Source organism: Exilispira thermophila, from assembly GCF_055389015.1.
In genome coordinates this window covers 980,413-1,903,158 of sequence record NZ_AP042476.1, presented here as the reverse complement: position 1 = coordinate 1,903,158, position 922,746 = coordinate 980,413, and the positions used below count along the sequence as shown (strand labels likewise).

Below are 922,746 nucleotides of genomic sequence, written 5' to 3'. Positions count from 1 at the left end.
AATAATCAAAGATTGAATTATTGAACCAATATTTAATGAAAGGTATAATTTACCACCTCCGAACAGAATTTCTGAAACCATTCCTTTTATCTGTATTCCTGTTTTATGTAATATAGCAATAACAATTATTGATAATATAGTTCCTGCTATAGCTGCTAAAAAACTTAAAATTAAAGACTCTGTGATAAACATTTTTCTAATAAAAGACTTTTTACCACCGATTGCTCTTATTGTTCCAATTTCTCCAGTTCTTTCGAGGATATTAACAATTAAGGTGTTCATAATAATTATTGCTACTGTGATAAATATAAGAATTGAAACAACATTTATAAAAATCTGTAAAGTTTTGGACATTTGGGCAAGTCCACCAGAAGCCTCATCCCATTTTGCGAATTTAATCCCAAATTGATCTTTAAGAGGAGAAATGGTATTTAGAAATTGTTCTGTATTGACATTTTCCTTTAATACAACACTTATCATGGTATAACCTGAGCTGCTCTTAATTTTTAATGATTTTAAATCTTCATTGCTCAGGATATCTTCATCAGCTAAAGCAAATATATCTTCTTCATTCTCTGTGTCATATGATTTTTTTAAATTTTCAGGGAGTGTTGATTCATCAATACCTTCAAAATTGTATAAATTTCTGTAGGTATTGATATCCATAAAATTTATCATTGATGAAATATTGCTAAAATATTTAGGTTTAAATATACCAACTATTTTAGTTTTAACAGCATTTACAGATCCTCCTGATGTAAAACCAAGAACTGTTACTTCCTGCCCAACTTTTAGTTCAAGTTTAAAATCTTTTTTTGCACGGTTTATCATTTTTTCTGAAATTAAAATTCCGTTTTCATCAAAGAAACTCCCTTTTACTATTTCAAAATTTTTAAATACTTTTTTATAGTTTTCAGGATCTATTGCAGTAAATACAAATTGAATATCCTCTTTTCCCTGTTCAGAAATTATTCCCATATTTTGAGCTAAAGGAACAATAGCATCTACTTCAGGATATTTTTTAAGTGTATCATAAATTTCTTTAAAGTCTTCAATTGGTTTTAGTGGTGCTGAAAAGCTAAAAGGGGATGGTTTTTCTTTTGATTTATTAGAATAGATTATAAAATTACCTGTGAAATTTTTAATAATTGCATTTTTTGAAAGATATTTAATTGATATAACTGCTGACTGGCCTACTATTATTAACATTGTTCCAAATATAACTAAAATCCCTATTGCTATCATTTTATTTTTATGTTTTAATACTGACCTTAATGCGATTTTAAAAAATGCCATTTTTAACCCCATTTTTTGTTTTATTTTATTTTTAATTTTTATTAACTTTTTTTATAATCATTTTTTTTATAAGTTACTAATTTATAATTATGATATTATAACTATTGTAGTAATTTTTTTTAAATTTTTTTCTTTTTTTCCAATATATGATTTTAATTATTAAAATTATTATATGGATTTTTTTTATATTTTTTTACAATTAGTTTTATAATTATTTTCATAATTATTTTTACAATTATTTTTACAAGTATTTTTACAATTTATATATTACTTTATTTAAAAATTATTTTATAATGATTTTTAACTTTTAATTGATTCCTGATTGTTGATTATTTCATCAACAACAAGACCATCATGGATTTTTATTACTCTGCCAGCATGTTTCATAATATCTGGATCATGAGTTGAAAAAATGAAAGTTGTATTTTCTAATTTGTTAATCTTTTTCATAAGGTCAACTATTTTTTGTCCAGTTTCAGAATCAAGGTTAGCTGTTGGTTCATCAGCAAGAACTATTGAAGGGTTTGTAACTAAAGCTCTTGCAATTGCAACTCTTTGTCTTTGACCACCTGAAAGTTCAGCTGGTTTATTTTTTATCCTATCTTTTAAACCAACTTCTTCTATAAGTCTCATTACAATCTTTTCTCTTTCCTGTTTTGACATTTTCCCTTTCAAAAGAAGTGGAAATTCAATATTTTCATATACATTTAAAACCGGGATTAAGTTAAAGGATTGAAATATAAATCCAATTTTGTGAAGTCGAAGTTCTGTAAGTTTATTATCATTTAAAAGTTTGACTTCTTCATTATCAATAAAAACAGAACCTTCTGTTGGATGGTCAATGCATCCAATTAAGTTTAATATAGTTGTTTTTCCTGAACCAGAAGGACCTGCAATACATACAAATTCACCTTTTTCAATATTGATGTCAACACCTCTTAATGCATGGACTTCAGTTTTTCCAAGCATATAAATTTTTTTAACATTCTGTAATTTTACAACTGACATTATGCTCTCCTGTTTATTTATTTTATAAACTTTTAATAAAAACTAACTATTTATGGTGTATATGCTGTATTGCTATTATTAATACAGTAAGTTTTTATGTCAATATAATTTATAAATAATTTTATAATCATTAAAATTATAATTATCTTGTTAACATCAAATGTTTTTTAAGAAATTTAAATTAAAACAAAATAAATAAAATAATAAATAATTAAAATAATAAGTAAATACTCACTAACCCAAATATAATATGGATTATTCTTTATGTCAATGAAAAATCGAAATTTATTTTAGACATTTATTTTTGATATATTTCATTATATATATCATTTAAACTAATCTTATTTTCATTTATTGTTAAAATATTTGTATTGTTTTTGTCTAACTCTTTAAGTTTTAATAGCAATTGTTCTTCACCTTTAACTTCTGTTTCAGAGACTTTCCCATTGTTAATATATGTAATTTTAAAACTTTTTTCTAAATTATATTTTTTAAAGAGATTTTCTTTTGAATCACTTATAATAGTTGATCCTTCTTTTATAATTGTTATAAAATCTGAAACTATTTCTACTTCTGATAAATTATGAGATGAAATTATAAATGTAGTTCCTTTAACATCTCTATAATGTTCAATTAATTTAGAAATTTTTTTTAACATTACTGGATCAACACCAGAAAATGGTTCATCGAGAAAAACAAGAAAAGGGTCTCCTATTAAAGAAATTGCAATTATTGTTTTTTTATACATCCCTGTTGATAATGATTTTATTTTTTTATTCAGAAATTCTGATAATTCAAATTTTTCAGAGATTTCTAATATTTTCTTTTTTTGATTTTTTATTTTATGAATAGATGCAAAAAAATTAAGTGTTTCTTTAACTGTTAATTCATTATATAATTGCATTTTATCTGTAACAATACCAATTTTTTTTAGTTCATTTTTCTTGATTTCCTTAATGTTTTTATTTTTAATAATTATTTCCCCTTTGTCAAATGGGATAAATTTATTTGCAACCATAAATGCTGTTGTCTTTCCAGCTCCATTGTGTCCTAATAAAGCATGAATCTGTTTTTCTTTAACAAACATTGTAAATTTATTTAGTGCTACTGTCTTTTTATCATATATTTTAGATACATCATAAAATTTCAACATAAAAATTTCTCCTATTAAAATAAATAATAATGATTTAAAAAAAATTAAAAACTCTTTGTTAATTGTTTATTAAGCATAATAATTGAAATAAAATAAAAGATCAAAATAACTGGGATGCTGATTAAAATCAAATTAAGATTAATTGCATTTGTGAGTGCATTGTTTGATAATTTTAAAGATAGTAATAATGGATTTAAATAGAATAAAATTTTCAATTTTATATTTAAAGAATTTTCTATTAATGGAAAATAAAGTGCTGAAAAAAATAATATTGTTGAAACTCCTCCAGAAATTTCTTTTTCTATTGAAATTGATGAAATAGTAATACCCACAATTGAAGAATTTATAATTGCAAATAATGTCCATAAAAAGAAGTATAGGTCTATTTTGAATATATTAAATTTGTAAAGTGCAAGTGTGAATAATGAAATCAATATTAAATTAGAAAAAACACTATATACTATTTTGCTTAAAATTATCTCTCCACTTTTAAATCCGACTTTTTTAAGCATATAAATTGTTCTTTTTTCAATATCTTCTGATAAAGAGTTTTGTGGAATGTTTGTAGAAGCAAAGACAGTTATAAAAAAGATTGCTAGTAAAGCAAGGTTTTTTGAAAGATTTTGGGAAACTTTAGTTTTAAAATTACTTGTTCTATTTAAATAAGTTGTAATAATTGAATAAATTAATGGTGCTTTAGAATCAGATTTATTTAAATAAAAAGTTTTATTGTTATTTTCTAAAACAAGACATATATTTATCTCTTTGTTTTTAAATAAGGTTAAGATTTCTTCCTTTTTTTTGTATTTTAAGTTAATTTCTAAATTTGTTCCAAGATAATTTATTTTGATTGATTTTTTATTTGAAAACTCATTAGCTAAATTACTATCTATATAAATTGATAAGTTTTTGTATAAGTTTGAACTTATAAAACTCATTATAATAATAAAGATGATAGGAAACAAAAGATAATACAATGGCACTTGTGGTTTTTTAGTTAATATAATAATATCTTTTTTTACCAGTTTAAAAATATCCATATTAATTACTCCCACTTTTTGAAATGTTAAATAAAATTATAAAAAAAATATTTCTTATCTTAACTCTACATTTTTTATGTTTTAATAATAATTACATTTTTTATAAAACAGTTTTATATAATATTTAAAAATTTAACTGTAAAGTAAAAAGTTAAATAGAAATATAAAAAGAAAAATATAGACTAAGATGACATTATATTCTAATTTATTGTAAATATATTTAACTAAAAACCCTGGTATTACAAATAATAACAATAATATGATTAAGAATAAATTTATTGTAAAAGATGATAAAAAAATTATTATAAATAGTATCAAAAAATTTACTATAAAAGAATATGTATATGATAGTATTTTATTAGATGTCTTAGTATAAAAATAATCAATTAAATAAAATTTAAAAAACCATTCAAAAATGTAAATTTCAATCAAAATTATTATAAATTTTAAAATATTAATAATTAAATATAAATTAATTCCAATATTAAATTTATATCCTTTACCAATTATAAATTGAAAAAATATCCAGCTTAAAATTACATAAAATATAATAAAAATAATAAAAAATAAATTATTCTTTTTAGATTTTTTTGATTCTTTTAAAGACAAATCAAATAATAAAAATTCTTTTTTACTAATATAAAACAAATATATTGTTAGTAAAAATAATAATATAATATGTAAAAAATAATCTATAGAACCAAATACTGTATTTTTAACATGATAGTAATTAAATTTAATAAATAATTTAAAAGTTAAGAACAAACTATTTGAAAAAATAAATAGCAAAATCAATGAATTAATTAATGCAAGAATAAAGATTCTATTAATCTTTTTATTTTTTTTATTAGAGTTTATATTTTTGTTTTTAATTGTTAATTCAAACAATTCATTAAAAATTGAAAAAAGAATATAATTTAATATAAATATTATTGCATGATACTTATTTTTAAAAATAGAGTTAATTTTTAAAAGATCAAATGTAAAAAGTAAAATAAAAGCAAATGATATACTGTTGATAATCTTTATTAATTTAATATGTTTTTCAAAATATTTCTTAAATATTAACGATAGAATGATTAAAAGATAATAAATAAAATAAAGATAATAATATATTTTCATATTCAGTCCTTTTAATAATTATTGTTAATTAATTTTTAGCTTTTAATATTTAAATGATATTGCATCTAATTATAACTCCCATAAAAATTTTCTTAGCGACTTTTACCCATCCAATTCCAAGTTTAAAATTAAGAACTATTTCTGTAGTTTTATATGCAACAACTTTACTCATCTCTTCATTACTTATTTCATTGTATATTTTATCATTTTCTATAATTGCCCTAAGTTCTTTAATACTATTATCTTTATTATTATTTTATAAAATTATTAAAATAAAATGGTTATTGGATTTTTAACAAAAATAAATAAAACAATATTTAACAAATTATGTACTAATAAAGGTCCTTTTAAACTAATCATTCTTTGTTTAAAATAAAAAAGAATTAAACTTGAAAAGTAATAATCTAAAATATCAATAATTATAATAATAAAACCATCTTTTATATCTAATTTTATAAAATGCATAAGTGCAAAAAATAAAGATATAATTATGATTTTATTTCTATAAAAAAAATAGCTATCATAATAATTTTCAAGGTATTTTAAATCTTTATATAAATAGTATCTAAAATAGATCTCTTCCAATCCTTCAGCTAAAAACAAGTTAATTAAAAGGAAAAAAAACATTATAATTCCATTTTTTGGATAAAACAAAATATTTTTAAAATCCATATGTTTAAAAATAGAAGAATTTGAAAAATAATATAATTTAAAAAAAACAAAAATGTAAATTAAAATATTTAAAATTATTAATATTGTTGTAAGTTTTGATGAATTATAATATTTAGATGATCTTCTATTAATTTTTGAAAAAAATTTTTTTGTATATCCAAAAATATAAATTTGATTTTTATTATACAGCAAATATATTGAATATATAAATAACATTTCTTCAAAAATTACATCCATTAAAACTTCTTTATCTGAATAAAAAATAAGTGAATCAAAAATACATATATATACATAAAGAACTATAAAAACAAATAAATTAAAAATTAATTTTAGAATTATATTTTTTATTTTAATTTTTAAAAATATTTTATTTAAAATACTGAAAATAATTGGATATAATAAGCAAAAATAGGTAATTGGATATAGATCAACAAAAAAATTTAATATTTTATTATTAAAATTAATTTTTACACCGTTATTAGGTAAAATTTTTATATAGAACAGATAAAAAATTGATATTAAAATAGTGAAAATAATATTTATTGTTATATTATTAATAGATAATAGAAAATGTAATAATATAAAAACAAATACATAATATAAAAAGAAATATTTACCAATTTTATAAAAATTATCATAAGGGTTTAAGTAAGTAAAAATAAATATAATAATTATAAATATAATTAAAGTATAAAATTCTTTTAATCTTTTCATTTATTATCCTCGTATAATACATTAAATACATATAATTAGCTTATTTTATTAAGTTTTATATTATATTAATTAATATTTTTTATTATTCTTATTAATTTTTATTATAAAAATATCAAGAGACTATTCCTAAATTTAAGGAATAGTCTCTTTTTTCATTTATAACAATATATTTTTAAATAAAATTAAACAATTAATATGGATCTTCCATCATCTTTTCCTTTGCAAGTCTTGATGCTTCTCTTAGAAGTTGAATTTGCTCCCATGCTTCCTCTAATGCTCCTCCTAATTCCTTTAATCTTTTCTTAACTTCATCAATAATTTTTTTTGATACATGCTTACCCTCAAGATAAAATAAATATTTCATAAATAAAGTATTGTATCGCCTTTTAAGATATAGATAATAATGGGTAACTTTGTTTATATATAAATCATTACCAGAATATTTATCATTATGTGAATCTGGTGATATTCCATCAGTAATCCTTTCTCCTACAATCTTACTCATCTCTTCATCAGTAATTTCACAATCTCCAATTATTTTATCGAGTTTTTTGAAACTATCATCTTCATTGTTGTTAATTTCAACTTCTTCATTTTTAATATTACTTTCAAACATTTTTTGTCCTATCTTAACTTTGTCTATATTCCCTGCTAATAGGTTTATTGTAGTTAAAGGAATTAACAATATTAATGCTATTATTATATAAGTTATCCTTTTCATAAATTTTCCCCAATTTATTTATTTAGAAATTGAATTTTTTACAAATAATATTATCTTTATATCACCCTGCAGGTAAGTGTTTGAACTTCTTTTTTAAAGTTTTTACAAAAAAACTTCTAATAGGTTTGGAATAGTGAAGTACAAACATTGACAGAATTTAATAAATTCTATCTTTTGCATACCTGCAGGGTTTTTAGCATAATTTATTATCCCTTACAAAATCAAATTTTAATGTCAACATAGTTTTATCCTTAATTTTTTTTCATTCAAAATAACATGATATAAATTATTTTTATTTGATTTTAAAATTGAGGAATTATTAATAATATAGTGAAAATTATGATTATTTATTTGTATTTTATAATTATTGGTTATAGATGTCTTTAAAAAAAACAGTAAATTTATTGATAAAAAAATAGAAGTAACTTTGTAAAATATTATTTTGAAAAACTTATTAATACTAATTATTATTTTTACTTTAAAATACATATTTAAATCCAATACTGTGCTCTTTTAGATTTAATTAATTATTTAATTTACTTAAAAATGATTTTGAAAATTTTTAATAGATGTTAAAAATATGTCAAGTTATTTTTTTATTTTTTATTTAATTTTTCTTTATTAATCTTTTCAATTTATTTTTATTTGTTTTATAATTAATATTTAATAATACATATTCAAATAACATTTTATTTCATGATATAAACAAAAGTGTGTAAAAGGCAGAATAAGTTTGCTTAAAGCAAATAAATAAAAAAATATTGCCTCCCGATGAAAAAAATATGTACAAAAAAACAAATCATCAGGAGGCAAAAACATGAAAAACTTAGGTAAAGAATTAGCTAAATTTTTAGAAAGTCAAGGGGTTTTAGAAGATTTTATTAAAAATCCTGACAAAACAAAAGAATTAATGTTATCTATATTAAAATATGGATATGAAAGCTTAATGGTAAATGAAATGGAAACTGTTTTAGGTTTTAAAAAATATGATAGAGAAACAGAAAAAGAAAATTATAGAAATGGTAAAAGATACAGAGATTTAGACACGAGTCATGGAAAAATTATCAACTTAGAAGTACCAAGAGCAAGGAATGGTTTTTATCCTGCAATATTGGAAAGATATAAGAGAAGACTTGAAAATATAGATGATACAATAATAAAATTGTATGCAAAAGGATTATCTACAGCTGATATATCAGAACATATAAAAGATATATATGGGATGAAATATAGTAAAGAAACGATATCGAATATAACGGAGAAAGTAAAAAAAGATATAGAAGGATTTAAAAACAGGAAATTAGAAGAAAGTTATTATGTAATATTTATAGATGCAATGCATGTAAATATAAGGAGAGATACGGTATCCAAAGAAGCAATCTATTTTTTATTAGGAGTAAATGTAAAAGGGAAAAGAGAGATATTAGGATTTTACATAAATCCAACAGAGAGTTCAAGCTTTTACAATGAAATATTTGAAGATATAAAAACAAGAGGAGTAAAAAAAGTATTGTTGTTTGTAACAGATGGATTAAGTGGAATAGAAGAAGTAATAAGCAACAATTTCCCAAAATCAAAAATACAAAGATGTATATATCATTTAAGCAGGAACATATCAACAAGAGTAAGGGTAAGAGATAGAGGAGAAATATTATTGGATTTTAAAAAAGTCTATAGTCAAACTAGGAAAGAAGAAGCACTAGTTTATTTTGAACAATTTAAAATAAAATGGGGAAGGAAGTATAAGAAGTTAGTTAAAGATTTAGAAGAAGTATTGGATTATATGTTAACATTTTATGAATTTCCAGAGAGTATAAGGAAACAGATCTATACAACAAACTGGATAGAGAGATTAAATGAAGAAGTAAGGAAAAGAATAAAAGGGAAGAATAGTTTTCCAACAGTTGAATCAGCAGAGAAACTATTATTTTTAATATTAAAAGATTATGAAAATAGATGGGAAGAAAGAATATTAAGGGGGTTTGGTCAGGCAAAATATGAGCTTGACTTAATGCTAAAAAAAATTTATGGTTAATGTCAATATTTTCATCGGGAGGCGAGGGGCTGTCTTAGATCTTAAGGCAGTCCTTTTTTTTAAAAAAAATAAAAATATAAAAATTTATAAATTAAAGGAAAAAATAAAAGAATTTTTAAAAGAATTATTTAATAAATATAAAAAATAAGGTAAAACTTTTCCTTTATTAAATTTAAACAATTTTCTAATATTATGTGCTATACTTATTAATCCCCATTCTATTTTTACATTATTTATTCCTCTTAACATAAATCTCCTGAATCCCATATTGTGTTTAATATCTCCAAATACGGTCTCAACTTCTATCTTCCTTCTAAATGATAACTCCTGTCCCATTAATGTTGATAAATTCGATTTAACTTCTGATTTTAATTTTAAAAATACTGGATTTACCCATATATTCTTGTAAGGTTTTCCTTTACTACACCTATCCTGATAAATACAGCCTTTACATCCATTTGTTGAATATACTTTGTATAATTCTAATTTCTTCCTTTTTGTAGATCTTGCAGTATAAACATATTTTAATTCTTTCCCATTTGCACATATAAAACAATCTTTTGACTCATCATATTTCCAATTCTGTCTGTTTAATTTATCCTTTTTAAAACTTCTTTTACTTTCTTTAAAATATCCTGAATATTTAACATAATTATTTATTCCTCTCCTTTTTAAATATAAATAATTATAAGTAGAACCATATCCTGCATCAGTTATTAAATTTGTTGGTTTTCTCCCTGTCTTTGATATTAAACTTTCTAAATGAGGGATTAAGGTGTTTGTATCTGATCTATCTTGATGGATACTATACCACAATATAAATTGATTTTGTGTGCCTATCTGTACATTATAGCCTGCTTTTAATTGACCATTTAACATTGCATCTTCTTTCATCCTCATAAATGTAGCTTCTTCATCTGTCTTAGAATAACTATTACGTCCTTTAAATTTCTTTTCCTGCTCTTCATATCTTTCTAATCTTGGTATATAATCCTGTTTTAACTTCTTAATACTTTTTTTTAATTGTTTGCTCTTTTTATCCTTTTTATCTTCTCCTCCTTCTTTCAATACTTCTTCTAATTCTTTTGCTATCTTTTTTAGTTTCTCTGAATCTAATACTTCCTTTTTACCTTTAGATTCTTCAGACTCTTTTTCTTCATAATATCTATCTTCTTCTTCATTTAAATAATCTATCTCTTTTAATAATTTCTTTACATTTTCTTTAAGCTTCTTTTTGTAATTTTTTATGCTCTTTGACCATACAAAACTATATTTATTCGCATTAGCTTCTATTTTTGTCCCATCTAAAAAATAATTGTTTAAATCTACATAACCTGTTTCATATAAATAGGATAATAATATACTGAATATTTCTTCCAAATGTCTTCCTAACTTCTCTTTCCTGAATTTGTTTATTGTCCTGAAATCTGGATAATTCTTCCCACTTAACCACATGAAATATATATTCTCTCTTAATGCTTTGGCTATCTTCCTTGATGAATATATTTTCTGGGTATAAGCATAAACTATTACCTTTAAAAGCATCTTCGGATGATAACTACTTCTACCTCCTCCTTTATAGCTTCTGTAAAGAAAATTTAAATCCATATTTTCTATTAAATCATTTACTATTCTTACTATATCATTTTCTGGTATATATTCTTCTAATCTTTCTGGAAATAATAGTGGTTCATCCTGTATATATCTTTTAAATACTACCTTATTATGTACTTTTGTTCTTCTCTTTTTCATAATTCAATTATAGCAAATAAATTATAAAAAAAAAGAGGTTGTCCCCAAGTTTTGAGACAACCCCTCTTTTTTAATATAACCTTTTTATATGTACTGGTTTAACTTTTTTTATTACTTAATAAATTTCTTATAATACTTTTTATATTACTGGAGTTTTAATTTTCAATAACTGCTTAATTATTGATGATCGTGACCTTCCATATGTGCATGACCATGTTCAAGTTCTTCTTTTGTTGCATCCCTTATATCCACAATTTCAACATCAAAATGTAAATTCATACCAGCTAAAGGATGATTACCATCAACATAAACTTCATCATCTTTTATATTAGTAATTGTAAATATTGCTAATTTCTCCCCAATTTGAGCTTGAAATTGCATCCCTACACCTAATGCTTCTGGATTCTCGAATTGTTCTTTTTTAAGTACCATCTTTAAAGCTTCATCGACAATTCCATATCCCTTTTCAGGTGAAACATCGACACTAAGTTTGTTACCAATTTCCTTTCCTTCTAGCTTCTCTTCAAGTCCTACTATTATGTTTTGATTTCCATGTAAATAAGCTAATGGTTCTCTACCTTCAGATGTATCAATTACATTTCCATTATCATCTTTTAAAGTATAATGGATTGTTACAACTTTGTTTTTTTCAACTTTCATAAAACTGCCCTTTCTAAATTAATATGTTGTAAATATAACAAAATTTCACAAAAATAAAAACACTTATTTGACAAAAAATAAAAAAATATTATGTTAGTAAGTAGTCACTAAGAGTTTGTCTTTTATAATTCTATGGTTTTATAAATTATTTTTAACCTATAACTTTAACCTATAACAAAAAATAAAAACATTAAAACATAAAATAAATTTAACTTACAGGGAATTTATATGAAAAAAATGAGTTTTGAAGAAAGAAAAAAGCAGATACTTAAAATTGCATTTGACCTGTTTGCAAAAAATGGATTTAAAAAAACAACAACAAAAACAATTGCTGAAAAAGCAGGTATAAGTGAAGCTTTATTATATAAACATTTTTCTTCTAAAAAAGAACTTTATGAATCAATTAGAAATTATACAAAGAAACAGATTAATGAAATAATTAACAAATTACCTGCTAAAAATGCTGAAATAAATAAAATAGAGGATTTAAAAAATTATTTATATAATTTTATTTTAAATTTTCTAAAATTAACAGAAAAAAAATCAAAACTAATAAGATTAATTATGTATGCAAAACTTGAAGACCCAGAATTTTCATCATTAATGATCCAGCCTGAAGAAGAACCAGGGTCGCCTCTTAAATCAATTTTTCAAAAAGCAATAGATAAAGGATTAATAAAATCTGTTGATTCTAAATTATTATCAAAATATTTTTTTGGTATAATTAGCAGCATTACTGAAATGAAAAGAATAACCAAACCAGAAAAAAATAAAAATTCTATTACTGAATTAAACAAAAATATAGATATTATTCTTGATTTGTTTTTCAATGGAATAGTTAAAGATAGTTAAAAAATATGTTCAATTTGTAATAATTAATCTCTAATATTAAATAAATTATCTTAATAATCTTAAATAAATATAATTCTATTCTTTTTCATTATCATCTTTTTTTGCTAAATAATAAAAATTTATTCTTAACCTCAATATTATAACTATATAAGAATTTACTTAATTATAAAACTTATGGTTATGTCAATAAAAATGTGTAAATTAGTTATAATTCTAGAATTATAACTAATTTCGGGGTTGTCTCAAAACTTGGGGACAACCTCTTTTTTTTTACAAATTATTTGCTATAATTGAATTATGAAAAAGAGAAGAACAAAAGTACATAATAAGGTAGTATTTAAAAGATATATACAGGATGAACCACTATTATTTCCAGAAAGATTAGAAGAATATATACCAGAAAATGATATAGTAAGAATAGTAAATGATTTAATAGAAAATATGGATTTAAATTTTCTTTACAGAAGCTATAAAGGAGGAGGTAGAAGTAGTTATCATCCGAAGATGCTTTTAAAGGTAATAGTTTATGCTTATACCCAGAAAATATATTCATCAAGGAAGATAGCCAAAGCATTAAGAGAGAATATATATTTCATGTGGTTAAGTGGGAAGAATTATCCAGATTTCAGGACAATAAACAAATTCAGGAAAGAGAAGTTAGGAAGACATTTGGAAGAAATATTCAGTATATTATTATCCTATTTATATGAAACAGGTTATGTAGATTTAAACAATTATTTTTTAGATGGGACAAAAATAGAAGCTAATGCGAATAAATATAGTTTTGTATGGTCAAAGAGCATAAAAAATTACAAAAAGAAGCTTAAAGAAAATGTAAAGAAATTATTAAAAGAGATAGATTATTTAAATGAAGAAGAAGATAGATATTATGAAGAAAAAGAGTCTGAAGAATCTAAAGGTAAAAAGGAAGTATTAGATTCAGAGAAACTAAAAAAGATAGCAAAAGAATTAGAAGAAGTATTGAAAGAAGGAGGAGAAGATAAAAAGGATAAAAAGAGCAAACAATTAAAAAAAAGTATTAAGAAGTTAAAACAGGATTATATACCAAGATTAGAAAGATATGAAGAGCAGGAAAAGAAATTTAAAGGACGTAATAGTTATTCTAAGACAGATGAAGAAGCTACATTTATGAGGATGAAAGAAGATGCAATGTTAAATGGTCAATTAAAAGCAGGCTATAATGTACAGATAGGCACACAAAATCAATTTATATTGTGGTATAGTATCCATCAAGATAGATCAGATACAAACACCTTAATCCCTCATTTAGAAAGTTTAATATCAAAGACAGGGAGAAAACCAACAAATTTAATAACTGATGCAGGATATGGTTCTACTTATAATTATTTATATTTAAAAAGGAGAGGAATAAATAATTATGTTAAATATTCAGGATATTTTAAAGAAAGTAAAAGAAGTTTTAAAAAGGATAAATTAAACAGACAGAATTGGAAATATGATGAGTCAAAAGATTGTTTTATATGTGCAAATGGGAAAGAATTAAAATATGTTTATACTGCAAGATCTACAAAAAGGAAGAAATTAGAATTATACAAAGTATATTCAACAAATGGATGTAAAGGCTGTATTTATCAGGATAGGTGTAGTAAAGGAAAACCTTACAAGAATATATGGGTAAATCCAGTATTTTTAAAATTAAAATCAGAAGTTAAATCGAATTTATCAACATTAATGGGACAGGAGTTATCATTTAGAAGGAAGATAGAAGTTGAGACCGTATTTGGAGATATTAAACACAATATGGGATTCAGGAGATTTATGTTAAGAGGAATAAATAATGTAAAAATAGAATGGGGATTAATAAGTATAGCACATAATATTAGAAAGTTGTTTAAACTAAATAAAGGAAAAATTTTACCTTATTTTTTATATTTATTAAATAATTCATTTGAAAATTCTTTTATTTTTTCCTTTAATTTATAAATTTTTATATTTTTATTTTTTTTAAAAAAAAGGACTGCCTTAAGATCTAAGACAGCCCCTTTTTTTTATTTAAAAATATGATTTATAACAAAATTTAATTTGCTACTATAAAAAAAGAGGTTATCGCTTAAATTTCAGGATAACCCCTTTTTATTTTTATTGTTTTACTTAAATACTTTAATTTTACTATTTTTGAAGTGTTTTTAAAATATTCTCATATTCTTCTTTTGATATTTCCCCTTTTGCTAATCTCATTTTTGCAATGGCTATAGGATTATTTAAATTAAAATTGTTATTTAAAGAAAAATCTTTTTTCTTTGTTAATGCTTTTATAAGATAGATTACTCCTATTACCAGAGCAATAAAAATTAAAATCTGTATTGCTAATCCTATATACCCATGCCATGCAAAAATCCCTGTAAAAGGCATATGATAACCATATCCACCAAATCTTCCCATAATTTTACTCCTTTTTTTTATTTTTCTTTTTTATCTATAAATAGATTAGTATTAAGTTATGAAATTTTTGTGAATAAATTTAGAATAAATAAAGTATTTTTTTTTATTTAAATTTTATTATTTTTAATTATACTTAAATTGACTAATTATACACATAATTTTATTAGTTTTTATATAATTAATATTTTTTAAAATTATTTGGTTTTAAAATAAAAAAGTTTTAAAAAAATATGAAAAAACTATATTATAAAATTAGAGATTTTGGTAAAGAAGAGATTGATAATTATTTCTTACTTATTGGATTAGTTATTATTCTTGGTATAATTTCTGGATTTATAGGGGTTTTGTTTAAATATCTGGTAGAATTATCAAAACAGTTTTTTTTTGAAGGTAGTAAAGTTACTTTTAATAAGTTTTATCCATATTATATCCCTTTAATACCTGCAATAGGTGGTATTTTAGCAGGAATTATTATTTTTAAATATTCTCCAGAATCAAGAGCTTCAGGAATTCCTCATGTTATAGCATCTTCAGAGGTTGGAAAAGGAGAAATAAAACCAAGAGTAATCTGGGCAAAAATTGTTGCTACTTCCCTTTCACTTGGTACTGGTAATTCAGCAGGAAAAGAAGGTCCTGTAACACAGGTTGGAGCTGCAATCGGGTCATTTTTAGCAAAAATATTTAATTTAAATGTGTACACTAAAAAATTGTTATTAGCCTGTGGTGCAGCAGGTGCAATATCTGCAACTTTTAATGCACCATTAGGAGGTGTATTATTTGCATTTGAACTAATTTTGAGAGAATTTAAAACTAAATCCTTTATTCCTATAGTGATTACATCTGTTTTATCAACATTTATTTCAAGATATTTAATGATAAAAATGCATTATGAAACAGGTTTTATATTTAATATTCCTGCTTATTCAATAAAATCTCCATATGAATTGTTTTTTTATTTAATACTTGGAATTGTTGCTGGTTTGTTTGCATTACTTTTTATTAATCTATTATTTGATGTAAATAATTTATTTAAAAAATTAAAAGTACAAAATTATATTAAACCAGCTATTGGAGGTCTATTGGTAGGATTTCTTGGCTTAATAATGTTAATAAAATTTAATAAGATTTATATATTTGGCGTTGGTTATGATATTATTGAAGATATCCTTTTAGGGGAAGCAAATTTTATTTTATTGCTTGTTATACTTTTATTTAAATTTCTTGCAACAATTTTTACTGTAGGTTCTGAGAATGCAGGCGGAGTATTTGCACCTTCTTTATATATTGGAGCAATGATTGGAGCTATTATAGGTATTATAGCAAAATATTTTTTTCCAGAAATTACTTCAAATTATACTTCATACGCAATTGTTGGAATGGCTGCTTTTTATGCTGGAGTTAGTAGGGCAACTTTAACTGCAATTTTAATTATATTTGAAATGACTGGAACATATAATATAATTGTTCCTTTAATGTTTGCCTGTGTTATGAGTGATTTTGTGTCTGCTTTATTTTCAAAATATTCAGTATATACGATTATGTTAAAAGAACATGGAGTTTTTGTTAATCAAGATATGGATGTTAATTTTTTAAAACGATTAAGAGTTAAAGATGCAATGACAAAAAATTTTATTAGCATTAACTGGGATGATTCAGGAGAATCTATATTGTTAATTATAAAAAAGAATGGAATAGAATCTTTACCAGTAATGAAAAATAATATTTGTATAGGAATTATTACTTTAACAGGCCTTATTAACAAAGGATTAAATAGCATTACAATATTAAAAGCTATTGATTTGATTGATAAGAAACCTCATTATATAGATTATAACAATTCTCTTGAAAATGCAGTGATAAAGTTTAGAAAAAAAGAAATTGAAGTTTTAATTGCAATAGATAGTTTAAATGATTCTAAAATTAAAGGGTTATTAACAAAAGGTGATATAATTTATGCTTATAGAAAAAAAAGATATTCAGAATTTATTACAGAAAAGAAAGCAAGAAGAAAGTATAATAATATATTAAAAATGAATACATTTTCTAAATTAAAAAAGAAATAAAAAAATAAAAATGTAAAAATAATCTCAAATTAAAATACAAATCATGAGAAAAAACTAAGTAAAGAAAAAATATAATTTTTTTTATCCTTTTTTATTTCATATACTCTTTTTCAAAATATATAATAAACTATTTTCTCTCTATCGTTTTTATCTTATCAGTTAATATTCATGTATATCTAAATGATAATCTAAAAGTTTTCTTACCTGATTCAAAAGAGATTCAAATTAATTAAATTTTTTTCTTTTAAAATTGACAAATGAACAATGGTTCATTATATTTAAAATGAACTATAGTTCATAATTGATTTGAAAATAGTAAGAACATAGGGGAGATTAAATGCTAAGGAGAAATAGAAAGGAGGTGAGATAGCGATGTTTATAGATTTGAGAAATTCTTATTATTCTTTCAGATTAATAATAAATTCAACAGATGCTCAGATTATACCAGAATGGTATTATATACATATCCCTGGAGGATGATTGAACAAGTATATTAAGTTTAACACTGAGATATAATTAACTATATAAAAATAGAAAGGAGTTAATAATTATGAGTAAAATTATAAAGTTTTTACAAAAAAATCTTATACTGGTAGTTTTTGTTTTAATGATTTTTTCAGTAATTTTAGGTAAATATTATCATGACTTTTTTATAAGTTTAAAAAAATTTTTACCTTATGCATTATTTTTAATGCTTTATAAACCAATGACATATCTTAAAATTAATGAAGCTTTTACAAAGAAAACAGATATTAAGAAAAAATATCTTTTCCTTCTAACAATTTTTTACATTATAATTTTCCCTTTGACATCATTTTTGTTAATGAAATTTATATTCTTGGTTTTACCAAAAATTAATACTAATTTAGTTGCTGGTTTAGTAATACTTACCTTATCTCCAGTAGCTACTTCTGCCCCTGCTTTTGTTGGAATGTCTAAAGGAAAAATGCAGTTGACTCTTGTAGGAGTAATTTATACATTCTTCTTATCACTATTTGTTATACCACTTGGTTCAAAGCTAATTCTTGCACATGTTGTTACTGTACCAATAATGACACTATTAAAATCATTAGTAATTTATATAATAATTCCTTTGATAATAGGTCAGCTTACTAAATATATTGTTTTGAAATACAAAGATGAGCAAGCATTAGAAAAGTTGAAGGAGCCTCTTGAGGCACTTGTTCTTACAGGACTTTTTATAATGATAATTATTATTTTTGGAATTAATGGAATGATGATTATTAAAGAACCACAGATTATTTTGTATGGAGCATTAATAATGAATATTTACTTAATACTAAGGTTTGGTTTAGTTTATATTACAGGGAATTTTTTTGAATTTCCTCTGGATCAAAAGATTTCATTAGTCTACTCATCTACTTACAATATGACTATTTCAACTGCTATAGGGATTGCTACATTTGGATCTATGGCTGCAGTTGGTACAGTTATTGGTGGACCTTTTGCAGAGATGATACAAATGATTCTTATTGTAAAGATTTTTGATTACATAAGAAAAAGGCAAAGGACTAACTATGATTATGAAAATTCCTAAAATTGTATTGATTATTTGTGACAGGTCTTATTGCATTCAAAATAGTTAAAAAATTTTCTCCAGAATCATTAAAATTATTGAACCATATTTGAAAAAAAAATAATGTTCAGAGGCAATCTTTTAGTTTTAGAATTTCATTTGTTGTTACACTAAGACCTAATCACTAACTAGAGAATATAACAAGGGTTAACATTAATGGACTCTTGTTATATTCAATGTTAAATTTAAGAACAAAAAAAGCTTAAAAAAAGGTTTACAAATTCCAGTTATTGATTAAATATTTATAAAAATACAATAAAAATAATATGAAAATAGTAAGTATATTGTCTAACAATGGAAAAATTTATATTATAGGTAATGTTTTTTACAATTGAAAATAGTTTTAGAAGGATAGCTATTATGATTCTTATTACAATTGGAGTTATATTAATTGCTATATCATCTTTTATTTCCTGGTTTAAAGCATTAAATGATAAAGATGTTGATAAGCTTGCAATGGTAATGGGATTTTATATTTTTAAGTATCCAAAATTATTAATACTAGCAATTATTGGTCTTATTTTGATATTAATTGGATCTAATCTTTAAATATTTTAAATATGATAAAAAAAAATAAATATAAAAATACTACTTACAACCTGGTATAGCAGGATTCCGTATATTCTACAACCCAAATTATAACCACTTATTCTGGAAAAATTTTATTGTATAAATAGTGATAATGATGTATAATATTACAATGATTTGAAACTGGTTTTAGTGTCAAATTCAGCAATACATTATCTATTGGTGAAAAATCTATAAATCATAAAAAATAGGAGATACTATTATGATATTAAAAACATCTGACGGAATTGAATTATTCTATGAAACCTATGGTGAAAAGGATAATACTCCCATAGTTTTGGTTCATGGACTTGGAGCAGAACATAATATGTGGTTACCACAGATTTCAAAATATCCATCCCAGGGTTTATTTGTAATTACTCCTGATATGCGTGGACATGGAAACTCATCTAAAGTTAAATCTTTCAAAATTAGCGATTGTGCTAAAGACATTAATGAACTTCTTGAACATTTAGAAATTACCAGGGCAAATCTTGTGGGTGTTAGTATGGGAGGACTCATTGTTCAACAATTTGCCTGCGACTTTCCAGAAAAAGTGAGTAAATTGGTTATTGTTGATAGTTTTAGTGTAGCTAATAATTTTATGGAAAAATTTGCAGGATGGTTGCAGTGGTTTACAATAAAAGTAGCTCCTGGACTTCTCAGGAAATCTCTTGGGTTAATGTACAAAGGTCCAGACAAAGCTTTAGCCCTGCAATATTTTCAAGATGCTTATTCCAGGATGGATAAAGAGCAACTTCTCAATTCTAGAGCAGAGATAAATCGTTTTAATATTATTGATCGTCTTGGTGAAATTAAAGTTCCTACACTTATACTTGTTGGTGATGGATTTGGGGAGTTTGCTATAAATATGGCTAAAAGAACTGCTAATGCTATAAAAGGCTCTCAGTTAAAAGTTCTTAAAAGAGGTTGTGACCCTTCTAATTTGGTAGTTCCAGATGTTTTTGATAATGAAGTGCTTGGTTTTATTAAAAATACAAAGGATAGATGTTAATTATTGAAGATGATTAACCATAGGTTAAAAACATGTTTTTTCTTATAACAAATTGGTAATAGTACTACATTGATTTCTATACAAAGTATTGTATGCTTAATATAAAATCGGTAATACAAAATGTTATGATAAAATAGAAGGATTTTTTCCAATGTCAACAGAACAAGAAATCCGTGACCATTTGGGTATTCCCGATGATGCGAAAAGAGTATTAATTTTTGCTGAATCGAGCCATTGGGATCCCAACTGGTTATATACATCAAAAGAATATTTTGATCGTTTTGTGCGCCACAATCTTGACCAGGCTATTGAAGAACTGCAACAAGAGCCAAAGCGTATTTACTCTGTAGAATGCATGTTTTTTTTGCGTATGTACTGGGATAGTTATCCGGAGAAAAGGGATCTAATACGCCAATTGGCTAATGAAGGGAGATTGCGTCTTACCAGCAGCGGTATAACGACTGCTGATACTCTGTTGCCAGGTTCTGAAGCAATTTTGCGTGATTTCCTATTGGGACAGGAATGGTTGCGTACCAATGGAATAGAACAAGAACCAGAATTGGCATATTTTGCCGATAGTTTTGGGGCTACCCCATTTTTGCCTTCTTTGCTTAAAGCAGCAGGATTCAAATATACTGCTATCACTCGTATGGATGGTATGTATTTTCCCGGTTGTGATTTGGAACCACCCTGGAGATTTCCACGTAAGGGTTCAAGTGCTGAACAATTGCTAAAGCAGGAGCGTAGTCTGGATTTTGTCTGGTCTGACTTAAACGGTGCCTCAATGTTATGTCACTGGAATGCATTCACTTATGGGCAAGGAGATATGCTGGCATATTTTGGTATAAGTAGAGTATATCTTGCACGGCTTGCTTTAGCATTGCGTACTGATAGGCATATTGCTCATCGTATTCATCAATATGTTAATAAACTGGCACCACTTAGTCGCACCCCCTACCTATTTTGTCCCATTGGCTTTGATTTTGTGGAACCCATACCCGACCTGATTAATTTACTTAATCGTTACAATCGTAATCATTATCCGTCTACAGGTATTTGGGTTGTAAATGCAGGATTAGATGACTATATGGCTTTGATAGATCATTATAAAAATAAACTTCCAACTCTGGAACTTGACCCCAATCCTTACTGGATGGGATTTTATACTTCTCGACCCATGCTGAAAAAGCGTTGCCGTACTCTTGTAGATGACCTTCTCCTGGCTGAAAAACTTTCTTTTTTATCCCAAAATAAAAATGCTTACATCACAATTGCCAGTGAACTCAAAGATGCATGGTGGACAGCTGCAGTTGCTAATCACCACGATTTTATCACTGGTACATCGCCGGATAGAGTGGTGAAAGCAGAGCAGATTCCATGGTTAGAGCAGGCATCGGCTACAACAAAAGCAGCGATTAATCATCTTTCTACAAAAATTCCTGATGAGAATAAATCTCCAGGGAAATCAATTCATGATGAAATGTGGATAAAAGAAGATGGACATGTACATATTAAAAATGAACATTATGTTCTTGAATTGGCAGAAGAATTTGGTGCATCCATTGTGAATCTAACTTTTCGTGAAGAGCAGGACTCCTTACTCACAGCTCCTTCAAATAACCTGATAAGTTATCGGGATTCAGGTGGATTATGGCGTATGGGCCTTGAATTTGCAGGTGGTGTATGGAAAGAATCTGATTGTGCAAGTAACTATCAAGTTCCTATAAATATATACAATCATAATGATGGTGTGGAGATTGTTAGCCAGATTAAATTACATGAACAAACCTTTATTCGCCACATGTATGTTCGCTATGATTCACCAATAATTTATTTTCGTGTTGAGGGTATGGCTCCTAAAGGGTATTCTGTGACTGTACGTTTCAAAACAAATATTTTAAGTAATAGACTGATTATGGATACCCCTGGTGGAATTGTGAAACGTTCCTGCCATCATCTGTATAACCCAACTTTCTGGCCACTTCACAGGTTTTTATATATTCAGGATGAAACAACAGGAAGAGGATTGACTTTTTTACAGCCATTTCCAGGAGCAGTAGCTTACCATTCAGATGGTATGTTAGAACTTGTTGCCATGCGTAACGCCACCCGGGAGAAAGTTTTTGGTCTAATTGGTATCCCCGGTCAGCCAGCTAGCGGACATGAATGGGAGCCTTATACTTTTGAATATGCTCTGTGGTTTTTCAAAGATGGTGACTGGCAGAGCAATCGCCTGCCATGGTTTGCTGAGCACTTTATTTACCATTCACCCTGGACAGATGCTAGACAGGTAATGCTTCACAAATTGACTGATTCTATTGTTGCAACCGATTCTCCTGCTGTTAAAGTAGTTGCTATAAAGCCTGCTTCTCGAGGAAAGGGAATTATCGTCCGTTTACAGGCTATACCTGTTCCTAAAACTCCTATCTGTTTAACAATATCTTATATGGAGGTCACTAAAGCTTTTTTCTGCGATGCACGTGAGCGTGATATCAAGCCTTTAAAGTTAGAAAACAATAAGATCTATCTAACTATACCTGGCTCAATTGCTACCATTCGATTGAATTGAAAAAATTATATTTATAATATTAGTAAATGGATAAAAAGGTATTAAAATTTGTTTAAAAATAAAAAAATGAATAAAAATTTAAAATAATATTAATGGTATAAACTATATTACAAATAACACAGGAGAATTAATTATGAGTAAATCCTATTTTATTCCTTATCGGGAAGTGGATCATGGAGATTTTGACTCTGAGTGGCAGCCTCATAAAAAGGTTTCTGGTTGGTGGTACATTACTGGCTATCTTAACGATGTTAAATATCCAGAGCGATTATATTCTTATCAATATACATTGCTTCGCGCTCGAATTTATGGCTTTACTGTTACAGTCTTGCAATTAGCTATTACGGATTTTCAGACAGGGGAACATTTTTTCAAACAACGGTTCAGATTACTTAAACATAAACTCTTTGCAGAGTTCCCTCATCTCAATTTTTCCCCTCTGGCTTATCTTCGTAAAGAAAGTGAGGGGATAACTTTAAATGCTCAGGCTGATGAATTTATGCTAAATCTTAATTTAGATTATGGCAAAGGTGCTTTCTGGCATGGTGATAATGGTGTATTGGTTATGGGTGTTTCTGAAGATCCTATCCAGAGGACATTATACTATTCTTATCCCAATATGCCTACACAGGGAGCAATCACACTGCGGGGAAAGAATATAAAAGTTACTGGAAAGTCGTGGTTTGACAGGCAATGGGGGCCTTATCGGATTACAGATCCTGCTACTCATTGGGAATGGTTTTCTTTGCGTTTTTTTGATGATGAAGAAGTTATGCTTTTTGCTTTTCCCCAGCATCCTTATTACGATGGAACTTACATTGACAAGCAAGGAAATCGACATCGGGTACGAAATTACCAGTATAACTATAAAGAACTTGTGGAAGTAGATGGATTTATTTTCTCAAAGGGTTGGAATATCTTTTTAGCAGGTATTAAAGAAGAGCACTATCAGATTCATCCTCTTATGGATGGACAAATGAACCTGGCTTACTTTGAATTGTTGGCTGAGATACTCAATTCGGATAATGAGAGGGTCGGTTATTGTTTTGTCGAACTATTACCAGGTGTGAGAAATGCAAACAAGCGAATAAACCCTATAAATCTGTTGAAAAAGGTATAAAGCATTATGGTAATATGGTTCAGTGCAATTGCATCCTAAAAAGCAAACTGGCATGAAAAATTTGTGGTAGAAAAAGTGGTACAAATCCAACAAACAATAAATTAAAAATAATATATATTAAAAATATAAAGTAACAATTTTGGGGCTAATAGTACCAGTGTATTGTTTTCCAGGACGTCCACCAGAGGTATCCTGGTTATTATATTTAATTTTCATTTTCCCATATTTTAAAGTATAGGTAACAGATTTGTCATAATCCCCTTTAAATCTTACAGGATTTGGATCAACATAATCAAAATCAGCATAAAAAACTTTGTCATAAATAGCTATTTCTATTTTGTTTTTCCCCTTGTTTTTTGGGATGTTTAAAGGCACAAAAAAGTTATAAACTAATCTTCTATCTTTTCTCACATAAGCATAGAAATTTTTAACACTATAAATCATATGAGTCTTTTTGTTGTAAGTTATATAGATAAAATAACCATATTCCTTTAAGGTTAATGCACCCTTACTTATTTTTTCTTCTTCAGATTTTTCAAATTTCCAGTTTTTATTTTTGTCAAAAGCCATAATTGTTTGAGCGGAAAATAATTTGTCAAAAGTCCAGTTAACCCAAACTCCCTTTAAATTATTTTTATCAAACTCAAATGTAAGTATAATGTCTACAAAAGCGTGAGGATGAGCTATTAATGTATGTGTAAACAAAAGAATAATTATTAATATAAATATAAAAAGTAATTTATTATTTTTCATAATATCTCCAGTAATGTTTTCAAATTTATATGTTTAATAGATGATAATTTAATGTTTATTATAAATAAGTTTTTTACATTTATTCTTTTATTAATTTTTAATTTTTTTTAATGACTTATATTAGAAATAAATTATCTTATAAATTATATTTTTATAAATTAAAAATAAGGAATTACCATAATTAAACCAAAAATCAATATTATTAGAATTCCTGTAAATTCAATTCCATTAAATATAATTGATTTTAATTTTGAATTTTCTTCAGTAAGTTTTAAAATTTTAGTTTTTCCAATAATAGCAAATACAGAGAGAATTGAAATTGTAACAGCCATACCAAAAGACATTGCAATTACACTAAAAATTCCAAGATAAAGTTGATTAGCTGCAATAGCAAAAATCAATATAGTCATGGCACCTGGACATGGTACAATTCCAGAGAGTAAAATAAAAGGTAAACTTGATTTTGTTTTGTTTTTTAAAGGTTTTTCATTATCAGAATTTATTTTATTTATTCTAGAATTAAATGTTGAAATAATTTTAAAAATTAATAAGAGTATGCCTAATATTACAATACTAATATAACTAACTTTTTCCATTAAAGATTCAAAAACTATTTTGCTTTCTAGATATTTATTTTGTAAAAAGAAATATAAAGAAAGTATTAATATAATTGCAGAACCAGCATGTATTATTGATAAAAGAAATCCCATCATTATGCCATCAAAAGGTTTTGCTTCATTGGCAAGAAAATATGAAAATAGTACAGTTTTTCTATGACCTGGTCCCATTGCATGAATTACTCCGTATATGAATGCTAAGAATAAAATAAACAAAAATTTTAATAAATCTTTATTATTAAGATTTGAAATATTATCTGCAATTATATTTCTAATCTTTTTTTGTAAAGAAGAAATTTCTCTATAAAATTTTGAGTCTCTGAATAGGGGTTTAACCCTATTAATATTCTTGATGTTTGTGCTACTATCTGGAGATCCATAAAATGGATTATTATTTTCTTGAGATAATAATGGTATTGAAAATAATATAATTAATAAAAACATTAATATTAAATTATTAAACAATTTATTAACTTTAAGATTGGGAAATACATAACTGTAATATTTTTTAATAACGAAGTTCTTATTTAATATTTTTTTTAATATAATCATAATTTAAATAATTTAACTTTTAATAATTTTCCTTTTTGTATATTTATCATATTAAAGAAATTTTAAAATACATATTTTTATTAAAAACTCTGCTTTATTTTAATTTAATTAAAAACCATTGTGATTAAATTATTTTATTTTCAAATTTTTATTATTTAATTAATTTTATTATAGGTAATGGTACTTTTTATTATTAGCAGGGATAAAATAATAAAATTTAGTACTATTTTTTTTAATATATTGTAAATTTTTCTAAATTAAAAAAAGTATGATGGGGATTTAGATGTTTGGAGCATTGATAAAAGAGTATAAAAAATCTCTAAAACCAGCAAATACAGAAGAATTTTTTGATGTTTATTTATATAGACCAATAGCTTTTTTATTAGTAAAATTATTTATGAAAACTGATATTACTCCAAATACAATTACTGTATTTGGAATGATATGGGGAATTTTAGCAGGATATTTTTTATCAAAGGGCGTTTATCCTTTTATCATTTACGGTACTCTTTTTTACCAATTAGGTAATGTTTTTGATTGCGCTGATGGTCAATTGGCAAGATTAAAAAAATCATATTCTATTTTTGGGCGAATTCTTGATGGTTTTGTAGATTATTTTAATGTTACTGCTGTTTATATTGGAACATATATTGGGTTTTTAAAAAGTGGGATATATCTTCATCATGAACATTATGTCTTAATAATTATGGTTTTAGCCTCTATTAGTACGATTATAACTTCTGTTGTTTATGATAAAATAAAAAACAGATATATTGAAATAGTAAAAGATAAAAAAATAATTAATGATATTAATATAAGTGAATATTTGGAATCTGAAAGATCAGGAGTTAAGAAAATTTTGCTTTTACTTTATCAATATTATAATAATTTTCAAAATTTTGTTACCCAGAATTTAAATATAAAAAAGGTAAAAAAAAGATTTCCTTTTATTGAAAATAAAGATCTTTATAAAAAGATGTATGAAGATAAAAATTCTTTTCTTCTTAAAGTATGGGGTATTGTTGGACCTTCTGCACATGCATTTTATTTTTTTATATTTGCAATAAATCGTAATCTTTTGTATTATTTTTTATTTATTTCGACAATCTTAAATATTATTTTTTTAGTGTTAAGTATTATACAAATAACAATAAATCGATCTATAAACATTAGATTGGAAGAAAACAAAGATCTATGATTAACATTTTAAATTCAGTTATTTTCTATGTCAATCAATATTCCTATTTTGCTGTTTTTATTTTTTTATTTTCTTTAGCATTTGCACTTCCTATATCTGAGGAAGTAGCTTTGTTGATTGTAGGATATATAACCAAAAAAGGGATTGTCAAATTCCCTTATTCTTTGATAGTTGCTTTTTTAGGAATTTTAAGTGGTGATCTTTTAATGTTTTATGCAGCTAAATTTTTGGGTGTCTGGATTTTTAAATTAAAAATATTTTCTAAAATATTTAAAAAAGAGAAGATTGATGATGGAATAAACTATATTGCAAAAAATGGTCCTAAAATAATCTTTTTTTCAAGATTTGTTATGGGAGTAAGGGCAACAATGATTTTAGCTGCTGGTTTTTTAAAGATGAAAATAAAAGATTTTATTTTATATGACTTTCTTGCGTCATTGATTTCAATACCAATCCTTGTTTTTTCAGGGTTTTTTCTTGGTAAGCATCTGGATAAAGGGGTATCTATTACACACAAGATTGAAATTCTTTTGTTATTCCTGTTTTTTATTGTTTTGTTAATTCTAGTCATTAAAAAATTATGGAAGAAGAGGGTGTAAAATGCAAGCAATTCTTTTAGCAGCAGGTATGGGAAAAAGATTGGGTAAATATACTAAAAATCAAACAAAATGTATGGTCGAAGTTAATGGAAGAAAAATCATTGAATATACTATTGAATCTTTAATTAATGCTAATATAAAAAGATTAATCGTTGTAATTGGGTATAAGGGAGAAAAATTACAAAAATTTATTTTAAATCATATTAAAGAAAAGAATTATGATATTAATGTAATTTTTGTTGAAAATAAAATTTATGACAAAACAAATAACATCTATTCTTTATGGTTAACAAAGGATTATCTTTTAAAGGATGATACTATTCTTTTAGAAAGTGACATTATTTTTGATAATATGTTAATTAAAAGGTTAGTTGAAGATAAAAGGAAAAATTTATGTGTGGTTTCAAAATTTAATGAAAATATGGATGGAACAGTTGTTTTATTAAAAAATAATAATATTATTGAAAGTTTTATAAATAAACAATTATTTGATTGGAATCAAATTGATAAATATTATAAAACTGTTAATATTTATAAATTTTCAAAACAATTTTTAAAAAGATATTATCTTCCATTTCTTGAAAGTTATATAAAAGTTTTTGGTAATAATATCTATTATGAACAGGTTTTAGAAATATTAACAAACATAAAAAAATTTAATCTACAAGCTTTTATAATTGATAATGATAAATGGTTTGAAATTGATGATTATCAGGATCTTGATATTGCATCTATTTACTTTTCAAATGAAAAAGAAAAACTGGAAAAGCTTGAAAAAAGGTATGGGGGTTACTGGAGATTTAAAGAAATCACTGATTATTGCTATCTTGTTAATCCGTATTTTCCAACAACTAAAATGAGTATAGAGATTGAACATTGTTTTGCTTCCCTTTTAGCAAATTATCCATCAGGCATTGAGATTCAAAACTTATTAGCAGCTAGATTGTTTAATATAGATAAAAATCATATTGTAGTTGGAAATGGTGCATCTGAATTTATAAAGATAATTATGGAAAATATTAATGATATTTATAATGATATTTTTAAAAATGAATTAAATAGAAAAATAAAAATAGGAATAATTTTACCTACATTTAATGAATATGAACAGAGATTGGTAAAATTGAATAATATTGAAATAAAATATTTTAATTCATCTAAAACAGATTTTATTTACAAAAGCAAAGAAGTAATCAAATTTTTAAATGAAATAGATGTTCTCATATTAATTAATCCAGATAACCCTTCAGGAAATTTTATTGAAATTCAAGAATTAAATGAGATTTTAAAATTTAGTCAACAAAAAAACAAAATGTTAATAATTGATGAATCATTTATTGATTTTGCTGATAAGGATAAAAGATATAGCCTTATAAAAGATAATATTATTGAAAAGTATAAAAATATTATTATTGTTAAAAGTATAAGTAAAAGTTATGGTGTTCCAGGCATTAGATTAGGTGTTATAGCCTCTTCAAATAAAAAAATTATTAATTTTATGAAAAAGGAATTACCAATATGGAATATTAATTCTTTTGCAGAAAAGTTTTTGCAAATAATTCCCAAGTATTTAAAAGAATATGTGAATTCTTGCAATCTTATTACTTCTGAAAGAGATAAGTTTTTCAATGAGTTAAAAAAAATAGATTTTTTAAAAGTTTATAAATCTCAGGCAAATTATTTTATTTGTAAATTAAAAAATGATATTGATTCTGAATATTTAGTTAAAACATTTTTAAATAAATATAATATCCTGTTAAAAAATCTTAAAACTAAAAAAGGATTAGAAAATAAGAATTATATAAGAATTGCAATAAGAACCAGAAAAGAAAATAAACATTTAATAGATTGTTTTAAAGATTTTAAAAAGAATTTATAAAATAGAAATTTGTAAAATAGAAGTATAAGAATTTTGGAGAAAATTAATGAAAAATGATCTACCTGATATACAGAATGGATTATCAGAAAAATTGATTCCTATTAATAAGGTAGGGATCAAAGGGATTAAATATCCAATTAAAATTTTAGATAAGATGGAGAAATATCAGCATACTGTTGCCAATATTTCAATGTATGTTGATTTACCTGCTCATTATAAAGGTACACATATGAGCAGGTTTATTGAAATTCTTGCCAAATATCATAAAGAGATTTCAATTAAGCAGATAATTGAAATACTTAAAGAGATGAAAGATAGATTGAATGCAAAAACTTCACACATTGAAATAGAATTCCCATTTTTCAGAGAGAAAAAAGCTCCAGTTTCAGGCCAAGTTGCTTTATTGGATTATACATGTAAAATGGTTGCCAATTATTCTGATCATTTTGATTATTTTATCACTATTAAAGTACCGGTACACACTTTATGTCCATGTTCAAAAGAGATTTCAAGATTTTCAGCTCATAATCAACGTTCATTTGTAACAGTAATTTATAGAGCCAAAAAAGTGGTTTGGATAGAAGATATTATAGATATTGTTGAAAAAAATGCCTCAGCCCAGATTTATTCTTTATTAAAAAGAGAAGATGAAAAATATGTAACAGAGTATGCATATGAACATCCTAAATTTGTTGAAGATATAGTAAGAGATGTTGCTTCAGAATTAGAAAAAATGAATGATATATTTTATTATAAAGTTGAAGCAGAAAATATGGAATCTATACATAACCATAATGCTTATGCATGTATTGAAAAAGTTAAAAATGGATAAAAATAAATTAAAAAGGGAATAAAATGGCAAAGATTATTGAAGCTATAAATCTTAAAAAAAATTATGGCAATTTTACTGCTGTTGATGGTATAAGTTTTTATATTAATAAAGGAGAATTTTTTGGATTTCTAGGTCCAAATGGTGCTGGTAAAACAACAACAATTAATATGCTTATTGGTTTAGCAAAAATTACTGATGGTAAAATATATTACAATGGAGAAGATTTAACAAATAATATTAAAAAAGCACAGCATTGGATAGGTGTTGTTGCAGATGAGAGTAATCTTTATGATGAATTAAGTGGGTATGATAATCTTTGTTTTTGTGGTTCTCTTTATGGTATTGAGAAAAAAATAAGAGAAAAAAGAGCAATTGAATTGCTTGAATCATTTCAATTAACCGAAGCAGCAAATAAAAAATTTAAAACTTATTCAAAAGGGATGAAAAGAAAACTAACAATTGCAGCGGCAATTATACATAGACCTGAAATATTGTTTTTAGATGAACCAACCACGGGTATTGATATTGCAAGTGTAAGGCAAATTCGTAATATAATCAAGGATCTTCATAAAAATGGAACAACTATTTTTTTAACAACTCATTATATTGAGGAAGCTGAAAGACTATGTGAAAGAGTAGCTTTTATAAATAAAGGTAAAATAATTAAAATTGATAGTGTTGCAAATCTTATTGAAGAGATAAAAGAATCTAATGTAATTGAGATCTCATTTGAAGAGAATTCATTTGACAAAAATATATTATTACAAAAATTAAATCTACAATTCAAAAATGTTGAATGTATTTTAAAAAATGAAACAACTGTTAAAGTTGTAAGTAAAGATAAAATTGATATTGTTCCAATTGTTGATTTTATTTCAAAAAAAGGATTTTCAATATTAGAAGCAAAATTAATAAAACCAACATTGGAAGATGCTTTTGTAAAAATTACTGGAATTGAAATAGATAGAATGAAAAAGGAGAAAGAAAAAAAATGAAATCATATATTGCTTTCTGGAATATTCTTAATAAGGATTTGAAAAGTTATTACCTTAAACCACCTAACATTAGTTGGGGTATTATTTTTCCATTGGCATGGATTCTTATGATGTTTCTTAGAGCAAAGAGCACTTTTGATATTATTGAAGTTTTCCCTGGAATAGTTGCCATTTCAGTGCTTTTTGGAACAACATCAATGTTAGCTGTAACTATTACTTTTGAAAGAAAGTCTCGTTCATTTGAAAGACTTTTGCTTGCTCCAATAAATATCGAATTACTTGTTTTAGCAAAAACAACTGGTGCTATATTATTTGGTATTATTAATAGTATGATCCCTATTTTAATATCTGTGTTTTATTTTAAAGCTTCTGTTACAAACTGGTTATTTTTAATTATTTCAGTTATCTTATTGTCAGTAATCTCTACATTTATTGGATTATTTATTTCTGTATCAGCAAAAGAAGTTTTTGAAGCACAGACTTATTCAAATTTTTTTAGATTCCCAATGATCTTCCTTTGTGGATTATTTATTCCTGTTAAAAGTTTACCAATTTTTTTACAACCTTTATCTTATGTTTTACCTATAACTTATGGTGTTGATGTTTTAAAATATTCGATTAATGGAAGCAATGATTTATCTATATTACTTAATTTAATAATATTGATTATTTTTTGTTTGGTTCTTTTTTATTTTAGTATTTTTAATATTAAAAGAAAATGGATACTTTAAAAATTATTTTAATAATAAAGTTTTTTAGACTAAAATATTTTATATAGATATTTATATTGTAAAAAGAAGTCCCATTAAGCTGGGACTTCTTCTGTAATAGATACTACTTCATCATTTTCAATGTCAAATTGAGTACTTTTTTTTCTTTTGTTTTTGTTACCATATCTGTCAATTTTAGTAGCAAGTATATAATGGTAAGCTCTTTTCTCATTTTCAGAATTTGTAAAAGTGTAAAACTTTAACTTCCCATATACAATGATCTGTTCCCCTTTATCCAATTTTGATGCTGTGTTTTCTGCTAAATTGTTCCAGCATTTAACATTGATAAAAGTAGTATCTTTCTGCCACTGATCATCATTTTTAAAAAAAGTGTTTGATGCAATTGGTATGATACAATAAGTTTTTCCATTTCCTGTGTTTCTAATTTCAGGTTTTTTAACAACTCTTCCTTCAATAATAGAAAGATTTAAGTCTGACATATATTCCCCCTTATTTTTTCTATTCATTTATTATAGACAACAAATCATACAAAAAAGTTGCACAATTTTTAAAAATTTTGGGGGAAATTTTCAAATTTATAACTTATTCTTAAAGTTTGAGATATTTTCGTAATATTATGAAAAGGTACATTGTTTTTAAACAAAATATAGTTTAAATTCTTTTACAAACTCATCTTGTAAATATTTCTAATATCATCTTCAAATAAAACTTTAAAAGCTCCTATTGATTTTCTTCTTTTAACAATGTTTGAAACCCATTTTTCTAAATTGGTATCATCGATGTTTACTTCTTTTAATGTTAGAGGTAAATTTAATGATTTAAAAAATTCTTGAGTTTTTTCAATAGCTTTATTAGCAAGGGTTTTATCATCAAGGGAAGGGTCTAAATTCCATACGTTTATTGCAAATTCTCTATATTTCCATGCTGTTTCTTCTGAAAAGCAGTATTTTAACCAATTTGGGAAAAGTATTGCGAGCCCTACACCATGTGTTAAATCATGGTATGCTGAAATTTCATGTTCCATTGCATGAGTTGCCCAATCAGCAATTTTACCAGAAGATAAAATTCCTATTAAAGCTAATGAGGAACTATACATCAATTGTGCTCTTGCCTCATAATTTTCAGGATTTTTGTATGCAATTGGACCAAATTTAATAACAGTTTTCATTATTGATTCAGATATTCTATCTATAACATAAGTATCTTTGGTTGGGGAAAAATATTGTTCAAAAACATGAGCTAAAATATCAGCAGTTCCAGCAGCAGTTTGATATTTATTAACACTAAAAGTATATGTTGGGTCCATTATAGCAAATACAGGTTTTAAAACATCATTGTGAATAGCAAGTTTTTCATTTGTTTCTTCTTTTGTAATAACAGAATTACCATTTGTTTCTGAACCAGTTGCTGCTAAAGTAATGATAGCTCCAATTTTTATTGCATCTTTAACTTTTGATTCATCATGAAAAAGTTCCCAGACATCTCCATCATATTTTACACCAGCAGCAATTGCTTTTGCAGTATCAATTACAGAACCACCACCTGCGGCAATTATAAATTCTATTTTGTTTTTTTTACAAATCTCTATCCCTTCATAAACTTTATCTACTCCAGGATTGGGTTTTACTCCACTAACTTCAAAAATTTTTATATTAGCACCTTTTAAAATATTTATAATTTCATCATAAATCCCATTTTTTCTAATACTTTCTCCACCAGTTACTAATAGGATTTTACTATATTTTGAAATATGTTTTAACATTTTCTTTAAAGAACCTTTACCAAAATGAATATAAGTAGGCATAGTTAAAGAAAAATTTTTCATTTTTAGCCTCCTTCTATATTTATTTTTTAATAGTTTTTATTTATTTTTTTATAATTGTAATTTTTTTTAATGACCTGTGTTTTATTCTTTAATACTTCAATAACTTTTGTTTATAGCACGTATTCTTTTATTAATTTATGAAAGTACTTCGATTTTATATCAGAATTAGATGTTTATTGCTTTTTCCAATTACAACACCTTTATAAATTTCACCATTATTGAAATGTTCCCAACTTTTTTTTGAATAAATTACTGGTAAAGAATAGTATGATTTTCCAAATATTAAATTATTGTAAGATTTTTCAGAAATAAATGTTATTTTTTTCCCTATAAATGAGTTAGAATATTCATTATAATAAACTTCCTCAAGTGTTTTAAGTAATCTCAATCTATCTTTTTTTATCTTATCAGGAATATTATCTTTTAATAAAGAAGCTTCAGTTCCTTCCCTCACAGAATATGGGAAAAGATGCATATGTTGAAATTTTGATTCTTTAACAACTTTTAGAGTTTCTTCAAAATCAATCTGTGATTCCCCGGGAAATCCAACAATTATGTCAGATGAGATAAAAGGGTTTCCCTTTATAGTTTTTAATCTATCTACAGTTTCCATAAATTTATCTATTGAATAAGGTCTTTTCATCTTTTCTAAAATATTTTTAGAACCTGACTGTAGGGCTAGATGAAAATAAGGTTTTATTCTTTGATCTTTGATAATTTTGAAAAATTTGTCATCCAAAAAATTGATTTCTAAAGATGATAATTGTATAAAGAAATTTTTTTTAATTGATAAAAGTTTTTCTAAAAGATCAGAAAATTTGAAACCATTATAATTATAAGAAGCTAAGTTTATTCCAGTTAAAACTATTTCTTTAAATCCTTTATCTAACAATTTGATAAAATGTTCTAATACAATTTCGGGTGATAAAGATATAGATTTACCCCTGGCAATTCTAACTTTACAAAAGGTACAATTCATATCACAACCATCTTGAATCTTGATAAAAGCTCTTGAATGATATAATTTTTCATAAGAAGGTTCAGGGAATTGATTTGAATTTTTTGAATTAGTAATTTGAGAAACTAACTTGAAATTAAATTTATCAATTTCACTTCTTTTATTAATAACTTCTTCAACTATTTCAGGGATATTTCCTTTTTGATTAATAGGAATGATTGGGATTCTTTCAAAATAATCTGGATTAGTTTGTGAAAGACAACCAGTAACTAAAATAGGTTTGTTTTGTTTTTTTATTTTTTTTATGAAATGTAAAGATTTTGAATCAGATCTCGCAGTTACAGTGCATGTATTTATAATTACAAAATCAGCATCATTCTCATTATTTACAGGCAAAAAACCTTTGTTTTTTAATCCGTATGCAATTGACTCTGATTCTGAAATATTTAATCTACAGCCAAAACTCTTTATATAAAATTTCAATTATTTTCCTTTATTTTCAATATTAAAATTGATTTCGATTTTAATTTTATTAATTTATTTATTTGTCCATTAATTTATTTGTTACTCTATTTTTTGCTTTATTGTTTAGTTTATTTATAAATTTATTTATTAAGATTTTTGTTAATTTTATTAATTTAGTAATTTGTTTGTTTATTTGTTAATTGCTTTTTTTGTTTATTAATTAATTTGTTTATTAAGTAAGTGGGTAATTCATTATTGAGAATTTTTCTTGATTTCTGAAATTAAACCTTTTATTAATTGAGAATTGAATTGTTTATCTGCATTTTCTAATATTTCCAATGCTTTAGTTGAATTCCCAATTTTATAATATGAGTATCCTAAATAATAGTAATAATAAGAGGTATCATTTTTAAGATATATAGCTGTTTCAAAAGCTGTTATAGCTTGATAATATTTTCCTAAATAGAAAAGAGATTTTCCATAAAAATAATATGCCCATGGATCCTGAGAATTCATTTTTAAAGCTTTCTCAAAATAAACCAGAGATGATTTATATTGTTTTAACTGGAATAAAGCTCTTCCTTTTAATTTTAAAAATATTACATTATTAGGAGAAATACCTAAAGCTTCATTTGCATATTTTAAACATGTATTGTATTTTCCAAGTCTAAATAAGCTAATAGTTAATACCTCATAAATTTGTAGATTATCTGGATATTCTTTTAAAAGTTGATAAGAAAGCTTTTCTGCTTCTGAATATTTTTTTAAAGAATAAAGATTCATTAAATCAGTTAAAGTTGCACTTTCCTGTGCAACAATTGTAAGTGAATAAGAGGTCAAAAAAGTAACTAAAATAAAAATTAATATTTTTTTTATCAAATATTTATTTTTCATGATTGTTCCTTAAAGTTTTATTAAAATGCTTTATTTAAAATTATAATCATTATCAATTCTTTTTTATACTGTTTTATTTAATTTCTATTTTTTTATTTTTTTTTAATCTGTTTTTATTATAAACTATATTATTTCTATTTATAACTATATATTATCTTTTTAATTATAAAAGAAAAAATAAAAAAAATAATAAAAATTTTTAAAAATTGCTTGAAATTATATTTGTATATAGTAAAATATATATTGCAAGTTATATCTAAAAAAAAATTAACAAGCAACTAAAATATGTCAAACGAATTTTATATAAATATTTACAATAATTTTATAATAAAAGAAAGGCGATAATTGTTATAGAAATAGAATTTTAAAATGTTTCAAAAGTAAAAAATATATTATGAAGAAGTGATAATAAAAAGTATGTTTTAAGGATTTATAAATGATCATAAAATGCAAAGTATGTCAAACTACTTTTAATTTTAATGAAGAAAAGTTTATTGGTAAAAATATTAAATTTAAATGTCCAAGATGTGGTAATTTTATTGAATTAGATTTAAGAAATTATTCAAAAAAAACTACATTTCAACATGAACAATTTAAATCATCACAAAATGTTTCTCAAAATTTAAATAAAAAAGATGATTTGGACTTTGATATTGATTCTGTTATTAAAAAACTTAATGATTTACCGACACTTCCAATAGTAATTCAGCGAATTCTGGAGTTAGTTAACGACCCAAATACTTCTATTAATCAAATGACTAATATTATTACATCCGATCAAAGTTTAACTGCAAAAACATTAAAACTGGTTAATTCTGCTTTTTATGGTTTTGAGAAAAAAATTAAGACTGTAAAACAAGCTATAATAATTATTGGCTTTGATGCTGTAAAAAATCTTGCTTTATCTGCTTCAGTTTTTGATGTTTTTAAATCGGTTAAGCAGAGAAGCAATTTTCAACGAGAAGCTTTCTGGCAGCATTCATTTGGTGTAGCTGTAGCATCAAAAATTATTTCAGAAGATACATTGATTGGAGTTCCAGGAGAGCTTTTTGTTGCAGGGTTACTGCATGATATTGGGAAAATAGTTTTAGATGCTTATTTCCCTAAACAGATGGATTCTATATTATACAATATCTCAAAATCAAGTACAACATTTGTTGAATCAGAAAGAATTTTAGGGAAAATTGATCATACTCAAATTGGATTTAGGCTGGGAAAAAAATGGAAATTGCCTGATGAGTTGATTTATCCAATAAGATTTCATCATGACCCTATTAAAACTGAAAAATTTAGAAATCTTGTATCAGTTGTGCATCTGGCAAATATTGTGGCTAAACTTGCAAATATTGGTTATGATGGTTATAATACAATACCAAAAATATCAAAAACTGCATGGACTACCATAGCAAAACATAAACCAGATATAAGTAAAAGTGATATAAAAAAGTACATTATTATGGTGCAACAACAACTAGAAAACAATGAAATTGCTTCTCTTGCAGTAGAACAATAAATGTTTTAATTATGAATAAAAATACTACTGAAATATTTACATTTTTCAAGAAAGTAAAAGAAAAAAATGGTTTAGTAATTTTACCTCCTGTATATAACAAAAATCCCTTAATAAAAGATCTATTTTATAATCTTCAATTCAATTCCTTTTTTGATAAAAAATCATTTGAAGTTGATTTTCATAAAATTAAGACAGAAAATAATATTGATAATATATTAAATTTTTTAATAAAAAAGTATATCTATTATTTAAAAAAACTTATAAAATCTGATAAATTTACCTTTTATTTAAATGAACCTCCAGAATATTTACATGAACTATTTTTACAGGAAAATATAAATGAAAATATTATTTCTAATATTGAACAAATGCACTCTGAAGGGGTTATTAAATTAATTTCTGAGAATTTTGTATATAAAAAAGTAACTAATGTATATAATGATATAGAACAAATCTTTTTTTTTATAATACCTTTAAAAAAAGATGGTGACTGCATTGGCAATACAATATTTTTAGTTGATTTTAATTTTGATTTTTTTTCTGGATTTGAAACTATTTTAAAAAATTTAAACAATTTTTTTTATCCTTTAATTCTGGAATATATTTTAAAAAGACAAATTGAAAAAAGCAAAGAAAATACAGAACTATTGATTTTTACTGGAAAAAAACTTAATTATAATTCTAATTTTGAAAAAAATTTGAAAATAATACTAAAATTTTCAATTGAAAAAATTGAAGCTGATATTGGGGCAATTGTTTTTGTTAATAGCAGTGGTAAATTGTATTTTAAGATTATAAGTGAAGGTTTTTTTAATAGAATTATTAAAAGGAAGTGGAAAATATCTAAAGATATTTTTTCTGAAAGTATAATAAAAAAAAGGCCATTTTTAATAAAAAATCTATCTATAGATCCAAGGTTTAATAAAACATTTAACATATTTAAAGGTCCCATTGGTTCTTCAATAATTGTTCCATTTTATTCTAAAAGGTTTAAAGGGTGTTTTTCACTTTTTAGGGAAGAAAATAAACCATCTTTTAACAAATACGACTTTAATATTATAAACTCTATTGCTAATGTATTGACAACTAATGTTGATAATTTATTCCTGTATCGTGAAATTTCAAATTCATATCTTCAAACTACTTTATCCTTAGCATCAGCTATTGAAGCAAAAGATAAATATACAAAAGGGCATTCGTTGAGGGTTATGAGGTATTCTATGATGATAGGGAAGGAATTGGGACTTAGTGTTGATGATTTAAAAATAGTAAGATTATCTGCTATATTGCATGATGTAGGAAAAATAGGAATATCTGAATCGATTATAACCAAAAAAGGTCCCTTAAATGAAGAAGAATTTAAAATAATGATGAAACATCCAATCATAGGATATGAAATAATTAAAAATATTGACTATTTAAAAAAAGGTTTGTCCTTTGTTTTGTATCACCATGAAAAAATAGATGGTACAGGATATCCATTTGGATTAAAAGGAGATAAGATCCCTTTGTTTGCAAGGATTGGAGCAGTAGCTGATACTTTTGATGCTATGACTTCAGATAGACCTTATAGAAAAGGTTTAACATTCAATGATGCTATAAAAGAGTTAAGAAAATTTTCAGGTATCCAGTTTGATAAAAAAATTGTTGAATTTTTTATAAAAGCTTTGAAAAAAATTTATTAAATTCAATTAATCAAATTAAAATAGTTCATCGCCAGATTAAATAATTTAAAATAAATATTAATTAAATCAATGTAAAATGCCAATAAATAGAAATAGGTTAAATAATATATTAAATATATTTATGAAAAAATTAAAAAAAATAATTGACTTAACTTGTTTTTTTAGTTAACCTTATAGTGTTAGTAAATAAAATAATTTAACAATGTTATTTGTTAGTATTAACTATTTTAGTCAATTTTTATAAAATAAAATGTGAGGTGTATATGAAGGAAAATATTAAATTATTAAAAAATGTTTCACTTTTTTCAAAGTTAAATGAAAAACATTTAACTACTATTGCAAGATTGTTACAAGAAAGAGAATATAAAAAAGGTGAAGTTATTGTGAAACAAGGGGAAAGAGGTATAGGTTTATTTATTATAAAATCAGGTAAAGTTAAAATAGTAAAAACTTTACAGGGTGGTAAAGATATTGATATTGCTGAACATGGTCCAGGAGAATTTTTTGGAGAATTATCAGTATTAGATGATAAACCAAGAACCGCTTCAGTAATTGCAATTGAAGATACTATAACAATGGCTATGACTCATTGGGAATTTAATGCTGTCCTCAAAGAAAATCCTCAAATTGCTTTAGATATTCTTCCTGTTTTAGTTGAAAGATTTAGAGAAACAAACGAACAACTTTTAGAGTTAAGAATCAAATAATATTTAAATGAAAAATATTATTAAATTTTAAATTTTTTGTTGACAAAAAAATAAAAATTAGGTAATTTAGTTTTCGAGCAGGCGACGTACCCAAGTGGCTAAGGGGGCGGTCTGCAAAATCGCTATTCACCGGTTCGAATCCGGTCGTCGCCTTTTTTAAAAAGGCAAGACATAAGTGCCGAAGTGGCGGAAATGGTAGACGCAAGGGACTTAAAATCCCTCGTGGGTTTCCACGTGCCGGTTCAAGTCCGGCCTTCGGCACTCTTTTTTTTATTCTAATTTATCATCTCAATAAAGAATTCATTAAAAATTTTTTATCTGTTATTAATTTTATTTTTTTATAGTTTATTAAATCTATTAATAATAAAGATTGGTGCTTTGATAACAGAAATAACTACTTTTAAAAAATTATTAATATTATATTTATTTCATTGTATATTTATTTAATTGCATACTCAGTTAATGATATGTTTTGTTAATAATTTTTTTATACTGAAAATAATTTTTATTAAATTTTTATTAATAGAATATGTTTTTGTAATCATTAAGTTTTTAAAATTATAATTATTAAGTTTATAAAAAAACATAAAATGATAAAATATTTAAAAAAGGAAAAGTCTATATGGTTGATAAAAACACTGTAAATGAAAATGATTTGATATATTTATATCATTCTGACAATTCAAGGTTTCTTATAAATTACAAACCTAAAAAACTTGTACAATCTCATAAAGGGCATTTTATTTTACCAGACAATCTTAAGTATGGTGATGTATTAATTTCAAGTAAAGGTTTAAAATATTTTGTTTTACATCCTTCTCATGCTGATAGGATGATGAAAGTTGAAAGGAAAAACACTATTATTTATCCAAAAGAAGCAGGAAAAATTATTATTGAGTTAGGTATTATGCCTGATTTTGAAATAATCGAACTTGGAACAGGTTCAGGCGCTTTAACAATTTTATTTTCAAATTTATTATCAGATAAAGGATTTTTATACACTTATGATATAAATGATAAATTTATAGAAAATGCAAAAAAAAATGTAAAAAGATACGGTAAAATTGATCATGTTGAGTTTTACAATATCGATGTTTATAATAATGAGATTTTACAAAAAAATGTTGATACTATTTTTATAGATCTACCTGAACCATGGAATGTTATTGAAAAGGTATATAAAGCTTTAAAATATGGTGGAAAAATGGGATTTTTATCCCCAAATATTGAGCAAGTTCAAAAAACAGTTTTTTTGATGGAAAAAACTGGTTTTAGAAATATTCATACTTTTGAATTATGGGAAAGACAGATAAGGGTAAAAGAAAATATGACAAGACCGGTTGATAGAATGGTAGCCCATACAGGTTATCTCTGTTTTGCCAATAAAGCTAATAAAAAATAAAAATATTTTATATTGTCAATACTAAACATTTAAAAAATATTTAAATATTTAAAAAAATATTTCTAAAAAAAATATAAAGTTTTTTTTTAATGGCCGAAATTATTAATGATAGTTATTTCTGGGATTACCAGGTATAACCACCCTCCTTACCCTGCTAATTGCAGGGTACTTTTTTTAATAAGAATTAAAGTTATACTAATATTTAAAAAAGTGATAATAAGATAATAGTTAAAGTAGCCTTTTAACATAATCAGACCATGTATTATATAATTTTTTTCTATTTATTTCATCCATTTGTGGAATGTATTGTTTTTCAATTTTATAAATTTTTGAAATTTCTTCCAGAGATGAATAAACTCCAGATCCATAACCAGAAATTAAAGCAGCTCCAAGAGCGGTAGTTTCAACATTTGTTGGTCTTATAATGAGTTTACCTAGAACATCTGATAAAAATTTAAGCAAGAAATTGTTTTTAGATGCACCCCCATCAACTTTTAGTAAACTTAATATTTTTTTTGTGTCCTTTTCTATTGCATCAACAACATCTTTGGTAGAAAAAACTATTCCTTCAAGAGCAGCTCTAACAATATGTTCTTTTTTTGTATCTCGTGTAATTCCAAATATAGATGCTCTTACAAATGGATTCCAGTATGGAGCACCTAAACCTGTAAATGCAGGAATAAAATAAACTCCCCCATTATCTTTAACATTAAAAGAAAAAGTTTCAGATTGTTCTGAATTATCAATTAAATTAAGATTATCCCTTAACCATTGAATAGCAGCGCCAGCAATAAAAACAGATCCTTCGATTGCATAGGTAGTTTTATTATTCAAATTCCATGCAATTGTTGTTAAAAGTTTATTTTTAGAAAGAACAGGTTTATTACCTATATTAAAAAGGATGAATCCTCCAGTTCCATAGGTCATTTTGGCTTCTCCAACTTTGAAACATGTTTGACCAAATAGTGCTGCTTGCTGGTCCCCAAGTATACCGTTTATAGGAATTTCTACACCTAAAATAGATTTATCAAGATATCCAAATAAAGAATTAGATGGAATCACTTCAGGTAAAATTGATTCAGGTATTTTAAAATATTCTAAAAGTTCCTTATCCCATGAACCATTGTTTATATTAAAAAGCATAGTTCTTGAAGCATTTGAAAAATCTGTCTTATGAGATTTTCCCTTTGTTAAATTAAAAAGAAGCCATGAATCAATTGTTCCAAAAGCAAGATTACCTTTTTTCAAAGTTTCTTTTGCTTGCTCAATGTTTTCTAAAATCCATTTTATTTTTGTAGCTGAAAAATAAGGATCAACAATTAAACCTGTTTTTTCAAATATTACTTTATCAAATCCTGAAAGTTTTATTTTTTCACAGTAATTGGATGTTCTTCTACATTGCCATACTATTGCATTATATACTGGTTTCCCTGTTTTTTTATCCCAGAGCACAGTTGTTTCTCTTTGATTGGTAATACCAATTGATACAATTTGTGATGGTTCAATATTTGCTTTATCAATAACTCGTTTGATTGTATTTAGTTGAGTTTCCCAGATTTCTTCAGGATTATGTTCAACCCACCCTTTTTTAGGGTATATTTGATTAAACTCAATTTGAGAAGATGCAATAGGTTGTCCCATTTTATCAAATAAGATACTCCTTGAAGAAGTTGTTCCAGCATCAATAGCAAGGATGTACTCTTTAGACATAATATTTCTCCTTTTTTATATTCTTTTTAAATTTTTTAAACTTTTATATCTATTCATTTTGAAATTGAATCTTTTAATTTACATATTTAATTTATATTGCATGCTTAAATTATAAATATCTTATTTTTCCTTTTTTATAATATCAAATACTTCTCTTACTTCATTTACAATTTCATTCATCCTCCATTCTAAAGAAGTTAAAATCCATAATTCAAAATGGTTAACTCTTGTTAATTGGTGGATAAGATAAATCAATTTTAATGATAAAACTCCTATAGCAATATCAATCATGAATACAGAGTATTTATCTCCAACAAAAAATGTTAATATTAGTGGAATAATTACTCCAAGAATAAATGCTATATTTAACAATTTAGCTTCAAGTGTAGGTACTCCACCAATTTTACCTACAATATTTCTTATTCTTTCTCTCTCTTTTTTAAAACTTTCTATTTCAGATTTTAATTTGTGGATTTCTTCTTCTAAAATTTCTTTATCTTCAATATCAATTTTTAAAGATTCATTATTATTAGAAGCATTATTTTTATTATTTTTTATTTGATTGTTATTATTTTTCTTCATTTTTAAGTTCCTGAAATTTTTACTGAAAAGTAAAATTATAAAATAAGAATAAAGTTTACCTACAAATTTAATTCTATAAATTTATAAAAGTATAAAATATATTAATAGAATATCAAGATTGTTAATGTTTGTTAAATATTTTAATTTTTAAATAAATTAAATAGATTTATAATATTTTTTATTGATTTTTATAAATTTTAATTTATTAATTACTGAGTATAAAATCTAATATTTTTACATATAAAAAGGATTATATATGACCAAAAATACTAATCATGATATTATTCTTGAAATGCGGAATATTGTAAAACAATTTCCTAAAGTTCTGGCCAATGACAATGTTTCAATCAATTTAAGGAGAGGTGAAATTTTAGCATTATTAGGTGAAAATGGTGCTGGTAAATCTACATTAATGAATATCCTTTATGGTTTATATAAACCTACATCAGGAGAAATTTTACTTGAAGGAAAAAAGGTTGAGTTAAAATCTCCAAAAGATGCTATAAAGTTGGGTTTAGGAATGGTTCACCAACACTTTATGTTAGTTGAAAACTTTACGGCAACAGAAAACATTATTTTAGGAAATGAACCAGGAAAATATGATTTTTTAGACCAAAAAGCTGCAAAGAATGAAGTTTTAAAATTTCAAGAGAAATATCATCTCCATTTTGACCCTGATTTAAAAATTGAAAACATGTCAGTTGGATTACAGCAAAGAGTTGAGATTGTTAAAGCATTGTATAGAAAAGCTAAAATTTTAATTTTAGATGAACCAACTGCTGTATTAACTCCTCAGGAAGTTGAAGAATTATTTGATGTTATAAGGAATTTAAGGGATTCTGGTGTATCGATAATAATAATAACCCACAAGTTAGAAGAGGTAAAGGAGATTTCAGAACGGGTTTATGTTTTGCGTAAGGGAAAAGTGGTAGGGGAAAAATTTACAAAAGATGTTACTAAAGAAGAGCTTGCAAATATGATGGTTGGAAGAGAAGTTGTTTTAACTGTGCATAAGGAGCCTAAACAAATTAAAGATCAACCATTAGTTAAAATAGAAAATTTATTTGTTAAAAGTGATAAAAATGTTTATGCAATTAAAGATTTATCAATAGATATAAAACCAGGAGAAATTGTTGGAATAGCAGGAGTTGATGGAAATGGTCAAACTGAGTTAGCAGAAGCAATTATGGGGTTAAGAAAAATAGAAAAAGGAAGAGTTCTTATAAATGGTAAAGATATTAAACACAATTCTACAAAAGAAAGGATTGAGTCGGGTTTTTCTTTTGTTCCAGCTGATAGGCAAAGATTTGGGTTGATTTTACCAATGAAAATATCAGAAAATATTGTTATTGGGCAACATTATAAACCCCCTTTTGCAAATGGAATAAATTTAAATCTAAAAGAAATTGAAAAATATTCTGAAATGTTAATTAAACAGTATGATATAAGAACCCCTTCAAGTAAAGTTCCAGCTGGTAATTTATCAGGTGGTAATCAACAGAAAGTAATTTTAGCAAGGGAGTTTTCAAGAAATCCTAAATTTTTACTAATAGCCCAACCTACAAGAGGACTTGATGTTGGTGCTATTGAGTATATTCATAAACAAATATTAAAAATGAGAGACTTAAATGTTGCAATTTTATTGATATCTTTAGAACTTGAAGAGATTTTTACTTTGTCTGATAGAATTTTAGTATTATATGAAGGTGAAATTGTTAAAGAACTTATTCCTGAAAAAACAACAGATAAAGAAGTTGGATTTTATATGACTGGTGGAAAAAAGGAGCCTGTAAATGAATAAAGAAACAACAAATATTAAAAGAAACAAAACTATCGATATAATAATTCTTTCAATAACTATTTTATTAGCTTTAATAGGTACAATATTGTATATAGCTTCATATTTCTATGGAATTTTATTTTTAATACTTGCTGTAGTATTATATGTTTTATATCAACGAAAATATTTACCTAAAGAAGAGTTTACTGGTATATTTAAAAAATTTCTAAACAATTTGTATATTCCACTTATTGGTATTTTAACAGCAATTATTCTGGGTGCAATAATTCTTTTAATTACTGGTTATAATCCTATAACAGCATATAAAGCATTATTTTATGGTGGATTTGTTAGAAACTGGCATATTACAATTTTAAATGCAACCCCTTTGATATTTACAGGGTTATCTGTTGCATTTGCTTTTCATGGTGGACTTTTTAATATTGGTGCTGAAGGTCAATATTATATTGGTGCAATGGCTGCAACATATTTTGGAATAGTTTTAAAACTTCCTCCATTAATCTCATTAACTATTATTTTTCTTTTGTCTGGACTTTTTGCAGCATCATGGAACTATGTTCCAGCTCTATTAAAAGTAAAAACAGGTGCTCATGAAGTTATTACAACTATGATGTTGGCCCATGTTGCTAGATTTTCATCAGATATATTTATTAGAGCAATGGGTGGAGATCCTAGTATTTCCAAACATCCTTATGTTACAAATAATATTGCTAGCAATAATTTTTTACCAATGTTTAAATCTTTTTTACCAGATGCTAATTATAGATTACATACTGGTATACTTTTAGCTATAGTTACAGCATTGGTTGTTTATTATGTATTGTTTTATACTAAAATTGGGTTTGAGATTAGAGCAGTTGGTAAAAATAAAGATGCTGCTAGAACTCAGGGTATTTCTATTTCTTTAAATATATATAGAGCTTTATTAATTTCTGGTTTTTTAGCAGGAATTGCAGGATTTGTTCAGGTAACTGGATTACAACATAAAATGTTTCAGAATTTAAATGCAGGTTATGGGTGGAATGGTATTTCTGTTGCATTGTTAGCATCAAATGATCCTATTGCAGTAATATTTGCTGCAATATTATGGGGTGCTTTAGATTCTGGTGGTCAGTATATGGCCAGAACTGTCCAGACACCAAATTCTATTGTTGAAATTATTAAAGGAATTATTTTATTTCTTGTTGTAGCAAGATATATTTATGCATATATTGGAAATAGGATCAAAAGAAAACAGGAAAAGTCACTTGTAGATACAGAAGTTTAATTTAATTTTATATTATTTTAGAAATTATAAAAAGTAATATAACAGATATAGATATTAAAAAAGAGGGTTATTAAAAAAATACCCTCTTTTTTATATATTGTTTTATATAAAATGAATAACTATTTTTTTATAGAATAAATAAATAATTTTTCATAAAATGAATATTTATATTTAATCTAAAAAGTTAAATATAAAATTATTTTTTTTGATTGGTGTTTGATGGATAATATTTTAAATTTAGATAATTTTTATTTCCATTTTTATCTACAACAATAATTTGTTTTAATGTTGGAAGAATTTTAGATAAATATTCTAATAGAAGTTTTGTTTTATTTACATTTTTTGATTTAACATATTGAGAATAATAAGCTTCATATCTTTGTACATCTCCTTTAGCATGGTTTATCTTTTCATTTTTATATGCTAGAGCTTGTTGAATTAATTTTTGGGCTTGAGCCCTGGTTTCTGGAATTTTTTGGTTTTTATATAGTTGAGCATTGTTTATCATTCTCTTTTTTTCTATTTTAGCTTTAACAACGGAATCAAAATATGATTGAACCTCTTCTGGTGGTAAAACAGAATTTAATTCAATAAAATCAATATGAATACCACTTTTATAATAGTCAAGTTCATTTTGTATTTGTTGTTTAATTGTAACTATCATATTTTCTTTCCCGTAGGTTAAAATTTGATCAACTGATATTTTTGAAATAAATTTTACAACTGTTGAAGCACAAATCCCTCTCAAAAATTCTTTATTATCTTTTATCCTGTATATATAATTTACAGGATTTTGAATAGTATATTTTATAAGTAATGAAATTGTAACTATATTGTTATCACCAGTTATACAATAAGGGGTTAGATCTGTAGTACCATTGTAAAGTGCAGCTTGAGACCCTTCTTCATATTCCCTTGCAAAATCATCAAGTTTTAATGTTTTAACTTCCTTTACAGAAACTTTTGTAATTTTACAAAATGGTAATGTCCAGGATATCCCAGGTTTAACATTTGAATTTATAATTTTTCCAAATAGTTCAATTATACCTATTTCATTTTGTTTAATTGTAAAAAAACCTGATAAAATATAAAGAATAAATAAAGCAATTAAAATCCACTTTAGATTCTTTAAAAATTCTTTTAATGCAATAAGTAAAAATTTATTTAAACTATTTTTTAGTTTCATTTTGCTACCTTAACTAAAAACATAAAAATATTTTTATCAATTTTTAAAAAGTTAGTTTTTTTAAATATTTAAATAATGTTGAATCTGTTGAAATTATTAAAACAGTATTATTCCCTAATATTTTTTTATATACATCAAGTGTTTTTAAAAAATTAAAAAAATCAGGATCTTTTTTAAATACAGATGCATAAATTTGCAAAGCAATTTTATCTCCTTCCCCTTTTATGATCTGGGATTGTTCGTATGCTTGCGAAAGTATATCATTGGCTTCTTTGTCAGTTTCTGATTTGATTTTTTCCTCTTCCTCTTTACCTTCAGCTAGAAGTTTTTCTGCTTCTTTTTCTCTTTCAGATTTCATTCTATTGTAAATTGCATCTGCAACAATTTGAGGGTAAGATATTCTTTGAATTCCAATTTTAACTATATTTATTCCATAATTGTTATTTGAATTTTGATTAGAATTAAAAGTTATTTTATCTTCAATCTCTTTAATTTTAACCATATCTTTTTTAGTATTTATAATATTGTTCAATGTATAATTTGATAAAATTCCTCCAATTTGAGAATTAACAATATCATTTATTTTCCTTCTAGCATTCTCTTCTGTAACTATTGATTGAAAGAATAAAAGTGGATTATTAATTTTCCATGCAACAAAACAAGTTAGTATTATAGGATTTTTATCTCCTAACAATAATTGAATTGGTTGACTATTTAACACTTTAATTCTTTTATCAAATTTATTAATTTTTTGAAATGGTGAAGGTAATTTTAAGTATAAACCAGGATTAGTAATTATTTTAACAGGTTTTCCAAATTGAGTAACTATTACATCATATTTTTCATTAACAACAAAAAAACATTGAGTAATAAAATAAATCAAAACAAATAAGGCAATTGTTGTTATTAAAATAATTTTTTTCATTTATGTTATCCTGTAGATATTTATTAGAATTATTTTTCTAAAACAGTAAATTTTGGAAAATTCATATAAAGATCAAAATTTTTTATTTCACTGTCTATAATATATAACTCTTTATTAGAAAGGATTTCTTCCATTTTTTCATTATATAGAATGTTTTTAACAATATTTTTTGCTTTTGAATAAATTTCTAGTTTATCCTTAAAATTAACTAAATTTCCATTTGCCTCTGCAACGATTTTAGTTTTATAACTTTTTGCTTCATAGATTACTCTATAGTTTTCACTTTTTGCTAAAGGTATTTGTTGATTTTGATACTTATATCCATTATTGATCATCTGTTCTTTTTTTTGATAGCTAGCAATAACTTGCTCAAATGCCTGAGCAATTTCTGAAGGAGGATGCATATTATTTACTATAAAGTCTACAAGATGGATCCCAATATTTTTATTATCGATTTCATTCTGGATATCATTCTTGATAGATTCTATCCATTGAGATCTTTTAAAAAGAATTAAATCATAAAAAGAAATACTTGCGAAATAAGAAGTTATAAGGTTTTCAGTTAAGTTTTTTAAGTAGGTTTTAGCATCTTTAAATTTATATAGATAGTTATAAGGATCTTTAATATCGTATAGGAGTGTTATATATGGGAGAAAAAAATTATTGTCACCAGAAATATATTTTTTAGAAGCTCCAAAAGGGTTTGACCAGATAAGAGCCATTTCTGAGCCTCTATAATTTCCAATATTTATATATTGAATTTCTTTTACATTAATCTTGTTAATTTTGTCAAATGGTAGAGGTAGTTTGAAATGCAATCCACTTGTTACAGGATTTTCTTTATTAATAACATTTCCAAGTCTTTCGATAAAAGCAACTTCTCCAATATTTACTGTATATATACATGTTGAAAGATAAAAAATTAATAATAAAAAAATTGTTATTTTAAAAAGATACTTAGATAAAGTTAAAACAAAGTGTTTTGTTTTTTTATTTTCTAAATCTATATTAAATTTTAAAAGTATTTTTTTTAGTATATTTAAATTGAAAAATAAACCAATAATGGTAATTGTAGAATATTCAAATTCAAATTTTTTTTGTTTGTTTAATGTAGCTCTAATTGAGTTAAACAAAACTTCAATTGAAAATGATAAAATATTAATTGAGATAATAAATCCTGCAAGCTTATCAAGATTAATTCCAAAATAGTAGAGAATTAAGATAAAACCAGTTATTAAAGAACTTACCATATCAGCTTTTGAATGATATGCATCAGCAATTAAACTTTGAGATTTCGTTTTTTCACCAACTAAAAATTTAAATCTGTAAAGAAAATATAAGCAACCTGAAAAGAATAAAAATACCAAACCAGTTATAACTGGTTTATGTATATATTCACCTTTACTAACAAATATCTGTCTAAAAAGTAAAATGGAGATAACAAATAAAAAGAATCCAATTACAATTGAGATTTGTATTTCAGGATTTATATTTTTAATAAATTTTAAAAAGTTATAAAATTTATTTTTTTCATTATTTTCAATTGGAGTTTGTTGTTCTGGTTTTTTATTTTTAGGTTCCTGTAAAGCTTTTTTTATAGCAATTAAGACAAATATTGAAGTGATTAGATCAGTAAAACTATGCCATGCTTCACTTAAAACTGCGATACTACCAGAAACATAGTAAAAAATAAATTTTACAACTGTAAAAATAATTGAGAAAATAATTACAAAAATTGCTGCTTTTTCTTTTAATTGCATTTTTATTTTTTATAATTTTATTTGTGTTAATTTTTTATATTAATTTTTAATTTTTATATTTTATAGTTTATTTTTATATTTACTGTTATATTTATTTTCATATTAATTGCTATATTCACATTCATGGTTATCTTTATATTTTTAAAATTTATTTGTTTCTTATTTACTTATCGATATTTTAAATATATTTAATAATATAATTATATTTTTTTAATTATAAAAAGGGGCTGTTATAGCCCCTTTCATTTTATGTTCTTTCTCTTTTATTCATTTTTTCCATATAATAATTCATAATCTTTTGGAATTGCATTTTTTACCCAATCTTCAGGTATTACTTTCCAGTTATTTAATTTTTCTGGAGTAACTGTACCTTTTTTCTCTATCCATTTCATTAAGTAATACCTTAAATCTTTAACTGTTGATGATTTCATTCTCTTTACCAGATCCTCTTTAGGTATTCCAGCTCCCTTTATCAAATGTCCACCACCACCATTTCCTCTATATGAATTAATTGCAACTAAATATTTTTTATTGAGATCAAAAGCAGATCCATCAGCCATTGAAACAATATTGATTCTTTGTCCAACTGGTTTTGAAACATCAACTGTATAAATAATACCGGCAGCAGAATCATAATTGTAATATCTTTCAACAAGGTCATAAGAATTGTATCTTGGATTAAAAATTAATTCACCATTTTTGTCTCGTTTAAAATTGATTATATGATCATCAGGTCCTTTCATTTGATTAAACCAGTTTCCATATGAGTATTCAAGATAATCTTTTACTTCTTTTCCAGTTAATTCCATTGTATAGAGCATATTTTCATATTTATATAATTTAAACATATCTCTAACATAAACAGGCCCTTCTTTTATAGAAGTGTCAAAAGAAAGAGGTGCTGCAAATGAAATATCAGCATTTGTTAGTTCTAATTGAATTTTATGAATTAAATCTACAAAAGCAGAATCTCCAAACATTGCATCTCTTGTTGTTATGGTTTTAGTAAATTCTCCAATTTTTTGAGCAAGATACTTTTTAGTTTCATCAACAGCATAACCAAATTTTTTCATAAATTCTGGGTCTGGTTCATAATTAACAGTATCGATAATTTCACCACTTATATCTTTTACCCATTTTTTGTTTTCTTTATCCCATTTTAAATTTATGTTTGCAACAGCGGCAGTTCTAGCAGCATTTATTGCTCCTAATATTAAAACACCATTCTCTGTTTTATAATTCCATCCATGATGGTCATGTCCAACAAATACAATATCAAATCCTGGAACCAATTTTGCAACTAATTCAGAAGCATTTTCGTTGTATAGTGTTTCAGCTGTTTGACCATGATAAGTATAATCAACTCCAGCATGAAATGCACCAATTAAAATGTCTGGTTTTTCTTTTTCTTTTATAATTTTAACCCATTTTTTTGCACATTGTACCATATCTTCAAACTTCATTCCTGACCATAAATTTTCAGGTAGCCAATTTGGTATCCATGGTGTAACCATACCTAAAACAACAATTTTAACTCCTTTTTTTACAATAACTTTATAAGGAGGAAAGTAAGGTTTTCCATCAGAAACTTTTACAGCATCTGCTGCTAACCATGGAAAATTGAACTCTTTTGCAACTTTATCGTATACAGCATGTCCTGCTTCAAGGTCATGATTACCAACTACTGCAAGGTCATATTTCATATAGTTCATTACTTCAGAAACAATATGTTTGGAATTTGGTTTTTCAAAATTGTAATAGTAAACAATTGGTTGTCCTTGCAATAAGTCTCCATCATCAATTAATACAACTTCCTGTTCTTTATTAGCTCTTTGTTCGTTAACATAAGTAGATATTTGAGCTAAAGAAGTTTTTGCAGGTTGATCATTTTTAAAATCCCATGGAAAAATAGATCCATGTACATCAGAAGTTTCAATAATTTTTATTTTAAGCTGATCTGGATGACCTTGTTTTCCTCCAATTATGAAAATAAGAGAAAAACTAATAGCTAAAATAAAGAAAATAGTTAGAAAAAGCTTTTTTTTCATTTTACCCTCCAATTAAATTTAAGTTAATTAATTTATTAAGCTTCGTGTAAATTTAATTATAATTTGTATTTGATTATTGTCAATATAGATTAAAAATTTTTAAGAATTTTTATATTGTATTAAAATAAGTGTGCAATTATTGCTTCGTATGATTAAATATTGTGTAATATTATTACTTAGTGTGATATTATTAGATAATATTAAAATGAATTTAACAATATATGCTTTGTAAATCATTTTATTAGTTTATAATTAATAGAGTATTGCAATTTTAATTAAATTAAATAAAATCAAAAGAAAGGGGAAATTTTATGAAATTAAAATATTTTAAAAATGGAAAAATTTATTCTATGATAGCCCAATATGATTATTTTAAATATATGTTAGTATCAGATGGCAAAATTATTTTTACCTCAGATGAAGAAATTCCTGTATCCAGATACTTAAAAAAGAAAAATATAAATTTTGAAGAAATAGATTTAGAAGGCAATATTGTAATTCCCTCTTTTTGTGATAGTCATATCCATTTTATGCATTCTGCTTTAACTATAGATAATCTTGATTTATCAGGGGTAAATAAATATTCCAAGTTTATAAAAAAAATTGAGATAAAATATAAAAGTTTATTAAATAAATATGAAAAGGAATTACAAAAAAATACCAAAGATATTGAAAAAATATGGTTAACTGGTGGTGGATGGGATAAAAATAATTGGGATAAAGAAGGGTTTCCTGATAAAAACGATTTGAAAAAATTTAATAAAATTAATATAGTTTTATATTCAAAAGATTATCATGCAGTTTTATTAAATCAAAAAGCAATGGATACTCTTTATTTGAAAAACCCACCTGATTTTTTACTTAATAAATATGGAATAACCAGAGAAGAATTTGAAAAAAACAGTTTAAAAAATAGTAATGGTGAAAGATTAGGCGTATTTTTTGAAAATGCTTTAAAATTTATTTCAAGACTAGTTTCAGATTTAATCAATAATGATGAAAAAGAAATAGAAAAGAAAGTGAAAAAGTTGATTAAAAAATTTAATAAAAATGGTATAACAGCTGTTTCTGATTGTTCTTTATTATGGGAAGATTCTTCATTTAAAGTTTTTAATAAAATAGACCAGAACAAATTGACAATTAGAAATATGATTGCTATTCCTGAAGATTCTATTGATAAATTTATAGATTTAAATCTTAAAACAGGGATTGGTTCAAATAAAGTGAAAATAGGACCTGTTAAATTACTCTATGATGGATCATTGGGTAGTCAAACTGCTCTTTTAAATGAACCATATGAAAATACAGAAAAGTTTAATCTTGGTGTTAGAAATTATACTCCTGAATATATAAATAATTTAATTGATAAAGTGACAACAAACAATTTAGGTCTGGCTATTCATGCAATAGGTGATAGAGCAAATAAAGAAGTTATTTCAATTTTTGAAAGAGTAAGAGTTTTAAATAAAAATATATTTTTAAGACTTGAACATGCTCAGATGATGGACAATGAAACTATAAAAAAAGCAAAAGGACTGGGAGTTAATTTTGTTATGCAACCAGTTCATATAGATCAGGATATCTCTTCTGCAAAAAAATATCTGGGTAAAAGAAAAAACCTGTTGTATAGATTTAAATCTTTACAAAGAAAAGGAATTAGTGTAAGTTTTTCAACAGATTTCCCTGTTGCTCCTTTAAGCCCTTTTTTAGGGATTTTTGCTGCCATAACACATAAAGGGTTTAATTTGAATAAAGAGGTTTTAAATCAAAAAGAAAAAATTGGGTTATTTGAAGCTATTAGAAATTATACATATGTTTCTCATAAACATTCATTATTTCCAGAATCTGGTCTATTGGCAGAAGGTTATTATGCTGATTTTATTGTTTTAAATAAAGATGTTTTTAATTTAAAAGAAGAAGATGAGTTATTAAATATGAAAATTATATCAACTTATTTCGAAGGAAACAAAGTTTTTTAAAAAAATAAAAGTTTTAATTTAACAATTAAAAACAAAATAAATTAAATATTTTTAAGATATAAAAAGTGAATTTAATGAAAATAAAATTTAACAATAAAAAGTTCAATTGATATGATATATATATGAAAAATATATGAAAAAATCTTATGCTAAATTAATATAAAGTTAATATATAATAAAAAAATAATATTTAAAAAAATAGGTTAAAGTAAATATAATTTAGATTGAGGAGAAAATTACATGAGAGTTGTAATTTATGAAGATTATTATTATTTGAATTTTATCCCTTTTTATAGGTTTCATACATTATTTGACCTCTATTTTGGGTTTAGAAAAATTTATCAAAAAATTTTTGATCTATTTTATAATGAAAATGAATTTGAAGGTATTAGTTATATTGGAAGAGAATATCAATTGAAGTATTTTCTGGAAAAAAATAAAGTTGAAAATGATATTTTTGATATTTGTGATGATATACTTTTTGTAAATTCTAGAATTAAAGATATAAATAATATAAAAAATATTAAGGTTAATGAATGTTTATTGGATCAAAATGAGGAAGTTGTTTGTTTTAGAGTAGATAAAAAAAATAAACATAAAATAAAAATAGTTAATCTTTTTAATCATAAAGATGATGAAAATATAAAAAATATTTTACATGTAAAAAGTAAAGTTCGATCAATAATGTATCCTTTTGAGTTTATTTCAGGAATTGAAACTGAAATCAAAAATGATTTTAAAAGGTTTTACCCAAATTTAAAAAAAGAATTTACTAAAATTGGAAAAAATACTTATATTGGAAAAAATGTAAAAATTGCTAAAAATACTGAACTAAATGATTCTAATGGTCCAATAATTATAGGTGCAAATAGTACAATTAATCCATTTACTGCTATTTTTGGACCGGTCTTTATTGGGAAAAATTCCATTGTTGATAAAGGGTATATCCATGAAAATACTGTAATTGGAAATACCTGCAAAGTTTCTGGAGAGATTGAAGAAAGTATAATTTCAGATTTTTCAAATAAACATCACACTGGATTTTTAGGGCATTCTTATTTAGGAGAATGGGTAAATATTGGAGCTATGTCTACAACTTCTGATTTAAAAAATAATTATTCTAATATAAAATTTGAAATAAATGGAAAAATTGTTAATTCAGAAACTATTAAAATGGGATCTTTATTTGGAGATCATGTTAAAATTTCAATTGGTATTATGATAAATTGTGGAACCATTATACAGGAAGGCAGTGTGATTTTTGATAAAATTAAAGTTAAAAATATATCTCCTTTTATGTGGGGAGAATCAAAATATAAAAAGAGTAAATTTATAGAAAATGTTGATAAGGTTATAAACAGAAGAGGGGTAAAATTAACTAAAACTTTACTTGATTTAATAGAAAATGTTTATTAATAAAACAATTTATTTTTTGGAAAATAGTTTTTTTAAATCATCAATAATATTAGATTGTTTCTTCTTTTGTTTGGGAGAAAATATACTTATAGCTTTTTTATTTATTGTTATATGAGCAGGTGGTGGTGGAGCTTTATCACCATCTATTTGAAGATATACTTTTTTTTGAGAATTTAGATAAATTTCCTTCCCTTTATAATAAACTATTCCTGGTACTTGTTCAATTTTGTTAAGTAAAACACCAGCAAAAAGTCTAAATGTATCTTTTATTGAACCTTTTTTAAATAAAAAAATATTTAACAATCCATCGTCAATTGAAGTATTCCTATCTATAATAAATTTTCCACCATAAAATCTAGAATTAGAGATAATAACTAAAAATCCTTCATCTACAATATTTTTGTCAACTATTTTGATTGTTATTTTATGTGGTCGATATATAATTAATGACTTTATTGCTGAAAATATGTAAGCAAAAGGTCCCAGTATTTTTTTTGCATTAAGATTAACATTGTGTACAGCCAATGCATCTATTCCTGAAGAACACATTAACAAAAATGGTTTGTTATTAATTATTCCAATATCTATTTTTTTTATATTCCCTTCTATAATATTATTAGTTGCTTTTATAGGGTTGAAAGGGATTTTTAGATCAAGTGCAAGAACATTAACTGTCCCAAATGGTATTATTCCTATGGGGATAGGGTATTCTTTTATTCCTTCAACAACTTCTCTTACTGTCCCATCACCACCAAAAATAATAATAAAATCAACAAGTTTTGCATAATTCTTTGCAATTATTGTTGCATCACCTGGTCTTTTCGTGAAAATTGTCTCATATTTTATATTGTATTTTTTTAATTGAGTCTCTACAAGAGGTAGATATAGATTTAGAAAAATCTTTTTACCTGCTTTAGGATTTATTATAATAATGGTATTTTTTCCCTTATTTTTTGGGTTTTCAATATTAATATTAAAATTTTTAAATGGTAACTTTTTATTTTTTTTAAAAAGCATAAACTATAATTTTGCTCCTTATTGATTTGATGTATTATCTTCAGTTTGACTGTTTTGTTGCTCTTCTGTATTTGAGTTATCTTTACTATTATCCTTTGTAGAGGTATCATTATTAGTTTGGTTTGCACTATTTTGATCATTAGTATTTTTGATATTGGTATCACTAGAGTTTTCTTCAGTATTTTTTGATGAATTATTTTCTTCTTGATTTTCTGGGGATACTATATCGTTGTTAGTGTTTTCAAAGTTAAAAATATCAAGTAATTCGTTATCTTTTGAATTATCTTTAGAATTATTGAAAATATTGTAATCTTCACTATTGTTTTCATTATTTTGTAAAAAAACAAAATGGTTATAACCATTTGCTAATGTTTTAGGTTGAGTACCTTGCCAGAAATATTCGTAATATGTACTTTTCGATTTACTTGAAGCTAATAATCCAGATTCTGAATCAACTCTAAGTTTAATGATATTAGGTGGAATAGGAAAATTTTCAACTTTTCTTTTTAAAATTTCATAAACATATTTCATGAATTTTCCCCATATTGGTGCACTAACTCTACCCCCAGTAAATCCTTTTCCAAGAGAGGAGGTTCTATCAAATCCTACCCATACAACTGTAGCAAGATTAGGAGTGTATCCTTGAAACCAGGCACTATTCCAATTAGAAGTTGTACCAGTTTTAGAGGCAAATGGGAATTTTAAATTAAATGGTCTTAATCCCCAATATGCTGTTCCACCAGGTTTAGCTGTATCTTCAAGTACACTTGTTGTTAAAAATGCAGCTTGGGGTGCTACAACTTGTAATTCATCATCACTATAATTTAAAAGTTTATCATTTATTTGTTTTTCATAATTTTTTAAAATTTTTCCTTCCCTATCAGTCACATATCTAACAATAATTGGAAATACAGCTTTTCCATAATTAGCAAGTGTAGCAAATCCTCTTGCAACTTCTAAAGGAGTAACTTCTATTGTACCTAATGCAGTGGATAAATATGGTTTAATTCTGTTTCTATTAATTCCATAAAATTCAGATAGATAGGTTCTTCCTTTTTCAATACCTAAATATTCAAAAACTTTAACAGCTGGTATGTTTATAGATTTTCTCAAAGCTTCTCTTACTCTAATATATCCATGGTATTTTCCAGAGTAATTATGAGGTTCCCATGAAGTTCCATCATCAAAATTATAAATTATTGGTGCATCTAAAATTGTAGTTGAAGGGGTAATCAATTTTTCATTAAAAGCAGCAGTATATATAAAAGGTTTAATTCCAGACCCTGGCTGGAAATGTCCTTTTATAGCCCTATTAAATTGATTTTGTAAATTAAACCCGGATCCTCCTATTAAAGTTAATACATACCCTGTTTTAGGATCTATAGATACAATAGATCCCTCTATTATTTTAGTTTTTAATGATTGGATAAATTTATTTTTTTTATCTTCGATTTCATATGATAATATAGGAGTATTTAAAACTGTTGTTGATAAATGAAGAGTATCAACTATATTTTCAAGGTAAAATTTATTAAATTTCATTTGTTGTTTATATGAACCCAAATTGGAGTAGATATTATTAGTTTGAAATGCAATATCAATAAAGTCAGGAATATCATTTAATAAGTATTTATTCAGGTATTCAAGATTTTTTTTATAGTTTTCATTTAAAGATTTAAGTGATTCTTGTAAAATTTTTCTAGCAGCCTGTTGATAATCTATATCAACAGCTGTATAAACATTTAATCCCTTTTTATATATTTGTGCTGGAGTAAAATCTTTAAAAAGGATTCTTAAAACAGCATCTACATAATATGGTGCTTTATTTACTGACATCGCAAAGCTATAAGAAGAATATCCTGTGGAAAATTTCTTTTGTTTATATTTTGCCCAGAAATTATTATAAGCTACAGTTGCCTGCTCCTTTGTTATAAATCCAGCTTCTACCATTCTATCAAGAACCATTTTTTGCCTTTTTTGAGCAGTTTTAGGAAAGAGAATTGGGGAATGTCTATATGGTGATTGAGGAAGCATAGCTAAAATTGCACATTCACCAAGTGTTAATTCCCTGGCATCTTTATTAAAATATAGTTTTGATGCTGTTTGAATTCCATAAGCACCATGCCCAAAATAGATTTCATTAAGATATAATTCAAGAATCTCATTTTTTGAAAAATGTTTTTCAATTTGAACTGCGTACCATAACTCTTTTAATTTTCTGAATATTGTTTTTTCCCCTTCAGTAAAAAGTCTTTTTGCAAGTTGCTGAGTGATTGTAGATGCACCAGAAACATATCCCTGATGGTGTCTAAATAATGCTCTTTTAATATTAGAGATCATTGCACCAATAAGTCTTTTTAAATTGAATCCATGATGTTCATAAAAATTTTTATCCTCATAAGCTAAAAAAGCATTAATCAAATCTTGAGGTAGATCTTTTAATGGAATTATTTCTCTATGTTCAACATATATTTGTGCAATAAGTTTTCCATTTCTATCAAATATGTTTGTTGGTATTGATAATTCTTTGTTTTTTATTGCTTTTTCAATATCAATTCTTGTAAAAGATGCAAAAATTGCTCCAATTGAGATGCCAGCTAATATTAAAAGAATAATAAAAATCAGAAATGTAAATTGTGCTAAATTTAATTTATTAACCTTGTTTTTCATAATTTTCTTCATAATTTTCCCTAAATTTTATACCAATAAAAATAATAAAAAACTTCATATGACATATAAAAATTTAATGATAAAATTCAAAAAATAAATAGTAATTATTTATAATTAAAATAGCTTATTATTTATAATTAAAATAACTTATTATTACAACTAAATTTTAATCTGTGTAAAATTTAAAACTATAATTTAAAAGGTCAAGAAATAAAAATGGCCGGCACCAAAATGGGCCGACCTAAGGGAAAATTGGGAGGGGAAATCTATTTATAAAATCGGAAAAAATTTAAAAATATTAAGGAAATATTTTTAAAGGCTAAGTTTAGAGGATCTTTATAAAACTCAATAAAATGTCATCTTCTATTTTTTTTATGTAGGTTTCTTTTAAAAATTTATAAAAATTATGGAAGAATTCTGAATTTTTTTTATCCCTCATTACAAACTCTTTAAAAGATTTTTTTAAATTGTCAATTCCAAATATGCTATTATCTTTTGAAATAAATTCATATATACCATCAGTATAAAAAAATAAAATATCTTTGTTTTTAATTTCAATAGTTTTAGATTCAATTTCGATATCAGAAAATGCACCTAATATTGAACTTGTTTGAGTAAGTTCAATTAAATCATTATCTTTTCTATAAATGAAGGGTTGTGGATGGGCACAATTAATATATTGAAAAGTGAAATTTTTAATATCAAGCTTACAAACAATGCCTGTAGAAAATAAACCTTCTGTAAAAATATTGGATAAACTTTTATTTAATCTATAAATAAATTTTTCAATATCATCATGCTTGTTAAAATATCTTTCAAATTCATATTTTAAAAGAGAAGAAATCATTGAAGAAGTAACTCCATGTCCACTAATATCAGCAATAAAATAAAAAAGAAAATTATCTCTTTCCAGATAATCAATAAAATCTCCTCCAACATAGGAAAAAGGTTTATAAAAGTAATTTATTATATAATCATTATTAATTATTTTTTCAGGTAAAAGGGAAGTTTGAAAATTTTTTGCAAGTTTAAGCTCTTTTTTAAATTGAATTGTTTTATATTTATAAAAATTTTGTAATCTAAAACTTTTAATTGCATTTTTAATCTTTAAAGGGATAAAAACTTCAAGGTCTTCTTTCTTTAATGGTTTTACAAAGTAATCATAACACCCTTTATTTAAAGCATTAATAATGTCAGAAATTTCATCATTTGATGAATTGACAATAATTGGAATTGAAAATTTTCTTTTGTTATAGATTTCAAGAAAAGACCATCCATCCATTATTGGCATCACAAGGTCTAAAATAATACATTCAATTTTTTTATTTTCAGATAAAATTTTTAATGCTTCTTTACCATTATTTGCTTCAAGAAAATTAAAAGAAAATATTTTAGAAAGATTTGATTTTAATATCTCTCTTTGTAATTCAGAATCATCAACAATTAAAATAGTATAAATTGTATTATTTTTCATATTATGTATAATATATTTATCAATAAAATAAAATCAAGATTTTATTTTGATAAAATATTGAAAAAAGTTAAAAATTATATATTATATATACAGTTATGATAATAACAAAATAAGGGTAAATTATGGATACTAAAATATTAAAAAAAGTTAACAGAACTGATGGAAAACCAAAAATTGAGGGAGTAGAAAAGTATATAGAAGATTACTTTTTTGAAGATATATGGTTTGCTAAAGTTTACCGTTCAAAAATTCAAAGAGGAAAAATTAAGAAAATACATTTACCTCAATTTCCTGAAAATTATTATATAATAGATTATAAAATGATACCTGGTAAAAATATATGGCACCAAATATTGGATGATCAAAAGTTTTTAGCTGAAGATGTTGTAAATTACATTGGAGAGCCTATTTTAATTGTTACTGGTCCTGATCTTTTTGTAGTTGATGAAATCTTAAGTAAAATTGAAGTTGAATATGAACCAATAGAGCCAATTAATTCTATACATGAAGCTTTATCAGGAGAAAAACCACCAATTTATAAAAATGATAATATTTTTTCACATTATCACTACTATAAAGGGGATATCAATAGTCTGGATTCGGAAAAGAATCTTCTTATTTTAGAAGATAATTATTTTACTTCTCTTCAAGAGCATGTGTATCTGGAAACTCAAGGGTTTTTTGCTTATCCTGAAAACAAAGGGATAACTGTAATAGGGTCTATGCAATGTCCTTATTATGTGCATAAAGCATTGTATCCAATGCTTGATTTACCCCCTGAAAGGGTTAGAGTTATTCAATCAACAACAGGTGGTGCATTTGGTGGTAAAGAAGAATTCCCATCCTTAATAGCTGCCCATGCAGCCTTAGCAGCTTATGTTACCCAAAGACATGTAAGGGTTATTTATGATAGAGAAGAAGATATTAATGTTACTACTAAAAGACATCCTTCTGAGATTTATCATAAAACTTATATAGATAAAAATGGATATATCAAAGGGATGCTGGTTGATATAAAGTTAGATGGAGGTGCATATAGTGGATTAAGTCCTGTTGTATTAGCCAGATCAGCTATAGCTGGTTGTGGAATTTATAATAGTCCAATACATGATGTAGATGCTAAAGTGGTTGCAACTAACAATATTGTTACGGGAGCGTATAGAGGATTTGGTGCACCACAGGCTTTTTTTGCTGTTGAGATGCAAATAAACCATATATGTAAAAAATTTGGGTTTGATCCAATTGAATTTAGAAAGAAAAATGTTTTAAAACAGGGAGAAGTTAATGCAACAGGTGGGATAATGAAAGATCCAATTTATATTCCTGTGATGCTTGATAAAGTTGAAAAAATGTCCGATTTTTCAAAAAAATATAAAGAATATGAACAACATAATAAAATCATTTTTGATAAGGTAGCAAACTTTAAAATTGACGATTTTGAAAATATTAAAACAAAGGGTATAGGAATTTCTGCTATTTTTCATGGGGCAGGATTTACAGGTAGAGGTGAAGAAGACATTAAAGCAACAGCTGGTTTAAAAAGATTAAAAGATGGTAAAGTTAAAGCATTAGTTTCTACTGTTGAGATGGGTCAGGGAATGATAACAGCTTTTAAGAAAATAGTTTCAGCAGCTTTAGATATAGATCTTGATGATGTTGTTGTGGATAATCCAGACACAGCAATTGTTCCTGATTCTGGACCAACTGTAGCTTCAAGAACAACAATGATAGTTGGGGGACTTCTCAAAAAAGCAGCTGATCAAATGTTAAGAACTGGTGAAGATGAAGTTATTTTAACTTATAAAAGTCCTCCAGAAGTTAAATGGGATGACAAAAAATTTATTGGTGATGCTTATCCTGCATATTCATGGCAGGTTCTTGTTGCAGAAGTAGAAGGAAATCCTATTACTTATGAATATAAAGTTACAAACTTTTATACTGTTGTTGAAGTTGGAAAAACTATTGATGAAGCTTTATCCAGAGTTCAGGTGACTGGTGGATTGGTACAGGCAATGGGTTATGCTACAATGGAGAAGATGGAAATTAAAGATGGAAAGATATTGCAGAAAAATCTAACTGATTATATAATTCCTACTACAGTTGATGTACCAGATTTTAAAGTAGAGTTTATTGACAACCCTTACTGGGATGGACCATATGGTGCAAAGGGTTTGGGCGAGATGCCATTTGTAGTTGCACCACCTGCTATTTTATCAGCTTTAGAACAGGCTTTTGATGTTTATTTATATAAAATTCCAGCAACTCCTGAATACATATTTGAAATGAAAAATAATCAAAAAAGAGGATAATTATGGAAATAAAATTTAAATTAAATGGTAAAGAAGTAATTATTGATACAGACCCTTCAAGAAGGTTACTTGATGTGCTTAGAAATGATTTTAAGTTAACTGGTGTTAAAGAGGGATGTGGAGAAGGTGAATGTGGAGCATGTTCAGTTTATTTTAATAATAAACTTGTTAATTCATGCATTATTCCTGTAGGTTTGGTTGAAGGAGAAGAGATTGAAACTATAGAAGGAGTAAAAAAAAGAAAGGTATTTAAAGTTATAGAGGATTCTTTTCAAGAATCTTCAGCAACTCAATGTGGATTTTGTACTCCTGGTTTTGTTATGGCTTCAATTAAAGTACTGGAAGAAAATTCTGAAATTACAAAAGAGGTTATTAAAGAAGGTTTATCAGGTAATCTTTGCAGGTGTACAGGATATGAACCTATAATTAATGCAGTAGAAAAAGCATATATAAAACTTAAAAAAAATGAAAAAGAATAAAAATTTAATTTCGAAAAGCTAATAGATTAAAAGTAGATTAAATTAGTATTAAAATAAAATTTATAAGTATAAAGAATTTATTTATTTAAATAACTTAATTAAAATAAATTATCTTTATGTATTATTAAAATTAAATAATTGGGTATTAAGTAATTTAGATATTAATTTTAAATTTTTTGAATAGGATGATTTTATGGATAGAACTTATAAACCAACATCATTAAAAGAAGCTCTTGAACTGTTACACGAAAAAGATTTAACTATATTTGCAGGGGGAACAGATTTATCTGTAAAAACCAGACAAGGAAAAGGAAAACCTTTTAATGTTGAAAAACCATTTTTGTTTATTTCAAAAATTCCAGAAATTACTCAGGTTTTTGAAAAAGACAACTGGTTATATATAGGAGCAGCTACTGTTTATAGTGATTTGTTAAAATTTTATAATATTCCAGATATTTTAAAACAAGCAATAAAGGTAATTGCTGCTCCAGGGATTAGAAATCTTGCAACTATAGGCGGAAACATATGCAATTCTTCTCCTGCAGGGGATACTTTACCAGCTTTATACTGTCTTGATGCTATTTTAATTATTCAAAGTATAGATAGCCAGAAAGAAGTTCCGATTTCTGAATTTATTATGGGTCCTGGGAAAAATTTACTGGATAATAAGAAACTTTTGACATATATTAAGATTAGAAAAAAAGACTTTAAGTTTCAAAAATTTGTTAAAATTGGTTCAAGAAAAGCACAAACATTATCTAAAGTTTCAGTAGCTTTTTTAGGAAATAAAGAGGAAGCAGATTTAAGGATTTCTTTTGGTGCAGTTGGCCCAACAGTTATAAGAGATATTGAAAAAGAAAAAGAATTAAAAAATATTATTTTTGGTAATAATGAAAGTAATATAAATAGTAAGAAAAATCCTATTAACGATATAGATTTTTCTACTTTTTCTTCAATTTATAGTTCTATAATAACTCCAATTGATGATCAGAGGTCTACAGCCTCTTATAGAAAAGAAACTGCATTACGAGTTGGTTTTTCTTTATTAAAAGAGTTTTTAAGTAGTTAAGAGAAATTTAAAATAATTAATTAGATTAATAAAATATAAGTTTTGTGGGGAAAACTTAAATATAAAAAAAAGGAGAAAGTTGTGAAACCAGCAATTGATTTATCCATATTGGAAAAACAAAGAGAAAACAATATTAAAAGATGTAGAGAGAGGGATATAATAATCCCAACATTTAAACAGATGAAAAATCCCGAACTTGTCCCACAAAAGATAAAGGATGAATTAAAAAATATTGGATTGTGGGATATAAATTCAAGAAATTTATTTAGAATTACCTGGAAAAATGAACCTGTTGAATTTGGTGGTGGTTATGGCAAGGTTAATTTTATTGAATTTCCAAAAGAGTTAACAGGTGTTGATGCTAGAATTGTAGCATTGGTTGGAAAATGGTTTCCAACAGGAGCACATAAAGTTGGTGCAACTTTTGGATGTCTTGTTCCATATTTAATAACAGGCCACTTTGATTCAACAAAACAAAAAGCTGTTTGGCCTTCTACTGGAAATTATTGTAGAGGAGGAGCTTATGATGCTGCATTATTAGCTTGTGAAAGTATAGCAATTTTGCCTGAAGAGATGAGTAAAGAAAGATTTGATTGGCTTGCTAAAGTTGCAGGTGAAGTAATAGCAACACCTGGTTGTGAAAGTAATGTTAAAGAAATTTTTGATAAATGTAACGAACTTGCTGCTGAAAGAGGAGATGATATTGTAATTTTCAATCAATTTGATCAATTTGGAAATTATTTATGGCACTATGAATTAACAGGCTCTGCAATTGAAGAGGTATTTAACGAAATTAAAGCCCCTGATTCACGTCTAGTTGGATATTTCTCCTCAACAGGATCATCTGGTACAATTGCAGCAGGAGATTATTTAAAACAATTATATCCTGATATGAAAATTGCTGCTGGAGAAGCATTGCAATGCCCAACCTTATTAATAAATGGTTTTGGTGGACATAGAATTGAGGGTATTGGTGATAAGCATGTACCTTTTATTCATAATGTTAGAAATACTGATATGGTTATTGATATAGATGATAATGATACAATGGATTTAATAAGATTATTTAATGAAGAAGCAGGTAAAAACTATCTTGTTAAACAGGGTATAAAAGAAGACTTTGTAAACAAATTGGATTTATTGGGAATTTCTGGTGTAGGTAATTTAATTGGAGCAATAAAATTTGCAAAATACTATGAGCTTGATTCAAAAGATATTGTATTTACAATACTTACAGATTCTATGGAACTTTACCAATCACGACTTAAAGAGATGCATGAAAAATATGGTAAATTTACTGAAATGGATGCTTCAAAAATATTCTATAAATCTTTACAGTCTTTATCAATAGATTACATGCAGGAATTATCTCATTATGATAAAAAAAGAATACATAATTTAAAATATTATACCTGGATAGAACAACAGGGAAAAGATTTAGAAGAACTAAATGCACAATGGTATGATTATAAAAATTATTGGAAAAAAGTTCAATCATTAACACCAAAGATTGATAATTTAATTGAAGAATTTAATAAAGAAGTTGGATTAATATAATTAATTATTTTATGGGGATTGTATTTTACAGTCCCTTTTTTTATTAATCTTTTTTTTGTTTTGTTTTTATTTATTGTTATTAAGCTTAATTTAATTTTTATTTTTATTATTTTGTAGGTTTTTTGTATTTTTTATTATTTATATTTATTGATATTTATATTTTATATTATTTTTTTATGTTTTATTTTAAATTGAAAAGAGATATTTTTTTTAACAATTTATCTAATCACTTTTAAATAAATTTTTTAGTTATTATATAAGTTATTATGTAAGTTTTGGATATAGATGTGTTAAAACTAATATAGCCAAAAAAATATTAAAATAGTTAATATACAATATATACATAAATTATAATATATTGCCTAAAATTATAATCTATTATGTAAATTATAGTATATTACTTAAATATAATATGTAAAAGGAATGAATATGTTGAATTATTTAAAGATACTTGAAGATAAATTAAAAGAAGGGGAAAAAATTGTACTTGTTACTGTTGTGGAAGCAGATGGGAGCTCTCCAGGAAAACCAGGTTTTAAAATGTTAGTAAATGAAAAAGGAAGAATTTTTGGTACAGTAGGTGGTGGTGGAACTGAAGCTACTGCAATTAATAATGCTAAGAAATTAATAAAAGAATTTGATAAATATAATAAAAAAACAATGTTGGAAAGCTTTAACCTTGATAAAGAAGGATCTAATGAATTTGCATTATGTGGAGGTAAAATTACACTTTACTATGAGGTGTTTGCTCCAGAAAGAAAAGTTTACATTTTTGGTGCAGGGCATGTAGGTAGTAAAATTGCTCATCTTTTAAAAATTCTTGGTTTTTTTGTTGTTGTTATTGATGATAGAAAATCGGTGCTTGAAGAACTTAAAGAAGATTCTTATAATGAAAAATTGTTTATGAATTATACTAAAGACCTTGAAAACAAAATTAAAAATTTAAATATAGAGCAAGGTTCTTTTGTAATTATATTAACTCATGGACATCAATTTGATTATGATATATTATTAAATATTTATAGAAATTATACCAATTTAAGATATGTTGGTATGATTGGATCTAAAGAAAAAGTGAAAGAACTTGTAAGCAATCTTAAAAAAGAGATCAAAAATGTTAATCTTGAAAATCTTTATTCTCCAATAGGGATTAAAATTGGTGGGAATAGTGCAGCTGAAATTGCTCTATCAATTGCAGCAGAAATACAATCAATTATTTATGAAAAAGATGTTCCTCATTATAGGATAAATTATAATAATTTATGATGCTAAAATTTGTACAATTTAATTTTTTATGCAAAAATAATTTTATATTTATTAAAAATTTATTGCAAATTATATTAGAAAATTAGATAAATACTTTAATAATAAATAATTTAATAAAAAAAAATAATAAATAATTATTAAAAAATATCTTAGTTAGTAGATTATATGGTTATAATTATTTATACTTAATAGAAAAAATAAATGAAGGAAGGATTTATTATGAATTTAGGTAAAATAATTGATGCATCCTTAGGTAGAATAGAGTGTGATCTTGTTTTAAAAAATGCAAAAATTATTGATGTTTTTTCAAGCAGGATCATTGAAGGAGAGATAGCTATTTATGATGGAATTATTGTTGGTGTCAATGATTCTTTAAAAGGTAAAAAGTATATAGATCTTCAAGGGAAATATGTTGCACCTGGTTTTTTTGATTCTCATGTACATATTGAATCATCAATGCTTACACCCAGGGAATATGCAAATGTTGTAATTCCACATGGTACAACATCTGTAGTTACTGATCCTCACGAAATAGCTAATGTGCTGGGATATGATGGTATTAAATTTATGTTAAATGATTCTGAAAATATCCCTTTAAATGTGTATTTTATGATTTCTTCATGTGTTCCTGCTACAAACCTTGATACTTCTGGTGCAAGTTTATTTGCTTCTGATATGTATCAGTTTAAAAAATTTGATAGAGTAAAGGGACTTGCTGAAGTAATGAATTTTCCAGGGGTTATTAATAAGGACCCTCAGGTAATGGATAAATTGGCTTTATTTTCAGATATGGTTATTGATGGACATGCACCTATGGTGAGAGGCAAAGAGCTTTCAGCATATATATTAGCAGGTATATCTTCAGACCATGAGTGTACTACTTTAGAAGAAGCAGAAGAGAAATTAACTAAAGGGATGTACATTATGATAAGAGAAGGTAGTACAGCTAAAGACCTTAATGCATTGTATCCTATTATAAAGGATAAGAATAAAAACAGATTAATGGTATGTACTGATGATAAACATCCAAATGAATTAAAAGAGCAGGGGCATATAAACTATATTTTGAAAAGATTAGTTGAAAAGGGTGTGGACCCAATAACTGCAATTCAACTTGCAACTATAAATCCTGCAACATATTTCAGGATTAAACGAGCAGGAGCTATTGCACCAGGTTATTTTGGAGATTTAGTTGTATTAAATGACTTGAATAGATTTGGTGTTGATAAAGTTTTTATCAAAGGGGAACTGATTGCTGAAAATGGTGATATGGTAGAAAAGATTGAGAGAAGCAAAATTCAAATTCGAGATACAGTTAATATAAAATGGCTTGAAGAAAAAGATTTTAAAATAAAGGATATTGGTAAAAAAGTTAAAATTATTAAAGCTAACAAAGGCTCATTAATTACTGAACAATTGGTAGATTATGTTAAATCAGAAAATGGATTTTTAGAATCAGATATTGAAAAGGATTATTTAAAAATATTTGTTATAGAAAGACATTTCGGTTCTGGTAATATAGGAAAGGGCTTCATTCATGGTATAGGATTAAAAAAAGGCGCTATTGGTTCAACTATTAGCCATGATTCTCACAATTTGATTATAGTTGGAGTTGATGATAAATCCATATTTAAAGCTGCAAAACATTTAAATAAAGTAGGTGGAGGTATTGTTATAACTGAAGGAGATAAAGTAATTGTTGATCTTCCTTTACCAATTGGTGGATTAATGAGTGATAAAGATGTTGATTTTGTAAATAATAGATTAAAAAAAGTTGAAGAACTTTTTAAAAAATTAAATACAAAAGTAGTAAATCCTTTGATGACACTTTCATTTCTTGCTTTACCTGTAATCCCTTATTTAAAAATAACTGATAAAGGCCTTGTAGATGTTGAAAAATTTAATTATGTATCTTTATATGAAGATTAATTTTTAGTTTAAGCTGGATTTTTTTAGTTCAAATTTTATTTTATAAAAACAGTTAATATTTTTAAAGGTTATATTTTCTTTAAGAATAAGGTGTATAATAATAATACTAATGTACAATGTTGATACATTATGTTTTTTGTTATCCTAAATTCACAATACTTTTTATCAATAAAAATTCAGATTTTAATCCATTTGACTAGCATTATTAAATATTAATTCTGTCTGTGTATAATATATATACATTCTACTGATATAGAAATTCACTATCCTGTTATTTTATATGTAATTTAATAATTTAACTTTATTTTTTTTAAATTATCTATTCAGTATTAGATTTCTTTCTATATTAGAAAGCAATTATAGACCAAACATGCTGATGTTGCCTTGCATAGACATTAGATTTCTTTTATATTAGAAAGAAATAAATTTGAATTTATATTTATTTTTATAAATTTTAAATCTACACAATTTGGCATAAAAATTGCTTAATTAAAAAGTGAAAAATAAAATAAAAAAATAATAAAAAAATAAAGGAGGTGGCTTATGGCTAAAAAAGAATTATATTTATGGAACCCATTCAAAGAGTTGGAAAATTTAAGAAATGAAATAGATAGGTTTTTTGATACTGATTATGAAAGTGATTCAAAACTTATATTTCCAACAACTGATATTTCAGAAGATGACAAAAATGTATATATTAATATTGATCTTCCAGGTTTAACTAAAGATAATGTTGAACTTGAAATTAATGATGGTTACTTGAAAGTTAAAGGGAAAAAAGAAGAAAAGAAAGAAGAAAAAGATAAAAAAAGACATTATTATAGAAAAGAAAGATTCTATGGTGAATTTGAAAGAACTATTGCTTTACCCGAATATGTAAAAATGGAGAAAGCAGAAGCTTCTTTTAAAGATGGTGTTTTAGAAATAATAATTCCTAAAAAAGAGGAAAAACAGCCTAAAAAACTTGAAATTAAAATTAAATAAGCTGGCTAAAAAAGCCAGCTTATTTTTTTATTTTTTTTTCTTCAGTTTCCAGTTGTTTGTAATATGGACATTTTTCATATTGATTGTTTTTATGGAAATGACACTCACCATTTGATGGGAAATGTCCAGATTTATAAAATTTTTTTGCAGCCATTGCAATTGTAATAGCCATTTGTTTATTGTTTTTTTGCAATTTACAAAATGGATTATGTACTTTAGGTCGTCCTTGAACAAAATTTTCAGGAGCAGATGAATAATTGTCAAGTAAATACATACATGTTTTTTTCATAATAACCCTCTTTATTTAAAATGATTTTCTTAACTTAATATAGTTCAAATTATATTATTTTCAAATTATTACTATTATAGAGTTTAATTAATTAAAATAAAAAATTATTCTAAATAATTATTTATAGTGAATATTATAGTCAAGCAAAGTAAAAGTTTTGTTAAAATAGTCTGCTTTAACTCTAATATGAGGAAATTTTTTTAAAACCCAGATTTTAGAAGACCCAAAAAGAAGTTTTGCAGGTGCATTTAAAATGCCATTGATTTCACCAGAGAAAAGTAAACAATCATATGATTTATTATTTATTGTTAAAGTTTCTTCTTTTATGAATTTAAATATAAATGGGATTTTAAATGCTCCAGGGACAATAAAACCAGTTGCTTCAATTTTTTCCAGTTTTTCAAGTTTAGAAAATGTCAATAGTTCCATTAATCTTATTGAATCAGCTGAAAATTTGTCTAAATTATATGTTTTATTTTTGTTTTTATATTCTTCTTTGTAAATTAATAAATTATTTTTATAGTTATAAAACTCTTTGTAGTTTCTATTTTCTGGTTCTGAATAATAAGTTGTTTTTGTAAATCCATTTAACAAATTATAAGTAAAAGATGATTCATAGAATGAATCGCAAAATGTACCTTTAGCATTTTCAATTATATCTATAAAATTATTTTTTTCTTCAGGATTTATATAATAATTTATAGTTTCAATAGCACTTTTAGATGATCCCTGTATAATATATTTTGTTTCAATTTTTTTTATGAGCTTTATATTATTATAATCAATTACCTGTTTTACAAAGTTATCTTGCTTTGTTGTTGCTTTAATTATTGATACTATAAATAAAGTAAATAAAAGTAAGATAAATAATTTTTTTTTCATAATTCTAATGTAAAATTTAATTGTTTTGTTTTCAACTGTAGTTTAATAGAAAAATTGTTAAAATCAATATCAAGATATTTAAAAAATAATTTAATGTTTAGCTATTTTTTGAAAATAAGTCATGATCGAAATATTTAATGTCAAAATCGATAATGTTAAATATTTTTTTATAATATTCAGCTTTAATTCTTATATGAGGAAATTCTTTTAAAAGCCATATTTTGATATCTCCAAAAATAAGTTTTGCTGGTTTATTTAAAATACCATCTATTTCACCATAATATAACAAGCAATTGTATTTTTTGCCGTTGATAGTAATTGCTTCTTCTTTTATAAACTTAAATATAAATGGTACCTTTTTATTCCCTGGAACAATAAAACCTGAAGCTTTTATGACTTTTAAATTTTCAAGTTTTGCAAAAGTTAATAGTTCAAGCAATCTTATTGTATCTGCTGAAAATTGTTCCAACTCGGTTTTATTATTTTTCTTAATAGTTGAATAATAAACAAAGTTATCTTTATATATATAAGTTTCTTCATATTTAGTGTTTTCAATTTTAGAAATATATTTTGTTTTAGTGTATCCCTCAATGAGATTATATGAAAAATTGGTTAGATAATAAGAAGTGCATAAAGTACCATTTGCGTTTTCATGAATAGTTATAAATTTTTTTTCTGAAGAATTGTCTATTGTATAAGAAATATTTTCAATTGAGTTTTTATTTCCGCTGGTAATTAAGTATTGTGTTTTAATTGATTTTAATTTTTTTATATTTTCATAGTCAAAAAAATTGTTAATAAATGATTTTAAATTATTTGAAGCTTTTAAATAATTAGGTAATATTAATAATATTATTAATAAAAGTAGAAAAAAATATTTCATTTTATTATATGTTTTGAAAGGTTTATAAAAAATAGAAAAGTCCTTAGTTATGGTTGATTACAAAATAGTTTAACATATAATTATATTAATACAAATATATATATTAATTTAAAATAATTTGATATAGAAAAAAATTGACTTAGAAAACAAATTTTATTATTTTAATATTACTCGAAAATAGAATTTAAAAATACTGTTTAAAAATTGAATATAAAAATTTTATTTAAAAATATTTGCATAATTTTTTCATTTAAAATTATGAAAATAATAATATTAAAATAAGAGGTAGAATATGGATCTTAAATTAAATTTTGCAATGGCGTCAATGCCACAAAATAATAAATTAAAATCTATGGATGAGAACCATATTTATGAAACATTAATTATAGGTGGTGGTCCGGGTGGATTAACAGCTGCTGTTTATGCTTTAAGAAAAGGGATGGATACAGCTTTAATAACTTTTGATGTTGGAGGGCAGGTTCTTGATACATCAGATATTGAAAATTATATGGGTTTTATGATGATATCTGGGCAGGAATTGGTTAACAAATTTTTCGAACAGGTTAAGCAATTTCCACTGGCTTTTGAAGATAAAGTTTATGTTACAAAAATAGAGAAAGAAAAAGATATATTTAAAATTCATACTACTTCAAAGAAAATTTATAAAAGTAAAACAGTTATAATTGCTGCAGGGAAAAGATATAAAAAACTTGGTGTAGAAGGTGAAGATAGATTAACAGGACATGGTGTTGCATATTGTGCTACCTGTGATGCTCCTTTATTTAAAGATAAAGAAGTCATTGTTGTAGGTGGTGGAAATACTGCAGTAGAAGGAGCTATTGAAGTTGCTAAACATGCTAAGAAGGTTTATCTTGTATTGAGAAGAGATGTATTTAGAGCAGATAAAATTCTGGTTGATAAATTACTTCAATATAAAAATATTGAAATCATATATAAAACAAAATTAAAAAGAATAAATGGAAAAGAAAAAGTTGAGTCTGTAATATTGGATGTAAATGGCCAGGAAAAAGAGATGAGAATAGATGGAGTTTTTATAGAGGTAGGGCTTACTCCAAATTCAGAGTTTGTGAAAGATTTTGTTGCTTTAAATAAATGGGGAGAAATAATTGTAGATTGTTCTTGTAAAACTTCAGTAGAAGGTTGTTTTGCTGCAGGTGATATAACAATAGTTCCTGAAAAACAGATTATAATTTCTGCAGGCGAGGGTGCAAAAGCTGCTGTTTCTGCATTTAAATATGTTATGGAACATAATTTTAATAAAGAAGCAGTTTAATTTCATTATATATAAAGAAAAAAATAAAAATAAAAAATACAAGAATTTTTAGGAGATGTGATAAAAATCAATAGCAGGGGATAAAGAAACTGCTTTCAGGCAACGAAAATAAACCTGAAAGCAGATAGGCTTAGGTTCGACATTTAATTTGGTCAAAAAGACCGTTTAGGAGAATGAAGAGCCTACAGCCGAATCAACATAATAATCGGATTTTAACAATCCAGATTGAATAGGAGAATGGATTATTCTCTGTAATAAATATCGTAAAGAATCTGCTTTCAATTAAAAAAAAATAATTGGAGGAGGCAGATGAAACTATCAGTTGGAGTTGATTTACACAAGCATCAAATGACGGTATGTATAAAAAATTTAGAACAAAGGATTGCAGATATTAATTGGAAATTTTCTACAAAAAAAGAAGGATATATGGAATTTGTAAGATTGTTAAAGAAATTATCCCAACCAGAAGAAATTGAAATAGCAGTAGAATCTACAGGAAATACAAGATATTTCAAAAGAGAAATGGAAAATTATGGATTTAAAGTACATGTAGTAAATACCTTAAAGTTTAAAGTAATAAATGAATCAATAAACAAAACAGATAAACATGATGCAAGGACATTAGCAGAATTTTTATCAAAAGATATGATACCAGAAGTAAATTTATGTAAAGAAGATAGTAAAAATTTAAGAGATTTATTAAAGCATAGGTCAGTATTAAAAAAGACCAATGTAAGTTTAAAGAATCAAATACATGGAATAATGTTAGAAATGGGTATAGGAACAAAGAATGGACAGCTTAACACAAAAACAGGAAGGGTAAAAATTATAGAACAAATATCGGACCCAATAAAAAAAAGTATAGTATCAGGGATAATAAAAACAATAAATAGTATAGAAAGTTTAATATCAGAAATAGAGAAAGAGCTTTCAAAGATGACAGAAAAAGATGAAGCAGTAAGAATACTAAGGACAATACCAGGATGTGGATTGATAACTTCAATTACTTTAAGGGCTTACATAGATGACATAAATAAATTTAGTTCATATAAAAAGCTTTCTTCTTATTGTGGATTGGTACCATGGGTACAAAATTCAGCAGACAAAGAAAGATATGGGAATATAACTAAAAGAGGTTCACAAGAATTGAGAACAGCATTTGTACAGATGACAATGGGTATGATAAGGGTAAAAAGAGAAAGAGAAAATAGATATATGAAATCTTATAGAAATATGAAAAAAATAAAAGGAAGTGGAAAAGCAATAATAGCAACTTCAAGAAAGTTAAGTAAATTGGTATGGACATTATTAAAAAATGGTTGTGAATATGATCCAGTAAAATCAAATGATATATTGTTAAATAAAGATTATTCCGTTGCCTGAAAGCAATGATTTGAGGTTTTACCTCGTTTATATAAATTAGCAGATTTTTTGATATTTAATATTGATTTTTATAGGAGGAAAAATGAGTTTATTAGATGACAATGTAAAAAAACAATTACAGGACATTTTTAAAAATTTAGAAAAAAAGGTAAAAATTGTGCTTTTTGATTCAGCAGTAATGGAATGTCCTTATTGTAAGGATACAAGAGAATTGTATCAGGATATGGTTGCAATTTCTGATAAATTAGAATTAGAAATCTATAATTTAACTGAAAAGAAAGATCTTGTTGAAAAATACAAACTAGAGGAAAGAGTACCAGTTTCTGTTTTTTTAGATGAAGATGGTAATGATTATGGTATCAGGTTTTATGGGATACCTGCTGGTTATGAATTTAGTACAGTAATTGAAACAATAAATATGCTTTCAACTGGGAAACATCATTTAAAACCAGAAACAGTAAAATTTTTAGAATCTCTTGACAAAGATGTGGAATTAAAAATTTTTGTAACACCTTCATGTCCATATTGTCCTACAGCTGTATTTTTAGGGCATCAAATGGCATATGTTTCTGAACATGTAATTTCTAATATGATTGAAGTATCTGAGTTTCCACAACTTGGAAATAAATATAATGTTATGGGAGTTCCAAGAACAGTAATTAATGAAAAAGAGTTTCAGGAAGGAGCAGCTCCTGAGGAATATATTGTTGATAAAATAAAAATTTCTTTAGGAATAAAATAAAATTGATTTTATTTGATAAATTTATATTTTATTTAATAAATTAATATTTATAGAAATTATAAGCGTTTATAAAAATTAAATCTTTCAAAAGGAGTTACTCAATTTTTGGGTAACTCTTTTTTTATAATCAATATATTTTCTAATTACTTTTTGTTATGTATCTTCTTTCAAAGAAGCAGTATTCTGCTTTATAGTTTCTGTTTCTTTGTCTTTTTTTTCAAAATATTTAATTAAATCTGATCTTGTAATAATACCAATAACTTTTTCATTTTCAACTATTGGTAAATGACCAATATTATTTAAATAGAAGATTCTTTCAATTGTTCTTATTGTAATATCAGCTGATGCGCTTATGACTTTCTTTCTCATATAAGCTGATACTGGGGCATTCATCTGATTAGCTTTTCTTCCTTTCATAATATCTCTCAATGTTAAAAAACCTACAAGATTTTCTTTGTCATCTAAAACCGGTGCTCCTGTATGATTAACCTGTTCTAAAAACATTGATGCTTTTTTTAAAGTCCAGTTTATTGAAATGCAATCAGGATTTTTAACCATTATATCTTTTGCAGTAATAGCAGGTAGTATTTTTTGTTCCAGTATTTTTTCAAGTTTTTTTCTAACTCTTATTCCATTGGTTTTTTTTATATAAGCAGAGGCAGCAAGTGTATGTCCACCCCCACCAAATTCAAACATAATTTTTTGTAGATCAATAGTTTCTTTTTGACTTCTGGCAATCAATAAAGTATTATTTTCTTTTTTTAAATAAAAAATACCAAAAGTTGCGTCTGGATTTTCTATTTCATGAATTTTTTCAATAATATTTGCTAATCCCCCATTTTGTTTTTCAAGTTCATAATATGAGATAATTATAAAATGACCATGGTAAATTCTATATGACAAATTATTCATTATTTTGTGAAATAATGATTTTTGAGTAATATTTTGAAATGCAGTATTAAGTTTTGAAATTATATTTATTGAAGCATTATTTTGTAAAAGATACGATGCTACATAAAAATCTTCTTTAGTAGTAGAAGGATGAGAAAAATTACCTGTATCAGCATAAATACCAGCTAAAGCAATAGTAGCATCCTCTTTTGAAATTTTTATATTTCTTTTGATTAGTTCAAGACCAAGTTGTGTGGTATTTGAACCAGTTTGCATACTGTATAAATTTGTATATGGTATAGTAGTTTTTTCTTTAAGGTGATGATCCCAGATATCAATTTCCCCTTTAAAAGATAAAATTAAATTTTTAAATTCTTTAATTCTTTCTATGTTTCTAGTATCTACAATAACTATCTTATCAATATTTTCAATATTTATGTCTTTAAGTTTAATAAAGTTAAAAAAGTGGTCGTATAAATTAAATAATTTTTTTGCAGAAGGACTAATTAATCTACTTTTTATAACAACTGAGTCTGGATATATGTATTTGGCTAATGTTATTGAACCAAGACAATCAAGATCAGTATTAACATGTCCTATAATAATTATCATTACTATTTTATAATAATACATAAGATCATTTATTCAACAACTATATTTTTGATTTATTTATAATACTTTTAAAGTGATAATTTGACATAAAAATTTAAATTATTAATATAGGAAAAGAGAAAGTTTCAAAATTAAAAGTTGAAGTATAGTAAAAAAAATAATAAAAAAATTTATAAAATAAAAGATTTAAAGATAGTATTAACAATAATGTTTAAATTAAATTTATTGAAAGTAAGATTGAAAAATTAAGATAAATATTATAAAAAAATATAAAAATAATTACAAATATGAAAAGGAGAAAATCATGAAAGAAGTTGTATCAACAAAAAAAGCTCCCAAAGCTATTGGACCTTATTCTCAGGCTATAAAAACAGGGGATTTAATTTTTGTATCAGGACAACTTGGTATTGATCCAGAAACTTCTGAATTTGTATCTGATAAAGCAGATATGCAAGCAAAGCAAGCTTTAAATAATATTAAAAATATTTTAGAATCTTCCGGTTCTTCTATGGAAAAAATTGTTAAAGCAACAATATACTTAAAGGATTTAAATGATTATGCTGCAATAAACAAAGTTTATGAAAGTTTTTTCACTAAAGATTACCCAGCCAGAGTAGCTGTGGAAGTATCAAAATTACCTAAAAATGGTTTAGTGGAAATTTCTGTTATAGCAGAAGTTTAATTAATAATTAATTTAAATTTATTAATTCTAATTTAACTGTTTTTTTAAAAATAATATAAAAAAATGCGAGTGGAGGGACTTGAACCCACACGCGCAAAGCGCACTAGATCCTAAGTCTAGCGTGTCTGCCAATTCCACCACACTCGCAATTTTATCTATTTATTTTAAATTAAGATTAATATTATTTTAAAACATTTTCTATTTTTTCAATTATATTTTCATAATATTTAAGTTTATTCTTTTCTTCAATATATACAATTTCAATATCATAAGCTTGCATAATTTCTTCTTTTTCTTTGTTTTTATCTTTATATTTTCTTGGGCTATAATATATGATTTTATTTTTTTTAATATTTTTATTTTTTTCATTTAAAAATCTTGCTCTATCTGTTAAAAGCCACCATAAATCTATTTCTTCAAAGCCAAGACCCAATCCCAAAATATGTATTTCATCAACATACATTAAGTCAATCCATGATTGCTTTTTTATGTTATTTTTGTTATTTTTAATTCTTTTATGTAGAGGATTATTATCTATTTCCTTATTTTTATATTTTGTTCCATTAACTATATAGTTTCTAAAATGTTGTATTTGACCACCATAAAATTCAAAGCCTAATGTAATACTATTAGGCACATTACATTCTCCATGTATGTGCCAAAACTTCTTTTTTTCTATAGATCTTTTTTTTTCATTTTCTATGTTTTCTATAACAGTATGTCTAAAAATGTTGTATTTAGTTTCAGATCCATAATTTTTTATTTTATCAATATCCTTTGGTTTTAATACCTTTTCTAAAGCATAATCATAATTAGTTGTAATATAATTTTCAATTTCTAAATTAATTAGTTTTTTATGTATTTCATTAGGCTTTATTTTTTTAACAATTTCCGCAATATCAGATTTTAATTTACTTTCTTTTATACCATTATTTTTTATACATTTTAAGTACATTTCTTCATAAATTAAAGGAAATGGTTTTTCTTTTGAGATTCTAACATTGTTTTCACATATTTTATTAATTTCTTTTAATAAACTATCCCAGGTAATTGAATTATTATTATAATTGATATTATTAATATCATTTCCAATTAACAATGCTATGTTCAAGGTTTAGTTCCATTAAATATTTTTTTAATATAATATCAAAATGGGCCGTAAAGGATTCGAACCTTTGACCTACTGATTAAGAGTCAGTTGCTCTACCAACTGAGCTAACGGCCCTCATTTCTTTTTATTCACGCCCGGCAGGATTTGAACCTGCGACCTATGGATTCGAAGTCCAGCGCTCTATCCAGTTGAGCTACGGGCGCATATCAAATAAAAATATAATAATGGGTGGATGATGGGACTCGAACCCACAACAACCTGAGCCACAGTCAGGTGCTCTACCTTTGAACTACATCCACCACATTAATTTTAAAAGATTTTTTATTAAATTAAATGCATTTATACATTTTGATAAAAAAAAATCGCACCTGGCAGGACTCGAACCTGCGACACTCGGATTAGAAATCCGATGCTCTATCCGACTGAGCTACAGGTGCATTTCGGGAAGGGGAGGCTCGAACTCCCGACCCCTTGATCCCAAATCAAGTGCGCTTCCATCTGCGCTACTTCCCGTTGGCAATATCTAAATAATACTATTTTTCATTTTTGTCAAATATTTTTTTTAATGTTACATTATTTTTATTGTAAAATTTTATTAAATAATTTTTTATTTTAAAAATTTATATCCTATATGATTTTTTTAGTTTTTATAAAGTGATTCTATTTTAAATTTATTTTTAAAAAGATCATTTGATATTTTAATAAATAAAGGGGATAAATGATAATAGAAGGTTTTTTCACTTAAATATTTAAATGAAGATTCTTCAATTGATGGAAATACAATTTTATAAGCAGCTAATAAATGGTTTGATAATTTATACTTTTCTTTAAAAAATTTATTTATCTCTTTGTTCCCATATTTTATATCTCCAATAATTGGATTTCCTATTTCAAGTAATGATTTTCTGATTTGATGAGTAACTCCTGTTAATATTTGAGCTTCAAGCAGTGTATATTTGTTATTTTGCATTAATGGATTTATAATTGTAGTAGCTTTCTTCCCACTTTGAGAAATTATTACTCTATTATTATGTTCATCTTTTAAAAGATTTAATGTTACTGTTTTTCTTTTTTTTATATTTCCATGTGCAATTGTTAAATAATATTTTTTTATTAATTTAGATTTAAATAAGTATGATAAAAATTTATGTGATTCGAAAGTTTTGGCAAAAATAACTAACCCTTCAGTATTTCTATCAATTCTATGAACAGGTGAAGGCATGAAATTGTGTATTTTAGGATTATATTCCCCTATTTCTATTAAATATTGAATTACAAAATTTTGGAGTATCCAGAATTTTTCAGAATTATCTGAATGTACAATTACTCCTCTTGGTTTGTTTACAATTAGAATATTTTTATCTTCATATGCTATTGAAAGAAAAATATTTTTCCCATAATTTCTATCTAATTCTTTATTGTTTCCTTTTATCTTTTCTAAAGTTGAATCACTTAAATAAATTTGTATGGCGTCACCCTCTTTGAGGTTAATTTTAAAATCACATTTTTTATTGTTTACTTTAATTATTTTTTTTCTTATTAGTTTATATATAAAGTTTTTAGAAGTATTATTAAAATAGGAGATTAAAAATTTATCTAATCTTTTAGTTTTTATTTCTCTGGTTATTTTTATCTCAATCACAAGTGAAAAATAACATATAATTTTATTTTATAAACTTATTTATATATAATGAACTTTTTGATTTTATGTATTCTAGTTTTTCATCTTAAAGATGTTATATATGGTTATTTATTAATTGTATATTTTATAATGAAGTTGAAAAAAGAAAATAATTGATTATAATTTTTTTGGAGGATTAATGAAAAATAAAAAACTATTTAAATTATTTATTCTTTTACTATTTATATCAATTTTGTTTTTAACATTAAATTTTAGTTGTACAAAAAATATAAACAAAAATAATTGTAATAATGTAAAGATTATTACAGGACTTTTTAAAATTTATGATAATGAATATATTATTATTGTTAATCCTGAATCAAAATCAAGAATTTCTTATAATTTGTTAAATATTGATTTTTTTAAAAAAATGAAATTAAATAAATTTAAAGATAAAATGGTAAAAGCAAAAGTATGTGTAGTTAAAAAAAAATCTCCCTGGAATATTGATGCTAAATTAATAGAAATAAAATTATTAAAAAAATAAAAAATTATTAAAAAAATAAAAAAAAGGTTCAATTTCAAAATGAGTGGATATAAAAAGTTTAAAAAAAATAATTTCAGTATCATATAAAAAGGCACATAAATATTTAGTAGTTTTTATAGATAGCGAAAGGCCAAAAGTTATCAAACAAAGAAGCTTTAAAGATGCTATTAAGCTGGTTGAATATTGTATTATTAAGTGTATATAAATATTTAAAAAGTTTTGCAAAAAAGATAAAAAGATAGGATATTTTTATAAAGATAATGATTATCTTAAATTAAAAATATTACAAATTTTATGAGATTTAGTATGAATATCCATACATTATGAAAGAGAACCAAAAAATAAAAAAAATAATAACATATAAAATAATAAAAATTAGAAAATATATTAAAAAGAATTTATAAAAATTTTAAATATTAAGAAATATATAGATTGACTTAATTTAAAATATTTTTTAAATTTTAGTATAATCAGTAATATTATACTGGAGAAGAAGATGTACAGAAAATTAATGAAATCTAAAATACATAGAGCAACTGTTACAGAATCGGACCTAAATTATGAAGGTTCTATCAAAATAGATGAAGAACTTATGGAAAAGGCAAATTTAAAAGAGAATGAAGCTGTATGGATATATAATATTAATAATGGAGCAAGATTTGAAACTTATGTAATTAAGGGTGATAGAGGCTCCGGAATAATTGGATTAAATGGTGCTGCTGCAAGAAATGTACAGATTGGTGATAAAATTATAATTGTTTCATATAGTTTTTTTGAAGAAAAAGAATTGAAAAATTTCAAACCTATTATATTATTTGTTGACAAATTTAATAAATTAGTAAAAATTATATAAAAGACTTGATTAATTTATCCGATAAAAAGAAAAAATTAACTCTTGTTTAATATTTATATTTTTAGAAAGGAGCAAATAAATGAAGATATCTAAAATAATAATCGTTATTATTTTGCTCTTTGTTTTGCTTATACCAATTAAAAATCAGGTTATAGCTCAACAAGGGAAGAACGAGTTAATAGTGTCTCAGGTGTTAGAAAATTTTGAGACTAATGATAAAAATTGGCAGGCTGTTGGATCAAAATTTACAAAAAAAGGATTTCCTCAGGTTAAACCATTGATAAATGATTGGCCAACTGCATTATTTGGAAAAAAAGGAGATCCTAATAATAAATATTGCCTTGGTGTTAGAACATCATATTATAAAATGGGATACAATTTTCTTAAAATATTTCCTGAAAATGGGATAAAAGTTCCTGGAATTGCTAAAGCTTTTTATATCTGGGTATGGGGAGCTAATTTTTCCTATGATATGGAAATGCAAATAACAGATTATAAAGGAATAACACATACTTTACCAGTGGGTAGATTAAATTACCTGGGATGGAAAGTACATAGAATTGATGTACCTGATTATATTCCTCAAACTCAACAAACTGTACCAAGAATTAAAAGATTAAAATTTGAAAGATTTACTATCTGGTCATTACCAGGAGCGCCTCTTGAGAATTTTTATGTATATTTTGATCATTTTACAGTTCTAACTGATATTACAAATGAAACATTTGATGGTGATGATTTAGCTAATCATCCAGATGAATATTGGCAGAGTGAAAATAAAAATGGTCAATAAAATAAAAAGCTTAAAAAAAATAGGTAAAATAAATAATAATACAATGAGGGTAAATTTATGAAAAAAGGGTTAATAATAACAATTTTGTTAGTAATAATCTTTTTCTTGTCTGTTTTTCAGGTTGTTGCTCAACAAAAAAGTACTCAACAGCAAAATCCTGATTATCAGCAAGGCGAACTTATTACTGATATTACAGTTACTAAATTTGAAGATGCAGAATCATGGGTAGGACAGATGCCTCTTGATCAGGGAAATATTTATCTTATGAAAAGATTGGGTAAGCCAGCTGCTTTACCAGATAAAGATCCTGTTACTGGAATTGAAAATAAATATGTATTGGGTGTTAAGGTTGAATTTAACAAAAGAGGGGATGATAGGTTTATTGTAAAACCTCCTAGACCAATAAAAATGCCTGGTATTACAAAATCTATGTCTATCTGGGTTGTTGGTAGAAATTTTTCTCATACTTTGTACTACATGGTTTTAGATTATTATGCTAGACAAATCCATATTAAAGTAGCTCAATTAAATTTTTTAGGATGGCAAAAACTTACAACAATAGTTCCTCCGGATATTGTTCAGGATGAATATCATTATACTGATATGGAAGGATTAACATTTATCGGTTTATTAGTAGAAACAAATCCTTCTGAATCTTATGGGACTTATTATGTTTATTTTGATGAATTAACAGCTAAAGCTAATGTTTTTAATGAAGCTAATTCAGATGAAGATGATATGGTTGATAACTGGTAGTAAAAAATTTTCTAATTTGAAAAATACATTTTATTAATAAATAGTTTTTAAAATCAAAGTTAGTTTATATTGTATTTAGTTTATATTAAATATTGTATATATAATGAAAAAAAATGGAGGTGTTTTAGAATACATCTCCATTTTTTTTAGTTAATTTACCGATAATATAATATATAAACTAGTATTATATATAGTTTAAAATATGGATTGAAGATTATGAATTTAAAAAATGACAATAGTGTTTTTAATAATAATGCACTTTCACAATTTTACTTAAATATGGATTTATTTAATCTTCAATATAAAGTAGAAAATTTAGAAAATAAGCTTGTTTCTGAAAATATTGATTATTATAAAAAAGTGATTTTAAATAGTTTTAAAGATGACTTTTTGTTTAATAAAAAAAATTATAAATTATTATTTTATTGTATAATGTTGCTGTTCTATTTAAAAGAATTTGAGTTTTTTGAAAATATCATTAATGAGAATCCTGATGATAAAAATATAACTAAAATAATTAAACTTTATTACTTTTTTTTCTCAGAGCAATTTGATTTTTTTATTGAAGAATTTTCAAATAATAAAATTATTGATAAAGAATCAGATAAAAATGAAATTACTTTGAGTAAGTTTTATGAATTTTATCTTTTTATAAATTTATTATATAATTTAAAAATTGAAAATACTACATCAATAGATTTAAAGGATTTAATAAAATTACCTGATTATTTTGTTAATAATATTTCTTTTATAAAAAAATTAATTGATAAAATAAAGTATTTTGAGTGTTTTGGTACATTGTATTATTTGCAAACAAAAGTTAGATTTAATATATTTGATAAAGATTATTATAAATTAATAAAAATAGCTAATGGATTTTACAAAAAAGATGATTTAATTAGTATTAAGAGTAAATACAATCTATATAAATATGATTTTAATCTGTTATTAAATAGTAGTAAACTTATAAAAAAATCGTTTTTTAAAAAGATTAATACATTTTATAATATAAAATTTCCATATTTAAAATATATTTTTTTAAAAAAAAGTATTTTTGTTATTGAAAATGAGGAATTTAAAAAGACATTATTGCAATCAATTTCAAGTGATCCGGGTTATAAGTATTATTATCCTCTTTTAATGTATTATTATGCAAATACGAAAAATATAGATAAAATTTACAAATTAGAAGATTTATATAAAAAATATTTTAAATTTGATAAAGAATCTTTAAAGATGTTGGTAAAAACATTTTTTAAAATTTCAAATTATTCTAAAACAAAAGAATATTTAGAATTATTTGAAAAAAGAAGTAAAGATAATGAGTTTAAAAGGATACATGAAATGATTAAAAAGTTGACTAAAATCTAATTTTGTTTTTAATGGAAGAGGGAGAAATTTATGGCAAAAATTATTGATGACTTTGATGCAGTTATAGGAGAATTATCATTTTTTAAAGGTAATATAGAATTTTCAGGTCATATAAGGATAGATGGAAAATATGAAGGGCAAGAACTAGTAGTTGATCATTTAGTTATCGGTAGAACTGGAAAAGTTAGATCTAATATAATTGCTAATACAATTGTAGTTGAAGGTGTTATTATTGGTAATATTGAAGCAAAAACTAGAGTTATGTTAATGCCTACTTCAGCTATTTTAGGGGATATAAAAACTCCTGAACTAATTATTCAAAATGGTGTTGTATTGGAAGGGAAATGCATTATCAGTCCTGAGTTGGAAAAAAATCAAAGAGAAATTATTGAAAAAAGGTATCAATCTTAAATTATATATTTAATGAAAATTATATAAAAAATGGATGACTTATTATTAAATAACTCGACAGAAAATTTAATAGTTATTACTCTTGGCGACCCAGGAGGAATTTCAGCTGAGATATTAATTAAAAGTTTAAAAAATAATAAAAACATAAATCATAAAAAAGATAAAATTTTAATTTTTGGTTCTTTTGATATAATTAAATTTTATTCTAAACAATATAAAATTGATATTGATGTAAAATTAATTATTGAATATGAAAAACTTCACAATATAAACTATCTATTCAATTTATTCAAACAAAACAACATTTTGCTTTATGATCCTTTCTATGAAAAGAGCAAAATTACTGTTAATAAATTTAATTTAATGTCTTATAAAAAATATATTAAACAGGAAAATTTAGTTTATAAAGATAATAAAAAAATTAAAAAAGATTTAAATCATACTAATAAAATCAATTTTTTTGATGTTATAAAGATTGGTAAAGTTTGGTATATAAATGGATTTTTTTCTGAAAGATATCTTTATCTTTCTTTATTATTTATAAAAAATCTTTTAAAAAAAAGAGATATTGATGAGAATATTTCAAAAGGTAATAATAATTTAAATCTATCAAAATTAAATATTACCCTTTTAACTCTACCTGTTAATAAAAAAGCTATATCACTTGTTAAACCTGGTTTTATAGGACATACTGAATATATTGCTAAATTTTTTAAAGTAAAAAATTATACAATGACTATGTATAGTGATAAAATAACAGTTATGTTGGTTACTACACATATACCACTATTAAAGTTAAAAAAATATATTAACATTAGAAATTTTACAAAAACTTTAAAAAATGCAATTTTGTTTTATAAAATAATGAACTTTAAAAATGGGATAGGTGTTTTAAGTTTAAATCCTCATGCTTCAGATGGAGGGATTATAGGAAAAGAAGAAAGATGGATAAAAATGTTAATTGATAGATTTAATATTGGGAATGTTAATAAAAAGATTTATAATAATAATACTAATAAGAATTATGATGATGATTATACTAATCTTGTTAAAGATAATAATTTCAATAATAATAACGATGCTAATAATAGTGGTAATAATGATAACAACAATAAGAATAATAATAGAATTATAATAGAAGGTCCAATTCCTTCTGATACAGCTTTTGCACAATATAGTAATAAAAAATATTCAATTTATATTGCTTTTTATCATGATCAAGGATTAATCCCTTTTAAATTATTAGCTGAAGGAAAAGGAACTAATATTACTTTTGGTTTACCATTTTTAAGAATATCACCAGATCATGGTACAGGATTTGATATTGTAGGAAAAAATATAGCTAAAACCGATTCATTAGATAAGTGTTTTGAAGTTATTGAAAAATCTAATAAATATCTTTGAGATTTTTTATAAATATATTAAGTTCTTCATATAGTAATATACTTTAATTTGTTAATAATGATATTTTTTGATAATAATATTTTATTTATATCCAATATAATAATTTATAGGGAGGTTTTGTGTTTTCAATTGTAAAAATAAAAGATGAAATATCAACAACTTTATTGAAAACGATTAAAAATTTATATAATATTGATCTATCCTTTGATTTAATTTACTCATCTTTAGAAATTCCATCAAAAAAAGAGTATGGAAATCTTTCCTTTCCAGTATTTTTCCTAGCTAAGAAACTTAAGAAATCTCCTGTTAATATTGTCAAAGAGATACATGAAGAATTTACTAAAAATATCTTTTCTCAAAATGGAAAAGATGAAAACTCTTATTTAAAAGAAGTATCATATATCTCAGGATTTTTAAACTTTAAGTTTGACAATGAAAAAATATTAATCAATTTGCTGGAAGAATATATAAATAATGATAATAATTTTAAAATAAGCCAATTTTACAAAGGATTTAAGATGGTAATGGACTATTCTGCCCCAAATATTGCAAAACCTTTTGGTATTGGTCATCTAATTTCCACAACTATTGGGGAATCTATTAAAAGGATGTATAGAATCTTTGGTTCAGAAGTAATTGGTATTAATTATATTGGAGACTGGGGAACTCAATTTGGAAAGGTTATAACAGCTTTTCAATTATGGGGTGATAATGCAAAATTACAAAATGAAGGAGTTTATCATCTTTATAAATTATATGTAAAATTCCATGAAGAAGAAGAAAAAGATCCTTCTCTTTTAAAAAAAGCAAAGGAAAATTTCAAAAAGTTAGAAAGTTTTGATCCTGAAATATACAATCTCTGGGAAAAGTTTAAAAATATCTCATTAAAAGAATTTAACAAATATTATGAAAAACTTAATATTCAAATTGATTTAACTGAAGGGGAGTCTAAATACAATAATGAAAGTATTCAAAGAGTTAAAGAAATTATTAAAGTAAATGGGATTTTAGAAGAATCAGAAGGTGCAAAAGTTGTATTTCTTAATGATATTTATAATGAAGATATTCCTCCATGTATAATTGAAACACGAGATGGAACAACTATTTATGCTGTTAGAGATATTGCTGCATTATTAGACAGGTGGGAAAGATTTAAATTTGATCGAATTATTTATGTTACAGGTGTTACTCAATCTTTACATTTTAAACAGGTGTTTGGAGTTATTAAAAAATTAAATTTTCCATTCAAAGATAGATTATTTCATATCCCATTTGGTACAATGCGATTTCGTGGTGAGAAAATGTCTACCAGAAAAGGGAAAATTGTATTTTTAAAGGATGTTTATGAAAGAGTTTATAATGAAGCTTTAAGAATAACAAAAGAGAAAAATATTTCTGAAAATCCTGAAAAAACAGCAGATGCTTTAACAGCAGGAGCTTTAACATTTTCTATTCTAAAAAATTCAAGGATAAAAGATATTGATTTTGATTTCAATAATGTATTATCGTTTGAAGGGGATACTTCAGCTTACTTACAATATACTGTCACAAGAATTAACTCAATAATTGAAAAAGTAAAGGATATAAAAATAGATTTAAATAGACTTAAAAAACTATTTAAAATAGATTTTTTCCAGGTTTTTAAAGAAAAATATGAAAATTTATATTTAGAAATATTTAACTTTGAGCAGATTTTGCTTGAAGCTTCTAAAATATATGAGCCTTATATATTGTCAAGATATGCTTTAAAACTAGCTCAAATGTTTAACTTCTTTTATACTCAGGAGAAAGTTTTAGTGGATAATGAAGAAGAAAAACTTTTGAAAATTATTATAATTATGGCTATTAAAAATATTTTAGAAAAGACATTACATATTTTAAATATACCAATTCCTGAAAAGTTGTAATAGCTATTTAAAAAAACAATTTTTAATATTATAATTTAATGTTGTAATATTAATAGATTAAAAAGTTATTAAATATAATAATATAATATTATATTTAAAAATATTTTAAAAAGTATATTAGAAAATGGGGAGCTATATTATGAGAAAAGTAGAAATTGGACTTTTTTTACTTTTATTGGGGATTGTTCTTGCAATTCAAACTTATTTAAAAATAACATTTGAATTTTGGCCATTAATAATTATAATAATTGGAATTTTTATTTTATTTTTTAGAAAAGGGAAAGATAAAAAAAATTATTTTATTGCAATATATTTAATTCTTTTAGGAATATATTTTTACTTTAATATATGGACTAACTGGAAATACTCTTACAAATTATGGCCAACATATATTTTTATTGGAGCTATAGCTTTTTATGTAAATTATTTTTTAACAAAAGTTAAGGGTAATCTATATACAGCTAACTTATTATCTCTCATTTCAATTGCTTTTTATATAACAAACTATTCTAAAATACAGTTATGGCCTGTTATTTTAATAATTCTTGGCTTATGGTTATTGATTTCGCCCAAAAGTTCAAAAGATATTTTTAATTATTATTCAAATAAAGATCAAGATAAATAATAAAATTGAAATTATTTATATATTTAAAAAGCAATTATAATTCTATCATTATTAAAATTTTTCTCATTAGGTCAGTTATGTAATTTTTTTGTTTTATTAATTATAACATTAAACAAAATCAAATATTTTATCTTTAATGTCTTTGACAACTAACAATCGTTCAAAAAATTTTAATAATGATAGAAATATAACTTTTAATTATTTAAATAAATATCCTAATTTCATGTTTTTTAAATATCTATTCCTGCCACGAAGTCTTTATAATTCTTTTGGCTTTGGCATCTCACAATCACTCAAAAAATTTCAATTATGATATAAATATATTATTTTACTTATTTAATCAAATACAATAATTTCAATTTTATTATTAACTTCATAAACCACAGAAATATTATAGTCTCTTTACCTTTTGACAACTAACAATTGTTCAAGAAATTTTAATACTGATAGATAAATAACTCTAATTTATTTTGATTAAATCTTTAAAAATACAATAATTTCGGATTTTATTATTGACAAAAAATATTTAAAAAAATTATTGACAAAAAAAAAAAAATATATTTAAAATTATATTATGTTAAAAAATAAACTAATCATTTAAAATATTTAAAAAAATAGTAATAAAAATAATTATTTTTTAACAAATAAAAAAATTTAAAATTTAAATAACATTTTTAAATTAATAAAATTAGTAAATAAAAAATAACAAATAAAAATAAATTTTTAAATATTTTGCAAAAAGGAGAAGAAGATGAATCAAAATGAAAACTTTAAAAAATTACATGTAAGTAACTATACAATAATAACAAAAATAGAAAAAATTAATAAATATTTACTTTTACACGGGTTTAGTGGAGCTATTTCTCTAGTTTCAGAAAGACTTGGAAATATTTTAATTAATAATAAGATTGAACAATTGAATAAAGATGAGATAGATTATTTTAAATCAAAATATTTTATAACATATAAAACTTTATTTGAAGAAAAGGAAGAATTAAAAAAAGCATATAATAAGTTTGAAAAGATTTATAAAAAAGGTGCAGGTTTTCTTTTAATATTTAGCTATAATTGTAATTTTAGATGTCCTTATTGCTATGAAAAAAATTTATTAAAAAAAGGTAAAAGTTGGTTAAATAAAAAAATGGATAGGCAAAATATAGATAAAGCAATTGAAGTGATGAAGGAACTTGATAAAGATTCTAAAGCTATCTCTTTTTATGGTGGCGAACCACTTATGAAAGAAAACTATGATATTGTTGAATATGCGATTGAAAAACTTAAGGAAAATGGATTTACCTATTTTGATGCAATTACTAATGGTTATGACCTTGAAGTATATGAAAAATATCTTGGAAATACATTTAAGTTTTTTCAAATAACAGTTGATGGCCCAGAAAAGATTCATAATAAAAGAAGATTTTTAGAAGGTGGAAAACCTACATTTAATAAAATAATTGAAAATATTAACCTTGCATTGAATAAAGGTGTTAGAATATCAGTAAGAATAAATATGGATAAAACAAATGTTTCAGGAATAGAAGAATTAAAAGAAGAATTTTCTAAAAATGGATTTTTGAAAAATAAAAATTTTTCATTTTATATTTCCCCTGTTGATGGAAAAGATAAGAAAAATTATTTTACAAGTTATGAATTAAAAACAGAAATTGAAAAAAAATATTCAAATGAAAAATTTGATATAAATTCTGCTCATAAAAATATATTTTATACCTTATATGGTTCATTAAAAACAAAATCACCATATATGTTTAAAGTATTATCCTGTGCAGCAAATTCAAGTATGTATATATTTGACCCTTTTTATGATATCTATCCATGCTGGGATTTAGTTGGTAAGAAAGAATTTGTAATTGGGACATATAAAGATGGATTGAAGTTTAATGATAATAAAGGTTACTGGCATAACAGAGTTGTAAAAAATATGGAGGAATGTTTGGGGTGCAAATATGCTTTAATTTGTGGAGGTGGATGCAGTGCAAGAGCATATAGAAGAACAGGTACCATATTTTCAAAAGATTGTGGGGAAATTGATAAATATTTTCCAGAAATAGCTAATAATGTAGTAATTCAATTTTTAAATGAAAAGGAGAATGAAAAAAATAATAAAAATAGTAATGAGGATAAAAAAGTAGAGAAAAAAGAAGTAAACCAAAAATAACTTTTAACCCTTTTAAGTGGCCACTTTAAGGATAAAAAATTAAAACAAAAGTAGTGGAGGTTATTTATGAGCAAAGAAATTATGGATTTAACAGAAGTTATTGTTCAGGATTTAACTGTTCAAGAATTAGAAAAAAGGATGGAAATGAGTAAAATTACTCCAAAAGTTTTACCATGTGGTAGATGTGATGCTGAAGGTTGTGGAAGTTATTGTCCTCAACATCAAGAATATTGTCCAGGTAAAGGAGCTTGTCTATGCAAAGGATGTTTTATAAGATGGTAAGTTAAAAGTTATTTATAAAATTATATTATTTTTTACTAAACAAAATTTATATTTCTTTAAGCTAAAAGCCTTTTAAAAGAGGCTTTTAGCTTTTACTTATTTAATTTATTTTATATATCATATTTTATTTATATAATAATGTTTAGAAAAGTTTTTAAAGGGAAAAATGAAAATGGAAAGAATTAGAAATATTTTAAAAAAATATTTTAAAACAAATATTGTTCTTTTTCTTATTTTTTTAATTTTGTTAATCTTAATAAATATATTGTTTAATATAAAATTTTTCAAATATTATAAAAATTATTATAGTAAAAATATAAAAATAATAAAGCAAAGTGATTTGAAAAATGATTTAAAAAAAAGAAAAGTTCCAGAAAAAATCAGCAAATCTTTTTGTTTAAAAGATTTAAAAATTTTAAAAAATAATGTTATAAAAATAATTCCCTATCCTTTTGCAAATGTTGATAAAAAAACATTTTATAATGAATATAAAAATGCAAAAGAAAAGATTAAAAACTATAAACAAAATATGATCCCAATTTCATATTTTTTTAATATATGTTTTGATTTTTTAAATAGTTTAAAAATTAGCCATGCAAAAATGTTACTTATTTGGAAATATAATAAAATATCAGAAATAATTAAAAATAAATATAAAACAGCAATAATTAAAATTTTTTGTGATATGAATTCAAATAATATTTATTTAACAGGTTACTATGATTTAGATTCAGAAAAATTTAAAATAATAAAAAATAGATGGAGAATAGATGAAATAAATGGAATTTCTAAAGATGTATTATTTGATAAAATATATCATAATACAAATATATATAATAAGAAAAGTAATATAAAAACAACATTTGAATCAAGTGATGCAATTACTTATATTTATATATTTCATAAAATATTTAATAATCCTGAAAAATTTGTATTTGATATATATGATGAAAATGAAAATAAAAAAATAAAATTAATTTTAAAAACAAAAAATCTTTCTTATTATTTGAATAATTTAGATAAAATAGAAAAAAAATTTGAAAATAATTTTTTAATAAATACAGAAAAATATTTTGAGATTAAAATATTTGATGATAATCTAAATAAATTTTATGTTTCAGAAAAATTAAAAACTATATATATTAAATTTATAAGGTTTGGTGGTAATGGGTTTGAAGATTTAATATATAATTTATGGAATATTAAAAATATAAAGCAAAAATATAACATTGAAAATCTTATAATTGATATAAGAAATAATTGGGGAGGAAATAATTACAAAGGAATAATTTTAAATCAGTACTTATTTAAAAACAATTATTCTTTAAAATATCCTGAATTAGTAAAGATTAAGAAAAATATATTATTATATTATCCCCATGAAAATTTTTATACTTATTTTAAAAATAAACAAAATAGAATAATTAATTTTAATTTATTTGAATATTTTAAAATTAATAAATTTAAGATCATTTTTAAACCTATGATAAATTTAGATGATATAAAGTACAGTAAATTATTTAAAAAATATTATTTACTTCAAAATTTATGCTGTTTTTCTTCTGCTATGGATTATAGTTTATTATTTAAAAAATATAATCTTGGAAAAATAATAGGTGAAGAAACAGGTGATTTAAGAGCAATAAATGGGGATATAAGAATTTTTTATCTTCCTAATTCAAATCTTATTTATGGTCTACCAATAAAATTTTTCTTACCTTTAAATTATGATAATAAAAAGCATGGAGTATTACCAGACATTGAAGTTCATCAAACTATTGATGATTTACTAAAAGGTAAAGACACTATTTTAGAATATACATTAAATTTGATTGAAAAAGAAAGAGATTAAAAATATGGAACTAAAAGATAAGAAGCTAATATCAATTGAAAAAAAAATTATTACTATTTTAAATTTATATTTAAAAAAAGAGATATTTATCTCAAAACTTGATACAAGCCTTAAAGTTAATTTCTATTTTTTAAAATATAAAAATAATTATTTAATACTTTCTGAAAAAGAGAAAAAAAAATTTATAAACTTTTTTAATGAAAAGAAAATTTATGAAAACAATAATAATTTTTTAAATGATACTATTTCAAATAATTATAATCCTTTAAATATATCAAATGATGTTAAATCAACATTTGAAAGAATATACAATTTTATAGTTGGTTCTGAAGAAAAAAGCAAATCTTATATTTCTTTAAGAGTTCCTTTATTAAAGGGTAAATTATTACTTATTATCTCAAATATATTCAAAATATTTTTTAGTAAATTTTTTTATTTTTCAATACTTCCAGTATTGTTAATAAGTTTTTTTATTGTCATATTAAAATATAAAATGTTTATACAAAGTGCAACCTCATTAAAAGGATTTGATTATATTTATTTATCAGTAGCATTAATTTTTACAACTGTTTTGCATGAATTTGGACATGCTGCAGCATTAAAATACCATAATAAAACTCCTTCTATTATTGGATTTGGATTTTATTTTTTTATGCCAGTTTTTTATTCTGATGTAACAGAAGTATGGGAACTTTCAAGATTCAAAAGGTTGATAATTGATGCAGGTGGGTTCTATATTGAAATGATATTTGCAACAATTTCAATGTTTCTTTTTTTCTTTTATAAAAAATACGATTTTTTTATTATATATTCAGGTTCAATTTGTTTTTCAATCCTTTATTCTTTTAATCCATTTATTAAATGGGATGGTTACTGGATTTTAACAGATCTATTGGGATTGTTTAATTTACATGATTTTTCGAAAAAGTTTTTTAAGTATCTATTTGAAGATTCTAAAAAATTTATAGGAAAAGAAAATAACATCTTTGAAAAAACAAAAACATTTTTATCTTTAATAAAAAGTCCAGAAAGGTATTTCTTTATTTTCTTTTCCTTCTTTACATATGTTTACTTAGGGTATTTTTATTATATATTTTTTGTTATGATTAAAAATATATTACCTGTTTATTTGAAACAATTGTTTTTAACAGTTCAAAATATTTCTTTATCAAATATTAATTTAAATATTATTATTGATATTTTATTTAAATTTATTTTTATATCTGGAATGTTATTTTTTATTTTTAGAATATTAAAATCAATTTTTTCTATTTTATCAAAACAAATTTTAACTTTTTTGAAAAAAAAGACTTTGTAAAATTTTTTAAATAGCTTTTTGGTACCAAAAGCTAAATAGGTTCAAAAACTTCATGTCAAATGCAGTTAATAATAAAATTTGAAATTGCTGTATTTGATTTAATAAGTTTAATTTATATGTCTATACTTATTATAATTTTTCGAGTAGATGTCAGTTGCCAAAGGTTAAAGAGACTATAATATTTCTGTGGTTTGAGAAGTTAATAATAAAACTTGAAATTATTATTGGTGATTTAATAAATAAAAACAATATTTATATCATAATTGAAATTTTTGGAGCGATTGTCAGTTGTCAAAGACTAAAGAGAAAATAATATTAGATTTTTATAAATGTTGTTAAAGTACAAATTAAAAGGATTACATAACTGACCTAGAGAGAAAAATTTCAATTATGATATAATCTTTCTTATTTTTTAAATATCTCGATAATTTCAATTTTATTATTAACAATTATTCAGTGCTTTCTATTTCATTTTCAAGGGCTTCAAAGAGAGTTATTATGTCTTCATTAGCTGCTCTAAGCCTTCGTGATAACCTTTTTGCAATTTTTTTTATTACAATATATCCAATTTTATAATCACTTTCAACAACCTGTTCGAAATCCTCTTTTGTAATAGATAAAAATGTGCATTTTGATTTTGTTAATATTGAAGCAGATCTTTTTTCATTATCAAGCAGAGAGAACTCTCCAAAAAAAGCATTTTCTTTGTCTGAAAGGTCCACAACTGTATAAAGTTCATCAGAAAAGGTTTTCTTTAAAACTGTTACTTTTCCTGATAAAATTATGTATAATTTATTACCTAACTCCCCTTCTTTTATGACAAATTGATTTTCATTATATCCTTCTACATTTGTAATGTTTAATATTTTATTTAATTCATTGTCTGTTAAATCTTCAAAAAGAGGAATATGTTTTAATTTATCTTTAATTGTTTTTTGAGAATTAATGTTTTCCATTTTTTACCCCAATTTATAAAACTTTCTAGATTTTAGTCATGTTTTTTATAAATTTTTAATATTTATAATTTAAAGCTAAAATTTATTTAATGAACTGATATATTTTCATTTTTTAGTTCTTTTTCTGTATTTATTTTTGTTTTGCCCAGTATTATTGCTTTAGAATATTTTTTAATGATATAGTCCTCTTCTGGATTCAAAACTGGCTCATTTCCTCTTAATTTTTTAATATCTTTTAGATTTCCAACAAGTTTTGAAATATCAGGTGTTTTCTGAGCTTCTAATATTGCTTCTTTTTTTCTTAAATAAAAATTTCCTGTGTATTCTAACAATCCAATAAGTAGTTCTCCTTTAGTTTTAAAATATTCATATAACTCTCTATATGTTTTGCTAATGAATTTATCTGGAAAATTAATTGTTAAAAGTTGCGTACCTTTTTTAGGTGATAAAAGTTCTTCAATTATATGGGAGAAACCTGATCCTCTTGCAGAGTTAATAATAAGTTTTTTTGAAAATTCTTTTGATAATATAATTTCATCACAATGTGATCTTTCCAGATATTTCTGGAATTTTGGATCAAAAAGTTCAGCTGAAATATAAATTGATTTATTGATTGCTTCAACTGTTAATACAGTCATTACGGTTTTTGAATCAATTTCAGAAGGAGAATATCTCCCTGTATCATCTGCAAGTACAATAATTTTTTTAGCAGAATTAATTTTAGCTCTTCTTAATATATTATCATCAAAATATTCACCATGAATATAATTTATTTTAGACAATTCAGGGTCAGCTAAAACTGTTTGCATTAACTCTTGAGATTCATTGTTAACAAGTACTATATCATCAGGTTCTATGTCAGGATTATTTTTAAGAAGATCATGGAGAAATGAAATAAAATCAGACTTCCATCCACATATAATTAAATGATTTTGTATTTTTTTTAGTTTCATAAGGCCTCTACCTTTTTTTAATTGTACTTCTATTAAAATAGAAGCTAATTGACCTGTAGCTAATGCAACAAGTGCAACACCAGAAATAATTGTAAAGATTCCTATCCACCTTCCACCTATTGTTTTAGGAACAATATCTCCATAACCAACAGTTGTTAATGTTACAATTATATACCAGAAAGCATCGAAAAATGAGGAGAAACTTTTATTTTGCTCTTCTATTGCATAAATAAAAATAGTAGCTATAAAAACAATTAAAACCAAATAAAATAAAAGTTTAAATGTAATCGATTGAAAAAGTAAATTTAATTTTTTAGAAATTTTTTTAAGCTTCACGCTTTAATTTTCGGAATTTTTCTAACAAAAATTTAAATTTCTCTTTTTTTTATAAAATTATAAAATAAGAAAAACATAATTACCAGAAGTAAAAAAGTGATAATAAGAAAATATAATATTTCTTTATTAAAAAATATGACTCTTGAAACAGTATTATTGTAAATTTTTATCATTTTAAATGGAATAAGTATAGGATGAAGTATTTTTGTAAAAATAGCTATTCCATCAATTATTATATAAAATACTATCCCTGTTGAAGGTAACTTGAAAGAAAATCCTGTAAAGAAACTTAAAGTAATAAACAAAAATATTAATGGGAAAAGGTATAAAATGTTTAAAATAAGATTTATAACAATTGTTGATTTATAAACAGGATTTCCATTTAATAATACTGGTAATCTTGATGAAAAGATAATATTTGCATATTTGTATGATAAAAAAGAGATAAAAAAAATCCATATTATAAAAATTAAAGACCAATAAATTGTTTTTCCAATAAAATAAGTTTTTCTATCAATTCTTTGTGTTAAAATAAAATATATTCTTCCACTATTAATTTCTCCCCTTATTTCACTATCAATAAAAAGATTAAATATTAATAAAGATAGGAAAAATCCATAGTAAAATATATATCCCGAATAGGTTATATTCAAAGGAATATCTGTATTTCCTTGATTACCCCATCTAGCCAGATGTAAGGTGAAACCTAGAAGAGTGAATAATATTAAAAAGAAAAAAAGGTATATAAATAATCCATAACTTTTTTTTAGTTTAATAAATTCTGATGAAATAAAATTATACAACATTTTCTATTTCCTCTTGAAAAATATCTGAAAAATTTTTATGTAGTTTATTTATATATAAATACATCAAATTGTTATTTATTAAAAAGATATTAAATTTCAAAATAATGTTATTATCAATTTGATTAGAAATAATTGACATCTCATTTTCTTTAATTTCTATTTTGATGTTCTCTAAACCATTATTTTTGAAAAATTGAGTAATGATTGGTGATATATTTTGATCAATATTGGTTGATAATATATATTTTATACCAATAGTTTTTGAACTTAAAAATTTTTGAATTTTATCATTAAAAATAATTTTCCCATGATTGATTATAATGATATGATTTGATAACCTTTCTACCTGCTCAAGATAGTGTGAAGAAAGAAGAATAGTTGTGCCATAATCTTTATTTAATTTCAGGAATGAGTTTTCTATAGTATTAATTCCTTTTATATCCAGTCCATTTGTAGGTTCATCAAGTATAAGTAAATCTGGTTTTTCCAATTCTGCAATGCAAAGAGCAAGTCTCTGTTTCATTCCTCTTGAAAACGATTTAACTTTATTATATGCCCATTCGCCAATACCTAATTTTTCCAGAGTCTGTATTAAATGTTTTTTAGAGTATCTTTTGTTATTTAGTCTTGAAATAATTTTTAAATTTTCTAAAGCTGTAAGGTTTTCATAAAAATTTTGGGAGTCGAAAATAAATTTTACATTTTCCATACAACCAATATTTGAATACTTTTTTCTATTAAAATAAATTTCACCTTCATAAGAGGTAAGTAAACCAGCAAGAATTTTGAATGTTGTTGTTTTTCCTGCTCCGTTTGGTCCTAAAAAACCAGTTATTTCACCTTTTTTAATTTCAAAAGAGATATTGTCCAGAGCTTTAAAAGAACCATAAAATTTAGTTAGATTTTTAATACTTAAATAGGAGTTTTCTAAATTATTGTTGTTATTCTTATTCATAAATGTTTCCATTAATTATTTTTTTCTTTTTTTATTTTTATTTTATAATCATTTTACATTTATATATTTTAGTTTTCAATCTGTTTTGTTTTATTTCTAAATCTTCTAATAAATTTACTTAATTTTTATCTTATCTTAAATGGTCTTAATTCAAAATAAATTGTGTATGAATTAAAATTATTGATATTGGTAAAAACTTCTAATATTATTGGAATAGAAAGAATTTTTTTTATTCCAGCTTCGATATAAAGTCCAAAACCTAATGTTGAGTATAAATTTTCAAATGTATTGTTATAAAGATAAATAAGATCATTTGACAAAATTAATCCAAAATTAAAAAAGTTAAGATATAAAAATGTAAATATAAAATCTACATTATAATTTATAGAGTATTTTGAATTAATAATATAAGGTTTTATTAATCCCAATGTTTTAAATCCTCTAATTGATAAATATGGAATGATGAAAGTATTTGTTATTTGAAAAATATTGGAATGATTGGACAAATAGAAGTTGTTAAAAGAAAAAGCTGAATTTGTAAAAAATATGTTTTTATTATCTGGGTTATAATTTATTTCAAATTTATTAATAATATTTAAATTTTTTAAGTTAAAATAATTTGTGTTGTGAAAAGAGAATAATTTATAATTAATATTATAAAACAGGGAAAATGAAAATTTATTTAAATTCAAAAAAAGTCCAGGAACAAAATTTATAGAAATTGTATCGTTTAAAAAGCTTACGGGAATATTTGTAAAAAAAGATAACTTATTTGTTAGTTCAATGTTAAAAAGGGAATTGAGATATAAATTTGGAAATATGAAGGTTTTATTAAGATAAAGTAAACTTAAATAAATATCAAAAGGAAAAAAAAGATCCAGTTTTTCAATTCCAAAAGAGAGATCTAAAAAATTATATATTCCAAAATAATAACTTTGTACAATTTTTTTTGTTATATAAATATTTAATATAACATTTTTTTCCCCGGAATTGGATAATTTATAGGAGATTTGAGAAATTTCTGGCAATTTATAAAGTGCTTTTATATTATTTTCAAGAATTTTTTGATTGAATGGTTTATTATTTTTTATTGTTATATATTTTTTATAATAAACTGATATATGATTATTTACATATATTTTTATATTTTCTAAAATAGGATTTTCTTTAACCTTAATAGTTATAAATACTTTATTATTATTTTTTTTAAAGTTTACTTCTACACTATTAAAATAACCCCAATTTAAAAGTTTGTCTTTTATTTTTATAAGGGTAGGTACATCTACTTTTTTGTTTTCTCTTAATTGTAAAAAACTTAAAATTTCTGCTTTTGATATTGATCTATTATTAATAATTTCAATTTTTTCTATTGTAAGGTCCAGAGAATATATTGTAGGTGCAATTAAAAGAAAAAGTAAAAATAGGTAATTTATAAATTTTAATTTCTTAATATACATAATATAATTCTTATTTTTAATTTAGTTATAATTTATTTAACTAAATTTACTCTATTTGATTTGTTTTAAAAAGATTACTTTATCTTATCCTTATTAAGTCCTTATTAAGATTACTAAAAATTTAAATTTTTTAAATAAAATTAATTTATATTTTTTGCATATCATAATTATATTTATAATTGTTATATTTCAGGATTTTAACTTTAGTTTAATATTCTTTAATATTTTTAAAAATATTTCTTTAATTTTTTAGAAATTTAAAAATTTGTAATATAATTTCCCATCGTTCTTATTTATAACAATCATTAAATTTTTGTTATTTATATTCATTATTATGTTATAAGGGCCATTTAAATAGAAAATATTGTTAAGTTCATTTCCAAAAGAGATAATTTTATCTGGATTTTTATTAAATATAGTAGGTGAATTAATATTAGATAAATAAAAGGAAAAAGTTCCATCAAAATTGTAAATTATAATATCTTTAATTCCATCTTTATTCAAATCATATTTTAATGTGGATAAGATATCTGTGAATAGTAATGATAAATCAAGAATAGAATAAGATTTAAAATTAAGTTGAGTTGAATCAAGAGTGCTTTTTGTATCTAATGAAACATTTTTAGATAATTGAATAATAGGTTTTGATGCTAATTGAAAGTTATCTGTTTGTGTAAATATTGATATGTCCCCTTTGAATGACCTTTTAACAGTTAAAGTAAAAATAAAGGAACTTGAAAAGATTTTAGATCCAATGTTAATTAAGTCCAATTTTTTATCTTTGTTTATATCAATAAAAAAGAATTTACTCTCAATACCTGAAATATTGTTTAAAAAAATGTTGTGATCTGGTTTTTTACTAAATCCATCTCTAGTGCCACTAAAAATTAAAACACTTGTTCCCTGTTTATCACCACTTAAAGCAGTTGCCATATTAAATTTAAAAAGAATAATATCCTGATAATTGTCTCCATTAAAATCTTTTATTTGTATATGTTTATTAAAAGGGGAATAACCTGACCTAACTTCAAGGTAAGGATTTAAATCAATAATACCTGGTTTAGTTAAATTAAAAAAGGAAGAGCTATTATTTCCAAGATAATAAATCACTTTATCTCTAAAGATAAGAATAAGATCTTTGAAATGATCATTGTTTATATCTTCAACTTTAACAATAGGAATTATGATAAGAATAGTATCTACAGTGCTGAATCCCCCAACAGAAAGTTTGAAGTTATAAATTGCTTTAGGAGAATAGTTTAAATTATTTATTGGTCCTGTTTTTGTATAAATTTTAATTGAATTTGCTGATTTAACAATAAATTCAGAAAAACCATCATTATTAATATCAAATGCTTCTTGAATTAATGGAAAAGAATATTCATAAGGATAAGCATAAATAGATGAGTAATTAAATAATTTTCTTATTTCAAATTTCTTCTGAGAGATATAGTCATATTCATTTTTTGAAACTAATACAATGTTTTTAAATGATTTTGATTCAATATTTGCAAGGAAAAAATAAAAATATTTATTTTCAATTTTAAGATCATATATATTTTTTAAACCATTTTCATATTTATATATTCCTAAATGAATTGAATTATCAAAAATATCTTTATAAATAATAACTAACTCATCATTATAATCATTATCAAGATTTACTGAATAATAATTGATAATTTCACCTGTAATTTCAATTTTATCCTGGGAAAAAACCTGTAAAGAAAAAAATAATATTAGAAAGATAATCATCTTGAAAAAAAGAAATTTTTTATTCATTATATACTCCATCACTCCAATAAACTTTTACTTTTTAAAAAAATAATAACAGTTTATTAATAAAATTAATACAAATTAGCTTGTACAAATAATAGCTAAATTGTTATAAATAATAATTTAATTAGATTGTGTTTCTTAATTTAATAACATAAATTCTATTTAAAATCAATAAATTTTATATTTTGTTTAATTTTGATAAATATCTTTTAAATTATAAATTATATTGTTAACAAATAATGTGTTGATTTTTATTGAAATTAATTTTAATTAATATATTTTAATTTCTATGAAAACAGCACACATAAATCCAGGTAGACGTGGAATAGCAACTTATGCAATTAATATTTTCAATTATGCTAAAAAACTGGGTGTAGATAATCTAGTTGTTAGTGAAGCGAAATGGGATAAACAAAAGATCAATTTATATGAACCAGATTCCTATTTGTTTGGTGGAGTAATTCCATGGGTAAAAAGAGTTAATGATGTAATAAATAAGTTAAAAGAATATTCACCTGATTTACTTCATCACCATCATCCTTGTGGTAGATTAGATTTTTATGTTAAGAAAATAAAAAATATCTTAAATGTGCCATTGATCTGTACATTCCATCTCTCAGTTGGTTCTAGAGAACATTTCATTGATAAAGTTATGAATACCTATTTTAAAATAGTAAGACCTAATTTTGTTGATTCAAGTGCGTATGTTGCTGTAAGTGGAGCAGTTAAAAAAAGTTTAATTAAAGCAGGAGGAATTTCTTCTGAGAAAATTGTTCTTATATATGCAGGTGTTGACCCTTTTATTTTTAGACCAGGCAAATATATTGAACATGAAACATTAAATGTATTATTTGTTGGTGAAATAATGCATGAAAAGGGTCTTGATATTTTAATTAAAGCAGTGAATGAGGCTTCAAGATATAGAAAAATTAAGTTAAAAATCGTTGGTGATGGACCTTTAAGACCACTATTAAAAAAACAAACAAAAAATAATAATAATATTGAATGGATTGGTTATATTGGTGATCAAAATGAATTAGCAAAATATTATAGAGATGCTGATGTATCTGTTTTATCCAGTAGATGGCAGGAAGCATTCCCTTATGTAATATTGGAGTCATTATCTTCAGGTACACCTGTTATAGCTTCAAAAGTTGGAGGTACTCCAGAAGTTGTTGAAAATAATAAAACGGGTTATCTATTTGCAAAAGAAAGTGTAAATGAGCTAGCAGAAATATTGAAAAAAGTAGATATTCAAAATCTATGGAAAATGGGGGAAAACGGTAGAGAGCTGGTATTAAGAAGACATACCCTTGATCTTTTTGGAGAAAAATATCTTTCTTTGTACAATAATGTATTAAATTCCCCGGATAAAATTAAGCAAATAGATTAAATATAAATATAAAAAATATTTTTAAATTTTAAATTTATGAAAAAGAACTATACAAAAAAATTTGATTTAATATTAATTTTGAGATTAACTTTTATTATAATCTTTCTATCTGCAGGTCTATATAGAATTGTTTTTTTTAAATATGCTTTAAAAGAAGCAAGTCTATTAGGTTTAAGTAAAGGTTTTGCTTATTTTATAATTATTTTTGAAATATCTATTTCATTATTATTGATTTTAAACAGGTCTTTAAAAATCGTTGTTTTTGTTTTAATTGCTTTCTTAAGTGGTGCAATTATTTATGTTCTGGCAACAAAATTTAATTACATTATAAATAAGATTTATAATATTTTCACCTTCTCACCTGAACCTGATGATATCCTATTGCATTTATTATATATAGGTGGTTTAATTATTTTGCTTTTAAAAATAGACAATGAGAAGAAGAAAAAAAATTAAAAGTTATGTTTATCCTTATTATAATTTTTCTAGTAAATGTCAGTTGCCAAAGACAAAAAAGGGATATACATTTTTCCGTGGCAATTGCAGTTAATAATAAAATTTGAAATTATTGTATTTGATTAAATAATTAAAATTAATATGTCTATCATTATTAAAATTTTTCGAGCGATTGTTAGTTGTCAAAGACTTACAGCTTATAAATTATGTTTTTATTTTTATGTTAAATAGATTTAAATAAAATTTTACATAACTAACTTAGTGAGAAAAATTTTAATAATGATAGAATCTATTTCTTATTTTTTAAATATTTTAATAATTTCAATTTTATTATTAACAAATAGGATTTTTTCGATTCCTCTCTCAAGTTTATCTCTATCAAAACAATTTAATATAACTTGTCTTTCTTCTTCACTTATTCCAAATTTTAAATCTATTAATTTTATCAAATCCTTTTGCTTTTCAAGTATTTGTCCTTTTAGTGTTCCTTCTTTTATCAATGATTCTAATATTGATGGCATCTTGCTCTCCTTCTCTTCAAGTTTTTTTATCACCATTTCTCTATCTTCACTTTTCAATATTGCAAATATATATACATAAAATATTCCTTTTATTTCGCTATTTTCAATCTCTTCATCTATTATATCAAGTATACGGTATATTATTTTCTTATCTTCTTCTGCTTTATATTTTAATATATCTAGGGCTAATTTCAAGTATCTATTATAATTCATCACTTTATAACTTAATTTATTCTTACTGTCATTAAAAAATAAATATTTAAAATTTAATAAATAGTTTTTAAAATTATTTTTAATCTCTTTATCTATTTTAAAATTATTTATAAATTCTGTATCAATATCCCATTTACTTTTACCATGATAAAATACAACAGGTATTATTAAAGATAACTCTTTATTATTTTGAAAATCTTTTTCCCATTTAACTAACATATATCGTAATAGTTGAATAAAGATAGCATTATCTTTATAAGATTTATGTTCAAAAAGGAAGTATATGTTAATATTATGTTTGGAGTTAATTAGATTGGTTTCAAAAACAAGGTCAGCGAATCTATTTTTAAATTCTTTTGTGATGTAAGAAGAGTTAACAACTTTTAGGTTATTGATGTTAATATATTTTTTGATATTATCAGGTAATATAATATTAATAAAATCTTTAGCATTATTACTATTTTTAAAAACGATTTTGAAGAATGTATCATGCGGATGTTTAATAAAGTTATGATATAGTTCTTTCATAAAATATATCTCCATTTATTATTCTTTTTAATTATTCCTGTATATAATTTTTTTGTCTTTTATTATTTATAGACAAGAAAATATTCAAAAAAGTTTCAGAAATGAAAAAATTTTATTTCCGTGGCAGGTGCAGTTAATAATAAAATTTGAAATTATTGTATTTGATTAAATAAGTTAAATTAATGTGTCTATCATTATTAAAATTTTTCGAACGTTTGTTAGTTGTCAAAGACTTACAGCTTATAAATTATGTTTTTGTTTTTATGTTAAATAGATTGAAATAAAATTTTACATAACTAACTTAGTGAGAAAAATTTTAATAATGATAGAATTTATTTCTTATTTTTTAAATATCTCAATAATTTCAATTTTATTATTAATAAGAAGTAATTCTTGACAAAAATTAAATTTTAAATTGTATTACCAAAAAGGAAAAATTTAAGGAGTAGAGATAAATGTCTATAACTAAAGAAAAAAAACAGGAACTTATTAAAAAATATCAAAGAACTGAAAAAGATACTGGCTCTGCTGAAGTTCAGATTGCGATAATGACAGAAAGAATCAAAAACTTAACAGAACACTTAAAATTACATAAACACGATTTTCATTCAAGAAGAGGTTTATTAAAATTGGTTGGTAAGAGAAGAAAATTGTTGGATTACTTAAAAAAACAAGATATTCAAAAATATAGAAATCTTATTAGAGAATTAGGTATAAGAAAATAACACCCTTTTTGTATTTTAATGATTATTAATAATTAAATTTGACTTGTTTTATTTTTTGCTTTTTATTCTATTATAAATGTTTTATTTTATAAAAAGACTATTAATTTATACATTTTGTAAATAGCATAGATAATGTATTAATATTTTCTTATTCTATTAATGTTATGGAAGGAATTAAAAAATATTAAAAAGTTTATTTAATTGAAATTAAATAAATTAATTTGAATTAATTTATATTTTTATTTTAATTGTTTAAATTTTTATGGAAATTATTTTTATTTAATCTATAATTTCAACGATAAAATATTTTTGATTTTAGATTTAATTATAAAATAATATAAAATGTTTTTAATTTATGTTAATTTTTTGGTTTTGTAATTAGAAACTAAAATAGAGTAAATTATAGATTATTAATTAAGGAAATAATTATATTAAAAATATATTAAATAGATAAAAAATATGAAAGTATAAAATAGGTATAAAAAAATATAAATTTAAATTATAAAAATAAATAAATATAATTATAAACATAATTATAAATATGGTGAAAAAAATAAATAGTAAAAATATATATATAAAAAACAAATATTTAGATAGGAAATTAAAATGGAAAAGAAGTATGAAATTAAAATTGGACAGGAAACTTTTAAATTTATTATAGGAAAAGTTTCAAAACAAGCAAATGGATCTGTATTAGGATATTACGGTGGAACTGCAGTTATTTCAAATGCAGTTATGTCTAATAATGAACTGGATACAGATTTTTTCCCATTGACTGTTAACTATTTTGAAAAAGCTTACGCTGCAGGAAAAATTCCTGGTGGTTTTATTAAAAGGGAAGGGAGGCCTTCTGAAAGAGAAATATTGATTGCAAGATTGATTGATAGACCTATAAGACCTTTATTTCCTGATAATTTTAGAAGAGAATTACAAATTACTGCTTTAACTGTATCTTCAGATAGAATTAATCCTCCAGATATCCTTGCTATAAATTCATCATCTTTAGCTTTAGTAATTTCTGATATACCTTTTTTGAAACCAATTGCTGCTGTTAGAATGGGATATATCAATAATGAATATATTGTTAATCCAACTTTAAGTCAGCTTACAGAAAGCGAGCTTGATATTGTTGTAGCTGGTACTGAAGATGCAATCATTATGGTTGAAGGAGGGGCTAAAGAAGTTGAAGAAAAAGTTTTAGTTGAAGCATGTAAAGTTGCCCATAAAGAGATAAAAAAAGTTATAGATCTTTTTATAAATATTGGAAAAGAAATAGGTAAAGATAAATTAGAAGTTGAAAACAAAAAAGAATATGAAAAATTTTATAGTATTTTAAAAGAAAAGGTGTCAGAAGACCTGAAAAAAGCTTTATTTGTTAAAGAGAAATTAGCAAGGAATAAAGCTATTGAAAATGAAAAAAATAAATATTATGAAAATTTAAAATCAAATATTTCTGAAATTGATTTTAATGGGGAAGATTTAACTGAAGAGGAAAAACTTGATCTTTTTGAAAAAATATATTCAGAATATTTTGATAAACTAACTAAAGAGATAATGAGGGAATCTATACTTTCTGAAGGGAAAAGAGCAGATGGTAGAGGATTGGAAGATATTAGGGATATTTCAATTGAATTGGGTTTATTACCATATGCTCATGGTTCAGCATTATTTACCAGAGGAGAAACTCAATCATTAGCAATTACAACATTAGGAACAGTTCTTGATGAACAAACAATTGATGATATTGAAGGGGAAGAATCAAAAAGATTTATGCTTCATTATAATTTCCCTCCATTTTCTGTTGGTGAAGTAGGAAGATATGGATCTCCTGGTAGGAGAGAAATAGGGCATGGACATTTAGCAGAAAGGTCTTTAGAACATATAATTCCAGAGTTTGAAGAATTTCCTTATACAATAAGAGTTGTGTCTGAAATTTTAGAGTCAAATGGGTCATCATCCATGGCTTCAGTTTGTGGGGGTTCTCTTTCTTTATATGCTGCTGGGGTTCCAATTAAAAAACAGGTTGCAGGCATTGCAATGGGTCTTGTGAAAGAAAAAGATAAATATGCTATTTTAACAGACATAATGGGTATGGAAGACCATCTAGGAGATATGGATTTTAAAGTAGCAGGTACTAAGGATGGTATTACAGGTTTTCAAATGGATGTTAAAATAGAAGGGATTTCATTTGAAATATTTGAAGAAGCTTTAGAACAGGCAAAAAAAGGTAGATTGCATATATTATCATTAATGGAAGAAGCATGTAAAAATGTTGAAAACAAAATTTCTGAAAATGCTCCAAAAATAGTTATTGTAAATGTAGAACAGGATAAAATTGGGATGCTAATAGGTGCTGGTGGTAAAGTTATTAAATCAATCATAAATGAAACAGGTTCTAATATTAATATTGAACAGAATGGCCAGGTAATGGTATCTAACAAAGATGAAGCAATGTTAGAAAGAACATTAGAACTTATTAAGATGTATACTTCTACCACTGCAGAAGTAGATCAGGTATATTTAGGTACTGTAAAGAAAGTTTTACCATATGGGCTTTTGGTTGAATTTATCTCTGGTACAGTTGGTTTATGCCATATTTCAGAAATTTCATATAAACGTATTAATGATTTAAATTCTTTATATAGAGTTGGGGATAAAATTAAAGTTAGATTGGTAAGAATTGATTCTAATGGAAAATATATTTTGTCACACAAAGAGTTTTTTGAAGATGAAAATAAAGATTAAAAAAATTGATGAAAAAGTAATAATTCCTGAATATCAGACCAGTGGGTCTTCAGGATTAGATTTACATGCTTTTATAAAAAATAATATAGTATTAAAACCATTAGAGAGAAAATTAATTCCAACCGGGATATTTGTTGAGATTCCGCAGGGTTTTGAAGCTCAAATTAGACCAAGATCCGGGCTTGCTATTAAACACGGTATAACATGTTTAAATACACCAGGTACTATTGATTCTGATTATAGAGGTGAAATAAAGGTTATACTTATTAATCTATCAAATGAAAACTTTACTATTACTCCTGGTATGCGGATTGCTCAGATTGTATTTTCAAAAGTTGAAAAGATTGAATGGGAAATATCAAACAAAATTGAATCTACATCCAGAGATCATGGTGGATTTGGGCATACAGGTTTATAAAAAATAGAAAGTATAGTAAAAATATAATATTAAATTCATAATTCAGATTAGTAAAATGAAATATATAGAAGGAGATTTAGTTGGATAGAATTAGAATAGTTCCACTTGGTGGAATGGGTGAAATTGGTAAGAATATGACTGTTTTTGAAAGTCAAAATTCTTTAATTGCAATAGATGCGGGGATAATGTTTCCCACTTTTGAAATGTTTGGAATAGATTTTGTTATACCAGATATAAATTATATAAGAAGTAATAGTGATAAATTTAAAGGAATAATTGTAACTCATGGGCATGAAGATCATATTGGTGCAATCCCATTTATTCTAAATGAATTTCCGAATATTAAAATTTATGCAACAAAACTTACTCTTGCAATGATTAAAAATCGAATACAAAATCTTGATAAGATAAATAAAGAAACTTTTGTTGAAATTACTCCAAGAAAAAAATATAAGATTGGTGACTTTGAATTTATGCCATTTAGAGTTAATCATTCCATTGCTGATGCAGTTGGTATTGCACTTTTTACTTCAAATGGGATAATAATTCATACTGGAGATTTTAAAATAGATAATACACCTGTTGATGGAAAAATTTTTGATTATTATACCCTTTCACAACTTGGTGAGCAGGGAGTATTATTACTTATGTCTGATTCAACAAATGTTGCAAATAGAGGGTTTTCAAAATCAGAAAGAGAAATCTCTGAAAATATAAGAGATCTAATAAAGAAAGCTAAGGGTAAGGTTATTGTTGCAACATTTGCATCAAATATCCATAGAATCCAGCAAATTTCTGAAATTTCATTTTATGCAGGTAAAAAAGTTTTTGTATCAGGATATTCACTGGAAAAAAACATTGAAATAGCTTCAAAATTAGGATATTTAAATTTACCATTTAAAAAATTTCTAAAAGTTGAAGATGCTAAAAATTATCCAGATAAAGATATAGTAGCAATTGTCACTGGAACACAGGGTGAACCTCTTTCAATGTTGACAAAAATTGCAGAAAATAGATTTAAACATTTAAAAGTTAGAAAAAATGATGCCATCATTTTATCTTCTTCAACTATTCCTGGTAATGAACCTATGGTTGTTAGAATTATTAATAAACTTCATGAGTTAGGTGCTCAAGTTTATTCAAAAGATTTTGAAGATGTTCATGTTTCAGGTCATGCTTCATCAGAAGAATTGAAAATTATGTTAAATCTTACTAAACCTAAATATTTTATGCCTGTTCATGGGGAGTATAGACATTTATATTTGCATAAAGAGTTAGCTAAGAATGTTGGTCTTGATGAAAACAACATATTTTTACAAAAAGATGGTGATATTATTGAAATTGAAGGTGATAAAGTTTATCATAGAGGGAATATTGAACCAGAAGAGATTTTTGTTGATGGTAAGGGTATTGGTGATATATCTGATATTGTTTTAAAAGATAGACAAATATTAGCTGCAGATGGAATAGTTGTTACAGTTGTTACAATAGATCAAAAAGAGGGAAGATTGTACAATGAACCTGAAATTCTAAGCAGGGGTTTTATTTATGTTAATAATTCTGAAGAAATTATTGAAAAATCAAAAGAAATAGTAGTTGATTCCTTTAATGCATGGCTTATTGAAAATGGTAAAGATTTAAATCAATTAAAAAGAAAAATAAAATCAAATCTTAAAAGATACTTTAAAAAAGAGATTGCAAGAGATCCTATGATTTTATCTCTTATAATAAAAGTATAATTTTCATACTTTTAATTCTATTGGGTAAATTAAATTTTTAAAAATCTTTAAAATTTTACAATTAATAATTTGACTTATTTTTTTATATTTTTATTCTTTAATTGAAAAAAGTATTATTAAAGTATTTTTAATTAATTTTTGTAGAAATTTAAATTTGAAATAAAAATATTAAGAGGAGAAAAAGATGAGTAATGATGCTTATTCAATTCCTATCACATTTACTTTAGATGATGAACTTCCTGATTATCCTGAATTTATTAAAGGGATAAGAAGAGCTCCATCAAGAGGATTTTTTTTGAATGAATATCAAGCAAAAATAGCTTTGAAAAATGCATTAAGATATATTCCAGAAAAATATCATGAGAAACTTGCACCTGAATTTATGGAAGAACTTGTAACAAGAGGTAGAATATATGGATATAGATTTAGACCTTATGGGAATATTAAGGCTAAACCATATAATGAATATAAAGGGAAAACATTAGAAGGAAAAGCTTTACAGGTTATGATTGATAACAATCTTGATTTCGATGTTGCTTTATATCCATATGAGCTTGTTACATATGGAGAATCTGGACAGGTTATGCAAAATTGGATGCAATATAGATTAATAAAAAAATATCTTGAAAATATGACAGATGAACAAACCCTTGTTGTTCAATCAGGGCATCCATTGGGTCTTTTTCCTACATTTAAAGAAGCTCCACGTGTGATTTCAACCAATGGTTTGATGGTAGGAATGTTTGACAATCCTGAGGATTTTGCATTAGCTGCTGCAATGGGTGTTGCAAATTATGGACAGATGACTGCAGGCGGCTGGATGTATATCGGTCCTCAAGGGATTGTACATGGTACATATATAACATTACTTAATGCTGGAAGATTGTATTTAGGAATTCCTGAAGATAAAGACCTTTCTGGAGTTTTATATATATCTTCAGGTTTAGGAGGAATGAGTGGAGCACAGGCTAAAGCGGTAGAAATTGCAGGTGGAATTGGTATAATAGCAGAAGTTGATAAGTCAAGGATTGATACAAGATATGAACAGGGATGGGTGTCAAGAGTTTCTTCAAATTTAGAAGAAGTATTTAAATGGGTAGATGAAGCAAGAAAAAGTAAAAAATCTGTATCAATTGCATATCATGGTAATGTAGTGGATTTATGGAGATATGTTGTTGAGAATAATATAAAAGTGGAATTAGCATCTGATCAAACTTCATGTCATGCAGTTTATGAAGGGGGATATACACCATATCAAATAACTTTTGAAGAGGGAAGAAGATTACTTAAAGAAGATAGAGATAAATTTAAAAAGCTAGTAGATGAATCATTAAAAGAACAATTTAGATTGATTAAAATTATGAGTGAAAGAGGTACAGCATTCTGGGATTATGGTAATTCATTTATGAAAGCAGTTTTTGATGCAGGTGTTAAAGATATCTCAAAAAATAAAATTGATACTTCAGAAGGTTTTATTTTCCCATCATATGTTGAAAATATAATGGGACCAATTTGTTTTGATTATGGTTATGGACCATTTAGATGGGTTTGTTTATCAGGCAAAGAAGAAGATTTAGATGCAACTGATAAAACTGCAATGAAACATATAGATCCAAAAAGAAAAGCTCAAGATAGAGATAATTACCATTGGATCAAAGATGCAAAAAAGAATAAACTTGTAGTAGGTACAAAAGCTAGAATTTTATATGCAGATGCAGAAGAGAGGGTAACTATTGCTTTAGAATTTAATAAATTAGTTAGAGAAGGTAAAATTGGTCCTGTAATGCTTGGAAGGGATCATCATGATGTTTCTGGAACAGATTCACCTTTTAGAGAAACTGCAAATATAAAGGATGGAAGTAATGTGATGGCAGAAATGTCAATACATACATTTGCAGGTAATGCTGTAAGAGGAATGACTTTAGCAGTTTTATCAAATGGGGGTGGAGTTGGTGTTGGAAAATGCTTTAATGGTGGTTTTGGTCTTGTACTTGATGGAAGTGAAAGAGTTGATAATATTATTAAACATGCTTTAGAATGGGATGTAATGAGTGGTATTGCAAGAAGGTCCTGGGCAAGGAATCCAAATGCTATTGAAACTGCTCAAGATTGGAATGAAAAAAATAAAGGAAGAGGGCATTTAACAATGCCTTATGTTGCAAAAGATGAAATAATTGATAATGTAGTAAAAACTTATATGAAAAAAAATAGATAATATTAATATTTCCCACAAATACCTCCTAGAACCTCTCTGAAAATGTTTCAGGGAGGTTTTTTTGTTTTAAAAAGATTCAAAAGTATTAAAATTTTTTCATTTTAAACTTGACTTTTGTTATAAAACAAATTATTTATTATAAAAAGGAAACTAAAAAAACTATTATAGTTTCTTAAGTGTATGTTTTTAACAGGAAATATATTATGAAATCTATTGTAGATGAAAAAGAATTATTATTAAAAAAAAGAATACTTGAAGTTGCAAAAAAGTTATTTTTAAGATTTGGATTTTCAAGGGTTACTACTAAAGAGATTGCAGAAAATTTAGGGATAAGTAAAAAAACTTTATATAAATTTTATCCTAAAAAAGAGATACTAATTGAAGAGATTTTTATTTCTTTTAGAGAAGAAATACTTAATAAAATTGATGAGATATTAAATGATAAAAAAATAAATTTAATTGATAAAATTAAATTGATTATGAAAACAGCAGGAATAATGCTTTCAAAATTGGATAGGGAAGTTATAGAAGATCTAAAAAAATCATATCCAAAAATTGTAAAAAAACTTGAAAAATTTGAGGTTGATCAATTACTTCTTAAGATTGAGCAATTAATTTCTGAAGGGGTTGAAAAAGGATATTTTAAAAAATCTTTAAATACAAAAGTTTTAGTTAAATTTTATTTTGAATCAATAAAAAACTTTATATCTATTGAAAATTTAGAGTATATAAATATTCCTATCCAGGATTTTTTCGATTCAATTTTAATAATTCTATTTGAAGGTGCTTTATCAAGAGAATATCAAAAAGAATATTATGAGAAGAAATCATAGTAAGGGTTAAAAATGACCAAAAAAATGATAAAAATAAGTTTACCAATTTTTACAATTATTATAGCTGCTATTATTATTTTACTTTTAGTTCTTTTAAAAAATTCACAAAAAGTAGAGTCTAAAAAAGAAATATTGATTCCTGTAAAAATTATTAAACCAATTAAAGGGAATTTACAAAAGATATATAGAATTTCTGGTTATATTGAATCAGAAAATATGGTGACGGTTTTACCAAAGATCTCTGGTACTCTTCTTTCATTGAATTTTGATGTTGGGGATTTTGTTAAGAAAGGGGATATAATAGGAGAAATTGATTCTGAACCTTATCTTTTAACTATGAAACAAGCAGAATCTGCTTATCTTTCTGCTAAATCCACCTATGAAAGAATTGATAAATTATATAAATCTAAAGCAACAAGTAAGCAAAATTATGAACAGGCGAAATCTCAATATGAAGCATATAAATCCCAATATGAACTTGCAAAATTAAATTATGAATATACAAAAATAAAAGCTCCAATTGATGGGGTTGTAATTGAAAAACATTCTTCAGTTGGTTCATTGGTTGCACCTCAAATTCCAATAATGACAATTGCGAACCTTAATAAATTAGTTGTAAAAGCAAAAATTCCAGAAAAGTATTATTATCTGTTTCTTAAAAAAGAAAAATCTTTTAAAATATGGATTGATATCCCTGCTCTTAACAAAAAAAATATAAAAGTTTTATTAAAAACAATATCCCCTTACATTTCTCCAGATACTAAAAATTTTTCTGTTAAATGTATTATTCCTGAGAAAATTGAAGGGTTAAGTCCAGGGATGTTCATATATATAAGTTTTGTGCTTGATGAAAAAGATAATATTTACTATTTGCCATTTGAAACACTGGTGTCTGAAAAATATTTATGGTATGTAGATGAAAATAAACTGGCTAAACGGATAACTTTTATTCCATTGTTTTACAATGATAAATATTTTGAAATTGATGAAAAATATAAAAATTTAAATTTTATTATTGATGGGCAACATTTTTTAAAAGAGAATCAGAAAGTAAAAATATTAAATGAAAAATAAATAATTAAACAATAAAATAAATAATAAAACAAAATAAATAATAAAACAATAATTTGTAAAATAATAATTTGTAAAATAATAATTAATTTCTAAAAGAGTAATTAATAATTGGGAATAGTATGAAAATATCCGATTTTGCAATAAATCACCATGTAATAATAACCATTTTTCTTATTGCAGCATTAATTTTTGGATTAATAACTTTTTCATCTATGAAACAGGAGATGTTTTCAGATGTTGGTATGCCTTCTGTAATGATAATAACTGCTTATCCTGGTGTTGGCCCATATGATGTTGAAAAGGATGTTACAAATTTAATTGAAGAATCAGTTTCAGAACTACCTGGAATTAAAAATATTACCTCCTCTTCTGTTAATTCTCTTTCTGTTGTTGAGATACAGTTTGATTGGGGAACTAATATTGATCAAAAATTACCTGAATTGAGAGAAAGGATAAACAAGATACTTGAAGATTTACCTGATGGAATAGAGGGAATACCAACTATTTTGAAAATGAGTTCAAATTCATTACCTATGATGACTGTTGTAATTAAAAGCCCTTTAGATAGAGAATCATTAACAGAATTTGTTAAAAAACAGGTTATTCCCCAGTTAATTCGTATAACAGGTGTTGCTAAGATTGATATTAGAGGGGGAATGGAAAAAGTACTCAATATCAAATTACATGTTGATCTATTAGAATCTAAAAATGTTTCTGTTTTAGATTTATTTCAAGTTTTACAATATAACAATATATCATTACCAGCAGGTTCTATTATTTTTAAAGGTAATGAAATAAACTTAAGAACAATGGGTGATTTTAATTCTATTGATGAGATAAAAAATCTTGTAATAGGATATAAAGATGGTTCCTTTATAAGAATAAAAGATGTAGCAGATGTTAAGCTTTCTTACAAAAAAGTTGATAACTATACTGAAGCATTTGGTAAATCAATAGTTGTTTTAGATATTATGAAACAGCAGGATAAAGATACAATTAAAATTGCTAATGAAATAAAAAATAGATTTAGAAAAATAGAAAAGGATTACAATAACATAGTTACTTTTAATCCAATAGCAGACCAGTCTGCAGATATAAAACTTGCTATTAAATCTGTATCCAATTCTGCATTACAGGGATTTGTATTAGCTGTATTGATCCTTTTTATATTTTTAAGAAATATTAGAGCTACTTTAATTATTTCTGTTTCAATTCCTCTATCAATTCTTTTTACATTTATTGCAATGAAAATAGCAGGGATGTCAATTAATTTAATGACAGTTGGAGGGTTAACTGTTGGTATTGGGATGATAGTTGATGCATCAATTGTAGTTTTAGAGAATGTTTATAAAATTTTTGATAAAACAAAGAATAGCAAAATTGCATCTTCGGTTGGTACTTCAGAAGTAGGAGGAGCAATTATTGCTTCTACCTCTACATCTTTAGCAGTATTTATCCCTATAGCTTTTGTTAAGGGTTTTGCAGGTATTGTTTTAAAAGATATTGCTTATACAGTAATTTTTGCTTTATCTTCTTCTTTACTTGTTGCTATTGTAGTTGTTCCCTATCTTACTTCACTTTTTTTAAGAGAAAACAAACATATTCATAAAATTAATTTCTTTAAAAAGTTTTCAAATAGTGTTGGTAAATTAATTGATTCATTAACAAATGCTTATAGAAAAAGTTTAAGTTTTGCTTTAGAGAATAGGATCTTTATTTTTGTTTTAGCAATTTCAGTTCTTGTAATAAGTTTTTTTATATTTAATATAATGGGTTTTGAATTTTTATCAGAAACAGATATGAATGAGATTCAAATGACAGTTCATACTCCAGCAGGTTATACATTAGAACAGACAAAAGAAAAAATAAATCAAATAGAAGATATAATTAAAAAAGAAGTTCCAGAAGTTGAAAATCTTGTTTTTTATATTGGGCTTGCTGATAGTTTTGGTATTATGAAAAGTTCAAATGTTGCAAGTGGTAGAATTAGATTAATAAAAAATAAAAACAGGAAAAGATCTGTTTTTGAGATTATGGACCTTTTAAGAAACAAAATTAGAAATCAGGTTCCTGATGTAGATATTTCAATTATAAATGGTGGTCTTGGAGCACTGGCTGCAATTGCAACAGGTGGTGAAGGATTTATGATTGAAGTTTATGGTAATGATTTTAATAAGGTCTATGATTCTGCAAAAATGATAGAAAAAATGCTTGACGAGGAGTCATTAGTTGAAAAGACAGAGCTTGATGTTAAATTTGATAGACAAGAAATGGTTGCTGACCTTTTATTAGATTATATGGGAAATTTAGGGGTTTCTTCTTATGAAGCTGCTCTAACTTCGAGAATTCTTTTTCATGGGATGAAAGTTGGCAAATATAGAACTTCAAGCAATAATTACAATATTTTTGTTGATTCCGATGTTGCAGATCAACCTGTAACAGAGGATGTATTAAACAGGATCTCTTTAAAATCTCAATCAGGAAAATTTATCTCCTTTGCAAATATTGCTGATTTTAAATTAAAAGAATCTGCATCAGTTCTTCACCATAAAAATAAACAAAAATCTATTATTATTACAGCTTATTTAAAGAAAAATGATTTTAGAGCCATACAAAAGAGCTTTATCCCTAAATTAAATCAACTTTCTTTACCGATTGGTGTAAACTGGGAAATAGCAGGTCAGGCAAAAGAGATGGCTGATTCATTCAAATCCCTATTTTATGCTTTATTAATAGCTATTTTTTTAGTTTATATGGTAATGGTAATACAGTTTGAAAGATTTACACAACCCTTAATTGTAATGCTTTCTATCCCTTTTACAATTATTGGTGTTGCACTTGGGTTAATTCTTTTTGGTTCAACTTTATCAATAGTTTCATTTTTAGGAATTATAATGCTTGCAGGGCTTGTAGTAAACAATGCAATTGTAATGATAGATTATATGAACCTTTTAAGAGATAAATATAAAAAACCACTTGTTGAAGCTATTATAGAGGGTGGTAGTTCAAGACTAAGGCCAATTTTAATGACAACATTAACAACTATTTTAGGTGTAATTCCAATGGCTCTAAGTCTTGGTGAGGGTTCTGAAATATTTGCACCTTTAGGGCAATCTGTTGCTGGTGGTCTTATAACTTCTACATTAATAACATTATATGTTGTTCCATCTCTTTATTATACTCTTGAAAAAGGGAGATTGAAAAAGAGGTATAATAAAGAAAATAAAAAAATATTTATTGATAAAAAGGGATTTGATGATAAAAATGAGGATTTTAAAAATGAGGTGGAAATATTAAATATTAAAGACCTGGAAAAATACAATGAAAATTAATTATTTTTAAATCTATCAGGTAAATAAACAAAAAAAATTAAATATAAAATAAATAAAAAAAACTTAAATAAAAAAAAATAAATAAAAATAAAAATTAAATAAAAATAAGGGTCAAGATATGAAAAAAAGAAATAGTTTTTTTTACAAAATAAATGGAAAAAAAAGATTATTAAAAGTGTTATTTGCTACAATTATAATTTTTGTTATCTTATTTTTTTCAGGTTGTTCAGTTGTTTTTAGAGCTTCTTTAAATGGGACATTTGTTGATAAAGATGATGAGAATGGGATAAATGATGCTACAGTTTTAATTTACACAAATGAGGATGATTTTAATACTGATTGGAGTACTTTACAAAATGATTCAACATCTATTAATTCCCTTTCTAATTATTATGATATAACTACCACTCAGACTGAGGGTAATGAAGATGGTCATTTTTCTTTTTCTGGAATTGTATGGAAAAATCTATTTCCAGAATTTGGAAAAGATGCTGATAGAATTGAAGTTTATTTTATTTTCTGGCATGAGGATTATGAACCACAAACATATAAAACTTACATAACTTCTGATACTACAAATAGTTTACCACCAGTAAAAGGGACAAAAGCAAAAGATTATGCAACAATTAAAGGGACAGTTGTAGATGCAAATACAAATGAAGGTGTTGCAAATGTAAATGTAAGGATTTATGTCCCAACAGATTGGAGTTATGATACAAGTGGTAATGTTGATACATCTACATTGAAATTTAGTAATGAGGCTGATTATAATTTAGTTACCGATGATAATGGACAGTTTTCACAGAAAATAGCATTTAAAAAGAATCCAGATAGTAATGGAATAAATAAGGTCGTTATAAGATTAACATTTGAAAGGAATAACTATAAAATAGATCCTTCTTCTGATGATAGTGGAGATGATAATTTAAAAAATGATGCTGATATGGATGGTGATGGTAATAATGATGTGTATTATCAAACAGGAGAAATTTCCCCTGATACAACAGTTGTTTTAAATAATGTACCTATTAAAAGAACCCACTTTACTGAAACTGTTGATGGCGTTGTTGAAACAGGGGGAACAGGAGTAAATGGTTTGACAGTTAAAATTTGGGTTAATATTGATACTTCTAATCCACCAGATTATGACAATGTAGATCCTGATTATGTAACAAAAACTGAAACAAGGGCAATAGGGGATGGAAGTAAAACAGAAGATGGTTATTTTTCTTTTGATAATATATCATGGGATGATGAAGATTATACTGGAAATCAAAGTCATATAGATTGTCATATAAGATACGATGATCCTTTAAATTCAAATCAAATTGATGATATAGACATTACAGTGTATTCAGATTCAAATAATTTTTTTGATTTAACAGATCAATAAACAACACTTTAAAGTTTAATAATCCTTTTATAAAATAAAATAATAATAGAAAAATTATTAAATAATAAAAAAATAAAGACATTAACCAGGATTTTTTATGAAAAAAAAAGAATTTGAAAATAAATTATTTATCATTAAAAATATTAATAAAATAAAAATGCAAATTAATTCAAAAAGGTTAAATTTTGTCTTTTTATTATTTGCTTTGTTATTAGTCCTTTTATTTTTTAATGAGCCTTTATTTAGTTTGAAGCTATATGCTCAGGATAACAATAAAAATAGTAATGGTAATAATACTAATAATACTAATAATACTAATAATACTAATAATACTAATAATACCTCTACAAATAAAACAAACATAAATAATGATTTTGTTTTTGATTCATTAGATCAATTAATAGATTTTTCTTTAAAAAATAACAAAGATATTAAAAATTTGATTTTAGACCTTAAAAAAGCTGAAATTGACCTTAAACTTGCAAAAGCAAAAAAGTTTCCAAAGATTGACCTTAATGTAACTTTGACTTATATTGGAAATCCAATTGGACCTATTTCGATTTCACAGGGTAGTTTAGGTACATATCCAACTGCAAATGGAGATATTTTAATTCCACCAAATGATGTACTTGTTTATAAAGGTATGGAAAACACAATGTATCAATTTTCTTTAAGAATAGACCAACCCATTTTTACCTGGGGAAAAATCGACAATGGTATCAAAATATATGAAAAAGCAGTTGAACTTGCAAAATTAAAAATCAAAGATAAAGAAAATGAGATAAGAACAAGAATAAGTATTTATTACTATTCAATATTTTTTATGAATAAAATTATTGAAAATATAACAAATCAAAAAGAATATACTGCAAGGATTTTAAAAATTGTAAATGATAGTTATGAAAATGGTTTTATAACTGAAGGTGAGTTTTTAAAAACTAAAATTTCTACAAAAGAGATAGAACTTGGTGCTATGGAACTTGAAAATCAACTTAAAACATTGATGAATTCGATGAAAATACAACTTGGGTTAAATCTTGACTGCAATTTAAAACTAAATTTTAAAGATATTTATTTTGATAAAAATAACTTTAAATTTCAAAAAATTAATTTTGAGAATTTAGATATATTAAAGCAAAAAGCGTTAAAAAATAATATTCAATTTAAACAACTTGAATTTTTAAAATTTATAAATGATTTGCAGGTGAAGATAAATGAAGCATCTTCATATTTTAAACCTGATATTGGATTAAGGTTTGAATTATCATATTCTGGACCAAGGTTTCCATTTGTTGAAACAGGGTGGTATGGAAATGATGATTATAATTTTACATTTTCACTGGCATTTGTATCGCTGATATTTGATAAGGGGCAAAAAAAAGGGGAAATTGAGCAGAGTAAAAAAGAATTGGAAAAAGTACTTATTAATTTTGAACTTGCAAAGCAAATGTTAATGGACAAAATTGAAAAGACTTATAACTATCTTGGCCTGAATTTGGATAAGATAGAATATTATAGTATAAAGATTTCAAATGATAAAATTAATGTTAAAGAGAAAAAAATAATATTTGAAGGTGGTTCAGGCAGTGAAGTTGATTATTTGAAAGCAAAACTTGATCTGGAATCTGAATGGATTAATTTATATAAGGAACTAATTAATTATTATACCAATGTATTTACATTAAAAGCAATTATAAATGATTTTTAGAAGTAGATTAAATTTAGTAAAATCCATAGTAATTTTATACAAAAAAGTGTTTTACATTCACTAAACTTTGAAAAGACAATAAATATTTTGTTTATGGAGGGAAAGAGGGAAAAGATGAAAGATTAAAAATTTTAAAAAAAATTAATATATTTAAAAAAATCAAAAAATTTAAAAATAATTTAAAAATAATAAAAATAGAAAAAAATAAATATGTTGAAAAAAATAAATAAAATGTTAATTGATTAAACATACAATCAATAAAAATATTCAGGAGAAAGTAATGAGATTGAAAAATAAAGTTATATTAATAACTGGTGCAAGTTCAGGTATAGGAAAAGCTACAGCTTTTTTATTTGCTAAAGAGGGTGCTATTGTTTATGCAGGAGGAACAAATCCAAATAAACTTGAAAATCTTGAAAAACAAAAAGGGGATTTAAATATTATTCCAGTAAAATTAAATGTTACTGATAGAGAAAATATAAAAGAAGTTGTTACAAAGATTATTGAAAAACATTCAAAAATTGATGTTTTGATTAATAATGCAGGGATTACAGCTGATAACCTTTTAATTAGAATGAAAGAGGAGCAGTGGGATAAAGTAATAGATATAAATTTAAAAGGTGTTTTTAATGTAACTCAAGCAGTGGTTCCTTATATGCTTAAACAAAAAAATGGTGTTGTTTTATCAACTACTTCTGTTATTGGACTTTATGGTAATGCTGGTCAGACAAATTATGCAGCAGCAAAAGCTGGAATTATTGCTATGACCTATTCATGGGCAAAAGAATATGGTAAGAAGGGGATTAGATTTAATGCAGTAGCTCCAGGATTTATTGAAACAGATATGACTGAAAAACTTCCTGAAGCAGCTAAAAATTCAATGCTTTCAATGATCCCTTTACAAAGAGCTGGAACATCTGATGATGTTGCAAAAGTATTCTTATTTTTAGCATCAGATGATTCTTCTTATATTACAGGTGAAGTTATAACAGTAAGTGGTGGATTAAAATTTTAGTTTTCTATTAAATTGAAATTTGATATAAATAAATTTATTTAAGTTTTAAATTGTTTTCATTTTTTAATTAATCTTTATTGATTTTTTATTTTAATGTTTTAATTTACTTATAGTATATTTTATAAAAATACATCTTTATATATTAATGTGTTAGTATACTTTTATTTTGAAATTTTAAATTAAGTGTTTTATTATAATTTTTATTTTTGTAATAATTTTTGTTTTAAAATAGTTTCTATTTTTATTATATTTTTTATTATATTAAAATAAATGTTTTTATGAATATTTTAAAAATATGCAAGGAATTTTGTTAAAAAATTTATTATAAAATAATGGGGAATTATATGAAAAGAAAATTTGTTTTTTTTATTTTTTTAGTAGTGTTTTTAATTGGAAGTATAAATATAGTATTTTCTCAAAGTGAAGACAAAACTAAAGTTAAAATGATTGGTACTATTGGAGTCTACCTTTTTGACCCTTATGCAGTTGTTGACCAAACAGCTGAAAAATATGCAATGTCAAATTTACAGGATTATTTATATGTTAACAAGATCAAAAGCTATTATTTTGGGAAAGCAACTTTTTTAAGTGCAAGTTCTTTAGGGAAAGCAAAAGGTGTTAAATATATATTACAGGTAAGAGCATTTTTAAATAGTAAATCTAAAGAAACAAATGGATATGGTGCATCATTTGATTCTGAGCTTAAACTTTTTAAAATTAATGATGAAAAAGAACTTTTTTCAGTTAGAGATACAGGAGAATCGTCAGGATCTCTTTCTGAAATGATTGCTAATGCATATGCTTTATCTGAAGCATCAATTAATGCTGCAAAAAAAATTCTTGGTGATCTTATTAAAATTTTACAGAGTAAAGAATAATATAAAAAAAATAAATGAATTCTATTTTTAAAATATTTATGTTTAATTAAATTATTTACTGTAAAGTTCTAACAATAAAATTTTTAAACAATATTAATAATATTGCTAATATTATTAAGGGTTATTATAAATCCTGGATATAAACATTTTCAAGACCTAAATCAATAGCATAATTTACAATTTCTTCATATTCATCAGATGTTAATTTTGTTGAAAGATTTTTATATTTAAAAGCATTGAAAGCTGGAAAGTATTGAGACATTAAAGATATATATATTTTTTTTGAAATTTTAGAGATTTCTTTTAAAACAAGTTTGGAGTTATCAATCTCTCCAGGTAGTATAAGGTGTCTTATAATTATCCCTTTTTTTAAAATACCATTTTCAGTTGTAAAAGTTTCACCAATTTTATCAAAAAGGACTTTGAAACTTTTAATAGAATAAAAAAAATAATTATTAATTCTGGAATATAAAATAGATTTACTATTATGAAAATATTTTATATCAAAAAGAAAAATATCAATGAAGTTTGTTAAAATATCTATAATTTCAGGTTTCTCATAACCTGATGTATTATAAGCAATTGGAATGCTTAATCCCATTTTTGATGCTAATAATATGGCTTTTAATATAGAAGGTGAAAAATGGGTAGGAGTAACAAGATTAATATTATGAGCTTTTTTATTTTGTAATTTAATCATAATTTCAGCAAGATTAGCAATGTTAAAATAATTTCCGTAATTATATTGGGAAATAGGATAATTTTGACAAAAAATACAGGATAGAGGGCAACCTGAAAAAAATATTGTCCCTGAACCATTTTTTCCTGAAATAGGTGGTTCTTCTCCAAAATGTAGATTGAAAGATGCTATTTTTACTTTATAAGATTCTTTACATGCGCCTTTGTTTGAAATAAATCTATTGATAGAACAATTTAGAGGACACAAAGAGCAATTTATATAATTTTTAAATAATTTATTTGCAATTTCATTTAGTTTAAGATAGTTATTTATTAAATAGGCAGGTTTAAAAGTCATATGAAAAATAAAGCATATTATATAAAAAATTCAAATTTTGTATAAATTATTTTAATTTAAAAACTATAATACTTTTATTAATTTAAAATCTAAAATATTTTTAAAAATAAATAAAATAAAAATATGATTCATGATATAAACAAAAGTGTGTAAAAGGCAGAATAAGTTTGCTTAAAGCAAGTAAATAAAAAATATTGCCTCCCGATGAAAAAATATGTATAAAAAAAACAAATCATCAGGAGGCAAAAACATGAAAAACTTAGGTAAAGAATTAGTGAAATTTTTAGAAAGTCAAGGGGTTTTAGAAGAATTTATTAAAAATCCTGATAAAACAAAAGAATTAATGTTATCTATATTAAAATATGGATATGAAAGTTTAATGACAAATGAAATAGATACTGTTTTAGGTTTTAAAAAATATGATAGAGAAACAGAAAAAGAAAATTACAGAAATGGTAAAAGATACAGAGATTTAGACACGAGTCATGGAAAAATTATCAACTTAGAAGTACCAAGAGCAAGGAATGGTTTTTATCCTGCAATATTGGAAAGATATAAGAGAAGACTTGAAAATATAGATGATACAATAATAAAATTGTATGCAAAAGGATTATCTACAGAAGATATATCAGAACATATAAAAGATATATATGGGATGAAATATAGTAAAGAAACGATATCGAATATAACGGAGAAAGTAAAAAAAGATATAGAAGGATTTAAAAACAGGAAATTAGAAGAAAGTTATTATGTAATATTTATAGATGCAATGCATGTAAACATAAGGAGAGATACGGTATCCAAAGAAGCAATCTATTTTTTATTAGGAGTAAATGTAAAAGGGAAAAGAGAGATATTAGGATTTTACATAAATCCAACAGAGAGTTCAAGCTTTTACAATGAAATATTTGAAGATATAAAAACAAGAGGAGTAAAAAAAGTATTGTTGTTTGTAACAGATGGATTAAGTGGAATAGAAGAAGTAATAAGCAACAATTTTCCTAAATCAAAGATACAAAGATGTATATATCATTTAAGCAGGAACATATCAACAAGAGTAAGGGTAAGAGATAGAGGAGAAATATTATTGGATTTTAAAAAAGTCTATAGTCAAACTAGGAAAGAAGAAGCACTAGTTTATTTTGAACAATTTAAAATAAAATGGGGAAGGAAGTATAAGAAGTTAGTTAAAGATTTAGAAGAAGTATTGGATTATATGTTAACATTTTATGAATTTCCAGAGAGTATAAGGAAACAGATCTATACAACAAACTGGATAGAGAGATTAAATGAAGAAGTAAGGAAAAGAATAAAAGGGAAGAATAGTTTTCCAACAGTTGAATCAGCAGAGAAACTATTATTTTTAATATTAAAAGATTATGAAAATAGATGGGAAGAAAGAATATTAAGGGGGTTTGGTCAGGCAAAATATGAGCTTGACTTAATGCTAAAAAAAATTTATGGTTAATGTCAATATTTTCATCGGGAGGCGAAATTAGTTATAATTCTAGAATTATAACTAATTTACACACTATTATTGACATAACCATATGAAAAAAACATTAAAATAAATTTAAAAAACTAAAATATATCTATAAAAAGAAAAGAAAATCATAAAATTTTTGAATTTTTGCAAAAAAATAGTTGACAAAGATTAAAAAAAATATTAAATAGTTTTTGCAAGCGAAAGGGATGGCCCATTCGTCTAGTGGTTAGGACACAGGGTTTTCAACCCTGCAGCGGGGGTTCGATTCCCCCATGGGCTAATTATTTTGTTTATAAGCCCCCCATTGATATACATTTTAAGGGATGGTCAATACCATCCCCTTTTTTTTTACAACCAAATTATAATAATTAATAAAAAAAATAGGCTATCCTTTAATTTATAGGACAGCCTTAATCTTTTATTAATAAAATAATTTTTTAATTTAAATTAAAATTATTAAAAAAAATATTCATTATTACTATTTTTGAATTTTTTCTAAGGTTATCTTAAATATCTTTTGAGTTTTGCTCTATCAAAACCTAAAACAATTTTACCATTAATATCTGTTACAGGTACTCCTGTTTGCCCTGATTTTCTAACCATTTCTGCAGCCCATGATTTGTTTTTTGTAACATCAAGTTCTCTAAATGGGATCCTTCTTTTTCGCAAAAAGTCTTTAACCATTCTACAGTAAGGACAATTTGGAGTGGTATAAACTAAAATCATTTTTCCTCCTTAGATTTTTTATAAAATAGAAATTACTATCTTTTTTGTATATGTTATTAATACCTATTTTAAAAAATAATAAAAATAGAGAAAATTGACAATAACAATTATTGATAATAGAAAAAGTTACTATAAATAATAATTGACTTAATAAACATTTTAATTAAACTATTTTATGTATAAATTTTTTGCAAATATAAAAGGTAGTTCTGAAATTATTTTATTATTTTTTATATAAAAAAATAATCATATTAAAAAAAAGGAGATAAAGTGGAACAAATAATAAAGAAGTTTGATGAATTTTTTGAGATATATAAAGAGTTTAAAATTGAATATTCTAAATGTGTTGGATTAACTCCAGCTGAATGCAATTTTATAAGTCTTGTTCCTGAAAAAGGAATATCTATGAAAGAACTTTCAAAAAAGTTGCACTTATCACCCTCAAGAACAACTAGAATTGCTGATGCTCTTGAAGCTAAGGAATTGATTAAAAGAGAATCAAATACTGAAGATAGAAGATCATTTTATGTTTTTTTAACTAAACAAGGGGAAAAAATTTGCATGGAAGAAAATAAAATGTGTGCAAATTTTGATATTACTTTTAGAAAATATTTCAATGAAGAGGATGAAAAAAAATTCTTAGAATATATTAGTCAATTCATAAAAGTTATAAAAATTAATTATTAAAACTTTAATATTTTAAATTTTACTTAATTTCAACTATGGAACATTTTTCACCAAAGTTATTTTCAAGAATTTTAGGATTATTTGGATCAAGAATCTCTTTCTCATAATCAATTATAAATCTATATCCATAAATTCCAGGTCTTAGTGTTAAACTTATGGTCCAGGTGTTTCCTTCTTTCTCTAAAGGTAATTGATACGGATCCCATTTGTTAAAATCACCATAAATATAAATGGACCTTGCTGAAATATCATTTAACCAGAAAACAACTTTATATCCATCTTCGATTATTGGAGATTTTTGAAAAAATATCATTTTAGTGGGAATATGTAAAAGTGAAAGAGGATGGTCATAAACATCTCTTGTAATATCTTTATTATTTGGATCTAAAATCCAGAAATTATCAACATTATACTTATAACTATAATCCCCTTTGTTAATTCCTTCAGTGTAAAAATAATACCATACATCAAAATATGATCTTTTCATTTTTAGCATTCTTTCCCAATTTACAAAAGAACCTGATAAATATACATTAAATCCTTTTCCTTTATAAGTAAAAAGAATGCCATTTTTATAAATAATTGGTAATGAAGATTCTTTTAAATGAAGGAGTTTTTTTTCATCTAAAATTTTATTTCTTGAATCTATAGTAAAATTAAAAAAAGTTAAACTTATTATGATTATAACTAAAAATATTAATGATAGTTTTTTGAAATTCATTTTTCTAAAACCTTTTTATAATAATTCCAATCTATAATATAAATCGGTTATTAAAAGAAAACTTAAGTTATTCCTGGCTTAAAAAGTCTCCAATTTTAATCTCTTCTTCTTTATAAACAATAACACCTTTGCCAAAACCATTTGAAAATTCTATAATTCTTATAGAGCCAATATATTTGTATATATTGTTTGATAATGAATATATTTTCAAAATATCATCAATTTTTAAGTCAATATTTTCACTTGTAGAAAAAAGTATATAATTTCCAAAAGTCTGTAAAACTCTTCCTACAGTTTTTATAGTCTCTTCTGTAACCTCTTTTTTAGTTTCTAATGGTTTTGCATTTTTTAATTGAGAATCAATTTTTGTTAATAGATCAATAATTTTTGTTGTATATGAAGATTCAGGATATGTTTTTAATATATCAAACAGTTTTTCTTTACTATTTTGAAGCTGACCAAGTTTAAAAATTTCATATGCTTCATTATATTGTTTTTCAACTATTTTATCAATATTTAAAATTTTTATTTTATTAATAAGTTCATCTTCTATTGATATAACTTTTTGAAAATTAAAAAGGTCATTTTTATCTGAAAGAAATTGTTGTATTTGAATTAAGGCTTCTTCATAATTATTGTTTTGTAATAGTGGATCTATAGAATTTATGACCTGGGAACTACTTTTTTCAATTTCAAGAAAATCAATTTTACTAAAATTTGTTAAAGCAGAATTTTCTTTTCCTGTTAAAACAGAATATTTTGTAAATGCTTCTATATAATTTTGATAAGCTTTATTAAAGTCTCTTCTTTTTAGTAAATCATTAGCTTTTTGAAATAATAAATTTTTGGAAACTGTGTCTTTACTCGAATTTATATAAAAGTCAATTGTTTGCATTAATTGGTTGGAAATTAATTTGTTATTTAATAGTTCCTCTTTTGTTAAAACAACAATTTCTTTGCTATTTTCTAAAAAATCAATTAGTTTTTCTAATTTTAATTTAGCATCATTATACTTTTTGTTTTTTAAATGTTCATAAATTTTTTCATAATATTCATTAATGAATTTAACAACTCTAATCTTTTCATCAGCTAAAGTTTGCATTTTTTGAATTTCTTTAGCAAGTTCAGCTTGTTTTTGTTGTTGCTTGGCAATTTGTGCTTCAAGGCTTTCCTTTTCTTTTTGTATTTTTGAAATTTCCTGAGATTTTTCTGTTAATTCTTTTTGAAATGATAAAGCTTGAGATTTTAATTCTACTTCTTTTTCATTTAATTTCTTTAAATATTCATCTTTAACTTTTTGAATCTCAGCTGATACTTTTTGTTTTTCAAGATTATATTCTTGATTTATCTGGTTAATCCTTTGATTATATTCTTCTTCAGATATTCCTTGCTGAGCTAATAAAGCTTTTTCCCGTTCAAGTTTTTTTTGATATTCTTCATATAATTTTTTTTCTTTTTCTTTTAAAATTTTATCCTGGTTTTTTAAAAATTCCTCTTTTTCAGCTTTAATTTGATTTAATTGGCTTTGAACATTTTTTAATTGATTTTCTAATGCTTGTTTTTCCTGTTCTTGTTTTCTCTGTAATTCTTTTATAATAATGGATTCTAAAGTTCCAGATGATGTTACCTCAGTTATAATTTTATTTCTCTCTTTTAAACTATTTGAGTAAATAAGTGCAAAGGCAGCTGATGTAGTCAATATTAATCCTGCATATAATAAAATAATTTTACTAAAAAAAGATTTAACTTTTTTTAAAGATTCTTTAGCTCTTTTATCATAATCTTTGATTTTTATATTATCTATAATTTTTTCAATTTCATCATAAATCTCATTTTTTCTTTCTTCATCCACTGTATCAGTTGTTTGTTGTTCTTTATTAGAAATTGAAGTTTGACTCTCTTTAACTTTACTTTTTACCTGTTTTAATTGAGATTTTTCAAATTTTGAAATTATTTTTTTTGAAGAAATTATTTTATTAAGATAATCCAGATCAAATTTCTTTATTTCGTAATTATTTGCAACGATATTGGGCAAAGATATTATAAAAAATAATTTATTTTTATGAAATAATAATCCAGAAATATAAGGATGAATTTTTGAAAAAAACTTTATATGTTGATCATTTACATTAATTATTTTTAGTGATTTAGAAATTACAAAGTGTTTATCAACTAATGATGAAGATATAGAAAAATATTTGTTTTTATTATAACTACTATCAAATAAAGAATGCAGATCAAAAATTTTATCTTTATTAAGTTTTAAATTTTTTTCAATAGAAATAACTTTTGATTTAAGGATTGCAAAATCAATATTGTTAATTGAAAAAGCTATAAAAGATTTTGATTTCAAAATATCACCCTTTGACTTTTATAATATTTTTTTTATATTTTTTTTTATGAATAAGAAAATTGTTTTATTTTTTTTTATTTTACTTTTTATTTTCAATTTTTCATGTAAAAACATTAATTTATTTGTTAAACCATCGACTACTGATAATATACAAATATCATACAAATATTTAGATTATAATGAAATAAAAAATTTATATAATATTAATACTACTTTTTATATTTTATCGTTAGAATTTATAAAAAACAAAACATATTCTAAATTTTATAATTATTTAACATTTTATGATATCAAACCTTTTAATAAAATTAAATCTAAAACAAAGTATTATTTAAATTATTTACATCTTGAAATAAAATTATTAAATTTAACAAATCAAAATGAAAGTAATATTGATAATAATTCTATAAATAATTTAGATGATGAAACCAAAATAAATGATAAGGGTAATGATACTTATAATAATGATTATGAAAAAAATCTTATTAACCGTAATTCAATTTACATTATAAAAAATGATTTTTTTTATAAACCTTTAAATGGAAGTCAGATTGAAATGTTATTAGTTGGACAAAAAAATTTTATTAATAAAAAATTTATAAATAATTTAATAGAACAAAATAGTAAAGCAACAATAAAATTTAACAATAGCATTGTTATTGACCTTTTGTTTTTATCCAATAGTAATTTTGATATTAGTGGTGCAAAGTTAATAATTGAAATTAATGGGAAAATTTTAGATTTTGATTTATGAAGATTTCATAACAATCCGTTTTGTTAATAATAAAATTGAAATTATTGAGATATTTAAAAAATAGGTAATTATATATCATAATTGAAATTTTTCTCCTTAATGTAGTTATGTAATTTAATAATTTAATGATTTTTAAACATTAACTATAAATCATTATTTAATCTTTTAAGTCTTTGACAACTACAATCCAGTCGAAAAATTTCAATTATGATATATATAGTTTTTATTTATTAAATCAACAATAATAATTTCTAATTTTATTATTAACTGCACAAACCTCGTAAAAACATATTTATCTTTTAAGTCTTTGACAACTACAATCCAGTCGAAAAATTTCATGCTATAAATAAAAGTGTGTAAAAGAGAGAATAAGTTTGCTTAAAGCAAATAAATAAAAAATATTGCCTCCCGATGAAAAAAATATGTACAAAAAAACAAACCATCAGGAGGCAAAAAAATGAACAATTTAGGTAAAGAATTAGCTAAATTTTTAGAAAGTCAAGGGGTTTTAGAAGAATTTATTAAAAATCCTGATAAAACAAAAGAATTAATGTTATCTATATTAAAATATGGATATGAAAGTTTAATGACAAATGAAATAGATACTGTATTAGGATTTAAAAAATATGATAGAGAAACAGAAAAAGAAAATTACAGAAATGGTAAAAGGTACAGAGATTTAGACACAAGTCATGGAAAAATTATTAACTTAGAAGTACCAAGAGCAAGGAATGGTTTTTATCCTGCAATATTGGAAAGATATAAGAGAAGACTTGAAAATATAGATGATACAATAATAAAATTGTATGCAAAAGGATTATCTACAGCTGATATATCAGAACATATAAAAGATATATATGGGATGAAATATAGTAAAGAAACGATATCGAATATAACGGAGAAAGTAAAAAAAGATATAGAAGGATTTAAAAACAGGAAATTAGAAGAAAGTTATTATGTAATATTTATAGATGCAATGCATGTAAACATAAGGAGAGATACGGTATCCAAAGAAGCAATCTATTTTTTATTAGGAGTAAATGTAAAAGGGAAAAGAGAGATATTAGGATTTTACATAAATCCAACAGAGAGTTCAAGCTTTTACAATGAAATATTTGAAGATATAAAAACAAGAGGAGTAAAAAAAGTATTGTTGTTTGTAACAGATGGATTAAGTGGAATAGAAGAAGTAATAAGCAACAATTTCCCAAAATCAAAAATACAAAGATGTATATATCATTTAAGCAGGAACATATCAACAAGAGTAAGGGTAAGAGATAGAGGAGAAATATTATTGGATTTTAAAAAAGTCTATAGTCAAACTAGGAAAGAAGAAGCACTAGTTTATTTTGAACAATTTAAAATAAAATGGGGAAGGAAGTATAAGAAGTTAGTTAATGATTTAGAAGAAGTATTGGATTATATGTTAACATTTTATGAATTTCCAGAAAGCATAAGAAAACAGATCTATACAACAAACTGGATAGAAAGGTTGAATGAAGAAGTAAGGAAAAGAATAAAAGGGAAGAATAGTTTTCCAACAGTTGAATCAGCAGAGAAACTATTATTTTTAATATTAAAAGATTATGAAAATAGATGGGAAGAAAGAATATTAAGGGGGTTTGGTCAGGCAAAATATGAGCTTGACTTAATGCTAAAAAAAATTTATGGTTAATGTCAATATTTTCATCGGGAGGCGAAATTAGTTATAATTCTAGAATTATAACTAATTTACACATTTTTATTGACATAACCAAAAATTTTTTTTCAATTAGGATATATATGTTTTTAATTATTTAATAAAAATATAACAATTTCAATTTTATTATTAACTTCACTAACCACGGAAATAAAATTTTTTCATTTCTGAAACTTTTTTGAATATTTTCTTGTCTATAAATAATAAAAGACAAAAAAATAATATACAGGAATAATAAAAAAGAATAATAAATGGAGATATATTTTATGAAAGAACTATATCATAACTTTATTAAACATCCGCATGATACTTTCTTTAAAATTGTTTTTAAAAATAGTAATAATGCTAAAGATTTTATTAATATCATATTACCTGATAATATCAAAAAATATATTAACATCAATAACCTAAAAGTTGTTAACTCTTCTTACATTACAAAAGAATTTAAAAATAGATTCGCTGACCTTGTTTTTGAAACCAATCTAATTAACTCCAAACATAATATTAACATATACTTCCTTTTTGAACATAAATCTTATAAAGATAATGCTATCTTTATTCAACTATTACGATATATGTTGGTTAAATGGGAACATGATTTTCAAAATAACAAAGATTTATCTTTAATATTACCTGTTGTATTTTATCATGGTAAAAGTAAATGGGATATTGATACAGAATTTATAAATAATTTTAAAATAGATAAAGAGATTAAAAATAATTTTAAAAACTATTTACTAAATTTTAAATATTTATTTTTTAATGATAGTAAGAATAAATTAAGTTATAAAGTGATGAATTATAATAGATACTTGAAATTAGCCCTAGATGTATTAAAATATAAAGCAGAAGAAGATATGAAATTAATATCCAGGATACTTGAAGAATTAGCTAAAGAGATAGAGAATAGAGATATAAAAAATGTATTTTATGTATATATATTGTCAATATTGAAAAGTGAAGATAGAGAAATGGTGATAAAAAAACTTGAAGAGAAGGAGAGCAAGATGCCATCAATTTTAGAATCATTGATAAAAGAAGGTGAAATAAAAGGGAAAACAGAAGGATTAAAAGAAGGAACACTAAAAGGACAAATACTTGATAAACAACAGGTTTTAATTAAACAGATAGAATTAAAATTTGGAATAACCAATGATGAAAAGCAAGTTATATTAAATTGTTTTGATAGAGATAAGCTTGAAAGGGGAATTGAAAAAATTCTTTTTGTTAATAATAAAATTGAAATTATTGAGATATTTAAAAAATAAGAAATAGATTCTATCATTATTAAAATTTTTCTCATTAGATCAGTTATGTAATTCTTTTAATTTAACCTTTTTAAACATTAATAAAAAATAAAAAATATTATCTTTTTAGCCTTTGGCAACTGACATCCACTCGAAAAATTTTAATAATGATAGACACATTAATTTTAATTATTTAATAAAATACAATAATTTCAATTTTATTTTTAACTTCACCAACCACATAAAAATATATTTATCTTTTAAGTCTTTGACAACTACAATCCAGTCGAAAAATTTCAATTATGATATATATATAGTTTTAATTTTATTTAATCATATAAAATAATTTCTAATTTTATTATTAACTGCACCCACCACGGGAAATGATATATTCTCTTTTTAGTTTTTAACAACTGAAATCCATTCAAAAAATTTCAATTAGTATATATATCAAACTTAAATTATTTTAATTAAATATAATAATTTCAAATTTTATTATTAACTTCACCAACCACTGGAAATGATATATTCTGTTAAGCCTTTGGCAACTGAAATTCGCTCAAAAAATTTTAATAATGATAGACATATAACTCTAATTTATTTTAATTAAATATTTAAAAATACAATATTATCAAATTTATTATTAACTACATCTACAACAAAATCATTATATTTCTTTAATTTTTGTAAATGACAATCATTCAAAAATTTGCTGTAACTGAATAAGCAAAAGATCAATATCTTTCCTTTACCTTTAAATGTAATTTATACAAAATATATTTTTTTATTGAGAAAATTAAAAAAAATATTAAAATAAATATAGTTTAGTTTGTTTGTATTTATTTAAATTTAATTTTCTTTAATATTTTTTGAATTGTCTTGATAGTTATATGAATTAAAAAATTATAAGTATTAAAAAAATTTATTTTAATATTATTATATTCATAAAAAATTTATAAAATTTAAATTGTAATTAAATACCTTAATGGTTAGAGGTAAAACTATGTTTAAAAATAAAAATATCAAATTAATAATTGCAGTTATGTTAATTACAATTGTCCTGTTACCTTTAAAATTATCAGGAGTTATATCATACACAGTTTTTGCTGATGAAAATGATGAGGTTGTTACACCCTGGAATTATTATAAATTTAATGGCAATAACTTTGCTACAGAAATGATGCAATTAATGGAGAATGACAGGGACACTATCACTCCTGGTAGTGGCTGTCGTTGGGATTCTGGGAATATTAGGGATTTGGAACATTATCTTAAAATCTTATGTAATGCACCTGAAATGCAACTAGATTATAAGCCAAAAAGGGATAAAAAAGGATTCATTAATGATGAAGGATATATGCTTACAAGAGAATGGTTAACTGACCTTCTTTATGTTTATGTACACGCTTGGAGAGATGTAGAAAAACATGACAAAAAAACACCCTACGGACAGTTGTTTAAAGATCCAGATACTGTAATTGATGAGTATTTGAACAATAAAACATTCTTTCCGAAATTTCTTATTAACACAAAATTAAAAGACGACCTTATTTGGGTATACGCATCTATGGCAGAAGCACAATTTTATAAATTTTTGAATGTGCTTAAAAAGAATAATAGAAACTTTGAAGCAGAATAAGTTAAAAAAGAAAACATGGTTATTATAGATAAATTATATTTATACCCCGCAAATTATTTCTACTCTGATATTAAAGATGAGGATGAAAGAAGAAAAAAATGGCTACTTACTGTGGGAGGTAAAGATAAAGTTAGAGATTTTTATATGGAAATGGTAACAATATGCTACGCTAATTACAGCAAAAGTAATGATTACAAATTTGAAAAAGATGTTAAATTAATATTTGATACTTGGACTTCTATTTGGAATGGAAAATATGAAGGAAGAGAAAAAAATACCTATAAAAGACTTTATAAAAGATTATACGAAAAAAATAATTAAAATAATTTTTTATTCAATTCAATTAATTAATTAAGAACATTACCACCTTCTTCTCCATTACCTTCACTTCCCTTAGTTTCTTTCTTGCAAACTATATTAAAACTTAAATCTTTCTCAAAAAGAGGAGTGGTTACATCAGGAATGCCATCATAGTTTTATTTTTGGATATTCCAGTCTAAGGTAATTTTAAGAATTTTTCAATTCCTCTATTTTATCTCTCAAAATAATTGCCTGTTCAAAATTCCAGTTTTTAGCTTCATATTCCATCTGTTTTTTTAATATGTTAATAATTTTCTTTTTTTCTTTTGGGTTAAGAGGATTTAATTTTTTAATAAGGTCTTCATAAACAAGGTCTTCTTTTAATTGTTCCTCTTTTTTATGGCTAACTATAATATTTTCTATCTTTTTGTTAATAGATTTGGGAGTAATGTTGTGTTTTACATTGTATTCATTTTGAATTTTTCTTCTCCTTTTAGTTTCGTTTATTGCTGCTTCCATTGAGTTAGATATTCTATCAGCATACATGATTATTTTTCCATGTACATTTCTAGCTGCTCTACCCATCATTTGTATTAATGAAGTTTCAGATCTTAAAAATCCAACTTTATCAGCATCAATTATTGCGACAAGTGTTACCTCTGGGAGGTCAAGCCCTTCTCTAAGTAAATTTATTCCTACTAAAACCTTAAATTTTCCTTCTCTAAATTCTTTTAGAATTTCTACCCTTTCTATAGTATCAATTTCTGAATGCAAATATTTAGCAGGTATTTTTAATTTTTCAAAGTATTTAGAAAGGTCTTCTGAATTTTTTTTAGTTAAGGTTAAAACAAGGATCCTTTCATCATTTTTTAATCTTTCATTGATTTCTTTAACCAGATCTGGAATTTGATTTTCAGTAGGTCTAATTTCTATTTCAGGATCAAGTAAACCAGTAGGTCGAATTATTTGTTCAACTATTTTATATGAGTGTTTTTTTTCATAAGGACCAGGTGTAGCAGACACAAAAATTACATTTTTTAAATATTTTTCAAATTCATTGAATTTTAATGGTCTATGATCAAAAGCTGATGGCAATCTAAAACCATATTCAATCAATGATTTTTTTCTTGAATAATCACCATAATACATTCCACCTATCTGAGGGATAGTTACATGAGATTCATCTATAACAATTAAAAAATTTTCTGGAAAATAATCCAATAGAGTTGCAGGAGGTTGTCCAGGTAATCTTCCACTAAAATGTCTTGAATAGTTTTCAATCCCTTTAACAAATCCCATCTCTCTAATCATTTCTAAATCGTAATTAGTTCTTGATAATAACCTTTCTGCTTCTAAAACTTTACCCTCTTTTAATAGTTGTTGGTATCTGACACCAAGTTCTTCTTCTATTTTTTTTAAAGCATTGTCTCTAACTACAGGATTAATTACAAAATGTTTAGCTGGATATATATAGAATCTTTCAATATCATTAATTTTTTCTCCACTTACAGGATCAAATGTGTACATTTTTTCTAATATATCTTCAAAAAACATACATCTCAAAGCATTTTGTGAATATGCAGGATAAATATCAAGGATATCACCTTTTACCCTGAATTTACCCCTTATAAATTCATAATCTGACCTTTCATAAAAAATAGAAATAAGTGAATACAAAAGTTCTTCAAGGTTGTAGCTTTTATTAGTTTCTAATAAGATCCTTTGATTTTTATATTCTTCTGGATTTCCTATACCATAAATACAAGAAACTGTTGATACAACGATTACATCATTTCTGGAAAGTAGTGATTCAGTTGCTTTTAATCTAAGTCTTTCTATCTCATCATTTATTGAGCTATCTTTTTCTATATATAAATCCTTTTTAGGGAGATAAGCTTCTGGTTGATAATAATCAAAATAGGAAACAAAATATTCAACAGCATTTTCAGGAAAAAAATTTTTAAATTCCCTATAAAGCTGAGCTGCTAAAGTTTTGTTGTGGGAAATAACTAAAGCTGGAATATTCAATTTTTCAATAATATTTGCTATTGTATAAGTTTTTCCAGAGCCTGTTACTCCTAGTAATGTTAGAACTGTATTCCCTTTTGAAAATTGTTCCATAATTTCCTTAATTGCTTTTGGCTGATCTCCAGAAGGTGAAAACTTTGAAATAAGTTTAAACTTCATTATTTACCTCTTTTTTTTTTATTTTTTATAAAAATAACCGAAAAAAAAGATATGAAAAAGAAAAAGTTGATTTTCAGTGGTAGTTTAATCTTAATATTTATTTTAATTTTGTTTACAATTTTTTCATGTACAAATATAAAAAGTAAATATTATGATTCAAATGCTTCTTTTATTCAAAAGGTTTCTTATCATGTTTCAAATGGGATTACTAAAACTTATTTATTTATAAAAAACACTTTATTGAATATTGTCAAATTTTTTAAAAACATTTTTTTTAATGTTAAAACCTTTTTTATAGAAAAATTTAATACAAAGCGGAAATACAATATTAAACGCGATCAGGCAAAAACACCTGAAGAAAAAAAAGTTGAAGAGAATAAGAGTATTAATTTAAATTTTAATTATCAAAATATTAATATTGGCAAAAAAATAAACAAGGACAAATTAAATAATGATTTTATTTTAGGTTTAAAGTATTTTTATTATATTTTAAACCTTTCTTATTATGAAGCTTTACATAATTTTATTGATTCTAATGAAGTTAAAGATTATGTTACAGTTGTTTCAAATTTAAAAGCGGAACCTTTAAAACTTTTTCAGGATAAAAATAGAGGTATTTTTTACTCATTTATTTTTAAAAATAATAATATTTATATCTTTATGAAAAATGAAAATAATTTAAAATTTTATAAATTAAAACCTAATTATTTGCAGGAAATTGAAAATTATGGGTATCATATATATTCTAATTTAAATTTTAAAAGAAATATTTTTTATTATTATTTTTCTTATTCTTTTGATAAATTTAGTGATAATACTTATATTGTAAAAGGATATAAAAGGTTTACAACACTTGAAATTATTCTTTTTTCTCTATTGTTGATTTTTATTATTATTGTACTTATATTTTTTGATAGATATTATTCATATTTTTTAGAATATAAATCAATTGCTAAATCAAATAAAAAACTTGAAAAAACTGAAAAAATAATAGATAATAATATAAATAAAAAAAATAAAGAAACTAAAAAACTAAAAAAAGAAAAAAAAGATGAAGTTAAGGAAAAAGAAGATAATGAAGATAATATAGAAGAATTAGAAGATGAAATTCTTAATTTATAAATTAAAGGCAAGGAGCAAATGGAGGAGAAATTATATGGATAAAAGTTTAAAAAATATATTACTATCAATTTTTATTTCCCTATTCTTATTTGTAATATTTCTAGTTTTAGTTCTTTTTAATGTTATTCCAATTGATGTAAATTTACTTACAAAATCTACACGAGATAGATATTTTAAACAGGTTGATATTGTAAATAAAACATTTTTATCTTTAGTTGATATAGAAAAGTCAAGGATTTCATTAATAGCTGAAAATGATGATGTCATTAATGCTATAAAAGAGAATAAAATTAATGAAAATACTTATAAAATTTTATATGATTATACTAAAAAATATCCTTATTGTTATGCAATTTCATTAATCAATAAAAATAGAAAAATATTTTTTACTTATCCGCCATATAAGAAATTAAATAATCAAACAATTAATTTGAATTTTTATAATGATCTTCTTAATAATGATTTTGTTGTTGATCCTTTTTCAGATTCAAATATTGTGATTCCATATAAAGTTACAGAATTTGGTAAAGTTCAGGGTGTTTTGTTATTTCATTATGTTCCTCAATATTTTTTGAAAGAAATTACAAAAAATGCATCTACTTCAATTGAATCAATGACCCTTATAAAAAATTTAAATTTAATTGTTTATAATCTAAACAAAAGTGTATTGAAATATAAAAAAGATTTGAATAATCTTTTTTATACAGTAGCTTCTTCCAAAAATGATGGGATAATAGGACCAGTTAAATTAGATAAATATGATTATTATGTTTTTTATAAAAAAACAGGTAATAATTTTAAATCTGCAGTAGTTTTTGATAAAAGCCAATTAAATATTTCTAAACTTAATTTTTTTATTGTATCATTTTATGTTATAACAATTATTGCTCTTTTGTTCTATATTCTACTTTCACTATTTACAAAAGAGAAAGAGGAAATTACTGAAAAATTTGTACCAGAAAAAGCTATTGATAGAAAAGAGGAGGAAGAATTTTTAAGTTCAATATCTGATGAAGAGAAAAAGAGACAATATTTTGATGAGGAAGTTCTACCAGAAAAAGAAGAGGAAGTTGATCTTGAATTAAAAACACTTGTTGAAGAAGTAGCTGAACCTGAGAAAACTTCAATTGAAGAAGAAAAACATGCAGAAGAAAAAGAAGAATTAGAAATACCTTCTGGAGAGGAAAATTTAGAAGTATCATTTGAAGATACATATGGAGTAGAAATTCCAGAAGAAGTTAATAAAGATGTAGAATTAAGCGAAACAGAAGAATTTGAAAAAGCTTTTAATGAGGAAAAAACTGAAGAGTTAGGTGAAGAGTTCCCTTCAGAAGGGATGGAACAACAACCTATTTTAGAAGAAACAGAAGAAGAGATGGAATTACCAGAAATAGGTGAAGAGATTCCTTCACTGGAAGAGGAAGAGGAAAAAATAGAAGAGCCAGGTGAAATAGAAGAAGAAAGTTTTGAATTACCAGAACTTGAAGAGGAAGAAGTAGAAACAGAACAACCAGCAACAGAAGAAGGAGTTTCAGAAGAAGGTGAAGGATTAGAAATAGAAGAAAAACAACCAGAAATTAAAGAAGAAGGAAAAGAAGAAGTATTGGAAGAGGAAAAAGGTGAAGAGCTACCTCAAGAAGAGATGGAACAACAACCCATTTTAGAAGAAACAGAAGAAGAGATGGAATTACCAGAAATAGGTGAAGAGATTCCTTCACTGGAAGAGGAAGAGGAAAAAATAGAAGAGCCAGGTGAAATAGAAGAAGAAAGTTTTGAATTACCAGAACTTGAAGAGGAAGAAGTAGAAACAGAACAACCAGCAACAGAAGAAGGAGTTTCAGAAGAAGGTGAAGGATTAGAAATAGAAGAAAAACAACCAGAAATTAAAGAAGAAGGAAAAGAAGAAGTATTGGAAGAGGAAAAAGGTGAAGAGCTACCTCAAGAAGAGATGGAACAACAACCCATTTTAGAAGAATCAGAAGAAGAGATGGAATTACCAGAAATAGGTGAAGAGATTCCTTCACTGGAAGAGGAAGAGGAAAAAATTGAAGAGCCAGGTGAAACAGAAGAAGAAAGTTTTGAATTACCAGAACTTGAAGAGGAAGAAGTAGAAACAGAACAACCAGCAACAGAAGAAGGAGTTTTAGAAGAAGGTGAAGGATTAGAAATAGAAGAAGAACAACCAGAAATTAAAGAAGAAGGAAAAGAAGAAGTATTGGAAGAGGAAAAAGGTGAAGAGTTACCTCAAGAAGAGATGGAACAACAACCCATTTTAGAAGAATCAGAAGAAGAGATGGAATTACCAGAAATAGGAGAAGAGATTCTTTCACTTGAAGAGGAAGAGGAAAAAATAGAAGAGCCAGGTGAAACAGAAGAAGAAAGTTTTGAATTACCAGAACTTGAAGAGGAAGAAGAAGAAATAGAGCAACCATCAACAGAAGAAGGATTTTTAGAAGAAGGTGAAGGATTAGAAATAGAAGAGGAACAACCAGAAATTAAAGAAGAAGGAAAAGAAGAAGTATTGGAAGAGGAAAAAGGTGAAGAATTACCTTCAGAAGAGATGGAACAACAACCCATTTTAGAAGAAACAGAAGAAGAGATGCCTTCATTAGAAGAAGAAGAGGAAAAAGTAGAAGAGCAGAATGAAACTGAAATACCAGAAGAAGAAGTATTTGAAGAAGAACCAGAAAAAATAGGTAAGGAAGAAGCTATTGTTTCAGAAGAAATTGGTGAAGAAAATCATGAGAAAGTAATGGAAGCTCCAGATCTTGGTGATTTAGGTGATAATGAGGAAAAAATGGGTGAAGAACAGGAAACTGACCTTTCTGAAATTGCTTTATCAACTGAAGAATTAGATAATATAATAGAAGGAGCTGAAACAATTCAAGAATCTCCATTTGATCAAATATCGAAGGAATTTTCGTCTAATTATAATATAGATGCAATTGCTATATTTACAAATTCTGATGATAAATACATTTGCCAAGGGGCTTCAGATCCTATATTAAAAGAGCTCGAACTCGATTATGACAATATTTTAGTCAAAAAATTAAAAGAAGTTAAGAAAGATGTATATATTCCAAAGGAAATTTATAAGTTTAAACCTCTAGTTGAATTAAATGAAGAATTTTTTAAAGATATTGATGGAATATATTTAAAAGGTAAATACAAGAAAGATGAATTAATAGAAATAATTACACTCTTTATAAAAATAAATAATGAAAAATCAAAAGAAGAACTTTTACATGTAGCTAAGAAAATTTCTGCTTTGATTTAAAAAGAAAAATTGTTATATTTATCTATGAATACTTAATAAATCTGAAGCTAAATATGATGTATATAAAAGGATTAGTATGTATTATAAGGAAAAAAAATTTAATGGTGTTTATTTATTAATTATTATTAATTTTGCTGTTTATTTTATTGTTAATATTGTTTTAAGGACAAGTATTATCCAGATATTTTATACTTTGGGTATGGTCCCTGTCCTTTTTATTAAAAAAGCATTTTTATGGCAAACTTTTACTTATTTTTTTCTTCATGGTAGCTTTTCCCATATTTTCTGGAATATGTTTGCTCTATTTATGTTTGGGATACCTCTTGAAATGTTATGGGGTAGAAAAAAATTTATTATTTTTTACCTTTTAAGTGGTGTATTAACAGGAGCAGTAGCAGCTGTTATTTATCTATTATTGGGTCAGGGTGCTATTGTTATGATAGGTGCATCTGGAGCTATTTATGCTTTATTAATTGGTTTTGCTCTAACTTTTCCAGATGAATTAATACTTTTATTTTTTGTAATACCAATAAAAGCAAAATATACACCTGTGGTTTTTGCTATTATTGATTTACTTCTAGGCTTTAATGTATCTTCCAATGTTGCTCATTTTGCTCATTTAACAGGATTATTAATTGGTTATATAGTTTTTCTTTTTATGTTCAGGAAAAATGTTAAATTGGGTATTGGATTAAAGAAAAAAAATAGTTTTGTTAACAACTTTAAAAATAGAAGTAAGAATATTACAGAAGATGATAAATTTTTTTTACAACAAAGTTTATATAAATTAATTAATAATATTTATTTTTCTGATTTTGAAATAAAAAAATTACAAAATTTAGTCATACAGCTTGGTGATACAATTGTAGCTTGCAATCCTGAAGAGTTTGATCCTGAAAATATTAAGTGTTTAAAATGTAGTTACCTACCTTATTGTATTTTAAGAGAGATAAAAAGGAAACATCTGTACTAAATTTTTTCTAATTTTTAACCCAGATATTTATCCCAATAGTTTTTTCTTGATATGCTTTAAATGTATAAAGATCATTAGTAATTAATATTTTCTTGAATTTAAAAATTAAATTAATTTGAGATTTTAGAAAAATTATTTATAATGATAATAAAAGCAATAATTATAAATTATTGCAATTTGTTTTATTAAAGATAGAGATTGTCCTGTTATCAAACAATTATAAAAATAATGTAATAAGAGTGTTATATGAATTTAAGAACAAGAATTGCTGTATCATTGATTGTAGTTGCTGTAATTACAATTTTTGTTTTTGCATTTATTATTTATGAATTTAATGATTTAACTGATTATGTTAATATTCAAAAGGGTATATCAATAACAACTTTATTATTCGATGGAAATATTACACACTATACAACTTTCTGGAAAGATCATGATATGTCTCATATTGAAACAATACAAAACAATGTCAACAAAATGAATAAAATTATTGATGATGCTATAAAACTAAATAAAAAAAATATAACAAATGATTTGATCCTATTAAAAAAAGGATATGAAAATTTAACTTCTAAAGCTATAGAATATGTTAACCTTGTAAATGAGTTTGGTTTAACTGAAAAAGATGGTAAAAGAGGAGCATTTAGAGATTCTATTCATAAAGTTGAAGCTGAAATTGATAAAGCTAATAATTATAAACTTGGTTTTGATATGTTGATGTTAAGAAGAAGAGAAAAAGACTTTATTATAAGAGGGGATAAACAATATATTGACAAATGGAATTCTGATTTTAAAACTATAATCACTGATGTAAAGAAATCAAATATTAATAATTCTTTAAAAAATAGTATTTTAAAACAACTAGAGCTATATAAAGAAAATTTTATTCAATTTACTGAATTATCTTTAAAAATAAGGAGTATTGAAAAAGGGTTCATTGACCTAGTTAATGTACAAAATAAAATTATAAATAAAGCAATTGAAATTATTAATAATCAAAAAAACCGGATACAAAAATATGTTTATATATCAATTATATCAGGGTTATTAATAATATTAGTGTTTTTCTTTTTAATTGTATATTTACCTATTAAAGGGTTAATTAAACCGATTTATGATATAGTTAAACATATGAAATTGATTGAGAAAGGTAATTTTAAAACTTACCTTTCTATTCATAGAAATGATGAACTTGGTATTTTAACTACTACAATTGAAAAAGTTACTCAAAATTTAAGATCCCTTATTAAGGAAATTAGAGATTCTGTTTTGAATTTAAATTCTATTTCAGAAATTATTGTTACAAAAGTTGGTGATGTTAATAATGCTATTTCAGTGATAAATAAAAATATTGAAAAAGAGAAAACCTTACTTTCAGATCAATCTTCATCAGTTGAAGAAACATCAGCAGCTATAGAACAAATGACAAGAAATATAGATAGTTTAAATGATTCAATAGAGGAACAAGCATCAAGTATAAATGAGTCGTCAGCTGCAATAGAAGAAATGGTTTCCAACATTCAGCAGGTTACAAGAACTGTAGAAAATGCTGCAAATTCAGTAGAAAAATTGACTGAAGCTTCAAATCAAGGTAATAAAAATATTGATATTCTTACAAAATTGGTAACTGAAATAGAATCTCATTCTGAAACATTACTTGAAACAAATAAAATGATAGCAAATATTTCAGAAAAAACAAATTTGTTAGCTATGAATGCAGCAATTGAAGCTGCTCATGCAGGAAATGCAGACAGGAAATAAGCAAATAATAGAAGCAATTCAAACTTTAAATAATATTACAAAAGTTACAAAAAATGCAACAGAAGAGATAATTCGTGGAATTGAAAAAATAGATACAGTAATTTCAGAAATAGATAAAGTTGCAAATGAAAATAAAAGGGTTTCTTTAAAATTAGATGAGCAAATAGAAGTGTTTGTTTTAGATGAAAATGATGAAGAGGAAAAAAACAATAAATTGAGAGATAAAAGTATAAATTCAAATAACAATGTTATTGAAGATACTAATAATGAAGAAATAGATATTTTACCGAAAGAGTAATTATAATAAAAAAATAGTAATAATAAGAATTTAAGTATAATTAAAAATTAAAAAGATAATTCCTGGCTTTTTATGTTTTATTTTTGTACAAAATGCTTTATTATATATTTTGGTGTAATTAATTATAAGAGGTTGTATGGAAAAAATTATTAATAAAATTAAAAAAAATCTTGAATATTTACCTTCATTACCTGTTTCTACAAGTAAGGTTATTGAATTGTCCAATAAGATGAATATAACTGCTGCAGAGTTAAACAAAGTTATTTCATTGGATCCAGTATTAACAGGAAAGGTAATTAAACTTGTTAATTCAGCATATTTTTCTTTACCTAATAAAATTACTTCTTTAGTTCAAGCTATAGTTATGCTGGGGATAAATACAGTAAAAAATTTAGCCCTTTCCTCTTCTGTTCTTAAAAATTTTAATTCTGATAAATATTTCAAAGCTTTAAATATAGATAGTTACTGGAAACATTCTATTGCAGTTGGAGTAACAGCTAAAACAATTGCTATTCACAAAAGAGTAGATAAAAAATTGGTAGAATCTTATTTTATTGGGGGACTTTTACATGATATTGGAAAAATTTTACTTAATATGACCTTTCCTGAAGAATATTTAAAAGTTATTCATCAATCTGATGTAAAGAAGATTCCATTATATTTAGTTGAACAGGAAATGTTAGGAATTAATCATAATGAAGTTGGTTTATTGATAGCTGAAAAATGGAATTTCGGTGAAGAGATACAAAATATAATTAAAAATCATCATAATGTAGAATTTATCAAACAATCTAAAGATCTTTTTTTTATTAGCATTGTATTGTCTAATATGTTTGTAAAATATTTAGAAATTGGATTTTCTGGTAATAAATATTATGACCTTGATTTTATGTATGATCTATCTGATAAACATAAAATTGATTTAGATTTATTAGAAGAAAATCAGAATGAAATAAGGACAAAAATTAAAGATGCTCAAATTTTTCTTAAGATTGTGGAGGATTAATGAAAGTAACAATGTTCGGAACCAGAGGCTCCCTGCCAACACCTGGAATAAATACAAAAAAATATGGGGGTAATACAACCTCTATTCTATTAGAATTTGATAATAATACTTTTTTAATAATTGATGCTGGTACAGGGATTAAAAATCTTGGAGATTATCTTTTAAAAAATTACAAACCACCTTTTGATATAAATATTTTGATCAGTCATACTCATTGGGATCATATAATGGGGTTACCATTTTTTGTCCCTATTTACATTCCTGGAACTAAAGTGACATTCTGGGGACCATTTTCAATTAAAGGGAAAAGTTTAAAGGATATTATTACAGGACAAATGACTTATGAATATTTTCCTGTTAATTCATCAGAAGTAGCTGCTACTTTCTATGATAATGAATTAAAAGAGGGAAAATATCAAATTATGGATTGTGAAATAGATACAATATTGTTAAATCATCCCATATTAACTCTTGGGTATAAAATAAAATATAAAGATAAAACTGTTGTTACATGTTATGACCATGAAGTATATCAAAATCTTTTCAATAAAGATGATGAAGGTATAGATAGGGATGCTTTTAATGAAGCGGAAGAAATGACACAAAATTTAAATGAAAGAGTGAACAATTTTGTAGCAGGAGCTGATCTGGTTATTTATGATTCTCAATATACAAAAAAAGAATATTATTCAAAATATAAAGGATGGGGTCATTCATATTATGAGTGGGTTTTAAAAGTTGGTCTTAATTATGACATTAAAAAGCTTATTTTCCATCATCATGATCCTTCAAGAACAGATAAACAATTAGACTATATAAAAAGCTGGCTTTTAAACATTATTGATAAAAAAAACTCTAAACTTAAGATAGATATTGCAACTGAAAAAAAAGAAGTTATAATTTAAAATTCTTTTTCAACAACACAAGCTGTACCGTAAGCTAAAATTTCAGCAGCTCCAGCCATTATTTGAGAGGTATTAAATCTTATTCCTAAAACAGCATTTGCACCTAATTCTTCAGCATTTTTTGTCATTCTTTCAAGAGCTTGTTCCCTTGAATCAGTTAAAAGATTAGAATATCCTTTAATTTCACCGCCAACTATTGTTTTTAATCCAGCTGCAATATCCTGCCCAAGATGTCTTGTTCTAACTGTATTACCAGAAACTACACCCAGAATTTTCTTTACTTTGTATCCTGCTAAATTTTCTAAAGTGCTTAAAACCATTTTTCCCTCCTATAAAAATCAATATTAAATATCAAAAAATCTGCTAATTTATATAAACGAGGTAAAACCTCAAATCATTGCTTTCAGGCAACGGAATAATCTTTATTTAACAATATATCATTTGATTTTACTGGATCATATTCACAACCATTTTTTAATAATGTCCATACCAATTTACTTAACTTTCTTGAAGTTGCTATTATTGCTTTTCCACTTCCTTTTATTTTTTTCATATTTCTATAAGATTTCATATATCTATTTTCTCTTTCTCTTTTTACCCTTATCATACCCATTGTCATCTGTACAAATGCTGTTCTCAATTCTTGTGAACCTCTTTTAGTTATATTCCCATATCTTTCTTTGTCTGCTGAATTTTGTACCCATGGTACCAATCCACAATAAGAAGAAAGCTTTTTATATGAACTAAATTTATTTATGTCATCTATGTAAGCCCTTAAAGTAATTGAAGTTATCAATCCACATCCTGGTATTGTCCTTAGTATTCTTACTGCTTCATCTTTTTCTGTCATCTTTGAAAGCTCTTTCTCTATTTCTGATATTAAACTTTCTATACTATTTATTGTTTTTATTATCCCTGATACTATACTTTTTTTTATTGGGTCCGATATTTGTTCTATAATTTTTACCCTTCCTGTTTTTGTGTTAAGCTGTCCATTCTTTGTTTCTATACCCATTTCTAACATTATTCCATGTATTTGATTCTTTAAACTTACATTGGTCTTTTTTAATACTGACCTATGCTTTAATAAATCTCTTAAATTTTTACTATCTTCTTTACATAAATTTACTTCTGGTATCATATCTTTTGATAAAAATTCTGCTAATGTCCTTGCATCATGTTTATCTGTTTTGTTTATTGATTCATTTATTACTTTAAACTTTAAGGTATTTACTACATGTACTTTAAATCCATAATTTTCCATTTCTCTTTTGAAATATCTTGTATTTCCTGTAGATTCTACTGCTATTTCAATTTCTTCTGGTTGGGATAATTTCTTTAACAATCTTACAAATTCCATATATCCTTCTTTTTTTGTAGAAAATTTCCAATTAATATCTGCAATCCTTTGTTCTAAATTTTTTATACATACCGTCATTTGATGCTTGTGTAAATCAACTCCAACTGATAGTTTCATCTGCCTCCTCCAATTATTTTTTTTTAATTGAAAGCAGATTCTTTACGATATTTATTACAGAGAATAATCCATTCTCCTATTCAATCTGGATTGTTAAAATCCGATTATTATGTTGATTCGGCTGTAGGCTCTTCATTCTCCTAAACGGTCTTTTTGACCAAATTAAATGTCGAACCTAAGCCTATCTGCTTTCAGGTTTATTTTCGTTGCCTGAAAGCAGTTTCTTTATCCCCTGCTATTGATTTTTATCACATCTCCTAAATATTTTAGGGGGTTAATGGGGGAAATTATTTTTTTAGATATTAATCATTACAAAATTTGAAATTAATAAATGATTAGTTTTTCACTTTAAAAACTAAAAAGTAAGATTTTGCAAATAAATTAGAGTTTTTTGGATTTCCCACCACTTTACCCCGAAGCATCTAAATATTCTGGCAGGTTTTCCGGCTTGTGGCTATCTACTCCTTCACCTTCCCGGAATATTTGCAATTTTGATAAAATTCAAAATCACATATTATATTCCAGTGGTTTTTGAAGTTTCGTTACCACTCACGGCTGCGGGGACAGCTCAGGATTTTAACCTGATTCCCTTTTAAATTCATATAGACATTTTTATAACCAGATATAGTTTGAACATTAAACCCGTAATAAAAAAGGGGTTTTCTAAAAAATATAAATGGTAATATATATCTATATGAATCACCAGAATACCATGTATTAACATTATAGAATTTAAAATTTATAATTCAATTATATTTTTAAGATTTTATAAAAAAATTTAAATTAAAACCTTGACATATTTACAAAGTACTTTATTACTTAAAGTGCATTAATTAGTTGATTTTTTTGTATACCCAAAATTAACAATAATTACATTTCTTAAAAATTGCTAACTTCTTTTAAAATTTTTAAAGGATAATATCATGAATAATAATCTTGCAATAAAAGTAGACAATCTCAAAAAATCTTATAATAAATTTATTGCATTAAAAGGTATTTCATTTGAAGTCCCTATAGGTTCAATTTTCACAATTGTAGGACCTAATGGTGCTGGAAAAACAACTACAGTTGAAATCCTAGAGGGAATTAGAAAATTTGATGAAGGGCAAATATCTATCTTAGGAAATAAAATTGGTTCTAAATTTGTAAAGGAAAATATAGGTGTTCAATTACAGGATGGTCAATTAATGGAAAATCTTAAACCTATAGAAATTCTCAATCTTTATAGATCATTTTATAATAAAGGGTTTGATTCAAAAACTGCATTAAAATTAGTTGACCTTGAACACAAAAAAAATACTTTAATAAAAAATTTATCCGGTGGAGAAAGCAAGAGATTACAAATAGCATTAGCTGTTATTAATGATCCATCAATTATTTTTCTTGATGAACCAACAACTGGACTTGATCCGAATTCAAGAAGAAAATTATGGGATATTATTCTAAAATTTAAACAAAATGGAAAAACAATTATCTTAACAACACATTATATGGATGAAGCTGAAGAACTTTCAGATATTGTACTTATAATAAATAAAGGTAATGTGATCGCAAAAGATACACCAACCAATCTAATTTTAAATTCAAATATAGAAAACAAAATTTCAATTTCATTTACAAAAAGCTCTTTAAATAAATCAAATTTTCAAATTTTAGATTCATTTTTTACTAACTTTAAAAGTGAAATAAAAAAAATTATTAACATAGAAAATAAATATATAATTTATACAAACTATATTGAATCATTTTTAGAACAGTTTTTTTTAACTATAAGAAATACTTCTTTAAAAATTGAAAATATTTTTATAAAACACCCATCTTTAGAAGATGTTTTTCTTTTAAAAACAGGGCAGATTTATAAAAACAATTCAGCTAATAATAATTAATCTTTTAATTAAAACAACAAACAGAAGTTGTAATAAAATAAATAAAATAAATAAAATAAATAAACTATAATATTGTTGATAAATTAAAATAAACGGAGTTCTTTATGAAAGATTTAAAAATTGTAAATAATTTAATAAATGTGTTTTCATTAATGCAGAAAAGATCAAAAGGAACATTATTCTGGATCTATTTTTTTCCTGTGTTTATCTTTTTGTTTTTAGGATACATATTTGGAAATACAGATAATAGTAAAGTTAATACAATAAAAATTGGATTTGATAAAAAATATGAATCAAATCTTCCTTACAAGCTTCAACAATTAAGATATTCTCTTGACAAAAGCAAGATCTTTAAAGTGGTTTTTATAGACTATCAAGATAAAGAAAAAATGATTATTAATAATAGAATTTATGCATTTATTACTTTAGATAAAATAGACAATACAGATACAGACAAAAATAACATTTTAAAAATTTTCCTTTCTGAAAAAAATCAACAAATAAATTCAATATTAACATCATTTATAGATAAAACCAACCTGTACATTTTAAAAAATTTCCAGCAAATTAAAATTCCTTTAGAATATAAAACAAATATAATTAAAAGAAATGGCCTTACATATAAATACATATACTTTCTTTTTGCTGGAATGATTGCAATTTCTCTTATGCAAAATTCTTTTTTTTCAATCCCATCAATTATCGTTTCATATAGAAAAATGGGTTTTTTAAAAAGATTTCTATTTACACCTTTAAAAAAATCACACTTTACTATTAGTCTTGTCCTACAGAGATTCATAACGGGTATTATACAAACATTTTTATTATTTATAACAGCTTTTTTAATTTTTAAAGTAAGAGTAAATATAAACATTTTTGCATTTGTTGTATCTTTTATTATTGGAGCTTTTACATTTTCAATCATAGGATTTTTCCTCGCTGGAATTATCCAATCCGAAGAGACTTCTAGTGCTATAGGTCAAATATTAAATATGGTTTTAATGTTTACATCTGGAGTTTATTTCCCTTTAGAAATGTTACCTAAATTTTTCTTATATGTTGCATATACAAATCCAGTTTATCATTTCACAAAACTTCTTTATTCCAGTATGCTTTTAGGGCAAAATCTTATTTTTGTTTATACTAATCTTTTTGTTCTATTAGGTATGTTTTTTCTATTTTTTATTTTAACATTACTAACATTTAGATATGAAGAAGTATCTTAGTTGTGTTTGCTTGATATAATAAATAATATCAAATTGATATAATATTTATACTTTACTATTAAAAAGTTTGTTATAAATTATTAGAAACCAATAGATTCTAAAATAATAATTAATTGTTAGAAACTAAATAATTACTTTTCTAATCAGGAGTTTTCTATGAAAAGAATACTTACAGGTGATAGGCCTACAGGACCTTTACATATTGGACATTATTTTGGTTCATTAATTGAAAGAGTTAATCTTCAGGATAAATTTGAAACCTATATTCTCATTGCTGATGTACAGGCTTTAACTGACAATTTTAATAATCCTGCTAAAGTTAGAGATAATATTTTAGAAGTTGTTAAAGATTATCTTGCTTCAGGAATAGATCCAGAAAAAGCAACAATAGTTATTCAATCTAAAATGCCTGCAATTGCAGAATTAACTGTTTTTTATTCAAACCTTGTTACAATGGCTAGACTTGGTAGAAATCCTACTGTAAAAGAAGAAATTAAACAAAAAAAAGGGTTATTTGGTGAAAGTGGGGAATCATTAACTTATGGCTTTTTTGGTTACCCTGTTTCTCAAGCTGCTGATATTTTATCTTTTAATGCAAATCTTGTTCCAGTAGGAGAAGATCAATTACCAATGATTGAACTTACAAGAGAAATTGCTAGAAAATTTAATTCAATTTATGGTGAAGTTTTTGTTTTACCTGAAGCGAAAATTGGGAAAATTGGTAGAATTAAAGGTCTTGATGGAAATGCAAAAATGGGGAAATCCCAGAATAATGCAATTTTTTTAAAAGATGATGAAAAAACTTTACAAAATAAAGTAATGAAAGCTTTTACAGACCCTCAGAAACTTAGAAAAAACGACCCTGGACATCCTGAAGGTTGCATGGTTTATTATTACCATAAAATCTTTTCATTTGCCGAAAGATTGAATAAATTAAAAATAAACAATGAAAACATTGATATTAGTTATAATCCTGATTCTGAATCCAACTTACCTGATGATATCCTAAACTTAAAAAATGAATGCTTAACTGGTAAAAGGGGATGCGTTCAATGTAAAAAAGAACTTTTTAAAAAAATGAATGGCTTTTTACTACCTATTAGAGAAAAAAGAATTGCTTTTGAAAAAGATAAAGATTATTTAAAAGATGTTTTAAATCAAGGGATTAAAAAGGGTCTTGAAGTTACAGGTGAAGTTTTAGAAAAAGCTAAAACTGCAATGAAAATTGACTATAAACAGATATTAGAGTAGAAGCTAATAAAAACTATATTATTTATATTATTATCTATTTAAATTAACAATAAAAATTACTTTCTATCATTATTAAAATTTTTCGAATGGATGTCAGTTGCCAAAGGCAAAAGAATAAAACCTTCTCCGTGGTTGATGCAGTTAATGATAAAATTTGAAATTATTATTTTTGTTTAAATTAATTAAGTTAATAAATATATCCTAATTAAAATTTCTCGACTGGATTGTAGTTGCCAAAGGCTAAAAAGAAAATATATTTTCCCCGTGGCAGGAATAGATATTTAAAAATAAGAATTATTATGTTTAATTAAATTAATAAAAATATTATCTATCCTGATTAAAATTTTTTGAGCGGATTTCAGTTGTCAAAGACTAATAGATAACAAATATTGTTTTTTTATTTATGTTAAATAGATTATAATAATAAATTACATAACTGAACTAGTGAAAAAAATTTTAATCAGGATAGAATCTATTCTATTTTTTAAATATCAAAATAATTTCAATTTTATTATTAACAAAAAGGGGTTTATTTTATTTGAAAATTAATTTTTTCAATATTGTATTTTATTTTATTATGATACTTTTTATCAATAAAATAAACAATAAAACCTGATACTACCAATAAAATCATTGATAAAATAAATGAATAAAGACTTTTTAAGCTCTCAGAATATTTATTGAAAAATATATAATAACCTGTAAATATACCCAAAATTAACATAATTAATGGAATTCCATACACCAATGCTGTTGCTTTAAGAATACTCATATTTTCCATTTTTACTTTAACAACATCTTGTTTATTAAATCCCTCAAAAAAGGGAATCTTTAAAATTTTTCCCTGAATTGAACAAAAATGTTTATTAACACAACTTTCACAACTACTACTATCAGGATCTAAAATCATAACTTCTATAAATTTATTTTTTTTAATATTAACAATTTGCCCCATCTCTTCTATCATAATAACCTCTTTATTATTCATTTATTTAATTTTTTTTTAAAAGATAACAATATTTAGCTCAAATTACAAATAAGTTTTTATATTGGTTAATAGATTTTTTTATGTTTTTTATTTATTTACATATACTTTTTATTTATAGATAATTTATTTTTTTAATTATTAATTTATAACTATCTCAAATTAATTATTAATACAACAAATTATTTATTTATAACATTTTTATCAACATTAATTGCTTTAGTTGGACATTTATTTGTATATTCTTCTTTCATCTGATAATTATCAAAATTAATTACTGCTAAATTATCTATAACTTTTATTGCTTCTGGTTTACCATCAGCAGTTGCATTTCTAACACAAATTCCACATCCAATACAGGCATTTTTACAAACAGATCTAGCAACAATTGCTGGATCTTTAGATTTACAATATACAAAAACTTTTTGTGAAATTGGATGTAATTCAATAATATCTCTTGGACATGCTTCAACACAAGCACCACACCCTGTACATTTTTCAGCATCAACTTCAGGTATACCTTTCTCAGTAACATGAATTGCATCGAAAGGGCATGCTTCTTCACAATCTCCAAGTCCAACACAACCATATTTACATCGCTTTGCAACATCCTGTGAATAAATTGCAGCTGCACAACTTTTTATCCCCTTATATACTCCAGGAAACTTTGATGCTTCATTATCACCTCTACACATAACAACAGCAATTTGTCTTTCTTTTTCTTCAGCAACAACTCCCATAATTTCAGCAACTTTTTTTGCTACTTCAGGACCACCCACAACACATTTATTAACTTCTTCACCATTTTTTACAATTGCTTCAGCATATGCTGAACAGGAAGCATATCCACAACCACTACAATTAGCACCAGGTAAAGCTTCTTCAATTTCACTAATTTTAGGATCTATTTCTACATGAAATTTTTTATTGGCATAAATTAAAAATAAAGCAAATAAAAGTCCTATAATTCCCATTACAATTGTTGAAAGAAGAATACTCATTTTGTTCTCCTATTTTAAATTATTTAAAAATTTAATATTAATCATTATTTTTAATTAGTTATTATTTTTATTTTATTATTTTTTAAAACTAATTCTTTATTAATTATTTTTAAATACTATTTATTTCATTAAAATCTTTATTCTTTTTCTTTTCAAAATTAATTTTATATAATATATTTTTTAATTTTATATATTTTATTATTTTTAATATTTTATATTAATAAACTTTACTTTATCAATATATATAAATAATAATTATTGTTTTTTTAATATAAATATAATTATAGTATCCCTATTATTTTTTTATATATACATTTTAATTATAATATAACTATCATTTTTTTATAAACTTATTAATTATAAACTGATTAACCCTGAAAAACCCATAAATGCAAGTGCAAGTAAACCCGCAGTAATTAAAGTAATTGCAGCACCCTGAAATGGTTTTGGAACATCAGCTAGATCAAGCTGTTCTCTGATACCAGCCATAATAACTATAGCTAAAGTAAAACCAACACCTGCTCCAATACCAAAACTAATTGCTTCAATAAAATTGTAATTTTTTAAAGCAATTAAAAGGGCTAATCCTAAAATAGCACAGTTTGTTGTAATTAAAGGTAAGAATATACCTAAAGACCTGTATAAAGCAGGAGAAGTTTTTTTAATAAACATTTCAACAAACTGAACTAAAGATGCAATTACAAGAATAAAAGAAACATACTGTAAATATGGCATATTTAATTTTAAAAGTATTAAATTATTTATAACCCATGATACAATAGCTGTTAAAGTCATTACAAATGTAACAGCTAAACCCATTGAAAGTGCTGAATCAATTTTTTTTGATACACCAATAAATGGACATATTCCTAAAAAGTATGATAAAACAAAGTTATTTACTAAAACTGCAGAAATAAAAAGTAATAAGAAAGTCATTGTTTGACTCCTTTTTAATTTTTTAAAATTCGATTACTAAAAAATTTATACCATTTTTTATTTATTGTTTTTATTTTATATTAATTTTTATTATTTTTTTATTTATTATTTTTTTATTTATTATTTTTATTTAATATTTTTAATTTATTCTTTATTTATTTATTATCTTCCTAAATTTTTTTTATATCATTTATAAATTTTTATTTCATAATTCTTTTTACTTTATTTTTATTTACTATATTTATTTATTTTTCTTAATTTATAAATAAACTATATTTTATTTTTTTTAAAATTTATACCTTTTTATCTTTTATAAAATTGTATAACCCCATTAATAAACCTAAAGTTATAAAAGCTCCCGCAGGTAAAATCATAACTAACATTGGTTTATAGAATGATGTTAATAAATGATAACCAAAAATAGTTCCATTACCCAATAATTCTCTAATAGAACCCAAAATTACTAAAGAAGTTGTAAATCCCAATCCCATACCTAATGAATCCAATGTAGAAGCTATTACAGAATTTTTTGATGCAAAAGCTTCAATTCTACCCATAATTATACAGTTAACTACTATCAAAGGTACATATGGACCTAAAGATTTAGATAATGGAGGAAAAAAAGCTTTCAAAAAAAGGTCCGCAAATGTTACAAAGGTTGCTATTACCACAGCATATACAGGAATTCTAACTTCTGATGGAACCATTTTTCTTATCAACGAAACTAATATTGCTGAAAAAACAATAACAAATGTAGTAGCCATACCCATTGCGAAACCATTTATAGCTGAAACTGTAACAGCTAAAGTTGGACACATACCTAAAACCTGAACAAAAGTTGGATTTTCTTTCCAGAATCCTTTTAAAAAGTCATTTGCTAAATTTCTTTTAGCCATATTTTTCTCCACTATTTATATTTTGAATCTTTGCTTTTATAATTTACTAATATATTTTTTGGCATTAATAATTATTTAAAATTAAATAATGTTATAAAAACATTTAAATAATTTATAAGTACATATAATTATTTTAATTTTACTTTTTATCATTTTACACTATTTAGCAATACTATTATGTTCAATTAACTTTTAATCTATTATTATTTACATACTTATTTATAACATTTACAATAGTAAATATTATTTAATACCCAGAATTTCTTTTGCCTCTTTCATCCTTATATTAATTGCATTAACAACAGATCTTGATGAAATTGTTGCACCTGAAATTGCTTTAATTTGATTTTTAGACTTATCTGGCTCTGCATTTTTTACATATGAAATTGGATTATTAGCGTTAAGTCCTTCAAATTGTTTTTTAAACCAATCTTCTTCTATTCTTGCACCAAGTCCAGGAGTCTCAACTTCTTCTAAAACATTTATTTTAATAATCTTTTTAAAGTCTGGAGTTACTGAAACAAGTAACTTAATAGTTCCCTGATAACCTCCACCTGTAACTAAAATTGCATATGCAATAACTTTATCATTTTTATTGTAACCTTTATATATATCCATTTTATCAGTATTAACTTTTTCAATTTTTTTAACATCTGGCATTACATAACTTAACGAATCATCAAGTGCTTTTTTTTGATTTTGTTTAATCATTGGAGAAAAAAAATCAAAAACAAAAGCCAGAATAAAACCTGATAGCAATGAAATAACAGTTAAAACAATTATCATTTTTTTCATTTTATAATCCTCCAGAAATAAAATCCTATTATTTGATTTTGACCATATTTAAATAAAGTAACTTATATTAGGTACCGAAAACTTTATTTTTTACATATCTATTAATTAGAGGAGTAAACGCATTCATAATTAATATAGAATACATTACACCTTCAGGAAATCCTCCAAACAACCTGATAATTACAACTAAGATTCCTGCTCCTATACCAAATATAATATTACCCCAATCAGTGTAAGGAGAAGTTACCATATCAGTTGCCATATAAAATGCACCCAACATTAACCCACCTGCAAAAAGATGATAAACAGGAGATGGATATATAGAAGGATTAACAAAATAAAATATTCCACCAAATACAAATACTGTTGTCAAGTATGACACAACAAGTTTCCAGTTAACATATTTTAAAAATATTAAAACTAATCCACCTAAGATAATTAAAATTGCTGAAGTTTCGCCAATACATCCACCAGTTTGTCCAAAAAGAAGATTAATTGTTCTTTCAAATACTTTGTCAAACTTAGCAGAAGCTAAAGGGGTTGCACTACTTATTGCATCAGGTAATCCTGTAAAAACTCTTTTTGCTGGTTCCCATGTAGTCATTTGTACAGGATATGCAGCAGCTAAAAATGCTCTTCCTATTAATGCAGGATTGAAAATATTATGACCAAGTCCTCCAAAAAGAGATTTTCCTAAAAATATTGCAATAAATGCACCTAATGCAACATAACCCCAGGAAATAGTTGGGGGTAAAGTCATAACAAGCAATAAACCTGTTATAATTGCTGATCCATCTAGAATACTATTCCATGATCTTTTTCTTAAAATATTTATAATCGCTTCAGTTAACATAGCTGTTACAACTGAAACAACATATAACATGATTACTTTTGAACCAAAGTAAAAAATAGACATTATTATCGCTGGTAATAAAGTTAAAATAACGGTATACATTATTTTAGTAATGGAAATATCTTCTCTAATATGAGGAGAAGAAGTTAATACAAACCCTTCTTGTTTACTTGCCATTATTTTATCTCCTTTTGATAATCTATTAAAATTTAGTTTTTAATCCATAATTGTTTTAACTTTATAAACCTTTAACTTTAATATAATTTTTTGCATATCTAATCCATGCAACAATATTAATTTTAGCAGGACATTCATAAGCACAGGAACCACATTCCATACAATCATATAAGTTATAATTTTTAATATCATCCCATTTTTTATATTTTGCTAAAGCTGCGAGTCTATTTGGTAACAAATTCATTGGACATACTGATACACATCTACCACATTTAATACAAGCATGTTCATCTTCAACTTTTACAACATCAGAAGTTAAAAATAAAAGGCCTGATGTTCCCTTCATTACAGAATAATCTAAAGAAGGTAAAGCAATACCCATCATAGGTCCACCCATAATAACTTTTTCAACATTTTCTTTTATTCCACCACAATATGAAACAATATAATCTATAGGAGTTCCAATGGGTGCTAAAATATTTTTTGGTTCATTTATACCATCACCTGTTACTGTTAAAACCCTTTCAATTAAAGGTTTATCAAAATAAATGGCTTCATAAACCGCATTTAATGTACCTACATTAGAAACTAAGGCTCCTACTTCAAAAGGTAGTTTCCCGGATGGAACTTCCCTTCCTGAAACTGCTTTTATAAGCATTTTTTCACCACCCTGAGGATACTTGGTTTTTAATGCTACAACCTCTATAGGTAAATGGCTATATTTCAAAGCAACTTCTGAAACTTTTTCTATTGCATCTTTTTTATTTATCTCAATACCAAAATAAATCTTTTTAAAATTAAAAATGTGATGGACAATTTCTATCCCTTTAATAATACTTTCAGTTTTTTCAATCATTAATCTATGATCACATGTTAAATAAGGTTCACATTCAGCCCCATTAATAACAAATATATCAACATTTTTATCTTTAGGAGGATTATATTTTACTGATGTTGGAAAAGTAGCTCCACCCATTCCAACAATACCAGCTTGTTGAATTTTATTTAAAATTGAATCTTTATCCAGAGAATCTAAATCAATATTTTTTTCTTCCCATACAAAAGAATCTGTTTTCTCCTTATCAACAATTATTTCAACATAATTTGCAACTTTCCCACCAGGTAAAGGTTTTGGTGTAATAGATTTTATTTTTCCAGCAACTGGTGAATGGATGTTAGCTGAAATAAAACCCGCACTTTCACCAATTAATTCTCCAACATTAACCTCATCTCCTCTTTTTTTTATTAATTTTGCAGGAGCTCCAAGATGTTGGGTAAGTGATACAATAACTTTTTCTGGTAAAGGGATTTTTTCAATATTTTTCTTTGAAGTATAGTGTTTATTATATTTAGGATGCACACCTTTTTTAAAAGTTTTAAGTTGCATTATAATCTCCTATACAATTTTAAACATTTTTTTTTGAATTTATAATTTTCAAAAAAAAAATCAAGAAATAGTTAAATTTTTCTTATTTTATTAGGAAATAAAAAAGGGGGAAGCCTTTATACTTCCCCCTTTTATAGGTTTTGACATTTCAAATATTTATTAACATATGATTTAGTTAATAAACTAACATAAATCAATCTGCAATATAACATTTCTATTTTTTATTTTTTAATGCAGCCTGTGCAGCAGCTAATCTTGCTATAGGAACTCTATATGGAGAGCAGGATACATAATTCATATTTACTTTATGGCAGAATTCTACTGATTTTGGTTCTCCACCATGCTCACCACAAATCCCTACTTTTAAGTTTGGTCTTGTACTTCTACCTTTTTCAATACCAATTTTAACCAATTCACCAATACCTTCCTGATCCAATACCTGGAAAGGGTCATCTTCATAAATTTTTAATTCAACATAATCTTTTAAAAATTTACCTGCATCATCTCTTGAAAAACCACATCCCATTTGAGTTAAATCGTTAGTTCCAAATGAGAAAAATTCTGCTTTTCTTGCAATTTGATCAGCTGTAATTGCTGCTCTTGGTACTTCAATCATAGTACCTACTTTATAATCAAGATCAACATTGTACTCTTTTATTATTCTATCTGCAATTTTTCTTGTTTTTTCTTCAAGTATATCAAATTCTTTATAATGTCCTACTAATGGGATCATTATTTCTGGTTCAACTTTTTTATTGTTTTTAACAAGTTCACAAGCAGCTTCAATAATTGCTTCTACCTGCATTTCATAGATATCAGGGAAAGTAATTCCCAATCTACAACCTCTATGACCAAGCATAGGATTAAATTCATGTAATTCAACAATTTTGTTTTTTATTTCATCAACACTCATGCTAAATTTTTTAGAAATTTTTTCAATTTCTTCAATATCATTTTCATGAGGTAAAAATTCATGTAAAGGTGGATCTAAAAGTCTTATAGTAACAGGTAACCCTTCCATTGCTTCAAAAATACCAATAAAATCCTGTTTTTGCATTTTTTTAAGTTCAGCTAAAGGTTTTTTTCTTTCTTCTTCATCATTAGATAAAATCATTGCTCTTACATAATCAATTCTATCACCTTCAAAGAACATATGTTCTGTTCTACAAAGCCCTATACCTTCTGCACCATAAGATCTTGCAACTTTAGCATCTCTTGGAGTATCAGCATTTGTTCTAACACCTAAAGTTCTAAACTCATCAACCCATTTCATAAATATATCTAGTTCACCTTTTAACTCTGGTTTAACAAGTTTTAATTGACCTTTGTAAATATTTCCATTTGAACCATTTAAAGTTATCCAATCACCTTCTTTAAAATAATCTTCACCAAGTTTAAAACCTCTTTCATCTGAATCAAAAACAATATCTCCACATCCTGCAACACAGCATTTACCCATACCTCTTGCAACTACTGCAGCATGAGAAGTCATACCACCACGTGCTGTCAAAATACCTTCTGCTGCATTCATTCCACCAATATCTTCTGGAGAAGTTTCAAGTCTAACAAGAATAACCTTTTTACCATCTGCAGCCCATTTTTCTGCTTCATCTGCAGTAAAAACAACTTGACCAACAGCAGCTCCAGGAGATGCTGGTAAACCTTTACCAGAAGCTTTACCTTTATTTTCTTCCTCAGGGTCAATCATTGGATGTAAAAGCTGATCTAATTGTGAAGGATCTACTCTTAACACTGCTTCCTCTTTTGAAATCAAACCTTCATCAACCATATCAACTGCTATTTTTATTGCTGCTTTAGCTGTTCTTTTACCAGTTCTTGTTTGTAAGAGATACAATTTTCCTTTTTCTATTGTAAATTCCATATCCTGCATATCTCTATAATGTTTCTCAAGTTTATCTTTTATTTCAACCAGCTGTTTATAAACATCAGGCATAATTTCTTCTAAAGAAGGATATTTTTCTCTTCTTACTTTTTCATCAATACCATTAGATTTTGCCCATTCAATTGAACCCTCTTTTGTAATTTCCTGTGGTGTTCTAATTCCAGCAACAACATCTTCACCCTGTGCATTTACTAAAAATTCACCATAAAATTTCTTATCACCAGTAGAAGGATTTCTTGAAAAACATACACCTGTTGCTGAATCATTACCCATATTACCAAAAACCATTGATTGAACATTAACTGCTGTACCTAAAAGTCCTGTAATACCATTAATTTGTCTATATTTTATAGCTCTTTCATTCATCCATGAACCAACAACAGCACCAATAGCTATCCAGAGTTGTTCAACAGGATCTGATGGGAAATCTCTACCCAACTCTTCTCTATATAATGCTTTATATTTTTTAACAACATCTTTTAAGTCATCTGTGTCTAAATCTGTATCGTTTTTTACACCTTTTTCTTTTTTCTTTGCATCTAAAACTGCTTCAAATTTTTTATGTTCAATACCTAATGCAACATCTCCAAACATCTGTAAAAATCTTCTAAATGAATCCCATGCAAACCTGGAATTCCCAGTTAATTTTTCTATTCCTGCAACAACTTCTTCATTTATTCCAAGATTTAATATAGTATCCATCATCCCTGGCATTGATATTGCTGCACCAGATCTAACAGATACTAAAAGTGGATTTGTAGGATCTCCAAACTTTTTCCCTGTTGTTTTTTCAAGCTTTTTCAAGTTTTCTTCAACCTGTTCTTTTAACTCAGGTGGATATTGTTTACCATTTTTATAATAGTAGTCACAAATATCAGCTATAATAGTAAATCCAGGTGGAACAGGAACTCCAATATTTGACATTTCTGCAAGCCCTGCACCTTTTCCACCAAGATGTTCTTTCATGCTTTTATTACCTTCAGCACCATCAGGTCCAAAAAAATAAACATATTTTTGCATTTAAACCTCCTTTTATTTAACAAAATATATTTTAATATTTATATTACTATTCATTCTTTTTTATAAAATACATATTATAAATTACATAAATATAATCTAATATAAAATCGCTAAAAATATGTAAACATTCAATATAAAATTTTTAATATCAAATTAAATCAATTTTGAATTTTAATAATTTATATAAAAATAAAACATATTTTATTAAAATGTAATAATTTATTAAAAATAAATCAAACAAAAACTAAATTTTAGTAAAATAATTTTCCTTCACTTAATTAAACTAAATTAAAAAAAATAACAACAATAAATGTAATTAAAAAAAAATCAAAAATAAATTTATTTTTTTTTAAAATATTTTATAGTAAAGTTAGTAAAAAATATATGTATTTCATCTTTTAGTAAATTTTTAACAATTATTAATAAAAGTCAATACTTTTTTGTTGCTATATTAAAGTATTTAAAGGCCATATATTATTTTGTTAGGATACTATAATGGATAATACAAACAATATTCAAGTTTATACTAATTTGCTTAAATTAAATACTAATGTCCCATTTGTAATAAAGAGACTCTCCCTTCCAGTTAGTGTAAAAAATCGTTTATCTTCTATCAATCTAATTGAAGGAAGAATTTATACTATAAATAAATTTACACTAAATGGAATAATATTATTTGATATAAAATATAAAACTAAAATTTTTCTTGGAAAAAATATAGCATCAAAAATTGAAGTTGATAAATTAATAAATAAATCCATTAATTGATATTAAAAATAATTTTTCAAGGAGAAACATTATGAGTAAAGAATTATCATTAGTATTAATTAAACCAGACGGAGTAGAATTATCTTTAACTGGTGAGATAATCTCTCATCTTGAAAGAGAAGATCTGTTTTTAGTAGGTGCAAAGGCTGTTAATGTAACAAAAAAATTAGCTCAAAATCATTATTATGAACATAAAGATAAATTTTTTTATGAAGGTGCCGTTGAATATTTAATGGGGCTTTATCATAATTTTCAATGGGTTTATGCTTTTGTTTATTATGGTGAAAATGCATGTTCAAAAATTAGAAATATTGTTGGGAATACAAATCCTATGGTAAGAGAAGAAGGAAAAAAAATTATAACTTTAAGACAAAAATATGGGAAAAATGTTGTAGTTAGAGATTCCAGGGGGAGTGAAAAAATTGTTGATGGTCATGTACTTATAAGATTTGAAAATGTGGTCCATGCTTCAGAAAGTTCTCATTCTGAATATGAAGTAAAACTCTGGTTTTCACCTGATGAAATTTTAGAAAACTATAGATTATATGACTATAAAGAAATTGAATTAAAAGACAATAAAGGTAATATATTTAAAAAACTGGTATGGACAAAAACTGCATTAGATTTACAAAAGGAATTATTTTAATTTTATATTAAATATATATTAACTTATGAAAAAAATATATTAATAGACAAAAAAGATGAAATTTAATAATATTAAAAATTTTAATAGAAAAATAAACCTTTTACCAGGTCCCGTATGGATTCCAGCTGAAACAAAAAAAATACTTAAATTACAAATTATTTCACAAAGAAGTAAAGATTTTGAAAGGATTTATTTTCTGGTACAGGATAATATAAAAAAGATAATTGATAACATTGATGGGGAAATTATTTTATTAACAGGTTCTGGTACTTTAGCAATGGAAGCTGCCATTGCTAATTTAATTAATGGAAATAGTTATCCTTTAGTAATTATAAATGGTAAATTCGGAATGAGATTTTCTGAAATACTATCATCATTTAATATTAAGTATGATATTATTGACTTCAAGTTCTTAAAAAATTATAATTATAATTTAATTGAAAACAAATTAAAAACTAACAAATATACCCACCTTTTTTTTCAAGCAACTGAAACTTCCACAGGGAATAAAATTGATTTTAATATCTTAAAACACTTTAAAGAAAAATACAATGTGGATCTTATTTGTGATGCTATTTCCCATATATTATCTGAACCATTTTCACAGAATTTGTATAATATTGATTGTGTTATTCTTGGTAGTCAAAAAGGGTTTAGCATACCTCCTGGACTATCAATAGTTTCTTTGTCTAAAAATTATGTTGAAAAAAGAATTAAATCTAAAAACAAACACTACAATCTATACTATTATGACTTTTCTAAATACTTATATTCACCTCCACCATTCACACCTGCAATTAACCTTATATATGCCCTTTATTATAATACAGATTTAATTCTGAAAATTGGAATTAAAAAGGTTATTGAAAAAAACATTTATACTTCAAAATTAATAAAATCAACATTAAAAAACATAAATATTGAAATATTTCCTGATAATCCATCAAATTCTGTTACTGTATTTTTGCTACAAAATGCTAATTCTTTTGTTGAATTACTTGATAAAAAATACAATATTCTTGTTGGAAAAGGTCAGGATGCTTTGAATAATAAAGTTATAAGAATTGGTCATATGGGATTAACACCTTTAATTTTTTATAAAAAATTAAAAAAGATTTTAATTAAAGAATTATATAAATTAAAAGTGTGATAAATATATTTTAGGCAATGAATAATTTTAAATTACTAATTAAATTTTAAAATTAAAGATTAAAGAATTTTAACAATAAGAATTTAAACAATAAATAGAAAAATATTTACAAATTATACTAAATTGTTTTGATAATTAAAACCATTAACTTAAAAGAAACTATAAATTAAGAAATAAAAAACATAAATCAAAATATTTATAATATCGATTAAAAATAAGTACACAATGTAAAATAAAAAGTTTGAAATTTTTTGTAAATACATTATTTTAAAAATAACTCTTTATAATATTTTTTAAAATTATTTCAATTTAATAGTGAAACAATTTAAGTTTTTATAATTTATAAAATAATTAAAAGTAAAACTTTACAGAATGATTGATTTTTGATATAAAAAAATAGAAGAAATTATTTAAATTTTTATTCATTATAATAATTTTTATTTATTTTAACAAAAACTATTATTTATTTAAATATAATAAGGAATGTAAATGTTAGATGCTCAACTAATAAATGTTTTTACACTTTCTGTAGTAAATGTATTTAAGGAATTTTCAGATATTGTACCAAAGAAAAAAAATGTTTATTTAATAAAAGAAGAGAAAAAGATTATTGGACAGGGACTTGTAATTAAAATTACTGGTAAAATATCAGGGGACATAATAATTGATGTTAATGAAAACTTATATAAAAAAATTATTACACAATACAAAGAAAAGTATCCAGATATTGCAGAAAATATCTCTGAAGAAGATATAAAAGAAATTGATCAATCAATTTTTACAGAAATTGGTAATGCTATTGTTTCTAAAATATCAGCTTATCTTTATAAATTAAATAAGAAATCTGATATAAGCACACCTGTAGTCATTCCTAAAGGGGAATCAATTCAATATGAAAATATTGCTATAATCGAAATGTCAACTCCTTATGGTGGGTTTCAACTTTGTCTTGGTTTGGGTAAGTCTGAATTAGGAAGAAATGTATCACTACTTTTATATGGACTTAATACTGAAATTACAGAATTTTTAACTACAAAATTCATTCCCTTAGGAATAGAAATTATTTCATCAACAACAAAAGAAGGACTTGTAAAATATCTTAAAGAAAAAAAGATAGATCTTTTTATAATTGATTTTTATGCAATAAAAGTAAATCCAGAAATATTTTTAAATTCAATAATTTCTGGACTTGACTATGTTGTTCAAATTATTTTTGGTGTCAATAAATTAGAATTTCAAAAATTAAAAACAATGAAATTAGCAACCAAAACTTATCAAGTAATCGGAATTTACCCAAAAACATATTCTCAAGAACAACTTTTTGAACATATTATAACTTATCTTAAAAAAATCGGTATTAGTGCAAATGAAAAAAGAAAACATATCAGGGTTAACATTCCTGAAAAAACTAGATACTTTATAGCTTTTAAAATTGGGGATCAATTGAAAAAAGCTAGATTGATCGATTTATCAGTTGGTGGAGCTAAGTGTTTGTTAGATAATGAGGAAGATGCAAAATTTATAAAAGTAGGGCTTAAATTAAATTCTGTAGATATGTTTTTGAAATATCAGAGATTAATAATTGACTGCACAATTGTAAATAAAAGTGGAGCTTCTTTTGGTATAAGTTTTAATAATATTATAGAGCAGGATCTACAAACAATATCAAAAGTTATCTTTAAAATTCTTTCTCAGCAAGATTTTTAATCTACTACTCAAATTTTTTTTTACCAATCTTTTTTATATTTACTATTATAAAACCAATAATTAATAAAATAAACAAAATTGGTAAAATATAAGCTCCGATTTTTAATAAAATATTTTTATTAATAACTTTAAAAAATGATTTATTTTTATTTAAAAGTAAAGCAGGAATCTGAACTATCAGAAATGTTAGCAAAAAAATTATAAATTCTAAAATCAATGTTATACCAAAATTTAAAACTTTTTCAGGATATTTATAATCCAATTTTGATCCTTTTTGGTTTACAATATAGATTCCAATAAATGAAGAAAATAAATTTACTATAAAAATAAATGGCAACAATAACAGAAGATCTAAATTAGCTTTTAAAAATATTATAAAAAATAAAATTATAATTATAGCTATTAGAAAGTTATATATTATTGGAATTATTAATTTAAAAACTATCATATTTTCTATTTTAATTGGTAAAGTAAATGTTATACTTTTTGCTTTCAAATCTTCAAATAATAACATGATAGAAAACATTATTGTATAAAAAGCTGAAATTGAAATTGAAATAAACAACGCTCCATATATACTTTTTAAAGCAATTGCATATACAATACCAAAGAGTAGAGGATACAGCAACATAAAGATTGCTTTTTCATTTCTAATAATCAATAATAGATCCTTCTTTAAAAAACTAATTACTTTCAAATTGTTTTTGTAACCTTTTACTTTAAAAGAAATATGTTTTGAGTTAGTTGTTTTGTAAAAACTTGAGAAATTAATTTTATTTAATATGAAATATAGAAAAGTACCAATTATAACTGTAAAACCTAATATATAAAAGAAATAATTAATAGAATTGATTGCAAGTAAAACATATTTCACAGGATTTGAGTTATAATACAAAAAATCTAATTTCTGTATTATAGAGGATATTTTGTTAACATTTTGTGGAGTTTGAAAATAATTTACAACCTGTTCCCTGAATTGTATTACAAATACAAATAGCATAAGTATAATCATCATAAAAATATAAGCTATATATCTTGCTAACTTTTTTGATAATAACTTTGAAAAAATAATTGCAAAAAATATGCTTATAAAAATTAAATCAATAGAATAAATCAAACTTAAAATTATATAATAAATTATTGATAAAATTGAATTCGAATATGTTAATGAAAAACCAATTATTATTGATATTAAAGTACCAATAAATAAAAGGTTATCCTTTAAAGTTATAATTAATTGATATATATAAATATAAACTTTTTTAACTGGTAATGTAGAAAGAAATTCTATTTCTTGATTTTTAAAAAAAGCAAAAACAAAAAATGGAATCAAATTGAATAATCCCATAATAGATAGAAATAAAATAGAATAATATCCAATTAATATAAATAAATTTTTATTTATCTGTGCAATATTTGTAAAAAAAATACTAAATGAATATGTAAAAAATACAAATAAAGAAATTAATATTAAATAAGATACTTTTACCCATATTCCTTTTGTATGACCTTTTTTTCTTCCCCATGAATTAGACCCTTTTAATCCATATTTAAGCAAAAGAAATAATTTTTTCATTTCAAAAACCCTTTTCTATTAAATTAAGCTATCTTTAAAAGATTCTAAATGTTCACTTTCACCTGTAATTTTAAGAAAAAATTCTTCAAGATTTGTTTGTGCTTTTGTTAATATCTCATCCTTTTCTCCTGATAATAAGATCTTTCCTTTATCAATAATTGCAATATGTGTACACAATTTTTGAGCTATATCCAGAATATGAGTTGTTAAAAAAACAGTTTTCCCTCTTTCTACCATTTTTTGAAGATATATTTGTAAAATCTTTATTGATTTTGCATCCAATCCAACGGTGGGTTCATCTAGAAACATTAATTGAGGTTCTCTCATTAAAACGGATAACAAAAGAAGTTTTTGCTTCATTCCATGTGACATTTCTGAAACATATTTTTCAAGAAAATTTATATCAAAAGTTTTTATTAAAGATTCAAGTTTTGAAGTTGTAGATTTTTCATATTTATTATATATTTTCATTATAAATTCTAAAAATTCTCTCCCTTTTAAATTCTCATAAATTACAGGCTCTTCTGGTATTACACCTATTTCACTTTTAATTTTTAATTCATTTTTTTCAAAGTTAAGACCAAATATATTAATATCACCAGATGTAGGTTTCAAAACCCCTGTTAACATTTTTATTGTAGTTGTTTTTCCAGCTCCATTTGGGCCTAAAAATCCAAATATGGTACCTTTGTTAACATCAAAACTTATATTATCTACAGCAATAAAGTCTCTAAATTTTTTGGTTAGATTATTAACATTTATAACTTTTTCCATGATAACTCCATTTATTACTTATTAATTTTAATTTTTAAAATTATTTATTTCAAAAACCTTTCTATCTATATAAAAATATATATACAGGGTTAAAAATACAAAAACTAATATAATAACCATAAAATATTTGTCAATATTTAAACAACTAACTATTAAATGCTTTGTGATACTTTTAAAAATAATATTAACAGAGTGGCTTATATCCAGTAATATATCAGATAATACAAAAAATTGTTTAGATAAAATTGGGATAAATAATCCTAATAATGCAGAATATACTGAAAGTGTTACAATGATAATAACTAAAGGATTAATTAAAAAACTTAAAAAATTAAAACTTTTAAAAAAATGTAAAACAATTACTGATTGAAAAAATGTAATAGAAAATGAAACAAGAAAAAGATCTAAAATAATATTCTCAAACTTTAAAAATTTAGAATAAATTTTTTTGAAAGAATTAAATATTATAAAAATAGAATATATTGCTGATATTGAAAGGATAAAAGAGATACTGGAAATTTGATTTCCTATCAATAAAAAACCAAAAAATATTAAAGAGAATAGAAATTTAGAAGGTTCAAGTTTTCTTTCAGAAAATAAAATAAATATTATTAATAAGAACATAATTATAGCTCTTATAACTGAATATGGGAATTCTGTAAAAAAACCAAATGCAATTATAAAAAATGCAATTATAAAGTAGATTAATTTTTTATTATAAATAAATCTTTTTAAAATAAAAAATAAAAAATTAACTATAATTCCAATATGCAACCCTGATAAAGCCAGTAAATGGGAAGTTTGATTTGTTTGATATAAATTATACAAATATGAATTAATATATCTTCTATCACCTGTTAACAATGAATATAAAAAAGAGGCATTCCATTTATTTAAATTGTTATTAAGTATATTAAACAAAGAATTTCTAATTTTATAAAATAAATTATTATTTCTTTTCAACAAAAAAACAATATGTGATTTAAAATTTAAATAATCAAAGTTTATATAATAATTTGAAATAATATCATCATAATCATTTATAATAAAGATATCACCTTTTTTTAATAAATTATCCCCATTAATATAGATTTTTTTTTCAATTTTTTTATTAAAAAATTTTAAAAACTTTATATAGCTATATTTGTTCTTAATATTTTTTCTATTTAAAAAAATAGATTGGTTTTCTGGTTTTATTTTTATATTTTTAAAATTACCAATTTTAAAATCATTTGAATTATAATTGTTTAAATTAGAGTCTAAATAACTTTTGTAATCAAAACTACATATCCCAATTATATTAGCAGTATAGTAATTTTTCTGAAAATACCCTTTTAAATTTGAATTAATTTTTATTATAAAATAAATATTTTTTAAATTATCAGTATTTAAATCATAAATATTGTTTAATTTCCCAATATTTTTTATATTATTTTGAATTTTAAAATAACTAAAAAATTTTTCAAAATTATTATTTCCAGATTTTAATACAAAAGCAAGTGGATAATTTGAAGTCTCATATAATATAGATATACAAAAAATAAAAAATAAAAAAATAAGAATAAAAAATATTAAAAGATTTTTAGGTATTAAACTTTTATTTAGATAAAATTTATTATTTAATTTTAAGCTTTTTATAACATTTTTTAAAAAAGTAAATTTAGTTAATTTTATTTCAATAAAATAATAGAAAATAATATATAGAATTGCTAAAATTAAAATTATTGGTTTTATTTTTTCATAAAAATAGAAATATCTATACCAAAATGAATTAAAAAAATAGACTAATAAATATAAAATCCCTGCAAATACAATAAAAAAGAAACTATCTTGTTTTATAAATTTTATTAAACTCTTCATAAGCCTCTTCAACAGCCCTTATAGAAGCATTAATAAAATCACTTTCTTTCATATTATATTTTTTATAAGCATACAAGATTCCTCTTGATGAATTCACAATTGCACCAACTCTATCATGTAAAAAAGCAAATTTTAAATTACCAATATCTCCACCCTGAGATTGAAATCCAGGAACAAGGAAAAAAGTATTTTGATATTTTTCTCTCAATTCTTTTAAAGTTTCTGGATATGTTGCACCAATAACAAGACCTGCATTAGTAAATCCATATTCCCCCACATATTTTTTACTAATATTATAAACAATATCAGCAACATATTCATAAACTCTTTTTCCATTGCACTTTAAATCTTGAATTTGAAAAGCAGATTTATTTGAGGTTTTAGCAAGAACAAATATACCTTTATCAAATTTAACTGCATTTTCTAGAAATGGATTAATCCCATCCTCTCCTAAATATCCATTCACAGTTAATAGATCAGACTCAAAATTATCAATATGAATGTCTTTAAAACTATACTTTGATAAAAAAGTATTAGCATAAGCTTTTGAAGTTGAACCAATATCATTTCTTTTACCATCTAAAATTGTAATAATATTATTTTCTCTCAAATATTCTAAAGTTTTTTTCAAAACAGATAACCCTTCAATTCCCAACACCTCATAAAATGCTATTTGAGGTTTAAAAGCTGGTACATAACTTTTGAGGTTATCTATAATAACCTTATTAAAATCAAATACACTTTGAGCAATTGCATTTTGATTTTTCCCATATTTTTTAAAATTCTCTTCAAATATAAATTCAGGTATAAGATCCAGATGAGGATCTAACCCAACACATAAAGGTAAACCTTTATCTTTAATCTTTTTTATCAATACATCAAAAATGTTTTCCAAATTTTTCTCCCCGTTTTATTTAACTATAATATTTTTTAGACTTTAAAATTAATAAATTTTTATCATTATAATTTTTTTTTTCAATATAAATCCCCTTTCTCTTTCATTGAATAATAACTTTCATCTGTTACTATAATATGGTCTAATAATATGAACCCTATCTCTTTACAAATTTTTTTTAATTTTTTTGTAAAAAAAAGATCCTGTTCTGAAGGAGATAAATCTCCAGAAGGATGATTATGCACAATTATTAATCCTTTAGAATCATATTTTAATGCATCAATCAATATATCTTTTATCAAAATAATTGCAAAATCGGAAGATCCCATTGAAATTAAACTCTTTCCTAGAAGTTTTTGCTTAACATTAAAATAAAAACACCAAACTTTTTCTTTTTTCCCCTGAAACAAAGAATAATATTTTTTATATAACTGATAAGGTGTATAAATATATTCTTCACCATCTTTAACCCTGTAAATTCTTTTTCCTAACTCCATCAAAGCTAGAAATTTTAAATACATATTATTTTTATTATTCTTTAATGAATAATTTAAATCTCTATTTGAACTACTGTTATCAACATTAGAATCATTAATAATTTTCCTGATATTTCTTTCAATATATTTTACAATATCTTTTTTATCAGAAAAATTTGTTTTTTCTAAAAATTCAATAAATTCTTCAAAAGGTGTAATATCATCAAAAATAATTTTAAAAAGTTTTCCAAGACTAACCTTTTCAATTAATTCAACCATGCTTCTCCCCTTTCTATTATATTTTTCTTCTTTTTTATATATAGACAATATTTTGTTCAAAAAAGATGCTTGACAAATTAATTTTCTGTATTATATATTGTAATACAGAAGTTAGATTTATTTTTTTAATTTACAAATAAATTATTAGTTAAAATTGTTTTAGATTTTAAATTATTATTTAATTTTAAATTTTTATTTATTTTGTATATTTTATTGATTTAGTTTATTAAAATAAAAAATAATAGAGACTTAATGTTAAAAATTGAGTTAAACCATCATTTATCTATTCCTATTTATTCTCAAATTGTTGATCAAATAAAAAAAAATATTGCAAAAGATATAATAAAAAAAGGTGAAAAATTACCATCCGTAAGAGAATTAGCTTTATTTTTAAAGGTAAACCCAAATACTGTTGCTAAAGCTTATAAAATATTAATAGATGAAAATATTTGTGAATCACAACCTAAGAAAGGGATTTTTGTATCAAAATCAGGGAAAAGAGAATCTGATTTAGTATTTATACAAAAGAAAATAGAATCTATTCTAATTGAAGCTAAAGCTAAAAATATTAGTTTAGAATCCCTAATAAATATTTTTAATGATACTATAAAAAAATATTACTAAAACGTTTAAACATTAAATAATAAAAAATGTAAAAAAAGAATTTTTAATTTTAAATTTTATAAAAATAAATTAAAATAAAATAATTTTAAATAAAATTAACTTATTAACTTTTTAAATCATATTGAAATTTTAATTAACAAAATTTAAGGGTAAAATATATGAATAAAGAAAATGTTGTTAGTTTACAAAACATTACCAAATTTTACAAAAAAACAAAAGCCTTAAATAATCTTAATTTATCAATACCAAAAGGTGAAATAACTTCTCTGATTGGTCCAAATGGAGCTGGGAAAACTACAACTTTAAAAATAATTGCTGGATTTATAAAAAATTATTCCGGATCAATAAAAAAAAATTTTAATTCATTTTCATATGTTCCAGAAGAAAAGATTTTGTATAGTAATTATAATGTTGAAAATCTATTAAAATTTAACCAGTATTTCAACTCTAAATTTAATAAAGATATTCAAAATAAATTAATTGATATATTTAAAATCAATATAAAAAAATCTTTTCGTGACCTTTCTATGGGACAAAAAACCGGGTTATATCTTACTATTGAATTTTCCAGAGATACCTGTTTTTATATTCTTGATGAACCAACTTCTGCTTTAGATCCACTAATGAAGGAAAGTTTTTTTACTTTTTTAAAAGAATACAACATAAAATATGGAAAAACTATTTTAATTGCTTCTCATATTCTGGAAGAAATAGAAAATTTAACTGATAATGTTGCAATTATAAAAAATGGAAAAATCATAGTATCCGACAATCTTGATACATTAAAAGAAAAATATAACAAACCATTAAAGGAGATTTTTCTCAATATTTTTAATCAGGAGAAAGATAATGTTATATATTAAAGAAATATATGATCGTAGGGGAAAAATAATCTTTTCTATCTTATTGATTCTTGTATTAATTTTGGTTTTAGCTTTTACTAAAGATTATACAATTTCAATATTAAAAAAATTAAATACTCAAGAGTTGAACAAACTTCCATTTAGTTCAACATATATCAATCCTGTTATTCAAAAACTTGAAGCTGATTTTGATTTTTATTTTTATTCTCAATGGCTTGGAAAAAATTTTATACAATTTATGTTTCTTTTTGCAATAATGTTTTCTTTTTCAATCTTTTCTAAAGAAAAAGAAAATAAAACTTTTTATTACTTACTTTCAATATTTCCAAGAAAGAAAATCTACCATACCAAAGTATTGGTATCCTATCTTTCTTTTGCACTGATTACTATAATCGGAGTGATTTCTGTTTATATTCCTTATCTTATTTTCAAAAAACCTGCACCAATAAATTATATTTTATATATACCAACAGTACTTCTATTTTTTAGTTATCTTTTTTTTGTTGAAACAATTATTTCAATTCTATCACAAAATTCATTAACACCAGTTATTTTTGGATTAATTATAACTATCTTAATTATATTCTTTGAAGCAACTGGAATTTCTAATATTAAACTTTTAACCTATATCTTAAATCCTTTAATTCTTTATAGTGGTTATTTCCCATGGGTATTTGTTATTTTATCTTTAATAATTAATAGTATCTTATATTTTATAGGATATTATATATTTAAAAAAATAGATTTTTAAGTACTATTCTTAAGTTATAAAAAATATTAGATAATAAATAATAAAAATAAAAAATAGAGTAAGATAAAAAGAACAAAAATTAAAAAAAAGGTTAAAACAAAAATAAAAAAGTATAGAAATATAAAAAGAACAAAAATGTAAATATAATGAAGATTAAAAAAAGAATGAAAAGACAAGATTGTAAAATATTATATTAAAAATAATAAATTTAAAAAAATAATAAAAATAAAAATTAAAATAAAAATGAAAAAAATATATTAAAAGCAAAAATTAAAAAAAATTTATAAAAATAAAATTAGGAGATGTGATAAAAATCAATAGCAGGGGATAAAGAAACTGCTTTCAGGCAACGAAAATAAACCTGAAAGCAGATAGGCTTAGGTTCGACATTTAATTTGGTCAAAAAGACCGTTTAGGAGAATGAAGAGCCTACAGCCGAATCAACATAATAATCGGATTTTAACAATCCAGATTGAATAGGAGAATGGATTATTCTCTGTAATAAATATCGTAAAGAATCTGCTTTCAATTAAAAAAAAATAATTGGAGGAGGCAGATGAAACTATCAGTTGGAGTTGATTTACACAAGCATCAAATGACGGTATGTATAAAAAATTTAGAACAAAGGATTGCAGATATTAATTGGAAATTTTCTACAAAAAAAGAAGGATATATGGAATTTGTAAGATTGTTAAAGAAATTATCCCAACCAGAAGAAATTGAAATAGCAGTAGAATCTACAGGAAATACAAGATATTTCAAAAGAGAAATGGAAAATTATGGATTTAAAGTACATGTAGTAAATACCTTAAAGTTTAAAGTAATAAATGAATCAATAAACAAAACAGATAAACATGATGCAAGGACATTAGCAGAATTTTTATCAAAAGATATGATACCAGAAGTAAATTTATGTAAAGAAGATAGTAAAAATTTAAGAGATTTATTAAAGCATAGGTCAGTATTAAAAAAGACCAATGTAAGTTTAAAGAATCAAATACATGGAATAATGTTAGAAATGGGTATAGGAACAAAGAATGGACAGCTTAACACAAAAACAGGAAGGGTAAAAATTATAGAACAAATATCGGACCCAATAAAAAAAAGTATAGTATCAGGGATAATAAAAACAATAAATAGTATAGAAAGTTTAATATCAGAAATAGAGAAAGAGCTTTCAAAGATGACAGAAAAAGATGAAGCAGTAAGAATACTAAGGACAATACCAGGATGTGGATTGATAACTTCAATTACTTTAAGGGCTTACATAGATGACATAAATAAATTTAGTTCATATAAAAAGCTTTCTTCTTATTGTGGATTGGTACCATGGGTACAAAATTCAGCAGACAAAGAAAGATATGGGAATATAACTAAAAGAGGTTCACAAGAATTGAGAACAGCATTTGTACAGATGACAATGGGTATGATAAGGGTAAAAAGAGAAAGAGAAAATAGATATATGAAATCTTATAGAAATATGAAAAAAATAAAAGGAAGTGGAAAAGCAATAATAGCAACTTCAAGAAAGTTAAGTAAATTGGTATGGACATTATTAAAAAATGGTTGTGAATATGATCCAGTAAAATCAAATGATATATTGTTAAATAAAGATTATTCCGTTGCCTGAAAGCAATGATTTGAGGTTTTACCTCGTTTATATAAATTAGCAGATTTTTTGATATTTAATATTGATTTTTATAGGAGGTTTAGTATGAGAAGTCCACATTTTATAAGAAAAAGGGATGGTAAAATTGTTAGTTTTAACAGAGTAAAAATTGAAGAGGCAATTTTTAAAGCAGCAGTAGCTATTGGAGGTAATGATTTTAATCAAGCCAGGAAATTAACAGATAAGGTTGTTGAAACTTTATATGAAAGGTTTGGGGAAGATGGGGTACCTATAGTTGAGGAAGTTCAGGATATAGTAGAAAAAATATTAATTGAAAATGGGCATGCAAAAACAGCAAAAGCATATATTTTGTATAGAGATAAAAAAAGGTTTTTAAGAGAAACAAAAAATAGTTTTGTTGATGTTTTACAGGTAGTTGATGGCTATTTGAATGAAAATGATTGGAGAGTTAATGAAAATTCAAATTCTTCATACTCATTATCTGGTTTATTAATGCATACAGCAGGGAATATATTAGCAAACTATACTTTAAATAAAATTTATCCTCAATCAATTGCTGAGGCTCATAGAAATGGGGATTTTCATATACATGACCTTTCTATGGGGATTGCAGGTTATTGTGCAGGATGGTCTTTGCAACTTTTATTAACAGAAGGTTTTGGTAAAATTGCAGGACATGTAGAATCAAAACCAGCAAAACATTTTTCAACAGCATTAGGGCAAATTGTAAATTTTTTAGGGACTTTGCAAAATGAGTGGGCAGGAGCACAAGCATTTTCTTCTTTTGATACCTATCTTGCTCCATTTGTAAGATTTGATAATCTTGATTATAAAGCAGTTAAACAGGAACTAGAAAAATTTATATTTAATTTAAATGTTGCTTCAAGATGGGGAGGTCAAACCCCTTTTACAAATTTAACATTTGATCTCGTTGTGCCTGAAGATCTAAAAGAAAAATATATTATTCATGGAGGTGAAGTTAAAAACTATAAATACAAAGAGTTCCAAAAAGAGATGGATATGATAAATAAAGCTTTTATAGAAGTAATGATGGCTGGTGATGCAAAAGGTAGAATTTTTACTTTTCCTATTCCAACATACAATATAACAAAAGATTTTAACTGGGATAGTGAAATTTCAAATCTTCTTTTTAAAATGACAGCAAAATATGGTTATCCTTATTTTCAAAATTTTATAAATTCAGATTTAAATCCTGAAGATGTAAGGTCAATGTGTTGTAGATTACAACTTGATTTAAGGGAGTTAAGGAATAAAACAGGAGGAATTTTTGGAGCAGGAGAATCAACAGGGTCTGTTGGTGTAGTAACGTTGAATTTACCCAGATTAGGATATCTTGCAAAAGTTAAAAAAGATTATTTTAATAGGTTAGATAGGTTATTGTTGCTTGCATCTGAATCTTTAGAGATAAAAAGAAAAATAGTTCAAAAAAATATTGATAATAATTTACTTCCATATACAAAAAAATATCTTGGTACTTTAAAGAATCATTTTTCTACTATTGGAATAATAGGAATGAATGAATCATGTATTAATTTTTTAGGAAAAGATTTATCAAAACCTGAATCAATTGAATTTGCAAAAGAGATTATGCATCATATTCTTGAAAAATTAAAACAATTTCAGGAAAAGACAGGAAATATTTATAATTTAGAAGCTTCACCCGCTGAAGGAGCATCTTATAGGCTTGCAAAAATAGATAAAAAGTTTTTTCCAGAAATTTACACATCAGGGGAAGATGAAGTTTTTTATACAAATTCGTCACAACTTCCAGTTGATTTCAGTCATGATCTTGTTAAAAATCTTGAGCATCAAAATATTTTTCAACCAATGTATACAGGTGGAACAGTTTTCCATATCTATCTTGGTGAAGCAGTATCAGATTATAAAAGTGTTAAGACATTAATAAAAAAAGTGTGTGAAAATTATAAAATCCCATATTTTTCCTATACACCTACTTTTTCGATTTGTCCAAATCATGGATATATAAATGGAATAAAAGAAACCTGTGATATCTGTGGTGCAGAAACAGAGATTTATTCAAGAGTTGTAGGGTATTTTAGACCAGTAAAAAAATGGAATAAAGGTAAAAAAGAAGAATTTAGAATAAGAAAATTTTATGATTATAAAAACATAGATAATAAAAGAATAAATGAAAACAGAAAAATAACTAATTAAAATTTCTTATAAAAAATTAACAATAGTAAAAACTAAAAATATGTAAAATAAAAACATGAAAAATAAAAATATGAAAATTAAATATGTTAAAAGATAAAAATATTAAAAATAAAAATATAAAATCACCTAAAATAAAATTATAACAAACTTATTTAAATAATAAAAAATAAAGTTAAAATAAATTACAATAAACCAAATTATACAATAATAGTTAAAACACAAAACTAAAAGAGTTAAAAAAAATAATTTAAGGAAAATTTTATGATAAAAAATGAAGTAAAATCTAATAATAAATTAATAGAAAAATATAAAGTAGTAGCAAATATTTTACCTATCTCTTTAAATGATTATCCCTCACATGTTTCTACATTAATATATTTTCAGGGGTGTAATTTAAAATGTGGTTATTGCTTTAATTATAGTTTAATTCCATTAAAATATGATGGTTTTTCTGTAAAATATGTACTGGATAGTATAAAAACTAATAGTCTTATTGATTCAGTTTCAATAACAGGAGGCGAACCATTATTACATTTTGATGTTTTAAAAATATTTTTAGAAGAAGTAAAAAAGATAGGATTAAAAACTAAACTTGATACAAATGGAACTTTTCCAGAAAAAATTAAAATATTGCTTGAAAAAGAACTTATAGATGCAGTTGCAATTGATATTAAAGGGGATCTAACTATTTATAAGAGTTTTGGAGGGAATATTGATTTATTTAATAATCTAATTAAAACTATTGATATATTAAATAATTTTAGTGTAAAAAATAGGGAATTTGAAGTTTTTTTTAGAAGTACTTTAATAAAAAATTTTCATAGTTTTGATATAATCAAAACAATCAATTCTTTAATTCCTGATAAACAAAATTGGTATATTCAAAGTTATTTAAATGATAATGTTAATAGAGTTGATTTCAATAAATATAGCTCATTTAATAAAAATGAAATAAAAAATATAATAAATAAAATTGTTAATTTAAATTCTGGTATAAAAAGGATAAATAAAGTTTATTATGATTTTGATTGTATTATGGAGTAATATTTATTTATAATAATTTATAAATGGTATATTAAAAGGTCTTTTCATAAAATAAATAAAAGATTAGTAGCTTTTTAAAATAAAATTTAAAAGGAGGCTGAATGAAAGAATTATCAATAAATATTATAAATCAAACAAAAGAATATTGCGCAAACAATTATAAATCATTAGAAGTTGTAATTGAGAAAGGTAAAGGGTGTTGGGTTCAAGATGTTGATGGTAAAAGATATCTTGATATGTTAAGTTCATATTCTGCATTAAATTTTGGACATGTACATCCTGAAATAATAAATGTTCTTATAAGTCAAAGTAAAGCTCTAACTTTAACTTCAAGAGCATTTTATAATAATGTATTATATAAGTTTCTTAAAAAAATATGTGAATTAACCGGTAAAGAAAAAGTTTTACCTATGAATACGGGAGCAGAAGCTATTGAAACAGCGTTAAAAATAATAAGAAAATGGGCTTATATTAAAAAAGGTATAAACAAAGATGAGGCTGAAATAATTGTTGCTGAAAATAATTTTCATGGAAGAACTATATCAGTAATAAGTTTTTCATCAGTTATTAAATATAAAGAAAATTTTGGTCCTTTAACTCCAGGTTTTAAAATTATTCCTTATAACGATCCTGATGCTTTAGAAAAAACAATAACTAAAAATACAGCCGCATTTTTAATAGAACCAATTCAGGGTGAAGGCGGAATAATTGTTCCGGATGATGGATATTTGAAAAAAGTTGCTTCAATATGTAATAAAAACAATGTATTGTTAGCTCTGGATGAAATTCAAACAGGTCTTGGAAGAACGGGGAAAAATTTCGCGTTTCAGTATGAAAATGTAAATCCAGATATTATTATTATAGGAAAAGCTCTTGGAGGTGGAGTGTATCCAGTTTCAGCTGTTGCATGTAATGATAATATAATGGAAGTAATAAAACCAGGAGATCATGGATCCACTTTTGGAGGTAATCCACTGGCTGCAGCAATAGGAACTAAATCTATTGAAATATTGATTAGAGATAATTTAGCAAAAAAATCTTTTGAAATGGGAAAATATTTTAAAAAAGAGTTAAAAAAAATTAATAGTACCAAAATAAAAGAAGTAAGAGGAAAAGGTTTATTGATAGGTGTTGAATTAAAACCTTACGAAAAAAATGCAATGTATTATTGTCATAAATTAAAAGACAAAGGAATATTGTGTAAAGATACAAGAGAAAAAATAATAAGATTTGCTCCTCCATTAATTATAAATAAAAATGAAATTGATTTCGCTCTGGAAGTAATTAATGATGTATTAAAATAAAATAAAATAAATTTAATTTTAATTTTAATTTTAATTTTAATTGTAATTGTATTAATCTTTTTTAATGATAATTTATCATTGCTAATAAAACTGTTGCACTTAAATAATATAATAAAATATACTTTATCTATTTAATTAATGTGTTAAATTTAAATAGAAAAATAAATATATTTGAAGGTTTATATGATCCCTGTAATAAAAAATGAAAGACTTATAAAATTTTTACAAAAATTGGTTTCAAGGAGAGCTACAGAAAGGATTGTAAATGTAGCAAAGAAATTACACCCAAATGATTTATCGTCAGTTATCCCTTATTTAACTCCAGATGGTTTACAGTTTTATTTAAATACTTTGTATTCTATTGATCTAGCAGGAAGAACATTAATTGAAGTACAGGATGAAGATATTTTAAAAAAAGCATTAAATATGATTGAAGATGAGAAGCTTGCCAAGATTATTGAAAAAGTATCTTCTGATGATGCAGTTGATTTTTTAGGTTTGTTACCAGAAGAGAGAAAAACTAAAATTTTAGAAATAATAAAAAAATCTGAAGAGTATGAAGAGCTTTTATCCTATCCAGAAGATTCCTGTGGTGGGATAATGTCAAAAGAATATCTTGCTTTAAATGAAAATTTGACTATTGGAGAAGCCTTAAATGTAATAAAAAAAAGTAGTAAAAAAGATACAGCTTTTTATTTATATATAGTAAATGAAAATAATCAATTAACAGGAGTTTTATCATTAAGGTCTCTGATTTTACTTCCTTCTGAAAAAAAGATAAGAGAGGTTATGACATCGAATGTAGTTCGTGTTAATGCTGATGACCCTCAAAAAAAAGCTGCAGCATTAATTTCCAATTATGATTTGCTTTCATTACCTGTTACTGATGAAAAAAATCAACTTATAGGTGTTATAACTGTTGATGATATAATTGATATTATTGAAGAAGAGGCTAATGAAGAATTATTGCATTTATCAGGTGTGGGAATAAATGAAACTCTATTTACTCCATTGGTTAAGTCATTCAAATATAGATTCCCATGGCTTATTATTAACCTATTAACAGCACTTTTAGCTGCAAGTGTTATTGATTTTTATAAACCAATCATTGAAAAATATGTAGCATTAGCTGTATTTTTACCAATTATTGCAGGAATGGGTGGAAATGCTGCCATGCAGGTTATGTCAATAACTGTTAGACAGGTTTCATTTATGGTTTTGTCAAATAAAGAATTTTATAAGGTGCTGTTAAAAGAGTTTGGTGTAGCTTTACTTATAGGTATTGGAACAGGTATTTTATTGGGAGCAGTTGCTATTGTTTATTATGGTTCCTATATATTATTTTCAGTATGTTTATTAGCGCTTATTGGAAATGTTATTATAGCAAATCTTACAGGTTTTTTGGTTCCATATATAATAAAAGTATCAGGGCATGACCCTGCATTAATATCTTCAATCTTTGTTACTACATTTACAGATATTGGTGGGTTTTTCATATTTTTAACTCTTGCAAAGATCATGATGAAATTATAAAATAATAATGTAGAAAAATTGGAAAAATATTGTTAAAAAGATATAAAATATTAAAAAAGTCACTTTTTATTAAAATATTTTAAAATAACATAATCAATAATTCTTTTTTTTATAAAAAGAAATATTTTAAGTTTAAAGATGTCAACATTATTGATTTTATTGATTTCTGAAATTTTAATATATATCCCATCTTTTTTTACATTAAATTTTATTTTACTTTTTTGCTTTATTGTTGTTTTATCAAAGATTTCTTTTGAATATTTTTTATCATATATAATAATAATATTTTTTTGAGGAATTATTTTAATATCATAATTATTACTAAAAGTTGAAGGTAAATTACTAATATATATATTGTTTAAATTATGAATATTTTGGAATGAAAGAAAAAGAAAATTCTTATTTATTTCATACATTAAATTTTCATATACAGAAAAAAATGGGATAAAACTAAAAATTATAAAACTTATTATAGCTAATATTGTTAGGCTATTTATTATGGTCCATTTTTTTATTATTTTATATATCATAAATTAATATCCTTAATATAAACATTTTTAATTTTATTATTTGAAAGTTTCTTTAATTATATTTTATTAATCATTTTTTATTTATATACAAAATTCAACTATACTTTTTATTTATTTAATCTCAATTATTTTAGGAAATAATTTTGTTAATGCTGTATTATGAGAAATACAAATAATAATTTTATCACTAAAATATTTTAAAATATTTTTAATTATTTCAATTTGCATTTCCTCATGAATAGCATTCCCAAATTCGTCAAGTAAAAGGAGATCAAAATTTTTGAATAAACATCGAGCTAGTCCAATTCTTTGTCTTTCCCCACCAGAAAAATTTATTCCATTATTTTTAATTATTGTATTATCAGATATATTTTCGATTTTAGTAATATTTTTTATAAACTTATATTTATTTAACATTTTTTTATTACCAGAAAAATGATTATTCCCTAGAATAATATTATCTAATACAGTTCCTTCAAATAAGTAAGTATTTTGACTAAAATAAGAAATATTGTTTCTTAATGATTCGATATTGTAATCATAAAAAGATTTTTGATTTATTAATAAATTTCCTGATGATGCTTTTACAAACCCGACAATTAAATCAAGTAAGGTAGTTTTTCCACTGCCTGAAGGACCAATTATTAAAACTTTATCATTTGAGTTTATTTTTAGATTAAAATTATTAAAAATAATTTTATTATTGAATTTTATACAGATATCTTTTAATTCAATATTTTCTATCGAATTACAGATTTGACCATTGTTTTTTTCATTTTCAAGATTAAAAAAAGGAGCTAAATGTTTCCAACCCACTTTTGCCATTAGTATAGTATAATAAATTGAATATAACCCGGTAATTGAATAAAAAACAGTATCAGAAAGAGTAAATAAAAATATAGCTTGACCTAAAGTGATATGATTTTTTTTAATTTCAATTCCAAGAAAAAATAACATAATACCCAAAAAAATGTATTGTATTAAAACACTGAATTGGCCTGATAAAAAACCCCATTTATTTCTTCTGATTGTTGAAATAAAATATTTTTCAGAGGATTTTTTAATTTTTTCTTCTTCAATTTTTTCAAGAGAAAAAAGTTTAATATCTCGTAATCCATCAATTGATTGAATAAAAATACTATTATAATTGGCTGAATTTTTTTGAAATTCAAAAGTTGCATTTTTTACTTTTTTTGAGAAATATGGGGTAAAAAACATAGGTATAAGACTACTTAAAAAGAAAAAGACAATAATTGTAGATTTATATTGGAGTAAAAAAGGAAGTAGAATAATTAAAAAAAATATTGTACTTATTAATTTGGATAATGGTTCTATAAAATAATTAGAAATAATTTCTGAATCTTTTTGAATTTGTGTACCCAGGTGGGTAGCTGAATTTGTTTTTATTTTATTTAATTCTGAATGAAAAATAATAGTCAAAATTTTTTCTCGTAAATTTATTAAAATGTTAGATTGGATGATTTTTGAAGCAATAGTTTTTATAAAAACAAAAACTATGCTTAAAGTGTATGAAAAAATAAAAAATATTAAAAATTGATAAAGAAAATATTTAGTGCTTAATTTTGTTGAATCGATATAAATCATTAAGAGAAAAGATGTAATAATGTTAAAAAATTTTAGTCCCAGATCAATAAAGATAAATTGAAAAATAAAACTACTAAATGATTTGCTGATTTTTAATATAAATTTTATGATGTTCAATCATTGCCCCTTATATGTTTTTATTTTTTATTGAATCATAATATAAACTAATTCCTTTTTCAAAATTAGGATCAATTGAAATTTGTATTCTTTTTAAATTGTATTTTTTAATTTTTTTATAATTATCTTCATTTAATAGTATTCCATTACTTACAATTCCACTATAATAAACAATATTATTTTTAGCACAAAAATTATAAATTTTATCAGAAATTTCTATAATTTTATTGATATACAAAGTTGGTTCACCCCCGGTCCATGTAATAGATAAAGAACTAAAATGATTTATTTTAAATTGATTTTTTATAAAAATAGTTAATTTATTTATTAGTTCTTTAGAAAAAGTTGTTTGCACATGATATAAATAAAATTGTGTAATAAATGGCAAATACTGTATAAAGCAAATAAACAAAAATATTATTATTATATTTTAAAATCTCTGAAAAATAAAAGTAAAGTTCTATATATAATTTGTTAATTAACTTAATAAGTAAAATTTATTGTGTTTATAAAATGATTAATTTTAATTAAAATAATATAATCAATATCTATTTCTTAATTGTTAATACAGTCCTATATGAAAAATTTTCAATTGGATTTCCAGCATAGGTTACGGTTATATTACTATCAGGATTTCCTTCTATTATTGGATAATTAGGGTCTAATAGAGATTCTTCAACTCTATTCGCAGGGTTGTATAAAAAATATAGTGGTGCATCATCTCCATTTTGTCCAATAGGATCAGCAAATGTAGGGTCTAATATATAAAACCTATTATCAGGTAATAAAATTTTTACCCATGCATGATATGGAAGTTTATATACTGGTCCATATGCATAAAAAGCTGGTATTTTTAAACTTTTTAAAATTGTTGTTAAAAGGGTGGCATAATTTTCACATACTGAATTTTCTGGTTTTATAAGGCATCTTAAAGCATCTTTTCCGTATTTTTTATCTAATGTAATTCTATAATTTAAGTTATTCATTATATTTAAATCATAAGTTAATTTATTGATAACAAAAAGATAAGCCTGTTTAGATAAAGCTAAAATATTATTTTGTAGATCAGGTGGAAGAGAATTTTTAATATTTATGATATAATTTCTAACCTTTTGTTTATTATAATCAAAATATGTAGAAGGTTTTAAAGTAGCTTTAATTAAAGGGTTTGAATAATCATAATCATCTAAATTATATTGTGAAATTTGGGTAGGGGAAAATTTGTAAGGTATTGTATGTATATTCATGAAAATTATAATTTTATGATTTCCTGATGCAATGCTATCAAAATGGATATTTAAAATATTTTGATTTATTTCATTTTTAATAATACTATAGTTATTTATATAATGTCCATCTGAAGAAATTTTAAAATTTGATAAATTTTGATATTCAGTATTATTTGGAATAAATAATTTAAATGTCACATTTGTGATTTTGCTTCTATTTGTAAAATTTATTTCAAAAGTGTAGTTAAAAATTGTTTCTCTTGTTTGATAATAATATGTTGTCAAAATATTTTCATTTTCATTTTTTGTAAGATTTTTTAACCCAAGACCAAAATATAACCTTGATTTTAACATGTTATTTTGCATTAAGTATAATTTCCCTCCAAAAAAGTATGCAATATCATATTTTCTAAATTTTAGTGCTTTTTCAATCATTATTGTTTCTGCAGGTACAAGAAGAGGTTCACCAGTAAGATAAAACATGTTTGTTATTGCAGTTAAATTTTGTGATTTAATATTGTTATTCATATTTTTTTCAGTTAGAATGTATTGTTTTAAAGCTGAAAAAGTCTTATTCATTTGATTAAAATATTTTGCTTTAAAAAATTGGTTTCTTTTTTTAAATGAATTTTCAAGAAAATTACTAAGTTGAATAAGTTTTTGTATTTTTGATGTATTTAAAGCAGTTATTGATTCTGGAGAATTGTAGTACTCTTTTAAAATTTCATAGAAACTTAAATAGTTTTCAATTTCTTTATCATTTTGATATTTTTTTAATAAATAATCAAAATTTAAATTAAGAACAGTTCTGTATATTCCATAAGTTAAAAAATCTGAAGGTATATCAGGGTATTTATATGTATCATCAACAGGGTTGTTTATAAAAGGATTTATTTGAATTTGTGGTTCTTTTTTTTCTACAACAACCTGCTTTTTTTCTTCCTGTTTTTGAGTTTGAATTTTTATTCCAGGTGCAGGAATGTTTATACATGAGTATAGAGATATAAAAATGGATGAGATAAAAAAAACTATAATAATTGAAAAAACAAAACTTTTTTTTGTATGAAAAAATAAATTGATTTTAGTATTTTTTTTTGTTAATATTTTAAAATTATCAAAAATTGTTTTAAACATTATTAAACCCTTGTAATTATTTTTAATTATAGTTATATAATTGTATATTTTTAAAAATTTACAAATAAATTATTGAATTAAAAATAATTTGAATTAATTTATAAATATAGTTAAATATACTATTTTTGTTTTATTTTTATGTCATACGTAAAATAGCATAAAAATAGAATTAAATGATTTTTATAAATATTTATGAAAAATTTTTTATTTTTTAAAAATAATTGTTAAGGGGTTTTTTATGAAAAAAGCTAAAATAATTCTTTTATTTATTGTTATAGCATTAGTTGTAACTTCATGTACAGTTCCGATTAGAGCAATAAAGAAAAATCCTCAGAAATTTGTTAATAAACATATAACTATTCAGGGTAAAGCAATAAAAGTGTCCAGAATTCCATTAACTTCATTAAAGATTTTGGAAGTTTATGATGGTACTGATACAATATATGTATTAACTAATAGAGAAGTTAAAAAAAATGTAGATTTAAAATTTAAAGGTGAAATTATTGCAATTGGTGGAAAGGTTACTCAACAAAGAGCTAAGTGGTTGGTTAAAAAAGTTGCTGACTTTTTAATTGAGAAAAAACTTGTAGATAAAAAAAATGCGATTGCTTATTCTAAAAAAGTTATTGAACTACTATATAAAATTACACCTAAAAAAACAATTGCTTTATTTATGTTAGAAGATTGAAAAAAGAACTTTTTTTAGATAATAATTGGTTTTATTATTTTTAAAGCTTTTTTAGCTGAATTTAAGGCAATTTCAGGGTTGTTTGAAACAGTAATTATATTTCCTAGTTTTTGAGTATTGTTTTTAGGTATAATAACTTTATAACCCTTATTTTTTGTTAAAAAAATGTTTTTTACTTCAGAAATATAGTAAGCATCATTTATTCCAGTAAATCTATCTAATATACCTTCTTTTGTTGGTATAATTCCTAATTCAGCTGAATACTTTTTCCATTTAGCTTCAGGAGTAGTAAAATTGATCCCTGTATGAATCTGAATTATTTTTTCCATTAGATTTATACCTGTTGAATAGGGGAAAGTATGTGTTGACATGAATCCACCTGAAAGTCTGGATGCAACTTCCCCAATAAAAGCTTCAGGTTTTCCATCTTTAGAATACCTGACTCTAATATCTCCTTTTGCAGCTCCAATTTTAATACCTAAAGCTTTGATCGCTTTTTTAAAAATTTTTATCCCTTCATTTTGTAATTTTTTATCCAATTGAGAAGGCATAAAATGACCTAATTCAACAAAATAGGGTGGTTTTTGTATAAATCTATCTGCTACACCTGTAATATGTATTTTATCATTGTAAACAATTGCATCTATTGATAATTCATGAGACTTTATATAAGATTCTATAATTACTTTTCCGTTTTTACTAAAACTTTTTGCTTCATAAAATATATTATCAATTTTAGAATTTAACATTTGCTTTGAGATGTATACAACCCCCCTTGCTCCCATATTTAATGATGGTTTTATTACAGCTCCTTCTTTAAATATAAGATTATCTCTAATCTTTTTTAAAACCAGTTTAAAATCATCTATAGTATTAAGTTCATAAAAATCTGGTTGATTAATTCCATGTTTTTTTAAAGTTCTTCTCATTGTTATTTTGTCAGTAGTTGCAAGGGCAGTTTCAATAGGGTTTCCGATTAATCCAAGAGAATTTGCAATAGATGAAACTGTTTGGGAAACATCAGTACCTGAAGTTAACACTCCATGAATTGAATATTTTTTAGCAAGTTGTTTAGCTTTATCAGTAGCTTTTTCAATATCCTGAGTTGAAACTAAAATTTTTACCACATCATCAAATTTAAAAGCTTCAGCATTTTCATCCATATCAAAAACAATTGGAATAAAATCCATTTCAATAGATTGTTCAATAAGGGGGATTTGCAATATTCCCCCGCCAATGATGATTAAATATTTTTTCATAAAAAATACTTTCAAATTAATTATTTAGTTACAACCAATTTTGTAAATATTAAAGTGATGAAAGAGCTAAAATAATAGAATTAAATTTGGTATTTGCATCATCAGCTCTTGAAAGTAAAATTATAGGTGTAGTTGAACCTATAATTACTCCACCATTAGCAGGATGGGAAGCATAAATGATTCCTTTAGCACACATATTTGCAGCTTCAATATATGGAGCAACAATAATGTCTGCTAATCCTGCAACTTCAGATTTAATCCCTTTAATTTCTGCAGCTTTTTTAGAAATTGCATTGTCAAATCCAAAAGGTCCATCAACAATTGCATTTTTAAATGTTCCTCGTTCTGCCATTTTAGCAATAATTGAAGCATCAATTGTTGATTGCATTTTTTGTGATGGTATCTCAACAGCAGAAACTAAAGCAACTTTTGGATTAGAAATTCCAATTTTGTTATAAAATTCTATAGCATTTTGAGTAATCTTAATTTTATCCTCAATTGTTGGAGCAATATTTAAACCACCATCTGTAATCCCTAAAAGCCTTCCTTCCCATTCAATTAAAGCAATATGGGACAGAAATCCTGATCCTCTTAGTCCATATTCTTTATCTAAAACATTTTTTAATAATGTTCCTGTTGGTACTGAACCTTTCATAACAAGATCGCATTTTTTTTCTTTAAATAACAAACAGGTTTTAGTTGCAACCTTTGATGGATCAGATTCATCTACAAAATCAAAGTCATTTTTATCTAATCCAAGATTTAATATTGTTTTTAATGTTTTTTCTTTATCCCCAACAAGAATGAATTCAGCAATACCTTCATCCTTTGCTAATTTACATGCTTTAATTATTTCCTCTTTTTCACCACCCGCAACAGCAATTACTCTCTTTTTAGATTTATCAAGATTATCATGCAATTGTTTAAAGTTCATTTTTTATCCTCCTTAAAAAATAAAAGTACTGTTAATTAAAAAATATAAAAAATAAAAAACAAGTAATATTAAGCAAAAATGATTACTTGTATTAAAGAAAATCAAAAAAAATATAACAAAATTAGAAAAAAAATAAAGGAGAATTAGAAGAAGTTAATTGCAATAAATGTTGAATGGTCTTTTTCATAAATTCTTAATATATTACCTTCAAACTTAATGTTAGAAGAATCATTTTTTAAATAAAATAAAACATATTCATTTACATAAATATCTTTATTTTTAATTGTATTATTTTCAGGTAGTCTTATTAAAGCACCACAAACAGAGATGTTTTCAATTAATCCATTAATTTTTATATCTTTAATAGTTAAACTTATTTCTGTTTCCATTGAAACTCTTGGAAATCGTCTTTTTTCCATAAATCAATCCTAAAGCTTTATTTTTCTAATGAGTTTAATTACCAATCATATGTTTTGCAAGGTCGATATAACATTTATTAACCATTCTAAATTGTTTTACAGCATCTTTTATTGGATAATTATAGATTTTGTCTTCTTTTATTCCGATTGTTAATCCAAACTTTTTACTTTTTATTAAATTAATAACCTCTTTTGCAAATCTTGTAGCTAATACTATATCAAAAATATCAGGAGTACCACCTCTTTGAATATATGATAATATAACAGTTTTTGGCTTTTCTTCCATATATTTAGTTAACATAGATGCAATTTTTAAAGTTATTCCTGAAAGTTCTTCATTTTCATATATTTCTGAAGGTAAAATTTTTCTTTTTATCTCTTTTAGTTTTATTCCTTCAGAAATTAATATGATATTATCTTTTTGTCCTTTTTTTCTCCAATTTAAAATAGTTTGTGCTATCTCTTTTATCTCTGTAGGAATTTCAGGGATAAAAAAACCTTCAACTTTTTTGTTTATTGCAGAAAAAACAGTCAACCAACCAGCTTCTCTTCCCATGATTTCTACAAGTATATCTCTTTCATGAGATTGATTTGTTGATCTTATTATTTCTAATGAAGATACAATGTTTTTTACAGCAGAAAAAAAACCAAGAGAAAAATCTGTTCCATTTATATCATTATCAATTGTTTGGGGTATGGATATAATCGGAAATCCATCTTTTATAAGTGTAGCAGCAATTTTAAGGGTATCAAATCCACCACAAATAACAATAACATCTAATTGATTCTTAATGATAAAATTTTCAATAATTTTTTTATAGTTTTCTTTTTTTAATATATTAAATTTTGCAGTTTTTAATATAGTTCCACCTAATGTAGAAATATCTTTAACTATATTAGTATTAAGTTTTCTAATATCATTGTTTATAATACCTTCAAATCCTCTATAAATTCCATAAATTTCAATATTTTCATCTTCACCAATAAAGTGTACTGCTTTAATAAAAGCATTAATTCCTGGTGAATCACCTCCTGCTGTTAATAATCCTATTTTCATAAATACCCCTTATTTATTATAAAAATTATATTAATTTTAAAATAATATTTTTATTATAAAAACTATATTATTTATTACAAAAATTATATTATTTATTGTGTTTATTTATTATTAAAATTATAAAATTAAAATATTTTTTTGCAAAATAATTATATTTCACAGTTTTAATTTTGTCAAAATATAAAAATAAAAATTTCTTGATTTTTTTTATTATCTGATATTTGATTAACAAAAATAACAGGAAAATTGTATGGATAATTATCCTTTCAGAAAAGATTTAATAAGTAAAAAAATTAATGTTATTGAAGTAGAAGAAAAAAAAATAAACCTTTCTTTAAATGAATCCCCTTTTAATCCATTTTTGTTTTTTAGCGAAGAAGATTGGAATGAATTTCATAAATTTGCTATTAATAGATATCCAACAAAAGAATTAAGTATAAAACTTAAAAATTTAATTTGTAAATATAATCAAAATAAAATTACAGAAGAAAATATTTTAATGGGAAATGGAATAGATGATTTGTTATATCTAATTTTTATTTCAATTCAAGACAAAAATTCAAAAATATTGGTTTCTGTACCTTCTTATCCTGATTATATCAATTACAGTCTTTCCTGTGGAGTTGAAAATATAACAGTACCTTTAAAAAATGATTTCCAGCTTGATGTTGACAGGATAATAAACACTGGTAAAAGAAAAGATATTAAGATGATTATTCTTTGTACTCCAAATAATCCAACTGGAAATTTATTAAAAAAATCTGATATTTATTATATTCTGGAAAATATAAATGACAAACTTATAGTAATTGATGAAGCATATTTTGAATTTAGCAATGAAACTTTTATAAATAATATTTCTGATTATGAAAACTTGATTATATTAAGAAGTTTTTCTAAAGGTTTTTTTGCTTCAGGTTTAAGATTTGGGTATCTTATCTCTAATCCATTTATTGTTAAAGAACTTTTAAAAGTTAAGTCTGTTTTTAATCTTTCCTCTTTAACTCAATTTATAGCAATAAAATTATTACAAAAAGAAAAAACAATAAAAGAACATATTGATTTTTTAATTAATGAAAGAGAAAATTTGTACAAACAATTAAGTAAAATTAATGAAATTAATGTCTATAAAAGTAAGACAAATTTTATATTATTTCGATTATTGAGAAATCTTGATCATATTGATCTTTATAATTATTTATTACAAAACGATATTTCAATTAGAAATGTTTCTTCTCAACCTTTACTTGAAAAATGTTTAAGGGTGTCTATTGGTAATAAGGAACAGAATAGTGAATTTGTTTCAACTTTAAATAATTATTTTAATAAATAGAATTTTAATAATTTATGACTATAATTTTAGCAATTAAAAAAAATGCAAAATGGTTATGTCAATATAGTATGTAAATTATTCATAATTATAGAATTATAACTAATTTAGCATCTCTATAGAAATATTGACATCAACCATAGATTTTTATATAAATATTATTATAAAATAGATTATTGCTAAAGGTTTTATTATAAAAAAATTTTGATAGGTAAAATCATAATTGATAGGATAATTAAAATTTATTTTATTTTTAGATTATTTTAAATTCTTTGTATTTAATAAAAAAAAAGAAGTCATTATGGAGATAATAGTAATTATTATTTTATCAATTTTAAACTTAGTTTTAATTTATTTAATCTTTACAAATAAAAAGGAAAAAGTAAAAGTTAATAAACAAAAAAAACAAAAGAAACGCATTTGTCCTTTATGTGGTTCAATATTAACTCAACCAGATGATTGCCTTTATGGTGAATATTTTGAAGCTGATGGAAAGAAAAAAGTTTATATTTATGGATGTAATTATTGTTATAAAGGTAAAAAACATAAAAGGGTTCAATTATAAGTTAAAAATAAAAAAAATAGAGTAAAATTGTAAAGCAGTAAACAGTACAATTATAAAGATTATTAGAAAAAAAAGAATTTTTAAAAATACAAAAAATGATTAAAAAATGGTATAAAAAAATTAAAAAATAAAGATAATTTTAAAATTAGTAAACTTAAAATTACAAAAGAGGGAAAATGTATTTAATTGGAAATGGATTTGATTGTCATAAAATAGTTGAATCAAAAAAGGGAGATCCAATAAATTATTTAGCTTTTGGTGGTATAAAAATATATGACAATAATAAAAGGTTTAAAGCTCATTCTGATGGAGACATTGTTATTCATGCAATAGTTGACTCTTTGATTTCTCCAATTTTTAATGTTGATATAGGGCAGCTTTTTCCAGATAATGATATAAATAATAAAAATTTAAGTTCAATTAGTATATTGAAAAATGTCATCAATTTATTAAATGGTAGTTTATTAAAGGAAAAGGATTTTTTTAAATTATTTAAAAAGGACATATTATCAAATTTTTCAAATAAATTTAATATTGATTTTAATAATATCTCTAAAAGCACAATTAGTATTAATAATATTGATATAACAGTTATTTGTGACATTATTAAAATCAATAAAATTAAAGATAAAGTAATAAAAAAACTTGGTGAAGTTATACCTGACACAACTATGTCAATAAAGGGGAAAACAACTGAAGGAGCTTTTGACCCAAAATATTGTTATGTGTGGGTTAACAGTTTAATAGAGGTAAACGATTTGAATAAATAGTTTGTATAAATAATATCTTTTTTTTCAGGATCCTGAATTATATATAAAATATAAGGATTAAAGCTTCATTCTACATAAAAAAATCTTTGAAATTTTTTATAATTTAAAACTGATTTGTAATTAAAATAGCTTTTAATAAATTTTATATAATTTATTTTAAAAAATGTTGTTTTTTTTTATAAAATTCAATATTTTGTCTGAATGGTATTTATCCTGTATCCCTAAAAATTTAATTATGTTTTTAATGTATTTATCTTCAGAATTTATTATAATATCCTGAACATGTAATTCTGAAGCAGAGTTTTCAAAATTAAGTGCTATAAGGCATGCTTCTTTTAGGGATGGTTTTTTCTCTTTAACTTTATTTAAGGTCAGTTCTATATTATTTTTAAATTCTAATAAATTATCAATTGTAGAAAGATTAAAATTTTTAATATTGATATCCATCTCTTTTAATTTAAAGATTGTTTGTAATAATTCAGCATGTTCGCTTTCCTCTTTTGCGATCTCAATAAAAAAGTTTGAATATTCTGTAAATGTTTCTGAATAATACAAATACAACTTTTCCATTAATTCTTCTATCTCAATTGCTATATTAAATAAGTTTTTAATTTTATCATCCATCTATTTTTTCCCTTTTTTATAATTTTCACAATAATTTATTATAATATTAGTTACAATGTTTATTAAGTAAAAATATTTTTTTACAAAATTATTTTAAATTAAACAAATTATTGTTTAATTAAAACATATATTTTTATACTATATTATTAATAGATTTTTCAATTATTTCAATTTAGTATTTAAAAAAATAGTTTTCTTTTAAATTGTAAATTATTATATTAATTTTGACATGATATGATTAAAATTTTTAATTAAAAATTGTTTGATGATTATTTAAAATTGATTTGAAACTAATTTTAAGTTGATTTTAAATTTAAATAATAGGAGAGAAAATGAAACAGATTGATTTAACGGGTGGTCTTATTATTGATGATTTGCATGTAAAAGTTGATGGTAAGCATATTTTAAAAGGGATAAACCTTGAAATAAAAACTGGTGAAATTCATGTTATTTTTGGACCAAATGGTTCTGGTAAATCAACTCTTTTAAAAGTAATTCAGGGTATAGGAAATTATGATATTATAAAGGGAAAAATTTATTTTAATGGTAAAGATATTACAAATATGACAACTGATGAAAGAGCAAAACTTGGAATAGGGCTTTCATTTCAAAAACCTCCTTCTATTAAAGGAGTAAAACTATATTCTCTTTTAAAACTTTTAAATAAAAATCATGATACTATTCTTGGAGAAGTTATTGATCTTTTTAAATTTGAAGCACATCTTTCAAGAGATATTAACCTTGGTTTTTCTGGTGGTGAATTGAAAAAGTCAGAGATTTTACAACTCATTGCACAAAATCCAGACCTTATAATGCTTGATGAACCTGAATCAGGTGTTGATTTAGAAAATTTAAAAATTATAGGAAAAATTATTAGACAAATATTAGAAAAAGACAAGAAAAAAATTAGAAAAAAAATGGGATTAGTTATAACACATACTGGTTATATACTTGACTATATAGATGCTGATAAAGCACATGTTTTATTAAATGGAAAACTTATTTGTAATGGAATTCCAACTGAAGTTTTCAGAAATATTGAGAAACATGGTTTTAAAGAGTGTAAATTGTGTGATACTTAAGAAAAATATTATTATTAAAATATTATTATTAAAATATTATTATTAACTTTATTTGTTATTATCAATTTTATTAAAATAAAATTATTAGAATGGGGATTCTTAAATTAATTTTGATTTGATATTATAAATTGCATTAACTGTGATAGATTTATTATAAATTTAATTATAAAAATAAAAAATTTATTTAAATAGAGGAAAAATATGAAAAAATTAGATTTAGAATCTATGAAAAAAATATTAAATTTAAAACCTGAAGATGAGGAAAAAATAGAAAATGTTGGAATAGAATTTAAAGAAGAAGAAAGAGAAGGCACTTTTGTAATGGTAGATAATGATGATACGGAAATTAGTCTTGATAAAGATGGATTAATATTATTGCCATTAAAAAAAGCAAAAGAAAAATATCCATGGATAAAAGAATATTTATGGAAACTTGTTGATAAGACTAAAGATGAATATACACAAGATGTTTCTTCTGCCGATGCTAATGGATATTTTATATGGGCCCAAAAAGGATATAAAGCTGATTTTCCATTACAGGCATGTTTCTATATAAAATCCACAAGATTAAAACAAACAGTTCATAACTTAATTATTGTTGATGAAGGTGCAGAACTCCATATTATAAATGGTTGTGCTTCTGCGAATTATGTGAAAGAGGGAGCACATATAAGCATAACTGAAATGTTTGTTAAAAAAAATGGTTTACTAAGTTATACAATGATACATGATTGGGGTGAAAATGTATTAGTACGTCCCAGATCTTCAATTGAGGTAAATGAAAATGCTACTTTTATCTCAAATTATGTTTCAATGAAAAAAGTAAAATCTACTCAATCTGCTCCAGTTGTTTATTTAAATGGAGAGAATGCTAAAACTCAGCTTTATTCAATTCTTTATGCTCCAGAAGGAACTCATCTTGATATTGGTGGTAAAGTTTATATGAGAAAAAAGAATACATCTGCTGAAATTATAAGCAGATCTGTTAGTGCTGGAGGTGAAATAATTTCTCCAATTGAATTAGTTGGTGAGGCTGATGATATAAAAGGGCATATGGAATGTTCTGGAATTTTATTAAATGAAAATGGTGTTATTGATGCGATTCCTCGGTTGAATGGAAGGGCTAGAAATATTGATCTTTCTCATGAAGCTGCAGTTGGAAAAATAGCAAAAGAAGAAATAGAATATATTCAGGCAAGGGGATTTACAGAGGATGAAGCTATTTCATTAATTATTAAAGGTTTTCTTGATTTGAAAATTAAATCTCTACCTGAATATTTACAAAAATCTATTGATGATACAATAGATCTTTCTCTTAAAGGAATATAGTTAACAATTTAAATAGATAATTGGTTTTTTTAAGTTGAATTTAAATTAAAATATTAATATCAGTATTAAATATATTTTTAATATTTTCTTAAATAAATATTTTAAAAAGCAGTTGATAAAACAAGGGGATTTAATTAAACAAAAGTAAAAAAATAATATCCAATAAAAAAAATAAAAAGATAATATCAAACAAATTTAAAAAAGATATAAAATAATATTGGAAAGATAAAAAAACATTAAATAAGAGGAAAAACATCTAAAATATAATATTCTTTAAAAAACTGAAAAAGGTTAACAAATATGATAAAAGCTGTTAGAGGTGCTTATTCACTTGAAGTTGATAGCAAAGAAGAGATAGAAAAAAAGACATTAGAATTTTTAGATACATTTTTTTATATCAATAAAATAAAAAAAAATAAAATTGTTAACATACTAATATCTTCTACTAATGATATAAAAAGTGATTATCCCTGTAAATATTTTAGAAAATATGGTCTTGATTTTTCTCTAATGTGTTTACAGGAACAATTTGTTGAAAATTCAGAACCTTTAATTATAAGGGTTTTTTTCTTAATTAAAACTTTTAGAAAGTTAAAACCTGTATATATTAATAGAGCAAAAAAATTAAGAAAGTTTTGATCAATTTTTATTTTCTGTTCTTAATTCAAGAGCATTAAACATTAGGTTTTCTTTTATAATATATTGGTATTTAAACTAAAGCTCACAAAATTTGTAATATTTTTAATTTAAGATAATCATTATTTTATAACAATATCCTCTTTTTTTATCTTCTTTGCAAAACTTTTTAAATATTTATGTGCCTTTTTATATGATACTGAAATTATTTTTTTTAAACTATTTTTATCCATTCATTTTGAAATTGAACCAAACATAAAAATAAAAAGTAAAAAATTAAAAAATAACTTGACAAATTTTTGACATTTATTAAAAATTTTCAAAATCATTTTTAAGTAAATTAAATAATTAATTAAAATAAATGTAATACAGTATTGGATTCAAATATGTATTTGAAAGTAAAAAGAAGTATTATTAAAAAAGTTTTATTTATTTTATTAATTATTTTTTTATTATTTTTTTCAACTTCCTTCCTTTTTTCACAAAATAATAAAAAATTAAGTAATGGATTAAATGATTTTACCTTGAATCTTGTCAACTATAATAATCAATTACTTAAAATAATATCAAAAGAAGAAAAAAGATTTTGTTATGGATATAAACAGGGTTTTGATATTTCCTAAAGAGGTAAAAAAATGAGAATATATTTTGTTTTATTTATTCTTTTGTTATTTTTTATAACAATTTATATTTTAATATCATTAAGTTTTAAATTATATTGTAAATTAAAAAATAAATTAGTTAATCTAGAAGGTAATATTAAAAAAGAAAAAGAGAAAAGAAAATTAATTGAATTAAAAAAAATTTATATATATCAATCAATTATTTTATTTATGGTTTTCTTTATTTTGACAATAAGTTTATTGTATTTTAATTTAATTTACAAAAAAATAAGTTTATTGTTCAATATTAAGTTACTTGCTAATATTGATAATATTATATTAATAGTTCAAAATATTCTATTTTTTATTATATTATTTTTTTTATTTAAAAACTTTATACTAAAAGAAGATAAAAATATTTTAAGAAATTTAAATTTGAAATTAACTTTTCAAAAAAATAATTTAATTTATGGATTAGGTTTTATTATAATTTTATTAATAATACCAACAACTATTCTTTTATACTATCATTCAGAAGGTACAGATTTTATTGTTTTAAATTTACCAGAAAATTTTTTACTTTATCTAATTATAAATTTTTATTATTCATTTTTTGAGGAATACTTTTTTAGATATTATTTAATATATAAACAAGAAAAATATTTTATGTTAAAAGAAAAATATAGATTAGAAAATTATGAATTAAAAAATATTTCTTTTTATTTTTCTATAAATGTTTTAATACATATTAAATATCTATATTTTAATCCTTTTTATATAATTGTATTGGTGTTACTTTATCAATTTTTGTATTGGTATAAATCAAAGACCAAATCAATTATTTACCCTTTTTTATTTCACCTTTTATTTAATATTGCAACATACATAATTGTAATTAAATTTTGAGAATATTATTTAAAAATAGAGGATTAAAAAAATGATTAAATCAAAAATAAAACTATATTTTTTAATATTATTATTTGGTATAATATTTATTTTTTTAATTTATTATATGTTTTCTTATAATACTACAAACTCACAATATATTTATTTTGAAAATGGAAAGAATAAAATATATTATAAAGCTTTAGAATATGTTAAACCAAAAATAAGTGTTAAGGATATAAAAAATTTAGATTATTATTTAAGATTTGTAGATGATAATTCATATTTACCAATGTATTTAGGAATAATGTTTCCAAAATTTATATTAGAAAAATATGGTATTAAATATGTCTATTTATTTACTAAAAATTTAATGTTTTATAAGTATGATACAGTTGATGATTTAATTAAATTTTCTTTTAATAAAAATTTTAAGTCTTTAATGAAAAAATTTGAAGATTATCTGAAAAATAATTTTTAGAGGTTTGTTTATATCTACCATTTGATGTTAATTTTGAAAAAATATATAAGGTTGAAACTTATTATGATGAAAATTTTAATGAACAAACAAGACAATATTTTGTTTTCAATTATTATGGTGGATTATCAAGTCCATCAATTGGGATTCAATATACATTTTACACAAATACAATAAATGATATTTATTTCAATTTATCAATACCATCAGGATATTTTCCAGTTTTTTATTATAAAAATAATTTAGATAATTCAATAAGTAATGGTTATTTTAATATATGTACAGGTATAGCTTCAAGTAAAATAGCTTATTTAAAAAAATCCTGTAGTTGGTGCAATTAATAAGAAAATTGAAATTTCTATATTTAAATAAACAATAAAAATTAATATCCATCATTATTAAAATTTTTTGAGTGGATGTCAGTTGCCAAAGATTTAAGAAATATAATGACTTCGTGGTTTGTACAGTTAATAATAAAGTTGAAATTGGTATATTTAATTAAATAAATGAAAGCTATATCTATCATTATTAAAATTTTTCGAATGATTGTTAGTTGCCAAAGGCTAATAGATTAAAAATTTTGGTTTTGTTTTTATGTTAGATAGATTGTACTAATATTTTATATAACTAACTTAGTGAGAAAAATTATAATAAGGATAGAATTATTTCTTATTTTTTAATATATCAATAATTTCAATTTTATTATTAACAAAAATAGGTTTTTTTTAATCATTTGTTTAAAGTTAAAATAAACATGTTCTTATTGAAAAAAAGGATGATTTAATTATAATTAGTTATGAATTAATATATTATTGTAACAAAGGTTTTTTTATGGGTGGAAATATAAAAAATTATAAAAAAGTGGTAGCATATTGGGAAACTGATCAAATGGGGATTGTTCATCATTCAAATTATGTTAAATGGATGGAAGAAGCAAGGTTACATTTTTTAAGGGAAATTGATCTACCTTATGAATATATAGAACATGAAAAATATATGTTACCTGTTTACAAGGTTGAAGTTATTTATAAAAAACCAGCAAGATTTGCTGACAGGATTGAGATAAAAACCTCTATATATGAATTAACTAATGTAAAAATAGGTTTAAAATATGAGATTTTTAATGATAAAAATCAAATTATTGCCACTGGTAAAACTCTTCATCCTTTTACAGATATGGATTTAAAAATAAAAAAAATGCCTTTGAAATTTTATGAACATTTTAATAAATTTTTCATTACTGAAGAAATAAATTAGAATTAAATAAAAATGGAAAGAGACAAATTTGTTAAAGAAAATAAATAAAAACAATATTAATAGATTACTAATTATATTTTTATTACCAGTTTTAATTTCATTTTTTTCATTTTATGATCCAAGCTATGATTATGAATTTATTAATTTTACAATGAAAGATGGCCTTGAAAGCTTAGTAATTTATTCAATATTTCAAGATAATGATGGATTTTTATGGTTTGGTGGTGAAGGGGGCCTAACACGGTATGATGGGTATTATTTTAAATCATTTAGAAATGATCCACTTAATTTAGAATCAATATCTTCAAATAATATTTCTTCAATTTTTGCAAGCACAGATAATAAAATATGGATTGGAACCTGGGGAGGTGGTTTAAATTTATATGATTCATTAAAAAGTAAGTTTATAATTTTCAAAAATGATAAAAAAAATAAAGATTCAATTAGTGGAAATAGGGTGCAGGCAGTATTTGAAGACAAAAATAGAAGATTGTGGGCTGGTACTTATAAAAATGGTTTAAATTTATTAGTTAATGGAAATAAATTTAAACATTATCTTATAAATGAACCTTCAAAAAGGATCTGGACAATAACTCAAGATAAGTCAGGAGAGATATGGGTTGGAACAAATTATGGACTTTATTATTATAATGAAAAGGAGGATAAATTTAAACAGATTCTTTTAAAAAATATTACAATTAGAACACTTTATGGTGACAATGAAGGAATTTTATGGATAGGAACAGAAAAAGGTGTTTATGCTTATGATACTCTTAAAAAAGAATTAAATTTTTTAAATAACCTACCCAATGTTCCAATTAATGCAATTGTTAAATATAGAGATACTATATGGATTGGTACTTATGGAAAAGGATTAATTAGATATAATGTAAAAACAAAACAATATATAATTATAAAAGCAAATCAGAGGTCAAAAAATTGGTTAACAAAAGATGATATAAGGTCTTTGTTTATAGATAAAAGTTTAAATTTATGGATAGGAACACGTGGTGGTGGACTTTTAAAACTTAACATTAAACCCTCTAATTTTTATTCTTTTAATTTATTAATTTTTAAAAAATTAAAGGATAATAAAATACTTTCATTTGAGCAGATAGACAAAAACAAAGTTTTAATAGGTACTAATAATGGTATCAATTATTTTGATTTAGAAAATAAAAATATTATAGAAGTTAAGAATATTTATCAAAAAGAGATCTTAAATGGGAAAATTCTTTCTATACTTAAAGAAAACAAGAATATTTTATGGATTTCTGTTAAAGAAAAAGGACTTTTTAAATTAAATATTGGTAAGTCTAATTTAGATTATAATATAGATACTCAATCAAAGTTTAATGTAATAAATATTTATTCTAAAGAAAAAAATAGTATAGGTTCTAATGTAGTTAATAAAATTTATAAAAATCAAAATAGGATTTTTGCCTGTACAGATAATGGACTTTTTGTTTATAATTCAAATAAAGATATATTTGAAAATATCCTGTTTAATGGGATAAAAGTTCTTAATACTCATGTTGTTAATGACATAGTAGAAATTATTCAAGATGAATATTTAATAGCAACTGAATCAGGATTATTAAAAATTAGATTCAAAAATAAAAATTCTAATGAAATTGAGTATTATTTTAATTACAGTAATAACAACAAAAATTCAATAAGAATAACTAATTTTTTAAATTTAACTCATTCTAAAAAGAATAAAAATATTATATGGATTGGTTCAGAAAATGGGCTAATTAAATATGATATTAAATCAGATTCTTTAACTATTTTAAAAGATAGGCTATTTTATAATGTCTATATTGCTGGGATAGTAGAAGAAAAAAATGGAAATTTATGGATTTCAACTAAATATGGGATCCTTAATTATAATATACAAACAAATAAAATTAAAAGTTTTTATAATTTAAAAGGGGTATTAAAAGAGTATTTAAACAATTCCTTTTTACTTACAGATAAAAATGAAATTTTTTTTGGAGGTCTTAATGGATTTACTAATTTTAATCCAGATAATTTAATTGTATATCATATTAATCCACCTCTACAGATATTATCTATAAAAATTAATGAAAATGAAATATTAAATAATAGAAATATTAAGTCATTTAATAAAATAATAGTTCCTCCAGGCAGAAATAAAATTTATGTTGAAGCTACATGCCTTGATTTAACTTTTCCTGAAAAAAATGTTTATTTTTATAAATTAGAAGGTTATGATAAAGATTGGGTTAATAATGGAAATAAACACTTTATATTATTTACCAATCTAAAAGGTGGTAATTATGTTTTAAAGATTAAAGCTTTAAATTATAATGAAGCTTTAAGTAAAAATGTAATTGCTATTAATTTTTTCGTTAAAACCCCTTTTTATTTTCAATGGTGGGCTTTTATTATTTATATATTATTTTTATTAGGAATTATTTATATTGTAGTAAAAATTAAAACAAGATTTAATGAGATAGAGATTGAGAAACAAAAAATAGTAATTAAAGAATTAACTGAACTTGATAGAATTAAAGATGAATTTTTTCAAAAAATTACTTATGAGCTGGAGTTACCTGTAAGAAATAGTATAACTTTGTTAAAATCTTTATTAAATATAAATGAAAACATTGATGGAAGATCAATAATACCATTGCTTTCTCTTAATATAAAATTAAGTAGAATTATAAATGAAATTTTACTTTATACAAAACTAAAATCAAATGATTTGAGGTTTGAATTTAACAATTTAGATCTTTATGAATTAATAGAAAGGGTTATTTATATAATTTCTTTTTATATTAAAGAAAAAAATATTAAAATTAACAATAAAATAATCCCTGAACTTCCTAAAATTTATGGAGATTGGATTAAACTAGAAGAGGTATTTTTTAATTTGTTTGAGTTATTAATTAGATTTATAGATCATGATGAAATTAATATTGATTATAAATTACTTACTAATAAAATATTGATTATTCTAAAATGTAAATCTTGCTCAATAAATAAGGATGTTATAAAAATTATCAATAAATTTATTAACGGTAATGAACCAATTCAATATTTTAAACATAGCGATATTGGATTAAATTTATCAATTGCTAAAAAAATAATTGAAAATCATAATGGTGAACTGATAATAAAAACCAAACAGAATAAAATAATTTCTATTTCATTAGCTTTACCTATTTTAGGAGAAAATGATGATAAAAAGGAAAGTTTTGATAATAAATTTAAAAATGGTAAAAAGGAAGATGACAGTTTAGCTATAAATAAAAACAAATCAAATTTTGAAAATGAATTTTTTAATTTAGAAAATGATTTAATCAAAAATAAAGAGATAATAAAAGAAAATCAAAATTTAATTGAAAATACTCTTAAAAGTGTGGAAAACAAAAATAGGCCAACTATTTTATTTTGTGATAATGATATTTCAACTGTATCAACATTTGTAAATTATTGTTCTTCTAAAAACTTTAATTTTATAGTTTATAAAAAAATAGAAGATGTAATATATACTTTAATTAAAAATGATACAAAAATAGATTTGCTAATAATAAATTCTTCTACAGAGGATAAAAAAAGTTTTGATTTTATTGAATATGTAAGAAGCAAATATAGCTATTATGAATTACCAATACTGGTTCTTGTTGAAAAAATAGAATTTTTAAATTTTGAATTTTTATTAGATTTAGGTGTTAATGATATTATTTTCAAACCAATTAATTTTGAAGATTTTAAATTTAAAATTAATACATTTTTAAAGTTAAAAGAAGAAATAGATAAAAATGAGATTTTAAAAGAAAATATAAATTTTAAAAATAATCTTATTAGAATTATAGGTCATGATTTAAGAAATCCATTATCAGTAATATTAATAGGGATAAATGCTTTAAAAAATAATATTAAAGATGATTTAAATCAAAAATACATAGAATTTTTAGAAAAAGCTACCATTATTATACAGGATGTTTTAAACAATTTTCTCGAATATGCAAAATTAACAAGTGGGAAGGTAGAAATTAATTTTGCTGAGGATGATATTATATTTTTAATAAAAAGATCTATTAATGATTTTATGATTTTTGCAAAAGATAAGGGACAGAATATTATTTTTAATTCACCATTTAAATCCTTTGTTATTAAATTGGATAAATTTCTTTTTAAACGAGTTGTTGATAATTTATTAAGTAATGCGATAAAATATTCAAAAATTGATTCAAAAATTTATATGAATGCAAATATAATTAAAAAAAATAACAAGAAGTATTTTTATTTAGAGGTAGTAGATAGTGGAAAAGGGATACCTGAAAATGAAGTAAAATTATTATTTAATCCTTTTCAAAAGCTCTCTACAATTCCTACAAAGGGGGAAAGTTCAACCGGATTAGGATTAGCTATTGCTAAAAGTATAGTAGAATTGCATTCTGGAAATATTGGATATAAAAAGAACAAGAATGGGGGAAGTATTTTTTTTGTAGAATTGCCTGTTGAAAATTGATAATATAAACATTCCACTAATTTTAAAAAATAATAAAAATAATAAAAAAAGACTGCTCTAAAGTACATAAAGAGCAGCCTTTTTATTAAGATGAAAAATATGAATATTAAATTAACATTTAAATATTAAATTAATAATTAATTATAAAAATTAATTTATATTAAAACAACTTCAAACCATCAAGATTTTGTAATCTTTCCCAATCTTTGTCAACTTTTGTCTGAACTTCATCAATAATTTTTTGATATTCAGGTTTTTTAAATAAATGTTTAAATCTTGTTTGAAGTTTAAAAAAGTCAGTTACAGGTATTTTGTTTTTAGGTCTGTAGTTAATTTTTAATACACCTTCTTCTATTTCATATAAAGGCCATAAACATGATTCTACAGCTCGTTTTGCAGCTTCTAAAGTCATATTGGATGGGATACCCCAACCAGGTACACATGAAGATATTACATTTATAAATGAAGGCCCTTTAACAGCAAAAGCTTTTTGAGCTTTAGCAATTAAATCCTGATAATTGTGAGGTGAAGCTTGAGCAACATAGGGGATACCGTGAGCTGCAACAATCATTGTTAAATCTTTAGGGAATTGATGTTTACCATAAGATGCTTTTCCTGAAGGAGTTGTTGTTGTATTAGCACCTTTTGGAGTTGCAGAAGATCTTTGATATCCTGTATTCATATATGCCTGGTTATTATAACATACATATAAAAATTGATGACCTCTTTCTAAAGCACCTGATAAAGATTGTAATCCAATATCATAGGTACCACCATCACCACCAAATGCAACAAATTTAACATTTTTTTCAGGATATCTACCTCTTTCAACTAATGCTCTATATGCAGTTTCAGAACCACTTATAGTTGCAGCAGCGTTTTCAAAAGCATTATGAAACCATGGAGTTAACCATGCAGAATATGGATAAATAGTAGTTGATACTTCTAAACAACCTGTAGCATTAGCAACAACTAATGGGTCGTCAGTACCCTGAGAAATATATTTTACAATTAATGGAGCAGTACAACCTGGACATAATCTATGCCCACCTGTTAATACTTTCCTTTTAGTTACTAATTTATTTAAAGGTATTGCCATTTTTATTTCCTCCTAAATATTATTCGTAAAGATTTATATATTTATGTTCATCTTGAATTTCACCTTTTTCCAGTATCTTTGTTAAATCCATTATAGTTTCTTCAATATGTTGTGGATTAATATCTCTACCTCCAAGACCATAAAGATAATTTTGAATTAAAGGTCTTTTTTGTGATTTATACATGGTTGCTAATACTTCCATATACAAAGGTGTACCAAGAGCACCAACAGATGCAGCTCTATCCAGAACTCCAACAATTTTAGCACCTTCCAAAACTTTTCTAATTTGTTCTTCTGGGAATGGTCTAAAAACTCTTATTTTTAATAGACCAGCTTTTATCCCTTTTTCTCTCATATTATCTATTGCGACTTTTGCTGTTCCGCATGTTGAATTTAATGCCATAAGAATGATATCAGCATCTTCAGTTTTATAAGTTTCTATAAAATCGTATTTTTTACCTGTAATTTTACCAAATTCTTCAAATACCTGAGGTATAACTTTTCTTGCATTTTTCATTGCTTCAATTTGAGTTCTTTTAATTTCAAAATAGGAATCAAATAATGATAGTGGTCCAAAAGTTGTTGGATTATCAAAATCAAGTAATGAATATTTTGGATTTCTAACCCCAACAAAATTAGTTATTACATCATCATCATAAACTTCAACAACCTGTGTTGAATGAGAAGTAACAAAACCATCTAAATTTACAATTGCAGGTAATAATACATCATGGTTTTCTGCAATTTTTATAGCCATAATTATATTTTCATATGCTTCTTGAGCATTTTCGCTCATGAACATCATCCATCCAAAATCTCTGGCTGTATAAAAATCTGAATGGTCACAGTGAATATTAATTGGTCCACCTATTGATCTATTTGCAACTGGCATAACAATTGGTAATCTTGTACCTGCTGCAATCCAAACAGGTTCAATCATTAAAGCAAAACCATTTGCAGCTGTTGCAGTCATTGCTCTTGCTCCTGCAGCAGATGCACCCATGGTTGCAGACATTGCAGAATGCTCTGATTCAACTTCTATAAGTTTTGTATCAACAAGTCCATCAGCAACAATTTTTGAAAATTGCATTACAATTGGTGTTTGAGGTGTAATAGGGTAAGCAGCAACAACATCTGGTCTTACCTGCCTCATTGCTTCAGCACAAGCATAATTTCCAGTTAATAATTTTTTTGTAGGCATATTTATATCCTCCCTATTATTTACTTAATAAAATCTGTTTCTGGTTTCATAACAATTGCTTTGTCTTTTTTAGGACAAACATAGTGACAAAGACCACAACCTTTACAGAAAAAATAATCATATTCAGCTCTAACAATTTTTTTTCTTCCTTTATCATCAGTAATTTCTTTAATTTTAATTGCATCATCAGGGCATTGTTCAACACAAAAGAGACATTGAATACATTCTTTTTCATTAAAAACAGGTCTCTGGTCTCTCCAATCACCAGCTTTATATTTTCTGGCAGTTCCACCTTCTAATAAACCGCCAATCATTAATTCTTTCCAGCTTGTATGTTTTTTCATAACCCTTTTACCTCCTTTGCAGCTTCTCTCATAACTTCAAGGTTTTTGTTTAACGCATCTTCGACAAGTTTTTTCTTAAAATAGTTTTTAAAACTTTCAATAACCTGATCAACTTCAAGTAATTTTGTAGCTGCAGTAGCTGCAGCAAGCATAGGAGCATTAGGATATGCTCTACCCAATTTCTTCATAGAAATAGTATTTGCATCAACAGTAAAATACTTAATGTCATCCCTTTTTATAAGTTCTTTGAAATATTCGGGTGGTTCTGGTGAATTAATTATTAGATAACCACCTTCTTTTAATCCTTCAGTTACATTTTCAGATTGTACAAGAGTAGCATCTAAAACTATAACAATATCTGGATTTGTAATACCTGAGTAAATGTGGATATCATTATCAGAAATTCTAACATAAGATTTTACAGGGGCTCCTTTTCTTTCAGAGCCATATTCTGGAAATGCCTGTATAGTTTTACCATTTTGAAATGCAGCATAGGCCAAAACATCTCCTGCAGATTTTGCTCCCTGTCCACCTCTACCGTGGAAGCGGATTTCTAACATATTAGACATTTATGCCTCCTCACTTAATTATTAATTAATAAATTTTTTCACACAAAGTTTAATCTAATAAACTAGTTAGTCAAGAGTAAATAATAATTATATTTATTATTTTATTAATATTTTAATTGAAAAAAAATAAAATATTTTTTAATGTCAAATTAATTTTAAATTAAGTTAAGAATAGTAAAAATTTGTTTTATTGATTGTTTGAAATAATTGTTAAATAGTCTCAAATAAAAATTGTCATAAGAATAAAAAATAAATCATTTTCATGATATAAATAAAAGTGTGTAAAAGAGCAAATAAGGTTAAAAGATAAAAGTAAATATAAATTGAATTAATTAAGAAATATTTTACATTATAGAAAAGTAAAATACACATAATATTATTATAATATTATTATACTGGAGTTAGGAATATGAAGTGGATTAAATTTCCTGAAAACTTTTACTGGGGTACTGCTACTGCGTCATATCAAATTGAAGGAGCATATAATGAAGATGGCAAAGGGTTATCAGTATGGGATAAATTTGTATTGCAAAAAGGTAAAATAAAAGATGGTACCACAGGGCAAATTGTATGTGATCATTATCATAGGTTTAAAGATGATATCAAGTTAATGGGGCAATTGAAATATAAAGCCTATAGATTTTCAATATCCTGGCCAAGAATTTTTCCAGAAGGAAAGGGAAATGTTAACAAAAAAGGGTTAGATTTTTATGATAAGCTTGTGGATGAACTTTTAAAGTATGATATTAAACCTTTTATAACCTTATATCACTGGGATTTACCATGGGAACTTGAAAAAATAGGTGGTTTTCTGAACAGAGATATTACTGATTATTTTGCTGATTATGTTGAAGTTGTTGTAAAAAGACTACAAGACAGAGTTAAATATTTTATTACTTTAAATGAACCGTTTTCAGTTGTTATTGAGGGATACTTTTTAGGAGAACATGCACCCGGATACAGGAGTTTAAAAAAAACTTTAATTGCTACTCATAATTTTAATTTAGCTCATGGAAAAGCAGTTAAAAGAATTAAAGAGATTAATAGCGATTTAAATGTTGGAATAACAAATGTTATTATTCCTATTGTACCTTTAAATAAACAAAAAGATTTAAAAGCTAAACAAAAATTAAATAATTTTTTCCATGGGATGTTTTTACAACCTCAATTGTCAGGTGTTTATCCTTCAAATATTGATAAACTTTTGTCTCTTTTTTATAAAAATTATAGAAAACATAAAAATGATGATTTATCTATTATAAATCAAAAAATTGATTTTATAGGTATGAACAATTACAATAGGATTTTTGTAAAAAAATCTTTTAATCCAATATTGCCTTTCAAACCAGTAGATCCTCAAATAATTTATAAAAGACTATTTAAAGAAATTAATAATTTAGATTCTGATTTTCAGATTCAAGCTACAACTAAGAAATTAATAAATAAATTAAATTATGATGAAGAAATTATAAAAGAAATAGTTTTAAGAATCTATGAGTTATATAAAGAATTAGGCTCTTTCCCTACATTTAATGATATTAAAAAGAAATATTTTACTGATATGAATTGGGAAATCTATCCAGAAAGTTTGTATGAAAGTATTAAAATTGTATCAGATTATATGAAGAATTCTCCTAATCCATGGGTTAAAAAATTACCAATTTTTATTACAGAAAATGGAGCTGCATTTAAAGATAAAGTTATTGATAATGAGGTTAATGATAATCAAAGGGTTGAAGTATTAAAAGATTTTATTTATAATGTTAAGAGAGCAATTGAGGAAGGGATAAATATTAAAGGGTATTTTGTCTGGTCATTTATGGATAATTTTGAATGGGCTGAAGGTCTTTCTAAAAGATTTGGTTTAATATATGTGGATTATGAAACTTTAAAAAGAATTGTTAAAAAAAGTGGTTATTTTTATTCAAAAGTTTCAAAAGAAAATGGGTTTATAAAAGAATAAATTGAAATTAATTGTATTTTCTTGATTAAAGGTTGAAACAGATAAATATTTATTAATGATTATCTAAATACAAATTTATATCATGTTTTTTTAAATCAATTTTTCCCTTTATATAATAATTATTATCATAAATTAAATAATTGTCTTTTTTAAATTTTAATATACCAAATTCCATTGGAAAATTGTTAGATAAATAAAAATTATAAAGATCAGTAAAAAACAAATCTAATTCTTTTAATAAAAATCTATTTTTATTTTCAAAAAGGTCATCAGAAAACATCATTACATTTGAAGTTAAAAAATTTGTTAAAAATATAAGTCTTTTTTCTTTGTATGTTAATTTAATATTTTTATCTCTTAAAAAAAAGACATCTGGATCATTTAAAAATATAGTATTATTTAAAAAGGATAATTCTATTGTATTAATTATGTTATTGTAAGTTGAAGGCCTTCCTGAATAATTAATAAATTTTGTAAGTGTGTCTTCCCATATCTCTTTTGTATCAGCACCAATTCTCATATAATCAAAATATTTAAAAGAATTTTCAAAAGGGGCTCCACAACCAAGTAGTATGATATTTTTATTATATTTATTCTTTTTAAAAGAGGTTATAATATCCATTATTTTATTATAATTTTCATATGCACTACTTTTTTTATAAAAGTTTCCCGAAAATAAACCTGTATATAAAAAATCAAGTTTTAAAAATTGAAAACCCCATTTATTTACAATTTTGTCAAATAAATTAGTAATAAAATTAACTACATCTGGATGGGAAAGGTCAAGGCAATAAAAATCACCATTCCAATTAGGATTATATCCTGCAATAATAGGTTTTTTATTTTTATCCTTTAATATCCAATCAAAATTATTTTTAAAGATCTTACTCTTTTTAGTTACTAAAAAAGGAGCTATCCATAATCCTGGAATAAATCCAGCTTTATAAATTTTATCAGCAATATTATCCATTGTTATTGAAAATTTATTTTTATTAATTTCCCAGTCACCAATTACTTTTTCCCACCCATCATCAATTTGAAAAACAAAGTTATTCTCTAAAATACTCTTTAAAACTTTTATTGTAACAGGATTTAGTGATATTTTATTGGATGTGTTGTTTTTAATAGATGTAGTGTTTTTATTAATAGAATTTAAAAAAATGTTTTTATTACTCTTTTTTTTATTTAACGAATTAGAATTTTTATCTATATCAGAAAAATTAGTTATTTCCCTTATGTTTTTGTCAATTAACTGATTTTTAATTTTATAGAGGGATTCAAGATTTTTAAATATAATTTCCTGATTAATATTTGTATAATGGCAATACCAGGATTCCCATCCCCATAATTTTGATTTAACAATTTCTATAAATTGATTTTGGTTTTGATTTTCATTGTTTGTTATATTATTTTTTTTTATATTATTTTCTTTGTTTATTTCAATATTGTTATTTATATAATTTTCTCTGTTTTTATTATTGTTTATATTTATAAGGTTTTCTTTTTTAAAAATGGTATTAAGTTTTAACTTAAGATCAAAAAAATCTTTTGCATAAAACACAAATAGTTCTGAAATGGACTCATTATTATTAAAATCTTTATCATCATAATATAATTCAATAGTTAAATTAAGGTTTTTTTGATTTAAATAGAAAGTAACAGGTGATGTATTGTGATTTTTTGAGATAATAAAAATGTATCCTAAAAATGTTTGAGGAATTTTTATTTTATTCAATTCATTTAAGGGTTTATTTTTAAAGTAAATGAAAAAATGGGAAATAATATGGTTATTAAAAAACTTTTTCTCTGTTTTATCTCTGATTATATAAGGATTCAATTTGTTAAAAAGTGATTTGTAATTTATTTTATCTTTAACATTTAATTCTGTGCTTAATGTCCAGGATTGAAATCCATTTGAAAAAACCTGTAAATTCTTGTAATTTTTTGATGTTATTGTCCTATTTAATTGAGAAATTTGAGATAAATTTAGATAATCTAAAAAATCAGGATCAATTTCTTTAAAAAAATCTATAAGGTTAATGTTTTCCATTATCAAATTGTAATTATCAAAACTATGACCTTTTTGATCAAGTATTATGTTAGAAGTATTATTTATTGTATATTTTAATTTATAAAATAAATTATCAATCTTTTTTACACTTCTATAGATTTTATCCTTATAATTCATATACTGATTCCTTTTAATAATTATTGAAATTGTTTTTATTTAAATAATGTTATTTTTTTTAATCTAAAAGTCAATAAACTATATTTTTTATTTGAATTTTATATTATTGTATTAAACTTTTTATACAGGAAAAATAATATGGATGATTATATAATTGAGATTAAAAATTTAGATTTTTCATACAAAGGATTTATTCCTCTTTTTGCAGGTTTTTCGGTGAATTTTAAAAAAGGTGATTTTGTTTCAATTTTAGGACCAAATGGTTCAGGTAAAACCTCTTTAATGTATCTTATAAATGGGACACTATTGCCTGATAATGGTAAAATTTTAATAAATGGGAAAAATATAAAAAAGATTAAGAGAATTAATCTTGCAAAAATAATCTCTTTTTTACCCCAATTTTTACCAGATACAATACCATTTACAGTTTTCGAGATTGTATTAATGGGAAGGTTTCCTCATAAGAAAGTTTTTGAATCTTATACTGAAAAAGATATAGAGATTGTAAATAAATATATTGAATTTTTAGACCTTGTGGAACTTAAGGATAAATATTTTTCAAATCTGTCAGGTGGAGAAAAGAGAAGGGTTATGCTTGCTCAAAGTTTAGTTCAGGAAACTGAAGTTATATTTTTAGATGAGCCGGATTCATTTCTTGATATTAATCATAAAATTGAAGTCTATTCTTTTTTAGAAAAATTAAATAAAGAGTTAGGGAAAACAATTATAGTTATTTCACACGATCTCAATCTTGCCTTAAAATACTCAAAAAAAATATTAATTCTTAATAAAGGTAAGCTTGTTTTGTACGGTCCTACTGTTAGTTCAATCAAAAAAGAGATAATTGATTCAATTTTTAATACTGATATTAAAATTCTAAATATTGATGGAAATCCAGTGATTGTATATTAAATAAAATTATTTTTTGACAAAATAAACTTTTCATATATTAATTTTCCTATGATTATTTTTATATTAGGTGGTCTTAAATCAGGTAAAACCTCTTTCGCTTTAAATTATTCAAGAGAAGATTATTTTCTTCCAGGCGTATATATTGCTACTGCTCAACCATTTGATGAAGAAATGGAAATAAAAATAAAAAATCATCACGAAGAACGGAAATAAGATTTTATATGCTATGTTCTTTATCACTTGAAAAATAAGAAAACAGTGTTAAGTTTTTACATATTTTAAAGTTGAGGTATAAAAAAATGAAAAATAAAAAAATAATTTCTATTTTTATATTGATAATTTTAATGATTTTTTTTGTCACATTTTTTTCCTGTATTACTTCTATTGAGAAGCTTAATGAAAAAACAGATTCATTTAATGGAAAAGTTTTAAGAATAAAAGGGACTGTTAAAAGGATTTATTTTTTTAAAGATACAAAATATTATTTATATGAAATAGATAATGAAAATTTTAAAGCTTACCTTTTAGCTACAAAAAGTTTAAAAAGATTTCAAAAATTAGATTTTAATGGGAAAGTTTATTATTTGCCAGAAACTATAGATAATGATTTTGAAAAAAAGATAAAAAATGAAATTGATACTTACCTTGTAAAGATGACAACAATAGAGGAAAAAGTAGTTTTTTTACATTCTTTAAAAATTATTGATTTATTAAAAAAACTGTCTAAAGAAAACAAAGGAATTGTTTTAATACTTGCTTATAATTTTAATTAGGTGCAAATATAAATTAATAACTCTATTTTAAAAAAGAATTAACAAAATAAAATTTTTGTAAAAGAAATAAAATTAAAAACGATATAAATAACTAAATAAAATTATAAATAAAATCAAATAATAATAAACTAAAATAAATAATAAAAAAATTAATACTGAAAAATTAAAATTAAAAAAAAATTAATAAAAAATAATAAATAAAAAAGTTAAAGTTAAAGAATTAATAATAATAAAGTTAACTAAATATAAAAATACAAAGTTTATAATTTTATTATTAAGGTAGGAGATAAAAATGAAAAAAGTTATAACTTCAGCTTTAATATATGCAAATGGACCGGTTCATATTGGACATTTAGTTGAATATATTCAAACAGATGTTTATTCAAGGTATTGTAAGTTATCTGGTGAAAATGCTATATATGTTTGTGCAGATGACACTCATGGTGCACCAATTGAAATTAATGCATCTAAGTTAGGTATTACTCCAGAACAATTGATTGAAAAAGCTCATAAAGAACATGTAAGGGATTTTAATGCTTTTCATATAAAATTTGATAAGTACTATACGACAAATTCTCCTGAAAATAGAGAAATTGTTGAGATGATTTATAATAAACTATTTGAAAAAGGGTATATTTATACAAAAGAGATTGAAATTACATATTGTGAGCATTGCAAAAGGTTTTTACCAGATAGATATGTTAAAGGTACATGTCCAAAATGTGGTGCAGAAGACCAATATGGTGATCAATGTGAAAAATGTAATGCTACCTACCAACCAACTGACTTGATTAACCCTTATTGTGCTATATGTGGTAATACTCCAACTGTTAGAAAAACCACACAATATTTTTTTAAATTAAGCGAGTTTTCTGATAAATTAAAAGACTATGTAGAAACTTCTAAATTTCAACCTGAGATTAAAAAATATTTAATTAACTGGATCAAAGAAGGTTTAAAAGATTGGGAAATAAGCAGAGACAAACCATATTTTGGATTTAAAATACCTGGGACCGATGATAAATATTTCTATGTATGGTTTGATGCACCTGTTGGGTATATTGGAACTACAAAAAAATATTGTGATGAAAATAACCTTGATTGGAAAGAATATTGGATTAACAAAGAATCTAAAATAGTTCATGTTATTGGAAAAGATATAATTTATTTCCATTTTCTCTTCTGGCCAGCAATGTTAATGGGTGCTGACATCCATTTACCAGATCACATTCAGGTTCATGGATTCTTAAATGTTAATGGAGAAAAGATGAGTAAATCAAGAGGAACCTTTTTAACAGCAAAAGATTTTCTTGATATTGGTGGAGACCCTGAATATCTGAGGTTTTTTTATACTTATTCATTGTCTGATAGTGTTACTGATTTTAATTTCTCTGAAGAAGATTATAAAAGTATAATAAATAGTTCTTTAGTTGGTAAATTTGGCAATCTTGTATATAGGGCTGCTACTTTTTTAAATAAGAATTTTGAAAAGAAAACTGGAAATGAATTTGATGAGGATTTAATTAATAAAATAGATGAAATTTTACACCCTTTTATTGAATTGATGAAGAAATTTAAATTTAGAAAAGCAATAGAACTATTTTTTAAAGCTTCAGATTTAGCTAATAAATATTTTCAAGATAATGCTCCATGGGAATTGCTTAAAACTGATAAACAAAAAGCTTTAAAAGTATTGACAACAACATTAATTATTATTAATAAATTAAACATCTTAATTTCACCAGTTATTCCATTATATAGTAAAAGAATAGCAAAAATGCTTAATTTATCTTTAGAGATAGCAGATTATGACAAAATTCTTTTAGAACATGTAATTAATAAACCCAAAATTGTTTTTTCAAAAGTTGATGATGATTTTACTATTGTAAAAATACCTGAAGTTGCCAAACTTGACCTCAGAGTTGGTAAAATTATAGAAATTAAACCTCATCCTGATGCTGATAGATTATATCTATTAAAAGTTGATCTTAAAGATGAAATAAGGGAATTAGTTGCAGGATTAAGGGCACATTATAGGGAAGATGAATTAATAAATAAGAAAATAATTTTACTTTGCAATTTAAAAAAAGCTAAAATTCGAGGGTTTGAGTCAAATGGGATGTTGTTAGCTGCTTCAGATGATAATGATGTAGGCGTATTAACAACAGATAAGGAAATTGGCTCAAGAGTATATTTTGAAGGTATAGATCCTGTAGATAAATTTGAAACTTTAACTATTAAAGAATTTTCAAAAATTAAAATTACCTCAATTGGCAATAAGGTTATGTATGAAAATAGTATTATGCTGGTTGATGGTCAACCAGTTATTGCCGATAAATTAATAAAGGGTGATATTCATTAATTTATAAATTAGTATTTTTTTGGGTATTATTTTATTGATTTACAATTGAATATAAATTAGAAAAGAAAAATTAAAAAGATAACCTGGTTGTATTATTAAAATAATTATTTTGCTTTTATAATGTGGAAATCTATGTGTAAAAAAAAATTTTCTCTTATTAAATATTCTTTTTTTAAAAAAAAATATTTTTTCAATTTATTATTATTTATGTTTTCTTTTAATTTAATTTTATTTTCTATTAATGTAAAAGCAGAATCAAGTTTTGATGTTCAAAATCATGATGATGATATTTTCTGGAATATTTTCTATCTTGTTTTTTCACAGAATCCGATTTTAACATTAGATAATGCTTTAGCAGAATATAAAAATGAAAATTCAAATTTCGTTATCCCTATTATTGTAAAAAAATATAAGAATATACTGGAAAAAATTGCTTTTTATGATGAGGGTGAAATATATAATTATCTTTATTCGTATACTTCAAATAAAGATGAGTTATTAAAATCTTATGTGGAAAGTTTAAAAGAATTATATTTAAAAAAACAATCTGAGTTAAAACAATTTAGTGATTTTGTTAGTAAAAATTATAACAAAAAGGTTTATGTTTTTTACTCATTATTTAAGATTAATAATAAAGATACTGAGTTTCATTTTTCAAATTTTTATTTTTTTTCAAATAATACTGATTTAAAATATATTTTTTATAGAATTAATAAGTATGTTATTGAGGATTATCTTAAAAAGTTTTCTATTTTACCAAGGTTAATTATTTTAACAAAGCAGGATAGAGAATATTTTCAACAAATGTTTTTATTTCAATATCAGAGAGAACGATTTGAAGAAACAATAAAAAATTATCTTTCTGATTTATTAATAAGCAAAATGGAATTTATAAAATTTAAAAATTATTCCTATTTAAATGATATTGAAAATAGACTTTATTTTATAAAATTTACATCTTTCAATGAAATCTTTAAAAAATGGGATTCTTTAATTAATAGCAAAGATTCTATCCCTTATCCACGAATTTTTGGAAATGAAGTTATTAAATTAATAAAAGATAGAAAATTAAAAGAGGGAAACTTATCTGATTTTATACAAATAGGTCTTGATAATGTTACTGGTGTTATATATTTTCCACAATTTTATGAGAATAAGAAAAAAGATAGAAAATTAAAAATACTATTAAAAGATTATTTGCAAAATTTATATCATATTAAAGTAATAGATTATAAAGATTATAATGTAAATCGTTCAAAGTACTTTAATAAAAAGATTTTAAAAATTTATTTTGGTAATAGTAAAAACAACCAATTTATAAAATATGATTTTAATTCAGAAGGGGATAAAAATAAATTCAATTTTGAAATATATTCTGCCAATAATAAAGAGGGGGGGATATTTTTTAATTTTAACAATATGATGTCTGTTATATTTTTGAATTATTCTGATAATTCTTTATATTTAAGAATGTTTAAAGATTTTAAAAACATAGATAAACCATATTTTGTATATAAGAGAAATTTTTTTAAATTAATTATTGATAAAATAGTTTATTTTTTTAATATGCTATTTTGAATTTTAAAAAAATTGGATAGTTTAAGTTATTTTTTTATATGATATTTTAAATATTGAAATTATTGAATAATATATGATTATTAATTATGTAAAAAAATATTTAAGCTAGAATATATTTAAATTAAAATTGGATTTTCTAAATAAAAATAAGTAAAATGAAAAGAAAAAAATAAAAAGAAATAAAACAAAAGAAATAAAACAAAAAAAATAAAATAAAAAAATAAAATATAATAAGGATTTAAAAATTGAAAAATGCCGGAAGTCGGACTCGAACCGACACAGGATTAACTCCCGCTGGATTTTGAGTCCAGTGCGTCTACCAATTCCGCCATTCCGGCACAAGTAAAAAATTATAGAAAAAAAAATATTTGTCAATATTTTATGTTGTATTAATTTTTATTATTGGAACATTTTAAAATTTTAGATTTGTATATTTTTATAAGAATTTAGAATAAAATATTTTAAAATAAAAAGTAATATAAACAAAAAGTTAATATAAAAAAAAGAAAATAAGGAAAAATTTAAAAAAATAAATTAATAAAGATTTGGTGAAAAATAAATGAAAATTAAAACTTCTATATATATTTTATTTATTATTATTCTAATAATATCGATTCCTTTATTAACTTTTGCTGATAATATAAATAAGGGGCAAATTTCCGCAGGGTATTCATATATTGATCTTGATAATGAACATCTTAATTTTCTCCCTTTTTTAAATATTTTCTGGAATTATAAAAACAATAATTTTGAAGTTTATACTTCTAATGAAGGGTATTACCTTTTAAATTCAATATTTAATGAAAAATTAAATTTTAATTTGAATTTTTATCTTAATGATATCAACAAATTATTTATTAATTTTAATTATGAAAATTATAATTTACCACAACTTGATTCTTTATCTGATTCTTACAATCAATTTTTGCTAAGTTTTGGCTATTCAAACTTTGATAAAAATATAATTACAATAAAAAATGAAACAAAATATCTTTTGAATATAAATACTCAGGATGAAATTTATAATACATTATATTTTGATTATATTGTACCAGCTATTAATGCAAACTATTATAGCCACTTAAAACTTAATTATGAATCTGATTCTAATTTTACTAATATCTATACAAATATATTTTTTGATTTAAACGGGTTATTTTTTGTTAAAAATAATCAAATATTTAATCTTGGATTAAAGGGTAATGGTGGATATTCTTTTGGAAAAAATCAAGGTAATTATTTTGATGTAGATTATTATAATAAAATTTCAGCTATATTAAATTCAGTTTTTTCATATTCAACAGAATTTAATTTCAGGTATAAATACTATATTAATATTGTTGACCCAGCTACTGAAATTAATGTTTATTCTTTTTCAGAAAAATTTTCAATTTTTTATTCTCTTGATAATTTTGATTTTAATATTTCAAATAAGTTTAATTTTTACTTTTTTCCGGATTCGACAACATCAAATTATTTAGAGTATATTTTGTATGTAAAAATAATTTCTGTTTTATCAGAAAATTTTATACTTAATGGGGAATCTTCTGCAGATTATAGTTTGTATTATTTAAATTCTTTAAACAATTCTTTTTTAATAAATATTAATTTAGGAATTTTGTTTGATAATAAGAAAAATGTTTCTATTGAATTCAATAATAAATTTGATATGAATTTTGAAAATAATAATAATTTTACTACAAATGAAACCGGTTTTAGTGTTAATTATAAGGTTTTTAAGAACTTTTATGCAATTGGAAATTTGAATTATAAAATAACTTACAATAGTAGTACAAAGAGTGGACAACAGTATTTTTATATTTTTATTGGTATGAAATATAGTTTTTAAATAATTTAATTTTAAGGAAAAGCTTTTGTGAAAAGATTTAAGATAGTGATTATATTGGTATCATTTTTACTGTTATTTTTTATCTATAGCTTGTTATGTTTTTCTGAACCATTGTATGTTTCGAATTTTACTTCAGATTTCTCTTTAATATATGAAAATTTTACATCTGGTATTCCTGTATATAAATATTATGAAGTACAGATTAATTCAACAATACAAACAAAAAATGGTTATTTAGAGTTATTAAATGATAATATAATTGCTAAGTTAGCACCAAATTCAAAGGTATTTGTTGATATTAATAAAGATACGATTACCCCTTTAAATGGGGAGTCTTACTTAATAATAAATGGGATATATAATGTAAAGATGTTTGATAAAGTTGCTATTTTTTATAAAGGAGAGTACTTCATAAAGGTAACAAAAAATTCATTCTTAATTTTTTCAAATTCTGGAAAAGTAGAATATAAAGGTGAAACATTCGAATTTTCAGATAACAAAAGTGAAATAGTTTTACTTAAAGATAAGTACACAATAAAAAAGAATAGATATTATAATAAAAAATTAGCAGAATTTTCAACAGACTTAATTTTAAATAGTTTAAATGTTTATGAATCTTACCTGGATTATTATACCAATATAATATTATATTTGCTTGATGAAAATAATAATTATATAAATGATGTTGATAATATTGATAATGAGTATAAAGAATTTCAAAAACTCAAAAGTAATTTTTTACAGAATATAGCAAAAAATAAAAATCTTTCTAATATATTAATAGATGATTACTTTAAATTAAATAATTTTTTAGATCTCAAAATTCTAAATTATACAGGAATTATAAATAATTTTCTCAATTTTTATTATCTTTCTCAAAATTATATTAACTATTTTTATATATTAAAAAAGCAGTTACTATTTATAAAATTAAGAGAAACTCATGATCCTTTATGGAATTCAGAAATTAAAGCACAATTTTATCTTGTATGGAATAAATTTAAAAATTTTGAGGAAAATATTTACCTTTTTAAATCAGCGATAAATGGAAATCTTGAAAATATATTTAAACATGATTCTAAAATAGTATATTATCTTGATTTTTATAATAAACAAAAAAATGAATTAGCAAATAGATATTTAGATTATATTGATTCACTTAAAATTAAAGAAAATAAAGAAGTTTATAAAAATCTTATAAGGATTTTTATAAAATTTTCATATGACAATATAATTATTAATTCTAATATAAACAAGATTTTTATTAGTAATGATTATCTTAAGAATTTTAAAACACTTCTTGAAGATAATTTTGTCTCTGAATTAAGTATTGATGAAATGCTATATAGGATGAATGTAGGTTATCAATATATAGAAGATAAAAAAGATATAGTTCAAAGTGAAGTTCAGATGGATAATTATTTTAAAATGTTTAATTATCTTCTTATAAATAAAAGTATAGAATTGAAAAATATTGGTCCAATAGTTTCAAAAATTAAAAAACTTTATAAAGCAATCAAATTGAATTTATTAACATATTATAAACTAATTGATGAATATGATTATAATATTCATAATTTTAAATTATTTTTAAATAGCAAACTTAAAAAAAATATGTTAGCAACATACCAGTATGAATTTAATACCTCTTTTACAAGATATTTTAAATATATTGATGATATTAATAAAAGAATTAATGAAACACAAAAAAATGATATTGTCCTTACAGAAAAGTATTATGAAATTCAAAATTTTATATTTAAGTTAATTGATCTTAAATATAATTTTTACTTAAGAAAATTTAAAAATCTTTTGTTTTTGCAAAAAGATAATTTTGAAAGAAAATATAAACAGAACCTGGCAAATCTTGATAATATCAAAAAAAAGTTTGATAAAGAAAACAAACAGCAAAGAACTCAAAATTTTGTTGATAAACTTTCAATTTCTTTAATTGCAATACAGGAAATATTAGATTCTACTAAAAACTATATAAGTTATTATAATAACTTATATTCCATTTCTAATATAAAAATTATAGGTTATAGTTTAATTAAAAATTCCAGCGATAATAATTTGAAAATATTAATAAGTGATATTGATTTAGCTGATGATTATATAAATGAATTTATTAAAGATTTAATCCTTTATAAAAAAAATGTTTCTAAACTAAATGAGATTTATTCTTTAATCTATTTAGATTATCAAACACAAAAAAGTATAGAGATAAAAAAATATAATGAAGACATTATTAAAAACCAGAGTGAAGTTAAAAAAAGTTATAAAGCTATTCTTGAAACTAACTATAAAATAAATTTGATTATAATTACCATGCAGGATTATTTAAATAATCTTAATACAAATTCTACAGGAATTTTAAAATTTAAAAATAGTTTAGAAGAATTTATAAATAATTTAAATTTGCAATTGAATAAAATTCAGCCTGCATTTTCAATAAATGATTTAATTTTAATTGAATATTAACAATTTAGAAATCATTTAGAATAAAGAAAAATTATTGGGTTATATTTTGCTAAAAGTGATTTATTATTATTGTAGAAATTAATTGCATCATCTTTAGTTTTAAATATTCCTATATTAACTCTATAATAATAAATACCATTTATTTTTCTTATAACAATAAATGAAACCATTTTTTTTAAGATAAACAGTTTTTTAAGATTAATAGCTTTTGAAAAATCCTTAAAAGAACCAACTTGAATTGTATAGTACTTATCTATCCCTTTTATAGTATTTAATGTGTTGGTATTGTTATTGAAAGTATTAGAAGAGATGTTTTTATCTTTTTTTGTTGTGATATCATTAGAATCTTGTTTAGTTTTGTCTAAAGAGTTATATTCTTTATTTTCATTATTACTATTATTATCATTGTTATTGCCAATTACAATATTATTGGAAGTATTATTTTCTCCAATTTGTGATTCATCTATAACTCCATAATTTACAATAATAGGATCCTGATTTTTAATATCATCTTTTTGAATCTCATTATCTTCTTTATTATTTTGTTTAAGCTCAATATTCTTAATATTATTATTGTTTAAAAGATCATTTTTAGTAATTTTAAAATTTTTGTTATATAAATAAAAAGCTAACAAAATTATACTAAAAATTAATAAAAATAGAATTATTCTTGTAATTTTAAAAACTTTAAAGATACTACTCATAATAAACTAACTTTTTGGGAGATATTTTGTTTTTGAGTCAATAATAAATCCATGACTTAATTTTATTAATGCATTACTTTCTTGATTTAAAATACCAGCTATAGATCTAATTTCATCTACTATTTCAATTATTTGTTGTGAAGATTCACTGATATTATCAATAGATGAAATTATTTCTTTACTTCCTTCAGTTTGTTCATTTATTGCTTGAGAAATATCTGTTAAAATTCTATTAGCAGTTAACGCAATATTTATAATAGATTTAAATGTATCAGATGAAGAGTTAACTAAAGTTAATGTTTCAGCTACAATTTCATTATTTTTACCAATTTTGTCTGCTATTTCCTTTGAAGTTTGACCTGATCTTTCAGCTAGTTTCCTAATTTCTGATGCAACTACTGCAAATCCTTTCCCTGCTTCTCCAGCTCTTGCTGCTTCAATTGAAGCGTTTAAAGCAAGTAAATTAGTTTGTTCAGTTAGTTCATTAATAAGTTCTAATGAAGAATTGATGTTTGCAGATTGTTCAACAAGAGCATTAATTTTAGAAATTATTTTATCAATTAACAATGTACCTTCTTCAGCTTTTTTAGCACTTTCAGATAATTTTTTTAAGCCTTGATCAGCATTTTCTGAAATTTGGTTGATTGATGATACAGATTCTTCTAAAATAGAAGAGATTTCTTCAATTGAAGTAGCCTGGTTATTTGTAAACTCAGACAAATCACTAACAATATTATTATTTTGATTAACTATATTTCTTAAAGTTGAAGATAAATTACTAATTTTAACTAAAACATTTATAATTGTTTCAATTAAATAGTTTACACTTTTAATTACCTGACCTAATTCTGTGTTTTCAGGAATATTAGATTTAAAGTATTTAAAATTTCCTTTTGAAAGTTTAAATAAATGATCAGAAAGTTCATGAAGTGGAATAAATACTCTTTTTAAAACAATATTTTCACTAAAAACAAATATTGTAATTATTATTAAAGAAAATATAATAAAGTTAAGTGCAAATTTTTGAAAAATTTGATTTATAGCTTTTGAGTCAATATATGATAAAAAGTATAAATTTAACTTTTCTGAAAATATTTGTTTAGGGTAAAAAGTCTTTAAAACTTCTTTCTTTCTTTTATTTAAAACTGGTAGCTTAACAATATCTTTACCCAGGAGCTCTTTATTCATCTTTTTACCAATATCTTTTTTGTTATCAGAATATAAAATAATAAGATTTTGATCATAAACAATTAATCTAAACAGGCTTGATGTAAAGATTTGTTTAACAATATTTGTAAAGCTTTTTAGATAAACATCATAACCTAAAACTCCTATTAATCTATAATCTTTATAAATAGGAGATGCTATTGTAACTGTAAGGTCACCTGTAACAGCATCAGTATAAAAATCAGTAATAATTGTTTTTCCTTCTTTTTTTGCCTGTTTGTACCATGGTCTTGTTCTTGGATCAAGATCAATTTTTAGAGGACCATCTTTTGTTGCTAAAAATAATGTTCCATCTTCATACCCAGCGTATGCTGCAGATATATCTTTAAAAGATGTACATAAGTTATAAAAATATTTTTCACTCTTTTCTTTATCAAGATTAACAATATAATCAAGTCGAGTAGATGTAATAATTTGTTGTTCTAATATTGTAAATTTTTGTTCAAGTATCCTTTTTGAGGAATCAAGAGATGCTAAAACTCTTTCTTCCATGGGTTTGAAGAAAGCTGTTTTACCAAAAGTAAAAAGAAATATATTAAAAAATACAGGTATTGATAAAATAAATATCAATGTTATTAAAAATAACCTTTTTCTTGTTCTTGAATAGATTTTAGCCATAGAAAAATATCCTTATGTATAGAGTTTTTATTAATTATCGGAAGATTTGTTTTAAATATATTAACCAACCTTTAAAAAAAAACAAATAAAAAATAAATATTGCATTTAAAATTTAAAAAATTATTTTATACATAAATCTAGTTTAGGGGGTCAAATAATGGCTGAAAACATTAATGAGAAAATTAGAGTTGTTCAATGGGGTGTTGGTGCAATGGGTTCTGGTATGATAAAAATGATGTTGCAAAAAGAAGATATTGAAGTTGTTGGTGCAATTTCAAAAAGAGCTTTCAAAGGTAATTTTTCTGATATAGGTGAATTTTTAAATATTGGAAAAGTTGGTGTACCTGTATTTGGCAGTCCAGAAGAAATTATTGATAGTGAGAAAGTTGATGTTGTTTTACATGCTACAAAATCTTTTACTAAAGAAGTTTATGAAGACTTGAAATTTTGCATCGAAAAAGGTGTCGATGTAATAACTATAGCAGAAGAGATGGCTTATCCATGGGAACAATCTCCAGAATTAGCTGAAAAATTAGATGAATTAGCAGCTGAAAATGGAGTTGTAGTTGTTGGTACAGGTATTAATCCTGGTTTTGTTTTAGATACATTAATTATCACTCTAACAGGTGCATGTGTGAAAGTTGATAGAATTGAAGCACAACGTGTAAATGATTTATCACCTTTTGGTAAGACAGTTATGGAAACTCAAGGTGTAGGAACAACAGTTGAAGAATTTAATAAAGGTTTAAAAGATGGTTCAATTGTTGGGCATATAGGTTTTCCAGAATCAATTAGTATGATTGCAGATGCATTAGGCTGGGAAATTGATAGAATTGAACAAACTAGAGAACCAATTATTTCAAATGTACATAGGGAAACTCCAGTTGTTAAAGTTGAACCAGGAATGGTTGCTGGATGTAAACATATTGGAATAGGTTATGATAAAGATGGAAACGAAAAGATTAAATTAATCCATCCACAACAGATCCATCCAGAACTTGAAAATACAGAAACTGGTGATTATATCCATATTTATGGTGATCCTGAAATTAATTTGTCAATTAAACCAGAAATTCCAGGTGGAAAAGGTACAATTGCAATGGCTGTTAATTTAATTCCACTTGTATATTATCATTCAGATGCAGGATTATTATCTATGCTTGATTTTCCAGTTCCTAGAAGCATAAAAGATAAAAAATAAACTATTATATTAAGATTAAAAAGCTACCTTGATTGCAAAGGTAGCTTTTTTTCTTTTCTTTTATTTAAAGTGTGATTAAATGTAAAAAAGTTTTTATGGATTAATTATGGTTTCAGAAGATGAGATAAAACAAATTCAACAAAAAGTTGAACTTGATATAGTTTCATTAAATGATATTGATGATATATATAAAATTGAACAGGTTTCATTCAAAAAACCCTGGAAAAAAAAGTATTTCTATTTGCTTGTCAATAGAAATGATGTGATGTTTGTTAAATTAATTTTTGAAAATAAAATTATTGGATATTTTATATTAATTTTTGAAAAAATAAATTATATAAAAAGTGCTCATTTAATAAATGTAGCAATAGGCCCGAGTTATAGAGGGCAAGGATTTGGGAAATTTTTAATTTATGCAGTAAATAAAATTGCTATAAATGAAGGTTGTAAAATAATCAGGTTAGAAGTCAGAATATCAAATAAAATAGCAATAGATCTGTATAAAAAAAGTGGTTTTGAAGTATCTAAAATTTTAGATAAATATTATAAGGATGAAGATGGTCTTTTAATGGAAAAGTATCTATATTAAATTTATACTTTGGAAAAAAGTTAGATAGTAAATTAAAATAGATTTAAGAAGAGGAGCTTTTATGAAAAAAATAGAAACTACTTTTCTTATAATTTTTATTTTATTATTGGTTTTAAGTGTTAATCAAAAAATTTTTGCTCAAAGTAGTTTTTTCCCTTCTTTACCAGTTGTTAAAACGGGTTTTGAATATGGGACAAAAACAGTTAATCTATTTGATGAAGATTTAGATACATTATTAGAATATGATTATAAAAACTTTCAAATACAGCTAATACAACAAATATTTGATAAAATTTTCTGGAATTTTAAATATAAAATTCAGGATTATCTTTTTTATGATGATTTTACAAAAAATAAAACAGTTAATTATTTTTATAACAATTTGAAATTTAAGATGTTAACTAATTTTATTTTATCAATTGAGATAAACTATAAGTTTTCAGATTTTGATATAAATTCTAAAGATTATAATTATTTTTATCCAGGTTTTTCTTTAAAATATAATTTTAAAAAATCTTCATATATGTATTTTTCTTATCATTTATATTATAGATATGGTTCTTTAGATTACTATGATTATCAAATACATAGATTTTATTTTACTTTTAAATATAGTTTAAATAAAATTAGCTTTAAACTAAATGGCTCATATAACTATCAGATTAATTTTGATAATACAATAGAAAAATATAATAAATTTTCTATAGGTGCATTTATAACTTATGATTTTAATGGTTAAAAAAATAGAAATTATTGTATTTATAAATATTTAATTAAAATAAGTTTGGGTAATGTATCTATCATTATTAAAATTTTTCGAACGATTGTTAGTTGTCAAAGACTGAATAGAATAAATATTTTTCTGTGGCAGGTGTAGTTAATAATAAAATTGAAACTATTGTATTTAATTAAATAAATTTAAGTTTGATATCTATACTAATTGAAATTTTTTGAATGGATTTCAGTTGTCAAATACTAAATAAAAAATATTTTTTCGTGGTTATTGCAGTTAATGATAAAATTAAAATTATTATATTTAATTAAATAAATAAAATCAATATATATCCTAATTAAAATTTCTTGACTGAATTACAGTTGCCAAAGGCAAAAGAGATAAAAATAATATATTTCCTTTAATGTTATAAAAGATTAATTTTAATGAATACATAACTGTACTAAGGAGAGAAATTTTAATTAGGATAAAATTAATTCTTTATTTTTTAAATATTTCAATAATTTAAATTTTATTATTAACAAAGACTGAACTATTCTTTATTAAAAATTACATATCCATTTATTTTAAAATAAATTACACCTGAATTAACAAATATTTTCGGTGTTTCTAATAAGATGAATGAACCTGAAACTTTATAAACAAAATTTCTCCCATATTTAATGTATACACTATTCTTTATTAAATTTTCGCATGTTTTTTTCAAGCCATATATAAATAAATTGTCTTCTAATTTAAAATTAGCAGCATTTATTATGTCTATTTGAAAAGGATATTCTCCATATGTTTTTATTCCTGTTGTGTTTAAAATTGCTTGAGTATAAGATATAATGCTTTTAGTTATTTTAAATTTTGTTGTAGTCTTATAATAAAAATTATCTATAAATTCTTTTTTATAAAATACAAAATTATAATTAGCTTTGTTAAAATTTATATCAGCAATACTTTCAAACCCTTTTCTTGTAGATTTTCTATAATATTCAAAATATGTAGGTGAAAAAAAAAGGGTTGCTAAAAAGTTAGCAGATTCTTTATTCTGCTCTTCTATAAGTTTATTTTCCTGTATGGTATCAATATCAATATTTTTACCAATAAGTTTACTGTTGTTTTTTAATATTGGTAAAAAGTTATAAACATAAAAATAAACATAATTATAAGAAGCTAAATTTCTAACCTGAAATGAATAAAAAATTGAAAAAAGTATTATTAGTACTATTAAAATTAGAAAATTTAATTTTGAATTTATATTTTTATTATTAAAAGTTATTTTTGTTTTTTCTCTATTCATTTTTTTTATTTTTAAAATTATTTTAAAAATCAATGTTTTGAAAATTTCATAATATAATATTTTCCATCAATTTTTTTCATCCTCCACCATGCATCTTCTATTGCAATACCTTTTTTGTTAATGAATCTAAATTTAACAGCAATTTCATCATTGTTGTAAAATTCAACCTGTATTACATTAACTTTTTTTATAGATTTAAATGTTTCTATTACTGAATCATATTGTTCTTTATCATTTATCATCTGGCTTAAAAAGGATTGAAATTTAGATTTAGCACTATCTGTTAGAAGTGTGTCATAAATTTTTTCAAATTGTTCATTTTGCATAAATTTTATATAGTTTTTAATTGTTGATTTATAAGATTTTGTACATCCTGAGAAACTTAACAATATAATTAAAAATATTAGTAAAATAAGATATTTTTCTATTTTTTCCAATTTCATTAATTACTCCGTTAATAATAAAAAATTTTGATAAATATTTATTCTTTTATTATATTTCGATGAAATAACAAAAATAACAAGATATCAAAATGAAATTTATTAAATTTTTTAACATTATAAAAAATTATTAAAAATTTATAGAGTTTCTGAATTAATATTTGAAGCATTAATTATAATAATAATCAAAAAATATTTTTAATCCTTTATTAACAAGAAAATCTTCATAAATAATATTAAGTAAATTTAAATTTATATTATTAAAAACTTTTATTTTATTTTTAATTATACTATCCAGTTTTTTAAATATCTCATTTCCAGTTAAAACTATGTTTAATTTTCTATTTTTTGAAAGATTATTAACTTCTTTGTAATAAATATTTGCTATATAACTTACAATACTATAAATAATAGTAGAAAAATTGCCCAAAATCATATTCTCTTTAGTTGAAAATCCTAGATTATTATTGTTATTTATGTCATCAAAAACTTTTTTAATTTTTTTAGTTTCTAGCTTATTAATATTTATTTCTGGTAATAAATCAGTAAAATTATTTAGGCTTTTTAACATTAACTGTGCTGATGGTATTATTATTCCACCAGAATAAATATTTTTACTATTAATATAGTCAATTGTGATTGCTGTTCCAATATCAATTGAAATAAAAGGGGTGCCTGATTTTAAAGAAAAAAATAAATTAGCTAATCTATCTTTTCCATAAGAATTTAAAGGATTGTATTTAAAAGCAAAAGGTAAATTTTTCATCATTTTTATATGAATAATATTTATATTATTTTTGATTTTTCTTTTTTTATTTAATTCTTTTTGAAAAATATTTATAATGATTTTTATATATTCTTCGATTTTTTTGTTAACTGATGAAATTATTATATTAGATGGATAATAATTATTATTAATAAATTCAAAAAAACTTTTATTTAAATAGTCTACTGAGATTTCATTATTTTTAATAACTTTGATAAATTCAGGTTTTATATCATTTTGTTGACTAAATATTACGAACTTTGTGTTAGTATTTCCAATGTCTATTGTTAATATAGTACCCAATTTGAAATCCTTTAAGATTTTTATGTATTTATCTTTTTTCCAAATAATTATATGATAATTATCTCTTCTTCAGGTATAAAACCATAGTTCTTTTTAATTTTATTTTTAATTATTTCAATAAGTTTTAAAACATCTTCAGATTTTGCATTCCCTTTATTTATAATTATATTTCCATGAAAATTTGAAATTTGAGCATCATTAATTGCAAATCCTTTTAAACCTAAATCTTCAATTAATTTCCCCATGGGTATGCCATAATCATAGTTATTTTTAAAAATAGATCCAAGAGAAGGTAAAGCAAAATGTTTTTTCTTTTTTCTATCATTTTCAATTTCTTCCATTCTTTTTAAAATTTGAGTTCTATTTATATTTAATAGATATTTACTAAAATCTCTATTTTTCATAAATTTTTCTAAAATATTGTTAATATTTTTCAAAGAATATGTTTTATAAAAGTTTTCTAAATCCAGATATTTTGATGGATTTAATATTTTTTTATATAAAGTATTTATAGTCAAGTTTACAATATCCTCAGGGATACTGGTAGGAAAATTTATTGATACAGATATTATTGCTTCATCATTTTCCTGAAATATGGAATGTTTATAAGAAAAATTTAAATTATTTACACTCAAATTATTTATATATTTTTTTTCTTCAATAATATTTTTAAAGTTACTATCAAATAACTCATTTTTTTCAAAATTATCTTTTATTAGAATACCTTTTTTATTGTAATTTAATTTTATTGTATTAACAGATTGGATGATATCTTTAATTTCTCCTCCATAACATCTAGCGTTCATAAATACAGCTCCTCCTATTGTTCCAGGGAGAAGATGTAAAAATTCATATCCTTTTATTCCAAATATATATGCTATTGTTGAAATTAAAGAGGAAAAAACTCCACTATCTATTAGAAGGTAATTATCTTTAAAATTAATATTATTAAATTTTGAAAAATTTATAAAAACTGTATTATTGGGTTTTTTATGAAAAAGGATATTTGTATGTCCACCTGAAAACTTAAAATTATAATTTTCATACAACAAATATTTTATTGCTTTTTTTAAGTCATTAACATTTTCAGGAAAAAAAATATTGTTTGTAATATATCCTATCTTAATTGAACTAAAAGTTTTTAAGTCTATTGTTTCAAATTTGAAATATTGGTCATCAATATTTTTATTTATTTCCATTAAGTTTACCTTTTCAAATTTATTTTTTGATTTTAATTTTAAATATTTTATCTTTAATTTAAGTTTTTATTAATAGAAATAGTAAGATTTTAAAAGTCAATATATATTTAAAATATTCGATAAAATAATATGAATAAAAAAATGAAATTAAAAATGGAAGATTTTATATTCATCCTATTATTTATATTTTTCTTTTTTTTAATTGTTGAAATATTTTCCCCATTTTTTTATTCAATCTTATGGGCTATTTTAATATTTATTGTTTTTCATCCTTTGTATAAATTTATTTTAAAAAAAATAAAAAGAGATAAATTTTACAATTTTAAAATTAAAATTGTTGCAATAATACTTTCTTTTTTTGCAGTTGTAATTATAGTTATACCAATAATTTATCTTTTATTTACTTTATCAAACCAATTTTTAGGTTTTTATAAAGTTGCAGTTAATTTTATAAAATCAAATCCAGATATTTTAAAAATAGATGCTGATAATAAATTAGTTATGTCAATCTCAAAATTAACAAAAGGGTATATCGATTTAACAAGTTTAAATTTACAACAAGAAATTATAAAAAATATTAAAAATATTTCTACATTCTTTCTTAATAACACTACATCAATTGTTAAAAATATTGCTTCTTTTATAATTTCTTTTTTATTTACTATTTTTACATTATATTTTTTATTTGTAGATGGGGAGTATTTAAAAAATATTTTTTTTAAAGCTATCCCTATTGATAAAAGGTATACAGAAATTTTAGTTAAAAAGTTTAATGAAACAGCTTATGTTGTGATTGTTGGTTATTTTACAGTCGCTATAGTTCAGGGAATTATTGCAACAATTTTATTTTTAATTTTTGGGATAAAAAATGCTATTTTATGGGGTTCAATTTTATTTATCTCATCTTTTATACCTATTTTGGGAGCAACAGCAGTTTGGGCTCCTATTGCTATATATATTATGATTTTTGTTTCACTTACTAAAGGGATATTGCTTTTTATATTTGCAGGTTTTTTTATATCAACTATGGATAATTTTTTAAGACCACTTATAATTAAAGATAAAATAAAGATACATCCATTATTAATATTTTTTTCAATTCTTGGTGCACTTAGATTTTTAGGGTTTTCTGGAATAATTCTTGGACCAATAATATTAATTTTATTTTTTACAATAATTGATATATTTGTGGATTTGTTTGAAGATAAACAAAAAAAGGAAGTTAAAAAATGATTTATATTAGAGTTATATATTTCTTTTTACAACAAACAACACCTGAAATTACTCTTCCTAAAACCAATATGACCGGAGTTTTAATCTTTTTAATTATAATTGGATTAATATTTGGAGGAATTGCTCTTTTAAGTAAAAAACATGTAGATAAAAAATTGGAAGTTAAAAAGATTCCATTTAAAGCATTTAAAAATATGCTGGAGATTAAGCGTTTCAAACCATATGAAATTGAACTATTATATGAGTGTATAAATAAATTTCAAAACCTTTCTCCTAATTTAGTTTTTTCAAATAAATCTAATCTTGAAAATTTTTTAAAAAGATCCATTAAAATGGTAACTGAGGGAACAATAATCGAAAATGGTGTTGATAAAGAGACTACTAAAAATAAATTATATAAAATATTATCAAGACTTGAAGATATCTATGATAATAAAATAATAACTATAACGTCAAAGGATATAAAACCAGGTAAAAAAGTTAGAATGTATATAGAAGATTATGGTTATTTTTTTTCAGAAGTCTTAATGACAAATGAAAAAGGGTTATTTTTAAAAAAGCCTCCAAGAGAGGATATTATTGATTGGAAAAAACCCTGCATTATTTATTTCTGGAATGAAAATGATGCTGGATATTCATTCAATTCGTTTATTGATGATGTGATAGAAGAGGATAACTTTAAAGCACTTTTTATTTTACATTCTTCTTTTTTAACTAGGTATCAAAAAAGAAAATATGTTAGAAAAAAAGTTAAATTTTATTCAACTTTTGTTTTCATTAACATTTCATTTAAAAATGGAAATAAAAAATATGTTTATGATGATGCAGAATATGATGGTACTGTTTATGAATTGTCAGTTGGTGGATGCAGTTTAGAAACTAATGTTAATTCTCATGTCAAACAATTATTAAAGTTAAGTATCTATATACAGAGAGATATTGTGGAAACCTTTGCTCAAATTGTGTGGATAGCAAAAAAGGGTAACAAGTTTATTTATCATATGAAATTTTTAAAAACACCTATAAAATTTCAAAACAAATTATTTGAAATTACTTATATGAAAAATAATAAAAAAGTATAAAATTTGATTGATTTTTAATAATCATATATTAAAATTTTATATATAAATCATTTTATTATTAGTTTGCTAATTTTAATTTAATTTTAAGAGATTTATGTTTTTTAATCTTGTATTAAAATATATTTTATATTTAGAAAGTTTTATTGTGATATTATATTAAAAAGATAGGAAATTTTGATGTCTATTAAAATCCTTTATATTGAAGACAATTATTATAATATTGTTCTTGTAAAAAAGATTCTTGAAAATTATGGTTATGATTTTTATGAAGCAAGAAGTGGTCTTGAAGGGGTTGAAAAAGCTAAAGAGATTAACCCTGATTTAATTTTAATGGATATTAATTTACCTGAACTTTCTGGTTTAGAAGTTACAACAAAAATAAAATCGATTGAAAAGTTAAAAGATGTCAAAATTATAGCAGTTACTGCTGATGTTAGTAATGAAACAAGAGAAAAAGCAATTGCAGCTGGTTGTGATGGGTATATACCTAAACCTATTGATAGTAATTTCGTTAATAGAGTTAAAGAATTTTTAGCTGGAAAAAAGGAAACTTTGTCTTCTGAGAATCATGAAATAAAAGTATTAAAAAAATATTCTCAAGATTTAGTAAATCGATTAGAAAAAAAAGTTAGAGAATTAACAATAGCAAATAGTGAATTAGAGAATGCATATAAGTCATTACAGACTGTTAATAAAAGATTACTTCTTTTAAACAAAATGGAAGAAAATTTTGTCTCAATTTCTTCCCATGAATTAAGGACACCTTTAGTTGTTATAAAAGGTTTTATTGATCTGTCTTTAGACAATTCATTTGGAGAGCTTAATCCAAAGTTAAGAGAAGCACTATCAATGTGTCAAAAAAATATTGATAAATTAATGCATATTGTTGATGACATTACTGATTTTGCTAAACTTAGAGATTCTAATATAGATGTAGTTGTGTCTGAAGTTGATATAATTAACTTTATTGAAGAATTAATGAAAGAATACGAACCAATTTTTGAATCAAGAAATTTAAAATATCAAATAGATATAGAAAGTACTACTAAAAAAGCATATTTTGATAAGAATTTTTTATATCAAGCTTTACAAAATTTAATTACAAATGCTATAAAATATACTCCTGATGGTGGAACTATTACTATAGGTGTTAAAGAAAATGCAGAAGAGATTATATTTTATGTTAAAGATACAGGTATAGGTATTGAAGAGGAATATCTTGAAAAAGTATTTGATAAATTTTTTGTAATTTCCGATGCTTCTCATTATTTTTCAGGAGAATATGAGTTTCTTGCTGGTGGCAAAGGGTTAGGCTTATCTATTGTAAAAAATATTGCAAAAATTCATAATGGAAAAGCATGGGCTGAATCAAAAGGGAAAAATAAAGGCTCAACATTTTATATTTCAATAAACAAAAATTTTAAAACAAATATTGAAAAGAAAATGACCCTTTCAGATGAGAAAAAATATATTTTATCAATTGATTTCCCTGAAAGTAAAGATATCTTAAAATCTGATATGTATGAAGTCATTGATATAGAGTATGATAAGTTTGTTCGTAATATTGATGCTTTCAGGATTCCTAAAATTCTATTTTTTGATATTTCTAATAAAGATTTTAATAATGTTTTACTTTTTCTTAAAAATTTAAAAGAGTCTGAAAAATTTATGTCAGTACCAATTGTAATTATCGATAATGAGGACAATGTAGTAGCTAAATCAAATCTTTTTAGTATTGGTATTGAAGAGTATATTACAAGACCAATTCAAAACGAGGTTTTACATGAGATTGTAAAATCTTTTTCCTGAATAAATTCTAATTTAAATAATTTTTAAATAATTATCATGACTTTTAATTTTATTTCAACTTATTTAGGTATTCAATAATGTTTTTAACATCATTTTCTGAGTTTATGAAAGTTTTAATTTTGCTTGAATTTGGTAACCCTTTAAGTAAATAGTGTGCAATTTTTCTAAATTCTGTTAACTTTAAATTCTTAATTTTTATATTTTGAGATATTTTATAATAAAGATTATTATAAATAGTTTTTAAAAGTTCAATATTTTGTTTATACAAAAGATAATTAATGATTTTTTTATTTATGGGGTTTTCAAAATTATTAAAGTTTTCAGAATTATTATATTTTAAATATTGAATAATATTGTGAAAATAATTTTCGCAATTATAAAAATAGGTACATTTATTTAAAGTTGTTCTAAATCTACTAAGATAATAATTAATAAAATCGTTTTTTTGATAATTGTATAGATTATTAAAAATGTAAAATTCTTTAATTTTTTTGAATATAAAAGGATCATTTAAGGATGCTCTTCCAATCATGATCCCGTAGGGAGAATATTTATTTATTAAGTATAAGGCTTTATTTAAAGAATTAATATCCCCATTTATAACTATTCTATTATATATTTTTAAAATTTCTTCATATAAATTGAAATAGTTATCCCAATCAATTGTACCAGAAAAAAATTGATTTCTAGTTCTAAAATGGATTGTAATAAAATCTATGTTTGCTTTTGTTGCAGCTTCAACAGTTTCAAGTATATTAATTTTATCAAATCCTAATCTGAGTTTTATCGATAATCTAATATTGTGATTTTTTTTAATTTTATACAATAATTTGTAAATTTTATCAGGATAATTTAATAGATAAGAGCCAGATTTTGCTTTAATAACTTTCTTAACTGGACATCCAGCATTAATATCTATACCATGAGGCAAATGTTTAATTTTATCAATTGCATCTATAAAATTGTCTTCAAAACTACCAAATAACTGTATTATTAATTTATAATTTGTTTTTTTTAGATCTAAATAATTAATAGGTAAATTTAATATTTCATTTACATTATACATTTCTGAAAATATGAAATCTGCTCCTCCCTGAGCGAAAATCTCTCTCATTATTGAGTTTGTGAATCCAGCAATTGGTGCTGAAAATAAATATGGTTTTTTATAATTATTTTTAATAATGTTTTCTATATTATTCCCTGACATTGTCTAAATCCTGATTAATCATATATGTTTATTTTATTTAAATTTATTATCTATATTTTTTTTATTTAATTGATTGTATTTATTATTTTTTTATTAAATTAAGTCTATTTACCAATTTTTATTATTAGAATGATTTTATTAATATATATTTTATATTCTTTTATTTAAATCATCAATATTATTAAAAATTCATATTGTTTTGTATTAGTTTATAATTTAATAGTAATAATATGTTTTAACTAGTTTTAAATTAAATTATTTTAGGTTGAGATTAAAAGCATTATTTATATTTTGTAATACATTTTTCTGTAATTTATTAATTTCAATATTTAATAGGTTTGATGCAAATTTATAAGTATAAACTACATTGTATGGGAAATTTTTTTTACCTCTAAATGGTACAGGAGATAAATATGGGGAATCAGTTTCAAAAAAATATCTGTTTTCAGGTAAAATTTTTAAAGATTCAACTAAATTTTTAGCATTTTTATAAGTTAAATTACCAGCAAATGAAAAATATGCATTATCAAAATTATTCAAGATATATTCAGTTTCACCAACTCCTCCTGAGTAACAGTGAAATATAATATTATTTTTAAAGCTTTTTAAAATATTAAAAGTATCTTTGAATGCTTCCCTGGTGTGAATAATGACAGGTAAATTGTATTTTTCAGCTAAATCTAGTTGCATTTTAAAAAAAAGTTTTTGAATGTCTGGTGAGCAGAATTTATGAAAATAATCAAGTCCAATTTCCCCAATTCCAATTATTTTATTTTTGTCTTTTTCTTTTTCTATTGCTTTTTTAAAAAAATTATCTATATCATTGAAATTTAACTTTTCTGTTTTTTTATCAATATCATTAGGAGAAATACCAAAAGAATAAAAAACATTGTCAAATTTATCTAATAACTTTTTAAAAACAAAAAAATCTTTGATATTAACCGATATATTAAATAGATATTTTACAAAATTTTTATTTGCAATTTTTAAAAGTTGTTGTATATTGTTAATATCTTTAGAAATAATATCTAGATGGCAATGGGTATCAATGAACATAATTGTTACCTCTTTTATTAATTTATCTTAATTTGATTGACATACAAAAGAAATATGATAAACAAAAAAAGTAAAGATATATTTTGTTGTTATTAAGTAATTAGGAATTAGCAATGAAGAGTTTTAAAAACTGGGAAAAAAATTTAGCTTCAAATATTGAATCATTTTTTTATAATTTAAATTTAAGAATAAAAAATTTCTGGAAATCCTTTATTAAAAAAGGTAATGAAAAGATTACTATTATGTTTATTCCTCACAATCAAAAAAAGATTGTGAATATTCATTTGTCATTATTTACAATAGTTTTTTTTGTAGTATTCTTTTCAATTTTGATTATTCTTATTTTCTTAACAACTTCCAGTTTGTCTTCATATGCTAATGAACTTTCATTATATAAAAACAAAACAAATGAATTATCACAAAAACAGGAAAATGTTAATAAACTTGTTGATAATGCTTACCAATCTTTTATCACAATGAAAAGTAATTTTGAAAAAGTTACAACTATATTTTCAGGAAAAAAAAGCATTGTTAATGAATTAGGTCAGGGTGGTCAGGAAATTAAGCTTGATTATAATAATAAAGAAGATTTAGATCAGAAATTGTTATCTATTGAGCAAAGTTATAAAAATTTAACATTATTCTGGCAAGAATATGTTAAAAGAAAAGAAGATCTTGAATATCTATATAGAAATATCCCCTCAAGATGGCCTTTTTATGTTCATAAAGGGAGGATAACTTCTCCATTTGGGTTAAGAAAAGATCCATTTTCTGGTAATTTAAGTTTTCATGCAGGTATTGATATAGCTTATAGGTATGGAGCTCCTGTTGTTGCAACTGCTGATGGGATTGTTGAGTATAGAGGACCAAAGATGGGTTATGGATTGGTTGTTATAATTAAGCATAAATATGGGTTTTCAACTTATTATGCACATTTATCTGCTATCTTAGTAAAAAAAGGGCAGGTTGTGAAAAAAGGACAAATAATCGGTAAAGAAGGTAAAACAGGTAGAGTTACCGGTCCACATTTGCATTATGGAATTAAAATTAACAACACTTTTGTAAATCCAAGTGATTATTTGTTTTATAATCTGGAAAATTTTTAATTATTAGCTATTTAACAAATTATGTTTATTTATAAAAATATTTCATTCAATACTTGAAAAATAATGGAGTTTTTATGTCTAATATATCTAATTCAATGGTAGTAAGTAATATAATTTATGAAACAACTAAATTAAAAGGTGATTTTGTTTTAGATACGGTTTTAAGAATTGATGGAGAATTTTCTGGTAAAATAAAATCAAGTTCTAAAGTACTTATAGGAGAAAAAGGTAAAGCTTATTGTGATATTGAAGCAGAAATTGTTGAGATTGGTGGGATTTTAAAAGGTAATGTTAAAGCAAAAGAAAAAATACACCTTTTTTCAACAGGAATTGTTGAAGGAAATTTAGAAGCACCTAGAGTTATTCTTGAAGAAGGTGTCACATATAATGGAGAGATAAAAGTAATAAAATAGTTTTTATTTATATAATAAAGAAGGTTTATTCTATTTTTTTTAAAGTTAAATTTTAAAAAAATTACTTATTTCCAGATTACCAGTAAATTTTTAATTTAAAAATGATTTCTATTAAAAAATATTTCTATTAAAATCTATCACTAAGTTAAATCCTACTTTTGAACAATAAAAATATCTTTTATTCTAATATCATTTATTAACTATAATTTAAGTTTTTAAGTGATTTTAAATTGAAGTTGTTTTTTTTTTATTTTTCTTTATCTTTTTTAAAAGTATCATTTTTTATAGTAAAATTTATACAAAAAAATAATTAATTGAAAGAATAATTATGAGTGGTAAAATATTAATTTTTGAAGGTTTAGATAAAACAGGTAAAACAACCCAGATAAAAATTCTTTCTAAGTACCTTAATAAAAATGGTATTAAAAATATTATTACAAGAGAACCTGGTGGAACAGAAATAGGAAATTTAATTAGAGAAATTCTTTTACATAAAGGGAAAGAAATTAATTATCTTACTGAATATTTTTTATTTATTGCTGATAGGTTTGAGCATATTATTTCTAAAGTATTAGATTTTTATAATGATGAATATTGGGTGTTAATTGATCGATTTCATTTTTCTTCTTTTTCCTATCAAATTTACCCTTATATGGATAATGATATTGATCTTATTGAAATAGATAAAATAGTAGGTAAGAAGCTTTTTTCTATGATTAATTTTGAAAAAATATTTTATTTTACTAAAAAAGAATATGAAAGTATTGTAATAAAAGGGAATAAATCTGCAAGGTTAAACCATTCAAAATTAAGTATAAAAGATAAAATTGAAAAAAGAAGTGATGAATATTTTTATAAAGTTTTAAAAGGGTATGAGTTATCTTTTAGTTATTATAAAGACTTTTCAAATTTTGTTGAAAAAATATACTTTGAAGATGGAGTTTCAAATAATAGTAGAAAAATAAGAAGAGTTATTGATAAACTCATTAATTAAATTAAAAAAAATTATTATTTATTTGGTTTAGGTTATTTTAATTAAACTAAATTTAAAGGAAAAGTATTGATACCAGAAATACATTATCTTTTAAAAAAATTTTACACTAAGAAGTCTCAAAATACAAAAAAAATGAAGTTAAAAAAAAGTTCTGGCAAGAACAAAAAAGTTTTTGAAGAGTATTTTAAAGAAGTTACTGTTGAAAAGATATTGGATGAATTTAAAGATTATGAACCTGAACAATTAATTGATAAAATTGTAGAAATTGGGAAAAGATACAATAATCATAGAAAAGAGGAAGATTTAAATGAATATAAATATTATTTATCAGGTTTTATAGCTTTAGGTGTTAATCATGGATATAAATTATATTTTATGAAAAAAAAAGGATTAAATTTAGAAGATTATGAAAAAAAATATTCTTTAATTCTTGAAGTACAAAAAAAATTTGTTGTTTTAACAGATACTGTTTTAAATTCGCAAATGGATATTATATCCAATATTAAAGAGATTGAAGGAATATTAGTAAATATAAAAATTTAAAAATTGAAAAAAATAATAAAGCAAAAGAAATAATAGGGATAAATAATAAATGCTATTTTTAAGATAAATTAGCTAAAATTGTATTAACTTATAATATTAACTTTTATATAATATAAATTTGAGCAGAAAAGGTGGTATAAAGATGTATTTATATAGAGCTAAATTGATTCATAATAATATTGTGTTTTTGTTTTATTCTGAAAATAAATATGAACTAAACCATGGTGATATTTCAAAAGTTGAAACAAAACATGGATTGGATCTGGTTTTTTTTGTAAAGTTTGAAGGTTATATTACAAAAGAGGACCTTGATAATAGAATAAAACAACAGGAAACAAAACCTTCGGATTTTCAAGAGGAAACATCTGATTCAGACCTTGATGAGGTTGAAGTTGAGGATGCCAGTGAATTAAATAAAATTAAAACACCAATAGATTTTAAATCTAATGTTAAAAAAAATCTTAAAATTGAGGGAAAATTTTTAGGAATTGCTACTCCTGAAGATATTAAAAAATATAATGAAAACAAAAAGCAGGAAGAAAAAGCCTTAAAAATATTTAAAGAAAAGATAGCTGAACATGGACTTCCAATGAAAGCTGTTTCAGTCCATTATTTTTTAGATGATAAAAAGATTTTGTTTAATTTTATTGCTGATGGAAGAGTAGATTTTAGAGAACTTGTCAGAACTTTGGCTTCTATATTCAAAAAAAGATTAGAATTGCATCAAATAGGGGTTAGAGATGAAGCAAGGATTCTTGATGGAATAGGCGTCTGTGGTCAGCAATTATGTTGTAGAAGGTTTTTAAATGTATTAAATCCTATTTCAATAAAGATGGCTAAAGTTCAAAATGCACCTTTAAATACTATGAAAATTTCAGGTTATTGTGGTAGACTTTTATGTTGCCTTTCTTATGAATATGAATATTATGAGAAAACTAAGTCAAAATTTCCAGAGGAGGGTGTAACTGTTGTTTTTAATAATGAAGAAGGTGAACTTTATGAAATAAATGTGATTAAAGAATATGTAAAATTAAAATTTAAAAACAATAAAATTTTACATTTATCTTTTGACTCTTTAGAATTTGAAAAAATTAAAGACAATTATTACAAAATTAAAAATTATAAGATTGTTGAAACAATTTAATAAATATTAATAAAATTGAAATTTTTAGAGTGATTGTCAGTTGTCAAAGGAAAAAAAGAAAACATAATCCTCTAGGTTAGTGCAGTTAATAATAAAGTTGAAATTGGTATATTTAATTAAATAAATGTAAACAATATATATATCCTAATTAAAATTTCTCGACTGAATTACAGTTGCCAAAGGCAAAAGAGATAAAAAATAATATATTTTTCTTTAATATTATAAAAGATTAACTTTAATGGATACAGTAACTGTACTAAAGAGAGAAATTTTAATTAGGATATAATTTATTCTATTTTTTAAATATCTCAATAATTTCAATTTTATTATTAACAAATAGGATTTTTTCTATCCCTTTCTCAAGCTTATCTTTATCAAAACAATTTAATATAACTTGCTTTTCTTCTTCACTTATTCCAAATTTTAGATCTATCTGTTTTATTAATACCTGTTGCTTATCAAGTATTTGTCCTTTTAGTGTTCCTTCTTTTAATCCTTTTAATTCACCTTCTTTTAGTCCTTCAATTTTGCTTTCCTTTATCAATGATTCTAAAATTGATGGCATCTTACTCTCCTTCTCTTCAAGTTTTTTTATCACAATTTCTCTATCTTCATTTTTCAATATAGCAAATATATACACATAAAATATACCTTTTATCTCACTATTTTTTATCTCTTTATCTATTATATCAAGTATTTTGTATATTATTTCCTTATCCTCTTTTGCTTTATATTTTAATACATCTAGGGCTAATTTCAAGTATCTATTATAATTCATCACTTTATAACTTAATTTATTCTTACTATCATTAAAAAATAGATATTTAAAATTTAGTAAATAGTTTTTAAAATTATTTTTAATCTCTTTATCTATTTTAAAATTATTTATAAATTCTGTATCAATATCCCATTTATTTTTTCCATGATAAAATACAACAGGTAATATTAAAGATAAATCTTTATTATTTTGAAAATCATGTTCCCATTTAACTAACATATATCTTAATAGTTGAATAAAGATAGCATTATCTTTATAAGATTTATGTTCAAAAAGGAAGTATATGTTAATATTATGTTTAGAGTTAATTAGATTGGTTTCAAAAACAAGGTCAGCTAATCTATTTTTAAATTCTTTTGTTATATAGGAAGAGTCAACAACTTTTAGGTTATTAATGTTAATATATTTTTTGATATTATCAGGTAAAATAATATTAATAAAGTCTTTAGCGTTATTAATATTTTTAAAAACAATTTTAAAGAAAGTGTCATGCGGATGTTTAATGAAATTATAATAAATATCTTTCATAAAGCATAATCCTTTTTTATTTGTCTTTTATAATTTATAGACAATAAAATATTCAAAAAAGTTGCATGAATGAAAAAATTTTAGAATAATTTTTATCTGTTAAAGGCTAAAGAGGTATAACGACTTCGTGGTTGGTGCAGTTAATAATAAAATTGGAAATTGTTGTATTTAATTAAATAAATAAAAACTATATATATCATAATTGAAATTTTTCGACTGGATTGTAGTTGTCAAAGATTTAAAAGAGATAATATTATTTCATGCTATAAATAAAAGTGTGTAAAAGAGAGAATAAAGTTGCTTAAAGCAAATAAATAAAAAATATTGCCTCCCGATGAAAAAATATGTATAAAAAAACAAATCATCAGGAGGCAAAAAAAATGAACAATTTAGGTAAAGAATTAGCTAAATTTTTAGAAAGTCAAGGGGTTTTAGAAGAATTTATTAAAAATCCTGATAAAACAATAGAATTAATGTTATCTATATTAAAATATGGATATGAAAGTTTAATGACAAATGAAATAGATACTGTATTAGGATTTAAAAAATATGATAGAGAAACAGAAAAAGAAAATTACAGAAATGGGAAAAGGTACAGAGATTTAGACACGAGTCATGGAAAAATTATTAACTTAGAAGTACCAAGAGCAAGAAATGGGTTTTATCCTGCAATATTGGAAAGATATAAGAGAAGACTTGAAAATATAGATGATACAATAATAAAATTGTATGCAAAAGGGTTATCTACAGAAGATATATCAGAACATATAAAAGATATATATGGGATGAAATATAGTAAAGAAACGATATCGAATATAACGGAGAAAGTAAAAAAAGATATAGAAGGATTTAAAAACAGGAAATTAGAAGAAAGTTATTATGTAATATTTATAGATGCAATGTATGTAAACATAAGGAGGGATACAGTATCTAAAGAAGCAATCTATTTTTTATTAGGAGATGTGATAAAAATCAATAGCAGGGGATAAAGAAACTGCTTTCAGGCAACGAAAATAAACCTGAAAGCAGATAGGCTTAGGTTCGACATTTAATTTGGTCAAAAAGACCGTTTAGGAGAATGAAGAGCCTACAGCCGAATCAACATAATAATCGGATTTTAACAATCCAGATTGAATAGGAGAATGGATTATTCTCTGTAATAAATATCGTAAAGAATCTGCTTTCAATTAAAAAAAAATAATTGGAGGAGGCAGATGAAACTATCAGTTGGAGTTGATTTACACAAGCATCAAATGACGGTATGTATAAAAAATTTAGAACAAAGGATTGCAGATATTAATTGGAAATTTTCTACAAAAAAAGAAGGATATATGGAATTTGTAAGATTGTTAAAGAAATTATCCCAACCAGAAGAAATTGAAATAGCAGTAGAATCTACAGGAAATACAAGATATTTCAAAAGAGAAATGGAAAATTATGGATTTAAAGTACATGTAGTAAATACCTTAAAGTTTAAAGTAATAAATGAATCAATAAACAAAACAGATAAACATGATGCAAGGACATTAGCAGAATTTTTATCAAAAGATATGATACCAGAAGTAAATTTATGTAAAGAAGATAGTAAAAATTTAAGAGATTTATTAAAGCATAGGTCAGTATTAAAAAAGACCAATGTAAGTTTAAAGAATCAAATACATGGAATAATGTTAGAAATGGGTATAGGAACAAAGAATGGACAGCTTAACACAAAAACAGGAAGGGTAAAAATTATAGAACAAATATCGGACCCAATAAAAAAAAGTATAGTATCAGGGATAATAAAAACAATAAATAGTATAGAAAGTTTAATATCAGAAATAGAGAAAGAGCTTTCAAAGATGACAGAAAAAGATGAAGCAGTAAGAATACTAAGGACAATACCAGGATGTGGATTGATAACTTCAATTACTTTAAGGGCTTACATAGATGACATAAATAAATTTAGTTCATATAAAAAGCTTTCTTCTTATTGTGGATTGGTACCATGGGTACAAAATTCAGCAGACAAAGAAAGATATGGGAATATAACTAAAAGAGGTTCACAAGAATTGAGAACAGCATTTGTACAGATGACAATGGGTATGATAAGGGTAAAAAGAGAAAGAGAAAATAGATATATGAAATCTTATAGAAATATGAAAAAAATAAAAGGAAGTGGAAAAGCAATAATAGCAACTTCAAGAAAGTTAAGTAAATTGGTATGGACATTATTAAAAAATGGTTGTGAATATGATCCAGTAAAATCAAATGATATATTGTTAAATAAAGATTATTCCGTTGCCTGAAAGCAATGATTTGAGGTTTTACCTCGTTTATATAAATTAGCAGATTTTTTGATATTTAATATTGATTTTTATAGGAGAATGGATTATTCTCTGTAATAAATATCGTAAAGAATCTGCTTTCAATTAAAAAAAATAATTGGAGGAGGCAGATGAAACTATCAGTGGGAGTTGATTTACACAAGCATCAAATGACAGTATGTATAAAAAATTTAGAACAAAGGATTGCAGATATTAATTGGAAATTTTCTACAAAAAAAGAAGGATATATGGAATTTGTAAGATTGTTAAAGAAATTATCCCAACCAGAAGAAATTGAAATAGCAGTAGAATCTACAGGAAATACAAGATATTTTAAAAGAGAAATGGAAAATTATGGATTTAAAGTACATGTAGTAAATACCTTAAAGTTTAAAGTAATAAATGAATCAATAAACAAAACAGATAAACATGATGCAAGGACATTAGCAGAATTTTTATCAAAAGATATGATACCAGAAGTAAATTTATGTAAAGAAGATAGTAAAAATTTAAGAGATTTATTAAAGCATAGGTCAGTATTAAAAAAGACCAATGTAAGTTTAAAGAATCAAATACATGGAATAATGTTAGAAATGGGTATAGAAACAAAGAATGGACAGCTTAACACAAAAACAGGAAGGGTAAAAATTATAGAACAAATATCGGACCCAATAAAAAAAAGTATAGTATCAGGGATAATAAAAACAATAAATAGTATAGAAAGTTTAATATCAGAAATAGAGAAAGAGCTTTCAAAGATGACAGAAAAAGATGAAGCAGTAAGAATACTAAGGACAATACCAGGATGTGGATTGATAACTTCAATTACTTTAAGGGCTTACATAGATGACATAAATAAATTTAGTTCATATAAAAAGCTTTCTTCTTATTGTGGATTGGTACCATGGGTACAAAATTCAGCAGACAAGGAAAGATATGGGAATATAACTAAAAGAGGTTCTAGTGAATTAAGAACAGCATTTGTACAGATGACAATGGGTATGATAAGGGTAAAAAGAGAAAGAGAAAACAGATATATGAAATCTTATAGAAATATGAAAAAGATAAAAGGAAGTGGAAAAGCAATAATAGCGACTTCAAGAAAGTTAAGTAAATTGGTATGGACATTATTAAAAAATGGTTGTGAATATGATCCAGGAAAATCAAATGATATATTGTTAGATAAAGATTATTCTGTTGCCTGAAAGCAATGATTTGAGGTTTTACCTCGTTTAGATAAATTAGCAGATTTTTTGATATTTAATATTGATTTTTATAGGGGAGTAAATGTAAAAGGGAAAAGAGAGATATTAGGATTTTACATAAATCCTACAGAGAGTTCAAGTTTTTACAATGAAATATTTGAAGATATAAAAACAAGAGGAGTAAAAAAAGTATTGTTGTTTGTAACAGATGGATTAAGTGGAATAGAAGAAGTAATAAGCAACAATTTTCCAAAATCAAAAATACAAAGATGTATATATCATTTAAGCAGGAACATATCAACAAGAGTAAGGGTAAGAGATAGAGGAGAAATATTATTGGATTTTAAAAAAGTCTATAGTCAAACTAGGAAAGAAGAAGCACTAGTTTATTTTGAACAATTTAAAATAAAATGGGGAAGGAAGTATAAGAAGTTAGTTAATGATTTAGAAGAAGTATTGGATTATATGTTAACATTTTATGAATTTCCAGAAAGCATAAGGAAACAGATCTATACAACAAACTGGATTGAAAGGTTGAATGAAGAGGTAAGAAAAAGAATAAAAGGGAAAAATAGTTTTCCAACAGTTGAATCTGCAGAAAAACTATTATTTTTAATATTAAAAGATTATGAAAATAGATGGGAAGAAAGAATATTAAGGGGGTTTGGTCAAGCTAAATATGAGCTTGACGAAATGCTAGAAAAAATTTATGGTTAATGTCAATATTTTCATCGGGAGGCGAAATTAGTTATAATTCTAGAATTATAACTAATTTACACACTATTATTGACATAACCTATTATATTTCCGTGGTTGGTGAAGTTAATAATAAAATTGAAATTATTATATTTAATTAAATAAATAAAAACAATATATATCCTAATTAAAATTTCTCGACTGGATTACAGTTGCCAAAGGCTCAAGAGAAAAAAATAATATATATTTATTTAATGTCATAAAAGATTAACTTTAAGGAATACATAACTGTACTAAGGAGAGATATTTTAATTAGGATATAATTTATTCTATTTTTTAAATATCTCAATAATTTAAATTTTATTATTATATTATTTTGTTTTGAAATTAACCTGTAATACAAAAAAAACAGGATTTTCATTGCTAATTAAATTTCCAGTATAAAAATACCAGTAATTATAACCAATAATACCTTTAATATATAACCCATTAATAGGTTTTATTATTAAACCAATTGATGATGATAAAAAAGAATATTTAAATTTATTATTATAATTATTAATACTATATCCCATTTCAAAATAATATCCTAAAAGCGTATAGGTCGGTATTAATCTTATTCCTGCAGAATAGTAGTACTGTAATTTATAATAATAGTTAGAGGATGAAATGAAATCCTTAATATTTAAATATTTAAATTGAAAAAAAACTTCATTTTGGTAAATATAAACTCCTGTATCTAAAGAAAAATCAAAATTTTCAGATAATCTATTTGATGTAATATTTGGTATAGCTAAAATGAATTTTTCAGGATAAAACGGAGTAGAACCATTAACTTTTAAGAAAAAATATGGATATAAGTCTATAGTAAGGAATAACCTAACTGAGGAAAAATATTTTAAAAAATCTAATGTTTTTAAGTTATATTCAATTGAAATACTAAAAGCTTTATTAAAAAAATTATATATTAATCCTAAAGCATATGGGTTTTTCCAATCAATCCCATTATAATTAAAAAGAAACCCAAATTTATTATTACTATTAAAGTTAAATAATAAATTTAAAAAATAATTATAAAAAATAGAATTTTCAAAAGTTGTATCTGTTAAGCTAATTGAAGAGGGAAAAAATCCAGAATAATAATTAAAATATCCATTGATTTCATAATTAATTTTATTATTTTCTGTTTTCCCAAATACAGTAGTTAACGAGAAAAAAAGAAAAAATGAAATAAAAAATAAAAAGATAAAATTTCGTTTCATAATTATCTAACCCCTTAAAAATTTAAAAAAATGCAGAATCTAATTTAAATTGATTTTTTATTAAAAGTAACTTTTAAAAATATATTGAACATAATAAATTAATAATTTAAAATTAAATAAATTCAACATAAATTAATTTTTTAATAGTTTTTAATAATTTTTAATTTAAATATAAATAATATAAAACAATTAAAGAGTATAAATTGAAATAAATGTAATTATAGTAAATAAAAAATGTTGAAAATATATTAAAATATAAAGAAATAAAGGTAATTTATAAAATCATGTTAATTAATATGAATGACTGATTAAAATTATTTGTGTTAAATTTTGTAAAAAAATATAAAAAAAATAAAAAAATATCTTGACAACAATTAATTTCTTTTTATATTTTAACCGTAAGCAAAAAAAAGCTTACGATAAATTAATTAAAAATTTTTAGGAGGATACTTTATGAAAAAGTTGCTCGCTGTTTTGTTAGTACTCGCAATGGTATTAGCTTTCGTAACTCCTTTATTTGCTGAAGGCGTTACTTTAGAAGATTTAGATGCAAGAGTTAAAGTTTTAGAAGGTGGAATTGGAACTTCAAGTGCAGAACTTGGACTTGGTTTTGCATATGAAACAAGTAATAAAGCATACGTATTTGACCCATATGTTTCTTTTAGTGTAGGATCTTATGCTTTATCAGGTGATACTTCATTAACAAAAGGGATGTTGTATGTAGATAATAATTCTGGTGCTCCTTTTGCAAAGATTATATTCAATGATAACATTTATTTAAAACTTACTGATGCTACTTTAAAATTTTATTATGATTCTGATATGGTAACTGTTTATGGTGGAACTGATAGTATTGGTACATTTGCACCTACAGCATATTTTGGTAGTGCTTTTTCTTCTGCTTATAATGCAAATTCATATCCATTGATTGGACAAGCTGGATTAGTAGCTACTACTTATGATGCAGGTGATTTTAATATTTATGCTGGTTTTTCTTTAACTCCAATGGATATGTTAAGTGTAACTGATGATTTTTCATATGAACTAAATGGTAAAACTTGGGAAAATTCAGCATCAGTTAAATTTACACCTATGGATATGTTAGAATTAGATGTATCTTTTGATTATAATTCAGCTAACGAAATGGGATTAGCTATTGATTTATTTTTAAACAATTTAGGGCCAGCTTCTTTCTACATTGGATCTACTCTCGCTCAGGTAACAACAGATACTGCTGCTGCATATAATATTGGAGATAAGTTTCCTTTAAACTTTGGAGCAATTGTTTCTTTAGATACTTTATCAATTTTTGCAAGTTTGGCTTCAGATGATCTAAAGGCTAGTACAGTTACTTTAGATTATGATGCAGGTATTAAAGTTCCTGAAATTTTATTTGGTATGGATTTGTATGCTGCAGTAAATGGTTCTACTGCTACTGGTTCTAATATAACTATTTTCAGTGGTTTATATACATCATTTTAATTTTTATTATTTTAATTAAGAATAATGTATATATTCGAGGTTGTCCTGAAATAAGGGCAACCTCTTTTTTATTCTGATAAGAATAAGATATTAATTTTATTGTAATTTAAAATTGTAAATTTTAAATTTAAGATGAAAAGATTATTGTTAAAAAAAAGAAATGTGTTAATGAATACCAAAAAAGGGAAACTATATGATAAATAAAAAATTTATTATTTCAAGTATAATTGCTATATTAATATTAACATTAGTATCATGTTCTTTAGATAAAATGTATTCCAAATATAGTTATGATTTGAAGAGTATTAATAATAATTCTAAATTAAAACTAAATGCAACATATTTATCTCAAAAATATTTAAAAGGTGTTTTTTCGATTGAAAAGCGAAATAATCCATTTATTGCTTTTGAAAAAAATGATTTATTACAGTTAACATTCAAAATTTCTATTGATAACAATTTTAATGATAAATTTTTTTATTTTGATAATACAAAAGTATATTTAACGTTTAAGGATAAAAATAATAATATTTTATTTACAATCAAACCACTAGGATATAAAATTATAAGAGATTATTATTTTGTAAAAAAAGAATCTTTTAATTTTAGTGATGTTGACTTTCAACAATTTATCAAAAAGTTGAAGGATTATTTTCCTGATAATAGAAAACTATATAAATTAAATGGAAATTCAAAATTAGAAAAATATGAAACATTTCTTATAAAAAAAAGATGGTTAGTTGAAAATAATATAGATAATGTTTATTTAATCATTTATATTATGGATGAAAATATGAGGGCTTCTAATAAGTTTATTTTTGAGTTTCCATTAAAATATGTTATGGAAGAAAAAAATATTAATCATACTGAAGAAAAGGAAATCAAAGAAGTAAAATAATTATATTAAATAAAATATATAAAAATAATATTGATATATTTCTTGTTAAATTAGAGATAAATTTATTATTACAAAAAAAAGGTTGTCTCAAAACTAAAGAAGATGCAGAATTAAAGAGAGCTAAAGAAAAAAAATTCTGTGGTTAGTGAAGTTCATAATAAAATTTGAAATTATTGTATTTAATTAAATTAATTTAAGTTAATAAATATATCCTAATTAAAATTTCTTGACTGGATTACAGTTGCCAAAGGCTAAAAAGAAAAAATATTAGTTTTGTTATAAAAGTTCTAAAAGTATTAAATAAACTGATTTCATAACTGACCTAATGAGAAAAATTTTAATAATGATAGAATCTATTCTATTTTTTAAATATCTCAATAATTTCAATTTTATTTTTACAAAAAGAGCTATCCCTTAAATAGAGACAGCTCTTTTTTAATTATTTTATTTATTTTAATTTTTTTGCATAACCTTTATTTTGCTGAATATTTCAAAGAATCCTTTAAAAGTATCAAAAGAAGGTTGTAAAATCATATTTTCTATTTCTGGAGTAATAAAAATTATATTTCCTGTTTTTTTAGCTTTTAGGTGAGTAAATATGTTATCATTAAATAAATCTTTTTTAATGTATGTAGAAGCAACAAGAATAAAATCAGGATCAAGTTCTATAAATTTTTCTAAAGAAATTTTAGGCCATCCTTTATCTTCTATGGAGTATTTTATACCTGCAAGTTCAAAAAAATTAGCAATAAATGAATCCGAGCCTGATAACATAAAATTCTTGTCATACCAGATTATAGATATACCTGTAATATGAAGTTTTAGGTTTTTAATTTTATTTTCATATTGGTCAATATATTGCTTTTTAAGAGTTTTAAAATTATTATATAAACTAAATAATAAGGATAAATTTTTTAAATCATTTTTTAAAGATTCAATTGTATCAGGTGAATAAACAAAATAGTTGATATTATTTTTTTCAATTTCAGCTAATTTTTGAACTGGGAAGGATTTATCAATTATTAAAAGGTCAATTCCATTTGATATGATTTTTTCTAAATCAGGTCCATTATAATCACCTATAATTTTAGTGTCATTTTTTAAATAATTTTTATAAATTGATATGGAATAAGAATCAACACCAACAACATTATTAAAATCATAATTTAGCATGTGAAGAGTTTTAATTACAGCTGGATTTAAAATACCAATCTTACTATAATTTTTCAATTCAATTTTTCTTCCTAAACTGTCTGTAACAGTTTTGACTGGAGTATTATTATTCTCACCCTGTTTTCCTGCAAAAGCTGGATGTGCAAATAAAAATACAAAAAAGAATAATACAAAAAACAAAGTAAATTTAAAAAGATATCCCTTTTTCATAAGAAAACTCCTTTAATGTTTTTTTAGTTGGTAGATTGCAGGAAAATTTTAAAAGATTTTTGCTTTCTTTTATTGGTTGATAAAAAGAATTGAAAAAAGAAAGTACATAGATTGCATTTTCCTGCTATATCCACCAGAAGAAGGATAATAGCTAATTATCAGCAGGTCTCCTGACTTAAGGAAAAGTTTATAACCCTTCCCATAAGGCTTCCCTACAGTGGTTGTTATAAACCGTTTACCTATTACAGTTCCTTCTGAGAGTGCAGGATTTTCACCTGCTTCCCTTGGCTGATAATTATTAATAGAATAATAAATTATATTTTTAAGTCAATAGTATAAAATAAAATTATTTTAAATAATTTTTCCTGATTTTTAAAAAATCATGAATGCTTTCAGATAGATAATATCAGTATTAACAGTAAATAGTAAATAAAAGAAAATAACAATAAAAAGAATAAATAAGAAAAGACATAAAAATATTAAAAATAAAACTTGACATCATACTGTTATAAAGTATGTTGAGAAAGACAGATGGTAATAGAAAAAGGAGGTCAGTTATGTATAATAATTTTCAAAGTGAAAATACAAAGAAAGTTGTTTTAATCACTGGTGGATCATCAGGTATTGGAAGAGCAACAGCATTATATTTGTCTGATCTTGGATTTAAGGTTTTAGTTACTGTAAGAAAGGAGAAGGACTATGCAAAAATTAAAGATATGAATAAAGAAAATCTAATTTCATTGTATCCATTTGATTTTAATGAAAAAGAACATTATAATCTTCTATATGAAAATATAAATCTGATGCTTGATAAATTAAAAATAGATGGTCTTTTTAGTATTATAAATAATGCTGGTGGTGGAGAAATAACGCCTATTGAATTAATGAATGTATTGGATTTTAATAAAGATCTGGAAACTAGAATTGTAGGACCAATAAAATTATTACAGATGTTTCTTCCACTTATAAGAAAAGCAAAAGGAAGAATATTATGGATAGTTACTCCAGGGCTTATTCCAACACCTTTTGTTTCAAGCATACATATTGCAGATTTTGGAGTAAATTGTCTTGTTAGAACTCTGGATCTGGAACTATCAAAATGGGATATCCCTGTTTCGATGGTAAGGTGTGGTGGAATCAAAACGGAGGGAGCATATAAGGCTAATATTAAACTTGAAAATTTTATAGAAAAATTATCAATAAATAATCCTGTTGAAAAAACTTATAAAAAATTATTAGAAAAAGAACTGGATTTTCAAAAAAAATTTGAAGTTAAAAGAACAGATCCAGTTGAAGTTGCTGAAATAGTAGGTAAAGCGTTATTAGAAAAAAAACCAAAATTGGTTTATAGAGTTGGATATATGTCATCTATTGCTGGGATATTAGAAAAATTTCCATATTCTTTTTTAAATAAATTATTAAAAAAAAGAATGTAAAGTTTAATAAAAAATATATTTAGTATAATTGTTAAAAAGAAAGAATATATTAGTTATTATATACATAGGTCGATGGGGGGAGGAGTAAAAAAATATGCAAAAATTAACAAAAGATGAATTTATAAAAAAAATGAGAATCGATCAAAAACTATTTAGTGATTTTGTAAATGCTGACATTATTGAAGAAAAAGAATTATATACTGAAGAAGATGTAGAAAAAGTTAAAAAATTCAAGAAAATAAATGTATTTAAAAAAGAAGATTTGTTTAAAAGATATAAAATTAAAAATACTGAATATGACCTTTTGTTAAAAGAAAATATAATGGAAAATAAACCATTTTATAATAATAAAGATGTAGAAATTTTAAAATCATATAAAAAGTTGAAATCTCTAGGATATGATATTCAAAAGGTAATAAAAATATTAAAAGAGATAGGCCTTCCAGAAGAAGATAATTTGTTTGATAATGATGAATATATTTATATAAATGATTTAGCAAAAAAATTAAATATATCTGAAAGAACTATAAAATTTTATGAAAAAGAAAAGTTGATTTATGAGCCAAAGATATATAAAAATAAAAGATTTTATTTAAAAGATGTTGAAAAACACTTAATATTAATAAAAAACTTGCAGGAGATTGGATATAAGTTGAAAGAGATAAAAACTATTTTTGATGGATTGATATATAAAAAAGATAATGAAAGAAGAAAATATGATTTAATTAAAGAGCTTTTAAAACAACTTGAAATAAAAAAAGGGATATTAAACAAAACAATAGATATGTTAGAAAGGATGAATAATGAGTAATAATACAATATATTTTATTGGGGATTCTATAACCAGAGGGGTAACATTAGTTGATGGTAAATATAAAATAATAGATGAATCATTTTATGAAAAATTTAAAAATATAATCTATAAAAAAACAAAGAATTTTGGTAAGTTTGGAATTACAACAAAAAAATTTTTAGAAAATATAAATAAATATACTGGAAAAGATGTTGATTTAATTTTTTTTCAGATGGGTGGTAATGATTGTAATTTTAATTGGAAAGAGATTGCAAAAAATCCTGATGCTATACATTATCCAAATGTTTCAAAAGTTGAATATGAAAGTAATTTAAGAAAAATATATGATTATTTTTATAAAAATAAAATAAAAGCAATAACTTTGAATTTGCCTCCATTACATCCAGAAAAGTTTTTTAATTATCTGGGCAACAAAAAAGAGAAAGAAAACATTTTGAGATGGTTAAAAAACATTAGTAAAATATATTATCACCATGAATCATACAATAAAATATTTGAAAGAGTGACATATGAATGTGGTCTAAATATGATTGATATAAGAAGTGATTTTTTAAAAGAAGATATACTTGATGATTTAATAAGTGAAGACGGAATACATCCAACAAAACTTGGTCATGAATTAATTTTTAAATCAATTAATGAATATTTAGTTAAAACTTTTATTTATTCTAAATAAATTTACATAATCCCTTTATTTTTTGCAAGTTGTTTAACTATAAAAGTAGCAACATCTTCTGGAAAAGTATGAGGTCCAAATCCAGCATCATACCCAAGTTCTATTGCTAGTTTATGCTCAATTCTAGGACCCCCTACAATTAAAAGAACTTTATCTCTTAAATTTTCAGCTTCTAAAAGTTCGACAAGTTTAGTTAGATTTTTAATATGTATGTTTTTTTGCGTTACTATTTGTGAAACTAAAATAACATTAGCTTTGACTTCTTTGGCTTTTGCAATTAATTCTTCTGATGCAACCTGAGCTCCAAGATTATAAACTTCAAAACCATGGTAAGATTCAAGTCCCTTATGACCTGCAATCCCTTTCATATTCAATATTGCATCAATTCCAACTGTATGAGCATCCGATTCAATACAAGCCCCCACAACAGTAATTTTTCCAAAATGCTTTTCAATAAAATCAACTATAGTTTTTTTATCCCATGATTCATTTGTAGCTTTTGGTACTTTAATTTGTGTAAAATCTATTGTTTTTTCAGAAACTGCATATGCAACAATAAAGGTAAAACCTTTTCCAATAGCTTCATGATGGGTAATTAAAACATTTTTAAATCCTATTTTTTCAAGATAAATTTTAGCTGCTTCCTTTGCTTCTAAAGAGTTATCAACAGGTAATGTAAATGATAACTGAATCTTCCCATCATCCATTGTATCACCATAGGGTTTGATTGCTTTTAAATTTATTTTTTTTACTTTTTCAAGCATCTTAATATCCTTTTTAGATTATTGTTTTTTTTTCTTTTATGTATTTTAAATAAATTTATTTTACTCATACTTGTTTTAATTAAATTTGTAATTTTATATTTGTTTTTTTATATTTTCTTTATTTTAAATATTTTAGTACTTTTTGTTTTTTATTTTTTTATTTTTTCTTTATTTTAGATTAATTTATATATTTTTTATAGTTTTTTGATTTAAATTATCTGTTTTTATATTTAAAACATACTTCTATTTTTTAATTTTAAATTAACTTATAAAAATTAATATTAATAAATTTTAAGTTAAATAGATTTATCCAGATTACCATATTTTTCTATTAACTTTTGTTTAAAAATAATTTCAAAAGGATTAAAATAATCTTTATCTTTTAAAATAACACCTTCAAATCCTTTTCCTCCAGTTTTAGTTCTTTTAATATCTGCAAATAATCCTTTCTCAATAGCTTCCATTAAACCTATTTCGTTTATTTCATTCATCATTTCAAGAGCATTATTCAATACTTGATTTGCACGTTTTTGAATTATACCATTTTCTTTAAATGAAATTTCTTCATATAATTTTTTCATTGTTTTAAATACCATTTTAGCATTTTGAACTGAAAGATGTCTATCCATCATAAAAGGCGTATGGATTGCTTCAGTTAGCATCCCTAATAAATGTATAGTTTGCCCTGTTAAAGTAGATGCAACATTGAAAAGAGTATCCTGCACATGACCTCTGAAAATATTTCCATTCATATATTTTGTTGGAGGCATATATTTTAAAGGAGCTTCAGGAAATATCTCTTTAGCCATTTGTGCTTGAGCAATTTCGAATAAAAATTGATTTTCAATATCAGGATTTATTTCAAATGCATGACCAAGCCCCATTAGATGTTTTGGAAGATATGCTTTTAAAGCAAATTGTTCATTTATAAGTTGTGAAGCTAAAACAGTATGGGCTTTTTCATAAGCATCAGAAGTGGTAAGATAATTATCTTCCCCGGTATTAATAACAATCTCTGCATAAGAATTAATCATTCTTGAAAAATGCTGATCAATAAAAGTTCTTTGCATGTTAATGTCTCTGAAAAGGATACCATACATAGAATCATTAAGCATTACATCAAGTCGTTCAATTGCACCCATTGCAGCTATTTCTGGCATACATAAACCAGAACAATAATTAACAAGTCTTATATATTTTCCTACTTCATAAGAAACCTCATCCAGAGCATTTCGCATTAATCGAAAATTTTCCTGTGTTGCATATGTTCCACCAAATCCTTCAGTAGTAGCTCCATGGGGTACATAATCCAATAGCGATTGAGCAGTTGATCTGATAACAGCAATTATATCAGCTCCACTTCTAGCTGCATTTTGTGCCTGAATTATATCTTCATAAATATTACCAGTAGCAACTATCAAGTATAGATATGGTGCTTCCCCTTCTTTTAATTCTTCAATCATTTTGTTTCTTTTTTTTACATTATTTTCAATAATATTCACATTTTGCTGAGCGTATTTTAAAGAATATTCTTTTACTACTTCAAGAGGTAAAAAATCTTGTTTAGAAAGATCTATTTCATCATTTACAATTGCATCGCAAATGGTTTTAAGATCTTTTTTCTTTTGAATCATTGTATTAAAAATGTAGTAAGTTACCCCTTTTGATAAAAGATCCATTTTGTGTAATTTATCCACTATTATGTTAACATAAGGTAAATTATATTTTTCACTGAACCATTCAACTCCAAATAATCTTAAAATAGCTCTTTCTACTGATACAGTAGTTCTTGTAGAAATATAGTTATAGACTTCAGTGACAATCGATTTAGCATATTCTCTAGCTTTATTAACTTTATTAAAATCAAGATTAAGTTTATTAATAGTTTTTTTTATTTCCAAATTTTTCTCCTTAAATAAAGTTATAAATTATATAAATTAAGAGTATTAATTATGTAAATTTATATTAAAATTTATATTATATAAAATATAAAATAATGGTAAAGAAATTTAAATAAAATAATAAAGCTACAAAATTATCTCTATATATTTTATTAAAGAACAATATAAATAAAAAGAAAAATAAAATATTTTCAATAAATTTATTTATGAAATGTTAATTAATTGACTAAAATGATTTTTGAGGTAACTTTTTTTAAAAGTATATATTAGAAATTTTATATAATTAAGGTTTTTAATGGTTATAAATGTTTTAAAAAGATTTATTTTTGAAAACAGAAAATATTAAAAATGAAAATTTATAAAAAAAATTAAAATGAAATTAAAAATCAAAAATTATGTTTAAATAAAATTATGTTTAAATAAAATTATATTTAAATCAATAAGTATATTTGAAAAAAAGTATATTTTAAACAAAAAACATAATCAGTAAATATATTTAGAAGAACAAAATAATGTATTTAAAAATAAATTTATAAATAAATAAAAAATATATAGGAGGTTTTTTATGAATATTATTGAAGACATTGTTGCTAGAGAAATTTTAGATTCAAGAGGTAATCCAACTGTTGAAGTTGATGTTGTATTATCTTCCGGTGTTGTAGGTAGAGCAGATGTCCCCTCTGGAGCTTCTACTGGTGAATTTGAAGCTGTAGAATTAAGAGATGGAGATAAAAAAAGATATGGTGGTAAAGGTGTTTTAAAGGCTGTTAATAATGTTAACAAAATTATTAAAGAAGAACTCCTTGGTATGGATGTTTTTGATCAGATTGGTATTGATAAACTGCTTATTGAAATAGACGGTACTAAAAATAAATCAAATCTTGGTGCAAATGCAATGCTAGGTGTTTCTTTAGCCTGTGCTAATGCAGCTGCAAATTTATTGGAATTACCGTTATATAGATATTTAGGTGGTACAAATGCAAAAGTATTACCTGTTCCAATGATGAATGTTTTAAATGGTGGAAAACATGCTGATAATAATGTAGATTTACAGGAATTTATGATTATGCCAATAAATGCTCCATCTTTTAAAGAAGCAATAAGAATGGGTGCAGAAGTTTTTCATGCACTTAAAAGTGTTATTAAAGCAAAAGGTTATTCTACAGCTGTTGGTGATGAAGGTGGATTTGCACCAAATTTAAAATCAAACAGGGAAGCTTTAGAGTTAATAGTAGAAGGGATAAAAAAAGCAGGTTATGTTCCTGGAAAGGATGTATTTATAGCATTAGATCCTGCTGCATCTTCATTTTATAAAGATGGGTATTATATTCTTGAAGGAGAAGGTGGTAAAAAATTAACAACTGATGAAATGATAGAATTTTATAAAAAATTAGTTGAAGAATTTCCAATACTTTCAATTGAAGATGGACTTGATGAAAATGATTGGGATGGCTTTGTTAAAATGCAAAAAGAGATGGGAGATAAAATCCAAATTGTTGGTGATGATATTTTTGTTACAAATGTTGAAAAGATAAAAAAAGGAATTGAAAAAAATGCTGCAAACTCAGTTTTAATAAAGTTAAATCAAATTGGTACAGTTACTGAAACTTTAGATGCTATTGAGCTTGCACATAAAGCTCACTGGAGTGCAGTTATTTCACATAGATCAGGCGAAACAACAGATGTTTCAATTGCTCATCTTGCTGTTGCAATGAATACTGGTTTTATTAAAACAGGTTCTGCAAGTAGAATGGATAGAATTGCAAAATATAATGAACTTATGAGAATTGAGGAGGAACTCGGAAAAACAGCTATCTTTAAAGGGATGGAAGTATTTTTTAATTTAAAATAATTTTAATATGTGATTTTTATCGATAAGTTGTGTTAGAATAAACACTCTTTAATTGTATATTATTAAAAGAAAATTAATGTTTTAAAAGTAGAGTCATCCATTTTAAAAAGGATGGCTCTATTTTTTACAATATTTTTAGTTATATATAATTTTTTATTTTCTTTTTTGGTTCTCTTTCATAATGTATGGATAGTTATTCTAAATCACCTGCAATTTGTAATATTTTTAATTTAAGATAATTATTATCTTTATAACCATATCCTCTCTTTAATAATGTTTTTATTACATTATTTAATCCTTCCGCTTTACTATTTGATATTGGATATTTAAACCAATTTAATAATTTATCTATTCTCTTTTCTATCTTCTTTGCAAATCTTTTTAAATATTTATATTCACTTGATAATACCATATTCAACCAGTTTAATAGCATTTTTAAAGCTTCTTTTAATGTATATATCCTGCCAAATATAGATAAAAAATCCTCTTTCATAAGATATATTTCATATAATGGTTTATTTAATCTCTTTAATTTTTCTATGTATTGCTTGCCATTTAAGTCTAATTTTGAATATCTTTTTAATATTATCCATCTCATATGTTTCTTAATAAATAACCCTTCTTTGAATGATAATTGTTTTTGATAAGCTCTTCTTTCTTCTTCTATTGCTTTATTTAATAACCTTGATATATGAAATTTATCAAATACTATACTAACTTTCCCATTAAAATAATTATTTATTGCACTTTCATAAGGTTTCCATAAATCCATTGTTACTACTTGAAGGTTTTCAATTCTTTTACTTAAACTTTCTAATCCTCTAATACAATCACTGTGTTTTCTTCCTTTTTCTAACCAGATAACTTTTGACCTTTCATTATCTATAAATACTGTAAAATATTTATGTCCCTTTTTATATGATACTTCATCTATACTCATTTTATTTACTTCTGGCAATTTAGAAAGATGTGTTTCAAATTTCTTAGATAGCATATTTTTATCAATCCTATAAATACTTGATTCTGATATACCTGTTATTTGTGATATTGATTTGTTATCTAACTTTTTGCTATATCTTAATATTTCTTCCCCTAAATATATTGAATAAGTTTTTTTAGAGTCAGTAAAATCAAGTTTTTCAGTTAATACTTTGTTACATTTTTTACAGTTTACTCTTCTTAATTTAAATTTTAAATAAATAATTCTTCCCAACAAAAATCCTATTTTAATTTCTCTATATTTTGAATCATAAATACTACATTCTGTTCTGCATATTGGACAAATAGGTTTATTTTTATGATTAACTTCAATAATAATTTTATTTTCAATTAATTTTATGTTATCAAATAAAAATCCTTGAATTTTAAATAAAACTGTTATAATTTTTTCTAGTATCATTTTTTTTCTCCCTGTACTATTTTTTTTTAGTATGGGGAGAAATTATTTTTTTTAAACTTTTTTTTTATCCACTCATTTTGAAATTGAACCATTTTTATTAATAAAAAATTTATTTATATTAATTATAAAATTTTTTAATGTAATATAATTTTTTAATATTCATTAACATTTAATATTATGTTTCCATCTTCATCATAAATTTTAACTTTTTTATTTTCTACAACAATTTCAATATCAAGACCTTCATCAATTTTTTCTTTTATTTTTTTATTAATTTCTTCATCTGTATTAATATCAAATTTTTTTCCAAAAGATTTTTGTGTAAATTTATCAAAAAAATTTAAAAATTTTGATGGTATATCTACTGAAGTTTTTAAATTGCCATTTTCTATAACTTTTATATGTATTTTCCCTTTTCGATTGCCTTTTTTATTGGATATATTATTATTATTGTTATTATTTTGATTTTCATTTTCTTGATTGTTAAATTTATTTGAATTATCTTCTTTGATTCCATATCCCAATACATCAAGCATTTCATAAGCTTTTTCAGCATCAATTATTCCTGATTCAACCATTTTTAAAACATGCATTATTTCTTCATTAATTTTTTTCCCCATAATTTTACTCCTTTAAAATAAAAAATAAATATTTTAATTTTTATCTAAATTATGATTATTATTATCATTGACATCATCATTGTTATTATCATTATTTATATTAACATGATTAGCATCATCAATATTATTATTACTATTATTATTGGTATCATCATTATTATCAATATTATTGTTAATATTGATATTAGTGCTATTATATAAATTATTTTCATCACTTTTTATTTTTAAATTTTCATCACTATTATTTTTTTTTAAATCCTCATCATCATTTTTGATTTTCAAAAAAATATATTCTTCAAAAAAATTGTGAATCTCATTTTCTGAATATCCTAAGGATTTTAATAGATCCGATGCATCTTTTTCTTGAATTTTATGATTTAAAAGCATGTCCAATACTTTATTTTTTTCATCAATTTTAAATGCAAGATTATTTTTTTGTTCATTTTCTTCCCTGGAAAATTCTTTAAATTCGTTTATTGTAGGTTCGGTATATGTTTTATTTATAACATTTAATTCAATATCACCTGATAATGAAGAAGCTGTTAAAATAGGTTTTTCTTCATTAAATTTAATGTCATTAACTTCTATATCTCCACTAATAGCTTTTAATTTATAATTTAATTCTTTAAAAGGTTGAAAAATATCAATATCTCCTGATTTTGTATTAAGTTTTATATTTTTAAAAGTGCTTGTCAAATTAATATCTATATCACCTGATAAAGTTGATACTGTTAAAATTTTAGAACCAAAATTATCAAGTGAAATATCTGAAGAAACCCCTGTAATTTGAGCATTGTTAAAATAACAGTTTTTACAATCTATATCCCCTGAAGTTGTAGTAATTATACTTTCAGAACATAAAATATTTTTACAAAATAAATCACCAGATGTTTGCTTGATTACTAGTTTATTAACATTTTGTTTAATATCAGATTGTGAGTTAAAACCCTGACCAGATATTTGAATATCTCCACTCAAAATAGAAATATAAATATTTTTATTTTTTGGAATAGTAATTTCAATATTTTCACTCTGGTTGAAAAATGAAATGAAAAATGATTTGATATCTTTATTTTCAATATATAGAGAGTTTCCTGAGGAATTGAAAGAAATTTCTGAATTACCTTCATAAAGTACCTTTATACTATCATTTTCAGAATTAGAAATTGTAACAGTTAAATCACAGGTTTTATGTTTAATTTTAATATTTTCTATATTTGTACTTACAAATTCTTTTGAAATCATACGATCTCCTTTTAATGTTAATATTCTAAAGCTTTTAATTGTTTTATTGCTTCTTCAGATGAAATTTCTCCACTTTCAAGTTTAGTTAAAATTTCTTTTCTTTTCAACGCGATTTCATCACTTTTTTCAACTTTATATCCTAAAGCTTCAATAATTTCATCAAGTTTGTTTCTAACTGTTGGATAAGAAATCCCTAATTCTTTTTCTACTTCTTTAATATTACCTCTATTTCTAATAAAAACTTTGACAAATTCAAGTTGTTTCTCATTTAATTTAAAAAGTTCATCAAGTTCAAAATCACCCTTAACTTCTGTATTACAATTATTACATTTAAGAGCTATAATATGCATTTTATTTCCACAAACTGGACAAACACTAACAATCTTTTTTTTCATAGCCTTCCCCTTTTAAATTAATGCTTAAAATAAACAAAATATAAAAAAAATTTATGTTCCTATTAAAAATATTAAACATAAAATTAAAAAAGTCAATACTAAAATTAAAATAATTAATATCAAAATGTAAAATATTAAATAAAATAACAATACACTTTAGTAATTAGTAAATTTTATATAGTTGTTTAAATAAATATTTATGTTAAAAATTATTTATAAAAGCTTATAGGGATTATGAATGGCAAAATTTAAAAAAGATCTTCAGTTTTATAAATTTTGTGCTTACGGATTTTTAAAAAACTTAAGATTTTTTGATGCTTTTATTATTATAGCATTTAGAAAATTAGGTTTTTCATTTTTACAAATTGGAATATTATTTTCAATAAAAGAAATTTCTACAAATATTTTTGAAATACCAACTGGAATTATAGCTGATTCTTATGGAAGAAGGAAATCAATGATATTCTCCTTTCTTTCTTACATTATTTCATTGTTAATATTTTATTTTTGTGACCAATACTATTTATTTATCATTGCAATGATATTTTTTGCTTCAGGTGAAGCTTTTAGATCAGGAACTCATAAAGCTATGATTTTGCAATATTTGAAAATAAAAAAAATGGAACATTTAAAAGTGCATTATTATGGAAACACAAGAGGTTGTTCACAACTTGGTTCAGCTATTTCTAGTTTAGTAGCAGCAGCAATAATATTTTTTACAGATAATTACAGTATGATTTTTTTAGCTACAATATTTCCATACTTATTGGAATTAGGATTAATGATTTCTTATCCTTCTTATTTGGATGGAGAAATTAAAAGTATTGAAGATAAAAATATTTTAAAAAGGATTTACAAAAGAATTGAAAATACAATTAAAGATTTTATAAACCTGTTTAAATCAAAATCTTTTTTAAAAATTATATTTAATACATCCCTGTTTGATGGTTATTTTAAATCTGTAAAAGATTATATTCAACCAATAATAAAAACTACTGTCTTAGCTACTCCAATATTGCTATCATTAAGTGAAGAAAAAAGAGTTGCTATTTTAGTTGGAGTTGTTTACTTCTTTTTATATTTATTAACTTCAATGTCATCAAGAAGTTCTGGAAAAGTTGTAGAAAAGGTTAAAGAACTTGAAAAAAGTATTAATCTAACTTTTATAACTGGGGTTGCATTGATTTTTTTTATAGGGGTTAGTTTTTATTTTAAATTATTTTTTATAACCATTTTGTTTTTTATAATGTATTATATGTTACAAAATATTAGAAGACCTATGACTGTTAGTTATGTTTCAGATCTAATTGAAAATAGAATAATGGCAACTGGATTGTCAGTAGAATCCCAATTAAAAACTCTTACAATAGCAATTTTATCACCTTTATTTGGATTCTTATTGGATAAATTTTCAATTGGAATTAGTTTTGTTATATTTTCGATTATTGCATTAATTACATATTATCCTTTAAAAATTAAAAAATAATAAAATTAAAATTATTGAGATATTTATAAAATAGAAAAAATTCTATCATTATTAAAATTTTTCTCATTAAGTCAGTTATCTAATTCTTTTAGTTTATACTTTGAATGCATTTATAAAAAAATTAATATTATTTTCTGTTTAGCCTTTGGCAACTGACATCCACTCAAAAAATTTTAACAATGATAGATACGTAATTCTAATTTATTTTTATTAAATATTTATAAATATAATAATTTCAATTTTATTATTAACTGCACCTGCTACGAAATAATTTTATCTTTTTTTGTCTTTGACAACTACAATCCAGTCGAAAAATTTCAATTATGATATATATAGTTTTAATTTTATTTAATCAAATATAATAATTTCAATTTTTATTATTAACTGCACCAACCACGGAAAAAAGTTATTCTCTTAAGTCTTTGACAACTGAAATCCGTTCAAAAAATTTTAATTAAGATAGATATAATTTTTATTTATTTAATTAATTTAATAATTCGTATTTTTTAAATATCGACTCCTGACACGAAGTATTTATATCTCTTTATTTCTTGCAACTGACATCCACTCGAAAAATTTTAATAATGATAGATAATATAACTTTAATATATTTAAATTAAATTATTTTAATTAAATACAATAATTTTCAATTTTATTATTAATTGCACCTACCATAGTAAACTTTTTTCTCTTCAGCCTTTGGCAACTGACAATTGCTCAAAAATTTCAATTATGATATGTATATAGTTTTTATTTATTTTATTTAATAAATCCATAATAATAATTCATGTTTTTTAAATATCTACCCCTGCCATGAAGTTTTTATATCTCTTTTATCTTTAACAACTACAATCAAGTCTAGAAATTCTAACCAGGATATATATTGTTTTTATTTAATAAAATAACAATTAAAATTTCTAATTTTATTTTAATATAGTTTTCTATTTCTTTTATTTAATACTTTTAAATCATATAAAAAAATAAAAATATACAGAAAAAATGAAAAAATATATCATACAAACATAAGTGAAAAAATAAAAATTATATTAACAAAAGAAAATTAATTTTAATAAATAAAGTAAAAATTAATTATATTAAAATTTCACCTTTAATGTCAGAGGATAATCCTTTGACAAATTGTTCAGCATCTTTGTATGACCCTACAATATCTCCAAAATGGATTGGTACTGCATATTTAGGTTTTATTATATTTGCTGCATAAATCGCTTGCTCTACATCCATTGTATAGGTACCACCTACAGGTAAAAATACAACATCAGCTTTAACCTCTTTCATTTCAGGAATAAAATCAGTATCACCAGCAATGTAATAACTTGTTCTATTTGAATAAATAATATATCCCACCCAATTATTTGATTTAGGATGAAAATTTTTATTAATGTTATATGCCCTGATAGTTTTAAATTTGATTCCATTTTCATTATATTCATGATCAGGTAAAACAGTTACTACTTTTTTAATATTTAAGTTTTCAAGTTGAGTTTTTCCATCCTGAGTAACTACAATAATAGTTTCAGGTTTTATTATCTTTTTAATATCATCAATTGAAAGGTGATCATAATGTGTGTGAGTGCAAAATATAAAATCAGCATCATGAGTTTCTTCTTTAATTTTAAATGGATCAATATAGATAATTTTATCTCCTGTAATTTTTATAGAAGCATGTGAAAGATGATAAGCATTTTTAATTGATTTCATAATATCCTCCAATTAAAAGTTTTTTTTTATATTAGTAAAAATCAACAAATATAGCTATTTATTAGAAATTTTTGTAAAATAAATATAATTTATTTTGGTTCCATATATACTGGATCAATTTCAAATGTTTCACCTCTTCTAATGTAATCCATTAAAGTTGGTTTTGATATAATTTCGATTGTAAAAACCTTTTTTTCAGTTAAGAAATCTTTATGTTTGAATTCTAAAACAAAATTAAATTTTTTAGTTTTACCATTATCTTCAGTTTTTGCTTTTATAGACATAGGCCAGAAAGTATATATCCCAGGAGTTTTTGGAGAAATATGATAAGGATTTTGCCATAAAGGGGTAGCCATTTCTACGATGGTATCATTTTCATCTTTTAAATAAACATCAATATCAGATAACAGGTCAAAGTTTTTAGCATTATAAACCTTACCTAAAAAAAGTGGAAAGTTGAAATAGAAATCATTAGTAGTATTATAGGAAATTTCCCAATTAATGTTTTCTTCTTCAAAATCTTCTATTTCATTTCTTCTCTTGCTTATTATTTCAATTCCATCATATATTAGTGTAATCAGATCTGCAAGAAATTGTGGATCTCTTTCAAATTCTTTTTCTTGATGTACAAGACCTCGTGATGATACAATGTAATTTGGTTTAACACGGTTTAAAACAAAGCAAACAAGATCAAGTTTAAATTTAGGTTTTTTCATAGATTCATCTTTATATTCTAATAGAATTGTTTCTACAAGGTTAAAAACTAAATCCTCCAGAGTATTTTTTATTCTCATTTTTGCCCCCGAATACATAAATATTAATAATTTATTATTGTTATTCTTACTTTAATATAAGTTAAAGAATAATAATATCAATAATAACTTTACAAATAAAAATGTTTTTTAAAAACATGTCTGAATAATTTTTTACATTTTTGTTTATGCTTTTGTTAAAATCTTTATCTTAAAATTTTTTAAATAATTTATGAATAATTTACCAAGATCTGGATCAAATTGACTTCCTATCCCTTTTTCAAGTTCTTTAATAATTTGATTAAATGTTAAAGGTTTTCTGTAAGGTCTATTGGTGGACATTGCATCTAAAGTATCTGCTAAACTGATGATCCTGTCATCAAATGGAATTTGATTTTTCAATAATTTATCAGGATATCCTTCACCATTCCACCTTTCATGATGCCATCTTATTATTTTTCTTTCTTTTTCAAAAAAATCAAGAGGAAGAAGCATTTGTTCACCAAATTCAGGATGTTTTTTTATATAGGTAAATTCTTTATCATTTAATTTAGATGTTTTATTAAGTATATTTTCAGGAATACCAATTTTTCCTATATCATGCAATAATGCAGCATATCCTAATGTTTTTATTGTTTTTGAATCAAGATTTAGAAGAGCTCCAAAAGTAATTGAATATTCCATCACCCTTTGAGAATGCCCTTTTGTATAGTGGTCTTTTACCTCAATTGTTGCTACAAGAGTTTTAATTGTAGATAAAAAATTATCTTCTAGTTTTTTAACAAGTGAAAAATTTTGATAATAAAATGATGTTTGAGAAGATATGATATTTAATAAAGCGAGGTCATTTGAAGTAAAATTTTTTGGTTCATTTGCTTCAAAATAAAGTACTCCAAAAAAACTGTTTGTTATAAATAGAGGTAAAATTAAAAGGGATTTGGGTGAAGTCAAATATAATCCATTATATTTAGAATCCTGTAAAAAATTGTTTATTATAATTTTTTTGGTTTTTATAATTTTATCTAAAAAATAATTCCCAGATAAATATACTTTATTAAAATTATTATATGAAATTTTACTACCTTTAATATAAAAGAGTTTTTTATCATTATCAAAAGGGATAAAAATACTGTAATCAAAATTGTATAGATTATTTATTTGGTTTATAACTTTAGCAATTATATTTTCATTTATAGTATAAAGGTCATCTGTCTGAAATATTTTAGAAAATTTATATATTGAGGTTAAAATGTTAAATGTGTTATCAATATTTTTGTACATCTATTCTAAATATATATTTTAATAATTTAAATTCAACAAATTTTATATAAATAAGCATAAGAAAATTAAAAAATATTACAATTGAAACACCTGTATTTTATAAAAATTTAATTTTAAACAATAAAAAGTTCGTTAGCATGAAATATTAAGAAATAATTAGAAATATAAAAAAATACTATAAAAATAGAAAATAATTAAAATAAATGACTTATAATATAATATAAGAACAAAATATAAAGTAAAATAGCGATTTAATTTATTTTGTAATTTAATTATTATTATTATCAGAATAAAAAAAAATAAAAGGTGGGAGATATGGCTAAACAACTTCTATTTGATGAAGAAGCTAGAAGAAAGATAATCGAAGGTGTAGACAAATTATCTTCAGCAGTAAAGATTACATTAGGTCCAAAGGGACGAAATGTATTAATTGATAAAAAATTTGGTGCTCCAACAATTACAAATGATGGTGTAACAATTGCAAAAGAAATTGAACTTGAAGATCCATATGAAAATTTAGGAGCACAACTTGTTAAAGAAGTTGCTACAAAAACTAATGATGTTGCTGGTGATGGTACTACAACAGCTACAGTTATAGCTCAAGCAATTATTAAAGAAGGAACCAAAAATGTAGTAGCTGGTGCAAATCCAATTAAAATTAAAAGGGGTATTGAAAAAGCAGTAAATGCATTAATTGATGAAATTAAGTCCAAAGCTAAAGAGATTAAAACTAAAGAAGAAATCGCACAGGTTGCTGCAATTTCTGCTAATAATGATTATGATATTGGAAATTTAATTGCTGAAGCAATGGATAAAGTTGGTAAAGATGGAGTAATTACTGTTGAAGAATCAAAAACAATGGAAACTCATCTTGAAGTAGTTGAAGGTATGCAATTTGATAGAGGTTATATTTCACCTTATATGATAACTGATTCAGATTCCATGACAGCGGTTTTAGAAGATGCATTTGTTTTAATTTATGATAAAAAAATCTCTGCAATGAGAGATTTAATTCATCTTTTAGAACAAATTGCTCAATCAGGAAAACCTTTATTAATAATTGCTGAAGATATTGAAGGTGAAGCTTTAGCTACTTTGATTGTTAATAAAATAAGAGGAACTTTAAATGTAGTTGCTGTTAAAGCTCCAGGATTTGGTGATAGAAGAAAAGCTATGCTTGAAGATATAGCAATTTTAACTGGTGGTAAAGTAATTACTGAAGATTTAGGTATGAAATTAGAAAATGCAACAATTGATGATTTAGGTAAAGCAAAACGAATTAAGGTTGATAAAGAAAATACAACAATTGTTGAAGGATCTGGTGATCCTAAAAAAATTCAGGAAAGAATTGCTGCTATTAAAAAAGAAATTGAAATTTCAACTTCTGAATATGATAAAGAAAAATTGCAGGAAAGACTTGCTAAACTTGCAGGTGGTGTTGCTGTAATTAATGTTGGTGCTGCAACTGAAGTTGAAATGAAAGAAAAAAAAGCTAGAGTAGAAGATGCATTATCAGCTACAAGAGCAGCTATAGAAGAAGGTATTGTTCCTGGTGGTGGTACTACATTAATACATGTTTCAGAAGTATTGGATAAAATAGAATTGGAAGATGAAGAAAAAATTGGTTTAAATATTGTAAAAAGAGCAATTGAAGAACCAATTAGACAAATTGCTAAAAACGCTGGTTTTGAAGGAGCAATCATATCTGAACATGCTAAGACTGTTAAATGGGGTGAAGGTTTTGATGCTTCATCAGGTAAATGGGTAAATATGTTTGAAAAAGGTATAATTGATCCTGCTAAAGTAACAAGATCAGCTTTACAAAATGCTGCTTCAGCTGCATCAATGGTATTAACAACTGAAGTTGCAATTACAGATCTTCCTGAAAAAGAACCACCAGCTGCACCTGCTAATCCAGGTATGGGTGGTTATCCAGGTATGTATTAAAAATAAATTACAATATTTCTAATAATATAATCTTAAAATGATGTGGATTATTCAATATTACAAAATTAAAAATTACAATGGGGCTATCCTGAAATTTAAGGGATAGCCTCTTTTTTATAGTTATAAGTCTTATTTTAAAATAAAAAGAAAGTTGTTTCATAAATTTTGATGTAGATCCAATTTTTTTAATAGAAAAAATTGTTAAATATTGATGTTAAAATTACAGGAGCAGTTTCTGCACGTAAAATATAATTCCCAATATTTACAAAATCAAAGTTAGCTTTTTTGAAAAAATTCAACTCTTCATTATGAAAACTTCCTTCAGGTCCACTTGAAAAAACAATTTTTTTATCTTGTGTCTTATCTAGTGTTTTTAAATATTGAAGGATATTTATTCTACTATTTTCATATAACAAAATTTTTTTATTGTAATTTTTATTTTTAAGTAAATTTTTAAGATCTAAAATATTATTAACTATATCAATTTTTGGTATGAAAAATCTACCTGATTGTTCAGATGCTAATTTTGCAATTTTTTTATATCTTGAAATTTTGTTTTTATTAATATCATTAACAACTGAAAATTGAAATTTATATATGAAAATGTTACTAATTCCTACTTCAGTGAGTTTTTCAATTAAAAAAGGCATAACTTTTTCTTTAAGCAATGGAGCAATAATATCAATTTGATATTCTGGAGCATTAAGTTTGATTCTTTCAACTATCTTGTAAATAACAGATTTTTTATCAATAGATATTGTTTTTAAAACTAATTTTTCATAATTATAAATCGCATAGATGATTTCATTTTTATTTTTTCTCAAAGATCTATAAATATGAAAGTAATCATCATCAAAAAGTTTAATGGTATTGTTATTTAGAAAATTATTATCGTTAATAAAAATATGCTTCATTTATGAACCAATTTTGATTTTTTTAAAAAGTATTTGATTTATCAAAAAATTCAATGTAAATCTAATTAATATTTATCCGAAAATAATTAAGATGAAAAAGATTATAAAAAAATTTATCATATTATTTTTATTTGCAAATTTATTTTTATCACCAATTTTATACTCTGAAAATAATGTTAAATGTTTTATAAAATTTAGAAGTGAAACAATTTATTTTATAGGTCAACCAATTGTTATTAAATTTGAAATATACAACAATACAAAAGATGACTTTTTTATTGAGTTATCAGATGATGAATTTTATAACTTTGATTTTAAAATATTTTCAGAAAAAGGTGATAGAGTAGAATATTCGAAACAATATATTATTGCAAAAAGAAATAGAGAAAAAGTTTTTACAAGAACAATATTACTGAATCCTGGTCAATCTTTTTCTGTTGAAGTTGATATTTCACAGTGGTTTGATTTTCAAAAGGCAACAACATACTATATTCAGGGAATTTTTTATCCTTCATTAACATTAAATGAACCAATTATAACTCAAAATATTTTAAAACTTGATCTTAATCCTGAATTAACAACACAGAAAGAAGAAGAATTACAAAAAGAAGTTGTTACAAGAGAAAAGAAAACAATTGATTTAAAAGGGTTACCACCTTATAAAGTTTTAGAATTAGCACTTCAAGCAAGACAAAAAAGGGATTGGGATACATATTTTGCAACATTTGATTATGATAAAATAATGCCAACTTATAATAAATATAAAACAAGATATCTCTATGCTTCTGAAAAAGATAGATTACAACTTATAGAAGAATTTAAAAAAGATATGATTTCTCAATTTTATAATGATTTAGTTTATTTTGAAATTAAAAAAATTGTTATTGAAAAAGATGAGGCTACAGTTGAAGTATATCTTGAATATAAATATAAAAATTATATTGAAAAATTTGAGGGTGAATATTATTTGAATTTAAAAAATCAAATATGGTTAATTACAGGTTATACTATAACACCTGTTCATGGATAAAATATTTTAAGTTTTAATATATTAATATTTCAAGATTTTTTTATCAATTTTTATTTTTTCAAATGAACCCCATTTTTGTAAGTCTTCTTCAGAATCTTTATATTTTTCATTTATTTTTAAAAATTTATCTAAATTTTTAATAAGAATGTCAATTAATTTAGGATCAAAATGTTTCCCTTTTTGATTTTCTAAAATTGATAAAACTTTTTCAATAGAAAATGCTTCTTTATACACTCTTTTAGAAAATAGTGCATCAAAAACATCAGCTAAAGCTACTATTCTTCCTTCTATTGGTATTTTATGTCCTTTAAGTCCTAATGGATATCCAGTTCCATCCCATTTTTCATGATGAGTTAATGCAATTTTTGCTGCTTTTTGTAATAAATGGGAATTTGAACCTTTTAAAATATTAGCTCCTATTACAGTATGAAGTTCCATTATTTTTCTTTCTTCAGCAGTTAATTTCCCAGGTTTTTGTAAGATTGAATCTGGTATCCCTAATTTTCCAACATCATGCATCATTGCAGCATATTTAAGATTTTGTGCTTTTGATTCTGAATATTTTAACCCTTTTGCAAGAATATAAGTGTAATTGCTCATTCTATTTAAATGATTATAAGTTTCTTTATCTCTGTATTCTGAAGCAATACCAAGTTTGGTTATGGTATCAAAGTAAGCTTCTTTTAGCTCTTTATTTAACTGCATATTGTAAATTGCAATAGCTGCATGAGAAGATAATGCCTGGACAATAGGTTCAAATTTTTTAGCAAAAGGGATGATACTTCCATTAACATCTTGAGCATTAATAAGTTGAAGGACACCAATTAATTTATTGGTATGAGTAACAAGAGGTACAGTTAATAAAGAGATTGTGTTATAATTATATTTTTTATCCCAGTAATTGTTATATTTAAATGGGTATTTTTTCTTTGGATTTTGAATGTTTTCAATATTTAATATTTTTTTTGTTAATGCACAATAGCCAGCAACAGAATTTTCATCAATATTCATTACAGAAGGTTTAAACATTCTTTTTAAACCTTCTTTACCATACCGTTTTAATTGAGTGTCAGATTGTGTTACTAAAAATTTAAGTTTGTTGTTAGTTTTTAAATAAATTGAGCCTCCATCAGCATTTGTAAGCTTTCTAGCTTCTAAAATAATCTCATTTAATAGAGAATTAAAATTATATGTTGTTGAAAGTTTAATAGATATATCAAGTAGTTTTTCAAGATCAGTTTTTTTTATATAAAAACGATTTGTATTCATTTATATTCCTGTTTGATAAGTTGTTTTTAATTTTTCTTTTAAATGTTAATAGTAAAATTTAATAATTCAATATTAATTTAAATATATAATATTAGTACAAGCAAATAATAAAACATGCTATAAATAAAAATATGTAAAAGAAAGAAAAACTAAAATACCTTTTATTTTATTATCGTTTTGCTATTTTTTAAATATTAGAGTAAATAGAAATTCTTGAATAAAAAATTAAAAGTAAAAAAGATTTGAAAATTTTTAAATTTATTATAGTATTATAAAGAATGTTAATTCAATTTAATAATATTATAGCAACTAGTAAAAAAATATGTAATAAATATGGAGGATAAAATGGCATACGGAAAATTTGATTTTAAGGGACAGGGAGGAAGTTATTGGTGGTTAATGATCTGGACTAATTTATTAACAATTATTACTCTTGGTTTTTATGGTCCATGGGCTATTTGTGCTAGAGCTAGATGGAGAACAAAAAATACCTTTATTGATGGTAAACAATTAATTTTTAAAGGTAAAGGGAAGGATCTTTTTGGAATTTATATAATTACAGTTATCCTGGGTATTTTAACCTTAGGTATTTATACCTTTTGGGGTAGTGTAAAAATATATAAATGGGTTATGCTTCATACATTTTTTGCTGATGAAAATGAGATGCAGCCAGTTGATTTAATTTAAATATTTTTAAAATATTAATAATAAATCTTTTAGAAATAAATTAATCATACTTTGTACAAATAAAATGTATTTTGTTACTATAAATTTTTTTATTCTACAAATTTTTCATTATAAATAATTTAATCAAATAAAGTATAAATACTTTAATTACAATCTAAATTTTATTGTTGCCTGAATTCATTTAAATAATTATATTTTTATATAAGCAATAAAATTTTGAAAGTGTTTTTTTTGAAATAGAAAATAAATTAGAAAAAATAAAATAGAAAAAAGGAGAAATAATGGGAAAAATATTAGCAATACCAACAGATGATAGAGGTTTTTTTCAGGGAAATGTTAATCAAAAAATTAAATCTTTTAAACTTTATGAAATAATTCCTTATTCATCAACATTCAAAGAAGAAATAGATGTTAGTTATTTGGATAATGTTGAAAGTGTATTTGGTAAACTTTTTGAAAAAGCTAATTATGTTTTAATAAGAGATATTGATGAAACACTTGCTCAAGAGTTAGAAAAAAAATTTTTATTTGAATTTGTTCTTGTAAGTGTTGAAGGATCAGTTGAAAATTTAGCTACAGCATTTGCAATGTCATATAGCAAAATTACAGGTGAAACAACAACAGAAGGACTTTTTAATAAAGATTATAAAAAAAATCCTCTTGGGGATAGAATTATTGCTGGTTTAAAAGATGTTATTGATATTGAGGTTGGACAAAGTGTATGGGATTTTGGCTTAATTAGAGACTTTTATGCTGATGATGCAACTGGTAAGGTTACATTTACTTTTATTCCATCAGCACCAACATGCCCTTTAGCTTATCAGTTAGCAAAACAGATAAAAGATACAGTTAAAAATGCAGGTGGTAAAGATATTAAAATTAAGATTGTAAATTTTATGGAACAACAAAAACTAGAAGATTATATAAACTCTATTTAAGTTAAATCTTGTTAAATTATTTCAACATTTTAAAATTTAATTTCTTAGATTAATTTGTAACAATTTAAAAATAATTTTAAGTATTTTTAATTTAATTTTAAACTGTTTTAATTTACTTTTAAACGTTTTTTTTAATTTTATATTTGTTATAATCATTATAAAAAAGGATATTTTATATGATAAGGGTTTATCTTGTAAGACATGGAGAAACTAAAGGTAATAAAGAGGGATACTTCAGGGGAAGATATGATTATCCTTTAAATGAAAATGGACTTTTTCAAGCTAAAGAGGTTGCTAAATATTTTAAAGATAAAAAAATAGACATAATTTATTCTTCACCTTTAAAAAGAGCATATCAAACAGCAATGGAGATTGCAAAAATAAAAAATATGGAAGTTATTAAAGATGAAGGTTTTAATAATTTATATTTTTCATCATGGGAAGGGAAACCCAAAGAATTAATAAAAAAAGAATTTCCCTTATTATGGAAAAAATGGTTAGAAGAACCTGAAGACTTAAAAGTTAATGATTCTGAGACAATTGATCAGGTGGGAAGTAGAGCGAAGGAAAGATTATTACAAATAATTTCTGAATTGGGAAAAAATAATCAAAATCAATATTCTATCTTAATTGCTACCCATCGAGTTGTAATTAAATCTTTAATTGCAAAACTTTTAAATATCCCTAAACCATATTTCTGGAAAATTCATACTGATAATGCTTCAGTTACTATAATTGATTATTATCCTGTAACTGGATTTATGTTATACAAATTAAATGATACTTCACATCTTTCGCATTATATATCAGAAATTTATTAATTTTTTTATTAAGCTATAAAAAAAATATCTAAAAATAATTTTAAATGATAATTTGTTCATTTTTTGAAAATGATTTCTAAATAATATTAAGAACTTTCTTTAAAAATTTCTGATATATTATGATATGCTTTTTCAAGAGCTTCTGTTATTTGTAAAGATTCTTTTGTTAGTTCATTAAGTTTAAAAAGATTATCAAGGCCATCTTTTATTGCTAAATTATGTTCAGACATTGAATTGTTTATCTCTTCTAAAGAATTGCTAACATTGGTTCCAGATATATTGTTTCTTTCAAATTGTTCTTTAATATATTCACTGTCTTTTGCCTGTTTTTGAATAATTTCATTAATTCTCTTAACATAATCAGCAAGTTGCATTACACTATTTTTAAAATTGTTTAAAACTTCATTTATATTTTTTGCGAAATCTTTAGTTTGTTCTGATAATTTTCTTACTTCATTTGCTATAATTGAAAATCCAGCACCATATTTCCCAGCATGAGAAGCTTCAATAGATGCATTAATTGCAAGTACATTTGTTCTATCTGATACATCAAAGATAGCGGAAGTTGCATCAAAAATTGTTTCAGAATTTTTTATTAAGTCTTCAAACATTTTTTCTATTTTTTGAGTTTCACTACTGATTTTTTGAAATTCTTCATTTCTTTTATTTAAAGTATTGTTTAACTCATCATTAGAGTTAACAATTGTTTTCATTTCAGATGTAATATTTTGTATATTTGATGAAATAGAATTATTGGTAGAACGCATCTCTTCAAATGCTGCTAAAATAGAATTTGTAAAATTTTGGGTAGCTAAAATCTGGTTAAGTATAAATTTTAAAGAAGAGCTTGTAATTGTATTTAAAACTATTGATTTATTAAATTCCATTGAAAAGGGTTTAAATAATTTAAGAACTTTCTGGAAATCATAATTATAATTTTCTACATTATTATCATCATGGTTATTCATCATTGTTTCTCCTCTAAATGGTAAATTGAATAAAAAGAGATATTATAAAAACTATGAATAAAATTTATCAATTAGATCTACACCACAATCAAGGTTATATAAGAAATCAAGAAATTTTTTAACATTTTCTCCCCTGAATATTGCTCCATGTTGAGGAGCTATCATTTGTATTTCATATTTAGAAATCATTTCAACAAATTTTTTACATGCTCTATTTGAGGTCATATATCTTCTATGAAATCCCTCCATATATGTTAAATGTTTATCAAAATTATCTACAAAAAGGTATTTATCATTTTTAGGAAAAACTGCAGCACCAATATCGCCACTAAATAATATTTTTGAGGTTGGATCATAAATTATAAAATTTCCAGTTGAATGTAAAAAATGAGCTGGTAAAACAATTAGTTCTTTCCCATTTTCAAATTTTAAAGTTGTACCTTTATCAGGAATACCAATAATTCTTGATTGGTCAAAAATCCCAAAATGGGGTACAAATCTAGTCCATAGTCCTGAAATATATACTGTTGCTTTTGTAATTCCAAGCCACATTGCAATTCCAGATGATACATCAGGGTCCTGGTGTGAAAAAAATATCTTTGTTATATTAGAAAAATCTATAAATTTAGATGCAGTTGCAACAACTTTTGAAAAAAGATGAACACCACCTGGATCAAGCAAGAACCCTTCATTTTTAGATAAAACAAGATATTGGTTCGTTTGTACAATTTCAATATCGCTTTTTTCGTCCCATCCTAACCATATAAATTTATAATCATCTTTTTCAAATAAAACCTTTCCCTCAATTAACTCCTGGTTTTCATTTTTAATTTCCATAATATCTCCTCAAATAAAAGTAATATAAATTTATTTTAACTAATTGTATATTTAATAATAATAAGTTAAACTTTTTCTCCTACAATAAATACTAATATAAAAGATATAATTTATTTTACAGTTTTTTTATTTATAAAGTAAATAATTTTTTTATCCTCCTTAAGGATATGTCTGCTTAACCATTTATACAGTTCAGTAACCATTTCATCTGTAAATTTAATCTCATTATTAAAAAATTTTTCTCTAATTTCAAGTATTCGATTTTGAAAAATTGTATGTTTTTTTTTATGTTCATTATATTCTGGGAAATTTATTTTTTTCATTAATTCTTCTTCAAATGAAAAATGATAAATAGTGTAATCAATAAGATCACTAATAACCTGAAACAATTTATTGTTAAAATTGTTTTCTTTTTTTATTTCATAAAGTTTATTAAATATTAAAAAAAATTGTTTATGTTGATTATCAATATTTTCATTACCACTCTCATAACTTTTTTTCCATTTAATATATTTCATTTTCTCTTCCATAAAATTTATTAAATATTTATTATAAATTTAATTATGTATAAACTAAATTAAAAAAAATAAAATCAGATAATAAAATATTTTCTCAATAAATTTTACTTAATTTTAATATAGTTTTTTCATTTTTCAAGATATGTATTTCATAAAAAAGAAAAGCATATTTGATTTGACTTTATTTGATTTCAAATTATAAATAAATAAAACATAAATAAATTAGGAGGGAACAATGGGAAAATTTGTTTCTTATAAAGAACTTGGTTTTGTTAATTCAAAAGAACTATTCAAAAAAGCTATTAAAGGTGGTTATGCTATTCCTGCTTATAATTTTAATAATATGGAACAATTACAGGCAATTATTACAGCATGTGTAAATACTCAATCACCTGTTATTTTACAGGTTTCAAAAGGGGCAAGAAATTATGCTAATCAAACAATGCTAAGATACATGGCTCAAGGAGCTGTTGAAATGATGAAAGAATACGCTGCTTCTAAAGGTTTAAAAGAGATCCCTATTGTTTTACATCTTGATCATGGGGATTCATTTGAACTTGCAAAAAGCTGTATTGATACTGGATTCTCATCTGTTATGATAGATTGTTCACAACTTCCATATGAGGAAAATGTTAGAATCACAAAACAGGTTGTTGAATATGCTCATGACCACGATGTGACAGTTGAAGCAGAACTTGGAGTTCTTGCTGGTATTGAAGAAGAAGTTAAATCTGAAAAGCATATTTATACAAATCCTGATGATGTTGAAGATTTTGTTACTAAAACAAATGTTGATTCTCTTGCAATAGCTATTGGGACTTCACATGGTGCTTATAAATTTAAGGTTAAACCTGGTGAAACTCCTCCACCTTTGAGATTTGATATACTGGAAGAGGTTGAAAAAAGAATACCAGGCTTTCCAATTGTATTACATGGAGCTTCTTCTGTATTACAGGAATATGTTGCTATGATTAATAAATATGGTGGAGATTTAGGTGGAGCAGTTGGCGTTCCAGAGGACCAGTTAAGAAAAGCAGCTAAATCAGCAGTGTGCAAAATAAACATTGATTCTGATGGAAGACTTGTAATGACTGCTAAAATAAGAGAAAAATTATGGACTGATAAAAAAGTTTTTGATCCTAGAAAATATTTAGGACCAGCAAGAGAAGAATTAATAAAAATGTATGAGAGAAAGAATAAAGAAGTTTTAGGTTCAGCATTTAAAGTATAATATTTTATGCAATTACTAAGAAACTAAATTTACCAAAAAGGAATTTTATGGAAAAATTTATTGAAATTTCAGAGAATGTAAAAAATGCAATTTTAAAAAATAACCCAGTAATTGCTTTAGAGTCAACGATTATTACTCATGGTATGCCATATCCTGATAACTTTAATACAACCATTGAGTTAATGAATATTGCTAAAAATAATAATGTTGTTCCTGCTGTAATTGGAATTCTGGAGGGTGGAGTTAAAATAGGTTTAACAGAGGGGGAGATTGAGATACTTTCAAAGTGTAAAAATTGTTTTAAAGCTGCAGCAAAAGATATCCCCTTTTGTATAACTAAAAAACTTTCAGCAGGAACAACAGTTTCTGCTACAATGTTTTTAGCTAAATTTGCTGGTATTAAAGTATTTGCAACAGGTGGTATAGGAGGTGTTCATAGGGGTGTTAATGAAACATATGACATTTCTTCTGACCTTTTCCAATTTAGAGAAACTGATGAGATTGTTGTTTCTGCTGGATGTAAATCAATTTTAGATATCCCAAAAACTTTAGAATATCTTGAAACTATTGGGGTTCCTGTTGTTGGATATAAAACAAATGTTTTTCCAGCCTTCTATTCTAGAAATTCAGATATACATATTGATATTTTTGTTGATAATCCATCTGATATTGCTGCTATGTATAATGTTTCTAAAACTATTGGCCTAAATAGAGGGATGTTAATTGCTAATCCTGTACCTGCTGAATTTGAAATCCCTTTAAATGAAATTGAAAAATATATACAGTTAGCATATGATGAGATGGAAAATTATGATGAAAATAAATATACTGGTAAAAATTTAACACCTTATTTATTATCTAAAATAGTTGAATATTCTAAAGGTAGAAGTTTAAAAACAAATATTGAACTTGTTAAAAACAATGTAGAACTTGCATGTAAAATTGCTAAAGAGATAATAAAATAATAGATAAAATTTCAAAGAATATTCACAATTTCTTCATAAAATTGTATTAATCTTATTTTAAGAGATATATAATTTACAATAAAACTATTTTAAAATTAAAAAAGCATTTTTCGAATACAATAATAATTTTTCTAATTAAAATGTATTTTTAAAAAAAATATTTTTATAATAAAATAATAATTTTTATAATAAAAAAGCTTTTTATAAAAAAATTTTTTTTGAAAAAGAGTTTATAGTTTATAGTAAATGAAATGTTTCTTTTTTATAATATTTATTTAAGTTTAAGTTACACAATTAAAAGGGAAAAAGTAAATGAGAGAAAAAATATTGATTATTGAAGATGAAGAAAAAATAGTTAAAATTTTAAAACTTTATCTTGAAAAAGAAGGTTATAATGTTGATTTTGCAATGGATGGCAAGGAAGGGTTTGAAAAAGCATTAATAAATGATTATGATTTTTTAGTTCTTGATCTAATGCTACCTGGAAAAACTGGAGAAGAGATTGCAAATGAACTTAAACAGGTAAAAGAGATTCCTATACTAATGTTAACTGCAAAAGATAAAGAACATGATAAAATTGAGGGGTTTTTAAATGGTGCTGATGATTATGTAGTAAAACCATTCAGTCCAAGAGAAGTTGTTTTAAGAATTAAAGCAATATTAAAAAGGTATGGAAAAAATGATGATAAAATAATGAAATATAAAGATATTATTCTTGACAATGCAAGATTTGAAGTAAAAGTGAATGATAAAATAATTAATTTAACAAAAGCAGAATTTAAAATATTGCAACTGTTTTTAAGTTATCCTGGTAGGGTTTTTGAAAGAAAAACAATTTTATCTGAATTAACAAATGATGAATATTTTATTTCTGATAGAACTATTGATGCACATATCAAAAATTTAAGAAAAAAACTTGGTGGAGATTATATTAAAACAGTTTTTGGGATAGGGTACAAATTAGATTAAAGTTAATACTTCAATATTGTAAAAAGTTATTTTAAAATATTGTTGTTTAACTATTTTTACAGTAAAATTATATTTTTAATTTGTATAAAATAAGATATAACATGACAAAAAATATGAAAAAAAATGAAGTTAAAAATATGAGAAATATATTTAAAAATAAATTTAATAACCTGAGTTTTATAATATCATTTTCTTTAAGTATTTTATTGATAATAATATTAATATCATCTTTGTTAATTATATCTTTGATAATATCATATCAATCAAAAATTTATGATAGGAGGAATAAAGAGGTAATTGTTAATTTAATACAAAGAGAGATAGAAAAAAGAGTTCCTTCTTTAATTGATAATTTTAAAATTAAAAAATTTATGGATTTTATAAAAGAGATATCTGAAAAATATGGGGTAATAATAAATATTAAAAAAACAAAACATTTAATGAGATTTGAAGATGAAAACTGTGATGTTAAATCTTTTATAAATCCTGATAAAGATAAATTAATAAATTTAGAACCTATGATGCAATTCAGGGAATTGCCTCCACCAGGCCCAATGGGAGCTAATATAAGGGGGCGAATTCCTGATGCAGTTGTGATTTTAACTTATAAGAATATTAACTATTATTTTTTAATATGGTTTATTAAAATTTCAAGAGGATATTATCTATCCAAGATAAGAAATGGAATTATTTTTGTTTTTATTATTGGGTTTGTTATAAGTACAATAATTTCAATACTATTTTCAAAAAAAATTTCTAATTTTATTAAAAAATTAAGTTTAAAAATGGAAGAAATTGCAAATGGAAATTTTGGACAGATTATTGAAGAAAATCCAATAAAAGAAATTAATGACTTAAATCTTGCTTTTAATAAAATGTCCTTAAGATTAAAAGAGTTCAGTGAAGAGAGAAAAAGGATAACTTCCAATATATCACATGAAATAAGAACCCCTTTAACTATTTTAAAAAGTTATATGGAGGGTTTTAAGGATAATGTTTTAAAACCTGATGAAAATACTATTAAGGATATTCTGGAGGAAATACAACGTCTTGAAGAAATGGTTGAAAATTTAAAAATACTTACTGAAATTGAGCAAAAAAATGAATTTAATAAAATTGAAAAAATTAATGTTAGAGAAATTTTAGATGATATTATTAAAAAGAATAGATTAATTTTCAAAAAAGAGAATGTAAAAATAGTAAAAGAAATTGAAAACATAACTATTAAATTTGATGAACAGGATTTCAGGTCTCTTGTTACAAATATAATAAAAAATGGAATAAAATATAACAATAAAGATAAAAAGGTTATTGAAATAAAAATCAAAAAAGATAAAAAAAATAAAATTATGTTATCAATTAAAGATAATGGTATTGGAATTGAAGATAAATATAAAGATCTTGTATTTGAAAGATTTTATAGAATTGATACTTCAAGAAGTTCAAAAACAGGGGGAAGAGGACTAGGGTTAGCAATTGTAAAAGAGATAGTTTCTAAATACAAGGGAGAAATAAAAATAAATTCAGAAAAGGATAAATTTACTGAATTTATAATTAAATTTAATAATATAATAGAGTAATATATATATATATATATATAATAAAATATAAGTAAATAATTATATTTGATTATATAAAATTAAAATAATAGAATAATATTTTGTTGAATCAAATGAACTTAAATCAATTCAAGTTCAATTAAATTCAATTTAAATAAAATTTAATTTAATTATTTAAAATAAAACAAAATTAATTAAAATAAAATTAAATTAAAGTAAATGTAATTTAATTTATTTATCCATTAATTTAGCTACAGTATATAAGGATCCAGTAACAACAATTGAAAATTTAGAATTTTTAAAAATATTTTTTGTATGATTAATAATATAGTTGAAAAAAATCTTTTTATTGATTAGATCTTCTATATTTTCAATTATATTATCAATTATAAAATAAGGGATATTTTTATCTTTGTTCAATTTCCTAAAAGTATTTAAATAGTTTTCTACTTTACTATCTCTCCATTGATATGGTTCAATAAAGTAGATAATTTCTGAAAATTTTAATACATTTTCTAATATCCCTATGTAATCTTTTCCTTTTAGTATCCCAACAATTGAAATAATTTTATTTGATGTTAAAACATTATTTTTTTTCATTTTTATTATAGATCTTCTAAGCATAGATGCGGATACTCTATTATGTGCACCATCAAAAAATATATCGATATTATTTATTTTTTTATGAGTTAATCTTCCTTTCCATTCAAGATCTTTAGATAAGTCAAAATCAATTTTTTTATATAATGTAGTGGAATGATTATTGTTTTTATTTTTTATACTAAAATTTCTTTTTTTAAAATCAAATAATTTATATTTATTTATAACATCAATTGCAAGTTTAGAACATGCAATATTTTCAACCTGATAATAACCTAAAAGAGAAGTTAAATATTTTTTGTTATTAAGTATAAGTGTCTGGTAAATTTTATTATTTTCTTTTGTATAGTTTAAAAATTTGTAATTTATAAAATTACCAATATAAAAAAAAGGGGAGTTGTTATTTTGTGCTATATTTTTTAATACCTCAACAACATTATTTCTATTTTTTGAAACTACAACAGGGGTATTTTTTTTGATAATTCCACCTTTTTCAATAGCAATTTTTTTTAATGTATTTCCTAATATTTTAGTATGTTCTCTTGATATAGATGTTATTATAGACAATATTGGTTTAACAATATTTGTTGAATCTAGTCTTCCTCCTAAACCAGTTTCTATTATCCAGATATCAGCCCTATTGTAATTAAAATAATAAAATGCAATACTTGTAAATATATCAAAAAAAGTAGGTTTAAGTAAAGGGTCCTCAATTGACTCAACAATAGGTTGTAAAAGATTTATAAGATCTATAAAATCTTTGTTAGAAATAGGATTATTATTAATTATTATCCTTTCGTTTACTTCAAAAAGATGAGGGGAAGTGTATAGTGCAACTTTAAAACCAGCATTAATAAAAATATTGTTGAGAATAAATGCAACAGAACCTTTCCCTTTTGTACCAGCAATATGGATAATATTTTGGTTATTATGGGGGTTTCCAATATGATTTAAGAGGTATTCAATTTTTTTTAATTTGTAATTTCTTTTAAATTTTTTTTTAGTTCTTGAAATTTCTAAATTTGTAAATGAGTAGATCCAATCAAGAGCTTGATCAATATCTTTTATCATTGAGGGATTTCCACTTTTTGAATAAATTTAACAAATTTTTTATATTTTTCATCTGCTGTTAATTCAAATTTTAAATCTTCAGGAAGTGAATTTAAAGTATTGTAAAAATAGGTACCAAGTTTATATGTACCTTCTTTTAAAAATTCAATTTTAGGAATAAACCCTGTATCAAAATTTTTTATTAAATCCTCTATATTATTAACATTATCTATATTTTCAGGATTTTTTTCTTTACTGCTAATTTCTTCTATTTGATTTTGTTCTTGAGGAGTTGAATTTTCATTATCTTCCTCTTCTATCTCTTCTATTTCTAAATTATCAATTTCTTCAGGTATTATCTTTTCAATTAAACTATCATTAGTACTCTCAATATGTTGAGGTAGTGAAAATGTATTTTGTTTTTCATTATTATTTTCATTTAAGTGTGGACTTTGAGGGGAATAATTTTGGTTTTCATATTGAGGTTGTTTTATCTGTTCTTTTTGTTGCTGGTTAAAAACCTGTTGTGTTTGAGCTAATTGTTCAGGAGAAATTTGTTGAGGTGGATAAATAATTGGTTGCACCTGTGGCACATAAATAGGATAGGGTTGAGGGATATATTGTGATTGAGTTTGTGGAATAAAATTTGGTTGCTGAAAATTTGTTCGAGTTTGATTATCAACATTTCCAATATTTTTAGGTTGTTGAGAAATATTTTGAGTTTGTTGTGGTGCTGGAGATTGTTGAGTATTAATTTCAATTTTTATTGGTTGTTGAGGATGTTCATATTCTTTTGTTTCGATTTTATATGCTTCTTCATAATTTGAAGGAATTTCTTTAAATTTTTCTTTATAATTTTTAATTACCTCTTCATCAGGACTATTTTTTATGTCAATATTTTCTTCACTATATGGAGAATTATTATTTAATGTTTTTTGTGTTTCATTTGGGGATGAGGGGTATTCTGGATTAATAACTTCCTGATTGTTATAGTATTGTAAGATATCTTTAGCTTCCTCTTCAGGTTTTTCTTCCTTTTCTTTTTTCTTTTGTTCTAAAAGTTTTTCTTCTTCTTTACTAATATTTGAGTTACTTAATACACCTTTATCCAGATAATCCAGTATATTTCCCTGAGTTGTTTCAAAATCTTTTTCAACATCTTCTGTTAACTCATCTTTAAAAATACTTTCTATTAGATCCTGTTCTTCTATTTTATGAAATTCTTTAATTGGGGTTCCAATAGGATTTTCTAATTTATCAAAAAGTGTTTCAATAAAATTTTCAGAATTTTCAATTAATCCTTTTTGGGTTTTTTGATTTTTTTTGTTAAAAAGATCTTTAAATTTTTGTTTTAAAATACTATTTTTTTTACTAAATTGTTTTTCATATTCTTGAATAACATCTTCATAATTTTTTAGAGTTTGATTAAAAACCTCCATATTATCAATATTATTAAGACTATTTCCTGATAAAATTTTCTGATACTCTTCAATTGCATCCTGAAGTAATTCTTTTTCTTTATAGTAATTTCCAAGTATTAGATAAGGTTGTAAATTTTCAGGATTAATTTTTTTTGCTGTATTAAGATTTTGTAAAGCTAGATTAAAAACTCCATTGTTTAAATAAAGTTGGCCAAGTAATGTATGAGCTTCAAAATTATCAGGATCAAGTTCAAAAACCTTATTATAATATTTTATTGCTTCTTCAGTTTTTCCAGCTGAATGATATATATTTGCCATTCTTAAATAGATTTCAGGGTCATCGCGTTTAATTTGAAGAATTTTATTATAAAGATTTAAGCTATTTTCATTTTTATTTTCTTCTTCAGAAATGAGAGCTAACCCTTTAAGAGCATTTATATTTTTTTCATCAAATTCTAAAGCTTTATTAAAATAAGATTTTGCTTCTTTTTTATTACCAATATAGGAATAAACTTCTCCTAGAATTGAGTATAGTTGAGAATTTTCAGGATATATCTTTAAAGCATCTTTTATAATATTAATTGTTTCATTAAATCTTTTTCCTTTAATATATAAATTTGTTAAATTCAAAATTGCAGGTAGAAATGTTTTATCCAGATTAAGGATTTCTTTATATTCCTTTTCTGCTTTTTCTAACTCGTAAAGCTTTTCATATGCGATAGCAAGATTATTTTTAGCATTAATATTATCTGGTGAATAATCTAAAACTTTTTTGAAAAAAAATTTTGCTTTCATGTAATCTTTAAAATTAAGAGATATTAATCCAAGATAGTTATAAGCATCAAAATAGTTTTTTTTAATTTTTAATAAATCTTCAAAATATTTTTTAGCTTTTAAATAATCTGGCATTTGATAATATAGAACACCTAAGTTAAATAATGCTTCAATATTATTAGGATCTAGTTTTATTGATTTTAGAAAGGAATTAATTGCTTTTTTATTGTTATTTAATTTTTTATAGGTATTTCCAATATACAAATATATATTTGATTGATCAGGATTAGCATATGAAGCCTTTAAAAATTCTTCTAAAGCTTTTTTATAATAGTTTTGTTTAAAATAATAAATCCCTTTAAAATAATATATTTTCCATAATTTTTCATTTCCTTTTTCTAATAAATTCAAATATTTTATGGCTTCTTTGTAGTTTTTTGATGCTATTAGCACTTCAATTAATAAAAGAATCAGGTCAATATTTTTAGGATTAAATTCAAGAGCAAAAATAATAAACTTTGTTGCTTTTTCAAATTTTTTTAGTTTATAATAACATAAACCCAAAAGAGTATATATTTCTTCAGAAAACACTTTATTGTTAATTAATATTTCAAGTTTATTTGCAGCTTCATTGTAATCAGTAAGTTTGATCAATTTTTTAATAGTTGATAATTCATAATTTATAAGCATGATCTTATTTCTTTTGCTTATTTAATTCAATAATTAATTCAATTTCTCCAACAGATTTCCCTGTAACTTTAGCGATTTCATTCAATTTCCATCCCTGTTTATATAGGTCAAGTATAGTTGATGATTTATCATCATTTACTACTTTATCTACATTAGAAGTTTCGGCATCTTGACTTAAAGATTTTAATGTTCTTGCTTTTTCTAACAATAATTCGAGTTTTTCTATTTTATCAGTTGCTTCATTTTCTAAAGAAGAGAGTCTTGTTTCAGTTTTTGCTATCCACATTCTTGCTTTTTGTAATTGCTCATTTCTTGTTTCAATGTCTTTAATTAAAATATCCATCTGAGAAAATTTTTCTAATACTTTATCCATTTTTTGTGATTCTTTCTGAATATTTTTAATCTCTTTTTCTAACGAGATGATTTGGGTGTTGAATTCATCTAATTCACTTTTAATTTGTAATAGTTGATTTTTAACTTCATTAGCTTTTCCAGAAACTTGAGTTACTTCAGAAGATGTTTGTTCTATACCATAATCAATTTCTTGAATTTTTGCATCATATTTTTTTAGATCATCAAGTTTTTTAATAATTTTTCCATGTTCCTCTGTTAGGGTATTTATTGTTTCTCTCATTTTTCCAAGTTCATTTAACTTTTCCTGTATGTTATTATGTTGATTTTCCGCTTTTTGAGAAACTAAAATTAATTTTTCAAAATTGTCTTCAATTGCATAAAGTTTTTTTCTATCACTTTTTAGTTTGATAATTTTTTTTGTAAAATCAGTAATTTGAACTTTAATATTGTCAAATGAAGAAATAAAATTTTCAATTTCCTGTTTTTGAGTCTGTAAGTCTTTTACCTGTTCGTCAGTTTCTGATAGCATAAATTTAATATTTGAAATGTTTTCTTCAATTCTATCTACTATTTTTGATTCTTTTTCAAAATTTGTAAGTTGTTCCTCTAAATAATTATACTTTTTCTTTAATACAGATTGAATCTCATCAATTTCAGAAGTTAGATTTTCTTCATTATTGGTAACAAGATTTTTAAGTTTAACAATTTCATTTTCAAGTTTTTCCTGAATTTGTCTATATCTAATTAAGATTTTATCCTCTTTATCTTTAATAAATTCATCTATCCTATTAGATGCCTGGTTTGAAAGAAGATTAAGTTTATCCTGAAAAGTTGAGTTTAAAGTATCTATGTTCTCTTTAATTAAATTGATTGTCTCTTTAAACGAGTTAAGTGATAAATTAATGTTTGTAACTTTTGAATCAAGTTCCATATTAAAATCAGAAATTATTTTGTTTTTGATCTCTTCTATAGTATTGTTGAACTCTGAAACAATTTTTTCTTTTTTTTCATAGGTTATTTCTGTAAATAAATTTATCTTGTTATTTAACTCATTTGTTAATTCAGAGATTTTGTTTTCAAAATTGTTAAATTTATTTTCAGAATCTTCATTCAATTTTGTTAAGTAATCTTCAAGATTAGTGATATCTTCATAAAATTTTTCTTTAAAGCTACTAAATTCATTTTTTAAATCAGGAATACTTTTTTTAATAAATTCAATTTTTTCTGTTATATACTTTTTAACCTGATTTTCAGATTCAGAAAATTTATTTTTAACTTCATTTCTAAAATTATTTTCATATTCATTATAGATTGTTTCAAGATGTTTTAACTCATTCTCAAAATTATTATTTTTATTGGTAATAAATTCTTCAATTTCTGAAATTTTTGTATAAACATCAGGTATATTTCTAATTAAAAATTCTTTTTCTTTTTCAATTTTTTTAGCTACTTCATTAGATATATTATCTAATTTAAAATTAAATTCATCTATTACTTTCTCTATTTTTGAAAAACTAATTTCCTTTGTATTTGTAAGTTTTTCATTTATCTGTTTTTCAAATTCTGTTATATTATTTCCTAATTCATTGTATTTTGAAAAAGTGCTTGTTATTTTATTATTTAATTCTTCATTCTTATTATTTAAGTCATTACTAATTTGTTCTCCAAGTTCATTTAATTTATTTGTTGTAGAAATTTTAAAAGTTTCCAGATTATCAAATATCTCTTTTAATTTTAAGTTATATTCATTTTTATTTTGTTCAAATTTTTCTTCTATGTTGTTAAACAATTTTTCAAGTTTTTCAGTATAGATTTTTTCTTTTTCATTGAAACTATAATCAAATGAATTTGATAATTCTTGAATTTGAGAATTAAGTTTATTGGTAAATGATTCTAATTTAGAGTGAACTAAATCATCAACATTATCCAGTTTATTATTTAATTCACTTATTTTTTGCTCATAATTTAAATTTACATCCTGAATATTTTTTAATTTTTCATTAATTGAAGTTATGAAGTCATCAACTTTTATTTGAAATTCTTTCATTTTATTATTGATATTAGTTTGTTCATTTATTGCTAAATTCTCAAGATTGTTATTAAATTTAGTTTCAAAATCTACAATTTTATTTGTATAATTAGTATTTAATGCTTCAAATTCATTATTAATTTTATTATTAATCTCTTTTATCCTATCATTTAAGTTTGAAATTATCTCTTTAATTTTTTCATTAAATTGGGAAAGTTCAATATCGATTTTTTGTTTATTGTCATTTTCAAGTTTTTCTAAAGCTTCATTGATTTTTAACTCATTTTCTTTAGAAATTTTTTCAATTAATTTTTCATTATTATCTTTAATTATTTCCAGATTATGACTTAATTCCTCTTCAAAATTTGTAAAGGTAGAATTTAATAGTAAAATTTTTTGATTTTGTTCATTCTCAATTTGTTGTAAATTTTGTTTAATCTTATCTTCAAATTCATTAAGTTTATTAAAAATAGAAGGGATAGTTCTTTCAACTTCTTCCTTTTTTGCTTCTAATTTGTTAACAAGATTTTCAAATTCATTAGAAAAGTTTAATTTTGTATTTTCAAGTTTTTTATCAAATTCATTTAGAACTATCTCAATTTTATTATTAAGATTTTTTTCAAAGTTATCTGATAGTGTTTGTATTTTTTCAATTCTTTCCTTTAATAAGTTTGAAAATTCTTGTAGTTTAGTTATCTCATTTTCAATTTTTTCAAGAGGTTTATAATATTCAGGAATTTTATTAATCAAGTATTCCTTTTCTGTTTCAAGTTTGTTTCTAATTTGATCTTGCAATTTATTATAATCTTCTTCAAGACTATTTTCCACTTTTGAATATAAAATCCCTTGTTTTTCATTGTAAGAAGATATAAGAAGATCAAGATTTTTATTAAATGTTTCAATTTTACCTATTTTTTCTTTAATAGTCGTTTCTTTTTCATTAATATTTGCATTCAATTTATTAATTTCAGTATTAACATATTCATCAATTTTATTAAATTTTTCTTTAATTATCTCGTAAGAATTAGAAATTCTTTCTTCTAAATTATTGAACATTTCATTTTTAGCTTCTTCTATTTTTTTATTAAATTCTTCTTCTATTACAAATTTTTGCTCTTTAAAATCATTATTAAATTTTTCTATTAGAGTTAAATTTTTATTTATCAAGTTTTGTAATTCTTCATATTTTTCCTCTGCATGTTTGTCAATATTAGCAAGAAGCTCGTTTTTATTTTTTAATTTTGCATCAATTTCATTTTTAAGAGAATTAATTTTAACAATGATATCATTATTAAAATTTTCAAATTTTTTACTTAGCTCAATTTCAAAAAGCTCAAATTCATTTGCAAATTTTGAAGTGTAGTTTTGTTTTAAATTATCAACTTCATTTTTTAATTCTGATAGGGATTGGTTAATATTTTGTATTGATTGTTCAAATTTAGTGGTTTCTTCATTTGTAAAATTCTCAAGACTAATTTTATATCTACTAATAATTGTTTTGGCATCCAGTTCTAATGTTGAAAATTTTTTCTCAATTTCTTTAAAAATATCCTGTTTATAGTTTTCTATTCTTTGCTCTATTCTGGTGATATATTTTGAAATATCAGCTGTTTTTTGTTGTAATTCATCATTAATTTGGTTTTTGATATTTTCAGATAATTTTTGAAGCTGGGTTAGTTGGGAATTATTTGAAGAATACAATTCATTAAATTTATTAATTTGTGTTTTTGAAATAATATCAATTTCATTTTTGAATTCATCAATTTTAAGGTCCATTTCCTCTGTAATTTTATCGATATTTTCAGCAATTTTTTTATTAACAATAGATGCAAGTTGTTCAATTTCAGTTTTATATTGCTCAAATTCTTTTTCTTTGTCTTCAAAAAAGATAATCAAATTTTCTTTTGTACTTTGAGTAAGTTCTTTTATTTGATCTTTAAAATCATCAATAAATCCATCCATCTGTTGAGTTGTTTCTTCAAGATTTTTATCAAAATTATCTATTTTTTCTTCTGCTTTATTTATTCTTGAATTAACAGTTTGTTCTAATTTTTTTAATATACCATTAAAGTTGTTAATTGAATTATTGTATTTTTCTATAAATTCTTTTTTCAAATTAGCAATAGTTGTATCAATTGTATTTTTTACACTTTCAAATTTAACCTTCTCATTTTCAATAATAGTTGATACATCAGAAGAGACTTTGTCTTGAAGCTCAGTTAAAAAAGCTTTATTTTCTTCTCTTGTTAATTCCTGGATTTTTACATATTTATCTTCAAGTGTTGAAATAGCATCTTTTAATGCTCTAATCCTATTTTTATATGAGTTTATTGTTTTTAATTCTGATGACAATGTAGTAATTTCAGAGCTAATTTCATTTTTTATAGATTCAAGATTTTTTATATCTTTTCTCAAATCCATAATAAGTTTTTTTTGTGGTTCAAAATTACTAAAAAAATTACTGATATTATTCGATGCTGCCTCTATCCTTTTTAAAAAATTTTCTCCTTTTTTAATATTGAAATCAATGTCAATACTAAGATCCTTAATCTCCTGCATTTTTTCAAGACTAAATTTATCAAGTTCACCTTTTATCTTATCAGCATATTGTTTTACTTTTGATATTTGCTGATTTTGTCTATCAAGCCATCTATAAATGACAAGGATAATTAATGTGATAGATATAGATAGAAGAAGTGTTCCTAATTGCATAAATTTTCCCCACCCTATTTTTTAAATATTTAATATATTCCAATATGATTTAAATATATTGATAAATTATATAAAATCAATTATTTTTAACAGTTTTAAATATTTATTGTCAACTTTACAATATTGTAATATTGAATAATAATGTTATTATAAAAAAAATATGATATTTTTAAATTAAATATTAAAATATAAATTTAAATTTTAAAATATAAATCAATATTTTATTACAATATATGATATTTTCCTTTTCCTATTATGATTATAATACAAAATTTAATTTTTTTGTATTTTAAATTTTAAAAAAAAAATTCACATTTTAATTTAAAATGTTAAAAATTCTTGTCTTAAGAACTAATTTATATTAAATTATTAAATGAAAATTTTGAAAACTTACTAAAATATTAAAATTAATAAATTAAATTTATTAAAATCTTATAATTAAAATATTATATAATAAAGTTAAATATAAGTTCAAGATTTTAAGTTATTTTTAAAAATAGTATCAAATTAATATTTAAAAAATAAAATAATAAAGAGATAAAAATGATATCAATTAAAAATCTGAATTTTAAAATAAATAATAGAGAAATTTTATCAAATATATCCCTTGATATACATAAAGGGGAATTTGCAGCTATAATAGGTCCAAATGGTGCTGGTAAATCCACTTTGATTAAAATAATATTAGGTCTTATTAAAGGTTATGAGGGATTAATTTATATAGAAAATGAACCTCATTTAGAATGGTTAAAAAAGAATATCATTGGTTATCTTCCTCAAAAGGAATTTTTTGATAGATCTTTCCCGGCTGATGTTATTGATATTGTATTGATGGGGCTTGCAGGAAAAGTTGGATTGTTTAAAAAATTTTCTAAAGAAGATTATAAAAAAGCTGAACTTGCTTTAGAAAAAGTTAATATGTTACAATTAAAAAATCAGTCAATAGGAGAACTTTCAGGAGGTCAGTTCCAGAGAATTTTACTTGCAAGAGCTTTAGTTTCAGATCCTGATTATATTTTTTTAGATGAACCTGAAGCAGGTGTTGATAGAAAAACAATTGAAAGTTTTTATAAAATTCTTGTTGATTTAAATAAAGAGGGCAAAACAATTATTTTAGTATCTCATGATATAAATATTATTACAAAATATTGTAATTATCTGATCTGTTTAAATAGAACTTTGCATTGTCATAATCAAACTGAATTACTTAATAGTGAAATATTAAAGAAAACATATGGAGATGTTATTCAACTTATAGAACAAAAATACAAATAAATTATTTTAGAGACAAAAAATACAAAATAATAAAGAAATACAAATAAATTATTTTGAATATAATGTTAAAAATACAAATAGATTGAAAAAACATATTATTTTATATATAGACTTAAAAGTAAAAATAATTAATCAGGTTTTAAATTATATGAAAGAAATATTTAGTATAAATTTTTTGCTTATTTCTTTTTTAGCTTCAATTTTTTCAGCAGCTTCAACTTCATTGTTGTCACCATTTGTTACCTTAAAAAAGATTTCTTATTTTGGAGAAGCTATTTCTCACATAGCTTTTGCAGGAATTGCTTTTGCATTACTTTTTAATTTAAATGTAAATCTTACAACAATTATTTTTATAGTTTTAATAACACTTATTATTGGATATTTATCAAAAAAATTTCAATTTGAAGAAACAAATATTACAACAATCTTTTTGTCTGTTTCAATGGCACTTGGAATTATAATTATTTCTTTTAAAAAAGATTATACTGTAGATATAGCAAGTTATCTTTTTGGAAACATTTTACTTGTATCAAAAGGTGATCTTATTTACCTTATTATTCTTTTCATTATAAATTTATTATTTTTGATAATGTTTTTTAAAGAGTTATTTTACATATGTTACAATGAAGAAATAGCAAGAATTTTTAAAATTAAAACATCTTTAGTTTATTATATATTTTTAATTTTAGTTTCTATAAATATAGTAGTTTCAGTTAAAATTATTGGGATTATAATGATAACAGCTCAACTTTTATTACCTGGTGTTACTTCATTAAATCTTACAAATAAAGTCAAAAAATCAGTAATTTTAGCTTTTTTAATTTCAATTTTATCTTCTATTTCAGGTTATTACCTTTCCTATTTATTAAATATTCCTTCAGGTGCAACAATTGTACTTATTTTGTTTATATTTTTCTTATCTTCAATTCTTTATAAAAATCTTAAAACAAAAACTCTGACAAAGACTATTAGTTAATTTTTAGTAATACTTTAGCTTTTAGTAATGTTTTGATTTTTTCTAAGTTAAATTTTTTTTCACTTTAGTTAAAAAAACTATTTTTTAAAATTATTATTGAAATTAATAAATAAATTTATTCATGATTAAATAAAAACAGGAATAAATCAACAGAACTTAATAAAATTAATTGGATTCATTATGTTGAAATGGATTAAATACTTCGTTATAAACATCTTCTCCAAAAGCAGATTGTTGAGGTAATTGTTCAATTAATTTGAAAGTTCTTTGTCCATTGTTTTTTCTTTCTGCTTTTAAGTATAATACCTTATAATTTTTATTATTATAAAATGAAATTGCAAATTCATAAAGGTGTGTAACAAAAGCTATTTTAATACCAGATTCTAAAAATGCTTGTGTTATTTGTTTTGCAATCTCTGAACCTTCCCTCTCATTAGTAGAGGAAAATGATTCATTAAAAAGTATTAAGCTGTTTGGTTTTATATAATTTACAACTTTGTTTATTCTTTCTAATTCTTCATCAAGTTTACCACTATTTAATTTTGAATCCTCTTTTCTTATAAAATGTGTGAAAATATTATTAAAAACTGTTGATTTATAAAATTTAGCAGGTACAAATAATCCAGTTTGAGTTAAAAGTTGAGCTATTCCTATGCTTCTTAGTGTAGTAGTTTTCCCTCCTTGATTTGCACCTGTTATTATTATTATATCTTTATTTTCAGCATTAATATTATTTGAAATAATTTTTTGTTTTTTTGTTATTGATAAAGAAAGGTCATATAATTCTTCTGCTTTAATAAAAAAATGTTTATTATTTTCAATCTCAGGGAAACATAAATTTCCATCTATATTTTTAATATAATTATATAAATTAATGCTTCCAATATAAAAAGCAATCTGTTTTTGTAACTCAATAAAAAAAGATCTTATATTTTCTGCTGCTTCAGATAAATAAGTTGAAGCTTTATTTAAAGCTTTGTTTTTGATTGTTCCTAGAATTTGAAATCCTGCATCATCCCTATTGCTTAAAAAAAATGAGTAACTTTTTGAACTAACTTTTTTTGTTGGTTTTAGTAAAGAGAAGCTTGTTCCCATGTTTGCAAATCCCAGTGTAGCACTAATTAAAATTCCTTTTTTAAATTGCAGGTCAGTTAAAATATTTTCAATTTTTTTGAAATATTCTTCATTGAGATTTTTTTTTATTGTTTCGCAAAAAGTTTTGATTCCATTTGAATTTGAATTTTTTTCCAGTTCTAATGTTATTTCATATATTTTTTTTAAACCAGGAATTAAAGATAAAATCACTCCAACACTATTATAAAGAACTGATGATGGATTTTTAGTAAAAAGGAAAAAATATCCTTTTTTCTCTTCTTCAAGGCTTTCTATTATAGTATTATAAAGTATTTTAATTTTTTCCTGATTTTTTATTAAATCTTTCATTATATCCTGTCTGTGTTTAATAGTAACAATATTGTTTTCATAATTTGAAAATACATTTTTAACAATTTTGTATATAAATTTGTCATTATCTGCCATAATTGAGAAAATTGACTCCATCTCAAGGTCGTAAAATAGATCTTTAATATTTTCAGAAATATTATCATTAATTGTATATTCTTTGTCCGGGTATAACAAATTAATTTTCATAGTTGTATTGTTTCCTGTTATTTTTATTTTTATTTCATTTTATTTTTACTTTTTGAACTTATTTATCTAAGATTACATAAGTTGTTTTTATCCTATTTTTATTTATTTTATATTTATATAATAATTATTTTAATACTATTATTCTATTGAGATTTTATTGAATTTTGTTCTTGTTTATTTTTCATTCTTTATTTTTGATTCTTGATTTTATTTGATCATATGTTAACCCATATTTTTTTGCTATATATAGAGCATATGCATTTTTGTCAGCTTCTTTTCTTTCTATTTTAAATGATTTTAGTCTTTTTGAATTTTCATTACCAGAACTAACAAAACTAACAGTTTTTTTACTAAGTCTTGATAATTCATATATAAAGGTAACATAAACACATATGGCATCAAGCATTTCAATTTTTAATAGAATTTTTTTACCCAGTTTTAAAGCATCATAGGATGTTGTAGAATTAAATATTTCATTAATTATTATAATACTTTTTGATGTAGCTTTATCAAATATTGATTTAACTCTAATAATATCCTGCTTTAATTTTCCTTCGGGATTATTAAGTGTTTCCTCTTTTTCAAAATGGGTGTAAATTCCATCACAATTATAAAGTATTGCACTTGCTCCAGGAATTGGTAGTCCAAGTTTTGCAAGATAATGTATAGAACCAAACATTCTTGCAAATGTTGTTTTTCCCCCTTGATTTGGACCTGTAACAACTATTATTCTCTCAGGTTCATTTAAATAATAGCTATTTGTTATTGTTTCTTTGTTATAAAAAATGTTTTTTAATGCTAAAGCTATATCGAAAGAATTATAAACCTTTTCTTCTTTACTTATATTAGAAAGTTTTGGATAGCAGAATTGTAACCCTTTACTTTTAATTAAATTTAAGATTTTATACCATGAAAGATAAAATTGAATTTCTCTATCAATTTTTAAGATATCTTGTTCAATAAAGTTTTTAACTTTTAAATAAAAACTATTTAATCTTTTAAAAGGTTCAGGGAAAAGTTTAGAAAGTTTTAATAATATTTTTTCCTGAATATGGTCTGCTCCAATAATATCTTCAAAATGGAACATCTCTTTTTTGTTTTTATTCAATTTAAATCTTTCAAAAGCGTTAATAATATCAATATTATATTCTACTTCATTGTTAAATTTTCTTACAGTTACTTTATTTCCTTTTATTTGAATAGTATATTTTATCAAATTAAGAGCAGATTTAATTTCTCTGGATTCCAGTTTAATAAATTTAAATGGTGTTGAAAAAGTTAATTCTGATAAATAGGATTTAAGTTTTAACAATCCTTCAGACTGAACATTTTTAGTATTTAGAGTTTGTAGTAATTCCTCTATTGCATTTACATAAATTATTACTGTTTCTAAAAAAAAGCTTTGCTTTGAAATATCAAGATAAAGGTTTTCGTAATAATTTTTGAAACTTAAAACTTGTTTAATATTTTTAGAAAATGTTTCTAATTCATCAAATAAATTATAAGTCTCAATATCTTTTATTACATTCTGTCTATAATAAATTTCTTCAATATCATTTAATAGTGTATAGTATAAGGGGGAAAGGTTGTATTTTTCTTTATCTTTTAAAATGAAATCTAATATCTGATCTAAATAAAGGTCTTCAAAACATTGAGGTTTTGATTTGATTTCCAGATAATTTTTAGGGTTTTTAAAAAGAATTGAGATGAATTTCATAAATTGATTTACTCCTGCTGTTTAAAATAAAAGCAGGAGTCATTAGCCAGTAGGCAATTAATGGAGGACTCCATCTCCAGTTATTGATTTTTTAAAAAATATAATTATCAAAAAAAAATTGTAAAGAATTAAAAAAAAGGTTAAAACTTTTTTTATAATTTCTTTTCAAATTTTTAATCCTCTTTTTTAATAGTGTACCATAATCAATACCAAAAGTATTTTTAATTATTGTAAACCCTCTATCTCTTTTTTATAAAATGTTTCATATTTATATTACATCTTTTTGAATTAAAAATTTTACATTAAAATTAAGTAACACTATTTTATTCTATTTTAAATTATTATAAAAAATAAAATAATAAAATAAGAAAATTATTAAAGAGCCTAATATACTAGCAAATATTGTAATAATTATATATTTTTTTTTCTTAATTTTATCTTTTTTAATATTTTTTCTTTTAAATAACAACCATTCTATAAAATTAAATACATTAAAACCAAGAAAAAATATTAAAGCAGCTGTTAAAGAAAGTAGCAATTTATATGACATTTTTAATTATTCTTTATTTTTTTTATTTAGTTATTATTTTTTTATAGTTATTTTTAAGTTCTCTTTCATAATATATGGATATTTAATCTAAATCACTTACAATTTGTAATATTTTTCTATCTTCTTTGCTTTATAACTTTTGACCTTTCCTTAATATTATATTAAAATTCAGGTGAATTTTTTACAACAATTATATATTGATAAAAATCTGTTGTTGAAACATCTTTTTGCAAATATTTTGGATAATAAATTACAAGGTTTCCTTTTTTTGAAAAAGGGGAATTTTCCCCTATTAATCTAAATAATGTTAAATTATCTTTTGAGTATTTTTTTAAAATATTTACAAATTCAGTTTTAAATTCTGTACCATAAGTTTCATCTAATTTCATATAATAAGTATAATTTTTATTCCCTAATTTAATTAAACTATTTATATACAAATATCTAATAGATAAAACTTTATGTTTAAAATATGGATCTTCAAAATTTAATCTTTGTGCAAGATTTAAAAAAGAGATTTTTTTTTGACAAATATGTTGATATCCAAATTGACCAAATACTTTTCCCCCTTTAATATTCTTATAAAAATTTGCAAATCTTTTATAAACTAATTCATCTCGTAATTGATAAAAAAGATCAGAAGGATGACTAAAATTACATTTTTTAAGAATATTATATTCTTCAATTTGACTATTAATAATAAAATAAAAATTATTAAATTCTTCTCCTAGAATATTTTCATATAGACTTTTATTTTCTTGAATACTTTTTTTTAATTCAAATATAAAATTATAATAAGAATCATTAAAAGAATCTATTGTGTCTAATATACTATCTTTTTCTTTTGAATCAAAAAAAATAATATTATAAATTTTGTTTATTTTATCATAATATTTTTTAATTTTTGAAGGTATTTTTTTATCTTGAAATAAAAAATGTAAATACCAAAATATAGCTTCTATATAATGCAAAGTATCAAATCCAATTACAATAATCTTTTTAGAATCTTCTAAATTTTTATTATAATTATATAATTTTATAAAAAATTCTAAATATTCTGGTTTTAAAATTTTTTTTAAATAATAATTGTTACCAGATTCTAAATAATTATTAACCATTTGAGCAAATGAATATGAACCCTCCAACCACAAATATTTAAAATTATGTTTTTTATTTAAATATTTCAATATTTTCATTCTCAATATATCATTAAATTTAATATAATGATTTTCACCAGCTAAAACTATTTCATAGTTTTTGATATCTTTATCTATTAAAGTTAAATCATTATTGTCTTCAATGCCCATTTTTATATTAGAATAGTTATTTTTTATATAATTTTCATAATCATTGATATTAAAAGAAATAAGTGTAAGTAAAAATATAAAAAAGATTATTAAATAAATAATTTTTTTCATATTTTTTAAACTTTCATAAATTAATTAATTTAGTTATTTTAAAGATGGATACAGAATAAAATTATAAATAAAACATAATTTAATTGTTCATTAATTATTTTTTGCTATTCATATAAAAAATTTATAATTCAAATTAGATTCACTTTAATTTTAAACTAAAATAAATATCAAAATATGGATTTAATACACCTTCAGTTAAATTGTTACTTATACTTAAAGTTATGCTGTTATCTTCATTTATATTTATACTAAATCCTGCTTTTAACATTATCTTAAATACATAAACTTCTTTATCTTTTACTTTAAATAATTCTTTGTATTCTGGTAATATAAAATTAAACTTTAAATTGATAAAATAACTTAAAATATAGTTTAATACTTCTGTATAACCTATATTACCATTAAATATTAAACTATAATAAAAATCATTTCCTTCTTTATACAATGAACAGGGTTTAAAGCTTAAATTTAATCCTGCTCCATAATTTAAAATTATTGGATCTGTTATTTTGCTTGAATTTATACCTGATGATATATTAAAATAACCATTACTTATTGAATTATCTAAATTATTTCTATAATAAAACATTGGAAAATATCCTGATGGTATAGATAAGTTGAAATAAATATCATTTATTGTGTTTGTGTAAAATGTATATTGAATCCCAATTGATGGACTTGATAATCCACCATAATAATTGAAAACAAAATATTGCCTTGTATGTTCATTAAAATTTTCATCATAATAAGTTTCAACCTTATATATTTTTTCAAAATTAACATCAAATGGTAAATATAAATTAAACTCAAAATCTTTTTTTGGTTGAAACATAAGATAAATATATGGAGTAAAGTAATAATATGTAGAATAAGAATATTGATAAACATTAAGATTAGTCCCCGTTAATAAAGATAAACTAAACTTCTGTCTTTTAACCCTGTTAAATTCATCTGCTTTGGTAATTTTATTAAAACTTAAAAAGAATAATAGAAATATTATAAACATTAATAAATTACTTTTTTTATGTTTAATGCTCATAAATACACCTCTAAAAATTATTTTTTAGATAATCTTCAAATTCTTTCATTAAAGACTTAAAATCTTTATTAATAGAATAGTTAACTAAATCATCAACTGTATCATACTTATAAAACATTAAATTTTTTGTAAATAAATAGACATATTTAATACCATATTTTTCTAATATAAATTTTGGAAACATTATTCCCAAATACATTGGTAAATAAGAATTATCATCTACAAATTTTAAATAATAATCTAAATCTTTTATATCCTTAATACTTATTTTTGGTTTAATATATTCTAAAGCTTTGTTGTATATTTTATTCTTTAAATAATAACTAAATTTTTTATCATCAATACTAAAATCATTTGTCATTGCAATATATTCAAGAAAACAATCTATTAAAGTATTCCTAAAAAAACTTATTTCTCTTAATTCAACTTCATAATTTTTTGACTTATTATATAAATTATAATAAGTTCGCAATATATAATCTTGATAGGATTTAGGTAAATTATTAAATGCTAACATATTAAATAATTTTAAAATTGTTCCATTATACAATGAATCTCTCAAACTTAATATTTTTCCTTCTACACATTTAATAAAAGCTAAATTATATCTAGGTATTAATATTGAGTCTCTATCTTCTTCTTCATAAAGTATTTCATTCATAAATTTGTTAAAATATTTTAGTTGACTTTTATCTTTAACCTTTGATTTAATAAATCCAAAATCACTTTTAGAAATTTCATTATATTTTTTATTTACAAGAAAAATAACAACTTTTTGGTTAGTTATATCAAAATTATTTTGAAATTTTGAAAAGAACTTATTAATGATATCTTTAAAATTTTGAACATAATCTATAGAAAGATTTTTATCTACAGATTTGCTTATAAAAATATTTATGTTACCTACTTCATAATATGATAATTTATTAGATTTTTTAGATGAACATGAAATTTGAGATATTAATAAAATTAAAATTATTAAAATAAAAATAATATGTAATTTTTTCATTTTTAATCCTTTCGAAATTTATAAATTATTATATTTTTAAAACTTTTTATTTTTAATTTAATTTTTTTTATTTATTTATAATATTTATAAAATAGTTTTTTGCCTTCAATATAATATTTTCAAAATTATCTTTATATAAAAGCATAAATAAATTATCAATACCTCTATAAGGATTATTATATAGAGATTTGATAAGTTTTAATATTCCATCGTAACCAAATTTATCATAAAGATATATTAATAAAATATCTTCATAATTAAATAAATTTTTTTCTGGTTCTTTATAATCATATATATAATATTTAATATGATATAATATATCGTTTATATTTTTTATTTTCTGCTCTTTAAGATGATTTTTTTTATCTATCATTGTTATTTTAAGTAATTCATCATTAAAATCAAAACCTAAATTATTGTCTAAAATATAAGAATATAAATTTGTAATTGCATCATTAACTAAATGTAAGTATGAATTGTCAAAATAATTATTAAAACTATTTTGTATTGTATTTTCTTTAAAATTTTTATTAATTATATAATGATTAACTTCTGCTATTAAAATATTTATAATTTCATTTAAATAAAAATTTTCAATAAATATAACATTATATTCTGGTTTAAATAATCCATCAATATATTCATCATCAGTTTCAGCACCTTTATCAAAATATTTCAAATTTTCAAAAATCCCTAAATAATCATTATTAATATTTTTTAACTCCTTTGTATTTTTTAATAAAATTGGATCATAGGTTTCTAGCTCTTTAAAACTGTTTCTTAGAATAAAAAAATAAATATTTTCATTTCTAATATCAAAATTTTTAACTAAACTATTATTATTGTAAAAATTATTTACTTTTAAGTAATAAATTTTATAAAATTGTTTTACAGTATCAATGTTTATTTTTTTACTTATAAATATTTTATTATTTTTTATTTTTCTAAAATAATAAACAGATTTTTTATTATCTGATTTTTCTTTTAAAATAACTACACCTATAATCATAAGTAAAATAAATATAAAAATTGAAATATTTCTTAAATTAAATTTTATTTTCATGAATTTAATCCCTTTTAATATTTTTAAAGGGGTAAAAACTTACCCCTTTATTTGTATAGTTATCAATATCTTTTTAGCTACTTTTTTCTACATTCTATCTACATCATGAGGTTTATTAAACTGAATTCCTGTCCATGAATCCCACATTAATTTTTTAGCTCTTTCTTTTACTTTCTGCCACCAACTTTTTTTATCTATATTTTGTGGACCTGGTTGATCTTGACCTCCCCAAGGAATATTACCTTCTACCATTCTAGTATGTACTTCCCCCACAACCTCACTCATCTCTTCATCACTTACTTCATTATCTCCAATTATTGCATCAAGTTCTTTGAAACTATCGTCTTCATTGTTATTAATTACAATTTCTCCACTTTTAATATTACTTTCAAACATTTTTTGTCCTATTTTAGCTTTGTCTATATTCCCTGCTAATACATTTATTGTAGTTAAAGAAATTAACAAAATTAATGCTATAAGTATATATGTAATTTTTCTCATCATTATCCTCCATTTTATTGGTTTATAAATTGAATTTTTTACAAATAATATTATCTTTATATTACCCTGCAGGTATGTGCTTGAACTTCTTTTTTAAAGTTTTTTAAAAACTTTTTCTATACTTGGGTTTATGAAGAACAAACATTGACAGAACTTAATAAATTCTGCCTTTTGCATCCCTGCAGGGTTCTTAGCATAATTTATTATCCCTTATAAAATCAAACTTTAAAAATAACATAAATTTATCCTTTTTTGTTAATAATAAAATTTAAATTATTGAGTTATTTAAAAAATAAATAAGATTCTATCATTATAAAAATTTTTCTCATTAAGTCAGTTTTCTAATTTGTTATTTAATCTTTTTAAAACATTTATAAAAAATTAATATTTTATTCTTTTTAGCCTTTGTCAACTGACATCCATTCAAAAAATTTTTATAATGATAGATATTTATCTTTCCTTTATTTAACAAAATACAACAAATTCTAATTTTATAATTAACAGCACCAACCCCAAAAAAATGTTATGTGTATATTTTTCCTCCTTTAAAATTATTTTAAATAATTGATTCTTATAGATAACAAGATTCAAGCTAAATTCATCTAACCCTTTGGTTAAGTTATGATTATTTTGTGAAAAAAGAGAGGATGTTGAAAAATATAATAAAAAAACAATTAATAAAATTAATACAATTTTTTTAATAATACTTTTATTTACTTTTAAATACATATATGAATCCAATACTGCATTATATTAATTTTAATTAATTGTTTAATTTACTTAAAAATGATTTTGAAAATTTTTAATAAATGTTAAAAATATGTCAAGTTATTTTTTTTCTTTTTTCTATTTTTTTAGTTTTTATTTTTATATAATTTTTGTTTATTGATATTATTAATTTATTTTTATCTGTTTAATAATTAATATTTAATAAATTGCTTTTTACCTTTATCAGTATTTTAGACACTAATGCAAATTCTTTCTTTATTTACTTATTAATCTTTATTAATAGCATATATTGTTAAATGCCAAATATTTTTAGATGCTATTAACTGGGGGGGAAAAGGATAAAATAAAAATTTTAATTCTCTTTTTAGTAATATTTTTATTACATAATATCAATATTTATTCTATCTGTATTAATTTTTTTTAATGGGGAAAATTATTTTTTTTTTTTTACATTTATTTTGAAATTAAATCAACTTATGTAAATTTAATTTACTCTAATTTTAAACTAAAATAGACATCAAAAAAAGGATATTATAATAAACCTTCTGTTAAACTGTTGCTTATACTTAAAGTTATGCTGTTATCTTATCTTTATACAATGAACAGGGTTTAAAGCTTATATACTTTTTCAAAATTTACATCAAAAATTATTTTGTATAATTTCTTTTCAAATCTTTAATCCAGTTTTTTAATAATGTATCATAATCAATACCAAAAGTATTTCTAATCATTGTATTAAAATCCATATCAGATTTTAGAGTATCATTAATAAATTTCCTAAATTTTTCAAATCCATATTTTTCCCAGATATAACGATAAAAATCTGAAAATAAAATTATATAAAAAGAATCTGATGAATAATTATTATTTTCAATATTTGTTTTTATTATATTTTTATCAATTTCAACTAAATATTTTTTATAATCATTATTTTGTTCTTTAAATAATTGCATAACCATTAATTTATAAGTGTTCATATTAAAAAACTCTGGATTTATATAAATATTCATTAAAGCATTATAAAAATAATTAATGTATAAAAAATGTGTTAAAGCTTCATCAAATAATTTCTTTTTGATTGGTATTGAATCAAATTTTTTTGAATAATAATTTACAATATGATGACTATATTCTCCTATTAATAAACCTTGAAACTCTTTTTTTTTAATATTATTATTATAATTGTCTTTATCTAAATAAATTAATATAAGTCCATTTATTTTTTCATCATAAATTTTATTTGAATAAAACGCATCAGATGATAATCTAAAATTTTGTAAAAACATTTTAATCTGATAACTTGATGAATTTAAATTGTAGATGGTTTTTACTAATTTTGCAGTTTTTTCTATAGATTTAAAATTATTTCTTAAAATAATAAATACATTTACTAAAGGCAAATAATCCAAATTTCCATATAATTTTTTTAAAAAAGAATCTACATTATTTAAATCATTAATATCAATAAATTTAATTTCATCCTCAACATAAATTTTTAAATTAATATTTTTATTAAACTTAGTCTCAGTAAATGAATAAAATAAAAATAATATAAAAATTATTAAAATTAAATTTCTTTTATTTTCCATTTTGATTTCCTTCTTTAGATATTTTATTTCTAATCTTAATATTAAATATAAATAATATAGTTAAAAAAAAATAAAGGATAAAAAATAATATATTTTTTCTTTTATTTTTTTTATATTTATTAACTATTATACTTTTTATTAAATATTAGCATAGTTCAATGAATTAATTTTTTTTTATTATACAATTTTTTTTAAATGATTTATTAGATATTTACAAAAATAATATCATTAAAAAAAATATAAAACCTGAATTATTAATATAAAACTTATATAAATTATTATTTATTAAAAATAATAAAATTAATAAAGTAAATATTACTAATATGATTTGATAATAAATATTTGTTATTTTTTCAATATTTATTTTTATTTTTAATTTATTTAATAAATTTAATAATGATAAAAATATAATTTTATTTTGTTCTATCTTTAAATATGCTAAAATCAAAGAGTAAGGAAATATTATTAAAATTAAATTTGATATATCATAATAAATTTGTTTTAAGATTAAAAAGAAATAAATCAATAGAAAAATATTTTCTAAATAAATTTCAATCTTTTTCTTTTTCATTTTAAATTTATCCTTAATTTATTTTTTAAATATGCCCGCTTATAAATATTATTTAATTTATAGCGGGCTTTTAATTTTATATTTTTTACAAAACAAAAATATTTTTAAAAACCAACTACTTTTTTTCTAACTTTAGAAATTATTTCTCCAATAATGATATTAAAAATTTTTTTTGTAATATCATGTTGCAACTTATTTGCATAGTCATAAACAATAGGCCCCATACAATAATTCCATCCTCCATCTTTTCCATATGGATCTGAAGTAAAAACAGAAGCATGTCCAACTTCCCCAACAACCTCACTCATCTCTTCATCTGTAATTTCACAATTTCCGATAATTTCATCAATTTCTTTGAAATCCTCATCTTCGTTGTTGCTAATTGTAACTTCATTATTTTCTATAGCTTGAGCAAATATTTTTTGTCCAATTGAAGCTTTATTTACTTCTTCCGCAAATATGTTTATTGTAGTTAAAGAAATTAACAAAATTAATGCTATAAGTATATATGTAATTTTTTTCATTATTATCTCCCATTTTATTTATTTAGAAATTGATATTTTTCACAAATAATATTATCTTTATATTACCCTGCAGGTAAGTGTTTGAACTTCTTTTTTAAAGTTTTTTAAAAACTTTTTCTATACTTGGGTTTAGGAAGCACAAACATTGACAGAACTTTATAAATTCTGCCTTTTGCATACCTGCAGGGTTTTTAGCATAATTTGTTATCCCTTACAAAATCAAATTTAAAAAGTAACATTAATTTATCCTTTTTTAATTTAATTAAAATATTTTAAATTTAGTTTTTACTAAAAAATACTATTTTTTAAAATTTCTATCCTTCATTTTCACTTTATAATTTATTTTGTCTTTATTTTAAGTATTATTTTTATTTTGCTTTTTATTATAATTTCTAATTTTTATTTTACTTTTAAATTCACCATACTATCAATTTTATTTCTTAAATTATTTTTAATTGTTATTATTAAATCAATATTTTTTGTTCTTTTTTTACTTTTAGCTATTAGCACATACGATGAAAATCTTTTTTTAAACTCATTTTCATCAATAAAATAAACACCTATTGATGGATCAACTATAAAGTAATATTGATAATAATTGCCAATATATAATGTAAAATGTTTTTCTGGTTTTTTAAAATGAACTATTATTGGTAAATATTTATTTTCTTTTGAAACCTTTTTTAATTTATCAATTCCTATTTTATAACCTTTTACTTTAAAACCATAAATACCAAGTATATGTTTTATATCATCTAAACTTATAGTTAGATCTTTTTTTTCTTTTAACTTTATAAAAAATCTATCAATGAGAGTTTTTTCATTAAGGTCATAAAAATAAAAATATTTTAAAAATGTTGCAATTATTGCAATTCCACATGAAGTATCAAAACCCTGTTTATATCCATAACTAAATCTTTTTTCTTCTTTTGATATTATTTTAAGTAATTGATTATTATAGTTAACAAGATTAAAGTTAAAATCTGTTAATTCTTTATTTAAATTGTGATTATTTTGAGAAAAAAGGAATGATGATGAAAAATATAATAAAAAAACAATTAAAAAAATAAATAAAACTTTTTTAATAATACTTTTATTTACCTTAAAATACATATATGAATCCAATACTGTATTATTTTAATTTAAATTAATTATTTAATTTACTTAAAAATGATTTAAAAACTTTCTAATAAATGTTAAATATTTGTCAAGTTATTTTTTTAAATTTTTAACTTTTTTTTAATGTTTTATTTAATTTTTATTTACTAATCTTTTCAATTTTTTTAATCTGTTTATAATTAATATTTAAAATTACTTTTTACCTTTATAAGCAATATAGCTACCAATGCAAATTATTTTTTTATCTATTTATTTTGAAATTGAATCAAAATATGCAAAGTTAATTCACTTTAACTTTAAATTAAAATAAATATCAAAATAAGGATTTAATACACCTTCTGTTAAACTGTTACTTATACTTAAAGTTATGCTGTTATCTTCACTAATCTTTATACTAAATCCTGCTTTTAACATTATCTTAAATACATAAACTTCTTTATCTTTTACTTTAAATAATTCTTTGTATTCTGGTAATATGAAATTAAACTTTAAATGGATAAAATAGCTTAAAATATAGTTTAATACTTCTGTATAACCTATATTACCATTAAATATTAAACTATAATAAAAATCATTTCCTTCTTTATACAATGAACAGGGTTTAAAGCTTAAATTTAATCCTGCTCCATAATTTAAAATTATTGGGTCTGTTATTTTGCTTGAATTTATACCTGATGATATATTAAAATAACCATTACTTATTGAATTATCTAAATTATTTCTATAATAAAACATTGGAAAATATCCTGATGGTATAGATAAGTTGAAATAAATATCATTTATTGTGTTTGTGTAAAATGTATATTGAATCCCAATTGATGGACTTGATAATCCACCATAATAATTGAAAACAAAATATTGCCTTGTATGTTCATTAAAATTTTCATCATAATAAGTTTCAACCTTATATATTTTTTCAAAATTAACATCAAATGGTAAATATAAATTAAACTCAAAATCTTTTTTTGGTTGAAACATAAGATAAATATATGGAGTAAAGTAATAATATGTAGAATAAGAATATTGATAAACATTAAGATTAGTCCCCGTTAATAAAGATAAACTAAACTCCTGTCTTTTAACTCTGTTAAATTCATCTGCTTTTGTAATTTTATTAAAACTTAAAAAGAATAATAGAAATATTATAAACAGTAAGAAACTACTTTTTTTATATTTAATACTCATAAATAATCCTCTAAAAATTATTTTATTTCAATAGATTTATTATAAAATAAAAATATTTTAAACAAACTAGTTATTATTTCAGATAATTTTATAATCTTTATCAAATGCTTCAAAATGGGTTTTTACCTAATTTTTTCATAAACTTATCCATTTCGATTAAAAATAATTTTAAATTTTTATTAAAAGTAATTTCAAAAAATTCATCTATAGTTGAAAATTTAAGATTGTACATATTTTTTATAAATTTCATTAATCCATCATAACCATAATTTTCATAAATGTAGTAACTTACAAAAAGGAATAAATGCACATATTTTTTATACTTTACCCCAAGAAAATATAATTCATTATAAAGATTATCATTTCCTATAAAATTTATGTAAAAAGTATTTGAAAATAATAATTCTAGTTTATTTTTTAGTATTTTGTATGTTTTATTATCAATAGTGTTATAATAATGTTCATTGAATAAGCAATGATAATAAAAATTGGTAACTGCTTCATCAAATAAAGCAAAGATATCTAAATAAGCTTTATCTTTATATGTTAACTTAAATTCAGAATCATTTAAAAGATAGAGATTGTAAAGATATTTTTTGTACAAATCTTTATTCTTTTTAATGTTTTTTTCAATCAAATAATGGCTATATTCTGAAATTATGTAAGATAAAATATTTTTAGAATCATAAATAAGTAAAAAAGTATTTAATCCTGGTAGATATAAGGAGATTGTATTTTTTTTACTTGTTTTTGATAATCCAATTAAATTGGTATCTATTGAAATATTAAACTTTTTTTCAATACATTTTTTGTATTTTTTTATAATTGGATCACCCAAATTAAATTCTGAGTAATCATTTTTTAATAAAATTATAGTTATATAATTATCTTTGATTTTATCTTTTGAAAATTCATTATTTAAATAAAATTTGTCTGTTATTAAAGGATATTCTTTTAAAAATTTTTTTAATGAACTTTTTTTTATATTCTTATTGTAAATAATTGTATTATTTCCATTTTTAATTTGTTTAAAATTTGATTTATAAATAAACTTTCCTCCTAATAAAGTTAATGCTATTGTAAAAAGCAAAATTATAATAATATATTTTTTCATATTAGTCTCCCTATATTTAATGTTTTAATAATAATTACATTTTTTATAAAATAGTTTTATATAATATTTAAAAATTTAACTAAAAAGTAAAAAGTTAAATAAAAATATAAAAAGAAAAATATAGATTAAGATTACATTATATTCTAATTTATTGTAAATATATTTAATTAAAAATCCTGGGATTATAAACAATATCAATAATATGATTGAAAATAAATTTAATGCAAAATAGGATAAAAAAATTATTATAAGTAATATTAAAAAATTTACTATAAAGGAGTATATATATGATAGGATTTTATTAGAAGTCTTAGTATAAAAATAATCAATTAAATAAAATTTAAAAAACCATTCAAAAAAGTAAATTTCAATTAATATTATTAAAAATTTTAAAATATTTGTAATCAAATATAAATTATTTCCAATATTAAATTTATATCCTTTATCAATTAAAAATTTAAAAAATATCCAGCTTAAAAGTATATAAAAAATAATAAAAATAATAAAAACTAAATTATTCTTTTTAGATTTTTTTTCTTTTTTTAAGACCAAATCAAATAATAAAAATTCTTTTTTACTAACATAAAACAAATATATTGTTAATAAAAATAATAATATAATATGTAAAAAATAATCTATAGAACCAAATACTGTATTTTTAACTTGATAATAATTAAATTTAATAAATAATTTAAAAGTTAGAAATAAACTATTTGAAAAAATAAATAGCAAAATCAATGAATTTATTAATGCAAGAATAAAGATTCTATTAATTCTTTTATTTTTTAATAATTCATTTTTTTTATTAGAATTTATATTTTTATTTTTAATTGTTAATTCAAACAATTCATTAAAAATATCAAAAAGAATATAACTTAAAAAAAATATTATTCCATAATACTTAATTTTAAAAATATAATTAATTTTTAATAAATCAAATGTAAAAAGTAAAATAAATGCAAATGATATACTATTAATAATCTTTATAAGCTTATTATGTTTTTCAAAATATTTCTTAAATATTAACGATAGAATAATTAAAAGATAATAAATAAGATAAATATAATAATATATTTTCATAATAATTCCTTAATTTATTTATGGGAACTGTCTTTATATTATTTTTTTTATATTTTGAATAATATTTAAAGACAGTTCCCCTTTAATAATTATTTTTTATTATTTTTTATCTTTTACTATTTGAATGATGTTATAACTAATAATTACTCCTCTAACAATTTTTTTAGCAACTTTTACCCATCCAATTCCAGGTATAAAATCAAGAGCCAATTCTTCTATCATATATGAACCAACTCTTTCAACTTTTCTTGAATCATCATCTGTAATTGATCCTTCTGGACCACCGGTATATGCACTATCTGTAATATCTCTCCATACTTCCCCAACAACCTCACTCATCTCTTCATCTGTAATTTCACAATTTCCGATAATTTCATCAATTTCTTTGAAATCCTCATCTTCGTTATTGCTAACTGTTATTTCATTATTTTCTATAGCTTGAGCAAATATTTTTTGTCCAGTTTTTGCTTTATCAACATTATCAGCAAATATATTTATTCCTGCAAAGGAAATAAATATTATAAATACTATTATTATATAAGTAAACTTTTTCATAAATTTCCTCCAATTTATTTGTTTAGAAATTGATATTTTTAACAACTATATTATCTTTATATTACCCTGCAGGTATGTGCTTTAACTTCTTTTTTGTTAATAATAAAATTAAAATTATTGAGATATATAAAAAATAAGAAGTAATTATATCATAATTGAAATTTTCCTCCTTAGTGTAGTTATGTAATTTAAAAATTAAAACATTTTTAAACATTAACTATAAATCAATATTTAATCTTTTAAGTCTTTGACAACTACAATCCAGTCGAAAAATTTCAATTATGATATATATAATGTTTTTATTTATTTAATCAAATCCAACAATTTATAATTTTATTATTAACTTCAACAGCCACGAAAAAATGTTGCAACAGTTGCAATTCCACATGAAGTATCAAAACCCTGTTTATATCCATAACAAAATCTTTTTTCTTCTTTTGAAATTATTTTAAGTAATTGATTATTATAGTTAACAAGATTAAAGTTAAAATCATTTAATCCATTGCTTAAGTTTTGATTATTTTGTGAAAAAAGGAAGGATGTTGAAAAATATAATAAAAAAACAACTAACAAAATAAATAAAATTTTTTTAATAATACTTATTTTTACTTTTAAATACATATTTGATTCCAATACTGTATTATATTAATTTTCATTAAATATTTAATTTACTTAAAAATAATTTTGAAAATTTTTAATAAATGTCAAAAATTTGTCAAGTTATATTTACTTTTTCTATTTTTTTAGTTTTTATATTTTAGTTTTAATACAAAATTTTTTTACATTTTTAATATTATGATTTTTGTTATATCAAGTAATATGAATATTAATTATAAGAAAATATTTTAAAAATCAAGAAATATAATCTAGTAATTTTAGGGGGGTATGCGGTCATCTTATATATTTGGCAATTTATTAAATTATGTTAATAAGAAAACATATTTTATTTAATAACAAAATAATTAATATAATCTTAATATTAATCTTTTAATATACTAATTTATTAATTTATTTATATTTATATCAATTTTCAAATTTTTTTAAATTTTGTTTTCCTTTTTTATTAAAAATTAAATTTTTAGTTAAGAATTTTTATTATTTAATTTTTTATCTATTAATATTGAAAATACTAATAAAAAAAAAGAAAAAATATAATTTAATAGCTAAAGAATTACGCAGATAAACGAAAATATAAAAAAGTGTATACAATTAAAACGAGGGGTAATAAATGGGAGGAATGTTTTCAGCTTTTAATATAGCATCAACTGGATTAACTGCTCAAAGATTAAGAATGGATGTTATATCAAATAATATTGCTAATGCAAATACTACAAGAACAACTTCTGGTGAACCTTTTAAAAGGAAAATGGTTATATTTAGACCATTGAATGATCAACCTGAACTTAAATCTCCATTTAGACCAGAATCACTGGATAAAGGTGTTGGTACTGGTGTAAAAGTTGTTAAAATAGCTGAAGATACTACCCCTTTTAGACTTGTATGGAATCCGGAACATCCTGATGCAATTAAAAGTGGACCTAAAAAAGGATATGTAATGATGCCAAATGTCAATATAGTAAAAGAGATGACTGATATGATATCAGCAACAAGGTCATATGAAGCAAATGTAACAGTTATTAACAATGCTAAACAAATTTTTATGAAATCACTTGATTTATTAAGATAATTAATATAAAATTGAATAAGGGAGGGGTTAAATGTCCATCAATACTGTTTCTAACTTAAATAATGTTTTTTTAAATAATTCAAATCAAAATATTTCTAAAGTAAAACCTTTAGGCTATAAAGTCTCTTTAAAAGCTACTAATAGCAAACATTTTAATTTTACACAGAATGTTGAACAAAAACCATCATTTTTAAATTATTTAAAATCATCCATTAACAACACTAATAATAGTATTATCAATTCTGAAAAATTACAGCAACAATTAGTTATTGATCCTGAATCTGTATCAATCGACGAAGTTACAATTGCTGCAAAAGAAGCTGAAATTACATTAAATTTAACCAAGACAATTTTAAATAAATTAATTTCTGGATATAAAGATTTAATAAATATAAGATAGTATTTTAATTAATATTAGATAAAATTTTAAATAAAATTATAAAATTAAAATAAAAGTGTAAATTAATTTTTATTTAATTTAATATAAACTTGTAAAAAATTAAAATTATTATATATTATTTTTATCATACATTTTACTTGATTTTGTACACTTAAATTTTATAAAGGGAAATAAATATGATTTCCTGGGAGGGGAGAAAATGGGAAATCTTTTCAATCAAATTAAAGAATTTTTTCAAAATCTTTTTTTAAAGTTGAATCAAACTCAAAAATTACTTGTTTTTGGATTTATTGGTTTAACAATTATCTCATTGTTTTTTATTATAATATTTAGCTCTAAACCGGAAAAAACTCTACTCTACCAAAAACCATTATCGTTGCAAGATTTTGCAAAAGTTACTAAAGCATTGGAAAGTATAAATGCTGAATTTCAAACAAAAGATGACAAATACATTATTGTAAAGGATAGTAAAACAGCAGAAACTTACAGAATGAAGTTAGCTCAGGAAGGGGTTATTCCAGGTAATATAACTGGATTTGAACTTTTTGATACTCAAAAATGGACAACAACTGATTTTGAAAGAAATATAAATTTACAAAGAGCTATCAGAGGTGAAATTGAAAGACATTTGAAATTATTACCTGATATTGAAGATTGTTATTTAAATATAGCATTTCCAAAAGAAAGTTTGTTTTCACAAAATGAGCAACCTATTACAGCTTCTTTAACAATCATTCCTTCACCTTATTCTGATATTTTAGAAAATAAGAAAAAAATACAAGGTATTGTTAAAATTGTGGCTTTTGGGGTTCCTGGATTAAAAGAAGAAAATGTTGTTGTAACTGATCCATCCGGGAATATTATATCTGACTTTTCTGCAGATGATGCTATTTCTTATCTTGATATTGCAAAAAAGCAGTTGATAATTCAGGAAAGAGAAAGAGTTAGAAGAGAAACTCAATTAAGAGAAAAACTAAAACAATTTCTTGGTGATAATAAAATTGATGTTCAATTAAATGTTGATATAACATTTGATCAAGCTGAAATTACAAAAAATCAAATAATACCTACTGTTATTAAAGAAGATAATCCAAACACACCTTATGATGATTCACAGGTAGTTCAGAATGTACCAATTTCTGAGCAGAAAATTGAAAAAGAATATAAAGGACCTGAATATATTCCTGAAGGACCTCCAGGAACTGAACCAAACACACCTCCTGGATATAAAGAAAATTTAGGTGACAATGTAATAAATTCTGAAAAACAAACCACTACAAATTATGAGGTTTCCAAGCAAACTGTTGTTGAAAAGAAAACTCCTTATCAAATAAATAGAATTACATGTGCAGTTTGGATTGATGGTAAATGGAGTATAGAAGTTGATGATAAAGGTAATTATGTTATTGATAAAACAAAACTTGGATTTAAAAGAAAGTATACTCCATTATCAAAAGAGGAATTAAAAAGTATAGAAGAAATAGTAAAAGCAGCTATTGGATACAATAAAGCAAGAGGGGATATCGTTACTGTTCAAAACATCCCATTTAATCATGAAAAAGAATTTGCAAAAGAGGATGCAGTTTTAAAACAAAGAGAAACTTTAAGAAAAGCTTTAATTACTGGAATTATTTCAATTCTTGTTTTTGGTGTTATTGTTCTTTTATATAAAATAGTTTCAGCTGAAATTCAAAGGAGAAGAAAACTTAAAGAAGAAGAACTTTTAAGAAAACAGATGGAATTAAGAGAACAAGCATTACGTGCAGCTGAAAAAGAGGGAATTGAGGTTGAACTTTCTATGGAAGAAAAAGCTAGGCTTGAAATGCAAGAGAATGCTATCAATATAGCCAGGGAACATCCTGAAGAAGTAGCAAAACTAATCAGGACATGGATAGCAGAGGATCAGGTATAAAGTGTAAGTATGATGTGGAGGAATGAAAAATGGCTAAAGCAAAAAAAGATACTAAAACTAAAAATAAATTATCTGGAAAAAGAAAAGCAGCAATTTTTCTTGTTTCTTTAGGTTCTGAAGTAGCTTCTCAGATATTTAAATATTTAAAAGAAGATGAGGTAGAGCAGTTAACATTTGAAATTGCAAGAATTGATAAAGTTGATCCAGAAGAAAAAGACAAAGTTTTTATGGAATTTCAAGAATTGATGATGGCTCAGGATTTTATTACTACAGGTGGTATAGATTATGCAAAAGAATTACTTGAAAAAGCTTTAGGTTCTCAAAAGGCTATTGATATTATTACAAGATTAACAACAACAATTCAGGTTAGACCATTTGACTTTATTAAAAGAACAGATCCTACTCATTTAATAAACTTTATTCAAAATGAACATCCCCAAACAATTGCATTAATCCTATCTTATCTTGAACCTAAAAAAGCTGCTAATATTGTCTCTGCACTTAATCCAGATATTCAAGCAGAAGTTGCAAAAAGAATTGCAACAATGGATAGAACTTCACCTGAAATAGTAAGAGAGGTTGAAAGAATCCTGGAAAGACAGATCTCATCTATTGCAACAGAAGAATTTGCCTCAGTTGGTGGTATTCCTACTGTTGTTGAAATCTTAAACAGTTCAGATTCTACAACATCAAAAAATATATTGGAAAAGCTTGAAGAAGATGATCCTGATTTAGCTGAAGAAATTAAAAAGAATATGTTTGTATTTGAAGATATTGTTCAATTGGATGATAGATCAATTCAAAGAGTATTAAGAGAGATTGATACAAATGATCTTGCAAAAGCTTTAAAAAATGTAGATGCAGAAGTACAGGATAAAATATTTAGAAATATGAGTAAAAGAGGCGCTCAATTATTAAAAGAAGATATGGAATTTATGGGACCTATTAGATTAAAAGATGTAGAAGAAGCTCAGAGTAAAATTGTTGCTGTTATTAGAAGGTTAGAGGAACAAGGTGAGATTCAAATTGCAAGAGGTGGTGAAGATGAAATTATATATTAGTTGATTTTAGTTAAATTTTGGATTAAAAAATTATTTAAACTTTAAAAAATCCGAAATTTAAAATAGTTTAAAATAAATATTAAAGGCTGATTTATGGCAAAGATAGTACTTAAAGATGGAGAAGCTAAAAATGTTGGTAAAAAATATGTAGTTCCTCCTCCAAAAGTTAAATCAAAGAAAAAAGAGGAAAAAGAAAAGCAGGGCTCTCTATTTAATGAACAATTAATTACTAAACAGGAAGTTGAAAAAACAAAAGCTGAAATTGAAAAGTTAAGGCATGATTGGTTTTTAGAAGAAAAAAAGTTAAAAGAAAAAGCTCAAAAAGAAGCTGAAAATATAATTAAAAATGCTGAGGATATGGCTTTTGCTAAAATTAAAGAAAGTAAAGCAAAAGCAAACATTGAAATTGAAGAAGCTAAAAAACAAGCTGAAAAAATAATACAGGATGCCAAATACGAGGCACAAAAAATTTTAGAAGAAACAAAAGAACAAACTAAAACGATTGTAGAGGAAAATAGAGAAAAAGGATACAATGAAGGGCGTGAGCAGGGATTTAATGAAGGTTTTGAAGAAGCTAAAAGGTTGATTGACCGATTGCATAAAATAGTTGATGAGATAATTAAAAAACGTGAAGAGATAATTGAGGGAACAGAATATCAAGTAATTAGCATTGTAATGTTAATTGTTAAAAAGATAATTAAGGTAATTACAGAAAATCAAAAAACTGTAATTATAAATAATGTTATTGAAGCTTTAAAAAAGATCAAAAGAACAAAAAGAATTATTATTAGAGTTAATCTAGAAGATTTAGAAATGGTATCAAGAAATAAACAAAGGTTTATTGACCTTGTTGAAGGATTAGAAGAAATTCAATTACTTGAAGATACTACCGTTGATAGAGGTGGTTGTATTATAGAAACCGATTTTGGTGAAATTGATGCAAGAATTTCTTTACAGTTGAAAGAAATTGAAGATAAGATTTTAGAATTAGTACCTCTTAAAGCACGATTTAAAGAGCAGGGGAAACAATAATGTCAATTTATGATAAATATGAACAAGCTATTGCTGAAATTGAACCAATTAAATATAGAGGAACTATAAAAGAAGTTAAAGGATTTTTAATTAAAAGTAAGGGGCCATATTCTCAAATTGGAGAAATTTGTAAAATAATTATAAATAATGATTTTGATAAATATATTAAAGCAGAAGTAGTTGGTTTTAATGAGAATGAGGTTTTAATGATGCCTCTTTCTGATATGTCTGAGATAAAACCTGGATATTATTCACTGGCAACAGGTTCTCCTTTAAAAATTCCTGTTACAGAGAATCTTTTGGGTAGAGTTTTAAATGGTTTAGGTGAACCAATTGATAATAAAGGTGCCATATATTCTCCTATAAAATATCCAGTATTTCATGATGCACCAAATGCATTAGAACGACAAAGGATTGAGCAACCTTTAATTACCGGTGTTAAATCAATTGATTCTGCATTAACTTTAGGAAAAGGGCAAAGAATTGGAATTTTTGCTGGTTCAGGAGTAGGGAAATCATCTTTATTGGGTATGATTGCTCATTTTACAGAAGCAGATGTTAATGTTATTGCATTAATTGGAGAAAGAGGAAGAGAGGTCAGGGAGTTTATAGAGGATATTCTTGGAAAAGATGGATTAGCAAGGTCAGTTGTTGTTGTTGCAACTTCAGATAAATCCCCACTTGAAAGAGTTAGAGCTATTTTTACAGCACAAACAATAGCAGAGTTTTTTAGGGATCAGGGGAAAGATGTTCTTTTAATGGTTGATTCTGTTACAAGATTTGCATGGGCACAAAGGGAAATAGGGTTATCTATTGGTGAACCTCCAACTACAAGAGGTTATCCTACTTCTGTCTTTACACTATTACCTAAAATTTTTGAAAGAGCAGGGAATTCTGATAAAGGTAGTATAACAGGTATATATACAGTTCTTGTTGAAGGAGATGATTTTAATGAACCAATTTCTGATACTGTAAGAGGTGTATTGGACGGACATATTGTTCTTTCAAGAAGTTTAGCTGAAAAAGGGCACTATCCTTCAATTGATGTTTTAAAATCTATATCAAGATTATTTACAAAATTAGTAAATCCTGAACAAAAAGCTTTAGTTAATCAATTGAGAAAAACTTTATCAGTTTATTATAATAATGAAGATTTAATAAATATAGGAGCATATTCAAGGGGTGCTAATCCTGATATAGATTTTGCTATAGATAATATAAAAAGAATTGATGATTTTTTAACTCAAAATATAGATGAAGGTTTTACTTTTGAGGAAACAATTTCATTATTAAAAAAGATTTTTATTTAAATAATTCAATTGAGAATTATCTTTAATATATTTAATATGTTTTTAAATACTAAAATTTCATTTAGATTAAAATATGAAAAAATTTAAATATCCATATGAAAAAATTTTAGCTTTAAAATCTTTTATAAAAAGAGAAAAAGAGATAGCATTTTCAGAGATAGCATTTAAAATAAATAGATTGAAAAATCAAATAAAAGAGAGAAAAGATTATTTATTAAATCAAAAAATACAAAATTCTTCTAAAAATATTACTCTTGAAATTTTTAAACGCCGCTATAATGATAGACTGGCAAAAGAAATTAAATTGTTTGAAGAAGAGATTGAGTCATTAATGGATGAATATAATAGAAGAAAAGAAGAGTATATAAAAGCCAAACAACAGGAACAAATTTATGAAAAATTAAAAGAAAAAATGTTTAAAAATTATAAAATGGAGTTTTTCAAAGAGGAAAATAAAGTTTTAGATGAAGTGGGAACAAATAATTTTTTAAATGAAATAAATCAAAAATAAGGTTATTATAAAGGATTTAAAATGGCATCTACTGAAAAAACAGGGTTAAAAATTATTTTATCAATTGTTCTTTTAATTATGGTTCTTCTAGCAACTATTTATTGGTTTAATTATATCGGTCTTGTTAATATTCAAAGATCTCTTTTTAAAGTTTCTAAAAAAATCCCTTTAATTTCATACGCAAAAGAGATCCAGGATCCATTTTTACTTGAAAAAGAATATATTGAAAAATTAAAGCTTTCTTATGAATCTAAATTTTTACTTTTACAAAAGGAAGAAGAAGATTTAAAAAAAAGAGAAAATGAAATTAAACTAAAGGAAAATCTTTTACAAAAACAAAGTAAAGCTTTAGAAGATAAAGAATTGAGTATTAATCGAAAATTAAAAGAATACGATAATTATAAAGATAATATTAAGAAACAGGCAAACTACTTTATAAATATGGCTCCAAAAAATGCTGTTGATATAATGAATGGGATGGATATTTTGCTTGTTGTTGATATTTTAAGAGCAATGGATGAGATTTTTAATGAAAGAGGGGAGGATTCAACTGTACCTTATCTTATATCTTTGATGCCATCAGACAGGGCTGCTAAGATAAATGAATTAATGGCTGAGGGTGCTTCTACCTTACCTCAGAATTAATTAACTTACCCGGGTAGTTTATATAGATTTAAAATTAATTTTTAAGGAGGAGGTAAAACTAAAAAATTATAAGAAAAAGTTAGAGAGGAGTTTTAGATGGTAGTTAAACTTCCTATGTTAATGGGGGGGGAGCTTAAACATAGGGAGGAAGATTCAAAATTAAAATTAAATAAAAAGGAGGTTGATGAAAGTAGGTTTTTAGAAATTTTTAAAGGAAAAACAGAAAAAAAAGATAAAGATATTAGGATTGAAAGTGGGAAAAAAAGTTTAAAAACTGAAAATGATAAATTAAAAGAACAAGTTCATCTAAATAAGGGAGATGAGTTTAGGAAAATTTCTGAAAAAAATGTTAATAACAAAAGTAATATTGATGTTGAATTAAAAGTAAAGAAAAAGAAAATAAGTATAAAGAAACATAAAGTTTCTAAAAAAGATGATTTAAGTATTTTAAATAATTCAATATTTTTTGTACAGGGAAATACAAAAATAAACAAAACAAGTAATGAAAAAGTAAAAATTGAAAAATTGGTAAAAAAAATTGGGGATACAAAAAGTAATTTTATCAAAAGCAAACAAATTTTAGGTAATATAGTTAATCTTAAAAAATCTGATCTTAGTAAAATTAATTTAAAGAATATTGAAGTAAAAAAAGATATAAAAAATAAAAAGGATATTCAGACTAACTTAAAGAAAGAAGTTAAAAATAAAGATTTAAAAATTAAGACAGATTTAAAAAAGCTTGATATTGATAATTTAAAAACAAAGTTGTCACAAAAGCGAACAGAAAAGCTTGTAGATTTAAAAAAAGAGTTAAAAAATTTTGCTATTAAAGAAAATTTAAATGCAGTATTTAAACCCCCTTTTAGTGATAATCCTCAGATAAAAGACCTTACTTTATTTATTAGTAAAGAATTAAAATCTAATTTTAATTTGTTTCAAAATCAGCTCTTTGACATTTTTAATAATATTAAAGTAAAGAATATTAATGGAAATTATTTTGTTTCTATGAAACTTTTTCCTGAAAACCTGGGAAAAATTGATATTTACCTCAAAAAAGTTGGGAAACTTGTAGAAGGCCATATTATTGTTCAATCTGAATCTATTAAATCGTTAATTGATGGAAGAATATGGGAGATGAAAAATCTTTTATCTTCTGGGAATTTAGAAAATAATTCAAATCTAGCAAATATTAATGTTCTTGTTGATAATTCAAATAACGGAAGTAAGCAATTTAATAAGATGTTTCAAGGAAATGACATAAATTCTAATAAATTAGAATTATCTAATGAATTAGAAAATGATAATATTGAAAATGTTGTTAGTGGAAGATTTATTGGTGTAGATTATTTAGGAAAAAAGATTAATTATTACCTTTAAAGGAGGAATTTAGTGGATTTTAACTTATCAAGAACAGATCTTGTAAAAGCCAGGTTAAGTGTTGAGACATTTAACAAGTCATTAATTAAAAATGGTAGAGAAATAAAAAATAACCTTGGGAAAGATGATTTTTTAAAATTGTTAATTACCCAATTGAAGTATCAAGATCCAACAAAACCTATGGAAGATAAGGCATTTATAGCACAAATGGCTCAGTTTTCATCTCTAGAACAAATGCAACAAATGAATACTACAATGACATCCTTACAAAAAGGATTTTTAGTTAACCAAACCTTATCTTTATTAGGTAAAACTGTTGATATAAATACTGAAAATGGGGTTAAACATGGAAAGGTTTCAGAAATCTCTTTTAATGGGAATATCCCTCAAATAAAAGTTGATGGAATGCTTTATTCTACAGCAAGTATTTTAAAAATTGGAGAAAATGAATAGGTAAATAGATATGGGAAATAACATAAACAAAATACTTATTAACAACTATATCAATTCGTTAAAGACAAAGCCTTCTGCAAAAAACAAAATAGAATCAAAAACTTATGAAGGAAAATCTTTTAAACAAATATTAGAAGAAAAAGTTTATGATTTAAAGTTTTCCAAACATGCTATTGAACAAATTAAGAAAAGAGAGATAAATATTGATGACCAGGATTATTTAAAAATTAAAAATGGACTTGCAAAAAGTAAAACAAAGGGAAGTAGAGAATCATTATTTATTGTTAATGGGAAAGGATTTTTAGTTTCAGTAAAAAATAATGTGGTTATTACTTGTTTTGAAAAAGAAGATTTAAAAGATAACATTATAACAAATATTGATTCTGTTTATATTGTTTAGTGTTATCAAATAATAATTGAATATTATTTTAATATTAAAAAGTTATTAATACAAATAATATTTAAAAGTTATAAAGGAATTGGTTTTATTTAAAGATTATTTTTAAAAAAAATTATACAGGCTGGACCGTTTATCGGGGGCCTGAACTGGCTGATAGATAGAAGCCAGAACCAGAAAAATTATAAAAGGAGTTATTATGTTAAGATCATTATTTTCTGGTGTTGCAGGTCTACAAAATCATCAGATAAGAATGGATGTTATTGGTAATAATATTTCTAATATCAATACATATGGATATAAGAAAAATAGAGTAACATTTCAGGATATTTTATATCAAACCTTATCTGGAGCAGCAGCTCCAACAAATGAAGTAGGTGGTATTAATCCTCAACAAGTAGGTTTAGGGATGAAAGTAGCCTCAATTGATACAATATTTACTCAGGGTGCTTTACAAACAACAGGAAGAAATTTAGATTTAGCAATTATGGGAGAAGGTTTCTTCGTTTTGAAAAAAGGGCAAAATACCCTTTATACAAGAACAGGTACATTTGGTTTGGATAAAGATGGAATGCTTGTAGTACCTTCTAATGGTTTTAAAGTTCAGGGATGGAATTCTCAATTTGTTAATGGGAAATGGGTAATTAATAATTCTAATCCTGTTGGAGATATAAAGATTCCTATTGGGGGTAAATCACCAGCAAAATCTACTTCAAATGTTTATTATAAATCAAACTTGAATTCAGAAACAAAACCTTTACCAACTGGGAGACAACCTACAGCTGATGAAATAAGAGAATCAGTTCATAAAACTACTATTGAAGTTTATGACAATAAAGGGAATGCACATAAATTACAATTAAGTTTTACAAGAATTCCTGGAACTGTTAATCAATGGCAGGTTAATGCACAATTACTCGATTTACCAAATGTACAGGTTAATCTGGATATTGCTGGTAACAATTTGAATAATTCAAATTCAATCAATTTACAGTTTGATAACAATGGCGCTTTAATTGCAGCATCTGATAATCCATCTGTTGCTGGTGCTCCAGTGGATATTATTAATAATGGAGAAATTACTTCTTTAGCTTCATTTACTTTACCAGATGGACAAAAACAGAATATTACTTTGCATCTTGGTACTGCAGGGAAATATGATGGTATAACTCAATTTGCTGCACCAACAACTACAAAAGCTGTTGATCAGGATGGGTATGAGATGGGTTATTTAGAAACATTTATTATTGATAATAAAGGTGTAATAACTGGAATATATTCAAATGGTGAAAAAATTCCTCTGGGACAGGTTGCTTTAGCAACATTTGTAAACCCAGAAGGTTTAGAAAAAACAGGTGACAATAATTATGTTCAAACTAATAATTCAGGATTAGCAAACATAGGAGCTGCAGGAACTGCTGGCAAAGGGAGTTTACAATCTGGTGCATTAGAGATGAGTAATGTAGATTTATCTGAAGAATTTACATCTATGATTGTAACTCAAAGAGGATTTGAAGCTAACTCTAAAACCATTACAACTTCAGATCAAATGTTACAGGTAATTATGGGATTGAAAAGGTAGAAATAATATTTTTTAAAATTATACCCCTGCTTTTTTGAAGTTATTTTATAATTATTTTCAATAATTTTAACTTAAGCAGGGGTAAAAATATAAAATAAAAAAGAAAATAAAATAGAAAATAAAAATAAAAAAAAATAAGGGATACTAAATATAAATAAAAATATTGGAAAATTAAAATTACAGGGAAATATTGTGTTTAAAGAGGAAAAAATGATAAAATTAACAAAATTAAATGATAAAGCTTTTTATTTAAATCCTCATCAGATAGAATTTATTGAAGAAGTACCAGAAACTTTAATAACAATGCTTTCAGGTAAAACAATTTATGTTAAAGAGAGTGTTGAAGATGTAATTAATAAAATTATAGAATATAGAAAAAAAATAGGAATTTTTAAAAATGAGTTGTAGTTTTAAAAGTGCGGAGGGCTTATGGATATAGCAACCATTGTTGGTTTAATTGTCGGTTTCGGGATGGTTTTATTTGGAATAATTTCAGGTAAAGGTGATTTTAGATTATTTATAAATATTCCTTCTGTTTTAATTACAATTGGAGGTGGTTTAGCAGCAACCTTAGTAGGTACACCTTTAAAAGATTTTCTTAGTATGACAAAACTTGTAAGGTTAGTTGTTTTTGATCAACCATTTGATCCTGGAGCAACTATAAGAATGCTTATAACTTTTTCAGAAAAAGCAAGAAGGGATGGACTTTTATCTTTAGAAGATGACATAACTGAACTTGATGATCCTTTTTTAAAAAAAGCTATTCAACTTGTTGTTGATGGAACAGAACCTGAAAAGATTAAAAATATTTTGTATACCGAATATAACTTTATGTCAGATAGGCATCAGAAAGGTATTAATTTGTTTAATGAGTTAGATGCATTATTTCCTGCATTTGGAATGATTGGTACTTTAATAGGTCTTGTAATAATGTTAGGAAACTTAAATAATAAGGCTTCTTTAGCTTCAGGTTTAGCAACTGCGTTAATTACAACATTATATGGAGCAATCCTTGCAAACCTGGTTGCTCACCCATTTGCAACAAAATTGACTGAAAGAAATGATAAAGAGTTATTGATAAAAGAGATAATGATTGAAGGTACTTTGTCTATTCAATCAGGAGAAAATCCAAGAATCTTAAAAGATAAATTGATTTCATTTTTACCTGGAGATTTAAGAGATCAATTGCAGAAAGAGATGGGAGATTAATTTAGATGGCTGAGAAACAGGGTAAAAAGCAGAAATGCAATAATAAAGGACCTTCATGGTTAACAACCTTTGCTGATATGAATAATCTCTTATTAACATTTTTTGTATTAATGTATACAACAGCTGAAGTTGAAGGGGAAAAATTAAGATTGATCCTATCTCCATTTCAAGGTGGATTAGGTCCTTTAAAAGGTGGAATGACACTTGAAGTGGGAAAACTTGCTGAAATGGGAAATTCAATTGAAAAATTACCTTCTACTGAAAAAGGTTCAAAACTTGCAAAATCAATTGAAAAAGCAATTTCTCTTTTACAACCAGAAATTTTAGCTAAAAAGGTTAGGGTTTCTTTAGAAGAAAGAGGAATTGTTATTACATTGGGGAGTGATTTTTATTTCAAACCGGGTTCTGCTGATTTAAATGAAGATGCTAAAGTTGTATTACAGAGAATATATAAAACTTTTGCTAATATCAGAAATTTAATAAGGATAGAAGGCCATACAGATAATACACCAATAACTCCTGGATCTGTATTGTATAAAAAATTTAAATCAAATTGGGAATTATCAGCACAACGTGCAATTAATGTTTTAGAGTATCTTAATTCTTTAGGAATAGATAAGAGAAGATTATCAGCAGTTGCATTTGGAGATACAAGACCAATTGAAACCAATGATGTACCTGAAGGAAGAGCGTATAATAGAAGAGTTGAAATAATAATTTTAAGAGATGAGTTAAATAAATAATTAAAGTTTATTGACAATCATGAAAAACAGAATAAAATAATTATGTATAAAAAAGGGTAGAAACATGGGAGATAAAAGTAAAGTTGATGAATTAAACCTTAATGATGAAGAACTTGATGAAAATGAGGTTGAAGAAGAAGGTGGAGAAGTCAAAGCTGGTGGAAAAAAGATTATAACTCCTGGACTTGTCAAAATTATACTTGGTATTGTTGGGGTTATAATTCTAATTGCAATTTCGGCTACAGTTTCCTATATGGTAACTAAAAAGATGGTTGAAAAACCACAAATCACTGGTGAAGAAAATATTTTTAAACCAGTTGCACCTGCATTAAATACATTTACACTTGATGAATTTACTATTAATACTTCTGATCCAGAACCTCACATTATTAATATAGAGCTTGCATTAGGGTATGATAAAACTAACCAATTGATAGCTACTGAGATTGGTGAAAGGATAGCTCAGATTAGAGATATAATTAATACAATTTTAGCTTCAAAATATTATAGAGATTTAGCTACTCCTGAAGGAAAAGAAAATCTTAAACTTGAGATAAAAAATGAAATTAATAATATTTTGACAAATGGGAAGATAAAAGATGTATATTTCTTAAAATTTATTTTACAATAAGTATTATAATAATTTTATTTTTAAAACTAATGAAAACTAATTAGTATTAATTTAAAAATTATTTGTATAAAAATTATAATAATAAATTTATAAAAATTGTATTTGATAAATTTTGAATTATACATTCTTATATAGTAATTGTATTAATTAAATATACAGAGTTTTTTATTATTAGTTTCTGGATTTTAATTAAATTATAATAAAATTAATATAAAATTTACCAAATAATTAATTTGATTATAGGATAAAATACTAGAACTTTTTTAGTTATATTTTTTTATAAAGAAATAATATTAACAAATTATAATGAATTTTTTATTATTAATTTTTATAGAAAAAGAGTGTTAATTGCATATAATTAATTTATTATAGTTAATTTTATTTTTATATTTTATATAGCAAAATTAGATTATTTGAAAAATTAATTGAATATTTAAAAATGGAGTTTTGTAAATGACTGAAGTTTTGACACAGGATGAAATTGATCAACTTCTATCAGCAATTTCATCAGGTGATACTACAATTGAAAAAGTTTCTCAAACAACTGCTCAAAGAAAAGTCAGGCTTTATGACTTTAAAAGACCTTCCAAATTTTCTAAAGAGCAACAACGTGCAATTAATATGATATATGAATCGTTTGCAAGACTTTCTCAAACTACTTTATCAGCTATATTAAGAATTCCAGTTCAATTCCATGTTGCATCAGTTGATGAATTAACTTATGAAGAATTTACAAGATCAATTCCAACTCCTACAACAATGGCTATATTAAATATGGATCCTTTAAAAGGAAGTGCTATTTTTGAAATAGATCCTTCAATAACTTTTGCAATTATTGATAGAATATTTGGTGGAAAAGGAACAACAATAGCAAAAATTAATAGAGAGCTTACTGATATCGAAAGTGCTGTAGTGGAATCTATTGTAGTAAAATTATTATCAAATTTAAGAGAAGCATGGTCAAATTTTGTTGATTTAAGACCCAGATTGGGATCAATTGAGACAAATCCACAATTTGCAACAATAGTACCCCCTACACATATGACAATTCTAGTTACATTAGAAACAAAAATAGGTGATATAGAAGGGATGAGTAATTTTTGTTTACCTCATTTAACATTAGAACCTATTATTTCAAAACTTACTCCACAAATCTGGTATTCAACTATTGGTAAAGGAAAGATTTCAGAATATTTTAATATTATTAAAGATTCAATAGAGGATGTTAAGCTTGAAATAAAAGCAATTCTTGCAAAAGATAATATTAAATTCAAAGATGTTTTAGAATTAAAAGAAGGTGATATTATTCAATTCTCTTCAAAAAAGGTTAATAGTGAATTAGAAGTGCAGGTAGAAAATAGTGTTAAATTTTATGGTAAACCAGGAGTTTTTGAAAATCATTTAGCTATACAGGTAACAAAAGTTGTTGAGAGCATTAGTCTAGAAGAACTGTTAAAAGAGGAGGAAGAAAATGAGTGATGGAACTTTATCACAGGATGAAATAGATGCATTATTACAGGGATCTGGTTCATCTGAAACCCCGCCTTCAGGTTCAGGAGGTTTTGGTAATGCGATTACTGATGAAGATATAGCTAATCTTACTAAAATTTTAAATGAAATAATTGATTCTCAGACTTCAACATTAAGTGGCTTGTTTCAAAAAGATGTAAGTATAACTAATCCTAAAATTGAAGTGATTAATTCTGATGCTTTTTCTAATACAATACCATTACCAGCTTTAGAAGTTAGTTTCCCATTTGTGGAAGGAATTAGTGGGGATAATATTTATTTTTTTAAAGAGGGTGATGCTTTAAGTATTGGTTCTATGATGATGGCACAAACAGTTTCAGAACTTACTGAGATGATTATTTCAGCTGTTGCAGAAGCAGTATCTCAAATGGTTGGTTCTGCACTTACAACAATTTCAAATAAATATAAGTTGCAAATTACTACAGGGTCTCCTCAACAGATTGTTGTTAAGAATTTCGTTGATGCAATTATGCCATCTGATGATAATTTTGTTCTTGTAACTTATAATTTAAAAATTGATACTCTAACTACAACATTATACCATGTTTTATCAGCTTCAGTTGCTAAAGGTTTAGCTGGATTATTATCTGAAGGTAAAGTTGAACAAAAAGTTTCTCAACCAGCTGAATCTCCACTTTCGTTTGCGCAACCTTCAACTCCTTCAAGTCCTGAAAAAGCTTATCAACCTGCAGCTTTTTCAAAAATTGAAAATGTTCTAACTGAAGAGGAGAAGAAAAATATTTCACTTCTTTTAGATGTTGAAATGGAGGTAACTGTTGAACTTGGTAGAACTAAAAAAACTATAAAAGAAATATTATCTATGGGTGAAGGTACTATTATTTCTCTAGATAGGCTTGCTGGTGAATCTATTGATATATTAGTTAATGGTAAAAGGATAGCTAAGGGTGAAGTTATAGTTATTGATGAAAATTTTGGAGTAAGAATTACTGAGATATTAAGTAAAAGTGAAAGATTAAACTCTTTAAAATAAAATTATATGAAATTGGTTAAATAAATTATGAAAAGGAATATTTTAGGTATTGTTTTTATTTTGCTTTTATTATGTGTTTCAAGTTTATATATATTTTCTCAGGATGATTCTATAAATAATAATGATGTAAATAAAAATGATAATAACAATATTATTAAACAAATTAATAAAAATTATGACCAAAACCAGAATACAGATGTTGACAACAATAGTATAAAAACAACTAACAATTCAACTAATAATATTTTGTTTAGAACTTTTTTAGTTTCTTTTATTTTATTGTTGGTATTTATTGCAATAAAAGTTTTTTTTAATAAGTATGGTAAGACAACTATTAATGGTAAACTTGCAAACATCATTTATGAGGAATATTTTTATAAAAACTACAAAATAGGAATTATGAAAAGTCTTGATCATTACTTTTTAGTTTCTTTTACACCCAGATTAAATATATTATATGAATTTACTGAAAAAGAAGATATTGATAATATATTGCTCTTAAAATCAAAACAAAATGAAACAAAAAAAAGTTTTAGAGATTTTTTGAAAGGGTTCAATATTGGAGAAAAACAAAACTTGACAAATAATGATTTTTTAAAAGGTTTAAAACACAAGATAAATAATATATCGCGGAGTCAAGATGAGTAATTTAAGGTTAAATTTAATCAAATATAAAGCTAATTCATATGTTATTATATCAGGAGATACTAATAATAATCATTTTTTTATAATTCAAGATGGAAAAGTTAGAATAACGAAAAATATCTCAAGTTTTGATAATAGTACAGAAGAAGAGATATTATCAAAAGGTGATTTTTTTGGGGTTATATCATGTATGTCTAATTTTCCTAGAATCCAAACAGCATTTACATTAACACCCACAGTTTTGATCTCTATTAATAAAGCTGATTTTCCTTTATTAATTCAAAAATCCCCACAAATACCACTCAAAATTATTAAAAAATTCTCAAATGATTTAAGGATTTTTGATAAACAAATTACTCAAAGAAATGTTAACTCTTATATTGAAGAAAGGGAAGATGAAGTTTTATTTAAAAATGGGGAATATTATTTAGAAAGAAATAATTACAACTATGCCTATAAAATATTTTTAAGTTATATAAAAGATTATCCAGATGGCACTCATGTTGAAGAAGCAAAACAAAATGCTGTTAAAATTAAACCTTATATTAATCAAGATCAATTGAAAATTTCTTATAAAGGATTAACTGCTTTTGTTCCAAAAAATTTTTTACTATTTTCAGAAGGTCAGAAAGGTGAAAAACTTTATATTATTCAAAAAGGAGGGGTAAACATAACCAAGATTCTTGATAATAAAGAGGTTTTAATAGCTGTTTTAAAAGAGGGTGATATTTTTGGGGAAATGGCATTGTTGGAAGATAAACCAAGAACAGCTTCAGCAATAACAAATTCGGATTCTGTATTTCTAGTAGTTGATAGGAAAAATTTTTCCCAGATGGTTGCAACTCAACCTTCTTTAACAACAAAATTAATCACATTACTAGCTGAAAGGTTATGGATAGCGTATAGACAATTAGAAAATACTTTAATTGATGATCCTTTGGGTAAAATATGGGATACTTTATTAATTCAATTACAAAAACATAGAGTAGAAATTATTCCTAAAAAAACTTTTAAGTTTCCTTTTACATTTAAAGAACTGGTTAAAATGGTAGGACTTTCTGAGTTTGATGTAGTTAGATATAAAAATGAAATTTATAATACTAAAAAGTTTGAAGAACAGGAAGGTAAAATTTTTTGTAAGGATGTTTCAGTTATTGAAAAACAGGTAGAATATTATAAAAAAATGATTAAAATAAAACAGAAATTGAAAAAGAAAGATGCTGGAGTAGGTTTTGAGTACTGATATTTTTGAAGATAGAAAAGTTCAGAAAAATTTACAACTTCCTAAAGGTTATATCATATTAAATTCTTCTGAAAAACTATGTAAATTAAATTATATTGTAAATGGTGAAGTTGAATATATTTATAATGATGAACACAATAAAAAGCATGTATTATCTTTAGGTAGTAACAATTTTATATATCCTGCTAATATATTAAATTGTGAGCCAGTAAGTTTTACAATAATCACTTCATCAAATGTTATTATCAATTCATATCCAATATTGAATATTTCTCCAGGTTTCTTTAAAAAATCAATTCCAACAGCAAAACTTTTTATATCTTCATTGATAAATGAGTTTAATAGGGGTTTTCAGGGATTCAAAAAATTTTTAAATTTTTATATGGAAGTTTTAAAATTATATGATAATATGTTACTTTATTTATCTTTAGGTGGAAAACAATTATATCTAATGGATTCAGAAGGATCATCACAGAAAATTATAAATGATGCTCAAATATTAAAAGAAAAATTTATTAAAAATAGTGGTTTTTTTCCAAAAGATAAAAATACTAGATTTTTTGAGGTTGATAATTCTGAATATATTGAGAAATCTTATGAAATTAATTTACAAAAATTTGGTGTTAGAGTAGATTTAGTTAATATTATTTTACAGTATGTAAAACTTGATCCTAAACTTAAAGAAATATATTTAACCAAAAGTCCTGGATTTATTTTTTATATTTTTAAATCACTATCTTTTGAAACTAAAAATCTATTCTCCCAAATTTTATCCCTTTATCCAGAAATTGACAAACTTTTAATTGATCTTTTTTCATCAAAAAATAATCTTTCAAAAAGCATTTATAAAGCAATTGAACTTGAAAGTAAAAATAGAGCTTTAGAATTCAAAAATTATATTGAAGATAAATTTAAAAAGTTTTCAGAAAATTATAAATCAATATTTAAAGTTATTTCACATTCATTTAATTTAAACATTGAGGATAAAGATACTATTGTTACTTCTTCAGAAGAACCTGAAGTAAAAAAAGAACCTAAAAAAAAGAAAAAAGATATTGAATTAAGTGAAATTCTTGCTGAGGCTGAAGCAGAAGATGATGTTGATTTTGATATTGATTCAATTTTTGAAAAAAAACAGGAAAGTAAGAAAAAAATTTCAATGTCAAAGATTTTTGTTGAACTAATCAATTATGGTAATTTTGATAAAAGTAATGCAAAAGTTTTTGCAAAAGCTGTTGATCAGCTTATAAATTCAAAGGATCTTTATAGTGATAATGATAGAATTAAAAAAGCAAAAAGAGCGATAAGAGTATATTTCTGGGATTTATATAAAAAAATAATATTAAATTATTTTAAAGGGAAAAGGTTTACAAATTATATTAAATTGTTTTTAAATTATTCTATTTTAGACGAAAGGCTTGTAAAAGATGAACATTTTTCATTTTTAATTGGTTATGAAGATCTTACTTTTTCAAAGTATTCTATATATAATCCAATTGAATGGCTTTCTCAGATTTATGAAGAAAAAATTGAACCTTCTATAAATGACCTGGGACAAACTTTTGATGATATATTAAAAGAAGAAGCAAGAAGAATAACAAAAAAATCGAAAAATCAAGAATTACCAATTCCTGAAAGAAAATTAAATTTTGAGATTGATAACCTTTTTACAAAAGGTTCCCGTGTTTTAACTGATTCCCCTTTATCTTCAATTCCAGTTTTTATTTCAATGATGGTTTCTTCAGATCTTGAAAAATACATTTTAACTAAAGAAAAAATTGAAAAAGAGGTCGAAAATATATTAAATCTAGATTATTCCCTTTTTTATAGAGAAGCTTTATATAGAACTGAATCTCATGTTGAAATATACTATAAAAAAGTAGAGCCAATTTTTATTAAATTACCTATAATAGGTACAAAAGTTTTTTTATGGCAGGATCATGGTAGTCATAAATTAAGTCCATTAAGAATAATTTTTCCTATGTTTTTTAAAGGGGATTTAAGGAAAAGTCTAATCTATGCTTTTGGCAATTATAGGTGGGAAATTTGTAAAACTTTTAAAGGACCAAGATGGTCTGATCCTGTTTATGGTGGATTAACTGGTAAATATTTTGATTATATAAATTTCTATCAGAAAAACCCAAATCTATCTCTGGATGTTAAAAAAGCTTTAAAAGAAAAGTTTGCTGGATTAAAAACTGATAGAGAAAAATTTGTTAATGATTATTATACATGGCTTGAATTTGAAAGCAAAGGGATAATAAAACTAAATGGAGTGGTTAGAGAAATATTGATGTTTGAAGTTCCTTTCCCAAAAGAAGTTATTGAAAGATTAAAAAATATTCCTGTTTTTCAAAAATTAGCAATTAGATTTTATAATATAAGAAGAAAAGAGTTAAACCAAACAATTAAGAAATATAGAAAATATGAAGATGAAGAAGGAAATCTTCCTCCAGAACTTCTTGAAAGTTTACAGCTTTTAAAAAAATAGTCTTATAATTTATATTTTTCTTTTTTTAATCGATAACTATAAAGAATTATAATGTACTTTTGCCTAAGTTTTAGAGAGGATAATTTGTTGTTGGTAGTATTTTGATATTTTTAATTTATAAAATTTTGAATTTTTTGTAAATTGTTCTATAATTAATATTTGTAAAGTAAAATAATGTTTGTAGAATAAAACTAAGGTAATAAAAAAGTAATCTAATTTAAAATTTAGTATAAAAATATGTTCAATAAACTTAACTATTTTATTTAAGTTTATTGTATTTTTAATTAATATTTGTTATTTGATGTATTTTGATATAAGCATAAAATCCTTAAAATTTAATGTATTTAAAAATGATATATTTTGGTTAATTAAAATGTTAAATGCTTCAAGGAGGAAGTATGGGAAAAATTACAATTAATAATTTATCAAATTCTGGAATAGATGTTGAATCATTAATAAATAAATTGGTTGCAATAAAACAACAACCAATTGATAATCTTAAAAATACAAATGATACCCTTAATAAAAAAATAGATAAAATTGATGAATTCACTGATCTTTTAAAAAAATTGCAGGATGCATCAAAATCTCTATATGATTACCGTTCCCCTTTTAATGAAATGAAAGCAACTTCTTCTGATGAAAATATTTTAACTGCAAAAGCATCAAGAAATGCTGATATTTCAGATAGAAAAATTAAAGTTATTCAACTTGCCAAAAGTGAAAAATTTTTAAGTGATATTCTTGATTCAAAAACTAAAATTGGGAAAATTGCTTTTAGTATAACATCTGGTAAAAAAACTAAAAAAATTATTTTCAATGGAGGAACAATTGTTGATTTTGTAAATGCAATTAAAAAACAGGCTGGTGATATTGTTAATGCAAATTTAATTTATAAAGATAAAAATTCTTTATATGTAGCTTTTGAAAGTACAAATGAAGGTATTGAAAATAAGTTGCAATTTTCAAAAGAAATAATGCCTATTCTTGAAAAATTGGGTTTATTTACTAAATCAACCAAAAAAATGACAGATTTTTTCTTAAAAGATTTCAATTTAAATCCTTCTGATGGGAATATTGTTAACAACAACAATATGATTTTTAAGTCAGAATCATCTTTAGCTATTGATTTGGATAACAAACTTAAAGATGCAGATAATATTAAAATATCCTTTAATGTTGCTAAAGAGGCTAAGACTCAAAAAATACCAGAAAGTTTAAATTTAGATGAAAATGCAATTGCACCTGATGAAATTAATTTTAACAATATTGATTTAACAGCAGATACAATACAAAAAAATCAAATTGTAGAACAACAAAATATAAAACATGGGCCTTTAAAAATTGTTGTTAAAGGAACAACAGGCTCAAAAGAGATTTTGCTAAATGGTGATGAAAGTAATTTTACAATTGATAAAAGTAAATTAGGTATTGGAGACATAAAAGAAATTTCAATCAAAAATGATACTTCTGATACATTTACTATTTCAAATTTCAAAGTTACAAAAGAGATAAAATCAAAAGGTTGGTCACCTAAAAATTTGGTTCAAAAAGCAAGAGATGCAATTATAGAGGTAGATGGGGTTAGGCTTGAAAAAAGTACAAACAAAATTGATGATGTTATAAAAGGTGTTACTCTGGAATTAAAAAAAGAGTCAGATAAAGAGATCTCTTTAAAAATTGATCATGATTATGATTATATAAAAGATCAAATTATACAATGGGTTGGACATTATAATAATGTTATTAGCTATATTATGAAAGAGACAGATACTACAAAAGGTGCAGATGGAAAACCCAAGGGGACCTTTGTGGGTGATATTGCTTTTATGATGTTACATAATAGTTTGCAAAAGGATGTAACAAATTATTATTCTAATAATACTGATTTTTCAATGCTTGCGCAAATAGGAATTTCTACAGGAAAACCAGGTTCAACACCTTCTGAAAAGGGAGGGTACCTTGAAATAGATGAAGATTTACTTGATAAAGCTTTAAGGGAAAATCCTGATAAAATTAAAAAATTATTTGGTTTTGATTCTGATAATGACAAAATTCCAGATAATGGTGTTGGCGTTAAACTATATACTTTGATAAATGGGATGACCAATATTGCAGATGGTACTTTTAAACAGAGAAAATTATATTTTCAGCAACAAATAGATAATAACAAAAAAAATATAGAAACTTTACAGAGAAGGCTGGAAGATTACAGAGATCAATTGATATATAAATTTTCAATGATGGAACAGATGGTTTCTTCTTTAAAAGCTCAGGGAAACTATTTACAAAATTATTTTGGTCAAAGTCAGAGTAGTCAGAATAAACAATAAACAATAAAGTAATCAATAAACAATAGCAAAAATAAAATAATAGATTATATATCTTTATTTATATATCTTTATTTTGTTTAAATTCTGAAACTAGATCTTTATAAAGACCATTTTCAGACATTAATTCTTTATGAGTTCCAGTTTGTGCTATTTTCCCATTGTCAATAACAATAATTTTATTGGTGATTGCATTTATTACATTTAATCTGTGAGAAATTATTATTCCTGTTTTGTTTTTTAAAAATTCTGTAAGTATATCAAGTAATTTTTTTTCATTAATTGCATCAAGGGATGAAAATGGTTCATCAATTATAAAGAAATCAAAATCTTTTTTTAACATAAATCTTGCTATTGCAATCTTTTGTTTTTCTCCACCAGAAATAAAATGTCCAGATTCTCCAAAATCTCTTCCTTCCAATTTTTGAAGTTCCAATTTATTTATAATATTATCAACATCTTCTTTAATTACAAATAATTTATTAAAATGAAAGTTTGATATAATTTCAACTAATAACTTTTGTTCAATTTTTAGTAATTTATTAATGTTTATAAAATATTTGTAGATAATAGGGTAATTATTATTTGTATGACAGTAATTAAATAGAAAATTAAGAGATTGTTCTTTAAAAAACAAACCAAAATAACTAAATGTATCATGGTAATTTTCATCCATTTTTATTTTTTTTGAAAGTTTGGATAAATATTTTAAACTTTTTTTGTATAGATTTGTTTTATAATCAATAGTTTTATTAATAATATCTTTATTTTTATTATAATAATTTACTAAGTTTTTATAATATTTGTAATAATTTTTTTTAATTTTAACTAAATTTTTATTAACTTCATTATAGATATTTTTATAAATTTGTTCTTTTTCTTTTTTTAATATTAATTTTTTCCCAAGAGTAATATTGGATATAAGGTCTTTATTTAAAATTTCAATTTCCTGAGGCATAAAATTAATTCTATTTAAATAATATCCATAAGCAATATTACTTATGCTGGTATTGTTTATATTTATAATACCATTTTGAATCTTCATTTCTCTTAATATAAGTTTTAAAAGAAGTGATTTTCCTTCTCCTGATAAACCAACTATTCCTATCTTTTCATTTTTATTTAAACTAAAAGTAAGGTTATCAAGTAAAACTTTATTATCCTTTTTTAATATTACATTTTTAAATGATAATTTGAAATCCTGCCTGATATTTGTAATGATTTCTGTTGAAAATATCTCTTCAAATGGTAATAATAGTTGATTAAAGTAATTATAAAATCCAGAAAAGAATGAGGTTAAGCTTGCTATACTATTAGCAATACTAAAATAAGAATTTTGAGGTTTTTTTAAATATTCAAGATAAAGGTTTATAGCTATAAAAGTTCCAAAGTTAATATTGCCTTTAATAAAATAAAATACCAAAAAATATATAGTAGCAATTTGAAAAAGTATTGTTTTTAAATGTTTAAATATTGATAAATATATAATTTGAGCATTTTTATAATTATGAAAATGCTTAATACTTTGAAAAAAGTTTTTTGTAAAACCATTTTTAAAATAGAAAAAAGTTGAAAAAATACCAGTAGAAGTAAAAGTATTTATAAAATTCCCAATTTCTTTTGCTGATAATGATATTGTTTCCATCTCTTTTCTGTTTTCTTTTGAATAAATAGATGTCATTAAACTAACAAAAAAGAGATCTAAAAGGGAATTTAATAATGCTAATAAAGCTATAATTTTAATCCATTTGAAAAGTATAACATAGATTGCAATTGCAATTATTGTATCAAAAATAAAAGTAAACATATTTGAAAATAAAGTAGAATACATGTCAGCATGAGGAGTACCCATAAAATATTTTTGAATAAAATACCCTGAACCTTTTTCTTTTACTTTTTGAAGTCTAAAATATTTGAAAAATTCTAAGAACTTTAATCTAATATATTTATATATTTTTGTTGAAAGTATTTTATCATAAATAGAATCAAAAATTTCAAAAATATAGCTTATGCCAAACAATAAAAGAAGATAGGTAAAATAGAGAAAATCTATTTTTTTAAATTGAATTGATCTGTTAATAAATTCTTTTTGTAATAATGGTAAAAGCAAATTGATAGAGTATATTATTAGATATATGAATAAACCAGAAAATATTAAAAGTTTTAATTCTTGTGAAAGATTTTTTAAAAATATTTTAAACTGTTTCATAAAAAAATCCTATAAATTATTTTTTATATATTGAAGTTAAAAATAATTTTGTCAAAGAAAATAGGGTAAAATTAGTTGCTGAAGTTAATTATTATATTGCAAATAATGTTTATAAAACAACAAATAAAAACTGTCCTAACACCCATATTAGTTAACCAAAAAATAAAACACTTGACATTTAAAAATTAATTATATAAAAATAGTTGAGAATTAATTGTTAAGAAATTAACTTTTAAACAGCTTGAAAAATGAGGGAAAATGGTTAAGATAATAAGACGTAAATTTTTTCCTAACTATACTTATTCTTGTGATGAAATAATAATTTGTATTAGTGAATGTTTTACTAATAGTGGATGTTCATTATAAGGAAATATTGATGAAAATATTGAAAAAAATATTTATAGTTTTCATATCTATAATACTTATTTATGTTGTTTTTATCTCTTTTATATATTTGCACAATCTTTATATTATTAGAAAATATAATATAGTATCTTACAATGATATTTATAAAAAAATAAAGAACGATGATTATTATAAATATTTTTTGAATAATAGTAATATTTCAAAAAATGATGCTCTTTATGATATTAGATTTTTAAAAAAAACAATATTAAAAATATATCCTGACCCTTATTTTTTCATTTCAAAAGAACAATTTAACAATATTTTTAAACAAGCTGAAAAAGAGATAAAAAAAACAGAAAATATTGATAGAATTTCATTTTTTAAAATAGTAAATAAAACAATCTGTTCTTTAAAGGATAGCCATACTTCACAATTTTTGATGGAAGATATATTTTTTGACTATCTATACAATTATAAAAAATTGTTTCCAGCAAGAATATTTATTGAGAATGATAACAATGTTTATTTATTAGATTTTGTGGATAATGAACAAAAAGAAATATTAATTGAAAAAATTGCATCAAAGGAAAATATTAAAAAAAGTAAAGTAAATTTAAAAAATTATAAAATAAAAATTGTTTCAATAAATGGAATAAAAATTAATGATATTTTAGATTATCTTTCAGATTATGAAAATTTATATAAAAAGCAGATGAGAATAAAAAGGTTAAACTATTATTTATTTAATTATTTTGAATTTATATATAAACTATATTATCTTTTTGGAGATATAGATATTTACAATACTAAAATATATATAGAAGATCTGGATTTATTTATTAATCTAAAAATAAAATCAAAAAATTTAAACCATAGTAATGAATTAAAAAAAATGTTATCAAATAATTATATAAATTTTAATTCTTTTTTATATTTAAAAGGTTTTAAAAAAAGTTATATAGATAATAATAAATTATCAATGTCCATAAATTATGATAAAAAAATAGCTTATTTGAAAATAAATTATTTTGATTTTTTGAGTTCTGATTTTTTATTAAATTATAAAATATTAAAAGGATATATTTTAAATAGATTTAACAAAGATTATTTTGAAAAATATAGTTATTTAAATAAAGAACCATTTATAACCTATAGAATTATGAAACATTTTAATATTTTTTTTAAAATTATGAAAGAAAAAGAAATAAAATATCTTATTATTGATATCAAAAATAATCCAGGTGGGGACAGAATTAGTTCAGATTTATTAATTTACATTATATTTAATATATATAATAAAAATATTAACAGTTATTTTAATAAATATTTAAATAAAATTAATATAAATAATAATAGATTAATTGAACTTCAATTAAATAGTAATAAATATAAAAATTTTTTAATTAATTATTTATCATATATATTTTGTTTACATAATTTAAATAATATTGAAAAATGGATTTTTAAAAATGTATTAAAAAATATTAATTATAAAGATTTAAAAATATTTTTAATTCAAAATTCAAATGTAGATTCTTGTGCAAAATATTTCAGTTATCTATTTAAAAAATATAATATTGGAAAAATTATAGGGGAAGAGACAGGAGATATTATCAGGGGAACAGCAAATCCTAACATTTTTATTCTTCCAAAAACAAAATTAATTTATTTTTTGCCTTTTTATATATATCAAGATGAAAATATATTTTATGGAGTATTGCCAGACATTGAAGTTCATCAAACTATTGATGATTTACTAAAAGGTAGAGATACTATTTTAGAATATACATTAAATTTGATTGAAAAAGTGAATAAATGAAATGAAATGTTTTATTATTTAAAAAATAAACTTTTTATGAGCAAAGAGATTATGGATTTAACTGTTCAACATCTTTAAAAAAGGAAGGAGATGAGCATGTGTATTCAAAGATAAATTTTGTATTTTAAGATGAGGAGTTATAATTTTTTAATTCATTTTATCTATATAATAATATTTATTAAAAAATTTTTTTAAAGGAAAATTGGAAATGAGAAAGATTAAAACTGCTTTAAAAAAATATTTAAAAAAAATTATTGTCTTTTTATTTATTTTTTTACTTTTGTTAATCTTCATAGATTTATTGTTTAATGTAAAAATTTTCAAATATTATAAAAATTATTATAGTAAAAACATAAAAATTATAAATTATAATAATATAGAAAATGATTTAGAAAAAAGAAAAGTTCCAGAAAAAATTAGCAAATCTTTTTGTTTAAAAGATTTAAAAATTTTAAAAAATAATGTTATTAAAATAATTCCATATCCATTTGCTAATGTTGATAAAAAAGCATTTGAAAATGAATATAAAAATGCAAAAGAAAAGATTAAAAACTATAACCAAAATATGATACCAATTTTATATTTTTACGATATCTGTTCAGATTTTTTAAATAGTTTAAAAATTAGCCATGTAGGAATGTTTCCTATCTGGTATTATAATGAAATATTAGAAATTATTAATAATAAATATAAAACAGCAATATTTAAAATTTTTTATGATGTTAATACAAATAATATTTATTTAACAGGATATTATGATTTAGAATCAGAACAATTTAAAATAATAAAAAATAAATGGAGAATAGATAAAATAAATGGAATTTCTAAAGATTTATTATTTGATAAAATATATCATAATTCAAATATTTATAATAAGAAAAGTAGTATAAAAACAACATTTGAAGCAAATGATACAATGAATTATTATTTATTCCATAAAATTTATTTATTCCACAAAATATTTGGCAATCCTGAAAAATTTGTATTTGATATATTTGATGAAAATATAAATAAAAAAATAAAGTTAATTTTAAAAATAAAGAATCTTTATTATTATGTAAATAATTTAGATAAAATTAAAAAAGGTTCTAAAAATAATTTTTTAATAAATACAGGAAAATATTTTGAGATAAAAATATTTGATGATAATTTAAATAAGTTTTATGTTTCAGAAAAATTAAAAACTATATATATTAAATTTATAAGTTTTGGTGGTAATGGGTTTGAAAACTTAATATATAATTTATGGAACTTTAAAAATATAAAGCAAAAATATAACATTGAAAATCTTATAATTGATATAAGAAATAATATGGGAGGAGATTCATCCAAGGGAGAAAATTTAAATTATTATTTATTTAAAAATAGTTATTATTTAACATATCCTGAATTAGTAAAGATTAAAAAAAATATCTTATTATATTATCCATATGAAAATTTATATACTTTTTTTATAAATAAAAAAAATGGAATGAAAAATTTGAATTTATATGAATATTTTAGAATTAATAAATTTAAGATCATTTCTAAACCCATTATAAATTTAGAAAATATAAAATATTGTAAATTATTTAAAAATTATTATTTACTTCAAAATTTGGAAAGTTTTTCTGCTGCAATGGATTTTAGCTACCTATTTAAAAAATATAATCTTGGAAAAATAATAGGAGAAGAAACAGGTGATTTGAAAGCAATAAATGGAGATATAAGATTTTTCTATCTCCCAAATTCTAACCTTATTTATTATTTACCTATAAAATTTTTTTCACCTTTAAATTATGATAATAAAAAGCATGGAGTATTACCAGATATTGAAATTCATCAAACTATTGATGAATTGTTAAAAGGTAGTGATACTATTTTAGATTACACATTAAATTTGATTGAAAAAGTGAATAAATGAAATGGTTTATTATTTAAAAAATAAATAATAAAAAGAATGAAATAATACAAAGACATCCTATAATATGTCAACAAAAAAAATAAAAAAAATAGGATGTTGACAATCTAATATAATTAGTGTTCTTTGACATTTATATATATCAGGCACAATGAGGTTTAGCAACAAAAACCTTAACAGGATCATAAATAGAGGAATAAGTATACAAATGCCAGATAATTTTAGCAAGCTTAACCATAACTTTAAAAATAGCTTTTTTAGAATTACCTCCTTTGTTAATTTCATTAAGGTAAACCTGTTTTAATTCATTATTATGCATTAAAGCAGATACAGCACAACAATATAATTGTTTTTTAACAATAGAGATTCCTTTTGATTTTTGATATGTTCTATCTTTAGAACCACTTTGATCTTTACCAGGGTAAAGGCCAATGTATCCTAAAAATTTATTTACATTATTAAATTTATTTAAATCACCACAACAACCAATGATTGTTGCAACTGTTTTTTTACCAACACCAGGGATTGATAAAACAGCTTTTATAGGGTTAATACTATTTTTGTTATTATTATCAGAATAATTAAATTCTAAATTTTTTAATATAAGGTTAATATTTTTTTCTATATTTTTTATTTGTTCAAGAAGAAGTTCTAACACAGTAATTTGATTTCTTAGATTAAATTCATTAGCTTTAATGCCATTATTTGGAGTAATAGAAATTTTAGCAAATTCAATAATTTTTTTAGCTTTATGTTCAGAATTATTGTTACCTTTAATTGATCTAAAAATTTTAACAATATCGTTTTTGTTAGCTTTGGCTAAAGCAAAAGCAGAAGGATATTTTTTTAAAATGGTTCTTGATGTAACATTAAAAGGGTCTCTAAAAACAATATCATACTCATAAAAAGTTTTTTGTAAAATACTTGAAATTCTTCTTTTGAGATTGTATATTTGTTTCATAAGGAAATTGTATTCCTTTATGAGTTCTCTTAGGTTAGAGACATCATTTTCTGGAACCAGTGATTCTTTAATTAATCCAGTAGATAACTGGATAGCAAGATTTAAAGCATCTTGTTTATCAGTTTTGGTATGTTTATTAAAGGATTTAGAGAAATAGGAAGAGGAATAAGGATTAACAAGAGAAATTTTATATCCTTTTTCTCTAATACTAAAGAACACTGGTTTCCAGAAAACATTAGTTGCTTCTAAAGCAAATTCAAAATCATTTTTATTATTTGACAGTTTATTAATAATTTCAAAAAACTTTTTAAAATTCTTAGAATTATGAATTAATTTAAATTTTTTAACAATCTTTCTTTTTTCATTGATAATACAAACTTCAGAAGATTTTTTTGCTACATCAATACCTACAAAAAACATAATTCAACTCCTTTTAATTTTTTTAATATCTGGCATTTGCACAACCTCGAATACACAGTGAGACGAATAACTTCGAATCCTGTAACATCCTGAATATTTGCTAAACAGCCTGATATATAGATTTAAGATGGATAAAATCAAAATTCTTTATTAAGTCTTTAAAAAGACAAGGAGATTTTTATTTGTATTTTATCCATTAAACACATATCATATTTATTATCCCTAATATTATTAGGTTGTCAATAGTACTTTTATTTTTAATATATTATACGAGGTTATAAAAATGAAAAAAAAACAAAAACTTATTATATTATTATCATTTTTAGTAATTGCTTTATTTATAAGTGCTTCATTTTATTTATTATACTCACAATCCTTTTATAATTACTTTTACAAAAAATATAAAGAACATTTAGTAAAAAAATATAATTATCTGGGATTAGATAGATATAATATAAATTATAATGCTTACATTCCAAAAGAGAAATTAACAAAAAAAGAGGTGCTACAGGATTTAAAACAATTAAAAGAGGTTATTCTTAAATTTTATCCATATCCATATGATTATAGTAAATTTAAAAAAAAAGTTATAAAAAAATATAATGAAAGTGTTTCAATAATAAAAAACCATAAATCCAATATTTTTAAAAAAGAGGAATATATTAATATTTTTTATCCTTTTATGAATTGTATTAAAGATACTCATTCTTTTATTTTTATAAATATAAATAATTTTAATATTAAATTTCCATTGGTAAAATTTTTCTATGATTTTAATAATGATAATCTTTATTTATCATATTATTTTGATAATAATGAAAATAAACTAAAATATTTAGATACAAAATTAAAAGTAGTTGAAATAAATGGTATTAAGATAAAAGAGTTTTTAGATGGAATTTATGATTATTTTAATATACCAATATATAATTCTTCAATTGCTTTAGTAATTAATGAAAAAGATTTAAGTGATTTATTTATGTATTTTTCATTTTTATTCCCGGATTATGATTATTATTCAATAAAGGTATATGATGAAGAAAAAAATAAATTTTTATCTTTAAAATTAAAATGTTTTGATATACAAAAAATAATAAATTTAATTTCAAATAATATAAAAACTATAAATAAAAAGAATAATTTTTTATATAATAATTTAATTAGATTTAAACCTATTGAAATACTAAATGATGAATATATGAAAATCTTTTATTTGAGTAAAATAAATACACTATATTTTAAAATACTATCTTTTGGAGGAAATGATCCAAAATATATGTATCATTTAGCTAATTATATACTTGAATTAAAAAATATTAAAGAAAGATTTGGTGCAGGCAATATTATCATTGATATTAGAGATAATGGAGGAGGTAATTCTTCAATAGCTGAAAAGTTATTGGATAAGATATATAATTTAAATATTAATTTTATTTTTAATTATAATATATATATAACAAAATATACTAATTTATTTCAAAGGATAAAAAGATTTAATAATTTAATTACTTTTATTAATTTTTCACCAATAATTTTGATAGATAAAGGTTATAAATTAGATAAAATAAAAATAAAGTCTCTTTTTAAAAATGTTTATATATTACAAAATTATTTTGATTTTTCTTCAACAATATTTTTTCTAAATGTTATTAAAAACTACAATTTACCTTCTATTAAAATAGGGGAAAATACAGGTGATTTTAGTAGCACTGGTTATTATGGAAGTTTTTATTATTTAAAAAATTCAAATCTTTTATATTGTCTATCCTCTAAATATGTAAAATTTTTATCAAAAAAGTCTGTATTACCAGATATTGAAGTTCATCAAACTATTGATGATTTATTAAAAAATAAAGACACTATTTTAGAATATACATTAAATTTGATTGAAAAAGAAAGAGAATGAAAATATTTTATTTATGCATATCAAATATTAATAATTGACAAAATGTTTTACTCAATATAAATTACATTATCCAATTAAAATGGGATAGGAAATATATGTATAATATTTTTAAAAATAAGATATACAAATTAATATTTACAATAATTTTGTTAACAATTAGTATAGTCAGTCTTCATTACAGTTTAAAAAAACCAATATATAAAATTAAACAGGTAACCCAAGCAGTTTTAACTTATGATGTTTATTTAGATAATAATAATTTAAAATTCAGGTTTAGTGTAGAGAATAATTCAGATTTTCCTATATTTTTTTCATTCTTAAATTTACATTATACAATTTTTTATGGAGATAATAAACAGGTTTCTGGTAGATTTGTAAATTATAGATTAAACATGGATATTGGGTTAAAGGAAAAGAAAGACTATATTGTTAATATCGAATTAAAAAAAGATTATGGGATAGAAAGTTCACAGGTTGCTAAGGTTAATTATTGGGGAGAAATGGCTATTCAATTTCCAATGAAACTTTATAAATATAAAAGAACAAAATCTTTTGATGGAGTAAAGAAATTTAAATAAGTTTGAAATTAATAATAAAATTAATAAAAAAATTAAAAATGATTTAAACAGTAGTATTAAATTAAAAAGTTTAAAAATTAAGGAAAAAATATGGTTCATAAATTATATTCAAGTTATGAAAAAGCGAACAAAAGTGATAAAAAAAATGGTAAAAATATTGATTTGATATTAGATTATCTTTCTCTTGCAATATTTATGCTAGCTTTATCAATTTTGATTTCTATTTTTATTTATCTACCTGCAGGAAATTATACTGAAAATCCTGAAATAATGTTTATTGGGTATCTTATAGGTTTGATTGGTGGGATTGTAGCTCATCTTTTATTTCCTTTTGATAACATTTATGCTGGATTAATCTTAATGACTATAGGAATAGTTATAACATTTTTAATTTCATTTTATTTTTCAATATATCCATATTATGTTGTTTTTAAAGGTTCTCTATTTTCTCTAATAAAAATATACTTTTTAAACCATTTCTATCTAAAATCTTTAAGTCCATCTATATTTATCTATTTTTTAACATTTAATACTGGTTATTATGGATTAATAATATTAAAAAAATAATGTTTTAATATTAATCTAAATATCTTTTTTTAAATTAACAATTTTACCATTTATAATAATTAACATTACTTTTTTTAAGTTATTATTTACATTATTGTTGATTGAATTGTTATTTTTGATTTTATTTTATTTATTTTATTTTTATTTAAAAAAGATTTTTATATTTTATTACTATTTATTTTATATTAAATTCAGTTATATTTTTAGTGTTAAATATAAACTAAATTATTTTAATATGAAACTTTTTTGTATTTTTAATTGTCTATAATAAAAAAGAGGATAAATTATATGGATAAAAAACTTTTGTTTAAAAAAGCTATTTTTATATTAATTTTTTCTATAATTGTTTCTGTTTTGTTATTGGCAACTACTTCATGCAAAGGGAAATCCTGGGATTTATATAAAGCTAAAAAACTATCTTCTAAATCTGATTTAGCAAGTTTAAAAGAGGCAAGAAATATCTATTTGAAGTATTCAAATGTTGATATCAATGCTAAAGAAGGACTTAAAGAGGCAGATAAATATATTGGTGAAACATTATATTTAAATCAGAATTTTAAAGATGCTATTCCTTATTTAAAAGAATCTTTAGAAATAGATCCTAATCAATATTTAGTTCATTATTATCTGGGTGTATGTTATGCAAATTTATATTCTTCAGAATTTGTTGATATAACTAAAAAAGAATATAAGGATCTTGCATTATTTCATTATAAAAAAGCGATTTCTCTTGCTCCTGATCAGGAATCACCTCATTATGCACTAGGTGTTTTTTATTATTTTGCTTTAAAAGATTATGATAAAGCAAAAATAGAGATAGATAACACATTAAAGATTAATCCTAAAAATGTTAGAGCATTGTTTGTAAAAGCACAACTTCAATATCTTGATGGAGATTTACAGGAATGCTATAATACATATCAAAATATTTTAGCTATTTTACCTAAAAGAGATGGAAGAAGAGAACAAGTTTTAAAAAATCTGGAGAGATTAAAAAATGAGATATCTTCTTCAAACAAGTAAAGTAAAATTAATTGGATTTTTTTTAATTGATGAAAAATTTTTAACTTTAAAACAGAAATTAAGATTAATTTATCATTTTGATGGAGATATAGAAAAAATTGTTTCCCTTGATTTTTCTTCTTTAAAAAAGTTATTAAAAAAGAAAAAAGATATTAATATTGATTTTGACTATTATTTTGAAAAAGCACAAAAATTATTGGATAATCTGAACTATGGTAATGAAGAAAACAATAAAAGTAGAATTGATTTTAATGTTGTAACTATACTGGATAAAGATTATCCATTTTTAAGTTATTATATGGGTAGTATTGATCTTGATTTTTTACCTTCCCCTGTAATTTTTTATAAAGGTGATTTAAATATATTAAAATCTCAATACAAAATATCAATTGTTGGAACAAGGAATCCTGATTTTTTATCATTGAGTTTTATTGAATGTTTAATTGAAGCATTTAAAAAAAAGAATGATGAAATTTTAACAGTTTCAGGATTTGCAAAAGGGGTTGATTACAAAGTTCATGAACAATCAATTACAAAAGGACTTTCAACAGTAGGTATCCTGGGGAATGGAATAAACATTGTTTACCCTGCATCAAATCTTTTTTTATACAAAAGATTTATTGATTCAGAAAACTTATTGATTTCAGAATATCCTCCAGATACAAAACCCTTAAGAAGCAATTTCCCTTTTAGAAATAGATTAATTTCATTATTGGCTGATTCCATTATTTTAATTCAATCAGGTATACCATCGGGTGCTAATATTACACTGGAATTTGCAAAAAAACTTAATAAAGAGATTTTGATTTTTAACCCTGGTAATTTTGAAAGTTTTAAAGGGAATTTAAGTTTTATCGATACTGGTTTTTATAATGGATTTTTTTATATAGATGAAGAAAATATCTATCTCAATAAGCTTAAAACAACATTAAGTGAATCAATGGAAACTAATTTTTTTAAAGATAAATTAAAATTTAAATTAAAAAATAAAAATGATTTTTATAATATTTATTTTGCCAATTTAAAAAATAATTATTATAATTATAACTATATTGTTAAAAAAGTGTTTTATTTAATTTTTACAAATCCATATATTAGTTTTGATAAACTGGTTAAAATAACCGGTTTACCTATATCAAAACTTTTAAGTACTTTAACAATACTTGAATCTGAAAAAATGATTTACAAAAATATAGAAAACAGGTATTATCCCAATTACATAAATCTTCAAAAAGTTAATAAGTTCAGGAGGATAAATGAAAAATAAACTTGTAATAGTTGAATCACCATCTAAAGCAAAAACTATTGAAAAGTATCTTGGAAAAAATTTTAAAGTTGTATCTACAAAAGGGCATATAATGGATCTTCCAAAATCATCTATGGGAATAGATATCGAAAATAATTTTGAACCAAAGTATATTAAAGTAAGAAAACAATTAAAATTGATAAAAGAATTGCAAGAAGTAGCAAAAAAGATGAAAGAGATCTATCTTGCTTCGGATAATGATAGAGAAGGTGAAGCAATTGCATATCATGCCTATTTAATTATTAAAGAAGCAATTGAAAAAGAGAAAAATAAATCTAAAAAAGATACAGATAAAATAAAGAAAAAAAATGCTTCTTTAAATAAATCATTTAAAAGGGTAGTGTTTAATGAAATAACTGAAAATGTTATAAAAGAAGCTATTGAAAATCCAAGAGAGTTAGATATAAATAAGATTGATTCTCAAAAAGCTAGAAGAGTTTTGGACAGATTAGTTGGATATTCCATTTCACCAATTTTATGGAAAAAAGTTAAAAGGGGGTTGTCTGCTGGTAGAGTTCAAACTGTTGCATTAAGATTTATTGTAGAGAGAGAAAGAGAAAGAGAAGTATTCAAAAAAGAACTTTACTGGAAAATAAAAGGTTTATTTAAAAATGGAGATATTATTGAAGCTGAAGCTTCAAAATATAAAAATAAAAAGATTGATTTTAAAAACAAAGAGTTAATAGATGAAATTATTGATAGTCTAAAAGATGAAAAAAATGGAATTATTTCAAATATTAAAACAACCAATAATAAAATTAAGAAAAAACCTCCTTATATTACAGCTACTTTACAGCAGGAAGCTTTTTCAAAATTTAATTTTAATTCAAAAAAGACTATGAGAATAGCTCAAACTCTTTATGAAGGTGTAGACCTTGATAAAGGAAGAATAGGTTTAATTACATATATGAGAACAGATTCTACAAGAATTTCAACAATTGCATTAGAAAGTGCTAAAAAATTTATTATTGAAAATTATGGAGAAGAAAACTTTGATTATGATAAAAAATTATTTAGAGTTGATAAAAACTTTACACAGGATGCTCATGAAGCAATTAGGCCAACTGATGTTTATTTAACACCATCTAAAGTTAAAAAGTTTTTAACACCAGATCAATATAAATTATATACACTAATATGGGAAAGATTTACTTTTGCATTAATGACTCCTCCTGAGATATCTACTCAAACTGTCTATATTAAAGTAAATGATACTGAATTTATAGCAAATTTTAAAAAACTATTTAAAAAAGGTTATTATAAGTATGCAAAAGTTTTGAAACCAACACAAAAATTTGTAGATTTTAAAAATCTGGAAATTAATGATAAACTTAATATTGAAAAGATTGAACTTGAAGAAAAAGAGACTGAACCACCTAAAAGGTATGATGAAGCATCATTAATAAAAAAACTTAAAGAGAGTGGTATAGGAAGACCTTCTACTTATGCACCAACTATTTCAACTTTACAGGATAGAAATTATATTGTTAAGGAAAATAGGAAACTTGTTCCAACAAAAATTGGAAGACTTGTAGTAGACCTTTTATTATCAAATTTTCAAAAAATTTTTGAATATGATTTTACTGCAAATATGGAAAAAGATCTGGATTTGATTGAGCAAGGACAAAAAAATTATGTATCTACAATTAAAAATTTCTGGAATGAATTTAATCCTCAAGTAGAATCTTTTGCAAACATAAAATCAGTTAAAGATCAATTAAAAGTTGTTACAGGGATAAAATGCCCTGCTTGTGGGTCTGATATGATATATTATGAAGGTAGGTACGGTCCATTTTTAGGATGTTCTAATTTCCCAAAATGTAAAACTATACTAAATCTTTCTTATGGGATTTGCCCTGAATGTAAACAGGGTTTTATAGTTAAAAGAAAAGGTAAGAAAAAATTTTTTTATGGTTGTAGTAGATATCCTGAATGTAATTGGACCTCTTTGAAAAAAATTGATTTAATAAAGTGTCCAGAATGTGGAAATTATATGGTTAATATACCTCAAAAAAATATTATTAAATGTATAAACAAAGATTGTGGATATGAAATAAAACTTGAAAATGATTAAAAATAAATAAAGTAGATTTAAAATGATTGTTTTTAATTCTATGATTTCTAGCAAATATTTTTTTAGAATGAATGAAATTAAAATTAATTAAAAAAGATTAAAAAGCTGATAAAATGAATGATAACTTTATTAAAATCTTTTTGAATTATATCATCTCTGTAAGAAATTTTTCAAAAAATACAGTTGAAGCTTATAAAAATGATCTTGAGGAATTTAAAAAGTTTTTAAAACATAATTGGAATATTGACATTTTAGATGTAGAAAGATTTCATATTCAAAGCTATATTCAAGAGATTTCTTTAAAAGGATATAAGGCAAGCTCTATTTCCAGAAAAATATCATCTCTTAAATCTTTTTACAATTATCTTTATAAAAATAATATTATTAAAAAAAATCCTACGATCTTAATTGAAAATACTAAAAAAGAGAAAAATTTACCTGTATATTTAACAAAAGATGTTGTAAATGAATTTTTTGATTTTTTATATTCAATAGATAATGTGAATGATAAATACATTGTAAGAGATATTGCTATAATTGAATTATTAATTTCTACTGGTATAAGGGTATCTGAATTGGTTTCTTTAAATTTAAATGATATTGATTTTAATAATAAAATTATTAAAGTTACCGGGAAAGGGAATAAACAACGGATAGTTCCTTTTTCTGAAAATGCATTGAATTCACTTGAAAAATATCTAAGTTTAAGAAGCATAAAATCTCAAGCAACTTTTCTTAACAAAAATGGAAAAAGATTGACTAGAAGAGGTATTTTTTTTATTTTATCTAAGAGGATTAAACAGTTTGAACCAAATTTGAAAATTAGTCCTCATAAATTAAGACATACATTTGCAACATTATTATTAGAAAATGGTGCTGATTTAAGATTTTTACAAAAATTGTTGGGACATTCATCATTGTCTTCAACAGAGGTATATACTCATCTGGATGTGGAAAGAAAAAAGAAAATGTACAAAAAATTTCATCCACATGGATAGAGTTTTTAAACTTATAATATTTAATTTATAATATTTATAAGCGAAATATTATAAAATATTAATTATTTATGAAATACTAATTATTTATAAAATGTTATAAAATTAATAAAATAGTTTTTATAAGAAGATTTTATTTAATATTAAGTTGATAGTGAGGAAAAAAATGGAACAAATGAGAGGTACAACAATTCTTTGTGTTAAAAAAGATAATAAAGTTTGTATGGCTGGTGATGGACAGGTTACATTACAAAATATTGTTTTAAAGCATACAGCAAGAAAAATTAGAAAAATTTATAAAGACAAAGTTTTAGTAGGGTTTGCAGGAGCTGTTGCAGATGCTTTTTCATTACTTGAAAGATTTGAAGAAAAATTAGCAAAAGCTGAAGGTGATTTAAAAAGAGCAAGTTATGAATTGGCAAAAGATTGGAGAACTGATAAAGTTTTAAGACGATTAGAAGCAATGATGATTGTTGCTGATGAAAATGATATTCTTTTATTATCAGGAACTGGAGAGGTTATAACTCCAGATGAAAATGTAATAGCAATTGGTTCTGGTGGAGCTTATGCATATTCGGCAGCAAGAGCATTATATGAAAATACAGATTTAGATGCAAAAGAGATATGTAAAAAGTCAATGGAAATAGCATCTTCAGTATGTATATATACAAATGATAAGATTATTTTTGAGGAGCTTTAAGATGAATAATAAAAAACATACTATAGATTTAGATAATTCAACTCCAAGACAGATAGTTAATGAATTAAATAAATTTGTTATAGGTCAGGATTCAGCTAAGAAATCAGTTGCTATTGCTTTAAGAAATAGAGCGAGAAGAAAAAAAATTCCTAAAGAGCTTAGAGATGAAATAATGCCTAAAAATATTATTATGATTGGACCAACAGGTGTTGGAAAAACAGAGATTGCAAGAAGGATTTCACAATTATCAGGAGCACCATTTATTAAGGTTGAAGCTACTAAATATACAGAAATTGGATATGTTGGTAGAAATGTTGAACAGATAATTAGAGATTTATTGAATGTTACTGTAAATATGGTAAAATCTGAAATGATTGAATCTTTAATGGAGAAAGTTAGTGCTAAAGTAGAGGAAATTATTGTTTCAAAGTTGATGCCTTCTTCTCCAGATTTCGTAAGTACTGAAAATTCTGGTGGTGTTGAAATAATTGAACCAATTAATAGTAAAAGCTATCAAGGTACTAGAGAAAAAATAAGAGAGTTATATAGAAAAGGTAAATTTGATGAAAAAATTATTGAAATAGATATAGTTCAGCAACAATCTATAATGGATATGATTTCCATGCCAGGAATGGAAGATATGGGTATATCTATTGGTGGAATTTTTCCAGGTATGCCACCAAAGAAAAAGAAAAGAAAAGTAAAAGTAAAAGAGGCTAAGAAAATTTTAGAGGAACAGGAAGTTGAAAAACTAATAGATCAGGACAAACTTGTTGAAATTGCAAAAGATAGAGTGGAAAATAGTGGAATTGTATTTATTGATGAGATTGATAAAATAATAGGTGGGAAATCCTCTTCTGGGCCAGATGTATCAAGAGAAGGGGTACAAAGGGATCTATTGCCTATTGTTGAAGGTACTTCAGTTAATACAAAATATGGTATTATTAAAACAGACCATATACTTTTTATTGCAGCTGGTGCTTTTTCATTTCATAAACCATCAGATTTAATTCCAGAATTACAGGGAAGGTTTCCAATACGAGTTGAGCTTGAGTCTTTAACAAAAGAGGATTTTAAAAGAATTCTGGTTGAACCAGAAAATGCTTTATTAAAACAATATCAGGCTTTGTTACAAACTGAAGATATTGATTTAAAGTTTACAGATGATGCAATAGATTTAATTGCTGAAAGTGCATTTGAAGTAAATAAAAAGACTGATAATATTGGAGCTAGAAGATTACATACAATTTTAGAATATATTCTTGAAGACCTTTCATTTGAAGCTCCTGAACTGGAAGAAAAAGAGGTTATAGTTGATAAAGAGTATGTTTCTGAGAAACTTAAAGGGATTATTGAAGATAAGGATGTAATGAAATATATCCTTTAAAATAAAAATATTATGGTTTTAGTTTTTTTATCTTTTTTATAATTTAAATTTATTTTTAGCTTATTTTTCTAGTTTGAATTTATTTTTTTATGTTTTGACTAAATTTTTTATATTTTGAATTTGTTTTTATATAATTAAAATTTATTTTTTTATAGTTTTAATTTATTTTATTTTTTTAAGTTTTTTATTTTTATTCTGATTAATTTGTTTTTGTATTATATTATTTAATTTAGTTCATCCTTCAAAACGAGATTTTTATGAGTGATTTATTATTAAATTTTTTAAATGATATAAAGGGAATAAAGGATAGAGTTTTTGTAAAAGAAGTTATATGTGGTAGATTACTTACTATTAGTAAAATTTCAATAGATTTAGAAGATATTGATTTTGTTAAATCACAATATTTATCTTCTGGAATTTCTTCAAGCATGTTTGATAAAAACAATCTGAAAAATTGTTTTGAAAAAGTTATACAATTTAATGATATAAGTTTTGATGATCTACTTAAACTTCTTGATTTAAAAATTTTACATAATAGAGCAATAGCTCTTTCTATTATAAATGCTATTAGTTCATTTTTTGTATACCCCTTTATTAATAAAAATTTTAATAATTTTGAAAAGAAACTGGATAAAAAAATTATTGAAAATAAATTGTTAGATCTATTATTTCCTGAAATAAAAAACATTGATAATAAGAAATATGAAAAAATAATTAAAAGTCTCGAAAATTATAATACTTCAAATATATCAGCAAACATAAAATATTCTGATAAAAAGATAGCAATGGTTGGTTATTTTAAACCACTTGTAAAATATTTAGCTCCCTATGTTAAAGAAATTGGGGTTATAGATCTGGATAGAGATAATTTAAAAGAAGCAAGGGAAAAAGGATTAACAATAATTTCTTATGATGATTTTAATGATTATGATATAGTAATTATTTCAGCAACATCAATAATAAATAATACTTTAGGTGATCTTTTAAAAAAAATTAAATACCCAGAAAAAGTATTAATGGGACCAAGTGTTCCAACATTTCCCTATTTTTTTGTTAAAAATAATCTTAAAATTAATTATATTGCAGGAAGATTGATTTTAGATTATGAAAAGACTAAAACCAGGATTATTGAAGAAGGTTCCACTAAAGATCTAAAAGATTCAAGTTTGAAGGTGGAAACAAAAATATTTATTTAATATAAAACTTTCTCAAAATTAAAAAAATAACTTTTTTTTACCAAAAATTATTATTAAGAATTATGAAAAAGAGAGAATCCTTTAATTTTGGTGATATTCACCATAGTTATTTTGATTTATATTATAGATTTATATTATATATTACATATATTTATTATTTTTTATCAATATTATTTGATAGAATATTAAAAAGAGAATAAAATTTGGAATAAAATAAAATATACAAAATTAAGTTCACACAAGCATAACTCTTTTTAAGTTGACAATTGATAAATTTATACTAAGTAAATAAAGACACAGGTAAAGAGTTATAAGCAGGAGGAGTAAAATGAAATTCCAGAAATTGGTTTTTAAAAAAAAAGCTATTATAATTACATTGATTTTTCTTTTATTGTTTTCCTTTATGATTTATGGAGAAAGTAGTAATAAAAAAATAGTATATGATATTGATAATAATTCTATAACAATAAATAGTGAAGTTAATAAAATTGTTAGCTTAGATGCATTTACAACCCAAATACTATTAACTTTAAAAGAAGTTGATAAACTTGTTGCAATTAATTATGGGAGATTGGTTTCAAAAAAGCTTCTTTTTAAATATTACCCGGATGTTGAAGAAAAATCTACTATATTTACTGGTAGGAATATTAATCTTGAAGAGCTAATAAAATTAGATCCAGATATCATAATTTCTAAAAAAGGGTATTATTATCTTAAACAAATTGAAAATTATAATTTTCCAATCTTTTTAATAGATGTTGAAACACCAGATAATTTTTTTAAAAGTATTGAACTTATTGGAAAAGCTATTTCAAAAGAAAATAGAGCTAATTTTGTTGTTAATTATTTAAAATCAATATTAAAAGATATAGATAAACAAAGTAAAAACATTACTCACAAGTATAGAGTTTATTTTGCTGGTGGTACAATTCTATCATCTTATGGAAATCAGGCTTTTCAAAAATATTTAGCTGATTATGCTAAACTTGATTTTGTTTCAAAAAATATTGATAAATTTAAAATAAAAATTGATCCAGAACAGTTGATAAAATGGGATCCAGAAGTTATATTATTACCTTCTTATTGTAAAACAAGTATAGAAGATATTAAAAATGATCCTGTGTTTAAAGATATTGATGCTGTAAAAAATAATAGAATTTACAAAATCCCTTCTTTTTTTCTCTCATGGGATTTACCTGAACCAGAAGCTTTTTTAAGTGTATACTGGATATTTCTAAAAGTTTACCATTCAACTGATGAAACTAAAGTTAAAATGAGATTTAAAATTAAAGAATTTTATAATACTTTATATGGGGTTAAAATAACTGAAAATGAGATCAATTCTCTTATAAACAAGTATTTTTAAAATAAGAAAATGAATATTTTAAAATAAGAGAAATTAATATTTCAAAAATGAAAAATTAATATATAAAGAAAGAAAGTTGTATATTTTAAAATAAAAAAAATTATTTAAAATTAAACAAATTTATTTTATAAAAAATCTTTTTTTAATTGTTAAGATAATTAATGTTTTAAAATATAAAAAATATTGTGAAATTAAAAAGATAAAAAGTTTTAAAATAATATTAAAAAAGATTTCTCAAAATGATTAATGTTAAAAATCTATATTTTAGCTATAATGCTAAACAAAATAAAATTATTCTTAATAATGTAAATTTTTCTATCTCAAGAGGTAAATTAGTTACAATTTTAGGTCCTAATGGTTCTGGAAAAACTACTGTAATTAAAAATATTGAAAAATTACTATCTCCATATCAAGGGACAATATTAATTGATGGGAAAAATATAGAAAAACTAAAATATAAGGAAATTTCTAAAATGATAGCTTATGTTCATCAGCAACATAAAATTAATTTCCCTTATAAAGTTATTGATATTGTTTTAATGGGACGAAATCCTGAATTAAATAGTTTCTCCTCTCTTGATTCAAAAGATTTTCAAATAGCATTAAATTCTTTAAAACAACTTGGTATTGAAGATATTAAAGATAGAGAATATGATAAAATAAGTGGTGGGCAACTTCAACTTGTTTTATTAGCCAGAGCATTGAGTACAAATGCTAAAATATTTTTACTTGATGAACCAACAGCTCATCTTGATTTTAAAAATCAAATTTACATACTTAAAAAAATCAAAACACTCGCAAAAGAAAGAAAATTTACTGTTATAATTACTTTACATGATCCAAATTTAGCATATTTTTTTTCCGATAAAATATTATTTTTGAAAGATGGAAAAGTTATAAATTATGATGATACTGATAAAATAATGACTGAAGAAAATTTAAAAAAATTATATGATATAGATGTAGAAATAGTAAGTGTAAATGGTAAAAAATTTATTTTACCAAAGGACCAGTTAACAAATTAAAGTATTAATAGGGATTTTTTTATTTTATTAAGTTTTATTTTATTATAAATGTATTTTTTAAGATTACCTATTAAACTCTTTAGTTAAGTTATTTGAGTAATTTATTTAGTTAATATATTTAGTTAGATTATTTAGTTAAGTTATTTAATTAAATTATTTTGTTAAATCAATTAATTAAAATATTTAGATAAATTATCTAGATTTAATAATTTTATTTAAACTTAATAAATAGAGTTAAGAATTTTTTCATTTAATAATTAATATTAGAGTTTATATGAAGTTTAAAAAATTTAATTTTGGTATAAAATTTGCTTTTATTTTTCTTTTTTTTCTTTGTGTAATTTTAATTTCACTAATGTTTGGTCGTTTTTATCTTTCTCCAGCAACAATATTTAAAGTTATAGGTTCAAAATTATTTCATATTAGTGAAAATATTCCAAAATATGCAATTACCATAATATGGCAGGTTAGATTACCCAGAATTTTGGCAGGAATATTGATTGGTGCAGCTTTAGCTATATCGGGAGTTGTTTATCAGGGGGTATTTAACAATCCTTTAGTTTCTCCTTTTATTCTAGGGATTGCGCCTGCTGCTGGTTTTGGTGCAGCTATTGGGATAATACTTTCAAGTAATTTGATTCTAATTAGTGGTAGCAGTTTTATTTTTGCTATAATTTCTGTTATTTTAACTGTTCTTGTTAGTAGAATAAATAGGGGTTATAGTAAAAGTAATTTAATTTTAGCAGGGATAATTATTGGTAGTCTTTTTTCAAGTTTATTATCTTTACTAAAATATGTAGCAGACCCCTATGAAAAGCTTCCAGGGATTGTTTATTGGTTAATGGGTTCATTAGCTGGTATTTCTTATAAACAGCTGGTAATTTTAGCTCCTTTAATAATTTCTGGTGCAATCATACTATATTTTTTAGGATGGAAAATAAATATACTTTCTTTAGGGGATGAAGAGGCTAAAGTTTTAGGCGAAAATCCTGAAATTATAAGGATTATTGTAATAATTATTGCATCTTTGATAACATCGATTTCAATTAGTTTTACAGGAATTATAGGATGGATAGGACTTGTTGTTCCGCATCTTGGTAGAATGATTGTTGGACCAGATCATAAAAAATTAATTTTAGTTTCATTTATTTTTGGAGGTATTTTCCTATTATTAATTGATAATATTTCAAGAACATTAACATCAACAGAAATACCTATTGGTATTTTAACTGCAATTGTTGGAGCTCCATTTTTTATAATAATTTTTAGAAAATCTAAGACTGGATGGATGTAATAAAAGGTAATAATTTATTTAAATTTTAAATAAATTAAAAAAATTTTAAATAGATTAAAAAAAAATTAAATAAAAAAGTTGATAATTTTTAATAAAGTTATAAATTTTTAAAAAATTGAAAAAAGAAACTAAAATAATGAAAAAGTTATTAAGAATTAATACTATATTCAAATTTTATTATTCTATTTATGTCACGAAAAATTCATAATATTTTTATTTATTTCAAATATATTTTTAAATCAGATATAGTTCAATAATAAAAAAATTAAATATTCAATAATAAAACAATAGATTGTGCAGTAATAAAAAAAATAGTTCTATAATAAAAAAAGTTATTACAATTTTTTTACATTAATTTTTTATTATGAACTTTTTATTTTGTTGAAAATTTAAATAATATAGCAAGGAGATTTATATGCCATTAATTAAAATTGAAAAAGAGATGCCAGAAGAATTATTAAAAAAACGACATTCATTATCTCACCTTTTAGCTACTGCTGTTCAAAAAATATATAAGAATGCTAAGCTTGGAATAGGTCCAGCTATTGAAAATGGATTTTATTATGATTTTGATATAGATGTATCTATTACTGATAAAGATTTGAAAAATATTCAAAAAGAGGTAAGGAAATTAATTTCTCAAAATTTAAAATTTGAAAAAAAAGTTGTTTCAGTAGAAGAAGCAAAAAAAATCTTTAAAGAAAAAGGGGAAATATATAAACTGGAATTAATAGAGGAACTTGAAAACAAAGGGGAAAAAGAAGTTTCTTTATATTTTAATGGTGATTGGTTTGATCTATGTAAAGGACCTCATGTTGAGAATACTTCATCAATTAATCCAAAAGGATTTAAACTTGATAGGGTTTCTGGAGCTTACTGGAGAGGTGATGAAAAGAACAAGATGATGCAAAGGATTTATGGTTTATATTTTGATACAAAAGAAGAGCTTGATCAATATATAAAGCAAAGGGAAGATGCAAAAAAAAGAGATCATAGAGTTTTAGGTAAATTGATGAAAATTTATATGATCTCTGATGTTGTTGGTAAAGGCCTTCCAATGTTATTACCACGAGGTGCTACATTAAGAAGAATTCTTGAACGATATACTGTTGATGAAGAATTAAAAAGAGGTTATTTACATGTATATACCCCTGTATTGGGTAAAATTGAGTTATATAAAATGTCTGGTCATTGGGACCACTACAAAGACTCTATGTACAACCCAATTGATATTGATGGAGAATTATTTGTATTAAGACCAATGACATGCCCACATCACTTTATGATGTATAAAAATGAAACACATTCGTACAGGGAACTTCCTTTAAGATACGCTGAAATTTCTCCTTTATATCGATATGAAAAGTCAGGTGAATTAACAGGGTTAATTAGACTAAGAAATTTTACTTTAGCTGATGCACATATTGTTTGTAGAAAGGATCAATTAAAATCTGAATTTAAAGCAGTAATAGAATTAATTCAAGATATGATGAATACACTTGGAATTAGTGATAAAGCCTGGTATAGAGCATCATTAAGGGATGAAAAAGATAAGGAGAAATATATTGATTCCGCAGCTAATTGGGATGAATCTGAAAAAATTATGCTTGAGATATGTGAAGAACTTGATCTCCCTTATGTTATAGCAAAAGGTGAAGCAGCATTTTATGGACCAAAAATTGATGTACAATTAAGAAATGTTTATGGTAAAGAGGATACTGCTTTTACTGTTCAGATAGATTATGCTATGCCAGAAAAATTTGATTTGACATACATTGATGAGCATGGGGAAAAAGTAAGGCCTGTTATTATTCATAGGTCATCCATAGGTTGTTTTGAAAGAACAATGGCATTTTTAATTGAACATTATAATGGGAAATTCCCATTATGGTTATCACCAGTTCAGGTTTATTTTGTTCCTGTAATTCCTAATCATAATGAGTATGTAAGACAGATAATGAAAAAATTTGAGATGGCTGGTATCAGGGTTGAAGCTGATTTCAGAGATGAAACATTATCTAAAAAAATGAGAGAAGCTAGAATTCAGAGATATCCATATATTGTTATAATTGGGGATAAAGAAGCTGAAAAGAAAATTATTACGATTAAAAATAGAGATACTCAGCAGCAGAAAGAATATGAGATTGAAGAAGTTATTAAATTATTAGTGGAAGAGGACAAAACTAAAAGTCTAAAATTAAATATTTAAAAAATATTTTTTAATTTAAAAAATAAAATTAATTTTATTAGTGCAAAGATATTACTTTGTTTTAATAGGTATGGCAATATTTTATAAATAATATATCTAAAATATTAATATTAAGGTTCTCTAAATTTTAACCTTTAAGATATTGCATTTAATTATATATCTATTATAAATTATATGATAGACAAAAAAATAGCTTTTATTATGGAAAATGATTCTAAAAAATTAAATTTGTTATTTACTTCTATATTAATTTTAGTCTCTATTTTCATTTTGTTTATATACTTATTTATAAATCAAAATTCAATTATTCCTGATGTTTCTTATAAAGCACAAAAAGGGTATTTAGATCTTTCTAAATACGATTTAAAAAAAATTGGTATTATAAATCTTGATGGAGAATGGGAGTTTTATTATGATAAACTTTATATTCCATATGATTTTGAAAATAATTTAGTAGAAAAACCTTATTTTGTTAATGTTCCTTCCTACTGGACCTATTATAAAGAAGTAAAACCAAAACCTAAAATTAAAGGATATGCAACTTATAGATTAAAAGTCAAACTTGACAATATTTACCCTTTAGGTCTTTACCTGAATGGTGTTGGTAGTGCGTATAAACTATTTATTAATGGGGTTCTTTATCATGAAAAAGGGAAAGTAAATAAAGATTATAATAAAGCAAGATTTAAATTTTCAAGTGACTTTGTATTTTTTACACCAACAAGTAATAATCTGGAAATAGTAATTCAGGTTCAAAATAAAGAATATTTTAAAACAGGTATTTACAATCCTATTAGACTGGGTTTACAAAAAAAGGTTTATAATTATCATTATTTTTCTTTAGCAGCTGACATTTTTTTATTTGGAATTATTTTTATAATGGCACTGTACAATTTATTAATTTATGTATTAAATAAAAAAGAATTTTATTATCTTTTTCTATCGATATTCATTTTTTCTATTAGCTATAAAACTTTATCATCCAATCAGCTTTTTATTAATAACCTATTCCCCAATTTATATCTAACTCTTGATATTAAAATATATGATTTTTTCCTGTTTTTACTTTTACCTGCTTTTACTCATTACCTTTATTTTTTATTCCCTCTTGATTTTGATAAATTAGCGTATAAAATATTTAACTATTTAAGTGTACCAATTGTTCTTTCTGTATTTATTTTTAATATCTCTATATTAAATTATTCTTTAATTATTTATGAAGTAATTGCATTAATTTTTATTTTATACCTTATATATTTTATAATAAAAATTAATAGAAAAAAAAGAACATTAAGTGATTTTTTAAGTTACGGTATTTTGTTATTAATTGTTGCAACTATTTTTGATATTATTAATGATACAAATTTAATTCATGTTACCTCTTTATTTCCACCAGCTATGACAATATTTATTTTTATACAAACAGTAGCATTATCATACCGTTTTATGTCTTTATATAATCAGGTTAATTTTTTGCAAAAAAGAATAGAAGAGTTTGATAGTCAGAAAATATTTACAAATATTGGAAAAAACTATTCCATCCTTATACATAATATTAAAAATAAGATTAATGTTGTTTCAGGTTATAAGGAACTTCTTTCTATTTTTTTACATGAATTGGAAAAAAATCCTGCAAAGATTAATTTTGATAAATTAGATAATATTTTAAAAATGCAGGATAAAAATATTAATGAACTTTCCAACACTTTAACCAATCTTTCATATTATGTAAAAACACAAATTGGTAGAGTGGATAATGTTGATGTAAACAAATTATTATCTGGTGTTATTTTATCATACCAGATCAATTCTACAGTTTTTAATGAGTTTGATATAAAATCTGAATTTATTGATAAAAGGATATTTATTAAAGCTAATGCCCTTGAATTTTCTCAAATTTTTGAAAATCTTATAACAAATTCAATAGAGGCTTGCTGTGGTTATTCTACTTTAAATTCTAAAAATAATAAAAACAAAAAAGGGAGTATCGAAAATAGTAATCAATATAAAAAAGATCAAAATAAAAATATGAAAATTAATAATAATAAATCTGATAAAAATTATAAAGATGAAGAGATACTTAAAAATAAAAAATCTACAGTTATTTTAAAAACATTTTTAAAAAATAATCATTGTATTATCGAATATACAGATTTTTGTGGGGGGATCCCTTTTTGTAATGATTGTGATAAGTTGAACTGTCTTGATTGTAATGTATTTGAAATTGGGAAATCCACAAAAATAGATGGATCTGGACAGGGAATGGTTTATGTACTTAATAAAATAAAAGAATTTAATGGTAATCTTAAAATAATTTCAAAAAAGGGCGTTGGTACAACTTTTATTTTCTCTTTTCCAGTTTTGGATGAATTTTAAAAATAGTATTAAATAATTTTATTAATATTAGTATAAAAAATTACATTATTGATTTGTTTTTAATTAATTTGAGATAAACTTCTTGTTAAAATTAGTTCAAAATTAATCCTGTTACAAAAAATATTGGAATAATTTTTAGGAAAATGATTATGAAAAAAGTTTTTATTATTGATGGGCATTCTATAATATTTAAAGTTTATTATTCTTTTATCAATCGACCTCTTATTACAAAAGAGGGAGAAAATGTATCAATTTTGCATGGATTTCTTACAAAACTATATTCAATTATAGATAAATTTAATCCTGATTATTTAGCTATTGCTTTTGATACAAAAGAAAAAACCTTTAGAGAAGAAATTTATAAAGAATATAAAGCTAATAGAGATAAAGCCCCAGATGAAGTTAACAGGCAAACTCCTATATTGCTAGAGATCTTAAAAGAACTTGGATTTAAAATTATTTTTTCTCCCGGTTTTGAAGCTGATGATATTATTTATAAAACTTCTATAGAAATAAAAAAACATAATGATAAAAGCCTATATATTTATACAGTTGATAAAGACCTTTTACAACTTGTTAATGATAAAATATTTGTTGTATCTTCAAAATCAAAAAGTGTTCAAACTATCATTTACAATAAAGAAAAAGTTTTTGAAGATTGGGGGATTTATCCTGAACAGATTCAGGATTATCTTGCTTTAATAGGAGACAGTGTTGATAATATCCCCGGAGTTAAAGGGATTGGGCCAAAAACTGCTATAAAGCTTTTAACTAAATATAAAACCTTAGATAATATTTATAATTATTTAAATACTGTTACTCCTGAATCTTTAAAAAAAAGGTTAAAAGAGGGAAAAGAGGATGCATATTTATCAAAAAAACTAATTCAATTAAGCAAGGATGTTCCTATTAAAATAGATTTTTGTGAGTGGGTTATACCTGAAAGCTATAGTGAAAAGGGTGTTTCATTATTAAAAAAATATGAATTAAAGTCTATTTATGAAAAATTAACTAAAAAACAGTTTAAAGAACAAATTGGATTAAAAACTATTACAAATACTAATTATAATTTAGTTAGTGATGAAGATACTTTAAAAAAATATTATAATGAATTCAAAAAATCAATAATTTTATCATTTGATACTGAAACAACTGGATTTGATCCTATTGGTGCTGATATTTTAGGAGCATCATTTTCATGGAATGATGGACATGCTATATATATCCCTTTAAATAATGACGAAAAGAGAAAAAAATTATTACCTTTGATAGGTAAAATTTTACAATCAAATGATTTTCAAATTATTGGGCAAAATATAAAATATGATTATAAAGTTTTATCAAAGTATGGAATCAAAATTAAAAATATATTATTTGACACAATGGTAGGGGCAAGGTTTTTAGTAGAAGAATCTGAAAAAGTGGGAATGGATTATTTAGCAGAAAAATTTTTAAGATACAAAACAATTCATTATAAGGATATTGTAACTAAAAAAGAAACAACATTAAATGATTATCCAATAGATAAAGTTAAAGATTATGCCTGTGAAGATGCTGACATTACATTGAAACTTTTTAACAAAATATATCCTTTGATAAAAGAAAATAATTTTTTAAATATTTATGAAAAAATTGAAAATCCTGTTATTAAGATTCTTGCTGAAATGGAATTACAGGGTATAAAGGTTGATACTGAATATTTCAATGATTTAAATAAAAAAATTGGATTGAAAATAAATGAATTGGAAAATTCAATTTATAACCTTGCAGAGGAAAAATTTCTAATTAATTCAACTAAACAACTTCAGAAAATCCTTTTTGAAAAATTAAAATTACCGGTGATAAAAAAAGGTAAAACTGGACCTTCTACTGATGAATATGTATTAAAAGAATTGATACCACTGCATCCTATTATTGAAAAGTTGTTGGATTACAGAAAATATGTTAAATTAAAAAACACATATATTGAACCAATATTAAATTTAACAAAAAAAGATCAAAAAATTCATACAACTTATAATCAAGCATTTGTTGCTACTGGAAGATTATCTTCAACAAATCCAAATTTACAAAATATTCCTGTTTTTGAAAAAGGGGAATTTAATATAAGAAAAGGGTTTATTGCTGAAAAAGGGTTTAAACTTGTTTCAGCTGATTATTCTCAAATAGAATTAAGAGTGTTAGCATATTTTTCAAAAGATGAGGAGCTTAAAAAAGCATTTTTAAATAAAGAGGATATACATAAATATACAGCATCAATGATTTTTGGAAAGAGTGTAGATAAGATTTCTTCTTTTGAGAGAAAGATAGCTAAAACTATTAATTTTGGGGTTATTTATGGTTTATCCCCTTTTGGCTTATCCAAACAATTAAATATTTCCAGAGGTGATGCAACAACTTTTATAGCTATGTATTTTAGTAGATTTAAAGGGATTAAAGAATATACACTTAAACTTGCAGATGAGGTTAAAAAATCTGGATATACAAAAACTTTATTTGGAAGGAAAAGGTATATTCCTCAATTAAGGTCATCAAATAAAAATGACCAAAAACTTGGATTAAGATTAGCTTTAAATACTCAAATTCAGGGAACTGCAGCAGAAATAATGAAATTAGCTATGATTGAAGTTTATAATTATATTTTCAATAAATATTTGATTAAAAATAAAGATAAAAAAAATAATAAAAATAATTATAAAAATCATAATAATATTAAAAATAACTATAAGAACAATAATGAAAAAGATTATAATAATATTACAAATAAAAATAATTTTCAAAAAGTTAATAATTTTGATTATTATTACAAGATTCCAGATTTGAAAGAAGGGTATTCGTTACAAAAAGATTCCCCATTAAGAATGTTATTACAAATACATGATGAACTTGTTTTTGAAATAAAAGAAGATATTGTAAATGAAGAAACTGAAAACATAAAATTAATGATGCAAAATATAATGAAAGATCAAAAAGAATGGGATATCCCATTAATTGTTAATACAGGCATTGGTAATAATTGGGATGAGTTAAAAGGATAAAATTAGAACTATAATTTCAAGCATATTATTTCACATTAACAAATTTAATAAAATTATAAATTTTCTTCTCTCTTATTCTATTATTTTTCTAAATTACAATTTCCAAAAAATTTTTTCTTGAAATTAAAGATAAAATTAATAACATAATACATATATTTTAGTTGGATAAAATAAAATTAAAATTATTGCATTTTTATTAAATAAATATAAACAAATATATATATCATAATTGAAATTTTTTGACTGGATTGTAGTTGTCAAAGACAAAAAAGAAAATATAATTTCCGTGGTAGGTGCAGTTAATAATAAAATTTGAAAATTAATTTATTTATAAATATTTAAAAAAGATAAATTAAAGCTATATGTCTATCATTATTAAAATTTTTCGAATGGATGTCAGTTGCAAGAGGCTAGAGAAATATAATGACTTCGTGGCTAGTGAAGTTAATAATAAAGTTGAAATTGGTATATTTAATTAAATAAAAGTAAACAAATATATATATCCTAATTAAAATTTCTCGACTGGATTACAGTTGCCAAAGGCTAAAGAGTTAAAAATAAAATATTTTAGTTTAATATTATAAAAGATTAAATTTAATGATTACATAACTGTACTAAGGAGAGAAATTTTAATTAGGATATAATATCTCTTATTTTTTAAATATCTCAATAATTTCAATTTTATAATTATTATTTATTCATTATTATTATAAAAATTTTATAATTGCAACGGTAATTGTAACACCTATAGTTGTTAATATTCCAATAAACCACATCATAGAACTGAATCTTTTATTCATATCCTCTCTTAATTCTTCAAACCTTTTATCAACAATTTCAAATCTTTTATTCATATCCTCTCTTAATTTTTCAAATCTTTTATCAAAAGCTTCAAATCTTTTATTCATATCCTCTCTTAATTCTTCAAACCTTTTATCAACAATTTCAAATCTTTTATTCATATCCTCTCTTAATTTTTCAAATCTTTTATCAAAAGCTTCAAATCTTTTATTCATGTCCTCTCTTAATTCTTCAAACCTTTTATCAACAGCTTCAAATCTCTTATCAATTTGATGAATTAATAATTCTAATGTTTTATTTTGATTACTTATTTTTTCTTCAAGTTTTATGAGTCTTTCAATAATTGAAAATTTTTCATTTAAATAGGAATTCACTTTTTCATAAATTTCGTTACTTATAATTTCATCTTTTTTCTTATCAGCAATTTTTCCCATTTTGTCCTCCCCTTAATTTAGAGATTTTCTATTTACTTTATTGAATTTGTTAATTTAATAAGTTAAAAAATTCAGGTTTTTAAGTAATTTTTATTCATTAATTTCTTTATGTTTATTCTGGAAAGATTCTTTATAAAATTCTTTATTAACACCAGTGATACCTTCCAAAGCTTTAGAAGCAATTTTTTGTGATTGTGAAATAGCATCTTTTAAATCTTTTTCAAGCGATTTAATTCTTAAATCCATTTCCTTTATTCTTTCTTTATAGGTATTAATTTCAAGCTTAAACATTTCTCTTTCTTTTTCAATATCTTTTTGCATAATAATCTTTTCCATTTCATACTTTCTTTCAATTTCTTCTGTAACTCTTTTTTCTACTTTCTTAATTTCATTATTAAGTAAAACAGGGAAATTTTCTACTTCTTTTTGCAATTTTTTAAAACTATCTTCTTTTTCTTTAATTTTATTTTCCCTTTCTTCAATTGCTTTTAATTTATTTTCTATTTCTTTTTCAAAGTTCTCTTTTTCTTTAATAAGTTTTTTTCTGAATTCTTCTTCTTCTTTCAATCTTTTTTGTTTTGTTGTATATTGGTATTCTTCCTCTTCTCTTTTTCTATTCTTTTGTATATTTTCTTTTTCTTCTTCTATAGATTTTCTAAGATTTTCCTGTTCTTCTAAAATATTATATAATATATCAGCTTCATATTCAATTTTGTATAGCTCATTTAATTTTTTATTTTGTTGTTCAATTTTTTCATTAATCGATTTTAAAAAATCAATTTTTTCTACTAATTTTTTTTCAATTTCAGATAAATATTCTCCAAATTTCAATTTTATATTTGTTAATTCTAATACGATTTTTTCTTCATCTATGGATTTATTTATATTGTTTTCTTTTTGTGTTTTGTTTTTTTGTAAAGTTTTTTCTTCAGAATTTTCATTTTTCTTTTTTTGCATATTTTCAACTAATTGGTAATAAGCTTTTAATATTTCTGCTTTAGTATTTTTTTCAGTAATTTTTTTAAGATTATTTTCTTTTGACATATATCCCCCTTAATGTTAAATCTTTATGGTTTCAAAATTATAATATTTTAAACTGATAAAAAAAGTTTATGATAAAATTTGAATATTTCAAACTAAAAAAATAAAAAATAATTATTTTAAAATTTTTTGAAAAGATTTCAGTTGTTAAAGGCTCAAGAAATATGTCCCAGTAATATATATAGTTAATAATAAAATTAGAAATTAATAAATCTGATTAAATAAATTAAAGTTATATCTATCATTGTTAAAATTTTTTGAACGATTTTCAGTTGCCAAAGGCTAAAGAACGATGTACCAGAAAATATATATGGTTAATAATAAGAAAATTTGAAATTATGATATTTAATTAAATAATTTAAATTTATATGTCTATCATTATTAAAATTTTTCGAGTGATTATCAGTTGCCAGAAGCTCAAAAACGATGCTCTAGAAAATATATATAGTTAATAATAAAATAAAATTAGTATATTTGATTAAATAAAAATAAATTAAAAATTTATATCTATCATTGTTAAAATTTTTTGAGCGATTGTTAGTTATCAAAAACTAAATAAAGATGTCCAAAAAATATATATAGTTAATAATAAAATTGAAATATTTATATTTGACTAAATGAAAATAAATTAAAAAATATATTCTAATTAAAATTTCTAGACTGGATTACAGTTGCCAAAGGCTAAAGAAAGAGGTACTGGAAAATATATATATAGTTAATAATAAAATTTAAAATTATGATATTTGATTAAATAATATAAATTTATATGTCTATCATTATTATAATTTTTCGAGTGGATGTCAGATGCCTATAGCTAAAAAGAATATATTATAAGTATTTCATAATTGCTTTAATTGATTAAACTAAAAAGATTACATATCTGACCTAATGAGAAAAATTATAATAATGATAGAATCTATACTATTTTTAAAATATCTGAACAATTTCAATTTATTATTAACTATATATATTTACAATGATGCGTAGAGAATTTTAAAAAGGTCTTCGTTTGTTACAACTCTTGGTGAATTTATGAATAATCCAAATTCAATGGAATGATTTACAAGCCTCCATAATATCTCTTTTGTAACATTAAACTGAGATAATCTTGAAGGTAGTTCATATTTTGTTACTAATTTTTGTATATGTTCAATTGATTTTAAAGCAGATTCAACTGCATTTTCTTTTTGAACTTCAATTGATAAACATTGTGCAAATTTAACAAATTTTTCAGGTGTTGATGGGATATAATATTCAAATACTTGAGGTATAATGATAGTTGCTGCAATTGTTTTTGGTATTTTTAAAAGGGAATTAATTGCTAATGATAATCCTTCTACCAGTAAAAAACCGGATATTCTTCCAGCTATCATTAAAAACAATCCACCTAAAGAGATTTCTTCAAGAATAGATAGGTCATTCTGAAATTCTATAAGTTTTTCAAAATTATTATTTATTGTTTCAATAGTTTTAAAAAGCAAAGTGTCAGTAAAAATTGTTGATTTTTTTGAAATTATAGCATCTACAGCATATCCCATCATTTCAATTAAAATCATACTAAATGTTTTTGGTGGAATATGTGTAAGAAGAACTGGATCAATTAATAAATAGTCAGCAACTAATTTTTTATGATTAAAAAGTTTTGTTACCCCAATATCCTGATCTTTATAGTAAAACGAATCAGACAAAGCAAAATAATCTCTTGGTGTCGTTGGAATTAATAGAACTGGTAATTTTGATTTAATTTCTTCTGGATTTTTGATATAATAGTAGAAACTCATCTCATTAGCACCAAAAACACCAACAGCTTTAGCTATATTCAGGCATTTTTGACCACCAAGACCAATTATCATATCAGCTTTTGAAGTTTGAGTTAATATTGAGATATTAACAATATCTTCTGAACCTGAATCAGGTGTTATTTCATCATAAATTAGATAATCTATATTAAAAGATTTAAGAATATTTTCAATTTTAGAAATAATATTATTTTCATAAAACAATTGTTCAGTAATAATAATTACTTTATTCCCGTGTGGTAAAATATAATTTCCAAGACTTAATAATGAATCTGTCCCATATACAATATTAGAAGGGATAGAAAAAGAAAATAAACTCATTTTATTTTATCCCTAAAGATTCTGCAATTTTCCTTGCAATATCCTCTATAATTTTTTGAGTAATATAATCTGGTTTATTTATCTGTTGCTTTAAATATTCTATTTTTTTACTGTTATTAATATCAGGAGCTTCTTTAATCATTTTTATATATTTATTTCTTAAAGCAAGCTCTTTAGCTTTGTCTGAGATTTCAATTTTATCAGAAGAATTAGTTTTAACATTCTTTTTTACAGGTTTAACATCTTTTTTAGGATAAATTTTGTCAAATTTATTAATCTTTCCAATTGTCATCAAATTCCTCCTACTTTTCTATTATCGGCTAATCCTTATAAATTTAATATTTTTTTTATCTTTTTTACTTTTTATATTACTTACTAATTATAATATATTACTTTCTAATATAATATAATTAATTAGATAAGAATTTAATCTCTTCTTAATATAATATACTAATATATTTCAAATATACTAACATATTGTAATAAATTCTTATCATTTAATTTTGATTTAAAAAGTAAATTTATAGCTAATTATAACCTGGACTTATAATTAATATTATAAATTCCATAATTATTAAAAACTATAAATATTTATTTTTATTTTGTCTTTCTTTTTTAAAATAATTTTCAATAATTATAACAATTTCACCTTTAATATCTTTATCGGAAAGTTTGTTTAAAATTGTTATAATATTTCCTCTAATTTTTTCCTCAAATTTTTTTGTTAGTTCTCTACCTATAAAAATATTGGTATTGCCAAAAATATCTTTAATTAAATTTAGTGTTTCTTTAACTCTAAAAGGGGATTCATAAATAACAATTAACCCTTCAGTGTTTTTCGCATTAGAAAGTGAACTTTTCTTTTTTCCTTTCTTTTTTGGTAAAAATCCTAAAAAATAAAATTTATCAGCTGAAAATCCACTTGCACTTATAGCTGTAATAATGGCGGATGGACCAGGAATAGGTATAACTTCTACACCATGTTCATATGCTTTTTCAATTAAAATGTATCCTGGATCAGATATTGTTGGGGTTCCATTATCAGAAATTAAAGCTATATTCTGGTTATTTTCTTTAATTGTAATAATAAATTTTTCTGCAGCTGTTCTTTCTTTTTGCTGGAAGAAAGATATAAGTTTTTTTTTGATATTATAGTGGTTTAAAAGTTTTGAAGAGATACGAGTATCTTCACAGAGTATATAGTCTACATTATTAAGGGTTTCTAATGCTCTTTTAGAAATATCGTCAAGATTTCCAATTGGGGTTGCTACAATATACAATTTTGCCATTATAATTATCCATTTTTATGATTTAGTTTTTAATAAAGTTATTCTTCATAAAAATTAAGTCAATTAATTTAAAGAAATTGAAATTGGATTTTCAATTAATTTTTTTTAATTAGATTTTTATTAAATTTATGTGTAAATACGAAACAAATCACTTAATGTTTTATATGTATATAAAAATTACACAATATCAATGCCTTGTTATTTATTTTAAACTTATTTTAATATTTTTAGATAACTTAATAATAATGTATGAAAAATATGAAAAACCTAATTAAATTAAAATAATTTGATTTAGGGATAAATAATAAAATAACAGAATTTATTATATCAAAATAAATATTGTCTTAATATTTCACCAAAATTAGTTGGCATTATAATTGCTATATTAATAAACAAATGATTGGAAATAATCTGGAGGTTAAAATGATTCAATTAAAAGAAAAAGAAATTGTTGAAAATAATGTTGAAGTTATTGATAAAGATATAGATAAAGATTTTTTATTTAAAAAATATTTTAATGATGTAAAAAAGTTTAGATTATTAACCCGAGAAGAAGAGGATGAACTTTCAAGAAAAGCTAAAGCAGGTGATGAGGAAGCAAAAGAGATTTTAATAAATTCAAATTTAAGATTTGTTGTTTCAGTTGCAAAGAAATATCAAAATCAGGGTTTACCTTTAATGGATTTAATTGCTGAAGGGAATGTAGGACTTTTAAATGCTGTTGAAAAATTTGATCCTGATATGGGTTACCATTTTATTTCTTATGCAGTATGGTGGATAAGGCAGGCAATTCTTAAAGCTTTATCTGAAAAAACAAGATTAATAAGGCTTCCTTTAAATAAAATGAATGACCTTTTACATATTGAAAAACTTATTGATGAGTTTCAAAATAAAGGTTTAAATATAGATATAGATGAAGTTTCTAGAAAACTTAATATTCCTAAACAAACAATTGAAGATATACTAACAATTTCACGGGATTACCTTTCTTTTGATTACAAATTTACAGATTCAGCAGATTCAGCTACTTTAGGAGAAATTTTACCAGATTCAAGTATTGATCCACAAGAAAATTCAGAAAATTTATATGTTAAGGAAACTATTGATAAAATTTTAGATACTCTTACCCCTAGAGAAAAAAATATTATAATTTTAAGATTTGGTCTCAATGGTGAAAAAGCTATGTCTTTACAGGAAGTTGGTAATATTTACAATTTAACAAAAGAAAGAATTAGACAGATAGAAAAAAAAGCTTTAAGAAAATTAAAACACCCAAGCAGAGCAAAAAAGTTAAAAACTTTGTTTGCTGCATAGATTAAAAAAAAGTTAGAAATAAGTATAAAATTAAAAATAATAAAATGAATAATAATCAATATATGGATACTTATATATATTTTTTTATAATTTCCAGTGGATTGGTTTTATCTAATAAAGTGTTAATATAAGTAGGTTTTTGAAAAGAAATAGCAGTATAATTTCTTAATAAATTTCTTAATTTTAAGCTTAGAAATTTGATATAATAATTTTGATCAAAATTATTGATCTCTTTATTATCAATAATAAAGCAAATGTTTTTTTCAATCCCTTTATCAAAAATATCTCTTAAATTTGTTAAAAAAGGTCCACTTATAACATAATTATTGTAATATAATGGTTCTAATATATTGTGTCCCCCACCATGTTCGAAAAAGGTTGCTCCCATAACTGTAATATAACTTAAGCAGTATAGATTATGCAATATCCCAAATTTATCCACAATAATTATTTTGATCTTTTTTTTGTTGTTTTTATCAATATTTATAGTATCATGGTTATTTTTAATATTTTGTATTTTACTATTATTAATTTTAAATAAAGAAAGTAAAAAATTTTCAAACTCTTTCATTTTAGAAAGAAAGTTAATTTCTATATTATTTTGAAAATTCTTATTTTTATAAATTTCTTTATTTTTAATAATTTTGTTAAATTTATCTAAAATTTCTTTTGAACGTTCAGGATGGCGGGGCGCAAAGAAAATAATTAATTGGTTATTTTTAATAAAATTTGAAGTTTCATCAACACTATTTGATGTATTCAGATTTAATAATATTTCAAAAATACTATTAATAAATATTTCTTCCTCTTCTTTATGGGTTGATGCAAATGTGATACTTTTTAATTTAGTTATTGAAGTTTCAGGTAGAGGGAATTTCTGATTTATTTTGAGATTTCCACTTAATATAATTTTAGTTTCTTTAACCAGTAATTTGAAATATCTGTAACTTCTTTCATTTATTGTAAAAATTATATTAAAAAGTGAATAAAGATTATTTATAATACAACTCATTTTTAAATAATTTTTAAACTTTTTTTTATCAATTTTTGCTTGTATAAGAAAATTTTTCCCTTTAAATAGTTTTGATAATATTAAAATAGATGGCCATATTTCACTTTCAACAAAAATTGTTTTTATAGGTTTAAATCTTAGGTATAAAATAAAAGTATAAATAAAATTTTCAGGAAATAGATAATTAAATTGAATGGTATTATTTAAATTATTTTTATTTGTAAAATTTTTTAATTTTTGATATCCTGTAAAAGAAGTTGTAAAAATTAATATATTTTTGTTATTAAATAATTTATCTAAATGATTAATTATTGTATTAATTTCACCTGCTGAGGTTGCAATTATAAATATATATTTACTATTATTTGTATTCTTTTTTAAAAAAAATGGAGAAATATATCTTTTATATAAAAAATATAATAAATCTTTTCTTTTGATATTTATAAAACAATCGATGATAATAATAAAAGGGAAAAATATTATAGTTAATACAAGATAGATTAAATATAAAATATTTTTCATGCTTTATTTTTTCCTTAAGTTGTTTAATATATTATTAATATAAAAATTGATGTCAAGAAATTAATATGGGTAAAAACTACACAAAAATTTTTAAAATTTTAGAACATTTAGGTGAAGGAACAATATCTGAGATAGAGAATAAGATTAAAGATGAAGATAAGATTATTGAAGATATTAAAGCTGATTTAGGTATTGAAGAAGAAAATGAACTTAATCTTGATGAGATATTAAAAGAAGACCTGGAAGCAATAAGTGAAACTCCAATAGAAGAGGAGTCTTTAAAATCTGAAGAGTTTCCAGAAATAGGAATAGAAGAGAAAGAAACAAAAGAAGAAGAAGAAAAGACAAAAACTGATATAATCCAAGAACCTGAGATTTCTGAAAATATACCAGAAAAAGAAAATGAAGAGATTGGGATTGAAGAAACTGAAACTTTAGATTTAAGTTCATTGGAAGAAAACATCCCTGAAGAAATTGAATCTGGAAAACAGCAGGAAGAATTTGATTTAAGTTCTATAGAAGAAGCAATTCCTGAAGTAAAAGAAGAAAAAAATATTTCAGAAGAATTAGAATCAGAAACTCTGGAAGAAAAACCAGAAGAGGAAATAGATTTAAATGCCCTGGAAGAATCTATTGGGAAGGAAACTGAAACACCAATTGAAGAAGAGAGTGTTAAAGAAGAAAAGATTGAAAAAAAAGAAGCTGAATTAGAACCTTCTTTACCAGAAGAGGAAGCTGCTTCAACTAAAATTGAAGAACAAAAACCTGAAGAAGCTGAAGAAGAAATAGAAAAAACTGAATCTATTTCTGAAACAGAAAATATAGATTTAGGGGAAATTGAAGCAGAATTAGCACCTTCTTTACCAGAAAAGGAAAAAGCTTCAACAGAAAATGAAGAACAAGAATCTGAAAGTATTGAAGATCTTAATCTGGAAGAAGATCTTGATCTTGGTGAATTGGAAGAAAAAATTGAACCTGAAATTGAAAGTACAGAGGAAGAAGGAATAGATTTAGGTGAATTAGAAAATATCGAGGCTAAACCTGAAGTTAGTGAAGAAAAAATAGAAGGGATTCCAGAAAGCGAAAAAGATGAATTTATAGACCTTTCAGATCTACAGGAAATTGCCGGAATTAGTGAAGAAGAGCATGAAGAAGAATTACAAGATATTTCAATTAGTGAAGATGATTTAGAAATAATTAAAAATACTTTAAAAAATGATTACCCTGTATGGTTATCTAAAGAGATAAAAAATCTTATTTTGAATGATGCACTTGCTGTAAATGAACTTCAAACACTTATTGATTTGATAGTTTCAGGTGCAAATTATAAAGATGTTGAAAAATATTTAGAAAAAACTTTAAACATAAAAGTTAGACCTTCTGAAGTTGAAGAAAAAGTTTATATACCTTCAACATATGAAGTTATTTTTCCATATATTAAATGGGCAACAATATCAATTTTCACATTATTCCTATTAGGTGTAATAACTTTTTATTTTATATATATTCCATCAAAAGCTAAATCATATTATAATCTTGGATATAAGTATTTAGAAAAAAATAAAATCGAAGAAGCACAAAAGTATTATAATATAGCTATAAACTATAAAATATATCCAGAACAAATATTAAGGTATGGAAAAAAATATTTTGAATTAGGGTATTACAAAATTGCTGAAGAAAAAATAAAATATGGAATAGCATTAAAACCCAATGATATAAGATTTTATTTCGCTTTATCAGATGTATATTTTGCTCAGAAGCTATATGACAAAAGTATAAAACTTTTAGAAAATCTTTACGCTAATGTTAAATTTTCAAAAAATCCTCAACTTTATTTAGAAATTGGTAAAAAATATGAAATGTTAAAACAATATCAGGATGCAATTTCTACATATGTGGAGGGAATAAGAAATGTAGGGGCAAATAAAGATATTTATTTTAAATTGCTTGATGATTCTATTATTACTGAAAACTTAAAAGCTTCAGAGAAAGTTTATAATATGATATTTTCTTTAAATGAAAAATTAATAGATGATAGGATTTTTACTGACTATGCAGCATTGCTTTTAAAAAATAAAAAAGATTTTGAAGCAATTAAAGTAATGGACAGGATTAAAAAACACAATAAATATTATGCTCCCGTATATTATTATTATGGTATTTATTATAAAAATAGAAGAAAACCTGATGAAGCTTTAGCTAATTTAAAATTTGCTGAACAGATAATAAATCTTGGTTATGCTGATAAAAAATTTCTTGATAAAATATATAACTTTATAGGTGAAATTTATCTTGATAAAGGGGATAAATATTATCCAGAAAGTTATAATTATTTTAATAAAGCTATAGCAGAAAATCCTGATAATCCTAAACCATATTACAATCTCGCAAAGATTTACTATTTTTATACAAATCAATATGAAATAGCTTTAAAAAATCTTTTAACAGCTGAAAGACTTGGATATACTGATGATAGAGCAGAGTATATGAAAGGATGGATTTTTTATAAAATTGGGAATTATAACAATGCTATTAAAAGATTTGTTGTACTTCAACAAAAGTATATAAACAATATAAATTTGAAACTTGCTGTTGGAAATACTTTTATAAAATTAAAAAAACCTGAATTAGCAATAGGTTTTCTTGAATCAATAATTTCTTATTGGGAAAATCAAAAAAGAAGTATAAAATTTTTAAATATTGAAAATCCAGATATTGCTAAAATATTTATCAATCTTTCAGTAGCATATAACAATTTAGGAGTTGCTTATCAGATGTTAGCAGAAAAAACAGGAAATACCGATTATTCTTCAAAAGCTTTACAGTATTTTTTAAAATCTCAAGAAGAATATAGTAAAAGTAATGCTAATTTTCAGGTGAATTCTGAAGCTAAAATCAATTCCTTATATATTTTGCATCCAGATATTAAAAGGAAACTATTATTAATGGATAGTAAAAATTATTTTCCGGATGATATATTTAATCAATAAGTATAACAAAATAATTTATTATTGATAAAGCAATTTTTTTATAGCAAAACAATTCTATTTATAATAAAGCAATTTTTCTTGTAACAAAACAATTTTTTCTACCAAAGATATTTATTTATAAAAGATAATTATTTTATAACAAGATTCTTTATTCAATTTGAATATTTTTTCTGTATTTAAAAAAAATTGATTTTAAATTTAACTATTATTATATTTTTGTTATATTTGGTTCAAGGAATACTATTGTTTTAAAGGAGCTTTTATGTTTAAAAACGAGAGAAAAATATGGATAGCAATTACTTCTATTTTACTAATATTGCTTGTATTTGCATATTTTAGTCCAGTATTGAAATCAATGGGTGTATTTAAACCCAAAGATGATTTTTTTAATAAATTACAGAATGTATTAAATGTTGTTGAAAAAAATTATTATGTTGATCCTGGTACAGAAGAGGATTTATATGTAGGAGCAGCAAAAGGAATTATTGAAAAACTTGATGACCCTTATTCAAGTTATTTAACCCCTCAAGAAATTAAAGATAGAATAGAAAGTTTACAGGGAAAATTTGGTGGAATTGGTGCCTGGGTAGGATATAGAGATGGTTATGTAATTATTATCAAACCTATAAAAGGTTATCCTGCATATAAAGCAGGTCTTTTACCATATGATAAAATTATTGAAGTTGATGGAGTTAATGTAGTTGGAAAAAGCCTTGATAAAGTTGTTTCAATGTTAAAAGGGGATCCTGGAAAAGAAGTTAAGATTTTGATAAAAAGGGAAGGTGTTGATGAACCTTTGACTTTTACAATTGTAAGACAGGTTATTGAAATACAATTTGTAAAATGGGGGAAAATAGATAACAAAATTGGATATATTAGAATAGAACAATTTGGTGATAATGCTGATAAAGGGATGAAAAAAGCATTAGAAGAGTTGATTGATAAAGATAAAATGAAAGGGATTGTGGTTGATCTTAGAGGTAATCCAGGTGGATATCTTGATGTTGTATTAAATATTTTAGATATGTTTTTAGACAAAAAACTTTTGGTTTATACTGAAGGGAGAAATAAATCATTTAATAAACAATATTTTTCAACCAATGTAAAACTTGTTCCTGATGATGTAAAATTAGTTGTATTAGTTGATGAAGGTTCAGCATCTGCATCAGAAATTTTTACAGGAGTTATGAAAGATTATGGTAGAGCAACTATTATGGGAACAAAAACTTTTGGTAAAGGGTTAGTTCAACAGATCTTCAATTTACCTGATAGGTCAGCAATTATTTTAACAGTTTCCCAGTATTTTACACCTAAAGGGTATCAAATAAACCATAAAGGAATTGAACCTGATATTAAAGTTGAACCTCTTAAATTAACTGATAGTGAAAAGTTAAAGGTTTCTATACTTATAAAAGATAAATATATTGCAAATTTTGTTAAAAAATATGGAAAAAATTATAGTAAAAGTCAGTTTGAAAGTTTTAAAAAACAACTTAAAACAAGGAATTTACTAATTAATGATTTTTATTTGAAAAAATTAATTTTTAATGAGATAACTAAAGATGATGTTGATATGTTGTTTAATCTTACTTATGATACACAATTACAGGCTGCATATAAACAGATTAAAAAAATGTTATCTAAATAGAATATTGGGGAGGATTTATGCTAAAAGTTATAAATGTTAATTCTACACAAAGAGAACAGATGATAGATATTACTCCTGTTATTATTGAAGAAGCTAAAAAATCTAATTTTAAAGATGGAATTGTAATAGTTTATGTCCCTCATACTACTGCTGCTGTAACAATAAATGAAAATGCAGATCCTGATGTTAAAGCTGATATATTAAAACATTTAAAAGAAATTATCCCATATAAAAATAATTATAAACATTTTGAAGGGAATTCAGATGCACATATTAAATCAACTTTAGTAGGTGTATCTGAAACTATAATGTTTGAGAATGGAAGTCCAGTTCTTGGTAGATGGCAGGATATATTTTTTTGTGAATTTGATGGACCAAGAAATAGAAAAGTATATCTTAATTTTATTGGCAAATGAAATATAGGGAAATAATTTTAAGTTTTTATTGTTAAAAATAATCTTTTTATGAGTTTATTGTTTTAGGAGGGTTTATTTATGATGTATGATGTTATAATTATTGGTAGTGGTCCTGGAGGATTAACTGCAGGTATATATTGTCCTAGATATGGTTTAAAAACCCTGATTATAGAAAAGATGGCTCCAGGTGGTCAGATGAATTTAACAGAAAAAATAGAAAATTATCCAGGTTTTGATGAACCAATAAATGGATATGAACTTTCTATGAAAATGGAAAATCAAGCTAAGAAATTTGGTGCTGAAATAGAATATGGTGAAGTAATTGAAGCAGAACTTGATGGTAAAATAAAAAAAGTTAAAACTGATAATGCAGTATATGAAGCGAAAGCTATTTTGATAGCTACAGGAGCAGCCCCTAGAAATCTTAATGTCCCAGGAGAAAAAGAGTTTACAGGTAGGGGAGTTTCTTATTGTGGTTCATGTGATGCTCCAATGTTTAAAGATAAAATTACTGCTGTAATTGGTGGTGGTGATACTGCTTTGGAAGAAGCTGATATAGTTTCAAAACATGCTGCAAAAGTTTATTTGATTCATAGGAGAGATAAATTCAGAGGACAAAAAATATTACAGGATCTGGTTTTAAAAAATCCTAAAATTGAGATTATATGGGATACAGTTGTTACAGAAATAAATGGAGATAAGTTTGTTAATAGTATCAAAACAAAAAACTTAAAAACGAATGAAGAAAAAATAGTTAATGTTGATGGGGTTTTTATTTTTATTGGTAATATTCCAAATACAGATATATTTAAAGGACAGATTGAACTTGATAAAAATGGATTTATAGTAACAGATAGAACTTATAAAACATCAAAAGAAGGGGTTTGGGCTTGTGGAGATGTTATTGGAAAAGATTTAAGGCAGGTCGCTGTTGCTGTTGGAGAAGGAGCACAAGCTTCTTTTGATATATATAAATACATTAGTAATATGAATGAATAAAACATTTCATTTTAATAAAATATATTATTATAAAAAATAAAATATATTGTTATAAACTATATTGCTTTTATTTTGAATTGTTTAGTTTACATTTTAAATTGGGTTCGTAGTAAAGTCAATGAATAGACTTTATTACAACCCATTTTTTTTAATTGAGTTGCAAGAAAATTAATTGTAGCTCCAGTTGTAAATATATCATCAATAAGTAAAATATTTTTATTTTTTATTTTTTTTAATTTATTTTTATTTTTTGTTATATGAAATTTTTTACTGAAATCAAAATTTTTCTTATTTCTTTCAAGATGTGTATATATTTTCCCTTTTTCATAAAAAAGGTTAATAATCTTTTTATTTATTAGAAAATTAATTTTTTTTGCAAATTTTGTTGAAATTGAATATCCTCTTTTAAGTTTTTTAGTATATGATATTGGAACAGGGACAATTAAATCTATATTATTAGTATAAAAATTTAATTTAGTTTTATTAAAATTTTTAATAGTAAAATTTATAAAAAAATCAGCTATTTTTAATTTTGAATGGTATTTGGCTTCAATAAATGCTTTATGATAGAATTCATCAAATGGAAGACATGAATAATTATTTTCAAATATAAAATTCTGAGTTTTACAAAAACAAGCTGTCTTAAGTTTTTTTAAATTTAGAGAGCATTTTGGACAGGGTGAATAGTTATAAAGTATATTTGAAATTTTATTTAAACACTCATCACATATCTCTTTTTGTGAAGGAATCTCTTTTTTGCATATAACACAGGTTTTATTTGATGTTAAATCTAAAAGGTTTTCCAAAAACATTTTTTATGTCTTGCTTCCTATTCAACAATAAATGGTTCATGTTTAATTGCTTTTGATCCCTTTTTTATCCAGAGTTTTACTACTGTAACAAGATTTCCAGAACTATCAGTTACTTTTTCTATTTCTTCTATTTTTATTATATCCTTAACATCAAATTCATAAAATATATTTTTTTTTAAAAATAAGATTGGTGTTAATAAAATTTTGTTTTTAATTCCTGGATTTTTAAATAAACTACCATAAAAACAAATTGCATTAACAGAAGCTTCTTCAATATTGTACTCTTTAATTTCTTTAATATTAAGCTTTTCAAGATATTTTTCCATAAAATCCCCTTTTAATAACTATAATATATTTTTAAGGAATTCATAATCTTTAAAATAGATAATAATTTTATTAAATTTTGACAAGAAAATTATTTGGAAGATTTAATTAGCATTCTTATTGTTTCAATAAATTTTTTATTATCAAAGGGTTTAACAAAATATTTATTAACACCAGCTTGAACAGCTTTTACAAGAAGATTTTTTTGATTATAAGCTGTAACAATTATTATTGGTGTATCTTTATATTCTTCTATTTGTCTAATTTCTTTAACAAGAGTTATACCATCAATTTTTGGCATTGAAATATCAAAAATAAATAGTTGGTATCTGGTTATTCGAGCTTTTAATAGTGCTTTTTCAGGGTCAGTTGTAGTATCAACTTTATAACCTTCTAGAGTTAAAAGATTTTTTATAAATTCACAAATAAAAATAGAATCATCAACTACTAAAACAGATCCACTTTTAAATTCATGTTTTCTTCTATCAATTATTTCTTCTTTTTTTTCTACTACTTCAGCAGGTTTTTTATCAGATCTTCTATCTTTAACCCATGAAGAACCACTCTTCCCTTTAGCTGCTTTTTTTACTTCTGCTGCAATCTTAGCAAGATCTGAAATTGTATTAAATATTCTTTTTTCATTTGTAACAATAGCCAATGAAATAGATAAAAATTCAAATTTTTTAGTATTTCCGTCTCTATCTTTTGCAACAATATGCTTTCTTTTCCTATCTTCTTCATTATAAAAATCTGGAGCTTTTTTATCAAACTCTTCACATACAAAATTAGCAATAGGTTCAAATTTATCTAAAGTTGTAGTTAAAATAAAATCATCACCACCAATATGTCCAATAAAATCATCTGGATTACCAAATTTTTCTTTTGCTTTTTTTAATAGGTCAGCAGTAAACAGGATAACATCATCACCTTTTGAAAAACCATATATATCATTGTAAGGTTTAAAATGGTCAAGGTCAGAATAGATAACAGCAAATTTAACTTTATCTTGGTTATTAATAAGATACTGTAACTTTTTATTAATAGCTTTATTTCCAGGTAATCCAGTAAGAGGGTTATTGTCTTTTGATAAAAACATTCTATAAACTAATTTTATTCGTGTATCAAGATATCGTAAATCATAAGGTTTTATAATAACTTCATCAGCACCAATTTCAACATGTTGAGCAAGGTCATTTAATTTGTCTTCTTCAGTTAAAAGAAATATAGGTACAGCTTTTAAAACTTCAAAATTTTTAATAAGTTTAATAATTTCTAAAGGGGGGATTAATTTTAGAGAAGAATCAACTATTATGATATCAGGAATAAAATTTTTTATAATAATATCGATTGGAGTTTTACCAGATGTTAAAAGAAATTTATAGCCTTGTTTAATTAAAAATTTTCCAGTTGATTGAATTAATTCATTTTTATCAGAAAAACATAGAATATTCAATTTTATCCCTCGTAAATATTATTTTAAATAGTATATAATTATTTTTAGAATTTTCAATATAAAAAGATTTTATTTAAAAAAAATATATAAGAAAACAAAAATAAAATTAATATTATATTTCAAAATACAAATTGTATATCAAAGAAGAAAACAATATGTAAATAAAAAAGAAAACTAATTGAAAAATTTTAGATAAATTTTTATTTTGGTTATAAAACATAATTGTAAAAAACATTTAATCATTAACTATATTTTAACAATATTTTTAAGCTACCTTTTCTAGAGGCTTCAGAAAAAGCATCAGGGAAATCCTCAAATTTATAAATATTTTGTATTAAAGGTTTAACATCAACAATTTTATTTTTTAAAAACTTCAAAGATTGGTCAAAATTACCACATCTTGACCCTGCAATATTGATTTCATTAACTGCAATTTTAGAAATATTTATAGAAATATTATTGTGAATTGTTGTTTTTAAAAAGATTATCCCTTTAGGTTTAATATAGTTTAATGCAAAATCAAGTCCTGAATTTGAACCAGTTGCTTCAATAATCACATCAAATTTTGTATCTTTTAGTTTTTTGTAAGCTTCTTCAAGCAATAAAGTCTTTATCCCCTTTTTAGAAGCGATTTCCAGTTTTTCTTTATGTTTACCAACAAGCAATAGAGAGTTTGAAAAAAAACTCAATCCTAATGTGCTTAAAAGACCAAGTTTTCCATCACCAAGAATAAGTATATTTTTATCAAATGAGAATTTATATTGTTGAGTAGGTTCTAAAGCAGCTGCTAAAGGTTCTGTAAAACAAGCTTCTTCATCACTTATTGAGGAATTAACAATATGAAGATTTCTTTCAGGAAGTTTTATGTATTCAGAAAAAGCACCATCCCAGTTTAAAATTCCCAGAACTTTTCTATTTTTACAATGCTTAAACATCCCTATTTTACAGTATTCACATTCTCCGCAAGCAATATTAATATCACCAACAACTCTTTGTCCTATAAGTTTTTTGTTGGAGGATTTAACTACTTCTCCAATAAATTCATGGCCAGCGATTCCATTAAAATTATAATATCCTTTAAAAAGTTCAATATCAGTATTGCAAATACCTGAGTATCTAACCTTTATAAGAGCTTCACCCTGATTAATTTCTGGAACTTTTTTTTCAATTTTTATAATTTTGTTGTTTTCAAATTTAAAAGCTTTCATCTTTAATTTATTCATATTTTTATAATATTTTATTTACTAATTATGTCAAATTTTTAGGACTAGAATTAGGATGAATTTATATAATTTTTATACATATGGTATGGTATTTTTTTAAGTATAAGTTTTAAAGGAATAATTAATTAAAGATTAGTGTAATAAAGGTAAGGAAATATTTAAAATGGATTGATTGTTTTTATTTTGTAATTTTATTAATCCCTTGTGATCAGATATAATTTTAGTTGAAATTGGAAGATCAAAAGAATTAAAGTTATCAGATAAAAAATTAACATCATCATAATTAAAAATAATTTCATCAGATTCAAATGGGATATAAATACCATGCATCATTAAATCAATGTTAAATTGATTATGGTTGTTATAAAAATTTATTTCTAAAATTTTATTTTTTTTAGATTCTGCAATTGAAATTAAATATTTTATTAAATGAATAATTGATTTGCTAATATATTTTTCATCTACAAATAACTTTTCATTTTTACATTTATTATCTGCAATAATTTTAATATTAAGATTTTTTGTATAGTTTTTAATATTTTCAATAATGTCAGTAAAAAGATTATTGGTATAAATTTTTGTATAATTATATTTATAATTATTTTTTGAATAAAATAGTAAATCAGATATAGTTTCTTCAATTACTTTAATTTCATGTTTTAATGAATGAAATATCTCTTCTTTTTCCTGTATATCCAGATCTAGTTTTTGATATAATTCTAATAATCCATTAATAACAGTAATTGGATTTTTCATTTCATAAAGATATTTTATTAAAATATCATATAGAATATTTTCTTTTTCTTTAAGTAATAGATTAATCTGTGATTTTTTTAAAGAATCAATTTCATTTTTAAGTTTTTTAACATAGGTATTATTTTGATTTCTTAGATCTTTTGTTATGTTTCTAAGTATTGCAATTGTAACTTCTGGAAAAGAAAGAATTTTAAAAAAACCTGATTTATCTAAAGATATTAAAATAACATCTGTTTTAGCTTTAACAGAAGCAGATCTTTTAAAGTTATCTATAAAAGCCATTTCCCCAAAAAATTCACCTGCTTCCTTAATAGCAAGAACTTCTTTGTAATCTTCATATTCTTTATAAATTTCAACTTTACCTTCATAAATAATATAGAAAAAATCTTTTTCAGAATTATCTACTATTATTAATGAATCTTTTTCAAATTTTTGTACATGAAAATAGGGTAAAAGAGTAGAAAACTTATTATTATCTAAATTTTGAAAAAGTGGAATAGCCTGTAAAAATTCAATATATTGCGTAAACATCTTTCTTTATTTAAATTAAATTTTCAAAATGTCAATAAATTATTATATAATGCTAAATTACTAACATTTAGAAATAATATTAACAGTTTATTTATTTTATTTTGTTGAAGTTTTATCTGGAAAATTGAATCAATTTTAAAATTAGTAAAAAGATATTTAAAAACAGTATTATAAAGTTTAGTAGCTAAATACTTTAATTAAAATTTATTTACTATATATTCCAAAGATTCTTCTATTGCTTTAGCTGCAAATTTGATATCTTCATCTGTATGTCTATATGCAATATAACCATGATGATAAGGTTGTAAAAAAACTTTTCTTCTTATTAATTGTGTATAAAACACTTCTCTTTTCTTTTTGTAAATTTTTTCTGGATCTTTTTTAAATGTTATAAATGGCATTTGTGGAATTCCACTTAATTCAGCTTGTGACTCAGGATATTTTTTTATAGCTTTATCAACAAGTTTTAGGAAAAGTTCTCCTTTTCTTTTTATTTCCTCTAAAACATTATCTCTTTCAATGATCTCAATTGTTTTTAATGCAGCAATGTATGAAATACTGTTTGGAAAAAAAGTTGAAGAGATAAATACCTCTTTTTCACCCATCTTCATAATCTCTTTTTTCCCAGTTACAGCACTAATTGAATAACCATTTGCTAAAGCTTTTCCAAATACAGCTAAGTCAGGAGTTACATTGTATATTTTTTGGGCACCTCCTAAGGAAACTCTAAATCCTGTTCGGATTTCATCAAAGATTAAAACAGCATTGTATTTTTGAGCTATTTCTTTAACTTCTTCTAAAAATCCTTTTTTAGGCTCTTCAACTTTTGCTCCAAGAGGATGACCAATTGGGGTAATGATAATTGCAGCTGTATCTTTACCATGGGTTTCCATTAGTTGTTTTAATGAATCAATATCATTATATTTAAACTCAAATACATCTTCATAAAGTTTTTTAGGTATGCCACCTTTTACTTCAACACACCAATCATGCCAGCCATGATAACCACATCTCATAACTTTAGTTTTTCCTGTAAAAGCCCTTGAGAGTCTAATTGCTGTAGTTGTAGCATCAGATCCAGTTTTAACAAAAACTGTCATCTCTGAACATGGAATTAAATCCTGAAATTTCATAGCAAGCTTATTTTGATAAGTTTGTGTTAATGAAAAGCAAAAACCTTTGTTTTTTATCTGATCAATAACAGCGTTGTCAACTTCTTCTTCTCTATAACCTAAAATAATAGGACCGTATGCACAGAGAAAATCAATATATTCGTTTCCATCAATATCAACAATCCTTCCCCCTTTTCCATGATCAAAAAAAATTGGATATTCACCTTCAACAAAATTATATGGTCTTCTAATACCAAGTACCCCACCAGGAACAAGGTTTTTTGCAATTTCAAACTCTTTAAAATTGTTTTCTAAATTCAATTTTGGATAATTTCCCATTTAATACTCCTTTTTAACATTTCTAATTATTTAATATAAATAACCCTTTTAAAAGTTCCTTTTATAATTTTTTTTTAAATCACAAATTTACAAAGTCGATTTAAAATATCAAATTTTATAAATATTTTAAAAATATAAAAATTTTATTTTTATTTAACTTAATGTTAAACTATTGTAAAAAAATCATCTTTAAAATAATAAAAAAAAATTAATAAACAAGTGAAAAATTTCTTTTTGTTAATAATAAAATTGAAATTATTGAGATTTTAAAAAATAAAGAGTTAATTATATCCTAATTAAAATTTCTCTCCTTAGTACAGTTATGTATCCATAAAAGGTAATCTTTTATAACATTGAAGGAAATATATTATTTTTATCTCTTCAGCCTTTGGCAACTGTAATCCAGTCGAGAAATTTTAATTAGAATATATATTAATTTAAACTATTTAATCAAACACTAATAATTCCAAATTTTATTATTAACTTCATCAGCTACAAAGTAATATATGTTCTTTTGTTTTTAAAATGACAATTGTTTTTAAAAAAATAGATAATTAAATATTAATTTAATTATAGATGAAGAGAATATAAATTGTGTTCGATTTAATTGATTTGACAAATATTAACTTTTTGTTGAATCTTTTAAATCTTTAATATCCCTTTTTTAATTAAAGCCATAACTAAATTATGTTTATAACTAATTATTTAAATATAACATCAAGAATATATCCTTCATCTGAAAAATATTTTTGAGTTTTACCTTCTATTTGAAATTTAACACCTTTTACATTTTTAAATTGCAATGCTGTTTTTACAATTTGTTTTATCTGTGCATCAATTGCTTTCAATCCATATGAATTATGTAAAAAGTTTTTGTTAAAATTAAGGTATAATATCCCATTCTTTATCCATGCTTCTTTTAAGGAAGTACCTTCAGGTATGAGGTTTAAATAACCCTCTTTTTTTAAATTAACAAGATATGAAATTGTTGCAAAAATAGGTGAATCTGTATACTTTATTTTAGCAGGTACTTTTTTTAATTCCAAGCTTCCATCATCATGAACTACACATAAATAAACATTAAAATTTCCATAATGAATTGTTTCATCTATCTTATTTTCAGTTTTTATCTCTTTATCAACATTTTCAGTACTAGTTTTGTTTATGTTCTGGTCAGAAATTTTTTGATTTTTATTATCATCACTTGTATTTTCAGGTAGAGAATCATTATTTTCATTGGTAAGGTTATCATTTGAGTCAGTATTTTGAGTTGTAACTATTTCTTTGGAAATATCATTTTCATTTGATGTATCTGTATTTAAATTTTTATCAAATTTTGTTTCATTACTAACGTTATTATTAGAATAATTTTCATTATTGTTTGTTTGCTGTTTTTTATTTTTATTACTATTATTCTTTTTAAAAAAATTTAATATCTTTGTAAGAAAACCTACTTTATCTTTATTGTTTTTTAAATTTGAATTTGATTGATTATCATTATTGTTATTCGCGCTTTTTGTTTCACTATTTTTTATTTCATTTAGTATGTTATTAAAAGTATTTTTTTTATTGTTTTCATTAATATTATTATCTTTGTTTGTATGGTTTTGTTGTATTGTGTTATTTTTGTTTGATTCAATTATATCATTTTCTTTTAAAAAATTAACAAAAAGATAACCTGAATAAACCATAATAGTTATAAGTATAAGAATAATAAAAACATGTAAATTTAAATTTTTCTTTTTTCTTCTTTTTCTAACCATGTTATTTTCACTTTTTGAGAGTTAAATTGAATTATTTATTATTTTATTTAATTCTGACAGTATAAAAAACCTTCCTTTTTAAGTTTCGGTATGTTGGAAGAAATTTAAATAATTATTATTTTTATGCAATTTAAATTTTGTATTCTATTGACAAATATTAAATAAGTATTTTAAATATTGTATGCGAAAAAAAATATTACTGTTATTTATTGTTTTAATTGTTTTAACTTTACTAAGCTGTTCTAATGACCATTTTTTAAAAATAAAAGGGAAAAAACTTTATATTGAAATTAGTTTAACACCTTCTGAAAGAGCAAAAGGATTATCAAAAAGAGAAAAACTTGAAAAAGATCATGGAATGCTTTTTGTTTATAATACTGAAAAAGTTTTGTATTATTGGATGAAAGATACTTCGATTCCTTTATCTATTGCTTTTATTAGATCTAATGGAGTGGTTATTGGTATTTATGATATGAAACCATTTTCTCTAGATACTATATCGTCAATATATCCCTGCAAATATGCTCTTGAAGTTAACCAGGGATGGTTTGATGATGTTAATTTACAGGTAGGAGATTATATTGAAATCCCATCATATAATATTTTATTAAAATGGCATGATGAACAAAACAAGTGATTGGATATGATTCTTTATGGAAGTAAGATGTATAAATTATAAAAATAAAAAGAAGTTCATGGATATTCTAAATAATATCCCTGAAAATAGTTTTCAAATTATTTTTTACAATGAAGCTTTTTCTCCTATGTTAAAAGAGATATATCAAGGTGCATCCAATAAAAAAAATACGATTTTTATTTTAATAGATAATCTAAGTTGTTTTTCAAAAAATCAAGTCATACAGGTTCTTTTCCCCAGTAATTATTTTTTTCAATTAATATTTGAAACAGATCTGGATTTTGCATTAAGTGAAATCAAAGTAAATCAAAATTTTAAATCCCTTTTTATAGTTTCTAATATTATTTACAATTTAGAAGGACAGGATTTTTTATTTGACATTTATTCATTATTTGGATTTCAAAAAAAATATTCTGGTATTGTTATAAAAAAACAGAAAAGATCCTGTTTTTATAATAATCAATTTTATGAAAATTATGTTTTGCTGATTTTTAATAAGAAAAAAGATAATTTGAATCTTATTAAAGATTTCTGGACTCCAATTGAAGATAAAGAGTTTATTATTAATAAATCTTTAAAAGATGGATATGCTCAAATTAATTGGCTAGATGTTTTTGAATTTTATAAGCAAAAATTTAATTTAAGAAGTATGAGTAGAATTGAAGAAAGAATAAATCAAATTTTTCTCTCTTTTTCAAATATTAAAAATATTAATTATCTTATTAAGCAAAAAGCTGATATAAATTTATCTACTGAGCAAGTGTTTACCGATATTGCAATTCATAGTTTTCAATTTTGTAAGATTGTTAGTTTTAATGAAGATCTTTTTTTTAAAAATATTATAAATAAGAAAGAAAAAAAATGCATTTTTTTTATTGATAATTTTATTTTTAATAAGATAAAAAACAAATTACCTGAAGAGGATATATTTATTGGTGTAGATCTTTTTATTACTCAAAAAGAAAATGAATTACCTTTTTTAACAGAGGGAGCTCTTTCTTATTTTACAAAAAATTTTTAAATTAAAATAAATTAATTATAGAGTTAGTAAGTGCAAATATTATGAGATATAAAAAACAAATTCAATTTAAATATTACAATGATACTATTCTTGAGATTATAAATTCTATAAATGATTTAAGTTCAGAAGAAAAAATTTGTAAAAGATTTTTAGAAAGGATTTTTTTTAATTTTGAACTTGAAAAAGGTGCTATTTATCTTAAAGATTTAAACAATAATAAATTTTATTTTATTATTGGAGCAGGAGTAAATAGAGTTAATATTAAAGTAAAGGAGATTAATCCATATAGTGAAGGGTATTCAATATTGTTTAATTTCAAAACTCCTATTAATTTTCTAAAAATTTCAAAAGATGATATAAAAGATTTTCCTTTTTTAAAAAATTTATCTCGAGCATTGTTATTACCAATAATTTTTAATGATGAAGTTATAGGGATTCTTTTTATAGGAAGAAAAGGGAAAAAAGTATTTAGCGATGTTGAAGAAAATCTTGTTACTGTTTTATTAGATAAGTTAGCTGTATTTTTAAATCAACAATTAATTTACAAACAATTAATGATATCTCAATCAAGATTAACTGAAGCTTATGATGATTTAAAAACAATTGATAAAATGAAAACATCTTTACTTCATAACATTACTCATGAATTTAGAACTCCTCTTGTTACTATTATGGGATATTCAGAACTTTTAAAATATGAAGATTTTGGAAAATTAAATAATCATCAATTAAAAGCAGTTGAAGTTATTTATAAAAATTCTAAGAGTTTAAAAAACATAATTGATAATTTGCTTACTTTTGTACAAATTTCAAGTAAAATGGGAAATTTTAATTTTAAAAAAACTAATTTAGTTAAGTTTGTAAAGGATATTATAAATAGTTTTGAAGAGTCCAATGTTACTATAATTTTTACAACAGAATCTGATGAAGTTTTTATAAATTGTGATAAAGATTTATTGAAAATTGTTATTGAACAGTTAATTTCAAATGCGATTAAATTTAATAAAAATAACAATCCCATAAATGTAGTAATTGAGAAAAATAAAGATAAAGCTTTTTTTAAGGTTGTTGATAATGGTATAGGTATAAGTAAAAAACATATTGATAAAATTAAAGATGAATTTTATCAGGTATCTTATACAGATAGTGCTAAATCTTCTGGTATAGGTTTTGGATTATCTATTTCAAATAGAATAATAGATATACATAAGTTTAAATTGATAATAAAATCAGAAGTAAATAGAGGAACAGAAATTGGATTTGAAGCACCTTTATGTAAAAGTTGATAAAATTTTGAATGAGATTAAAGAAGAAAAAAATGAAAATCTTGAAGAAAAAAAAGTAAAAGATAAAATTTTTGAATTATTATTTCCTCTTATTGAATCATATCCTAAAATAAAAGGTTATTTTGATGATGATTTGATACAGGATTTTGTTGTTTATATGTATCAAAGGTTTGAACTTGTTTTAAAAAAGTTTACATTTCAAGGGAAATTTTCAAGTTATTTTTATATAGTTCTTAGAAATAATTTTTTTAATTTTATCAAAAACAAGAGCAATTTGTATAAAAAAAATGTTTTTAATGAAATTTCTATTGATTCTGTAAATGATTCAGCAATTGATTTTAAAAAAATTTATTCTGATATTGTTGATAAAAATATTTTAGAGATAGATAAAGACTTAGATTCCAATAAATATAAAAAATTAATTAATAGTTATTTAAAAAAATTAAATGATGATGATAAAGTGATATTTTTGCTTTATAATTATGAAATAATAGATGGAAAATGGTTGATTTTCATCTCTAAAAACCTTAATAAATCTCCTATAGAGATTAATAATATAATACTTAAATTTAGAGAAAAAAACTTGAACAAATATAAAAGAAAAGAAGTTCTTTATAATCGAATTTTACATTCAAGGACATTAGAAAAATCTTTACAGTATAAAAAAGAACTTGAGTCAATTTTATTTTATGGAGATCTGGATATTATAGCATCATTAATAAATAGATCAAAAAATGGAATTAAAACAAGACTTGCAAGAATTAAGAATAAGTTAAAAAATGAATTTAATAAACATAGTGATAATTTTAAGAGTTGATTTTGTAAAGTTTTGAAATTTTTTTAAATATTTTTTTTAAAAATTGTAACTTTTTTTAAATAAATTTTGTCTATATTAAAAAAGGGGTGAGGTATTTTTACCATGCATTTAAAAATAGAAGAGATTTTGAAAATGATCTATAACGAAGTTACTGAAGATGAAAAAGAAAGGTTTAATAAACATCTATTAAAATGCGAAGAGTGTTCTAATAAACTTATAGAATTATCAAAACTTGATTATTATCTTAAACATGTATATATGAAAAAAGTTAAAACTATATATTTCCCTTCAGATTCAAAGTTTGATAATCCTCTTTTTTTATTTTTTAGTAAACAACCGGAATATGAGTTATCTTTAGTTGCTGTTAAAGGTAATGTTACAACTTTAAAAAATCATATTATTAAAACAAAACTAAACAATTTATTTGTTAAAATTATTAAGAATAAAGAGAGGGATGAAAGTATTTTAATTTTTATAGGATTGGAAGAAAGTAAAATTTTTATTTTAGATAAAGATGATAACATTATTTTAAAATTTAATATTGGAAAAGGGGAAACAATAGAAAAAAGATTAAGTTTGAAAGAATTTTCTATTTCTACTTTAGATGATAAAATCAAAGTATTTTTCTAAATTATTATCAAGTATGGTATATTTGTTAATAAATGAGAAAGTGTTATAGTTTTTAAATAATGAGTAAATATAATTTATCAATGGATAATTAAGAATTTTAGAACTTGAAATAAAATCTTTGAAAAATGAAAATGATAATTTTTCATTAATTAAAAATTGTGTTGTTAATGATTCTGATAGATCTTTTTTTAATAAACTTATGTAAAAATTATTATTAAAAAATCCTGTTGTTGTTAGACAACTTGAAAAATAGAAAAAATCTGGTGATTTTGGTATATTTTTAATATATGAAATTGGAAAAGGTTTATTGTTAATAATAATAGTGTTTATATTATTTTTTAATAAACCATGTCCTGAAAAAATGATATTGTTGTATTTATTTAAAATTTCTACAAGTTCGTAAAAATCAAAGATTTTTAAAATGTCTATATTATCGATTTTCGATACAAATTTAATCTCTTCTTTAATATTATATGGTTCAGGATCTGAATAAATATATATACTTTTTAAATATGAATTTTTATTATCTTTTTTATCATAATCATTATAATTATTGTTTTTATTTTTATAATAATTTTTATTGTCTCTAAGGGTATTACTATTTTTTAAGTCTAAATAATTATGACCCTTGATTTCTTTATAATTATGATAAATTTTGGTTAACTGATTTACAAATTTATATTCAAATATAGCAAAAGAATTGTATTTAATCAAAAGATAATTTATTAATTCTAAAGGGACAGAAGATAAAAGTTTATCAACATTAAAGATATAAAGTATGTTGTTAGCTAAAAGGTTTTCAGGGAAAAAAGTTTTAAATAATTCATTTGCTATTTGTTCAAACAATTCAATTTTTACTTCTTGGTTATTGTTGAGAATTTTATTTAATTTAACTTTTTGTTTAATGAAGAATTCTAGTTCTTGTTTATCCAATAATTTTCTATTTTGTTCAATTTCATTTTCTTGATTTATAAAGATTGTTATTAAATTATTATTATCTATTTTAAGATCTAATTTTATTCTTTTTAATTTTGTTTTAAATAATTTTAGTAAGAAAATTTTTTTGTTGGGATCATTAATATTTAATATATAAGCAGGAATTGAAATTGGTTTAAATTCTTCATCCCAGAAAAAAGGGCCATAGAATTTATTAGAAACTTTTATAACATATAGAAAATTATTAAGTTCATCTAGTTTTATAAAGTTATTAGTGCTGGTGGTATTGGAAATCAAATTTTGTAAATTAACTTTTTTTAAAAAGTCATTATTTCTTGGTTGAGTATCAAATTTATAGTTAAAATCATTTTTTAAATTGATTTCTAAAATTTTTACTTTATTAGTTTTTTTTAATCTCTGCATCAGGTTTTCTTGCATAGAATGGCTCTATTTTATCTATACTTTTAATATTTAAATTATTAATGTTATTGTCAACAAAATCTAAAATTTTTTCAGGTGATATATTAAAATCAAAAATGTTTGTTTTAATAACATTATCAGTTTTTAAATTTAATTTATTTACTCTCTGAATATTAAAATTATTTTTAAAAAAATTATCAATATAATTTTTATCAATTAATTTATGATATTTTTTATTTAGGTAGAAATTTATATTTTTTAAATTATTTTGCTTATCAACATTTAATGCAGATATGTATTTTAAAATTGCTTTTAAAATTTCATCCAGACTTAAATCAAAGATACCTTCTTCGCTTACTAAATTAATCAAATTTTCAGTGTCAGAATAAAAAGGAAAGATTTTCCCATAATAACGATTTTTTTTACCATAAATAAGAGGTATATATAGAGAATTTTTGTTCTTTAGTGAGATGGAAAGGAAATTAAGAAAAAGGGTAGGAAGTTCAATAAATGGAATTTTATCTTTTATTGCAAGACCTTTAAAAAATGAGTAAGCGATTCTAATTCCAGTAAATGAACCAGGACCTTCTCCCAGGATAATATAATCTATATTTTGTATATTTTCAATTTTTGATAGTTTAAAATTAAAATCAAAAATAGAAGCCAGGTTTTCAGTATGAGTAAAACCTGTATCAATTATAGTTTGAACCGAATATGAATTATTTTTTATTGCTAAATATAATTTTTCAGTTGATGTATCACAAAAAATAAGCTTCATCGATTAGTCCTGTTTATTGGTTTATTCTATCTATTGAAATTTTTCTTGAAAAGTTAGATAAAATTTCGATTCTAATTTTTATAATATTTATATTATACTCTTCAAAATATTCAATAAATTGATTTCCCCATTCAAAAATATTAATAGCATTTTCATCATTTAAAAAATCTTCTATTCCAATATAATATAATTCTTCAAAATCATTAATTCTGTACAAATCAAAATGGTTTAAGATTACTGAATTAGCTTTATATTGATTTAGTATTGTAAAAGTTGGAGAAACGATATTTTCATTAATATTTAACCCTTTAGCAAACCCTTTAACAAAAAGGGTCTTACCAGCACCTAAATCACCTTCTAAAACTATGATTGAAGGGATAACAACTTTTTTTGAAAATTGTATTCCAAATTCAAAAGTTTGTTCAGGGTTTTTTGAAATTATAGAAGAAATTTTATCAAAATTAATGTCTTTATTGGTCATGTTATTTATTTTTAATCTTTTTTTATTTTAATTTAATATTTTATTTTTATAGTTTATCTTTATATTAATATTTATATTAGTTTTCAGGTAATTTTAAATTACATTTTAACTTTAAATTATTAATTTTTTAATGTTTCACCTTATTAGCTATTTTTAATCTTTTTTAATCATCATATATTTTTAGATATTTATCTTTTGTTTTATATTAAATTTTTTTTATTATTAAAAATGTTAGTTTATTTTTTAATAATATTTAATAATATATTTTATTAATTGATAATTTTGTTTAATTGTTAAAATTTTATTTTTATATTAAATCTTTATTTTAACAAAAAAAAATGTATATTAATTTTTAGAAAAAGCAATTATAAGGTGAAATTATGGGCAATATAAATCTTATAAAAGGGTCTAATTTAAAAAATAACATTATTTATTTTGTACTTCTTACAATTTCAGCTGTTTTGTTAAATCTAGCTGTAACTTTGGGTATGTTTTTTATATTGATTTTTATGTTTTTCTTTTTTCTAACTTATTATCTAATGCTTACTAATAAAGAGAAGTTTAGTGTTTTTATTATACATTATATTTACTACATTGTTTTAAGTAATTATTTTTATTTTGCCTGGGTAAAAACATATTCTATTTATCTTGTTTTTTTAGCATCATTTTTCCTTTTTTTCTATTTTTCTGTTTCTTTATACATAGATTACCTTATTTATAAGAAATATAAAATTACTGGTATTTTCAGCACTATATGGATTATTCTTGTTTACTTTTTTGATAAACTTCCAATTGGAAGTTATTTTTTTAATTGGGTCTATTTTTTCCCAACATCTGCTCCTTTTATAAAATATATTAAAAGTTATGGAATAACTTTTATTATTTTAATTATGAATCAGGTAATTGCATATATATTTATTGTTAAGAAAAAATGGAAAATTGGAATTTTGTTACTTATTTTATATGGTTTATTTTTTACATTTACATACTCATATTCCTATAAGTATGCAAATATAAAAGAGGGGAAGAAAAAAGTAACAGTAGCTTTGTTTCAGGGTAATTATCCTCAATCATGGGAACAAAGAAAATCTATGGTAAATATAATTTTAGATAACTATATTGATTTAACAAGAAAAGCATATGAAGAAAAAAAGTTTGATTTAGCTGTGTGGCCTGAATATGCAATTCCTGGAGATCCTTTTGAAAACAAAGATATTTTTAATAAATTATCTGTATTAACAAGAGACTTAAAAATTTATTTAGTTACAGGTTGTTCTCCCTGGGTACATAATCATCCAAGATATGCAAATCTTGATACTGCTGTTGTTTTTGATCCAGAGGGAAAACTTGTAGGAAGGTACGATTCAGTTCTGCCATTGCCATATGATTATGATGTTAAAGCTGGTAAAGAGAAGGTCATTTTTGATTTACCTGTTGGAAAATTTGGGATAACAATGTGTTATGAAGAGATATCATATGATTTGAATAAATATTATGTAGATCATGGTGTTGATTTTTTATTAATATTAACCAATCATGCTTATTTTGATGATACAAAAGGTCTTTTTCAATCTTCAACTTTATCCAGAGTAAGAGCTGCTGAAAATGGAATTTATGCTTTAAGGGCAACAAATACAGGCTATACACAAATAGTTTCTCCAACAGGTATTATATTAAAGAAAATAAAAAGAAGAACTAGAAGCTATTTAATTCAGGATATTTATATAAAGGATAGGTAAAAAAGATAAAATATTTCTATTTTATTGTAAATTATATTAGATTTTTTTATTTATTCTAAATTATATTAAAGTAATAATTATTTAATTGTCGATAGTTAAACAAATGAAAGAATTTTTTAAGTCTTTTATAAGTATTATAAAAATTTTTCTAATTACTTTAATTATAACTTCAATTATAGGTTTAATTGTATTTTATATAATATATTTTGATGATATTGTTCATTATAGAGTAGTATATAAAAATTTTAATTTAATAAAACTAATTTTAATAAAAATTGATTCATTTTTTTACCTCTTTTTTCCATCTGTAATAATTTTCACTTCATTTTTAACTTCATTTTTTGTAAGAAAAAAAATAATGTTAATAAGATCATTTGTATCAATTATTATTTTAAATATCATTTTTATAACCCCTATATACATCTTTATTTTAAATTCTCCATCAATGATAAAAAAAATAAAAAATGCATATTCTCCAGTTATTAAAAAGGGGGAAACTTATTTTGAAAAAGGGGTAATTTATAATATTGAAGGTAATAGATATTATTTTTTAAATAATAAAATAATTAGAATTAAAAATGGTAATTTTAATATTTATGTTTATAAATATAATATTAATTCAAATGAAATATTGCTTTATTCAAAAGGAAAATTTGTTGATAAAATAAATTTCAAAATTAAAAAATCAAATCTAATTAAGAAAAAGATAAAATATTTTGATAAACTTACATTTTATTTTAATGAATTTTACAAATTTCTATTATTAAATAATAAATTTTTTTATCTTATATATTATTTTGTAATATTAGTTCTATTCATTCTATTGCCAGGAATATATAGTTTTGATGAATGGAGTTTTAGTGAATTATTTTTATATGTTTTTTTAGGATTAGTATTTCTTTTCCTTTTTCTCCTATCGTTTCATTTTACAGTTTATTATTTAATTGATTTAAAAATAAAGAAACTTTATATATATTTATTTCCAGTAATTTTGTTTTTTATTATTGATATAATAATTATTTTAATTGAGAATAATCGAATATTAAAGAAAAAAATGTTAGGAAGAATAAGAAGATAGAGTTTTTGATATGAATAGTTTTAAATCAAGAAATTTTACTTTTTTTATTTTATTATTTATTTTACCTATTATTTTGATATTTATTTACTTTTTTATTTATTATAAATTAACTTTTGATATAGAAACAGTTCTTCTAAGTTTTAAAAACAATTATATCTTTTTATCTTCCCTAAATTCTTCATTTTCTTTAACTGTTTATATCTTTATTTTTTATATTATTTTAAACTTTAATGTTTTAAATAGTATTGAAATGGTAAAATCAAAGATAGCTTCAATAAATCAAAAACAGATATATAATTCTTTTTTCATTATTTTTTCTATAGTATTTTTGTTTATTTTTATTTTAAATGAATTTATTTCTCCTTCAATTACCAAAAAAATTGAAAATATGAAATTAATAACAAATTTGTCCTATACATATTTAAAATTGGCAAAACTTGCAGAAAAAAATAAAAATTTTGTTAAGTCTATAGAATATTATCAGAAATATTTATTTTTTGAACCTACAAATCAAGAGATTGCAGATAAAATAACTGATTTAAAAAGAGAAAAGTATATTTATCATGGTAAAAAAAAATCTGAAACTAATGAAGGGAAAAAAATTGATGTTCAAGGATTATATTCAAAAGGATTATATTACTTTAATAAAAAAGAATATCTTCTTTCAGCATATTATTTGGAAAAATATCTGGAATTAATTACAACAGATGAAAAGGCAAAATCATTATATAAGAAAGCTCTGGAACTATATGAAAAAAATAAAACTACAGTAAATAAAATAAATAAGGAAAAATTAAACCTGAAAGCGAAGGGGATTGAACTTCTAAAACAAAAAAAATATGTTGAAGCATATAAAATTTTTAAGTATCTCAAAAATAAATATCCTGCTGATAAATCAATTTTAGGGTATTACCTGGAAGCAAAAAAGTTATATGAACAACTTGATTTCTTAATTGATAGAGCAGAAGAGTTAAAAAATTTCCCTGGTACTTTTGATATTGTCTATATTATTAAAGATGAGAATAATAGGGATCTTATTTTTTATTCTCAAAAAATTGTTAACTATTTTGATCAAATATTTTTTTATAATATAAAATTATATGACATAAAAAATGGAAAGATGTCTTATTATAAATATGGGAAACAGGTTGGTTCTTATCTTATTGTAAAAAATGTAGAATACAAAAATAAAAAATTTAAAGATAATTTTGATTTTAATAAATTATCAAATCTATTTTTAATTGGAAACCAGAAATATTTTTCTATTCCTTTTTATTTCAGATCTATTAATTATTACAGATCAATTGGTTATAATGTTAAAATTATTCAAAATAGTTTGATTAAAAGAATAGTATTTTACCTTGTTTTTATCCTGTATGTTTTTGGTTTATTTGTATATGCAATTAAAAACAGATTAAAAGGAAATGAATTTCCTGGATTTATACATATATTATATTTTTTAATTTCATTGTATTTTATTATTCATCCTTTGTATTTTTATATTAATGCTTTCTACTATAAATTAGGATTGTTTTTATATGAAATGCTAAGCTTAAATCTTTCAATTATAATTCTTTTTATAGTATTTTTAATAACTTTCATTATTGAAATCAAACTTATAGTTCATTCAAGTTAATAAAATATATAATCAAATTAAAAAGGTAAGATAAATAATTTAAAAGATAATTGTTTAAACTATATAAATATTTAAAATACATAAATTAGAAACACATAAGTTAAAAAAATAACCAAATTTATCAGTGATTAAATTAACATTTATTTTTAAATTTTTAATTGAAACTTAAATTTTTAAGTTGTTACATTTAATCCAGCTGAAATTGTGGGAGAAAATTTTTCAGAGATAAAGTAGGATGCAGGAAATTTTTTTATTTTATTAAAAATCACATCATCTTTAATTTTTATAAAATCATTTTTTTCTAAAATTATTCCACTAAAATCAAAATTTAAATATTTTGATTGCTCCTTTTTATAGTTTCCTGATAAAATATTTAAAAAAACTTTTACATTATTATCCTTAATACTATGAAAGGTAGTATTTAATAATTCAAAAAGTTGTTCTAAATCTGTAAAAAATGTAGAATAAGAATCTAATTTAAATGAAAGAATATCTTTAGTAAGATTTAAAATTGGCCTTTCTGATTTAGTACCAAGTAAATATTTATCAATTTTGAAATTTATAATATTTTCATTGTTTAAAAGTATGTTCCTGGATATGTTAAATATAGAATAAGTAGAATTTGGCACATAGTTATAAATTAAATCATATTTTTTTTGAAGTTCGTTAGATAAATCGATAATTTTGGTTTTTCTATTTTCAACTTCCTGGAATAAAAAATTTTTGATTTTTTTATTTTTTTCAATAGATTTAAAATTTTCAAATGTAACTGTTATGGGATAAATTTCCCCTTTATAAAAACATTCTAAGAATATAGAGGGGATAAATTTTAAATTTTCACTATTTTTTTTATGTTGAAAATGTTTTTCAAGTTTCTCCTGTGTAAAAGGAAATATATGGTCAGAAGATAAAAAAAGTTCTAATTTGTATTTTTCTATAGTATTTTCAAGAATAGGAATAATTTTATTTTTCTGTTCAAAAAATGATGTTAAAATAAAATAATCTACAACCACTTTTATAAATTAATAGATTTATACTTTAAATCAAGATAAAAATCGTATTTAAAATTATTATAACTTTTTATTTGTTGAATATTTTGATTTATCTATTATTATCAATTAAAAGTAAATTTAATTAAAGGTTTAGATATAGGAGGAGAATATGTTTAAAGGTGTTTATACTGCAATGGTCACCCCATTTAAAAATGATAAAATTGATCTTGAAGCTTTCGATAAACTTGTAAAAAGGCAAAAGAAAGCAAAAGTTGATGGTATATTAATTGGTGGATGTACTGGTGAATCCTTTACAGTTGCTTTAGAAGAAAGAATTGAATTAATTAAAATTGCCTTAAAGTATAAAGATGAGAATTTCAAAGTACTTGCTGGAACTGGGTCAAATAACACAGAAATTGCTTTAAAATATTCAAAAACAATTGATAAAATGGATGTTGATGGACTTTTAGTTATTACACCTTTTGCAAACAAACCATCGCAGAATGGTTTAATAGAATATTATAAAGAAATTGCTTCAAATGTTGAAAAACCAATTATTATGTATAATGTACCAGGAAGAACAGGAGTTAACATTTTACCTGAAACTGTTGCAGTTTTATCAAAAATAAAAAATATTGTAGCTATTAAACAGGCAAACTCAAATTTTGATCTTATGACAAAAATAAGATTTTTAGCTCCTGATATTGATCTTCTATCTGGTGAAGATACTTTAACTCTTCCATTACTATCGATAGGGGGAAAAGGGGTTGTTTGTACTGTTTCTAATGTTGCCCCAGAATATATGGCTAAACTTGTACATAATTTTTTTAAAGGTGATTATGAAACAGCAAAACTTTATCATTTTAAATTGTTTAATCTTATAAAAACAATGTTTATTGAAACTAATCCAGCTCCTGTAAAATATTCTTTAAAAGTTATGGGCCTTTTAAATGGAGAATTAAGAAAACCTCTTGTTGAAGTAACTGATGCTTCTAAAAAAATTATTGAGCAAGAATTAAAAAATGCTGAATTAATATAATAAAAAAAAGAGGCTATCCCTTTATTTTCAGGAAAGCCTCTTTTTTATTTTATAAAGAATTTAATTTTTTTGTAATTATCTCTACATGTTGTTTTTCCTGTTCTTTAAGGTCTTCAAATAATTTTATAGCATCTTCATGTAAGTTTGTTAATGATAAAAACATTGAATAAGTTTCAAAAGTTTTTTCCTCTCTTCCTAATGCTAGTTCAAGTATCTCTTTTAAAGATAATCCTTTTTTTAACTCTGGAACCTGTATAAGTTCTGTAATGTATTTATCATCAGTATTGAAAGTTCTTTCAAGTTCTTTTTTTGAAGTTATTTTTTCTTTCATAATTAATTCTATTTTATTTAAGTGGCCAATTTCAGCATTTGCAAGTTTATTTAAAAGGTCTTTTACTTTCCCTTCCTCAGCAACTTTTAATGCATTTGTATAAAAGTTAAATGATTCTTTTTCAATACTTGCTGCATATTCAAGTATTTCTTTCAATGTTAAATCACGCATCTTTTCCTCCTGAATTAAAAACAATTTTAATTAACATTTTAATAATGAAAATCATTATAGAAAAAGTATAATATAATATTAGTATTTAGTCAAATGATATAGTTTTATACTTATAACATAATTGTAATAATTATAAAAATTTGCTTAAATAATTTTATTAGAATAAATAATCTTTTATAGTTTTGATAATAGGATAAATAAATTTATTTAAGTTTGGAAAAACTATTAAATGTGTAAAAAATCCTGTAAATATTCCCAATATAGCTCCAGCTAAAATATCTATTAAATAGTGGAATAACAAATATACTCTTGAAATTGAAATAAATACAGCAATTAAGATAAACAAAATTGTAAGGTGTGGAAAAAAATAGATTAATATTATACTTAAAGAAAAAGAAGCTGCAGCATGTCCAGAAGGGAATGAATATCTATCCATAGGAACAACATTATCATTATAAATATGTTCAATTGGTCTAATTCTTTTGAAAATTATTTTTAAAATTTTAACAGTAATAAAACAAATTGTTCCTGTTAAAATAAAATCAATAAAAAGATTTAAATTTATAAAAAATAATAAAATTGAGATAATAAAAAGTCCAGGTGGGGAGGCAAGAAAAGAAAAAAATATAGCAAAGCCAGTATTGACCTTATTTCGTGAAGATGAGGAAAAATATGTAACTATTGCATAATCTAACAATTTTAAATATTTAAAAAAAGTATTAAACATAATTTTTTGTAAATCTGAAAAAGTCAATTTAAATAAATTTTAATAAATAGATAAATCAAATAAATGTATTACTTAATTATAAATATTATAGAATATAAAAAGTAGCAAAAGTAATTGTATCATCTAATAAATTTTTTACTCTTGCATATTCATTAGGTTGATGTGCCATTTCATCAATTGTTGCCCATACAACTGCAGGTAATCCTTTATATCTTAAAATTGCAGCACAGGTACCTCCACCAATACCACCTGTTTTAGGTTTTATCCCTCTTGTTAATTCAATTGCTTTTTTTAGCTTAACTACAACTTCAGAATCAATAGGAGTTGGTTTTGGTGCTTGATTTTCCTGTTCATATGATACAGCTATTTTGCAGTTATGTTTTTTCATAAAATTATCAGCAAAATTTTCAATATCTTTTTTTATATCAATAATATTGTATTCTGGTAAAATTCTTGCATCAAAGTATTGAACATCATATCCAGGTATAGTATTTACATTATCAACATTTTTCTCTTTTTTAGTTGGTTCAAAAGTTGAATAATCTGGTATAAATATAGGATCTTTTAAATCATATTTTGTATGAAAATATTTATCAAGTTCAGTTGCAAATAACATTCCTATTCGTGTTGCATTTAAACCAAAATCTGGTCTTGAAGCATGTGCTTGTTTTCCAAAACTTTCAATTTTTATCCATAATATTGATTTTTCAGCTATTTCAATAAATGAACCATCATGTTCCCCTGCATCAGGCACTATGATAAGATCATCTTTTGAAAATAGATTTTTTTCAACTAAAAATTTAATCCCATAATCAGATCCAGTTTCTTCATCTGATACAAGTGTAATATTAATATCATATTCAGGAGTTATTCCTAAAGATTTTAAAGTTATTGCTGAATAAATTCCTGAAACAAGTGATTGTCCATTATCTTCAGAACCTCTTCCAAAAATTTTTCCATTTAATTCTGTAGCTACAAATGGATCAGTATCCCATAAGTCTATATCCCCTTCAGGAACTTTATCCATATGAGCAATTACCCATACTTTTTTATCCTGTTTTTTCCCTTTTATAGTAGCAATAATATTTGGTCTTTTTCCATATTCTTTATCATCAGCTTCAAGAACTTTTACTTCATCAAATCCATTCTTTTTTAAAAACTTAACTAAAAAAGATGCAACATTTTCTTCTCCAGGACCTCCTGACCTTGGATTTACTGAGTTTATATTAACAAAGTCTTTTAACAATTGTTTAATTTCATTTTCATGTGCATAAACAAAGTCTTTTATTTTTTTTATTTGTTCTTCCATGTATATCCTCCTTATTTAATTCCAGTTATATATTTTAATTTTTTATTTTTTTAACATTACCCTTTTTAAATTATATCTTTTGATCTTATTTACCTTATTATTGTAAATTGATTTTTTTTGTATAATTGTAAATAAGTTGTTAATGTATTTTTTTATTTATTAATTTTTTAATTTATTTGTCATTTACTTTATTTATTATTTAATTTATTTATTTAAAAATTATTTAGTTTATTAATTTTTTAATACATTAATAAATATATTTTTATTTATTTATTAAAAGTTTAAACATGTGATCCCACCTAATTTTATGTTTTTGTTTATCATAGGACCAATAGGTGATTAAAGGTGCTGCAAAAACATTTTTTAGAGGTACATATCCCCAAAATCGGGAATCAGCTGAATTATCTCTGTTATCACCCATTACAAATAAACTATTTTCTGGCACATGATAAGGTCCATAATTAGGTCTTGCAATAGATGGATTAGATTCATAAAAAGGGTCCATAATAAATTGAGTGTAGTCTTCTTTTAAAGGTTTTCCATTTACATAAACAATTTTACCAATAACCTCGACTGTATCTCCTGGTAATCCAATGACTCTTTTAACATAAGGAACTTTTGGATTTTTTGGATATTTAAAAATAATAATATCCCCTCTATGGATTTTTTTTAAAGATGGCATTTTAATATTGGTTTTTGGAATATAACCACCATATATTATTGGAAGTCCTATTAATCTTGTATTTTCCATTATAGTTGGTTCCATAGAGCTTGTTGGTACATAATAACTTGAAATAATTAATGGTTGTATAATTGCAAAGAATAATACAGCAATTATTATTAAATCTCTTAAATCAACTACCATTCTTTCTACAAATTTCATCTCTTCATATTTTTTCCCACTTTTTCCAATTAATAATTTCCAGATATTTGTCATAAATTCCTCCGAATAAAATAAAATAATAATATAAATTAAAATAAATTAGTATTAAAATAAAATAGTATAAAAATAAAATATGTTTAAAATATAATAATAAAAACAAACTAATATTATAAAATTAGTTGTAATATAAAATTATGTAATAATATAAAATAATATTATAATATTAAAATATTACCATTTTTCATGAATCTGTTTCAAATATTTTTTTTCTTTTTCATATTGGGATTTAAAATAATTTTCTTTAAAAATAAGTTCATCAGCTTTTATTGGTAAAGAAAAAAATAAAAAATTTTCTAGTAATGATTTATTATAATTTATTGGTAATTTTTCAAACTCATCTTTAATAATATTAAAGGAATAATTTAGTATTGATTTTAATTCATTTTTTATTTTTTTATCGTTTTTGTCAATTTTATGTTTATTAATACTATTAATATTATTAAGGCTTTTTTTATTAACTTTGTTTTTTTTATAATTATATTTATTGTTAAAATATATTTCAATAATGTTTTTTTTGCCTTTTTCAATATCATCTTCAAAATCTTCATATGCATCTAAAATATAGATAACCTTAATTAAGTGGTTAATTATTATTTTTAAAGAAGAAGAAATTTTAGATGATAAAAAATCTAATGGTAATAGTTTGATTAAAAGATTAACAAAAGGGTTTATTAAGTCATTAATGTCTGAAAAATTTTCCTTTTTAAAAGTTTTTTCTTCTTCTTCAAAATAGATTTTTATTAGATTTTGAAAATCACTCTTATATGTTTTTATGATGTTTAAAGTTGATATTTTTTTTTCAAAAAGTTTTTTAAATAATTTGTATTTAAAAGTTTTATTATCATAAACATTATCAATTATTTTAATGTATGAAATTAAAAATGAGATTTCTACAAAAAGATCAAAATATTTTTTTTCAACAAATATAGTTGTTTTGTTTATAGGGTGAAAAATACATCTTCTTTTTTCAAAATGGTATTCAATATTATCCATTGTTGATATAAAAAGAAGATACAAAAAAATTGAATCATTGTTAATAAAAAGTCTATAAAAATTGGAAAATTTATATTTTGTATTTATGCATAAAGAACAATATAAAGATTTATAGAATTCCCAGTGTTTTAACTTTAATTCTGGTGTAAATGGTTTTAAATATCCTATCATTAAAATTTAATTCCTGTATGTTTTGTATAAACCAAAGATATTTTAAAAAATTTTATTTTTTATAATCTTATCCAGTCAATTTATAAATCTATAAAAATATTTGTCAATTAGATAAATGTTTTAAAGCTTTTTTGTTTTCAATGCTTATATAAATAGAACTTCCTATAATTAATAATGCTCCAATTACTATAATATAATTAAGTTTAAAATGTAGAAATAATATTTCATTTATTGTTGTAAATACAACTGTCATATAAAAGTATAAAGAAGTTTTAGAGGAATTTAAATGTGATATTGCATAATTCCATAAAACATATGCAAGACCTGATTGAAAAAGACCCATTTGGACAATTAGTATAATGTGAATTGGTTTTAAATTAACATTTTTAAATTCAAAGAGAAATGGTGTTGACATTATTCCTGCTATTAAAAAAATTAAAAAAATAGAATTTAAAATAGTATCAAATGATGCATTTTTTATTACTTTTCCTGAATAATATGTGTAAAATCCAAATGTTATACCTGCGGCTAATTCAAGACCAATTCCTAAAAAGAAATCCTGGTTAGATATTTTTAATCCCCCTTTTCCAGCAACAATAAATAAAAGCCCTGTAAATGAAATTATTAGTGAAATTATTTCATAAATATTTAGTTTTTGTTTATCGATTATTATAACCATTAAAAAAACAAATATAGGAGCCATGTTTTCAAGTAGCATTACTAATGTTGCAGGAATATATTTTAATCCAATATGGTAAAAAATTGAATTAATAAATACACCAATAAAACCAAGAATAAACAAATTTTTAAAATTTTTAAAAATTTTTATATCAAATTTTTTTGAAACAATTAAATAAAGAAAAATTATCAAACCCCCTATATAAAATCTAGCAGACATTACAGCTAAAATAGGGATTTTTTCTAAAGCAAGAAATCTACCAGAAGGTCCATGAATTCCCCATAAAAAGACAGCAATCCATGCAATAATAATTGGCAATGTTTTTTTAGTTTTTGTCAATAATAGTCCTTTATAATAATATTATTTTTTATGGAATATAAATTAAAATTATTTTTTTATAAGTATTTTTTAAAAATTCTTTTTTTTATTAATTTTATTTTTCATTTTCTAAAAGAATATTTATTATAAAATTCTAAAATAGTATTAATATCCAGATGAGTATAAATTTCAGTTGTTAAAATTGATTCATGTCCCAGCAATTCCTGTACAAATCTAATATCTGCTCCATTTGAAATTAAATGAGTTGCGAAAGAATGTCTTAATATATGTGGATAAATATTTTTTCTTATTCCTGCAGCTATAGCATATTTTTTCATATTTTTCCATATTGTAATTCTTGATAATTTATCACCTCTTCTGCTTAAAAACAAAAATGGTAAATTTTTTTTATTAAGTTGAATTCGGGAAAATGAAAGATATTTGTTTATAAAATCATTACATATTTTTCCAAAAGGGATAACCCTTTCTTTATTTCCTTTTCCTTTTATTTTTAAGATATTGTTTTTCAAATCGATATCCATAAATGTTATATTAATAACTTCTGATACTCTTAACCCTGTTGAGTACATTAATTCAAAAAGTGCTCTATCTCTAATACCAATATAATTTTTTGTTTCAATAATATTTAAAATTTTTTCCACCTCTTCAGGGGTTAAATATTCAGGAAGTTTTTTGGATAGTTTTGGATATTCAATAAATTCCATAGGATTAGACTTTATAATGTTATTTATAATTAGAAATTTAAAAAAGGTGTTTAAACTAGAATATTTCCTTGCTAAAGTAGAAGAGTTAATTTGTAGAAATTTTAAATTGTCAAAATATTTTTGAACATCATCAATGGTAATAGTGTTGACAGCTTTATTAACAAAGTCTAAAAATTGTTTAAGGTCAGCTTTATAAGATTTAAAAGTATTTTTAGAATATTTCTTTTCTACAAAGATCCAGTTTAGAAATTGAAAAATTAAATCTTCATTCATAAAATTACATCACAAAAATTATTCTGTATATTGTTTTAATAAAACTATTTATTTTAATTAATCTTTTTATTTTAAATGTCAAATTAATTTTTTTTAATTAATTTTTTTTAAGTGATTGAAATATTATTCTTAGATTTTCTTCCAATATTTTTTAATTTTTTAAAAAAAGTTTTTGCTCATGCATTTTTTTTGATTTATTAGTCTAATAAAATGTAAGTTAAAAAAATTTCCTGGATAACATAAAAAGTGTCTTTATTTATTAGTATTAAGCAAAAACAATAATTTATTAAATATTAAAATAAATTAAAAAAATTTAAAAAGATTAAAAAATAGTTAATTTATTTAGTTAATAAATAATTTTTCTTGAAATAAATAAATATAGTTATTAAATTAGTTATTAGAAAAGGGTGGGACTTATTATTTTAGGAGGACAATTATGAAAAAGAAGTCTTTTCATGTGTTACATTATTTTGTATTATTTTTAATTTTAACTTTTTCTTTAAGTGTTTCATTTCTTTTTATTAATTCATGTAAAAATGCTGAAAGTACACCATATGATGTTGCTGTTAATGCGCAGGACAATAATAATCAAAACAATAATCAAACAAATCCTGTTACCCAGATGGATAGTTCTTCAATTGCATTAGCATTACAAAATAATTTTAGAAAAATAGCTAAAACAACTTTACCGGCTGTAGTTCATATAACTTCAATTATTGAGAAAGAGCAACCAGCAATGCCTTTCTGGTTTCCATTTTTTCCTGATATGCCTCAACAAAAAAGAGAATATGAAGTTTATGGTTCTGGTTTCATTATTTCAAAGGATGGATACATTTTAACCAATAACCATGTTATCAAAGATGCAAAAGAGGTTAAAGTTATTTTACAGGATGGGACTGTTTTTAAAGGTAAAGTTATGGGTGTTGATCCTGATGTTGATGTTGCATGTATTAAAATAAATCCTGATAAAAAAATTCTACCTGTGCTTAAATTAGGGGATTCTGATGATTTGCAGGTTGGAGATATTGTTATTGCTATAGGTAATCCATTTGGTCTTGATGGAACTGTTACTCAGGGTATTGTATCTGCAAAAGGAAGATATAATTTAGGTATTAATAAATATGAAAGTTTTATACAAATAGATGCTGCTATTAACCCGGGAAACTCTGGAGGACCTTTACTTAACCTTAAAGGGGAAGTTGTAGGGATAAATGATGCAATTTTATCAAAAACCGGTCAAAGTGCTGGTATTGGATTTGCTATCCCTATTAATATGGTAAAAAATAATCTTGAAAGTTTAAAGAAAAATATACCAATTGAAAGAGGTTATTTAGGTGTTTCCATTGAAGAAATGACAGAAGATAAACTTGATTACTATAAACTTGATAAACCTCAAGGAGTTATAGTTGCTTCTGTTGAAAAAGGTTCCCCAGCTGATAAAGCTGGAATTAAAAGGCTTGATGTTATTTTAAAATTTAATAATAAAACAATTAACTCTGTAGGTGATCTTGTTAGATATATTGCTTCAACACCTGTTGGGAAAAAAGTTACATTAACAATAATTAGAAGTGATGGTAAAAATTCAAAAAAAATAAACATAACATTAACTTTAGAAAAAAGAAAAACATTATCTGCATCAACCAGTTCTACAGATAACTGGCTTGGGGTAGCAGTATCAAATTTAACAGATGATTTGAAAAGTAAATACAATATTTACGGGATAAATAAAGGTGTTGTAATATTGGGATTTGGTAAAAATTCAATTGCTGAAAAAGCTGGTCTTGAAAAGGGTGATGTAATTATGCAGATAAATGATAAAGAAGTAGGAAACCTTGATGATTTTTATAAAATAATGGATGAATATAAAAAATATAAAAAATTCTTGTTATTAGTTTACAGAAGAGGTACTGTTTTTATTGTATCGATTAAGAAATAAAATTATAAATAAAAATAATATTAAGAAATAAAAAAACTTAAAATAAACAAGAATAACATTAAACAAAATAAAGAAACTTGAAGTAAACAAAAAACACATTAAACATAATAAAAAAGAATAAATAGAATAACAGGTAATTCTAAATTTAAAGAATGATAGAAATAATAAGAATAATAAAATCAATAAGATTTATAAAATTTTTAAAAAAAATTTATAAAAATACTAAATAGAAATATTAAAAAATAAAAAATAATAATTTTATTAAATTAGTATTATAAAAACAAAATTTTTTAACAAAAAAATTTAAATAATATGGGGATATGAAGGTTGGAAGTTAATATAAAAGGTTTAAAGATAAGATATATTGTTGAAGGTGAAGGAAAAGACATTTTGTTATTACATGGTTGGGGAGGAAGCATTGAAAGCTTCCTTCCTGTTTTTAATAGTCTTAAAAATTATATAGGGGAAAAGGGTAATTTTAATTATAGAATATGGTGTTTAGATTTACCTGGATTTGGGAAATCACAAATACCATCTGATAATTGGGGTTCATACGAATATGCTAACTTTGTTAAATCGTTTTTAGATCATTTTAATATTAAAAAAGTTATATTAATTGGTCACTCTTTTGGGGGAAGATTATCAATAATTTTAGGTGCCAAATATGTAGATTTGGTAGAAAAAATTATTCTTATTGATAGTGCAGGAATTATACCTAAAAGAGGGTTGGATTATTATATAAAAGTCTGTTTATATAAAATTTTAAAATCTTTTTTTCTATTTTTTATAAAAGATAAAGAAAAAGTTAGTGATAAACTATCTAGCTTATTTGGATCAAAAGATTATAAAAAAGCTAATAAATTAAGAAAAAACCTTGTTAAAGTAGTAAATGAAGATTTACAACCTTTACTAAAAAAAATAAAATGTCCAGTTTTAATTTTCTGGGGAGAAAATGATAAAGATACCCCATTATATATGGGGAAGATTATGGAGAAAGAGATAAAAGACAGTGGTCTTGTTATGCTTGAAAATGCAGGACATTTTTCTTATCTTGATAATTTCTACAAATTTGATCTTGTTCTAAAAAAATTCTTATCCTGATATTTTTGTTTTCCCTAAATATTGTTTTTATTTTTTTTTATTGTAAATTTCACTAAATATTCAAATATAAAAGGTTGCAAATGTTAGTTAATATAATTCTATTTACTGTAATATTACTTTTGTTTTTTGCTGCTTTAATAAAAAGAGGTTTATTTTTTTTACATATGTTTCAACTTGAATCTTATAAAAGTAAACAATTTATAAAGTGGTATAATGATAATGAAAACAGGATTTTATCTAAAACTTTTAGTATAAATTTATTACTTATATTTGTATTAATTTTATTTTATTTTATCATTACAAGATATTTTGATAAATTTTTTGTTAGTTTTATTCTTAAAAAAGATCTTTATTTTAAAATTATTAAGTATTCAATCATTATATATTTTTCAATTTTTCTTTTTTATCTAATATTTCAAAAAAGGAAAAAACAAAAAAAACCTTTTGTTTTTACTCCACGAGCTAAAAGACTCTTTACAACTTTTCTTATTTTCTCAATATTATTGCTTTTAACTTTTTTTTATCTAACAAATTATAAATTAAAACACTGCTTTTTAATAAATTATTGTTCATTTAAAATTAGTTTTTTTGATTTAAATAATTTTCCTTTGTTTACAATCTTTTATTTAATTTTAATTTATTCTATTCCTTATATTTTGTTTCTTTCCAATTATATTATTTCCCCTGTAGAAAAAAGGATTCAAAAAAAATTTTATAAAATAGCTAAAAATAAAATTAACCAGATGAAGGATTTAACAATAATTGGAATAACAGGAAGTTTTGGAAAAACTTCTACAAAATTTATAACTGGTAATATATTAAAATATTTTTTTAAAGATAAAATTTTAATAACTCCAGAAAGCTACAATACAACAATGGGTGTTTGTAAGGTTATTAATAATCAACTTAATGATAACCATAAAGTTTTTGTTGTTGAAATGGGGGCAAGACAAAGAGGGGATATAAAAGAGATAGCAGAACTTGTATCACCACAGTTTGGAATTATAACTAGTATAGGTGAAGCTCATCTTGAGACTTTTAAAACAATTAAAAATACAGTTAAAACAAAGTTTGAGCTAATCGATTCCTTAAATAATCCTGCAATATCTATTTTAAACGGAGATAACAAATATATTTTAGGATATGTTAATGACAATATTGATGGTAAATACAGTAAAATAAAAGATAATATTGTTTTCTATGGTATTGAAAAGAATGAGTTGGATAAAAGCCATGAAAAACATATTTTTGCAAAAAATATAAAAGTAACTAATGAAGGGGTAGAGTTTGATATTTATTATAAGAAAGAAAAATTCAAAAATGTTTTTGAAAAGCTTCAATATGTTGATAATCAAAAAAGTTTAATAAAAACATATTTAAATAAATTTATAAATAAAAATGAAACTTCAAAAAATGATAAATATGGATATATAAAAGCAAAATCAAAATTGTTGGGGAAGTTTAATGTTTATAATATTTTAGCTGCAGTTTCTATTGCATTATCTTATGGGATTTCTCCTGAAGAAATTAAAAAAGCAATAAATAGTTTGAATCCTGTTAAACATAGACTTGAGCTAATTGACCTTAAAACAGGAGTTTTAATAATCGATGATGCTTTTAATTCTAATCCAGCTGGAGCAAAGATGGCATTAGATGTTCTTGCTTCTTTTGAAGGAAAAAGAAAAGTTATTGTAACACCTGGAATTATTGAATTGGGAGAGAAAGAAGTTGAGATAAATAAAGAATTTGGAAGACAAATTGCAACAATTTGCGATATTGTAATACTTGTTGAAAATAAAGTTTCAAAATTTATTTATGATGGTGTTATAGAAAGTGGTTTTAGTGAAAATAACATCTATAATGTTAAAGGGTTAAGTGAGGCCCAATTATTATTGAGAAAAATATTAAAAATTAATGATGTTGTTCTTTTTGAAAATGATCTTCCTGATAACTTAGAATATTAATAATAAAATTGAAATTTGTTTTGTTAATAATAAACTTGAAATTATTTAAGATATTTAAAAAATAAGTATAATTATATTCTAATTAAAATTTCTCTCCTTAGTATAGTTATGTAATCATTAAAATTAATCTTTTTTGAATATTAATCAAAATTATTATATTTTTATCTCTTTAGTCTTTGACAACTATAATCCAGTCGAGAAATTTTAATTAGAATATATATTAATTTAAACTGTTTAATCAAATATAATAATATCAAATTTTATTATTAACTGCATCTGCCACGGGAAATTAATTTTCACCAGTTCAGTTATGTAATTTATTATTATAATCTATTTAACACAAATAAAAAAACAATATTTGTTATCTATTAGTCTTTGACAACTGACAATCGCTCTAAAAATTTCAATTATGATATATATATATTGTTTATATTTAGTAAATAAACACTAATAATTTCAAGTTTTATTATTAATTGCACCTACCACGAAAAAATAATAAATTCTATTAATCCTTAGGTATCTGACATCCACTCGAAAAATTTTAATAATGATAGATAATATAACTTTAATTTATTTTGATTAAATAATTATAAATAAATTAATTTCAAATTTTATTATTAACTGAACCAACCACGAAAAAATATATTCTCTTTAGTCTTTGACAACTACAATCCAGTTGAAAAATTTCAATTATGATTACATATAACTTTTATTTAATTAAATATTCTACTTTCTTATTTTTTAAATATCTACTCCTGACACGGAAATAATATTTTATTCTTTTTAGTCTCTGACAACTTGCATCCACTCGAAAAATTTTAATAATGATAGATATAAAACTTTCATTTAATTAATCAAATACATTAATTTTCAATTTTATTGTTAACTACAACTAACACGGAAAATATATTTTATTCAGTTTTCTTTTTTAAAAAAGATAAAACTTGTTTCGATATAATAGAAAAGATTGATTTTAATATTCTAAAAATAAAAAACAACATTCCAGATATAAAAATAAGTTTAAATAAAATATCAATAATAATATTTAAATTAATATTTGATAATGAGATATTTTGAAATGTTATAAATAATTGTTTCAAATAAACAGGTAATATATTTTTAATCATAATAAAAAATATATAATAAAAATACCCTAAATATACATAGGTAAAGAAGGAAAAGAAAATAAAAAAATACCTTTCTGGACTTTTTATTAAAGATAAAAATGTTTTTGATTTTGCAAAATTATTATAAATATCTTTTTTCTTTACAATAAATTTTTTAAAATCTTCAAATAAATATTTAAAAAACTTTTTTGAAAAATCATGCAAATTAAACAATCCCAATAAATCTGTTAAAATCCAGTAGCCATCCCATTTAATAAATGGATTAAAAGAATAAAAAATTGAAAAACAAATTGAACCTGAATATATAATAAAAAAATCATATTTTTTATAAAAGAAAAAAAGTAACATTGAAATTGTTGCAAATATCATTTCAATATAGAATCCACCTGCATCAATTATCAACCTTTTGAATCTTAAAAGTTCCCATACTTCTGTTACATCAGAATAAAAAACAGGCATAAAAAAATAAAATCCAAATCCAATAATAGCAGGAGTTTTATTATGGTATTTTAATGCTGCAGCATGTCCAAATTCGTGCAAAACAGTTGTAAAAATTAATGCTACTGATAAATAAATATAATCAAATCCTTTTAATGAGGTTGCACTTTGTATAAACATTTTATATTTTAATATAATAATAAAAAAGCTTATTAACAATACTGGAAGGATTGAAAAATAAAAAAATTTACTAAAAAATATTTTGAATATATTTGAGATAATAAGTAATAATTTACCCTTTAATAAAGGAACTCTTAAAGAAATATAAGATTTGTTTTTATCTTTAGCAGCAATTATAAAATTGTATATTTTTTCAAATGTTGATTTAACATCATTTGATATATTTAAAAGATTATAATTATTTGAAATAGTATCATTTAAAAAATTATTATTTTCATAAATTTTATTTTCATTAAAAAAGTTTTCAATTATTTTTTTCTCTTTTTCAGAAAGTATTAAATAATTATTTTTATATTTTAAAAAATAGAAATTAACTTTAAGGCTTGTATCTAATTTTGATATTATTATCTCTTTTTCTAGATATAAATTTAAAATTGTATTAATTGTTTTTTTAAATGATATTTTTTGTTTATCAATCTGTTCCATATTTTTATTTTCTCTCTTTTTCAATAAGATTTAATGCATATTCTAAAATAGTATCTTTCCCTTTTAATAAATCATCAATAGTTTGATGAACTTCAATATCTGGTAATACTCCATGAAATATGTTTTCGTCTTGAATTATAGAAAGAGCTAAATTATAGATTAATTTTGTTTTTGGAAGGATAAAATATGCAAAATTGCCTGCCCCCCTGATAATATCAGCTGATTCTTCACCTATAATCTTTCCAAAATTATATTTTTTAAATAGATAGCTAAAACCCATTGCAGAAGAAAATATATTTGAATTTTGAATTAAATATACTTTTAAATTTTTATAATTTATATCTTCAATTGTATTTTTAAAAAACCATTTTTCAATATTATTTAAATTATAAAAACATAACATATCTGGTAAAAAATAATATAAATAATCTTTGTATTTTTTAAAGAAAAATAAATGATAAAGTAAAAAAAAATTTTTTTTGAAAATAATTTTATCTTTATATTTTTCATTTACATTTTTTCCATCTTTATTACATATATTGTGTAGTACATAAATTAAAAAGTCAGAACAAACACTATTTCCTCCTGGATTATTTTTTATATCAATAATAAGATATTTTATTCCATTTTCTTTTATAATTTTAAAAAAATCATTAAAATGTTTTATAATTCTATATGTTATAAATGGTTCTTCATTTAAATAACTATATTTTTCAAAATAATCTTTATTAAATTTATTTAAAATATATCCTTTTAATATTTTAGAATTTAATAATAAATAAAAACTCAAAAAATCAAAATAATTTATTTTTAAATAAGCTATTTTTTTATCATAATTTATGGACATTGATAAATTTTTATCTATATAACCTTTTTTAAAACCTTTTAAATATAAAAAAGAATTAAAATTTATATAATTATTTAACAACAATTTTTTTAATTCATTACTATGATTTAAATTTTTTGATTTTATTTTTAGATTAAAAGATAAATCCAGATCTTCTATATATACTTTTGTATTGTAAAAATCTATATCTCCAAAAAGATAATATAATTTATATATAAAATCATAATTTAAACTTTTTATTCTCATCTGTTTTTTATATAAATTTTCATAATCTGAAAGATAATCTAAAATATCATTAATTTTTATTCCATTTATTGAAACAATTTTTATTTTATAATTTTTTAAATTTACTTTATTTTTTTTAATATTTTCTTTTGATGCAATTTTTTCAATTAATATTTTTTTTTGCTCATCATCAACAAAATCTAATAAATAAACATTGTTATCATTATTAATAAATACTTTTGCTGGAAACAATTTTTTATAATTATATAGATAGTTGAAAAATAAATTTTCCATTACCCATAGAGAAGTATGAACATCTCTTAAGGAACATATTGTTTTATTTACTATTTTAAAAAATGATATGCTATCAACATTTTCTGCTTTTTCTATCTCTTTTTCAGCTTGATTAAAAATATTATCAAATTGTTCTTTTGAAATGAAAAAATAAGGATCTGGATATATTTTCAATATTGTTTTTTTTAAAAATCTAATATCATAAAGTGCATCATTTTTTGAAAAACTTTTGTTAATTAAAAAATATTTATAATAATCATCTTGCTTTATTTTTTTATAAATATCATTGTAAGATACTATGTTATATTTTTTAATAATATAAAGATTGTGAAAATATATAAAAGATATAAAAATAATATAAATAAATATTATAGATATGAAAACTATAAATATTTTTTTCAATATTTTCATTTATGCTTCCTTATAAACAATTTATTATTAAAACTTTTTTATTAATATTTATAAGAAAATAATTATCCCCCCATTTTATAGGGGGATAATAAAATTATATTCTTCTGCAATTAGTAAAACAATCAGTATAACAATAACCATTACATTTAGCACCGCAAAAATCGGAGCAATTTCCACCATATTGATTATTAGTACCACAAGTATTAGGATGACAATCATTATTAGTATTGACACCAGTACATATTAATATAAAACACCTGTTAATTTTGCTCATCTCCATCCTTTTTTCAAGTTCTTGAACAGTTAAATCCTGAACAATAACTTCTGTTAGATCCATAATCTCTTTGCTTATAAAAAATTTATTTTTTAAATAATAAACAATTTTATTCTCTTTCTTTTTCAATTAAATTTAATGTGTATTCTAAAATAGTATCCTTTCCTTTTAATAAATCATCAATAGTTTGATGAACTTCAATGTCTGGAATTGCAAAATCCTTGTTTAAAAAATAATAAGATGATGAAGGAATATTTAAGAAAAAGTTAGTATAGGGTAATTTAGCTGAATTTATATATAAATTACCATACATATTATCATATATATCAGGTATAGCTTCCCCGATTGTTCTACCAACTTTATATTCTTTTAATAAAGATAAAAATATAAGAGTTGATGAAAAACAATTCCTATTTTGTAAAACAAATATATTCTTTTTATAAAATTGTTTTTTTAAATTCATATTTATATTAATACTTAGATTAGTATTATTTGTTTTTTTTATAAAATTATTACAATAAAATTTATTCTTAATATAATATTTATAGTTATATAAACTTAAAAAATTTTTTCTATTGGATACAACAATATTATATTGAATTATATTATCAAATTTATCTTTAAAATATTTAAAGTTATTGGGATATAAAAAAGAAAATAATTTTAATTCAATATTATCAATTCCCCCAGGATTATTTCTTAAATCTATTATTATATTTTTTATATTGTTTTTATATATAATATTAAATATTTTATAAAAATAATTATTAAAATTATAAAATTTAAATTCTTTAACTTTTAAATAGCATAAATTTTTGTCTAAATTATATTCAAAATCAACATTGTAAAATTTTAACTTCTTATAATCTTTAAATTCTCCTCTATTAGATAAATAGGTATTTATTGAAAAATTAAGCCAGTTATTAAAAGATTCTAAAGATTCAAATAAATCTTTTAAAGTAATTAACTTAAATTTTTTATCAAAAATCAAACCATTTATATCTTTATATGTAATATCTATGTAATTTTTATTTTTATTAAAATAATCAAATAAAATATAAAAAATAAAATTATTAAATAATTTTAAATATGAATTTGTTTGAACATAATTTAAGTATTTTTTAAAATATTGTTCTGGTTTAACATTTTCTATCTTTATCAATTCATAATATTTATATATTTTATCATTATCTAAACAAAGCAAATAAAAAGTTTTTTTATTATAATATAATAGGAAAGGAATTGTTTTTAAATTTCTAATATTATTAAATTGATTTTCAATAATAAAATGTCCTTCTTTAAAAAGACTTATAAACTTAGAATATTCCAAATATAAAAAAGTTTTAATATCATTCTGTGAATTTTTTGTAAAGTTAAATTTTTTAATCTCATTTTTTATTTTATTATAATTTTTTTTAAATTTTTTTTTACTAATTCTTTTAAAAGGTTCAGGATAAAGATAAAAAATTGTTTTTTTTAATATTTTTAAATCATAAAGTGCAACTTTTTTATTTAATTTTTTTTTGTAATTATTGTTAGAGAATATAATTTTAAGTTCTTTTAAATCATTTATAAATATTAAATATCTTATATAAAAAATAGAAATTATAAGTAAAAAAAGTGATAATAACAAAATAACAATTAATTTAAAAGATTTTGACATTTTCATTTACCCTAATTCTCCATATTATATTATTTTATATAAATTTAGCTTATATAAATAATTTGCACATCCATTAAATTTGATAATGGATGTGCAAATGAGTATACTTTACTTTAAATTATTTTACCATAAAATATTATGACATGGATGAGGATTTTCGCTAAATAATGGGCATATTTCACCTGCGCAAGGCATTACAACAGCACATTCATGAGATTTAGGAGTTATTCCACTCATCTCCATTCTTTTTTCAAGTTCTTGAACAGTTAAATCTTGAACAATAACTTCAGTTAAATCCATAATTTCTTTGCTCATAAATAACCTCCACTACTTTTGTTTTATTATTTTATCCTTAAAGTGGCCACTTAGAAGGATTAAAAGTTATTTTTTTACTTCTTTTACCTCTTCTTTTTCATAATAATTTTTAGTTTTAATAATATTGTTATCATTTTTATTTTTAATATTATAGTAAATATTATTTTTATGATTTTTTTCATTCTCCTTTTCATTTAAAAATTGAATTACTACATTATTAGCTATTTCTGGAAAGTATTTGTCAATTTCCCCACAATCTTTTGAAAAGATAGTACCTGTTCTTCTATATGCTCTTGCACTGCATCCACCACCACAGATTAATGCATATTTACACCCCAAACATTCCTCCATATTTTTTACAACTCTGTTATGCCAGTAACCTTTATTATCATTAAACTTCAACCCATCTTTATATGTTCCAATTACAAATTCTTTCTTACCAACTAAATCCCAGCATGGATAGATATCATAAAAAGGGTCAAATATATACATCCCTGAATTTGCTGCACATGATAATACTTTAAACATATATGGTGATTTTGTTTTTAAAGCATTATACATTGTAGAAAATATTTGTTTATGTTGAAAATTTATATCAAACTTTTCATTTGAATATCTTTTTTCAATCTCTGTTTTTAATTCATAATTTGTAAAATAATTTTTCTTATCTTTTCCATCAACAGGGGAAATATAAAATGAAAAATTTTTATTTTTCAAAAATCCCTTTTTATCAAATATCTCTTTTAATTCTTCTATCCCTGAAAAATTTGTTTTATCCATATTTATTCTTACTGATATTCTAACACCTTTATCCAATGCAAGGTTAATATTTTCAATTATTTTATTAAATGTAGGTTTTCTACCTTCTAAAAATCTTCTTTTATTATGAATCTTTTCTGGACCATCAACTGTTATTTGAAAAAACTTAAATGTATTTCCAAGATATTTTTTATATATTTCAAGGTCATAACCATTAGTAATTGCATCAAAATGGGTAAATCCATTTTCCTTAAGTTTTTCAATCGCATATTCAACAATATCATAGTTTTCTTTCATAAGTGGTTCACCACCATAAAAAGAGATGGATTTAGCATTTTTATCAAGTTCTTTCATCACTTCAATTGCTTTATCAATATTTTGCCTATCCATTTTTTTATTTAACCAATCTTTCCCTTTTCTTAATAAATTTTTTTCATAACAATAAGGACATCTAAAATTACAATTATAACTAAATATTAAAAGAAAGCCTGCACCTTTTTTATAAATCTTTTCAAACTTATTATATGCTTTTTTTAATTCTTCTTTTTCTTCAAATAAAGTTTTATATGTTATAAAATATTTTGATTTAAAATAATCTATCTCATCTTTGTTCAATTGTTCAATCTTATTATTAATCAAAATATTTCCAAGTCTTTCTGAAATTAAAGAAATAGCACCACTAAACCCATGTAAAAGTAAATATTTATTAATTTTCTCTATTTTGGTTATTATTGTGTAGTTACTTACATGTAATTTTTTAAAGTTTTCCATTTGTGTCATATTCTTCCCCTTTTTTTAAAAAATTTAAAAATTTATTTTTATTTATTATATTTTATTAATTAATTTCATTAATTTAAAAATGTTATTTAAATTTTAAATTTTTTTATTTGTTAAAAAATAATTATTTTTATTACTATTTTTTTAAATATATTAATTGATTAGTTTATTTTTTAACATAATATGATTTTAAATATATTTTTTTTTTTTTTGTCAAGAATTTTTTTAAAATTTTTTTATTTTTTATTTTGCAATTTTTTCCCTGACTTTTACAGTTAAATTTTAAAAATGCTTATCTAATAATTTTTTGTTTAACTTTTGAAAGTTTTTTTAAATTATATTAATAATTTTAATTTTATTATGTTTCTTTTCTTGAAAAATAGGAAAAGATTGATACTATTTCATAAGAGAAATTAGAATATAAATAATTAATGAAGGTAAAAATTTTATATAAATAATAGTACTTAAAAACAATAACAACATTTTAATTATAGAGGAAAAGGGGAAATTATGAAAAAAAATATAGGGATAATTTTTGGTGGTAAATCTGTTGAACATGAAGTTTCTGTAATTACAGCTTTACAGGTTTTTGAAAATATTGATAAATCAAAATACAACCCTATTCCAATATATATTGATAAAAAGGGGCAATGGTTTACTCATCCTAAACTTTTTAAATATGAGACATTTAAAAATGAAGATTTTAATGGTATAAAACCTGCTTTTATAAAACCTATTTCTAATGATCATAATTTATATTATTATGATAAAGGGTTGGTAAGTAAGAGAAAAAAAATAAAAATTGATTTTTATTTTATCCTTGTTCATGGAACAAATGGAGAAGATGGAACTTTACAGGGGCTTTTAGAATTAAACAATGTTCCTTACTCCTCATCTGGTGTTATAGGTTCTGCAACAGGTATGGATAAAGTTATTATGAAACAGATTTTTAAATCTGAAAATTTACCAATTGTAGATTTTTTATGGTTTTATAGAAAGGATTGGGAACAGAATAAGGATTCTATAATTGAAAACATAATTAATAAGTTAAATTTTCCTGTTATTGTTAAACCTTCAAATCTTGGTTCGAGTATTGGAATTTCTAAAGCAGAGGATATAGATTCCTTGATTAATGCAATTGATATTGCAGTACAATATGATTTAAAATTTATTGTTGAAAAAATGATAAACGAAGTAAGGGAGATTAATTGTTCTGCAATTGGATATCAAGATGAAGTATTAACTTCATTACTTGAAGAACCTATAAATTGGGAAGAGTTCTTAACTTTTGAAGATAAATATATAAGAGGAAATTCAAAAAATATCAAAATTCAGGGAAAAGATTCAACAAATAAAAGAATAATTCCTGCTGATGTTAATAAAGATGTAGAAAAACAAATTAAAGAATTAACTATTAAATCTTTTAAATTATTGAATTGTAATGGGGTAGTCAGGGTTGATTTTTTGCTTGATAAAAAGAACAATGTTTATATTAATGAGATAAATACAATACCCGGTTCTCTTGCATATTATTTATGGGAAAAAAAAGGTTTAGATTTTCCTATGCTAATTGATAAAATAATAGAAATTGGATTTAAATATTATAAAGATAAAAATAGTAGATTTTTTGATTTCTCTGCTAATCTATTTAAAAAGGTTAATCCATTTAGAAATATCAAATAAAAAGTTGTAAAATAATTTGATAAAGTATGAAATTAGATGAATTAATTTAATAAATTTAATTTAATAAATTAACAGGAATAAAATTAAAAATGTTTAAAACTAAATTAATAATTTATTTGAGTTTAGTATTTGTTTTAATAATTAGTATAAGCTTTTTAGAAACCAATAAAATTTTTGCTAATGATTTATTAGTTATATCTAATGCAGAGAATCAAGAAATCTTCAATAATATAAAATCAATAAAAAATGTTTCAGTATTTAATAAAAGTTATTCTCAATATTTTATTGTAATAGAACATTTGTTAGATATTAGTTATATAAATAAATTTTTTAATGATGAATTTATTTTGATAATTTATTCAAACAAAAATCTTGATAATTCTATGGTTATGATAATGTATGATAATATTAATGATAAAATATTATTTACTAATAGATTATACTACTATGGTACTGAATTTATTAAAAGCTATATTAGCTTATATATAACTACTTTGATAAATATTCTTAATATTTATAAGAAGGAAAAGTATAATGAAATTTATACTTATTCAATTTCTACAAAAACAATTGAAGAGAATGGAGAAGATTATTATATATTTTTAAATGAAAAAGATAAAAATGAGTTAAATTTTAATAAAATTTTGTTTATGAATATTTTATTGCAAAAGTTAGAAGAAAAACAATTTTATCAAAATATACAGAAAGCTTTTTTTAAAAAAAAATTTAATAAAATTACATTTTTTGATGATTTAATTCATATTGCTATTCTTTTAACACATGAATATGATAAAGTGATAAAACATGGTGAAAAATTGTTTTATCTTTATTCAAAAAAGAAGATAAATAAAAAGTTGGCTAATATTTTAAAAAGAAAAGATATTGATGATAATATGAAATTTATAATATCATATTTAGTATCACAATAGATTATAGTAAATAATATTTATATTTTTATATAGAATAGTTTCGATCCCTGCTTATTCAGTTTCAATATATTCTTTTAAATCATTATAAAAAAGTTTTATAATTTTTTTCAAATCATATTTTTTTGAATCAATAAAAATTGAAGCAACATTCCCTTGAAAAAACATCTGTTCTTGTTCAATATTGTTTTTATTGAGTATTCTTGTTATTTTGTAAATAAAACCAGGAAAAAAATTTAAACCTTCACCAATAATATGGATAACAAACAAATTCAAATCACTTTTTTTTATTTTTATTGATTTTAAATTATTTATATTATTTTTATATTCTTCTTTAGATAAATAAATATAATAATCTTTATCTGATGAATAAAAATATTCTATATTTATATTAAATTTATTAAAAAAGGAAAGAATTTTATCGAGGTTTAAATCTTTTATTAATTTAATTTCTATAATATTTTTTTTACCTGTAATTGCTTTAATAAAAAGATTTTCACTTATTTTGTTAATTTTATTTGTTAGGACCTTAGAGTTATAATCATTATCATTGTTATCATATTTATTGTAATTATTTTCTTTATTATAATTTTTATTATTATCATCATTATAGTTTATCATAGTTCCTCCATTTGTTGAAAATGTTGAACGAACAATATAACTTTTTTTATATCTTGTAGCTAAAACGCAAGCTCTATCATGCATTACTTTTGCTCCAAGTGAAGATAAAAGGGCTGCATCTGATAAAGAAAGAGATTTGAAGGGTGAAACATTTTTTATTATTGTAGGATCAACAGGATATATTCCATCAACATCAGTATTAATAATACATTTATCTGCTTTTAAATAAATTGATAATGCTATTGCAGTAAGGTCTGATCCACCACGTCCTAATGTAGTAATGTTTTTATTTGTTGAAACACCTTGAAACCCGGCAACAATTACAACTTTGTTTTTATTTAATTCTTCTACAACTCTAAATGGTCTTATATCAACTATTTTAGCTTTTGTATGGGAACAATCTGTAATTATTCCTGCTTGGGATCCTGTAAAAGAAATTGCAGGGATATTTATATCATTTAAAGCTATAGATAATAATGCCATTGAAATTCTTTCACCTGTTGTTAGTATTACATCTAATTCTCTGGATAACGGTGTTTTGGAAATGTTATAAGCTAAAGATAAAAGTTCATCAGTGAATTTTCCCATTGCTGAAATTACAACAAGAATATTAAATCCCTGTGAATAATAGGATTTAATCTGTTTAGCAATTTTCTTTATTTTGTTTTCAGTAGAAACTGAACTTCCGCCATATTTTAAAACTATTAATTTTTTTTTAATCATTTTATTTATCTATATAGTATCGTTAATTAATAATTTGTTGTTCTAACCAAAATAATAATATTGTTTAAAATATATTTGGATTAATTTTATTAAATTAATTAATGTTTATTAATTATCTTTAATAATCTATAATAGTTTTAATAATTAATAATAATTTTAATAAAAATTATAAATATAATAATAAAAATCCAGCAAATATAATTATTTAAACATTACCAGCAACCATTAATATTAAAATTAAAATACCAGATTATAAATAAATTGTACACTTTTCTCTATTGAAATTTTTTCAGTATCAATATTTTCAATTTCAAGTGAATAATCAAGTAAGTCTTTTGATAATGTAAAAATTTTATTAAATTTAGCAGTATCTTTTCTTAATTCGTTAATAATTTTAATTACTTCTACTTCATATTTTGAAATTATATCATTTGAATCAGAAAGAGCGTTTTTAATTGAAAGAGTCCCTTCTTTAAACTGCTTTAATATATCTGTAATAAGTTGAGAAGATTTTTCCCCTTCAGTTAGAATTTCTGGAAAATCGTACATCCCTGGGATAGATTTACCATCAACTTCTAATCCTTCTAAAACACTTTTAATAAAATAGTTGTTAACTTCAAAAAGTTTATTTATTTCATTTAAAGTTTTGTCATCCAGTCCAATAGTATCTTTTAATTTATACATTATTTGTACAAATAAGTTATTTATTTTAATTACTCTTTCAAGATTTCCTACATAAAAGTTAAATAGGTCTTGAATTTCTAAAAGTTGTGGAGTTAAAGCTTTAAATTCTTTATTAAAAAGTTCTATATTATCTAAAATTTGTTGTTCAAAATTTATTATTTGTAATAGATTTTTCTTTACTTCTAAATAATTGATGAATGTAGAGGTAATTTTATTATTAGTATCCTCAATTGTTTTGTTAACTATATCTGGTAAATTATAAGTAAAAGGAGAAACAGATATTTTGAAAGAAGGGATTTTTTTTATAACTCCTTCGAATGTAATTTCAGCTTTTCCTTCTGGGAATGGAAAGATAAACATGTTTACTGAATACGATTCCCCCACTATCATTTTTACACCAGAAGTTACAGTAATATCATCATAATCAATAATTGGGATTGAGTCGGATTGAATTAAAGCAACATATGGCATATATATTTCTTCTTGTGAAGTTACAGTTTTATTATTCGGAAGAGTTTTATAACTAATATTTGCTGTGTATTTAGAGTTATTTGTTATATTAAAAACAATTTTAAATTTTCCTTTCCTGTTTAATATGGTTTTAGGATTTGAAATTTCTTTATCATTAAAATAGTATTTAAATTGCAAATTTATTGGAAGAGGGAAATTGGGTGGTAGTTTAGATCTTAAAAATACATAATCTTTTTTATTTATTGTTACATTTAAATTGTTGGAACTTGAACTTATAACAGCATTTCCATATACAGATTCAAAATTACTTATACTATTTATTTTTTTTAGACTTAAAAGTTTTTGGTTTAACCATTTTAGAATAGTTATCATAGAAATGTTTTTAATATTGCTATTGGGATTAATATTTATATAATATACTTCACTTTTGATAATTTTATTTGTATTTTCAGCAGTAATATCATAAATTGGGAATAAAAATAATAAAATTAAAATAAAAAAAGTAAATTTCTTTTTTTTCATATTGTCCTCATAAAAATAATATTACAAATAATATAAGCAATAGTTTTAATAACTAATTGTTATAAATAAATATAATTAAAAATTTTAATATGTGCAAATAATACTTTTGTTACTTAACTTAATATCACAAATTTAAAGAAAATAAACAGAAGTAGTTATAAAATTATTTATCTTTTTTTTTGGTTAAGAATTTATTTAATGCAAGTTTTCTTTTGAATGAAAGCTTGAAAAAATAGGAAAGATAAAATACAACTGATGGGAAGAAGAATACAACAATGATAAAAGAAATTAAAGCACCTCTTCCAATCATCCCTGCAATGGTCCTTACTACCGGGATATCATTGAAAACGGCGTATCCAAATGTTGCTGAAAAAAGGCATAAACTTGCAGTTAAAATTGAATTGAAAGTTGAAGAAATTGTATTTTTTATTGCAATATTTCTATTAAAATTGTTTAAACTCAATTCTTCATTAAATCTATTAACGAATAATACAGCATAATCTACAGTAGCACCTAATTGAATTGCACCTAATATAATTTGTGCAATAAATGAAGTAGGGGTTTTGAATACAAAAGGTATAGTGAAATTTACAGCAATTGCTATTTCGATAACTATAGTTAGAATTATAGGTATTGTAAGAGATAATGAATAAAACAGTAAGATTACAAAGATAAATATAATTGATATTAAATTAACTTTATCAAAATCAATTGTAGCAATTTTAATAAAATCAGATATTAAGCTACTTTGACCTGCCAAATATGCATTTTTATAGTAAGTTTTAGCAATTTTAAGAATTTCATCGTTTAGAATCAATGATTTTTGTGTTCCTGCTTTATACGATGTTTTTATATTAACAACCATATATTTATCTTTAATAAAACCTTTTAAAATATCTTCAGGTAGAAAAGTAATAGGTTCTATTATTGACCCAAAACTATTTATACTTAAAACACTATATTCATTTTGTATCCCATCTAATTTAACAATTTGATCAATCATTTTTTGTAATTTCGCTCTATCGATATATGATAGGTCATCAATAGTTTTAAATGGTTTAAATCCTTTTTCATCACTAAGATCAATTATTAATGATAAGATATCTGCAGATTTAGTAATTTCAAGAAATTTATTGAACTGTTCTAAACTTTTTAAATTTTCTGGATAACTTACTGTTAAGTCATATGATATAGGGGTATTTCTATATCCATAGATAGAAAATATAGAAATAATTATAAAAAGTATGAAAACTGTAAACCGAAATACTTTGTTTGTGAATAGATTAGAAAATTTTTCAACTATTTTAGATTGATGTAATCTGAATCTTGTTTTGTGTATAAGTTTATCAAGAACAAGAATAAGAGAAGGTAATAATGTTAAAGTAAAAATAAAACTTAAAAATATCCCTTTTGCCAGTACATAACCTAAATCTTTACCCAATCCTAATGTCATGAAAGTAACCGCTAAAAATCCAAATATAGTTGTAAAAGAGGAAGTTGTAATAGAAGTAGCTGTTTTATGAATAGCAATTTCCATTGATTGGAATTTATTTTTATTTTTAAAATATTCTTCTTCATAACGATGGAGCAAGAAAATAGAATAGTCAATAGTAACTCCAAGTTGCAAGGCAGCTGATAAACTCTGGGTTAAAAAAGAAACTCCATTTTTAAAAATAAAATTGGTTCCCATGTTTACAACATAAGAGACCCCTATGGATAAAAGAAATAAAAAAGGGATTATTATTGACCCTGTACTTAAAGTTAATATTATATATAATGCTATCAAAGAAAGGATTAAATAAATATCAATTGCATTTGTACCATAAATTCTATCCATTTCTGTATTAATTACAGAATAACCAACAAAAAGAATATCGCTATGCCCTTTAATAATATCATTAATTTGATCAACAATTTTATAAGTTTCTGGATTATTTGGATTGGTATCTAAAGTTATTGAAACTGCTAGCCCTTTAGAAGGATAGAATTGTTCTCTTAGTGCAGCTGGAAGAAAATCTTTAGGGATTGTTAGAATATATAAACTTTCAGGTGAAAGTACATTAACTACCCCTTTAATTTTTTTTATCTTATTAAGAATATTAACTATATAGTTTTTATCATCTGCATTAGAAAAATAGAGATAAGCATTTGAGGAACTATTAAAAACTTTTTCCAATATTTTTTGACCTTTAACTGAAGGTAAACTTGATGGTAAAAATTCAAGAATATCTCTTATTACTGGAACTTTTTGCCATTCATAATAAGAAGGTATTAATAGAAAAAATGAAAAAATTATAATAAAAATTCTTGATTTAACAATAATTTTTGAAAATTTCATTAAATATCCCTATGTATAATGAATTGTTTTTATATAATTATTTTAATTAATTAAATTTTTATTAATTAATTAGTTTATAACTATTTTTAGTAAAAGTTTAATCTAAAAAAATATTTGCAAAATACTAAAAATAGTTCAATGAAAATGATTTAGTGCTCAACTTCTCTTATAACATCAATAATTGAGCCATCTCTATATTCTACTACACCTATAATATTATCTTTAAATTTTACATCTTCTGGTTTTCCGGTAATTGAATATATTTTTTCTTTTAAATCGTGGATATCTATAATATTTAAATCGGTATTTTTAATCCAATCTATTATATCTTTTCGTCTTGGATTTACAGCAATCCCTCTTTCAGTTACCAGAACATCAATACTTTCTCCAGGTGTAACAACAGTTAAAACCTTATCCACTACTGTTGGAATTCTACTTCTAAAAGATGGTGCTACAACTATTGTTAGTTTTGCTCCATAGGAAGTATCACTATGCCCACCTGATGCACCTCTAATAACCCCATTTGACCCTGTAAGAACATTAACATTAAAATTGGTATCAATTTCTAGTGCAGATAAAATTACAATATCTAAATAATTAACTAAAGCAGATGCATTGAATGGGTTGGCATAAAAAGATGCATCTATTTCAATATGATCTGGATTTTCTTTTAATGACAATGCAGCTTTTTTGTCAAATGATTGCACATCAAATAATTTTTCAAAATACCCTTGTTTATGCAAATCAACAAGATATCCAGTAATTCCACCAATAGCAAAACTACCAGTTATATTTTTTTTATCCATATATTCTTGTAAAAATTTTGCAACAGCTAAAGATGCACCACCTGATCCTGTTTGAAAACTAAAGTTATTTTTAAAATATGGGGAATGATAAATCAATTTAGCAGCATTTTTAGCTATAAGAAGATCAATAGGATTTTTTGTAATCCTGGTTGCTCCAGTGCCAATTTTGGCAGGATCACCAATTTCATCTATTTTAAGAATATAATCTACCAGATAGTGTGGAATTGAATAATAACTTAGTGGTTTTTCTTTAATTTCATTTGTTATTGCAACTACTTTATTAGCATATTGTGCATCAATTATTGTATATCCTAATGAACCGCATGGAGTTTCAGAATCTATTCCATTGATGTTACCCATAAAATCGCAACCAGGTGAAGCAATAAATGCAATATCAATTGATACCAATCCTTGTTCAATTCTTCTAGCTCTTCCTCCATGACTGTGAAAAATTACAGGATATTTTAATTTACCAAAAGATGCATATTGTCCCAATTTAGATCTCAATCCTGAGGTTATAATTTTTGTAATTGTTCCATTTTCAAGATATGGTAAGATATGGTCATGTGCTGTTGTTAAAGAAGAAGAAGTAATTGTTAGATCTTTAATCCCTTTTTTTGCAATTGCATCAAGAACATAGTTTAGTACTTTATCACCATTTCTAAAATGATGGTGAAATGAAATGGTCATTCCATCTTTAATTTCCACTTTCTCTAATAATTCTTCTATATTTTTAACAATTTTATTATGTTCTTTTTTGTATCTTTTTAAATTTGCAGAATTTTTTTTACCTTCAGGAAATACTGTATGAACACCATTAAAAGGGATAACTTTTTTAATTCCAGGGATAGTTTCTGGAATTTCTCTATTTAAAGAGTTTTTAATCATTTTTTACTCCTATAAAAATCAATATTAAATATCAAAAAATCTGCCAATTTATCTAAACGAGGTAAAACCTCAAATTATTGCTTTCAGGCAACGGAATAATCTTTATTTAACAATATATCATTTGATTTTACTGGATCATATTCACAACCATTTTTTAATAATGTCCATACCAATTTACTTAATTTTCTTGAAGTTGCTATTATTGCTTTTCCGCTTCCTTTTATTTTTTTCATATTTCTATAAGATTTCATATATCTGTTTTCTCTTTCTCTTTTTACCCTTATCATACCCATTGTCATCTGTACAAATGCTGTTCTTAATTCTTGTGAACCTCTTTTAGTTATATTCCCATATCTTTCCTTGTCTGCTGAATTTTGTACCCATGGTACCAATCCACAATAAGAAGAAAGCTTTTTATATGAACTAAATTTATTTATGTCATCTATGTAAGCCCTTAAAGTAATTGAAGTTATCAATCCACATCCTGGTATTGTCCTTAGTATTCTTACTGCTTCATCTTTTTCTGTCATCTTTGAAAGCTCTTTCTCTATTTCTGATATTAAACTTTCTATACTATTTATTGTTTTTATTATCCCTGATACTATACTTTTTTTTATTGGGTCCGATATTTGTTCTATAATTTTTACCCTTCCTGTTTTTGTGTTAAGCTGTCCATTCTTTGTTTCTATACCCATTTCTAACATTATTCCATGTATTTGATTCTTTAAACTTACATTGGTCTTTTTTAATACTGACCTATGCTTTAATAAATCTCTTAAATTTTTACTATCTTCTTTACATAAATTTACTTCTGGTATCATATCTTTTGATAAAAATTCTGCTAATGTCCTTGCATCATGTTTATCTGTTTTGTTTATTGATTCATTTATTACTTTAAACTTTAAGGTATTTACTACATGTACTTTAAATCCATAATTTTCCATTTCTCTTTTAAAATATCTTGTATTTCCTGTAGATTCTACTGCTATTTCAATTTCTTCTGGTTGGGATAATTTCTTTAACAATCTTACAAATTCCATATATCCTTCTTTTTTTGTAGAAAATTTCCAATTAATATCTGCAATCCTTTGTTCTAAATTTTTTATACATACTGTCATTTGATGCTTGTGTAAATCAACTCCAACTGATAGTTTCATCTGCCTCCTCCAATTATTTTTTTTAATTGAAAGCAGATTCTTTACGATATTTATTACAGAGAATAATCCATTCTCCTATTCAATCTGGATTGTTAAAATCCGATTATTATGTTGATTCGGCTGTAGGCTCTTCATTCTCCTAAACGGTCTTTTTGACCAAATTAAATGTCGAACCTAAGCCTATCTGCTTTCAGGTTTATTTTCGTTGCCTGAAAGCAGTTTCTTTATCCCCTGCTATTGATTTTTATCACATCTCCTAAATTTTTTTCAGGATTAATCCCTGCAAATTTTAAAATAGTATAAGCTCTTTTTACAACAGGGTAATCAATCATTTTTCCGTTTAATGAAATTACTCCCCCTTTTGCTTTTTGGCTGGCTTTTATAATTGCTTTTGCCTTTTCTATCTCTTTTTCAGAAGGTGTAAAAACTTCATGAATTATTTCAATTTGTCTTGGGTTTATTGCTGCTTTTCCATCAAAACCTAAAGATTTAATAGTTTCACAATCTTTCCTGAGTCCCTCATAATCATTAACATCACTAAAAACAGTGTCTAAAGCATCAACACCAGCAGCATGTGCTGCAATTGCTACTCTAGATCTTGCCCATAAAAGTTCATTCCCTTCTTTAGTTCTAGCAACTCTCATATCTGCAGTTAAATCTTCTCCTCCAATTGTAATTGCTGTTATTCTTTTGGAACTAATTGCTATTTCATAAGCATTTTCAATTGCAATTGCAGTTTCAAGCATTGGAACAATTTTTGTAGTTCCTATTGGTATATTGTTTTTTTCTTCTATTTTATTTAAAATTTCTTCATATTTAAAAATATCTTCTTTAGAAGATGTTTTTGGTAACCTTATAGCATCTGGTTTTAAAGGGACTATTGCTTCAAGGTCATTAATACAAAATTCTGTATCAATACCATTAATTCTAACTACTACTTCAATATTACCAAAATCAATTTCTTTTAAAGCCCATTTAATGAGTTGTCTAGCAATATCTTTTTCATATATTGATACACTATCTTCTAAGTCAAGTAATACCCCATCTGCTCCATATATATAACAATTTTGTATCATAGAAGGTGAATTACCAGGAACATATAATTGTGATCTTCTCAAAAAAGATTTATTATTCATTTTTTTCTCCTGCTCTTAAAATAGCTGCTTCAATTCTTGCTTTTAATGCAAATGGTAAAGATCCTTTGTCTTCAATAAGTATGGAACAGCTTTCAATAGAATATTTTTTGCAGAGAAAATTAGCAATCTCTTTTATATTGTTATAAAATTGTTTAGAAACAGTAGAATCAATATTAAGTACAAATTGATTGGATGGTTCTATTGTCACCATGCAATCAGAGGATTCAAGGGTTCCAACTTGAACTCTTTTTGTTATTTTCATAAATACTTCTCCAAAAAGTTAATTAATATTTTTTTACTGTTCAAATAAAAGTAGATACCAATTAGTATAAATTAGTGCTTTAAAAATATATAATTGGAAAATAATAAATTTCAAGTAAAGATATTTTTTACTAACAATAAAACCTGGATAAAAAAAACTTATTGACAAATGTGATAATTCCTTTTATTAATTAAAGTAGTGGATTAAATTTAAGGATTTGCTATGTCCAATTTAGACAACTATAATGAATTTCTTGATATGTTTTTTGACGAAAGTTTTAGTTTACTTGAAAATATTGAAAAAGCTATTCTTGAACTTGAAAAAGATAATAAAAATCAAGAAATGATAAATGAAATTTTCCGTGCTGTTCATAGCATTAAAGGTTCTTCAGCTACAATGGAACTACATGATATTGCTCAATTTGCTCATCACTTTGAAGATTCTTTAGATTTTATTAGAAGTAATCCCCAATATGAAATAACTTCAGAGATAATTGATATTATTTTAGAAGGATTTGATACATTAAGAAAAATGATAGATGCCAAATATAATAATAAAGAGTTTAATGAAGATGTTAGTGAAATACAAAAAAAATTAAATTCTATCCCTTCTATTTTAAGTGAAATTAATAAAGATATTGTTGTGAATAATAAAAAAGATGAAAATAAGAATATAGAGGAGGGATTAAGTAATTTTAAAGAAAATTTTATTTTATCTCAAGAGGATCTGGAAAAAATAAAAAATAATGTTAATAATGAAAAGAGATTATTAATTGTAAAAGTTAGTTTTTCGAAAGATGACCCAATGGCATCAGTTGGTCCTATACAGGTATATTCTTCTTTAAGAGATTTAGGAGAAGTTATAAAAACTGATCCCCCTTTCGATGAATTACAACAAAGTAAATTTTTTAAATACACAGCTTTTTTGTTTATTTCTGATAAAGATGATAAGTCTATAAAAGATTTTATTTTTATTCCTGAAACTGTAGAAGATTTAGAAATTATACAGAAAAATCCTGATGATTATTTAAAAGGTGGAAAAACTGAAGAAGAGAAAAAAATTGAAAAATTTGCTGAAGAGATAGTGGAAAGAAATGAAAAAGAATTAAGAAAAAAACAAAAAGATGAAAAACAAAATATTGATCTAATGAAAAATAAACAGGATCAAAAAGAAAATACAGCAAAATCTTCTACAACTAAACCCAGAGCTATTCTAAGAGTCGATTCTGGAAGAATTGATGAACTTTTAAATCTTGTATCTCAACTTGTTATTAATAAAGCTTCATTGCAGGAAGTTATTGGTAAATTCAGTGTTATTCAGGAATATGAATCAATTTTTGAAAATTTGGTAAAATTAATTTTAGGATTAGAAACAGTTGATGATAAAGAGAAGTTTACTAAAAGTATAAGTGAAAAAATTGTTACATTTTTCAAGTTACTAAAAACAACAAATGATAATTTAAAAAATGAAATGCAAAATCATGCTAGAATTATAAACCTTCTTCAGGAAGGTGTAATGAAAATAAGAATGGTTCCTATTAATCAATTGTTTGCTAGATTTCCTAGAATTATTAGAGATTTATCGAGAAAATTAGGTAAGGATGTAAAACTTGTACTTGAAGGTGAAGATACTGAATTAGATAAATCAATTATTGAGGAGTTAAACGATCCTTTAATGCATATTATAAGAAATTCAATGGATCATGGTATCGAAAAACCTGAAGAGAGAAAAGCACAGGGAAAACCTGTAGCAGGAACAATCAAAGTTTCAGCAAAGAATGAAGGAAATATAATTTATATTGAAATTAAAGATGATGGAAAAGGGATTGATCCTGATATTATCAAGAAAAAAGCTATTGAGAAAGGTTTAATTTCTCAGGATGCTAATTTAACAGAAAAAGAAATATATGAATTGATTTTATTACCTGGTTTTTCAACTGCGGAAAAGGTTTCAGATGTTTCTGGTAGAGGTGTTGGAATGGATGTTGTTAAAAAGGGAATAGAGGAATTAAATGGAACATTGTCGATTGATTCTGAAAAAGGAAAGGGAACAACCATTTTAATTAAACTACCATTAACTTTAGCAATTATACAGGCTCTTATGGTTAATGTTGGAGATGAGGTATTTGCAATTCCTATAAATTCTATTTTTGAAACAAAAAGAATTTCTAGAGATGAGATATTTAAGGTTGAGGATAAAACAGTTATAAAAATTAGAGATGAAATTATATCTATTATTTTTGTTAGAGAATTATTTAATATTAAAAGTGATAAAAATTTAAATAATAATCTTTATATTGTAGTTGTAAATGTTGGAGAAACAAAAATTGGATTGGTAGTTGATGCTCTTATTGGTGAGCAGGACATTGTTATTAAACCATTAAACAATAAGTTAACTAAAGTCCCAGGTATTGCAGGCGCTGCAATTTTAGGTAATGGAGATATTTCTTTAATTATAGATGTTAACCAGATGGTTGATTATTTAAAAGAATTAGATAAAAAAGAGATAACAATTAATGAGGAGTAATTATGAATATTGATTATATTAATCCTTTTGTAGAAGCTTCTTATGAAATTCTAAAAGAGATCTTACAAGTTGAAATCAGGAGAGGAGAAATTTATCTTAAAGAAGACTCATCTAATATAAATGGAATAGGCTTCATAATTGGTTTACTTGGAGAGGCTGAAGGTAGACTTATTCTGGATATAGATGTGCAGGCTGCATTAAAAATTGCTTCTATAATGAATCAGGAAGAATTTAATGAAATAGATGAAATGGTAATCGCTTCTATTGGTGAGATAGCTAATATGATTACAGCTTCTGCAATAACAAAATTGCATTCCAAAGGCTATAATTTTGACCTTACTCCTCCATCTATAATTAAAGGTAAAGAAGTTGAAATTACAAATATTGAACTTGAAACCCTGGTTGTTCCATTGGAACTTCCCTTTGGAAAGGTAGAGATTAATATAGCAATTAAAGAAAATTTGTAATCTATTTTTATTATATTTTTTTCTGCTATTATTTTATATATTTATTTTATTTTAAATATTTTTTATTATATTTTATAAAATAATATTGTTTTAATTTAGATACTATTTTGAAATGTATAAGAGTAAACTTAATAATTTCAAAAATTTATATAAAAATTAAAATGATATAGATTAATTTTTTTATATTTATAAAGATATTAAATTTTATAATTTAAAATTTTATAAATAAAATTCAAATTATATATATTTATTTTATGAAATTATTTAAAGTAATAAATTTTATAGTTTAAAAAAATTACAAATATATTAATATGAAAGAATAGAGTTAAATAGATTTTTTTAGGACAGGGAAAGGGGTAAATATGGGATTACAGTTTGTTACATTTATTTTAGAAAAAGAAATATATGCTATTGACATAATGAAAGTAAGTGAGGTTCAGGAAGTAAAGGATATTTTTAAAATTCCAAATCTTCCAAAAACAATAAAAGGAGTATTTGAGTTAAGAAATAACATTATTCCTGTAATAGATCTAAAAAAAAGATTTAAATTTAAAGAAGAATCTACAAATAGTAATAATTTAATAATAGTTAATGTAAATGATATGCAGATAGGGATTTTAATTGATAAGATTAAACAGGTAATTGAAATTGATGAATCTAAAATACAACCACCTCCTATTTTAAATAGCGGAATAAATAAAGAATATATAACAGGTGTATATAAAATGGAAGATGAAGAAAATAAACTTATAATAATTATTGATATTGATAAATTATTTTCTCAAGAAGAATTATATAAGCTCAAAGAGATTAAAAACCGTTAGAATCTTCCGATATATAAATTATGAAAAGTGTTAAAATTTATTCTATTTTGTTAGTTTTATTTTTTCTGCTATTTTCAATATTCAGTGGTGTTTTAGTTGGGAGTAATGATAATAAGAATTCTTACTTCATTCAAGCTCTGGATTCATATAGAAATGAAAATTATGAAAAAGCAGTTAATTTTTTTAGATTAAGTTTAAAAAATAATCAAAATATTAATAAAGATAAAATATATTTTTATCTTGCTTTATCATATTATTATTCTAATGATTATGATAATTCAAAAAAATATTTTGTATTGCTAAGAAAAAATAATCCAGTTTCCCAGGAATCTGTTGATTCAATATATTTTTTAGGAAAAATAGGTTTTTTTAAAAAAAATTACAATGATGCATTAATCTATTTTTTTAATTATGTTAATAATTATAATGATCAAGATATAATATTAAATTTTAAATTAAATTCGTATTTTTTTATTTATTATACTTATAAATTATTAGGTAATAAAACTAAAGCAAACAAATATTTTAAAATTTATTTAAGCCAAATTGAAAATCAGGATAAAACTTTAACTTCAATAAATAATGTAGAAATTGCAAATGCATATATAAAATTAAAAGAAAAATATACCATATTAAAATTAATTGCTGATAGTTTTAGAGAAATAGCTTTATCAAATGTAAGTTACAAACCAACAGAATTAAAAGAAAACAAAACCGAAACCAAAGTTGGTTCTAAAGAGTTTGAAGATTTAAAAAAGAAATATTCTATTTTATTAACAAATTATGATTCACTTAATTCTAAATATAGCTCTTTAAAATCTGACTACAGTGATTTAGAAGCAAATTATAATAATTTAAAATTAGATTATAATAAATTAAGTAATGAAAAATCTGCTTTAGAAGAAAAGTATTTAAACTTGCAAAGTAAATATTCTGATATTATAGCAAAAAATACGGTAAGTATGACTGAATATTCAGCTTTACAATTAAAATATGAAAATCTGGTTAGCTCAAATAATGAATTAAAAACAAAATATAATTCTTTAAGTTCAAAATATAGTGATTTGGAAAAGTCGTATAATGATTTAAAAAAGCAGTATGATTCATTACTATCATCAAATAAGTTAAATTTATCTGAAGCTGAGAAAAAAATTGCTGAAAAAGAAAAAAGTTTATCAGAAAAAGAGAAAACTTTAACAGAGAAAGAAAAATTAATAACTTTAAAAGAAGAGTATTTAAATCTTTTATCTAAAATATTAGAAAAGAAAATGGAATTAATTAAGAATATCCAGGATATTTTAAATGAAAAATAAAAAAATTGGAAAATTTGTATTTATAATTTATATAGTTTTATTAATGTTGGTATTCATTTCTGCTGGTAATGATGGGGGAAATAGTAATAGTATTGAAAGTAAAGATTATAAGGTTTTATTTGATGAAAATAGTGGCCTTTTTAATGTATATTTGAAAAAGTTTAATATATATTCCCTGTATTATTCTTCTCCATTAACCTCTTATCTTTCAATTAAGTTTGATAACAATATAATAAATTTAAATGAATTTAAAGCTACAAAGAAAAAACTAGAAGTTGTTAATAATACACTTGTTTTTACATGGGAAACCAATTTTTTAAAAATAAAAGAGGAAATTTCATTCGTAGATATAGATTCATATAATCAAGGGATAAAAATAAACATAAGTCTTACAAATTTAGATGTAAGGGGTCACTTTATTGCCCTTGGATTAATTTTTGATACTTATTTAGGTGAAAACAAGTTTAAACCTTTTAGAATCCCAAATATTGGTATTATCGAACAGGAAAAAGAGTATTATTCTACAAATATCCCTTCAGTTATCTATTCTTTAGATGACCCGGTTGATCCAACTGTTGGGATGCTTTTTTATTTAAGAAAAGCAGGTTTTACTAACCCTGATTATGTATACCTTGCTAATTTTGATAAATTAAAAAGAAATTTCTGGAATTTTACCTATGATAAAAATAATGGGTTTTCAAATCAATATAAAAAGGTAGATGCTGGAATTGGAATTAAATATAATAGAAAGTTTATTGAAAGTGATTCAACACAAAATTATTCTATTTTATTAGGATTTTATCCACAGAAATCAAAAGAAATTAAAAATGATGAAAATGAAATACAATCCATATCTAAAGAGAGCGATTACATAAAAGATTATACCAAGGAACAAATTGAAAAACTGAATAAAGAGATTGTTGATCTTAAAAATAAATTACAAAAGGTTTCAGACTCTATTACAAATCTTGAAAATCTTAATAATCTTTTAAATGATTTATCCTCAATAAATAAAGAAATTCAAGATTTATTAAACAATATTGATTCATATACTGAAGAAGAATTTAATAAAAAATATGAAGAGATAAAAAACAAAATTCTTAAAATTTCTGATAAACTTGATCAATATACTCAAGAATAAATAGTTGTAAATTTTTCAATTTATTTTATTGTTGTTTTATTAACTGGTTGTATTAATATATGTGTAGTAAACACTTCCTTTAAATAGAGGGTTTGATTTATGAAAATAAAAAAGGTTTTATTTTTATTTGTAATTATTTGTATAATGCTGTTATTTGTTTCTTCTGATAACAAAAGTGACGAATCAAACATCGTTGGTTATATTGAATTTTTAAGTGGTGATGTTTCAGTTATTCATTCTGAATCTGATAAAGAAGAAAATGTTGAAATTGGAGCACCAGTTTATCTTGAAGATACATTTATTACAGGAAATGAATCAAAGTTAGAAATAAAGTTAAAAGAAACTGGTTCAATAGTAACTATTTTTGAAGAATCTAATATGAAAATTGAAACTATATTAGATGAAAATAATAATAAAAAGACATTTATTTCTTTAATCTTTGGAAAAATAAAAAATGTTGTTACAAAATTAAAAGGTGATGAGGAATTTTTAATCCAAACACCTTCTGGTCAGGCTTCTGTTAGAGGTACTGAATTTATTGTTGCTTCTTCTGATCTTGGTGAAACAGTTGTTGAAGTTGATAAAGGTGCAGTAGAGGTTAGTAATGATGTTTCAGGAATTATTGTAAAACCTGGAAATCAAAGTTTAGTTGATGTAGATAAAAAACCTGAACTTCTAAAAAAGAAATTAGTGATTGATTCATGGCTTATTGAAAGAAAAAAAGCTTTGAAAAAAGAAGGAATAAAAAGGATTATTTTCCTTTATAAAAAAGCAAACTTGTTTGATAAAAGGTTAAAGGAGATTGAATTTAAATTAAATTCTATATATAAAGATGAAGATTTTCAAAAAATTTTAAAAAAGAAAATCAATAAAGAAAAATTAACAAAATATGAAGAAGTAAAATGGAAAGTGTTCAGAAAAAAAATAAGAGTTTTAGCTGTACCAACATATAAAGCAATTAATTCAATGCATAATATTTTATCAATAATAAGAAATATAGGTCAAAAAATTGAATTGAAAACAGATGAAGCAAGAAAAATATATAAAAGAGCAAAAGTTATGATTGATGATATAAAAAGAGTAAGTAAAAAATTGAATATTTTATATAAAATAACAGGATATTAAAAATAATAATATAGTAACAAATATTAAATAGAAATAATTTGAAAATTATTTATTTTTTATTTCAAAAATATTTTTTGATAATTTGAAAAGATCTTTATCATGAGTTATTATAATTATGCTCATTATCTTTTTTAATTCATTTAATAAATCTATTAATATTTTTTTATTCTCCTTATCTAGTGCTGATGTTGGTTCATCAAGAATTAATATTTCTGGTAATTTTAAAATAACTCTTATTAATGCAATTCTTTGAGCCTGACCTAATGATAATTTTTTATCACATAAGTTTTTGTTACTTAAAAAGGTTACAAATTCCATGAAGGAATTTACAATATTATTATTAATATTTATATATTTATCATTACATAATATATGTTTAAAATAACTTAATAAAAAATATAAATTTATTTTTTTATAATTTTTATTAAACATCATATTCTCATAAAAACCATTATTATAAATTTTATTAAAAAAATCGGTTCTCTTTCATAATGTATGGATAGTTATTATAAATCACCTGCAATTTGTAATATTTTTAATTTAAGATAATTATTATCTTTATAACCATATCCTCTCTTTAATAATGTTTTTATTACATTATTTAATCCTTCCGCTTTACTATTTGATATTGGATATTTAAACCAATTTAATAATTTATCTATTCTCTTTTCTATCTTCTTTGCAAATCTTTTTAAATATTTATATTCACTTGATAATACCATATTCAACCAGTTTAATAGCATCTTTAAAGCTTCTTTTAATGTATATATCCTGCCAAATATAGATAAAAAATCCTCTTTCATAAGATATATTTCATATAATGGTTTATTTAATCTCTTTAATTTTTCTATGTATTGCTTGCCATTTAAGTCTAATTTTGAATATCTTTTTAATATTATCCATCTCATATGTTTCTTAATAAATAACCCTTCTTTGAATGATAATTGTTTTTGATAAGCTCTTCTTTCTTCTTCTATTGCTTTATTTAATAACCTTGATATATGAAATTTATCAAATACTATACTAACTTTCCCATTAAAATAATTATTTATTGCACTTTCATAAGGTTTCCATAAATCCATTGTTACTACTTGAAGGTTTTCAATTCTTTTACTTAAACTTTCTAATCCTCTAATACAATCACTGTGTTTTCTTCCTTTTTCTAACCAGATAACTTTTGACCTTTCATTATCTATAAATACTGTAAAATATTTATGTCCCTTTTTATATGATACTTCATCTATACTCATTTTATTTACTTCTGGCAATTTAGAAAGATGTGTTTCAAATTTCTTAGATAGCATATTTTTATCAATCCTATAAATACTTGATTCTGATATACCTGTTATTTGTGATATTGATTTGTTATCTAACTTTTTGCTATATCTTAATATTTCTTCCCCTAAATATATTGAATAAGTTTTTTTAGAGTCAGTAAAATCAAGTTTTTCAGTTAATACTTTGTTACATTTTTTACAGTTTACTCTTCTTAATTTAAATTTTAAATAAATAATTCTTCCCAACAAAAATCCTATTTTAATTTCTCTATATTTTGAATCATAAATACTACATTCTGTTCTGCATATTGGACAAATAGGTTTATTTTTATGATTAACTTCAATAATAATTTTATTTTCAATTAATTTTATGTTATCAAATAAAAATCCTTGAATTTTAAATAAAACTGTTATAATTTTTTCTAGTATCATTTTTTTTCTCCCTGTACTATTTTTTTTTAGTATGGGGAGAAATTATTTTTTTTAAACTTTTTTTTTATCCACTCATTTTGAAATTGAACCAAAAAATCATTATTTTTATTACCATAAAAAATATTTTCGTAAAAATTTTCATCTATTAAGAATTTATTTTGGGGCATATAAACAATTTTTTTTCTTAATTCATCAACTTTATATTTTCTTATTTCTTTTCCATTAAAGAATATATTACCATTATAATTTAAATAAAACCCAGTTAGTAATTTAGCGAATGTACTTTTTCCACATCCACTTTTTCCGCAAATAATTGAAATTCCAGTTGAAGGAATAGTTAAATTTATCCCTTTTAAAACTTTATTATTGTTATGATATGCAAAATTTAAGTTTTCAATTATCAATTTGTATTTATTATTTTTATAATTATATGAATTATTAGATTTTAATTTTATTTTTGTTTTAATTATTTCATTAATTAATTTATCTTTTTTCTTTTCATTAGTAATTAATTTTAAAATATTAATTGAATAATTTTCATTTTTATAATTCAATATTTTATTGACTCTTTTTAAACTTACTTTAAATGTAGGAATTGAAAAAAAGAAATTAATAAAATAGTTGATTGGAGATGCTAGCATATTTGAATAAAGCATAAATCCAAATATCTGTCCTATAGTCATTTTATCATTAATAACTTCTTTCCCACCATACCATATTATTGCAAATGTCCATAAATTAAATATGAAATGAATTAATATGGAAGAAATTTCAGAAATAGTACTTTTTATTTTAAAAACTTTAACTAAATTGTTTAAACATTTATAATGATTTATTTTTTCCTGTATATATGCATTATTTATTTTTACGATAAAAATTCTATCAAGCAATGAAATATAGAAATTATTTAAAGTTTCAGCTTTTTCTTTAAATTTTTTTGATAATATTGAAAGTGGTTTTTTAAACAATAAAATAATTGTGCTCTGTAAAAGAATAAGTATAATTATAAAAAAAGTTAATTCTATACTCCATTTTATCATAAAGAAGATTGAGCTAAACATAGTTATATTTAAAGGTATAGAAATAAATATTTGATTAAAAAAATTTGATATTGATAAAAAATCTTTTTCAACTCTATAAATAATTTCCCCTTTTGAAAAATTTTCAAAAAATTCAATTGATTTTAACATTATCTCATTTAAATAAAATTTTCTTATATTTATTTCTATTTTTGCATTATATAAAATATTCAAAAGTGAATTTATGAAAGAAACAATAAGAAAAATTACAAGTATAAAAATAATATATACTAAATTTTTGTGTAATAATTTAATATCTTTATATTTTGATATATTGTCTATTATAATTCTTGTTAGTAAAGGTGTATATATATTTATCAATTTTAGTAAAAAACCTGTAATGATAATAAATAATGTAAGTAATAAACAATTTTTATAAATAATTTTAAATATTTTTTTATTTTTCATACTTTTTTACAAAAATTAAAAAACTAAGAAAGATTAATAAGATAAAAATAATTAAACTAATAATATATTTTGTGTTTATAAAGATTTTATCAAAATTATTTTTAATAAAGAAACTATTTGAAAAAGTATATATATTAAAAAATTTATTTATAAATAGATATTTTAAAAAATTGAATTTTTTAAAATCAAAATTATACAAAAAAGTAAAAGAATAAAAATAAAATATACCTGTTAATACAAATATTTTAAATTCCTTTATTATAAAAAAGAGAGAAAATGCAAGTGAACTTATAAGTAAGCTATTAAAAAAAAATTCAAAAAATAAATAACAAATATTAATATAATTAAATTCATCTTTAGTAATAAAATTTGATAATTTAAAAATATTATTATTTAATAATAATTTAATTATAATATAAATAATTAGAGATAAAAAAATAGAAAAAAGTATATTTACAAAAATCAAGAAAAAAACTTTTGATATAAAAAACTCAAAAGGTGAAATTGGATTAGAAAAAATATATTCTGTATAATTATTTTCAAATTCATAAAATAAAATATTTCCAGAAAAAACGTATAATATTATTGAATAAAATTGTAAAAACAAAACTAGGTTATGTCAATAAAAATGTGTAAATTAGTTATAATTCTAGAATTATAACTAATTTCGCCTCCCGATGAAAATATTGACATTAACCATAAATTTTTTTTAACATTAAGTCAAGCTCATATTTTGCCTGACCAAACCCCCTTAATATTCTTTCTTCCCATCTATTTTCATAATCTTTTAATATTAAAAATAATAGTTTCTCTGCTGATTCAACTGTTGGAAAACTATTCTTCCCTTTTATTCTTTTCCTTACTTCTTCATTTAATCTCTCTATCCAGTTTGTTGTATAGATCTGTTTCCTTATACTCTCTGGAAATTCATAAAATGTTAACATATAATCCAATACTTCTTCTAAATCTTTAACTAACTTCTTATACTTCCTTCCCCATTTTATTTTAAATTGTTCAAAATAAACTAGTGCTTCTTCTTTCCTAGTTTGACTATAGACTTTTTTAAAATCCAATAATATTTCTCCTCTATCTCTTACCCTTACTCTTGTTGATATGTTCCTGCTTAAATGATATATACATCTTTGTATTTTTGATTTTGGGAAATTGTTGCTTATTACTTCTTCTATTCCACTTAATCCATCTGTTACAAACAACAATACTTTTTTTACTCCTCTTGTTTTTATATCTTCAAATATTTCATTGTAAAAGCTTGAACTCTCTGTTGGATTTATGTAAAATCCTAATATCTCTCTTTTCCCTTTTACATTTACTCCTAATAAAAAATAGATTGCTTCTTTGGATACCGTATCTCTCCTTATGTTTACATGCATTGCATCTATAAATATTACATAATAACTTTCTTCTAATTTCCTGTTTTTAAATCCTTCTATATCTTTTTTTACTTTCTCCGTTATATTCGATATCGTTTCTTTACTATATTTCATCCCATATATATCTTTTATATGTTCTGATATATCAGCTGTAGATAATCCTTTTGCATACAATTTTATTATTGTATCATCTATATTTTCAAGTCTTCTCTTATATCTTTCCAATATTGCAGGATAAAAACCATTCCTTGCTCTTGGTACTTCTAAGTTGATAATTTTTCCATGACTCGTGTCTAAATCTCTGTATCTTTTACCATTTCTGTAATTTTCTTTTTCTGTTTCTCTATCATATTTTTTAAATCCTAATACAGTATCTATTTCATTTGTCATTAAACTTTCATATCCATATTTTAATATAGATAACATTAATTCTTTTGTTTTATCAGGATTTTTAATAAATTCTTCTAAAACCCCTTGACTTTCTAAAAATTTCACTAATTCTTTACCTAAATTGTTCATTTTTTTTGCCTCCTGATGATTTGTTTTTTTTATACATATTTTTTCATCGGGAGGCAATATTTTTTATTTATTTGCTTTAAGCAACCTTATTCTGCCTTTTACACACTTTTATTTATAGCATGACAAACTATATTTAAAACAATTTATAAAACTTTTAATTATTAATAAATTACCTTTTATATTATAAACTTTATAAAGATATAAAAATGAAAATAAAAAAAAGGATGTTAATATAAAAAAGAAGATAAATAATAATAAAAAAATGTAAGTTTTAAATTGTTTTAAATCTTTTTTTAAAATTATTAACATATGTTTTTAATTTAATCTAATTTAAAATCTTTTTTATTTATAAACAATAATGTAAAGAATAATAATATAAAAATATAAAAAAATTGAATACTATAATCATATAATATTTTTATGTAATTATTAATTTTTAAATTATCAAGAATATGATAATTATAAAAAAAAGGAGATATTTTACAAATTATAGTAGTTTCAGGATTAAAAAAATTAAAAAGTATAAAAAAGATTATCCATATTAAAATTGATATAAATATTTTTATACCAGAATTTTTAAATAAAATTGAAATAAAAAATCCTAATATTGAAAAAAATATTGATGTTAAAGTAAAATTTAGAGCAATTAAAATAATTTTAAAAAAATTAATTATATTTTTGTAATTTAATAATAAATTAATAATAGATATGCTTTGTTTTTCTGCATTATTTATAAAAATTAAAACAGAATTAAAAAAAGAAATTTCTTTAAATAAAATAAAAAAGATTAAAATAATAAAACCAGTTAGATTTATAATAAATATTATAAATAAACTTGAATAAAAAATACTTTTTCGTGATATTGGCATTGAATATAAATACTCAAAGGTTCCCTTATAAAAAAATTTATGAAAAGTAATACTGAAAAAAACAATAATAAAAACTTGATAAAATAAAGATGGATTGAACTTATAAAAATTTGATATAATACTTTTATAATAAGTTTCATTTATTTTTTCTAATAATTTTGTATTTTCAATTTTATAATGGTTAATATATTGAAATAAGAAACCATTAAGATTTATATAAAATGCTAATAAAAACAATGTTGCACCAATTGTAAAAATTATATAATTTTTTTTTATTTCATATTTTATTAATGTTTTATTTATTTCCATAAATTTATTCCATTATTTATACTTTTATCAATAAAAGTTAATTTATTTTTTATTTTTTTTATTTATCTATAATTTTATATATCATTTATATCAAAATCGCCTATTTCTTTTTTAAAATATTTTTCAAATATTTTTTCTAAATTGTTATTTGTTTGTTTTAAAAATTTTTTTATATTTAAACTATAAATTAATTGACCATCTTTTATAATTGCAATATCAGAGCAAAGATTTTCAACCTCATTTAAATTATGAGAAGATAAAAAAATTGTTATTCCTTTTTCAGATAATTTTTTTAGAAGGATATGTAGTCTTTTTTGTAAAACAGGGCCAAGTCCATTTGAAGGTTCATCTAAAATTAACAATTGGGGGTTATGTAATAATGCATTTATTAAAAAAAGTTTTCTTTTATTACCATGTGAAAGTTCTTTTACTTTTTTGTTAAGATCAATAGCAAAATAGTTTGAATATTTATTAATATTTTCCAAGAAAATATTTTTTTTTAATTTATAAAATTCTGCTGTTAATTTCAGATGTTTATATCCTGTAAGATAGGGATAAAGATAATTTTCAGAGGGTACATAACCAGTTTTTAATTTTATTTTTTTAGAAAATTTTTTTGAATCAAGACCAAATATTGTAATATTTCCTTTATCTGGAACAATATAATCAAGCATGGTTCTTATAGTTGTAGTTTTTCCAGCACTATTTGGTCCTATAAATCCAAATATTGAACCTTTTTTTACTTTTAAATTAAGATCTTTAACAGCACATATTTTCCCATAATATTTTGTAAAATTTTTTATTTCTATAATGTTTTTATTTTTTAAATTATCAATATTAGTCATAAATAGATCTTTTTTTTAAATTAAGTAAATAATATATTGAGAATTTTTTAACTCATAATTATTTTATTGTCAAGTTTAAAATAAAATTATTTAGTTTTAAATGACAATTATTGTTGAAGACAATTATATGGATTCTAAAGTGGAATAATTAACTAAATCAACTAGAAAGTTAAAAAATATAAAAAGATAATTAAAAAAAAGCAATTTATATATCATAATTGAAATTTTTAAAGCGATTGTCAGTTGTCAAAGACTAAAGAGAATATATTATATTATTTTCTGTGGTTGGTGTAGTTAATAATAAAATTAGAAATTAATATATTTGATTAAATAAATTAATAAAATATTATCTATCATTATTAAAATTTATTGAGCGGATGTTAGTTGTCGAAGACATAAAAGATAAAATAGTTGGTTTAGTTTTATGTTATAATTTATAAACCTATAAAATTACATAACTAACCTAGCGAAAAAAATTTTAATAATGATAGAATTAATTCTATTTTTTAAATATCGTAATAATTTCAATTTTATTATTAACAAATAGGATTTTTTCTATTCCCCTCTCAAGCTTATCTCTATCAAAACAATTTAATATAACTTGCTTTTCATCATTGGTTATTCCAAATTTTAATTCTATCTGTTTAATTAAAACCTGTTGTTTATCAAGTATTTGTCCTTTTAGTGTTCCTTCTTTTAATCCTTCTGTTTTCCCTTTTATTTCACCTTCTTTTATCAATGATTCTAAAATCGATGGCATCTTGCTCTCCTTCTCTTCAAGTTTTTTTATCACCATTTCTCTATCTTCACTTTTCAATATTGACAATATATATACATAAAATACATTTTTTATATCTCTATTCTCTATCTCTTTAGCTAATTCTTCAAGTATCCTGGATATTAATTTCATATCTTCTTCTGCTTTATATTTTAATACATCTAGGGCTAATTTCAAGTATCTATTATAATTCATCACTTTATAACTTAATTTATTCTTTTTATCATTAAAAAATAAATATTTAAAATTTAATAAATATTTTTTAAAATTATTCTTAATCTCTTTATCTATTTTAAAATTATTTATAAATTCTGTATCAATATCCCATTTACTTTTGCCATGATAAAATACAACAGGTATTATTAAAGATAACTCTTTATTGTTTTGAAAATCTTTTTCCCATTTAACTAACATATATCGTAATAGTTGAATAAAGATAGCATTATCTTTATATGATTTATGTTCAAAAAGGAAGTATATGTTAATATTATGTTTGGAGTTAATTAGATTGGTTTCAAAAACAAGGTCAGCGAATCTATTTTTAAATTCTTTTGTGATGTAAGAAGAGTTAACAACTTTTAGGTTATTGATGTTAATATATTTTTTGATATTATCAGGTAATATGATATTAATAAAATCTTTAGCATTATTACTATTTTTAAAAACAATTTTAAAGAAAGTATCGTGGGGATGTTTAATAAAGTTATGATATAGTTCTTTCATAAAATATATCTCCATTTATTATTCTTTTTTATTATTCCTGTATATAATTTTTTTGTCTTTTATTATTTATAGACAAGAAAATATTCAAAAAAGTTTCAGAAATGAAAAAATTTTATTTTCGTGGCAGGAACAGATATTTAAAAAATATGAAATATTAATATTTACTTAATTAATTAAAAGTTATATCTAACTATCATAATTGAAATTTTTCGACTGGATTGTAGTTGTCAAAGACTTAAAAGATTAAATACTGATTTATAGTTAATGTTTAAAAATCATTAAATTATGAAATTACATAACTACACTAAGGAGAAAAATTTCAATTATGATATAATCTATTCTATTTTTTAAACATCTCTATAATTTCAATTTTATTATTAACAAAAAGGATTATTGAATTTAAAATTATTTAATATATATTTTTAAACAAATAGATAATAATTATTAGAGGAATTAAATGGCTAATATTACAGTTATTGGAGCAGGAGGATGGGGAACTGCATTAGCTATTACTTTTAGTGAAAAAAATAATGTTGTTTTATGGACGAGGTTTAAAGATCATGAAAATTCTTTAAAATTAAAGCATGAAAATATCGATTATCTACCTGGTGTTAAAATTCCGGAAAATATTATTATAACAAGTGACCTTGATTATGCTCTAAAAAATTCCGATATTGTAGTTTTTGTTGTACCATCCAAATATTTTAGAGATGTAGCTGCAGAAACAGTTAAAAAAATTAAATCCACAAAATGTATAGTTTCTGCTTCTAAAGGGTTTGATCCGCTAAGAAAAGAAAGATTATCAATTTTATTAAAGGAATTATTTCATAATAAATTTCCAATAGTTGTTTTAAGTGGACCTTCTCATGCTGAAGAAGTTGCAAGAAAAGTTCCTACATCAGTTGTTGTAGCTTCTGAAGATGAAAAGGCAGCTATTTATGCTCAAGAAAATTTATCAACAAAAATTTTCAGGATATATAGAGTTAATGATGTTATTGGAGTTGAATTAGGGGGTGCATTAAAAAATATTATAGCTATTGCTGCAGGGATTGCTCACGGGATGGGTCTTGGTGATAACACATTAGCTGCTTTGATAACAAGAGGATTAGCTGAAATTAGAAGGTTTGGATTAGCTTATAATGCTGATTTTAATACTTTTTCAGGACTTTCAGGGGTAGGAGATCTAATTGTTACATGTTTATCAGAACATAGTAGAAATCATAGAGTGGGATATATGTTAGGAAAAGGTCAAACTTTACATCAAATTGTTGATCATATGAAAATGGTTGCAGAAGGTGTTGACAATGTAAAGATAGTTGTTGAGCTTTCTAAAATGAAAGGTATTGAAATGCCAATTACACAAGCTGTTTATAATGTTATATTTAATAATGCAAAACCTGCTGATGAACTACATGCTTTACTTGAAAGAAGCCTTAAACATGAAATATGGTAGAAAATAAATATAATTTGGAGTATAAAAATGGGAAAATATGAAAAATTCAAAACTAAATCAATCCATGCAAAAAACATAGATTTAAAAATTACCAATCCTTTAAATTATCCAATATTTCAAACATCAACTTTTTATTTCAATAACTTTCAAGACCTTGAAGATACATTTACATTAAAAAAGAGAGGTTTTGTTTATACAAGAGGAGGAAATCCAACAGTTAACCTTTTAGAGAAACGGGTAGCTGAACTTGAAGGTGGAGTTGATGCAGTTTGTTTTGGAAGTGGTATGGGTGCAATTTCTTCAGTTCTTTTTTCTTTTTTGAAATCTGGAGATGAAATAATTGCTTCTTCTATATTATATGGTTCTGCTCATTCATTTATAGAACATTTTCTAACCAGATACAATATTGATGTTAAATTTGTAAATTTGAATGATATTGAATTATTAAAAAAATCAATATCAAATAAAACAAAAGTAATCTATTTTGAAACACCAACCAATCCAACTTTGGAAGTTTATGATATAGAATTAATTTCTAAAATTGCACATGAACATGGAATAAAAGTAGTAGTTGATAATACTTTTTTAACTCCTTATTTTCAAAATCCATTAGAAAAAGGAGCAGATGTAGTTGTCCATTCAATGACAAAATATTTAAATGGTCATGGTGATGCATTAGGTGGTATTGCTATTGCAAAAGATCAAGGATATATAGATTTTTTAAAATTTGGAATTATGTCTGAAATTGGTTCAGTTTTAGATCCAAACTCTGCTTTTTTAATATTAAGAGGGTTAAAAACTCTTGCAATAAGAATGGAAGAACATCAGAAAAATGCTATAAAACTTGCTAATTTTTTAAAAAGTCATAAAAAAGTTATGAAAGTTTATTATCCTGGGTTTGATGATTTTCCTTTTAAAGATATAGTGAAAAAACAAATGAAGGGTTATGGTGCAATTGTTTCTTTTGAGATTGAAGGTAATTTCGAATTAACCAGGAAGTTTATTGAATCATTACAAATACCAGCATTAGCTGTTTCTTTAGGAGATTGTGAAACATTGGTAGAACATCCATTATCTATGACTCATAGAACATATCTTGAAAACCCAGAATCTGATGAATATAAAAAGCTTGAGAATCTTGTTAGAATTTCAGTTGGGTTGGAAGATATAGATGAAATAATAGAGGATCTGGATAAGGCTTTAAATAATTTAAAATCTTAATTTATTTATAAAAATAATATTTAATTTAAATATTATTTAATTTAAATATAATGTTTTATTTGCTATAGTAAATTATAAATATTAAGTTTAAAAATCAATATTTTGTTTAGTTCTAACTGGTTGTAAAAAAAATAAATTAACTTTATTTTAAAGAAAATTTTTATGAAAATTTATGATTTGTTAATTAAAAACAAAAATAATAAAAATTTCTCATTGTCAAAATTATTTTATAATTTTATATTACCAAAATTATTTATTCCCGAAGAACTATATTTTGCATGCACAGGTTGTGGTAAATGCTGTAGATATGAACCAGGGTTTGTTTTTCTAACTCAAAAAGATATTGCAAATATTACAAACTTTCTAAAAATTAGTAAAGAAGATTTTATAAAGAATTATACAAAAAAGTATAACGATCTTTACTCTTTAGTTGAGAAATCAAATTATGATTGTGTTTTTTGGGGAAAAGAAGTTTTGGGTGGTAAAGGTGGCTGTAGAATTTATGATGTTCGGCCTGTTCAATGTAAAAATTATCCTTTCTGGATATCTGTTTTTACTTCAAAAAAATCATTTGTTGAAACAAAAAAATTCTGTCCTGGTTTTAATGAAGCTGGTAAAAAATATAATAAAGATGAAATTATTAATAATATTTTATTAGATTTTGAACAAAGATTTTCCTGGTATGAAAAAATATTAAAATTTTAAAATTTTTAATTTTTAAAATAAATATTTTAAAATTGTTAAAATAAAATAAACTAAACAAATAATATAAATAGAAACACAGGAGATAGAAGAAATAAAATTCAATAAAAATTAAAATAAAGAAATAAAATATAAAAAATATTAAATATTGAATATAAATTGAATATAAATTTTCTTAAATTAAAATTATATTTAAGGTCAATTAACTTAAATATTAAATATGAAATGTATTAACAGTATAAAACAAAAAATTTATAAAGAAATATAAAAAAATATTGGGAGAAATTATGAAGAAAGAAGATTTTATAGCATTATTATACCTACTTCTGATTGCTTTAGTTTTTATTATTCCATCTTCATTAAAATTTTATAATAACCTTTATTCAAAATTTCCATTAATTTTATCATTTTTAAAATTTGCATTACTTGCTACTTTTGGTGAGATGTTGGTTTTAAGAATCAAAAAAGGGAAATATGTGGATAAAGAATTTGGATTTTTCCCAAAACTAATGATATGGGGATTTTTGGGGATGTTTATTTATATTGCATTTGTTATTTTTGGAAACGGTACTCCAAAATTATTATTTAAAAATATTGAAATTGATACTGTTTGGCTTAAAATTGTTAATGCATTTTTTATATCTTTTTTTATGAATTTAATTTTTGCTCCTGTTATGATGATTTTGCATAATTTAACTGATATACATATTAAAAATAATAATGGTAGTTTCCCATTAAAGACATTTTATCCAGTAATTCTTTTAAAACAGGTTGATTGGGATAGAATGTGGGGATTTGTTCTAAAAAAAACCATTCCTTTTTTCTGGATTCCTGCTCATACAATAACATTTATGCTTCCAGCTCAATATAGAGTCCTATTTGCTGCAATATTGTCTATTGTATTAGGATTGTTACTTGCTATAGGGATTAAAAAGTAGTGCTTAGAATATATTTTTTTAAAAATCTGTTTTTCAGATAAAAAATTAAATAAGAAGGAATTATGGAAATAATTAGCAAAAAATATCTATATAATGGAAAATTTGTAAATTTTATTACTAAAAAGTATAAAGATAAAGAAGGAAATGAAAAAAATTATGAGTATTCTGAAAGAAATAATTTACAAAAAGCAGTTGTAATGATCCCTTATATAAAAGAAAAAGATTCTTTTGTTATCATTAAGCAATACAGAATCCCATTTGAAGATTATATAATTGAATTTCCAGCAGGTCTTATTGAAAATGAAGAAGAGATTAGTATGGCTGCTATAAGAGAACTTGAGGAAGAAACTGGATATATTGGACAAGTAATTAATGTGTCAAAATCAACCCCTTCAACTCCTGGTTTAACAACTGAGGAGATTTATTTTGTTTTTATGAAAATTATCGATATGAAAAAACAAAAACTTGAACCTTCAGAAAATATAGAGGTATTATTGGTTAACAGAGAGTCATGGGATCTTTTAAAAAATGAAAATATAAAAATTCAATCCTGGGTCTATCTGTTTTTTGAAACTTATTTTAATAAAGCTAAAATAATGCAATAATATAATTCTATTAAATAATGAGATATAATAAAAATAATTCTATTAAATAATAAGATAAAATAATTGAAGAATAAAATAATTAAAGAAAATTAAGATGATAACAAAATTAAATAATTAAGCTACTTCATAGGATTAATATAAATTAAGAGAATTGTATAAAATAATAAATTATAAAAACAAAAGTGAGGAAAAAATGTCAACAGCGTTGATTATATCTTTAGTAGTTGGATTAATATTAACAGTTTTTTATCTTGCATGGATGAGAAAAGGGCAAAAAACTAATGAAGATCTAGCTAAAAATATGACTGAATCAATGAAAGGGTATTTTAAAATATTAACTTTTTTTGATAGATTTTTAAAGGAAAAAGATAAAGTTAAGAAAAAAGAATATTTTGAGAAAATTAGAGAACTTTTATATGAATATAATAAAAAATTCCCTTCATCAAGTTATAAAAAAGAGATATTGAAAATTGAATCTAAATTAGTTGAATATATGAATGAAGAAGGGATTGAATAGCTATATTAATATTGTCCTATAAGGTTTTTTCTTCTGGCAATATTTTCACAAATTTTATAAGCAGAAATTCCAATAATAAGATAAATTAAACTAATTAACCCTAAAAGCAAGTACCATTTATAATCGAAATTTTGATTGTTTCTGATCATTTTTTGTATTGTAGAAGATCCAGCTGCAAATGGCAAGAAAGAATAAAAATTTAATGGGTATGCTGATACAGAAACAATTCCAATTAATCCAAAAGTAATTATTTGCATAAATGAAGAAATCTTTTTAAAAATCATTACAAGTCCACCAAAAAAAATACCCAATCCCCATAAAGAGGGAATTGAAAGAATTAAAACGGGTAATACTCTTAACAAGTCTATTGATAGCCATATTCCTGTTACTGCCATTGTAGCAATAAGAACTATTCCAACAAAAAATAGTGAAAATATAAAATCAAGAAAAGATCTAAAAAAGAAAATAATTTCTATACCAATTGAACTTAAATAAAGTTGTTCTAAAGTTCCCCTTTGGATTTCTTCATAAACTCCATATGCTAAATCCTGAAATCCAATAATTGCAAAAGTCCACATAATATAACCTATAATCAATGATGCAAGGCTATCACTGCTTATATTAGGACCAGCAAAGAATTTTATGCCATAAAACATTGCAATGAAAATAATAAAAAAAACAATTAAATTTGTAAAAGTATTAAATAGATATCTTTTAAATTCATTATACATTTTCATTGTTTCAACAGCAAATAATGCTAATAGTTTTTTCATTATTGATTCTCCCTTTTGTTTTTTTTAGAAGACTTTTTTGATATTTTTATAATTATTTTCTGATATTAATGTAATTTGTGTTGTTAATACTTTTTAATTTTCTTCTTTGTTTATTATATCAATAAATATATCTTCAAAATCATTTTGAACTGTTTCAAGCTCTATAATTGAGTATCTGTTTTCTCTTAAAATATCTAAAACAAAATAGAGTTGCATTGGATCTTTAAATGTAAAGAATAATGATGTTTTTTCTTTACTCTGATCAAATCGAAAATTATCTAATTTTTTAAATTTTATAATAAGCTCATTTGTTAAATTTTTATTTATAACAATTTTATAAACCTTTTTAGAAAAGTAAGTTTTTAACTCTTTTAGACTTCCCTGTTTAATAATTTTACCCTTCTTTATAATAATTACTCTATCGCAGGTATTCTCGATAAATTTCATATCATGAGAGGTAATTAGAATAAATTTATTGGTTTCTTTAGCATAGTTTTTAATCCAGTCTCTCATAGTTCTTGTTGTTTCAATATCAAGTCCTAATGTTGGTTCATCAAGTAAAACTATTTCAGGATCAGAAATTAATGCACATGCAACTGCTACCTTCTGTTTCATCCCTTTAGAAAACTTTCTTACCTGATCATTAGCAACATCTTTTAAATCAAGTGTTTCTAAAAAGTAATTAATACTGCTTTTAATATTTTTTTTAGGTATCCCCTTTAATCCAGCAAAATATACCATATTTTCTACAGGTGTAAGTCTCCAGTATATATTCCTTGAACCTTCCAATACAGCGCCAATTTTCTCCAATGCTTTTTTTCTATGTTTTTTGTTGTTAAATCCTGAAATTTCAATGTTTCCTTCATCATAATTAATGATTGTAGCTATAGATTTAATTGTTGTAGTTTTACCAGAACCATTTGGTCCCAGTATTCCCAGTACTTCCCCTTTATAACCCTGGAAACTGATCCCATTTACTGCTAAAATTTTTTCTTTCTTCAAATGATAAATTTTTTTTAAATTTTCTACTTTTAAAATTGAATTCATCAATCAATCCTTTAAATAAGTTAAGGTATTTATTAATATAATTAAGATAATTAATATAAAATAAGATAATGTCAAGTAAAAAATTAATAATAATTAAATAAATATTAAAATAATCAATGTAATTGTTGAAATAAATTTAATATATTGAGTAGATAATTAAATGATTAGATATTATTAAATTTAAAAAGCATATTTTATAAAAGAGAGTGTTTTAATATATTTTTAATATTTATAAAAATTTAAAAATATTAAAAATCTAGAAAATTAATTGATTGAAAATAAATACTTATGGACATTAAAAAGATAAAATATTTTAGATAAAACTTTTTTATAACTATTTAATTTTGTTATTAAGTAATTTGATTTAAATTGATAAGATTTATTAAAAAATATAATAAAATAGATTAAATATTTAAAAAACGGTTCTATATTAATGATTTTTATATTAATAATTTATAGGGAAAAAATAAAACATTTTAAAATAAAGAATCTTCATCATCATCCTGGAAAAATTCAGGTACATCAGTTATAGAATTTTTTTTGCTATTTTGTTCAGAATTTTGATTTTCTGGTTGAGTTGAATCATCTTTTTCTATGTTGACCTTTTTAGGTTTTTTATTTGCTTTTATTGATTTAGCATTTTCATTTTCCTTAATGCTATTATTTTTTTTCTTATTATCTCCACTATTATCAATTTTAGAGAAATCAAAATAAAATGGGTCAGATATTATTTCTCCATTTTGAGTCTTTTGTTTAAAGATTTCAATTTTACCCTGAATATTATCCAGTATTTTATTTAAATAAATTGATATATTTATCCCTTTTTGATATAGTTTTAGAGCATCTTCTAAAGAAGTGTTTTCAGTTTCTAAAGAGGAAACAATATTTTCTAATTCAGATAAATTTTCTTCAAAAGATTTGTTTGCAAATTCAGGGATATTTTGTTCTTTTTTTGCCATATCTAAATCCTTTTTATCACTTTTCTGATATTTATTTTATTATTTTTTTATATATTTTTGTTGTTATTTTATTTAAATATCAATTATAAATTTTCTTATATTTATTTTTATAGTTTTATTTAATAAAGTTTTTTAATGTTTTATTATCTTTATAAAAAACAAAATTTAATTTTTATTAATTGTAGCTTTTAAATCACCATCATAAAAAGTTATTTTTATATTATCATTTTCTGATAATTGTGATTTTCTGGCTATAATTTTACTATCTTTAGATATAATTGTAAATCCTCTTTTTAAAATATTATTAGGGGATAGAGCTTTTAACAAATGTGTTGCCTTATTTAATTTAAAATTAATAGTATCTATTTTTCTTTCTATTTTATTTTCAAGATTAGAAACATGGTCATTTACAATAAATCTTTTTGTATCAATTAATGTAAAAATATGTTTGGACAATCTATTTAAAATATTTTCAGTTTTTAATTTTTCTTTTAAATTATTTGTCCTTGTTTCTAATAATGAATTAAGCCTATTTTGATAATTAGTTAAAGTTGATTTAACTTCATTGGTATTTTTTACAGCAATTTCAGCTGCAGCAGAAGGTGTAGGTGCTCTTCTATCAGCTACAAAATCAGCAATTGTAAAATCAACTTCATGCCCAACTCCAGAGATTACAGGTATTTTTGATTCAAATATTGCTCTTGCTACTTCTTCTTCATTAAAGGGCCATAAATCTTCTATTGAACCCCCACCCCTGGCTACTATTAAAACATCAATTTCAGAAATTTCATTTGCTATTCTTATAGCTTGAGCAATTTGGGAAGATGCTTCTTCTCCCTGAACAGCAGCTGGAAATATAAGGATATCAACATAAGGGGCTCTTCTGGTTATAACATTGATGATATCTCTTATTGCAGCTCCTGTTGGTGCTGTAACAACACCAATTTTTTTTGGAAAAGCAGGTATAGGCTTTTTATTAGTTTCTTCAAACAACCCTTCTTTAGAAAGTTTTGCTTTCATTTGTTCAAAACGTTTCCAGAAATCTCCTTTTCCTTCTTTTTCGATTTTATCACAAATAAGTTTGTATTCACCTGCTTTTGCATAAAGACTTATATAACCATGACATAAAAGGGTATCTCCATCTTCAAATGAGATTTTTAGTTTAGAATAATTTGATTTCCACATTACTGCTTTTAAAAGGTAATCACTATCTTCTTTTAAAGAGAAGAATAGATGTCCAGTTGAGGAAAAATTTTTATTTGAAAGTTCCCCTTTTACCCATATATCCTGAAATTGCCTATTTTCAATAGCATCTTTAATTTTTAATGTTACCTGACCAACAGTTAAAATTTTTCTATTTTCAGAAGTATCTTCTTTATAAAAATTTGAACTTCCAAACTTTTGTATATTATTAAAGTTTATATCTTTTGAATTTTCTAAGTTTTGGTCATGATTTGTATCATAAAACTCATTAATTTTGTTATTACTATTTTTCATAATATCCATTTTATCTGTTTTTTACATAATATTTAAATTTTAATAAAAATCAATATTTATAATTTGATTTTTTGAAAACAAATTTGTTGATAAAAATTGTTTTGATTCTATTTTTAATTAATGAAAATTGAAATTGATTACAATAAGTTAAATAAAAATTACAGTGAATTCATTATAGATTCTTCTTCGTTAATTTACCTGAATAAAGCAAGAGTATTGGATAAATTCCTCTCGAAATTTAAAATTTATATTATTGAAGAGGTAAAAAAAGAGATTGAGAAAAAAGAAAATTTTCTAATTCATTACAAAAAAAATCAGAATTTATTATTTTTAACAAAAATTAAATTTAATAATTATGACAATAATAAAAGTAATATAATTATTAAAGATAACCAAATTAATAATTATAATGAAATTAAAAGAAATAATAAAGATAATAAAAATAATGAGATTAATAAAAGTAGTAAAATTACTAAAGGTAATGAAAGTAATGATAATAAAATTTTTAAAGATAATGAAAATAATAATGATGATAAAATTATAAAAGATAATAAATATAATAAAAATTATGAACTTAATAAAGATAGTAAAAAAATAAAAATCATTAATAATAATAAATATATTGACAATAACAATTATAAAAAAATAAAAAATAGTAACAATAATGAATATATTGACTTAACCCGATATGAAAAAATAGATAAAATTTCTAAAATATCTTCAACTGACCTTTTAATAATTAAAACAGCTTTAAAAAAAAATTTGCCTTTAATTACTGAAGATAAAAAAATTATGGAAGTTTGTAAAAATCTTGATATTACTTTTTTTAACAGTTTGATAGTTATTTATTTTCTTGTAAAAAATAAAATTTACAGTAAAAAAGAGGGTATAAATAAACTATTTGCTCTTTCTAATATTGGATGGTATTCTGATAAAGTTTTCAAACTTGTTTTTGATTTAATAGACAATTTATAATATTTAATTATCAAAAAAGATAAGGAGTTTTTTTGGGAAAAGTGATTATAAAAATGATACTTTTTGCAATGATGCCAATTTCTGAGTTAAGAGGAGCTATTCCTTTTGGATATTTTAATAATATTAATATTTTTTTAGCATATTTTATATCAGTTTTCTTTAATTTTTTAGCAAGCTTACTTTTATTTATTTTTTTAGATACTATTAACAATGTTTTGTTAAAAATTAAGATTTATAAAAAGTTTTTTGATAAAGTTGTAAATAGAGCTAAAATTAAAGTAGGAAATAAATTTGAAAAATATGAATATTGGGGGTTAATGCTTTTTGTAGCTATACCATTACCTGTTACTGGTGCATGGACTGGAACAATAGGAGCATGGGTATTGGGATTAAATAGGAAAAAATCTTTAATCTTTATTTTGCTTGGAGTAATTATTGCAGGATTAATTGTATCTATTATAACTTATACAGGAGCAGAAACTTTTAAATTATTTATAAAACAGGTAAAATGAAATGGACCTAATTGTTGCTTCAAAAATATTGGGCATAGATTATGATGATACCCTTAAAAATATAAATAAAAAATATAAAAAACTTCTTTTTAAATATCACCCGGATTATAACAATAATCCTCAATCCAACAAAGAGTTTATAACATTAAAACAAGCTTATGATTTTGTAAAAGCACTTTTTTTAATTTATAATGATTCTGAAAAATTTTATGATATTATTATATCATATTATAATTCAAAAGGGTATAAGGATTATTTTTTTGATAATATAAATATACAAAATGATGGGAAAAATAGTTTTAAAAAAACTTTTTTTAACAGCAATTTTGATGAAATACTTGAAGGATATAAAAATAGTTACAAATCTAATGTTGATAAATCTAAAAAATTGAATCTTTTTCTAAGCAAATTATTAATATCTCTATCCGGGTTGCTTTATTTTATTTTTTTATATAATAGGGTGGATAGAAATAACCCATTGGTAAATAAAAATTTCTGGGAATATAAAATTGAACTTGTTGATTGGAAAAAAAATTCACTATTCAAATTAATGGATAAAGCTATTGAAATTTATCCTTATTATTCAAAAGATCTTTTCACAATAAAAAATTTGATAATAGATTTATTTTCTTTTTTTAAAATATATAATAATAATACTTTCCCTCAGCAAAAATTTAGTGGATTAATATTTATTTTACATATGCAATTAAAAAAAAGTATTTATACAGTAATGGAACAGGTTTTTTTTACAGATCTACTTTTTAAAAAAACATTAAATAGAAATTTAGAAAGACAAAGAATAAAGAATATTTTAGTTTTATTTAAAAAGATTGATAAATTATTTATAAAATTGAACATTTCGGAAGCGATAAAAGATAATATAATTTCTGATATAATTGTGATGAAAGAACTTATAAATAATTTTTTACTTTTTAGAAAGGAAAATATAGTTTTTCCAATACCTTCAGATATAGTTCTAACATGGTATTATAATAATTTGTAAAGTTCAAAAAGTTACTAACATTCTTTCCTGGAAATTCGGTAGATTATAATTCTTGATTTTTAAAAATTTTTCTTAAAATTAATATCTATATTACTAGCTATAACAAAAATCATAATATTAAAATTGTAAAAACTTTTTATATTAAAACATAAAAGTAATAAATAAAAAATGAATAAAAAATGAAAAAATAAAAAAATAACTTGACAAATTTTTGACATTTATTAAAAATTTTCAAAATCATTTTTAAGTAAATTAAACGATTAATTAAAATTAAAATAATACAGTATTGGATTCAAATATGTATTTAAAAAAGTAAAAATAAGTATTATGAAAAATATTTTATTTAGTTTGTTAATTGTTTTCTTATTATATTTTTCAACATCCTCTCTTTTTTCACAAAATAATCATAACTTAACCAAAGGGTTAGATGAATTTAGCTTGAATCTTGTTATCTATAAGAATCAATTATTTAAAATAATTTTAAAGGAGGAAAAATATACACATAACATTTTTTTGGGGTTGGTGCTGTTAATTATAAAATTAGAATTTGTTGTATTTTGTTAAATAAAGGAAAGATAAATATCTATCATTATAAAAATTTTTTGAGTGGATGTCAGTTGACAAAGGCTAAAAAGAATAAAATATTAATTTTTTATAAATGTTTTAAAAAGATTAAATAACAAATTAGAAAACTGACTTAATGAGAAAAATTTTTATAATGATAGAATCTTATTTATTTTTTAAATAACTCAATAATTTAAATTTTATTATTAACAAAAAAGGATAAATTTATGTTATTTTTAAAGTTTGATTTTATAAGGGATAATAAATTATGCTAAGAACCCTGCAGGTATGCAAAAGACAGAATTTATTAGATTCTGTCAATGTTTGTACTTCACTATTCCAAGTATAAAAAAAGTTTTTAAAAAACTTTAAAAAAGAAGTTCAAGCACTTACCTGCAGGGTAATATAAAGATAATATTATTTGTGAAAAATATCAATTTCTAAACAAATAAAATGGAGGAAATTTATGAAAAAGTTTACTTATATAATAATAGTATTTATAATATTTATTTTCTTTGCAGGAATAAATATATTTGCTGATAATATTGATAAAGCAAAAATTGGACAAAAAATATTTGCTCAAGCTATAGAAAATAATGAAATTACAATTAGCAGCAATGAAGATGATGATTTCAAAGAAATTGATGAAATTATCGGAAATTGTGAAATTTCTGATGAAGAGATGAGTAAAGTAGTTGGGGAAAGACTTTTTGAATATCTAACTTCTGATAATAGAGATAATCCAGCTAATAGTTTTAGTATGTCTAGACAAAGTTTGGCACAAAGACAAAAAGATATGAAAAATTTAAAAGAAAAATTGGCGCAAGAACGAAGAAAAGAACAAAAAGAAATGGTTAAAGAAGTAGTATGGATTACTATAAATATTGTTGTAGATGGAACTGTTTATACAGTTAAGACACTTTCTAGTGGTGGAATTTTAACAATAGTTGGGATTATAAGTAGTAGTGGTGCTGGAATTGTTCAAAGTTATATAATTGATAAAATTTATAAAATAGTACTAAGAAGGATAGATGAACATTACAAATAAATTAATAATGGAAATAGATGAAAGATAGAAACTAAATAAAAAAATAAAGGATAGAAAAAAATGTCAAATAGAATGCTATTTTCTTTAATAACTGTCTTAACATTTATTGTTTGTATGAATTTATTTAATTTTATAAATTGGCTATTTTTCGAAAGAAAAAAAATGAAAAAAGGTATAATTAAAAAAAACAAATATATATTTGCTTTAATAATTAGTAATATATTGGGTATAGTGTTATTTTTTTTATTTTCTTATTATATATTTTATAATTATTTTAAATAGAATAAAATTGTGTTACTTAATTTTAATTGAATTTTTATTTCAAACAAATCCTATATTAATATGAAACATTTTATAAGAAATAGATAGAGGGATTACAAAAATTAATCTTTTTGATTAATTTACCTCTATCTATTAAAAAACTATAATTTGAAATTTTAAATAAAAAACAAGAAAAGCAATACTTATTGAATAAAATGAATAATGATATATATAAAGATCTGGCTAAATTAATTAAAAATAAATGTAATGAAGAATCTGTATTGGAATTGAAAAATTTAGGAAATTTATTAATAATACTCTAAAATCTGATATGGATTTTAATACAATGATAAGAAATACTTTTGTTATTGATTATGATACATTATTAAAAAATTGGATTAAAGATTTTAAAAGAAATTATGTAAAATAATTTTTAGAGATTAATTTATATCTACCATTTGATGTAAATTTTGAAAAAATATATAAGCTTTAAACCCTGTTCATTGTATAAAGATAAGATAATAGCATAACTTTGAGTATAAGTAACAGTTTAATAAAAGGTGTATTAAATCCTTATTTTGATATTTATTTTAGTTTAAAGTTAAAGTGAATTAAATTGAAATATTTTGATTCAATTTCAAAATAAATGGATAAAAAAATAATTTTCCCCATTAAAAAAAAAATTAATACAGATAGAATAAATATTGATAATATGTAATAAAAATATTACTAAAAAGATAACTAAAATTTTTATTTTATCCTTTTACCCCCCCAGTTAATAGCATCTAAAAATATTTGACATTTAACAATATATGCTATTAATAAAGATTAATAAATAAAGAAAGAATTTGCATTGGTGGCTATAATCCTGATAAAGGTAAAAAGCAATTTATTAAATATTAATGATTAAACAGATAAAAATAAATTAATAATATTAATAAACAAAAATTATATAAACATAAAAATAAAAACTAAAAAAATAGAAAAAAATAACTTGACAAATTTTTGACATTTATTAAAAATTTTCAAAATCATTTTAAGTAAATTAAATAATTAATTAAAATTAATGTAATGCAGTATTGGGTTCAAATATGTATTTAAAAGTAAAAATAAGTATTATTAAAAAAATTTTATTTATTTTATTATTTATTTTATTAATTATTTTTTTATTATATTTTTCAACATCATTCCTTTTTTCACAAAATAATCAAAAATTAAGCAAAGGATTAACTGATTTTAACTTTAATCTTGTTAACTATAATAATCGATTACTTAAAATAATATCAAAAAAAGAAAAAAGATTTTGTTATGGATATAAACAGGGTTTTGATACTTCCTGTGGTATAGCAATAATTGCAACATTTTTTTTTCGTGGCAGGTGCAGTTAATAATAAAATTATAAATTGTTATATTTGATTAAATAAAGGAAAACATTATATATATCATAATTGAAATTTTTAGAGCGGTTGTCAATTGTCAAAGACTTAAAAGACTTAATATTAGATTATAAATAATGCTTATTTTGAGTAAATGTTAAAATTACAAAACTGACCTAGTGAGAAAAATTTCAATTATGATATAATACTTCTTATTTTTTAAATATCTAAACAATTTTAATTTTATTATTAACAAAAAAAGGAGTTCAAGCACATACCTGCAGGGTAATATAAAGATAATATTATTTGTAAAAAATTCAATTTATAAAGAGATAAAATGGAGGTAAGATATGAAAAAGTTCACATATATTATAATAGCATTAATTTTGTTAATTTCTTTAACTGCAATAAATGTATTAGCAGGAAATATAGACAAAGCCAAGATAGGACAAAAAATATTTGCTCAAGCTATAGAAAACAATGAAATAAAAATTAGCACAAACAAAGATGATGATTTTGTAGAGATTGATGCAATAATTGGTGATTGTGAAATTACTGATGAAGAGATGAGTAAAGTAGTTGGGGAAAGATATCATGATTTATATTATAAACCATCAGGGTGGTCAAGATTGCATGGAGGATATGATTGGAGACAAGCAAATGTTATAGATGCTACATGTGAAATTACTGTAGTCATTATTAAATATGTTGTTAAAACAGTATCAGTTCCTGTAGTAAGAATTGGAATAAGGACATATAAAGCTGGTAATAAAATTTATAAAATTATAACTAAAACTATAGAGAAAAATAAAAATTAATAATTTTAATAATTTGATAAAAAAACTAAGGGAGTGGGTTTAAATATTCCACTCCCGAAAATTTGTATAATTAAGGCTAAAAAGATGAAAAAGATAAAGTATAATTTAATTATTTATATAATTATTTTTATTATATTTTTACCCTTATTTTATAATATGGAAAATAAATGTTCCTTGATATTTATATCATCAATATTATATCTGTTTCTATTTACTTATTTTTTATTTAATTATAATACTTTAAAAAATTTAAAAAATGAAAAGTTTTTTTCAAAAATATTAAAATTATTTTTTATTTTTATAATTTTAATTTATGTACTTATGCTATTAATTAGAATATTGTATATATTATATATTATATTGTATCCATTTAAGAAAATATTTTTTATTTTTGATTATATTAATAATTATATTGAATGCTTTGATACTTCATTTTTAACTTTTATATACATTTTATTATTATATTTTGTTTTATGGATGTTATTTAAAATTGTCAATAAATTTAAAACTAAAAATAAAAAAATTTTGTCAATGATTTTTATTTATTTAAGTATTTTTTTTATAAATATATATTCAAATCTTTTATTATTTAAGATTAATTTGAAGAAAATTAAAATAGAAAAAGATATTTTTATTTGGTTTTTATTTTTATTCTTTGTTTCAATTCAATTTTATTTGAAATATTTTAAAAATATCCCTTTCATATCTTCAGAATTCCATTTAAGAATAACAAAAAAATATTTTAAAAAAAATTTATATTTATTTAAAAATATATTTTTTTTATTATTATTCATATTCATTATAGGATTTTTTGAATATCTTTCAAAAATTAAAATGAATATATATAATTATAAATTTAATGAAATTTTCAAATTTGATATAAATAATTTAATGAAATTTTATGTTGTTTTTACCTTAATTATTCAATTATTTTTTTCAGCATACTTTGAAGAAATTATATTTAGATATAGTTTGTATAATATAATTAGAAGATATTTTTATAAAAAAGATAGAAAAGTTTCTAATTTGTTTATTGTAAGTATTGTTTCAATTATTTTTGCAATTTTGCATTTTGATTTATATTTTTTTGATAGGGTTATATCAAGTTTTATTCTTTTTTATTTAAAAGATAAAGGAAAATCAATAATATATCCAACAACTTTTCACTTTTTTAATAATTTAATTTATTTAATAATATTTAAATCAGTAAGCTAATTTCTTGTTATTTACTTTTACAACAATAAATGTATTAGCAGGAAATATAGACAAAGCCAAGATAGGACAAAAGATATTTGCTCAAGCTATAGAAAAGAATGAAATTACAATTAGCAGCAATGAAGATGATGATTTCAAAGAAATTGATGAAATTATCGGAAATTGTGAAATTTCTGATGAAGAGATGGATAAGGTTCTAGGGAAAAGATATCATGATTTGTATTATAAACCATCAGGGTGGTCAAGATTGCATGGAGGATATGATAATAATCCATATGGAGAGATTAGTCCAGATGGTGAAATTTTCCTTGGGAATATTGTAGTAGCTATAACAAATATTCCTACAAGTTTAGAAGATCTTATTAAGTCAGGCATAGCATATTGTGGTAAAAAACTTATACAAAGAGGAAAAAAAAGAAAAAAAAATCATCAATAGAAATAATTATTAATTATGGGGCTGTCTTAGATCTTAAGGCAGTCCTTTTTTTTAAAAAAAATAAAAATATAAAAATTTATAAATTAAAGGAAAAAATAAAAGAATTTTCAAATGAATTATTTAATAAATATAAAAAATAAGGTAAAATTTTTCCTTTATTTAGTTTAAACAACTTTCTAATATTATGTGCTATACTTATTAATCCCCATTCTATTTTTACATTATTTATTCCTCTTAACATAAATCTCCTGAATCCCATATTGTGTTTAATATCTCCAAATACGGTCTCAACTTCTATCTTCCTTCTAAATGATAACTCCTGTCCCATTAATGTTGATAAATTCGATTTAACTTCTGATTTTAATTTTAAAAATACTGGATTTACCCATATATTCTTGTAAGGTTTTCCTTTACTACACCTATCCTGATAAATACAACCTTTACATCCATTTGTTGAATATACTTTGTATAATTCTAATTTCTTCCTTTTTGTAGATCTTGCAGTATAAACATATTTTAATTCTTTCCCATTTGCACATATAAAACAATCTTTTGACTCATCATATTTCCAATTCTGTCTGTTTAATTTATCCTTTTTAAAACTTCTTTTACTTTCTTTAAAATATCCTGAATATTTAACATAATTATTTATTCCTCTCCTTTTTAAATATAAATAATTATAAGTAGAACCATATCCTGCATCAGTTATTAAATTTGTTGGTTTTCTCCCTGTCTTTGATATTAAACTTTCTAAATGAGGGATTAAGGTGTTTGTATCTGATCTATCTTGATGGATACTATACCACAATATAAATTGATTTTGTGTGCCTATCTGTACATTATAGCCTGCTTTTAATTGACCATTTAACATTGCATCTTCTTTCATCCTCATAAATGTAGCTTCTTCATCTGTCTTAGAATAACTATTACGTCCTTTAAATTTCTTTTCCTGCTCTTCATATCTTTCTAATCTTGGTATGTAATCCTGTTTTAACTTCTTAATACTTTTTTTTAATTGTTTGCTCTTTTTATCTTTTTTATCTTCTCCTCCTTCTTTCAATACCTCTTCTAATTCTTTTGCTATCTTTTTTAGTTTCTTTGAATCTAATACTTCCTTTTTACCTTTAGATTCTTCAGACTCTTTTTCTTCATAATATCTATCTTCTTCTTCATTTAAATAATCTATCTCTTTTAATAATTTCTTTACATTCTCTTTAAGCTTCTTTTTGTAATTTTTTATGCTCTTTGACCATACAAAACTATATTTATTCGCATTAGCTTCTATTTTTGTCCCATCTAAAAAATAATTGTTTAAATCTACATAACCTGTTTCATATAAATAGGATAATAATATACTGAATATTTCTTCCAAATGTCTTCCTAACTTCTCTTTCCTGAATTTGTTTATTGTCCTGAAATCTGGATAATTCTTCCCACTTAACCACATGAAATATATATTCTCTCTTAATGCCTTGGCTATCTTCCTTGATGAATATATTTTCTGGGTATAAGCATAAACTATTACCTTTAAAAGCATCTTCGGATGATAACTACTTCTACCACCTCCTTTATAGCTTCTGTAAAGAAAATTTAAATCCATATTTTCTATTAAATCATTTACTATTCTTACTATATCATTTTCTGGTATATATTCTTCTAATCTTTCTGGAAATAATAGTGGTTCATCCTGTATATATCTTTTAAATACTACCTTATTATGTACTTTTGTTCTTCTCTTTTTCATAATTCAATTATAGCAAATAAATTATAAAAAAAAAGAGGTTGTCCCCAAGTTTTGAGACAACCCCTATAATATAAGATTAAATAAGGAAAATAAAATAATGAAAAATATTATAAACTATATTTTAGATAATTTATATTATTTTTATTATTTTTTAATAGTTATTATATTATTTTTTATTTTAAATTTAATTTATATTAAAAGTAAAAAATCAAGATATATAACGAGAGGAGAAATTACTAAAATAATAATTTTAAAATTTGTAAAATATCTTTTATTATATCTTATTTTTTCTTTAAGTTTATCTCTTTTAATTTTTAATTTAAAAGATTTTAAAATAATTGAATTTAAAATAATATTAATAATTTTATTATCATATAATATAACCCTTTCAGCTTATTTGTTATTTAAAACTATAAAAAAGCAATTAAAAAGAACAAAAAATATTAATAATTTAATAAAAGAAAGAATACCAATATTTGTAATTTTAATTATAATTTTTATTCTGATTATAATTTTAAAAGATTATCTACCATATAAAATATTCCAAAAATATAAAATAACAAACAATTATAATATTTCTTTATTAAATAGTAACAATTTTAAAACTAATAATCTTCTATTTTTTATTATAAATAAAATTAAAATTAAAGAAAATTTTATTTTTATATTCATTAAAATAATTTTAATTATTATAAATGCATTTTTAGAGGAATTTTTATTTAGAAATTATTTAATATTTTCAAGAAGTAAATACTTAAAAATTAAATATGATTTAAATATAGAAGATGATAAACATTTTTGGATACATTTTTCAATATTATTTGCCATTTTACATTTTCAAATTAATTTATTTAAATTTTTTCAGTTATTTATTTTTTCATATTTTATGTATTGGGTCCGTAAAAAAACAAATTCTTTAATATTTCCTAGTTTATTTCATGCTATTGATAATATTTTTATAAAAATTTTTAATTTTATTTAGGTATAAAATAAAATGATTTTAAAAGGAGGAAATATTTTTTTTATAAATTAATAAATAAGGATGCTCCTATAAATTATATATTAAAAAATAAACTAGAATTATTATTTTCAAATACTTTTTACATAAAGTTTATAGGAAATGATAATCTTTATAATGAATTATATTTTCTAGAGGTAAAGTATAAAAAATATGTGCATTTATTCCTTTTTGTAAGTTATTACATTTATGAAAATTATGGTTATGATAGATTAATTAAATTTATAAAAAATATGTACAATCTTGAATTTTCAACTATAGATGAATTTTTTGAAATTACTTTTAATAAAAATTTAAAATTATTTTTAATCGAAATGGATAAGTTTATGAAAAAATTAGGTAAAAACCCATTTTGAAGCATTTGATAAAGATTATAAAATTATCTGAAATAATAACTAGTTTGTTTAAAATATTTTTATTTTGTAATAAATCTATTTAAACAAAATAATTTTTAGAGGTTTCTTTATGAGAATTAAACATAAAAAAAATAGTTTAGTACTGTTTATAATATTTTTATTACTATTTTTAATTTTTAATAAGATTACAAAAGCAGATGAATTTAACAGGGTTAAAAGACAGGAGTTTAGTTTATCTTTATTAACAGGAACTAACTTTAATGTTTATCAATATTCTTATTCTACATATTATTATTTTACTCCATATATTTATCTTATGTTTCAACCAAAAAAAGATTTTGAAATTAATTTATATCTACCATTTGATGTTAATTTTGAAAAAGTATATAAAGTTGAAAATTATTATGATGAAAATTTTAATGAACAGATAAAACAATATTTTGTTTTCAATTATTATGGTGGATTATCAAGTCCATCAATTGGGATTCAATATACATTTTATACAAACACAATAAATGATATTTATTTCAATTTATCAATACCATCAGGATATTTTCCAATGTTTTATTATAGAAATAATTTAGATAATTCAATAAGTAATGGGTATTTTAATATATCATCAGGTATAAATTCAAGCAAAATAACAGACCCAATAATTTTAAATTATGGAGCAGGATTAAATTTTAGCTTTAAACCTTGTTCTTTGTATAAAGAAGGAAATGATTTTTATTATAGTTTAATATTTAATGGTAATATAGGTTATACAGAAGTATTAAACTATATTTTAAGTTATTTTATCAATTTAAAGTTTAATTTCATATTACCAGAATACAAAGAATTATTTCAAGTAAAAGATAAAGAAATTTATGTGTTAAAGGTAATGTTAAAAGCAGGATTTAGTATAAAGATTAGTGAAGATAATAGCCTAACTTTAAGTATTAGTAATAATTTAACAGAAGGTGTATTAAATCCTTATTTTGATATATATTTTTGTTTAAAATTAAAGTGAATTAAATTGAAATATTTTTTAAAATTATTAAAAATTTACAAAAACAATTTTAAGTAAATAAAACAATTATATAGTAAAATGAGGTATTATAATATGCTAGATACTAAAAATTATTATCTTATTCCATTAATTTCATTTATTTTATCAATATCAGGTCAAATAATTTTAAAAACATTCTTTAAAAAAATAAAAACAAAGAGAGAAAATATAAAAAATGATTTAGATAATTTTAAAGAAAATATAAATTTGCTTTTTAGTTATAACAATAAAATTTTAATTATTAATTATATTTTTATTAACATTTTTGGAATATTGATTGAATCATTTAAGATACTATATTTTCCTGTGGAATTTAAAGAATTAATATATAAATTCATATCATTTTTTTCTATTTTTTTAGCAGTATTGTTTTTAATTTATTATAACATTAAACTTATTAATGACTTATGCGCATTTCAATATAAAAAATATTTGTTTAGAATAGATAAAAAAGATTTTATATTTTTCTCTTTTTCAATTATTTTAACAATTTTGTTTGTTTATATAGTAAAAAATCTAACTCCTTTTACACAGATTAAAGCTATTCCAGATATTTCAAAAGAAATAAAAAAGGCTAATTTCTCATTTTACTTACCATTTCCTTTGATTTTGATAATAATCATCTCCTTTTATGAAGAATTAATAATTAGATTTAATTTTGTTTATTTAGATAAGTTATTGATAAATAAAAATAGATTCAATAATATTTTTAATCCAGAAAAATTGGATGGTATATTAGAATTATCCTTTTTATCATTTTTTTGGTGTTTCAATAAATTTCTTGTTAAAGGGAATTTCTTTCTTTATAATATAATTTTTAGTTTCTTTCTTTTTTATGTAAGAAAATATCTAAAAAATTTTACTTATTTAGGAATAATAAAAGGGATTTATAATATTTTATTTTTTGTTTTTTAATTGTATTTAAAATATTTTCTTATTGTTTGAGTTATCTAACAATAGTATGAATTTAAAGATAAAACTTATCTAAGTTGTTTTAAATAAATAGGTATTTAGATTGATTATTTATTTTGTTTTAAACAGTTAAAAAAATCATTTAATTATAATTGAGTAGTGTTCCTTTTATTTATTGTTTCATTATTTTTAACAAACAATTTTTAAGGTAATTTCTTTTAAAAACATTTTTAACTAAATTTATATTTGAAAGAATTTTTTCAAGATATGAAATAAAAAAATCTTGAATTTTTGTTTCAGCTTCTTTTATTCCCAGTTCAATAAATTCTTGATATTCTTCAAAATCAAACCATGCATAATCTTCTTTTATTGGTGTAAATGTAAAATCACAGATTTGAGAATCGTAAAATTGTTTATTTTTTAATGAAATATCTATAATCCTTAATAAAAGAGAAAAAACATTTGAAGTTATATGATTGATATTTTTTTCAACTAATGGAGATGAAACAATTGAACCTACATAAAAAGAAGAATCGTTATTGAAAAATTGTTTTGCTTCTCTAACAGGCAAATTTGAAGTAATTCCGCCATCAGTATAATAATTATTTTCAATTTCAATAATAGGAAATATAACAGTTATTGCTGTTGAGGCCATTATTGATTTTACAATATCACCTTTAAAAAATAGTTCAGGAAAACCTGTTAATATATTTGTAGCGCATGTAGCAAATGGTATTTTTAAAGAGGAGAATGAAATCCCATCAAAAATATAAGAATATAAGTGATACATGTCTTTATAAGAGATCATCTGCTTTGTAAAGAGAGCTTTAGTAAGTGATATCCCTTTTTTTACCCATAAATTTAATTTGTGTTTAGTGGAAAGATTATCATTTTCTAGAAAGTATTTATTTGCAAAATCTTCATAAATTTTAGAATTTTTAACATCAATAAAATGCTCTAAAGTTTTATCGACATCAAGATAATATGAATAAATCGATCCAATTAAACTTCCAGCTGAAGTGCCAACTATTCCATCAGGGGTAATTCCAATCTCTTTAAGAACTTTTATAATTCCCAGATGAGCAAATCCTTTTGAAGAACCACCGGATAAAATAAGATAAGTTTTAGGTATATAATTTTTTAGCTTTTCATTATTTTTGATTTTCTCTATTATGTTTTTAATATCATTTTTAGTTAAATTATTTTTATAAATTTGTTTTGTATTTAAATTGTTCATATAAAACTATTTCTTATTAAATTTTTTTTGTATTTCCCTAATTATTTGATTGTGTTAATAATAATAGTGGGTTATGTCAATAAAAATGTGTAAATTAGTTAAATTATCCGAATTATAACTAATTTTTAACAATAATAAATTTTATATTTAACTTTTAGTTAATATAATTTTATAATTAAGTTTTAGTTAATATATATAATTAACTTTTAGTTTTTGGTTTTACATTTTTAAGTAAATCACCAAAAGTAATTTTTGTGTCTTTATCATTAAAATTAAAATCTCTGTTATTTTTATTTTTGATATTTTTATTTTTATTTAAATTATTTTTATTAATATCCTTTTTATATTGTTTTCCATTGTCAGGTTTATTAACACTATTTTTATATTTATTTTGCTCACTTTTATTTTCATTTTTATTAGATTTTTGTGTAGAATTTATTTTCATAGAAAGAGAAACCCTGTTTCTTTCTTTATCAATACCGATAACTTTTACATTAACAATTTGACCAACAGCAATTTTTTCTAAAGGATTTGACACAAATTCATCTGAAATCTCTGAAATATGAACAAGACCGGCTTGTTTTAAACCTATATCTACAAAAGCACCAAATTTTGTAACATTTCTAATTGTACCTTTTAAAATCATTCCTTCAGATAAATCATCTATTGTTAAAACATCATCTTTTAATATTGGTTTCTCTATATCTTCTCTTGGGTCTCTTCCAGGTTTTTCAAGGTCAGTAATTATATCATTAATTGTTTCTTCACCTTTATTGTATTTTTTTTCAAGTTGTTTTTTGATTTCATCTGTAAGTTCTTTTCCCTGTTCTTTTAGTTTAATTATCTCTTTAGCAATATCATAAGATTCAGGATGAACCCATGAATTATCAAGAATATTTTTTGATTCAGGAATTCTTAAAAAACCTGCTGCTTGCTCAAATGTTTTTAATCCAAATCCTGGAACATTTAAAAGGTCAAATCGTGATTTAAAAGGTCCTTTTAATTCTCTATACTTTACAATATTTTTTGCAACTGAAGAGGAAAGACCTGCTACATATTGTAATAATTTTGAAGAAGCAGTATTTAGTAAAACACCAACTTTGTTCACTGAATCTTCAACAACTTCATCCAATTTTTCTGAAAGTTTTTTTTGATTAACATCGTGTTGATATTCTCCAACTCCAAGTGATTTTGGATCAATTTTAACAAATTCAGAAAGAGGATCTAAAACTCTTCTACCAATAGAGATAGCGCCTCTAACTGTGACATCAAGGTCAGGGAATTCCTCACGAGCAATATCTGATGCTGAATAGATAGATGCTCCAGTTTCAGCAACAATTGTATATTTACAGTTTAATTTTTTTTCTTTAATAGTTTTTGCAACAAGAAATTCAACTTCTCGTGATGCTGTTCCATTTCCAATAGCAATAAGATTTAGATTATATTTTTCTATAAATGAAACAATTTTATTCATTGATTCTTCAATATGCTGTTGAAATATTAATTCATGTCCAAGATATTGACCAAATTCATCAATAGCTACCATTTTTGATCCAGTTCTAATACCAGGATCTATTGCTAAAATTCTATTGTTTTTTAATGGGGGAAGTAAAAGTAGATTTTTTAAATTTTCTGCAAATACTTCAATTGCTTCCTGTTCAGCTTTTTCTGTTAGTTCTTTTCTAATTGATTTTTCAATTGATGGTGTTAAAAGTCTTTTAAATCCATCTAAAGTTGCTTCAGATAAATATTTGTTATCAACAAAATTGTTAGAAGTAATATAATCTTTATAAATTTTTTCAAATGTATCTTCCTCATCAAAAGTTAATTTAACAGTTAGTTTTCCTTTTTTCTCACCTCTATTTATAGCTAAAATTCTATGATTTTTAATTGAAGATATGGGTTCTTTATACTCTTTATACATATCAAATTCATCAATCACATCTGGATTTTTTTTCTTTACTTCAAATTCCCCTTGAGAGACTATTATTCTGTGTAAACTTTTTCTAACTTCAAAAGTTTCGGCAAATTCTTCTGCTATGATATTTTGAGCATGTTTTAAAGCAATTTCAATAGTTTTAATTCCTTTTTCAGGATCTACAAATTTTTCAGCATAATTTTCAGGATCTTTCTTTGTTTTTATAATAAGTGCAAGTGGTTCAAGACCAAGTTCTTTAGCAATGGTTGCTTTTGTTTTTCTTTTAGGTTTATATGGAAGATATAACTCTTCAATTTCTGAAATTTTATTTGAAGAAAGTATTTTTTTTTCAAGTTCTTTAGTAAGTTTCCCCTGTGTTAAAATAGAGGATAAAATCTCTTTTTTTCTATTTTGTAAAGTCCTGAGATAATTAAGTTTTCTCTGAATATCTCTTAATTTAACTTCATCAAGAGAACCTGTTGCTTCTTTTCTATACCTTGCTATAAAAGGAATAGTGTTTTCATTGTCTAATAAATTAATTGTATTGGTTACCTGCCACTTTTGTAATTCAAGTTCATCTGCAATTATAGAGGAATAATCAATCTCAGGAAGATTATATATTTTTTTATTTTTTTTCTTATCATCATCAATTATTTCAATGTTTGATGAATTGTTATCAGGATTTTCAACTGTGGACTTTTTTTCTGATTTTTTTGCTACAGATTTTTTTTCTATTATTTTTTTTTCAGTATTATCATTTTCTTTTTTGTTTATTTCTTCTTTTATTTTGTTTTCTTCAGATTTTAAAGATGAAGATTTAATCTTGATTTTAATTTTTTTCTTTTTTTCCATAAAAGTAAAACCTCTATACATTTTTATTTGGCTTAATTAATTTACATATTATTTTTAGTTTTTGTCAAATAGAAAACTAAAAAAACAATATAATCTTTCTATATAGAAAAAAATAAAAATAAAGAAAGAGGAAAAATAAGTTAAATTATAATGTTAATAAATATTAAAAAATAAAAAAGAATGTTGACAATTAAAGCTATTTATTTATATTTATTTAGAAATAAATAAATCTGGAGGAAATTTATGAAAAAGCTATTTGTTGGATTATTAATAATCTTTATGATTGTTTTCAGTATATCTTTATTTGCTCAGGATAATCAGGGCATGACTCAACAAAAACAAGATCAGGCTCAAACTGACAATAATTCAACTCCTGTTCAACCAACAACTGTTGAAGAAAATACAAATGCAGAAGTTGCTAAACCTGGAGTTTATCAGAATAAACAAACTTATTTTATCCCTTTAAAAGCAGAATTTGATATTAAAGCTGATGATGAGATATCAGGTGTTGCATATATTGAATATTCTATTGATGATAAAGGTTTTGTTCAATATACTAAACCTATTACATTTAAAAAAGAAGGTTATCATACTGTAGCTTATAGAGTATTTGATAATGTTGGTAATGTTAATTTTGAAAAAACTATATCTATTTGTGTTGATAGTAGTGCACCTATTTTACAATTAATACCTACTTCAAGTGTTTATCAATTCAGAGGTTTAAATTATGTTCCTGCTGGTTATAACTTTTATCTAAGAGCATTTGATACATATTCAGGTGTTAAACAAATTTACTATGCAATTAATGATGGTGAATTTCAAGAATATAGTGAACCATTGTTATTTGATAAAGGTGGTAACTATACAATAAAATACTATGCTGTAGATAATGTTGGTAATGTATCTAATGTTTTTGTTTATCAATTTATAGTTGATGATGAAAAACCTTTAGCAGAAATAATACCTGCTGAAGAACCTTATATGATTGGTGATAAATTCTATGCAAAATCTGGATTCCAGATTGAAATTAAAGGCCATGATTCATTATCTGGTGTTAAGTTAATTTTAGTATCTGTTGATGGTGGTGATTTCTTACCATATGCAGGTCCAATTACTTTTACTGAAGAAGGTGAACATACTGTTTCTGTTTCTATTATTGATAATGTTGGTAATACTTCTGATACATGGACATTAAGTGGTGTTATTGATAACACTCCACCTAAATCACAGTTTGAAATTATGATGCCAGGAACAGAAGACCAGGTTAAACAAGAAAACAATACAGAAGAACAAAATGCAACAAATGAAGAAAATAACAATACAGATAATAATGGATAAAAAGAATTGTATTGTAAAAGATAAATTAATAAGATTGTAGTTAAGATTTTACATTTAAACTTTTATAAAATTAAGGGACTTTCCTGTGTTTTTGGAAAGTCCCTTTTTTTCCGTAGCAGATGCAATTAATAATAAAAATTGAAATTATTGTATTTAATTAAATAAATAAAAACAATATATATATCCTAATTAAAATTTCTCGACTGGATTACAGTTGCCAAAGGTAAAAGATAATTAATATTATTGTGGTAAATGAAGTTAATAATAAAATTAGGAATTATTGTATTTATAAATATGAAATAAAAATTAATTAAGCTTGTATATTTATCATTATTAAAATTTTTCGAATGGTTGTCAGTTGCAAGTACTAAAGAGAATATATTATATGTTTTTTTGTAATGTAAAAACTGCTAGAAATAAAAGGGTTACATAACTGACCTAATGAGAAAAATTTTAATAATGATAAAATTATTTCTTATTTTTTCAAATATCTCAATAATTTCAAGTTTATTATTAACAAAATTGTTTATTCTTTGATTCTTTTAATATTAGCTCCTAAAGCATTGAGGCGTTTATCAATATTTTCATATCCTCTATCAATTTGAACAATATTGTAGATTTTTGATTTACCTTTAGCAACTAAAGTTGCAATTAACATTGCCATACCAGCACGAATGTCTGGAGATGTAACTTCTCCACCATATAGAGAATTTGGTCCTGAAATAACTACTCTATGAGGGTCACATAACACAAGTTTTGCTCCAAGACTAACAAGTTTATCTGTAAAAAATAATCTTGATTCAAACAATTTTTCAAATATAACAATTGTTCCTTTTGCTTGAGTTGCAACAGCAACAGCAATAGATGTGAGGTCTGCAGGAAATCCTGGCCATGTAGAATCATAAATTACAGGGATAGAATTATCAATATCACCTGTTATAACAAGCTTTTGGTCTTCAGGTACAATAATATCATTTCCATCAAAGTAAAAATTTATACCCAATTTTTTATAAGTGTTTTGTATTATATTATAATGTTCAGGTACAATATTTTTAATTTTTATATTAGAATGAGTGATAGCAGCTAAACCTATAATAGAACCAACTTCAATATGATCTGATATGATTTCCCACTCACCCCCTTTAAAACTTTTTACACCTACAATAGTTAATTTGTTTGTACCTATCCCTGAAATTTTTCCCCCAATACTATTAATAAAGTTACAAAGGTCCTGAACATGAGGTTCACATGCTGCATTATATATTGTTGTAACTCCTTCAGCCATTGAAGCAGCCATAATGATATTTTCAGTACCAGTTACAGAAGCTTCATCTAGGTAAATAAATGTACCTTTTAGCTTTTTAGCATTTAATTCAAAATGTTTGTTGATTTTAAATTCTGCACCAAGTGCATTAAAACCTAAAAAGTGAGTGTCAAGTCTTCTTTTTCCTATAACATCACCACCAGGTCTTGGAAACTTAGCTTTACCAAACTTTCCAAGTAAAGGACCTGCAAATAATAAGGATGTTCTTATTTTTCTACCTAATTGGTCGTCAATAATAAAATTATTAACCTTAGAACAGTTTATTTTATATTTATTTGGTTTAATTCTTTCTACTTCACCACCTAATGTTTTTAAAATTTCCAACATTATTTTAACATCTTCAATTTCAGGAACATTATTTAAAATAATGTCATCTTCAGATAATAATGTTGCAGCTATTATAGGTAAAGCAGCATTTTTATTCCCTTTTGGATAAAATTCCCCTTTAAGTCTTGTAGGCCCTTCAACAATAAAATATTCCATTTTTACTCCTGATGTTAAGTTTAATTTTTGTATTTTGTTTTATTTTATTATTTGTTTTATTTTTCGTATATTTTTTTAATTGTATTAAAATACAATTATTTGAATAGTTATTTAATTTATAAAATAATATTACATTTTTGTTTTTTATATTATGAAAATTAATTGTATTGTCAAGGTTGATTAAATTTTTTAACCTGTATTTTGTTTTTTAAGTTGATATATTTTTTATTTATTCTATTAATTTATTTATATAAGGTATTTAAATGTAATAATGATATTTTTAGGAGTAGAACAATTAAAAATACAACTTTAGAAAGTGTTTTATTGGGATTTGTTTTTTTACATGAATTTTCTGGCTATGATATAAAAAAAATATTTGATAAATCTTATATTTTAAGATGGTCTGCATCACCTGGATCAATTTATCCAGCTTTAAAAAGATTAGTTGAAAAAAAATATTTACAACCTAAAAAAATTATTGATTCAAAAATTCCTAAAGATGTTTATTATCTTACTGAAGAGGGGAAGAAGAGTCTAAAAGAATGGGTAAAAACCCCTTTTAAAAGTACTGAGATTGTCAGATATGGTATAGAACTTAAAATTCTATTTTTACATGTTTTAACTTATAAAGAAAAAATTAAATTTTTAGATGAGCAAATTCAAGAAATATTATTATGTATTGATGATTTACCCAAATGGAAAAGAACACTTAATATTAAGAATAAATATAGAGATTTTCTATATGAAGAAAAACTTAGAGAATTTAAAAACTATATTAGAATGTTGGAAGAGCTAAAATAATCTTTTAGATAAACAAATTATTATTTAATTATATAAATTATTATTTAAAAAAAGGGGAAATTATGAACAAAAACATAAAAATTACACTATTTTTATTTATATCATTATTTTTAATTTTATTATTTTCATGTACTTCAACTGAATTTTCTGTAAAAGATAGTAATAACAACATATATTCTGCAGAAAAATTGCTAATAGAAGGAGATAAAGCCTATAATAATAATAACTATGAAATTGCTTTAAAATACTACGAAGCAGTATTAAAATATTATCCTGATGATGTTACTAATAGTGCATGGGCAACATATCAAATTGGTTATGTATATTACAAAATGGAGAAGTATGAAGAAGCTAAAAAATATTTTAATATTGTAATAGAAAAGTATAGCAATGTTAAAGATTGTGTTTCCCTTTCAAATATGATGCTTTCCAGAATAGAAGTTTTGATGAAAGAAGATTCTTCAAAAGATAATAATAGCAATTAATAAATTGTTTAAATCCAATTCTGGATAAAACTCTGTTTTTATTATAACTAAAGAAAAAATCTATATAATCTTCTTTAAATTTTTCAAGATTTAATCCTCGATTGTTCATTATATTAGAAATTTCTTCAATTGGTTTTAGTTGGTTTTTTGATACTATTTTTGCTAGAGATTTATAAAAATAATTAAATATAAGTTTTTTTAATTTATTTGAGCTGGCTTGATTTAATATAAAAAACAAAATATAAAATCTAAAAAGGTATATCAAGGTTAATAAAAATATTAAAATAATGATTATAGTAAATAAAGTATTTAAATTATTTTTGTTTTTTAAATTATTTAAATTATCAGTTTTATTTTTATTTATATTTGAAAAAGTTTTAGAGGATCTTTTTTTCAATTTATTGAAATTTTTAAGTAAACTTTCAAGGTAAATGTTTTCTTTATCAGAGTTTTTTGCTGGGGTATTAAATGTTTCTCCAGGAGCAAGTCTATCAGATGTAGGATCAATAGGGAACCATCCATATCTATCAGTATAAACCTCAACCCAAGAATGTGCATTATAATCATAAACTTTATAAAAATCAAAAATCTTATTACTATTCATTACCTTAAAACCACCAACAATACGGCATGGGATTTTTAAATATCTTAAAATCATACAATATGAATAAGCAAAATGGGAACAATATCCCTTTTTATAAGTCAACAAAAATTTTTTAATCCCTTTAAATCCATCTCCCCCTTCAGGATTTAAAGAATAATAATAATTTAATTTAAACATTCTATAGAAAAACTCAATTTTAGCCTGATTTGAATGTAAATTTTTTGCATAATTGTTTATAAAATCTTCTACTTCTTTGTCATTTATCTCAATATATGTGTAATATTTGAAAAGTTTTTTATCAAGAGTTTTAAAAGAGATATCATATGGTAGAGTTTGATCCAGTGATAAGGAGTCGGATTCATAAATATTTGTAAAAGGGGAATCTATCCAGTTTTCATATGGGATTATTTTAAAAATTTCATTTTTACCAATTACAAAATCTTTATTTAAGTTAATATTAAATATAATTGAGTTATCTTGAATTCTAAAATTTTTTCCTTTAATGTAAGAATTATTTTCCCAAATCTTGTTTTTAATATATTGTGGATAGGGAAGTTTTATCTTTCCAGATGAATAAAATCCATTCTTTTTAGAGTAATCAGGATAAACAATTGCCTTAAATAACCCAGGTTTATTAAGTTTTGCATAAAAGATAATTTCTCCAGTAAATTTATAATCAGATTTTATTATTAATCTGTTTGAAAAATTAAATTTAAAAAATTTTTTTTCTAATAAACCTGTTTCTTCTTTTATCTTTGTATTTATTGCCGGGAAGTATGAAATTATAGCACTTATAAGGAAAACAATAAAAACAAATAGCAATTTTATATTTAAATAAAATTTTTCATTTAAAAAAAGTTCAAAAGTCAATATTGATATTAAAAGATACAATATGAATATAATAATTCCGAATAAAATGCTTGAATAAATATTTAAAAGTAAAAGTAAAATTGAATTAAATATAGTAAAAAAATAAAATAGGGTTTTAAATTTAATTATGTAATGATTTATAATATATATTAGTTGATAAATTATTGTAAGAAATAATGATATATAAAGTATAAAAGTAATTGAATTTAAAAAATAACTTTCATATACAAATTTTACAATAAATTCTAATATGAAATAAGAAAATAATAGTGTAAGAATAATAATTATTTTTCTATAAATCAAATTAGTAAAAATTTTTTTTAAAAAATTATTTTTTATGAAATTTTTGCTTATTTTAAATATAGTTAAATCAAGAAGGTATATAACTGGTAAAATATAAAAAAAGTTGTATATCCCTATTTTAAATATAATACCTGAAATAAAAATTGTTGATAAAATAGTATAAAGAAGGCTAATTTTATAATAATTTGCTAAAATGGATATCTTTTTAAAAATATTATTTTTATTCATATATATTTTATATAATTTATTAAGATTTTTTCAAACCTTTATTCTAATATAAAGGGATACATATAAATAAAAATGCCTCCTGATTATAAATAATCAGAAGGCAAAACATTAATATTACTAACTATATTTTTTTAACTTCCAAAAAATAATTGTTCCTTATCATATTATTCTATCAATCTGTAAAAGAAACATTTCCTCTATTTTTGTTATCTCTATGAAACTTTGGCCATGGACTATTAGCTAAACCAAAACTTTCAGAATTTATTGCATAAAGATAGCCATCACCTGCTCCAAGATATATAGTTCCATCACTTCCTATTGCTGGAGAAGAATCTATCCCATTACCAATTTGATATTTCCATTTTAGTGTTCCATCAGGATTTATTGAATAAAGATAACCATCTTTTGATCCCACATATATAGTTCCATCACTTCCTATTGCTGGAGAAGAGGATATATCACCTGAAGTTTGAAACTTCCATTTTAATGTTCCATTAAGATCTATTGCATATAGATAGTTATCATTTGATCCAACATATATAGTTCCATCACTTCCTATTACAGGAGAAGATTCTATATCATCTGTGGTTTGATACTTCCATTTCAATGTTCCATCAGTATTTATTGCATATAAATAGTTATCATCTGATCCCACATATATAGTTCCATCACTTCCTATTGCTGGAGAAGAATCTACCTTACCAGGATCATCACATTCCCATTTTAATGTTCCATCAGTATTTATTGCATATAGATATTTATAACCTGACCCAACATATATAGTTCCATTACTTCCTATTGCTGGAGAAGAAGCTATATATCCACCAATATAATGCTTCCATTTCAAATTTCCATTAGAATCTATAGCATATAGATAACGATCCTCTGATCCGACATATATAGTTCCGTCACTTCCTATTGCTGGAGAAGAATATACATAACTACCAGTTTGAAACTTCCATTTCAAATTTCCATTAGAATCTATAGCATATAGATTATTATCCCATGATCCAACATATATAGTTCCATCACTTCCTATTGCTGGAGAAGAGGATATCCAATCTTCAGTTTGAAATTTCCATTTTAATGTTCCATCAGGATTTATTGCATATAGATATTTATCATCTGATCCAATATATATAGTTCCATCACTTCCTATTGCTGGAGAGGAATGTATCGCATATATAGTTTGAAACTTCCATTTCAATCTATTTATAATAAAATCTTCAATTATTATATTTGAATATACACCATCTTTATATGCAATTGCTTTTATTGTTGTTGTTATTGTAATTGGTATTGGTGTAGTATATTCTGTTCCATTTGAGCTATCAGGATCAGTCCCATCTATTGTGTAGTATATAGTTGCACCATCTGTTGTACAACTTATTGTTACTTCAATATTATCTTCAAATGTTCCACCAGCTGGAGTTAATGTTGGTGTTTCTATTTCTACTATTGTAAATGTAGCATTTGTTATATCTGAATATACACCATCTTTATATGCAATTGCTTTTAATGTTGTATTAGCAGTTATTGTAATTGGTGAAGTATATTCTGTTCCATTTGAAGTAGTTGGATTACTTCCATTTGTAGTATAATATATAGTTGCACCATTTGTTGCACAACTTATTGTTACATCAACATTATTTGAAAATGTTCCATGATCTGGTGTTATTGTTGGAGCTTCTAACTTTGTAAATGTGGCAGTTGTTATATTTGAATATACACCATCTTTATATGCAATTGCTTTTATTGTTGTATTAGCTGTTATTGTAATTGGGGATGTATATTCTGTTCCATTTGAGCTGTCTGGATAGCTTCCATCTATTGTATAATATATAATAGCACCAGTTGTTGCACAGTTTATTGTAACATCAACACTATTTGCAAATGTTCCACCATTTGGAGTCATTGTTGGTTCTTCTAAAGTTATTCCCGTTTTTATTGTAAATGTAGCAGTTGTAATATTTGAATATACACCATCTTTATAAGAAACTGCTTTTATTGTTGTTGTAGCTGTTATTGGAATTGATTGTGTATATTCTGTTCCATTTGTAGTTGGATCACTTCCATCTGTTGTATAATATATAGTAGTACCAGTTGTTGCACAATTTATTGTAACATCAACACTATTTGCAAATGTTCCACCATTTGGAGTCATTGTTGGTGCTTCTAAAGTTATTCCCGTTTTTATTGTAAATGTAGCGGTTGTTATATTTGAATATACACTATCTTTATATGCAATTGCTTTTATTGTTGTAGTAGAAGATATTGTAATTGGAGCAGTATATACTGTTCCATTTGAAGCATCTGGATTAGTTCCATCTGTAGTATAATATATAGTAGCACCAGTTGTTGCACAATTTATTGTAACATCAACACTATTTGCAAATGTTCCACCTTCTGGAGTTATAGTTAATGCTTCTACTTTTGTAAATGTGGTATTTGTAATATCTGAATATTTACCATCTTTATATGCAATTGCTTTTATTGTTGTCGTCTTTGTAATTGTAATTGGAGCTGTATATTCTGTTCCATTGTTGATACTTGGATCACTTCCATCTGTGGTATAATATATTGTTACACCATTTGTTGCACAACTTATTGTTACTTCAGTACTAATTCCAAATGTTCCACCTGCAGGATTAAATATAGGTGAATAGATCTGTTGTATTTCCCCAGAATAATCTCCTGTATTTTTATTATTTTTATGAAACTTTGGCCATGGACTATTTGCTAAGCCTGAACTTTCAGAATTTATTGCATATAGATAATTGTCCTCTGATCCAACATATATAGTTCCATCAATTCCAATTGCTGGTGAAGAGTGTATTTCATCACCAGTTTCGTATCTCCATTTTTCTGTTCCATCAGGATTTATTGCATATAGATAATTGTCCTCTGATCCAACATATATAGTTCCATCACTTCCTATTGTTGGTGAAGAGGATATACCACTATCGGTATGAAACTTCCATTTCAATGTTCCATCAGGATTTATTGCATATAGATAATTGTCCTCTGATCCAACATATATAGTTCCATTATTTCCAATTGTAGGAGATGAATAAATATAATGATTAGTTTTAAACTTCCATTTCAATGTTCCATCAAAATTTATTGCATATAGATAATTATCATCTGATCCAATATATATAGTTCCATCACTTCCTATTGCTGGAGAAGATTTTATAAAACCACTAGTTTCAAATTTCCATTTTAATGTTCCATCATGATCTATTGCATATAGATAAAAATCAGCTGATCCAACATATATAATCCCATCACTTCCTATTGCTGGAGAAGATTCTATAAAATTACTAGTTTCAAATTTCCATTTCTCTGTCCCATCTGGATTTATTGCATATAGATAATTATCACCAGATCCAACATATATGGTTCCATCACTTCCTATTGCTGGAGAAGAAATTGTAGTACTACTAGTGTAAAAATTCCATTTTTCTGTTCCATCAGGATTTATTGCATATAGATAGAAAAAAGTAGAAACATATATAGTTCCATCATCGTCAATTGTAGGAGAAGAATTTATATTACCACCAATTTGATACTTCCATTTCAATGTTCCATCATAATTTATTGCATATAGATATCCATCATATGATCCAACATATATGGTTCCATCACTTCCTATTGCTGGAGATGAATATATTCTATTATCTGTTTTATAACTCCATTTTTTCATACTAAAATTTGCAGTTGTTATATCTGAATATATGTCATCCTTATAAGCTATTGCTTTTATTGTTGTTGTCTTTGTAATTGTAATTGGGGTTTTATATTCTATTCCATTTGAGCTGTCTGGATCAGTTCCATCTGTTGTATAATATATAGTTGCACCAACGGTAGCACAACTTATTGTTACATCAACACTATCTGCAAATGTTCCACCTTCTGGCGTTATTGTTGGTGTAGCTACTTCTTGTGTTTGATTGAACAAAGTACATCCATACAAGATTAAAAAGAAAATAGAAAATAATAAAAATAAATAAAAAATTTGTTTTTTTTGCATAAAATAACTCCAGATATCTTATTTAATTATTTTTAAAATTTTATGAATTTTTTATAAATTATTTAATATTAAATGCAAGCATTTTTTTTAAAATAATTATTTAAAAAAATGCCTCCTGATCATAAAAATCAGAAGGCAAAATATTTATTTTACTAACTATATCTTTTTAAATTCCAAAAAATAATTATTCCTGTTTATATAACTCTATCAATCTGTTAGATTAACATTTCCTGTATTTTTGTTATCTTTTTGAAACTTTGGCCATGGACTATTAGCTAATCCCATACTTGTAGATTTTATTGCATATAGGTATTTCCAATCTGATCCAATATATATAGTTCCATCATTTCCTATTGCTGGAGAGGAAGAATATATCCAATAATCAGTTTTAAACTTCCATTTTACTCTATTTATATTAAAATCTGCACTTATTATACTTGAAGATATTCCATCTTTATAAGCTATTGCTTTTATTATTGTTGAATTTGTAATGGTAATTGGAGCAGTATAAACTGTTCCGTTTGAAGTAGTTGGATCACTTCCATCAGTTGTATAATAGATAGTTGCTCCAGTTGTTTTACAACTTAATGATACATCAGCACTATTTGCAAATGTTCCTCCTGCAGGATTAAGTACAGGAGAAGCTACACTTTGAGTTTGATTGGATAAAGAACATCCATATAAGGTTAACAATAAAAGTAAAATAAAAATAATAAAGTTGAAATATTTTATTTTTGCCATTAAGTTCCCCCTTATTTAATTTTTAAACATATCCATTTTTATAACTTTAGATGATTTTATTGAAAAGATAAGCAATTATAGTATAAATTTTTAAAAAAATTAGAATTAATGAAAAAAATATGATAAATAAAATATATAAAGGGGATTAATATATAATTATATTATAATTCTATTAGTATTTATATAATATTATTAACATTGCAATTTTTTCTTATACTTTTTTGAATAACTTTTTTCTAACTTATAAAAATCAGAGGAAAAGTATCTTTTAATTGATTTAGAAGGTATTTTTTTTAGATGTTTAATTGATTCTAGTGTGCCTTTTGTAAAAAAATCGGTACATGATAAAAAAACATAATTATTAGAGTTAAATTCATTTTTTTCAAAACTTGAAAAAAATAAAATATCAAATCTCTCTTTTTTTATAATATTTTTATCAAAATTAGATTCTAATAAATCATATATTTGTTTTTCAATCATATAAATATATTTGTTTTCAATATTTTTATCAAAAACAACAATATCAAAACCTGAGTTAAATAATTTTATAATATATAAAAAAAGTTTTTTTAATAAATGTTCAGTAAGAAAATAGTAATCTAAGTTGTATAGACCATCAAGAGCTATTTTGATTTTTTTTTGTGATGATTTTTCAAACCAATCTTCTCTAATTTTTAGTTCATCAGAAAGAGCATAAGCTTTCCAGAATATTTTTCTTGGATCATCGCCAGCTAAATAATCTCTTAAAATTATTGAATCATCTTTTATCTTTTTTTCTTTTATTTCATCATTTTTGTCATTATTAAAAAAATTAATTTGATAGGTTTTATTTTGAATAAAAAAATTGTAAAATGTTTTTATATTTAATTGTTTTTTTATTGTAAAAAAATTGAAAGGGTCAGAAAATTTTAAATAAAAAGATTTAATATTGTGTTTTCCAGCAAAAAAAGGGGGAGTGTAAAAGTTATTTTTATTACATTTGAAAACAATATTTTGTTTATCTGTAATTAAATTTAAAGTGATATTTGATAGAAAAAAATTTTTAAAAATATTTTTAAAATCAATTTTTGAAGAAAAGATATAACCTGGCACAGAATAAGTTTTTAAAATTTTTTCTCTGTTTTTTATTATAAAAAACATTAATATTAAATAATATATAATTAGAACTGTTGAGAGAATACCAAAAAAACAGGAAACAAATGTTAAAAACATTGATTTTTTAGGTAAAAAGAATAAAAAAGCTAAAATAAAATAAATTATAAAGAACATCTTCCATCTCTTGTTATTTTTTTACTTTTTTGTTTATTACTTTATCAACAATTAATTCAATCATCCTCTTTTTATTTTTTTACTCTCATGTCTAATGCTTTATCAACAATAATATCAATTACTTCTTTATTTTCAGGAATTCTATGTTGAAATACATATTTTGCAACTTCTTTTATATCCATATCAGTTACAAAATCTCTTTTTGAGTGAATTAATGCCCATGCTTTTGAAAAATTTAAAAGGTGCAGTAGTGCTCTTGTTGAGAATCCATAAGAAAGATTATTGTTTTCTCTGGATAATAGTCCAATATTATATATTAATTCAATAAGCTCATCATCAATATAAAGATTTTGTATAAAATCTTTTATCTCAAGAATTTTATTTAAATCAATTACCTGTTCTATTTGCTCTTTTTTAAAATCAAGCAGGTTATTTTTTAATATATATATTTCATCATCTTTATCAGGATACCCCAATGATAAACTAATCATAAAACGGTCAAGAGAGGAAATAGGAAGAGGGAAGGTTCCTGCTTCTTCATAAGGATTTTGTGTTGCTATAACAAAAAAGATAGGTGGAAGACTAAATGTTTTTCCAAAAATTGTTACCTGTTTTTCTCCCATAGCTTCAAGCATTGCTGATTGAACCTTTGGATTTCCTCTGTTAAGCTCATCAGCTAAAATTATTGATGAAAAAATTGGTCCTTTTTTAAATTCAAAATTATTTTTCTCTTTATTAAAAATTTCAATTCCAATAATATCATAAGGTAAAAGGTCAGAAGTAAATTGAATTCTTGAAAAACCAATATCATCTGTTGTAGAAAAAGCTAAAGTTTTAGCTAATGTTGTTTTTCCTAAACCAGGCATATCTTCCAGTAAAACATGGCCTGAAAGAAAAAAAGAGGAAAGAATTAAATCTAATTTAAAATCATCTATTTTTACTCTTTTTAAAATATTTTTTTTTAAATTATTTAATATTTGAATTAATTGTTCGAAATTGTTCATAATCAATCCCTTCATTCGTATTATGATTTTTTATTAAATTTTGATATATGAATTCTTTATCACTGTCAAGCAATAATTTAAGTTCTTTAATGTTTTTCACATATCTGTTTTTTCTAATATAATATAAAAAATAAACTTTTATTTCATTACCATAAATATCTTTATCAAAATCAAATATATGTGTTTCAACATGTCCATCATGTCCAACAAAAGTCATTGAAAAGTACTGCTTTTTTTGTACTGAAATTTCATCTATTTCTAATAAATGTTTTTTATTTTTAATTTCTACAAGTTCTTCTTTTAATAGTTCTTCTTTGATTTCAGTAATTGTGAAATAAACTCCATCCAATGGTTTGATTTGATCAAAGACATAGATATTTGCAGTAGGGTAGTTGATTTTTCTACCTAATGTTTTCCCTCTTTCAACAATCCCTTTAATATAAAACGGTTCATTTAAATATTTGTTTATTGAAAGGTCACCTTTTTTAATTCTTTTCCTAATATAGGAAGAAGAAATAGATATTCCATCTTTTTTTTGAATTGGGATTGAATGAAAAATTAAATTTTTAGATATTAAAATTTTAGAAAGATATTCTGTAGAGCCTTCACGATTTTTACCAAATCTAAAATTTTCTCCCACAATTAAACCTTTAAAATAAGTAGATTCTAAAAGTTTATTGAGAAAAGAATCTTTATCCATATTTCTAATTTTATCATTAAAATCAAGTAAAATTAAATATTTAAAACCTTTTTTTTCAAAAAAAGATACTTTATCTTTTAAAGGGATAATGTTGATGTTGCATTCTTTTTTTTTGATAAAATGTAGAGGCTTATTTCTAAAAGTTATTGCAACTTTGATAAATCCTGTGTTTTCTGATATCCTATCCATTTTGTTTAATATAGTTAAGTGCCCTATATGAAAACCATCATAGTTACCAATAGTCAGGATAAAATTATTTTCTATTTTTTTTATAGCATCTAAATCATTAAAAATCTTCATTAACAAATCCGATAAAATTCTAATTTTTTAACCATTTTTTATTTTAATATTTTTATTTGGTTATGACTTTTTATATAATTTAAATATAAATAAATGTATATTCTTTTATTAAATTAAAAAAGAAAAAAAATATAATTTGTGTTTATTCTTTCTTAAAGATAATATAAATATAATTAATATAAATAGAAAACTTTAAAATTTATAAATTTTTAAAAGTTTATAATTTAATTATTTCTGGATAATTAAAAGAATAATTAACTTTATCATCTTCAAATTCTAAAATTGTTGTTATAAGTTTATCTTTATTATAAAATCCAATATATTTTGAATTTATATGATTTTGATTTGTTGTTTTATTTAAATTTATACTATCTAAAAGATTATCTATTTGAATTTTTTTCCCATTAATAAAGATTGTTTTTAATTTTTCAGGAATTTTAAAAAAAGGAAAATATTGTTTAAAAATCTCATAAGTGGGATAAATAAGATAATCTTCTAAGTTTTCTTTATTTAAAATAATATTTTTATTAAAATAACTATTATCATTTAAATTATTTTTAATATTAAATTTTAATGTATTCTGAATTTTAAATGGTCCTATTGAAAATCTCACAAGTTCACCTGTATAAGCATATGTGTTTAAAGTTTCTGCAATATCTTCAAAAAGAGACCTTATATATGTACCTGACGAACAAACTATTTTAAAAATACCAACACCGGTATTTTTGTTATAAAGCAACATATTTAGGTCAAAAATTGTTATTTTTCTTGGCTTTAATTCAATATCTATGTTATCTCTAGAATATTGATATGCTCTTTTACCATTTATTTTTACAGCTGAAAATTTATGTGGTTTTTGTAAAATTTCACCTTTAAATTTATTTAAAGATAATAAAATTTGATCTTTATCAGGAATTATTGATTCTTTTACTATTTTTCCATAGCTATCACCTGTTTCAGATTTTTTTCCAAATATCACTTTTGCAAAATAAGTTTTTTCAAATAGGTTAAAAAATTTTGCAAGTTTAGTTGCTTTACCACCCAATAGAATTAAAATACCTGTTGCAAAAGGATCAAGTGTTCCAGTATGGCCTAAATGGAACCTTTTATTGAAATTATATGTTTTTTTTACTAGATTTAATGCTTTAAAACTTGATATAGATTTGGGTTTATTTATTGGTAAGATAAAGAAATTTTCATTTTTCATTTTTTATCTTATTAAGAAGATCAAGGACATCCTTTCCTTTATTATAACCTTTGTCAATGAAAAATCTAACAGAAGGGCAATATTTTATATTAATTTCCTCAGCAATTCTTTTTCTTAAAAACCCGGATATTTTTTCAAAATGTTTAAAATAATCTTTTTCAGTTTTATTTTCAACAGAATTAGTAATATGAAAATATATTTTTGCTATTGATAAATCTTTTGTAAGTTCAACCTTTGTAATTATAATATTATCTTTTAATAATGAATCTCTAATTTCAAAGGAGAAAATTTTTAGTAATAACCTATATATTGCTTTTGCAATTCTTTTATCTCTATCAGGGATCATTTATCTTTTTCCCCTTTTTCCTTTTCCTCTTTTTTCTGTGCAGCAACTAATTCTTCAAAAGTTTGTTTTTCTTCAATTTTCTTATATGTTTCAATTACATCTTTTTCTTTTATATCCTGAAATTTTGCAATTCCTATACCACATTCAAAACCCTGTTTAACCTCTTTTACTGGATCTTTGAATCTATACAAGGAAGCGATTTTACTATCAAATATTAGTTTACTATCTCTATAAATCCTGCATAAACTATCTCTGGTGATGATACCTTTAGTAACATAGCATCCTGCAATAGTTCCAATACCACTTACTTTAAATACCTGTCTAACTTCAGCTTCACCTGTTATCTCTTCTCTTATATTTGGTGCAGCAAGACCTGAAATCGCTTTTTTGACATCTTCAATAATATCATAAATTACATTGTATCTTCTAATTTCCACCCCTTCTTTTTCCGCTAAAGATACAGCTTTTGATGTAGGTTTTGTATTGAATCCAATAATAATCCCTTTTGATGCTGAAGCAAATATTACATCATTTTCAGTAATGGCTCCAACAGAGTAATGGATAACCTTTACTTTAATATTTTTTAAGGAAAGTTTTTCAAGTGATGCTTTTAAAGCTTCAGCCATACCCTGAACATCTGTTTTTATGATTATTTTTAATTCTTCAATTGAACCTTCTTCAATTTTCTTGAATATATTATCAAGAGAGACAGAAGCTTCTTTTTGTTTTTCGATAGTTTCAACTTCTTTTCGTTTTTTAGCAATATTTTTTGCAAGTTTTTCATCATCAACAACATTAAATGGATCTCCAGCTTCAGGTAATCCTTCAAAACCAACAATTTCAACAGGAGTACCAGGGAAAACTTCTTTTAATTGTTCCCCTTTTTCATTTAACATTATTCTTATTCTTCCATATTCAGATCCAGCAATAAAATGTTGTCTTATTTTTGCTATTCCATTTTTGATTAAAACAGTGGCAACTATACCTCTACCTTTATCAATTTTAGATTCTAAAACAATTCCTTCTGCCCATTTTTTAGGATTAAAATCTGCTTTTAAGTCAAGGTCATCAGCAAGTAAAAGAATAGCTTCTAAAAGTTCATCAACTCCTGTTCCTTTTAGTGCCGAAATATTTACAAATATATTATCACCACCCCATTCCTGAGGTAAAATTTCATATTCAGCTAATTCTGATTTTACTCTTTCAGGATTAGCATTGTTTTTGTCAATTTTATTAACAGCAACTATAATAGGAACTTTTGCTTCTTTTGCATGGTTAATTGCTTCAATAGTTTGAGGCATTACACCATCATCTGCAGCAACAACCAAAATTACTATATCGGTAACTTTTGCTCCCCTTGCTCTCATATTTGTAAAAGCTTCATGTCCTGGAGTGTCAATAAAAACAATATCTTCACCTTTAACTTTTATTTTATAAGCACCTATTTTTTGAGTAATTCCACCAGCTTCACCTTTAGCTACTTTAGTTTTTCTAATAAAATCGAGTAGGGTTGTTTTCCCATGATCAACATGACCCATTACAGTAACAATTGGGGCTCTATTTTTTAATATAGGTTTAATGTTTTCCTGTTTTGGAATCTCTATATCATCATAAATTGATATTTTTTTAACTTCACAATTAAATTCTGAAGCAATAATTTCAGCAGTTTCAGCATCAATTTTTTGATTTATTGTTACCATCATTCCCATATCAAAAAGTTTTTTGATTATAACATTTGCTTTTATATTCATTTTTTTGGCTAAATCCTGGATTGAAATAAAGTCAGGAACTTCAATTTGTTCAGGAATTGCAAATGTGGTTTCTTTCTTTTTCTTTTTTGTTGCAGCTTCTAATTTATAATTATAATCTTCTCTTTCTTTAAATTTATCTTTAATATCTGTTTCTTTTTTCTTTCGTTTGTGTTCATAGGAAGTAGCAGTTTTAGCAGGAGTTTCAACATGTGTATCATTCTTTTTGAAAAATTTCTTATTACCCAATTTCTGAACATGAGCATCTCTATCATGATATTTATCACCATGTGAAGTTGATTTTTTCTTTATATATATTTTTTTACCTTTTTTTCTATTTTCAGAAGTGTCTCTTTGTTTTGAAACATATTGTTTTGGTTTATATGTATAAGTTTTTGTTCTTCTTTCTTGAGTAGTTTTATTATGTTCTTTAGGTTCATATTTTTTAGGAATATATCTTCCTGAATGTTTTATTTCTTTAGATTCACTTGCTACTTTTGTTTTTGTTTCAACTGTTGGTTCCTCTTCTTTTATAGTTGATTCTTTCGTTTTTGTTTTAGTATCAGTAATTTTTATATTTTCCTGTGGTTGATTAATTGTTTCTTTTTTAGACTCTTTTGTAGTTTCATCAACTTGTATTTTATTTTCAGTTGATTCAATTTTTTCTTTAACAGGTTTTACTTTTTTAGTTGTAACTTTTTTTGTAACTTTTTTTACAACTTTCTTTTTAAGTATTATTTTCTTAACAGGTTTTTTTGCAGTAGATACAGCTGCATCAATTTTTTCTTGAACTTCAACATTTAATCTGTCTTCAGGATTGAGTTTAAATTTTTTTAATAATTCCTGAATTTGTTCATGAGTTAAATCTTTACTTTTTAAATAAGTAATTATCTTCTTGTTCATATGTTCCTTTCAAAACTTCCTTTTATTCAATCAATTAATGATTAACATAATATAAACTAAAATCAATAATTAATAACAAAATCATTACAAAATATATTAAATAAAATAAAAATTATTTTTATTTATTTCTTATATAAGTATTATTTTATATAAATCTTATATAAGTTTTATTCACATTAAATCAAAAATATATAATAATAGAACAATTTTCTATTCATCAAATTTATATCCACAGTAAGGGCATACTTCAGAATCAGCATCAATTTCCTTATTACAATTTGGACATATAATAACTTCATGTTCCTGGATTTCTTCTTCTTCTTCTATTTCAATGTTTTCTTCTATAAATTTTTGTATTGACATGAATTCCTCAGTAGTAATGTTTGGCAATGTATTTAATCTTCCCTGAGAATGATAATCAATTAATTTATCAATTGTATCTATCCCTGCATTTTGTAATTTTAATACAATATCTCTTCCAAGAAATTCTTCAAGTTCAAAAATTGAAGTTTCTTCATCAACTTCTTCATATTCTTCAGTTTCTTCTTCAGTATTATTTTGAAAAATAGTATCAAACATCTTACTTTGTAATTTTGAATATTCTGAAGCAGCAAATTCTTCTTCTGTTCTAATATCTATTTTCCATCCAGTAAGTTCCACAGCAAGTCTTACATTAATCCCTTCTTTTCCAATAACATTTTTTTGATCTTCTCTGGTTTTAACAACTACAACTGCGATCTTTTTATCTTCACTTAAAGTATAAATTTTCCCATTACTTAATTTAGGAAGATTTAATACATTTGCAATTAAAGTTTCTGGATGGTCACTCCACTGAATGACTTCTATAACTTCCATCCCTATTTCTTTTCTGATATTTTGAATTCTAAATCCTTTTACTCCCAGACATGCTCCAACAGGTTCAACATCTTCTTTTTCAGAGATAACTGCTACTTTAGTTTTATAACCTACATGTCTTGCTATTTTTACTATTTTAACTATTCCTTTTGCAACTTCAGGGATCTCTTTTTCAAATAATCTTTGTATAAAAAGAGGTGAAGTTCTTGAAAGTTCAATATAAAGCTTTGAACTATTTTCTTCATTTCTTCTTGTAACTTTAACAATTTTGGATAAAAGCATTAATCTCCTTTCTCCTACTTTTATATTATCAATAGGAGATTGTTGTGAAGGAGGTAAAACACCTTCAATATTCGAATTTTCAATTGCAACATATACATTTCTATTTAAAATTCTCTGTATTTTTCCATAAATAAGTTGACCTTCTTTTGTTTTAAGCTGGTCATAAATTTTTGAAACTGTAAAAGTTTTAATTTCTTTATCAAATTCCTGCCTGATAGTTCTAATAGTATTTCTACTAAAATTATCAAAATCTAATTCTATTTCTATTTCATCCCCATAATCAGCATCTTTTTTGTAATGAGATGCTTCCTTTTTACTAATTTCTTTTAAAAGTTTTGAAGGTCTTTTAGTTACAACTTTTTTAATAAATACTTTTATATGTCCTTTTCTATCTATTTCAAGTCTTGCATCAACTTCATCAATTTTGTCTTCTTTTTTTAAATCTTTTATATTTCCTTGTTTTGTTGTGTTTTTATTATTATATAAAAGAGTTCTATATCCAATTAAAATAGATTTTAATAAAAGATTTTTCACATCTTCAACAGAAATATTTTTTTCTTCAGAAATTATTTGTAAAGTATCTTTTATTTTTGACACAGTTTCCTCCATTAGTTTTTATAGTATAATTATTATTCTGATAAATAAATTCTACTATTATAATATTTCTCTTATTTTATTTCTTATTTTTATTTTTTTTATATTTACAATATTTGTTTTTTTTAAAAAGTTGTTTTTAATTTTTTTATATTTTCTTTTAAGATTGTTATTTCATTTTTTAAAGTTTTTATTGTAACTTTTTCAGCATCTATTGATTTTAAAATTCCTTCTTCTGTTTTTGTTTTTCCATCTTTTACAAATGTAATTTTTACTTTTTCGCCAATAAAAATATCTGAAGTTTTAGAATTTACATCAATTTTCCATCCAATCCCAGTTGATTGAACTTGAAGATAATATTCATCCCCAATAATAGGACGAACTACTTTTGATATCTTTTCACAATCGTCTAAAGTTGCTCCTTTTTTTTTACCAATTGTTAAAATAATTTTTTTTGCTGGTAAAATGTCCAATTTAAGGAGCAAAATATTATCAAAAGGGAAAATATTTTTAATCTTTTCTTCAATTGTTACCACTACTACCTCTATTCAAAAATTATATATAAGGGCAATATAAATTAAATAATAATTTTATATTAACAATTAATATTAAGTTATAAATTAATATTGGTAAAAAAATAATTTAATAATAAGTTTAAAGCCGAATAATAGTAAAAAAATAATTTAAAAATAAAACATAATTTTGAGTTTTAAATTAATAAATTAAATTACAAAATCCCCATATATAAAAAAATGAGACGAAACATCGTCTCTCAACCAAATTTAATTTTTTTTATTTAAATGTCAAGGTTTTTATAACATTTATATAAAGTTTTTATTTCTATTTACAAATTTATTCTTAATATTAAATTTATTTCATATTACAAAATATTAAAAACATGATAAAAATAAAAATGTGTAAAAGATAAAAAATGTTGTTTAAAACAAATAAATACAAAAATATATATTAAAAATGATAAAGTTTATTAAAAGTAAGTTAAGTTAAAATATCATATAAAAATAAATTAGGATTATATAGGTTTTAGTTTATGAAAAAATTTGTACAAATTATTTTAATATTTTTGAAAAAAGTTGAAAAATTTTTGATTAAAACAGAAGATATTTATATATTAAAAAATATAAAATTCTTTTTTCATTTACTTGTAAAAACTTTTGTAAAGTGGAATAGAGATAAAGTTCCAAGACTTGGAGCAGCTTTAGCTTTTTATTCAATATTATCATTAGCTCCGATGACAGTTGTTGTATTAATTATAATTAGTAATATTCTTGGTAATACAGAAATTAAGTTGCAATTTTTATTTGAAGTAAAAAATGTTTTAGGTATACAAATTGCAGATTTTATTAAAAATTTAATAGAAAATGCAAGTCATTCTGAAGCAAAAATAACAGCTACTACTTTAAGTATTTTTACTATTTTATTTACCTCTTCAATGGGTATTAATTATCTTAAAAATGCTTTAAACACAATCTGGGAAGTAAAAGTTCCACCTAAAAGAGCTATCTGGCATGGTTTTAGAATAAGAATGGTTTCTATTTTGATAGTAATAGTTTTTTCTTTTATAATTACTCTCTATTTTTTTAGTTATCCAATTCTTTTGACTATTAAAGATAATTTTGGTAATAACTTTTCTTTTATTAATGAATATAATAGATATTTTAATGGTTTTTATAATTTTTTGCTGATTTCAATAATGTTTACTCTGGCTTTTAAATTTTTACCTGATAGAAAAACAAAATGGAGATTTTCTTTTATAGGAGGTATTTTTACAGGTTTTTTATTTATTTTTGGTAATAGTTTAATTAAATTATATCTTTCTAAGAATGTTATTGCAAATATTTATGGTGCAGCAGGAACCTTAGTTATAATGTTATTATGGGTTTATTATATAGCACAAATTACATTTTTTGGAGCAGAATTCACATATATATTTCATAAAGAAAAAGGGTATTACGATAAAGAAAAAATAATTAGTTAATCAAGAAGTAATGTTTTTGTAGATAAGATATAAAAAAAATGTATTCTGTTATTTAATTATTAATAATTATTAATAAAAAATAATATTTAATAAGTTGATTTAAATTGATTACAATGATATAAAAGAATAGAAGTGAGTAAAAATTTACTTGACAAAATCTATTTAATAGTTAGGTTTTCTTAACTAATTTATGGAATTATTTTAATATTAATTTTAGAATTTTTATCGTATTGTTGTTATATTGTTATTTTTTATTCTTTTATTATTTTTTTTTATATTAATAGTATTTTTAGTATAATTTTAATATGAATTTATTATTATCTTAACATTATTTTAGTACAGTTTTATTATAGTTTTGTTTTTGTGTCATTTTGTTATTATTTTAGGATTGTTTTAATATTGTTTTTTATTGTTTTAGCAATGTTTTAGTATTGCTTTTACATTTTTAGTGTTATAATTTATATTTGATTTATATGTTATATATATTTATGTTTATAATTTTTTCTATATATATTATATGTGGGTAATGTTAACAATAATGTGTAGATTAGTTATAATATTATTTTTATAAGTAATACTAAAATTCAGAAGTAATAATTAAAAATAAAGCTTTATATATTAATAATTTAATTTTAGGAGAAATAATAACCTATGAATTTTAAAGGTACAAAAAACAATTCAAAAAATGATAAAATATCTACAAAAAAAGCTTTTAAATTTTTACTTACATATGTAAAAAAACACTTTATTTATTATATTCTAGGAATTCTTGTTCTTGTTTTTGTAGATCTTGCTCAATTGCTTATTCCACGTTTAATTCAAAAAGTTATAGATTTACTAGGCCTTCAAAATTTTGACCAGAGTATAATTTTAAAAAATAGTTTGTATATTTTAGCTCTTGCTGTTGGTATGGCTATTTTAAGATTTTTCTGGCGATTGTTTATCATAGGTTCTGCTAGAAAAATTGAAATGGAAGTTAGAGATGATATGTTTGTGCATTTACAAAAGCTATCTTTTTCTTTTTACAATAGGACAAAAACAGGTGATTTAATGGCTTTAATGATAAATGACTTGAAAGCAGTAAGAAGAGCTACTGGACCATCATTTATTATGCTTACAGATGCTCTATTTATGGGTACGATGGCTTTGATTTTTATGTTATCAATCAATGTAAAATTAACCCTTTATGTTATTTTACCTTTACCATTGATTATTTTAATAATGTTTAAATTTGGCTCATTGCTTCAAAGTAGATTTAGAAAAGTACAGGAATCATTTGCATCAATTTCCTCTTCTGCACAGGAAACATTTTCAGGAATAAGGGTGGTAAAAGGCTTTAACCAGGAAAAAGCTGAAAGTGAGCATTTTTATAAAAAATGTGATACTTATGTTTATAAAAACATAGATTTAATTAAGGTATGGGGCCTTTTATTTCCTCTAATTAATTTTTTAGCATCGATTTCTATCTCTTTGCTTTATCTTATTGGTGGAAAATTTGTCATTTTAAAGACTATTTCTCTTGGTGAATTTGTATCTTTTTCTTTTTATATTGGTCTTATAATATGGCCTATGATGGCAATAGGATGGGTATTCAATATTTTTCAAAGAGGTATTGCCTCAACAAAAAGGATAATGAATGTAATGGAAGAAAAACCTGAAATTTTTGATAAATCAGATGTAAATAAAAATATAAAGAAAATAGAAGGAGAAATTGTTTTTAATAATCTTACTTTTAAATATGATAAAAAATCAAGGGAAGTGTTGAAGGGGATTAATTTAAAAATAGAAAAAGGGATGAAAATTGGAATTATGGGAAAGCCTGGCTCTGGTAAATCAACACTTGTTTCTTTAATTTTTCATCTTTTTAATATAGATGAAGGGAAATTGTTTATTGATGGTAATGATATAAATAAAGTTCCATTAAAAGTTTTGAGAAAATCAATTGGTTATGTACCACAGGATTCTTTTTTGTTTTCTGATACAATATTAAATAATATTGCATTTGGCCTTGAAGATGATGAGATTGATTTAGAAAAAGTAGCCTATTATGCAAAGATTGCTGATATTTATGATGATATTATGAAATTTCAAGATGGATTTAATACATTACTGGGTGAAAGAGGGGTAAATCTTTCTGGTGGTCAGAAACAAAGAATTGCCATTGCTCGAGCTTTAATTATAAATCCAGATATTTTAATTTTAGATGATGCACTTTCTTCTGTTGATGCTTCAACTGAAAAAGTAATCTTAAGAAATATAAAATCTGAACTTGAAAAAAGAACATCAATTATTATTGCTCACAGAGTATCAACAGTTAAAGATTGTGATTTAATTATTGTTTTGGAAGATGGAAAAATTATTGAACAGGGTAAGCATGATGAATTGTTGGCTTTAGATGGATTTTATGCAAAACTTTTCAATTTGCAAAAATTAGAGGAAAATTTAGTTAATGACTAATATGGAGTGAATATGAATTATTATAAAGAAGATAACACAGATACATCAAAACTATATAATAAAGATGTTACAAAATTATTATTTAAATATATTTTCAGGTACAAAAAATATTTATTAATTGCCATACTTTTTGTTATAATTATAACATCAGTTACTTTAGCTGTACCTTATTTATCAAAAACAGTTATAGATAGGTTTATTATTAAAAAAGGATACATTGTAAATTATGTTAATTTCAAACCTGTAACTAAAGATGATCATTTTCTTGAAAGTAAAATTAAAAAATCTATTAAACTTGATGATAACCATTACTTTTTTATTCAGTCAGAACTAAAATATTTTTCTAAAATCCAGATTAGAAAATATATTAAAAATAATGTTTTCTCTGCTAATAAATTTGTATTAATTGAAACCCCTTTAATAAATGAAAAGTTAAAAAATAAATTGGATCAGTTAAAAAAGAAAAAAGATGCCTATCAGTTTAATAATAATATCTATCTTATTAATGAAGACTCACTAAATCAATTTAAGATTAATGATATTTACAATTTAAGAATAACAGATTTTAAAAATATTGTTTTAATTGTTTTTCTTGTGATATTTTTGCAGGTTATCCAGTTTTTAGCTAGTTATTTTCAAATAATATTTCTTATGAAGTTATCGCAATTTTCAATGAGGGATTTAAGACAGGACCTTTTTGACCATATCGCAAGCCTAGAAACCAAATATTTTGATGAAAACCCTATTGGAAAATTGGTTAGTAGAGTAACAAATGATATTGAGACTTTAAATGAAATGTTTTCTTCTGTATTAATAACTTTATTGCAAGATCTATTAATGATGTCAGGAATTCTGGTTATTATGTTCTTAACAAGTATAAAACTTGCATTAATAGTATCTGCAACAATTCCTTTTATTATTTTATTAACAATTTTATTCAGGCTCAAAGCAAGAGAAGCATACAGGAAAATTAGAACTCAGGTTGCAAGAATAAATGCTTTTTTAAATGAAACAATTACTGGTATTAGAATCATTCAGATATTTGTTCAGGAAATTAAAAATTTGAAAAAATTTAGGGTTATTAATAAAGATCTTTATAAAGCCAATATTCAACAGCTTTATGTATATGCTGTATTTAGACCTTCAATAGGGATATTGAGATGGATTGCAATTGCCTCTTTAATATATTTTGGTGCCAATGGGATCTTATCTCATACTGTTTCTTATGGTATAATTGTTATGTTTATTAGTTATATTGGTAGATTTTTTGAACCTGTTCAAGATCTTTCAGAAAAATTTGATATAATGCAAAGTGCAACTGCAGCTGGAGAAAAAATATTATTTGTATTCAATTCAAAATATTATAAAGAAAGTGAAGAAAATAAAAAAATTGAAGAATTTTTAAAAAAATATCTAAAAGAAGAAGAGGATATAGAAACAAATGAAAAAGATGCTAAACAAGATAAAGTTGAACAATATAAAATTGGACAAGATAATAAAATTGAACAAGATAAAATTGAACAAAATAAAAAGGTAATAAAATCAAATAAAGATAATATTTATAAATATAAAACAATAAACTATATAAACAAAAATGGATATGATGATAATTATTTTAGATTTAAAGGGGATATTGTTTTTGATAAAGTGTGGTTTGCTTATAAACCCGATCAATGGATATTAAAAGACCTTAGTTTTCATATAAAACCTGAAGAGACTCTGGCAATTGTTGGTGAAACAGGTGCAGGGAAATCTACAATTATTAATATACTTTCAAAATTTTATAGAATTCAAAAAGGGCATATTTATATTGATGGTATTGACATAAATGATATTCCAATCCCTGTTTTAAGAAGAAATATATCTATTGTTATGCAGGATGTTTTCCTTTTTTCAAAAACTGTAAAAGAGAATATAATTTTAAATTCAAAATTTGATAAGGAAAAGTTTGATTTTGTAGTTAAATTAACACATATGGATAAATTTATACAGCGTCTTCCTGATAAGGAAAATGAGATGGTTATGGAAAGGGGAGTAACTTTTTCAGCAGGAGAAAGACAACTTCTCTCTTTTGCAAGAAGTCTTTATTTTGATCCTTCAATACTTGTTTTAGATGAAGCTACTTCAAATATAGATACTGAAACTGAAAAATTGATTCAGGATGCAATTTCTCATTTAATTAAAGGAAGAACTTCTATAATTGTTGCACATAGATTATCAACAATTAAAAATGCAAATAATATACTGGTAATAGATAAAGGGATTGCAGTTGAATCAGGAGATCATAATAGCTTAATTGCTAAAAAAGGGATATATTATCAGCTTTATAAATTACAATTTTCTTCATAAATTTAGATTGAAAAGATATTATTAATAGAAATAAATTAATAGGATAAAATCATATATAGATAATTATATATGATAATTGATGACTAGATAATTGACAACATTTTAGAAAAATTAAAAAAAACTTTAGATGAAATGAATAGATGGCTAGATATGATAAAAGATTAAAGTTTAAATAACAATGAATAAACATAATGTAGTTGATTTGCATATTCATACAAATTATTCTGATGGAGAACATACTCTAAAAGAAGTTCTTGATTTTATAAATGAAAAAGGAATTAAATATTTTTCAATCACAGATCATGATAGATTACAAAAATCTGAAAGTTTAACAGCAATAAATAATTTTTGTAAAAAGGAAAATATTAAATTTATTGAAGGAGTTGAAGTATCATCAATAATGAATTTTAAAGGGATTAAAAAAAGTGTTCACATACTGGGATATGGAATAATTAATAAAAAAGAGTTAAATGAGTATCTTAAAAATGCTTTAAGAATTAGGGCAAAAAGAAATTATAAAATGCTGGATAAGTTTAATAAATTTTTTAAATCAAATGGGTTTGATATTCAAAAAATTATTAAAAAGAATAAAGATTTTCAAAGACTTGATGTATCGGATCTTGCAAGACCACATTTTGCTAAACTTTTAGTTTATGCAGGTATTTGTAAAAATTTTGATTCTGCTTTCAGGGATTATCTAACTGAAGGAAAACCTTTGTTTATTCCTAAAGAAAATATTTCAACATTTGATGTAATTTCAATATTAAATAAAACATGCAAATTTTCAATTGTTGCGCATTTTGGTGAAAGTTTTAGAAATTTTTCTTTTTCTGAAAAAATGGAGATATTAAATATCCTGAAAAACTATAATATTAAAGGGTTTGAAGTTTTTTATTCAAGACATAGTTGTGAAGATGAAAAGTTGTTATTTGATTTTGTTTTAAAAAACAATCTTATTTTTACTGCTGGCTCCGATTTTCATGGAAAGACAATAAGAGATGTTGAAATTGGACAGATTTCAGAAAATTTTACACCTTTTTATCAAAAGCAAATTATTAAAAGGATGTTTAATAGTTGATATTTTTTATGCTTTTATTTTGTTTGCAATGTTAAAAATATTTTTATCTTTTTTAATTTTTAAAAATTTTAATGAAAATTTAAATTGTTTTTAGATTTAAAGTAAAAATATTGCTAATTTTTTTAAATTTATAAAGTCTGTAATAAAATTTCAATTGTTTTTGAATTTAGAGAAAAATATTTTTAAATTTTTATAAATTTATAAAAATATTAATAAAAATTACCTTTTTTTAAAATTTAAAACAAAAATATTGATAATTATTACAAATATATTAATATTTTGCTTGCATAAAAAAAGAAAACATTAAATATAAAACTCACATGTTGATGTTTATTTTTAATATTTTAAAGAGGAGTAGTTATGTATAAAAAATTTTTTGCAATTTTAGTTTTTGTTATTTTAATTTTTTTACTATTTTCCTGTGCAAATATGTATGATAATAGTAATGATAATAATGGAAATGATAATGTTATTGGAAATGATAATAGTAATGATAATAATAATGGGAATGATAGCACTAATGATAATAATGGAAATGATAATAGTAATGAATATATTACAGTTACAAAAATAGGAAGCTGGAGCAGACCTTATGGAAAAGCAGGAAATGCTATTAATACTTTTGTATATGGAAATTATCTTTATGTTGCTTGTGGAAATGGTGGGTTAAAAATATATGATATAACAGACCCAAGCAATGCTCAATATATAACAACTTATGATACTTCTGGATTTGCAGAAGGTGTATATGTTGAAGGAAATTATGCTTATGTTGCTGCTTGGAGTGATGGTTTGCAAATAATTGATATATCAACGCCATCTTCTCCAACTTTAGTTGGAAGTTATGATAATCTTTTATTTGCACAGGATGTATATGTATCAGGGAATTATGCTTATGTTGCTGATGGTGGATCTGGTCTTCAAATAATTAATATTTCAACTCCATCTAATCCAACTTTAGTTGGAAACTATGATACTTCTGGAGATGCAAGAGGTGTATATGTTGTAGGTAATTATGCTTATGTTGCTGATTTTGATGGTGGTTTGAAAATAATTGATATATCAAACCCATCTTCTCCAACTTTAGTTGGTAGTTATAATACTTCTGTAAATGCAGAAGATGTATATGTTGCAGATAATTATGCTTATGTTGCTGATTTTGATGGTGGTTTGAAAATAATTAATATATCAGATCCATCTAATCCAACTTTAGTTGGGAACCGCAATACTTCTGGAAATAAATACGGTGTTTATGTATCAGGAAATTATGCTTATATCGCTGCAGCTAGTGCTGGTCTTCAAATAATTGATATATCAGACCCATCTAATCCAACTTTAGCTGGGAGTTATAATACTTCTGGATGTGCAAATGATGTATATATATCAGGGAATTATGCTTATGTTGCTGATGGTGGCTCTGGTCTTCAAATAATTGATATATCAAACCCATCTAATCCAACTTTAATTAGCAGTTACAATACTTCTGGATGTTCAAATGATGTATATATATCAGGGAATTATGCTTATGTTGCTGATGGGTATGTTGGTTTTCAAATAATTGATATTTCAACTCCATCTAATCCAACTTTAGTTGGAAACTATGATACTTCTGGAGATGCAAAAGGTGTATATGTTGCAGGTAAATATGCTTATGTTGCTGATGGGGATGTTGGTCTTCAAATAATTGATATTTCAACTCCATCTAATCCAAATTTAGCTGGGAGCTATAATACTTCTGGATCGGCATATGATGTGTATGTATCAGGAAATTATGCTTATGTTGCTGATTTTGATGGTTTGAAAATAATTAATATATCAGACCCATCTTCTCCAACTTTAGTTGGGAGCTGCGATACTTCTGGAATTGCATACGATATTTATGTATCAGGAAATTATGCTTATGTTGCTGATGATGATGCTGGTTTGCAAATAATTGATATATCAGACCCATCTAATCCAACTTTAGTTGGAAGTTATGATACTTCTGGATGGGCACACGGAGTTTATGTATCAGGAAATTATGCTTATGTTGCTGATTATCATAGTTTGAAAATAATTGATATATCAGCCCCATCTTCTCCAACTTTAGTTGGGAGCTGCTATACTAATGCAGAAGGTGTATATGTATCAGGAAATTATGCTTATATCGCTGGAGGTATTGCTGGTCTTAAAATAATTGATATATCAAACCCATCTTCTCCAACTTTAGTTGGAAGTTATGATACTTCTGAATATGCATACAGAGTCTATGTATCAGAAAATTATATTTATGTTGTTGATGGAAATGCAGAAGAAGCATTACTAATTCTAAAAACTGAATGATTTAATAAATAAGATATCAATAGAAAAATTATCAATAATAAATTTATCTTTTAATTCTATATTGAGTTAAAAATAAAATGTTTTATCTTACTTTAAGTGATGAAAAGAAATACAAAAATAACAATTATTATAATTATATTTAGTATATTACTTCTAAGTTGTTCTTTTAATAATAATTTTATTAAAAATAATATTCAGGAAAAAAAGTATAATGATTTACTTCAAATACTGGATAAAAAGATAAATAGTTTTAATTTTAGTGATAAACAATACTTATTGCTTTTGAAAGCAATTGTTTTAGAAAGAGCAAAAAAATATAAAGAAGCTATTCAAATTTATGAACTTCAAAAAAAATATATCTATTATGCCAAAAAAAGGATAGAAATAATCTCTAAATATTACATAAAAGAAAATAAGAATAATATTATAAATAATAAAAATAATAGTAATATAGTTAATAATGTTGATAATAATAATAATGATAACAAAAATAATGATTACAATATATTAACAAATAACATTAATAATGATAATAACTATAATAAAAGAATCAATGAAAATAAAGCAGAAAATCTTAATAATGTTAATGTCCTTAGAAATGAACAAAAACCCTATAAGATTCTTGATAATAAAATTATTGAATTTATTAATGATAATGATATTAACCAGATATTAAAATATGATTTTCTAACATTTTTAAAGGACCCAGTAACATATTTTATTTTACATAATGCAACTTTAAATGATAGAAAAAAAGAAAAAATAAAAAATTATAGATCTATTATATCTAACTATATTTTTGATAAAAATGGAAATTTACTGCTTGATGAATATTCTTCATCACAATTATCAAAATATCTTTTTTATTTTGGTATATTTTCATTTTTATTGGGTGAAAATGATTACCTAATATATTTTATTGATTCTTTTATATATGGTAATTTTTATTACTATTCAATATTTTCTGCAATTATTGTAAATAATGTAATTGCTGAAGTAACTGAAAAATATGATGAATATTATAATGGATATAAAGAGGATACAAAAACTAATAATATTAAATCATATATAAATAGTATTTTATTATCTTTTTCAAATGAAGATATTGTTTATATTAAAAAAATATTATTTTTCAATTTTGTTCTGGATAAAAAAGGTTATATAACTGTAAATTTTGATCCTGAAAAAAACAATAGTAATACTAATACTACTATCAATAATAATAGCAATAGTAAAATTGATACTAATACTAAAAATAATAATAAAACTGATTATAGTAAAAATTTTTATTTAAATAATTTTAATTATAAAAAGTTTTATAAATTAGCATTATTTGAAGCAAAGATTAATAAAGATAAAAAAGAACAAATAAAAGAATATGTTGATTTACTTAAAAAGTTTAAAGAAATTTCATTGGATATTGAATATTTAAGGGTTTTGTTTTATTTAAAAGATGGTTCTTTACAAAAAGATCTATATAATAAAGCTTTAACAAATTACTATTATGCAACTAAAGATTATGCAAAAGCAATAGTTTATTCAAATAAAATTTTATCCTATACATTAAAATTAATTAATCCAGATGAAGATAAGTCTCTTTTTAATTTTAAAGATATTATCAAAAATAATGATAAAAATAGTAGTGCCTATTTTAACAAATTTTTTAAGCTTATTTATGTAATTTTAAAAGAAAAAGAAAATAATAAAAATTTTGATAAAGATACAAAAAATAAAAAAGAGATAAATATAGAAAAAAACAGTACAAAAATTACAAGTTTAAATAAATTAAAAAAAATTGTAAATAACAAAGCTTTTTATAAATTTTATAATTTTTTATTTATATCATATCCTTTTACTTATATTGAGCTAATAGATTCTAATATTTCTAAATCCAGCAGTTTAGATAAATATTTATTACTTTCTTTAATTAGAGTTGAGTCCCATTTTAACCCATATTCAGTTTCTATTGATGGTGCAAGGGGGCTTACTCAAATTTTACCTGACACAGCTTCATGGATATTTTATAAAAATCTAAAACATAGTGAGCAATTTAAAAAAAAATTATTTGAACCTGAAATTGCAATTCAGGGTGCAATAAAATACCTTACTTTTCTGGATGAAAAATTTAATTCTCTTTTTCTGTCTCTTGCATCATATAATGCAGGGTATAACAGAATTAAGAGAAATATAAATGATGAATACTATAAAAATGATGACATAAAAACAATTAGCATATTTTATCTTATTGAAACTTTAAAAATACCTGAAACTAATCTTTTTTTAAAAAAAATTACAAGAAATTACATGTTATATAAATATTTATATGATAATGAATCTTTATTATCAATCTTTAGTGGGATTGAAAACAATTGGAAATAAAATTTGAAAGGATAGGAATGAAAATTTTAATAGCAACTCAAAATGAACATAAAAAAATTGAGATGTATGATATTTTTTCTAATTATTTTGATATAAATGGAAAAGGGAACCAATTTAATAAAAAAATAGAGCTTTTTACTTTAAAGGATTTTGGTTTTGATAGAGAAATTGATGAAAATGGAAATTCATTTATTGAAAATGCTAAGATTAAAACCTATGAATCTTATAGATTTTTAAAAGAAAACGGTATTGAAAAAGAGTTTGGGATACTTGGTGATGATTCAGGCCTTGTAATTGAAGATATTACCAATTTTTATAATGAATATAGAGATACTAAAATTTTCCAGGAGATTATTGAAGAAGCTGCTTTTGATGAAAATAATATAAAATTCTGGCAAAGAGATTTAACAAAAATTCAATATCTTCCAGGAATTTATTCCAAGAGATTTGGGTATATAGATGAACAGAAAAAAAGAAATTCTTATGTTTTAAAGCTTCTATCTTTAATTGAAGAAAAAATTAATAAAAATATTTCAAGAAAAGCTTACTTTAATACTTATATATATTATAAAGATTTAAAAAGAGAGTTTAGTGTAAATGGTAAGGTAGAAGGAGTTATAAACAGAAAACCTGTTGGGGAAAATGGATTTGGGTATGATCCAATATTTTTTGTTCCAGAATTGAATAAAACTTTAGCGCAATTAACTTTATCTGAAAAAAATAAAGTTTCCCATAGATCTCGTGCATTAAAAAAATTTATTGAAAAAATAATTGAAGAATTTTAAAAATATTAACATTATTTGATTAGATAAATATTAAAATCTAAAGAATTTTTTTTAAAAATTACTAAAAAAATTATTTTTAAATTTGATATGATAATATTATATTAGACAAAAAAATATTTTAATTTTAGTTTTTTGAATAAAAATAAGGTATTATAAAGGAAAATACATGAACATAGATAATAAATATATTAAATTTTATGTAATTTTAGTGGAAACTGAAACTTCAGGAAATGTTGGTAGTGTATGTAGATTAATGGGAAATTATGATATTGAAAATCTTGTTTTAATTAATCCAAAATATAAGAGTGAGGATGAAGCTATAATGCTTGCTCATACTCCAAAAGGTTTAAGCATCCTGAAAAATAAAATGAAATTTGATACTTTGAAGGAAGCAATTGATAAACTCAACCTTAATACAACAGTTGGATTTACAAGAAGAATAGGGAAAAATAGGGAGATTTCTCTGAATTATCGGGATTATTTTACATCTTTTTTTCAAAGAATATACAATGATAATAATAAAATTAGTATGAATATGAATTTAAATATTGGTCTAGTTTTTGGAAGAGAAAGTTCAGGATTGTATACTGATGAAATCAAATTATGTAACCTGTTGCTTTATATTCCAACTTCTTCAGTTTCCCCTTCATTAAACTTATCTCATGCTGTTGGAATAGTATTAAATGAGATATTTTTTAATAAAAATTTTTATAAAAGCAATGATTTAAAAAAAGAAAACAAATATGAAAATATTGAAAAAAGTAAAAATGTTATTGAAACTGATATTTATAAATCTTCAAGACCAAAAGAGCTTTACCTTAATGGTAAAAGTGGAATGAAGTGGAATGTAGAAAATCTTAATGAACCATCTACAAATGAAGATAGAAAAAAATTTTATGAGGAAATTGTAAAAGTTGCTCAACGTAAAAAATTATTTGTTAGAAATGATTACTATACATTTAAAAAGTTATTTGAAAGGATTTTTAATCAACCGTATATAAGTAAAAGAGATTTAAATTATTTAAAATCTATGATAATGAGGTTTATATATGCAGATATTATTGAAAAGCGAAAAAAGTAAAAAAGTTTTAAATTATATTTTGATAATTCTATTTCCATTTTTTTTATTGTTTTTATTAAATTTTTCACTTGTTTTTTTAAGTGAGAAGTTTGATCTAAAATTTGTACAATCTATTCAGATAAATATTTTGATAAGTATAATATTTGAAATTATTTCCTTTTTAATAATCCCTATCTATTTAATGAGAATTTTTGGATTTAATTTTAAAAATTTTTTTAAAAAAATAGATATTAAATTATTACTAATAATAGTAGTTGGAGTATTTTTTATAACTAATGTAGGTTCTATCTTAACTCAAATATTTGCCAATCTTTTTTTTAATAATCAGGTTATTACTGAAAGTTACATTGAAAATATATTTGAAATGTTTAAGTATAGCGCATATATTGCACTTTTTTCTACAATGTTTATTGCTCCTATTATTGAAGAATTTTTTTTCAGGGGAATTTTAAGTTTGTCTGGTTCTTTTTTAGAAAAAGATAAAAATAAAATATTTTTTCCAATTATATCAGGAATTTTATTTGCTTTAGCACATTTTGATTTTGTCAGGATACCTTATCTATTTACTGTAGGTTTTTGCTTTGCATATATATTTTTAATTACTGAAAATTTATGGTACACAATAATTTCTCATCTGATTTTAAATACTTTTGCTTCAATTGGAGTTCTTATTCTGTTATATTCTAAAAACAGTTCTATAGATTTAGAATCAATAATATATTCTTCAAATACATCCTTAACATCTTTATTTATAAAATTAATAATAAATCTTTTTTTCCTTTATCTTATATATGGTTTATTTAAGAATAAAATTGACGATTATAAAATATCGGAACTTTAAATAAAATAAAACCAATATAGAGAAGAAAGATAGAAAAAAATTAGCAACAATAAAGTAAAAATAAAATTATTGCAATTTTAATGAATATTAAAAATATGTAAAATATAGAAATAAATAAAAAATATATAAAAGAATAAAATATAAAAAAGAATAAAGAACAATAAAGTGATTATAAAAGAAATAAACAAATTATTTAAATAACAAATGTTATAAATGACATCATTATTTAAAAACTATTTAATTAGAATAGATATAATTAAAACAAACAAAAATAAACAAAATTTTAAAAGTTAAACTAATATGAAAATTAGAAATAAAATTATTTCAGTAGTTGTACCTTTAATTGTTATTCCACTTATTTTTATAGCGATACTTTCTACAGAAACTGCTAAAATTGGTATTACAAAAATAGCAAAACAATTACTTTCTTATAAACTTGAAGATTTTTATAAACAGGTTTCTTCTCAATATGATATTTTGTATTCAACAGGCCTAATTCAAAATAAGGAATTTGTTGACAAAGCTTTTACACAAATAGAAGAATATGCAAAAAAATTAAAACTTTCAGAAACTGGATATATTCAGGTTTTTAAATCTGATGGTACAATTTTAATTTCTCCAGTGAATAAAGGAGAAAATATCAAAGATACCCAATTTTTTAAAACAATGCTTGATAAGAAAAATGGGTGGATTGAATATACCTTTAATGGTGAACCCAGAGTAGGGATTTTTCTTTATTTTGCAGGATGGGATTGGTATCTTCTAATATCAGAAAATGAGAAAAAATTTTATTCAGATGCAAATAAAATTCAGCTTCAAATTATTTATATCGGTAGTGTTACTATTATTCTTGTTTTAATTGTACTTTCTTTGATAACATCTTCAATTACAAATCCAATAAGATCATTGATGTTAACAATGAAAGAAATTATTAAAACTCATAATTTGAAAAAGAAAGCAGAAGTTATTTATGCTGATGAAATTGGTGAACTTTCAATCTCTTTTAATATAATGACAGGTGCTTTGGACTCTGCTTATAATCAGGTTAAAAATTATGCATATGAAGCAATTGTAGCAAGAGATAATGAAAAAAGAGTTAGAACAGTTTTTCAGAAATATGTACCAAAAGAAGTAGTAAATCAAATGTTACAAATTAAAGATAAAAACGCTTCATTATTAATAGGACAAAAACAATTCTGTTCAATTTTATTTTCTGATATTAGAGATTTCACAACAATTTCAGAATCAATGGAAGCTGATCAACTTGTTAACTCATTGAATCAATATTTTAATGGAATGGTTAAAAGAATTGTTAAGAATAATGGTATTGTAGACAAATTTATTGGTGATGCAATTATGGCAGTTTTTGGTGCTCCTGTTAAAACTGATGATGATACTAAAAATGCAGTTGAATCAGCATTTGAAATGCTTGAAGCATTAAATGAATTTAATGAGCCAAGAAAAAAAGAAGGGAAAGTAATTTTTAGAATCGGAATAGGAATTGCATCTGGTGATGTTATTGCAGGAAATATTGGGTCAGAACAAAAAATGGATTATACTGTGATTGGTGATCCAGTTAATACTGCATCAAGGCTTGAAGGGTTGACTAAAGTGTACAAAGTTCCAATTATTATAACTGATGTTACTTGTAGTAAAGTAAAAGATTTTTATTTTATGAGGGAGCTTGATTTAATAAGGCCAAAAGGGAAAAAACATCCTATAGCTATATATCAACCTGTAAAATATTTAACAGATGATCTTGAAAATAGTTTGAAATTTTTTAATGAAGGATTGAAATGGTATAAAGATAAAATATGGGAAAAAGCAATACCTTTTTTTGAAAAAGCTTATAGCATAAATGAAGATGGTCCTTCAATTATGTATATTGATAGATGTAAGCATTATATAGAAAATCCTCCACCAGAAGATTGGGATGGAGTTTATATTTTTAAAACAAAATAATATCGCTAATAATAAAATTGAAATTATTGAGATATTTAAAAAATAAAGAATTAATTATATCATAATTGAAATTTTTCTCACTAGGTCAGTTATGAAATTTTAAAAGTTAATCAAAAAAAACATTAACCCTAATTTAATTATATTATATCTTTTAAGTCTTTGACAACTGACATCCGTTCGAAAAATTTCAATTATGATATAAATAGTTTATATTTTTATTAAATAAACGGTAATAATTTCAATTTTATTATCAACTTCACCTACCACGAGAAAATAATATATCCTCTTTTGCATTTGACAACTGACAACCATTCGAAAAATTTTAATAATGATAGACACATTAATTTAACTTATTTAATCATATACAATAATTTCTAATTTTATCATTAACTGCACCTACCACAAATAAATAATTTTAATTTACTATTTTAAAAAATTAGATAAACAAATAATATTTATTAAAAATATTTTTTACTTAAATTTCAAACAACTTTTTAAAAAATGAAAAAATAGCTAAAATTAATTAATTTTTTTCAAATTATTATTAAAAAATAAGTTAGTATTTTAAGTTTTACATTCTTTTATCCTTGTTTTTATTAAAATTCTATAAAACAATCAATTTCCTTTATCCCTTATTATAATATTCACCTAATTTATCTTTATAAAATATAAAAAATTAAGAAATTTTAAATAGTAAAATTTATTCTAATAAGTTGGCTTATTTCTATATAATAAACCCACTACAAAACATATATATTTTATTAAACAAAAAGAAATGTTCCTTTTCAAGAGCTACTTTAAGTATTGTCCTTCTGCTGCTTTTAATTATTCTACCAGCAATATTAATGAATAAAAATCTAAATCTTTTATTATTTAATCTTTTATGCGAAGAATCAATAATTATTCCAATTTGAGTTAATTGATACTGAAGAATTGTTACAAAATTGTATGCAAATACATTCAATAAAACAAATATTTTGTTTATACTCATCTTTTTAGAAGGAATGTAATCTCCTGCAAATCCGAGCTTAAATTCTTTTATAGCTAGTTCTTCATTGGTTCTTTCTCTGTATATTCTAAATATTTCAACAGGGTTTGCTGATTCTTGTTCAATATTAGTACATATTGTTCCAGATGAAAATAATTCGTTTCTTCTTTTGATATGTATTGTTCTTAAATATTCTCTTGAATTTGATTTTTCCATCACAAAATCAGATTCTGCAATAGAATAAATGTCTGATACTTCTTTCCATTTATTCGTTAAAATAGATGTTACCTGAGATAGTGATTCGCTGTTTCTCATCTTAATTACAAATTCATTCCCTGTTTGTTTTAATTTTTGAATAATATTAAATTGATATCCTGCTGAATCACTGATAAGCAATATCTTTTTATTTATCCTTGAAAGTAATTTATTAAGCATATCATATATGCCTTCTTTAGGACTTGTATTTCCTGTTCTTAATTCAAAATCATATATCATTCTTTGTGTACCAATATGCTCCATTAAACATGAATAACTTTTTTCATTTTTATAATTATATTGTGCTTCTTTTTGATATGAAGACATATATGTTGCATCAATTTCAACAATAGGTTTTTTACTATCTTTTAATATATGTGTATCTATTATCTGTTTGTTGATATCTTTTAATTTTTCAAAAACTTTTTCTTTTTTCCCAATTCTTTCTAAAAATGCATAAAAAACTTGAGTTTTAGGTATTTTGTTTAATCCTATCCTTTCTGCAATCCATCTATTTTTAGATAAAAATTTACTAAAATCATCTATTACTGTTGCTCCTCCTATTATTGCACATAAACTTGCAATAAATAATTTTGAATCATCATAATCATTCTTTTTTCTTTTACTTAATATTTTAGAAATGTTTTTATCAAATTTTAATTTTCTAAAGTATTCTAAAATAGCTAATATACCACTATTTGAAATTATTTTCATATTTGGGTCATTTTCTAACTTTACAAATTCTTTTTTCATATTACTCTTTACCTGTTAATCTTTACCTGAATTTTTTTAGAGATAGAGGATATTTCACCTAAAAGGTGAAGTTAGCAAAAATCCTCTATCTCTTTTTTTATAGCATATTTTAAGGTTTTTTTAATATATTTGTTTGAAATTAAAGTTTTTATTTTTTTCTTGACAAAAATTATCATTTATTTTTATTAAAACAATAAAGTATTTTGGGGGAATTTCTATGAAAAGGATAATTTTTGTTTGTTTATTTTTTATGTTGCTATTTTTAATTGGATGTACAAATCAAGTTACCAATAATGACTATCAAAAAGATCAATTTGTAAGCAATATCTCACAAAAATTTACATTACTTAATCAAAATGGATATTTCAATAATATTAAAGATGGTTCATTTAAAAAAAGTATTAATAAAAGTGAAAATGATCCATCCTATATTGACCAATCAAAAATGGAAATTCTTATAAATACTCCTGAAATTGCTTTAAATGAAATGGGAGATGAAGAGAAGGGGTATGAAAAACTTGATTTGACAAATACTATTGTTAATGAGGATAGTACAGCTGAAGATGTTTATCAGAAAATGAATCTTATTGATCCTGAAATGGCAGAAGAATATAAAACAAATCTTACACAAAATATTCAAAAAATAGAGAGAACTAATAATATAAGAATTTCAACTGAAAACATAATTGATTTTAAAAAAATCAAATTAAAAATTTTACCACCTCCTACAAACACAAAAGGTCCATTTGCCAAAGATTTTAATTTGGATACTATTTATTGGTATGCAGGATATTGTGCAACTACAACAGCAGGTCTTGTTTTATACAGATATCGTCCATTTTGGAGCTGGACAAAATGGGTTGGATTGGGTATTGCAATTGCAGGAACAGCAGCAATGACAGGGCAGTTAATTATATGGTATTCAAGCACACCTGAAATTATAGAGTTTGTTAATATGACAACACATCTTTATGATCTTTTTATTGGAGTTATAAATTGTAGCACTCCAGATGGTGCATACAAGTGGCTTGTAAATTATATTAAAAACAATTATCCAAATCTTTGTGGCAAGGTAGATATTGTATTTAAAAAGATTATAAATTATTTTTTTGCACATTATACTAATTTTTATGATTTTTTAAATTTATATAAAAATTATATAAGTAAAGATAATGTATTTGTTACAAAATTGGGAACTGTTTTTTTATCTACAGCAGCACCTGCATTATTTGCTATGGCATTTTGTCCTGCATTGGTTCAATCAATAAGAAATGCCTGGAACAATTTTATTAAATCTATAATTTATGCAATTCCAGGAACTACAATAACTATAACTATTAATGGGATAAAATTAGGACCTATTTAAAAAAATGAGAATATATAGATATAAAAAAGGAGGATATATTCTATGAATAAAATTTTAATTATTTTATTAATCTTTATAATTATTTTCTCTATCCAGATAATGGCACAGGAAAAAAATACTTTAATTGCTTTTTCAGTTGAAAGATTATGTCCATTTCATTTTTTGGGTTATGCAATATACGATAATATAGGTGAGATACCTTTAATATTTGATGTTAGATATGCACTATCAAATTATTTTAATGCAGTATCCAGTTTAACTATTGCAATACCAGCAAGTAATACCAGTAAATTTGATTTAAGAGGCTCATGTGGTATTATATGGTATCTTAATGGGAAAAAATTTAAGGGATTTTACATGGCATTTTATCCTTTATATGAATATGATTTTTTCAATATAATAAATAAACCTGTAATAGGTTCAAATTGGTCTATAACAATAGATTATGGTTATACCTTTAATATTTCAGATTTATTTGTCATTGATATTTGTTTAGGGGGTACATATTTTAATGTAGAAAAGGCTTTTAAAGGTGGAAATATAGGATTCTGGTTTCATTATGACATAAAAATAGGTATAATAATTTAAAGATATTATTTTTTAAATATTCTATAGTATGAAATAACAACTAAATTTATAGAATTTATTAATATGACAAAAAAACTTTTTGATCTTTTTATTTGAGTTATAAATTGTAGCACTCCAGCAGGTGCAAATAAGTGGCTTATAAATTATATTAAAAGAAATTATCCTAATCTTTGTGGTGATGTTAAAGATGCATTTAAAAAGATTATAAATGACTATTTTGCTCATTATACTGATTTTTCTAATTTTTTAAAGTTATATGTAAATTATATATTTAACAATACTGAATTTAGTAAAAAAATTTTCACTGTTTTATTATCTACAGGTGTTCCTATAATATTTGCAATTAGCTTTTGTCCTGGATTGGTTCAAGCAGTCCGAAATGCGTGGAACGCATTTGTTGATTTTATACTAAGTGAATTTCCTTCAGATGCAAATGTTGATATAAAAATTCAGAGTATAAAAATAAAAAAATGGTAAAAAATAATGAGTTTATTAAGTATGAGAAAAATTATTTTGATTTTTTTAACATTTTTAATAATAATAAACTTTTTTTCTTATAAAATAATTGCACAGGAAAAAAATACTTTAATTACTTTTTCTATTGAAAGATTATTCCCCTATCATTTTTTAGGTTATGCAATATCGACTTGTAATATAGGTGAAATACCTTTAATATTTGATGCTAGATATATAATATCTGACTATGTTACCTTAGTTGGTGGGCTAACTATTGCAATACCAGCAATGTATGATAGTAAATTTGATTTAAGGGCAACTTTTGGTATTATATTACATAATGAAAAATTTTTTGGTAAATTTAAAGGACTTTATGGTGCTATATACCCTTTATATGAATATGATTTGTTTAATTTATTTAATAAACCCGTAATAAGTACGAATTGGTGTTTTACAGAGGATATTGGTTATTATTTAAAAATTTCAGATTCAATTGTAATTGATTTTTGCATTGGAACTACAGGTTTTAATATACAAAGGATTTTTACTGAAGGTTTTGAAAATGGGCATTGGGGAGGATGGATTCATTATGATATAAAAATAGGTATTAAAATTTAACCAATTCTTATATTAAAAATAATAATGTAATATTTATTCTCTTTAAACGAATAAAAAATATATAAAAAATTCAAAATTTTTTCTTATTAATAAAAGATACAAATAAAATTATACAAGCAGGATAATTAAAAATAAATTTTTCCCATTTAGAAAGAATTGTTTGAAATTAAATCAATTATCATAAATCTTTAAATTTTTTTATTAAATGGTAATCTTATTAAAAGGTTAAATATATAGTTACTAAGATGATTAAAAAATTATTTACAGTTTTTTTTATTTTTCTTAAAACATCAGCTGTTGGACTTGGTGGCGGATATGCAATGTTTTCTGTTTTTAAAGATGAACTTGTTGATAATAAAAAGTTAATCTCTTATGATGATTTTTTTGAACTATTTACACTTTCTCAAGTTTTTCCCGGGCCAATTGCAATAAATTTTGCAGTTATGTTTGGGAATAAAGTTGCTGGATTCGCGGGGATTATTGCAACAGTTTCAGGTATTATCATTCCCCCTTTTATAGCAATCATTATCTTTGCTGATTTGTTATTAAGATATAAAACAAATAAACTTGTTATCTCTTTTTTGAAGGGGATACGTATAGCGACAATTGCAATTTTAATTGATATTGCAATAACATTTATAATGAAAAGAAAATATAATTTGATTATAATTTCATTGTTAATTCTATTTTCATCTATTTATTTTTTTATGAATTTGAATTCTATTTATGTTATCATAATAAGTGTTATTATCTTTATAAGTTTACAAAAATTAAATATAATAAAACAATAATTAAAAAAAAATATAAATTGTCCGGGATTTAAAATGCTTTTTAAATTATTTTTATCATTTTTTAAAATAGGATTTTTTGCTTTTGGAGGAGGTTATGCCTCTATAAGTTTAATACAGGATGAAATAGTTTTTTCTCATAAATGGCTTGATTTAAAGGAATTTCTTGAAGTAATTTCTATTTCACAGATTACTCCAGGCCCTATTGCTGTAAATGCAGCTACTTATATTGGTTATAAATTACATGGAATAAGTGGTTCAATTTTAGCAACATTTGGTGTTATCTTATCACCTATACTTATTATATTAATTTTTTTATTTTTAGCTAAAAAGTTAAAAGATAAAATGAGGGGAGATGAATTTTTAAAAGCTTTACAAAAAACTGTAATTATTTTATTAATTTTAGCAAGTTTAAGGATACTAAAAGGTATTTCTAAATTAGGATTGGATTATAAAGATGTAATTATCTTTATTCTTGTTTTTATACTTTTAAACTTAAATATTATTTTTAAAAAAGTTAAAATTAAAGTTTATCTTGTTCTTCTAATAGCTGGAATTGTTAGTTTGTTTTTAAATTACTTTTTCTAAATTTTTTTTGATATTATTACTATAATAATATTACAAAAATAATATTTTTATAATATTAATTTTTTTTAAATAATATTATTATTTTAATAATGGATTTTATAAAAATTGTTATTTTCATAATTAATGATTAACATGCTAATTATTAAAAAGGAATTATTAAATGGATTTATTTAATATTGAAGCATACAACTTTGATTTGCCTGAATCATATATTGCAAAATATCCATTAAAAAAAAGAGATGAAGCAAAATTACTTGTGGTTGATAAAAAAGGAAATATAGTTGATGATACAAAGTTTTATAATATTATTGATTATTTAAATGAAAATGATCTTTTAATTTTAAATGATAGTAAAGTTATTAAAAGTAGACTATATGGATATAGAGAAAAAGATAACCGTAATGTAGAAATTTTACTTCTTGATCCATTTCTTGAAATTAAAAATAATAATAAATTCAAGAATAAAGATGAAATAAGTAAAAATAATTTTGAAATTAATAATTCAAAGTTTTATGCTTTAATAAAAAATAGAAAAAAATTTAAGATAGGGGACATTTTAGTTTTAGGAGATGAAACTAAAATTAAATGCAAAATTATAGAATTTGTTGAGGATAAAATAGTTGTTGAATTCGAAAATATTATTACAATTGAAACTCTTGATTTAATTGGAAATATCCCTATTCCACCTTATTTTAAAAGAAAAGCAGAAGAGATTGATGATAACTATTATCAGACTGTTTATTCTAATAAAGGGGGTTCTCAGGCTGCACCAACTGCTGGGTTACATTTTACAAAAGATTTACTAAAAAAGGTTAAAAATAAGATTTTTGATATAAAATATGTAACTTTACATGTAGGTTGGGGAACATTTAGTCCGATTAGAACTTCAAATATTAAAGAGCATAAAATGCATTATGAATATTATGAATTAAAAGAGGATTTAGTTGATACAATAAATTTTGTAAAGAGTAAAAAAGGAAGAGTAATTGCATGTGGAACAACAACTCTAAGGGCTTTAGAGGGAAATTTTAATGATAATGGAAAACTTGTTTCTGGAAATTTTAAAACAAACATTTACATTTATCCAGGATATAAATTTAATATTGTTGATTCTCTTATAACCAATTTCCATACTCCAAAATCTTCTTTATTAATATTGGTTTCTGCTTTTGCTGGAAATGAAAATATAAGAAGATACTATAAATATGCTATAGAAAATAATTATAGATTTTTTTCATATGGTGATGCTATGTTTATTATTTAATTGACTATATCTATTAATTAAATAATATTAATTCACATAAAGAATTTTATAATAGTATATATAAAAACAAGATTTATATAAAAGTGTATTAATAATAATAGATGAAAATAATAAATATAAATATAAATATAAATTATAAATATAAATTATAAATATATTAACTGGTTTAAATTATGTATAGAAGAAAAAAAAATTATGTATTTCTCATAGTTTTATTTATTATAATTGCTCTAATTGTAGCTGTTGTCTCAATTACAAGATATTTCCTAAATTATTCCTCTTTTTCCACTTTGAAATTTCAAGATAATTCTTTATTAACAACACTTGTTCTTGGTATTGACAAAACATCTGAAAATAAAGGCAGAACTGATACAATGTTTTTAACTTTTTATAATATTAAAACTAATAAACTTTTTGTTTACACAATACCAAGGGATTTAAGGGTTAAAGTTAGTTATGAAGGTAAATCTTTCTATGATAAAATCAATCATATTTATTATAAATCAGATATAGTTACATTAAAAAAATCATTAGAAAAGCTTTTATCAATAAATATTCCATATTACATTATTTTGAATTATGAAATTGTTCAGTCTCTGGTTGATATGCTAGGTGGAGTTAAAGTTTATATTGATAAAGATATGCATTATATTGATCATTCTGGTAATCTTTATATTGACCTAAAAAAAGGGTTTAATTTGCTCGATGGTGATAAAGTTATGGAATATTTAAGATTTAGAGCAGACAAAGAGGGTGATATAGGAAGAATTAAAAGGCAAATAAATTTTATCAATATTTTATTGCAAAGAAAAAATGATCTTTTAAAATTATCAAATGTAAAAAAAATAATAGAAATATTTTATAAAGAGATAAATACAAATTATACATTAATGGATTTTAATGTTTTAATTAATCAATTTAAGAATTTTCCAAAAGAAAATTTTTATTATGAAATATTATTAACAAAACCTATAAAAATTGGAGGAGTTGATTATCTTCTTCCTCTACAAGATGGAGCATATGCAAGATATAGAATAAAAAATATTTTTAATTTTTTAGCATCTACTTCTAAAAAATATGAAAAAAATCTAACAGTTGAGATAAAAAATGGGTCAACTAAAAAGGGGATGGCTAAATTATTAAGGAACAAATTACTTTATTATAATGTTGATGTGCTTTACTATGGTAATGCAGATAATCCTTTTAAAGAAACAGTTGTTATTGATAGAGTTGGTAATTTACAAAAGGCTCAAACTGTTGCAAAAATTTTGAAAACCAAGAATATTTATACAAAAATAGACAGAGGTCTAGGTGTGGATGTTACAATAATTATTGGTGAAGATTTTAATATCGATAGAATAGAATAAAATAAAATTAAAATTTTAGGAGGCATAAAAGAGTGATAAAAGAAAAAGAAGTTGTTTCAAAAGTAATTTCTATTTTAGAAGAAAAAAAAGCCGAAGATATCTCTGTAATTGATATTGCGGAGGTTTTACCAGTTGCAGATTATTTTATTATTGCAACTATTGAATCAATGAATCAGGCTAATTCAATTTTGTTTGAAATAGAAAAACAGATGAAAAATGACGGATTAAACCAAATCAATAGAAAAGAGAAAGCTGAAACTGATTGGATTCTTTCAGATTATAACGTTTTTGTTTTACACCTTTTTACTAAAGAAAAAAGAGAGTTTTATCAATTAGAAAATCTGTGGAACAAATATAAACTCGATATAAATCAATTTAAAAAAGTTAAATAGATTTAAAATAAGAAATAATTTTAAAGTAAAATTATAAACATTTATTGCAAACAAGATTATAATAAACAATGAATTGTATATATAATAAATTTTAAAAAGACATAGAAAATGACTAACAACATTCACAATAATAAAAAAAAGGCTGACTTAATAGATTTATCCATAATAAAATATAATGCTGAAAGTTATAAAGAATATAAACCTCAAAGCATTAAAGATTGCTTGAAATATATTGATAATGATTCTGTAACATGGATAAATTTTATAGGAAGTAAAAATAATAAAGCAATAGCTGAATTTGGTAAAGCTTTTAATTTACACCCTATTGTAGTGGAAGATATTGTTAAAACAAAGCAAAGGCCAAGGGTAGAAGATTTTAAAGATTATTTGTTTATTATTCTTAAAATGATAAGTTTCGATCATATTAATTCTAAAAACATTATTAATGAACAGGTAAGTATAATTGTAGGTAATAATTTTATTATTACCTTTCAGGAAAAGCAGCAAGATGTTTTTGATAATATTAGAGAAAAATTAAAAAATAAAGATAGTAAAATAAGAAAATTGCAAAAAGATTATCTTTTATATTCCATTATTGACTCAATAATTACTCATTATTTTATTTCACTGGAAAAAATTGGTGATGAAGTAGATAAATTAGAAGATAAGATTTTAGGAAATTCAGATTCTAAAATTGTAAAAACTATTCATAAACTCAGAAGACAATTAATCCATGTTAGAAAATCAGTCTGGCCATTGAGAGAGATTTTAAATACAATAGAAAAAGGGGAATTATCTCTGATATTAAAAGACACACTTGTATATTTTAGAAGTCTTTATGAACATACTGTTCAACTTATAGATACTATAGAAACATATAGAGATATGGTTACAGATATGCTTGATATATATCTTTCCAGTGTAAGTAATAAGACCAATGATATTATGAAAGTTTTGACCATAATTTCAACATTTTTTATCCCTTTAACTTTTATTACAGGATTGTATGGGATGAATTTTCTTTATATGCCTGAATTGAAATGGAGGTATGGATATTATTCAGTATTGGGAGTGATGCTGGTTATAAGTGTTGGGATGATTGTTTATTTCAAAAAGAAAAAATGGTTATAACATTTTAACAAATTCAGGAAATTTAATGATAAATAAAAGAAAAAATGTCCTTGAGCCAGATAATTCAATAATTTCATTTAAAACATATTTTGCTAAATTATGGGTTTTAATGTTACCCATTGCTGCTCAGAATTTACTTTTAACTTCTCTAAATTTTATTGATACATTGATGATTGGGCAATTAGGGGATATCCCAATTGCAGCAGTAGGAATTGCAAATCAAATTTATTTTCTGCTAAATCTAATAATTTTTGGCCTTGCAAGTGGTACAGCTATTTTTACTGCTCAGTTCTGGGGTGCTAAAGATTTTGATAAAATTAAAAAAGTAACAGGAATAGCAATTGATATAGCATTGATAATTTCGGGGATATATTTTCTAATATCCTTTTTAATTCCTGAAAAATTACTAGGACTTTTTACAAGAGATATAAATGTAATTAATTCAGGGAAAATTTATTTAAAATTTGTATCAATAAGTTTTATCCCAATGAGTATAAGTTTTCTATTTTCTTATATTCTTAGAACCATGCATTATGTAAAATTATCATTATTTGCAAGTTTTATAGGGGTGTTAGTTAATACAATTTTAAATTATATATTAATTTTTGGAATATGGGTTTTTCCAGAACTTGGAGTTAAAGGAGCTGCTTTTGGTACAATTGTAGCTAGATTTTTTGAATTATTAATATTACTTTATTTTGTTTATGGTAAAAAATTAGAATGTGACTCAAATATAGAAAATTTAATATTTATATCTAAACATCTATTGAAAAAATTTATTAAGGTTACACTTCCGGTAATTTTTAATGAAATGTTCTGGTCTTTAGGAGTTACAATATACACAGTTATTTATGCAAGAATTGGAACAGAAGCAGTTGCTGCAAGTAATATTGCTATAACAATTCAAAATTTTGCTTTTATTTTATTTATAGGTATTGCAAATGCTTCTGCTGTCATTATTGGTAATAGTATTGGTGAAAACAATATCAACTTAGCTCATGATTTTGCTAAAAAGGGAATTATACTATCTTTAATACTTGGTATATTGACAGGAATAATAATATTTTTATTAACACCATTATTATTATCATTTTTTAAGGTTTCTATAGTTGTAAAAGATATTATAAAAAGTTTTATGTTTATTTTCATTTTTATTTTAACTTTTAAAGCTGAAAATATTCTTTTAATCGTTGGGATTTTTAGAAGTGGTGGTGATACTAAATTTGCACTATTAATTGATGTTGGTTCAGTTTGGTTTGTAGGGATCCCCTTTGGTTTAGTATCAGCATTTGTATTTAAATTTCCAGTAAATCTTGTTTTTATGTTTATAGGTATGGAAGAGGTAGTTAAATTTATAACTGGATATATCAGGTTCAGAAAGGGGAAGTGGATTCATAGAGTAGTTTATTGATAAAGTGATATAAAAAAGAGCTATCTCATAATTTTTGAAATAGCTCTTAGTTAATATTTTAAAAAAAACTTTTGTTATAATTAAAAAATATTTAATTAAAAATATTATTTAACAATTTTTTTAACTTTACCAGATTTTAAACATTTAGAACAAACTTTAATGGTTTTAACTTCACCATTGATTTCAGCTTTAATTTTATGTAAATTAGGTCTGAAAACTCTGTTAGTTCTTTTATGAGACTTAGGGTCATTATTACCAGTCATAGGACCTTTTCCGCAAATATCACATCGTCTAGCCATTTGATACTCCTTTGAGATAGCTTTCTTTGGTAATGAAAATATCATATAAAAATTTTATTTCAATTAATTTTGTAGAAATATTTTAAAAAAAATCCTTTTTGTTAATAATAAAATTGAAATTATTGAGATATTTAAAAAATAAGAAATAATTCTATCATTATTAAAATTTTTCTCATTAGGTCAGTTATGTAATCCTTTTATTATAATCTTTTTAAACATTAAGAAAAAACAAACAATTTAGTCTCTTTAGCCTTTGGCAACTGACATCCACTCGAAAAATTTTAATAATGATAGATATATCATTTATTTATTTGATCAAATATAATAATTTCATATTTTTTAAATATCTTTTTCTACCACTAAGTCTTTATATTTCTTTAGCCTTTATCAACTGACAATCGCTCTAAAAATTTCAATTATGATATATATATTGTTTCTATTTATTAAATCAACAATAATAATTCCAAATTTTATTATTAACTTCATCAACCACGAAAAAATATATACTTTTTTTGTCTTTGGCAACTGACAACCATTCAAAAAATTTCAATTATGATATATATATTGTTTTTTTAAAGTATAAAACTATAAAATGTATAAAAAAAATGACATTTTATAAAAAAATAACTTGACAAATTTTTGACATTTATTAAAAATTTTCAAAATCATTTTTAAGTAAATTAAATAATTAATTAAAATTAATGTAATACAGTATTGGATTCAAATATGTATTTGAAAGTAAAAAGAAGTATTATTAAAAAAGTTTTATTTATTTTATTAATTATTTTTTTATTATTTGGTTCAATTTCAAAATGAGTGGATAAAAAAAAAGTTTAAAAAAAATAATTTCTCCCCATACTAAAAAAAAATAGTACAGGGAGAAAAAAAATGATACTAGAAAAAATTATAACAGTTTTATTTAAAATTCAAGGATTTTTATTTGATAACATAAAATTAATTGAAAATAAAATTATTATTGAAGTTAATCATAAAAATAAACCTATTTGTCCAATATGCAGAACAGAATGTAGTATTTATGATTCAAAATATAGAGAAATTAAAATAGGATTTTTGTTGGGAAGAATTATTTATTTAAAATTTAAATTAAGAAGAGTAAACTGTAAAAAATGTAACAAAGTATTAACTGAAAAACTTGATTTTACTGACTCTAAAAAAACTTATTCAATATATTTAGGGGAAGAAATATTAAGATATAGCAAAAAGTTAGATAACAAATCAATATCACAAATAACAGGTATATCAGAATCAAGTATTTATAGGATTGATAAAAATATGCTATCTAAGAAATTTGAAACACATCTTTCTAAATTGCCAGAAGTAAATAAAATGAGTATAGATGAAGTATCATATAAAAAGGGACATAAATATTTTACAGTATTTATAGATAATGAAAGGTCAAAAGTTATCTGGTTAGAAAAAGGAAGAAAACACAGTGATTGTATTAGAGGATTAGAAAGTTTAAGTAAAAGAATTGAAAACCTTCAAGTAGTAACAATGGATTTATGGAAACCTTATGAAAGTGCAATAAATAATTATTTTAATGGGAAAGTTAGTATAGTATTTGATAAATTTCATATATCAAGGTTATTAAATAAAGCAATAGAAGAAGAAAGAAGAGCTTATCAAAAACAATTATCATTCAAAGAAGGGTTATTTATTAAGAAACATATGAGATGGATAATATTAAAAAGATATTCAAAATTAGACTTAAATGGCAAGCAATACATAGAAAAATTAAAGAGATTAAATAAACCATTATATGAAATATATCTTATGAAAGAGGATTTTTTATCTATATTTGGCAGGATATATACATTAAAAGAAGCTTTAAAGATGCTATTAAACTGGTTGAATATGGTATTATCAAGTGAATATAAATATTTAAAAAGATTTGCAAAGAAGATAGAAAAGAGAATAGATAAATTATTAAATTGGTTTAAATATCCAATATCAAATAGTAAAGCGGAAGGATTAAATAATGTAATAAAAACATTATTAAAGAGAGGATATGGTTATAAAGATAATAATTATCTTAAATTAAAAATATTACAAATTGCAGGTGATTTATAATAACTATCCATACATTATGAAAGAGAACCTATTATTTTTTTCAACATCCTTCCTTTTTTCACAAAATAATCAAAAATTAAGCAAAGGATTAAATGATTTTACCTTGAATCTTGTCAGTTATAATAATCAATTACTTAAAATAATATCAAAAGAAGAAAAAAGATTTTATTATGGATAATAAACAGGGTTTTGATACCTCATGTGGAATTGCAACTGTTGCAACATTTTTAAAATATTTTTATTTTTATAACCTTGATGAAAAAACTCTTATAGATAGATTTTTTAAAAAGTTAAAAGAAAAAAAAGATTTAACTATAAGTTTAGATGATATAAAACATATACTTGGCATTTATGGTTTTAAAGTAAAAGGTTATAAAATAGGTATTGATAAATTAACAAAGATTTCAAAAGAAGATAAATATTTACCAATAATAGTTCTTTTTAAAAAACCAGAAAAACATTTTACATTGTATATTGGTAATTATTATCAATATTATTTTATAGTTGATCCATCAATAGGGGTTTATTTTATTGATGAACAAGAGTTTAAAAAAAGATTCTCATCATATGTACTAATAGCTAAAAGTAAGAAAAGAATAAAGAATATTAATTTGATAGAAACAATAAAAAATAAACTTAGAGAAAAAATTGAATATATGGTTAATTTAAAAGTTAAATAGAGATTGAAATTGCTTTAAAAAACAAAATAAAAATAGAAATAAAAATAAAGATAAAATTAATTATTAAATGAAAATGAGAAATAGATATTCAAAATAAATGAAATTTTTATTAAAAACTAAATTTTAAATATTTTAATTAAATTAAAAGAGGATGTATTTATGTTATTTTTTAAATTTGATTTTGCAAGGGATAATAAATTATGCTAAGAACCCTGCAGGTATGCAAAAGGCAGAATTTATAAAGTTCTGTCAATGTTTTTGCTTCACTATTCCAAACTAGTTAGAAGTTTTTTTAAAAACTTTAAAAAAGAAGTTAAAACACATACCTGTAGGGTAATATAAAGATAATATTATTTATAAAAAATTCAATTTATAAAGAGATAAAATGGAGGTACTATATGAAAAAGTTTACTTATATAATAATCGCCTTAATTTTATTAATTTATTTAACTGCAATAAATGTATTTGCAGGAAATATAAACAAAGCTAAGATAGGACAAAAAATGTTTGCTCAAGCTATAGATAACAAAGAAATTACAATTAGCAATAATGAAGATGATGATTTCAAAGAAATTGATGAAATTATCGGGAATTGTGAAATTTCTGATGAAGAGTTGGCAAAGGTTGTGGGGGAAAGACTTTTTGAATACTTAACTTCTGACAGTGGATACAATCCAGCTAAAAGTTTTAGTATGAGCAAACAAAGTTTGGAAAAATGGGAAAAAATAAGGGATGAAGCATTAAAAAGGGATAGAAAAGAAAAAATAAAAAGTAAGAAAGAAATGGTTGAAGCTGCTGTCACTATGAGTATAACTATTCTTTTTCATGGAACTATTTATACTATTACAGCCATTACAACTGGTGGTACTGTAACAATTGCTGGAATAGCATGTAGTACTGGTAGTGGAATAGTTGAAGGCTATATATTGAATAAACTTCGACAAATTGCAATTAAAAGGATTGAAGAGCATTATAATAAAATATTGAAAAATAATTAATATGAGAAATAACAACTTAATAAAAAAATAAAGGATAATTAAAAATGTCAATTAGAATAGTACTTTCTTTTATATCTACTTTAATATTTTTTATTATTACTATTTTATTTAATTTTATAGAATGGTTATTATTTTTTAGAAAAAAAATTCAAAAAGAAAAAATTAAAAAAAGAAAATATTTAATTAGTATTATAATAATTTATATATTAGGTTCTGTAATTTTTTTCTTAGTTTCTTATTTTATGTTTTTTAATAATTTTAAATAGAATAAAATAGTGTTATTTAATTTTAATTGAATTTTTATTTCTAACAAATACTTAAATAATCTAAAACCTTTTATAAAAAAGAGATAGAGGGTTCACAAAAATTTACCATTTTAGTGAATTCCCTTCTATCTTTTGAAAAATCTATAATTTTAAATTTTAAATAAAAAATAAGAAAAGCAATACTTATTGAATAAAATATTTAACAAAAATATTAAATTAAATATCTATTTTGGTAAAAAAATAAACTTTTATAATTCATTTGATTTAAATAATGTAAATCTAATTTTAGAAAAAATATATGGATCTTTAAATTATTTACCAATAATAGATATTTTGGTTGTTGATAAAATGAATAATGATATATATAAAGATCTGGCTAAATTAATTAAAAATTAATATAATGAATAATTTGTATTGGAATTGAAAAATTTAGAAAATTTATTAATGATACTCTAAAATCTGATATGGATTTTAATACAATGATTAAAAATACTTTTGGTATCGATTATGATATAATATTAAAAAACTGGATTAAAGATTTGAAAAGAAATTATGTAAAATAATTTTTAGAGATTAATTTATATCTACCATTTGATGTAAATTTTGAAAAAATATATAAGATTTAGACCCTGTTCATTATATAAAGATAAAATAATAGCCTAACTTTAAGTATAAGTAACAGTTTGACAGAAGGTGTATTAAATCCTTATTTAGATATTTATTTTAGTTTAAAATTAAAGTGAATTAAATTAAAATATTTTGATTCAATTTCAAAACAAATGGATAAAAAAAATAATTTCTCCCCATACTAAAAAAAATTAGTACAGGGAGAAAAAAAATGATACTAGAAAAAGTTATAGCAGTTTTATTTAAAATTCAAGGATTTTTATTTAAAAATATAAAATTAATTGAAAATAAAATTATTATTGAAGTTAATCATAAAAATAAACCTATTTGTCCAATATGCAGCACAGAATGTAGTATTTATGATTCAAAATATAGAAAAATTAAAATAGGATTTTTATTGGGAAGAATTATTTATTTAAAGTTTAAATTAAGAAGAGTAAATTGTAAAAAATGTAACAAAGTGTTAACAGAAAAACTTGATTTTACTGACTCTAAAAAAACTTATTCAATATATTTAGGGGAAGAAATATTAAGATATAGTAAAAAGTTAGATAATAAATCAATATCACAAATAACAGGTATATCAGAATCAAGTATTTATAGGATTGATAAAAATATGCTAACTAAGAAATTTGAAACACATATTTCTAAATTGCCAGAAGTAAATAAAATGAGTATAGATGAAGTATCATATAAAAGAGGGCATAAATATTTAGTAGTATTTATAGATAACTAAAGGTCAAAAGTTATAAAACAAAGAAGCTTTAAAGATGCTATTAAACTGGTTAAATATGGTATTATCAAGTGAATATAAATATTTAAAAAGGTTTGCAAAAAAGATAGAAAAAAGAATAGATAAATTATTAAATTGGTTTAAATATCCAATATCAAATAGTAAAGCAGAAGGGTTAAATAATGTAATAAAAACATTACTAAAAAGAGGATATGGTTATAAAGATAAGGATTATCTTAAATTAAAAATATTACAAATTGCAGGTGATTTATAATAACTATCCATACATTATGAAAGAGAACCATCTATTTTTTAATTCTCTAAAAATTCTATAGTTTTAAAATTGACCAATTTATTTAAATAAATTATATTATAATTGATTGAAAAAATAATTCCAAAATCAAAATATTGAAATATTCAAGTTAGTTCTTTTTTTTTTAATTTAATAGAATTATTCGTTAATTATTAATATGAAGGGAGAAGCTATGTCAACAAAGATAATTGAGATTGATAAAATTTTACCAGAAATAATACCAATTTTTCCAATATTGCCAAAGCCAATTTTTCCTGGAATTGTAATGCCAATTGATTTGAATGTTGATACACTTGATAAAAAATTAAAAGAAAATTTTGATAATAATGTATTTCTTGGTGCTTTACTTGTTAAAGATCCAGATAAACCTCTGGATGATCCTGATAATTTTTATAAAGTTGGATCAGTTATAAAAATAATTAAAAAAATGGAAATTACTGATAATATTTTAAGTCTTCTTATATTCTCAGTTAAACGATTTACAGTTAAAGAGTTTATAAAAGAAGAGGGACTATTAAAAGCTAAAGTAGAATATTATGATGAAGAGTTTGATTCCCAGGATCCAGAAATTAGAGCATATCAATCAACTATTATTGATGAAGTGAGAAGTATTGCAGAACAAAACAAATTTTTTATGGAAAGAGTTAAAGCTACAATTTTTAATGCAGATACTCCTGCGAAAGTTACTGATTTTACTGCATACCTTCTTGATTTAACAAGGGAAGAGCAACAAAGTATTTTAGAAATATTTGATTTAAAAAAACGAATGAGAAAAATTATTGAATTTCTCCATAAACAGATTCAAATAGCTGAAATACAGCAGAAAATTTATAATCAAATTAATGAAAAAATTTCAAAACAACAAAGGGAGTTCTTTTTAAGAGAGCAGTTAAAAGCTATAAAAAAAGAGTTAGGAATTGAAACAGATGAAAAATCTATTGAAGTTGAAAAATATAAAAAATTAATTAAGGAAAACAAACTTGAAGGTGAAGTTAAAGAAAAGGTAGAAGAGGAACTTGAAAAATTTGCTACATTAGAACCTCACACTTCAGAGTTTGCAGTTATAAGAAACTGGCTTGATACAGTACTTTCTTTACCATGGAACAAAGAAAGTAAAGAATCTTTAAATATTAAAAAAGCAAAAAATATTCTTGAAAAAGATCATTATGGGTTAAAAGATGTAAAAGAAAGAATATTAGAATTTTTAGCAGTTAGAAAGTTAAATCCTAATATTAAAGGTTCTATTCTTTGCCTTGTTGGGCCTCCTGGATGTGGTAAAACTTCTCTAGGTAAATCTATTGCAAGAGCAATGAATAGAAAATTTTTTAGATTTTCTTTAGGTGGAATGAGAGATGAAGCAGAAATTAAAGGTCATAGAAAGACTTATGTAGGAGCAATGCCTGGAAGAATAATCTCAGCATTAAAAATAACAAAAACCAAAAATCCAGTAATAATGCTTGATGAGATAGATAAACTAGGTATTTCCTATCAGGGAGATCCTGCATCTGCTTTATTGGAAGTTTTAGACCCTGAACAAAACTATGAATTTAGAGACAATTATTTAGAAATTCCTTTTGACCTTTCTCATGTTTTCTTTATAACAACAGCTAACACTCTTGATACTATTCCAAGACCTCTTCTTGATAGGATGGAAGTTATTAGGTTATCAGGGTATATCGATGAAGAAAAATATCAAATTGGTAAAAAATATTTATTGCCAAAACAACTTAAAAAACATGGATTAACTAAAAATGATATTAAAATAAATAAAAAAGAATTCATATTTTTAATCAATAATTATGCAAGACAGGCAGGTGTTAGAGACCTTGAAAAAGAGATTGAAAAGATTTGTAGAAAAATTGCTACTAAAAAAGCAATGGAACAAAAATATAATGTAACTTTAACGATTAATGATATTAAAGAACTTTTAGGGCCTCCAAAAATTAGAGAAGAAGATAGAATTAAAGTTTTAAAACCTGGTGTTACTGTTGGATTAGCCTGGACTTCTTTAGGTGGTGCAACACTGTTAATAGAATCACTTTTAATTAAAGGTGGACAGGGTTTAAAACTAACTGGACAATTAGGAGTGATGTATGTTTAAAAAAGAATTCTGGATTAAATACAAAACCCCATATTTGTTCATATTTCCAGCTTTTTTAGTAATAGCTGTAATAGTTATATATCCTATTATTTATGAAATTTATGTATCATTTTTAAATCGAAATTTATATACATGGGGTGTTAATGAAAAATTTATATTTCTAAAAAATTATATATCAATATTAAAATCTGCTACATTTTATAAAATTCTAGGAAGAACAATTTTATGGACAGTAATTAATTTAATTTTCCATGTTTATGGTGGACTTTATTATGCTCTTCTTTTAGAAAAACGATTACCTGGATCAAAGCTTATTAGAGGGATTTTGATTTTACCATGGGCTATACCACAGGTTATACTTGCAATGGCATGGAGAGGAGAATTTAATCCAGTATTTGGGTTTATAAATGTAATGCTAGGAAGAATTGGGATTCAACCTATTCCATGGCTAAATCATCCAGTATGGACATTTATTGCTCCAGTTATTGTAAATATTTGGTTAGGAATCCCTTTTATGATGACAATTATATCTGGTGGTTTACAATCCATTAATAAAGAGTTTTATGAAGCAGCAAGAATTGATGGAGCTAGCTATTTCCAACAATTAAAAGATATAACTATTCCTTTATTAAAACCTGTTTTAACACCAGCTATTATTATTGGAACTATATGGACTTTTAATAACTTAAATGTAATCTATCTTGTTACAACACCATCGACTTATGCTGATATTCTTGTAACATATGTTTATAAAGATGCTTTTGTTTTTTATAATTTTTCTTCAGCAGCAGCATTTTCAATTATAATATTTATAATTTTAATGATCTTTTCAATTTTTTATATAAAAATTACAGGAACATTCAGTACAAAAGGGAAAACTTTAATAGTATATTAGAAAATAAAATTCATTTAAAAAAAATATAAAAATAAAAATATAAAAATAAAAATATAAAAATAAAAATATAAAAATAAAAATATAAAAATAAAAATATAAAAATAAAGATTTAAAATAAAGATTTAAAATAAAGATTTAAAATAAAGATTTAAAATAAAGATTTAAAATAAAGATTTAAAATAAAGATTAAGCAAATTAATATAAAATAAAAATTAAATAAATAATAAGGTAATATTAAAAAAATAAAACAATATTATAAAAAGTAAAAAACTTTAAAAAGTAAAAGTTAAATTAGTAGAGATATAAAATAAAAAATTAAAAAAAGTATTATAAATAGTAAAATAAATTTTATTAAAAAATAAACATTTATATTATAAAATAATTAATTAAAATCAAATGATAGGATTGAAAAATGAAAATTAAAAAAACTTTAACAGTAATGATTATTTATCTTTTATTGTTAATTGGAGTAATAATTACTATTTATCCTGTTTTAAGAATATTCACTATATCATTACGTCCACATGATAAAGTGATGTCAACAGACTTATCGATTATACCCAAAAATGCTACATTTCAAAATTACAAAGATCTTTTTATAAAAAAACCTTTTTTTCGATGGTTAAAAAATTCATTGATTGTAACAATATTAACTGCTACCTTTGCTACTGCTTTTGCAGTTTCAGCAGGTTATGGTTTTTCCAGGTTTAATTTTCCTGGAAGAAAAATAGGAATGATATTTCTTTTAGTTACGCAAATGCTTCCAGCTACAATGCTTCTTATTCCACTTTATATATTATTAGCAAAAATGAAAATGCTGGGAATTTATATGAAATTGGTTATTGTATATTCTTCTTCCGCTTTACCATTTTCAATATGGCTATTAAAAGGGTATTTTGATACAATTCCAATTGAAATTGAGGAATCAGGATTGATAGATGGGGCTTCAATTGGAAAAGTTTTTTACGATCTAATTTTACCTTTAGCAAAACCTGCTGTAGGAATAACATTTTTATTCTCTTTTATGACAGCATGGTCTGATTATATTATAGCCAGGGTTATAATTACAAAGCAAAAGCTATTTACCTGGCCTTTAGGTCTTGACAGCATGCAGGGACAGTTTCAAACTGAATATGGTATGTTTGCAGCTGCATCACTACTATTAGCAATCCCTGTTGTGATTTTATTTATGTATACTTCTAAATATCTTATTTCAGGATTGACTTTAGGATCTGTTAAAAATTAAAATAATGAATAAAACATAAAAATTAAATATATAAATTAAAAATAATATAGGTTTAACCTGTAATATAAAAATTTAAAAAATTAATAAAAAATGAAAAAAAATTAAAAATACATTGAAAAACTGGAGGAATAAATGGGTAAAGTTGAATTGAAAAATGTTTATAAATCTTATATAAAAGATAAATTTGTTATTGAGGATTTTAATTTAACAATTGAAGATGGTGAATTTTGTATATTATTGGGTCCATCAGGTTGTGGTAAATCAACAATTTTAAGAATGATTGCAGGGCTTGAACAGATAACAAAAGGGGAGATTGTTATTGATAATAAAATTGTAAATGAAATAAGCCCTAAAAACAGAGATATAGCTATGGTATTTCAAAGTTATGCTTTGTATCCCCATTTTACAGTCTATCAAAATATTGCTTATCCTTTGAAAATAAAAAAAGTACCAAAACAGGAGCAGGAAAAAATAATAAATGAGGCTGCTGAAATTTTAAATATAAAACATCTTCTTGATAGATTTCCAAAAGAACTTTCTGGAGGAGAAAGACAGAGAGTAGCTATAGGTAGAGCAATAGTAAGGAAACCAAAAGTTTTCTTGTTTGATGAACCTTTATCAAACCTCGATGCAAAACTAAGGAATTCAATGAGGTCTGAGCTAAAGTTACTTCACCAAAAACTTAAAACTACTTTTATTTATGTTACTCATGATCAGATAGAAGCAATGACAATGGCAACAAAGATTGTTGTAATCAATAAAGGTAAGATACAACAAATCAGTGATCCTCTTAATCTTTACAACAATCCACAAAATATTTTTGTAGCATCATTTATTGGTAACCCACCTATGAATTTGTTTAAAATAAAAAAAAGAAATAATGCTTTTAATTTTGGGAATTTGAAAATTGTGCATAAAGAAATTGATAGTTTAAATGAAATAATAGTTGGAGTAAGACCTGAAAAGTTAAGTTTTGAAAATTATAGTAAAGAATTTTCATTTGATGCTAAAATAGTTATTTTTGAACCAATTGGAAAAGAATTTCTTTATACATTAGATTTGATTGATATGGAAAAATATTCTGAAACAATTTTTGTTAATTCTTCTAAAATTCATAAAAATAATGGGGATAATACAAAAATATATTTTAATAAAGAAGACATAAAAATATATAATCCTGAAACAGGTGATATTATAAAAATCGATTAATAAAAACTTCTACCTTTTTTGTTGTTTTTTTTATTGAATTCGTTTTAAGATAATAATAGGAAAGTAATGGGAAATAATTTTCCATATTTTCTAAGTCTGAACTATTATCTTTTTGTTTTTTTTCTTTGAAAAAATTATTATTAAAAAAAATGTTTTTATCCTGGTTTAAATAGGTTTTATCTGCATATTTATTCTCATTATTGGAAAATGTTTTTCTTAATAAATTTAATAAAGCTTCAAATTCACTTTTGTATTTAATAAAAAGTTTTTTTTCTGATTGAGTTATAGTTTTTTTTATTGAGTTAGTTAAGATATTGTCTAAATAATTTCCATACATTAGATAATATTTGTAAAAATAAGCTTCTTTATGATAATATTTCCTGTCTAAAAATGAATAATCTATCCCAAATGAGATAATATCTTTAAATCCAAGATAATAAACTAAAATTAAAGAAAATGACCCAATATTTGTTAAAGGGTAAGTAATATTAGGAGTTTTGCAAAAAATTTTAGAATATTTATTTAGATAGAAATCTGTATTAAAATAGTAAACCTTGTTAAATTTTTGAAATATTTTAAAGTTAATATTTAGAGGGCATAGTAGAGGAATATTATAATAAGAATCTGGAATAAAGAGTTTAACAAAAGCTCTTGAATCAAGGATAATAATAAAATTTGGTATTATTTTATATTTATTTAATAGTGATAAAGAGTTATCCATTGCAAAAATAAAATAGTTGTTATTTTTTTTTGTAATCTCTTTAATTTTTACAATTTGTTTTTCAAGGATTGGTGATGCTCCAATTAAAATTGCTTGTTTATTTTTAGTATTTTTAAAATTATCAAAATTTGCTTTTAATATATTTAATGGTTGATAATTATTTTGTTTTATTTTTGATAAAAATTTTAAATTTAATATTAGATTTCTATACCACATTTTTCCAGATAGACCAGATGTTTTAAAGTTAAAAGTTATTTGTGAAATTTTTTCATTTATAAATTTTTTAATATGAATTATAAATTCATAATCATTTTTTAATTTATCAGGGGTATGTAAAAAATAGATGTTTCTTAAGTATAAAGGGTTAAAAAGGTTAAGAAAAATTTGATTGTTAAAAAGAGTAGATAAAGATGTATCTGAAAAATTATTTATAATAGTAAAATAAAGTTCAATTTTTAATTTAAACTCTTTTTTAAAATCGTTTAAGAGTATATTTATATAATTATAATCAAATTTTATTAAAGAATTAACAAAATCTTTTTCATTGTCAATTACAATAATGTTAATGGAAAAATTTTCAAAAATTTTTTTTAAATATTTTAATGAATTATTGTTATTATATTTATTTTTTAGATTTTTAAATTTTAATAACATTGATTCTAAAAGAGTTTTAAGAGGTTCAAGATTTGAATTACCAAAAATAAAAATTGTATCATAAAAAGAATCTATATCGTTTATATCATTTTCTTTTAGAAAATTATTGAATTTAACATCAATTCTATTAAAAAAGATATCATTAAATTTATTTAATTCTCTATTAGATATTTGAGTATTGTTCTTAATATTTTTAGAATAATTTTTATTTTGTACAGAAACAAAATTATTATTATCTTTATTAATTAAACGAAAATATTTATCATTAAAATAATTAAACAAAAACTCTGAATTTTTTGTAATATGGTTTTCAGACAAATTATCATATTTATTAGAATTAGAAGCATAAAATTTTAGTAAAAAATTTTCATAAAAATTATTATTTTTTAATTTTTTATTTTTGTTTTGTAAATTTTCAGATAAATTAAGAAAAAATTTACTGTTTTTTAAAATAGAGTTTGTCATTATTATTAAATTTCGGTTAATTTTTTTATAGTTTAAACAATTATAATTTAAATAACTATGATTAAAGTATATGAGGGATATTAAAATAAATTTACTATTAGTTAATTTATGTTATAAATTTTTAAAGAAATAAAATTTAAGCTTATTTTTTAGGTTTGATAGGTATATTGAAAAATATAAGATTATGTCAATTATAATGTTTAAATTAATGATAATTATAAAAGATAGCTAAATAATAATTACTAAAATTTTACATAAATTAAATTTAATATTGAGGTGATATATTTATGAATAGTAAAAATAAAGATTTACAAAAATATTACAAAAAAAATATTGATAATATTTCCCATATATTGAAAAACAAAAAAGCTCAAAATTATGTTGAACAATTAGCAAAAAAAATTGAAGATGGTGTTCTAACCATAAAAAAGGTTAGAGATTATATATACAATACCTATTATTATCCTGAGAAAAATTATGAGATTGCCAATAACCCTATTTCTTTGAAAGAGTTACAATCACCAATAGGTTTAGTATTATCTGGAGGTGGAGCAAGAGGAATTGCTCATGTTGGCATTTTAAAAATGTTAGAAAAATATAAAATTCGACCTGCATTTATTGTAGGTACTTCAGCTGGAGCTTTAACAGCTGCCTTTTATGGAGGTGGTTTTAATGCTGACCAGCTTTTAAATGTTTATAAAAAAGAAGAAAAAATATTTTCAAAGTTTGCATATTATAGATATATTTCTCAAAAAATTATGACAAAAAATTTAAGAGAGATTTTAAATAAATACCTACCTATAAAAAGAATTGAAAATGCAAAAATTCCAATTTATTTAAATGCTGCAGATGTTAAAACCGGGAAAAGAGTTATTTTTACAAGTGGTGATTTAGTTGAGATAACTTTAGCTTCAGCAGCAATACCATTTCTTTTTGAACCTATAAATTATCAAAAATATATATTGGTAGATGGTGGTGTTAATGACAATTTTTGTGTTGATATTGCAAGAGAAATAAATAGAATTGAATATAAAAACAAATTAAAAATATTAATCTCTGATGTTTCAGCAGCAACCGATATAACTTCTCCTGTTAATACATCATATTTTCTTTTAAATTTATCGAAGGAGTTTACCGAAGCTGTAAAATCTATAGGAAATAATTTATTGCCAGTAACAAATAAAAGAGATATTTTATCAATAGTAAACAATTTACTTTATATGTTAAAAAGAAGAGGGGGATTAGCTCCAGAAATTAGAGATAATGAATTTGTAATAACTCCTCTTTTAGAAAAAATGGGAGTTTTTGAATTTAAAAGATATTTATGGGCGTATGAAAAAGGGGTTGAAACAGCAGAAATGGTTTTTGTAGAATAAAAAAAAATTATAAATTTATTTAAATTCGAATTATCAAAAGGAGTAGAAATGGGTACTGATCTAAAAACTTTGGTTGCTTTAGCAAAAAGAAGAGGTTTTATATTTCAAGGGTCTGAAATATATGGTGGATTAGCAAACACTTGGGATTATGGTCCTCTGGGAGTTGAACTTAAAAGAAACATTAAAAATTTATTCTGGAAAAAATTTGTTGAATCAAGAGATGATATTTATGGATTAGACAGTGCAATTTTAATGCATCCAGATGTATGGAAAGCTTCAGGGCATCTCGATTCTTTTGCAGATCCCCTTATAGATTGTAAACAATGTCATGAGAGATTCAGAGCAGATGATTTAATTAAAGAGCAAACAGGGATTAATGTTGAGGGATTACCAATTAATGAGATTAACAGGATAATTAAAGAAAAAGAAATTTTTTGTCCTAACTGTAATGCTAAAGATTTTACAGATGTAAGACAATTTAATTTAATGTTTAAAACTTTTCAAGGGGTAATAGAAGGAGAAAAAAACGAGATTTATTTAAGACCTGAAACAGCGCAGGGTATTTTTATAAATTTTGTAAATGTTGTAAATACAATGAGAGCGAAACTTCCATTTGGAATTGCCCAAATTGGAAAATCATTTAGAAATGAAATAACTCCAGGAAATTTTATATTTAGAACAAGAGAATTTGAACAAATGGAAATAGAATATTTTGTTAAACCAGGAGAAGAAATTAAATATTTTGATTATTGGGTAGAAGAATATAAACAATTTTTTAAATGGCTTGGTTTAAAAGATGAAAATTTGAGAATCAGAGAACATTCTAAAGAAGAGCTTTCACATTATTCTAACAAAACAGTTGATATAGAATATAAATTCCCATGGGGTTGGGGAGAGTTAATGGGGATAGCTTCAAGAACTAATTTTGATTTATCCAGACATGAAAAATTTTCAAAACAAGATTTAAAATACTTTGATCCTTATGAAAAAAAACATTATATTCCATATGTAATAGAACCATCTTTGGGAGTAGAAAGACTTTTGCTTGCAATAATGCTAGATTCATATGAAGAAGAGAAACTTGAAAATGGTAAAACTAGAGTTTTAATGAAATTTGACAAAAAACTTTCCCCAATAAAAATAGCTGTTTTACCTTTAAAAAAGAATGAACCAAAAATTGTACAAACTGCAAAAGAGATATTTAAAGAACTTTCAAAAGAATTTTATTCATTTTATGATGATACAGGGTCAATTGGTAAATTATATAGGAGACAGGATGAAATTGGTACCCCTTTTTGTATCACTGTTGATTTTCAAACAATTGAAGAAGATAATGCAGTAACAGTAAGAGACAGAGATTCTATGCAACAAGTAAGAGTTAAAATAGTTGATTTAAAAGCATATTTTAAAGACAAATTTTTAAATTAATATTATTTTATTAAATTAAAGTAACTTTGTTTTAATTGTTGATAATTTTTTATAAAGTATTATAAGATAATAGTATATATTAGATTATTATAGATATTATATTATTTTAGCAAGGTAGCTTAAATATTATAATCTTTAAATTACAACTATTGTGAATCCAATAATAATAAAGATTATAAAAAAGGTAAAAAAAATGTTGAAAATAATTATTATAAAAATAATTTGCTAATATAATATTGGTTATAATTTTAAGTAGTATAGGGGTATATTATGAGAATAATTTATAAAAATTGTATATTAAAAAAATTAATTTTGATTAGCTTTATTTTATTTTTTTTAAGTATTGGAACAATTGAAGCTTCTGATAATCCAGATTCTTTATTTTTTTATAATTTAGGAACTCAAAATATTTTAAATAGTTTTGCAGGGATTTCAGATATTTCAAATCCTTTTGGATTTCTATTAAATCCTGCTATATCTGCTGATATATATAAAAATAATATAGATGTTTCTTTATCTGGGTTTACTGGTTACTTTATTTTGAATGGCCTTTATCAAATGCCAACTGATTATGGAAATTTGTCTTTCTATTTAGCATATCTTAATGATTCAATTACTAGTGGTACTGAGAATGATTTATTATTTAAAGCTAATTTTTCAAAACTCATAAGTGAAAACTTCTGGGTAGGATTTTCATTAAACTTAATGACTGCAATTTCATCAAGTTCTACTACATTTGGTATAAACACAGATATTGGTTTTGTTTCTATTTTAGAAAATTCTCCTTTTGAAGGATTTGGGTTTAAAAACATAAAATGGGGTATTAGTTTAAAAAATATTGGGTATCCATTGTCATTAAATAGTACAATTTTATCACCAATTGGGGTTGCTGGTGGAGTAAATTTTGATTTTTACTCAATAAAAGATGTATTGACAATATCAAATAGTAGTGATCTATATCTAAATTTTTATCCATTTGGTGTAGGTTTTTTGACTACAATTAATGCAAAAATATTGGATAATTATTTTATAAATATAGGGGTCAATATTGGTACTGACAATAGTACATTAAATCCATCAAATTATCTTTTTGCATCTTTGGGAGGTAATTTTTATATTGAAGATAATAAACTAGGAATATCATATACATTCGCACCAACATTTTCTGCTTCTGGAAATACTAAACATTCAATAGATGTAAATTTTAGTTATGGGAAAAGAGATACTACTCCTCCTGAAGTAGAACTTAAAACTGATAAACTTAAATTTTCACCTAATTTTGATGGAAATTCTGATGAAATTAATATTTATTTAAATTTTAAGGATAATGAATTACTTTATGGTTGGAAAGTTACAATTTATGACAATGAAGGAAATATTGTTAAAGAATTTATTGGTTCTGATGTTAGACAAATTAAATACATAACTTTAAAAAAAATATTTGAAAGGTTATTTGCTAAAAAAGAACAGGTAAAAGTTCCTGATTATGTTACATGGGATGGTACAGATAGTAAAGGGAATGTTGTTAAAGATGGTGTTTATAATATCAAAGCAGTTGCATGGGATGAAAGAAATAATATTGGTAAAAGCAAAGACTTTAAAGTTTATGTTGATACAAAAATAACAAACATAACTTATAAAATTGAAAAAGATTTTGGAAACATATTTTCTCCAAACAATGATGGGAAAAAAGATAAGCTTGATATCAAAATTGATTTACCTGAAATTTCAGATGATGACAATATAATTGTTTCAATTTTAGATTCAGAGGGAAATGAGATTAATAACTATAAATTTAGTAAAAAGGATGTAATACAGGGAGAACTTGATTTTAAATGGGATGGAAAAGATAAAAATAATAAGATAGCACCTGAAGGTGTGTATAAAATTGATGTTAGTGTAGAAGATATTGCTGGTAACAAAAAGAAAATAGAAATTAAAGATATAAAATTAGTTACTCACTTTGAAAAAATTGATAGTGAATCGGATACAAAAATATTTTCTCCAAATGGTGATGGGAAACTTGATTCAATAGTTTTTAAAAATAAAGTTGACGATACTGATGGGCTGTTAAAATGGGAAGCTGTAATTATTGATGAATATGGAAAGATTGTTAAAAAATATGATGGTGAAAAAACTGTTCCAGATACAATTGCCTGGGATGGTAAAGACGAAAATGGGAATGAAGCAAAAGATGGAAATTACAAATATAAAATTAAACTAATTTACAATAATGGAAATGAACCAGTTTCAAATGAAATTGATTTTATAAAAGATACTCAACCTACAAAAGTAACAATAAATCCTGAATATAACTCTTTTTCACCAAATAATGATGGTAAAAAAGATATAGTGAAGATAGTTATAGAATCAGATGAGATTGAAAATATAAAGTCTGTTAATATTATTGATAGTAAAACTAATGAAAAAATAACTAAATTAGACTTTAAAAAGGAAGGAAAGAAAGTAATTATAATCTGGGATGGTAAAGATGAAAATGGTAATGAACTCCCAGCTGGTAAATATATCATTGATGTTTATACAGAAGATAAAGCAAAAAACACAAAAGAATTTAAATCTTCTCCTATTACTTTAGTTAGGGAATTGGAAAAAGTATTTGTTGATTCTGATATTTTATACTATTCACCTAACAATGATAGAAGATATGATAAAATAACTTTTAAATTTAATGCTGATAACAAAGAAGGACTTTTAAATACTATATTTTACATTACAGATAAAAATAATAAAATAGTATTTGAAAAGAAATTTAAAGGTATACCTGATAAGTTTGAGTATAATAATAAAATTGATGATGGAAAATATTATTATTATGCTGTAATGAATTATGATAATGGTAATTCTCCAAGTTCATTTAAAAAATACTTTATTGTTGATACAAAGCCTGCTATTGCAACAATAAAACTGGAGAATCAATATTTTTCACCAAATAAAGATGGATTTAAAGATAATTTGAATTTAATTTATAAATTTAATGAACCTGTTAAAGAAGTTTATCTTGAAATTTTAGATAATAATAAAAACCAGATAAGAAAGATAAAACTAGAAAATGAAAACAATAAATACAGTCTATCAGGTGATAAATTAGATGATGGTAAATATTTTCTAAAAGTTGTATCGTTTGATAATGCTGGGAATGAGGGTGATTCTGTTTTTGATTTCTTTGTTAATAGAGTAGCTCCAGATTTTAATATTAATATAGATACAACTTTGATATCTCCAAATGATGATAATTTTAAAGATAATGTAAAAATTGATTTTAGTTTAGATGATTCGAAAATTAAAAATATTGATAAATTTGAAAAAGTAATAGTAGAGATTTATAATCAGAATGGAAAAAAAGTATTTGAAAAGGTTTTCAATTCAAAACCTGAATATTTATATTGGTATGGGAAAGATAATACTCATAAAGCTTTAACTGATGGAAAATATACAATAAAATCAAGAATTTATTATATTTCTGGAGTTAATAAATATTCAAAATCTTATATTATTGATGTAGATAATACTGCACCAAAAGGAACTTTTGTAGTTAAACCAGAATTATTTTCTCCTGATAATGATGGGGATAAAGATAAATTGTATCTTTCTTTTAATTATACAGATTATCATAATATTGATTCTTATAAAATTGAAATTTATAGAAAATATTCAGAAAATAAATTAAGTAAAAAACCTTTTAAGGTATTTAAAGGAAATATAGAGAATAAAACTAAATATTTTAAACAGATTGTATGGGATGGAATAGGTGATAATGGGAAGTTAGTAGATGCAGCATCTGATTATGTTGCGATTTTAACTATTAAAGATATCGCTGGAAATGTTAATGTAATTAAAAAAGACTTTTATGTTGATATTTTAGTAATAAAAACAGCTTTAGGTTATAAAATTATTATCTCTTCAATAGAATTTGATTTTAATTCTTATAAATTAAAACCACAATCTAAAAAAATACTTGATAGATTAATTGTTGTACTTAATAAATTTAAAAATTATAAAATACAGATAATTGGATATACAGATAGTGTAGGAGATGAAAAATATAATCTTGAATTATCTAAAAAAAGAGCACAAGCTGTTTATAAATATTTAATTGAACATGATATAGATCCTGAAAGATTAACTTTTACAGGTATGGGAGAAGCAAATCCAATAGATACCAATGATACTGATGAAGGTAGAAGAAGAAATAGAAGAGTAGAATTCTATCTAATAAAATAAATTAAATAGGTTATTAATATAAATAACTTTTTAAAAAGAAGCTGTCTCAAAACATATGAGGCAGCTTTTTTTTGTGGTAGGTATAATTAAGTAATTAATAATAAAATTTGAAATTGTTACATTTAATTAAATAAATTAAGTTAAAATATATATCCTAATTAAAATTTCTTGACTGGATTACAGTTGCCAAAGGCAAAAGAGATAAAAATAATAAATTATTGTTTAATATTTAAAAAAGATAAATTTTAAATATTACATAACTGTACTAAGGAGAGAAATTTTAATTAGGATATAATTGCTTCTTATTTTTTAAATATCTCAATAATTTCAATTTTATTATTAATTATCTTTAATTTTGATTATATCATCAATTTCTGGAACATCTGAAATATCATTTTCATTTATGTTCTGGTTTATATTTTCATTTACAATTTCAACAGAATTATTATTTAGTTTATTTGATACTTTATTTTCCCTAAATTCTTCATAATTTTCATTTGTTAATAGAATCTTTTCATTTTTATTAATTTCATCTGTAATTTCAATTCCAACACCAATTGCATAAATAATGCTTCCATCCTCATCAATATAAGGTTTGTAAAAAGCATAGAAAAATTGGTTTGTTAATGTCTGTAGACCAATAAACTCTTTTCCTTCAACTAAATTCATATATACAATATTATTTTCATCAATAATAGAGCCAGTTAATTTTTCACCTAAAGTATTTTTAACTGTTGTATTTACTCTAATGAGGTTATTTTCATCTGATAATTGAAATACAGATATATGCATATCAGGGAATTTGTTAGTTATAAGCTCTAAAAAGTTAGTTCCAGTAGTCAAATTAATCTCATTAACAAAAATTTCGTCAACTAAATGGCCTTTAATATCAATTGTATTACCTTTCTTAAAATTATAAGGATTATTTAAAATATCATTCTCAATATAATAAATAACCTCAAATATTTTTTCTCTATAATTATCTTCTAATTCTTCAGGTATTTTCATAAATCTAAAATATGAGAACTTATCAATTATTTCATTAAACATTTTATAAAGTTTATATGTTTCATTACTAATTGTAAATAAAGATTTAACTTTTTCAGATATTTGCACCGCAGTATAGTTCATTTTATTTTTCATATCAAATGCAGTATTTTCTATGGAATTAACAAAAAATGATATTTTTTTAATTAAACCATTAAGTCCAGATATATTTCCTGCAATAAGTTTTAAAACATCTTCAACTTCTTTGGTAGATAAACTAATTTCTTTAATTAATGTATTGGTAGAAGATACTAAAATAGTTATATCTTCAGCTAAATTTTTAGTTTTAAAAGCCAATTTTCTAATTTCTGTTGCAACTACTGAAAATCCTTTTCCTGTTTGCCCTGCTTTTGAAGATTCTATAGATGCATTTAAAGAAAGTAAATTAGTTTGAGTAGCAATATTCCTGATTTCATTAGAAATATTTTCAATTTTATTATAAATGTTAACAAGTTCAGAAGTTTTATTAAAAAGCTCATTCATTATCTTAATATTTTCATTTGCTTTTTCTAAGGATTTAACAGAATAATCAGAGGATATTTCTGAAATGTTTTTAATTTCTTTAACCTCTTCTACTAAGTCATCAAAAGAATTGTTTAGGTTTTCTAGGTTATTGTTTTCATCATTAATTTCATTAAAACCTTTTTCTAGATTGTTTCTGGTTTTAATAAGTGAATTAAGGAAAATAGAAGAAGAGGAGTAAATAGCTTTTAATACTATTCTCAATTGAAATATCATTTGGTTTAAAGAATCACTTAAAGATTTATATTCATCTCTTCTTGTAGGTATATCAAAAGAAAAATCACCATTTGAAATTTTCAAATTGACTTTTTCAAATTCTTTAAGAGGTGAAAACATTATTCTGTTTGCAAAGTAATAAAGAATAAAAATAATTAAAAACATAAAGATAATCGAATAAATTATCAGTCTTATTCTTAATATTGTAATTGCAGATAATACTTTTTTATATGGCATATATGCAACAAGTTTGAAAAAATAGGTTGGAATAGTTGAGTAATAACAAAGATATTTACTTTTACTTAGATTATCATTAACAACTGTAATACCAGAATCTGATTTATATACACTATTAAGATCAAAATAAATAGGATTTTTTCCAACAAAATAAACAATATCTTTGTTTTCAAATTTACTACCAATTTTATTCCTGCTGGATAATTCAATAAATGCAATTGATAGATCTTGAGGAAGAGTTAAAGTTGATACATAATTTTCTAAAACTTTTTTGAAAGGTAGATCAAAAAGAAAAACAACATAATAAAGAATATTTCCATTTTGATCTTTCAAACTTCTTAATACCAATGGATAAAAATCTTCATTTAAAAAATAAAACCCTGTAAAAATTTCAGAAGTTTCAGTTATTGTTTTAATATCACTTTTAGATACTAATAAACTTTGAGATAAATAATCAGCATTAGAATAAAGTTTATTTAGGTTTTTATCATAAAAATAAATATAATATGAGCTCTCTTTATTAAATTTTTGCAAATAATCTAATAACACCTTTTTATCATTATTAGTTTGTACAATATTGTTTAGATCTATATGAATGTTTGCTGTTTGTGTACTAAATGCGGTTGCAGTACTAATTAATTCATTTTGTATAATTGTTCCAATAAATTTGGATATTGCACTTATATTTTTAGATGCAGATTTGGTAAGGGTATCTGTAATGTTCTGGTAGGCAAATGTATTTAATACTATGAAAAAAAGAACAAAAGTTAATACTAAAACAGCAACAAATTTAAATTTAATGTTCATTATATAAACTCCAGTTAAAGAGAATTTTAGCTACATTTTGAGAAACCACAGTTATAACAAGTTGCACACCCTTCACTATAATAAAGTGGTGAGCCACATTCAGGACAAACTCCAGCAATTTCCTTGTTATTATTTTCGTCATTTTTATATTCAAATTTAACCTGTTGTAACTTTGGTTCAGAATTTGATTTGATATTAATATCTAATTTAGGTTTTAGTGATAGATTACTATCTTTAAAAAGTTGGTCTTTTTCATCTATATAGATTTCAAGAGCTTTAGCAATCGCATCTGCACATGAAAAAGTTCTTTGGGTTCCAAGGAAAAATGGGGATGGATTTGGACACCTAATTCCTTTTAATTGTCTTATAATAGATTGCGGATCTAAATTAGATCTTAAAGCAAGTGAAATTAGTCTTGAAATTGCTTCAATTTGTGAAGCTGCGCAACCTCCAGCTTTTCCCATTGTAGCAAAAAGTTCAACAAGCCCATTTTCATCTTCATTAATTGTTACATATAAATGGCCACATCCTGTTTCCATTTTAATAGTTCTACCAGTTGTAATTGCAGGTCTTTTTCTTGGTTTTCTAATTTTTTCTTCATTTTCCTGTTTTTTAGTATCAGATTTTGTTCCTAAATGTAAAACCCCTTCTCTAGACTTATCTCTATAAACAGTTAGTCCTTTACATTTAAGCTCGTATGCAAGTAAAAATGATTTTTTAATATCATTAACAGAAGCATGTTCAGGAAAATTTATAGTTTTGGATACTGCATTATCAGTATTTTTCTGGAATGCAGCTTGCATCTTTACATGCCATTCAGGGGAAATTTCATGAGAAGTTACAAAAAGTTTTTTAATATTATCAGGGATGTAATCAAAATCTGACAAATGTCCAACCTTTGCAAGTTCTTCTTCAAATTTTTTATTATAAAATGGCATTTGTTTGATATATTCTTTAAAATATGGATGAAACTCTACTAAAACATTATTGTCTAAAACTGTTCTATAAAAGGCTAATGCAAATATAGGTTCTATTCCAGAACTTGCGCCAGCAATAATAGAGATAGTTCCAGTAGGTGCTATAGTTGTTCTGGTAGCATTTCTTAATTTGATCCCTTTCTTTTTATATTTGGATTTATCCCAATTTGGGAAAACCCCTCTTTTTTCTGCTAATTCTTTTGATGCTTCTAAAGCATATGTATTGATTTTCTCCATAGTTTTTTCAGCTAATTTAACAGCTTCTTCAGAATTATATGGAATACCAAGTTTAAAAAGCATATCAGCCCAACCCATAATACCTAGACCAATTTTTCTGTTACCTTTAACTAGTTCATCTATTTTTTTTAGAGGATAATTGCTTCTATCTATAACATTGTCAAGAAAATGAATTGCCTTAAATGTAATAGATTCCAATTTTTTCCAATCTATTTCATATTTTTTGTTTTTTTTGATTAAAATATGGTTAAGATTTAATGAACCAAGATTACATGCTTCATAAGGAAGAAGAGGTTGTTCCCCACATGGATTTGTACTTTCCATCTCACCTATTTCAGGAGTAGGATTTTTCCTATTAATTTCGTCTAAAAAAATTATTCCAGGTTCTCCACTTTTCCAGGCATGTTCAACTATCATATCAAATATTTTTTGAGCTGATTCTTTTTTAACTACTTTTTTAGTTCTTGGATTTATTAAATCATAATCGGAACCTGTTTCTAATGCTTTCATAAATTTATCAGTTAATGCAACAGAAATATTAAAATTAGTCAATCTATGAATATCTTCTTTACTTTTAATAAATTCAATAATATCAGGATGATCAACTCGAAGTACCCCCATGTTTGCACCTCTTCTTTTTCCACCCTGTTTAATAGCATTTGTTGCAGCATTAAATACTTCTATAAATGAAACAGGACCAGAAGAAACCCCATATGTTGATTTTACAACATCATTTCTTGGTCTAAGTCGAGAGAAGGCAAAACCGGTACCACCTCCTGTTTTATGTATTAATGCAGCATTTTTTATTGCATCAAATATTTCATCTATGGAATCACCCACAGGTAATACAAAACAAGCAGCTAATTGACCTAAATGAGTACCAGCATTCATAAGAGTTGGAGAGTTGGGTAAAAAGTCTAATGATGTCATTAAATCATAAAACTCAGAAGCTATCATTTCAACATCAGCATTTTTATCATAAATAAGATCAGCAGAAGCTATATCTTTAGCAACTCTTTGAAATAGTTGTTCAGGAGTTTCAATTGGTTCACCTTTTTCATTTTTTAATAAATATCTTTTTTCTAATACAATTTTAGCATTTTCAGTTAACTTTAACATAATTTCCCCTTTCCTATAAATAATAATTTTTATTTAACTATATTTAAAATCTTAAATTATTGTTATTCTATATTTTTAAAATTAGAATTTTCAAAACCTATTTTTTAATTTATTTAATTAATAAAGAAACTTAATAATTAAAAAAATAATTTTTAATAATTTTTATTAATATGTAAAAAAAAATATAATTAAAGTATCTTGTTTAAGTTATAATAGTAAATCTTAAATTAATTACAATATATTTTGTTATCTATTTTAAAAATTGTTTTCTATACTTTTATTTTAAAAGGTTTTGAATAGGAAGGTGAATTTTTTTTATTAATATGATTTAAATAAATCTTTTAATTGAAAAATTATATTGTTATTTATATTGTTATAATAATAGAACAAATATAAATATAAATTTTAAAATTAAAAACATAAAATTGAAATATAAGATATAATATTTATTGAAAAGATATTTTTATATAATATAATTGTTTTTGTAGTATAAATACCAATTGTTAAAAGGATATAGTTAGTGCAAAAAATTCTGGTTGTTGATGATGATGTTTTAATTGTTGATTTTGTAACAATGGTTCTTGAAATGAATGGATTTAAAGTTTATTCAACCAGTTCTAGTAAAGAAGCACTTAAAATCATTGATGAAAAAATAGAAGAATTAAACCTTGTATTTCTTGATTTAATGATGCCTGAAGTTAATGGTTGGGAAGTTTTAAAATATATTAGAAAGAAAAAAGATAAAAAACATTTACCAGTTGTTATTTTTACTGGAAATATAAAAGAAAAAGAATCTCTTGAAAACAATCCATTAAAAGATGAGATTAATGATTTTATTTTAAAACCTGTTAGTTATGAAGAGCTTATATATAGGGTAAAAGAAGCAATTAATGTTGATAGTTAAACAAATTTTTTTAATAATTTTTAATAAATAAAAAATTTTATAAATAAAAAATCTTAATATAAAAATCTTAATATAAAAATCTTTAAATTTATTTTATTTATGCTTAATTCTCTTTGAAAAAGATAATATTAAAACTATAATAATAATTATATAAAATAAGAATGAGTTATAAATTAAAAGATAAAGTTTAAAGGAAAAGATAAATGGAAAAATTAAAAAAATTATTAAAAAGAATTGATTATAAAGGTTATAAAGCCTATAAAGATATTGAAGGAGTATATACAAAAGATCCCTTTTTAATAATTATTGAACATGTACAGGGAGATCCATTTGCATCTCCTTCTAATATAGTAGTTAAAATAGGATATAAAAATACAGGATTTCCTGATTCATTTATTGAAAATGAAGAAAGGAAAATTGCTTTAGCAGACTTTATACATAGAAAATTTGAGAGTTTAATCAAGAATGTACCTTATAAAATTGAAGGAACAGGTAATTCAGGAAAGATATTAATTGCAAAATCAAACCAATATGTATATCCAAAGAGTGCTTGTATAGTTGGTGAAAAAAGTATTGAGTTGAGGTTTAATATTGGATTACCAGCATCTGGTAGAAAAATTTTAGGGATTCAAGCTTTAAATTTAATTGAAAAAAATGTTATTTTTTTACTTGAAAATAGTTTATTTGCTGAATTTTATGATTTAAATAAAGTTGAAGAGCATTTGAAAAATTATGAAATTCAACAGGAAATTAGAGAAAAGCTTGGTGAAATGGGATTGGTAGCTTTTGTTGGAAATGGTTCTATCTTACCTAGAAAAAATGGTATTGTAGATATTCCTATGGAAAAAGAAAAGGTTATTCTATTTCGATCTCCAGAATCATTAGAAGTAGAGATTGAAACCCGATATGGTAAATTTAAAGGTATGGGTATTAAAGAAGGGGTAACCTTAATTATAGGAGGAGGGTTTCATGGAAAATCAACTTTACTAAAAGCAATAGAAAGGGGTGTTTATTCAAAAATAAAAGGTGATGGTAGAGAGTTGTGTGTTACAAGAGAAGATGCATTTAAAGTAAGAGCTGAAGATGGTAGATTTGTTTATGGAGTTGATATATCATCATTTTTAACAAATCTTCCTTCCAGAAACGATTCATCATTTTTTATTACAGAAAATGCTTCAGGTTCTACATCACAAGCTGCAAATATTGTAGAAGCAATAGAAGTTGGTTCTAAGTTACTATTAATTGATGAGGATACTTCAGCAACTAATTTTATGATCAGAGATGAAGTAATGAAAAAGCTTGTTTCAAAAGAGAATGAACCAATAACACCATTTATTGATAGAATAGATGAATTATATAAAAATAAAAAGATTTCTACAATTTTAGTAATGGGGGGATCATCAGATTACATTAAAAAAGCTGATACTATAATACAAATGTTAGAGTTTAAACCTATTGATATTACAAAAGAAGCAAAAGAAGTTTATGAGGTATGGGAAAATTCTATTAAATCTACAAATAAAAATTTGTGGGTTGAAGAAGAGAAAACACTTTCTCCATTTAACTTTACAAGAAGGAAAATATCAAAAAAATCAATTGAACCAAAAAGAAAAGGAAAAAAATTAAAAATAAATGCAAAAAGTATTCATGTTATTCGCTATGGACTGGAAGAAATTGATATGGATTATGTTGAACAGGTGGTTGATCCGATGCAATTAAATTTTATTGCAGATGCAATATATTCTATATATAAAAATATGAACAATTATGAATATCTTGATAAACTTCTTTATTACTTTGGCAGGGATTTCAGGAAATATGGATTCAAAATATTATCTCCATACCCTAATGGGAATTATGCTTATGCAAGAAAATATGAAATTGCTGCAGCTATTAATAGATTAAGAACTCTAATTGTTAAAAAAGAGGATATTTAATAAAAATTATAGATTCATATTTTTTATTATTGTTGATTAAATTTTAAAATTAATTATATTATAGCTAAGTTGAATTAAAAATATTTAGGATATTGAAAAAAATTAAGTATTCGTTTTTTTAAAGGTTATATTAAAGTATTATAATAAGCTAAGTAAAATAAAATTAACTATTATCATAAAAATAAAAGAAGGTAGATATGGAATTATTTATTAATGGGAAAAAAATAGACTTTAAATTAGAAAAAGAGCAAAATATTGAACAGTTTATATCATCTTTATCAACAGAATTAGATAAAAATGATATGTATATAATTTCTATGGTTATTGATGGAAAAGAATATTATTTAACTCAACTAAAAGATATAGGTAGTTTATCTTTAAATGATATTAAAAAGTTTGAAATAAAAACTCTATTTAAACAGGAATTAGTATCTGAAACCTCTGAAAATATTGTAAAATATTTAACTTCAGTAGTTGAATTTATTCAATCAAAAGAGGAATTTACTGATCAGGATATTTTAAAAATACAGGAGGGGCTTAATTGGTGCTTTGAAGCATTAAGTAAAATTATGTCTTTATATAATGCTGAACCAGATTTTTTTATTATAAAAGGGGAAAAACAACTTTCTGTTGTTATAGCAAATTTAAAAGATATGGTAAATAATTTGTATGCATTACAGATAGATGAAAACTTTAAAAAAGATTTTCTTAATGAACTTCTATATTTTACAGAAGGTATAGTAAAAATTATAACATATGTGTTCATATCCTTAAATAGTATTAACAAGGATGATAAATTAAAACATTTTGTTGTTATTCTTGAAGATAACAATATTTTACTTGAAAAAGTTATAGATAGTTTCCCTCAGGTTGCTGAAAAATTACAAATTGGTGATGAAAAAGTTGCTTTAAATAGTTTTGCAACTTTTGTTAACTTTATTGTATATTATATAAATATTATAGCTCAAATTATAAACTTATATAATAATAAAGAAAATGATTTTAATTTTGATGAAATTAACAATACTATAGAAGTTTTTTCAAAAAATTTTGAAAAGATAAAAGAAGCTTTAGATGATAAAGATTATGTTGCTTTATCGGATGTTTTAGAATATGAGATATCAGAACCTTTAAAAGAATTAATTAAAAATACACAAAAATTAAAAATTTTTTTGCAAGAAAAGCTAAAACATCTTGACAAAAATGAAAAATAAATTTATATAGTTATTCACATATGGGAGAAGGAGCAAAAATGGTTATTCAAAAGACAATTTTAAAAAAACCATCAGAAATAAATAAAAAATGGATATTAATTGATGCAACTGGACATACATTAGGTCGATTAGCATCTGTAATAGCTAATATTTTACAGGGTAAAAATAAACCTGATTATGTTCCATATTGGGACAATGGTGATAATATTATAGTTATTAATGCATCAAAGATCAAAGTTACTGGTAATAAATTAGAAGATAAAAAATATTATTGGCATACTGGTTATCCTGGTGGAATTAAAGAAAGATCTTTAAAACAGATGATGGAAAAAGATCCTGCATATCCATTGAGAAAAGCTGTAAAAGGTATGCTTCCTAAAAATAGACTTGCAAGAAAGTTGCTTAATAATTTAAAAATTTATGCTGATGAGAAACACCCTCATCAAGCTCAAAATCCTGAAGAATACAAAATCTCATACTAATTAGGGGGAAAATTTTTATGGAATACATCTGGGCAAAAGGTTCAAGAAAAACATCTGTAGCTAGAGTTAGATTATCAAAAGGGAACGGTGATATTAAAGTTAATGGTAAAACTTTAAAAGAATATTCTCAAATAGAAAGATTATATAGAGAAGTTTTGAAACCATTGGAATTAAGTGGTTATAAAGATAAAGTTGATATTTTTGTAAATGTTAAAGGTGGTGGTTTAAATAGTCAAATTGAAGCTATAAGACATGGTATTGCAAGAGCATTAATTAAACTTGATGAATCAACAAAAAGCATTTTAAAGAGCAATGGTCTTTTAAAAAGAGATCCAAGAATGGTAGAAAGAAAAAAATATGGAAGAAAAAAAGCAAGAAAACAATTCCAGTTTTCAAAAAGATAATATATTTATTTTGTTTAATAAAAAAGAAGCTGTCTCAAGTTTATGGGACAGCTTTTTTTATTTAAAAATATGATTATTTAGAAATATAAGAAAAGGACTATCCATTAATTTTTTGGATAATCCCTTTTTTTATTTCAAATTGATATTTAATTAATAAAAGTATTTTTTTATAAAAAAGTTTTAAAAAAGATTTGTAATTTAAAATAATTATTCCTATTTAAATTTTCAAAAACCTATTTTCAAGTTATCATCAGCTTTTTTAATAGTGTTTTCTTCTTTAGTTGAATTTTGCAAATATTCATTTAATTCTTGTATAATTTTATCAATGTTTTCTATATTTTTCCCTTTTAAAAATTCTTTTAAACTTCCCCATACAGGTTCACCACAGACTAGTAAAGAAATATTGTATTTTAAAAAGAAATTATTGATCTGAGGATATTCTTCTAATAATTCATCAATAAATTCTTCGCCAGTTATCATAATTAAATCCCCCAATCCATCATTTCAGCTTCTTCATCTAATTCCTGTAAATTTTTATGAACATCATTCATTAATTTTTGTTGTTCAGGATTTGCTTCTTCAAAAATAGAATTCCATGCATTATCCCTTTGTTTAATATATTCAGAATAAGGCATTGAATATCTCATAAAAACTTTATAATAATATTCAATTTGTGAATCAGCACTTTCCTGTAAAGAGTATTTTTCCCACCATTGCCCTATATTCATTAATCCTGTAACTTTTACATTTTTTGAAACAAAAGCAACTGCAGAATAAATGAATTCATCAGATTTATCAACAGTTCCTTCCATTGCTTTAGAAAATTGAGAAGTAACAAGCTTTTTAATTGCTTCTGCAACAATTTGAGCTGCTTCACCATCTAAGGAACGTTTAGTCATTTCTAAATTTTTACCTTCTCTTGAAAGGTTCCAGTACATCATTTTTGTTTTAGTTTCTTTATCTTTTTTTATCATGAAAAAAGGACCTGTTACCCATTCTGGAGGTTGTGGAGTTAAAGTGTCAATAGTTGTTTTTTTTGGATAGGTTTCTTCCAAAACTAAAAACTCATCATTGCTATTTTCAGTTGGAGTGGTCATACAGGAAAAGAGAGTTAAAGAAAATATCAGTAAAAGAGTAGCACCTAACATAATTTTTTTCATTCTTCCCTCCTAATATTAATATAAAAAAAGTTAGATTTTATTTATATAATTTATATTTTCTATAATATTTTGTTCATATTAATAATAAATGATAAAAATTTACAACTGATTCATTCTTATATCTATTTTTTAATGATAAAAAAAATATTTTAAATTTTCAAACTAATTATTATTATAAAACAAATAGTTAAAAAATCAACTTTACATAGATAAGATAAAACTAAAATATTTTTTCTACAAAAAAATACCAGATAGGGATGGAAATTAAACTAAAAATTGTAGAAAAGGTAATTATTGCAGAAATAAGCTCTTCATCAGAGTTAAGATAATCAATAAAAAAGGGTGTCATTGTAGCAGTTGGCATTATAGCTTCCATTAATATTATCTTTTTTGAAAGTAGATCTAATTTCGTAAATAAAGAAAGTATGAAAATTGTTATTAATCCAAGAAAGAAACCAAATATTAATCTAATTGAAGAAGATAAGGAAATGAGTTTGATTTTTTTTAAATTGAGTTTGAAATTTAATGAAAGGCCAATTGTAAAAAGAATTAAAGGGATTGTGAAGTTAGCAAAAGTATTAATTGTATTGTTTATTAGTTCTGGTATGGGGATATTATAAAGTTTAAAAATAAGTCCTAAAAATGCTGAAATAATAGGAACAGAAGCATTTTTCAGTAAAGTTTTAATAAATATTTCTTTTGAAAAATTAGATTTTTCAGAAAAGTAGATAAATAAAAAACCAAAAGTTAGAAAAACTGGCCAAAAAAACATTGTAAAGAAAACAGATCGTGTTAAACCAGGGTTCCCATAAAAATAAAACATAATTCCCCATCCAAGATAACCATAATTACCAAAGGTAGAAGCTAAAATTAAAGAATTTTCTTCCTCATGGGATTTTTTTACTAATTTTGATAATAGTAATGAAGTTATTAAAAAAAGAAAAGTCAAAAGAAATAAAGCTAAAATTAAAGGTACTATCTGGTTTAAAACATTATAATCAGCATTATATAAATTTCTAAAAATTATAAATGGTACAGAGACTTTAACTACAAACTTTCTTAAAGTTGCATTTTCTTGTTGATTAAATAATTTAATAATTTTAAAAAAGAAACCTAAAACAATTGGTATTAAGATTGAAACTATAAGAGTTAAAATTTTCATATGAAATTTTTAACAGATTATGAATTTTTTAAAAGTAAAATAAATATAAAATTTATTTGCATTTTTCTTTAAGTTAGATTAACTTGATACAAGAAAAAGTTTAAAGGAGAATGAAATGAATATTTATAAAGCTCATGAACCTGATCTTAAATGGAATGATGTTGATATGGATGGTGTTAAAGATGCTAAAATTAAAGTAGTAATTGGTGAAAAAGAGGGTGCTCCAAATTTTATAATGAGAATTTTTCAAGTTGGTCCAAATGGCCATACACCTTTGCATACACATGATTGGGAGCATGAAAATTATATTTTAGAAGGTGAAGGAGTTTTGAGAAATTCAAAGGGAGAGGAATTACCAGTTAAAGCAGGTGATGTAGTGTTTGTTCCTCCATTTGAAGAACATCAATATTACAATAATTCTGATAAACCTTTAAAATTTATTTGTCTTATACCAAAACCAAGAAAATAGACTGTTTGTTAAATAAAATTCTTTATTACCGTAAGTTTAAAATTTAATAATTTATTTAATAGTTGTAATTTTAGGATTTTCGTCTTTCAATATTTAAAATTTTAATTATCTGTGAAGAGGAGGAAAAATCAATTTTTTTCTCCTCTTTCAATGTTTTTAGATATTTCATAACCATGTTTTTAGGATAAAACTTATCATTTTCACAAAATTTTATAAATCCAATTAATGGGATTGCCTTTTTTATCTTTAACTGTCCTGTTTTTTCAAGAAAGTTATAAAATTCATTTAATGCAGAGATAATTTTTTCTTTTCTATCTTTTTTGTATAGATTTATAACAATATCATTTGTGTTTCTAATTCTAATTGCGAGCATCTTAATGATTTTTTTTGCAAATTCTAGATTGCTGTCAATAAGTTTTTTAAATAGAATATTATTTATTACCAGAAGAATACTATCAGATAAAGCAACTGCAGAAGCAGATCGAGGAAAGTTGTCTATCAATGACATTTCCCCAAAAATGTCACCTTTACCTAAAATAGCCAGACTCTTTTTTTTCCCTTCAGTTTCTCTATATATTTCAATTTCTCCCTGTAAAATAATAAACATTTCTCTTCCAAATTCACCTTCTTGAAAAATGGTTTGCCCATTTTTGAATGTTCTTGAAAATTTCTGGATAATTTCTTTATTAAACATATTAAGCTCCAGTTTATTTATATATTTTTTAAAAATTATATAATGTTAGTTATATTCCCTTTCTATATAAAAATAATTTGAAAAAATTAATAATCAATATAAAATGTAAATAGTTGTTAAAATAAAGGTGATTATATGGAGATTTTTAAATATTTTAAAAAGGAATATCTTATTGCATTTGTGTTATTTGTAATATTATTTCCCTTAATTTTATATTTTATAATTAATTATATAAAAAAACTATTTTTTATAAACAAATGCAATAAATTACTTGAAAATGGAGAGTATGAAAAAGTTAAAAAGTTATTTATAAAGAAAAATCCTTCTCTTTTAAGTAAGGAGATTTTAAAGATAGTTTCAAAATCTTATCTTGATTCAGGTGAGAAACAGAAAGCAATTCATTATTTACAGTTAATGGTCGATCTAAACTTGTTAAAAGATGATTATGAATTACTTAATAACAATTTGACTTTAGCCTCTTTATTATTTGAATTGAACCAAACAACTGAAAGTTTTAATAAATTATTAAATGTTAAAGAAAAAGGAAAATATAACCCTTTCTGGAATCTGCTAATTGGAAAAATTTATCTTTCACAAAATTTTTTTGAAAAAGCTTTGAAATACTTTGATAAGGCTTTAATTTTAGATGAAAAATACTTCTTAGCAAAGTTTTATTATGCAATTACAAGGTATATTCTAAATCCAGAAGATGGTATAAAACAAATATTAATAGTAAAAGGTTTTTTTAAAGACCCTATTCTGGAATTATTTGAAGGGGTTTATTATTTCTCAAAAAAAAATTATTTAAAAGCATCAATTTTGTTTCAAAATTTTTTAAGGAAAACCAATAATGATCTTTTTAAAAAATCAAGATTTGTTAAAGAAGAAATAAAAATTAATTCAAAATTTTATGAGTTGTATTTAACTGTTTTAGATTTGATTTTTTTAATATTAAGTAGATTTTATTTATCTAAACCCTATACGGGAGAAATATCCCTTTTGAGAATAAACCTTGATAAATTACTTAATTATGAGGATAACAATTTTTTAAAATATCTACTTATTGAATATTCTATTTATACTTTTTACATTGTAAAACAATATAACTTTTTACAAAATTATAAAAAAATATTTAAATTACAATTCAATGGGAATATAAAAGAAGATCTTTTACAATTTGATTCAAAAAAATTTTATAAAAAAATTATTAAGGGTACTATTTTTTTAGATATAACACTATTGTCTTTAAAAAAACCACTTTATGTAAAACCAAATGTTTTAAAAGAGGATTTTAAAAACTATATTACTTATAAAGAAAAAAGTGAAAGCTTTAAGAATTTTATCAGGAAATTTAATACAATAGATAAAAAAACATTCATTAAAGTTTGTACCCAGATATCAAAATTGCTTGGTTATAATATTAAAAGACATAAATATATTTATAGCAGAGCTTATGAATCTGATGGGGTAAATTTAAAAGTTTTTAAAACTGAACCATATTACCATATTGATTTTATTGTTATAAGGCGATTTAAAGAATACAGGATCGGGAAAAATTATTTGTATTTTTTAGATGATATGAGAAAAAAAGAAAATGCTAAAACCCTGATTTTAATTTCAAATATGGAATTTGATGAAGATTTTTACAATTATAAAGAAGAATTTGAAAACATAAAATTGATACCAGCCCATAAATTAGGATTTTTGCTTGAAAGTATTTTTTTAAATAAATAAAATATTATTCGCTATTAATAATGCAATAAATTCTAAAAGTTTTTGATTAGCTAATAGCCCATGGCCAAAATTTCATAGAGATAATAAAAATAGAGGTAATATTTCTTTAACAAATTGATAGAAAAGTATAAGCAGGAATAATTATTTTTATAATGTTAAAAAGATATATTAATTTTTAATATTTTGCCTTCTGATTACTTTTATTAGTCAGAAGACATTTTTTTTCTTATATATATAATTGCTCTTTTTTAATAATAATTTTTTTTATTTAAATTGAGTTTTATAAAATTATTTATTAACAATTGTTATAAAAACATTATTATTTATAATTTTTGATTGGATGATTTTCTCTTTTTCCAGAACATCCAGATATTTATTAATTTCAACAACAGGTAAACCTGTAATGGAAGACAAGTCATTTAAAGTAACTGGTCTTCTATGAATTGTTTCAATAATCAAATCTTCAACATTATTGTTATAGGACTTTATTTCTTTTCTTGATTTAAATCTTGAAATTATTTCAACATCAAGGTCTTTCCATAATTCAACAATTGATTCTAAAAATTCTTTTGATACAGCTTCAACAAAACTTTCTGCAGGTGGTCTATCCAATGTATTTAATTGAACTTTATCAGGATTTATTTCTTTTATAGTTTCATACAGAGCATTAATATTATTTTGAGTATCATTAATCCCTTTTGCAAAAAATACTTCTAAGTAAATTAATCCACTATAGATTTTTCTAAATTCTATGAGCCCATCAATAATTTTATCCAATTTCAATTTAGGATGTGGCCTATCAAGTTTTAAAAATTCTAAATTTGATGCAGCATCTAAAGAAGGTAAAACAAGGTCACATAGATTAGCATCCTCTCGAACTTCTTCAAGATAGAATAGAGAGGAATTTGTAAGTAAAGCAATTTTTTGATCTGGATATTTTTCTTTTATCTCTTTTGTGAGTATACCAAAATCTTTATACAATGTTGGTTCACCTGATCCTGAATAAGTGATGTAATCAGGTTTTTCATTATTTTGCATAAAATTAATTATCTCTTGTAAAATCTCTTTATAATCAAAAAAAGATTCTCTTTTAATTGTAAGATTAGTTGTTAATCCACATTCGCAGTAAGAACAATTAAATGAGCAAGTTTTAAATGGGATAACATCAATTCCTAAAGAAACTCCAAGTCTTCTTGAAGGTACTGGTCCAAAAATATGTTTATAGTGCATATATAATCCTTATTTTTGATATTTTATTAATCATTTTTTAATTCAGGTTGACCAGTTGATAATAAAACTGATCTCCAGAGGTTACCTTTTTTATCAATCTTTTTTCTTCCAAGTTTTATAATATCCATTGGTAAATGAACAAATGTCTCGTTCCATTTTCCTATTATTAGTTTTGTTTTTCCAGCCATTGCAGCATGAACAGCATTTTCTGCAAGAAATCCGCAAAAAACAGCATCATCTGGTATTGCTGGTACTGATCTAATAATATAACTTGGATCAATATATTTAATATTTATTTCCAGGTTTTTTTTCTTAAAATGTTCTTTAATTCTATCTTTTAAATAAAGGCCAACATCATGCAATTTGACATTTCCTGAGGCATCATACTCAATTTCTTTATCTTTGAAAAATTTTTGTCCTGCACCTTCAGCTATAACAATTAATGCATGATGTTTCTTCTCTAATCTTTTTTCAAGTTCAGCTAATAATCCTTTTGGTCCTTCAAGATCAAAATCTATTTCAGGAACCAATAAAAAATTAACATCCTTTTGTGCCAATGAAGTTTGAGCTGCTATAAATCCAGATTCTCTTCCCATTAATTTCACAATACCAACCCCATTAGGGGCTCCTTTTGCTTCATTATGTGCACCCCTAACTGCTTCAACCGCTTGTGAAAAAGCTGTTTCAAAACCAAAAGATTTTGATATAAAGGGAATATCATTATCAATAGTTTTTGGAATATTTACAACTGCAATTTGTAATCCTCTTTTTTCTATTTCTTCTGCAATAGCCATTGCACCTCTAATAGTTCCATCCCCACCTATTGGGAAGAAAATATTTATTCCAAAATGAACCAGTCCATCAACTATTTTTTTTGGGTCAGAATATCCTCTTGAAGAACCTAATATTGAACCACCCATATTATGTATGTATTCAACAGTTTCTGGATCTAATCTCATAGGGTTTATTTCCTGATCAATATTTAATCCTTTATATCCATATCGAATACCAATAATATCTTTAACATGATATTGATAATATAATTGTAAAACCAGTGACCTAATAACATTGTTTAGACCAGGTGATAATCCTCCACATGTAGCAATTCCTACAACAGTTTTACCTGGGTCATAAAATAACATTTTTCTTGGTCCAGCTCTTTCAATTGTAAGAACTTTATTGTTTTTAAATTGATCTTTTAATTTTGAATATGTAATAGAATAAACAATTCTATCATCATCATTAACAAATTTAATATTTTTTATAGGCGATAAAAAAATCCTTTTTCCCAGATTTTTTATTGAAAGGTCAAGACCTTCTAAATTAATACTTTCCATATATCCTCCACCATAATTAAAATTTTTTAAATCCATTTCCCAATACATCGTAAACATCATTTACAATAATAAATGAATTTTTATCTATTTCTTTCAAATAATGTTGTAATTTAATTAGTTCACGCCTATTAATAACAGTATATACAATATTTTTTTGTTTTTTAGTGTAGCCTCCTTCACCATAAAAAACAGTACAACCTCTATCTAAATTTTCAAGTATAAACTTTTTAATTTCATCACTCTTATCAGACATTACAATTATCCCTTTATTATATGGAAATCCTTCAACAAAATAATCAACCACTTTTGATGAAATAAACAATGATAATAATCCCCATAATATAAGATTCCCATTTTTAAAAATTATCCCAACAGAAAAGATAATAATTGTATCCATCATTAAAAAAGAAGTTCCAGGTGATATTCCAAGATATTTTTTAAATATTAATGCTGGAATATCTGTACCTCCTGTTGAACCATTAAATTTAAATACAATACCAAGTCCTATACCTAGTAGTAAAGATCCAGCCAATACTCCTAAAAAATATTCATTTGTAAAGGAATACGCTCTATCTGATATTTGATATAAAAATGGTTTTAAAGAGGAAATTTTTATTAAATTTTTATAAGAAAATAGATCTGTAAAAAATGAAACAAATAACATACCTATCAAAGTTTTAATACCAAAAGTTCTACCTAAAAAAATAATTCCTAAAATAAACAGAGGTATATTAAAAATTAACATAGAAATACCTGCAGGTAACTTAAATAGGTAATACAATATTTGAGAAAGGCCTCCAACTCCACCAGGTGCTGATTTAAATGGTATTAAAAACATTGAAAAAGCAAATCCAGAAAGCATTGAACCAAATGCAATTCCTAAAATATCAATTGTATAATTTTTAATTTTTATAATTAAGGCTTTTTTAGACAATGTTAATCTTTTCATTTTTTACCTCATATATTGTTATATTTGTTTTTATGTTTTTTGTATTATATATTTAAGTCTTTTAATTTAATAATTTATAATCTTTTAATTTTATTGTTTTTACAATGCTGGTGTTATATATTTTTTCCTAATATGTTTTTGTTTTAATTTCAATAAAGGATAAATATAAATAATCAAGAAAAATCTATTGATTATATAACATATTTTCTCATATATACAAAAATTATTATTGTTAATAGTAATTGTAGAATAAAAGTAAAAAATGGAAGAAAATAATTATTAAAATAATAGATTAAATTTTTATAGTTTATAAAGTTATAAGTTTGCAAAAATGCTATTGTTTATTATTATAATATAAACGATTTTATTTTAATAATTTATTATGATTATTTGAATAATTAATTTAATATAATTATTTATTCAAATATATCAAATATAATTTTTTATTATTTTTTTAACAAATCTAAATAAAATTAGTATTTATATGAATATATATTAAAGTTAATTTTGTATTTACAAAGGTGAATTAAAATATTACAAAAATAAAATTAAATGGAGTTATATTATGTATATTGATGAGAAAGTATTTAAATATCCTTTGTTTGATATCCCTTCTAGGAGAGATTTTAGACAAATGCTGGAGGAAACAGTTAAAAAATTTCCTGATAAAGAGTCTTTTTTTGAAAAAGGGGGTGATAGAAAATATCATGGAATAACTTTTAAAGAATTCCAGCAAAATGTTAAGTATTTTGGAGAAGCATTATTTTCACTTGGATTAAAACAAAGGGATAAAATAGGATTAATTGGTAAAAATAGTAGAACATGGGCTATTTCTTATTATGCTATTACTTCTTCTAATTTTGTGGTTGTACCAATTGATAAGGAGTTAAAACCTCATGAAATTAAAGCAATATGTGATAAAGCAAAAATTAAAGCAATTATATTTGGAAATAAATATCTTGAAACTTTTATTAATATAAAGAAAAATGAAACCTATCTTGAATATTTAATCCCTTTTAAAAAAGTTTCTGAAAATGAGAAAAACCTTTTAGAAAATAATGAGATAAATTTTTATTTAAGTTTTAATGAATTAAAAGCTAAAGGTGAAAAGCTATATAAAGATAAAATAAACAATAATGAAACTCCTGAATATGAAAAAGTAGAAATTGATCCAGAAAAAGTGACTTCTATTATTTTTACATCAGGAACAACAGGTGTTCCTAAAGGGGTAATGCTTTCTCAGAAAAATATTATAAGTAATATAGTTCAGATGCGACAACTTCATTATATCGATGAAAATGACACATTTTTATCATTTTTACCTTTACATCATTCTTATGAATGTACCTGTGGATTTTTATGTCAGGTTCATGCAGGTAGCAAAATTGCTTATGCTGATTCATTGAAGAAATTGGGAGATAATATTGGTGAAGTTAAAACTACAATGCTACTTGCAGTACCAGCATTACTTGAGGTTTTTTATAAAAGAATTAAAAATGCTGCATTTTCAGGTGTAAAAGGAAAAATCTTATTTGCTGTACTGGACTTTGTATGTATTTTTTCAGAAAAAATCTTTGGAAAAAATATCAGAAGAAAAGTTTTTAAAAAACTACATGAAAAATTTGGTGGAAATTTAAAAACATTTATTTCGGGAGGTTCTGCTTTAAAACCAGAGATAGCAAAATTTTTTACAAAGCTTGGATTTGTAGCTGTGCAAGGGTATGGGATAACAGAATGTTCACCATTATTAGCTGTTAATAGAGTAGATAAAGATAGAAATATGATTGAAACAAAGTTTGAAGCTGTAGGTATGCCTGCACCAGGATTGGATATAAAGATTTTTGATAAAAATGAGGAAGGAGTAGGTGAAATTGCTGTTAAGGGACCAAATGTAATGCTTGGTTATTATGAAGAACCTGAATTAACAAAAAACGCATTTCATAATGGTTATTTTTTAACTGGTGATTATGGATATTTAGATAAAGATAACTTTATCCATATTTCTGGTAGAAAAAAAGATATTATTATTACTGAAAATGGAAAAAATGTATATCCAGAGGAGATAGAATTCTATTATATGGATAATAAAGAAATAGCTGAAATTGTTGTTAAAGAAGGGATTGACCCAAAAAATTCTGAAAAAACAATTGTTGCTGCCATTTATCCAGATTATGAATATTTAAGTGAAATATATCAAAAAGATGAAGAAAATTTAAAAAACAATCCTGAGATTTTTATAAATGATATAAAAAAGATTATCAAAGAGAATAACAAAAAAATTGCTAATTTTAAAAGAATAAAATATTTAATTTTATCCAACTCTGAATTTGAAAAAACTACAACAAAAAAGATTAAAAGACATAAAGTCGATGTTTCTAATAACAAAAAATATATATCAGTATATTAGTTAAAGTATTAGAAGTTTTATAAATTAAATTTTTGTTAATTAATCATTATTAATTATTTCCTTTAATTCATACCAGTGCTTGTATGCTCTTCGTAAATGGGGTATAACTATTGATCCTCCAACTATTAAAGCTATATCCATTGCTTGAATAAATTCATTATCACTAATGTTGTATTTTTTTGATTGAAGTATATGATATAATATACAGTCATCACATCGTAATACAGTAGATGCTACTAATCCCATTAATTCTTTATATTTAGCAGGAATTTCTTCATTATTATAAACTGCAGAATCAAGGTTAAAGAATCTTTTTGTATTTCTGGTTGAATTGTTTAATATTAAAGAATTTAATTCTTCTCTTTCTTTAATGAAATCATCGATTTTAGACATACTTTCTCCTTTAATAAAATTTTATAAATATTAAATATGAAATTATATTGCTTTAATCTATCAGAGATTTCTAAAATTCAAATTTTTTATTTAGTGTTTTTTTTAATTTTTTAAATTTAATAAATTAAGAAAATATAATTTAATTAAAATTTTTATATAATTTATAAAAAAATGCTTAATTTTTTAGATAATTCGAAAAAATTGATTGAAAGTTTAATATTAATTATTAACAAAATGAACTTTAATTAAATAGAGTTTTACCAAACTCTGAAAGTTTGTGAATCTCATCAACAACATAATTCGCTAATTCCTGGTATTTATTCATAGTTAGGTTTTTATTATAGTATTGGTCAAAATATATGGGTTTTCCAAATACACAAGCGTAATTTGATCTAAATTTTGGAATAGCAGCATAATCGAAATATTTTTTACCCATATAATTATATTTGATTTTTTTAATGTATAGATCTTTTCTATCTATCCAGATTCCAACAGGAACAACTGGTACTTTTCCACCTAATGCTAGTCTAATAACCCCTTTTCTTGGTCTTATTTTTCCAGTATATCCTGGTGGAATAATTTCAGGAGCTATTAATAAAGAAAATCCTTTTTTAAGCAATAAAAAAGAATCTTCAAATGTTATATTAGATTTTTCTTTAGTTTTATTATAAACTATTACCTGGTTGGATAAAGTAAAAATTATTTTAGGTATTTTAAATGACCAGACCTGTTCTTCAATTAAAACAGAAGGGGGAGTTGTTTTTTTATAAATAAGTATTGGAAAAGCATCATATAGAGTTGGATGGTTAACTGCAAATATTTTAGGACCACTAATAATTGGATACTTTTCATAAAATTTCAAGTTTAGATAACTATGCATATAAAGTGAAAGGATATTTCTAAAAAATAAAGTAAAAATTTTAGGATAAATCTTCATTATAAGTTTTTTATTTAAACTTTCTATAAAAAATTTATATTTATAAAAATTATTTTATAATAATATTAATATTTTTAAAATTTAAATTAAGAAAAATATTTTAAGTAAATTAAACGTGTAAATATTTGAAAAAGTTATCCAAATTAAAGATAGGTTTTTGTATTGTATGATTTATTTTAAGATATTTATATTTAGACTTTTCTATTTTATCAATATTGTTACTATAAACTATGATTGGGAGTTTTCTATTTTTTAGATCAAACCTTATTGTTTCAATAAGTTTTACACCATCCATTTCAGGCATTTCAATGTCAGTTATTAGATAGTCAAAATGATATTTATTAAATTTTTTAAGAGCTTCAAGACCATTTGATGCAGTTTCTACAAAACAACCTTTAGATGAAAAAAATTTCTTCATCACCTTTCTTACAGCTATGTCATCATCAACTATTAATAAATTTGTTTTTTTCATATCTACCTGACTTCTATTTACTTTTAATAAAATAATTTATAAATTATTATCTTTTAATTAAAATCGGTAATAAATAAAATTACATTAATTTTTATAATATAATAATAATATAAGAAAAATTATACTTATGGAATCATAATTTTTTTTATAATAATATACCAATTTCTAATTATATTTTTTATTTAAATTTGTCAAGAAAAAAATTGAAATTTTTAATAGAGTTTAGATTTGAAAAGAAATGTTAAAAAATGTTTAAGATTTTGAAAGGAACTTAAAATTAAAAATTTAATTTTTTCTTATTTGAGAAATAATTATTGCTATAAACATTAATAAACATCCAGATAATTCTTTTAAAGATAACAATTCATGCAAAATAAAATATCCACCAATTACAGCAAATAAGGATTCTGCTGACAGTAAAATTGCAGCATGTGTAGGATGAGCCTTTTTTTGTCCATAGACCTGCAATGTATAAGCAATACCAACTGAAAAAATTCCTCCATAAATTATTGGTATTGAAGCATTTAAAATTGATTTTATCTCAATTTTTTCAAAAATAAATGCAGTTATAATACTTAATAAGGATGTAACAAAAAATTGGGTAATTGAAAAAATAAATGTATCGGTTTTTTTTGATTGATGGGAAATATATTGAACATGCATCGCCCATACAAAAGCTCCAATAAAAATTAAAAAGTCTCCCTTATTAATTGTAAAATTACTTCTAACACTTAATAAATATAGTCCAAATGTAGATAAAATTGCACCAATCCATGAAAATAGAGAATTTTTTTGCTTTAAAAAAATTCCATAAATTGGGACAATTACAACATATAATCCAGTTATAAAACCAGCTTTTCCAGCTGTTGTATAAATAATTCCAATTTGTTGCAAAGAGGAAGCTACAAAAAGGATAATTCCTGCAACTATACCAGGAATGAGAAACTTAAATGAAAGCTTTCTATTTGTTAATTCATTCTCACCTGCATCTATAATTTTGTTTTCAAACTTCCTGTTGCTTTCATTTTTATTATAAAACTTTTTTTTGTTATAATTATTTTCAAAATTAAATTGGGATTTATGATTGATTTTGTTTTTGTTTTTAATAAAAATGAAAGGTAATAAAGTTAACACCCCTAATAAAAATCTGATACCATTGAATAAAAAAGGACCAATGTATTCCATACCAATTCTTTGTGCAACAAAAGCTAATCCCCAGATTATAGAGGCAAGTAATAGCAGTCCTTCATAAAAAAGATAACTATTCTTAATTTTATTGGTAAATTGATTCAACTTAGTTTCCTCATCAATTTTTCATTTCGAGGCATAACTGTAAATCTAAATTTAATAATATCATTTTCAATGTTAAATGTAAAAAATTTTTTATCATTCTCTAAAGTTATTCTGCCTTTTAAATTTTTGTATTTTTTTATCAATCCGTTTAAAAAAGTATTTTTTACAATTACAGGTGAATTATTATTATCACTTAAATGGCATAAATAAATTTCTTTTTTATATTTATTTAATTTATTTACATTTATATTATTTACATTATCTATGTTTTTATCAATTAATGACTTTATCATTTCATTTACAAAGGAGAGGCTTTGGTAATTTGATAAATGTCCATTTTCAGAAGAAATCCTTTTTTTTAAATATTCGGGGTATTGTCCATAATTAAGTAAATCAGGGTCATAATTTGCTTCTAAAAAAATTATATCTGATTTTAATCCATAATTTAACATTATATTGTTATATTTACCAGTATCTGTTATTAAGGAAAAATTAAACTTTTCTAAAGTAAAATAAAATCCAGAAGAATATGGAACATCATGAAAAATTTTAAAAGGGGTAAAATAAAAATTTTCATTTATTTTATATTTAGTATCCCATTTAAATTTAAACTTTTTAATTATAGGTGTTTTTGATATATTTTTATCTTCAAGTCCTTCATGGAATAAAACAGGAATATCTAACCTTTTTAAAAGTGTTTCAACTCCTTTTTTATGGTCAGAATGGGTATGAGTTAAAAATAAAAATTTTATTTTATCTAGATTAAAATTTAATTCTTTGCATCTTGATTCAAATTCCTTAAATGAATATCCATTGTCAATAACAAATGAAAAATCATCATTGCTAAAAATATAAGAATTTGCCTTACTTCCAGAACCAATGATACCAAATTTAATCATGAGCTGAATATATCAAATATTTTTATTTATTCTATGAAATTTTAATTAATTGTTGAAAATTATTTAAAAATATTAATAATTATTTTGAGATTAAATTTTATATATGGAGGGAATAATGAGTGCAATTTTTAAAATTGAAAAACCTAAAAATGAACCTATTTTATCTTATGTTCCTGGGTCAAAAGAAAAGGAAGAATTAAAAAATAAGATAAAAGAGTTAAAGAGCAAGAAAATTGAAATTCCATTAATTATTGGAGGAAAAGAAATTAAGACTGGCAAGCTTGGAAAATGTGTTGTGCCACATAATAAAGAGTTTGTACTTGCAACTTTTCATCAAGCTACAGAAAAAGAGGTGAATTTAGCAATTGAGGAAAGCCTTAAAGCATGGGAAAAATGGTCTAAAACTTCCTGGGAGCATAGAGCTTCTATTTTTATGAAAGCTGCTGAATTAATTTCAACAAAATACAGATCACTATTAAATGCTGCAGCAATGTTAAACTTAAGTAAAACAGTATTTCAAGCTGAAATTGATTCTGCATGTGAATTAATTGACTTTTTTAGATTTAATACCTATTATATGCATAAAATATATCAGGGGCAACCCGATTCTTCTAAAGGGATATGGGATAGAACTGAATATAGACCATTAGAAGGATTTGTGTTTGCAGTTACCCCTTTTAATTTTTTATCCATTGGAGGAAATTTACCATCATCACCTGCAATGATGGGTAATGTTGTTTTATGGAAGCCTGCTTCAACTGCAGTTTATCCTGCTTACTTTTTAATGAAGGTATTAATGGAAGCAGGACTTCCTGATGGAGTAATAAATTTTATTCCAGGACCTGGAACAAGAGTTGGTAATACAGTTTTAAGAAGTAAATATTTAGCAGGAATCCATTTTACTGGTTCAACAAACACCTTTCAATTTATGTGGAAAATTGTTGGAGAAAATATAGCTAATTATATATCATATCCAAGAATTGTTGGTGAAACTGGTGGTAAAGATTTTGTTTTTGTTCATGAATCAGCAGATCCTGCTGAAGTAGCAACTGCTTTAACAAGAGGTGCTTTTGAATATCAAGGGCAAAAATGTTCTGCTGCATCAAGAGCATATATCCCATCTAACAGATGGAATGAGATAAAAGAAATTTTATTGAAACAAATTGGTGAGATAAAAATGGGAGATCCTGAAGATTTTAGAAATTTTATGACAGCTGTGATAGACCAGAATGCTTTTAACAATATAAAAGCATATATTGATTTTGCAAAAAATTCTGATGAAGCTGAAATAATTGTTGGTGGTAAATGTGATGATTCTAAAGGATATTTTATTGAACCTACAGTAATTTTAACTAAAAATCCTCATTTTAAACTAATGAAAGAAGAGATTTTTGGTCCTGTTTTAACTATTTATGTATATGATGAAAACAAATATGAAGAAACTTTAGAACTTTGTGATAAAACTTCTCCTTATGGGTTAACAGGAGCTATTTTTGCAAAATCAAGAGAAGCAATAATTTTAGCTGAAGAAAAATTGAGACATGCAGCTGGAAACTTTTATATTAATGATAAACCTACTGGTGCAGTTGTAAATCAACAACCTTTTGGTGGATCCCGTGCATCAGGTACAAATGATAAAGCTGGTAGTGACCTTAACCTTTTAAGATGGGTAACAGTTAGATCAATAAAAGAAAATTTTAATCCACCTATTGATTTTAAGTATCCTTTTATGCAAGAAGAATAATTATTATAAATTTTATTTAAATAGTTTAATTAAATAAAAAAACTTTAATTAAAGTAAAAATATTGTTTTTTAAAATTACAAAAGATTGAATAAGGCTGTCCTAAAAAATATGAGGCAGCCTTATTTTTGTGATGCATCTATTTTTTTATTTTTAATTTAATTTTTAAATAACTTATTTAAATATAAATAATCGATAAAATTTGAAATTATTGTTTAATTATTTTTATTTTCCATACTTGCGAATTTTTTACTAAAAATATTGCTATTATCAAAATAAATAGTTGATATTATTAGTATTATTAATATTATTATAGAAATGTAAATGGTTAGAATATAAAATGATATTAATACATAATAACAAAAATATAAAATAATAGAAAAATAAATAAAATTTGAAAATTTAGTTAATAGAAATATTAATTAGAAATAGAAAATTAATTTATTTGAAGTGAGAAGTTTTTTGGAATGAATAAAGGGTAATTTAAAATTATAGGAATAAAAAATGCTACATAACTTAATTAAAGTAAGAAGGGAACTTCATAAAATTCCAGAGTTGTCTTTTAAAGAATTTAAAACTTCTAAATATATAGAGGAGTTTTTAAAAAAAAGAGAGGTTAAATATAAAAAAATTATTGATACTGGAATTGTTGCTTTTATTGAAGGAAAAAATAAAGATAAAATTATTGGTTTTAGAGCTGATATAGATGCACTTCCAATTGAAGAGAAAAATAATTTTGAATATAAATCAATTTATAAAGGTAAAATGCATGCATGTGGTCATGATTTTCATATGTCTATCCTTTTAAATTTAATTAACTATTTTTCTAAAAATATTCCTCAAGTTTCTTTACTTTTTATTTTTCAACCAGGTGAAGAGGGAGCAGGTGGTGCTTTAAAAATGATAAATAATGGAGTTTTTGATATTTTTGGGAAACCTGATTATATATTTGGATATCATATAAATCCAGAAGTTGAAACTGGAATAATTAGTGCTTATCCAGGAGAAGCATGGGCAGGAAGTATTGAATTTGAAATTGAATTTAAAGGCCCAGGTGGTCATGGTGCTTATCCACATAAATCTGTTGATTTAGTTTATGCATTTTCAAATTGGTATCAATATATGCAAAGTGTTATATCGAGAAGTTTTAACCCTCAACATGCTCTTTTGTTAACCTGTGGGAAATTAGAAGGTGCAGTTAAGTCAAATGTATTTTCCAGCGAAATTATAGCAGGATGTACTTTCAGGTATTTTCAAATTGAGGATAAGGAAAAGTTTTTAAAAAAAGTTAAAGCTGGACTTTCTTTTTTAGAAAATTCAATGAATTGTTCAACTGAATTGAATATAATTTCAGACTACATTCCTCTTGTAAATGATAAAAAACTATTTGAAAATATTAAAAAATGGTATAGCAAACAAATAGAAAAGGAGGTAAAAACAGAAATTAAATTACCTGAATTAGTTAAAGTTGATAAAGTAACAATATCAGATGATATGGGTTATTTTTTAAAAGAAGTTAAAGGGGTTTATTTTTTTCTTGGTGTCAATAATGGAAATACAACAGGGTTACATACTGCAACACTTAATCCAGATGAAAATGCATTACTTTATGGGTTCAACTTTTTTAAAGAAATAGTAGAGCATTATGAATTCTGGTAAAGTTTAAATTGTTTCAGTATAAATTTAGAATAATAATTTAATTTTTTACCATATTTATATAAATTAGTAGATTTTTTGATATTTAATATTGATTTTTATAGAAGGAGGCTATTTATGAAGATAGGTATTATAATTTGTGATAGGTATAAAAATTGTGCTGGAGGAAAATGTTTTAGAGCTATGCACAATAGAGAAGGTGCTTTTAAAATTTATAGTAAAGATGAACCTTTAGAGATTGTTGGGTATACATCATGTGGTGGTTGCCCTGGCGGAAATATAGAATATGCTCCCGAAGAGATGATTAAAAATGGTGCTGAAGCAATTCATTTTGCAACCGGCTTTGTTGTAGGATATCCTCCATGTCCTTATATTTCTTATTTTAAAAAATTTATTGAAGAAAAATATAAGATTCCTGTTATTATCGGTACCCATCCTATTCCACAAAAATATTATATTACACATAAAAATTTAAATACATGGAATACTTCTGAATGGGAGGAATTTATTAAACCAACTCTTTGTGATGAACAAATAAGAAAAAAATATGATTAAAAAATATTTTAAAAGTTAACAAAAAATATAGGAGTTAATATATGAAATATGTGATAATGGCCGGTGGCAAAGGAACCAGATTGTTTCCATTAAGTAGAGAAAATTATCCAAAACAATTTTTAAAATTATTTTCTAATAGAACTTTATTAGAAGAAACAATTTTAAGATTACCCTATAATCAAAATAGTGAAATATTAATTGTGACAAATAAAGAATTCAAATTTCATGTTATTGATATTTTAGATAAACTTTTTAAAAACAAAGAACAAAATAAAAAAATAGGGATCGCAAATTATCACAATGTTGAGTTTTATAAATTTTTTACAGAAGAAAATATTGAAAACAAAATTAAAATATTAGCTGAACCAGAAGGAAAAAATACAGCTCCTGCAATAGCATATTCAATTTCTTTTCTAGATAAGGACGATATTGTATGTGTTTTACCATCTGATCATTATATTGGGGATATCCCTCTTTTTCATAAAAGGCTTAAAGATGCTGAAGATACTGCAAAAAAAGATCATTTTGTAACTTTTGGAATTGTTCCATTATATCCTGAGACAGGTTATGGATATATTGAAATAAAAGGTGATTTTAATGACAATTCAAAAACAATTTTTGATGTAGAAATGTTTAAAGAAAAACCTGATTTTGAAACTGCAAAAAATTATGTTGAGAGTAAACATTTTTTCTGGAATTCAGGAATGTTTGTTTTTAAAGTGTCAACTCTGGAAGAAGAATTTAAAAAATATTCTAACGAAATTTTTCTAAATTATAATAGATTAAGAGAATTAAATAATGAAAAGAAAATGGTTTCAAAAGAAGTAAATGAAGTTTATAGTAATTTCCCAAATATTTCAATTGATTATGCAGTATGTGAAAAATCTCAAAATATTAAATTAGTTAAGGGTGATTTTGAATGGACCGATATTGGGTCTTTTGATTCACTTTTTGATAATTTAAAAAAACATAATAAAAAACTATTCATTAATTCCAATCAATTTTTTAACACAAAAACTCATGAACATCTTATTGGTGATAATTCTAAAAACCTTATAATAGGAAATGATAAATTTTATTCAATTATTGGTCTGGAAGATATTATTTTAATAGATACTGAAGATATTACAGTAGTTACTAAAAAGGGAAACTCAAAAAAAGTTAAACTACTTATACCAGAAATTGAAAAGATTAATCCTGTTAATGCAAATTTTCATATTACAGTTAAAAGGCCATGGGGAATATACTCAAATATTTATGAAAAAGAAGATGGATTTAAAGTTAAAAGGATTAGTGTAAATCCTGGACAAAAATTATCATTACAATTACATCATAGAAGAGCAGAACATTGGGTAGTGGTTCAGGGAGAAGGGATTGTTCAACTGGATGATGAGTTTAAAAATGTAAAAAAAGGTGATCATATTTATATTAAAGTAGAACAAAAACATCGAATTGAATGTACCTCAGAAGAACCTTTAATCTTTATTGAAGTACAAATTGGTGATTATTTAGGAGAAGATGATATTGAGCGTTTTGAGGATATTTATGGAAGAGCATAAAAGATAAAATAAATTAAAATTTATTTTATATATTTTATTTATAAGATATATGGACAAAATTCTATTATGAATAGAAATTTTTCTTAAATACTTTATTTAATTTTCCAAATTTTAAAAAGATTTTTAATAGTTTTTGTTTTAAGCATGTAATGTTAACCATATATAATATAAATTTTCACAATAAATAAATATTGTCAAAATAAAACAATAGTTAATTATTTATCATAAAAAACTTATTATTGAAATATTTTGTGAAATATATTACCTTATAATAAAAGTTTTGGATAAAACTAAAAGGAAAATGTTGTGAAAAATTTAGAAAAAATGATTATGAATGTACCAATTATTAAAATTGAAGCTAAAAATAATAATGTTATTTATTCCCTAATGGAGAAATATAACTTAACAGGATCAATAAAAATAAAAACTGTTTACTGGATATTGAAAAAAGCTTTAGAAAAGAGATTAATAAAAGAAGGTTCGACAATTATTGAAGCATCTAGTGGGAATACAGCTATTGCAATGGCTTATTTTTCAAAAATTTTTAATTATAATTCAATTATTGTTTTACCTAAATCTACTTCTAAATGTAAAAAAAGATTAATTAGATCATATAATAGTGAAATTATAGAAGTAGATGGTACAACAGATGCATGTATTAATGTAAGAGATAAAATTGCAGGTGAAAATCCCTTTTATTTTGTACTTAATCAATTTATTGATGAAAATAATTATCTAGCGCATTATAATTTAACTGCAAATCATATCCTTTCAAATATAGGAAGTTCTATTGACTATTTTTTTACTGGAAAAGGAACAGCTGGTACTTTAATTGGGACTGGTTTAAAATTAAAAGAAAGTATAAAAAATGTAAAAGTTATTGCATTTAATCCCATTGAAAAAATTGAAGGTTTAAGAAACTATAAAGTTTCAAAAACAATTATCCCTTTTTATGAAAAATACAAGAATATAATTGATGAAGATATTGATGTTAATTTTGATGATGCAATATCAGGTATAGAGTATTATATAAATGAAGGTTATTTTGTAGGAATTTCATCTGGTGCTATTTTAAAAGGGACATTGGATTATTTAAATAGTAAAAATTTAAAAAATAAAATTTGTGTTATTATTGCTCCTGATGGTGGAGATAATTATCTTGATTTAATATTGAAATATATTAATCCTGAAAAACTAAGTTTATGTAAATAATTATTGTGTATATAATTTTTATGCAAATAAATTTTTATGTAAATAAATATAGAATAAATTAATTTTTTTGTTTATTAGATTTTTTTTATATTTATTGATAACATTATTTTCATATCCAGGAGTTATAATGAAAACAGTAGTTGTAGGAATGAGTGGAGGGATAGATTCTTCTTTTGCAGCATATTATTTATTGGAAAAAGGTTACGATGTTATTGGTGTTACAATGCTTGGAAGCCCTAATAAAAATGAAATTGGAAAATGTTGTTCATTAGAAGATATCAATGATGCAAAATTGATTTGTAAAAAATTAGGTATAAAACACTATGTTGTTGATTTAACTAAAGAATTTAAAAACAAGATTATAAATTATTTTATTGAAAGTTATTTAAAAGGGGAAACTCCTAATCCATGTATAAGGTGTAATAAACTAATTAAATTTGGATTATTATATGACTGGGCAATATTAAAATTCAAAGCTGATTATTTTGCAACAGGGCATTATGCTAAAATAAAAAAGATAAAAAACAATTATTTTTTATCTAAAGCAAAAGATATTTCTAAAGATCAATCCTATTTTTTATATCAAATAGATAAAAAAAAATTACCTAATATTATTTTTCCCTGTGGTGATTTTACCAAAAGTGAGATTAAAGAGAAAATTGTAATAAACAATTTACTAAATCTTGAAAGGAAAAAAGAATCTTTTGATGTTTGTTTTGTACCTGGAAATGATTATAAAAAATTTATAAAAGAAAATATAGATGAGTCATTGATAAAAAAAGGGTACTTTTTAAATGAAAAAGGGGAAAAAATACTTTTTAAAGGTAAACCAAAAGAAAATGATGGTATTTTGTATTATACAATAGGGCAGAGGAAAGGGATTGGTTTTTCAATAGGGAAAAAAGCTTATGTAAGGGATATAAAAAATAATGGAGATGTTGTTATAGGAGATAGGCCTTTAATAAAAGGTGTTAGTTTAATTGATATAAATTTATTTGAAGATATGGAAAAATTTCCTGAAAAATTTCATATTAAGCTAAGATATAATCATAAAGGAACAATTGGTTTTATTAAAAAAGTTATAACTGAAAAAGATTTAGAAAAAGATTATAAGAACAAAAATGTTAAAACTTTTGAAAATTTTGAAACTGAAAAAAATAATGAAAAGTATATGAATAAAATTATAAATAGAAACAAAGTTATCAAAGAAATAATTATTGAATTTGACAAACCTGTAGATGCTTCTTCAAAAGGTCAATCGGGAGTTATTTATAACAATGATATAATTTTAGGGGGTGGAATAATAAACAAATTGTATTTTATATAAAAAATAGTTGTTAAACCAAAAAATTTGTGTTAGTTATATTAAATACATATGACTCTTGATTAAAGTTATAAAATTAACTATATATATTTTAATTTATATATATATTGAATTTTAATTTTAATTTTAATTTTGGTTAGAGGAATTAGGTATGAAACTAACAAATTCAAAAAATGTTATAAATTTAAAGAAAATATTTGCAGGATTATCAATTCTTATATTAATTTCTATTTTATCAAGTTGTACAACTTCTGTATCGCAAATAAAATATAATCCATCTCAATATGATGGAAAAACTGTTGAAATTACTGGAGAAGTAGTAGAAGTTTATTATACGAAAATTGATGGGAATAATGGTTTTAAAAATAGGTTAATAATTTATAAACTTGAAGATAATGGTGATTATTTGTATGTAATAACTGATAAAGATGTTATAAAAGGTTCTATTAGAAAAACTAATGGAAAGTTATTTTATCTAAAAAACAAAAATGATCCCCAACAAATTCAAATATTTTATAGATATTTGTATACTTACCTTGATGAAAAAGGGTATTTAGAAAAAAAATCTCAAAAAAGTGAACAATTTTTTGTATGGCATATATTTAAGTTTTTAATAAATATCTTTACTGATTTTAAATTTGATGATTCTTTAGATGATTTAGATGATGCCGTTCTCTATTCTTTAGAAAACCAACCTGATAAAAAAGAAGTTATTGAAGATGCAATGAATAAAATTTTATTTAATTTAGAAGATAGTAAAAAAATAGTTATAATTTTTGAAAATACTTATGAAGTTTATTAATTCTAATTCTTTCTACACGATTATATTTGTTTAATAAAAATACTAATAAAATTAAATATTAATAAAATTACAAAATAAACATTAATTGTCTAATATTTCTCAATAGATAGTATAAGTTCTTTATTTAGTTTCAAAAATTTATCAAAAATTCATAATTAATTCTTAAAAAAATCAAATATTGAATTGTAAATAAAGGCACCAAAAAAAATATTAATAATTGGAGGAAAGAATGCCTAAAAGAACAAAGAAAAATAATTTAAGATTAATAGTTCAAATTATATTTTTACTATTAATTATATTGATTAGTTATAATCACTATAGAGTTGAAAACAACCTTGACCCAATTTTATATGTTGGTTCTCCATCTTTACATGCCGTTTGTCCATTTGGAGGAGTTGTTTCTATCTATACTTATATTACTTCAAATTCATTTGTTAAGAAAATTCATCAATCATCATTCACATTGATGTTTTTAGTTTTGTTTTTAACTTTACTCTTTGGTCCAGCTTTTTGTGGTTGGATTTGTCCCTTTGGAACAATCCAGGAATGGATTGGAAAACTTGGAAAAAAGATATTTAAAAAAAGGTACAATACCTTTATTCCTTTGAAAATACATAATATAGCTAAATATTTTAGATATGTAGTTTTAATATGGGTATTGGTTAATACTGCTATAATTGGAAAATTGCTATTTGCCAATATTGATCCCTATTATGCGTTATTTAACTTTTGGTCTTCTGAAGTAACAATTACTTCACTTATATTTTTAGGAATTATTATTGTTTCATCTCTATTTATAGAGAGACCTTTTTGTAAATATTTTTGTCCTTTTGGAGCAGTATTAGGACTTTTTAACTTTATTAGAATTTTTAAATTAAGAAGAAATGAAAAAACCTGTATTAGTTGTAAATTATGTGATATAAAATGTCCAATGCTAATTGATATTTCTACAAAAAACACAATTTCAAGTCCATATTGTATATCATGTATGGAATGTACAGAAGAATTTACATGTCCTGTTGATAATACATTGCAGTTTAAACTAATAAAATTAAATTAATAGGAGAGTTAACATGAAAATAAATAGCTTGATTATATTTATTTCAATTATAATTATAATAATTGGAGGAATTTTAATTGCAAATAAATTAGGGTTGTATGAAACTTCTAGGCCTTCAACACCTAAAAAAACTTTAAGTGGGGAATATGATATTGCAGATATAAGAGGTTCTCATACATTTGCAGAAATAGAAAAATTTTATAAAGTTAATTTTAAAGATGTTATTGAAGCATTTGGATTACCAGAAAATATTAATCCTAATGTTACTAAAATTAAAGATTTTACAGAAATTTTTAAACCTGTAGAAATTAATGGAAAGGAATATCAGTTTGAAACAGAGGGTTTTAGAGTTTTTGTTGCACTTTATTTGCTGAAAGAATATAATCCTTCTGAAGAGGTTTTTTTACCTTCAAGAACTGTAAGTTTTTTGATTAAAAATAATAAATTAACAGAAAGTCAAATTTCTTATTGGAGAGAACATCAGTTTAAACCTGTTTATTATTCAGAAAATGAAACACCATTAAATAATGAAGAAGGTGAACTAAAAATTACCGGGCAAACAACAATAAAAGAATTATTAAAATTAGGAATTAACAAAGAACAGTTTAAAGAGATAACTGGTCTTAACCTTCCTGAAGATACCAATATTATTTTAAAAGATTTTTTATCAGAAAAGGAAATTCCATTTAAAGATGTAAAAGAAAAATTTACTGAAATTTTAGAAAAAAAGTAAAATATTAGTTATTTGAATTGAAATTATTTGAAAAAATTATATTTTCAAATTTTAATTATACAAAGAATAAAAAAAAAGAATTAAAAATGAGAAAGAAAATTAAAGAAAGAAAAAAATTAAAAATATCAATTGAAAGCAAAATTGAAATTGGTGATGTTGAAAAACATGTAAAAGAAGGTAAAAATCCTAGATATTCTTATATTTACCCAATTATTGAAAATAATATGGTTAAAGGTATTATAGTATCAAAATTTTCTCTTGATAAAGAATTTCATTCTATTGAACATGCACAAAGAGCATTAGTAAAATATATTCTAATATCTATGTTCTTATTTTTTCCTGTATTTCTTTTCTTACTAAGTTTGTTTATTATTAAACCCATTAAAAATTTAGTAAAGGTTTCAGAAAAATTAAGTAATGGTAATTTTAACATTGAAATTAAATCAATAAGAAATGATGAAATTGGTATATTTGCAAAAACATTTGTCAAAATGGCTAATAATTTAAAAGCAGGTTATGAAAGATACCTTTCTCCTCAGGTTGTAAATTTATTAGGAGAAAAAAAAGGAATACTGGAAAATATTTCTATTAAAAAAGAAGCTACAATAATGTTTTGTGATCTTGATAATTTTACAAATTTTTCACAAGAAGCCAAACCTGAAGTGTTAACTAAATTTTTAAATTTTTATTTAGAAAATATGACAGAAATTTTATTCAAACATAAAGGTACTCTGGATAAATTTATTGGCGATGGGATTATGGCTGTTTTTGGTGTTCCTTTAGATTTATCTGATTTTAAAAAAGAAGCAGTTCAAGCTGCGATTAAGATGCAAAAATTTTTTTCCAAAAATTATAAAGAGTGGATAGAAAAATCCGGATTTGAAAAAAAATTTTCAACAGGATTAAGAATTGGTATAGCAACAGGAGAAGTTTTTTGGGGAAATATTGGTTATGAAAAAAGAATGGAATTTACTTCTATTGGAAAATATGTAAATCTTGCAGCAAGATTAGAAAAAGCAAATAAAATAATGGAAACTAATATATTAATTGATTCAAGAACTTTCAATCATATAGGGGAGTTGAAGTCTTTTTTTAATAAAAAATCTTCAATTTCACTTAAAGGTTTTGATAATTCTATTGATGTATATGGAACAATTATTAAATAAAGATTAAAAATATCTACTGGTTTTTTCAATTATTTATCTAAACAAAATTTGAATCTATTCGAAGATTATTATAATAAAAAAAAAATGGAAGGGTAAAACCCTTCCATTCGATCGGTTAGCTTAAAAGTTGTAATACCAAATTTGGCATAAGATTAGCTTGCACCAGGACTGCTGCAGAAGTTTGCATCAAGATTTGACTTTTTGTAAAGTTAATAATTTCAGAGGACATATCAGTATCTCTGATAATTGATTCTGCATTTTGAAGGTTTTCTGCTGTGTAACTAAGATTAGATACTGTATGGTCTAACCTGTTTTCTAAAGCTCCAAATGAAGCTCTTTGTTTAGAAATAATATTAACAGCATTATCAACCATGCCAATAGCTTCATTAGCCTTATCAGCAGTTGATAGAGATATAGTCTCCACTCCAAGGGCACGTGAGGTCATTGTATTTATAAAAATTGAGACTGCTTGATCTGCATTTGGGCCTACATGAAGTTTAATAGATTGTATAGAACCATCAAGAATTTTGAACCGATTAAATTCTGTGGTTGTTGCAATTCTATCAATTTCTCTAACAAGTTGAGAAACTTCTATTTGCATTAAACTTCTATCTTCAAGACTGTAGATCCCATTTGCAGCTTGAATTGCAAGTTCTCTAATTCTGTGTAAAATAGAATGGACCTCCTGGAGTGAACCTTCTGCAGTTTGTAGAAAAGAGATACCGGTCTGAGCATTTTTTTCTGCTTGTATTAGCCCTCTGATCTGTGATCTTAATTTTTCAGACACAGCAAGTCCTGATGCATCATCTCCTGCACTGTTAATTCTTTCACCGGAAGCTATTTTTTGCAAAGATTTAGAAAATTTCTTATTTTGCAAGTTCAGCATCCGGTTAGCAAATTGTGAGGACATATTGTGATTAATTATCATATGAAACCTCCCTCCCTAAATATTACTGAAAAGTTCCTTCTTTTCAGTTTGGGTAAAGTAATTGTGCACCGATCAAACACAGATTACTCTACCCAGGAAAAGAGGTTTCCTTAGTTAAATAATGTCTAAATTAACTCAGCAATCGCAGCACCAATGCAGGTAGATTATTAGCTTGTGCTATCATTGCAGTTCCAGCCTGCATTAAGATCTGGTTTTTAACCATTTTACTGATCTCAGAGGACATATCGGTATCTCTGATCTGGGATTCGGCAGCGGTTAAGTTTTCAGCAGCCATATTAATTCCATACAGTGCCTGTTCAAATCTGTTCTGGTAAGCTCCTAATTTAGCTCGTTGAGTAGTTACTTTTTTCAAAGCATTATCAACAATACCGATTGTAAGGTTAGCTTGATCAGCAGTTGACACAGAAACTGTGTTACCCTGTTGATTAACCAAATTTAATGCTTTTGCTGTCATGGTTCCAATTGTAACATATTCTCTTTGATCCATGTTAGGTCCAATATGAAACCAGACAGGTGTTTGGGTAGCTAAACCCTGCTGCCCACTTTCAACAGCAAATCTTCCAGTAAGAATATTATATCCGTTGAATTGGGCATGAGAGGCTATTCTATCAACTTCATCAACAAGCTGTTTGATTTCTACTTGAATCTGAGACCTGTCGTCTTCAGTGTAAATTCCATTAGAAGCTTGAATTGATAATTCTCTAATTCTTTGTAAAATATTTGTTGTTTCAGAAAGAAACCCTTCTGCTGTTTGTAAAAATGATACAGCAGATTGTACATTTCTTTCTGCTTGTTTCAAACCTCTAATTTGTGAAATCATTTTTTCAGAAACAGCTAAACCAGAAGCATCATCTCCGGCACTATTAATTCTTTCACCAGAAGATAATTTTTGGATATTTTTGTTTAGTTTCCATTCATTAAACTTAACCTGCCTGTTAGCAAATAAACTAGTAAGATTATGATTGATTATCATACCACCCTCCTTGTGGTCGGTCCCTCCTAAATTTGGTTGCATGCTGCCCACGTGCCAAAGCAGGTTAACAACCAGGAAAAATAAAAATTGATTCTATTTATCCTGATTGTTAATATATTAATGTCAAAGAGCATTTCTAGTTATATTTTTTTATAAAATAAATAACTCATAATGCTAAATTGAAGGTATGGAGAAAAACCATACCTTCAATTTAATAAAAATAATTATAAAGTGAATAATTTCCAATCCAACTGTTTTATTTTTTATTGTAAGAGCCGAAGTATCAATTGTGGCTGAGCATTTGCCTGTGCAAGCATTGCAGTAGCTGATTGAACTAAAATTTGATCTTTTGTAAATTTTGACATCTCATAAGCCATATCAGTATCTCTTATTCTACTTTCAGCTGCTTGCATATTCTCAGCACCAATTAACAATCCTTTAGTTAAAAATTCTAATCTTTCTTGATAAGCACCAAGGTCAGCTCTTTGTCTGGAAACTTTTTGTAAAGCAGAGTCTATAGCTCCAATTGTCATGTTAGCTTTATCAGCTGAAGAAATAGACAAAGATGAACCAGTTAATGTTCTTACACCTAATCCTTTAGAAGTCATAGTACCAATATAGATTCTAATTCTTTGATCCATATTTGCACCAATGTGTAACCACATAGAAGCATTTACTGAACCTGCAGAAGCATTAGCAAATCTTCCAGTAAGTAAATTCATACCATTAAATTGCGCATGTGAGGCTATTCTATCAATTTCATCAACTAATTGTTCAACTTCTACCTGGATTTGCATTCTATCATCTTCAGAATAAATACCATTAGAAGACTGAACAGCTAATTCTCTAATTCTTTGTAATATACTTGTTGTTTCCTGTAAATAACCTTCTGCAGTCTGAATAAAAGAAATTCCATTTTCTGCATTTCTTGCAGCTTGATGAAGACCTCTAATTTGAGCTCTCATTTTTTCAGAAACAGCTAAACCTGATGCATCGTCTGCTGCTTGATTAATTCTCTCACCTGAGGAAAGTTTTTGAATTTCTTTATTAACTTTCCATGTATTGAACTTTAATTGTCTATTAGCAAATAATGATGAAATATTATGATTTATAATCATGCCATCCTCCTTGAAAATTTTACATCCATGTAAAACTTTTAATTATAAATTAAAAAATAATATAAAAATTACTAAAGTTTTTTTTAAACTTTCGAAAACTAATAATGAATATAATAAAATTTAGTCTCTTTTATTGTGTCATCCATAAAAAATATAATAAAATAGCGTAAAGGTATACATTTTTATCCTCCTCTATATTATTTTTCAATTTCATTATCGGTGGAAAAATTTTAAATCTTTATATTTATCAATAAATTTTTTATCAATTTTTAAATATTTTATTGCTTTTTTTTTAATCAAATTTACTTTGTAAAAAAAATGTTATATACAGGAGTTATTTATGACTGAATCCAGAATTAAGGCCTTAATAGAGGAATATGATTTTAATAAAGTAGTTGAATTTGCTCAAGAATTAATACAAATACCCAGTTTGTCAGGTAATGAAAAAAAGGTAGTACAAAAATGTATTACTGAAGCTACATTGCTAGGTTTTGATGAAAGTTATTATGATAAAGTTGGTAACTTTATTGGAAAGATAAAACTTGGAAATGGAAAAGGTAAAAAGATTGTTTTGTCTGGACATTTGGATACAGTAAATGCTGATCCTTCTCAGTGGGATGAAGATACAAAACCATTCTCTGCTTCAATTAAAGATAATAAACTTTATGGTAGAGGTTCTTCTGATATGAAAGGAGCTTTTGCTATAATGTTTCATGCAGCTTCTTTATTAAAAAAATTATTGGCTAATGATTATAATGGCGAAATATATGTTGTTGGAAGCGTTGTAGAAGAATTATTTGAAGGTGTTAACTTTTTACATGCAATAAATAATATTAAACCTGATGTTATTATTATAGGTGAAGCTAGTGAAAGAAGGGTTAATATTGCTCAAAGGGGTAGAGCTGAAATATTAATAACAGTTTTTGGTAAAAGTAAACATGCTTCAGTAGGAAGAACAACAATTAATAGTATTGAACAGGTGGCATATATTATTGATGCATTTCATAGACATTATAAATCTGAAGTTTTTCCTTTATTAGGGAAAAGAAATATTGTTCCTACTGATATTAAAATTCCTGTTGGAGGTGGTGGTGGAATAGATGGAAGAGGTGGAAATTCAACTGTTCCGAATAAAGTTGAATTAACTTATGATGTCAGAACAATTCCTGGGGATACTGAAGAAACAATAATAGAATTAATAAGGAAAAATATTGATTTTGTTGTAAGAAATGCTAAAAAAAGATATAAGGATTTTAAAGATCCTAAGATTGAATTTGCAAAAGAAAAAGCTGTTACATATACTGGAGTAGAAATATCTCAAAATAAATTTGCTCCTGCCTGGAAAACAGACGAAAATAATGAAATAATTAAAAAAGCTTTAGAAGGATTAAAAAAAGCCAAATTAAAAGCAGAAATTGGAGCATATAGTTTTTGTACTGATGGTTCAGCTATAATTAAATATAGAGAGTTAAATCCTGATTCCAATACTGTTGTATTTGGATATGGTCCATCAAAAGAATCATTAGCTCATATTGTAAATGAATATATTGAACTTGAAGAAATGCATGAAGCTTTTAAAGGATATATTGCTATAATTACTTCTCTATTAAGTGAATAACTATAAATATTTTTTTACAATTAATTATTTATAAATAAACTAATTTAAAAAGTGTAAAATAATAATTTGTTAAATGTACTTTTTTTGTTTAAAGACTTTTCAAAATAATTTACTAAAATTTATTCATTAATCGCTCCACAATTGGGGCGATTTTTTTATTCTTTTTTTTGGTTTAACATAAAAAACTATTTTCAAACATTAAAAATTAAATTAAAAATAAATTAAAATGTTATAAAATTATTATAGATATAATGAAATTGATGTTTTTTATGAAAAATAAAAATTAATTATTTGAATAAAATAAAAAGAAAATGTTAAATAATATTAATTAATATGAAAAAATAAATTAATTTAATAATATAAGTAGATAAATTAATATAATTAAGTAAAATAACAATTATCGAATTATTATAAAAAAATATATTATTAAATCTTGATAAAATTAAAAAATGTCTTTAAATATAAAATGAAAGAAATTGTAAAAAAAATATTGACCTAATATTATTAGGCTAATAAAATTAAGGGGGTTTATATGTTAACAACTGCTTTTAGAGGAAGAGATTATATTGATCCAGAAATTAGTTATTCTAAGGAAGAATGGGAAACATTAATTGATGTAGCTCTTGATTTAAAGAGAAGAAAGCTAATGGGTGAAGACCATACCCATTTATTAAAGAATAAAGTACTTTACATGATGTTTTATAATCAGTCATTAAGAACAAGAAGTACATTTGATGTTGGTATTCAACAGCTAGGTGGTTTTTCTGTTAATCTTGAACCTGGAAAAACTTATACTCCAGCTAGAAAAGGTTTTGAAATTCCATATAAAACTGAAAGAATTATAGATGTTGCAAATGTGTTAAATAGAACTGGTGATGCTATTGCTATTAGAATGTATGGAGAAGCTGCTTATTGGATTTATGGATTTGGTCATGAAACTATAAAAGAATTTGCTCATTATGCAAAAATACCTATCATCAACATGGAAGATGATGTTTTTCATCCAACTCAATTATTGGCTGATTTAATTACAGTTAAAGAAAAATTTGGTAGCTTTAAAGGTAAAAAAGTTGTAATGAGCTGGGCTTATTCAGGGTCAGCTGAAAAACCATTAGCAGTTCCACAAAGTGTTGTTTTAGGTTTTACTCTAATGGGTGCTAATGTAGTTCTTGCTAGACCAAAAGGTTTTGAACTTCATGAAGATGTAATTAAAAAATGTAAAGAATATGCATCTATGAATGGTTCAACTTTTGAAGAAACTGATGATATGGAAGCTGCTTTTGAAAATGCTGATGTTGTTTATCCAAAAAGCTGGGGTTCTTTACAAACATTTGCTAAAGTTGATGAAAATGGTAAAAAAATTAAAGAACCTGATTTTAAACTTATGAAAGAGTTATTTGAAAAAAACAAAGATTGGATATGTGATTCTAAAAAAATGAAATTAATAAAACCTAATGGTATTTATATGCATTGCTTACCAATGGATAGAGGAATGGAAGTAACTGATGAAGTAGCAGATGGTCCTCAATCTGTAATTTATGATCAAGCAGAAAATAGGTTACATGCACATAAAGCAATAATGTCTTTAATAATGCAATAAATTTTAAAAAGTATAGATTTTAAAATATTTGATTTTATATTTATACAGGTTATAAGTTAATGCAAAAAAAGGAGGAATATATGGTTATTGATCTAACTGGAAGAGATATTATTACAACTCAGGAGTTGTCAGTTGAAGAAATTGAAGCAATTTTACAATTAGCTGAAAAAATGAAAGCAAACAGGTTTGATTTAAGATGGGCTAAACTTTTAGAAAATAAAACTTTTATAATGCTATTTTATAATCCATCTTTAAGAACTAGAATTTCATTTGAAGTTGCTGCAACTGAGCTTGGAGGTCATGCTATTTATCTTGAACCAAAAGCAATGAGATTAAAAAAAGTTAAAAATGGTGTTGAAGTACAGGCTGGTGAAACTATTGAAGATGCAGCAAAAGTATTTGCTCGATATGGGAAAGGTCTTGGAATTAGAATTTTAGAAACTTCAGTTGAAAACTATGGAGAAGGTAATGCTATATTAAGAGAATATGCAAAACATATGGATATTCCTGTTTTAAATATGGCTGATGATAAATATCATCCAATGCAAGGTTTAGCTGATGTTATGGCTATGAGACAACATAGAGGAAATTTAAGAGGGAAAACATTACTTCTCACATGGGCTCATGGTGCATTAGCAAGATCATATTGTTCTGTTCATGAAGCATTATTAATTAATTCAAGATTAGGCATGAATATAAGGTTAGCTTATCCTAAAGGATGGGAGCTTCCTGAAGAGGAAATCGAAAAAGTTAAGATGAATTGTAAACAAAATGGGATGAAATTTGAGGTAACTCATGATCCTGATGAAGCTTATACAGAAGAAGTTGAATTTGTATATTCTAGAAATTGGTTTTCCCCTGATTTTTATAAAATAGGGAAACAAGCTGAAATAGAAAAAGCTTCAAAAATGACTAATTGGATAACAACTGAAGAGAGAATGAAAAGAACAAATAATGGTCTTTTTATTCATCCAATGCCTGTAGATAGAGGTAAAGAAGTTGAAGATCAAGTTGCCAGTGGTCCAAATTCTATTATCATAGATATAGCTGAAAACAGATTGCATGTACAGAAAGCAGCAATGGCAATGACTATGGCTGGTTATAAAGTTGATTTAGATCCAAGAGTTATTAGATAAGATTATAGTAATTAAATTGTTGCAATTTTTATATTTAAGAGGTTTTAATAGTTTAAAAATTTTTATAATTTTAATAATTTTAATAATTTTAATAGTTTTAATAATAAGTTAAAAACTTAAAATATTTATTTTATGATATTTTTGTATTTTTATTGTTATTTAATTCATTTTTAAAATAGTTAAGAATAGTAAATTAAAAATGGTATTTCACAAAAATTGGAGGTTGTAAATGGATAAAAGAAAATTGGTAGTAATTGCTTTAGGAGGCAATGCAATCAAACAAGCAAATGAAAAAGGGACCGCTGAAGAACAATTTAAAAATGTTGAAATTACTTGTGAACAATTAATAAAAATGAATGAACTGGGATATAAATTGGTTATAACACATGGTAATGGTCCTCAAGCTGGAAATTTGTTAATTCAACAGGAAGAAGGAACAATATTAGTACCTGCTCAACCATTAGATATTGTTGGAGCAATGACTCAGGGACAGATAGGTTATATGTTTCAAAATACTTTAAGAAATTTCTTCTTAAAAAAAGGAAAAAACATACCTATAGGAACTGTTATTACTCAAGTTTTAGTTGATGAAAATGATCCAGATTTTCAAGATCCTACAAAACCGGTTGGTCCATTTTACACTAAAGAGGAAGCTTTAAAATTAAAAGAAGAAAAAGGTTATGTTGTAAAACAGGTTAAACCAACAGGTGAAAAAAATTGGAGAAGAGTAGTTCCATCTCCAGAACCTAAACAAATAATTGAAGCAGATGTTGTGAGATCATTGATAGACGCAAGAGCTATAGTTATTGCATCAGGTGGCGGTGGTGTTCCAGTTATGAAAAAAGAAGATGGAACATATAAAGGGCTTGAAGCTGTAATAGATAAAGATAAAGCAGGTAATGTTTTAGCTCAGTCAGTAAATGCAGATATTTTTCTAATTTTAACTGATGTTGAAAATGCATATATAAATTATGGGAAACCTGACCAAAAAGCAGTTGGTAAAATTACAGTTAAAGAAGCTGAAAAATTATATAATGAAGGCCATTTTTTAAAAGGAAGTATGGGACCAAAAATTTTAGCTGCAATAAGATTTGTTAAATCGGGTGGTGAAAAAGCCATTATTACTTCTTTATCAAAAGCAGTAGAAGCATTAAATGAAAAAACAGGAACTATAATTGTACCTGATTAATTAATAAATGCAATTTGTGCTATAAAAGGGTCTGCCGTTTTGAATCAGGCAGTCCCTTTTTTATTAACTAATAAAATAGTATTAAAGTACATAGATTTATTTTGGTATATACATTTACATAAATTTTAAAAATGCTATATTTTATTACTTATTGAAATGTTCAATTTATATTCGTTAATTACTTTTTTTTAGTGATCGTAGAAAGGGGGGGTTATGGAATTTAAATATAAATGTAGTAATTGTGGAAAAGAGTATGAAATTAATTCAGAACTTATGCTATGCCCACATTGTAGAGAAGAGAGTTTATCTGGCAAACCATTAAAAGGGGTATTGGAGGTTGAACTTCCTGATGAACTTAAAAATTCAGAAGTTTCTAATATTGAGAAACTATTACCAATAGAAGAGAAATATTTTGTTAAAAATCTTGTAGGAAATACTCCTTTTTTACCTGTAAAAAATATAGAAAAAAAGTATGGATTTAATAATATTTTTGTTAAAAATGATTCTCTTAACTTAACAGGTTCATTAAAAGATAGAGCATCTTATCTTGTAGCTGCATTTGCTAAAAAGTTTAATTTTAAAGAGATAGTCTTAGCTTCAACAGGAAATGCTGCTTCTTCAATGGCTGGTATTGCTGCAGCATTTGGGTTAAAAACAACAATATTTCTTCCTGAAAATGCTCCTAAAGCAAAATTAATTCAATGTTTACAATTTGGAGCAAAACTAATCCCTGTGAAAGGTAATTATGATTCTGCTTATGACCTTTCACTTGAATACTCTTTGAAATATAATAAATTAAACAGAAATACAGCTTATAATCCAATGACAATTGAAGGGAAAAAAACTGTAGCTATTGAAATGTTTAATCAATTAAAAAAATTTAATAAAGAAAATGAGAAAAATTTAAATATTGATTATGTTTTTGTTCCAGTTGGAGATGGAGTTATCTTAAGTGGTGTTATTAAAGGATTTTTGGATTTAAAATATACAAATGCATTAAAAAAATTTCCTAAAATAATTGCTGTACAATCTGATAAGTCATCTTTTATATATAATGGTTTTAAACATAATGATTTCAATCTTTCATATAAAGCAACAACAATTGCTGATTCAATTAGTGTTGATATTGCAAGGAATGGGTATAAAGCTGTAAATGATTTGAAAAAGGTTAATGGAGATGTAATTTTGGTTTCTGATAACGAAATTTTATCAGCTCAACTAGAGTTATCTAAATTAGCTGGTGTTTTTTCAGAACCTGCTGGAGCGACTTCTTATGCTGGATTTTTAAAATATAGAGAACAAATTAAAAAGGATGAAACTGTTGCTATATTAATAACAGGAAATGGATTAAAAGATTTAAATAATGCTTCAAAATTAATTAAAATACCAGAAGCTATTGAACCCAATATAAAAAAAGTTGAAGAAGTTTTAAAGAGGGATTAGTATTTTTTTTCTAAAAATTAAAATCTAAAAAATTAATCTGTAATTTTATAATAATTTTTCTATTAAATCTAAAAGAATATTTCTTTTAAGTTTATTATAACCTTTCTATAAATTTATAATAATATTTCTAATAAATTTATTATATTTCTTTTAATGAATTTTAATTTGAATTTTAATTATAAATTTAGATACCACCAATTCAAATTAAATGTAAATAATTCAAATAAAAATTTTTAAAATTTGTTTGACTTTAAAATTCAATAAATTAAAAGTTAAACCAGTATCATTTTACAGTTGAAGTGCTAAATCATTAAATAGTAGCAAGTAATTTATTAATTAATAAATTGTTTTATTTATTTTTTTATTTTATTTATATTTTATTTATTAATATTTTAAGGAGTAAAAATATATGGTTTCATTTAATGAAATTAAAAAACTTATTCAAGCAGAAAAGTTAGATTCTATTCAACTAAAATTTATTGATTTAAAAGGAAGTTTAAGAAGAGTAACAATTTCAGCTTCAGAGTTTAATGAAAAACTTTTAAAACTTGGGATAGGATTTGATGGTTCATCAGTCACTGGATTCAGAAAAGTATCTGCAGGAGACCTTGTTCTAATTCCAGATTTAACAACAATGCATTTTGAGCCATTTTCAAATAAAAAATTATTGTCTTTTATGTGTGATATTAAAGAAGCAGATACACGGGAGCAATTTCCAGATGATCCAAGGTTTATAGCTAAAAAAGCTATTGATTATATTAATTCTTTAAATATTGCTGATGAAGCTTATTTTGCTCCTGAATATGAATTTTACCTTTTTTCAAAAGTATCATATGATTCAAAAAGCCATTACTCGTTTTATCATATTGATACTGAAGAAGGGTACTGGAATAATGAATTTAATGAAAATGATGTATCTTATTTAGCTATAGATAAACATCAGGGATATCATAAAGCTTTTCCTGAAGATAGATATTTTTTTGTTAGAGATGAAGTAATAAATGTAATGAAAGATTTGGGTATGGAATTTAGATATCATCATCATGAGGTTGGAGGACCATCACAGCACGAAATTGAAATACCGCTAATTCCTATTTTTAATGCTTGTGAAACTACAATCTGGGTAAAATACATAGTTAAAAATATTGCTAGAAAACATGGATTATTTGCAACATTTATGCCAAAACCATTATCTTCTGATGCAGGTTCTGGTATGCATTGTCATATCACTTTAAAAAAAGATGGAAAAAATTTATTTTATGGAAATAATTATGCTAATCTTTCAAAAGAAGCTTTATATTTCATAGGTGGAATTTTAAAACATGGAAAAGCATTAACTGCAATTGCCAATCCTACAATTAATTCTTTCAAAAGACTTGTTCCTGGTTTTGAAGCACCTACAAATTTATTTTTCTCTTTAGGAAATAGGTCTGCAGCAATAAGAATTCCTAAATATAGTACAAATTCTGAAGATATAAGGATTGAATTCAGAACTCCTGATGCATCATCTAACCCATATTTTGCTTTACCTGCAATTCTTATGGCAGGAATTGATGGAATTCAAAATAAAATAGACCCAGAAAAGAATAATTTTGGGCCTATTGATAAAAATATATTTGATTTAAGTGAAAAAGAACTTTCCAACATCTCTTCAATTCCAAAAACATTAGAGCAGGCTTTAGAAGAACTTGAAAAAGATAATGATTTTTTAAGAAAAGGTAATGTATTTACTGAAGGATTTTTAGATTCATGGATAAATACTAAAATCAAAGAAATAGAACAATTTAGACATAGTGTGGATCCTCTTGAATACAAATTATATTTTAATGTTTAATTTTTTGTGTTTATCTATAATATTTATTGATTAAATATAAATCTTCTAATACTTACTTAAATTAAAAAAGTAATTTTTCTAATATTTACTTAAATTAAAAAATGCTAATATTTATTTTACTTGAAAAAAAAGACAATTTATGTTATATATAGATTGCTGTTGAATAGATTTATAAAATTGGTGAAGTTTTATTATGATTAAACAAAAAGAATTGATATGTATTTCATGCCCATTAGGTTGTCATTTAGTTGCAAAAATTGATACTGAAACCAATGAAATATCTATAGAAGGTAACAGATGTCCAAGGGGAGAAGTATATGGAAAAGAAGAATTGCTTTCTCCTAAAAGGGTTGTAACAGCAACAGTTAAAATTAATTCAAAATATATAAATCGAATTCCTGTTAAAACTAATAAACCTATAGATAAAAATCTAATTAATAATCTATTAAAAGAACTTTATAGTATTGAAGTTTCTGCTCCTAAAAAGATTGGTGAAAAATTAATCACAAATTATAAAAACACTAATGTTGATGTAGTTTTTACAAGAACTATAGAATATTAATAAAAGCTTATAATAATCTAGTTAATCACGATTGTAGTCAATTATATTTTATACTTAATAAATTTATTCTTTATATAATTTTGAAAAAAATAGTTTATTATTTATACTTTTAATAAGAAACACAATTCTAAAATTTTTTTAATTATAATTATTATTGACCCTATTATTAGTAATTATTATAAAAGTAGCTATTATTTTAAACTTACTGTAATTGAATTATACAAATATTATGTAAATATTTATTTTTAAATTAAAAAATATTTAACCTTAATATTATATTTTTAATATATTTTGTTTAGTAAGTTTTATTTAATTTTAATATGGAGTTTAAGATGGAAAATAAAAATATTAACAATTATGAAAATATTAATTTGTTTATTGATAGAGTAATTTCAGATGCTATTCTTTTTAATCAAATTCCTTCAAATATTGATAATGAAGAGGAAAGGATAGATTTTATTAAAAATAGACTTACTGAGTTTGGAATACCCAAAGTTGAAGTTGATGAACATGGAAATATTTTCTTTGTTTTGAATAGTAAAGAAGAGAATGCAGAAACTATTTTACTTTTCACAAATATTGATATTCCTCAATACCCCGCAATTGAAAGTTTTGTTAAATTAAAAAGAAATAAAGCTTATGGAAGAGGGATTGCAGATAATAGTCTTGGAGTTGCATCCCTTTTAGTTTTAGCAGAATTTTTTTCAAAATATCAAATCAATCTTGATAAAAATCTTGCATTTTTATTCACTTCAAAAAGTGGTCATAAAAAAGATTTTGAAGGGATAAAATCATATTTAAAAAATTATACTAACAATTTATTATTTGCTATTAATGTTAAAGGATTAGGGTTAGGTAATATTGGACATAAAACAATTGGGCATTATAATATCAAAATTACTGCTGAAACCATAGGTGGAGATGTTTTTGAAAAAAATCAGAATATTTCAACAAAATCAGCAATCACTGTATTAGCTGGGATAACTTCGAGATTGATTAATATTGGGTGGCCAAAAGAATATGGCACAGTATTGAATATTTCTCAATTGATTGGAGGTATTGCTGACCAAAATATACCTACAAAAGGAGAATTGCACCTTGAACTATATTGTAAAGATATAAATTATCTTGAATATTCAAAAAGTATTATATTTGCAACTGTTGAAAAATATGCTGAAGAACTAAAAGTTGATCTTAAAAGTCAAATAATTTCATATATTCCCCCTTTAGAAATACCTGAAGATAATAATATTGTTAAAACAATTTATGATATACATAATTTTTTAGGTATAAAAAGTAAATCAGGTAAAATTACAGATGAATCAGCAATTTTAATAATGAATGGGATTCCAACTCTATCTCTTGGTATTAGTTATGGTAAAAAAAGTTTGGATGAAGAATATATAGAGATAAAGCCAATTGAATTAGGATTAAAACAGATTTATCTTGCTGTTACAAAAGGGGCAGAAATTTTTGCAAATAAAAATAATTAAAAATAACTATAAATAAAAAAGCAATATTAATTAAAATTTAAATTAAAATAGTTAAATATAAAACTAAAATGATAAATAATCTAGAAAAGGGGATATATTAATGACTAAAATGAATAACTTAATTTTAAAACATACATATCATCATGACCAATTTGCAGATAAAAAAAAGTTATTAAAATTAAAAGAGAAAAAAGGATTAAAAATATCTTTAGCTTTTCCAACTTTAAATGAAGAGAATACTATAGGAAAAGAGATATTAATAATTAAAACTGAATTGATGGAAAGATATCCATTACTTGATGAGATAGTTGTTATTGATTCTAATTCTGTTGATTTTACAAGAGAAATTGCAGCTGATTATGGAGCTAAAGTTTTTAAAGCAGATGATATATTACCTCAATACGGGAATAAAAGGGGAAAAGGGGAAAATCTATGGAAAAGTTTGTATGTATTGGAAGGTGATATTATTGTATGGATAGATGCAGATATACAAAATATACATCCAAAATTTGTTTATGGTCTTTTAGGACCTTTATTAGAAAATGATGAACTTTCCTATGTAAAAGCATTTTATGAAAGGCCAATAACAGGAGCAGATGGAGTTATTAGGCCTTCAGGTGGCGGTAGAGTGACAGAAATTCTAGTAAGACCTATTTTTTCACTTTTATATCCTGAACTTACAAATTTAGTTCAACCTTTAAGTGGTGAATATGCAGGAAGAAGAGAAATTTTAGAACAATTATCATTTTCAGTTGGATATGGAGTTGAAATTGGACATTTATTAGATATTTATCATAAATTTGGAATTAATGTTATTGGACAGGTAGATCTAGATAAGCGTATACATAGAAATCAATCTATATATTCTTTAAGTAAAATGGGATTCGCAATTTTAAAAACATTTTTATCAAGGGCTAAAATGTATAATGAACTTGATATTTTAAAACCATTATTAAATGAACATATAGCAATTAAAGTTAAAAATGGTAAACATAGTCTGGAATTTACAGAAATTTCATCTTTTGAAAGACCACCAATGATTTCCATCAAAGAATATAAGGAAAAATTTAAAAAGTAATAGAAGTATAAAATAAAATAGTTAAAAGTATAATTGTAAGCACTTAATTTATTATAAAAAAAAATAATAAAAAGGGTCATTAATTAACAAAAACAACAAATGATTTAATGATAGAGAAAGGGTAAGACATAAAAGTATCATTTTCCACCATGCATTTGAATGAGATTTGCGATTGTTTCATTTTTGTATTTAATTGCTAATTGAAGTGGAGTCTGTCCATCATTATCTTTTGCATTAACATCAGCACCACTATCAATAAGTATTTTTATTTTATATTTGCAAAAATTCATTAAAAAATTAATATTTTGTATATAAAACAAAAATTCAAAATTTCATTAAAGAAATAGAATTTGTTTTTTATTTTAATTAAAATATTTTTAATAAAATATGAGAAAAAAAGATGAGAAATAATTATGGTAAAAAAGCGAACAATTTATTTTATCCATTATCATTTTATCAAAGGTGGAGTAACAACTGTAATTAAGAATCAGATAGAAGTTTTAAAAGAAGAATTTAATATTGTTTTAATTGGTTCTAAAAAAATTGGTGAACCTTCTAAACTGGATTTTAATAATATTACTTTTTTAAATTTAGAAGAATTGGATTATCAATATTATGAGAAACTGGATTTTGAAGAATTTCAAAAAACTAAAAATAAAATTTTAAACTTTTTAAATAATAATATTGATCCTGTGAATGGAATATTGTTTGTTCATAATTATAATCTTGGAAAAAATGTTTCTTTTACTCAAGCTTTATTAGAGTTTATAACAGAAAAAAATATACCAACGTTTTTGCAGATACATGATTTTCCTGAATGTGCAAGATGGGAAAATTATAAATTTATAAAAAAATTTATAAATTTACCTTTATATCCAGCAAAAAATAATATTAAATATATTCTTATTAATAAAGATGATTACAACAGGATTTTAAAAACAAAAATCAATAATAACAATGTTTTTTATTTACCAAACCCAGTTAATTTAAATAATAGAAATAATATAGATATTGGAAAAGGTGTATATAAAAATTTTAGCAAAAATATAGATAAAAATATTGATAATACAAAAAATGATAATACAAATAAAAATATTAATAAAGAGATAGAATACAATATAAACAAAAATATAGATAAAAAAACAGATAACAATTTAGATTATAATTTGAAATATAATAAAAAATTTAGTTATAACAACGAAAAGGTTTTAGAAAATCTCTATAAAATTGCGAATGATGAAGGCTTTAATTTTAATCCAGAACTTCCAATTGTTTTATACCCTGTAAGAACAATTAGAAGAAAAAATATTTTAGAAGCTATTTTAATAGCGAGGATTTATAAAGATAAAATTAATCTATTGGTTACATTACCAGCTAATTCAGTAAAAGAAAGAAAATACGAAGAGATTGTTAAAAAGAGTTTTAAAAATAAAAATTTTTATGGAATGTGGGGAATTTCAAAAAAATATCCTCAATATTTTAATTCTATTGTTTCAATTTCAAAATTGTTCCTTTCAACTTCTGTACTTGAAGGTTTTGGATTAATGTTTATTGAAGCAATTTCAAAAGGAAAGTCTTTTTTTGCAAGAAATATAAATGTAATGAAAGATTTCCCATTTATTACAGAAAACATGGTTTATAAAAATTTTATTGTACCAGTTAATAAAAAAACAAAAGATAAATATATTAAATTGTATTTAAATAAAATTAATTCTTTGCCTGTTGAAATTACATTTAAAAAAAAGCTTGCACTTGACCTTTATTCTCTTTTTAATAATGATACACTTGATTTTTCATATTTTTCTTATGAAGACCAATATCTAATTTTGCAAAATAAAGAACTAATAAATGAAATTAGTAGGTTGAATAGAAGTGAACTTAATAAATTTGAAAATTTATTAACTATAAGTAAAAACAATTATGATATAAAACAAGATTCAATATCATATTTTTCTTTAACAAGCTATAAAGAAAAACTTTTAAGAATCATAAATGTTGACAATGATACTAATCAAAATAATTGTGATAATGACAATGTTAAAAACGATAAAAAATTTAGTAATACAAGCAAAAATGGTATAGGTAAAGATGATGTTACAAATAGTAAAATTGATAATAATGTTAACAATAAAATTTTAGAAAAAATAGGTTATAAAAAAGATTTAGAAAAATACAATATTGAAAAAGAAATTTTAGAATCATTTTTAAAATTTGAATACTTAAGATTACTTTTTGATTAAAGAATTTATTTACAACTTTTTATTAAAAAAAATAATAATTTATATAATTATAAAATAATAGGGTTGTCTATAAACTTATAAAATTGTTCTTTTTTAATTTAGAATATGTATTTGAATAGAAAAAAAGAGGATATCTTTTACTCTTCTAAAAAAATACAAAAATAGTTTAAATAATATTTGTAATAGTAAATTAGAAATTATAATTATTGGCTTTTAGTTTTTAGTATATTATAATTTTAGTTAATAAAAATAAATTTAATTAAGAAAGAAAGCATGGGAAAAAGAAAAGTATTAATTGTTCATTATAGAATTGGGGGAAATGATGGTGTATCATTAGAAATTAAGAAAAGGGAAAAAATTTTTGAATATTTAAATTTAAAAACAATTTTATTAGCAGGACCTTTATCTAAAAATGTTGACTATATAATTGAAGAACTTGAGTTCGATTTACCGGAAATAAATAAAATCAAGAAAAATTGTTTTGAAAAATTAAAAGATTTTGGTAATTGCGAGAGCCTTATAAATAAGATAAATGAAGTTGCAAGAAAAATATATAAAAAAATTGAAAAAATTTATAATATAGAGCATTTTGATTTTATTGTAGCGCATAATATTTTTTCTCATGGGAGACATATTTCTGCAGCTAAAGCTTTTTTTGATTTTTTGACTGAGTATAGAATTCCAACAATAGCATTTAATCATGATTTTTATTGGGATAGAGATATTTATAAAAATCCTACCTGTTTACCCATTAAAAAATATCTTAAAAAATATGTTCCACCAGTTAATGAGCTTATTAAACATGTTGTTATTAATAATTTTAATAAAAAGAGGTTAAAAGAACTTAAAAATATTGATAGTGAAATTTTACCTGACCTTTTTTATTATCCAGAAATAGAAAATAAATTTAATATGGAAGGTAATAAAAAAATAGAGATAATAAAAAAATTAAAAAAAGTAATTAATAATATTAATAGTAATCTTGATAAAAAAGTAAATCTTAATAAAGATCTTGTTTTTTTGCATGCAACTAGAATTGTTGAAAGAAAAGCTATTGAAATAGCAATTGATTTTGTGGATTATTTTAATTCTAATAATTATTTTAATAAATTAAAAGAGAAAAGTAAAATATTGTATAATAATAAAATATTGGAAAAAGATTCACAAATAGTTTTAATAATTTCAGGATATGCAGAATATGATTCATTAGATTATTTAAAGTTATTGAAAAGTTACGCTAAAACTAAAAATTTAAAAATTATATTTATAGGAGATTTTTTAAAAAATAATCAAAATGATAAAATTGGAAATTATAAAATAAATAATAATTATGTTAATACTAATTTAAATAATAGTAATTATAATGAACAAAGATATAATAATGATTATAATGAAAAAAGGCATGATAATTATAATAATCATCATAATGATAACAATTCTTATAAAAATAATTATAATAAAAACAATTCAGTAAAATTAACTTTATGGGAATTATATTCAATAGCAGATGTAGTTACATATACAAGTATTAATGAAGGATTTGGTAATCAATTTTTAGAGGCTGTTTGGGCTAAGAAACCTATAGTTGTATTTGAATATCCAGTTTTTAAAAGTGATATAAAACAGAAAAATTTTGTGTATATTTCACTAGGCGATAAAGCAAGTAAAAAAAATGATTTATCTTTTAATCATTTCTGGGAGATTCCAAAAAGTAATTTAGAAAAAGGAGCTGAATTATTAACCAAATTCTTATTAAAAAAGAATACAAAAGAATTGCTTAAAAAAAATTTCAATATTGCTTATAATAATTATTCAATTGAAACTCAATCAATAATTTATAAAAAGTTATTAAATCTTTTGTAAAGAAGAATAATTATAAATAAGAATTTTTATAAGTAATGATTTTTTATAAATGATAATATCAATTATAATGATATCCACAAAAGGAAGAATTTAAAATTATGTTTAAGAAAAATAAAAGATTTATTATAGATGAATCAAATTATATTGATTTTTACAATTACACAAATGAAAAGTTCAATTACCTTGAAAATGGGATTACACTTTTTGTTTTTCAAGAAAAAAGAAAAAATAAAGGTTTAAAATGTAATAACAACTTTAATTCTATAGAACAAAAAAATAAAAATAAAAATGTTAACAAGGTTAATTTTAAAGCAATTTTTTTAAAACTTAACAAAGAAAAAAGTGATTATGTTATAATTCCAAACAGAGAAGGGGAAAAGATAAATTTAAAAAAAGGGGAAAATAAACTTAATAAGTTTTTAAAAGAGAATAATTTAAATATTAATTTTGCAAAAATTGTTTATCCATCAATAGCTTCCACTAATCTTATTGTTTTTAAAATCGGAAAAAAGTTATTTTTTTTATATTCTCCTTCAAATAAAAAGTTTTTGGTAACAAACTATATTATAAAAGAAGATGAAGAAAATTTATATATTGAAATTAATAGTTGTGAAAAGTATTGGTTATTTTTTAATATTAATTTAGACAGCAAAATAAATGATATTAGCGATATTGATAGTAATATTAAAGCTTATTCATATGCTAAAAATTTGATTAATAAGATTAATAATAAATTTCAAGCGAAGATTAAAGAAAGCAAAATTTATGCAAATTATTTTATTCAGGTTGGTTTTATTTCTCCAGATCTCTATTATGATAAAAATAACAAAATTGGTTTTATGGTTTTAAAAAAGATTTCAGAGCTTATTAAAAATAAACTTGGGAATAATAATATAATTCATATTTTTGGTTATTCAAAAGGGCATGATATAGATTATCCTGATTATACTCCTTCAAAATTATTAGGTGGGTTGAAATTATTAAAAAAAGCCATTGAAGAAGTGCATAAAAATAATCAGAAAGTTTCAATCTATTTAAATTCAAGAATTGCTTCAAAAGAACTGGTGGATCAGAACAAAGTTTTAAAAAAGGCTATTTTTTATAATGAAGATGGAAATTGTGTAATAGAGAAATATAATGAACGCAAATTTTATGTAATGAATCCTGATTCAAAGATCTGGATAAAGACATTGCTTAAATGGGTTAAATTATTTAAAAAAATAAAAGTTGATGGAATTCAGTTAGATCAAATTGGTGGTAGAGAAGCATTAACAAAACCCTGTAGCAACTGGGGAAAAGGGTATTATAAATTAATAAAAAAAATCCAGAAAAATAAAATGTTTGTCTGGATACAGGGATGTTCAAGTATTTATCCTGCTGATATATATGAACTTACTTATAGAAAACCTAAAATATTGAAAAATGGGATAATTAGAGGTGGGACACCAATTGGAGAATCAAATTTTTTACCCATTATTCTTGTTAATACAAGTAAAATGTTTTTAATACCATTATCAAAATTAAAATATATACCTGAAAATTTAAAAATTCGTTATGTAATAGATATTGAATACGAAAAAGGGCGATTATTTATTTATAATGAAGATTATTTAAAAAATTTAGAGGATTCAATAGAGAAATTTAAAATAATAAAAAAGTAATAAAAAATTAATAAAAAATGTACAAATATTGATAATTGTTAATAATATATTTGTTATTAATAATAAAATTAAATTTAATATTGACAAAATCTAAAAGTAATTTATATAATTTAATAAGTATAATAGAAAAAGGAGGTCCTATGAAGAAAAGTTTAATATTTTCTTTAATTGCTTTATTAATAGTTGGGGGACTGTTAATAGTATTTTTAAGTGGTAAAGGGGGAGAGCAAGCTCCTCAGAAAAAAACCTTAGTTATTGCTTCAAGGCTCTGGTCACCACCAAATGAACAAGAGTTTGTTATTAATAATGTTTTTAAACAGTTTGAAGAAGAAAACAACTGCATTATTGATTTTTCAATAGTTAATGATGATGATCTTCTTAAAAAAGTTGAAGTACAGGAAAAAACAAATCATGTAAGTACTGATATTATTATTGCTTATGTATCTAAATTTAAAGAATGGTACCAGAAAGGATTTGTTGAAGATTTAACTCCATATGTACAAAAATGGACTGACAGACATTTTTCAAAAGGTTTTAATAAATTAACAATTTTTAATGGCAAACAGTACTTTTTACCAATTGGTGCTGATGATTATTTGTTAATAGCTGATAAAAGGGCTTTAAAATATTTACCTTCTGGTGTTGATATTCAAAATATTACCTGGGAACAGGTTTTTGAATGGGCTAAAGCTATAGCAAAAGGTGAAGGACAGGGTAAATTTGCATGGACTGGTGTTCCTCAAAAAATGTTTATTTACCAGATTGGTTCAGCAATATTATCTTATGGTGGTGGTTTCCCGGATATAAATTCTGAAGCTGCAAAAAAAGTCTGGAAAATGTTAGCTGATGCTAAAGATATATTTGTTCCTACTATTAAGACAATTGATAATGTTGTTGCTCCTATGAAAAGAGGAGAAGTTTGGTTAACTGTTACTCATAATGCAAGAGTTGGACAGATCTATGAGTCTAATCCTACACAATATGTAGTAGCTCCTGCTCCTAAAGGTCCTGCTGGCATTGGATCAATTGCAGGAACTTCTGGATTTGCTATTGTTAAAGGTACTCAAAATAAAGAATTAGCTGTTAAATTTTTAGAATTTATAACAAGACCTGATATTATGTTAAAAATATCAAAAGGTACTGGTGGTTTTATTCCTCCAATTGATGAAACAATGGATCTTTTAGGAAATTCAATTCAAGATGAAATTATTAAGAAATCTTTATATGTATTACAAAATGGTGTTTTATCTTTTGTACCAGCTGCTGATTTTAAAGATTGGGGTGCTGTTAAACTTGTTTTTGATAAAGTATTTGAAAAAATGGTACTTCAAAATGGTCAATATGATGAAGCTATGTTAGATGAAGCAGCTAAAGAATTGGATGCTTTAAGAAAATAATAAAAACATTTATTAAAATTTTATCGGGGAAGAATATTTATTCTTCCTCGATTTTTATTATGAAAATAATAAAATGATCATATATAATAAATAAATTAAATAAAAAAAATTTTATATAATAAAAAATTTCAAAGAGATAAATTATGAAAGCAATTAGTTTAAAATTAGATAACGAAACCAAAAAAAAGATAATTCCTTATATTTTAATTTCTCCAACTATATTATGGTATTTAGTTTTCTGGGCTCGTCCTGTTTTTACTGCTATTATTAGAAGTTTTTATGATATAAATGGGAAGTTTACATTTTCTAATTATACATTTATTTTTCATGATCCTAATTTCCCTTTAGCTTTAGCAAATACTTTCATAATTGTTCTTTTTTCAGTATTTTTAGAATTTATTGCAGCATTTGCCTTAGCAATGTTAATTAATAGAAAATTTAAAGGATCAAGCATTTTACTTTTTATTGCTACTATTCCTATGGCATTACCATTTGTTGCAGTAGCTGCAATGTGGAAAGCTGGATTAACAACTTATGGATGGCTTAATAGTTTTTTATATTATTTAGGAGTTATAGGTAAAGATAGCAAAATAATTTTTATGACAGGGGATAGAGTGCAATCTTTAATTTTGATAATTCTTGTCGATGCATGGGGTGTCATACCTTCAATTATGGTTATTTTACTTGCTGGTATGCAAAATATGAATAAAGAATATCAAGAAGCAGCATATATTTTTGGTGCTGATAAATGGACAACTTTAAAAAAGATAACTTTTCCATTACTAAAACCCACAATTACAACTGCTTTAATATTGAGAATAATTTCTGCTTTACAGATATGGGCTATTATAACATTGATGTTTGGTTTCTTAAGATTACCAACAATAGTATCACAATTAGTTTACTACAATGATCAAAGAGGTCCTGCTGATCCTGAATATTATCAGAGGTCATTGGCATATTCTGTTATTGCATCATTAATAATTTCACTTGTTGTTGTAATTTACCTTAAAATAGCAAATCGAAAGAAAGAGGAAAAGAATGAACATTAAAACAAAAAGAAAATTATTTAAAGCAGCTCATTTAACTTCTCTATATATAGTAGTTATCGGGGTTGCTTTTATTATTTTACTTCCTGTTTATTTCCTTTTTACACTTTCTTTTATGTCAGATTATGAAGCATATAATGAATGGCCCTGGCCATGGTATCCACATTTTAAAGTAAAATTTTTACTGGAAAAAGAGAACAATGCTTTGAAGCTAAGTGTATATAAACCTGTTGATAAAGATTATTTAACAATTGCAAATACAAATGATATTGATTATATTGTTTCTTTTGTAAAAAGAAAAACAAATTGTAATTTAAAAAAAGACTTTTTTCTTAAACAAGTAAATTTACTAAATAAGAAAAATAAAGTTTATTTTACATTAAACAAAGATTTTTTTGCAAATTATATCCTTTTTTTCAGACTTAAACCTGAAGCTATGGGGGCATTTTACAGAAGTATATATACTGCAATTGCAACAATTTTTATCTCTTTATTAATAGGTGGTCTGGGAGGATATGCTTTTGCAAGATATAATTTTAAATACAAAGATACTTTAAAAGTAAGTATATTGTTTGTTAGAATGTTTCCAGCTGTAGCAACAGCAATTCCTGCTGCTATAATATTAGGACAAATGGGATTATACGATAAACCAATTGGTTTATCTTTCATCTATTCTATTGGTTCAATTGGATTGACAACATGGATAACAGCAAGTATATTTATGAGTATTCCAGTTGAACTTGAAGAAGCTGCAATGATATTCGGAACATCCAAAGTTCAGGCTTTTTTAAAGATTACCCTACCTTTAGCTTTGCCAGGACTTACAGCATGTGCAATGTATGCTTTTGTTGGTTCCTGGAATGAGTATGCACAGGCAATAATTTTAACCCAATTTAATCCTACTTTTCCAGTAGTAATATTTGAGTATGTTCTTGGTGCACAGGGTATGGAGCATTTAGCAACAGCTGGTGGTTTAATTTTAGCAATTCCAGCTTTAGTTTTTTATTTTTTTATTAGAAAATATATTTTACAAATGTGGGGTGAAGCAAAAATGTAATAAATTATTCAAATATGGAGGCATCATGGCTACATTAAAACTTGAAAATTTATCAAAAAGATATTCAAAAAAAGTTTGGGGAGCAAAAGATATTAATCTAACAGTCAATAGTGAAGAGTTTATAGTACTGCTTGGGCCTTCTGGTTGTGGGAAAACCACTACACTTAGAATGATTGCTGGACTTGAAGAGGTAACTGAAGGTAAAATTTTTATAGATAATAAAGAAATAACTTTTCTACCTCCAAGAAAAAGAGATGTAAGTATGGTTTTTCAAAGTTATGCAGTGTGGCCTCATATGACAGTTTTTGAAAATATTGCTTTCCCATTAAAATTGAGAGGTGAAAATAAAACAGATATAGAGAAGAAGGTTGTTAATGTTGCTAAAATGGTAAAAATTGAAGAGTATCTAAGAAGATATCCTTCACAGTTATCAGGAGGTCAGAGGCAACGAGTTGCTTTAGCAAGAGCTTTAGTAGTTAATCCAAAAATATTTTTAATGGATGAACCTTTATCAAATCTTGATGCAAAATTAAGAGTAAATATGAGAACAGAGTTAAAAGCTATTCACCAAAAAACGCATGCAACTTCAGTATTTGTAACTCATGATCAGTCGGAAGCTATGAGTATGGCAGACAGAATTGTTATTATGAAAGATGGAAAAATTGTTCAAATTGGTACTCCTGATGATGTTTATTTTAAAAGCGCTACTACTTTTGTCGCAGGTTTTATTGGTACTCCACCAACTAATTTCTTTGAAGTTGATATAACAAAAGATGGGGATGATACTGTTTTGAAAAATCCAGGGTTTCAAATTAGATTAAAACAAAAAGATAAAGATATATTGAGAAATTATAATAAGAGTAGATTGATTCTTGGAGTAAGACCTGAAGATATTAAAATAGTTAAAAAAGAGGAATCAATATTAACAAAAGAATTATTAGTAGTTGAGCCTCAGGGTTCTTTTCAAATACTTTCAATGGAGGTGAATAACCATATTATAAAGATAATAGCAAATACTTTAATTAAATTTCATCCAGATGACCTTGTAAGTATTAATTTTGATATGAACAGGATCCATTTATTTGATATTGATACAGGTGAAAGAATAAATGCCTGAAGATTTGACTGAAGTATATATATTTTTTACAACTCATTGGGATAGAGAATGGTATCTTCCTTTTGAAAAATTCAGGATTTATTTAATAGATTTTATAAATAAAACTTTAGAATTAATTAATAAATATGATGATTATCCCCCTTTTTATTTGGATGGACAATTTATTCCTATTGAAGATTATCTTGAAATTTATCCAGAAAAAGAAAAATTAATCAAACTGCTATGCAGTGAAAAAAGATTGTATTTAGGTCCATGGTATACAATGCCTGATACAAATATTATAAATGGTGAATCTATTTTTAGAAACCTTGAAATTGGAATAAAAGGGTGTCTCTTTTTTAATGTTGATCAATTTTTTGGATTTTTAAGTGATATTTTTGGGCATAATTCTCAAATTCCTCAAATATTAAATTTATTTGATATTGATACAGCTCTTTTATGGAGGGGTATAGATTATCAGACAATAAATACTGAATTTTATTGGTGTTACCCTGAAGTAAATGAAAATAATTTAAATAATAAATTTATCAAGAAATTAAACAATAGTAAAAACAATAATAACAATAATAACAATAGAGTATACAATGATAGAGAGAACAATAATTATTATGAAATAAATAATAATATAAATGATAATAATAAAAATAAATATAAGAGTAATAATAGTAATTATAATGATGGTGATAATTATAAGATAAGTCATAATGAATTACAAAAAAGATGGTTTTTGAAAAGTTATCTATATAATATGGAAAAAGGTTATGGAGATGCATGGATTAAATTGGATGAAATTTTTCAAAAAAACAAAACTGATAATAATAATAAATCAGCAATTGAAATTTTTGATAAAATTATCAAAGAGAGATTATCAAATTCCATTTTTAATATTCCTTTAATTCAAATTGGTGTTGACCATTGTTATGAAGATGAAAAATTTTATAATTTTTTTAAATATTTAAAATCGAAGAAAAAATATAATTTGATTTTTGATCTTGGTAAATATTTTGAAAATTTCAGTAAGATTGAAAAAAATGAAAACAACATTACCAATAATGAAGAAAATAAAAATGTAATTGTAAGAAATAAATTAAACTTAAAAATAGTTTATGGAGAGTTAAGAAAAGTTGCAGGAGTTAAACAAAAAAATTATCTAATCCCATATATAGGTTCATCAAGAATTGATTTAAAGCGTTTAAATCATAAATGTGAAAATACCCTTATATACAATGTTGAACCATTAATTGTTATATTGAAATTAATTTCATTAATGGATTACAACCTAAAAAATGAAAATAATTATCCAATACATTCATATCAAAAAAATAATTCGGATATTATAAAAAATAAAATTGAAAAATATATAAAATTAAATAATTATTCCTGGAAAATGTTAATTAAAAATCATGCTCATGATTCTATTGGGGGGTGTTCAATTGATAGTGTCCATAAAGATATGATTTATAGGTTTAATCAAATTATAAATATCACATCTTCTATTATAGATGAAATAAAAAGAGTTTTTAGAAAATTAGACAATAGAAATAATATTTTTTATTCTGTTAATTATAGTTTAACAGAAAAATATAATTTTAAAAGAATTAGAATATTTAATACATTACAATCAAGTTATAATGACTATATTGAATTAAATATTAGATTTATAAAGAAGATAGAAGGGGATAAAGAATTTACTCAACCTTTTCAAAAAGGTGGGTATTATTTTCAATATGAAAAAGTTTATCTTTTTGATGTTATTGATAGTAATGGAGATAAAATTGATTATGATATTTTAGAAATAAAGGAAGACCAAAGAACTTTTGAAAAATTAGATAATAAATTACCTACAATTTATTGGTATGATAATTATAAGATTTTACTTAATATAAAAGTAAATCCTTTTACTTTTACAGATTATTTTATTATTCCAGCAGAGACTCCATCATTTTATAATAAAAATAAATTTTTTGAAAATAATTCAATTGAGAATAAATATTTAAAAGTATATATTAATAATAATGGAACAATTACGGTTTTTGATAAAGAGAAAAAAATTGTATATAATGATTTACTAAAATTTCGAATTGATACAGATATTGGAGATGGGTATAATTTTTACAAACCTATAAATGGTAGTTCTTATTATTTAAATAATAGTATTAACAATTTTGAAATTAAAATCTATAAAAATAAAACATCACTTATTTTGAATTATTCATTTAAATTTAATCGATTTTTTGATGATAAAAATATAGCTTTTTTAAAGGAGGAATTTGATTCTACTTTAGAGGAAAATAAAGTATTTCAATTTCAGGTAATTTTTAATTTATATAAAGAGAAAAAATTTATTGATTTTAAAACTGTAGTTAATAATAATTTAAAAAATATAAGATTTTCTGTTTATTTTCCTTTTCTGGAAAATAAAAATGATAAATTACATGAATATTATGCTTATACTCCATATGATATTGTTAAAAGGAAGTTCGAAAATGTTGATGATAAAAATTTTACAGAACCAATACCTGAGTTTGGTATAACAAATGGATTTATATTTATTAAATCAATAAATACTACGGCTCTATTTTCTAAGGGAAATCCAGAAGTAGGTGTTTTTAAAAGTTCTAATATTTTAAATAATAGTGATAAAAAAAATGATAAAAGTAATAGTACTTTTAATATTATGGGTGTTACTTTATTCAGAAGTTTTTCAAAGACAGTTTTTACAAATGGTGAAAGTGATGGTTTAATGTTAGGGAAAATGAATTTTGAATATTCTCTAAGATTTTATAAAAATGAAATATCAAATGCGTATATTTTAAATGAATATTTAAAATATATTAACAATTTAAATTATGATATACAAAATATAAAAATAAATAATTTAGATAATAAAACTACAAATGATTATTTATATAAGAAAATAAAAGAATATAATAGAATTGTTAATAAGATAGATTTTCAAAAATATATAAAAAAGTATTTTGTAAAAAGGTCTAAATCGCTACTAGATATTCAGGGCACTTTTGTTATTAATTCCATTAGAGTTATTAATGAAAATGTCATATTTTTAAGGGGATTTAATCCTGAATTTGAAGATAAAAATATAAAATTTAAGCTTAATTTTAAAATTAGAAATTGCTATAAAATAGAGAAATTATACAATAAATATACAAAAGAATTTGTTTATAACATTCTAAACAATATAGAAGATAAAAAATTGAGTGGTTTTGAAAAAAAGTTGTTAAATTTGGGTACAAAACTAATACCTGATAAAAAAAATTATTTTAATATTAATATTTTTTCAAAAGAAATTATAAATTTAGTAATATTAATTTAATTAAAAGTTATTTTGTATTAAATTTTCTTTGTTTTATTTGAAACAATGTTTATAAAATTAATAATTAGTAAAATATTAATAAATTTTATTAAAAATTTGTAGCAGGTTTGTTTTATAAAATGTTAAATAAAATCAATTATAAAAAATAAGAATTTTTGTTATAAATCACCTTAAGCTTTATTTTATAAATTATAATTAAATAAATTTTAAATTAATTATTTTAAAAAGAACTAAAAATCTCATCTTTTGTGATTTTAGCTGCACATAAAGTTTCATCTGCTGCTCCATAATAAATAATAAATATATCCTCTTTTTTTATACTTCCACATGTAAATACTACATTTCCATAAAACCCATTTTTTTCATAATCTGTTTCAGGAGATAATATTGGTATTTTTGATCTTTTTAAAACAATTTCAGGGTTATTTTTATCAAGTAATAAAGCTCCAAGATGATATTTCCCTTTATTGTCAACACCATGATAAATTGTGATCCAGCCTTCATCAATAAGAACTGGAGTATCTCCCCCTCCAATTCTTGAACTATCAAAAAAATTTTTTCTTGGACCGATTAAAAACTTATGGTTACCCCAATACCTGTAATTTGTTGATTTTGAAATCCATATCGATGGAGGATAAAATGATGATTTCATTGGTCTATGCAGCATATAGTAAAATCCATTTATCTTATCAGGAAAAATAGTTACATCTTTGTTATCAGGAGGAAGAATAACTCCATGTCGCTTAAAATTTACAAAATCTTCAGTTTCCATAAGTGAAACTGTTATTCCATATCTGGAAACTGATGTATATGTAATTAAATAAATTGTTTTGTTGTTAAAGTTAAGTTTTGTGATTCTAGGGTCTTCAATTCCATATTCTTCAAAAATATTATCGGGAACAATAGTTGGAGTATCTGAAATTTTTAAATTAATTCCATCCTTTGAAGTTGCTATTCTTAGATGTGATATTGATGATAAATATGTTTTATCTTTATATTTTATACCTCGAGAATCAAGTAAAGTTAAATCAGGGTCATTTTTATCGAATTTAAGAATTTTAAATTTTTTGTCCTTAATATCAAAGGTGGCAGTATAAACAAAATTTTTAAGATTTATTTTATTTTTATTAAAGTGATTGTTATAATTTTTATTAAGCTTTATATAATCTGGTCGTTCAGCTACTCTTATTAATAGTATAATTTCATTATCAAAAGTTGTTGCACCAGCATTTATTGTAGATACAACTTTGAAATTATTAAGAGAAGGTTTAACAATATCAGGTTTAATTATAGGGTTATTTTTGAATCTTAAAGCCATATATATCTCCTTGATTAAAATAGATATAAAAAAATAATTTTATTGTGTTTTCTTCTGTAAATTATAATATATAAATTATAATATATAAAACTATAAAATAAACAAATCTTGTTGATTTTTTTAATTTTAGGTATATCAACTCATAAGAGAGAAAAACATATAAGGATATATATTATATGCAATTAAATATAGGATTTGTTGGAACAAGATTTCAAGGATTAGATGGAGTTTCACTGGAATCGAATAAATGGGCTGACCTACTTTCTAAAATGAAACACAATATATTCTGGTTTGCTGGAGTAATTGATAAAAATAAAAAAAATAAGTATGAAGTTCCAGAAGCTTATTTCAGGCATCCAGACATATTAAAAATCAATGATGATATTTTTGGTAAACAAATTAGGACAAGAACAACTACAGATACAATATATAAAGTTAAAGAGTATTTAAAAGATAGGCTTTATGAATTTATTGATAGATATAAAATAAATCTAATAATTGCTGAGAATAGTCTTTCAATTCCAGTACATATCCCTTTAGCAATAGCATTAACTGAAGTTATAGCTGAAACAGGTATTCCTACAATAGGACATCATCATGACTTTTATTGGGAACGAAACAGATTTTTAGTGAATTCAATTAATGATATACTTGATATGGCATTTCCACCAGATTTACCATCTATAAGGCATGTAGTGATAAATACAATTGCTCAAAAAGAGTTAGCAGCAAGAAAAGGGTTAGCATCTATATTAATTCCAAATGTAATCGATTTTAATGAAAAAAGACCTTATTTTGATGAATTTAACAGAGATTTAAGACAGCAATTAGGGTTTAGCAAAAGTGATATTTTATTTTTACAACCTACAAGAATTGTTGCAAGAAAAGGTATTGAAAGCGCTATTAACCTTGTAAGTAGATTAAATAATCCAAAAATTAAGTTGATTATTTCTCATAATTCTGGTGATGAAGGTGATGATTACTATTTCTGGTTACAAAAATTAATTAAAATGTCAAATGTACCAGTCCATTTTATTTATAATAGACTTCATGAGAAAAGAGAAGTCAATTCTAAAGGGAATAAGCTTTATACTTTATGGGATTTATACCCACATGCTGATTTTATTACCTATCCTTCAGCATTTGAAGGGTTTGGTAATGCATTTATAGAAGCTGTTTACTTCAAAAAACCTATAATTGTTAATAGATATTCTATTTTTGTTACAGATATAGAACCTAAAGGATTTGATGTAATTTCATTTTCAGGTTATCTTGATGATGAAACTGTTGAAAAAGTTAGAGAAGTGCTAACAAATCCTAGAAGAAAATCTGAGATGGTTGAAAAAAATTATGAACTAGCAAAAAAATATTTTTCTTATGATATATTAAAAAGAAAAATTAAAAGTATTTTTACTGAATTTTATGGTCATTTAAATGGTTCAAACGGTCTTAAATAAAAAAAATTATAATAAATTGTTAAGTTTAGATTTTTAATTACACAATAAAATTTCTTTAAATGGAAAGAAATATGAAATATAAAGGATATATTTTTGATATCTATGGAACATTGTTTTTTCAAAGAAGAAAAAATAAACTTAATAAAAAAGACAAAATATTAAAAGGTGCTAAGGTAATTAAAAACCTTTTAAAAAAAAGATATTTAAAAAAATTATTATTAATAAATAAATCTTATAATTATTCTAAAATAAAAAATAAAATTGAATTAATAAATAAAGAGGAATTTTATACAAATTTTATAAATTTAGTTAAAAAGATACATGAAGAGATTAAAAGAAAAACTCCAGATATAATACAACCAGAGTTAGAGATAAGAGAGTTCTGGATTAGATTTTTTAAAGATTATTATGAACTAACAATTGATTTATCAATTGCTGAAGAAATAGCATATATTTTTGAAAATAAAGTAAATAATGTCTATCTACCTTATTATGGTAAAAAAGTTTTAAATATTTTAAAGAAGTTCAAAGATGAAAACAAAATAGTTATAGGAATTGTTTCTAATGCACAATTTTATACTATAAAAACTTTAGAATATTTTTTAAAAACAGACAATATATTTAATTATTTTAACAAAGACATATCACTTTTTTCTTATAAATTGGGTAGAGCAAAACCTGATCCATATGTTTATGAGATCTTAATAAAAAATTTAAATAATTTAGGTATAAAAGTAAATGAATCTATTTTTATAGGCAATGATATAGTTAATGATATAAAAATACCTTCAAGATATGGATTTAATACATGTTTTTTAAATCCAGATTCAAAAGATTTTTTACAGGATACAATGGAATCATATGAATCAAATAAATCCACATTAGATAAAAGTGAATTTAATAAATTTAATAATAATTATAAAGATTTTAAAATTAACTATTCTATAAAAGACTTAAAACAACTATATAATCTAATAAAAAATAATAAAATGTAAAAAAATGAATTTACAATATGTTTTAAAATTATCTTGAAAATAAAATGATTTCTCTTAAAATAAATATATATTATGGAAAGTATATTTTTTATTTGATTTTTGATTATATAAACCAAAATTATGAAAGTTATAAAAAAGTATAATTAAAAGATATTGATAATTGTTAAATATAGTTTATTATAGTTAACTAAAGTTTTAAATATTAATAAATGTTAATAAAATTAATATAATTAGGTAATTACAATAAATAACTAATTATGTTTTCCGCGAACCTCCACCACATAGCTGAAACCCGCATTATTCGTTTAGGTTCGCGCACCTTGATAATAAAGGGCTAGAGGCATGTTTTGGGTAAAAGTTATAATATTTTATACCCCAATAAATTTTTGGTTCGCGAAATAGGTTTCTGCAGCCCTTTATTATCAAGCTATTGAGAAAGGTACTGTTGGAATGATTGACCTGCTTGAAGGGATTAAGACTATAAAATTTTTCCATAACATCCTCCTAAAAAATCTTATGTTGGAATGATTGACCTGCTTGAAGGGATTACAAATGTTTTATATCTTCTAATCTAATTAATATTTTTTGCCTGAACTGTTGTTTCCAAAAGCTAAAGATATACTAATATTTTATGTCAGAATTAGATATTTAAAAAATATTAAATTTTAATACTTACTAAAATAATTAAAAGTTAAATGTCTATCATTATTAAAATTTTTTGATTGGATGTCAGTTGCCAAAGGCAAAGGAAAATATATTATTGCCGTGGCAAGTGTAGTTAATAATAAAAATTGAAATTAACATTGTTGATTTAATAAAAATTAACAATATATATATCATAATTGAAATTTTTCGACTGAATTGTAGTTGTCAAAGACAAAAAAAGTATATATTTTTACGTGGTTGGTGAAGTTAATAATAAAATTTAAAATTATTGTGTTTGATTAAATAAATAAGTTAATATATTTATATCCTAATTAAAATTTCTCGACTGGATTACAGTTGCCAAAGGCAAAAGAGGAAATAATGACTTCGTGGCAAGTGCAGTTAATAATAAAATTTGGAATTAGTATATTTAATTAAATAAAGTTAAATATATATGTCTATCATTATTAAAATTTTTCGAGTGTATGTCAGTTGCCAGAGGCTAAAAAGATAATATTTTTTATTTTTTATTAATGTTTAAAAAGGTTAAACTAAAAGAATTACATAACTGACCTAATGAGAAAAATTTTAATAATGATAGAATCTATTTCTTATTTTTTAAATATCTCAATAATTTCAATTTTATTATTAACAAATAGGATTTTTTCGATTCCTCTCTCAAGCTTATCTTTGTCAAAACAATTTACTATAACTTGCTTTTCATCATTAGTTATTCCAAATTTTAAATCTATCTGTTTTATTAAAACCTGTTGCTTTTCAAGTATTTGTCCTTTTAGTGTTCCTTCTTTTATCAATGATTCTAATATTGATGGCATCTTACTCTCCTTCTCTTCAAGTTTTTTTATCACCATTTCTCTATCTTCACTTTTCAATATCGCAAATATATATACATAAAATATTCCTTTTATCTCACTATTTCCTATATCTTTATCTATTATATCAAGTATATTGTATATTATTTCCTTATCCTCTTTTGCTTTATATTTTAATACATCTAGGGCTAATTTCAAGTATCTATTATAATCCATTACTTTATAATTTAATTTATTATTACTATCATTAAAAAATAGATATTTAAAATTTAATAAATAGTTTTTAAAATTATTCTTAATATTTTTGTCTATTTTAAAATTATTTATAAATTCTGTATTAATATCCCATTTACTTTTACCATGATAAAAAACAACAGGTAATATTAAAGATAAATCTTTGTTATTTTGAAAATCTTTTTCCCATTTAACCAACATATATCTTAATAGTTGAATAAAGATAGCATTATCTTTATAAGATTTATGTTCAAAAAGGAAGTATATGTTAATATTATGTTTGGAGTTAATTAGATTGGTTTCAAAAACAAGGTCAGCGAATCTATTTTTAAATTCTTTTGTAATGTAAGAAGAGTCAACAACTTTTAGGTTATTAATGTTAATATGTTTTTTGATATTATCAGGTAGAATAATATTAATAAAGTCTTTAGCATTATTAATATTTTTAAAAACGATTTTGAAGAATGTATCATGCGGATGTTTAATAAAGTTATGATATAGTTCTTTCATAAAATATATCTCCATTTATTATTCTTTTTTATTATTCCTGTATATAATTTTTTTATTTTTTATTCTATATAGACAAGAAAATATTCAAAAAAGTTGCATGAATGAAAAAATTTTATTTTCGTGGCAGGAACAGATATTTAAAAAATATGAAATATTAATATTTACTTAATTAATTAAAAGTTATATCTAACTATCATAATTAAAATTTTTCGAGTGGATGTCAGTTGCCAAAGGCTAAAGAGATAATATTTTTTATTTTTTCTTAAATGTTTTAATAGATTAAATTAAATAGATTACATAACTGACCTAATGAGAAAAATTTTAATAATGATAGAATTATAATTATTTTTTAAAAATCTCAATAATTTCAATTTTATTATTATACCTTGAAATATGTGATTAAGATGTTAAAATAAATTCAAGTTAATTAAAATAACAAATTAGAAATAAAAAATAGAATAAATGTTATGATTATAAAAATATATTCTAAAAAAATAAAATAATTAAGAAAATAGGAGATTTAAATGGAAAAATATATAGATTTAAGATCAGATACTGTTACTCAACCTACAATTGAAATGAGAGAAGCTATGTTTAATGCGAAAGTTGGGGATGATGTTTTATCAGAAGATCCAACAATAAATGAACTTGAAAAATTAGCTGCAAATATAGTTGGAAAAGAAGATGCAATGTTTGTACCTTCAGGAACGTTTGGTAATCAGGTTTCAATATTAACTCATTGTAAAAAAGGGGATGAAGTTATAATTTCAGATCAGGCACATGTAATTCAACATGAAGCTGGAGCTGGAGGAATAATTTCTGGAGTACAATTTAGAACTATTGATCCTGAAAAAAGTTATATAACATGGAATCAAATAAATTTAAAAATTAGAAAAGAAAAAGATATTCACTATCCAGAAACTAGATTAATAGAACTTGAAAATGCACTTGCTAATGGAGATGTTATGCCAATTTCTGAAATAGAAAAGATATATACTAATGCAAAAAAATATGATATAAATATCCATTTAGATGGAGCAAGATTATTTAATGCAGCTACATATCTAAATGTAGAACCTTCTCAAATTACAAAATATACTGATTCAGTTATGTTTTGTTTATCTAAAGGTTTATGTTCTCCTGTCGGTTCAATGGTTGCAGGATCAAAAGATTTTATTAAAAGAGCAAGAAAAAATAGAAAAATTATGGGTGGAGGGATGAGACAGGCTGGATTTTTAGCAGCAGCTGGAATTGTTTCTTTAACAAAAATGACAAAAAGATTAAAAAATGATCATGAAAATGCAAAAAGAATAGCTAAAGCTTTCATTGATACAGGTTTTTTTAATTTATTTCCAGAAGAGGTAAAAATTAATATGTTTTTTATCCAGTTTAAAAATGAATCATTTAAAAATAAGCAAGATAAATTTGTTGAGTATTTAAAGACCTTTAATATTTTAACTTATCCACCTGAAGGTGGTTGGATAAGATTTGTAACTCACAATGATGCAAAAGATTCTGATGTTGATTATGTTATTGAAAAAATTCCTGAAATTGTAAATACCTGGACAAAAAATAATATTTAATTTAAATTTAATGATTAAATTTTAAGGGGCAAAAATGAATACAAAAAATCATTCAAACTTACGAATCGATGGTAGAAAGTGGGATGAAATTAGAAAAATTGAAATTATTCCTGGATTTATTAAAAATGCAGATGGGTCTGTATTAATCTCATATGGTAATACAAGAGTTATTTGTACAGCAAAGATTGTTAATGATGTTCCAAATTTTGCAAAAGATAAAAATATTGGTTGGTTGACTTCCGAATATGCGATGCTACCAGCTTCTACAAATACAAGGAAAAGTAGAGAAAGAGGGAAAATTGATGGTAGAACTGTTGAGATTCAAAGGTTTATAGGCAGGTCTCTAAGAGGCGGAATTGACCTTCATAAATTTCCTGGTTATACATTATATGTTGATGCAGATGTTATTGATGCAGATGGTGGTACGAGAACAGCAAGTATAACAGGGGGATTTTTAGCTGCAGCTTTAGCTTTTAAAAAATTTAAAAAAGAAGGATTAATAGAAAAGGACCCTATAAAAAATTTTGTAGCAGCTGTTTCAATAGGTCTTGTAAATGGAAAAATATATCTTGATTTAAATTATAGTGAAGATTCATCAGCATATTGTGATATGAATGTAGTAGCCACTGAAAATGGAGATATTATTGATATATCAGCTTCAGGAGAAGGGGGATCATTCAAAAAATATCAATTTGATAAAATGTTAAACATAGCTTTGGAACAAATACAACAATTAACAGAGTTACAAAAAAAAATTTATAATGATTATACAAGATTTTGATAGACAAACCATAAATCTATTTTTTGATGTTTGAACTATATAATTTTTGTTTTTCGTCTTGATATTGATATCTTCAATTTTAAATAAGTTTTATATCATTTTCTCTATATTTATATTTAATCTAATTTTAGAATAATAATAATTTTCATACAAAAAGGCTACAATTTTCCCGATCTTTATATCTAATCTTATATGATAAAAATTATAATATTATAAAATTGTATATATTAGCTTATCTATTTTTGTAATAACCTTGAATTGTTTTATTTATGTTTACTGTAATCAAAACTGATATATTTATCATCTTATTTATATTTAATCTCTTATTAAGAAGCTTATTTCTAAATTTAAATTCTTTAAAAAAACAATAATCCTTATTTTTTATCAAAAAACTAAAATGCAACAAGTAACTCTATTAAATCAAGTGTTAACTGAATAATAAATAATAATATAATGCCAATATACATTAGTAAAAATTTTAACAACTACTATAAAAAAATTTATAAACCATATATTTTTGTCTATTATAAAACTTAATAGATAAAATCTTTTTTCCTATTCTAATATATATTTTAAAATATAAAATGAACAATATTATAAATTTTTAGACAAACAAATAATTAATATAAAATCTTATTAACTGACAAAGTTATAAATAACAATCTATTTATATTTATTTTTAAAAGTTAAAAATAATTTTTTATAATTTTCAGATTTATCAAGTAATGTTTGATGTTTATCATAGTAATACTTATAAGGAGACTCTATAAAAACAATTTTATCTACTGTTTTTAATAATATATAAAAATCATGGGAAATAATAATACCAAATTTACCTTTAATAAACTCTTTTAAAATTTTTAAGTATTTTTGTTTTGTAATTTCATCAAGAGAAACAAATGGTTCATCAATAACAAAACCATCAGTTTCTAAAAAATTATAAAGAAACCTTGCAAATGTAATTTTCTGTTTTTCACCACCTGAAATAAAATTTCCATTGTAACCAAATCTTTTATCAGAAAAACCTGAAAGTTCAAGTTTATAAAGTATTTTTTCGTAAAAATCTTTACAAAATTTATTACCCATAACTATATTATCTTTTAAAGAACTATTTAAAACAATAGATTTTTGTGGATAATAGTTTAATGTTAAAGTATTATCATAATTCTTTAAATTTATATTATTATTTAAAAAATATATATCCCCTGAATAATTTTCATTAATATTTAATAAACTATTTATTAAAGTTGATTTCCCTGCACCTGATAATCCAACAATTCCAACAATTTGATTAACTGGAAAGGTTAATGAAAAATTAGAAAGTATAGGTTTTTTATCAAATGAAATATTTACATTTGATAATTTGAAAAAAAAGTCCTTTTTTGTTTCTTGATAAATTTCATTATTTAAAATTTTTTTGCTTTTTATTCTTTTATTTGCTTCATTAAAGTATCCAACAATTCTACTAATATTACCTTTTATTTGAGACAACATATTTGAAATAAAAGAAATATAGGATGTTGGGTGTTCCATATATGTATAATATGTTAGTATTCCAATAAAATCTCCAATAGAAATTCTTTTTTTTAAATAATCATTGCTTAAAACTAAAACTAAAAGAATTCTTAATGTATATAAAGGTAATTTAGATAAAAAATTATCTATATTAGCAGATATGAAAAATGTGTTAAAATATCTTTTATTCAGGTCAACTGATTTTTTCATATACTGTTTAATACGATTATTTAGATATTTATACCTTTTTATAATTTCAACAGCATTTAAACTTTCTGTTATAAATGAAAGTATTTCACCAAGAGTTTCAAAAATTTTTTTATGTTTTAAAGGAAGAATTTTTTGATTTAGATAATAAATTAAAAACGAAATAAATAATGTTAAACAAAATATAATAAATGCACTATTGTTAATAGTATAAACGATAAATAAAACAGGTAATATTCTTATAATAAGAAAAATATTTGTCATAATATTTTCATTAAATAAATTAAATGAAAATGCTACATCTTCATTAATAATTCTTGAATAATATGCTTCCCCTTTTTTACTTATTTCAGATTCAGAAAAATGCATGAAAGTTTTAAATATTTTTATTCTTAAATCTAAAGAACTTTTTAGCTTATAATATGATATTATTAGTTTTCCTGTATAATTAAAAAAAATAATACTGCTAAAAATACCAATGAAATAAAAAATAATTTTATAATCTATATTTTTTGTTTCAGTTAATATATTTATAAATTCTCTTAAAAGATAAGGGTATATAATAATAATAAAACTTGGAAGTGCATAAATAATTAAACCCAATATTAATAAATTTATATATTTTTTATTTACAAGTTTATAATATTCAATAAAAACTTTATTTTTAATCATAATATAACCCTTTCTAATGAATTTTTTAATAGGGGTGTTTTTTCTAATGTAGAAATTATTTTATTTAAAATATTGATAATATTTTTATGGTTCAAGAACTATACAATCTATATGGTCTAAATGATTATAATGGCTGTTTTCAAATGATACAATAAAAATAATTAAATCTTTATTTGAAATATTAAAGTTTTCCTTTAAAAATTTTTGTTTTGAAAACATAAATTCTCCTCCTTAATTATTGTTTTAAAAAATACTGTTAATTAGAAAAAACACCCCCATAAATTTAATTCAAAAAAAATTTTTTATAACTTTTTAACAGCCTTTTTAATAAAATTAAATATGAAAGCCTTTAGCCTATCTGATTTTAGATTTATTTTCAGTTTATTTAAAGCAGTTTCTTTATCCACGCCCTTATTAATTTTTAATACATCTTTTTAACTAAATTATTTTTTTATTTTTTTTATTTTTTTACTTTATTTACTTCTTTAATAACATATCTGTTTATATAATCTTTTAATTTAGAAGAATTTTCAGATATTTTGGTAAATATATATTTATAAATATTTTTAAAATATTTACAATCAGGAATTTTTGCATTAAAATTTTTATAAAAATGGTATTTATGAGAAGCACAAGCATTTTGACAAAAAGGGAAATATGCACAATTTTTGCAATCTTCAGGTAACTTAGCATTATTTAATTTATTAATAACTGGATTTAATTTTAATTCATGTAAAGAATTAATTTCTCTAAAATCTTTTAAACTTAATTCTTTATCATCTATGAACTCTTGACATGGATAAATTTTATGATCATAACCAAAGGCCAGTTGATTTTTTCCAGCACCACAAGGGAAAGTATAACACATAAATGCTTTACCTGGATATAAAACATTCATAAGTGCAAATCTAAAGTTCTCAAAAGGACTAATAAATGAAGTTTTTTCTAATTTATTTTCTAAAAAATCATCTATAATTTGTATATAATGTTTACCCAATTCATCATAAAAAAATTCAATATTTTGATTATTATTGGTAATATTTTCTTTTTTTTGTTTTCCTGCTGTATATATAGGATTCATTTTAAATCCTTTAATTATATCAGAATTTTTTAATATAAATTCATATAATTTTATATAATTTTTAGGATGATTTATTACACTTAAAATACCAACATTAATATTATTTTTTGATGCTTTTTTAATATTATTATAAACAATATTAAAGCTTCCTTTACCTACATAAAATGGTCTATTTTTATTTTGAATTTCTTCTGGTCCATCAAGACTTATGCTAAGAGATAAATTATTTAATTTTAAAAAATTTATAATTTTTGAATTTAATATTGTTCCATTTGTTTGTAATGGAAATCTTATTTCATATTCAGAATTTTTAAATTCTTCTTTAATATATTCTATACTTTTAAATACAAAATCTTGATTTAAAAAAATTTCTCCTGAATTAAATTCTATAGCAAAAATATTAGAAATAAGATCAAGAGAATTTTTTATAATATTAATGATTTTTTTTATATCAGAAAAAGTAAGAACTGAATTGTTATTTTTTTTTGAAATTTTTTTTGAATTAGCAAAACAATAAGTACAATTTAAATTGCAAATTTCACTAAAATGTAAAATAAAAAGAGAATATTTATCATTTCGATTATTAATAAAATTTTCAATTTTCCAATTATTATTAATACTTAAAAATCCTTCAGTAAATAATTGATAAATTTTTTCTTTTTTTATTTTATATTTACTATTGATAGAAGAAAAATCTATTTCTTTTCCTTTATTATCTTTTATAAAATCTATAATGTTCTTATCTTTTTCAATTACCCAGCTATTTGATTTATATGAGGAAAATAAACAATAATTATTATTTAAATAATCATAATTAATATCTTCTGATAGTAATATCTTTGTATTATCTTCAATATACATATTTTTCATGAATTTTTTCCTCCTTATATAATATTTTAAAAATAAATATAATTTTAACAATTTAATAATATTATGGTTAATAAACATAGTATATATTTAATATATAAAATAAAAATCTTTTTGACTTTTAAAAGACATAATAAATAATTTTTATTTTATTAAATTTATATAGTAATATTAATTAAGATAGTTGTATCTTAAGGAAATTAATAAGGATTTTGCTTTTATATCAAATATCTCTTTATATAAATATCAAAGATCTTCAATTTTTTATACTGTGAAAATTTTAATTATTTTTTTTTTTTTTCAATAACTTTTTTGAAATTTTTTAAAAAAATTTAACTTTTACCTATTAAGTTAGTTAATTATTAAAAATAATTGTCTCTTAATGATTTTTGATTTAAAAAAAATTTATAATGATTATGTTTTCAAATAAAATTGATTTTATTATATTATAAATGGATTATTAATGTATGATTTTAAAAAATAAAATATAATTATTGAAACTAATAAAAAATGAAAAAACTAAATAAAGAAAAGAATAAAAAAAATTTTAAAAAAATATTAATTTCCAGAGTAAATATACTTCATATTATATTTATTATACTTTTTTTAATTTTATCCCTTGTTTTTCTTACTTTTCAAACAGAATCATTTTCAGCTAATTTATCTATTTTTGTGCAGAAAAAATTTTTAAATTCATTAAAAGAGAATGTAATAAAAAATAAAATAAAAATAGAGGATGTTAAAGATTATTTTGTAAAAACTTATTATTATCCTGAAAAGAATTATGAAAATGCTAATATCCCTTTTAATGTGAAGGTTTTGAAAAAAAATGGTTTTGCTCTTGTTTTATCAGGTGGTGGTGCAAGGGGAGTTGCACATGTGGGTGTTATTAAAGTATTAGAGCAACTTGGTTTAAAACCAAAATTTGTAGTTGGAACTTCAGCAGGTTCTCTTGTTGGTTCAATGTATACTCAAGGTTATACAGCTGATACAATACATAAAATAATTCAAGATGAACAAAAAAATTTTGAAAAACTAACATCCCTTTCAAATTTAATCCCAAAAGAACGAACTGAATTGCTAAAATCAATACTTGAAAAATATATGAAAGTAGAAGATATATCTGAGACAAAAATTCCATTTTATGTTAACGCTGTTGATATCAGGGGTTGCAAACAAATTGTTTTTGATAAAGGTGATATAATTAAATTGGTTTTAGCATCAGCTGCTATCCCTTTAGTTTTTGAACCAATAGAATATAAAAATTATATTCTGGTTGATGGAGGGGTTTATGATAGCTTTGCAATAAATTATGCTAGAAAAATAAATAAAGAAAAATATAATAATAAACTAGCCATACTTGTAGTTGATGTTTCAGCAGCAACTGATATCTCTTCATCAGTTAGAAAGTCATTTTTCCTTTTGCATTTATCTAAAGAAATTGCCGATCATTTTAAGCATTTAGGAAAAACCAAACTTTATGTAAAAGATAAAAATGATATATTTCCATTTTTAAATAATGTACTTTATATGTTAAAAATTAGAAAAGGTTTAGCTTTTAATCCAAACCACAATGAATATATAATTACTCCGTTACTTGAGAGTATGAGTGTTTTTGCATTTAATAGATTGGAATTTGCATATAAGATGGGGTATAAAACAACTGCTTATGTTTTAGAATTAACTTCTGAATATCCAATTCCCCAATATAAAAAAGAGTATCCAGTTTTCAAAAAAGCTACTGAAAGTTCAAAATAATTATTAAGTCATTTTATTATTTTATTGGTTTTATTATTTTATTGATGTTTATTAACTTATGTAAAACCCTTTTTAATAAATATTTTGTAGTAATTAAATTACTGTTTTTTAAGTGAGATGTAATTTAGAAATTAAATATTATTTAAAATTTAAAATTTTTTATTATTTGATATCGCATTTAAAAGTTAAATATTATTTATAAGTACAATATTATTTAAAAGTTAGATATTATATAAAAAGGAATAAATAAAAAGGAAATATTATATAAAAGTAAAAAGTTCTTTAAAAGTTTGAGAAAAAAATTTAAATTTTATAAATTATATTTTAAAACTATTTATTAGTATGTCAGGAAATAGGTAAAAGATATTTGTATTAAATTCTTTTTTGCTATATGTTAATATATTAAAAAGGGTAAATAGATTTTTAATATTTGAAGTATTGAAATCAAAAATCTCTTCACTTTCAATATTTTCATGATAATTTAATTTTAATACTTTATCAAAAAATGTTTCTTTAATTTTAGGATAAATTTCTAATCTAACTGAATTAAAATTGTTTTTAGTTTTAATATAATCAATAGCAGAATAAATATCGCCAATTTCATCTACAATTCCTATTTCTATTCCATCAAATCCGTTCCAGATTCTACCTTTAGCAATTTTATCAATTTCCTCAAAACTTTTGTTTCTATTTTTAGCAACTTTATTTACAAAAAGTCTATAAAAATTTTCAATGTTTTGATCAATCATTTCTTTTTCTTCATCTGTTCTTTCTTTATAAGGAGAATATAGATCAGCATTTTTACCTTCTTTAAGTATTGAATTAGTAATACCGAATTTCTCAGAAAATTCTTTTAAATAAAATAACATATTAATTACACCAATTGAACCAGTTATAGTAGTAGTTTGTGAAAAAATTTTTTCAGCAGGAAATGAAAGATAATAACCTCCTGAAGCAGCAACACCAGATTGTACTACAACTAAAGTTTTTTCCTTTTTAAGTTTAAGTAAACGTTCAGCAATTGCATCAGAAGCTAATGCTGAACCGCCTGGTGAGTTAATTTTTAATATCACACCTTTTATACTTTTGTCTTTATTTATTTTTTCAATTTGTTTAATAAAATAATCATCTCCAATAGAGTTTCCCAATAATAAATTTTTTGAATTTTTGCCATCTTTAATAGCACCATCAAATATTAAAAGAGCAATTTTTTTACCTTTTCCAAAATAATCTTTATGAATATGAATTTTATATTCTTTTATTTTCTTCTCTTTAAACTCATCTATTATTTGATTAAGGTTTGCTATATATGTTATAAGATTTAATTTTTTAGCATTATCAGGATAAATAATTCTTCCTTCGATTTCATTATTAAATACTTTTTGTGAAATATTAAAGTTTTGTATAATTGTGTCTTTAAAAACTTCATAGACCTGTTTCAAAATTTTACCATATGCTTCTTTTTGTGCATCATCAATTTTATCAAGTCTAAATCTATCTGCTGCACCTTTATATTTGCCTCTTCTATAAACTTCAACTCTAATTTTTTGCTTATCTAATAACCTTTTATAAAATGTAAATTCATATTTAAATCCTAGAAAACTAACATATCCACCTTCAGGGATAATTCTTTTATCACATATGCTTGATAAAAAAAGAGCTTTTTCATCATATGTTTTAGAGAAAAAATAAAGTTCTTTTCCAGAATCTTTAAGTCTTTTAATTATCTTGTATATTTGCTCAATTTGACCGGGGAAAGCAGAAAAAGATTGGTCATAAACAAATAAAACTTTTTTTACTTTTTTTAAATCTTTAATTTTTTCAATTTTTAGTAAAAATTTGTCCATTAAAAATTGACCACCACTATCAAGAACTGGGGTTTTTTTAAATATATTTCCTGTTTCCAGACAATTACCTTTAAAATCAATTTTACAATACATAGCAATCTCCAAAGAATTTTTTTAGTGTAATTCTATTTGTAGAGTTACATTGTTAATAAAATTATATTAGAAACTTAAAAAATCTATATTAAAAACATAATAGATGTTTAATAGAATTATAGTTTAATAAAATTATAATAGTAAATATATTAAAAAAGGTAAATAAATTAAAAACAATAATAAATTAATAAAAGTATATATTATATATTATTAAAAAAGTTATCTTGATTTGGTTACACCAACTCTTTTACAAAATTTATTTATTTTACATTTGGAGCAAAATGGTGAAATTGGTTTACAAACATTTTGCCCCCATGCTACAAGATATTGATTGTATTTTTCCCAATATTTAGTTGGTAATATCTGTCTTAAAGCCATTTCAGTTTCAAAAGGATTTTTTGTTTTAATAATTCCAAGTCTATTAGAAATTCTATGTACATGAGTATCAACACACATTCCTTCTTTTTTAAATCCTACTGCTAATACAAGATTTGCAGTTTTTCTCCCAACACCAGGTAATTCAAGTAATTTTTCCATGGTATCAGGAACCTCACCATTATATTTTTCAATTAAAATTTTACAGATTTGTTTTAACCTTTTAGCTTTTGTTTTATAAAACCCAACTGGATAAATTAATTCTTCAAGCTTTTTATCATCAATATTTAAAATGTCTTCAGGCTTTTTAGCTACTTTATAAAGTTTTTTAAAAGCTAATGCAGTTGTTTCATCTTTTGTTCTTAAAGAAAGCAATGTTGATACTAAAATTGCAAATGGGTCATTATAATGAATTTCAACAAGGGAAACAACAGGAATTGTGTATTTTGAGGTTTCAACTTCAAGTATTGACATTAAATTATCAAAAAAAGGTAAGGCTTCTTTTTTTGTTATTAATAAAGTATTTTTATTATTCTGTGCCATATAACCTATCACCAAAATCTCCGAGTCCTGGTAAAATATATTTTTTATCATTTAATTTTTTGTCAATTGATGCAGTGTAAATCATAACATCTGGATGGTCTTCATTTATTTTTTTAATACCTTCAGGAGCACTTACAATTGTTAAAAGAATAATTTTTCTGGGTTCATATTTTTTTATTTTTTCAATTGCAGTTGAAGCTGAACCACCTGTTGCAAGCATAGGATCTGTTACAAAAACTGTCTTATTTTTTATATCAGGAAATTTTAAATAATAATGATGTGGTTTTGCAGTTTCTTCATCTCTTTGAATTCCAATGTATCCAACTTTAACATTTGGAAATAAATCCATTAAAGGTTCTATCATTCCAATACCAGCTCTTAAGATGGGGATAACAATTATCTTTTCATTAATAATCTTTCCTTTTGTTTTTTCTAAAGGTGTTTCAATATCAATTAATTTAGTTTTAAGGTCAAATGAAGCTTCTAAAGCAAGTAATGATGATATTTTTTTTGTTAAAGTCCTGAATAAAGGTGGTTTTGTTGTTTTATCTCTAAGATGAGTAAGATAATGTTCAGAAAGAGGATGTTTTAAAACTATGATATTTTTAAGATTATATTTTGAAATAATGTTTTCCATAAAAAATCCTTTTGTTTTAAAATTTTAAATAAATTATTTTTTTGCTTTAAATAAAAATAAAATTATTTTATTTTTTTACAATTATTTTTTACAGTTGAGTATTTTTGTTTTTTTATAAATACTTTTAGATTAATTAAATTTAGGTATATAAAAAAAATTAAAATTTTTATTGATATAATTTTAACAATATGGTTAATAAAATATGAGGTGATATTAATGAAAATGAATAAAATAAAGTTTGCATTAGTATCTTTTCTTTTGTTTTTAATTATCCCAACATTTCTTTCTTTAGATACAGTTTCAATTTCTGAAAATGTTTTAAACGATGAAGTACTATCAAAAATAATATCAGTTGAGGCTTTACATTTTACATCCTGCTATAAACAGGGGTTTGATACATCCTGTGGTATAGCATGCGTTGCAACATTTTTAAAATATTTCTATAACATTTCTCTTGATGAGAAAAAATTAATTGAACAATTTTTTAAAAAACTTTATAAGAAAAAAGATTATACAATATCTTTTTTTGATATAACAATGATACTTGAGGATTATGGTTTTAAGATAAAAGGGGTAAAGATAAAGTCAATTGAACTTCAAAAATATTCAAAGTATGCCCCAATAATACTTCATTTTAATAAACCAGAAAAGCATTTTACAATATTTTCAGGATTTTATGGACAATATTTTTTTTTAGTTGATCCATCTATAGGTATTCATTTTATGAATAGCTATGATTTTAACTCTAAATTTTCAGGATATGCACTTTTTGTATATGGGAGGGGTGAGATTAAAAATTATGGATTAATATATAAGATAAATAATGAATTAAAAAATAAAATAAATCATCTTTTACTTTTATCAAAGCAAAAGTATTAGAGATAAAAAAAGAAAAATATTGAAAGTATAAAAAAATATCAAAAACATAAAATAAAAAATATTAAGAAATATTAAAAGTATAAATGCAAAAAACATTAAAAGTATAAAAGTAAACAATATTAAAAATAATAAAAAAATAGAAAAAGTAATAAAGAAAATAAAAAAAAAAATAATAAAAAAATAAAAATATAGAAAACAAATTAAAAATAAAGTTTTTGTTAAATCAAATAATTTAATTTAATAATGATTAAATGAAAATAAATAAAAGAAAATATAAAAGTAAATAAAATAATAAAGGATTAGTATGATTAGAAAAAATTTTATTAAAATTATTTTTAAAAATATTTTAAACAAAAGAATATTAAAAAACCTAATTTTAGTTATACTTACTTTATTTATATTATCTTCACTTCTTTCTAAGAAAATTTTAGCTGAAGAATTCAAGAGGGTTAAAAGAGAGACTTATCCATATAGTATTACATTTTCTTTTTCAATATCCTGCCTTTCCTCATCTTCATCTGTTTCATATAACATTAATCCATCAATTTATGCTACAATTTCACCAATAAAAAATATTGATCTTTTTTTTCAAATACCTTTGCATTATTCATATAACAAAACATATAATGTTGATCTTATAAAAGAGGAAGTTTCAAAAGAAGAAAGTTATCTATTATCATTAACAAATATTACTGCTGGATTTCAATGGACATTTTATACAAGATTTATAAATGACATATTTTTTTATATAAGTTGTCCTGCAGGAATATATCCTGCCTTTTACAAAAGAAGTAGTATTGATGTAGATTTAATAGAACCAGAGATATCGGTAAGCTGTGGATATAGATTAAGTTTAATAGCAGATCCTCTTCTATTTTCTATTACACCCAAATTTACTGGATATTATATATTTCCTGAATTAATAAAAAGTAAAGATAAATGGAGCCAACAATATTCAATATCAACTAAAATAAATCTAACAGTAGTTTTAAATTCAATAATATCAACCTCATTTTCATTAACCTCATCATTTATATTTCCAAAAATAAAAGAATTTGAAGGATGGGGTGAGTATGAGTTATATAAGATGAAGTTCAGGGCAGAGCTTGGACTTGGGATAAGGATAAGTGAAGATATAAGTATTGGTTTATCTATGGACACTAATTTAGAAGGATATTTAATTCCTGAATATAATATTAATGTGACAATAAAGGGGTAAATGATATTTATTTAATTTCTGGTGAAAAAAGAATTAAAATAAAATGATAAATAAGATAAAATAATAAATAAAAATTAATGAGTATAAAAAAATAAAATAAAAATTAAAAGAAAGGAGGTTGAAGTTATGAGGGTAGGATAATGAATTTTATTTGAAATTATTAAAAAAATAGGAAAGTGGGGGTAATTAAAAAATCCAAAAAAATAAAGGAGTTGTATTTATGAGAAAAAATTTTATTATTTTATTAGTTTTGTTCGTTTTATTTACATTACCTGTATTTGCTTCATCAAAAAATATTGATTTTACACAAAAGTTAGATTTAATAAAACAAATAGAAAAGACACAAATTCAGAGTGATGATAATAATATGTTTTCAGAACTTCAAGAGATTAGTAAGGAAGAGATGAAAGAGATTAAAGGGGAGAGAATTACTGATGGTGTATCACCAGATTCACATGGTGATAAACATTCAGGTAATGAATTATATCTAAACAAAGTTACCCATTATTATCTATATCTTAAAAGGCGATACAATACTTTATTTATGAAATATTTAGTTTATCTTGAAGCTAAGCATGTATCAGAAAAAGTTATTGAAAAATTCAAGAAGGAACTAGGAGAGTTATGGGAACAAATGCAACTTTTAAGAGAAGCAAGAAGATTTACAAAGGAAAAGATGATGGAAGATCCATATTAATTGTTTAATTTTATTTAAAAATATATATTTGTAGATAAAAAAAGAGACTATTCCTTAAATTTAGGAATAGTCTCTTGATATTTTTATGATAAAAATTAATAAGAATAATAAAAAATATTAATATAATAGAAAAATTAATAAAATAAGTTAATTATATGTATTTCGTGTATTATTATAACATAAAAATTCTTTTTATAGGTTGTTTTATTAATTATAAAATAGATAATAAATCTTTATTATGAAACAATATTCTTTTACTTTTGCTAAAAAATATATACAAATGCAAGAAAATTATAATTATATTAGATTGAATAGTTTTTTTAATATATTATACGAGGATAATAAATGAAAAGATTAAAAGAATTTTATACTTTAATTATATTTATAATTATTATATTTATTTTTACTTACTTAAACCCTTATGATAATTTTTATAAAATTGGTAAATATTTCTTTTTATATTATGTATTTGTTTTTATATTATTACATTTTCTATTATCTATTAATAATATAACAATAAATATTATTTTCACTATTTTAATATCAATATTTTATCTGTTCTATATAAAAATTTTACATAATAACGGTGTAAAAATTAATTTTAATAATAAAATATTAAATTTTTTTATTGATCTATATCCAATTACCTATTTTTGCTTAATATATCCAATTATTTTCAGTATTTTAAATAAAATATTTTTAAAAATTAAAATAAAAAATATAATCCTAAAATTAATATTTAATTTTTTTGTTTTTATAGTTCTTTATGTATTTATATGGATTTTTGATACACTTATTTTTTATTCTGATAAAGAAGTTTTAATGGATATAATTTTTGAAGAATTATTATTTATATATTCAATATATTTGCTGTATAATAAAAATCAAATTTATCTTTTTGGATATACAAAAAAATTTTTTTCAAAAATTAATAGAAGATCATCTAAATATTATAATTCATCAAGACTTACAACAATATTAATAATTTTAAATATTTTAATTTACATTTTTGTTTTTTTTAAATATTATTATTTTTCAAATTCTTCTATTTTTAAACATATGGATTTTAAAAATATTTTGTTTTACCAAAAAAATGGAATTATGATATTTTTTTTACTTTTAATTAATATGCTTTTAGCTGAAGGATTAGAAGAGATCTATTTTAGATACTATTTATATAAAGATTTAAAATATCTTGAAAATTATTATGATAGTTATTTTTTTTATAGAAATAAAATAATAATTATATCTCTATTTTTTGCTCTTATGCATCTTATAAATTTAGATATAAAAGAGAGTTTTATTGTTCTAAATATTATAATTATTATATTATCTCATTTCTTTTCAAGTTTAATTCTTTTTTATTTTAAACAAAGAATGATTAGTTTAAAAGGACCTTTATTAATTCATAATTTGTTAAATATTATTTTATTAATTTTTACTAAAAACCCAATAACCATTTTATTTAAATAATTTGTTCAAAATATAGAAAATAATGAAGTTGACATTATTGTAAATAATAGAGAAATAAGTGATGAATGGTTGGCAGAGATTAAAGGTAATCTTAATGCTGCAAGTGCTGGAGTAGGTAGGGTTGGTGGTAAAGCTAAATATCATAAGGGAAAAAAGAACGTAAGGTAGGGTATAGAAACTGGAATAGGCGCAAAGGGACCTTATATAAAACATATAAATATTTATAGTAGAAAAGTATTACATGAAACAAAGGAAAATAAATATTTTGTTTATTATTACATTTATATTATTGAAACCTATTGTGGAACTATAACAACTACTTTAAAAGTAAGAAGAGTAAAAAAAGATAGCTAAAATAAATAGAAGTTGGGATTGTCTCAAAACTTGGAGACGACCTCTTTTTTTTCTAAAGGGAAAAGAGCAAACAATTAAAAAAAAGTATTAAGAAATTAAAACAGGATTACATACCAGGATTAGAAAGATATGAAGAACAGGAAAAGAAATTTAAAGGACATAATAGTTATTATAAGACAGATGAAGAAGCTACATTTATGAGGATGAAAGAAGATGCAATGTTAAATGGTCAATTAAAAGCAGGCTATAATGTACAGATAGGCACACAAAATCAATTTATATTGTGGTATAGTATCCATCAAGACAGATCAGATACAAACACATTAATTCCTCATTTAGAAAGTTTAATATTAAAGACAGGGAGAAAACCAACAAATTTAATAACTGATGCAGGATATGGTTCTACTTATAATTATTTATATTTAAAAAGGAGAGGAATAAATAATTATGTTAAATATTCAGGATATTTTAAAGAAAGTAAAAGAAGTTTTAAAAAGGATAAATTAAACAGACAGAATTGGAAATATGATGAGTCAAAAGATTGTTTTATATGTGCAAATGGGAAAGAATTAAAATATGTTTATACTGCAAGATCTACAAAAAGGAAGAAATTAGAATTATACAAAGTATATTCAACAAATGGATGTAAAGGTTGTATTTATCAGGATAGGTGTAGTAAAGGAAAACCTTACAAGAATATATGGGTAAATCCAGTATTTTTAAAATTAAAATCAGAAGTTAAATCGAATTTATCAACATTAATGGGACAGGAGTTATCATTTAGAAGGAAGATAGAAGTTGAGACCGTATTTGGAGATATTAAACACAATATGGGATTCAGGAGATTTATGTTAAGAGGAATAAATAATGTAAAAATAGAATGGGGATTAATAAGTATAGCACATAATATTAGAAAGTTGTTTAAACTAAATAAAGGAAAAATTTTACCTTATTTTTTATATTTATTAAATAATTCATTTGAAAATTCTTTTATTTTTTCCTTTAATTTATAAATTTTTATATTTTTATTTTTTTTTAAAAAAAAGGACTGCCTTAAGATCTAAGACAGCCCCTCTTGATATTTTTATGATAAAAATTAATAAGAATAATAAAAAATATTAATATAATAGAAAAATTAAGGTTCAATTTCAAAATGAGTGGATAAAAAAAAGTTTAAAAAAAATAATTTCTCCCCATACTAAAAAAAAATAGTACAGGGAGAAAAAAAATGATACTAGAAAAAATTATAACAGTTTTATTTAAAATTCAAGGATTTTTATTTGACAATATAAAATTAATTGAAGATAAAATTATTATTGAAGTTAATCATAAAAATAAACCTATTTGTCCAGTATGTGGAATAGAATGTAGTATTTATGATTCTAAATATAGAGAAATTAAAATAGGATTTTTGTTGGGAAGAATTATTTATTTAAAATTTAAATTAAGAAGAGTAAACTGTAAAAAATGTAACAAAGTATTAACTGAAAAACTTGACTTTACTGATCCTAAAAAAACTTATTCAATATATTTAGGGGAAGAAATATTAAGATATAGCAAAAAGTTAGATAACAAATCAATATCACAAATAACAGGTATATCAGAATCAAGTATTTATAGGATTGATAAAAATATGCTAACTAAGAAATTTGAAACACATATTTCTAAATTGCCACAAGTAAATAAAATGAGTATAGATGAAGTATCATATAAAAGAGGGCATAAATATTTTACAGTATTTATAGATAATGAAAGGTCAAAAGTTATCTGGTTAGAAAAAGGAAGAAAACACAGTGATTGTATTAGAGGATTAGAAAGTTTAAGTAAAAGAATTGAAAACCTTCAAGTAGTAACAATGGATTTATGGAAACCTTATGAAAGTGCAATAAATAATTATTTTAATGGGAAAGTTAGTATAGTATTTGATAAATTTCATATATCAAGGTTATTAAATAAAGCAATAGAAGAAGAAAGAAGAACCTATCAAAAACAATTATCATTTAAAGAAGGGTTATTTATTAAAAAGCATATGAGATGGATAATATTAAAAAGATATTCAAAATTAGACTTAAATGGCAAGCAATACATAGAAAAATTAAAGAGATTAAATAAACCATTATATGAAATATATCTTATGAAAGAGGATTTTTTATCTATATTTGGCAGGATATATACATTAAAAGAAGCTTTAAAGATGCTATTAAACTGGTTGAATATGGTATTATCAAGTGAATATAAATATTTAAAAAGATTTGCAAAGAAGATAGAAAAGAGAATAGATAAATTATTAAATTGGTTTAAATATCCAATATCAAATAGTAAAGCAGAAGGGTTAAATAATGTAATAAAAACATTACTAAAAATAGGATATGGTTATAAAGATAAGGATTATCTTAAATTAAAAATATTACAAATTGCAGGTGATTTATAATAACTATCCATACATTATGAAAGAGAACCATATTTAATAAAATAAGTTAATTATATGTATTTCGTATATTATTACAATATAAAAATCCTTTTTATGGGTTGTTTTATTAATTATAAAATAGCTAATAAAGCTTTATTACGAAACAATATTCTTTTACTTTTGCTAAAAAATATTATGCTTGATATATCTAAAAAATATATAAAAATGCCAGAAAATTATAATTATATTAGATTAAATAGTTTTTTTTAATGTATTATATGAGGATAATAAATGAAAAAATTAAAAGAATTTTATACTTTAATTATATTTATAATTATTATATTTATTTTTACTTACTTAAACCCTTATGATAATTTTTATAAAATTGGTAAATATTTCTTTTTATATTATGTATTTGTTTTTGTATTATTACATTTTCTATTATCTATTAATAATATAACAATAAATATTATTTTCACTATTTTAATATCAATATTTTATCTATTCTATATAAAAATTTTACATAATAATGGTGTAAAAATTAATTTTAATAATAAACTATTAAATTTTTTTGTTGCTCTATATCCAATTACCTATTTTTGCTTAATATATCCAATTATTTTCAGTATTTTAAATAAAATATTTTTAAAAATTAGAATAAAAAATATAATCCTAAAATTAATATTTAATTTCTTTGTTTTTATAGTTCTTTATGTATATATATGGATTTTTGATTCACTTATTTTTTATTCAGATAAAGAAGTTTTAATGGGTGCAATTTTTGAAGAAATATTATTTATATATTCAATATATTTGTTGTATAATAAAAATCAAATTTATCTTTTTGGATATTCAAAAAAATTTTTTTCAAGAATTAATAAAAGATCATCTAAATATTATAATTCATCAAAACTTACAATGATATTAATATTTTTAAATATTTTAATTTACATTTTTGTTTTTTTTAAATATTATTATTTTTCAAATTCTTCTATTTTTAAACATATGGATTTTAAAAATATTTTGTTTTACCAAAAAAATGGGATTATAATGTTTTTTTTCCTTTTAATTAATATGCTTTTAGCTGAAGGATTAGAAGAGATTTATTTTAGATACTATTTATATAAAGATTTAAAGTATCTTGAAAATTATTATGATAGCTATTTTTTTTATAGAAATAAAATCATAATTATATCTCTATTTTTTGCTCTTATGCATCTTATAAATTTAGATATAAAAGATGGTTTTATTGTTATAATTATTATAATATTAGATCACTTCTTTTCAAGTTTAATTCTTTTTTATTTTAAACAAAGAATGATTAGTTTAAAAGGACCTTTATTAGTTCATAATTTGTTAAATATTATTTTATTAATTTTTACTAAAAACCCAATAACCATTTTATTTAAATAATTTGTTCAAAATATAGAAAATAATGAAGTTGAAATTATTTTAAAGAATAGTGAAATAAGTGATGAAGAGTTGGCAGAGATTAAAGGTAATCTTAATGCTGCAAGTGCTGGAGTAGGTAGGGTTGGTGGTAAAGCTAAATATCATAAGGGAAAAAAGAATGTAAGGTGGGGCGTAGAAACAGGAATAGGTGAAAAGGGACCTTATGTAAAACATATAAATATTTATAGTAGAAAAGTATTACATGAAACAAAGGAAGATAAATATTTTGTTTATTATTACATTTGTATTATTGAAATCTATCGTGGAACTATAACAACTACTTTAAAAGTAAGAAGAGTAAAAAAAGATAGCTAAAATAAATAGAAGATGAGGCTGTCTCAAAACTCAGGGGCAATCTCTTTTTTTTTTATAATTTATTTGATATATTTGAATTATGAAAAAGAGAAGAACAAAAGTACATAACAAGGTAGTATTTAAAAGATATATCCAGGATGAAACAAAGGGTAAAGAGCAAATAATTAAAAAAAAGTATTAAGAAATTAAAACAGGATTACATACCAGGATTAGAAAGATATGAAGAACAGCAAAAGAAATTTAAAGGACATAATAGTTATTGTAAGACAGATGAAGAAAATGCAATGTTAAATGGTCAATTAAAAGCAGGTTATAACATTTCAAAGACAGGTAGAAAACCAACAAATTTAATAGCTGATGCAGGGTATGGCTCTACTTATAATTATTTATGTTTAAAATGGAGAGAAATAAATAATGTAAAAATAGAATTGGGATTAATAAGTATAGCACATAATATTAGAAAGTTGTTTAAACTAAATAAAGGAAAAATTTTACCTTATTTTTTATATTTATTAAATAATTCTTTTAAAAATTCTCATGGTTGGTGCAGTTAATAATAAAATTGAAATTGTTATATTTAATAAAATAAATTTAAGTTTGATATCTATACTAATTGAAATTTTTTGAGTGGATTTCAGTTGTCAAAGACTTAAAGGTTATAAATTTTGTTTTTGTTTTAATGATAAATAGATAGTAATAATAAATTACATAACTGAACTAATGAAAAAAATTTCAATTAGTATAGAATCATTTCTTATTTTTTTAATATCTCAATGATTTTAATTTTATTATTAACAAAAAGGGCTGCCTTAAGCTCTAAGACAGCCCCTAAAAAATTATTTTTTAATATTTAAAACTATATATTGAACATAATTACTATTTCTTCCTTCAATTAATTGTTTAAATTTATAATAATCCTGTGGAACAATCAAATCTTGTTCCCTTTTATAAGTTTCATCCATAATAATTACATTGTCAGGACTAAATAGTGAAGTAAAAAAAGAACCCAAAGGATAGAATCTATACTGATAAATTATTAATTCTCCTATTTTATTATTATTTTTACCATAATTTGGAATAAAATTTATACTCCATTTTTTAGGAAAAAGAATTTCTCTATGAACAACATTATAGGATTTCCAGCCATTATATGTTAAAGGGTAAATTCTTGTATCTTTAGATAATTCATTTGCATCTATTTTTTCAAATTCAAAGTTTATAAGACCAAGATTTGAAGATTGTTTTAAAAATAAAGAAGTTTTAAAAGTAACTTTTATTTTATAGTTATCATAAACATTGGAAGGATCATTTGTAATTATTTTTAAATTCGTTGCATCTTTGAACAGAGAAGTTGCAATACTAACATCAAAATCTGAATTATTATTTTTGTTTTGAGCAAAAAAAGATCTTAATGAATATGATATTAAAGGGGAATATTCAATAGTTAAAGTTACCATTGTAGTATTTTCATCAATTATTTTGTAGATTTCATTTCTTGTAACTTTGAAAAAATCAATCCCAATTTCTGGTAACTGTTTTAATTTCCCATTTTCAAAAATATATGCTTTACTAAATAGTTCAGTTAAAAGTCCTGGTTTTATATAATAGTTTAAAGGGATAAAATATTTATCATCAATTTTAAAAAGAAAACTATCAAAATTTTCAAAATCCATGTTTTTTGGATCGAACATTTTACCTGTTGCAAGTGTATGAGCTAAAATAAATTGAGGTTTAAAACCCATCTTATTTAATAAATTGTAAGCTAAAAGAACTTTTTCAACATATGTAGCATAACCATTTTTTATTATTAAAGATGGAGAATGTAAATTTTTAAATTGTTTTGATATTGAAATGTTATTAAAGGTTTTATCCACATATTGAAATACAGCATAAATTTTAGCATTTTTAACATATTCTTCAGGAGAAACATCAAATTTTGGTTGAAATTCTTCATCTTCAGTATTTGAAACTTCATTTTTGTTATTATTGCTGGGTTTATTCATACTTTTACTAAATTTAATAGCACTTTCTATTTGTTCATAATATTCTGATTTAGAAAAATCATCAAAAAGCATATCACTCTCAGTAGAAGCTGTTTTACTGGAAATTAAAAAGTTAACAAAATTATTCAAAGGTTCAGAATTTTTATTTTTAATTATAATATATTTATAAATATCATATTCAGAAGGTGAAGATGGTTCAATTTCAAGTTTTTTTGTAAATGATGTTTTAAAAGTATATATATTATATCCATTATTTTCTTTTTTATCAATTTCAATATGTGGGTTATTGTATTTTAAAATATCAATATCCTGATTTTTTTTAACCCATAAAACTAACTCTTTATCAAATACAGGATTAGATGATTCTTCAAAAAACTCATAGTAAATATTATTTGTAGTTTCATTTTTCGAAGAATTAAATTCTTCTTTTATCTTATATACAATTGTTGAGCCTTGAACTACATCTGGTAAGGTAAATTTAATTATTTTTTGACTGTTATAATCCTTAATTACTTGATATTTTGCTATATTGATAGTTGAATCATCTATATGAGTAATTATCCCATTTGGAGCAACTGTAAAAGCATATTCTAATGTTACATTGCTATTGTCAGGGTCCCATATATAATAATTTGCTGCTTGTTCAATTCCTGCATTATTTAAAACTTTAATTATTTTTGTAATTTCTTTTACTTTTCTATTATTTTCATATTTAATTTCAGTCTTGTTTAAAATTGTAACATAATTAAAAAGTTGTGACATATCTTCAGAAACAGGTGTTTTTATGTAATTAACTAAATTTTTATCAGGTAGGTTCTCAAGCTTATCAATATCGTAAAATTTTCTTTTTTTTGAAATAAGTAACTTTAGAACATCCTCTTTCTTAAATGTTTTTTCTTCATTGTTAGACTTAAAAATGATTTCATTTTCTGTTATTTTAATTAATTTCCCTGTATATTCATTACCATCTTTTAATACTATAAAATCTGCAAAAATTGGAATAGCAATAAATATGAATATTGTAAGAAAAAAAATACTTTTTAAAAGTATATTTTTAGTTTTGCTTTTTAATTTATTATAGTTCAACATACTTTACTCCCTATTAATACTATTATTTATAGTGAATATTAAATTTTTTATTTTATATTTTTTTATTTTTACATTTACAATTTTTCTTTTATTAAATTTTTATTTTTTATTTAATTTTAAAAGAATTGGTTTTCTAAGTACCTTTTGAAATTCTAATACTTTTGGTCCTACAATTTTTAAATCATCTAAAGTTAATTCTGTCCATTTTCTAATTGAAATAAGCGATATTAAAAGTTTGTTGTTTTGAATTTTGTAAGAAAAATTTACTTTATAGTATTTGTCTTCATATGAGTAGTTTTCTGGAAGGGCAATGATTTCATAATTTCCTAAATCAATTTCATAAGTAACCTGAAAATCAAATTGATAATTTTTTTCAATATTTTGTGTTCTATTTTTATCAAGAAATAGGTCATCCATATAACCAGGAATAGTGCTATCTTTTAATTCAAGCACATAAAATTTACCTGCTTTTTTAATAAAATCTTTAATTTTAATATTCATATCCATTGTAAAATTTTTAGATAGATCTTCATAGTTGTGAAGTTTATATCCAGTTTGTTTAAAATCATTACCAAAAAAATTTGGAATAATAAGATTGTCAACAATATAATCATGATATTGTTTATAATTTCTAAAATAAAATCTTAAAATATTTTTTGTTTCTGAATTAAATTCAAGATTTACTGTTCCTTTAAAGTAATCTTTGTTTTCATAGAGTTTTCCTTTAAATGTGAAAACATTTCTCATTGTTTTATAATCAGCTGGAGGGATAAATCCAATCTTTCTTTTCAAAGGGTTAATAAAATATACATTTCTATCATCTAATCTAAATTCTGGATAACTATAATCAGATGCGGTTGAGTCTAAAATAAAACTTTTTCCATTAAGATAAATTTCATTAATTGCATGATTTCCTCTTAAATTAGGTAACTTTTCATAAAAAGGATAACTATTACCATATGTTTGAATAATTATTGGATAGGCTTCAACATCAATAACTTTACACATAGTAGCAAATAAAATTGCTCTATCGATACAATCACCAACTTTGTTTTTAAATGTTTGAATTGCAGGATGTCCTCCTAAAGAAGATGTTAAAGACCCTTTAATTGAAACATATTTTATATTTCTCTGTATCCAGTGATATAAAACTTTTAATTTTTCCTCTTTAGAAGAATAATTTTGAGTTAATTCATTTACAAAATTTTCAATTTCAGGTGTTACTTTCATTCTTTCTTTCAAGATTGGGTTGTACCAATCAAAAATTTCATCATATGTTTTAAATAATGATGTTTGAATAGATTTAGTAAGTTTATTTAAAGGAGGAGATAAATCTTCAACTTTTAATGGTTTAATTTTTTCCTTTTTAAATGTATAAACTTTATAATTATTTTCATTTTTAAAATTGAAATCATAATCATCTATGCTCATATTGATAGCAATATATTTTAAATCTTCATTTTCGGGCAATATATACTTAATTTGAGATATATAAAAGGGTTCATCAGTTGATTGGAAATACCATGAATTAATTGAAAGTTTAGGAAATGCAGGTGTAGAATATGTAAGATATTCATATTCTAAAATATCACCATTTGATATAGGTGGAAGAACAGCATTCAAAATTTTATATTTTGAATAAAATTCAACACCAGAAGAATCATCTTGTATAAAATTCTCATTTTCATTGTAACTATCAAAACTCCCATCCTGATGAATCACTCTAATTTTATATATATGTGGTATATCCCTATCTGGATCATATCCTATTTGAAGATTTTTCATTTTAAATTTTGAAGCATCTTTAATATATTCAATTCCATGATATTTATAATAAGTTTTTCCATTTTCAAAAAGTTTAAATTCTCCAAGGTCATAAAGAAGAATACCATTATATTCATCCATAATATCTTTAAAAGTATTTAAAGCAGCATTTTTAGTTTTTAATATGTCTTCTATAGGAATATTATCTTCTTCAGGAAGTTTGATGTCGATTTTGTTTTCAGAAAATATAATTTTTTCAACTTTTGAGATAGGATACTTTGTTTCATTAAACATTATTTCATTCCCATCTGAAGTAATATTCACATTAGATAAAATTTTTCCATCTCTAAAATAAACAGTTTCGGATGTTAAAACTATTACAAATAAACTGAGGATGGAAAACACTATTAGAATTTTAATAAAGTTTCTAAATTTCTTTACTTTCATTCTAACTCCTTGTACTTTAGTTTTTTGTTATATATTTATCAAAATAAAAAAACTTATTTAACATATATATATAAAAAAAATTGAAATACAAGAATTTTTTTATTTTTTATTATTTTTTTTTAAATTTTTTTTATTTTCTATTTCACATATATTTTTTAAATATTTTCAAATTTTTTTTAAATATTTTATTTATATATTTTTTATATATTCTTTCAAATATTTTATTATTATTTCTGGTATAAAGATTTTTCTTCTCTACTTTTTTAGATATTATATATATAATAATCAATAAAATCTATAAATAAATTAATATATTTAATTGTAAAATTGATATTTATTAAATATATAAAATATTTTATAATAATTCTTTACTTTAAAATTAAAGATATTATATTGATTTAAATTAGTAAATCATTTTTTTAGGAGGGATATGATGTATAAATTTCCTGAAGGTTTTTATTGTGATGTAAGAATTGAAAAGATGTTTCAAACAAACATAACAATAACTCTTGGTAGATTGGATGAGTTTAAAGAAAAAGAGTATACTGCTGCTTTTATTAGAGTTTTTGACGGTAAAAAATGGTATTATTCATCTACTTCTGATATTGCAAATATCCAAAATGAAATTGATAACCTGGCTAAATTAGGAAGTCCAGAAGATAATATTAAGGAAAATCCCATAGTTAAGATATTAGAAGTAAATAAAGGGGAATATCTTGAATTTACAGGTAATAATGATGTTTCAAAAATGGGGAAAAATGAAAAATTAAATTTATTAAAAAATTATTATCCTATTGTTGCAGATAATGAATTAGTAAAGCTATACAAAGCATATTATCTTGATCAAAGAGTGGAAAAAACATTTTATTCAAGTAAAGGGAGTGATTTAAAATTTGATTTCCAGAGAGTAGGATTTAGACTTTATTATGAATTAAAAGATGGTAATAAAAAATTTGAAGATAGATTTGATTTAGGAGCAAATTATTTTAAAGATTTACTTAATCTTGAAAATGATATTAAAAGAAAATTACAGGAATCAATAGAATTTTTAAAAAATTCACAACCTGTAAAACAGGGTAAATATCCAATAATTTTATCACCAGAAGCAGCTGGAGTTTTTGCTCATGAAAGTTTTGGACATAAAAGTGAATCTGATTTTATGGTTGGCGATGAGAAAATGAAACAGGAATGGGCTATAGGAAAAAAAGTAGGTTCTGATATTTTATCAATTGTTGATTCAGGTATTGAAAAAGGTGTAGGATATGTTCCTTTTGATGATGAAGGGACTAAAGCTAAAAAAACTTACCTTATTAAAAATGGTGTTTTATCAGGTAGATTGCATAGTGCTACAACAGCTGCCCTTTTAGGTGAAGAATTAACTGGAAATGCAAGAGCTTTAAATTTTGAATTTGAACCAATTGTAAGAATGACAACAACTTATATATTACCAGGGAACAAAACTTTGGATCAATTGATTTCAGAAATTCAAGAAGGTATTTTTGTTAAAACAATAAAACATGGTTCAGGGATGTCAACTTTTACAATTGCACCATCTATTGCATTTATGATTAGAGATGGAAAGATTGCAGAACCTGTTAATGTAGCGGTTATATCAGGTAATGTTTTTGAAACTTTAAAACTCATTGATGGAGTTTCAGACAAACTTGAATTACTATCGTTTTCAATGGGGGGATGTGGAAAAATGGAACAGTATCCTCTTCCTGTTGGTTTTGGTGGTCCATATGTAAGGGTTAAAGAACTTGATGTTAGATAAAAATGAAAAAATGTATAAAATTGAAAAAATATATTACAAAATATATTACAAAATATATTATAAAATAAGTTTTTATAATAATGGAGGTTTAAAATGACAAAAGAAAAGATCTCAATAAAAACAGATCAAATTGCTATAAATATTGTAAATACAGAAATTGAATCTATAAGAAAGAAAAATATTTTAAAAACTGGATTTAGGGTTTGCAAAGATAACAAAATAGGAATATCTGGAATAATTGGCAATTATGATGAAAATAAACAATATGAAATTGCAGAAAAGAATTTAGAACTAAATATTCCATATCCATATGAAATTTCAAAAGATATAAAAATAAAAGAAAAAATTAAATGTGATATAGAAAACCAGAACGATTTTGTTAAAAAAGTTGAAAAAACAATTAATAGATTAAAGAAAGAACAACCTGATTTTATATTTTCAAATAAAGTATTTTTAAATAAACAGACTGTAGCTCTTACCAATGATAATAATTTAGATCTTGAATCATCAATCGCAACAATATCTTTTTCATTGATTATTAAAGATAAAAATTCTGCAAATATAATGGATGCATTTACTGGTTTTGAAGGTGTAAGATATGATGAAGATGAATTTTTTAGAATGACAAATGAAATTTGTAATAACCTTAAAAAGCCTATTGATATTGAAAATGGGGAATATCCTGTTGTTTTTTTAGCTTCAGACTATTCATATCTTAGAAAAATGTTTGAATCATTACATGGATTAATTTATGGAAGTGGAAGTTCATTACTATCAGGTAAAATTGGACAAAAAATTTTTAATGATAAGTTAACAATATATCAATCAAAAAATATAGAAGATGGTTATACAGGGCCATTTTTCGATTGGGAAGGTGTTGTTAATAAAGATTATAGATATAATTTGATTGAAAATGGTGTTTTTAAATCCCCTTTTACTGATAAAAAAACATCCTCAATGTTTAAACTTCCTTTAACAGGAGCTGCATCAGGAGATTATGATTCTGTTCCAAATTTAGGATTTGTGAGTTTAGTTTTAAAAGATACAGAAAAAACGATGAAAGAACTTTTAGATGGAAGAAAAGGGATTTTTGTTATGGTTGCAGGGGGTGGAGATTTTACACCAGATGGTCACTTCGCATCCCCTGTTCAGGTTTCATTTCTTTTTGATGGAGAAAAGTTTTTAGGCAAATTACCCCAGATAACAATTTCTTCCCATTTTTTTGATATGTTCGGAAAAGATTTTGTTGGTGTTTCCAAAGATAATTTAACTTCATTAGAAAAAAGTAATGTAGTTGTAATGAATATGAAAGTTAATAAAATATAAATCAAATAATTCTCACTAAAGGGGGATTTAAAAATTTTGTTTAGCATCCCCCTTGTGAGAATTTTATTATTATCAATTTCCTCCATAATAACCCCTCATATAATATATTAAAAAATAATATATTAAAAATAAAGATGTTCTTGATAACTTTTTTTTATAATTGCTGGTTTTTATAGGGAAAATTCACCAGGAACTTTTGGGAATAATCTTGTATATTTAACGTGTGGTAAACCACATACAAATCTGGTTAATCTTTCAATTCCTATACCACATCCAGCAGAAGGGTAAAGTCCAAATTTTTCAACCATCTCAATATAATGTGAAAAATCTTCTTTTGAATTTCCCTTTAATTCCATTCTCATAAATATTCTTTCTAATTCATGTTCCCTTTCACCACCTGATGAAACTTCACCATATCCCTCAGGTAAAATAAGATCCATATCTAAAAGAGTTTTTCCATCATCTGATAGTTTGTCATAAAATTCTCTTTCATGAATTGGTATATCAATTAGCCAGAAAGGTTCTTTTTTCTTTTTTGAAAGAATTGATTCAAAATCTGGACCATATTTTTTTAAAGCATCATAATATTTAATTCTTTCAAATGGAGCTACAGGGATATGTAAATTCCTTCCAAAAAAATCAAGTTGTTTTTTCATTTTGGTTTTTATTGTTTTAAAAGTTGAAATAATCATCCTTTCAACTAATCTCATAACATCTTCTCTTTTGGCATTTTTCATTTCTAAATCAACCTGTAAAAATTCAAATAAGTATTTTCCCAATTCATTTTTTAAAGGTTCTTCTAGTCTAACATTTGGTGAACTTATAAAAATTCTATCGAATGAGTGCATAGCAATTTGTTTATGAAAGATCATAGACTGAGTAAGGTGAAAGGATTCTCCATAAACACTAATTTCTGAGTCAAAAACTTTATGATTCAGAGGATCAGTAATTGGTGATAAAATTGTAGGTAAAATTTCTACAAAATTCTGGTCTCTTAAGTATTTTTGGAATTGAAACAAAATTTCAGATTTGATTTGTACAGCAGCTTTAACTTCCTCAGAAGTTAGGTGAGAATGAGCTTTTTCAATAATTGACAAAGTTTGTTCTTTCATTTTTCTTCTCCTTTTTAATTTTTATAAAAAAAAGGTCGGTGAAAAACACCGACCTTTTTAAATAACCTAAATTAAATAAAAATTAATTAATTAGTCTTTTCTCCGGTGTTTTTCACCTATATTAAAATTAATAGTATTAGTATTGTTATTGGTTAAATTTGTATTGTTTGTTTTAGATGTTATTGAAAAAGCATTTTTCAATGAATATGAAAAATTGTTCTGTTTATAATTTTTTGATGTATTTTCTGGTAAGGTAAATGTAAAAGTTAAAACTTTTTCAATCATAATACATTCTTTTTTTAATTTGTATTTATTTATCGTAAAAAAAATAAATGTCAATAGAAAAAATAAATATAAAAAAAATTTAATAAAACTATTTAATATAAAAATAAAAAAAATATGGTTAATTTAAAAATAGAAAATTAATTTGTATGATTAAAAATAAATAAGTAGTTGAAAAAATTAAATAAATTTTTTAATTTAAAAAAATTATATTAAAATTAAAAATATTATTTTTTATAAATCTTTTTTATAAATAATTTTGTCCAGACAAAATTCTTCATATCGTGCTAAAATAAAAAATAGATCTGATAATCTATTCATATATTTTTTTAAATTATCAGATACTTTTTCTTCACGATCAAGCTTAATTATTGTTCTTTCAGCTCTTCTGGATATAGCTCTGCATATATCAAGTTTTGCAGAACCTATTGTTGTTCCTGGTAATACAAAACCCTTAATCTTTATAATATTTTCAAATTTAGTAATATAATCTTCCAAAATATTATATTCACCACTATTTAGAAAAAAAATTTTCAGCTTATTATAATTATCACCTTTTTTTGATGCAAGTTCTGATGAAACTTTATAAAGATCAAGTTGAATTTTTTCAATTATTTTTTTTATTTCATTATTAATTATGTAATGTTTTGCTTCTGAAATGAAAGATAAAAGTTCATCTATTTGCCCGTAAGCTTCAACTCTAATATCATCTTTATTAATATTCTCACCCGTAAATAAATATGTTTTACCATTATCACCTTTACCTGTTGATATACTCATAGTTTATCCTTTTTTTTGTTTTTTTATAATATATTAAATTTCTTTTAAAAAACAAATTTTATTTTTGAAATAATATTAAAAGTAGATATGTTTTTAACTTTTTAATTTGTAATTTTACTGTTTTCATATAATATTTTATAGATATTTTTTTAAAAATATCAAAAATTATAATAATATTACTAAAAGTATAGAAAAGGCAGATATTAGGATATTACATAAATCCAGGTAAAGTGTTCAAATTTGGACAATGAAATACTTGAAGATATAAATGCAAGAATAGTTTTCTAACAAGAAAGATTAAATAAACCTTTTATTGTAAAATTTAAAAAATAATGTAATTTCTAAAACTGATATATATAAGGGAGGATACTATTAATAATGTAAATACTATAATAATAAATTGTTAATAATAGACAATAATAATATAAAAGTATAAAAATATTATAATAATACATACAATAATAAATAATGGTTATTGTTTTTAAAATTAAAAACTAAAAATAATAAAAAACATATTAATATAGTTACAGGAAAATAGATGAAAAACATAAGAAATTTTTCTATTATTGCACATATTGATCATGGAAAATCAACTTTAGCAGATAGATTAATTGAAGAGACTGGATTGCTTCCTAAAGAAGAAAAGCAGAAACATAAACAAGTTTTAGATAATATGGAAATTGAAAGGGAGAGAGGAATAACAATTAAATCTCAGACAGTAAGACTTTCATATACATACAATAATGAAGAATATATTTTAAATTTAATTGATACACCAGGACATGTAGACTTTTCATATGAAGTTTCAAGAGCATTAGCAGCATGTGAAGGAGCTATTCTTGTTATTGATGCAAGTCAGGGAGTTGAAGCCCAAACTTTAACCAATTTTTATCTTGCTTTTGAACACAATTTAGAAATTATCCCTGTTCTTAATAAAATTGATTTACCAAATGCAAATATTGATGAAGCAACAAAAGAAGTTGAAAATGAATTGGGATTTACTGAAAATGAGATACTAAAGATATCTGCTAAAGAAGGAACAAATGTTGATCTTTTATTGAAAGAGATTATAAAAAGATTTCCTGCACCCTCAGGTGATGAAAAAAAACCTTTAAAAGCATTGGTTTTTGATGCAATATATGATAATTACAAGGGAGTTATAGTATATATAAGAGTTTTTGATGGTACTTTAAAACTAGGTGATGAAATTATTTTTATGGCTAAAGGGAAACCTTTTAAGGTTGAAGAAGTAGGATATATAAAACTAAAATATGAGAAAACCAATGAACTAAAAGCTGGAGAAGTAGGATACTTTACAGCTTCAATAAAAGATATATCCGAAGCAAGGATTGGTGATACTGTCACTCATTTAAATAATAAAGCAGAAAAACCTCTAGAAGGATATGAAGAGGTAAAACCATATGTTTTTGCTTCTATCTATCCATTGGATACAAATGAATTTGAAACTTTAGCATATTCTTTAGAAAAGTTAAAATTAAATGATCCTTCATTAATTTACGAAAAAGATAATTCTCAAAGTCTTGGATTTGGTTTTAGATGTGGATTTTTAGGTATGTTACATCTGGAAATTGTTTCAGAAAGATTATCAAGAGAATTTGGACTTGAAGTTATTATTACAGCACCATCTGTAAGGTATAAAATAAAATTAAAAGAAAAAGATGAAATAATAGAAATAGATAATCCTGCTGATTTCCCAGATCCTTTACTTATAGAAAAGTCTTATGAACCCTATGTAAATGTTGAAATTATTACCCCTGATAAATTTGTGGGAAATTGTTTAAGTTTATGTGAAAATGCAAGGGGTATTCAGAAGGGATTAATTTACCTGGATACAAGTAGAGTTAAAATAGATTATGAGATTCCATTATCAGAAATTATTTACGAATTTTATGATGATTTAAAATCTGTATCAAAAGGGTATGCATCTTTAGATTATGATTTTTCAGAATATAAAGAATCTAAACTAGTTAAAGTAGACATATTGGTTGCTGGTGAAAAAGTTGATGCATTTTCACAAATTGTTTATGAACCATATGCTCATAAAAAAGCAAAAGAAATAGTCAAACGATTAAAAAAATTGATTCCAAGGCAACAATTTCAGGTTGCGTTACAGGGGGCAATTGGAGCAAAAATTATAGCAAGAGAAACAATTCCTCCATTTAGAAAAGATGTAACAGCAAAATGTTATGGAGGTGATATTACAAGAAAACGAAAACTTTTAGAAAAGCAGAAAGAAGGGAAGAAAAGAATGAAAAGATTTGGAAAAGTAGAAATTCCTCAGGAAGCATTTATAAAAGTACTTAAAACATTAGAAGATGAAAAATAATTGACAATATAATTATAATCTATTACTTTATTAATAAATTAAATATAAAATTTTGGTTTTTTTTAAACAATAAAATTTTTAATAAAATAATGGAGGGAAGTATGACTAAGATTGCGATTAATGGTTTTGGTAGAATTGGAAGAATGGTTTTTAGAATCATTCATGAGAGAAAAAATTTTGATGTTGTTGCTATTAATGATTTAACAGATACTAAAACCCTGGCTAATCTTTTAAAATTTGATTCTGTTCATGGAAGATTTAAAGGATCAGTTGAATATGATGATCAACATATAATTGTTGATGGTAAAAAAATAAGGGTTTATGCAGAAAGAGAACCTGAAAATTTACCTTATAAAGAGATTGGTGTAGAATATGTTATTGAATCAACAGGTGTATTTAGACATAAAGCAAAACTTGAAAAACATTTGAAAGCTGGAGCCAAAAAAGTTATTTTAACTGCACCTGCAAAAGATGAGGTAAAAACAATAGTTATAGGAGTTAATGATTTTGAATTAAATGATGATGATAAAATTATTTCAAATGCATCATGTACTACTAATTGTTTTGCTCCAATTGTAAAAGTACTGGATGAAAAATTTGGTATTAAAACTGGATTTATGAATACAATCCATGCTTTTACTAATGACCAGAGAGTACTTGATTTACCACATAAAGATTTAAGAAGAGCCAGAGCTGCTGCTGTAAATACTATTCCTACAACTACTGGTGCAGCAAAAGCTGTAGAACTTGTTTATCCAAAAGTTAAAGGCAAACTTGATGCAGTATCTACAAGGGTACCTGTACCTGATGGTTCATTAATAGACTTTACATTTGTACCTGAAAAAAAAGTTACTGTAGAAGAAATTAATTCAGCAATAAAAGAAGCTGCTGAAGGCCCTTTAAAAGGGATAATTGAATACAATGAAGATGAATTGGTTTCTTCAGATATTGTTGGTTCTCATTACTCTTCTATTTTTGATTCTAAATTGACAAAAGTATTAAATGATGGTCATTTTGGTAGAGTTGTTTCCTGGTATGATAATGAATTTGGATATTCCAGTAGAGTTGTAGATTTAGCTGAAAAATTTTTTAAATAAAAATTATTAAGCAATTTTTCCTTTTATAAGGGGGAATATAGTGATATTAAATGAAAATAAATTTATTGAAAATAATGATTTTTCAAATAAAAAGGTTATTGTAAGAGTTGATTACAATGTACCAACTGATTCTAATGGAAATATTACAGATAATACAAGGATTTTAGCTTCACTTCCTACAATAAATTATTTATTAAATCAAGAAGCAAAGATTGTTATTATTTCTCATAAAGGAAGACCTAAAGGTAAAAAAGATCCAAAATATTCTTTAAAATCAGTTGAAAAAGAACTGGAAAAAGTATTAATTGAACGCAATATTAAATTTAACTCTGTAAAATTTGTGGATGATTGTATTGGAGAAATAGTAGAAAAAGAAGTTAATTTAATGAATCCAAAAGATATTCTTATACTTGAAAATCTAAGATTTTATGATGGAGAAAAAAGTAATGATGAAGAATTTGCAAAAAAATTAGCATCATTAGCTGATTGCTATGTATCTGATGCTTTTGGAGCTGTTCATAGAGGTCATGCATCAATTGTAGGAATTCCAAAGTTTATTCCTTATTATTACGGATTTTTAATTAAAAATGAAGTTGAAAATCTAAATTATGTGTTATTAAAAAAACAATCTCCTTTAGTAGCTGTAATTGGGGGTGCGAAGATCTCTTCTAAAATAGATGTTTTAAAATCCTTGCTTTCTAAAGCTGACTATTTGCTGATTGGTGGAGCAATGGCTTACACTTTTTTAAAAGCAAAAGGTTTAAATATAGGGAATTCTTTATTTGAAAAAGATAAGATTAAAAATGCATATGAGATATTGGTAGAAGCAGATAAAAAAGGTGTTCGCATTCTTTTGCCTGTTGATCATATTGTTGTTGATGAAGTTAAAGAAAATGCAAAAAAGAGTAAAACTGGAAGCCAGGAAATACCTGATGGAAAAATAGGTGTAGATATTGGTCCAAAAACTATAAAAGAGTATAAAAAAGTGCTTTCAAAAGGGAAAATAATTTTCTGGAATGGACCAATGGGTATTTTTGAAATTGATCAATTTGCTACTGGTACCTTCGAGCTAGCAAAGATTATTTCAACTGTAAAAGCGTTTAAAGTTGTTGGTGGTGGAGATTCAGTTGCTGCAATAAAGAAAAGTGGTCTAGAAGAAGGGTTTTCACATATTTCTACTGGTGGGGGTGCTTCTTTAGAATATATTGAAGGTAAAAAATTGCCTGGTCTTGAAATTTTTGAATAATTTAAAAAATAATTATAATTTTCTCCTCTCTTATTTAAAGAGAGGAGATTTTTATTTGTTTTTTAATAATTAATATCTATTCAATTATATATTAATATTAATTATATGGTTAATTATATAAAGTTTAATGTAAGGGAATTAATAATAATTTAAAACACATTTATTTTATAATGTTTATGAGGAGAGTGTAATGAAACATTTAATGGCTGGAAATTGGAAAATGAATCTTTCTAAAAAAGAAGCAATTGATCTAGTTAGAACTTTGAAAAATAATTTAATAAGTCCAAAAGATGATATTTTAATCTGCCCTCCATTTGTTCATATCCCGGTTATAAGTGAAATATTAGAGGGTTCTCCTATTAAATTGGGTGCTCAAAATATGTATTATGAAGAAAAAGGTGCTTTTACAGGGGAAGTTTCTCCAAATCAACTTATTGATTATAATGTAGAATATGTGATTTTAGGTCATTCTGAAAGGAGACATGTTTTTAATGAACCAGATTCTTTAATAAATAAAAAAGTGTTATCTGCATTAGAACATGACTTAATACCTATCCTTTGTGTAGGAGAAAAATGGGAACAAAGAGAAAAAAATGAACATTTTAAAGTTCTTGAAGCTCAAATAAAAGAAGGGTTAAAAAATGTAAATTTAGATGATCCATCTAAAATAGTTATTGCATATGAACCAGTATGGGCTATTGGTACAGGGAAAACTGCTCAAGCAAAAGATATCTATGAGATGCATAAATATATTCGAGATATAATTGGACAATTGTATAATGATGATTTTTCAAATAAGGTTAAAATCTTATATGGTGGTTCTGTTAAACCTACAAATGTTGATAGTATAATGATTATAAGTCAGGTAGATGGTGTCTTAGTTGGTGGAGCTTCTTTAGATGCTGATAAATTTTTAAGAATTATTAAATATAAAGGTTCAGGTTGTTAGTTTCTTATAAAAAAATAATGTAAATTATATTTAGATATTATAATTTTTACTTTTTATTAATTTTAAATTTTATTAATATAATGCTTTATTTTTTTAAAAAAAAGTTTAAATTTCATTCAGCAAGATAGAATTTTAATTATTATATAATATTGTTATTAATTTAGGAGGAAACATGATTACTTTCTTATTGGTACTATTTTTTATTTTTGCAATCTTATTAGTTTTTGTTGTAATTTTACAATCTCAAAGGGAAGGGCATCTAGACATGTTTGGTTCCTCTGGAACACCATTTGGAGTTAAAACTTCTTCTGTTTTAAATAAATTCACTACCATCACAGGGATTATCTTTTTTTTAATTGTATTTTTATTAAGTTTATCATATAATAGAATTGCTTCTGCAGAAAGAAACAAAGCAAAATCAATAGATCAAACTATAGAACAATCACAGAATAATAAAACAGATAATGGTTTTATTGATGTTAAGAGTAACTCCGAAAACAAAGATGATTCTAGCTCTTCAGAACAAAATAAATAAATTCTAAATTAGTTTTTGACAACATTTAAATTTTAACTTATAATTGATTTAAAGAGGTTATATTGTAAATAAAATGTTTTTTGGAAGATAGAGGGGGCTTTATGGCTTATGATAAATTTGCAAATGAAGTTAAAGAATATTCTGTAAATACATTTCTTTCAGAAAAAATTGGTGATCATGTTCAGGTAATTATTTTTGTTATTGATAATGTGGAATTTGCGATTAACATAATGGATGTAAAAGAAATTAAAGAGATGGAGCGTATAAGAAGATTACCAAATTCTCAACCTTTTGTTCAGGGCCTTTTAAATTTAAGAGGTGATATTATTCCTGTTATTGACCTTAAAAAGCGACTTGAACTTGATAATTTAAAACTTGAAGATATTGAAAAGTTAACAGAGATCAAAAGAAAAGAACAAAAATCTGGAAGTATTGTAGAGAACAATGATGTTAAAAATGGTGTTAATGATAATCAAGAAGAAAATAATGATAAGATAGAAGAAAAAGTTGAAGAAAATAATACTAAAGTAGATGAAAACAATGTTAAAGATATTTTAAAAGAAAAAGGTGAGAATAAAGAGGATGTTACTGAAACTCTTGATGAAGATTCATATATCCCTTCAGAATTAAAAGATAAAAATATTATTATTTGTAATATTGAAAATACTATGTTTGGCATTTTAATAGATAAAATTCTTCAAGTTTCCTATCTTAATGAAGAACAATTTGAACCTGCACCTAAATTAATTTCAACAATTGGTGAAAAATTTCTTATTGGATTTGCAAAGGTAAATAAAAAAATTATTCCTATTTTAAATTTATATCAACTTATTTTTGAGGATTAAAATTTTCAAATACTACATTTTTTCCCCTTACTTTAAACAAAATCTTTTTTTATTTGTTTTTTTTATTTTTTTTATTAAATAGGTATATATAGGTTTTATCTAAGAAAGAACTATATATATAGAAGTATTTCTAAGAAAGTGAAACAAATATTCTTCAGTATAAATTTATAAATTATTTTAAAATAATTTAAATATAAAAAGTAGTAAAGGAGACAATAAAATATGATTTTAGAACTTGATAATAAAAAACCAATTATTTCAAAAAATAGTTGTATATTAGAAGGGAGTAAAATTATTGGTGAAGTTGAAATCAGGGATAATGTTATAATTCTTTTTAATGCAGTAATTAGGGGTGATGAGGATAAAATTATAATTGATGAAGATTCAAATATTCAGGATAATTGTGTCATTCATACCGATATAAATTTTCCAGTATATATTGGTAAAAATGTTACAGTTGGACATGGTTGCATTATTCATGGAGCAACAATTAAAAATAATGTAATTGTTGGTATGGGTAGTACAATTTTAAACGGTGCTGTTATATCAGAGAATGTTATTATTGGGGCCAATAGTTTAATACCTCAAAATAAAGTATTAGAAAGTAACAGTTTATATCTGGGTTCTCCTGCGAAAAAGATAAGACAATTATCTAAAGAGGAAGTTGATCAAATTACCGAAGCTGCAGATATTTATAAAAAATTATTAATAAAATACAAAAAATATTCTATTATATAAAATTTTAAATATGAACAATATTTAAATTATATAAAAATTTAAATTATATAAAAAAATATATAAATACATACAAAGTTGCATTATATTTTTATTATTTAAAAGAAGGTTTTGTGGACAATTTAAAGATATTATTATTAAATCCTCCATTTAAAGATTTTGCAGCTTATGACCTATTTTTTAAACCTTATGGATTGTTAAATATTTCCACATTTTTTAAATTTCTTGGTTTTGATCCTGTTTTTATTGATTGTATAGATAAAAATAATGAAGAATTTGAGTATGAAAAGGGATATCATTTAGGAAATTTAAAAAATGATGGAACAGGTAAATTTAACAAAATTGAAATTGAAAAACCTGACGTTTTAAAACATATAAAAAGGAAATATTTTCATTATGGGATTTCAATAAATTTTCTGGAAAAATATTTAAATAATTATAATTCTTTCGATTTAATTTTTATAAATGTCACTTTTACATATCACTATAACATCCTTTATGATCTTGTTCCAGTTTTAAAAAAACATTCACAAAAAGCTAAAATATTTTTAGGTGGGATTTATCCAATTGTATATTATACTCATGCAAGTAATTTAGCTAAAGAACTTAAAATTGATTATGTTATTAGTGGTGGATTTGAACAAATCATACCCTTTTTATTAAAGTTAAAAGATAAAAAATTCAATATTTTAAAAAAAAGAATTTTTGATTACTTTTTAAACAAAAACATTAAGAATTTTAATAAAGGAAATGATAATATAATAAATAAAAATAATAATAATATAAAAAATAAAAATAGTAATACATTAAATAATAAAACAATAAATAACAATAATAATGAAATAAATAATAATAATACAATAAATAATAATGATTTATTATTGAGTAATGAGATTTTAAAAAAATTACCTTATCTTGAAAATTTCTTTTCACCTGATTGGAATAATTATAGAAAATTAAATTATGGTATTATTAGGACAGAGAAAGGATGCCCATATAATTGTCCATATTGTTCTTCTAAGATTATATTTAAAGGGTATAGAGAAAAACCTATAGAATTAATTTTAAAAGAATTAAGATATTTTAAGAATAAAAATGTTAAAAATATTGCTTTTTATGATGATGCTTTGCTTTTAAATAATAAAAGGATTAAAAATCTTTTAAAGTTAATTTATAATGAATTTAAAGATTATTTTACTTTTTATCTTCCAAATGCAGTACATTTACGATTTTTAGATGAAGAAATTTTAGAATTGTTTAAAAAATTAAATTTTAAAATGATAAGATTTGGTTTTGAAACGGCTGATGAATACTGGATAAGAAAAAGAGGTAATAAATTTGAAAAAGAGGATCTTGAACATCTTTTTTCATTACTAAAAAATAGTTGTATTGATAAAAATATTTTCAAATTTTATATTTTAATTGGACTTCCAGATCAAACTGAAAATGAGGTTAAATATTCTGTAAACTATTTACTTGAAAATGGTTATCAACCCTATTTTGCACTTTATTCTCCTATTCCATCAACTTTATATTATAATAATCTGGTACAAACAATTTCAAATAATAAAGATACAAGTAATATTGAAAATAGAAAGATTTTATACAAAATAAAATATGATATTCGAGAACCTTTATTTCAAAATCCCTCGATTTATACATATAATAATACTATTTTTACAGAAGAAAAAGTGAAAAAATGGAAAGAAAAGATAAAAAAGTATCAATTTTTATGAAACCACAAAAACTTTGATTGTATTGAAACATTTTTTATATGCAAATAAAGTTCAATAAAATAGTTTAATACTTCTTTAATTTTATCATTATAAAGATCAGTTTTTTCTTTATCTTTATGCATATTTATATTATTTATTTCTAATTTTTTTATCTCAATTTTTTTTAATTCAATATAGTTCATAAGGTTTAGTATAAGTTTTTCAAAATTGATAAATTCAATAATAATATCTTTATAGGAAAAAAGCTGTAAAAAATTTTCTGTCATTAATCCCATATCATTAACAAATTTGATTATTAACCAATCAAAAGTTTTAATTAAAAAATCAAAATCAACTTCTTCGATTTCTATTTTTTGTATAGTAAAAATATCGGGGATTTTTTGATTTAGGAATTGAGAATTTTGCGGATTTTCAGTTTTTTTATTTAAATTTTCCTGGTTTTGCTGGAATAAGTATTTATTTAACAATGTTTTATCCATAATGTAATATCCATAATATAATTTGGAATCTAATTTTTAATAATAATAATATATGTATATTTTATAATAATAATAAATATACTTAATATTAATTTATCTATTCTATTAATATTATCGGTATAGTTAAAAATGATTAATAAAAATCTTATTATAAAAATAAACAATATACCTTAAAATATTAATAATTTAACTTTTATTGTCTAGTTTCTTACTATTTGACAATAACAAATAATGGAATATGGTTTCTTTATATATACCACATTATTTTTAAAAAGGAAGAAAAAGATGAAAAAAAGTTTATTAATGTTAATAGTTGTTATATTTTTTTTAATTTTTAATTTTTAATTTTTCATGTTCACTACTAAACCCTTTTATTGGGACATGGACTTTTACAAATTCTAATAATGAAACTGGATATTATACTTTTACAAAAGATGGAACTTTCTAGATATCACCTCCAGGTACAAGTGATACTCTTGTTGGAATTTATACTTATGATTCTTCCACTATAACTTTAATACCCACTAATATTAATGACCCAGAAACAATATTTACTTACGAATTTAAAAGTTGTACATTAATATCAAGTGCAAATTGTACATTAACATTAAGTTTAGATGGACAAGATATAGTTTTGGTTAAACAATAATTCAATATTTGTGGTTTTTATAATATTTGTTTTATGTATGTTAAGTTTTTATAAAATCATTTAATCTACCTTTTTCGCTTAAATTTATTTAAATTAGTTTAATTTTCTAATATATTTTCATAGAAACTATTTTAAAATTTATTACTTTTTATTTGATTTTTATTTATATAATTTTAAATTTAACTACTGTAATAAAAAAAATTTTTATAAGATATATAATAATTTGTAATCAGGGAATTTTTTATGAAATTAGTAAAAAAACGATTTAAAATTTCAATTATTCTTTTTATAGTTGCTATTGTGCTTATTGAAAATATTGCATATCATAACCCATTTTATAAACCATCAATGATTATAGGTAAAGTAAATCTGTTTTACAAAATAATAAGTATAGTAAATTTTCCTATTTCAATTTTTTCTTATTATATGACATACCTTTTTGGTTATGCTTATCTTTTAACTCCAATTTTACTTTTGATTCTGGTTTATTTTTTTCTAAGAAGAATGACTGCTAGAAACATTAAAAAATTGATATCTATATATTGGGGTATTTTGAATCTTTTATTATTATTTTATATTTTATCCTATTTTATTAAAGAAAAAATTTTTATTAATAATATTCCGTATTATGGAAAAATAATTTATATTTTAGCAAAATACTTAAAAAGACTTGGTGGAACTATATTTGTAATTATCTTTACCTTTATTTCATATTTTGAATATTTGTTATATGTTTTAAATAAAACACATAAAGAATTTTTAAATTTGATTAAAATATTTTTGAAAAAAGGTAGGAGAGTCAATAAATATAATATTACCAATAATCGAAAAGCTCAATTTTATGAACTTGATAATAAAGCAAAAGAAAATTATAGTGTTGAAAATGATTATTATGGTGAAAAAAAATCTAGTAATGATATTGGAAATGATTCAAAGTTAAATTCTTTTAAATCAGAAAAAGCAATAAATAAAGAAAAATTAAATAGAAACAATATTGATTCTGATATTAAGATTGTGGAAACTAGTCAAAATAAATATGTTAATAGTATTGATGATTCAGTTTTATCGAAAAATAAAATTATTAAATTAAAATCTTTTAAAAAAATTGGTTATAAAGAGTCAAATAAATCATTTGTTGAAAAAGATCATTCTTATACAATTAAAAACTTTTTAGAAAAACTAAACATAAATTACCATTTTAAAGGAATAAAAGAAGTTTCACGATTTTCAATATATTTATTTTATATCAGTAATTATAATGAAATTCAGAGATTAAAGAAAAACAAGCAGGAACTTGAATATAAACTTTATCCTTTAAAATTAAATCTTTTTATCCCTTTTCAAGATTCAAAATTAATTGGTTTTGCTGTATCAAAAGAAAAGTTTAAAACTTATCATTTTATAGAAAATTTTGAATCAGACAAATGTAAAAATGATTGTACAATCTTTATAGGTGAAAAAATTACTTCAGAACCATTTTATTTTGATATACCAGCATTTCCTCATTTACTTATTGCTGGTGCAACAGGATCTGGTAAATCAGTTTTTTTAAACACTTTAATTTTATCACTTTTATTTCAAAAATCTTCATATTACACAAAACTAATTTTAATTGATCCTAAAAAAGTTGAGTTTGAAATATATAAAAATATACCAAACTTAGCATATTCAGTTATAACTGAAATTAACGAAGCTTCCAATATATTAAATCAATTAAGCATTTTAATGGAAAAACGATATTCTATTTTAGCTTCAAAAAATATTAGAAATATTAAGGATTATAACAATGCATATCCTGATAATAAAATAAGTTATTTAATTACTATAATTGATGAATTTGGAGATTTGATTTTATCTGATAAAACAGGTTCTATTAGAGAAAATTTAATTAAACTTGCACAAAAAGCAAGAGCTGTTGGAATACATATTGTTATAGCAACCCAGAGGCCATCAGCAAAAATAATTGATGGTTTAATAAAAGCAAATTTTCCAGTTAAAGTGGCTTTTAAAACTTCATCTAAAATTGATTCAAGAATAGTTCTGGATAATAATGGTGCAGAAAGTTTACTTGGAAAAGGGGATATGATATTTAAACATCCTGAAACAGGCTTTTTAAGATTGCAGTCTCCTTTTATTAGTACAGAAGAGATAATTCAACTATTAAATAAAATACAATAGAAATAAATCGATTAATCAAAATAAATATATAAATAAAAATAAAATTGAGCAAATATAATAGTAAATATAAATTTAAATAGAGCTAAATAACTAAGATAAAGAAAAAAAAAGTCATTTAAACAAATATGCTTAAACTGTAAAAAAAAGGGGACTGTCTAAAATTAAGTAGTTAAGACAGCCCCTTTTTTAAGAAGTTTAAAAAAATACAAATATTTTTTAATTATCTTTGATTGTAAATAATATTTATTTTGATAAGAAATCACCAAAATTCAATATTGATTTTTGATCAGATATAATTGCTTTTATATTAGGTGATAATTTTTCTACATAATTATATTGAATGTATGAAGGATATTTTTTTAGTGTTTCACCAATAAGTGAAATTGCCTTTGCTTCACCTTGAGCTTGGATAATTTTAGATTGAGCAATTCCCTCTGCTTCAATAATTTTTTGTTCTTTTTCTTTTTGTGTTTTTTCTAAAATATATTTCATTCTCTCTGCATCCTGTTGAGCTACCTGTTTTCTTTCGATTGCTTGTTGATATTCCTCTGTAAATTTTACATTTCTTATTAAAACTTTTTCTACAACAATATAATGTTTTCCAAGTTCGTCCCTTAATTCTTTATCCATATCATTTTGTACTTTCAATCTACCAACAATCTGCCCTTTTAAAGAATCAGGTGGTAATTTTAATGCATTAGCAATATCAACCGGATTAGAAGAATATAATTCGATTACAGTATATTTTGAAACAATCAATCTAATAATATTTCTAACAGTAGGTCTAATAATTTTTTCAGTATAGTTTTTTCCAATTTCAGAATGTAATTTCCATAAATTATCCATATCAAGGTGATATAGTACTGAAATATCTAACCAAACTGGTTGTCCATCAGAAGTTTGAGCTTGAATTGAATCTGCTGTTGGTCTATCTCCTTCAGTAGTACTTCCTGAAGCAGTATAGGTTTGAGTTTGAACATTGTAAATAATTGGCCTTTGAATTATTGGAATTAAAAGATTCATACCAGGTTTAAGAATTCTGTGTTCAACACCAGTTATTGCATTAAATACAACTCCTGCTTCTCCAGCATCAATAATAACAAATGGTTTAAATACAACATAAAGTACTATAATAACAATTAGAACAATAGCTATAGTTATTAATAACTTTTGTAGTTTATTTTGTGCCATATAAAGCACCCCCTTACATATTTATGACAAAATTTAATATATTAAAAATATAACAATTAATTGTGATTAAATCAATTAGAAATAAAGAATTTTATAAATTTAAATTAATAGGGATAAATAAAAAGAAGTTAATTTATTATGAAAAAACAAATATTAAAGTTTTTAATATAATAAATTAGTATTAATATATCCAATTTTAATGTATTTTTTCAACTATTTTCAGCAATTGATTTAAATCATTAATTGAAAAATCAGGTTTAATATTAAATGATTTAGAAAAATTGTTTTTATTTAAATCCATCTTTTTAAATTTACCAGAATATAAAACAGCATAAGCACCAATGTTTTTTGCTCCTGTAACATCAGTTTCTATAAGGTCACCAACATGAATGAGGTTTTCAGGAGAATATGATTTCAATATATTTAAATATACCTTTTTTTGAGGTTTAGCACTGTTTAATTCGTCTGAGAAAGAAAATTCAGAAAAATATTTGTATATATCTTTTATTTTTAGAAATTCTCTTAATGTTTTTCCATTTGAAAAACCTGTATCAGATATAATCGCTAATTTGTATTTTGAAGATAGTTTTTGTAAAATTTCAGGAACATTGTCTTGAGTAAATTTTGGTGGATATTGAAGTATAATATTTGACAGTTCCTCTTTTAAAAATTCAAGATCAGATTTTGAAAAATCTATTAATTCCAATTCATTTAAAATAAATAAAATTAACTCCTTAGTTGTAAGGGTTCTATTAAGGTTTAACCAGATATATTCAAAATAACTCCAGGATTTTTTTATTGCGTTAACCACATCTAAATATTCAATATTTGAATTAATTTTTTTTGAAAAATTTAATATAATTTCAGCTCTTTTTTCTGTTCGTTTAGTTGAATTTTCATCTTTTCCCTGAAAAAGTGTATCCCAAAAATCGAATGAGATTATTTTAATCATATATTTACCTATTTTTTTTAAATTAAATATTAAATTTTCAATAAATCAAATAATAAAAATTTTAGGTATAAAATATAAATAATAGATAAAAGAAATTATTAATATTAAAAGATAGATTATGCCAATGAAAATATGAAAATTAGTAATAATTTTAGAATTTTAATTAATTTTGTATATAATAAAAATAAATAAATTTGATTATTTTATCTAATATAGTAATAATTATTTATAATAGAAATATATAAAATAAAAGTAGTTTTATAATAATCAATAGAAATTTTGAAAAAAAAACAATGTGTTTTATACAGGTATGTTTGTCTCTTTAAATTTTATTTTTAGTATTTAAGCTTTTTATAAATGTATTTGTTTTAGTATTTTTATAAAATTATTGTTTTATATAAAACTTTTAATTTTTTTGGAGGTATTTATGATTATAAAAAATTCTACTATAATTGACTTTACAAATTTTAAATTAATTGAAAATGCTGATATACATATTGAAAAAGGAATAATTTCAAATATCGAAGTTAAAAATAAAAATGGAAAATATGAAGATCTTAAATTTAATAAAAAATCTCAAAATCAAAATTTACAGAAAAATAATATTAAAAATAAAAATAATTTACAAAATACTGCAGATAGCTTTCAAATAATAGATGGAACAAATTATTATGTTTTACCAGGTCTAACTAATATGCATGCTCATGTTGCAATGACCCTTTTAAGGGGAAGTGCTGAAGATGTTAACTCTATAGATTGGTTTAATAACAACATATGGAAATATGAAAAGAATTTAAATGAACAGGATGTATATTATGGAACATTACTAGGTAGTATAGAGATGTTAAAAAATGGTGTTACTTTTGTTGCAGATCATTATTTTTCTATGGATAAAGCGTATAAAGCATATTTAGAAGCAGGAATTAGAGCAGATCTTGCATGGGCATTATTTGGAATAGGTGATAACAGTGAAATTAATTTTAAAAAAGCAATGGAATTTATTAATAAATATAATAATAAAAGTAAGATGATAACCATTTCATTGGGACCACATTCTCCTTATATATGTCCTGAAAATTTTTTAAAGAAGATAAACAAAATATCTGAAGAAAAAGAATTAAAAATCCACATCCATATTTCAGAAGAAAAATGGCAGATTGAAAAAAGCATTAAAGAGAAAGGAATTACCCCTATACTTTATCTAGATAAATTGGGTATAATTAAAGAAAACACAATTTTAGCCCATGCATATTATGCTACTGATGAAGAACTAAAACTTATTAAAAAAAGAAAAGCTGTAATTGCTCATGCTGCAAAGACTTATATGAGGTTTGGATTTGTTAAAGATTTATTACATAGAGCAATTAATGAGGGTGTAAAAATTTCTCTAGCTACTGATGGGCCTGCATCAAATGGTGATTTATCAATTTTTGAAGTTGCTAAAATGGCATCGCTGCTATCAAAAATTGTAACAAAAAATGCTGAAAATGGAAAATTTACAGATATTTTTCCATTAATGTTCAATGGATTAAAAAATATCGGTATTGTAAATTCTGGTAAAATAAAAGAAGGAAATATTGCTGATATTATATTAATTAAAAAAAATTCTATAAACCTAAACCCTACAATAAATATTTTTACAAACATTATTTATAATATAAGTTCTGAGAATATTGATTATGTTATCGTTGATGGGAAAGTTATAGTTTATAAAGGTAAACATTTATATGTAGATACTGAAATCTTATTAAAAGAGGTAAATAAAATAAAAAACAGACTTTTAAAAGCTAATGGTTCTCCTATGCAAAAATTTGGTATATAATTTATTTTATTAATTTTACCAATAAAAAAATTTAGTTTTAATTTTACATTAGGAAAATTAATTAATTAGAAATCTTTTAAATATTCTATCATATCAATAATTATTTTTTTATAATAATTGTCTATTGCAAGTTTGGTTAAAAAGTTTAATGATTTATTATATAAAAGGTTAATTTCTTCTTTTATAATATCAATAGCTTTTGATTCTATTATCATGTTTTTAATAAAATTTATATCATCTTTTGTCTTATTTTCTTTTATAAAAATATTTTTAAATTTATCAAGTTTTTCCCCTTTTAATAATTTAAGAGTCTGTTCAATTATTGCAGTCATTTTTCCTTCTTCAATATCTGTTGTATTGGGTTTCCCAGTTTTATCTGATTTTCCAAAGATACTAATAATATCATCCCTTAATTGAAATGCTTCACCAAGAGGAATAGCAATATTTTTAATATTTTCTAATTCATTTTTATCAATTTTCCCTGTTAATGCATATCCCATAACTATAGGGTAAAAGATTGTATAATAACTTGTTTTTAAAATATTAACTTTTGAAGAATAGTTTTTATTTTGGTTAATTATTTTTAATTTTGATCCCAGACTATCAAATATTTGCCCATATCCTGTAATTTTATAACATTTTGCAAAATAGTTTAAAAAAAGATCTTTTGATTTTTTTGTAATATTAATTTCAGAAATTATTTCAATAGCTATGAAAAATAAAATATCGCCAGCAACTAAAGCAATATCAGTTCCAATATTTTTATTATAAGTTGAATTTAAAAAATATTTTTCCATAACTTTATGAAAAGATGGTTTTCCTCTTCTTAAATCCGACCTATCGATAATATCATCATGTATCAATAAAAAAGAATGCATTATTTCAATTAATGCTGCTATTTTAAATATTTTATTAAATTTTTTATAATTAATATTAGATGAATAGGGTTTTTTATATTTTTTATTTTTTGAATTAAAAGCTAAAAATCCCCATAACAAAAGTAAAGGTCTAATTCTCTTGCCTGGTCTTAAACAATAATCTTTTAATGCATTTATAATGTTTTTAATTTCTATAAAATTGTCATTTTGGTATGGATTATTGAAAAATTTATAATATTCATCTTTTTTGAATTTTTCAATTTTTAAAATCTCATTTTCAAAAATTGAAATTATTTCTTTTTCTATATAATTTTTATATTCTAAATAAAAACAATAAAATTTATTTAATTTTTTTAATATTTCATCTTTTATATTATTAATTAAATAAATAGGAGCTGAGGCACCGGAAGTTACAAATACTGGAACCAGATTTTTAAAATCAAGATTTTTGATATCTTTTTCAGAGGTGATGAAAAAAGTATTTTCATTTTTGCTTTTTGCAATTGTGTATAATTTTTTTGTGTTTGAACTATTGTGCGATCCAATAACAATAACTGAATTAAATTTTGAAGATTTTTCTTTAATTTCTCTTTGTCTTGATTTTGTTGGTTCACATATTGTATCAATAACTTTAATGCTTTTAACATATTTTTTTATCTCATTTAAAATTTCATCAACTTTATCATAAAAAAAAGTTGATTGCATAACTATTCCAGCTTTATTAATATTTTTAAATATATCTGAATTTATTTCCTCTTTTGATGAAATAATTATAGGTTTATTTTTAGTATATCCTGCAATTCCTTTGACTTCAGTATGCTTTTTGCTACCTAAAATAACAGGATAATAACCTTCTTTCTCTAAAGATACAATTGATTTATGAATTTTTTTAACTAGTGGACATGTTGAATCTATGTAGTTTATTTTCTTTTGTTTTAAATAATTATAAATTTTTGGACTTACTCCATGACTTTGAATAATTACTATAGAGTCTTTGGGTATATCTGGAATTTTATTAACATCTTTAATAGTTATTAACCCTTTTTTATTAAGTTCTTCTATTACTTGTTTATTATGAATAATTTCACCTAGCATATATATTTTATTATATTTTTTAGAATTAATAATATTATCAATTAAGTCTAAAGACTTTTTTACACCAAAACAAAAACTAATATGATTTGATTGTACTATCAATTTTTTCATAAAATTTCCATTTTTTTAAAAGTTTAACAAAATAAAATAATAATAAAATAGAAATTATTGAGATATTTAAAAAATAGGTAATTATATATCATAATTGAAATTTTTCTCCTTAGTGTAGTTATGTAATTTAATAATTTAATGATTTTTAAACATTAACTATAAATAATTATTTAATCTTTTAAGTCTTTGACAACTACAATCCAGTCGAAAAATTTCAATTATGATACATATATACATTTATATTTATTTAATTAAATACAATAATTTCAATTTTATTATTAACTGATCCAGCCACGAAGATAATATTTTCTTTTTTGTCTTTGACAACTACAATCCAGTCGAAAAATTTCAATTATGATATATATATTTGTTTATATTTATTTAATAAAAATACAATAATTTCAATTTTATTATTAACTGCACCTGCCACGGAAATAAATTTTTTCCATTTCTGCAACTTTTTTGAATATTTTCTTGTCTATATATAATAAAAAATAAAAAAATAATATACAGGAATAATAAAAAAGAATAATAAATGGAGATATATTTTATGAAAGAACTATATCATAACTTTATTAAACATCCGCATGACACTTTCTTTAAAATTGTTTTTAAAAATAGTAATAATGCTAAAGATTTTATTAATATCATATTACCTGATAATATCAAAAAATATATTAACATCAATAACCTAAAAGTTGTTAACTCTTCTTACATTACAAAAGAATTTAAAAATAGATTCGCTGACCTTGTTTTTGAAACCAATCTAATTAACTCCAAACATAATATTAACATATACTTCCTTTTTGAACATAAATCTTATAAAGATAATGCTATCTTTATTCAACTATTAAGATATATGTTGGTTAAATGGGAAAAAGATTTTCAAAATAACAAAGATTTATCTTTAATATTACCTGTTGTTTTTTATCATGGTAAAAGTAAATGGGATATTGATACAGAATTTATAAATAATTTTAAAATAGATAAAGAGATTAAGAATAATTTTAAAAAATATTTACTAAATTTTAAATATCTATTTTTTAATGATAAAAAGAATAAATTAAGTTATAAAGTTATGAATTATAATAGATACTTGAAATTAGCGCTTGATGTATTAAAATATAAAGCAGAAGAAGATATGGAATTAATATCCAGGATACTTGAAGAATTAGCTAAAGAGATAGAGAATAGAGATATAAAAAATGTATTTTATGTATATATATTGTCAATATTGAAAAGTGAAGATAGAGAAATGGTGATAAAAAAACTTGAAGAGAAGGAGAGCAAGATGCCATCAATTTTAGAATCATTGATAAAAGAAGGTGAAATAAAAGGAATAAGAGAAGGAACACTAAAAGGGCAAATACTTGATAAGCAACAGGTTTTAATAAAACTGATAGATTTAAAATTTGGAATAACTGAAGAAGAGAAGCAAGTTATATTAAATTGTTTTGATAAAGATAAACTTGAGAGAGGGATAGAAAAAATCCTTTTTGTTAATAATAAAATAGAAATTATTGAGATATTTAAAAAATAAAGAATTATTATATCATAATTGAAATTTTTCTCCTTAGTGTAGTTATGTAATTTTATTATTTAATTTTCTTAAACATTAACTATAATATAAAATTTAATCTTTTTTGTCTTTGACAACTACAATCCAGTCGAAAAATTTCAATTATGATATATATATTGTTTTTATTAATTAAATCAACACTAATAATTTCTAATTTTATTATTAAATGCACCAACCACGAAGTCATTATAATTCTTTAGCCTTTGGCAACTGTAATTCAGTCGAGAAATTTTAATTAGCATATATTTATTAACTTAATTTATTTAATCAAAAATGATAATTTTAAGTTTTGTCATTAAAAGCATATTAATAAGAAAATATATTTTTGTTGTTAAGTTATTATAGTTTATTATTTATTAAATCAATTTATAATTTTAAATATTTTTTAGGATAAAAGAATTGATAAATTAAAAAAGAAAAGTATTTTTAAAATATGGTAGATGCAAAAAATTATTCAAAATTACCCAATAAACCTGGTGTATATTTTTTTTATGATGAAACAAATAAGCTATTATATATTGGAAAAGCAAAAAATTTAAATAAACGTGTTTCTTCATATTTCATAAAAACAAAAAAAGATTATAAAACAACTTTACTTGTTAAGAAAATTGCTTTTATTGATTATCTTGTAACAAATTCTGAAGTAGAAGCGATACTTACAGAACAAAATTTAATCTCAAAAAATCAACCACCATATAATATACAATTAAAAGATAGTAAATCTTTTTCAATTATTGTAATATCAAAAGAAGATTTCCCTAAAATAAAGCTATCAAAACAGAACAATAAAGATATAGGTTATATTTTTGGACCATATATTTCTGTTAAAACAGCAAAAACATTGTATGAATTTGTGTTAAAAAATTTTAAACTTAGAGTTTGCAATAGAAAAATGGACCGTTTTTCAAAAGCATGTTTAAATTACCATTTAAATTTGTGTACAGCACCTTGTGAACGAAAAGTTACAAAAGAAGAATATCAAATTCAGGTAAGGTCCGCAATTAACTTTTTAAAAGGTAAATACTCTTTGTTATTAAATAATCTTAAAAAAGAAATTGAAAATGCTTCAAAAAATTTAGAATTTGAAATTGCAAATGATTTAAAAGAGAAATATGAAGCAATTTTAAAATTTAAAAATAACAAGGGGATCAAATATGATTTTGAAAAAAATACTGATTTTATCTCATTATTCATTAGAAAAAATAAAGGGATAATAACTCTTTTGAAAGTAGAAGATAAGAAAAAAGTATTTTCTATAACAAAAAAATTTTCTCTTATTGGATCTATTGAGGAGAATTTACCTTCAATATTGATTTCTTTATATTCTCAATTATTAAAAATGGAAAACTTTAATTTTCCTGAAATAATTTATTTACCAATTTCAATTAAATGTAATAAAAGTCTTTTTGAATTAATAAAACAATCTTTAACAAAATTTTTTAATTATAAATCAAGTTTTAAAATTAAAAACTACTTAAAAAAGAATGAATTAAAAGTTTTAATTGAACTGCTAAATCACCAGAAAATAGCTTTTAAAGATATTTATTTTATTCCTTCTAAAAAAGAGCTTGATGCATTAACAGAACTAAAGAATTTGCTTAATCTTAAATCATTACCTTCGAGAATTGAAGGATTTGATATATCTAATTTTGATTCAAAAATTATTGTTGGTTCTTCAGTTTCCTTCTTTAATGGTATTCCAGATAAATCAAATTATAGACAATATAATATACGTTCCATAGAATTTCAAAATGATGTTGAATCAATATCAGAGATTGTTGCAAGAAGATTGCTTCAATATATCAATTCCAATAATAAATTGCCTGATCTTTTACTTATAGATGGAGGAAAACCACAGGTAAATAAAGTAAAAGAAATTACAAATTCTTTAAATATTGATGTAAATATTGTAGGGCTTGCAAAAAAGAAAGAAACCATTGTATTCCCTGGTAAAAAAGAAGATATAAATTTACCATATACATCAAGTGCTTTAAGACTTTTAATAAAAATTAGAGATGAAGCTCATAGATTTTCAAACAGATATAGAAAAATTAAAGACAATAAAAGCAGATTAAAGATTATTAAATAAAGAAATTAGTTGAAATGTTTTTAAAAAAAACGATATTAAAGAAAAGGAAAATTTTAATTTAAAAATAATTTCAAATAAAGAGGTTTTTATGCAGAAAAAAAAGGCTAAAGGAAAACAATTAGTTACTAAATCTAAAGATATAAAACAGGAATATTCAAGATATGAAAAATTAAGAAAAAAAAGATTAGAGAACAAATATGAAAAAATAAAGGTTTTATCTTCCGAAAAAGATTTTGCAAGGATTAATATTTTTAATTTATTATTTGTTGAGTTTTTTTCAACATTAATAGTTATTCCTATTATTTTATATATTATTTATCCTACTTCTATAGTAAAAATATATAATTTCAATAGAATAATAGTAGTTTTCGAAATTGTGTTTTTTACTAATAGTTTATTGGGATATGCAGTAGAATATTTCAAGTTGAAAAATATATTTGACTATTTTAACATTTTTCATGTTACAAATTATATTAACAAGGAAGAATTTTTAATATATAGAGCTAAAATCTTAAATTTTCCTTATAAAGCCTCCTTAATTTATTTTTTAAGATTTTTGATTGTAACTTTTATAGCTTTTGTAACAGCCTATTTTTCAACATATTCAAAACAATTAACAATATATTATAAACAGATAAGTAAAAATGTTATTTATATATATATTCCTTTGTTTGTATTTGCTGCATTAAATGCTTCTTTAATTTTTTATTATCTTATGGTATCTGTTACAAGTCCTGTATTTAAAATTATTAAAAAAGTTAGAATTGAAGCTGAAAATACACCATTCAAAATTAATATGTTTAGATTTAAATATAAAGTAGTTTTAACATTTTTTATTCCATCAATTTTTTTAGCTTTGTTAATGCTAGTTTTAGGTTATAACTTAATAAGTAACTTTATTTCTTCCGGTCAAGCAAATTATCCTATCTTGTTAAGAAGTAAATTAAATACTATTTATATTAGATTAATTATTCTTGCTTTATTTTCAATATCTTCAGTAACATTAATTTTTTCTTCTTATCTTACAAACTATATTAGAAGTTTGATTGAAAATATAAGAAAAGTAGAAAAAGGTGATTTTACTGAAACATCAGAAGTTGTTACAACTGATGAGTTATCAGCTTTTGCACATACTTTAAATGTTACAACTTATTCTTTAAGTACAGTAATGAATAATGTAGTTAAAGAATCACAAAATATTACAAATAGAGTAAACAAAAATTTTGAAATTGCACAAAACTTAATATCACTTACAGATATACAACAAAATTCCATTCATAAACTAAGTGATACAATAGCAACTTTATTAAAATCAACATCAAATATCAAAAATTTATCTTCAACTTCTTCAAATATTATTTCAAATGCACTTGAAATTGTACAGGAACAAATAAACAAATTTGAAGAATCGTTACAAGCAATGGAAGAAGTAGAAGATATTGCTTTAAAAATGATTGAATCATTAAAATTAATTATAGATATTTCTTCTCATACCAAATTATTAGCTTTAAATGCATCAATAGAAGCATCAAGGGTTGGCGAATCAGGTAAAGGATTTTCGGTTGTTGCATCAGAAATTAGAAAACTTGCAGAAAGCTCATCAAATATGTCAGACCAGGTAGCTGATTTTATTGAACTAATAAATACCAAAGTTAAAAAGAGTTTAGACGGTTCAAGAATTATCAAAGAAACTGTATTAAATATTATTAAGGAAATTTCTACTATTAAAGATCAGGTAAATGAAGTTATGACAGAAACTCAAACTGAAGCAAATATCGCAGATACATTAAAAGAAATTTCAAATGATTTCACAATTGTATTTAACAAAAACCAGCAAATAAGTAGTGCAATAGAAGAAAATGCTAAAAACCTTGTTCAGGAATCAAAACAACTTGTTTCATTATTAGAAGATTTTAAAACTAATATAACTGGTCATATAATTACTAATAATGATGTTGAACAAATTAAAAAGAGTTTAAAAGATAAAAAAGAAGAAAAATCTAAAAAAATAAATAAAAAAAAGAAGAAAAAACAAATTGAGAAAGAAATTGAAGGTATTGAAGAGGAAAAACAACTAGACAATAAAATACATGAGATAGAAAGTTTAGATAGTAAAGATATAAAAGAGATATCTGTTAAATAGTTTATAGTTTAATTTTTCAAAAGAGATTTTTATCTTTTCATTTATCAATAAATTTATTATATTTTTTCTAAAGACTTAATAAGTTTGTATTTTGTATTTGTAAAATTAAAGAATATTTGTGTTTAAAATTTTTATGTTAAAAAAAACAAGGAGTAAAGATGGAAGCTAAAGCAAGATGGGTTGATGGAATGGCATTTGAAGCTGAACTTAATGGTCATAAGATTATTATTGATGCAGAGGAAAAATTTGGTGGTAAGGATAGGGGACCCAGGCCTAAAGGACTAACACTGGTTTCATTGATTGGATGTACAGGTATGGATGTTGTTTCATTACTGTATAAAATGAAGGTACCTTTTGAAAACTTTGAATTAGATACTCATACTGAACTTACAGATCAACATCCTAAAGTTTTCAAAGACATAGAAATAATTTATATCTTTTATGGTAAAAATCTCGAGCAGTACAAAGATAAAATTGAAAAAGCAGTTAGATTATCACAGGAAAGGTATTGTGGGGTATCTGCAATGCTTAAAAAGAATTCAAACTTAACTTATAAAATTATTCTTAAAGAAAATTAATAGATTATAAGTTGAAATCATCGTATCTTAATGGTTTTAGGTAATATATATTATCATTTTGAAAAACATTAATTATTTTGTCCCAGTTTAAGTACTGGGACAAAAATATTATGTTATTAAAATTATTGTTTATAAGATTGTTGTAAAAAGGTTCATCAATTGTATCAGAATCAAAAATAATAAAATCATATAATTTAAGTTTTTTTACTATTTCCTGATTTACTTTTGGAAAAAAGTTAAAATCAACTTCCAATTTAGTGTTTTTTAGCTTTTTGTAATTTTCAAAATCTTCTTTAAAAGGTTCTAAATTTTTGGATAATAATATTATTTTCATAATTTTTTCCTGAATATTCTAAAATATTAATTTTAATTAAAATTATTTATTAAATTTACCCTGTTGTTTCCATATGTTTTAAAATATTATCTCTAAAAGATTTATTCAAATTTGTAAAGTTTGTATTTAAATCTTTTTTTTCAAATAACAGTTTAAATTCTATAGCATTAATTATTGCTTTAGCTTTATAATGGTTATTCATTATAATAATAATATCTTTTACTTTAGTTTCAATTTCTTTTATCTTATAGTAAAAAAACTTTATATTTTTATATGTATAAAGATAATTATATCTTTCATAAGGTTTAATATTTTCGCTAAACCAATTTTTATAATTTTTTCCGTGAAATCTAAAATAAGCAATATCTTCATTTGTAATCATATTTGTAAAAGGTGTAGAATATGAAATTTGAGGTTGATCTATATTTACAAATGAGATACTATTTGATCTTAAATAGTTTAAAAATGAATCTTCAACAAAGCTTTTATTGCGAAATTCAAATGCTTTGTTATATTCTTCAAAATCATTTTTCAATTTTTCTATATAGTCAAAAAATCTTTTATTATTTTTAAAAGAATATGGGAACTGGAATAATAAAGTATGTAATTTATCTTCAAAGGAGTTACAAAATTCCTTAAATTTAGATAATTCATTACTATTGTAGCTTCTTTTATGAGTAAAAATTTTATTTGCTTTTAAAATAAATTTAAAATTATTATTATTCTTAACCTGTGAAATAAGGCTTTTACTCACTTTTAAGTCAGGAATTACATAAAATGAAGAGTTAATCTCAATAATATCAAAAAATTTTGAATAATATTGTAACTTATTGTTTTTTGTGGGATAAAATATATTTTCCCAATCAAAATATGAAAATCCTGCAGTTCCAATTAAAACCATAAAACTCACTTAAAAGCTTATTATTGTTGTTTATATTATAACTATTTTTATAAAATTAATATTTTTTTTATTTGCTTTAAGCAAATTATTCTGCTTTTTACACACTTTTGTTTATATCATGTTTTTGTTAATATAATATTTTTTCACAATATAACAATTTTATTATTGCAATATTTTATTTATTAATAAATTAATCAAAATTTAAAAAAATAAAAAAAATAAAGTAAAAATAAATTTTTTATTACATCAGGTTACCAAGATATTCTTCTGTATATTTATAACCTAAATGTTTAATATGCTCTTTAAGTATATTAAAACGTTTTTCAGAAATTTTGTTATATTCAATGTTATTTTTAATATTATTGATAAATTTTTTATCCAATGCTTTATAAGGGATAAATTTATTAATTTGTGCAATTTTTTTAATTAAATGTTTGTTTTTTTTCAAAAAGAAAAGAGTTTCTTCAAATTCTTTTTCAGTTTCTCCAGGAAAACCTGTAATAAGGCTAATTTCAAAAAAAAGGTTATATTGATTAAGTTTTTTAAAAAAAATAATTGCATCTTCAGTATTAAAATATTTACCCATCTTTTTCAATACACCATCAGAACCACTTTCCAGTCCAATAAATAAATTTATATTTCCAGATTCTTTCATAAGGGCAAAAGTTTCATCATCCATTTCCGGTCTAATTAATATTTGTGCATCCCAATGAATTTTAATATTTTTTTTAATTAATAATTTCATCCATGATTTGAAATTATTTAAATTAGTATTAATCATTGAGTCGTAAAATGTAAACCATTTTATTCCAAAATTTTTATAAAAATATTCAATTTCTTTGATTATGTTTTCATAGTTTCTAATTCTAATTTTTTCAAATAGAAGTCTTTCTGTACAAAATTTACATTTTCCTATACAGCCTCTTGAAGTAAAGATTGGTAATGCTTTTTTTCTTATGTATTTCTTAAGATCTAATTTTGAATAATCAGGAAATTTAATATTATTTATATTTTCATAAAAATTTAATCCATTGATTAATTTTGAGTTTTTTATTTTATTTGTATTTGTTATTTTTAAATTATTAATGTAAAAAATATCATAGTTTCTTGTTTCTATAGATTTTGTATTAGGTTTTAGATTTAATTTATCTTTATGGATATTAGTTTTCTTTGAACATTGTGCTTTAAAATAGTTTTCAAGGAACACATTGATAGTTTTTTCAGATTCTCCAATAAAAAGATAATCGAATAAATTGAGCTTATCAATATCATTAGAAATATAGCTCAGAGTTACTTCAGGACCTCCTGCTATAAAAATTTTATTATAGCTATTTTTAAATTTTTCTTTTAAATGTTTTGCAATATACAGTGATATATAAAGATTTGATGAAAAAATAGAAAAACCAATAACATCACTATATTGTGTTTTATTTTCAATCAATTTACCAATATCGAAACCTGATTCTTTAATCTTATCTATTTTTAATAAAATTTTTTCAGAAGCTTTATAATCACCAATTGTCCAATTTTTGTAAAGTGAATAAAACATGTTATTTTTTTTCAGGAAAGTATAAAGTTCAATATTAAGATCAATAATATCAATTTTAACTTTACAGGAACCAATTTTGTTTTTTATATTACCAGCTAAATATGTCAATCCTAAAGGTGGTAAATTAGGCCAAACTGGTGGAAGTAAAACAAAACTAATTTTTATCACTTTTTTCTTTTTGATTTTTTATTGTCACTTTTGAAAAGATCTAGAATCTCTTTATATTTTTCCATTACATAGTTTCTTTTTACTTTTAAAGTTTGAGTTAATTCTTTTCCTACTTCAAACTTTTTATTTATTGGTATTATTTTGGAAATTTGTTCAAAAGGTTTAAATCCATTTTTGGGATTTATTAATTTTTTAACTTCTTCTTTAATATAATTTTGAATTCTTTTCTCTTTAATAATAGCATTGCCTTCATTAACAATATCATCAAGTTTTATTTTAAGTTCCTTTGCTATTTCTTTTAGCTTTTCTTCATTAACTACAATTAATGCTTCTAACTGTTTTTTATCCTGTCCTAGAACAACAGCATGATCAATTAATGGACTTTCTTTTAATTTATCTTCTATTGGTTCAGGTTCAATATTTTCACCACCAAGTAAAACAATAGTATCTTTTGCTCTTCCAACAATTACAATATCACCATTTTCTGTTTTAATAGCTAAATCTCCAGTATTTAACCATCCTTCTTCATCAATAGTTTCTTTTGTTTTTTCTGGATTTTTATAGTACCCTTGAGTAACTTGAGGTCCTCTTACATATAAAACACCTTTTTCTCCAATATCGCAAATTTTCCCTTCTTCATTAATAATTTTAACTTCAGTTTCATCAAAAGGGATCCCTGTAACTCCTAAAGTATTGTGGTTAGGTCTTCTTGAAATTAATCCAGGAGAAGCTTCAGTCATTCCATAAGCATTTATAAGTTTTATCCCAATTGTATTAAAAAAATTGTCAATATAAGGTGGTAAAGATCCAGCACCAGAGTATGAAGCTCTTAAATTACTTCCCAATTTAGATTTTAATGGATGAAAAATTTTTGATGCCAGTAAATGTGGTAAATAAAGTATTATAAAATTAAAAGAATGAACTAAAGTATCTATACTCTTTTTTAAAATGTTCCTTTTTTTATATGCTAAATAACAACCTTTAAAATAGTTTGATGCCAATAACCATCTATAGTTCATTTTTAAAAAACTATAAAATACAAATCTTTCTAAAGGACTTTTTTCTTTTATTTTAACTACAACTTTATCATATATATTTTGCCATAATCTTGGAACAGATGCAAATATATGAGGAGATTCTTTTTCAAGGTCATTTGCTAAGGTTCTTACTGATGAATAAATTTGAGTTATCCCACCTGCCATTGAACAATATTCAAAAGTTCTTTCATAAACATGCCAGACAGGTAAAATATTAACTGTTTTTTCGTCTCCTGGATTTTGTATTTCAAATAAAGGCGTAATTGCTCTAACATTATGTAAAAAATTATTATGGGTTAAGATAACTCCTTTTGGATTACCTGTTGTTCCAGAAGTATATATAATTGTAGCAATTTGCTCTCCATTAATGGATTTAACATTTTTATCAAAAAAATCAGGGTTCTCATTAATAAATTTTTCTCCAATTGGAAAGAGTTTATCATAAAAAATTAATTTTCTTTTAACTCTGTCAATTTTTTCCTCAAATTCATGTAAATTATCTGGTCTATCAATTACAAATATTTTTTTTACCTTTTTTAAAAGTTCTTCTTGAATTGAATCTAAAAAGTTTAAAAGTGTTTTAAAATTTTCAACAATTAAAAATCTGGAATCTGAATGGTTATAAATAAATTGCAGTTCTTTTGAAAGGGTATCAGTACCTCTTGGAACATTAATTGCTTTTAAACTTAGTAAAGCTATATCAGTAATAGTCCATTCATACCTATTATCACAGAAGAAAGCAACATGATCATTTTCTCTAATACCATAAGAATAAAAAGCACCTGAAAAGATTTTTATATCATTTAAGTATTCTGAGTATGTTTTTTGACTAAAAACATTTGTTTTATAATTTCTAAATTTATGAGATGGTTTATCAGGATATAGTTTTGCATTTTTTATAGGAATTTCACAAAGATTGTTATAAACATATTTTCTATTCATATCTACCTCTTAAAATTTATATATGTTTGTTTATATATTAAATTTATTATATTTTATTTGCTTTAAATAAGTATAATATATTTTATCAAATAATCAAATTAATTATTTTAGAAATTGTGCAACAATAATCTAAAATAATCAGGAAAAATATAAAAATAAAGTAATAAAAATAATTACAAAAAAATGTAAAAATGAATTTTTATTTTAAGAAACTTCTAATTTTTTTAAACCGCAGTATATTTATATTTTTTTTTCAAAAAAGAGTTTAATGTCTTTTCGTAATTTTTCTAAATTTATAGGTTTATCATACAATTTATAAACATTTTTATTTTTAAAATTTTCTATATCTTCATCTCGAATATTTCCAGAGATTACAAAAATAGGTATTGAAGGATCAGCTTGGTATATTGCTTCTATGCATTCCCACCCAGTCATCAAAGGCATTTTTAAATCCATTAAAACAAGGTCGTATTTGTTTTTAATTACCTTTTTAAATGCATCTTTTCCGTCAAATGATTGTTCTACTATATAATTTTCCAGTTCAAGAATCTCTTTTACAACATCATTAAAATCTTTATTGTCATCAACAACCAAAATTTTTTTCATTACTCCCTCTCAATGTTATACTTTTTTTATTTAAACTTTTATATTTTTTATTTAAAGATATTAAAAACATTTATTATATTAATTTTAAAAATCTAATAATAATATAATAAATTGAATTAATTATATTAAAATTAAAATAGATTCAAAAAAATTATTTCAAATCTTTTTTATATTGTTAAAATGAAAAGACAATATTTTATCTGGAATATCAAATAAATCTAATTCATGTGAAAAATATCCAGCTTCTTTAATATTTTTTTGCATTCCATATACAATTGAACTTTCTTTGTTTTGTAAAATAATCATATTGCCTCTTTTAAATAACTCTTTACATGCTTCTAATCCATCTTGTCTTGTTGCTAGTCCACTTAAAATTGTTGCAACAATATTCTTATAGTATTTTGCAAAAGATAAAATAGTAATGTTAATGCTTGGTGCAAATATATCTGGGTTATCATTTTCATAAACAGTAAAGGTTCCATTAGCATTAATTATACTTTGAAATCCCCCTTTAGCAATATAAATTTTATCTTTTTCTAATTTCATCCCATTTTCAATGATTAAAATTTGTTTATTTGATCTTTCTCTCAAAACCTCAGCTAAAGAATCTTCAAAAGTTGGTGGCATATGCTGAATAATCACAATTGGGGGATGAAAATTTTCAGGAAATTTATCAATAATTTTATATAAGCTTGAAGGTCCCCCTGTTGAAGCACCAATAAGTAAAACATCAACCATATATTTACCTTAAAAAAATAATTATATAAAATAGTCAATTAATAAATAATTGTTTTAATAGTCATAATTTAATATTATATTTTGCTATTTGTTTGATTATATTAAACTTAAAATTACAGTCAATAAAAAAATAAAAAAATATTTTAAATATAAATTGTTGTGGTTAAATTTAGATAGAAATAAAAATTAAACTGTGAGGTTAGGATGAAAGCAATAAAAAAGATGAAAAAGGTTAAATTGATAATAGGAATGCTATACAGTGATAAAAATTTATTTGAAATAGCAAAAATGAAACTTATAAAATATTTTGGAAAAATTGACTATGAATCAAAACCAATTTTATTTAATTATACAGATTATTATAATAAAGAAATGGGAATCCCAATATTTAGAGTTTATATTTCTTTTGAAAAACTTATATTTCCATATAAACTTGGAAAAATTAAACTAATAACAAATAAGATAGAAGATTCATTAAAATCTGAAAAAGGAAGGAAAGTAAATATTGATCCTGGTACATTAAGTTTATCAAATCTTATATTAGCAACAACTAAAAATTATAGTCATAGAATTCCAATATCTAAAAGAATTTATGGAGAAGTTACATTAATATATAGAAATAAAAGATTTAATGATTTAGAATGGACTTATCCAGATTATAAAGATGATAAAAATAAACAACATTTTTTAAAAATCAGGGAGATTTATAAGAATCAAATAAAACAATAACCATAAGTAAAATAGTTTTAAAATCTTTATCATTTTTAAAAGAATAAATTTTTTCGTGTTAGGTGAAATTAATAAAGTCAGTTTTTAAATACTAAAGAGGTATAAAAATTTTGTGGTAGAAGTAAATATTTAATAAATATGAATTATTATATTTGATTAAATGAGTTTATAGTTTATATGTCTATCATTATTATCCTTTTTCGAGTGTATGTCAGTTGCCAAAGGATAAAAATAAAATAATATTAATTTTTTATAAAAGCTTTAAAAATATTAAATAAAATGATTACATAATTGACTTAATGAGAAAAATTTATGTGATAGCTGTAGTTAATAGTAAAATTTGAAATTATTATTGTTGATTTAATAAATTTAAACAATATATATATCCTAATTAAAATTTCTCGACTGGATTACAGTTGCCAAAGGCTAAAGAGTTAAAAATAAAATATTTTAGTTTAATATTATAAAAGATTAAATTTAATGATCACATAAATGTACTAAGAAGAGAAATTTTAATTGGGATATAATATCTCTTATATTTTTAATATCTTAATAATTTTAATTTTATTATTAACAAAAAGGGATGTTCAGTTAAATTTCAGGACATCCATTAATTTAATTATAAATGATATAAAATTAATATTATTTTATTTTTTTAGTAATTGCAATTTTTAAATAGTTATCAATTGCAGTCAAATTGGTATCTGTTAAAAAAACTAAATAACCATCTTTTATATCGGGAAAATAAATAACTGACATATAATATGCATTATCAAATATTGAATATGGAATATAAAATGAATCTTGATTGGTATAGTAATTAAGTATAACTTTTTGGGTTTTATCCATTAAAATAAAGTGTTTAAATTTTTTTTCTTTTATTAATAAAGAAATTTTTGTATCAGGTAATTGTTTTTCAATAAAAATTTCCTGATTGTTATATTTTGATACAGTTTCTAAATTTTTATCATTAAGCTCAATGTTTGATTTGGCTAAATTAAAATTGTTTGTAAAAAATTTGAATTTATTATTGTTGTCAGAAATTTTTTCTGGTAAATAAAATATTTCATAAAAGAATTTGAATTCATCAAATAATTTTCCACTATTGTTATAAATGTTTATAATTAAATTTTTATTTTTAATATTTGTATTCCAGTAAAAGATAAAAGGGTAATAAACAGACTTATTATAAATTATTAAACTTGTAGTATTAAATGAATATTTAGAATTATTGGTTATATTGTAACTTTTTTTATTAAAATCTGAAAAATTGATATAAAATTGTTCTTTATTTTTATCAAGTTTTACATTTTCAATATAGTAGTTGATGATATATTTATTATTTTCTTTTTTAGAATCAATATATATAAAAAATGAATTTTTTAAATCTGGTATATTTGTTGAAAATTTTCCATCTTTATTTGTCCATATTTCCCTTAGTAATCCTTTTCCTTTAATATAAAATACACTATTTGATAAAGTTTTTTTATTAAGTGTTGCAACACCTTCTAAATGAGATTCTTCGTCTAAAAAGTTGGAATTAGCTGTTAAGTGTATTTTAATATCATTATCCCATAAAGGTTTAATATCCAGCATAAAGGATTCATAACCTTTTTTTTCAAAATAAAGGGTATAAAAACTATTAAATGGAATATCCACTTTTATTTTTCCATTTCCATCAGTTAAACCTTTGAATACAAAATCTTTAAAAACCAGGACATCTTTTAAAGGTTCACCCATTTCATTAATTACTGTAATTTTAATCTTTTTTATATTTTCTGAATAAACAGCAGTAGAAAGTAACAAAATTATTAGAATTGCACTTACTATTTTTATTAATTTTAAATATTTCTTCATTTATTCCCCTTTATAAACAGGTTTTATTATTTTAAATTGATTATGTATGTTTTAATTTTATTTTTAGTATATTAAGTATAATTAGAATATTTTTTATAATTAAATTGATATTTATATTTTGCTTAATTTTTATATATAAAATTTTATTTTTTTAATAATTTTGTTTCAATAATTTTTCTTTATAATATTATCGTATAATAGGATAAGAAATCAAAATATAAAATATTAAAAATTATGTGAATAAAAAATATGGTTGTGTTAATAATAGTGTGTAAATTAGTGGTTATGTCAATAATATTGTGTAAATTAGTTATAATTCTAGAATTATAATTACTAATATATTCGGTTTTATATACAATTATAAACAATGAATCTGATTAAAAAGTAAAATTATTTTTTTTTAAAGGAAAATGTTAATTAAAAAATTTAAAAAAGGGATTTACTTACTTCTATTATATTTCGATTTGTCCATTAATTGGATAAATCCTTCCTCTACCAAAAGCTTTCTTTGTAATTTTTAATACAATTGATGCTTGTTTTCTTTTATATTCATTTTGATAGATTTTTTTTAAAACAAAATTAACAGTCTCTTTAGAAAAACCCATATTAATAATTTCTTCTTTTCCTTTTCCATTTTCAAGATGAAGTTTTAAAATATTATCAAGCTCCTCATATTCAGGAAGGCTGTCCTGGTCTTTTTGTCCTGGCCTGAGTTCAGCTGAAGGAGGTTTTTTAATAATTTGTTCTGGTATAATTTCTTTTTCTCTATTTATAAAATTAGCTAAATTATATACTTGAGTTTTATAAAGGTCTCCTATAGGTGATAATCCACCTGCCATGTCACCATATAAAGTACAATACCCAACAGAAATTTCACTTTTATTTCCTGTAGCTAAAACAAAATAATTAAATTTATTTGAAAAAGCCATTACAACATTGCCTCTAATTCTAGCCTGTATATTTTCTTCTGTAAGGTCAAATTTCTTTCCTTTAAAACTATTTTTTAATGCAGTCATGTAAGAATCATATACTTCTTTAATTGGAATGATTGTTAAATGTAGTCCTAAATTTTCACTTAATTTTAAAGAATCTTCAACTGATGACTTTGAAGAAAACATTGATGGCATAGCAATTGGGTGTATATTTTCTTTCCCTAAAGCCTTTGTAGCTAAATATGCAACTAATGCTGAATCAATCCCGCCTGACAAACCAAAACATACATTGTTAGAATATTTACTCTTTTTTAAATAATCTTTAATACCAAAAATAAGGGAATCATGTAATTGAGAAAGATTATCAGTAATAAAATAATTTTGATTATTGTTTATATTTATCTTTTTTATAGAATTATTTTTCTCAATGAATAAATTTGATTCTTTTAATTTATTGATACTATCTAAATCATATTGTAAATCGTTTTCAGAATGGTTAAAATTTTTATAGAATGGATCATCATTAAAATAAAACTTATCTAATTCATAATTAGTCTCAAAAATAATTTCGTTTTTTTGGAAATTGAAAATAGATATCGATTCTTTAAAGGATGGTAAATAAAAAGAAGAGTTTTCTTTAGCTGATAAAACAAAAGAAGTACCATCAAAAATTAATTCATCATTGACCCCAATTTGATTAACATAGATGATATCTTTGTTATAAAGTTTTCTTAATTTTAAAAAATTATTACTTCTATCTTCAAATTTTCCATAATAATATGGGGATGCCGAGATATTTATAATAATGTCAGCTCCTTTGTTTATAAGAATATTTACAGGATTTATTTTATATAAGTTATTATTAAAAACATTTTTAAAATCTATCCAGGCATCTTCACAAATAGTTATACCAAATTTTTTGTTATTTAATTCTAATACATCTATAGTATCAGCAGGTTCAAAGTACCTGGCTTCATCAAAAACATCATAAGTTGGTAATAATGTTTTATTTTGCTGAAAAATTATATTGCCATTTTTAATTACTATTGCAGAGTTTGTAAGGTGTTTGCCAAAGTTTTTGTTTGATATAAGAGGGGTCCCAATTAAAATTGCAATTTCTGGAAAATGTTTTGATATTTTTTTTATTTTTTCAATATATGAATAGATTTTTTTAATAAACCATGGATTTTCTAAGAGGTCTAAAGGTGGATAACCTGTTAAATATAGTTCAGAAAAGATAATTAGATCTGTTTTTAATGAATAAGCCTTTTGTAAAGCATAAATTATTTTATTAAAATTATAATTTAAATTACCGACTATAGGGTTTAACTGAGCAAGTGCAATTTTCATAACTTACCTTTTTAAAAAATATAAATCTATTATTAAAAAAAATCAATTATGGATAATGGAGAAAAATTATTGTCTCTTATTTTTAAATATAAACTCGATATAAACTCAACAATTTAAAACAAAAATTATTGATATTTGAATTAGCAAAATTATTTAGTTAAAAAAGTTGAATTGTAATGATAAATTGCCTCAAGAGTTACTTTAATCATATCATCTATACCTTTTGTAACTTTTTGTTTAAATTTTTCATCTTGAGTAATGCTGGTTGTACCTTCAATGTGATTGCTTGCAACTGTACAGATAGATGCACCATGTAATTTCCTCACATGGCAAACAGTAAAAATAGCAGAACTTTCCATTTCAATATTCATAATTCCCATTTTTGATAATTTTTCTAACCATTCTGGTGTTTCCCCATAAAAACTATCTTCAGATGCATTAATACCAATATGTGTATTGAATTGTAAATCTTTTTCTAACTTTAATGCTGTATTATAGAGAGAATAAGTAAGGTTAAAATCTGGTATAGCAGGAAAGTTGTCTGGTAAATAAAATTTACTGGTACCTTCATTTTTCATTGATCCTTTAGAAATTATAATATCACCAATATTAATCCCTTTTTGCAAAGCTGCAGTTGTTCCAATTCTAATAAAATATTTTGCTCCAATATTAGCTAATTCTTCAACAGCAATAGATGCTGAGGGACATCCTATTCCAGTAGAGGTGACTGATATTTTTATGCCTTTATAAAAACCTGTATAAGTTTTATATTCTCTATGAAAAGCAACAAGTTCAGCATTTTCTAAATATTTTGCAACCACGTCTGCTCTTTGAGGATCACCTGGAAGTAAAACAAATTCACCTATATCACCTGGTTTTAAATGTATATGGTATTGAAATACACCTTTTAATAAGTTTCTTTTATCTGTAGTGGGCATTTTCATTCCTTTCTATAATAGATAATTATATTTATATAGTTATTTATAGAGTTGTTTAAGTAATTATTTATATTAAATTTATCAATTTGTTATTTAGTTTATTGTTATTTATATTGAATTAATAGAAAATTATTATTATTGTAATATTTTTCTAATTCTATTTTATTATTTATTATATTTCTATAATCATCCCTTCTTTACCATTTATTTCAACAAAACTTCCTTCATCCAATATATCATTAACACCAATAGTCCCTGTAATTATTGGAATATTATATGCTAAAGATAATACTTTTAAATCAGCATCATAGTTTTCTGATTCAGTTATTATGCCAGCTGCATATTTCAAATATGGTATGAAACTATCTTGAAAATCATTTAAAATAATAACTTTTTTGTATATATTTTTATTTTTGATATCATTCATATTATCAATTTTTATGACCTGACCTTTTGAAGATATACTATTAAGAGATTTTCCGATTATTCTTGCTTTACCAATAGTTTCCAGTCTAATCATATTGGTTGTACCTGTTTTACCAAGAGGTAAACCAGCTACAAAAACAACAAGTTCTCCTTTATTTAAAAGATTTTTCTTTTCAAAAAAATCTTTTATGTTCTGAATAAGTTTTTCAAAATTGTTCTCTTTTTCTATAAGAAATGGAATAATACCCCAATTTAAAGCGAGTTGGTTGTATACAAATTTATCATAGGTAAAAACATATAAAGGTAATCCAGGTCTTAACCTGGAGATCATTCTGGCAGTATAGCCACTTTTTGTAAAAACAGCTATAGCTTTTGCATCAGATTGATAAGCTGTAGAAAGTGCATTAAATGAAATAATTGAAGTAATTTCTTTTTTTTCTTTTAAACTTCTTCTTCTATATAAGAAGTCAATGTAGTTTAATGATTCTTCAACTTTTTTTATAATTCTAGACATAGTATTTACAACTAAATCAGGATATTTTCCAATTGCAGTTTCACCAGAAAGCATAACTGCAGAAGTTTTATCAAATACAGCATTTGCAACATCAGAGGTTTCAGCTCTGGTAGGTATTGGATTCTCAATCATTGATTCAAGCATTTGTGTTGCTGTAATAACAGGTTTTCCTGAAAGGTAACATTTTGAAATTAATTTCTTTTGAATAATTGGTACTTCTTCTAGATCTAACTCCACACCCAAATCACCTCTGGCTACCATTATTCCATCGCTGTGTTCAATAATATCATCCATATTATCTATTGCTTTCTTATTTTCAATTTTTGAAATCAATTTAATTTTAGAATCTTTTTTTGTATCAATAATTAGTTCTCTAACCTGATAAAGGTCATCTGCAGATTTTACAAATGAAAGAGCAATATATTCAAGATCATTTTCAACTGCAAATTTAATGTCTCTTTTATCTTTTTCTGATAAAAAAGGTAATGGATAATCAATATGAGGTAAAGTTAGATGAGCTCTTTTCCTTAAATCACCATTGTTAAAAATTTTGACTTTAATAAAGTTTTCCTGTTCATTTTTCTCTATTATTGTTCCTTCAATAAAGCCATCCATTAATAATACTTTTTTACCAATGTTTACAAGCTTTCCAATATCTGGTAGGTTGGTAAAAACAACATTTTTTTCTTCTGATTTTATAGTTTCTATGTCATTTTTTAAATAAGATTTTATTGTAATTATATAGTCTTTTTTTATTGGTATAGGATTTTCATATCCATATAATCTTACTTCTGGGCCTTTTGTATCGAGCATTATAGAAAGTGGGACTTCTAATTCCTCTCTTATTTCTTTTAAAAGTTTAATCAAACCCTTTGATTTTTCAGGAGATGAGTGGGAAAAATTTATTCGAGCTACATTCATACCATTGTTTATTAATTTAATAATAGTTTCTTTGTCACTTGAAGCAGGGCCTAATGTACAAACTATTTTTGTTTTTTTTAAGATTTTTTCCATTTCTTTCTCCTGCTTAATTTTTTATTTAATATTTTTTGTTAATTTGTTGCATAATATTATAATAGATATTTTAATATTTCCAAATATTAATAATTTAATTTTATACTTAAATAAAAAAAAATCAATTTATAAAATTTAAAACTTTTTATTAATTTATTGTCTATAAACAACAAATTTATTTTTAATTAAAAATAACATTTTTTGTTTTTAATCTATAATTGTTTAATCAATAAAAAATATGTTTATATTTATTAAAATTATTGTATATTTATTAAAATATTTGATAAAAGCAAAAAATTATTCAAAAGGAAATTAAATGAGAGCATCAGAGAAATTGTTATATGGTTTTGGAGATCTAGGAAACAGTCTTACATATACTACTATTGGATTTTATTTTTTATTTTATTTAACTGATATTGTTAAGATTGATCCAGCGATTGCTGGAACAATCCTTTTTTTAGTAAAAATATGGGATGCTATAATTGATCCATTTATAGGTACAATCTCAGATTCAACAAAATCAAAATGGGGTAGAAGAGCACCTTTTTTTTTGTTTTTTTCATTTCCTTATGCCTTAACATTTATACTGTTATGGCTCAATCCTTTTACAAATAATTTAAAAATAATTTATGTTTTATTGATTTACCCTTTGTATGTTACTTTTGCAAGTCTTATTCAAATTCCTTATAATACACTTTCTGCTGAACTTGAAAATGATTATGATGAAAGAACTTCAATGACAGCATATAGAATGTTTTTCTCTATTATTGGAAGTTTGTTGGTAGCTGTAGTTCCCATGCTTATAGTTAATGGTTTTTCATCTAAAAGGTTTGGATTTTTTATTATGGGATTGGTGATTGCTATCCCATCGTTTTTTTCTGCTTTAAGTAATTTTATAATTACTAAAAATCATTATTATTCAAGTAAAGTTATGAATAACAATTTTACAAATGATTTTAATAAGAAAAAATTAAAGAAAAATGATATTAATAAAAGTGAAATTGAACTTGAAAATAGATCTAATATTAATAAAACTAATAATAAAGGTTTTAAAATACAATTTGATAATTATAAAATATTAATCAAAGGTATATTTAAAAATCGTCCTTTTATTTGGGTAATGCTAATATATCTTTTTACATGGATGATGGTTGCAGTTGTATCTGCAACATTAATCTATTATATCAAATATGTATTAAATAATGAAAAACTTACTTCTGTAATTTTGGGATCTATATTTATTACTGCAATAATATTCTTACCATTCTGGGTCAAAATTTCAAAAACCATTGGTAAGAAAAAATCTTTTACAATTGGAATGGGATCACTTGCAATTATTTTAGCTATCTTTTCTATAATTAATGTTAAATCATATTTTATTGTTTATTTCTTAGCTTTTTTAAGTGGTTTTGGTGTTGCCTGTGCTCATGTTATTCCCTGGGCAATGATTCCTGATGTTATAGAATATGATGAACTAAAAACAGGGCAAAGAAGGGAAGGTATTTTTAATGGTGTAATTTCATTTATGCAGCAATTATCATCCTCAGCAGCAATGTTATTTATTGGATTTATTTTAAAAATATCAGGTTATGTTCCAAATGCAGTTCAAAAAAAATCAGCATTAATTGGTATAAGATTTTTAACAGGAGGATTAACCTCCATTCTTATAATTTTGGCAATTATTTCTGCATATTTTTATCCTATAACAAAACAAAAACATAGTAAAATTTTAAACCTTCTTAAACAAAAAAAGAAATTAAATGTGGAGACTGATTAGTTTTTAAAATAATATGAATTTTTAATTAATAATTAATTTTTTAATTAATAGTTATATTTAAAAGAAAAATATTAAAAAAGATTTTAATAAAAAAAATCTAAAAAGATTATTTTTAATGAGGGGAATATTTTGAGATTAATTATTAAAGAAGCAAATACAAAAAAATTATGGAATGAGTTTATAAATTTTCAGTATGACTTATATAAAAATGAAAATAATTTTGTTCCTTTATTAAAATCAGAAGTTAAAAAAATTGTCTATCCAGATAAAAATGTTTTATGGAAAAAAGGGGTACATAAACTGTTTTTAGTTTATAAAAATAACAAAGTTGTTGGCAGAATCGCTGCTGGTATAAATAATGAATTAAACAATAAAAAGGGATTTAAAGAGGGATATATAACACTTTTTGAATCAATAAATGATTATGAAGTAGCAAAATTGCTTTTTGATGAAAGTTTAAAATACTTAAAAAAATCAGGAATGAATCTTGTTAGAGGACCTATATCTCCTACAAATGGGGATGAATACAGAGGTTGTCTAATAGAAGGACATGAATATCCACCAGTTTTTTTAAATATTTACAACATGAAATACTATCAAAGTTTTTTTGAAAATTATGGATTTAAAAAATATATTGATTTATATGCATATAGATATGATATTTCTAAAATTGATTTTGAACGATATTTAAAAATTTTAAAATATGCAAAAAAGAAATATGCATTTGAAATTTATCCTATAAATATGAAAAATCTTGAAAAAGACCTATATGACATAAAAACTATAGTTGAAAAAGCTATGCCTGAACAATGGCCTGATTTAATACCTCCTGATATTTCAGAAATAAAAAAAATGGCAAAAGAATTAAAACCTTTTGTTGTACCAGAATATGTGTTAATAGCAAGAAATGAAAAAGGTGAACCCATTGGGTTTAATTTAAGCATGTTGGATTTTAATCAGGTGTTGAAAAAACTTAATGGAAAGTTATTCCCATGGAATATTTTTAAAGTTCTAAAATATAGAAAAAAAATTGATACAGGAAGGTCATTTGTGATGTTTGTAATACCAGAATATAGAAAAAAGGGTGTTTCACATTCCTTATATATCCAGCTTTTTTACAATGGTTATAAAAATGGGTTAAAATATGCTGAAGGCTCAACTATAGGGGAGACAAATTATCCAATGAGAAGGGATGCAGAAAAATTAGGTGGAATAAAATATAAAACTTATAGAATTTATGAACTTAAAATATAGATTAAATCAAATAAAAAAGTTAAAAGAAATTTTTAACATTAAATTATTAAAATTATAATAATTAAAAAAAGTTTAATAATTGAATTATTAAAGAAAAATAGCAGAAAAAAAAGTTGACAAAAAAATATAAATCTTTATTAATTTGACCATCATATAAAGAAATGTTTATATGATGATTTTTTTTGGATTTTAAAAATATTTTTTAGTCAGTTATATTATTATTGTTATTAATTTTATTACATTATGAAATTAGGCTTTGCTGAAGAATAATTTAAGAATAAAAGATTGTTTAATTGTTTAAAATAATATACTTATTTTTTAAAAAGTTTAATTTAGTTTTATACGATTATTGAATGCTAATAATTGGTACAATTACTAAAAAGAAAATAAAACATGATATATATAAAAATTAAAAAAAAATATAAATAAAAATAGTAAAAATAACATTAAAAAGGTATTAAATAAAAAATGGAAAAGGTGTATACTTTTAAAAATCTTTTGAAGATTACTAAAGCAATTGCTGATGAAACAAGATTAAGGATTTTAAATATATTATTAAATAGAGAATTGTGTGTTTGCGAAATTCAAAATGTACTTAATATGTCAGAACCCAGAATTTCAAGACATCTAAGAATATTAAAATGTGCAAATTTAATTGATTTCAGGAAAGAAGGTAAATGGTATTATTATAGAATTTCAAATGCTTCTAATCTTAACTATTTATTTAAATTTTTTAACATATATTTTAATGATAAAATTTTTTTGAAAGATATTGAAATAATGGAAAATGCAAATATTTCCTGTACTGTTGAGTATAAGAAAAAAGATGAAAATTAATATAACTAACATTGCTGTATTTTGTTAAAAATTTTTAATTTAACTTATATTTACGGTTAAAAAAGTTTTTTTTAAAAAGAACATATAAAGAATTCTTTATATTTATAAATATAAATAAAATTAAGGATTAACATTATGCAAATTATTTATGAAGTATTGAAAGCAGGCTGGTTCTCATTAACAGATTATTTATCAGCACATGTTATAACATGTTTAGTACCAGCATTTTTCATAGCAGGTGCAATTACAATCTTTATTTCAGAAGATAAGGTTTTAAAATATTTTGGATCTAATGTAAAAAAAATTATTTCTTATTCGATTGCTTCAATTTCAGGTGTTGTACTAGCAATATGTTCATGTACAATACTTCCATTGTTTTCAGGAATATATAAAAGAGGTGCTGGAATTGGACCTGCTATAGCTTTTCTATATTCAGGTCCAGCAATAAATATTTTAGCAATCACTTATACTGCAAAACTTCTTGGTTTTGAATTGGGAATAGCAAGAGTAATTGGCGCTGTTAGTTTTTCAATTGTAATTGGATTAATTATGAGCGTTATATTTATAAATCATGATAAAAAAAACAGAGAAAAACAAAATAATAATGTTTCTTTTGCATCAACAATAAAAATAAAAGAGAGAAGGTCAGAATTGATAAATATAATTTTTTTTATTGATCTTATACTGATTTTAATTTTTGCATCCTCTAAAAAATGGTTATTATTAGCATTTACTTTAATAATAATAATATTTATGACTATTAAATATTTTACTAAATATGAATTTAAAATGTGGATGATATCTACATGGGATTTTTTTAAGCAAATTTTTCCTTTACTTTTAGTAGGTGTATTTTTAGCTGGTATTATAAAATTTTTTGTTCCACCAGAATTTATAGCAAAATGGGTTGGTAATAACAGTTTTGTTTCCAACATTTTAGCATCAGTAGTTGGAGCTTTTTCGTATTTTGCAACCCTTACAGAAATACCAATTGTTAAAGCTTTATCTGAATTGGGTATGGCAAAAGGTCCAACTTTAGCGTTATTATTAGCAGGTCCTTCATTAAGTTTACCAAATATGATAGTTATTAGCAAGATTATGGGATGGAAAAAAGCAATTACTTATATTGGCCTGGTTATAGTAATGGCTTCATTAACTGGAATGATTTATGGGTATTTGTTTTAAATTATAATTATTTTGTTTTGTGCAAATTATAAAATTAAAACTTATAAAATATAAATAAAATAATAAAAAAAGATAAAAATAATTTATTGAAAATAAAAAGATACAAAAATAATACAAACAACTTTTTAAAATAAAAAACTAAAAAAGTAGAGGAGAGTTTTATGTCAAATATAATTGAAGAAAAATTAAAAGAGGGGTTACCATTAATTGTTGATTTTGGTTCAGATACATGTGTTCCCTGTAAAATGATAAAACCAGTATTAGAAGAGATAGCAAAAGAATATGAAGGTAAATTAAATATTTTGATTTTAAATGTTAATGAACATTTAGAACTGGCAAGAAATTTAGGTGTTATGTCTATTCCTTCACAATTTTTTTATGATAAAGATGGTAGATTGATAGGTAATCATGTTGGTTTTATTCCTAAAGAAGCTTTTGAACAAATAATTGAGGAACATCTGGGAATAAAAATTTAATTAATTTTAGAATATAAGATGTGAATTATTCTTAAATTTTAAAAACTAAAAGAATTTAATATATAATATTATTAAAAATATCTATAATATAATTAAATATGAGGGTGTGTATGAAGAATAGGAAAAAACTATCTTTTTTTGAAGAATATCTTACTCTATGGGTTATTTTCTGCATGATAGCAGGGATACTGATAGGAAGATATCTAAAAATTATTCCTGAAACTTTAAACAAATTTGAATATGCAAATGTATCAATACAAATTGCCATATTAATCTGGTTAATGATATACCCAATGATGTTAAAAGTGGACTTTCTGAGCATTAAAAACGTAGGGAAAGCACCAAAAGGGTTATTTGTTACCTGGATTTCTAATTGGTTGATTAAACCATTTTCAATGTATTTGATTTCTTATTTATTTTTTAAAATTATATTTAAAAACATTATTCAAGATACACTTTCAAATGATTATCTTGCTGGAGCGATTTTATTGGGAGCAGCACCATGTACAGCTATGGTTTTTGTTTGGAGTTATTTAACGGATGGAAATGCTGCTTATACTGTTGTTCAGGTTGCAACCAATGATTTGATAATACTATTTGCTTTTGTTCCGATAGTTGGTTTTTTATTGGGTATAAGTGGTATCAGTATTCCATGGAATACATTGTTTTTTTCAGTTATTATTTTTGTCTTAATTCCATTAGTTAGTGGAATTACAACAAGAATTATTATTGTTAAAAGAAAGGGCATTGAATTTTTCAATAATATCTTTATACATAAGTTTGATAATATAACTGTAGGTGGACTTTTGTTAACTCTTATTCTAATTTTTTCATTTCAGGGTGATGTGATTTTAAAAAATCCTTTACATATATTTTTAATCTCAATTCCGTTAATAATTCAAACATTTTTTATATTTTTTATAACATATTTTTTTGCATATAAATTGAAAATTCCTCATAATATTTCTGCACCTGCTGGTATGATAGGGGCTTCCAATTTTTTTGAATTATCAGTTGCAGTTGCAATTTCTGTTTTTGGGCAAAATTCTCCAGTAGTATTAGCTACTATTGTTGGAGTTTTAGTTGAAGTTCCAGTTATGTTATCTTTAGTTAAAATAGCAAATAGTACAAAGAATTATTTTGTATTTGACTATGAATAATATTTTAAAAAACTCTTTATTTAATTAAAGAATTGTTTTAGTTTTTTTACAAATTTATTAGCTATTTTTTTATAGATTTAAATAATATATTTTAGCCCTTATTTTTCTTAATTTTTAATCTTCTGTATTAATATTTATCAAAAGTTTCTAACTTTTTAAAATTATTATAAAACTGCTCTTTAAAGGCTTAAAACTTTTCATTGAATAAATGGTAAAAGATTATAAAATATATTTAGTTTCAATTTAATATATATTTATTTAGTTTAATATAGATATATTTGATTTAATTTAAGATTTATAAAGATTTATTTAAAAGGAATTAAAAAATATCTCTGGAATAACAATGAACCATAAAATTAGATTTAAATTATATTTTTTAATTTTTATTTTAATTTTTTTAGTATTGCTATCCTGTGCATTTCATCAAAGTGTAAATCAGGATTTTGAACTAAAAAATATTTCTAATATTGCCTTTGATTTTTCTTCTTATATAAATAATTGCATTGCTATTTATGGGGATACAAGAAATGGATATGATATTCATAAAAGAATTGTTAAGTTGATTGCTAAATTTAACCCTTTAGCTGTTTTCAATACCGGGGATTTAGTTCATAATGGAAATAATAAAAATCAATGGAAACAATTTGATAACATAACTAAAAATTTAAGAGCACTTTTCCCATACTATCCAGTAGCAGGTAATCATGAAAATGAAGCAAAATATTTTTATGAAAGATTTAATTTTAACAATGGAAAAGGCTGGTATAAAATAGTTGTAAAAGATTATCTTTTTGTTTTGTTAGATAGTAATGTAAAAATGGATAAAAATTCAGAACAGTATAGTTGGTTGGTTAATGTACTAGAAAATAGCATTGATAAACAATCAAAGAAAAGTAGATATAAACAAGTTGTTTTATTATTTCATCATCCTTTGTTTTCAACTGGAAGGCATCCTGAAGATGAAAAAAAATTAAAGCCAATATTACTACCTTTAATAGAGAAGTATGGAATAAAAATAGTTTTTTCCGGGCATGATCATTGCTATGAGAAATCAAAATATAAAAATACATATTTTATAACAACAGGAGGGGGTGGAGCTCCTTTATATAATCAAACTAGAAACAGTAAATATTCTTTGAAATATCTTCCTGTTTATCATTTTGTAATTATGCAGGATATAGGGGATAAAACTATTTTAAAAGTTTTTGATATAAATTTAAATATAATAGATGAAATTGAAATAAAAAATTGTAAAGTAGCAGTAAATATTAAATAATATAAAAATTATATTTTGTGTTATTACTTGTATTAATTTAAAATAATTTATATTAACAATATCAATAATAAAGTGTGGGTTATATCAATAAAAATGTGTAAATAAGTTACAATTTTAGAATTATAACTTATTTAGTTTTGATAATTTATATTATTTTTTATTGAATAAAATTTAGAAAAATATTATTTTTAAAAAAACATTATTTTAAAATAAAAATATAATTTTAGAAAAATATATATGTTGTTATAAATTAAAAAAAATGCAATAGTAAAAAAAATAGATGGATAAAAGTTATCAAATCAGGAATAATATAATGTTTGAAAATATAATAGATGAAAAAATATCTGAATATATTGAAAATGTTAAAGAGATTCTTAACAATTTACTAGATCTTTCTAAATTAATCAATAATAAAGATCTTATAAATAAATTTGAAAACTATATTGAAAAGAAAGAGTATTCTTTTTTATTAACAGTTGCAGGAGAAGTAAATGCAGGAAAAAGTTCTCTTATAAATGCAATATTGGGTGAAAATGTTTTAGATGTTGATGTAGTTCCTACTACAGACAAAATTTATTTGATTTATTATAATCATGATAAAAAAATTGATATAGAATCTAAATACTTTGTAAAAGTTGGATTAAACTATCCTGTTTTAAAAAATATTACAATAGTAGATACACCAGGAACAAATTCAATAATAAAAAAACATCAAGAGATTACAGAAGAGTTTATTCCAGCCAGTGATCTTGTTTTCATAGTTTTTTCTATTGATAATATTTATACACATTCTTCCTGGGACTTTTTAAAGTATGTTGCAAATAATTGGAAAAGAGAGATAATTGTAATTATTAATAAAATAGATAAAGTTGATAAAGAAGAATTAAATATACATATTAAAGAAGTTGAAAAATTAATTAATAAAGCTGGTTTGAAATCAATAATATTTCCAGTATCTACAAAATTATACTTAAATAACGAGATTAAAAAAAGTGGGTTTACAGAGTTAAAACAATATATTAAAGATAATCTTGAAAATAAGAAAAAATTAAGATTAAAATATAAATCAATGTTAAATTTTTCAAAAAAAGTTTTTGAAATGATTAATTATGATTATGAGATATTATTGAAAGATTTTAATATTCATAACAAACAAAAACAAGAAATTATCAAGATAATAGATAAATTAGAAACTGAACTTGAAAATAGAATTGTTGAACTAAAAAACAATATTGAAACTTATATTGTAAATGAAAAAAAGAATTTATTAGATGATTTTGAAGAGATGTTTACTCATAGTGAAATTGCATCTAAAAGTATAGTGGGTTTTTTTAATAAAAATAAAAAATTAAAAAATAGGGTTAAAATTTTTGTTTCTTCATTTGAAGAAAAAGTTAAAAATTATATAAAAAATGAAATAACTTCTTTTTTCAAATATTTTACAAACTATTATTATGTCGAACTTAAAAAATTAGATAAGATTGTTAATAATATAGAGTTTGCAAAAGAATTCAAAGCAATGAAACCTTCTTTAACTTCCGAGACTTTTAATAAAAATGAATTATTAGAATTTTTTGAAAACTTTAAAAATGATTTTGAAAGATTAGAAGCAATTAACTACCTATCGATTAATGAACGTGTGGAAAATTTTTCATCAATGCTTTATGGTGGTACAGCAATTGCTATTTTATCTATAGTTATGATTGCTGTTGTGCCAGGTTTAATTGCTCTTGGTTCAGGGTTATTTTTTTCTTTTTTTGGAATATTTTTAGCTTCTAAGGGTATTAAAATAAATAGAAAAAAAGTAAGCAAGAAAATTGATAAACAACTTAAAATATTTATTGAAAAAACCAATAACATTATTGATAACAATTTAAAAAAAGAATTTGAAAAAAACATTGATATTTTAAAAACAGGTTTTAAAGATTTTTTTGTAATAGTTGATAATGAAGAAAGTAAAGTTAATGTATTGGATTCAAATATTTCAAAAATAAAAAAGCAATTAAATAGATTATTTTAAATTTAATAGTTTATTATCTGAATATTTGTCAATTTTTTTATTATTCATTATTCTAAAACTTATTTGATTATTTAATTCTTTAAGATTATAATATATAATATGTATGATTTTAAGTGTTAGCCGAAGAACTGATATTCCTGCTTTTTATTCTCAATGGTTTATTAATAGAGTGAAACAGGGTTTTGTTTATGTCAGAAACCCATTTAATTTCCATATGGTAAGTAAAATTCCTATAAATCCAGATATTATTGATATTATTGTTTTCTGGTCTAAATACCCTAAACCCCTGATAAAAAAATTAAAATATTTAAAAGATTATAAATATTATTTTTTATATACAATAACAGGATATGGTCCAAAAATAGAAAAATATGTTCCACCATTAGAGGAAACAATTGATGTCTTCAGAAATTTATCTTTTTTAATAGGAAAAGAAAAAGTTGTATGGCGATATGATCCAATACTTTTTACAGATTTTATAGATTTAGATTATCATATAAATAATTTTAGAAATATAGCAGAAAAATTATCAGGATTTACCACAAAATGTATTATTAGTTTTGTAACTTATTATAAAAAAACTAAAAAAAATATGAAAGATGTTAAATATATAATTCCTGATAAAAGTTTAAAATTAGAACTAATAAAAGAAATATCAAAAATTGGAAAATTATACAATTTAAAAATAGAAACATGCAGTGAAGAACAAGATTTTAATGAGTTTGGAATAACCCACGGAAGTTGTATAAATAGAGAGCTAGTTGAAAAAATAACTGGAAAAAAGATTAATGCTAAAAAAGATCGATATCAAAGAAGTGCTTGTGGTTGTATTGAAAGTGTTGACATTGGGGCTTATAATACATGTTTGTATAACTGTCTATATTGTTATGCAAATTTTGATAGAAAAAGGGTTTTAGACAATTATTCTTTGCATGATGTCAATTCCCCTTTACTTTATGGTAAGATTAGTGGAAATGATAAAATATATGAGAGGAGATAAAGATGTTAAAAATATCAAAAAGATTAAAATGGATAGCTAGAATATGGAGCATTCCAATTATCTTTATAGTTTTATTAATATTTATTGGCAATCTATGGGACATTGCAACTAATAAATCAGTAGATCAATATATGGTTAGTAATGGAACTTTCATTGAATATTTGCCCCCTATACTTATATCTCTTAGCACAATTGGTCTAATATTAGCATGGAAATGGGAATATTTAGGTGGAATTTTAACAATAATTTTTCAATTAATCATGTTAATAGTTTTATTTTTTCAGACACCTCTTTTTAAAAATTTCCCAAGGTCGCTTATACCATATATAATTTTTTTGATTGTAATAACACCAGGAATATTGTTTGTATTAAGTAGTAAGAAATTAAAAGATGAATAATGCAAAAAAAATTTTATAATACTATCAGTTAAACTATTTGCTAGTTCAACAACTTAAATTATATAATTTTTATAAAAAAAGTTGATTTTTTTTATAAATATATTATATTAATAATGAGTGAGCAATCACTCATTATTAATATAATTATTATCAAGGTGAAAAAATGTCTAAAAATAAAACCAAGAAAGATATATACAATGATTTAACTGATTCAAATAATGATAAAAAAGAAAAAATTATTAAATCTGCTTCAAAAATATTGGAAAAAAGTAATTACTATAATATGAAAACTTCTGAAATTGCTAAAAAAGCCAATGTTGCTGAAGGTACTTTATATCGTTATTTTAAAAATAAAAAAGAGATTTTTATAGAAACAATTAAGTATGTAAATAACAAACTTTTACAAACTATTTTAAAAGATGTTTCTGAAGAAAAAACTTTGGAAGAAAATCTTAAAACTATTGGGAAAACTTTTTTTAAATTCCAGAATGAGATTAATTCTTATTATACTATTCTTTATAAAGCCTTTTCAGAAGTTGATGATAAAGAAATTAAAAATGAAATTTTTAGGGTTTATACCATTGGTATTAATAAGGTTAAAGAATTTATCATTGGGGGGTTAGAAAAAATAAATCTTCCCTATGATGAAAAGAAAGTAGAAATTATGCTTATGATGTTATGGGGTTTTGGAGATATATACTGGAAAAGAATGAATATTGATAATCAATTAAAGTTTGATGATAAATATATCCAGATGATGATAGATATTGTTAAAACATTTTTAATATTATAATTGTTTATAATACAATAATTTTGTTTTTTAAAATTTCTAATTCCTATGACTTAAATAAGAAATAATATTTAAAGTAATTAAAAATCAAAAAAATATAAAAATTTAAAAAATATATATAGCATTTAAAAAACATCTATTATTTAAAAAATATATAGTATTTAAAGAAATATTGTATCTAAAAAAAATATTATTTAAAAAATAAAGAAAATAAGAAATATATTGAAAAATTATTTATAGATTAAAAAAATAAGGGGAGTAAATATGGTTATTGTTACTGGTTCAACAGGACACCTTGGAAATGTTTTAATTAGAAAATTAATATCAAAAGGGGAAATTGTTAGAGCATTTATCTGTCCTGGTGAAAATCTTGAACCTATAAAAGACCTTCCAGTAGAAAAGATATATGGTGATATTACTGATATAGAAAGTATAAAACTTGCATTTGAAGGTGTTGATATTGTTTATCATCTTGCAGGTATAATTTCAACAAAACCAGGAATGAAAAAAATATTAGAAAAGGTTAATGTTGTAGGAACTAAAAATGTTATTAAAGCATGTAAAATTAATGGGATAAAAAAGCTTGTTTATGTTAGTTCTATACATGCTTTAAAAGATCAAAAAAAAGGTATTATTAATGAAAAAACTGAAATTAATCCAATAAAAGCGATTGGAGATTATGGATTTTCAAAAGCTAAAGCAACACTAGAAGTATTTAAAGCAGTAAAACAGGGATTAAATGCTGTAGTGGTTTGTCCAACAGGAATAATTGGACCTTATGATTATAAACCATCTCAAATGGGAAATTTAATTTTAAGTATAATAAATGGTAAATTTCCTGTTAAATTAACTGGGGCATATGATTTTGTTGATGTTCGAGATGTTGCTGAAGGAATAATACTTGCAGCAAAAAAGGGAAAAACTGGTCAGCATTATGTTTTGTCTGGAAATAGAATAAAAATATCAGATTTAATCGACAAAGTAAGTTTGTTGGTAGGTAAAAATCCACCAAAGATTACAATTAATTCAAAGTTAATGTATGTTTATGCATTATTTAATATAATAGGTTCATTTTTTACAAAAAAGACACCATTAGTAACTTTTGAATCAATTTATATTTTAAACAGTAATTCAAATATTTCAAACAAACTTGCAAAAAATGAGTTGAATTATAATCCAAGACCGCTGGATATAACCTTAAAAGATACTGTAAAATGGTTTAATGATAATAATAGGCTATTTCAAAATTTATCATTGATGCGATTTTAGAAATTTAAAAAAGTTTAAATAATATACATATATAGATTTCAATTGAAAATTTATAATTTATCTATAAACTTTTTTAGTGAATTATTAAATTTTTCAATTTAAAAAAAGTTGTTTGAAATTTAGCTATTAAATATGTCCTTTTAAAAGAATAACTTTTATAAATTAAATAAAAAACAAATTGGTGGAGAAAATGAAAAAACTAAAATATAATATTATATTTATAGATGCAGATGGTACACTTTTTGATTTTGATAAATCAGCAAAAGATTCTTTAAAAATGACATTTGCTTTTATTGAAAATAATGTTGGTAAAAATAATTCAAAAGTTGAAATAAGATTTGACAATGAAATATTAAAGAAAGATATTTTTTTCAATTATTCTTTTGATTATCTTTTTGAAGTATATGAAGAGGGTAACAAAGAAGCCTGGAAAAAACTTGAAAAAAAATTAATTGATATTGATACTTTAAAAAGGACAAGATTTAAATCATTATTTAAAACTATCGGTATTGATTTTGACCCTTTATATGCAAATGATATTTATTTAGCATATTTATCTAATTCTTCTAAATATATAAAAGGTGCTAAAAAATTTTTAGAAAATTTAAAAAAATATAAACAAAAAAATAATGGATTTCCCATATATGTTCTTTTAACAAATGGACTTGCAGAAGTTCAGCATTCCAGGATAAATATTTCAAAAATAGATAAGTATTTTGATTTTATAGCTATTTCAGAAGAATTAGGTGTAGCTAAACCTGATAAAGAAATTTTTAAAATAAGTATTGAAAAAATGATTGAAAATAAAATTATAAACCAGAATGATATAAAGAAAATCATTGATAAAAAAAATATGATAATAATCGGGGATAGTATTTCGTCTGATATAACTGGTGGGAAAAATTTTGAAATTGATACATGTCTGGTTGATTTTAAAAATAAGAGTATTGTAAAAAGTGATAATTCTAAAAATTATATGAAAAATCAAACTTACAAATATCAAGAAAACTCAACAAATGAAATTATTCCTGATTATATATGTGATAATTTTGATTGTGTAGAAAAAGTATTGGAAATTAAATTATAATTAAATTATAATATTTACATTTATTGACAAATGGTAATTTTTTGTTAATTTTGAATCGATATGAAGACACCCCCGTAGCTCAGCAGGATAGAGCAGCAGTTTCCTAAACTGCGGGTCGGACGTTCAAGTCGTCTCGGGGGTAATAATAAAGGGGGCCAATTTTTTAGCCCCCTCTATTATATTTTGAAATTATGTACACCAAATTCATTTTTATTTACTTTTTATAATTTATTTTATTTCTAATTATAATATATTTTATTTTTAAAATACATTATTGTAAATAAAATATTACCTAAAAATGAATTGTTCTTTTGTTTAGATTAATAACTTGATTAAAGTTTTTTATGGCATAGCCACCAATCATAACATTCGATTTCACCTTTAGCTTTTTGTTCTTCTCTTTGTTTAATTGCATCAACACTGCCTGCAGGTGGAACTATAACTCTATCTTTAATTAGTTCATTATTTGGCCATTTATGAGGCATTGCAACTTTGTTTTTATCACTGATTTGTAAAGCTTTTAATGCTCTTAAAATTTCATCCCAATCTCTACCAACTTCAGCAGGATAGTAAACAATTGCTCTTACAATCCCTTTTGGATCAACAATAAAAACAGCTCTAGCTGTACTGCTTCCACCTTCAGGTATCATACCTAATTTTTCAGCTAAAAGTCCCCTATCATCAGCAATAATAGGAAATTCAATTTTTTGTTTTAAGTTTTGCTCTATCCATTCTGTCCATTTAAGATGAGAAAATACCTGGTCTATACTTAACCCAATAACTTCAGCACCTAATTCTTTAAATTGTTTTAATCTTATTTGCATCCCATAAAATTCTGTGGTACATACAGGCGTAAAATCAGCTGGATGGGAGAATAAAACAAACCATTTACCTGAAAATACCTCAGGCAAATTCATCATACCATGTGTAGTATTGATTCTAACTTCTGGAAATTTTTGACCTATGTTTATCATAGCGTCCTCCTTTTCTAAATTATTTTAATTTTATTTTTAAAATTTTATTATTAATTTTAATTATTATTGAAAATAATAATAATTAAATTACATATTAATATTCTTATATTTTATATTTTTATTTATACATTGTTATTTACATAACCTTTATTTTTTTTACATTACATTTTTATATAATAGCTATTATTTATTTTTTATATTAATCCTTAATATATTTTTGTGATTATTGTTTACATTTTTTTATAGTAAAACTAAGGATTCAATATTCTATTATTCCTGTATTAAAGGTGTATATTGTCTCGTAGCCAGTTCTTTATCAATCATAAATAGTGCATTTTTACTATCACCTATTAGTTTTAATTTGTCTATGATTTCTCTATCATTTTCTTCTTCTTCAACCTGTTCATCAATATACCATTGTAAAAAATTATAAGTTGCTCTATCTTTTACCTCTTCAGCAATATCAACAAGGTCGTTTATACATTTTGTTATATGTTGTTCATGTTTTAAAGTTTCTTCAAAAGAATGCAATGGGGATTCCCATTTATTTTGAGGTTTAACGATTTCAAAAAGCTCAATTTCACATCCTCTTGAAAGTAGATATCTATAAATTTTCATTGCATGATCTGTTTCTTCTTTGTATTGAACCATCATCCAATTTGCAAAGCCTTTTAATCCAATGCTTTCAAAATATGCTGACATCTGCAAATATAGGTATGCAGAAAACATTTCCTCATTAATTTGTTTCATTAGTGCTTTTTCCATTTTTTTATTCATAAAAATCCTCCTCGTATAATATATTAAAAATAAAAGTACTATTGACAACCTAATAATATTAGGGATAATAAATATAGTATGTGTTTAATGGATAAAATACAAATAGAAATCTCCTTGTCTTTTTAAAGACTTAATTAAGAATTTTGATTTTATCCATCTTAAATCTATATATCAGGCTGTTTAGCAAATATTCAGGATGTTACAGGATTCGAAGTTATTCGTCTCACTGTGTATTCGAGGTTGTGCAAATGCCAGATATTAAAAAAAAATTAAAAGGAGTTGAATTATGTTTTTTGTGGGTATTGATGTAGCAAAAAAATCTTCTGAAGTTTGTATTATCAATGAAAAAAGAAAAATTGTTAAAAAATTTAAATTAATTCATAATTCTAAGAATTTTAAAAAGTTTTTTGAAATTATTAATAAACTGTCAAATAATAAAAATGATTTTGAATTTGCTTTAGAAGCTACAAATGTTTTCTGGAAACCAGTGTTCTTTAGTATTAGAGAAAAAGGATATAAAATTTCTCTTGTTAATCCTTATTCCTCTTCCTATTTCTCTAAATCCTTTAATAAACATACTAAAACTGATAAACAAGATGCTTTAAATCTTGCTATCCAGTTATCTACTGGATTAATTAAAGAATCACTGGTTCCAGAAAATGATGTCTCTAACCTAAGAGAACTCATAAAGGAATACAATTTCCTTATGAAACAAATATACAATCTCAAAAGAAGAATTTCAAGTATTTTACAAAAAACTTTTTATGAGTATGATATTGTTTTTAGAGACCCTTTTAATGTTACATCAAGAACCATTTTAAAAAAATATCCTTCTGCTTTTGCTTTAGCCAAAGCTAACAAAAACGATATTGTTAAAATTTTTAGATCAATTAAAGGTAACAATAATTCTGAACATAAAGCTAAAAAAATTATTGAATTTGCTAAAATTTCTATTACTCCAAATAATGGCATTAAAGCTAATGAATTTAATCTAAGAAATCAAATTACTGTGTTAGAACTTCTTCTTGAACAAATAAAAAATATAGAAAAAAATATTAACCTTATATTAAAAAATTTAGAATTTAATTATTCTGATAATAATAACAAAAATAGTATTAACCCTATAAAAGCTGTTTTATCAATCCCTGGTGTTGGTAAAAAAACAGTTGCTACAATCATTGGTTGTTGTGGTGATTTAAACAAATTTACTAATGTAAATAAATTTTTAGGATACATTGGCCTTTACCCTGGTAAAGATCAAAGTGGTTCTAAAGATAGGGCATATCAAAAATCAAAAGGAATCTCTATTGTTAAAAAACAATTATATTGTTGTGCTGTATCTGCTTTAATGCATAATAATGAATTAAAACAGGTTTACCTTAATGAAATTAATAAAGGAGGTAATTCTAAAAAAGCTATTTTTAAAGTTATGGTTAAACTTGCTAAAATTATCTGGCATTTGTATACTTATTCCTCTATTTATGATCCTGTTAAGGTTTTTGTTGCTAAACCTCATTGTGCCTGATATATATAAATGTCAAAGAACACTAATTATATTAGGTTGTCAACATCCTATTTTTTTTATTTTTTTGTTGACATATTATAGGATGTCTTAAATTTTCAATCTAAATTATTTTTAATTTTAAAATTAAACTCACTTAATTTTATTAATTTATTTTACTATTTTTAGTTTTAAATGATTTATTATATTCAATAAATTAATTTATAATATTTATTTTATTGTTTTAATTTATGGTACTTTAATTTTAACTTAACTTTTTTAATTTAATTTAATTTTGTTTTATTTTATTTTTTCTTTATTTTCACTTAGTTCTTTTAATGTTTTTAAAACTTCTTCAACATGACCTTTAACTTTTACTTTTTTCCATGATTTTAATATTTTTCCTTCAAAAGAAATTAAAAAAGTTGATCTTATGGTTCCATAGTATGTTTTTCCATACATCTTTTTTTCACCCCATGCACCAAAATTTTCTATCACTTTATGGTCAGGGTCAGATAACAAAATTATTTTTAAATTATGCTTTATAATTCTTTAGTGCAACCAGAAGTATTATCTTTTGGATAAAAGTATAATATTACCCATTTCCCTTTATGATCTTTAAGACAATGTAATTTTTCATTGTTATTTTTCATACAAAAATTAAAAACTTCTGTTTTATTTTTTTCCATGTTTTCACCTTTTTAATTCTACTTTATTGTTTTATTAATATTATTTTCATTCTTTAACTTTTTAAAATTCTCAATCATCGTTTTTTATTTTATCTGACATTTTTTACATATTCCCTCAAAATTTATAGATATATTTTGTATGAGATTATTATTTATAAACTTTAGCTTTTTTAATGAATTTATATTAATAATATTATTATCAATATCATTAATGTTAATATCAAAAATTTGTTTACAAATTTTACAATAGAAATGAGCATGAAAGTTTAAAAAAGCATCATAATGAGTTGAATTATCATCAAATATTATCTTTTTAATAATTCCTTTTTTAAGAAAAAATTCTAATGTATTGTAAACAGTTGCTTTTGATAAACTTGGTAATAATTTATGTAAATCATCATAAATTGTATTTGCTGTTGGATGATTATTATTTTCAATTAAATAAGACAAAATATAAACTCTATGATTTGATATTTTAATATTTTTTTCTGATAAAATTGATTTTGCTTTTTGTATTTCCATAAAACTTTAATATCCATTCTAAAATTTTAATCTTTCTAAATTTGTAATTATTACAAAAATAGAATAATATAAAAATTAGAATAAGTCAATAGTTTTTTTTATATTTTATATTGCATATTTTTTATTAATAATTAATCTCTATCTAAATGGTAGTTGATAATAAAAAAATGATTTAAAACAAAAATTAAAATAAGAATTAAAGTATAGATTAAAAATATTACAAAATTAAGGAGATTTAGAAAAAATATCCATACATTATGAAAGAGGCCAATAACATTTAATAAAAGATAAAATATAGATATTAAATTATAAAATTATGAATTTCTATTTAATAAGTTTTTATTTTTATTTTAATTTAATTTATTTATTTTTAATATTATTTTAAATAGGTTTATTAATTATTTTATTTTAAGGATTGTATATGGAGAATACTATTTCATCAAATGAGTTAAAAAATACTGTTAAAATTGAAAAAAACGGCAAAGAAATTTATCTTGTTGGAACAGCTCATGTTTTGAAAGAGAGTGTAGAAGAAGTTGAAAATGTTATTAATAGTGTCCAACCTGATAAAGTTTGTGTAGAATTATGTGAATCAAGATATAAATCTTTAAAAGATAAAGAAAAATGGAAAAAACTTGATATTGTTAAAGTGATAAAAGAAGGGAAAGGTTTTTTACTATTTGCAAACATGGTTTTATCTTCTTTTCAAAAGAGAATTGGTTTGGATATGCAGTCAGCCCCTGGTGAAGAGATGATTAAAGCTATTGATATAGCTGAAAAAAATAACATTGATATTGTTTTAGCTGATAGAGATATAAATGTTACATTAAAAAGAGCATGGAGCTTATCTTCATTTAAAGATAAGCTAAGAATATTAGAAGTTTTATTGGAATCAATTTTTACAAATGAAAAAGTTGATAAAAAAGATATAGAAAACTTAATGGAAGGTAAAGACATTTTCAATGAGATAATGGATATATTTGCAAAAAAATTACCTATGGTTAAGAAATCATTTATTGATGAAAGAAATCTATATCTTGCTAATAAGATTCTAAATGCAAATGGAAGTAAAATTGTTGCTGTGATTGGTAAAGGGCATTTAGAAGGGATTAAAAAGCTTATAGAAGATGGGTTTGATTATGATGAATCTATTGAATATGTTCCACCAAAAAAAACATATGGTAAATATATTGCCTGGATAATAACAGCATTTGTATTACTTGTTTTTGGATATGGTTTTTATAAAGGGGGAGCAAAAGTTGCTTTTAATATGTTTAAAGCATGGGTTCTTGCAAATGGAATATTTACTTCTATTTTTGCTCTCTTAGTTTTAGCTCATCCACTTACAATTTTGGCTGCATGGGTTGTTTCTCCTATTACTTCTTTAAATCCAACTATTGGAGCAGGATTTGTTCTTGGTATAGTGGAAGCATTTTTTAGAAAGCCAAGAGTTATGGATTTTGAAAGTCTCTCTGAAGATATATTAACCTTTAAAGGATTTTTTAAAAACAGGATTACAAAGATATTATTGGTATTTATTGCAACTTCTATTGGTTCAGCAATTGGTACATTTGTGGGAATTCCCTGGATAACTGCTTTATTGAAATAGAGAAAAATTAAAATAATACAAAATAATTTAATGTATTTAAAATGTTGAATAAAAAAGAAAAAAGATTAAAAATTGATAAAAATTTTATTTTGAATAAGAATAATTTAAAACTTATTTTCAAAATTATTTTTAATAATGATTTAGAAGATTTTAAAAATAATCTAAAAAAACAATATAAACAAAAATTTATCGATATTCAGAATAAAATCGAGTTTAATGATTTTATTAATTATTTTTATGATTATTTTAGTAAGTTGTATCTAAATGTATTTAACAATTCCAGAAGGTTATTTAATAAATATAATATGCCACAAAACATTCAAAACCATTCTGTTTGCGTTTCATTAAATACTCTATTTATCATTTTTAATTTAAAGATTGGGAAAATAGAGAAATTAAATAAAAATAATTATTATAGAAATGTTGTTTTTAAAAAAATTAAAAAATTTTATTCAATTTTGTTAAATAAAAAAGAAAGAAACAAAATTTTTAATTATTCGATTGTTTTATATAATGCAATTATTAAGTTGATAAAATATAAAAATTACTTTTATATGTCTTTATTTTTAAAGTATTTACAAGAAAAAAAAATATATAATTTATTAAAAACAGACTTAGATATACAAAAAGGAGAAATTTTTTTAAAATTTCTGGTTAAACAAATAAATGCAAGTCTTTTGCATGATATTGGGAAAATATTTGAAATTAAAAAAGAATCTAACTATAATCATGCAATTACAGGGTATAATATTTTAAAAAATGAAAATTTATTTTATGAAGCTATTTGTTCAAAATATCACTTGATAGATGGATTTTTTGAAATGAATAGAGCACTATCAATTTTAATTGTTAATGTTTCTGATAAAATGGTTATGCATAGTAAATGTGTTATGTTAAAACAAAGATTTGAAGACTTGATAAAAAGATATCCACAATTTAAAGAGAAGTTTACTTACAGAAATTTTAAGATTTATAAATATTATTTTTCTATATTTAATATAAAAAAAAGAAGAATTTTAAATTATTTTAATAAAATTAATTTGTTATTTAATTAAATTATATTTATTTTAAATTATATTTATTTTATAGATTAAATTAATGAAATTGATGAGGATAGTTGTGAAAATGTTAAATGATTTAAATCAAAGTGATATGTATTATAATGTGTTTGACTATATTTATAATGATGAAAAAATAGAAGAATTTATCTCTTATCTTGATAATAAAAAGTTTAGAATAAAACAGATTAAGAAATGGATTTTTGAAAAATTAGAATTTGATTTTGATAATATGTCAGATTTACCTAAAAAATATAGAGAGTTTTTAAAAAATTACTTTAATGTAGTTAATCTTAAAATAGAAAATGTATTAACAGAAAAAAAAAGTGAAACAGTGAAGTTTGGTTTAAAAACTCAAGACAATAATATTATTGAAATGGTGATTTTAACTGATACAAGTGATAATAATAAAATAAGAAAAAATAAAAGATATACTTTATGCATTTCATCACAAATTGGATGTCCAGTTGGGTGTAAATTCTGTGCAACAGGATTATCTGGATACTTGAGGAATTTAACATATTCAGAAATATTATCTCAGTTTTTAATTGCTGAAAATTATTTAAAGGGTAAAGGAAAAATAGATAATATTGTTTTTATGGGTATGGGGGAACCTTTATTAAATCTGGATAATGTATTAAAAACTATTGAAATTTTGGGGGATAAGGAAGGTAGAATGTTTTCACCAAAGAGAATTACAATTTCTACTGTTGGCATAATTTCAGGACTTAAAAAACTTCTTTCAATAAATAAAAATTTTAAATTAGCCTTTTCTCTTCATACTCCTTTTAATGAGCAAAGGAAGTCACTTATACCCTACAACCAGGATTTAAAAAAATTACTCGATTTATTTGAAAAATACAGAGAAAAAACAAAAAAAAGAGTTGGAATTGAATATATAATTTTTAAAGGGGTTAATGATAGCAAAAAGCATATAGAAGAATTAATTCCTATAGTTAAAAAGTTAGGTAATTATATTAATTTAATTGAATATAATCCAGTTTCTGGACTTCCTTTCAATTCTCCTGATAGAGATAAAGTCCATTATTTTCAAGAACAACTTGAAAAAAATAACATCAACGTTTCTATAAGATATAAAAGGGGAAGAGACATAAAAGGTGCATGTGGTCAATTAAGATGGAAAAAGAAAAATTGAAATATTTAATATTGCATTTATTATAAGAATAATAATAAAATTAAAATAATAAAAAGAGTGACAGCAATTCCTGCTACAATATAGATAATACTTTTTGAAGCTGGTTTTTTCTTCTGTGCTTTTTCAATTTTTTTCTCTTTAGATTCCTCATGAGAAAGTGATTCATCAATTATCTCATCTTCATCCCATCTTTTAATTTTCACTTTTTCTTCTTCTATTATTTGCCCATAGGTTGATTCATCAAGTTTTACCAGTATAATATAATTGTTGTTCATATCAACCATTATTTCCAGTATTTCTGCTGGAAGTGGAATAAGTTTATCATCCTGTAAAGCATCAAAATATTCTATATATTCTTTTGCCCTTTCAAAAGAAGTATCAATGTTAACATAAATTTTATCACCTATGGTTAACTCATAAAGTGGAATACCAGAAACAGGGGCAAGTACAGCTTTTACAGGTATAACAGATACTCCATCTGGAACATCAAAATTAATATTTTCATTTTCTAATTCTGCAAGTTCTTCAGTTACATCTTCACTTGTAACATTTTTGTCAATACTGTTAACATCATGTTTTATAACTTCTAGTTTTGCATCTCCTTTTAATAAAGCTCGGTTTATTGATTCTTGAAGAATTGTAATAAATTTATTAATATCATTATCTATAAGTTTTATAATATAATCTATATCTTCATTTAAAAATATTTTTTCGATTGCTGTTGAAACTGATTTACTTAGATTAGTAAGATTTTTTCCTTCTATTACCTGTTTTATTATTTCATTTTGTACTTCTTCCCAGCTCTGGCTAATACAATTATGGTAAAAAGTTGGTATTCTTGAAGCTAATACATCAAGTTTCTCCATAAGTTTGAGCTCTCTATCGATTATTAAAACTGCAACAGAGTAAAAATTGAGAGCTTCTGATCTTAATCGTATTTTTAATACTATATACTTACCCATATATTTATTCTCCTGAAAATCAAGTTTACTTTGATATCAAATACAATAAAAATAATAAAATAAAAAAATAAATTGTCAAAACTAATTTAGACTTATTAAGAAAAAATTATTTAACATTTATTTATCTAAATTAGTAATAATTTATAATTTCTTCTTTTTATCGTTATTAAAAATTAAATTTTAAAGTAGTTTTATTTGTTGTATAAAAATATTGACTAAATTCGTTTATTAATTAAAGTGTTTTTTATGAAAAAGTCTATAACAAAATATAAAATTTTTTGGGAAATTTATGGTTGTGAGATGAATAAATCTCAAGCAGCTTCTTTAAAAGATTATCTTACAAAATATAATTTTGAAGAAACTTTTGATATTAATAATGCAGATTTTGTATTTATTTATACCTGTAGTGTTAGACAATCAGCTGAAGATAGAATTTTTGGAAGATTAGGCTATTTTAAATATTTAAAAAATACTACAAACCCTTTTTTATCAGTTGTTATTTTAGGTTGTTTATCAGAAGAATATATGCAAAAATTTATTGATGATGACCTTGCTGATCTGGTTTTTGGCACCAAACAACAGGAAAAAATTGTTGAATATTTGATAAAAAACAAAGAACAGGGATATAAAGGGGTATCTTCTAAAAAAGCAATTGAATTAAATGATTTTGTATTTTTAAATTCTTCAAAAGATCCCGAATTTCCATTTAGATCTTATGTTACAATTTCTCACGGATGTTCAAATTTTTGTACTTTTTGTATTGTTCCTTATTTAAGAGGATTGGAAATATCTCGCAATTCTAATGATATTATTGAAGATGTTAAAAATTTAGCATCTATAGGGGTAAAAGAGATTATTCTTTTAGGTCAAAATGTTAATTCTTATGGTAAAGATAATAATGATATCCCTTTTTATAAATTACTTGAAAAAGTTGCAAATATAAAAGGTATTGAATTAATTTCATATTTATCACCTCATCCTAAAGATTTTTCTGATGAACTTATAGAGATAACAGCTAAAAATGAGAAAATCTCTAAAATGGTTCATGTTCCCCTTCAATCAGGTTCTGATAAAATTTTAAGATTAATGAATAGAAAATATACTATAGAAAAGTATACTTCCATAATTGAAAAGTTTAAAAAATTTAATAATAATATGAAATTTTCTACAGATATTATTGTTGGGTTCACTGATGAAACAGAAGATGATTTTAAAAAAACATTAGAAATAGTTGAAAAAATAAGGTTTACAGATGCTTTTATGTATAAATATTCCAAAAGACCACTTGTTAAAAGTAAACTTGAAGATAATATTCCTGAAAGTATAAAAAAACAACGATTATCAATTTTGATTGATAAACAAAATAAAATCTCAATTGAAGAAAGAAATAAAGAAATTGAAAAAACTAAAAAATCTATTATTTTGAAAATGAGTAAGAAAAATAAAAATCAATTTTTATTTAAAACATTTGATGGATTATTTGGTGTTATAAATAATAGAGATTATAGACCAGGTGATATTATTAATATAAAGTTAAAATCTCTATCTGGTAAAACTTTTATTGGAGAATAATATGTTTAGATTAATAGTTAATTTGATTTTTATAGTTATTATTTTAGTTTTTATTATTATTAATATACCTTATAAAACAACTATAAACTTTTTTGGGCAGAAATATCAAGATGTTTCTGTAATTTCAGTCGTATTGTTTTCAATTATTACCGGTATAATTATATCATTTTTTTATTATGTTATGAGTTATTTTGATAAGCTTAGAAAAGAAAAAATTAAGGAAAAAATTACAAAAAGTAAGTTAAAAGAGCAAGAATTAAAAAAGAAAGAGAAGCATATTGAAAAAGTGGTTGAGGAAAAAGTAAATAAAACTCTTACAGAAATTAATAAAGAAGATCAAAAAATTGATGATAAAAATAAGAAAGGGTTAAAAAATCTTTTCAAAAAAAGAAATAAAAAAAGTTAAAATTAATAAATTGATTAATAAAAGGTGTAAATAATATCTGTAAAATTGAAGAGATAAAAAATAGAAGTAATAATTAATTTTAATAAAATTGATGAAACTAAATAAATAAATTTTTAATAAATAAATTATTAAATAAGTTAAATATAAGTTATTAAATATGTTAAATAAATGAAAAAATAAAAGTTTCAATCAAAACAAATAAATAAAATTAAAATCTATAATATGAAAAAAAATGTAAAAAATATTTTACTTGTATTTTTAGCAATAGCATTAGTTTTAATTTCATATATAAAGATTGATTCAAATGTTTCAGAAAAAGATGAGTATAAAATATTTTTGAATAAAGTTTTGCAGGTAGATAGTAAAGCTTTAGAATATGGTTATAATTTTTTATCAAAATATCCATTATCTCAATATACAGATGATGTACTTTTTTATCTCTCATTTATTGAAGATGATTATTTTAAAAATTTAATAAATTTAAAAAAATTGATTTTATATTATCCAGATAGTAAATGGTTTGAATTTGCAGTTGTAAGACTTTTGAATTTTTTATATATTCACGGTAATTATTCAGAAGTATTTAAATGGTACAAATTTTACAATGTAAAATCAAAGAAAAAAGACTTAGATTATGAAATTGAAATTATCTATTTAAATACCTTATATCATAATAATAAAAGGTATAAAAAAGATTTAAAACCTTTAAAAGAAAAGTTAATTAACAATTTTTCAAATATTAATAATAAAAAATTGCTATCATTTTCGCTATATCTTTATTCTTATATTTTATATAAAGAAGATAATAACCCTATAAAAGCCTATCAATATTTTCTTAAACTGTATTCAATGTTTTATGATACAGATTACTATCAAAATACATTATATTTTTTATATAAAATAGGTATGGGTCAGGATAAAGTTTTTTTTGCTAAAAAACTTATCAATACACCAATTTTCCAATTTTTAAAGGAGAAAGATGAAATCTTAACATATTCTAAAAGATCTGTAAGAAGTGAAGTCCAAAAAGTTATTGATAAAAAGTTTTTAAGAGATTATTATTTTATATCAATAGGAGTTTCTAAAGATATTGATGAAAATATTAAAAATATTGTAACTAAAAATGGTTTTAATTTTTATAAGCAAAAACTTGATAATGTTTATAGATTTGGTGTAGGACCTTATCATTTTTATGATGATGCAAAGGCTGATTTGCAGAAACTTAAAAGTATTGGTATTAATGGTAAAATAGTTGAAATTGAATATAATAAATAATTGGTATAATTATAGTTAATCTAAAAAAAATTAGTTTAAAAGACATTAGTGGTATAAAAAGGTATATAACATGAAAGCAATTCAGGAGCAAATGAGAGAAAAAGTATTAACACCACAGGATATTTTGTATATGTTTAACACAAAAGATATAGATCAAAATTGGTCATTTAAGGAGCTTAAACCATCAGATACTGGGAAATGGACTCACAGTTATCATCGCTATCCTGCTAAATTTATTCCACAATTAGTTGAAAAATTAATAGATGAATATATCACAGATGAAAAAGCCAGTATAAATGATCCTTTTTATGGTTGTGGGACTACAATTGTTACTGCAATATCAAGAGGATTTAAAGTAAGTGGAACTGATATTAATAAAATAGCATATTTAATAACTAAAGTAAAATCATTACCAATAGAACCATTCTATCTTGATAAAAAGATTAAGCAATTTTTAGAAAGAATAAATTTTTATAATGATAATTTAAATACATTATTTAATACTTATAATATAGATCCTTTAATTCCAGAAAAACATATTAAAAGAATTAATTATTGGTTTCCTGAGAAAAATAAAATTGAGCTTAGTAAAATACTAAGAATTATTTATCTTGAAGATGATGAGAAGATTAGAGACTTTTTGTTAGTAGCTTTTAGCCATATTTTAAAGAATTGTTCTATATGGCTTCAAGGAAGCACAAAACCGACAAGGGATTTTAAAAAGAAACCTGCAAAACCTTATGATGCCCTTAAAAGGCATTTAAAGAAAATGCAAAAAGGTAATAATGATTTTTATAAAATTGTTTCTCAAGAGGTAAGAGAAAATATTAATAACTATTTGAATATTAAAGTTGGTAATGCTAAACATCAAGCCGTACCTGATAACAGTGTGGATTTAATTATAACATCAAGCCCTTATGTTACAAGTTACGAGTATGCAGATTTACATCAATTATCTACTATCTGGCTTGATTTAGCGGATGACCTGACTGAATATAAAAAAGAGTTTATTGGAACCTCGCATAAAAAATATGAAAACAAAAAACTAAGAAGCAAAATTGCAATGGAAATAGTTAATAAGATGAAGTTAAAAGATAAAAAAACAGCAAAAGAAATTGAAGCTTTTTTTATTGATATGGAAGAAGTATTTGATGAAAGTTATAGAATTTTAAAACCAGGAGGAAGATGTTGTTTTGTAATTGGTAATACAAGATTAAAAGGGGTAGATATATTGAACGCAGAAGTTTTTGCAGAGAGTTTACAGTATTCTGGATTTAGAATCGATAGGATTATAAAAAGAGAAATACCTTTAAAAATACTTCCTCAAAAAAGAGATGAAAAAACAGGTAGATTTGCAAGCAATCATAATGCAAATTCAGAAGCCTATCCTGTTGAATATATTGTAATTGGTTTAAAGGAGAAATAAAATATGGAGGAGATTGAAAAAATTATACTTACAAAGACAAATGAAGTTTTTAAAAAGACTGTAGGACAGAAAAATTGTACACAACAATTGACTTTACTAAATACATATTTTTATTGGAGTGAATTCATAGACACAATTTTTACATCAAAAAAACAGGTAATGCAATTGCTTTATGAATCTACTTTAGATATTATATCCTCTCTTTTCATTACTTTTTCTGGATTCTATAGACAAGGAATGATATCATTAAGAAGCTCATTAGAGCTCACAACACTGTTTGTTTATTATTTTGATCACTCTGTTGAGTTTAATTATTTTATCAGAGAAGATAGATACAAAGGGCCCTTAATTTCAGAATTAATTAATAAGCATTATTTTCTTGTGAAAAAATATTGTTTATTGTTTATTGATAAAAAGGTTCTTAAAAAAGAGTTGCACACTGAGATCCAAAACGAGTATAAAAAACTTTCTTTATATGTTCATGGACGATTAAAAAAGTTGCAAACTCTTAGCTCATTTACAATTGGGTTTAATAAACAGTCACTTTCTGAGTTTATGAAAGAATGGGAGGTGGTAATAGGTTTAAGTAACACAATTTTGGCTATACGTTTCTGGAACGATATGGATAAAATGGATAAAGAAAAAAAGGATGTAATATATTCCATAATCAAAAAGTTAGGTATATTGGAGTTGAAAAAATGAAAAAAATAAGTGAAGCACTTGCTATTAGAACTGAGAGTTTATTTAATGAAGATATTCAAAAATTTTTTGTAGAAGAACCAGGGGATTTTGTCTCTCGTCTACTTGATGGAGAGCAATATTTATTAGAAGGTAGCCGAGGGGTGGGTAAAACTATGTTAATGCGATATGCTGAAAATCAAGCAGACAAAAGTTTTGATTCCCACAGGATCTTAGCATCTTATATTTCTTTTGAAGATTCTTTAAAAATTGAACGTATAAAAGTCACTAATGCTGCTGAATATAATCCCTTTTTGCAATGGACAATAGCAAAGATTTTAAAAGCATTACTTGAAAAAGTTAACTCTTTAGGAATAGATAATGAAAAAACAGAAAAAGCACATTTGATAAAAAATTTAGGAGAAACATTTGGAGTTAAATGTGAGATTCCTGAATATAGGAACCTTCTTGAAGATTATATAGATGTAATTGAAAAAACTCAATACAAAACAAGCGAAGATATTAAAAAATTTGCCTCACAAAAATTAAATGTTAATACAGAAAATATGTTTAAAGCACTGAATAATCCTGTTACTTTTAAAAAATTTTTAGAAAAATTTTGTGAAGATAACAATCAATGTAGATTGGTATTCCTTTTTGATGAAGCTGCTCATACTCTTTCTGAACAACAGCAAGAGGAATTTTTCTCTTTTATGAAGGGATTGCGTTCTCCACATATAGCTTGTAAAGTTTCAGTATATCCGGGTATATCATCATATGGAAAAGATTTTGACTATGGTCATGATGCTAGAATACTTCACCTAGATAGAAAGCCAGAAGATAAAAAATATATCGATTTTTTCAAAGAAATTTTAGAAAAGAGATTAAATGAAGATAAAATATGGGAATATTTCATGAAAAACCAAGAAGTACTAGAAGCACTTATTATTGCTTGTTTTGGAAATCCCAGACATCTTTTTCTTTTAATTGATGAAATAAGTAGAGAGAAACCCAAAAAAAAAGGCTTGCCTAAGATAATAAAAAGTTATGTTGAGCAAAATCTATTTAAATATTATTTAGGTCTTGAAAATCGTTTGGAGAGATTCAAAGTTCCAATTTCTAATGGATATAACTTTATTACTGGTTTAGTTATCCCTGATTTAAGGACAAAAAATAATAAATGGAGAAAAAGAGAGAATCCCAAGTTATCAATATATTTTGCAATTGAAAATGAAATTTGGGATGATCTAAAAGATATGATAGGCATATTAATTTATTCAGGAATTCTTTCAGAAAGAGGACAGCAAAGTATAGGACAAAATAAATATGGAAAGGTATATGCTGTAAATACTGCGGTTTGTATGTCTGAGAATGTATTACGAGAAGATAAAAAAACAGGTGGTAATTTTAAGGGAGAAATAGACAGATTAGATACACAACGAGTAAAAATTTATTACAAAGGCACAGAAAAAATACAAACAATAATTAATAATATCGCCAAAAGTAGTATTTTAACATGCCCCAAATGTGGAAAAGAAAGAAAAGAAGAATGGAAAATATGTCCATACTGTGGATATCGTTATCCTAAAGAAGATTCGTTATATGAAAAACTACGTAAACATTCTGTAGATAATCTTCCAATAAGTGATAGCTTAAAAGAACGAGTAAAAGAAAAATTTAAAACTATCGGAGATATTTTGGATGCTTCAGAGAAAGAAATAGATGAAATTCCCTATATAGGAAATGTAAGGGTTAAGATTATTAAAACCGCAGCAGTTGAATATATGGCGGGATAATGGGGAGAAATTCTTATGAGATTTGAAGATTTAAAAAAGTTGTATCTGAAAAAGCATAAAAAATTTGGACCTGATACATATAAACATATTTCAGAATTATTAAAAGAAGCAAAGGAAATTCATCTTAAAGATTGGGAAAAAAATCCAACCAAAAATGGTGACCATGAACAGAGTTGGCGTGCTTTTAAAGGAAAAAATATGGAAAAATTGATTCAGTATATTATTACAGAAGAAATAGAAGGACTTGGTTTAAAAGTTATTAATGGGAATAAATTAGAAAGATCAACAAATTTATCAATGGAATTGAGCCAGGTTAAAAGAAATTTAGCAATTGATTATGGAAATTTTGGATTACATTTGCCTGATGTTGATATTGTTATATATGATCCTGAAAGTTATAAAGTATTAGTAGTTATTTCCAGTAAAGTTACTCTACGGGAACGTATTGCTCAAACAGGGTATTGGAAACTTAAATTATTACAAGATGAAGCTACAAAACATATTAAAGTTTACTTTGTTACTCCAGATGAAGATGGAACACTAATTCATAAAAAACCTGCAAAAAAAGGAAGAGCTATTGTAGAAGTTGATTTGGATGGTAGTTATGTACTAACAGAAGAGAAAATTGAAGAGAGTGAAAAAGTTAAACTATTTGAACATTTTATTGATGATCTAAAGAGGTTGTTAAATAATGAAAGTTAACTTTCCAAAATTAGAAACTACAACTCTATGGGATTTTCCTACTCAAAATTATGGAGATAAGCCTCATGGAAATAATAAGTTTAGTGGGGTCACCCCTGCATTTATTATATGGAACTTATTACAAAGATACACCAAAGAGGGAGATTTAGTTGTTGATCCAATGTGTGGAAGTGGGACGACAATTGATGTTGCAAAAGAATTAAATCGTAGAGTAATAGGATATGATATCGCTCCCTATAGAGATGATATTATTCAAAATGATGCAAGAAAAATACCTTTGGATAATAATTCTGTTGATTTTGTATTTATTGATTCTCCATATTCTGACAACATTAAATATTCTAATCATACTATGGATATAGGTAATATATCATGTGAGAAGCAAGAATTTTTTGATGCTCTTGAAGATGTAACTAAAGAAATATATCGTATATTAAAATCTGGAAAAGTAATGGCATGGCTTATTGGTGATCATTGGAGAAAAAAAACAGGATTTATACCTGTGGGATTTAAACTTTACCAAATAATTATTAAATATTTTGATACAGTTGATATAATCTGTGTTGTTAGACGAAATCAAACATCAAATACCCCTATATGGCATAAACGAGCAAAAAAATTTAATTTTTATCTTCGAGGATTTAAATATTTATTTGTTATGAAAAAATCAAAAAAAGAAGGTAAAAATGGAAAAAATCCTTAAGATTATATAAAAAAATTGTATATTTAAATAAAATGATATTTTATTAAAAAAACAAATGTGTGAAAACAAAGGTTATAAATTATGGTCTATTTTGTAATTTTTTTAATATTTTTATCTTTTTTAGTTGTTGGTTATTTTATTATAAGTAAATTTACTACATTAAGATATGTTAAAAAATTAGAAAAGTTAGGTGATTACGCAATTGGTGCAAGAAATGAAAAACTTTCAAAAAAACACTATAAAAATGCAATTATAAAGTATTTTAGACATTTAGTTTTAAATTCAGTATTAAAAGGTACTGCTATTAGAGGAATAAGACATGATTTTGATGATTATAAAAATTTTAAAAATAGGGTTATCACAAAGTTAAATAACATGTTAATTTTGATAAATGAACAAACTATTTCAACAGAAATTTCAGATAAATTTGAAGATAAATTTTTAGAAAAACTTAATAGAAAAAACAAAGATTCTTTTAAAAATGAAAATTATGATTATGACAAATATTTAGAGTATATACAAGAATTTGAGAATATAATAAATAGAGAGTTTTATCCATTTAACGAAAAAGAAGATGATGATAGAGCAATTCAATAAAATTCTATTACAGGATATATCAAAAGTTTGGGGAGTAGGTGAATCTAAAAAACTTCTTCTAAACAAACTTGATATATATACAATTTTTGACCTTCTTCATTATTTCCCATACAATTTTATAGATTTTTCAAAATTTTATTCAATTTATGAAAATTATAAAAATAAAGGGGGACTTACTAAGGTTAGGGTAATATCAAAAGAGTGGATAGGGTTTAGAAAAAAAGTTCTAAAAGTTAATGTAACAGATGAGAGAAGTGAGGGGCAGTTACTTTTTTTTGGTAGAGATTTTTATGATAGTTCAATAAATGTAGGAGATTATCTTTATATTTATGGAAAGTTTGAAAAAACAAGGTTTGGAAATATTTATAAAATTTCTAATTTTAAATTATATACAAAACATTATATAGAAACATATAAATTTTTACCAGTATATAGATTAACAAAAGGGCTAACTTCTCTTGCTTTAATAAAAATTATTGAGAATGGATTTAAGCAATTTGGGAAATATTTATATAATTTTATTCCTGAAGAAATAACTAAAAAATATAATTTTCCTCCTTACAAACTACTTATATATAAATTACATTTTCCCTCTTCATTAAAAGAACATGAAAATTCAAAAAAATTTTATGCATATATTGAATTTTTTATTTATATGAGTCAGGTTTATATTGAAAAGCGATGGAAAGTTGATAAGAATTCAGACAGGTATCTTGCTATATCTCAATATATTAATAACTTAAAAAATAATAAAACTTTAGATTTTGGACTTCAAAAAAGATTTTTAGATCTTTTTGAATTTGAACTTACAGAAGATCAGAAAAGTGTTTTAAAAGAATTGAATGGAGAGTTTAGGGGTAAATATTTAATAAATAGATTAATTCAAGGAGATGTGGGTTCTGGAAAAACTGTAGTTGCAATGGCGTTTGCATTAAATTATATAGAGTTGGGGTATCAAGTAGCATTTATGGCTCCAACTGAAGTATTATCTTTTCAACATTATATTAATTTTCATAAAAAACTTGAAAAATTGGGAATAAAATCAGCATATCTTTCTGCATCTTTAACCAGGAAACAAAAAGAAAAAGTATTTACTAAAATAGAAAATTTTGAGGTTTCTTTTGTTTTTGGGACACACTCTTTAATTCAAAAGGATGTAAACTTTAAAAATTTAAAACTCATAATTATTGATGAACAACAAAAATTTGGTGTTAACCAGAGATTGGCTTTAAGAAATAAAGGAAATCTTGTTGATTTAATTGTTCTATCTGCAACTCCTATACCAAGATCTTTTTCCTTAACTCTATACGGGGATCTTGATATTTCTACAATTAATCATAGACCAGCAATAAGAAAAAAAGTTAAAACATTGTTTATTCCAGATTCACAATGGGATAAAATTCTAAACATTGTTAAGCAAGAGTTGAAAAAAGGGTTTTCTGGTTTTTTTGTATACCCTGCAGTTGAAGAAGACAATGCTTTGGAACTAAAGTCTGCTAAATTAATGTATGATAAACTTGTTAAACAATTACCTGATTATAAAGTAGGGTTATGCCATGGGAAAATGAAAGATAAAGAAATAGCTCAAATTATGGACAAATTTAAGAAAAAAGAGATAGATGTTTTAGTAACAACAACAATTATTGGTGTTGGTATTGATATCCCACATGCTACCTTTATGGTAATAGAAGAAGCAGATAGATATGGGTTATCAACTTTACATCAATTAAGAGGTAGAATTGGGAGAGGTGAATATCCTGGTATATGTATATTATCTGTTAAAAAGCATGTTTCAGATATTGCTTACAAAAGGATAAAAAAAATTTTAGAGACTGATGATGGGTTTGATATTGCACAATTTGATTTTGAATTAAGGGGTCCAGGTGAAATATTTGGTATCAAGCAATCTGGAGATGTCGATTTTAAACTTGCTAATTTTTATGAGGATCAAAAATTATTTAAATTAGCAGCAAATGATGCAAAGAAAATAATTGATGCTGACCCAGATTTATCTAAAAAATATAATTTAAATTTAAAAAAATATCTTATAACTTTTAAAAATCTAAATACACAATTTTTACTTTCTGGTTAATTGAAAAACTAATTTTATTGATTTATTAAAAATCTATTTTATTATATTTATATATGGGAGGCAAATAAAGGTTTAGGTTAAGAAGATTCGAACAAAACTATAAGCTTATGTTAAGGAGGGGAAAATGAGTGATAAGATGGATTTAGATTATATCAACAACCGGTTAGCTGATCCCAAAATTAAACTTATATGTAATGATTGTGGATATAAATGGGAAAAAGAGAAAAAAATTGATATAGAAGATTTAGAAGACTATGAAGATTATAAAGGGCATGACCATTGTCCAATGTGCGGTTCTAAAAATATTGAAGAAACAATATAATTTATAATTGATGTATAACATTAATATATTATTGAATTATTTTAGTTAAATATTTAATTTTTGATATTGATTTAAATAAAATGGTATAAAATGAAGATAAATTTATTTATAGCATTTCGATATATTCAGGGTAAAGGGAAAAAGGTATATTTTTCTTTTTTTACAATAGTTTCAATTTTGGGTATAATATTAGGAATAGCAGCTTTAATTGCGACAGTTGGTGTAATGAATGGATTTCAATCTGATATAAAGCAAAAAATAATTTCTTTGCAATCTTTTCATATAAATATTGTTGACTATTTTAATTCTCCAATAAAAGACTATAAAAAACTTATTGATAAAATTGAAAAAATTAAGCATGTAAAATTTGCATTTGGATATATTGAGACTCCTGCATTATTTAGTTCAGAAAATAATCTTAAAGGGACAGTTGTTAGAGGATATGATAATAATTTTTATAATTCTGACCTTTTTAAAAAAAATATAAAGATTTTTAATAATATCACTAATAATGAAAATACAGACAATAAAAATTTAAAAGTTTCAAATGATAAATCAAAGTCAGATAATAAAAATTCTAAGGACTTACAATCTAAAATTTTTATAAAAGATAATGAGGTATTAATTGGGAAAGAGTTTGCTTTAATTTATGGATTTGAGAAGGGTTCTACATTTCCAATTGCTTCAGCTTCTAAAAGTATTTTTTCTCCGACAATGAAGTTTGTTAAAGTAAAAGCTCTTTTTAAAACAGGTTATTATCCAATTGATTCACAGATAATTTATGCTTCTTTATCCTTAACTCAAAAATTACTTAATCTTGATAATGCATGTTCTTCAATTGGAGTTGTTGTTGATGATTTAAAAAACCTTGAATCTGTTAAAAAAAAGATAGATCAAATACTTCCATTTAGGCTTTATACAAAAGCCTGGTACGATTATAACAAAAATTTTTTTGAAGCTCTAAAAAATGAAAAAACCATGTTATTTTTTATTGTTTTTTTGATTGTAATTGTTGCTAGTTTCAATATGGTTTCTTCTCAAATTATGCTAGTGATGAGTAAACAAAAAGAGATTGGAATTTTGAAAGCTCTTGGTTTTACCCCATTTGATATAAAAGCTATATTTATTTTGTATGGGTCTATTATAGGATTAATTGGTAGTTTTATGGGTGTGATTTTAGGACTTTTAATTCTAAAAAATATTGATTGGATTTTTAATTCAGTTGAAAAATTAGTAAATAGTATAATCAATTTTATTTTTGGAATAATTTCTATTTTTAATCAAAATGTAATAGTGCCTCATTTCCAGATTTTTTCAAAAGATGTTTATTATTTTGATAAAATCCCTGTTAAAATATATTTTAATGAAATATTTGTAATTGTATTATTTTCTATGATTATAGTGTTTTTAGCAAGTTTTATTCCTGCCAATAAAGCAGGTAAAGTTAGTCCAAAAGATGTAATACATAATGAATGATCTTGTTAAAACTTATTTTGATATTTATTTATTTAAATATTTTATTTTTAAGTTTTAATTTATTATTTAATAATTTTGTAAGTTATTATTTTATTTTTCTTTGTAATTTATTTTAATATTTTTATTTATTTAGTAAGGATGTATTTTATAATTTTTGTTTTTTTTATTTTTTTATTAAAAAATCTTATTTATAAAGGTTTTAATTACAAATTTTATAATGTATAATTTAAGGAATTAAATTTGAATATGAAAAATTATGTTATTAAAATAGAAAATATAACGAAAAGTTATCAAAATGGTGAAGATAAGCTAGTTGTTCTGGAAGATGTAAATTTTAAATTGAAAGAAAATCAGGTAGCTGTTATAACAGGAGTATCTGGTTCAGGAAAAACAACTTTTTTAAATTTATTAGGTGGATTTGATAAACCTGATAAAGGTGCTATATTTATTAAGGATAAAGATATAACAAAGTTGAATGAATACGATATTTCGTTTATAAGGAACAAATCTATAGGATATGTTTTTCAAGCTTTTTACTTAATAGAGGAACTTACTATTTTAGAAAATATTATTTTACCTGCTTTAAAAATGGGATATAAAAAATCTGAAGCTATTGATAGAGGATTACAACTTTTGAATGAAGTTGGAATATACTCTAAAAAAAATTCATATCCTGTTGAAATATCAGGAGGTGAAAAACAAAGAGCAGCAATAGCAAGGGCAATTGTTAATAATCCTGAAGTAATACTGGCAGATGAGCCTACAGGAAATCTTGATAAAAAAAATAAAGAAAATGTAATTAACATTCTTTTGAATTTAACTTATAAAAAAAGAAAATCGTTGATTATTGCAACTCATGATGAAGAATTTAGTAATATTACTAAAATACATTATCATATAGAAAACAGAAAGTTACATTTGTTATAAAAATTGTTAATTATTGTAAAAATTACAGGTTTTTCTTGATTTTCAAAAAAGATGTGTATTATATTTAAATATAGAAGTAAACAATAATTTGATAATTTAATAGTAATTTAATAATAAATAAAATAAATTGATAATAAACAAAAAATTGAAAATAAAATAGTATAAATAAGAACTAATTATAAACATTGATAGAAAATATTTAAAAGATTAGAAATGTTTATGTTAATATTTGTGGAGTAGATATGTTTGAAAATTATTCAGAAGATTTAAATAGCTTAATTGATAGTGCAAAAGAGATTGCTCAGGAATTAAATTCTGTGAGTATTCAACCTGCACATTTTATCCTTGGAATTATACGTGAAAAAATAGGTTTATCTTATTTTATTATATCATATTTAATGAATGAAGATACATCAAAACTTGAAAATGATATTATTAGCATTATACCCAGAACTCCTGTGATTTCTCCTTTAAATGCACTTGAATATTCAAAAATTACAACTTTTTGTCTTAAGAGTGCAAGACAGATCATGCAAAAATTAAATGATAATCAAGTTACAGTAGAACATTTACTGTTAGCAATTTTAATGAATGTAAAAGATTCAGACCTTGGACTTATTTTAAAAAGATATAATATCACTTATTCAACAGTATTTGAAATATTAAGAATGTTTGGTTCAGATCCTTTAGCAAAAATTAAAAAGAAACCTAAATCTTCTACTAACACACCAATTGTAAATAGATTTTGTAAGGATTTAACAGAAGAAGCCTGGTTGGGACAACTTGACCCTATTATTGGTAGAGAAAAAGAAATTGAAAGGGTTATGCAGATTTTATCAAGAAGGATGAAAAATAATCCTATTCTTATAGGATATCCAGGAGTTGGTAAAACAGCTATTGTTGAGGGACTTGCTAAAAGAATTGTTTCAGGACAGGTACCAGTAAGTTTACAAAATAAAAGAATTCTTCAAATGGAGATGGGAAATATTGTTGCTGGAACTAAATATAGAGGTGAATTTGAAGACAGAATGAATAAAATTTTAAAAGAACTTGATAGAGCTAAAAATTGTATATTATTTATTGATGAAATACATACAATAGTTGGAGCAGGTGGTGCTGAAGGTGCAATTGATGCTTCTAATATTTTAAAACCTTTTTTAGGAAGAAGTAAAGTTCAAATTATTGGTGCAACAACTTTTGATGAATATAAAAAACATATTGAGAAAGATAAAGCTTTAGAAAGAAGATTTCAAACTGTTTTAATAGAAGAAACTTCTATTGAACAAACTATAGAGATCTTAAATGGTATTAAAGAGCGATATGAAGAATTTCATAATATCACTTTTACAGATGATGCAATTAAATTAATTCCAGAATTGGCTAAAAAATATATCAATGAAAGATATTTACCTGATAAAGCAATAGATATTCTGGATGAATGCGGTGCTTACCTTAATGTTAAAAATAATTTGCCTCCAATTATGTTAAAAGAGATAAAAGAAGAGATGGAAGTTTTATCTAAAGAAAAACAACATTACTTTTTAAATAAACAATATGAAAAATTACCAGAGATTCAAAAAAAACTAAATGACCTCTATAATAAATATCAGATTATTAAACAAAAATGGGATTTAAGCATAAAACCTGGAAAAAATATTGTTGATACTGATGTTGTAGCTTTGATTGTTTCAAGAATGACTGGTATTAATGTTGAAAGATTAAAATCTTCAGAAGCGAAAAAATTAATAAATATGGAAAAAACTTTAAATAAAGTAGTAATAGATCAAAAAGAAGCAATTTCAGCTATTTCAAGGGCTATAAGAAGAGGAAGGCTTGGTATTAAAAAACTAAGAAAACCAATAGGTTCTTTTATATTTTTAGGTCCAACTGGAGTTGGTAAAACAGAACTTGCTAGAAGATTAGCCGAATTTTTATTTGGAACTCAGGATGCACTTATTAGAATTGATATGTCAGATTTTATGGAAAAGCACAATGTTTCCAGATTAGTTGGAGCTCCTCCAGGTTATGTTGGATATCAAGAAGGTGGACAACTTACAGAACTTATTAGAAGGAAACCTTTTTCTGTTGTTCTATTCGATGAAATAGAAAAAGCTCACCCGGATTTTTTTAATATTCTTCTTCAAATACTTGAAGAAGGTGAATTACTTGATAATCTGGGGCATAAAGTTGATTTCAGAAATACAATTATAATAATGACATCAAATATTGGTGCTAAAGATATATTAAATTATAAATCACCAGGTTTTAAACTTACTGATGAAGAATCCTTAAATTTTGAAGATGTAAAATCAAAAGTTTTATTTCAGGTTAAAAAAAGATTTAACCCAGAATTTTTAAATAGGATTGATGAACTTATTATTTTCAGACCACTTACTAAAAAGTCATTAACAAAAATTATAGATCTTATGCTTGATGAGGTAAGAGAAAATTTGAAACAATTTAATATTAATTTTGAAACTACAAAATCGGTTAAAGAGTTTTTTCTGGAAAATGGTTATGATGAAAAATATGGAGCAAGGCCTTTAAGAAGGCTTATTCAAAAAGAATTGGAAGATCTTTTATCTGATTATATTCTTAAAGGGAAGATTAAAAACAATGATAGATTAAGAATAGTAAAAAATAAAAATGGTATTGGAATTAAAATAGTTAAAAAAACTTTACAACAAAAGGATGATCAAAAAATTTACCAGAAATAATTTTTCAAAACTTTATAAATTTTCCCGGAATAAAACCAGAATAAAATATGAAAAAAATTAAATATAAAATATTAAAAATTCAAAAGATAACTGTTGCTTTATATCTTTTATTTGTACTTTTTATTTTTTATGGAGTAAATATATTTTCACAAACTAATATAAATTTAAATGATATTGATTACTTATTTAAAAATCGTTTATATTCAGATGTTATTGTTAAAATAAACTTTTTATTATTAAAAAGTAAAACAAAAGATTATCTAAGAAGTAATTTTTTTAATTTTGATGATAACGATAAATTAAATTATTATTTAGGAGTTAGTTATTTTTATCTAAAAAAATATGATAAAGCACTATTGTATTTGAAGAAGATCTCTAATCCTTTGTTTTTGAAATACTTTGACCCTGTTAATTACTATATTGGGACAATTTATTATGATAAAGGTGATTTTGAAAATGCTTTTCAATTTTATAATTCTATTGTCAATAACAAAGATATAATAAAAAACAAAATAAATTTTTATTATAATTTCGCAGTTTGTCAGGTTAAGTCTGGTAATTATAATATTGCTATTAATTTGCTAAAAAAGGGTTTAGATTTTTTAAATAATGAATTAAAAACAGAAATAAAAAAAAGAAATTACTATATCCCTTTTTATATTTATTCACTTGCAAATGTTTATTATCTGAATAATCAATATGATTTAGCATTACAGCACTTTAGTAAGATAGTTAAAAATTACCCTGACTTTGAATTAGCTGATGATTCAATATTTTATTCTGGAAAAATTTATTTTGATAATAAGGATTATATAAATTCTAAAAAAGAGTTTTTATCTTTGATATATAATTATAAAGATTCTGAATTTTATTATGATTCAATGTTTTACCTTGGAAAAATTACTGGAAATAGACAATACTATAAAATAATCATTGATAATAATCCTGAGTTTCATTCAATTGATTTTGTATATTATTATTATGCAAAAATTTTAAAAGATTTAGATGCTTCAACAAGTCTTGAATTTTTTAAAAAAGTATTGAATATTTCAAAAAATGAAGAACTTATTTATAATAGCATTGTTAATTCTATAAAAGTTATAAATAAACTTAAAGAAAGTTATATAAATAAAAATTCTAAAGATACAAATAAAGAAAATAATAATAATAATAATGATAGTATCAATAAATATAATTTGATGATTCTTGAATTATTGAAAAATAATATTTTAAAATCTTCAAGAAAAAATGATTTATTGAATTATGCATTAAATTTAATTTATAATTATTTATTAACCAGTTACAAAGAGAATAATTCTAAAAATAACATTGATTCAAATACAAATAATTATTTAAAAGATATAAATCAATATTTAATTTTTTTTGAATCTCTTCAAAATAAAATAGATTTTACTGACAAAGAGTTCTATATCTTAGGAAAAATTTATTTTGTAGAATCTAATACTAATGAATCCATTATCTATTTCAACAAAGCACTGGAAATTTCTCCAGAACAGAAATATTACTATTATTTAGGATTAAGTTATTATAACAGTAATAATTATGATAAAGCTTTTAATAATCTTGAAAAAGCATTAAAATCAAAACAGGGAGAAAACAGTTATAGATTATTAAGTGAAAATTATATAGGTTTGATTTATTTATATAATTCGCAATTTATAAAAGCATTAAATATTTTTGATGATTTGATTAGAAGGTCTATACCATACATTGACAAAAAATCTTTAAAATATTATAAACTAATAAGTTTGTATAATCTTAAAAAGTACAAAGATTCATTAGTTTTAATCAGAGAATTGATGAAGAGATTTAAACTATCTTCTCAACTTGATTATGATATTTTAACTTATATTTTAACTATTTTACCAAATTTAGATATTGAATATGCAAATGCTCTTTATTCTATATATGGTGCAGATGTTGATAAAGATTTTTCAATAGCATATTATTTATCAAATAAGTATTTTGCAATTGGTAATTATGAAAAATCTCTAATGTATCTTGATTATATATATAAAAATGGGAATTATAATAATAAAATTGATTCCTTGATTAAAAAATACCTATTATATGTCAACTTAAAAAAATATGATAAAGCTTTTGAAGTTATAAAAGTTTCATATGATTTAACAAAAAGTTCAAATTTTAATTATAAAAAATCATTAATTTTAAGATATATGATTGAACAGATTATAAAAAATTATGATAAAAATAAATCAAAAATAGATATCAATACCAAAAATGAAATAGAAACCCTTTTTGAAAAATTAAAGAAATTAAATGATATTTCTAATTTGTTAATTACTGCAAAAGATATTTATCAATTTTATAATAAATATAAAGATTATGATAATGCATTAATATATTTGAATAATATAATAGACTTAACAAAAAAGGATAAAGATAACTCTAAAAATATTGATGAGCTTAATTTTCAAAAAGTCTTATTGTTATATAATTTAAAAAGGTATAAGGAAGCATTAGATTTAATTGAAATTTTAATAAAAAATTATAATAGTAATGTTGATAGAAAAAATAACAACAATGAAAATGAATTCAATTCTAAAATCACAACTCTAAAAAATATTAAATTTGATATATTACTACAACAAAAAGATGTAAAAGGGATTCAAGAATTTCTTTTTGATCAGATTAAGGATGAAAAAAATATTGAAAACATATATTTTTATTTTTCAAATATATTAATTCTTTATGAAACTAATATTTTGGATAAAGTTGAATTTGTAAAATTGGAAGAAATTTTAAAGAGCAAAGAGAAAAGTTATGTTTTAGATATATTTTATATGTTTAAAAATTTTGATAAAAATTATGATTTTAAAAAATTTAATTCAATTTATTCAAAATTTATAAATAGTGAAAATGATAAAATAAGTTTTTGGGCAAGATTTTTATATTCTATTTATTTTTATGAAAAGAATGATTTTAAAAATTCAGAAAAAGTTTTAAAAGCTTTATTAAAATTTGATTTTAAATATGAGAATCAGCTAATTTTATATTATTTAATAAAGATTGCGCAAACTGAGAATAAAACACTTAAGGGGAATGAATATTGGAAAATATTCCAGAAAGACTACAAAAATTCATTAATTTATCTTTTAAAATATTGATATCTAAAATTTTAGTAATCATAACTAATTTATATAAAACATTTATAATTTTTGTTTTGTTAACCTTAATGTTATTAGTTTTCCATAATGTTAAAATATTAGCTCAGGATAACAGCCAGGAAAATAATTTAGAAAATGTAGAAATAGAAGAAAAATCCACTCAAAAGATAAAAGCTGAAATAAACCCTGAAATAGAAGATGTATTTTTAGAAAATATCAGTCTTTCATTAATCGATTTAAAATATAATAGAAATTATGGATTTGATATTTTTTATTTCAACTATCCAATTAATAAAGTTTATTTAGATTCTTCATATTCATTTACAAAATTTTATAATATAAATTTTTTATATTCTCAATCAAATAATGATTTATTTTTTAATATTTTTGCAAATATAAATAATTATAATTTTGTTATGCCAGATATTCTGGATAAAATTTATTTTAGTACTGAATTGTTTTTTGATTATAAAAATCCACTATATTTTAAAATTATTCTTAGAAATTATAATTTTTTATATCAATACTCAGACTCTACTAATACTAAAAGCTATAGTTTTAAATTTTTTGCATTTGATATTGATTCTTATTATAACACATCAAATTTTTTCATTAATTTTAATAATAGTTTAAATTATAACTATAATAATATTTACAATTTCTTTAATTTAGAAACCTTTTATGATTTTGATCAAATAAAATTTAGTGGTTTTATAAAATGGTATAATATTGATGATTTTATTTTAGGTATTGGAATAAAAGGAAAATTAGATTTTAATCCTTCTTTAAGTTCATCTTTTTATTTTTACCCTGTTTTCTACAATAATTTCGATATGATAGGAAAATTGAACTTTAATTTTAATCAGGATAAAATTAAATTAGATGCATATTTTGAAAAAAAGCTGGATTTTAATAAAGATTATTTTGATATGTTTCCAGTTTTTAATTACAATGGATTAAAAGATTGTAATGTTGTAGAAAATCTATATTCTCTATTTTTTTCATTCAAATATTTTAATTTTAAAAATAATGAAAATAAAACAAATAATCCATTTATCAATATTGAGTTTTTATATTCTTATATAGAAAGTCAATTATTTATTGTTTCAGATAATACTAGTATGGAAACAATATTTCAGAATATTAATAATTTAAATAACATTAATATAAAATTTTCAATTAACTCTACTCTATTTAATAATTTAAATATAATTTTTAGTCAGGTTTTAAATTTATATTTTGCAAATGGTTATATTTCAAAACAGTTTTATAATGAACCATTAAAATTTTTACTATCATTTGTTTATGATTTTAGTAAATTTTCCACTTTAATTTATGTTTCATACAAAACTAGTTTATTTCGCTATGATAACATTGGAGCATTAGATCCTTTACATATTGTTGATATAAAATTTGATTTTTATGGAATCAACAAGATTTTTAAAAATGAGAATAACAATATTATTTCCTTTGAAATTTCACTACCATTTCTTCCTACTTTTTATACAAGATATTTTGTAATTTCGAATCCTGAATTTACTATAAATGTAAAATTATTTTTTTAAAATTTAATAATTAGATATAATTTAACATGATATAAATAAAAGTTTTTAAAAGATAGAAAAATAAAAGTGTAAAACTAAAATAATAAAAAATAGAAAGTATAAAAAATCTGAATGTATTCTATAAATAGTTTATTGATAATAAAAAAAATAAATCTATGTATAATTGAAAATTTTATAAATTTATAAAATAATTGATAAAAGCAATAAATAATAGAAAATTAGAAATTGTTGATTTAAAAATGAGCTAAAATATATTATAAAAATAAAAATAGATAATGTCAAAAGTTTTGAAAATAAAATTATATGGAGATAATCATGAATTTTAATTTAATTGAAAAAGGTGGAATTTTAATGTATTTCCTTTTTGGTCTTTCTATTATTGCTTTTGCTATGATTTTAGAAAGATTTTTTTATTATAAAAAAATAAATGATTTTAAAGAAAATGATTTTAAAAAAATTAAATCATATATTCTTGGATTAAATTTTAATGAAGCGCTAACATTTTTAATGAAATATAAATCTCCAATTTCAAAAATATCAAAAATAGCAATTGAATTAAAAAATAAAGCTAGAAAAGAAATTGAAATATCAATGGAACTTGAACAGATGAAATCTTCTAAAGATATTTTTAAATATATTAATATCTTAAAAGTTTTTCCTAACCTTGCTACTTTATTAGGGCTTTTAGGTACTGTTCTGGGTATGATAAAAAACTTTATAGTAGTTGCTTCAGTTGGAACTGGAGATCCTTCAGCTTTAGCATCTGGTATCTCAGAAGCATTAATAACAACAGCTACAGGTCTTATAATTGCAATACCACTTATTTTTATTAATGCAATTCTGGAAAATAAAGCAGCGGATATTGAAGAGAGAATACAGATATATTCATCAGAAGTTCTAAAATTAATTGATTCAATTAAAAAAAATGATTAATAAACAGAATTTTATAAAAATTAAAATTTATTTTTAAATGTAAAATTTAAAAAAACATAAAAACTTTAAACATAAGGTAAATTAAAAAAATAACTTAAATGAGTTATATATTAGCAATAGTTATCCTTTTAATATTTTCAGCTTTTTTTTCTTCCTCAGAAACTATACTGTTTTTAGCAAAAGATCTTGGGTTAAGAAAAAATAAATTGAAGTATAAGTATATATATGAAAATCAGGAAGAATTTTTAACTATTATCCTTTTTTCAAATACAATCATTAATATATTTCTTGGTATGATATTTGAGTATTATGCTTCTAATGTTCTATTTAATAATATAAATATAATTTATGTTATTTTATCAACTACCTTTATCCTTTTAATTTTCGGTGAGGTATTACCAAAAAGATTGAGTTTAGCATTTTATAAAATATTATATGAAAAATATTTTAAGATATTGATTTTTTTTGAAAAAGGGTTGAAACATATTAATTTATTTTTTGATTTGATAATAAAACCTTTTAAAAAGATAAAGAAAGAGGAACAATATTTTACTTATAATGAAACCAAAAGTTTTTTATTTGATAGTTATAAAAATAAAATAATTTCTGATTTAGAATTTTATCTTTTTTATAGATTATTTAATTTAAATAAAACAAAAGTGTCTCATCTTATTATTCCTTATACCAGAATAAAAGTTTTTACATTAAATAAAATTGAAAATATTATAAAAAACAAATTTGAAATTATAATTAATCTTAAACAGGATATTATCCCAATATTTGATAATAATTTTGAGAATATAATTGTTGCAATTGAAAAGAAAAAATTAATAAAATGGTATTATAAAATAATTTCTTATAATACTGATAAATATAATAAAGATACTTTAGTAGAAAATATTTTAAATAAAAATAATATAAATAAAGTTAATTCAAAAAATACTTCTTTAAAATTAGATAACTTTAAAATAGATGATATTAACGAAATAATTGTTAAACCTGTTTTTGTTTATATTGAACAACAATTAGATCAGGTAATTAAAATTTTTAATGAAAATTCTTGTAAGTTTATATTTGTTGTTGATCAATATTTTCAATTTAAGGGTATTATTAGGTATTCAGATATACAAAATTATTTTCTTACATTAGATATAAAAAACACTGCAAGAGAGTTCGAGATTAATCCAGCAATTTCAAATGAAGAGTTAAAGTATTACTATAATATTTCACTACCTACAAAATATAAAAACCTGCATCAATTTTTACTTCCTTTTCTTATGAAAGATAAAAAAATCGTTAAGTATAAAAAATTTACATTTATAATTTATAAGGATATAAGTCTATCAAACAATATTGATAAAAAAATAGGATATAAAAAAGAGAACAAAAATAAGGTTAATTTAAATAACAATAATTTAATTTTTCCTAACTATAAAGTTAAGGTAGTCAGAAGTTAGAAAAAATTAATAAAAGAGGAATTTGCATTGTTACTATCAATAATATTATCATTGATTTTTCTATTTTTTTCTGCTTTTTTTTCAGGGTCTGAAATAGGTTTTATTTCTGTTGATAAACAACTCCTATCTTTTAAAGAGAAGCAGGAAAAAAATGATTCAAAGTTAATAAAATTACTTTACAAATTTGTCAATTCTTATCAGGATGTAATATATATTTCTTTAGTTGGAACAAATATCTCTACTATAGCTTCTGTTCAAATACTATCTAGGACATTGCACCACAGTTTTAAATATAGCTACATATTTTTAATCTTTATATATCCAATTTTTACCTTAATTATAGCTGAAATTATTCCAAAGTTGTTATATTCAAAAAAACCTTATACTTTAATAAAGTTTTCAATTATTCCATACTCTATTTTTTATTATATTTTTTCCCCTATTATTTTATTGTTTAGAATAATAGATTTATTATTAAAGAAATTTACAAAAGGATCTTTTAGTAGTGAAAATCAATTAAGTAATGAACAATTTTATTCATATTTAAAATCTAACTTTAATATATATTCTAAAAAAAGTTCAACATTAATTGATAATCTTGTTATTACTTTAGAGAATAAAGCTGATGATGTTGTAAATCCAATTGATAATTATAATTTATTAATTGTTGATAAAGATAAAAAAAATAACATTGAGAATATTTTAAATAAGAAGATTGATTTCGAGTATTTTTTAAATTTATTAAATGGTGAATTTAGTATAATTTTTCATGATAATATTTTAAATAAGAAAAATAAAAATAAAAATATAGAAAAAATGTCTCCAATAAATAAACTTTACTATCTATTATACAATTATGATGATTATGTTTTGATATTTACAAAAGAAAATGAATTCATAGGTTATTTTTTTAATAATGAGGAATTTTTAATTAATAAAAAAATTAAAATTCTAAAACCTTTGATAGTACCTTTTTCCAGAAAGCTAAAAAACATTCTTCAAGATATGAAAACTTATTCTAAAAATCTTGTGTTTGTGGTTGATGAATATAATAATATTGAAGGATTAATAGAAAAAGATATCATATTTAAAAAACTTTATGAATCTATTCTTGAAAATACTATTAAAACTAAAGAAATACATAAAGTTAAAAAAAATGAATATATAATTGATTGTAATGTTGAAATTGATAAAATAAATAAAATTTTAAATTTAAAATTAAAAAGTAAATATTATAGGACATTAAATGGATATTTACAGGAAAAAACAGGTACTATACCTAAAACAGGGCAAATTATAAAATTTGGAGATTTTGATATCCAGGTAATTAGAGCAACAGCAAAAGAGGTACAATTGGCTAAAATAAAATTTTATAAATAGATATTTTTATTTTGAAAAATAAAATTATAAAAATAAATATATAGGTAAATATAAAAAATGTAGTATATTTATGATATAATTTGTATGGTATTCTTAAATGTTAATTAGTTTAATTTTCTAATATTTAAACAATATTAATAAAATTGATCTTAAAAAGGGAAGGTAATGAAACTAAAAAGAGATAGTATTATAAAACTATTAAAAAAACATATAAGTTTAAGTTATGAACAATTAATTACATTCTATGAAGTTAAAAGTAAAAAAAAGAAACAGAAATTGAATGATATACTTAATTTTTTAATTAAATCAAAAACAATATTTTTATTTGAAAACAAATATTATATATATCCATGGATAATTGATCCGGATCTAGAACAGGTTATTGTTAAAAATAAAATTAATCCATATTTTAAAGAAAAAAGTATAAAATATGTTCAAGATTTAAACCAATCTAACCAAAAATCTATTATTGATAAAGAGATAAATTCAAGAAAAGATTTTAGAAATCTTTTTACAATTACAATGGATGGAATTGATGCAAAAGATTTTGATGATGCTTATTCTTTAGAAAAAGTTAGTAATCTTTATAGATTGGTTGTACATATTGCTGATGTATCATATTATGTTAAGCAAGGAACCTCTTTAGATAAAGATTCTTATTTAAAGGGTAATTCATATTATTTTTCTCAATGGGTTATCCCAATGTTACCATTTGAACTTTCAAATAATCTTTGTTCATTAAAAGAAGGAGAGGATAGATTAACTGTTTCTGTAGAGATGTTTATAGATGAAAATGGGGAAGTTGTTAAAAGAAATTTTTACAAATCAATTATAAATGTGGATAAAAGAATTCCTTATGAAATAGGAAATCTTATTTTAAAACATAATGAACTTAAAAATTATCAAGAAAATAAAGCTAATAATAAAAACAACAATAAAAAAATTAAAACCAATGATTTTATTAATAAAGATAACTATTTAAATGAGAGTGATTATTATAAAGAATTACTAAATAATGAGAATGCTTTTATTGTTTCAGATTATTATAAAAGTATCTATTATAACTTTTTAAATCTTTCATTGGAGTTAAAAAATATCCTTTTTAATCAAAGAAAGAACAATTACTCTATTGATTTTAATATTCCTGAAATAAAGATGGAATTTAAAAATAACTTTAAAATACCCGATAGGATTTATAAATATTTTAGAGGGGAATGCGAAAAAATTATTGAAGAATTTATGTTAATTACAAATAAGACTGTTGCGAAATATTTAAAGAGTACAGGTAGTTCAATTTTTAGAATTCATGATAAACCACAGGATGAAAAAAAAGAGATGCTTTTTAAATATCTTGATATATTGGGTTATAAAATACCAAGAAAATATAGACAAAAAGATATTGTAAATCTTTTGGAACAGATTAAAGATAAACCTGAAGAAAAACTTTTAAATACTTACATTTTAAGAACTATGGCTCAAGCAGAATATTCTGAAAAAAATATTGGACATTTTGGACTTGCATTTAAAGATTATACCCATTTTACATCACCAATTAGAAGATATTCAGATTTAGTAATTCATAGAATATTAAAATCAAAAATATCTAAAAAGGAATTACCATATACAAAAGAGAGATTAAAAGAGATTGCAAAAAACATTTCAAAAACTGAAAGGATTGCAGTAATAGCTGAAAGAGATTATTTTAAATATAAATCTGCAAGGTATTTAAAACAATTTATGAATAAGAAATTTAAAGGGATTATATCTGGAATTATTGAAAAAGGGATATTTATAGAAATTGAGGAAAATGGGATTGAAGGATTTGTTCCCTCTTTTATATTAAATAGAAAAGATTATACATATGATGAAGAATTGTCTTGTTATATTAATAAAAAAAATAATGAAGATATTATTTCTATAGGTTCTGAGTTTATTATTTCTATTTTTAATATAAATGTTAAAAGAGGATTTATTGATTTTAGAATAGAAGAGAGAGTTAAATTATGAGAAAATATAAAAGAAAAACTTTTAATAATGCTATAGAGATTACTCCTTTAATAGACCTTGTGTTTTTGCTTCTTATTTTTTTCCTTGTTGCAACAACTACTACCAATATAAAAGCTATAAAAGTTAATATTCCAAAAGCAGAAACTGGTAGCAAAATTAAAACAAACAAGATTGTTATTGTTGTTGATAAATCTAATAAAATTTATATTGATAATAAAAAATATACTTTAAATCAATTACAGGAATATTTGAAAACTTTAAAAAATATTGATGTTTTTCAGATTAACGGTGATAAAAACAGCTCATATGATACAATTATTAAAATTATGGATTTAATTAGAAAGAATGGTTTTAATAAAATAACTTTAGGAGTAAACAGCTATTAAAAAATATTTTTTAATTTCATTAATATTTCACCTTATTATTCTTTTCCTATTTTTAAAATTTGTTAATTTTAATTTTAATAAAAATATTTATAATAATGAAATTATAGCTTCTATTGACCTTCCAGAAAATTATCTTAAAGAAGAAAAAACAATTGAAATAAATAATAATAATAATGTTTATAAAAACAATAAAGTTAGTTCTAAAAAGGAAGGGATAATAGATATTAAAAATATTAAAGAGCAAGATAGTAATAATGTTTCTAATAAAAAAAATGAAGTAGATGAATCAAAAGATAATACAACTTTAATTGATAAAACTAAAAGTACAAATCAAGATTTATCTGAAGAAATTAAAAGTAAAGATGATGATAAAGAAATTACCAACAATAAAAATAACAATGAACCTGGTGATACTGATGAAAATGAATCTCTAAAAGAAAATAATAAAAGTTCTGAGAACATTAAAAATGAAGTTAAGAATAATTCAAATGATACAGGCAACGATAGTGAGATAGGTAATGTTTTAGGCGAATTAACTGATGTAAAAACAAAAACAAAAGTTTCAGATATTGAGTGGAATAATAATAAAAAAAGAAGAATTATTAATAAAGTTATTCCTGAAATTCCAGATTCATTAAAGAATTTAATGGGGGAATATAATATAAAAGTTTATATTGAAGTAAATAAATTTGGTGTGGTTTCATATGAAGAGATTGTTAAATCTTCTGGTATATCAGAACTTGATTCTATAGTTTATGATGCTATTTCAAAATGGACTTTTGAAATTGTTTCAGATGATAGTAATTATTCCGGTTTTGTAAATTTTTCAATAGTTTTCAAATAAAATAATTATTTTTTTTTTTTCAAAAATATTTGAATTTAGTCATTTTTATTTTACACTAGCAATAGAATAGAATTTTTTTTTAATGATTTATCTTTTTTTTATAGTTTTAGTTTAATTATAAGGGAGGCTACTATGAAACTAAAATCAAAATTGCTAATTTTCAATATGTTGATGATCATATTTATTGGGATTGTAATTTTTGCTTTAATTTACTATAACAACAAAACAGCTACTAATAAAACATTAAGTTATATTGAAACAACATTGATAAATGATAGGAAAACTAAGTTAGAAGATGTAGTTAATATGGTGTATTATCTTCTGGATGGTTATTATAAACAATATGGTGGTGATGAAGAAAAAATAAAAAAAGCAATGCGAGATGCTGTTTTAAAAATGAGGTATGAAGATGGGAATAATTATGTCTGGATACATAGAGTAACCGATTCTTTTGTTGTTTTACATCCAAGTAAAAAAATTGATCAAACTGTTGTTGAAAATCTTCAAGATGCAAAGGGGAAATATATATTTAAAGAGTTTAATAAGGTAGCATCTACAAGTGGGGAAGGATTTGTAGATTATTATTGGCCAAAATTAGGAGAGGAAGAATCACAACCCAAATTATCTTTTGTTAAAATTTATAAACCTTTAGGGTGGGTGATTGGTTCAGGAATATATATTGATGATGTTAAAAAAGAAGTAAATGTTAAGAAAAAAGAGCTATTAAAAGATTTTAATAAAATGATGATTCAAATGATTATTTTTCTTGTAGGTGCAATTGCTTTATTGATATTAGTTACAATATTACTTGCAAACAAATTATTTAAGCCAATTCAATTTATATATACTAAAATTAAAGAGATTGCTGCAGGTGGGAGTGACCTAACAAAAAGACTTGATATTAAGTCAAAAGATGAAATTGGTTTACTTACTATTGAATTTAATAAATTTCTTGATTTTATAGAGTCCTTAATTGTTAAAATTAAAAAACAATCTCTTATTTTAAAAGAACAGGTTGAAAATGTAAGTGCAACAATTGAAGAAACATCAGCTTCAATGAAAGAGATGGATTCCTCATTTGAGTCTGTAAAAAACACTTTAAAAATTTATTCAGATAACTTAGTTAAAAATAGCAAGGCATTAAAGATAATATTGGAGGGAATTCAAAAGGCAAAATCTGGTTATGAAAAGGAAGATAATGAACTTACAAGGCTTTCTGCTGCTATAGAGGAATTGAATGCTAATGCTCAATCTGTAACTAATAATTCAAAAGAAACTCAAAATATTACAAAAAATTTACTTGAAATATCTAATAAGGGGAAAACATCTTTAGAAGATGTATTTAAACATGTTGAAGGTATAAAAAAAGATGCAGAAAAGATTAAAAATACAACAACAATTATTGAAGACATTGCAGATAAAACAAATTTATTATCTATGAATGCTGCAATTGAAGCAGCTCATGCAGGTGATGCTGGTAAAGGTTTTGCAGTTGTTGCAGATGAGATAAGAAAACTTGCAGAAAATTCAGGAACAAACTCAAAAGAGATTAATAAATCACTTGATGAGGTTGTAAAAACAATTAATGAAACTTCAGATAAATCAAAACTTTCATCAGATATTTTTGAACAAATTTTTGAAAAAATAAATCAAACTGAAATAATGATTTCAGAAGTTGCAGAGAGTATGACTGAAGAATCAGAAGCTATAAATGATATGCTAAAATCCATGAAAACTATTATGGATGTTGTAAATGATAATTTACAAAATAATGAGTCCCTTGTAAATCAATCAAGAATAATTGAACAGGCCAATGAAAATTTAATGCAGGTATCTCAAGAAATTAAAGTTGCAAATGAAGAGCAAAGTTTAGGAATTAAAAATTTAATGTTTGCTTTAGAAGAGATGAATAAATTATCTTTAAACCTTGTTAATGTGAATAATGAATTAGAACAATTAATTAATAAATTTAAAATTTCTGAAAATTTTGATAAAAACAAAAATGAAGAGGAAATTTATAAAAATAGTGAGATGAAAAAAATTGTTGAAAAAAAAGATTAAAACAAAAAAAAAATAAAAAGACAATAAAATAAAAAACAAAAAAAATAAAAAAAATAATATAATAAGCCAGCCAGCGGAGTCGAACCGCTAACATGCTTATTACGAATAAGCTGCTCTACCATTGAGCTAGGCTGGCATAAAGTTAATTTACTTGTTTCTATATATTTTTCAATTTATTTTCTTATATTTATTATGTTATTTTTTATTTTTTCTATTTCTGTATTTATGTTAAATTATGATTTTCAATATGTTATTGTTGGTTTTTAAAGTAGATTAGTAAATTTTTTTTAATTAAAAATTATATATGGTTAATTCTTTGTTCATTTTTTTTATTTATTTTTTTTATTTTAATTATTAAAAAATATGATAATTTAAAAATGTTTATGGGAAAAAGAAAATTAAAATACAAATTAAAATATTATAAAGAAAATAAAAGCAATGTTAAATTAAAAAAAATAATACTTTTGATTTTTATTATTTTTATTGCAATTACCTTTATTTTTTTCTTTATAAGATTATTTGTTATTAGTGAATTTTCATTAAAAATTTTTCATGTAAATGAAAAGAAGGTATTTCAATCACTTAAAGTTTTATATTATTCTGGAGATTACGAAGAGCTTTCTTATAATATTGATAATTATTTGCAAAATAAAGTAATAAAAACAAAATCTGGTATAAGAGATTTAGTTCTACTTAAGATCTACTTATTAAATTTAAAAAATGATTATAATAATTCTATTGCTCTATTAAAAAGATACAAAAAATATTTTACAAAGGAAGAATATCCATTTTTATTTTCATATTTAATGTTTAAAAAGGGTGACATAGAATCTTCATTAAAATTTCTCTCTTCATTTTTACAAAAACAAAAAAAATATAATCAAAAGCTAAAAAATAACTATATTTTATATTCTTATTTAAATTATATTCAAAATAATATAACAGAAGCTATTGATAGTATGAAAAAAATTCCAGATAAAGACAATAATGTTTATTATAATTTAGCTTATTTATATTTTTTGAATAATAATAATGAGCTAGCATTAAAAACATTGTATAAAATTACAGATAGTCAGAATTTAGATTTAAGTATTAAGTTAAATTTATTGATAGCTAAATTATTGTTCAAATTTGAAAATTTTAAAGAATCTAATATTTATCTGGATAAGATTAAAGATATAGGTATAGATTATGATACATACTATTTTAATTCTCTTTTAAATAGTTTTTATGCAAATGATACTAAGGGAATTAGAAAGTTTTATGAGATAATAAAAAATACCTCCTTTTTTTATAAATTTTATTCTTTATTATTTGTTTCTTCATATAATATTGGTGATTTAAATAATGCTAAATTAATTTATGATAAATATCTTTCTAATCAGATTCAGGAAAAAATAAAAAAAGATCAATTAAATGATTATGATCTAATTAATTACCTTATGTATGTTGATATTTTAATTAATGACAACATGAATAAAATAGCAATAAATTACATTGAAAAGATAATTAATCTTAATTTTAATGAAATAAATACAATTAAAATTTATAAGATATATATTGCTCTTTTGATAAAAGAAAATATGTTAGATAAAGCAAAGAATATAATATTAGAACATAAAAAAATTCTATTTGTAGATAAATCATTTATAAAAACTTTGCTAGATATATATATAAAACAGGGAGAATATGAGGATGGAATAAATTTTATAAAAAAATACTATGACCCTAAAAATGATACTTTTGAATATTATTATTTGCAGGGGTATTTATTAAGAAAAATTGGAAATTTTGAAAAATCTAACGAGGTTTTATTTAATTTATTGACGATAATAGCAGATATAAAAGAGAAAGATATTATATATAAAACAATTGCTAAAAATTTTATAGATCTTAAATTTTATGAAAAAGCAAATAAATATTTAATGAAAATAAATAATAAGGATGATTTAGAATATTTAAAATTGTATTTTAAAAATAGTTTTTACATGAAAGATTGGGATAATTTAATAATTATTGGAAAAAGAATTTTGTTGACTGAAAAAAATAAATCATTAATTTATTTTTATATTGGATATGGATATTATAATAAAAAAAATTATAAACAAGCTATATATTATTTTAAAAATAGTTTAGAAACTATAAAAAGTAAAAAGCTAAAAGCTAATATTGCTATATATTTGGGTAATAGTTATGGATATCTTGATGATAAAAATAATTCGTTATTTTATTTTAACGAAGCAAAAACTATTGACCCATCTAATCTATATAGTGAAATAAATATTGAAAAATTAAATCAAGGAGAAAAGTATGGCGAATAAAGCAGAAGCTACTTTAAATTCTTTAATAGGTGAAAATTCTGTATTTGTTGGTAAGTTTTATATTGCTGGATCTTTAAAAATTGATGGTAAATTTGAAGGTGAAGTTAAGACTGATGAAGAATTAATTGTTGGTGAAACTGGAAGGGTTAAAACTGATATTTATGCTAAAAATGTTACAGTCGCTGGAGTTGTTATAGGTAATATAGATGCTGAAGAAGAAGTTAAATTACTTGCTACTGGTAAAGTATTAGGTAATATTACAGCCCCTAAAGTTTATATTGAAAATGGAGTTATGATTAAAGGTGAAGTAAGAATTCATTCAGGAAAAGCTTCAGAAGTTGATAAGATTATTTCAGAAGCTTATAATAAAGGGCCTAAAGTACCTGATTTTAAAACTCATAAACCTGTTAATCCTTTAGGATTTAAAAAGGAGCCTGAAGTTAAAGACAAATAATTATTTTGTTAAATATAGCTAGATATATTGGATAATTTAACTCTTTTTTATTATTTAATTAATAGAGAGTTAAGTTTTATATCTATTATAGATTAATATATTGCATAATATTAAGAAGGTTATATGATTATAATTAAAAGTGATCAAGAAATAAAATTAATGAGAGAATCAGGTATAATTTTAACTGAAACTTTAAGATTAATGAAAAAAAGTATAAGACCTGGTATTTCTACATGGGAACTTGATAAAATTGCTGAGGATTTTATTAGATCTAAAGGAGGGGTCCCTTCTTTTAAAGGTTATGGAGGTTTTCCAGCTACTTTGTGTACATCTATCAATGAAGTATTAATACATGGCATCCCTTCTAAAAAAGAGAGGTTAAAAAAAGGTGATATCATATCAATAGATTGTGGAGTTTTATATAAAAATTTTCATTCTGATGCAGCAGAAACATTTTTTGTTGGTGAAGTTACTGATGATAAGAGAAAACTTGTAGAGGTTACAAGAAATTCATTTCTTGAAGGTGTAAAATATGCTAAACCTGGAAATAGACTATTTGATATTTCATCAGCAATTGGAAATTATGTAGAAAAAAATGGATTCTATGTAGTAAAAGAGTATGTTGGGCATGGAATAGGAAGAAATCTTCATGAAGATCCTGCTATTCCTAATTATGGTAAACCAAATACTGGACCAAGAATTAAAAAGGGAATGACTTTTGCAATTGAACCTATGGTACTAATGAATTCTGCAAGAGTATATACAAAAAGTGATGGTTGGACTGTAGTTTCATCAAACAATCTCCCAACTGCACATTTTGAAAGAACCATTGCTATAACAGAAAATGGTTTTGAATATCTTGTAGATCTTGTTTTATAATGTATTGAACTGTTTATTTAATTTTGTTATTTATATTTAAAATGATAATAATTTTAATTGGCTATTAATGATTTAAATTATTGTATTTTTTTATTTAAACAATATTATTAATATTAATTTTTATATTTCAATATTTTTATTAGTAATTTCAATAATTTCAATTTATAATTATAATATTTTTTTTATTTTTCAAATTTTATCAATATTATTAATAAAAATTTTTAAATTAATTATATGTCAAGAATTATAATTATTAATCCTATTTAAAAATAAAATATTTGTATTATAATTTTATATAACCCAGGCTTGTTAAAATTATTTAATAAAATAGAAATATGAAATATAGGAGGAGATATCAATGGATATAAAATTAAGTAATAATGATAAACAGTATTATCTTTATTCTGCAAGAAAAGCTATTGCAGACAAACTAAATATTAAATACCATAACAATAAATTTGATGATTATAAGGGGAAATTAGATAATGAGAAATATGGTGTTTTTGTCACATTAACTGAAAATGGAAATTTAAGAGGCTGTATAGGTTATGTAGTTGGTGTTGAACCTTTAATTAATGCTATAAAGACAATGGCTATTGAAGCAGCATTTAATGATCCACGATTCACCCCTTTAAGGAAAAGTGAATTTGAACTTATTAAAATTGAAATTTCAATATTATCACCAATGGAAGAAGTTAAATCATTTGATGAAATTGAAATTGGAAAGCATGGTTTAATGATTAAAAAAAGTTTCTATTCAGGATTACTTTTACCACAGGTTGCAACTGAATATAATATGGATAGAAAAACATTTTTAGAACAGGTGTCTATGAAAGCAGGTTTAAATAAAGATGCTTATAAAGATCCTGATTCTAAACTTTTAAAGTTTTCAGCATATATATTTTCAGAAGATTAACATCTATTAACAATATTTAAATATTTTAATTTTGACTTTTTATTATTTCGTTCTATACATATTCAATGAACATAAGATTATCAGGAGCACAAAATATGTTAAAATCCATTTCTAAAATTTTATTATTATTTATTTTCTTTATTTTAATCTTTTCTATTAATAGTTTTTCTTCCTCTAACAATTGGATAGTTCAGATTAATGGACAAAAATATTATTATGATCAATATATAAAAGAGTTTTATCTTTATGTTGAATCTACTACTCCAGAGAATCTCTGGAAAGATTACAAAAGTAATAAAAGGTTACAAAAAGCATATCTTGAAAATTTTATTAATGAAAAACTTATAATGCAAAAAATTAAAGATGAAAATTTTTTATCTAAATATCAAAAAATAATTTATGATCAGAGAATAAAGATTATTGTACAACTATATTTGAAAAAAGAGGTATTTGATAAAATTCCAGGTCCAACTGAAAAAGAGATAGAAGATTATTATAATTCACATCCTGAATTGTTTGGTAATGTTGAGGTAGAACAAGCAATAGAAAAAATAAAACAGGTTTTAAAAACTCAAAAATACAATGAGAAAGTTCAATCAATTTTACAGGAAAAAAAGGAATCTATAATTATTAAACGAAATTCTGATTATTTTGAAAAAGGTAATAAAGTTAACTGGGTTTTAAAGATTGGGGATAAGGTTGTAGATTATGATTCATTTCAATCATTGTTTGATGAATATTTAAAAACTCTGGGTAATCAGGTAAAAACTGAGCAGTCTAAGGGTATTTTATTAACACAATTTACAGACCAATATATCAATAATTACTTATTATACAGTGATATTAAAAAAACTGATTTTGAGAAAAAAAATGCTAAAGAAATTGAATATCTTGTTAATAGAATGATTATTGAATTTTATGTTTCTTCAAAATTAAAAAACAAAATTCAACCTGTTACTCCAGAAGCTGTTGAAGCATATTATCAACAGAATAAAGATAAATTTTCAAAATATACACCACAGCAAGCAAGAGCTTTAATTTCTCAATATTTAAATTCACAACTTTATGAAATGCTTGTAAAAGATTTAGTTCAATCATATAGAGATGAATCAATAATTAAAAGAAATAAAGATTATTTAAAAACATTAGGACTTGATTAAAAGAAAAGTAAAAAAAACTATATATTTTTTCGATACAATAAGAAAAGGGTTTTGTAATGAAGGATTTAAATCTTAAAAATTTAATATACATATTTGCTGGTATTCTAGTAATAGATGCCCTTTTCATTGTATTTAGTAAGTTTTTTTTAAAACTTCAATTTAATGTATTATATTTCAGTATAACAATTTTATTTTTTTCTTTAGGTCTAGGGTTATTTATCTTTTTAATAATATACAATAATTTTAAAGAAATAATCTTAAATGTTAAAAATGATTTAAAGTTAATTTCTGAGGGAAAGTTAAAAAAAGAAGAATTAAATTACGAAGGTGCTGATATAATTAAATTAACCAAATCATTAACCATTTTAAAAGAAAATCTAGCAACTATGATTAATCAGATTGAATTATCAGCAATGGATATTAGTGGTAATGCAGGTACATTATCGATGTTTTCTGACCATATGTCAAATAGATTAAAACAGGAAAAAGAAAATATTGGTAATATTACAGAAAATATGAAAAAATTAAAAGAAAATGCAATTTATATAAAAAACTTTTCAGAAGAAGCTTTAAATCTTTCTAAAAAAAATAGAGATGAAATTGATATTTCTATGTCAATTATTAAAAAATTGATTGATTCTATGGATGATATAGCGAGAAGTTCCGAGTCAATTGTCCAGATAGCAGAATTTATTTCAGATGTTGCTGATGAAACAAATTTGCTTGCATTAAATGCTACAATTGAAGCATCAAGAGCTGGAGCTGAAGGAGCGGGATTTTCAATTGTTGCATCAGAGATACGAGATTTATCTGAAAAATCAGCTGCAGCAATTAAAAATATTTCAGCTACTGTTGAGAACATTGTGAAGTCAGTAAAAAAAGGTAGCGAATTTTCACAAAAAGCAAGTGAAGCTATGGGTAAAATGATTAATAGCATTAGTGAAATATCTTTAAAAATAGAAGAAATAAGTAATAACATTTCTAACCAATCTAATATTACAGATTCAATTCATGAGGAGATAGAAGGAATTAATGGTTTTATAAATGAGAATAATGCATTAATTATGGACATGATAAAAGCAATTCATGGCCTTTCAGAACAATCGAATGTTTTAAAAACACTATTAACAAAATTTGATTATGAAACAAATGCTGGTGAACTAACAAACAATATTTTTGGTGTTCAGGTAAAAGACGATAATACAAATGGATAAAAGATATTATACTTTATCAGATTATTTTAAGAAAAAATATAATAAAAAAATTTATAAAGTTTCTATAGATGCTGGGTTTAGTTGCCCTGGTCGATGTACTTATTGTTCTTCATGGGGTTCATTGGCTCCTTATCAAAGGAACTTAAGAGTACTATTTTTTAATGACATATCTAAAAGAAAAGAATATCTAAAAAAACAAATACAAAAGGGTGTTGATTACTATTCCCAAAAGGGTATTGACACCCTTTTTTTATATTTCCAGGCTTTTTCTAATACTTTTGATAAACCTGAAATTTTATATGAAATTTATTCTTATTCACTATCTTTGTTTGATTTTAAAGGGTTTATAGTTGGAACAAGACCAGATTTAATAAATAATGATGTTATACAGGTTCTAAATAAATTTAAAAATAAATATGAAATTTGGGTTGAGTTGGGATTGCAATCAACATTTAATAAAACATTAAAAATAATTAAAAGAGGGCATACATATGAAAAATTTGTAGAATCTGTGTATTTTTTAAAAGACAATGGATTTTATGTTGGTACACATTTAATTGAAGGGTTACCTTTTGAAACTAAAAAACAAATGATTGAAAGTGTTATTAAAATTTCAAAATTACCTATTGATGGAATAAAATTTCATTATCTCTATATAATGAAAAATACAGAAATTTTAAAACTTTATGAAAAAGGTGGTGTAAAGCTGTTTAATGAATATGAATATGTTAGTCATCTATGCGATTTAATTTCTTATTTAAGAGATGATATTGTTATTTTTAGATTGTTTTCAGATCCAGAGCCTGATACAATAGCACCAATATTTAAAAACAAAAAGTCAACTCTTTTAAATTTATTAAATAAACAATTAATGCAGAATGATTTATATCAAGGTAAATATTGTAAAAAAATTTAACTGGTTGAAAAATAAAAACCGATTACCATATTAGAAAATATAAATTTAATAATGATTTATTTATAATAATGATAATAATTGTTAAAAGAAATGATTTAAAAACTTATTACAGGAAAATTAATGAATATAAAAAAAATTAAATCTTTAAACCTTTTGTTTTTTTTTAAGTTTACAATTCTTTTTGTAATTTTTGTATTTTTATCAATTTCATATTCATGCAATAAACATGATAATGTGATTTTACAAAGTCCTGATGTCAAAATTGGAAAATATGCAGGTAATTTGACTCTTCCATATTATGAGGAGATAAACTCTTTTAATCCATACAATTGTTTTAATCCAACAGAAAAATATATCTCTTCATTGCTTTATGATTCATTGATATATTTTAATTCTGATAAATCTAAATTTTATTATTGGATTGCTGAAGATATTGATAAAATAGATGATAATAGTTTAATAATTAAAATAAAAAAAGGGATGAAAAGTTCAACTGGCAATATTATTGATGCTGATTATATATTATCAACTTTTTTATTGTTAAAAAATATTTCAGGAGAACTTCAAGATGTTAAATTAGAATATTTAAAAAATTATAAATTTGAAAAAATTGATGAGTATAGTTTTAAAATTACAAAAATAGCTAATGATAATTTAGAAAAAAGTGATAAGAAAGATATTACATATTTTTTTGATATTCTTCAATTACCGATTTTACCAATTAGTATAGTTAAGAAAATTAAAAAAAATGCTGATTATTTTTATAAATTTGGCACAATTCAGAATAAAAGCGAAGAAACTTTTTTTCCTGAAGAATTTACAGGGCCCTGGGTATTGCAATCAGTAAAAGATAACAAACTTATTTTAATAAAAAATATCTATTATAATTTCTTTGATAAGAAAGGTAATAGACTCCCATATTTTGAAAAAATTATTTTTATAAAATCTGATGATTTGAATATTGAATTTCAATCATTTTTAAAAGATAACATAGGTGCTATTTTATTAACTGAAAAAGATTATAAAAATTTGAAAAAGTATATTATAAATTACAATGTAAAAAAAATATATAATAAATTTAGATATAGTATTCTTTTATTAAATTTAAATTCATCTAATAATAAATTAAGTTCCTTATTTAGGCAAAAAAGCTTTAGATTTGCTTTTTATAAGTTATTACATGTTGAAAATATTTATAAAAATAATTCTAATTACATTCTTCCCTTTGACTTGAATATAAGCAAAATAGGATATAACAAAAACCTTATCAATAAAAGGCTTAAGGAAATAAATAAACAGAAAATTGATGAGATAAAATCAAAACTAAAAGATATTTATACTTTATATGTTTACAACAAAGATAAATATATGATTGATGTTTCAAAAAAGCTCATAAATAAACTTAAAAAGGAAGGAATACAATTTAATTATGTTCCAATTGATTTAACAACTATGGTAGCAAAAATTTATGCTGATAACAGCTGGAATTTTTTATTATTAAATTTTCAGGGAAATTTAAAAAATAACAAACTTTTAAATTTTTTGGATCCTTTTTCTAAAAATCATATTTTTAATTTAGGTAAAGATAAAATTCCAGAAGAATTAGAAATATATAATAATGCAAAAAATATATATAAAATTGATTTTTTATATAACCCGAATATATATTTAAAAAATTTATCTGATAGTATATTTAAAAATATGGTATTTATTCCTGTTGGAACTGAACTTTATTATATTGTTTATAATAAAGCATTGCAAAATTTTTCCCCATATTTTGGTGATGAGTACTTAGATTATTCCAGTTATAAATTAATTTATTCTTTCAAGGATAAATAATTATTCCTACTTGCTACATTTGTTTTTCTATAGTTAAAGAATAAAGAAAAAAATCTTGTGGTAGTTATCGTTACTAATAAGTTATTTGTTAAATTTTTATTTATTATATTTTTAAATTTTGGTTCAATTTCAAAATGTATGGATAAAAAAAAATTTAAGTTTTTTTTAACAAAATATATACATTAAAAAAAAATTAAAAATACTATTAAACCGATTGAATATGTTTTTATTAAATGTTTATAAAAATTTAAAAATATTTGTAAAAAAGATATACCCAATATCTAATAATAAAGTAACAAGGTTTAAATAATATAATAAAAAAAGGTTCAATTTCAAAATGAGTGGATAAAAGGCAAAAAGTTATCAAACAAAGAAACTTTAAAGATAATATTAAAATGGTGGAGTATAGTATTATTAAGTGTATATAAATATTTAAAAGTTTTGCAAAGAAGATAAAAAGAGAGGATATGGTTAAAAAGATAATGATTATCTTAAATTAAAAATATTACAAATTTTATTAGATTTAGAATAAATATCCATACATTTTGAAAGAGAACCTAAAAAAATTAATGAAAACAATAATAAAAGCATAATTAAAAAAAGATAAAGTTTTAAAGATAATGATTAGGTTATGTTAAAAATATAACAAATTACAAGTGGCTTAGAATAATTACCCATACATTATGAAAGAGAACCTTAATTTTTTAATTGTATCTGTTTTTGTATTTACTTTTTTTATTAATTAGAAATTAAAATTTTTATTATAAAATTTCAAGAATAGTAGTTTTATTTTATATTATTTTTTAATTTTGAAACTTATCTATCATATTTTTTATGAAAATTTTTTAAGATTTTTGAAAAATAATATTTATAAAAATAATTTAAAACCAAAAAATTACATATAATTTAAAAAAATATTAAAAAATATTTCAAATTTTTCTTGACAAAAATTAAAAAATAATATTTTAATGATAATATGAATATTCATTTAAAAAATACATTAGTATTTAATCATATATACATCTATTCTCATGTATATATATATATATATTAATCCCTTTATTTATCTTTCTATTTTTCCCTTTTTATTTTTGTACATATTTACTTATTCTTTTTTGTATCTTCAATTTTTCTATAATTTTTTTATTTCATATAAAAGTTTTAAATCTAAAAATTATAAAAAATTTATCAATAACTTAATCAGGGGGTTTACATGAAATTAAAAGTATTTTTTGTTTTAATTTTAATTTTTTCTTTTTTAACTTTTTCCTGTTCTGTCATGGATAAAATAGAAAGTAACAAGGAATTAAAAATAGTTTCATTTGGTGTTGAAACTAAAAATAAGTCAAAAATTATGCCAGGACAGGAGGTAACTTTATTTGCAAAAGCAAACAGAGTAAATGATGTTTTATACACTTTCAATTGTGCAGGTGAAGTTATTGAAAGCACAAAGCCACAAATTAAATGGAAAATACCAGAAATTGCAGGTAAATACACAATAATTGTAACAGCTCAAAATTTGAAAGACGGAAAAAAAGCAGAATATAGTGAAGATTTAATAGTTAATAAAGATGGTGCAGAGCTTTCTTTTAAAGATTTTAAAGTTAAAGTAAAAACACATACAAATATTGTTTCAAAAGGATTAAATGAAGAAAAAGATTCAGAAATGGAAATAGAGGCAAATAATAATGTTTTGTATACAACAATTACAAATGATGAAGGAACCTTCAAATATATGATAAAAGATGGAAATTTATATGAAGTAATGGATGAAAAAGCGATTAACAATACAAAATTAATAGTGGAAAATTGTTTTCCTTCTTTAGATAATATGGAAGATATAGTGAATCCATCTTCTATATCTATTATGGATATTTTAAAAAATAATTTTGATAATAATTATACAGAAACAGATAAAGAGATTACATTCTATAAAAAAGATTATAATTCAGAAATTAGTATTGTTTTTAATAAAGAATTAAACCGCATAGTTATGATGAAAACAATTGATGGAAAAATGGGGATAGTAAGTGCAACAAAATATAGTTATATCAATTCTAATGGTCATATATTACTATCAAAGATAGAAAATGGTGAAAGCAGTCTTGAAAGTAATTGTATGGATGGAAGTTTAACTGCAATGGAGTTTGAATGGTCATCTTTTTAATTTTATTTATGATTAGTAAAAAAGATAAAATATTAAGTTTGAAAAAATAAAAAATATAAAAATTGAAAAAATATAAAATTGAAATAAAAATAATAGGAGAAGGGTATGCTAAAAAATATATTTAAAAATATATTTATATTTATAATAATTTTAGTTTTACTTACATCAACAGTTATTGCTGATAATAATAATGTTATAGTTGTAAATGGAAAAAATACTATTAAAAACTTTTTTAAAGAATGTGGTATAGATTCAAAAAATATTACTTCCTATCATGTAGATGAAAATTATTTTATTTCTGATAATGATATTCCTGTAAATTCATATATGATAAGGGAAAAGTCAAAAAAAATGGCAAAACAATTAGCTAATAATTATAATACAAATAATCCTTTTATTCTTTTTGGATTTTCTCAGGGTGGATTAAGAGTTAGAAGTATGTCACAATATATTGCAAAAAATAAAAATAATTTAAAACCACTATTAAAAGGAGTTGTTACTCTTGATGCTCCAAATTATGGAAGCAATCTTGCTAAAAGAGGTAATGTTATAGGTTTTACAAATAAAGCTTATAGAAATGTAAGTTATTCAATATTTGCACTTGGTGGAGCAAATAAATTGGGTTTAATTTTAGGATTATCTACCAATATTTTGTCTTATGAAGATGAAAATGAATGGTTGAAATATAATGATAATTTGAAAGAATTTGGAGAAAATAAATTATCATCATTTTTAGATAAAGATATTGTTAAACAGGCAAAAGAATTAATTGAAAATAAGAATATAATGGATAATGATAAGCTTATAGGAGTAACAACACAAACAGGATTAAAGGTTATAGGTAAATTGTTAAATTTAAATAATAACTGGTTTTATCAGATATTAAATGGTGCACTTGAATATAGTTCAAATGCTGGAGCAAATGTTGTAGAAGTAACAAAAGAATTTCGTCCAGGTTCAGCATTTTTAAATGACCTTAATAGTTATAGTAATGTAAAAAATTATGAATATAATTTTAAAAGGGTTGCAATAATTGGAACAGATGGAAATATAAGAAATGTTAAAACTGCAAATGATATTATTAGATCGATTGCATGGCTTCATACAGGTATGGCTGCTTTATATACTGGTATTGGTGTTTTCTTTTTACATTTCTTCTGGACAAGAGGGAAAGGTTTTTACTATTTATATAAAGCAACAACAAATTTAGTTGCACTCTATAACTGGTTAGTTTTTAATAAAGTATGTAATTATTATGTAACAGGAAATTCAAATAATTTTAACCATGACCTTTTAATGACAGGGGATGCACAGGGGTTACCTTATAAAAGGCCAAAATATAAAAATATGGATTTGCACATTGAAGTGTCTGAACTTAACCATATAGTTCCAGATAGTGGTGTAGATATATTAATTAAAAGATTAAGACATAAAGCTAAAACTAATATTGAAAATGCATTTTTTAACGCAAAAACTTTTTGTTTTGGTCAATAATTTTAATAAAATTAATAAAGGATTAAAAATCTATGAAAAAGATTAATTTATTTTTAATAATTTTACTATTTTTTCTTTTAACTTCCTGTGAATTTTTAAATAATATATTTAATAATAATACAGGGAAATTTAAAGAGAAAGTTGATCATAAAATATTATGGCAAAAAGTTTATTCATATACACATACTGCACAAGGGCCTCATGAATTTGATGGTAAATATTTTTATATTTCAATGATAGATGATACATGTCAGATTAAAAAATATGATTTAAATGGAAATGATGTATGGGGAAAACCTGTTGATTTAACAGAAGAATCAGGGGATTCATATGTTCGATGTGTCCGTTCAATAAAAAAAATTGATAATAAGTTATATATTGTTACTGGAGATGACACCCTGGATAGAGTTCATCAAAAACTATTAATAATTGATGCTGATACAGGATCTTATTATGGCTCCTATCCCCTTATTCCTGATGAGTATAGAATTGATACTTTAAGTCCCGATTATTATGGAAATTATGTATATATTACATACAGTAGCATAAATTATGATAACAATGGAAATGAGATTGATAATTTTCATATCTATGTTTTTAAAAGGTTTTCAAATTCACCAGAACTTGTATATGAAAGGGTATTTAAAAATACGAAAGTTACGATATCTGGTTCAAAATATATATATGATGGAAAGATGTATTTGAAAGCAAAGATAAATGGGAAAAGAATAGTTTTATGGGTTCTTGATGCAGAAGCTATTGCAAATTCTTCAAAGACAAATAATGAATGTGTAATAAAAGAGATAGAAAAAGGAAATTATGAAACAGACCGTTGTAATATATTAAAAAAAGATAATTTGGTTATAAGTACTTATCATGAAAAATATGAAAATGGGGATGTAAAAGCTCATTTTATCTGTTTTAATGAGTCTGATAATTATTCAACTAAATGGGATGTTGAAAGAAAAATTGATGCATGGTGGACAGATATACCATATTATAATAATAAATTTTTTGATATATCATATATAGATGAAGTTGCATGTTTTTCCATAGATACAGGGAAGATGTTATGGAAAAATAACAATTATATCTGGACAGATCCTAATTATGAGGGTAATAACAATAATGGAGCAGGATGTGTAATTGATGGGAAGTGGTATGCACAAAGTGCAAGTTCAGATATGGTTGTAATAATATATGACATAGAAACAGGGGAAAAGGTTGGAAGGATAGAAAATATGTTAATAAGTAATAATCCAGATTGTTTAAGGTCAATCTGGTCAGCTGGAAATAAGCTATATGTAATAACATGGGGAGGATATTTTAATTGTTTTGAAATAACCTGGAAAAAAAGTGCAAAAATATTTCCAGTAATAAAAATTTTATCAATATTTATTTTTTTGATGGTAATGGTGTTGGTTGTTTATAATAAAGTTAAAAGAATAAAAAAGAGAAAAAGTTCTTTAGAAATAAATGATATAAAAGAAATAGCAGAATATTATTTGATAAATAAGATAATATAAATTATTTAATAAAATAAATTATAAAAATAGTTTATTAAATAAATTTTATTAAAATTAAATTTCATTAATATTATTTTATGTTATGAAAAAGGTTAAAATATTTTTAATAATATCCCTATTTTTTCTTCTAACTTCCTGTGAATTTTTAAATGATATATTTAATAATAATACAGGTAAATTTAAAGAGAAAGTTGATCATAAAATTTTATGGCAAAAAGTTTATTCATATACCCATACTGCACAAGGGCCTCATGAATTTGATGGTAAATATTTTTATATTTCAATGATAGATGATACATGTCAGATAAAAAAATATGATTTAAATGGAAATGATGTATGGGGGAAACCTGTTAATTTAACAGAAGAATCAGGGGATCCTTATGTTAAAACTGTTTATTCAATAAAAAAAATTGATAATAAGTTATATATTGTAACTTCTGATAATACTCTTGATGACTATCATCAAAAGCTAATAATAATTGATGCTGATACGGGGCTGTCTTAGATCTTAAGGCAGTCCTTTTTTTTAAAAAAAATAAAAATATAAAAATTTATAAATTAAAGGAAAAAATAAAAGAATTTTCAAATGAATTATTTAATAAATATAAAAAATAAGGTAAAATTTTTCCTTTATTTAGTTTAAACAACTTTCTAATATTATGTGCTATACTTATTAATCCCCATTCTATTTTTACATTATTTATTCCTCTTAACATAAATCTCCTGAATCCCATATTGTGTTTAATATCTCCAAATACGGTCTCAACTTCTATCTTCCTTCTAAATGATAACTCCTGTCCCATTAATGTTGATAAATTCGATTTAACTTCTGATTTTAATTTTAAAAATACTGGATTTACCCATATATTCTTGTAAGGTTTTCCTTTACTACACCTATCCTGATAAATACAACCTTTACATCCATTTGTTGAATATACTTTGTATAATTCTAATTTCTTCCTTTTTGTAGATCTTGCAGTATAAACATATTTTAATTCTTTCCCATTTGCACATATAAAACAATCTTTTGACTCATCATATTTCCAATTCTGTCTGTTTAATTTATCCTTTTTAAAACTTCTTTTACTTTCTTTAAAATATCCTGAATATTTAACATAATTATTTATTCCTCTCCTTTTTAAATATAAATAATTATAAGTAGAACCATATCCTGCATCAGTTATTAAATTTGTTGGTTTTCTCCCTGTCTTTGATATTAAACTTTCTAAATGAGGGATTAAGGTGTTTGTATCTGATCTATCTTGATGGATACTATACCACAATATAAATTGATTTTGTGTGCCTATCTGTACATTATAGCCTGCTTTTAATTGACCATTTAACATTGCATCTTCTTTCATCCTCATAAATGTAGCTTCTTCATCTGTCTTAGAATAACTATTACGTCCTTTAAATTTCTTTTCCTGCTCTTCATATCTTTCTAATCTTGGTATGTAATCCTGTTTTAACTTCTTAATACTTTTTTTTAATTGTTTGCTCTTTTTATCTTTTTTATCTTCTCCTCCTTCTTTCAATACCTCTTCTAATTCTTTTGCTATCTTTTTTAGTTTCTTTGAATCTAATACTTCCTTTTTACCTTTAGATTCTTCAGACTCTTTTTCTTCATAATATCTATCTTCTTCTTCATTTAAATAATCTATCTCTTTTAATAATTTCTTTACATTCTCTTTAAGCTTCTTTTTGTAATTTTTTATGCTCTTTGACCATACAAAACTATATTTATTCGCATTAGCTTCTATTTTTGTCCCATCTAAAAAATAATTGTTTAAATCTACATAACCTGTTTCATATAAATAGGATAATAATATACTGAATATTTCTTCCAAATGTCTTCCTAACTTCTCTTTCCTGAATTTGTTTATTGTCCTGAAATCTGGATAATTCTTCCCACTTAACCACATGAAATATATATTCTCTCTTAATGCCTTGGCTATCTTCCTTGATGAATATATTTTCTGGGTATAAGCATAAACTATTACCTTTAAAAGCATCTTCGGATGATAACTACTTCTACCACCTCCTTTATAGCTTCTGTAAAGAAAATTTAAATCCATATTTTCTATTAAATCATTTACTATTCTTACTATATCATTTTCTGGTATATATTCTTCTAATCTTTCTGGAAATAATAGTGGTTCATCCTGTATATATCTTTTAAATACTACCTTATTATGTACTTTTGTTCTTCTCTTTTTCATAATTCAATTATAGCAAATAAATTATAAAAAAAAAGAGGTTGTCCCCAAGTTTTGAGACAACCCCATCCTCTTATTTCTGATGAGTATAGAATTGATACTTTAAGTCCAGATTATTATGGAAATTATGTATATATTACATATAGTGCCATAAGCTGGGATAACAATGGAAATGAGATTGATAATTTTCATATATATGTTTTTAAAAGGTATTCAAATTCTCCAGAACTTGTATATGAAAGGGTATTTGAAAATACGAAAGTTACGATATATGGTTCAAAATATATATATGATGGAAAGATGTATTTGAAAGCAAAGATAAATGGGCGAAGGATAGTTTTATGGGTTCTTGATGCAGAAGCAGTTGCAAATCCAGCAAAGACAAATGATGAATGTGTAATAAAAGAGATAGAAAAAGGTGATTTTGAATCAGACCGTAGTACAATATTAAAAAAAGATAATTTAATTATAAGTGATTATACTTATAATTATAATAATGTGTATGATAAAGAATACTTTATCTGTTTTGATGAGAATGATAACTATTCAATTAAATGGGAAGTAGAAAAAGATGTTGTTGCAATATGGACAGATTTACCATATTATAATGATAAATTTTTTGTAGCAAGTGATAATAATTTTGTAGCTTGTTTTTCAATAGATACAGGGCAGATGTTATGGAAAAATAACAATTATATTTACACAGATCCGAATTATGAAGGTAATAACAATGATGGGGCAGGATGTGTAATTGATGGGAAGTGGTATGCACAAAGTGCAAGTTCTGATATGGTTGTAATAATATATGACATAGAAACAGGGGAAAAAGTTGGAAGGATAGAAAATATGTTAATAAGTAATAATCCATATTGTTTAAGGTCAATCTGGTCAGCTGGAAATAAGCTATATGTAATAACATGGGGAGGATATTTTAATTGTTTTGAAATAACCTGGAAAAAAAGTGCAAAAATATTTCCAGTAATAAAAATTTTATCAATATTTATTTTTTTGATGGTAATGGTGTTGGTTGTTTATAATAAAGTTAAAAGAATAAAAAAGAGAAAAAGTTCTTTAGAAATAAATGATATAAAAGAAATAGCAGAATATTATTTGATAAATAAGATAATATAAATTATTTAATAAAAAAAATAGTATAAAAATAGTTTATTAAATAAATTTTATTAAAGTTAAATTTCATTAATATTATTTTATGTTATGAAAAAGGTTAAAATATTTTTAATAATATTTTTATTATTAACATTTTATTTACTTTTGAATGGTTGTACAATAATATTTAAAGGCATAAAAGATTATGATAATGTTTTTCTTGTTTATCTTGATGGGGCTAATAATCTTGATGACTTTGCAATTAAAGATTTTGAAGAGATAAAAAATGCTGAAGTTGATGTATCAGGTAAAAATGTTGTTTTAGTGTTAATTGATAGAATGTTCAATGATATACCAACATACGAAGATTTTGATGATACTAGACTTTATGAAATAAGTTATAGTGAAGAAGGTTCAATAATTAAAGAGATTAATTGTAAAGAATTGGGATTAACAACATCGTATATAGATGAAGACCTTGATATGGGAAATCCAGAAACTTTAGCAAAATTTTGCAGATTTGTATATAATAATTATTCTGCAAAACATTATTTTCTTGATATATGGGATCATGGTGGAGGTTGGAGAAATAAAGAGATATGCAGTGATGATGAAAGTGAAACAGTTATCAGGATGGGCGATTTAAGAAAAGCTATGCAAAGATTTTGTCCAATACATTTTGATGCAATAATATTGGATGCATGTGTTATGGCAAATATTGAAGTTGCTTCATCTTTTCTTGATTTTACAGATTATATAATTTTTTCACAATTACCAATACCTGTTGATGGGATGCCTTATGATAAAGTTGTACCTGAAATATTAAAAGATGAAAATATAGGAGATAAAGTAAAAAATATTTGTAAACATTATGTTGATTATTATTTATCATCAGAACAAAATATTTCAATTTCAGCAATTTCAGTTGATAAAAATTATAGTTTTATAGATTTTTGTAAAATATTTGAAAATCGTATTTCAAAAATTCCTGTTGATTCCATCAGACAAAAAAGAAATCAGCTTTCTGAGATAGCTGAAACTTCTGTTGATTTTTCTGTATTTCTTGATAATGATAGCACACTTTCAGAAGAATTTTCAAAAATATTACTTTATAATTATCCTGATAATTTATCAGGATTATCTATTTATTTTCCTGAATATCCAGTTTATGATAAATATTTTGATGATTATAACAAAAATGATGTCTATTTTATTTATCTATTTCCATTTTACTATGATTTTTTAAAAAATTTTTCAATTGATGGTGTTATAAACAAAGATAATTATGAACCCAATGGATCAAAAGAAAAAGCTTACTCTATTTCTTATCCATGTTCAATAAATTCATATATATGGTGTGAATATGACCTTGATTATTATAAAATTGATAATATCCATCAAAAAAAATTAACTATAACTTTAATACCACCTGATTATACTGATTATGATTTAAAAGTGTATTATTATATAGGTGATGATCTATCAGTTATGCAGTCTACTAATTTAGGTGATCAAAAAGAAATAATAGAAATAGATCAAAATATAGTTTCAAAAATAGATGCTTTATATATAGTTGTTATAGGTGCTCAAGCTGCTTTTAATAAAGAAAATCCGTATATATTAAATGTAAAATAATTGATTTTAATAAATAAAGTAAAAATAGCAGAAGAAGTTGTTATTGCAAAAGGTAAAATGAGAAAAATCTATTGTGGCAGGTGCAGTTAATAATAAAATTGAAATTGATTTATTTGATTAAATAAATTAAATTTATATATATCCTAATTAAAATTTCTCGACTGGATTACAGTTGCCAAAGGCAAAAGAGATAAAAATAATATATTTTTCTTTAATATTATAAAAGATTAAATTTAATAATTACATAACTGTACTAAGGAGAGAAATTTTAATTAGTATATAATATTTCTTATTTTTTTAATAATTCAAAATTTCAATTTTATTATTAAAATCTAATTTTCATTGTTTTTTAAAATTTTATTTTTATTGTTTTCAAATATTTTTATTAATAAATTAATTTTCTTTAAAGTTAATGAACAAATAGCGACTCTAATTCCTTCGTTAATTGGAACAAAAAATATACCTAATTTTTCAAGTTTTCTTTCAAAACTTAATAAAAATTTAAAGTAAAGATTCTCAAAATTGTCAATTTCTTTATATTTATTCTGGAAATTATCATAAATTTTTGGTTTAAAAGTAATAAAAAATCCACTATCATATCTATAATAGGGAATTTGAAATTTATTTAAAAAATCAATAAACAATTTTGACCTTTTAGAAATGATATGTTTAATATAATTTTGTTCATTTCTAAGTATTTTAATTAAACTATTATCTGAAAAAGATTCTATTAGTTTATAACCAAATGTATTAATAGAACCAGTTGAAGCTCTTGAAGAATAATTTAACTTTGAAATAACATATTCTTTATCAATTTTATCTTTAGCAAAAAAAATTATAGCACCTGTTCTAAATCCATATAAAGAAAATGATTTAGAAATTGAAAATCCAGCAAATATATTGAAATCATCATAAAAAATATTTAAAATAGATGTAAAATCATAATCTGAGTAATCTATGTATGCAAGATCAAAAAACAGGATAAAAGTTAAATTTTGCTTTTTTTCTAATGTTTTTAGTATTTGTTTTAAAGTTTTCCATTCATTTTCTGAAAAAGAATTGCCTGTAGGATTATTGGAAGGGTTATTTATAATTAATAAGATTTTCGTGTTTTGAAAGTTTGATAGTTTTTTTGAAATATTTTCGAAATCAATAGACTTAAGATCATCTTTAAAAAAATTAATTGAATTTAATTTAACTCCAAGTTCTTCTATTACATTTTTATAAGGCCCCCAATAAGGATTATGAGTCATAATAATACTATCACTAAAATTATGTACAATATGGTGTAAAGCTGTAACTCCGCCTGAAACAGGATGAATGACAATATTTTTTTCATATTTTTGTAAATTTAATAGATTTATTATCCCTTTATAAAACATTTTTGATCCATTCATGGGAGAATATGGAGCTAATTCTTCAATTTTAAATTTTGAAGTTAATGATTTAATTATTTGTGGTACAAAAATATGTTCATTTTCATCTTTAAACATTCCAATAGTTCCATTTATAGTAAATTCTCTCCCTTTATTTTGTTCATATTCTTTTGCCTTTGAAGCAATTTCAGTTATTTTATCAAAAGTTTGTTTACTTTTTGAGATATCTGAAAATAGATTTTTAATCATGTCAATTCCTTTTAAGTATTTAGAATTATTTACAATATCTGATAAGAAAAATCAAGAAAAATTGATTAAAATATTGTAATTTGTAAGTAATATGATAAAAAAATTATATATGAAAAAGATTATAAAGTTTAATAACAAAATATTAACTTATTATGAAATTACTGATTTTAATATTAAAAAAATTTTAAAGAAAAATGAAAATAAAATATTTTTTACTTCCAGAAAAAATTTTAAAATTGTTTTAAACTATTTAAAAATTAGAAATAAACTTAATCCTGAACAAAAATTTTTGTACTTACTTGAAAATTTGGAAACTAAAGATTATAACGATTATCCTGTTTATCTATTTTTTTATGGAAAAAAATTAATTTACAAAGAGTTTTTTAAAAAGTACATTATTAAAGGAGAAAACAAAAGTGCTGTTACAATTATAAATAAAAAAATTGAAAGATTGATAAAACACAAAAGTAACATTCTTGTTACATTTGATAATTTTCATTTAATTAAATTTAAAAATCCAAAAGCTAAACTTTTTTATTATAAAGATGCTGAAAAAATTTATTCACTTGAAGGAAAATATTTATGGATAAATCTTTCTGTTTCTGATACTGTAAGATATTTAAACTTTAATAGGTTAAAAATTTTTGGTTTAATTTATGATCCATTTACAATATGGAAATTATCTTTTTTAAATGATCATGATTTTGATGTAATTTAAATAAGTCTATAGAGTCTTATTTTTTTAAATCTTGAATTAAATATAATTAAATAATTTGAATTAATATAAGAAAATGTGAATTTTGTGGGAGTTAAGATTGAGATATACAAAAAAAATAATTAAAGGGATTAATTTTGATTTTGAAAATAAAAATGTCCTTGTTATGGGTTTGGGTTTAAATGGGGGAGGATTAGGTGTAACTAAATTTTTATATAATCAAAAAGCTAATGTAACAGTAACTGATTTAAAAGATGAGAATCATTTAAAAGAATCTTTAGAAAAATTAAAAAAATTTAAAGATATTAAATATGTTTTAGGACAACATAGAGAAGAAGATTTTATAAATAATGAAATAATAATTAAAGGAGCAGGGATTAAGTGGGGCAACAAATATGTGAGATTAGCATTAGAACATGGGAATTATGTTGATAGTGCGGCAGGTATTTTTTTTGAATTATCTAAAAATAAAAAAATTGGGATAACTGGAAGTAAAGGAAAATCTACTACTACCAGTCTTGTATATAAAATTTTAAAAGATGTAAACCAAAATGTAAAACTCGCTGGAAACATTTCAAAATCATTTTTTGAGGAGTTTGAAAGGGATAATTTTTTATCAACATATGTATTAGAATTATCTTCATGGCAATTGTATGATATTTCACTTCATAAGAAATCACCAGATATTGCAATAATTACAACATTACTTCCAGATCATCTTAATTATTATAAAACAATGGAAAATTATATAAAAGATAAAAAATATATTTATAAATATCAAAAAGAAAATGATTTTCTAATACTTAATATTGATAATGATTATATTAATTCTTATGTACTAAGTGACAATATTAAATCAAAATTGATATTTGTAACAAATTTAAATCATCCTGAAGATGAATTAATTAATAGGCTTAAACAACTTAAAAATAAATTTAAAAATAAAATTGAATTTATAATTGGATTTAAAAACAAAGAATTTTATATTTTTAAATTTGAAAATAGTTTTCAAAATGTAAGACAAAATATAAAAAATTTAAAAACACAATTTACAACATCAAAAAAATTAGGTTATTTTAAATTCCTGAAATTATTTGAAATTAAAAATACTTCTTTATTGGGAATTCATAATTTTTATAATATATCATTGGCAATTGCAGCAACAATTTTAGAAGGGGTTCCATTGGATATCATAAAAACTGGAATTGAACAATTTAAAGGGGTGAAATACAGGAATGAATATATTGGAAGCTTAAATGGGGTTAAATTTTATAATGATACAACTGCTACTGTTCCAGATGCTGTTGCTGCTACAGTCAACTCTTTTAAGAAAAAAGTTATTTTAATTGCTGGTGGTGTAGATAAAGAATTGAATCTTGATAATATGGTAAATGCAATTATTAATAATGTTAAATATTTAATTTTATTTAATGGAAATGGGTCAGAAAAACTATTAAAAATATTAAAAGATAAAGGGTTTAATAATTTATATTATTTTTATGATGATATATTTCTTGCAGTCAAAAAAGCATATAATATTTCAAAAAAGGGAGATATTATTCTCCTCTCTCCTGGATTTGCCTCTTTTAATATGTTCAGAAATGAATTTGAAAGAGGTGATTTGTTTAATAAATCTTTTGAAAAGCTAAAAAACCAAAAGTAATAAATATTAAAATTTATCTTAATAAATCTATTCAAAACATTTACCTTAAATTTATTTACATTTTTTTTATAAAAAGAAATATAATAAATAAATTAAGAGAAAAATAAAAAAATAATTAAAAAAAATGGAAAAAAATATAGAAAAAAATTTGACAACATTTAATATTAAATTAATATATAATAAATAAAATAAAATGAAGTGAGATTATGGGTAGATTTAAAAAAACAAAAGAGATGATATTTGGTGAAAAAATTGGGAATACCAGAATTGTTCCAGTAGCAACAAAAACAATAATATTTTTTGTTTTATTCTTTTTAACAGTTAATCTTTCAACAAATTATTTAAATTTAAGTTATAATAGAAATGAACAGATGAATCTGATGAAAAAGCTTTTAATTAAAGATCTTAAAAGTTTATATGAATTTGCAAACAATCAATATGATATTTATCAATTTAATCAAAAAATTGACCAGGTAAAAAATGATATAATAAAAGCTGCTAAGACTGATTTTACTTATAAAAAATCTGTTGCATTAGGAATTAAACCAGATGGTTCATTTTTGTTTCAAGCTTCTAATAATTTACCAGAAGAAAATATTTTTGATCCATCAATCTTGAAAATATTAAATGAAAAAAATAATGAAAACATAGAAGAGGGCTTTATTACTTTTAAATATAACAAAGCAAAGTATATAGGAGTTTATAAATTTAATAAAAAATGGGGTGTTTATTTAGTTAGAGGCGAAAATGAGGATGAGTTTTACTCAGCTACAAGAAAAATTTTTATAACAATATCTATTATTATAGTAATTTTTTCTCTATTATCTGCAATAATTGGTATAATAATATTAAATTATTTAATGAAATATATAGAAAAAATTTCAAAAGAAATTTATAAAATGATAAAAACTCAAGATTTAAAACTTATAGATTTACATGATGCTCCCCCTGATGATATCACTTTTTTAGGTATGGCATTTAATAGTTTAGCCAGCACAATTAATAACCTTGTAAGTATATTTAAAAAATTTGCAAATAAAGATATAGCAATTAAAGCTTATAAAGAAAGGGTTGTCAAATTAGAAGGTAGCAAAAGAGAATTGACTTGCCTTTTTTCTGATATTAAGAATTTTACTTATAGAACTGAAGTTTTAGGTACTGAAATTATTAATTTAATTAATTTGCATTATGATCAGGCTATAAAATCAATTATTAGATATGATGGTGTTATCGGTTCCATAATTGGTGATGCATTATTAGCTGTTTTTGGGGTTTTGGATGATGCTAAAATGAATAAATCCTATTCTTCAGTTTTAGCAGGGTATGAGATTCAAGAAATTGCAAAACATTTACGTGATGAAATGGAAGAAAGAAAAAAAAGGATAATAGAAGAAAAAGGTAAAATGGATGATTTTGAACTTAAAATTTATCGAGCAGTAATGATTGAAGTAGGTGTTGGTATTGATGGAGGAGAAGTTTTTTATGGGAATATTGGTTCAAATGAAAGAATGACAAATACTGTTATTGGTGATAATGTAAATTCCGCATCAAGGTTGGAGGGTTTGACAAGGATTTATAAAGTTCCAATTATTTGTTCTGGCTATATAAAAGACGATATAGAAAAAAATGTTCCTGATCATGATATTTTATTTATTGAAATTGATCAGGTTAGAGTTAAAGGAAAAACTATTGGGAAAAAACTTTATTGGCCTATTCTTAATAGGTATTTTAATGATGATTTGAGAAAGCAAATTGAAATATTTCAAAAAGGATTAGAACTATATTATAAAGGAGATTGGTCTCTTGCTAAGGAACATTTTAAAAAATGTAATTTACCTTTAAAAGATATTTTTATATTAAGAATAGAAAATACACAAAAACCTGAAGGATGGGATGGTATATGGACAATGAAAACAAAATAAATGAAGATAAAAATAAACTGGTTAAAAGTTTTATCACAGAAAATGTAGCTGAAAAATATGAAAAACCTAAATTGTATGATTTACAAAAAGAATTTGAAAAAACAAAAAAAAATAAGCAAACTTTTTTATGGGTAATGGTATTTAGTTTTATAGCTATAATTATTATTATTACAATTATCTTTAATATTTATATAGAAAACAAAAGAAGATTAACAACATTTAAAATACCTGAATTTCAGGAAATTAATTTAAAAGATTTACTTGATACAGCTAAAAAGTTACAAGAAAAACTTGATGCTGCAAAAGAAGAATTGAATGCATTAAAAGAAGAAAAAAATTTAAAAATACAGAGTATTAAAGATAAGATCTCAAATGATATTCAATTGGTTTTAGTAAAAAATATTAGTAAATACCAAAAAGATAGAGAAGTTAAAAATCTAAAAAGAGAACGGGATAAACTTATTAAAGAAGTTAATGACAAATATGACCCTTTAATTGCTCAAAAAGAGCAAGAGATTGCAGAAATACAAAAAGAACTTGATAAATACGATTCTAGGTTGAATGCTCAGGTAAAAGAAGCGCAGAAGCAACTTGAAAGATATAAAGAGTTGTCTGCTTTAGAGATGGAAAAAATTAAAGATCTATATGAAATCAAGATAAAAAAGTTAACTCAAAATTACGAAACAAGGATAGATAATCTAAAAGAATATTATCAAGAATATACTTCCATATTGGAAAATAAATATAATCCAGTTTTTAAAGATAAAAATGTAAAAAAAATATTAAATGAAAAATCAAAAATTGAAATACCTGAAAATTATTCTAAATTTGAAAATATATCAATATTAGAGAATGATAATATTATTAATTCTGAAGATAAAGAATATATTGAGAATAATTTTAATGATATTCTTGCATTAACAAAAAGACTTGGTGAAATACCTTATAAAAACTCTGTACCTATAGCAATAAATAAGATTTTGGAAAAAGTTAAATATTTAGATTATAAATATAATACAATATTGATTACTGCTGATAATGTGTTATCTGAAAAAAATGAAATTATATTTAATATTAAAAAAGAAAATTCTATGTTAAATCAAGTTGTTTCAACTATTCAATCAAGTCTTGATTTTTATTTAACAAAAATAAAAGAGGATGGAATCATTGTTTCTAAAAATGATGATAATTCATATTTTGTATATTTCAAAGATGGTTTAGAGGTTGTCGATAATCAACCAGTTTATGTTTTAAGAAATTTTAATATTATTGCAAAAGGTACAATTAGAAAGAGTGATAATTATTATTATATTACTGTTGACAAAGTTATTAATGATGAAACAATTTATCCATTTGATCTAATAGTTTTATCATATAATTATTAAGGAGATTAATTATGAAAAGATATAAAATAAATAATATATTTTTAATTTTAATAATATTATCAATATTATTTATATTTTTAAGTTTAGACTGGAATGATTTAGGATTAAAAGTAATTGAAAAAACATCTTTAGAAAATGGGATTCAAAAATATTCTGTTGAAGATGAAAATAAACATAATTTTGAGATAATTCTTTTTAAAAATGTTGAAATGGATAGATTAAAAGAAATAAATTCATTAAATAAAATACTATTCAATTTAAAATTTATAGATATTAAAAATTTAAAGTATTATGTTACAAATGAAGATATAGAAATTTCAATTATACCTGAAAATATAGTAATTAATGAAAAAAATTATAATGGCTACTTTCCAGCAGGAATAAAATTCTATTTTGTTGATTCATTATATTACAAAATTAAAATATTTACTGGTGAAAATTTTATTCAAATAGAAAATAAATTTATTGATGAAAAAAGTTTAACAGATTTGATTTCTGATGTTATTAAAAATCCTAAAAAATATTTAGCTGAAAATAATTTACAGTATTTATCCTCAAAAATTGATGAGCAAGAAAAAACAATAAATAATTTAAAAGAGCAACTTGATGAATTAAAAATTCTGGTTAAACAAAACAAAGAAAATATTGATAAACAGATTGATCTTATTAATCAATATATAGATTATTTACAGGATACAGCTTTAACTTTAGGTAATCAGGGTTTATTTAAAGGACCAACAAAAATTTCTAAAGAAGTTGTTAATGCTGTTTTAAAATTAAAAAATGAGAATTCTAATATTACAACAAAAGAGATATTGGATAATTTAAAAAATCAAAATTTAGATGCTTCTGAATGGGAGGTAAAATTAATCCTTTTAGTTTTTTATGATGAGTTTTAATGAGTAAATTCAACAATAAAATAATTCTTTTTATTTTTCTTATTATTTTTTTTCTACTTGTTTCATGTCAGGAAGAATATAGATATTATAGATCAGAAAACATTAATCTTGATAAAACAAAAGAAAATAAGAACACAAAAAATGTTATTGAAAATTCTGATTTAAGAGAAAAAATTGTTAAAATTGCAAATGAAGTAAAAAAAGAAAAAACTTTTATTTTCAAGGGTTTACATTTCAATTATGACTGTTCAGGATTTGTAAATTATGTATATTTTAAAGCTGGTATAAATTTATTAAATTACAGAGTAAAAAACTATGATAATGGAGTTGAAAGGTTATATCGATTGGGTGAAAAATATTTTATGCTTTCAAAAACTAAAGGAAATATTGGTGATATAATCCTGTTTGACAATACTGTTGATTCTAATAAAAATGGTTTATTTGATGATATTTTAACTCATGCAGCTATTGTAATAGATTATGATAAAACTAAAAAAACATATAAATTTGCTCATATATCATCCAGTGGGTGGAGTATAGGTTATATGAATCTTATTTATAAAAATGTGTATAAAAAAAATGGGATTTATTTTAATACTTATTTAAGAAAAAATGATACCAATCTTTCAACAACACCTTCAAAGTATCTATCTTCAAATTTATTTAATAGTTTTCTCAATATTGTTGATTTTATAAAATAATAAAGAAAAAATTATAATACATAACAATAAAAAAAATAAAATGCAATCTATCAAAATATTACAAGGTAATATAATAGTATGCAAAACAAAATGATATAAATATAATTAGATAAATGTTAAAATTATTATTATTATAAATTATAAAAAAATACCTTAAATTAAATATTATTAGAAATATTCTACAGATAATTTATTTTCCAAAAGTTTCTTTTAATCTGATTAAAGCATCTTTTAAAATTAATCTGGAAGTAGCAATATTTAATCTTTGATAAAATTCACCTTCTTTTCCAAACATCAATCCATCATTTAACCATAATTTTGCATTATTATTTATTTTTTCATAAATCTGATCATGAGTTAACCCTGTGTTTTTAAAATTTAACCATGTTAAAAAAGTACCTTCTAGTTCAGTAACCTCAATTTTAGGTATATTCTTATCAATAAAATTTTTTAAAAAAAGATAATTGTTGTAAATGTAATCCAGAACTTGATTTAACCATTCTTCTCCATAATTATAAGCAACTTCAGTTGCTATAATACCGGGTATATTTGCAAGATGAATTCCAGAAGCTGATAAAATATTTTCATATTGTTTTTTTAAAGCTGGATTTGGTATTATAGTATTTCCCATCATAAAACCAGCAATATTAAAGGTTTTGTTTGGTGCAGTTGTGGTAATTGTAATATTTTCGATTTCTTTTGATATAGAAGAAATTGGTATATGTTTTTTATTAAAAGTTAGATCCATATGAATCTCATCAGAAACTATTTTAATATTATTTTTCAAACAGATTTCAGCTAAAGTGGTCAACTCCTCTTTATCCCAAACTCTTCCAACAGGATTATGAGGAGAACAAAAAATTACCATTTTTGTTTTTTTTGTAATAGATGATTTAAATTTATCAAAATCGATTTTAAAGGAATTTTTTTCTTCTATTAAAGAAATTTCGATCGGTATTCTATTGTTAGCAAGAATTTGTCTTTTAAATGGAAAATATACTGGAGTGAAAATTATAATTTCATCACCTTTATTGGTAAATGCTTGAATTGCAAAACTAATTGCAGCTACAACTCCTGGAGTATACATAATCCAATCTTGTTTTATTGTATAATTATACCTTTTTTTAAACCATGTAATAATACTCTGGTAATATGAATCAGGTATAAATGTATATCCATAAACTGGATTCTCTAACCTCTTTTTTAAAGCATCAACTATCTCTTTAGCAACTTCAAAATCCATATCTGCAACCCATAAAGGTAATACCCCTTCTGGTTTATTATAAAGTATATTTCCATCCCATTTTATTGAATTTGTTCCTTTTCTATTTATTATTTTATCAAAATTATAAGTCATAAGCAAATCCTTTCCTATTTTTATAAAGTAAATGTAATAAATGAAATTATAGACATAAGTAAAGTGTATATAGCAAAAATCCAGAATTTTCCTTTTTTTATAATATAAACTAATAATTTCAAGAAAAGATATGAAAAGAATGCGGAAATGGTAAATGCTATAATTACAAGTAATAAATTTTGTTTTAAAAAATCTAGAGCTGAATTTTTAAAAAGATCTAACACTAATGCTCCTAAAACAGCAGGGATAAAAAGTGTGAAAGAATAATAAGCTGCTTCCTTTCTATCTACTTTAAGAATTAATGATGCAGCTATAGTACTACCAGATCTTGAGATTCCTGGAGCAATTGCAAATCCTTGAAAAATACCTACTATAAAAGGATAAAGTATATTTTTTTTAGAAATTGAAGTTGTTTTTTTGTCTGTGAAAAAATAGGTAGAAAAAAGAATAATTGTTGTAATAAAAAAAGTTATATATAGATATTTTGCTGAAGTAAAAAGTTTATCAAATATTGGTTGAAAACTTATATACATTAGAAAGGTGATTATTGTAGAAATTGTAATATAAATTATAAATTTTGTTTGTGGTTTTTCCTGTTGTTTTTCTTTTAATTCAAGGTAAGAATATTTTAAAGTATCTAAAAGGTTCTTAAAATAAAAAATTAAAACAGCAATTAAAGAACCTAAATGCACAGTAATATCAAAAATCAATGGCAATTGATTTAAATTGAAGATAGTCTGAAAAAAAAGTAAATGCCCTGATGAAGAGACAGGTAAAAATTCTGTAAATGCCTGTAATAAGGATAAAAATATAATTTTTAAATACATTAAAATACCTCCATTATTTTATTTATAGACTTATATTTTCTCTATAATAATTTAATTTTTGTGTTTGAAAAAAGTTATCATTTATTAGTTAATTTACAATTGGAATTAATCATAATTTTCAGTTGTTTTTATAATTCTATATTGGTAAATAAAATTTATTTAAAAGGAGTAGATAAAATAACAAAAATAAAAAACTATAAACAATTTTTAATTTTCGACAAATATTTATTGATATTTAAAAATATTTTAAAAAAAACTTGACAAAATTTAAAAATATTTAATAATAAGTGGTGAAAAGTGGGGAAAAGTGTACTATAATTATGTTATACTATGGAGAATATCATTTAAAGCTTGATGAAAAAGGTAGAGTTCCAATTCCATCTAATTTTAGATTAAACAAAGATAATCAAAAATGGGTAATTACCAAAGGGTTGGATGGTTCTTTATTATTGTATACTTATGAAAGATGGAGCGAGGTAGTTAAAACACTTAATAATCATTTGTCTTATAAAAATGAAAAAGATAGATTGTTTTTTAGATATTTTGTATTCCCAGCTAAAGAGATTATTCTGGATAAACAGGGAAGGCTTCTTATTCCAAAATCTCTTGTAAGTTGGGCAAAAATAAAAAAAGAGGTGATTTTTTTAGGAGCTTTAGATAAAATCGAGATCTGGTCAGAAGAAAATTGGGAGGGGTATAATAAAAATTCTTTTGACCAGATCAACTCGATACTAAAAGATATACCAGATTTTAAGTTTTAGTAAAATAAATTTTATTTATGATGAAAAGAATTTATTAATATAATAAAAATAATAATAATAATAGTAATAATTTTTGAAAAATTAAAACTAGCTAAAATTAGTTATACAAAATTAATTTTATAAAAAGGGAAAATTGGGAAGAGAAATTGAATTATCATGTACCTGTATTATTGAATGAAATTATTTCAAACATGAATATCCATGATTTTGAAAATAGGAACTCTTTAGTTATTGTTGATGCATGTTTTGGGGAGGGGGGATATACTAAAGAGTTCCTTAAAATTGATCCAAGAATAAAAATTATTGGAATTGAACAGGATAAGCAACTTTTTGAAAAAATAAAAGATCAATTTGATCCTTCCAGAGTGACTCTTTTTAATACCAATTTCATAAATATTGATTCTATTTTTGAAGAATTAGAAATAAATTATGCTAATTATTTTGTGTTTGATTTAGGAATTTCAATGTTTCATATTAAAGAATCAAATTTAGGGATAACTTTTTCTGTTGATCAACCTCTTGATATGCGTATGTCAAACGAATGTAAATATAGTGCAGCAGATGTTGTTAATACATTTGGATATGAGGATTTAGCAAATATTTTTTATAATTATGGAGAAGAATATGCTTCCAGAAAGATAGCAAAGATGATTATAGAAAAAAGAAAAAAAAAGAAGATTAAAACTACTTCAGAATTAGCAGAATTAGTTGCAAATGTGAAAGGAAGACATGGTAAAATCCATCCAGCAACAAAAGTTTTTCAAGCTTTAAGAATTTTTGTGAATAACGAATTAGAAAATTTAAAACAAGTTCTGTTGAAATCTATAAGAAGAACGATAATAAAAGGAAGAATATTTGTTGTAACATATCATTCTTTAGAAGATAGAATTGTTAAAAATTTATTTAAAGAAGAAGTTGAAAATAAGTCAATCATTAAAATTAATAAAAAACCTATAATTCCTGAATATAAAGAGATTGTGAAAAATAGATCAGCAAGGTCTGCAAAATTAAGAATTTGTCAGAAGGTAAGTTTATGAATTTAAAAAGTTTAATTGTTATTATTTTAATTATTTCCTTTATTGTATTTATTGGATTTAAAACAATAAAAGTAAAAAATGAAATTTCTTTATTAGAGAAACACATTAGTGAATTAAAAGAGGAAAATTCAAATTTGGAGTTAAAAAAACAAATTTTGTTCTCAATAGATAATTTATCAAAATATTTTAAAGAGGAAGAGTTAAAAAATATAAATTCAAATGATTTATTTATTATCAAAGAGAAATAGAAGTTTATAATTATATTATTAAATATAAAATAATTATTTTCATTGGTTTAAGTTTTTATACTTAATTATAATTTTATCATCATTATATGAAAAAACCTTTTATACATAATGAAATATTAAAAATGTAGTTTATCATAATATTATATTAGAGGGGAAGATGGATTTTTATAAGTTAATTAAGTATTTATTAAATAAATCAAATCAAATTAAAAATATTATTGAATTTAATAGTAATAAAAAAATTTATAAAAATAAAAGTCTGGATGAAATAAAAAGTTTTAAAAATTTCATCACACATATTTATTATGATACAAGGAAACTTGGAAAAGAAATTTCAGAAACTTTTGATAAAGAGATTTTAAAAGGTTTTGTTTTTATTAAAGGGGAAAAATATAATCCATATGGGGAAATAGATAAAATAATTTCTTTAAAAGTTAATATCCTTTTTATTGAAAGTAAATTTTTAGATAAAATCTTAGAAAAGTTAAAAACTATAAAAAATAATATACAAATTCCATTTTATTTAATAATTTCTGAAAATAATAGATTGTTATTACCATGGATAATAAAGTTTCAATATAATTTTATTGATGAAAATTTCTATATTTGTGGAGTTACAGGTACTAATGGAAAAACTACAACTGTTAATCTACTTAAAGAAGCATTAAATTCTATTAACAATTTATCTGCTTCAATTGGTACCATAGGTGTTCATTATAAAAATTTAAAAGATGAAAATAAAAGTATAGAGATTGAAAGAACAACTCCTGAAATATATGACATTTTTAAATACTTAAAAGATTTAGCTAATGAAGGAATAAAAAATATTTTTATAGAAGTTTCTTCAATTGCTGCTGTTTTAGGAAGAGTTGAATCACTATCATTTGATTCTATTATTTTCACAAACATGACAGAAGATCACCTTGATTTTCATAAAACACTAAAAAATTATTATAGTTCAAAATTAAAATTTATTGATTTATTGCAAAATTCTCCAAAAAATAAAAAAATTTTAATTTTTAATCATGATGATCCAAATTCAAGGTTAATATTGGAAAAACTTAAACAAATAAAAGAAAATTCTGGAAGTTTAGACTTTTTTATTATTACTTATGGAAAAAATAATATCGATAGTTTTTATTCTAAAGATAAATTATATGAAGAAAATTTATTATTTAATGTTTTTATAAATTCAATAAAAAATAATTCAGGTATTTTGAAAATAGATTATAAAATTTTAAATAATAAATTTAAATATACATTCCAAAAAGATATTGAAATTGAAATTCAATCAAATTTGATTGGTGAATACAATGCATATAACATTGCAGCAGTTTTATCAGTTCTTTATTTTAAAGAAATAAATTTTGATTTGATTAAAAATTCTTTTGAAAAAATAAATGTCCCTGGGAGATTAGAAAAAATAAGATTTAATACAAATGATATATTTATTGATTATGCTCATACTGAAGATGCTTTAAAAAATGTATTATTGACATTAAAAAATTCAAATTATGAAAATATTATCACAGTATTTGGATGTGGTGGTGATAGAGAAAAAGAAAAAAGAGAAAAAATGGGGAATATAGCAGAAAAGTATAGTGATTTAGTAATTGTTACTGATGATAATCCAAGAAATGAAGATGAAGAAATAATAATAAATATGATTTTAAAGGGTATAAATAATAAAGATAAAGTTATTGTTGAAAAAAATAGAAGTAAAGCTATTGAAATAGGTATTTCTAAATTGAATGAATTAAAAAACTCATGTTTACTAATTGCAGGGAAAGGACATGAAAATTATCAAGAAATAAAAGGTGAAAAAATCTATTTTTCTGATAAAAATCAAGTGATAAAAAACCTGGAAAAATTTAAAATATAAAATATAAACAGAAAATTATAGGAGTAAAGAATTGTTATATCAATTTTTATATCCATTGAGTAAATATGTTAGCTGGTTCAATTTATTCAGATATATAACTGTACGATCTGCAATTGGTGCGTTATTATCTTTTTTAATAGGTGTTATTTTTTACCCTTCTTTAATAAAATTATTGAAACAAAAATTAATCGGACAGGTTGTAAGGGATGATGGGCCTAAAGAGCATTTAAAAAAAAGTGGTACCCCTACTATGGGTGGAATTTTAATGACTATATCATTAATTGTTTCAATGATTTTTGTAGGTAATTTTACAAATCCCTATACATATATTTTTATTATAGGTATAGTTTTATTTTCTGCAGTTGGTTATATTGATGATTATTTAAAGGTAGTTAAACAAAACCCAAAAGGGTTAATTGCAAAATATAAAATGGTCCTTTTAACTTTAATTTCCCTTTTTATTTCATTTCTATTTTATTATTTTACACCTGAAAAAGACAAAACAGTATTAACATCAATTTATATTCCGTTTATTAATTCTCCAATATTTAACCTATCTATATTTTATCTTCTTTTCTCAACCTTTGTTATGGTTGGAACTTCAAATGCTGTTAATTTAACTGATGGACTTGACGGATTAGCAGCTGGGTTAGTACTTATAGTTGGGTTTACTATGGCTATTTTTATTTATATATCTGGACATATACAGGTTGCTAATTATTTAAAAATACCATATTTGTTGTTTTCAGGGGAAGGTACAGTTGTTGTTGCATCGATGATTGGTGCTGTTGCATCATTTTTATGGTATAATGCTCATCCTGCTGAAATTTTTATGGGTGATACAGGTTCAATATTATTAGGTGGTTTAATTGGAATGTTTTCTATAATTTCAAAAACAGAGATTTTACTGGTTATAATTGGTGGTATGTTTGTAGCTACTGCAATGTCAGTAATGATACAGGTAATATATTTTAAATTAACCGGGAAAAGGGTATTTTTAATGGCTCCTTTGCATCATCATTTTGAATTAAAGGGATGGAAGGAGACTCAGGTTATTATCCGTTTCTGGATAATAGGTGGTATTTTAGCTTTAATTGCTTTAACTACTTTAAAGATTAGATAGTTTTAAAATTTTATATTATACTAATTACTTGATGGTTAATTTCTAAATAATACAGAATATATAAAATATATAATATAAAAAAATAAAATATATAATATAAAAAAATATAAAAATTTTTTTAAATATAAAATAAAAGTATATTTATGAAAAAAATAGATTTTGTTTTAATTATTTTAACTTTGCTTTTGATTACTCTGGGTTTTATAATGATATATTCAAGAACATTAAGTAAAATAATGTTAATTAAACAAACCATAGTTTTTTTTATTTCTCTTTTAGTTGGTATTTTTATATTTAAAATAGATATAAAAAACTTTATATATAAAAATATTACATTGATTATGGTATTAACTTTTGTTTTATTAATAATTCCAATAATTATTAACAGAATTATAAATGTTAATGGAACATCTAGATGGATATCTCTTGGATATTTTTCAATTCAACCATCTGAGTTTGCAAAATTTTCTATTGTAGTATTTTTTTCATACTGGTTTTCAAAAAAAGAAAATAGAATCTTTAATTTTTATGATGATTTAATAATCCCAATTCTTGTAACATTTATATTTTTAATTTTAATATATTATCAAAAAGATTTATCAACAGTTGTTTTGATTTTTTCTTTTGTATTATTTTCTTTGTATATTTCTCAAATTCCTTTGTTATATTTAGTTTATTTGTTTTTATTTTCTATATCAATTTTTTTAATTTTAGCTCTTATTTCTCCTTATAGAGCTAATAGAATTATTGCATATTTAATTCCTTTTAAACACCCAACTGATATTGGATATCAGGTTATTCAATCATTTAAAAGTATAGTTGGAGGTGGATTAAAAGGTAATGGTATAGGATTTTATAAAGCAACAAATTCTCTTCCTTTATCTTATTCTGATTATATTTTTTCTGCTATAGCTTATGATTTTGGATTTTTAGGTAGTTTTATTGTTATCTTATTGTACATATTATGGGGGATAAAAGTATATATTATTGCAGCTAATACCAATTCAAAATTTCATTTTTTATTAATTACTAATATTTTAATAATTATTATATTACAAACTATATTTAACATTTCTGTTGCTACTGGATTACTTCCCCCAACCGGTTTAACTTTACCTTTTATATCATATGGAGGATCATCTTTATTTATTAATCTTATTTTTGTTTCATTAATTTTAAAAACTTATTCAAAAGAGGGCTTATGAAATATGATATAAATGGAAAATATAGATATAGCTATATAAGAAGAAAAAACTCTAAAATAAAAAAGTTTTTTTTATATATTTTTCTTAGTTTGTTTATAGTTTTACTAATTACAATTATAACAAATAAAAATATTTATAAAAAATTATTTTATCCTCAAGAGATAACGATATCAGGGTTAACATATATTTCTGAAAATGATTTTATAGACAAATTTTCTTTAAATAATTTGTCAATATTTAATTTTTACAAAAAGAAATTGAAAGAAAAAATAAATTCTTTATACTTTGTTAAAGATTATAATCTAAAATATTCTTTTTTTAATAAAATAAAAATTATAATTATTGAAAAACCAATTTATTTTATATTATATGATCCTGATAGGGGGTTATTTTATAGAATAAGTAAAGATTATACTGTTTTGGGATATGCAAGTAATATAAATATTATTAATTATGTGATTTTATCTAAAAAGATAAATAAAATTTATAAACCAGGGGATAAAACAGAATTTAAAGTTGATTTTTTTAATAAAACAACATATTTTTCTAAAGAGGCAAGAATAATATCAGAGATAAAGGTTAACATAGATAAAATTGAAGCATTTTTTGTAGATACACCTTTTAGAGTTGAAATGGGTAATTTTATAGATAATAAGAAAATAAAAAATTTTTTATTATTAAGAAACTTAATTAAAAATCCAGAAAAGATAGATTTTGTTGATTTTTCTTTTCCTGATATCGGAAGAATAGTAGAAAAAGAAAAGGGAAGTTTTAATGGGTAAGGATAAAATTGTTGCATCATGTGATATTGGTTCAAGTAAAATATGTACTCTTATAGGTAAGATAGATGAAAACGATAATTTTTCTATTATTGGTTTAGGTGAAGATGAGTCAAAAGGTATAAAAAAGGGTGTTGTTGTTAATATTGAAACTACAACAAAAAATATTAAAAAAGCAACTTATGATGCTGAATTAATGTCTGGCCATGAAGTTGATTCAATAATTACTAATATTGGGGGTGAACATCTTTCAGGTATAAATTCAAGAGGTGTAGTGGCTGTATCTGGAAGAAATAATGAAATTAGCCATGATGATATTGCAAGAGTAATTGATGCAGCAAGAACTATTGTTGTTCCAAAAGGGAGAGAAATAATACATGTTTTAGAACAGGAATATATAGTAGATAATCAGGATGGAATTAAAGACCCTCTTGGAATGAGTGGAGTAAGGCTTGAAGCTACAGTTCATCTTGTAACAGCATCCTCAGCATTAATTAAAAATTTAAAAAATTCTATTTTAAGAGCTTCATACAATTTTGCAGACCTTGCTATTTCCTCTTTAGCTGCATCAGAAGCAGTTTTGTCTGATGATGAAAAAGAATTAGGTGTTTTGCTTGTTGATATTGGTGCTCAAACAACTGATATAATCTGTTTTTATAATAATTCTGTTTATTTTACCTATGTTATTCCAATGGGATCTTTCAATATTACAAAGGATATTGCTATACTTTTGAAAATACCAATAAAAGAAGCTGAAAAACTTAAAATAAATTCAGGGTATGCATTTCCTGATGATATTTCTGATGATGAAAAAATTGAAATTCCACAAATTGGGGCAAATCCTTCAAGACTGGAAAGTAAAAAATATCTTTCTGAAATTATTGAAGCAAGGCTTAAAGAGTTATTTGAAATAATTAATAATTTAATAAGAAAAAATAATTTGTCTGATTTTATCGCTTCTGGTATTGTTTTAACTGGTGGAGGAGCTAAACAAAAAGGGATAGAACAATTTTGTAATAAACACTTAGATTTCCCTGTAAGAGTTGGTAAACCATTTGGATTTAAAAGTGTTGATGATAGGATTTTTTCGCCAGAATATTCTGTTGCTGTTGGATTACTCAAACTGTTTTTAGATAGTGATGAAAATGAAAATGTATATGAGAATAAAAGTAATTTTTTAAATTTTATAAAAAAAATATTTAGATTATAAATAAAAATATTAAAAAAAGGTATAATTATAAAAAAATTTGAAAGGTATGTGAGATAGTTTTACTATAAAAAAGGTTTTACAAAATATTTAAATAGAATATAGCTTTTTATTTTAAAAATTGATATAATAAAATAAATTAAAATAAAATATGTAAAAAATACTATTAAATGTAATTATTTTTTTGTTGAAATTTATTTTTATAAAAATATATTATTGTAGTTAATGGATAAAATTTAATTATTTTTATTTTAATAAATATTTTAAGTATAATAGGGAGGGGATTATGTCAGGGGGAGAATTTTCTATTAATGTTGAAGAGATTGAGGATAATAGTTTACCGATTCCAAAAATAAAAGTAATTGGTGTTGGTGGTGCCGGGCAAAATGCTGTTAATCATATGATAGATGCAAATCTAGCAGATGTAGAATTCATTGCAATTAATACTGATAAACAGGCGTTATTAACTTCAAAAGCCAATCATAAAATTCAGATTGGAAATAAAATAACTAAAGGTTTAGGAGCTGGTGCTAACCCTGAAATTGGTGAAAAAGCTGCTGAGGAAGATCAAGCTAAAATTAGAGATCAAATTAAAGGTGCTGATCTAGTTTTTATTACTGCTGGAATGGGTGGAGGAACTGGAACAGGTGCTGCTCCTGTTGTTGCGAGGGTTGCAAGAGATCTCGGTTGTCTTACAATAGCTGTAGTTACAAAACCATTTAAACATGAAGGTAGAAACAAAATTAAGAAGTCTGAAGAAGGAATAAAAAAATTAAGACAATATGTTGATACTCTTATTGTAATCCCTAATGATAGAATTGGTGAGATTACCAGAACTTCAATTTCTTTGTTTAATGCTTTTGCAATGGCAGATGAGATATTAAAACATTCAGTACAGGGACTTGCTGATCTTTTAACAAAACATGGATATATTAATGTTGATTTTCAGGATGTTAAAACAGTTATGAAAAATTCAGGATATGCTTTGATGGGTATTGGTGAAGGAAATGGTGAAAATAGGGTAATGGAAGCTGTTACTAATGCTATATCAAATAATTTGATAGAAAATGCAACTATTGATGGTGCTAAATCAGCTATTGTTAATATAGAATGTGGTGATGATTTTCAAATGTCAGAGTATAATGAAGTTATGAATATGATATCACAAAAAATGGCTGATGATGCAATTATAATTCCTGGTGTAATTTATAATAATGATTTTAAAGAAAAAGAGATGATCAGGATTACAATAATTGCAACAGGTTTTTCTGAAAGAAAAGAAGAAGCAATTTCAAAAGAGATAGAAGGTGAATCTTTTAAAAATGAAAATGTAAATGATATATCTAATAAGAATCAGAAAATTATTCCATACAATGTATTTCAGGACCTTAAAAATAATTCAAATATTGATGACGATATACCTTCTTTTTTAAAAAGAAAAGCTAAAGAATCATAAACACATCAATTTATAATGAAAAAAAAGATTAGAGCAGGTTCTTTAAGAGATGAAATTATCTATAATGAAAAATTCATATATCCTTTAAGTTATAAAGGGAAAAATGTTGCCTTAATATATCCAAATACATACTATATTGCCTCATCAAATTTAGGATTTCAGACAATTTTAAAATTATTAAATAATATTGGTTTTACAATTAATAGGTATTTTATAAAAAATAAAAAAGTATTTTCACCTGATTCAAAGCTGTCATTATCAGAATATAATTTAATATTTGTTTCAATATCATATGAAAATGATTTTTTAAATTTAATCGACATATTAATAGCACATAATATTAATTTGTTTTCTTCTGAAAGAGATAGGCCTAAAATAATTATTGGTGGTGCAGCACCCACAATTAATCCTTTTTTATATGCATATATTGCTAATTATGTTTTTCTGGGTGAAGGTGAGGTAATTGATGAGTATGAAGATATTTTTAATAAATCAATAGAACATTTAATTCTTAAAAAAAATGATGAAGATAAAATTTTTTTAAAAAGAGGGTTTATTTATAGTAAAATAAATAAATTGACTAACAATAATAATTTTGGACATACAATTTATCTAACTTCTAACACTGTTTTTTCAAATTATTTTTTAGTTGAAATAACAAGGGGGTGTTTATATAATTGCCATTTTTGTAACTATAGTACAATTTCTCATCCATATAGGGTAATGAATATAGAAAATGTTTATAATTTAATATCTAAAGGATTGAAATACACAAACAATATTGGTTTAGTTTCTGCTGTCTTACCAGAATATAAATTTTTAGATAAAATATTTAAAAGATTTGGAAAAGATGTAAATTACCACTTTTCATCCCTAAGAGTTGATTCAATTGATGAAAATTTTTTCAAAATTATTCAAGAGTTTAATCTTCATTCATTAACATTAGCTCCAGAAACTGGGGATGATAAACTGCGTAAAAATATAGGGAAAAATTTTACAAATGAACAAATATTTAACCTTATAAGATTTGCTTTAAAAAATAATATAAATAAATTTAAATTTTATTTTATTCTTGGATTAGAAGAAAATGATGAAGATTATATAATAGAATTTTTTAAATTACTTAAATCAAAAATTAAAAAAAATATTAACATTATGATTTCAATCAATCCTTTAATTCCTAAACCAATGGCAATTTTGGGTAAAAATAAATATATGAGTGAAGATGTTTATAATAATAAATTAAAAATATTAAAAAAATCTTTATTTAAAATTGGTAGAATAAAAATTGAATTTCTTTCATATAAAGAAGGGTTAATACAATATATTCTATCAAATTATAGTAAAAAAATAATACCCGCATTAATAAAATATAATAAAAATAATAATAGGTTACTATTTTTAAAAGAGGTTAAAAATAGTATTTTTTAATAGACTTTTTTTAATAGTCTTCAGTCCAGAAAAAACCAATAGTATCATTTTTAATATCAAAATCAGTTATTTTTAATCCTTTATCATACAATTGCTTAATATAATTTTTGAGGTTATAAGAATTATTTGCAACCCAATCTATACCCCAGATTTTATCTTTTAAAGAATGACCTTTAATTTTCAAATACAAAATGTAATACTGCTCTTTATCATAACTAAATCCAACAGGGATGTAGTCTTTATTAATCTCATTTTCAATTATTGTACTAATATTAGAATTTTCATCATCTTTATATATTCCAAGTTTATAACTAATAAGAAAAATTGGTTTATCTAAATTAACAAAAAAAGTTGACAAAGTTCCTTCATAAACTGAAATTCCTAATGGGATAAAACCCTCTTTTATTTTTTTAGTATAAAGAGAATTAATTTCTTTTTCATTTAAAGTTGTGTTAAAAAGATTCCAATTAGTAATTTTACTATTTTTTACAAATGGATTGTATTTTGTAAAAAATATAGCAAACTGAAAACCATCAAAATCTATTCCACCAAAACTCCATCCATTTTCAATTCTAAGATTTATAAGTTTCTCTGTATCTTTATCTTGAAGATCATACCATTCAAACAACCATTTTATTTCTATTTTTGCGCTTACAAAAAGGACAAGGGATAAAATTAGTAAAGTGATTAAAAAACTTTTTTTATAATATCTATTTGTAGTTTCCATAAATTTCCTTTTAAATTATTTATCGTTATCATATAGAAAAAATTAATTTATAAATTTAGCCAATATTGTTAAAAATAAAATATTTTTTAAAATTCATTTATTCTTTTTTACAACTATAAACATAAGGTTACAAATCCATGAAACTTAAAAGTATAGATTTGTGATTATTAATAAAATGCAATAAATTGTCAAAAATTATTAATTTTTATTGACAAATTTGATAATTTAATTATAGTTAGTTAAAATATGTATAGGAGGTAATAAATGGCTCGAGAAAGGTGGGATAAGAGAGCTGCATTTGTTATGGCAGCAATTGGTTCAGCTATAGGATTAGGTAATGTATGGAGATTCCCATACATGGCTTATTCAAATGGTGGTGGTGCATTCTTTATTCCTTATCTTATAGCTTTGATTACTACAGGTGTTCCTCTGGTAGCACTGGAATATTACCTTGGTGTTAGATATCAAAAAGGACCAACTGAAGCTTATGGTTTTATTAGAAAAAAAGCTAATTATATTGGTTGGTTTGCTCTAGCTGTTGCAGCTATGATTACATTCTATTATACTGTAATAATGGGATGGGCATGGGATTATCTTTTCTATTCAATAGGTGTTAAATGGTCAGGTGGAAATGCTGGAGATTTCTTTTTTGGAAAAGTTTTGGGTTTAAGTAAAGGTATCAATCAACTTGGCGGTTTACAATGGGGTGTAGTTATAGGTAATTTGTTAACATGGATTTCTATTTACCTCATACTTTATAAAGGGGTTAAAGTTGTTGGTAAAGTTGTAAATTGGACTGTAGGTTTACCATGGGCATTGTTAGCAATTATTATAATTAGAGGTATTACATTAAAAGGTGCTGGTGTTGGTTTAGATTACTATTTAAGACCTAACTGGAGTATATTAACTAATGCAAAAGTATGGTTGGGAGCATATGGTCAGATTTTCTTTTCATTATCTCTTGGTTTTGGTGTAATGATTGCATATGCTTCATATTTACCAAAAGATTCTGATATTAATACAAATGCATGGGTTGTTTCATTTGCTAACTGTGCAACATCTTTTTTTGCAGGATTTGCTGTATTTTCTGTATTAGGTTATCTTGCTCAGGCTACTGGGCAACCTGTTGATAAAGTTGCAGGTGCTGGTGTTGGTTTAGCATTTGTTACTTTTCCAACAGCTATTGCTAAATTACCAGGTGGAATTTGGGTTCAATCAATTTTTGGTATTTTCTTTTTCTTTATGTTATTAACTTTAGGAATTGACTCAGCTTTTTCATTAGTTGAAGCAATAGTTACAGGATTGAAAGACTCTTTTAATGTAAAAAGAGAAAAAGCTTTATTATGGGTTGTTGTAATTGGTTTTGTTATTGGATTACTTTATTCAACTAAAGCTGGTTTATATTATCTTGATGTTGTTGACCACTGGATGAACTGGGGTCTTGTTATTGTAGGGTTATTGGAGGCTCTACTCATTGGCTGGTTCTATGATATTAATAAAGTATCTAAGGATATTGATTCAACTTCTGAAATAAAACTTGGTAAATTCTGGGTATTTACAGTTAAATGGTTATCACCAATTATTTTAATAATTGTTATAGTTTCAAGTATTGTAGAAGAAGTTAAAAATCCATATGGTGGATATCCAATGTGGGCTCTTATGGTACTAGGCTGGATATTAATGATTTCATTGTTATTCTTATCTATCTTAATGCAGGATAGAAATGATATGCCAAAAATTAACAATAAATTTGGTAGATTCATTGGATGGGCTATAATTTATGTTGGTATGATCATAGCATTCTATCTATTCTATAATGCTACAATGAGATTATGGGCTTCTTTAATTTTAGTAGGTTCAGTTCTTATTGGTGGATTAATTGTTAATGCTATGAGAAAAAACAAAGCACAAAGTGCTTAAGTTATAAGGAGGGTATTATGAGTACAGGAGCTATTATAATGGCAATAGTTGGGTTCATTATCCTCTTTGGTGGTGCATTTTATGGTGTATCAAAAATGAAAAACGAGGATACAAATAGAGAATAAAATTATTACTCTATTCAATTATAAAATTATCTATAGTTGAACTATATAATTAATTTGATCTCAACAAAAAAAGGGGGAATTTTCCCCCCTTTTTTAATTTAACTATAATTTAGCAATAATATTAAATTGCTTAATTGATAAAAAACTAGAATAGCTTTTCAATTTTATCATTAATTTCATTTTTTAATTTTTCATATTTTTTATCTTTAAACATTAACGCTTTCATATTAGCTTTATAACTTTCTACTCCTGGTTGATTAAATGGATTTATACCTAATAAATAACCAGAAATACCACATGAAAACATGAAAAACAACATTAATTTAGTAAAGGTTGAAAGAGTGTAATTTGTCAGATTTAGTATAATTATAGGGACATCCCCATTAGAATGTGCAATTGTAGTAGAATAAAAAGCAATTTTTTGAATTTCTGAGATTGGTTTATGAGCAACATCATTAAAATTATCAAAATTGTCTTTATCTTCAGGAATTATAAAATCCTCATCATATTTATTAATATTTAAAACTGTTTCAAATAAAATTCTCTCACCTTCTTGAAGGTATTGACCTATGGAATGCAAATCAGTAGTAAATACAGCACCAGAGGGCATTAATCCAACTTTATCTTTGCCTTCAGATTCTCCAAAAAGTTGTTTCCACCATTCAATAATATATCTTAGAGGTTCATCATAAGTAATAAGATATTCAGTTTTATATTTTTTATGTTTATAAAGATAGTATCTTAAACTGGCATATTTAATAGCAATATTTGAATCATCATTATTTTTTAATTCACCAATATAAGAAACAATAGTTTTATAAATTATGTTGATATCGTGTCCAGCTGCAGCTAATGGGAGTAATCCAACTGGTGTGAAAACAGAAAATCTTCCTCCAATATTGTCTGGTATTATAAATTTTTTTATATTGTATTTTTCACATGTTTTTACTAATGCACCTTTTTGCTTATCAGTGACTGCAACAATTCTATCTGATAATTTTTCGATACCATACTTTTCGATCAGTTTTTCTTTAAATAATCTAAAAATTATAGAAGTTTCAGTAGTTGTTCCAGATTTTGAAATAACAATTATCGAAAAGTCTTTATTTTCTATAGTTTTAAATAATTTTTTAATTTGATAAGGTGATATATTATTACCTGCAAATATTACTTTTTCATTACCTGGAAATGAATCAAGTAAAGCTTTAGCTCCTAAATAAGAACCACCTATCCCAATAGAAATTATATAATCAGAAATAGAGGATAATTTTTTAGCTGTTCCATTAATTTCATCAATTAATTTCTGGTTTAATACTTTTTCATAATCTACCCAGCCAGTAAATTCATTCCCAATTCCTGAATGAGTTGTTAATTTATTTAAAGCGATTTTAGCATTTTCAATAATTTTTGAATATTCTAATTTATTGATATATTGGTCTAAAAAATTTGTATTTATAGTTATCATAATATTCCCCTAAATTTGAGAAAATTTAAACTTTTTTTGGTAAATCTTTTCCAAATAGCTCTTTAATTGAACCAATTGAACCCAATATACCAGATGCTTCATAAGGAAGATAAATGATTTTATTATCTTTTCCACTGGATATGGTTTCAAGAGTATTCATATATTTTAAAGCAATTAAATAAGTTCCTGGGTCTGTTTTTGTTTTAGAAATTGCTTCACTGATTTTATTGATTGCAATTGCTTCAGCTTCAGCTATTGCAATCTTAGCTTGTGCTTCACCTTCAGCCTGTAAAATTTTAGCCTGTTTTTCACCATCAGCTCTATTAATTGCTGATTGTTTAACTCCTTCAGATTCAAGAATTTTGGATTGCTTCTGCCCTTCAGCTTGTAAAATTGCAGCCCTTCTATCCCTTTCAGCTCTCATCTGTTTTTCCATTGCATCTTTGATATCTTTTGGTGGATTGATATCCTGTATTTCAACTCTATTAACTTTAACTCCCCATTTGTCAGTAGCTTCATCTAATATTTGTCTTAATTTATTATTAATTTTATCTCTTGAAGAAAGAGTTTCATCAAGATCCATTTCACCAATAACATTTCTCAATGTAGTTTTAGTTAATTTTTCCATTGCGTCAGGTAAATTTGCAATTTCATAAACAGATTTAACAGGATCTGTGATTTGATAATATAGAATTGCATCAATTTCAATAACAACATTATCTCTGGTTATAACATTTTGTTTTGGGAAATCATAAACATTTTCTCTTAAATCAATATTAGTAACAGTTGTTCTTTGAACTACTATCTGTCCACCAGGTAATTTTTTAACTCTATTCCAGACTGTAGCTCTAGGTTTATCAAGTATAGGAATAATTATATTAACACCACTTTTTAAAACCTTGTGAAATTTACCTAATCTTTCAATAATAATAACCTGTGCCTGGGGAACAATTCTAATACCTCTAATAACAACAATTAGTACAAATAAAACAATTGCTCCAATAATTATTGAAAAAGAACTTAAACTCATAAAAACCTCCTAAAAATTTTGTACTTTTTTAAATTTATATTTTATATAGTTATATAAAAATACTTTATATTTTTTTCATAGTTAATCTTTTTTGACAATAACTTTTGCTCCATCAACTTTAACTACTTTTACAATTTCACCAATTTCAATAATTGAATCATCTTCAGAAATAGCTTTCCAATTCTCACCACCAATTTTTACTCTTCCTGTGAATTCAATGTTATTAATTTTTTCAATAACTTTTGCTTCTTTTCCAATTAGAGCATCAACATTGGTTTTTACATTGGAGGAGGATTTATAAAGAGTTTTTATAACAATAGGTCTTAACCATAAAAAGACAATAAAAGAAGATATTGCAAATAATAATAACTCAATATAAATGTTATGGTAAAAAAAAGCTAGAATACCAGCTAAAAGAGCCCCAATACCAAATGTTGCAATAGTAAATCCAGGTATAAATATCTCTAAAATTAAAAGTATAATAGCTCCAGTTATCCATACAACCCATACTTGCATAAAAACCTCCATAAACTAAAATGTAAAAACAAACAACTATTTTGTTATAATTTAAACATATAATAGATTATTGAATAATGATGTCAAGTTAAATTCCTTTTTGTTAATAATAAAATTGAAATTTATTTGTTAATAATAAAATTGAAATTATAAAGATATTTAAAAAATAAGAAATAATTCTATCATTGTTAAAATTTTTTTCATTAGGTTAGTTATGTAATTTTATTGTTATATCCATTATAACATTAAACAAAAATAAATATTTTATCTTTTATGTCTTTGACAACTAACAATCACTCAAAAAATTTTAACAATGATAGATATATAACTTTTAATAATTTAATTAAATACAACAATTTCAATTTTATCATTAACTGCACCAACCACGGAAAATAATTTATTCTTTTTTATCTTCGACAACTACAATCCAGTCGAAAAATTTCAATTATGATATAAATATTGTTTTTCTTTATTAAATCAACAAAAATAATTTCTAATTTTATCATTAACTTCACCAGCCACGAAAAAATATTTTCTTTTTTGCTTTTGGTAAGTGACAAAAACTAATAAAAAATATAAGCTTAACTTTTAAAAAAGTTTACATCCCTTCAAAAATAATAAGTATAAAAAATGCAAAACATAAAATAATAGTTTATTTTTTAATATTAATTTGGAAAAATTATCAAATTTTATTGATTTTTAATTTAAAAAAAGGTTTTATTAAATTAAAGTTTGAACAATATTATTAACGGTCCCATATATTTTTGATTTAATTATATATTTAGAATTTTTGTATTAGTAATTCAACTTTTAAAATATGAATTTATTCATATATTAAAATATCTTTGTTTAGCATTCTAGTATTTATTCATACATTAATGCTTCAACAGGATTTAATTCTGCAGCTTTTTTTGCAGGATAAAAGCCAAAGAAAGTTCCAATAAAAAGAGAAAAAATTATAGCAATTAATAAAGCTTGTATGTTAATAACATATTCCCATTTAAAAATTTTATCCAATATATATGTAATTCCAATACCAAAAAATAGCCCTATAATTCCACCAATACCAGAAATTAAAGAAGATTCTATTAAAAATTGAGAAAATATATAACTTTTTTTTGCACCAATTGCTTTTCTTATACCAATTTCTTTTGTTCTTTCAGTAACAGAAACCAGCATTATATTCATGATTCCTATACCACCAACAATTAATGAAATTGCAGCAATGCCACCTAAAAAAAGGTTTAATGTTTTTGTTACTTCATTGTATGTTGCAAGAAGTTCTGCTTGAGAAATTATAACATAATATAAATCAGTTTCATCATTGGGTAAATGAGCTATTTTTTTTAATAGAATGTCAAGTGATTCAGTTACTAGTTCTGAATCTTCAGGATTATCTATTAAAAGAATTAATTGATTTACATTTTTTATATTCTGAATTTTGTGTTTATAAGTTTGTATAGGTATATATATATCCTGATCAAAATATGATATTAAACTTCTTGTTTTACTCTCCATAACTCCAATAACTTTAAAAGTAAATATTTTATGGTTAACATAAACAGATATTTTTTTATTTATTGGATCTTCTTTGCCAAAAAGGGTAGAAGCAACTTCACTACCAATTACAACATTCATTTTATTGTCATCATCTTTTGTTAGAAATCGCCCTTTTATTGCATAGTAGTTATTAATTTCAGCCCATGAACTATCTGTTGCTTTTAATGTAAATGAATCAGAATTATTTTTATATTTTGCATAAACATTTTTTGATAAGTTAATTATAATATTTGAAATACCAGGAATATTTTCTTTTATAGTATTTTTTAAATCAAAGGTAAAGTATTTTTTATAAAGTAATCTTGTTTTTGAGTTTTTAGGTTTTGCAAATAGCATAATGTTAGATGTACCTATACTTTCTATCTGGCTTTTAATTCCATAAGTTGCAGATTGACCTAAAGAAGTGACTGCTATTACAGATGCTATACCTATAATAATTCCCAACATAGAAAGAAAAGTTCTTGATTTATTACCAATAACTGATTGAAATCCTATTATAAAATTATCAACAAAGATGAACCAGGAAGCTTTTATTCGTTTTAATATACTGATTTTATTTTGTTTGATTAATTTCAATTTTTTCAATTTTTCCATCCTTAATATGAATTATTTTTTTTGCATAATTTGCAATATCATTTTCATGAGTGACAATAATAACAGTTTTCCCTTCTTGATTGAGTTTAGTAAATAATTCCATTATCTCTTTTGAAGTTTCTGTATCTAATGCACCAGTTGGTTCATCAGCTAAAATGATTTTTGGATTAGTTACTAGAGCCCTTGCAATTGCAACTCTTTGTCTTTGTCCACCTGATAATTCAAGAGGTTTTGAATAAAATTTATCTGCAAGTCCAACTTTTTCAAGCATTGCTTTGGCAATTGTTATCCTTTTGTTTCTGTCAATACCCTGATAAATCAATGGAGTTATAACATTATGAAGACAATTAAGTTTATTAATTAGGTTAAATGCCTGGAAAACAAAACCAATTTTTTGATTTCTAATAATTGCTAAAAAGTTATCATCCGCTTTGGAAACATCTGTGTTTTCAATATATATTTTTCCCTGAGTTGGTATATCAAGACACCCAATTAAATGCATTAAAGTTGATTTACCTGAACCTGAATGACCCATTATAGAAATAAATTCTCCATCTTCTATTTCAAGGTCTATACCACGTAAAGCATGCACTTTTACTTTTCCAGTATCATATATCTTTACTAGGTTTTCTATTTTTACAATTTTGTTATCTTTTATATTTTTTATCATATTCTTTAACCTGTTTTATTCTTTAAAAACTATTTTTAAAGAATAAATCTATTTTTTAGATTTTGTAACTTTTTAAATATTATCATTTTTATAATATTATAATTTTAATTTTTGTAATTTAAGATTATTATTTCCCTTTTGAAGGAGGCGGAGGTCTTCTTTTTAATGGATTAAATCCTTTTTTAAATTTGTCTAATTTTTTATAATTAAGTATATTTAAAAATAGAATTATATCTCCTTCTTTTAATCCATCTACAACTTCATAGTATTTTTCTCCTATATCACCTATTTTGATATAGGTTTTTATTATTTTATTATTATCAATTTTAGCAACATAATATCCTTTTTCATCTTTATTTACAGAAGTAATTGGAATAACAATTTTATCTGTTTTTTTACCATAATATATTTTTCCAGAAAATGTGAATCCTGGATTTATCTCTTCGGGTAACTTATCAAATTTAATTTCAACAGGATAACTTACAACTCCATCAACTATCTGAAAATTTTTATAAATTTTATCAATCTTTCCATAATATTTTTTACTTTCATTATAAGAAAATTTTACTTCTACTAAATTACCAACTTTTAGTTTTCTTATTTCTGTTTCATCTATCCATATTTTTGAAATTAAATATGAAAGGTCATAAATTTGTCCTATAGAATGTCCAGCAGATATAACATCATTTTCATCTACATCTAAACTTGCAATATATCCAGAAAAAGGAGCTTTTAAATAAGCTTCCTCAAGTTGTTGTTCATAGATACTCTTTTGTTTTTTTAAAATTTCAATATCAAGGTTTGAACTACCATTTACGATTGCATTATCAATGTCTTTTTCTATTTGCAATATATTTAATTCAATACTGGAAGTATCAAGTTTTGCAATTAATTGATCTTTTTTTACATTATCACCTTCTTCAACATATATTTTTTCAATTTTACCACTTATTGGGAAAAATAGATTTTTAATTTCTTTAGGTTCAACTTCATCATCAACTTCAATATAATCTGGTATACTATTCTTAGAAACAGTATATTTTTTTGCTTTTTTTATAATTAATTCATTGAATCTAGCTGTTTTTTTGTTTTCATTAACTTTTTTTAAATATGTAAATACAAAAAAAGCTATTAAAAGGATAACAAGAATAATTAAAACAATCTTTACCCATTTTTTAATTTTCATATTTAGTTCCTTATATTTTTAATACTAAATTGATTATCAAAAATAATAATTAATTATCTAAAATAATATTAGACAACTTAAATACTCTCCATTTTTTTAATAATTTAATCTTTTTAACAAGTTTAATTTGTTAAACAAAATAATATTTTTTAAAACAAACATGGTTAAAATAATTTAAAATACTAATTTTCAATAGTTTTAATGAATTTTATTTTATAAAATTTAAATACCAATTTAATTCAATTATAGAGTAATAAAATTGTAAATAATAGTTATTTATTTGTATTTTATACAATTCATTTTGTTTTTTTAATCTATTAATCTCATATTCACCAAAAATTGAAACTTTTTTACTTTTTTCATTTAACTCAATTGTTGATGAATCTAAATTATTTTTTGTATGAATTATGTTATTTTTTATGGATATAATATTTTCAACTATATTTAAATATGTTTCATAAATAGAGTTATATTTTTTTAAAAGATCATTTTCATCTGAATTTATATTTATTTTATCAATTTCATTTTGAATCTTGTTTTTTTTATTTTTATTCAGGTCAAATGAATAATTTATTAAAAATGATATAGAATGAGATATATCATTATCTTTATCAAAATTAGATGATAGTATGTTATTTAAATTCAAATTATAATTTAAAGAAAAACTAATATTGGGAATTTTATCTGACAATGTTATTTGATTATTTAATTTATCAATTTCAATATAATTTTTTGAAATTTTAATATCATCATAATTTTTTATATATTCTTTAAATGATTCAAAATCAATAAATCTTATATTATTGCTATATTGTTTATAATAGAGAATAGCTTTTTCTAAAATACTTTCTATTATTTTATCAATATTAATTTTTAAATTTAATAAATTATTAATTTTAATGTTAATGTTTTTTAATTTTTGTTTTTCATAATTTATAAGGTTTTGTAAATTAATAATTTTATTATATTGATTCTTATAATTATATGAATCTTTGCTATATCTGTTTTTTATCAAATTTAAGTTATTTTGCTCAATATATAAATTGTAATCATTTGTTTTAATTAAAAGATAGGTATTATAATAACTTTCAAGAAGAGTTAAAAATTGAGCATAAATACTTTTTTTAAGTGAATCAAGTTGAAGTTCAAGATTTTCCAGAGTTTTTTCCATTATTGTTAAATTTATTATGTAGTTATTTGAAAGAAATTGTTTTAAAGAAAAATCTATACCTATACTAAAGGTATTACTGAAATTAGGATTGTCAGATAAATCAAGATTAGTATCATAATAATTAAGAGAAAAATTATTATTCAAATTAAAGGAAGCGCCATTAAAATAATTTCCTGGATTAATTGTAATTGCTTGAATTAATGATAATGTTTCATGACTATCATATGGAAAGGTTGTTGAAGAATTATTATCAAGTGATGATGAAATTTTATTCATTGTAAAATTTATGTTAAAACCATTGTTTAGTTTGTATAACTCTATTTGTTTTTTTTGTTTTTCAATTTCTAAATTTAAATTTATAATATCTATATTATTTTTAGTTATTTGATTTATATCGAAAGGGAAATCAAGATCATTGTTTTCTTGAGCTAATACTAAATGGATATTTAAAAAAGTTAAAATAATTAAAAAATAAAACAAAAATAATTTGTATCTGGAGAAAGTGTAATGATTTATAATAATTTTATTCATTTTTTAACCTCATATATATTTGTTTTACTTATTATAATTATTAAAAGATTTTTACAATTTATATTTTAATCTTTTTTACATTAAAAACTATTTGCAAAATAGAACTATTAAGATATTTTAAAATATATAAATATAAAATTATTTTCTATTTAATTAATTTTTTTTTAATTATTTTTATTTAATTAAAGAAAAATAATTAATACATATAAATAACTTTCAATAATAACTTTTAAAAAAATATTCTTTATAAATTTGAAGAATTTGTGAAGAAAATATGAATTTATTAAGAAATTAAAAAAAAATGGGAAAGTTAAAAATAAGATAATTAAATTTTACTAAATAAAAAGTTCAAAAAAAGAAAAAATAAATTTGTAATAAAGTGTTGATTAAAAATTTATTTAAAATAAATGAAACTTTTTGGATCTTATATGATATTAATAAAGGGTGTTAGAAATGGAAAACTCTACTAAATAGAAGGAATTCATTATCAAAATTGTTTAAATTCTAAATATTTGTGATAATTATATACATATATATAATATATATGTAATATATTTATATATAAAAAACAAAAGAGTAGTAGTTAATATTTAATTAATGGATTATTGCTAAAAATAAAAATATATTTATTTTTAATTCAGGGATAAGAAATATGAAAATAGAATTAAGTAAATTAGAAACACAGTTTATAAAAACATGGTTTTCGTATGAGTCTGATGGCCATTTCGGGGATGGTGCTTTTGCAATTGGAGAAGAATCAAGTATTTTACAAAAAATTAAAATTGATAATAACATAAATAGTGTTGTCTGCGATTTTAATTTAACTGAATTAGAAATTTTAAAAAACTGGTCATCTCATAATCATGGTGTTTATGAAGAGTTAAAGTTGAAACACAGAATTGAGATTGCTTATGAAATTGAAAAAAGAAATTTTGTAAGAGAAATTAAAAAAAATAATGGTTAAAAGAAATAAAAAAGATAAATATAATAAATATAAAATACTACATTTTGATTCAATAGATTCAACAAATACCTTTGTTTTAAAAAATTATAAAAATTTAAATAACTTTGATGCTATTGTTTCTGATATACAAACTAATGGAAGAGGTAGAAGGGAAAATAAATGGAATTCTCATGATTCAAAAAATATCTATTTAACATTGGTCATTAAACCAGACGAAAAAATTAATTATTCAGTTGCAGAACTTTCCCAGGTTGTAGCTTTATCTGTCTATGATGCTACTATTGATTATTTAAATAATTATCTAAGACAGATTTTAAACCACAAAAAAGATAGTAAATTTAACAATGATAATAATAATAAAGAAAAAAAATTAAAGAACATTAAGCTGGATAGTATAAATATAAATAAAGCAAATAAAATTAAAAGGGTAGTTGATTCTTTAAAGATTAAATGGCCTAATGATATATTGATTGGTGATAAAAAATTATCTGGAATATTAATAGAAACAGTTTTTAAAAATAACTCTTTTGAAGTTATTGCAATTGGTATTGGTTTTAACTTAAATAGTGATCAAGAGTTTTTAAAAACAATTAATAAAAAAGCAACTAGTCTTTTTATTGAAATAGGGACATATGTAGAAAAAGAACAATTTATAAATAATTTAATAAATTATATAATTAATTATTATGAATTGTGGAAAATTCAAGGGTTTAAGCATTTTTTTGATAAATGGGTTAATATAATTGAACTTAAAGATAAAGACATATATATAAATTTAAATGATGAAAACAATAATAAAGTTGTTCTTTGTACTGTCAAAGAGATTTTACCAGATTTTAAAATTAAAGTTATAAAAAAGAATACAATAATGTCAGAAAAAGTTTCTTTAAAAGAATATATTGTAGATTTAACTCAAGTTGTAATAAGATGAATTTCAATTATAAAAAAACTTATTTAAATAAAGTTTTGATTTAGATAAAATCTAAACCAAAGAATTATAAACTTTCTTTATGGAGGATTTATATGAAAGTAGCTCTTGCTGTAAATTATGTTGCCAATAATATAGAAAATAATATCAAAAATATATTTAAGGCTATAAATGAGGCAACCAGAAATAATGCTAACCTTATTCTTTTTCCTGAAGCTGCTATAACTGGACTAATAAATAATGATATTCCTGAACATGATTTACCTTTAGGTGTTCCAATACCTGGAGAATTTACACAAACTTTAATTAAAATATCTAAAGAAAATAATATTTATATTGGTATAGGTCTTCTGGAATTGGAAGAGAAGAGGCTTTATGACTCAGCTATTTTAATTTCACCAGATCAAGGAATTATCTTAAAATACAGAAGGATAACTTCTGGTTGGCATGGAAAAAAGGTTAACTCTGAAATATATTGTGAAGGTATAGACATTAAAAAAGTAAAAACACCATTTGGAAGTTTTGCATTTTTAATATGTGGTGATCTTTTTGATGATAAACTTGTTTATAGAATTAAGAAAATGAAAGTTGATTATCTTCTTTATCCATTTGCACGTTGCTTTTTCGATGGAAGTTACAATCAAAAAATGTGGGATGAAGAAAAACTTGAATATGTAAATCAAATAGAAAAAGCTGGAACTACTACTTTTATGGTAAATTATTTAGCAAAAAAAGAATTTGATGGAGGAAGTTTTGGTGGTGCTATGGTAGTTTCTGGGAATAAAAATATTATATGTGAAATGCCAATTGGAAGACAAGGAATATTGTATGTGGAATTATAATGTAAAAAAATATATCCTTATAATTCTTGGTTTTTTTTTAATAATTATAGGATTGAAAAATCCAATGATTTTAATTTTCCCAATGTGGATTTTTACATATCTTTTAAAAGATAAATTATCTACCTTTTTAGAAAAAGTACCAGTTTCTGTTTCTTTTATAGTAAGTGGTGTGTTTTTTGGATTGCTAACAGAAAGTTTTGCTATTATTAATAATATTTCAATTCCTGTTAATCAAAGGGTATTGTTAAGTTCAGATCCTTTAACTGATTTAATATTTGGTTTTTTTTATTATTTAATATTGATTTTTAGCTGGTATTTGTTATTGTCTAAAATAAGATATTCAAAATTAGATGTTTTTATAATTACGGGTTTATACGGAATTTTTACTGAAGAATCAGGAAAAGTTTTTTTAAGAATATTTTCAATTCCAATTTCTGGATTTTTATATGCTTTAATTATAATGTTTGTATATGGTATATTCCCTATGCTTGCATATATGATAACAGAAGATAGGTTTAAAAATAAAGAAGTAATTTTAATTAAAAGATATTTGATTGCTGGTATTGTCTTATTTCTTCAATGGGGAATATATGGTTTATTTATTCTTCCCTTTTTAAAAAATATATAAGGAGAGGAATATGTGTCAATTACTAGGATTATCATTTAATTTGCATGTTACCCCAAATATATCATTCAGAGGGTTTAGGCATAAAGGGGATTTTAACCCTCATGGTTGGGGTTTAGCATTTTATCCAGATAAGTCAGCACAAATTATTAAAGAGCCTATTAGAGCAGGTGAAAGTCAACTTTCAGCATTTTTACAAAATTATTCACAAATAAAATCAAAAATATTTATTGGACATGTTAGATATACAAGTGTTGGAAGAGAAAGTCATAAAAATACTCACCCTTTTTCTAGAGAACTTGATGGAAAAGAGTTTGTTTTCGCTCATAATGGAACACTTTATAATTATTATAATTTAGATACTGGTAGATTCACTCCTATTGGAGATACTGATTCTGAATATATTTTTTGCCACTTACTAAATTGTATTGAAAAAAAAGGAATAACTCAATGGTCAGATGTAGATTATAAGTGGTTACACTCTAAATTAGAAGAGATAAATGATTATGGTGATTTTAATTGTATATTCTCAGATGGAGAGAATCTATTTTGTTATCATGATAAAAAAGATTATACTAGTCTTGAGTTTGTTATGAGAAAACCACCTTATCATGAAATTGAATTGCAAGATGAAGACTGGAAAGTTAATCTTGCTGCTGAAAAAAATCCTGAACAAACTGGTTTTATTATAGCTACTAAAAGACTAACAAATGAAGTATGGCAATCTTTTGCTCCAGGACAACTTATTGTATTTAAAAATGGAAAGATTATTTATCCAACTTCTTCCAATTTTTCTGGATTTAAAAAAGTAATTTTTACTGATATAGAAAAAGAAATTCTTAAAATAATAAGAAATAATCCTAATAGGTTAAGCTTAAAAGAAATTTCTAAGAAATTAAAATATTCAGATGATGAAATCAAAAAGTCTATTTTTTCTTTACTTAAAAGAAAATATTTAAGACAGGATAGTAGAGATAAGGTTAAATGGAATAATGAAAATGCAATATATTTTACAGAACCTGCAAAAAGAAAAGAAATAGATAATCTAATTTTATAAATTATTAATATCAATATTTTGTAACATTTTGATTTCTGTTGTTTTATTTATTTTGTTAATATTAAAAGTTAAGTTATTTATATTTATACTATTTTCTTCACCTATTTTTTTAACATCAGATATTATATCTTTAATATCCTTGAATTCTTTGACAATATCAGAAAGATTGTTAAATATAATTTCTATCTGGCTGTCAATCTTAGATACACTTTCATTTTCTTTATTAATTTCAAGTTCTATATTTTCGGAAGAAGATTTTATTTCATTTGTTATTTTAACAATATTTTGTACAGATTGATTAATTTCATTTATACCAAGATTGATTTCAGAAATCCCATTTGTTATTTCATCAAAGGAGTTAATAGTAAATTGAACATCATTATAAAGATTTTCAAAACTTTCACCTATACTTTTATTAATACTGTTGAGATTATTTGTTAAATCACTATTTTGCTTTAAATCTTTAGTAATTGCAGATGCATTTTTTGTTGTTTTATCTGCTAGTTTTCTAATTTCATCAGCTACAACTGCAAATCCTTTTCCATGTTCTCCTGCATGAGCTGCTTCAATAGATGCATTCATAGCTAAAAGATTAGTTTGATCAGCAATATCAATAATAATTTTTGCAATTTCTAAAAGACTTGAAGATCTATTAACAAAATCTTTAACAATATTATCCATCTCTTGTAATTGGTTTTTATTAATTTCCAGTATTTTAATCATGTTAGACATTTCATTTTTTCTATTTAAACTTATATTATTAATATTATTTATATTTGACGATATTTCCAATACTGCAGATGAAGTTTCATCAACTGAAGAAGCCTGTGAATTAAGATTATCAGCCAATTTAATAATATTCTTTGTTATTAAGGTAAGGGAACTTTTAAGAATTTTACTCTCATTGCTTAAAAGTTTTGTTTTTTCATTAATTTCTTTTAATTTACTGTCAGTTAAAATTATAGAATTTAATCCCATATCAGATTTTGAAACTAAATTGTTTCCAAGATTAATGGTTTTTTTTGATGAGTTAATTAATGAAGATAATTTATTAAATTTTGTAATATTTAAATTTTTTTCTTTTACTGCATCATCTATTAGTTCTTCTGAATATTTATAAATTTCTAATGAGATTATTAGTAAAGTTATTATTGCTATAGTTATTGCTATTAAAGTTGAAATTCCAGTAGAAACTTCATCAGGTTTTAAAAAACTAGAAATTTTAAAAAAATAGGATAAAATTAACATAATTACTAGTATAATCCCAACTATCAAAATTTGATTTTTATCTATTGATAATAAACTTGAAATTAATAAAATCGATAAAAAATAAAAAGCAAATTTATAAATAGTTAAATATCCTTCAACCGGAGATGTTATGATTAAAGAAGTTTGATTAAATAGAACATAGAAAATTGTGATATAACTTGAAATTTTAATTTTTCCTTTATTTAAAAATATAAAAATTAGTATAGCAATTGGTGTTGAAGATGCAATAAGAGAAGCTAATATTAAATCAGTTTTTGTTATAAATTTTAAAATAACTATAATAGAATAAAATACAAATAATATTAATGTTGTGTAAAAAATATATTTAGATTTTTTTTGATATTCAAAAGAAAAAGAATTATAAACCTTTTTAGGTATTATTAATGACAATAATTTATTCATTATTTTTCCCCTTTTCAAAAACATTAATATATAATAAACAATATATAAAGTTTTTATGATTATTAATAATTAAGGTAAATCTAATTTACTATTATAATTAAAATAATTTACTTTATAAGTAATAATTTTAAAATTGGTAGGATTGAAGTACTTTAGAAATATAAGTTAGCTATATTAATTTTATTTTTTTAAATACTTAATTTTAAAGTGATTTAATTAAGGTTCTATCTCAACTCCAATAGAGAAATAACATATAATATAAAAAATAAAAGGAAAATTATTATTTAATCTTATTAATATTAGATTTAATGATATCTAATAATACAATTATTAATCCAATGAACATCCCAACATAAATTGTTAAAAATCTCCATAAAATAGTCAATGTTGGAATATATTTAACAGGTAGAAGAGTTTTAAATATATATGCATATCCAGCTTCTGCAACTCCAGAAGATCCTGGAGTAGGGACAAAATACATGATAAAAGTAATTATAAGTTGATAAATATAAATTTCTAACAAATTATATTTTATATTTAAAAGATTTAATAAAAAAGGGGTAAAACTGAAAAGCAGGGTAAGAAAAAAAAGGGTGAAAAGAATAGAAAAGATAACAAAAATTTTATTACCAAAAAGATATTTTTTTATTGAAAAAGATAAAAAATTAATCTCTTTAAAAGAATATAATACCCATTTTTTAAATTTATTTTTTTTTATTAGTTTTAATTTTTTTAGTAAATAAAAAATTTTGTATATAAGTTTTTTTATAAGATTTTTCCTTTGAATTATGAAATAAAAAATTGTAATATAAGTTATCATAAAAATTAGAGCATATAAAAAAACAGTCTTTGCAGGAACAATTTTATCAATTGATTTGTCAAAAATTAAAATTAATGGTGTTAAAGTCAAAAAGAAAAACATTGCAAGAACAGTTCTTATGCTTGTAATTGCAGTTGCTTCACCAATAGCAATATTCGCTTTGTTTAAATAATATATTTGAATAAACCCACCTCCACTTGAAAAAGGGGTTATATTTGAAATAAATACATTTGCAAATATTAGTTTAACTAGAAGTTTTACTGGAATGGAATGACCTGTTGATAAAATTATAAAATAAAGTCTTAATCCATCAAATAAGAAATAAAGTATAAGCAAAAGTAATAAAATTGAAACATTTAAAAAATTAAGTTTTGATAAAATATAGTTGAAATAAAATTTAGAATTTGAAAATGTTTTCAATAAATAAAAATAAATAAGAATTGATAATATGAGAAAAATAATAAATGAAATTATAAAATTTTTAGATTTTTTATCCATAATTTTAAAATGGCTAATTTTTATTTGCAATATAGGTAAAGCATTTTATAACAATGTCAAATTATTTTAATAATGGTGATTGATTTTTTAATTGGTTATCTTATAATTCTCTAAGATTAAAATTAAGGTTAAACTAAATTTGATGTAAATCTTTATTAATTGATTTTAAATATTATTAAAAAAAACATATAAATGTCAACTTTGGTATATATGTAATTGTTAATAGTTAAATTGTAAATTATTAATTATGAAAAGAATAAAATATAAATTATTTCTTTATGTAAGTCTATTTATTCTAATTGTAGTATCATTATTTCAAATATATTTATACTTTTTTGAAAAAAAAATTTATGATATAAATGGAAAAAATCTTTTAAAAATTAAAGAAAGTGTTAAGAAAGATAGTTTTAATGTTGCTGTAATTGGTGGTATTTCAAACAATAATTATACATGGGAAGATTTTAAAGAAAAAGTTAAAACATATAATGTTGATTTTGTTATTTCTCTTGGAGATTTTATTTTTGAAAGTTCTGAATCTAATTATAGGCAATTTTTTAAAATGTTAAAAAACTTTAATATCCCATTCATATCTTGCATTGGAAAAAATGAATTTAATGATGGTAGAGCAATAAAATTTATAAATTATTTTGGACCAGAATTTTTTTCATTTGAAGTTAATGATAATCTTTTTATTTTTCTAGATACAACTAAAAATTTTATTTCTTCCAGTCAAAAGATATTTTTAGAAGAACTTTTTGAAAAACCAAAATTTTACAAACAAAAATTCATTTTTATGAATAAAGCTCCATTTCCTTTTGATATAAAATTAAGAGGCATAAAAGATTATTATCTTTCAAACAAAGGTGATCAAAAATACTTAAAAAACTTTATTGAAAAGCATTTTATAGATGCGGTGTTTATTGGTTCTTTACCATTATACTATTACAAAAAAATAAACAATACTTCTTATTTTATAAGTGGTGGTGGTGGTAGATCTCTTATATCAAATAATAGATCAAGTTTTTACCATTTTATTTTATTTTCTGTAAATAAAGATAGTTTCAATGTTAAACCTATTGAGATATTTCCAATTCAGAAAAGTTTTATAAAAAAATTATTCTATAGTATCTGGTTTAAAATTTATTCTTACTTATATGTTAATATGTTTAATCTTATTATGTTACTTGCTTTCATTTTTTTTACCTATTCCTTTTTATTTCTTATTTTGAGTGAAGATATAGATTATTATGCAAATTTTATGTTTGACTATTCAAAACTTCCTGAAAAAAAATTTTATTCTATTGCTATGTTTACGGATTCATATTTTCCAGCAATAGGGGGAGTTCCAATTTCCATTCATACATTAGCTGAAGCACTTATTAAAAAAGGTCATATAGTTTATATATTTGCTCCTGAGTATAATAAAGAAAGATTTGGAAATTTTAAAGATCCAGATTATGTAATTAGAATTCCATCAATAACCAACTATAAAAAAAGGGGAAAAGTTATCCCTATTGCAAATATTTTTTCAAAAAAAATTAAGAAAAAAATTGAAGAGCTGGATATTGATGTAATACACTCTCACCATCCATTTTGGGTAGGATTTAAAGGTAATGCAATAGCTAAGAATTTAAAACTTCCTTCTATATACACTTATCACACCAGATATGAAAAATATGCACATAATTTACCAGCTTTTTTAGAAAATTTGTTAGGTTATAAATTAACCCATTGGTTTATCAAATATTTTTCTCAAAGAAATGATGCTATTTTTTCTCCTACAAATGACACAAAAAAGTATTTAAGAAGTATTGGTGTCAGTAAAGAAATATTTGTAATTCCAACAGGTGTAGATATTAACAAATTTAATAATGTTACAAAATCTGAAGTTATTAAATTAAAGCAGGAAATATTATTAAAAATAAATTCTAATCAAAATATAAATCAAAAGATTAATTATTTTAAAAAAAATCCTCAAATAATGGAGAAATTTATTCTTTTTACTGTTTCAAGATTGGATAAGGAAAAAAATATTTATTTTATTATTGAAGCTATTTCTTATATAAAAGAAAATACAAATAAAGATATTTTACTTCTTGTTGCAGGGGATGGACCTGAAAAAAATAATCTTATCAAATATGTACAAAAACATAATCTTGATAAAATAGTTTTCTTTTTAGGAATGGTTGATCAAAGAAAATTACCAACCTATTATAAAATGGTTGATCTTTTTGTATTTGCTTCCACAACTGAAACTCAGGGGATAGTTCTTCTTGAAGCAATGGCTGGTAATAATCCTGTTGTATGTATAAAAAGTTCTGGAACAAATGATCTTGTTGAAGATGGCTATAACGGTTATAAAACAGAACATAATATTGTTGAATGGAGTCAGAAAGTATTAAATTTAATTGAAGATAAAAATTTAAGAAATAAAATATCTAAAAATGCATATAAGTTTGTATTGAATTACACATCTGAAATTATGGCAGAAAAAGCAATAAAAGTTTATGATAGTCTTTATAAAAGAAAGGTATTTATCCAGAAAATATTAAAAAAATAAAATTATTTTATTATTTTTAAAGTTGTAGTTATTTAATTCAACCTGGAATAAAATTAAAAATTGGCTTTATATATACTAATTTAAAGCAGATTCAAAAAAGGAAATAAATTCATCCCATCTTTTGTCATCATAATCTAAAAAATCATGATAACTTTTTTTTAACCAGAATATTTTATATTTTAATAAAGAAGATTTAAATAAAGTTTCAGTAAAACTATTATTTACAATAATATCTGAAGATCCTAAAAATAAATAAAATTCAGGATTAATTTTAAAATATTTTTGGTGAAATTTTTTATTTTTAATTTTACTTTTTAAAAACAATTGATTTCTAGCAATATCTGATAACCAGAATTTTGAAACAAGTCTATGTATTCTTATATCTTTAGATCGTCTTATTAAATACTTTTTATTATCAGTTAGATTTTTGTACATTTTTAAATAAAGCTCATAAGAGTTTTTTTTATATTCTTCTAATAACAATTTTTGAGAATCCTGTCTCATCAATTCATATTTAGAAAATAAAAAATGAAAATATTTCAACATGAGTTCCCCAAATTTATTAATTAATCTGGGATGATGAGACAACCAAGGGTTTAAAAGAATTACTTTTTTAATTCCATTGATTTTATCATAATTTTGTAAATTTGAATCTTTAATATTTTTAAAAAGATTTAATTTTGAATCTAGATAATTATACAGGTAGATATAATATAGTGCTTCTAATCCTCCCATAGAAAAACCAGTAAATAAAAACTCGGGATAGGTAAGTTCTACATTTTTTTTCTTTTTCCCTTTAAGATTAGCCATCCCTTTTATTAAAAAAGTTAGTTTTTTATAAAAATGTGAATAAACAAGATCAACATTTTTTATATAATCATAGAAAGAATCGAATGTTCCCCTTATACCTTCAGAATTTCCATATCCTTGTTGATCAAAAGCAAAAATATTGTAGTTATTTTTTAATAAATAATAAAAAAATTTAGGATGGGAAGAAGAGTTTTCAGCATTACCATGAATAAAAAAAATTGATGGTTTTAAAGGATCCTGAATCCAGGATTGAAAAAAAAGTTTAATTCCTTTGTCATTTTTGATAAAACCATAGTTATGAAATTTATTTAGACCATCATCAAAAAATACCAGACCCTCTTCAGAAGAAATTCTGTAGTAAATTTTTATAGTTTCAAAAGTGAAATTATCTTCAATAAATACAGCTTTTCTTAATTCTTTTTGTAAATCCCAATCAATATTTGCTTTTCTTCCCATTAAAACAATCCTATAGAAACATGCTTTTATATTTATCACAGTATAAACAATTAGAATATATTATCAATAAAAAAAGAATAATATTATCAATAAAAAATATAAGATACTATAATTAAAAAGGGGTTGTCTCCAAGTTTTATGACAACCCCTTATTTTGTTTTATACCTGTATTATATTCCTTTATACTTTTTTTAAAAAGTCAGCTAAAATGTCTTCAAGATTTGGTTTACCAATTTCTTGAAGTTCATATGTTACTCTATATGATGGTTTATTAATTTTAACAATTCTACCAAGGTCAATTGGAGTTGCAATAATAACTGCATCTGCTTCAACTCTATTGATTGTTTTTTCAAGGTCTTTTACCTGTTTTTCAGAATATCCCATTGCTGGTAATAATGTCCCAATATAAGGATATTTTTTATAAGTTTCTTCAATTTTTCCTACAACCCATGGTCTTGGATCAACAATTTCGCTAACACCAAATTTTTGAGCTGCAACTATACCTGCACCATAAGTCATCCCCCCATGAGTCAAAGTTGGACCATCTTCAACTACCAATACTTTTTTACCTTTAACTTCTTCATATTTATCCATAAATAATGGTGAAGCAGCATCAACAACAATTGCATCTGGATTTAATTTTTTAATATTATGTCTTACTGTTAATATATCTTCATTTTTTGCAGAATCTATTTTATTAATAACAACAACATCTGCCATTAGTAAGTTAGTTTCACCAGGATAATATTTAACTTCATGTCCAGGTCTATGTGGGTCAACAACAGTAATCATTAAATCTGGTTTATAAAAAGGCATATCATTATTACCACCATCCCACAGTATTATATCAGCTTCTTTTTCAGCTTCATCCAGAATTGCTTGATAATCAACACCAGCATAAACTACAATACCTTTATTAATATGTGGTTCATATTCTTCCATTTCTTCAATAGTACAATTGTGTTTTTTTAAATCTTCAATTGTAGCGAATCTTTGAACTTTTTGTTTTTCTAAATCGCCATAAGGCATTGGGTGTCTTATTGCAACTACTTTTTTACCCATTTGTTGTAATAATTTTCCTACTCTTCTTGTTGTTTGAGATTTACCACAACCTGTTCTAACAGCACATACAGCAATAACAGGTTTTTTAGATTTTAACATTGTGTCTTTAGAACCTGCTACTTTAAAATCAGCACCTGCTGCCATAACAAGTGATGCTTTATGCATAACATATTCATGTGGTACATCTGAATAAGAAAAAACAACTTCATCAACTTTTAATTCTTTAATTAAATCATAAAGTTTTGCTTCTTCATAAATAGGTATCCCTTCTGGATAAAGTTTTCCAGCTAAAGAAGCAGGATAAACTCTGCCTTCAATATCAGGAATCTGTGTTGCAGTAAATGCAACTACTTCATAATCTTCATTATCTCTGTAAAGAACATTGAAATTGTGGAAATCTCTACCAGCAGCTCCCATAATAAGAACTCTTTTTTTTGCCATAAAATCCTCTCCTTAATATAATAGATATACTGTTATTACAATTATCATATTAAATTTTAAAGTAAAGTTAATAAAAAGAAAAATGATTTACATAAGAAATAATTTTTATAAAAAGCTTTTAATATTGAATTGGATTTAATAATAAATAGAAGATTTTATAATAATTTAAGTTAGTAATAATTTAAGTTAGTAAGAAATTGATGATAATGGATTTAACAGTGATTAAAAAAGATTTTTTATGTATTTAATTTTTAAGTAGACTTTCCCATTTTTGATATTGATAATTTTTCCCATAAATTGAATTTTCTGTTTTTTAAAAAGATAAAGGTCTCCATCAACTGTTCCAATAGCTAAACCTTCAATAAAAATATCAGACTTTTCATAAACTAATGCTTCAAAAGATTTGTTTTTTTTATCAATTTTGTTAACTATCCCTTTCCATTTAATAAACAGCCCTTTATATAAAAAAGGAGTCTGAATAACTTCATTAAATTCAGGGTTGTAAAAATTATCATCAAATGATGGTTCTACTAAAAATTCTCTGAATAATTCGGCTTTTTGTTTTGTTAGCAGTTTTGCATTAGAATTTTGTATTTTATTAATTAACATAAGAGAAATATTATATTGTTTTTTTATTATTGCTTTTTTTAATTGTAAAAAGTCTTTTTCAATTTCTTTTTCGGAATTGTAAATTATTACATTTTTATAAGTATCATTAATATTTTTTTCAATTGTAGTATTTTTATTATTATCAGAATTATTTGCTTTGTTATCCAGGTTATTTGAATTTTCTATGTTTACTTTCTGATTTTTATCTATAGGTAAATAGTTTGTATTGATTTTATCAATTTTATTTTTTGATAAATTAAATATATTATATTTTAAAAAATATGTGTTTATAAAATATAAAGAAATTAATGCTAATATTATAAAAATAGAAAAATAAATTATATATCTTTTTTTAAATAAAGGTAAATGTTTCTTAATATTTAATTTTTTTAATATGGAGTTTTTAGAAACTATTTTTGAATATGGTAATTTTCCAAAAACTTTTTCAAAATTTAAATATTTTGCATAGAGTTTAAGATTTTTTGACTTTTTAAGGGATTTAAGCAATTTTAAAGCTATTTTGTTATTTTTATCAATTTTAAGTTTTTGAAGTAAAAGATTAACTGCATCAGGGAATTTATTCTGTTTTATTAAAATAAAAGCTTTTAAAAGGATAAAGTCATATTTAGGGTGATTTTCAAGTTTTTCCCATACTCTTAAAGCAAGTCTATGATTATCAAGATAGAAAAGTATTAATCCATAATAAAGAGAAATAATCTCATCAAATGGATAATTTTTATATAATATATTAAAAATTGTATATGCTTTATCATAGTTATGTTCTTTTAATGAGATAACACCTTGAATAAATAGTTTAGAATGTTTATAATTCATTTTAACATAACACCATTATTTACTTTTTAGTTATTTTATACAACATTATAAAATTTATAACATATTTTAAAATTATTGTTAAATGATATAGCAATTTTAATTATAGTAGTTTTAAAAAATTTGTAGTATAAACTCCGTTTTTAAAATCTTTGTTATTAATTATTTTTTTATAAAATTCGATGTTTGTATCTATTCCTGATATAGCAAATTCAGAAAGAGCAACTCTTGCTTTTTCCAATACTTCTTTTCTGGTGTTTGCAGAGATTATTAATTTTGCAATTAATGAATCATAATATTCCGGGATTTCATACCCTGCATAAATGTGTGTATCAACTCTAATTCCCTTTCCCCCTGGTAGAAAAAGTGCTTCTATTTCACCAGCACTTGGAGCAAAATTAAAATTTGGATTTTCTGCATTTATTCTAAATTCTATTGCATGTTTTTTTATTTTAATGTCTCTTTGCTTTATAGCTAAAGGCTGATCAAAGGCAACTTCAATTTGATTTTTAACAATATCAATGTCAGTAATTTCTTCTGAAACAGGGTGTTCAACCTGTATTCTTGTATTCATTTCAATAAAATAAAGATTTTTACCATCATATAGAAATTCAATAGTTCCTGCTGAATTATATTTTATGTTTCTTGCAATTTTTAATCCATAATTAATTAATCTATTTCTATCATGAAATCCTAGAGTAGGAGCAGGAGCTTCTTCAATCATTTTTTGATAATTTCTTTGAATTGAACAATCTCTATCAAAAATATGAACAACATTACCTTTATTATCTCCAAGAATTTGTAGTTCAATATGTTTTGGATTTTCAATATATTGTTCAACATAAATATCAGGACTACCAAAAGCTTTATTTGACTCTTCCATTGCTATAAGCATTTGATCTTTAAATTTATCTTTCTTCTTTATAATACGCATCCCTTTTCCACCACCACCATAAGCAGCTTTTATTATTACAGGAAAACGGATCTTTCCACTATTTTTTAAAAACTTTTCAACATCGGTTTTATTTTGTAATACTTCTGACCCACTTATTGTTGGTATACCAAGACTTTTTACTTTTTCTTTTGCTTTTAGTTTATCCCCCATAATCTCAATTAATTCGGGATTTGGTCCTATAAATTTAATGTTATTTGTTTTGCATATATTGGCAAAATCAGTATTTTCAGCTAAAAAACCATAACCAGGGTGTATAGCATCTACCTGAAATACTTTAGCTGCTGAGATTATATTATGAATATTTAAATATGATTTACCTGGATCAGCAGGTCCAATACAAATTGATTCATCAGCAAGATATCTATGAGCAGAATTAATATCTGCTTCAGAATATATAGCTACAGTAGAATATCCTAATTCTTTTGCAGCTCTAATAATTCTAATAGCAATTTCACCCCTGTTAGCTATAAGGATTTTTTTTCTAACCATTTAAATTTCCATTAATTATAAATTATGTAATTTTTATTTTAAAAAGTTCTTGACCATATTCAACTATTTCATTATGCTCAACATAAATCTCTTTTAAAATACCATCAATTTTTGATTTTATAGTTTTTTTTATATTCCCCATCTCAATGTAACCTAAAGTTTGCCCTTTTTTAATTTGTGAGTCAATAACAATTTCTTTTTCAGGTTCAATATAAACACCAACAAATTCTGATTTTATAATTAAATTTTCCTTTTTTTCAGGATTATTTATAGAATTATCTTTATTTGATTTATTGGATTTAAATTTAAAATTTTCATTTTCTAAAATTAAATTATCACTGTTTGAATCGAGTGAAATTTCAATTTCTTGATCCTGATTTTCTATTGTCAAATGGTCTATTTTGTATACTTTCATCATTTGAATTAAATTTTCAATTTCAGTTTTATCCATAAAAACCTTCCTGATTTACAAATATAAATTATAAAATACTATTGTGGATTTTGCAATTTTAAAATAAAATCTTATTAAATAAAATCTTATTAATTAAATTAATTAAAATGTAAATTATAAAATTAAACCATTAAAATAAATTTTGTAATATTAAGTTAAGCTTTTTTTACTCTTTCAACATAGCTGTCTGTTCTGGTATCAACTTTAATAATATCTCCATTATTTATAAATAAAGGTACATTTATTTTTAATCCAGTTTCTAAGATAGCTGGTTTTGTCCCTCCAGAAACAGTATCCCCTTTTAATCCAGGTTGAGTTTCAGTTACTTTTAGTTCAACAAACATAGGGGGATAAATAAAAAGTGGAGTTTCATCAAGAAATTCAATATCAACATGCATCCCTTCAATAAGATATTTGCTTTGTTCAGAAAGTGTTTCAGCATCAATTTGGTATTGCTCAAATGTTTCTGGATCCATAAAATGATAATATTCTCCATCACTATATAAATATTCAGCCTTTTTTCTTGTTAATTGTACTTCTTCAACTCTATCTTCAGGATTAAATGTAAAATCGAAAATTGAACCTTTTTTTAAGTTTTTTAATTTAACTTTTACAATTGCACCACCTTTTCCTGGTTTATGATGTCTGTAATCAGTAACAAGGTGAAGTTCACCTCTAAAATTAATAACAGTTCCTTTTCTTAAATCATTTGCTAAGATCATTAACTCTCCTTTTTTTTATTTTTTTTTGCAAATAATTTTAAAATCATATAAAGTTAGACGATTCAAAAGTGCTATATATCATAATAGAAGTTTCAATACCACCTTTTGAATAGTATTTGATATAGAGTTTAACATTTATTATCTTTTTTTCATCATCAATTTCTACTTTTAAAATTTTTATTAAATCTCCTTTTTCAACACCAAGTTGAAAATTAAATTGTTTTTCATAAATTTCAGTAATTTTGTAAGTTTTATCAATCTTTTTAACATTAATACCAAGTAATGGAATATATAGATTATTTTTATCTTCTATGTTAACCAGAGTTTTTAGAGGATAATTGGGTCTTGGCATAATAGGAAGAAAATATGATTTATCATCTATAATAATATTTTCAATAGATCCATATGGGATTAAAGAAACATATTTTTGAATTTCATTTATATCGTTAATATTTTGCAAATTTCCTATTCTTTTTATTTTTTTATTTAAAATATTTAAAAAGTGTAAATTTGATTTAGGATATACATACCTGCAGGTTAAAGATTCATCAACATAAATACCCAGCCATCCTCTTTTAAATTCAGTTAAATTTCTTGAAAGAAAAGCTATCTGGTTAAAGATTGAAATTGGAAGTATAAAATTTATATTTTGAAATTGTGGAAGACCAGCAAAAGCAATTCCTACAAGGTTAAATTTTGAATCTAAAACAGGTCCACCAGAATTTCCTGGATTGATTGCTACATCAGTTTGAAAAACTTCTGTTAATTCAAGTAGTTTTCTTTTAGTATTAGAAATAATTCCTTTAGTAAAAGTTTTATCAAGACCTGCAGGACTACCACAGGCAATTACAGTATCTCCAATTGAAAGATTTGTATTTAATTTTATGTATTTAAAATTTTTGTTAAAGTAATCCACTTGTAGTATTGCAATATCATATTTCTCATCTTTAAATAGAATATGAGCATTATATTTGTTATTGTTTAATTCAATGTATAATTTACTATATTCTTTTTTGTTTGATTTAATAACATGATTATTTGTAACAACTAGAGAATTATCAATAAAAAAACCTGTACCAAGATTAATATCTGGATAATAAGCTCCATTTTTTATAGATAATCCTTTATCATTATAAACAGTTACCAGCAATTTTTCAATATCACTGTAGTTTTGAACAAATTTAATATTACTAAAATTTGTTTGAGTTATTAGTTTTATATTTGATTTTAATGAGTTATATATATCTTGTAAATATGTTTTTATAAAGTTTATATATGAATTATAAATATAGTAATTTTTTTCATTTTTTAAAATATCAAGGATCAAATTTTTCATTTCATCCTTTTTATTAATTCCAAAATACTGTAAATTTTTTATTTCTCTATATACAAAATATAAATTTTTCTCTTTTAATTCTTTATCAAGGTTTTTTAAAATTAGATTAACCAATAACTCTTTATTATAACTATTTTTTTGTCCAGGTTGGAAATAATAAAACAAAGCTGTTGATTCCTCATTATTTTTGATCGCATCTAAAAATAGTTTATTGTTATAATCATATTCAGTTATCACTTTTGATTGGGAAGTTGAGCAACTAAATAAAAAGAACGGGAAAAAAACTAACAAAAGAATAATTGCTATTTTTATAATCTTAGAAAAAATATTTTTTTCAGTAATTTTTTTCATGTTTTTTCCATAATTTAAAAAATCTTTATTTTATATTTATAAATAAATTTTTATTACAAACAATTTTTTATTTTATTTTAAATGATTTTTATAATAAATAGTTTCTTATTATAAATAATTTTATAAAATATAATTTATATCATTAATAAAATCTGGATGCTATCACTTTATTCTAGAAGCTTTTTAAATTTATATTCTAAATTTTTTTATAGTCAACTTTTAAAGAGGTTGATCCAGATAAAACAGAACTATATAAAATTATTAAAAATTTTTCCAAATATTATTAGTTGTTATTATTGGTTAAAAGTTTATCTTGACATTATAGGTATTATTAGTATGTTTTTTTTTGAGAATTAACTCAGGAGGAAATATGGGCTTGGTTGTTGAAACTGAAAAAATTAGAAACATAGCTATTGCCGGTCATACTGGTTGTGGAAAAACAATGTTATTTGAGTCAATTTTATTTGATACAAAAACTATTACCCAAAAAGGTTCAATTGACAAAGGGACAACTGTTTCAGATTATACTGAAGAAGAAAAATCTAGAAAAATTTCTTTAAAAACAGCAATTGCATCAATTAAGTATAATGAATTCAAATTAAATTTAATGGATGTTCCAGGGTCAGCAGATTTTAATGGAGAAGTAAGGGCTGCTTTTAGAGTTAGTGACGGTGTTATTTTTGTTATTGATGGTGAATCTGGCGTTCAAATAGAAACCATTAAACAGTGGAATTTAGCTGATAAATACAATTTGCCTAGATTGGTTTTTATCAATAAACTTGATAAACCAAATGCTGATTTTTTTAAGGTTGTTGAAGATTTAAAAAATAATTTTAAAAAACCTGTAGTTCCAGTAGAATTACCAATTATAGAAAATAAAGAAATCGTTGGTGTAGTTGATATTCTTGAGAAAAAGGCATTTGTTTTAAAAAATGGAAAATTAGAAGAAACTAATATACCTGACTCAATGAAAGAAGAAGTTGAGCAATATTATGAGGGATTGATGGAAGCTGTTGCTGAAGCTTCTGATGATTTAATTGAAAAATATTTAGGTGGAGAACCTTTAACTAAGGAAGAGATGCTTTCAGCGTTTAAAAGAACTGTTTCTGAATCAAAATTTATCCCAATTATTTGTGGTTCAGTTGAAAAAAATATTGGAGTTATTTCATTACTAAGAATTTCAACTGAAGGTTTCCCATCTCCACTATGGAGAGAAAACTGTAAAGGAAAAAATCCTAAAACCAATGAAGAAATAGAAAGAAATATCTCAAAAGATGAACCATTTTCTGGTTTATGTTTTAAAACAATTATAGACCCTTTTTTAGGTAGGTTGTCATTTATTAAAATTATTTCTGGTACTTTGAATAAAGATGAAGAAATTTTAATAGTAAATAAAGATGCAAAAATCAAGACTAATAAATTTTTATCACCTATTGGTAACAAATTTAATGATATTGAAAAAGGCATTACAGGTGATATTTTAGTTATTCAAAAAGTTGATGAAATATCGACATCAGATACTCTTTCAGATAAAAACAGTCCAATAATCTTCCCTCCTTTAGATTTACCACAAGCTGTTTATTCTGTAGCAATAAGTACTGATGATAAAAAGCATGAAGAAAAATTAATTTCTACTTTACAAAGATTTTCAGAAGAAGATCCTACTTTATCAATTAAATTCAATCCTGAAACAAAACAAAATGTAGTTTCAGGAATGGGAGAACTTCATCTGGATGTTTATTTTTCAATTATTAAAAAACAGATGAAAATTGATTTTAATACAGAAATTCCAAAAATTAATTATAAAGAAACTATTAAAAAACAGGTTGAAGCAAGATATAGACATAAAAAACAATCTGGAGGCCATGGCCAGTTTGGAGAAGTTGCAATTAGAGTAATTCCTGCTAAACGTGGTGAAGGATTTAAATTTATAAATAAAATTGTTGGTGGTGTCATTCCAAAACAATTTATCCCTGGTGTTGAAAAAGGATTAATTGAAGGGATGGAAGAAGGAGTACTTGCAAAATATCCTGTTGTAGATATTAATGTTGAACTATTTGATGGTTCATACCATCCTGTTGATTCATCAGAAATGTCATTTAAAATAGCTGCAAGGCAGGCATTAAAAAATGCTTTACAGAATGGCGATCCAGTTATTTTAGAACCAATTATGAAATTAAGAGTTTATGCACCTGATAAGTATACTGGTGATATTATTTCTGATTTAAATTCAAAAAGAGGTAGAGTACAGGGGATGGAACCTTTACCAGGTCAAAATACATTAATAAAAGCAGAAGTTCCTCATTCTGAATTATTAAGATATGCAATCGATTTAAAATCTTTAACTCAAGGTACAGGTTCATTTGAAGTTGAGTTTGACCATTATACTCCTGTAACTGGAAAATTAGCAGAACAAGTTATTGAAGCAAGAAAAAGAGATTTAGAATCTGAAGAATAGTATATAAATAAATTTTATAAAAAAATTAAATGGGACAAACAATTTGTTTTGTCCCATTTTTTATTTTTAGGCTAAAAATATACAAATTCATTAATTTCAAGCAAATAGATTTTAAAAATTCTGAATATGCTATAAAAAAAATAAGTTAAAAGAAAAAGAGTTTTAAAAAAAAGTATCAAAGAATAAGTCTAATGCTGAATTTGAGATTGTTATTTAAAAAAGTTGTTTGAAAATTATGAAATATTTAAAAAATTTGAAAAATTAAGTAAAATTTATTAAATTAATAAAGTAATATTTAAATTGTTTTATATACAATACTGTTTTTAGAAAAAGATAATAATACTAAGAGAAAAATAATATTAGAAGTATAAAATTAAATATATAAAAATTTTAATAATAAAAATTGTAATATTTGATATAAATAATAAAGTGAATAATGATTAAATTTTAATAAAAACCAGATTATATAAAATCAATAAAAAGAGAAAGTTTTTTAAAATAAAATTTAAAAAATAATTATTTTAAATTATTATATAAAAAAATATTATAAATTAAAAGTGATAAAATTAAAAAAAGTTGAGAGGAAAAACATGGAAAATTCAAAAATAATACAATGTCCTAAATGTAAAACAAAACTTAAAGTTCCCTATATCCCTGGTAAAAAACTAAAAGTAAGATGCACAAAGTGTGGATATGAATTTGAAACTGTTTTTAATTTACCCAGAAAGAAAAATTTTATTGATGATACTATTTTTTATTTGAAAGATCTCTGGGGATATATTAAAAGGTTTTTTCAAGATATTAAATACAAATATGAAAGATATAAACATGATCCTATTTATAGGGAAGAGCTTGAAAGAAAAGGAACAATAACATTGATAATTTTAGGAGCTTTATTTTTAATAGATATAATCCTTGGAATATTAATAAGATAAAAAGACCTTATCAGAAATGAATGACCATTATAAATAATCAATATAAATAATCATATAAGCAATTTATTAATATTGTAATTTAATGATAAGAGATATATGAAATCATATATAATAATGAAAAAGAAAAAAAGAAAATGTAGATTTTGTTAAATATTTTTATTGATTTTTATAGGAAAATATTTTTAGGAATAAATTTTTGAAAATCTCTTTGATATTAATCCAGCCACCATTTACTCAACTAAATTCCCCATATCCTGCTATTTATTATTTAAAATCATTTTCTAATAAGAAGTTTAAAAAAAGTTTAAATAAAGATAGATTTAGAAATAGTTTTGATTTTAATGTAAAAACTTTTGATTTAGGAATTGAATTATTTCATAAAATTTTTTCAAAAAATGGTCTTTCTATTATATTTGAAAAAATAGAAGAGATTATAAATTTTCAAGAACAAAATCAATTTTGTTATAACCAAACCAATAAAATTTATGATAAACAAAATTTTAAAAAAAATAATAATAAATACAATTTTGTGGAAAGTGATATAAAAAATATTAAAAATTATATTCTATCTAAAGATTTTTATATTAATAACATTGACAAAATAAAAAATTTTCTGGGTGATAAAAATTTAGAATTTTATCATTATCTAATGAATACAAATTATTTCCCTTTTTCTATTAATGGAAATAAGATTTTAAATAAATTGGGTTCATTTATTAGTTTCGATGAAGCTAAATTATATGCAACAATTTTACTTGAAGATCTTGTAAAGCTTATTAATTTAACTTTAGATCCAAATTTTGAATTAATTAAATATAGTGAAAGGAAAGGAGTATCATCCTACTATTTTAAAGAGATAGAAGAAGGTGTAAATAATTCTTTTATACTTGAACTTTTTTATAAGGATTTAATTGAAAATAAAGTATTTTCATATATTAAAGATATTATTGTTGAGAACGAGTCCAGTACTATAAAAGATAAAATCAATTTTATTATTGGTATAACATTCCCTTTCCCTGGTAATGTAGTTTCAGGTTTTTTTACAGCAAAGGTTATAAAAAACCTTTTCAATAAGTATTGTGATAAATACTCTATCTATTTTGTTGCTGGTGGTGGTTATATTAATACTGAACTAAGATATGTAAAAAATATTAAAGTTTTTGATTACTTTGATTTTTTCGTTTTTGATTCTGGTTTTACATCACTTGAGCAAATTATAGAATCTATTATAAATGGTGCAGTAAAGAAAAAAAAATCTCAAGATTCATACAAAATTTTAATTGAAACTAATTCTTTATATAAAACTCTTGTAAAATCAAATAACAAAATTCAAAGCAATAATTTTGATGATTATGATAATCAAAAACAAAAAGAAATATATAAAATTATTTATGATAAAGATAAACATGTGAAATTATCAGGAAAAGAAAAAGAATATATTAAAGATACTATCCCTGATTATTCAAATATAGATTTTTCAAGATATCTAACTTTACTTGAATCATTTAATAAGATGTACAGGTTATGGTCTGATTCAAAATTTTTTAAATATTATCTTGCTTATGGTTGTTACTGGCATAGGTGTAGTTTTTGTGATATTTCACTTGACTATATCAAAAACTATCAAATCATAAATCTAAAAAAGTTATTTAAAAATTTAGTAGAAAATTCAAAAAGTTCAGATATTAGGATGATTCATTTTGTTGATGAGGCATTACCATTAAACCATCTTTTAAAATTTGGATTTTTGAATTTTATTTTAGATACAAATTATCTTTTCTGGGGTAATATTAGATTTGAAAGACAATTTAATTTTGATGTTGTAAAACTTTTATCATATTTTGGGTTTATTGGTGCAACAGCAGGTATTGAAATTCCTGTTGGTAGAGCATTAAAAAGTATTAACAAAGGGATTTCTATTGATGACATAATAAAAATTGCATATTTTTTTAAATCAAACAACATTGCTATCCATTCATATTTAATATATGGATATTATACTGAAACAGATCAGGATATTATTGATTCAATGGAATTTATAAGACAAATGTTTGAAAACAATCTTCTTGATTCTGGATTCTGGCATAGATTTGTTTTAACAAGGCATAGTAATATATATAATAGAATCAAAAAGGAAATTAATTTCAAAAAACTTAGTTTAAAGAAAGATTCTGAATTTGAAGAAATAAAAGTGATTGAAAATGATTGGGATTTTGCTTCAAATGACCTTAAATTTAAAGATGAAGAAAAATTTATAAAATTTGATAAAGGGTTAACTTTATCGATTAATAGCTGGATAGAAGGAAAAGGGATAGAAAAAAAATTACAAAAGTGGTTTGACTTTAAAATACCATCACCAACTTTAGATAAAAACTTTGTAAAAATCAAACTTTTAACTTATTTAGATTCATCAGACAAAATTGATTTTAATATCAATAAAAATAAAAATGTTGTATGGATTGGTTCTGATTTTTTAATCAAAATCAAAGAAAATAAAAAGAAAATTTTTAACAAAGAAAATAAAAATATTGATCATAATTTAGATTATATGAAAAATGTAACTATAAGCTGGGTTTTTCAAAATGAAACACATAAATTTACAACTTCGTTCAAATGGGCTATACTTATTAAAGAGTTTTTAGAAAAAAATAGCATAAATAGATTAAAAGAAAAATATAAACAAAATTTAATTAAGAATAGCAAAAAAAATTCAATTGAAGAATGTGTTGATCTATTTATTAGAGATTTTAATTCTAACAATTTATTTTCAAAATTTTCTGATTTTAAAATGATTTTTGAAAATAAAACAGGTTTCCCTTTTGATATGTTTATAAATAGTAAAAATTTTGCTAAGTTAAAAAGTTATGGATTACTTTTGTTTTAGGGTATTTTAGTATTTTTAAAAGAATAAAAATAATTGTATATTTTATTTAATTAATTACATTAATTTTTTAAGATATTTTAGTTATTTAATCTATTTTAATAATGTATTTTAATAATGTAAAATTCTGGAAGTAAATTATAGTGAGTTTACCTGATACTTTTAAATTAACTTGACAATTATGAAATTATTTATATTTTTTTCAATATAGAATTAGTAACAGGTGTAATATATAGTTTGGAAAATTTTGAAGATTCTCTTTTTATTGATCCTTTAATTTTACCTTTAGTTTGTGGTGTCAATGATTATAATATTAGAAGGATTGAAGAAAAACTACAAGTTTCAATCTTTATACAAAATGAAAAAATATTAATATCTGGTGATGTGGATAATATTGTTAAAACAAAAAAGATATTATACAATTTAATTGATATTGCTAAAAATAAAAAAAATATAAAAAATGATGATATTAATCTTTTAATAGAGCAAGCAAAAGACAATTCAATCCTTGATTCAAAAGAAAAAAGATCAAATTCTCTCCTGATACGAAAGATTGGTACAAAAATTGAACCTAAAACAGAAAACCAGATTAAATATTTTAATGCTTTAAAGAATAATGACCTTGTAATATCTTATGGCCCTGCTGGAACTGGGAAAACCTATTTAGCAGTTGGATATGCAATATCTGAGCTTTTATCAGGAAATTATAAGAAGTTAATTTTAACAAGACCTGTTGTAGAAGCAGGTGAGAGACTTGGATTTCTACCAGGTGATTTTTTACAGAAAATAAATCCTTATTTAAAACCTCTTTATGATGCAATTTTTGATATTGCAGGATTAAAAACATATGAATTTTTAAAAGCAAAAGAGATTCTGGAAATTATTCCACTTGCATATATGCGAGGAAGAACATTAAATAATGCTATTATTATTTTAGATGAAGCTCAAAATGCTACTATTTCACAAATTAAAATGTTTTTAACCAGATTTGGATTTCAATCTAAAGTTATTATAACTGGAGATATTACTCAGGTTGATTTACCTGTTAAATTTGATAGTGGATTAAAAGTTATTATAGATATTTTAAAGGATATTGAAGAGATTGCACTAATTCGATTTACTAAAAAAGATGTCGTTAGACATCCTTTAATAAAAAAAATAATCAAGGCATTTGAAAAATATGAATCAAACAATTAACAAAATTATAAACTTTATTAAAAAATCTTCTTTTATTTTTTTCTTTTCAATTATAGTGTTTTTTTTAATGTATTTTTATTATAGTGTAAAAACAAACACTACTAAAAAATATAATTATAAAGTAGGTGATATTGCTAAAGAAGACATTGTTGTTAAAGAGGATATTTCATATATTGATGAAGAGGAAACAAATAAGAGAAAAAACGAACTTTTAAGTTCAATTACACCCGTATACCTTTTATATGAATCAAAGTTTGATGAAGCATATACTAGGTTCGATTCTTTGTTCAATTATCTTGAACAAAAAAACTTCAAAATTACTGAAAACGAAAAAGGGATTGAAGAAAAATTACAACTTAAAAATGTTGATGAAAAAACTTTAAAAGTATTAAAAGAAATTTTTAAACAAAAAGATTATAAAGAGAGATTTTTTAATGCACTAAAAAAACTTTATGAATCAGGTATAACTTTTTCTAATAAAAATGAGTTACAAGCCAGTAATACTCAAAAAATAACAATTTATTGGTATAGAAAAAATGAAGTAATTACTAAAACTTCTTCAATTAATGATATTATTACCAAGGATACTATTTATAAAAAAGTTTACAATGATTTTTATAGTTATTTCCCATTTTTAAAAAGGAGTTCTATCCAGACTATTACAAATTTTGTAATTGCTAATATTTCTGAAAATTTGTTTTTTGACCCTTCTAATACAAAAAAAATAGTTGATGAAACATTGAGTAATTTTAAACCAGTTAAAAATATATTAAAAAAAGGTAAAATTATTGTAAGGCATGGAGAAGAGATTCTACCTAAAGATATTAAAAAAATTGAAATTATAAATGAACACACTTCTAACATTAATTATGTATATATTTTAGGAGTATTTTTAATTTATATATTATTTTTTACTCTGTACTATTTTATCTTGAACAACTATTATTCAAAGATTACAAAAAATATAAGGCATACACTATATCTTATTTTTAACTATTTACTAATTTTTATTTATTTTGGAATATTAACAATATTTCAATCTGTCAAATTTCCAGTTTTCCTTTTAATTCCAATTGGGTTATCACATTTTTTTATTGAAATAGTTTATGATGAAAAAACTTCATTTATTCTATTTTTATCTATAAGTTTTTTATTATTTATTCTTTCTAATTTTAACTGGATCTACCTTGTATATCCTAACATGCTTAATCTTTTATTATCCATTAAGATTAATAAGTTTGAAAAGATTAAACTTAAAAACAAGATTCTGTATAAATCATCATTAATTTTTATTTATAATTTAATTTTTGTATTAATTCTTTATATTTTAGGAAATTTTAAAAATTTAAAAATATCTACATTAATTTTATTATCATTCAGCAATGCCTTATTAACATCTATATTATTTTTTGGACTAAATCCTATTCTTGAGATACTATTCAATTTTGCAACTGTTTATAAACTTATCGATTTATGTGATTTAAATAATCCAATATTTTCTGAATTTATGGTAAAGGCACCAGGTTCTTATCACCATTCAATTATTGTTGCTAATCTTTCAGAAAAAGCTGCTTTAGCTTGTAATGCAAATCCATATCTTGCAAAAGCTGGAGCTTTATATCATGATATTGGAAAAATGAAACATGCCAGATATTTTATTGAAAATCAAAATCTTATCTCTGATAAAAGGGATAAACTTAATCCTTCTATGGCTGTTTCAATCATTAAGAATCATGTAAAACAGGGTATTGAAATTGCTAAAAAACTTAAATTACCAGAAGAAATTATAAAAATTATTGAAGAACATCATGGCAAAACTGTAATAACATATTTTTATCAAAAAGCATTAGAAAATAGTTATGGTTCAAATATATCTAAAGAGGATTTTGTTTATGATTATTCAAAACCTACTTCTAAAGAATCAGCAATTGTAATGCTTGCAGATTCAATAGAAGCAATAAGTCGTGTGTTAGAAACTTATAATTATAATCACATTGAAAAAGTTATAAAAGATTTAATTAATAAACGATTTCTAGATGGACAACTTGATGATGCTCCATTAACTTTATCAGATCTTAAAAAGATAGAAAAAAGCTTTATTGAAAATGTTTCAGCCATGCTTCATCAAAGAATTGATTATCCAGATGAAAAAGAGATAAGAATACTTGAAAAACAGGTAAAAAAAGGTAAATTGAAAAATAATGGGAATTATCAAAATGGATAAGAAATTGCAATTTAGTTTTGAAAATGAAGAGATTAAAAATTTTGTTAACAAATATATACCTGATTTTAATAATTTAATGGAAAAACTTGAAAAATTTGCAAATCACGAAAAGAAAGTTTTTTCAATATATTTTGTTAGTGACGAAACAATAAAAAAGTTAAATAATGAATATAGAAAAAAGAATGAAGTTACTGATGTGCTCTCTTTTGAACTTAATGATGATAAAGAAGATCTATATATAGGAGAAATAATTTTTGCTCCTGACTATTTTTATAAAAAAGCACAAGATCTAAATGAGAATGTTAGCCAATATTTTTTATATATGATATTGCATTCATATCTTCATTTGAATGGTTGGGATCATGATAATGAAGAAAAATATATTAAATTTGAAAATAAAACAGAAGAATTATTAAGGAGGATAAACAATTTATGAAATTTTTTCAAACCTTTTTTAAGAAAAAGGAAAATACAAATGATGATGATCAAATTCCTGATCTGTTGAAAGATTTACCAGAAGAAGAACTGAAAATGATTAAAGGGGTAATTGGACTTTCAGATACCCAGGTACATGAAATTTTAAAACCAAGGATTGATGTTGTAACAGTAGACATTGAAGATCCTTTAGAAGAAATTATAGAGAAAATTGTAAAGTGTGGACATTCAAGAATTCCTGTATATGAGGAAAATATTGATAATATTGTTGGTGTATTATATGCTAAAGATTTGTTATCATATTTTTTTGATAAGAATAAAGATATTAATATAAAAAAAATTTTAAGAGAACCATTTTTTGTTCCTGAAACCAAAAGTATTTTAGAACTTTTAAAAGAATTTAGAGAAAAAAAAGTACATATAGCTTTAGTTGTTGATGAATATGGTGGATTTTCAGGTATTGTTTGTCTTGAAGACATACTTGAAGAGATTGTTGGTGAAATAAGAGATGAGTATGATCATGAAAAAGAGATGGTAATTAAGATTGATGACAATACCTTTAGAATTTATGCTAAAATTACCATTTCCGATTTAAATGAGAAAATTAACATAGAATTACCAGAAGATGTATCTGATTCACTAAGTGGTTTTATTATGGAAATTCTTGGTAGAATTCCAAAAGAGGGAGAAGTTATCAAATTTAAAAATTATGAGTTTAAAGTAGATAAAATGTCATCTTATAAAATTGATCAAATTGTATTAAAAATTTTACCTGAAGAAGAAAAAGACAAAGATGATTCAGAAGATTAATAAAATATAAAAAACTATTATTTCTTTATTTTTCATTTTAAATTTAGTTGAATTTACAATTTTTAAAAAACATATTTTTAATAAACAGGTTAACCCTATTAATGAAAAAAATAAAAGGTATTGTAATAGGATATTCCTATTTTGGTGCAAACCATAAGAATTTCAAAATTTTGATTGATAATGGTGTATTTTCCAACTATTTTATATATAAAACAACAAAGATAATTGATAACTCTTATGAAAAAATTGAACCTTATAATATTGTCGAATTTTTTATAAATAAATCCAAAATAGTATCAAATGTTAATATTTTAAAAAGTTTTGATAATATTAATAAGGATTATAAAAAGTTTTTCTTAATTTCAATATTTTCTGAGTTATTATATTTTTCAAAAGTTGATTATAATACTAAAAGATTATTTAATATATTTTATAGTTTTTTGAATATTTTGAATAAGCCCAGGAATATTTCTTATGAAAACTACCTTGTTTTTATTTTCTCTTATGTAGCTGTAAATAGTGGTTATTTTAATCTGGAAGGAATATGTAAAAAGTGCGGTAAAAAACTTGATAAAGTAATTTATTTTTCATTAAATGATTTTCTGGAAAAATGTGTTGAACACAAAATTCCATATTCATTTAAAATCAGTATAAATTATTTTAATTATTATAATCTACTTTTAAAAGAAATAGACAAAAAATTGATTATTCCAAATTTGACTTATGATGATGCTATACAAATGATAAAATTTTTTAAGAATTTCTATAATATTTTATTTGAAGGGAAAAAAATTAAATCCTTTAAATTTATAAATAATATATTGAAAAATCAGGACATATGAATTGCATGGAGTAAAAAATGAAATCTACTAAAGATGAAAATAATAAAGTTGAGAACAATAAAATAAAAAATAATAGAATAATAAGTGATGCAATAAAAAATAACAAAAGAATTAGTGATAAAATTGAAAATTATAAAATAACAGATGTTAAAATAGAAGATAATAAAACTGAAAATAATAAAAAAAAGGATAATGAAATCATAAATGAAAAAGATAAAAATCATGTTATTGAAAATAACAAATTTAATAAATATAAAACAATTTTTATTAAAGGTGCAAGGGAACATAATTTAAAAAATGTTGATGTTAAAATCCCTAGAGATAGTTTCACTGTAATAACAGGTGTTTCAGGGTCAGGAAAATCTTCTTTAGCATTTGATACACTTTATGCTGAAGGGCAGAGGAGGTATATTGAGTCATTATCCTCTTATGCAAGACAATTTCTTGGGTTAATGAAAAAGCCAGATGTAGATTACATTGAAGGGTTATCTCCTGCAATATCAATTGAACAAAAAAAATTAAATAGAAACCCAAGGTCAACAGTAGGAACAATAACTGAGATATATGATTATTTAAGATTATTGTATACACATATCGGGGAAGTTTATTGTTATAATTGTGGTAGAAAAATTGAAAGTCAAACAATTGATCAGATAGTTGACTCTATAATGGGATTTGAAGAAGGTACAAGATTAATTATCACTGCTCCTTTAGCTATAAATAAAAAAGGTTCATTTGTATCTACATTTAACAATTTAAAAAAGATGGGTTTTTACAGGGTAATGGTAGATTCTGAAATGAGAACCCTTGATGAAAAAATTGAACTTGATAAAAATAGAAAGCATACAATTTATGCTGTAATTGATAGAATAATATTAAAAAAAGATAAGAAGAAAAGAGTTTTTGAAGCTGTTGAACAGGCTTTATCATTGGGAAAAGAAAGGACAATAGTTTTAATTGAAAATAAAGAAAATGATTTAAATGTTGGTGATAATAATATAAATAAAAGTGCTAATGATGACATTAATAATAAAGAAAAAAATATAATAAATAATAAAGATACTAAAAATATAAATAAAATAGATAATAAAAATAACAATAATTACAATAAATATATAGAAAAAATTTATTCTACTAAATTTTCCTGTAACTATTGTGATATAAGTTATCCAGATATTATTCCTGCTTTGTTTTCTTTTAATTCTCCACAGGGAGCATGTCCTGAATGTCATGGACTTGGGTTTAAAATGGAATTTGATGAAGATAAAGTTTTAGATAAAAATTTATCAATAAAAAAAGGTGCTATTAAACCATATAATTATGAAGAGGGGAAATGGTATACAACAATTATAAAATCTGCTGCAAAAGAATTTGATATCCCTCTTGATAAGCCATTAAACAAAGTTGATCAAGAAAAAATTAATATTCTTCTCTATGGTTCTTATAAAAATATTAAAATCGATATTAAATCTGACAATTACAGTTATTATAGAGAAAAACCTTTTGAAGGTATTATCCCTAATTTAAAAAGAAGATACAATGAAACAAATTCAGAATATATAAGGGAAGAACTTTCTCAATATATGAGAGAGGATAAATGTTCTGTATGTAAAGGAAATAGATTAAACAAATATGCCTTATCAATTAAAATAAATGGATTAAATATTATTGAACTTACAAGATTAACAGTGGAAAAAATCTATAATTTCTTAATTGAAGTTGAAGAAAATTTGACTGAAAATCAGAGAATAATTGTTAAAGATATAATGAAAGAATTAAAAAATCGATTGAGTTTTTTAAAAAATGTTGGCCTTTCATACCTCACACTTGATAGGATGGCATATACATTATCTGGTGGTGAAGCTCAAAGAATAAATCTTGCAACACAAATTGGAAGTCAATTAGTGGGTGTTATGTATGTCCTTGATGAACCAACCATAGGATTGCATCAAAAAGATAATGAAAAGCTACTCTCAACTTTAAAAAATTTACAAAGTTTAGGAAATACTTTAATTGTTGTAGAACATGATAAACAAACAATTGAAACATCAGACTATATTGTTGATTTAGGGCCTCGTGCTGGTATTAATGGTGGAAAAGTTGTTTATCAAGGTGTAACAAAAGATTTTTTAAATTCTAACACTTTAACTGCTAAATATATGAGAATGGAAAAATATATCCCTTTGCCATCAAGTAGAAGGAAAGGTAATGGTGAATTTCTTGAATTAAAAGGTGCATTTTTACACAATTTAAAAAATATAGATGTTAAGATTCCCTTAGGTACATTAACTGTAGTAACTGGAGTTTCAGGTTCAGGAAAATCTACTTTAATTATTGATCTTTTGTATGATGCACTTCATGAATTAATTTATAACAATAAAGAACCAAAAGAAAAATATTATAAAAAAATTATTGGATATGAAAATATTGCAAAAGTATTGCATATTGACCAATCACCTATTGGTAGAACCCCAAGATCTAATCCTGCAACATATACTGGTGTTTTTACTCATATTAGAGACCTATTTGCTAATTTAAAAGATTCAAAAATCAGGGGATATAAACCTGGCAGGTTTTCTTTTAATGTTAAAGGGGGAAGATGTGAAAATTGTAAAGGTGCAGGGGTAATAAAAATTGAGATGCAATTTTTACCTGATGTTTTTGTAAAATGTGAAGTATGTGGAGGAAAGAGGTTTAATTCTCAAACTTTAGAAATTTATTATAAAGGGAAAAATATTTATGATATTTTAGAAATGTCAATAGATGAAGCATATGAATTTTTCAAAAACATTCCTTCAATTGAGAAAAACTTAAAATTTCTAAAAGATGTAGGTCTGGGATATATTAAACTTGGCCAACCTGCTACAACTTTATCAGGTGGTGAAGCACAAAGAATAAAATTAACAAGAGAGTTAAGTAAAAGATTGGGTGCAAATAATTTATATTTACTGGATGAACCTACAACTGGTTTACATTTTGATGATGTTGCAAAATTAATAAAAGTTTTACAAAGATTAGTTGATAAAGGTCATACAGTTGTTGTGATTGAACACAATATGGATATTATAAAATCAGCTGATTACATCGTTGACCTTGGCCCTGATGGAGGCGAAGGTGGTGGAGAAATAGTTTATCAAGGATATTTTGATAAGTTTCTAAAATGTAAAAAATCCTATACTGCACAATATCTTTTGAAAGAGCCTGATTTTAAAAGATAGAAAGATATCTGGGTATTGAGAATTTTAATTCATGAATTTTCTTAACTACAATATTAATTACCTTGACTTAGAAGATTGTAAAAGTTATAATATGGTCAATGAATAGGCAGAAAAAACAACAACTGAAATTTGCAGTATTTTTTGAAATTGCTGAAATATTAAATGTTAAACCAAAAGATTTAGGGGAGAATCAATAATGAAAAGTATCGAACAAAGAGTAGAACTTCATCATAAAATATGGCAAATTGCAAACGAAGTGCGAGGTTCTATTGATGGTTGGGATTTTAAGCAATATGTATTGGGTACAATTTTTTACCGTTTTATTAGCGAAAATTTTGCCACCTACATGGAAAGTGGTGATGATAGTATTAACTATGCTGAATTGCCTGATGATATAATTACTCCTGAAATTAAAAAAGATGCAATTAAAACAAAAGGTTATTTTATCTATCCCAGTCAATTGTTTTGCAATATTGCAAAAACTGCCAATACTAATGAAAGCCTAAACACCGATTTGGCTAAAATTTTTTCGGATATTGAAAATTCTGCTGTAGGATATCCTTCTGAAAATGACATAAAAGGACTTTTTGCTGATTTTGATACTACAAGTAACCGTTTGGGAAATACTGTGAAAGATAAAAACAAACGTCTTGCATCTGTTATTAAGGGTATAGAAGAAATTGACTTTGGCAGGTTTGAAGACAACCATATAGATCTTTTTGGTGATGCTTATGAATTCCTTATCTCTAATTATGCTGCAAATGCAGGTAAATCCGGTGGAGAATTTTTTACACCTCAATGTGTCTCCAAGCTTATTGCCAGGCTTGCAATACACAAGCAAAGTAGTATAAACAAAATATATGACCCTGCATGCGGTTCCGGTTCTTTGCTTTTGCAGGCTAAAAAGCAGTTTGATGAGCATATTATAGAAGAAGGATTCTTTGGGCAGGAAATAAACCATACAACTTACAACCTTGCTCGTATGAATATGTTTTTGCACAACATAAACTATGATAAATTTAAAATTGCTTTAGGTGATACACTTCTAAATCCGCAGTTTTTAGATGAAAAACCTTTTGATGCAATCGTTTCAAATCCTCCGTATTCAATAAAATGGATAGGAAAAGATGACCCTACATTAATTAATGATGACCGTTTTGCTCCTGCAGGTGTGTTACCTCCAAAATCAAAAGCAGATTTTGCCTTCATTCTTCATTCTTTGCACTATCTTTCACCAAAGGGTCGTGCTGTTATTGTTTCTTTTCCAGGTATTTTTTACCGTGGTGGTGCAGAGCAAAAAATAAGAAAATACCTGATTGATAACAATTTTATTGAAACAATTATTGCATTACCACCAAATCTATTTTACGGTACTTCCATTGCTGTTAATATCCTTGTGCTCTCCAAACATAAAACAGATACAAAAACACAGTTTATTGATGCAAGTGGTGAGGATTTTTATAAAAAGGTAACTAATAATAATATTCTTACAGATGAACATATTGAAAAAATAATAGAAATCTTCGATAAAAAAGAAGATATTAAGTATGTTGCAAAGATGATGGAATATGAAGATATTGTAAAAAATGATTACAACCTTTCTGTAAGCTCATATGTAGAGCCTGAAGATACCAGAGAAAAGATAGACATAAAAGTGCTAAACCGAGAAATAAAAGATACAGTTATCAGGATAGATAGATTAAGAAACGAAATAGATAAAATAGTAGAAGAGATTGAGGGAAGTTAGGAGTTAGGTTTGAATTTACTCAATGAAATAGAAAAAAATGCAAAATTTGAAATAAAAGAAGAACCAGGTTTTGTAAGTATAGTTTTTTATAGAAAAACCGATGAAAAAATGCCGAATAGTGCCGAAAAAACAGAAAATTTACTCCCACAAGAAAAGATTGTTTTTGATTTTGTTTTGGAAAATAAAAAAATAGATGTTGAAGAATCACAAAAGATATTGAGCGTAAAGGAAAGAAGAGCAAGAGAGATTTTAAGAAATATGGTTAAAAAAGGTATTTTGAAAAAAATTGGCAAGACAAAAGGGAGCTATTACATTTTTGCTAATAGGGATTAAAGTTTTAAAATTATGGATTATTTTAAAGGTTAAGGAAAAATGCAGAATATAGCAAATAGCGATTATAACACTTTGAAAGAACAGATTAAATCTGTTTTAATTGAAGGAAGAAACAAAGCTTTAACATCTGTAAATAGTACACTTTTACAAACCTATTGACTTGTTGGTAAATACATAGTTGAATTTGAACAAAAAGGCAATAAAAAAGCAGAATACGGAAAAGAGCTTTTGACAAGGCTTTCAAAAGACTTAATATTAGAGTTTGGAAAGGGATTTAGCAGGTCCAATTTATTTAACATGAGACTTTTTTATTTATCATTTCCAAAAATCCAGACACTGTTTGGAAAATTGAGCTGGAGTCATTATTTGGAAATTCTAAAGGCAACTGATGAGCTGGAAAGGAATTTTTATCTAAAACAGTGCGAAAAAGAAAATTGGAGTGTTAGGGAACTTAAGCGGCAGATGAAAAGTATGCTTTTTCATAGAATTGCACTAAGCAAAGATAAAAAAGGTGTTTTGAAGTTATCAAAAAACGGATTGGAAGTATCAAATCCGCAAGATATTCTAAAAGAGCCTTTTGTTTTTGAATTTCTCGGTATTAAGCAAGATTATAGATATCTGGAAAGTGAATTAGAACGTAGATTGATAGAAAATTTGGAAAAGTTTCTTTTAGAGCTTGGAAAAGGTTTTGCTTTTATTGGAAGACAATATAAAATCCAGATAGGAAGCCGACAATTTTTTGTGGATTTGGTTTTTTATCATAGGATTTTAAAATGTTTTGTTTTGATTGATTTGAAAAGGGGTGAGATTGAGCATAATGATATAGGACAGATGAACCTATATTTAAACTACTTTAAAAATGAAGAAAATGTCGAAGGTGATAATGAGCCTATAGGGATAGTTTTAGGTGCTTATAAAGATCAAATATTGGTAGAATATGCTACTCAAAATATATCCAATAAGCTATTTGTAAGTAAATATCAGCTCTATTTACCTGATAAAGAATTGCTTCAAAAGGAGTTAGAAAGGTTATTAAAGAATTAAAAAGGTTTTTCGAGATTTAGGGAGTTGATGAAAAATGAATAAATTTTTAGAAAAGTTACTTAATGGCGCAAAGGTTGAGTGGAAGAGATTGGGGGAAGTGGCTAAATATGAGCAACCAACAAAATATATTGTAAAGTCAACAAGTTATAATGAGAATTATAATATACCAGTATTAACTGCAGGTAAGACTTTTCTACTTGGCTATACCAATGAAACAGAAGGTATTTGTAAAGCTTCAGAAAATCCCGTTATCATTTTTGATGATTTTACCACAGCAAATAAATGGGTAGATTTTGACTTTAAAGTAAAATCGTCAGCTATGAAAATAATTACAGCAATAGATGAAAATATTTGTTTATTAAAGTATATCTATTATTGGTTAAATACTTTGCCAAATGAATTGATTGAAGTAGATCATAAAAGACAATGGATAAATAAGTATTCAAATAAAAAAATCCCTATTCCCCCTCTCCATGTTCAGAGGGAAATTGTCAGAATTCTTGACAAATTTACAGAGCTTACAAAAAAACTTACAACAGAGCTTACAACAGAGCTTACAAATCGCAAAAAACAATACGAATACTACTGCGATAAATTACTAACCCTAATTGAAAAAAATGAGAAATGGTATCTGGATGATGTTGAGATTGAGTGGAAAAAGCTGGGGGAAGTAGCAAATGTTCAAAGAGGAGCTTCGCCTAGACCAATTTCAAAATATATTACAAATAACGAAAATGGAATTCCTTGGATAAAAATAGGAGACACATTATCTAATTCAAAATATATTACTAAAACAGCACAAAAAATTACTCCTGAAGGTGCTAAAAAATCAAGAGTTTTAAAAAAAGGAGATTTTATTTTATCTAATTCGATGAGTTTTGGAAGACCTTATATTTTAAATATTGATGGAGCTATTCATGATGGGTGGGCATCAATTAATAATTTTGAATTTAAATTAAATCCAGACTATCTTTATTATTATCTTTCATCAAAAAAAGTGCAAAATTACTGGAAAAGCAAAATAAATAGCAGTTCTGTAAGTAATCTAAATGTTAATATTATTAAATCTCTTAAAATCCCCATTCCGCCACTTTCAAAGCAAAGAGAAATCGTTGAAATCCTTGATAAATTTGACATACTTACCAATTCCATAAGCGAAGGATTGCCTAAAGAGATAGAGCTCAGGAAAAAGCAATATGAATATTACAGGGATATGCTTTTGGATTTTCCAAAACCTGATGAGGAAGGAGAATAAAAAGCGATGATAGAATATAAACCCATTGCTGAATCTAAAAACTTTATAGTTTTGGACAAATACGAAATCAAGAGTCGTGTAAACGAACCATATCAGAATGAATATATGCTGGAAAACTCGTTTATACAAGATTTACAAAATCAGGGTTATGAGTATCTCCCTGATATAAAGACTCCCCAGGCACTACTTGATAATGTCCGAACTCAATTAGAAAAACTTAACAATGTCAAATTTAGTGATGGTGAATGGCAACGGTTTTTAGAGGAATACCTTGATAAACCAGGTGATGGTATTATTGAAAAAACGCGTAAGATACATGATGATTATATATATGATTTTGTTTTTGATGACGGACATATTCAAAATATTTATCTGGTTGATAAGAAGAATCTTTCACGCAACAAGTTGCAGGTCATTTCACAATTTGAGCAAACAGGAACATATCTTAACCGTTATGATGTTTCTATTCTTGTAAATGGATTACCATTGGTGCATGTTGAGTTAAAAAAACGCGGTGTGTCTATTCGTGAGGCTTTTAATCAGGTGCATCGCTACAGTAAAGAAAGCTTTAATTCTGAGCATTCTTTGTTTAAGTATATACAGATTTTTGTTATATCAAACGGAACTGATACCCGTTATTTTGCAAATACGACAAAACGTGATAAAAACAGTTTTGATTTTACAATAAACTGGGCAAGAGCGGATAATACCCTCATCAGGGATTTAAAAGATTTTACAGCAACATTCTTTCAGAAAAATACAGTACTTAGTGTTTTGTTAAAATATTCTGTTTTTGATGTAACAAATACATTACTTGTTATGCGTCCCTATCAGATAGCTGCAACAGAAAGGATTTTGTGGAAGATAAAAAGTGCTTATCTTTCCAAAAAATGGGGAACAACTGAAGGTGGAGGTTATATCTGGCATACAACAGGCTCAGGTAAAACACTTACAAGTTTTAAAGCTGCACGTTTGGCTAGTGAATTGGAATTTATTGATAGAGTCTTTTTTGTAGTTGACAGAAGAGACCTTGATTATCAGACAATGAAAGAATATCAAAGGTTTTCTCCTGACAGTGTGAACGGTTCGGACAGTACCAGAGGATTAAAACGGAATATAGAAAAAAACGATAACCGCATAATTGTAACAACAATACAAAAGCTAAATAATCTTTTAAAATCAGAACCCAATCTACCTATTTACAACAAGCACATTGTCTTGATATTTGATGAGGCACACCGTTCTCAATTTGGTGAAGCCCAAAAAAATATTAAAAAGAGATTCAAAAAATATTATCAATTCGGATTTACAGGTACTCCAATTTTTCCTGAAAACGCTTCAGGATCTGAAACAACTGCTACTGTTTTTGGTGTACAGCTGCATAGCTATGTTATTACTGATGCTATAAGAGATGAAAAGGTTTTGAAGTTTAAGGTGGATTATAATAATGTTCGTCCTAAGTTTAAGAGAATAGAAACAGAACAGGATTTGGATAAATTAACAGCAGCAGAAAACAAAAAAGCATTGCTTCATCCTGAACGAATAAAAGAAATATCGCAATATATACTCAAAAATTTTAAGATAAAAACACACAGGTTAAATCCAACTGAAAAAGGTTTTAATGCAATGTTTGCTGTCAGCAGTATAGAAGCAGCAAAACTCTATTACGAAACTCTGAATGAATTGCAAAAAGATAATGAAAAACCTTTGAAAATTGCAATAATTTATTCCTATGCTCCTAATGAAGAACAGAAAGCTATAGGTGAAATTGCTGATGAAAATTTTGAACCTTCAGCAATGGAAAGCAGTGCCAAAGAATTTTTATCTAAGGCAATAAATGATTATAATAAAATGTTTAAAACATCATATAGTGTTGACAGTACATCATTTCAAAACTATTATAAAGACCTAGCCAAAAGGGTAAAAAACTGTGAAGTTGATTTATTAATTGTTGTAGGTATGTTTCTTACAGGTTTTGATGCACCTCGTTTAAATACTCTATTTGTTGATAAAAATTTACGTTATCATGGGTTAATACAGGCTTATTCCCGTACAAACCGTATTTATGATTCTACTAAGGCATTTGGTAATATTGTAACTTTTAGAGATTTGGAAAAAGCAACGATTGATGCTATAACACTTTTCGGAGATAAAAATACTCGTAATGTTATTTTGGAAAAAAGTTACCAGGAGTATATTGAAGGTTTTAAGGATATAATTAATGGTCAAGCACGAAGGGGATACATTGACATTGTAAAAGAATTAAAAGAAAAATTTTCAGATGTAAACAATATTGAAATGGAAAAAGATAAAAAAGAATTTGTAAAGCTCTTTGGTGAATATTTGAAAGTTGAAAATATATTGCAGAATTTTGATGAATTTACCTGGTTAAAAAATTTTCAGAAAATAGATAAAACTGACCCAAATGCATTGGAAGAGTTCAAAGCAGAATATCATTTGACAGATGAGGATATTGAGACAATGAAACAAATTGAAGTGTTACCTGAAAGATTAGTACAGGATTACCGTTCAACATACAATGATATTCGTGAATGGCTACGTAGAGAAAGAGCTTCAAAAGAAGAAGAAAATCCAAAAGTTGATTGGAGTGATGTTGAATTTGAAGTTGACCTTTTAAAATCACAGGAAATAAATTTAGATTATATTCTTGAACTTATCTTTGAAAAGCATAAAAAAACACTAGATAAAAAAACATTAATAGAAGATATTAGGCGCTTAATTCGTTCAAGTGTTGGGAACCGAGCAAAAGAGAGCTTGATTGTTGATTTTATAAATAATTCTGATTTAGATAAGTTCAATGATAAGACTGAAATTATAGAAGCATTTTTTACTTTTGCTCAAAAAGAACAGAAACGTGAAGCAGAAGAGTTGATAAAATCAGAAAATTTGAATGAAGAAGCTGCCAAAAGATATATACTTATTTCATTAAAACGTGAGTTTGCTAGTGATAATGGGACAGAATTAAATGAAATTCTTCCAAAAATGAGTCCATTAAATCCACAATACTTAACGAAAAAACATAGGGTATTTCAAAAAATATCTGCTTTTGTTGATAAGTTTAAAGGTGTGGGGGGTAAAATATAAATTCCTTACCTAATAATTATAAATTGAAATTATTGTTGTTGATTTAATAAATAAAAACAATATTTATATCATAATTGAAATTTTTAGAGCGATTGTCAGTTGTTAAAGATTTAAGAAATATAATGACTTCGTGGTTTGTGCAGTTAATAATAAAGTTGAAATTGGTATATTTAATTAAATAAATGAAAGCTATATCTATCATTATTAAAATTTTTCGAACTATTGTTAGTTGCCAAAAGCTAAAGAAAATTTATTTTTCCGTGGTCGGTGCAGTTAATAATAAAATTTGAAATTGTTATTATTGATTTAATAAATGTAAACTATATATATCATAATTGAAATTTTTGGACTGGATTGTAGTTGTCAAAGACTAAACATTTATAAAGATTTGTGGCAGGAACAGATATTTAAAAAATATGAAATTATGATGTTTACATAAATAATTAAAAGTTATATCTCTATCATTATTATAATTTTTCGAGTGGATGTCAGTTGCCAGAGGCTAAAGAGATAATATTTTTTATTTTTTATGGTTCTCTTTCATAATGTATGGGTAATTATTCTAAGCCACTTGTAATTTGTTATATTTTTAACATAACCTAATCATTATCTTTAAAACTTTATCTTTTTTTAATTATGCTTTTATTATTGTTTTCATTAATTTTTTTATTATATTATTTAAACCTTGTTACTTTATTATTAGATATTGGGTATATCTTTTTTACAAATATTTTTAAATTTTTATATTCAATTAATAAAAACATATTCAATCGGTTTAATAGTATTTTTAATTTTTTTTTAATGTATATATTTTGTTAAAAAAAACTAAAAATTTATTTTATCCACACATTTTGAAATTGAACCTTTTTTATTAATGTTTAAAAAGGTTAAATTAAAAGAATTACATAACTGACCTAATGAGAAAAATTTTAATAATGATAGAATTACTTCTTATTTTTTAAATATCTTAATAATTTCAATTTTATTATTAACAAAAGATGTTTACAAAAACAAATTTTAATATAAAATCAAATTAAGTTAATTTATCCTGAAACAGGACTTCATTATGCACAAAAAAATATTAAATATTTTGATAATTTTTTTACTTATATTTTCAATTTTAAATTTTTTTAAAATCAATTTTAATAACAACTTTTCTTTTACCATAAATGTTTATTCTGAGGATTTTTTTTCTGATGTTCCCCCTGATCATTGGGCATACCAGGCAATTTTATACCTATACCAACATAATTTAATTAAAGGATTTCCTGATAACACTTTCCGTGGTGATAAACCAATGACAAGATATGAAATGGCTTATCTTATTTATAATATGTTAATGGAACTTAAAAAAAATGCTAACATTTCTCAAGATTCTACAGATTTTGAGCAAGAGATAAAACAATTACTTGCAAAATCTGTTATAACTGAAGAAGAAGCAAAACTTATTAAAGATTTAATTGCTGAGTTTAAAGATGAACTTCTTGATTTAAATAAAAGAGTAGCATCATTGGAAAATAGAGTTGATAAACTTGAAAATAATAAAATTCCTTTATATATTTCATTAGTATCACTTTTCTTTTCAGCGTTAGCATTGATTTTTGTTTTATCAAAATAGTTTTTAATTGCAATGTCTATGTTTAGAAAAAAAATATTAAATTATACTATTATCATATTTTTACTAATAACTTTATTTTTAGTATTTTTCAAAATTGAATATTTATTTTTTAATACAAACATTGATTTTAATTTTGATTCTTTGTTTAGTATAAAAGTTTTTGCCCAATCAATTTTTGATTATTTTTCAGAAGATCAACTTTTATTATATATTTTATATGCAGATTATGACCAACTCCAGGATATGGCGAAATATTATAATCTTGATACTGATAAAAAGAAGGAAGAGTTACAAAAAGAATTATTAATACATTTTAATCTAGAGGTAAAAAAAATATCTGCAGGTAAAAAAGAGCTCTTAATTATTAAATCAGCAGATATAATATTAATGGATAATATCAAAAAAATTGATGCAAATGTTATTGAACTATTTGGAAATATTTATCTGATAATTGGAAAAAAAATATTTAAAGCAGACCATATAATTTTTAATTCTAAAGATAATCAAGTATTTGCTGAAGGTAATGTCGTTTTTATAGATGATAAAAATACATATTATGCTGATAAAATAAGTTTTAATCTTAATTTGCAAAAAGGTGTGTTTACTGGAGTTAGAGGACAATTAGACAATTATTATATAAAAACCAATAAACTATATGCTTTGTCTAAAGATTCATTTTATGCACAAATTACTTCAATTTCGACCTGTGATCTGATAAATCCTCATTATCATATAGAAAGCGATACAATATATTATTCAAATGATTATATCCTTTCTTTTGATAATTCTGTTTATGTTGGTAATTCAAGAATTTTCTGGTTTCCTATTTATTTTTCATTAGAAAGAGGTGCAGGATATTCTGGAAATTTTGGTATGGAATATGAAAAAAGAGAGGGTTTCAAATTCTATAATACCTGGCATTTTAAAAAAAATATCTTTTCTTTAGATTATTATGAAAATCTGGGTTTTTATTCAATTTATAATTTTAATAATTCAAAAAACATAAAAGCAAATTTTACAATTGGGCTTGGAAATTATTTATTTTATGATTCAGCATCCGATTTATGGACCACTATATCACCATATGATGGGAAAAAAGATTGGACTTTAAGGTATGGAGGAAATTTAAGCTTTTCATATCCAAAATTATTTAATTTTTTAGGATTAACATTAAATTTAGAATATTATTCAGATACATATCTTTATTCTGATGTTATTAAAAACAAGCGTCTGGAAAAATTTGAAATTCAAAAATTTTTAAAGACCTATTATCCTGATATTTTCCCAACCACAAAGGATAGTCTAAACCAATCATTGAATTTACACTTTAATCTATTAAATATACCTATTAATGTCTCCTCTTCATTAAAGTTATATTCATATATAAATGATCAAAATTATATATATACTCCTGGTTATAAAAATTATTATCTTTTTTCTATCTATCCATATAATATTTCATCTGGAAAAAATTTGATTAATTTTAATAATTCATTAATCTCTTTGAGCAATAGATTTCAAATTAGTAGTTTATATTATTTGCAGTATAAATATAATGATTCTGGAGAAAATATTTTTGAAAATTCCTCTCTTGATTCTCAAAATTTTAGATTTACATTTAGTTACCCAATTACTTTAAATATTGGTAATAAAATCTTTAGGTTTAATTCAGTTTTTAATCCTGGACTTAATTATATCTCTAACTATGATGTTGAAAATAATAAATTAGACCAATCTGCATCAGGATATAATTTTAGTTTAAATAATTCATTTAACATTAATTCTGGGTTTTTTAATTTAAGACTTTCTTTGATAAATAGATATGTTGATTATTTTTATAAAAATCTGGATTTTAATTGGGTTTCTTCATTTTTAAATTTAAATGCAAATGGTGCTTTATTATCAAATATTTTTAAATATTCAATTTCTACAGGAGTAAATTTGCTAAATTCCCAGGATAAACTTGTTTTTGATTTTAAAAAAGAGAATTTAAATAATCTTAATTTTAATTTTTCATTTAATCCTGTTAATATTTTAAGTTTAAGATATTCTACTTCTTTTAAACTTTCAGTTTATACTTCTATTGATAAATTTTTTAATTTGAAATTATTCGATTCTCTTAGTTTGTCTTTGAATCCTGATTATTTTTATATTTATAAAATTAAGACTAAAATTAATGATACAATTTATTATTATAATGATAAAACTTCTAATTTTAATAAATATTTAACTAATACCTTTAGTTTGTCTTTTATGTTAACAGATCAATTTTCTTTATCCTTAAGAGTTTCTTCTGAAAATAGAAGTTTATGGGTTTATAATACTTTTCAAGAAGGGTTTATAGATCTTTTTAAATCTTTTAATTTTTTCAATGAACAGGATAGAATTTCTTCATATTTTAATTTAAAGTCATTGAGTTTAAGTTTCAAAAGAGATTTGCATAAATTTACCCTTTTTGTTGGTATTACAGGTGGATTTATTATTATTGATAACACATATAATTTTAAAATAACATATTCATTTGGTATTTCTTCACTGGATTTTAAAGATTTAGAATATGAAGAACGAAATGAACAAATTTATTGATTTTTTTCGTTATAGTTTTTAAATGGATTTAGCAAAATATTTTAATTTTTTTGTAGTTTTTAAAAAAGGGATGGGGATTTGAGGTTAAAAAAAGTTAGAATTTATGGGTTTAAGTCATTTCCTGATAAAACAGAACTTGATTTTAATAAGAATATAGTAGCAATAGTTGGTCCAAATGGTTGTGGTAAAAGTAATATTGTAGATGCTATTTACTGGATTTTTCAACATTATGGGTTAAAAGATTTAAGAGCAAATGAAAAACAGGATTTGATTTTTAAAGGCAATAGTTTTAAAAATAAGTCAGGTTTTGCAGAAGTAGAATTGGTTTTTAAGAAGGAAAATGAATTAGAAATTGAAGATAACACTTTTTCAATTAAAAAAAGGGTATTTCAATCTGGTGAAATTAACTATTTTATAGATAATAAACAGGTTAAATATTCAGATTATGAAAAATTCTTGCTTGATAATCAAATTTCTTCTCCAGAATATTCAATAATAGCTCAGGGAAAAGTTGAAAAGATAATTTCATCGAAACCAGAAGAGAAAAGGGAAATTATTGAAGAAGCTGCAGGTATAAAAAAATATAAAAAAGAGCGAAAACAGGCATTAGATAAACTAGCTAAAGCTAATGATAATTTACAACAACTTGAAATATTGATAGAAGAAGTAAAAAGTGAATCTGAAAAATTGGAAGATCAGGCAAAAAAAGCTGAGCTTTACAAAAATACAAAAAAAAATCTGGAAAAGTACGAAAAACTTTTATATTTTGTAAAATACAATAATATTAAAAAGCAACTTCAAAATTTATTAGAAGAAAATAAAGATTTTATTAACAAAAATCAGGAAATTGAAAATGAAAGTAAAGAATTGGATAATGAGAGTGAGAGATTAAAAAAAATAATGGAACAAAAAGGGCAGTCAATAACCCTTTTCAGGGAAAACATTATAAAAATTGAAGGTGAAATATCAACAAATGAGCAAACTATAGTATTCCATAGACAGAGATATGATGAAATAAAATCTTATATTGAACGTGCAAAAGAAAATCTTACGTCAAATATACAAAAACTTGAGCAAATAAATGAATTATTGTCTATTGATATTGAAGAAGATAATAATAAATTATATAATCTGGAAGAAAGGAAAGAGGAATATCAAGAAAAAATTGCTGAAATAGATAGTTTTATTGTAAAGAATGAAGAATTGTTATTGGACAAAAGGACAGTCATTAAAGAAAAAGAAAATTTATTAAAAGAATACATCCAGAAAGAAAATGAAAATATAAATAAACAATACACATATATTAATAAAATAATTTATGAACTTGAAAATATTTACAAACTTAAAAAAGAGAAATATAAAGATGTCTTTGAGCTTTTAAATAGTATTGAGCTTAATTTAAAATCAAAAAAAACATTGTTTAATGATTATATTCAATTTGGTTCTGAGGAAGAGTATAAAAAATTTAAAGAAAAAATAGGTTTTTTTACTAAAGAATTTGAAAGTTTATTAAATGAATATCTTGATTTGAAAAATAATATTCAAATTATTTATGAATATTCTAATAAAGTTGAAAATCTTTTTTTTGCAGAAGATTCAATATTTAAAAAAAGAGAGAAACTTGTTTCACAAATTGAAAAACTCTCAAATGAAATTGATTCTTTGAAAGACGAAGTTAATCTTATTGATAACGAAATTAATGAAAAAATTAAAGCTAAAGAAATATTAAAAAATGAGTTAAATGAGATAAATGTGGAGATATCAAGACTTGAAGAGAAAATAAAAAATAGTAATTTGCAAAAAGAGAAACTTGAAAATGATAAATTTGAACTTGAATTTAATATAAAGAAAATAAATCAAGAAATTGAAAACTACAAACAAAAGTTAAAAGAGTCAGAAGAAAAATCAAAAAATAATTTTGAAAATATAGATAAGTTAATGCAACAGAAAAAAGAGATAGAACAAAATATTAAACAAATGGAAAATGAGATAGATGAATACTCTTCTAAATTGGTTGAGTTACAGAAAAAATATAATGAGATTTTTGAAAGAAAAAAAGCTTTAAATGAACGAAGAAATAATTTTAATAAACTAAAATTGAAATATGAATCACAGATTGATACTTTGAGACAAATCTTTTTTGATACATATAGAGAAGATTTGCTTGAATTTAAAGTTGAAGATGAAGAGATAAAATCTGAAAATTTTTTAAGAAAAGAAATATCAAGACTTTCAGATGTTTTAAATGAATTAGGGCAGGTTAATTTGTTAGCTTTAGATGAGTATGAAGAGGTAAAAAAAAGATATGAATTTTTGAATAATCAAAAAGAAGATGTTATTAAATCTATAAATGATTTACAGGTGGTAATAAAAAAGCTTGAAGTACATTTAAATGAAAAGTTTTATAATGCTTTTTTAGAAATTAAAGAAAATTTCAAAAAAATATTCAAATCGATTTTTAGGGGTGGGACTGCAGAACTATACCTTGTAGATAAAGATAATCTTTTAGAAACAGGTGTTGATATTAAAATTCAACCACCAGGTAAAAAGATAAGTCATTTGACTTTGCTCTCAGGTGGTGAAAAAAGTATGAGTGCAATTGCTTTATTGTTTTCCCTGTTTCTTTATAGATCTTCTCCATTTTGTATTATGGATGAAGTTGATGCTGCACTGGATGAAAATAATGTTTTACGATATAGGCAAATGATTAAAGATTTTTCGGATAAAACTCAATTTATTATAATTTCACATAATAAAATTACATTGGAAATATCTGATATCCTGTATGGTGTTACAATGGAGCAGGATGGGATATCTAAGGTGGTATCAGCAAAACTTGAAAATGTGGAATAATAATTTATAATAATAATGTTAGTTTATTATTCTCTAAAATATTTTTTGTAAATATTATTTATTAGTTAATAATTTTATTGGTGATTAGCTATATTAGATGATTAACTATATTAATTGATAATTTTGTTAAATAAAAAATTTTATTAAATAATAATTTTATTAGATAATAAATCGATAAGATATTAAATTTATTGGATAATAACTTTTAACAAACAATAGTTTTATAATTTATTTATATTATTAGTTAATTTGTATATTGTTTATAAATTTATTAAATAATAATCAATATATCTTAAAAACAATTTTATTATGAAAGAAATACTAAAATTTTTAAATGAAGCTAAATGGTATATTATAATAGTTATCTCTATTACCATTATTGTTACTGTTCTGGTTACTATAATAATGAATAGAAATCAAAGGATTTCTGAGCCAAAAGAACCTGAAACTGTTATTAATAAGGTAGAATTCATTGATCCACCTGTAACTTTTTTATTAAATATTCCTGAAAATATAGATAATGAAAATAACATTGGTAATATCAATATTGCTAATATTGAAGAGATAAAAAAATTATATACTTTTGAAGATTTTCATAAAAAAATTGATTTTTATTTTAAAAAAAATATTTTAAAAAATAAAGTTGATTTACTTTTTGAAAACTATTAAAAAGCATTATTTTAAAATTTTACTTTTTTTATGTGTTATCTTTTTAATTATAGTTATGTATTCTATGAATGGCAACGCGGCTTCTATTAATAAGGAAATTATTTTTAATGATATATATTCATTTAATATTATAAATAATCAACCTTTTACTTTTAGTGTACCAGATTATTTTAAAATTGTTGATTTTAATAATATTAGAAATGCCAGCATAGAAAAAAAATATTATTCGCCAAATCAGTTTTTTATTAAGCTTAATCCTCATAAAGAAGGAACTTATTCTATTTATTTTCTAAATACTCTAAATAACCATGTAATAAAATATATTTTTAATATTTCTAAATCAAATATTTTACAGGATAAAAATGTAGAAATTGAAAGTTTAATTAAATCTTTAGAAAATTTATTTAAGTTAAAATATGACCAAAAATCTGTTTCAAAAAATAGTTCTAATTCTCAAAATAGTTCTAATTTCAAGGGTGAAATAAATAATGATGAATATACAAATACATTAAGTAAACTTTTAGTTTTATTGTTAAAAAGATGTAATAAAGTACTTTACAATTTTACAGAAGATACAATTAATGAGAACAATAAGAATAGTTTAAGTAATAGAAAAGATGCAAATAATACAAAAAGTACAGATAGTACAAAAAATACAAATAATACAAATAATACAAACATTATAAATGATATCATTAATGTAGATAATATTAACATGTTTTATGTTGATACAACTATTAAATATATTGAGGATTTCTTGAAATACAACTATTATCATTTATACCAATTGAATAAAAATGGTATAATTTCAAATGATATTTTTAATTTAAAAAATTTATCTCAAAACATAAACGAATACCAGGATACTGAAATTAAAAAAGAATTTCCCTCAATTATATTAAGTAATTTAATTAGAAATTATTCCTTTAAATTAAATAATTTAATAGACAAAGAAAATAATATTAATAAAGCAAATTCTGAAAGTAATTCCATTTACAATGATTATTTTGATAAAAATTTTAAAGAATTGGTAAAGATCAAATATTTAATATATTTTTTAAAAGGGTATAAACTATTTTTAAATATGGATTATGATAATTGTTCAAAGTATTTTGCAATATCCAAAGAATCTAAAGATCCATTATTAAAAAGTTTATCATATTACTTTCAAGGGCAGAATCAATACTTTTTAAATAATATTGATTTAGCAATATTTAATTTTGAATATTTAGTAAAATATTCCTATATTTTAAAATTACAGAGTATTTTATCATTATCAAAAATATATTATAATAACAAATTATACAATAATATAATGGAAATTTATAACAATGAATTAATTGAGAATTTGTTTAAAAATGATAAAACTCTATTAGAAGAAATTAAAAAAAGAATATTTACTAATTTAAAAACAGATAACAATATATACAAATATTCTGAAAAATTAGTTTTATTTTTTAGTGATTATTTTTATTTTTATTATGGTATAGCAATTTTAAAAAATAATATTCATAATTATGACCTTGCAAAAAAAGTTTTAATAAAAATTAAGAATGAAAATTTTGAATATTATGATGTTGTAAGAAATACACTTAATTATATTAAAAAGAATGTTGAAGACTATTAAATCTTGGAAAAAAATAACATTAGCAAAAATTAATATTAATGCTTGTTATCAATAATAAATGGAGGCAATGATGCTAGAGAAGATAACTAAAGGGATATCTAATGTTTTTAATACTAATAAAAAAATAACTGAAAAAAATATAAATAAAGTTTTAGATGAATTAAAAGAGATATTGATTGAATCTGATGTTAATTATGATGTAGTAGAACTTTTTTTAAATAATGTAAAAAAAGATGCTATAGGACAACAAGTTGTTAAAACAATTACAGCAAGAGAGAAATTTATACAAATTGTTTTTAATAATCTTGTTGAAATTTTAGGTAAAGAATCAAGGGAACCAAAACTTAAGTCTGATGAAGGACTAACAGTTTATCTTTTAGCAGGGTTACAGGGTTCTGGTAAAACAACCACTGCTGCTAAAATTGCTAATCTATTTAAGGAAAAAAGAAAAGTTCTTCTTGTAGCTGCAGATATATATAGACCTGCTGCAACTGATCAATTAAAAGTTTTAGGTTCAAATGTTGGTGTAGATGTTTATTTTGAGAAAAAAAGTTCTGCTGAAAAGATAGTTAAAAATGCATTAAAGTATGCTAAAAAAAATGGATATAATCTTGTTATTATTGATACAGCAGGTAGATTACAAATTGATGAAGCTTTAATGAAAGAACTTTCCAATATAGAAAAAATTGCAAATCCTGATGAAGTTTTCCTTGTAGTTGATTCTATGACAGGTCAGGTTGCAGCTGATGTTGCTAAAGAGTTTAAAAAACATGCAAATATAACAGGTGTGATTCTTTCAAAATTTGATTCTGATACAAAAGGTGGTGCAGCATTATCTGTAAAAATTGTATCTGATGTACCAATTATTTATACAGGAACAGGTGAAAAAATAGGCGATATTGAAAGATTCTATCCAGATAGATTAGCACAGAGACTCATTGGGATGGGTGATATTCTTTCACTTGTTGAAAAAGCTGAACAACAATATAATGAACAAAAAGCAAAAAAATTAGAAGAAAAAATTAAAAAGAACAAATTTGATTTGCAGGATTTTTTAGAACAGATAAATGCTATGAATAAAATGGGGTCTTTAGATAAAATTATATCTATGATTCCTGGAGCTCAAAATATTGATGATTCGATGTTATCACAACAACAAAAGAAATTGAAAAAATATAAAGCTATTATTCAATCCATGACTATAAAAGAAAGAACTAACCCAATTTTACTAAATAATCCTTCAAGAAAAAAAAGGATAGCAAGAGGTTCAGGTACAAAAATTTTTGATGTTCAGCAACTCATAAATGAGTTTAACAAAATGAAAAAAATGATGAAAAAGATGAAAGGGAAAAAGTATCAAAAATTAATGGAACAATATGGTTCAATGAATAATGGTTCTGGTGGACTCCCTTTTTAAAATTAACTGACTTTGAAATTTTTTATTTTATTTTTTCTGCAAGTTTATTAATTATCCAAATTTTTCTTTTAATTTATATTAAATCCTTCTATTGCTATTTTCTCTATTCTTACTGAGACAAAAAATTAATTTATTTCTTTCTAATTATATTTTTTAACTATAAAATATAAAATTTATCTTCTATAAGATAATTAATTTTTAATTTTTTTTTATTATGTTTTTTGTAAATAATATTAATTAAGTAAATATTCTCTTTAAAATTTAAAAAATTTTATTCACTATTTTTATTTTAAACTTGACAAAATTTTAACATTTAGTAAAGATATTCAAAATCATTTTTAAGTAATTTAAATAATTAATTAAAATAAAAATTAAAATAATAAAGTAATGGATACAAATATGTATTTGAAAGTAAAGAAAAGTATTATAAAAAAAATTGTATTAATTAAATTAATTGTTTTTTTATTAATTTTTTCATCATTCTTCCTTTTTTTACAAAACAATCAAAAATTAAGCAAAAAATTAATTGATTTTAATTTGAATCTTATCTATTATAATAATCAATTATTCAAAATAATATCAAAAGAAGAAAAAAGATTTTGTTATGGTTATAAACAAGGATTAGAAAACTGACTTAATGAGGTAAATTTTATAATGATAAAATCTTACTTATTTTTTAAATATATCAATAATTTTAATTTTAGTATTAACAAAAAGGAATTTTATAAGGTATAATAAGTCATGTTTATAGAAATTGTAAAAAGAGAATTTATTTTTTTATTACTATTTATTTTAACTGCATTTATTACAATAATAATTCATGAGTTAGGGCATGCGATTAATTTTAGAAAAGTTATAAAAAATGACGATGTAGTTATTAAAATAAAGTTAGGGACAGGAAAAAACTTATTTAGAATAAATATTAAAAATTATTATTTTTTTATATGTAAACATTTTTTTATTTTTGCAATTACTTATATTCCAGATTCTTATTTATTTTCTTTAAGCAAAAAACAAAAATTAAAAATTTATTCAGGGGGAGTTATATACAATATTTATCAATTATTTATTAGTTTTATTTTAATACTAATTTTCAATGGTTATATAAAAAATAAATTGATAATAGATTTTATTGGAAGGTATTTTATAACATTAAATCTATTGCCTATTAAATTTAGAAATTATTCTTTAGATGGTTATTATCTTTTTAAATATGAAAAAGCTATTAATATATTGAATATGATAGAGAAGAATAACAGAAAAGAGCAATAGCATTAACTCTATTATTTATTTTTACAACAATAAATATATTACCAGGAAATATAGATAAAACTACAATAGGGAAAAATAATTGGATAAAATATTAAAATAGCGAAGTTACAGTTAAAAATAATGAAGATGATAGTTTTAAAGAAATTGATGCAGTTATTTGGTATAATAAAATAAATAATTGGAAAATAATTTTAATAATCAGAAAAGTTAATAAATAATGTTTTTGGAATTGTTAATGTCAATACCTATCTTTTAAAATTAAAAAAAGGAGATTGATAAATGGTTAATAAAAAACAAATATCTAAATATATTCTATTATTCATTGTGGTAGATATTTTGTTAGGTGTCCTATGGATGATAATTACCAGAGATATCATTCCTATACCATTTTTTCCTCATCTTTATTTAGAAATTTTAAAAGCTCTTAGGGTTGATTGTTATATAGATTTAAATATTTTATTACATTATTATGAATACCTTATTGCAGCTTTATTTTTGATAATTGTATTTATTACGAGAAAAACAAAAGAATATTTTAAAAACCCTTTTTATAATCTTGATGAGATAAAATCTGAAATATTTATTATTTTTGTGATTGATATTACATTATTAGTATTTCAAGTAGTTTTACTAAAGAATAGTTATTTACCAAGATATTCCACTTCTTTTACTTCCATTTTGGAAGTTATAATAGTTTTTCCTATTTTGAAAGAAATCATTTTTAAGGGATTCTTATATCATTTGCTACTACCAAAAAATCCCAGAAAACAGATATTAATTTTAATTTTGCTTTCTTTGATATTTGTTTTTATAAATTATGGGTATTATTTGATCTATTTTACCCCCTCTATTTTTAAGGCTATTCCCTCATTTATTGTTTATTTTTTTGGTATTCTAATAATTGGAAATTTTTTTATTTATCAATATTTAACATTAAAAATTTATAAAAAAACAAAAAACTTAACTATTGTTAGTTTTATTCAAATATTTATGAGTATATATCACTATTTAACATTTAAGATATTTCTATAATTGTTAGAAAAAACCTATAAAGGTATTATGTGTTTTTATTTCAAACAAATACTTAATAGATAAGAAACATTGTATTTTTAAAAAAAACAATCAATTTTTTATGGTTAATGTCAATATTTTAATAAGGAAACTAAATTATTTATAATTCTAGAATTATAAATAATTTACACACTATTATTGACATTACATATAAAAAAAATTTCCAAGTTTTATATTTATCCTATAATTGTTATTAATATTCTAAATTAATATTTTAATTAGTTTAAAAATTAATTGAAAAGTTTAATAAATGTTGTAAATTGTTAAAAGAAAAAAATAGATGTTTGTAATTTTTTTGTATCTTTCTGGAGGGTTTTTATGGAAAATAATCAAAAAAGAAAATCGTTAAAAGGATTTTACAAAATTACTTTTTTAATTGGCCTTGGGTTTTTTACAATGGGTTTAATGGATCCATTATATGATTCATTTGTACCTTTATTTTTAAGAAATTATATTAGTTCAAAAGGGATTATTGGTTCAATAATGACACTGGATAATATTTTTGCACTTTTTTTAATCCCAATTGTATCAGCAATTTCAGATAAAACACAAACTCCAATTGGAAGAAGAATGCCTTATATAATTATTACTCTTCCACTAACTGCCTTTTTCTTTTCATTAATACCATTTGCTGCTTTAAAATCATTAGCATTTTTAATTACAGTTTTATTTTTATTAAATATTTTTAAGCAAGCTGCAAGAGGTCCTGTAGTTGCTTTAATGCCTGATACTATTCCAGGTGATTATAGATCAGAAGCAAATGGTGTTATAAATACTATGGGAGGTATTGCTGCTATAGTTGGAACTGTTGGTTTATCTAAATTAATGGATGTAAATACTACATGGCCAATTATTGGTAATACTAAAGATAAACTTCCATTTGTTATTTCCGGTATACTTGTTGTTATTGCAGTAATATTATTATTTTTATTTGTAAAAGAAAAACAAAAAGCAATTAATGAAGAAAATAGAGAACCTATTTTAAAATCTCTAAAACTTGTTTTTACTGCTAAAGAGAAAAGTGCTATGTTGATTTTAATCTCCTTATTTTTATGGTTTTTTGGATATCAGGGGATCTTACCTTTTATTACAATGTATGCAGTTGATTTTATTGGTGTAACAAAAGGGGTTGCAGGAATTTCTCCAGGAATGGTTGCTATTGCTTATGCTTTATTTGCAATTCCTTCTGGTATTATTGCACATAAAATTGGAAGAAAAAAAACTATTAGAATATCACTTATTACACTTGTTTTTATTATTCTTATACTTTACTTTCATAAACCTATTGTAGAAATGTTTTCTCTACCTCAATCTTTAAGTATTCTTGTTTTCTGGATTATTTTATTCTTTTTTGGAATATTCTGGGTATCAATTATAACCAACTCTTTTCCTATGTTATGGCAGATGGCAACTTATGATAATATGGGTATATATACAGGTTTATACTATTTCTTTTCACAGGCAGCTGCAATTATTTCTCCTCCAATTACCGGATTTTTAATTGACTTTTTTGGTTTCAGGTCAATATATCTTTTTGGTAGTTTATGTATGTTTTTAGCTTTTATTGTTATGTCTTTTGTTAAAAGAGGTGAAGTAACAGATACACAAACTATAGAAAGTGTTTAAATTAAATTTAATTTAATACATTCTCAAGAGAATTATAAACTATTAAATAAATTATTAACTATGAAATAAATTATGAATTATGTATGAAATAAATTATGAATTATGAAGGAAATAGTGTTTTAAATAAACTAATACAAAAATATTCACCAAAGGTTTATAAAGTTCTTGAAATTGGTTGTGGTGATTGTGAAAATCTAATTAATCTAAAAAAGAATTTTAAATTTGAAGTTACAGGAATTGAACCATTTTTTTATAATAGTAAAAATGATTTTTATTTGATAGAAGATATTCAATATTATTATAAAAATATTTTGAACATTTTAATAGATAAAATTAAAATTGATATAACTTCAAAATCCTTAATTTATGATAAAATTTATAAAACCTTTAAATTTGAAAAAATTAGAATATTCAATATTTATGCTGAAGAAATTGATTTATTAAAAGAAAAATTTGATTTGATATATTCTATAAGGTCATTCCATCATATTAAAAATTATGATGCATTTTTTGCAGGATTAAAAAAAACTCTTTCTCAGAATGGTGTTTTTATACTTGTTGACTGGAAAAAAGGCTTTAACACAGGTGTTATTGAAAATTATTTTTCTGAAAAAGAATTGATTCAAATTTCAAAAAAGTTTAATTTTGAGATAATAGAATCAGGAGAACTAAATTCTGTTTTTTACATAGTTTTAAAAAACAATATTAAAACTAATTTCAAATTTACTACTATCACAATTTCTAAAGATCAAATTTTAATAAAGGAAAATAAAAAAAACAATAATAATATCGCAAATTATTATGATGATATTAAAAAAAAATATAGCAGTAAAATAAAAAACAATAATAATAAAAGTGAGTATTATAACAGAATTGATTTATTTTTAGAAGAATTTAATGGGTTATATAATGAGTTATATTCTTTAATAGAGAAAAATAAAATTATATTTATTAATGATTATTATTCTCTGGTTGATATTTTTAATATTTCAGGAATAAAAGTTTATCTTGATAAAGGGAATGAAATTAATAATTTAAAATTTTTAGAATATTTAAAAAAAGCTAAACCATGTAAATGGCAAACAATGTGTCCAGTATATTATAGATATAAAGACAAAAAACTTTCTAGATTCTGGGTTGATAATTATTGTTTTATTAATAATAATGATTGTATTAGATACCAATTAGAAGAAAAAGGTATTTCCCATTCTGATAATATGATTCCAGATGGTAGAATTTTCCTTTAAACAAAATACTGGTAAAATAAATAATAACATAATAAAATAAAATTTATAAAATTAATAATAAAAAGACAACAAAAAAGCAAATTAATTAAAAAAAAATATTAAATTTAATTGAATAATTAAATTTAAATATATAATAAATTTAATTAAAAATATAAATTAATCAACTAATGATAATTAATTAAATAATGATAATTAATTAAATAATTAAAATATGATTCAGAGGTTATAAGTGAAGATAAATTATTTTGAAGTTAGCGCTTTTACTTATAAAGGTAAAGGTGGTAACAAAGCTGCTGTTGTTTTAATTTCCAAAAATTATAGTGATAAGATATTACAAAAAATAGCAAAAAAGATTGGATTTTCAGAAACAGCTTTTGTATTTTTAAATAACTTTTTAAAAATAAATGTTAGATTTTTTACTCCTGAAAAAGAAGTTGATTATTGTGGGCATGCGAGCTTAGCAGTAGCAAAAGTTTTAAAAAATAGATTTTTTAATAAAAGTTATGAACTGGTTAATAATCAATTTGTTATAATAACAAAAGCAGGTAATATTAATATAACTCTGGCTAAAGATGGTAAATTTTTTATTTCACAAAAATTACCAAAATTTCTAAAAATTATTAATAAAAAAGAAATATCGGAGCTATTTTATTTTTCAAAAAGTAGTGTTGCTTTGAAAGATAATTTTTTAATTACAAAATATCCTTTTCAAGTTGTAAATACTGGTCTAAGTGACCTTATTATATTTATTAAAAACCATGATTTATTATTAAAGCTTAATCCAGATTTTAATAAAATTTCTGCTTTGCAAAGAAAGTATAATCTTGATGGTATCCATATTTTTACTTTAGAAAAAGGATTAAATAGTAAAATTAAAAATATCTACAGTAGAAATTTTTCTCCGTTGTTAGGAATCCCTGAAGAATCAGCAACTGGAAGCGCAACTGGTAGTTTATTGTGTTATTTGTATAAATACAATATTATTTCAACAGAAGTTGCTTTAGAGGGACTTAATTTTATTCAAGGTGAAAATCTAAAACAAAAATCACTTGTTTTTGCATATTTAAATTTTGATAAGAATGACTTTTCAATAAAAGAGGTTAATATTGGTGGTGATTGTATAATAGATTCAATAAAACAAATATCAATTTAGATTTTTTAAATTTTTTATTAATTTTTTTATTTTTTATAGTATCTTAGGTTAATTAAATATAATCTTATATATGTTTTATTTTTTAAGTATTATATTAATAACCTGGTAAAAATAATTTATTTATAATAAAATATTTATAAAAGAAAAAAGAGTAGTTTTTAAAAATAAATTTAAAATATTTTTAAATTAACATTTACATATAAAAGTTTACAATTTAATACGTTTTTCATTGAAAATTATTGAAAATGTTTAATTTTAATAACCATAATTTATTAATTAAAAGTTGATTAAAAATTGAATAAAAATTGTATTTAAACTATATTTAAATAGAGAATATAAAAAAAAGTAAAATAATAATAGTATATATAATACTAATTTTGGATTATGTTAAAAATAATGGCAATGTCAAATAATGATTATTTAAATGATAGTATGTCAAATAATAATAGATTATATAAGCAATAAAGTGTAAATTGGTTATACTAATTAATATCAAAAAATAATGAAAATATAAATAATTGTTAGTATAAAAAATATAATATAAGTGGGTATAATTTTAAAATAAAAATTAAGGAATTTATGTGAAATCAAAAAAACAGATCGACTTAGAAAAAACAGTATTAAAAAGACTTCAAGGTAAATCACTTGAATTGTTTAAGATATTACTTGAAGATGAAGAAATCCATTATTTACAGGAATATGCAAATACAGTTTCTATAAAAAGATTACAATACAATGACCATGGGCCTGTTCATATGTTAAAAGTTGTGTTAAATTCAATAACAATTCTTGATCTACTGAACAAAGCAAATATAAAGCTTTCTTTAGAAAGTGAAAAAATTGGTACTTTTGAAGATAGTAAAATAGCAGTTTTATTTGCATCTTTTATCCATGATATTGGTATGAGTGTTGGAAGGGCAAATCATGAAAATTTTGGTGCAATACTGGCTATTCCAATTATTGAGCGAGTATTAAAAAAGATCTATCCTGACAATTTTGAAAAACAGGTTATTTTAAAATCTTTAATATTAGAATGTATAATTGGGCATATGGGGTCATCAAAAATTCATTCAAAAGAAGCAGGGGTGATTCTTGTTGCTGATGGATGTGATATGGAAAAAGGGAGAGCAAGGATACCATTAATTTTATTAACTGAGTCAAAAGTTGGTGATATCCATAAGTATTCTTCAGCAGCTATACAAAAAGTAAATATAGTTAAAGGGGATAAAAAGCCAATAAAGATAAATGTAATTATGAAAGAACAGGTAGGATTTTTTCAGGTAGAAGAGGTTTTGATGGGTAAAATTTCAGCCAGTCCAATTAAAAACTATATTGAACTATATGCAACTGTTGTTGATGGAGAACCAAGAAGATATCTTTAATGGAGGTTCATATGATAAATTGGGGTATAATTGCAACAGGAAAAATTGCTAAAAAGTTTGCTTCTGATTTTAAAAGTGTAAAGAATGGTAAACTTTTAGCTGTTGCTTCAAGAGATTATAAAAAAGCAGAAGAATTTGCAAAACTTTACAATATATCTAAAGCATATGGTTCTTATGAAGAAATATTAAATGATAAAGAAATTGATGTAGTATATATCGCTACTCCTCATTCATTACACCATGATATAACAATAAAAGCTTTAGAATCTGGTAAAAATGTTTTATGTGAAAAACCATTGTCAATAAATTATAAACTTGAAAACAATATGTTTGAAACTGCAAAGAAAAAAAAACTATTTTTGATGGAAGCATTATGGACACTGTTTTTACCAGCTATAAATGAAGTATTTAAATGGATTTCTAATAATGAAATAGGTAATGTCGTTTCAATTAATGCAGAATTTGGATTTAAAGCACCATATGAGCCTAAAAATCGTTTATTTAACCCTTATTTAGCAGGGGGTGCATTGCTTGATGTTGGTATTTACCCGATATTAATTTCTCAAGCTATATTTGGTGAATATCCTTTAGAAATTGTATTTTCTGGATTTATTGGAAAAACTAAAGTTGATGAAGTTGAAGGGATTATATTGAAATATTCAAAAAATAGAATTGCAATTTTGTCTTCCTCAAATGTAATCCAATTTAAAAATTCTTGTTTAATTTATGGTGAAAAAGGGTTTATTGAAATTCCACTTTTCTGGCAGGCAAAGAAAGCTTATCTTAAAAATTTAGAAGGAAAAACTATTAAATATTTTAATGATAAAAGAAATACCTGGGGTTATAATTTTGAAGTTGAGCATGTTAACAAGATGTTTGCAAATAATGAAAAAGAAAGCTCAATTGCAACCTATGAATTTTCTTTAAATTTAATTAAAATTATGGATGAAATTAGACGCAATATTAGACTAAAATATCCTATAGAATAAAAACATTGATTATGTAAAAATATATAGGAATTCATTTATTTAATTAAATATCTTATAGAATGAAAAAATGGATTATATAAAAATATATTGGAATGCAGTTGTTTAATTATCTATCCTATAAAGTAAAAAAATAAAATAAGAAAAATAAAATAAATAAAATAAAAAATGGGTGAAATAATGGAAAATAATTTTGATTTTAAACAAAATATTAATGATACTTTAAAGTTAATTTTTAATAGAAAAAGCATAAGATCTTTTAAAGATACTCCAATTGAAAAAGAAAAAGAAAGAATAATTTTAGATGCAATATTAAGGGCACCAACAGCCGGGAATATGATGCTTTATTCTGTTTTGAAAATAACAGACCAGGGTATAAAAGAAACTTTAGCAAAGACTTGTGATAACCAACCATTTATAGCAAAAGCACCATTAGTATTAATTTTTCTTGCAGATAACCAGAGGTGGTTTGATATTTTTAATGCTATGGATGTAAAAAGTTTGACTGATAAGTCTGGGTATAAATTTAGAAATCCTGATATTGGGGATTTATTTCTTGCAATTGCTGATGCAATTATTGCTGCTCAAACTTCAGTAATTGCTGCAGAATCATTGGGTATTACTTCATGCTATATTGGTGATATATTAGAAAATCATGATATAAATAAAAAACTTTTAAATTTACCTGAATATGTAATACCAGTAGCAATGGTAGTTTATGGTTATCCAAAGGGAAATTATAATAAAAAGCCATTAACTCCAAGATTTGACAAAAAATATATTATCTTTGAAAACCAATATAAAAGGTTTAAAAAAGAGGAATTAATACAGATGCTTGAACCTTTAAAGAATAGATATTTTAAAAATTTTGATTTTACAAAGAATATTAAAAATATGGGACAATATTTTTATTTAAAAAAGTATATTTCTGAATATGCAATTGAATTAAATAATTCAGTCAGAAAATATCTTGAAAATTGGTTGTCAAATTAAATAAAATGGATATGCTTGTTATGATTTAAATAATAAGTTATCTGAAAAAAATTATAAAGAGAGAAATATGGATTTAAAAGAAGTTATAAAAAAAAGAAGAGCTTTAAGGTCATTAAAAAAAGTTGTTTTTAATGAAAAAGAAATAGAACAAATCTTTAGACTCGCTACTCTTTCTCCATCTTGTTTTAATAAGCAACCCTGGAGATTTATTTTTGTAAAAAGTGAAGAGAAAATGAATTTAGTTAAAGATGCGTTGTCTTCAGGAAATAAGTGGGCTTTGAATGCTTCAGCGTTTATACTTGTATTAGCTAATAAAAAAGATGGGTGTGTTTTAAAAGATGGAAGAGAATACTTTTTGTATGATACAGGTATAATTTCCGGGTATATAATGTTATTATTTACTGAATATGGATATGTAGCTCATCCTATTGCTGGATTTAGCCAATCAAAAATAAAAAAATATTTTATGCTGGATGAAGAAACTACTGTTATTTCAATAATTGTTTTGGGTGGTATTGCTGATAATATTGATGAAACCCTTTCTGATGAGGAAAAATATATAGAATTAAATAGACCAAAAAGACATAAAATTGATGATATACTTAAAATTTTATAAAAATTATTAATACTATTATGCTGGGGAAAAAAAAATTTTTACTATTTTTATTTATCATTATAATATTTTACAATTTTATAGATACTTTTTCAGGATTTCAATATGTATTTGAACCTTTAAAAAGTTTAAATTATAAATTTCAGAAAAGTAATAATTTAAGTTATTTTAATACTGATTCTAAAAATTTTAATTTTAAAAATGTTCGTGCTGATACTAAATATCACATTTTTGCTGATAACCTTTATTCAGACAAAGTTTATTTACAGTTTTTAAAACAAATAGATTATTCAAAAAATTATAATTACAATTACAATAGGATTAAACTATATCCACTATCAGTTGCTATTTATAGAGTAAAAAATTATGATGATTTTTATCGAGTTGCAAACTATTTTCATCTAAAAGTGGATACTTTAGCATCTATTAATAATCTTTATTCTATTTATCTATTTAAAGGTATCAAACAGGTTTTTATTCCAAATATTGATGGTATGTTTATTACCTATGATGGAAAGACTGACCTTCAAAAGGTATACAAAATAGATTTAAATAATCTTTTATTAGTTAATAGAAAAAAAATCTTTAAAAAGGGGGATAAAATTTTTATCCCATTTCTGGAGTTTACGAGAAAAAGAAAAATATTTTTTTTAGGTTCAATTTTTGTTGATCCCTTGCGTGGAAATGGAAAAGTGTCCTCTTTATTTGGTTATAGAATAGATCCAATTAATGGTCATAAAGCTTTTCATGGAGGTATTGATTTAGCCTGTCCAATTGGTACAAAGGTTTATCCAGCTTTTTATGGTAAAGTAATATTTACCGGGTGGAAAGGAAATTATGGAAATTTAGTAATTTTACAACACCAGTATAATTACCAAACTTACTATGGACATTTATCAAAAATTTTAGTTAAAACAGGGCAGGATGTTGATCTTGAAACAATTATTGCTCTTTCAGGAAATACAGGAAGAACAACAGGACCTCATTTGCATTTTGAAATAAGACATAATGGAGAAAGAATTGATCCTGATCTTTTTGTAAATTTTGGTGGGTTTTAAAAGGAGAAAATTAAAAATTTTATAACTGATTTAATAAGAACAATTTCAATTATTATATAATATTTCTTTTTTTTTAAATATTTTAATAATTTCAATTTTATTATTAACAAAAAAGGGGATAATCTAAACGAGAAATCATTATTTTGTTAACTCTTTTTATTTTTTCCTAGAAAAGTTAAAGAAGATATTAGGGAAATTCATCAAAAGAAGTCTGACTGATTTTATAGGGTGGTGTTGAATGGATATGGACTACAAAAGAATATATATTAAACAGTAATTACGAAATAACTTCAATAAATAATGAGGCACTTATTGTTGGACCTCTAACTGGTGCAATAGCTTATTGGATATTTGATTATACATTGATATTTCCTTTATTTTCAATATCATTTTAATAGGAGATGTGATAAAAATCAATAGCAGGGGATAAAGAAACTGCTTTCAGGCAACGAAAATAAACCTGAAAGCAGATAGGCTTAGGTTCGACATTTAATTTGGTCAAAAAGACCGTTTAGGAGAATGAAGAGCCTACAGCCGAATCAACATAATAATCGGATTTTAACAATCCAGATTGAATAGGAGAATGGATTATTCTCTGTAATAAATATCGTAAAGAATCTGCTTTCAATTAAAAAAAATAATTGGAGGAGGCAGATGAAACTATCAGTTGGAGTTGATTTACACAAGCATCAAATGACAGTATGTATAAAAAATTTAGAACAAAGGATTGCAGATATTAATTGGAAATTTTCTACAAAAAAAGAAGGATATATGGAATTTGTAAGATTGTTAAAGAAATTATCCCAACCAGAAGAAATTGAAATAGCAGTAGAATCTACAGGAAATACAAGATATTTTAAAAGAGAAATGGAAAATTATGGATTTAAAGTACATGTAGTAAATACCTTAAAGTTTAAAGTAATAAATGAATCAATAAACAAAACAGATAAACATGATGCAAGGACATTAGCAGAATTTTTATCAAAAGATATGATACCAGAAGTAAATTTATGTAAAGAAGATAGTAAAAATTTAAGAGATTTATTAAAGCATAGGTCAGTATTAAAAAAGACCAATGTAAGTTTAAAGAATCAAATACATGGAATAATGTTAGAAATGGGTATAGAAACAAAGAATGGACAGCTTAACACAAAAACAGGAAGGGTAAAAATTATAGAACAAATATCGGACCCAATAAAAAAAAGTATAGTATCAGGGATAATAAAAACAATAAATAGTATAGAAAGTTTAATATCAGAAATAGAGAAAGAGCTTTCAAAGATGACAGAAAAAGATGAAGCAGTAAGAATACTAAGGACAATACCAGGATGTGGATTGATAACTTCAATTACTTTAAGGGCTTACATAGATGACATAAATAAATTTAGTTCATATAAAAAGCTTTCTTCTTATTGTGGATTGGTACCATGGGTACAAAATTCAGCAGACAAGGAAAGATATGGGAATATAACTAAAAGAGGTTCACAAGAATTAAGAACAGCATTTGTACAGATGACAATGGGTATGATAAGGGTAAAAAGAGAAAGAGAAAACAGATATATGAAATCTTATAGAAATATGAAAAAAATAAAAGGAAGCGGAAAAGCAATAATAGCAACTTCAAGAAAATTAAGTAAATTGGTATGGACATTATTAAAAAATGGTTGTGAATATGATCCAGTAAAATCAAATGATATATTGTTAAATAAAGATTATTCCGTTGCCTGAAAGCAATAATTTGAGGTTTTACCTCGTTTAGATAAATTGGCAGATTTTTTGATATTTAATATTGATTTTTATAGGAGATATAGAATGTACATAAATATTATTTATATATTAATTGAAATAGTGATTTCTTCTATTTCGTTTGTTATTCCTTCAACTAGTCAAAACCAACTTATAATGATGCATGTGATTATATTTCTACTATACTTGATACCTTCATTTATTATTAGCTTTTTTATTTCAGCAAAATTATCTTATTTAATGATAATAAATAAATCAGAAAAAAAAATAAGATTCAAAAAAATAATAAAAGTATTAAAAAATTGGAAAAAGGAAAATAATAAATTATTAAAAAAGTATGTAAAAATAGTGTTGGTTTCTATGGTTTCCTTAGTAATGTTTATTTTATTTTTGTTTATTGCACTAGTTATTCGTGATAACCCAAAACCATGGATCATTAACTTTATAATTTCATTCTTTGGAATTGCATGGTCAAACATAGAATTATCAAACAGAATTTTGTTACAGCTGTATAAAATACAAAAAGATAAACTCGATACTACCTTCAATAAAAGATAACTTCAAAGTTATAAAAAATAAAATATAGTAACGAAATTATTATAATATTTTTTTATTTTTAGCAAAAAAAATAGATTGTTTAAAAATATAATGAAATATGGAGAAAAAGTTGTGAAATCAAAAAAATTTAAAATAAAAAAGAAAAAAGGATTAATATTTTTGCTTATATTTGGGGAAATAGTTTTTATTATTGTTTTTATTGAAATGCTAAGTGCATTTTTAAGTAGTATATATTACTTTTTTTCATAATTTTTATGTTTTATATTTTAATTGGAATTATAGGAATTCTAATACAAATATTATGGGTTTGGATTGATAGTTTTGAAATTTTTGAAGATAGAATTGAGTTTTTTAATTCAAAAAAGCCAAATTTCAAGCTTATTCTTGATAAAGAAACAAAATACAATATAAAGATTTGCGATCATCCAAAATCTAAAAATCGTTATTATTATATAAGTCCTAATAAGGTTTATATTTGGAGTAAAGTAAGAACTTTTCACTTTAAGCATTTAACATTAGCTAAAAGTAAATTGTCTTTAGAAGCAATAGAAGAGTTATAAAGCTTTTTTAATAGAGTATTTCCTTTAAGAGTAAAAAAGGTTAAAAAACAATTACACATGAGGTAATATTATTATGAAAAAATTGATTAATATCTCTACTATTATATTTTTCTTCTTATTTATGTTTATGGTTTTAATGATTTTTTTTATCAATAATAATCAAAATAAGTTTACCAAAATATATTTGAACTCACATTTTACTAGTTTTGTTGTAGATAATAAAGATAATATTTTTCTTGTGAAAAATCTAACAGGGAATGTAAAAAAAATTACTCCTGACGGTAAAGAGTTTTTTTTGGTGAAAAAAATGGAGGTGGTATTACATTTTTAACTATCACCAAAAACAATGAATTGATTGTTTTTTATCCAAGATTTGATAAAATAATAATCTATAATTCTAATAATCTAAAAAAAATAAAAATTATGGAAGTTATTTATATTAAAGAAAAATCAGTTAAAAAAAGAAAACCAGTTAATTATGCTGAAGAAAAATCATTTTTTTACATGCCTTACAATACTTTTATTGCTTCTAATGGAGACATTTACACATTAAAAAAAGGAATACAATATAAAATTTTTAAAAATGGTAAGGTTGTTTATAAAAGCAGTATTTTAGCATGGTTTTTAGATTTTCCTTTTCCATATCTTATCTATTTATTTATTCTATTTATTTTAAATGGGTTAAAAATATTTCAGGCTATGGAAAAAAGAAAAAATTAATAAAAACATTTAAAGGTGAACTACATTTAACTTTTGATGCAACTTATTAAAAAAATAGGGACTGTAAAAATGGAAAAATATTATTTTAAAATGAAAAAATATGTGTATATTTTTATTGTTATAAAAGACTTTATTTTTACTATATTTTGGATAATATTTGATATAATATTTGTTATAAAAATAAATTTTTTATCTATATTTGGAGCAATTGTTCCTATAATATTTACTATAGCAATAATTAACAAAATATACATACGAGAAGGAATTATTAAATATATAAAAATTATTTATGATGATAAAGGGAAAATTGATAATTTAAAAATTAGAATATTACTGAAAGAATTTGATTTTAAAAAAAATGTAACAAAAATTGTATATCGTGGAAAAATTGAAAAAATTAAATTATTTCAACGAGGTAATCCAAGAAAAAGTAATGGAGATATTTTATTATTTAAAACAAATACTATATTTCAAATAAGATTTGAAAGAACCTATATAACGAATGGAGATTTTGATAATTTTGTATTACTGGTTAAAGAGTTATCTAATAAATTTGATAAATCTTTTAAAGTAAAAGGGGATTGGAATATAGATGAAGAATATTATATTAGTGAGGTAAACTAATGGATAAAAAGATAATAAAAATATTTGTTATAGTAACAACTTTAATATGGATAATTTTAATTAACTACATATTTTTTTCTTCAATATTTCCATTTCCATTTTCACAAAACAAATATATTTTATTAGAAACATATTATGGAGCAATATCAAATAAATTTATAGTAGATGAAAATGAAAACTATTATTTCTCAAGAAGATTAACAGGATTAATAGAAAAATATAATTCGGAAGGGAAATTTATAGGATTTATAGATAATTATATAACCTATGGAGAAATAGAATTAATAGGTATTGATAATAATGGAAATATTATATTTTATTCTGTAAGAGAAGATGAATATTTAATGCTAAATATTAAAACAGATGAAATAAAAAAGATAAATTTAATAGACCATTATATAAAATATAAATATGATAAAAATGGATATTTTATAAATAATGCAAAAATCTATTATAATAAAGGTAAAATAATAAAAATATCAAACAATAAAAAAACAATAGTTTTAAGGAAAAAGATAAAAATCTATAAATTGTCAAAAGAATTTTTAATATTTGAAATTATTGTTTCTTTTATATTACCATTATTAAATATATCATTTTTATATACAATAATAAATTTTTCAAAAAAAAAATAGGAATAAACAGTAGTTTGAAATTTATTCCCCGTGGCAGGTACAGATAATAATAAAATATTTTTTTCTTGGTGGGTGCAGTTTATAATAAAGTTGAAATTGGTATATTTAATTAAATAAATGAAAGCTATATCTATCATTATTAAAATTTTTCGAGTGGATGTCAGTTGCCAAAGGCTAAAGAGAATATATTTTTTGCCTTTTAAAAATGTATAAAAAGATTAAATAAAAAAATTACATAACTGTCTTAATGAGAAAAATTTTAATAATGATAGAATACATAATATTATTTTAAATATTTTAATAATTTCAATTTTATTATTAAAATATCTAATTGCAATTTTTTATTTTCAATTTAATTTCTTACAAAAAGGTTTTATATGCTTGCAGTTGTTCAAAGAGTTAAAAAATCCTCTGTTAAAATTGATAATAAATTGTATTCATCAATAAATGAAGGTTTAAATGTATTATTATGTGTTGAAAAAGGAGATGATATTACAGATGTTGATTGGATTGTAAAAAAAATTGTTAATGCAAGAATATTTGAAGATGAAAATGGTAAAATGTCTAAATCCTGTATGGATATAAATGGAGAGATTTTATTGGTTTCCCAATTTACTATTTGTGGAAATATGAGAAAAGGAAATAGGCCATCATTTGATAAATCAATGGAACCGGTTAAAGCAAATGAACTTTTTCTTAAAGTACATGAAAAAATCCAACAAAGTGGTATAAATGTTGTGACAGGTAAATTTCAAGAATACATGGATGTTGAGATTTTAAATTCTGGTCCTGTAACAATTATTTTAGATAGTAAAAAGAGACTTTATTAAAACAAAGTTAAATTAGAGTAGATACAAAAAAGTAAATAAAAAATAATTTTATAATTTGAAATTTTAAAATCATCAATTATTAAGATTTTGTAAAAATATATTGTTATTATGGAGAAAATTAATGGAAAATAAATTCGAACTAATTTATTACAATAATCCAATTTTAGAGCAAGTAGCAGAAGATATTACTGATTTTAATGATGAATTAGAATCGATTTGTGAAATAATGCAGAAAAAAAATGAAATTTATGATGGTATTGCTCTTGCTGGTAATCAAGTTGGACTTTTAAAAAGGATAGTAGCTCTTGAACCAATTGATCCATTTAATAAAAAAATTTGTTTGATTAATCCCAAAATTTTAAGTTATTCAAATAAAGAAGTTTATTTTGAAGAAGGGTGTCTTTCTTTTCCTGGTTTATTTATTAAAATTAAACGACCTGAATCTATATTAGTTGAATATCAACTAATTTCGGGAAGAAAATATCAAATTGAAGCTAAAGGGATATTAGCAAGAGTATTACAACACGAAATTGATCATCTTGATGGTATAACTTTTATAAAGAGAGTAGATGATAAAACTTTAAAAAAAATACAAAAAAAATTGGAAGAAATAGATAGAAAATATAATAAGAAAAAATAAATTTTCTAAAAAAGGAATTTATGAAAAAATTAAATCTTGCTTTTTATAGTACTTCGGAATTCGGTGATCCTATTCTAGAATATCTATTAAAAAATCATAATGTAAAATATGTTGTTTCTTCTTATCCTAAACCAAGGGGAAGAGGTCAAAAAATTAAAGATTTAGAGTTTGTAAAATTAGCTAAACAAAATAATATTGATATAATATATGTTAATGGTAAAAAAGAATTAACACAAAAACTTGAAAAATGGCATTTAGAAAATGGTAAAATTGATTTCGCTGTTGTTGTAGATTTTGCTTATATAATTGAAACAAAAGTTTTTGATTTTGCCCAATATTATTTTATAAATATTCATCCTTCAATTTTACCTAAATATAGAGGCCCATCACCCATTCAATTTACCCTTTTAAATAATGAATATATTACAGGTGTTACCATTCAAAAAATGGAAAAAAAAGTTGATGTTGGTGATATTTTAATTCAAAAAATAATTCCAATTGACCAGGATGAAGAATTTAATACACTTTATGATAAATTAAAAAAGATATCAGTTATAGCTATAAAAGATTTTTTAGAAAATTTTGATAGGATTAATGCTGTAAAACAAAATGAAATATTTTGTTCATATAGTAGAAAAATAGAAAAAAATGATGCTAAAATTAATTTTAATGAAAATGTAAATATTATTAATGGTAAAATTAAAGCATTTTCAAGATGGCCCAAAGTAAAAGTGAGTTATGAAAATGATCAATTAATTTTACTTAATTCAACATTAAATTATAATGATGAAAATAACTTAGATGAAATTTATAATTTAAAAAAGGATATAAAATATGGAGAGATTGTTGCTATTGATGATATTGGGATAAAAAAATATGATTTTGATGGTAAAGATATAAATATTTTAACTTTAAATACATTCAATAGAACCAATAGTGAATTAAACAGTAATTTTGAAATTGTGAACAATAGTAATTCAAACAATATTTTTAAAATAAAAGAAAAATTAATTGGAATTGAAACTTACAATATGATTATTAATGATAAAAATAAAAACAAAGTTTTTGAATTTGTAAAAAATAATTTTCAATGTAAAATTGTTAAAAAGAAAGCTATTATTGTAAAATGTAAAGATGGTTATTTAAATATTATAAAATTACAAAAACTTGGAAAAAAGAAACTGGAAGTTAGAGATTTTTTATTAGGATATAGAAAAATAGATATTGGTAAAAAATTTGATTAAATTAATATATTATTTTAATGTAATAAAATAATATAATGCAATAAAATAAGTAATATATAAAATGATATATAAAGTTAACAATTGTATAAATTGGAGGAAAAATGGATAATAAATTTTTAGATAAAATTGTAGAAAAATTTAAATTTAATTATAAATATAAAATTAAAAAATTCTTAAAATTTACCTCATTAAAAGTTAAAGAATTCTTTTATGATTTTACATGGAAAGAATTCTGGTTTATATTTATATTATTATCCATTATCTTTATTTTTTCCTCTTTTATTGGATATAATATCTGGGTAAATAGATATAAAACTGTAAAAGTACCTAAAGTAAGAGGTTTAATGGTTCTTGAGGGGTTAAAAAAAATTCAGGAACTTTCTTTAATTCCAGAAATTGAAGTTATTTATTCTTCTTCTCCTTATGGTGTAATATTGAAGCAGGAACCTATTGAAGGGGAAATGATTAAAACTGGAAGACATATTAAATTGATAATTTCAAATGGTCCTACAATTAAAACATTAGAAAATTTTGAAGGGAAAAGATTATATTATGTTGAGAAAAAATTATATGAAATATCTTCAATTTTGAATACCAATATCAAAATTGTAGATATTGAATATAGAAACTCAGACCTTTATCCAAAAGGATTAGTAATAGAACAAGATCCTGCTCCAGGAACAGATATCTTACTTGTAAAAGAAGTCAAACTTGTTATTTCAAATGGACCTTTTGAAAATGAAGTAATTGTTGATTCTTATGTTGGTTTAACTGAAGAAGAAGCAAGAAAATCTATATTAAATAGAGGTCTAATACCTAAAGTAGAGTATCAAGAAACTGAAGATTTTGAAAAAATAGATAAGGTATTAGAACAAAAAATTGAACCAGGAAAAACAGTATCAAAAGGTACAGAAATTACTATTATAGTAGGTAAAAGAAAAGAATATTAAAATATATAAATATAAATTACATTATATAAATTATGTTATATAATTAATTAAAATGTCTGATAAAAAGACAGGTTGGTGTTAAAATGACTCAAATATCAAAACTAATTGCTCCATCAATTTTTGCATCTAATTTTGCTAATTTATCCAGGGGGATAAAAAAAGCAGAGGATTTTGGTTGTGAATATTTACATATTGATATTATGGATGGACATTTTGTTCCCAATATCTCTTTTGGTCCTAAAATTGTAAGTGATATTAAAAAAATTACTAAACTTAAACTTGACACCCATCTTATGATAGATAATCCATTGTTTTTTATAGATAGGTTTTATAAAGCTGGTTCAGAAATTATTACATTTCATTATGAAATTAATGAAAACAAAACAAAAGTAATAGAAGAAATTAAAAAATTAGGAATTAAGGTTGGGATTTCAATAAAACCTAAAACAAAGGTAGAAGAAATTTTCTCTTTTTTAGATAAATTAGATCTTGTTTTAATTATGACTGTAGAACCTGGTTTTTCTGGACAAAAAATGATTACAAGTTGTATTGAAAAAATAAGTATTCTGGATAAATATAGAAAAGAAAATAATCTTAATTATATTATAGAAGTTGATGGTGGTATTAATTTTAATAATCATAAAAGATTATTGGATAAAGGAGCAGACTTATTAGTAATGGGAAGCGCATTTTTCTCATCCTGATAGTTTGTCTTAATTTTATTATTTTATCATTTTTTTCTGATTTTAATAAATTATTTAGTTCTGAACTTACATCTTTTAACTTTAACTATCCTGTAAGTATTAGTTATATTAGTAATCATATAGATATTAATGATAGTCTAAAATTAAATAATCCAAATTTAAAATATTCCATTTTAAATTTAAATATTAATAATAGAAATAATAATATTTCTAGTTTTAAATATTTATTTTTTAATTACAATAATCCAAATTATAATTACAACATCTTTCAATCTTATGAAACTGATTTTGAATCATCTCTTATATATAAATATAGTCTACATATTTATAGTGATACTCTTAATTTTAAATTAAAAGATGGATATTATACACTAAATTTTTATAATTTTCCAATATATCTTGGATATTATTCTATAAATTTTGGTTCAGGATTTTTTTCAGGTATAAAATCTATTTTTCCCTATTTATCAGGTTTAAATAATAAAATTGATTTATTACAAATAAAACCCTATTCTACAACTTCAGAAAATCTAAATTTTGGATATGTATTGTTTAAAGATTTTAATAGTGGTAAATTTGTATTTTATAGATCCTTAAATAATTATAATTTTTATGACAATCTTTTAAAAAATGAGAATTATTTTTATAACAATTTTCTTTTTCCAACTTCAAATAAAATAGGATTAATTGTAAAATTTGATTATCCTTTTTCCATTGGTATGGATTTATCAAATAATTATAAACAGATTGAAATTAATAGTATTGTTTTTAACAATTATTTTAAAACTTGCTTTTATTTTCTATTTAATAAAAATATTTTTAACATTTATATAGAACCTGTTTTTTATTTTATGGAAAAGTACAATTATTATTTTTATGATTTGAATGGGTATGTTAGATTAAGTTTATATAATTTTATATTTGAATTTTTATATAAAGATACTTCTGAAGAAGCAATAAATTATTTTAAATATAATAAAGTTTTATCAATAACTTTTGATAATTTTAGTGAAAAGAAAAAAGGGGGAAAATTTAATTTTATTAAAAATCCTTATAAAATAAATTTGGTTTATTATTTCGAACAAAATTATTTTGAACTTTATTCAATAATGAATTTTTATAAAATACTTGAACTTGAAGTTAATAGTAAGATAAATAAAAAAGTATTAAATGATTATGAATTTAAAATAAAATTATTATTTCCATATTTAAAAAATATTAGTATTAAAAATACTTTAAATTTTGATTTAAAAAATCATTATTACTATATTTTCTATTTTTTGTATAAAAATGATTTTATAAAGGTATCAACAAAAATATATAAAAATACTTTTTTAAATAATAAAATGCTTATTTTAGATAAAGTTGTAGCTAATGATTTTGATATAGAATATGTTTACCCTGAATCTGTAGGTTTTAACCTTCTTTTGGGTTTTTATATAGATAAAATAGAAAATTATTTTACTAAAAATTATAATAATAAGAATTTTAATCATAAAAGAATAATATATTTTAAGTTAAATTATTCATTTTTCGATAATAAAATGAATTCAAAATATGAAATAGGAATGAATTTTCAATAATGTTTTTTAAGAATCATTAAAAACAAATTAATAAATTAAATAGAAAATATTTCCAATTACTATATATTTGTTTAAAAAAGATTCATATGAAATAATTTTTGGAAATTTAAGAATTATTATTAAAAAGAAGAATTTATTGTGATATTAGAAAAATTAAAAAAACACAGTTTAAAAAATTTGATTTTAACTCTTAATATTGAATATATTATCAATTTTAAATATAATAATATAAAAAAAATAGTTTTATCTATTTTCATTTTGTTTATTATTATCTCTTTTAATACCTGTACTCTTTTTAAGTCTCAATATAGGATTTATAAAACAAAGTTAAATAATGTATATAACGGCCAATCAATATTTATAAAAAATACATTAAAAAAGAATTCAATTGAATATAGTTCTAATTATGAATCATTTTTAAAAGGAAATGGGAAAAAATATATTTTATTAAAAAATGGTTTGGATAAAATAATCAGGATTGATAGTGAATCTGAATATCTTTTTTTTCAAACTGATATTTTAAAAGAATATATTACTTCATATAAAAGTAAGAGTTTTAATAAATATGATATTTTTGTTATCACCACTGATAAAAATATATATATTCGAGTTGAGAATAAAGATTTTAATATTACAAAAAATGATGTAAATAAAAATGTTAAAAACAATTACAATGATAGTAAAAATAATATTGAAAATAAGAAATTTCCTTCAGATATTTGGGTTAGGTTGGATAAGGAGAAAATAAGAAATGTAGATTATATAACTTCTGCTGATATTATTAATATTAATAATATTTATATTTTATTTGTTGGGACCAGTTTTGGAGGGCTTTACTATAAAGCTATTTTTGATAATGATCTTAATCTAAAAAATAGTAAATTTAAACTAATAACAGACTATATAAAAAGAGTTTCTTTTACATCAAATAATAGTAAATTTTTTGAACAGATTTCCTCTATAGTCTCTTATAAAAATATGCTATTTATTGGTTACGGATATGGCAAAGGAGTTGATGTTTTAAAGCTATATGAAATATCTGGAAATAATGAAAAAAAAGATGTTAATTTTGATAATTTAAAAGATAATTATTTATTAAAAAATAAATATTATATAGATATAGAAATTTTAAGCAATATTAAAAAGAAAATTGAACTTGGCAATAATATATTGGCAATTTATAATGATACTAATATTAATATTGATGAAAAAAAATTAGAATCTGTAAAAAAGATTTTTATAGAAAATAACTATATTTTTGTTGAAACCACAAAAGGTTTGTATAGAAATTTAGTAAAAAATTTGGAAGGCCATTTCGCTATTAAAAATAATACAAAGAGTATAGACAGTAAAAAAAATGAAGATAATTCATCATCCAACGAATGGACATTAGTATATAAAGACTTAAATAAAGAAATTCCAAAATATAAAAAAGATAATATTAAAGGTGTTTATCTACCCCCTTCAAAAGTTAGTTCAAAAGATAAAATTATAAAACAATTTGATGTTTTAAAAAGTTTAGGGATTAATGCAGTAGTAATTGATTTCAAAGATGATTTTGGTAATATAAATTATTTAAGTGATGTAAAAACTGCTAATTTAATAAAAGCAACAAGGAATCTTATTGATTTAGACTTTTTAATAAAATATGCTAAAAAAACTGATATAAAAATAATTGCAAGGTTGGTTTCTTTTAAAGATCCAAAACTTTTCTCTTTTGATAATAATAAGTATGCATTTATTGATAAAACTACAAAAAAAGCCTGGATAGGTTTACCTAAAGAAAGATGGGTAGATCCAGCATCTTTATTTGTTCAAAATTACTTAATTGATATTGCAAAAGAACTTTCAAGTAAAGGGATATATGAAATTCAATTTGATTATATAAGATATCCTTCTGATGGGAAAACATCGAATATAATTTCAAAATTTAATAAAAATAATTATTCAAAAAATGGGATTTTATATTCATTTTTAAAAAATGCTAAAAAACATCTTAAAATCCCTATTTCAACTGATTTTTATGGTTATCAATGTTTTTATAAAATTTCCAGCCATATTGGTCAGGACCTATATCTTCTTTCTGATTTCATTAATGCAATATATCCAATGTATTATCCTTCACATTTTTCAAATGGATTTTATCAAAAAGGTATTCCACAAGAAGAAACTAATTATTACATTTATAATCATGGAGTTAAAAGGGCATATCAAATTACTAATAATAAAATTTTTGTAAGGCCATGGGTTCAAGCATTTAAATGGAAAGTTAATATAAATTATATCAAATATATTCAATCTCAAATTGATGGATTAAAAGATGCTGGTGTTAATTCATTTATTTTCTGGAATCCATCAGGTAATTATACAATTCTTGAACAGATAAATTTTTGATTTTTTACATAATAATTTATTATTTATTTTTGTTACTTTATTTTTATTACTTTATTTTTATTATGGTTCTCTTTCATAATGTATGGATATTCATACTAAATCTCATAAAATTTGTAATATTTTTAATTTAAGATAATCATTATCTTTATAACAATATCCTATCTTTTTATCTTTTTTGCAAAACTTTTTAAATATTTATATACACTTAATAATACAATATTCAATCAGCTTAATAGCATCTTTAAAGCTTCTTTGTTTGATAACTTTTGGCCTTTCGCTATCTATAAAAACTACTAAATATTTATGTGCCTTTTTATATGATACTGAAATTATTTTTCTTAAACTTTTTATATCCACTCATTTTGAAATTGAACCTTTTTTATTTTATTTTATTTATGGTTCTCTTTCATAATGTATGGATAGTTATTATAAATCACCTGCAATTTGTAATATTTTTAATTTAAGATAATTATTATCTTTATAACCATATCCTCTCTTTAATAATGTTTTTATTACATTATTTAATCCTTCCGCTTTACTATTTGATATTGGATATTTAAACCAATTTAATAATTTATCTATTCTCTTTTCTATCTTCTTTGCAAATCTTTTTAAATATTTATATTCACTTGATAATACCATATTCAACCAGTTTAATAGCATCTTTAAAGCTTCTTTTAATGTATATATCCTGCCAAATATAGATAAAAAATCCTCTTTCATAAGATATATTTCATATAATGGTTTATTTAATCTCTTTAATTTTTCTATGTATTGCTTGCCATTTAAGTCTAATTTTGAATATCTTTTTAATATTATCCATCTCATATGTTTCTTAATAAATAACCCTTCTTTGAATGATAATTGTTTTTGATAAGCTCTTCTTTCTTCTTCTATTGCTTTATTTAATAACCTTGATATATGAAATTTATCAAATACTATACTAACTTTCCCATTAAAATAATTATTTATTGCACTTTCATAAGGTTTCCATAAATCCATTGTTACTACTTGAAGGTTTTCAATTCTTTTACTTAAACTTTCTAATCCTCTAATACAATCACTGTGTTTTCTTCCTTTTTCTAACCAGATAACTTTTGACCTTTCATTATCTATAAATACTGTAAAATATTTATGTCCCTTTTTATATGATACTTCATCTATACTCATTTTATTTACTTCTGGCAATTTAGAAAGATGTGTTTCAAATTTCTTAGATAGCATATTTTTATCAATCCTATAAATACTTGATTCTGATATACCTGTTATTTGTGATATTGATTTGTTATCTAACTTTTTGCTATATCTTAATATTTCTTCCCCTAAATATATTGAATAAGTTTTTTTAGAGTCAGTAAAATCAAGTTTTTCAGTTAATACTTTGTTACATTTTTTACAGTTTACTCTTCTTAATTTAAATTTTAAATAAATAATTCTTCCCAACAAAAATCCTATTTTAATTTCTCTATATTTTGAATCATAAATACTACATTCTGTTCTGCATATTGGACAAATAGGTTTATTTTTATGATTAACTTCAATAATAATTTTATTTTCAATTAATTTTATGTTATCAAATAAAAATCCTTGAATTTTAAATAAAACTGTTATAATTTTTTCTAGTATCATTTTTTTTCTCCCTGTACTATTTTTTTTTAGTATGGGGAGAAATTATTTTTTTTAAACTTTTTTTTTATCCACTCATTTTGAAATTGAACCTTATTTATTTATCTTATTTATCTTATTTATATACTCTATTAAAGTTAAAATATTTTTATTTATTTGCTTTAAGCAAATTATTTGCTCTTTTACACACTTTTATTTATATCATGATTTTTAATATTATTTTTAATTTTATAAATTAAAAGGCCATATAATTTTTTCATATTTTTTAAATTTTATTTCAATTAAATTATAAAAATACTTGATAAAAATTAGAAAATTTTATATTAAATATGAAACTTTTTTGTATAAAAATTTGTATTAATTTATTAGAAGGTGCAATAAACAAGAAATAAAAAATTAAAAATTTAATAAAGATATATTTCAAAACTTGATAAAATAATAACAAATAATTAAGTGTAGAGGGGGGTATATGTTTAATTTAAATTTTAAATTAAATTACGTATTATTAAAAAATGTATTATTAAAAAAAAATTATAATAAATTAATAAGTTGTTTTGAAATTGTTTTTATTTTATGTTTTTTTATTTTTTTGAATTCTTGCAATAATATAAATAATAATCTTTTAAAAGAAAGTTCATCTTTACTCTTTAAAATAGATTGGAATAATTCTAAAAATAATAGATTAATACCTGAACAAACCGATTATATAATAGTTTCTCTTTACTCTCTTGAATTAGAAAATTATAAAAAAACTATTCAAATTCAAAAAAATGATAATACAGAGAAAGTAATAAGCTTATTTCCTGGTAATTATAATATTGTAATTTTTGCTACTTCTAAAGAATTAAATAATGACAAAATTTACTATAAAATAATAACAACATATTCAACTTCTTTTGAAATAGCTCCTGATGAAAACAAAATCATTGATTCTAATTTAGAACAATTTAATATAGTTGCACAGGTTTCTAATTTATTAGATTTTAAAATAGGGGATACTTTTTATTTTTACTTAACAATTCCTGATCTTAAAAATTACATAGATATATATTCATTTTATTATATATTAGATTTTAATAAAAATGGTGGAACAGATTCAGGACTTATTAAAAAAATTAGAGTCACAAAGGGTAATATCGAGATGCAGAATTCAAATGATGGTACATTATTTAAAATTACCTGTTTAACCAGTATAGAAGATTTTCTGGATACAGAAGCAAAATTAGGATATAAAGTTGAATTTAGAATGGATAAAGATTATTTTGCTGATGAATTTTTTGATGAAAATAATATTTATAAAATTTATTATTATTTTGAAAATTATGATTTCACAACTATACAAGATCATCAGGATTCTGGTAATTTAAGTATAAATATAAATTAATTAACTTATGTAGTAATAAGGATATAATAATAAAAGTTATTTTAAAAATTTTAATATTTGATATTTTTAAAAAGTTAATTATTAATTTATTACTTTTTATTTAAAACATATTATTTAAAATGTATTTTGTAAAAAAACTTAAAAAAATTTTTTTTAAAAATATAATAATTAGAACATTTTATGAAAATATTCATAAAATAATTATTTAAGAAACATATTAATTTTATATATGATTTTTTATAAAATTTTTAATAAAATCTTTTTAAACAAAAGAAAGGTTATTTAGAAAAATATTATGAAAAAAATAGAATTTTCACCACCTTATATACCTAAAAATACTTCAAAACGAATAAAAAAAATACTAAAAACTGGGTGGATAACCACTGGAAAAGAAGTACAAAGATTTGAAAATAATTTAAAATCTTTTTTAAAAGTTTCCCATTTAGTATCACTTAATTCTGCAACTGCTGGGATGGAATTAGCTTTAAGATTAATGGATATCGGTCCAGGGGATGAAGTAATTACAACAGCTTATACCTATTCAGCAACAGCAGCTGTAATTATTCATACAGGAGCTAAACCTGTATTTGTTGATGTTAAAAAAGATACATTTCATATAGATATTCATAGTGTTTTAGAAAAAATTAATGAAAAAACTAAAGCAATTATTACAGTTGATTATGGTGGTTTTCCTGTAGATTATAACAAAGTTTATGAAATTATTGAAAGTCAAAAAAAAATATTTAAAGCAAAACCAAACACATTACAGGAGAAATTAAATAGGATTGTTTTTATATCAGATTCAGCACATGCTTTTGGTGCTAAGATCAATAATAAATATATTGGAGATAATGCAGATTTTACAATTTTTTCTTTTCATGCTGTTAAAAATCTCACAACTGCTGAAGGTGGTGCACTTATATTATCTGAAAAATTAAGTGAATCATGTATTAATGTCGATGAGTTAACAAATTATATTAGAATTTTATCTCTACATGGACAAACAAAGTCTGCATATGATAAACTTAAAGGAGATAATTGGAGATATGATATAATTTATCCCGGTTACAAAATGAATTTACCTGATATACTGGCTGCATTAGGTAATGAACAATTGAAAATTTATGAAAAGTTTATATTAAAAAAGAGAAAAAATATTTTTGAAACTTATTTTGAGTTACTATCAAAAAATAAAAATATTGTTTTACCTGAATATTTTATTCAAAATAGTAAAGAGACTTCATATCATCTTTTTCCTATTAGAATTAAAAATTTTGATGAGGATAAAAGAAATAAACTTATAAAGTATTTAAAGAAATGTGGTATTAGCACAAATGTCCATTTTGTACCTTTACCTATGTTTACATATTATAAAAAATCTGGTTATGACATAAATAATTATCCTCAAAGTTATAATAGTTATAAAAATGAAATATCTCTTCCAATATATCCAAGTTTAAAATTTAAAAGTTTAAAGTACATTGCATTAAAAATAAATTCTTATACAAAAAGTAATATTTAATTTCTAAATTATTTAGTATATTCATTGACAAGAAAATATTATTAGATTATATTAAATATATAGATAATAAAAAGAACAATTGTAGTTAATTATATAACTTATATAACAAAAATTTATATAATCATTTAATTATTTCTTCATAAAATTTCATAAGATTATAAATTTGATTTTCTTTTTATATTTTATATTAAATTTTTGTTGACAAAAAAATGTAATTATATATATTCCTTTTCACACGGGTAGAGATAAGAGGGTCTTTGAAATTAACATATATAAGAGCGTTTTGCAGGCTTAGGATCAATTTTTATTGAGTTTTAAATTAACAAACGATCAAACGAGATAGAAGTGAATGGAGGGTTTGATCCTGGCTCAGAGTGAACGTTGGCAGTGCGTTTTAAGCATGCAAGTTGTACGGCAGCAGTAGATATATCTTTCGGGGTATATCTAGCTGGCGAGTAGCGGACTGGTGAGTAACGCGTAAGGACCTACCCTGAGGAGGGGGATAGCCTGTGGAAACACAGGGTAATACTCCATAATCTCGAGAGAGGAAAGCCATTATTGGTGTCTTAGGATGGACTTGCGTCCTATCAGCTAGTTGGTGAGGTAAAGGCTCACCAAGGCTAAGACGGGTAGCCGGCCTGAGAGGGTGATCGGCCACACTGGGACTGAGATACGGCCCAGACTCCTACGGGAGGCAGCAGCTAAGAATCTTCCGCAATGGGGGAGACCCTGACGGAGCGACACTGCGTACGGGATGAAGGCCCTATGGGTTGTAAACCGTTTTTGCCAGGGGCGAATAATCTTTAAGAGATGACGGTACCTGGCGAATAAGTCCCGGCTAACTACGTGCCAGCAGCCGCGGTAATACGTAGGGGGCGAACGTTACTCGGAATCACTGGGCGTAAAGGGCCTGTAGGCGGCTTTACAAGTCAGCTGTAAAAGACTGATGCTCAACGTCAGAGTTGCGGCTGATACTGTAGAGCTAGAGTACGGGAGGGGGTGATGGAATTCCCGGTGTAGGGGTGAAATCTGTAGATATCGGGAAGAATACCGACGGCGAAGGCAATCACCTGGCCTGATACTGACGCTGAGAGGCGAAAGCTAGGGGAGCGAACGGGATTAGATACCCCGGTAGTCCTAGCTGTAAACGATGTATGCTAGTCATAGGGACCCGAGAGGTTTTTGTGACGCAGCCAACGCGTTAAGCATACCGCCTGGGGAGTATGCCCGCAAGGGTGAAACTCAAAGGAATTGACGGGGGCCGGCACAAGCGGTGGAGCATGTGGTTTAATTCGATGATACGCGAAGAACCTTACCAGGGCTTGACATGTGCCTTACAGTTAGGAGAAATCCTAATGCCTTTCGGGGGTGGCACACAGGTGCTGCATGGCTGTCGTCAGCTCGTGTCGTGAGATGTTGGGTTAAGTCCCGCAACGAGCGCAACCCTTATTCTTAGTTGCCATCAGGTTAAGCTGGGCACTCTAAGGAGACTGCCGGTGACAAACCGGAGGAAGGTGGGGATGACGTCAAGTCATCATGGCCCTTATGTCCTGGGCTACACACGTGCTACAATGGGCGTTACAGAGGGTAGCGAAGCCGCGAGGTGTAGCGAATCTCAGAAAGGCGTCCTTAAGTTCGGATTGCAGTCTGCAACTCGACTGCATGAAGGTGGAATCGCTAGTAATCGCAGATCAGCAATGCTGCGGTGAATACGTTCCCCGGCCTTGTACACACCGCCCGTCACACCACCCGAATTGGTTTTACCCGAAGATGCTGGAGCCAACCAGTAATGGAGGCAGGTGTCTAAGGTAGGGCCAGTGAGGGGGGTGAAGTCGTAACAAGGTAGCCGTACCGGAAGGTGCGGCTGGATCACCTCCTTTCTTTAAGGAGAAAAGCAAAGTGGCCTGTAAAATGCTCTTATATATGTTTAATTTATGAATTGGGCTTATAGCTCAGCTGGTTAGAGCGCACGCCTGATAAGCGTGAGGTCGGTGGTTCAAGTCCACCTAAGCCCAATTTGTAGTAAATGGGGGTATAGCTCAGTTGGGAGAGCACCTGGTTTGCACCCAGGAGGTCAGGGGTTCGAATCCCCTTGCCTCCATTTATATGTTCTTTTAAATTAGTATATATAGTTAAGAGTGTATGAGAAGGTAAGGAAGTAGGAGGAAGGGGCAAGGGAATAAGGGTCAATAGTGGATGCCTAGGGGCCAGAAGCGAAGAAGGACGTGGCAAGCTGCGAAAAGCCTCGGTTAGCTGCAAGCGAGCTATGATCCGGGGATATCCGAATGGGGCAACCCACCGTATGCTGAAAAGGCGTATGGTATCTTGCGTAAGCGAGAGGCGATACCGGGTGAATTGAAACATCTAAGTAACCCGAGGAGAAGAAATCGAAAAGAGATTCCCTAAGTAGTGGTGAGCGAAAGGGGAGCAGCCCAAACCCATATCATGTTAAAGGCCTGTACCGTTGTGATATGGGGGTTGTAGCATTTATCCATCTGGGATTACAGGATTCCGGGTAATATTTATCATATATAGGGGAATTAGCTGGGAAGCTAAACCGAAGGGGGTGAAAGTCCCGTACCCGAAATATATGGTAGATATTATGGGGTAGATGCTGAGTACCACGGAGCACGTGGAATTCTGTGGGAAGCAGGGTGGACCACCATCCAAGGCTAAATATAAACTGGCCACCGATAGTGGAACAGTACCGTGAGGGAAAGGTGAAAAGCACCCCGTGAGGGTAGTGAAATAGAACCTGAAACTATTGACCTACAAGCTGTAGGAGCCTAAATTTATTTAGGTGACTGCGTGCCTTTTGCATAATGAGCCGGTGAGTTACTCTATTGTGCGAGGTTAAGGGGTAGTAGCCCTGAAGCCGAAGGGAAACCGAGTCTTAATAGGGCGTTAAGTACGATGGAGTAGACCCGAAGCCAGGTGATCTATCCATGGCCAGGATGAAGGTGAGGTAGAACTCACTGGAGGTCCGAACCGGTTACGGTTAAAAACGTATCGGATGAGCTGTGGATAGGGGTGAAAGGCCAAACAAACCTGGCGATAGCTGGTTCTCCCCGAAATGCTTTTAGGAGCAGCCTTATGGAGCTATATAGGTTGTAGAGCGCTGAATGGGCTAGGGCGGAGAGATCTGTACCAAACCCAACCAAACTTCGAATGCCTATACAGTATTTCATAGGAGTGAGACTGCGGGGGATAAGCTTCGTGGTCGAGAGGGAAAGAGCCCAGACCGTTGTCTAAGGTCTCGAATTATTGGCTAAGTGGGAAAGGATGTATTATTGCCAAGACAGCCAGGAGGTTGGCTTAGAGGCAGCAATCCTTGAAAGAGTGCGTAATAGCTCACTGGTCGAGCAATGATGCGCCGAAGATGTAACGGGTCTTAAGCCAATAACCGAAGGCACGGCAGTATAGTATCTGGATATACTATACTGGGTAGGGGAGCATTCGGGAAGCCGAAGAAGGTAAGTTGTAAAGCTTACTGGAGGCAACTGAAGAGAGGATGCCGGCATGAGTAGCGATAAAGCGGATGAGAAATCTGCTCGCTGTAAGCCTAAGGTTTCCTGGGTAAAGCAAATCTTCCCAGGGTTAGTCGGTTCCTAAGGTGAGGCCGAAAGGCGTAGCTGATGGGCAACTGGTTAATATTCCAGTACTGTTTAATAAGCGTTTGACTGAAGTGGTGACGCAGGGGGTGAATCCTAGCGTACTGATGGTTGTACGTTCAACCCTGTAGGGGAAGTGAGAGGCAAATCCTTTCACATTAAGTACCTGATGGGGGACGAAGACCAGGTGTTACGGCATCTGGGATTAGGAAGAGCCTGACTGCCGAGAAATAGCTGCTAAAGGAGCTTATTAAGCAACCGTACCGCAAACCGACACAGGTAGGCGAGGTGAGTATCCAAAGGCGCACGAGAGAATCCCTGTTAAGGAACTCGGCAAAATGCACCTGTAAGTTAGCGAGAAGGGTGGCCCTGAGTATGTGGAAGGGATTTACCTGGAAGCAGAAAGGGGTGGCAGAAGAGAGGCCCTGGCGACTGTTTACCAAAAACACAGGTCTCTGCTAAGTCGCAAGACGAAGTATAGGGACTGAGACCTGCCCGGTGCCGGAAGGTTAAGGGAGGGGGTTATTATCCATTATGGATAAGAAGCTCTTGACCGAAGCCCCGGTAAACGGCGGCTGTAACTATAACAGTCCTAAGGTAGCGAAATTCCTTGTCGGGTAAGTTCCGACCTGCATGAATGGTATAACGACTGGGGCGCTGTCTCAACAGGGAGCTCGGTGAAATTGGAGTATCGGTGAAAATACCGATTACCCGCGGTTAGACGGAAAGACCCCGTGAACCTTTACTGTAACCTGGCATTGGGATTTGGTATGGTATGTGTAGGATAGGTGGGAGGCAGAGAATCTGGGGCGCCAGTCTCGGAGGAGCCGTCCTTGAAATACCACCCTTATCATACTGGATCTCTAACGGAGGTAGTGGATATCTACGGACATTGTCAGGCGGGCAGTTTCACTGGGGTGGTGACCTCCCAAAGAGTAACGGAGGTGTACAAAGGTTCCCTCAGGCTGTATAGAAATCAGCTTTTAGAGTGCAAAGGCAAAAGGGAGCTTAACTGCGAGAGAGACGTTTCGAGCAGGTACGAAAGTAGGTCTTAGTGATCCGGTGGTTTTGAGTGGAAAAGCCATCGCTCAACGGATAAAAGGTACTCCGGGGATAACAGGCTGATACCGCCCAAGAGTTCACATCGACGGCGGTGTTTGGCACCTCGATGTCGGCTCAACTCATCCTGGGGCTGGAGCAGGTCCCAAGGGTTCGGCTGTTCGCCGATTAAAGAGTTACGTGAGCTGGGTTCAGAACGTCGTGAGACAGTTCGGTCCCTATCTGCCGTGGGCGTGGGATACTTGAGGGGATCTGATCCTAGTACGAGAGGACCGGATTGGACGCACCTCTGGTGCACCGGTTGTCGTGCCAACGGCATAGCCGGGTAGCTATGTGCGGAAGGGATAACCGCTGAAAGCATCTAAGCGGGAAGCCTACCCCAAGATTAGGTATCCCTGAAGGTTCCAGGTAGACTACCTGGTTGATAGGCTGGATGTGTAAGCATGGTAACATGTTTAGCAGACCAGTACTAATAAACCGTTTGACTTGCCCCTTTCTTCTACTATCCTATTTTATTGATACCACATCATACACTCTTAACTGTATATATTAAATGCCTGGTGACCATAGAGGAGTGGTAACACCTGATCCCATACCGAACTCAGAAGTTAAGCACTCCTTCGCCGATGATACTGCAGGGGAAACTCTGTGGAAAAGTAGGTCGTCGCCAGGCTTTTTTTTATCCTTTAATTTAAATATTTATTTGTTCAAATTTTTACATTCTGAACTGATTTATATACTTATTTTTTTTAATTCTAATAAATTTGTTAAATTTTTTTATATTAATGTATTTTTTTACTTTATAACTTTTTAAAGTTTATTTTGATTTTGTTCTTTTTGTTTTTATTATTAAGATAAAAAATATTTGGCTTTAATAATTCATTTTGTTTTTTTCTAAATATTTATATCCACATATTATGTCAATAATTATGCGTAAATTATTTAAAAATCTATAATTGTAAATAAATATAACTTCTATTTTATTGTTTTTTATTTTTTTATTATATTTTATTATAGAAAAATTCATTTAGTATTTGTTTTTATTAGATGATTGCTATGATTTAATTATTTGTATAAAAAAAATAAAAACAAAGGTATTGACAAACGGAATAAAGAAACGATATATTATAAAGTCTAAAAAATGAATAAATTAAAAAAATATAATATAAAAATTAAATTATAAAAAAAATAATAAAATTTTTATTTACAAAAAAATCTTTTAATGTAAATAGATAGCACATAAAAAATTTCCAAAATAAATATAATGGAGAATTTATGGATAAAAAGAAGATAGAAAAATTTAAAAAAATATTAGAAACTAAAAAAAGAGAATTGTTACAGGAAATCATTGAAGAAAATGAATTTATGAATAATGAATCAAATTCAGGGGAAACATATTCAGAAGAATACGATCTTGCTTCTGCTATTATGGAGTCTGAATTAAAGGAAAACATTGATGAAACTAATATTAAATTATTAAAAAAAATTGATCATGCATTAGAAAGAATTGATAATGGTACATATGGTATTTGTATAAGTTGTGGAAAAGAAATTAGTGAAGATAGATTAGAATTTATTCCATATACAGAGTTTTGTAAAGAATGTGCAAAGAAAAAGAGATTTTAAAAATTTATACTACAATTGATAAATTTCTATCATATTATGAAAACAATAAAATATATAAAAATAAATTCAAAAAAATTGAAATAATTACAAATGATAAAGATGATATAGTACAGAAAGAGACTGAAGATTTTATTACATTATTAAATGAAATTAAAAATTGTAATAAGTGTAAATTAGCTGAATTTAGAACCAATGTAGTTATTGGTGAGGGAAATTTAGAAGCTGATTTAATGTTTATTGGAGAAGGTCCTGGCGAACAAGAAGATTTATCTGGAAGACCTTTTGTTGGTCGAGCTGGTAAATTGTTAAATAGATATTTAAAATTCTTTAATATTGATAGAAATAAAGTATATATAACAAATGTTGTTAAATGTAGGCCACCAAATAACAGAAATCCAAAGCTAGAAGAAGCAATTAAATGCTTTCCTTATTTAAAAAAACAAGTAGACTATATAAAACCTAAATTAATTATTGGATTAGGTTTAGTTGCATCTCAATTTATTCTGGAAACAAAATTAAGTTTATCAAGAATTAGAGGAAAGTTTTATAAAATAAAGAGATTTGGAAAAGATAAAAATATCTATTTCTATGCAACCTATCATCCATCTGCTCTTTTAAGAAACAATAATTTAGAACCTTTTGCTAAACAAGATTTTCAAAAAATTATTTATTTTTGTAAAAAGAATAATATTAATTTTAATTAATTTAAATTTATTATTTTTTTATAAATTATTTATAGATTTTTTAATTATTTTTTATTATCTTTTTATATCTTTATTTAGTTCATGATTTTTATTTATTGTTATTTTAAATTATAATGCTATTTTATTGTAGGTAAAACAATTATATCATATGATCTAATAAAAATTTTAATTATTTCTGTTTATTAATACAATTAACAATATATAATAATTAATTATATAATAATTAATCACTTATAATTTTAGTTAATTAAAAATAAGTATTTTTATCTATTTTGTAAAGGGTTATATTTATGTTATTAATAAATGATATTGTAAAAATTGATAATGTTGGAAATCCTTATATTTATATGGATTATATTAAAGATTATGATGATATTAAGTATGCTAATATTTCCAAACAACTTTCTAATAAAATTTATGGATTATCTTCTGATGGTATTATTACTATTGATACTATTAGTAGCAAGAAATTTAAAATGAGAATATATAATAGTGACGGATCATTAGCTAAAATGTGTGGCAATGGATTAAGAGGTGCTACCTATTACATACTTTATAAAAAAAAATACCAATTAGACCAATTAAATAAGGTTGACAACGAAAGCAATTATAATATAGATAGAATTTTTATAAATACTGATTCAGGTTTAAAGACTATTTATATTTTATTTAAAAAATTAAATGAAAAAGATATTGATGGGGAAAAATTATCAAAATATCAAATTATATCATATTTAAATGATTTAAATATGTTAAGAGTTTTTACTCATGTGGGTAATCCAAAGATATATAAGAATATTAATAAACTTAATATAAGTTATAAGAATACAAATTTTAATTTATTTGCGGTTGATAATGGAAATTTGCACTTTATATATTTTTTTAATAACAATTTAGATATTAAGACATTTGATAATTTCAATATTGAAGATTTGTTTGTGTTTACTCATGAAAATTTTTTTCCAGAAAAAGGGAAGGATAAAAAAGAAATTGTTAATGTATCAATTCTTATGAATTATAAAAATAAATATTTTTTAAGAACTAGAGAAAGAGGTGCAAATGAAACATTAAGTTGTGGGACTGCTTCTGCTTCTACTTCATTTATTCTAAACATGTTAGGGTATAGAGCTTTTGAAAATGAAAATGATAATATCTTAAAAAATAATTTATTAAGTTTTTTAAATATTAAAAATAGAAAAAATTTTAATTTTTATTCTATTTACCATAAAGGGGGTATAATTAAGAATCTTGTAATTGATAATAAAGTTTACCAGACAGGAGAATCAAAAATTTTACTTGCAGGTGATTATTTTTATGAAAAATAGATCAATATTTTTTGATAAAGATAATACTTTAATAAAAGATCAAGTATATAACTGTGATTTTAACAAAGTTGAATTTTTTAAGGACTCTTTAGAAACCTTGAAATATCTATCAACTAAAGATTATTTAATTTTTATTGTGTCAAATCAATCAGGAATTAATAGAAACTATTTTTCAAAAAGTTATTATTTAAAACAAATGAAATTATTAATAGATTTTTTAAAAAAAAATGAAATAAAAATAACTGACCATATTTTTTGTCCACACTTACCTGAAGATAATTGCTTATGTAGAAAACCAAAAATAGGGATGATCAAAAGATTAGAAGCTTATTATAATATAGATTTGTCAAAATCATATTATGTAGGCGATAGATACACAGATATTGAAATGGCAATTAATTCAGGCATTAATCCTATTTTTATTAATCGTGGGTATCCTGAAATTAATGATAAATTAGAAAATAAAAGAAATGATATAAAAAAACTTTATTCATTATCTGAAAATATGAAGAAATTGATTAATCAAAATAAGATATTCAATATTGATAGTCTATTTGAATTAAAAAAAATTATCAAACATTAATAATTAGATTTTTCAAATAATATTTTTTTTATTAATTTTTGTATTAATTTAAAAAGATAGCAGAAATATTTAAAATTATTAAAAAAGAATAAAATAAAAATTAGAATCTAATTATTTAAAATAAATGGAGGAAAATTAATGGAAAATATTAAAAATAAGCAAGAGATTATTATTGGACAATTTAATGATTCATTTCCCCCTATAATGGATGGTGTTGGTTTGGTTACAAAAAATTATGCTTATTGGCTTCATAAAAAAGGACATAAAGTATATGTTATTACAACTAAATATCCCAAACATAAAGATAAAGAAGATTTTGAGGTTTTAAGATTTTTTTCTATTCCAATTATAAATAGGCCACCATACAGATATGGAATACCTTCAATTGATTTAAAATTTCAATATAAACTTAATAGAATTCCTTTTGGAATTATTCATGCTCATTCCCCATTTAAAGCTGGAAATATTGGTTTAAAATATGCTAAAAAAAATAATATTCCATTTGTAGCTAGTTTCCATACAAAGTACCATGAAGATTTTAAACGTGTTACAACTAATAAGAAAATTATTCAACATTATGTTGATAAAATAGTTAAATTTTATGAATCAGCGGATGAGGTTTGGATCCCTAATAAAAAAACTGAAGTTACTTTAAGGGAATATGGTTTTAAAAAGGATATTATTGTAATGCCTAATGGTACAGATTTAATTGTTCCAAATAATATTGATTCTTATATTCAAAAAACTGAAGAACAATTAAAAATTAAGAAAAATACTTTTCTCATGATTTTCATTGGACAATTGATATGGGAAAAAAATCATGAACTAACTTTAAAATCTTTAAAATATTTAAAAGAAAAAACTGATCTTGATTTTTTGATGATTTTTATTGGTCAGGGATATGCTGAAAACAAAATGAAAAAAATGGTGAAAGAATTTAAAATTGAAGATAGAGTTAAATTTTTAGGAGTAATTAAAAATAGAGAACAAATTAAACAATTTTTAGCTAGAACTGATCTTTTTATTTTTCCGTCACTTTATGATACTTCCCCTTTAACTTTAAAAGAATCAGCTGCTTTTAATGTTCCAGCTATATTAATTAAAAATTCTACAGCATCTGAAAATATTGAAGATGAATATAATGGGTTTTTAGCTGAGAATGATGTTAAAAATTTTGCTGAAAAAATTATTCATATTATGAAAAACCCTGAATTAAGAAAAAAAGTTGGACAAAAAGCACATGATACACTTTATATAACATGGTCTCAGGTAGCAGAAATGGTATATGATAGATATTTAAAAATAATTAAAGATAAAAAAAATAGATAAATTTTAATAGTTATAATTTATAAATATTTTAAAAAACTTATATTCATCTATATTTTATATAGATTTTTGTAAATTATTTTTGTTTAAATTTTTTTCTATGTTATTATATTTTTTGCTTATTACTCTTTTTATCTTAGTGATTCAAAAGTTATAAGTGCTTGATTGATAATTTGATCCATATTGTAATATTTGTATTCAGCAAGTCTACCAAGTAAAATAAGATTTTCGAACTTTTTTGAATATTCTAAATATTTATTATATTTTTTATTATTTTCATCAGTAAAAATTGGATAATATGGATTATTTTTTCCAAATTCAAATTTTTGAGGATATTCTTTTAGAATTGTAGTTTTTTCAGTTTTAACTGGATGAATATGTTTGAATTCAGTTATTCTTGTAAACTTGTAATTGTTAGGATAATTTACTGTTGCAGTCTCTTGATATAATTCTTTATTGATAGTTTCAAATTTTAAATTTAGGGACCTATAAGGTAAATATCCAAACTTAAATTGAAATAATTCATCAACCATTCCTGTAAAGATTAATTTTCCTTTGAATTTGTTTTTAAAAAGGTAAATATCATGTTTGTTATAATCAATATCAATTATTTCATTGAAGCTTGTATTTAATAATATTTTTATATTTTTATTATTAAGCATATTGTTAAAAATTTTAGAGTAACCATATTTAGGTACACATTGATATTTATCATTAAAGTATCTATCATCTTTTCCAATAAAAATAGGGACTCTTGCTGTTACATTTGGGTCAATATTTTCAGGTTTTATTTCCCATTGTTTGATAGTGTAATTTTTAAACACTTTCTCATAAATAAAGTTTGCTAAAAACAGTAAGTCTTTATCTTTTTCTTTCATTAGCTCAAGAATAGGAATTTTAGAGTTATATGTGTATTTATCAATAAGTTTTTTTTCAAGCTTATCAGCAAGTGTTTTAGGAAATATTTTATGAAGTGTATTCAGATTAAATGGTATTGGTACTTTTTGTCCATCAATGAAAGCTAAAACTTTATGATTATATAAATCCCATTCAGTAAAATTTGAAAGATAATCATATACATTATCATAATTTGTATGGAAAAGGTGTGGACCATATTTATGAATAATTATTCCATTTTTATCTATATAATCATAACAATGTCCACCTACATGATTTTTTTGTTCTATTAAAAGAACTTTTTTATTTAAAATATTCGATATTCTTTCAGCAATAACAGATCCTGCAAATCCAGCACCTACAACAATATATTGAAAATCCATAAAAACTCCTTATCATTTTTACTCATTAAACTTAATAATATGAAAATATCAACTAATAATACCTATTCATCTATTTAATTTTAAATTTTGACATTTTTTATAAATTTTTTAATTTATCAATATGAAAAAAGAAGTAAAAAAAGAACTAATTAAAAAATTTATTAAACCTGAAAATTTAGAGCAATTCTTTGAGCAATTTAGAAAAAATGATTTAAAAAATAAAGTAAAAACGAAACTTGTTTTTACTAATGGGTGTTTCGATATTTTGCATAGAGGACATTTAGAATATTTAATTCAAGCTAAAGAATTGGGTGATAAATTAATTATTGCTCTTAATTCAGACAAATCAATAAAAGCTTTAAAAGGTAAGGATAGACCCATTAATAAATTGGATGATAGAGTTTTTGCACTTAGTGCTTTATTTTTTGTTGACTATGTTACTTATTTTGATGAATTAACTCCAATTAATATTATAGCGAAAATTAAACCTGATATCCATGTAAAGGGTGGGGATTATAAAAAAGAAAATCTTCCTGAATATTCAATAATAAAAAGTTATGGTGGAGAAATAATTATTTTGGATTATGTTAATGGATATTCAACAACAAAAATAATTGAAAATATTAAGAATATTAAATAACAATTATTATAAAAAAAATATATATTTTTTTTAAATAAAATATTATTATTTCTTTAAGGATATAAAATGGGGACTAAGTATATTTTTATAACAGGTGGGGTATGTTCTTCTTTAGGAAAAGGAATTGCGTCAGCTACAATAGGTGCATTACTTGAAGCATCAGGATTTAAAGTCGTTTTACAAAAGATAGATCCATACCTGAATGTTGATGCAGGTACCATGTCACCTTATCAACATGGTGAAGTTTATGTTACTGATGATGGAGCAGAAACCGACCTTGATTTAGGTAATTATTCCAGATTTACTAATTCTTATCTTTCTGAACTAAATTCTATTACTACGGGGAAAGTTTATTTAAAAGTTATAAATAGAGAAAGAAAAGGCGATTATTTGGGTAAGACTGTTCAAGTAATTCCACATATTACTGGTGAAATACAAAATATGATTAAAAAATTATCTGATGAAGTTAAACCAGACATTCAGATTATTGAAATTGGTGGAACAGTAGGAGATATTGAATCAGTTCCTTTTTTAGAAGCAGCTAGAGAGTTTTATCATAAAAATAAAAACGATGTTATTTTTATTCATTTAACTTTGATACCAAAGATTGTTGTTGCTGGTGAATACAAAACAAAACCTACTCAGCATTCAGTAAAAGCTTTAAGAGAAATAGGAATATTTCCTCATATCATTTTAACACGAATTTCTGGTGTATTATCAAAAGAGATGAGAAGAAAAATAGCTTTATTTTGTTCAGTTGAAGAACAAGATGTAATAGAAGCTCCAGATGTTGACAATATATATAATTTACCTTTAATTTATCATGAACTTCAAGTTGAAAAAAGAATACTACGGCTTCTAGGAATGAAAGATAAAAAGATAAATTTAGAAAAATGGATAAAAATAAAACAAAAAATTGATATTATTGAAAAACAAAAAAATAAATTTTTAAATATTTATGTTTGTGGGAAATATATTCATTTAAACGATGCTTATAAATCTGTTTATGAATCTTTAAAACATGCAGGGATTGAAAATGAAATCAAAATTCATATTAAAAAGATTGACTCTGAAGAAGTTATTAAAAATCCACAATTACTGGATGAAATTAAATCTAAAGCTGACGGTATATTAGTTCCAGGCGGATTTGGATCACGTGGAATTGAAGGAAAAATAAAAATAATTAAACTTGCAAGAGAAAATTCAATTCCATTTCTTGGGTTATGTCTTGGAATGCAATGTATGGCGTTAGAGTTTGCAAGAAATGTTTTAAAATTAGAAAATGCTAATTCAGAAGAATTTGATCCTCATACTGAATATCCAATTATCCACCTTATGGAAGATCAAATAAATATATCAGAAAAAGGTGGTACAATGAGATTAGGAGCTTATAAATGTAAAATTAAAAAAGGCTCTTTTGCATATAATGCTTATCAAAAAGAAGAAATTTCAGAGCGACATAGACATAGATATGAATTTAACAATGAATATAAACAAATATTCGAAGAAAATGGAGTTCTTTTTTCGGGGTTAAATGAAGAATTGAACTTAGTTGAAATAATGGAATGGAAAAACCATGTTTTTGGAGTTGGAGTTCAGTTCCATCCTGAATTTAAATCAAAACCTTTTAAACCACATCCATTATTTAGAGAATTTATTAAATGTGCTATGAAAAAAAGATATAATTAAAGTAAATAGTAACTTAATTATAATAATGAATGAAAATATAATATTTTAATTAATAAAAATAATTTAAACATGATATAAATAGATGTGTGTAAAAGAGAGAATAAATTGCTTAAAGTAAATAAAAAAATAAATTTAAAAAATACTTATTTTAAAATATAAATGATAATAGAATATAAAGTATAATTTAAAATATAATATAAAATATAATATAAAATAACTATAGAATGTTAAATAGATAAAATTTTGAAAATAAAAAACATGATGAAAATAATAAATATAATTAAAAGAACAAAAATGATAAAAAAAATTGATAAGAGGTATTTATGATAGTTTATTCCAAAGAAATTAAAATTACTGAAAGTATAAAAATGGGAAATAAAAATCCTTTAATATATATAATTGGTCCATGTGTACTTGAAGATGAATATATCCCTTTGAAAATTGCTGAGAGATTAAAAAAAATAGAGGAAAAATATAAAATTAGTTTAGTTTATAAATCCTCTTTTGATAAGGCTAATAGAACTTCTTTAAAATCTTTTAGAGGAATTGGACTTGAAAAAGGATTAAGAATATTTGAAAAAATAAAAAGGCAGTTCAATTTTCCGATTATAACGGATATTCATTTGCCTGAACAGGCTCGAATTGTTGCTGATGTTGTTGATATAATTCAAATACCTGCTTTTTTGATAAGACAAACAGATTTAGTAACATCTGCTGCTAAAACAAAAAAAGCATTAAATTTAAAAAAAGGGCAATTTTTATCTCCATGGGAAATGGAACATGTTGCAAAAAAAGTAAAAGATTCAGGAAACGACAATTTTTTTATTACAGAAAGAGGGACTTTTTTTGGGTATAATAGATTGGTAAATGATTTTAAATATTTTCCTGACTTAAAAAAAATTGCTCCACTTTGTTTTGATTCAACACATTCATTACAATTACCTGGAATTAAAGGAATATCAGGTGGAGAACCCAAATATGTTGATAATTTGACATTTGCAGCAACAGCTTCTTTTGTAGATGCACTATTTTTTGAAACGCATTTTTCAAGAGAACAAGCTAAATCTGATTCAACCAATTTAATTTTAATAGATGACCTAGAAGTTTTAATTGAAAAAGTAGAGAAGATATCACATTTTTTACGTTCAAATATCTTTTAATTTTGTATTTGAAAAATAAAATAATGCTTTTTTTAATTTTTATGGTTTTAGTTTTATTAAATATTTGTTAGTATGAATAAAAAGAAAAGGGGAATAAATTTGGATTTTGTTAAAATAGCTAAGGATGTATTAAAAAGTGAAGCAGAAAGTTTGTTAAAACTTTCTAATAATATTGATAATAATTTTAATGAAGCAATAGAAATTCTTTATAATTGTAAAGGTAAGGTTATTTTAACAGGTGTTGGAAAATCTGGTCATATTGCAAGTAAAATCGCTGCTACTTTTTCTTCAACAGGAACACCTGCATTTTTTTTAAATCCTATGGAAGGAATGCATGGTGATATTGGTGTAATAATGGAAAAAGATGTTATTATTGCTATTTCAAAGACAGGAGAAACTGAGGAATTATTAAATATTCTTCCTTATCCAAAAAGATTAAATATACCAATTATTGCTATAACTACCGGAAAAGAATCATCATTAGCTAAACTTTCTGATATAGTTTTGTTACTTCCTAATGTAAAAGAAGTTTGCCCTATGAATCTTGCTCCAACAACTTCAACAACAATGACTTTAGCATTAGGAGATGCTTTAGCAGTTGCTTTAATGGAAAAACGAAATTTTAAAAAAGAACAATTTGCAATGTTTCATCCTGGTGGTTCTTTAGGACGACAGTTAAAAAAAGTTTATGAGGTAATGACTCCAAAATCTGAATTTGCAATTGGCCATGAAAATATAACAATTAAAGAAGCCTTAGAACTAATTATCAAAAAAAACAAAGGGTTGTGTGTTTTTGTTAATAATAAGGATGAAATTACAGGTATATTAACAGATGGTGATTTAAAAAGATTATTATTAAAAGTTGATAATCTTTTAGATAAAAAAGCTAAAGATGTAATGATTAAAAATCCTAAAAAAATTAACAAAAATTCTTTTGTACTTGAAGCAATTGAAAAAATGGAAGGGAAATACACACAATTAGTTGTTGTAGATGATAACAACAAACTTAGTGGAGTAATCCATATCCATGATATTTTGTCAAAAAAAGTTATTTAGTAGTTAATTAAAAATATATCAATGAATAAAATAATTTTTAAGAGAAAATGGTGAAAAAGATGTCAAAAAAAATATTAATAGTTTTTTTAATAATTTTAATTATTTTAATTTATCCTTTTTATAAAACATTTAGTAACAATTATGAAAATTCAGAATTAATATTAAATTATTTTGCTAAATTTGAAAATCAAATAGATAAAAAATATAAATTTTCTGAAACAGAAGTAGGATTTTATAAAGAATATTTGTCAGGTGATTATAAATATTTCATAAAAGCTAATGAAGCGTTTTTAGAAAAAAAGAAAACTTTTTCTATAAAATTAAAAAAAGGTTTTATTAAATCTTACAAAAATAATCAACCTTTCTTTTTTGCAGAAGCTGATAATGTGATTTTTGATAATGTTAAATCACCAAATATTATTTATCTTAAAGGAAATGCAGATCTAAGTTTATTTGATGGAAAATTTATATTTCATGCAGATAAAATTATCTTTAATTTTGAAAATAACAATATTTATATAGATGGAGAAGTTCATCTTTTATACAATTATAATTATGAAATTTCTGGCGATACTGCATTAGTAGATATAAAAAATTTATTATTTAAAATTTATGGAAATATAGTTATAGATGCTTACGACTATTTATTATTTTCTAAAAATGAAATTATAAAAACAAAATTTTTACCAATTAGACTATTTTGTGAAAAAACTTCATTGGATTTCAAGAATAAAAATTATGTTTTTGAAAAAAATTTTAAATTAGAAAGTGATAAGCTAAACTTGAAAGCAGATTATTTTAATGTTAATAAAAATAATTTTTATTTTACAAATGTAGATCTTACTTATATGGACAATAATTCCAATCAAATTAAAATTAAGAGTATAAGAACCTCTATTTTAAATCAAAGTAATACCAGTGATATTGAATTAATTGATGGTAGTTTTTTTTATAAAAAAAATAGTTTCATTTTAACTAATTCAGGAAAATATACGAAATTTGAATTAAAATTTTTTAATGATAAAATTATTTTATATAAATATAATTTTATAAAATCTTCCATGAAAATTGAAAAAAATAATTTTTTGTTGGACTTCTCTGGTGATAATGGAAAATATAATAATGATTTTAAAGATCAATATATATATTTAAAAAATGGTAATATTAAATATGAAAATAGTAATCTAAAATATCTTTCTTCTGGAAATGACCTCAATATTGTGATTAATAATTTAAAAATTATAAATAAATTTAAATTATCTTTTAATTATTATAAAGATAAAAATAAAGAGATTTATTTTGAATCAAAAAAAGGTAAATTTTCTAATGAGAAAAGTTTAATTTTAAATGATAATGTTAGGTATAAAGATTACAAATCTAGAATTGCAATATCGTCAGATTATTTTAAAGAGATTTACAATAAAAATAATTTTATTTCAAAAAATTATGTTAATTTTTATTATTTTGATAATAAGATTAACCCAGACTGGCATTTTTCTACTGAAAACAAAAACAAATATAATATTTCTATATTTGCAAAATGTAATAAACTGATATATAATAATAATAGAAAAGAATTAGAATTTAAAAAAATTATAAACTTTGAGAATTTAAAGGATAAATATAGATTAGACAGAGGTGATTTAATCTGGAACAAGGATAAAAACTATTTTATGTTAAAAGAGATTAAGAATTTTAACAGTGAATTTATAAAACAATATCTTAATAATTTGAATTTTTCATATGCTATTTTAAAAGATGAGGGGAAAGTTTTATCAAGCATAAAAGATTTAAGAATAACTTTTGGAAAAAGATCAAATTATTCAATAAAAATAAATAATGGAAATTTTAACTTAATAGATGGTTTTATGATTTTTGGTGAATTTAATTTTAAATTATTAAATAAAAATTTATTTATAGGTGGAGATAGCGGAAAAATAGATTTTAAAAGTTCTCAAATACTTTTAGAAAATATTTATAATTTTAGAGTAAATGGTGAAAGAATAGTAACAGATGAAATTAAAATTAATTTTGATAGAAATATTATAAATTATTATAGTAAAGAAAATAATTATTCTATGGATATTGAATGAGTATAGAAATTAAGAATCTTGTTAAGAAATTTGGGAAAAAGGTTGCTGTTTCAGATGTTAGTTTTTATATTGAAAAAGGTGAAGTAGTAGGTTTGCTTGGGCCAAATGGAGCTGGCAAATCTACAACATTTTATATAATTGTAGGTTTTTTAAAACCAGATTCTGGAATGGTTGTATTTAATAATGCAGATATAACAAAATATCCTATGTACAAAAGAGCCAGACTTGGAATAGGATATTTACCTCAGCAACCTTCTGTATTTAGAAAAATGACAGTAGAAGATAATTTACTTGCTATTCTAGAACTTAAAAATATAAGTAAAAAGGAGAAATTTAAAATAAAAGATCAGCTTTTAGAAGAATTTGGTTTAAAGGATCTAGCTAAACAGTATGGGTTAACACTTTCTGGTGGAGAGAGAAGAAAAGTAGAAATAGCTAGAAGTTTAATTAATAATCCACACTATCTATTATTGGATGAACCTTTTGCTGGTGTTGATCCTATAGCTGTAAAAGATATTCAAAATACTATTAAGAAGATATCTGAAAAGGGAATAGGGATATTAATAACTGATCATAATGTAAGAGAAACTTTGAAAATTACAGATAGAAGTTATATAATTAATAAAGGAACTATTTTAATTCATGGTGATTCTGAAACATTAATTAAAAATGAAAAAGCAAGAGAGATTTATTTAGGGGAAGATTTTTATTTATGAGTGATAATTTTTATTCAATAGATCAAAATTTAGAGCAAAAACAAATTTTATCTCCTCAATTATATTTGCAGTTAAAAGTTTTAAGTTTAAATACATTAGACTTATTTCAATATCTAAAACAAAAAGAGGATGAGAATCCTTTTATTTCAGTTGAAACGAAATCTGATAATGTAAATAAAAATAAAATAAAAATTGAATATAATGAGGATGAACCATTTACAAATAGAGTTATTAAAAAAATTTTTGAACCTGATAATATTAAAACTTTTTTTGAAAATACAGTAATTTTCAAAAAATCAATAATAGATTATTTTGAAGAATATTTTAATATCTTTGAATTAACTGAAGAAGAAAAAATAAATGCATTAAGTCTTTTATTTTTTCTTAATTCAAATGGTATTCTAACCAAATCATTAGAAGATATATCAAAAGAGATAAATATTCCAGTTATTTCTTTAGAAAATGGAAAAGTTATTTTACAAAGTGTTGATAAAAAGGGGATTGGTTCTCAAAATTTAAAAGAACTTTTTTTAATTCAAATATATCTATCAGAATTTGATAAAAATTATGAACTGTTTAATTTTATTGAGAACCATTGGGATGATTTTATAAACAAAAGATGGAAAAAAATCGAGAAATTAGGAATAAAATTTGAAAAAATAAATGAATATAAAAAGGAGATAAAAAATATTGTTGATCTTAATCCTTTAAATGATTTTGATTTGACTCAATCCCAATATATTGTTCCGGATATAATAATAGAAAAGCAAGTGGATGATTTAAAAATAGTGCTTAATAATTTTTTTAATGTTAAATTAGATAAGTCATATAAAAAAATAAAGCTAAAAAATTCTGAAATAGTAAATAAAATAAGAGAGACAGAACAGATTGAAATTGCTTTAAATAATAGAAAAAAAATTTTACAAAAATTTATTCAATATTTTATTCTATACCAGCAAGAATTCTTTTTCAAAGGTCCAAAATATATTAAACCTATATCCCAGAAAGAATTTGCCAAAAAGATAGGAGTATCTATATCAACTATTTCGAGGATTATTTCTAATAAATATATTCAAACAGATTATGGAATTTATCCATTAAAGTACTTTTTTGAAGTAGTAAAGAATAAAAAATTAGGAGGTGAGCAAAAAGAATATTCTAAACAAAAAATTCTCAACGAGATCAAATCAATTATTGAAAATGAAAATCCTAAAAAACCTTATTCTGACCAAAAAATTTCTGAAATACTAAAAAGTAAAGGATTAAATGTAGCAAGAAGAACTGTAGCTAAATACAGAGAGATGCTTGGAGTTCTTCCTTCAAGTAAGAGAGTTCAACACCTTTAAAAAATTATTTCGATAAGGAGGCTTTATGAAGATTAATTATTTTTCACACAATTTAGAATTAACTGACGAATTAAAACACTACTTTGAAAAAAGAATATCTAAAATTAACATTTATGAGGATTTAATTAACAAAATTGATGTATATTTTGAATTAGAAAGATATATTAACAAAGTTGAAGTTATAATTGATTTTAGAAAAGGGAAGACAGTATATTTTATGAGTGTAGAAAATGATATGTATAAATCAATTGATAATATTATTGATAGAATTGAAAGAACTATTAATAAATATAAATCAAAGATTGTCCATCATAAAGAGGTTGTTTCACCAAAGTATTTATCATTTTATCAGAAAGATATTACCAAAGGTGAAGAAGTTTTAGAAAAAATTGACATGATTGACTTATATAAAAAACCATTATCTATTGAAGATGCAATTTTACAATTAGAATACAAAAAAAATAGGGAGTTTATTGTTTTCTATAATTATGATATTAATAATGGGGAAGATTTTATTCCTACAATTATATTTAAACAAAATAAAGAAAATTCATACATTGCATTTGAAAAAATTAGTGATAATGAAAATAAGCTAAAAAAATATGAATTAACAGGAGAAAAATATAATTTTAAAAAAATAAATGAAAAAGAAATTGAAATTAAAAAATCTACAATTGAAGATGTTTTAAATAAATTGAAAAATGAAGATATAATTGTATTTAAAGATAAAAAATCAAATGAATTATATTTTGTTTTCAATAGAACCAGTAATGATAAAAAAGGGATAATAAAAGTAGCATCATTCCAATAACATAAAAGTGATAAAGATACAATAAATAAAAATAGTGATTTAAAATTTATGAAGAAGATATTAGTAAGTGACTTTTTATATAATTTTAAAAAAAAATACCCCAAAGTTAACTTTACTGTTATAAATTATTATGAAAATAGTGAAAACTGGATTTCAAATGAAAATATTTGTAATCCTATTTATTATTTTATTGATGATGATTTTAAAATTAATGAAAAGGGGATATGTTTATTTGGAAATGATGAATATAAAATTTTTGAAAAAAATTTATCTGAAAATAATAAAAAGGAGAAACTGGAAAGTTTTTTTAAATATGATGTTCCATTAATTATTTTTTCAGATAATATAACACCAAATGAGATATTTGTACAATTAGTAAAAAAATATAAAAAAAATTTAATTATTTCTAAATCTAAATATTTTGAGTTATACAAATTATTAACTAATTATTTAGAGGATGTTTTTGCTCCTCAAGTTATTGTTCATGGTGATTTAATTGAAGTATTTGGTGTTGGTATTTTAATTACAGGAGAATCAGGAATAGGGAAATCTGAAACAACATTAGAATTAATTCAAAGGGGTCATAGATTAATTAGTGATGATATTGTAGTAATAAAGAGAATGGCCGGAGATTTTTTATTTGGTAGTGGCTCAAAAATAGCTCCTCATTTTATGGAAATTAGAGGATTGGGTATTATTAATGTAGGAAAACTTTTTGGTGTAAAATCAGTTAGAACTAAAAAAAAAGTTGAATTAGAAATTCATCTTGAAGATTGGGATAATCAAAAAAATTATGACAGATTAGGTATTTCCGAAAAGAAAAAGGAAATATTGGGAATTGAAGTTCCTTTTATTTTGGTGCCAGTTAGACCTGGAAGAAACCTTACATCAATTATTGAAACTGCAGCGTTAGATTTCAGGTTAAAAGGGATGGGAATAAATTCTTCAAAAGAATTTGACAAAATGTTAAGAGAATGGTTAAAAAAAGAAAAAAAAATTAATTTTATTGATATGGAGTGATCATGGAAATTAAAGAAGTACAAATTAAAATAAAAGATGGTGTACATGCACGTCCTGCAGCATTGTTAGTCCAAAAAGCAAATAAGTATAAATCCAGTATTGTTATTAAAAAAGATGATATTGAAGTTAATGCTAAATCTATTATGAATATTATGATGCTTGCTCTAACTTATGGAACTAAAATAAGTGTTATGGCAGATGGGGAAGATGAAAAAGAGGCATGCGATGATATTGTAACTTTTATAGAAAATGATTTTAAAGAAGGATAAAAAAATGAAATTAAAAGTATTCTTCTTTTTCCTTATTTTTATTTTATTCTTTCAAGTTATATATTCTCAGGAAACTGATTTTGTTTTAAATAATTCTACAAGCAAAAATAGATACACCTATGCAGATAATAATTTTTTTTATTTTAATTTAAATACAAATTATTATGGTCAACAACAATTTTATGATTATAATAATTCAAATTTTTATTTTGATAAAAAAGATCCATTATTTGCTGCAGCATTATCATGGTATGTTCCGGGTTTAGGTCTTCTTTATACTGAAAATTGGTTTAGAGGAATTATATATTATAGTGTTAGTAATTTTCTTTTATTTTATGCTTTTTCTCAAATAACTAATATTCAATATTCTTTACAGCAATTTTTAACTTTTAGTTTTAATTTTACTAATTCTTCAGATCAAATAAATAATTCTGAAAACATTGCAAAAGCAAGTGCTATATTTTTAGGATATATAGGGGTTAGATTGCTTTCTATTGTTGATTCAACTTTTACTGCATATCATTATAATATAATTAATGAAGATAAAATTATTGAGATTAAACCATCTCCTTTTATTGCAGCATTGTTATCCTGGCTTTATCCTGGTTTAGGGCAGTTTTATATTAAAGAGTATACTATTGGTTCAATATTTTTACTTTTTGATTTTATACAAAAAGGTTATTTATTTGGTTTAGGCATATCGAAACTTTATGGAAAAACTGATATTAATATCCCTTCAGATGAACAGATTCCTGAAATAAATTGGTCATCCTTAAGTTTAGAAAATAAAATTATTATAATATCTTATCTTTCTCTATATTTAGGAAATAGATTGTTTTCTTCAATTTTAGCTTATAAATCTTCTAAAATTAAATATTTAAAGAACAAAAGTACTTTTTATTTTATTCCTAAATTAAATTCTAACAAAGTAGAATTTAATTTTGTTTTTAATTTTTGATTGAATTATTTAATGAGTAAAAATGAGTAGTAAAAAAATTATAATTTTAATAATTACTTTTATATTAATATTACCATTATTAGTATTTGCTAAATCAATAGTTTCATTGCATCTTAGTAAAGAAGGAACCCTTTCAATAACTACTAATATTGAAGGTAAAATTACTTCTGTTATGACTGATAATTTGAAATCAGGGATTGAAGCAAATATAAAATATAATTTTTCTCTATATAAAAGAAATACAACTTTAGGTATATCAACTTTTTCTCTAGTTAACAGTAAAATAATTGAATACAATTTGAGATGGGATAATCTAAATTATAGTTATGTAATATATAATAATGAGAATAATTTTGAATTTTCTACATTAGCTGAACTTGAAGAATTTATTTTTAAACATGAATTTGATAATGTTTTTAAAATAGATAAAGAGGGGAAATATTTTGTAAAGTTAGATTTTTCTTTGGAAACCTTAAAATTAGTCCCTCCTTTTTCATTTATACTTATTTTTGTAAACATTTATAACATTAAAATTAATGATTTACAAAGTAATGACGTAAATTATGAATATTCAAAAAAAGTACAATAAAGAAAAAATTTTATCCTGGACAATAAGTTTTATTATTACTATTTTTGTAGGATTAGTAGGACTCTGGATACTAAATAAAATTCATTTTTTTGACCAGATTTCAAAAATTTATCTTATTTTAGGAATATTTGTTTTTGAGTTTTTTCTTTTTTTTCTTGTTATACAAAAAATAGTTTATCAATATTTTCAATATAAAAAGAAAATATTTGGTGAAATGTTTAAATATAAAATAATTACATATGTTATATTTAATCTTGGTATTATATTTTTTATATTTACTTCATTTATAATTTATTTTAATTTTAATAATCAAAGAAGATTTAATTATTATAAAATTAATAACTCTCTAGAAGTTAGTTATTCAATGATTATAAATTTGATATCAAAGGATAGAACTAGATTTCTTGATTATTCAAAAACAATTAATTCTATTTTGAAAAATTTGTATAAACCTAATAATGATAATAATAATAGCAATAATAATAATTCTGATATTGATTTATATCAAAATAAAATTTCTATATATAAAAATCTAATTCTTAAAAATAAAAATAATATATTAAATTTATTTAGACAATATAAAGTTATTTTGTTATTAAATGTTAATGCAGATAAAGAAATTGATGAAAGTTCAATTATTTATTTAAACAAAAATTATAGGCAAAATATTGAAAAATTTATTGAATATGGGAAACAGATAAAAATTAATAAATCTTTTATTAAAAACATTGATTCTCAATATTTTATTTTTGTAAAATCCTATGATTTTTTATATATTTTTTTTCCTGATCAAAATATTTATAAACTAAATGAAAAAATTTATCCTGGATATATAACTTTTAAATCAGAATTTTCTGTTTTTAAATATACACCGGTTCTTTATCTATTGTATTTTGCATTTCTTTTTATCCCTTTACTTTTTTTACAAATTTTTTTAACTATTGATTTTATAAATAAGTTAAATAGACCATTAAAGATCTTGTTAACAGGATTTGAAAAATTTGATGAAATAGAATTTAGTAAACTAAAAAATTATAAAATAAATGATGAGTTTTACTTCTTATTAAATAAGTTCAATTTAATGCAAAGGGAACTTAATAAAAATCGTATATATAAAAGATATAAAGATAGATATGATATTTATAAACTTGTTACTACAAAATTTGCACATGAAATTAAAAATCCATTAACTCCTATTACTCTATCTGCTCAGCTAATAAGAAAAAAATATCCTTATAAAGATAATTTTCAGGAATACCTAAATAAGAAAATTAATATTATACTTGAAAATTCTCAAATAATAAAAAATATTATTGAAAAGATATATAATTTTTCTGACTTAAAAAAAGAAGAAAATGCTATATTTAATTTTAACGAATTTTTACAGGATTTAAAATCTACATGGGATTCAGAGAAAATTAAAATTGATATAGAATTTAAATTTAATTTTGATATAAATATTAAAGGAAGTATAACAGATTTTTATTCTATTTTCAATAATTTGATTATTAATTCAATAAATGCATCTAATGGATTTTGTGAGATTAAAATTAAAGTTTCTATAACAAGTAATAAATACAATAACAATGTATCTAGTGAACAGAATAGCATCATATATGATGAGGAGACAAGAAAAAATATTTTTAATAATATTAAAAGTATAAATATCGATTATTATGATAATGGTCCTGGTATATCAAAAGATATTCAAAAATTTGTTTTTGAACCTTTTTTTACTACTAATATAAATGGTTCAGGATTGGGTTTAGCTATAATCAGATCTACATTAGAAAAATATAATGGTAAAATAAATTATATTGATGATTATGAGGGAGCTCATTTTAAAATTGTATTAGATTATAATAATAAATAAAAATTACTTTTACTTTTTATTAGGGAGTTGAAATGAATAATGAAAATCATGATGATAGTTTTGTAATAGCAATTTGTGATGATGAAAAAAATATTAGAGATTTATTTCGAGAAGTTTTAGAAGATGAAGGATATAATGTAGTAACTGCTAAAAATTCTGATGAGTTATTTAAATTAATTTCTCTTTATGATATTAAAATTATATTTCTTGATATAATTTTAGAAAATGAAAATGGTATAGATATTTTAGAAAAAGTTAAAAAAGAATTTCCTGATATTGAAATAGTTATAATATCAGGACATGGTACTATAGATTTAGCAGTAAAAGCAACTAAACTTGGTGCATTTGATTTTTTAAGCAAACCTGTAACAATTGATTATATTATACAGGCTGTTAAGAAAATAATTTATGTTAAGAAATTAAAAGATGAAAATATCAAACTTAAAGCAAGAACTTTATTAGAAGATGAATTTATAGGAGAAAGTGAAGAGATAAAAAAAATAAAAAAGATGATAAAGGTTGTTGCTCAATCTGATTCAAAAGTTTTAATAACTGGTGAAAATGGGACAGGAAAAGAGTTAGTAGCTAGATTAATACATCTTTATTCTCCAAGAAGAAACAATGAATTTGTTGAAATTAATTGTGCTGCAATTCCTTCAACATTAATTGAAGCTGAACTTTTTGGATTTGAAAAGGGTAGTTTCACAAATGCTGTTAAGACAAAAATTGGTAAATTTGAAATTGCAAATGGGGGAACTTTATTTCTTGATGAAATAGGGGATATGGGGATTGATACACAGGTTAAAGTTTTAAGAGTTATTCAAGATGGTAGATTTACAAGAATTGGAGGAGTTAATACTATAGCTGTAGATGTAAGAATAATTTCAGCTACAAACAAAAATCTTGAAGAAGAGATCAGAAATAATAAATTTAGAGAAGATTTATATTATAGATTAAATGTAATTCCAATTCATTTACCTTCACTTAGAGAGAGGAGAGAAGATATACCTCTATTAGTAAAATATTTTATAAAAAAATTAAAAGTGTCTGGAAATTTACGATTTAAAGATTTTACTGAAGATGCTTATTTATTTTTTAAAAATTATGATTGGCCAGGTAATATAAGAGAATTAAAAAACATAGTTGAAAGAGTAAATATATTATCAACAGTTGATTATATAGATTCAAAAGATCTTGAAAGTATCATTGTTAATACTAACAAAAATAAAGATTATGATATAAAAAATCAACCTTTGAAAAATTTAAGAGAAATGTTTGAAAAAGATATAATTGAAAACCGTTTAAAACAATTTAACTTTAATATTTCTAAAACTGCTAAATCTCTTCAAATTGAAAGAACAAATTTATATAAAAAAATAAAAAAATATAAAATTGACATAAATAATAATCAGGGTTAATAATTCAAAATAATGTTAATTGAAAAAATAATAAAAAAAAATTTACCTGAAAAAATACCAAATATTATATTTTTTAATAATTTCAGTGAAGATACATATGATATCATTAGTAACCTTTTAATTAATAGGGTAAATAAAGATAAAAGTTATGAGATAATAAAAATTATAAATAAAATTGATAATAATACATTAAAAGAGATTAATGATAAAATTATTGATATAAATTTTTTTGATAAGGGGAAAATTTTTATTATTTTTAATTGTTCAAATATAAAAAATTTGAAAAAAATATTTTCAAATAAAGAATATAAAAATCATTTCTTTTTTATTTTTATAAATTTTAAAAGCTATGAATTAAAGGAATTAAAAGGCTATCTAATAATTGAATACCCCAAAAATTTACAAATATCCAGAATAGTAATTGATTATTTTAATGAAAAACATATTAATATTCAAGATGATGTTATCAAAATGTTTGACACCTATTTTTTTGAATATAATATTGAATTGGAAAATATTCTGGAAAAAATATATCTATTTATTAAAGAGAAGAAAATCAACATTCTTGATAAAGAAATAGCAAAGCAATTTCTTTTTTTATCAAATCAAGTTGTTTATTTTGAGTTGTCAGAACTTTTTTTTAAAAAACAAATAAAAAAATTCATATTGTTATATAAAGAATTTGTATTACAACAAAATAGTTTTGAAAAATTTTTATATGTGTTTAGTAATGAGGTTAAACTATTATTAATAATTAGTTCATTAATTGAAAAAAATGATAATGAAAACTATATCCTATCAAATTTAAACAATATTGGAATTAATTATAGTAAATATAGATTAAAGTACGATAAAGTAAAAATTAATAATTTTGGACAAAAGAAATTGAAGGAATTATTTTCTTTTCTTTTATATTGTGATTATTCTTTAAGAAGGTATCAAAAAAATAATGTTCAGTTAATTTTTGAAGTTAAAATTCTTGATTTTAATAAATAAATTAATATTTTAATAAATAGATTAATTATTAATTATTCCAAAATATACTTTTATATAATTGTTATATGTTATAATTAAAAATCAAACATTTTAAAAATTTTAAATTTTCATTTTGATATTTTAAATTTATTATTCTTCAGGAATTTTTAAAATACTACCACTATAAATAAGGTCTGGGTTTTTTAGTCTATTCAGTTTTATTATTTTTGAATAATTTTTTAAATTAAATTTTCTTTTTATTTTCCATAATGTATCACCAAATTTTATAACATACAATTTATATTTGTTATAAAATGTGTAAAAAGAATCAAAATAGGAATATGTAGTTGTAAAATTATTTTTTCTATTGTTAACTACTTTAAGAGAAGCAATGTTGACCGAACTATTAAAAATTTTTGGCTTTACAATATTAAAATATTTATATGATAAAATAGATAAACTAACAATTATTAATGTAAAAATTAAAAAAATAAATATTAAAGGTATTTTCTTTTTCATATTAATATTATAAAACAAATTTTAATCAAATTCAAATCATATTTTAATGAATAGTTGACTATTCCTTAAATAAAACTAAAATTAATGATGTGATAAAGGGGGTTAAATGTATATATATATGGTAATTATTATTTTAGTTCTAATTATAATAATTAGTATTCTTATCTTATATAGAAAAATGAAAAAAAAGGTACTATTACACAAAGCAGAGGAGGATGTTTTATCTGGAAAGGATAAAGAAGCTGAACAAAATTTATTATCTATTTTAAAAGAAGAACCTGATGATGTAGATGCTTTTAAAAACTTAATATTATTATATATGAAAAATAGAAAATATTCATCAGCATTGGAAAGATTGGAATTGGCTTTAAATCGACCTGAAATATTAAACAAGTGGGACCAAAAAGAGATTATGGTTTTTGCTGGTATTTGTAGTTTGAAATTAAATAAAAAGCAAAAAGCTTATAAATATTTTTTAACTGTAAATGGATTGGATCCTAATAATGGAGATTCTTTAAAATATTTAGCTATTCTGGAATATCAATTTAATAATTATGAAAAAGCTGACATGTATTTTAAAAAATGTTATAATTTAAAAGATAAAATTGTTTTTGATAAAGAGTTTGTAAAAAGTTTTGGAATAAATTTGTACAAATTAGGGAAATATGTTGATTCATATAAAGTACTATCTGCATATGTAAACAAATATCCTAATGATAAAGAAGCATGTTATTTCTTAGGTTCTATCCTTTTTAAACAGGAAGATTATACTAGAGCTTTAGAGTTATTTAAAAAAGCAATGTACAATCCAAAATACAGATTTGAAGCTTATTTTAATACTGCTAGGATTTATATTGCACAAAATAATAAAAAAGTTGCAAAAGTAATTTTGGAAAAATTAATTAATTTTAAAGGTGTTCCAAAAGATATTTTGCTCGAATCTTACTACATTTTAGGAAATTTATTGAGAGATTCAAATAAAATAAACGATGCTGTTGTTTACTGGAGAAGAATATACAATATTGACAAAAATTATAAAGATGTTGCTGATAATATAAATAAATATTCAAGTCTTACTTCCAATGAGAAAATAAGAGTATTTTCATTAACAGGTAGAAATGAATTTATTAACATTGCGAAAAAAATAATTAAAAAATATTTAGGTAATTTTGCTCTGGAAAAAATTGAACCTGTTGATGAAGCAACTATTGATATTCTTGTGAATAAAATAAAGAGAAAAGGAAATATTGGTGTTTATTTCAGATTCATCAGGGATACTAATACTGTTGGAGAAATTGTTGTTAAGGAATTCTATTTTAAAGTAAGAGAAGCAAAATGTAAATTAGGTGTTTTAGTTACTATCGGCCGTTTGTCAAATAATGCAAAAGATTTTATTGCTTCTCGTGCAATTGATTTAATTGATAAATCTAAGTTAGCATCTATTTTAGAAGAAATCATTACTTAATATAATTTTACAGGAGTTATTTAAAATGTTTTTTTTTGAAGAAAAAATCTATAATTTAAAAGGTGAAGAATCTATCCCACAAGAGTTAATGAATTTCTGGTCAGCTGGTGAACTTGATGTAAAACCACCAATAGATAAAGTATATGCATATTTAGATGAGGGTAAAATAATTGCTGCTGGTGGATATGTTAATGATGTTATAAAAGGGTTATTGGTATCTGATGATTATAAAGGATATAATTTAACTGGTAAAATTGTCTCAAAAATATTAAATGATTTGAATAATCAAGGAATTTCACATGTCTTTTTATTTACAAAACCTCGAAATATTGATGTTTTTACTCAATTAGGTTTTAATCTTATTGTAAATACTGAATTTGCTGCACTTTTTGAGCGAGGGAGACCTGATGTAAATGATTATATTAGAACTTTGAAAGAATATGCAAAATCAAATCAGGGTAATAATGTTGGTGTTATTATTGTTAATTGTAATCCAATAACACTGGGTCATTTGTATTTAATAGAGACCGCTGCAAAAAAAGTTGATACTTTACACATATTTGTTTTGCAAGAAGAAAGGTCTTTATTCCCGTTTGAGGTTAGATTTAATTTAGTAAAAAAAGCAACAAAACACATAAAAAATGTCTTTGTTCATCCTTCGTCAAAATACATTATTTCAAATGCTACATTCCCGGATTATTTTCTTAAAGGGTTAGATAAAAACAGAGTTCATGCAGAAGTAGATATAGCAGTTTTTGGTAAAATTATTGCAAAAAATCTTAATGCAACAAAAAGATTTGTTGGGGATGAACCATATTGTCCAGTAACTTCAAAATATAATGAATTGATGGAAAATCTTTTACCAAAATATGGTATTGAATTAATAGTTATTAAAAGGAAAGAGTTAGATAATAAACCAATCTCTGCTTCTTTTGTTAGAGAATGTATTAAAAAAGATGATTTTAATACTATAAAAAAAATTGTTCCAAAACCAACTTATGAATTTTTAACTTCTAAAGAAGCAATTTCCGTTATTGAAAAAATTAAAAAATCAAATAGCAGGCATTGATGAAAATTATATTAGCATCTGGTTCAGAAAGAAGAAGAAATATATTTAATATTCTTTTTGAAAGCTTTATTCAAGTTGTACCTGATATAAAAGAAAGTGATAATTATATAGAAAATTCTATTTTGAAATCGAAATACGGACTAATAAAATTTGTTGAAAATAATCAATTTAATGATAATATCCTTTCAATAGGAGTAGATACTGTTATAATCTATAAAAATAAAGTATTTGGAAAGTTTTATTCTAAGGAAGAAGTTAAAAATTTTTTTATTGAAATATCTTGTAAATGGCATTATGTAGTATCTGCTGTTACTTTAATAAATGAAAAAAAAGAAATAAAAACTTTTATTGAAAAGAGTAAAATTAAGTTTAGAAAGTTATCTATAAAGGAAATTAATAGCTATCTTGACACAAATGAATGGAAAGATGTTGCTGGAGGATATAGAATTCAGGGACTTGGAGGAATTCTAATAGAAAAGTATAAAGGCTCTTTTTCTAATATTGTAGGATTTCCTGTTGAAAAATTCTTAAAATATTATAAAAAGTTGATTAGTGAATAAATATACGGGTATCTTTAATTAGATAAAAATTATTTATAATTTAAAAAAATATTTATAATTTAATAATAATAAATTAAATAATTTTTTAAATAACTAAATTTAAAATTTTATAGTTAAAAGGAGGACTAATTGTCAGTAATTACAATGAAAAAACTACTTGAAGCAGGAGCTCATTTTGGTCATGAGACAAAAAGATGGAATCCAAAAATGGCAAAATTTATCTATACAAAAAGAAGTGGGATTCACATTATTGATTTACAAAAAACAGTACCTTTAGCTGAAAAAGCTTATGAAGTAGTTAAAGAAGCTGTTAAAAAAGGTGATCAGGTTTTATTTGTAGGCACAAAAAAACAAGCTCAGGATGCTATAAAAGAATATGCTGAAAAATGTGATATGCCATATGTTAACCAGAGATGGTTAGGTGGTACTTTAACTAATTTTGAAGTAATTAAAAGATCTGTTGCTAAACTAATAGAATTAGAAAAATTAGAAGAAAATGGATTTGAAAACCTATCTAAAAAAGAAATTTCAAAAAAAAGAAAAATACTTGAAAAGTTAAGAAAGAATTTTTCAGGTATTAAAAAAATGGATAAATTACCTGGTATTGTTTTTATAGTTGATACAATTTTAGAAGAAAATGCATTAAAAGAAGCCAAAAAACTTCACATTCCAATAGTTGCTATTGCAGACACAAATTCTGATCCTGACCTTATTGATTATCCTATTCCTGGAAATGATGATGCTATTAGAGCTGTTGGTCTATTTTGTGATGTTATTTCCACTGCTGTAAATGATGCTAAAAATGAAATTGGTGAAGGCACTTTGAAAAAAGAAGAATCTATAAAAGAAAAAGAAGTTGAACAAACCGAAGTTTCAGAAAAACCTGAAGATGAGAATAATAAAGAAGTTTAATATCATTTATATTGAAAAAATGGATATTAATTGTATTAAAATTATTCTTTTATAGATATTAAAAGAAACCTTTTAATATTTAGTTTTTAATTATTTTTTTTGCAAATAGTTTTTTTCTTATTAAAAGCAAAGATGTTAAAACATTAAAAATATACGATATAAATTGATGTTTTTGGTAATTATTTTTAAATATCGATAATATTATGTTCTGATATCCGATTTTAATATTACTCATTAATATTTGTAAATTAAAACTTAAAAGGGTATTATAAAAAAATAAGAATTAGAAAAACTGGTTAATAAAGTTTTTAAAAAAGATAAATTTTAGGAGGAGATAGAATGTCTATTAATAAAGAAGATATAAAAAAATTAAGACAAATGACTGGTGTTGGAATTGGTGATTGTAAAAAAGCTTTAGAAGAGGCTAATGGAGATTTTGACAAAGCATTGGAAATATTAAAAGAAAAAGGTCTTGCAAAAGCTGTTAAAAAAGCTGGTAGAGAAACTACTGAAGGAAAAGTATTTTCATATAACAAAGAAAATAGAGCAATAATAGTTGAAATAGATTGTGAAACTGATTTTGTTGCTAATACTCAAGATTTTAGAAATTTTGGAAAAGTAATTGCTGAAAAAGTTTGGCAACTTAATTTAGATAATGTTGATAATTTACCTGAAGATATTGAATCTTTAAAAAATCAAACTGTTTTGAAATTAAATGAAAATATAAAAATATCCAGAATGATTAAATTGGAAGGTGATAAACTCCATCCAATAATTGATTTTGTTCAGATGGGTAAAGATGGTGCTTTAATGAAATTTGCATTTGAAAAAGAAATTGAACTTGATGATGAGTTAAAAGAAATTTTAGAAGACATTACAATTACTGGTTCTTTTTATAAACCAAATTACAAAACTTTAGATGATGTTCCTCAAGATTTAATGACTACTGAAAAAGATAAAATATTAAACCAATTAAAAGAAGATGAGAAGTTTAAAAACAAACCTGATAATGTATTAGAAAACATTGTTAAAGGTAAAGTAAGAAAAGCATTTGTTGAAGATTGTTTGTATGAATTACCATTTTACAAAGATGAATCGAAAACTATAAAAGCTGTATTAAATGAAATTTCTAAAAAATACGGTACTAAAATTGAAGTAAATGAATATAAATTTTTAAAAATTGGTCTTTAAGAATGAGAGTATTATTGAAATTAACAGGGGAATCTCTTAAAGGGAAAGATTCCCTGGATTATAATTCTATTGAAAATATCTATGATGAATTATTTCCTCTTGTACAAAATAATATACAAATTGGTATTGTTGTTGGGGGAGGAAATATTTATAGAGGAAAAGAGTTAATTAAAAAAGGGATAAAGGATTATAAATCCCATTACATGGGGATGTTAGCTACAATAATTAATTCGATAGCTATACAGGAGATTTTATCTAAAAAAGGGATAAAATCTCTTGTATTTTCTTCAATATCAATTCCAAGAATTGTTAAATTTTTTAATATGAGCGATGTTGAAAAAGCTTTTGAGGAAGGTTATGTCCTTATTTATGCTGGTGGTACAGGTAATCCTTTTTTTACCACTGATTCAGCTGCATCATTAAAAGCTGCTGAAACCAGTTGTAATATATTAATAAAAGCTACTAAAGTTGATGGGATTTATGATAAGGATCCTGTTAAATTTAACAATGCAAAATATATTTCCTATATTTCTTATGATGATTTTATTAACCAGAATTTAAAAATAATGGATAGAATGGCAATTGAAATTGCTCAACAATCTAATATTCCTATTATAATTACAAATTTTTTTAAAAAAGGAAATTTGTCAAGTTTATTAATAGATAAAAAAAAGATAGGTTCTTTAATCTACAAGGAGGATTTATGGCCGATTTAAAAACTATTTATCAAGAAGTGAAAGTAGCAATGTTTAAACCAATTTCAGTTTTTGAAGAGGAATTAAAAAAAGTTAGAGGAGCAAGAGCTTCTAGTTCTTTAGTAGATAATATAAAAGTTGAATATTACAATAAAGTTACTCCACTTAAAAATATAGCATCAATTTCTACTCCTGATGCTAGAACTATTGTAATTTCTCCTTATGATAAAGGTGTATTAAGTGCTATTGAAAAAGCTATTCAAAAAGAGAATTTAAATTTAAATCCTTCAAATGATGGAAAAATAATAAGGTTAGTGTTACCACAACTAACTGAAGAAACTAGAAAAGATACTGTTAAGTTAGTAAAAACAAAAGCTGAAGAATCAAAAGTTGCAATTAGAAATATTAGAAGAGAATATATAGACAAATTAAAAAAACTTGAAAAAGATGGTGAATTAACAGAAGATGAAAGAAAAGAAGGTGAGGAAAAAATTCAGGATTATACAAATAAAGCCATAAAAAAAATTGATCAAATTTTTAAAGATAAAGAAAAAGAGATTATGACTGTATAAAAATGATGGAAAACAAAATTAAACATGTTGCATTTATAATGGATGGAAATGGACGGTGGGCTAAAAAACAGGGTAAAAAACGATTTTATGGTCATCTTATTGGTTCACAAAAGATTACTGAAGTTTGTGAGTGGTGTCTTGAACAGGATATTAAGATTGCTTCTTTTTATGCATTTTCAACAGAAAACTGGGCTAGACCAAAAGATGAAGTAAATTTTATTTTTTCTCTAATTGAGAAAAATTATAAAAAAGAATTAAAACGCCTTACTGAAAATGAAATTAAAGTTGTCCATGTCGGTTCAAAAAAAAATCTCCCACCTAAAACCAAAAAGTTAATTCAAGATCTGGAAGAAAAAACTAAAAATTTTAATAAGTTTACTTTACTATTTTGTTTCAATTATTCGGGTAGATTTGAAATTTATGAGGGAATTAAAAAAATTTTAAAAGATTATGAAGAGGGGAAAATTAGTATAGAAAACTTTAATATTGAACATATAAGTAATTATCTTTATACAACTGGATATCCAGATCCTGATTTATTAATCCGTACATCTGGTGAATTAAGAATTTCAAATTATTACCTTTACCAATTAGCTTATACTGAATTATATTTTGAACCTCAACTTTGGCCAGAATATTCAAAAGATCATTTTTTAAAAGCTTTAGATGATTTTTACAGCCGTAACAGGAGATTTGGGAAAATATGAGTGATTTAAAGAATCGATTATTTGTAATCTTTATTTTGCTTCCACTTGTATTAATTTTATTATACATAAATATATTTTATTATATTCAAATATTTTTCTTAATGTTAATTTTATCATTTTTTGTTTCATATGAACTTATTAATTTATTTAAAAATATAGAAATAAATATTTCACAAAAATTAATTTTTTCAGAGTTAATTTTATTTTATACTTTAACTTTTTTATATTTAAAATTTTTTTATAAGTTAAATATATTTAAAATAAATATTTCTGATTTTTTATCATTCTTATTTTTAATATTTTTTATCATTTTTATTGTACACTCTATTATAAATGTTTTTTCAAAAAATATAAAAAAAGCATTTTTAAATTTTCAAATTTCAAATTTTATATTTATATTTTCATTTTTAACTCCAATTCTAATTTATTATTTTTACACTAATTATGAACAACCTTTTTATTATATTATTTATTTTCTTACTATAGTCTGGAGTTCTAATTCATTTGCATATTTAGTAGGTATGTCTTTTAAAAAAAGACATGTTGTTGGTCTTAAAGTATCACCGAACAAATCTTATGAAGGTTATATTGGTGCTTTGATTTTAGGAACTATTATCCCATATATTATATGGAAGTTATTATTAAATAAATATATTAACCTGTTAAATTTTGAAAGCATAATTATAATTATTGTAATTAATTTATTTACAATGGTTGGTGATCTTTTTGAATCTTTAATAAAAAGATTTTGTAACTCAAAAGATTCATCCAATTTATTCAAAGGTCATGGTGGAATTTTAGATATGGTAGATTCAATTATGTTTTCTTTTCCCATTTTTTATTTATTAATTAGATTTATATTGTGATTTTTATATATAGCAGATTAATTTTATAATATATTAATTTATTATTATATATAGTAAATTTAGATTGTAAGAACTTTATGAAAAAAAAAATTAACTATTATCTTTCAATATTTGGTGCTACGGGTGTAATAGGAAGTTTAACTTTTGATATAATTGAGTCGTTAAAAAATATTAATTTTAAATTTTTTCTTTTTACAGCAAATGAAAATCTTGAAAAAATGATTTCACTCATATTAAAATACAATCCAATGTATGTTTATATGTTTAAGGAAGAATTAAATTATGAATTAGAAAAAATTTTAAATAGAATTACTGGAGAGAAAAAGGGTAATGTTAGCATTAATAACAATTTTAAAAGAAAATTAAATAATAAAAATAATAACATAAACGAAAACTACTATAACAACAATAAAAAAAACAATAACAATTACAATAACAATAACTACTATAACAACAATAACAATAATAAATATATAAATGATGTAATTTCGACAAAAATAATTAAAAACAAAGACCAATTAATAAAGTTATTTAAAAAAGATGAGAATCATGTTTTTATCAATGGTATTATGGGTTATAATGGTTTGATTCCAACATTAATAGCTCAAAAATATAATTATAAATTAGGAATTGCTAATAAAGAATCTATAATTATTTTAGGTGAAATTCAAAAAAATATAAAAAATGTTTATCCTCTGGATTCAGAACATTTTGCACTTTTTAAACTTTTAAAAACAGTTAAAAAAGAACAAATAAAGAATCTAATTATAACTTCTTCTGGTGGTAAGGTGCATGGAAAAAGTTTAGAAAAAATTAAAAAAATGAAAATAGAAGATATTTTACAACATCCCACCTGGTCAATGGGGAATAAAATTACAATAGATTCTTCTACTGGAATGAATAAAGCTTTTGAAGTTCTTGAAGCACATTATCTTTTTAAATTTCCAATTGAAAAAATAAAAGTTTATATTAATCCAAAATCAACAATTCATGGAATTATTTTAACAAAAGATAATACATATTATACTCAAGCTTCTATTCCAGATATGCATCTTTCTATTTATAATTTTTTTAAAGATGTTTTAAATGTAGAGCCTGGATTTAAATTCAAAAACATTAATTTTAATGATCTTAATTTTATTTTGAAAAAAGTACAATTTACTAAATTTAAAGTTTTAAAATATCTTTATGAAAATTATAATAAAGTTTCAAATATTGGAACAAAATATATAATTTTAAATGATATAATTCTTGAAAAGATGATGGCAAAAGATATTGATTTTTATCAATACAATAAAGTATTTTTTAAAATATTTAAAAAAATAAAATCTTATAAATTAGACTTTTCTTTAGATGAAAAATTAATTATCTTAACTCTTGAAAGATTTAGAAATTATGTTGAATTATGTTTTAATAATAGCATTTAATTTTTTTTATATTTAATTGGTAAATATTTTTGTTTTATAAATGTTTAAAAATTGAATAGATAAATGATTGTGGAAACAACATCTTGATTATGTTAATTATTTACTATATGTTAATTACCAATTATTAGATAAGTATTTTAATTATTAAATATAGAATGTTTCTATAAAATTTTTATTGTATGAAAATAATTTATAATAGAGGAAAAAATGACACTTGTATATATTTTAATCAGTATTTTCTTTTTTGGTATTGTTGTTCTAGTACATGAATTTGGTCATTTTATGGCTGCAAAATTAAGTGGTGTTAAAGTGGAAGTATTCGCTATTGGGTGGGGAAAAGGAATTATAAAAAAGAAAATAGGTGATACTACTTACCAGATTGGATGGATCCCTTTTGGTGGTGTTTGTAAAATGGCTGGAGATGATTTAAGTTCAGATTTAAAAGGGGAACCTTACGAATTTTACAGTCAGAAACCAAAAAATAAAATATTTATCTCTGTAGCAGGGGTAGCAATGAATTTTATTTTTGCAATTCTATTATTTTTTATTGTTAGTTTAATGCCTCAAACTGTTGAGGTTACACCACCTAAAATTTACATATCTCAAGATCTTTATACTTTACCAGCATATAAAGCAGGATTAAGAAGTGGCGATATAATTTTATCCATTAATGATAAGAAAGTTGATTCATATGAAGAAATTGCATATATAATTGCAAATTCATTTGGGGATAATCTAAAAATTAAATATTTTAGAGATGGTAAAATTAATATTATTACTATTAAGCCTGAAATTGAAAAGTCTACTGGAAGATCATACATTGGAATATATCCTTTTATTGAACCTGTTATTGACAGGGTTTTGTCAGGATCTGTTTTAGAATATTATAAAATAGAAAAAGGTGATAGAATTGTTGCAGTCGGTGAAACAACTATTACAAATGAAGTTCAATTACAACAGGTTTTAAAAAAACATATTGATAAAGAAGTAACTATTAAAATTAAAAAAACTTCTGGTGATATTATTCCTATAAAATTATTTATTACTGAAAATTTTGATTTAAAAGTAAAATTTCATACAAATATAAAAAAAATTCCTGGTATGAATGTTTCAAAAGCATTTGTTAATTCCTTTAAAGAGATAAAAAATACAACAAATTTATTTTTCAAAAGTTTTAAAATTCTTTTTTCAGGTAAAGTGAATGTTAGACAGAGTGTTGGAGGTCCTATAAAAATAATTTATTTTTCTTCTGAAATTGCAAGAACAGGAATTAGAAATTTCCTTGAATTTTTTGGACTTTTATCCATAATTTTAGTTTATATGAATCTTTTGCCTATACCAGCAGTGGATGGTTCATATATTGTATTTTTTACTATTGAATGGATAAAAGGGAAACCCTTAAATAAAAAACTTATAATGACAATTCAGTCTATAGGGATGTATGTTTTAATCTTTTTGATGATTCTGGTATTTATAAATGATATCTTTACAATTTAGAACTATTATTGTTTAAACTATATTTTATACAATTAATTTGTGTTATAAAAATTGTTTTGAAAAAATTATAATTTTTTATTATTGAAAAAAGGATTATTTTTGAAAAAATTTAATGAATTAAATAAATATTTTGAAAAAATACATGTCTCAGCATTAACTGCTTCAAAATTGGGTTTAATTAATATAAAATCTTTTGCTGATTCAAAACAAGCATATTTAATGGTGGGGGAAAAATGTCTGTTTTCCTGTTCATTTTGTTCTCAAAGTAGTGATTCTACTACTTCTACAAACTTTTTATCAAGAGTTACCTGGCCCCCTTTTAATATTGATATTGTTATTGATGCTTTTAAAAAAAAATTAAGAGATAATCCTGAAGAGTTTAAAAAAATTTGTTTTCAGGTTGTGACAACAGAAAATTATTTCAATAGATTTTTAAAAACTATAAAAATATTTCAAAAAGAAATTAATTTACCCATTTCAACTTCAATTTCAATTTTTTCTGAAAAGCAGGTAGAAATTCTTTTAAATAATGGAATATATTCAATTGGTTATGCAATGGATGTAGCTTCAAGAAAACTTTATAAAAAGATTAAAAATAGAGATTTTGATAAGGATAAAAAACTTCTTTTAAAATTAGGGCAAAAATATCCAGGTAGAGTATCAATACACCTTATAGCTGGATTGGGAGAAAATGATAAAGAATTTCTTGAATTAACAAAGGATGCATTATTGAATAATATTATATTTGCATTATTTGCTTTTACACCAATACCAGGAACAAAAAT

General features: G+C 23.3%; 742 protein-coding genes, 14 tRNA genes, 3 rRNA genes, 2 pseudogenes and 3 riboswitches (2 of these 764 cut by a window edge). Of the genes and pseudogenes, 495 read left to right on the top strand and 266 right to left on the bottom strand.

The annotated features are described in order from the left end of the window. From ACZ5EC_RS08040 to ACZ5EC_RS08010, 7 genes are all read right to left on the bottom strand, one after another. A protein-coding gene (locus ACZ5EC_RS08040; protein ID WP_464301964.1) for an ABC transporter permease crosses the window boundary here: on the bottom strand, positions 1–1,296 show its 5' portion. The gene continues 87 nt to the left of window position 1, outside the view; only the first 1,296 of its 1,383 coding nucleotides appear in the window; its start codon is at positions 1,294–1,296; its stop codon lies beyond the left edge, outside the window. A 300-nt stretch (positions 1,297–1,596) separates the two neighbouring features. Next, on the bottom strand, positions 1,597–2,304 hold the full coding sequence (locus ACZ5EC_RS08035) for an ABC transporter ATP-binding protein (RefSeq protein WP_464301963.1): 708 nt from the start codon (positions 2,302–2,304) through the stop codon (positions 1,597–1,599). Positions 2,305–2,602: 298 nt separating this feature from the next. Then, on the bottom strand, positions 2,603–3,457 hold the full coding sequence (locus ACZ5EC_RS08030; RefSeq protein WP_464301962.1) for an ABC transporter ATP-binding protein: 855 nt from the start codon (positions 3,455–3,457) through the stop codon (positions 2,603–2,605). A gap of 44 nt (positions 3,458–3,501) precedes the next feature. Beyond that, positions 3,502–4,497: an ABC transporter permease gene (locus ACZ5EC_RS08025; protein ID WP_464301961.1), complete on the bottom strand. Its 996-nt coding sequence runs from the start codon at positions 4,495–4,497 to the stop codon at positions 3,502–3,504. Positions 4,498–5,668: 1,171 nt separating this feature from the next. Continuing rightward, on the bottom strand, positions 5,669–5,791 hold the full coding sequence (locus tag ACZ5EC_RS08020; protein WP_464301960.1) for a hypothetical protein: 123 nt from the start codon (positions 5,789–5,791) through the stop codon (positions 5,669–5,671). A gap of 95 nt (positions 5,792–5,886) precedes the next feature. Then, on the bottom strand, positions 5,887–6,528 hold the full coding sequence (locus tag ACZ5EC_RS08015) for a CPBP family glutamic-type intramembrane protease (protein ID WP_464301959.1): 642 nt from the start codon (positions 6,526–6,528) through the stop codon (positions 5,887–5,889). Between the two features lie 667 nt (positions 6,529–7,195). Then, positions 7,196–7,726, bottom strand: coding sequence for a hypothetical protein (locus tag ACZ5EC_RS08010; protein WP_464301958.1), 531 nt, complete (start codon positions 7,724–7,726; stop codon positions 7,196–7,198). 817 nt (positions 7,727–8,543) lie between these two features. Between ACZ5EC_RS08010 and ACZ5EC_RS08005 the strand changes: the two genes are divergently transcribed. Continuing rightward, on the top strand, positions 8,544–9,761 hold the full coding sequence (locus ACZ5EC_RS08005; RefSeq protein WP_464301957.1) for an IS256 family transposase: 1,218 nt from the start codon (positions 8,544–8,546) through the stop codon (positions 9,759–9,761). 84 nt (positions 9,762–9,845) lie between these two features. On the opposite strand, the gene ACZ5EC_RS08000 is transcribed toward ACZ5EC_RS08005, so the two are convergent. Together ACZ5EC_RS08000 and ACZ5EC_RS07995 are read right to left on the bottom strand one after the other, a co-directional pair. Then, positions 9,846–11,513, bottom strand: a complete 1,668-nt coding sequence (locus ACZ5EC_RS08000; RefSeq protein WP_464301956.1) for an IS1182 family transposase — start codon at positions 11,511–11,513, stop codon at positions 9,846–9,848. Positions 11,514–11,690: 177 nt separating this feature from the next. Continuing rightward, positions 11,691–12,173, bottom strand: coding sequence for an FKBP-type peptidyl-prolyl cis-trans isomerase (locus ACZ5EC_RS07995; protein WP_464301955.1), 483 nt, complete (start codon positions 12,171–12,173; stop codon positions 11,691–11,693). Between the two features lie 228 nt (positions 12,174–12,401). On the opposite strand from ACZ5EC_RS07995, the gene ACZ5EC_RS07990 reads away from it, so the two are divergent. Both ACZ5EC_RS07990 and ACZ5EC_RS07985 read left to right on the top strand, forming a co-directional pair. Then, entirely contained in the window at positions 12,402–13,025 is a 624-nt protein-coding gene (locus ACZ5EC_RS07990; protein WP_464301954.1) for a TetR/AcrR family transcriptional regulator, read from the top strand. Between the two features lie 297 nt (positions 13,026–13,322). Next, entirely contained in the window at positions 13,323–14,990 is a 1,668-nt protein-coding gene (locus tag ACZ5EC_RS07985) for an IS1182 family transposase (protein WP_464301953.1), read from the top strand. A 186-nt stretch (positions 14,991–15,176) separates the two neighbouring features. Here the strand turns inward: ACZ5EC_RS07985 and ACZ5EC_RS07980 are convergent, their stop codons facing one another. After that, on the bottom strand, positions 15,177–15,449 hold the full coding sequence (locus ACZ5EC_RS07980) for an SHOCT domain-containing protein (protein ID WP_464301952.1): 273 nt from the start codon (positions 15,447–15,449) through the stop codon (positions 15,177–15,179). A gap of 230 nt (positions 15,450–15,679) precedes the next feature. On the opposite strand from ACZ5EC_RS07980, the gene ACZ5EC_RS07975 reads away from it, so the two are divergent. The 6 genes from ACZ5EC_RS07975 to ACZ5EC_RS07950 all read left to right on the top strand — a co-directional run bounded on the left by ACZ5EC_RS07975 (position 15,680) and on the right by ACZ5EC_RS07950 (position 24,380). After that, on the top strand, positions 15,680–17,512 hold the full coding sequence (locus tag ACZ5EC_RS07975) for a chloride channel protein (protein ID WP_464301951.1): 1,833 nt from the start codon (positions 15,680–15,682) through the stop codon (positions 17,510–17,512). A 550-nt stretch (positions 17,513–18,062) separates the two neighbouring features. Then, positions 18,063–19,070, top strand: coding sequence for an arsenic resistance protein (locus ACZ5EC_RS07970; protein ID WP_464301950.1), 1,008 nt, complete (start codon positions 18,063–18,065; stop codon positions 19,068–19,070). A gap of 399 nt (positions 19,071–19,469) precedes the next feature. Beyond that, entirely contained in the window at positions 19,470–19,658 is a 189-nt protein-coding gene (locus ACZ5EC_RS07965) for a hypothetical protein (protein ID WP_464301949.1), read from the top strand. Between the two features lie 316 nt (positions 19,659–19,974). Beyond that, positions 19,975–20,691: an alpha/beta fold hydrolase gene (locus tag ACZ5EC_RS07960; RefSeq protein ID WP_464301948.1), complete on the top strand. Its 717-nt coding sequence runs from the start codon at positions 19,975–19,977 to the stop codon at positions 20,689–20,691. Between the two features lie 151 nt (positions 20,692–20,842). After that, entirely contained in the window at positions 20,843–23,260 is a 2,418-nt protein-coding gene (locus ACZ5EC_RS07955; protein WP_464301947.1) for a glycoside hydrolase family 38 N-terminal domain-containing protein, read from the top strand. A gap of 133 nt (positions 23,261–23,393) precedes the next feature. Continuing rightward, the gene (locus ACZ5EC_RS07950; RefSeq protein ID WP_464301946.1) at positions 23,394–24,380 is read left to right on the top strand and encodes a lipocalin-like domain-containing protein; all 987 of its coding nucleotides are present in this window, start codon (positions 23,394–23,396) and stop codon (positions 24,378–24,380) included. Positions 24,381–24,497: 117 nt separating this feature from the next. Here ACZ5EC_RS07950 and ACZ5EC_RS07945 read toward each other — a convergent pair whose 3' ends face one another. Together ACZ5EC_RS07945 and ACZ5EC_RS07940 are read right to left on the bottom strand one after the other, a co-directional pair. Continuing rightward, positions 24,498–25,133 (bottom strand): DUF1007 family protein, encoded by a 636-nt coding sequence (locus ACZ5EC_RS07945; RefSeq protein ID WP_464301945.1) that lies wholly within the window; start codon positions 25,131–25,133, stop codon positions 24,498–24,500. A gap of 158 nt (positions 25,134–25,291) precedes the next feature. Continuing rightward, positions 25,292–26,194, bottom strand: a complete 903-nt coding sequence (locus tag ACZ5EC_RS07940; RefSeq protein ID WP_464301944.1) for a nickel/cobalt transporter — start codon at positions 26,192–26,194, stop codon at positions 25,292–25,294. Positions 26,195–26,585: 391 nt separating this feature from the next. Here ACZ5EC_RS07940 and ACZ5EC_RS07935 point away from each other — a divergent pair, with 391 nt between their 5' ends. Genes ACZ5EC_RS07935 through ACZ5EC_RS07910 form a run of 6 tightly spaced genes read left to right on the top strand, consistent with a single transcriptional unit; the run spans position 26,586 to position 32,536 of the window. Further along, positions 26,586–27,500, top strand: coding sequence for a CDP-alcohol phosphatidyltransferase family protein (locus ACZ5EC_RS07935; protein WP_464301943.1), 915 nt, complete (start codon positions 26,586–26,588; stop codon positions 27,498–27,500). Then, complete coding sequence (locus tag ACZ5EC_RS07930) at positions 27,497–28,099, top strand: DedA family protein (protein ID WP_464301942.1); 603 nt, start codon at positions 27,497–27,499, stop codon at positions 28,097–28,099. Before ACZ5EC_RS07935 ends, ACZ5EC_RS07930 begins: the two co-directional genes overlap by 4 nt. 1 nt (position 28,100) lies before the next feature. Continuing rightward, positions 28,101–29,978: an aminotransferase class I/II-fold pyridoxal phosphate-dependent enzyme gene (locus ACZ5EC_RS07925; RefSeq protein WP_464301941.1), complete on the top strand. Its 1,878-nt coding sequence runs from the start codon at positions 28,101–28,103 to the stop codon at positions 29,976–29,978. A 46-nt stretch (positions 29,979–30,024) separates the two neighbouring features. After that, entirely contained in the window at positions 30,025–30,810 is a 786-nt protein-coding gene (gene folE2 / locus ACZ5EC_RS07920; RefSeq protein ID WP_464301940.1) for a GTP cyclohydrolase FolE2, read from the top strand. Between the two features lie 23 nt (positions 30,811–30,833). Beyond that, positions 30,834–31,805 (top strand): ABC transporter ATP-binding protein, encoded by a 972-nt coding sequence (locus ACZ5EC_RS07915; RefSeq protein ID WP_464301939.1) that lies wholly within the window; start codon positions 30,834–30,836, stop codon positions 31,803–31,805. Beyond that, positions 31,802–32,536 (top strand): ABC transporter permease, encoded by a 735-nt coding sequence (locus tag ACZ5EC_RS07910; RefSeq protein ID WP_464301938.1) that lies wholly within the window; start codon positions 31,802–31,804, stop codon positions 32,534–32,536. Before ACZ5EC_RS07915 ends, ACZ5EC_RS07910 begins: the two co-directional genes overlap by 4 nt. Positions 32,537–32,610: 74 nt before the next feature. Here ACZ5EC_RS07910 and ACZ5EC_RS07905 read toward each other — a convergent pair whose 3' ends face one another. The 4 genes from ACZ5EC_RS07905 to ACZ5EC_RS07890 form a co-directional block, all read right to left on the bottom strand. Continuing rightward, positions 32,611–33,015: a single-stranded DNA-binding protein gene (locus tag ACZ5EC_RS07905; RefSeq protein WP_464301937.1), complete on the bottom strand. Its 405-nt coding sequence runs from the start codon at positions 33,013–33,015 to the stop codon at positions 32,611–32,613. 182 nt (positions 33,016–33,197) lie between these two features. Continuing rightward, positions 33,198–34,361, bottom strand: coding sequence for an iron-containing alcohol dehydrogenase (locus ACZ5EC_RS07900; RefSeq protein ID WP_464301936.1), 1,164 nt, complete (start codon positions 34,359–34,361; stop codon positions 33,198–33,200). Between the two features lie 154 nt (positions 34,362–34,515). Continuing rightward, positions 34,516–35,802 carry a tRNA (N(6)-L-threonylcarbamoyladenosine(37)-C(2))-methylthiotransferase MtaB gene (mtaB, locus tag ACZ5EC_RS07895; RefSeq protein ID WP_464301935.1) on the bottom strand — a complete coding sequence of 429 codons (1,287 nt, stop codon included), beginning with the start codon at positions 35,800–35,802 and terminating at the stop codon, positions 34,516–34,518. Between the two features lie 234 nt (positions 35,803–36,036). Continuing rightward, complete coding sequence (locus ACZ5EC_RS07890) at positions 36,037–36,678, bottom strand: tetratricopeptide repeat protein (protein WP_464301934.1); 642 nt, start codon at positions 36,676–36,678, stop codon at positions 36,037–36,039. Between the two features lie 436 nt (positions 36,679–37,114). Between ACZ5EC_RS07890 and ACZ5EC_RS07885 the strand changes: the two genes are divergently transcribed. The 6 genes from ACZ5EC_RS07885 (at position 37,115) to ACZ5EC_RS07860 (ending at position 41,985) form a co-directional block, all read left to right on the top strand. Beyond that, positions 37,115–38,191, top strand: a complete 1,077-nt coding sequence (locus ACZ5EC_RS07885) for an HDOD domain-containing protein (RefSeq protein ID WP_464301933.1) — start codon at positions 37,115–37,117, stop codon at positions 38,189–38,191. Between the two features lie 11 nt (positions 38,192–38,202). After that, positions 38,203–39,876, top strand: a complete 1,674-nt coding sequence (locus tag ACZ5EC_RS07880) for an HD domain-containing phosphohydrolase (protein ID WP_464301932.1) — start codon at positions 38,203–38,205, stop codon at positions 39,874–39,876. A gap of 263 nt (positions 39,877–40,139) precedes the next feature. Further along, entirely contained in the window at positions 40,140–40,583 is a 444-nt protein-coding gene (locus ACZ5EC_RS07875; RefSeq protein ID WP_464301931.1) for a Crp/Fnr family transcriptional regulator, read from the top strand. 80 nt (positions 40,584–40,663) lie between these two features. Beyond that, positions 40,664–40,736 (top strand) — tRNA-Cys (locus tag ACZ5EC_RS07870). Positions 40,737–40,760: 24 nt separating this feature from the next. Then, positions 40,761–40,844 (top strand) — tRNA-Leu (locus ACZ5EC_RS07865). Between the two features lie 361 nt (positions 40,845–41,205). Beyond that, positions 41,206–41,985 (top strand): tRNA (adenine-N1)-methyltransferase, encoded by a 780-nt coding sequence (locus tag ACZ5EC_RS07860; protein ID WP_464301930.1) that lies wholly within the window; start codon positions 41,206–41,208, stop codon positions 41,983–41,985. Between the two features lie 228 nt (positions 41,986–42,213). Here the strand turns inward: ACZ5EC_RS07860 and glpK are convergent, their stop codons facing one another. Both glpK and ACZ5EC_RS07850 read right to left on the bottom strand, forming a co-directional pair. Continuing rightward, positions 42,214–43,695: a glycerol kinase GlpK gene (gene glpK, locus ACZ5EC_RS07855; protein ID WP_464301929.1), complete on the bottom strand. Its 1,482-nt coding sequence runs from the start codon at positions 43,693–43,695 to the stop codon at positions 42,214–42,216. A gap of 120 nt (positions 43,696–43,815) precedes the next feature. After that, positions 43,816–44,277 carry a hypothetical protein gene (locus ACZ5EC_RS07850; protein ID WP_464301928.1) on the bottom strand — a complete coding sequence of 154 codons (462 nt, stop codon included), beginning with the start codon at positions 44,275–44,277 and terminating at the stop codon, positions 43,816–43,818. A 256-nt stretch (positions 44,278–44,533) separates the two neighbouring features. Between ACZ5EC_RS07850 and ACZ5EC_RS07845 the strand changes: the two genes are divergently transcribed. After that, a complete protein-coding gene (locus ACZ5EC_RS07845; RefSeq protein WP_464301927.1) occupies positions 44,534–46,078 on the top strand; it encodes an ABC transporter ATP-binding protein in 1,545 nt (514 codons plus the stop codon). Beyond that, the gene (locus ACZ5EC_RS07840) at positions 46,071–47,345 is read left to right on the top strand and encodes an ABC transporter permease (protein ID WP_464301926.1); all 1,275 of its coding nucleotides are present in this window, start codon (positions 46,071–46,073) and stop codon (positions 47,343–47,345) included. The genes ACZ5EC_RS07845 and ACZ5EC_RS07840 overlap by 8 nt, the downstream gene beginning before the upstream one ends. A gap of 196 nt (positions 47,346–47,541) precedes the next feature. Here the strand turns inward: ACZ5EC_RS07840 and hflK are convergent, their stop codons facing one another. From hflK to ACZ5EC_RS07820, 4 genes are all read right to left on the bottom strand, one after another. Further along, on the bottom strand, positions 47,542–48,531 hold the full coding sequence (gene hflK / locus ACZ5EC_RS07835) for an FtsH protease activity modulator HflK (RefSeq protein ID WP_464301925.1): 990 nt from the start codon (positions 48,529–48,531) through the stop codon (positions 47,542–47,544). Between the two features lie 43 nt (positions 48,532–48,574). After that, the gene (gene hflC / locus ACZ5EC_RS07830) at positions 48,575–49,456 is read right to left on the bottom strand and encodes a protease modulator HflC (RefSeq protein WP_464301924.1); all 882 of its coding nucleotides are present in this window, start codon (positions 49,454–49,456) and stop codon (positions 48,575–48,577) included. A 29-nt stretch (positions 49,457–49,485) separates the two neighbouring features. Next, positions 49,486–51,216 carry an SPFH domain-containing protein gene (locus tag ACZ5EC_RS07825; RefSeq protein WP_464301923.1) on the bottom strand — a complete coding sequence of 577 codons (1,731 nt, stop codon included), beginning with the start codon at positions 51,214–51,216 and terminating at the stop codon, positions 49,486–49,488. A 263-nt stretch (positions 51,217–51,479) separates the two neighbouring features. Further along, positions 51,480–53,264, bottom strand: a complete 1,785-nt coding sequence (locus ACZ5EC_RS07820) for a bifunctional metallophosphatase/5'-nucleotidase (RefSeq protein WP_464301922.1) — start codon at positions 53,262–53,264, stop codon at positions 51,480–51,482. A gap of 311 nt (positions 53,265–53,575) precedes the next feature. Here ACZ5EC_RS07820 and ACZ5EC_RS07815 point away from each other — a divergent pair, with 311 nt between their 5' ends. Both ACZ5EC_RS07815 and ACZ5EC_RS07810 read left to right on the top strand, forming a co-directional pair. Next, positions 53,576–55,243: an amidohydrolase gene (locus tag ACZ5EC_RS07815; protein WP_464301921.1), complete on the top strand. Its 1,668-nt coding sequence runs from the start codon at positions 53,576–53,578 to the stop codon at positions 55,241–55,243. 240 nt (positions 55,244–55,483) lie between these two features. Then, a complete protein-coding gene (locus tag ACZ5EC_RS07810; RefSeq protein ID WP_464301920.1) occupies positions 55,484–56,659 on the top strand; it encodes a putative sugar nucleotidyl transferase in 1,176 nt (391 codons plus the stop codon). 9 nt (positions 56,660–56,668) lie between these two features. Here the strand turns inward: ACZ5EC_RS07810 and ACZ5EC_RS07805 are convergent, their stop codons facing one another. The 3 genes from ACZ5EC_RS07805 to ACZ5EC_RS07795 all read right to left on the bottom strand — a co-directional run bounded on the left by ACZ5EC_RS07805 (position 56,669) and on the right by ACZ5EC_RS07795 (position 61,820). Further along, on the bottom strand, positions 56,669–57,676 hold the full coding sequence (locus ACZ5EC_RS07805) for a diacylglycerol/lipid kinase family protein (RefSeq protein WP_464301919.1): 1,008 nt from the start codon (positions 57,674–57,676) through the stop codon (positions 56,669–56,671). Positions 57,677–57,694: 18 nt separating this feature from the next. Continuing rightward, the gene (locus ACZ5EC_RS07800; RefSeq protein WP_464301918.1) at positions 57,695–60,358 is read right to left on the bottom strand and encodes a penicillin-binding protein 1A; all 2,664 of its coding nucleotides are present in this window, start codon (positions 60,356–60,358) and stop codon (positions 57,695–57,697) included. Between the two features lie 313 nt (positions 60,359–60,671). Next, positions 60,672–61,820, bottom strand: coding sequence for a SpoIIE family protein phosphatase (locus ACZ5EC_RS07795; RefSeq protein ID WP_464301917.1), 1,149 nt, complete (start codon positions 61,818–61,820; stop codon positions 60,672–60,674). Positions 61,821–61,942: 122 nt separating this feature from the next. On the opposite strand from ACZ5EC_RS07795, the gene ACZ5EC_RS07790 reads away from it, so the two are divergent. From ACZ5EC_RS07790 to ACZ5EC_RS07760, 7 genes are all read left to right on the top strand, one after another. After that, positions 61,943–64,129 carry a xanthine dehydrogenase family protein molybdopterin-binding subunit gene (locus ACZ5EC_RS07790; protein WP_464301916.1) on the top strand — a complete coding sequence of 729 codons (2,187 nt, stop codon included), beginning with the start codon at positions 61,943–61,945 and terminating at the stop codon, positions 64,127–64,129. A gap of 2 nt (positions 64,130–64,131) precedes the next feature. After that, positions 64,132–64,608, top strand: a complete 477-nt coding sequence (locus ACZ5EC_RS07785) for a (2Fe-2S)-binding protein (RefSeq protein ID WP_464301915.1) — start codon at positions 64,132–64,134, stop codon at positions 64,606–64,608. A 193-nt stretch (positions 64,609–64,801) separates the two neighbouring features. Continuing rightward, the gene (locus ACZ5EC_RS07780) at positions 64,802–65,677 is read left to right on the top strand and encodes an FAD binding domain-containing protein (RefSeq protein WP_464301914.1); all 876 of its coding nucleotides are present in this window, start codon (positions 64,802–64,804) and stop codon (positions 65,675–65,677) included. An 81-nt stretch (positions 65,678–65,758) separates the two neighbouring features. Then, positions 65,759–67,234, top strand: a complete 1,476-nt coding sequence (locus ACZ5EC_RS07775) for a pyridoxal-phosphate dependent enzyme (RefSeq protein ID WP_464301913.1) — start codon at positions 65,759–65,761, stop codon at positions 67,232–67,234. A gap of 429 nt (positions 67,235–67,663) precedes the next feature. Beyond that, a complete protein-coding gene (locus ACZ5EC_RS07770) occupies positions 67,664–68,500 on the top strand; it encodes an XdhC family protein (protein WP_464301912.1) in 837 nt (278 codons plus the stop codon). Positions 68,501–68,719: 219 nt separating this feature from the next. Further along, positions 68,720–70,429 carry an adenine deaminase gene (gene ade, locus ACZ5EC_RS07765; RefSeq protein WP_464301911.1) on the top strand — a complete coding sequence of 570 codons (1,710 nt, stop codon included), beginning with the start codon at positions 68,720–68,722 and terminating at the stop codon, positions 70,427–70,429. A 543-nt stretch (positions 70,430–70,972) separates the two neighbouring features. Then, positions 70,973–71,413, top strand: a complete 441-nt coding sequence (locus ACZ5EC_RS07760) for an Hsp20/alpha crystallin family protein (RefSeq protein WP_464301910.1) — start codon at positions 70,973–70,975, stop codon at positions 71,411–71,413. A 19-nt stretch (positions 71,414–71,432) separates the two neighbouring features. On the opposite strand, the gene ACZ5EC_RS07755 is transcribed toward ACZ5EC_RS07760, so the two are convergent. The 3 genes from ACZ5EC_RS07755 to ACZ5EC_RS07745 form a co-directional block, all read right to left on the bottom strand. Beyond that, positions 71,433–71,702 carry a hypothetical protein gene (locus ACZ5EC_RS07755; RefSeq protein ID WP_464301909.1) on the bottom strand — a complete coding sequence of 90 codons (270 nt, stop codon included), beginning with the start codon at positions 71,700–71,702 and terminating at the stop codon, positions 71,433–71,435. Positions 71,703–71,819: 117 nt separating this feature from the next. After that, the gene (locus ACZ5EC_RS07750; RefSeq protein WP_464301908.1) at positions 71,820–72,584 is read right to left on the bottom strand and encodes a hypothetical protein; all 765 of its coding nucleotides are present in this window, start codon (positions 72,582–72,584) and stop codon (positions 71,820–71,822) included. Positions 72,585–72,681: 97 nt separating this feature from the next. Then, positions 72,682–73,467, bottom strand: a complete 786-nt coding sequence (locus tag ACZ5EC_RS07745; RefSeq protein WP_464301907.1) for a hypothetical protein — start codon at positions 73,465–73,467, stop codon at positions 72,682–72,684. 292 nt (positions 73,468–73,759) lie between these two features. Between ACZ5EC_RS07745 and ACZ5EC_RS07740 the strand changes: the two genes are divergently transcribed. The 3 genes from ACZ5EC_RS07740 (at position 73,760) to pdo (ending at position 76,886) form a co-directional block, all read left to right on the top strand. Next, a complete protein-coding gene (locus ACZ5EC_RS07740; RefSeq protein ID WP_464301906.1) occupies positions 73,760–74,761 on the top strand; it encodes an NAD(P)/FAD-dependent oxidoreductase in 1,002 nt (333 codons plus the stop codon). Positions 74,762–75,070: 309 nt separating this feature from the next. Beyond that, on the top strand, positions 75,071–76,144 hold the full coding sequence (locus tag ACZ5EC_RS07735) for an IS110 family RNA-guided transposase (RefSeq protein WP_464301764.1): 1,074 nt from the start codon (positions 75,071–75,073) through the stop codon (positions 76,142–76,144). An 82-nt stretch (positions 76,145–76,226) separates the two neighbouring features. After that, positions 76,227–76,886 (top strand): protein disulfide oxidoreductase, encoded by a 660-nt coding sequence (gene pdo, locus ACZ5EC_RS07730; protein WP_464301905.1) that lies wholly within the window; start codon positions 76,227–76,229, stop codon positions 76,884–76,886. A 153-nt stretch (positions 76,887–77,039) separates the two neighbouring features. On the opposite strand, the gene ACZ5EC_RS07725 is transcribed toward pdo, so the two are convergent. Next, positions 77,040–78,410 carry a CBS domain-containing protein gene (locus ACZ5EC_RS07725; RefSeq protein WP_464301904.1) on the bottom strand — a complete coding sequence of 457 codons (1,371 nt, stop codon included), beginning with the start codon at positions 78,408–78,410 and terminating at the stop codon, positions 77,040–77,042. Between the two features lie 283 nt (positions 78,411–78,693). Between ACZ5EC_RS07725 and ACZ5EC_RS07720 the strand changes: the two genes are divergently transcribed. Then, entirely contained in the window at positions 78,694–79,071 is a 378-nt protein-coding gene (locus tag ACZ5EC_RS07720) for a RidA family protein (protein ID WP_464301903.1), read from the top strand. Positions 79,072–79,135: 64 nt separating this feature from the next. Here ACZ5EC_RS07720 and ACZ5EC_RS07715 read toward each other — a convergent pair. The 8 genes from ACZ5EC_RS07715 to ACZ5EC_RS07680 form a co-directional block, all read right to left on the bottom strand. Further along, positions 79,136–79,218, bottom strand: a tRNA-Leu gene (locus ACZ5EC_RS07715). Between the two features lie 34 nt (positions 79,219–79,252). After that, the gene (locus ACZ5EC_RS07710) at positions 79,253–80,182 is read right to left on the bottom strand and encodes an SIR2 family protein (protein ID WP_464301902.1); all 930 of its coding nucleotides are present in this window, start codon (positions 80,180–80,182) and stop codon (positions 79,253–79,255) included. Positions 80,183–80,223: 41 nt separating this feature from the next. Then, a tRNA-Lys gene (locus ACZ5EC_RS07705) sits at positions 80,224–80,296 on the bottom strand. Between the two features lie 15 nt (positions 80,297–80,311). Beyond that, positions 80,312–80,385 (bottom strand) — tRNA-Arg (locus tag ACZ5EC_RS07700). 24 nt (positions 80,386–80,409) lie between these two features. After that, positions 80,410–80,481, bottom strand: a tRNA-His gene (locus ACZ5EC_RS07695). 64 nt (positions 80,482–80,545) lie between these two features. After that, positions 80,546–80,619: transfer RNA gene (locus ACZ5EC_RS07690), tRNA-Arg, on the bottom strand. Positions 80,620–80,622: 3 nt separating this feature from the next. Next, positions 80,623–80,695, bottom strand: a tRNA-Pro gene (locus ACZ5EC_RS07685). Between the two features lie 127 nt (positions 80,696–80,822). Continuing rightward, positions 80,823–81,824, bottom strand: coding sequence for an RluA family pseudouridine synthase (locus ACZ5EC_RS07680; RefSeq protein WP_464301901.1), 1,002 nt, complete (start codon positions 81,822–81,824; stop codon positions 80,823–80,825). Positions 81,825–82,002: 178 nt separating this feature from the next. Here ACZ5EC_RS07680 and ACZ5EC_RS07675 point away from each other — a divergent pair, with 178 nt between their 5' ends. The 13 genes from ACZ5EC_RS07675 (at position 82,003) to ACZ5EC_RS07615 (ending at position 96,098) form a co-directional block, all read left to right on the top strand. Next, positions 82,003–82,350, top strand: a complete 348-nt coding sequence (locus tag ACZ5EC_RS07675) for a hypothetical protein (RefSeq protein WP_464301900.1) — start codon at positions 82,003–82,005, stop codon at positions 82,348–82,350. A gap of 496 nt (positions 82,351–82,846) precedes the next feature. Next, the gene (panD, locus tag ACZ5EC_RS07670) at positions 82,847–83,203 is read left to right on the top strand and encodes an aspartate 1-decarboxylase (protein WP_464301899.1); all 357 of its coding nucleotides are present in this window, start codon (positions 82,847–82,849) and stop codon (positions 83,201–83,203) included. Between the two features lie 79 nt (positions 83,204–83,282). Further along, positions 83,283–83,996 (top strand): flagellar filament outer layer protein FlaA, encoded by a 714-nt coding sequence (locus ACZ5EC_RS07665; protein ID WP_464301898.1) that lies wholly within the window; start codon positions 83,283–83,285, stop codon positions 83,994–83,996. A gap of 57 nt (positions 83,997–84,053) precedes the next feature. Continuing rightward, positions 84,054–84,752: a flagellar filament outer layer protein FlaA gene (locus ACZ5EC_RS07660; protein ID WP_464301897.1), complete on the top strand. Its 699-nt coding sequence runs from the start codon at positions 84,054–84,056 to the stop codon at positions 84,750–84,752. Between the two features lie 216 nt (positions 84,753–84,968). Continuing rightward, the gene (locus ACZ5EC_RS07655; protein WP_464301896.1) at positions 84,969–86,123 is read left to right on the top strand and encodes a hypothetical protein; all 1,155 of its coding nucleotides are present in this window, start codon (positions 84,969–84,971) and stop codon (positions 86,121–86,123) included. A gap of 30 nt (positions 86,124–86,153) precedes the next feature. Next, on the top strand, positions 86,154–86,534 hold the full coding sequence (locus ACZ5EC_RS07650; RefSeq protein WP_464301895.1) for a bactofilin family protein: 381 nt from the start codon (positions 86,154–86,156) through the stop codon (positions 86,532–86,534). Positions 86,535–86,564: 30 nt separating this feature from the next. After that, entirely contained in the window at positions 86,565–87,938 is a 1,374-nt protein-coding gene (locus tag ACZ5EC_RS07645; RefSeq protein ID WP_464301894.1) for a 4-hydroxythreonine-4-phosphate dehydrogenase PdxA, read from the top strand. 119 nt (positions 87,939–88,057) lie between these two features. Further along, positions 88,058–89,845, top strand: coding sequence for an arginine--tRNA ligase (argS, locus tag ACZ5EC_RS07640; RefSeq protein WP_464301893.1), 1,788 nt, complete (start codon positions 88,058–88,060; stop codon positions 89,843–89,845). Between the two features lie 139 nt (positions 89,846–89,984). Then, on the top strand, positions 89,985–90,470 hold the full coding sequence (locus ACZ5EC_RS07635; protein ID WP_464301892.1) for a hypothetical protein: 486 nt from the start codon (positions 89,985–89,987) through the stop codon (positions 90,468–90,470). 751 nt (positions 90,471–91,221) lie between these two features. After that, positions 91,222–92,646, top strand: coding sequence for a radical SAM protein (locus ACZ5EC_RS07630; RefSeq protein ID WP_464301891.1), 1,425 nt, complete (start codon positions 91,222–91,224; stop codon positions 92,644–92,646). A gap of 66 nt (positions 92,647–92,712) precedes the next feature. Beyond that, entirely contained in the window at positions 92,713–92,928 is a 216-nt protein-coding gene (locus ACZ5EC_RS07625) for a hypothetical protein (RefSeq protein ID WP_464301890.1), read from the top strand. A gap of 172 nt (positions 92,929–93,100) precedes the next feature. Then, complete coding sequence (locus ACZ5EC_RS07620) at positions 93,101–94,780, top strand: S41 family peptidase (protein ID WP_464301889.1); 1,680 nt, start codon at positions 93,101–93,103, stop codon at positions 94,778–94,780. Positions 94,781–94,784: 4 nt separating this feature from the next. Beyond that, the gene (locus tag ACZ5EC_RS07615) at positions 94,785–96,098 is read left to right on the top strand and encodes a hypothetical protein (RefSeq protein WP_464301888.1); all 1,314 of its coding nucleotides are present in this window, start codon (positions 94,785–94,787) and stop codon (positions 96,096–96,098) included. Between the two features lie 449 nt (positions 96,099–96,547). Here ACZ5EC_RS07615 and ACZ5EC_RS07610 read toward each other — a convergent pair whose 3' ends face one another. From ACZ5EC_RS07610 to ACZ5EC_RS07585, 6 genes are all read right to left on the bottom strand, one after another. After that, positions 96,548–97,054 (bottom strand): cyclic nucleotide-binding domain-containing protein, encoded by a 507-nt coding sequence (locus ACZ5EC_RS07610; RefSeq protein ID WP_464301887.1) that lies wholly within the window; start codon positions 97,052–97,054, stop codon positions 96,548–96,550. Positions 97,055–97,140: 86 nt separating this feature from the next. After that, positions 97,141–98,343, bottom strand: coding sequence for a potassium channel family protein (locus ACZ5EC_RS07605; RefSeq protein ID WP_464301886.1), 1,203 nt, complete (start codon positions 98,341–98,343; stop codon positions 97,141–97,143). A gap of 32 nt (positions 98,344–98,375) precedes the next feature. Then, positions 98,376–99,149 carry a hypothetical protein gene (locus ACZ5EC_RS07600; RefSeq protein WP_464301885.1) on the bottom strand — a complete coding sequence of 258 codons (774 nt, stop codon included), beginning with the start codon at positions 99,147–99,149 and terminating at the stop codon, positions 98,376–98,378. Continuing rightward, positions 99,139–100,104, bottom strand: coding sequence for an ABC transporter ATP-binding protein (locus tag ACZ5EC_RS07595; RefSeq protein ID WP_464301884.1), 966 nt, complete (start codon positions 100,102–100,104; stop codon positions 99,139–99,141). Before ACZ5EC_RS07595 ends, ACZ5EC_RS07600 begins: the two co-directional genes overlap by 11 nt. A 125-nt stretch (positions 100,105–100,229) precedes the next feature. Then, positions 100,230–101,561 carry a POTRA domain-containing protein gene (locus tag ACZ5EC_RS07590; RefSeq protein ID WP_464301883.1) on the bottom strand — a complete coding sequence of 444 codons (1,332 nt, stop codon included), beginning with the start codon at positions 101,559–101,561 and terminating at the stop codon, positions 100,230–100,232. A 249-nt stretch (positions 101,562–101,810) separates the two neighbouring features. Next, positions 101,811–103,343, bottom strand: coding sequence for a hypothetical protein (locus ACZ5EC_RS07585; RefSeq protein ID WP_464301882.1), 1,533 nt, complete (start codon positions 103,341–103,343; stop codon positions 101,811–101,813). Positions 103,344–103,629: 286 nt separating this feature from the next. On the opposite strand from ACZ5EC_RS07585, the gene ACZ5EC_RS07580 reads away from it, so the two are divergent. Beyond that, positions 103,630–104,733, top strand: a complete 1,104-nt coding sequence (locus ACZ5EC_RS07580; protein WP_464301881.1) for a glycosyltransferase family 4 protein — start codon at positions 103,630–103,632, stop codon at positions 104,731–104,733. A 36-nt stretch (positions 104,734–104,769) separates the two neighbouring features. Next, the gene (locus tag ACZ5EC_RS07575; protein WP_464301880.1) at positions 104,770–105,189 is read left to right on the top strand and encodes a DoxX family membrane protein; all 420 of its coding nucleotides are present in this window, start codon (positions 104,770–104,772) and stop codon (positions 105,187–105,189) included. A 296-nt stretch (positions 105,190–105,485) separates the two neighbouring features. On the opposite strand, the gene ACZ5EC_RS07570 is transcribed toward ACZ5EC_RS07575, so the two are convergent. Further along, a complete protein-coding gene (locus ACZ5EC_RS07570; protein ID WP_464301879.1) occupies positions 105,486–106,451 on the bottom strand; it encodes an Rpn family recombination-promoting nuclease/putative transposase in 966 nt (321 codons plus the stop codon). Positions 106,452–106,906: 455 nt separating this feature from the next. Here ACZ5EC_RS07570 and rpsO point away from each other — a divergent pair, with 455 nt between their 5' ends. The 12 genes from rpsO to ACZ5EC_RS07510 all read left to right on the top strand — a co-directional run bounded on the left by rpsO (position 106,907) and on the right by ACZ5EC_RS07510 (position 124,526). Then, complete coding sequence (gene rpsO / locus ACZ5EC_RS07565) at positions 106,907–107,176, top strand: 30S ribosomal protein S15 (RefSeq protein WP_464301878.1); 270 nt, start codon at positions 106,907–106,909, stop codon at positions 107,174–107,176. A gap of 606 nt (positions 107,177–107,782) precedes the next feature. Further along, positions 107,783–109,921, top strand: a complete 2,139-nt coding sequence (locus tag ACZ5EC_RS07560) for a polyribonucleotide nucleotidyltransferase (protein ID WP_464301877.1) — start codon at positions 107,783–107,785, stop codon at positions 109,919–109,921. After that, on the top strand, positions 109,905–110,339 hold the full coding sequence (gene dut, locus ACZ5EC_RS07555) for a dUTP diphosphatase (RefSeq protein ID WP_464301876.1): 435 nt from the start codon (positions 109,905–109,907) through the stop codon (positions 110,337–110,339). The genes ACZ5EC_RS07560 and dut overlap by 17 nt, the downstream gene beginning before the upstream one ends. An 80-nt stretch (positions 110,340–110,419) precedes the next feature. After that, on the top strand, positions 110,420–112,078 hold the full coding sequence (locus ACZ5EC_RS07550; protein ID WP_464301875.1) for a ribonuclease J: 1,659 nt from the start codon (positions 110,420–110,422) through the stop codon (positions 112,076–112,078). 184 nt (positions 112,079–112,262) lie between these two features. Then, positions 112,263–114,293 (top strand): urocanate hydratase, encoded by a 2,031-nt coding sequence (locus ACZ5EC_RS07545; RefSeq protein ID WP_464301874.1) that lies wholly within the window; start codon positions 112,263–112,265, stop codon positions 114,291–114,293. 203 nt (positions 114,294–114,496) lie between these two features. Further along, the gene (locus tag ACZ5EC_RS07540; RefSeq protein ID WP_464301873.1) at positions 114,497–115,126 is read left to right on the top strand and encodes a TetR/AcrR family transcriptional regulator; all 630 of its coding nucleotides are present in this window, start codon (positions 114,497–114,499) and stop codon (positions 115,124–115,126) included. A gap of 12 nt (positions 115,127–115,138) precedes the next feature. Next, the gene (locus ACZ5EC_RS07535) at positions 115,139–116,200 is read left to right on the top strand and encodes an efflux RND transporter periplasmic adaptor subunit (RefSeq protein WP_464301872.1); all 1,062 of its coding nucleotides are present in this window, start codon (positions 115,139–115,141) and stop codon (positions 116,198–116,200) included. A 119-nt stretch (positions 116,201–116,319) separates the two neighbouring features. Beyond that, positions 116,320–119,532: an efflux RND transporter permease subunit gene (locus ACZ5EC_RS07530; protein ID WP_464301871.1), complete on the top strand. Its 3,213-nt coding sequence runs from the start codon at positions 116,320–116,322 to the stop codon at positions 119,530–119,532. Between the two features lie 118 nt (positions 119,533–119,650). After that, on the top strand, positions 119,651–120,925 hold the full coding sequence (locus ACZ5EC_RS07525; RefSeq protein ID WP_464301870.1) for a hypothetical protein: 1,275 nt from the start codon (positions 119,651–119,653) through the stop codon (positions 120,923–120,925). Between the two features lie 97 nt (positions 120,926–121,022). Continuing rightward, positions 121,023–122,633: a TolC family protein gene (locus ACZ5EC_RS07520; protein WP_464301869.1), complete on the top strand. Its 1,611-nt coding sequence runs from the start codon at positions 121,023–121,025 to the stop codon at positions 122,631–122,633. A gap of 280 nt (positions 122,634–122,913) precedes the next feature. Next, positions 122,914–123,648: a 3-oxoacyl-[acyl-carrier-protein] reductase gene (gene fabG / locus ACZ5EC_RS07515; RefSeq protein WP_464301868.1), complete on the top strand. Its 735-nt coding sequence runs from the start codon at positions 122,914–122,916 to the stop codon at positions 123,646–123,648. A gap of 344 nt (positions 123,649–123,992) precedes the next feature. Further along, positions 123,993–124,526 carry a hypothetical protein gene (locus ACZ5EC_RS07510; RefSeq protein ID WP_464301867.1) on the top strand — a complete coding sequence of 178 codons (534 nt, stop codon included), beginning with the start codon at positions 123,993–123,995 and terminating at the stop codon, positions 124,524–124,526. Between the two features lie 124 nt (positions 124,527–124,650). Here the strand turns inward: ACZ5EC_RS07510 and ACZ5EC_RS07505 are convergent, their stop codons facing one another. After that, the gene (locus ACZ5EC_RS07505) at positions 124,651–125,562 is read right to left on the bottom strand and encodes a radical SAM protein (protein ID WP_464301866.1); all 912 of its coding nucleotides are present in this window, start codon (positions 125,560–125,562) and stop codon (positions 124,651–124,653) included. A 250-nt stretch (positions 125,563–125,812) separates the two neighbouring features. Between ACZ5EC_RS07505 and ACZ5EC_RS07500 the strand changes: the two genes are divergently transcribed. Both ACZ5EC_RS07500 and ACZ5EC_RS07495 read left to right on the top strand, forming a co-directional pair. Continuing rightward, a complete protein-coding gene (locus ACZ5EC_RS07500; RefSeq protein ID WP_464301865.1) occupies positions 125,813–127,030 on the top strand; it encodes an IS256 family transposase in 1,218 nt (405 codons plus the stop codon). A 226-nt stretch (positions 127,031–127,256) separates the two neighbouring features. After that, positions 127,257–127,328, top strand: a tRNA-Glu gene (locus ACZ5EC_RS07495). A gap of 221 nt (positions 127,329–127,549) precedes the next feature. On the opposite strand, the gene ACZ5EC_RS07490 is transcribed toward ACZ5EC_RS07495, so the two are convergent. Beyond that, positions 127,550–127,774, bottom strand: coding sequence for a glutaredoxin family protein (locus tag ACZ5EC_RS07490; protein ID WP_464301864.1), 225 nt, complete (start codon positions 127,772–127,774; stop codon positions 127,550–127,552). A 270-nt stretch (positions 127,775–128,044) separates the two neighbouring features. On the opposite strand from ACZ5EC_RS07490, the gene ACZ5EC_RS07485 reads away from it, so the two are divergent. Continuing rightward, positions 128,045–128,461: a MarR family winged helix-turn-helix transcriptional regulator gene (locus tag ACZ5EC_RS07485; RefSeq protein WP_464301863.1), complete on the top strand. Its 417-nt coding sequence runs from the start codon at positions 128,045–128,047 to the stop codon at positions 128,459–128,461. Between the two features lie 19 nt (positions 128,462–128,480). Here ACZ5EC_RS07485 and ACZ5EC_RS07480 read toward each other — a convergent pair whose 3' ends face one another. Next, entirely contained in the window at positions 128,481–129,182 is a 702-nt protein-coding gene (locus ACZ5EC_RS07480; RefSeq protein ID WP_464301862.1) for a hypothetical protein, read from the bottom strand. A 67-nt stretch (positions 129,183–129,249) separates the two neighbouring features. After that, entirely contained in the window at positions 129,250–131,535 is a 2,286-nt protein-coding gene (locus ACZ5EC_RS07475; protein WP_464301861.1) for a hypothetical protein, read from the bottom strand. 46 nt (positions 131,536–131,581) lie between these two features. Between ACZ5EC_RS07475 and ACZ5EC_RS07470 the strand changes: the two genes are divergently transcribed. The 5 genes from ACZ5EC_RS07470 (at position 131,582) to ACZ5EC_RS07450 (ending at position 137,195) form a co-directional block, all read left to right on the top strand. Further along, entirely contained in the window at positions 131,582–132,289 is a 708-nt protein-coding gene (locus tag ACZ5EC_RS07470; protein ID WP_464301860.1) for a hypothetical protein, read from the top strand. A 457-nt stretch (positions 132,290–132,746) separates the two neighbouring features. After that, positions 132,747–133,964 carry an IS256 family transposase gene (locus ACZ5EC_RS07465; RefSeq protein ID WP_464301859.1) on the top strand — a complete coding sequence of 406 codons (1,218 nt, stop codon included), beginning with the start codon at positions 132,747–132,749 and terminating at the stop codon, positions 133,962–133,964. A gap of 290 nt (positions 133,965–134,254) precedes the next feature. Then, on the top strand, positions 134,255–135,256 hold the full coding sequence (locus tag ACZ5EC_RS07460) for an Rpn family recombination-promoting nuclease/putative transposase (RefSeq protein WP_464301858.1): 1,002 nt from the start codon (positions 134,255–134,257) through the stop codon (positions 135,254–135,256). A gap of 982 nt (positions 135,257–136,238) precedes the next feature. Continuing rightward, the gene (locus tag ACZ5EC_RS07455) at positions 136,239–136,874 is read left to right on the top strand and encodes a hypothetical protein (protein ID WP_464301857.1); all 636 of its coding nucleotides are present in this window, start codon (positions 136,239–136,241) and stop codon (positions 136,872–136,874) included. A 15-nt stretch (positions 136,875–136,889) separates the two neighbouring features. Next, positions 136,890–137,195: a hypothetical protein gene (locus ACZ5EC_RS07450; RefSeq protein WP_464301856.1), complete on the top strand. Its 306-nt coding sequence runs from the start codon at positions 136,890–136,892 to the stop codon at positions 137,193–137,195. Positions 137,196–137,381: 186 nt separating this feature from the next. On the opposite strand, the gene uvrB is transcribed toward ACZ5EC_RS07450, so the two are convergent. Next, positions 137,382–139,364 (bottom strand): excinuclease ABC subunit UvrB, encoded by a 1,983-nt coding sequence (gene uvrB / locus ACZ5EC_RS07445; RefSeq protein WP_464304156.1) that lies wholly within the window; start codon positions 139,362–139,364, stop codon positions 137,382–137,384. A 48-nt stretch (positions 139,365–139,412) separates the two neighbouring features. On the opposite strand from uvrB, the gene ACZ5EC_RS07440 reads away from it, so the two are divergent. The 7 genes from ACZ5EC_RS07440 to ACZ5EC_RS07410 all read left to right on the top strand — a co-directional run bounded on the left by ACZ5EC_RS07440 (position 139,413) and on the right by ACZ5EC_RS07410 (position 148,703). After that, the gene (locus tag ACZ5EC_RS07440) at positions 139,413–140,483 is read left to right on the top strand and encodes a hypothetical protein (protein WP_464301855.1); all 1,071 of its coding nucleotides are present in this window, start codon (positions 139,413–139,415) and stop codon (positions 140,481–140,483) included. A 34-nt stretch (positions 140,484–140,517) separates the two neighbouring features. Further along, positions 140,518–143,760, top strand: coding sequence for a cache domain-containing protein (locus ACZ5EC_RS07435; protein ID WP_464301854.1), 3,243 nt, complete (start codon positions 140,518–140,520; stop codon positions 143,758–143,760). A 76-nt stretch (positions 143,761–143,836) separates the two neighbouring features. Beyond that, positions 143,837–144,733, top strand: a complete 897-nt coding sequence (locus ACZ5EC_RS07430) for a rhomboid family intramembrane serine protease (protein WP_464301853.1) — start codon at positions 143,837–143,839, stop codon at positions 144,731–144,733. Between the two features lie 246 nt (positions 144,734–144,979). Then, complete coding sequence (locus tag ACZ5EC_RS07425) at positions 144,980–146,494, top strand: methyl-accepting chemotaxis protein (protein WP_464301852.1); 1,515 nt, start codon at positions 144,980–144,982, stop codon at positions 146,492–146,494. Continuing rightward, entirely contained in the window at positions 146,469–146,792 is a 324-nt protein-coding gene (locus tag ACZ5EC_RS07420; protein ID WP_464301851.1) for a hypothetical protein, read from the top strand. Before ACZ5EC_RS07425 ends, ACZ5EC_RS07420 begins: the two co-directional genes overlap by 26 nt. Positions 146,793–146,928: 136 nt before the next feature. After that, positions 146,929–147,798, top strand: coding sequence for an HDOD domain-containing protein (locus ACZ5EC_RS07415; protein WP_464301850.1), 870 nt, complete (start codon positions 146,929–146,931; stop codon positions 147,796–147,798). Beyond that, positions 147,798–148,703, top strand: a complete 906-nt coding sequence (locus ACZ5EC_RS07410; protein WP_464301849.1) for an MBL fold metallo-hydrolase — start codon at positions 147,798–147,800, stop codon at positions 148,701–148,703. Before ACZ5EC_RS07415 ends, ACZ5EC_RS07410 begins: the two co-directional genes overlap by 1 nt. Here the strand turns inward: ACZ5EC_RS07410 and ACZ5EC_RS07405 are convergent. Both ACZ5EC_RS07405 and ACZ5EC_RS07400 read right to left on the bottom strand, forming a co-directional pair. Further along, positions 148,700–149,023, bottom strand: a complete 324-nt coding sequence (locus ACZ5EC_RS07405; RefSeq protein ID WP_464301848.1) for a YbjQ family protein — start codon at positions 149,021–149,023, stop codon at positions 148,700–148,702. The two genes, ACZ5EC_RS07410 and ACZ5EC_RS07405, sit on opposite strands and share 4 nt — an antisense overlap. An 83-nt stretch (positions 149,024–149,106) precedes the next feature. Continuing rightward, positions 149,107–150,180: an IS110 family RNA-guided transposase gene (locus tag ACZ5EC_RS07400; protein ID WP_464301847.1), complete on the bottom strand. Its 1,074-nt coding sequence runs from the start codon at positions 150,178–150,180 to the stop codon at positions 149,107–149,109. Positions 150,181–150,596: 416 nt separating this feature from the next. After that, positions 150,597–150,818: riboswitch (cobalamin riboswitch) on the bottom strand. Between the two features lie 285 nt (positions 150,819–151,103). Here ACZ5EC_RS07400 and ACZ5EC_RS07395 point away from each other — a divergent pair. The 3 genes from ACZ5EC_RS07395 to trpS all read left to right on the top strand — a co-directional run bounded on the left by ACZ5EC_RS07395 (position 151,104) and on the right by trpS (position 154,543). Continuing rightward, a complete protein-coding gene (locus tag ACZ5EC_RS07395) occupies positions 151,104–152,066 on the top strand; it encodes an ABC transporter ATP-binding protein (protein ID WP_464301846.1) in 963 nt (320 codons plus the stop codon). A 104-nt stretch (positions 152,067–152,170) separates the two neighbouring features. Next, on the top strand, positions 152,171–153,292 hold the full coding sequence (locus ACZ5EC_RS07390) for an ABC transporter permease (RefSeq protein WP_464301845.1): 1,122 nt from the start codon (positions 152,171–152,173) through the stop codon (positions 153,290–153,292). A gap of 156 nt (positions 153,293–153,448) precedes the next feature. Next, positions 153,449–154,543: a tryptophan--tRNA ligase gene (gene trpS / locus ACZ5EC_RS07385; protein ID WP_464301844.1), complete on the top strand. Its 1,095-nt coding sequence runs from the start codon at positions 153,449–153,451 to the stop codon at positions 154,541–154,543. 529 nt (positions 154,544–155,072) lie between these two features. On the opposite strand, the gene ACZ5EC_RS07380 is transcribed toward trpS, so the two are convergent. From ACZ5EC_RS07380 to ppdK, 8 genes are all read right to left on the bottom strand, one after another. Continuing rightward, a complete protein-coding gene (locus tag ACZ5EC_RS07380) occupies positions 155,073–155,510 on the bottom strand; it encodes a SoxR reducing system RseC family protein (RefSeq protein WP_464301843.1) in 438 nt (145 codons plus the stop codon). A gap of 200 nt (positions 155,511–155,710) precedes the next feature. Then, entirely contained in the window at positions 155,711–156,529 is an 819-nt protein-coding gene (locus ACZ5EC_RS07375) for an RnfABCDGE type electron transport complex subunit B (RefSeq protein WP_464301842.1), read from the bottom strand. Between the two features lie 357 nt (positions 156,530–156,886). Further along, on the bottom strand, positions 156,887–157,465 hold the full coding sequence (gene rsxA / locus ACZ5EC_RS07370) for an electron transport complex subunit RsxA (RefSeq protein WP_464301841.1): 579 nt from the start codon (positions 157,463–157,465) through the stop codon (positions 156,887–156,889). A 293-nt stretch (positions 157,466–157,758) separates the two neighbouring features. Beyond that, a complete protein-coding gene (gene rsxE / locus ACZ5EC_RS07365) occupies positions 157,759–158,361 on the bottom strand; it encodes an electron transport complex subunit RsxE (RefSeq protein ID WP_464301840.1) in 603 nt (200 codons plus the stop codon). Between the two features lie 243 nt (positions 158,362–158,604). Then, complete coding sequence (locus ACZ5EC_RS07360) at positions 158,605–159,156, bottom strand: RnfABCDGE type electron transport complex subunit G (RefSeq protein ID WP_464301839.1); 552 nt, start codon at positions 159,154–159,156, stop codon at positions 158,605–158,607. Between the two features lie 67 nt (positions 159,157–159,223). Beyond that, positions 159,224–160,186, bottom strand: coding sequence for an RnfABCDGE type electron transport complex subunit D (locus ACZ5EC_RS07355; RefSeq protein WP_464301838.1), 963 nt, complete (start codon positions 160,184–160,186; stop codon positions 159,224–159,226). A gap of 61 nt (positions 160,187–160,247) precedes the next feature. Then, positions 160,248–161,573 carry an electron transport complex subunit RsxC gene (rsxC, locus tag ACZ5EC_RS07350; protein ID WP_464301837.1) on the bottom strand — a complete coding sequence of 442 codons (1,326 nt, stop codon included), beginning with the start codon at positions 161,571–161,573 and terminating at the stop codon, positions 160,248–160,250. Positions 161,574–161,787: 214 nt separating this feature from the next. Beyond that, on the bottom strand, positions 161,788–164,496 hold the full coding sequence (gene ppdK / locus ACZ5EC_RS07345) for a pyruvate, phosphate dikinase (RefSeq protein WP_464301836.1): 2,709 nt from the start codon (positions 164,494–164,496) through the stop codon (positions 161,788–161,790). 495 nt (positions 164,497–164,991) lie between these two features. Between ppdK and ACZ5EC_RS07340 the strand changes: the two genes are divergently transcribed. The 4 genes from ACZ5EC_RS07340 (at position 164,992) to ACZ5EC_RS07325 (ending at position 168,767) form a co-directional block, all read left to right on the top strand. Beyond that, on the top strand, positions 164,992–165,264 hold the full coding sequence (locus ACZ5EC_RS07340; RefSeq protein ID WP_464301835.1) for a FeoA domain-containing protein: 273 nt from the start codon (positions 164,992–164,994) through the stop codon (positions 165,262–165,264). 31 nt (positions 165,265–165,295) lie between these two features. Continuing rightward, positions 165,296–165,910, top strand: a complete 615-nt coding sequence (locus ACZ5EC_RS07335) for a nucleoside-diphosphate kinase (RefSeq protein WP_464301834.1) — start codon at positions 165,296–165,298, stop codon at positions 165,908–165,910. Between the two features lie 55 nt (positions 165,911–165,965). Continuing rightward, positions 165,966–167,060, top strand: a complete 1,095-nt coding sequence (locus tag ACZ5EC_RS07330; RefSeq protein ID WP_464301833.1) for a pyridoxal-phosphate-dependent aminotransferase family protein — start codon at positions 165,966–165,968, stop codon at positions 167,058–167,060. Between the two features lie 489 nt (positions 167,061–167,549). Further along, positions 167,550–168,767 carry a PilZ domain-containing protein gene (locus ACZ5EC_RS07325; RefSeq protein ID WP_464301832.1) on the top strand — a complete coding sequence of 406 codons (1,218 nt, stop codon included), beginning with the start codon at positions 167,550–167,552 and terminating at the stop codon, positions 168,765–168,767. A gap of 4 nt (positions 168,768–168,771) precedes the next feature. Here ACZ5EC_RS07325 and ACZ5EC_RS07320 read toward each other — a convergent pair whose 3' ends face one another. From ACZ5EC_RS07320 to ACZ5EC_RS07300, 5 genes are all read right to left on the bottom strand, one after another. After that, on the bottom strand, positions 168,772–170,343 hold the full coding sequence (locus tag ACZ5EC_RS07320) for a hypothetical protein (protein WP_464301831.1): 1,572 nt from the start codon (positions 170,341–170,343) through the stop codon (positions 168,772–168,774). An 18-nt stretch (positions 170,344–170,361) separates the two neighbouring features. After that, on the bottom strand, positions 170,362–171,117 hold the full coding sequence (locus tag ACZ5EC_RS07315; protein ID WP_464301830.1) for an ABC transporter ATP-binding protein: 756 nt from the start codon (positions 171,115–171,117) through the stop codon (positions 170,362–170,364). A 27-nt stretch (positions 171,118–171,144) separates the two neighbouring features. Beyond that, the gene (locus ACZ5EC_RS07310; RefSeq protein WP_464301829.1) at positions 171,145–172,977 is read right to left on the bottom strand and encodes a ComEC/Rec2 family competence protein; all 1,833 of its coding nucleotides are present in this window, start codon (positions 172,975–172,977) and stop codon (positions 171,145–171,147) included. Beyond that, positions 172,943–173,872 carry an orotidine-5'-phosphate decarboxylase gene (pyrF, locus tag ACZ5EC_RS07305; RefSeq protein ID WP_464301828.1) on the bottom strand — a complete coding sequence of 310 codons (930 nt, stop codon included), beginning with the start codon at positions 173,870–173,872 and terminating at the stop codon, positions 172,943–172,945. Before pyrF ends, ACZ5EC_RS07310 begins: the two co-directional genes overlap by 35 nt. Positions 173,873–173,952: 80 nt before the next feature. Continuing rightward, a complete protein-coding gene (locus tag ACZ5EC_RS07300; protein WP_464301827.1) occupies positions 173,953–174,627 on the bottom strand; it encodes a JAB domain-containing protein in 675 nt (224 codons plus the stop codon). A gap of 252 nt (positions 174,628–174,879) precedes the next feature. On the opposite strand from ACZ5EC_RS07300, the gene ACZ5EC_RS07295 reads away from it, so the two are divergent. The 8 genes from ACZ5EC_RS07295 to mgtE all read left to right on the top strand — a co-directional run bounded on the left by ACZ5EC_RS07295 (position 174,880) and on the right by mgtE (position 184,572). Beyond that, entirely contained in the window at positions 174,880–175,251 is a 372-nt protein-coding gene (locus tag ACZ5EC_RS07295) for a GntR family transcriptional regulator (protein WP_464301826.1), read from the top strand. A gap of 158 nt (positions 175,252–175,409) precedes the next feature. Beyond that, the gene (locus tag ACZ5EC_RS07290; protein ID WP_464301825.1) at positions 175,410–176,114 is read left to right on the top strand and encodes an ABC transporter ATP-binding protein; all 705 of its coding nucleotides are present in this window, start codon (positions 175,410–175,412) and stop codon (positions 176,112–176,114) included. Beyond that, the gene (locus ACZ5EC_RS07285) at positions 176,101–176,865 is read left to right on the top strand and encodes an ABC transporter permease subunit (protein ID WP_464301824.1); all 765 of its coding nucleotides are present in this window, start codon (positions 176,101–176,103) and stop codon (positions 176,863–176,865) included. Before ACZ5EC_RS07290 ends, ACZ5EC_RS07285 begins: the two co-directional genes overlap by 14 nt. 556 nt (positions 176,866–177,421) lie before the next feature. After that, positions 177,422–178,495: an IS110 family RNA-guided transposase gene (locus ACZ5EC_RS07280; protein ID WP_464301764.1), complete on the top strand. Its 1,074-nt coding sequence runs from the start codon at positions 177,422–177,424 to the stop codon at positions 178,493–178,495. 84 nt (positions 178,496–178,579) lie between these two features. Further along, positions 178,580–180,691, top strand: coding sequence for a ribonucleoside triphosphate reductase (locus ACZ5EC_RS07275; RefSeq protein WP_464301823.1), 2,112 nt, complete (start codon positions 178,580–178,582; stop codon positions 180,689–180,691). Between the two features lie 261 nt (positions 180,692–180,952). Beyond that, positions 180,953–181,735 carry an anaerobic ribonucleoside-triphosphate reductase activating protein gene (locus ACZ5EC_RS07270; protein ID WP_464301822.1) on the top strand — a complete coding sequence of 261 codons (783 nt, stop codon included), beginning with the start codon at positions 180,953–180,955 and terminating at the stop codon, positions 181,733–181,735. A gap of 101 nt (positions 181,736–181,836) precedes the next feature. Beyond that, positions 181,837–183,039: an ornithine--oxo-acid transaminase gene (gene rocD / locus ACZ5EC_RS07265; protein ID WP_464301821.1), complete on the top strand. Its 1,203-nt coding sequence runs from the start codon at positions 181,837–181,839 to the stop codon at positions 183,037–183,039. 183 nt (positions 183,040–183,222) lie between these two features. Continuing rightward, positions 183,223–184,572, top strand: a complete 1,350-nt coding sequence (gene mgtE / locus ACZ5EC_RS07260; protein WP_464301820.1) for a magnesium transporter — start codon at positions 183,223–183,225, stop codon at positions 184,570–184,572. Positions 184,573–184,631: 59 nt separating this feature from the next. Here the strand turns inward: mgtE and ACZ5EC_RS07255 are convergent, their stop codons facing one another. The 4 genes from ACZ5EC_RS07255 to ACZ5EC_RS07240 all read right to left on the bottom strand — a co-directional run bounded on the left by ACZ5EC_RS07255 (position 184,632) and on the right by ACZ5EC_RS07240 (position 189,187). Beyond that, positions 184,632–185,102: a hypothetical protein gene (locus ACZ5EC_RS07255; protein ID WP_464301819.1), complete on the bottom strand. Its 471-nt coding sequence runs from the start codon at positions 185,100–185,102 to the stop codon at positions 184,632–184,634. 111 nt (positions 185,103–185,213) lie between these two features. Next, on the bottom strand, positions 185,214–186,824 hold the full coding sequence (locus tag ACZ5EC_RS07250) for an ATP-binding cassette domain-containing protein (protein WP_464301818.1): 1,611 nt from the start codon (positions 186,822–186,824) through the stop codon (positions 185,214–185,216). 10 nt (positions 186,825–186,834) lie between these two features. Beyond that, complete coding sequence (locus tag ACZ5EC_RS07245; RefSeq protein ID WP_464301817.1) at positions 186,835–187,212, bottom strand: radical SAM protein; 378 nt, start codon at positions 187,210–187,212, stop codon at positions 186,835–186,837. 160 nt (positions 187,213–187,372) lie between these two features. Next, positions 187,373–189,187 (bottom strand): transglutaminase-like domain-containing protein, encoded by a 1,815-nt coding sequence (locus ACZ5EC_RS07240; protein WP_464301816.1) that lies wholly within the window; start codon positions 189,185–189,187, stop codon positions 187,373–187,375. A gap of 238 nt (positions 189,188–189,425) precedes the next feature. Between ACZ5EC_RS07240 and ACZ5EC_RS07235 the strand changes: the two genes are divergently transcribed. After that, positions 189,426–189,875, top strand: coding sequence for a hypothetical protein (locus ACZ5EC_RS07235; RefSeq protein ID WP_464301815.1), 450 nt, complete (start codon positions 189,426–189,428; stop codon positions 189,873–189,875). A 14-nt stretch (positions 189,876–189,889) separates the two neighbouring features. Here the strand turns inward: ACZ5EC_RS07235 and ACZ5EC_RS07230 are convergent, their stop codons facing one another. From ACZ5EC_RS07230 to ACZ5EC_RS07215, 4 genes are all read right to left on the bottom strand, one after another. After that, a complete protein-coding gene (locus ACZ5EC_RS07230; protein ID WP_464301814.1) occupies positions 189,890–191,098 on the bottom strand; it encodes an ATP-grasp domain-containing protein in 1,209 nt (402 codons plus the stop codon). An 85-nt stretch (positions 191,099–191,183) separates the two neighbouring features. After that, positions 191,184–192,068 (bottom strand): phosphate acyltransferase, encoded by an 885-nt coding sequence (locus ACZ5EC_RS07225; protein ID WP_464301813.1) that lies wholly within the window; start codon positions 192,066–192,068, stop codon positions 191,184–191,186. Between the two features lie 143 nt (positions 192,069–192,211). After that, the gene (locus ACZ5EC_RS07220) at positions 192,212–192,487 is read right to left on the bottom strand and encodes a PilZ domain-containing protein (protein WP_464301812.1); all 276 of its coding nucleotides are present in this window, start codon (positions 192,485–192,487) and stop codon (positions 192,212–192,214) included. A 34-nt stretch (positions 192,488–192,521) separates the two neighbouring features. Further along, positions 192,522–193,544, bottom strand: coding sequence for a 6-phosphofructokinase (locus tag ACZ5EC_RS07215; RefSeq protein WP_464301811.1), 1,023 nt, complete (start codon positions 193,542–193,544; stop codon positions 192,522–192,524). Between the two features lie 250 nt (positions 193,545–193,794). On the opposite strand from ACZ5EC_RS07215, the gene hisC reads away from it, so the two are divergent. The 3 genes from hisC to ACZ5EC_RS07200 all read left to right on the top strand — a co-directional run bounded on the left by hisC (position 193,795) and on the right by ACZ5EC_RS07200 (position 196,209). Then, on the top strand, positions 193,795–194,877 hold the full coding sequence (gene hisC / locus ACZ5EC_RS07210) for a histidinol-phosphate transaminase (RefSeq protein ID WP_464301810.1): 1,083 nt from the start codon (positions 193,795–193,797) through the stop codon (positions 194,875–194,877). Between the two features lie 298 nt (positions 194,878–195,175). Beyond that, positions 195,176–195,439, top strand: a complete 264-nt coding sequence (locus ACZ5EC_RS07205; RefSeq protein ID WP_464301809.1) for a hypothetical protein — start codon at positions 195,176–195,178, stop codon at positions 195,437–195,439. Positions 195,440–195,615: 176 nt separating this feature from the next. Next, complete coding sequence (locus ACZ5EC_RS07200; RefSeq protein WP_464301808.1) at positions 195,616–196,209, top strand: 2-C-methyl-D-erythritol 2,4-cyclodiphosphate synthase; 594 nt, start codon at positions 195,616–195,618, stop codon at positions 196,207–196,209. Between the two features lie 156 nt (positions 196,210–196,365). On the opposite strand, the gene ACZ5EC_RS07195 is transcribed toward ACZ5EC_RS07200, so the two are convergent. Next, positions 196,366–196,833, bottom strand: coding sequence for a ferritin family protein (locus ACZ5EC_RS07195; protein WP_464301807.1), 468 nt, complete (start codon positions 196,831–196,833; stop codon positions 196,366–196,368). Positions 196,834–197,165: 332 nt separating this feature from the next. Between ACZ5EC_RS07195 and ACZ5EC_RS07190 the strand changes: the two genes are divergently transcribed. The 8 genes from ACZ5EC_RS07190 (at position 197,166) to ACZ5EC_RS07155 (ending at position 207,606) form a co-directional block, all read left to right on the top strand. Then, entirely contained in the window at positions 197,166–197,915 is a 750-nt protein-coding gene (locus ACZ5EC_RS07190; RefSeq protein ID WP_464301806.1) for an ATP-binding cassette domain-containing protein, read from the top strand. Between the two features lie 201 nt (positions 197,916–198,116). Then, positions 198,117–199,244, top strand: a complete 1,128-nt coding sequence (locus ACZ5EC_RS07185; protein ID WP_464301805.1) for a SufB/SufD family protein — start codon at positions 198,117–198,119, stop codon at positions 199,242–199,244. A gap of 300 nt (positions 199,245–199,544) precedes the next feature. Beyond that, the gene (locus tag ACZ5EC_RS07180; RefSeq protein WP_464301804.1) at positions 199,545–199,883 is read left to right on the top strand and encodes a chorismate mutase; all 339 of its coding nucleotides are present in this window, start codon (positions 199,545–199,547) and stop codon (positions 199,881–199,883) included. A 383-nt stretch (positions 199,884–200,266) separates the two neighbouring features. Next, the gene (locus ACZ5EC_RS07175) at positions 200,267–200,503 is read left to right on the top strand and encodes a hypothetical protein (RefSeq protein ID WP_464301803.1); all 237 of its coding nucleotides are present in this window, start codon (positions 200,267–200,269) and stop codon (positions 200,501–200,503) included. 12 nt (positions 200,504–200,515) lie between these two features. After that, positions 200,516–201,388, top strand: a complete 873-nt coding sequence (locus ACZ5EC_RS07170) for a CPBP family glutamic-type intramembrane protease (RefSeq protein ID WP_464301802.1) — start codon at positions 200,516–200,518, stop codon at positions 201,386–201,388. Between the two features lie 31 nt (positions 201,389–201,419). Further along, positions 201,420–201,848, top strand: a complete 429-nt coding sequence (locus ACZ5EC_RS07165; protein ID WP_464301801.1) for a hypothetical protein — start codon at positions 201,420–201,422, stop codon at positions 201,846–201,848. Positions 201,849–202,676: 828 nt separating this feature from the next. Further along, positions 202,677–203,102 carry an acyl-CoA thioesterase gene (locus tag ACZ5EC_RS07160; RefSeq protein ID WP_464301800.1) on the top strand — a complete coding sequence of 142 codons (426 nt, stop codon included), beginning with the start codon at positions 202,677–202,679 and terminating at the stop codon, positions 203,100–203,102. 28 nt (positions 203,103–203,130) lie between these two features. After that, positions 203,131–207,606 carry a two-component regulator propeller domain-containing protein gene (locus tag ACZ5EC_RS07155; protein ID WP_464301799.1) on the top strand — a complete coding sequence of 1,492 codons (4,476 nt, stop codon included), beginning with the start codon at positions 203,131–203,133 and terminating at the stop codon, positions 207,604–207,606. Positions 207,607–207,766: 160 nt separating this feature from the next. Here the strand turns inward: ACZ5EC_RS07155 and ACZ5EC_RS07150 are convergent, their stop codons facing one another. From ACZ5EC_RS07150 to ACZ5EC_RS07135, 4 genes are read right to left on the bottom strand one after another with little or no spacing between them, the layout of a single operon-like run. Beyond that, positions 207,767–208,705, bottom strand: coding sequence for a thiamine pyrophosphate-dependent enzyme (locus ACZ5EC_RS07150; protein WP_464301798.1), 939 nt, complete (start codon positions 208,703–208,705; stop codon positions 207,767–207,769). Positions 208,706–208,724: 19 nt separating this feature from the next. Then, entirely contained in the window at positions 208,725–209,906 is a 1,182-nt protein-coding gene (locus ACZ5EC_RS07145; RefSeq protein WP_464301797.1) for a transketolase C-terminal domain-containing protein, read from the bottom strand. Between the two features lie 20 nt (positions 209,907–209,926). After that, on the bottom strand, positions 209,927–210,250 hold the full coding sequence (locus ACZ5EC_RS07140) for a 4Fe-4S dicluster domain-containing protein (RefSeq protein WP_464301796.1): 324 nt from the start codon (positions 210,248–210,250) through the stop codon (positions 209,927–209,929). Then, positions 210,247–210,819, bottom strand: a complete 573-nt coding sequence (locus ACZ5EC_RS07135) for a 2-oxoacid:acceptor oxidoreductase family protein (RefSeq protein ID WP_464301795.1) — start codon at positions 210,817–210,819, stop codon at positions 210,247–210,249. Before ACZ5EC_RS07135 ends, ACZ5EC_RS07140 begins: the two co-directional genes overlap by 4 nt. A 409-nt stretch (positions 210,820–211,228) precedes the next feature. Between ACZ5EC_RS07135 and ACZ5EC_RS07130 the strand changes: the two genes are divergently transcribed. Next, the gene (locus ACZ5EC_RS07130; RefSeq protein WP_464301794.1) at positions 211,229–212,782 is read left to right on the top strand and encodes a glycoside hydrolase family 1 protein; all 1,554 of its coding nucleotides are present in this window, start codon (positions 211,229–211,231) and stop codon (positions 212,780–212,782) included. Positions 212,783–212,834: 52 nt separating this feature from the next. Here ACZ5EC_RS07130 and ACZ5EC_RS07125 read toward each other — a convergent pair whose 3' ends face one another. Next, a complete protein-coding gene (locus tag ACZ5EC_RS07125) occupies positions 212,835–214,970 on the bottom strand; it encodes a glycoside hydrolase family 36 protein (RefSeq protein WP_464301793.1) in 2,136 nt (711 codons plus the stop codon). A gap of 138 nt (positions 214,971–215,108) precedes the next feature. On the opposite strand from ACZ5EC_RS07125, the gene ACZ5EC_RS07120 reads away from it, so the two are divergent. From ACZ5EC_RS07120 to ACZ5EC_RS07100, 5 genes are all read left to right on the top strand, one after another. Then, positions 215,109–215,882 (top strand): ABC transporter ATP-binding protein, encoded by a 774-nt coding sequence (locus ACZ5EC_RS07120; protein WP_464301792.1) that lies wholly within the window; start codon positions 215,109–215,111, stop codon positions 215,880–215,882. A 48-nt stretch (positions 215,883–215,930) separates the two neighbouring features. Beyond that, entirely contained in the window at positions 215,931–216,095 is a 165-nt protein-coding gene (locus ACZ5EC_RS07115) for a bifunctional adenosylcobinamide kinase/adenosylcobinamide-phosphate guanylyltransferase (protein WP_464301791.1), read from the top strand. Between the two features lie 86 nt (positions 216,096–216,181). After that, on the top strand, positions 216,182–216,655 hold the full coding sequence (locus ACZ5EC_RS07110) for a hypothetical protein (RefSeq protein WP_464301790.1): 474 nt from the start codon (positions 216,182–216,184) through the stop codon (positions 216,653–216,655). 292 nt (positions 216,656–216,947) lie between these two features. Continuing rightward, positions 216,948–219,017 (top strand): methionine--tRNA ligase, encoded by a 2,070-nt coding sequence (gene metG, locus ACZ5EC_RS07105; RefSeq protein WP_464301789.1) that lies wholly within the window; start codon positions 216,948–216,950, stop codon positions 219,015–219,017. 132 nt (positions 219,018–219,149) lie between these two features. Further along, entirely contained in the window at positions 219,150–220,595 is a 1,446-nt protein-coding gene (locus tag ACZ5EC_RS07100; protein ID WP_464301788.1) for a hypothetical protein, read from the top strand. 253 nt (positions 220,596–220,848) lie between these two features. Here ACZ5EC_RS07100 and ACZ5EC_RS07095 read toward each other — a convergent pair. Beyond that, positions 220,849–220,933 (bottom strand) — tRNA-Leu (locus ACZ5EC_RS07095). A gap of 221 nt (positions 220,934–221,154) precedes the next feature. Between ACZ5EC_RS07095 and ACZ5EC_RS07090 the strand changes: the two genes are divergently transcribed. Beyond that, positions 221,155–222,444, top strand: coding sequence for a hypothetical protein (locus ACZ5EC_RS07090; protein ID WP_464301787.1), 1,290 nt, complete (start codon positions 221,155–221,157; stop codon positions 222,442–222,444). A 27-nt stretch (positions 222,445–222,471) separates the two neighbouring features. Next, positions 222,472–224,925 carry a hypothetical protein gene (locus ACZ5EC_RS07085; RefSeq protein ID WP_464301786.1) on the top strand — a complete coding sequence of 818 codons (2,454 nt, stop codon included), beginning with the start codon at positions 222,472–222,474 and terminating at the stop codon, positions 224,923–224,925. An 11-nt stretch (positions 224,926–224,936) separates the two neighbouring features. Here the strand turns inward: ACZ5EC_RS07085 and ACZ5EC_RS07080 are convergent, their stop codons facing one another. Further along, on the bottom strand, positions 224,937–225,629 hold the full coding sequence (locus ACZ5EC_RS07080; RefSeq protein ID WP_464301785.1) for an SPOR domain-containing protein: 693 nt from the start codon (positions 225,627–225,629) through the stop codon (positions 224,937–224,939). Positions 225,630–225,635: 6 nt separating this feature from the next. Further along, the gene (locus ACZ5EC_RS07075) at positions 225,636–227,474 is read right to left on the bottom strand and encodes a methyl-accepting chemotaxis protein (protein ID WP_464301784.1); all 1,839 of its coding nucleotides are present in this window, start codon (positions 227,472–227,474) and stop codon (positions 225,636–225,638) included. Between the two features lie 157 nt (positions 227,475–227,631). Between ACZ5EC_RS07075 and ord the strand changes: the two genes are divergently transcribed. The 3 genes from ord (at position 227,632) to ACZ5EC_RS07060 (ending at position 230,003) form a co-directional block, all read left to right on the top strand. Further along, positions 227,632–228,675 (top strand): 2,4-diaminopentanoate dehydrogenase, encoded by a 1,044-nt coding sequence (gene ord, locus ACZ5EC_RS07070; RefSeq protein ID WP_464301783.1) that lies wholly within the window; start codon positions 227,632–227,634, stop codon positions 228,673–228,675. A 106-nt stretch (positions 228,676–228,781) separates the two neighbouring features. After that, on the top strand, positions 228,782–229,264 hold the full coding sequence (gene rimI / locus ACZ5EC_RS07065; protein WP_464301782.1) for a ribosomal protein S18-alanine N-acetyltransferase: 483 nt from the start codon (positions 228,782–228,784) through the stop codon (positions 229,262–229,264). 61 nt (positions 229,265–229,325) lie between these two features. Then, on the top strand, positions 229,326–230,003 hold the full coding sequence (locus tag ACZ5EC_RS07060) for a hypothetical protein (protein ID WP_464301781.1): 678 nt from the start codon (positions 229,326–229,328) through the stop codon (positions 230,001–230,003). 526 nt (positions 230,004–230,529) lie between these two features. Here the strand turns inward: ACZ5EC_RS07060 and ACZ5EC_RS07055 are convergent. The 4 genes from ACZ5EC_RS07055 to ACZ5EC_RS07040 all read right to left on the bottom strand — a co-directional run bounded on the left by ACZ5EC_RS07055 (position 230,530) and on the right by ACZ5EC_RS07040 (position 233,993). Next, positions 230,530–231,285: a hypothetical protein gene (locus ACZ5EC_RS07055; RefSeq protein WP_464301780.1), complete on the bottom strand. Its 756-nt coding sequence runs from the start codon at positions 231,283–231,285 to the stop codon at positions 230,530–230,532. A gap of 29 nt (positions 231,286–231,314) precedes the next feature. Continuing rightward, positions 231,315–231,728 carry a hypothetical protein gene (locus tag ACZ5EC_RS07050; RefSeq protein WP_464301779.1) on the bottom strand — a complete coding sequence of 138 codons (414 nt, stop codon included), beginning with the start codon at positions 231,726–231,728 and terminating at the stop codon, positions 231,315–231,317. 166 nt (positions 231,729–231,894) lie between these two features. Next, the gene (locus ACZ5EC_RS07045) at positions 231,895–232,794 is read right to left on the bottom strand and encodes a type III pantothenate kinase (protein WP_464301778.1); all 900 of its coding nucleotides are present in this window, start codon (positions 232,792–232,794) and stop codon (positions 231,895–231,897) included. Positions 232,795–232,841: 47 nt separating this feature from the next. Beyond that, a complete protein-coding gene (locus ACZ5EC_RS07040) occupies positions 232,842–233,993 on the bottom strand; it encodes an FAD-binding protein (protein ID WP_464301777.1) in 1,152 nt (383 codons plus the stop codon). Positions 233,994–234,134: 141 nt separating this feature from the next. Here ACZ5EC_RS07040 and ACZ5EC_RS07035 point away from each other — a divergent pair, with 141 nt between their 5' ends. From ACZ5EC_RS07035 to ACZ5EC_RS07025, 3 genes are all read left to right on the top strand, one after another. Continuing rightward, entirely contained in the window at positions 234,135–235,226 is a 1,092-nt protein-coding gene (locus ACZ5EC_RS07035) for an AI-2E family transporter (protein WP_464301776.1), read from the top strand. Continuing rightward, a complete protein-coding gene (locus tag ACZ5EC_RS07030) occupies positions 235,223–236,308 on the top strand; it encodes a PilZ domain-containing protein (protein ID WP_464301775.1) in 1,086 nt (361 codons plus the stop codon). Before ACZ5EC_RS07035 ends, ACZ5EC_RS07030 begins: the two co-directional genes overlap by 4 nt. A 177-nt stretch (positions 236,309–236,485) precedes the next feature. Continuing rightward, a complete protein-coding gene (locus tag ACZ5EC_RS07025) occupies positions 236,486–238,117 on the top strand; it encodes an ATP-binding response regulator (RefSeq protein ID WP_464301774.1) in 1,632 nt (543 codons plus the stop codon). Between the two features lie 49 nt (positions 238,118–238,166). Here ACZ5EC_RS07025 and ACZ5EC_RS07020 read toward each other — a convergent pair whose 3' ends face one another. Both ACZ5EC_RS07020 and ACZ5EC_RS07015 read right to left on the bottom strand, forming a co-directional pair. Continuing rightward, complete coding sequence (locus tag ACZ5EC_RS07020) at positions 238,167–239,324, bottom strand: tRNA-dihydrouridine synthase family protein (RefSeq protein WP_464301773.1); 1,158 nt, start codon at positions 239,322–239,324, stop codon at positions 238,167–238,169. Between the two features lie 255 nt (positions 239,325–239,579). Next, positions 239,580–240,380, bottom strand: coding sequence for a TatD family hydrolase (locus ACZ5EC_RS07015; RefSeq protein WP_464301772.1), 801 nt, complete (start codon positions 240,378–240,380; stop codon positions 239,580–239,582). 113 nt (positions 240,381–240,493) lie between these two features. On the opposite strand from ACZ5EC_RS07015, the gene ACZ5EC_RS07010 reads away from it, so the two are divergent. The 5 genes from ACZ5EC_RS07010 to ACZ5EC_RS06990 all read left to right on the top strand — a co-directional run bounded on the left by ACZ5EC_RS07010 (position 240,494) and on the right by ACZ5EC_RS06990 (position 244,580). Further along, on the top strand, positions 240,494–241,486 hold the full coding sequence (locus tag ACZ5EC_RS07010; RefSeq protein WP_464301771.1) for a M23 family metallopeptidase: 993 nt from the start codon (positions 240,494–240,496) through the stop codon (positions 241,484–241,486). A 74-nt stretch (positions 241,487–241,560) separates the two neighbouring features. Next, positions 241,561–241,899, top strand: coding sequence for a bactofilin family protein (locus ACZ5EC_RS07005; RefSeq protein ID WP_464301770.1), 339 nt, complete (start codon positions 241,561–241,563; stop codon positions 241,897–241,899). Between the two features lie 328 nt (positions 241,900–242,227). Further along, positions 242,228–242,893, top strand: a complete 666-nt coding sequence (gene tmk / locus ACZ5EC_RS07000; protein WP_464301769.1) for a dTMP kinase — start codon at positions 242,228–242,230, stop codon at positions 242,891–242,893. A gap of 66 nt (positions 242,894–242,959) precedes the next feature. Then, the gene (locus tag ACZ5EC_RS06995; RefSeq protein ID WP_464301768.1) at positions 242,960–243,436 is read left to right on the top strand and encodes a DUF327 family protein; all 477 of its coding nucleotides are present in this window, start codon (positions 242,960–242,962) and stop codon (positions 243,434–243,436) included. Between the two features lie 142 nt (positions 243,437–243,578). Beyond that, complete coding sequence (locus ACZ5EC_RS06990) at positions 243,579–244,580, top strand: PSP1 domain-containing protein (protein ID WP_464301767.1); 1,002 nt, start codon at positions 243,579–243,581, stop codon at positions 244,578–244,580. Between the two features lie 292 nt (positions 244,581–244,872). Here ACZ5EC_RS06990 and ACZ5EC_RS06985 read toward each other — a convergent pair whose 3' ends face one another. Next, entirely contained in the window at positions 244,873–245,886 is a 1,014-nt protein-coding gene (locus tag ACZ5EC_RS06985; protein ID WP_464301766.1) for an Rpn family recombination-promoting nuclease/putative transposase, read from the bottom strand. Positions 245,887–246,266: 380 nt separating this feature from the next. Between ACZ5EC_RS06985 and ACZ5EC_RS06980 the strand changes: the two genes are divergently transcribed. From ACZ5EC_RS06980 to ACZ5EC_RS06965, 4 genes are all read left to right on the top strand, one after another. Further along, positions 246,267–246,875: an IS256 family transposase gene (locus tag ACZ5EC_RS06980; RefSeq protein WP_464301765.1), complete on the top strand. Its 609-nt coding sequence runs from the start codon at positions 246,267–246,269 to the stop codon at positions 246,873–246,875. A 225-nt stretch (positions 246,876–247,100) separates the two neighbouring features. Further along, positions 247,101–248,174 carry an IS110 family RNA-guided transposase gene (locus tag ACZ5EC_RS06975; RefSeq protein ID WP_464301764.1) on the top strand — a complete coding sequence of 358 codons (1,074 nt, stop codon included), beginning with the start codon at positions 247,101–247,103 and terminating at the stop codon, positions 248,172–248,174. Positions 248,175–248,323: 149 nt separating this feature from the next. Further along, positions 248,324–249,397: an IS110 family RNA-guided transposase gene (locus tag ACZ5EC_RS06970; protein ID WP_464301763.1), complete on the top strand. Its 1,074-nt coding sequence runs from the start codon at positions 248,324–248,326 to the stop codon at positions 249,395–249,397. 48 nt (positions 249,398–249,445) lie between these two features. Beyond that, a complete protein-coding gene (locus ACZ5EC_RS06965) occupies positions 249,446–250,114 on the top strand; it encodes an IS256 family transposase (RefSeq protein ID WP_464301762.1) in 669 nt (222 codons plus the stop codon). A gap of 350 nt (positions 250,115–250,464) precedes the next feature. Here the strand turns inward: ACZ5EC_RS06965 and ACZ5EC_RS06960 are convergent, their stop codons facing one another. Continuing rightward, on the bottom strand, positions 250,465–251,355 hold the full coding sequence (locus ACZ5EC_RS06960; RefSeq protein WP_464301761.1) for a hypothetical protein: 891 nt from the start codon (positions 251,353–251,355) through the stop codon (positions 250,465–250,467). Positions 251,356–251,808: 453 nt separating this feature from the next. Between ACZ5EC_RS06960 and ACZ5EC_RS06955 the strand changes: the two genes are divergently transcribed. Next, positions 251,809–252,837, top strand: a complete 1,029-nt coding sequence (locus ACZ5EC_RS06955; protein ID WP_464301760.1) for a hypothetical protein — start codon at positions 251,809–251,811, stop codon at positions 252,835–252,837. 193 nt (positions 252,838–253,030) lie between these two features. After that, complete coding sequence (locus ACZ5EC_RS06950) at positions 253,031–253,735, top strand: hypothetical protein (RefSeq protein WP_464301759.1); 705 nt, start codon at positions 253,031–253,033, stop codon at positions 253,733–253,735. A gap of 453 nt (positions 253,736–254,188) precedes the next feature. Here ACZ5EC_RS06950 and ACZ5EC_RS06945 read toward each other — a convergent pair whose 3' ends face one another. Continuing rightward, complete coding sequence (locus tag ACZ5EC_RS06945) at positions 254,189–255,118, bottom strand: ABC transporter substrate-binding protein (RefSeq protein ID WP_464301758.1); 930 nt, start codon at positions 255,116–255,118, stop codon at positions 254,189–254,191. A gap of 143 nt (positions 255,119–255,261) precedes the next feature. Continuing rightward, positions 255,262–255,426: riboswitch (cobalamin riboswitch) on the bottom strand. 249 nt (positions 255,427–255,675) lie between these two features. On the opposite strand from ACZ5EC_RS06945, the gene ACZ5EC_RS06940 reads away from it, so the two are divergent. The 3 genes from ACZ5EC_RS06940 (at position 255,676) to ACZ5EC_RS06930 (ending at position 258,044) form a co-directional block, all read left to right on the top strand. Continuing rightward, positions 255,676–256,554, top strand: a complete 879-nt coding sequence (locus tag ACZ5EC_RS06940) for an SDR family NAD(P)-dependent oxidoreductase (protein WP_464301757.1) — start codon at positions 255,676–255,678, stop codon at positions 256,552–256,554. A 94-nt stretch (positions 256,555–256,648) separates the two neighbouring features. Continuing rightward, on the top strand, positions 256,649–257,365 hold the full coding sequence (locus ACZ5EC_RS06935; RefSeq protein WP_464301756.1) for a MerR family transcriptional regulator: 717 nt from the start codon (positions 256,649–256,651) through the stop codon (positions 257,363–257,365). Continuing rightward, entirely contained in the window at positions 257,358–258,044 is a 687-nt protein-coding gene (locus ACZ5EC_RS06930; protein ID WP_464301755.1) for an SGNH/GDSL hydrolase family protein, read from the top strand. The genes ACZ5EC_RS06935 and ACZ5EC_RS06930 overlap by 8 nt, the downstream gene beginning before the upstream one ends. A 2-nt stretch (positions 258,045–258,046) precedes the next feature. Here ACZ5EC_RS06930 and kamE read toward each other — a convergent pair whose 3' ends face one another. Together kamE and kamD are read right to left on the bottom strand one after the other, a co-directional pair. Continuing rightward, positions 258,047–258,808: a lysine 5,6-aminomutase subunit beta gene (kamE, locus tag ACZ5EC_RS06925; RefSeq protein ID WP_464301754.1), complete on the bottom strand. Its 762-nt coding sequence runs from the start codon at positions 258,806–258,808 to the stop codon at positions 258,047–258,049. A 296-nt stretch (positions 258,809–259,104) separates the two neighbouring features. Further along, positions 259,105–260,709 carry a lysine 5,6-aminomutase subunit alpha gene (kamD, locus tag ACZ5EC_RS06920; protein ID WP_464301753.1) on the bottom strand — a complete coding sequence of 535 codons (1,605 nt, stop codon included), beginning with the start codon at positions 260,707–260,709 and terminating at the stop codon, positions 259,105–259,107. Positions 260,710–261,274: 565 nt separating this feature from the next. Between kamD and eno the strand changes: the two genes are divergently transcribed. Beyond that, the gene (gene eno, locus ACZ5EC_RS06915; RefSeq protein WP_464301752.1) at positions 261,275–262,561 is read left to right on the top strand and encodes a phosphopyruvate hydratase; all 1,287 of its coding nucleotides are present in this window, start codon (positions 261,275–261,277) and stop codon (positions 262,559–262,561) included. 193 nt (positions 262,562–262,754) lie between these two features. On the opposite strand, the gene ACZ5EC_RS06910 is transcribed toward eno, so the two are convergent. The 4 genes from ACZ5EC_RS06910 to ACZ5EC_RS06895 form a co-directional block, all read right to left on the bottom strand. Beyond that, positions 262,755–263,960: an ISL3 family transposase gene (locus ACZ5EC_RS06910; protein WP_464301751.1), complete on the bottom strand. Its 1,206-nt coding sequence runs from the start codon at positions 263,958–263,960 to the stop codon at positions 262,755–262,757. A gap of 152 nt (positions 263,961–264,112) precedes the next feature. Further along, complete coding sequence (locus ACZ5EC_RS06905) at positions 264,113–264,580, bottom strand: hypothetical protein (RefSeq protein WP_464301750.1); 468 nt, start codon at positions 264,578–264,580, stop codon at positions 264,113–264,115. A gap of 33 nt (positions 264,581–264,613) precedes the next feature. Further along, positions 264,614–265,825 (bottom strand): DUF4097 family beta strand repeat-containing protein, encoded by a 1,212-nt coding sequence (locus ACZ5EC_RS06900; protein WP_464301749.1) that lies wholly within the window; start codon positions 265,823–265,825, stop codon positions 264,614–264,616. Between the two features lie 17 nt (positions 265,826–265,842). Next, positions 265,843–266,220, bottom strand: a complete 378-nt coding sequence (locus ACZ5EC_RS06895; protein ID WP_464301748.1) for a DUF2089 family protein — start codon at positions 266,218–266,220, stop codon at positions 265,843–265,845. Between the two features lie 238 nt (positions 266,221–266,458). On the opposite strand from ACZ5EC_RS06895, the gene ACZ5EC_RS06890 reads away from it, so the two are divergent. After that, positions 266,459–267,706, top strand: a complete 1,248-nt coding sequence (locus tag ACZ5EC_RS06890) for an MFS transporter (RefSeq protein WP_464301747.1) — start codon at positions 266,459–266,461, stop codon at positions 267,704–267,706. Positions 267,707–268,795: 1,089 nt separating this feature from the next. Here ACZ5EC_RS06890 and ACZ5EC_RS06885 read toward each other — a convergent pair. The 3 genes from ACZ5EC_RS06885 to ACZ5EC_RS06875 form a co-directional block, all read right to left on the bottom strand. Next, on the bottom strand, positions 268,796–269,425 hold the full coding sequence (locus tag ACZ5EC_RS06885; protein WP_464301746.1) for an MBL fold metallo-hydrolase: 630 nt from the start codon (positions 269,423–269,425) through the stop codon (positions 268,796–268,798). Positions 269,426–269,514: 89 nt separating this feature from the next. Next, positions 269,515–270,219, bottom strand: coding sequence for a late competence development ComFB family protein (locus tag ACZ5EC_RS06880; RefSeq protein WP_464301745.1), 705 nt, complete (start codon positions 270,217–270,219; stop codon positions 269,515–269,517). A 144-nt stretch (positions 270,220–270,363) separates the two neighbouring features. Continuing rightward, entirely contained in the window at positions 270,364–271,458 is a 1,095-nt protein-coding gene (locus ACZ5EC_RS06875; protein WP_464301744.1) for an HD domain-containing phosphohydrolase, read from the bottom strand. Between the two features lie 315 nt (positions 271,459–271,773). Between ACZ5EC_RS06875 and groL the strand changes: the two genes are divergently transcribed. Further along, positions 271,774–273,405, top strand: coding sequence for a chaperonin GroEL (gene groL / locus ACZ5EC_RS06870; protein WP_464301743.1), 1,632 nt, complete (start codon positions 271,774–271,776; stop codon positions 273,403–273,405). A gap of 185 nt (positions 273,406–273,590) precedes the next feature. Here the strand turns inward: groL and ACZ5EC_RS06865 are convergent, their stop codons facing one another. Further along, the gene (locus tag ACZ5EC_RS06865; RefSeq protein WP_464301742.1) at positions 273,591–274,319 is read right to left on the bottom strand and encodes a 16S rRNA (uracil(1498)-N(3))-methyltransferase; all 729 of its coding nucleotides are present in this window, start codon (positions 274,317–274,319) and stop codon (positions 273,591–273,593) included. Between the two features lie 91 nt (positions 274,320–274,410). Here ACZ5EC_RS06865 and ACZ5EC_RS06860 point away from each other — a divergent pair, with 91 nt between their 5' ends. After that, positions 274,411–275,349, top strand: a complete 939-nt coding sequence (locus ACZ5EC_RS06860) for a hypothetical protein (protein WP_464301741.1) — start codon at positions 274,411–274,413, stop codon at positions 275,347–275,349. A gap of 21 nt (positions 275,350–275,370) precedes the next feature. Here ACZ5EC_RS06860 and ACZ5EC_RS06855 read toward each other — a convergent pair whose 3' ends face one another. Next, positions 275,371–276,618 carry an HD domain-containing phosphohydrolase gene (locus ACZ5EC_RS06855; protein ID WP_464301740.1) on the bottom strand — a complete coding sequence of 416 codons (1,248 nt, stop codon included), beginning with the start codon at positions 276,616–276,618 and terminating at the stop codon, positions 275,371–275,373. A gap of 345 nt (positions 276,619–276,963) precedes the next feature. Between ACZ5EC_RS06855 and ACZ5EC_RS06850 the strand changes: the two genes are divergently transcribed. The 3 genes from ACZ5EC_RS06850 (at position 276,964) to ACZ5EC_RS06840 (ending at position 279,064) form a co-directional block, all read left to right on the top strand. Next, positions 276,964–277,305, top strand: coding sequence for a DUF898 family protein (locus ACZ5EC_RS06850; protein ID WP_464301739.1), 342 nt, complete (start codon positions 276,964–276,966; stop codon positions 277,303–277,305). A 281-nt stretch (positions 277,306–277,586) separates the two neighbouring features. Beyond that, positions 277,587–278,243, top strand: a complete 657-nt coding sequence (locus ACZ5EC_RS06845; protein ID WP_464301738.1) for a metal-sulfur cluster assembly factor — start codon at positions 277,587–277,589, stop codon at positions 278,241–278,243. A gap of 176 nt (positions 278,244–278,419) precedes the next feature. Next, on the top strand, positions 278,420–279,064 hold the full coding sequence (locus ACZ5EC_RS06840) for a histidine phosphatase family protein (protein WP_464301737.1): 645 nt from the start codon (positions 278,420–278,422) through the stop codon (positions 279,062–279,064). Between the two features lie 86 nt (positions 279,065–279,150). Here the strand turns inward: ACZ5EC_RS06840 and ACZ5EC_RS06835 are convergent, their stop codons facing one another. The 3 genes from ACZ5EC_RS06835 to ACZ5EC_RS06825 all read right to left on the bottom strand — a co-directional run bounded on the left by ACZ5EC_RS06835 (position 279,151) and on the right by ACZ5EC_RS06825 (position 281,387). Continuing rightward, entirely contained in the window at positions 279,151–280,035 is an 885-nt protein-coding gene (locus tag ACZ5EC_RS06835) for a methyl-accepting chemotaxis protein (RefSeq protein ID WP_464301736.1), read from the bottom strand. 48 nt (positions 280,036–280,083) lie between these two features. Then, on the bottom strand, positions 280,084–280,869 hold the full coding sequence (locus ACZ5EC_RS06830; RefSeq protein WP_464301735.1) for an oxygen-binding di-iron domain-containing protein: 786 nt from the start codon (positions 280,867–280,869) through the stop codon (positions 280,084–280,086). Positions 280,870–280,979: 110 nt separating this feature from the next. Continuing rightward, complete coding sequence (locus ACZ5EC_RS06825; RefSeq protein ID WP_464301734.1) at positions 280,980–281,387, bottom strand: bacteriohemerythrin; 408 nt, start codon at positions 281,385–281,387, stop codon at positions 280,980–280,982. A gap of 235 nt (positions 281,388–281,622) precedes the next feature. On the opposite strand from ACZ5EC_RS06825, the gene ACZ5EC_RS06820 reads away from it, so the two are divergent. The 4 genes from ACZ5EC_RS06820 (at position 281,623) to ACZ5EC_RS06805 (ending at position 286,132) form a co-directional block, all read left to right on the top strand. Continuing rightward, a complete protein-coding gene (locus tag ACZ5EC_RS06820; protein ID WP_464301733.1) occupies positions 281,623–282,618 on the top strand; it encodes a class II fructose-bisphosphate aldolase in 996 nt (331 codons plus the stop codon). A 47-nt stretch (positions 282,619–282,665) separates the two neighbouring features. Next, entirely contained in the window at positions 282,666–283,583 is a 918-nt protein-coding gene (locus ACZ5EC_RS06815; RefSeq protein ID WP_464301732.1) for a pseudouridine-5'-phosphate glycosidase, read from the top strand. 312 nt (positions 283,584–283,895) lie between these two features. Next, the gene (locus ACZ5EC_RS06810) at positions 283,896–284,552 is read left to right on the top strand and encodes a response regulator transcription factor (protein ID WP_464301731.1); all 657 of its coding nucleotides are present in this window, start codon (positions 283,896–283,898) and stop codon (positions 284,550–284,552) included. Positions 284,553–284,653: 101 nt separating this feature from the next. After that, positions 284,654–286,132, top strand: coding sequence for a sensor histidine kinase (locus ACZ5EC_RS06805; protein WP_464301730.1), 1,479 nt, complete (start codon positions 284,654–284,656; stop codon positions 286,130–286,132). A gap of 210 nt (positions 286,133–286,342) precedes the next feature. Here the strand turns inward: ACZ5EC_RS06805 and ACZ5EC_RS06800 are convergent, their stop codons facing one another. Genes ACZ5EC_RS06800 through ACZ5EC_RS06790 form a run of 3 tightly spaced genes read right to left on the bottom strand, consistent with a single transcriptional unit; the run spans position 286,343 to position 295,741 of the window. After that, a complete protein-coding gene (locus tag ACZ5EC_RS06800; protein WP_464301729.1) occupies positions 286,343–287,782 on the bottom strand; it encodes a bifunctional folylpolyglutamate synthase/dihydrofolate synthase in 1,440 nt (479 codons plus the stop codon). Further along, positions 287,779–290,646: a tetratricopeptide repeat protein gene (locus tag ACZ5EC_RS06795; protein WP_464301728.1), complete on the bottom strand. Its 2,868-nt coding sequence runs from the start codon at positions 290,644–290,646 to the stop codon at positions 287,779–287,781. The genes ACZ5EC_RS06800 and ACZ5EC_RS06795 overlap by 4 nt, the downstream gene beginning before the upstream one ends. A 4-nt stretch (positions 290,647–290,650) precedes the next feature. After that, positions 290,651–295,741 (bottom strand): SpiroCoCo family coiled-coil protein, encoded by a 5,091-nt coding sequence (locus ACZ5EC_RS06790; RefSeq protein ID WP_464301727.1) that lies wholly within the window; start codon positions 295,739–295,741, stop codon positions 290,651–290,653. 543 nt (positions 295,742–296,284) lie between these two features. Between ACZ5EC_RS06790 and ACZ5EC_RS06785 the strand changes: the two genes are divergently transcribed. After that, entirely contained in the window at positions 296,285–297,016 is a 732-nt protein-coding gene (locus ACZ5EC_RS06785; protein ID WP_464301726.1) for a metal ABC transporter ATP-binding protein, read from the top strand. A gap of 148 nt (positions 297,017–297,164) precedes the next feature. Beyond that, positions 297,165–297,992 carry a metal ABC transporter permease gene (locus ACZ5EC_RS06780; protein ID WP_464301725.1) on the top strand — a complete coding sequence of 276 codons (828 nt, stop codon included), beginning with the start codon at positions 297,165–297,167 and terminating at the stop codon, positions 297,990–297,992. Positions 297,993–298,157: 165 nt separating this feature from the next. On the opposite strand, the gene ACZ5EC_RS06775 is transcribed toward ACZ5EC_RS06780, so the two are convergent. The 14 genes from ACZ5EC_RS06775 to ACZ5EC_RS06710 form a co-directional block, all read right to left on the bottom strand. Continuing rightward, positions 298,158–299,642 carry a MutS-related protein gene (locus tag ACZ5EC_RS06775; protein WP_464301724.1) on the bottom strand — a complete coding sequence of 495 codons (1,485 nt, stop codon included), beginning with the start codon at positions 299,640–299,642 and terminating at the stop codon, positions 298,158–298,160. Positions 299,643–299,823: 181 nt separating this feature from the next. Beyond that, entirely contained in the window at positions 299,824–301,359 is a 1,536-nt protein-coding gene (locus ACZ5EC_RS06770; protein ID WP_464301723.1) for a MutS-related protein, read from the bottom strand. A 26-nt stretch (positions 301,360–301,385) separates the two neighbouring features. After that, positions 301,386–301,446, bottom strand: a riboswitch (Fluoride riboswitch). A 624-nt stretch (positions 301,447–302,070) separates the two neighbouring features. Next, positions 302,071–303,327, bottom strand: coding sequence for a TraB/GumN family protein (locus tag ACZ5EC_RS06765; protein WP_464301722.1), 1,257 nt, complete (start codon positions 303,325–303,327; stop codon positions 302,071–302,073). A 139-nt stretch (positions 303,328–303,466) separates the two neighbouring features. Further along, positions 303,467–304,366 (bottom strand): hypothetical protein, encoded by a 900-nt coding sequence (locus ACZ5EC_RS06760; RefSeq protein WP_464301721.1) that lies wholly within the window; start codon positions 304,364–304,366, stop codon positions 303,467–303,469. Between the two features lie 10 nt (positions 304,367–304,376). Then, positions 304,377–305,375: a hypothetical protein gene (locus tag ACZ5EC_RS06755; protein WP_464301720.1), complete on the bottom strand. Its 999-nt coding sequence runs from the start codon at positions 305,373–305,375 to the stop codon at positions 304,377–304,379. A 67-nt stretch (positions 305,376–305,442) separates the two neighbouring features. Next, on the bottom strand, positions 305,443–306,438 hold the full coding sequence (locus tag ACZ5EC_RS06750) for a hypothetical protein (protein WP_464301719.1): 996 nt from the start codon (positions 306,436–306,438) through the stop codon (positions 305,443–305,445). An 87-nt stretch (positions 306,439–306,525) separates the two neighbouring features. Beyond that, positions 306,526–306,939 carry a hypothetical protein gene (locus tag ACZ5EC_RS06745; RefSeq protein ID WP_464301718.1) on the bottom strand — a complete coding sequence of 138 codons (414 nt, stop codon included), beginning with the start codon at positions 306,937–306,939 and terminating at the stop codon, positions 306,526–306,528. Between the two features lie 1,376 nt (positions 306,940–308,315). Next, positions 308,316–309,257, bottom strand: coding sequence for a hypothetical protein (locus ACZ5EC_RS06740; RefSeq protein ID WP_464301717.1), 942 nt, complete (start codon positions 309,255–309,257; stop codon positions 308,316–308,318). A gap of 675 nt (positions 309,258–309,932) precedes the next feature. Continuing rightward, on the bottom strand, positions 309,933–310,352 hold the full coding sequence (locus ACZ5EC_RS06735; protein WP_464301716.1) for a hypothetical protein: 420 nt from the start codon (positions 310,350–310,352) through the stop codon (positions 309,933–309,935). 399 nt (positions 310,353–310,751) lie between these two features. Next, positions 310,752–311,465, bottom strand: coding sequence for a cysteine peptidase family C39 domain-containing protein (locus ACZ5EC_RS06730; RefSeq protein ID WP_464301715.1), 714 nt, complete (start codon positions 311,463–311,465; stop codon positions 310,752–310,754). Between the two features lie 291 nt (positions 311,466–311,756). Beyond that, positions 311,757–312,656, bottom strand: coding sequence for a hypothetical protein (locus ACZ5EC_RS06725; protein WP_464301714.1), 900 nt, complete (start codon positions 312,654–312,656; stop codon positions 311,757–311,759). A gap of 109 nt (positions 312,657–312,765) precedes the next feature. Further along, a complete protein-coding gene (locus ACZ5EC_RS06720; RefSeq protein WP_464301713.1) occupies positions 312,766–313,770 on the bottom strand; it encodes a hypothetical protein in 1,005 nt (334 codons plus the stop codon). A 1,179-nt stretch (positions 313,771–314,949) separates the two neighbouring features. After that, complete coding sequence (locus tag ACZ5EC_RS06715; protein ID WP_464301712.1) at positions 314,950–315,405, bottom strand: hypothetical protein; 456 nt, start codon at positions 315,403–315,405, stop codon at positions 314,950–314,952. Between the two features lie 345 nt (positions 315,406–315,750). Further along, on the bottom strand, positions 315,751–316,026 hold the full coding sequence (locus tag ACZ5EC_RS06710; RefSeq protein WP_464301711.1) for a hypothetical protein: 276 nt from the start codon (positions 316,024–316,026) through the stop codon (positions 315,751–315,753). 607 nt (positions 316,027–316,633) lie between these two features. Here ACZ5EC_RS06710 and flgC point away from each other — a divergent pair. The 22 genes from flgC to fliD all read left to right on the top strand — a co-directional run bounded on the left by flgC (position 316,634) and on the right by fliD (position 339,588). After that, positions 316,634–317,092, top strand: a complete 459-nt coding sequence (flgC, locus tag ACZ5EC_RS06705) for a flagellar basal body rod protein FlgC (protein ID WP_464301710.1) — start codon at positions 316,634–316,636, stop codon at positions 317,090–317,092. Positions 317,093–317,123: 31 nt separating this feature from the next. Continuing rightward, entirely contained in the window at positions 317,124–317,492 is a 369-nt protein-coding gene (gene fliE / locus ACZ5EC_RS06700; RefSeq protein WP_464301709.1) for a flagellar hook-basal body complex protein FliE, read from the top strand. Positions 317,493–317,691: 199 nt separating this feature from the next. Continuing rightward, positions 317,692–319,404: a flagellar basal-body MS-ring/collar protein FliF gene (gene fliF, locus ACZ5EC_RS06695; protein WP_464301708.1), complete on the top strand. Its 1,713-nt coding sequence runs from the start codon at positions 317,692–317,694 to the stop codon at positions 319,402–319,404. 29 nt (positions 319,405–319,433) lie between these two features. Next, entirely contained in the window at positions 319,434–320,465 is a 1,032-nt protein-coding gene (gene fliG / locus ACZ5EC_RS06690) for a flagellar motor switch protein FliG (protein ID WP_464301707.1), read from the top strand. Between the two features lie 93 nt (positions 320,466–320,558). Then, a complete protein-coding gene (gene fliH / locus ACZ5EC_RS06685) occupies positions 320,559–321,497 on the top strand; it encodes a flagellar assembly protein FliH (RefSeq protein WP_464301706.1) in 939 nt (312 codons plus the stop codon). Continuing rightward, complete coding sequence (locus tag ACZ5EC_RS06680) at positions 321,497–322,807, top strand: FliI/YscN family ATPase (protein ID WP_464301705.1); 1,311 nt, start codon at positions 321,497–321,499, stop codon at positions 322,805–322,807. Before fliH ends, ACZ5EC_RS06680 begins: the two co-directional genes overlap by 1 nt. A 73-nt stretch (positions 322,808–322,880) precedes the next feature. Next, positions 322,881–323,318: a flagellar export protein FliJ gene (locus ACZ5EC_RS06675; RefSeq protein ID WP_464301704.1), complete on the top strand. Its 438-nt coding sequence runs from the start codon at positions 322,881–322,883 to the stop codon at positions 323,316–323,318. Positions 323,319–323,339: 21 nt separating this feature from the next. Beyond that, positions 323,340–323,963, top strand: coding sequence for a periplasmic-type flagellar collar protein FlbB (locus tag ACZ5EC_RS06670; RefSeq protein WP_464301703.1), 624 nt, complete (start codon positions 323,340–323,342; stop codon positions 323,961–323,963). A gap of 96 nt (positions 323,964–324,059) precedes the next feature. Next, a complete protein-coding gene (locus ACZ5EC_RS06665; protein ID WP_464301702.1) occupies positions 324,060–325,340 on the top strand; it encodes a flagellar hook-length control protein FliK in 1,281 nt (426 codons plus the stop codon). 12 nt (positions 325,341–325,352) lie between these two features. Next, complete coding sequence (flgD, locus tag ACZ5EC_RS06660) at positions 325,353–325,793, top strand: flagellar hook assembly protein FlgD (protein WP_464301701.1); 441 nt, start codon at positions 325,353–325,355, stop codon at positions 325,791–325,793. Positions 325,794–325,803: 10 nt separating this feature from the next. Then, complete coding sequence (locus ACZ5EC_RS06655) at positions 325,804–326,193, top strand: TIGR02530 family flagellar biosynthesis protein (RefSeq protein ID WP_464301700.1); 390 nt, start codon at positions 325,804–325,806, stop codon at positions 326,191–326,193. Positions 326,194–326,389: 196 nt separating this feature from the next. Further along, a complete protein-coding gene (flgE, locus tag ACZ5EC_RS06650) occupies positions 326,390–327,772 on the top strand; it encodes a flagellar hook protein FlgE (RefSeq protein WP_464301699.1) in 1,383 nt (460 codons plus the stop codon). Positions 327,773–327,982: 210 nt separating this feature from the next. Beyond that, entirely contained in the window at positions 327,983–328,180 is a 198-nt protein-coding gene (locus tag ACZ5EC_RS06645; protein ID WP_464301698.1) for a flagellar FlbD family protein, read from the top strand. Between the two features lie 21 nt (positions 328,181–328,201). After that, entirely contained in the window at positions 328,202–328,981 is a 780-nt protein-coding gene (locus tag ACZ5EC_RS06640; RefSeq protein WP_464301697.1) for a motility protein A, read from the top strand. Between the two features lie 5 nt (positions 328,982–328,986). Beyond that, a complete protein-coding gene (locus ACZ5EC_RS06635; RefSeq protein ID WP_464301696.1) occupies positions 328,987–329,724 on the top strand; it encodes an OmpA family protein in 738 nt (245 codons plus the stop codon). Between the two features lie 64 nt (positions 329,725–329,788). After that, positions 329,789–330,355 (top strand): flagellar basal body-associated FliL family protein, encoded by a 567-nt coding sequence (locus ACZ5EC_RS06630; protein ID WP_464301695.1) that lies wholly within the window; start codon positions 329,789–329,791, stop codon positions 330,353–330,355. 453 nt (positions 330,356–330,808) lie between these two features. Further along, positions 330,809–331,834: a flagellar motor switch protein FliM gene (gene fliM / locus ACZ5EC_RS06625; protein WP_464301694.1), complete on the top strand. Its 1,026-nt coding sequence runs from the start codon at positions 330,809–330,811 to the stop codon at positions 331,832–331,834. Then, positions 331,827–332,876: a flagellar motor switch protein FliN gene (gene fliN / locus ACZ5EC_RS06620; protein WP_464301693.1), complete on the top strand. Its 1,050-nt coding sequence runs from the start codon at positions 331,827–331,829 to the stop codon at positions 332,874–332,876. Before fliM ends, fliN begins: the two co-directional genes overlap by 8 nt. Before the next feature lie 27 nt (positions 332,877–332,903). Beyond that, the gene (locus ACZ5EC_RS06615) at positions 332,904–333,524 is read left to right on the top strand and encodes a hypothetical protein (RefSeq protein WP_464301692.1); all 621 of its coding nucleotides are present in this window, start codon (positions 332,904–332,906) and stop codon (positions 333,522–333,524) included. Beyond that, positions 333,517–334,764 (top strand): cyclic nucleotide-binding domain-containing protein, encoded by a 1,248-nt coding sequence (locus tag ACZ5EC_RS06610; protein ID WP_464301691.1) that lies wholly within the window; start codon positions 333,517–333,519, stop codon positions 334,762–334,764. Before ACZ5EC_RS06615 ends, ACZ5EC_RS06610 begins: the two co-directional genes overlap by 8 nt. After that, positions 334,754–337,255: a hypothetical protein gene (locus tag ACZ5EC_RS06605; protein WP_464301690.1), complete on the top strand. Its 2,502-nt coding sequence runs from the start codon at positions 334,754–334,756 to the stop codon at positions 337,253–337,255. The genes ACZ5EC_RS06610 and ACZ5EC_RS06605 overlap by 11 nt, the downstream gene beginning before the upstream one ends. A 398-nt stretch (positions 337,256–337,653) precedes the next feature. Then, positions 337,654–339,588: a flagellar filament capping protein FliD gene (fliD, locus tag ACZ5EC_RS06600; protein WP_464301689.1), complete on the top strand. Its 1,935-nt coding sequence runs from the start codon at positions 337,654–337,656 to the stop codon at positions 339,586–339,588. Between the two features lie 58 nt (positions 339,589–339,646). Here the strand turns inward: fliD and ACZ5EC_RS06595 are convergent, their stop codons facing one another. Continuing rightward, positions 339,647–341,794 (bottom strand): ATP-binding cassette domain-containing protein, encoded by a 2,148-nt coding sequence (locus tag ACZ5EC_RS06595; protein ID WP_464301688.1) that lies wholly within the window; start codon positions 341,792–341,794, stop codon positions 339,647–339,649. Between the two features lie 376 nt (positions 341,795–342,170). On the opposite strand from ACZ5EC_RS06595, the gene ACZ5EC_RS06590 reads away from it, so the two are divergent. Together ACZ5EC_RS06590 and ACZ5EC_RS06585 are read left to right on the top strand one after the other, a co-directional pair. Then, a complete protein-coding gene (locus ACZ5EC_RS06590) occupies positions 342,171–343,961 on the top strand; it encodes a S41 family peptidase (RefSeq protein ID WP_464301687.1) in 1,791 nt (596 codons plus the stop codon). Positions 343,962–344,169: 208 nt separating this feature from the next. Then, positions 344,170–345,864, top strand: a complete 1,695-nt coding sequence (locus tag ACZ5EC_RS06585; protein WP_464301686.1) for a S41 family peptidase — start codon at positions 344,170–344,172, stop codon at positions 345,862–345,864. A 139-nt stretch (positions 345,865–346,003) separates the two neighbouring features. Here the strand turns inward: ACZ5EC_RS06585 and ACZ5EC_RS06580 are convergent, their stop codons facing one another. Next, positions 346,004–347,242, bottom strand: coding sequence for an IS110 family RNA-guided transposase (locus ACZ5EC_RS06580; RefSeq protein ID WP_464301685.1), 1,239 nt, complete (start codon positions 347,240–347,242; stop codon positions 346,004–346,006). 283 nt (positions 347,243–347,525) lie between these two features. Between ACZ5EC_RS06580 and ACZ5EC_RS06575 the strand changes: the two genes are divergently transcribed. The 16 genes from ACZ5EC_RS06575 (at position 347,526) to polA (ending at position 370,282) form a co-directional block, all read left to right on the top strand. Continuing rightward, positions 347,526–349,148: a hypothetical protein gene (locus ACZ5EC_RS06575; RefSeq protein WP_464301684.1), complete on the top strand. Its 1,623-nt coding sequence runs from the start codon at positions 347,526–347,528 to the stop codon at positions 349,146–349,148. A gap of 95 nt (positions 349,149–349,243) precedes the next feature. Further along, the gene (locus tag ACZ5EC_RS06570; RefSeq protein WP_464301683.1) at positions 349,244–349,726 is read left to right on the top strand and encodes a hypothetical protein; all 483 of its coding nucleotides are present in this window, start codon (positions 349,244–349,246) and stop codon (positions 349,724–349,726) included. Positions 349,727–349,816: 90 nt separating this feature from the next. Further along, on the top strand, positions 349,817–350,293 hold the full coding sequence (locus tag ACZ5EC_RS06565) for a hypothetical protein (RefSeq protein WP_464301682.1): 477 nt from the start codon (positions 349,817–349,819) through the stop codon (positions 350,291–350,293). Positions 350,294–350,581: 288 nt separating this feature from the next. Then, entirely contained in the window at positions 350,582–351,316 is a 735-nt protein-coding gene (locus ACZ5EC_RS06560) for a tetratricopeptide repeat protein (protein WP_464301681.1), read from the top strand. Next, positions 351,291–352,583 carry a DNA-processing protein DprA gene (locus ACZ5EC_RS06555; RefSeq protein ID WP_464301680.1) on the top strand — a complete coding sequence of 431 codons (1,293 nt, stop codon included), beginning with the start codon at positions 351,291–351,293 and terminating at the stop codon, positions 352,581–352,583. The genes ACZ5EC_RS06560 and ACZ5EC_RS06555 overlap by 26 nt, the downstream gene beginning before the upstream one ends. Next, positions 352,573–354,696, top strand: coding sequence for a type I DNA topoisomerase (gene topA, locus ACZ5EC_RS06550; RefSeq protein ID WP_464301679.1), 2,124 nt, complete (start codon positions 352,573–352,575; stop codon positions 354,694–354,696). Before ACZ5EC_RS06555 ends, topA begins: the two co-directional genes overlap by 11 nt. 113 nt (positions 354,697–354,809) lie before the next feature. Continuing rightward, a complete protein-coding gene (gene xerA, locus ACZ5EC_RS06545) occupies positions 354,810–355,694 on the top strand; it encodes a site-specific tyrosine recombinase/integron integrase (RefSeq protein ID WP_464301678.1) in 885 nt (294 codons plus the stop codon). A 163-nt stretch (positions 355,695–355,857) separates the two neighbouring features. Beyond that, positions 355,858–356,391 carry an ATP-dependent protease subunit HslV gene (gene hslV, locus ACZ5EC_RS06540; RefSeq protein WP_464301677.1) on the top strand — a complete coding sequence of 178 codons (534 nt, stop codon included), beginning with the start codon at positions 355,858–355,860 and terminating at the stop codon, positions 356,389–356,391. Between the two features lies 1 nt (position 356,392). Further along, positions 356,393–357,778, top strand: a complete 1,386-nt coding sequence (hslU, locus tag ACZ5EC_RS06535) for an ATP-dependent protease ATPase subunit HslU (protein ID WP_464301676.1) — start codon at positions 356,393–356,395, stop codon at positions 357,776–357,778. A 257-nt stretch (positions 357,779–358,035) separates the two neighbouring features. Next, positions 358,036–358,974, top strand: coding sequence for a Rossmann-like domain-containing protein (locus tag ACZ5EC_RS06530; protein WP_464301675.1), 939 nt, complete (start codon positions 358,036–358,038; stop codon positions 358,972–358,974). A 328-nt stretch (positions 358,975–359,302) separates the two neighbouring features. Beyond that, positions 359,303–360,340 carry an ABC transporter substrate-binding protein gene (locus ACZ5EC_RS06525; RefSeq protein WP_464301674.1) on the top strand — a complete coding sequence of 346 codons (1,038 nt, stop codon included), beginning with the start codon at positions 359,303–359,305 and terminating at the stop codon, positions 360,338–360,340. 239 nt (positions 360,341–360,579) lie between these two features. Beyond that, positions 360,580–361,365, top strand: a complete 786-nt coding sequence (locus ACZ5EC_RS06520; RefSeq protein WP_464301673.1) for an ABC transporter ATP-binding protein — start codon at positions 360,580–360,582, stop codon at positions 361,363–361,365. Positions 361,366–361,639: 274 nt separating this feature from the next. Beyond that, positions 361,640–362,659, top strand: a complete 1,020-nt coding sequence (locus ACZ5EC_RS06515; RefSeq protein WP_464301672.1) for a FecCD family ABC transporter permease — start codon at positions 361,640–361,642, stop codon at positions 362,657–362,659. Between the two features lie 415 nt (positions 362,660–363,074). Next, positions 363,075–364,868 (top strand): threonine--tRNA ligase, encoded by a 1,794-nt coding sequence (gene thrS, locus ACZ5EC_RS06510; protein ID WP_464304144.1) that lies wholly within the window; start codon positions 363,075–363,077, stop codon positions 364,866–364,868. Positions 364,869–365,042: 174 nt separating this feature from the next. Next, positions 365,043–367,244: a sensor histidine kinase gene (locus tag ACZ5EC_RS06505; protein WP_464304143.1), complete on the top strand. Its 2,202-nt coding sequence runs from the start codon at positions 365,043–365,045 to the stop codon at positions 367,242–367,244. A 149-nt stretch (positions 367,245–367,393) separates the two neighbouring features. Then, positions 367,394–370,282 carry a DNA polymerase I gene (gene polA / locus ACZ5EC_RS06500; RefSeq protein WP_464304142.1) on the top strand — a complete coding sequence of 963 codons (2,889 nt, stop codon included), beginning with the start codon at positions 367,394–367,396 and terminating at the stop codon, positions 370,280–370,282. Positions 370,283–370,989: 707 nt separating this feature from the next. Here polA and ACZ5EC_RS06495 read toward each other — a convergent pair. The 5 genes from ACZ5EC_RS06495 to rsmI all read right to left on the bottom strand — a co-directional run bounded on the left by ACZ5EC_RS06495 (position 370,990) and on the right by rsmI (position 375,967). Further along, positions 370,990–371,517: a hypothetical protein gene (locus tag ACZ5EC_RS06495; RefSeq protein WP_464304141.1), complete on the bottom strand. Its 528-nt coding sequence runs from the start codon at positions 371,515–371,517 to the stop codon at positions 370,990–370,992. A gap of 90 nt (positions 371,518–371,607) precedes the next feature. Further along, positions 371,608–372,561 carry a hypothetical protein gene (locus tag ACZ5EC_RS06490; RefSeq protein ID WP_464304140.1) on the bottom strand — a complete coding sequence of 318 codons (954 nt, stop codon included), beginning with the start codon at positions 372,559–372,561 and terminating at the stop codon, positions 371,608–371,610. Positions 372,562–373,529: 968 nt separating this feature from the next. Next, positions 373,530–374,678 carry an iron-containing alcohol dehydrogenase gene (locus ACZ5EC_RS06485; RefSeq protein ID WP_464304139.1) on the bottom strand — a complete coding sequence of 383 codons (1,149 nt, stop codon included), beginning with the start codon at positions 374,676–374,678 and terminating at the stop codon, positions 373,530–373,532. Position 374,679: 1 nt separating this feature from the next. Further along, positions 374,680–374,970: a flagellar biosynthesis anti-sigma factor FlgM gene (locus ACZ5EC_RS06480; RefSeq protein ID WP_464304138.1), complete on the bottom strand. Its 291-nt coding sequence runs from the start codon at positions 374,968–374,970 to the stop codon at positions 374,680–374,682. 289 nt (positions 374,971–375,259) lie between these two features. Further along, positions 375,260–375,967 carry a 16S rRNA (cytidine(1402)-2'-O)-methyltransferase gene (gene rsmI / locus ACZ5EC_RS06475; protein WP_464304137.1) on the bottom strand — a complete coding sequence of 236 codons (708 nt, stop codon included), beginning with the start codon at positions 375,965–375,967 and terminating at the stop codon, positions 375,260–375,262. A 423-nt stretch (positions 375,968–376,390) separates the two neighbouring features. On the opposite strand from rsmI, the gene ACZ5EC_RS06470 reads away from it, so the two are divergent. Beyond that, positions 376,391–377,281, top strand: coding sequence for a sigma-70 family RNA polymerase sigma factor (locus ACZ5EC_RS06470; protein WP_464304136.1), 891 nt, complete (start codon positions 376,391–376,393; stop codon positions 377,279–377,281). Positions 377,282–377,351: 70 nt separating this feature from the next. Here ACZ5EC_RS06470 and ACZ5EC_RS06465 read toward each other — a convergent pair whose 3' ends face one another. Continuing rightward, a complete protein-coding gene (locus ACZ5EC_RS06465) occupies positions 377,352–378,815 on the bottom strand; it encodes a 3-deoxy-D-manno-octulosonic acid transferase (protein ID WP_464304135.1) in 1,464 nt (487 codons plus the stop codon). Between the two features lie 65 nt (positions 378,816–378,880). On the opposite strand from ACZ5EC_RS06465, the gene ACZ5EC_RS06460 reads away from it, so the two are divergent. The 4 genes from ACZ5EC_RS06460 to trxB all read left to right on the top strand — a co-directional run bounded on the left by ACZ5EC_RS06460 (position 378,881) and on the right by trxB (position 384,871). Then, on the top strand, positions 378,881–381,808 hold the full coding sequence (locus ACZ5EC_RS06460) for a tetratricopeptide repeat protein (protein ID WP_464304134.1): 2,928 nt from the start codon (positions 378,881–378,883) through the stop codon (positions 381,806–381,808). A gap of 262 nt (positions 381,809–382,070) precedes the next feature. Then, entirely contained in the window at positions 382,071–383,456 is a 1,386-nt protein-coding gene (locus ACZ5EC_RS06455; RefSeq protein WP_464304133.1) for a S41 family peptidase, read from the top strand. A gap of 17 nt (positions 383,457–383,473) precedes the next feature. Then, positions 383,474–383,872, top strand: a complete 399-nt coding sequence (locus ACZ5EC_RS06450) for a secondary thiamine-phosphate synthase enzyme YjbQ (protein WP_464304132.1) — start codon at positions 383,474–383,476, stop codon at positions 383,870–383,872. Positions 383,873–383,950: 78 nt separating this feature from the next. Beyond that, positions 383,951–384,871: a thioredoxin-disulfide reductase gene (gene trxB / locus ACZ5EC_RS06445; protein WP_464304131.1), complete on the top strand. Its 921-nt coding sequence runs from the start codon at positions 383,951–383,953 to the stop codon at positions 384,869–384,871. An 86-nt stretch (positions 384,872–384,957) separates the two neighbouring features. On the opposite strand, the gene ACZ5EC_RS06440 is transcribed toward trxB, so the two are convergent. The 7 genes from ACZ5EC_RS06440 to ACZ5EC_RS06410 all read right to left on the bottom strand — a co-directional run bounded on the left by ACZ5EC_RS06440 (position 384,958) and on the right by ACZ5EC_RS06410 (position 393,184). Beyond that, the gene (locus ACZ5EC_RS06440; RefSeq protein WP_464304130.1) at positions 384,958–385,683 is read right to left on the bottom strand and encodes a ComF family protein; all 726 of its coding nucleotides are present in this window, start codon (positions 385,681–385,683) and stop codon (positions 384,958–384,960) included. 17 nt (positions 385,684–385,700) lie between these two features. Then, complete coding sequence (locus ACZ5EC_RS06435) at positions 385,701–386,009, bottom strand: hypothetical protein (protein WP_464304129.1); 309 nt, start codon at positions 386,007–386,009, stop codon at positions 385,701–385,703. 89 nt (positions 386,010–386,098) lie between these two features. Beyond that, on the bottom strand, positions 386,099–387,460 hold the full coding sequence (locus tag ACZ5EC_RS06430; RefSeq protein ID WP_464304128.1) for a response regulator: 1,362 nt from the start codon (positions 387,458–387,460) through the stop codon (positions 386,099–386,101). Positions 387,461–387,702: 242 nt separating this feature from the next. Next, positions 387,703–388,683, bottom strand: a complete 981-nt coding sequence (locus tag ACZ5EC_RS06425) for an MDR/zinc-dependent alcohol dehydrogenase-like family protein (protein WP_464304127.1) — start codon at positions 388,681–388,683, stop codon at positions 387,703–387,705. 132 nt (positions 388,684–388,815) lie between these two features. Next, on the bottom strand, positions 388,816–389,970 hold the full coding sequence (locus ACZ5EC_RS06420; RefSeq protein ID WP_464304126.1) for a cyclic nucleotide-binding domain-containing protein: 1,155 nt from the start codon (positions 389,968–389,970) through the stop codon (positions 388,816–388,818). A gap of 197 nt (positions 389,971–390,167) precedes the next feature. Then, a complete protein-coding gene (locus tag ACZ5EC_RS06415; RefSeq protein ID WP_464304125.1) occupies positions 390,168–391,421 on the bottom strand; it encodes an aspartate aminotransferase family protein in 1,254 nt (417 codons plus the stop codon). Positions 391,422–392,122: 701 nt separating this feature from the next. Continuing rightward, complete coding sequence (locus tag ACZ5EC_RS06410) at positions 392,123–393,184, bottom strand: GerMN domain-containing protein (protein ID WP_464304124.1); 1,062 nt, start codon at positions 393,182–393,184, stop codon at positions 392,123–392,125. A 181-nt stretch (positions 393,185–393,365) separates the two neighbouring features. On the opposite strand from ACZ5EC_RS06410, the gene ACZ5EC_RS06405 reads away from it, so the two are divergent. The 5 genes from ACZ5EC_RS06405 to ACZ5EC_RS06385 all read left to right on the top strand — a co-directional run bounded on the left by ACZ5EC_RS06405 (position 393,366) and on the right by ACZ5EC_RS06385 (position 397,575). Next, positions 393,366–393,821 carry a DUF192 domain-containing protein gene (locus ACZ5EC_RS06405; protein ID WP_464304123.1) on the top strand — a complete coding sequence of 152 codons (456 nt, stop codon included), beginning with the start codon at positions 393,366–393,368 and terminating at the stop codon, positions 393,819–393,821. Positions 393,822–393,837: 16 nt separating this feature from the next. Continuing rightward, positions 393,838–394,842 (top strand): hypothetical protein, encoded by a 1,005-nt coding sequence (locus tag ACZ5EC_RS06400; RefSeq protein WP_464304122.1) that lies wholly within the window; start codon positions 393,838–393,840, stop codon positions 394,840–394,842. Positions 394,843–394,883: 41 nt separating this feature from the next. After that, positions 394,884–396,128 (top strand): sensor histidine kinase, encoded by a 1,245-nt coding sequence (locus ACZ5EC_RS06395; protein ID WP_464304121.1) that lies wholly within the window; start codon positions 394,884–394,886, stop codon positions 396,126–396,128. Further along, positions 396,097–396,945 carry a hypothetical protein gene (locus tag ACZ5EC_RS06390; protein WP_464304120.1) on the top strand — a complete coding sequence of 283 codons (849 nt, stop codon included), beginning with the start codon at positions 396,097–396,099 and terminating at the stop codon, positions 396,943–396,945. The genes ACZ5EC_RS06395 and ACZ5EC_RS06390 overlap by 32 nt, the downstream gene beginning before the upstream one ends. 102 nt (positions 396,946–397,047) lie before the next feature. Beyond that, a complete protein-coding gene (locus ACZ5EC_RS06385) occupies positions 397,048–397,575 on the top strand; it encodes a zf-HC2 domain-containing protein (RefSeq protein ID WP_464304119.1) in 528 nt (175 codons plus the stop codon). On the opposite strand, the gene ACZ5EC_RS06380 is transcribed toward ACZ5EC_RS06385, so the two are convergent. The 3 genes from ACZ5EC_RS06380 to tsaE are packed head-to-tail and all read right to left on the bottom strand — an operon-like array spanning position 397,546 to position 400,190. Further along, positions 397,546–398,949, bottom strand: coding sequence for a hypothetical protein (locus tag ACZ5EC_RS06380; RefSeq protein ID WP_464304118.1), 1,404 nt, complete (start codon positions 398,947–398,949; stop codon positions 397,546–397,548). The two genes, ACZ5EC_RS06385 and ACZ5EC_RS06380, sit on opposite strands and share 30 nt — an antisense overlap. Next, positions 398,912–399,709: a tRNA (adenosine(37)-N6)-threonylcarbamoyltransferase complex dimerization subunit type 1 TsaB gene (tsaB, locus tag ACZ5EC_RS06375; RefSeq protein WP_464304117.1), complete on the bottom strand. Its 798-nt coding sequence runs from the start codon at positions 399,707–399,709 to the stop codon at positions 398,912–398,914. Before tsaB ends, ACZ5EC_RS06380 begins: the two co-directional genes overlap by 38 nt. A 13-nt stretch (positions 399,710–399,722) precedes the next feature. Beyond that, positions 399,723–400,190 carry a tRNA (adenosine(37)-N6)-threonylcarbamoyltransferase complex ATPase subunit type 1 TsaE gene (tsaE, locus tag ACZ5EC_RS06370; RefSeq protein WP_464304116.1) on the bottom strand — a complete coding sequence of 156 codons (468 nt, stop codon included), beginning with the start codon at positions 400,188–400,190 and terminating at the stop codon, positions 399,723–399,725. Positions 400,191–400,570: 380 nt separating this feature from the next. Here tsaE and ACZ5EC_RS06365 point away from each other — a divergent pair, with 380 nt between their 5' ends. From ACZ5EC_RS06365 to ACZ5EC_RS06355, 3 genes are all read left to right on the top strand, one after another. Then, positions 400,571–401,929, top strand: coding sequence for a nitrilase-related carbon-nitrogen hydrolase (locus ACZ5EC_RS06365; protein ID WP_464304115.1), 1,359 nt, complete (start codon positions 400,571–400,573; stop codon positions 401,927–401,929). Positions 401,930–402,374: 445 nt separating this feature from the next. Next, complete coding sequence (locus ACZ5EC_RS06360; protein WP_464304114.1) at positions 402,375–403,007, top strand: hypothetical protein; 633 nt, start codon at positions 402,375–402,377, stop codon at positions 403,005–403,007. Between the two features lie 10 nt (positions 403,008–403,017). Continuing rightward, positions 403,018–404,643 carry a hypothetical protein gene (locus ACZ5EC_RS06355; RefSeq protein WP_464304113.1) on the top strand — a complete coding sequence of 542 codons (1,626 nt, stop codon included), beginning with the start codon at positions 403,018–403,020 and terminating at the stop codon, positions 404,641–404,643. A 173-nt stretch (positions 404,644–404,816) separates the two neighbouring features. Here the strand turns inward: ACZ5EC_RS06355 and ACZ5EC_RS06350 are convergent, their stop codons facing one another. Further along, positions 404,817–405,656 carry a hypothetical protein gene (locus ACZ5EC_RS06350; protein WP_464304112.1) on the bottom strand — a complete coding sequence of 280 codons (840 nt, stop codon included), beginning with the start codon at positions 405,654–405,656 and terminating at the stop codon, positions 404,817–404,819. 148 nt (positions 405,657–405,804) lie between these two features. On the opposite strand from ACZ5EC_RS06350, the gene dapA reads away from it, so the two are divergent. Beyond that, positions 405,805–406,674, top strand: coding sequence for a 4-hydroxy-tetrahydrodipicolinate synthase (dapA, locus tag ACZ5EC_RS06345; protein WP_464304111.1), 870 nt, complete (start codon positions 405,805–405,807; stop codon positions 406,672–406,674). A gap of 49 nt (positions 406,675–406,723) precedes the next feature. On the opposite strand, the gene ACZ5EC_RS06340 is transcribed toward dapA, so the two are convergent. The 7 genes from ACZ5EC_RS06340 to xerA (ACZ5EC_RS06310) form a co-directional block, all read right to left on the bottom strand. Beyond that, positions 406,724–407,176, bottom strand: a complete 453-nt coding sequence (locus tag ACZ5EC_RS06340; protein ID WP_464304110.1) for a ferritin-like domain-containing protein — start codon at positions 407,174–407,176, stop codon at positions 406,724–406,726. A gap of 157 nt (positions 407,177–407,333) precedes the next feature. Beyond that, a complete protein-coding gene (locus ACZ5EC_RS06335; RefSeq protein WP_464304109.1) occupies positions 407,334–407,903 on the bottom strand; it encodes a phosphatase PAP2 family protein in 570 nt (189 codons plus the stop codon). Between the two features lie 85 nt (positions 407,904–407,988). Beyond that, on the bottom strand, positions 407,989–409,212 hold the full coding sequence (locus ACZ5EC_RS06330; protein WP_464304108.1) for a M20 family metallo-hydrolase: 1,224 nt from the start codon (positions 409,210–409,212) through the stop codon (positions 407,989–407,991). 262 nt (positions 409,213–409,474) lie between these two features. Continuing rightward, positions 409,475–410,149, bottom strand: coding sequence for a signal peptidase I (lepB, locus tag ACZ5EC_RS06325; protein ID WP_464304107.1), 675 nt, complete (start codon positions 410,147–410,149; stop codon positions 409,475–409,477). 177 nt (positions 410,150–410,326) lie between these two features. Further along, the gene (locus ACZ5EC_RS06320) at positions 410,327–411,319 is read right to left on the bottom strand and encodes a DUF5685 family protein (RefSeq protein ID WP_464304106.1); all 993 of its coding nucleotides are present in this window, start codon (positions 411,317–411,319) and stop codon (positions 410,327–410,329) included. 103 nt (positions 411,320–411,422) lie between these two features. Further along, positions 411,423–412,337 (bottom strand): DMT family transporter, encoded by a 915-nt coding sequence (locus tag ACZ5EC_RS06315; protein ID WP_464304105.1) that lies wholly within the window; start codon positions 412,335–412,337, stop codon positions 411,423–411,425. 101 nt (positions 412,338–412,438) lie between these two features. Beyond that, entirely contained in the window at positions 412,439–413,314 is an 876-nt protein-coding gene (xerA, locus tag ACZ5EC_RS06310; protein ID WP_464304104.1) for a site-specific tyrosine recombinase/integron integrase, read from the bottom strand. Between the two features lie 436 nt (positions 413,315–413,750). Here xerA (ACZ5EC_RS06310) and ACZ5EC_RS06305 point away from each other — a divergent pair, with 436 nt between their 5' ends. The 3 genes from ACZ5EC_RS06305 to ACZ5EC_RS06295 all read left to right on the top strand — a co-directional run bounded on the left by ACZ5EC_RS06305 (position 413,751) and on the right by ACZ5EC_RS06295 (position 418,315). Next, positions 413,751–415,250, top strand: a complete 1,500-nt coding sequence (locus ACZ5EC_RS06305) for a DegQ family serine endoprotease (protein WP_464304103.1) — start codon at positions 413,751–413,753, stop codon at positions 415,248–415,250. A 327-nt stretch (positions 415,251–415,577) separates the two neighbouring features. After that, a complete protein-coding gene (locus ACZ5EC_RS06300) occupies positions 415,578–416,351 on the top strand; it encodes an alpha/beta fold hydrolase (protein WP_464304102.1) in 774 nt (257 codons plus the stop codon). 80 nt (positions 416,352–416,431) lie between these two features. After that, complete coding sequence (locus tag ACZ5EC_RS06295; RefSeq protein ID WP_464304101.1) at positions 416,432–418,315, top strand: Mur ligase family protein; 1,884 nt, start codon at positions 416,432–416,434, stop codon at positions 418,313–418,315. Positions 418,316–419,226: 911 nt separating this feature from the next. On the opposite strand, the gene ACZ5EC_RS06290 is transcribed toward ACZ5EC_RS06295, so the two are convergent. From ACZ5EC_RS06290 to ACZ5EC_RS06265, 6 genes are all read right to left on the bottom strand, one after another. Continuing rightward, the gene (locus ACZ5EC_RS06290; protein WP_464304100.1) at positions 419,227–420,546 is read right to left on the bottom strand and encodes a hypothetical protein; all 1,320 of its coding nucleotides are present in this window, start codon (positions 420,544–420,546) and stop codon (positions 419,227–419,229) included. 4 nt (positions 420,547–420,550) lie between these two features. Further along, on the bottom strand, positions 420,551–422,323 hold the full coding sequence (locus ACZ5EC_RS06285) for a S41 family peptidase (RefSeq protein ID WP_464304099.1): 1,773 nt from the start codon (positions 422,321–422,323) through the stop codon (positions 420,551–420,553). Between the two features lie 94 nt (positions 422,324–422,417). Next, positions 422,418–422,660, bottom strand: a complete 243-nt coding sequence (locus tag ACZ5EC_RS06280; RefSeq protein ID WP_464304098.1) for a hypothetical protein — start codon at positions 422,658–422,660, stop codon at positions 422,418–422,420. 46 nt (positions 422,661–422,706) lie between these two features. After that, complete coding sequence (locus ACZ5EC_RS06275; RefSeq protein WP_464304097.1) at positions 422,707–424,266, bottom strand: S41 family peptidase; 1,560 nt, start codon at positions 424,264–424,266, stop codon at positions 422,707–422,709. Positions 424,267–424,383: 117 nt separating this feature from the next. Then, complete coding sequence (locus ACZ5EC_RS06270) at positions 424,384–424,575, bottom strand: hypothetical protein (RefSeq protein ID WP_464304096.1); 192 nt, start codon at positions 424,573–424,575, stop codon at positions 424,384–424,386. Between the two features lie 66 nt (positions 424,576–424,641). Then, positions 424,642–426,114, bottom strand: coding sequence for a radical SAM protein (locus ACZ5EC_RS06265; RefSeq protein ID WP_464304095.1), 1,473 nt, complete (start codon positions 426,112–426,114; stop codon positions 424,642–424,644). A gap of 507 nt (positions 426,115–426,621) precedes the next feature. Here ACZ5EC_RS06265 and ACZ5EC_RS06260 point away from each other — a divergent pair. Both ACZ5EC_RS06260 and ACZ5EC_RS06255 read left to right on the top strand, forming a co-directional pair. Continuing rightward, a complete protein-coding gene (locus tag ACZ5EC_RS06260; protein ID WP_464304094.1) occupies positions 426,622–427,794 on the top strand; it encodes a D-alanine--D-alanine ligase family protein in 1,173 nt (390 codons plus the stop codon). Between the two features lie 89 nt (positions 427,795–427,883). Then, entirely contained in the window at positions 427,884–428,723 is an 840-nt protein-coding gene (locus tag ACZ5EC_RS06255; RefSeq protein ID WP_464304093.1) for a hypothetical protein, read from the top strand. Between the two features lie 51 nt (positions 428,724–428,774). Here ACZ5EC_RS06255 and ACZ5EC_RS06250 read toward each other — a convergent pair whose 3' ends face one another. The 7 genes from ACZ5EC_RS06250 to citD all read right to left on the bottom strand — a co-directional run bounded on the left by ACZ5EC_RS06250 (position 428,775) and on the right by citD (position 438,328). Beyond that, on the bottom strand, positions 428,775–430,064 hold the full coding sequence (locus tag ACZ5EC_RS06250; RefSeq protein WP_464304092.1) for an aspartate kinase: 1,290 nt from the start codon (positions 430,062–430,064) through the stop codon (positions 428,775–428,777). A gap of 237 nt (positions 430,065–430,301) precedes the next feature. After that, complete coding sequence (locus tag ACZ5EC_RS06245; RefSeq protein WP_464304091.1) at positions 430,302–431,741, bottom strand: hypothetical protein; 1,440 nt, start codon at positions 431,739–431,741, stop codon at positions 430,302–430,304. Positions 431,742–431,904: 163 nt separating this feature from the next. After that, on the bottom strand, positions 431,905–434,079 hold the full coding sequence (locus tag ACZ5EC_RS06240; protein WP_464304090.1) for an efflux RND transporter permease subunit: 2,175 nt from the start codon (positions 434,077–434,079) through the stop codon (positions 431,905–431,907). A 149-nt stretch (positions 434,080–434,228) separates the two neighbouring features. Beyond that, positions 434,229–435,773, bottom strand: coding sequence for a citrate lyase subunit alpha (gene citF, locus ACZ5EC_RS06235; protein WP_464304089.1), 1,545 nt, complete (start codon positions 435,771–435,773; stop codon positions 434,229–434,231). 83 nt (positions 435,774–435,856) lie between these two features. Further along, the gene (locus ACZ5EC_RS06230; protein ID WP_464301847.1) at positions 435,857–436,930 is read right to left on the bottom strand and encodes an IS110 family RNA-guided transposase; all 1,074 of its coding nucleotides are present in this window, start codon (positions 436,928–436,930) and stop codon (positions 435,857–435,859) included. 224 nt (positions 436,931–437,154) lie between these two features. Further along, a complete protein-coding gene (locus ACZ5EC_RS06225; protein WP_464304088.1) occupies positions 437,155–438,066 on the bottom strand; it encodes an HpcH/HpaI aldolase/citrate lyase family protein in 912 nt (303 codons plus the stop codon). Further along, positions 438,059–438,328 carry a citrate lyase acyl carrier protein gene (citD, locus tag ACZ5EC_RS06220; protein WP_464304087.1) on the bottom strand — a complete coding sequence of 90 codons (270 nt, stop codon included), beginning with the start codon at positions 438,326–438,328 and terminating at the stop codon, positions 438,059–438,061. The genes ACZ5EC_RS06225 and citD overlap by 8 nt, the downstream gene beginning before the upstream one ends. Before the next feature lie 222 nt (positions 438,329–438,550). Here citD and ACZ5EC_RS06215 point away from each other — a divergent pair, with 222 nt between their 5' ends. The 6 genes from ACZ5EC_RS06215 to ACZ5EC_RS06190 all read left to right on the top strand — a co-directional run bounded on the left by ACZ5EC_RS06215 (position 438,551) and on the right by ACZ5EC_RS06190 (position 445,724). Next, complete coding sequence (locus tag ACZ5EC_RS06215; protein ID WP_464304086.1) at positions 438,551–440,854, top strand: chemotaxis protein CheA; 2,304 nt, start codon at positions 438,551–438,553, stop codon at positions 440,852–440,854. Between the two features lie 2 nt (positions 440,855–440,856). Continuing rightward, a complete protein-coding gene (locus ACZ5EC_RS06210) occupies positions 440,857–441,321 on the top strand; it encodes a chemotaxis protein CheX (RefSeq protein ID WP_464304085.1) in 465 nt (154 codons plus the stop codon). Positions 441,322–441,683: 362 nt separating this feature from the next. After that, complete coding sequence (locus ACZ5EC_RS06205; protein WP_464304084.1) at positions 441,684–442,145, top strand: chemotaxis protein CheW; 462 nt, start codon at positions 441,684–441,686, stop codon at positions 442,143–442,145. 20 nt (positions 442,146–442,165) lie between these two features. Continuing rightward, complete coding sequence (locus ACZ5EC_RS06200) at positions 442,166–443,458, top strand: tetratricopeptide repeat protein (protein WP_464304083.1); 1,293 nt, start codon at positions 442,166–442,168, stop codon at positions 443,456–443,458. Then, entirely contained in the window at positions 443,448–444,599 is a 1,152-nt protein-coding gene (locus tag ACZ5EC_RS06195) for a hypothetical protein (protein WP_464304082.1), read from the top strand. The genes ACZ5EC_RS06200 and ACZ5EC_RS06195 overlap by 11 nt, the downstream gene beginning before the upstream one ends. Positions 444,600–444,698: 99 nt before the next feature. Next, positions 444,699–445,724, top strand: coding sequence for a FecR family protein (locus ACZ5EC_RS06190; protein ID WP_464304081.1), 1,026 nt, complete (start codon positions 444,699–444,701; stop codon positions 445,722–445,724). Positions 445,725–445,769: 45 nt separating this feature from the next. Here the strand turns inward: ACZ5EC_RS06190 and ACZ5EC_RS06185 are convergent, their stop codons facing one another. From ACZ5EC_RS06185 to ACZ5EC_RS06155, 7 genes are all read right to left on the bottom strand, one after another. Continuing rightward, positions 445,770–446,042 carry an ATP-binding cassette domain-containing protein gene (locus ACZ5EC_RS06185; RefSeq protein ID WP_464304080.1) on the bottom strand — a complete coding sequence of 91 codons (273 nt, stop codon included), beginning with the start codon at positions 446,040–446,042 and terminating at the stop codon, positions 445,770–445,772. 188 nt (positions 446,043–446,230) lie between these two features. Next, positions 446,231–447,433 carry an ISL3 family transposase gene (locus ACZ5EC_RS06180; RefSeq protein ID WP_464302846.1) on the bottom strand — a complete coding sequence of 401 codons (1,203 nt, stop codon included), beginning with the start codon at positions 447,431–447,433 and terminating at the stop codon, positions 446,231–446,233. A gap of 26 nt (positions 447,434–447,459) precedes the next feature. Then, positions 447,460–448,920: an ABC transporter transmembrane domain-containing protein gene (locus tag ACZ5EC_RS06175; RefSeq protein ID WP_464304079.1), complete on the bottom strand. Its 1,461-nt coding sequence runs from the start codon at positions 448,918–448,920 to the stop codon at positions 447,460–447,462. 692 nt (positions 448,921–449,612) lie between these two features. Beyond that, positions 449,613–450,830 (bottom strand): IS256 family transposase, encoded by a 1,218-nt coding sequence (locus tag ACZ5EC_RS06170; RefSeq protein ID WP_464303020.1) that lies wholly within the window; start codon positions 450,828–450,830, stop codon positions 449,613–449,615. A 320-nt stretch (positions 450,831–451,150) separates the two neighbouring features. Further along, entirely contained in the window at positions 451,151–452,008 is an 858-nt protein-coding gene (locus tag ACZ5EC_RS06165) for a hypothetical protein (protein WP_464304078.1), read from the bottom strand. 74 nt (positions 452,009–452,082) lie between these two features. Next, entirely contained in the window at positions 452,083–452,853 is a 771-nt protein-coding gene (locus tag ACZ5EC_RS06160; protein ID WP_464304077.1) for an ABC transporter ATP-binding protein, read from the bottom strand. Positions 452,854–453,352: 499 nt separating this feature from the next. Then, the gene (locus ACZ5EC_RS06155; RefSeq protein ID WP_464304076.1) at positions 453,353–454,354 is read right to left on the bottom strand and encodes an Rpn family recombination-promoting nuclease/putative transposase; all 1,002 of its coding nucleotides are present in this window, start codon (positions 454,352–454,354) and stop codon (positions 453,353–453,355) included. A gap of 457 nt (positions 454,355–454,811) precedes the next feature. Here ACZ5EC_RS06155 and ACZ5EC_RS06150 point away from each other — a divergent pair, with 457 nt between their 5' ends. The 6 genes from ACZ5EC_RS06150 (at position 454,812) to ACZ5EC_RS06125 (ending at position 459,790) form a co-directional block, all read left to right on the top strand. Next, the gene (locus ACZ5EC_RS06150) at positions 454,812–455,807 is read left to right on the top strand and encodes an NAD(P)H-dependent glycerol-3-phosphate dehydrogenase (RefSeq protein WP_464304075.1); all 996 of its coding nucleotides are present in this window, start codon (positions 454,812–454,814) and stop codon (positions 455,805–455,807) included. A gap of 27 nt (positions 455,808–455,834) precedes the next feature. Continuing rightward, positions 455,835–457,028, top strand: a complete 1,194-nt coding sequence (locus ACZ5EC_RS06145; protein ID WP_464304074.1) for a trans-sulfuration enzyme family protein — start codon at positions 455,835–455,837, stop codon at positions 457,026–457,028. A gap of 162 nt (positions 457,029–457,190) precedes the next feature. Further along, positions 457,191–457,733: a YkgJ family cysteine cluster protein gene (locus tag ACZ5EC_RS06140; protein WP_464304073.1), complete on the top strand. Its 543-nt coding sequence runs from the start codon at positions 457,191–457,193 to the stop codon at positions 457,731–457,733. A gap of 284 nt (positions 457,734–458,017) precedes the next feature. Next, positions 458,018–458,668, top strand: coding sequence for a hypothetical protein (locus ACZ5EC_RS06135; RefSeq protein ID WP_464304072.1), 651 nt, complete (start codon positions 458,018–458,020; stop codon positions 458,666–458,668). A gap of 62 nt (positions 458,669–458,730) precedes the next feature. Then, positions 458,731–459,273, top strand: coding sequence for an NUDIX domain-containing protein (locus tag ACZ5EC_RS06130; RefSeq protein ID WP_464304071.1), 543 nt, complete (start codon positions 458,731–458,733; stop codon positions 459,271–459,273). Between the two features lie 193 nt (positions 459,274–459,466). Then, positions 459,467–459,790 (top strand): hypothetical protein, encoded by a 324-nt coding sequence (locus ACZ5EC_RS06125; RefSeq protein ID WP_464304070.1) that lies wholly within the window; start codon positions 459,467–459,469, stop codon positions 459,788–459,790. A gap of 5 nt (positions 459,791–459,795) precedes the next feature. Here the strand turns inward: ACZ5EC_RS06125 and ACZ5EC_RS06120 are convergent, their stop codons facing one another. The 4 genes from ACZ5EC_RS06120 to xseA all read right to left on the bottom strand — a co-directional run bounded on the left by ACZ5EC_RS06120 (position 459,796) and on the right by xseA (position 464,075). Continuing rightward, positions 459,796–460,563: a hypothetical protein gene (locus tag ACZ5EC_RS06120; RefSeq protein WP_464304069.1), complete on the bottom strand. Its 768-nt coding sequence runs from the start codon at positions 460,561–460,563 to the stop codon at positions 459,796–459,798. 93 nt (positions 460,564–460,656) lie between these two features. Further along, positions 460,657–461,610, bottom strand: a complete 954-nt coding sequence (locus ACZ5EC_RS06115; RefSeq protein WP_464304068.1) for an ABC transporter ATP-binding protein — start codon at positions 461,608–461,610, stop codon at positions 460,657–460,659. Between the two features lie 476 nt (positions 461,611–462,086). Beyond that, complete coding sequence (gene xseB, locus ACZ5EC_RS06110; RefSeq protein ID WP_464304067.1) at positions 462,087–462,569, bottom strand: exodeoxyribonuclease VII small subunit; 483 nt, start codon at positions 462,567–462,569, stop codon at positions 462,087–462,089. Between the two features lie 165 nt (positions 462,570–462,734). Further along, positions 462,735–464,075, bottom strand: a complete 1,341-nt coding sequence (gene xseA, locus ACZ5EC_RS06105; protein WP_464304066.1) for an exodeoxyribonuclease VII large subunit — start codon at positions 464,073–464,075, stop codon at positions 462,735–462,737. A 111-nt stretch (positions 464,076–464,186) separates the two neighbouring features. Here xseA and ACZ5EC_RS06100 point away from each other — a divergent pair, with 111 nt between their 5' ends. The 8 genes from ACZ5EC_RS06100 (at position 464,187) to ACZ5EC_RS06065 (ending at position 472,274) form a co-directional block, all read left to right on the top strand. After that, positions 464,187–465,041 carry a hypothetical protein gene (locus tag ACZ5EC_RS06100; protein ID WP_464304065.1) on the top strand — a complete coding sequence of 285 codons (855 nt, stop codon included), beginning with the start codon at positions 464,187–464,189 and terminating at the stop codon, positions 465,039–465,041. Positions 465,042–465,082: 41 nt separating this feature from the next. Continuing rightward, entirely contained in the window at positions 465,083–465,553 is a 471-nt protein-coding gene (locus ACZ5EC_RS06095; protein WP_464304155.1) for a COG2426 family protein, read from the top strand. A gap of 1 nt (position 465,554) precedes the next feature. Then, positions 465,555–466,556 carry a DnaJ domain-containing protein gene (locus ACZ5EC_RS06090; protein ID WP_464304064.1) on the top strand — a complete coding sequence of 334 codons (1,002 nt, stop codon included), beginning with the start codon at positions 465,555–465,557 and terminating at the stop codon, positions 466,554–466,556. Between the two features lie 1,030 nt (positions 466,557–467,586). Continuing rightward, on the top strand, positions 467,587–468,168 hold the full coding sequence (locus tag ACZ5EC_RS06085; RefSeq protein ID WP_464304063.1) for a hypothetical protein: 582 nt from the start codon (positions 467,587–467,589) through the stop codon (positions 468,166–468,168). A gap of 1,352 nt (positions 468,169–469,520) precedes the next feature. Then, a complete protein-coding gene (locus ACZ5EC_RS06080; RefSeq protein WP_464304062.1) occupies positions 469,521–469,817 on the top strand; it encodes a hypothetical protein in 297 nt (98 codons plus the stop codon). 338 nt (positions 469,818–470,155) lie between these two features. After that, positions 470,156–470,623 carry a hypothetical protein gene (locus tag ACZ5EC_RS06075; protein WP_464304061.1) on the top strand — a complete coding sequence of 156 codons (468 nt, stop codon included), beginning with the start codon at positions 470,156–470,158 and terminating at the stop codon, positions 470,621–470,623. An 834-nt stretch (positions 470,624–471,457) separates the two neighbouring features. Further along, positions 471,458–471,838 carry a lysostaphin resistance A-like protein gene (locus tag ACZ5EC_RS06070; RefSeq protein WP_464304060.1) on the top strand — a complete coding sequence of 127 codons (381 nt, stop codon included), beginning with the start codon at positions 471,458–471,460 and terminating at the stop codon, positions 471,836–471,838. Positions 471,839–471,842: 4 nt separating this feature from the next. Next, complete coding sequence (locus ACZ5EC_RS06065) at positions 471,843–472,274, top strand: hypothetical protein (RefSeq protein WP_464304059.1); 432 nt, start codon at positions 471,843–471,845, stop codon at positions 472,272–472,274. Between the two features lie 76 nt (positions 472,275–472,350). Here ACZ5EC_RS06065 and ACZ5EC_RS06060 read toward each other — a convergent pair whose 3' ends face one another. Next, positions 472,351–474,018: an IS1182 family transposase gene (locus ACZ5EC_RS06060; RefSeq protein WP_464303085.1), complete on the bottom strand. Its 1,668-nt coding sequence runs from the start codon at positions 474,016–474,018 to the stop codon at positions 472,351–472,353. A gap of 97 nt (positions 474,019–474,115) precedes the next feature. On the opposite strand from ACZ5EC_RS06060, the gene ACZ5EC_RS06055 reads away from it, so the two are divergent. The 4 genes from ACZ5EC_RS06055 to ACZ5EC_RS06040 all read left to right on the top strand — a co-directional run bounded on the left by ACZ5EC_RS06055 (position 474,116) and on the right by ACZ5EC_RS06040 (position 477,355). Next, complete coding sequence (locus tag ACZ5EC_RS06055) at positions 474,116–475,000, top strand: CPBP family intramembrane glutamic endopeptidase (RefSeq protein WP_464304058.1); 885 nt, start codon at positions 474,116–474,118, stop codon at positions 474,998–475,000. Positions 475,001–475,191: 191 nt separating this feature from the next. Further along, positions 475,192–475,392, top strand: coding sequence for a hypothetical protein (locus ACZ5EC_RS06050; RefSeq protein ID WP_464304057.1), 201 nt, complete (start codon positions 475,192–475,194; stop codon positions 475,390–475,392). 109 nt (positions 475,393–475,501) lie between these two features. Further along, complete coding sequence (locus ACZ5EC_RS06045; RefSeq protein ID WP_464304056.1) at positions 475,502–476,401, top strand: hypothetical protein; 900 nt, start codon at positions 475,502–475,504, stop codon at positions 476,399–476,401. A gap of 93 nt (positions 476,402–476,494) precedes the next feature. Further along, entirely contained in the window at positions 476,495–477,355 is an 861-nt protein-coding gene (locus ACZ5EC_RS06040; RefSeq protein ID WP_464304055.1) for a hypothetical protein, read from the top strand. A 169-nt stretch (positions 477,356–477,524) separates the two neighbouring features. Here the strand turns inward: ACZ5EC_RS06040 and ACZ5EC_RS06035 are convergent, their stop codons facing one another. Together ACZ5EC_RS06035 and ACZ5EC_RS06030 are read right to left on the bottom strand one after the other, a co-directional pair. Beyond that, positions 477,525–478,589 carry a patatin-like phospholipase family protein gene (locus ACZ5EC_RS06035; protein WP_464304054.1) on the bottom strand — a complete coding sequence of 355 codons (1,065 nt, stop codon included), beginning with the start codon at positions 478,587–478,589 and terminating at the stop codon, positions 477,525–477,527. A 199-nt stretch (positions 478,590–478,788) separates the two neighbouring features. Next, a complete protein-coding gene (locus tag ACZ5EC_RS06030) occupies positions 478,789–481,359 on the bottom strand; it encodes a Tex family protein (RefSeq protein WP_464304053.1) in 2,571 nt (856 codons plus the stop codon). 243 nt (positions 481,360–481,602) lie between these two features. Here ACZ5EC_RS06030 and ompL47 point away from each other — a divergent pair, with 243 nt between their 5' ends. After that, entirely contained in the window at positions 481,603–482,697 is a 1,095-nt protein-coding gene (ompL47, locus tag ACZ5EC_RS06025) for a multi-beta-barrel domain surface protein OmpL47 (protein ID WP_464304052.1), read from the top strand. 526 nt (positions 482,698–483,223) lie between these two features. Here ompL47 and murA read toward each other — a convergent pair. Further along, the gene (gene murA / locus ACZ5EC_RS06020) at positions 483,224–484,504 is read right to left on the bottom strand and encodes a UDP-N-acetylglucosamine 1-carboxyvinyltransferase (RefSeq protein WP_464304051.1); all 1,281 of its coding nucleotides are present in this window, start codon (positions 484,502–484,504) and stop codon (positions 483,224–483,226) included. A 324-nt stretch (positions 484,505–484,828) separates the two neighbouring features. Between murA and ACZ5EC_RS06015 the strand changes: the two genes are divergently transcribed. Both ACZ5EC_RS06015 and ACZ5EC_RS06010 read left to right on the top strand, forming a co-directional pair. Then, positions 484,829–485,305: a PadR family transcriptional regulator gene (locus tag ACZ5EC_RS06015; RefSeq protein WP_464304050.1), complete on the top strand. Its 477-nt coding sequence runs from the start codon at positions 484,829–484,831 to the stop codon at positions 485,303–485,305. Between the two features lie 62 nt (positions 485,306–485,367). Next, complete coding sequence (locus tag ACZ5EC_RS06010; RefSeq protein WP_464304049.1) at positions 485,368–485,790, top strand: tetratricopeptide repeat protein; 423 nt, start codon at positions 485,368–485,370, stop codon at positions 485,788–485,790. On the opposite strand, the gene ACZ5EC_RS06005 is transcribed toward ACZ5EC_RS06010, so the two are convergent. The 11 genes from ACZ5EC_RS06005 to ACZ5EC_RS05955 form a co-directional block, all read right to left on the bottom strand. After that, positions 485,699–487,216, bottom strand: a complete 1,518-nt coding sequence (locus ACZ5EC_RS06005) for a transglutaminase-like domain-containing protein (protein WP_464304048.1) — start codon at positions 487,214–487,216, stop codon at positions 485,699–485,701. The genes ACZ5EC_RS06010 and ACZ5EC_RS06005 overlap by 92 nt on opposite strands. Before the next feature lie 751 nt (positions 487,217–487,967). After that, the gene (locus ACZ5EC_RS06000; RefSeq protein ID WP_464304047.1) at positions 487,968–491,828 is read right to left on the bottom strand and encodes a chitobiase/beta-hexosaminidase C-terminal domain-containing protein; all 3,861 of its coding nucleotides are present in this window, start codon (positions 491,826–491,828) and stop codon (positions 487,968–487,970) included. A gap of 207 nt (positions 491,829–492,035) precedes the next feature. Continuing rightward, positions 492,036–492,569, bottom strand: coding sequence for a chitobiase/beta-hexosaminidase C-terminal domain-containing protein (locus tag ACZ5EC_RS05995; RefSeq protein ID WP_464304046.1), 534 nt, complete (start codon positions 492,567–492,569; stop codon positions 492,036–492,038). 192 nt (positions 492,570–492,761) lie between these two features. Beyond that, the gene (locus ACZ5EC_RS05990) at positions 492,762–493,838 is read right to left on the bottom strand and encodes a DUF58 domain-containing protein (RefSeq protein WP_464304045.1); all 1,077 of its coding nucleotides are present in this window, start codon (positions 493,836–493,838) and stop codon (positions 492,762–492,764) included. A gap of 71 nt (positions 493,839–493,909) precedes the next feature. After that, the gene (locus ACZ5EC_RS05985) at positions 493,910–494,842 is read right to left on the bottom strand and encodes an AAA family ATPase (protein WP_464304044.1); all 933 of its coding nucleotides are present in this window, start codon (positions 494,840–494,842) and stop codon (positions 493,910–493,912) included. After that, positions 494,805–495,842, bottom strand: a complete 1,038-nt coding sequence (locus ACZ5EC_RS05980; protein ID WP_464304043.1) for a riboflavin kinase — start codon at positions 495,840–495,842, stop codon at positions 494,805–494,807. Before ACZ5EC_RS05980 ends, ACZ5EC_RS05985 begins: the two co-directional genes overlap by 38 nt. Positions 495,843–496,059: 217 nt before the next feature. After that, positions 496,060–497,049 carry a tRNA pseudouridine(55) synthase TruB gene (gene truB / locus ACZ5EC_RS05975; protein WP_464304042.1) on the bottom strand — a complete coding sequence of 330 codons (990 nt, stop codon included), beginning with the start codon at positions 497,047–497,049 and terminating at the stop codon, positions 496,060–496,062. Beyond that, positions 497,039–497,395, bottom strand: a complete 357-nt coding sequence (gene rbfA / locus ACZ5EC_RS05970; protein WP_464304041.1) for a 30S ribosome-binding factor RbfA — start codon at positions 497,393–497,395, stop codon at positions 497,039–497,041. The genes truB and rbfA overlap by 11 nt, the downstream gene beginning before the upstream one ends. Then, entirely contained in the window at positions 497,392–500,046 is a 2,655-nt protein-coding gene (gene infB, locus ACZ5EC_RS05965) for a translation initiation factor IF-2 (protein ID WP_464304040.1), read from the bottom strand. The genes rbfA and infB overlap by 4 nt, the downstream gene beginning before the upstream one ends. Positions 500,047–500,256: 210 nt before the next feature. Continuing rightward, a complete protein-coding gene (locus ACZ5EC_RS05960) occupies positions 500,257–501,780 on the bottom strand; it encodes a NusA N-terminal domain-containing protein (protein WP_464304039.1) in 1,524 nt (507 codons plus the stop codon). Positions 501,781–501,902: 122 nt separating this feature from the next. Continuing rightward, positions 501,903–502,313 (bottom strand): hypothetical protein, encoded by a 411-nt coding sequence (locus ACZ5EC_RS05955; protein ID WP_464304038.1) that lies wholly within the window; start codon positions 502,311–502,313, stop codon positions 501,903–501,905. A gap of 512 nt (positions 502,314–502,825) precedes the next feature. Between ACZ5EC_RS05955 and ACZ5EC_RS05950 the strand changes: the two genes are divergently transcribed. The 10 genes from ACZ5EC_RS05950 to ACZ5EC_RS05905 all read left to right on the top strand — a co-directional run bounded on the left by ACZ5EC_RS05950 (position 502,826) and on the right by ACZ5EC_RS05905 (position 519,027). Next, complete coding sequence (locus ACZ5EC_RS05950; RefSeq protein ID WP_464304037.1) at positions 502,826–503,773, top strand: YihY/virulence factor BrkB family protein; 948 nt, start codon at positions 502,826–502,828, stop codon at positions 503,771–503,773. A 651-nt stretch (positions 503,774–504,424) separates the two neighbouring features. Further along, on the top strand, positions 504,425–506,230 hold the full coding sequence (locus tag ACZ5EC_RS05945) for an ABC transporter ATP-binding protein (protein WP_464304036.1): 1,806 nt from the start codon (positions 504,425–504,427) through the stop codon (positions 506,228–506,230). A gap of 12 nt (positions 506,231–506,242) precedes the next feature. Continuing rightward, positions 506,243–508,579, top strand: coding sequence for an ABC transporter ATP-binding protein (locus tag ACZ5EC_RS05940; RefSeq protein ID WP_464304035.1), 2,337 nt, complete (start codon positions 506,243–506,245; stop codon positions 508,577–508,579). A gap of 178 nt (positions 508,580–508,757) precedes the next feature. Then, positions 508,758–509,657 (top strand): PHP domain-containing protein, encoded by a 900-nt coding sequence (locus ACZ5EC_RS05935; RefSeq protein WP_464304034.1) that lies wholly within the window; start codon positions 508,758–508,760, stop codon positions 509,655–509,657. A gap of 360 nt (positions 509,658–510,017) precedes the next feature. Beyond that, on the top strand, positions 510,018–511,979 hold the full coding sequence (locus ACZ5EC_RS05930; protein ID WP_464304033.1) for an LVIVD repeat-containing protein: 1,962 nt from the start codon (positions 510,018–510,020) through the stop codon (positions 511,977–511,979). 99 nt (positions 511,980–512,078) lie between these two features. After that, the gene (locus ACZ5EC_RS05925) at positions 512,079–514,358 is read left to right on the top strand and encodes a lytic transglycosylase domain-containing protein (protein ID WP_464304032.1); all 2,280 of its coding nucleotides are present in this window, start codon (positions 512,079–512,081) and stop codon (positions 514,356–514,358) included. 17 nt (positions 514,359–514,375) lie between these two features. Beyond that, positions 514,376–515,143, top strand: coding sequence for a non-canonical purine NTP pyrophosphatase (locus ACZ5EC_RS05920; RefSeq protein WP_464304031.1), 768 nt, complete (start codon positions 514,376–514,378; stop codon positions 515,141–515,143). 166 nt (positions 515,144–515,309) lie between these two features. Further along, the gene (locus ACZ5EC_RS05915) at positions 515,310–516,224 is read left to right on the top strand and encodes an RNA methyltransferase (protein WP_464304030.1); all 915 of its coding nucleotides are present in this window, start codon (positions 515,310–515,312) and stop codon (positions 516,222–516,224) included. After that, on the top strand, positions 516,193–517,065 hold the full coding sequence (locus tag ACZ5EC_RS05910; RefSeq protein WP_464304029.1) for a lysostaphin resistance A-like protein: 873 nt from the start codon (positions 516,193–516,195) through the stop codon (positions 517,063–517,065). The genes ACZ5EC_RS05915 and ACZ5EC_RS05910 overlap by 32 nt, the downstream gene beginning before the upstream one ends. A gap of 300 nt (positions 517,066–517,365) precedes the next feature. Then, a complete protein-coding gene (locus ACZ5EC_RS05905) occupies positions 517,366–519,027 on the top strand; it encodes an adenylate/guanylate cyclase domain-containing protein (protein ID WP_464304028.1) in 1,662 nt (553 codons plus the stop codon). Positions 519,028–519,751: 724 nt separating this feature from the next. Here ACZ5EC_RS05905 and ACZ5EC_RS05900 read toward each other — a convergent pair. After that, entirely contained in the window at positions 519,752–521,023 is a 1,272-nt protein-coding gene (locus ACZ5EC_RS05900) for an IS1380 family transposase (RefSeq protein ID WP_464304027.1), read from the bottom strand. Positions 521,024–521,240: 217 nt separating this feature from the next. Between ACZ5EC_RS05900 and ACZ5EC_RS05895 the strand changes: the two genes are divergently transcribed. The 10 genes from ACZ5EC_RS05895 to ACZ5EC_RS05850 all read left to right on the top strand — a co-directional run bounded on the left by ACZ5EC_RS05895 (position 521,241) and on the right by ACZ5EC_RS05850 (position 530,992). Then, positions 521,241–522,389, top strand: a complete 1,149-nt coding sequence (locus ACZ5EC_RS05895; RefSeq protein WP_464304026.1) for a hypothetical protein — start codon at positions 521,241–521,243, stop codon at positions 522,387–522,389. A gap of 42 nt (positions 522,390–522,431) precedes the next feature. Then, positions 522,432–522,977 carry a hypothetical protein gene (locus ACZ5EC_RS05890; protein WP_464304025.1) on the top strand — a complete coding sequence of 182 codons (546 nt, stop codon included), beginning with the start codon at positions 522,432–522,434 and terminating at the stop codon, positions 522,975–522,977. A gap of 498 nt (positions 522,978–523,475) precedes the next feature. Beyond that, positions 523,476–524,051, top strand: a complete 576-nt coding sequence (locus tag ACZ5EC_RS05885; protein ID WP_464304024.1) for a hypothetical protein — start codon at positions 523,476–523,478, stop codon at positions 524,049–524,051. Between the two features lie 245 nt (positions 524,052–524,296). After that, positions 524,297–524,842 (top strand): chromate transporter, encoded by a 546-nt coding sequence (locus ACZ5EC_RS05880; protein WP_464304023.1) that lies wholly within the window; start codon positions 524,297–524,299, stop codon positions 524,840–524,842. Positions 524,843–524,875: 33 nt separating this feature from the next. Further along, positions 524,876–525,427 carry a chromate transporter gene (locus tag ACZ5EC_RS05875; RefSeq protein WP_464304022.1) on the top strand — a complete coding sequence of 184 codons (552 nt, stop codon included), beginning with the start codon at positions 524,876–524,878 and terminating at the stop codon, positions 525,425–525,427. 160 nt (positions 525,428–525,587) lie between these two features. Beyond that, complete coding sequence (gene queA / locus ACZ5EC_RS05870; RefSeq protein ID WP_464304021.1) at positions 525,588–526,691, top strand: tRNA preQ1(34) S-adenosylmethionine ribosyltransferase-isomerase QueA; 1,104 nt, start codon at positions 525,588–525,590, stop codon at positions 526,689–526,691. 173 nt (positions 526,692–526,864) lie between these two features. After that, positions 526,865–528,058, top strand: coding sequence for an LCP family protein (locus ACZ5EC_RS05865; protein WP_464304020.1), 1,194 nt, complete (start codon positions 526,865–526,867; stop codon positions 528,056–528,058). Positions 528,059–528,090: 32 nt separating this feature from the next. Next, positions 528,091–528,450, top strand: coding sequence for a ribosome silencing factor (rsfS, locus tag ACZ5EC_RS05860; protein ID WP_464304019.1), 360 nt, complete (start codon positions 528,091–528,093; stop codon positions 528,448–528,450). Between the two features lie 108 nt (positions 528,451–528,558). Next, on the top strand, positions 528,559–529,581 hold the full coding sequence (gene corA, locus ACZ5EC_RS05855; RefSeq protein ID WP_464304018.1) for a magnesium/cobalt transporter CorA: 1,023 nt from the start codon (positions 528,559–528,561) through the stop codon (positions 529,579–529,581). A 25-nt stretch (positions 529,582–529,606) separates the two neighbouring features. Continuing rightward, positions 529,607–530,992, top strand: coding sequence for an MATE family efflux transporter (locus ACZ5EC_RS05850; RefSeq protein WP_464304017.1), 1,386 nt, complete (start codon positions 529,607–529,609; stop codon positions 530,990–530,992). 104 nt (positions 530,993–531,096) lie between these two features. Here the strand turns inward: ACZ5EC_RS05850 and rpmB are convergent, their stop codons facing one another. Beyond that, positions 531,097–531,291 (bottom strand): 50S ribosomal protein L28, encoded by a 195-nt coding sequence (gene rpmB, locus ACZ5EC_RS05845; RefSeq protein WP_464304016.1) that lies wholly within the window; start codon positions 531,289–531,291, stop codon positions 531,097–531,099. Positions 531,292–532,179: 888 nt separating this feature from the next. Between rpmB and ACZ5EC_RS05840 the strand changes: the two genes are divergently transcribed. The 11 genes and pseudogenes from ACZ5EC_RS05840 to ACZ5EC_RS05790 all read left to right on the top strand — a co-directional run bounded on the left by ACZ5EC_RS05840 (position 532,180) and on the right by ACZ5EC_RS05790 (position 542,450). Further along, positions 532,180–533,382: an ISL3 family transposase gene (locus ACZ5EC_RS05840; RefSeq protein ID WP_464302846.1), complete on the top strand. Its 1,203-nt coding sequence runs from the start codon at positions 532,180–532,182 to the stop codon at positions 533,380–533,382. Between the two features lie 16 nt (positions 533,383–533,398). Continuing rightward, positions 533,399–533,560, top strand: coding sequence for a hypothetical protein (locus ACZ5EC_RS05835; RefSeq protein ID WP_464303105.1), 162 nt, complete (start codon positions 533,399–533,401; stop codon positions 533,558–533,560). Next, positions 533,553–534,062 carry a cysteine peptidase family C39 domain-containing protein gene (locus ACZ5EC_RS05830; RefSeq protein WP_464303104.1) on the top strand — a complete coding sequence of 170 codons (510 nt, stop codon included), beginning with the start codon at positions 533,553–533,555 and terminating at the stop codon, positions 534,060–534,062. The genes ACZ5EC_RS05835 and ACZ5EC_RS05830 overlap by 8 nt, the downstream gene beginning before the upstream one ends. Before the next feature lie 398 nt (positions 534,063–534,460). Next, positions 534,461–535,060 (top strand): hypothetical protein, encoded by a 600-nt coding sequence (locus ACZ5EC_RS05825; protein ID WP_464303103.1) that lies wholly within the window; start codon positions 534,461–534,463, stop codon positions 535,058–535,060. A gap of 452 nt (positions 535,061–535,512) precedes the next feature. Beyond that, positions 535,513–535,722, top strand: coding sequence for a hypothetical protein (locus ACZ5EC_RS05820; RefSeq protein WP_464303102.1), 210 nt, complete (start codon positions 535,513–535,515; stop codon positions 535,720–535,722). A gap of 442 nt (positions 535,723–536,164) precedes the next feature. After that, a complete protein-coding gene (locus ACZ5EC_RS05815; RefSeq protein WP_464303101.1) occupies positions 536,165–536,689 on the top strand; it encodes a DUF6431 domain-containing protein in 525 nt (174 codons plus the stop codon). Between the two features lie 31 nt (positions 536,690–536,720). Further along, a pseudogene (locus ACZ5EC_RS05810) lies at positions 536,721–536,960 on the top strand (transposase); the annotation flags it as partial. Positions 536,961–537,171: 211 nt separating this feature from the next. Beyond that, the gene (gene lon, locus ACZ5EC_RS05805; protein WP_464304015.1) at positions 537,172–539,100 is read left to right on the top strand and encodes an endopeptidase La; all 1,929 of its coding nucleotides are present in this window, start codon (positions 537,172–537,174) and stop codon (positions 539,098–539,100) included. Further along, positions 539,093–539,995 (top strand): carbohydrate ABC transporter permease, encoded by a 903-nt coding sequence (locus ACZ5EC_RS05800; RefSeq protein ID WP_464304014.1) that lies wholly within the window; start codon positions 539,093–539,095, stop codon positions 539,993–539,995. The genes lon and ACZ5EC_RS05800 overlap by 8 nt, the downstream gene beginning before the upstream one ends. Positions 539,996–540,407: 412 nt before the next feature. Beyond that, positions 540,408–541,241: a sugar ABC transporter permease gene (locus ACZ5EC_RS05795; protein ID WP_464304013.1), complete on the top strand. Its 834-nt coding sequence runs from the start codon at positions 540,408–540,410 to the stop codon at positions 541,239–541,241. A 132-nt stretch (positions 541,242–541,373) separates the two neighbouring features. Further along, positions 541,374–542,450, top strand: coding sequence for an ABC transporter ATP-binding protein (locus tag ACZ5EC_RS05790; protein ID WP_464304012.1), 1,077 nt, complete (start codon positions 541,374–541,376; stop codon positions 542,448–542,450). Here the strand turns inward: ACZ5EC_RS05790 and ACZ5EC_RS05785 are convergent. After that, positions 542,434–544,290, bottom strand: coding sequence for a 6-hydroxymethylpterin diphosphokinase MptE-like protein (locus ACZ5EC_RS05785; RefSeq protein ID WP_464304011.1), 1,857 nt, complete (start codon positions 544,288–544,290; stop codon positions 542,434–542,436). The two genes, ACZ5EC_RS05790 and ACZ5EC_RS05785, sit on opposite strands and share 17 nt — an antisense overlap. Before the next feature lie 287 nt (positions 544,291–544,577). Between ACZ5EC_RS05785 and ACZ5EC_RS05780 the strand changes: the two genes are divergently transcribed. From ACZ5EC_RS05780 to ACZ5EC_RS05770, 3 genes are all read left to right on the top strand, one after another. Continuing rightward, on the top strand, positions 544,578–545,666 hold the full coding sequence (locus ACZ5EC_RS05780) for a patatin-like phospholipase family protein (RefSeq protein ID WP_464304010.1): 1,089 nt from the start codon (positions 544,578–544,580) through the stop codon (positions 545,664–545,666). Positions 545,667–545,714: 48 nt separating this feature from the next. Further along, positions 545,715–547,094, top strand: coding sequence for a glycine--tRNA ligase (locus tag ACZ5EC_RS05775; RefSeq protein WP_464304009.1), 1,380 nt, complete (start codon positions 545,715–545,717; stop codon positions 547,092–547,094). Between the two features lie 270 nt (positions 547,095–547,364). Beyond that, positions 547,365–551,336 (top strand): FlgD immunoglobulin-like domain containing protein, encoded by a 3,972-nt coding sequence (locus ACZ5EC_RS05770; RefSeq protein WP_464304008.1) that lies wholly within the window; start codon positions 547,365–547,367, stop codon positions 551,334–551,336. A 339-nt stretch (positions 551,337–551,675) separates the two neighbouring features. On the opposite strand, the gene ACZ5EC_RS05765 is transcribed toward ACZ5EC_RS05770, so the two are convergent. Next, the gene (locus ACZ5EC_RS05765) at positions 551,676–554,165 is read right to left on the bottom strand and encodes a methyl-accepting chemotaxis protein (RefSeq protein WP_464304007.1); all 2,490 of its coding nucleotides are present in this window, start codon (positions 554,163–554,165) and stop codon (positions 551,676–551,678) included. A 26-nt stretch (positions 554,166–554,191) separates the two neighbouring features. After that, positions 554,192–556,498, bottom strand: a complete 2,307-nt coding sequence (locus tag ACZ5EC_RS05760; protein ID WP_464304006.1) for a vitamin B12-dependent ribonucleotide reductase — start codon at positions 556,496–556,498, stop codon at positions 554,192–554,194. A 520-nt stretch (positions 556,499–557,018) separates the two neighbouring features. On the opposite strand from ACZ5EC_RS05760, the gene ACZ5EC_RS05755 reads away from it, so the two are divergent. The 5 genes from ACZ5EC_RS05755 (at position 557,019) to rpsI (ending at position 561,439) form a co-directional block, all read left to right on the top strand. Beyond that, entirely contained in the window at positions 557,019–557,402 is a 384-nt protein-coding gene (locus tag ACZ5EC_RS05755; RefSeq protein WP_464304005.1) for a response regulator, read from the top strand. Positions 557,403–557,605: 203 nt separating this feature from the next. Next, on the top strand, positions 557,606–559,339 hold the full coding sequence (locus ACZ5EC_RS05750) for an ABC-ATPase domain-containing protein (RefSeq protein ID WP_464304004.1): 1,734 nt from the start codon (positions 557,606–557,608) through the stop codon (positions 559,337–559,339). Positions 559,340–559,536: 197 nt separating this feature from the next. After that, a complete protein-coding gene (locus ACZ5EC_RS05745; RefSeq protein ID WP_464304003.1) occupies positions 559,537–560,553 on the top strand; it encodes a hypothetical protein in 1,017 nt (338 codons plus the stop codon). A gap of 38 nt (positions 560,554–560,591) precedes the next feature. After that, positions 560,592–561,035, top strand: coding sequence for a 50S ribosomal protein L13 (rplM, locus tag ACZ5EC_RS05740; protein ID WP_464304002.1), 444 nt, complete (start codon positions 560,592–560,594; stop codon positions 561,033–561,035). Positions 561,036–561,052: 17 nt separating this feature from the next. Next, entirely contained in the window at positions 561,053–561,439 is a 387-nt protein-coding gene (gene rpsI, locus ACZ5EC_RS05735) for a 30S ribosomal protein S9 (RefSeq protein WP_464304001.1), read from the top strand. 225 nt (positions 561,440–561,664) lie between these two features. Here rpsI and ACZ5EC_RS05730 read toward each other — a convergent pair whose 3' ends face one another. From ACZ5EC_RS05730 to ACZ5EC_RS05720, 3 genes are all read right to left on the bottom strand, one after another. After that, positions 561,665–561,919: a hypothetical protein gene (locus ACZ5EC_RS05730; protein WP_464304000.1), complete on the bottom strand. Its 255-nt coding sequence runs from the start codon at positions 561,917–561,919 to the stop codon at positions 561,665–561,667. 2 nt (positions 561,920–561,921) lie between these two features. Further along, positions 561,922–562,599, bottom strand: coding sequence for a hypothetical protein (locus ACZ5EC_RS05725; RefSeq protein WP_464303999.1), 678 nt, complete (start codon positions 562,597–562,599; stop codon positions 561,922–561,924). Between the two features lie 220 nt (positions 562,600–562,819). After that, on the bottom strand, positions 562,820–563,761 hold the full coding sequence (locus ACZ5EC_RS05720) for an AEC family transporter (protein ID WP_464303998.1): 942 nt from the start codon (positions 563,759–563,761) through the stop codon (positions 562,820–562,822). Between the two features lie 115 nt (positions 563,762–563,876). Between ACZ5EC_RS05720 and ACZ5EC_RS05715 the strand changes: the two genes are divergently transcribed. Then, positions 563,877–564,230 (top strand): cupin domain-containing protein, encoded by a 354-nt coding sequence (locus ACZ5EC_RS05715; protein WP_464303997.1) that lies wholly within the window; start codon positions 563,877–563,879, stop codon positions 564,228–564,230. A 70-nt stretch (positions 564,231–564,300) separates the two neighbouring features. Here the strand turns inward: ACZ5EC_RS05715 and ACZ5EC_RS05710 are convergent, their stop codons facing one another. After that, complete coding sequence (locus ACZ5EC_RS05710; RefSeq protein WP_464303996.1) at positions 564,301–564,924, bottom strand: Crp/Fnr family transcriptional regulator; 624 nt, start codon at positions 564,922–564,924, stop codon at positions 564,301–564,303. A 135-nt stretch (positions 564,925–565,059) separates the two neighbouring features. On the opposite strand from ACZ5EC_RS05710, the gene ACZ5EC_RS05705 reads away from it, so the two are divergent. Then, entirely contained in the window at positions 565,060–566,658 is a 1,599-nt protein-coding gene (locus tag ACZ5EC_RS05705; protein WP_464303995.1) for a restriction endonuclease, read from the top strand. A 288-nt stretch (positions 566,659–566,946) separates the two neighbouring features. Here the strand turns inward: ACZ5EC_RS05705 and ACZ5EC_RS05700 are convergent, their stop codons facing one another. Genes ACZ5EC_RS05700 through ACZ5EC_RS05690 form a run of 3 tightly spaced genes read right to left on the bottom strand, consistent with a single transcriptional unit; the run spans position 566,947 to position 570,174 of the window. Further along, positions 566,947–567,888, bottom strand: coding sequence for a radical SAM protein (locus tag ACZ5EC_RS05700; protein WP_464303994.1), 942 nt, complete (start codon positions 567,886–567,888; stop codon positions 566,947–566,949). Between the two features lie 26 nt (positions 567,889–567,914). After that, entirely contained in the window at positions 567,915–569,225 is a 1,311-nt protein-coding gene (locus ACZ5EC_RS05695) for an ATP-dependent 6-phosphofructokinase (RefSeq protein WP_464303993.1), read from the bottom strand. Positions 569,226–569,241: 16 nt separating this feature from the next. Further along, positions 569,242–570,174 (bottom strand): YitT family protein, encoded by a 933-nt coding sequence (locus ACZ5EC_RS05690; protein ID WP_464303992.1) that lies wholly within the window; start codon positions 570,172–570,174, stop codon positions 569,242–569,244. Positions 570,175–570,739: 565 nt separating this feature from the next. Here ACZ5EC_RS05690 and ACZ5EC_RS05685 point away from each other — a divergent pair. Next, positions 570,740–572,581 (top strand): AMP-dependent synthetase/ligase, encoded by a 1,842-nt coding sequence (locus tag ACZ5EC_RS05685; RefSeq protein WP_464303991.1) that lies wholly within the window; start codon positions 570,740–570,742, stop codon positions 572,579–572,581. A 39-nt stretch (positions 572,582–572,620) separates the two neighbouring features. Here ACZ5EC_RS05685 and ACZ5EC_RS05680 read toward each other — a convergent pair whose 3' ends face one another. From ACZ5EC_RS05680 to ACZ5EC_RS05660, 5 genes are all read right to left on the bottom strand, one after another. Then, complete coding sequence (locus tag ACZ5EC_RS05680; RefSeq protein ID WP_464303990.1) at positions 572,621–572,974, bottom strand: carboxymuconolactone decarboxylase family protein; 354 nt, start codon at positions 572,972–572,974, stop codon at positions 572,621–572,623. Positions 572,975–573,215: 241 nt separating this feature from the next. Further along, positions 573,216–573,911 (bottom strand): lysophospholipid acyltransferase family protein, encoded by a 696-nt coding sequence (locus ACZ5EC_RS05675; RefSeq protein WP_464303989.1) that lies wholly within the window; start codon positions 573,909–573,911, stop codon positions 573,216–573,218. A gap of 109 nt (positions 573,912–574,020) precedes the next feature. Further along, complete coding sequence (locus ACZ5EC_RS05670; protein WP_464303988.1) at positions 574,021–574,383, bottom strand: response regulator; 363 nt, start codon at positions 574,381–574,383, stop codon at positions 574,021–574,023. Between the two features lie 285 nt (positions 574,384–574,668). Then, the gene (locus ACZ5EC_RS05665; protein ID WP_464303987.1) at positions 574,669–575,676 is read right to left on the bottom strand and encodes a DMT family transporter; all 1,008 of its coding nucleotides are present in this window, start codon (positions 575,674–575,676) and stop codon (positions 574,669–574,671) included. Continuing rightward, the gene (locus ACZ5EC_RS05660) at positions 575,673–576,575 is read right to left on the bottom strand and encodes an MBL fold metallo-hydrolase (protein WP_464303986.1); all 903 of its coding nucleotides are present in this window, start codon (positions 576,573–576,575) and stop codon (positions 575,673–575,675) included. Before ACZ5EC_RS05660 ends, ACZ5EC_RS05665 begins: the two co-directional genes overlap by 4 nt. 115 nt (positions 576,576–576,690) lie before the next feature. Here ACZ5EC_RS05660 and pruA point away from each other — a divergent pair, with 115 nt between their 5' ends. The 10 genes from pruA to ACZ5EC_RS05610 all read left to right on the top strand — a co-directional run bounded on the left by pruA (position 576,691) and on the right by ACZ5EC_RS05610 (position 588,384). Then, positions 576,691–578,319, top strand: coding sequence for an L-glutamate gamma-semialdehyde dehydrogenase (gene pruA / locus ACZ5EC_RS05655; RefSeq protein WP_464303985.1), 1,629 nt, complete (start codon positions 576,691–576,693; stop codon positions 578,317–578,319). Positions 578,320–578,821: 502 nt separating this feature from the next. Next, on the top strand, positions 578,822–579,976 hold the full coding sequence (locus ACZ5EC_RS05650; RefSeq protein ID WP_464303984.1) for a M20 metallopeptidase family protein: 1,155 nt from the start codon (positions 578,822–578,824) through the stop codon (positions 579,974–579,976). Positions 579,977–580,090: 114 nt separating this feature from the next. Beyond that, positions 580,091–580,528, top strand: coding sequence for a CGGC domain-containing protein (locus tag ACZ5EC_RS05645; RefSeq protein WP_464303983.1), 438 nt, complete (start codon positions 580,091–580,093; stop codon positions 580,526–580,528). A gap of 41 nt (positions 580,529–580,569) precedes the next feature. Continuing rightward, positions 580,570–582,087 (top strand): sugar phosphate nucleotidyltransferase, encoded by a 1,518-nt coding sequence (locus ACZ5EC_RS05640; RefSeq protein ID WP_464303982.1) that lies wholly within the window; start codon positions 580,570–580,572, stop codon positions 582,085–582,087. 306 nt (positions 582,088–582,393) lie between these two features. Beyond that, positions 582,394–583,299, top strand: a complete 906-nt coding sequence (locus ACZ5EC_RS05635; protein ID WP_464303981.1) for a PLP-dependent cysteine synthase family protein — start codon at positions 582,394–582,396, stop codon at positions 583,297–583,299. Positions 583,300–583,426: 127 nt separating this feature from the next. Next, positions 583,427–584,626: a tRNA 2-thiouridine(34) synthase MnmA gene (mnmA, locus tag ACZ5EC_RS05630; protein WP_464303980.1), complete on the top strand. Its 1,200-nt coding sequence runs from the start codon at positions 583,427–583,429 to the stop codon at positions 584,624–584,626. A 148-nt stretch (positions 584,627–584,774) separates the two neighbouring features. Beyond that, the gene (locus tag ACZ5EC_RS05625; RefSeq protein WP_464303979.1) at positions 584,775–585,425 is read left to right on the top strand and encodes a hypothetical protein; all 651 of its coding nucleotides are present in this window, start codon (positions 584,775–584,777) and stop codon (positions 585,423–585,425) included. A gap of 229 nt (positions 585,426–585,654) precedes the next feature. After that, the gene (locus tag ACZ5EC_RS05620) at positions 585,655–586,485 is read left to right on the top strand and encodes a 4Fe-4S binding protein (protein WP_464303978.1); all 831 of its coding nucleotides are present in this window, start codon (positions 585,655–585,657) and stop codon (positions 586,483–586,485) included. A 13-nt stretch (positions 586,486–586,498) separates the two neighbouring features. Further along, the gene (locus ACZ5EC_RS05615) at positions 586,499–587,218 is read left to right on the top strand and encodes a hypothetical protein (RefSeq protein ID WP_464303977.1); all 720 of its coding nucleotides are present in this window, start codon (positions 586,499–586,501) and stop codon (positions 587,216–587,218) included. 86 nt (positions 587,219–587,304) lie between these two features. Further along, complete coding sequence (locus ACZ5EC_RS05610; protein WP_464303976.1) at positions 587,305–588,384, top strand: adenylate/guanylate cyclase domain-containing protein; 1,080 nt, start codon at positions 587,305–587,307, stop codon at positions 588,382–588,384. 115 nt (positions 588,385–588,499) lie between these two features. Here ACZ5EC_RS05610 and ACZ5EC_RS05605 read toward each other — a convergent pair whose 3' ends face one another. The 3 genes from ACZ5EC_RS05605 to ACZ5EC_RS05595 form a co-directional block, all read right to left on the bottom strand. Next, positions 588,500–589,312: a flagellin N-terminal helical domain-containing protein gene (locus tag ACZ5EC_RS05605; RefSeq protein ID WP_464303975.1), complete on the bottom strand. Its 813-nt coding sequence runs from the start codon at positions 589,310–589,312 to the stop codon at positions 588,500–588,502. A gap of 130 nt (positions 589,313–589,442) precedes the next feature. Beyond that, complete coding sequence (locus ACZ5EC_RS05600) at positions 589,443–590,306, bottom strand: flagellin N-terminal helical domain-containing protein (RefSeq protein WP_464303974.1); 864 nt, start codon at positions 590,304–590,306, stop codon at positions 589,443–589,445. A gap of 263 nt (positions 590,307–590,569) precedes the next feature. After that, the gene (locus tag ACZ5EC_RS05595) at positions 590,570–591,424 is read right to left on the bottom strand and encodes a flagellin N-terminal helical domain-containing protein (protein WP_464303973.1); all 855 of its coding nucleotides are present in this window, start codon (positions 591,422–591,424) and stop codon (positions 590,570–590,572) included. Positions 591,425–591,764: 340 nt separating this feature from the next. On the opposite strand from ACZ5EC_RS05595, the gene ACZ5EC_RS05590 reads away from it, so the two are divergent. The 9 genes from ACZ5EC_RS05590 (at position 591,765) to ACZ5EC_RS05550 (ending at position 603,377) form a co-directional block, all read left to right on the top strand. Next, entirely contained in the window at positions 591,765–593,042 is a 1,278-nt protein-coding gene (locus tag ACZ5EC_RS05590; protein ID WP_464303972.1) for a M20/M25/M40 family metallo-hydrolase, read from the top strand. Between the two features lie 532 nt (positions 593,043–593,574). After that, complete coding sequence (locus ACZ5EC_RS05585; RefSeq protein ID WP_464303971.1) at positions 593,575–594,642, top strand: ornithine carbamoyltransferase; 1,068 nt, start codon at positions 593,575–593,577, stop codon at positions 594,640–594,642. A gap of 80 nt (positions 594,643–594,722) precedes the next feature. Continuing rightward, positions 594,723–595,778 carry an ornithine carbamoyltransferase gene (locus ACZ5EC_RS05580; protein WP_464303970.1) on the top strand — a complete coding sequence of 352 codons (1,056 nt, stop codon included), beginning with the start codon at positions 594,723–594,725 and terminating at the stop codon, positions 595,776–595,778. A 229-nt stretch (positions 595,779–596,007) separates the two neighbouring features. Beyond that, positions 596,008–596,967, top strand: a complete 960-nt coding sequence (gene arcC, locus ACZ5EC_RS05575) for a carbamate kinase (protein ID WP_464303969.1) — start codon at positions 596,008–596,010, stop codon at positions 596,965–596,967. Between the two features lie 213 nt (positions 596,968–597,180). Further along, positions 597,181–598,410: a threonine synthase gene (locus ACZ5EC_RS05570; protein ID WP_464303968.1), complete on the top strand. Its 1,230-nt coding sequence runs from the start codon at positions 597,181–597,183 to the stop codon at positions 598,408–598,410. A gap of 409 nt (positions 598,411–598,819) precedes the next feature. Further along, on the top strand, positions 598,820–600,244 hold the full coding sequence (gene glnA, locus ACZ5EC_RS05565; protein WP_464303967.1) for a type I glutamate--ammonia ligase: 1,425 nt from the start codon (positions 598,820–598,822) through the stop codon (positions 600,242–600,244). A gap of 193 nt (positions 600,245–600,437) precedes the next feature. Further along, positions 600,438–600,806, top strand: a complete 369-nt coding sequence (locus ACZ5EC_RS05560; protein ID WP_464303966.1) for a DUF1667 domain-containing protein — start codon at positions 600,438–600,440, stop codon at positions 600,804–600,806. Between the two features lie 332 nt (positions 600,807–601,138). Continuing rightward, positions 601,139–602,299: a hypothetical protein gene (locus ACZ5EC_RS05555; RefSeq protein WP_464303965.1), complete on the top strand. Its 1,161-nt coding sequence runs from the start codon at positions 601,139–601,141 to the stop codon at positions 602,297–602,299. 100 nt (positions 602,300–602,399) lie between these two features. Beyond that, complete coding sequence (locus ACZ5EC_RS05550; protein ID WP_464303964.1) at positions 602,400–603,377, top strand: glucosyl-3-phosphoglycerate synthase; 978 nt, start codon at positions 602,400–602,402, stop codon at positions 603,375–603,377. Between the two features lie 137 nt (positions 603,378–603,514). Here ACZ5EC_RS05550 and ACZ5EC_RS05545 read toward each other — a convergent pair whose 3' ends face one another. Next, entirely contained in the window at positions 603,515–603,667 is a 153-nt protein-coding gene (locus ACZ5EC_RS05545; RefSeq protein ID WP_464303963.1) for an ankyrin repeat domain-containing protein, read from the bottom strand. 123 nt (positions 603,668–603,790) lie between these two features. On the opposite strand from ACZ5EC_RS05545, the gene ACZ5EC_RS05540 reads away from it, so the two are divergent. The 8 genes from ACZ5EC_RS05540 to ACZ5EC_RS05505 all read left to right on the top strand — a co-directional run bounded on the left by ACZ5EC_RS05540 (position 603,791) and on the right by ACZ5EC_RS05505 (position 617,095). Continuing rightward, entirely contained in the window at positions 603,791–605,617 is a 1,827-nt protein-coding gene (locus ACZ5EC_RS05540) for a hypothetical protein (protein WP_464303962.1), read from the top strand. 273 nt (positions 605,618–605,890) lie between these two features. Further along, on the top strand, positions 605,891–607,480 hold the full coding sequence (locus ACZ5EC_RS05535) for a glycosyltransferase (protein ID WP_464303961.1): 1,590 nt from the start codon (positions 605,891–605,893) through the stop codon (positions 607,478–607,480). A 98-nt stretch (positions 607,481–607,578) separates the two neighbouring features. Continuing rightward, positions 607,579–609,141: a DUF6259 domain-containing protein gene (locus ACZ5EC_RS05530; RefSeq protein WP_464303960.1), complete on the top strand. Its 1,563-nt coding sequence runs from the start codon at positions 607,579–607,581 to the stop codon at positions 609,139–609,141. A gap of 140 nt (positions 609,142–609,281) precedes the next feature. Next, entirely contained in the window at positions 609,282–610,538 is a 1,257-nt protein-coding gene (locus ACZ5EC_RS05525) for an ABC transporter substrate-binding protein (RefSeq protein WP_464303959.1), read from the top strand. A gap of 143 nt (positions 610,539–610,681) precedes the next feature. Further along, a complete protein-coding gene (locus ACZ5EC_RS05520; RefSeq protein WP_464303958.1) occupies positions 610,682–611,590 on the top strand; it encodes a carbohydrate ABC transporter permease in 909 nt (302 codons plus the stop codon). Continuing rightward, the gene (locus ACZ5EC_RS05515) at positions 611,580–612,644 is read left to right on the top strand and encodes a carbohydrate ABC transporter permease (RefSeq protein ID WP_464303957.1); all 1,065 of its coding nucleotides are present in this window, start codon (positions 611,580–611,582) and stop codon (positions 612,642–612,644) included. The genes ACZ5EC_RS05520 and ACZ5EC_RS05515 overlap by 11 nt, the downstream gene beginning before the upstream one ends. A gap of 25 nt (positions 612,645–612,669) precedes the next feature. Beyond that, positions 612,670–613,761, top strand: coding sequence for an ABC transporter ATP-binding protein (locus ACZ5EC_RS05510; protein WP_464303956.1), 1,092 nt, complete (start codon positions 612,670–612,672; stop codon positions 613,759–613,761). Further along, on the top strand, positions 613,754–617,095 hold the full coding sequence (locus tag ACZ5EC_RS05505) for a glycoside hydrolase family 38 N-terminal domain-containing protein (RefSeq protein WP_464303955.1): 3,342 nt from the start codon (positions 613,754–613,756) through the stop codon (positions 617,093–617,095). Before ACZ5EC_RS05510 ends, ACZ5EC_RS05505 begins: the two co-directional genes overlap by 8 nt. A 220-nt stretch (positions 617,096–617,315) precedes the next feature. Here the strand turns inward: ACZ5EC_RS05505 and ACZ5EC_RS05500 are convergent, their stop codons facing one another. Beyond that, positions 617,316–618,413 carry a glycoside hydrolase family 130 protein gene (locus tag ACZ5EC_RS05500; RefSeq protein ID WP_464303954.1) on the bottom strand — a complete coding sequence of 366 codons (1,098 nt, stop codon included), beginning with the start codon at positions 618,411–618,413 and terminating at the stop codon, positions 617,316–617,318. A 176-nt stretch (positions 618,414–618,589) separates the two neighbouring features. On the opposite strand from ACZ5EC_RS05500, the gene ACZ5EC_RS05495 reads away from it, so the two are divergent. Both ACZ5EC_RS05495 and ACZ5EC_RS05490 read left to right on the top strand, forming a co-directional pair. Continuing rightward, entirely contained in the window at positions 618,590–619,870 is a 1,281-nt protein-coding gene (locus ACZ5EC_RS05495; protein ID WP_464303953.1) for a glycosyltransferase, read from the top strand. 71 nt (positions 619,871–619,941) lie between these two features. Beyond that, a complete protein-coding gene (locus ACZ5EC_RS05490; protein ID WP_464303952.1) occupies positions 619,942–620,865 on the top strand; it encodes an HAD family hydrolase in 924 nt (307 codons plus the stop codon). A gap of 1,256 nt (positions 620,866–622,121) precedes the next feature. On the opposite strand, the gene ACZ5EC_RS05485 is transcribed toward ACZ5EC_RS05490, so the two are convergent. Next, positions 622,122–623,087 (bottom strand): Rpn family recombination-promoting nuclease/putative transposase, encoded by a 966-nt coding sequence (locus ACZ5EC_RS05485; protein WP_464303951.1) that lies wholly within the window; start codon positions 623,085–623,087, stop codon positions 622,122–622,124. A gap of 524 nt (positions 623,088–623,611) precedes the next feature. Here ACZ5EC_RS05485 and ACZ5EC_RS05480 point away from each other — a divergent pair. Further along, entirely contained in the window at positions 623,612–624,670 is a 1,059-nt protein-coding gene (locus ACZ5EC_RS05480; RefSeq protein WP_464303950.1) for a threonine aldolase family protein, read from the top strand. Positions 624,671–624,704: 34 nt separating this feature from the next. Next, complete coding sequence (gene rph / locus ACZ5EC_RS05475) at positions 624,705–625,451, top strand: ribonuclease PH (protein WP_464303949.1); 747 nt, start codon at positions 624,705–624,707, stop codon at positions 625,449–625,451. Positions 625,452–626,114: 663 nt separating this feature from the next. Here rph and ACZ5EC_RS05470 read toward each other — a convergent pair. The 3 genes from ACZ5EC_RS05470 to ACZ5EC_RS05460 all read right to left on the bottom strand — a co-directional run bounded on the left by ACZ5EC_RS05470 (position 626,115) and on the right by ACZ5EC_RS05460 (position 629,796). Beyond that, positions 626,115–627,845 carry an ATP-binding cassette domain-containing protein gene (locus ACZ5EC_RS05470; RefSeq protein WP_464303948.1) on the bottom strand — a complete coding sequence of 577 codons (1,731 nt, stop codon included), beginning with the start codon at positions 627,843–627,845 and terminating at the stop codon, positions 626,115–626,117. Between the two features lie 84 nt (positions 627,846–627,929). After that, on the bottom strand, positions 627,930–628,064 hold the full coding sequence (locus ACZ5EC_RS05465; RefSeq protein WP_464303947.1) for a hypothetical protein: 135 nt from the start codon (positions 628,062–628,064) through the stop codon (positions 627,930–627,932). Between the two features lie 241 nt (positions 628,065–628,305). Continuing rightward, positions 628,306–629,796: a radical SAM protein gene (locus tag ACZ5EC_RS05460; protein WP_464303946.1), complete on the bottom strand. Its 1,491-nt coding sequence runs from the start codon at positions 629,794–629,796 to the stop codon at positions 628,306–628,308. Positions 629,797–630,303: 507 nt separating this feature from the next. Between ACZ5EC_RS05460 and ACZ5EC_RS05455 the strand changes: the two genes are divergently transcribed. After that, positions 630,304–631,551: a patatin-like phospholipase family protein gene (locus ACZ5EC_RS05455; protein ID WP_464303945.1), complete on the top strand. Its 1,248-nt coding sequence runs from the start codon at positions 630,304–630,306 to the stop codon at positions 631,549–631,551. A 317-nt stretch (positions 631,552–631,868) separates the two neighbouring features. On the opposite strand, the gene sppA is transcribed toward ACZ5EC_RS05455, so the two are convergent. From sppA to upp, 3 genes are all read right to left on the bottom strand, one after another. Continuing rightward, positions 631,869–633,491, bottom strand: coding sequence for a signal peptide peptidase SppA (gene sppA, locus ACZ5EC_RS05450; protein WP_464303944.1), 1,623 nt, complete (start codon positions 633,489–633,491; stop codon positions 631,869–631,871). A gap of 219 nt (positions 633,492–633,710) precedes the next feature. Next, positions 633,711–634,409: an endonuclease III domain-containing protein gene (locus tag ACZ5EC_RS05445; RefSeq protein ID WP_464303943.1), complete on the bottom strand. Its 699-nt coding sequence runs from the start codon at positions 634,407–634,409 to the stop codon at positions 633,711–633,713. Continuing rightward, positions 634,396–635,046: a uracil phosphoribosyltransferase gene (gene upp / locus ACZ5EC_RS05440; protein WP_464303942.1), complete on the bottom strand. Its 651-nt coding sequence runs from the start codon at positions 635,044–635,046 to the stop codon at positions 634,396–634,398. The genes ACZ5EC_RS05445 and upp overlap by 14 nt, the downstream gene beginning before the upstream one ends. A gap of 216 nt (positions 635,047–635,262) precedes the next feature. Here upp and ACZ5EC_RS05435 point away from each other — a divergent pair, with 216 nt between their 5' ends. The 9 genes from ACZ5EC_RS05435 (at position 635,263) to ACZ5EC_RS05395 (ending at position 644,399) form a co-directional block, all read left to right on the top strand. Continuing rightward, positions 635,263–635,925, top strand: coding sequence for a C39 family peptidase (locus ACZ5EC_RS05435; RefSeq protein WP_464303941.1), 663 nt, complete (start codon positions 635,263–635,265; stop codon positions 635,923–635,925). 304 nt (positions 635,926–636,229) lie between these two features. Next, complete coding sequence (locus tag ACZ5EC_RS05430) at positions 636,230–637,144, top strand: hypothetical protein (RefSeq protein WP_464303940.1); 915 nt, start codon at positions 636,230–636,232, stop codon at positions 637,142–637,144. Positions 637,145–637,364: 220 nt separating this feature from the next. Further along, entirely contained in the window at positions 637,365–637,841 is a 477-nt protein-coding gene (locus tag ACZ5EC_RS05425) for a hypothetical protein (RefSeq protein ID WP_464303939.1), read from the top strand. 822 nt (positions 637,842–638,663) lie between these two features. Then, positions 638,664–639,314, top strand: a complete 651-nt coding sequence (locus ACZ5EC_RS05420; RefSeq protein ID WP_464303938.1) for a CPBP family glutamic-type intramembrane protease — start codon at positions 638,664–638,666, stop codon at positions 639,312–639,314. Between the two features lie 551 nt (positions 639,315–639,865). Continuing rightward, positions 639,866–640,681 carry a transposase gene (locus ACZ5EC_RS05415; RefSeq protein WP_464303937.1) on the top strand — a complete coding sequence of 272 codons (816 nt, stop codon included), beginning with the start codon at positions 639,866–639,868 and terminating at the stop codon, positions 640,679–640,681. A gap of 215 nt (positions 640,682–640,896) precedes the next feature. Beyond that, positions 640,897–642,099 (top strand): ISL3 family transposase, encoded by a 1,203-nt coding sequence (locus ACZ5EC_RS05410; protein ID WP_464303936.1) that lies wholly within the window; start codon positions 640,897–640,899, stop codon positions 642,097–642,099. A 270-nt stretch (positions 642,100–642,369) separates the two neighbouring features. Then, a complete protein-coding gene (locus ACZ5EC_RS05405) occupies positions 642,370–643,491 on the top strand; it encodes a CPBP family glutamic-type intramembrane protease (RefSeq protein ID WP_464303935.1) in 1,122 nt (373 codons plus the stop codon). Between the two features lie 69 nt (positions 643,492–643,560). After that, complete coding sequence (locus ACZ5EC_RS05400; RefSeq protein WP_464303934.1) at positions 643,561–643,845, top strand: hypothetical protein; 285 nt, start codon at positions 643,561–643,563, stop codon at positions 643,843–643,845. Between the two features lie 284 nt (positions 643,846–644,129). Then, on the top strand, positions 644,130–644,399 hold the full coding sequence (locus tag ACZ5EC_RS05395; protein ID WP_464303933.1) for a hypothetical protein: 270 nt from the start codon (positions 644,130–644,132) through the stop codon (positions 644,397–644,399). 282 nt (positions 644,400–644,681) lie between these two features. Here ACZ5EC_RS05395 and ACZ5EC_RS05390 read toward each other — a convergent pair whose 3' ends face one another. Both ACZ5EC_RS05390 and ACZ5EC_RS05385 read right to left on the bottom strand, forming a co-directional pair. Then, the gene (locus ACZ5EC_RS05390) at positions 644,682–646,937 is read right to left on the bottom strand and encodes a DUF3857 domain-containing protein (protein WP_464303932.1); all 2,256 of its coding nucleotides are present in this window, start codon (positions 646,935–646,937) and stop codon (positions 644,682–644,684) included. A gap of 99 nt (positions 646,938–647,036) precedes the next feature. Then, positions 647,037–649,148, bottom strand: a complete 2,112-nt coding sequence (locus tag ACZ5EC_RS05385) for a transglutaminase domain-containing protein (protein WP_464303931.1) — start codon at positions 649,146–649,148, stop codon at positions 647,037–647,039. Between the two features lie 433 nt (positions 649,149–649,581). On the opposite strand from ACZ5EC_RS05385, the gene ACZ5EC_RS05380 reads away from it, so the two are divergent. Then, a complete protein-coding gene (locus ACZ5EC_RS05380; RefSeq protein ID WP_464303930.1) occupies positions 649,582–650,922 on the top strand; it encodes a TldD/PmbA family protein in 1,341 nt (446 codons plus the stop codon). A gap of 93 nt (positions 650,923–651,015) precedes the next feature. Further along, on the top strand, positions 651,016–652,248 hold the full coding sequence (locus ACZ5EC_RS05375; protein ID WP_464303929.1) for a metallopeptidase TldD-related protein: 1,233 nt from the start codon (positions 651,016–651,018) through the stop codon (positions 652,246–652,248). Between the two features lie 170 nt (positions 652,249–652,418). On the opposite strand, the gene ACZ5EC_RS05370 is transcribed toward ACZ5EC_RS05375, so the two are convergent. From ACZ5EC_RS05370 to ACZ5EC_RS05360, 3 genes are all read right to left on the bottom strand, one after another. Further along, positions 652,419–653,360, bottom strand: coding sequence for an asparagine synthetase A (locus ACZ5EC_RS05370; protein WP_464303928.1), 942 nt, complete (start codon positions 653,358–653,360; stop codon positions 652,419–652,421). 90 nt (positions 653,361–653,450) lie between these two features. Further along, positions 653,451–653,645, bottom strand: a complete 195-nt coding sequence (locus tag ACZ5EC_RS05365; protein WP_464303927.1) for a hypothetical protein — start codon at positions 653,643–653,645, stop codon at positions 653,451–653,453. Positions 653,646–653,876: 231 nt separating this feature from the next. Then, on the bottom strand, positions 653,877–654,422 hold the full coding sequence (locus ACZ5EC_RS05360) for a cob(I)yrinic acid a,c-diamide adenosyltransferase (protein WP_464303926.1): 546 nt from the start codon (positions 654,420–654,422) through the stop codon (positions 653,877–653,879). Between the two features lie 538 nt (positions 654,423–654,960). On the opposite strand from ACZ5EC_RS05360, the gene lepA reads away from it, so the two are divergent. The 8 genes from lepA (at position 654,961) to ACZ5EC_RS05320 (ending at position 663,912) form a co-directional block, all read left to right on the top strand. Continuing rightward, positions 654,961–656,769 (top strand): translation elongation factor 4, encoded by a 1,809-nt coding sequence (lepA, locus tag ACZ5EC_RS05355; RefSeq protein ID WP_464303925.1) that lies wholly within the window; start codon positions 654,961–654,963, stop codon positions 656,767–656,769. A gap of 101 nt (positions 656,770–656,870) precedes the next feature. Next, positions 656,871–657,866, top strand: coding sequence for a type I glyceraldehyde-3-phosphate dehydrogenase (gene gap, locus ACZ5EC_RS05350; RefSeq protein ID WP_464303924.1), 996 nt, complete (start codon positions 656,871–656,873; stop codon positions 657,864–657,866). Between the two features lie 40 nt (positions 657,867–657,906). Further along, the gene (locus ACZ5EC_RS05345; protein WP_464303923.1) at positions 657,907–659,112 is read left to right on the top strand and encodes a phosphoglycerate kinase; all 1,206 of its coding nucleotides are present in this window, start codon (positions 657,907–657,909) and stop codon (positions 659,110–659,112) included. Positions 659,113–659,302: 190 nt separating this feature from the next. Continuing rightward, positions 659,303–660,061 carry a triose-phosphate isomerase gene (gene tpiA, locus ACZ5EC_RS05340; RefSeq protein WP_464303922.1) on the top strand — a complete coding sequence of 253 codons (759 nt, stop codon included), beginning with the start codon at positions 659,303–659,305 and terminating at the stop codon, positions 660,059–660,061. Positions 660,062–660,233: 172 nt separating this feature from the next. Continuing rightward, positions 660,234–660,596 carry a preprotein translocase subunit SecG gene (gene secG / locus ACZ5EC_RS05335; protein ID WP_464303921.1) on the top strand — a complete coding sequence of 121 codons (363 nt, stop codon included), beginning with the start codon at positions 660,234–660,236 and terminating at the stop codon, positions 660,594–660,596. A gap of 101 nt (positions 660,597–660,697) precedes the next feature. Beyond that, positions 660,698–661,441 (top strand): chemotaxis protein CheW, encoded by a 744-nt coding sequence (locus ACZ5EC_RS05330; RefSeq protein ID WP_464303920.1) that lies wholly within the window; start codon positions 660,698–660,700, stop codon positions 661,439–661,441. Between the two features lie 222 nt (positions 661,442–661,663). Beyond that, positions 661,664–662,179 carry a gamma carbonic anhydrase family protein gene (locus tag ACZ5EC_RS05325; protein ID WP_464303919.1) on the top strand — a complete coding sequence of 172 codons (516 nt, stop codon included), beginning with the start codon at positions 661,664–661,666 and terminating at the stop codon, positions 662,177–662,179. Positions 662,180–662,289: 110 nt separating this feature from the next. After that, the gene (locus ACZ5EC_RS05320) at positions 662,290–663,912 is read left to right on the top strand and encodes a B12-binding domain-containing radical SAM protein (protein ID WP_464303918.1); all 1,623 of its coding nucleotides are present in this window, start codon (positions 662,290–662,292) and stop codon (positions 663,910–663,912) included. Here ACZ5EC_RS05320 and ACZ5EC_RS05315 read toward each other — a convergent pair. Further along, complete coding sequence (locus ACZ5EC_RS05315) at positions 663,900–664,391, bottom strand: hypothetical protein (protein WP_464303917.1); 492 nt, start codon at positions 664,389–664,391, stop codon at positions 663,900–663,902. The two genes, ACZ5EC_RS05320 and ACZ5EC_RS05315, sit on opposite strands and share 13 nt — an antisense overlap. 892 nt (positions 664,392–665,283) lie before the next feature. On the opposite strand from ACZ5EC_RS05315, the gene ACZ5EC_RS05310 reads away from it, so the two are divergent. After that, positions 665,284–667,218 (top strand): FtsK/SpoIIIE domain-containing protein, encoded by a 1,935-nt coding sequence (locus tag ACZ5EC_RS05310; RefSeq protein ID WP_464303916.1) that lies wholly within the window; start codon positions 665,284–665,286, stop codon positions 667,216–667,218. Between the two features lie 243 nt (positions 667,219–667,461). Here ACZ5EC_RS05310 and ACZ5EC_RS05305 read toward each other — a convergent pair whose 3' ends face one another. Together ACZ5EC_RS05305 and ACZ5EC_RS05300 are read right to left on the bottom strand one after the other, a co-directional pair. Continuing rightward, complete coding sequence (locus tag ACZ5EC_RS05305; protein WP_464303915.1) at positions 667,462–668,409, bottom strand: prohibitin family protein; 948 nt, start codon at positions 668,407–668,409, stop codon at positions 667,462–667,464. 196 nt (positions 668,410–668,605) lie between these two features. After that, positions 668,606–669,361 (bottom strand): HAD family hydrolase, encoded by a 756-nt coding sequence (locus tag ACZ5EC_RS05300; RefSeq protein ID WP_464303914.1) that lies wholly within the window; start codon positions 669,359–669,361, stop codon positions 668,606–668,608. 427 nt (positions 669,362–669,788) lie between these two features. Between ACZ5EC_RS05300 and ACZ5EC_RS05295 the strand changes: the two genes are divergently transcribed. Then, complete coding sequence (locus ACZ5EC_RS05295; protein WP_464303913.1) at positions 669,789–671,183, top strand: amidohydrolase family protein; 1,395 nt, start codon at positions 669,789–669,791, stop codon at positions 671,181–671,183. Positions 671,184–671,248: 65 nt separating this feature from the next. Here the strand turns inward: ACZ5EC_RS05295 and ispH are convergent, their stop codons facing one another. Further along, positions 671,249–673,267: a 4-hydroxy-3-methylbut-2-enyl diphosphate reductase gene (gene ispH / locus ACZ5EC_RS05290; RefSeq protein WP_464303912.1), complete on the bottom strand. Its 2,019-nt coding sequence runs from the start codon at positions 673,265–673,267 to the stop codon at positions 671,249–671,251. A 550-nt stretch (positions 673,268–673,817) separates the two neighbouring features. Here ispH and ACZ5EC_RS05285 point away from each other — a divergent pair. The 4 genes from ACZ5EC_RS05285 to ACZ5EC_RS05270 all read left to right on the top strand — a co-directional run bounded on the left by ACZ5EC_RS05285 (position 673,818) and on the right by ACZ5EC_RS05270 (position 679,656). Further along, positions 673,818–674,807: an Rpn family recombination-promoting nuclease/putative transposase gene (locus ACZ5EC_RS05285; RefSeq protein ID WP_464303911.1), complete on the top strand. Its 990-nt coding sequence runs from the start codon at positions 673,818–673,820 to the stop codon at positions 674,805–674,807. Positions 674,808–675,279: 472 nt separating this feature from the next. After that, positions 675,280–676,935 carry an excinuclease ABC subunit UvrC gene (gene uvrC, locus ACZ5EC_RS05280; RefSeq protein WP_464303910.1) on the top strand — a complete coding sequence of 552 codons (1,656 nt, stop codon included), beginning with the start codon at positions 675,280–675,282 and terminating at the stop codon, positions 676,933–676,935. Positions 676,936–677,023: 88 nt separating this feature from the next. After that, complete coding sequence (locus tag ACZ5EC_RS05275) at positions 677,024–679,078, top strand: methyl-accepting chemotaxis protein (protein ID WP_464303909.1); 2,055 nt, start codon at positions 677,024–677,026, stop codon at positions 679,076–679,078. A gap of 158 nt (positions 679,079–679,236) precedes the next feature. Further along, positions 679,237–679,656 carry an OsmC family protein gene (locus tag ACZ5EC_RS05270; RefSeq protein WP_464303908.1) on the top strand — a complete coding sequence of 140 codons (420 nt, stop codon included), beginning with the start codon at positions 679,237–679,239 and terminating at the stop codon, positions 679,654–679,656. A gap of 4 nt (positions 679,657–679,660) precedes the next feature. Here ACZ5EC_RS05270 and ACZ5EC_RS05265 read toward each other — a convergent pair whose 3' ends face one another. The 6 genes from ACZ5EC_RS05265 to ACZ5EC_RS05240 all read right to left on the bottom strand — a co-directional run bounded on the left by ACZ5EC_RS05265 (position 679,661) and on the right by ACZ5EC_RS05240 (position 685,931). Beyond that, the gene (locus ACZ5EC_RS05265; RefSeq protein WP_464303907.1) at positions 679,661–679,990 is read right to left on the bottom strand and encodes a hypothetical protein; all 330 of its coding nucleotides are present in this window, start codon (positions 679,988–679,990) and stop codon (positions 679,661–679,663) included. Between the two features lie 55 nt (positions 679,991–680,045). Further along, complete coding sequence (locus tag ACZ5EC_RS05260; RefSeq protein ID WP_464303906.1) at positions 680,046–680,891, bottom strand: DUF72 domain-containing protein; 846 nt, start codon at positions 680,889–680,891, stop codon at positions 680,046–680,048. 241 nt (positions 680,892–681,132) lie between these two features. Next, entirely contained in the window at positions 681,133–682,608 is a 1,476-nt protein-coding gene (locus ACZ5EC_RS05255) for a B12-binding domain-containing radical SAM protein (RefSeq protein ID WP_464303905.1), read from the bottom strand. Beyond that, positions 682,605–684,587, bottom strand: a complete 1,983-nt coding sequence (locus ACZ5EC_RS05250; protein ID WP_464303904.1) for an AMP-dependent synthetase/ligase — start codon at positions 684,585–684,587, stop codon at positions 682,605–682,607. The genes ACZ5EC_RS05255 and ACZ5EC_RS05250 overlap by 4 nt, the downstream gene beginning before the upstream one ends. A gap of 240 nt (positions 684,588–684,827) precedes the next feature. Continuing rightward, positions 684,828–685,193: a response regulator gene (locus ACZ5EC_RS05245; protein ID WP_464303903.1), complete on the bottom strand. Its 366-nt coding sequence runs from the start codon at positions 685,191–685,193 to the stop codon at positions 684,828–684,830. Positions 685,194–685,349: 156 nt separating this feature from the next. Beyond that, entirely contained in the window at positions 685,350–685,931 is a 582-nt protein-coding gene (locus ACZ5EC_RS05240) for a CheB methylesterase domain-containing protein (RefSeq protein WP_464303902.1), read from the bottom strand. Positions 685,932–686,135: 204 nt separating this feature from the next. On the opposite strand from ACZ5EC_RS05240, the gene ACZ5EC_RS05235 reads away from it, so the two are divergent. Beyond that, positions 686,136–686,660, top strand: coding sequence for a DUF4416 family protein (locus ACZ5EC_RS05235; protein ID WP_464303901.1), 525 nt, complete (start codon positions 686,136–686,138; stop codon positions 686,658–686,660). Between the two features lie 642 nt (positions 686,661–687,302). Here ACZ5EC_RS05235 and ACZ5EC_RS05230 read toward each other — a convergent pair. From ACZ5EC_RS05230 to pyk, 4 genes are all read right to left on the bottom strand, one after another. Beyond that, positions 687,303–688,517 (bottom strand): hypothetical protein, encoded by a 1,215-nt coding sequence (locus tag ACZ5EC_RS05230; protein WP_464303900.1) that lies wholly within the window; start codon positions 688,515–688,517, stop codon positions 687,303–687,305. A gap of 452 nt (positions 688,518–688,969) precedes the next feature. Next, the gene (locus tag ACZ5EC_RS05225; protein WP_464303899.1) at positions 688,970–690,799 is read right to left on the bottom strand and encodes an NAD+ synthase; all 1,830 of its coding nucleotides are present in this window, start codon (positions 690,797–690,799) and stop codon (positions 688,970–688,972) included. Between the two features lie 149 nt (positions 690,800–690,948). Then, on the bottom strand, positions 690,949–691,737 hold the full coding sequence (locus ACZ5EC_RS05220; protein ID WP_464303898.1) for a nucleoside phosphorylase: 789 nt from the start codon (positions 691,735–691,737) through the stop codon (positions 690,949–690,951). A 172-nt stretch (positions 691,738–691,909) separates the two neighbouring features. After that, entirely contained in the window at positions 691,910–693,691 is a 1,782-nt protein-coding gene (pyk, locus tag ACZ5EC_RS05215; RefSeq protein ID WP_464303897.1) for a pyruvate kinase, read from the bottom strand. Between the two features lie 316 nt (positions 693,692–694,007). Between pyk and ACZ5EC_RS05210 the strand changes: the two genes are divergently transcribed. The 14 genes from ACZ5EC_RS05210 to ACZ5EC_RS05145 all read left to right on the top strand — a co-directional run bounded on the left by ACZ5EC_RS05210 (position 694,008) and on the right by ACZ5EC_RS05145 (position 708,362). Then, on the top strand, positions 694,008–695,468 hold the full coding sequence (locus ACZ5EC_RS05210) for an MFS transporter (RefSeq protein WP_464303896.1): 1,461 nt from the start codon (positions 694,008–694,010) through the stop codon (positions 695,466–695,468). Between the two features lie 129 nt (positions 695,469–695,597). Beyond that, a complete protein-coding gene (locus ACZ5EC_RS05205; RefSeq protein WP_464303895.1) occupies positions 695,598–696,722 on the top strand; it encodes a hypothetical protein in 1,125 nt (374 codons plus the stop codon). Positions 696,723–697,190: 468 nt separating this feature from the next. Next, positions 697,191–697,559, top strand: coding sequence for an ArsR/SmtB family transcription factor (locus tag ACZ5EC_RS05200; protein ID WP_464303894.1), 369 nt, complete (start codon positions 697,191–697,193; stop codon positions 697,557–697,559). Positions 697,560–697,694: 135 nt separating this feature from the next. Then, complete coding sequence (locus tag ACZ5EC_RS05195) at positions 697,695–698,744, top strand: permease (protein ID WP_464303893.1); 1,050 nt, start codon at positions 697,695–697,697, stop codon at positions 698,742–698,744. A 161-nt stretch (positions 698,745–698,905) separates the two neighbouring features. Continuing rightward, positions 698,906–699,220: a thioredoxin family protein gene (locus ACZ5EC_RS05190; protein ID WP_464303892.1), complete on the top strand. Its 315-nt coding sequence runs from the start codon at positions 698,906–698,908 to the stop codon at positions 699,218–699,220. Between the two features lie 110 nt (positions 699,221–699,330). After that, the gene (gene arsB / locus ACZ5EC_RS05185) at positions 699,331–700,380 is read left to right on the top strand and encodes an ACR3 family arsenite efflux transporter (RefSeq protein WP_464303891.1); all 1,050 of its coding nucleotides are present in this window, start codon (positions 699,331–699,333) and stop codon (positions 700,378–700,380) included. A gap of 343 nt (positions 700,381–700,723) precedes the next feature. After that, on the top strand, positions 700,724–701,656 hold the full coding sequence (locus tag ACZ5EC_RS05180; RefSeq protein ID WP_464303890.1) for a metallophosphoesterase family protein: 933 nt from the start codon (positions 700,724–700,726) through the stop codon (positions 701,654–701,656). Between the two features lie 313 nt (positions 701,657–701,969). Next, positions 701,970–703,676, top strand: a complete 1,707-nt coding sequence (locus ACZ5EC_RS05175) for a dynamin family protein (protein ID WP_464303889.1) — start codon at positions 701,970–701,972, stop codon at positions 703,674–703,676. Positions 703,677–703,779: 103 nt separating this feature from the next. After that, a complete protein-coding gene (locus ACZ5EC_RS05170; RefSeq protein WP_464303888.1) occupies positions 703,780–704,676 on the top strand; it encodes a DUF1848 domain-containing protein in 897 nt (298 codons plus the stop codon). A 2-nt stretch (positions 704,677–704,678) separates the two neighbouring features. After that, the gene (locus ACZ5EC_RS05165) at positions 704,679–705,074 is read left to right on the top strand and encodes a DUF7670 domain-containing protein (protein WP_464303887.1); all 396 of its coding nucleotides are present in this window, start codon (positions 704,679–704,681) and stop codon (positions 705,072–705,074) included. Between the two features lie 163 nt (positions 705,075–705,237). After that, positions 705,238–705,867 (top strand): TetR/AcrR family transcriptional regulator, encoded by a 630-nt coding sequence (locus ACZ5EC_RS05160; protein ID WP_464303886.1) that lies wholly within the window; start codon positions 705,238–705,240, stop codon positions 705,865–705,867. Between the two features lie 261 nt (positions 705,868–706,128). Further along, positions 706,129–707,133, top strand: a complete 1,005-nt coding sequence (locus ACZ5EC_RS05155) for an SDR family oxidoreductase (RefSeq protein WP_464303885.1) — start codon at positions 706,129–706,131, stop codon at positions 707,131–707,133. A 190-nt stretch (positions 707,134–707,323) separates the two neighbouring features. After that, positions 707,324–708,220 carry an HAD-IA family hydrolase gene (locus ACZ5EC_RS05150; RefSeq protein ID WP_464303884.1) on the top strand — a complete coding sequence of 299 codons (897 nt, stop codon included), beginning with the start codon at positions 707,324–707,326 and terminating at the stop codon, positions 708,218–708,220. 68 nt (positions 708,221–708,288) lie between these two features. After that, positions 708,289–708,362, top strand: a tRNA-Arg gene (locus ACZ5EC_RS05145). Between the two features lie 190 nt (positions 708,363–708,552). Here ACZ5EC_RS05145 and ACZ5EC_RS05140 read toward each other — a convergent pair. Beyond that, a complete protein-coding gene (locus ACZ5EC_RS05140) occupies positions 708,553–709,194 on the bottom strand; it encodes a peroxiredoxin (protein ID WP_464303883.1) in 642 nt (213 codons plus the stop codon). Positions 709,195–709,464: 270 nt separating this feature from the next. Further along, positions 709,465–709,971 (bottom strand): ferritin, encoded by a 507-nt coding sequence (locus ACZ5EC_RS05135; protein WP_464303882.1) that lies wholly within the window; start codon positions 709,969–709,971, stop codon positions 709,465–709,467. Between the two features lie 286 nt (positions 709,972–710,257). On the opposite strand from ACZ5EC_RS05135, the gene ACZ5EC_RS05130 reads away from it, so the two are divergent. Beyond that, a complete protein-coding gene (locus ACZ5EC_RS05130) occupies positions 710,258–711,496 on the top strand; it encodes an IS110 family RNA-guided transposase (RefSeq protein ID WP_464303632.1) in 1,239 nt (412 codons plus the stop codon). A gap of 276 nt (positions 711,497–711,772) precedes the next feature. Here ACZ5EC_RS05130 and ACZ5EC_RS05125 read toward each other — a convergent pair whose 3' ends face one another. The 3 genes from ACZ5EC_RS05125 to ACZ5EC_RS05115 all read right to left on the bottom strand — a co-directional run bounded on the left by ACZ5EC_RS05125 (position 711,773) and on the right by ACZ5EC_RS05115 (position 712,683). Next, positions 711,773–712,018 (bottom strand): peroxiredoxin, encoded by a 246-nt coding sequence (locus ACZ5EC_RS05125; protein ID WP_464304154.1) that lies wholly within the window; start codon positions 712,016–712,018, stop codon positions 711,773–711,775. Next, positions 712,015–712,161, bottom strand: a complete 147-nt coding sequence (locus ACZ5EC_RS05120) for a redoxin domain-containing protein (RefSeq protein WP_464303881.1) — start codon at positions 712,159–712,161, stop codon at positions 712,015–712,017. Before ACZ5EC_RS05120 ends, ACZ5EC_RS05125 begins: the two co-directional genes overlap by 4 nt. A gap of 84 nt (positions 712,162–712,245) precedes the next feature. Next, positions 712,246–712,683 (bottom strand): Fur family transcriptional regulator, encoded by a 438-nt coding sequence (locus ACZ5EC_RS05115; RefSeq protein WP_464303880.1) that lies wholly within the window; start codon positions 712,681–712,683, stop codon positions 712,246–712,248. 421 nt (positions 712,684–713,104) lie between these two features. Here ACZ5EC_RS05115 and ACZ5EC_RS05110 point away from each other — a divergent pair, with 421 nt between their 5' ends. The 3 genes from ACZ5EC_RS05110 (at position 713,105) to rlmN (ending at position 716,506) form a co-directional block, all read left to right on the top strand. Further along, positions 713,105–714,292 (top strand): TraB/GumN family protein, encoded by a 1,188-nt coding sequence (locus ACZ5EC_RS05110; RefSeq protein ID WP_464303879.1) that lies wholly within the window; start codon positions 713,105–713,107, stop codon positions 714,290–714,292. A gap of 41 nt (positions 714,293–714,333) precedes the next feature. After that, the gene (locus ACZ5EC_RS05105; protein ID WP_464303878.1) at positions 714,334–715,347 is read left to right on the top strand and encodes an HD domain-containing protein; all 1,014 of its coding nucleotides are present in this window, start codon (positions 714,334–714,336) and stop codon (positions 715,345–715,347) included. Between the two features lie 70 nt (positions 715,348–715,417). After that, positions 715,418–716,506, top strand: a complete 1,089-nt coding sequence (gene rlmN / locus ACZ5EC_RS05100; protein ID WP_464304153.1) for a dual-specificity RNA methyltransferase RlmN — start codon at positions 715,418–715,420, stop codon at positions 716,504–716,506. Between the two features lie 20 nt (positions 716,507–716,526). Here rlmN and ACZ5EC_RS05095 read toward each other — a convergent pair whose 3' ends face one another. Next, positions 716,527–717,468 carry a hypothetical protein gene (locus ACZ5EC_RS05095; RefSeq protein WP_464303877.1) on the bottom strand — a complete coding sequence of 314 codons (942 nt, stop codon included), beginning with the start codon at positions 717,466–717,468 and terminating at the stop codon, positions 716,527–716,529. Positions 717,469–717,714: 246 nt separating this feature from the next. Between ACZ5EC_RS05095 and miaB the strand changes: the two genes are divergently transcribed. The 21 genes and pseudogenes from miaB (at position 717,715) to ACZ5EC_RS04990 (ending at position 745,034) form a co-directional block, all read left to right on the top strand. Further along, on the top strand, positions 717,715–719,040 hold the full coding sequence (miaB, locus tag ACZ5EC_RS05090) for a tRNA (N6-isopentenyl adenosine(37)-C2)-methylthiotransferase MiaB (protein ID WP_464303876.1): 1,326 nt from the start codon (positions 717,715–717,717) through the stop codon (positions 719,038–719,040). A gap of 1 nt (position 719,041) precedes the next feature. Then, positions 719,042–719,446, top strand: a complete 405-nt coding sequence (locus ACZ5EC_RS05085) for a hypothetical protein (RefSeq protein WP_464303875.1) — start codon at positions 719,042–719,044, stop codon at positions 719,444–719,446. Between the two features lie 222 nt (positions 719,447–719,668). Beyond that, positions 719,669–720,721, top strand: a complete 1,053-nt coding sequence (locus tag ACZ5EC_RS05080; protein ID WP_464303874.1) for an SPOR domain-containing protein — start codon at positions 719,669–719,671, stop codon at positions 720,719–720,721. Between the two features lie 61 nt (positions 720,722–720,782). Then, positions 720,783–722,147 (top strand): annotated as a pseudogene (locus tag ACZ5EC_RS05075) (DNA methyltransferase); the annotation flags it as partial. Between the two features lie 3 nt (positions 722,148–722,150). Next, the gene (locus ACZ5EC_RS05070) at positions 722,151–722,849 is read left to right on the top strand and encodes a hypothetical protein (RefSeq protein WP_464303873.1); all 699 of its coding nucleotides are present in this window, start codon (positions 722,151–722,153) and stop codon (positions 722,847–722,849) included. Continuing rightward, positions 722,846–724,621, top strand: a complete 1,776-nt coding sequence (locus ACZ5EC_RS05065; RefSeq protein WP_464303872.1) for an ORC-CDC6 family AAA ATPase — start codon at positions 722,846–722,848, stop codon at positions 724,619–724,621. Before ACZ5EC_RS05070 ends, ACZ5EC_RS05065 begins: the two co-directional genes overlap by 4 nt. A gap of 15 nt (positions 724,622–724,636) precedes the next feature. Further along, positions 724,637–725,323: a BsaWI family type II restriction enzyme gene (locus tag ACZ5EC_RS05060; RefSeq protein ID WP_464303871.1), complete on the top strand. Its 687-nt coding sequence runs from the start codon at positions 724,637–724,639 to the stop codon at positions 725,321–725,323. Further along, positions 725,313–726,026, top strand: a complete 714-nt coding sequence (locus ACZ5EC_RS05055) for a TRM11 family SAM-dependent methyltransferase (protein ID WP_464303870.1) — start codon at positions 725,313–725,315, stop codon at positions 726,024–726,026. The genes ACZ5EC_RS05060 and ACZ5EC_RS05055 overlap by 11 nt, the downstream gene beginning before the upstream one ends. 81 nt (positions 726,027–726,107) lie before the next feature. Next, the gene (locus ACZ5EC_RS05050; RefSeq protein WP_464303869.1) at positions 726,108–726,623 is read left to right on the top strand and encodes a hypothetical protein; all 516 of its coding nucleotides are present in this window, start codon (positions 726,108–726,110) and stop codon (positions 726,621–726,623) included. Continuing rightward, positions 726,601–728,715 (top strand): ATP-dependent DNA helicase RecG, encoded by a 2,115-nt coding sequence (locus ACZ5EC_RS05045; RefSeq protein WP_464303868.1) that lies wholly within the window; start codon positions 726,601–726,603, stop codon positions 728,713–728,715. The genes ACZ5EC_RS05050 and ACZ5EC_RS05045 overlap by 23 nt, the downstream gene beginning before the upstream one ends. A 124-nt stretch (positions 728,716–728,839) precedes the next feature. Next, positions 728,840–729,037: a hypothetical protein gene (locus tag ACZ5EC_RS05040; protein WP_464303867.1), complete on the top strand. Its 198-nt coding sequence runs from the start codon at positions 728,840–728,842 to the stop codon at positions 729,035–729,037. Positions 729,038–729,127: 90 nt separating this feature from the next. Beyond that, the gene (locus tag ACZ5EC_RS05035) at positions 729,128–730,513 is read left to right on the top strand and encodes an ABC transporter permease (protein WP_464303866.1); all 1,386 of its coding nucleotides are present in this window, start codon (positions 729,128–729,130) and stop codon (positions 730,511–730,513) included. 246 nt (positions 730,514–730,759) lie between these two features. Continuing rightward, positions 730,760–731,440, top strand: a complete 681-nt coding sequence (locus ACZ5EC_RS05030) for an ABC transporter ATP-binding protein (protein ID WP_464303865.1) — start codon at positions 730,760–730,762, stop codon at positions 731,438–731,440. Positions 731,441–731,682: 242 nt separating this feature from the next. Then, positions 731,683–734,157 carry an ATP-dependent Clp protease ATP-binding subunit gene (locus ACZ5EC_RS05025; protein WP_464303864.1) on the top strand — a complete coding sequence of 825 codons (2,475 nt, stop codon included), beginning with the start codon at positions 731,683–731,685 and terminating at the stop codon, positions 734,155–734,157. Between the two features lie 47 nt (positions 734,158–734,204). Beyond that, complete coding sequence (locus ACZ5EC_RS05020) at positions 734,205–737,306, top strand: tetratricopeptide repeat protein (protein WP_464303863.1); 3,102 nt, start codon at positions 734,205–734,207, stop codon at positions 737,304–737,306. Beyond that, entirely contained in the window at positions 737,249–738,871 is a 1,623-nt protein-coding gene (locus ACZ5EC_RS05015; protein ID WP_464303862.1) for a hypothetical protein, read from the top strand. The genes ACZ5EC_RS05020 and ACZ5EC_RS05015 overlap by 58 nt, the downstream gene beginning before the upstream one ends. 315 nt (positions 738,872–739,186) lie before the next feature. Continuing rightward, positions 739,187–739,804, top strand: coding sequence for a MotA/TolQ/ExbB proton channel family protein (locus tag ACZ5EC_RS05010; protein ID WP_464303861.1), 618 nt, complete (start codon positions 739,187–739,189; stop codon positions 739,802–739,804). Positions 739,805–739,902: 98 nt separating this feature from the next. Next, complete coding sequence (locus tag ACZ5EC_RS05005; protein WP_464303860.1) at positions 739,903–741,261, top strand: CNNM domain-containing protein; 1,359 nt, start codon at positions 739,903–739,905, stop codon at positions 741,259–741,261. 27 nt (positions 741,262–741,288) lie between these two features. Beyond that, positions 741,289–742,641, top strand: a complete 1,353-nt coding sequence (locus ACZ5EC_RS05000; RefSeq protein WP_464303859.1) for a CNNM domain-containing protein — start codon at positions 741,289–741,291, stop codon at positions 742,639–742,641. A gap of 165 nt (positions 742,642–742,806) precedes the next feature. Continuing rightward, on the top strand, positions 742,807–744,648 hold the full coding sequence (locus tag ACZ5EC_RS04995; protein WP_464303858.1) for a ribonuclease R family protein: 1,842 nt from the start codon (positions 742,807–742,809) through the stop codon (positions 744,646–744,648). Then, positions 744,645–745,034, top strand: a complete 390-nt coding sequence (locus tag ACZ5EC_RS04990) for an ExbD/TolR family protein (RefSeq protein WP_464303857.1) — start codon at positions 744,645–744,647, stop codon at positions 745,032–745,034. The genes ACZ5EC_RS04995 and ACZ5EC_RS04990 overlap by 4 nt, the downstream gene beginning before the upstream one ends. A 330-nt stretch (positions 745,035–745,364) precedes the next feature. On the opposite strand, the gene ACZ5EC_RS04985 is transcribed toward ACZ5EC_RS04990, so the two are convergent. Further along, positions 745,365–745,535: a hypothetical protein gene (locus tag ACZ5EC_RS04985; RefSeq protein WP_464303856.1), complete on the bottom strand. Its 171-nt coding sequence runs from the start codon at positions 745,533–745,535 to the stop codon at positions 745,365–745,367. Between the two features lie 145 nt (positions 745,536–745,680). Between ACZ5EC_RS04985 and ACZ5EC_RS04980 the strand changes: the two genes are divergently transcribed. Continuing rightward, the gene (locus tag ACZ5EC_RS04980) at positions 745,681–745,878 is read left to right on the top strand and encodes an energy transducer TonB (protein ID WP_464303855.1); all 198 of its coding nucleotides are present in this window, start codon (positions 745,681–745,683) and stop codon (positions 745,876–745,878) included. A gap of 132 nt (positions 745,879–746,010) precedes the next feature. Continuing rightward, positions 746,011–747,939 carry a methyl-accepting chemotaxis protein gene (locus ACZ5EC_RS04975; RefSeq protein ID WP_464303854.1) on the top strand — a complete coding sequence of 643 codons (1,929 nt, stop codon included), beginning with the start codon at positions 746,011–746,013 and terminating at the stop codon, positions 747,937–747,939. A gap of 64 nt (positions 747,940–748,003) precedes the next feature. Here ACZ5EC_RS04975 and ACZ5EC_RS04970 read toward each other — a convergent pair. Beyond that, positions 748,004–748,075: transfer RNA gene (locus tag ACZ5EC_RS04970), tRNA-Thr, on the bottom strand. A 247-nt stretch (positions 748,076–748,322) separates the two neighbouring features. On the opposite strand from ACZ5EC_RS04970, the gene ACZ5EC_RS04965 reads away from it, so the two are divergent. The 12 genes from ACZ5EC_RS04965 to ACZ5EC_RS04910 all read left to right on the top strand — a co-directional run bounded on the left by ACZ5EC_RS04965 (position 748,323) and on the right by ACZ5EC_RS04910 (position 763,330). Then, entirely contained in the window at positions 748,323–750,260 is a 1,938-nt protein-coding gene (locus tag ACZ5EC_RS04965; RefSeq protein WP_464303853.1) for a tetratricopeptide repeat protein, read from the top strand. Beyond that, entirely contained in the window at positions 750,250–750,714 is a 465-nt protein-coding gene (locus ACZ5EC_RS04960) for a bactofilin family protein (protein WP_464303852.1), read from the top strand. The genes ACZ5EC_RS04965 and ACZ5EC_RS04960 overlap by 11 nt, the downstream gene beginning before the upstream one ends. A gap of 123 nt (positions 750,715–750,837) precedes the next feature. Then, positions 750,838–751,593 (top strand): type I methionyl aminopeptidase, encoded by a 756-nt coding sequence (map, locus tag ACZ5EC_RS04955; RefSeq protein WP_464303851.1) that lies wholly within the window; start codon positions 750,838–750,840, stop codon positions 751,591–751,593. A gap of 358 nt (positions 751,594–751,951) precedes the next feature. After that, positions 751,952–752,509: an AmmeMemoRadiSam system protein A gene (amrA, locus tag ACZ5EC_RS04950; protein WP_464303850.1), complete on the top strand. Its 558-nt coding sequence runs from the start codon at positions 751,952–751,954 to the stop codon at positions 752,507–752,509. Between the two features lie 95 nt (positions 752,510–752,604). Further along, positions 752,605–753,669 carry a SurA N-terminal domain-containing protein gene (locus ACZ5EC_RS04945; RefSeq protein ID WP_464303849.1) on the top strand — a complete coding sequence of 355 codons (1,065 nt, stop codon included), beginning with the start codon at positions 752,605–752,607 and terminating at the stop codon, positions 753,667–753,669. A gap of 56 nt (positions 753,670–753,725) precedes the next feature. Further along, positions 753,726–754,883, top strand: a complete 1,158-nt coding sequence (locus tag ACZ5EC_RS04940; protein ID WP_464303848.1) for a methyl-accepting chemotaxis protein — start codon at positions 753,726–753,728, stop codon at positions 754,881–754,883. Then, positions 754,876–755,799, top strand: coding sequence for a tRNA modification radical SAM protein MnmL/YtqA (gene mnmL, locus ACZ5EC_RS04935; RefSeq protein ID WP_464303847.1), 924 nt, complete (start codon positions 754,876–754,878; stop codon positions 755,797–755,799). Before ACZ5EC_RS04940 ends, mnmL begins: the two co-directional genes overlap by 8 nt. Before the next feature lie 120 nt (positions 755,800–755,919). Continuing rightward, entirely contained in the window at positions 755,920–757,638 is a 1,719-nt protein-coding gene (locus ACZ5EC_RS04930) for a periplasmic substrate-binding domain-containing protein (protein ID WP_464303846.1), read from the top strand. Between the two features lie 1,213 nt (positions 757,639–758,851). Further along, a complete protein-coding gene (locus ACZ5EC_RS04925; protein ID WP_464303845.1) occupies positions 758,852–759,805 on the top strand; it encodes a hypothetical protein in 954 nt (317 codons plus the stop codon). A 105-nt stretch (positions 759,806–759,910) separates the two neighbouring features. Continuing rightward, complete coding sequence (locus ACZ5EC_RS04920; protein WP_464303844.1) at positions 759,911–761,299, top strand: hypothetical protein; 1,389 nt, start codon at positions 759,911–759,913, stop codon at positions 761,297–761,299. A 32-nt stretch (positions 761,300–761,331) separates the two neighbouring features. Beyond that, entirely contained in the window at positions 761,332–762,825 is a 1,494-nt protein-coding gene (locus ACZ5EC_RS04915; RefSeq protein WP_464303843.1) for a hypothetical protein, read from the top strand. A gap of 82 nt (positions 762,826–762,907) precedes the next feature. Further along, complete coding sequence (locus tag ACZ5EC_RS04910) at positions 762,908–763,330, top strand: hypothetical protein (RefSeq protein ID WP_464303842.1); 423 nt, start codon at positions 762,908–762,910, stop codon at positions 763,328–763,330. A gap of 46 nt (positions 763,331–763,376) precedes the next feature. Here ACZ5EC_RS04910 and ACZ5EC_RS04905 read toward each other — a convergent pair whose 3' ends face one another. Beyond that, entirely contained in the window at positions 763,377–765,044 is a 1,668-nt protein-coding gene (locus ACZ5EC_RS04905) for an IS1182 family transposase (RefSeq protein WP_464303085.1), read from the bottom strand. A 51-nt stretch (positions 765,045–765,095) separates the two neighbouring features. Between ACZ5EC_RS04905 and ACZ5EC_RS04900 the strand changes: the two genes are divergently transcribed. Next, complete coding sequence (locus tag ACZ5EC_RS04900; protein WP_464303841.1) at positions 765,096–766,172, top strand: hypothetical protein; 1,077 nt, start codon at positions 765,096–765,098, stop codon at positions 766,170–766,172. 84 nt (positions 766,173–766,256) lie between these two features. Beyond that, the gene (locus ACZ5EC_RS04895) at positions 766,257–767,783 is read left to right on the top strand and encodes a clostripain-related cysteine peptidase (protein WP_464303840.1); all 1,527 of its coding nucleotides are present in this window, start codon (positions 766,257–766,259) and stop codon (positions 767,781–767,783) included. Positions 767,784–768,115: 332 nt separating this feature from the next. Here ACZ5EC_RS04895 and ACZ5EC_RS04890 read toward each other — a convergent pair whose 3' ends face one another. Next, positions 768,116–769,408 carry a pyridoxal phosphate-dependent aminotransferase gene (locus tag ACZ5EC_RS04890; protein ID WP_464303839.1) on the bottom strand — a complete coding sequence of 431 codons (1,293 nt, stop codon included), beginning with the start codon at positions 769,406–769,408 and terminating at the stop codon, positions 768,116–768,118. Positions 769,409–769,517: 109 nt separating this feature from the next. Between ACZ5EC_RS04890 and ACZ5EC_RS04885 the strand changes: the two genes are divergently transcribed. The 6 genes from ACZ5EC_RS04885 to ACZ5EC_RS04860 all read left to right on the top strand — a co-directional run bounded on the left by ACZ5EC_RS04885 (position 769,518) and on the right by ACZ5EC_RS04860 (position 776,693). Further along, positions 769,518–770,126 (top strand): hypothetical protein, encoded by a 609-nt coding sequence (locus ACZ5EC_RS04885; RefSeq protein ID WP_464303838.1) that lies wholly within the window; start codon positions 769,518–769,520, stop codon positions 770,124–770,126. A 97-nt stretch (positions 770,127–770,223) separates the two neighbouring features. Further along, positions 770,224–771,786 (top strand): UDP-N-acetylmuramoyl-L-alanine--D-glutamate ligase, encoded by a 1,563-nt coding sequence (gene murD / locus ACZ5EC_RS04880; protein ID WP_464303837.1) that lies wholly within the window; start codon positions 770,224–770,226, stop codon positions 771,784–771,786. Between the two features lie 206 nt (positions 771,787–771,992). Next, positions 771,993–773,708, top strand: coding sequence for an adenylate/guanylate cyclase domain-containing protein (locus ACZ5EC_RS04875; RefSeq protein WP_464303836.1), 1,716 nt, complete (start codon positions 771,993–771,995; stop codon positions 773,706–773,708). Further along, positions 773,687–775,093, top strand: coding sequence for a hypothetical protein (locus ACZ5EC_RS04870; RefSeq protein WP_464303835.1), 1,407 nt, complete (start codon positions 773,687–773,689; stop codon positions 775,091–775,093). The genes ACZ5EC_RS04875 and ACZ5EC_RS04870 overlap by 22 nt, the downstream gene beginning before the upstream one ends. Before the next feature lie 11 nt (positions 775,094–775,104). Continuing rightward, on the top strand, positions 775,105–775,992 hold the full coding sequence (locus ACZ5EC_RS04865) for a hypothetical protein (protein ID WP_464303834.1): 888 nt from the start codon (positions 775,105–775,107) through the stop codon (positions 775,990–775,992). Beyond that, positions 775,992–776,693, top strand: a complete 702-nt coding sequence (locus tag ACZ5EC_RS04860; RefSeq protein ID WP_464303833.1) for an NlpC/P60 family protein — start codon at positions 775,992–775,994, stop codon at positions 776,691–776,693. The genes ACZ5EC_RS04865 and ACZ5EC_RS04860 overlap by 1 nt, the downstream gene beginning before the upstream one ends. 190 nt (positions 776,694–776,883) lie before the next feature. Here the strand turns inward: ACZ5EC_RS04860 and ACZ5EC_RS04855 are convergent, their stop codons facing one another. Both ACZ5EC_RS04855 and ACZ5EC_RS04850 read right to left on the bottom strand, forming a co-directional pair. Further along, positions 776,884–778,050 carry a MalY/PatB family protein gene (locus ACZ5EC_RS04855; RefSeq protein WP_464303832.1) on the bottom strand — a complete coding sequence of 389 codons (1,167 nt, stop codon included), beginning with the start codon at positions 778,048–778,050 and terminating at the stop codon, positions 776,884–776,886. 20 nt (positions 778,051–778,070) lie between these two features. Continuing rightward, positions 778,071–778,877: an undecaprenyl-diphosphate phosphatase gene (locus ACZ5EC_RS04850; protein WP_464303831.1), complete on the bottom strand. Its 807-nt coding sequence runs from the start codon at positions 778,875–778,877 to the stop codon at positions 778,071–778,073. A 320-nt stretch (positions 778,878–779,197) separates the two neighbouring features. Between ACZ5EC_RS04850 and mraZ the strand changes: the two genes are divergently transcribed. The 10 genes from mraZ (at position 779,198) to ACZ5EC_RS04800 (ending at position 790,006) form a co-directional block, all read left to right on the top strand. Next, the gene (gene mraZ, locus ACZ5EC_RS04845; RefSeq protein ID WP_464303830.1) at positions 779,198–779,638 is read left to right on the top strand and encodes a division/cell wall cluster transcriptional repressor MraZ; all 441 of its coding nucleotides are present in this window, start codon (positions 779,198–779,200) and stop codon (positions 779,636–779,638) included. A gap of 146 nt (positions 779,639–779,784) precedes the next feature. Continuing rightward, entirely contained in the window at positions 779,785–780,675 is an 891-nt protein-coding gene (gene rsmH, locus ACZ5EC_RS04840) for a 16S rRNA (cytosine(1402)-N(4))-methyltransferase RsmH (protein WP_464303829.1), read from the top strand. Further along, on the top strand, positions 780,672–780,923 hold the full coding sequence (locus tag ACZ5EC_RS04835; RefSeq protein ID WP_464303828.1) for a hypothetical protein: 252 nt from the start codon (positions 780,672–780,674) through the stop codon (positions 780,921–780,923). Before rsmH ends, ACZ5EC_RS04835 begins: the two co-directional genes overlap by 4 nt. 157 nt (positions 780,924–781,080) lie before the next feature. Beyond that, positions 781,081–782,805, top strand: coding sequence for a Mur ligase family protein (locus ACZ5EC_RS04830; RefSeq protein ID WP_464303827.1), 1,725 nt, complete (start codon positions 781,081–781,083; stop codon positions 782,803–782,805). A gap of 31 nt (positions 782,806–782,836) precedes the next feature. Then, positions 782,837–783,928 (top strand): phospho-N-acetylmuramoyl-pentapeptide-transferase, encoded by a 1,092-nt coding sequence (gene mraY / locus ACZ5EC_RS04825; RefSeq protein WP_464303826.1) that lies wholly within the window; start codon positions 782,837–782,839, stop codon positions 783,926–783,928. Positions 783,929–784,071: 143 nt separating this feature from the next. Beyond that, positions 784,072–785,133: an FtsW/RodA/SpoVE family cell cycle protein gene (locus tag ACZ5EC_RS04820; protein ID WP_464303825.1), complete on the top strand. Its 1,062-nt coding sequence runs from the start codon at positions 784,072–784,074 to the stop codon at positions 785,131–785,133. Beyond that, positions 785,130–785,915: an FtsQ-type POTRA domain-containing protein gene (locus ACZ5EC_RS04815; protein ID WP_464303824.1), complete on the top strand. Its 786-nt coding sequence runs from the start codon at positions 785,130–785,132 to the stop codon at positions 785,913–785,915. The genes ACZ5EC_RS04820 and ACZ5EC_RS04815 overlap by 4 nt, the downstream gene beginning before the upstream one ends. Further along, on the top strand, positions 785,908–787,122 hold the full coding sequence (gene ftsA, locus ACZ5EC_RS04810) for a cell division protein FtsA (RefSeq protein WP_464303823.1): 1,215 nt from the start codon (positions 785,908–785,910) through the stop codon (positions 787,120–787,122). Before ACZ5EC_RS04815 ends, ftsA begins: the two co-directional genes overlap by 8 nt. 283 nt (positions 787,123–787,405) lie before the next feature. Then, positions 787,406–788,575 carry a cell division protein FtsZ gene (ftsZ, locus tag ACZ5EC_RS04805; RefSeq protein ID WP_464303822.1) on the top strand — a complete coding sequence of 390 codons (1,170 nt, stop codon included), beginning with the start codon at positions 787,406–787,408 and terminating at the stop codon, positions 788,573–788,575. Positions 788,576–788,590: 15 nt separating this feature from the next. Continuing rightward, the gene (locus ACZ5EC_RS04800) at positions 788,591–790,006 is read left to right on the top strand and encodes a B12-binding domain-containing radical SAM protein (RefSeq protein WP_464303821.1); all 1,416 of its coding nucleotides are present in this window, start codon (positions 788,591–788,593) and stop codon (positions 790,004–790,006) included. A gap of 10 nt (positions 790,007–790,016) precedes the next feature. Here the strand turns inward: ACZ5EC_RS04800 and ACZ5EC_RS04795 are convergent, their stop codons facing one another. Next, entirely contained in the window at positions 790,017–790,733 is a 717-nt protein-coding gene (locus ACZ5EC_RS04795; protein WP_464303820.1) for a hypothetical protein, read from the bottom strand. Positions 790,734–790,997: 264 nt separating this feature from the next. On the opposite strand from ACZ5EC_RS04795, the gene ACZ5EC_RS04790 reads away from it, so the two are divergent. After that, positions 790,998–792,653, top strand: coding sequence for a sodium-dependent transporter (locus ACZ5EC_RS04790; RefSeq protein WP_464303819.1), 1,656 nt, complete (start codon positions 790,998–791,000; stop codon positions 792,651–792,653). A gap of 17 nt (positions 792,654–792,670) precedes the next feature. After that, on the top strand, positions 792,671–792,778 hold the full coding sequence (locus ACZ5EC_RS04785; RefSeq protein ID WP_464303818.1) for a MetS family NSS transporter small subunit: 108 nt from the start codon (positions 792,671–792,673) through the stop codon (positions 792,776–792,778). Between the two features lie 145 nt (positions 792,779–792,923). On the opposite strand, the gene ACZ5EC_RS04780 is transcribed toward ACZ5EC_RS04785, so the two are convergent. The 7 genes from ACZ5EC_RS04780 to ACZ5EC_RS04750 all read right to left on the bottom strand — a co-directional run bounded on the left by ACZ5EC_RS04780 (position 792,924) and on the right by ACZ5EC_RS04750 (position 801,501). Next, on the bottom strand, positions 792,924–794,243 hold the full coding sequence (locus ACZ5EC_RS04780) for a glucose-6-phosphate isomerase (protein WP_464303817.1): 1,320 nt from the start codon (positions 794,241–794,243) through the stop codon (positions 792,924–792,926). A gap of 25 nt (positions 794,244–794,268) precedes the next feature. After that, positions 794,269–795,273 (bottom strand): SPFH domain-containing protein, encoded by a 1,005-nt coding sequence (locus ACZ5EC_RS04775; RefSeq protein WP_464303816.1) that lies wholly within the window; start codon positions 795,271–795,273, stop codon positions 794,269–794,271. An 81-nt stretch (positions 795,274–795,354) separates the two neighbouring features. Then, positions 795,355–795,789 carry an NfeD family protein gene (locus tag ACZ5EC_RS04770; RefSeq protein ID WP_464303815.1) on the bottom strand — a complete coding sequence of 145 codons (435 nt, stop codon included), beginning with the start codon at positions 795,787–795,789 and terminating at the stop codon, positions 795,355–795,357. Between the two features lie 864 nt (positions 795,790–796,653). Then, a complete protein-coding gene (locus tag ACZ5EC_RS04765) occupies positions 796,654–797,934 on the bottom strand; it encodes an ABC transporter permease (RefSeq protein ID WP_464303814.1) in 1,281 nt (426 codons plus the stop codon). Next, a complete protein-coding gene (locus tag ACZ5EC_RS04760) occupies positions 797,903–798,613 on the bottom strand; it encodes an ABC transporter ATP-binding protein (protein WP_464303813.1) in 711 nt (236 codons plus the stop codon). Before ACZ5EC_RS04760 ends, ACZ5EC_RS04765 begins: the two co-directional genes overlap by 32 nt. A gap of 127 nt (positions 798,614–798,740) precedes the next feature. Beyond that, on the bottom strand, positions 798,741–799,799 hold the full coding sequence (locus ACZ5EC_RS04755) for an efflux RND transporter periplasmic adaptor subunit (protein WP_464303812.1): 1,059 nt from the start codon (positions 799,797–799,799) through the stop codon (positions 798,741–798,743). Positions 799,800–800,007: 208 nt separating this feature from the next. Continuing rightward, positions 800,008–801,501, bottom strand: coding sequence for a hypothetical protein (locus tag ACZ5EC_RS04750; protein ID WP_464303811.1), 1,494 nt, complete (start codon positions 801,499–801,501; stop codon positions 800,008–800,010). A 652-nt stretch (positions 801,502–802,153) separates the two neighbouring features. Here ACZ5EC_RS04750 and ACZ5EC_RS04745 point away from each other — a divergent pair. The 5 genes from ACZ5EC_RS04745 to ACZ5EC_RS04725 all read left to right on the top strand — a co-directional run bounded on the left by ACZ5EC_RS04745 (position 802,154) and on the right by ACZ5EC_RS04725 (position 805,917). Beyond that, entirely contained in the window at positions 802,154–802,465 is a 312-nt protein-coding gene (locus ACZ5EC_RS04745; protein WP_464303810.1) for a hypothetical protein, read from the top strand. Continuing rightward, on the top strand, positions 802,458–803,396 hold the full coding sequence (locus ACZ5EC_RS04740; protein WP_464303809.1) for a biotin--[acetyl-CoA-carboxylase] ligase: 939 nt from the start codon (positions 802,458–802,460) through the stop codon (positions 803,394–803,396). The genes ACZ5EC_RS04745 and ACZ5EC_RS04740 overlap by 8 nt, the downstream gene beginning before the upstream one ends. A 92-nt stretch (positions 803,397–803,488) precedes the next feature. Next, the gene (locus ACZ5EC_RS04735; RefSeq protein WP_464303808.1) at positions 803,489–804,235 is read left to right on the top strand and encodes a carbon-nitrogen hydrolase family protein; all 747 of its coding nucleotides are present in this window, start codon (positions 803,489–803,491) and stop codon (positions 804,233–804,235) included. After that, positions 804,222–804,863, top strand: a complete 642-nt coding sequence (locus ACZ5EC_RS04730) for a hypothetical protein (RefSeq protein ID WP_464303807.1) — start codon at positions 804,222–804,224, stop codon at positions 804,861–804,863. Before ACZ5EC_RS04735 ends, ACZ5EC_RS04730 begins: the two co-directional genes overlap by 14 nt. Positions 804,864–804,873: 10 nt before the next feature. After that, complete coding sequence (locus tag ACZ5EC_RS04725) at positions 804,874–805,917, top strand: class II glutamine amidotransferase (RefSeq protein WP_464303806.1); 1,044 nt, start codon at positions 804,874–804,876, stop codon at positions 805,915–805,917. On the opposite strand, the gene ACZ5EC_RS04720 is transcribed toward ACZ5EC_RS04725, so the two are convergent. Together ACZ5EC_RS04720 and ACZ5EC_RS04715 are read right to left on the bottom strand one after the other, a co-directional pair. Then, positions 805,912–807,588, bottom strand: coding sequence for a methyl-accepting chemotaxis protein (locus tag ACZ5EC_RS04720; protein ID WP_464303805.1), 1,677 nt, complete (start codon positions 807,586–807,588; stop codon positions 805,912–805,914). The two genes, ACZ5EC_RS04725 and ACZ5EC_RS04720, sit on opposite strands and share 6 nt — an antisense overlap. A gap of 280 nt (positions 807,589–807,868) precedes the next feature. Continuing rightward, a complete protein-coding gene (locus tag ACZ5EC_RS04715; RefSeq protein WP_464303804.1) occupies positions 807,869–808,906 on the bottom strand; it encodes a lysylphosphatidylglycerol synthase transmembrane domain-containing protein in 1,038 nt (345 codons plus the stop codon). Between the two features lie 247 nt (positions 808,907–809,153). Between ACZ5EC_RS04715 and ACZ5EC_RS04710 the strand changes: the two genes are divergently transcribed. Continuing rightward, positions 809,154–811,466, top strand: a complete 2,313-nt coding sequence (locus tag ACZ5EC_RS04710; protein WP_464303803.1) for a glycosyltransferase — start codon at positions 809,154–809,156, stop codon at positions 811,464–811,466. Positions 811,467–811,541: 75 nt separating this feature from the next. Here ACZ5EC_RS04710 and ACZ5EC_RS04705 read toward each other — a convergent pair whose 3' ends face one another. The 7 genes from ACZ5EC_RS04705 to ACZ5EC_RS04675 form a co-directional block, all read right to left on the bottom strand. Continuing rightward, entirely contained in the window at positions 811,542–812,732 is a 1,191-nt protein-coding gene (locus ACZ5EC_RS04705) for an alpha/beta fold hydrolase (RefSeq protein ID WP_464303802.1), read from the bottom strand. Positions 812,733–812,912: 180 nt separating this feature from the next. Next, the gene (locus ACZ5EC_RS04700; protein WP_464303801.1) at positions 812,913–814,235 is read right to left on the bottom strand and encodes a cyclic 2,3-diphosphoglycerate synthase; all 1,323 of its coding nucleotides are present in this window, start codon (positions 814,233–814,235) and stop codon (positions 812,913–812,915) included. Between the two features lie 222 nt (positions 814,236–814,457). Then, entirely contained in the window at positions 814,458–815,678 is a 1,221-nt protein-coding gene (locus tag ACZ5EC_RS04695; protein ID WP_464303800.1) for a tetratricopeptide repeat protein, read from the bottom strand. Between the two features lie 100 nt (positions 815,679–815,778). Beyond that, positions 815,779–817,119: an acetyl-CoA carboxylase biotin carboxylase subunit gene (locus tag ACZ5EC_RS04690; RefSeq protein ID WP_464303799.1), complete on the bottom strand. Its 1,341-nt coding sequence runs from the start codon at positions 817,117–817,119 to the stop codon at positions 815,779–815,781. Positions 817,120–817,141: 22 nt separating this feature from the next. Beyond that, positions 817,142–817,570 carry a biotin/lipoyl-containing protein gene (locus ACZ5EC_RS04685; RefSeq protein WP_464303798.1) on the bottom strand — a complete coding sequence of 143 codons (429 nt, stop codon included), beginning with the start codon at positions 817,568–817,570 and terminating at the stop codon, positions 817,142–817,144. Between the two features lie 155 nt (positions 817,571–817,725). Then, on the bottom strand, positions 817,726–818,292 hold the full coding sequence (gene efp, locus ACZ5EC_RS04680) for an elongation factor P (protein WP_464303797.1): 567 nt from the start codon (positions 818,290–818,292) through the stop codon (positions 817,726–817,728). Between the two features lie 43 nt (positions 818,293–818,335). Next, positions 818,336–819,979, bottom strand: coding sequence for a S1C family serine protease (locus ACZ5EC_RS04675; RefSeq protein ID WP_464303796.1), 1,644 nt, complete (start codon positions 819,977–819,979; stop codon positions 818,336–818,338). Between the two features lie 370 nt (positions 819,980–820,349). Between ACZ5EC_RS04675 and fusA the strand changes: the two genes are divergently transcribed. The 45 genes from fusA to ACZ5EC_RS04450 all read left to right on the top strand — a co-directional run bounded on the left by fusA (position 820,350) and on the right by ACZ5EC_RS04450 (position 877,822). Then, positions 820,350–822,437 carry an elongation factor G gene (gene fusA, locus ACZ5EC_RS04670; protein WP_464303795.1) on the top strand — a complete coding sequence of 696 codons (2,088 nt, stop codon included), beginning with the start codon at positions 820,350–820,352 and terminating at the stop codon, positions 822,435–822,437. A 590-nt stretch (positions 822,438–823,027) separates the two neighbouring features. Then, positions 823,028–823,372, top strand: a complete 345-nt coding sequence (locus ACZ5EC_RS04665; RefSeq protein ID WP_464303794.1) for a zinc-ribbon domain-containing protein — start codon at positions 823,028–823,030, stop codon at positions 823,370–823,372. A 196-nt stretch (positions 823,373–823,568) separates the two neighbouring features. Continuing rightward, positions 823,569–826,256, top strand: coding sequence for a B12-binding domain-containing radical SAM protein (locus ACZ5EC_RS04660; protein WP_464303793.1), 2,688 nt, complete (start codon positions 823,569–823,571; stop codon positions 826,254–826,256). Between the two features lie 234 nt (positions 826,257–826,490). Then, positions 826,491–827,450: a PhoH family protein gene (locus tag ACZ5EC_RS04655; protein WP_464303792.1), complete on the top strand. Its 960-nt coding sequence runs from the start codon at positions 826,491–826,493 to the stop codon at positions 827,448–827,450. Beyond that, positions 827,434–829,674 (top strand): HD family phosphohydrolase, encoded by a 2,241-nt coding sequence (locus tag ACZ5EC_RS04650; RefSeq protein ID WP_464303791.1) that lies wholly within the window; start codon positions 827,434–827,436, stop codon positions 829,672–829,674. The genes ACZ5EC_RS04655 and ACZ5EC_RS04650 overlap by 17 nt, the downstream gene beginning before the upstream one ends. Further along, the gene (gene ybeY / locus ACZ5EC_RS04645; RefSeq protein ID WP_464303790.1) at positions 829,667–830,110 is read left to right on the top strand and encodes an rRNA maturation RNase YbeY; all 444 of its coding nucleotides are present in this window, start codon (positions 829,667–829,669) and stop codon (positions 830,108–830,110) included. The genes ACZ5EC_RS04650 and ybeY overlap by 8 nt, the downstream gene beginning before the upstream one ends. Continuing rightward, positions 830,107–830,919, top strand: coding sequence for a hemolysin family protein (locus tag ACZ5EC_RS04640; RefSeq protein ID WP_464303789.1), 813 nt, complete (start codon positions 830,107–830,109; stop codon positions 830,917–830,919). Before ybeY ends, ACZ5EC_RS04640 begins: the two co-directional genes overlap by 4 nt. Positions 830,920–831,020: 101 nt before the next feature. Beyond that, positions 831,021–831,761, top strand: a complete 741-nt coding sequence (locus tag ACZ5EC_RS04635; protein WP_464303788.1) for a hypothetical protein — start codon at positions 831,021–831,023, stop codon at positions 831,759–831,761. Between the two features lie 17 nt (positions 831,762–831,778). Beyond that, positions 831,779–834,979, top strand: a complete 3,201-nt coding sequence (gene uvrA, locus ACZ5EC_RS04630) for an excinuclease ABC subunit UvrA (protein WP_464303787.1) — start codon at positions 831,779–831,781, stop codon at positions 834,977–834,979. 196 nt (positions 834,980–835,175) lie between these two features. Beyond that, complete coding sequence (locus ACZ5EC_RS04625) at positions 835,176–836,726, top strand: type I restriction-modification system subunit M (RefSeq protein ID WP_464303786.1); 1,551 nt, start codon at positions 835,176–835,178, stop codon at positions 836,724–836,726. 9 nt (positions 836,727–836,735) lie between these two features. After that, positions 836,736–837,059, top strand: a complete 324-nt coding sequence (locus ACZ5EC_RS04620; RefSeq protein WP_464303785.1) for a hypothetical protein — start codon at positions 836,736–836,738, stop codon at positions 837,057–837,059. 174 nt (positions 837,060–837,233) lie between these two features. Continuing rightward, positions 837,234–838,103, top strand: a complete 870-nt coding sequence (locus tag ACZ5EC_RS04615) for a PDDEXK nuclease domain-containing protein (RefSeq protein ID WP_464304152.1) — start codon at positions 837,234–837,236, stop codon at positions 838,101–838,103. A 34-nt stretch (positions 838,104–838,137) separates the two neighbouring features. Then, the gene (locus ACZ5EC_RS04610; protein WP_464303784.1) at positions 838,138–839,358 is read left to right on the top strand and encodes a restriction endonuclease subunit S; all 1,221 of its coding nucleotides are present in this window, start codon (positions 838,138–838,140) and stop codon (positions 839,356–839,358) included. A 6-nt stretch (positions 839,359–839,364) separates the two neighbouring features. After that, the gene (locus ACZ5EC_RS04605) at positions 839,365–842,463 is read left to right on the top strand and encodes a type I restriction endonuclease subunit R (RefSeq protein WP_464303783.1); all 3,099 of its coding nucleotides are present in this window, start codon (positions 839,365–839,367) and stop codon (positions 842,461–842,463) included. 1,066 nt (positions 842,464–843,529) lie between these two features. Continuing rightward, on the top strand, positions 843,530–844,081 hold the full coding sequence (locus ACZ5EC_RS04600) for an S-layer homology domain-containing protein (RefSeq protein ID WP_464303782.1): 552 nt from the start codon (positions 843,530–843,532) through the stop codon (positions 844,079–844,081). Positions 844,082–844,099: 18 nt separating this feature from the next. Then, positions 844,100–846,667: a hypothetical protein gene (locus tag ACZ5EC_RS04595; RefSeq protein WP_464303781.1), complete on the top strand. Its 2,568-nt coding sequence runs from the start codon at positions 844,100–844,102 to the stop codon at positions 846,665–846,667. 78 nt (positions 846,668–846,745) lie between these two features. Beyond that, positions 846,746–849,520, top strand: coding sequence for a chromosome segregation SMC family protein (locus ACZ5EC_RS04590; RefSeq protein ID WP_464303780.1), 2,775 nt, complete (start codon positions 846,746–846,748; stop codon positions 849,518–849,520). 309 nt (positions 849,521–849,829) lie between these two features. After that, positions 849,830–850,189, top strand: a complete 360-nt coding sequence (locus ACZ5EC_RS04585; RefSeq protein ID WP_464303779.1) for a hypothetical protein — start codon at positions 849,830–849,832, stop codon at positions 850,187–850,189. 64 nt (positions 850,190–850,253) lie between these two features. Then, positions 850,254–851,816 carry a hypothetical protein gene (locus ACZ5EC_RS04580; protein WP_464303778.1) on the top strand — a complete coding sequence of 521 codons (1,563 nt, stop codon included), beginning with the start codon at positions 850,254–850,256 and terminating at the stop codon, positions 851,814–851,816. A 70-nt stretch (positions 851,817–851,886) separates the two neighbouring features. Beyond that, entirely contained in the window at positions 851,887–853,233 is a 1,347-nt protein-coding gene (ffh, locus tag ACZ5EC_RS04575; RefSeq protein WP_464303777.1) for a signal recognition particle protein, read from the top strand. 399 nt (positions 853,234–853,632) lie between these two features. Further along, a complete protein-coding gene (locus ACZ5EC_RS04570; RefSeq protein WP_464303776.1) occupies positions 853,633–853,866 on the top strand; it encodes a hypothetical protein in 234 nt (77 codons plus the stop codon). A 108-nt stretch (positions 853,867–853,974) separates the two neighbouring features. After that, entirely contained in the window at positions 853,975–854,505 is a 531-nt protein-coding gene (locus ACZ5EC_RS04565; RefSeq protein WP_464303775.1) for a hypothetical protein, read from the top strand. Positions 854,506–854,784: 279 nt separating this feature from the next. Further along, positions 854,785–855,537 carry a CPBP family glutamic-type intramembrane protease gene (locus tag ACZ5EC_RS04560; RefSeq protein ID WP_464303774.1) on the top strand — a complete coding sequence of 251 codons (753 nt, stop codon included), beginning with the start codon at positions 854,785–854,787 and terminating at the stop codon, positions 855,535–855,537. 357 nt (positions 855,538–855,894) lie between these two features. Then, positions 855,895–857,202, top strand: a complete 1,308-nt coding sequence (locus ACZ5EC_RS04555; protein WP_464303773.1) for an MFS transporter — start codon at positions 855,895–855,897, stop codon at positions 857,200–857,202. A 95-nt stretch (positions 857,203–857,297) separates the two neighbouring features. Next, the gene (locus ACZ5EC_RS04550) at positions 857,298–858,449 is read left to right on the top strand and encodes a class I SAM-dependent methyltransferase (RefSeq protein ID WP_464303772.1); all 1,152 of its coding nucleotides are present in this window, start codon (positions 857,298–857,300) and stop codon (positions 858,447–858,449) included. Positions 858,450–858,678: 229 nt separating this feature from the next. Continuing rightward, complete coding sequence (locus ACZ5EC_RS04545) at positions 858,679–859,602, top strand: PhzF family phenazine biosynthesis protein (protein ID WP_464303771.1); 924 nt, start codon at positions 858,679–858,681, stop codon at positions 859,600–859,602. Between the two features lie 581 nt (positions 859,603–860,183). Beyond that, positions 860,184–860,984, top strand: a complete 801-nt coding sequence (locus ACZ5EC_RS04540; RefSeq protein WP_464303770.1) for a phosphohydrolase — start codon at positions 860,184–860,186, stop codon at positions 860,982–860,984. Between the two features lie 11 nt (positions 860,985–860,995). Beyond that, the gene (locus tag ACZ5EC_RS04535; RefSeq protein ID WP_464303769.1) at positions 860,996–861,973 is read left to right on the top strand and encodes a Gfo/Idh/MocA family protein; all 978 of its coding nucleotides are present in this window, start codon (positions 860,996–860,998) and stop codon (positions 861,971–861,973) included. A gap of 177 nt (positions 861,974–862,150) precedes the next feature. Next, positions 862,151–862,963, top strand: a complete 813-nt coding sequence (locus ACZ5EC_RS04530) for a nitroreductase family protein (protein ID WP_464303768.1) — start codon at positions 862,151–862,153, stop codon at positions 862,961–862,963. Positions 862,964–863,030: 67 nt separating this feature from the next. Beyond that, positions 863,031–863,579 (top strand): nitroreductase family protein, encoded by a 549-nt coding sequence (locus ACZ5EC_RS04525; protein WP_464303767.1) that lies wholly within the window; start codon positions 863,031–863,033, stop codon positions 863,577–863,579. Between the two features lie 17 nt (positions 863,580–863,596). Then, positions 863,597–864,634 (top strand): M23 family metallopeptidase, encoded by a 1,038-nt coding sequence (locus ACZ5EC_RS04520; RefSeq protein ID WP_464303766.1) that lies wholly within the window; start codon positions 863,597–863,599, stop codon positions 864,632–864,634. 654 nt (positions 864,635–865,288) lie between these two features. Next, positions 865,289–866,362 (top strand): IS110 family RNA-guided transposase, encoded by a 1,074-nt coding sequence (locus ACZ5EC_RS04515; protein WP_464301847.1) that lies wholly within the window; start codon positions 865,289–865,291, stop codon positions 866,360–866,362. A gap of 84 nt (positions 866,363–866,446) precedes the next feature. Beyond that, positions 866,447–866,938: a hypothetical protein gene (locus ACZ5EC_RS04510; RefSeq protein WP_464303765.1), complete on the top strand. Its 492-nt coding sequence runs from the start codon at positions 866,447–866,449 to the stop codon at positions 866,936–866,938. A 111-nt stretch (positions 866,939–867,049) separates the two neighbouring features. Further along, positions 867,050–867,187 (top strand): hypothetical protein, encoded by a 138-nt coding sequence (locus ACZ5EC_RS04505; RefSeq protein WP_464303764.1) that lies wholly within the window; start codon positions 867,050–867,052, stop codon positions 867,185–867,187. Positions 867,188–867,192: 5 nt separating this feature from the next. Then, a complete protein-coding gene (locus tag ACZ5EC_RS04500) occupies positions 867,193–867,498 on the top strand; it encodes a hypothetical protein (protein WP_464303763.1) in 306 nt (101 codons plus the stop codon). A 423-nt stretch (positions 867,499–867,921) separates the two neighbouring features. Continuing rightward, entirely contained in the window at positions 867,922–868,218 is a 297-nt protein-coding gene (locus ACZ5EC_RS04495; RefSeq protein WP_464303762.1) for a hypothetical protein, read from the top strand. A 69-nt stretch (positions 868,219–868,287) separates the two neighbouring features. Then, positions 868,288–868,842 (top strand): hypothetical protein, encoded by a 555-nt coding sequence (locus tag ACZ5EC_RS04490; protein ID WP_464303761.1) that lies wholly within the window; start codon positions 868,288–868,290, stop codon positions 868,840–868,842. Further along, entirely contained in the window at positions 868,842–869,477 is a 636-nt protein-coding gene (locus tag ACZ5EC_RS04485) for a hypothetical protein (protein ID WP_464303760.1), read from the top strand. The genes ACZ5EC_RS04490 and ACZ5EC_RS04485 overlap by 1 nt, the downstream gene beginning before the upstream one ends. A 377-nt stretch (positions 869,478–869,854) precedes the next feature. Next, positions 869,855–870,307: a D-aminoacyl-tRNA deacylase gene (gene dtd, locus ACZ5EC_RS04480; protein WP_464303759.1), complete on the top strand. Its 453-nt coding sequence runs from the start codon at positions 869,855–869,857 to the stop codon at positions 870,305–870,307. A gap of 121 nt (positions 870,308–870,428) precedes the next feature. After that, entirely contained in the window at positions 870,429–870,947 is a 519-nt protein-coding gene (gene def / locus ACZ5EC_RS04475; protein WP_464303758.1) for a peptide deformylase, read from the top strand. Between the two features lie 20 nt (positions 870,948–870,967). Then, complete coding sequence (locus tag ACZ5EC_RS04470) at positions 870,968–872,191, top strand: methionyl-tRNA formyltransferase (RefSeq protein ID WP_464303757.1); 1,224 nt, start codon at positions 870,968–870,970, stop codon at positions 872,189–872,191. A 101-nt stretch (positions 872,192–872,292) separates the two neighbouring features. Continuing rightward, complete coding sequence (locus ACZ5EC_RS04465) at positions 872,293–873,141, top strand: PASTA domain-containing protein (RefSeq protein ID WP_464303756.1); 849 nt, start codon at positions 872,293–872,295, stop codon at positions 873,139–873,141. Positions 873,142–873,224: 83 nt separating this feature from the next. Beyond that, positions 873,225–873,845, top strand: a complete 621-nt coding sequence (gene rpe / locus ACZ5EC_RS04460) for a ribulose-phosphate 3-epimerase (protein WP_464303755.1) — start codon at positions 873,225–873,227, stop codon at positions 873,843–873,845. Between the two features lie 548 nt (positions 873,846–874,393). Then, positions 874,394–875,428, top strand: a complete 1,035-nt coding sequence (locus ACZ5EC_RS04455) for a hypothetical protein (RefSeq protein ID WP_464303754.1) — start codon at positions 874,394–874,396, stop codon at positions 875,426–875,428. Between the two features lie 138 nt (positions 875,429–875,566). After that, a complete protein-coding gene (locus tag ACZ5EC_RS04450; protein ID WP_464303753.1) occupies positions 875,567–877,822 on the top strand; it encodes a putative glycoside hydrolase in 2,256 nt (751 codons plus the stop codon). Between the two features lie 426 nt (positions 877,823–878,248). Here the strand turns inward: ACZ5EC_RS04450 and ACZ5EC_RS04445 are convergent, their stop codons facing one another. Beyond that, positions 878,249–879,451 carry an ISL3 family transposase gene (locus ACZ5EC_RS04445; RefSeq protein ID WP_464302846.1) on the bottom strand — a complete coding sequence of 401 codons (1,203 nt, stop codon included), beginning with the start codon at positions 879,449–879,451 and terminating at the stop codon, positions 878,249–878,251. A gap of 466 nt (positions 879,452–879,917) precedes the next feature. Here ACZ5EC_RS04445 and ACZ5EC_RS04440 point away from each other — a divergent pair, with 466 nt between their 5' ends. From ACZ5EC_RS04440 to ACZ5EC_RS04385, 12 genes are all read left to right on the top strand, one after another. Beyond that, positions 879,918–880,832: a hypothetical protein gene (locus ACZ5EC_RS04440; RefSeq protein WP_464303752.1), complete on the top strand. Its 915-nt coding sequence runs from the start codon at positions 879,918–879,920 to the stop codon at positions 880,830–880,832. Between the two features lie 295 nt (positions 880,833–881,127). Further along, positions 881,128–882,354 (top strand): DegT/DnrJ/EryC1/StrS family aminotransferase, encoded by a 1,227-nt coding sequence (locus ACZ5EC_RS04435; protein WP_464303751.1) that lies wholly within the window; start codon positions 881,128–881,130, stop codon positions 882,352–882,354. Between the two features lie 346 nt (positions 882,355–882,700). Beyond that, positions 882,701–884,234 (top strand): 16S ribosomal RNA (locus ACZ5EC_RS04430). A 61-nt stretch (positions 884,235–884,295) separates the two neighbouring features. Next, a tRNA-Ile gene (locus ACZ5EC_RS04425) sits at positions 884,296–884,369 on the top strand. Between the two features lie 13 nt (positions 884,370–884,382). Continuing rightward, positions 884,383–884,455, top strand: a tRNA-Ala gene (locus ACZ5EC_RS04420). 68 nt (positions 884,456–884,523) lie between these two features. Next, positions 884,524–887,518, top strand: a 23S ribosomal RNA gene (locus tag ACZ5EC_RS04415). Positions 887,519–887,580: 62 nt separating this feature from the next. Next, positions 887,581–887,697 (top strand): 5S ribosomal RNA (rrf, locus tag ACZ5EC_RS04410). The 16S, 23S and 5S rRNA genes sit together here with 2 tRNA genes alongside, the layout of an rRNA operon. Before the next feature lie 602 nt (positions 887,698–888,299). Further along, complete coding sequence (locus tag ACZ5EC_RS04405; RefSeq protein WP_464303750.1) at positions 888,300–888,650, top strand: TraR/DksA family transcriptional regulator; 351 nt, start codon at positions 888,300–888,302, stop codon at positions 888,648–888,650. After that, positions 888,626–889,354: a uracil-DNA glycosylase gene (locus ACZ5EC_RS04400; protein WP_464303749.1), complete on the top strand. Its 729-nt coding sequence runs from the start codon at positions 888,626–888,628 to the stop codon at positions 889,352–889,354. The genes ACZ5EC_RS04405 and ACZ5EC_RS04400 overlap by 25 nt, the downstream gene beginning before the upstream one ends. Positions 889,355–889,644: 290 nt before the next feature. Further along, positions 889,645–890,679 (top strand): hypothetical protein, encoded by a 1,035-nt coding sequence (locus ACZ5EC_RS04395; RefSeq protein WP_464303748.1) that lies wholly within the window; start codon positions 889,645–889,647, stop codon positions 890,677–890,679. Then, a complete protein-coding gene (locus ACZ5EC_RS04390; protein WP_464303747.1) occupies positions 890,669–891,262 on the top strand; it encodes a D-glycero-alpha-D-manno-heptose-1,7-bisphosphate 7-phosphatase in 594 nt (197 codons plus the stop codon). The genes ACZ5EC_RS04395 and ACZ5EC_RS04390 overlap by 11 nt, the downstream gene beginning before the upstream one ends. Before the next feature lie 138 nt (positions 891,263–891,400). Further along, positions 891,401–892,591, top strand: coding sequence for a glycosyltransferase (locus tag ACZ5EC_RS04385; RefSeq protein WP_464303746.1), 1,191 nt, complete (start codon positions 891,401–891,403; stop codon positions 892,589–892,591). 128 nt (positions 892,592–892,719) lie between these two features. Here ACZ5EC_RS04385 and glf read toward each other — a convergent pair whose 3' ends face one another. Further along, positions 892,720–893,868, bottom strand: coding sequence for a UDP-galactopyranose mutase (gene glf / locus ACZ5EC_RS04380; protein WP_464303745.1), 1,149 nt, complete (start codon positions 893,866–893,868; stop codon positions 892,720–892,722). A 121-nt stretch (positions 893,869–893,989) separates the two neighbouring features. On the opposite strand from glf, the gene rfaE2 reads away from it, so the two are divergent. From rfaE2 to ACZ5EC_RS04305, 15 genes are all read left to right on the top strand, one after another. Beyond that, positions 893,990–894,508, top strand: coding sequence for a D-glycero-beta-D-manno-heptose 1-phosphate adenylyltransferase (gene rfaE2, locus ACZ5EC_RS04375; RefSeq protein WP_464303744.1), 519 nt, complete (start codon positions 893,990–893,992; stop codon positions 894,506–894,508). 66 nt (positions 894,509–894,574) lie between these two features. Beyond that, positions 894,575–896,197, top strand: coding sequence for a CTP synthase (locus tag ACZ5EC_RS04370; RefSeq protein ID WP_464303743.1), 1,623 nt, complete (start codon positions 894,575–894,577; stop codon positions 896,195–896,197). Positions 896,198–896,520: 323 nt separating this feature from the next. Then, the gene (kdsA, locus tag ACZ5EC_RS04365) at positions 896,521–897,357 is read left to right on the top strand and encodes a 3-deoxy-8-phosphooctulonate synthase (protein ID WP_464303742.1); all 837 of its coding nucleotides are present in this window, start codon (positions 896,521–896,523) and stop codon (positions 897,355–897,357) included. Positions 897,358–897,456: 99 nt separating this feature from the next. Then, positions 897,457–898,413, top strand: a complete 957-nt coding sequence (locus ACZ5EC_RS04360) for a KpsF/GutQ family sugar-phosphate isomerase (RefSeq protein ID WP_464303741.1) — start codon at positions 897,457–897,459, stop codon at positions 898,411–898,413. A gap of 59 nt (positions 898,414–898,472) precedes the next feature. Next, positions 898,473–900,506, top strand: a complete 2,034-nt coding sequence (locus ACZ5EC_RS04355) for a hypothetical protein (RefSeq protein WP_464303740.1) — start codon at positions 898,473–898,475, stop codon at positions 900,504–900,506. Continuing rightward, the gene (gene lptB / locus ACZ5EC_RS04350; protein ID WP_464303739.1) at positions 900,503–901,222 is read left to right on the top strand and encodes an LPS export ABC transporter ATP-binding protein; all 720 of its coding nucleotides are present in this window, start codon (positions 900,503–900,505) and stop codon (positions 901,220–901,222) included. The genes ACZ5EC_RS04355 and lptB overlap by 4 nt, the downstream gene beginning before the upstream one ends. Next, positions 901,219–902,568 carry an RNA polymerase factor sigma-54 gene (rpoN, locus tag ACZ5EC_RS04345; RefSeq protein ID WP_464303738.1) on the top strand — a complete coding sequence of 450 codons (1,350 nt, stop codon included), beginning with the start codon at positions 901,219–901,221 and terminating at the stop codon, positions 902,566–902,568. The genes lptB and rpoN overlap by 4 nt, the downstream gene beginning before the upstream one ends. A 25-nt stretch (positions 902,569–902,593) precedes the next feature. Beyond that, entirely contained in the window at positions 902,594–903,379 is a 786-nt protein-coding gene (hpf, locus tag ACZ5EC_RS04340; RefSeq protein ID WP_464303737.1) for a ribosome hibernation-promoting factor, HPF/YfiA family, read from the top strand. Between the two features lie 48 nt (positions 903,380–903,427). Further along, on the top strand, positions 903,428–904,399 hold the full coding sequence (hprK, locus tag ACZ5EC_RS04335) for an HPr(Ser) kinase/phosphatase (protein WP_464303736.1): 972 nt from the start codon (positions 903,428–903,430) through the stop codon (positions 904,397–904,399). 2 nt (positions 904,400–904,401) lie between these two features. After that, entirely contained in the window at positions 904,402–904,668 is a 267-nt protein-coding gene (locus ACZ5EC_RS04330; protein ID WP_464303735.1) for an HPr family phosphocarrier protein, read from the top strand. 4 nt (positions 904,669–904,672) lie between these two features. Beyond that, complete coding sequence (locus tag ACZ5EC_RS04325; RefSeq protein ID WP_464303734.1) at positions 904,673–905,626, top strand: hypothetical protein; 954 nt, start codon at positions 904,673–904,675, stop codon at positions 905,624–905,626. A 22-nt stretch (positions 905,627–905,648) separates the two neighbouring features. Beyond that, positions 905,649–906,215, top strand: a complete 567-nt coding sequence (locus ACZ5EC_RS04320; protein WP_464303733.1) for a DUF4390 domain-containing protein — start codon at positions 905,649–905,651, stop codon at positions 906,213–906,215. After that, positions 906,190–908,088 (top strand): ATP-binding protein, encoded by a 1,899-nt coding sequence (locus ACZ5EC_RS04315; protein ID WP_464303732.1) that lies wholly within the window; start codon positions 906,190–906,192, stop codon positions 908,086–908,088. Before ACZ5EC_RS04320 ends, ACZ5EC_RS04315 begins: the two co-directional genes overlap by 26 nt. Positions 908,089–908,120: 32 nt before the next feature. Then, on the top strand, positions 908,121–909,506 hold the full coding sequence (locus tag ACZ5EC_RS04310) for a sigma-54-dependent transcriptional regulator (RefSeq protein ID WP_464303731.1): 1,386 nt from the start codon (positions 908,121–908,123) through the stop codon (positions 909,504–909,506). A 12-nt stretch (positions 909,507–909,518) separates the two neighbouring features. Next, complete coding sequence (locus tag ACZ5EC_RS04305; RefSeq protein ID WP_464303730.1) at positions 909,519–910,502, top strand: hypothetical protein; 984 nt, start codon at positions 909,519–909,521, stop codon at positions 910,500–910,502. 129 nt (positions 910,503–910,631) lie between these two features. Here the strand turns inward: ACZ5EC_RS04305 and ACZ5EC_RS04300 are convergent, their stop codons facing one another. After that, the gene (locus ACZ5EC_RS04300) at positions 910,632–911,000 is read right to left on the bottom strand and encodes a LysM peptidoglycan-binding domain-containing protein (protein WP_464303729.1); all 369 of its coding nucleotides are present in this window, start codon (positions 910,998–911,000) and stop codon (positions 910,632–910,634) included. A 106-nt stretch (positions 911,001–911,106) separates the two neighbouring features. Here ACZ5EC_RS04300 and ACZ5EC_RS04295 point away from each other — a divergent pair, with 106 nt between their 5' ends. From ACZ5EC_RS04295 to ACZ5EC_RS04240, 12 genes are all read left to right on the top strand, one after another. Beyond that, positions 911,107–912,465 carry a tetratricopeptide repeat protein gene (locus ACZ5EC_RS04295; RefSeq protein ID WP_464303728.1) on the top strand — a complete coding sequence of 453 codons (1,359 nt, stop codon included), beginning with the start codon at positions 911,107–911,109 and terminating at the stop codon, positions 912,463–912,465. 25 nt (positions 912,466–912,490) lie between these two features. Further along, positions 912,491–913,534 (top strand): [citrate (pro-3S)-lyase] ligase, encoded by a 1,044-nt coding sequence (citC, locus tag ACZ5EC_RS04290; RefSeq protein WP_464303727.1) that lies wholly within the window; start codon positions 912,491–912,493, stop codon positions 913,532–913,534. Beyond that, positions 913,534–914,094: a Maf family nucleotide pyrophosphatase gene (locus ACZ5EC_RS04285; RefSeq protein WP_464303726.1), complete on the top strand. Its 561-nt coding sequence runs from the start codon at positions 913,534–913,536 to the stop codon at positions 914,092–914,094. The genes citC and ACZ5EC_RS04285 overlap by 1 nt, the downstream gene beginning before the upstream one ends. A 129-nt stretch (positions 914,095–914,223) precedes the next feature. Beyond that, the gene (gene rpsB, locus ACZ5EC_RS04280; protein ID WP_464303725.1) at positions 914,224–915,006 is read left to right on the top strand and encodes a 30S ribosomal protein S2; all 783 of its coding nucleotides are present in this window, start codon (positions 914,224–914,226) and stop codon (positions 915,004–915,006) included. 339 nt (positions 915,007–915,345) lie between these two features. Continuing rightward, a complete protein-coding gene (tsf, locus tag ACZ5EC_RS04275; protein WP_464303724.1) occupies positions 915,346–916,197 on the top strand; it encodes a translation elongation factor Ts in 852 nt (283 codons plus the stop codon). Positions 916,198–916,199: 2 nt separating this feature from the next. Continuing rightward, positions 916,200–916,913: a UMP kinase gene (gene pyrH / locus ACZ5EC_RS04270; RefSeq protein WP_464303723.1), complete on the top strand. Its 714-nt coding sequence runs from the start codon at positions 916,200–916,202 to the stop codon at positions 916,911–916,913. After that, positions 916,901–917,464: a ribosome recycling factor gene (gene frr / locus ACZ5EC_RS04265; RefSeq protein WP_464303722.1), complete on the top strand. Its 564-nt coding sequence runs from the start codon at positions 916,901–916,903 to the stop codon at positions 917,462–917,464. The genes pyrH and frr overlap by 13 nt, the downstream gene beginning before the upstream one ends. Positions 917,465–917,469: 5 nt before the next feature. Beyond that, a complete protein-coding gene (gene uppS / locus ACZ5EC_RS04260) occupies positions 917,470–918,171 on the top strand; it encodes a polyprenyl diphosphate synthase (RefSeq protein ID WP_464303721.1) in 702 nt (233 codons plus the stop codon). Next, positions 918,168–919,037: a phosphatidate cytidylyltransferase gene (locus ACZ5EC_RS04255; protein WP_464303720.1), complete on the top strand. Its 870-nt coding sequence runs from the start codon at positions 918,168–918,170 to the stop codon at positions 919,035–919,037. Before uppS ends, ACZ5EC_RS04255 begins: the two co-directional genes overlap by 4 nt. A 77-nt stretch (positions 919,038–919,114) precedes the next feature. Then, a complete protein-coding gene (locus ACZ5EC_RS04250; RefSeq protein WP_464303719.1) occupies positions 919,115–920,464 on the top strand; it encodes a hypothetical protein in 1,350 nt (449 codons plus the stop codon). A 207-nt stretch (positions 920,465–920,671) separates the two neighbouring features. After that, complete coding sequence (rseP, locus tag ACZ5EC_RS04245; protein ID WP_464303718.1) at positions 920,672–921,961, top strand: RIP metalloprotease RseP; 1,290 nt, start codon at positions 920,672–920,674, stop codon at positions 921,959–921,961. 99 nt (positions 921,962–922,060) lie between these two features. Continuing rightward, positions 922,061–922,746 carry the 5' portion of a radical SAM protein gene (locus ACZ5EC_RS04240; RefSeq protein ID WP_464303717.1) on the top strand. It continues 340 nt past the right edge of the window, so only the first 686 of its 1,026 coding nucleotides appear in the window; it begins with the start codon at positions 922,061–922,063; the stop codon falls past the right edge of the window.

Excerpts from the sequence above, each read along its gene's own strand:
- ACZ5EC_RS06145 (WP_464304074.1), top strand. The coding sequence starts at position 455,835 with ATGGGAAAATATGAAAAATTCAAAACTAAATCAATCCATGCAAAAAAC.
- rpoN (WP_464303738.1), top strand. The coding sequence starts at position 901,219 with ATGAGTGATAATTTTTATTCAATAGATCAAAATTTAGAGCAAAAACAA.
- ACZ5EC_RS07020 (WP_464301773.1), bottom strand. The coding sequence starts at position 239,324 with ATGTCAGGGAATAATATAGAAAACATTATTAAAAATAATTATAAAAAA.
- ACZ5EC_RS05120 (WP_464303881.1), bottom strand. The coding sequence starts at position 712,161 with ATGGAAAAAAATAAAACAGAAGTTTTTAATTTTTGTATGAAAAATAAC.
- ACZ5EC_RS07130 (WP_464301794.1), top strand. The coding sequence starts at position 211,229 with ATGAAGTGGATTAAATTTCCTGAAAACTTTTACTGGGGTACTGCTACT.
- ACZ5EC_RS06230 (WP_464301847.1), bottom strand. The coding sequence starts at position 436,930 with ATGAAACTATCAGTTGGAGTTGATTTACACAAGCATCAAATGACAGTA.
- ACZ5EC_RS05915 (WP_464304030.1), top strand. The coding sequence starts at position 515,310 with ATGAACATAGATAATAAATATATTAAATTTTATGTAATTTTAGTGGAA.
- ACZ5EC_RS07505 (WP_464301866.1), bottom strand. The coding sequence starts at position 125,562 with ATGACTTTTAAACCTGCCTATTTAATAAATAACTATCTTAAACTAAAT.
- ACZ5EC_RS08030 (WP_464301962.1), bottom strand. The coding sequence starts at position 3,457 with ATGTTGAAATTTTATGATGTATCTAAAATATATGATAAAAAGACAGTA.
- ACZ5EC_RS05505 (WP_464303955.1), top strand. The coding sequence starts at position 613,754 with ATGCCTGAAGATTTGACTGAAGTATATATATTTTTTACAACTCATTGG.
- ACZ5EC_RS06150 (WP_464304075.1), top strand. The coding sequence starts at position 454,812 with ATGGCTAATATTACAGTTATTGGAGCAGGAGGATGGGGAACTGCATTA.
- ACZ5EC_RS06960 (WP_464301761.1), bottom strand. The coding sequence starts at position 251,355 with ATGAAACGAAATTTTATCTTTTTATTTTTTATTTCATTTTTTCTTTTT.
- ACZ5EC_RS05905 (WP_464304028.1), top strand. The coding sequence starts at position 517,366 with ATGAAAATTAGAAATAAAATTATTTCAGTAGTTGTACCTTTAATTGTT.
- ACZ5EC_RS05235 (WP_464303901.1), top strand. The coding sequence starts at position 686,136 with ATGAAAGCAATAAAAAAGATGAAAAAGGTTAAATTGATAATAGGAATG.
- ACZ5EC_RS06745 (WP_464301718.1), bottom strand. The coding sequence starts at position 306,939 with ATGAGAAAAATTACATATATACTTATAGCATTAATTTTGTTAATTTCT.
- ACZ5EC_RS05880 (WP_464304023.1), top strand. The coding sequence starts at position 524,297 with ATGATTAAAAAATTATTTACAGTTTTTTTTATTTTTCTTAAAACATCA.
- map (WP_464303851.1), top strand. The coding sequence starts at position 750,838 with ATGATTATAATTAAAAGTGATCAAGAAATAAAATTAATGAGAGAATCA.
- ACZ5EC_RS05875 (WP_464304022.1), top strand. The coding sequence starts at position 524,876 with ATGCTTTTTAAATTATTTTTATCATTTTTTAAAATAGGATTTTTTGCT.
- ACZ5EC_RS06485 (WP_464304139.1), bottom strand. The coding sequence starts at position 374,678 with ATGAGTTTATTTTCTTTTTCTATCCCTTCTAATATTGTATATGGGACA.
- ACZ5EC_RS07590 (WP_464301883.1), bottom strand. The coding sequence starts at position 101,561 with ATGTATATTAAGAAATTAAAATTTATAAATTACCTATTTTTACTTTTT.
- ACZ5EC_RS07380 (WP_464301843.1), bottom strand. The coding sequence starts at position 155,510 with ATGATAGAAGAGATGGGGCAAATTGTTAATATTAAAAAAAATAAATTT.
- ACZ5EC_RS04735 (WP_464303808.1), top strand. The coding sequence starts at position 803,489 with ATGAAAGTAGCTCTTGCTGTAAATTATGTTGCCAATAATATAGAAAAT.
- ACZ5EC_RS05980 (WP_464304043.1), bottom strand. The coding sequence starts at position 495,842 with ATGAAGATTTTTAATGATTTAGATGCTATAAAAAAAATAGAAAATAAT.
- ACZ5EC_RS04295 (WP_464303728.1), top strand. The coding sequence starts at position 911,107 with ATGTATATATATATGGTAATTATTATTTTAGTTCTAATTATAATAATT.
- ACZ5EC_RS07620 (WP_464301889.1), top strand. The coding sequence starts at position 93,101 with ATGGAAAGAATTAGAAATATTTTAAAAAAATATTTTAAAACAAATATT.
- ACZ5EC_RS04740 (WP_464303809.1), top strand. The coding sequence starts at position 802,458 with ATGGTTAAAAGAAATAAAAAAGATAAATATAATAAATATAAAATACTA.
- ACZ5EC_RS06355 (WP_464304113.1), top strand. The coding sequence starts at position 403,018 with ATGAATAGTTTTAAATCAAGAAATTTTACTTTTTTTATTTTATTATTT.
- ACZ5EC_RS06755 (WP_464301720.1), bottom strand. The coding sequence starts at position 305,375 with ATGAAAAAATTACATATTATTTTTATTTTAATAATTTTAATTTTATTA.
- ACZ5EC_RS05535 (WP_464303961.1), top strand. The coding sequence starts at position 605,891 with ATGGGAAAAAGAAAAGTATTAATTGTTCATTATAGAATTGGGGGAAAT.
- upp (WP_464303942.1), bottom strand. The coding sequence starts at position 635,046 with ATGGAAAACATTATTTCAAAATATAATCTTAAAAATATCATAGTTTTA.
- ACZ5EC_RS07905 (WP_464301937.1), bottom strand. The coding sequence starts at position 33,015 with ATGTCAGACTTAAATCTTTCTATTATTGAAGGAAGAGTTGTTAAAAAA.
- ACZ5EC_RS04550 (WP_464303772.1), top strand. The coding sequence starts at position 857,298 with ATGAATTATGAAGGAAATAGTGTTTTAAATAAACTAATACAAAAATAT.
- ACZ5EC_RS06565 (WP_464301682.1), top strand. The coding sequence starts at position 349,817 with ATGGTTCATAAATTATATTCAAGTTATGAAAAAGCGAACAAAAGTGAT.
- hisC (WP_464301810.1), top strand. The coding sequence starts at position 193,795 with ATGGATAATTATCCTTTCAGAAAAGATTTAATAAGTAAAAAAATTAAT.
- ACZ5EC_RS04720 (WP_464303805.1), bottom strand. The coding sequence starts at position 807,588 with ATGAATAAATTATTGTCATTAATAATACCTAAAAAGGTTTATAATTCT.
- def (WP_464303758.1), top strand. The coding sequence starts at position 870,429 with ATGGAAAATAAATTCGAACTAATTTATTACAATAATCCAATTTTAGAG.
- ACZ5EC_RS06180 (WP_464302846.1), bottom strand. The coding sequence starts at position 447,433 with ATGATACTAGAAAAAATTATAACAGTTTTATTTAAAATTCAAGGATTT.
- ACZ5EC_RS07080 (WP_464301785.1), bottom strand. The coding sequence starts at position 225,629 with ATGAGTAGTATCTTTAAAGTTTTTAAAATTACAAGAATAATTCTATTT.
- ACZ5EC_RS06615 (WP_464301692.1), top strand. The coding sequence starts at position 332,904 with ATGAAAAGGAATATTTTAGGTATTGTTTTTATTTTGCTTTTATTATGT.
- ACZ5EC_RS04755 (WP_464303812.1), bottom strand. The coding sequence starts at position 799,799 with ATGAAAATTAAAAAATGGGTAAAGATTGTTTTAATTATTCTTGTTATC.
- ACZ5EC_RS06380 (WP_464304118.1), bottom strand. The coding sequence starts at position 398,949 with ATGCAAGAAAACCTGATGCAGAGATTAAAAAAAACTAATAAAGTAAAA.
- ACZ5EC_RS05415 (WP_464303937.1), top strand. The coding sequence starts at position 639,866 with ATGAGGATGAAAGAAGATGCAATGTTAAATGGTCAATTAAAAGCAGGC.
- ACZ5EC_RS06715 (WP_464301712.1), bottom strand. The coding sequence starts at position 315,405 with ATGAAAAAGTTTACTTATATAATAATAGTATTTATAATATTTATTTCC.
- ACZ5EC_RS06175 (WP_464304079.1), bottom strand. The coding sequence starts at position 448,920 with ATGAAAAATAAAAAAATATTTAAAATTATTTATAAAAATTGTTTATTA.
- rlmN (WP_464304153.1), top strand. The coding sequence starts at position 715,418 with ATGTTAAATGATTTAAATCAAAGTGATATGTATTATAATGTGTTTGAC.
- rsxA (WP_464301841.1), bottom strand. The coding sequence starts at position 157,465 with ATGACTTTCTTATTACTTTTTATTTCTGCAGTTTTAGTAAATAACTTT.
- ACZ5EC_RS07850 (WP_464301928.1), bottom strand. The coding sequence starts at position 44,277 with ATGAAGAAAAATAATAACAATCAAATAAAAAATAATAAAAATAATGCT.
- glpK (WP_464301929.1), bottom strand. The coding sequence starts at position 43,695 with ATGTCTAAAGAGTACATCCTTGCTATTGATGCTGGAACAACTTCTTCA.
- ACZ5EC_RS04760 (WP_464303813.1), bottom strand. The coding sequence starts at position 798,613 with ATGATAAAAAATATAAAAGATAACAAAATTGTAAAAATAGAAAACCTA.
- ACZ5EC_RS07520 (WP_464301869.1), top strand. The coding sequence starts at position 121,023 with ATGAAAAAAAAAGAATTTGAAAATAAATTATTTATCATTAAAAATATT.
- ACZ5EC_RS07465 (WP_464301859.1), top strand. The coding sequence starts at position 132,747 with ATGAACAATTTAGGTAAAGAATTAGCTAAATTTTTAGAAAGTCAAGGG.
- ACZ5EC_RS06520 (WP_464301673.1), top strand. The coding sequence starts at position 360,580 with ATGATTAATGTTAAAAATCTATATTTTAGCTATAATGCTAAACAAAAT.
- ACZ5EC_RS05115 (WP_464303880.1), bottom strand. The coding sequence starts at position 712,683 with ATGGAAATACAAAAAGCAAAATCAATTTTATCAGAAAAAAATATTAAA.
- ACZ5EC_RS04530 (WP_464303768.1), top strand. The coding sequence starts at position 862,151 with ATGGAAAATAATTTTGATTTTAAACAAAATATTAATGATACTTTAAAG.
- ACZ5EC_RS06070 (WP_464304060.1), top strand. The coding sequence starts at position 471,458 with ATGAATATATATAATTATAAATTTAATGAAATTTTCAAATTTGATATA.
- ACZ5EC_RS06290 (WP_464304100.1), bottom strand. The coding sequence starts at position 420,546 with ATGGAACAGATTGATAAACAAAAAATATCATTTAAAAAAACAATTAAT.
- ppdK (WP_464301836.1), bottom strand. The coding sequence starts at position 164,496 with ATGCAAAAATATGTTTATTTTTTTGGACCTGATGGTGCTGAAGGTAAT.
- ACZ5EC_RS05175 (WP_464303889.1), top strand. The coding sequence starts at position 701,970 with ATGTTTGAAAATATAATAGATGAAAAAATATCTGAATATATTGAAAAT.
- ACZ5EC_RS05180 (WP_464303890.1), top strand. The coding sequence starts at position 700,724 with ATGAACCATAAAATTAGATTTAAATTATATTTTTTAATTTTTATTTTA.
- ACZ5EC_RS06780 (WP_464301725.1), top strand. The coding sequence starts at position 297,165 with ATGAAAGAAATATTTAGTATAAATTTTTTGCTTATTTCTTTTTTAGCT.
- ACZ5EC_RS06850 (WP_464301739.1), top strand. The coding sequence starts at position 276,964 with ATGGCATACGGAAAATTTGATTTTAAGGGACAGGGAGGAAGTTATTGG.
- ACZ5EC_RS05085 (WP_464303875.1), top strand. The coding sequence starts at position 719,042 with ATGTTTAGATTAATAGTTAATTTGATTTTTATAGTTATTATTTTAGTT.
- ACZ5EC_RS05650 (WP_464303984.1), top strand. The coding sequence starts at position 578,822 with ATGCTACATAACTTAATTAAAGTAAGAAGGGAACTTCATAAAATTCCA.
- kamE (WP_464301754.1), bottom strand. The coding sequence starts at position 258,808 with ATGCTTGAAAAAGTAAAAAAAATAAATTTAAAAGCAATCAAACCCTAT.
- ACZ5EC_RS07995 (WP_464301955.1), bottom strand. The coding sequence starts at position 12,173 with ATGAAAGTTGAAAAAAACAAAGTTGTAACAATCCATTATACTTTAAAA.
- ACZ5EC_RS07735 (WP_464301764.1), top strand. The coding sequence starts at position 75,071 with ATGAAACTATCAGTTGGAGTTGATTTACACAAGCATCAAATGACGGTA.
- ACZ5EC_RS08020 (WP_464301960.1), bottom strand. The coding sequence starts at position 5,791 with ATGAGTAAAGTTGTTGCATATAAAACTACAGAAATAGTTCTTAATTTT.
- ACZ5EC_RS05680 (WP_464303990.1), bottom strand. The coding sequence starts at position 572,974 with ATGTCTAAAATCGATGATTTCATTAAAGAAAGAGAAGAATTAAATTCT.
- ACZ5EC_RS06845 (WP_464301738.1), top strand. The coding sequence starts at position 277,587 with ATGGGAAAAATATTAGCAATACCAACAGATGATAGAGGTTTTTTTCAG.
- ACZ5EC_RS06410 (WP_464304124.1), bottom strand. The coding sequence starts at position 393,184 with ATGGTTAGAAAAAGAAGAAAAAAGAAAAATTTAAATTTACATGTTTTT.
- hflK (WP_464301925.1), bottom strand. The coding sequence starts at position 48,531 with ATGAAACTAAAAAATAGTTTAAATAAATTTTTACTTATTGCATTAAAA.
- ACZ5EC_RS04445 (WP_464302846.1), bottom strand. The coding sequence starts at position 879,451 with ATGATACTAGAAAAAATTATAACAGTTTTATTTAAAATTCAAGGATTT.
- ACZ5EC_RS06740 (WP_464301717.1), bottom strand. The coding sequence starts at position 309,257 with ATGGAAAATAAAAGAAATTTAATTTTAATAATTTTTATATTATTTTTA.
- ACZ5EC_RS05700 (WP_464303994.1), bottom strand. The coding sequence starts at position 567,888 with ATGCACTATAAACATATTTTTGGACCAGTACCTTCAAGAAGACTTGGA.
- ACZ5EC_RS07180 (WP_464301804.1), top strand. The coding sequence starts at position 199,545 with ATGATAAAAGCTGTTAGAGGTGCTTATTCACTTGAAGTTGATAGCAAA.
- ACZ5EC_RS06865 (WP_464301742.1), bottom strand. The coding sequence starts at position 274,319 with ATGAAGCATATTTTTATTAACGATAATAATTTTCTAAATAACAATACC.
- ACZ5EC_RS06185 (WP_464304080.1), bottom strand. The coding sequence starts at position 446,042 with ATGGAATTTGTAACCTTTTTAAGTAACAAAAACTTATGTGATAAAAAA.
- ACZ5EC_RS07285 (WP_464301824.1), top strand. The coding sequence starts at position 176,101 with ATGTTATATATTAAAGAAATATATGATCGTAGGGGAAAAATAATCTTT.
- ACZ5EC_RS07890 (WP_464301934.1), bottom strand. The coding sequence starts at position 36,678 with ATGAAAAATAAATATTTGATAAAAAAAATATTAATTTTTATTTTAGTT.
- ACZ5EC_RS05430 (WP_464303940.1), top strand. The coding sequence starts at position 636,230 with ATGATTAGAAAAAATTTTATTAAAATTATTTTTAAAAATATTTTAAAC.
- ACZ5EC_RS07470 (WP_464301860.1), top strand. The coding sequence starts at position 131,582 with ATGAATAAGAAAATTGTTTTATTTTTTTTTATTTTACTTTTTATTTTC.
- ACZ5EC_RS07150 (WP_464301798.1), bottom strand. The coding sequence starts at position 208,705 with ATGGCAATACCTTTAAATAAATTAGTAACTAAAAGGAAAGTATTAACA.
- ACZ5EC_RS04535 (WP_464303769.1), top strand. The coding sequence starts at position 860,996 with ATGATAAATTGGGGTATAATTGCAACAGGAAAAATTGCTAAAAAGTTT.
- ACZ5EC_RS05925 (WP_464304032.1), top strand. The coding sequence starts at position 512,079 with ATGAAAAGAAATACAAAAATAACAATTATTATAATTATATTTAGTATA.
- ACZ5EC_RS06205 (WP_464304084.1), top strand. The coding sequence starts at position 441,684 with ATGGGATTACAGTTTGTTACATTTATTTTAGAAAAAGAAATATATGCT.
- fusA (WP_464303795.1), top strand. The coding sequence starts at position 820,350 with ATGGGCTTGGTTGTTGAAACTGAAAAAATTAGAAACATAGCTATTGCC.
- ACZ5EC_RS05815 (WP_464303101.1), top strand. The coding sequence starts at position 536,165 with ATGATACTAGAAAAAGTTATAGCAGTTTTATTTAAAATTCAAGGATTT.
- ACZ5EC_RS04745 (WP_464303810.1), top strand. The coding sequence starts at position 802,154 with ATGAAAATAGAATTAAGTAAATTAGAAACACAGTTTATAAAAACATGG.
- ACZ5EC_RS04585 (WP_464303779.1), top strand. The coding sequence starts at position 849,830 with ATGAAAGAAATACTAAAATTTTTAAATGAAGCTAAATGGTATATTATA.
- ACZ5EC_RS05725 (WP_464303999.1), bottom strand. The coding sequence starts at position 562,599 with ATGAAAAAAATTATGTTAGGTGCTACTCTTTTACTGATATTTTCTTTA.
- ACZ5EC_RS04940 (WP_464303848.1), top strand. The coding sequence starts at position 753,726 with ATGAAGGATTTAAATCTTAAAAATTTAATATACATATTTGCTGGTATT.
- ACZ5EC_RS04570 (WP_464303776.1), top strand. The coding sequence starts at position 853,633 with ATGTATTTGAAAGTAAAGAAAAGTATTATAAAAAAAATTGTATTAATT.
- ACZ5EC_RS07875 (WP_464301931.1), top strand. The coding sequence starts at position 40,140 with ATGAAGGAAAATATTAAATTATTAAAAAATGTTTCACTTTTTTCAAAG.
- citD (WP_464304087.1), bottom strand. The coding sequence starts at position 438,328 with ATGAAAATAACAAAAAGAGTTCAAGTTGGAACCCTTGAATCCTCTGAT.
- ACZ5EC_RS05790 (WP_464304012.1), top strand. The coding sequence starts at position 541,374 with ATGGGTAAAGTTGAATTGAAAAATGTTTATAAATCTTATATAAAAGAT.
- ACZ5EC_RS07770 (WP_464301912.1), top strand. The coding sequence starts at position 67,664 with ATGTTGAATTATTTAAAGATACTTGAAGATAAATTAAAAGAAGGGGAA.
- ACZ5EC_RS04750 (WP_464303811.1), bottom strand. The coding sequence starts at position 801,501 with ATGAATAAAATTATTATAAATCATTACACTTTCTCCAGATACAAATTA.
- ACZ5EC_RS06590 (WP_464301687.1), top strand. The coding sequence starts at position 342,171 with ATGAAAATATTGAAAAAAATATTTATAGTTTTCATATCTATAATACTT.
- ACZ5EC_RS05055 (WP_464303870.1), top strand. The coding sequence starts at position 725,313 with ATGAAAGTTAACTTTCCAAAATTAGAAACTACAACTCTATGGGATTTT.
- ACZ5EC_RS07340 (WP_464301835.1), top strand. The coding sequence starts at position 164,992 with ATGGATAATACAAACAATATTCAAGTTTATACTAATTTGCTTAAATTA.
- ACZ5EC_RS05720 (WP_464303998.1), bottom strand. The coding sequence starts at position 563,761 with ATGAAAATTTTAACTCTTATAGTTTCAATCTTAATACCAATTGTTTTA.
- ACZ5EC_RS07035 (WP_464301776.1), top strand. The coding sequence starts at position 234,135 with ATGAAATTAAAAATGGAAGATTTTATATTCATCCTATTATTTATATTT.
- trpS (WP_464301844.1), top strand. The coding sequence starts at position 153,449 with ATGAAAAGAATACTTACAGGTGATAGGCCTACAGGACCTTTACATATT.
- ACZ5EC_RS06580 (WP_464301685.1), bottom strand. The coding sequence starts at position 347,242 with ATGTTTTTTGTAGGTATTGATGTAGCAAAAAAATCTTCTGAAGTTTGT.
- fliD (WP_464301689.1), top strand. The coding sequence starts at position 337,654 with ATGGGAAAAATTACAATTAATAATTTATCAAATTCTGGAATAGATGTT.
- ACZ5EC_RS07220 (WP_464301812.1), bottom strand. The coding sequence starts at position 192,487 with ATGGAAAAAAGACGATTTCCAAGAGTTTCAATGGAAACAGAAATAAGT.
- ACZ5EC_RS06680 (WP_464301705.1), top strand. The coding sequence starts at position 321,497 with ATGTCAATTTATGATAAATATGAACAAGCTATTGCTGAAATTGAACCA.
- rpsI (WP_464304001.1), top strand. The coding sequence starts at position 561,053 with ATGGAATACATCTGGGCAAAAGGTTCAAGAAAAACATCTGTAGCTAGA.
- folE2 (WP_464301940.1), top strand. The coding sequence starts at position 30,025 with ATGAAAAATGATCTACCTGATATACAGAATGGATTATCAGAAAAATTG.
- ACZ5EC_RS06400 (WP_464304122.1), top strand. The coding sequence starts at position 393,838 with ATGGAAGTAAGATGTATAAATTATAAAAATAAAAAGAAGTTCATGGAT.
- ACZ5EC_RS05135 (WP_464303882.1), bottom strand. The coding sequence starts at position 709,971 with ATGAATAAAAAAATGGAAAAAGCACTAATGAAACAAATTAATGAGGAA.
- ACZ5EC_RS07980 (WP_464301952.1), bottom strand. The coding sequence starts at position 15,449 with ATGGGAAGATTTGGTGGATATGGTTATCATATGCCTTTTACAGGGATT.
- lepA (WP_464303925.1), top strand. The coding sequence starts at position 654,961 with ATGAAAAACATAAGAAATTTTTCTATTATTGCACATATTGATCATGGA.
- ACZ5EC_RS06970 (WP_464301763.1), top strand. The coding sequence starts at position 248,324 with ATGAAACTATCAGTGGGAGTTGATTTACACAAGCATCAAATGACAGTA.
- ACZ5EC_RS06455 (WP_464304133.1), top strand. The coding sequence starts at position 382,071 with ATGTTTAAAAACGAGAGAAAAATATGGATAGCAATTACTTCTATTTTA.
- ACZ5EC_RS06460 (WP_464304134.1), top strand. The coding sequence starts at position 378,881 with ATGGGTAAAAACTACACAAAAATTTTTAAAATTTTAGAACATTTAGGT.
- ACZ5EC_RS06260 (WP_464304094.1), top strand. The coding sequence starts at position 426,622 with ATGAAAAAAAATATAGGGATAATTTTTGGTGGTAAATCTGTTGAACAT.
- ACZ5EC_RS07280 (WP_464301764.1), top strand. The coding sequence starts at position 177,422 with ATGAAACTATCAGTTGGAGTTGATTTACACAAGCATCAAATGACGGTA.
- ACZ5EC_RS08025 (WP_464301961.1), bottom strand. The coding sequence starts at position 4,497 with ATGGATATTTTTAAACTGGTAAAAAAAGATATTATTATATTAACTAAA.
- ACZ5EC_RS05765 (WP_464304007.1), bottom strand. The coding sequence starts at position 554,165 with ATGAACATTAAATTTAAATTTGTTGCTGTTTTAGTATTAACTTTTGTT.
- ACZ5EC_RS05460 (WP_464303946.1), bottom strand. The coding sequence starts at position 629,796 with ATGAAAAATATGTATATTGAAGATAATACAAAGATATTACTATCAGAA.
- rph (WP_464303949.1), top strand. The coding sequence starts at position 624,705 with ATGAATACAAAAAATCATTCAAACTTACGAATCGATGGTAGAAAGTGG.
- ACZ5EC_RS04675 (WP_464303796.1), bottom strand. The coding sequence starts at position 819,979 with ATGAAAAAAATTACTGAAAAAAATATTTTTTCTAAGATTATAAAAATA.
- ACZ5EC_RS05515 (WP_464303957.1), top strand. The coding sequence starts at position 611,580 with ATGAACATTAAAACAAAAAGAAAATTATTTAAAGCAGCTCATTTAACT.
- ACZ5EC_RS06190 (WP_464304081.1), top strand. The coding sequence starts at position 444,699 with ATGAAAATAAAAAAGGTTTTATTTTTATTTGTAATTATTTGTATAATG.
- ACZ5EC_RS07140 (WP_464301796.1), bottom strand. The coding sequence starts at position 210,250 with ATGAAAAAACATACAAGCTGGAAAGAATTAATGATTGGCGGTTTATTA.
- ACZ5EC_RS05945 (WP_464304036.1), top strand. The coding sequence starts at position 504,425 with ATGAATTTTAAAGGTACAAAAAACAATTCAAAAAATGATAAAATATCT.
- rpe (WP_464303755.1), top strand. The coding sequence starts at position 873,225 with ATGACTCAAATATCAAAACTAATTGCTCCATCAATTTTTGCATCTAAT.
- ACZ5EC_RS06090 (WP_464304064.1), top strand. The coding sequence starts at position 465,555 with ATGGACCTAATTGTTGCTTCAAAAATATTGGGCATAGATTATGATGAT.
- ACZ5EC_RS05285 (WP_464303911.1), top strand. The coding sequence starts at position 673,818 with ATGAAAGAACTATATCATAACTTTATTAAACATCCGCATGACACTTTC.
- ACZ5EC_RS04405 (WP_464303750.1), top strand. The coding sequence starts at position 888,300 with ATGGATAAAAAGAAGATAGAAAAATTTAAAAAAATATTAGAAACTAAA.
- ACZ5EC_RS07660 (WP_464301897.1), top strand. The coding sequence starts at position 84,054 with ATGAAAAAAGGGTTAATAATAACAATTTTGTTAGTAATAATCTTTTTC.
- ACZ5EC_RS06770 (WP_464301723.1), bottom strand. The coding sequence starts at position 301,359 with ATGAAATTCATCTCAATTCTTTTTAAAAACCCTAAAAATTATCTGGAA.
- ACZ5EC_RS06285 (WP_464304099.1), bottom strand. The coding sequence starts at position 422,323 with ATGAAAATATTGAAAAAAATATTTATAGTTTTCATATCTATAATATTT.
- ACZ5EC_RS05445 (WP_464303943.1), bottom strand. The coding sequence starts at position 634,409 with ATGGCACAGAATAATAAAAATACTTTATTAATAACAAAAAAAGAAGCC.
- ACZ5EC_RS07955 (WP_464301947.1), top strand. The coding sequence starts at position 20,843 with ATGTCAACAGAACAAGAAATCCGTGACCATTTGGGTATTCCCGATGAT.
- ACZ5EC_RS05640 (WP_464303982.1), top strand. The coding sequence starts at position 580,570 with ATGAAATATGTGATAATGGCCGGTGGCAAAGGAACCAGATTGTTTCCA.
- ACZ5EC_RS04770 (WP_464303815.1), bottom strand. The coding sequence starts at position 795,789 with ATGCAAGTATGGGTTGTATGGATAACTGGAGCTATTATACTTTTAATT.
- ompL47 (WP_464304052.1), top strand. The coding sequence starts at position 481,603 with ATGAAAAAGCTATTTGTTGGATTATTAATAATCTTTATGATTGTTTTC.
- ACZ5EC_RS07395 (WP_464301846.1), top strand. The coding sequence starts at position 151,104 with ATGAATAATAATCTTGCAATAAAAGTAGACAATCTCAAAAAATCTTAT.
- ACZ5EC_RS04890 (WP_464303839.1), bottom strand. The coding sequence starts at position 769,408 with ATGATTAAAAATCTATTTTCAGATATCTCAAAAAGTAAACAAACTTTT.
- dapA (WP_464304111.1), top strand. The coding sequence starts at position 405,805 with ATGTTTAAAGGTGTTTATACTGCAATGGTCACCCCATTTAAAAATGAT.
- ACZ5EC_RS07145 (WP_464301797.1), bottom strand. The coding sequence starts at position 209,906 with ATGCCTACAAAAAAATTATTAACTGGAAATTATGCTTGTGCTGAAGCA.
- ACZ5EC_RS05250 (WP_464303904.1), bottom strand. The coding sequence starts at position 684,587 with ATGAATAGAAAATATGTTTATAACAATCTTTGTGAAATTCCTATAAAA.
- arcC (WP_464303969.1), top strand. The coding sequence starts at position 596,008 with ATGGATAAAAGAAAATTGGTAGTAATTGCTTTAGGAGGCAATGCAATC.
- ACZ5EC_RS05095 (WP_464303877.1), bottom strand. The coding sequence starts at position 717,468 with ATGGGTAAGTATATAGTATTAAAAATACGATTAAGATCAGAAGCTCTC.
- queA (WP_464304021.1), top strand. The coding sequence starts at position 525,588 with ATGGATTTATTTAATATTGAAGCATACAACTTTGATTTGCCTGAATCA.
- ACZ5EC_RS04780 (WP_464303817.1), bottom strand. The coding sequence starts at position 794,243 with ATGATAACTATAAATACAAATTTTTTAGACCAATATATCAATAAATTA.
- ACZ5EC_RS05555 (WP_464303965.1), top strand. The coding sequence starts at position 601,139 with ATGGAAAATAAAAATATTAACAATTATGAAAATATTAATTTGTTTATT.
- ACZ5EC_RS06525 (WP_464301674.1), top strand. The coding sequence starts at position 359,303 with ATGAAATTCCAGAAATTGGTTTTTAAAAAAAAAGCTATTATAATTACA.
- ACZ5EC_RS04515 (WP_464301847.1), top strand. The coding sequence starts at position 865,289 with ATGAAACTATCAGTTGGAGTTGATTTACACAAGCATCAAATGACAGTA.
- ACZ5EC_RS06940 (WP_464301757.1), top strand. The coding sequence starts at position 255,676 with ATGTATAATAATTTTCAAAGTGAAAATACAAAGAAAGTTGTTTTAATC.
- ACZ5EC_RS07355 (WP_464301838.1), bottom strand. The coding sequence starts at position 160,186 with ATGGCAAGTAAACAAGAAGGGTTTGTATTAACTTCTTCTCCTCATATT.
- ACZ5EC_RS07360 (WP_464301839.1), bottom strand. The coding sequence starts at position 159,156 with ATGAAAAAAATGATAATTGTTTTAACTGTTATTTCATTGCTATCAGGT.
- ACZ5EC_RS06435 (WP_464304129.1), bottom strand. The coding sequence starts at position 386,009 with ATGGAAAAATATCTTGAAAAGCTTAATATTAAAGAAATTAAAGAGTAC.
- groL (WP_464301743.1), top strand. The coding sequence starts at position 271,774 with ATGGCTAAACAACTTCTATTTGATGAAGAAGCTAGAAGAAAGATAATC.
- fliG (WP_464301707.1), top strand. The coding sequence starts at position 319,434 with ATGGCTAAAGCAAAAAAAGATACTAAAACTAAAAATAAATTATCTGGA.
- ACZ5EC_RS07840 (WP_464301926.1), top strand. The coding sequence starts at position 46,071 with ATGAATAAAGAAACAACAAATATTAAAAGAAACAAAACTATCGATATA.
- ACZ5EC_RS04355 (WP_464303740.1), top strand. The coding sequence starts at position 898,473 with ATGTCAAAAAAAATATTAATAGTTTTTTTAATAATTTTAATTATTTTA.
- ACZ5EC_RS06125 (WP_464304070.1), top strand. The coding sequence starts at position 459,467 with ATGTCAACAGCGTTGATTATATCTTTAGTAGTTGGATTAATATTAACA.
- ACZ5EC_RS04795 (WP_464303820.1), bottom strand. The coding sequence starts at position 790,733 with ATGGAAACTACAAATAGATATTATAAAAAAAGTTTTTTAATCACTTTA.
- fliN (WP_464301693.1), top strand. The coding sequence starts at position 331,827 with ATGAGTGATGGAACTTTATCACAGGATGAAATAGATGCATTATTACAG.
- ACZ5EC_RS04920 (WP_464303844.1), top strand. The coding sequence starts at position 759,911 with ATGCTAAAAAATATATTTAAAAATATATTTATATTTATAATAATTTTA.
- ACZ5EC_RS05775 (WP_464304009.1), top strand. The coding sequence starts at position 545,715 with ATGGGTACTGATCTAAAAACTTTGGTTGCTTTAGCAAAAAGAAGAGGT.
- ACZ5EC_RS07420 (WP_464301851.1), top strand. The coding sequence starts at position 146,469 with ATGCAGGAAATGCAGACAGGAAATAAGCAAATAATAGAAGCAATTCAA.
- xerA (WP_464304104.1), bottom strand. The coding sequence starts at position 413,314 with ATGAATGAAGATTTAATTTTTCAATTTCTAAACTGGATCTTTGTAGAA.
- ACZ5EC_RS07170 (WP_464301802.1), top strand. The coding sequence starts at position 200,516 with ATGAGAATATATTTTGTTTTATTTATTCTTTTGTTATTTTTTATAACA.
- ACZ5EC_RS06630 (WP_464301695.1), top strand. The coding sequence starts at position 329,789 with ATGGGAGATAAAAGTAAAGTTGATGAATTAAACCTTAATGATGAAGAA.
- xseA (WP_464304066.1), bottom strand. The coding sequence starts at position 464,075 with ATGGATATTATGAAAAATAGTAATAACAAAATTAATGAGTTTTATGAT.
- ACZ5EC_RS06655 (WP_464301700.1), top strand. The coding sequence starts at position 325,804 with ATGGGAAATAACATAAACAAAATACTTATTAACAACTATATCAATTCG.
- ACZ5EC_RS05155 (WP_464303885.1), top strand. The coding sequence starts at position 706,129 with ATGGTTATTGTTACTGGTTCAACAGGACACCTTGGAAATGTTTTAATT.
- ACZ5EC_RS04705 (WP_464303802.1), bottom strand. The coding sequence starts at position 812,732 with ATGGGAAGAAAAGCAAATATTGATTGGGATTTACAAAAAGAATTAAGA.
- ACZ5EC_RS07820 (WP_464301922.1), bottom strand. The coding sequence starts at position 53,264 with ATGAAAAAAAAGCTTTTTCTAACTATTTTCTTTATTTTAGCTATTAGT.
- ACZ5EC_RS06295 (WP_464304101.1), top strand. The coding sequence starts at position 416,432 with ATGTTAGTTAATATAATTCTATTTACTGTAATATTACTTTTGTTTTTT.
- ACZ5EC_RS06280 (WP_464304098.1), bottom strand. The coding sequence starts at position 422,660 with ATGGATCTAACAGAAGTTATTGTTCAGGATTTAACTGTTCAAGAACTT.
- hslV (WP_464301677.1), top strand. The coding sequence starts at position 355,858 with ATGGAACAAATGAGAGGTACAACAATTCTTTGTGTTAAAAAAGATAAT.
- rfaE2 (WP_464303744.1), top strand. The coding sequence starts at position 893,990 with ATGAAAAAAGAAGTAAAAAAAGAACTAATTAAAAAATTTATTAAACCT.
- ACZ5EC_RS04815 (WP_464303824.1), top strand. The coding sequence starts at position 785,130 with ATGAAATATGATATAAATGGAAAATATAGATATAGCTATATAAGAAGA.
- ACZ5EC_RS07825 (WP_464301923.1), bottom strand. The coding sequence starts at position 51,216 with ATGCAATTAAAAGAAAAAGCAGCAATTTTTGTAATTATTTTCTCAATT.
- ACZ5EC_RS05895 (WP_464304026.1), top strand. The coding sequence starts at position 521,241 with ATGAAAAGGATAATTTTTGTTTGTTTATTTTTTATGTTGCTATTTTTA.
- ACZ5EC_RS06440 (WP_464304130.1), bottom strand. The coding sequence starts at position 385,683 with ATGTTTTTGGAAAACCTTTTAGATTTAACATCAAATAAAACCTGTGTT.
- ACZ5EC_RS04725 (WP_464303806.1), top strand. The coding sequence starts at position 804,874 with ATGTGTCAATTACTAGGATTATCATTTAATTTGCATGTTACCCCAAAT.
- ACZ5EC_RS06265 (WP_464304095.1), bottom strand. The coding sequence starts at position 426,114 with ATGACACAAATGGAAAACTTTAAAAAATTACATGTAAGTAACTACACA.
- ACZ5EC_RS05985 (WP_464304044.1), bottom strand. The coding sequence starts at position 494,842 with ATGAACAATTTCGAACAATTAATTCAAATATTAAATAATTTAAAAAAA.
- ACZ5EC_RS06055 (WP_464304058.1), top strand. The coding sequence starts at position 474,116 with ATGAAAAATATTATAAACTATATTTTAGATAATTTATATTATTTTTAT.
- ACZ5EC_RS07315 (WP_464301830.1), bottom strand. The coding sequence starts at position 171,117 with ATGGAAAAAGTTATAAATGTTAATAATCTAACCAAAAAATTTAGAGAC.
- ACZ5EC_RS04285 (WP_464303726.1), top strand. The coding sequence starts at position 913,534 with ATGAAAATTATATTAGCATCTGGTTCAGAAAGAAGAAGAAATATATTT.
- ACZ5EC_RS04835 (WP_464303828.1), top strand. The coding sequence starts at position 780,672 with ATGAATTTAAAAAGTTTAATTGTTATTATTTTAATTATTTCCTTTATT.
- uvrC (WP_464303910.1), top strand. The coding sequence starts at position 675,280 with ATGGTAGATGCAAAAAATTATTCAAAATTACCCAATAAACCTGGTGTA.
- ACZ5EC_RS06800 (WP_464301729.1), bottom strand. The coding sequence starts at position 287,782 with ATGATAAAAGATATTGATCAAGCTCTTGATTGGATCTACTCATTTACA.
- ACZ5EC_RS04690 (WP_464303799.1), bottom strand. The coding sequence starts at position 817,119 with ATGGTTAGAAAAAAAATCCTTATAGCTAACAGGGGTGAAATTGCTATT.
- ACZ5EC_RS05480 (WP_464303950.1), top strand. The coding sequence starts at position 623,612 with ATGGAAAAATATATAGATTTAAGATCAGATACTGTTACTCAACCTACA.
- amrA (WP_464303850.1), top strand. The coding sequence starts at position 751,952 with ATGGATATAAAATTAAGTAATAATGATAAACAGTATTATCTTTATTCT.
- ACZ5EC_RS05080 (WP_464303874.1), top strand. The coding sequence starts at position 719,669 with ATGAAAAAAAATGTAAAAAATATTTTACTTGTATTTTTAGCAATAGCA.
- ACZ5EC_RS04860 (WP_464303833.1), top strand. The coding sequence starts at position 775,992 with ATGAGTAAATTCAACAATAAAATAATTCTTTTTATTTTTCTTATTATT.
- ACZ5EC_RS07560 (WP_464301877.1), top strand. The coding sequence starts at position 107,783 with ATGGAAAAGAAGTATGAAATTAAAATTGGACAGGAAACTTTTAAATTT.
- ACZ5EC_RS04330 (WP_464303735.1), top strand. The coding sequence starts at position 904,402 with ATGGAAATTAAAGAAGTACAAATTAAAATAAAAGATGGTGTACATGCA.
- ACZ5EC_RS05060 (WP_464303871.1), top strand. The coding sequence starts at position 724,637 with ATGAGATTTGAAGATTTAAAAAAGTTGTATCTGAAAAAGCATAAAAAA.
- ACZ5EC_RS06815 (WP_464301732.1), top strand. The coding sequence starts at position 282,666 with ATGGAAAAATTTATTGAAATTTCAGAGAATGTAAAAAATGCAATTTTA.
- mgtE (WP_464301820.1), top strand. The coding sequence starts at position 183,223 with ATGATCCCTGTAATAAAAAATGAAAGACTTATAAAATTTTTACAAAAA.
- ACZ5EC_RS05305 (WP_464303915.1), bottom strand. The coding sequence starts at position 668,409 with ATGGCACAAAATAAACTACAAAAGTTATTAATAACTATAGCTATTGTT.
- ACZ5EC_RS06560 (WP_464301681.1), top strand. The coding sequence starts at position 350,582 with ATGGATAAAAAACTTTTGTTTAAAAAAGCTATTTTTATATTAATTTTT.
- tpiA (WP_464303922.1), top strand. The coding sequence starts at position 659,303 with ATGAAACATTTAATGGCTGGAAATTGGAAAATGAATCTTTCTAAAAAA.
- ACZ5EC_RS07860 (WP_464301930.1), top strand. The coding sequence starts at position 41,206 with ATGGTTGATAAAAACACTGTAAATGAAAATGATTTGATATATTTATAT.
- ACZ5EC_RS05385 (WP_464303931.1), bottom strand. The coding sequence starts at position 649,148 with ATGAAAGTAAAGAAATTTAGAAACTTTATTAAAATTCTAATAGTGTTT.
- ACZ5EC_RS04870 (WP_464303835.1), top strand. The coding sequence starts at position 773,687 with ATGGACAATGAAAACAAAATAAATGAAGATAAAAATAAACTGGTTAAA.
- flgC (WP_464301710.1), top strand. The coding sequence starts at position 316,634 with ATGGGAGGAATGTTTTCAGCTTTTAATATAGCATCAACTGGATTAACT.
- ACZ5EC_RS04580 (WP_464303778.1), top strand. The coding sequence starts at position 850,254 with ATGAATGGCAACGCGGCTTCTATTAATAAGGAAATTATTTTTAATGAT.
- ACZ5EC_RS06585 (WP_464301686.1), top strand. The coding sequence starts at position 344,170 with ATGAGAAAGATTAAAACTGCTTTAAAAAAATATTTAAAAAAAATTATT.
- ACZ5EC_RS07215 (WP_464301811.1), bottom strand. The coding sequence starts at position 193,544 with ATGAAAATAGGATTATTAACAGCAGGAGGTGATTCACCAGGAATTAAT.
- ACZ5EC_RS07090 (WP_464301787.1), top strand. The coding sequence starts at position 221,155 with ATGAAAATTAAAACTTCTATATATATTTTATTTATTATTATTCTAATA.
- sppA (WP_464303944.1), bottom strand. The coding sequence starts at position 633,491 with ATGTATTGTAAAATTGATTTTAAAGGTAATTGTCTGGAAACAGGAAAT.
- ACZ5EC_RS05220 (WP_464303898.1), bottom strand. The coding sequence starts at position 691,737 with ATGCCCACTACAGATAAAAGAAACTTATTAAAAGGTGTATTTCAATAC.
- ACZ5EC_RS07930 (WP_464301942.1), top strand. The coding sequence starts at position 27,497 with ATGATTAACATTTTAAATTCAGTTATTTTCTATGTCAATCAATATTCC.
- secG (WP_464303921.1), top strand. The coding sequence starts at position 660,234 with ATGATTACTTTCTTATTGGTACTATTTTTTATTTTTGCAATCTTATTA.
- ACZ5EC_RS06675 (WP_464301704.1), top strand. The coding sequence starts at position 322,881 with ATGAAAAAATTTAAATATCCATATGAAAAAATTTTAGCTTTAAAATCT.
- ACZ5EC_RS07270 (WP_464301822.1), top strand. The coding sequence starts at position 180,953 with ATGATAAAAAATGAAGTAAAATCTAATAATAAATTAATAGAAAAATAT.
- hslU (WP_464301676.1), top strand. The coding sequence starts at position 356,393 with ATGAATAATAAAAAACATACTATAGATTTAGATAATTCAACTCCAAGA.
- ACZ5EC_RS07205 (WP_464301809.1), top strand. The coding sequence starts at position 195,176 with ATGGAGATAATAGTAATTATTATTTTATCAATTTTAAACTTAGTTTTA.
- ACZ5EC_RS04395 (WP_464303748.1), top strand. The coding sequence starts at position 889,645 with ATGTTATTAATAAATGATATTGTAAAAATTGATAATGTTGGAAATCCT.
- ACZ5EC_RS06900 (WP_464301749.1), bottom strand. The coding sequence starts at position 265,825 with ATGATTTCAAAAGAATTTGTAAGTACAAATATAGAAAATATTAAAATT.
- ACZ5EC_RS05360 (WP_464303926.1), bottom strand. The coding sequence starts at position 654,422 with ATGAGTATATCAACAGGTAAAGGTGATAATGGTAAAACATATTTATTT.
- ACZ5EC_RS05625 (WP_464303979.1), top strand. The coding sequence starts at position 584,775 with ATGAAACTAACAAATTCAAAAAATGTTATAAATTTAAAGAAAATATTT.
- ACZ5EC_RS08015 (WP_464301959.1), bottom strand. The coding sequence starts at position 6,528 with ATGGATGTAATTTTTGAAGAAATGTTATTTATATATTCAATATATTTG.
- ACZ5EC_RS04910 (WP_464303842.1), top strand. The coding sequence starts at position 762,908 with ATGAAAAAGGTTAAAATATTTTTAATAATATCCCTATTTTTTCTTCTA.
- ACZ5EC_RS07900 (WP_464301936.1), bottom strand. The coding sequence starts at position 34,361 with ATGAAAAATTTTTCTTTAACTATGCCTACTTATATTCATTTTGGTAAA.
- ACZ5EC_RS07575 (WP_464301880.1), top strand. The coding sequence starts at position 104,770 with ATGAAAAAGAACTATACAAAAAAATTTGATTTAATATTAATTTTGAGA.
- rplM (WP_464304002.1), top strand. The coding sequence starts at position 560,592 with ATGGTTATTCAAAAGACAATTTTAAAAAAACCATCAGAAATAAATAAA.
- ACZ5EC_RS05610 (WP_464303976.1), top strand. The coding sequence starts at position 587,305 with ATGAGAAAGAAAATTAAAGAAAGAAAAAAATTAAAAATATCAATTGAA.
- ACZ5EC_RS05670 (WP_464303988.1), bottom strand. The coding sequence starts at position 574,383 with ATGAAAAAAACAAATTTATTAATAGTTGATGATGACATAGCTGTAAGA.
- ACZ5EC_RS06395 (WP_464304121.1), top strand. The coding sequence starts at position 394,884 with ATGAGATATAAAAAACAAATTCAATTTAAATATTACAATGATACTATT.
- ACZ5EC_RS06730 (WP_464301715.1), bottom strand. The coding sequence starts at position 311,465 with ATGTATTTTAAGGTAAATAAAAGTATTATTAAAAAAGTTTTATTTATT.
- ACZ5EC_RS06725 (WP_464301714.1), bottom strand. The coding sequence starts at position 312,656 with ATGAGTATTAAATATAAAAAAAGTAGTTTCTTACTGTTTATAATATTT.
- ACZ5EC_RS07330 (WP_464301833.1), top strand. The coding sequence starts at position 165,966 with ATGAAATTTAATAATATTAAAAATTTTAATAGAAAAATAAACCTTTTA.
- ACZ5EC_RS06810 (WP_464301731.1), top strand. The coding sequence starts at position 283,896 with ATGAGAGAAAAAATATTGATTATTGAAGATGAAGAAAAAATAGTTAAA.
- ACZ5EC_RS07950 (WP_464301946.1), top strand. The coding sequence starts at position 23,394 with ATGAGTAAATCCTATTTTATTCCTTATCGGGAAGTGGATCATGGAGAT.
- ACZ5EC_RS04300 (WP_464303729.1), bottom strand. The coding sequence starts at position 911,000 with ATGAAAAAGAAAATACCTTTAATATTTATTTTTTTAATTTTTACATTA.
- ACZ5EC_RS05035 (WP_464303866.1), top strand. The coding sequence starts at position 729,128 with ATGAAGATAAATTTATTTATAGCATTTCGATATATTCAGGGTAAAGGG.
- ffh (WP_464303777.1), top strand. The coding sequence starts at position 851,887 with ATGCTAGAGAAGATAACTAAAGGGATATCTAATGTTTTTAATACTAAT.
- ACZ5EC_RS06515 (WP_464301672.1), top strand. The coding sequence starts at position 361,640 with ATGAAGTTTAAAAAATTTAATTTTGGTATAAAATTTGCTTTTATTTTT.
- ACZ5EC_RS07645 (WP_464301894.1), top strand. The coding sequence starts at position 86,565 with ATGGATGACTTATTATTAAATAACTCGACAGAAAATTTAATAGTTATT.
- ACZ5EC_RS05710 (WP_464303996.1), bottom strand. The coding sequence starts at position 564,924 with ATGTTTAATAAAGAAATTATCCAGAAATTTTCAAGAACATTCAAAAAT.
- ACZ5EC_RS04960 (WP_464303852.1), top strand. The coding sequence starts at position 750,250 with ATGGCGAATAAAGCAGAAGCTACTTTAAATTCTTTAATAGGTGAAAAT.
- ACZ5EC_RS04310 (WP_464303731.1), top strand. The coding sequence starts at position 908,121 with ATGAATAATGAAAATCATGATGATAGTTTTGTAATAGCAATTTGTGAT.
- ACZ5EC_RS04370 (WP_464303743.1), top strand. The coding sequence starts at position 894,575 with ATGGGGACTAAGTATATTTTTATAACAGGTGGGGTATGTTCTTCTTTA.
- ACZ5EC_RS07100 (WP_464301788.1), top strand. The coding sequence starts at position 219,150 with ATGTGTAAAAAAAAATTTTCTCTTATTAAATATTCTTTTTTTAAAAAA.
- ACZ5EC_RS06115 (WP_464304068.1), bottom strand. The coding sequence starts at position 461,610 with ATGAATTCAATTTTAAAAGTAGAAAATTTAAAAAAAATTTATCATTTG.
- ACZ5EC_RS06405 (WP_464304123.1), top strand. The coding sequence starts at position 393,366 with ATGCGAAAAAAAATATTACTGTTATTTATTGTTTTAATTGTTTTAACT.
- ACZ5EC_RS07400 (WP_464301847.1), bottom strand. The coding sequence starts at position 150,180 with ATGAAACTATCAGTTGGAGTTGATTTACACAAGCATCAAATGACGGTA.
- ACZ5EC_RS07440 (WP_464301855.1), top strand. The coding sequence starts at position 139,413 with ATGAAAAAGAAAAAGTTGATTTTCAGTGGTAGTTTAATCTTAATATTT.
- ACZ5EC_RS07970 (WP_464301950.1), top strand. The coding sequence starts at position 18,063 with ATGAGTAAAATTATAAAGTTTTTACAAAAAAATCTTATACTGGTAGTT.
- ACZ5EC_RS06385 (WP_464304119.1), top strand. The coding sequence starts at position 397,048 with ATGCATTTAAAAATAGAAGAGATTTTGAAAATGATCTATAACGAAGTT.
- ACZ5EC_RS06130 (WP_464304071.1), top strand. The coding sequence starts at position 458,731 with ATGGAAATAATTAGCAAAAAATATCTATATAATGGAAAATTTGTAAAT.
- ACZ5EC_RS04790 (WP_464303819.1), top strand. The coding sequence starts at position 790,998 with ATGGCTCGAGAAAGGTGGGATAAGAGAGCTGCATTTGTTATGGCAGCA.
- citF (WP_464304089.1), bottom strand. The coding sequence starts at position 435,773 with ATGATTAAAAACTCTTTAAATAGAGAAATTCCAGAAACTATCCCTGGA.
- arsB (WP_464303891.1), top strand. The coding sequence starts at position 699,331 with ATGAAGAATAGGAAAAAACTATCTTTTTTTGAAGAATATCTTACTCTA.
- lepB (WP_464304107.1), bottom strand. The coding sequence starts at position 410,149 with ATGACAAATATCTGGAAATTATTAATTGGAAAAAGTGGGAAAAAATAT.
- ACZ5EC_RS07405 (WP_464301848.1), bottom strand. The coding sequence starts at position 149,023 with ATGGTTTTAAGCACTTTAGAAAATTTAGCAGGATACAAAGTAAAGAAA.
- ACZ5EC_RS07060 (WP_464301781.1), top strand. The coding sequence starts at position 229,326 with ATGAAAAAAATAGAAACTACTTTTCTTATAATTTTTATTTTATTATTG.
- ACZ5EC_RS07310 (WP_464301829.1), bottom strand. The coding sequence starts at position 172,977 with ATGAAGAGTTTAATAAAATTTATAAAACAAGATAGTTTCTTTTTTATT.
- ACZ5EC_RS05490 (WP_464303952.1), top strand. The coding sequence starts at position 619,942 with ATGAAATATAAAGGATATATTTTTGATATCTATGGAACATTGTTTTTT.
- ACZ5EC_RS07455 (WP_464301857.1), top strand. The coding sequence starts at position 136,239 with ATGTTTAAAAATAAAAATATCAAATTAATAATTGCAGTTATGTTAATT.
- ACZ5EC_RS06760 (WP_464301721.1), bottom strand. The coding sequence starts at position 304,366 with ATGAGCATTAAACATAAAAAAAGTAATTTATTAATGTTTATAATATTT.
- ACZ5EC_RS06860 (WP_464301741.1), top strand. The coding sequence starts at position 274,411 with ATGAAAAAGATTATAAAAAAATTTATCATATTATTTTTATTTGCAAAT.
- ACZ5EC_RS06305 (WP_464304103.1), top strand. The coding sequence starts at position 413,751 with ATGAAAAAGAAGTCTTTTCATGTGTTACATTATTTTGTATTATTTTTA.
- ACZ5EC_RS07460 (WP_464301858.1), top strand. The coding sequence starts at position 134,255 with ATGAAAGAACTATATCATAACTTTATTAAACATCCGCATGATACTTTC.
- ACZ5EC_RS06045 (WP_464304056.1), top strand. The coding sequence starts at position 475,502 with ATGAGAATTAAACATAAAAAAAATAGTTTAGTACTGTTTATAATATTT.
- ACZ5EC_RS07160 (WP_464301800.1), top strand. The coding sequence starts at position 202,677 with ATGGGTGGAAATATAAAAAATTATAAAAAAGTGGTAGCATATTGGGAA.
- ACZ5EC_RS06275 (WP_464304097.1), bottom strand. The coding sequence starts at position 424,266 with ATGAAAATGTCAAAATCTTTTAAATTAATTGTTATTTTGTTATTATCA.
- infB (WP_464304040.1), bottom strand. The coding sequence starts at position 500,046 with ATGAACAAGAAGATAATTACTTATTTAAAAAGTAAAGATTTAACTCAT.
- ACZ5EC_RS04975 (WP_464303854.1), top strand. The coding sequence starts at position 746,011 with ATGAAACTAAAATCAAAATTGCTAATTTTCAATATGTTGATGATCATA.
- ACZ5EC_RS07650 (WP_464301895.1), top strand. The coding sequence starts at position 86,154 with ATGGCAAAAATTATTGATGACTTTGATGCAGTTATAGGAGAATTATCA.
- ACZ5EC_RS05105 (WP_464303878.1), top strand. The coding sequence starts at position 714,334 with ATGTTGAATAAAAAAGAAAAAAGATTAAAAATTGATAAAAATTTTATT.
- ACZ5EC_RS04625 (WP_464303786.1), top strand. The coding sequence starts at position 835,176 with ATGAAAAGTATCGAACAAAGAGTAGAACTTCATCATAAAATATGGCAA.
- ACZ5EC_RS06735 (WP_464301716.1), bottom strand. The coding sequence starts at position 310,352 with ATGAAAAAAATTACATATATACTTATAGCATTAATTTTGTTAATTTCT.
- ACZ5EC_RS07525 (WP_464301870.1), top strand. The coding sequence starts at position 119,651 with ATGAAAAAAAGAAATAGTTTTTTTTACAAAATAAATGGAAAAAAAAGA.
- uvrA (WP_464303787.1), top strand. The coding sequence starts at position 831,779 with ATGAAATCTACTAAAGATGAAAATAATAAAGTTGAGAACAATAAAATA.
- ACZ5EC_RS06140 (WP_464304073.1), top strand. The coding sequence starts at position 457,191 with ATGAAAATTTATGATTTGTTAATTAAAAACAAAAATAATAAAAATTTC.
- lon (WP_464304015.1), top strand. The coding sequence starts at position 537,172 with ATGTCAACAAAGATAATTGAGATTGATAAAATTTTACCAGAAATAATA.
- uppS (WP_464303721.1), top strand. The coding sequence starts at position 917,470 with ATGGAAAACAAAATTAAACATGTTGCATTTATAATGGATGGAAATGGA.
- ACZ5EC_RS06100 (WP_464304065.1), top strand. The coding sequence starts at position 464,187 with ATGAAAATTGAAATTGATTACAATAAGTTAAATAAAAATTACAGTGAA.
- ACZ5EC_RS05600 (WP_464303974.1), bottom strand. The coding sequence starts at position 590,306 with ATGATAATCAATCATAATCTTACTAGTTTATTTGCTAACAGGCAGGTT.
- ACZ5EC_RS07655 (WP_464301896.1), top strand. The coding sequence starts at position 84,969 with ATGAATTTAAAAAATGACAATAGTGTTTTTAATAATAATGCACTTTCA.
- ACZ5EC_RS06885 (WP_464301746.1), bottom strand. The coding sequence starts at position 269,425 with ATGAAATCAATTAAAAATGCTTATCATCTTTCACATGCTTCTATAAAA.
- ACZ5EC_RS05495 (WP_464303953.1), top strand. The coding sequence starts at position 618,590 with ATGCAATTAAATATAGGATTTGTTGGAACAAGATTTCAAGGATTAGAT.
- ACZ5EC_RS04895 (WP_464303840.1), top strand. The coding sequence starts at position 766,257 with ATGAAAAAGGTTAAAATATTTTTAATAATATTTTTATTATTAACATTT.
- ACZ5EC_RS05675 (WP_464303989.1), bottom strand. The coding sequence starts at position 573,911 with ATGAAGATTTATCCTAAAATTTTTACTTTATTTTTTAGAAATATCCTT.
- ACZ5EC_RS05525 (WP_464303959.1), top strand. The coding sequence starts at position 609,282 with ATGAAGAAAAGTTTAATATTTTCTTTAATTGCTTTATTAATAGTTGGG.
- ACZ5EC_RS05010 (WP_464303861.1), top strand. The coding sequence starts at position 739,187 with ATGAATTTTAATTTAATTGAAAAAGGTGGAATTTTAATGTATTTCCTT.
- ACZ5EC_RS04665 (WP_464303794.1), top strand. The coding sequence starts at position 823,028 with ATGGAAAATTCAAAAATAATACAATGTCCTAAATGTAAAACAAAACTT.
- ACZ5EC_RS05850 (WP_464304017.1), top strand. The coding sequence starts at position 529,607 with ATGATAAATAAAAGAAAAAATGTCCTTGAGCCAGATAATTCAATAATT.
- ACZ5EC_RS05485 (WP_464303951.1), bottom strand. The coding sequence starts at position 623,087 with ATGAAAGAACTATATCATAACTTTATTAAACATCCGCATGATACATTC.
- ACZ5EC_RS07290 (WP_464301825.1), top strand. The coding sequence starts at position 175,410 with ATGAATAAAGAAAATGTTGTTAGTTTACAAAACATTACCAAATTTTAC.
- ACZ5EC_RS06255 (WP_464304093.1), top strand. The coding sequence starts at position 427,884 with ATGTTTAAAACTAAATTAATAATTTATTTGAGTTTAGTATTTGTTTTA.
- ACZ5EC_RS05230 (WP_464303900.1), bottom strand. The coding sequence starts at position 688,517 with ATGAAGAAATATTTAAAATTAATAAAAATAGTAAGTGCAATTCTAATA.
- ACZ5EC_RS05935 (WP_464304034.1), top strand. The coding sequence starts at position 508,758 with ATGAATAAACATAATGTAGTTGATTTGCATATTCATACAAATTATTCT.
- ACZ5EC_RS07120 (WP_464301792.1), top strand. The coding sequence starts at position 215,109 with ATGGATGATTATATAATTGAGATTAAAAATTTAGATTTTTCATACAAA.
- ACZ5EC_RS06595 (WP_464301688.1), bottom strand. The coding sequence starts at position 341,794 with ATGAAACAGTTTAAAATATTTTTAAAAAATCTTTCACAAGAATTAAAA.
- ACZ5EC_RS06480 (WP_464304138.1), bottom strand. The coding sequence starts at position 374,970 with ATGACAATTGGAAAGATTAATAAATTTGACAAAATTTATCCTAAAAAA.
- efp (WP_464303797.1), bottom strand. The coding sequence starts at position 818,292 with ATGATCTTAGCAAATGATTTAAGAAAAGGAACTGTTATTAATTTTAGA.
- ACZ5EC_RS06075 (WP_464304061.1), top strand. The coding sequence starts at position 470,156 with ATGAAAAAGTTCACATATATTATAATAGCATTAATTTTGTTAATTTCT.
- ACZ5EC_RS04520 (WP_464303766.1), top strand. The coding sequence starts at position 863,597 with ATGCTGGGGAAAAAAAAATTTTTACTATTTTTATTTATCATTATAATA.
- ACZ5EC_RS06950 (WP_464301759.1), top strand. The coding sequence starts at position 253,031 with ATGATAAATAAAAAATTTATTATTTCAAGTATAATTGCTATATTAATA.
- ACZ5EC_RS06035 (WP_464304054.1), bottom strand. The coding sequence starts at position 478,589 with ATGAACAATTTAAATACAAAACAAATTTATAAAAATAATTTAACTAAA.
- ACZ5EC_RS07075 (WP_464301784.1), bottom strand. The coding sequence starts at position 227,474 with ATGGCTAAAATCTATTCAAGAACAAGAAAAAGGTTATTTTTAATAACA.
- ACZ5EC_RS06935 (WP_464301756.1), top strand. The coding sequence starts at position 256,649 with ATGCAAAAATTAACAAAAGATGAATTTATAAAAAAAATGAGAATCGAT.
- ACZ5EC_RS05550 (WP_464303964.1), top strand. The coding sequence starts at position 602,400 with ATGACTAAAATGAATAACTTAATTTTAAAACATACATATCATCATGAC.
- ACZ5EC_RS07745 (WP_464301907.1), bottom strand. The coding sequence starts at position 73,467 with ATGAAATATTTTTTTCTACTTTTATTAATAATATTATTAATATTACCT.
- ACZ5EC_RS04250 (WP_464303719.1), top strand. The coding sequence starts at position 919,115 with ATGAAAAAAAAAATTAACTATTATCTTTCAATATTTGGTGCTACGGGT.
- ACZ5EC_RS07015 (WP_464301772.1), bottom strand. The coding sequence starts at position 240,380 with ATGTTCATTGATACCCATTGCCATCTAGATATTATTTCTAAAGATATT.
- ACZ5EC_RS07190 (WP_464301806.1), top strand. The coding sequence starts at position 197,166 with ATGAAACAGATTGATTTAACGGGTGGTCTTATTATTGATGATTTGCAT.
- ACZ5EC_RS06805 (WP_464301730.1), top strand. The coding sequence starts at position 284,654 with ATGACAAAAAATATGAAAAAAAATGAAGTTAAAAATATGAGAAATATA.
- ACZ5EC_RS06790 (WP_464301727.1), bottom strand. The coding sequence starts at position 295,741 with ATGCAATTAGGAACACTTCTTCTATCTATATCTATCACATTAATTATC.
- pyk (WP_464303897.1), bottom strand. The coding sequence starts at position 693,691 with ATGGAAAAAATCTTAAAAAAAACAAAAATAGTTTGTACATTAGGCCCT.
- ACZ5EC_RS07450 (WP_464301856.1), top strand. The coding sequence starts at position 136,890 with ATGGTTATTATAGATAAATTATATTTATACCCCGCAAATTATTTCTAC.
- hprK (WP_464303736.1), top strand. The coding sequence starts at position 903,428 with ATGAAGAAGATATTAGTAAGTGACTTTTTATATAATTTTAAAAAAAAA.
- ACZ5EC_RS06570 (WP_464301683.1), top strand. The coding sequence starts at position 349,244 with ATGTATAATATTTTTAAAAATAAGATATACAAATTAATATTTACAATA.
- fliM (WP_464301694.1), top strand. The coding sequence starts at position 330,809 with ATGACTGAAGTTTTGACACAGGATGAAATTGATCAACTTCTATCAGCA.
- pyrH (WP_464303723.1), top strand. The coding sequence starts at position 916,200 with ATGAGAGTATTATTGAAATTAACAGGGGAATCTCTTAAAGGGAAAGAT.
- ACZ5EC_RS07800 (WP_464301918.1), bottom strand. The coding sequence starts at position 60,358 with ATGAAGAAAATTATGAAAAACAAGGTTAATAAATTAAATTTAGCACAA.
- ACZ5EC_RS05620 (WP_464303978.1), top strand. The coding sequence starts at position 585,655 with ATGCCTAAAAGAACAAAGAAAAATAATTTAAGATTAATAGTTCAAATT.
- ACZ5EC_RS05900 (WP_464304027.1), bottom strand. The coding sequence starts at position 521,023 with ATGAAAAAAGAATTTGTAAAGTTAGAAAATGACCCAAATATGAAAATA.
- ACZ5EC_RS06635 (WP_464301696.1), top strand. The coding sequence starts at position 328,987 with ATGGCTGAGAAACAGGGTAAAAAGCAGAAATGCAATAATAAAGGACCT.
- ACZ5EC_RS06040 (WP_464304055.1), top strand. The coding sequence starts at position 476,495 with ATGCTAGATACTAAAAATTATTATCTTATTCCATTAATTTCATTTATT.
- ACZ5EC_RS05210 (WP_464303896.1), top strand. The coding sequence starts at position 694,008 with ATGAGAGCATCAGAGAAATTGTTATATGGTTTTGGAGATCTAGGAAAC.
- ACZ5EC_RS05065 (WP_464303872.1), top strand. The coding sequence starts at position 722,846 with ATGAAAAAAATAAGTGAAGCACTTGCTATTAGAACTGAGAGTTTATTT.
- mnmL (WP_464303847.1), top strand. The coding sequence starts at position 754,876 with ATGGATAAAAGATATTATACTTTATCAGATTATTTTAAGAAAAAATAT.
- ACZ5EC_RS07500 (WP_464301865.1), top strand. The coding sequence starts at position 125,813 with ATGAAAAACTTAGGTAAAGAATTAGTGAAATTTTTAGAAAGTCAAGGG.
- ACZ5EC_RS04700 (WP_464303801.1), bottom strand. The coding sequence starts at position 814,235 with ATGGCAAAAAAAAGAGTTCTTATTATGGGAGCTGCTGGTAGAGATTTC.
- ACZ5EC_RS07320 (WP_464301831.1), bottom strand. The coding sequence starts at position 170,343 with ATGAAAAAATTATTTCTTTTGCTTAAATATGGATTAAAAGGGTCTAAT.
- ACZ5EC_RS05160 (WP_464303886.1), top strand. The coding sequence starts at position 705,238 with ATGTCTAAAAATAAAACCAAGAAAGATATATACAATGATTTAACTGAT.
- ACZ5EC_RS06465 (WP_464304135.1), bottom strand. The coding sequence starts at position 378,815 with ATGAAAAATATTTTATATTTAATCTATCTTGTATTAACTATAATATTT.
- ACZ5EC_RS06985 (WP_464301766.1), bottom strand. The coding sequence starts at position 245,886 with ATGAAAGATATTTATTATAATTTCATTAAACATCCGCATGACACTTTC.
- ACZ5EC_RS07510 (WP_464301867.1), top strand. The coding sequence starts at position 123,993 with ATGAAAAGAAAATTTGTTTTTTTTATTTTTTTAGTAGTGTTTTTAATT.
- ACZ5EC_RS07785 (WP_464301915.1), top strand. The coding sequence starts at position 64,132 with ATGGAAATAAAATTTAAATTAAATGGTAAAGAAGTAATTATTGATACA.
- ACZ5EC_RS06820 (WP_464301733.1), top strand. The coding sequence starts at position 281,623 with ATGGGAAAATTTGTTTCTTATAAAGAACTTGGTTTTGTTAATTCAAAA.
- ACZ5EC_RS04785 (WP_464303818.1), top strand. The coding sequence starts at position 792,671 with ATGAGTACAGGAGCTATTATAATGGCAATAGTTGGGTTCATTATCCTC.
- ACZ5EC_RS07580 (WP_464301881.1), top strand. The coding sequence starts at position 103,630 with ATGAAAACAGCACACATAAATCCAGGTAGACGTGGAATAGCAACTTAT.
- ACZ5EC_RS05530 (WP_464303960.1), top strand. The coding sequence starts at position 607,579 with ATGTTTAAGAAAAATAAAAGATTTATTATAGATGAATCAAATTATATT.
- ACZ5EC_RS06610 (WP_464301691.1), top strand. The coding sequence starts at position 333,517 with ATGAGTAATTTAAGGTTAAATTTAATCAAATATAAAGCTAATTCATAT.
- ACZ5EC_RS04465 (WP_464303756.1), top strand. The coding sequence starts at position 872,293 with ATGGATAATAAATTTTTAGATAAAATTGTAGAAAAATTTAAATTTAAT.
- ACZ5EC_RS08035 (WP_464301963.1), bottom strand. The coding sequence starts at position 2,304 with ATGTCAGTTGTAAAATTACAGAATGTTAAAAAAATTTATATGCTTGGA.
- ACZ5EC_RS06085 (WP_464304063.1), top strand. The coding sequence starts at position 467,587 with ATGAAAAAGTTTACTTATATAATAATAGTATTTATAATATTTATTTTC.
- ACZ5EC_RS07675 (WP_464301900.1), top strand. The coding sequence starts at position 82,003 with ATGAAAAATAAAAAACTATTTAAATTATTTATTCTTTTACTATTTATA.
- ACZ5EC_RS06010 (WP_464304049.1), top strand. The coding sequence starts at position 485,368 with ATGAACAAAAACATAAAAATTACACTATTTTTATTTATATCATTATTT.
- ACZ5EC_RS07255 (WP_464301819.1), bottom strand. The coding sequence starts at position 185,102 with ATGATATATAAAATAATAAAAAAATGGACCATAATAAATAGCCTAACA.
- ACZ5EC_RS07240 (WP_464301816.1), bottom strand. The coding sequence starts at position 189,187 with ATGTTTAAAACAATTTTTGATAATTTTAAAATATTAACAAAAAAAAAT.
- ACZ5EC_RS05265 (WP_464303907.1), bottom strand. The coding sequence starts at position 679,990 with ATGAAAATAATATTATTATCCAAAAATTTAGAACCTTTTAAAGAAGAT.
- gap (WP_464303924.1), top strand. The coding sequence starts at position 656,871 with ATGACTAAGATTGCGATTAATGGTTTTGGTAGAATTGGAAGAATGGTT.
- ACZ5EC_RS04855 (WP_464303832.1), bottom strand. The coding sequence starts at position 778,050 with ATGACTTATAATTTTGATAAAATAATAAATAGAAAAGGAACAAATTCA.
- ACZ5EC_RS04435 (WP_464303751.1), top strand. The coding sequence starts at position 881,128 with ATGAAAAAAATAGAATTTTCACCACCTTATATACCTAAAAATACTTCA.
- ACZ5EC_RS06365 (WP_464304115.1), top strand. The coding sequence starts at position 400,571 with ATGGGCAATATAAATCTTATAAAAGGGTCTAATTTAAAAAATAACATT.
- ACZ5EC_RS06945 (WP_464301758.1), bottom strand. The coding sequence starts at position 255,118 with ATGAAAAAGGGATATCTTTTTAAATTTACTTTGTTTTTTGTATTATTC.
- ACZ5EC_RS07040 (WP_464301777.1), bottom strand. The coding sequence starts at position 233,993 with ATGGAAATAAATAAAAATATTGATGACCAATATTTCAAATTTGAAACA.
- eno (WP_464301752.1), top strand. The coding sequence starts at position 261,275 with ATGAATATTATTGAAGACATTGTTGCTAGAGAAATTTTAGATTCAAGA.
- ACZ5EC_RS04635 (WP_464303788.1), top strand. The coding sequence starts at position 831,021 with ATGAAAAAAATAAAAGGTATTGTAATAGGATATTCCTATTTTGGTGCA.
- ACZ5EC_RS06830 (WP_464301735.1), bottom strand. The coding sequence starts at position 280,869 with ATGGAAATTAAAAATGAAAACCAGGAGTTAATTGAGGGAAAGGTTTTA.
- ACZ5EC_RS05315 (WP_464303917.1), bottom strand. The coding sequence starts at position 664,391 with ATGGATAAAACATTGTTAAATAAATACTTATTCCAGCAAAACCAGGAA.
- ACZ5EC_RS06670 (WP_464301703.1), top strand. The coding sequence starts at position 323,340 with ATGGCATCTACTGAAAAAACAGGGTTAAAAATTATTTTATCAATTGTT.
- ACZ5EC_RS04390 (WP_464303747.1), top strand. The coding sequence starts at position 890,669 with ATGAAAAATAGATCAATATTTTTTGATAAAGATAATACTTTAATAAAA.
- ACZ5EC_RS07810 (WP_464301920.1), top strand. The coding sequence starts at position 55,484 with ATGAGAGTTGTAATTTATGAAGATTATTATTATTTGAATTTTATCCCT.
- ACZ5EC_RS04800 (WP_464303821.1), top strand. The coding sequence starts at position 788,591 with ATGAAAAAAAAGATTAGAGCAGGTTCTTTAAGAGATGAAATTATCTAT.
- ACZ5EC_RS07935 (WP_464301943.1), top strand. The coding sequence starts at position 26,586 with ATGTTTGGAGCATTGATAAAAGAGTATAAAAAATCTCTAAAACCAGCA.
- ACZ5EC_RS04495 (WP_464303762.1), top strand. The coding sequence starts at position 867,922 with ATGGAAGTTATTTATATTAAAGAAAAATCAGTTAAAAAAAGAAAACCA.
- ACZ5EC_RS07615 (WP_464301888.1), top strand. The coding sequence starts at position 94,785 with ATGGAACTAAAAGATAAGAAGCTAATATCAATTGAAAAAAAAATTATT.
- ACZ5EC_RS06340 (WP_464304110.1), bottom strand. The coding sequence starts at position 407,176 with ATGCGTGATTTAACATTGAAAGAAATACTTGAATATGCAGCAAGTATT.
- ACZ5EC_RS04510 (WP_464303765.1), top strand. The coding sequence starts at position 866,447 with ATGTACATAAATATTATTTATATATTAATTGAAATAGTGATTTCTTCT.
- ACZ5EC_RS05455 (WP_464303945.1), top strand. The coding sequence starts at position 630,304 with ATGAAAAAACTAAATAAAGAAAAGAATAAAAAAAATTTTAAAAAAATA.
- ACZ5EC_RS08005 (WP_464301957.1), top strand. The coding sequence starts at position 8,544 with ATGAAAAACTTAGGTAAAGAATTAGCTAAATTTTTAGAAAGTCAAGGG.
- ACZ5EC_RS07630 (WP_464301891.1), top strand. The coding sequence starts at position 91,222 with ATGAATCAAAATGAAAACTTTAAAAAATTACATGTAAGTAACTATACA.
- ACZ5EC_RS06765 (WP_464301722.1), bottom strand. The coding sequence starts at position 303,327 with ATGAAAAAAATTATTTATTTAATAATCTTTTTTATATTTTTACTTACA.
- ACZ5EC_RS05050 (WP_464303869.1), top strand. The coding sequence starts at position 726,108 with ATGGTCTATTTTGTAATTTTTTTAATATTTTTATCTTTTTTAGTTGTT.
- ACZ5EC_RS05695 (WP_464303993.1), bottom strand. The coding sequence starts at position 569,225 with ATGGAAAGTATTAATTTAGAAGGTCTTGACCTTTCAATAAAAAATCTG.
- hpf (WP_464303737.1), top strand. The coding sequence starts at position 902,594 with ATGAAGATTAATTATTTTTCACACAATTTAGAATTAACTGACGAATTA.
- ACZ5EC_RS07725 (WP_464301904.1), bottom strand. The coding sequence starts at position 78,410 with ATGTATTATTATAAAATAGTAATGATAATTATTATAGGACATGTTAAT.
- ACZ5EC_RS08010 (WP_464301958.1), bottom strand. The coding sequence starts at position 7,726 with ATGAAAAGGATAACTTATATAATAATAGCATTAATATTGTTAATTCCT.
- ybeY (WP_464303790.1), top strand. The coding sequence starts at position 829,667 with ATGGATAAGAAATTGCAATTTAGTTTTGAAAATGAAGAGATTAAAAAT.
- ACZ5EC_RS05830 (WP_464303104.1), top strand. The coding sequence starts at position 533,553 with ATGGATAATAAACAGGGTTTTGATACCTCATGTGGAATTGCAACTGTT.
- ACZ5EC_RS07940 (WP_464301944.1), bottom strand. The coding sequence starts at position 26,194 with ATGTTTTTATTAATTATATTATTTTCAATACCATTATTATCTCAAGAA.
- ACZ5EC_RS05560 (WP_464303966.1), top strand. The coding sequence starts at position 600,438 with ATGATTAAACAAAAAGAATTGATATGTATTTCATGCCCATTAGGTTGT.
- ACZ5EC_RS05380 (WP_464303930.1), top strand. The coding sequence starts at position 649,582 with ATGTATAAATTTCCTGAAGGTTTTTATTGTGATGTAAGAATTGAAAAG.
- ACZ5EC_RS06575 (WP_464301684.1), top strand. The coding sequence starts at position 347,526 with ATGAAAAAAAAACAAAAACTTATTATATTATTATCATTTTTAGTAATT.
- ACZ5EC_RS06530 (WP_464301675.1), top strand. The coding sequence starts at position 358,036 with ATGAGTGATTTATTATTAAATTTTTTAAATGATATAAAGGGAATAAAG.
- ACZ5EC_RS04995 (WP_464303858.1), top strand. The coding sequence starts at position 742,807 with ATGAAACTAAAAAGAGATAGTATTATAAAACTATTAAAAAAACATATA.
- ACZ5EC_RS05835 (WP_464303105.1), top strand. The coding sequence starts at position 533,399 with ATGAAAGAGAACCTATTATTTTTTTCAACATCCTTCCTTTTTTCACAA.
- rocD (WP_464301821.1), top strand. The coding sequence starts at position 181,837 with ATGAAAGAATTATCAATAAATATTATAAATCAAACAAAAGAATATTGC.
- ACZ5EC_RS06890 (WP_464301747.1), top strand. The coding sequence starts at position 266,459 with ATGGCAAAATTTAAAAAAGATCTTCAGTTTTATAAATTTTGTGCTTAC.
- ACZ5EC_RS07540 (WP_464301873.1), top strand. The coding sequence starts at position 114,497 with ATGAAATCTATTGTAGATGAAAAAGAATTATTATTAAAAAAAAGAATA.
- ACZ5EC_RS04915 (WP_464303843.1), top strand. The coding sequence starts at position 761,332 with ATGAAAAAGATTAATTTATTTTTAATAATTTTACTATTTTTTCTTTTA.
- ACZ5EC_RS07030 (WP_464301775.1), top strand. The coding sequence starts at position 235,223 with ATGATTTATATTAGAGTTATATATTTCTTTTTACAACAAACAACACCT.
- ACZ5EC_RS07375 (WP_464301842.1), bottom strand. The coding sequence starts at position 156,529 with ATGAGTATTCTTCTTTCAACAATTGTAATGGGAATTATAGGACTTTTA.
- glnA (WP_464303967.1), top strand. The coding sequence starts at position 598,820 with ATGGTTTCATTTAATGAAATTAAAAAACTTATTCAAGCAGAAAAGTTA.
- ACZ5EC_RS07585 (WP_464301882.1), bottom strand. The coding sequence starts at position 103,343 with ATGAATAAAAAATTTCTTTTTTTCAAGATGATTATCTTTCTAATATTA.
- ACZ5EC_RS04875 (WP_464303836.1), top strand. The coding sequence starts at position 771,993 with ATGGGTAGATTTAAAAAAACAAAAGAGATGATATTTGGTGAAAAAATT.
- dtd (WP_464303759.1), top strand. The coding sequence starts at position 869,855 with ATGCTTGCAGTTGTTCAAAGAGTTAAAAAATCCTCTGTTAAAATTGAT.
- ACZ5EC_RS08000 (WP_464301956.1), bottom strand. The coding sequence starts at position 11,513 with ATGAAAAAGAGAAGAACAAAAGTACATAATAAGGTAGTATTTAAAAGA.
- ACZ5EC_RS07805 (WP_464301919.1), bottom strand. The coding sequence starts at position 57,676 with ATGCTTTTTAAAAAAAATAAAAAGTTACCATTTAAAAATTTTAATATT.
- ACZ5EC_RS06200 (WP_464304083.1), top strand. The coding sequence starts at position 442,166 with ATGAAAAGTGTTAAAATTTATTCTATTTTGTTAGTTTTATTTTTTCTG.
- ACZ5EC_RS07915 (WP_464301939.1), top strand. The coding sequence starts at position 30,834 with ATGGCAAAGATTATTGAAGCTATAAATCTTAAAAAAAATTATGGCAAT.
- ACZ5EC_RS04555 (WP_464303773.1), top strand. The coding sequence starts at position 855,895 with ATGGAAAATAATCAAAAAAGAAAATCGTTAAAAGGATTTTACAAAATT.
- ACZ5EC_RS04385 (WP_464303746.1), top strand. The coding sequence starts at position 891,401 with ATGGAAAATATTAAAAATAAGCAAGAGATTATTATTGGACAATTTAAT.
- ACZ5EC_RS04485 (WP_464303760.1), top strand. The coding sequence starts at position 868,842 with ATGGATAAAAAGATAATAAAAATATTTGTTATAGTAACAACTTTAATA.
- ACZ5EC_RS06490 (WP_464304140.1), bottom strand. The coding sequence starts at position 372,561 with ATGTCAAAAGAAAATAATCTTAAAAAAATTACTGAAAAAAATACTAAA.
- ACZ5EC_RS06785 (WP_464301726.1), top strand. The coding sequence starts at position 296,285 with ATGATATCAATTAAAAATCTGAATTTTAAAATAAATAATAGAGAAATT.
- ACZ5EC_RS05730 (WP_464304000.1), bottom strand. The coding sequence starts at position 561,919 with ATGATAACTGGCGAAGAATTTATTGATGAATTATTAGAAGAATATCCT.
- ACZ5EC_RS05110 (WP_464303879.1), top strand. The coding sequence starts at position 713,105 with ATGGAGAATACTATTTCATCAAATGAGTTAAAAAATACTGTTAAAATT.
- hflC (WP_464301924.1), bottom strand. The coding sequence starts at position 49,456 with ATGAAAAAAATTATTTTAATAACAACAATTGCCTTATTTGTTTTGATT.
- ACZ5EC_RS05140 (WP_464303883.1), bottom strand. The coding sequence starts at position 709,194 with ATGATAAACATAGGTCAAAAATTTCCAGAAGTTAGAATCAATACTACA.
- ACZ5EC_RS06955 (WP_464301760.1), top strand. The coding sequence starts at position 251,809 with ATGAAAAAGTTGCTCGCTGTTTTGTTAGTACTCGCAATGGTATTAGCT.
- ACZ5EC_RS05165 (WP_464303887.1), top strand. The coding sequence starts at position 704,679 with ATGTTAAAAATATCAAAAAGATTAAAATGGATAGCTAGAATATGGAGC.
- dut (WP_464301876.1), top strand. The coding sequence starts at position 109,905 with ATGAAAATAAAGATTAAAAAAATTGATGAAAAAGTAATAATTCCTGAA.
- ACZ5EC_RS06240 (WP_464304090.1), bottom strand. The coding sequence starts at position 434,079 with ATGAAATTTTCAAAAATTATTGTTAAATCAAGAATTTTTATTATAATT.
- ACZ5EC_RS06775 (WP_464301724.1), bottom strand. The coding sequence starts at position 299,642 with ATGAAAATTAATTTGTTATACCCGGACAAAGAATATACAATTAATGAT.
- ACZ5EC_RS05200 (WP_464303894.1), top strand. The coding sequence starts at position 697,191 with ATGGAAAAGGTGTATACTTTTAAAAATCTTTTGAAGATTACTAAAGCA.
- ftsA (WP_464303823.1), top strand. The coding sequence starts at position 785,908 with ATGGGTAAGGATAAAATTGTTGCATCATGTGATATTGGTTCAAGTAAA.
- ACZ5EC_RS06060 (WP_464303085.1), bottom strand. The coding sequence starts at position 474,018 with ATGAAAAAGAGAAGAACAAAAGTACATAATAAGGTAGTATTTAAAAGA.
- trxB (WP_464304131.1), top strand. The coding sequence starts at position 383,951 with ATGATGTATGATGTTATAATTATTGGTAGTGGTCCTGGAGGATTAACT.
- ACZ5EC_RS05890 (WP_464304025.1), top strand. The coding sequence starts at position 522,432 with ATGAATAAAATTTTAATTATTTTATTAATCTTTATAATTATTTTCTCT.
- ACZ5EC_RS06160 (WP_464304077.1), bottom strand. The coding sequence starts at position 452,853 with ATGACTAATATTGATAATTTAAAAAATAAAAACATTATAGAAATAAAA.
- ACZ5EC_RS07200 (WP_464301808.1), top strand. The coding sequence starts at position 195,616 with ATGTATTTAATTGGAAATGGATTTGATTGTCATAAAATAGTTGAATCA.
- ACZ5EC_RS05510 (WP_464303956.1), top strand. The coding sequence starts at position 612,670 with ATGGCTACATTAAAACTTGAAAATTTATCAAAAAGATATTCAAAAAAA.
- ACZ5EC_RS06555 (WP_464301680.1), top strand. The coding sequence starts at position 351,291 with ATGAGATATCTTCTTCAAACAAGTAAAGTAAAATTAATTGGATTTTTT.
- ACZ5EC_RS04715 (WP_464303804.1), bottom strand. The coding sequence starts at position 808,906 with ATGGATAAAAAATCTAAAAATTTTATAATTTCATTTATTATTTTTCTC.
- ACZ5EC_RS05615 (WP_464303977.1), top strand. The coding sequence starts at position 586,499 with ATGAAAATAAATAGCTTGATTATATTTATTTCAATTATAATTATAATA.
- fliH (WP_464301706.1), top strand. The coding sequence starts at position 320,559 with ATGGCAAAGATAGTACTTAAAGATGGAGAAGCTAAAAATGTTGGTAAA.
- ACZ5EC_RS04525 (WP_464303767.1), top strand. The coding sequence starts at position 863,031 with ATGGATTTAAAAGAAGTTATAAAAAAAAGAAGAGCTTTAAGGTCATTA.
- ACZ5EC_RS04730 (WP_464303807.1), top strand. The coding sequence starts at position 804,222 with ATGTGGAATTATAATGTAAAAAAATATATCCTTATAATTCTTGGTTTT.
- ACZ5EC_RS05470 (WP_464303948.1), bottom strand. The coding sequence starts at position 627,845 with ATGATTAAAAATAAAGTTTTTATTGAATATTATAAACTTGTAAATAAA.
- ACZ5EC_RS06450 (WP_464304132.1), top strand. The coding sequence starts at position 383,474 with ATGCTAAAAGTTATAAATGTTAATTCTACACAAAGAGAACAGATGATA.
- ACZ5EC_RS07535 (WP_464301872.1), top strand. The coding sequence starts at position 115,139 with ATGACCAAAAAAATGATAAAAATAAGTTTACCAATTTTTACAATTATT.
- ACZ5EC_RS06990 (WP_464301767.1), top strand. The coding sequence starts at position 243,579 with ATGTATTTATATAGAGCTAAATTGATTCATAATAATATTGTGTTTTTG.
- ACZ5EC_RS05425 (WP_464303939.1), top strand. The coding sequence starts at position 637,365 with ATGAGAAAAAATTTTATTATTTTATTAGTTTTGTTCGTTTTATTTACA.
- ACZ5EC_RS05300 (WP_464303914.1), bottom strand. The coding sequence starts at position 669,361 with ATGATTAAAATAATCTCATTCGATTTTTGGGATACACTTTTTCAGGGA.
- ACZ5EC_RS06795 (WP_464301728.1), bottom strand. The coding sequence starts at position 290,646 with ATGCTTATAAATTATGAATTATCAACTATTAAAAAATTGATCAAACTT.
- ACZ5EC_RS05025 (WP_464303864.1), top strand. The coding sequence starts at position 731,683 with ATGTTTGAAAATTATTCAGAAGATTTAAATAGCTTAATTGATAGTGCA.
- ACZ5EC_RS05020 (WP_464303863.1), top strand. The coding sequence starts at position 734,205 with ATGAAAAAAATTAAATATAAAATATTAAAAATTCAAAAGATAACTGTT.
- ACZ5EC_RS05795 (WP_464304013.1), top strand. The coding sequence starts at position 540,408 with ATGAAAATTAAAAAAACTTTAACAGTAATGATTATTTATCTTTTATTG.
- ACZ5EC_RS05275 (WP_464303909.1), top strand. The coding sequence starts at position 677,024 with ATGCAGAAAAAAAAGGCTAAAGGAAAACAATTAGTTACTAAATCTAAA.
- ACZ5EC_RS07185 (WP_464301805.1), top strand. The coding sequence starts at position 198,117 with ATGAAAAAATTAGATTTAGAATCTATGAAAAAAATATTAAATTTAAAA.
- ACZ5EC_RS05325 (WP_464303919.1), top strand. The coding sequence starts at position 661,664 with ATGATTTTAGAACTTGATAATAAAAAACCAATTATTTCAAAAAATAGT.
- ACZ5EC_RS06415 (WP_464304125.1), bottom strand. The coding sequence starts at position 391,421 with ATGGGAAATTATCCAAAATTGAATTTAGAAAACAATTTTAAAGAGTTT.
- ACZ5EC_RS06910 (WP_464301751.1), bottom strand. The coding sequence starts at position 263,960 with ATGATACTAGAAAAAATTATAACAGTTTTATTTAAAATTCAAGGATTT.
- ACZ5EC_RS05750 (WP_464304004.1), top strand. The coding sequence starts at position 557,606 with ATGGAAAAATTAAAAAAATTATTAAAAAGAATTGATTATAAAGGTTAT.
- ACZ5EC_RS06270 (WP_464304096.1), bottom strand. The coding sequence starts at position 424,575 with ATGAGCAAAGAAATTATGGATTTAACTGAAGTTATTGTTCAAGATTTA.
- ACZ5EC_RS05715 (WP_464303997.1), top strand. The coding sequence starts at position 563,877 with ATGAATATTTATAAAGCTCATGAACCTGATCTTAAATGGAATGATGTT.
- ACZ5EC_RS07815 (WP_464301921.1), top strand. The coding sequence starts at position 53,576 with ATGAAATTAAAATATTTTAAAAATGGAAAAATTTATTCTATGATAGCC.
- ACZ5EC_RS04850 (WP_464303831.1), bottom strand. The coding sequence starts at position 778,877 with ATGTATTTAAAAATTATATTTTTATCCTTATTACAGGCATTTACAGAA.
- ACZ5EC_RS05395 (WP_464303933.1), top strand. The coding sequence starts at position 644,130 with ATGTTAAATGGTCAATTAAAAGCAGGTTATAACATTTCAAAGACAGGT.
- ACZ5EC_RS06030 (WP_464304053.1), bottom strand. The coding sequence starts at position 481,359 with ATGGAAAAAAAGAAAAAAATTAAAATCAAGATTAAATCTTCATCTTTA.
- pdo (WP_464301905.1), top strand. The coding sequence starts at position 76,227 with ATGAGTTTATTAGATGACAATGTAAAAAAACAATTACAGGACATTTTT.
- ACZ5EC_RS04830 (WP_464303827.1), top strand. The coding sequence starts at position 781,081 with ATGGATTTTTATAAGTTAATTAAGTATTTATTAAATAAATCAAATCAA.
- ACZ5EC_RS04820 (WP_464303825.1), top strand. The coding sequence starts at position 784,072 with ATGAAAAAAATAGATTTTGTTTTAATTATTTTAACTTTGCTTTTGATT.
- ACZ5EC_RS06875 (WP_464301744.1), bottom strand. The coding sequence starts at position 271,458 with ATGTACAAAAATATTGATAACACATTTAACATTTTAACCTCAATATAT.
- ade (WP_464301911.1), top strand. The coding sequence starts at position 68,720 with ATGAATTTAGGTAAAATAATTGATGCATCCTTAGGTAGAATAGAGTGT.
- kdsA (WP_464303742.1), top strand. The coding sequence starts at position 896,521 with ATGATAGTTTATTCCAAAGAAATTAAAATTACTGAAAGTATAAAAATG.
- ACZ5EC_RS05690 (WP_464303992.1), bottom strand. The coding sequence starts at position 570,174 with ATGAAAAGATTAACATTGTCTAAAAAAGCCTTAATTATAAAAATTAAA.
- ACZ5EC_RS05365 (WP_464303927.1), bottom strand. The coding sequence starts at position 653,645 with ATGATTGAAAAAGTTTTAACTTTTACATTTACCTTACCAGAAAATACA.
- ACZ5EC_RS05540 (WP_464303962.1), top strand. The coding sequence starts at position 603,791 with ATGGTAAAAAAGCGAACAATTTATTTTATCCATTATCATTTTATCAAA.
- rsmI (WP_464304137.1), bottom strand. The coding sequence starts at position 375,967 with ATGGCAAAATTGTATATTGTAGCAACCCCAATTGGAAATCTTGACGAT.
- ACZ5EC_RS06215 (WP_464304086.1), top strand. The coding sequence starts at position 438,551 with ATGTCCAATTTAGACAACTATAATGAATTTCTTGATATGTTTTTTGAC.
- mraZ (WP_464303830.1), top strand. The coding sequence starts at position 779,198 with ATGTTATACTATGGAGAATATCATTTAAAGCTTGATGAAAAAGGTAGA.
- ACZ5EC_RS07595 (WP_464301884.1), bottom strand. The coding sequence starts at position 100,104 with ATGAATAAGAATAACAACAATAATTTAGAAAACTCCTATTTAAGTATT.
- ACZ5EC_RS05995 (WP_464304046.1), bottom strand. The coding sequence starts at position 492,569 with ATGGCAAAAATAAAATATTTCAACTTTATTATTTTTATTTTACTTTTA.
- ACZ5EC_RS05245 (WP_464303903.1), bottom strand. The coding sequence starts at position 685,193 with ATGAAAAAAATTTTGGTTGTTGATGACAATAAAGATTTTAATGATGTT.
- ACZ5EC_RS07545 (WP_464301874.1), top strand. The coding sequence starts at position 112,263 with ATGAGTAATGATGCTTATTCAATTCCTATCACATTTACTTTAGATGAT.
- ACZ5EC_RS07570 (WP_464301879.1), bottom strand. The coding sequence starts at position 106,451 with ATGAAAGAACTATATCATAACTTTATTAAACATCCGCATGATACATTC.
- ACZ5EC_RS07410 (WP_464301849.1), top strand. The coding sequence starts at position 147,798 with ATGAAAGTAACAATGTTCGGAACCAGAGGCTCCCTGCCAACACCTGGA.
- ACZ5EC_RS06750 (WP_464301719.1), bottom strand. The coding sequence starts at position 306,438 with ATGAAAATAAAATTTAATTTAAGAAATATTTCAATTTTTATATTTATT.
- ACZ5EC_RS06425 (WP_464304127.1), bottom strand. The coding sequence starts at position 388,683 with ATGAATAAATTAAAGATGAAAGCTTTTAAATTTGAAAACAACAAAATT.
- ACZ5EC_RS07635 (WP_464301892.1), top strand. The coding sequence starts at position 89,985 with ATGAGAAAAGTAGAAATTGGACTTTTTTTACTTTTATTGGGGATTGTT.
- ACZ5EC_RS07480 (WP_464301862.1), bottom strand. The coding sequence starts at position 129,182 with ATGAATTTCAAAAAACTATCATTAATATTTTTAGTTATAATCATAATA.
- ACZ5EC_RS04440 (WP_464303752.1), top strand. The coding sequence starts at position 879,918 with ATGTTTAATTTAAATTTTAAATTAAATTACGTATTATTAAAAAATGTA.
- ACZ5EC_RS07755 (WP_464301909.1), bottom strand. The coding sequence starts at position 71,702 with ATGAAAAAAACATGTATGTATTTACTTGACAATTATTCATCTGCTCCT.
- ACZ5EC_RS04965 (WP_464303853.1), top strand. The coding sequence starts at position 748,323 with ATGGGAAAAAGAAAATTAAAATACAAATTAAAATATTATAAAGAAAAT.
- ACZ5EC_RS06155 (WP_464304076.1), bottom strand. The coding sequence starts at position 454,354 with ATGAAAGAACTATATCATAACTTTATTAAACATCCCCACGATACTTTC.
- ACZ5EC_RS07300 (WP_464301827.1), bottom strand. The coding sequence starts at position 174,627 with ATGGTTGAATTAATTGAAAAGGTTAGTCTTGGAAAACTTTTTAAAATT.
- ACZ5EC_RS06835 (WP_464301736.1), bottom strand. The coding sequence starts at position 280,035 with ATGATGAATAACCATGATGATAATAATGTAGAAAATTATAATTATGAT.
- ACZ5EC_RS07945 (WP_464301945.1), bottom strand. The coding sequence starts at position 25,133 with ATGAAAAATAATAAATTACTTTTTATATTTATATTAATAATTATTCTT.
- panD (WP_464301899.1), top strand. The coding sequence starts at position 82,847 with ATGTACAGAAAATTAATGAAATCTAAAATACATAGAGCAACTGTTACA.
- ACZ5EC_RS04325 (WP_464303734.1), top strand. The coding sequence starts at position 904,673 with ATGAAATTAAAAGTATTCTTCTTTTTCCTTATTTTTATTTTATTCTTT.
- ACZ5EC_RS06135 (WP_464304072.1), top strand. The coding sequence starts at position 458,018 with ATGAAGAAAGAAGATTTTATAGCATTATTATACCTACTTCTGATTGCT.
- lptB (WP_464303739.1), top strand. The coding sequence starts at position 900,503 with ATGAGTATAGAAATTAAGAATCTTGTTAAGAAATTTGGGAAAAAGGTT.
- ACZ5EC_RS04500 (WP_464303763.1), top strand. The coding sequence starts at position 867,193 with ATGTTTTATATTTTAATTGGAATTATAGGAATTCTAATACAAATATTA.
- miaB (WP_464303876.1), top strand. The coding sequence starts at position 717,715 with ATGAAAAAGTCTATAACAAAATATAAAATTTTTTGGGAAATTTATGGT.
- ACZ5EC_RS07195 (WP_464301807.1), bottom strand. The coding sequence starts at position 196,833 with ATGGATGATAAAATTAAAAACTTATTTAATATAGCAATTGAGATAGAA.
- ACZ5EC_RS05465 (WP_464303947.1), bottom strand. The coding sequence starts at position 628,064 with ATGTTTTCAAAACAAAAATTTTTAAAGGAAAACTTTAATATTTCAAAT.
- ACZ5EC_RS05770 (WP_464304008.1), top strand. The coding sequence starts at position 547,365 with ATGAGAATAATTTATAAAAATTGTATATTAAAAAAATTAATTTTGATT.
- ACZ5EC_RS05520 (WP_464303958.1), top strand. The coding sequence starts at position 610,682 with ATGAAAGCAATTAGTTTAAAATTAGATAACGAAACCAAAAAAAAGATA.
- ACZ5EC_RS07125 (WP_464301793.1), bottom strand. The coding sequence starts at position 214,970 with ATGAATTATAAGGATAAAATCTATAGAAGTGTAAAAAAGATTGATAAT.
- ACZ5EC_RS05660 (WP_464303986.1), bottom strand. The coding sequence starts at position 576,575 with ATGATTAAATTTGGTATCATTGGTTCTGGAAGTAAGGCAAATTCTTAT.
- ACZ5EC_RS06645 (WP_464301698.1), top strand. The coding sequence starts at position 327,983 with ATGATAAAATTAACAAAATTAAATGATAAAGCTTTTTATTTAAATCCT.
- fliE (WP_464301709.1), top strand. The coding sequence starts at position 317,124 with ATGTCCATCAATACTGTTTCTAACTTAAATAATGTTTTTTTAAATAAT.
- ACZ5EC_RS05040 (WP_464303867.1), top strand. The coding sequence starts at position 728,840 with ATGAGTGATAAGATGGATTTAGATTATATCAACAACCGGTTAGCTGAT.
- pruA (WP_464303985.1), top strand. The coding sequence starts at position 576,691 with ATGAGTGCAATTTTTAAAATTGAAAAACCTAAAAATGAACCTATTTTA.
- ACZ5EC_RS06880 (WP_464301745.1), bottom strand. The coding sequence starts at position 270,219 with ATGAGAATAAAAAATACTCTGGAGGATTTAGTTTTTAACCTTGTAGAA.
- ACZ5EC_RS06360 (WP_464304114.1), top strand. The coding sequence starts at position 402,375 with ATGATAAAAAAAATAAAAAATGCATATTCTCCAGTTATTAAAAAGGGG.
- ACZ5EC_RS07965 (WP_464301949.1), top strand. The coding sequence starts at position 19,470 with ATGATTCTTATTACAATTGGAGTTATATTAATTGCTATATCATCTTTT.
- ACZ5EC_RS06825 (WP_464301734.1), bottom strand. The coding sequence starts at position 281,387 with ATGAAATATATTAAATGGAAAAAAAGTTATGAGAGTGGTAATGAAAAT.
- ACZ5EC_RS06905 (WP_464301750.1), bottom strand. The coding sequence starts at position 264,580 with ATGGGGAAAAAAATTAATGAAGAAATAATGCATGTTTTAAAAATGGTT.
- ACZ5EC_RS07055 (WP_464301780.1), bottom strand. The coding sequence starts at position 231,285 with ATGAATAGAGAAAAAACAAAAATAACTTTTAATAATAAAAATATAAAT.
- ACZ5EC_RS06495 (WP_464304141.1), bottom strand. The coding sequence starts at position 371,517 with ATGGGAAAAATTGCTGATAAGAAAAAAGATGAAATTATAAGTAACGAA.
- ACZ5EC_RS07975 (WP_464301951.1), top strand. The coding sequence starts at position 15,680 with ATGAAAAAACTATATTATAAAATTAGAGATTTTGGTAAAGAAGAGATT.
- ACZ5EC_RS05070 (WP_464303873.1), top strand. The coding sequence starts at position 722,151 with ATGGAGGAGATTGAAAAAATTATACTTACAAAGACAAATGAAGTTTTT.
- ACZ5EC_RS05225 (WP_464303899.1), bottom strand. The coding sequence starts at position 690,799 with ATGAAAATTGCACTTGCTCAGTTAAACCCTATAGTCGGTAATTTAAAT.
- ACZ5EC_RS06165 (WP_464304078.1), bottom strand. The coding sequence starts at position 452,008 with ATGGAAATAAATAAAACATTAATAAAATATGAAATAAAAAAAAATTAT.
- ACZ5EC_RS05760 (WP_464304006.1), bottom strand. The coding sequence starts at position 556,498 with ATGTTAAAGTTAACTGAAAATGCTAAAATTGTATTAGAAAAAAGATAT.
- fliF (WP_464301708.1), top strand. The coding sequence starts at position 317,692 with ATGGGAAATCTTTTCAATCAAATTAAAGAATTTTTTCAAAATCTTTTT.
- ACZ5EC_RS07720 (WP_464301903.1), top strand. The coding sequence starts at position 78,694 with ATGAAAGAAGTTGTATCAACAAAAAAAGCTCCCAAAGCTATTGGACCT.
- ACZ5EC_RS07985 (WP_464301953.1), top strand. The coding sequence starts at position 13,323 with ATGAAAAAGAGAAGAACAAAAGTACATAATAAGGTAGTATTTAAAAGA.
- ACZ5EC_RS07790 (WP_464301916.1), top strand. The coding sequence starts at position 61,943 with ATGGATACTAAAATATTAAAAAAAGTTAACAGAACTGATGGAAAACCA.
- ACZ5EC_RS06470 (WP_464304136.1), top strand. The coding sequence starts at position 376,391 with ATGATTCAATTAAAAGAAAAAGAAATTGTTGAAAATAATGTTGAAGTT.
- ACZ5EC_RS06000 (WP_464304047.1), bottom strand. The coding sequence starts at position 491,828 with ATGCAAAAAAAACAAATTTTTTATTTATTTTTATTATTTTCTATTTTC.
- ispH (WP_464303912.1), bottom strand. The coding sequence starts at position 673,267 with ATGAAAAAATTGATAGTACAATCAAATCATATTAGTTTTTGTTTTGGT.
- ACZ5EC_RS07600 (WP_464301885.1), bottom strand. The coding sequence starts at position 99,149 with ATGTTGTATAATTTTATTTCATCAGAATTTATTAAACTAAAAAAAAGT.
- ACZ5EC_RS05990 (WP_464304045.1), bottom strand. The coding sequence starts at position 493,838 with ATGTTCTTTATAATTTATTTTATTTTAGCTTTTTTATTCTTTTTACCT.
- ACZ5EC_RS04710 (WP_464303803.1), top strand. The coding sequence starts at position 809,154 with ATGAAAAGAATAAAATATAAATTATTTCTTTATGTAAGTCTATTTATT.
- ACZ5EC_RS06320 (WP_464304106.1), bottom strand. The coding sequence starts at position 411,319 with ATGATAGGATATTTAAAACCATTTACACCAGAATTAAAGTTAAAACAC.
- ACZ5EC_RS05910 (WP_464304029.1), top strand. The coding sequence starts at position 516,193 with ATGCAGATATTATTGAAAAGCGAAAAAAGTAAAAAAGTTTTAAATTAT.
- ACZ5EC_RS04315 (WP_464303732.1), top strand. The coding sequence starts at position 906,190 with ATGAATATTCAAAAAAAGTACAATAAAGAAAAAATTTTATCCTGGACA.
- ACZ5EC_RS05150 (WP_464303884.1), top strand. The coding sequence starts at position 707,324 with ATGAAAAAACTAAAATATAATATTATATTTATAGATGCAGATGGTACA.
- ACZ5EC_RS05840 (WP_464302846.1), top strand. The coding sequence starts at position 532,180 with ATGATACTAGAAAAAATTATAACAGTTTTATTTAAAATTCAAGGATTT.
- ACZ5EC_RS04865 (WP_464303834.1), top strand. The coding sequence starts at position 775,105 with ATGAAAAGATATAAAATAAATAATATATTTTTAATTTTAATAATATTA.
- ACZ5EC_RS07435 (WP_464301854.1), top strand. The coding sequence starts at position 140,518 with ATGGATAAAAGTTTAAAAAATATATTACTATCAATTTTTATTTCCCTA.
- ACZ5EC_RS05330 (WP_464303920.1), top strand. The coding sequence starts at position 660,698 with ATGGCTTATGATAAATTTGCAAATGAAGTTAAAGAATATTCTGTAAAT.
- ACZ5EC_RS07335 (WP_464301834.1), top strand. The coding sequence starts at position 165,296 with ATGAGTAAAGAATTATCATTAGTATTAATTAAACCAGACGGAGTAGAA.
- ACZ5EC_RS05405 (WP_464303935.1), top strand. The coding sequence starts at position 642,370 with ATGAAAAAATTAAAAGAATTTTATACTTTAATTATATTTATAATTATT.
- ACZ5EC_RS06855 (WP_464301740.1), bottom strand. The coding sequence starts at position 276,618 with ATGAATACAAATCGTTTTTATATAAAAAAAACTGATCTTGAAAAACTA.
- ACZ5EC_RS07750 (WP_464301908.1), bottom strand. The coding sequence starts at position 72,584 with ATGAAAAAAAAATTATTTATCTTACTTTTATTTACTTTATTTATAGTA.
- ACZ5EC_RS05295 (WP_464303913.1), top strand. The coding sequence starts at position 669,789 with ATGATTATAAAAAATTCTACTATAATTGACTTTACAAATTTTAAATTA.
- ACZ5EC_RS06720 (WP_464301713.1), bottom strand. The coding sequence starts at position 313,770 with ATGAAAAAATATATTATTATAATTTTGCTTTTTACAATAGCATTAACT.
- ACZ5EC_RS07325 (WP_464301832.1), top strand. The coding sequence starts at position 167,550 with ATGTTAGATGCTCAACTAATAAATGTTTTTACACTTTCTGTAGTAAAT.
- ACZ5EC_RS04930 (WP_464303846.1), top strand. The coding sequence starts at position 755,920 with ATGAATATAAAAAAAATTAAATCTTTAAACCTTTTGTTTTTTTTTAAG.
- ACZ5EC_RS04490 (WP_464303761.1), top strand. The coding sequence starts at position 868,288 with ATGGAAAAATATTATTTTAAAATGAAAAAATATGTGTATATTTTTATT.
- ACZ5EC_RS04695 (WP_464303800.1), bottom strand. The coding sequence starts at position 815,678 with ATGAATTATAAACATTCTAAACTATTTATTCAAGGTGTTATCTCATTA.
- ACZ5EC_RS05260 (WP_464303906.1), bottom strand. The coding sequence starts at position 680,891 with ATGGTTTTAATTGGAACTGCAGGATTTTCATATTTTGATTGGGAAAAT.
- citC (WP_464303727.1), top strand. The coding sequence starts at position 912,491 with ATGTTTTTTTTTGAAGAAAAAATCTATAATTTAAAAGGTGAAGAATCT.
- ACZ5EC_RS04305 (WP_464303730.1), top strand. The coding sequence starts at position 909,519 with ATGTTAATTGAAAAAATAATAAAAAAAAATTTACCTGAAAAAATACCA.
- ACZ5EC_RS04600 (WP_464303782.1), top strand. The coding sequence starts at position 843,530 with ATGCACAAAAAAATATTAAATATTTTGATAATTTTTTTACTTATATTT.
- ACZ5EC_RS04255 (WP_464303720.1), top strand. The coding sequence starts at position 918,168 with ATGAGTGATTTAAAGAATCGATTATTTGTAATCTTTATTTTGCTTCCA.
- ACZ5EC_RS06895 (WP_464301748.1), bottom strand. The coding sequence starts at position 266,220 with ATGAAAAAAAAGATTGTTAGTGTTTGTCCAGTTTGTGGAAATAAAATG.
- ACZ5EC_RS07845 (WP_464301927.1), top strand. The coding sequence starts at position 44,534 with ATGACCAAAAATACTAATCATGATATTATTCTTGAAATGCGGAATATT.
- ACZ5EC_RS05885 (WP_464304024.1), top strand. The coding sequence starts at position 523,476 with ATGAGAAAAATTATTTTGATTTTTTTAACATTTTTAATAATAATAAAC.
- ACZ5EC_RS05950 (WP_464304037.1), top strand. The coding sequence starts at position 502,826 with ATGAAAAAATTTGTACAAATTATTTTAATATTTTTGAAAAAAGTTGAA.
- ACZ5EC_RS06170 (WP_464303020.1), bottom strand. The coding sequence starts at position 450,830 with ATGAACAATTTAGGTAAAGAATTAGTGAAATTTTTAGAAAGTCAAGGG.
- ACZ5EC_RS07425 (WP_464301852.1), top strand. The coding sequence starts at position 144,980 with ATGAATTTAAGAACAAGAATTGCTGTATCATTGATTGTAGTTGCTGTA.
- ACZ5EC_RS07025 (WP_464301774.1), top strand. The coding sequence starts at position 236,486 with ATGTCTATTAAAATCCTTTATATTGAAGACAATTATTATAATATTGTT.
- ACZ5EC_RS06975 (WP_464301764.1), top strand. The coding sequence starts at position 247,101 with ATGAAACTATCAGTTGGAGTTGATTTACACAAGCATCAAATGACGGTA.
- ACZ5EC_RS05435 (WP_464303941.1), top strand. The coding sequence starts at position 635,263 with ATGAAAATGAATAAAATAAAGTTTGCATTAGTATCTTTTCTTTTGTTT.
- ACZ5EC_RS05170 (WP_464303888.1), top strand. The coding sequence starts at position 703,780 with ATGATTTTAAGTGTTAGCCGAAGAACTGATATTCCTGCTTTTTATTCT.
- ACZ5EC_RS06250 (WP_464304092.1), bottom strand. The coding sequence starts at position 430,064 with ATGATTAAAAAAAAATTAATAGTTTTAAAATATGGCGGAAGTTCAGTT.
- ACZ5EC_RS05580 (WP_464303970.1), top strand. The coding sequence starts at position 594,723 with ATGGTTATTGATCTAACTGGAAGAGATATTATTACAACTCAGGAGTTG.
- ACZ5EC_RS04945 (WP_464303849.1), top strand. The coding sequence starts at position 752,605 with ATGTTAAAATCCATTTCTAAAATTTTATTATTATTTATTTTCTTTATT.
- ACZ5EC_RS06080 (WP_464304062.1), top strand. The coding sequence starts at position 469,521 with ATGTATTTAAAAGTAAAAATAAGTATTATTAAAAAAATTTTATTTATT.
- rbfA (WP_464304041.1), bottom strand. The coding sequence starts at position 497,395 with ATGATCCCTGATAGAGATAAAAGAATTGCAAAAGCAATATATAGGTTA.
- ACZ5EC_RS05270 (WP_464303908.1), top strand. The coding sequence starts at position 679,237 with ATGGAAGCTAAAGCAAGATGGGTTGATGGAATGGCATTTGAAGCTGAA.
- ACZ5EC_RS06195 (WP_464304082.1), top strand. The coding sequence starts at position 443,448 with ATGAAAAATAAAAAAATTGGAAAATTTGTATTTATAATTTATATAGTT.
- ACZ5EC_RS05045 (WP_464303868.1), top strand. The coding sequence starts at position 726,601 with ATGATGATAGAGCAATTCAATAAAATTCTATTACAGGATATATCAAAA.
- ACZ5EC_RS04400 (WP_464303749.1), top strand. The coding sequence starts at position 888,626 with ATGTGCAAAGAAAAAGAGATTTTAAAAATTTATACTACAATTGATAAA.
- murA (WP_464304051.1), bottom strand. The coding sequence starts at position 484,504 with ATGGAATATTTTATTGTTGAAGGGCCTACAAGACTTAAAGGGGAATTT.
- ACZ5EC_RS07295 (WP_464301826.1), top strand. The coding sequence starts at position 174,880 with ATGTTAAAAATTGAGTTAAACCATCATTTATCTATTCCTATTTATTCT.
- ACZ5EC_RS05605 (WP_464303975.1), bottom strand. The coding sequence starts at position 589,312 with ATGATAATTAATCACAATATGTCCTCACAATTTGCTAACCGGATGCTG.
- rseP (WP_464303718.1), top strand. The coding sequence starts at position 920,672 with ATGACACTTGTATATATTTTAATCAGTATTTTCTTTTTTGGTATTGTT.
- ACZ5EC_RS07780 (WP_464301914.1), top strand. The coding sequence starts at position 64,802 with ATGGATAGAACTTATAAACCAACATCATTAAAAGAAGCTCTTGAACTG.
- rimI (WP_464301782.1), top strand. The coding sequence starts at position 228,782 with ATGGTTTCAGAAGATGAGATAAAACAAATTCAACAAAAAGTTGAACTT.
- ACZ5EC_RS04605 (WP_464303783.1), top strand. The coding sequence starts at position 839,365 with ATGATAGAATATAAACCCATTGCTGAATCTAAAAACTTTATAGTTTTG.
- metG (WP_464301789.1), top strand. The coding sequence starts at position 216,948 with ATGAAAAAAGTTATAACTTCAGCTTTAATATATGCAAATGGACCGGTT.
- rsxE (WP_464301840.1), bottom strand. The coding sequence starts at position 158,361 with ATGGCTAAAAGAAATTTAGCAAATGACTTTTTAAAAGGATTCTGGAAA.
- ACZ5EC_RS04595 (WP_464303781.1), top strand. The coding sequence starts at position 844,100 with ATGTTTAGAAAAAAAATATTAAATTATACTATTATCATATTTTTACTA.
- thrS (WP_464304144.1), top strand. The coding sequence starts at position 363,075 with ATGCCATTAATTAAAATTGAAAAAGAGATGCCAGAAGAATTATTAAAA.
- ACZ5EC_RS07430 (WP_464301853.1), top strand. The coding sequence starts at position 143,837 with ATGTATTATAAGGAAAAAAAATTTAATGGTGTTTATTTATTAATTATT.
- ACZ5EC_RS04560 (WP_464303774.1), top strand. The coding sequence starts at position 854,785 with ATGGTTAATAAAAAACAAATATCTAAATATATTCTATTATTCATTGTG.
- rpmB (WP_464304016.1), bottom strand. The coding sequence starts at position 531,291 with ATGGCTAGACGATGTGATATTTGCGGAAAAGGTCCTATGACTGGTAAT.
- ACZ5EC_RS05190 (WP_464303892.1), top strand. The coding sequence starts at position 698,906 with ATGTCAAATATAATTGAAGAAAAATTAAAAGAGGGGTTACCATTAATT.
- ACZ5EC_RS05685 (WP_464303991.1), top strand. The coding sequence starts at position 570,740 with ATGTATATTGATGAGAAAGTATTTAAATATCCTTTGTTTGATATCCCT.
- ACZ5EC_RS07175 (WP_464301803.1), top strand. The coding sequence starts at position 200,267 with ATGTATTTGAAAGTAAAAAGAAGTATTATTAAAAAAGTTTTATTTATT.
- tsf (WP_464303724.1), top strand. The coding sequence starts at position 915,346 with ATGTCTATTAATAAAGAAGATATAAAAAAATTAAGACAAATGACTGGT.
- ACZ5EC_RS07880 (WP_464301932.1), top strand. The coding sequence starts at position 38,203 with ATGAATAAAAATACTACTGAAATATTTACATTTTTCAAGAAAGTAAAA.
- ACZ5EC_RS04470 (WP_464303757.1), top strand. The coding sequence starts at position 870,968 with ATGAAAAAATTAAATCTTGCTTTTTATAGTACTTCGGAATTCGGTGAT.
- flgE (WP_464301699.1), top strand. The coding sequence starts at position 326,390 with ATGTTAAGATCATTATTTTCTGGTGTTGCAGGTCTACAAAATCATCAG.
- frr (WP_464303722.1), top strand. The coding sequence starts at position 916,901 with ATGGCCGATTTAAAAACTATTTATCAAGAAGTGAAAGTAGCAATGTTT.
- ACZ5EC_RS07990 (WP_464301954.1), top strand. The coding sequence starts at position 12,402 with ATGAAAAAAATGAGTTTTGAAGAAAGAAAAAAGCAGATACTTAAAATT.
- rpsO (WP_464301878.1), top strand. The coding sequence starts at position 106,907 with ATGTCTATAACTAAAGAAAAAAAACAGGAACTTATTAAAAAATATCAA.
- ACZ5EC_RS05375 (WP_464303929.1), top strand. The coding sequence starts at position 651,016 with ATGACAAAAGAAAAGATCTCAATAAAAACAGATCAAATTGCTATAAAT.
- ACZ5EC_RS06330 (WP_464304108.1), bottom strand. The coding sequence starts at position 409,212 with ATGGAAGAACAAATAAAAAAAATAAAAGACTTTGTTTATGCACATGAA.
- ACZ5EC_RS06420 (WP_464304126.1), bottom strand. The coding sequence starts at position 389,970 with ATGTTTACGCAATATATTGAATTTTTACAGGCTATTCCACTTTTTCAA.
- mnmA (WP_464303980.1), top strand. The coding sequence starts at position 583,427 with ATGAAAACAGTAGTTGTAGGAATGAGTGGAGGGATAGATTCTTCTTTT.
- ACZ5EC_RS04980 (WP_464303855.1), top strand. The coding sequence starts at position 745,681 with ATGGGGGAATATAATATAAAAGTTTATATTGAAGTAAATAAATTTGGT.
- ACZ5EC_RS04685 (WP_464303798.1), bottom strand. The coding sequence starts at position 817,570 with ATGGATAAAACTGAAATTGAAAATTTAATTCAAATGATGAAAGTATAC.
- ACZ5EC_RS07530 (WP_464301871.1), top strand. The coding sequence starts at position 116,320 with ATGAAAATATCCGATTTTGCAATAAATCACCATGTAATAATAACCATT.
- ACZ5EC_RS05130 (WP_464303632.1), top strand. The coding sequence starts at position 710,258 with ATGTTTTTTGTGGGTATTGATGTAGCAAAAAAATCTTCTGAAGTTTGT.
- ACZ5EC_RS04885 (WP_464303838.1), top strand. The coding sequence starts at position 769,518 with ATGAAAAAGATTATAAAGTTTAATAACAAAATATTAACTTATTATGAA.
- ACZ5EC_RS04565 (WP_464303775.1), top strand. The coding sequence starts at position 853,975 with ATGTTTATAGAAATTGTAAAAAGAGAATTTATTTTTTTATTACTATTT.
- ACZ5EC_RS07235 (WP_464301815.1), top strand. The coding sequence starts at position 189,426 with ATGAAAAAAGCTAAAATAATTCTTTTATTTATTGTTATAGCATTAGTT.
- ACZ5EC_RS07110 (WP_464301790.1), top strand. The coding sequence starts at position 216,182 with ATGAAAAATAAAAAAATAATTTCTATTTTTATATTGATAATTTTAATG.
- ACZ5EC_RS07165 (WP_464301801.1), top strand. The coding sequence starts at position 201,420 with ATGATTAAATCAAAAATAAAACTATATTTTTTAATATTATTATTTGGT.
- ACZ5EC_RS06225 (WP_464304088.1), bottom strand. The coding sequence starts at position 438,066 with ATGAATAATAAATCTTTTTTGAGAAGATCACAATTATATGTTCCTGGT.
- ACZ5EC_RS06980 (WP_464301765.1), top strand. The coding sequence starts at position 246,267 with ATGAACAATTTAGGTAAAGAATTAGCTAAATTTTTAGAAAGTCAAGGG.
- ACZ5EC_RS06210 (WP_464304085.1), top strand. The coding sequence starts at position 440,857 with ATGAATATTGATTATATTAATCCTTTTGTAGAAGCTTCTTATGAAATT.
- ACZ5EC_RS06710 (WP_464301711.1), bottom strand. The coding sequence starts at position 316,026 with ATGTATTTAAAAGTAAAAATAAGTATTATTAAAAAAATTTTATTTATT.
- ACZ5EC_RS04905 (WP_464303085.1), bottom strand. The coding sequence starts at position 765,044 with ATGAAAAAGAGAAGAACAAAAGTACATAATAAGGTAGTATTTAAAAGA.
- ACZ5EC_RS05645 (WP_464303983.1), top strand. The coding sequence starts at position 580,091 with ATGAAGATAGGTATTATAATTTGTGATAGGTATAAAAATTGTGCTGGA.
- ACZ5EC_RS07740 (WP_464301906.1), top strand. The coding sequence starts at position 73,760 with ATGGATCTTAAATTAAATTTTGCAATGGCGTCAATGCCACAAAATAAT.
- ACZ5EC_RS07610 (WP_464301887.1), bottom strand. The coding sequence starts at position 97,054 with ATGGAAAACATTAATTCTCAAAAAACAATTAAAGATAAATTAAAACAT.
- ACZ5EC_RS05030 (WP_464303865.1), top strand. The coding sequence starts at position 730,760 with ATGAAAAATTATGTTATTAAAATAGAAAATATAACGAAAAGTTATCAA.
- ACZ5EC_RS05585 (WP_464303971.1), top strand. The coding sequence starts at position 593,575 with ATGTTAACAACTGCTTTTAGAGGAAGAGATTATATTGATCCAGAAATT.
- ACZ5EC_RS07910 (WP_464301938.1), top strand. The coding sequence starts at position 31,802 with ATGAAATCATATATTGCTTTCTGGAATATTCTTAATAAGGATTTGAAA.
- ACZ5EC_RS05930 (WP_464304033.1), top strand. The coding sequence starts at position 510,018 with ATGTATAAAAAATTTTTTGCAATTTTAGTTTTTGTTATTTTAATTTTT.
- ACZ5EC_RS05780 (WP_464304010.1), top strand. The coding sequence starts at position 544,578 with ATGAATAGTAAAAATAAAGATTTACAAAAATATTACAAAAAAAATATT.
- ACZ5EC_RS06840 (WP_464301737.1), top strand. The coding sequence starts at position 278,420 with ATGATAAGGGTTTATCTTGTAAGACATGGAGAAACTAAAGGTAATAAA.
- ACZ5EC_RS05240 (WP_464303902.1), bottom strand. The coding sequence starts at position 685,931 with ATGGTTGATGTTTTACTTATTGGTGCTTCAACAGGGGGACCTTCAAGC.
- ACZ5EC_RS07665 (WP_464301898.1), top strand. The coding sequence starts at position 83,283 with ATGAAGATATCTAAAATAATAATCGTTATTATTTTGCTCTTTGTTTTG.
- tsaB (WP_464304117.1), bottom strand. The coding sequence starts at position 399,709 with ATGAAGCTTATTTTTTGTGATACATCAACTGAAAAATTATATTTAGCA.
- tmk (WP_464301769.1), top strand. The coding sequence starts at position 242,228 with ATGAGTGGTAAAATATTAATTTTTGAAGGTTTAGATAAAACAGGTAAA.
- ACZ5EC_RS05940 (WP_464304035.1), top strand. The coding sequence starts at position 506,243 with ATGAATTATTATAAAGAAGATAACACAGATACATCAAAACTATATAAT.
- ACZ5EC_RS06245 (WP_464304091.1), bottom strand. The coding sequence starts at position 431,741 with ATGAAAAAAAAGAAATTTACTTTTTTTATTTTAATTTTATTATTTTTA.
- ACZ5EC_RS07795 (WP_464301917.1), bottom strand. The coding sequence starts at position 61,820 with ATGAAAAATAATACAATTTATACTATTTTAATTGTTGATGATTCTGAA.
- ACZ5EC_RS07625 (WP_464301890.1), top strand. The coding sequence starts at position 92,713 with ATGAGCAAAGAAATTATGGATTTAACAGAAGTTATTGTTCAGGATTTA.
- ACZ5EC_RS05370 (WP_464303928.1), bottom strand. The coding sequence starts at position 653,360 with ATGAAAGAACAAACTTTGTCAATTATTGAAAAAGCTCATTCTCACCTA.
- ACZ5EC_RS05745 (WP_464304003.1), top strand. The coding sequence starts at position 559,537 with ATGGAATTATTTATTAATGGGAAAAAAATAGACTTTAAATTAGAAAAA.
- glf (WP_464303745.1), bottom strand. The coding sequence starts at position 893,868 with ATGGATTTTCAATATATTGTTGTAGGTGCTGGATTTGCAGGATCTGTT.
- ACZ5EC_RS05410 (WP_464303936.1), top strand. The coding sequence starts at position 640,897 with ATGATACTAGAAAAAATTATAACAGTTTTATTTAAAATTCAAGGATTT.
- ACZ5EC_RS06120 (WP_464304069.1), bottom strand. The coding sequence starts at position 460,563 with ATGAAAAAACTATTAGCATTATTTGCTGTTGAAACAATGAAAATGTAT.
- ACZ5EC_RS06640 (WP_464301697.1), top strand. The coding sequence starts at position 328,202 with ATGGATATAGCAACCATTGTTGGTTTAATTGTCGGTTTCGGGATGGTT.
- ftsZ (WP_464303822.1), top strand. The coding sequence starts at position 787,406 with ATGTCAGGGGGAGAATTTTCTATTAATGTTGAAGAGATTGAGGATAAT.
- ACZ5EC_RS05310 (WP_464303916.1), top strand. The coding sequence starts at position 665,284 with ATGAAATTAGTAAAAAAACGATTTAAAATTTCAATTATTCTTTTTATA.
- ACZ5EC_RS07005 (WP_464301770.1), top strand. The coding sequence starts at position 241,561 with ATGTCTAATATATCTAATTCAATGGTAGTAAGTAATATAATTTATGAA.
- ACZ5EC_RS07115 (WP_464301791.1), top strand. The coding sequence starts at position 215,931 with ATGATTATTTTTATATTAGGTGGTCTTAAATCAGGTAAAACCTCTTTC.
- ACZ5EC_RS07415 (WP_464301850.1), top strand. The coding sequence starts at position 146,929 with ATGGAAAAAATTATTAATAAAATTAAAAAAAATCTTGAATATTTACCT.
- ACZ5EC_RS05390 (WP_464303932.1), bottom strand. The coding sequence starts at position 646,937 with ATGTTGAACTATAATAAATTAAAAAGCAAAACTAAAAATATACTTTTA.
- ACZ5EC_RS05825 (WP_464303103.1), top strand. The coding sequence starts at position 534,461 with ATGAAAAAGTTTACTTATATAATAATCGCCTTAATTTTATTAATTTAT.
- corA (WP_464304018.1), top strand. The coding sequence starts at position 528,559 with ATGACTAACAACATTCACAATAATAAAAAAAAGGCTGACTTAATAGAT.
- ACZ5EC_RS05545 (WP_464303963.1), bottom strand. The coding sequence starts at position 603,667 with ATGAATTTTTGCAAATATAAAATAAAAATACTTATTGATAGTGGTGCT.
- ACZ5EC_RS06505 (WP_464304143.1), top strand. The coding sequence starts at position 365,043 with ATGATAGACAAAAAAATAGCTTTTATTATGGAAAATGATTCTAAAAAA.
- ACZ5EC_RS05195 (WP_464303893.1), top strand. The coding sequence starts at position 697,695 with ATGCAAATTATTTATGAAGTATTGAAAGCAGGCTGGTTCTCATTAACA.
- ACZ5EC_RS04925 (WP_464303845.1), top strand. The coding sequence starts at position 758,852 with ATGAAATTAAAAGTATTTTTTGTTTTAATTTTAATTTTTTCTTTTTTA.
- xerA (WP_464301678.1), top strand. The coding sequence starts at position 354,810 with ATGAATGATAACTTTATTAAAATCTTTTTGAATTATATCATCTCTGTA.
- polA (WP_464304142.1), top strand. The coding sequence starts at position 367,394 with ATGAAAAAAGTTTTTATTATTGATGGGCATTCTATAATATTTAAAGTT.
- ACZ5EC_RS04650 (WP_464303791.1), top strand. The coding sequence starts at position 827,434 with ATGAATCAAACAATTAACAAAATTATAAACTTTATTAAAAAATCTTCT.
- ACZ5EC_RS05920 (WP_464304031.1), top strand. The coding sequence starts at position 514,376 with ATGAAAATTTTAATAGCAACTCAAAATGAACATAAAAAAATTGAGATG.
- ACZ5EC_RS05785 (WP_464304011.1), bottom strand. The coding sequence starts at position 544,290 with ATGACAAACTCTATTTTAAAAAACAGTAAATTTTTTCTTAATTTATCT.
- fabG (WP_464301868.1), top strand. The coding sequence starts at position 122,914 with ATGAGATTGAAAAATAAAGTTATATTAATAACTGGTGCAAGTTCAGGT.
- ACZ5EC_RS05420 (WP_464303938.1), top strand. The coding sequence starts at position 638,664 with ATGGATATAATTTTTGAAGAATTATTATTTATATATTCAATATATTTG.
- topA (WP_464301679.1), top strand. The coding sequence starts at position 352,573 with ATGAAAAATAAACTTGTAATAGTTGAATCACCATCTAAAGCAAAAACT.
- ACZ5EC_RS05005 (WP_464303860.1), top strand. The coding sequence starts at position 739,903 with ATGAGTTATATATTAGCAATAGTTATCCTTTTAATATTTTCAGCTTTT.
- ACZ5EC_RS06930 (WP_464301755.1), top strand. The coding sequence starts at position 257,358 with ATGAGTAATAATACAATATATTTTATTGGGGATTCTATAACCAGAGGG.
- ACZ5EC_RS04320 (WP_464303733.1), top strand. The coding sequence starts at position 905,649 with ATGAGTAGTAAAAAAATTATAATTTTAATAATTACTTTTATATTAATA.
- rsxC (WP_464301837.1), bottom strand. The coding sequence starts at position 161,573 with ATGCAACTTAAAACTTTTAAAAAAGGTGTGCATCCTAAATATAATAAA.
- ACZ5EC_RS05595 (WP_464303973.1), bottom strand. The coding sequence starts at position 591,424 with ATGATTATAAATCATAATATTTCATCATTATTTGCTAATAGACAATTA.
- ACZ5EC_RS07490 (WP_464301864.1), bottom strand. The coding sequence starts at position 127,774 with ATGATTTTAGTTTATACCACTCCAAATTGTCCTTACTGTAGAATGGTT.
- tsaE (WP_464304116.1), bottom strand. The coding sequence starts at position 400,190 with ATGACCAATAAAGACATTAATTTTGATAAAATTTCTTCTATAATTTCA.
- ACZ5EC_RS05570 (WP_464303968.1), top strand. The coding sequence starts at position 597,181 with ATGGAATTTAAATATAAATGTAGTAATTGTGGAAAAGAGTATGAAATT.
- truB (WP_464304042.1), bottom strand. The coding sequence starts at position 497,049 with ATGAAAAATGAAAATTTCTTTATCTTACCAATAAATAAACCCAAATCT.
- ACZ5EC_RS05865 (WP_464304020.1), top strand. The coding sequence starts at position 526,865 with ATGTATAGAAGAAAAAAAAATTATGTATTTCTCATAGTTTTATTTATT.
- ACZ5EC_RS06665 (WP_464301702.1), top strand. The coding sequence starts at position 324,060 with ATGGTAGTTAAACTTCCTATGTTAATGGGGGGGGAGCTTAAACATAGG.
- ACZ5EC_RS05500 (WP_464303954.1), bottom strand. The coding sequence starts at position 618,413 with ATGGCTTTAAGATTCAAAAATAACCCTATAATTAAACCTGATATTGTT.
- ord (WP_464301783.1), top strand. The coding sequence starts at position 227,632 with ATGGCTGAAAACATTAATGAGAAAATTAGAGTTGTTCAATGGGGTGTT.
- ACZ5EC_RS07760 (WP_464301910.1), top strand. The coding sequence starts at position 70,973 with ATGGCTAAAAAAGAATTATATTTATGGAACCCATTCAAAGAGTTGGAA.
- ACZ5EC_RS07925 (WP_464301941.1), top strand. The coding sequence starts at position 28,101 with ATGCAAGCAATTCTTTTAGCAGCAGGTATGGGAAAAAGATTGGGTAAA.
- ACZ5EC_RS05705 (WP_464303995.1), top strand. The coding sequence starts at position 565,060 with ATGGAGATTTTTAAATATTTTAAAAAGGAATATCTTATTGCATTTGTG.
- ACZ5EC_RS04775 (WP_464303816.1), bottom strand. The coding sequence starts at position 795,273 with ATGAGTTTAAGTTCTTTTTCAATAATTATTGGAGCAATTGTTTTATTT.
- ACZ5EC_RS04990 (WP_464303857.1), top strand. The coding sequence starts at position 744,645 with ATGAGAAAATATAAAAGAAAAACTTTTAATAATGCTATAGAGATTACT.
- ACZ5EC_RS04640 (WP_464303789.1), top strand. The coding sequence starts at position 830,107 with ATGAAATTTTTTCAAACCTTTTTTAAGAAAAAGGAAAATACAAATGAT.
- ACZ5EC_RS05800 (WP_464304014.1), top strand. The coding sequence starts at position 539,093 with ATGTTTAAAAAAGAATTCTGGATTAAATACAAAACCCCATATTTGTTC.
- ACZ5EC_RS07885 (WP_464301933.1), top strand. The coding sequence starts at position 37,115 with ATGATCATAAAATGCAAAGTATGTCAAACTACTTTTAATTTTAATGAA.
- ACZ5EC_RS07135 (WP_464301795.1), bottom strand. The coding sequence starts at position 210,819 with ATGTCTAATATGTTAGAAATCCGCTTCCACGGTAGAGGTGGACAGGGA.
- ACZ5EC_RS06335 (WP_464304109.1), bottom strand. The coding sequence starts at position 407,903 with ATGTTTAATACTTTTTTTAAATATTTAAAATTGTTAGATTATGCAATA.
- ACZ5EC_RS05590 (WP_464303972.1), top strand. The coding sequence starts at position 591,765 with ATGACTGAATCCAGAATTAAGGCCTTAATAGAGGAATATGATTTTAAT.
- ACZ5EC_RS04610 (WP_464303784.1), top strand. The coding sequence starts at position 838,138 with ATGAATAAATTTTTAGAAAAGTTACTTAATGGCGCAAAGGTTGAGTGG.
- ACZ5EC_RS07275 (WP_464301823.1), top strand. The coding sequence starts at position 178,580 with ATGAGAAGTCCACATTTTATAAGAAAAAGGGATGGTAAAATTGTTAGT.
- xseB (WP_464304067.1), bottom strand. The coding sequence starts at position 462,569 with ATGGCAAAAAAAGAACAAAATATCCCTGAATTTGCAAACAAATCTTTT.
- ACZ5EC_RS07390 (WP_464301845.1), top strand. The coding sequence starts at position 152,171 with ATGAAAGATTTAAAAATTGTAAATAATTTAATAAATGTGTTTTCATTA.
- ACZ5EC_RS07225 (WP_464301813.1), bottom strand. The coding sequence starts at position 192,068 with ATGAACTTTAAACAATTGCATGATAATCTTGATAAATCTAAAAAGAGA.
- ACZ5EC_RS07050 (WP_464301779.1), bottom strand. The coding sequence starts at position 231,728 with ATGAAATTGGAAAAAATAGAAAAATATCTTATTTTACTAATATTTTTA.
- ACZ5EC_RS07010 (WP_464301771.1), top strand. The coding sequence starts at position 240,494 with ATGAAGAGTTTTAAAAACTGGGAAAAAAATTTAGCTTCAAATATTGAA.